Here is a 910580-nt window from a genome sequence, read left to right as displayed (position 1 = left end):
GTGCTTGGGCTGGAACTGCTGATGGATCACGGCTGGATCGCCACCTATGGCGGCGACGGGACCATGCCGGTGCAGGTGAGCTTCGCCTCGGAAGGCGGATCGGGTACGCCGGTGCCGGGCCTTTCCGTCGAGGTGGACGATGTGGCGGCGGCCCATGCGGCGGTCGTGAAGGGCGGCTATCCGGTCGAGTACGGGCCGGCGGACGAGCCATGGGGCGTGCGCCGCTTCTTCGTGCGCGATCCGGCCGGCACGCTGGTCAATATCGTCATGCACACGCGCTGATCAGGTGATCGCGCCGACCTGCCAGGGCACGAATTCGTTGTCGCCATAGTCGAAGGCCTCGCTCGCCGTCCTGCGGCCGGAGGCAGTCTCGATGACGAATTCGAAGATGCGGCGGCCTGCCTCCTCGATCGTCTCGGTGCCGTCGACGATGGTGCCGCAATTGATGTCCATGTCTTCCCGGATGTGTTCGTACATGGGCGTGTTGGTGGCGATCTTGATGCAGGGTGCCGGCTTGTAGCCGGAGACCGAGCCGCGGCCGGTGGTGAAGGCGACGAGGTTGCAGCCGCCGGCGATCTGGCCGGTCACGGCGGCCGGGTCGTAGCCGGGCGTATCCATGAAGACGAAGCCGTGCTCCGTCACCTCCTCGGCATATTCGTAGACGGCGTTGAGCGGCATGGAGCCGCCCTTGGCGACCGCGCCTAGCGACTTTTCGAGGATGGTCGTCAGCCCTCCGGCCTTGTTGCCGTGCGAGGGGTTGTTGTTGAGTTCCGCGTCGTTCCTCGCTGTGTAGTCGCGCCACCAGTCGATGCGCGACAGCAGCTTTTCCGCGACCTCCGGCCGGGCGGCGCGGCGGGTGAGGAGATGTTCGGCGCCGTAGATCTCCGGTGTTTCCGAAAGCACGGTCGTCGCGCCTTCCTTGACCAGGAGATCGGAGGCGATGCCCAGGGCGGGGTTGGCGGAAATGCCGGAATAGCCGTCCGAACCGCCGCATTCGAGCGCCAGCTTGATGCCGGAAAGCGGCTGCGGCGTGCGGCGGATGCGGCCGACATCGGGCAGCATTTCGTCGATCATCGCGCAGGCGGCCTCGATGGTCTTTCGCGTGCCGCCATGGTTCTGGATCATCATGGTGCGGAAGGTCTTTCCCTCCTCCAGCCCGGCCTCCTCGACCAGCGGGCCGTATTGAAAGGTCTCGCAGCCGAGGCCGATCATCAGGATGCCGCCGAAATTGGGGTTGCGGGCATAGCCCTTGAAGGTGCGGGTCAGGATACGCCCGCCCTCGGACCTGAGGTTCAGCGCGCAGCCGCCGCCATAGGTGAGCGCCACCACGCCGTCGATGTTCTCGTGGCCGGCCTCGCGGAACCGGCGGGCATAGTGCTCGGCCACATAACGCGAGACCGTGGCGGAACAGTTCACCGTGGAAAGGATGCCGATGTAGTTGCGTGTGCCGACGCGGCCGTTGCCGCGCTCATAGCCCTCGAAGGTGCGGCGCTCGGCCTCCGGCACCATGACGGGCGGTGCGTTGTCGACGCAGAATTCGTGGCGCAACTCGACGTCGAGGATGGCGAGGTTCTGCAGGTGCACATGCTCGCCCGGCCGGATCGCCCGCGTCGCATAGCCGATGATCTGGCCGTATTTCAGCACGGGCGCGCCTTCCGCGATGGGGGCGAGGGCGACCTTGTGGCCGCGCGGAATGCGCTCCACGGCGGTGACGCCATGCACCAGCACGCGGCCGGCATCGACATTGGCGGGCACGACCCCGACATTGTCTTTCGGGTTGAGGACAAGCACGGCGGGCAGGTCGGCAAGCATGGCGGCTCCTCGAATGGGTGGGCGCATTATGCACTTTGCCGGCAAAAGTCAATATTTGGAATTATCTGGGCCGGGACGGGAGAACGGCATGGTCTTTGCTGTCGATTTATCATATTATTACACTTCATTTGTATGATGATTTTATCGGCTTGCGGGAGAGGCGTCGTGGCGGACAAGGCAAGGAGACCGGTGCAGCGCCCGCTGTCGCGCCGTCCGCGTGTGCGTCATAATGTGACGGCCGCCATCGGCGTGGATATCTGCGGCGGACGTTTTCCGCCGGGCGCGGTCCTGCCGCGCGAAAGCGATCTGTGCGAGACCTACGGTGTCAGTCGCACCGTCATCCGCGAATCCCTGAAGGTTCTGGAGACCAAGGGCCTCGTGCATGGCCGGCCGCGTGTCGGCACGCTGGTCTGCGACCGGTCGGAATGGAATGTGCTCGACGCGCAGATCCTCGAATGGATGGGTCCGGAGGTGCTGTCGAGCGAGCTGCTCGGCTCGATCCTCGAGGCGCGCCGCACCGTCGAGCCGGCCGCCGCCTTCCTGGCCGCGTCGCGGGCGACGGCGCAGGAGATCGCCGACCTGGAGCATGCCTGTGAGGAGATGCGCGAGACGGAGGGGGATCTCGAAGCCTTCACCGCCGCCGACGCCCGCTTCCACGAGACCCTGCTCAAGGCGAGCCACAACAAGGTCTTCCACCAGTTCTCCTCCATCATCCATGCGGCGCTGTCTTATGCGCTGCATGCCTCCAACCGCGCGGCCGCGCGGCGGGATGAGGCGCTGGATGTGCACCGCGAGCTGGTCGACGCGCTGCGCCTGCGCGACGGCGCGCGGGCGGAGGCCTGCTCGCGCAACATTCTCGACCTTGCCGCCCGCGACCTTTCCGCCCTGATGGACGCTGCGGGCAAGGACTGACGATTTTCGCGGGCGCCGGCCCGCTCTCCATACGAACCGACGAGGGATGGAATCCATGAAGATCACGAAGCTGACGACCTATATCGTGCCGCCCCGGTGGCTTTTCCTGAAGGTGGAGACGGACGAGGGCATCGTCGGCTGGGGCGAGCCGGTGGTGGAGGGCCGCGCGCTGACCGTCGAGGCGGCGGTGCACGAGCTTTCCGACTATCTCGTCGGCAAGGACCCGCTGCTGATCGAGGACCATTGGCAGGTCATGTACCGCGCCGGCTTCTACCGTGGCGGCGGCATCCACATGTCGGCGCTTGCCGGCATCGACCAGGCGCTCTGGGACATCAAGGGCAAGGCCTACGGTCAGCCGGTCCATGCCCTGCTCGGCGGGCAGGTGCGCGACAGGATCAAGGTCTATAGCTGGATCGGCGGCGACCGCCCCTCCGATGTCGCCAACAATGCCCGCGAGGTCGTCGCCCGCGGCTTCAAGGCGATCAAGCTCAACGGCTGCGAGGAGATGCAGATCGTCGACACCTGGGAAAAGGTGGAGAAGGCGGTGGAGACCATCGCCACGATCCGCGAGGCGATCGGCCCGCATATCGGCATCGGCGTCGATTTCCACGGCCGTGTGCACCGGCCGATGGCCAAGGTTCTGGCCAGGGAGCTCCAGCCCTACAATCTCCTGTTCATCGAGGAGCCGGTGCTGTCGGAGAACCGCGAGGCGCTGAAGGAGATCGCCAACCATTGCTCGACGCCGATCGCGCTCGGGGAGCGGCTCTATTCGCGCTGGGACTTCAAGTCCGTGCTGGCGGACGGCTATGTCGACATTCTCCAGCCCGACCTGTCGCATGCCGGCGGCATCACGGAATGCCGCAAGATCGCGGCGATGGCCGAAGCCTATGACGTGGCGCTCGCACCGCATTGCCCGCTCGGTCCCATCGCGCTCGCCGCCTGCCTCCAGGTTGATGCCGTCTCCTACAATGCCTTCATCCAGGAACAGAGCCTCGGCATCCACTACAACAAGGCCAACGACATCCTCGACTACATCTCCAACAAGGAGGTGTTCCACTATGCGGACGGCTTCGTGTCGATCCCGCAGGGGCCGGGCCTCGGCGTGGAAGTGGACGAGCAATATGTCATCGAGCGGGCGAAGGAAGGCCATCGCTGGCGCAATCCCGTCTGGCGTCACGAGGATGGCAGCGTTGCCGAGTGGTGATGCGCCGCATCGGCATGTCCCTGGAAAGCCCGGCTTCGCGCCGGGCTTTTCGTTTTCAGGTCCGTTGGACCGGGTGGCCGGCAAACGCCCAGAGAAAAGCCGGCCCGTGGTGAACGGGCCGGCTTTCTTTGCTCAAGAGGCTAAAGCCAGAGGGATCAGTGGCTGTCGGCCATGCGGGCGGCGTCCACGGCGGAGGCGTGATCGTAGCTGACGCCGTTGAAGAAGGCGTTGAGGATCACGGCCGCGATGGAGGCGAGCACGATGCCCGATTCGATGATCGGATGGATCGCATGCGGCATCCACATCAGGTAGTTCGGCGCCAGCAGCGGGATGAGGCCGAAGCCGATGGACACGGCAACCACGAAGAGGTTGTTGCGTGAGGCCTTGAAGTCGACGGTGGCGAGGATGCGCACGCCCGTCGCCGCGACCATGCCGAACATCACGAGGCCCGCGCCGCCGAGAACGAAGGTCGGTACAGCCTCCACCAGCGCGCCCATCTTCGGGATGAGGCCGAGGACGATCATGATGACGCCGGCGGCGACGCAGACATAGCGGCTCTTGACGCCGGTGACGCCGACGAGACCGACATTCTGCGAGAAGCTGGTGTAGGGGAAGGTGTTGAATAGGCCGCCGATCATCGTGCCGATGCCGTCGACACGCAGGCCCGAGGTGAGCTGCTGCTGGCCGATCGGACGTTCGGTGATTTCGCCGAGGGCGAGGAACATGCCGGTCGATTCGATCATCACGACGATCATGACGAGTGTCATGGTGGCGATGAGGATCGGGTTGAAGATGGGCATGCCGAAGCGCAGTGGCGTGACGACGGCGAACCAGCCGGCATCGGCCACGCGGTCGAAATGCATCAGGCCGAGGATCGAGGCCGCGAGGCAGCCGATGATGACGCCGCTGAGGACCGCGATGTTGCTGATCAGGCCTCGGCCGTAGCGGGCGATGAGCAGGATGGAAGCGAGCACCAGCGCCGAAAGGGCGATATGGATCGGCTCGGCATAGATCGGGTTGGAGACGGTGGGTGCAAGCGTAAGGCCTTGCGGAACGGCGGGACCGCCGCCTGCGGCAAGCTCTTTCATCTGCGTCAGCCATGCGGCATGGGCCGGGTCGATCACCTTGGGCGCCGTCGGGCCGAAGGGGTTGCCGAAGGTCCAGTTGATGCCGACGCGCATCAGCGACACGCCGATGACGAGGATGATGGTGCCGGTCACGACGGGCGGGAAGAAGCGCAGGAGCCGCCCCATGATCGGCGCGAGCAGGAAGGCGATGAAGCCGGCCCCTATGATTGCGCCGAAGATCATGCGTGCCCCTTCAGGGCCGGGCGCCATGGTGGCCATGGAAACCATCGGGCCGACCGAGGCGAAGGTCACGCCCATCATGACGGGCAGGCGGATGCCGACATGGCGGGTGACGCCGAGCGACTGGATGATGGTGACGAGGCCGCAGACGAAAAGGTCGGCGGAAATCAGGAATGCGACATCCTGCGGGCTGAGCTGCAGGGCGCGGCCGACGATCAGCGGCACCGCCACGGCGCCGCCATACATGACGAGCACGTGCTGGATGCCCAGCGTCGCGAGCCTGCCGACGGGCAGCTTCTCGTCCACCGGATGTGTACTGGATATGTCGCTCATGGATACTCCTCCCATCACGTCGACCTTACCTGTTCCCGTCCTCCAACGGGTGCGCCATCCTTCGCACTGCGGTAGAGCGCTTCAAGCATAGCCAGGCGATAAACACTTTACGTATTCTTGGGGTAATCGTGCGAGGGGGAGACATCGCCGCGTGCCGTCTCCGTGCCGGATTCGTCTGCCTTTTCACAGCCTTGGCAGTGCATCCAGACAAAAAGAACGGCCTGTACCTGCCGTCATATGAGCGCAAAACACAGGTCGCCGTCAACTGTTTCCTGACCGGCATATGTGTATTTCCGCGATGCCGTCCGCGCCGCCGGAAAACCACCTGCGGAAAGGCCCAATACGCGAAAAACAAACGGAAAATCCGTCCGATGCCGCAGCGCCGGCGCGCGTGTCCGAGGGAACGGGCAAGGTGTGCGGCATCCAGGGCTTCGTCAAAGTGTGCCGTGCTGAGGGAACGTTTGCCGGCCTTGTCGATTTCTCTCGCGCATTTCACCTTGCAAAGGAGAGACACCATGAAATCGCTGGCTGATATTTTCGAGCACACCCTGCAGGACGTCTACTACGCGGAGAATGCGATCACGAAGGCTCTGCCGAAGGTTGCCAAGGCTGCCGGGAGCGCCGAACTGAAGAAGGCCGCCGAGGCGCACCTTTCGGAAACGAAAGAGCAGATCAAAAAGCTGGAGCAGGTCTTCCAATCGATCGGCAAGAAGGCGTCCGGCGAGAAGTGCGACGCCATCGAGGGGCTGATCAAGGAAGCCGACGGACTGATGGAGGAAGCCGAAGGTACGGCGCTCGACGCCGGCCTGCTCGCCGCCTGCCAGGCCGTGGAGCATTACGAGATTGCGCGATACGGCTCGCTTCGCGAATGGGCGAAGGATCTTGGTCATGATGAGGCGCACAAGCTTCTGAGCGAGATTCTCGATCAGGAAAAGGCGACGAACAACAAGCTCACGAATCTCGCCGTGACGGCCATCAACAAGACGACCGGGTCCAGGAAAGCGGCCTGACGCGGACAGGGATGCCGCCGCGCTTCCTGCGCGGCGGCCTTCATCGCCGCCATCCTCGCGCAAGTGAGGCCGGCCCCGGACTTGCCGGAAACGAAAAAACCCGCCGAAGCGGGTTTTTCAAGGTATGCCGGTGATCGAATGGTGGGCGTGACAGGGATTGAACCTGTGACCCCTACGATGTCAACATTGCTCCCGTGTCTCAACCACGCCAAACATCGCGAAAAGAGCACTTCAAGCATTCCTATTTCGCCAATCTATCCAATTTCGGAAGGTTCGCAAAGCGGTTTTCAGGTTCGCTGTACCAACGGGAACTATGTGCACCTAGACTGACAGGCTGTCCGCCAGCTTCCGCAGATGGGTAGGCGAGAACTTGGCGTAGACTCGCGTCGTCGTCTTGATATCGTTGTGCCCGAGGAACTGGCTGACCTCCCACATGGAATGACCATCTTCCGCCAGCCAGACGGCGGCGCTGTGGCGCAGCATGTGCGGCGACACGTCGGGGCGCTTTATCGCAGCCCCGGCAGATTTCAGCCCACGCTTGATTGATTTCACCGGCTCGCCGGCCCACTCTATGACGAAAGGCGTCATGGCTTCGCCCTTAGCCGTCTTGAGGTATTCCTTCAAGGCGTCGTTCATCGGGACGGTTGCCCGACCTTTCCGCCTCGCCTTGTCGAAAGGGTTTCTCAACTGGATCATGCCGCGTGCGAAATCGACTCGATCCCAAGTGAGCTGTAGCGCTGCCTCGATCCGCGCGCCCGTCCCGATGAGGAGCCGAATGGCTAGGGCGATGTGCGGTGTCTTAGCCGCCTCGATCAACGCCTTCACTTCAATGCGCGTCAGGTAGGCGTCTTTCGCCTCTGGCTTGGCCGGTCTCTCTATCGCCGGCACGTTCTCGATGATCTTGTGCTTCTTGGCCCAAAGAAGCACCATGCGCAGATGACCAAGCTCGGTGTGTATTGTTCCATCACCGATGCCCTTCGGGAACCTTTTTGTGCGCAATCCGCGGCGCTCTTCCACATGCGCCCTGCAATCCGCTATCGTGATTGCCTCGGCCTCCATCGGGCCGAATCTCTTCTCCAAAGCCTTCCATGTGTGCCGCATCGTTTCCACGACGGCACGGCCCTCCATGTCGCGCGTGTATGCCTGCCATAGCTCGGCTACATTCTGGCCGGTCGGGCGCGTGAGTTCCGAGTATCGAGCCGGGGCGCGGCGGGCCGCTTCTTTTGCGTCCGCTGTTCCAAGTCGATAACGTCGCCGCTGCCCTCGCTCATCTTCCCATGCGATACAAAATTCGCCTCGGAGCCGGGTAAGTCTCCATTCTGGCATTCAAAAGCCTCCACATGCTCGCGACGGATTCGCAGCAGCTTTTCACCGATCTTGAAAGATGGCAGTTGTCCCCGGTCTATCATATTCCGGATATGCTGCTCGGAACAACTCCAACGCTCGGCGAGCATTGCGGGAGTGAGAACATTTGGTAGCGGTGTCATTCCGCACCTCGCAGTATCTCCGCCGCCCTGTCGAGCGGATCTGGTGAGTTGTCGAGCGTCATCGTCACGCGGAATGGCTTATATCCCATGTCACTCCAGCGCTGGACGTAGATTGAAAATTCGCGACTGGCTGCTTTGTCGTGCCCGACATGCCTACGCCAAGCATCGGCCGTGGTGGCTGCAATGGTGCTCTTGCCCATGTGCAGCTTCACATCGTCTGGCCAATCGGTGGCGGCGATGATGTATCCAGTGAAGGTCTCACCCATTTCCCCGCTCCTTATCCAGTGCGTTGCGGCCGGCAGGGGTGATACGATAGTCGTTCATCCTGCCGAGCCATTCGATAAGGCCGCGCTCCACCAGTTGGGAGATGCCGGCATTCTCATCCGGGGCCACAAGGCACCAGCACCCCGGACGACTGTCGACATAGCGCAGGTCAAGCAGCTCTCGTTCAGTCAGATCAGCCATCGCCCTATCCTCTCTGGCGGATAGGGGAGGTTCCAGATGATGTTCTGGCGGTGCGCTCGACGTAAAAGCCGAGGCAAGGCACCGGGAAGATGTAGAGACGGCGCTTGGCGCGGTCGTAGAACGCCCCGACCCACAGGTCATACCAAGCGAAGATCGGCCTAATCCGCATGGTCGCCTCCGGTCGCGTTTCGGGCGTCTGCAACCGTTGACTGACGAATGCGAGCAGCGCCGTCGCCACGTCGCCGATATCGTCTTCCTCTAAAGGCGGCAGGCCAGACCAATTGCGAGTGGCGATGTTGAGAAAATCGAGCGCTTCCTGACGGATTACGTTCATGGCTGGTCGCCTCCGGAAGATCGCATGGCAGCCCGGATAGCATCGCCGAACGCAATACGTGCTGCCTCCAGCTTTTCGGCGCTTGCAGTCATCTCGGCAGGTTGCGAGGTCAGCATACGATTGATGCGGGCATCCAGGGTGCCCCAAAGATCGAGCAGGCCATCAAAGTTCGCGAGCTTGGTCATGGCGTGTTTCCCTTCGAGTTTGTGGCGGAACCGCTGCGCGTGGCGGCGAGGGCGGAGCGGGCGCGGGCTTCCGCAGATTTTGCCGCTGCAAACGCGCCAAGAACGGTGGAACCGGAAATGTCGCCGGGCGAGATCATCATCTTCAGGGCGGCGTGGCATTCATTCATCACGGCGCGCAGTTCCGCATTCTCCCGCTGCAACGCCTCTGCCTGGCGGGCGAGGGGAGAAAGGGCTTCGATGATGAGCGCGACCGCGACCGGCATGTCCATTGAATGACTGCCGTCATCGGAATCGACGGCATTGTGATAGACATCCAGCGCGACGGTGCGAGCTATGGCCTCTATGGCGGATACGGCGGAGGTCATGGGCTGGCCTCCGACGTTGCGGCCTCAGATTCGGCTTCTTCCGCCATGTAGGCCGCTTGGTGCTCGATCTCGGCGGCAATGTCGTCTTGCGAGAGCGTCCAAGTACGGCCGCAGCGATGGCAACGTGCGCTGCCTTCAAGCAGGTCGGTTTCATAGTTCGAGCAATCGCAGTCGAGATCATCGGCGTAGAAATTGTCGATGATGCCTTCGCCGCCGCATTCCTCGCAGTCCTGATCATCCCAACCGCAGATGCAGTCGCCGGGCCAGCATTCACAACGGAAATATCCCCGGCCGTCGCAGGCCGTGCATTTTGTAAGGCGGTCACCCATTGGAGGAGCCTTTCTGATCAAGAGCGCGGGGAGGAGAGGGAAGAGGCATCCAGTCGCCGTGAAGCCGCGTAGCCTCGCGAACGTAGGCCTCGTGCGCTTGCTCGGCCGTATCGAAGTATCCAAGGCTATGCTGCTTGCCGCGGAACTTGATGTATGCCTGCCATTTCCCCTTTTTGAGCCTAGTACCTCTAGGATTTGCACCAGGAGTCTGCCTTCGGTTCACGCAATTCTGTGATTGTGTGCCCTTCCGAAGATTGGCGCGTCGGTTGTTAAGGCCGTCGCCATCCTTGTGATCGACAACCTCGTCTTGGCCGGCTTCAAGCAGGAGACGATGCATTCTCTGGCCGGAAGAATTGGCGGCGTAAAACCCAAGCCCGTCTCGCCTCGGGCGCGCATGCCACTTGAAGCGTTGGACAAACGGCAGGTCTGACAGGTCGATGATGCATACCTGGCCAAGCGTCAAAGGCACTTCTGCCGTCTCTATCGGCTGCCACTGGTCTGCGATGAGTGAGGACAGGTCGCTCATGCTTCACCGCCTTTCCGCATCAGGAATTTATCCGGGCCGAATGCGTTGACCGCTTCCGCGAGGATCATCGCGCGCTTCTGCGAATACCCGTCAGAGCCGCAATCAACGATGAAGCCGTCTGCGAGTACGACGCAGAACACAGTTGCCCCGCCGCAATCCGAATGAATTTGCCGATGAGCGACGAGCGCAAGAGGGCTTCGTAAGGTTTCAAGGTCGGTCATCTCGTTTCCTCGCGGTAGAAGGTGCAGGGCCGGTAGACGATGGTCTTCTTCGGCTTGTCGGATTTGGGGGATGCGGCGCGCGGTATTTTTCGCTTGCCGGGCTTCTTGATGCCGAGTGCCATGTCCTGCTGGCGAACGGTCTTCGCCGCCATCGGAATATCGTGGTTGGCCGTCTTCCAGCTATGGCACTTGATGCAGACGGCTGCGCAGTTCTCCAGGCTATTGTCCTTGGAGTTGGCATCGAGAACGATGTGATCGAACTGGACGCCATAGGCGAGATCGGCATTGCAGCGGTGTCCGGGCTCTAGGCCGTACATCGCGCCTATCGCCTCACATAGCTTGCCAGACCGGGCCATGGCCTCGCGCTGGGTCTTCTTAGAGAATTCGCGACGCTTCGCCATCAGTGCCGGGCCTCCCCGTTCAACAGGGAAACGATCATGTCGGCGTAGTGCTTTTCATAGCACTCGCAGATAATGTCCGTCTCTTCCGGCGCGAACATAAGCTCTTGCGCGGTTACGTGGCCGGGAACGACGCAGTACACTTCCCATTCGCCGTGGTCGGGGCAGTCGCCGCCGATGGTTACGGTTTTGTAGGTCATGACCGGCCCACCTTCTGCATGAGCTTGGCGAGGCTACGAAGCCCTTCAATGATCGAGGGCATCGACTGGCGTTGCGGGGCCTTCGCCTGATGGCGGCGCATTTGCTCCAACCTCTCGCGGATCTTGTCGGCGAACGGGTCGGGTGTCTTCTCGGGCTTGCGGCGCTCGTAGCCTTTGACGCGGATGGTGCTCGTCATGCTGCCCTCCCGTACTTGCGATCGTCCGGGTTCGTGAGAATGAGCCCCTGTTCGGAGAAATGACGATGGATGGCATTGAGGTAGTCGGTCTTCTGCCGTGTCGTCATGATCCGGGTGACGCCGAAATCAAAAGGCACCATCATGAGCTTGAGCTTATGCTCGTACGGAAGCGGCATGATCACGGCGTCATATTCGGCCTTGAACACGTCGTTCTCGTTCCGAAGGATCGGCACGCCGAAGTGGAGCTTGCAATAGCCTCGGACCTCTTCCGGGGTCCGGTCGCCGAGCTGCGCCGATATTTCCAGAACCCACTTCCGCTGGAGGCTGTTCTGGTCATTGGTGCGGTGCTTGCCGTCTGTGATGCTGGCCGTGAACGGCAGATTCTTTCCGGCGATGAACTTGTGAAGCTGATCGCGGGCCTGTTCCGTATCTACGATGCGGTTGTTGGTAGCCATGATCAGCCCCCGTTGTAAGGTTCGAGCTTGGCATAGGCCCGATCACGGATCGCATAGGCCGTGTCGATCATGTCGGCGTGGCCGTTGCTTTCGAGGAGCGCCGGGGCATCGTAGTCGTTCCAGATCTCGGCAGCCGACGCGGAATCCTTCGCGGTCGCAAGCGAGGTTTCGATTTCCTCAAGGAATGCGCCGAGGTCGAAATCGGATTCGGTCGGCTCCTCTTCCGTGGTCGGTTCCGGCTCGACTTCGATAACCTTCGCGCTCGGCGGCGCGGGCGGGGCCGGGGGCTTCGGCGGTGCGGGGCGCTCTGCCGGCGTGATGTCGCGCATTTCGTCGGCCTCGGCGATTTCGCGCGCCTCGAACTCATCACGGATGCCGCCGAGAACGTCGCCGAACAGTTCACGCAGGCAATAGCCGGCCGCGCGCCACGCGAGCATGCGCTGCGGGAACCGCCACCACGGACTGTCGTTCGGCTTCTGCTCGTTCTTTTTGTCCCACTTGTTCCACTTCGTTACGATGGCTTCCGTCTGCCAGAGGCCGGCGCGCTCGGCATCGCCCTGGCTGAACTCGACGCGCTTTTCTTCGTCGGTGTCGTTTCGCTTCGCCTCGCACCATCCGACGAGCTTGCCATTCCGCTCGTCGCAGCCGGTGCGCAGATAGGCGACCTTGCCCGACTGGCGAACGACGTTGATCAGCCCGTCGCCATAGAGCGCCGGCTTACCGTTGATGACGGTGAAGCTGCGCAGCGCCACCATCGGCTTCAGGCCAAGTTCCGCGCCGGACATGATCGCCACGGCAACGGCGCTGGCGGCATCATCGCCTTCCAGCTTGCCGATGAGCGCCGCCGGGGCGAGCTTGGACGCGACAACGGCGCGCGCTACGCGGAACGTCTCCTCGAACGTGCGGGGGACGATGGCGACAACCTGGCTGCCGCCGGTCAATGCGGGAATGCGAGCTACTTCGTTCATCATGCGGCCCTCTGGACTTCGATGATTTCCATGCCGGGAAGCGAAACGCCGGACTTCGCGGCGCGCTTGGCGAGGCTTTCGACGACTTCGCGGATTTCCGGCCTGTCCTTGAGCGCCATCAGAAGCGCGTCGTAGTCGGTGATGTTCGGCTCGACGAACGTACGCAGCGATACGCGCGCCCCGGTGCGGCCGGCGCTGGCATTCTTCGCCTCGGCTTCCTTCGCCTTGGCTGCTGCTTCCTGCTCAAGCTGGCGGGCGCGGTCGATTGCGGCCTGGCGCTCGGATTCGGACTGCTGGTCAGCCTCAGCGGCCTTGCGGGCGGCTTCCTCGGCCTCACGGCGCAAACGCTCTTCCTCGCGGCGGGCGGCTTCCTGCCGTTCGCGCTCGATGCGCTGTTTCTCAATGAGATATGCGTCGAGGTGGCGCTTGAGCTGCTTTGACAGGTCCGCAGGGTCTTCCTTGAGGTAGCGGTACTTATCGTCAACGGCGCGGCCGGCATCCAAGTGCGGCTGCTTCTCGACCTTGTGAAGGTCGGTCGCCTTCTTGGAGACCGATGCCACCCTCTTCGAAAGGATCGCGATCTGACTGGCCTGATCTTCCGTCTTCACCTCATTTTTCAGAAGTTCGGCGGCGAGTTCCTTTTCGGCTTGGTATTCAAGATTGAGCGCTTCGAACGGATCGGCCGGCAGGTTGTGTCCCATTGCGGGTGCCGGCGGTTCGTCGTCCCAGCCCGCGCCTTCGATAGCCTTCTGATAAGCCTCGTAGGACACAGGATGCGTGCGGCAGAAGTTCCAGGCGTCGGCGGCATCAACCATGCGCTCGCCGCGCATCGCGTGCCACGCGCCGTTCTCATACCAGAGCGCGACGGGTTCCCACTGGCCGCCCTTGAACCGCGTCCGGTAATATCCCTGTTCGGGCTGCCCTTCGTGCATCGGGCCGATGTTGCCTTCAAGCGCGGCCTGCCACCAAGCCCACGGGTTATCCTGAGACATGCGCTGCTCATTAGATTGCGCTCGGCCCGACCGTGAGGCCGGCTCCGAAGACGATTGCGAAAACAATGATGGTGAGGAGGATCAGGCAGGCGGAGCCATGCTTGGCAGCGCCAGTGTTCGCATCTGCAATGATCCGGTAGACAGGTGTCTGAACCTTGCAGGGGACGCCGGAGGGAATGCAGCTACATTCGCCGGCAGGGTTGAGGTCGCAGCGGGTCATTCGGCGTCCTCCAGGCCGGCTTCAGAAAGCGTCCATTCGAAAAGGCAATCCTCGCAAAGTGCCTCGCCGTCATCGTTGAACGCGACTGCATCTTCACCGCACCCGCGAGCCTCGCAGGCCATGTTCCCGGAGCCGCCGCAGTCCTCGCAGGGACCGACGCGCCATACATCGGGATCATTGCCGCCGTAGCGGCTGGCGTAGATCGAGCCTTCGCCTTCGCATCTGGTGCAGGTAAGGATCATTCCGCTGCCTCCAGAACAGAGGCGCGAAGGCCGAGACGGTCATTGATCAGGTCGCAGAGCTTCTGCCGGCGGTCGTCGGGCAGCTTGATCACGAACACGTCGAAGTCGTGGTTGAAGCGCTTCCACTGGTCGTTGTTGCCTTCGGTGATGACGCCAGCCTCGACGAGTTCCGACATGTCGGTGTTCGCAAGGAAGTAGGCGAGCCGCTTGAGGGTGTTGACGTCGAAGGTCATGCCGCGACCCTCCCGGCGTTCCGGAACTCGGCTTCAAGAGCGATGAGGCCGTGAAGCATTTCTTCATGGAGGGCGACCGACCAGCCGGCCGGCTGCTTGCGGGCCATGACGAAGCGCTGGGCGTTCTCTTGCTGGCGGCGAAGGTTCTCGGCGACGTAGGCGGCGCGCTGGCCTGCCGGGCGGAGCATGGCGCCGTCGCGAATGCGCTGGATCGCCGTGGCAATGCGGTCTGCTTCGGTCTGCATGGGTGGGTTCCTCAGGTGATCTCTTTCGATATCCCGCCGCTGTGTGCGGGATGCCGAAGGGGATCAGGCGTCCGACATGATGGGGTCGTAGCCGGTGTCGCGGCCCGGATAACCTTCGCGAGCAAAGCGCTCGTTGACCTTCCGGTTGCCTTCGCGGCAGTGCCAGGAAATCGCCGGATAGTTGAAGGGCACGTATTTGAGTTTCAGGACTTCGCGCTGGTGATCGAGGTGGTCCATTTCCCTTGCTCCTCATATTCCCGGTGTGTCGGGGTGGTTCGATGAGGAGACAGTGGCAGAAAATGCAACTATGCGCAATAGGGGGAAGAGAAAAAAGTGGCAACAAATGCAACTAATTTATTGCGCCAGAAAGAATCACGGCGCATAAAGAAAGCCCCGGCGGGATGATCCGACCGGGGCTGATGGCTACCATGTTGATACCGAAGCAATAGCAAAACCAGTTAGGATTTGCAATCGGATTGGCGGCTGTCGGGCGTGAAATCGCGCGAAATCTTGGGCCTGCACGGATGCTCCCGCCAAGATGACGTTCGATGGAGCGCAAGGGCAGCGGTCTTTTGAAGTTTCACCCGCGTCTCCGATCAATCCGGCACATGAAACTGACGCGGTATCGGTGCCAGGCTCACCGAGCGGAATCGAACGGGGTTGATGGCCCGCCGGAGAAACGAGTTTGCAGCTCGCCGGGAAACTGAAGCTACCTATACCATCGCCTGAAAGACAAAGGGCGATGCTCGTACTGAGGATAAATCGGCCTGACCAGCCGGATAAAAAGACGACCCTCAGTGTTGGACCCAGTAGCGGCTGGGAAAACAAACCGAGCTTCAGGAGAGGTTGATTCCACGGATGCTTGGCGCTGGCAGGATCGGTGCATGACGGATGTCTCAGTGTGTGTTGGAGACCATCCTAATGCCGAGGTTATGACCTGAGACAAGGAAACCCGAGATGCCTATATCGAAGTCCGATTTAGATTGGATGCTTTCGCCACTCCGATGGCTTCCAGCTTCCACGCCCGTTTTCTCAGGTCGAACCCAAAATCGAACATTGTTAGAAACGAGCGTCCAAGGACTATATCGTAGGGCTGTCCCTGAGAGCGAAGCGGGACCTCTTGAACCTCAACCGACAAATCCGGCAGGTCATCAATCCAGAACGTAGCGGCGTAGACGTTCGACGCATGCGTTGCGCCGACCGCATAGACCGTATCGGTTTTGATAACCGGTAGATCAAGCTTCCGAGCAATCGCGGGATCGGCATAGATGCCGGTAGCGCCGGAATCCAGCATTGCCACGCATCGAGACGCCATTCCTGCGCTGACGACGGCCAAGGAGATACAGGGCGAGCAATTCACGTTGTCTGTGCAGACGCCGCCGGACTTGTTCACCAGAAACACAGGAACGGAAACGCTCATAAGGTCAGCCGTCCGTCCCGGTTTTGTCTTCGCTGAACCATAGCTTGAGCATTTGGATTGCTTTCTCCTTTTGCTCTTCCGTTTTGTCGCGAAAGAACGCTGCAAGCCAATCCATAGTGGGATCTTGGAACAATTTCTCTGGGTCGTCCTCAAAGCCGAGAGCGCCAGCAATCCTGATTTGAGCCGAAGCTTGCGGCATTTGCCCCTTCATCCAGCGATAGACCTGACTCTTGTCTATTTCGGGCAAATCCATTGATCTCTCTGGGTCGTTTAAGACGGCCAGGAGATCGGGCGCGGTCATGTTTTTCGCTTCCATCCACTCGACCAAATAATGGCGGCGAACAGGTTGTTTCCCTTGATGGATTTTCGCGACTTTTGACATAGTGGCAGATTTTACCATCCGTCAGAAATCACATCGCCTGCACAAAATGCGACTGTGGGTATTTACAAAAGTGGCAGAAAATGCCACTACTATTGCCCATGAGCACAACCACAGCATTTTCCGAATTCCGCAAGAGCAGAGCTGACCTGACCCTCGACGGGGTTGCCGGGCTGTTCAACGTCGACCGCACAACGATCCTTAGGTGGGAAAAGGGCGTGCCGCCCATTCCGGTTAAGCGTCTCGAAGAAGCGGAAAGGATCACCGGGATACCTAGGGCAAAACTTCGCCCCGATGTTTTCGGTACGGCGGAGACAGCAGCATGAGCGACCAACGCTGCCCCCACTGTGGGAAAATCTTCAACGACGACCTTCTCATCCGTATGTCCTATCGGATTGGCCGCTTGGAAGCGCGTGGCTTCTTCTGGGAGCGGACAGACATAGCGATTTATCGGGAAGCGATTGAGGAGATTCATCGGCTCCGCCAACTCGTCCGTGGAGCCGCCGCATGACGGACTCTCAAACCATCCCGGACGATATGGCCGCTCGCGTTGCCCGCCTCATCAACGAGGCCGAGGACATGCGCCAGCAGGCGGCTGATGACCTGAAACAGATTTACGCCGATCTGCGCGAAGAGCTGCGCGGCCTTGGCTGGGATGGCAAGCACGTTTCCGCAGAAGTCGCCGCGCTCAAAGGCGCGATTGGCGAGATGCGCCTTGACGAAAAGGCGAAGGAGAAGCGCGAGGAAAAGGGCGAGCGCGTCGACGACTACGTTTCGCTCCTCACACGCGCACGTGCACGTGAGGGCAACAGTTACGCGGCGGCTCGACGCTCCGACGGTGGCCTTACCATCTTCACCAAGCACGAAGACATCAGAACAGCGCCGGTAACGGCGGAAGAATCCCCGCGCAAGGCGGCGGAGGCGGTATCCGAGAGGACCGCAACCCAGGTCGATGCTTCTGCATCGGCTGAGGCCGGAGTATCGGGGCAACCTGAGATGATCCCGGCTACCAGCGCCGAAAGCGCAGCGGACGAGCGGGATGTTGAAGCCGATGGTGGAGCAGCGCTCGTCCGCACCATTTCGCCCGAAGAGGCAGACGAAGGATTCCCCAGCGTCGAGCGCGAGGATCGCGCCGCCGCCAACGCAGGAGGCGACGATGTAGACCGCAGCGCGGCGCGCGCCACGACCTCGAACACAGGGGAGGGCGCCGCCAATACCGCTCTCCCCGCAAAGCCGAAATTCGTTCTCCGCCCTCATTGCAAGAACCCCGGCGAAACCTGCCCTGGACACGGAACGACGCATTGCCGCGCCTGCATCAGAGCGCTTGAGGAGGAAGCAGCATGAAAGAGAATACCTTGTTCCCGATCGTTGCGCTCGGCGGCGATGTGCAGGCCGGTAACGTTCTCGGCCATGTCGGGCGCTTTGAAATTATTCCGATCGTCAAGCTCCTTGTCGACACGGTTTACCAACGCGCGGTATCGCACGGCTCCGTCAAGAACATCCGCCGCATCTGCCAGGACTTCGACTGGTCGAAATTTCTCCCGGTCATCGTAACGCAAGACGGCGACACCTATTCCATCGTTGACGGCCAGCACCGGACTACCGCTGCCGCTACGATCGGCATCACGGAAGTCCCCTGCTACATCTTGTCGTGCACGGCCTCGGAAGCAGCTGCTGCGTTCGCTGCCATCAATGGCAACGTCACGCCGGTGCAGCCGATCGATCTGTGGTTCGCCGAGCTTGCGGCCAAGAAGCCGAAGGCGGTAGCTCTCCAGCGCGTCCTTGATGCTGCAGGGGTAAAGATCACCCGCAAGAAGGAAGGCTTCCTTGCCGGCGAGACGCGCTCGATCACCGTTTTGCAGCGCGCGCATGAGTTCTACGGTAGCGCAATCCTGACGACGATCCTCCAGTGCATCGTCGAGACGTCGGACGGCAATCCCGGGATGCTCTTCGGAGCGATGATCAACGGCATTGGTCGGGCGATCCGAACCAAGCCGGAAGTCCTCGCTAATCCTTCTCATCTGTTCGCCGTCTTCGACGATATCAGCCTGTCCGAATTGCTCTATGACGCGAAGATCGAGAGCGCCCGCACGAACAATCCTGTTCAGTTCATCATCACGAGGCAGATCAACGCCGCTCTCAAGCGCGGCGTCGTGGAGGTGGCAAATGCAGCCTGATTGCTCTTGCCCGCTTTGCGGCCAGCCGATCGGCGAGTTGCCGGTCACGATTTTGCCTGAGCGTGGAATGGTCGTGGCGAACGGCAAGTTCGCCATCCTGACCGGACACGAGGTGTTGTTGCTCCAGCGCTTAGCCGAAGTGTTTCCGCGCGTCCTCTCGAAAGAGGCGGCTCTGGAGTGGCTGTACCAGTTTTCAGCGGAAGGCGAAGAGCCGGAAATCAAAATCATCGACGTGTACATCTGCAAAGCCCGGAAGAAGCTCGACCAAATCGGCGTTCGCATCGACACGCTGTGGGGGAAGGGATACGCGCTCGGAGTTGATCGGAAGCCCGTCATTGTTCGGGAGGCCGCATGACCTCGCACCGCTCCATCATCATCACCGAAGACGGCATCTGCATCATTGTCGACCCGGAAATCGGCGCTGTCTCCGGTCGCAACCGTGAAGCTGCTGAGCGCGAGATTGCGCGTCGGAAAGCCCTGGAAAGGAAAGCAGCATGACGTGGCTCATCATTTCCATCATCGGCTTCACCGCTATCTGCGGCTGCGCTGCCCTCGCAATCATCCTCTCTGGTGATGACGACGACTACCAGGAACACGACTGGTGGAGGGACCAGTGAACAGTTTCGTTCAGCGCGGTTTGTCCCACTCCGCCTGATCGGATGACCGGCGCGGCTCCTCTCCTCCTCCCGGCCGCGCCGGTCCACGAATTTTCGGAAAGCCTCCCTGCAAACGCAAAACGACGGCGTGGGTGAGATTTCCGAGCGGAACGAACGAGGACGCCGAAGCCGAGGATACCCCGGCGCCCTCTTGAACCCCGGCTGATGCGGCGGCGGAAACACCGGGGGTTTCTGAATTAGCGGTTTGCCCGACGCGGCGGGCCGGAGACGGGAAGGGCACAACATCGCCGGCAAGCGATCGTCCTTCCCCGTCACCATTGTGAGTGCTCCTGAAGTTCATCGGAAGCTCCTTTCGACAAGGACAAGATGAACGAAAGGACTTCGGGAATGTCGGAAAAGTTGTCCGGAAAGCCGGAAAAGTTGAAACAGGGAAATGCAACGAAAATGGCTGACGTAACCACGGCAAATTTTCTTGTCGAGCAGATCGGAGGAAGCAGACGCCCCGTCGGCGACATGCTCTTTACTGCGTTCCGTGAGCTTTCGAAGCGCTTCCCGCACCGCGACGACCCCGAAAATAGATGGACAGAGCGACGGCTGAAAGCCTGGCGCTACAAGGAAAGCAAAGTCGTAGAGCACTTCCAGATGGTCGAGCTCTACGAGACAGCCGAGGCACTGCGGGCAGCGAGGAACGAACATGCAGAATACATCGCCAAGACCTCCCGCCTTCGCCAGATGGCTCAGCTTCGAACGCAGGCACGCGATTGCGATGTGGCTTCGTGACAAGGCCGCTTGGGCTGCCGAGTGGATCTGCCCAGAACTGAGGGATGAGCAATGACCGTCTACTTCATCCGCAAGATTGAATCCCCATCGGAGATCAAAATCGGGACCGCGAGCAATGTTGCGAAGCGGCTGGCAACAATCGCCAGAGCTGTCGGGCCGATCCACTATTTTGCATCGATGCCGGGCGGCGTCACGACCGAGCGAAAGGTCCAGTTGCGCTTTGCTCACCTTCGCTTGGAAGGGGAGTGGTTCAGAGCCGGCGAAGACCTCGAAACATATATCCGGTTGGTCGCCGATCCAGAGAGCGCGGAATTCAGGTTCAAGCCCAGCACATGGGCACCGAAAGCCGCACAGCCTATCCAGAGACGAGAACACGATGCTCGCTGCGCGCTCGGGCTGTTACGCCAGATCTACGAGCGCTATCCGCGGCAAACGCCAGTTGGCGACTGCCTGGAGAAGGCATTCCAAGAGCTTCATTCGATGAATGTCGCCTGGACGCGGCGCCGAGTGCGCGCACTGCACGAGTTGCGCGGTCTGCGAGTGGACGTCTTCGAAATCGTCGACATGCTCACCCTCTTGGAAATCCCGCGAGACGAATGGGCCGATTGGATCTCTCCCAAAATATCGCAAACGCGGCGGGCGGCGTGATGGATGCGGCAATTTACAGGCTGCGCATCGCGAAGCGCTGGCGGGATCGTTCTCGGAAATGGGCCGATAGGGCCGACTGGATCGTATCTGACGAGGAGAGGGAAGATCAGTGAATGTGGCTCTACGTCCCCAACCTCTCAACATCCTCTCCATCTGCACAGGTGGAGCCGGTCTCGATCTCGGCGTCGAGCTGGCAATTCCAAGCGCTCGAACAGTCTGCATGGTGGAGAGGGAAGCCTTCTCAGTCGCGACACTGGTTTCAGCGATGGAACAAGGCCTCCTTCATCCGTCTCGTCTGGCATCTCAGACGCTGATGCGAACGAAGGCCGCAAGGCCGCTCCCGGCGCTTCGGGAACCCCAAAACCCATCGTGAAATCCCTGAAGCCAAAGGAGAAACCCATGGCTAAGACCATCGCGGAACAGATTTCCGCATTCGAGGCAACCCGTGTCGCCAAGGCGGCGGAACTCGAAACCATCATGACCGGCACGGAAGGCGAAACGCTTGACGCTGAAAGCGCCGAAGCGGCCGATACGCTGACGGACGAAATCAAGTCGATCGATGATCACCTCAAGCGACTGCGCCTTGTCGAGAGCCTGAAGGCATCGACGGCAAAGCCGGTGACGAACGTGGTTGACACGAAGTCCGGTTCGGATGCTCGTGACGGCCGTGTCCCGGCACAGGTGCGTGTAAAGCAGAGGTCCGAACCGGGCATCGAGTTCGCACGTCTGGCCAAGGTGAAGGCTCTGGCTCATCTGGACCGCGAGAGCAATCGTGATGTCGCCAAGGCGCTCTATGGCGAGGATTCGGCCGTCTATCGTCTGGTCACCAAGGCCAACGTCGTCGCGGGCGCGTCCGTCGCCGGCAACTGGGCGGAAGATCTCGTCGGAGATGAGACGTCCGTCTACGCTGACTTCGCGGAATACCTCCGCCCCATGACCATCGTCGGCAAGTTCGGTCAGGGCAATATCCCGAACCTTCGACGTGTCCCGTTCCGCACGCCGCTCATCGGTCAGACCGGCGGCGGTCAGGCCTACTGGGTAGGTGAAGGCAAGCCGAAGCCGCTGACGGCGTTCGACTTCAACCGCACCACGCTGGACGAGCTGAAGGTGGCCACGATCTCGGTCGTGACGGAAGAACTGCTTCGCAAGTCCAGCCCGTCCGCCGATGCCATCCTCCGCGATGCACTGGCTGCAGCTGTCGCGGAACGCATCGACATCGACTTCATCGACCCGGACAAGGCGGCTGCGGCCGGTGTATCCCCGGCATCGATCACGAATGGTGTGGTCGCAATCGCATCCAGCGGCAACGACGCTGACGCGATCCGCGAAGACATCCGTGCTCTGATGGCGACGTTCGTGGCGGCGAACAACCCGCCGACCTCTGCGGTGTTCATCATGTCCTCGGCGAATGCACTTGCCGTGTCCCTGATGCGCAACCCGCTCGGTCAGCAGGAGTTCCCCGGCATCACCATGAACGGTGGCACCCTGGAAGGTATCCCGGTCATCGTGTCGGAATACTTCGCTCCTGTCTCGGCCGGCGGCTTCGTCGCCCTCGTCAATGCGTCGGACATCTACTTCGCGGATGAGGGCGGCGTCATGGTCGATGTCTCGCGCGAAGCATCGCTCCAGATGCTCGACAACCCGACGAACGACGTCGTGACGCCGACCGCAACCAGCATGGTATCTATGTGGCAGACCAACTCGGTCGCGTTCCGTGCCGAGCGCATCCTGAACTGGGCGAAGCGCCGGGCCTCCGCTGTCGCTCTCCTCGATGAAGTCAACTGGGGCATGCCTGGCTCCTAAGCCTGCCTGACTTCTTGCCCGTCGCGGACCTCTCTGCGGCGGGTTCTTCTCCTAAAACAAGATTGAAGGATAGATTGATGTCCAAGGACGAAGCACAGATTGAAACTGAAATTCAGGCGAAGGGCCTCAACGCTCCGCGCCTCACACCGGAACTTATCGATGCAGCAATCGTGTCGGAGCAGTACCATGTTTTCCCCGGCACGACGTTGACCGTCTGCGCACTCACGCTGCGCAATGGCTACATCGTCACCGGCGAAAGCGCCGCCGCCAGCCCATCGAACTTCGATGAGGCAATCGGCCGTAAGATTTCCCGCGACAACGCGCGCAACAAGATATGGGCGCTGGAAGGCTATCTCCTTCGCGAATTCCTTCATCAGACCTCACCGGCCCGAATAAGCCGCCTTGGCCAGTTGCTGCGCGATGCCGAGGCCATCAACGGCGGTTCCATGCCGCATGAAGCCGTGGCTCATACCGTTCTTGATGACGCGCGACGATACCCGGTTTGATGCCACGCAACTAAGGGCATCGGGTCAACGGGCCATTGCGAGTTGACCCGATTACCCCAATCGGAGGTCCCGACATGAAAAAGTACAACAGCTACATGGACCGCGCCTTGCAGTCCTCCGATCCGCGCTATGCGCGCATTCTCGGTAAGCTGGGATACGAGCGCCGCGATCTGCGGGCCGTGGAAAGCGTTGCGGCCAAGCCGGCTTCTATCCCCCAGCACGACGAGATTACTCTTCTGCGGGCCGAGTATGAGCGCGTTGTGGGCAAGCGTCCGTACATGGGGTGGGACGAGGCCAAGCTGCGCGAGAAGATCGCAGAGGCAAAGGCGGCATCCTGATGCGCATTCTCGGCCTTCCTATCCCGTTCACAGGTGAGCGACAGAAGGCGGCAGCCTTGTCATCTGTCGGCCGTGGGCGTGGGTGGTTCCCAATATTCGAGAGCTTTTCCGGCGCTTGGCAGCGAAATATCGCGCTCGACCGGGACACGGTTCTCTCCTACCACGCGGTCTTCGCCTGCATCACCCTGATCGCGTCCGATATTGCAAAGCTGCGGATGAAGTTGGTTGAGCGGGATGCCGCCGGCATTTGGTCGGAGGTGGAAAGCCCATCTTTCTCGCCAGTCCTGCGCAAGCCCAATGATTGGCAGACTATCATTAAGAAACCGGCGTATAGCCAAAAAACATCCTGAGATAACAAGTATTTAGCGCCCTTCGGGGCGTATTTTTTTGCCCGGTCGTCAACCGCAAAGCAGGGAAACCTAAGTGCTTGATGCGCAAGGCAAATAGCCGTGCGGGCGGCATGGCGATGCGACATGAATGCGACAACGACGCGACAAGAGATGAAAGGAAAATGCGACATGAACGACAACAACAAGCCCGCTGACAGCGACCTTCTCGTGGGGCTCGACCAGATCGGGCAGCACCTCGGAATGACGTTCAATCAGGCGAAGCACCGAGCGGCGAGCGGCGACATTCCAACCTTCAAGATCGGCAAGACGGTGTGTGCGCGGCGCTCGACCCTCAAGGCGCACTTCGACAAGCTGGAGGGCCGCACCGATGACTGATCACGAGCATACCGAGGCGGTGACAGAGTGCGCCCGATACCTGGCACACACGCCGCCAGAGCAGCGCCCGACGCCGCTTGTGCCGGCCTTGAAGCAGATGTTCAACCTATCCTCGTCCGAGGTCTGTGCGGCGATCAGTGAAAGCCACCTGATCCGGGCGAGGGCGATATGAGCAAAGGAGGGCGCTTTTCCATGGTGGCCCGTAGCATCTGGCGATCTGACAAGTTCAAGACCCTTTCCACCGATCGGGCGCAGCTCTTGTTTTTTTACTACCTGACCTGCGAGCATCAGAACGCCGTGGGCTGTTTCCGGCTCCCCGACGCATACGCCGTCTTCGACCTAGGCTGGACGCTGGCAGAGTATCAGGTTGCCAAGGCCGATTGCATCACGGCCGGCCTGATCGACTTTGACGACGACACGCAAGAACTGCTCGTGACGCGATGGATCGACGTCAATCCGCCACTGAACCAGAAGCATCTGCAAGGGCTGCTCAAGGCTCATCTTTCGGTCGAGAGCGATACCTTCCGGGAACGGCTGGAACACACTTTGCTGGAGATGGCAGGCAAGGTCCAGCCGCCTGACGAGCGACGGAATCCATACGCCACGCGATAGGGTATCGATACCCATCCCATACCCTATCGATAGGGTATCGATACCCTATGCCCTTGGTATCGATACAAGGAAAAGGAAACAGACAAGGAAACGGAAACGGAAAAGGACAAGGACACCGAAAAGGAAAAAGAAAAAGAAAAGCACACTGAAAAGGAAACCGGCGCTTCATAGCGACCGCGCCGACCGCTGACAGGTCGCAGGCTCCAGAGCGAGCCACCACTCTCCCAAGCATAGGAACCACGACAATGACAGAACCGATCCAGTCGGGTGGCAAAGCCGTGCCCGATGGCAAAACCATGTCCAGGCAACAGCGATGGGCCATGAACAATCCTCTAGCGGTATGGGCCCACGCGGCGGTGCGATCTGCACTGAAGCGAGGATTGATCACACGCGGCCCGTGCGAGGTCTGTGGCGAAGATCAGACCGACGCGCACCACGACGACTATTCGCGCCCGCTCGTCGTCAGATGGCTTTGCAGGCGGCACCACAAGGCCGAGCACGCCAAACCGATCGAGGGGGGGGTAAAGCCGACGAAATGACGCCGGCCATCCCACACCCGCGTGCCACCTCCATTTGTGATGGCGACGATTTCAGAACAAAAAGTTGAGGCATCCCGAAGGGATGATCTGTCATGAGCGGCAAAGAACGCATGCGCCGATATCGCCGCCGCACGTCCAGCGGCCGGCGCTGCATCCTGATCGAGATTGACGAAGTGTCCTTGCCGGAAACCCTCGTAGCAGGGGGCTACCTCGACGCTGCGCAAACCGATGACATGGACGCAATCCGCCGCGGCATCGAGCGGATGCACTCCGATCTGGCCGCAATGCACATGCGTGACGCGTAACGACATGGAGTTTTGTTTTCTGTCATGATTCCGGCAAATCAACCGGAGACACCGAAATGAAGGGCGTCATTGCCATTGCAGAACAACCGATGACCGGCGCGGCAGATATGGGCCAGGTCGTCAAAGCGCTGCTCGCATCGGGCGGCAAGAAGGCGGAAGCGGCGGAATACGCGCGCGCCGCCCACATGTCCGACCGAGCTATCCGCATCCTCACCAAAGCCCCCATCGGCGGCCTGACGATCAGCAACAGTCCCGATCTTGTCGACTGGCGCATCGCCGGCAAGTCGTTCTTCACCATGCTCCGCACGGAAAGCGTTTTCATGCGCCTTCTCGACAAGGGCTTTCGGCGGGTGCCGCTTCGCGAGCGTGTCGGCATGGTCGCGACGAATGCGACTGCTCTGGCGCGTGCTGAGGGCCAACCGTTCCCCGTCAGCGCTGTCACACTCGACGGCCAAACGCTGGAGCCGGTGCCTGTAGGCGTCATCCTCGTCATGACCGACCAGCTTGCCAAGAACATGACGGCGGACGCTACGAACCTGATTTATGCCGAGCTGCGCGGTGCAGTCTCGTATGCCGTCGATTCCGAGTTCTTCAGCATCGTCATGGACAGCGCCACGCCGTCGATCCCCAGCGCCGGCCTCGGTGCCGCTGGCATGATGGAAGACGTTCGCCTCCTTCTGTCCCTCGTCAACACCACGGCGGCCGGATACCTCGTGTGGGCCATGTCTCCCGACGTTGCCAATGATGCGACCATTCTGGACGAACGCAACGCCATGACGCCGATGGGCGGCGAGTTCTTCGGCATCCCTGCCATGGTGGCGCATTCCCTGCCGGCCGGCACACTCCGGCTCATCAACGGCGCCGGTATCGCGGCCGCTGGCGATGGCATGGAGGTGCAGGCTTCCAACGAAGCCACCCTTCAGATGGTCGACAACCCCACGAACAATTCTGTCACGCCGACAGCCACCACGCTCGTCAGCATGTTCCAGACCAACAGCACGGCCTTGCTGGCGAAGATCTCAATCGGTGCCGAGCGGATGCGCGACGATGCCGTTGCCGAAGTGACGGGCGTGGCATGGCTGGAACCGGGTAGCTGAGGGCCGGCCGATGACCAGCGACTTCATGAAGGCGATTGAGAAGGCATTCGGCGAGGAAGGCATGAAACGCCCGCCGACGCGCCGCGAAATGTACGAGGCTATCGCGGTCATCAAATCGGCTCTGCTCGACCAGCAGGGCCGCATTGACGCGCTGGACGGGCGCAAGGAAGGCAAGCCAATTGTTCGCGTCCGTGCAGGAAGGAAGGGCGCATGATCAAGCACACCCACGCAACAGCGCTGCGAAGGACGCAGGAAGTCATTGACGAGGCGATCCGAACCGAACTCGTCCGCAACGAGATGTTGCTTGAGGAGCACGGGGCAACGGATGCCGAGATCAAGGAATTCTTGGCGATCAGGCGGGAAGCCCTGAACAATTGGGCAAGGAACGCGATGGCGATGGCCGGCCGTTTCATTGGCGACACGCCGCCCCCGGTCACGCATGGGACGCTGCAATGATTTCACAGTGGGTAGAAGCGCCGGGCTGTGATGGAAGGGAGGTCTTCTCCTTGGCCTCCCTTCCTCCCATTCGGAAGGGCGTTGCCGATGCCTAAGCTCAAGACCCTCAAGCCCATGGTGCGCACGATCAAAGGCATGATCGCAATGCCGAAGCGAGACCAGCACCGGGACGCCGCCCAGCCGTGGCGCGCGTGGTACAAGACGGCGCGCTGGCAGAAGCTACGGATGCAGGTCCTTATCCGGGACCGCTTCACATGCAAGATGGAGGGTTGCGGAAAGGTCGATATCGACACGTCGCAACTCGTCGCTGATCACCGGGAACCGCATAGAGGCGATGCCCGTCTCTTCTGGGATGCCAAGAACCTGCAATGCCTCTGCAAGCCCTGTCACGACAGCCTGAAGCAGAAGCAGGAGATCGCCGGCCGGTCGAACGGCAAGGGGGGGCATGATGGTCTCTAAGGCCGATCCCATCCTAGACCCGCGTGCCATGCATTCGCAGATTTTCGATCTCCGCCGGGAAAAAATCCTATGACCCTGCCTGACCCCCCATCGGACCTTAGCCGCGGCGAGAAGAAGGCATTCCGCAATCTGGTGAAAACCTTGGCAGATAGGGGCATTGACCCGATCGCACGGGCTGGCCTTGTCGAGGAATACGTTCGCACCGATGCGCGGCTGACAGACCTACGCGCCGCAGAAAAGCAGGTCGAAAAGGGCTCGAAACTGGCAGCAAGTCGAGCGGTGAACGTGGCGACGATGGAGCGCCGCCGGTTGCACGAGGCCATCTTCAAGGGGGCAAAGAAACCGGAGAAGACCGTTGCTGCAACCGTCCACGATGCTGCCGTTGACAAAGATGGAGAAAAAGACGCCAGAACAGAGGCTTGGCGCAAATACCTATACGCCTCCGTCAGGACCAGTAGCCGTGAGGCGATCGAAGCCGCGCATGGTCCTTGCCCACTGGTCGCCATCCTCTACCGCTCGCACGAGGAAGAGGTTGGCACAAAAGCAATCCTCAAAGCCCATGGACGCCGCGTTGTGCCACGCGAGGCATGGAACGAACTGAGGGAAGCCTGTGGCGGCACACTCTCGTGGGAAGCCCGAGCCCCGAAATTCTACAATCCCGATCAGGATAATCTCTAGGAGACCAGCATGGCTAACGAAATATCAGGCCTTGCAAACACAGTGTATGCTGATGGCCCGATCAGCACGCCAACGCAGCCACAAAAATCCGAAATCCGAACGCTTTTCCGGGTGGTCGAGCAGACCGTCGCGCAAGGCGATGCCGCCGTCGATGCGCGAGGAAATCCTTCGTCTCCGCGCAGAGAACGCGGTTCTGCTTGGCGCGCAAAGCGAGACGGCATCCGAATGACGGATTCTCAGATCACTGAACGTGGTATAATAAAGCACTTGGCGACCGCGGATGTACCGGCGCACGGAACGGGCCGGCCCTGCGGGGTTCGGCCTTTTCTATCTCAGTCGTTGGCGGAGGCTCTTGAACGCCGGGAAGGTCTCGACAGGACCGAGGATTTGAAACAGCACCTCTGAATAGTCGTCGGTTCCGGGATACGTCTTAAGCAGCCTTGGAAGCACTCGGTCTGCAATCCCTAGTTCCGCTAGAAGAGCAGCTTCCTCCGCTGGAACAAAGCCGATGTGCCCTTCCTCCCGAGCAAGCCAGCCCTTCCAACTCCCGTAGATCCTGATGGCGTTGCGGTCATGCTCATTCGCCGGATCGAGTTGGAGGCGCAACTGTTGATCCTTGCCACCACAGAATTTGCCGGCTTCCGGTTTGCGCGCAAACAGGCCAGCGACCGGCAACCTGTCGAAGTAGATTCGAAACCCCTCCGGTATCGGCTGGCGGTCAAGATGGTAAGTCGCCTTTGGCATAGCCGTGCGTTCCCCTCGCTGATTGTTCCGACGCGACGATACTGCTCACACACCTCCACGACTTCGCATCCTCATCTTGCAACGTTTGAAGCCAGTCCATCGCCATGCGTCCTCCATGCCCGATGGTGGCAAAAGTCCCGCGCAGACGCAATCCTAGAGGGAGTTGAATTGACGCCACCCATCGGACGGATAGAGGCCATCGCCATAAGGCTGGCATCAAGCAAAACCCGCTTCATCACCGATTTGCAGATTGGAGCCTATCGGCGGCAGTACGGTGCTACCCGCGATGAGGTGCGAGCAGCTGCCATCATGGCCGACCGGATCAGGCGGCAGGAGCAGATTGCAGAAAATCGCCCGACGTTCGCCGTACACGCGATTGTAGAGCCAGAGCAGCCCATAGAGCTTTCGAGGGAGAGACGCGCTGGAAGGCGCGCAGCGGGGCTGTAGGGGGGGGGATTGCCATAGTGGCAACACCTATCGGCCTACACCCGCGTGCCAAACGACTTTCGCAAAACTTGTAGAAAAAAAGGTTCTCGCCGACCGAAAAACGCAAGCATCCACCCTTTGGCGAGGGTGTGCTCCATAACCTTTCAATGACATGCGGAGATTGCCATGAGAACGCGCCCGATCGCGGTCACGCCCGAACTAGTGGCTAGATTTTGGTTAAAAGTGCACAAGACCAACGGATGCTGGCTGTGGACCGCAAAAAGGCAAAATGGAGGCTATGGCGTCATCCATCGAGGCACGGCAAAAAACGACACCGCCTATGCTCACCGAGTGAGCTACGCGATAGCGAGCGGAAAAGACCCCGGTGCCAAGGCGGTTTGCCATCGATGTGACAATCCAAGCTGCGTCAAGCCAGACCACCTTTTCTTGGGAACGATGGCCGAAAACGTCGCTGACATGATCACAAAGGGGCGAAAGGCTGTGCCAGCGAGGCGTCGGGGTGAAACCAACCCTACGGCAAAACTGACAACGGCTCAGGTTTTGGAGATACGGGCGCGATCCGCGATTGGTGAGGGCAGTGGATCGCTTGGTCGTGCGTTTGGGATGGATAGCAGCACCATCCGCGCGATCGTGCGAAGAGAAATATGGGCGCACATTGAATAGGCAAGCTGGTCCCCGGTGAAGGGGATGCTTGTCTTGTCGAGCAAATCATGTGATTTTGAACGCGGAGCCTGAGAACTCCCGAAGCCATCCCTTGCCGGGGATAGGGCTTCTCCCGCGATAGGAGAGACTTGGGCTTGCCGGCCTGAGCCTCTTCCGAAATGTAACGCGCCCCTTTGCCGTGGGTGCGAACCGGCTCACTATGCCGGGAGTGCCACGGTGCGGTCAAGAGCAATCTTGGCCAGGATATAACAGCCTTCGGGTGAAGGCCGTGGCGCATGTTCTCGCGGACATGTTCTCAGACTCCCGGAGCCAGTGACGCCCACTGGCACGGAACCCGCGCCCCTGAGAAGGCAAAGGTTCCCCGGCCCTGAGAAGCCGGTTCGCTCGCGAGGACTAACCACAATGGAACACTATCCCGACATCCAGCGGCAACAAGGCACGCTGTTTTTCATCCCCCACGGCGACCGCGCCGCCATCGCCATTTCCATTGAACGGCTTATCGATCTGCTCGACGCCATGAGCGATGATCCCGACATTGAGGACGGCGGCGACCTAGAGCCGGCCCACGGATGGCCGAACGCTGGCCAGCCCGCCAATGAGGCGATGTGCCTTGATGGAGATCGCGAGCAAGACAACGCAGACTGCGAACCGGCCCTCGGCGCGCTTGAGCGGCATCCGAACGGGCTAATCTGGAACGACAATTCCTCGCAAGAGAAATGGCATGTCGGCGCGGATGATGACCGCGAAGACGATGGCGATGATCTGGAGCCGTCCTTGCTTAGTGCGGAATACCGCAATGGCCGCATCGAGGTCGATCTAGAGGGCGACGATCAGGCGGACGACGAACCGAGCCATGGCTGGACGGAACATCTCGACCAGACGAAGGCGGCGAAAATCGACGCCACTGTTTTTGAGATAGGCGAAGGTGAGCCGGAGCTCGGCTGGTGCGGCCATGGTTGCGGAGTGCAGAAAGGTGAAGTCCACCGCGACACAGAGGCCAATGGCGATGAGCTCGACCTCAACGGCGATGAGGGCGACTATTCGCCCGCTGATGATTGCTTAGGTTTCGGAACCATCGGCCGGGATATGGTCCGCGGCCTCCCGATTGCCGCGAAGCGGGCTGATGCATATGCCATGCTCGGTGGGAGGTCGGCATGCTGATCTCCTACGCTGGTGCGGAGCGAAAAGCCCGCAGCGCCGGTAAGCCGGCAAAGGTCGGAAAATATCGCGGCCGGCCTCCCGGCTCGAAGGCAGTTGTCTTCTCAGCCGACGACGACGCCACAATCATCCGGCTCTACCGCGATGGCGCTCCCTATGTCGTCATCGGCGCCAAGATCGGCCAGCCTCGGACGAACGTGTTCAAGCGCTGCCGCCACCTCGGCCTAGAAATGCGCCGTCCTCGCTGGGAGGGTGCACGATGAACCGCCGCACCATCCTCAAGGGTGGCCTTGTCCTTGCCGCCACCGCTCACACGGCCGTGGCGTCCGGTGACAAGGTTCAATCCAGCCCGCAGGAGCGGATCGACGCCGCCATAGCGGAGATCGAGCAGGCTATGTCGGAACTGTACGCTGGATGGCAGATCGACAAGCAAAGCAGAGTGGTCTGCCCTCAGTCGTATGTGCACGGCGGTGGCTTTGTGGACCTGCCTGCACACATCCATGCCGTGATGGTTGTTGCCCATGACGATTCGGACGGCCTCAAGCGAGATTTTCGCTTTCACTACAACATCACCGATCTGAGAACCTGATCAACCGGCCCGGCTGCATCCGTGGCCGGGCCTTCACCAATGGAAAGGAAGAGAACATGGCAACCGTTCGAAAGCGCGAATGGACCCATAAAGGCGAAGTGAAAACCGCGTGGGTGGTCACCTATACCGACCAAGAGGGGAAACGCCGCCTTAAGACCTTCGACAAGAAGAAAGATGCGGAGGCTTTCCGCGTCCAAGTCGAGGGGGAAATGGCGCGCGGCATCCATGTGGCGGATAACTCGTCGGTGAAAGTCGGCGAGGCGATAGACGAATATCTGCGAGACGCCGAACGCCGTTGGAAACGGAACGACATCACCGGAATGACCCTTCGCGGGAAGACTACCAAGATGCAGCTCGTCAAGGCTACGATCGGCGCCCATCTGGTATCAAAATTGTCCTCGTCGGTCATTGAAACGATGATGGACCGCTTCCGTGAAGAGAGGGCATTCAAGCCAAATACCTTGCGGGGGATCCAGTTTGAGTGTGTGACGTTCCTTGATTTCTGCATCCGCAAGAAATGGGCGAAGCGCAACGTCTTGAAGGACGAACCACTGTCGACACCGAAAAAGGAGCGTCGAACAAAAATCCCGAGCATGGAGGACATAGCCAAGCTGCTGGAGGCCGCTGCCATTTACCGTGACGGGGAGAACCTTCACAGCCACGTCGTGCAACAGGTCATGGTCGCTCTAGGGGTCTTTGGCGGGCTTCGCCCTGGCGAGGTTTTCGCGCTCCAGTGGGAAGATGTTGACGAGGTAGCGAACGTCCTTCGGATTCGGCATTCCTTCAATCGCGTGGATGGCCTCAAGGACACGAAGACAGCAGCCGGAAAACGGCTCGTGCCGATAACGGCACCAATTAGGCAGGCGCTTGATGCAGCCGCCCGTTTCAGGGCTTTGGCGCGCATGTCGGCGGGGCCGGGACACAGAGGCATGACGATCTCAGCGATCAACCTCAGAACGCGCACAGATTGGCGCAAGGGTGTCCAGCCTTCGAGTGAACAGATAGCGGCGGCGAAACGCGGACACATCGTCCTAAGCAATCAGGGGAAGCCGCTCACGCCGCAAGCAGCGTTTTGCACGTGGCATTCACTGATGAAGGCGGCAGGCCTTGTCGAGGAGAAAACCGGATTAGGCCGGTTCAGTCCGCATGCGCTACGCCATGCAGCCGCAAGCCTGATGATCAAGAGCGGCATGCCCGCATTGAACCTTAAAACGGTCATAGGCCATTCTTCGATCAACATCACCTATGACATCTACGGGCACTTGTTCCCGGAAGATGACAGGACAAAAACCGTTCTGGAGGAGATTGCAACCCAGTTCGACGCGACAAGCACGCGACAACAGCCTGTACTGCATTGAAAATGCTGCATTTAAATTAGTGGCAGACGCGGATTCAGTTCTGGGAACACTATTTCCTCTCCAAGCTCGTCACCGGCAACACCTATGCCCTCAAGCAGAGGGATAACCGCGGCGTGGTGGCAAAACTGTATGTGCTCGACCCGCGGCGTGTCGTCCCGATGGTGGCGGACGACGGTTCGGTCTTCTACCAGCTTCAGTGCGATAGTCTTTCCGGCATCCAAAGCGATATTCTCGTGCCTGCCCGTGAGATCATCCACGACCGGTTCAATTGCCTGTTTCATCCGCTTGTTGGCGTCTCTCCCATCTATGCCAGCGCCGTTGCTGCAACGCAGGGCATTCGGATCCAGAACAATTCGGCCCGGTTCTTCGGCAATCAGTCGCAGCCCGGCGGCGTGCTCACCGCGCCTGGTGAAATTGGCGATGAGACGGCCGCCCGCCTCAAGGAGTATTGGGAGGCGAACTTCACTGGCGACAATGCCGGCAAGATCGCCGTGCTCGGCGATGATCTGAAGTATCAGGCACTGACGATCAACGCCCACGACAGCCAGCTTATCGAGCAGCTTCGTTGGACCGCCGAGGTGGTCTGCTCGACCTTCCATGTCCCGCCGTACAAAATTGGCGTGGGCGAAATGCCGACCTACAACAACATTCAGAGCCTCAACGTCGAGTATTACAGCCAGTGCCTCCAGGCGCATATCGAATCCGCTGAACTCTGCCTTGATGAAGGGCTCGGGATAGGCGCGGGCGTGAAGAACGCAGACGGCCGCATGTACGGCACGGAGTTCGATGTGGACGGGCTCCTGCGCATGGACAGCGTGACGCAGTTCGACGTGCTGGAAAAGGCAAAGAGCGTTCTGACGCTGGACGAGCGCCGCCGTCGCGTCGATGCGAAGGCAATGAAGACTGGCGGGGATACCGTATATCTCCAGCAGCAGGACCATAGCATCGAGGCAATCGCAGCCCGCGACAAGCTGCTGATCGAACAAGCTAAGAACCCGACGCCGGCCGTTCCTGATGCTGTCCCGGCCAACGACAATTCCGACGAACTTGAAGCCGCCAAGGCTCTGAACGAAATCCGAAAAGGGCTTTGGTAATGGCAGGTTTTGACGGAAAGGCGTTCGGCTCGGAGATCGTGGCCGTCGTCAAGGAGTATCTTGCGCGCGAGATCGGCGATGTTGCCAAGCGGCTTGATGATATTGAGCGGCACCTCGCAAGCCTGCCCGCGCCGAAGGACGGCCGGGATGCCGATGAGGATGCCGTTGTCTCGCGTGTGTCGGAGAAAATGGCATCTGAAATCGAGAACCTTCGCGCGGCCGTTGGCGCCATCAAAATCCCAGAGATCCCGGAATTGCCTGAGCTGCCAGACGTGGAAAGGATGGTTGCCGAAGCCGTTTCGGTGGCTGTCAAAGCTATCCCCGCCGCAAAGGACGGTAACGACGGTCTAGATGTCACCAACATGTTTCGTGCCGAAGGTGGGAAACTCATTGCTGTTATGAGCGACGGCACGACGCGAGACCTCGGCGTTTTTGTCGGGAAGGACGGCCGAGACGCCGACATGGCGGCGATCGAGAAGAGCATTGCTGAGAAGGTTGATGCCATCCCGCGCCCGAGGGACGGGAAAGACGGATTTTCGCTGAAGCACTTCGACGCCGATCTTATGGAGGACGGCAGAACCGTTGTCCTCAAGTTCCAAGACGGCTCGGACACGGGCTACAGCGTCGAACTCGGCATCCCGGCAATGATCTACCGCGGCGTATTCAAGGAAGGCCAAACCTACGAGAAGGGCGACACGGTAACGTGGGGCGGCTCTCTCTGGCACTGCGATGAGGCTCGGACGGTTGCCAAGCCTGATGGCGCCGAGAAGCATTGGACCCTTGCTGCCAAAAAGGGCCGGGACGGACGCGATGGCGAGACCAAAGCAGCGCGCGAGCCAGCCAAGGTGAAAGTCTGATGGTCGCGCTCGTCACCATCCAACAGGTCAAGGGAGTGCTGCGCATCGACGAGAATGACGACGATGCGATGCTGCAACTGATGATCGGCGCGGCGTCGCGTCGCGTCATCCAGCACATGAAAGGGCAGGCGGACGTGGTTCTCGATCTCGACAGTAATGGTGAGCCGCTCAGCGGCGGCGTACCCGATGACGTCGCCCTGGCGACGATCATGCTGGTCGGCTACTTCTTCAAGAACCAGGACCAGGATCCGGAGGGCGATTTCCAGTTGGGAAAGCTGCCGCTTCCGGTCAAGTCCATCCTCTATATGCTGCGGGACCCAACTCTTGCATGAGCGCTCATCCCTTTGGGGCCGCCGCTCCCGACTGGTGGCCGTGGTGGCGCGATGAGACCTGCGTTGTCGTTGCGTCTGGCCCGTCTGCACAAGGCGTTCCTATTGGGCTTGCGAAAGGCAAAGCCCGGTTCATCGCGGTAAACGATAGCTGGAAGCTGGCTCCATGGGCCGACTGGCTTCATGCCTGCGATTTCGGCTGGTGGAAGCAGAACGATGGGTGCCCGGAGTTCACCGGCATCAAGACATGTGTCGATCGCCGCATCACCAGCCGGGAAGATTGGGGCGCTCGTCATGTCCAGTGCCGCAAGCACGATGACCGGCCGATCCTAAACAAATTCTGCGAGGTGGGTTGGGGCGGCAATAGCGGTTTCCACGCCATGCAGCTCGCCGCGCAGTGTGGTTGCAGCAAGGTCATCCTCGTCGGCTTCGACATGTCGATCAAGCACGGGCTGCACTGGCATGGTGCGCACCCGGCGGGAATGAACAACCCGACCGGTGGAAACGTCGAGCGCTGGCGGCGGGCGGTTGACGCCGCTGCCGACAAATTTCAAGCGGCCGGCATCGCGGTCGTCAACTGCTCGGCCGTCTCTGCTTTGAAGAATTATCAAAAGATGACGTTTGAGGAGGCGTTATCCCTTTGAGAGTTGGTGTAACTGGCTGAATCTGCTATAGAAAGGTGAGCCGAAGCGGTGCGTCAACACCATCTCCGGCTCTAACCACAACCCGCTGTAAGGAGCAGGCAATGGCTTATCGTCAAATACACGAAAATCGTTGGGAGCGCTTCAAAAAGCGGATCACCGTCGATCCGGATACGGGATGCTGGAATTGGGATAAGGTCGCCAATTACGGAGGGTATGGCGTTTCGTCTCTACACGGCGTGCGGACGGTGGCGCATCGCGCGGTCTGGCAATTCCTGCGCGGTGATATTCCGGAAGGGATGGATTTAGATCATCTGTGCCGCAATCGTCAGTGTGTGAACCCGGACCATCTGGAGCCAGTGACGCGATCCGAAAACTTGAGTCGGGGGTATGAGGCGCGCGGGTGCATCAACGGACATCCATATGATCCCGCCGAGTTCAGCATAGTTCACCATTCGAACGGAAAGACGCAGCGGCGGTGTAAGATTTGCCACCGGGCGCGGAACAAGCTTGCCAAAGCGAGAAAGAGGGAACGTGAAACGTCTGGAAATTCTCTGCGTCCTTAAGAGCGAAGGAGAATACAAAGCGGAGCACGTGGAGCGCCTTCACAGGCAGGTGCTCCAACACCTGCCGGACGCGCGATTTCGTTGCATCTCTGACGTTGATGTTCCCTGCGAGCGGATGCCGATGGAGCATCCGTGGCCCGGATGGTGGAGTAAACAAAATTTGTTCTCCCCATCTATCACTGGGGATTTTTTGTATCTCGATCTTGACAGCGCCATCGTCGGCGATTTGTCCGATCTGGCTGGGCTCGACCGTCTCGCGATCATGCGGGACGTCTATCGCAAGGACGGCCTGCAATCCTCGATCATGTTCCTGCCGGAAGCCGACAGGGCCAAGGTCTGGGCGGAATGGGTAAAAAGCCCCGAAATCTGGATGCAGATGTACCGCAAGGGCGGTGATCAGGCTTTCCTTGAGCGGCTATGGCTCGGCAAGGCCGCGATCATACAGGACGAGCTTCCGGGGCAGGTTTGCTCCTACAAGGCCCATGTCCGGCCCGCGGTTCGCAAAGACAGAGAATTTGGAAACGGTGCGGTTCCCGATGGAGCGCGAGTGATAGCGTTCCATGGATTGCCGCGTCCTTGGCAAGTAGGATGGTAATGAAGCCTTTCGAGCAACGCGGCTCTGCCGTCCTCAAGCGCCTGCCGGTCAATGCCGTAGCGGCAGAAATCGGCGTCCTGCGCGGGATGATGTCGGAATACCTTCTGCGCAACCACCCTACGCTCAAGCTTTTCATGGTGGATAGCTGGCAGACGGCGGAGAACCAACCGGAGCACTACCGCGCGACGGGCGACGTTCACGCCAATCACACCGATCCGGCAAGGGTTGCTTCTCATCGCCGCGAGGCTGAGGGCAGGGCAAAGAATTTTCCCGGCCGTGCGATCATCATGCCGGTGTTGTCCGCAGACGCGGCGCAGACGATCGAGGACGGTTCGCTTGATCTGGTCTTCATCGACGCGGATCATTCCTACGAGGGCGTCAAGGCCGATCTCGCGGCGTGGGTGCCGAAGGTTAAGGCCGGCGGCTGGATCGGTGGGCATGATTACCGAAATCCGGCACCTGAGTTCGATTTCTCCGGCGTTGACCGTGCCGTGAACGAATGGGCTTCGGCTTGGGGCGTTGTCGTCGAAACTGACCTGAACTTCACTTGGTTTGCGAGAATATAATGGCTGCGGTTTCCCACAAGACCTGCAAGCTTGAAATCCGCTTGGATGAGCGGGGCAAGCTGACCCCCTACTGGGATGGCGTTCGAATGACCGGCGTCCTCCGGATTGAAATTGATGGTGGTCCCGGTCACTCAGGCGAGGCGCGGATCGTTTTTCCGACGCGCTGTTTCACGCTCGCAACAGAAAGCCTGGAAGGCGATGGCTGATCGCGGTTCCGGCCAACTCTATGAGCGTGTTGCTTTTGATGAGCGCGCGCTCCAGTCCGACGGCCACGGCAATGAGCAGGAGGATTTTGTCGAGGCTTTCGAGTGCCGCGCCGGCTTTACCTATCTCCGAGGCACCGAAGCCGTGATTGCCGCTCGCCTCGAAGGTCGCCAGCCTATCGTTGTTCGCGTTCGTCGCAATTCGAAGACAGAGCAGATCGACCATGATTGGCGGATGCGCAATCTTCGCGATGGCGAGTGGGCAGGCGGCTCAGGCGAGGAATACTGGAAAGGGCCAACCTACGCCGTCCGCTCTGTCATCCCGACGACCGACCGCCAGTGGATCGATATCACCGTGGAAAGCGGGACTGCGGCTTGATGGTCGAGGGTGTTGCCGCATTCAAGAAGAAACTAACCGTAACCATCCCCGCGAGGGTTGAGGCCGCCGCGCGTGCCGCAATGGAGAAGAGCGCGGAAGAGCTCGTCGCCATGATGAAGCGGCTTGCGCCGGTCGATACCGGTGATCTTCAGATGTCCATTTCTTGGACATGGGGCAAAGCGCCTGAAGGCGCAACCGTCATCGCAGAGAGCAGCGAGGACAGCCGAGGCCTAAAGATAACCGTCTATGCCGGCAGCAAGGCTGCCTACTACGTGCGCTGGCAGGAATTTGGGACATCTCAGATGCGAGCTCATCCGTTCTTCTTTCCTTCATGGCGAGCACTTCGCAAGCGGATCAAGAGCCGGATCACGCGAGAAATGAAAAAGGCAATCCAGGCGGAGGCGGGAAATGGCCAGTCCAACGTCTGAGCTATGGGATGCGGTGCGCGGCGTCCTCATCGGCAACACAGCCCTGATGAGCATCATCGATGCCGTCTATGACAAGGCGCCGAAGGATCCGTGGAAGGGCAAGAATGCGCATATCGCCCGAGGCCCGGTGTACGGGTCGGATGACGGCGCGGAATGCATAGCCAGCTCGGAAATCACGTTGCAACTGGATGTCTGGTCGAGGAAGCCAAGCCGGCTCGCTTGTGACGATATCGTGTTCGCCGTCAAGCAGATCGTGGAAGCCGCTACTATTGAGTTGCCGTCGTTCGGCTTGGTCGAAATCAACGTGGTTTTGTGGCGTGTCATCGACGACCCCGATCCGCTCCAGCAGCATGGCGTTATCCAGCTTGCCGCAATGATTGATGAGGAGGTGGATTGATGGCTTGGGCTATTTTCTTCCGCACTATCCACATGAACGGGGCGCAGCGAGAGCCAAAGACAAAGGTCGGGTTCAGCGCCGAGCCGTCGCCGTCCCCTCAGGAGTTCCCCAAGGACTTCATCGACTATGCCGTGGCCCGAGGCGCGGCTGAAAGAGTTCCGTCGCCCAACAGCACGGAAGCACGCGCCATCAAGCGCAAGAGACCGGGCACGAAGCCCTAATCACCTGAAACCGGGCCACAAGCCCTTTCTGGCTGGGTCACTCCCGGCCCGTTTTCACACGGAGAAACCAAATGGCACGCGCCTCCACCGAGAACTTTCATGAAATGGTCGTCGAGATCGAGGGCATCACGCCCGGCTCATGGATCAAGATCTGCGGTCTTACGGGGAATTCCCTCAACCGCACGCACAACATGAGCACGACCGAAGTGCCGGATTGCGACAACGAGGCATTGCCGGCTGCGGTCGAGCGCGCCGTCCAGTCGTCCGAGGTCACGCTTTCGGGTACGGGCGTCTGGGCTGCGCAGTCGCATGGCACGATGATGGACTGGTGGTATTCCGGCGCCACGAAGAACATTCGCGTCGGCCACCTCAAGGCAGAGCCGGGAGACACCGAGTATGAAACCGGCGCCGCCTATCTCGTCAACTTGAACCACACCCGCGAGCGCGGGCAAAAGGTAACGGCTGAACTGGAAATCCAGTTCGACGGCCTGCCGACGCGTGTTGCTGCGGAATCCGGCTCGTAATGCGGGCCGCTGAAACTATCGTCTGGGCCGGGGGCGAACACCGCTTCCGGCTCGGGATTGGTGAACTTCGTGCGATCGAACAGGCAAGTGATGCCGGGGTTTCCGTCGTTCTTCTTCGGCTTCTAGGGTCACAATGGAAGCTCGACGATGTGCTTGCGCCCATTCGTCTTGGCCTTGTCGGCGGTGGTCTCTCGGAAGCGGAAGCAAGGAAGGTGATGGAGCGCGTCACGGGCATGAACAGCCCGTTTGAGCTTTCGATCACGGCTGCCGACATTCTGAAGCGCTTCATCATGTGGGAAGCGGATGATGCGCCGGGGGAGCGAGGGGCGGGGGAGGACCAGCGCCAAACCCGCTTCCCAACGGAAGAACACGGTGGTCCGGCTTCTACCGAGCAGGGGCTGTGATGGGGTTCGCGCCCGCACAGATAGACGACATGACGATGTGGGAATTCCACCACTGCCTGCAAGGCTTTGAAGAAGCCCACGCGACGGAAGAAAAAGCTGCGCCAGAAATGGCCGACGACCGACTTTCTGAACTAGGCATCGAGGGCTTCTGACGTGGCTGCAAACGACGACACCGCACGCCTGCTGGTCTCCATTGAGGCCACACAGCGCCGCTTTGAGAAGCAGCTCGCCTCAATCGCGAAAAGCGGCGCAGACACGGCCGACGGCATCGAGAAGCGGTTCCAACGCTCGAATGATAACGTCGCGCGCAGCTTTCAGACTGGCGGCAGGCAGGTCGAGCGGTCGCTCGGCGCGCAGCGCGCCGCCGTCTCGAACCTGTCGTTCCAGCTGAACGACATTGCCATGGGGCTCGCGTCCGGCACCTCGCCGTTCACCATCATGGTTCAGCAGGGTTCGCAGGTGTCCCAGGCCTTGCAGGGCTCTGGTGGGATCATTGGCGCGGTCAAGACGCTAGGTGGCGCGCTTGCGACCATGGTAAATCCTGTGTCGCTCGCCTCGTTCGCGCTGATCGGACTGACGGGGGTAGCGGTACAATACATCACGACCCTGAGTTCAGGCGTTCTCGACGTTGACAAATACCTGAAAGAACACGGGGAGGTTATCCGGTCCTTCGAGGATGCCTGGGGTGTCGCCGAGAAGGGCGCGAAGCAGTACACCGATGCCGCCCGTCAGGTCGAGTTGCAGAAGCTTCGCGACGAATTCGGCAGCACGACCGAAGCTGCAAAGGCCTTGGCCGGCTCGCTCAGCGATGACATTCTCAGTGGTGAGACGGCAAAGATACTTGGTGGGGCGACCAAGAGCGCTTCCGATTTCAGCCGAGCGTTAACTTTACTGGAACAGGATATCCCGGATTTTCGCCAGTTTTCGGTGGAAATGGCAAAGATCGAGGGAATGACGGGGCTGCCGGAGCCAGTCCGCAAGCTTGCGACAGAGCTTCGGCTGACGGCGCAGGAATCGATTCCGCTTCAGGAGCATTTGGAAAAGGTTGCGGGTCATCTCAAGGTGGTCCGCCTGACCGGCGAACAGGCGCGCGAAGCGTTCGCCGCATTGACAGCGCAGGCACTCGGCCTCGGCACGGATGGCGGCGGTGCTGTTACCGCTGTCGCCGGAAAAATCAAGACCGACCTTATTCCTGCCATGACGACGGCGATCCAGCAGGTTGCTGAGTTCGCCAAGAATTACAGGTCGCTTCAGGATCAAGTAAATCAGACGCCTCTCGGGCAGTTATCGCCGGTTTTCTCCGGCGGCGGTCAGTTCCTGAACCCCGATCAGCTGCAGAACTTCAGGGCGGGCGAAGCAAACATGCAGGCGGTTGGCTCAAGCGCGGCCGCCGCCATGATCCGTGGGTTCGAGACTTACGTCGGCAAGGCGTATGCCGACACCCGCACGTCGACGGGCAAATTTGATGCTTGGCGGGCCGGTTTCGGCTCTGACACGGTCACGCGGGCGAACGGCGACATTGAGAAGGTCACAAAAGACACCGTCGTTACGTTAGACGAAGCGGAACGCGATCTCTCCCGCCGGATTATCGAGTTCCAAACTGGCATCCAATCTGCCATTGGCATTGATACCTGGAGGTCGTTGAGTGAAGGTCAGCAGGCCGCACTAACGTCGATCGCTTATAATTATGGATCGCTGCCAAAGAAGATCGTCGCTGCCATTCAGAGCGGCGGCGGTCCGGAGGTGGTGGCACAAGCCATCACCGGGCTGTCTGCAAATCCGTCGCGACGCAAGCAAGAAGCGCAGTCTTATCTCTCCGGTAGTGGCCTGTCGTTGAAAGACGCCGGCATCGGCGGAAAGACGCCTTCTGACCTCTTCAAGGGAGATGTTCAGCAGGTGCAGGCGCGCATTGACGCGCTCAATGCTGAATACGAAGCGCAGGCGAAGCTCAACCCGCTGGTGAACGACTATGGCTATGCGGTCGAAAAGGCACGCATCGAGCAGCAGTTGCTCAGCGAGGCGCAGAAGGCCGGATTGGAAATCACGCCGCAGTTGCGCGAGCAGATTTCGGGCCTTGCCGAAAACACCGCCAAGGCGGCTTCAGCGAACGAGCGATTGAAGGAAAGCCAGCGCAAGGTTGCCGAGGCAGCCAAGGAATTCAACAGCCTCGGTAAAGAAGCGCTGGGCGGGTTCATTTCGGATCTGCGCAACGGCGTGTCCGCTGCGGATGCCTTGAAGAACGCGCTCAACCGCGTGCTCGACAAGCTGATCGACATCGGCCTCAACAGCCTGTTCTCTGGTATCGGCGGTGGAGGCGGCCTCCTGGGTGGCGCCATCATTCCCGGTATCCTCCATTCCGGCGGCGTGGCGGGTTCTGATGGCTACGGTCATCGTCGCGCGGTTTCGCCTTCGACGTTTGCCGGCGCCAAGCGCTATCACACTGGCGGCGTGGCCGGCCTCCAGCCGGGCGAAGTCCCGGCGATCCTCCAGCGCGGCGAGGTCGTGTTGCCTCGCGGCACTAAAGCTGCCGGCCAGCAGGGCATCCACGTCACGGTCGGCGTATCCGCCGACAGCAACGGCAATCTGCTGCCGTTCGTCGAAAGCGTCAGCCAGGGGCAGGTCAAGAAGGCGGCCCCGAGCATCGTATCGGCGGCAACGCAACGTGTCGTCCCGACCATGGCGGCATATCAAAACGATAAGGCAGGTGCTGAATGGCGATAATCGTCTGGCCGCATTGCCTGCTTCGTCCGCAGCAGGTAGCGGCCAATCTTGTGCCGTTCACGCGATCTGGCGGGACGACACTCGGCGGTATCACTCCGTCGACGCGGACGGATCTAGGTTACTGGAAGATCGAGTACAGCGGCATCGCCATGCAAAACCGGAACCGGGCGCAATGGCAGACATGGCAGGCGATCCGCCAAAAACTCGGCGGACGCTCCGGCCTCATTGCCCTGCCGGTGCGGGCATCGCTTTCGGCGCCGTATGTTTCGGGCGCGTTTGAAGGCGTGGCAGAAGTGCCGCATTCCGATGGTTCGACCTTCAACGATGGCACGGAATATGTGCAAGGCGCGATTTCCGTTGTCACCGAGGGCGTGACGGCCGTCGGTGCGACAACGATCCGGCTGCGCATCATCAAAGCCGCTGCAAATCTCGTCGGCGTGCGGTTCAGCTATAACCACGCCCTCTATGAGACTGGGCCAGCAATCAGCATCGATGGCGATGTCTGGGAGGTCCCGATCTCGCCCACGGTTCGCGAGCTTATCCCGGCTGGCGCCGACCTCGAATTCGACCGTCCGACCTGTCTTTGCCACCTGGCGGAAGATCGCGGCATGGACGTCGGGCAGGATGCCATCGCCAAGAATGCGCGGCCGAGCGTCAGCTTCATTGAGGCAACCGACTACTGGGCAGGCACCTACTAGTCGCAAGGAAAATCGGCCATGACCATCAAGTCGCTGCGGATCTTGTGTGACGTGGAATTGCCAGACGTCACCATTCGAGTGTGGAATGGCGGGGGCGGTGTTTTCATCGACTCCGACGGCAATGAGTACAAACCGGCACAGTTCACCGAAGACGCCTTGCAGCAGATTGAGGCCGCGATCAACGGCGAGGCATTCATGCTCGGACTGTCGCTCGTCAGCACCACCGGCTCGGCGGCTGATTACGTTTGGGAGTACGACGAGAGCATGCCGGTTCAGGGTTCGCCGGTCGTTGTGAAGCTGCAAATTCTGGATGAGCGCGAGCAGCCGGACGGTGAGCCGATTGTTGTCTTCTCTGGCGAGATCGACAACATCGATGTGGCCGATGATGCCAGCGAAGACGGCATCACATCGCGCGTGAACCTTGAGGTAACGAACCGCTTCACGCTGCGGAACATCACTAACGGCGGCGTTCTGTCTGATGTCGACCAGCGCGCTTATTCCAAGACGCTCAACCCATCGGCGCCGGACGATGAGTTCTGCAAGCGCGTCCCGTTGATGCGGGACAAGACCGTCTCATGGCCGAATTGGTAAAGCCGTCACTGAAGGAGTTCGTCGCCGTCAACGAAGCAAAGCCGTGGGCGCCTGGGTATGCAGATTGCTGCATTATCCTCGCTGACTGGGCCATTTGGCTCGGCAATGAAGACCCGGCAAAGCACTTGCGAGGCGCGTATAGCGACGAGATCGGCTACCAAGCCATAATATCAGCCGCAGGTGGCGTAGTGCCGCTCGTCGCATCGTGCGCCGATGAAATCAGTGAACGCGTCGAGGCGCCGGAAGCCGGGGCTGTCGGTGTCATCGGTTCGCGCAATAACGTGAAAAGACAATTTGGTGCCATCCACGACGGATGTGGATGGCTGGTGCGCACTCCGCGCGGCTTTGACCGCGTCTTCGCCTCTTCTCTGGCAATCTGGAGACTGCAATGCCGCAGCTAATCGCCGGGCCTATCTTTTCGTTTCTGATTTCGTCGACGGCTATCGCAACGACGCTCGCCGGCCCCCTTGCAACGGCGCTTGGTTACGCCATTTTCGGCGCCGGGCTTTACCTGGCGAGTTCCCTCCTCGCCCCTGACAGACCGTCCGTACCAAAGCCCGATGACGGGTCATACAATCTCAAGCAGAACGTACCGCCCCGGACCTACGTTCTTGGCCGGACGAAGAAAGGCGGAGACTATATCTTCCTTGAAGAGCGAAACGGCTCCGCCTACCACATCATGGCCTGGGCATGCCATCGCATCCAAGGCTTCGTGCAGCATTATGGGCACGATGACAAACTGACGCTCGATGGATCTGGCAACGTCACGTCCCACTACAGCGTTGGCTCGTCGCACTATGTCAACATTCAAACGCGTGCGGGCCTCAACTCAGAGACGGCTTATTCCGATGTCGTTTCCGTTTTTCCGGATGCTTGGGGCAGTACCTGCCGGGGTGACGGCATAGCCTCGGTCCGCATGCGCTGTGACACCGTCGACCAGGAGAACTATCTCGATGCCTTCCCGAATCAGATGCCTGAGCATTCCGCGGTGGGGGACGGGGCGCTGCTCTACGATCCGCGAAAAGATGGCACGCAGGGCGGTTCCGGCTCGCATCGCTACGACAACCCACTGACGTGGGAGTTTTCCAGCAATCTGGCGCTGATGCGGCTATGGCACCTTTGCCATCCGGTCGGCGGGAAGATGCCGTATTCAGCAATGCACCTGCCCGACTGGATCAATGCGGCAAACGTGTGCGACCAGATCGTCACGAATCGAACTGGCGGTACTGAGCGCCGCTATCACGGCGGGTTCTGGTTCCGCGCCAACAACGATCCTGTCGAAGTAGGGCGCATCATGGACGAGGCGGCCGAAATGGTCGTTTACGAACGCGCCGACGGCAAAGTTGGCGTGCATGCCGGCGAATTCGTTGCGCCTGATGTGCGGCTGACTGCGGATAACATTTTCAGCATCCGCGTCGACAAGAATCGCAGGCGCTCTGCAACCGTGCTTGCGGTGCGAGGTCGCTATGTCAATCCGGCGAACCACTACGTCACGGAAGATGCCGCCATCTACGGCGACCCATACGGCTTCGTCGACGACAGCACGGAACGCACCAAGACATTCGACAATCAGGCCATCCAGAGCCATAACCACTGCCAGAGGAAGCAGAAGCTTGCCTTCATCCGTGCCAACGCTCGCAAGGTATCGGTCGTAGCGGACTATACTGCGGACAACATCCGCGATGTGGCATTCCGGCGCTTCGTAACGGTCCATTATCCGTCGCGGGGCCTCGCGGAGGCGACGATCGAAGTCACGTCCAGCGTGTCTATCGACTTGCGCAACATGCGCATCAGCTTCAGCGGGATCGTCATTCCATCGACCATGTATGACTTCGACGCTGCGCACGAAGAGGGCGTTCCTGGTGAGCAGGTTTCGGCCATCGATAATGGCGGAGTGCCCGCGCCGGTCAACTTTGCCGCATCAATCCAGACAGAGGTCGTTTCCGGCGGCTCGACTGCCGCGTTCATCAATGCGACATGGGATTTTGTCGCGCCGTCGCTGATGTATGAGCTTGAGTATGACCGCACCAGCGGCTCGACGGGCTTGCAATCCGCTTTTTCCAAGGCTGGCGACACGCAGGTGCGGTCTGGCTATCTGGTCGATGGGCAGGAGTATCGCGTCCGTCTGCGTGCCTGGGGCGGCGGGTCGAAATCCGACTGGACCGACTACCAGACGCTGACGGCGACCGCCGATCCTGTTTCGCCCGGTCCCGTTACCGACGTGCAGACGGTCGATGTTTCGACGCCTGGCGAGGCGCTATTCGGGTGGACTTCTCCGAACACGCCTCGGTACTTCGCGACCCGCATCTATGTCAGCACGGTCGATGACGTGGGAACCGCAACGCTGGTGGCCACGGAATACGGCGCTCCGGGCGCGGCGGATAGCCGGACGGTGACGCTTTCGGCCGACACTTATTATGCATGGCTCGTCGCCATCAACGCATCCGGCGTCCCCGCGACCGCCGAAGCGACGGGTGCCTTCACCGTCACCTGACCAGTCCAAACAACATTCACTTCTCGCCTCTGGCTGCCGCCGGAGCGCTTTCAGAGCTGGCTCGGGAAATCTGCACAGCGGGGATAAGTGGAGTTTCTGCCTGACTTCGGCTTAGATGCCGGGAACAGGAGAGACCATGACGAGACGACCGCGCCGGAACCATAGCCCGGCTTTCAAGGCGAAGGTGGCACTTGCCGCCATCCGAGGTGAGCAGACGCTGGTGGAGTTGTCCCAGCAGTTCGATGTGCACGCCAACCAGATCAAGCAATGGAAAGACCAGCTCCTTGAGGGGGCGACAGGTGTGTTCGGCGATGAAACGAAAGCGGAGCCGTCGGGTCCGACCATCGATGTCAAAACGCTGCACGCGAAAATCGGCGAACTGACACTGGAGAACGATTTTTTATCCGGTGCGCTCGGCAAGGCGGGATTGCTGGGCGGAAAGAAATGATCGACCGCGAGCACAAGCTATCCGTCGTGCGCCAGGCGAAGCTTCTCGGCTTCAGCCGTGGCAGCGTCTACTATCTGCCTCGTCCGGTGTCTGACGGCGATCTGGCCCTTATGCGCCGGATTGACGAATTGCATCTCGACTACCCCTTTGCCGGAAGTCGGATGTTGCAAGGGCTCTTGAGAGGAGAAGGTCTGGAGACCGGGCGGCGACACGTCGCCACGCTGATGAAGAAGATGGGCATCGAGGCGATCTACCGCCGCCCGAACACCTCGAAACCAGCGCCAGGGCACAAAATTTATCCCTACCTCCTACGAAAGCTGGCAGTCACTCGGCCCAATCAGGTGTGGGCAATGGACCTGACCTACATCCCCATGGCGCGGGGATTTGTCTATCTGTGCGCCGTCGTGGACTGGTTCAGCCGGAAGGTCTTGTCATGGCGGTTGTCGATCACGATGGAAGCAGCCTTCTGCATCGAGGCGGTGGAGGAGGCACTTGCCCGTCATGGCAGGCCGGAAATCTTCAATACCGACCAGGGATCGCAGTTCACCTCCATCGACTTCACCGCCGTGCTGAAGAGGTCACAGATCGCCATCTCGATGGATGGCAAGGGTGCGTGGCGAGACAATGTCTTCGTCGAGCGGCTCTGGCGTTCGATCAAATACGAGGAAGTCTACCTCCATGCCTACAAGACTGTGTCCGAGGCACGCGCTGGCATCGCCCGATATCTGAACTTCTACAACACCAGACGCCCACATTCATCCCTTGACCGGCGGACGCCGGATCAGGCCTACTTCAACGCGCTGACACCAATGATGGTGGCGGCATAATCGAGGCGGAAATCCACTTAGCGAAACGCCCGAAGCTGTTCAGACAAACCGAGCCACCTCTTTCGCATGGAGAACGACATGCCTGCACCTCGCGGCGCCGAAGTCTGGCGCGACTATGTTACCGATGGCGTGCCGTCGTCTGGCCGAAACGATCCGGCAAAGGCCGATGCGCGCGCGTGGTCGGCCTGGCTGGAAAGCCTCGTCACGTCTGGTGTCCTGTCTTCCGGGCCGTGGTTTGCCACGCGGGAGACCATGACGCTCGGCTACGATGCCAACACCATCGCCGTCGTCTATGACGATCCGGACGCCGCTGAGAACGGGCTTTACATCAAGGTGGGCGCTTCCGGCTCGGGCTCCTGGTCGCAGATCACCACGTTCCTGCCGGGCTACCAGTTCGTGACGGCGAGCCCGACCGAGACCAGCACCGCGAATGCGATCGTCGCCACGACCTCGCCGCGTCTGCCGGCAGGCGACGGTGTCGCGCTGGTCACTCTGCCCGTTCCGCATACCAATACGGCGACACCCGTGACGGTGAGTTTCGACGGCGGCGCGGCTCTGACCATCAAAACCCGTAGCGGTGAAAGCCCGGCAATCGGCGAATTGCAGGAAGGGGACATGCTTGCCGGCTTTGTTTCCGGCGGGACGTTCCGGCTGATCACGGACCCGAACGCTCTGATTTATGCGCAGCGTGCAGAGGCGGCGCAGGCTGCTGCCGAAGCTGCGCGCGACATCGCCGCCGGTTACGCCTCAGATGCTGTCAGCCAGGGCAATGTCCCCATTCGCAACAGTGTCTCGTCTGCCTCCTCGCTGCCGGTCAAAGATGGCATAGCCAAACTGATCGTGCTCGGGGAAGACGGCGGAGTTTTCTCAACGGCTGGTACTGGCACTATTGCGTTCTCGTCTCCGCCCGGAGACGGCGCCACTGCCAAGAACTGGTACAGGGAGGCCGATGTTGGCGTTGCCCGGCTTTCCCCGGACGTGCTGGTGCAGAACAATCGCACCATCAATGTGCCTGCCGATTATCCCACAATTCGGGCGGCATGGGACAGCCTGGCAAAAACACGTATTGCCGCTGGTGTAACAGTCACAATCAAGGTGGCTGACGGGGTTCACGAGCCTCCGGGAACCGTTCACCACCCGGACGGCGGACGAATTCAGATCATTGGGAATGTGACGGACCCGGATGCCTGCGTCGTGAAGCCTGTCGGGCTGCCAACTGATAGCGGTATTCATGTGCGTGGAGGCAATAGCCTTGGCTTACTGGACGGCTTCACGATTGATCTAGACGCAAAGGCTCAGTCAACCCATTCCCATACCGGCATCTTAGCGTCCCAAGGGGGGAACATTATTTGCGGCCCCAACATCAGGGTAAATAATTGGTACTACGGAATAGCAGCTAGGGACGGTGGAGATGTTTTCTGCCGATACGCTCATGTCTCCAATGCCGGCGACGTAGGAGTGTGGGCCTTCGTTGGGGGCTGTGTTGACGCGCAGTTCGCAACGGTCGAAGGGGTATCAGACAATATCAATGGTTATGGGTACGGTTTCCAGGCAGAGTATGGCGGTACTCTCGACTGTTCTAATGCTGTGGCAACAACCTGCCGGAATGCTGGGATAGCGGCTCTGTCGGGCGGAAAGGTGCGGGCGCTTGGAGCAAACTCGAGCAACAATGTAGGCAGCGGTGTTCTTTCTCGTGAGGGTGGTCACGTTCAGCATTCTGGCGGCACCGCGAATAACAATGGTCGATGGGGGTGGGAAGAGATTGGCTCAGGCACAATCTACGCAGCGACAAGTACTAGAACTGGCAACGTACTCGGGCCGAGAATGCCCGTGATGTTTTTGAACAATTTCAGCGACAGTCCATCCGTTGCCTGTAATTCAGGACCCGCGCGTCTAGAGTCTTTATCGGATGGTGTATTCTTAAAAGCTCGCGGTTTTGATGCCTTTCGAGTTTTCGCCCTGACAGGGAATGAAGTTAACTATGCTCAAGTTGACGCAGGGCTTTCGGGAGCATCGGTAGATTTTAAGGTCCGAGGGGCGGACACTAATATCGACTTTGGTGTTTCGCCCAAAGGGACCGGTCTGCTTAAGTACGGAACGAGGACTAATCGTTCCGACACGCCAATCACGGGCAGTTTCCCTATGAAGATGTCCGACGGGACGGTCGTTTACGTCGCCTTGGTTGCGCCGCCCTGAGACAAAAGGCTTCTCGCTTTATTGACCATAGGATCCTCAACCAAGCGAAAAGTTACCGCTGAGCAAACAATCGTGGCCGCCAGAACAATAATGTAATTGCCTCTGCCGATAGGGAGGTTTGCGGCACGAACTATTTCGATGAATAGTGGGTGCCACAAGTAAATGCCAAAAGACCATCTTCCTAATGCGAGCGCCGGACGGCTAAGCAAAATGCGAGAGATGGCCCCTTTCTCAAAGGCGAACACGAGAAGTAGTGCTCCGGAAAAAACGGGGATGAGATAATCGTTTTGGCGCGCGTAATTCACAGAAGCGAAGCAAGCTATCAAGGAGGCAACAATACCGATTTCAAGCAGCGTAGACGCCTTCAACCGATGAACCTGCTGCCAAGCGATAAATCCAAGGAACCCCGACGAAAAACCGACAACACCCCTTATCATCCCCCATGTTGTGAACCCGAAAGGATGGTAGTGCACATTAAAGCTTCGCGGTGAAAGGTTAACCATCAACCCAAGGGTCACCGCGAGAGACAAGCTCAGGAACAGGACCAGCGCTAGCCGGTTATTCGCCAGTAGCGCGCAGATGGAGAAGAACGCTAGTCCGCACCAGACCTCGACAGACAGAGTCCAAGCCACGCCTATCGAAGTTCGGCCGAGTTCCCATGCTCTTGTCACTACCAAGCCTGTATCTTGCAGCAACAGTGCGAATCCTATCGCCTCCTGCGCGCTGTTGCTGAGCAAATTGATTTCTCTAAGGGCGGGGAGGAAAATGAAGCCGTAGAGGGCCAGTACCAGCAGATAAAGCGGGAATATACGAAATATGCGGGAAATTAAAAACCGGCGCGCCCAATCTTGAGGATGGTTGCTCTTGAGCAAAGAGGAGCCGATGACGAATCCAGATAAAGCGAAGAAAAAATCAACCGCCAAAACAAACGAGCCGGGTACTGCGTCAGGCTCACCGAACTCAACAAAGCAGTGCCCGACTGCTACGACCACAGCGAATATACCGCGCCAGGAATCTAGGGTGTGGAATCTGTTAGGACTTGAGCCAGAGGTTCCTATTCTACTCATATATCGTTCCCAAGTCGCAAACATAAGGCCTGAATGCCCACAAGCATGTCTTTTGATGAGCGAGCGTGCGCCCCGGTGCTCGTTTCAACCATGCGTTTCTTCTATGAGAGGCGATCGTGTAAATCCAGCCCCATGTGGGCAGGCTTCTTCTCGCCGCGGGCGATTTCTCGCATTTCCCGCGCAGCAAATAATTAATTTTTGGAAACGTGAGGCAATCACCATGGACCGCATCCCGGCGGCCGCGAACCCGCGCGCCGACAAGTATCACGTTTGCAGCCATCCCCATGCGATGCGGCGATGAATGTCACACACCAGCCTTTGTGACACGCCAAAGTCTTTGGCGATCTTCGCTTGGGACTTCTGTCCTTTAAGACCCAGAATTTGCCGAACCTCATGCTCTTTTAGGCGGGAATTCCCAACGCGTTCACCTCTGACTCTAGTGCCGTGCGCCAGTTTGTCTTTTTCATTGTCATAAGGCGTCTTCCATGAAAGGTGCTTCCGGGCAACGCATCGTTTGTTGCCACATGAATGAGCCGTCTCATGAAGGGTTGACGGGGCGGGGCCGTGTTCATCCTCACATACCAGCCTGTGAACGTAATCTCTCTTTTCGCGAATGGTTATAACAGAGTATCCGGAGCCGGCTGTAGCGTAGGGCCAGATCAGGCATTCATCCTGATCGTGCTTAAGGACAATCTGATCAAAAAAGCAAAAAACATTACCAGGCGCCTTCAATTTGGTTAGGGGGTCGCCATGCTTCCTCCACATCTGCCAATGAGCGCTGCAATAGCCACGAGCATAATGATGCTTGCCGCATCCAGTAATAGAGCATAGACGAAAATTAGCCATCTCGACCTCTCCAAAGGTTGGGCTTGGTTAGAAGCCGTCGCAGCGCTCCAACGCTCGGCGGCTTCGCTATTTCTAGCTGAATCAATCACTTTAGACAAGGAACGAACCTATGACGAACGTGCCAAAGGGTGCGGGCGACCGCTATTTCGTGTACAGACCCCTGCTCGACCTCATCGGCTTCACCGAGGGAACGGACAAGGGCCGCGGCTACAACGAAACCCTTGCCTACGGGAGGATGCTCGACGGCAAGGTGACGAATGGGAAGGGGCCGACGGTCGAGCTCGTCTCGATGACGCTCAAGGAGCTGGACGCGCTCCAAACGAAGATGCTGTCGGACCCCGACAATAAGAAGCTGAATTCGTCGGCGGCTGGCCGCTACCAGATAGTCAGGACGACCGCGCGTGCCATCCGCAAAGCTCTGCCCGATCGATACCCTATGACACGCAAGTTCGATGCTGATTGTCAGGATGAAATGGCCTGCTACCTTCTCGGCGTCCGCGGGATCGACAAGTATCTCGCCGGCCGTCTCAGCGAGGACGCGCTGATCGACAACCTTGCGCATGAGTGGGCCTCGCTGCCAAAGCTCGACGGCAAGGGCGCCTATGCTGGGCAGCACGCAGCCATCAGCGTGGATCGCCTCCGCAATTGCCTCTCAGAGATCAGGAACCGCCACGCCAAGGGCCAACCGGTGCGGGAGGTGGCCGTCGAGGTCGAAAAGCCAGTCGTCCCAGCGCAGGTTGAGAAAGAAGTGCGCCAGAAAACCAACTGGTTCACGTCGATTTTCTCCGGCACTGGCTTCCTTGGCGCCCTCGGTGCTTGGGCGGCCGGCGTCGACCCGGTCAAGCTTCTGATCATTGTCGCCGTGGTCATCGTCGCCGGCCTTGGCTTCCTGGCCCTTGGCGAGTGGATCATCAGCCGCATCAAATCTATCCAGCGAGCGATTGCCGCATGACCGGCCTCCTCGACGCCGCGAAACTGGCCGCTGGCGCGCTTCTCGGTGCGCTGGCCGTCTATGCCTACACGCAGGCAGTATCGCTGCCAGCGGCCCGTTCTGAGGGAAGGGCGCTGGAGCGTGCCGCCGCTGCGGCCGAAGCCATCTCTCGCATCCAAGAACTGGAGAAGAACAATGAAACCTTCCGCTCTCTATCGCCTCGTGATCGTTGCCTTGCTCTCATGCGGGATAGCCGGTTGCCAGACGCCGGCTGCGATTAACGGGAGCGGCTACCAGATGGTGCGCTTCTCCGACGCCCAGGCGGCCCGGCTGGCGGCAGATGATGCCACTGCTGGGCCGGCGATCCACTCGAACAACCGGCAATGCCAGCAGGACGCTGGGTGCAGGAAATGAAGCAAGAGGCGGAACCCGTAACCGCAATGGCAGAACTCCCGAAAGAGACGCGGGAATTCCTTGCCCGCCTTCGCCCAGACGATCTTGAAACCCTTGAAGACGGCGTGCGCCTGGTCAACGCGGTCAAGACGGTAGGAACCTTCTTCAAATGGGTGATAGTTGGCCTTCTCGGCTTCGCTGTCGGGACCGTGATGTTCTACGAGAGTATCGTGAAGATTTTGGGGTGGCTCAGATGGTAGGTTTGCTGAACCTGTAGGGAACTATGTATCGCAGCGGAGCGCATCACCTAAAAACGCGAAAGGCCCTGCGTTTGCAAGGCCTTATCGTGGTGTCGAATGGTGGGCGTGACAGGGATTGAACCTGTGACCCCTACGATGTCAACGTAGTGCTCTCCCGCTGAGCTACACGCCCGTTCGATGAGGGGCATAGACCACAAAACATCTGGCGGCGTCAATAGGCTTTTTCAGCTTTTTTTGCGCGCCGATTTCGCGGTCTTTTCCGGGCCTTAGGCGGCCAGCATCTTGTTGACCTCTTCCACGAGATCACGCAGGTGGAACGGCTTGGAGAGGACCTTGGCGTCCTTCGGGGCCTTGGAATCCGGGTTGAGCGCGACCGCGGCGAAGCCGGTGATGAACATCACCTTCAGGTCCGGGTCGAGCTCGGTGGCGCGGCGCGCCAGTTCGATGCCGTCCATCTCGGGCATCACGATGTCGGTGAGGAGAAGCGAGAAGGGTTCTTCGCGAAGCCGGTCGTAGGCACTGGCGCCGTTGTCGTAGGACAGCACCTGGTAGCCCGCCTTTTCGAGCGCCTTCACCAGGAAGCGGCGCATGTCGTTGTCGTCTTCGGCGAGGAGAATCTTGGGTGTCATGGAATTCGGGAACCGTTGCTGAAGGTTGTCTGCCCGCGGTCGGGCGGTTCTGTTACAAGAGCGTATTCCGGTAAATATCCGGTGAATGGGAGAGGGCAAGCCCCGATCCCTCCTTATCTGAGTATGGACACGCGCTAAACCCGCTGGCAACATGAAAGGCGCAATGACTTTCAGGCATGGTAAAGGATGGCGATGGCGGAGGCCTTGAGCGAAAACAGCGACTTCGAAGTGCTGGAGCCGATTTCGCAGAGCGTGCCCCTCGTCTTCAATTCGCCTCATAGCGGGCGGCGTTATCCACAGAGCTTTCTCGACGGGTCGCGTCTCGACGCGCTCGGCATCCGCCGGTCGGAAGACCATTACGTGGACGAGCTCTTCTCCGTCGCTCCCGCGCTCGGCGCGCCCATGCTGGTCGCGCATTTCCCGCGTGCCTGGCTCGATGTGAACCGCGAGCCTTACGAACTCGATCCGCGCATGTTCGACGGCCCGCTGCCGTCCTTCGCCAATGTCGGATCGATCCGCGTCGCCGGCGGACTCGGCACCATTCCGCGCGTCGTCGCGGAAAACATGGAGATCTACCGTCACCGCCTTCCAGTCGAGGCGGCGCTGGAGCGGATCGAGACGGTCTACAAGCCCTATCACGCGCGCCTGCGCCAGCTTGTCGTACGCACTCATGTCGCCTTCGGCCTGGCCGTGCTCGTCGACTGCCATTCCATGCCGGGCAATATTCGGGTTTCTGGGACGGGTGTCAGGCCGGATTTCATCATCGGCGACCGTTACGGCACCAGCGCCTCCGGCGAGCTTTCGCGCGTCGCCATGCGCCTTCTGGAGGACATGGGCTTTTCCGTGGTGCGCAACAAGCCCTATGCGGGCGGCTTCATCACCGAGCATTACGGCCGGCCGGCCAAGGGGCTGCATGCCCTGCAGATCGAGGTGAACCGCGGCCTCTACATCGATGAGGCGACGCTGGTGAAGCGGCCGGACTTCGCGGTGCTGCAGACGGCGATTTCCGCCTTCCTGCAGGATTTTTCCGACTATGTGGAAGAATATGCCGCCGACCGGGCGCTCGCCGCCGAATAGCCCGGCTTCCCGCCAAAAAAAACCGCGCTTGCGGCGCGGTCAAGTCTAGGGAGGAAACACCCATGGAGGGTATTTACAGTCACGAGTGACTGTGAGGAAAAGGTAATATTGCATCGCACAATTGTCAAGCGCATGTGCGAGATGAAATTGCGGTGCTTCCGGGAATCCCCGGCTCGGCCGGCCCCTCATTCCGGTTCCGTTTTGGCCGGCGATGCAGTAAGAGGGGCTTCGATGAAAACCTCTCCGAGAGATTGCCATGCTGCCTGACCGCGCCTTCTTCGACCTCCTTGCCGATGCGGCGAGGAAGGAAACCCTGCCGCGCTTCCGCGTCGGCGCCGACGTCGTCAACAAGGAGGCCGGCGGTTTCGATCCCGTGACGGAAGGTGACCGGGCGGCGGAGGCGGCGATCCGCGCGCTGATCGAGCGGCATTTCCCCGAACACGGCATTCTCGGCGAAGAACACGGCTCGGTCGGCCTCGACCGGGAATATGTCTGGGTCATCGACCCGATCGACGGCACGCGCGCCTTCATTTCCGGTGTTCCTGTCTGGGGCACGCTGATCGGCCTCTACCGCAACGGCAAGGCCGTCATGGGGCTTGTCGACCAGCCCTTCACGGGAGAGCGTTATTTCGCCGACGGCGAGGTATCCCGCTATGCCGGGCCGGACGGCGGCAAGGTGCTGTCGACGCGGGCGTGCAACGGCCTGTCGGACGCCATCATGTTCACGACCTCGCCGCATCTCTTCACCGAAAGCCGCAAGACCCGCTTCGAGGCGGTGCAGGACAAGGTGCGGCTCTTCCGCTACGGCGTCGATTGCTACGCCTATGCGCTGCTGGCGGCCGGCCATGTCGATCTCGTCGTGGAATGCGGGCTGAAGCCCTACGATGTCGGCGGCCTCATCCCGGTCATCGAGCAGGCGGGCGGCATCATCACCGCCTGGGATGGCGGTCCGGCGGAAATGGGCGGCGAGATCATCGCGGCCGGCAGCCGCAAGGTCTATAACGAGGCGATGGCGCTGCTCGGCGCCTGAGCCGCGCTTCAGGCGCCGAGGCCGGTTTCCTCGGCGTCGCTGCCCGGAATGAAGGCATCGATGGCCGCCATCGCCTGCGCGCGGTAGCGGTCCGCCTCCTGGAAAAGCTCGTGGCGCGCGCCGTCGATCTCGATGAGGCGTGCGGCGCGGAAGATGCGGGCAAGGTCGCCGATGGCCTTGCGCGGCACGAGTACGTCTGCCGTCGGGCAGAGCAGCAGCGTGGGAATGCGGATCCGTGTCAGGTGATCCTGATGCGTTACGCGCGCGATGGCGCGAAGCGTCTCGTTTAGCCAGCGCGCGCTCGGCCAGCCGATCGAAAGCTCGGGATGCGCCGTATAGATGGCGGCGTTGCGGGCGAAGCGGCGCTCATCGGAACTCACCACATTGCGGGCGAAATCGAAGGACGGCTCGCTCCTGCGGAAGGTGCGGTTGCCAAGGCCGGTCATGGAGGCGAGACGCGCAATGATGGCGATCCGGCGCTGGCTCATCGACTGGCCGCCGAGGGCGACGAAGGGCGCGGCCAGCACCATGCGCTCGATGCGGTTTTCCAGGAACGGTGCCTGGGAGAGGGCGACGAGCGCGCCGGTCGAATGGGCGACGATGAAGAAGGGCAGGCGCGCGTCGGGCAGCACGATCCTTTCGAGGAAGAGCGAGAGGTCGGCCTCGTAGTCGGCAAAGCGGGCGACATGGCCGGTATGGCTTCCGCTAATGAGGCGGCCCGAGCCGGCCTGGCCGCGCCAGTCGAAGGTCGCCACCCACAGGCCCCGCGCCGTCAGGTCGTTGATCGTCTCGTAATATTTCTCGATGCACTCGCTGCGGCCCTGCAGCAGCACCACCGTGCCCTTGGCCTCGCGCTCCCGGGACCGGAACACGGCGTAGCGGATTTTCACGCCGCCGCTGCCTTCCAGGAAACCGGCGAAATGATTTTCCGGAACGGGATTGTCTGGGGTGGCGTAGAGGATGGAATCCATCGGACGGGCACGGTTTCTCATGTGACGTTCGATGGATAGGCGCTCCCATCCGGGCCGTCAAAGAAAAAAGCCGGATGCATGCGGCACGGGGGTGGCTCACATGCAGTCCGGCGCAATTTGACCGTGGCGGAAGGGACGTTGCACCCCGGTCGTCGAAAGTTGTTGCTTCCGATGTCGTGGTTCTAGCAAGGCCAAGCTGAACGCTGTCCGAAGCGGACGTTCATTTGCCGTTCATGTCGGAATTTTTCTCGGCCATGCGATCTTGAACCGCCGAAATGGCGTTCCCATCTCATCGTCACGGGCGCCGCAAGGGTCCGTCGAGGCTGCCGTCGCCAGAAAGGGGCGGAGGCCGGATGAACCGGGCCGCTCCTTTGGAAATCAGGGGCAGCTCTTTGAAAGATCGCAACCGTTGCTCTGAAGGAGGACACCATGCGTCACGTCGATTTCTCCCCCCTCTACCGTTCCACCGTCGGCTTCGACCGTCTCTTCACCATGCTCGACAGCCTCGGCCAGCCTGACCAGGCCCAGAGCTATCCGCCCTACAACATCGAGCGCACCGGCGAAAACACCTATCGCATCACCATGGCGGTAGCCGGTTTCGACGAAAGCGAACTGTCTATCGAAGCGCGCGAACATGCGCTGACGGTCAAGGGCGAGAAGAAGGACGAAGCGTCCGAGGAAAGCCAGTATCTCTACCGCGGCATTGCCAAGCGCGCCTTCGAGCGCCGCTTCCAGCTCGCCGATCATGTGGAAGTGCGCGCCGCTTCGCTGAAGAACGGCCTTCTCCACATCGATCTTCTTCGCGAGATCCCGGAAGCCGCTAAACCGCGCCGTATCGAGATTGCGGCTGTCGCACGCGAAGCCAAGCAGATCGAAGCGCAGACCAACTAAGCGTTTCGCGCGGGAATGAAGAGGGCGGTGCCGCAAGGCGCCGCCTTTTTTGTTGCCTCAAAGCGCCGAAAGGAACCCGTCGACATCCGCTGGCGTCGTGGCGAAGCTGGTGACGAGGCGGATGAGGGTTTCGTCATCCTGCATGGTCGCCTGCAGGTCCGGGCCGGGGTGCCAGTCGTAGAAGGTGGCGCCCTTTTCCCTCAAGGCCTTCAAGGCGTCGTTGCGCAGGATGGCGAAGAGTTCGTTCGAGCCGGTCGGCCAGGCGAGGCGGCCTTTGCCGGAGGCGGCGAAGCCTTCGGCGAGGCGGCCTGCCATGGCGTTGGAGTGGCGGGCGAGGTCGAGCCAGAGGCCGTCCCGGAAATAGGCGTCGAACTGGGCGGCGATGAAGCGGGACTTGGAGAAGAGCTGGGCGGAGCGCTTGCGCAGGTAATGCATCTGCCGCGCCTTCGACGGGTCGAAGAGCACGAGAGCCTCGGCGCACCAGCAGCCGTTCTTCGTGCCGCCGAAGGAGAGGATGTCGACGCCGCGCTTCCAGGTCATGTCTGCGGGCGTCGCGCTTATATGGACGAGGGCGTTGGCGAAGCGTGCGCCGTCCATGTGCAGCGGCAGGCCGGCCTTCTTCGCCACGTCGGAGAGGGCGGAGATTTCATCCAGCGTATAGGCGGTGCCGGCTTCCGTTGCCTGGGTGATGGTGACGGCCATCGGCTGGCCGCCATGCACGAAATCCGGCGGGAAACGGTTGATCGCTGCGGCAAGGTCCTCGGGCGAGAGTTTGCCCGCCGGGCCGTCGATGGGAACCAGCTTGGATCCGGTCGCGAAGAATTCGGGCGCGTTGCACTCGTCGACGTTCACATGCGCCTCGCGGTGGCAGAAGACCTGCCCGCCCGGCCGGTTGAAGCTGGCGAGGGCCAGCGAATTGGCCGCCGTGCCCGTGCCGACGAAGAAGACGGCGACGTCGCGCTCGAAAATCTCGGAAAATGTCTTTTCCACACGCTTGTCGAGGTCACCCGTACCATAGGCCGAGGTGAAGCCACCGGCGGCGTCCACGAGACTCTTGGCAATGTCAGGATGGGCGCCTGCCCAGTTGTCTGAAGCGAAAAACATGCGATTTCCAGTGCGAATGAGGGCCGGGAAGGACCATAATGGAGAAAAATCGGCGATCAATCGCCGGTTTCGGCCGAAATGCCCGTTTTTCCCGAAAATGAAAGGAACGCAAACAAAGCGCCGAAGGCCCGTAATTTAATTTCAACCTGTCGATGGCGTGGGCAATTTTTCTTCATGAGGTGGTGATTATTTGGCATGATGGCCTTGCGGGGTGGGGGTGTTTCTGGCATAGAGCATCTGAAATAGGACAGCGTTACTGTCCTATTTCGGTCAGGAGACCGAAGAGGCGCCGTCCCGATAGAGGAGGGGCGCCGGTAACGGCGCCGGGTGGAACGTGTTCCACAAACCCGCCGCCCCGACGGTTCCGATGATCCACCGGATCGGCCGTCGTTTTACGGTCGCATCAGGTTCATGCAACAGGCGACGCTCCGCGAGGGGCGGACGGAATCCCCGCACGATGCCGGGCCAACAGGAGGAAACGATGGTGGTGAAGACTCAAGCACATGATTTGCGGCAGACCCGGGCGCAGACGACTGCGACGGGCGCCAAAACGCGCGCTTCCACACCGGGCCTGCCGAAAAAACAAGGACTCTATGATCCGCGCAATGAGCACGATGCCTGCGGCGTCGGCTTCGTGGCGCATCTGAAAGGCAAGAAGTCGCACCAGATCGTCAAGGACGGGCTCTTCATGCTCGAGAACCTGACGCATCGCGGCGCCGTCGGCGCAGATCCGCTGATGGGTGACGGTGCAGGCATTCTCGTACAGATTCCGGACCGCTTCTTCCGCGAGGAGATGGCAAAGCAGGGCATCACGCTGCCGAAGGCAGGCGAATATGCCGTCGGCCACATCTTCATGCCGCAGGACGAGAAGCTGGTCGATTACTTCAAGAAGGTGATCGCCGACGTCGTCGCCGAAGAGGGCCAGGTCCTCATCGGCTTCCGCGATGTGCCGGTCGACAATTCCTCGCTCTCCAAGGCCCCCGAAATCGCCGCCACCGAGCCGCGCCATGTGCAGGTCTTCGTCGGCGCCGGCCGCGATGCCGCGACGAACGGCGAGTTCGAACGCCGGCTCTTCACGCTGCGCAAGGTGATCTCCAACCGCATCTATGATGAGTATGAGGGCGAAGAGAGCAACTTCTACCCCGTCTCGCTCTCCTCGACGACCATCGTCTACAAGGGCATGTTCCTCGCCTACCAGGTGGGCGCCTATTATAAGGACCTTGCCGATCCGCGCTTCGAATCGGCCGTCGCCCTCGTGCACCAGCGCTTCTCGACCAACACCTTCCCCTCGTGGAAGCTGGCGCATCCCTACCGCATGGTCGCCCATAACGGCGAGATCAACACGCTGCGCGGCAACGTCAACTGGATGGCGGCCCGTCAGGCGTCCGTCTCCTCGCCGCTCTTCGGCGACGACATCACCAAGCTCTGGCCGATCTCCTACGAGGGCCAGTCGGACACGGCCTGTTTCGACAACGCGCTCGAATTCCTCGTGCGCGGCGGCTACTCCATGGCCCATGCGGTCATGATGCTGATCCCCGAGGCCTGGGCCGGCAACCAGCTGATGAGCCCGGAGCGCAAGGCATTCTACGAATACCACGCCGCGCTGATGGAGCCATGGGACGGTCCTGCCGCCGTCGCCTTCACCGATGGCCGCCAGATCGGCGCAACGCTCGACCGCAACGGTCTGCGTCCGGCCCGCTACCTCGTCACGGACGATGACCGCGTGATCCTGGCCTCCGAAGCCGGCACGCTGCCGGTCAAGGAAGAGAGCATCATCAAGAAGTGGCGTCTCCAGCCCGGCAAGATGCTGCTCATCGACATGGAAGAGGGCCGTATCATCTCCGACGAGGAGGTGAAGTCCGCGCTTGCCGAAAAGCACCCCTATCGCGACTGGCTGGACAACACCCAGATCATCCTTGAGGACCTCGGCCCGGTCGAGCCGCGCGCGCTTCGCCGCGACGTGTCGCTGCGCGACCGCCAGCAGGCCTTCGGCTATACGCAGGAGGATACCAGGCTCCTGATGTCGCCGATGGCGACGACGGGGCAGGAGGCGATCGGCTCCATGGGCACGGACACGCCGATCTCGGCCATGTCCGACAAGACCAAGCTGCTCTACACCTATTTCAAGCAGAACTTCGCGCAGGTGACGAACCCGCCCATCGACCCGATCCGCGAGGAACTGGTCATGAGCCTCGTCTCCTTCATCGGCCCGCGTCCGAACATCCTCGATCATGGCGGCGCGGCCAAGGCCAAGCGCATGGAAGTGCGCCAGCCGATCCTGACCAACGGCGATCTGGAGAAGATTCGCTCCATCGGCCATGTCGAAGATCGCTTCGATACCAAGACGCTCGACTTCACCTATGATGTCTCGCGCGGTGCGGACGGCATGCTGGAAATGCTCGACCGGCTCTGCGAGCGCGCCGAGCAGGCCGTCACCTCCGGCTACAACATCATCGTGCTCTCCGACCGCCAGATCGGGCCGGACCGCGTGGCGATCCCGGCGCTGCTGGCGACCGCCGCTGTGCACCATCACCTGATCCGCAAGGGTCTGCGCACCTCGGTCGGCCTCGTCGTGGAGACCGGCGAGCCGCGTGAAGTGCACCACTTCTGCCTTCTCGCCGGCTACGGCGCAGAAGCGATCAACCCGTATCTGGCCTTCGACACGCTCACCGACATGCACAAGCGCGGCGAGTTCCCGAAGGAGGTCGATGCGGAAGAGGTGGTCTATCGCTACATCAAGGCGATCGGGAAGGGCATCCTGAAGGTCATGTCCAAGATGGGCATCTCGACCTACCAGTCCTATTGCGGCGCGCAGATCTTCGATGCCATCGGCCTCTCCTCCGAGCTGACGGACAAGTATTTCTTCGGCACGGCGACGACCATCGAGGGCATCGGTCTCGACGAGATCGCGCAGGAGACCTTCAACCGTCACAAGGCCGCCTTCGGCCGCGATCCGCTGCTCGCCAACACGCTGGATATCGGCGGCGAATATGCCTATCGCATGCGCGGCGAGGAACATGCCTGGACGCCAGACGTGATCGCGTCGCTGCAGCATGCGGTGCGCGGCAATGCGGCCGACCGCTACAAGGAGTTTGCCGAGCTGGTGAACGCCTCGTCGCTGCGCATGAACACGATCCGCGGTCTCTTCTCGATCAAGGGGGCGGATGCGCTCGGCCGCAAGCCGATCTCCGTCGACGAGGTCGAATCGGCGGCCGATATCGTCAAGCGCTTCTCGACGGGGGCCATGTCCTTCGGCTCGATCAGCCGCGAAGCGCATACGACGCTCGCCGTCGCCATGAACCGGATCGGCGGCAAGTCGAACACCGGCGAGGGCGGCGAGGAAGCCGACCGCTACATGCCGCTGCCTGACGGCTCGATGAACCCGGAGCGCTCGGCGATCAAGCAGATCGCGTCCGGCCGCTTCGGCGTGACCACCGAGTATCTGGTCAATGCGGACATGCTGCAGATCAAGGTCGCGCAGGGCGCCAAGCCCGGCGAGGGTGGTCAGTTGCCGGGCCACAAGGTGGATGCGACGGTCGCCAAGACCCGTCACTCCACGCCGGGCGTCGGCCTCATTTCGCCGCCGCCGCACCACGATATCTATTCCATCGAGGATCTGGCGCAGCTCATCTACGACCTGAAGAACGTCAACCCGGAAGCCGATATCTCGGTCAAGCTCGTCTCGGAAGTCGGCGTCGGCACGGTTGCCGCCGGCGTTGCCAAGGCGCGCGCGGACCATATCACCATTGCCGGCTTCGACGGCGGCACGGGCGCGTCGCCGCTCACCTCGCTGAAGCATGCCGGTAGCCCCTGGGAAATCGGGCTTGCCGAGACGCACCAGACGCTGGTGCTCAACAAGCTGCGCTCGCGCATCGCCCTTCAGGTCGACGGCGGCCTCAAGACCGGCCGCGACGTCGTCATCGGCGCGCTGCTCGGCGCGGACGAGTTCGGCTTCGCCACCGCGCCCCTGATTGCGGCCGGCTGCATCATGATGCGCAAGTGCCACCTCAACACCTGTCCGGTGGGGGTTGCGACGCAGGACCCGGTTCTGCGCAAGCGCTTCAAGGGCACGCCCGAGCACGTCATCAACTACTTCTTCTTCGTTGCCGAAGAGGTGCGCGAAATCCTGGCCTCGCTCGGCGTGCGTTCGCTGAACGAGATCATCGGCGCCTCCGAACTCCTCGAAAAGGAGAAGATGATCTCGCACTGGAAGGCCAATGGTCTCGACTTCTCCCGCATCTTCCACAAGGTCGATGCACCGAAGGAGGCGACCTACTGGACCGAGCGGCAGAACCATCCGATCCAGGATATCCTCGACCGCAAGCTGATCGAGCAGGCGAAGCCCGCCCTGGAAGCCAAGACGCCCGTCGCCTTCGAGGTCGATATCAAGAACGTCGACCGCTCGGCCGGCGCGATGCTTTCCGGCGAGGTGGCCAAGCGCTACGGCTTCAAGGGCCTGAAGGACGACACGATCTCCGTGACGCTCAACGGCACGGCAGGCCAGTCCTTCGGCGCGTTCCTTGCCCGCGGCATCACCTTCGATCTGGTGGGCGCCGGCAACGACTATGTCGGCAAGGGTCTTTCGGGCGGCCGCATCGTCGTGCGTCCCCCGGCCGGCAACCGCGCGGTGCCGCATGAATCGATCATCGTCGGCAACACGGTGCTCTACGGCGCGATCTCGGGCGAGTGCTACTTCAACGGCGTTGCCGGCGAACGCTTCGCCGTGCGCAACTCCGGTGCCGTCGCGGTCGTCGAGGGCGTGGGCGACCATGGCTGCGAATACATGACCGGCGGCGTCGTCGTCGTCATCGGCCAGACCGGCCGCAACTTCGCGGCCGGCATGTCCGGGGGCGTCGCCTATGTGCTGGATGAGGAGGGCGATTTCGCCCGCCGCTGCAACATGGCGATGGTCGAGCTGGAGCCGGTGCCGGAAGAGGACGACATGCTGGAGAAGCTGCATCACCACGGCGGCGACCTCATGCACAAGGGCATGGTCGACGTGTCCGACGACATGACGCGTCACGACGAGGAGCGGCTTTATCAGCTCGTCTCGAACCACCTGCACTATACGGGCTCGCCGCGGGCCAAGGAGATCCTCGACAAATGGGCCGAGTATCGTCCGAAATTCCGCAAGGTGATGCCGGTCGAGTATCGCCGCGCGCTCGAAGAGATGGAGCGCATGAGGATGGGGATCGCTGCCGAGTGAGGCAGCGGTCCACCTACCTTCACTGACCGATTGCGCGAAACGCGATCAGGATCGATTTCATCTTCACCGGTACGACAGCGGAGCTGCGCACCGGTAACGGGGCCCGAGAGGCACCCGTCTTGAGCAAGGATTATTGAAGTGGGCAAGGTAACTGGTTTCATGGAAATCGACCGGCAGGTGATGAAGTATCAGCCGGCCTCCGACCGCATCCGCCATTTCCGCGAATTCACCATTCCGATGTCGGATCCCGAAGTGCAGAAGCAGGCCGCGCGCTGCATGGACTGCGGCATTCCCTATTGCCACGGTCCGACCGGGTGTCCGGTGCACAACCAGATCCCGGACTGGAACGACCTCGTCTATAACGGCAACTGGGAAGAGGCGATCCGCAACCTGCATTCGACCAACAACTTCCCGGAATTCACTGGCCGCGTCTGCCCCGCACCCTGCGAGGAGGCGTGCACGCTGAACCTCGAGGACACTCCGGTCTCCATCAAGACCGTCGAGCAGGCGATTGCCGACAAGGCCTATGAGATGGGCTATATCGTGCCGCAGCCGGCGACGGTGAAGACCGGCAAGAAGGTCGCCGTTATCGGCTCCGGCCCGGCCGGCATGGCGGCCGCCCAGCAGCTTGCCCGCGCCGGTCATGAAGTCCATCTCTACGAGCGTGAATCCAAGGCCGGTGGCCTGCTGCGCTACGGCATCCCGGACTTCAAGATGGAGAAGAACTTCATCGACCGCCGCGTCGACCAGATGCGCGGCGAGGGCGTCACCTTCCACTACGGCGTCAATGTCGGCGTCGACAAGCCGATGGACGAGATGCTGGCGGAGCACGATGCCGTGCTCTATTGCGGCGGCTCGGAAACCCCGCGCGACGCCGGCATCCCGGGCGTCGATTTCGCCGGCGTGCATGATGCCATGCCGTACCTCGTGCAGCAGAACCGTCGTGTCGGCCGCGAGAACATCGATAGCGTCGGCTGGCCCTCCGCACCGATCCTTGCCGGTGGCAAGCATATCGTCGTCGTCGGCGGCGGCGATACCGCGTCGGACTGCGTCGGCACGGCCTTCCGCCAGGGCGCGGTGAAGGTCACGCAGCTCGACATCCGCCCGCAGCCGCCGGAAAAGGAAGACAAGCTCGCCGTCTGGCCCTTCTGGGCGACGAAGATGCGCACCTCCTCCTCGCAGGCCGAAGGCGCCGTGCGCGAGTTCCAGGTCGGCACGCTCGAATTCGTCGGCGACGAGGACGGTGTCCTGACGGGCGTGAAGTGCTGCCAGGTGGATGACCGCCGCAAGCCGATCCCCGGCACGGAGTTCATCATCAAGGCGGACCTCGCCTTCATCGCCATCGGCTTCCGTGGCCCCTTCACCACCAGCGTGCTGAAGGATCTCGGTGACAAGCTTGCGATCAACACCGACAAGCGCGGCTCGTCGAACGTCATCGCCAATGACCGCGACTACAAGACCTCGGTGGACAAGCTCTGGACCGCCGGCGACGTGCGCCGCGGCCAGTCGCTCGTCGTCTGGGCGATCCGCGAAGGCCGCCAGGCGGCACGCGCCATCGACGAGGCGCTGATGGGCGCGACGACGCTGCCGCGCTGAGGCTTCAGGAATAAGAAAAGGGCGCGCCGTGAAAGCGGCGCGCTCTTTTCGTTTCAGGTGTAGGGGATCAGGGCGTTGCTGTCTTGTTCATCCGGAAATCGTCCACGCGCCCGAGCGGCGCGTCGGCGGTCTCGCCCTTTTCCACCAGCTTGTCGCGCAGGCTCTTGCCGGTGCCCTTGATCGGAGCGCCGCCGAGGAGGGCCGTGCCGCCGTCCAGTACCGGGTCGGAAAGGCTGATGGGCTGCGTCTTTGTGATTTCCGCGTCCTCGACCGGGGGCGTCGCGACGACGAGGTCCTTGAGGTCGCCCTGCAGGCCGGGGCCGTCGGCGGCCGCATCGCCGAGCAGGCGGCGGATTTCCTTTTCCACGTAGAAGGCGAGCTTGCGCTTGCCGGCCTTGGTGAAATTGATGCCGTCGGAGCCGCGCAGGCGCACCTGCTGGCCGTTGATGTCGGAACCGGAAATGACGAACTTGCCCTCCTCGTCGACGAAGCCGTCCCAGATATCGACGAATTCGCCGCCCGCCTTCTCGACGCCGGCGCGATAGAAGTTGTTCAGCGTCGTCATGTCGGCGGTCAGCGCAGAGGACTGGAAGGCCGGCATGCCCATCCACAGCAGCGGCTTGCCGCTCTGGCGCGCCAGCGAGGCGAGGCGGGCGACGCGCGTCTCGTATTCCTTCGTCCAGGCCTCGGAGCGGAATTTCTCCTTCTCGCCCGCGACGGTCATCTGCTGGCGGTCGTTGGCGCCCATGCTGACGACGACGAGGGCGGGCTTCGTCTCGGCGATGAGGGCGGGCAGGCTTTCCGGCCAGTTGTAATAGTCGTCGCGCACGATGCCGGAGGAGCCGTTCGTGCGGCGCTCGACGCGAATGCCCGGCGTCGCCTCGAAGGCGGTCGCAAGGCCCTCGCCAACGCTACCGGCGATGAAGTCGCCAACGACCAGCACCACCTTCGCATCCGGCAGTTTCTCCACGACGGGTGCTTCCGGCGTCTTGGCGACCGTGGTTGTCGTCTTCTTCTTGCGGGCGGTGGGGCGCGGCTTCCTGACCTGCGGCTCGGCGGGGATGACCTCCCGGGGCTTTTTCTTGCCGAAGAGGAATTCGAGAATGGTCTTGCGCTCGCGCGGCTGCTCCTGTGCACCGGCGGGAAGCGCGGTCACGACGACGCTGGCGACGGCGACGAGGGCGATGCCGAGGCGCGCGATACGGGGGGGGATCGTCTTGCTCATCGTGAAAGGCTCCGTCTTTGCCCCGATGTTGCGGAAGCTCGGTGGCGGCATGATGGCAAATGCCGGCACCGAACGAAAGCGCCCGCCAGCAAAAAGGGCGCCGAAGCGCCCCCGATGCCAGTATCCGCCGCGGGCCTCAGCGGCGCAGGGCTTTCAGAACCTGCTGGCTCGGCTCGCCGTCCGCGGCAAGGCCCATGCGGTTCTGGAAGGCCTGGATCGCGGCCTTGGAGCCGGAGCCGAAATTGCCGTCGACCTCGCCGTCGTAATAGCCGAGTTCCTTGAGGCGTGTCTGGAGTTCGAATTTCTCGGTGATGTCGAGCGTGCCGTCCGGGCGCGGCCAGCGCTGCTTGACGCCGCTGTAGCCGGCGATCTGGTCCGCCAGCATGCCGACGCCCATCGCGTAGGAATCCGAGGCGTTGTAGCGCTTGATGACGAAGAAGTTCTTGGTCATCAGGAAGCCCGGGCCGCCATTGGCCGGCAGCTTGAGTTCGGCGCGGTCCGCGCCGTTCTTGAAGCCCTTGCCGCCCGGGCGGGTGAAGCCGAGCTTGCCCCACTGGGCGAGCGTCTTCGTCTGGCCCGAATACTTGTTGCCGCCCGGCGGCACCACGATTTCGTATCCCCAGGTCTTGCCGGCCTGCCAGCCGTTCTTGGCAAGCAGGTTCGCGGCGGTCGCCAGCGCGTCCGGCACGGAATTCCAGATGTCGCGATGACCGTTGCCATCGGCGTCGATCGCGTAGAGCAGGTAGCTTGTCGGAATGAACTGGGTGTGGCCCATCGCGCCTGCCCAGGAGCCGGTCATGTCGCCCGCGGCAATATCGCCGCGCTGGATGATCTTGAGGGCGGCGATGAGCTGGGTGCGGGCGTATTTCGAGCGCTTCTTGTCGGCATAGGCGAGTGTGGCGAGCGCGCGCGGCACGTAGTGCAGCCGGTCGTCCTTCTGAAGCACCGCGCCGTAGTTCGATTCCATCGACCAGATGGCGAGCAGGATATTGCGATCGACGCCGAAGTGACGTTCGAGCGCCGCCAGCGTGCGGCCATGCTTGGCCGCCATCTCGCGGCCGATGCGCACCGTGTAGGGGTTGACGCGCGAATCGAGATAATCCCAGATCTTGCTTTTGAATTCCGGCTGGTAGGCGGCCTTCTCCAGCACGTCCGGATCGGGTGTCTTGACGCCGGAAAACGCCTTCTGGTAGGTGCTCTTGCTGATGCCGGCCGCAGATGCGGTCTCGTAGAAGTCGGCGATCCAGTTCTGGAAGCGGGCGTCCGCGCGGGCCGCAGTCGCCTGGGCGAAAAGCCCGGCCGAGAGGAGAAGGGTGAGCGCAGATCGGCGCAGAACGGTCTTCAGATTCTGTGTCATCGGCTGTCATGTCCGTTTCTAAATTTCGGTACGATGGCCAGGAAGCCACCGGCTGAACGCAAAACTTATAAAAACGAAGTCAACAAATTCTTTACCATCAAAAAATTGCGCCGTCTTCTTTTGCAAAAAAATAGCAATTCGATTCTATTCCGGCTGGAATATGTCCGGCCATGAGGGCAATGGACCCAACGAGGTGAATATGTCGCAGGCACGCAAGGTTCGCAAAGCAGTCTTCCCGGTGGCCGGTCTCGGCACGCGCTTCCTTCCGGCGACGAAGGCCGTTCCGAAGGAAATGCTGACGGTCGTGGACAAGCCGGTGATCCAGTATGTGGTCGATGAGGCGCTGGATGCCGGCATCGAGCACCTGATCTTCGTGACGGGCCGCTCCAAGGCGGTCATCGAGGACTATTTCGATATCCAGGTCGAGCTGGAGCAGACGCTGCGCCAGCGCAACAAGACCGCCGAGCTGACGCTTCTGGAAAGCATCCTGCCCGTTGCCGGCTCCACCAGCTTCACGCGCCAGCAGGAGCCGCTCGGCCTCGGCCACGCCGTCTGGTGCGCCCGCGAACTCGTCGGCAACGAGCCTTTCGCCCTCCTGCTTCCCGACATGATCATGAAGGGGGAGAAGGGCTGCATGAAGGGTATGGTCGAACTCTTCGAGCATTCCGGCGCGAATGTCATCGCCGTCGAGGAATGCGCGCCCGACCAGGCGCATAAATACGGCATCGTCGGCGTCGGCGAGAAGATCGGCGACGGCTTCGCCATCACCAAGATGGTCGAGAAGCCGCCGCAGGGCACCGCGCCGTCGAACTTCTTCATCAACGGCCGCTATATCCTCCAGCCGGAAATCTTCCAGATCCTCTCCACGCAGGAGCGCGGCGCGGGCAACGAGATCCAGCTCACCGACGCCATGGTGAAGCTTGCGGTCGAGCAGACATTCGCGGCCTACCATTTCCGCGGCGAGACCTACGACTGCGGCGCCAAGGATGGCTTCATCCTCGCCAACATCGCCTTCGCGCTGGCGCGCGGGGATATCCGCCCGTCGGTCGAAGGGCCGCTGCGCGAACTGGTCGCCAGCCTGAAATAAGGCTCAGCGGCGCAGGACGAGACCGATGCCGGCGCGCGTGACGCCGGTGTCGGACGTGCCACGCTGGCGCGTCAGCTCGTAGGAGACATCGCCGGTCATCGCGAGCCAGCGATTGACGTTCCAGGTGATGCCGGTGCCGACCAGGTAGATCGTCTGGTTCGGATTTCCGGTATTCTTGAAATCGCGCAGGGTATAGGCGGCGCTGAGGCGCGCCACGAGATTTTCCCGCAATTCGTGCGTCAGTTCCGAGGTCGCCTCGTAGGAGACGTAGCCGCTCTGGCCGGCCGCGGTCGAAGGCTCGAGTTCCGTCGTAAGGCCGAGCCGCAGGTCCGTGCCGCGCTGCGGCGACCACTGGACCGTGCCGTCGAGCGTCAGCGCGCCGAGCGTGGCAAGACGGCTGTCGTCGAAGCGGGCGCGCTCGTAGCCCATGCCGAGATCGCCGCGCAGCTTTTCGCCAAGGTCCACTTCCACGCCGGCCCGGCCGCCGAGCGTCGTCGCGGAGCGCTCGTAACCGAGCGCATCGTACTTGTCGTCGTAGACCGCGCGGCCGACGGAGGCTTCCAGATAGGGGATCAGCGCTGGCGATAGTTCGTAGCCCACGCGGCCCGTCAGGGTGCCCGTGGTATGGTTCCGGTCGGAAAGGACGAGCCGGCTGCCGTCGGCGAGCGTCGCCGAGCCGTAGGTCCGGCGCTCCAGTTCCGCGCCGATCGTGCCGCGGATCAGGCCGAAATCGCGCGTGACGCGGGCGCCGGCCGAATAGGTGTGAACTCCGGACTGGGCGGTGGCGCCGTTGATCGCGTTGGGATCGCTGGAGCTTTCCCGCTCGAAATCGTAGCCGGCGGTGAGATTGGCGATGGTGCTGTCGCTGAGATCGAGCCGCAGGTCGGTATCCAGCCGCAGCCGCGGCTCAGTCTCGCCGGTGCCGCTGATGTTGCGCTGGTAGATGCCCTCGGCTTCGACGGAGAGCTGATGGCGCGACCAGTCCGAGACCAGCGATCCGCGAAGGCCGGTCTGGGAATAGGTGCGGCGCGTCGACACGCCGCCGCTCCTGTTCTTCTCGTGGCCGAGGTTCTGCGAGATCGAGGGACGCAGGATGAAGGAGCCGACGCGGATGCCGGTCGGCTCGTACGGATTGCCGAAATTGCTGCGTGCGCCATCGACGCTGCCTTCGCGCGCATTCAGCTGCTCGGTCTCGCGCCCCGTGCGGGCGAAGGTATTGCCCTCGTCGGCGATGGCGGGGGTGGAGGCCGTGGTCGTGCCGTCCGGAATTGCCGCTGTCGGATCGGCGTCTTCCGTTGCCGGGCTGGACAGGGGATCGGTCGCGCCCGCCTGCTGGTCACCAAGCGGCGCCGGGAAGGCGGAGGCACTTTGCTGGGCGAAGGCGGGAGCGGACACGAGCACGGTCCCGGCGAGCAGAAGCCCGGCCAGTCGCCATGTCGGGCAGGGCGGCAGCGCCCCGCGTTCCATTCCGTTCACCTCTTGCATGCTCGGCCCGCGATTCTCGAATTTCCTAAGCGAACGTAAACCGCCATGGTTAACGCTTGGTTGCCACGGGCGGCGGTGGCGCGCCAATGTTCTCAATGGACAGGTCCGGGCAAAAGCGCTAACGAGGCGCATGATCACGAGACAGGCCAAAGTTGACGGCGGTGGCGCTATCGCCTCCGCGATGCGGACGATCGAAACCGAAAAGGCGGGGCTTGTCGCCCTCGCTGCGGCGCTGGAAGGCGACCTGCACGACGCCTTCCGCGATGCGGTTTGCCGTATCGGCGACAGCGTCGGGCGCGTCATCGTCACCGGCATCGGCAAGTCGGGCCATATCGGCGTGAAGATCGCAGCCACGCTCGCCTCCACCGGCACGCCCTCCTTCTTCGTCCATCCGGTCGAGGCCAATCACGGCGACCTTGGCATGATCGGGCGCGACGACGTCATCCTGGCGCTCTCCTGGAGCGGGGAGACCGCCGAGCTGCAGGGCATCGTCTCCTATTCACGGCGCTTTTCCATCCCGCTGATCGCGATGACCTCCGGCGAACGCTCGGCCCTGGCGCGCGAGGCCGATACGGTGCTCTTGCTGCCGAAAGTGCAGGAAGCCTGCCCGCATGGGCTGGCGCCGACCTCCTCCACGCTGATGCAGCTTGCGCTGGGCGATGCCATCGCCGTGGCGCTGCTGGAGGCGCGCGGCTTCACGGCGACGGATTTCAAGACGTTCCACCCGGGCGGCAAGCTCGGTGCGAGCCTCTCCCATGTCGGCGACATCATGCATAGCGGCGAGAACATGCCGCTCGTGGCGCTGGGCACCTCGATGCCGGACGCCGTGCACATGCTGGCGCTGAAGCGTTACGGTTGCGTCGGCGTCATCGATGACGAGGGCACGCTGGCGGGTATCGTCACGGACGGGGATATCGCGCGCAACCTGTCGCGCAATCTCTCCGAACTCACCGTGGACGACGTGATGACGCGCAGTCCCAAGACGGTGAAGCCGGCGACGCTGGCGACCGCGGCGCTCGGCCTTCTCAACCAGCACAACATCTCGGCGCTTATCGTCACCGACGAGACCTTCCGTCCCGTCGGCATCGTGCATTTCCACGACCTGCTCAGGATCGGCGCGGCTTAAACGGCCTCTACCGTCAGGTCGCGGCCGTTACTGGCGGTGACGCGCACGCGCGTGCCGACCGGCAGGTCCGGTCCCTGAACGCTCCACATCGTATCGTCCAGGCGGATGCGGCCGCGGCCCTCGCTGATCGGCTGCTCCAGCGTCGCGGTGCGGCCGACGAGACTCTGGCCGCGCTGGTTGAGATGCGGCTGGTCGCTCGTCTCGCCCCGCGCGCTGACGATGCGCCGGCCGATGAGCGCGGCAACCAGCGACAGCACCGCGAAGACCAGCCATTGCGCTTGCCATGTCCAGAACGCCTGTTCCCACAGAAGCAGCGAGAGCGCGCCGGTTACGATGGCGGCGATGCCGATCCAGACGAGGAAGACGCCGGGCATCAGCACTTCGAGGATCAGGAGGACGATCCCGAGGACCCACCAGGCCCAGGGGCCGAGTTCGGCGACGATGCTGTGGATCATGCTCACGTCCCCTGCGGCGGCGTGTCGAACGGATTGCGGAAGGCGGGCGTGGTGGCGGTCGCCGTCGATGCCGGGCGGGCGCGCTGCGGAGTGCCGGCAGGCGCGGAGCCGTCGCCGAACACTTCCTTCGCGATGGCGCCGATGCCGCCGAGCGAGCCGACCAGCGAGGAGGCTTCCATCGGCATCAGCACGATCTTGGAGTTCGGCGCCTTGCCGATCGCGGCCATGGCCTCGGTGTATTTCTGCGCGATGAAGTAGTTGATCGCCTGCACATTACCGGCGGCGATGGCGTCGGAGACCATCTTCGTCGCCTTGGCCTCGGCTTCGGCAAGGCGCTCGCGCGCCTCGGCGTCACGGAAGGCGGCTTCGCGCTGGCCCTCGGCCTCCAGGATGGCGGATTGCTTGGCGCCTTCGGCGCGCAGGATCTGGGCGTTGCGCGAGCCTTCGGCCTCCAGAACCTGCGCGCGCTTCTCGCGCTCGGCCTTCATCTGCCGCGCCATCGAATCGACGAGGTCCTTCGGCGGGGCGATGTCCTTGATCTCCACACGGGTGATCTTCACGCCCCAGGGATTGGCGGCCTCGTCGACCACGCGCAGGAGCTGGTCGTTGATCTTGTCGCGGTTGGAAAGCAGCTCGTCGAGGTCCATCGACCCCATGACCGAACGGATATTGGTCATGGTGAGGTTGATGATGGCATGTTCGAGATTGGCGACCTGATAGGCGGCCTGCGCCGTGTTGAGCACCTGGTAGAAGGCGACGGCATCGGCGGCCACGCTGGCATTGTCGCGGGTGATGACCTCCTGCGTGGGAATGTCGAGCACCTGTTCCATCACGTTCATCCGCGAGCCGACCCGGTCGATGAAGGGAACAATCAGGTTGAGGCCGGGCTGGAGCGTGCGCGTATAGCGGCCGAAGCGTTCAACCGTGTACTGGTAGCCCTGCGGAACGGTCTTGATCCCGGCGAAGAGGATCAATACCACCAGGATCACGAGGGCGATGACGACGATATCCACTCCGGCAAAATCCATATTCTTTTCTCCAAAAGGCATTGCGGCTTTACTGTAGGCAATACGGCCCACGGCGCCAGTCTATTTGAGCGGAATGAAAATTATGCGCGGCTCAGATCCAGCCGGAGAGTTCACGCCGCACGACCGCCTCCAGAACGGCCATGCCCTCTGGTGAATCGTTGAGACAGGGGATGTGCGCGAATTTCTCGCCGCCATTGTGCAGGAAGCTTTCGGCGGCCTGCTCGGCGATCTCCTCCAGCGTTTCCAGGCAATCGGAAACGAAGCCGGGATTGAGGACGGCGATGCGCTTTACGCCCTCCTGCGCCAGCTTCTCCACGGTCTTGTCGGTATAGGGCTGCAACCATTCTTCCGGCCCGAAACGGGACTGGAAGGTGACGACCAGCTTTTCCTCCGACCAGCCGAGACGCTCGCGCAGCAGGCGCGCGGTCTTCTGGCACTGGCAGTAATAGGGGTCGCCCTTCTCGAAATAGCTCTTCGGAATGCCGTGGAAGGAGGTCAGCACCTTTTCCGGTTCCCAGTCGAGCGTTGCAAGGTGTTTCTCGATAGAGACGGCGAGCGCGTCGATATAGGCCGGATCGTCGTGATAGGGCGGCACAGTGCGCAGCGCCGGCTGCCAGCGCATCTTCAGCAGCGTCTCGAAAGCCTTGTCGTTGACGGTCGCCGTCGTCGCGGCGGCATATTGCGGATAGAGCGGGAAGAGGACGATACGCTCACAGCCTTCCTTCTGCAGGCGCTCCATGCGCGAGGCGATGGACGGCTGGCCGTAGCGCATGGCCCAGTCGACGATGACGTTCGAATGGTCCTTGAGGGCCTCAGCCATCAGCTCGGCCTGGCTGCGGGTATAGGTGCGCAGGTAGCTCTCGTTCCGGTCCTTGTTCCAGATCGTCTCATAGGCCTTGCCGACCTTGCCGGGGCGCGTGTTGAGCACGATGCCGAAAAGGATCGGGTACCAGGCGATCTTCGGCCATTCGATGACGCGCTTGTCCGTCAGGAATTCCTTCAGGTAGCGCCGCATGGAGGCGTAGTCCGTGCCGTCCGGCGTGCCGAGATTGACGAGCAGCACACCGACCTTGCCATGCTTGACGGGCGGATGGGCGGCGGGCTTGGCGGCGATGTCCATGATGGATCCTGTGCGTGCGGGGTGTCGTTCTATACGCGGCGAGGCCGGTCCGTTCAGAACGGTTCTAAAAAGAAATGCCGGGCCGGGAAAGCCCGGACCGGCAGAAAAAGTTGAGACGAATTGTCCTTATTTGGCCGGGATCGACAGCTCCGTGCCGACATGGAGCGCGCGCGGACGCGGATTGCCGTTGGCCTTGGCGATCCTGTGCCATAGGGCGCCATTGCCATAGGCCGCCGCTGCGATGTCCCAGAGCGTGTCGCCGCGTGCGACGACATGCTTGCCGCCGACTGTTGCGGATGCTGCATCCGCCGTCGCCGCGCCTTCGGCCGGCTTTGCCGCCGTGTCCGTCGCGGCCGCCGGCTTCGCCTCGGCATTCACCGCGGCGACTTCCATGATGCGGCCGTCGGTATAGGGCTTGTAGGGGCGGTGGGCGGCGAGGTAGTCGGCGACGACAAGCTCGAGATTCGGGCCGAAGTCGTAGGCATTCAAGCCGGCCTTGGCGAAGACGGAATAACCGTCGCCTCCCGCGCGCAGGTAGTTGTTGGAGACGACGCCGTAGGTCTTGGCAGGATCGAGCGGGGCAAAGGTGTCGCCCTCTTTCACCTCGACCGAGACGATGCGGCTGCCCGCGGGCTTCGACTTGTCGAAGGAATATTTCATGCCGGCGACCTGCGGGAAGCGTCCTGCACCCTCCTCGATCTGGCTGAGGCCGTTTTCGAGGGCGGCGAGGAGATCGGCGCCCTTGAGCTGGAAGGTCGCGACGGTGTTCTGGAAGGGCAGCACCGACAGCACCTCGCCCATGGAGACCGGGCCGCCGTCGATGGAGGAGCGCAGGCCCCCGCCATTGGTGATGGCGACGGTCATGCCCTGGTCCTTCGTGCGGTCGAGGATCGCGTCGGCCACGAGGTTGCCCATGGGGCATTCGGCGGCGCGGCAGACCTCGCGCGAGCCGTCGATCGGCTCGGCGGTCTCCGCGACGACCTTGTTCTTCAACTCTTCGATGGGGCCGGCCAGTTCCTTGATGCGGGCGAGGACGGCTTCGTCCGGCTTGATCGAGGAATCGAGGAGGATCGGTTCGCCCGAGGCTTCCTTCACCACGCCGGCGTCGTCGAAGACGACCTTGAGGTTGCCGAGATATTTCGTATAGGCCCCGGCCTGCACGACCGGCACCTTGTAGCCGCCGGGATTGTCGACCAGCGTCGGATAGGGGCCTTCGGCCTTGTCCGAGGTGTTGGAGAGGAACGTGTTGGTATGGCCGCCGACCACCACGTCCACATCGGGAATCTTAGCGATGGCTTCGAGGTCGCGCGGATAGCCGACATGGGTGAGGGCGACGATCTTGTCGACGCCCTGCTTCTTCAGTTCGGCGACGGCGGCGGTGATGTCTGCGACGTCGTTGCCGATCAGCACGTTCGGGCCGGGGGAGGAGAGTTCCGCCGTGTCGTTGGCGACCGCGCCGACGATGCCGATCTTCTGTCCGCCCTGCTCGATCACGACGAAGGGCTTGATGCGATCGCCGATCTTCGAGCTTGCGCCGGCGGCGACATTGGCGGTGACGACGGGGAACTGGATCTTGTCGAGGAAGGTGGCGAGGCCGTCCTCGCTGTCGTCGAATTCATGGTTGCCGACGGTCATGGCGTCGAACTTCATGAGGTTGAGGAACTCGGCCTCCGTCGCACCCTTGTAGGTGGTGTAGAAGAGCGAGCCTTGGAAATTGTCGCCGGCATTGAGGAGGAGAACGTTCTTGCCGGAAAGCTTCTGGCGCTCGGCGTCGATGGCCGCCTTCAGGCGCGCGACACCGCCGAAGCATTCGCCCTTGCCTTCCTCTTCGGCCGAGCAGGTCGAATCGAACTTGTTGATCGCCTCGATGCGCGAATGCAGGTCGTTGATATGCAGGATGTTCAGCTCGTAATCCGCAAGCGCCGAGCCGCCGGAGAGCGCGATGATGGAAACGGCCAGCAGGCCGGATCGGAAAATCGTCATGGTCCTGTTCTCCTCGTTTGCCGCGACCCCTGTCGGGCGGGCGGATGTTTCCACCGCTGGCCGGCAACTTCAAGAGAAAAGACGACTTGCCGAAAGGCAGGTTCGTTTGACGGTTAAGACGAAAAAAGGGCCTTGCGGCCCTTTCATCGGGATGCCGTTTCGGCTCAGACGCGGCGGGCGAGGGAGAACTGTGCGCCCTCCGCCGTCGTGCAGTTGAGCTGGCTCTGGCTGACAAGCGCGCAATTGACCTTGGACTGCGTGTTGCGCACCAGCGAGGTCATGTTGATTTCGACCAGCGTCGGCGAGGTGTTGACGTAGGTGCCCGAGGCGAGAAGCTGGTTCGTGTCGGTCGTGCGCGTCGTGAAGGTGCCGGCCGCGAAGGTCGAGACGATGCCGTTCGGATCCACCCAGGCGCCTTCGACGCCTGTCGGTGCGGGCCGCTGGGCTACCGGCATGTCGTTGCGCGGGGCGCGCTCCGTCTGGCAGGAGGCGAGCGCTACGGCTGCGGTGAGCAGGCCCAGGGCTGCGATTGGCTTCATGTCAGGTCTCCCAAGGTCACGGCGGCGCAAAGCACCCGTTCGTTTCGCCCGACCATGCCGTGAAGAAAAGCCGAAAGCAAGACGCGCCGCCCGGCGAATAAGCATTATCCCATTGGAAGCGAAGACGCCCGCGGCATGGCCGCGGGCGTCTTCGTATCGGGGCGTGAGGACCGTTCAGCGAACGAGAACGTTCTTGAACTGCCACGGATCCTTCGTGTCGAGGTCTTCCGGGAAGAGGCCCGGGCGGCCGTCGAGCGGGGTCCAGTCGGTGTAGTGGCCCTCGACCGGGCCGAGATAGGGCATCTGCACTTCAAGGCAGCGCTTGTAGTCGATCTCGTCGGCCTCGACGATGCCGGCCTTCGGGTTCTCCAGCGCCCAGACCATGCCGGCGAGCACGGCGGAGGTTACCTGCAGGCCGGTCGCGTTCTGGTAGGGAGCGATACGGCGGGTCTCTTCCAGCGAAAGGCGCGAGCCATACCAGTAGGCGTTCTTGTCGTGGCCGTAGAGCAGCACGCCGAGTTCGTCGACGCCGTCCACCAGTTCGTTCTCGTCGAGGACGTGCAGGACCGGCTGCTGGTTGCCGCCGTTGCCGAACATCTCGTGCAGCGACAGCACAGCGTCGTTGCAGGGGTGGTAGGCGTAGTGGCAGGTCGGGCGGTAGGTGACGTCGCCGTCCTTGTCGCGGACGGTGAAGAAGTCGGCGATCGAGATGGACTCGTTATGGGTGACGAGGAAGCCGTATTGCGGGCCGGGCGTCGGGCACCAGGAGCGCACGCGCGTGTTGGCGCCGGGCTGCTCGAGGTAGATCGCGGCCTTGCAGCCCTTCTTCTGCTTCTTGGCGTTCTTTGGCGTCCACTTTTCGTGGGTGCCCCAGCCCAGCTCGGCCGGCTGCAGGCCTTCCGAGATGAAGCCTTCGACGGACCAGGTGTTCCAGAAGGTGTTGAAGGGCTTGGGGTTCTTGGTGCGCTGGGTGTCGCGCTCGGCGATGTGCACGCCCTTGACGCCGGCCTTCTTCATCAGCTTGGCCCAGCCTTCGCGGTCGTCCTGAGAAGGCTCTTCGAACTTCATGTCGAGGTCGCGGGCAAGGTTAAGCAGCGCCTGCTTGACGAACCAGGAGACCATCCCGGGGTTGGCGCCGCAGGTGGAAACGGCCGTCGTGCCACCCGGATGCTTTTCCTTCTCCTTGCGCACGGTCTCGCGCAGGGCGTAGTTCGTGCGGTCGGCGTTCTTCATGTCCTTGTCGAAGTAGAAGCCGAGCCACGGCTCGACGACGGTGTCGATGTAGAGCACGTCCAGCTTGCGGCAGAACTTGATGAGATCGAGCGAGCCGGTGTCGACGGAGAGGTTGACGCAGAACGCCTGACCTTCGCCTTCCGTGAGGAGCGGCTTCAGGAGGTCCTTGTAGTTCTCCTTGGTGACGTGGGCCTTGACGTGGCGGACGCCGTGGCGGGCATAGAGTTCGGCGTCGGCGGCGTCTTCGCGCGGCTCGATGACGATCAGCCGGTTCCGGTCGTATTTGAAGTGGCGCTCGATCAGCGGCAGCGTGCCGCGACCGATGGAGCCGAAGCCGATCATCACGATCGGGCCGGTGATTTCGCCATATACCGGATAGGTGCTGTCTGCCATTTGGGTCTCCTGCGGACGGCCGCTTTGCGCTGAAAATTCAGGGGTTCGAAGGCCCCTTAGCATAGTATGGCAGCGCTAGAGCACAGATTTCTGTCACAATAAAGAGCGGCCGGGGAATTCTGCGACGATATGCTTAAGCGGCTGTCGTCGTGGTCTATGCGAGGACGCAGCGGATCAGGCCCCGCAGCGAATTTCCGGCGAGGATCGCGCCCCGCGCAAGGTCCTCCGGCCGCAGCGCCGCCTCGATGGCCCTGCCGGTTTCCAGCAGTTCCTCGCGCAGCACGCCGGCCAGCAGGCCGCAGGCGAGCGGCGGCGTCTTCAACGGGCCGGAGCCGTCGTCGAGGAAGAGCGAGGTGATGGTGCCCTCGCAAAGCTCGCCGCGCTCGTTGAGGAGGAGAACCTCGTCGGCGTCCGCTGCCGGGAATTCGGCGCGGGCGGCGGCGTAGAGGGCGCGGCGGGATGTCTTGTGGCGCAGCAGCGGATCGGTGGAGGAAAGGCAGGTTCCGGCGAACTTGAGCCGCCATGTCGCGTCCGGGGCAAGCGGGGTGAATACGGCCGCCTGCACCTCGATCCCGCCATCGGGGAAAAGCTCAAGCCGGACGCGAAGCGGGTCGGCGGAGCGGGGGGCGGCGGCCAGCAATGCGTCCCTTGCCCGCTCTGCGCCGGGAAGGTCCAGCGCGGCCGCCGACCGCTGCAGCCGCGCCAGATGCCGCTCCAGCCGCACGAAGCCTGCCGCTGGCTCCCAGCGCAGGGTCTCGATCAGCGAGAGATCCATTGGTCCCCCACGGCGAAGCGCGCCTTCAGCAGGCATTCCGCATATTCCGCCTCGGCGGTGGAATCGAAGACGATGCCGCCGCCGACATTGAAGACGGCGTTGCCGTCGTCGAAGAGCGAGATGGTGCGGATGGCGACGTTGAAGCGCATGGTGCCGTCGGGGGCGATCATGCCGATGGCGCCGCAATAGGCGTCACGCGGGCCGTCCTCCAGGTCGTGCAGGATCTCCATGGCGCGCATCTTCGGCGCGCCGGTGATGGAGCCGCAGGGGAAGAGGGCGGCGAAGATATCGCGGATGGAGATGCCCGGCGTCAGCTTCGCCCGGACATGGCTCACCATCTGGTGCACGGTCGGGTAGGTCTCGACCGCGAAGAGCTTCGGAACATGCAGCGTGCCGACCTCGGTGATGCGCGAGATGTCATTGCGCAGGAGGTCGACGATCATGCGGTTTTCCGCCTGCGATTTCGGATCGGCCTGCATGGCGGCGATGATGCGCTCGTCCTCGGCCGCGCTGCCCCCACGCGGCGCGGTGCCCTTCATCGGATGCGTCTCGATCCAACCCTCTCTATCGATATCGAAGAAGAGTTCCGGCGAGCGCGAGAGCAGTTTCGGCCCGTCCAGCGAGATGAAAGCGCCGTAGCGCACGGGCTGGCGTTCGATCAGCGACCAGAAGGCGGCGAGCGGGTCGCCGTTCCAGCGGGCGCGGATCGGCATGGTGAGGTTGGCCTGGTAGCAATCGCCCTGCCGGAGGTGCTGGTGCAGGCGATCGAAGCGGCCGCGGTAGGTCTCGAAATCCCAGTCGGCCCTGGGATCGGTGAGGAAAGGTTCGTTTTCGACACGTTGGCGCGGCGTTGCGAGCGGGTGATCGTCCGACGGCTTTTCGAAGATGCCGAAGCTCATCAGCGGGGTCAGGCGGTTCTCCTCGGCGAGCGGGGTCAGCTTCTTCTCGAAGAGATGGCCGGCCTCATAGCTCATGAAGCCGGCGATCCAGTGGCCCTTTTCATGCGCCGCCTGCAAGGCCGCGAAGGCCGGCTCGAAACCGGCGCGCTCGCGCACGGTGACGACCGCGAGCGGATCGGCGAAAACCACCGTCCGATCCTCACGGTCGTCCCTGAGGAGCACAAAGCGTTCGCGGTCGGTCATACGGGCTTCCGGCTTCTTTTAAGATGACGCCTTATCGAGCGCTTCCAGTTCGTCGATCAGCCCCTCGATCATCGACAGTCCCTTGCTCCAGAACGACGGATCGCTCGCATCGAGGCCGAAGGGCTTGAGGAGTTCGGTGTGATGCTTGGTGCCGCCGGCCCTGAGCAGATCGAAATACTTTGCCTGGAAGCCGGTCTCGGCCTGCTGGTAGACGGCATAGAGCGAGTTCACCAGGCAGTCGCCGAAGGCATAGGCATAGACGTAGAAGGGCGAGTGGATGAAGTGGGGGATATAGGCCCAGTAGGTCTCGTAGCCCTCGGAGATGCGGATCGCCGGGCCGAGGCTTTCGCCCTGCACGGAGAGCCAGAGTTCGCCGATCTGGTCGCTGGTGAGTTCGCCTTCCTTGCGCGCGGTGTGCACCTTGCGCTCGAATTCGTAAAAGGCGATCTGGCGCACGACCGTGTTGATCATGTCCTCCACCTTCTGGGCGAGCATGGCCTTGCGCTCACGCTTGTCCTTCGTCTTGTCGAGCAGGCTGCGGAAGGTCAGCATCTCGCCGAAGACGGAGGCGGTCTCGGCGAGCGTCAGCGGGGTCGAGGCCATCAATGCGCCCTGGCCGCCGGCCAGAACCTGATGCACGCCATGGCCAAGCTCGTGGGCGAGCGTCATCACGTCGCGCGGCTTGCCCATGTAGTTGACGAGAACGTAAGGGTGCGCGGAGGGCACGGTCGGATGGGCGAAGGCGCCGGGGGCCTTGCCGGGACGCACCGGCGCGTCGATCCAGCCCTTGTCGAAGAAGTCCTTGGCGATGGCCGCCATTTCCGGCGCGAAGGCGCTGTAGGCGGAGAGCACCGTTTCGCGCGCCTCGCTCCACGGAATGGTCGCGTCGGGTGTCTCGGGAAGGGGCGCATTGCGGTCCCAGTAATCCATCTGCTCCATTCCGAGCCACTTTGCTTTCATCGTATAATAGCGATGGGAGAGGCGCGGATACGCTTCGCGCACGGCTTCCGCCAGCGCCGCGACGACTTCCGGCTCGACGCGGTTGGCGAGGTGCCGGCTGTCGGCGATGTCCTCGAAGCCGCGCCAGCGGTCGGAGATTTCCTTGTCCTTGGCGAGCGTGTTGGTGATCAGCGTGAAGGTGCGGATGTTGTCCTTGAAGGTCTTCGCCAGCGCTTCTGCCGCCTTGCGGCGCGCCTCGCCGTCCGGCGACTGGAGCTGATTGAGGGCGATTTCCAGCGGCAGTTCCTCGCCGTCGATCGTGTAGCGGAGCGAGGCCATCGTCTCGTCGAAGAGGCGGTTCCAGGCAGCCGCGCCCGTCATCGACTTTTCGAGGAAGAGCTGTTCGGTCTTGTCGTCGAGCTGGTAGGGCTTGTCCTTGCGCAGGTCCTCGATCCACGGGCGATAGTGTGCGGCAAGCGCGTCGTTCGTCAGCGCCGCCTCGATGCGTTCGTCTTCTATCCTATTGAGTTCAAGGGAGAAAAACAGGAGATGCGCGCCGAGGTCGGTGAGCTTGGCCTGCGCGTCGCCATAGAACTTACCGTTCGCCGGCTCGGTCGTGTTGGTGAAATAGGTGAGGCCCGCAAAGGAGATAAGGCGGCCCATCACGTCTTCCAGCGCCTCGAATTCGCGCACGGCCGCGCCGATGCCCTCGTCGCCAGTCTTCTCGGTGGCGGCGTCGAGCTTGCCCTTCCACTTCGCCTCGAAGGCGAGCGAATCCGTTGCGGCCTTCTGCATGTCGGCCTTGAATTCAGGCGAGGCCGGCGAGGGGTAGAGGTCGGTGAGGTTCCAGCCGGGCAGGTCGCCCAATCCGGCGGTAGCTGCGGCCTCTGCCGGTGCGAAGTCGATCCGGGGGGCAAGGAAAGTGCGGGTCATCGATATCTCTCTTCCTGATGGGCAGGTCGGGTTCATTGCTTGCGTCGGCGTTGGTTAAAATGCAAGCCTTTCTCAAAACGGCATGTTCAACCCTTTCTGCCATGGTCCGCTGGTATTCAGTCCCCAAGGGCGTGCATGACGCGCGCCTTCGGCAAGGAGGTTCCAGTGACGGCCCATATTCTTGTCATCGATGACGATCCTGTCCAGCGCAGGCTTCTGAAGAACATGATCGAGCGCTTCGGTCATGTCGCCCATATGGCCGAGAACGGCCGCGCCGGTCTCGACCTGCTCGATCGCAAGGGCGGCCTGATCAACGTGATCCTGCTCGACCTGATGATGCCGGAAATGAACGGCTCGGCCTTCCTCGACGCGCTCGCTGAGCGGGAGAACACCATTCCCGTCATCGTGCAGACCGGACAGGGCGGCATCGAGACGGTCGTGATGGCGATGCGCGCCGGGGCCTTCGATTTCGTCGTGAAGCCTGTTTCGCCGGAGCGCCTGAATGTCGCGGTCGGCAATGCGCTGAAGATGGACCAGCGCGAGGGCCGCGGCCGGAGCGGGCGGCGGGGCCGTTCGGAGGCCGTGCATTTCGACGATATCGTTTCGGCCAGTTCCGAGATGCTGCGCGTCATCGAGCTTGGCCGTCGCGCCGCGCAGTCGAACATTCCCGTCGTGCTGGAAGGCGAGTCGGGCGTCGGCAAGGAAATGGTCGCCCGCGCCATCCAGGCGGCGAGCGAGCGGGCGAACAAGCCCTTCGTCACTGTCAATTGCGGGGCGATCCCGCATAATCTCGTCGAAAGCATTCTCTTCGGCCACGAGAAGGGCGCCTTCACCGGCGCGACGGAGCGCCATACCGGCAAGTTCATGGAGGCCGACGGCGGCACGCTGTTCCTCGACGAGATCGGCGACCTGCCGCTCGAGGTGCAGGTGAAGCTGCTGCGCGCCGTGCAGCAGGGCGAGATCGAGACGATCGGCGCGCGCTTCCCGCAGAAGGTCAATGTCCGCCTCATCTCGGCGACGAACCGCGACCTCATCACCGAGGTGCGCGAGGGGCGCTTCCGCGAAGACCTCTACTACCGCCTCAACGTCTTCCCGATCACCATCCCGGCGCTGCGCCGGCGCAAGGAGGATATCCCGGTCCTGGTGCGCGCCTTCGTGCAGCGCTTTGCCGGGGAGCAGAAGCTTGCCCGCCCGCTCGGCGTCTCGGCGGGGGCCATGGCGCTGCTGACGGCCTATGACTGGCCGGGCAATATCCGCCAGCTCGAAAACGCCATCTTCCGCGCGGTCGTGCTTTCCGAAGGGGCCGAGTTGACGGCCGCCGACTTCCCGCAGATCGCCGCGCAGGTGCCGGGCTACGGGCTGGCCGAGGGCGGGGCCGCGACGTGGGAAGCGGCAAGCGTGCGCCTGCCGGATCCGACCGCCGATACCCGCCTGCCGAGCGTCTATCCGGACTTCCGTCCGGCCGAATCAGCCGAGGCTGCCTCGCCCGAGAACGCCATTTCCAGTGTCGACAAGGGCGGCCATGTGCGCAAACTCGCCGATGTGGAAGAGGAATTGATCCGTTTCGCCCTGAAATTCTACCATGGCCAGATGAGCCAGGTTGCCCGCAAATTGGGCATCGGACGCTCGACTCTCTATCGGAAATTGAAGGACTACGGCATCGATCCGGACGATCCGATGAAGGAAGCTGCGTAAAAACCCCTGAAATCCCGGCCACTTGGGATTTCTCGATTGCCGTTTATTCCCTGTTAGTGGATTGTTCACTATAACGGGGGTGCGACAAAGAGTGTGGCCGATTTGCCATGCTCTTACCGCAATTGGCAGTCATCTGGGCAACGGACGCTCGTTGTCCTTTGGACGGGGAAAGAGTTGGCAAATTTGTTCGCATCGATGAAGCGTCAGGGGGCCTCCCTGAGCGGCCTCTGCAAGACAGTGCTGCATAAGCTGCCGAAGGCGTTGACCACGGCCGTGCTTTCCGCCGCCCTGATCCTGCCCGCTTCCATCCCCGCGACGGTTCAGGCCGAGAGCGGCAACCGCACGCTCAAGCTCTATTTCATCCACACCAAGGAAAAGGCCGAGATCACCTTCAAGCGCAACGGGCGCTACGATCAGCGCGGCCTCAAGCAGCTCAACACGTTCCTGCGCGACTGGCGCCGCAACGAACCCACGAAGATGGACCCGCGCCTCTTCGACCTCGTCTGGGAAGTCTACCAGAAGGTCGGCGGCAAGGGGTACATCAACGTCGTTTCCGCCTATCGCTCGCCGGCGACGAACGGCATGCTGCGCTCGCGCTCCAAGGGCGTCGCCAAGAAGAGCCAGCACATGCTCGGCAAGGCGATGGACTTCTACATTCCGGGCGTCAAGCTCGCGAACCTGCGCGCCACGGCCATGAAATTTCAGGTCGGCGGCGTCGGCTTCTATCCCACATCCGGCTCGCCCTTCGTCCATCTCGACGTTGGCAGCGTGCGCGCATGGCCGCGCATGAGCCGCCAGGAACTCGTCAGCCTCTTCCCCGACGGCAAGACCATGCACGTGCCGGCCGACGGCAAGCCGCTGCCGGGCTACCAGCAGGCCGTGGCAGACTACAAGCGCCGCGTCGGCGCGGACACGATCGAAGTTGCCGGCGGCGGCTCCAGCCCCAAGGCGTCCAAGCGCAAGGGCGGTTTCCTCGCCGCGCTCTTCGGCGGCGGCGGCGACGAGGATGAAGAACCCGAAATGATCGCCAGCACCGCGACCATCGCGGACGAATTCGATGCCAGCAATCCCGGCGGCTCCAAGGCGAAGATCGTTGAGGACGTGCAGCCGGCCGTCACGGCGGCCGAGACGGAGGTCGCCTTCAACGCGCCCGTCCCGGGGAACCGCCCGGCCTTCAAGTCCGCCGAGGCGACGAGCGAGCTTGCCCTTGTCGCGCCGACGACCAGCGGCGCCGTCGCGGCGCTGGAAGCGGCGACGGCTGAGGAGCGGAAGCCCGAATTCGAGGACCTTGCCGCCTACAAGGTTCCGGTTCCCATGATGCTGGGCGCCCGCACGCAGGCTGGCGACGCGCAGCCGGCAGAGACCATGACGGCGGAAGCCGCAGCCGAGGACGGCGTGGAGCTGGCCATGGTTCCGGTGCCGGGCCTGCGCCCACAGGTCGAACTGGACAAGTCGCAGACGGCGCTGATGGCGGCCGCGGAAGCGCAGGTCGCCCTGCCGTCTACCGCCGACCGGTCCGGCCTTGCCGCGCTTGCCGACCCCGTGGCCGATCCGGCGACGGACCAGTCGGACGGCACGCCGGTCGAGATGGCCGCGCTGCTTCCGGCTGGCGGCACCCGCTCGCTTTCCGGTGCGGACGCTTTCGACGCGAAGACGGTCGAGGAAACGCCCGCGAAGGGCGGTCGCCCGAAGAAGAAGGATGCCGATGCCGCCAGCCGCGGCGCGATCCGCACCGAACCGAAGGCGACGCAGAAGATCCTGTCGCAATGGGCGCTCGCCCAGGATAGCGTCTCGTCCAACGCCAAGCCGGTCAAGGCCCCGCGCTTTGTCAGCCGCACGCTGCGCGCCGCGCCGACGACCGTCTACATGGCCGGCTTCCAGTCCGAGGGCAAGTCGATCGACGCAGGCCGGTTCAGCGGCACGGCGGTCAACTTCATGGAAGTGCGCAAGTTCGAGAGCGCCGGCAACTGACTGGCCGACCAGTTCCAACAAAAAACCCGCCGGAGCGATCCGGCGGGTTTTTTGTTGGAACTGGTCGAAGGCTTATTCGGCGTCCGGCGGCAGCTCGATCATGCCGAGGGCCTGCAGGTAGGTGTCGAGGATTGCTTCCTGCTCCATGCGCTCGTCCTTGTCCTGCTTGCGGATCTGGATGACCTTGCGCAGGATCTTGGTGTCGAAGCCGGTTCCCTTGGCTTCGCCATAGACGTCCTTGATGTCGTCGGCGATGGTCTTCTTTTCTTCCTCGAGGCGTTCGATCCGCTCGATGAACGCGCGAAGCTGGTCGCGTGCTACGCCGTGGGCATCCGACATGGTCTTCTCCTTGGATGGCTGGAAATTCGAAAGGTGCCGTGACTTGCCGCGAACTTCCGGCAAGATCAAGGCCTGTCGCGCGTTCGTTCAGGATTTTCGCGCGCCGGCGGCGTCATTCCTTCGGGCGGTTGACCTCGAAGGCGGCAAGTTGCGCATCGCTCGCCTCGCGCTGGTGCAGGGTGCGCCATTCCTCGTAGGGCATGCCGTAGACGATCTCGCGGGAGGCATCCTTGTCGAGCGGGACACCGGCCTCGTTGGCCGCCTCGCGATACCAGTTCGACAGGCAGTTGCGGCAGAAGCCGGCAAGGTTCATCAGGTCGATGTTCTGCACGTCGCTGCGTTCGCGAAGGTGCCTGACGAGGCGCCGGAAGGCGGCGGCCTCGAATTCGGTCTGCTGGTCTTTCGTCAGTTCGGTCATCGTTTCGGTCTCAGTACGGTCCGGTGCGGGAAGGGTGTATCTCGTATGTGTGCAGGGCCTCGTCCGCATTCAACCGGGCGAAGATCGGCGCCAGCCGGTCGGCCCAGCGGGCAATCCCGTCCGCATCGCCGATCTCGTCCTGGCGGATCTCGATGAGTGCATGGGCGATACCCGGCTTCATGCAATGATGGAAGAGGGTGTCGCCGCGCAGCGCCCCGTCATAAGGCTCGTTGTCGCCCACCACCACGTCGCCGGGCGATTCCAGTTCGGCAAGCAGCGGGCGCACGGCGCGCGGATCGCTGTCCCACAGCACCGTCACGTGCCAGGGGCGGGGAACGCCTTTCCAGGCCGGCGTGTAGGAATGCATGGAGATGACGAGCGGAGCCTTGCCGGTCCGTTCCTCAACCGCACGGATCGTGCGGGACACGGCATCGTGATAGGGGCGGTGGAAGGCTTCCAGCCGGTATTGCCATTCTTCCGGCGTGATCGGATGATTGCCTGGAATGATCGCGCCGTCGGAAATGCGCATGACGAGCGTCGGGTCGTCCTCGCCCCGGTTGGGATCGATGAGGAGGCGGGAAAAGCGGCTCATGACCACCGGTGCGTTCAGCCGGGCATTGAGGCCGCGCACCACGCCTTCCACGCCGATATCGTAGGCGATGTGGCGCTCGAAGGCGCTTTCCGGCAGGCCGAGGCGGCCGTAGCGTTCGGGCAGGAGGTTCGTTGCGTGGTCCGCGAGAATGACAAGCCCCAGGCTTGTGTCGCCGTCGATGATCTCGAAAGGAGGATGGTCCTGCATGCTTTTGCCGATTGTACGCCGCGCCCCGCAAGTGATCGCATGGGGCGATCCGCCCCGCAACCCGCAATGCTTGGCGTTCGGGAAAGATTCCTTCTCTTTTCATGACAATGTAATCGATTAGAGCCGCGTTGACATTCATGCCCCGCCGTCGCAAGAAAGCGCATATTCAAATCAACGGAGTTCCATTGGAAGCCGTGAGAGCCAAGACCCATCGCCCGTTTTTCTCGAAAGCCGGCGGCCTTTTCCAGGCCGGCCTCTTCCTCGTCGCGGGTTTTCTCGCCTTTTCCGTCGCGGATGAGGCGAGGGCCGATTTCCGCGTCTGCAACGGCACGCAGAACCTCGTCGGCGTCGCCATCGGCTACCGCGCCAAGGAAGGCTGGGTGACCGAGGGCTGGTGGCAGGTGCCGGCCACGACCTGCGCCACGCTGATCGAGGGCGAATTGCAGTCGCGCTACTACTATCTCTATGCCGAGGACGCCGCCCGCGGCGGCCGCTGGACCGGCGACGTCAACATGTGCGTCGCCGAGAACGAGTTCAAGATCACCGGCGTCGAGGACTGCTTCGCACGCGGTTTCCAGCGCATGGGCTTCAAGGAATATGACACGGGGCGGCAGGGAAGCTGGATGGTGCAGCTCTCCGATACGCCAGGGACGCAGGAGAGCCAGAACTGATGAGACGGAACAGAAAAGTCAAAATCCTCGCCACGCTCGGACCGGCATCGTCTGACGAGCAGATGATCCAGAAGCTGCACGAGGCGGGAGCAGACCTGTTCCGCATCAATATGAGCCACGCCAGCCATGACGTGATGCGCACGCTGATCAGCCGCATCCGCGCCGTGGAAGCCCGCTGCGGCCGCCCGATCGGCATCCTCGCCGACCTCCAGGGGCCGAAGCTGCGCGTCGGCAAGTTCGCCAACGGCTCGGAGGAACTGAAGCCCGGCCAGACCTTCACTCTCGACAACAAGGATGTGCCCGGCGACAACACCCGCGTGTTCCTGCCGCATCCGGAAATCCTCGAAGCGGTCAAGCCCGGCCATCGCCTGCTGATCGACGACGGCAAGCTGCATCTGCGCGCCGAGTCGTCCGACGGCAAGTCCATCGTCTGCACGGTCGTCTCCGGCACCAAGATCTCCGACCGCAAGGGCGTGAGCCTGCCCGACACGCTGCTCGGCGTGGGCGCGCTGACGGAGAAGGACCGTATCGACCTCGACGCCGTTCTGGCGACCGGCAGCGTCGACTGGGTGGCGCTCTCGTTCATCCAGCGTCCGGAAGACCTTGCCGAAGTGCGCAAGGTCGCGCGCGGCCGCGTCGGCCTGATGTCGAAGATCGAGAAGCCGCAGGCCATCGAGCGCATCGACGAGATCATCGAGCTTTCCGACGCCCTCATGGTCGCCCGTGGCGACCTTGGCGTGGAAATGCCGCTGGAAGCCGTTCCCGGCCTGCAGAAGCAGCTCATCCGCGCCTGCCGCCGCGCCGGCAAGCCGGTCGTCGTCGCCACGCAGATGCTGGAATCGATGATCTCCGCGCCGGTGCCGACCCGCGCCGAAGTCTCCGACGTCGCGACCGCCGTCTTCGAAGGCGCGGATGCCGTGATGCTGTCGGCCGAATCCGCTTCCGGCGATTACCCGGTCGAGGCGGTCTCCACCATGGCGTCCATCGCCAGCAAGGTCGAGCGCGACCCGCATTATCCGGGCATCATCTACGCCCAGCGCTCGACGCCGGAAGCGACCGGCGCGGACGCCATCTCGCTCGCCGCGCGCCAGATCGCCGAGACGCTGAAGCTGTCGGCTATCGTCTGTTACACCTCGTCGGGCACGACGGGCCTGCGCACCGCGCGCGAGCGGCCGGATACGCCGGTCCTGGCGCTGTCGCCGGTCATCGAGACCGCGCGCCGTCTGTCGGTGGTCTGGGGCCTGCACTGCGTCGTCACGGGCGACGCTGAAGACCTCGACGACATGGTCAACCGCGCCTGCCGCATCGTGGTTGCCGAAGAATTCGGCAAGCCGGGTGACCGCATCATCATCTCGGCCGGCGTGCCGCTGCGCACGCCCGGCGCGACGAACATGCTGCGCATTGCCTATATCGCCGCCGACGGCGTCAGCGGCGTCTGACAGCGCCTTCTATATGTGATCCTTCGCAAGGCGGGCCTCGGCCCGCCTTGCCGATTCCTGGAGGTCGCGATCCCGGCCGGCGATCTTCTCCAGCGCCTCTATGGCAAGATCGGTGACGACGTAATCCGGCTTGTGGCCGAGATTGCGGATCCACACGAGTTCCGACCCGGCAATATCGCGCGCCAGTCCGCGCGAATGAATTTCCTCATAGACGATGCCGTCCGTATCGCCGGTAACGATGACTGTCGGCGTGCGGATCTCGGCGTAGCGCGGCTGTATGCGGCGGACATGATCGAGCAGGCTCGCCACGTCGATTGCATTGTTGCGGAAGGTTTTCGGGCGCAGCACGAGGGCGGGGGCCGTCGCCGCGATATAGTCGTCAGGGCAAGGATTGGGGGAGAAGACGGACCGGGTGCCGCCCTCGATGCGCAGGAGGCCGGCGGGCATGGCCACGATATGGCTGAAGAGCCAGCCGATCACCGGCAGCTTCGCGAGATCGTAGTACCAGTCGATGCCGCCCGGCCAGGGATGTGTGGCGGGGGCGAGGAAGAGAAGCCCCGCCGTCTTTTCCGGGTGCTCCAGCGCAAAGCTCGCGGCGATGGCGCCGCCGAAGGAGTGGCCGACGATGATGGCCCTGCCGATGCCGCGCCTGTCCATCAGCCGCGCGATGGCGTGCGCCTGGCCATCGGGAAACGCATTCTCCGGCCCGCCACGCTCGGAATATCCGTGGCCGGGGCGGTCGAGGAAGAGGAGATCGGCGCGACCTTCGAGCCTGTTGCGGAAGGCATGCATCTGGTCGCGAAGGTTGCCGCTCGCGCCGTGGATGAAAACGACGGGCGGCAGGTCCGCCGTCGTGCCGGCCGGCACGAACACGCTGTTCATGCGCAGGCCGCCGATGTCGATCGGTTCGCCGACATTCGGGAACTGCCGCTCGAGCGCCCGTGTTCTCCATGCCGAGAAGGCAAAGCCGGCGACGAGGAGGACGAGGGGCGTGGCGAGAAGGGCTGTCAGCATGGGCGGGGGGAAGAGGCTGGGAGCGATCCGGTTGGCTTCTGATAGCCGATCCGGGCCATTCGCGCCACCTCGCGGTCAGGTGCGCTGGCCGGTCAGCTTTTCCGCGAGGTCGCCGAGTTCCTTCTGCGCGTCCCGCTCGGCGGGATAGAGGTCGAGAACCTTTTCCAGCGCCCGCAACGCCAGTTCGTCGCGCCCGGTCTGCGCCATGATTGCCGCCATGCCGGTGAGCGCGCCGAAATGGCGTGGCTCGATCTTGAGCACCTGATTTATGTCGGACATGGACTTGCGGTAGTTACCGGCCTTGAAGTGCAGGGTCGCGCGGCGGTTCCAGCCCTCGATGTAGTCAGGTTTCAGGCGAATCGCCTCGTCGAGGAAATCGAGCGCGGCGGCGTTGTTCTCCTCGGAGATCGCCTTGTCGGCCCACTGGATCAGGAGGTTGATCGTGGCGCTGCCCGATTCCTGCCATTCGCGGCGAATCTGGTCGGCGATGTTTCTGGCCTTGTCGGGGTCGCCTTCATGCTTCAACTCGCCGAAGAGCGTATCGAGTCGCTGGGCGGGCGTGGTGAAGGCGCTGGACGGGGCGTCGAGCGAGGCCTTGTCCGCCGTCTGCGCAAGCGCGCCGGTGAGGGAGAGGGAAAGGCAGAGAGCGGTAAGCATGAAAAAGCGCATGGCGGTTATGGTAAACCGCCATGCGCCAACTTCAAATCATTATTTGTCGATCATCGCTTTCCGCAGGGCGGAAAGGCGACCGCGACGCTTATCAGCCCTGACGGGCCTTGAAGCGCGGGTTCTGCTTGTTGATGATGTAGACACGGCCCTTGCGGCGAACAAGGCGGTTCTCGCGATGACGAGCCTTGAGCGACTTGAGCGAATTCTTGATCTTCATTTTTCTGATCCGCGTATTTCGGGGCGACTCGAGTTCGCCGGATTTCCTCAATCAAAAACGCGCCATTTCGGGCGCGCTTTCGGGTTGGCAGGCATGTAACCCGGGACATTTCCGCTGTCAACCGTGGAAGCCGGTTTTCCAGCCTCCCTCAGTCGAGAATCTGGGTGATATGCCCCATTTTACGGCCGGGGCGGGCTTCCGTCTTGCCGTAGAGGTGGACGAGCACGCCGGGTTTTTCGAGCCAGGCGGGCACGTCGTCGATGTCGTCGCCGATCAGATTCTGCATCACGCAGTCCGAATGGCGGCGCGGATCGCCCAGCATATGGCCGGCGACGGCGCGGATATGCTGCTCGAACTGCGAGATGACGCAGGCCGCCTCCGTCCAGTGGCCGGAATTGTGCACGCGGGGCGCGATCTCGTTGGCGACCAGCCCGCCGTCCGGCAGGACGAAGAACTCGACGCCGATCACGCCGACATAATCGAGGCTGTCGAGAATCGCGCGCGCCGCCTTGCGGGCCTGGTCCGCCGTCGTTTCGCTGACGCGGGCGGGCAGGGTGGAGGTGTGCAGGATGCCGTTGCGGTGGACGTTCTCCGCCGGATCATAGCAGGCGATCGTGCCGTCGTGGTCGCGCGCCGCGATGATCGAGACTTCCCGCTCGAAGGGCACGAGGCTTTCGAGGATCAGCGGCACGCCCCCCAGGGCTTCAAAGGCGCCCTCGCGGTTCTCGGCGGGCGAGCGGAACAGGCGCTGGCCTTTGCCGTCATAGCCGAGGCGGCGGGTCTTGAGGACACCGACGCCGCCGAAGGCGTCGAGCGCAGCCTGGAGGTCGGCCTGGCTGTCGACAGCGGCGAAATCGGCGGTGAGGATGCCGCAGTCGCGGATGAAGCTCTTTTCGACCAGCCGGTCCTGCGAGACTTCCAGTGCGCGCGGCGGGGGGAAGACCGGCACGGAGGCCGCCAGCTTCTCGGCGGCGGTGACGGGCACGTTTTCGAATTCGTAGGTCACGACATCCGAGAGGCGGGCAAGCTCGGCAAGCGCATCCGGGTCGTCATAGGGCGCGACGATCTGGGCGTTGGCGACCTGCGCGGCCGGGCAATCGGGCTGCGGCTCCAGGATGACGGTGCGCAGGTTGAGCCGCGCGGCGGCCATGGCCAGCATGCGGCCGAGCTGACCGCCGCCGATGATGCCGATCGTGCGTACGCTCATAGCGGGCCGTCCACGGGATATTCGGCGACGGCGTTCGACTGGTTCTCGCGCCATTCGTCGAGGCGGTGGGCAAGCTCCGGGTCGCTGAGGGCCAGCACGGCGGCGGCGAGCAGCGCGGCGTTGACCGCGCCGGCCTTGCCGATGGCGAGCGTGCCGACGGGAATGCCGGCCGGCATCTGCACGATGGAGAGCAGGCTGTCCTGGCCGGAAAGGGCCTTGGACTGCACCGGGACGCCGAAGACCGGAAGAGGGGTCATGGCGGCGGCCATGCCGGGCAGGTGGGCCGCGCCGCCGGCGCCGGCGACGATCACCTTGAAGCCTTCCGCCTTCGCGCCGCGCGCGAAGCTGTAGAGCCGGTCGGGCGTGCGGTGCGCCGAAATGATGCGGGCCTCGTAATCGACGCCGAGCGCATCGAGCGTGTCGGCGGCGTTCTTCATCGTCTCCCAGTCGGACTGGCTTCCCATGATGATGGCGACGGGGGGCGTTTCTGTCGTGTCCAAGGCGTCTCGTCCGTTCAGGCGATGATGTCGGGGATGATCTGGTCTTCCAGCTTGGAAATCTTGTCCTTCAGGATCAGTTTCTTCTTCTTCATGCGCTGGATCCTGAGGGCTTCGCACCCGGTCTGGATCATGGCGTTGATCGCGGCGTCGTAGTCTTCGTGCTCCTGGCGGAGCCGTGCCGCGGCAAGCCGCAATTCAGCCTGTTCCTGGTCTGCCATGCTGTTCGTTCCCCGTCCTCGCGGGCGCGGTCGGTCCCCCTCGCGCGCCTTCTGTGAAGGCTGCTCCTACCACGAAACCCCTGGTAACGGGAAGTTATCCCTCGCCACGTTTTCGCCTTCGACAAATGAAAAATGACATGGCACACTGACTTTGTTGCAACCTGGATCATCCGGCACGCAAGTGACCGGGTGCAAGCAAAAGGAAGGAACTGTCACATGACGATTGAGGCCCATCTGGCTACGCTCGAAAAGAAGCACGTCGCTCTGGAAGAAGAGCTGCATGCCGCGGTGAACCGCCCCTCGGCTGAGGATCAGACGATTGCGGAGATCAAGCGTCGCAAGCTGCGCATCAAGGATGAGATCGAGCGCCTTCGCTCTTCTTCTCACTGAAAAGACAGGGGTTTTTCCAAAGTTATCAGAAGGAGGCATGTCGCGGAACAGATGGTCTGTATGGGAGGACCTGGGTCGGAACCCATTTCGCGAAACCGCTTCCGAAATACGAAATCATAGATGTCGTGACGCCCTGGCCCGCTCGAAAGACGCGCCGGGGCGTTCTGTTTCAAAACGGGACGAGTGCGGTGCTCAGGACCAGAACTGGTCGAGCCAGAGATTGAGCCGGTCGAAGCCCCGCGCGTTGATGGTGTAGATGCGCCTCGTGCCCTCGGCCTTCACGCTGACGAGGTTGGAATCGAGCAGGGCCTTGAGGTGCTGCGATACCGCCGGGCGGCTGATCGGCAGGCCCTCGGACAGTTCGTTGACCGTGCGCGGGGCGCGGCGCAGCTCTTCCAGCAGGAACCTGCGGTTCGGGTCGGCGATCGCGGAGAAGGGGTCCGGCTGGGTCATGGCCGGAGGCTATGGCAAAGCAGCAGGTGCGGCAAGTATTTTGTGCGCTGCGAAGAGCCGCTCAGAAGAAGGAGCGCGCGCCGTCGTAGACAAGGTTTAGGCCGGCGATGAAGGCCATGGCATACATGAAGGGATAGAACACATCCGGCTTCATGCGCTTGACGACGAAACCGCCCAAGGCCGTGGCGGCTATGGCGAGGGGAATGAGCGTGGCGGAGATGGTGAGATTCTCCGTGCCGAACTGTCCGAGCGCGAAATAGGGGCCGAGCTTCAGGAAGTTGAGGATGGCGAAGAAGCGTACGGCGGCGCCCGTATAGTCGCGCGGCGGCAGCTTCAGCGGCAGGCCGTAGACCTGGAAGGGCGCGCCGCCGGCATGGGCGACGAAGCTGCCATAGCCGGAAAGCGTGCCGAGAAAGGCGGCGGGTACGAGTCGGTGCGGTTTCGCATGGATGACGTGGCCGTGGCGCATGCGCCAGCTATTGTAGAAATAGCGGGCGGCGAAGAGCACGGTGATCACCCCGATGATGAGGCGGAGCGCATCGCGCGGCACATAGGCCGAGGTCGCCCAGCCGACGGCAAGGCCGAGAAGGGCACCCGGCAGCAGCATCTTGAGAAGCGTCCGGTCGTTGTGCCGGCGCCAGATCCAGAGCGAGACGCAGTCCATGACGACGAGGATCGGCAGCAGGATGGCGGCGGCCTGCACCGGCGGCACGGCGATGGCGAGCAGCGGCACGCCCATGAGCGCGAGCGCCTCGCCCATGCCACCCTTGGTGAGGCCGACGAGGATGACCGCGGGAACGGCGGCGTAGTAGATGGCGGGGTCGATGGACATGGAAGGCGATTGATCCTGTTCGTCCTTCCGTCTATCCGCTTTGATCTGTTATGACGAGACCGGCCGCCGCAATCGGCGGCCGCAACGCAAGGGAAGTCCCATTCATGTCCAATGTCGAAAGCCGCTGCCGTCTCGTGCTGATCCTTCCCGAGGGCGAGGACCTTGCCGCGCGGGCGGCGATGCTGGAGGGGGCCTTGAAGGGCGGTGACGTCGCCTCGGTCATCCTGCCGCAATACGGGCTGGACGACGGGCAGTTCCAGAAACATGCCGAGACGCTGGTCGCGCTCGTGCAGAAGGCTGGCGCGGCGGCGCTGGTGGCCGGCGATACACGTGTGGCGGGCCGGGCGAAGGCCGACGGCATCCATGTGACGGGCGGCGTCGAGGAGCTTGGCGAGGCGGTGGAGAAATTCACGCCGAAGCTCATCGTCGGCGGCGGTAACGCGACGGACAGGCACAAGGCGCTGGAGATCGGCGAAGTGCAGCCGGACTATATCTTCTTCGGCAAGATCGGCGGTGACATCAAGCCGGAGGCGCATCCGAAGAATCTGGCGCTCGCGGAATGGTGGGCCTCGATGGTCGAGATTCCCTGCATCGTGCTCGGCGGCACGGACCCGCAGTCGGCGCTGGCCGTGGCCGAGACCGGCGCGGAATTCGTGGCGCTCGACAAGGCGGTTTTCGCCGATCCCGCGCAGGCCCCGCATGTGGTCGCGGCCGTCAATGCTCTGCTTGACGAAAAAGCGCCACGGTTTGAGGAATAGTAGGGTTCATGATCAGGGCCGTTCTTTCGCAAGCTAGCCGTATCGCGCCGATGGCGCTTCTCGCCGCGGGCGTTCTCGTGGCCGCGCCCGCCTTGGCGGAAACGGCGAAGAAGGGCCCTTCCGTCACGGCCGGCGACCAGGTCGAGCAGAAGGACGCGCCCGAGGACAAGGCGGCGTCAACGGTCCGGACGACGGAGACGGGCAAGGACAAGCCTGGGGAGAAACCGGAAGACGGGCCATCGACGGGCCTGACGGTCCTCGACCGCATGGGGGCGGATCTTCCGGCCCTTCCGGCGGAAAAGCCCTTCACCGGCAAGGTCGACGAGGCCTATGGCGCATTCCAGCGCGGACGTTATCTCACGGCGATGGAACTCGCCCTGCCGCGCGCCCAGCTCGGCGACCCGGCGGCGCAGACGCTCGTTGCCGAAATCCTCGACCGCGGCCTCGGCGTCAAGCGCAACCGCGACCAGGCGATGTTCTGGTACGAGCAGGCGGCCAATGGCGGCGATCCGACCGGCATGTTCAAATACGCCGTCCTCCTGATGGAGCGCTCCCGCTCGAAGGACGACCGCAAGAAGGCCGACGAGCTGATGAAGAAATCGGCCGAACTCGGCAATCCCTCGGCGCAGTTCAACTATGCGCAGGTTCTGGTGTCGGACAATCCCGGCGAGAAGGGGCTGCGCGAGGCGCTGCCCTATTACGAGAAATCCGCCGAGCAGGGCATCGCGGATGCGCAGTACGCGCTGTCGCAGATCTACGAGAACCTGAAGGATCTGCCGGAGGAGAAGAAGAAGCGCGCCCGCGAATGGCTGCTGCGCGCGGCCCGGGCCGGCTACGACACCGCCCAGCTCGACCTCGGCATGTGGCTGGTGAACGGCACGGCCGGCGAGCGCGACTTCGATGCCGGCTTCAAATGGCTGAAGCGAGCGGCGGACGGCGGCAACCCGGTCGCCCAGAGCAAGCTCGCCCAGCTCTATATCCACGCCATCGGCACCAAGCCCGATCCGGTCGAGGCGGCGAAGTGGTTCGTGCTGGCGCGCCGCGCCGGGCTGAACGACCCCTCGCTGGAGGACTTCTATCTCGGCCTCAACGACGAGCAGCAGAAGGCGGCGATCACGGCGGCGAACAAGTACCGTTCGGGGTCCTGACGCTCCCGCATTTACCCTGTTGCGCGATAGGATGGCCTGCTTTGCATCCCTTGCAGGGGCAGAAGGCTTGAAACTTCGGGGGATTTGTGGTCTTGAGGCCGCATATTCCGGTCCCGGCGCGTTTTCGCGCCGCGGCTTCTGCCGTCCCGAGCGCCGGACATTCCCGAAGGACAAGGTTGCATGGCTCGTTCAGCTCTTCTCAACGTCATGGTTCAGGCCGCTTTCAAGGCCGGCAAGTCGCTCGCGCGCGATTTCGGCGAAGTGCAGAACCTGCAGGTCTCGCTGAAGGGGCCGGGCGACTACGTCTCGCAGGCCGACCGCAAGGCGGAAAAGATCATCCGCGAGGAGCTGATGAAGGCCCGCCCGACCTACGGCTTCCTCGGCGAGGAATCCGAGGAGATCGCCGGCACGGACGGCGCGCACCGCTGGATCGTCGATCCGCTCGACGGCACGACCAACTTCCTGCACGGCATTCCGTGCTTCGCGGTCTCCATCGCACTGGAGCGCAATGGCGAGATCGTCGCGGGCGTCGTGCTGAACCCGGCGACGGACGAGCTTTTCACCGCCGAGCGCGGCGGCGGGGCCTTCCTCAACGACCGCCGCCTGCGCGTGGCGGCCCGCAAGAACCTCTCGGATGCCGTCATCGGCTGCGGCATGCCGCATCTCGGCCGCGGCAACCACGGCAAGTACCTGATCGAACTGCGCCACGCGATGGGCGAAGTCGCCGGCATGCGCCGCCTCGGCGCGGCCGCGCTCGACCTTGCCTATGTCGCCGCCGGCCGCTTCGACGGCTTCTGGGAGCGCGACCTGGCCGAATGGGACATGGCGGCGGGTATCCTCCTGATTCGCGAAGCCGGCGGCTATGTCAGCGATCTGGACGGCGGCACGGCGATGTTCGACACCGGCACGATCGTCGCCGGCAACGAATATATCCACAAGGCGCTGCGCGAAGTGCTGCACCGCCCGGTGCCGACGCGCTAAGCCCTTCAACTCGTCGCAATCTTCCTCTAGTCTCCCCCCCGATCGAGGAAGCGGAGATGCGACTACATGGCTAAGCTGGCGCTGTCGGGCCGGGGAGGCTCGGCCGAGACCGAGGACTACCCGCACAAACTCTCAAGCCCCATGGCGTTCTTCTGGACGATGGTGATCTTCCTCATCATCGTCGGCTTCGTGGCCGCCATCCTCTTCCGTCAGGCGCAGACGGCCTTCCTTTCCAATCCCGGCCTCAACGGCCTCATCCTCGGCGTGCTCCTGATCGGCATCCTGCTGGTCTTCAACCATGTGCTGGCGCTGCGGCCGGAAGTGCGCTGGTTCAACTCGTTCCGCGCGGCCGGGAGCGCCGAGAAGGTCGGGCGCGACCCGGTCCTGCTCGCGCCGATGCGCTCGCTGATCGGCCGCCGCCATTCGGTGGCGCTCTCCACGACGGCGCTCCGCTCGATTCTTGATTCCATCGCGACCCGCCTCGACGAATCCCGTGATACATCGCGCTACCTGATCGGCCTTCTCGTCTTCCTCGGCCTTCTCGGCACCTTCTGGGGCCTTCTCGGCACCATCGGTTCGATCAGCCAGGTCATCCAGTCGCTGGATGCCGGCGGCGGCACGGCGAACGATATCCTCAATGCCCTGAAGGAAGGGCTTTCCGCGCCGCTGACCGGCATGGGAACGGCCTTCTCCACATCGCTATTCGGCCTTTCCTCCTCGCTTATCCTCGGCTTCCTCGACCTGCAGGCGGGGCGCGCGCAGAACCGTTTCTATACCGAGCTGGAAAACTGGCTCTCCTCGGTCACGGATGTCGGGCCGGAACTCCAGCCGGCCGCCGACGCGACCGGTGCGTCCTCCGCCGATGTGCAGGCGCTTGCCGAGCAGATCCTGCTGCTCGCGCAGGAAAGCGGCGGCAGCAACCGCTCCACCGCCGCGATGGCGAGCCTTGCCGAGGGCATTCAGGGTCTCGTGAAGAACATGCGCAGCGAGCAGCAGATGCTGCGCGACTGGATCGAGGCGCAGCAGGAGGAGGCGAAGGCCCTGCGGCGCACGCTCGACCGGCTCGCCGCGCGCAGCGGCGAAAAGGCCGATCGCGCCGCCGAGAAAGCCCACACGACCGGGGGCGAATAATCATGGCGCTCGCGCGAAACCGGCGCAGCCAGCGCACCGTCGATTACTGGCCGGGCTTCGTCGACGCGCTGTCGACGCTGCTGCTCGCCATCATGTTCCTGCTGACCGTCTTCGTGCTGGCGCAGTTCTTCCTCAGCCGCGAGATTTCCGGCAAGGACGATGTGCTCAACAGGCTGACGAGCCAGATCAACGAGCTGACGCAACTGCTGGCGCTGGAAAAGAGCGGCAAGCAGGATCTGGAGGATGCGCTCGCCAATCTTCAGGCCTCGCTCGCCCAGTCGGAAAGCGACCGGACGCGGCTTCAGCAATTGCTCGACAGCGGCGCGGGCGCGTCGGATACGGCCAATGCCCGGGTCGTCACGCTCGAGGGCGAACTCGATTCGGAAAAGCAGGTGAGCGCGCGGGCGATGAGCCAGATCGAGCTGCTCAACCAGCAGATCGCCGCGCTGCGCAGCCAGATCGCGGCCGTGGAAGAGGCCTTGCAGGCGTCCGAGGCGAAGGACCAGTCCTCGCAGGCCAAGATCGCCGATCTCGGCCGCCGGCTCAATGTGGCGCTTGCGCAGCGCGTGCAGGAACTCAACCGCTACCGCTCCGATTTCTTCGGACGCCTGCGTGAAATCCTCTCCGACCGGGAGAATATCCGCATCGTCGGCGATCGCTTCGTCTTCCAGTCGGAAGTGCTGTTCCCCTCGGGCGGCAGCGACCTCAACGAGGCCGGGCAGGCGGAGATGGGCAAGCTCGCGACGGCGCTGCTCGATCTCGCAAAGGAGATTCCCTCCGAGATCAATTGGGTGCTGCGCGTCGACGGCCATACGGACAATGTGCCGCTTTCCGGCACGGGCCGCTACCGCGATAACTGGGAACTTTCCTCGGCGCGCGCGACCTCGGTGGTGAAGTTCCTCATCTCCAGGGGTGTTCCGGCCAACCGGCTGGTTGCCGCCGGCTTCGGTGAATTCCAGCCGATTGCCGAGGGAGACGACGACAAGGCGCGCTCCACCAACCGCCGCATCGAGCTGAAATTGACCGAGAAGTAATCGGCGCCGACGCGCCGGCGACGCGATGCCGTCCTGTTGATCTTACGCGCACGTATGCGTAAGTTTTCCTAATATGGCGCGGGAGGCTTTTCGTGGATTGCGATCTTCTGGTGATCGGGGCCGGCTTGGCCGGCCTCGTGGCGGCGACGGAGGCGGCGGGGCGCGGCCTCAAGGTGATCGTGCTCGATCAGGAGGGCGAACAGAATCTTGGCGGGCAGGCCTTCTGGTCGCTTGGCGGCCTGTTCTTCGTCGACAGCCCCGAGCAGCGTCGCATGCGCATCCGCGACACGATCGATCTCGCCCGGCAGGACTGGCTCGGCTCGGCCGGTTTCGACCGTCAGGAAGATTATTGGCCGCGCCGCTGGGCGGAATCCTATCTCGACTTCGCGGCTGGCGAGAAGCGCGCCTGGCTGCATGCCATGGGCATGCGCTGGTTTCCGGTCGTCGGCTGGGCGGAGCGGGGCGGCGGGCTCGCCACCGGCCACGGCAATTCCGTGCCGCGCTTCCACGTGACCTGGGGCACAGGCCCCGGCGTGCTCGCGCCCTTTATTCGCCGGGCCGAGGAATTGCGGGTTTCCGGCACGCTCGCCTTTCGCTTCCGCCACCGCGTCGACGGGCTGGCCGTCGAGAACGGCGTGGTCGTCGGCGCCCATGGCGCGGTGCTGGCGCCGGATGCCGCCGAGCGCGGGCGCGCGACCTCACGCGCGGTTGTCGGTGATTTCAGCCTTCGTGCCGGCGCGGTGCTGGTGTCTTCCGGCGGGATCGGCGGCAATCACGATCTGGTGCGGCAGAACTGGCCGCGTGACCGCCTCGGCGAACCGCCGGGCTTCATGGTGAGTGGCGTGCCGGCCCATGTCGATGGGCGCATGCTGGGGATCGCGCAGCAGGCCGGCGGTTCCGTCATCAACGGCGACCGGATGTGGCATTATACGGAAGGCCTTCGAAACTGGGATCCGATCTGGCCCGGCCACGGCATCCGCATCCTGCCCGGCCCGTCGTCGCTCTGGCTGGATGCGCGCGGGCGGCGGTTCCCGGCCCCGGCCATGCCGGGTTTCGATACGCTGGCGACGCTGAAGGCCATCCGCGCCGCCGGCTACGATCATAGCTGGTTCATCCTGACGCGGGCGATCATCAAGAAGGAATTCGCCCTGTCCGGCTCGGAGCAGAATCCGGACATTACCGGCAAGAATATCCCGCTTCTCCTCAAGCGCCTCGGCAAGAACCCGCCCGGCCCGGTGCAGGCCTTCATGGACAAGGGGGCGGATTTCGTGGTGCGCGACGAGCTCGGGGATCTCGTTTCCGCGATGAATGCGCTGACCGACGAACCGCTGCTGGATGTGGCCAGGGTCAGGGCCGAAGTGGAGGCGCGCGACCGCGAGATCGACAACCCCTTCTCCAAGGATGCGCAGGTCACGGCGATTCGCGGCGCGCGCGCCTATCTCGGCGACAAGCTGATGCGCACGGCCAAGCCGCACCGGCTGCTCGATCCGAAGGCCGGGCCGCTGATCGCGGTGCGCCTCAATATCCTGACGCGCAAGACGCTGGGGGGCCTCCAGACCGACCTTTCCGGCCGCGTGCTGGAGCTTTCCGGCAGGCCGGTGCCGGGGCTTTACGCGGCGGGCGAGGCCGCCGGCTTCGGCGGCGGCGGCCTGCATGGTTACAATGCGCTGGAGGGGACGTTCCTCGGTGGATGCCTTTTCTCCGGCCGCGTCGCGGGCAGGGCGGTCGGCGCCTGAGAGGCGGCTCAGACGGCCGCCTGCTCCTCGCCGAGGAAGGCCTGGCCGCCATGGTCGAATTGCAGCCGGGCAAGGCGGGCATAGAGGCCGTCCTGGCGGATGAGCGACTGGTGCGTGCCCTCCTCGACGATGCGGCCGTGCTCCATGACGAGAATGCGGTCGGCCTTGAGGACGGTGGCGAGGCGGTGGGCGATGACGATGGTCGTGCGCTTGCCCATCTGCCCGTCGAGCGCCTTCTGCACCAGCGTCTCGCTTTCCGCATCGAGCGCGGAGGTGGCTTCGTCGAGCAGCAGGAGGGGCGCGTCCTTCAGGATGGCGCGGGCGATCGCGATGCGCTGGCGCTGGCCGCCGGAAAGCGTGACGCCGCGCTCGCCGACCATCGTGTCGTAGCCCTTGTCGAGACGGTCGATGAACTCTTCCGCCTGCGCTGCGCGCGCTGCCGCGCGAACCGCCTCGTCGCTGACATTTGCCATGCCGAAGGCGATGTTGTCGCGGATCGTCGCGGCGAAGATCGTCACGTCCTGCGGCACGAGCGCGATGCGGCGGCGCAGTTCTTCCGGGTCGGCGGCGCGAAGGTCCACGCCGTCGAGCAGCACGCTGCCGGAATCGGGATCGTAGAAGCGCAGGACCAGCGAGAGGATCGTGCTCTTGCCGGCGCCCGAGGGGCCGACGACGGCGACGGTCTCGCCGGGCTTCACGGCGAAGCTCAGGCCATTGATGCTGCGATAGCCGGGGCGGGCGGGGTAGGAGAAGTGCACGTCCTTGAACGCCAGTTCGCCGCGGGCCGGAACGGGCAGGGCGACCGGGTTGGCCGGTGCGGTGATGGCTGGCGGCTCAGCAAGCAGCTCCGTCAGGCGCTCGGCGGCGCCGGCGGCCTGCGACAGCTCGCCCCAAACCTCGGAGAGCGCGCCGAGGCTGCCGGCGGCGAAGACCGCGTAGAGCAGGAACTGGCCGAGCGTGCCGGCCGAGAGCGTGCCGGAAAGCACGTCCCGCGCGCCGAACCAGAGCACGGCGACGACGGAGCCGAAGATCATGGCGATGGCGAAGCCCGTCAGCAGTGAGCGGGCGCGGATGGCCGAGCGGGCTGCCTCGTAGGCATTCTCGACATTGCCGAAGAAGCGCGCGCGGGCGACCTCTTCCGCATTGAAGGCCTGGAGTGTGCGGGTCGCGCCGATGGCTTCGCCTGCATAGGCCGAGGCGGCGGCCAGCATGTCCTGCGCCTCGCGCGAGCGGCGGCGCACGGAGCGGCCGAAGGCGACGAGCGGGAAGACGATGACGGGAATGGCCGCGATGACGAGGCTGGAGAGCTTCGGGCTGGTATAGACCATCATGGCGATGGCGCCGAGGCAGAGGATGAGGTTGCGCAGCGCCACCGAGGCGGTGGCCCCGACGGCGGACTTGATCTGCGTCGTGTCGGCCGTCAGCCGCGAGACGATCTCGCCGGACTGGTTGACGTCGAAGAAGGCAGGCGAGAGCTTCGTCACATGGGCGAAGACGTCGCGGCGCAGGTCGGCGACGATGCGCTCGCCGAGCGTGATGACGAAGTAGTAGCGCAGGGCGCTGGCGAGCGCGAGCAGGCCGGCGAGCGCGAAGAGCATCATGAAATAGGTGTTGATGAAGCCGGCGTCGGCTCCCGAGAAGCCGTGGTCGATCATGCGGCGCACGGCGATCGGCAGGATGAGCGTCGTGACGGCGGCGAGCACGAGCGCGACGAGCGCCCCGGCGACGAGACCGCGATACCGGCGAAGATAGGGAGCGAGCCTGCCCAGCGGACGCATGTTCTGGCGCGCGGGCTTTTCCTGCGCGGCGTGTTCTTTGTCTGTGGACACCATACCCCCGTTTCCAGTGCCTGCCGGCACGAATTGTCTTTCGGCTCTTGTTATCCAGACGGCCTTCATGTATAGGCTCGCCATCGAATTGGGAAGCCGTAGGTCCGACCGACTGCGGCTTCATTTACGTCTTTGGCCCCGCTGTCGCAATCCATTGCGACAAATGGCCCCCGGAACAAGCAGGAAGAGTGTCATGAAGGCTGATATCCATCCCGACTACCACACCATCAAGGTCGTGATGACCGACGGCACCGAGTACGAAACCCGCTCGACCTGGGGTTCGGAAGGCGCAACGATGAACCTCGAAATCGACCCGAAGTCGCACCCGGCATGGACCGGCGGCAACCAGCAGATGCTGGACCGTGGCGGCCGCGTTTCCAAGTTCAAGAAGCGCTTCGAAGGTCTCGGCCTCTAATCTTCTTGCCTCACGGCGAATTTCGAAAGACCCGGCTTCGGCCGGGTTTTTTGTTGTCTGCAATTGGGATTGCCCCTCACTTGCCTGCCGGCATCCTCTCCCCGCAAGCGGGGCGAGGAGCGCTGGGCGCGCCGTTCTGCCCCTTCTCCCCGCCTGCGGGGAGAAGGTCCCGGCAGGGGGATGAGGGGCAGCCTCACCCGACGTGCAGGCAACAAAAAACCCGGCCGAGGCCGGGTTCCGCATGCGTGTCTGTGCGCTGTCGCTCAGTTGTTGCCGAAGGCGGTCTGCAGCAGGTTGATCTGGGCCTGGACACTGTTCTGGTTGTCCGGCTGGAAGGTCTGGACCTCCTGCGGACGGTAGATCTCGCGGTCGAGCAGGGCGACGCGGTTCTGCAGGCGCAGCGAGCGCTCGATGAGGTCGCGGAAGGCTTCCGGTAGGTCGTGCCAGCCGGGTGCGGTCTTGTCGACGTTGAAGCTGTCGAGGCGAACCTTGTTCTTTTCCGAAAGCACCTGGTCGCGGCTCATCTCGCCGTTGTTGACGGCGCGCTGGAGCAGGAGCCAGGAGGCCATCTGCATGAGGCGGGTGGTGAGGCGCATCGATTCGGCCGCGTAGAGCACCGAGGCCATGCGCGGCAGGACCTTCGAGGCCTGGCGGCCGATGCCGTCGAGATAACTCGCGGTTTCCTCGACCAGACCCATGCCCTCGGCGTACAGGGACTTGAACTGCGCCGACGACGCAACATGGCCAGCGAAGCTGACGGTATTCAATCCTCTTTCGGACATGGTTTCTTCCCTGTTGAACGCATCACTTGCAGGTAACGGAAGGTCGGCCCGTGGTGTTCCATGTGGCCGGTCTGTGGCTAGAAGATGATGCCATAACCTAATTCGCGCAAGGGTATTCTTAAGAAAGGGTTAATCTCCACAATTCTTTCGGGACAGGGTGTCCGCGGGGGCCGCCGCAAATAAAAAAAGAGCCGCGGAAAGCGGCTCTCAAGGTAAAACAGGGGAAAAATCAGACGCATACCCGAAGGGGTGGAAATGTCTGAACCCGGAAGGACCGGATGTGCAGGTAATAGCATGCAAGGTTTAATGGCCGGTTAACTCTATTGTCGTTTCGCTGCCGGCTGTGCCTTTTCGGCAAGGCCGGCGATCCCCGTATGGGTCAACGGAACAGGCTTTCCGCCGCCGAACGGCTTGCGCCCTTCTTCGTCTTTTCCGATTCGAGACGCGCAATCTCCGCGCGCAGCAGGTCTATGCGCGCGGAAAGCTCGTCGACGGAGAGGAGCGACAGGTCGCTGCCGATTTCATGCGCGGTCTTCTTCTGCGGGCGGTCGTCGTCGAAGAGGCTCATGCGGTGCGTTCCTCCTGTTGCTCGTCGGCGGCCTGCGGCTGGGGCAGGGCGCGCGGCGAAAGCTGAAGGCTTTCCGGCGTGGTGAGTGTGCCGGGATTGAGGGTCGTGTAGGTCTCGCGCATTTCGGCCGGCAGGGCGGCGCGGCGGCGGCTGCGGAAGATCGCGTAGGCGGTGATCAGGATATGCGCCCAGCAGGTGACCATGAAGAGCGCATAGGGACCGACGGAGGACATGATGGGGCCGCCGATCGTCGGGCCGATGATCGTGCCGACGCCGTAGAGCAGCAACAGGCCGCCGGACACCTTCACGAAGTCCTCGGGGCTCGCGAAGTCGTTGGCGTGGGAAACGGCGATTGGGTAGAGCGCGTTGGCCATCGCGCCGTAGAGGGCGGTCAGCGCCAGCAGGACGGGCACGGAGGCCGGCTGGAAGATGAAGAGCGCAAGGCCTGCCGCCGCGGCGATGGCCGAGAGCACGGCGAGCACGATGCGCCGGTCCATCCGGTCGGAGATGCGACCGGCGGGAAGCTGCATGACGGCGCCGGCGAAGATGGCGATACTCATCATGAAGGCGATGTTGCTGGAGGAAAGGCCGGCATTGGCCCCGAAGACCGCGCCGAGCGTGCCGAAGGCGCCGTTGGCAAGGCCGATCAGCACGATGCCGACGCAGGCGATGGGCGAGGTGCGGAAGAGGGCGGGGATGTCAAGCTTCACCTGCTTCAGCGGCTGGGGTGAGGCGGCGTTCGAAAGCGTCGTCGGCAGCATGGCGAGGCAGTAGAGGATGCCGGCGACCATGAAGAGCATCGGGGTCGTGACGTCGCCGAGCGCGACGGTCATCTGGCCGCCGACCGTGCCGACCAGCGTGATGGCGATATAGAGCGAGAAGATCAGGCCACGGCTCTCGTTCGTCGCGCGCTCGTTCAGCCAGCTCTCGATGATCATCGACGTGCCGGCGATGGAAAAGCCGGTGACGGCGCGCAGCACGATCCACCAGAAGGGATCGACGATCATGCCCGTCAGCAGCGCGATGATGGCGATCAGCGAGGCGAAGCCGGAGAAGGCACGCACATGGCCAATGCGCTTGACGACGGTGGGCGCCAAAAGGCAGCCGAGCACGAAGCCCGTGGCCCAGGATGTGCCGAGCAGGCCGAGCATCGTCGTCTCATAGCCCTCGAAGGCCCCGCGCATGGGAAGCAGCAGGCCGTGCAGGCCGTTGCCCAGGAAGAGGAAAAGGGTTCCCAGGAGAAGCGCGAAGACGGATAGGAGGTTTTTTCGCATGTGAATTCCGCTTGTTCGCCGATGGGAAAGGAATAGCGCACCTGTTGCCGATTGCCAGATGCAAAGGCGACGTCGGCACGATTTTCACGCCACGCGCTGATCGCTTGGAAAAGTGTCTGAGGTGTGACAGGAAGGGGCCGGAAAGGCCGTCATGACGAAAATCCTCCCTGCGCTTCTCATTGCCGCCATGCTGCTGCATCTCATCCGCCCCATCGGCCTGCCGGGGCTGCGGTGGCGTGCCGATTTCTGGAAGATCGCGGTGGTCGCGATCGGGCTGATGATGCTTACCGTGCTCATCCGGCCCTGAAATGCAAAAGGGCCACCCGAAGGTGGCCCCCATGAGGTCTGGTCCGGCACGGACCCGGGCTTGCGGCCCGAAGGAAGGTGGGTTCAGAGCGAGGGCTGCCCCGCTTTCGTCACCACTTTTCCCATGCCCGCGGCCAAAGCCAAATTCTCACTAGACATCGGATCACCTTCCTTTCTGAACGTTGACGATACAGGAAATGTAGGCGATCCGCGCCGGAGCGCAAGGGCCTTTGCTTATTTCTGCTGGCGGAGAATGTCGACGCCCGGCAGCGGCTTGCCTTCCATCCATTCCAGGAACGCGCCACCGGCGGTCGAGACATAGGTGAAATCGTCGGCAACGCCGGCATGGTTGAGGGCCGCGACCGTATCACCGCCACCGGCGACGGAGACGAGCTTGCCGGCCTTGGTTTCGGCCGCCGCATGCCTGGCGGCGGAGACGGTTGCCGTGTCGAAGGGAGCGATTTCGAAGGCGCCGAGCGGGCCGTTCCAGACCAGCGTCGAGGCGCGCGAGATCCAGGCATTGACCGCCTCGATCGTCTTCGGGCCGACATCGAGCATCATGGCATCGGCGGGAATGGCGTTGACGTCCACCACTTCGTTCTCGGCATTGGCCTTGAACTCGCGGGCGACGACGCCGTCTTCCGGCAGAACGATGGCGCAGGTCGCGGTGGCGGCCTCGATCATGATCTGCTTGGCGGTATCGGCAAGGTCATGCTCGCAGAGCGACTTGCCGACGTCGGTGCCGCGGGCGGCCAGGAACGTGTTCGCCATGCCGCCGCCGATGACCAGCGCGTCGACCTTCTTCACGAGGTTCATGAGGAGGTCGATCTTGGTGGAGACCTTCGCGCCACCGACGATGGCGACGACCGGGCGGGCCGGATTGCCAAGGCCCTTTTCCAGTGCCTCCAGCTCGGCCTGCATGGTGCGGCCGGCATAGGCGGGCAGGAGATGGGCAAGGCCTTCCGTCGAGGAATGGGCGCGGTGAGCGGCCGAGAAGGCGTCGTTGACGTAGATATCGCCATTGGCGGCGAGGGCGGCGGTGAAATCGGGGTTGTTCTTCTCTTCGCCCTTGTGGAAGCGGGTGTTTTCGAGAAGCAGGATATCGCCGTTCGCCATGGCGGCGATGGCGGCGGCGGCCGGCTCGCCGATGCAGTCGGCGGCGAAATGGACCTTGGCGCCCAGCACATCGTTCACGGCGGGCAGGATCTGCTGCAGCGACATGTCGGCGACGACCTCACCCTTCGGGCGGCCGAAATGGGCGAGCAGGACGACCTTGGCGCCCTTCTTCGACAGTTCCAGGATGGTGGGCGCGACGCGCTCGATGCGGGTCGCATCGGTGACCTTGCCGTCCTTGACCGGCACGTTGAGATCGACGCGGACGAGCACGCGCTTGCCGGCGATATCGGTGAGGTTGTCGAGGGTCTTGAAGGTCATGGCACGGCTCCTGAATGTGACGTCTGGTCAAGAAAAAACACCCGGACATCGCTGCCCGGGTGCTTCGTGTTTCCGATTAGATCAGCTTGCCCATCGCAACCGCCGTGTCGGACATGCGGTTCGAGAAGCCCCACTCGTTGTCGTACCAGGAGAGGATGCGAACGAGGTTGCCGTCGAGGACCTTGGTCTGGTCGGCGGCGAAGTTGGACGAGTTGCTGTCGTGGTTGAAGTCGATCGAGACGAGCGGGCCCGTGACGTAGTCGAGGATGCCCTTCAGTTCGCCTTCGGCGGCTGCCTTGATGGCGGCGTTGACTTCTTCGGCAGTGACGTTGCGCTTCGGCACGAACTTCAGGTCGACGACCGAGACGTTCGGGGTCGGCACACGGATGGCCGAACCGTCGAGCTTGCCCTTGAGCTGCGGCAGCACGAGGCCGACGGCCTTGGCGGCGCCGGTCGAGGTCGGGATCATGGACAGGGCTGCGGCGCGGGCGCGATACAGGTCCTTGTGCATGGTGTCGAGCGTCGGCTGGTCACCCGTGTAGGAGTGAACCGTCGTCATGTAGCCCTTCTCGATGCCGAAGGCCTTGTCGAGAACGTAGGCGACCGGTGCAAGGCAGTTCGTCGTGCACGAGGCGTTGGAGATGACGAGGTCGTCCTTGGTCAGCGTGTTGTGGTTGACGCCGTAGACGATGGTCTTGTCGGCGTTGTCGCACGGGGCCGAAACGATGACGCGCTTCGAGCCGTTTGCGAGGTGCGCGGAGGCCTTTTCCTTGGTGGTGAAGAGGCCGGTGCATTCCAGCGCGATGTCGACGTCGCCCCAGGGCAGTTCCTTCGGGTCGCGGATGGCGGTGACGCGGATCGGGCCGCGGCCGACGTCGATGGTGTCGCCGGAAACGGTGACGGTGCCCGGGAACTTGCCGTGGACGGAGTCATAGCGAACGAGATGCGCATTGGTCTCGACCGGGCCGAGGTCGTTGACGGCAACGACCTCGATGTCGGTGCGGCCGGACTCGACGATGGCGCGCAGCACGTTGCGGCCGATGCGGCCAAAACCGTTGATGGCAACTTTCACAGTCATTTCGGGTCTCTCCCTATGGATGAACTTTGCGAGGTGAGGCGCGGCCGGGGAGCCGCGCCCTGGGGCAATCAGGCGAGCTTGGCTTCCGCGGCGGCGACAACGGCCTCCGGCGTGATGCCGAAGTGCTTATAGAGCTCCTTGTACGGGCCGGAGGCGCCGAAGGAGGACATGCCGACGAAGATGCCGTCCGAGCCGATGAAGTGATCCCAGCCCTGGCGGATGCCGGCTTCGACGGCGATCTTGACCGGCGAATTGCCGATGACGGCCTGCTGGTAGGCTTCCGGCTGCTCGGCGAAGAGCTCGACGCAGGGAACCGAGACGACGCGGGTGGAGATGCCCTTGGCCGAGAGGGCCTGCTGGGCCTTGACCGCGATCTCGACTTCCGAGCCGGTGGCGAAGATCGTCACCTGGGCGTCGCTGGCCGAGACGAGATCGTAGGCGCCGCGGGCGCAGAGGTTCTCTTCCTCATATTCCAGGCGAACCGGCATCAGGTTCTGGCGCGTCAGCGCGATGGCGGACGGGCGGTTGTGGCTTTCCAGCGCAAGCTGCCAGCACTCCGCCGTTTCCGTGGCGTCGGCCGGGCGGAAGACGAGCAGGTTCGGGATGGCGCGCAGGGCGGCCATGTGCTCGACCGGCTGGTGCGTCGGGCCGTCTTCGCCAAGACCGATGGAATCGTGCGTCAGGACGTGGATGACGCGGATGCCCATCAGGGCGGCGAGGCGGATCGACGGACGGCAATAGTCCGAGAAGATCAGGAAGCCGCCGGAATAGGGGATGAGACCGCCATGCAGCGCCATGCCGTTCATCGCGGCCGCCATGCCGTGCTCGCGCACGCCGTAGTGGATGTAGCGGCCGGAGAAGTCGGTCGGGGTGATCGACTTGGTCTGGCTGGTCTTGGTGTTGTTGGAGCCGGTCAGGTCGGCGGAGCCGCCGATGGTTTCCGGCAGCACGCCGTTGATGACTTCAAGCGCGTCTTCCGAAGCCTTGCGGGTGGCCGGGTTCGGCTTGGTCTCGGCGAGCTTCTTCTTGTAGGCGGCGATGGCGGAGTCGAGGCTGCCTTCGAGGTCGCCGGCGAAGCGGCGGACGAACTGGGCCTTCTTCTCGGCTTCCGTCTTTTCGAGGCGGGCTTCCCATTCCTTGTGCGCCTTGGTGGAGCGCAGGCCGGCGAGGCGCCAGGCGTCGAGCACGTCGGAGGGAACGACGAAGGCTTCCGATTCCCAGTTCAGCGCCTTGCGGGTGGCGGCGATTTCGTCGGCGCCGAGCGGCGAGCCGTGGACCTTGTGCGTGCCGGCCTTGTTCGGCGCGCCGAAGCCGATGGTCGTCTTGCAGGCGATCAGGGTCGGCTTGTCGGACTTCTGGGCCACCTCGATGGCGGCGGCGATCGCCTCCGGATCATGGCCGTCGACGGCGATGGTGTTCCAGTTCGAGGCGCGGAAGCGGGCGTGCTGGTCGGTCGAGTCGGCGATCGAGATCGGGCCGTCGATCGAGATGTTGTTGTCGTCCCAGAAGACGATGAGCTTGTTGAGCTTCAGGTGGCCGGCAAGCGAGATCGCTTCCTGGCTGATGCCTTCCATGAGGCAGCCGTCACCGGCGATGACATAGGTGAAGTGCTCCATCAGGTCGGAGCCGAATTCGTCGCGCAGCTTGCGCTCGGCAAGCGCCATGCCGACGGCGTTGGCGATGCCCTGGCCGAGCGGACCCGTGGTCGTCTCGATGCCGGCGGCGTGGCCGTATTCCGGATGGCCGGCGGTCTTGGCGCCGAGCTGGCGGAAATTCTTGATCTCGTCGATCGTGATGTCCTCGTAGCCGGTCAAATAGAGCAGCGAGTAGAGGAGCATCGAGCCGTGGCCGGCCGACAGGACGAAGCGGTCGCGGTTCGGCCACGACGGGGTCTTCGGATCGAAGGACAGGAAGCGGGTGAAAAGAACCGTTGCAATGTCTGCTGCGCCCATCGGCAGGCCGGGGTGGCCGGAGTTCGCCTTTTCCACGGCATCCATGGAAAGGAAGCGAATTGCATTCGCCATCCGGTCGTGTTTTTCGCGAGAGATCATGACTGTTCCGTCTTCTTCGGGGTGTCAGGGCCGATGCCGTTCAGGGGGATCGGTTGGAAGCGGGGTGACACATAGCAGGTGCACCGTCGGAGTCAACGAATTCGGCGGTTCCTGCGGCGTTTGCGCGCCGGTTCCACGGACTTTTTCAGCGTTTTCGCATGAATGTGTGCGGTGCCGTTTTCGCCCCTCCCGAAGGCTGATCCACAACGCCGTTCCGGGCCTGCCGCGCCCGGCTGTTGACGCTCGGGCCCGCAGTTGAATACTGTCAAAGCAAGAGAACCGGCGCTGGCGGCGGCGATTCGCGTTTTTTGAGAGTGCCGGTGAAGGCTTTATGACCAACGGGGAAACAGTCAGGGCGGCGATCGAGGAGCTGCGCAAGGCGCTTGCGAGCCTCGACAACGCGCTCGACATGCGCTTCGACAGGGAGCGCGATCACGGCGAGGTGGAGGGCGAAGTGCGGCGGGTCAATGCCGACCGCTCGCGGCTCGCCCAGGAACTCGACCAGTCCGAATTCCGCGCCAACCGCCTGGAGGAGGTGAACCGTGAGGTCTCCCGCCGGCTGGTCACGGCCATGGAAACCATCCGGGCCGTGCTCGACCGCTAATCCCAATAGAAAGTGACGGCATGGCTCAGGTAACGGTACAGATCGACGGCAAGGCCTATCGCATGGCCTGCGAGGAAGGCCAGGAGGCGCATCTCGAGGAGCTTGCCGCCGGCTTCGATCGCTATGTCGGTCACCTGAAGAGTCAGTTCGGCGAGATCGGCGACCTGCGTCTCACCGTCATGGCCGGCATCATGGTGATGGACGAGCTGAACGACGTCACCCGCCGCCTCGAAAAGCTGGAAAAGGAAGCCGAGGCGCTCCGCATGGGCCGGGAAGGCGTGATGGGTGAGGTCTCCCGCAACGAGGAGGCCATCGCGCAGGCGCTGGGTGAACTCACCAGCCAGATCCAGGGCATGGCCGCCAAGCTCAACGGCAAGCCGCCGGCCAACTGATCCGGCCTTTGCGCATTTCCAGGCGCAAACCGCGTCGCGTTTCTGTTGGAAATGCTGCGGGAATTGCCACTGGCGAAAGCGCCGCTTTCATCCTATATATCGGATGCGTTCTGCGCTTCCCGACAGGAACCACAATCCCTGGGGCCATACTCGATCCAAAGGGAGCTGTCCCTGACCCGGCCCGTGGGCTTGGTCACACGGTGCCCACCTACGTTTGTAGGCACCCAGGATCGTAAACCTCCATCGGTCGCCGTGGATCGCACTTTCTTGACATCACCGGCAAAACGAAAAGGCCGCCCCGTGGGGCGGCCTTCGTGTTCGTGACGGGAAACGCTGCGGGTGCTTTACGCCGCGGCCTTCATTTCCTTGTCGATCATGGCGCGCAGGCTGCCGAGGTCCTTGGCGAAGGCGCGGATGCCTTCGGAGAGCTTTTCGGTGGCCATGGCGTCTTCGTTCAGCATCCAGCGGAAGGTCTTCTCGTCGATCTTGACCGGCGAGACCTTGGCGGCCTTTTCCGGCGAGAGCTTGCGCTCAAGCGTGCCCTGGGCGCCGTCGAGTTCTTCCAGCAGGGCCGGGCTGATCGTCAGGCGGTCGCAGCCGGCGAGGGCTTCGATCTCGCCCGTGTTGCGGAAGGAGGCCCCCATGACGATCGTGTTGATGCCGTTGGACTTGTAGTAATCGTAGATCGCGCGGACCGAGAGCACGCCCGGGTCTTCCTCGGCCGTGAAGGTCTTGCCCGATGCCTTGACGTGCCAGTCGAGGATGCGGCCGACGAAGGGCGAGATGAGGAAGACGCCGGCATCGGCGCAGGCGATGGCCTGGGCCTGATTGAAGAGCAGCGTCAGATTGCAGTCGATGCCTTCCTTCTGCAGCACTTCCGCGGCGCGGATGCCTTCCCAGGTGGAGGCGAGCTTGATGAGGATGCGGTCGCGGGAAATGCCGCGGGCGTCATAGGCCTTCACGATCTCGCGGGCCTTGGCGATGGAGGCTTCGGTGTCGAAGGAGAGGTCTGCATCGACTTCGGTCGAGACGCGGCCGGGCACGAGTTCGGCCAGGGCAGCGCCGACGGAGATGGCGAGCCGGTCGCCGACGGCGTTCACGACGCCTTCGCGATTGCCGCCCTGGGACTGGCCCCAGCGGATGGCTTCGGCCACCGCGTCCGCAAAGGCCGGCGTGCCGAGCGCCTTCAGGACGATGGTGGGGTTGGTCGTGCAATCGACCGGCTTCAGGCGGCGGACAGCTTCGATATCGCCGGTATCGGCGACCACGGTCGTCATCGCGCGCAGTTGTTCAAGCTTGGACGTCATATCCGAAATCCCGAATGTTGTTGCCGGGCGGCGTTTCTGGAAACGCCAGGCCCTCCTCCATTGTTCCCGTGAAAGCGCATGCACGACCGTGCTTCCGTTTCGGCCGTCCATGCGTTGGCACGCTCCACCCGCCGGCAGAATGCCGCCAGCAGATATGGGCGGACTATTGGTGGGTTCCCGGGCGAAAGTCAAGCACTTTTGCTTAATCTTCTGAACATATGTCGCATTCTTCCCGAGGTGTGCTAAGGTGCGCCGGACGAGAGCGGACAGAGGGAGGCGACGTGGCAAGGCTTCGGCGCGACACACACACGGCCTATTCGGAATCGGCGGCGCTGCGGCTGCGGGCGGCCTGGCTCTATTACAATCAGGGCCTCACCCAGAAGGATGTGGCGGAGAAGATCGGCGTCAGCCGCACCACGGTCATCCGTATGCTCGACGAGGCGTTGAAGCGCTCCGAGGTGCAGATCTGGATCAACGAGGGCATTGCCGATTGCGTCGAACTCGCCGTGCGACTGGAAAAGGCCTACGGGCTGGACGAGGCGGTGGTGGTGCCGGCGGCGAACAGCGCGGAGGCGACCGCCAAGAGTGTAGGCCTCGCGCTCGGCCAGTTCCTCACTGAGGCGATCCCGGACGACTGCACGGTCGGCGTCGGCTGGGGGCGCACATTGACGGCCTCGCTCGCCAGCTTCCGCCCGGCACGGCGCGAGCGCGTCAAGGTCGTGTCGCTGCTCGGCGGCGTGGTGGAGGCGCACCATATCAACCCCATCGAATATACCTGGCAGCTTGCGAGCCAGCTCGGCGCGGAATGCTACCTGTTCCTCGCGCCGCTGCTGGTCGACAGCGGTGAGACCAAGCGCAGCCTTATCGAGAAATGCGGCCTGAAGACGCTGTTCGACCTCGCCGAGAACATGGATATCGCCGTGGTGAGCTGCGGCGATATCGGCCCGCGGGCAAGCTCGCTGTCACGCGATTTCATCGCGCGCGATGAGCTTGAGGAACTGATCGCCGCCGGCTGCGTGTGCGATACGATGTGCAATTTCCTCGACGCCGAGGGCCGCACCATCGACCATCCGATCCGCCACCGCGTCATGTCCATCGACCTCGATACGGTGAAGAAGGCGCGCCATATCGTGCTGGTCTCCGGCGGTGCGCATCGGGCGCCGGCCATCCGCGCCACGATCCGCCGCGTCGGCTGCAACACGCTGATCACCGACGAAGGGGCGGCGCTGGCCATGCTGCGGCTCGCGGAAGGCGCCGCCTAGAGCAGATCGAGCCGCACGGCGCGGGCGATCGCGCCGACGATGTTGCGGGCGCCGAGTTTTTCGACGGCGCTGCGCAGGATGCCGTTCACGCATGCCGTGGTCAGGTCTATGTCGAGCACGATATCGGCCGGCGTCCTGCCGTTGGCGGCGAGGGTGAGGCAGCGTTTCTCGATTTCGGTCAGTTCGGGCAAGGGGGAAGAGGCATTTTCCGGGGGCATCATGCGCCCGGCTTAAGGGGCCGTGCGCGGTGGCGAAAGTGCAAGCTGTTCCGATGCTTAACGGCAGGCCGCCGCTTTTTGCCGCGCTGTGCCATTCCGGCACAGGGGCCTGTCGTGTCGCAAAGCGGGGCGGATTTGCCTTCCGGCGCTGCTAGCTGTTAAGCGGGAGCAGACAAGCTGGAGCGACCCGTGACGACCCACACGACCCACACGACCCCCAAGGAACAAAAGGCGGCGATCCGCAACGAGCGGCTGGCGTTGCGCGATGCGATGACGCCCGAGGTACGCATCGAGGGCAGCCTCGCCATGGTCGAGCTTGCGGGCGACCGCATCGCATTCGACCCCGGAACGGTGATTTCCGGTTTCTGGCCGATCCGCTCGGAGGCGGATATCCGGCCGCTGATGGCGCATCTGCGCAGCCGCGGCGCGCGGCTCTGCCTGCCGGTGGTGCTCGACCGCGAGACCATCGTGTTTCGTGAACTCGTCGGCGGCGCGCCCGTGGTGAAGACCGGCTTCGGCACGACGGGGCCGGGACCGGAGGCGGCGGTGCTCGACCCGGATATCCTGCTCGTGCCGCTTTCCGCCTTCGACCGGACCGGGCATCGCATCGGCTATGGCGCGGGCCATTACGACCGGGCGATCGACCGCCTCAAGGCGAAAGGCCGCGTGCCGAAGCTCATCGGCATTGCGTTCGACTGCCAGGAAGTGGCATCAGTACCCGCCGAGCCGCATGACGTGCCACTGGATGGCATTCTCACGGAGAGCGGCCTCAGCATGTTCCAACAGGTTTCATAAGGCAGATCGATGCGTTTTCTCTTTCTCGGCGACATGGTGGGCAAGACCGGACGGACGGCCGTCTGGGAGCGCCTGCCGGGCTTGATCCATGATTTCAAGCTGGATTTCGTCGTCGTCAACGGGGAGAACGCGGCCGGCGGTTTCGGCATCACGGAGGATATCTTCCTCGAGACGGTCAATGCCGGGGCGGATGTGGTGACGACGGGCAATCATGTCTGGGACCAGAAGGAGGCCGTCGGCTTCGCCGGTCGGCACGACCAGTTCCTGCGTCCCGCCAACTATCCGGCCGGCACGCCGGGCCGCGGTGCCAATCTTTTCATCGCCCGCAACGGTGCGCGCGTGCTGGTCGCCAACATCATGGGCCGCGTCTTCATGCATCCCGAGCTGGATGACCCCTTCACGGCGGGGGAAGCGATCCTCGCTTCCTGCCCGCTCGGCGAGCAGGCCGATGCGATCATCTTCGATTTCCACGCGGAGGCGACGAGCGAGAAGCAGTGCTTCGGTCATTTCGTCGACGGGCGCGCCAGCGTCGTCGTCGGCACGCATACCCATGTGCCGACCGCCGACTGCCAGATCCTCAACGGCGGCACGGCCTACATGTCCGATGCCGGCATGTGCGGCGACTACGATTCCTCGCTCGGCATGGACAAGGAGGAGCCGCTGAACCGCTTCATCTCGAAAATGCCGAAGGGACGTTTCGAGGCGGCGTCCGGTCCCGCCACGATCTGCGGCATGGCGGCCGAGATTTCCGACCGCACGGGGCTTGCCGAGAAGGTGGCGCCGCTCCGCCTCGGCCCGCGCCTCGCCGAAACGGTGCCGGATTTCTGGCGCTGAGTTTAGCGTCGCGGGCCGTTGCTTGCCGAAATGCCGAGGGGTTCGTATTCTCCGGGCATTCGATACCGGAGCCTTGCGATGCTGCGTCTTCTGCCTGCCGTGCCCGTCCTTTTGCTTTCCTGCAGCGTGGCCCTTGCCAGCGGCGCGCCGACGCCCGGTGAGCCGGCGGTGGAATCCAGCCAGCCGCGAGAGACGGCCAAGCAGCCGGTGGCCAAGGCCCCGGCGCGGGGCCTCGGCGTCTCGGACGAGTTCATCATGCCGTCCGGCAATATTGGCTGCATCTATATTCCGGAGGGCGGCACGGACGTCTATCAGCCGGAGGACGGCGGGCCGGAGCTTTCCTGCGACCGGATCGAGCCGAAATATGTACGCGCCATTCTCGGCCGCAGCGGCAAGGGCAGGGTGCTTTCCGATATCGGCGACCAGGGCTGCTGCAGCGCGCAAAAGACCCTCGACTACGGTGACGTCTGGCGCGGCGGTCCCTTCACCTGTTACTCCGAGCGCACGGGATTGACCTGCGAGCGCGACGACGGCCACTCGTTCCTGCTCAGCCGCGCCCGCGTGAAGGCGGATTGAAACGGCCCTGTCGCTTTGTTCGCCGGGACTGCTGGACGCGCGGCGACAATGAAATTATAAGGCGGCATTCCAAAAATCGGGGCAGCAGGCCGGCGCTTCACCGCGGTCGTCATGTCCCGCTCAGCGACCGGCGACCGAAACAAGGGCGCCAAACTCAGACAGGGGTGCCATGGCTGGCCATTCACAGTTCAAGAATATCATGCATCGCAAGGGTCGGCAGGATGCCGTGCGATCGAAAATGTTTTCCAAGCTTGCCCGTGAAATCACGGTTGCGGCGAAGACTGGTCTGCCTGACCCGGCCATGAACGCCCGCCTGCGTCTGGCGATCCAGAACGCCAAGGCGCAGTCCATGCCCAAGGATAACATCGAGCGCGCCATCAAGAAGGCCTCCGGTGCGGACAGCGAGAACTACGAGGAAGTCCGCTACGAGGGCTACGGCCCGGGCGGCGTCGCCGTCATCGTCGAGGCGCTGACCGACAACCGCAACCGCACCGCCTCCTCCGTCCGCTCGACCTTCTCGAAGGCCGGCGGGGCGCTGGGCGAAACCGGCTCGGTTTCCTTCTCCTTCGACCGCGTGGGCGAGATCACCTACAAGCTGGCCGCCGGCAGTGCCGACGCCGTCATGGAAGCGGCCATCGAGGCCGGCGCCGAGGACGTGACGACGGACGAGGACGGCCACACGATCATCTGCGGCTTCGAGGATATCGGCGACGTTTCCAAGGCGCTGGAAGACACGCTCGGCGAAGCCGAGACGGTCAAGGCGATCTGGAGGGCGCAGAACACCGTGCCGGTCGACGAGGAAAAGGCGCAGTCGCTGATGAAGCTCATCGATACGCTGGAAGACGACGACGACGTGCAGAACGTCTATTCGAACTTCGAGGTTTCCGACGAGGTCATGGCCAAGCTTTCGGCCTGATCGACGAGATCATACATTGCGAGAAGGCCGGGCGCCGCAAGGCCCCGGCCTTTTTCGTCATGCCGCCCTGGCGAGCGCCTGCTGCGCTCCGGCGAAGAGCCGCAGGGATTTCACGCGCGCTTCCATGTCGAAGATCGGCATGGAGACGATCAGTTCGTCCGCCTTGGTGAGGGCGAGGAAATCGGCGATGCGGCGTTCGATCTTCTCCGGCCCGCCGACGACGGCATATTGCAGCGTGTGCTCCACCATGATGCGCTCCTGGTCGCTCCAGAGGCTATCCATGCTGTTGACCGGCGGCGGGAAGGCGTCCGGCGCGCCGCGGCGCAGGCGCACGAAGGATTGCTGCATGGAGGTGAAGAGGTGGTCGGCTTCCGCGTCCGTATTGGCGGCCGCGCCCATCACGCCCACCATGGCATGCGGCCTGTCGAGATATTGCGACGGCTCGAAGCGCTCGCGATAGATTTCCAGCGCCGTCAGCAGCATGTCCGGCGCGAAATGCGAGGCGAAGGCGAAGGGCAGGCCGAGCATGCCGGCCAGATGCGCAGAATAATGGCTGGAACCGAGCAGCCAGACCGGCACGTAGCTGTTTGCGCCCGGCACGGCGATGACCTTCTGGTCCGGTGCCGGCGGCCCCATGAACTGCATCAGCTCGATGACGTCCTGCGGGAAATTGTTGGCAGCGCTGTCGAGATTGCGGCGCAGCGCCTGTGCGGTGCGCATATCGGTGCCCGGCGCGCGGCCGAGGCCGAGGTCGATGCGGTCAGGAAAGAGGGCGGCAAGGGTGCCGAACTGTTCGGCGATGACGAGCGGTGAATGGTTCGGCAGCATGATGCCCCCGGAGCCGACGCGGATTTTCTCCGTGCCGGCCGCGACATGCTGGATGACGAGGGAGGTGGCGGCGCTGGCGATGCCGCGCATGCCGTGATGCTCGGCGAGCCAGAAGCGCTTGTAGCCATGCGCCTCGGCTTCCTGCGCCAGACGGCGGGAATTTGCCAGCGACTGGGCGACGGTGCCGCCTTCGATGACCGGGGACAGATCGAGGATGGAGAAGGGCACCATGGGAGCGGCCTCTTGTAAGAGAATTTGATTGCTTCCCCATGTAGGTTCAGTTTTCTCAAATCCAAGCGACGATTTCCGGGAATTCGCAAAGCATTGCTTTGTTTTTGTTTTGTTCACATTTCGCTGGCAGGGTCGGCCTGACGGGATTAGGGTTTGGACATGCAGGAAACGATTCGCATCATCGGCATCGATCCGGGGCTTCGCCGCACCGGCTGGGGTATCATCGAGACGCTCGGCAACTCGCTGCGCTTCGTTGCCTCGGGCACCGTGACCTCCGATGGCGACATGGACCTTGCCTCGCGTCTTTGTCAGTTGCATGACGGGCTTGCCGAGATCGTGCACAGCTACCAGCCCCATGAAGCCGCCGTCGAGCAGACCTTCGTCAACAAGGATGCGACCGCGACCCTGAAGCTCGGACAGGCGCGCGGCATCGCCATGCTGGTGCCGGCCCGCGCGGGCCTGCGCGTCGCCGAATATGCGCCGAATGCCGTGAAGAAGGCGGTCATCGGCGTCGGCCATGGCGAGAAGCAGCAGATCCACATGATGCTGAAGGTGTTGATGCCGAAAGCCACCTTCGTGGGTAACGACGCGGCCGACGCGCTCGCCATCGCCATTTGCCATGCGCATAACCGGCAGGGCCTTTCCGGCCGCCTCGCCAAGCTCGCGGGCTGATTTGTTCTTGACTTGTTCCGGTTGCGGCGATAAGTAATACCGCAGAGGTATTACCATGCGTGTGACGGAAAAGGGTCAGGTGACGATCCCCAAGGATATCCGCGACCGGCTCGCCATCGAGCCCGGCTCCGAGGTGGATTTCGTTGTTTCCAAAGACGGTGTGATGCTGGTCAAGGTCGGTGACGGCAGGGCCGAGTTCGAGGATTTCGATGCCTGGGCGGCCAGCGTTCAAGGCACATGGGATTTGGACGGCATGACGCCTGACGAGTATTTCGAATGGCTGCGGGGGCCGCGCGATGACCTCAACCCTCGTTGATACAAATGTTCTCATCGACATTCTTGGACCGGACCGGCCGCAGCGGGCCTGGTCGCTGGCGGCGCTGAAGCGCTGCGCACAGGAGGGAGAGCTGGTGCTCCATCCCGTTGTCTGGTCGGAACTTGCGACGTCGCCGCTCAGCGAACTGGAATTGAACCTCGCCTTCGGCTGGCTACGCATGCGCAGGGAATCCGTTTCATATGAGGCGGCCTTCGCAGCCGGCAAGGCGCATTATGCCTATCGTCGGGCGGGTGGTCTGCGCGAGCGTACGTTGCCGGACTTTCTGGTCGGTGCCCATGCTGCGGTCCGTTCTCACCGGCTCCTTACGCGGGACGTGGCGCGCTACCGTTCCTACTTCCCCGCGCTCGACATCATCTCCCCCGAAACCCATCCCTGACGGACCCACCCATGATCGGCAAACTCAAAGGCACCATCGACGAGATCGGCGAGGATCATGTCGTCCTCGACGTGCACGGCGTCGGCTATGTCGCCCATTGCTCGGCGCGCACGCTCGGCAAGCTCGGCTCGGTCGGGGAGGCGGCAGTGCTGTTCATCGAGACCTATGTGCGGGAGGACCAGTTCCGCCTCTTCGGCTTCCTGACCGCGCTGGAGCGGGAATGGTTCCGGCTGCTGCAGAGCGTGCAGGGCGTCGGCTCCAAGGTGGCGCTGGCGGTGCTGTCCACGCTGACGCCGGGAGAGCTGGCGAACGCGATTGCGCTGCAGGACAAGACGGCGGTGTCTCGTGCGCCGGGCGTCGGGCCGAAGGTCGCTGTGCGCATCATCACGGAACTGCGCAACAAGGCTCCGGCCTTTGCCGGCGAGGCCTCGGCCACGATTGGCCTTAAGCAGGAGATCGGCGAAGGCGTCGCTTCGGCGCCGGTCGCCGACGCCGTCTCGGCGCTCACCAATCTCGGTTACTCGCGCGATCAGGCGGCCAATGCCGTCGCGGCGGCGCTCAAGAATGGCGGGGAGGGCGCAGACAGCGCCAAGCTCATCCGCCTCGGGCTCAAGGAATTGTCGCGGTGATGCGGTTGCCTTCCACCGTGGACAATGGGATTAGGGCTCAATGAGCGACGAGACGAGACTGCTTTCGCCGGACAAGCGCGGCGAGGATATCGACACGGCCCTGCGTCCGCAGACGCTGGACGACTTCACCGGCCAGGCGGAGGCGCGCGCAAACCTGAAGATCTTCATCGAGGCGGCAAAGAACCGCGGCGAGGCGCTGGACCATGTGCTCTTCGTCGGCCCGCCCGGCCTCGGCAAGACGACGCTCGCCCAGATCATGGCCAAGGAGCTCGGCGTCAATTTTCGCTCGACCTCCGGTCCGGTCATCGCGAAAGCCGGCGACCTTGCCGCGCTGCTCACCAATCTCGAAGAGTGCGATGTGCTCTTCATCGACGAAATCCACCGGCTCAATCCGGCCGTCGAGGAAATCCTCTATCCGGCCATGGAGGATTTCCAGCTCGATCTCATCATCGGTGAGGGCCCGGCTGCGCGCTCGGTGAAGATCGACCTGTCGAAATTCACCCTCGTCGCCGCCACCACGCGCCTTGGCCTTCTGACGACGCCGCTGCGCGATCGTTTCGGCATTCCGGTGCGGCTCAATTTCTACACCGTCGAGGAACTGGAATCGATCGTGCGCCGCGGCGCGCGGCTGATGGGCCTCGGCATGACGGACGAGGGCGCGCGCGAGATCGCCCGGCGCGCCCGCGGCACGCCGCGCATCGCCGGCCGTCTCCTGCGCCGCGTGCGCGACTTCGCGGAAGTGGCGCGCGCGGAGGCGGTGACGCAGAAGATCGCAGACGAGGCGCTGACGCGGCTTCTCGTCGACAATATGGGCCTCGACCAGCTCGACCGGCGCTACCTCTCGATGATCGCGCACAATTTCGGCGGCGGTCCTGTCGGCATCGAGACGATCGCGGCGGGGCTTTCCGAGCCGCGCGACGCGATCGAGGACATCATCGAGCCCTACATGATCCAGCAGGGCTTCATCCAGCGTACGCCGCGCGGGCGCGTCTTGACCGCCAATGCCTGGAAGCATCTCGGCCTCACGCCGCCGAAGGATATCGAGGCGACGCAGTTCCGGCTGTTCTCCGAGGAGGATTGAGGGGTGGGCGCGGTTTTTTCGCGGAGTGCTGGCACATGCGAATGGTGCCGGCACCTTCAAATTGAATCCTGCTTAATTAGCTCTCTATTCTTTAGTTAATCATGATTAGGCCGTGAACCAGCCGGGTTTTGGACCGATTGGCCGCCTATTGCAGCCCCGGGCGGATGGGCTGGCGAAGCGTCACACGCTTCCAGGGAGAGTATTGCGTTTGTCTCTGTTTGTCTCGACGGCGTCTTGCGCCGCCGAAGGTGCTCGCGTGCATTTTCGTGCTGCGTGGATGTGTGAGCTTCGCATAACCGAAAGGCACTGAAATGGGACTCATGCACCTGATCAACACGCTAAGCCTGGACCCGGTCGCGGCCATCAGGACCGGCTTGCGCATCATTCACTTCATCGGCCTCGCGCTCGGCCTCGGCGCGGCGACCGTTCTCGACCTGATGATCTTCAGGTTCTTCCTCAACGGCAAGGTGACATCGGAGCGATGGGCGATCTTCGATTTCGGCTCCAAGATCGTCAATGCCGGCCTCCTTCTCCTGTGGATCACGGGCTTCGGCTTCCTTGCCTATTACGGCGCGTTCGAGCCGATAAAATTCGGCAATGAAAAAGTCTGGGCGAAGATGCTGATCGTCCTGATCCTCACGATCAACGGCCTCTTCATCCATGCGGTCATCCTGCCGAAGGTCAAGGCGCAGATCGGCCGGTCCCTGCTGGCGGGCATGTCGACGCGCCAGAAGAGCGTGCTGCTGACGTCCGGCGCGATCTCGGCCACCTCCTGGTATGTGCCGCTTCTGCTCGGCGCTCTGCCGCAACTCAACTTCGTCGTGCCGATGACCACGATCCTGCTTGCCTATGCGCTCATCCTCGCGCTCGTCGCGGCGGTGTCGCATGGCGTTCTTCTCGTGGTTCCGAATGGCTCCGGCGACGGTGTGTCGGCGCGGGGTCCTCTCATGGGGCAAGCCATCGCGGCATGATCCGCTCCATCGGATGACGCAGGAGGCCCGGTTTGCGCCGGGCCTCTTTCGTTACGGCCGGAGACATCGCCTTTGCGGATCGGGCGCGAACCCTGTAATGGCCGTCGGCAGGCATCTTGATCGAGGGCACCCATGTCAGGCACGACTTTTTCGATTTGCGGCGAACTGAAGGAAGCGGGGCACGAACTCGTCCAGCGGGTCTATTACGAGGACACGGACTTTTCCGGCGCCGTCTATCACGCCCGCTACCTGCATTTCATGGAGCGTGCCCGCACGGATTACCTGCGCTGCCTCGGTGTCGAGCAATCCACCCTGTTCGATAGCGATGCCGAGGGCCTGGCCTTCGTCGTGCATCGCATGGAGATCGACTTCAAGTCTCCTGCGCGCATGGACGATATCCTGACGATCCGCACCGTCACGGAAAAGGCCGGCGGGGCGAAGATGGTGCTGCAGCAGGTCGTGGAGCGCGAGGGCGCGCCGCTGATCGCGGCCAAGGTGGTGATCGCCGTGGTGAACCGGCAGGGCCGGCCGCGCCGGCTGCCCGAGGCGCTGGCCGCGCGTTTCCTTGCCAAAGGTCGGGAAATCCCCGACGCATAGCGGCGGTAACGGTCCCTTAACCATAATGATGTCTTACTCGGCCGGTCAGAGGGGATTTGTGCACTGCACGTCATCCTTTAACCAAAATTGCCGTGAAGAAGGCAGGTTGTAAGCGTTTGACCGGCATGGCGGCCGGCGGCATCAACCGGACATTCTTGACGGGCTGCGAAGCGGTTGCGGATCTCGATCCCTGCCTGTGACGCACGCTTTGTGAATGCCGATGCGATATCCACCTCCCAGGAGACCGCAAAGGCGTGAATGGAACCCGGTTCGAGCCGCAAAGGCCCGTGCCGGGTGTTTGGATTCGGGGACATAGGTCTATGGAACAAGTGGGTTTGGAAGCGGCAGGCAGCGTGACCCTTTGGGGTCTGTTCATGCAGGCCGGATTCGTCGTGAAGCTGGTCATGCTCGGCCTGATCGCCGCGTCGGTATGGACCTGGGCCATCGTCGTCGACAAGACGGTGACTTATGGCAAGGCGCGCCGCCAGCTCGACAGCTTCGAGCAGGTCTTCTGGTCTGGCCAGTCGCTGGAGGAGCTTTACCGCACGCTCTCCGACCGGCAGACCTCCGGCATGAGCGCCATCTTCGTGGCGGCGATGCGGGAATGGAAGAAGAGTTTCGAGCGCGGGGCGCGATCGCCCATCGGCTTGCAGATGCGTATCGACCGGGCGATGGACGTGACCCTGTCGCGTGAATCCGAAACGCTGGAAGCGCGCCTCGGCTCGCTCGCCACCATCGGCTCGGCCGCGCCCTTCGTCGGCCTCTTCGGCACGGTCGTCGGCATCATGACCTCGTTCCAGGCCATCGCCGGTTCCAAGCAGACGAGCCTTGCGGTTGTCGCGCCCGGTATCGCCGAAGCGCTTCTGGCGACGGCCATCGGCCTTCTCGCCGCAATTCCGGCGGTTATTGCCTACAACAAGTTCTCCGCCGACGCCGGCAAGCTGACGGCGCGCATGGAAGGCTTCGCGGACGAGTTCTCGGCCATCCTCTCGCGCCAGATCGACGAGAAGCTGCAGCCGCGCGCCGCGGCGCAGTAACGCGGCATCAATATTTTCCGCAGTTCCGAACGCAAAACCGCTTCACACTTTTGCTGGAACTGCTTGAGACGGAGACGACGCCATGGGCATGTCAGTCGGAGCAAAGAATTCGGGCGGTGGCCGCCGTCGCCGCGGCGGCAAGAAGGCCCCTATGAGCGAGATCAACGTGACGCCGTTCGTTGACGTCATGCTGGTGCTGCTCATCATCTTCATGGTGGCCGCACCGCTGATGACGGTCGGCGTGCCGATCGATCTGCCGAAGACGCAGGCCAAGGCCCTCAACGCCGATACGCAGCCGATCACCGTCTCGGTCAAGGCCGACGGGCAGGTGTTTCTGCAGGAAACGCCGATCCCGGTCGAGGAGATCGCCGCCAAACTGCAGGCCGTGGCGACTACCGGCTATACCGAGCGCGTCTTCGTGCGTGGCGACGGCAATGCGCCCTATGGCGTGATCGCCGACGTCATGTCGCGCATCCAGGGTGGCGGCTTCACCAATATCGGCCTCGTCACCGAGCAGAAACCGGATAATTGATCGCACGCCATGAAGGGCAGCCTCGCCACATCCGCCGTGCTCCACACCCTGGTTCTCACCTGGGCGCTGGTTTCGCTCGGCAGCCCTGAGAGCTTCGATGTCGCAAACGTCGAGGCGCTGCCGGTCGACGTCGTGTCGATCGAGGAGTTGACGCAGCTCCAGCAGGGCGACAAGAAAGCCGATTTGAAGGAAAAGGCCGCGCCGACGCCGACCAAGAAGCAGACGCCGGTCGAGAATGCGGAAAATGCCGGCGAGAACGATATCGACCTGAAGAAGCTGCCGACGCCGGAGGCAAAGCCGCGCGACGTCGAGACGGCGGCCTCACCGCAAAAGGCGGAGAAGGTCGTCCAGACGCCCGACAGCAAGCCCGAAGAGATAAAGCAGCAAGAGCCGGCGAGCGAACCCTCGACCGAGGTCGCCGCCGCTGCCGAGGCCAAGCAGGACGTCAAGCCGGACCCGAAGCCCGACGCCAAGCCCGCCGAGGAAAAGCCGGCCGAGACCCCGGACGCCGAGGCGCTGCCGGACAAGGTGCCGCTTCCCGAGATGAAGCCGAAGGTCGAGGCGAAGAAGACCGAGACCGCCGAGAAGCCAACTGAAAAGAAGGTGGAGACGGCCAAGGCCGAGACCGCCAAGACGCCGGACCGCAAGAAGGACCAGAAGAAGAAGCAGGAGAAGGCGACGTCGATGAACGACAGCGACTTCAACGCCGACGAGATCTCCGCGCTTCTCAACAAGGAAAAGGCTGCCGGCGGCGGCGCCAAGCGTTCGCAGGAACAGGCGGCGCTCGGCGTTTCGAAGCCGTCCAACGGCAGCAAGCTCTCGCTCAGCGAGATGGACGCATTGCGCGGCCAGATCCAGAACAACTGGTCGATCATCCCCGGCCTTGCCGATGCCGCCGACGTGCGCATCCAGGTCAAGATGCAGCTCGACCAGAACGGCGACATCATCGGCGAGCCGGAAGTGACGGCGACGGGCGGCTCGGAAGCCGCGCGCCGGGCGCTGGCCGGCGGTGCACGCCGCGCCATCATGAAATCGCGGCCCTTCAAGGGGCTGCCGCCTGAGAAATATGACGCCTGGAGCGAAGTCGTCGTGAACTTCGACCCCAGCCAAATGATGTAAGAACTAGGAAGGCCTAGATAGATGTTCAGACGCAATCTCCTCCGTTTGCTGGTCGTGCTGACCGGCCTCGCGGCCTCCCTGCCGCAGGCCTGGGCGCTTGTGGAAATCAACATCAACAAGGGTAACGTCGAGCCGTTGCCGATCGCGGTGACGGACTTCGTTGCCGGCGGCGACCTCGGCCAGCGCATCTCCGAGGTCATCGCGGCGGACCTGAAGCGGTCCGGCCTCTTTGCCCCGGTCAACAAGCAGGCCTTCATCGAGAAGATCTCGAACCCGGACCAGCCGCCGCGCTTCGACGACTGGAAGGTCATCAACGCGCAGGCCCTCGTCACCGGCCGCGTGACGCAGGAGGGCGACGGCCGCCTTCGTGCCGAGTTCCGCCTGTGGGACACCTTCGCCGGCCAGCAGCTCACCGGCCAGCAGTTCTACACGCAGCCGGAAAACTGGCGCCGCGTCGCCCATATCATCGCTGACGCGATCTATGAGCGCCTAACCGGCGAAAAGGGCTACTTCGACACCCGCGTCGTCTATGTCGCCGAAAGCGGCCCGAAGACGGCCCGCAAGCGCCAGCTCGCCATCATGGACCAGGACGGCTTCAACGCCCGCGCGCTGACGAATTCCAACGAGCTCGTCCTGACGCCGCGCTTCTCGCCGAACCGCCAGGAAATCACCTACATGTCCTTCGAGGGCAACCAGCCGCGCGTCTACCTGCTCCAGCTCGAGACGGGGCAGCGCGAGGTCGTCGGCGACTTCCCGGGCATGACCTTCTCGCCGCGCTTCTCGCCGGATGGCCAGAAGGTCATCATGAGCCTCCAGCAGGAAGGCAACGCCAATATCTACACGATGGACCTGCGCTCGCGCACCACGACGCGGCTCACCTCGACCGCGGCCATCGACACCGCGCCTTCCTATGCGCCGGACGGCACGCAGATCGTCTTCGAAAGCGACCGGGGCGGCAAGCCGCAGCTCTACGTGATGGGTGCCGACGGTTCCGGCCAGCGCCGTATCTCCTTCGGCGACGGCTCCTATTCCACGCCGGTCTGGTCCCCGCGCGGCGACCTCATCGCCTTCACCAAGCAGTCGGGCGGCAAGTTCTCCATCGGTGTGATGAAGCCGGACGGCTCGGGCGAGCGTATCCTGACCACCGGCTTCCACAACGAGGGGCCGACCTGGGCGCCGAACGGCCGCGTGCTGATGTTCTTCCGCCAGGCCGCCGGTTCGGGTGGTCCGCAGATCTACTCGATCGACCTTTCCGGCTACAACGAGCAGCTCGTCCAGACGAAGGGCTTCGCGTCCGACCCGGCCTGGTCGCCGCTTCTGGAATAGCAGCCATTCCGATATGAGGCGTGCCTGCCGCGTTCTTGCCGCAAAGTCCTGTAAGTCAGGCGGCGGTGAGGCGCGGCAGACGCGTCTTCAGGCGATTCCGGCAAAAGCGCGCAGCAGCTTGGCCTTCGGAAACGCGACAGTGAATTGAGAATGCGAGGGGCCGGGGACGGTCTTACAAGCAATCGTTAACCATACTCGTTGAACAGGGATTAACCGAGCGCGGTTACAGTCTGGCAACCCTGATTGAAACCCGCGATTCAACGAACTTGACGCAAGACCTGATGCAAGGAGACCGGCTCATGAGCCGCATTCAGACCCCGGCCGCTGGCCGCATGCAGACCATCGCCCGCAACCCGGCCGTCATCGCGCTTGTCATGACGCTCGCGCTGGCAGGCTGCGCTTCCAAGAAGAACCTGCCGAACAGCGCCGGCGACCTCGGCCTCAACGGCGGCGGCGCAGGCGCCGCGACGCCCGGCTCGCCGCAGGACTTCACCGTCAATGTCGGCGACCGCATCTTCTTCGACACCGACTCCACCTCGATCCGTGCCGATGCCGCCGCGACGCTCGACCGCCAGGCCCAGTGGCTGCAGCGCTACCCGAACTTCGCGATCACGATCGAAGGCCATGCCGACGAGCGCGGCACGCGTGAATACAACCTCGCGCTCGGCGCGCGCCGTGCGGCATCCACCCGCCAGTACCTTGCTTCGCGCGGCGTGCCGGCAGCCCGCATGAAGACCATCTCCTTCGGCAAGGAAAAGCCGGTCGCCGTCTGCGACGACATTTCCTGCTGGTCGCAGAACCGCCGCGCCGTCACCGTTCTCGGTGGCGCGGGCATGTAATTCCGCCCTTCGGGACGGGATGGAAGGCGGCCTTTCGGCCGCCTTTCTTTTTTCAACACACTTTGGCCGAACTCCGTTGCTTTTTGAGAGTATTTGGAAAACTCTTCGGCGGCGCTTCGGCGCGCAATTTGGACCAACAGGACGAAGATAGATGAAGAAACTTGTCGCGGCAGGCGTTCTCAGTCTCGCAGCGGTGGCGGGCACCGTCGGACCGCTCAGCGCATCGCCGCTCACGGCACTGACGAGCGCTTTCCTTCCAGCCAAGCAGGAACGGGCGGGCGACCGCGACGTTGTGCTGGCCCAGGCCATGGACCCGCGGGTCGGCCAGCTCGAGGAGCAGATCCGCACCCTCAACGGCCGCATCGAGGAGATGAGCTACCAGCTTCTCCAGATGCAGGAGCAGATCCGCAAGGCTCAGGAAGACAACGAGTATCGCTTCCAGGACCTCGAAAGCGGAAAGGGCGGCGCGAAGGGCAAGAGCGGTGCGCTCGAAAAGCCTCTCGATAGCGGCGCCGCCACCCAGCAGACCGCATCCAACACGGTTCCGGCGGACGATGTCGCCGGAACCGACCCCCTCGCCACGCCGGACGGCGGTGGCGCCCAGCCGCAGGAACTCGGCTCGATCAAGTTCGACGAGAACGGCAATCCGATCGGCGCGGACGCCAATCCGGACCTGAACAACCAGAGCGCCGCGCTGCCCGGCGTCGACGGCGGCCAGCCACAGGCCTCGGGATCCGCGACCGCCTCCCTCGACAATCCCGACGACCTCTACCAGACCGCCTACGGCCATGTGCTGACGGGCGACTACCAGCTCGCCGAACGTGAATTCCGCGATTACCTCGATATTTTCCCGAGCAGCGAGAAGGCGGCGGACGCCAATTTCTGGCTCGGCGAGGCGCAATATTCGCAGGGTAACTTCAACGACGCGGCCAAGACCTTCCTCAACGCCCACCAGACCTTCAGCAAATCGAAGAAGGCGCCGGAAATGCTGCTGAAGCTTGGCATGTCGCTCGCCGCCCTCGACAACCGCGAAACCGCCTGCGCCACGCTGCGCGAGGTGAGCAAGCGCTACCCCAGCGCCTCGAAGGCCGTGAAGGCCAAGGTTTCCTCCGAACAGAGCCGCCTGTCCTGCTGATTGCGGACGGAGCGAAGGCCGTGGCCCGCGCGGACAATCCCGTCGTCGAGGCAGCCGGCCATCTGCTTGCCAGTTTCAAACGCCCCGCAAAGCTCCTGATCGCCATTTCCGGCGGGAGCGATTCGACCGGGCTTCTTGTGGCCCTCGCCACGCTTTGCGCCACCGGGCGCTATCCGCACATCACCCTTTCCGCCTGTACCGTCGATCATGACCTGCGCGCCGGCTCGTCCGAGGAGGCGCTTGCCGTCGGCGCGCTCTGCGACCGCTACGGCATCGCGCATGCGATCCGCCGCTGGGAAGGGGCCAAACCCGCGACGGGCCTGCAGGCCGCCGCCCGTGCCATGCGCTACGATCTTCTCGTCGATGCCGCGCGGGAAGGCGGCGCGGACGCCATCGTCGCCGCTCATACGTTGGACGACCAGCACGAAACCGTCGCCATGCGCGCGGCCCGCGCGCAGCAGGGTGTCGGCCTTTCCGGCATGGCGGATGGCGTGCTGCTGAATGGCGCCGTCTGGCTGCTGCGGCCGTTCCTCGGCGTCGGACGCGCCGCGATCCGGGACTTCCTTGCTGAAAGGGATGAGGGCTGGATCGATGATCCGAGCAACCACAATCCTCGCTTCGAGCGGGTGCGCCTGCGGGCCGAGGGCGATGCCGCGCCGCTGTTGCCGGCCGGCGAGGGGCGCTCCCTGCTGGCCGCGCGCGCGGCGGCGTTCCTGGCGGATAATGCGCGGGCGGAGGGTGCGCATTTCGTCCTTGCCGTATCCGCCGTCGAAACCGTTCTGTCCGATTCCGCCGCCTGGCGGGGCCTGCTGCTGCTGGCGGCGACGGTAGGGGGGCGGGTCCACACGCTCGAAGCCCGCTCCGCCGGTCGCCTCCGATCGTTCCTCGCCAGCGGCACACTGTCGCGGCTGACGGCGGGGCGCGTGGTGTTCGACCGCCGGCGGGATGGCCTCTATCTCTATCGTGAGGAGCGGGGTATCGCGCCACTCGTCCTTGCGGCGGGCGAAGCCGGGACATGGGACGGACGCTATCATGTGCGCAACCGGACGGAGCGGACGGTCGTGGTTTGCGCCTGCGGCGCGGCGGCCGGTGCGCTGCATGGCCCAGCCTTGCGGGCCGCACGAACCGCGCCGTGCCTGAAATTCGAGGATGGCGGCGCGGTGGCGGCGGGCCATGCCGCCGTCACGCCGGTGATCGCGCCCTATGCGCATTTCCTGCCTCGCTTCGACCTGCCGGTCGCCCATGCCCTCGCGGATGTTCTCGGATGCGCGCGCTTCCCACCCCCACCGAACGAATGAAGGCGGACGCGGAAGCGTTATGATAGGGTGCGGGGAAGGGACGGCGCGGTTTTGCAGCCGCCGTTGACGATAGTTTGAGAAATGCCCGTAGGGCGCGTGGTTTGCCTTGGCAAGGCGGCAAGGCGACCCTATGTTAGGCATTGAAGAAACGGCCGGCAGCCCCCGGCCGGGAAAGTGCCCGGAAAGTTCGATGAATCCCAATTTCCGAAACTTCGCCCTCTGGGCGATTATCGCTCTCCTGCTGATCGCTTTGTTCAGCATGTTCCAGACGAGTCCGGCCCAGACCGGCTCTCGGGAAATTCCCTATTCGCAGTTCCTCAAGGAAGTGGACTCGAGCCGGGTGAAGGAAGTCGTCATCACCGGCGAAAAGATCGTCGGCAGCTATGTCGAGACCGGCGCGACCTTCCAGACCTATGCGCCGGCCGGCGACAATTCGCTCGTCCAGCGTCTCGAGGCCAAGAACGTGGTCGTCAGCGCGCGCCCGGAAACGGACGGTTCCTCCAGCTTCCTGAGCTATATCGGCACCTTGCTGCCCATGCTGCTGATCCTCGGCGTCTGGCTGTTCTTCATGCGCCAGATGCAGGGCGGCTCGCGCGGAGCGATGGGCTTCGGCAAGTCCAAGGCCAAGCTTTTGACCGAGGCGCATGGCCGCGTCACCTTCGCGGACGTCGCCGGCGTGGACGAAGCCAAACAGGACCTCGAGGAAATCGTCGAATTCCTGCGCGACCCGCAGAAGTTCCAGCGCCTCGGCGGGCGCATCCCGCGCGGCGTGTTGCTCGTCGGCCCGCCCGGCACCGGTAAGACCCTGCTCGCGCGCTCCGTCGCGGGCGAGGCGAACGTGCCCTTCTTCACCATCTCCGGCTCGGACTTCGTGGAAATGTTCGTCGGCGTCGGCGCGAGCCGCGTGCGCGACATGTTCGAGCAGGCCAAGAAGAACGCGCCCTGCATCATCTTCATCGATGAAATCGACGCCGTCGGCCGCCATCGCGGCGCCGGCCTCGGCGGCGGCAATGACGAGCGCGAGCAGACGCTGAACCAGCTTCTCGTCGAGATGGACGGCTTCGAGGCGAACGAGGGCATCATCCTCATCGCCGCCACCAACCGTCCCGACGTTCTCGACCCGGCGCTCCTGCGTCCCGGCCGCTTCGACCGCCAGGTCGTCGTGCCGAACCCGGATATCGTCGGCCGCGAACGCATCCTCAAGGTGCATGTGCGCAATGTGCCGCTCGCCCCGAATGTCGACCTCAAGATCCTTGCGCGCGGCACGCCCGGCTTTTCCGGCGCCGACCTCATGAACCTCGTCAACGAGGCCGCCCTGATGGCCGCGCGCCGCAACAAGCGCCTCGTCACCATGCAGGAGTTCGAGGACGCCAAGGACAAGATCATGATGGGCGCCGAGCGCCGCTCCTCGGCGATGACCGAGGCGGAAAAGAAGCTCACCGCCTATCACGAGGCTGGCCACGCCATCGTCGCGCTCAAGGTTCCTGCGGCCGACCCGCTGCACAAGGCGACGATCATCCCGCGCGGTCGCGCGCTGGGCATGGTCATGCAGCTTCCCGAGGGCGATCGCTACTCGATGAGCTACAAGTGGATGGTCTCGCGCCTCGCCATCATGATGGGCGGCCGCGTTGCCGAGGAGATCACCTTCGGCAAGGAGAACATCACCTCCGGCGCGTCCTCGGATATCGAGCAGGCCACCAAGCTTGCCCGCGCCATGGTCACGCAATGGGGCTTTTCCGACCAGCTCGGCCAGGTCGCCTATGGCGAGAACCAGCAGGAAGTGTTCCTCGGCCATTCGGTGGCGCAGCAGAAGAACGTCTCCGAGGCGACGGCGCAGAAGATCGACAACGAGATCCGCCGCCTGATCGACGAAGCCTATGCCGAAGCCAAGCGCATCCTGACCGAGCAGAACCACGAATTCGTGGCGCTGGCGGAAGGCCTGCTGGAATACGAGACGCTGACGGGCGACGAGATCAAGGCGCTCATCCGCGGCGAGAAGCCGGCGCGCGACCTTGGCGACGACACGCCGCCGAGCCGCGGCTCCGCCGTGCCGAAGGCCGGCCACAAGAAGGGCGGCGAACCGGAAGGCGGCCTGGAGCCACAGCCGCAGTAAGTGCGGATTTGCGAAACAGCAAAAACGGCCGGGATCATCTTCCCGGCCGTTTTCTTTCGGTAACGGACTGTAACGAATTCTGATTTCAAGGTGGATGTTCTTTGCCTGCTTTTGTGGCAAAGAAGCGCGAGAGCCGCGCGCCTTAAGGTTAAAGTTACGCGCGGACAGTAGAGTCTTTGCCCATTCGGTGCCTCGATACGGCACTTGGGACGCGGCAGATGGAACGCGTATGCGCTGGGCGCGGCGAAAAACGCCGCAGGAACCCGCGAATTCAGGAGCGAACATGAAACGTCGTTACTTCGGCACGGATGGCATCCGGGGTCAATCCAACACCTTCCCGATGACGCCGGACCTTGCCATGCGGGTCGGTATCGCCGTCGGCACGATCTTCCGGCGCGGTGCGCATCGCCATCGGGTGGTGATCGGCAAGGACACGCGCCTTTCCGGCTACATGCTGGAGAACGCCATGGTGGCCGGCTTCACGGCGGCGGGCATCGACGCCTTCGTCCTCGGGCCGATCCCGACGCCGGCCGTCGCCATGCTGACGCGCTCGCTGCGCGCCGATATCGGCGTCATGATCTCAGCCTCGCACAATCCGTTCCAGGACAACGGCATCAAGCTGTTCGGCCCGGACGGCTACAAGCTCTCCGACGAGCTGGAGATGGAAATCGAGGACCTGCTCGAGAAGGACATGATGGCGCAGCTTGCCAAGGCCGGCGAGATCGGCCGCGCCAAGCGCATCGATGGCGTGCATGACCGCTATATCGAGCACGCCAAGCGCACGTTGCCGCGCGATGTGACGCTGCAGGGCCTGCGCGTCGCCATCGACTGTGCGAACGGGGCGGCCTATCGCGTGGCACCGGCCGTGCTCTGGGAGCTGGGGGCGGACGTAGTGACCATCGGCAACGAGCCGGACGGCGTCAACATCAACCTGGAATGCGGCTCCACCCATCCGGCGGCGCTGCAGCGCAAGGTGCATGAAGTGCGCGCCGATATCGGCATCGCGCTCGATGGCGATGCGGACCGTGTTCAGATCGTCGACGAGAACGGCAAGATCATCGACGGTGACCAGCTCATGGCCGTCATCGCCGAAAGCTGGGCGGCGGACGGCATGCTGCGCGGCGGCGGGCTGGTTGCGACCGTCATGTCCAATCTCGGGCTGGAACGTTTCCTCACCGACAAGGGCCTCGGCCTGCAGCGCACGAAGGTCGGCGACCGCTATGTCGTGGAGCACATGCGCCAGAACGACTACAATGTCGGTGGCGAGCAGTCGGGCCATATCGTACTTTCCGATTTCGGCACGACCGGCGACGGCCTCGTCGCCGCGCTTCAGATTCTCGCCTGCGTCAAGCGCAGCGGCAGGACGGTGAGCGAGGTCTGCAATCGCTTCGAGCCGGTGCCACAGGTGCTGAAGAACGTTCGCGTCAAGGCCGGCCAGCCGCTGGAAGACGCCGCCGTGCGCCAGGCCATCGCCGACGCGGAGAGCGAGCTTGCCAAGAACGGCCGCCTGCTCATCCGCCCGTCCGGCACCGAGCCGCTGATCCGCGTCATGGCGGAAGGCGACGATCGCGGTCAGGTGGAGCGCATCGTCGACGAACTCGTCGGAGTGATCGGCTCGGTCCGCAACGCCGCCTGAGCGGCTTTGCCACGTCTTTCTCAAGGCCGGGGCGTAATGCTCCGGCCTTTTCTTTTGGCGGCAAGTCGAGAGCGCCGCTTTATTTGAAAATTTACCGAATTCATGAACGGTCGTTAACGAATACGGTAAATGTTCGTAGTTAATCGGCCCTTAACCTTTCCTCGCCATTATCCATGCCTGATCGAAGGACTTGGGAGCCGGCGCGCCGGACCCGTCAAGCCCAAGCACAAGCCTACTGGAGCAAGGCCATGAGGAAAGTTTTGAGTAGCGTCGCCGCCGTCCTGTTGACAGGCACGTCCGGTTACGCGGCGGATATGTACGAGCCGCAGGTCATCGAGGCTCCGGTGCAGGAAACCGTCGTGGAGACGGGCGGCTGGTATCTGCGCGGCGACGCGGGATGGTCCTACAACAAGCTGCGCGGCGCGCATTACTTCCAGGGTTCGAACAAGGTCGACCAGGACTTTCATACGGCTCGCCTGAAAGGCGGCTTCCTGATCGGCGGCGGTGTCGGCTACCAGATCACCGACCATCTGCGCACCGACGTGACGCTCGACTACATGTTCAAGTCGAACTTCCGTGGGTCCACCAAGGGGGAGTGTGGCTTCGATAGCTCTCTGTCGTGCACGTCGAGAGATGTTGCTTCGCTCACCGCCCTCAGCCTGCTTGCGAACGCATATGTGGATATCGGGCACTATGGCGTCTTCACACCCTATGTGGGTGCGGGTATTGGCGGCACCTATGTACGGTGGGCCGATCTTGTTAACACGTCGTGCGCGGACAATGGTACGGGTTGCGACAACACGATGACACACCGCGGTAGAAGCGGTTGGCGCTTCACCTATGCGCTCATGGCCGGCACCGCGATCGACCTGACGTGCAACCTTAAGGCCGATGTCGGCTATCGGTTCCGTCACGTGACGAAGGGCGATATGTTCGGCTATATGGAAAAGGGCGGCCCCGGCTACGACAAGGGCTTCTACAGCCATGAAGCGCGCGCCGGTCTTCGCTATTCCTTCAACGGCTGCGAAACGGCGACCTATATCCCGCCGGCCGATATCCCGGTCTACAAGTAAGAGACGTTCCCTGTCTCATCTTCAGGGCCGCCCTTCGGGGCGGCCTTTCGCGTTCCGGCGGGGGGCTTAACGGTTTTTTCATTCCTTGAGAAATATGGTTAACCGATGGTGTAGGGCGGCGCGATGCCGCCTGCGCCGGCGCAACCGACCGGCTTCCGGTCTTCAGGGAATTGAGACCATGGCCCGCCGTATCCTGTCGCTTGGCATGACCGCCGTTGCAGCGCTTGTCGCAACGGGCGTCCTTGCGAGCGATCTCGAGGTTATCGACGCGCCGGAAATCGACGTGTCGAAAAGCGCTGCTGCCGGTGGCTGGTACATTCGCGGCGATCTCGGCTATTCCGGCTGGATCAAGGGCGGGCGGCCGCGCGTCACGGAAGCCGGCGTGTCGCAGGAATTCGACGACCGCCGCTTCTCCCGGCCGCTCTCCTATGGTCTCGGCCTCGGCTATCAGTTCAACGATCTGGCGCGCGCCGATGTGACGGTCGATTATTCCAGGGATGATTTCCGCGGCAGCGCGGCCTGCGCCGGCGGGCCATGCGCCTTCAAGGCCGATTATTCCGCCGCCGGGGTTATGGCCAACGGCTATGTCGACCTCGGCACGCTGGCCGGGTTCACGCCCTATGTCGGCGTGGGGCTGGGCGCGACCTATCTCGACTGGCGCGACGCCGCATGTGGCGGGGCGGGCTGCCCCGGAGCGCGGCTCGAGGGGCGGGATGGCCTGCGCTTCACCTATGCCCTGATGGCCGGTGCTTCCATGGACCTTGCCGCCAACGTCAAGCTCGACTTCGGCTATCGTTTCTCCGATATCGCCGGCGGCGACGCCTTCCGGTCGGGGGCGGGCGGCATGGATATCCGCGACCGCGGCATCCAGAAGCACGAATTCCGCGTCGGCCTGCGCGTTCCGCTCTGGTAGGCTTTCACGATCCGATCCTTTCGCGGCGCGTCGGGTACCGGCGCGCCGTTTCCATTGCGCCGGATTATCTTTCGATAGCGACATATTCCTCTTGACGGGAGAAGCTCTCTCCCATATTCACGGCGGCGGGACACTCCTCCCCAACGAGGAGCTATCTATCTGGAAGGATAGCGATCATGACGAAGACCGTCACACCGCCGGACGTGCGTCCGAACAATATCCATTTCTCTTCTGGCCCGTGCTCGAAGCGCCCCAACTGGTCGCTCGAAGCGCTTTCCGATGCTCCGCTCGGTCGTTCGCACCGTGCCAAGATCGGCAAGACCAAGCTCAAGCTGGCCATCGATCTCACCCGTGAAGTCCTGGAAGTGCCGGCGGATTACCGCATCGGCATCGTGCCGGCCTCCGATACCGGCGCCGTCGAGATGGCGCTGTGGTCGCTGCTCGGCCCGCGCGGCGTTGACATGGTCGCCTGGGAAAGCTTCGGTTCGGGCTGGGTTTCGGATGTCGTTAAGGAGCTGAAGCTCCCCGACACCAGAAAGATCACGGCCGACTACGGCCTGCTGCCCGACCTTTCCACGATCGATTTCGACCGTGACGTGGTCTTCACCTGGAACGGCACGACCTCGGGCGTGCGCGTTGCCAATGCCGACTTCATCCCGGCGGACCGCAAGGGCCTCACCATCTGCGATGCGACCTCGGCCGCCTTCGCGCAGAACCTCGATTTTGCCAAGCTCGATGTCGTCACCTTCTCCTGGCAGAAGGTGCTGGGCGGCGAGGGCGCACATGGCGTCATCATCCTGTCGCCGCGCGCCGTTGAACGCCTCGAAAGCTACACGCCGGCTTGGCCGATGCCGAAGATCTTCCGCATGACCAAGGGCGGCAAGCTGATCGAGGGCATCTTCCAGGGCGAGACGATCAACACGCCCTCCATGCTCTGCGTCGAGGACTATATCGATGCGCTTCTCTGGGCGAAGGAAGTCGGCGGCCTCAAGGGCCTGATGGCTCGCGCCGATGCGAACGCCAAGGTCATCTTCGACTTCGTCGAGAAGAACGACTGGATCGCCAATCTCGCCAAGGATCCGGCGACGCGCTCCAACACCTCGGTCTGCCTGACGATCGCCGACAAGGACGTGCTGGCGCTCGACGCAGACGCACAGGCGGCTTTTGCCAAGGGCTTCGTCTCGCTGCTCGACAAGCAGGGTGTCGCCTATGATATCGGCGCCTATCGCGATGCCCCGTCGGGCCTTCGCATCTGGGCCGGCGCGACCATCGACACCGCTGACCTCGAAGCCCTGATGCCCTGGCTGACCTGGGCCTTCGAGACCCAGAAGGCGACGCTTTCCAAGGCTGCGGCCTGATTTCGCGACCGGCTTCGTCCTTCGGGCGGAGCCACCCTTTATCTCATCTCCCTAGACCGATTTAAGGAGGCCATCGTGGCACCTCGCGTACTCGTATCCGACGAACTCTCGGAAACCGCCGTCCAGATCTTCCGTGACCGCGGCGTCGAAGTCGATTTCCAGCCGAAGCTCGGCAAGGACAAGGAAAAGCTCGCCGAGATCATCGGCAACTATGACGGCCTTGCCATCCGCTCGGCCACCAAGGCGACGGAAAAGCTGATCGCGGCGGCGACCAATCTCAAGGTTATCGGCCGTGCCGGCATTGGCGTCGACAATGTCGATATCCCGGCCGCCTCGCGCCGCGGTATCATCGTCATGAACACGCCCTTCGGCAACTCGATCACCACCGCCGAGCACGCCATCGCGCTGATGTTCGCCGTCGCCCGCCAGCTTCCGGCCGCCGACAGCTCGACCCAGGCCGGCAAGTGGGAGAAGTCGAAGTTCATGGGCGTCGAGATCACCGGCAAGACGCTCGGCGTCATCGGCGCCGGCAATATTGGCGGCATCGTCTGCAGGAAGGCCATCGGCCTCGGCATGCATGTCATCGCCTACGATCCCTTCCTGTCGGCCGAACGCGCCGTGGAAATGGGTGTCGAGAAGGCGGAGCTGGACGACCTGCTCGCCCGCGCCGACTTCATCACGCTGCACGTTCCGATGACGGACAAGACGCGCGGCATCCTGGGCAAGGAAGCGCTTGCCAAGACCAAGAAGGGCGTGCGCATCATCAACTGCGCCCGTGGCGGTCTGGTCGACGAGGCGGCGCTTGCCGAAGCCATCAAGTCCGGCCATGTCGCCGGCGCCGGCTTCGATGTGTTCGAGGTCGAGCCCGCGACGGAAAGCCCGCTCTTCGGTCTCGACAACGTCGTCTGCACGCCGCATCTCGGCGCGTCGACCACGGAAGCGCAGGAGAACGTCGCCCTTCAGGTCGCCGAGCAGATGTCGGATTACCTCGTCAAGGGTGCTGTCTCGAACGCCATCAACATGCCGTCGATCACGGCCGAGGAAGCGCCGATCCTGAAGCCCTTCATCCGTCTTGCGGACGTGCTCGGCGCCTTTGTCGGCCAGGTCACGGAAAGCGCGATCAAGGAAATCGAGATCCTCTACGACGGGGCGACGGCGTCGATGAACACCAAGGCGCTGACCAGCGCCGTGCTCGCCGGCCTTATCCGCCCGCAGGTCGCCGACGTCAACATGGTCTCGGCCCCGGTCATGATCAAGGAAAAGGGCGTAATCCTGTCCGAGGTCAAGCGCGACAAGTCGGGCGTCTTCGACGGCTATATCCGTCTGACGGTCAAGACCGCGAACCAGACCCGTTCCATCGCCGGCACCGTGTTCTCGGATGGCAAGCCGCGCTTCATCCAGATCAAGGGCATCAACCTTGACGCCGACGTCGGCAACCACATGGTCTACATCACCAATACCGACGTTCCGGGCATGATCGGCTTCATCGGCACGACGCTCGGCGAGGCTGGCGTCAATATCGCCAACTTCCAGCTCGGCCGCGAGAAGGAAGGCGGCGACGCCATCGCCCTTCTCTATGTCGACGGCGCGATCTCCGACGACGTGCTGGCCAAGCTTACCGCCAACCCGGCGATCCGCCAGGTCAAGCCGCTGGTCTTCAACGTCGACTGATCTTCGGCCCTCCCAGGATGAAAATGGAAAGGCCCGCCGGAGCGATCCGGCGGGCCTTTTACCGTCAGGTCTTCGGTCGTCCCCATTCGGCGATGGCAATGCCGCCGAGCACGAGGAGAAGGGCGACGCCGTGGAAGGGATGCATCGTCTCGCCGACCAGCAGGACGGACAGCAGCGTGCCGAAGACCGGAATGGCGTTGATGAAGAGACCGGCCCGGTTCGCGCCGATCATCTCGACGCCGCGCACATAGAGCACCTGCGACAGCAGCGAGGGGAAGATGCCCGCATAGAGCACGATGGCCCAGCCGGTCGCATCCGGCAGGATGGTGCCGCCGCGCGATAATTCCCAGAAGAAGAGGGGAATGGCGCTGAGAAGCGCGCCGAAGGCGGGGGCGGCGATGAAGCTCTGCCAGCTAAGGGCCGGCTTCCAGCGCAGCGCGATGGTGTAGCCGGCATAGACGATGCAGGCGAGGAGGATCAGCAGGTCGCCGAAATTGAACTCCAGTTCGGCGAGCGCCGAGAATTCGCCGTGGGCGGCCGTTATCAGGACACCGATCAGCGTGACCGCGAAGCCGACGATCTGGGCGACGGACGCCTGGATGCGGAACAGGATGAAATTGAAGGCGAAGATCAGCATGGGAATGCTGGCCTGCTCGATGACGGCGTTGATGGCGCTGGTATAGCCGAGCGCCGTGTAGAGCAGGGCATTGAAGGCGGTGAAGCCGAAGACGCCGTAGAGCAGCAGCTGGAGCCAGTGCTTGCGGATGACCGGCCAGTCGCGTTTGACCTGCGGCATCATCAGGGCGAGGATCACCGAAAGGGCGACGATCCAGCGGAAGGTCGTCAGCACCATGGGGCTGACATGGCCGACGGCGAGCTTGCCCGCGACCGAGTTTCCGCCCCAGAAAAGCGATGTGACCGTCAGGTAGAAATAGGCTCTCGTGTTCAAGGCGGCAGGTCCGTGTGGCAGGGCAGGCGCGGGCGGGTGGTCCGGATACGGTAAAAAAGCGCGCTACGTCATACAAAAAGCGGATATGGGCAAAAAGCGGATGCAGGCCGTCATAACAGGGTCGCATTCCCAAAGACAACACAGTATAGATGCGCGGGTTTCAAGTCAGGCGCGCGCATGTCTTCATGCGCCCGCGCGCGAAAACGGGAAAGATGAAATGGCAAGTGTCGTGGTTGTCGGTTCGCAGTGGGGTGACGAAGGCAAGGGCAAGATCGTCGACTGGCTTTCCGAACGGGCGGAAGTGATCGTTCGCTACCAGGGCGGCCATAATGCCGGCCATACCCTCGTCATCAACGGCGTCAGCTACAAGCTTGCCCTGCTGCCGTCCGGCCTCGTGCGCGGCAAGCTCAGCGTCATCGGCAACGGCGTCGTCGTCGATCCGCACCATTTCGTCACGGAAGTGGAGAAGCTGCGCGCGCAGGGCGTGGCGGTGACGCCGGAGGTGCTGCGCATCGCCGACAACGCTCCGCTCATCCTGTCGCTGCACCGCGATCTCGACGCGCTGCGCGAGGATGCGGCCTCCAGCAACGGCACCAAGATCGGCACGACCCGCCGCGGCATCGGCCCGGCCTATGAGGACAAGGTTGGCCGGCGCGCCATCCGCGTGATCGACCTTGCCGAGCCGGAAACGCTGCGGCCGAAGATCGAGCGGCTGCTGACGCATCACAATGCGCTGCGCCGCGGCATGGGCCTTGCCGAAATCTCCATCGAATCCATCGAAGAGGAGCTGACCTCCGTCGCTGCGCAGATCCTGCCCTATGTCGACCGGGTCTGGGATGTTCTCGACAAGCACCGCAAGGCCGGCGCGCGCATCCTCTTCGAGGGCGCGCAGGGCGCGCTGCTCGACAACGACCATGGCACCTATCCGTTCGTCACCTCGTCCAACACGGTCGCCGGCCAGGCGGCCGCCGGCTCGGGCCTCGGCCCGACGGCGATCAGCTATGTGCTGGGCATCACCAAGGCCTATACGACGCGCGTCGGCGAAGGGCCGTTCCCCTGCGAGCTGGACGACGAGATCGGCAGGCATCTTGCGACGGTCGGCCGTGAGGTCGGCGTCAATACCGGCCGTCCGCGCCGCTGCGGCTGGTTCGATGCCGTGCTGGTGCGCCAGACGGTCAAGACCAACGGCATCAACGGCATCGCGCTCACCAAGCTCGATGTTCTCGATGGCCTGGACGAGCTGAAGATCTGCGTCGGCTACAGGCTTGACGGCAAGGAGATCGACTACCTGCCGGCGAGCCAGAGCCAGCAGGCCCGCGTCGAGCCGGTCTACATCACGCTCGAAGGCTGGAAGGAATCGACCGTTGGCGCACGGAGCTGGGCAGACCTGCCGGCCCAGGCGATCAAGTATGTCCGCCAGGTCGAGGAGCTGATCGGCGCGCCGGTCGCCCTGCTTTCGACCAGCCCGGAGCGCGACGACACCATACTTGTGACCGACCCGTTTGAGGACTAATCTCAAGTTCAACACCAGTTCCGTGACCTATTCCAATGGGATAGCGCATGGACACGACGGAAAGTTCTGATGGCGGATTTTGTAGCAGTCATTCGAAGGGCCGTGGATGGCCTCTCGGACAACAATGCCGAGATGCGGCAGAAGGTTTACGAGAAGGCGCGCGGCGCTGTCCGCCGGCAGCTCGAATCCATGAACCCGCGCCCTTCCGACGACCTCATGAAGCGTCAGCTCGACAAGCTCGAAGCGGCGATCGTGGACGTCGAGACTGACCATGCCGAGGCGCTTCCCGCCGAGGAACCCGCGTTCGTGCCCGTCGAGGAGACTGTCCGGGAAGAGGCTGTGCCGCCGGCCGAATCGGTGACGGAGGAACCCGTTGCCGCCGAGGAAGTGGAGCCGGAACCTGTTGCGGCCGAAGCGGAAGCCGGCGAAGAACCTGTCGAGGAGCATGGTGCGGAAGACGCGCCCGCCGTCGAGGAATCCACCGCCGAAGAGGTCGTTGCCGAGGAGCCGCCGGTCGCCGAGCCGGAAGCCGGGCCTGTGGCCGTCGAGCCGGAACCCGAAGCCTTCCCGCAGGAACAGGCCTTCCACGACGAACCGGTCGTCGTTGCGGCCCATTCCGAGCCGTCCTGGCAGGTGGAGGCCGAGCCTGCGGCGGACTACGTGCCCTCCTGGCAGGAGCCGGAGCACGACATCGCCGCCGAAGCCGGCGCCGAGGCCTTTACGGCCGCCGAGCCGGAACCGCAGGTCTTTCCCGTTCACGATGAAATGCTGCCGGAGGCCGCTCCGGTCGCCGAGGCGCACATGCCGGCCGCCGAGTCCCAGTGGGACTGGAGCGAGGCGGCCGCGACCACCATCGCATCGGAGAGCCACCAGCAGCCGTCCACCGCCGCCGATATCGACCCGCTGGCCTGGGAATGGCCGGGCGACAAGACCGTGCCGGTCGAGGACAAGCCGGCGCAGGCCGCACAGAAGAACGACTGGCATGATCTCGATGATCTGATCGGCGTCGCGCCGAAGTCGGAAACCGCAGCCGCTGCGGCAAGCGTGGCGACGGCCGGTTCTGCCGCTGCCGCATCGTCGATCACGGCCGAGACGGCACGCGCGCCGCAGCGCTCCTTCCGGGCGGAGCCGCGCAAGTCGCGCCTCAATCTCGGCGCGCTTGCCGCGACGGTCGCGCTGCTCGCGGTTGTCGGGGGTGCGGGCGCGGCTTACTGGTTCAACCGGGATACGGTGAACGGCTGGGTCGAAGAGAAGGTCGCGTCCTTCACGACGGACAAGCCGGCCGAGACGCCGAAGGCGAGCGATACCGCCGAGGGCGGCCGCAGTCTGCCTGCAAACACCACGCCGTCCGATACCGCACAGACGACGCCGCAGACCGGCGAGGCCGCCAATACCGAGGTCGCCTCGGCCGAGAAGAACGGTGGGAAATTCACCCAGCGCCTGCTGACGGACGGTTCGGAAGTGGACAACGGTCCGGCGCCAGCGCTCGATGGCGGCTCTACGGAAGAGGGTAAGTCCGTGGCTGCGCAGACCACGGAAACGGCTGATGCCGGCGGCGCTGCGGCGGGCTCGGGCGGCCAGACGCCTGCTGCCGGCACCGATACCGCGCAGCAGACACCGGCCGACACCGGCACGAGCGCTGCCGCGACGACCGACACGCAGACCCCTGCCGCGACCGGCGAGCAGGCGGCCGCCATCGGCGTTACGCAGAAGATGTTCCTCTACGAGGAGCGCCTCGGCCAGACGGCGCCGACGGCGATCGAGGGCACGGTGGTCTGGTCGACTGCCGAGGAATCGCCGGGCGGCGACGCCAAGCCGGAGCCGGTCGTACGCGCGCAGATCAATGTGCCGACGAAGGGCCTGACGGCGCTGGTGACCTTCCGCCGCAACGCGGACCGGTCCCTGCCTGCAAGCCACATCATCGAACTCGTCTTCTCGCTGCCGGAAAGCTTCGAGGGCGGCGGTATAGAGAGCGTGCAGCGCGTGGCGATGAAGCGGACCGAACAGGACCGTGGCGACGCCCTGATCGCCGTCCCCGCCAAGATCACCGACGATTTCCACATGATTGCGCTCAACGACTTCCCCGAGGCGATCGCCAAGAACACGGATCTGCTGCGCACGCGCTCGTGGATCGATATTCCGATCACCTATCGCAACGGCCGCCGCGCGCTGCTGACGCTCGACAAGGGCACGGCCGGCGCGGAAGCCTTCGACAAGGTGATGCGGGCCTGGGCAGCGGCCGACAAGGCTGGCGGCGGCCAGTAAGGTCCTCTGGAGGATAAAAGAAAGGCCCGGCAGCGATGCCGGGCCTTTCTTTTTGCGGATTGTCGTTCGGCCTTATGCGTCCTCGATGACGCGGACGGCGCGGGCCTGCTCGGCGGCGTATTTCTGCACCGCTTCCTGCACCTTCTCGAAGGCGCGGACCTCGATCTGGCGCACGCGCTCGCGGCTGATGTCGAACTCGCTGGAAAGCTCTTCCAGCGTCACCGGGTCCTCGGCGAGGCGGCGAGCCTCGAAGATGCGGCGCTCGCGTTCGTTCAGTACGCCCATGGCGCGGGCCAGCATGGCGCGGCGCGTGTCGAGTTCGTCCTGCTCGATCAGCGTCTGTTCCTGGCTGTCGTGGTCGTCGACCAGCCAATCCTGCCACTGGCCGGATTCGCCTTCACCTGCCTTGATCGGCGCGTTCAGCGAGGCGTCGCCGGAAAGGCGGCGGTTCATCGAGACGACCTCGTCCTCGGAGACCTTCAGCTTGGTGGCGATCTCCTTGACCTGGTCGGGACGCAGGTCGCCGTCCTCAATGGCCTGGATCTTGCCCTTCATGCGGCGCAGATTGAAGAACAGGCGCTTCTGGTTGGCGGTCGTGCCCATCTTCACCAGCGACCACGAGCGCAGGATATATTCCTGGATCGAGGCCTTGATCCACCACATGGCATAGGTCGCGAGGCGGAAGCCGCGCTCGGGGTCGAACTTCTTGACGGCCTGCATCAGGCCGACATTGCCCTCGGAGACGACTTCGCCGATCGGCAGGCCGTAGCCGCGATAGCCCATGGCGATCTTCGCCACGAGGCGAAGGTGGCTTGTGACGAGCTGATGGGCGGCGTTGCGGTCGCCGTGCTCCTGGTAACGCTTGGCGAGCATGTATTCCTGCTGCGGCTCAAGCATCGGAAATTTGCGGATTTCATCGAGATAGCGGTTGAGACCACCTTCTCCAGCCGTGATAGACGGCAGCGTATTGCGGGCCATTCAGCACCCCTTTCTGAGACGGCTTCCATTCCGGCAAGCCTCGGTACGGAGCTTGATCCTGAAGACCGGATCCCCGTCAGCGACCATGCTCCCCGTGGGTCGTCATGGCGACCCCACCGATCCTAAAGATAGGTATGGCGAAAGGATGATTCAAGGCGTCACGCGCCTTCACGGCTGCGTGAAGACGGGGCGGGAAAAGGATTGGCGGCACAGCTACAAGATGGGGTGCGGTGCCCGGAAATCAAGGGTCCGTGGCTTCGTCCATGATGCGCAGGGCCTTCAGCAGCCGCTCCATGTCGGCCGGTGGCGGGGCCTCGAAATGCATGGTCTCGCCGGTGGAAGGATGTTCGAACTGCAGCAGGAAGGCGTGCAGCGCCTGCCTGCGGAAGCCGTTGACGACCTTGCGCGCCTCGTCCGGCAGGCGGTTCGCCTTCGTCTTGAAGGCCGCGCCATATTCGGGGTCGCCGATCAGCGGATGGCCGATATGGGCCATGTGCACGCGAATCTGGTGCGTGCGGCCGGTTTCGAGATGGCATTCGACCAGCGAGGCGAGGCTGGTGCCGTCCTCGGTCTCGCCATAGCGCTCGACCACTTCGTAGTGGGTGATCGCCTCGCGGGCGTCGTCGGCGTCCTCGCGCTTGACGGCGCGCTTGGTGCGGTCCGCGCCGCGGCCGAGCGGGGCGTCGACGGTGCCGCGAAGCTGGCGCGGGCGGCCCCAGACGACGGCCTGGTAAGCGCGCTCCAGCGGGCCGGTGCGGCCGTGGTCGGCGAACTGGTCGGAGAGATGGCGGTGGGCGAGATCGTTCTTGGCGACGACCATGACTCCGCTCGTCTCCTTGTCGAGCCGGTGCACGATGCCTGGGCGGCGGACGCCCCCAATGCCGGAAAGGCTTTCGCCGCAATGGTAGATCAGCGCATTGACGAGCGTGCCCGTCCAGTTGCCGACGGCCGGATGCACGACGAGGCCGGCGGGCTTGACCAGCACGATCACGTCGTCGTCCTCGTAGAGCACATCGAGCGGGATGTCCTCGCCTTTCGGTTCCGGGTCGCGCGGGGCGGGCATGGTGAATTCGATGACGTCGCCGGGATGCACCTTGCGCTTCGGCTCGGTCATCACCGTGCCGTTGACCACGGCCGCGCCCTCCTCGATCAGCGCCTTGATGCGGCTGCGCGAATAGTCGCCGGCAAGCGTCGCGGCAAGCCATGCGTCGATGCGCCCCTCCGCGTCTTCCGGCGCGGTCAGGACTTTTCTTGTTGCCTCGGCTTCTTTAAAGGGGTCGGTCATCGTTCAACTATACTCATTGCCGGAAGGGCGCTGCCATGTCCCACATCGAAACCGACGATCAGGAAGACAAGCCGCTCGACCCCGTGATGGAGAATGTGCGTCGCAAGATGATGCGCCTGCAACTCGTGTCGGGCGGCATCATGCTTCTGATGTTCATGGCCGTGCTCGCGGCCATTGTCTATAAGATCAACACGCGCGATGGCAAGCCGCAAGCCGCCGTTTCGGCCAGCGGCGGCGTGGTGCCGAGCGATGCGCCGGTCAAGGCGACGGCGGCGCTGCCCGACGGCTTTACCGTTTCGGCCGTGTCGCAGTCCGCCGGGCAGGTCCTGTTCTACGGCGTGACGGCCGATGGCGCGCGCAAGGCGTTCCTCTTCGATATCGCGGCCGGCCGCACTGTCGCCGAGATCGACGTTACGGGCAAGTGACGCCGATGGCGGCCGAACCGGTCCGTATCGACGATCCCGCCGATCCGCGCATTGCCGGCTTCGTGTCGATCCGCGAGCGCGACCTGACCGGCCGCGAGGGCCTCTTCATCGCGGAAGGCACCGTCGTGCTGCGCATGCTCGGACAGGCGCAGGCGCGCGGCAACGGCTTTGCCGCCGAGGCGATCCTGCTGCTCGAAAGCCGCCTTGCGGGCATCGCGGAGGTGCTGGCCGCCTTTCCGCCGGCTGTTCCGGTCTATATCGCCTCGCAGGCCGTCTTCGACGCGATCGCCGGCTTCAACATGCATCGCGGCGTGCTGGCGCTCGGCCGCAAACCGGCTGCGGAGATCGGTGCATCGCTTCTCGCCCGCCTGCCCGAGACGAGCCTTGTGCTGGCCGGCTGCGGACTTTCCAATCACGACAATGCCGGTTCGATCTTCCGTAACGCGGCGGCCTTCGGCGCGGATGCGGTATTTCTCGACGAAACGTCCTGCGATCCGCTCTACCGCAAGGCGATCCGCGTTTCGGTCGGCTCGGTGCTGACGGTGCCGTTTTCGCGCGGGCTGTCCGGCGAGGCGATGCTGCGGGGGCTGGCGGAGGCCGGCTTCGATATCTGGGGGCTTTCCCCGCGCGGCGAGGTTCCGGTCGCGACCATTCCGTCAGCGCGGCGCATCGCGCTCGTGCTGGGCACGGAGGGGGAGGGGTTGCCGGAAAATATCCTCTCATCGTTCCGCACGGCGCGCATCCCGCAACGTCCGGGCCTCGACAGCCTCAATGTCGCGACGGCAAGCGGCATCGCGCTCTACCAGATAGCCTTGGCGATGGGGCGGGTAGCCTAAAGCATTTCCGGTGAGTTCCAGTTCACCGGAAATGCTTTAGCTTTTTGTTTTACCGCAGTATCCGACGCCGAAGCGATCCCGCTTCGGCTGGAAATGCTCTAGCCGCGACTAGGCTGGAACATAGGTCAGCCTGACCACATCTCCGGCGATGCGCTCGTTCGCCACGAGGCGCAGCGGCGGCCGCGGGCCGGCGAAGAGCGGTTTGCCGTGGCCGATGACGACGGGATGGATGTACAGCCGGTATTCATCGACAAGGCCGAAGTCGGTCAGGCTTTTCGCCAGTTCCGGGCCGGCGACCTCGATTTCCCCGGCAAGCTCGGCCTTCAGTCCCCGTACCGCCGACTCGATGTCGCCCGCGAGAAGCGTGGCGTTGGGGCCGACGGATTGCAGCGAGCGCGAAACGACCCATTTCGGCTGGCTCCGCCATGCCGCCGCGTAATCGCGCTCCGCCTCGTCCCATTCCGGGCGGTCGTCGTCCCAGTAACGCATCACCTCATACATGCGCCGGCCGTACAGCACGCCGGCAAGGCCGCGCATGTCGTCGATGAAGTGACGGAAGAGCGCGGGGTCGGGCGCGAATGCCGTGTGATCGACATATCCGTCCAGGGATTGGTTCAAAGCGAAAACGAGCTTTGCCATGCCGTGGGACTCCTCCCGAACCCTCCAGGCGAGGGCGATGCCATGCGGAAACGATGCCAGCTACGACCTGCCGCGTTGCCGTGCCGGGTTCTCGCCCGATGGCTATTGGCGGATCGATCGGTCAGCCCTCGTCGCGGCCGATCTTTTCGCGCACGCGCCGGGCGAGGCTGCGCTCGTCGCCTTCAAGGCCTGGGTCGATCGTGGCGATCAGTTCATGCACCGGCGAGCCTGCGCCTTCCCGCGCGGCCGTCAGCACGATCATCTTGCCGGCGAGGTCGGCCATCTCTTCGCGTAGCGCCGCGTCGTTCGTGTCGGCCTTGGCGGCGAGAAGCCGTTCGGTCAGGGCGGTTCCCTGATTGCGGGCTTCCTCTTCCAGCGCGGCGATATCGATGGGGGGCACGGTCTGCGCTTTCTCCGGCCGGCGGCCGGCAAGCCGGCTCGTCGAGATCGTCCGCGCAAGGCCGGTGGCGCGCACCGCCTTTACCGCTTCCTTGTTTTCGGCCGTCAATGTCTTCACCTTCTCGCGCAGGCGGTCGATTTCCGCGATGCGCCGTTCGATTGCGTTGTCCTTGTCGGCGTTGCCGGCGACTTCCCGCGTCAGCTTGGTTTCGAGCTGGCGCACGCGGCCCTCTTCGCGCGACAGGCGCACTTCGAGTGAGATCGCCTTATCGCCGGCCGCTTTCAGGTCCTGGCGCAGCTTGTCCCGCTCGTCCTTCAGGTTGCCGATGCGGCTCTTCAGGTTCTCCATCGCCGTTTCGCGGGTGGCCAGGTCGATGCGCATGCTGTCGAGGTCGGCATGAAGATGGCTGACGCCGGCGAGCTTGGCGCGCATGTCCCGGTCGGCGGCCACCAGCGCGGCGCGAAGCTGCTCGCTCTTCATCTCCTCACGGCGCAGGGCCGAGCGCATGTCGCCGGCCTCGATATTCATGTCGGCGATCTGGGCGTGCAGTTCGGCGTTTTCCGTGGCGATCCCCGCGGCCTCGGCCAGCAGCTTCTCGTTCTTCACCACCTGAAGCGTATGCCTGTCGCGCTCGCGCCGCACGTTCTGGGCAAGGCGTGCGTTTTCTGCGGCGAAGGCGGCGCGCGCCATGTCCTTCTGCGCGCGCACTTCCTGCGGGCTGAGCGGCATGGTGGCGCGCATGCGCTCTTCGGTGAACTTGACGATGCGCTTCTGGATCGCCGGTGCGACGAGCAGGCCGGTCAGCGTGGCGGCGAGGAAGCCAAGCGCGAAGAGGAGGGCGTACTCGATCACGGGTCAACTCGTTCCAAACATGGCCCAAAATGGGTCTCGAACGAGCGCACTATAGCGGCTCGTTCGAACTTGCACAGGGGCGATTCGTCGAAATCAACGCTTGCTTGGTTTGACGGATGATAAGCCCGTTTCATTCGATCCGAGGAGGCTCAGAAGGGGTTCCAGGTCGGCTGGCGCGTCAGCTTGAGATAGCCGGCATTGATGCCGATGCGGGCGCCGACGCCGGTGCGGATCGGCACGAGCACGATATCCCGGTTGACATTGACCTGCATGCCGAGGCCGGCGATCACATAGGCCGAGCCGGAGACGCCGCCGAAGCGGTCGTAAAGCGCGTTCACGTCGGGCAGGTTATAGACGAGCATCATGGTGCGGCTGCCCTGTCCGCCCCAGTCGAGGCCGAGCGACGGGCCTTGCCAGAAGACGGAGTGCTGGCCGGCATTCTTGGTGTTGAGCGTGCCTTCGCCATAGGTCAGGCCCGCGACGAAGGCGCCGGAACCTTCCTGGCCGAGGATGTAGCCGTTCGGCAGCCCATAGGATTCGAAGGCGCGTTCGACCACCTTGGCAAGGGCGCCGGAGGTCTCGCCGAAGAAGCCGTGGCCGGCATCGACGATCTCCTGCATGGAATACTGGTTGCTCTGCTGCGCCCTTGCGGGCAGGGCCATGAGCAGGATGGCGCAAAGCGCCGCCGCGATCCTGAATGCCGTCGTGGCCGGATGTGAAATAGCCATGTCCGTTCGCCTTCCTGTGTTCGGCCCCGTTCCTTCCGCAATTTGATCCGATGGTCTTAATAATCGGTTTACCAAATGTGGTGTCATTATGGCTGTCATGAGATAGGGCACGCCTCGCGCAATCGTGGCGTGCTATGCGTCGTGCGGAATGTTGCCGCGCGCGCCCTTGGCGAAGCGTCCCGCGATGAATCGATGCGTGGATCTGGGAGAATTTTATGGCGAAAAATCCGAACCTTACGCTGACCGGTCCCGATCTGGCAGCGCTTCTGTGCAGCCGCGTCTGCCATGACGTCATCTCGCCGGTCGGCGCGATCAACAACGGTCTCGAGCTGCTCGACGAGGGCGGCGCCGATGCCGAGGCGATGGACCTCATCCGCACCAGTGCGCTCAACGCATCCGTCCGGCTGAAGTTCGCGCGGCTTGCCTTCGGCGCTTCCGGCTCCGTCGGCGCATCGATCGATACGGGCGAGGCGGAAAAGGCCGCGCGCGATTTCGCCGCCGCCGAGAAGAAGACGGAAATCACCTGGAGCGGGCCGCGCGCCATCGTCGCGAAGAACCGCGTCAAGCTGCTGCTCAACCTCTTTCTCATCGCCTATGGCGCGATCCCGCGCGGCGGCTCCATCGACGTGACGCTGGAGAACCCGGAATTCGACGCGGTGTTCAAGCTCGCCGTGAAGGGCCGCATGCTGCGCGTGCCGCCGAAGTTCACGGAAATCCTCACCGGCACGCCGGAAGAGGCGGTCGACGCCCATTCCATCCAGCCCTACTACACCGTGCTGCTCGCCGACGAGGCCGGCATGGAACTCGACGTTTCCGTAAGCCCGGAAGAGATCGTCTTCTCGGCGCGCATGGCAGAGCCGGCCGCCGAGTAGGGTTGCGGAGCGGCCACGGTTCGTTAACCATGGCCGCTAACGCTTTGTTTTCCAGGCGCCGGTAGAGTTGCACCTTGTATCGTTCCCGCTTTCCGAGCGGGAGACCTAGGAGCAGCTAATGCAGCGGTTGATGATCGCCGACAGTTCCGATGTCGTCCGTAAGGTCGGCAAGCGTATTCTTTCCGGTTTCGATTTCCTCGTGCTGGAAGCCTCGAGTTCGCTTGAGGCGCTGGTGCGCTGCGAGGCCGAACTGCCCAATATCCTGATCGTCGACGCCACCATGGACGGCGCGCTGGAGCTGATCGCCAATATCCGCAACCTGCCGCAGGGCAAATCGGTGCGCATCTACTACTGCGTGGTCGAGGCGGACCTGAAGAAGATGATGATGGGCAAGCGCGCCGGCGCGGACGACTTCCTGCTGAAGCCGTTCGACCGCAAGATCCTGACCCAGGTCTTCGGCAATCTGTCGATCGCCGCCTGAAACGATCCTAGCGCATAACGAAATATCGGCGCGGCCGCTCGAAGGAGTCGGCCGCGTTTTTGTTTTGCGCTTCAAGCCGGCGTCCAGGCAAAAGAAAACCCGCCGGCAAGCGGCGGGTCGGATGTCGTTGAGCGGGGAGGGCGCTATCAGGCGCTTTCGAGATAATCCCCGTCGGGTTCGCGCAGCACGTAGCCGCGGCCCCAGACCGTCTCGATGTAGTTTGCGCCGCCGGCGGCGTTCGCCAGCTTCTTGCGCAGCTTGCAGATGAAGACGTCGATGATCTTCAGCTCCGGCTCGTCCATGCCGCCATAGAGGTGGTTGAGGAACATTTCCTTGGTGAGCGTCGTGCCCTTGCGCAGCGAGAGCAGCTCGAGCATCTGGTATTCCTTGCCCGTCAGGTGCACGCGCTGGCCGCCGACTTCGACGGTCTTGGCGTCGAGATTGACGATAAGCTCGCCCGTCGAGATGACCGACTGGGCATGGCCCTTGGAGCGGCGCACGATGGCGTGGATGCGGGCGACCAGCTCGTCCTTGTGGAAGGGCTTGGTCATGTAGTCGTCGGCGCCGAAGCCGAGGCCGCGCACCTTGTCCTCGATGCCGGCCATGCCGGAGAGGATCAGGATCGGCGTCTTGACCTTGGAAAGGCGCAGCGTGCGCAGAACTTCATAGCCCGACATGTCGGGGAGATTGAGATCGAGCAGGATGATGTCGTAATCGTACAACTTGCCCAGATCGACACCTTCCTCGCCGAGGTCGGTGGTATACACATTAAAGCTTTCGGACTTCAGCATCAGCTCGATGCTCTGCGCCGTCGCGCTATCGTCCTCAATGAGTAGAACCCGCATATCTGTCCCCTTTTCCGCCGCCCAAGGTACCTGGCCCCCTACGCGATACGGATCCAGTCGTTGCCTGATTTGGAGGCTGCCACGAAATGGTTAACAAATCCTGATTCACTTTGGCAAGGTGTATCGATCTGTTAATTATTTTAGGCAGACTCCTGATTTTACGTATGAATCAGAAATGTGTCTCTTAAGTTCTCACTTTAGGAAACACAGCTAACCGACTCTTTCGACTCATCAATGCGGGCACCTCTTTTTTCGTGATCCGCATTTACCGAGCCTTAAATCATCGCACCTATGATTAACGATGCCCGTAAACGAAAGGTTACCAGCGGTAGGATTTCATTAATCTCGCTGAATTTTTTTTACGGTTCGGCAGGGTTTGTCGCGTTACGGGTGGGAATGCCGGTCGCCGGCGCACGGAAAAACGTCGTGCTTCGGGGACTGATTTGGAATGCGGGGCAGGCGTTCGCCAGTGTTTTCGGCGGCCGTTCGCTCCAATGCCGGGGTCTCGCTATCCACGGGAGTATTGCGTATGAAGTCGCGTGAGAGCCTAGTTCGCCTGAAGGAATTTCAGGTGAAAGACAAAAGACGGCAGCTGGCCCAGCTTCAGCTTATGATGTCCGAGTTCGAACGGATGTCGAAGGAGCTGGAAAGCCAGATCGCCATCGAGGAAAAGAAGTCCGGGATCACCGATCCCAGCCATTTCGCCTATCCGACCTTCGCCAAGGCGGCGCGGCAGCGTTCCGACAATCTCCAGGTCTCCATCCGGGAGTTGAAGGTGCAGCAGGATGCGGCCGAACTGGCGCTGGAAGAGGCCGAGGCGGAATTCGCCAAGGCTTCGGCGCTGGAGGAGCGCGACAACGCGGTGCGCATGCGCGCCTGATCAGGCGCCGGTCCGCTCCGTTCAAGTTTGAAGAACCCTCGCGATCGGCCGGAAGGCCGCTCACGAGGGCTCTTCGCGTTGCTGTCTGCGCTCAGAGGGTGACGACGTCGCGCCAGTCCTCGTGGCGCATCGCCTGTGCCCGGAAGAAGGGGCAGAGCGGCATGATCTTCCAGCCGCCCCTGCGGGCTTCTTCCACCGCATGCGCCGCCAGCGCCTGGCCGATGCCCTTGCCGCGCAACGCGTCCGGCACGCCGGTGTGGTCGACGATCACGAGTTGCGGGGAGGCGCGGGAATAGGTCACTTCCGCCTCGTGCCCTTCGACGGTGACGTGATAGCGGCCCTTCGCGCCGGTTTCTTCGTGCAGGATGTTCATGGATCGGCTCCTCGCTGCGTTGCGTCGGAGCTATCCTTGCCCGTCTTCGGACCGCCCGCAAGGCGCGGGGCGGTGAACGGTCCGTGCTGCATCGGCGCATCGCGGGAGCGTGCGTCGAGGACCGGGCCTTTGCAAACGCGACTGCGGCCGCGCAGGGCGCGGCCGCAGAAGGCAGTGTCGGGAAATGTCTAGTGGCGGTATTGCTGGATGCGCGTGGTGCGCAGGCCGGCAAGGCCGTGGTCGTTGATGGAGGACTGCCAGGACAGGAATTCTTCGACCGTCAGCGTATAGCGGTCACAGGCTTCTTCGAGGCTGAGGAGGCCACCGCGTACGGCGGCGACGACTTCTGCCTTCCGGCGGATCACCCAGCGCCGCGTGTTGGCCGGCGGCAGATCGGCGATCGTAAGAGGGCTGCCATCGGGGCCGATGACGTATTTAACGCGGGGTCGTATCAGGTCGGTCATTGGACTCTCTACATAAACTCAAGACCATATGGCGGGACTGTAGCCTGCCACATTTAAGATTTGCCTAAGCGCATACTAACAATTTTCTAATCATTTGAGCGGGTTCGCCGGCGCTGCCGATTTGCGGGAAGTCCTGCCTTCCCTAGCGTTCGCCGGCTTTTCGCCCGCGCCGCCCGCATGGGAGCCATGCAAATATTTCATTTCCATTTTATTCAAATGCTGCTAATACGCCCCAAAATTCGGAGGCGGCGTCGTGTTGACGCCACCGGAAGCCTCCAGGCCGCATCCAAACGTATTGCCTCCGCAAGCTGTCTCCCACAGGGAAATGGCTTCTGCGGCGTTTTTTCTCGCCGCCTGACTGAACGGTGCGCCCGAAATTTTCCGGACCGAGAATACACCCAAGCCCGGCGCGATCCGCCGGCTGTTGGAAACGGAAAATGAGAGACCCAGAAAAGATGCTCTCGCAGCAGGGTGGTTGGTCGCCCGAATTCCTGTCGCCGGCCAATATCGAATCCGTGCAGACCGAATACGAGGTGCTGCACCTCATGCGCCAGTGCGCCAATCATTTCGGCTTCGGCCATTTCCTGGTCGCGCGCTTTCCGGCCGACGACCGGCAGCGGTTTTCCGAGCGCTTGCTCGTCAGCAACTGGCCGGCCGATCTGGTGCGCAAATACGACGCGCTGAATCTCTTCCATGTCAGCCGGCTTGCGCTGGATACCGGCATGACGAAGCTGCCGGTGCAGGGCGACAGCGCGCTGCTGGCGCCTGCCGACTGGGAAAGCGCACAGGCCGGCGAGGCGATCGCGCTTGCCGAGAGTTACGGCCTTTCGGTCTCCACCGCGCTCCTCATGCATTCCACGGCCTGCGATCCCTATCTCATGGTCTTTTCCGGCACGCGCGGCCTGCTCGCCCGCCCGGAGCTGAAGGAACTGCATTTCGCGGCTCTCCAGCTTTTCGAATGCCTCGAGAAGACCTTCGTGGGGCTGGCCGCGAACCGCGAAAAGCTCTCCAGCCGCGAGGTGGAGTGCCTGCGCTGGGCGGCGGCCGGCAAGAGCAGTGACGAGATCGCCATCATCCTCGGCATCTCGGTCTATACGGTGAGCAGCTATTTCAAGAGCGCGACCCGCAAGCTGCAGGCCGTCAACCGCATGCAGGCCATCGCCATCGCCCTGCGTCTTCGCCTGATCTGATCCCGGTTCGCGCGGGCAGGGGGCTTTTGCGCCTTCTCTTGCCCTCGGTGCGGCAAGTTTCTATATGTCGCCCGAAGGGCATTCCGCCGAGCGCGGCATGCCGCAACGGCCGGGATCGGCCCCAATTCAAAGGTGTATGACGGCAGCGCCCGCGCACCGGAACGGACCTCGCGTGAACAGTCTCGATTTCGATCGCAAGCCCGAAGATACGCGTGTCGTCGTTGCCATGTCCGGCGGCGTCGACAGCTCGGTCGTGGCCGGCATCCTGAAACGGGAGGGCTACGACGTTCTCGGTATCACGCTGCAGCTCTACGATCACGGCGCCGCCGTGCACCGGGCCGGCTCCTGCTGCGCGGGCCAGGATATCGACGATGCGCGCCGCGTTTGCGAAACCCTCGGCATCCCGCATTATGTCCTCGACTACGAGAAGCGTTTTCGCGAGACGGTGATCAATCCCTTCGCCGAAAGCTATATCGCCGGCGAGACGCCAATCCCGTGCGTGGCCTGCAACCAGACCGTCAAGTTCGCCGATCTTCTGGCCACCGCCCGGGAACTCGGCGCGGACGCGCTGGCGACCGGCCACTATATCCGCTCGCGCGCCAATCCGGCGCCGGATGCGCCGAACCGGAGGGCGCTCTATCGCCCGGTCGATGCCGAGCGTGACCAGAGCTACTTCCTCTTCGCCACGACGCAGGAGCAGATCGATTACCTGCGCTTCCCGCTTGGCCACCTCTCCAAGGCCGAGACGCGCGCGCTTGCCGAGGAGATGGGCCTCGTCGTCGCCAAGAAGGCGGACAGCCAGGACATCTGCTTCGTGCCGCAGGGGAAATATTCCGACATCGTCAACAAGCTGAAGCCGAATGCAGCGCTTGCCGGCGAGATCGTGCATATCGACGGCCGCGTGCTCGGCCGCCACGAGGGCATTCTGCATTACACAATCGGCCAGCGCCGCGGCATCGGCATCGCCACCGGCGAGCCGCTCTACGTCGTCTATCTCGACGCCCGCTCGCGCCGCGTCATCGTCGGCCCGAAGGAAGCACTCGAAACCCGCCGCCTCTACCTGCGCGACATCAACTGGCTCGGCGACGGCGCTCTTGAAACCGTCTCCGCCGCCGGTTTCGATTGCTACGCCAAGGTGCGCTCCACCCGCCCGCCGCGCCCCGCTCGTCTTCAGGCGAACGAGGCTGGTATCTATGTCGAGCTTGCCGAGGGCGAGCCTGGCGTCGCGCCCGGCCAGGCCTGTGCGCTCTATTCCGGCGAGGGCGAGGATGCCCGCATCTACGGCGGCGGCTTCATCCTGCGCTCCGAGCGGGAAGCGGCGGCCGAGGACGCCCTGAGGCGCATCCTCTCCACCCCGGCCGCGGCCTGAAAAGCCGCGCCGGCCAAAGCCTTTGCGGACAAAGCGATTTTTCTCAAAACCGCGCTTGACACCCGCAGGAACCCCGCCTTATAAGCCGCCCACCGGACGGAAACGGACATCGTTCCAAGCGTCCTTTCGGGCGGCGGAGTAGCTCAGTAGGTTAGAGCAGAGGAATCATAATCCTTGTGTCGGGGGTTCGAATCCCTCCTCCGCTACCACCGATCCCCCCCCCCCAGCTGCGATTGGCCTTCACGGGGTTTCCATCATCGTTCAGGAACGGCTCAAGCGAGCTTACAACCTCCATTCAACCTTTCCTGTCTCCGTCTTGCGGACCGTGATGGAATGCACCAGTTCCCGGACCAGCCGGGGGAGTTCGCCCATATCGTCCAGCGCCTGAAGGACGACTTCCGTCTTTGCCCTGCTTTGCCGTAGCTTGTCGGCAAAATGCCTGATGGCGCTCGGCAGCACGACGATGTTGCTCGCTTCAGGCAGGGAGCGCAATTCGCGCTCAAGGTCTGCCCGCTCTTCGGCCTGTTCCTTGATACGCTTGTCGATGACGCGGGTGTCTCCAGCCTACGCATGAGCATGTCCGTCAGACGCTCGTTGTCCTTTTCGATCTCGGCAAGCTGCTTGTCTAACTGCCTGCGGCGGCGGTCCTCACGCTCGGCATTGGCATGCAGTTTTTCCATGTATGCTTGCGCATAGCGATGGATTTGATCCGGGGTGGCAAGCTCACGGGGCAGGCTGTCGAGGAACAATTCTTCCAGGTCCTCCAAATAATGGATATTCGGGTCAGGGCATGGAAGCGGTGCCGGTCGTCCGGCGGGCCGAGCACGACCGGCCACCTGCGATGTCAACTCATCCGGACGATGTTCCGGTCGAGCTTGCGGATGTCGCTCTTGAGGCTCTGGAACGTGGCATTCGGGATTGCGCCCTTATGGGCGCTGGCGACGCTCACGGCCCGGTGGCGGATGCCGCTGGCCTCGCCTTCGAGCTTGCGCGCTGCGCTGGCGGAAAGCCTGTGCATGGTCTCTTCCTGCCGGATATTTCTTTCGGCTGAGCGTAGGCTAGCGAGAACCCGGTCGAGGTGCGCTTTTGGGACCATCGCCGGTTTTGCCTGTGCCGGCACGGCCTGCACGGACATCTGCGGACCGGCGTAATCGTGGTCGTCGGAAGCATACTGGTGGCTCTCGTGCAGGCCGGCAGCAAAGGCGCCGCCGGTGGCGAGCGAAAGGGCGAGGGAGGTGAAGACGATGGTTTTGAATGTCGAGCGCATGGTGCTGTCCTCGATGGAAAGGCGGGCGCATCGCGCCTGCCCGCAGGCTGTCCGGTGTCGTCGCGTCGCGGTTTGTTTCCGCCGGCGGCATCCAGCCTGACATTATCTATAGGCCCGCATATCCCCTCGGGTCATGTTACAATTAAATAAAGTTTCGGGCGACCTTCTTGCCAAAATCCTGCCCGGATTGAGGAGGTTGCGTCTTGGTCCGGCTCAGAAAAAATTCCGAATTGTACCTATTTCAGTCGCTGAGAGGGTGCGGAGGCCTGTTGAGGATGACTGACCGATGTCGGACGTTTAGCGCGGCAAAGCCCCTTCCACCGGCGATCATCAGACGCTGCTCAGCAACAGGCTTGTCTCGCTGTTGGCGACACCGTCGACCATCCTGACCTCGCGCAGGACACGGTCGAAATCCGAAAGGCTGGCCGCGCGGATGTTCGCGACGAGGTCCCAATTGCCGTTTGTCGTATGCAGCGCCTGAATTTCTGAAAAGCCCCGGAGCTTGCGGATAACCTGGGTTGTCGACTTTCCCGAGACCTCGATCATCATGACCGCAAGGACATTGTGCGCGTCGTAATCATCCCGTACGCGAACCGTGAAGCCGAGCAAGGTGCCCGTTTCCATGAGGCGGTCCAGGCGGCTCTGGACCGTTCCGCGCGCCACGCCAAGCGCGTCGGCCAGTTTGGCAAGGGATGCACGGCCGTCGCCGCGAAGGTGGGCGATGATCCGGCGATCCAGATCGTCCGGCATATATTTCGCGATTGGCTTCTGCATTTGCCGAATTTTACATTTTTGTTGCGCATATTGTCCAGTTTTATCTCGAAAATGGCATGAATCTGCGCTTTCGGTCAACATTTCCGATGATTAGCCTCTTCTTTGGCAGTCTGCAGAGGAGGCATCCATGGCCGTACCGTTTCAGTCGAGGAAAGTGCTCGTTCCTTTCGTCAGCATAGGGTTTGTCATCGGGGATTTTCCCGCGCCTGCACGCGTCTGCAACGCGTGCGGCAAGAGGTAGAAAGATGAAGCGATCTTCCTTCTCCATCCAGGCGCCGTCCGCGGTCGTCATGGTTCGTCCCCACCACTTCACCGTCAACACGGAGACCGCAGCCGACAACCGCTTCCAGGCGCCCGGCGATGCCGGCGAGGACTTTGCGGCGGCGGCCCGCGAGGAGATCACGCGCGCTGCGCAAACGCTCGAAAGCTACGGCGTCACCGTTCATCTTTTCGAGGACGAAGGTGCGGAAACGCCAGATTCCGTCTTGCCCAACAACTGGTTCTCCACCCATGCGGGCGGCCATGTGGCAATCTATCCGATGAAGGCGGAAAGCCGCAGGCGGGAGCGGCGGCGCGACGTGATCGAGATGCTGAAGGCGCGTTACCGCGTGCAGGACGTCATCGACTATTCGGGGCTGGAACCGGACGGCCTGTTCCTGGAGGGGACGGGGGCGATGGTGCTCGATCACATCGACCGGGTGGCCTATGCGGTGCGTTCCGACCGTACCAACCCGATCGCGCTCGAACGCTTCTGCACGCATTTCAATTTCGAGCCGATGGTGTTCGATGCGTGCGACGACAACGGCGTGCCGATCTATCATACAAACGTCCTGATGTGCATCGCGACCGGGTTTGCCATGCTCGGCGACGCCATGATGACCGACAAGGACCGGCGCGACGAGGTGATCGCCCGGCTTGAGCGGTCGGGCCGCGCCATCGTCAGGCTGACGAACCGGCAGATCGGTCAATTCGCGGGGAATGCTTTGGAGTTGCAGGCGCGGGAAGGGCGCATCCTGGCGCTTTCGACGACGGCGCTTGCCGCGCTTAATGCCGATCAGCGCGCCTTGATCGAGGAAAGCGCGACGATCGTCCCGCTGGATATTCACACCGTCGAGCGCGCCGGCGGCTCCGTTCGCTGCACTCTGGCAGGGGTTCACCTGACGCCGCGGAAATAGGGCTGCCGGATATGGAAAGGGATTTTGGATGATTTCATATTTGCTAGTTTTATCTTATTTTATTGCGTAATTTTCCAACATTGTCTATCTGTCGGGGTGATAATCGCAATTTATCGGATAAATCGGCAAAATGAATAAAATTCGCTCTGGTGCTTACACCGCTCTGGTCACGCCTTTCACCCCGGATGGCGAGGTCGATTGCGATACGTTCGTCCGCCTGGCGGAACGGCAACTCGCAGCCGGCATCAGCGGGCTGGCCCTCTTCGGCTGTACCGGGGAGGAGGCGACGGTGCCGCTCGAGGACAGGCAGCGCGCACTGCGTGCATTGCGCCGCCGTCTGCCGGCGGAGGCTGTGCTGGTTGCAGCGGGCGGGGCGAGCGACACGCGCACTGCCGTCTCGCTGTCGCGCGCGCTGGCGGAGGAGGGGGCCGATGCGATCCTGTCGGTCGTGCCGCCCTACAACCGCCCCATGGCGCAAGGCATCTTCGATCACTTCACCCGCATTGCAGAGGACAGTCCGGCTCCGGTTATCCTGTCGAACGTTCCGGGCCGCACCGGCAGAGCACTCGATCTCGACACGACGCTCGCCCTTGCCGGCCACCCCAATATCGTTGCGGTGGATGAAGGTTCGGGTGATCTCGGTTTCACCATGCGCCTGATCCGTGCGGCGCCGGAAGGCTTCCTGGTCTTTTCCGGTGAGGACGAGCTGACGCTGGCCATGATGGCGCTCGGCGGCGCGGGCGCGTTCTCGCTCGTCTCCAATCAGGTGCCCGGAAAAGTAGCAGGGCTGGTGGCGCATGCGCGGGGCGGCAGGCTCGACGCGGCGCTGGCGATCCACAACGAGATCCTCGACCTCGCCGCTTTCAACTACTGCGAAACCAATCCCGCGCCTGTCAAGGCGGCCCTCGCCATGATGGGGCTGCTGGAAGAGCATCTGCGGTTGCCGATGACGGCACTGTCCGACGCCAACCGCAAGGCTATGCGCGACCATCTCGTCCGGCTCGCCCTGCTCTGAGCGATCGACATCCTTGAACCATTGCTTTCCGCGGTGCGAGCGCTGCCGTGGAAATGGAACGGAGAATATGCATGACATCGAAGGTTCTGTTCGTCGTGAATATCGATGGAGATCCCGATCCCGAAACGACGCCGCCCGATAATCCGGCCGTGATGCTGAAATATGCAATCATGAAGCGGATTGTCGATGACCATGCCGGAGGCAAGGGATCGTTCTGCGTCCAGACCAGTCCGATGTATCGCAGGCGTTTCTTCGAAAGCCCCTTCATCGATTTCTGGCATGAATGGGTAAAGGGCGGGGGGGATCTCGCGCTTCATCCGGAGGAAGACCTGTACTGCCGGCCGGAAGAGCGCCTGCCCATGGGCACCTATTATGAAGATGGCGAGCGCATGGGCGAAGTGATCGCCGATGGCGTGGCCTCGCTCGCCGGGCTTGGCCTGACCTTCGCCGCCTACAAGAACGGATACCAGGCGCAGACGCTCGCCATGGCGCGGCACATGAAGGCGGCAGGGATCGGCATCGACCTTTCCTGCGCGCCCGGTCTCTTCTGGCCGGAGAAGCTGGCGGACTGGCGGATGGCTCCACTCACGGCCTTCCATATGTCGTCGGATCGTCTCGGCGAGCCGGCCTCGCCCGATGAGGCGGATCCGCTTTTCGCGATTCCGGTCGGTTGGAGCGGCCTGCCGTCGGATACGGCCAATCGACTGCTGAACACACAGTATCTGGTGAATGAGTTCTCCAACTACGAGGCGATCACGGCCGTCTGGGACGCGGTCGCGCGCCGTGCGGACGAGGAGGGGCGTACGCAGATCGTGTCCTTCCTCTGCCATACTTATACCATGGCCGAGACGGTCTATTCCGACCGCCTCAAGCGGTCGCTCGACTATATGGTGCGAAACGGTGGCGAGGCTGTGTCGCCCAGCGAGGCCCGGCGGCGTTTCGAAGGCGGGCGCTGAGCGTCTGCGATGATGAGGATCTCCGGCCGCTCAATCGAAAGGAAATGTTTCGACGGTCGGAGACCAGGCGCCCGACGCCATGAGCGAGCGCAGATGTGTGGCGATTTCGCCGAGCGTCGCGAACCAGACGTCGCCTTTTTCGCGCATCTCTCCGATCAGGCCGTCGATGGCCATGCAGCGGGACAGTCGGCCGCTCAGGAACGGATGCCAGACCGGTATCCAGTGGCCGCCATGGGTCCATGCGGCCTCGAATTCGGCTCGGAAAGTCTCCATGGCCTGCCGGGGCGAAGCTATCGGCGCGCCGGAGCGGAACATCTCGAAGTCGCCGTATTGCGTCCAGTCGTCCAGCGCAAGGAGACTTGGCAACTCCAGCACGTCGCCGCCTCCGGCGTCCTTGAGAAGGTAGGGAACCTCGTCGCCGAACAGCGAGGAATCATAGGCGATACCGGCCTCCGCCAGAAGCGGCAGCGTCCGGTGCGAAAAGGCGTAGCTCGGCGCGCGGTAGCCCCGGGGCGCCATGCCGGTCGCCTTGATCAGGGCCTCGCGGCCACGCCAGAAGGCGTCCCGCTCCTGCTCGTCGTCAAGGCTGTTGGGATCTTCGTGCAGATAGCCGTGATGGCCGATCTCGTGGCCGCCTTCCAGGATCTGCTCGATGATGCGCGGATAGGTCTCCACGCACCAGCCGGGCACGAAGAAAGTCTGCCGCAGGCCATGGCGCGCCAGAACGGAGAGAATGCGCGGCACGCCGGCCCGGGCCTCGAAGCGCCCCAGCGTGCGGGCCGCGATCATGCCGCGCGCGCTGGCCCCGAAGTTCTGCAGGAGATTGCTCTCGCCGTCCATGTCGAAGCTGAAGGCAACCGCGCAACGTGCGCCATGGGGCCAGGGGACCGGGTTCTGGAGCATCCGTGCGCCTCTCCGTCAGACCAGCTCGCGGTGCAGCACGCCGGTCAGGCAGCCCGTCGCGCCCGCCGCTTTGCCGAGTTCATGCGCACCGACGACCACGGTTTCGATGCCCAGGCTCTCGTAGAATGCCTGGGTCTTCGGATTGCCGGCGACCATCATGATCTTGCGTGGTCCGAGCGTAACGATGTTGAAGGCGTGGTTCTGCTTCAATTCTTCCTCGTCCGGTGCAAAGGCGACCCTGAAGCCGTTGTCGAGCATGGTCGTGACCGCCGCGTGCGGCGTGCGGCGCGGCCAGGCGATGACCAGATCCTTGTCGACGATCCGCAGCATGCCCATGAAATGCATGGTGCCGAACGGCATGTCGAAGGCGTGCGTCTTCACGCCGGTTTCCGCCAGCAGGCCGGAAATCTGGTCTATCGCGGCCTGGTTGGTGCGCAGGCCCCGGCCGATGACCACCGCGTCCCTGTTCAGCCACATCAGGTCGGCGCCCTCGAACGTCGCCGTTCCCGTCAGCGTCCTGACGATCGGCATGCCGAGCGCGGCAAGACGCCGTGCGACCTGCCGCTCTTCACCGGCCCGCACCGTGGAGGCGGGGCGCGCCAGGATTGCGCCCTGCGGCGTCATCACGGCCAGATCCGCGCAGAACATCAGATTGGGGCTGGGCGCACCGGCAGGCTCGACATAGTGCACCTCGACCCCCAGCCCGCGATATGCCTCGGCGATCGCGTCGTGCTCGGCCTGCGCCTTGGCGATGTCGACGGGTGCGAGCATCTGGATTGCATTGTGGTCGTCCTCCGAGGAGGATATTTCCTCGCCGGGCCGATGCAGCAGCACCGCCTTGAGCGGAGCCCATTCGCTGTTGATGCCGCAGGCGGTCCAAAGGCTGCCGATTTCCTCCGCATGGCTGCGTTCGCGCTGCGACCAGCCCGCGCCGCCATAGGCCGCGAGGCCAAAGGTTTCCCGCGGGCGCTCCCGGCTTTTCGTCTCAGTTCCAGTCATGTCGATTTCCCTCTCGATCGCATGCGCGTTTTCGGCGGCTGGCGGTGACCGCTCGCTGGTCGTCGCCTTCGTGCATTCTGTCGCGCGTTTGCCCTCTTAATTATAATATTGTCCAAAAAATGCTAGTACTGCTTTAGATTTTTGCTTAAAATCTTTCTTATGGACAAAAATAATCAAGTGCGCTAGAAATCTCCGGGTGGGGAGGCGCTGCCTGATAATCGCTATCTCGGCACCGTCGTTTTCGGCACGCAGGCATGCCAGCCTCGGCATGCGTCAACGCTCTGGGGGAGTTCTTCTGATGAAATTTCAATATGGGAAGGTGTTGGGCGCCGCTGCGGTCACCGCTATGACGCTGGCCCCGCTGCCGGCTAGCGCGGCATCGACGCTGGAGCAGGTAAAGGCGCGCGGTTCCGTCAATTGCCAGGTCGGGCGCCCCGAGGCGGGGACGTTCATGCTGTCGCCCGAAGGCGTATGGTACGGCCGCGATGTGGCGGTCTGCCGTGCGGTTGCCGCGGCGATCTTCGGTGATCCTTCCAAGGTCGAGTTCCAGATCGTCGCCGGCGGTGCGCGCTTCACGTCGCTCGCAAACGGCGAGTCGGACCTGATGGTCCGCGCCGCGACCAATACGCTGAAGCGTGAGACGCAGCTCGGTCTGGATTTCACCACCGTCAATTTCTATGACGGGCAGGGCTTCATGGTGCCCAAGAGCAGCGGCATCAAGAGCGCGCTCGAACTGGACGGGGCGACGGTCTGCATGGATCCCGGCACGACCGGCGTTGCCAACGTGGCCGACTTTGCCAGCCGCAACAAGATCACGATCAACCCGCTGATGTTCCAGGACCGGCAGGTGCGCCTTGCGACCTACCTCAAGGGCGGTTGCGACGCCATCACGACCGACCGTTCGGGGTTGGCTTCGGACCGGGCGTCATTCCCCAACCCCGACGAGCATGAGATCCTGCCCGAAACCATCTCGAAGGAGCCGCTCGGCGCGTTCGTCCGTCAGGGGGACAGTCAGTGGCGCAATATCGTCACCTGGGTCGTCCATGCGATGGTGACGGCGGAGGAGATCGGCCTGACGTCGAAGAACATCGATGAGGCGAAGGCCAAGCCGCAATCGGCGGACCAGTCCCGCTTCCTCGGTCTTGAGGGTGACCTCAATGTCGGTCTCGGCCTGTCGCCGGAATGGGCCTACAATATCATCAAGCATGTCGGGAACTACGGCGAGGTCTATGATCTCTATATGGGCGATGGCCCGGAGGGCGGGCCGAAAGGCATGGGTATTCCCCGCGCCGGAAGCCTGAACGCCAGCTATATCGATGGCGGCCTCATCTTCGCACCGCCGTTTAACTGATCCAGGAAACGCATGCGCCCGGCAACGTCAGCCGGGCGCATCGTCCGTTCCCCATGAGCGCCAGCGTGAACACAACCGTATCTGTCCCTGACGGGCCTGCCCCGTCGCCCCGGCGAACAGCCGCATGGTATTTCTACGACAAGAAGGTTCGGTCGGTGGTGGTGCAGGCCGCACTCGCTGCCAGTATCCTTCTGGCGGTCGCCTACCTGGCGAGCAACGTCTCCCGCAACCTCAACGCCATCGGCATGGTGACGGGCTTCGACTTCCTCTGGTCCTCGGCGGGGTTCGATATTTCCTGGACCCTGATCCCCTATTCCGCGAGCGACAGCCTTGCCCGCGTCTATGTGGTCGGCATTCTAAATACGATGTTGGTGTCGGTCATCGCCATCGCCGGGGCTACCGCGATGGGAACTTTCATCGGCATCATGCGCCTGTCGCGGAACTGGCTCGTTTCGACGGTGGCCAGAACCTATGTCGAGGTCATCCGCAACACGCCGGCCCTGTTGCAGATCGTTTTCTGGTTCGGCGGCATCTTCGTCCTGTTGCCCAAGCCGAAGCAGAGCCTCGACCTGTTTGGACTCGGCCTCTTCCCGATCAACAATCGCGGCTTCTACATGCCGCGCCCGGTGGTGTCCGAGCCATTCTGGGTGTGTGTGCTGGGCTTTGTCCTTGCCGCCGCCGCCGCGATGGCGCTCGGACGGTTCGCCAGGCGCAGGCAGCGCGCCACGGGGCGGCGCCCCTTCGTGTTGCCCTGGCAGGTTCTCCTCGTCGTCGGTGTTCCGGTCGTGCTTTTCTATCTGGTCGGCAAGCCGCTCGAATGGCAGGTTCCCCAACTCAAGGGCTTTAATTTCGTCGGCGGCTGGAATCTTCCGCCCGCCTTCCTGGCGGTCCTGTGCGGCCTGTCCTTCTATCAGGCCGCAAGCGTCGCCGAACTGGTGCGGGCGGGAATCCAGGCCGTGCCGCGCGGGCAGGGGGAGGCGGCTACGGCGCTCGGCTTCAAGTCGAGCCGGGTGATGCGCCTCATCGTCCTTCCGCAAGCACTGCGTACCATCATTCCCTCGCTGATCAGCATCTGGCTCAACATCATCAAGGAATCGTCGCTGGCGGTGGCCATCGGCTTCCCGGAACTGATCACCCTCTTCATGGTCACCTCTATCGAGCAGGGCGGGCATGCTATCGAGAAGGTCGCGATGGTGATGGCGTTCTACACCAGCATCAGCCTCGCCGTCGCCGGCATCCTCAACGCCTATAACCGCCATCTGCTGGCAAGGGGACGCCGCAATGCCTGATACAGCCTCCGTCGCTACCGTCTTCACGCCGATGCCCGCTCGCCCTGCCCCTGTGGGGCAGAGGGGTGTGGTGCACTGGTTGAGGACGCGGCTGTTCTATTCCCCCGCTAGCAGCCTTTTTACCGTCGTCACGCTCTACCTCCTCTATCGGGCGGCAGCGCCCTTCTATGAATGGGCGGTGACCAATGCGGTCTGGGAGGCCGGCACGCGCCGCGAATGCTTCGAGAAGAATGTCGACGGCGCCTGCTGGGCGGGCGTCGTCCACTGGTTCGACAGCTACATGTACGGCCAGTTCCCGGCCTCGGAGCGCTGGCGCGCCAATCTGGGCTGCCTCCTGCTGGTTCTCTGGGCCATTCCCATCTGGCTGCCGCGCACGCACAACAAGGCGACGGTCCTTGCGACCATGGTGCTGGTCTTTCCGTTCCTTGCCGTTTACCTGTTCCTCGGCGGAGACTGGTCGTTACTTCCGCGGACGCTCGCCATGCTCGGCGTTGCCTTCCTCATTGTGAACTGGGCAAGTGCTATCCTGTCGATGACCACGGGGCGAAGCCTATCCCAAGACCTTGGGCGACTGTTCGGGCTTGCCGACAGGCATCCCTCCGTCCTTATCTATCCGATGGCCGGGCTTGTCACCCTCCTCACGGCAGGGGCGGTGGCCCTGTCCTACGGCTTCACGCTGCCTTATGTCGAAACAGGCAAATGGGGTGGGCTTTTCCTGACATTCATCATAGCGGTCAGCTCGTCGCTTTTCGCCTTCCCGCTCGGCATTCTGCTGGCGCTCGGCCGGCGCTCCGAGATGCCGCTCGTCAGGATCTTCTGCGCGACCTTCATCGAGGTTCTGCGGTCGATACCGCTGGTGACGCTGCTGTTCATGGTCATCGTGCTCCTGCCGCTGTTCATGCCGGCCGGAACGCAGTTCAACAAGCTCATGTATGCGCTTGTCGGCCTCTCCCTCTTTACCGCGGTCTATCTGGCCGAGGTCGTGCGCGGCGGAATGCAGGCCATACCGGAAGGGCAGTACGAGGCGGCGACGTCGCTGGGCCTCGGCTATTGGCGGGCGACCTATCTCGTCATCCTGCCACAGGCGCTGAAGACGATGACGCCCGTTCTCGTCACCTATTTCATCGGCAATCTCAAGGATACGACACTCGTTTCCATCATCGGCATGTACGACCTGCTGGGCATGATCAACGTCTCGGGCCAGAACCCGGAATGGAACGGGCTCTATCAGGAGCCGCTCCTGTTCGGGACCGCGATCTTCTTCGTTCTTTGCTACTGCATGTCCCTGTACGGGCGTTATCTGGAAAGACGCGGCAGCGGCGTCACGGGAGGAATCTAATGCCATCGGCTCGTAACGAAACAGGCGCCGCCAGTCCGCACGTCGCTTCGGCCGTGACCGACCGGATCGTGGTGAGTATGACCGACGTCAACAAGTGGTACGGCCCGTTCCATGTCCTGAAGGATGTTTCTCTCGCCGTGAAGAAAGGCGAGAGGATCGTTCTATGCGGTCCGTCGGGTTCGGGAAAGACGACGCTCATTCGCTGTATCAACCGGCTGGAAGAGCATCAGTCCGGCGAAATCCTGGTCAACGGCGTGTGCCTGGACGGCAATCTGAGGAACGTCGACAAGGTTCGCGCCGATGTCGGCATGGTGTTCCAGAGCTTCAATCTGTTCTCCCACCTGACGGTGCTGGAGAACTGCACGCTGGCGCCGCTCTGGATCCGCAAGATGCCGGAGGCGCAGGCGACCGCGCTGGCCATGAAGTTCCTCGAGCGTGTCCGCATCCCCGAACAGGCGCATAAATATCCGGCGCAACTGTCCGGCGGACAGCAGCAGCGCGTGGCGATCGCGCGCGCACTCTGCATGGACCCGAACATCCTGCTGTTCGACGAGCCGACATCCGCGCTCGATCCCGAAATGGTGTCGGAGGTTCTCGACGTGATGGCGGAATTGGCCGAAAGCGGCATCACCATGCTGTGCGTGACCCACGAAATGGGCTTTGCCCGCAGGGTCGCCGACCGGATCATCTTCATGGATGGCGGTGAGATCGTCGAGGAGGCGCGGCCGCAGGACTTCTTCGAGCGGCCGAAGATGGACCGGACCCGGCTGTTCCTGAGCCAGATCGTCGGCCACTAGGGCCGATTGCCCGCAGCCACATGATGGAGCGCCTTTGCAGGCGCGGCCGCCACCCGGCCGCGCGGGCCGAGTGCGTATTGCTTGCCATGCGAAATATACGATTCCTGCTGACGAATTCCCGATGGCTGCTGGCAGGGCTTTTGCTCAACCTCGCGTCCTGTTTCGGGCAGACCTTCTTCATAGCGCTTTTCTCCGGTGATATTCGCGCGGAGTTCGGGCTGACACACAGCAGTTTCGGCCTTCTATATATGGCCGCCACGCTTGGAAGTGCCGCAAGCATCCTCTGGGTCGGGCGGATGGTGGATGTGTATCCCGCACAGAAGATTGCCGTCTGCGCGGTCCTGGCGACCGCCGCGGCCGCCGTTCTGACGGGTTATGCGCAGTCGCTGCTTGCCTTTTCCGTGGCGCTCTACCTCCTGCGCTTTTGCGGCCAGGGAATGCTCGATCATATTGCCGGCGTCACCATGACCCGTTGGTACGATCTCAATCGCGGACGCGCCCTCAGCGTCGCGTCGCTCGGGCATCCGGTCGGGGAGGCCTTGCTGCCGCTGGCTGGCGTTGCCCTCGTCGCGGCCATCGGCTGGCGCGATGTGTGGCTGGCGGTCGCCGGCGTGCTGCTGCTCGCGGCCGCGCCAGTGCTTTTCTGGCTCTTGAAAACGGCGCCGCCGCCGGAGGAGGCGATCCATGCCGGGGCCAATGCCTGGCCGCGCGCACGTCCACGAGACCGAACCCGCAGCCAGGTGGTCCGTGACCCGCTGTTCTATCTCATTCTGCTCGGAGTCCAGTCGCACTCACTCATCACCACCGGCATCTTCTTTCACCAGATCGAAGTCGTGACCCGTAAAGGCTGGAGCGTCGCCTGGCTTGCCGCCAATTATCCGATCTATGCCGGCCTGACGGTGGCGGCTTCGTTGATCGCCGGCGGCATGGTCGACAGATGGAGTGCGCGGACCCTCCTGCCGATCGGCCTGGTCCCGCTCGCGGCCGCCTGCCTGGTCCTGTGCCTGTTCAGCCACGCGGCGATGGTTCCGGTTTTCATGGGGCTCGTCGGCGTCGCTTCCGGCTTCGTCGGACCCGTCACCGGCGCGCTCTGGGCGGAGATTTATGGCCGCGAGCACCTCGGCGCCATCCGCTCGATTACCATGGCCAGCAGCGTCGTCGCCTCCGCACTTGCCCCCGGCTTCATGGGAATGCTGTTTGATCTCGGTGTTTCGGTGGAACAGCAGATGTTCGGTTTCACGCTCTATACGCTGGCGGCCGCGTTCTTGCTCTTCGCGCTCAGGCCGGTTCTCCACCGTGTTGCGACTGCCGGCGCGGATTGAACGACTTCAATCGTCCAGTGCGGTCTTGCCGATACGGTGTGCTAGCGGCTCTTCGGCGGCTATGCGGAAGATCTGTTCGCCGGCACGTGCCAGACGGTCGCCCGCCCGATCGAACAGGACGCCGTCGCAACCGGCCAGGACGGGAAAACGGGCTGCCTCGAAATCGGCGATCCCCGGATCCACGATGCAGCATACTTCCTGTCCCTGCCTCAGCCGTGCGCCGACGGGAACGCTGTAAACGATGATCCCCGTGCACGGCGCATAGCCGTGATCGCAGGCCGTGATCGGCATGGGCGCCGATTTGGCCTCGGGCAAGGGGCCTGGATCGCCCGTGACGATCCCGCGGCGCATCATGTAGCGGAGAAGGTTCAGGGCGTCGGCGGCGCTGACGGCGTCGTCCACGTCGCGCGATCCGCGCAGTTCCACCGTGCCGCTCAAGCCCGGCTGGCGGACCGGTTTGCCGCTATCGTCGAGCGCGCGTGCGACCTGGAGCCACAGTTGACCGACTGCGGAGCTGAACGGGCGGCCGTCCTCCATATAGGCATGAATGAAGGTGGCCTCGCTGCCGAGCTGCGCAGCAAATTCCGCTATGCGTTCCTCGCCGGGATCGTCGTCGCAATAGATGTAAAGGGGCGCTTCGCCTGCGCAGTGCAGATCGAAGCAGTAGTCGGCGTCGATGGCCATCCGCATCAGCGCAAGGCGAAGATGGTCGAACTCGGTGCGTGCAGGGATGTGCTCCAGCACCTTATGCGCCGCCGCCCGCACGAGCGGGACATTGGCCGTCGCATCTGTGGTCAACCGATCGCCGATCAGCGCCGCGACCTCGGCGCCGATCCAGGGGAAGCCGCGATTGTAGTTCTCCCGGCTGGCCTGGTCGAAACGGCCGTAATGGGTGCCGGAAAGATCCTGGGCAAAGCCGATGGGATTGGCGAAGGGGACGAGGACTATTTCGCCGCGGATGCGCCCGGCGGCGTCCATCTCGTCCAGCAGGCGCGTCAGGTGATGGATCACCAGCGGGCCTGGCATTTCGCCTGCGTGTAGCGCGCCCTGGATGTAGATCTTCGGGCGAGCGCCAGCTTCGCCATAGCGAAAGACCTGCAGGCTGCGCTCCGTGCCCTGGACGACGACCGGGAGCGAGACGGTCTGGATGGAGCGGGGCATGGCGAATCCTTGCGCTAGAATCACGTTCTGTGCTTAGATTGCGCCGATAATGTTCAATAAAGCAATTTTAAATGGATGGTTGTGCCAATTTTTATCAGAAACGAGCAAATATCTCCTTGGTGACTGCTGGAGTCACGTTTCGGGGGGCTGCTGCGGAAGGGGCAGAGAGGTACGGTGAACGACCTGCTTCAAGGCGAAGCTGGACGTGATGTTCCGAACACCGGGAATCTTGCCGATCTTCTCCGAAAGGAAGACATTATATTCCTCCAGATCGCTCAGGATGACGCGCAGAATGTAGTCGGCCGATCCGGACAGGTAGTAGCAATCCATGACTTCGGGGAACTCTACGATCTTCTGCTCGAACAGCTTGTCGTCGAGCTGACGCTCCATCTTGACGGTGATGAAGACATTCACCTTAAGGTTCAGCGCGCGAGGATCGAGCAGCGCGTTGAAGCTCTTGATGACCCCGGAGGCTTCCAGCTCCTGCACGCGGCGCGAGCATGGAGAGGGAGACAGGCCGGCGGCCTTGGCCAACTCGTTGTTGGATATGCGCGCGTTCTTTTGCAGTTGGTCCAGGATTTGAATATCCGTCTGATCCAGTCGCCAATTTGTCATTCACTTCACCCACGCAGAAGAACTTCAGATTCCATTCCCCTTATTGCCAGTTTGGCAAAAGCATATCAATGAGCGACGGTAAACATGTGAATATCCTGCGTTTCAGGCGGGATTTTATTAATGACAATATATGAAGGGAAAGTCCGCCCGCGGGCAAGCTTCTGTCGATGCCGTCACGGTCGAGGTTGCGGCCGATGAATACGAATTTCAACTTCGGCATATCCTCGCCCCAGGTGTGGCCCGGCCGGAAATCGACCAGCTTGTGCACCGCCTGGAGGACGAAGAACCGGTTGTCGCTGCCATCGAGCACCGGGTCGTAGAGGTGCTGGTCGATATGCATGGTGTCGGGTCGGCAAGGCCGGAGGTCTCGACGATGATGTGGTCGAACTTGTCCTTCTGGCTCAAGAGCTTCTTATCACGTCGATGAGGTCGTTGCGCACGTCGACGAAGCAGCAGATGCGGCCGTTCTGCATCTGGAAGATCTTCCCGCCGGAGGCGAGCACGAGGTCGGCGCCCGTTAACTGCTGCGCCGCCAGATTGCGGCAGCGATTGCCTTCCGGTCGTGAGTATCGCTTTGTCCCGTCGGGAGCGTACAACATCGTTTCCCAGGCTCGGTGAAACGTTCCGGATATGGCAAGCGCCGAACGCTTGCCTGCAGCACGCCTTTCTGGTGCCGTTCCGCTGCGGCCTCCAAGCGACCTTTCCCCAATTCCGGGCGGCTACGAAACCCGGATGAATGGGCATTCTCCGACAGGGGTGGCGGCTTTGATCCCTTCAACGTCTCACGTAACGATAAGTCCAATGATCGACATGAGCCGGATCCAGGGAGCGTCCAAGGTCGGTTACTCCTTTCTGCACTTTGTATTGACATTGAGAAAAATCCACAATTAATATTGCGGCCTGTTGTTGGTTGCAAGTCATGCCTGAATTTGCCGCTCGCTTTGCCTCTGGAGGGGGTGTGCGAGAACGGTACCTGCTGCCTTCAAATGGGTTTTCGGACATCGAACAGGAGGATTTCGATGAATGATATTGCAACGGTGATCGACCTGGCGCAGTTCCGGCGTGAGGTTGAGACCGAGACGACGAAGGCGATGTGCCCGACCGCGATCGCCATCGAGAAGAACATCCCCATCTACGATGGCGCAAGCGTGGTTGACGGTATCGGCCCGGAATGGGCCTCGGTCATCGGCTCGGGGCCGGGTGTGTTCGTTGTCAAGCGCGCCTTCACCGATCCCGGCGCTATAGACGCAGCAAGCGCGGTATTCCGGCAGATCATCGCCGACGAGCGTGCCGCCGGTACGGCCGCAGGCGATCATTTCGCGAAGGCTGGCGCCAACGACCGCATCTGGAACAGCTTGCAGAAGCTGTGCCTTCGCGACCCGGCCGTCTATGCCCGGTACATGGCAAACCCGGTCATCGATATCGCCTGCCGCGCCTGGCTTGGCCCGGGCTACCAGATCGCGACGCAAGTCAACCAGGTGCGTCCCGGCGGCAAGGCGCAGGCCCCGCATCGCGACTACCATCTAGGCTTCATGAAGCCCGAGCAGATGGCGGAGTATCCGACGCATATCCACGCGACCGGCCCCACGCTGATCCTGCAAGGAGGCGTTGCCCATTGCGACATGCCCGTCGAGAGCGGCACGACGAAGCTCCTGCCGCACTCGCAGCGCTATCTGCCTGGCTACATTGCCGCCACACGCCCGGAATTCCGCGACTATTTCGAGGAGCATTATGTCCAGCTTCCGCTGGAAAAGGGCGATGCCATCTTCTTCAGCCCGGCCCTGTTTCATGCCGCGGGGGAGAACCGCACGGCGGATGTGGTGCGTATGGTGAACCTCATCCAGACGGCTTCCGCCTTCGCCCGCCACATGGAAACCCTCGACCGCACCGCCATGGCGCGCGCGGTGTATCCGCATCTTGCGGCGCTCTCTCCGGCTGGACGGCGGGCGGTCATCGCCGCAACGGCGGACGGGTATCCGTTCCCGACCAATCTCGACACGGATCCGCCGCTTGGCGGCCTTGCCCCGGAGAGCCAGCAGGACGTGCTGACCAGGGCTGTTGCCGAAGGCTGGGACCAGGCCCGCCTCGATGCGGCTCTTTCGGCACAGGGCGCAAAGCGCGCGGCCTGAGGGCAGGAAGTCACCCGCAAAGGCTTCGGGCGGGCACGAACAGGAAGCCAACTTCGGGAGGAAGTCTTACATGAAGAAAATTCTGCAGTCCCTGGCGCTCGGCGCGCTTCTGGCCACGACCGCGCTTGCCGGCGCGGCACATGCCGATGGTGAGAAGTTCGTGTGGATCAGCCATGGGCCGGACAGCGATAGCTGGTTCAATGTCATCAAGAACGCCATCAAGGTCACGAACGAGCAGATGGATGTCGAGACCGAATATCGCAATCCGCCGACCGGCGACCTTGCCGACATGGCGCGCATCGTCCAGCAGAGCTCGGCGGCAGGCGTCGACGGCATCATCGTCACCATCGCCGACTACAACGTGCTCGAAGGTCCGATCAAGGACGCCGTCGCCAAGGGGATTCCGGTTGTCACCGTCAATTCGGGGACGGTGGAGGAGAGCCAGAAGCTCGGTGCGCTGATGCATGTCGGCCAGCCGGAATACGAGGCGGGACTTGGTGCTGGAAAGCGCGCGAAGGAGGCCGGCGTCAAGAGCTTCGTGTGCGTGAACCACTACATCACGAACCCCGCTTCCGTCGAACGCTGCCGCGGCTTTGCCGAGGGTATCGGTGTCGAGCTCGGCAACCAGATGATCGACTCCGGTATCGACCCGTCGGAAATCCAGAACAAGGTCAAGGCTTACCTCACGGCGAACAAGGACACCGGCGCGATCCTGACGCTCGGCCCGAATTCGGCGGAACCCTCGATCCGCGCGGTCAAGGAAATGGGGTTGGACGGCGATATCTACTTCGGCACCTTCGACCTCTCGGCCGAGATCTCCGCCGCCATCAAGGACGGCACGATCAACTTTGCCATCGATCAGCAGCCTTTCCTCCAAGGCTCGATCCCGATCCAGGTTCTGACGAGCTACGTCCGCTACGGCGTCGCCCCGGCCAACTCGATCTTCACGGGTCCGGGCTTCGTGACCAAGGACAACATCGCGCTCGTCGAGTCGCTGGCAGGCCAGTACCGCTGACCTGACGGTCCGTCGGGGTGCGCGGCCGACGGCGCGCCCCGAACGATTTTCGAGGGAGGAGAATGCATTCATGACGGACGTCATCAATGGCGCGTCGAAGGACGAGCGCATCAAACCCGTCTCGCCGCTCAAGCGCGCGCTGATCCGGCCCGAACTCGGCGGTATCTGCGGCACCATCCTGGTCTTCCTGCTGTTTGCCATCGTCGCCGGCGACAGCGGCATGTTCGCCGCCGAGGGCGTGATGAACTGGACCGTGGTCTCGGCGCAGTTCATGGTCATTGCGGTCGGCGCCTGCCTTCTGATGATCGCGGGCGAGTTCGACCTTTCCACAGGCTCGATGATCGGATTCTCCGGGCTGATGATGGCTATCCTTGCCGTCCATCTCGGCGTGCCGCTTTGGCTTTCCATCATCGTGACCTTCCTCTTCTGCGTCTTCATCGGCGCGGTGAACGGCTGGCTCGTCATCCGTACCGGCCTGCCGTCCTTCATCGTCACGCTCGCCTTCCTCTATATCCTGCGCGGTCTCACGATCTGGGGCTCGGTCTATTTCACGGGCCAGACGATCATCGGCGGCGTGGGCGAGAAGGCGGCCGGCGACTGGCTGGCGCCGTTCTTCGGCGGCAAGATCCTGACCGGCTTCTTCGCCTGGATGGGGGAGATGGGATGGATCGCCACGTTCACCCGCGGCAACCGCGCGGGCCAGCCCGTCATCGATGGCGTTCCCATGCTCGTCGTCTGGGCCATCGTGCTCGTCGTCTTCGGCCATTGGCTTCTGACGCGCACCAAGTTCGGCAACTGGATATTTGCCTCGGGCGGCGACCCGCTCGCCGCGCGCTATGTCGGCGTGCCGGTCAACCGGGTGAAAATCCTGATGTTCATGTTCTCGGCCTTCTGCGCCTGTGTCTTCGCCACCTGCCAGGTGATGGAGTTCGGTTCGGCGGCGGCCGACCGCGGCCTTCTCAAGGAGTTCGAGGCGATTATCTGCGTGGTCATCGGCGGCGCGCTGCTGACGGGCGGCTACGGTTCCGTCATCGGCGCCGCGCTTGGCGCCATCATCTTCGGCGTGGTGCAGCAGGGTCTGTTCTTCGCCAATGCCGAAAGCTCGCTGTTCCGCGTCTTCCTTGGCGTCATCCTGCTCACGGCGGTGATCATGAACACCTATATCCGCCGCATCATCACGGGAGAACGCTGATGACCGCCATCGTGGAGATGAGGAACATCCAGAAGCACTTCGGCCATGTCATCGCGCTGGCCGGCGTCTCCTTCGACATCCGGCCGGGCGAATGCCACTGCCTGCTCGGCGACAACGGGGCGGGCAAGTCGACCTTCATCAAGATCATGTCCGGCGTCTACAGGCCGAGCGATGGCGAAGTGCTGGTGGAGGGTACGCCGACACTCTTCCAAAGCCCGCGCGACGCGATGGCCGCGGGTATCGCCACGGTCTACCAGGACCTTGCCATGATCCCGCTGATGAGCGTCAGCCGCAATTTCTGGATGGGGCGCGAGCCGGAGCGGGGCATCTGGCCGTTCAAAACCTTCGATACGGCAAGGGCCGACGAGATCACCGTGGCGGAGATGCGCAAGATGGGCATCAACCTACGCGGGCCGGACCAGGCCGTCGGCACGCTTTCGGGCGGCGAGCGGCAGACCGTCGCCATCGCGCGGGCGGTCTATTTCGGCGCGAAGGTGCTGATCCTCGACGAGCCGACTTCGGCGCTCGGCGTTCGCCAGACGGCGAACGTGCTGAGCACGATCGATCGCGTGCGCAAGCAGGGCATCGGCGTCGTCTTCATCACGCATAACGTTCGCCATGCACTCGCCGTCGGCGATCGCTTTACGGTGCTCAACCGAGGCCAGACGCTGGGGACGGCGGAGCGCGGCACGGTGGACGCCGCCGCGTTGCAGGACATGATGGCGGGCGGGCAGGAGCTTGCTCTGCTGGAAAGCTCGCTCGGCGGCACGATCTGAAACGAGGAAAGGCGTGCCGGACGGTCTGTCGTGCACGCCTTCCCGAAGACTTGAAGTTTGCGGCTCTCCTCAGCGGATCACCTCGTAGCCGGCGGCCGCCATGACGCGCAGAAGTTCCCGATGGCCGATCTTCGCCATATCGAGTGGCGGGTTGTGGGTGGGGTCCTGTTCCGCCTCGACGACGAACCAGCCTTCGTAGCCATGGGAGGCAAGACGCTTGACGATGGCCTCGAAGTCGAGGTCGCCGTCGCCGGGAACAGTGAAGGCGCCCTTGATCACCGCGTCGAGGAAGCTGTCCCGCGTGCGGTCGAGCGCCGCGATGACGGGCAGGCGGACATCCTTGGTGTGGACATGGCTGATGCGCCTGTGGTGCCTGTCGATGACGCGCAGCACGTCGCCGCCCGCGAAGGCCATGTGGCCGGCGTCGAAGAGCAGCGGCAGGCTCTCGCCGGAATGCTTCATCAGGAGATCGAGTTCGTCCTCGGTCTCGATGGGTGCGGCCATGTGGTGATGGTAGGAGATCGGCATGCCCTGGTCGGCGCACCATTCGGCGAAGGCGGTCAACTTGTGGCCATAGGATCGGATCTCGCCCTCGGAGAGACGGCGCTTGGTGGAGAGGGGCGCGGTGCGGTCGCCCTGGATGGTGCCGGCTGTCTCGCCATAGACGATGCAGGGTGCGCCGACAGCCTTGAACAGCGCCATCTGCCCGGCGATCCGGTCCTTCTCCGCCTCGATGTCGCCATCGAGCAGGAGACCGGAGAACCAGCCGCCGCAGACCTGGATGCCGTATCTGTCGAGGATGGGACGCAGCACCGCCGCGTCCATCGGAAAGCGCCGGCCTGTCTCCATGCCGGTGAAGCCGGCTTCCGCAGCTTCGGCAAGGCAGCCTTCCAGCGAGATGTCGCTGCTGATTTCCGGCAGGTCGTCGTTCCACCATGCAATGGGGGCAATGCCAAGTCTGGCCTTCATGTTCTAGCTCCGGGCTTGCGGAAAACGGGAATGCCGGCCGCCTGCCGGCCTGGCTGGGCGATCATGCAAAACAAATATTGACAATTCAATATTTATGCAAAGATAATTGCATTCGCGCCTGGAGGAGGCCGCATATCCGAGGATCAGCAGAATGAAGAAGACGCTCCGCCTTGGCCTCATCGGGTCGGGTTTCATGGGTAAGACGCATGTGTTCGGTTTTGCCGCCGCCATGCGGGTGTTCGATCTGCCCTATGAGGTGGAACTGACCGCCATTGCCGACGTAACGATGGCGCAGGCCGAGGCTGCCCGCGCCGCGCTCGGCTTCCGGCGCGCCACGGATGACTGGCGCAGTCTTGTCGCCGACCCCGGCATCGACCTGATCGACATCACCGCGCCGAACGCGCTGCACAAGGAGATGGCGCTTGCCGCCATCTCCGCGGGCAAGCACGTCTATTGTGAAAAGCCGCTCGCCCCGCTGTCCGCCGATGCGCGTGAGATGGCGGAGGCGGCGGAGAAAGCGGGCCTCAAGACACAGGTCGGCTTCAATTATCTCTGCAATCCCATGCTTGCCCTTGCGAAGGAGATGATCGCCGGCGGCGAGCTTGGCGAGATCCGCGGCTATCGCGGCCTCCATGCCGAGGACTACATGGCCGACGCCAGTGCACCCTTCACTTTCCGGCACGATCCGGCAGGTGGCGGCGCGCTGGCCGATATCGGCAGCCATGCGCTGGCGACCGCAGAGTATCTCCTTGGCCCCATCACCAGGGTCATGGGCGATTGCGTGACGATGATCTCGCAGCGGCCCGATGGCAGGGGCGGCGCGCGCGCGGTCGAGATCGACGATGTCGGTCGTGCGTTCCTGCGCTTTGCGAACGGTGCGAGTGGCTCCGTCGAGGGTAACTGGATCGCCACCGGCCGCAAGATGCAGCACGATTTCGAGGTCTACGGCACGAAGGGGGCGCTTGCCTTCTCGCAGGAGCGCTTCAACGAACTGCATTTCTATTCGACGGCGGATGCGAAGGGCAGGCAGGGGTTCCGCCGCATCGAGGCGGGACCGGACCATGTGCCCTACGGCCGCTTCTGCGTGGCGCCCGGCCATCAGCTCGGCTTCAACGACCTGAAGGCCATCGAGGTCGCCGGCTATCTGGAGGCGATAGCGGGTCTTCGGCCCGAGCCGTTCAATTTCCGTGCCGGCCTGCGCATCCAGACATTGGTGGAGACGATTCAGAATTCCGCCCGCGCCGAACGCTGGCTGGCGGTGGCCTGAACGGGGAGGGCACTATGAGGAGTATCGGTGTCGGCGTTATCGGGGCGGGTGTTATGGGCGCGGAACATGCGCGCCTTATCGCCTGCGAGGTCTCGGGCGCGCATCTTGCCGCCGTCGCGGATGCCGATCTGGCGCGGGCGGAGGCGGCGGCGCAGGGCGGCCGAACGATGGCCGATCCCGAGGCCCTCATCGCCGATCCCGCAGTCGAGGCCGTGCTCGTGGCTTCGCCGGATGCCACGCATCAGCGGCTGGTGCTGGCGGCGATTGCCGCCGGCAAGCCGGTGCTCTGCGAAAAGCCGCTTGCCGTCAGCACGGACGAATGCCTGGAGATCGTCGCGGCCGAGGCGCGTGCCGGCCGCCGGCTGGTGCAGACCGGTTTCAATCGCCGCTTCGACCCCGCCTATCGCGAAATGAAGGCGATCATGGATGACGAAGCGCTCGGCGGGGTGCGCATCCTCCATTGCCAGCACCGCAACGTGGCCGCGCCCGCCTGGTTCACCGGCGCGATGGCCGTCACGAATTCGCTGGTGCACGAAATCGATATCTGCCGATGGCTGCTGTCGACGGAATATAGCGCCGTCACCGTCATTCCGTCCCCCGCGGGCGATCCGGTGCTCTTCGTCTTCGAAACGGAGGCCGGCAGCCTGGTTTCCGTGGAGGTCTTCATGAACGCTGCCTACGGATACCATGTTCACGCCGAAGCCGTCTGCGTGAAGGGCACGATCGCCATGGCGCATCCCGCGCCGATCCGCATACGCCGTGACGGGGCGCAGGAGGGGCGTTTTCCGGAAAACTGGATTCCGCGCTTCCGCGATGCTTACCGTATTCAGAATCAGGCCTGGGTCGACGGCATCCGCGCCGGCACCCCTCCGGCGGACGGCTCGACCGCCTGGGACGGGCTTGTCGCCACCTGCCTTGCCGACCAGGTGGTGGCGGCAATGGCGACCCGCCAGCGCATACCCCTGACGCTGCCGCCGCGGCCTTGTTGAGCCGACAAGGCCGCGCAAGCGATATTGCGGAATGCGCTTGACATGCAATAATAATTGCTATTTCTCTGATCGTGAAATAAAAATGCGGATGCCGCCTACGGGCGGCTCCCGCATGGAGGAGATGACATGTACGGCTCATACGGTTTGTTCATTGACGGTGCCTGGTCCGGGCCGGCGCAGGCAGCCTCTACGGAGATTGCCGATCCCGCAACCGGTGCGGTGCTCGGCACGGTGCCTGCCGCGACGGCCGAAGAGACGGAACGCGCAATTGCCATCGCGGACCGCGCATTCCGGAGCTGGAAGGCGACGCCGGCCTGGACGCGTGCCGACCTCCTGCACAAGGCGGCCGACGTCATGGCTGCCCGCGCGGCCGAGGCCGCCCGCCAGATCACGCTGGAGACCGGCAAGCCGCTCGCCCAGTCCGGCCGCGAATGGGGTCTCGCCGTCGATCAATTCCGCTGGTACGCCGAGGAGGCTCGCCGCATCTACGGCCGCATCGTCGAGAGCCGTGCGCCGGGTGGCCGGCTTGAGGTTTCGCACGAGCCGGTCGGCGTCGTCGCGGCTTTCACCGCCTGGAACTTCCCGGCGGCATTGATCGCCCGCAAGGTCGCTCCGGCGCTTGCCGCCGGCTGCTCCGTCATCGTGCGTCCTTCCGTTGAGGTGCCGGGCGTGGCGATGATCATGTTCGATTGCCTGCGGGAAGCCGGCATGCCCGCAGGTGTCGCCAATCTCCTGATCGGTCCGACAGGCAGCACCTACAAGCCGATCATGGCGTCGCCGCTGGTGCGCAAGGTCTCGCTGACCGGCTCCACCCGTGTGGGCCAGCAGATGATCCGCGACAGCGCCGAGACGGTGAAGCGGGTCAGCATGGAGCTTGGCGGCAACGCGCCGATGATCGTCTTCGACGATGCCGATCTCGACAGGGCGCTCGATCTCGCCGTGCCGACCAAATACGCAAATGCCGGGCAGGTCTGTGTCACGCCGGATCGCTTCTACGTGCATGAAACGCTGCATGACCGTTTCGCCGAGGGCTTTGCCGCGCGTGCCCGCGCGCTGAAGCTCGGCCACGGTCTCGATGAAGCGACGCAGATGGGGCCGCTCATCAACGAGCGCCGCATCGCCGCCGTCGAGGAGATCATCGCGGATGCGCGTGACCGCGGCGGGAAGATTCTTGCCGGCGGGCGCCGGCCGGCGGAGATGAATGCGGGCTTCTTCTTCGAACCCACCGTCATCACCGGCCTGCCGGACGACGCTAAGGCCATCGCCGAAGAGAATTTCGGTCCCATTGCCGCCATCACGCCCTTCTCGAAGGCAGACGAGGTCTTCGAGCGCGCCAATGCCTCGGAAATGGGACTGTCGGCCTATGTCTTCACCCGCGATGCCGGCCGCGCCCGCGAGGCGGCGGCACGGCTGGAGGCCGGCATGGTCGGTGTTAACAGCTTCGCCCTGGCCGCGGCCGAGGCACCCTTCGGCGGCATCAAGGCGAGCGGCATGGGCCGCGAAGGGGGTGCCGAGGGCATCCTCGACTATTCCAACGTCAAGCTCGCGCAGATGACGGTCTGAAGGAGGCATCCATGATCAGGAACGGCGTCAGGCAGCGCTGGGCGGAAGGCAGGCCGGTGCTCAACGGCTGGCTCTCCATCGCCAACTCCTTCAGCGCGGAGATCATGGCCGCGCAGGGCTACGACAGCGTCACCATCGACATGCAGCACGGTATCGTCGGCTATGACGGCGCGGTGCCGATGCTCCAGGCGATGCGGGCGAGCGGTGTAACGCCGCTGGTGCGTGTGCCCTGGCTCGACCCCGCCGACATCATGAAGGCGCTGGATGCCGGCGCCTACGGTGTCATCTGCCCGATGATCAACACGCGCGCCGAGGCTGAACGGCTGGTCTCCTACGTGCGCTATCCGCCCGCCGGCGTGCGCAGCTTCGGCCCGAGCCGGGCGCTGTTTTCCGCCGGCCCCGGCTATGCGGCGGAAGCCGACGACGAGATCATCTGCCTTGCCATGATCGAGACGGCTCAGGCCTATGAGAACCTTGAGGATATCCTCGCGACCCCCGGCCTCGACGGTGTCTATATCGGTCCCGCCGACCTGACGCTCGGGCTTCAGGGCAAGCGCTACGCGCCCGGCTTCGACCGCCGTGAGCCGGAGATGGTCGAGGCCATCAAGACCATTCTCCACGCCGCCCACAAGGCAGGTAAGCGCGCGGCGCTGCACAACGGCACGCCCGACTATGCCGCCGAGGCGGCCGGCTGGGGCTTCGACCTCGTGACCGTCTCCAATGACGTGCGCCTGCTCGCCGGCGCAGCGGAGGCGAGCGTGAAACGGTTCCGCGAACTGGTCCAGGAGATTGCTCCCGTCAACACCATCGACACGGGAGGATACTGAATGCCGAGAGTTCTCGTTGCAGGCAAGATCCACGCCGACGGCCTCGCCGTCCTTCGCGCCGCGCCGGAGGTGACGGTGGACTATGTCGAGGAGGTCTCGGCGGCGAGCTACGAGCCGTTCCTGCCGGCCGCCGATGCGCTGCTTATCCGCACCCAGCCGCTGTCGGCCGCCTTCGTCGAGAAGGCGTCCCGGCTCGGCATCGTCTCCCGTCACGGCGTCGGCTACGATTCCGTCGATGTCGCGGCGCTGAATGCCCGGGGCATCCCGCTCGCCGTCGTCGGCGACGTCAACTCGCGCGCCGTCGCGGAGCATGCGGTCATGCTGATGCTGGCCGCCGCGCGACGGACCGTACTTTTCGACCAGAAAATGCGCGCCGGTGACTGGAACTACCGCAACAGCCTCGACGCGGACGAGCTTGACGGGCGCACGCTCCTCATCGTCGGCTTCGGACGTATCGGCCGGCGGCTGGCGCAGATCGCGACGGCGCTCGGCATGGCGGTGCTCGCCTATGACAGGTTCCAGGAAGCCGCCGATATCGCGGCGGCGGGTGTCACCCCGGTCGTCGATCTTGTGGACGGCCTGCGCCGTGCCGACGTCGTTTCGCTGCATGTGCCGAAGTCAGGCGCCGAACCGCTGATCGGTGCTGCGGAGCTAGCCGTCATGAAGCGGTCGGCCATTCTCATCAACACCGCGCGCGGCGGGCTCATCGACGAGGCGGGCTTGCTTGCCGCCCTGAACGAGGGCCGCCTTGCCGCCGCCGGCCTCGACGTGTTCGACGCTGAGCCGCCGGCGGCGGGCGACCCGATGCTCGCGTGCGAACGCGTCGTGCTCTCGCCGCACAATGCGGGGCTGACGGAAGCCTGCGCGCGCCGCATGGCGATTTCGGCGGCGACGAATATCGTCGACTATTTCAGAGGGACGCTCGACCCGGCGCTGGTCGTCAACCGCTCAGAGATCACTGCACATCGCCTCTCGGCGGCCGGGGCCTGACCATGGCGCTTCTGACCTTCCGCCAGATCGAGAAATCCTACGGCGTCGTGCCCGTTCTGAAGGGCATCGATCTCGTCGTCGAACCGGGCGAAGTGCTCGCCCTTGTCGGCGAGAACGGCGCGGGCAAGTCGACCCTCATGCGCATCGCCGCAGGTCTGGCCGCCCCCTCTGCCGGGGCGATGCTGCTGGACGGCGCCTCTGCGCCGGCGACGCTGCACGACGCCGAGCGTGCGGGTATCGTCATGGTGCACCAGGAATTCTGCCTCGCGCCGCACCTGACGGTAGCGGAGAACGTCTTCCTCGGACGCGAGTTGACGCGCGGCCTTTTTACCGATCGCAAGGCGATGGAGACGAGGGCGCGCGCGCTTCTCGCCGAACTCGGCTCGATGGCTCCGGTACGGGCGCGGCTTCGCGACCTGCCGGTTTCCGACTGGCAGATGATCGAGCTTGCGAAAGCCTTCGCCCGCCAGCCGAAACTCATTCTGATGGACGAGCCGACCGCTGTCCTTTCGGCGGCCGAGGCCGGCAATCTCTTTACCCGTATCCGCGCCTTCCGCGAAAGCGGCGGGTCGGTGATCTTCACATCGCATCGTCTCGACGAGGTGAAGGCGATCGCCGACCGCGTCGCGGTGCTGCGCGACGGGCAGATCGTGCGGGTGGAAAAGGCCCAAGCCATTTCCGAGGACGAGATGGCCGAGGCCATGGTCGGTCGGCCGCTGGCGGAGATCTACCCGCCCCGTCGGGGTGCCGCGCCGCGCAAGGCGCTGCTCAGCGTCGTCGGCCTTTCCTCGCCCGATACCGTCGAGGATGCCTCGCTCGATATCCGCGAGGGGGAAGTCCTTGGCATTTCCGGCCTCGTCGGCTCGGGCCGCACGGAACTGTTCGAAGCGCTGCTTGGTCTGCGTCAGGCGAGGTGCCGCTCCTTCGTGCTGCGCGGCAAGGAACGGCGCCTGCCGGCGGCGCGCGAAGCGTGGGCGCTGAAGCTCGCCTACCTGACGGAAGACCGCAAGGGCAAGGGCCTGCTGCTCGGCAAGTCGCTGGACCAGAACGTCGCGCTCACCCGTGGCGCTATCGCCGGGGCTGCATGGATCGACCGGCGTGCCGAACGGAATGCGCTGGAGGCGGCGGTCAAGCGCTACGACATTCGCGCCGGCCGGCTGGATGTCACGGCCGGTGCGCTCAGCGGCGGCAACCAGCAGAAGGTGCTCATCGCCAAGACGCTAGGCGTGGAGCCGGACCTCGTCGTCTTCGACGAACCGACGCGCGGCGTCGATATCGGCGCAAAGCAGCAGATCTACGAGATCATCGCGGGCCTCGCCGCCGAGGGCAAGGCCATCGTCGTCATCTCCTCGGAGATGCAGGAGATCGTCGGCCTTTCCGACCGGGTGCTCGTCATGCGCCGCGGGCGCATCGCCGGCGAGCTTTCGGGCGAAGACATCAACGAGAACGACATTATCCGATTTGCCATGGGCCTTGATGAGAAGACCCCCAGGGAGGAGGCAAGCCATTGACCGACATCACCGCAACGACCGCCGGCGGCGCAGCCTCGTCGCCGGGCCGCTCCCTCATGCGCATTCTCGAGGCCGCCGGTCCGCTCCTCGCGCTGATCCTGCTGATGCTGATCGGCACGGCGATGAGCGACAGCTTCCTTGGCGCGGAGAACCTGTCAAACGTCTTCACGCGCAGCGCCATCATCGGCATCATCGCGGTCGGGGCCACCTTCGTCATCACCGCTGGCGGGCTTGACCTTTCGGTCGGTTCGCTCTCGGCGCTCGTCGCCGGCATGACGATCATGTTCATGAACGCCGCCGCCGCCACGCTCGGCGATGGCTGGCTGCTCGTCGCCGCCGGCATCGTCTTCTCGCTCGCCATCGGTGCTTTCGCCGGCTTCATCAACGGCTTCATGATTGTCAGGGGCCGGGTGGAGGCCTTCATCGTCACGCTCGGCGCCATGGGTATCTTCCGCTCGGTCATCACCTGGCTTGCGGACGGCGGCTCGATCTCGCTGGACTTCTCGCTGCGCGACGCGGCCCGCCCGATCTATTACGGGCAGGTCTTCGGCATTGCGGTGCCGATCGTCGTGCTCGCGGTCATCGCGGTCATCGGCGAGCTTGCTTTGAGGCGCATGCGCTTCGGCCGGCATGTCGCCGCCATCGGCTCGAACCGGCATGTCGCCTTTTACTCGGCCATTCCCGTCAGCCGGGTGCGCATCCTCACCTATGTCATCCAGGGTCTCTGCGTCGCCGTCGCCACTGTCATCTACGTCCCGCGGCTCGGCGCGGCCACGCCCTCGACCGGCCTCATGTGGGAGCTGGAGGCGATTGCCGCCGTCATCATCGGCGGCACGGCGCTCAGCGGCGGCTTCGGTCGCATCTGGGGCACGATCGTCGGTGTGCTGATCCTCGGCTTCATCAGCAACATCCTGAACCTAACGGGCTTCATCAGCCCCTACCTTAACGGCGCGTTCCAGGGCGCGATCATCATCATTGCCGTCTTCCTGCAGCGCGATCGTGCGCAAGACTGACGACATCACGATTTCTTAGCTTCAACAGGAGGAACGAAATGCTCAATAGACTGAAGTCCCTTATTGCCGCCGGCGCGGTTGCGGTCGCAGGTTTGGCGTCGCCGGCGCTTTCTGCGGACGCCGTGATCGGCATCTCCATCCCGGCTGCCACGCATGGCTGGACGGGTGGTCTCAACTACCACACCAAGCGCACCATCGACCGGATGAAGGAAGCGTTCCCGAACATCGATTTCGTGCTGGCGACGTCGTCGAGCGCCACGCAGCAGGTCAACGATATCGAGGACTTGATGGCGCGGAACATCAACGCGCTCGTCGTACTGCCCTTCGAGTCCGATCCGCTGACGGAGCCGGTAAAGGCGGCCAAGGCCAAGGGTGTCTTCATTGCCACCGTCGACCGCGGTCTTGCGGAGGAGGGCATCGAGGATCTCTACGTCGGTGGCGACAATCCGCAGTATGGCAAGGCCGCGGCCGAATACTTCAAGAAGAAGTTCCCCGATGGCGGCAAGATCGTCGTGATGCGCGGCATTCCGACGGCGATTGACAATATCCGCATCGACGCCTTCAACGAGGCGCTGAAGGGCACCAAGATCGAGGTGCTCGACATGCAGTACGCCAACTGGAATCCGGACAAGGGCTTCGAGGTCATGCAGGACTACCTGCAGCGCTTCCCGCAGATCGACGGCGTGTGGGCCGGTGACGACGATGCGGCGCTCGGTGCCATCGAGGCGATCAAGCAGGCCGACCGCAAGAACGTGACGGTGCTCGGCGGCTCGGGCATGAACAAGGTCATCAAGCTGGTGCAGGACGGTCACGACATGGTCGATGCCGACATCTTCTACCCGCCGACGCTGATCATCCCCGCCATTGAACTGGTCACGATGAAATATGCCACCCAGGCCCCGATCAATGGCCGCTACGTGCTCGGCAGCCCCCTGATTACCAAGGACAATGCTGCGGAATATTACTTCCCCGACGCGCCATACTGATAGCGGTCGCAGGGTTGTTCTAGCGTCCCGTCATGGCGTGTCCATGACGGGACGCCCCCATTGAGACATACGTTGCAGAGTTTGCGCTTATGCAATACTGCAAATAAATGCCCGACGTCAGCTTATGCTGGCTACGGAGAATTGCATCTGGGAGCAGGCCGTATGCCGAGGATAAAGCAGTCCGACCAGCCGCCACCGAAGACGGCCAATTACGAGACGCTCGTCAACCTCATTACTGAAGAGTATCCGAAGCTCTCCGACCGGTTCCAGCAAGTCGCCCGCTACATCACGCAAAACCCGAACGTTGTGGCGATGCAGTCGGTCAATGCGATTTCCGAACTGTGCGGCGCCCATCCCTCAATTCTGGTTCGATTTGCCCAGCACTTCGGTTTCGCGGGTTTCAAGCAGCTCCAGTCGGTGTTCCAGACCCGCTTGTCTACAGCCGCGCCGGGATATCGTGAGCGTATCAGCGCGCTCGACGTCGATCTGGAGAAGAACAAGCGCAAAGGTAATCTCGGCTTCCTGCACGACCTCGTCGTGCGCGATATCGCCACGTTGCAGGAGCTGTTGAACACGACGACGGAGGAGAGCCTGTCGCGAGCAGCGCGGGCGATGAAGAACGCCAACACCATCTTCATTGCCGGTCAGTTGCGCTCGGAGCCGATCGCCAAGTTCCTTCGATACGTGCTGTCCATGCTGCAATGCCGGGTCATTCTGCTCGATCCCGCCGGAGGGCTTGCGCCCGAGATGGCCAAGGTGATGGGGAAGAAGGATGTCCTGGTGGCGATATCCTTCCGCCACTATGCCAAGGAGGTGGTGACGATCGCCGATGTCGCGGCGGAGAACGGCACGCCGATCGTCGCGATTACCGATAGCCAGCTTTCCCCGCTTGCGAAGAATGCTGCCGTGCTCTTCACCATTCCCGAGGACGAATATTCGTTCTCGCGATCGCTTGCCGCACCGATGTGCCTGACGCAGACCATTGCCGTGGCGTTGGCTGCCTTGTTGCAGGAGGATCAGAAAGGCTCGCCCGAGATACCGACGGTCACGGGCAAGCAGCGGCGTAAAAGCTAGCGGCCGACCATCTCCTCGACCTTGACGAAGCGGCCCTCCGTCTTCGAGCGAATGGCGGTCTCGGCCAGAACCAGCGCTTTCTCGCCATCGTCGAAGGTGACGTCCGGCACGCGGTTTTCCGCGACGCAGTTCAGGAAGGACCGCAGACCGATCTCGAAAGCTTCGACATATCGCTCGATGAAGAAGTCGAGATAGGGTTCGCCCGCACCGGTTGCGGTCGCGGTAAAGCGCTCGACCTGATGGGCGCGCCGGTTGCCGGAGATCAGCATGCCCTTCGTGCCGAACAGCTCGACGCGCTGGTCGTAGCCATAGGCGGCGGCGCGGGAATTGTTGATGTGGCAGAGTTTCCCGCTGCCGGTGCGCAGGATGATCATCGTGGAGTCGACATCGCCGAATTCCGCGAGCGTCGGGTCGATGAGTGTGCTGCCGGTGGCGAAGACCTCGACGGGTTCTTCGCCGAGCATGAAGCGGGCGAGGTCGAAGTCGTGGATGGTCATGTCGCGGAAGATGCCGCCGGACACCTTGAGATAGTCCCGCGAAGCGAGGCCGGGGTCGCGGGAGGTGATGATCACCTGTTGGAGATTTCCGATCTCGCCGGCGTGCACCGCATCGCGCGCAGCCCGGTGGCCAGGGTCGTAACGGCGGTTGAAACCGATCTGGACGGGCCTGTCGAAACCGGCGATTGCCTTGCGGCAGGCGACCACGCGGGCAAGCGACAGATCGATCGGCTTCTCGCAGAAAATCGCTTTTCCGGCGTTTGCGGCGGCTTCGATAAGGTCTGCATGGGTCGCCGTGGACGTGGCGATCAGTACGGCATCGGCCAGTGCTATAGCCTCTTGCGCGCTGGCGGCGACGGTGCAGCCATGGCGGCGGCCGATGTCCTCGGCAGCGGCGGCGACCGGGTCGTAGACAGCGGCAAGCACCGCGCCCTCGGCGCGCGCTATGGTCGCCGCGTGCATCTTGCCGATGCGCCCGCAGCCGAGCAATGCGATCCTCGTCATGGTCCTTCTCCCGAAAGGTTGTTTGCAAAAAACATTGCGAATTTTATATTATCTCAATATTAATTCTGCAAGCTCGCTTTCGGGCGGTTGGAGGGGATGATGGAAGTTCGTTCGAACGATATGGCTTTTCCAATGGCGCGGCGGCGTTTGCGGCTCGGCGTCGTTGGCGGCGGGCAGGGAAGTTTCATCGGCAAGGTGCATGCCCGTGGTGCCAGGCTTTCCAACCGCTGGGATGTCGTGGCGGGGGCGCTGTCGTCGCGTCCGCAGGTCGCCCGGGAATCGGGTCGCGAATGGCTGCTCGACGATGACCGGGTCTATACCGATTATCGCGTGATGGCCGAATGCGAGGCGGCCCGGCTGGACGGTATCGATGCCGTGGCGATCACCACTCCCAACAATTCCCATCACGCCATTGCGGTCGCTTTCATGGAAAAGGGCATCGACGTCATCAGCGACAAGCCGTTGACCACAACGCTCGATGATGCGCTTGACCTGGTGCGCCGGCAGAAGGAGACAGGCCTTGTCTTCGGGGTTACCTATGCCTATGCGGCCTCGTCGATGGTTCGCCAGGCTCGCCAGATGGTTCAGAGCGGGGCGCTCGGAAAACTCCGGCAGGTGCATGTCGAGTATTTCCAGGAATGGGCTCTGACGCCACCGAGCGAGGCGGGCGCGGGTGCCCAGTGGCGCGTCGATCCCGCCATCGTCGGCTCGACCTTCACCACGGGTGACATAGGCACGCATTGCCACCATCTCGGCGCGTTCGTCTGTGGCAGGCCCGTTACGGCGGTTCGGGCGGAGTTCCACACGCTCGGCCCGCCGAAGCCGCTGGAGGACACGGCCTTCATGCAGGTGCGCTACGAGGGGGATATTCCCGGCACCATCATGATTTCGCAGGTTGCGCCCGGTGCTCATTGCGGCCTGCGCATTCGGGTCTTCGGCGACAAGGCCAGCCTGGAATGGAATCAGGAGGAGCCGGAACTTCTGCATTTCCGGTGCTTCGGCGAACCCGCTCGTGTGCTGACGCGCGGCGAGGGCGCCGGCATCGGCACACATGCCGCACGCTTCGTACACATGCCGCGCGGCCATCCGGAGGCGTTGAGCGATGCGTGGGGCAATCTCTATGAGGAGTTCGCGATCGCCATCGAAGCCCGCCGTCTCGGTGTAACCCTGCCCGAAGGTCTCCTCGCCTATCCGACGGTGATGGATGGCGCGCTTGGCGTGAAGTTCGCCGAGGCCGCGCTTGCATCCAGCAAGTCAGGCGGCGCCTGGACGGCCTGCACTTTGTTCTAGTGCTTTGCAATAATTATTGCAAAGTTTTATAAAGTGAAATATTGGTTTCTTGATAGGGGCTGGCGCCGTCAAGCCGGCTCAGGGAGGTTTACCATGTCCACCATTCGCCTGACCGTGGCGCAAGCCCTGGTGCGTTATCTGTGCAACCAGTTCACCGAGATTGAAGGAAAGCGCGAACCGCTGCTCCCCGGTGTCTTCGCCATCTTCGGCCACGGCAATGTTACATGCCTTTCCGAGGCGTTGGAAGCCGTGAAGGAGACCCTGCCGACCTGGCGTGGCCAGAACGAACAGTCCATGGCGCTCGCCGCCATCGGTTTCGCCAAGGCGACGCGCCGCCGGCAGATCATGGTCGCAACGAGCTCGATCGGCCCGGGTGCCCTGAACATGGTGACGGCGGCCGGCGTGGCGCATACCAATCGCCTGCCGGTGCTGCTTCTTGCGGGCGACAGCTTTGTCAATCGCCGGCCTGACCCGGTGATGCAGCAGGTGGAGCATTTCGGCAATCCGACGATCACCGTCAACGACGCCTTCAAGGCCGTGACGCGCTACTGGGACCGCATCACCCATCCCGAGCAGATCATCGGCTCCCTGCCGCAGGCCATCGCGGTCATGCTGGATCCCGCCGATTGTGGCCCGGCCTTCATCGGCCTGCCGCAGGACGTGCAGGAAATCGCCTGGGACTATCCGGAAAGCTTCTTCGCACCAACCGTTCACAGAACCCCGCGTCCCCGGCCGGATCGCGACAGCCTTGCCGAAGCCGTCCGGGTCCTCAAGGGCGCGAAGCGTCCGCTGATCATCTCCGGCGGCGGTGTGCATTACTCGGGCGCGGAGACGGCGCTGGCCACTTTCGCCGAAAAGCACGGTATCCCGCTCTGCGAGACCATCGCGGGTAAGGGCACCGTCACCCACGACCATCCCGCCCATGTTGGCCCTATCGGCATTGTCGGTTCGACCTCGGCCAATGCGCTCGCCGGCGAGGCGGACGTGGTGCTCGCCGTCGGCACGCGGCTCATGGACTTCACCACCGGTTCCTGGACGGCCTTCTCGCCCGACGCCCGCTTCGTCTCGATCAACGCGGCGCGTTGGGACGCCAACAAGCACCGCGCGACTGCCGTCGTCGGCGACGCGCTGGAAACCATCGGCGAGCTGGAAGCGGCCATCGGCGACTACAAGGCGGATGCTGCCTGGACGAAGAAGGGCGTACTCGAATTCGCGAAATGGAACGAAGCGCTCGACGGCTACCAGAAGCCGACCAATGCGCCGGTGCCGACCTATGCGCAGGTCGTCGGCATCGTCAATGCCAAGGCGAGGGATCGGGACCTCCTCATCACCGCCGCCGGCGGCCTGCCGGGCGAGGTGATGAAGAACTGGCGCGTCAAGGCGCCGAACACCTTCGATTGCGAGTTCGGCTTCTCGTGCATGGGCTACGAGATTGCCGCCGGTTGGGGCGCGGCCATGGCCGATCCCACCCGCACGCCCATCGTCATGATCGGCGACGGCACCTACATGATGATGAACTCGGACATCTATTCGACCGTGCTGTCCGGCCACAAGATGATCCTCATCGTCTGCGACAATGGCGGTTACGCGGTTATCAACCGCCTGCAGAACGCCAAGGGGACGCCGGGGTTCAACAACCTCCTGAAGGACTGCCGCGTCAAGGAGCCTTTCCCGGTCGATTTCGCCAAGCACGCCGAGGCGATGGGCGCGTATACCCGCCGCGTCGAAAGCCTCGCGGATCTGGGTGAGGCGGTCGAATGGGCGCAGACGACCGATCGCACCACCGTCCTCACCATCGTCTCCGACGCGTTCACCTGGACGCCGGGCGATGCCTGGTGGGATGTCGGCGTGCCGCAGGTGAGCGGGCGCGAGGAGGTCAACGCCGCAGCCGCCGACCAGCAGGCCGGCCGCAAGAAGCAGCGTGTCGGGGTCTGAGGCGGGAGCGGAATCATGACGGCACAACTGGCAGGAAAAGTCGCCATCGTCACCGGAGGTACGCAGGGGCTGGGCGCGGCCACCGCACGGCTCTTCGCCGAGCGGGGAGCCAAAGGGATCGTCATCTGTGGCCGCTCCGCCGAAAAGGGGGCGGCACAGGTGGCGGAACTGGAAAAACGCGGGGCGAAGGCCGTGTTCGTGCCCGCTGATCTCGGCAGGGTAGAGGATTGCCGCGCTGTCGTCGCGGCGGCCGACCGGATGTTCGGCCGGCTCGATATCCTCGTCAACGTCGCCGGCGCCACCAATCGGGGCAATATCCTCGAGACGACGCCCGAACTGTTCGACATGCTGTTTGCGGTCAATACGCGCGCGCCCTTCTTTCTCATGCAGGAGGCGATCCGCCTCTTCCGCCGCGACGCGGTGGCGGGCACGATCGTCAACATCTCCTCCATGTCCTCGATGGGCGGGCAACCGGTCCTTGCCGCCTATTGCGCTTCAAAAGGCGCACTCGACACGCTGACGCGTAATACGGCCTACGCGGTGCTGCGCAATCGCATCCGCGTGAATAGCCTCAATATCGGCTGGATGGCCTCCGAGGGCGAGGACAACACGCAACGCATGCTTGACGGCCAGCCTGATGATTGGCTGGAAAAGGCGGCGGCCGCTCAACCCAATGGCCGCCTGATCGATCCCGACGAAGTTGCCCGCGCCATTGCGTTTCTCGCCTCCGAGGAATCGGGCCTCATGACCGGTGCGATCGTTAACTTCGATCAGGGCATATGGGGCGCCTATGATGGCGTGCCACACCCCGCCGAATCCCTTTAAAACGAGACAACGCGTCCTGATTTCGGGCTAACGCTGGTGCCCAAGGGAGAGTTGTCCTGGTAAGGGGGATGGCTCCATTCGTCAGTGCCTCGCGGGCTGCCTTTGAATTGCCTTCACCGGCTTCCGGTTGGCACGGGCGCCGCCTAGGGTCCTTCGGACAAGACTATTCGGTACCTGCAGGACGTCATCACCGAAGGTCAAGAGAGTGGGGCTGAGGGCGGTGGCGATGATGATTGCCGGGATCAGGGAGATCCGCCGGGGCTCCATGAAATGTTGCGCCTAGTAGGGCGGCAGTTCGAATACCTTTATATCCGGCGGAGAATCCGGCCAGTTCCCTTCAGAGACGATTTGCAGAAAAGCTTTCGCAGAGGCGGACCAGCGCTGGCGCGTATAAGCATAGATCTCATAGCCCACGACGGGGTCGAAGGGCCGGCTGTAGTCCACCAGTTCAGACGGCAGGTTGGGGGACGGCACGAGGGCGGGGCCGAGACCGGCCACCGCCAGCCTTGCGGCAGCTTCCGCCTGCGACGTCTCGACGGCGGGGGTGGGGCGGAATCCGGCGAAGGAGAACACCGTGTCGAGCACATCGGCGAGCCCATAGGACCGGTCGTAGAGTACCCAGCGGCGTGACGAGAGGCGGTTGAGATGGATGGGGCCGCGCTCGTTCAAGGCTTCGTCCTTGTGGGGAAGGACCAGGACGAGGGGCATGACCCCCAGGGGTTTCTTCGGCCCGGACCAATCGTCGGGGCGGACCCCGATCGCAAGGTCGACCATGCCGAGGCGTACCGCTTCCTGTAGTGCGTAGCGGCTGCGGAATTCCCTCAACCGGATCATCAGGTTCGGATAGCGTTCATGCCAGGCGCCGATCGCGGCCAGCAACACGCCCGTCGCGAGCGTCGGAAAGGTGCCGATCTCAAGATGCCCCATCTGGAGCTGGATAGAGTCCTGGGCGACCTGAGCCACGCGCTGGGCCGCGGCAAGGGCCTGCCGGGCCTCTATGACCACTTCCCGTCCGATCGGCGAGGGAACGATGCCTGCTGCCGTTCGCTCTAGCAGCGTTACGCCGAGTTCCCCCTCGAGAAGGCTGATCTGCCGCGAAAGCGCCGGCTGCGATACCCCGAGACGTTCTGCGGCCCGGGTGAACGACCGCTCGTCCACGATCGCGACCAGATATTGCAGGCGGGGGAGGCTGAAGGTGAAGCGCACCGATGTCATAACGTGACGTTATATTGCTGCGCATTTCTGATCGTCCATGGCCTTATCGATCAAAGCCGGACGGTGGCGGCTGTTGCGATGCCGGCGACCCTGTTTGCAGGAATAAGGTCGTCCCATGGCGCAAGAAGGCCCGTGCAATCGCACGGGCCTTCTGTTTGTCGACGATGGCCTTTGTCCGTCGCGGCCATCTCCCCAGGGGAGGAGGGGAGAGGCGGCGGTTTGCGCGATCCTCTGCGCGCTTGGCGCAGAGGATATGCCCGGATTTTGCTGCAGGCGAACCCGGGATGGGTTCCAGGCCGGTGGAGGAGGCGTCCCGGACCTCGGCGCTGGTCGAGGCATGTCGACAGGCCTTTGTCGCGCGTGTCCTGTCAGCCTGCGCTGTGCGGGACCGGGTCTTCCGAGAAGCTCGGCGCGGGTAGGGTTTCGCCGTCGAGGATGCGTCGGGCGCGATCCTTGTCGATGTCGCCGACCCACGAAGCGATCGTCACGGTGGCCACGCAGTTGCCGAGATAGTTGCCCAGCGCACGGGCGACGCCCATGAACCAGTCCACCGAGAGCACCAGGACGAGGCCGATGGCCGGGATGCTGGGAATGGCTGCCAGCGTCGCGGCGAGGATGACGATCGCCGAACCCGGCACGCCATGGGCGCCCTTGGAGGTGACGAGCGCCACGCCGAGGATGGCGAGGAGATCCGTGAAGGCGAGCGGCGTGTTGGTCGCCTGGGCGATGAAGACGGCGGCCAGCGTGAGGTAGATCGAGAAGGCGTCGAGGTTGAAGGAATAGCCTGTCGGGATGACCAGGCCGACGGTCGAGTCCTTGATGCCGAGATGTTCCAGCTTGCGCATGGTCTGCGGCAGCACGGCATCGCTGGAGGCGGTGCCGGCAACGATGCTGACCTCGGTGCGCAGGTAGCGCAGCAGCTTGAAGATGCTGAAACCCGCCGCTTTCAGGATGGAGCCGAGCACGACGACGACGAAGATCGCGATGGTCACATAGAACAGGGCGACGAGGTAGCCGAGCTGGGCCAGCGAGCCGACGCCGTATTTGCCGGTGGTGAAGGCGATGGCGCCGAACACGCCGAGCGGGGCGAGGCGGACGATGAAGGCCATGATCTTGAAGACGACGTCGCCGGCCATCTCGATGATGTGCAGAAGCGGCTTGCCGCGCTCGCCGACCTGCGCCAGGGCGCAGCCGAAGAGGATGGCGACGAGCAGGACCTGCAGGATGTCGCCCTGCGCGAAGCCGCTGAACATGGTGGTCGGGATGAGTTTCATCAGGAACTCGACGGTGCCGCCGCTCGAGACCTCATGAGCCTTTTCCACATAGGAGGAGAGGGCAGAGGCATCGAGCGTGTTGATGTCGATGTTCATGCCGTGGCCGGGGCCGAAGAGGTAGGCGACGACGATGCCGAGCGCCAGCGCGATGGTGGTGACGACCTCGAAATAGATGAGGGCGCGCACGCCGACGCGGCCGACCTTCTTGAGGCTTCCCGCGCCAGCGATGCCATGTACGACAACGCAGAAAACGATGGCCGGGACCAGCATCTTGATAAGCTTGATGAAGCTATCGCCGAGCGGTTTCATCTTCGTGGCGAGATCCGGCATGAAGAAGCCGGCGGCAATACCCAGAACGAGGGCAATGCAGACCTGTCCGAACAGGGATTTCGACCAATTGGGCATGTATATTCCTCCCTTTGAGAAAAGGGGCAATCCACGACCGTAAGCTTGCGGATGCACGGCCTCCACCGTCTCCTCGCATCGGCAGCCTTCGATGTATCTTCCCCTCACGCCCTCATACTTGTCGAATATCTTATGTATGTCTAATATCGATTTATCGGCAATCTATAGGGTGAGGCTATGAGATTACGCCAGCTCCAGTGTTTCGTGGTCCTCGCCGAAGAGCTGAGCTTCACCCGCGCGGCCCAGCGGCTGAACATGTCGCAACCCCCGCTCAGCACGCAGATTCAAACACTTGAGCGTGAATTGGGGGTGGATCTCATCAATCGGACCAGCCGCAAGGTGGCGTTGACGCGGGCGGGCGAACTCTTCCGGCAGCGGGCGAACAATATGCTCGACCAGTATGAACGCAGTCTGCAGGAAATCCGGGAGGTGCAGCAGGGCCAGGACGGCATGGTCGAGATCGGGACGACCGGGTCGATATTGCGTGGGGGGCTCTCGGAGCTTCTCTCCAGCTTCACGGCGAGCCATCCGCGCATCACGCTGCGGGTGCACGAGCAATCGCCCGTGGCGCAGATCAACGAAGTGCGCCGCCGCCGCACGGATGTCAGCTTCAACCGGTCGATCCCGCATGGTGAGGAGCTTGCCTACGAATATGCCTGGCAGGAGGAGCTGGTGGCGCTTGTGCGCAGCGATCATCGGCTCGCCGGACGCGCCGATGTCTGGGTCACCGATCTGCGCGACGACCAGTTCGTCGTGCTGCAGCCGGAGAGTTCCGATTTCGCTGCCTATGTCATGTCCTATATCGTCGCGTCCGGTTATCGCCCGCGTATCTCCCAGCAGGTAATCGACGCGCAGTCGATCCCGAGCCTCGTCGCGGCGGGCTTCGGCGTCAGCATCGTGCCGGCGGGCATTGCCAAACTGACCACCGGCCCGCTCGTTTTCCTGCCGATCCGCCCCGACCCGCCCCATTCGGAAGTCTATATGGTGTATCATCAGGATGACCCGACACCGGCGTTGCGGGTCTTCCTCGCGGAGACGCGCCGTATGCTGGGACATGCTCCCGGCGGCTCGGGCTGAGGCAACGGAAGGGGTTTGCATGGGAGCGCTGCCAGCCCTGAGTGCCTCTGGACGATGAGTAAGGGTAGGCCCTGCCAATTTCGCAGGGCCTTCCGATATTTTCAGATGGCTTATTGCTTCGGCGAAATGTCCCGCTTGAACCACTTGATGGCGAGGCGCGAGAGGGTGCCGTCGGCGATGGCGGCGTTGATCGCGTCGTCGAACAGCTTCTTCAGTTCGGTATCGTCCTTGCGCAGGCCGACGGACTGGCCTCCGCCCAGCGGGCCGCCGGTGAATTCCGTGCCGGCGAACACCACCTGGTCGGCGCCGATCTTTTCGAGCGCCCGGTCGAGCGCGACCGGCGAGGCCATGACGCCATCGACGCGGCCGGCTTCAAGATCGAGGTCGTGCTGTTCGGTCGTCTTGTATTCGCGGAATTCGACGGTCGGGAAGAGTTCGGCCATGATCTGGCCGGCGGTCGTCGAGCCCTGCGCGCCGATCACCGTGCCCTCCATGAAGGGAAGCATCTCGGCGGCGGCCGCCTTTGCGCCTTCCTTGTCCTTGCCCATGTCGACCTGCTTGCCGACCGGCATCTTGGCGAGCGGCGAATCCTTGCGCACGAGGAAGGCGGCCGAGCCGGTGCCGTAGTTGCGCGAGAAGGCGATGACCTTTTCGCGTTCCTCGGTCTGCAGCATGCCGGCGACGATGGCATCGAACTTGCCGGCGTTCAGCGAGGGGATCAGGCCGTCCCAATCCTGCACGATGATATCGCACTTGACCTTCATGCGCGGGCAGATGTCCTCGAGCATGTCGATCTCGTAGCCGGCGAGCTTGCCGCCGGCTTCCGTGAAGTTCCAAGGCGCATAGGCGCCTTCCGTCGCCACCGTGATGGTGCGCGTCGGCTCCTCCGCGAAGGCGGCGGAGGCCCCAAGCGCGATGCCGAGAGCGATGACTGCATTTCCGATTTTATTCAACATGTTGGCTACTCCTCATTGCCGATGTTCGAATGGGTTTGTTTCAGGCGGCGATCAGCGCGCCGTCCTTTGCGACTGGAATGCCCTTGCGGTAGACCGCCCGGCGCACGGGGCGGGATGCGACGGCGTCGGCCGGCGTTTCTGCGCGCACAAGAACGAAGGTGGCGTCGCAGCCGGGCTCCAGCCCGTAGCCTTCGAGCGCCATGGTGTGGGCGCCACCATGGGTGCACAGGCGGAGCGCCAGCTCGATATGGACGTCGTTGATGAAGTCGTTGCGCTGCGAGACGATGGCCGCACGGTCGAGCATGTCGGCATTGCCGAAGGGCTGCCAGGTGTCGCGCACGCCGTCGCTGCCCGAGCAGATCTTCACGCCCATCTCGGTGAGATCCAGCACCGGCGGGCGGGGGCTTGCCGCGCCGCCTTTGGTCATCAGGTGCACGCCGGTCTCCGCCATCATGCCGGCGAGCCGCGCTAGCGGCTTGTCGGCGAGCATGCCGAGGCAGAAGCCGTGGCTGACCGTTACCCGGTCCGCCATGCCGAGCGCCTTCGTGCGCTCCACGATGAGTTCGATGGCGAAGGTGCCGAGCGCGTCCGGCTCGTGCAGGTGGATGTCGACCGGCTTGCCGTGGCGCTCGGCCATGGCGAAGATCGTGTCGAGATGACCCTTGGGGTCGCGATCGACGCCCGAAGGATCGAGGCCGCCCACCACGTCCGCCCCTTCGCGCATCGCCCGCTCCATCAGGTCGACGGTGCCGGGGCGGATCAGCATGCCGCTTTGCGGGAAGGCGACGATCTCGATGTCGACGATATCGCGATAGCGTTCGCGCGAGGCGAGCACGCCTTCGAGGCCGGCAAGACCGTATTCCGTGTCGATATCGACATGAGTGCGGATATGGGTGGTGCCATTGGCGACGGAGCGCTCGATCTGCGCGGCCGACTGGCGCGCCGGATCGATGCCGAGCTCCCGCTTCATGCGGCGTTCGTTCTCGATGAGGTCGATTAGTTCGAGGCCGACATCATTGCGATACCAGGGCATGCCGAGCAGGGTCTTGTCGAGATGGGTATGGGCGTCGACCAGGCCGGGCAGCATCAGGAGGCCTTCGCCGTCGACGGTCGCGGTTCCGGCTGGAAAGGGGCGGGAGCCGTGCGGCAGGATCTCGGCGATCCGCCCGTTGCGGATCACCACGTCCCTGGCCGCCGCGCCGTTGGGCTGTACATTGGTGAGAACGAATTCTGTCGACATCGGGTTTCTCCAGGGATCGGGATTTCAGCCGAAACGGCTCATGGTGAAGGGGGCGGGGTCGGCGAAGGGTGTCTCGCCGGTCATCATTTCCGCCAGCAGGCGGCCGGTGGCCGGGCCGAGCGTCAGGCCGTGGTGGTTGTGGCCGAAGGCGAACCAGAGGCCCTTGTGGCGCGGCGCCGGGCCGATGATCGGGCGCATGTCCGGCAGGCAGGGGCGCGCGCCCATCCACGGCGTCTGCTCGACGCGGCGGCCGAGCGGGAAGATCGCGCGGGCATGGGGTTCGGTCTGGTCGATCTGGACCGGGCTTGCCGCATCGTCGCGATCAGCGAACTCGATGCCCGTTGTCAGGCGGATGCCGCGCGTCATGGGCGCCAGCAGATAGCCGCGCTCCACATCGACGATGGGATGGTTGAGAACGGCATCGCCGGCCGGCTCGATATGGACGTGGTAGCCACGCTTGACGGCGAGCGGAATGCGATAGCCGAGCGGCTTGTAGACCGTATCCGACCACGGCCCGAGCGCCACCACGGCCTCGCGAGCGACGATGCGGCGGCCGCCCGCGACAAGGCTCCAGCCGTCGCCACTCTGCTTCAGCTCCGCCGCATTACCGCGGATCACGGTGCCGCCACGGCGTTCGAAGAGCGCGGCATAATCCGTCACCAGCCCGCCGGGATCGGCGACGGTGGCGGGGTCGAGCCAGTGCACGGCGCCGGCGAACTCGCCCGCCAGATGCGGCTCGCGGGCGGCAAGCTCCTGCGGGCCGAGCAGGTCGTAGCGAAGGCCGTACTCGTCCAACGCGCGGGCCGCCTGCTTGGCCGCCGTGAAGGCTTTCTCGCTGCGGTAGGCTTCCATCCAGCCGCCGCGGCGCGCCCGGTGCTCGATGCCCGCCTCGGCCATGAGAGCGGTATGCTCGATCACCGAACGCTCGATGAGTGGAAGCATGTCGGAGGCGGCGCGGCGCAGGCGACGGCTGGAGGATTCCAGCCAGAAGCGCGCCAGCCACGGCAGGATTTTCGGCAGGAAGGTCCAGCGGAAACGCACGTCGGCGGAGCGGTTCGTCGCATATTTCAGCAGCGTGCGAATCTCGCGCGGGAAGCCGTAGGGAACGACGCTTGCCCGTTCGATCAGCCCGGCATTCCCGTAGCTCGTCTCTTCGCCCGGCGCGCGGCGGTCGACCAGCAGCACGGATTTGCCGCGTTTCTGCAAGTGCAGCGCTACGGAGACGCCGATGATGCCGGCACCGAGCACCAGCACGTCCATATCGGGACGCGGGGGCTGCGAAGAGGGGAGTGATCCGAGTGTGTAAGACATAATGATAGTTTTCTGACTTTATTTTGCGTTCTGATGATTACATAACGCTGCAAAAGGGGATCCCGCAGGTCGCGGGCAGTCGAGAGGCGGGGACATGCGCAACGGGAGCTGGATGGACGACAGTTCGGTACGGCAGCGGCTTGCGGTGGCATCCAAGGAGGCGACGGCATCGGGCAAGGCGCTGGCGAACTTCATGCTGGCCCATATCGGCGACCTGCCCTTCGAGACCGCTCGCAGCGTTGCGGAAAAGGTAGGGGTCAGCGAACTGACGGTCGGCCGCTTCTGCCGGTCGATCGGTTACGATGGCTTCAAGGATCTCAAGGACCGGCTGAAGGATGACATCAGCGACAGCCCCTGGCTGCTCGGTGACCGGTTGAAGGACCTGCAGCGCAAGAGCGCCACGGATACGGCGCTCGCCCGCAGCCTGGAGCTTGCGGTCGCCTCGGTCGTGCGTGTCTACGATTATGCCGAGACGGCCGCCTGGGATCGCGCGGCGCGGCGTATCGCGCAGGCCGACCGTGTCTTCGTCGCCGGCTTCCAGACCGAGCGCGGCCTTGCCGAAGGGTTTGCGCATATGCTGCGCTACCTGCGGGACGAGGTGACGGTGGTGGATGTCGGTGGCGGCAATTTCGCTGAAGTGCTCCTGACTGACCCGGCCGGCTGCGCGCTGGTGCTGATCGACGCCCGGCGCTACTCGCACCAGTCCAAGCTGCTCGCCGCCAAGGCATCCGAGCGGGGCATGCCGGTGACGATCGTCACCGACCTCTACTGCGACTGGGCCGCGAGCTACGGCGAGGAGGTCTTTGCCGTTCCGACCGACCTCAACCTGTTCTGGGATGCGACCTCCGGCATGTGGACGCTGCTGCAGCTGCTTCTGAACAGCGTCTTCGCCCATTGTGGCCCCGCGGTGGAGGAGCGGCTGAACGACGTCGCCGGCCTCTATGAGAGCTTTGTCGGCTATAGCCGCAGCCTGAAATAGCGCCGCCATCCGCCTGTCCTAGCCGTGCGAGGAGATGAACTTGCGGAAGCGCTCGGAGCGCGGCGCGGTGAAGACCTCCGATGGCGGGCCGTCTTCCTCGATCTGGCCCTTGTGCAGGAAAATCACCCGGTTGGAGACGTCGCGGGCGAAGGCCATTTCGTGGGTCACGACCAGCATGGTGCGGCCCTCGTCGGCAAGTGCCCGCATGACGCGCAGCACCTCGCCCACCAGTTCCGGGTCGAGCGCCGAGGTCGGCTCGTCGAACAGCATGACCTTCGGCTTCATGGCAAGGGCGCGGGCAATGGCGGCGCGCTGCTGCTGGCCGCCGGAAAGGTGCGTCGGGTAGAAGTCGCGCTTGTCGGCGATGCCGACCTTGGCGAGCAGTTCCATCGCCTCCTCGCGGCATTCTGCCTTCGGCCGCTTCTGGACGTAGACCGGCGCCTCCATGACATTCTCGAGAATGGTCATGTGGGACCAGAGATTGAAGCTCTGGAACACCATGGCGACATTGGTGCACAGGCGGCTGACCTGCCTCACATCGGCGGGCTGGCGGCCGTGACGACCGTTCTTCAGGCGGATCGCCTCGCCCTCGATGTGGATTTCGCCGTCGCTCGGCACTTCCAGCATGTTGATGCAGCGAAGCATGGTGGATTTGCCCGAGCCGGATGAGCCGAGGATCGAGATGACCTCGCCTTCGCGCGCATCGAAGGAAATGCCCTTCAGCACTTCCAGCGCGCCAAAACTCTTGCGCAGGTTGCGGATGGAAACGGCGGGCGGGATGGAGGCGGTTTCAGGCATTTTGCAGCGCAGCTCCGGAAGAGACGGGTGTCGGGACGGGGCGAAGGTGCGGCGACAGGCGCCACTCGACGAAGGCCACGAGACGGGTGATGGCGAAGTTCAAGACGAGATAGATGAGGCCGGCCACGATAAAGACTTCCACGGCCCGGTAGGACTGGGAGATCAGCTTGGCGGCAAGGCCCGTCACTTCCAGCATGGTGATGACGGAGGCGAGCGAGGTCGCCTTGACCATCAGGATGATTTCGCTGGCATAGGCGGGCAGGGCCTGGCGCAGGGCGATGGGGAAGATAATGCGGCGGTAGAGCAGCAGGCCCCACATGCCGCTCGCCCGCGCCGCCTCGACTTGCTGGTGAGGCACGGCCTGCAGGCCGCCGCGCAGGATTTCGCTGGCATAAGCGGCGGTGTTGAGGCTGAGGGCGAAGATGGCGCACCAGTAGGGCTCGCGGAAGAAGCTCCAGAGACCCCAGGCCTGCAGGGTCGGCCGGAACTGGCCGAGGCCGTAATAGATGACGAACATCTGCACCAGCAGCGGTGTGCCGCGGAAGACGAAGACATAGAATTGCGCGGTCCAGCCGAGCGGACGGACGGGCGACATGCGCATCAGCGTCAACAGCACCGCCAGGATGCCGCCCAGCGCCGTGGAAACGAGCGCCAGATTGAGCGTCAGCGGCACGCCGGACAGAAGCTGCAGGAAGGTTTCGGAGAGGAAGGTGAAGTCCATCATGCTCTCCTGACGCCGCGCATCGAGCGGGCTTCTGCCTGGCGGAAGAGGTAGGAGGAGGCCGCGGTGATGACGAGATAGAGCGCGGCGGCGGTGACGTAGAAATCGAAGGGCCGGCTTGTCGAGCCTGCGGCGATCTGCGACTGGCGCAGCAATTCGACAAGGCCGGTGACGGAGATGAGCGCGGATTCCTTCAGCACCAGTTGCCAGGTGTTGCCGAGGCCGGGAATGGCGTAGCGCAGCACCTGCGGGGCGATGATGCGGCGGAAGCGCAGCCAAGTCGTCATGCCGACGGAGCGGGCCGCCTCCAGCTCGCCGCGGCTGATCGTGTTGAAGGCCCCGCGGAAGACTTCCGCCTGGTAGGCGCCGGAAACGACGCCGATGGCGAGCACGCCGGTGATGAAGGCGGGCATGCCGATGAAGCCCTGCGCGCCGAAGAGCCGGCCAATGGCGCCGAGCGCCGCGCTGCCGCCGAAATAGAAGAGGTAGATGACGAGAAGGTCGGGGATGCCGCGCAGCACGGTGGTATAGCCGTCGCCGAAAGCACGCAGGAACCGGCTGCGCGACAGCTTGGCGGTGGTGATGCCTGCGCCGATGACGGAGCCGGCCGCAAAGCCGCCCGTCGCGACGGCGAGCGTCATGCCCGTCGCCATGAGCAGCGCCGCGCCCCAGCCCTCCGGGCCGAAGCCGACAAGATCCAGGAACGAAGCCCCCTGCATCAACGCTCTCCCATGGATGCAGGCAAGCCTTCGCCATCGGGGGCGAAACGCCACCGTTCGTCAGTCATCGATGTTCCTCCGTGAGCCCGCGCTCCTCAGGCGAGTGGACCTTCAGGTCCCTTGTCATCTTTATAACTGTATACAATTTCTATGTCAACAATCTAACATTACGCGGAGCGATTTGGAAATCCTGTTGGATTTGTTCGAATTTACGGGAAATTTAACGGTTTTAACGGGAGGAAGCATCTTTCTATGTGTTGCATGTGTGCGATTAGTGTAGACATTTTTCAGTCGAAACGGACCCCGGATGAGTAGGAGCGTTCGGGGACGGGGATCCGTTCAATCCGATTTTGCCAATGCCGCCCTGTTTCTTCTCCATTCGCTGCATCGTCTTTGCTATGGTGCGGCGATCTCTGGCCGGAGCGGGTGCAGCATCTGGTTCAGCCCGTAGCCCACCCCATCCTGAAGTCGAGTTTGAATGCTGGACCTCGATCCCTATCTGCTCAGAGCGTTTCTGGCCGTTGCCGAAATAGGCACGGTCAGCGGCGCGGCCGCGACACTCAACCGAACGCAGGCGGCCGTCAGCATGCAGCTCCGCAAGCTGGAGGACCTTGTCGGCGTCAGGCTGTTCTCGCGGTCGCAGAAGGGACTTTCGCTCACCGCGCAGGGGCAGATCATGCTGCCCTATGCCCGTGAGATCGTCCGGCTCGGCGATGAGGCCGGCAAGAGGCTGAGCGGGAAAACGATCCGTGACCGCATTCGTCTCGGCGTCGTCGAGGATTTCGCGGCGGGTCATCTTATCCGGATTCTGCGCAATTTTCGCGACCAGAACCCGGATATCGAGATCGACATCATCATCGAGCCAAACCGCCGGCTGGCTGCGCTTTTCAAGGACGGCGCGCTTGATCTGGCGGTGTGCGACGTGACCTGCCTGCTGCGAAAGCCGGCGCTGGTCTGGACCGAATATTTGATGTGGACGGTACGATCCGATTTCGTCGTCGATGCGGGAGAGCCGCTGCCCATCATCATGTTCGACGAGGGATGCCCCTGGACGATCCCGGTGACGGGGGCCTTGTCGCAGCGTGGCATCAAATGGAAAACGGCCTGCGTCGCGTCTACGCTTGTGGCTGTGGCGACGGCGGTGCGTGTGGGTATCGGCATCGCGCCGATGATCGCCAACACGCAGCCGGAGGGGTGCCGGACACTGGACAGGTCGTCCGATCTGCCGGGGCCGGTCCGTATCGAGATTGGCTTGTATAACCAGCCGGAAATGGCGGAAGGCGCCCGCCATCTTGTCGACTTCATCGCGCGACAAGCCGCCATGCTGCCCGCCTAGCGCATCTTGCTGCTCTGCCCGCCCCGGATGACCCGGGTATTCAGCCTTGCGGAATATCCCATCCGACTATCACGAATCCTTATATACGCCTCCGCATTTTCGAGCTTCCGCGCCTTGCGCTCATCGCCAATGATGCAGCGGCAGAACGGCGCCGAGGGAATGGTCGATGCCGGTCTTCTCTCCGCTTTTCCGCCGAACCCTTCGACAATCCGCAACGCGAGCCCACAAAAGTCTTCGTCAGCTACATCTCGCACGCGCGCGAAACACAGGCTTTGCGTCCCTCCGGGCGCTGAGAGGCAATGAATTATGACAGATACCCGTCTTACCACCGGCGAATACCTCGTCCGACTACTGGAGTCCTATGGTGTCGAACTTATCTTCGGCATTCCCGGCGTCCATACGGTCGAACTCTACCGAGGCCTGCCGGCGACGAAGATCCGCCATGTCACGCCGCGCCACGAGCAGGGCGCGGGCTTCATGGCTGACGGGTATGCGCGCGTGACCGGCAAGCCGGGCGTCTGCTTCATCGTCACCGGCCCCGGTATGACCAACATCGCCACCGCCATGGGGCAGGCCTATGCGGATTCTGTGCCGATGCTGGTCATTTCGGCGGTCAATTCCCGCGGCCAGCTCGCCATGGGACAGGGCCGCCTGCACGAGCTGCCTTCCCAGCGCAACCTCGTGGCCGGCGTTGCCGCCTTCAGCCACACGCTGCTCGATCCCGCTCAGCTCCCCGAGGTGATGGCGCGCGCCTTCACCGTGTTCAACTCGGCGCGCCCGCGCCCCGTCCATATCGAGATCCCGCTCGACATCATCGTCGCCGAGGCGCGGCATCTACCCGTCGATGCCTGGCCGCTGCCGTGCCGCGCCGCTGCCGATCCGGCCGCCATCGAAAAGGCCGCAGCGATCCTCAAGGAGGCGAAGCGCCCGGTGATCGTCGCCGGGGGCGGCGCCGCCGATGCCGCTGAGGAGATCACGGCCATCGCCGAAAAGCTCGATGCCCCCGTCTTCATGACCATCAATGGGCGCGGTATCCTCAAGCCCGGCCACGCGCTGACCATGACCGGCAATCTCGCCATGCAGCCGTTGCGTGACGAGCTTGCCGCCAGCGACGCCATCCTCGCGATCGGCACGGAGTTCGGCGAGACGGAGATGTATCCCGAGCCGAAGCCGCTTTCCTTCGGCGGCCCGCTGATCCGTATCGATATCGACCCGGCGCAGATCGTCACGGGGCTTCGCGCCGATGTGCCGATCGCTGCCGATGCCAAGCTTGCCGCTACGAGCCTCAATGCTGCGCTTGGCCAAGCCCGCAGGGCCGGCCACGGCGCAGCCCGTGCCAACGCCGTGCGCGAAGCGGTGGTGGCCGGCCTCTGGCCCGCCTGCCGCATGCATGGCAAGCTGATGGAAATCATCAGCAGGGCGTTACCCGGTGCGATCGTCGCCGGCGACCAGACAGAGCCGGTCTATGCGGTGAACCAGATCTATCAGGCGCCCCAGGCCCGCTCCTTCTTCAACTCTTCGACCGGCTACGGCACGCTCGGTTATGGCTTGCCCGCTGCTTTCGGTGCCAAGCTGGGCGTGCCGCACCGCCCCTCTGTCTGCCTGATCGGCGACGGCGGGCTGCAATTCTCGGTGCAGGAGCTGGCGAGCGCCGTGGAGGCGGGTATCGCGACGGCCGTCATCATCTGGAACAATGCCGGCTACGGCGAGATCAAGGCCTTCATGGCCGAGCGGGACATTCCGCAGATCGGCGTGGATATCTTCACGCCAGATTTCATCGAACTGGCCAGGGCGCTTGGCTGCGAGGCCTCGCGCCCGGCTTCGTCTGCCGAATTCGAAAGCGAACTGAAGGCATCGAGCGCCCGCAAGGTGCCTACCGTCATCGAGATCCGCGCCGGCTCGCGGTTTGCCGAAATGCTGGCGGTGTAAAGAGGTCGTCCCGGCGCCACGACCTCTATGAGCGGTCATGCGGTGTCGATCATGCACTCGCGAAGATCGAGGTGTTCTGGCCCTTGGGTGCGGGGTCGATAGCGGACTGCCAATCTTCGCACCGAAGGGCGAAGTCCGGCTTCAGGCCGAGCCTTATCAGGCCGCCGAATATTTTACCGTCACGCCGCGTTGCCGGAAATAGGCCTGCATCAGCTTCCTGCCGGAACGGTTGTTGTGCGCGAGCCTGGCCGGGTCGAATACGGCCTCTTTCAACCCCTCCCGCGTCAACGCTGCCTTGAGGGCTGCAATATGCGTGTCGATGTCGGCATTGTCCGCCTGAAGCGATTCATAGATGCGGTTTGTTATCTCTGCCACGGTCGGTTCGCTCACGGCTATACTCCTGTTCTGGTCGGCCTGCGCCTACCACATTTTTCTGCTCAACCCTATTGTGGTGAAACCTGCTGACGTCAATGCATGATCCGATCTACCGTGGACGGGTTGAGGGTCGGCACCTTGACAATTCGAGCGCGAGATCGATGCGTTTCGGCTTCCAGCGCCGAATATTGCCGGTGGTCTCCATTCAGGCGCTCCGTGATGGTGCGCTGAGGATACGCTCAATGGGGTGGGCGATCGATGATGTTGAATTCCCGTCACGTCGACTCCAGGAGAAGATCGACCAGGAAGGCTTCGTTATCATTAAAATTAGAGATATATAATTAAAGGTTGTGTTCATTCTGTAAGGGCCGCAACGTCTGCCCAGACGCTGTGGCGGGCAGGCGGATGCGCCTGCCCGTCCTGGGCCGGACGGTTAAGCCGGTGCTGTATCCGGCGGCGGCATTTTCTCGAACCGCGTCGCCCCGTCGGGGATGGGATGCCACTTGGGCGCGGACACGCAATAGACATGCAGACCGGGGCCGAGATCCGCGCTCTCGTCGAATGCCCCGACCTTGACGGTCATGAAGGGAGCATGCTCGGGGATGCTCCAGAGCGGCGTTCCGCAGTCGGGGCAGAAGGCGCGCTGGACTTCGCCGCCGCTGTCGCCCCGGTCGCAAAACAGCCTGGGTGTTCCGCACGCGACCCTGAGCGCGCCTTTCGGCAGGAGCGCGACGTAGTTCGGCCCGCCGCCCGAGAATTTCTGGCAGTTGGTGCAGTGGCAGGCGCCCGTGCCGAGCGGGGCGGTCTCGATGGTAAAGCGGATGGCGCCGCAGGCGCACCCTCCTTCGCGATTCATGGCGATCTCTCCTTGATGATGGAGCCTGCCTCTTGTCACAGGCCTGCTGCCACCGTTATGGCAGCAGCTTGGCAGGAGATGAGATCATGAGGAGAACCGAGCGGCTTTTCCGCATCATCCAGACATTGCGCGGCGCGCGGCGGGCGATGACCGGGCGCGAACTGGCGGACGAGCTGGAAGTATCGCTGCGCACGCTCTATCGCGATATCGCGGAGCTGATGGCGCAGCGCGTACCTGTGCGCGGCGAGGCGGGCACCGGCTATGTCCTCGACAAGGGATACGACCTGCCCCCTTTGATGCTAACGCCGGATGAACTGGAGGCCGCCGTTCTCGGCGCGAGCTGGGTGGCGGCGCGGGGCGACGCTCAACTCGCGCAGGGCGCGCGCGACCTGATCGCCAAACTGACTGCGGTCGTGCCTGCGGCGTTGCGGCCCATCGTGCTCGATGCGGGCCTGAAACCCGTCAGCATGACGTGCCAGCCGGTCGAGACCATCGACCTTGCGGAACTGCGCCATGCCATTCGCGACCGGCAGAAGGTCGCCATCACCTATGTCGATGCGCAGGGCGTGAGGAGCGAGCGGATAATCTGGCCGATTTTCATCGCCTATATGGATGCGGTCCGTATCGTCGCGGCCTGGTGCGAAACCCGGCAGGACTATCGCCACTTCCGGACGGACCGCCTGCAGCGCATAGCGCCGACAGGATCGGCCTACCCGGCCTCCCGGCGGGATATGCTGCGGGACTGGAAGGCGTGCCGGGCCATACCGCTACCCTGACCGGCGCGCATCCGGATTCCCTTGCGGCCCTCGGCGTGCGGTTCCTCTGCGGGGCAGCTTCACGCAACCTATCCGTGACACAGTTCCAGGATTGGCGAGACACGCGATCCTGAAGGCAGTTCATCTTGGTGCATGACGACGATCCTGGCGACCATCTCTGGCGGTTCAGCAGTTCCGATGGTCCAATCGCCGATGTCGTGGTGCTGGATGAGCGGGGCCTTGTCCTCAATCACCGGCACCATAACGAGACGTTCTGGCTGAGGCACGACGATGCCATCGTGATGGTGAACGGAGACCGGCAGCCGACCGCCGTTCTCCGCCGCGTCTCGGACAGCCGATATGAAGGGCCGGTGCTGCCTACGGTGCCGGGCTGGCGGCCGGGGCTGGTGCACATCCTGGAGAAGACTGGGCTGACCTATCCGATGGGCTTTGTCTGGACGGAAGGCTGCACGGAGTTTCTCAAGCGCAATCACGTGTATCTGTGCATCGGCTGGCGGCACGACAATGTCTATGCGCCGGGCGAATTCGTCCCGTTCATGTGGCCGGTGTCCGTCGAGCCCTACGCGACGCTGCCATTCCGGTCCTTCATCGAGATGGGCGCCTACAGCTATGTCGTGGGGCCTGTCCGCGGCAATCTCTCCATCGGCCGGTATTGCAGCATTGCCGGCAATCTTCAGCTCATGGGGGACAGCCACCCGATGGAGCGGCTGACGACGCATCCGTTCACCTACCACCAGGATTTCGCGGATATCGCCCGCGATCACTATGGCCGCACCGTTGTGCCGGAGCCGTACAGCATACTCGATGCGCCCGTCACGATCGGCAACGACGTGTGGATCGGGGAGGGGGTCCTGCTCTCGCCGGGCGTGACGATCGGTGACGGCGCCGTCGTGGCGGCCCGGTCGGTGGTCACGAAGGATGTGCCGCCCTACACAATTGTCGGGGGCGTGCCGGCAAAGCCCATCCGCAAGCGCTTCGATGCCGACCTGATCGATCTCCTGCTGGAGACGAAATGGTGGGATTTCAACTTCATCGACCTTCCTCCGCACTGGTCGGATCCAAGGCGGCTTGTGACGGAACTGGTCGAGAAGGAAGCGGCGGGCGAGATCGCGCGCTGGAAACCGAAGCGCATCGATCTTGCGGCCACTCTGTTCAAGGAGTCGCTCCGCGGCTGACAGCCCATCGGCGGCGCTTCCGAGGCGCGCCGGTAACCATATATTCAAGAGATCGCTGCACTGTCCCGCGCAGGAGGCCGGTGATGGCGAAGAAGACGGCGAGACGGAAGAAGAGCGGCGGCGCGAAGCGTGGCTCGGCCCGGCGGGGCGGCATGGCGCACTGGTATGTGCTGGGCGCGGCCATCGTCGGCGGCATCCTCTACATGGATCATCGGATGCCGGGGCCGGAAAGCGCGGCCACAGGCATCCGTACGGCCTCCATCGAGCGCCGGGAGACGAAGGTCGAGCGCGAGGCGGTGGCGGCACGGCCGAAGACGAAACCCGCCACGCGGGTCGAGCAGGCGCTGCCCACGCCGGAGAAGCTGCCGGCCTTTTCGGGCAAGTGGTTCATCTGCACGACGCAGACCGACTATTGCGTGCTCGACGGCAGCACGATCCTCTATGCCGGACGCAAGGTGCGGCTCGCGGATATCGATGCGCCGTCGATATCCGGTGCGCGCTGCGACGCTGAGCGCTCGCGCGGGGGCGATGCCAAGCTGCGGCTGCGCGAAATCCTGAACGAGGGCGATGTCACGCTCGTCGCGGCGAAAGACGGCGCTGCCGGCAAAGCGGGGGCGATGCCGCATCTCGTGCTGCGCGGCGGGCAGTCGATCGGCCGCCGGCTGGTGCGCGAGGGCTTTGCCAAACCCTGGACCGGACAGCATCGATCCTGGTGCGGTTAACGCATGCTTTTTGCCTTGCGTGCGCTGTGTCTTTCCGGCACAAGCCAGACGCAAGCCTTCGTCCCTAAGCTTTCCTTTACCGGGATGGTGCCGGCTGGAAAGGGACAATGACATGTCGAACGACCTCGAGCGCTACAGCGATCCGGACAATGCAACGGTCGCTCTCTATCTCCTTGAAAACGATGCGGACGAGTTGACGGACATTCTGGTGGCCGCGCTCGACGAGGCCTTCCGCATCCTCGAGGGCGAAGCCTCGCCCGCGACCGTGCACTGAGCGCTGAACGAAAGAGGGGCCTTCGAGGCCCCTCTCGCTTTTCGGGCTGCTGACGGGCCTCAGCCTGCCGCCACGGCCTGCCGCTGCACGCCGAGGCCGGCAATGGAGACTTCCATCCGGTCGCCGGGCTTCAGGTAACGCGGCGGCTTCATGCCCATGCCGACGCCGGGCGGGGTGCCGGTCGTGATGACGTCGCCGGGTTCGAGAATCATGAACTGCGAGATGTAATGGATGAGGAAGGGCACCTTGAAGACCATGGTGCTCGACGAGCCGTTCTGCACCAGTTCGCCGTTGACGCTGAGCTTCATGGCGAGATCGCCGGTGTCCATCTCGTCCGCCGTCACCAGCCAGGGTCCGATGGGGCCGAAGGTCGGGCAGCCCTTGCCCTTGGTCCACTGGCCGCCGCGCTCGATCTGGTAGGCGCGTTCCGACACGTCGTTGCAGATGCAGTAGCCGGCGACGTAGTCCAGCGCCTCCGCTTCGGAGACGTAGGAGGCGCGCTCGCCGATGACGACGGCAAGCTCCACTTCCCAGTCGGTCTTTTCCGAGCCGCGCGGAATGAGCACCGTGTCGTCGGGGCCGACGATGCAGGAGGGGGCCTTATTGAAGAGCACAGGCTCGGAGGGGACCGCCATGCCGCTTTCGGCGGCGTGGTCGGCATAGTTGAGGCCGACGGCGATGAAATTGCCGACGCGGCCGACGCAGGCGCCGAAGCGGCTGCCTTCCGGGGCGAGCGGCAGGCTTGCGGGGTCGATGGCGCCAAGGCGCGCGCGGCCCGCGCGACCGAGCACGTCGCCGGCAATGTCCGGCACCACGCCGGAAAGGTCGCGCACCTTGCCGTCCGCATCGATCAGTCCGGGCTTTTCCGCGCCCGCCGCGCCAAAGCGCACCAGTTTCATTCCGTCCTCCATTGTTGCCGGCTTCGCCGATTTCTGTTGCGCGCAGCTTCCATCCGGTTTTACATCGAGTCAATGATTTTCGAAAATCTTCCAGATCTTATAAAATAGGTAAGGCCGATGGAGCAGAAGCGGGCAGGGGGAAAGACGCTTGCGGCCGACGCCTATGCGGCGATCCGGCAGACGATCCGCTCGGGAAGCTTCAAGCCGGGTGACCGGCTGCGCTTTGCCGACCTGCAGGCGCTGTGCGGCATGAGCGTGACGCCGGTGCGAGAGGCGCTGGCGCGGCTGACGGCGGAAGGCTTCACGGTTCTGGACGATCACCGCGGCTACAGCGTGGCAAGCCTTTCCCTGGAAGAACTGCGCGACATCACGGCGGCGCGGCAGCTTTGCGAGGGTGAGGCGCTGCGGCTGTCCGTGACGAACGGGGATGCGGACTGGGAGGCGCGGGTGATCGCCGCCCACCACCTGATGACGCGTATTCCGCAGGCGCGGGAGGATATCCCCTCCGCGATGCGGGAGGATTGGGAGGCGCGGCACGCGGCCTTCCATGCGGCGCTGGTTTCGGCGTGCGGGTCGCCCATTCTTCTGGATATCTGCGACAGGCTGTTCTCCCGTGCGGATCGCTACCGGCGTCTGTCGGTAAGCCTTTCGGGCGGCGCGCGGGATGTGGAGGGCGAGCATCGCCGGATCATGGAATGCGCACTGGCGCGCGACCCTGATGGGGCGGCGGCGCTGCTGCGCGCGCATTACGGCCGGACGGCCGCCGCGCTCGAATCCTTCTTCGCAAACGAAAACGGCGGCCCCGCATAGCCGGGCCGCCGTTGTTTCGATTGGTGTCCTGCCGGCTTACTTGCTGGCAACCGTCTCCGCAGCGCCGATCTCCGCGCCGCCGCCGATAGCGACGTTGAGCGCCACGTAGTCGCGGGCGAGCTGGCGGATCGCCGCGGCGAGCGACAGGCGGGCCGAAGCGACGTTGCGCTCGGCATCGAGCACGTCGAGGATGGTGCTTGCACCGCCGCGATAGCTTTCGCGGGCAAGTTCCAGCGTCTTCTCGTTGGTCTGCACGACCTTGCGCAGCGCCGCGACCGTCTGACCGTCGCGGATGAGCGCGCTCTGGGCGTTCTCGACTTCCTCGACTGCGTTCAGGACCGTCGACTTCCAGGTCAGGTACTGCTGCTCAGCCTGCGAGCGGGCGACCTTGACGCGTGCCCTCAGTTCGCCGCCGTTGAAGATGGGCAGGGCCAGCGACGGGCCGAAGGACCAGCTCGTCATGTTGGTGACGCCCGGATTGGTGAAGACGCGCGAGGCGTTGATCGAGCCGCCGAGCTGGATGCTCGGATAGAGGTTCGCCTCGTTGACGCCGATCTGCGCCGTCGCCGCCTGCAGGCGGCGTTCGGCCGCGCGGATATCGGGACGGTTGCGGATGAGATCGGCCGGCACGCCGGTGCGCGTCGTGTAGCGCGGCATGGGCTGGGCGGAGCCCTTCGTCAGGCTGGCCGTGACGGTGCCGGCCGGCACGCCGAGCAGGGTGGCGATATGGTTGGCGGCCTGCAGGAAGCCGGCTTCCAGGCCCGGCAGTTCCGCCAGCGTCTGGTTGACCAGACCCTCGGTCTGCAGCACGTCGAGATTGGAGGCGGCGCCGGCCTCGCGGATCTCGTTCGTCAGCTTCAGGGTTTCGCGGCGCGATTCGAGGTTCTTGCGGCTCAGCGCCAGCGCTTCCTGGAAGTAGCGGGCGTTCACGTAGCTCGAGACGAGATCGGACAGATAGGCGAGGCGCGCGACGTTGACGTCGTCATAGGCGGCATCAAGCGAGGCGGTGGCCGCTTCCTTCGCGCGGCGATACTGGCCGAAGAAGTCGAGCAGCCAGGAGGCGTCCGCGCCGCCGGTGATCGTGCGCCTGTCCTGTGCGTTGTGGCCGCCCTGCGCGGTTGCGTTCGCGCCGACGCCGAGGCTCGGCAGGCTGCCGGCGCCCGCGATGGTGACGTTCGCCTCGGCCGCCTCGATGCGCTCCAGAGCGGTCATGACCGAGAGGTTCTCGCCGAGACCCTCATGGACGAGCGCGTTGAGGCGCTTGTCGCGGAAGGCTTCCCACCACGGATTGAGCGCCACATTGTCGGCGCTCGTGGCCTTGCTTTCGGTGAATTTCGCGGGAAGGGCGGTTTCCGGCTTCTGATAGTCGGGGCCGACGACGCAGCCTGACAGGAGAAGCATGCTCAGCGGAAGAAGCGTCCTGGTGAAATTCATGGGTCTATCCTGTCGGCCGTTTGGCGTGCTTAACGCAAAATGTCTCTGATTCACTCTTTATTTATGTTTGCGGCCGAGGGCGAGCCTCCGCTAGGAAAAAGAATGGTCCCATAGCGTTTTTTTCCCCGTTCGCGAACGGGGTGTGACCGCGGTGCAACGGGAATGCGCCGCGGGACGTCGCTTTTCTGCGCGCATGGCGCAAGTCGGTGGCCTCGCGCTGCGCCGCCGGGTTGCGTCACCATCTTTCCCCGGAATGTTCGTCTTCGCGACATATTTTCCTGAAAAATGCTGCATGCGCGAAAACAATTTTGCGATTCGCAATTGTCACACAAATCCTGCGGTAATTTATTCCAATATTCCGGGGATTCCATTGACAAAGAGAGGGGAGTCGACTATGTGTTTGAGCATCGCATGAGAGGGCCGCATGCGTATTCTTCGGCCCAATCCTGACGCGTTCCTTTTTAGCGTCAGCGCCAACCAGAGGGAGTGTGTCATGTACGATATCAACTGCATCGCCTCCGTGCGTGTGGCGTACTCCTGTCGTGAAACGGTTACAGGGAAAGTGCATACGGCTCCGTGCCGAATGTGATCTGAGTTCCCCTATCGATTAAGCGCAAGTTTGAATTGGCTGTGCCTTCGGGTGCGGCAGGAGTTGTTATGCAAAAGCAGGTTATCGAAATCGGTGGTGAGGCCGTTGGCGTCGTCGTTCCGGATGAGGATCGGCTGAAGTTCGTGGCCGTCAAATATTCCGTATGGGATCTGGATTCCCAGCGCTTTTCCTCGGCCGACGAGGTGCGTGCGGCGATCCGTCGTCTCCTCAACGATCCGTCCGCCGCACGGCGGGCGATGCCCCCGGCCAGTATCGCGGCCGCCTGAACCCAATTCCCATGCGCCGGCGCATCTGTGCCGGCCCGGCCGGCCCTGCCTTGCGCGGGGCCGGTTTCGTTTTGTGAACCCGGCCGTCCCGTCATGCACGCGGGCGGTCTCGTTTTGTGAACAATGCATTCACCCAGCGCCGGCTGGCGGGTCCGGCCAAATCCTGATTGGGTGCTTTCGAAAGGAGGTGCCCCATGACCAGCGGCATCCATCACATCACGGCCATCACCCGCAAGATCCAGGCGAATGTGGATTTCTACGCGGGCTTCCTCGGTCTGCGGCTCGTCAAGCGCACGGCCGGCTACGAGGACGCGGACCAGCTTCATCTCTTCTATGGCGACGCGGCGGCAAGCCCCGGCTCGCTGATCACCTTCCTCGCCTGGGAGGATGGCTCCCCCGGCCGGGTCGGTCTCGGCCAGCCTTCGGAGATCGCCCTTGCCATCCGGCCCGAGGCGATCGGTTTCTGGCTGACGCGCGCGCTGACGCGGAATATCGCCATGACCGGCCCCGCGCAGGAATTCGGCGAACCCGTGCTGCGGTTGAAGGACCCCGACGGCATCATCGTCAAGCTTGTTGGGCAGACGGGCGTGGAAGGCCCCGCGCCGCATGTCACGAAGGATATCGCGGCAGGGGATGCGATCCAGCGCATCCGCGGCGCGACGATCCTGTCCGAAACGCCGGCGGAGACGGCGGGCTTCATCGCCGGCCATTTCGGCTTCCGGCCGGTGGCCGAGGCGGATGGCGTTACCCGGCTTGCCGGTGAGGCGGGCGATGTGCTCGATATCCGCAATGCCGGCGGGTTCTGGACGTCCGCGCCCGGTACCGGCACGATCGACCATGTCGCGCTGCGCGCGCCGGACCGGGCGGCCGTGGAAGCGCTCGCCGGCCGGCTGGAGGCCGAGGCGGCGGGCGACACGAACATGCACGACCGCACCTATTTCTACTCGCTCTATGTCCGCGAACCGGGCGGCTCGCTCGTCGAATATGCGACAGACGGCCCGGGCATGACGGTCGACGAACCGCTGGAGACGCTTGGCACGCGGCTGTTCGTGCCGAGGCATTTTCGCGCCGACCCGGAGGATGTCCGGGCCAGGCTTCCGCAATTTTCCCTGCCGGGAGAGGAAAGAATGACCGAACGAGACCTGCCTTTCATCCACCGGGTTCATCGCCCGGAAAATCCCGACGGCACCGCCGTCGTGCTGCTGCACGGCACCGGCGGCAACGAGACCAGCCTGCTGCCCTTCGGCGCGCGGCTCGCGCCGGAGGCGGTGCTGCTCAGCCCGCGCGGGCGCAGTACGGACGAAGGCTATCCGCGCTTCTTCCGCCGCCTGACGGCCGTGACCTTCGACCAGAGGGATATCGTTCAGGAGGCGGAGGCCTTCGCGGCCTTCATGGAAGGGGCGAATGCGGCCTACGGGCTGGCCCCGGACAAGACACTGTTCGTCGGTTATTCCAACGGGGCGAACATGATCGGCGCGATCATGCTGCTGCATCCGGGCCTGATCCGCAACGCCGTGCTGCTGCGCGGCATGAACGTGCTGGAGACGGTGCCGCAGGCCGATCTTGCCGGCGCGAACGTGCTGATGGTGACCGGGCGGTCCGATCCCTATGGCCGTTATGCCGGGGAGCTTGAGGCCGCGCTGAAGGCGGCCGGTGCGACGGTGGCGAGCGAGCTGCTGTCGGCGGGCCACGATATCGGCACGGCCGATCTGGAACTGGCGAAGGCCTACAAGGAACGGGTGATCGGCTGATCCTGCTCAAGTGTTTTCAGCAAAAGCGCGTCGCGGTTTTGCGGCCGGAAATGCTCAAGGCGGGACAAGGAAAAGGGCGCGTCGCAGGACGCGCCCTTTTTGTCCGGGTCACCGCCTGTGTTCGGCGGCGAAGGCGGCAAAGCCGGTGATGAAATCGCGAAGCTTCTTCTCGGTCGCCTCGTCGGCGATCCGGCCGTCCTGAATGACCGTGCCGGCGCGTGAGACCATCAGCTTGGCGCCGAACCACGGCACGGTGCCGAGCGTGCGCATGACGGGAAGCCAGGCTTCCTGCGAAAGCAGCGTGCCGAAATTGCCGGGCGAGGCGCCTGTTATGGCGAATGGCTTGCCACTGAAGACGCGGGCGATGTCGGTGGACGGGCGGCTCATCCAGTCGATGGCGTTCTTGAAGACGCCGGGAATGCCGTTGTTGTATTCCGGCGTGAAGAGGATGACGCCGTCCGCCGCCGCGACGAGGTCCTTCAGCGTCGTCACCGCCGCCGGAATGCCATCCGCAGCTTCCACGTCGCCGTCATAGAGTGGAATGCCTCGGATCGAGCCTTCCACGATCACGGTGCCTTCGGGCGCCATGGTCAGGGCAGCGCGCAGCAGCGCCGTGTTGAAGGAGCCTTTGCGCAGGCTTCCCGAAATTGCCACCAGTCTCGTCATGTCGCATCTCCTCATGGGCATGGAAAAAACCCCGGCGGACGGTGTCGTCGCGCCGGGGCTCGGTTGGGGTCAGGCGAGGGGCTTCAGCCTTGCCTCGATCTGCGCGCGGCGCGGTTCCAGGAAGGGCGGCAGCGACAGGCTCTCGCCGAGGGTTTCGAGCGGTTCGTCCACGGCGAAGCCGGGTCCGTCCGTCGCGATCTCGAAGAGGATGCCGTTCGGCTCGCGGAAGTAGAGCGAGCGGAAGTAGAAGCGCTCGACTTCGCCGCTGGAGGGCAGACGGAAGCCGCGCAGGCGCTCCGTCCAGGCATGCAGCGCCTCCACATCCGGCGCGCGGAAGGCGACGTGGTGCACGGCGCCCGCGCCCTGATGGGCGGCCGGCAGGTCCGGCTCGACCGCGACGTGCAGCTCGGCCGCCGGGCCGCCGTCGCCCATCGAGAAGACATGGACCTCGCCCGCGCCTTCCGGGTTGGGATAGGTGGTGGTCTCCTTCATGTTCATCACTTCCGTGAGCACCAGCGCCGTGTTGCGGATATCCGGCACGCTGAGCGTGATCGGGCCGAGGCCCTTGATCTGGTGTCCGGCCGGCACCGGGCTTTTCGCCCAGGGATTGGAGGGCGGGCCGGCATCGTCCACCGTCAGGCGGAAGCGCTGGCCCTCGCCGTCTTCGAAATCGAGCGTGGCGCGGCCGCCGACATCGCGGATATCCCCGGCCTTGACCTTGAGATCGGCAAAGCGCGCCCTCCACCATTCGAGCGTCGAAAGGCTGGCGACACGCAGCCCCGTGCGGGAGACGCTGTGCGTTCCGCGCCGCTCATAGCCCACCGGCCAGTCGAAGAAGGTGAGGTCCGAGCCGGGGGAGGCGAGGCCATCGGCGTAGAAGAGATGGTAGGCGCTCGTATCGTCCTGGTTGACGGTCTTCTTGACGAGGCGCAGGCCGAGGGTCTGCGTGTAGAAGCGCAGGTTCTCCGCCGCATTGGCGGTGATCGCAGTCAGATGATGGATGCCCGTAAGCTGCAGGGTCATGGTGAGCTCCTCTCCGGAACCGTCCGGGGCGTTCTGTGCGTGCCCCGTGCCGGGGCCTTGCTTTGAGGCGAATATCGCCCTTCGGTGGCGTTCCCGGAAGACTGTCGGGGGCGAACGGATCGTTCATTTTTCCTGAACGATGACCGGCGATTTCGCCGTATCGGGCACCCGCGCGGATTTTATTGTTTCGTAAACCAGGTATCCCGTAGGCTTCATCCCGCGAAATGACTTCGTCTCTGTTTCGCCGCACCGTCGGCATGTTCCGCCATTTCCGATGAATGCCGGTGCGGGCTTTCTCGCCCCCGGATGCGAGGAGACGTTTCATGCTGCCAAAGACTGCGACTGCCCGGAATATGTTCGCCATCGTGGCGGCCGGTGTTGCCACCACCGTCGCGACGGCGGGCGTTCTGCTCTGGCTGTCCTACCGGGCCGTGGAGGAACGGTCGATCTCTGAAATGGTCAATGCGGCCGAGGCGAGCGCCGGCAAGGTTGAGACCTATTTCGCGCAGGTCAAGGCGCTGAGCTGGAACATGCGCTCGGCGCTCTATGCGATGAAGGCATCCGGTGCGCCGAGCCGCGAGACGATGAACGGCGTCTTCGATCGCCTCATGGCCGACAATCCGTTCGCGCTCGGCGTCAGCACCGGCTGGGAGCCGAACGCCTTTGACGGCAAGGATGAAGACTACAGGAACCAGCCAGGCCACGACGCCACCGGCCGCTACATTCCCTATTTCGTGCGCAGCGAGGGCAAGGTGGGCATGGAGGCGCTGGTCGACTACGACAAGCCCGGCGCCGGCGACTATTACCAGGTGCCGAAGGCGACCGGAAAGGACTTCCTGACCGAGCCCTACAGCTATGTCATCGGCGGCAAGAACGTGCTGATGACCTCCTTCATGGTGCCACTCCTGTTCGACGGCACGTTCCAGGGCGAGACCGGTGTGGACATCGCCCTCGACGCGCTCGCCGCCGACATGGCGCAGTTGAAGCCGCTCGGGGAAGGGTATGTCGCCCTTCTCAGCCAGGGCGGCAGCATCATCAGCCACCCCGATCAGGCCGCGCTCGGCAAGGCGCTCGCCGATTCCGGCCTCGACGTCGCCGCCTGGCAGGCGATGATCGACACCCCGGAGAAGGCGATGGAGATCACCGATGCCAACGGCGTCGCTTCCATCGCGGTTGCCGTGCCGGTACCGCTGGTGCCGGGCACGACCTGGTATACTGTGGCCTCGGTGCCGAAATCCGTTCTCTTCGCCAGCCTGTCGACGCTGGCCGTTACCTCCATCATCGTTATCGCGGTTGCGGCCGGCCTGATGATCTCCATCGGCTGGCTGCTGGCGGCGCGCTTCCGCAAGCGGCTCGACAAGGTCATCGTCGCAACAAGCGAGATCGCGCGCGGCCGCACCGATGTCGACCTTTCGGAATCGGAACGCCAGGACGAGATCGGCGAGATGGCCCGCTCGCTCGCCGTTCTGCGCGATGCGACACTTGCCAAGGTGCGGTTGGAAGGCGAGGCGGAGCAGAACCGCGCGCTTTCCGAGGAAGAGCGCCGCCAGCGCGCCGAGGAAGCCGCCGAGCGCGAGCGGCAGACCCGGGCCGCCGTGGTGGCTCTGGCCGAGGGCCTGCAGAAGCTTGCCGATGGCGACATGACGCACCGTATCCACGAGGCCTTCGCCGGCTCGCTCGACGAGGTCCGCCACGATTTCAACGCTTCGGTCGAGAAGCTGCAATCGGCGCTGCGCTCCGTCGGCAGCAATGCCAATGCCATTCAGGCGGGGTCGGCCGAAATCCGTTCGGCTTCCGACGATCTCGCCAAGCGCACCGAACAGCAGGCGGCTTCCGTCGAGGAGACCGCGGCAGCGCTGGAAGAGATCACGACTTCGCTCAAGGACGCCACGAAGCGGGCGGAGGATGCCGGCCAGCTCGTCGAGCGCACCCGCATCGGTGCGGAGAAGTCCGGCGCGGTCGTGCGCCGGGCGGTCGATGCGATGAGCGGCATCGAAAATTCCTCGCGCGAGATTTCCAACATCATCGGCGTTATCGACGAGATCGCCTTCCAGACCAACCTGCTTGCCCTCAATGCGGGCGTGGAAGCGGCGCGCGCTGGGGAGGCCGGCAAGGGCTTCGCGGTCGTGGCGCAGGAAGTGCGCGAACTCGCCCAGCGCTCGGCGCAGGCGGCCAAGGAGATCAAGGCGCTCATCACCAAGTCGGGCGAGCAGGTGCATCTCGGCGTCGCGCTCGTCGGTGAGACCGGCTCGGCGCTGACGGAGATCGTCGATCAGGTGCAGGAGATCGACCAGAACGTCGCGGCCATCGTGCGGTCCGCCCGCGAGCAGTCGACGGGTCTCAACGAGATCAGCGCGGCGGTGAATTCCATCGACCAGGGTACGCAGCAGAACGCGGCCATGGTGGAGGAGCAGACGGCGGCGAGCCATTCGCTTGCCACCGAGGCTTCGGCGCTGAACACGCTCATCGCGCAGTTCCGGCTGGGCACGGGCGCGGCGGCGGCCCGCCCGGTCGCGGCTTCCGCAGGGGAGCACCAGCCAGCCGCGTCCGGCGCGAGGGCGCTCGGCGGCAGGCTCGCCCGGGCCTTCGGCGGCGGACAGCCGGCCGCGGCGGCCACGGCCGCGCAGGACTGGGAAGAATTCTGATATCCGCTTCGGGTTCTGGACCGGAGGGCGGCCCCGCAGCGGCCGCCCTTTTGTTGTGCAGAAGCGGCACAGATGTCCCGTTCTGCACACCGTTTGCGCAACCTTGCCGGGCAGCATTACAGATATTGTAAATTAGATATCTATTGAATAGCGCGTTTTTCCGGCGAATCCCAGGCGAGGCCGCATCTGGCACGGTTTCTGCATTCTCGAAACAGGTCCAGAGGGGACCGGATAGAAGCGTCCAACGAATGACGCTCCGGGCAAGCCGTCGTGCAGCAACCACGGAAACCGCGAGGATTTCCGGCTGCCGGCGGCTTTCCTGTCTGGTGCGGGCGGTGCGGCATAGGCCCCTGAAAAATATGACTTTTTATATTTTCCACCGACGGCGCCTTGCCGATTGGCTTTTTGCGCGCAGTCCGCCACACTCCTCCGTGGCACGCGCAACGCCAGATGGCACGGAGGCTTGCCAGTCTGCTCTTCGCAATATAATGAGGCCCCATATTAAATGGGGTTTCTGCAACAGTGGAGACGACGATGACCCGATCGGGTAGAATGATGCTGGCGGCTCTCCTGCTGTCCGCTGCCGCCGCGCCGGCCCTTGCCGACGGCATGGCGCGTCCGGTGCGTATCGCGCCGGTGCATTTCGAGGAACGCGAACAGTCGATCACCATCACGGGCGAGGTCGTTGCGCGGGTGGAGACGGAGCTTTCCTTCCGCGTCGGCGGGCGTATCACGGGCTGGTTCGTCGATGTGGGCGACGCGGTCAGGGAAGGCGAGGTTCTCGCGCGGCTCGACCCTGAGGAACAGAAGGCGGACGTGGAGGCGGCGGAGGCCGGCGTGCGCGCGGCGGAAGCGCAGTTGAAGCTCGCCCGCACCAATTTCGACCGCCAGAAATCGCTTCTCAACGACGGCATCAGCACGCAGCGCGACTATGACGACGCGGAGACCGCGCTGCGCACGGCCGAAAGCGCCCGTGAGGCGGCAGTCGCCCAGCGTGATACGGCGCGGGAGGTCCTCTCCTATACGGAGCTGCGCGCGCCCGCCGATGGCATCGTCACCGCGCGGCTCGCCGAGACGGGACAGGTCGCGCAGGCGGCGCAGACCATGTTCACCATTGCCGACAACGGCCCGCGCGACGCGGTTTTCAATGTCTATGAATCGCTGTTCTTCGCCCAGCCCTCCAAGGATGGCGTGACCGTCACGCTGCTCAGCGACGAGAGCGTGCGCGCGACGGGCCATGTGCGCGAGGTCTCGCCGACCATCGACGCGCAGACCGGCACCGTTCGTGTGAAGATCGCCATGGATGAGACGCCGCCGCAGATGACGCTCGGCGCCTCCGTGGTCGGCGTCGGGGCGCTCGCGCCGCGCCGGGTCGCGGTCGTGCCGTGGCAGGCGCTCTCCGGCATCGAGGGCAAGCCGGCGCTGTGGATCGTCGACAAGGCGAACAACACGGTCAGCCTGCGCCCGGTCGAGGTGCTGTCCTTCGAGACGGGCGCGGCGCTGGTGTCCGGCGGCATTGAGGAAGGGGAAACCTATGTCGCAGACGGCACGAAGCTGCTGCGACCCGGCCAGACGGTAGCCGCAAGCGAAGGAGCAGCCCAATGAGGATTTTCGTTCCGCTCGCCGTGGCTGTCATCGCCGCCGTGGCGCTTGCCGGCTGCAAGAAGGAAGAGGAGGCGGTCGCGCCGCCGCGTCCCGTTCTCTCGATGGTCGTGACGCCCACCGCGCTGCCGGGCACGCGCTTTGCCGGCACGGTGCAGGCCAAGGTGCAGGCCGCGCTCGGCTCGCGCGTCGCGGGCCGTCTTGTGTCGCGCAGCGTTCATGTCGGCGATCTCGTCAGGAAGGGCGACGTGCTCGCGGTGCTCGACGCCACGGCCTTCGAGCTTGCGGTGCGCTCGGCGCGCGCCGAGCTTTCCAGCGCCGAGGCGACCCTTGCCAGCGCCATAGCGGTGGAGGAGCGGCAGAAGACGTTGCTCCAGTCGAACGCCGCGGCCAAGGCGGCCGTCGAGAGCGCCGAACAGTCGCGCGCGGCGGCCGATGCCGGTCTCATCCGGGCGCGTACGGCGCTGGTGAAGGCCGAGGAGCAGCTTTCCTACACGCAGATTCTCGCCGAATTCGACGGGGTCGTCGTCGCGACGGGCGCGGAGGTCGGCCAGACGGTCTCGCCCGGCGAGACGATCGTCACCGTCGCCCAGCCGGATGCGCGCGACGCCGTCGTCGATATCCCCGAGACGGCCGAGGCCATCGCGGTCGGCAGCCGGTTCACCGTCTCGTTGCAGATCAACCCTGCCGTCACCGTGCGCGGCGTGGTGCGCGAAATCGCGCCGTCGGCCGATGCGGCCACGCGCACGCGGCGCGTCAAGATCGCACTGGACAACCCGCCGGACACCGTGCGTCTCGGCACGACGATCACGGCCGAACTGGAGGGGCCAGACCTGACGGCCCTCATGGTGCCGGAGACGGCCGTGCTTGTGAAGGACGGCAAGCCGCATGTCTGGCTCGTTGACGAGACCAAGAGCGAGGTGCGCCTGGCGGCGGTCGAGACAGGCGCGGCCATCGGCCGCTACCTGCCGGTGACGAGCGGCCTGAAGGAGGGCGAACGCATCGTCACGGCCGGCGTGCACAGCCTTGAGGAAGGCCAGAAGATAAAGATGGAAGACGAGGCAAGCCTATGAAGAAGTTCAACCTTTCGGACTGGGCGCTCGATCACGCATCGCTCGTCTGGTACTTCATGCTGGTCTTCGCGCTGCTCGGCTTCTTCGCCTACCAGAATCTCGGCCGCGAGGAGGACCCCTCCTTCGTCATCAAGACGATGACGATCAGCGCCGCCTGGCCCGGCGCATCCGTCGAGGAGACCACGCGGCAGGTGACCGAGCGCATCGAGCGCAAGCTGGAGGAGCTGGAATCGCTCGATTTCAGCCGCTCGATCACGACGCCCGGCCAGACGCTCGTCTTCGTCAACCTGAAGCCGACGACCCGCGCCCGCGATGTGGCGCCGACCTGGCAGACGGTGCGCAACATGATCAACGACATCCGGGGCGAGTTCCCTTCCGGCGTCGTCGGTCCGGCCTTCAACGACCGCTTCGGCGACGTGTTCGGCAATATCTACGCCTTCACCGCCGACGGCCTGACGCCGCGCCAGCTTCGCGACTATGTGGAGGATGCCCGCACGCGCATCCTCACCGTGCCGAATATCGGCAGGGTCGATCTCATCGGTGCGCAGAACGAGGTGATCTATCTCGAATTCTCGACGCGCCAGCTTGCCGCCCTCGGCATCTCGACCCAGCAGGTCGTCGCCACGCTTCAGGCGCAGAACGCCATCGCGCCGTCCGGCGTGGTGCAGGCCGGCGGCGAGCGGGTGAGCGTGCGCGTCGGCGGCCAGTTCACCTCCGAGGAAAGCCTTCGCGACGTGAACCTGCGCGTCAACAACCGCTTCTTCCGCCTTAGCGACATTGCCACCATCACCCGCACCTACCAGGACCCGCCGTCCGCGCTGTTCCGCTTCAACGGCGAGCCGGCCATCGGCCTTGCCATCGGCATGAAGCAGGGATCGAACCTCCTGCAATTCGGCGCGGCCGTGGAGAAGGAAATCGAAACCCTGTCGCACGAGCTGCCGGCGGGTGTCGACGTGCATCTCGTCTCCGACCAGCCGAAGGTGGTGGAGGAGGCCGTTTCCGGCTTCACGCGCGCGCTGTTCGAGGCGGTTGCCATCGTCCTTATCGTCAGCTTCGTGAGCCTCGGGCTGCGCGCCGGCCTCGTCGTGGCGCTCTCCATCCCGCTGACGCTCGGCATCACCTTCGTCTTCATGTATTACGACGCCATATCGCTGCAGCGCGTGTCGCTCGGGGCGCTGATCATCGCGCTCGGCCTTCTCGTCGACGATGCGATGATCGCCGTGGAGATGATGGTGGCGCGGCTGGAGGCGGGAGATTCGCTGCGCAAGGCGGCGACCTATGTCTATACCTCCACCGCCTTCCCGATGCTCACCGGCACGCTGGTGACGGTAGCGGGCTTCATCCCGATCGGCCTCAACAACAGTGCGGCCGGCGAGTTCACCTTCAGCCTCTTCGTCGTCATTGCCATTTCGCTCGTCGTATCGTGGGTGGTGGCGGTGATCTTCACGCCGCTGCTCGGTGTCACCATCCTGCCGAAGAGCATGAAGAAGCACCACGAGGAGAAGGGCTGGTTCGCCCGCGGCTTCGCCCGTATCCTCGATACATGCATGCGCTGGAAGTGGACGACCATCGCCGCGACCGTGCTGATCTTCCTCGGCTCCGTCTTCGGCATGGGCTTCGTGCAGCAGCAGTTCTTCCCCTCCTCGGATAGGCCGGAACTCGTCATCGACTGGGCGCTGCCGCAGAACGCCTCCATTGCCGAGACCAATGCGCAGATCGCCAGGCTCGAAGAGGAGAAGCTGAAGGGCAATCCGGATATCGAGCGCTGGTCCTCCTATGTGGGCGAGGGCGCGGTGCGCTTCCTGCTCTCCTTCGACGTGCAGCCGCCGTCGCCGGCCTTCGGCCAGACGATCATCGTGAGCAAGGACCTCAAGGCGCGTGACCGCCTGCGGGCGGACCTTCAGGACTATCTGCGCAAGACCTTCGTCGGCACCGATGCGCTGGTGAAACTGCTCGACATCGGCCCGCCGGTCGGCCGGCCGATCCAGTATCGCGTCATGGGGCCGGATATCCAAGAGGTGCGCGCGCAGGCGCTCGCCTTCGGCGAACTCCTCGGCGGGAACGGCCATCTCGGCGATATCGTCTACGACTGGAACGAGCCGGCCCGCGTGGTGAAGGTCGATGTCTTGCAGGACAAGGCCCGCCAGCTCGGCGTCACCTCGCAGGATATCGCCTCGGCGCTGAACGGCGTTGTCGGCGGCACGACCGTCACCCAGATTCGCGACGACGTCTACCTGATCGATGTTATCGGCCGGGCCAAGCCCTCCGAGCGGGAATCCATCGAGACGATCCGCCAGATCCAGCTTCCCACGGCGAACGGCACCTCCGTGCCGCTCGCGGCGGTGGCGAACTATCGCTACGAGATGGAGCAGCCGGTCGTCTGGCGGCGCTCGCGCCAGCCCACCATCACCGTCAAGGCGAGCATCGCCGACGGCGTGCAGCCGGCGACCGTCGTCTCGCAGATGGACAAGGACGTGGCCGCCTTCCGCGCGGCGATGCCCTCCGGCTACAGTGTCACGGTCGGCGGCACGGTGGAGGAAAGCGCCAACAGCCAGGCGCCGATCGTCGCGGTCGTGCCGCTCATGCTCTTCGCTATGGCGACGATCCTGATGCTGCAGTTGCGGAGTTTCTCGCGTCTCTTCCTCGTCTTCGCGGTGGCGCCGCTGGCGCTGATCGGGGTGGTCATCGCCCTTCTCGGCAGCGGCGCGCCGCTCGGCTTCGTCGCCATCCTCGGGGTGCTGGCGCTGATCGGCATCCTGATCCGCAACTCGGTGATCCTCGTGGTGCAGATCGAGGACCTGCGGCGGGAGGGCATGCAGGCCTGGGATGCCGTGCGCGAGGCGACCGAGCACCGCATGCGCCCGATCATGCTGACCGCGGCGGCGGCGAGCCTCGCGCTCATCCCCATCTCGCGGGAAGTATTCTGGGGGCCGATGGCCTATGCCATGATGGGCGGCATCATCGTCGGCACGGTGCTGACGCTGCTCTTCCTGCCGGCGCTCTATATCGCCTGGTTCCGTATCAAGCCGGAGAGCGGGACGGAAGGGGAGGCTCCGCCCTCCGAGCCTGAACCGCTTCCGGCGGCCTGAACCGAATGGCCCCGCCGCGCGGCGGGGCTATTTCGTTTTCCAGCCCGCGCGCGCGGCGATGAAGTTCGGATTGGCGAAGTCCGCGTCGTGCGGCTGGTTGCGCTTGCCGTAGGCGAGGAGCGCGCCGTCAAGCGTGCGCGTCTCGCCGCCCGCCGCGCGCAACACGGCGTCGCCGGCGGCCGTATCCCATTCCATCGTGCGGCTGAAGCGCGGATAGACGTCGGCAAGGCCCTCGGCGACGAGGCAGAATTTCAGTGACGAGCCGATGGCCGTGCAGGCGTCGATGCCGTGGTCGTCGAGGAAGCGCGCCGTCTCCGGTGTATCGTGCGAGCGGCTGGCGACGGCGGTGACCGCTGAACTGTGGTCGCGGCAGCCGATTGCCCGGCGTTCGCCGATGATGCCTTCCGTGATGGAGAAGCGCTCGGCGCGGTTCTCCACCGCCGTAAATCCGGTCGACAGCGCCGGGGCGAGGACGATGCCGGCAATTGGCGCGCCGTTCTGGATGAGGGCGATGTTGACGGTGAACTCGCTACGGCCGGCGATGAATTCCTTCGTGCCGTCGAGCGGATCGACGAGGAAGAACAGGCCGGCGGAGATATCGGGCACATGGCCTGCCGCGACCGCTTCCTCGGCAACGATAGGGATGGCGGGAAATTGCTGCCGCAGGGCCGCGAGAATCAGCCGCTCGGCCTCCTCGTCCGCCTCGGTGACAGGCGAGCTGTCGAGCTTGATCTGTACCTCCGGCCCCACGCTGTGAATAGCCATGATCGCCCGGCCGGCCGAAAGGGCGGCAGATTCCATGACCTGTTTGAGTGCTGCGGGATCGGGTTGCATGTCCATGGCTTAGTCGCGGTAGGGTGTGAAAGCAAATGCGCGTTTCGCGGAGTATGTGGAAAGAGTGCCGCTCGCGGCGCCTGCGACGATGCCACGCCTTGCCGTTTGTGCGGCATATGCGAATGTGGGGGAACTGATCCGGGATTTCGCATGCGCTACTCCGCCCTTTCCATCTTCAAGCAGGCCCTCGCCGGAAACCTCGGCTGGAAACCCGTCTGGCGCGAGCCGCAGCCGAAACCGCATTACGATGTGATCATCGTCGGCGGCGGCGGGCATGGGCTGGCGACGGCCTATTATCTCGCGAAGGAATTCGGCATCCGCAATGTCGCGGTGGTGGAGAAGGGCTATCTCGGCTCCGGCAATGTCGGCCGCAACACGACCATCGTGCGCTCCAACTACATGCTGCCCGGCAACGAGCCGTTCTACGAATTCTCGCTGAAGCTCTGGGAAGGGCTGGAGCGGGAACTGAACTACAATGTGATGCTGTCGCAGCGCGGCATCATCAGCCTCTATCACAACGACAGCCAGCGCGATCACTACACCCGGCGCGGCAATGCGATGATGATGGAGGGCGTGGCGGCCGAGCAGCTCGACCGCGAGACGCTGATGAAGATGCTGCCCTTCCTCAATTTCGACCATGCGCGCTTCCCCATCGTCGGCGGTCTTCTGCAGCGGCGCGCCGGCACGGCGCGGCACGATGCGGTCGCCTGGGGCTTTGCGCGCGGGGCGGACCGGCTCGGCGTCGATCTCATCCAGAATTGCGAAGTGACCGGCATCCGCCGGGAAAACGGCGTCGTGACGGGCGTCGAGACGTCGAAGGGTTTCATCGGTTGCAACCGGCTGGCGCTTGCCGCCGCCGGCAACAGTTCCCGCGTCGGCGAAATGGCAGGGCTGAAGCTGCCGCTCGAAAGCCACATTCTGCAAGCTTTCGTGACCGAGGGACTGAAACCCTGCATCGACCATGTCATCACCTATGGCGCCGGCCATTTCTACATCTCCCAGTCCGACAAGGGCGGGCTGGTCTTCGGGGCGGAGATCGACGGTTACTCCTCCTATGCGCAGCGCGGTAATCTCGCGACGGCGGAACATGTCATGGAGGAGGGGGTGACGATGATCCCCGGCCTGTCGCGCGTGCGGGTGCTGCGCGCCTGGGGCGGCGTCATGGACATGTCGATGGATGGCTCGCCGATCATCGACCGCACGCCCATCGAGAACCTCTACCTGAATTGCGGCTGGTGCTACGGCGGCTTCAAGGCGACGCCCGCCTCGGGCTTCTGCTTCGCGCATCTGATCGCCCGGGGCGAGAGCCATCACGTGGCGCGCGCCCTGCGGCTCGACCGGTTCGAGCGCGGTTTCCCCATCGACGAGGCGGGCGCCGGCGCCCAGCCGAACCTGCATTGAGCTGAGCCATGGCGAGCCTGATCCCCTGTCCGCATTGCGGCATACGTCCCAAGGAAGAATTCACGATCCGCGGCGATGCCACGCCCGCCCGCCCCGCGCCGCTGGCGGCGGACGAGATCTGGCACGATTATGTCCATCTGCGCGTCAATCCGCGCGGGCGCATCCGCGAGCATTGGCAGCATGTCGCCGGCTGTCGCCGCTGGCTGGTGGTGGAACGGGACAATTTCACCCATGAGGTCTTCGCCGTGACGGACGCCGCGGCGGAGAGGGGAGGCGCGCAATGACCGCCTATCGCCTCGCCTCCGGGGGTCTGATCGACCGCAGCCATGCCCTGCGCTTCTCCTTCGACGGGGCTGACCTCGCCGGCCATGCCGGCGACACGCTGGCCTCGGCGCTGCTCGCCAGCGACCGGCTGCTCGTCGGCCGCAGTTTCAAGTATCACCGTGCGCGCGGGATCGTGACGGCAGGCCCTTCCGAGCCGAATGCGCTGGTCACCATCGGCAGCGGCGCGCGGCGCGATCCAAATACGAAGGCGACGGTCGCCGAGCTTTACGACGGTCTCGTCGCCGCCAGCCAGAACCGCTGGCCGAGCCTTGCCTGTGATATCGGCGCGGCGAACGGCCTGATGTCGCGCTTTTTCTCGGCCGGCTTCTACTACAAGACTTTCATGTGGCCCTCGGCCTTCTGGGAAAAGGTCTACGAGCCGCTGATCCGCCGCGCTGCCGGCCTCGGCCGCACGGCGCTGCCGCCCGATCCGGACAGCTACGAGAAAAGCTGGGCGCATTGCGACCTGCTGGTCGTCGGCTCCGGTCCGGCGGGCCTTGCGGCGGCGCTGGTCGCGGCGCGGTCGGGCCTGCGCGTCATCCTTGCCGAGCAGGATTTCGTGCTCGGCGGTGCATTGCTTTGCGAGACGGCGCGGCTGGATGGCGAGGCGCCCTATATCTTCGCCCGGCGGGTGACGGACGAGTTGCAGAACAGCCCGAACGTTACCCTGTTGCCGCGCACCACCGTCTTCGGCTGGTACGACGACAACGTCTTCGGTGCGGTGGAGCGGGTGCAGAAGCACGGCGCGACAATCGACACGGCAAGGCCGGTGGAGCGCCTGTGGCGCATCGTGGCGAAGCACGCGATCCTTGCGACCGGCGCGGAGGAGCGCCCGCTGGTCTTCGGCGGAAACGACCGGCCGGGCATCATGGCGGCCAGCGCCGCCAGCGCCTATGCCAATCGCTACGGTGTCGCCGCCGGCAAGGCGGTCGTCATCTACACCAACGGTTCGTCCGGCTATCGCACGGCGGAGGATCTTGCGGCGCAGGGCGTCGGCATCGCCGCGCTCATCGACAGCCGGGCGGATGCCGCCGACAGCGCGCCGGAGGGCGTCCGGCTCATTCGCGGCGGCTCCATCGTCGATACGAAGGGGCGTCATCGCGTCCGCTCCATCGTCGCCGATCGCGGGGGCTTCGAGGAGTTGATCGCCTGCGACGCGGTGGCGATGTCGGGCGGCTGGAACCCGGTCATCCATCTCGCCTGCCAGCGTGGCGGGCGGCCGGTCTGGGCGCCAGCCCTGCAGACCTTCCTTGCGCCGGATGCCGGCCCGGGCCTTGCGATGGCCGGTGCGGCGGCCGGGCGCTATCGCCTTGCCGAATGCTTCGAGGACGGCGCGCGCAAGGCGGCGGCCTTGGTGGCGGCACTCGGGCGCCCGGTCGCGGATTTCACGTCTCCCGCCGTCGGCGAACAGGCCGATCCGTCCTTCACGGCGCTCTGGCATGTGCCGGGGGCGAAATCCAAGGCCTTCGTGGATTTCCAGAACGACGTGCATACCGGGGACCTCGGCCTTGCCGTGCGCGAGGGCTTCGGCCATGTCGAGCATGCCAAGCGCTATACAACGAGCGGCATGGCGACCGACCAGGGCAAGCTCGGCAATGTCAACGCCATCGGCATCCTTGCCGCCATGCGCGGCGTCAGCCCCGCCGACGTCGGTACGACGACGTTCCGGCCGTTCTACACGCCCGTCTCCTTCGGGGCGCTGGCGGGGACCGCTATCGGCGAGCATGCCATGCCCGTCCGCCGCTCGCCGCTGCATGGCTGGGCGGCGGCGAACGGCGCGGCCTTCGTCGATTCCGGGTTGTGGTACCGCCCATCCTGGTTTCCGAAAGCCGGGGAGAAGACCTGGCGGGAAAGCGTCGACCGCGAAGTGCGCACCGTGCGCGCGCATGCCGGTCTCTGCGATGTCTCGACGCTCGGCAAGATCGAGGTCTTCGGGCTGGATGCCGCCGAGTTTCTCGACCGGCTTTATTGCAATCCCGTGCTGAAACTGCCGGTCGGCAAGGCGCGCTACGGCCTCATGCTGCGCGAGGACGGCATGGTCTATGACGACGGCACCGTGAGCCGGCTGGCGGAGGCGCATTTTCTCGTCACGACGACGACCGCCATGGCGGGCGGCGTGCTGTCGCATATGGAGTTTGCCGCACAGGTGCTCTGGCCGGAGCTGCGGGTGCGCTTCCTCTCCGTCTCCGATCAATGGGCGCAGATGTCGCTCGCCGGGCCGAAGGCGCGTGCCATCCTGCAGGCCGTGGTCGAGGACGATGTGTCCAACGCGGCCTTCCCGTTCCTGGCTGGCCGCGAGGTGCGGCTGAAGGGCAATCTCAGGGCGCGGCTCTTCCGCATTTCCTTCTCCGGCGAGCTTGCCTATGAGCTGGCGGTGCCGGCCGGATACGGCGAGGCAGTGGCGGACGCCCTGATGCGGGCAGGCGAGCCGCACGGCCTTTGCGCCTACGGTGTCGAGGCGCTGAACGTGCTGCGCATCGAGAAGGGGCATGTGACCCATGCCGAATTCGATGGCCGCGTGACGCCGGACGATGCTGGCCTCGGGCGCATGATGGGTGCGTCCAAGCCGGATTTCATCGGCAAGCGCCTGTCCGCCCGCTTCGGCCTGACCGCCGCCGACCGCGCGCAGCTCGTCGGTCTTCGGGCGCTGGAGGCCGATCAGGACCTGCGGGCCGGCGCGCACCTGCTCAAGGACGGAGCCAAGCCCTCGACGCTGAACGACCAGGGCTGGGTCAGCTCCGCCTGCTTCTCGCCGACGCTCGGCGGGCATATCGCGCTTGCTTTCCTCAAGTCCGGCCGAGAGCGATATGGCGAGAAGATCGTGGTATGGGACCGGCTGCGCGGCGTCGAGACCATGGCGGAGGTCTGCAGTCCGGTCTTCGTCGATCCGGAAAACCACAAGCTGACGACGTGAGGTGAGGGCGATGGCTTACGACTATCAGGCGACGCATGCGCTGGACGGCACCATCGGAGCGATCTCCGAGCATCGGCCGAATCATCTGGCGGTCCATCGCACGCCGGCGCTTGCCGTGGTGTTGGCCGCACCGGGCTGTTTTGCCGAAGTCGCAGCCCTTCTTGCCGCGGACGGTTCGGTCGAGGCGCGTTTCTGCGGCCCCGGGGAATGGCTGGTGCTGGCCGAAGCGCATGCGCCGGAAACGCTCGTCGCCGAACTCGAAGCCCGGTTCGGCGCGCGCGCCCATGTCTGCGACCAGAGCCACGGGCGCGTCGTCATCACGCTCAGCGGCCCCGATGCGGCCCGCATCCTGGCGAATGGCATCGCCGTCGACCTGCATCCGGAGGCCTTTCCTGTCGGCCGGGCGGCGAATGCCCGCTGCAATCACCTCGCCGTCAATCTCGCCCGGACCGGCGAGGCGCGCTTCGATCTTGTCGTGGCCCGCAGCTTCGCGCAGGCGCTGGTGGACGACCTGAAGACGATGGCCCGCGGCCACCATCTGTCGGTCGATTTCGCCACGCGCTGAAACCGGCCGATGCAGCCTGCCGTGATTGTCCCGAAATGGGACGGCGGTTTGCAACTTTCGTGCACGTTTTTGGGCAAAAGTGCCGATTCCTCCGCCCATTTTTTGGTTTCCATGGCGTTAAAGGCGTCATCCGGCGCTTCTTTCCAAAGAAATTGTCGATCCAGGCTTTTTGGGCTTCCCTTTTGCATCGAAAGCGGTATGGAATCCGCATTGTCCAAACAAGCTCGAAAAGAGCGACAAAAACAAGAGATGCGGGCCCATCAGGAACTGCATCCGGGGGATTTATATGGAGTATTTCGTCCAGCAGCTCGTCAACGGGCTGACGCTTGGCTCGATTTATGGTCTGATAGCCATCGGCTACACCATGGTTTACGGCATCATCGGCATGATCAACTTCGCCCATGGCGATATCTTCATGCTTGGCGGATTTGCCGCTCTCATCACCTTCCTCGTCCTGACCAGCGTGTTCGTCGGCCTTCCGGTCGTCCTCCTGCTGCTGGTCATGATCGCCGCAGCGATGCTCACCGCATCGCTGTGGAACTGGACGATCGAGAAGGTTGCCTATCGGCCGCTACGCGGATCCTTCCGCCTCGCGCCGCTGATCACCGCCATCGGCATGTCGATCGCGCTGTCCAACTTCATCCAGGTGACCCAGGGCCCGCGCAACAAGCCGATCCCGCCGCTGGTGTCCTCGGTCTACAACGTCTTCGGCATCGCGATCTCGCTCAAGCAGATCATCATCATGGTGCTGACGGTCGTGCTGCTGACGACCTTCTGGTATATCGTCAACAAGACCTCGCTTGGTAGAGCGCAACGTGCAACCGAACAGGACCGCAAGATGGCGGCGCTGCTCGGCATCGACGTGGACCGCACGATCTCCGTGACCTTCATCATGGGCGCCTCGCTCGCTGCCGTCGCCGGCACCATGTACCTGATGTATTACGGCGTGACCGTCTTCACCGACGGCTTCATCCCGGGCGTCAAGGCCTTCACGGCCGCGGTTCTGGGCGGCATCGGCTCGCTGCCGGGCGCCGTTCTCGGCGGCCTTCTCATCGGCCTTATCGAGAGCCTGTGGTCCGCCTACTTCACCATCGACTACAAGGACGTCGCGACGTTCTCCATCCTCGCCATCGTCCTGATCTTCAAGCCGTCCGGTATTCTCGGACGACCGGAAGTCGAGAAGGTTTGATTTCATGTCCAACATTTCCAACACCCATGAGAGCGCCGGCGGGAACCTGACGGCGCGGGCTCTGCGCGAGGGCTTTTTTGCCGGCCTCGTCGCACTCGGCCTCTTCGTCCTCTTCGTCGGTCTCGAGACCACGCAGAACATCCGCAACGAGCTTGTGCTGAACCAGCGCTGGGGCCTGCTCGCGATCTTCGTGATCATCGCTGCTGTCGGCCGTTTCCTCTCCGTAGCCTATATCCGCCCCTTCATGGCCGCCCGCAAGGCAGCGGCCGCCTCGAAGACGGGCGTGGATACGGAAGAAAGCTTCTTCAAGCGCAACTTCAGCAAGATCGCCATCGTCGCGCTGCTCTTCTACCCGCCGCTGATGATCATGCTTTTCGGCGTGCAGGGCTCGCTGAAGTGGGTCGACAACTTCGGCATCCAGATCCTCATCTACGTGATGCTCGCCTGGGGCCTGAACATCGTGGTCGGCCTCGCCGGCCTGCTCGACCTCGGCTACGTCGCCTTCTATGCGGTCGGCGCCTATTCCTATGCGCTCCTGTCGCAGCAGTTCGGCTTCTCCTTCTGGGTGCTCCTGCCGCTCGCCGGCATCCTCGCCGCCTTCTGGGGCATGATCCTCGGCTTCCCGGTGCTGCGCCTGAAGGGCGACTACCTCGCCATCGTGACGCTTGCCTTCGGTGAGATCATCCGCCTCGTCCTGATCAACTGGACGGAAGTGACCAGGGGCACCTTCGGCGTCTCGGGCATTCCCAAGGCCTCGGTTTTCGGCATCTGGTCCTTCGACGTTTCCGCGCCGAACAACTTCGCCAAGGCCTTCGGCCTGCCGATGTCCTCGGCCTACTACAAGGTCTTCCTGTTCTATCTCATCCTGGCGCTGGCCCTGCTCACCGCCTATGTGACGATCCGCCTGCGCCGCATGCCGATCGGCAGGGCCTGGGAAGCCCTGCGCGAAGACGAGATCGCCTGCCGTTCGCTCGGCATCAACACGGTGACGACCAAGCTGACGGCCTTCTCCATCGGCGCGATGTTCGGCGGCTTCGCCGGCTCCTTCTTCGCCGTGCGCCAGGGTTTCGTCTCGCCGGAAAGCTTCGTGTTCCTCGAATCGGCGATCATCCTCGCCATCGTGGTTCTCGGCGGCATGGGTTCGCTCGTCGGCATCGCCATCGCGGCGGCCGTCATGGTCGGCGGCACCGAGCTGCTGCGCGAGATGACCTTCCTGAAGGCCATCTTCGGGCCGGACTTCACGCCTGAACTCTACCGCATGCTGATCTTCGGCCTCGCCATGGTCGTGGTCATGGTCTGGAAGCCGCGCGGCTTCGTCGGAAGCCGTGAGCCGACTGCCTTCCTCAAGGAACGCAAGTCCGTCTCCGGCAGCTTCACCAAGGAAGGGCACGGCTGATGGCGCCCGAGACGAAGATAGCGACGAATACGATGACGAAAGATCCCATCCTGAAAGTCGAGCATCTCTCGATGCGCTTCGGTGGCCTCATGGCCATCAACGACCTGTCCTTCGAAGCCTATCGCGGAGATATCACCGCGCTGATCGGCCCGAACGGCGCGGGCAAGACCACGGTCTTCAACTGCGTGACCGGCTTCTACAAGCCGACCATGGGCATGATCACCATGCGCCAGAAGGCGGGCAAGGAATTCCTGCTGGAGCAGATGACCGACTTCGAGGTCAACCGCGACGCCAAGGTGGCGCGCACCTTCCAGAACATCCGGCTCTTCTCGGGCCTGACGGTTCTGGAGAACCTGCTCGTCGCCCAGCACAACATGCTGATGAAGGCGTCCGGCTACACGGTCCTCGGCCTGCTCGGCCTGCCGACCTACAAGAAGGCCGCGGCGGAATCGATCGATATCGCCCGCTACTGGCTGGAAAAGGCCGATCTCATCGATCGCGCCGACGATCCGGCGGGCGACCTGCCCTACGGTGCCCAGCGGCGTCTCGAAATCGCCCGCGCCATGTGCACGGGGCCGGAATTCCTGTGCCTCGACGAGCCGGCCGCCGGTCTCAACCCGCGCGAGTCGCTCGCGCTCAACGAACTCCTGCGCTCCATCCGCAAGGATAGCGGCACGTCGATCCTGCTCATCGAGCACGACATGTCGGTCGTCATGGAAATCTCCGACCATGTGGTCGTGCTCGAATACGGGCAGAAGATTTCCGATGGCACGCCGGACCATGTGAAGAACGATCCGAAGGTTATCGCGGCCTATCTCGGTGTCGAAGATGATGAGGTCGAAGAGGTGATCGAAGAGATTGAAGACACGCAGGGAGGGCCGCACTGATGAGCGACATGCTTCTCAGCGTCCGGGGCGTGGAGACCTACTACGGCAATATCCGCGCGCTCGCCGGCGTCGATGTCGAGGTCAAGAAGGGTGAGATCGTCTCGCTGATCGGCGCGAACGGCGCCGGCAAATCGACCCTGATGATGACGATCTGCGGCAGCCCGCAGGCCCGCACCGGTACCGTCACCTTCGACGGCGAGGACATCACGCGCCTGCCGACGCACCTTATCGCCCGCCGCCGCATCGCGCAGTCGCCGGAAGGTCGCCGCATCTTCCCGCGCATGACCGTGTTCGAAAACCTCCAGATGGGCGCGAGCCTCGACAATCTGAAGTATTTCAGCGAGGACGTGGAGAAGATTTTCACGCTCTTCCCGCGGCTCAAGGAGCGTCAGGCCCAGCGCGGCGGCACGCTTTCGGGCGGCGAGCAGCAGATGTTGTCCATCGGCCGCGCGCTGATGGCCCGGCCCAAGCTGCTGCTGCTCGATGAGCCGTCGCTGGGTCTTGCGCCGCTGATCGTCAAGGGCATCTTCGACGCCATCAAGGTCCTGAACCAGACCGAGGGGCTGACCGTGTTCCTCGTCGAACAGAACGCCTTTGCCGCCCTCAAGCTCTCCGACCGTGCCTATGTGATGGTCAACGGGCAGGTGACGATGAGCGGTTCGGGCAAGGAACTTCTGGCCAATCCTGAGGTGCGCGCAGCCTATCTCGAAGGCGGCAGGCACTAGGGCGGATCCGGTAGGGGAGACAAGAACAATGCAGGGAATTCTCTACGAAGAACCGTCGGTCTGGCAGTTCCTCTTCATCACCGTCATCATGGGCGGCTGGACGGCGTGGCGCACGGGCAAGAGCGTTGCGGAGAACTGGCAGAGCTATGGAACGCTGGTCGTCTACGTGCTGCTTCTCGGCGCGGCGATCCGCTTCATCCACCATGCGCTCTTCCACGGCACCATGGTGTCGCCGCAATACTATGTCGTGGACACTGTCGTTCTTTTGTTGTTTGCTACGCTCGGCTATCGCTACTACCGTACGCGGCAGATGACCAACAACTACTATTGGCTCTATGAAAAGGCCTCGCCTTTTTCCTGGAAGTCCAAGTAACCAGAGGGAACTCCGCAGCCGGTTTCCGGCTGCGGCATAAGGATATCGGCGCAATGAATGCGGGTGTTGCGACCGGTTGAAACCAACCCGCTATAAATTTTGGGAGTAACACTATGAAGAAGTCTCTCATGTCGGCTGTTGCTTTGGCTGCAATGGTCGCCTTCAGCGGCAGCGCCTGGGCCGACATCCTGATCGGCGTCGGCGGCCCGCTGACCGGCCCGAACGCCGCATTCGGCGCGCAGATCCAGAAGGGCGTCGAGCAGGCTGCTGCCGACATCAACGCTGCCGGCGGCATCAATGGCGAGCAGATCAAGGTCGTGCTCGGCGACGACGTTTCGGACCCGAAGCAGGGCGTTTCGGTCGCCAACAAGTTCGTCGCTGACGGCGTGAAGTTCGTTGTCGGTCACTTCAACTCGGGCGTTTCCATCCCGACGTCGGAAATCTATGCCGAAAACGGCATCCTGCAGGTTTCCCCGGCTTCCACCAACCCGACCTACACGGAACGCGGCCTGTGGAACACCTTCCGTACCTGCGGCCGTGACGACCAGCAGGGCGCCGTAGCAGGCTCCTACATCGCCGCCAACTTCAAGGACGCCAAGGTTGCCGTCCTGCACGACAAGACCCCGTATGGTCAGGGCCTTGCCGATGAAACCAAGAAGGCGATGAACGAAGCCGGCATCACCGAAGCCATCTACGAAGGCGTCAACATCGGCGACAAGGACTTCTCCGCTCTCATCGCCAAGATGAAGGAAGCCGGCGTTTCCGTCGTCTACTGGGGCGGCCTGCACACCGAGTTCGGCCTGATGGAACGCCAGGCTGCCGACCAGGGCCTGAAGGCAACCTTCATGTCCGGCGACGGCATCGTTTCGAACGAACTGGCCTCGATCGCCGGCGACGCCGTCGACGGCACGCTGATGACCTTCGCGCCGGATCCGCGCAAGAACGAATCCGCCAAGGAGCTCGTCGAGAAGTTCCGCGCTGCCGGCTTCGAACCTGAAGCCTACACGCTCTACTCCTACGCCGCTCTCCAGGTCATCGCCGAAGCCGCCAAGGCTGCCGGCAGCAGCGACCCGCAGGCCGTTGCCGAAGCCATCAAGGCGAAGGGTCCGTTCAAGACCGCCATCGGCGACCTCGGCTTCGACGAAAAGGGCGACATCACCCGTCCGGACTACGTCATGTACACCTGGAAGAAGGGTGACGACGGCAAGTACACCTACGTCGAGAACCAGTAATCGGTTCACGGAACGGGCGGCGCATGCACGCCGCCCGGCCGCTTCGATCTTCAAGCCCGGCTTCGCGCCGGGCTTTTTCGTTTCTGCGCGGCGGAAAATGGGAGCACGCCCCATTTCGCTCTTGCGCGACGGTGTGCCCATGCCGACAATCCGGCGCGAACCCCGCGCGTGACGGATGTCCGCCCCGCCTTTCCGTAAACGGTGGACCATGCTGGAACTGAGACCGAACTGCGAATGCTGCGATCGCGACCTGCCGCCGGAAAGCCCGGAGGCGATGATCTGCACCTTCGAATGCACATTCTGCGCCGGCTGCGTCTCGACGGTGCTTGGCGGGGTCTGCCCCAATTGCGGCGGCGGCTTCACGCCGCGGCCCATCCGTCCCGCCGCGCTGCTGGGCAAGTATCCGCCGGCCACGCGGCGCGTCCTCAAGGCCGAGGGTTGCAAGCCGGCCGGGGCGGCGTGAGGATGCCCGACTTCCGTTTGGGGTTTGCTGCGGCCGTCCTGCTGATCTCCGCTCTCGCCGCCCTTGCGCAGGACGGCGCACCGACGCTGGACTGCGGAAAGGCCACGGCGCAGCCTGATCTCAACGATTGCGCCTATCGCGACTACGAGGCCGCGGATGCGGACCTCAATGCCGAATACCGCAAGGCGCTGGTCAAGGCGCGGGTGCTGGACGGTGAGTATGATGGGCAGCCGGTTGCCGTCGATGCCCTCAAGAGCGCCCAGCGCGCCTGGATCGGTTATCGCGATGGTCAATGCGTTTTGGCAGGCCTTCAGGCACGAGGCGGGCAGGCGGAGGCCATGCTGGTTTCAGGCTGCCTTGCCGAGTTGACGCGCAGCCGGACGCAGGAATTGAGAGAATTCGCGGAACGGGAAGGGTAGGGGCCGCCATGATGCGCCGGATCGCTATCGTCGGGAACGGTTCCGTACCGGAAGGGCTGGCGGAGACCATCGACAACTCCGATATGGTCATCCGCTTCAACCTTTGCCGTTCGGCCGGCCGGGGCGGCTTGCGGACGGATGTTGTCGCGGTCTGCAACACCGGCCGGCCGGCGCTGGAAATGCTTGCCGGAGGGCAATGGAAGGCCAGTGAGAGCGTGCGGCAGGCCAAGGAGATCTGGTGCGTGCGCGCGGCGGAGACCTTTGCCGCGTTGCGTGGGCCGCTGTCGCGCAGCCACCCCGACCTTGACGATTTCTGCGATGATTATACGGCCGGTTTTGCGGCTTTCTGCAAGGCGACCGGCCGGTCCTTGAAGATTGTCCCGGCCGCGGCCCATCGGGCGCTGGAGGCCTCGCTGGCCGCCTTCGATCCATCACCCTATGTCGTGCCGAGTTCGGGGCTGGTCACCATCGCTCATGTTCTGGAGAGCGTGGCGGCGGCGGGAGACAGGGTTTTCATCGCCGGCTTCGGCCACGAGGGCTGGCAATGGCATCCCTTTTCCGCGGAGCGGCGCTGGGTCGAGGCCTATATCGCCGCCGGGCGTCTGGAACGCCTCGACCGTTGATTGCCGTCAGATCCGCCGCAGGGCTTCCGGATCGCCTATATGGACGAGGCGACCGCGCACGCTGACGCCGTGGTTGCGCAGCATCGAGAAAGCGCGGGACAGCGCCTCGGGCGCGAGGCCGAGCTTTCCGGCCAGCAGGCTCTTCTGGTAGGGCAGGCGGAAGCTTGCGGGCTTGCCGTCCGCCGTGCAATGCGCGAGCAGATAATGCGCGACGCGCTGCGGCGCGGTGTGCAGCCGGTCGTCGGCAAGGCTTGCGAAGGCCTTGGCAAGCTGGCCTGACAGCGAGGCGGCAAGGGCCATGGCGAGGTCCGTCCGGCGGCTCGCAATATCGCGCACGCGCTTGAGGTCGAACCGGGCGATCAGCGAGGGTTCCGCGGCCTGGGCGGTGGCGCGGTAGCGGCTGCCGTCGAGGACCAGGCTTGCGCCGATCAGGTCACCGGGGCCGTAAAGCTCCACGTCGGCTTCCCGGCCGTCCGGGTCGAGCTTGTAGACACGCACATAGCCGGAAAGCACGCAATGCAACATATCCGCCGGTTCACCCTCGCGGAACAGCATCTGGCGGGCCGGCAGGCTGCCGATGGACGCGATCTCCATCATTGCCGCGACGCTTTCCACGCCAAGCACGGAAAGAAGACCCGAATTGAGAAGGGTTTCGCGTTCCCGGGCGCCGGGTTTCATCAGCCTGTTCATCGATCTCACTCCATGCTCCCGCAGGCGTCGTCCGAATTTCGATGACAGAACGATAGTCGAGGTCGGGGAAGTCTTACTTGATTTCGATCAATGAATATGAAAACGGCCGGGCCGACGTTCGTCGGCCCGGCCGTTTGTGTTCCCTGCGGTTTACTCGGCGGCGAGCGGCGAGTGATGCACCACGCTGAAGGGCTTGCGCTCGCCGTTCTTCTTCTCGAGCGTTTCGATGCGCTTTTCCAGATCGCTGACGTCGCGAGCGGTCCGTTCGGCGAGGCGGGTGAGGGCCTCCGGCTCCATTGCCAGCAGCTCGTCGTCCTTCTTGCCGACGAAGCGGCCGAAGAGCCAGCCGAGGAAGCGCGACACGTCGTCCATGATGAGGAAGAAGGACGGCACGACGACCAGCGACAGCACGGTCGAGACGATGATGCCGCCGATCACCGCGATCGCCATGGGCGAGCGGAACGAGCCGCCCTCGCCAACGCCGAGCGCGGAGGGCAGCATGCCGGCGGACATGGCGATGGAGGTCATGACGATGGGGCGCGCGCGCTTGCGGCCGGCCTCGATCATGGCTTCCACCCGGTCCATGCCGTGGTGCATCATCTCGATGGCGAAATCGACGAGCAGGATGGCGTTCTTCGTCACGATGCCCATCAGCATGAGGATGCCGATGAGAACGGGCATGGAAAGCGCGTTCTGCGTCAGGATCAGGCCTGCCGCCACGCCGCCGATAGCGAGCGGCAGCGAGAGCAGGATGGTGAAGGGCTGGATCACGTCCTTGAAGAGCAGGATCAGCACCATCAGCACCAGCAGCAAGCCGAGCAGCATGGCATTGCCGAAGGACTGCTGCATCTCGGCCTGCACTTCCGCGTCACCGCTTTCGGTGAACTGGACCGTCGGCGGCATGTCGATGCTGCCCGCGATCTCCTTGAAGCGGGCGGTGGCGGTATCGAGCGCGACGCCCTGACGGAGGTCCGAGCCGATGGAGACGACGCGGTTGCGGTTATGCCGCTTCACCGAGCTCGGGCCTTCCGAATAGTCGATGTCGGCTACGGAGGAGAGCGGCACGAACTGGCCACCGGCCGTCTGGATCTTCAGGTTGCGGATGGCGGAAAGATCGGTGCGGAAGCCGCGGTCGACCTGCACCCGGATCGGGATCAGGCGGTCGTCGAGCGAGACCTTGCTGAGCTGGGAATCGATGTCGCCGATGGTGGCGACGCGCACGACTTCCGAGATTTGCGCGGTGGTGATGCCGAGGCGGGCCATCTGGTCGTCGCGCGGGCGGATCTGCAGCTCCGGCCGCGGCAGCGAGCCTTCCGAGCTGACATTGGACAGGACCGGATCGGCACGCAGCTTGGCTTCCAGAACGGCGACGGTGTTGTTGAGGTCCGCCTCGTTGTTGGACAGCAGGTTGAAGGCAAGGTCACGCTCGCCGCGGTCGTTGAGCTTGATGATGCGTACATCCGGGATATCGCGCAGGGTCGCGAAGATTTCCTTCTCGATATCCCATTGCGGACGCAGGCGGCCCTTGGCCTCCAGCTTCGGCAGGTATTGGCCAATCACGGGAATGCCGCCGAGCACGTCGTTCACCAGCTTGTGGGCGAGCGAATGCTCCAGCTTGTCGAGGATGACGGTCACGGAAGCGCGGCGCAGTTCTAGGTCGCCCTTCGGCGAGGAGCCGCCGAGTACGAAGACGCTCTGCACGCCGTCGATGTCCTTGACGCGATCATAGATCTGCGTCGTCGTGCGGTCCGTGTCGTCCAGCATCGCATCCGGCGGCAGCTCGACGGAGAGCACGACGCGCGAGGCGTCTTCCGGCGGCAGGAAGCTGCCGGGCACGGTGGAGAGCAGGGCGACGGAGGCGACGAGGAAGGCGATGGCGGCGGCAAGCGTCGCATAGCGGGTGTACCACTTGCCCGTCGTCTTTCTGACGAGCCAGGTATATCCGCGCATGAAGGGGCCTTCCTCTTCCTCGCCATGGCCGTCCGCATCGCCCGAGCGCATGAGATAGGCCGCCATGACGGGCGTGATAAGGCGGGCGACGACGAGGGAGAAGAACACCGCGACGGCGACAGTCAGGCCGAACTGGATGAAATACTGGCCCGGAATGCCCGGCATGAACGAGACCGGCACGAAGACCGCGATGATGGTGAAGGTCGTCGCGATGACGGCGAGGCCGATTTCGTCGGCGGCGTCGATGGCGGCGCGGTAGGGCGTCTTGCCCATGCGGATGTGCCGCGCGATGTTCTCGATCTCCACGATGGCGTCGTCGACGAGGATGCCGGTGGCGAGCGTCAGCGCCAGGAACGAGACGAGGTTCAGCGAGAAGCCCAGCAGGTCCATGATGAAGAAGGTGGGGATGGCCGACAGCGGCAGCGCCACCGCGGAGATCAGCGTCGCCCGCCAGTTGCGCAGGAAGAGCAGCACGACGATGACGGCGAGAAGCGCGCCCTCCATCAGCGTGTGAAGCGCCGCCTCGTAATTGCCGTAGGTGAAGTAGACGGCGTCGTCGATCAGCTCGATGGAGACGTCGGGATATTGCGTCCGCACCTTGTCGAGCGACTTGGCGACGGATTCGGCCACCGTCACCTCGCTCGCGCCCTTGGAGCGGAAGACTGCGAAGGTGACGACGGGGTTGCCGTTGAAGCGCGAGAAGGAGCGCGGCTCCTCATAGGTGTCGGTGATCCTGCCAAGCTCGGACAGCCGCACGAAGCGCCCGTTCGGCAGGGCGATCATCGTGTTGGTGAGCTTTTCGACCGAGCGGGCGTCGCCCAGCGTGCGGATCGCCTGCTCGGCGCCGGCGATCTGGCCGCGGCCGGAACCGACATCGGCGTTCATGCTGCGGATCTGGCGGTTCACGTCGGCGGCCGAGATGCCGAAGGATTCGAGCTTGTCCGGGTTGAGGTCGACGCGCACCTCACGGTCGGCGCCGCCGAAGCGGTCGATCTTGCCGATGCCGGGCTGGCCTTGCAGGGCGCGCTTGACCTTGTCGTCGACGAACCACGACAGCTCTTCCAGCGTCATGTTCGGCGAGGAGACGGCGAAGGACTGGATCGCCTGGCCTTCCACGTCGATCTTCGTGACGACCGGCTCCTCGACGGAGGCGGGCAGGTCGCTGCGGATGCGGTCGATGGCGTCCTTGACGTCCTGCAGCGCCTGGTTCGTCGGCTTTTCGATCTTGAAGAGCACGGAGGTGACGGAGCTGCCGTCGGTGACGGTCGACATGATGTCATCGACGCCCTCGATGCCGGCGACCGCGTCCTCGATCTCCTTGGTGACCTGAACCTCAAGCTCGGCCGGGGCCGCGCCGCTCTGCGTCACGGAAATGGCGACGATGGGCACGTCGATATTCGGAAAGCGCGTGATCGGCAGCGCGTAGAACGACTGGATGCCGACATAGATCAGCAGGAAGAAGGCAAGCAGCGGCGCAATCGGATTGCGAATGGACCAAGCTGAAAAATTCATGTCCCCGAAGTCCTTGTTGAGAGACCGGATGTTGCTCGGGTTCCGGCCTCTTCCGGATCACCCGCATGCCACCGGACGTCTCGCCCGGCATTGCTTCCGCAGCCTGCGGAAGCGGTCCCGCCGCGGCGGAGCGCTCGTGTCATTTCGTGGCCGAGGCCTGCTCGCCATGCACCGGGTTGATCCGGTCACCGTCGCGGACATAGGCGCCGGCCTTGGCGACCACCTCGTCGCCGGTGGCAAGGCCGCTGACGATCTCGACGAGCTGGCCGTCCTGGATGCCGGTTTCGACCGGGACCAACGTGACGATGCCGTTCTCGACCTTGCGGGCCACCGTCTTGCCGTCCGCCGTGGTGATGGCGGAGAGCGGCAGGGCGATGCCCTTCTTTTCCGCCACGACGATCTCGGCGCTGGCGAACATGCCGGCGCGCGCCTTGTCCGGTTCGGTGAAGCGAATGTAGACGTGGCCGAGGCGGCTTTGCGGATCGAGTGTCGGTTCGACGAGGCGGACCGTGCCGGTGAGCTTCGCGGCGCCGCCGGCCAGCGTTACGGTGACCTTCTGTTCCGGTGCGAGCTTGAGCACGGCATCCTCGGCCACATCGGCCTTCAGCTCGATCTCGCCGTCGCGGATGACGGTGAAGAGCGGCGAGGCCGCGCCGGTCGCAATCGCGCCGATCTTGGCCGTGCGGGCGGAAACGATGCCGGCAACCGGCGATTTGACCGCCGTGCGGGCAAGCTTCAGGTCGATATCGTCGATCTGCGACTGGGCCACCTTTATGTCTGCCTGCGAGACCGAGATCGCCTGCTCGGCGGAATTGACGCGGGCGAGCGCCGCGTCGGCGGCCGCGACGGCCTGGTCGGCGGCGGCCTGCGACTGCGAACCGGATTTCACGAGTTTCTGCGCGCGGTCGCGGGCGCGGACGGCCTCGTCGGCATTGGCCCGGGCTTCGGCAAGCTGCGCCTTGATCTGCGCCAGCGCGGCCTCGGCCTTGGCGAGGGAAGCTTCGGTCTGGCTCTTCTGCAGGAGGAGGGCGTCGTCGTTCAGCGTGGCGAGCGTGCCGTCCTTCTCCACCCTGTCGCCGACATCGGCGGCGAGCGTGCGGATGGAAAGGCCCTCGACGAGCGGCGTGACGTAAACCTCTTCGACCGCCTGGATCGTGCCGGTGGCGATCACGCGGTCGACGATGGCATGGGGTTCGGCGGTCGTGACCACGATGGCCGGGAGATTCTGCGTCTGCTGCCCGGCCGTATCGCCCGGGGCCTCATCGGCGAGGGCGAGGACGGGCGTGGCCGTCATGACGGCGGCGACGGAAAAAGAGAGAATTGTCCTGCGTCCAGAAGCCATAGGCCGAACTTTCCCAAAAAGCATGAACTTTATGATCTTGATCCGGGCGATCTTCTTGTCGTTCTGCCGGACCCTATTGCCTGCCAGTATCGTGGATGCGGAACGGCTCCCCAGCCTGTTCCGGTCCAACTGTGCGGTCTATGTAATTGGCGCCCGCCATCCTTACAAGGGGCAACGGAATGGTGCCTCATTATTTTAGGCGCGTGGCATTTCCATGACAATGACGGTGTGTCGGCGCACCGGTTCCCGGTCCCTGAAACGAAACGTGCGGGGGCAAGCCCCCGCACGTTCTTGTTCTCGAAACGAGGATTACTTGAGGGCCTCGTCCGTGATCTCGTGGGTCCAGGCGCCCTGCGGCTCCTTGGAGATGACGGGGTCCGAGCCGCCGGCGAGCAGGGATTCGACCGTGCGCTTGTAGTCGGCCTCGTCGAGCGCGCCGTTGGAGCCGGCGGTCAGCTTGGCGACCTCGCCCATCATGAACTTCTGATGCGCTTCGGTCTGGGCGCCGGTGGAGTCGTTCTCAAGCACGATCCCGGCGGCTTCGTCCGGATTTTCCTCCGCATATTTCCAGCCCTTCATGGAGGCGCGCACGAATCGGACCATCTTGTCCTTGAAGGCCGGGTCCTTGAGCTTGTCCTCCATCACGTAGAGGCCGTCTTCCAGCGTCGCCACGCCCTGGTCCTCGTACTTGAAGGTGACGAGGTCCTCCGGCTTGATGCCGGCGTCGAGAACCTGGCCGTATTCGTTGTAGGTCATGGTCGAGATGCAGGCGGCCTGCTTCTGGATCAGCGGGTCGACGTTGAAGCCCTGCTTGAGCACCGTCACGCCGTCCGGTCCGCCTTCGGTCGGGATCTTCAGGTGGCTCATCCAGGACAGGAACGGATATTCGTTGCCGAAGAACCAGACGCCGAGCGTCTTGCCCTTGAAGTCCTCCGGTCCCTTGACGCCGGATTCCTTGAGGCAGGTCAGCATCATGCCCGAGGACTTGAAGGGCTGGGCGATGTTGACGAGCGGCACGCCCTTCTCGCGGCTGGCCAGCGCCGAGGGCATCCAGTCAACGATGACGTCCGCGCCGCCGCCGGCGATCACCTGCGCGGGGGCGATGTCCGGGCCGCCCGGCTTGATCTCGACGTCGAGGCCCTCTTCTTCATAGAAGCCCTTGTCCTTCGCGACATAATAGCCGCCGAACTGGGCCTGGGTGACCCATTTGAGTTGCAGCGTCACCTTGTCGGCGGCCCCTGCCTGGAACGCGGCAAGCGAGAAGGCGCTTGCCAGCAGCAGCGATGCGATCTTCGTTTTCATGTCAGTTCCCTCTTTCTTCTTGTTACGCCTGTCCACCGCGGACAGACGGATGCCAGAACGTGACGGCCCGCTCGATGAGCGCGACGATCCCGTAGAACAGGGAGCCAGCCACCGCGGCGATCGCGATTTCGGCCCAGACCATGTCGACATTCATGCGGCCCACTTCCGTGGAGATGCGGAAGCCCATGCCGACGATGGGCGTTCCGAAGAACTCGGCGACGATGGCGCCGATCAGCGCCAGCGTGGAATTGATCTTGAGGGCATTGAAGATGAAGGGCCAGGCGGCCGGAAGGCGCAGTTTCACCAGCGTCTGGAACCAGTCGGCGGCGTAGGTGCGCATCAGGTCGCGCTCTATGTGGCTCGTCGCGGCAAGGCCGGAGACGGTGTTCACCAGCATGGGGAAGAAGGTCATGATGACGACGACGGCGACCTTCGACTGCCAGTCGAAGCCGAACCACATGACCATGATGGGCGCGACGCCGATGACTGGCAGGGCGGAGACGAAATTGCCGAGCGGCAGCAGGCCCTTCTGCAGGAAGGGCGAGCGGTCGATGAGAATGGCGACGAGGAAGCCGAGGCCGCAGCCGAGCGCGTAGCCGACCAGCACGGATTTCAGGAAGGTCTGGCGGAAGTCGGCCCACAGTGTCGGGACGGAATTGATGAGCCGCGTCCAGATCATGCTCGGCGGCGGCAGGAGGACGGAGGGGATGTTGAAGCCCCGTACGATGCCTTCCCACAGGACGAGGATGGTGATGCCGAAGATGAGGGGCACGGCAAGGCGCGCGGCGCGGTCGGCTGCCGGGTTCAGGAACCTCCGGCGCACCAGCCACTCGTTGAATGCCCAGGCTGCGAGCCAGAAGATGACGGCGGCGATCAGGATCGATGCGTTCATGCCCGTGCCCCCATGCGCTTGAGGACGAGGCTATGGGCGAAGCCGACGATGATGACGAGCAGCGCCGCCACCGCGGCCGCCATGAAAAGCGCCGCCCAGATTTGCACCGTCTGGCCGTAATAGGAGCCAGCGAGGAGGCGCGCGCCGAGGCCGGCGACGGCGCCTGTCGGAAGCTCCCCGACGATGGCGCCGACGAGCGAGATGGCGACCGCCACCTTCAGCGAGGTGAAGAGATAGGGCATGGAGGCCGGCCAGCGCAGCTTCCAGAAGGTCTGCATGGCCGAGGCATTGTAGGTGTGCATCAGGTCGAGCTGGATCTGCTCCGGGCTGCGCAGGCCCTTCACCATGCCGACGACGATGGGGAAGAAGGAGAGATAGGTGGAGATCAGCGCCTTCGGCATCAGGCCGGAAATGCCGATGGCATTCAGCACGACGATGATCATCGGCGCGATGGCGAGAATGGGGATCGTCTGGCTGGCGATAACCCAGGGCATCAGCGAGCGGTCCATGGCGCGGTTGTGCACGATGGCGATGGCGAGCAGGATACCGAGTGCCGCACCCATGGCGAAGCCGAGCAGCGTGGCCGAAAGGGTGATCCAGGCGTGGTAGACGAGGCTGCGCTTGGAGGTGATCGCCTTGTTGACAGTGGTGTCCCACAGTTCGGCGAAGACCTGGTGCGGTGCCGGCAGCACCGGCCGCTCCTGTACCATGGTCTTCGGCAGAAGCTCCATGAAGCCGATGCTGGTTCCGGCGCGCGCGGCCGTATCGCGCTCGAAGGGCGCGTTCAACACGACGACGAAGACGTACCAGAGGGCGAGGAGGGCGATAAGCACGGTGCCTATCGGGAGCAGGCGGTCACGAAGGAAACTTGCCTGTTCCATGGTTCAGCGCCTCGCGGGGGAGGAGGAAGGGGAGGACGGCATCAGGCGTGCTCCTCATAGCTGTGGCCGGCGCGCAGTCCCTCGCGGACGCGGTGCGCGATCTCCAGGAATTCCGGCGTCTCGCGGATGCCGAGGGGGCGTTCCTTCGGCAGTGGGGATTCGATGACGTCGGTGACGCGGCCGGGGCGGGGGCTCATGACGACGATCTTCGTCGAGAGATAGACCGCCTCGGGAATCGAGTGGGTGACGAAGCAGATGGTCTTTTGCGTCGCGGCCCAGAGCTTCAGGAGCTGTTCGTTGAGATGGTCGCGCACGATCTCGTCGAGTGCGCCGAAGGGTTCGTCCATCAGGAGAAGATCGGCGTCGAAGGCGAGCGCCCGGGCGATGGAGGCGCGCTGCTGCATGCCACCGGAGAGCTGCCAGGGATATTTCTTGCCGAAGCCCGAGAGGTTGACGAGATCGAGCGTGCGCTCGATGCGCGCCTTCTGGTCGGCCTTCGAATAGCCCATGATCTCGAGCGGCAGGGCGATGTTCTTCTCGATGGTGCGCCAGGGATAGAGCGCGGCCGCCTGGAAGACATAGCCATAGGCGCGGTGCCGGCGGGCCTCTTCCGGCGTCATGCCGTTGACGGTGATCGTACCGGAGGTCGGCCTTTCAAGATCGGCGATGACGCGCAGGAAAGTCGTCTTCCCGCAACCCGAAGGCCCGATGAAGGAGACGAAGTCGCCCTTCTCGACGGAGAGATCGACGCCGGTGAGCGCCGTGACCGGGCCGTCGGCGGTCTGGAAGGTGAGGCCGAGGTCTTTTGCTGCAACGACGGTATCGGATGGGGCCATGCTGCTCATCTTTCAGCGCCTCGCACAGCGCGGTTCTTGCAAGACTGCATGTCCATTTCCGGCATTGCAATCGGCATTGTCAGGCGTTTCGCGATGTGTGCGGAATTCTTTCCAGAGGATGTGCGGGCCGCCGCGTCCGGACAGTGCCCTACGAGCAGGAGCGCGTGGTGCTTCTGCTGCATCTCGCGGTGCTGGTTTGCGCGTCGGCGCCTATATGCCGGGTGCCGCGCCGTCACTTCCCGCACCTCGCCAGCGGCCCCCAGCGCGTGCCGTCGGGAAAGCCGATCGTGTAGCCGCCGCTATCCGGCGTCAGGGTCAGTTCGTAGGGCGTGACCTCCTCCGAGCCTTCCTCATGGCAGCCGGCCTTGACGACCGTGGCGTCGCCGGTCTTCGTGCCCTCGCCCTGGAACTCGCAATAGGAGACTGCGGTGGTGACGCCCGCTTTGTCGAGCAGGAAGAAGATATCGGCGCCGGAGGATTCGCCGGTTTCGGCGTAGTGGCAGCCCTCCTTGTCGCCGTAGCTGCCATCGACGATGTCGGCCGCCGCTCCCGCCGGGCCGGCGAGAGCAAGGCCGAGAAGAAGGGCGGAAAGTGACCGGCCGTCGGGCATCAGACGCCGCTCGCCGGAATGCCGCTGCGCTCCACCTTGCGCGGCGCGGTGATTTCCTTCCAGGTCGACAGCGCCTTGTTGACGGCGGCGAAAGGCTCGCGCTTGACGAACTGGCCGTGGCCCTCGCGGGTCTTGACGGTGCCTTCCTCGATGGCGACGACGCCACGCGTCAGCGTGTAGCGCGGCAGGCCGGTCACTTCCTTGCCTTCGAACACGTTGTATTCGATGGAGGACTGCTGGTTCTTCGCCGAGATGGTCTTGGAGCGCTTCGGATCCCACACCACGATATCCGCATCCGCGCCGACGAGGATCGCGCCCTTCCGCGGGTAGACGTTGAGGATCTTGGCGATATTGGTGGAGGTGACGGCCACGAACTCGTTCATGGTGAGCCGGCCGGTGTTGACGCCGTAGGTCCAGAGCATCGGCATCCGGTCTTCAAGGCCGCCGGTGCCGTTCGGGATCTTGCGGAAATCGCCGACGCCGAAGCGCTTCTGATCACCGGTAAAGGCGCAATGGTCGGTCGCCACCACCTGCAGCGAGCCTGCCGCGAGGCCGGCCCAGAGCGAATCCTGGTGCTGCTTGTTACGGAAGGGCGGACTCATGACGCGGCGGGCGGCGTGGTCCCAGTCCTTGTTGAAATACTCCGTCTCGTCGAGCGTCAGGTGCTGGATCAGTGGTTCGCCGTAGACGCGCATGCCGTTCTGCCGGGCGCGGCGGATGGCCTCGTGCGCCTGCTCGCAGGACGTGTGCACGACATAGAGCGGCGCGCCGGCCATGTCGGCGATGATAATGGCGCGGTTCGTCGCCTCGCCCTCGACGGAGGGCGGGCGGGAATAGGCGTGGCCTTCCGGCCCGTTGTTGCCCTCGTCCATCAGCTTCTGCTGCATGGCGGCGACCACGTCGCCGTTCTCCGCATGGACGAGCGGCAGCGCGCCGAGCGCCGCGCAGCGCTGGAACGAGGCGAACATCTCGTCGTCGTTCACCATCAGCGCGCCCTTGTAGGCCATGAAATGCTTGAAGGTGTTGATGCCGTGTTCTTCCACTACGGTCTTCATTTCGTTGAAGACCTGCTCGCCCCACCACGTCACGGACATATGGAAGGAATAGTCGCAATTGGCCCGGGTCGACTTGTTATCCCAGCGCTTCAGCGCGTCGAGCAGCGACTGGCCGGGATCGGGCAGACAGAAATCGACCACCATGGTCGTCCCACCGGCAAGGCCGGCGCGTGTGCCGCTTTCGAAATCGTCGGCCGAATAGGTGCCCATGAAGGGCATTTCGAGGTGGACGTGGGGATCGATACCGCCCGGCATGACATAGCAGCCCGCCGCGTCCAGCACCTCGTCGCCGGAAAGGTTCGGGCCGATGTCGACGATCTTCCCGCCCTCGATCTTGACGTCCGCCTTGTAGGTCAGGTCGGCGGTGACAATGGTTCCGCCCTTGATGACTGTGCTCATGTTGGTCCGTTCCCTGTCTTGATTTTGGTGCACGCAACGGGTGGAGCCGCCCGGTTGACCGGGCGGTTGAAGATCACTCGGCTATGCCCGCCGTCTCGATCACCGCATGAAGCAGCACGTCCGCGCCGGCGGCGGCCCATTCCTTCGAAATGTCCTCCGCCTCGTTGTGCGAGAGGCCACCGACGCAGGGGCACATGATCATCGTGGCGGGAGCCACCTTGGCGGCCCAGCAGGCGTCGTGGCCGGCACCGGAGATGAGGTTCATGTGGCTGTAGCCGAGGTCTTCGGCGGCCTTGCGGACGGTGGCGACGAGCGTCGGGTCGAAGGTGACGGGGTCGAAATGGCCCACCGCCTCGACGGAACAGCCGACGCCGAGCGCCTCGCAGATTTTCGGCGCTTCCGCCTCGATGCGGGCGCGCATGCCGTCGAGCTTCTTCTGGTCGGGCGAGCGGATATCGACGGTGAAGACGACCTTGCCGGGCAGCACGTTGCGCGAATTGGGCGAGAAGAACACCTGGCCAACGCCGCCGACGGCGCTCGGCTGGTTCTCCATGGCGACCGCCTGCACCATTTCGAGGATGCGCGACATGGCAAGGCCGGCATTGACACGCATATTCATGGGTGTCGAGCCGGTATGCGCCTCGCGACCGGTCAGCGTGAATTCCAGCCACCAGAGGCCCTGACAGTGGGTGACGACGCCGATATCCTTCTTTTCCGCCTCGAGGATCGGTCCCTGCTCTATGTGGTATTCGAAATAGGCGTGCATCTTGCGCGCGCCGACTTCTTCTTCGCCGATCCAGCCGATGCGCTTCAGTTCGTCGCCGAAGGTTTTGCCTTCCGGGTCCTTGCGGCCATAGGCGTAATCCTGCGTATGCACGCCGGCGAAGACGCCGGAGGCGAGCATGGCGGGGGCGAAGCGCGCGCCTTCCTCGTTCGTCCAGTTGGTGACGACGATGGGGTGCTTCGTGCGGATGCCGAGATCGTCGAGCGAGCGCACGACCTCAAGGCCCGCAAGCACGCCCAGCACGCCGTCATACTTGCCGCCGGTCGGCTGGGTATCGAGATGCGAGCCGATATAGACGGGCAGCGCCTCGGGGTCCGTGCCGGCGCGCGTCATGAACATGTTGCCCATGGTGTCGACACCCATGGTCAGGCCCGCGGCGTCACACCATTTCTGGAAGAGGCGGCGGCCTTCGGCGTCCGAGTCGGTCAGGGTCTGGCGATTGTTGCCGCCGGCGATGCCGGGGCCGATCTTCGCCATGTCCATGAGGGAATCCCACAGGCGGTCTGCGTTGACACGCATGTTCTCGCCGGGTGCGGCCATGTCGTATGCTCCCACGTCTTCGGGCTTTTGCAGCCCTGATTTGTTCCCACCGGCTGGCAGCGCGATTGTTGTTTTGCGCCGTCCGATCAGCAGTTGCCTTTACTTGATAACTGTCTGATAATTTGACCGGTTGGTAAACATTACAGCTTCCGTTGCGGCACTCAAGCCGAAAAACCAAAAACCATGGGCGAGCGCCCAAGAAAATGGCGGCTGGTTAAACTGGTGAATTTGACGGCAGTTTTCGGGAAGCGGAATGGCCGAGGGGGCACGATGGCATTACCGAGGGCGGCGAGGACACAGCGGCGCACACGCATCCAGGAGGCGAAGGAGGAGCAGATCCTCGAAGCCGCGCTGGAGGTCTTCTCGCTGCACGGGTTTCGCGGCGCGACGGTGGACCAGATTGCCGAGGTGGCGGGCATGTCCAAGCCGAACCTGCTCTATTATTTCCGCACCAAGGAGGCGATGCACCGGGCGCTCATCACCCGCGTGCTCGATACCTGGCTCGATCCGCTGCGCGAGTTCGATGCGGCGGGCAATCCGGTGGCGGAAATCCGCAGCTATATCCGCCGCAAGCTGGAGATGGCGCGGGACTTTCCCCGGGAAAGCCGGCTTTTCGCCAATGAAATCCTGCAGGGCGCGCCGAATATCGAGGATGAGCTGAAGGGACCGCTGAAATCGCTCGTCGACGAGAAGGCGGCAGTCATCCGGGCCTGGGCCAAGGCGGGCAAGATCGCCAAATGCGATCCCTATCACCTGATCTTCTCGATCTGGTCGACGACGCAGCATTACGCTGACTTCGACGTGCAGGTGCGCGCGGTGTTGGGGCAGGACCAGTCCGGTGAGGGGCGCTTCGAGGATGCGGCGCGCTTCCTCGAACAGCTTTTCGTGACCGGCCTCGACATCAGCGAGGAGCCGGCCTGACGATCAGTCGGGCAGGAGCGCCATCAGTGCGAGGCCGCAGGCGGTGACGAGGGCGCCGGCCAGTACCGGAAGGCTTGCCCAGCCGTGGCCGAGAATGCCTTCGAGCAGGATGATGAAGCTCGGCGTCAGGTAGCCGTAGCCGAGCACCTTGGAAGCCGGCAGCCGCATCGAGGCATATTGGAGCAGCAGGAATGTGCCGGCCGTCGTGACGACCGCGAGATAGGTGACGGCGGCATAGACGGCGAGGGGCAGGGCGGAGAAATCCACCTGCAGCAGGTCCCGGATACCCGGCGGCACGAGCCAGAGCGTCGCGCCGACCGTGACCCAGAAGCCGAAGGCGACAGCCGGCTCGCCGCGATCGAAGCGGCGGATGAGCGGCACATAGAGCGCATGTCCGACGACGCCGATGAAGAAGATCATCTCGCCGGTGCCGACATCGAAGGACAGGATGGCGCCGATATCGCCGCGGAAGATGACCCAGATCGCGCCGGCCGCAGCGATGATCAGGCCGGCGAGCACGCCGGGCCGGGTCTTCTGGCCGAGCACCGGCAGCGCGAAGGCGGCGCTGAGAAGCGGCATGAGGGTGAAGACCGCGCCTGTCGCGACGGGGCTGGTGAATTCCAGCGCCATGAACATGGTGAGCATATAGATCGCGATGAGGCCGCCGAGCAGCAGGAATCGCCATGCCTCCCTCGGGAACCTTGCCGGTACGCGAAAGACGCCGAAGGCGAGGGCGGCCATGACCGCGATGGTCATGATATAGCGCCAGAGCATCAGCGGCTCGGCCTCCATGTAGCGCGCGGCCAGCCCGCCGAAGGAAAAGGAGCCGGCGATCAGCACGGCGAAGAGCAGCATGGCGAGATGGCCCTTGAGCTTTTCACGGCCCGTCGCATGAACGGAGAGGCCCGCCCGGGCCGGCATACGCTTCGTCAAGAAAATCACCCTATTGTCTGCGGCGCGGTGTGGTCATAGAGCAATTTGCGCGAAAGTGCGACGCGGTTTCGCGGCAGCGGTCACCCCACAGGAAAGCCGCAATCGCCGCCCATAGGCCGGCGACATTCGAAAGGACATTGCATGACGACGGCCATCGGCTTCAACGACACGGACCGCAAGACGAGCGAGTTGCTCGAGGACATCATCCATTCGATCAAGGGCGAGCACATCACCCTGCGCGATCTCCTGGCGATGATGGGCGAAAGCGGCCTGCTGCTGCTTTGCGCCTTCCTGTCGCTGCCCTTCCTGTTTCCGGTGTCGATCCCCGGCGTTTCCACCGTCTTCGGTGCGGGCATCGTGCTGATCAGCGCGGCCATCACCCTCAACCGCCTGCCCTGGCTGCCGGCGAAGGTCGCCGACCGGCGGCTGGAAAGCGGCAAGCTGCGCCCGGTGCTGGAGCGCGGCGTGACGTTCCTGCGCAAGATCGACCGCTTCTTCAAGCCGCGCATGGGCGCGCTGACGACGGGCGCGGTGATGAACCGCGTCAACGGTCTCGTGCTGATGGGCGCGGGGCTGCTGCTCATGGCCCCGCTCGGCCTCATTCCCTTCTCCAACACGCTGCCGGGCGTCGCCATTCTCCTGCTCGCCGCCGGCATCTCGCAGCGCGACGGGCTGGTGGTGCTCGGCGGCTACGTGATGGTGGTGCTGACGATCGTCTATTTCGCGGCGCTCGCCTACCTTGCCTATAGCGCGGGGCAGGGCCTCAACATCTTCGGCTGACGGCCGTCACGCCGTCCGCCGGTTCCAGGGCATGCGCGCGAGCAGCATGCCCATGCCGCACCAGCCCGTGGTGCCCGCGAAGACCAGCATGACGCCGATGACGCCGGCCATGGCGAAAGCGGCCGTCAGGCCGGAAAACCCGAGCGCGATCAGCGTGGCAATCATGATGCCCACCGCGATCTGCACCTGCCGGAAAAGCGGGATCGCCGCCGTCTTGCCGCTGCCGACGACAGGCAGGCCCGCATCTTTCCACGCGGCTATGCCGCCTTCGAGATTGTAGATCGCGTGGCCCGCGCCGGCGGCTTCCGCCGTCTGGCAGGCCGCCGCGCCGCGTCCGCCCTTCAGGCACTGGAAGATCATCTTGCGGGCGGCGGGTATCTGCGCGCCGGCAAGCGCATTTCCAAGCGAGGACAGCGGGATTGAGGCGGCGCAGGCGATGTGCTCGGCGCGGAATTCGTCCGGCTCGCGCACGTCGATCAGCACGGCTTCGCCGGAGGCGAGCCACAGGGCGGCGTCTTTGGGGGATACGGTTGCGGTCATGATCAGTCCTTTGCGCAGAAGCGGGCGTAGAGTACGGCCATGATCTCCATCACGGCGGGGTGGTCGATGGCATAGAAGAGGGTGCGGTGATCGCGCCGGTAGGTAACGATCCCTTCCTCTTTCAACTTGGCGAGGTGCTGCGACATCGAGGTCTGGGCGATGCCCGTCTCCTCGATGAGGTCGCTCACGCTGCGCTCGCCGTTGGCCAGCGCGCAGAGGATGAGAAGGCGATGCGGATTGGCGAGGCCCTTCAGGAAGTTCGCCACCGTCTCGGCCTTCGCCGGCATTTCCTCGGTAATCGTCACGGGCACCTCTTTACGATTTATAATTTTATGATATCAAGAAAATATGAAATGTAAAGCCGCAAGGAGCGAGCCATGACGAAGGACTACAAGGCGATCACCAGGGATATCTCGGCCTATATGGGCGAGTTGCGAAAGCTGACGCCGGAGGCGATGCAGGGCTTTTCCGCCCTCGCGAAGGGCGCAGGCGCCGAGGGTGTTCTGGACAAGAAAACGAAGGAGCTGATTGCGCTTGCCATCGGCGTGACGCAGCGCTGCGACGGCTGCATCGGCTTCCACGCCAAGGCGCTGATCGAGCTGGGTGCGAGCCGGCATGAGGTCGCGGAGGTGATGGCGATGTGCGTCTATATGGGCGGTGGGCCGGCGCTGATGTACGCGGCCGACGCGATGCGCGCCTACGACCAGTTTGCCGGGGCCTGAGGCCCCGGCAGGGTTCGCTTATTCCGCGGCCTGGCGGGCCATGGGATTGTTCGGGTGGGTCGTCCAGTTGGCGTAATTCGGATCGACCGGCTTGCCGGTGCGCTGGTCGAGCGTGCCGGCTTCGAGGCCCACCATGGTGATGCAGTTCTCGACGGGGCAGACGTTGACGCAGAGGTTGCAGCCGACGCACTCATCCTCCATCACCTCGAAATGCCGGACGCCGTCGACGAACTGCGTGATCGCCTGGTGCGAGGTGTCCTCGCAGGCGATGTGGCAGCGGCCGCATTTGATGCAGGCATCCTGGTCGATGCGGGCTTTCGCGATGTAGTTGAGGTTGAGGTACTGCCAGTCGGTGACGTTCGGTACGGCGCGGCCGCAGATGTCGTCGAGGCTGCGGTGACCCTTTGCATCCATCCAGTCGGAAAGGCCGGAGATCATTTCCTGCACGATCTTGAAGCCGTAGGTCATGGCGGCGGTGCAGACCTGTACGTTGCCCGCGCCGAGGACGAGGAACTCGGCGGCGTCGCGCCACGTCGTCACGCCGCCGATGCCGGAGATCGGCAGGCCGTAGGTTTCCGGGTCGCGGGCGATCTCGGCCACCATGTTGAGCGCGATGGGCTTGACCGCCGGGCCGCAATAGCCGCCATGGGTGCCCTTGCCGCCGACCGTCGGGTTCGGGGCGAAGCTGTCGAGATCGACGGACACGATCGAGTTGATCGTGTTGATCAGCGACACAGCGTCGGTGCCGCCGGCCTTGGCCGCGCGGGCGGGCTTGCGGATATCGGTAATGTTGGGTGTCAGCTTGGTGATGACCGGCATGCGCGTATACTGCTTGCACCAGCGCACGACCATCTCGATATATTCCGGCACCTGGCCGACCGCCGCGCCCATGCCGCGTTCGGACATGCCGTGCGGACAGCCGAAGTTCAGTTCGATGCCGTCCGCGCCGGTCTCTTCCACCAGCGGCAGGATGGCTTTCCAGCTCTCCTCCTCGCAGGGCACCATGATGGAGGCGATGAGCGCTCGGTCCGGCCAGTTCATCTTGACCTGCTTCATCTCGCGCAGGTTCGTGTAGAGGTCGCGGTCGGTGATCAACTCGATATTGTTGAGGCCGAGGAGCCGGCGGTCGGCGCCCCAGATCGCGCCGTAGCGCGGGCCGTTGACGTTGACGACCGGCGGGCCTTCCTCGCCGAGGGTCTTCCAGACCACGCCGCCCCAGCCCGCCTTGAAGGCGCGCTCGACATTGTAGGCTTTGTCGGTCGGCGGCGCGGAGGCGAGCCAGAACGGGTTGGGCGACTTGATGCCGACGAAATTGTTGCGAAGATCAGCCATGTCTCATCTCCCTCAAGCGACGGCAAAGGAAGGCTGCGCGCCGGCAGCCAGCATGCGGTTGATCGAATCGGCCGCGTCGCGGCCCTGTGCGACCGAGGTGACCGTCAGGTCCTCGCCGGCCTTCACGCAGTCCCCGCCCGCCCAGACATTGGGTATCGAGGTGCGACCTTCCGCATCGATGGCGATGCGGCCCGAGGCCATGGCGAGGGAGCCGAGGCCGGCTGCCTCGAAGGTCTGGCCGATGGCCTTGAAGATCTGGTCGGCGACGAGCGCCCCAGTCTCGCCGGTGCCGGTGAGCCTGCCGTCGCGCATCTCGGTATATTCCACCTCGATGCCGGCGACATGGCCGTCGCGGGCGATGACGCGCTTCGGCTGGAGCCAGTGGCGGATCATCACGCCCTTGGAGGCAGCAAGGTCCTGCTCGAAGGGCGAGGCGTTCATGTGCTCCTTGCCGCGGCGGTAGCAGATCGTCACCTCTTCCGCGCCGAGGAGCTTGGCCTGCACGGCCGCGTCGATGGCCGTCATGCCGCCGCCGATGACAACGACGCGCCGGCCGACGGGAACGGTTGCCTTGTCCGCGGCCTGCCGCAGTTCGGCGATGAAGTCGATGGCATCCACGACGCCGGGAAGGTTCTCCCCTTCCGCGCCGAGCGCGTTGACGCCCGAAAGACCCATGCCGAGGAAGACGGCGTCGAAATTGGCGGTGAGGTCGGCGAGCGTGAAGTCGCGGCCGAGCTTCAGGCCGTTCTTCACCTCGATGCCGCCGATGGCAAGCACGTAGTCGACCTCGCGCTGGGCGAAGTCGTCGACGGCCTTGTAGGTGGCGATGCCGTATTCGTTGAGGCCGCCGGCCTTTTCGCGCGCCTCGAAGACCACGACGTCATGGCCGTTCATGGCGAGGCGATGGGCGCAGGCAAGGCCCGCCGGGCCGGCGCCGACGACCGCCACGGCCTTGCCGGTGCGCGCCGCGCGCTCGTAGAAATGCTGGTTTTCCGTGATCGCGACGTCGGTCGCGTAACGCTGCAGACGGCCGATCTCGACGGGGCGGTGTTCCGCCGTGTTGCGCACGCAGGCCTGTTCGCAGAGCGTTTCGGTCGGACAGACGCGGGCACACATGCCGCCGAGGATGTTCTGGTCGAAGATCGTCTTGGCCGAGCCGATGGGATTGCCCGTCGAGATCTGGCGGATGAACATCGGAATGTCGATGGAGGTGGGACAGGCCGTCATGCACGGCGCGTCGTGACAGAAGTAGCAGCGGTCGGCTGCGACCAGCGCCTCATGGTCGTCGAGGCGCGGGTGGAGGTCGGAGAAGTTCGTCTCGTATTCGGCCGGCGCAAGACGCCCCCGATGAATCCCAGATTGCGTCGTTCCCATCGTTATCTCCCATTCGCGTGGGCTTTTTGAATAGGAGAACGGTAACTCAGGTTTATTTTTTTATCAAACGGTAAAATTTCAAAAGAAATGCCGGTTTTCCGGGGCTTGCAGCGAAAATAAACATGAGAGATCCGGTTATCTTTTCGCCATGTCGATAGAGCGGCGCGGCTTTGCCTGTTCTTTATGCGTCATGAGATGACGTTTGACAGGTGGCATGAAAAGATGCAGCAAATCGTGGGGAACAACCGGGGAAGACGATGGCGAAGCGGACGGAAACAGCCGGGCGGCTGGACGATGCGGCAAGGGCCGGCTGGCTCTATTATGTCGCGGGCCGCACGCAGGACGAGATTGCCGCCGCCATGGGCATTTCCCGCCAGTCGGCGCAGCGCCTCGTCTCGCTCGCCGTCGCCGAGCGGCTGATCAAGGTGCGCCTCGACCATCCCATCGCCGAATGCCTGGAACTGGGCGAGGCGCTCAAGCGGAAGTTCGGCCTTGTGCATGTCGACATCGTGCCGGGCGATCCGGGGTCCAGTTCGACGACCATCGGCATTGCCGAGGCGGGCGCGGCGGAAATCGAGCGCTGGCTGAAGAAGAGCGAACCCATCGTGCTGGCGGTCGGCACGGGGCGCACGCTCAAGGCGGCCATCGACCAGTTGCCGGCCATGGAATGTCCGCAGCACCGCATCATGTCGCTGACCGGCAATATCGGGCCGGACGGCTCGGCCGCCTATTACAACGTCATCTTCTCCATGGCCGATGCGGTGAAGGCCCGGCACTATCCGATGCCGCTGCCGGTTCTCGTTTCCTCGGCCGAAGAGCGCGATCTCCTGCACCGCCAGAGCCTCGTGCAATCGACGCTCCAGCTCGGCCGGGAGGCGGATGTCGTCTTCGTCGGCATCGGCGAGCTTGGCGCCGATGCGCCGCTCTGCCTCGACGGCTTCCTCGACCCGCAAGAGATGGCGCGGCTGATGGAGGAGGGGGCGGCCGGCGAGATCTGCGGCTGGATGTTCGACCGTGACGGCAGGCTGCTGGACGGCAGCATCAACGAGCGCGTCGCCTCCGTGCCCCTGCCGCCACGCGAAACGACCACCGTCATCGGTCTCGCCAAGGGCAAGCGCAAATATGCCGCCCTGCTGGCGGCCCTGCGCGGGCGCATGATCAACGGCGTCATTACCGACGAAGAGACGGCGCGCTACCTGCTTTCCGCCTGAAAACAGGCTTCCACCGGCTGTGGATCGCCTGTCGCTGGGCAGAAATTTCCCATGAGATTCAAGGTTTGGCTGCCCGCATTGTGCAGTGCAGCAACGAATGGGCGTTGACTTCCTGTGTCGAATTATGGGTAATTGCTCACGAGCGAAGCAAATGCTCACAACTCTTCTGGGAGGAAGATGATGAATTTGAGAACCCTTCTGCTGGGCGTCAGCTCGGCTGCTCTCCTCGCCGGTTTCGCCAATGCCGAAACGCTGACGATCGCGACCGTCAACAATGGCGACATGATCCGCATGCAGGGGCTGACGGAAGACTTCACCGCAAAGAACCCGGATATTCAGCTCGAGTGGGTGACGCTCGAGGAAAACGTGCTGCGCGAGCGCGTCACGACCGATATCGCGACCAAGGGCGGCCAGTACGACATCGTGACGATCGGCAATTACGAGGTTCCGATCTGGGCCAAGCAGGGTTGGCTGGTCTCGCTCGACGGCCTCGGCGCCGACTACGATGTCGACGACCTGCTGCCGGCGATCCGCGGCGGCCTTTCCGTCGATGGCAAGCTCTATGCCGCGCCGTTCTACGGCGAATCCGCCATGATCATGTACCGCAAGGACCTGTTCGAGAAGGCCGGCCTCACCATGCCCGATTCCCCGACCTGGGAATTCATCGGCGAAGCCGCCCGCAAGATTACGGACCGCAATGCCGACATCAACGGCATCTGCCTTCGCGGCAAGGCCGGCTGGGGCGAGAACATGGCGTTCCTCACCGCGCTCAACAACTCCTTCGGCGGACGCTGGTTCGACGAGAAGTGGCAGCCGCAGTTCGACCAGCCGGAATGGAAGGCTTCCCTCCAATTCTACGTCGACATGATGAAGGATGCCGGCCCGCAGGGCGCCTCGTCCAACGGCTTCAACGAGAACCTGACGCTCTTCCAGCAGGGCAAGTGCGGCATGTGGATCGACGCGACGGTCGCCGCTTCCTTCGTCTCCAACCCGAAGGATTCGACGGTCGCCGACAAGGTCGGCTACGCGATCTTCCCGGACACGGGCAACGGCAACCATGGCCATTGGCTGTGGTCGTGGAACCTTGCCGTCCCGGCAAGCTCGACCAAGGCGGAAGCCGCGCAGAAGTTCATCGCCTGGGCAACCGGCAAGGGCTACACCGAGCTCGTCGCCAGCAAGGAAGGCTGGGCGAACGTTCCTCCGGGCACGCGCACCTCGCTCTACAAGAATGCCGAATACCAGAAGGCAGCGCCCTTCGCGGCTCCGACCCTTGCGGCCATGGACGCGGCGGATATCACCAAGCCCTCGGTCAAGCCGGTGCCCTATACGGGTGGCCAGTTCGTCGCGATCCCTGAATTCCAGGGCCTCGGCACGACGGTCGGCCAGCTCTTCTCGGCGGTGCTCGCCGGCCAGTCCTCCGTGGACGACGCGCTCGCACAGGCACAGACCACGGCCGTGCGCGAAATGACCCGCGCCGGTTACATCAAGTAAGCCTCCTCCCCAAGGACAGGCTGCCCGGACTGCGGTTCGGGCAGCCGATGACGCGGGGTGTTGTTTGCGGCGCTGCCCCTCACCTGCCTGCCGGCATCCTCTCCCCGTAAACGGGGCGAGGAACGATGGGCGCGCCGTTCTGCCGCAGCGCTTACGATTTGACAGCATCGGCCGGCCGCACCGGCTCTCGGGAGGAAATCATGGCGACGGAGAATACGCGCGGTTTGGCGCGGGTGATGTTGGCGCCCTCTGTGGGCCTGCTTCTGGTCTGGATGATCGTGCCGCTGGCGATGACGCTGTGGTTCTCGTTCCAGAACTACAATCTCCTGAATCCCGGCAATGTGAGCTGGGCGGGGCTGTTCAACTACAAATACTTCTACACCGACCCGGCCTTCTTCCAGTCGATCTGGAACACGCTGCTGATCGTCGGCGGGGTGCTGCTCATCACCGTCGCCGGCGGGATCGGCATCGCGCTTCTCCTCGACCAGCCGATGTGGGGGCAGGGGATCGTGCGCATCATGATCATCTCGCCGTTCTTCGTCATGCCGCCGGTCGCGGCGCTCGTCTGGAAGAACATGATCATGCATCCGGGCTACGGGGTGCTGGCGGATATCAACCGCGCCCTCGGCTTCCAGCCCATCGACTGGTTCGCGCAGTTCCCGCTGCTGTCGATCATCATTATCGTCGCCTGGCAATGGCTGCCCTTCGCCACGCTCATCCTGCTGACCGCGCTGCAATCGCTCGACGGTGAGCAGAAGGAGGCGGCGGAGATGGACGGCGCTGGCTTCGTCAGCCGCTTCATCTACCTGACGCTGCCGCATCTTTCGCGCTCGATCACCGTCGTGATCCTGATCCAGACGATCTTCCTGCTCGGCGTCTACGCGGAAATCCTCGTCACGACCAATGGCGGGCCGGGCTATGCCTCGACCAACCTGCCGTTCCTGATCTACCGGACCGCGCTGCTCGGCTACGACGTCGGCGGAGCGTCCGCCGGCGGCATCATCGCCGTCATCCTCGCCAATATCGTCGCCTTCTTCCTGATGCGCGCCGTCGGCAAGAACCTGGACAAGTAGGGGGAGAGACCTATGGCCCGCGCTGTTTCCAAGAGAAGAACCATCGCCTTCACGATCGCCGCATGGATCGTCGCGCTCGTGATCTTCTTCCCGATCCTCTACACGATCATCACCTCGTTCAAGTCCGAGACCGAGGCCATCCAGGGCTTCAACCTCATCCCCTCGGGCACGGTGGAAAGCTATGCGGCCGTGCAGGCGCAGAGCAACTACTTCAAGTTCTTCCTGAACTCGGTGATCATCTCCATCGGCTCGACGCTGCTGGCGCTTCTGATCGCCGTGCCCGCCGCCTGGTCGATGGCCTTCGCCCCGACACGGCGCACCAAGGACATCCTGATGTGGATGCTCTCGACGAAGATGATGCCGGCCGTCGCCGTCCTCGTGCCGATCTATCTCCTCTTCCGCGACTTCGGCCTGCTCGACAGCCGCATCGGCCTCACGGTCATGCTGACCATGATCAACCTGCCGATCGTGATCTGGATGCTCTACACCTATTTCCGCGAAATCCCGGGCGAGATCCTGGAAGCCGCGCGCATGGATGGAGCCTCGCTCTGGGGCGAGATCGTCTACGTGCTGACGCCGATGGCGGTGCCGGGCATCGCCTCCACCATGCTCCTCAACATCATCCTTGCCTGGAACGAAGCCTTCTGGACGATCCGCCTGACGACGACCAACGCCGCACCGCTGACCGCCTTCATTGCCTCGTTCTCCAGTCCGCAGGGCCTGTTCTGGGCGAAGCTCTCGGCGGCATCCACGCTCGCCATCGCCCCCATCCTCATCATGGGATGGTTCTCACAAAAGCAGCTTGTCCGCGGCCTGACCTTCGGCGCCGTGAAGTAAGGGGAGGGAACTCATGGGCAAGATCATCCTGAAGAAAGTCAACAAGTCCTTCGGTGCGACCCAGGTCATCCCGGGCATCGACCTGACCATCGAGGACGGCGAGTTCGTCGTTTTCGTCGGCCCGTCCGGCTGCGGCAAGTCCACGCTGCTGCGCCTCATCGCCGGCCTCGAGGATACGACAAGCGGCACCATCGAGATCGACGGCAAGGACGTGACGGCCGCTGCTCCCGCCAAGCGCGGGCTCGCAATGGTATTCCAGTCCTATGCGCTCTATCCGCATATGAGCGTCGCCAAGAACATCGCCTTCCCCTTGAAGATGGCCAAGATGGATCAGGCGGCGATAGACAAGAAGGTGACGGAAGCCGCGCGCGTGCTGAACCTCACCAATTACCTGGAGCGGCGGCCAGGACAGCTTTCCGGCGGTCAGCGCCAGCGCGTGGCTATCGGCCGCGCCATCGTGCGCGAACCGTCGGCCTTTTTATTCGACGAGCCGCTGTCCAACCTCGACGCGGCGTTGCGCGGCACGATGCGGCTGGAGATCAGCGAGCTGCATCACCAGCTCAAGACCACGATGATCTACGTCACCCACGACCAGGTCGAGGCGATGACCATGGCCGACAAGATCGTGGTGCTGAATGCCGGCAATATCGAGCAGGTGGGTTCGCCGCTCGATCTCTACAACAAGCCGGATAACCTCTTCGTTGCCGGCTTCATCGGCTCGCCGCGCATGAACTTCGTCAAGGGTGAGGCGGCAAAGCCCTGGAACGCGCCGACCGCCGGCATCCGGCCTGAGCATATCAGGCTCTCCAAGGAGAGCGGCACCTGGAAGGGCGTCGTCGGCGTTGCCGAACATCTCGGCTCCGACACGTTCCTCCACGTCAATGTCGAAGGTGTGGGCATGCTCACCGTTCGTGCCGACGGCGACTTCCCCGTCACCCACGGCGATAAGGTCTACCTCACCCCCGACGAGACCCGTATCCACCGCTTCGACGACAAGGGAATGGCAATCCGATGAAAAGACTGGAAGGCAAGAGCGCGCTGATCACCGGGTCGGCGCGGGGGATCGGCCGCGCATTCGCGGAAGCCTATGTGCGGGAAGGCGCGCGCGTCGCCATCGCCGACATCAACATCGAGCGGGCCTCGGCAACTGCCTCCGAAATCGGCTCCGCGGCCTACGCGGTGCAGATGGACGTGACGCGGCAGGACTCCATCGATGCGGCCATTGAGGCTTGCGTCAAGGAGGCCGGCGGGCTGGATATCCTCGTCAACAATGCGGCGCTGTTCGACCTCGCGCCCCTCGTCGAGATCACGCGGGAGAGCTACGACAGGCTGTTCTCGATCAATGTCGCCGGCACGCTCTTCACGATGCAGGCGGCGGCGAAGCAGATGATCGCGCAGGGCCGCGGCGGCAAGATCGTCAACATGGCGAGCCAGGCCGGCCGGCGCGGCGAAGCGCTGGTTGCCGTCTATTGCGCCACCAAGGCGGCGGTCATCAGCCTGACCCAGTCGGCGGGGCTGAACCTCATCAGGCACGGCATCAACGTCAACGCCATCGCTCCCGGCGTGGTCGACGGCGAGCACTGGGACGGCGTCGATGCGCTCTTTGCGAAATACGAGAACCGTCCGCTCGGCGAGAAGAAGCGCCTCGTCGGCGCGGAAGTACCCTTCGGCCGCATGGGAACGGCGGATGACCTCACCGGCATGGCGATCTTCCTCGCCTCGCAGGAGAGCAACTATGTCGTTGCCCAGACCTACAATGTCGACGGCGGCAACTGGATGAGCTGAGCCCGCGCGCGCGGACCCGGCACGAGACAAGACCGGATAGACCGGAAGGACTGGACCCATGACCACGAAACTGTCGCTCGCCACCCTCAAGGACATTGCTGCAACGGCAAGCGTGCCCGCCTATGCGCGCGGCGGCCTTGCGGCCGGCATCGTCCATTTCGGCGTCGGCAATTTCCACCGGGCGCATCAGGCGGTCTATCTGGACGATCTCTTCAATCTCGGCCTCGACCATGACTGGGCGATCGTCGGCGCGGGCGTCCTGCCGTCCGATGCGGCGATGCGCGATAAGCTGGCGGGACAGGATTTCCTGACGACGGTGGTGGAGCAGGACAACAACCGCTCCGGCGCGCGCGTCACGGGCGCGATGATCGATTACCTTGCGCCCGGCAATGCGGCGGCGACCATTGCCCAGCTTGCCGATCCGGCGATCCGCATCGTTTCCCTGACGATCACCGAGGGCGGCTACTTCATCAACCCGGCGTCCGGCGTCTTCGACCCGACCCACCCGGCCATTGCCGCCGATGCGGCGAATCCCGGCGATCCGAAAACCGTCTTCGGCCTCATCCTCGCGGGCCTCAAGGCGCGCCGGGACAAGGGTATCGCGCCCTATACCGTCATGTCCTGCGACAACATTCCGCACAATGGAAAGGTGACCCGCGCGGCTGTGTCCGGTCTTGCCCGCCTCTCCGATCCGGCTCTTGCCGACTGGATCGAGGCCAATGTCGCCTTCCCGAACGGCATGGTCGACCGCATCACGCCGGCGACGGGCGCGCGCGAGATCGCCATCGCGGCGGACGATTACGGCATCGACGATGCCTGGCCGGTCTTCTGTGAGGAGTTCAAGCAATGGGTGCTGGAAGATAATTTTCCGCAGGGTCGCCCGGCGCTGGAAAAGGCCGGCGTGCAGTTCGTGCCGGATGTCGCTCCCTACGAGCACATGAAGATCCGCATCCTCAACGGCGGCCATGCGGCCATCGCCTATCCGGCCGCCCTGCTCGATATCCACTTCGTGCACGAGGCGATGGAGGACGCGGATATCCGCGCCTTCCTCGCCAAGCTGGAGCGCGAGGAGATCATTCCCGTCATCCCGCCGGTGCCGGACACGGACCTCAACGATTATTTCGCCCTGATCGAACGGCGCTTCCTGAACCCCAAGATCGCCGACACGATCCCGCGTCTCGCGCAGGACGGCTCCAACCGCCAGCCGAAATTCATCCTGCCCTCGACCGCCGACCGGCTTTCGCGCGGGGAGGACGTCGTCGGCCTTTCGCTCGTCTCGGCCCTGTGGTGCCATTACCTCGCGGGTAAATCGGACAGCGGCAAGGATATCGCCTTCAACGACCCCAATATCGATCGCATCCGCGCCGCCGCGACGGCGGCGAAGGGTGATCCGGGCGCTTTCCTCGAACTGAAGGACATCTTCGGAACGGTGGCGGGATCGGACCTCTTCCGCAAGCGGTTCGCCCATGCGCTCAAATCCCTCCAGCGGGACGGCACGCGGGCGACGCTGAAGCGCTATCTGGAGGACCGGCTGGCGGATTGAGGAGGGGGCTTTCCATCGCGCGGGGCAGACAGTACCAACGGGGGCCTGAACACGGAACGGAACGCCATGGCCGCCATAGCGACACAACTGGTCATCTTCGATTGCGACGGCGTGCTCGTCGACAGCGAGCCGATCTCGATCACGGTGCTGGTCGAGGCCCTTGCCGCGGCCGGCGTGACGATGAGCGAGGAGGAGGCGCACCAGCGTTTCCTCGGGCGCAGCCTGAAAAGCATGTCGGAAATCCTGCATGACGACTATGGCCTCGCCGTCGACGCCGCCTTTCTCGATAGCATGCGCAAGGCGCTCTACGAGCGCTTCCGCAGCGAACTGCAGCCCATTGCGGGCATAGCAGAGACCGTCGATGGGCTGGGCATCGCTCATTGCGTGGCCTCGTCGAGCCAGCCGGAACGCATCCGCCTGTCGCTTTCCGTCACAGGCCTGCTCGACCGTTTCGAGCCGAACATCTTCAGCGCCAGCATGGTCAGGCACGGCAAGCCCGCGCCTGACCTTTTCCTCCATGCCAGCGCGGCCATGGGGGTGGAGCCGGGCCGCTGCGTGGTCGTGGAGGACAGTCCGGCCGGCATCGCCGCCGCGAAATCCGCCGGCATGCGGGTCGTCGCTTTCACCGGCGGTTCCCATGCGCGCTCGCCGCAGCACCGCGAGGCTCTCCTCAGCCTCCAGCCCGACGCCCTGTTTGACGACATGCGGGAATTGTTACAGTTTGTCCGTGAGGACGAGGACGGCGGGAAAGAGCATTGATGCGCGATCTGATCGTTGCGGTGGACATCGGCACGGGCAGTGCCCGGGCCGGCGTCTTCGACCGGCGCGGCGCGCTGCTCGGGCGTTCCGAACATCCCATCGCCATGCGCCGCCCCAGCGTCAATCACGCCGAGCACGATTCGGAAGATATCTGGCGCGCCCTGTGCGTGGCGGTGAAGGCCGCCTGCGCGGCGGCGGGTGCGGATGCCTCCCGGGTCGCCGCCCTCGGCGTCGACGCGACCTGCTCGCTCGTCGTGCGCGACGGAGCCGGGAGGCCGCTTGCCGTTTCCGGCGGCGAGGACGCGCGCTGGGACACCATCGTCTGGCTCGATCACCGCGCGCTGGAGGAGGCGGATGCCTGCACTGCCACGCAGCACCCGGTTCTCGCCCATTCCGGCCATGTCATGTCGCCGGAAATGCAGATGCCGAAGCTTCTTTGGCTGAAGCGCCATCAGCCGGCGCAATGGGCGAAGGCCGGCTATTTCTTCGATCTTGCCGATTTCATCACTTGGCGGGCGACCGGCATGAATGCCCGCTCGCGCTGCACCATGGCGGCCAAGTGGAACTATCTCTCCCATGAGCGAAGCGGCTGGAGCGAGAGCTTCCTGCAGGCGATCGGCCTTGAGGATGTACGTGAACGCGGTGCCCTGCCTGCGCAGACGCTTGCCGTCGGCGCGGCCGTTGGGCGGCTGACCCCGGAGGCGGCCGCCAGCCTCGGTCTCGACACGGACTGCGTGGTCGCGGCGGGGCTGATCGATGCCTATGCCGGCGCGCTCGGCGTGCTCGGCCCCTTCGCCGGCGCGCCGGACAGGCTGGAACGTCGCCTCGCGCTGATCGGCGGCACATCGAGCTGCATCGTCGCGCTTTCGCGGGAAAAGAAGTTCGGCTTCGGCATGTGGGGACCGTATTACGAGGTGGTGCTGCCGGGCCATTGGCTCATCGAGGGCGGCCAGTCCGCCGCGGGCGCGTTGCTCGACCATATCGTGCGGGCGCATGGCGCGGGTGGCGAGCCGGATGCGGCGACCCATGCCCGGATCGCGGCACGCATAGCCGAGATGCGGGCGGAAGAGGGAGAGGCCTTCGCTGCCCGGCTGCATGTCCTGCCCGATTTCCACGGCAACCGCTCGCCGCTGGCCGATCCGCACGCGCTCGGGGTGATCAGCGGCCTGTCGCTCGATGCGTCCTTCGACGGCCTCTGCCGGCTCTACTGGCGCACTGCGGTGGCCATCGCGCTCGGTATCCGCCAGATTCTCGAAAAGCTGAACGACGCGGGCTATCCGGCCGATGTGCTCCATGTCGCCGGCGGCCATGTGCGCAATCCGCTGCTGCTGGAACTCTACCGAGACGTCACCGGCTGCCGCATCGTGGTGCCGGACAGCGGTGATGCGGTGCTTCTGGGAACGGCGATGGTCGCGGCGGTTGCCGGCGGCCTGTATCCGGACCTGCCGGCGGCCGGCGCGGGCATGCAGGGGGGCGGCACGGAATTCCTGCCTGACGCCGCGCGCAAGGCCGGCTATGACCGGGATTATCGCCGGTTCCTCGCGCTTTCCCGCCACCGGGCGGAGCTTGAGGCGATCGGTTGAAAAAAGACCAAAAAAATTTGCAACCGGATGGAACCAAATCGTCCGCCGTGTGTTTCTACGGCGTCACCGGTCTGCGCATATCCCCCAAATGCGAGGCCCTCGACTGGTGATCGACCACGATACCGTGTCCCCCTCCGGTCCGTGGATACTCAAGCAGCCAGTGCCTCCGGCGCTGGCTGTTTTCTTTTGCGCCTGTGAAACGGAAGATTTGACGCAAACAAAAGCGGCGGTGGGCGTGCCGTCCCACCGCCGCCGCCGCGCCGCCGCTACGGCTGTCCGGGAGCGGGATCAGGCCGCTGCGCGGGTCTGCGGCGTGAAGAGAAGGGCCTGGTTGATAAGCACCTTCACCTGCTCCGGATTGAAGGGCTTCGACACGAGGAAGGCCGGCTCCGGGCGTTCGCCCGTCAGCAGCTTTTCCGGATAGGCCGTGATGAAGATGACGGGAATATCGGTACGGGCAAGGATCGTGTTCACGGCGTCGATGCCGGAGGAGCCGTCGGCGAGCTTGACGTCGGCGAGCACGAGGCCGGGCTGGCTGTCGCTCCACAGCGTCTCGGCTTCCGCCTGGGTGCGGGCGATGCCGGTCACCCGATGGCCCATGCCGCTCACCATATGGGCAAGGTCGAGCGCGATCAGCGGCTCGTCCTCGATGATCATGATGCCCGTTTCGGCCTGGGCGGCGATCTCCGCGAAGGCGGCGTCGAGCAGGGCGCGAATGGCCGTCGTTTCCGCTTCAAGGATTTCGGCCGTCTCCTCGACGGAGAAGCCCTCGACCGTCGCGAGCAGCAGAGCCTGCCGGCCGCGCGGGGGAACACCGGAAAGATCGAAGGGCGTCTCCGCGCCGGGAACGAGGGAAGATGCGCCCCGGCCCATCGAGACCGGCAGCGAGGCGATGATGCGGCTGAGCAGTGCGAAGAGCCTCATCTTGTCGTCCTCGCCCTCGCGCATGAGCATGGGGTCGACGAGGATGGTTTCGAGCGTGGCGGCCACATAGGCATCGCCCGAGGACTGGGTGCCCGCCAGGGCACGGGCATAGCGGCGCAGGGCCGGAAGGTGCGGTCCGATACGGTCGGAAATGGGCATGGTGTTCCCCTGTTCTCGATTTTCTGCAGTTGCAGTCGACGGTTTGAACGCGGGAGCCAAATTTAGGTTCCGGGACCGGGAACTTTTTTTGATGCCGGGCATTTTCAAGCCAAATCCGTTCCGGGGCGTGGATAGAGATATGAAAGCGGCCGAGAGTGAATAGCGTGAACACCACAAACAGCACGAACAAACCTCCCAAACGACCGGGTGACCCGAATGCGCAGATTGCGATGAAGCTGCGCGCATTCTACCATTCCGTACAGGACGAGGCGCTTCCCCAGAGGTTCCTGGATCTTCTCGAAAAATTGGATGCTGTCGAAGGCAGTGTGCAACGTGCCGAGTGAGGAAGCGATGGACCGGGAACAGACGACTTTCAAGCGCGAGATGCTGGCGGTCCTGCCGAGCCTTCGCGCCTTCGCGATCTCCCTGATCGGCCGCCACGACCAGGCCGACGATCTCGTACAGGACACGATCATGAAGGCCTGGGCCAAGCAGGAACAGTTCGAGATGGGCACGAACATGAAGGCGTGGCTCTTCACGATCCTGCGCAACGAGCTTTACAGCAAGCTGCGCAAGCGCGGCCGCGAAGTGCAGGATAGCGACGGTATCTTCACCGAGAACCTTGCACAGCACCCCTCGCAATACGGCTCGCTCGACATGCAGGACTTCAAGAAGGCGCTGGAGAAGTTACCGGACGAGCAGCGCGAGGCGATCATCCTCGTCGGCGCTTCCGGCTTCTCCTACGAGGAGGCGGCGGAAATCTGCGGCTGCGCGCTCGGCACGATCAAGAGCCGCGTGAATCGCGCCCGCCAGCGTCTGCAGGAGCTGCTGCAGGTGAGCGGCGAGAGCGACTACGGGCCGGACGCGGTGTCCGCGCCCATCACGTCGCGCGCCTTCGCATCCTGAGGCAACGGCACGCCGCCCGTCCTTCCGGCGGGCGGCGCAAACGTGAGGGTAGAGGCGAATGCGCAACCTGGCACGCGTTTAACGGGTGAAAGCAGGGGCAGAATCGCGTACCGAGAAGAGATGAAGGACAATATGCAGCCATTGCCATCCGAAGTCGCTGCGGTTCTGGGCGCGCCCGACCGTTTGGCGGCGCTCGACGCGGCCATGCCGGTCTTTCTCGGTCCCGATCCCGATTTCGACGATATCGCCGCGCTTGCCGCCGCACTCTTCAGTGTGCCGATCGCGCTTGTCACCGTGCTTGGCCGCAAGGACCAGTGGTTCCTTGCCCGCAAGGGTACGCCGGAAATTCGCGCGCCGTCGGAGGATTCCTTCTGCGCGCGCATGCTCGCGGCGTGTCCGGGCGAGCCGCTGGCCGTTGCCGACACCCATGGTGACCCGCGCTTTGCCGGCCTGCCGAGTGTGACGGGCGAGCCGCACCTGCGCTTTTACGCCGGTGCGCCGGTCCAGATCGGTGGCCAGGCCATCGGCACGGTCTGCGTCTTCGATGTGAAGCCTCATGTCGGCCTTGCGGGGGACCTGCTGCCGCAGTTGCAGCGGCTTGCGGGGGTTGCTGCCTCTCTTATCACGCTGAAGGACGAGGCGCGGCGGCGCGCGCTGGCGGCCGAAGCGCTCTCGCGGGAGGAAAAGCGCCATGCGCTGGCGCTCGACGCGGCCAATGTGGCAAGCTGGCTCTGGGATATCTCGACCGGTGTGGTTTCCGGCAACGAGACCTTCTACCGCATGCTGGGCGTCAAGCCGGCAAGGCCGATGAGCGCGCGGAAATTCTTCACCTCCGTGCATCCGGCCGACCGCAAGGTGACCATCGACCGCCTGCGCAGCGCGCTTTCCACCGGCAAGGAATATGACGGCCTGTTCCGTGCGGCGAAAACCGGACGCTGGCTGCTCGGCCGCGGCCGCGTGCACGAATGGGATGGGGAGGGTCGCCCGACCGTGTTCCTCGGCATCAATGTGGATGTCACCGACGGGCAGCTCGCCTCGGAACGGACACGCCTCCTGCTGCGGGAGCTGAACCATCGGGTGAAGAATACGCTCGCCATGCTGCAATCGCTGGCGCGCCAGACCCTGCGCCAGACCAGCGACCCGGTGGAGTTCATGGAGGCTTTCGCCGGCCGCCTGCAATCGTTGTCGGAGGCGCACGGCCTGCTCAGCGACCATGAATGGGGCGTGATCCATCTGAAAATGCTGCTGCAGAAGCAGATATTGCCCTATGCGATGGATTACGAAAGCCAGATCGAGATCCACAAGGACGAGGTGGAGCTGGGGCCGGACCAGGCGGTCGGCCTCGGTCTCGTGCTGCACGAGCTTGCCACCAATGCCCGCAAATACGGGGCCTTGTCCGTGCGATCCGGCAAGGTGGTGATCACCGCCCGCGTGGTGAACGAGGATAGCCAGCGCGTGCTCAACATGACGTGGCACGAGGTCGGCGGCCCGCCGGTCGATCCGGCCGCCGGCCGGCGCGGTTTCGGTTCGGTGCTGATCGAGCGGAGCCTCGACAAGGTCCTCGGCAGCAGCGTGCATGTCGAGTATCTGCCGAAAGGCGTGACGGCGGTCGTGCGCATGCCGCTTTGAGCGGCGCCGTTTTCCGGAAAGGATAGAAGGTCAGTCGTCGTCGCGGCGGGATTTCGGCGCGAGGAGGAAACCGAGCGCGAGGGCAACGGCTGTCGCGGCAAGAGGCTTGCGGGTGGCTGCGGTGGCGGCGGCGGCCAGCAGGTCGCGCCGGGCGGCGAGTTGCTGGCGGCGGATGCGGCGCAGTTCGCGCTCGCGCCTGTTGCGTGCCGCGACGACGGCCAGCACGACCAGTGACAGAATGAGGAAGCCGCCGGCAAGGCCGAAGAGGGCGGGCACGGTGCCGTAGCGCTCGGCGAGCGCCACCGTCGCCCCGGCGAGGGCGAGCACATAGGCCGTGACGAGCAGCACGCCGACGAGGAGGCCGGCAACCGCATTGCGCTTTGCGCTGTCCAGCGTCTCGTCCACCCGGTCGGTGACGCGGGTGACGAGGTTCTGGATGAGAATGGCCCCCAATGACAGCATGCCGTCTTTTCTCCGTGTGGAACGGAAGCCGCCGCGACGGCAGCTTCGGGCGTAAAGGCGGGAAATCAGCGCCGCAGCAGAGCGGCGAGCGCGAAGCCGGCGACGGCGGCGATGCCGAGCGTGGTGAGCGGATGGTCGTGCACCGCCTGGCGCGCCTTGCGGCCGGACTCCTGGTAACGGCCCTGAAAATCGGCGAGAATGTCCTCCCCGGCGGCGATCATGTCGCGGATGTCGTTTTCCGCGCGGCTCTTCAGGTCCTGAGCGGCCTCGCTCGCCTCGGCCTTCGCGGCGCGGGCCTTTCGGCGGACGCTGCCGGCGCCCCTGGAGGCGTCGTCGGCAAGGGTGCGGGCGAGCGCCGCGATTTCCTCGCGCAGTTCGGCGATCTGCTCCTCTACTGCCTGGGCATCGTCGTGAAGGGTCTTGCTGCGGGACGAAAACAGTCCTGTGGCCATGCCATGTCTCCTTTTGCGGACGCCGCCCGCCTTCGCGGCGGAGCGGTTCTCGGCTGGTAAACGCAGATATGGTGCAAAAGGTTCCGCCGGGTGGCGGCGCAATCAGGCCGAAGCGGTATGGGGCAGCACGAAGGGCACGCCGCCGGAGGGCACGCCGTTGATGCGCATTCGACAGCCGAACACGGTCTCCATCGCATCGTCCGTCATCACCTCGGCGGGCGCGCCGGACCGTTCGATGCGGCCGTCCTTCATCATCACCATATGATCGGCGAACATGGCGGTGAGGTTGAGGTCGTGCATGACGGCGATCACACCGCCGCCGCCTTCGCAATAGCGGCGTGCAAGCTGCATGATGGTGAGCTGGTGGCGGATGTCGAGGGCCGAGACGGGCTCGTCGAGCAGCAGGAAGCAGGGTTCTCCGTCGAGCACCGGCTCCCAGATCTGCGACAGCACGCGGGCGAGCTGCACGCGCTGCTGTTCGCCGCCGGAAAGCTCCTGGTAGAGACGGCCGGCAAAGCCCGCGAGGTCGACGGCGGCAAGCGCCTCGGCCGTGACCGCGTCGATGCGCTCGGCATGGCGGTTCGGGCCGACGGTGAGGCCGAGGCGGACGATCTCGCGCACAGTGAAGGGGAAGGCGATGGTCGCGGCCTGCGGCAGCACGGCGCGCTTGGTGGCGAGCTGCCAGGGTTCGAGCGTGCGGATGTCATGGCCGTTGAGGGTGATGTCGCCCTTGCTGGCGAGTTCCCCGGCGATGGCCTTCAGCGTCGTCGTCTTGCCGGAACCGTTGGGGCCGACGATGGCGGTGACCTCGCCGGGCTTTGCGACGAGCGAGACGCCGTGCACGATGGGCTTGCCCGAAAGGCTGACCGAAAGGTTCGATGCGGTGATCATGGGGTCTACCAGCCGTTCCGCGTGCGGTCGCGCAGCAGAACCCAGAGGAAGAAGGGTGCGCCGGCCAGCGCCGTTATGATGCCGATCGGCAGTTCGGCGGGAGCGACGATGATGCGCGCCAGCATGTCCGCGCCCAGCAGCAGCACACCGCCGAGCAGCGCCGAGGCCGGCAGCAGGTAGCGGTGATCCGGCCCGATGACGATGCGCAGGAGATGCGGCACGACGATGCCGACGAAGCCGATGCCGCCGCTGACGGCGACCGATGCGCCGACCGCGCCGGCGACGGCGACGATGGCGATGTATTTCAGCCGCTGCACCTTCACGCCCATATGGAAGGCGGCGGCCTCGCCGAGCGTGATGGCGTTGAGGCCACGCGACAGGAAGGGCACGACGAGGAGGGCGGCGAGGATGATCGGGCCGGCGGCGAAGAGTTTTGTCCAGGTCATGCCGGACAGCGAGCCGAGACCCCAGAAGGTGATGTCGCGGAGCTGCTTGTCGTCGGCCATGTAGATGAGGATGCCGGTGACGGCCCCGGCGAGCGCGGCGATGGCGATGCCGGCGAGCAGCATCGTGGCGACGGAGGTCTGGCCGCCGCGCGTGGCGATGCGGTAGAGCATGAGCGTCGTGAGCAGGCCGCCGACGAAGGCGGCGACGGGCAGGGCATAGGGGCCGAGCGTCAGCATCAGGCCGGCCGGAAGCGCGCCGCCGAGCACGATCATCAGCACCGCGCCGAGCGCCGAGCCGGAGGAGATGCCGACGAGGCCGGGATCGGCGAGCGGATTGCGGAAGAGGCCCTGCATGACCGCGCCGGACATGGCGAGCGCCGCGCCGATCAGGAAGCCGAGCAGGGCGCGGGGCATGCGGATATCGAAGACGATGATGCGGTCGCGCAGGCTGAGGGCCGTGTCTTCCGCGCCGCCCAGCAGCGCGCCGATGACCCCGACGGCCGAGGCGTCCGACGCGCCGGTCGCGATGGAAAGAGCGAGTGCGACGATGGACAGCACGACGAGGACGACGAGCGTCAGGCGCGCGATGGCCGTCCGGTCGCCGGTCGCCCGGGCCGTTCCGGCGCGCATCAGGAAGGAACCGCGGGCGCTCGGCGCGCGCACGGCGTCATTGAGAGACATTGCCGGATTTGCCGTAGAGTTCTTTGTTGAGATCGCTGATGGCCGAGGCGGTGCGCGGGCCGAAGCCGAGCAGGTGCAGGCTGTTCATGCGCAGGATCGCCTTGTTCTGGCCGGCCGGGGTGACGGAGATCGCCGGATGGCCGAGGATGTCCTCGTCCGAGCTTTCCGCGCCGGGGCGTCGCATGACCATGATGACGTCCGGCTTGGCGTTGATCACCGCCTCATCGGTGAGCGGCTTGTAGCCCTCGAACGCGCCATCCGTCGCGTTGATCGCGCCGGCAAGGCCGATGATGCCGTCTGCGGCGGTATGGCCGCCGGCGGCCATGATGCGGCCGTTCTGGAAGCTCAGGATGAAGAGGACGCGCTTGCGCTCGCTTTCCGGCCGCTTGGCCGCGTCGGCGATGGCGGCGTCGAGTTCGGCGCCGACCTTCTCCTCGAGCGCCTTGGCCTTTTCCGGCACGCCGAGGAAATTGCCGACGGCATCGATCTTCTTGAGGATCGCCGCGCGGTCGTAGCCTTCCGGCACGGTCTCGAAGGGGATACCCGCGCTTTTCAGCACCGCGAGGGCGTCGGCGGGGCCGCTGCCCTCGACGGCGAGGATCGCGGTCGGGTTGACGGCGATGACGCCTTCCGGCGAAAGCGCGCGCATGTAGCCGACATCCGGCAGCTTCATCGCCTCTTCCGGATACATGCTGGTGCTGTCGCGCGCGACCAGCCGCTTTTCCTCACCGAGCGCATAGACGATCTCGGTGAGGGCGCCGCCGATCGTCACGAGCCTGGAAGTGTCGGCCTGCTGCATTTCCTGCGCGACCGCCTTGCGGATGAAGCCGCCTTCGCCGCCCGCCGCGAAGGGCAGGGCGATGGGCGCGGAAAGCGCAAGGAGGGTGAGGGCCACTTCCCAGGGGCGGGCGCGGCGAAAATCGAGACTCTTGCTCATCGGACGGTCCTTCGGCGGTTCCGGGGTCCCCGCGCTCGGCGCAAGGACCCGCTGCTTGGTTCGGCTCAGGCGGCCGCGCTGTCCGGGCGCGGCAGGTTGGCGAGGATCTCGCGCCAGTCGGGGCGCTCCACCATGCCTTCCTTCCGCTTGCCGAAGAACTGGATGATCATCTCGCCGCTGGCGTCGTAGGCTTCCAGCGAGGTGACATGACCGTCGGTGGTCGGCTTGCGCACCACCCAGCATTCGGCGATGTGGTCCGTGCGCAGGTGCATGTGGAAGGTCGGATCGAGCACGTTGATCCAGGGACCCATCGGCTGGATGTTCTTCACCGGGCCGGTGTGGATCTGGATCGTGCCGTGGTTGCCGACGAAGCACATGATCTCGGCCTCGCGCTCGGCCGAGGCGCGCAGCAACTCGCTGACCGCATCGGCGCGCACTTCATGGGCGAAGTCCTCGCCGACGCTGCGCACGGCGTCCTGGCGGGCGACCTTGAGCTTGCGCAGCAGGCCGAAGAACTGATGGGTATCCGTCATGGCGCTCCAGCCTTCGCGCAGCGCGGCGACGTCGACGGGGCCGGTCTCGACGGTCTTTTCCGTGACGACCTCGACGAATTCCTGCGACTGGTCCTCCAGGCGGAAGTCGGCGACGATGGCTTCATAGGCTTCGAGGTTGGAGGCCGGGCGCAGGTGAACCTTGTGCACGGCTTCGCCCGCCTTGTCGAAGAACTGCAGGCTGCGGCGGACCTGGTCGCCGTCCGTCTTGGTCACGGCGAAACCGTGCGCCCAGGTGCCGGGGAAGATGCGCAGGTCGATGTTCTCGCCGAGCACGATGGAGGCATGCTTGCCCGTGTTGATCTTCTCGAAGACGCCGATCTTTTCGTGCACGACGCTTTCGTTGCGGGTGAGGGCCATGACCTCGCCGAGCGCTTCCGAGCGCTCCAGGAAGCGGTTGGCGTCCCCGTCGATGCGCACGGCCGTCAGGCCGACTTCGGCCGCGACGAGGGCGGCTTCCGAAATGCCGAGCTGGGCGGCGATGTCGCGCTCGCGCATCTTGAGGTTCTCGGCGCGGAAGGCGCGGATTTCGGCGGGGGTCGGTCGGGTCGTGTTGCTCATGGGCGCGGCCTTCATCGAAATGCGTTGCGTCATTCCCTCATGGCGTTCCGACCGGTGGATTTTCTTGGTGGAACAGGGGTTTGACCGGGATTTTGTGGTTTGCTATCTTGACTTCATAACTCATATTTCTTTATGCACGCAATACCGGAGCCGCAAGGTCATGTTAATTCTTTGCCCGGCGGCCGGCGAGATTTGGAACCGATACGCGAGACAGGCGAGCCAATGACCGTACGCATCCTTCTTCTTTCGGCCCTGATGTCCGCGGCGGCGGTTTCCGGCGCAGCGGCCGAGGAGGTCGCCAAGGCCAAGGGGCTGACCGTCGAGCTGAATGCGCTCGCCGCCTCGCAGAAGGGTTGCCTTTTCACCTTCGTGGCGGAGAGCGGCCTTGCGCAGAATGTCGCGAAGGTCTCCTTCGAAGTCGTGATCTTCAACGACAAGGGCACGGTGGAGCGCCTTGCGCTGCTCGATTTCCGCGACCTGCCGGCGGGCAAGTCCAAGGTGCGCCAGTTCGATGTGCCGGGCATCAAGTGCGAGGCCGTGAAGAACCTTCTGATCAACGACGCGCCGGTGTGTGACGGCGAGGGGCTTGCGAAGGGCGCCTGCATGGATGGCATCGTCACGCGCAGCAAGGCGGCGGCGGGTCTCGAAGGCTGAGTTTGAGTAGCGCCGCGCATGAGGCTGCGGCGCGGGAACGGAATGGCGGATAGGACGATGGCTGGAAGCAAGTGGCTCTGGATCAGTGGGGGCGTCCTGTCCCTGCTCGCCCATGCCGGGGCGGCGGCAATCCTCACCATGACGCCTGCGCAGCAGGACGAGGAGGCGTTGATCGCCGGCGGGGTCGTCGCGGAAGTGGCGATGCTTGGCAACGGCGCGTTCGAGACGGTGGAATCGGGCAATCCCGAAGACGCCATCACGCCCGAGACGATCCAGCCCGACATCACCGAGCCGCAGCCGCAGGAAGTGGCGGAAATCCAGCCCGAGACGACGGAGATCACGCCGGTCGACCCGGTCGTGTCGGAGCAGGTTCCGGAACTCATCGTGCCCTCTTCCGAGGTGGAGATTGCCGCGGTTCCCGTTCCTGACATTAAGCCGCTGATCGAACCCGAGGAGGAGGCCAAGCCCGTTCCCCAGGTGAAGAAGGAAAAGCCGGTCAAGAAGGTCGAGCGCAAGAAGCCGAAGCAGAAGGTCGTCAAGAAGGCCGGCGACAAGGGCAATGCCAAGGCCAACGCCACCAAGGGCGAGGTCGATGGTTCCGCCGACGTGAAGACCGCGTCGGTCGGCGGCCAGAAGAAGGGCAATTCGTCCATGGCGGGCAATGCCGCCGTCAGCAACTACCCCGGCAAGGTGCGTAACAAGATCAATCGCGCAAAGCGCGGAGGGCGTAACGGCGAGAGGGGCACGGCGGTGGTGAGCTTCGTCGTCGGCGCGGGCGGGCAGGCGACCGGCATTCGCCTGGCGCGCTCGTCGGGCAGCGCCGCCCTCGATCAGGCGGCGGTCGATACGGTGCGCCGCGCCGCGCCCTTTGCGAAGATTCCCGAAGGGGCGGGGCGATCTTCCTGGGCCTTCGACGTGCCGATTCTCTTCAACTGAGTGTTTCCTTCCCGCCGGCCTCCAATCGGCGGGATTTTTTTTGCGTGAAAATATGACTAACTTAGTCATGTTTATACTTTACTCTGAAAATCAAGTTTTGTAGGTTGCCCCCGAACCGAGGCTCCGCCCTTTGCGGAGTGCCAAAGGGGAGTTGCATGAATTCGATGACTGCGGGCCGCATGGAATCGGTCCTGAAGGCAATGATCGCCGAGCGCGACCGGCGCATCGCGAACCTGGAGCGCCAGCTTGCGGCGCTCAAGAAGCAGATGGCCGGCGCGCCGGAACCGGCGGTTGCCGCGCCGGCCGCGGTGCGGGTCGAGGTGAGGGCGCCGCAGGCGCCGCGCAGCGTGGAAGTCACCAAGGTGAAGCGCCGGACCGGCGAAGCGGAGAGGAAGGCGATGCGCGAGAAGCACAGGCAGCAGCAGGCCCGCCAGCAGGACAGCGACGCCCAGAAGGGCGACAAGGCCGGTCTCGAAGGGCGCAGCTTCCTCTATGTCGGCGGGCGGGATTGCCAGGTGGCGCATCTGCGCCAGATCGCCAGTTCCTACGGCGCCAACCTCATCCACCACGATGGCGGACTTCGCGAGGCGGTCTCTCGCATCGACAACGTGCTGCCTTCGGTCGACTGCGTCTTCTGCCCCATCGACTGTATCAGCCACGATGCCTGCATCCGCGTGAAGACGGGCTGCAAGAAGTGGGAGAAGGCCTTCGTGCCGCTGCGCAACGGCAGCAAATCCTCCTTCGAGCGCGCCCTGCAGAGCATGAGCCAGGGAGACAGTACCCAGTGAATGACGAAAGACCCGATGCCTTCATGATGATCGGCCTGCACAAGCTGGCCTCCCAGAACGGCGACGGCCTCGTGCCGGAACTCTATGCCCTGCTGACGCGCCGGGCGGAGATCATAGAAAGCGCTAACGTCACGGAGTTTCCGCTCCACAGCGCCCGTCCGCCGGCCCGGCCTGCGACTTTCGAGGGCGCATCCGCTCTTGAAGCGCGGAACGACAATATCGTAGCCTTCCCTGAGCCGCGCCGCGTGCGCCGGGATTCCTACTGAGAGGTATCGCATGTTTGTCGCCATGAACCGTTTCCGCATCGCCGTCGGCCATGAAGAAGCCTTCGAGAATATCTGGAAAGGCCGGGAATCGAGCCTTGCCGAAATGCCCGGTTTCCGGACATTCCATCTCCTGCGTGGCGACACCAATGCGGAGGAGGGCTATACGCTCTTCGCCTCCCATACGGTCTGGGCGAGCAAGGACGATTTCACCGCCTGGACCCAGTCGGAGAATTTCCGGCAGGCCCACAAGAATGCCGGTGACAATCGCGGCATCTATCTCGGCCCGCCGAAATTCGAGGGCTTTACGGCTGTCGTCGGCGCATGAGCGTGCCCGACGATCCGGACCGCATCGAGGTTCTGCCCGTCCTGCCGTCTCTCGACATTGCCGCGACGCGGGATTTCTATGCCGGCAAGCTCGGCTTTGCCGAGCTGGTCTATGAGGCGGACGATTATCTCATCGTCCGCCGTCCCGGCATGGAGCTGCATTTCTGGCTGACCGACGACCGGACGCTTTGCGAGCGTACCTCGGTCTATCTGCGCGGCGGCGGCATTGCCGATCTTCACCGCGAGTTCAGCGCGCGCGCCGTGCCGGGGCTGACGCCGATGAGCGTGCGGCCATGGAACATGGAAGAGTTCTACATCCACGATCCGCACGGTAACCTGCTGCGCTTCGGCCGCATCCCCAAGCGTTGATCTCAGGCGTTTCCGCGCGGCAGGAAAGCGCCCAGCGCCACGGCCAGCCATCCCGCCATCATGAGGAACCCACCGGTTGGTGCCGACATGGGGAAGAGGCCGTGGCCTGCCGCGTGGCGGAAGAGAAGGTCGCTGGCAAAGAGCACCGTGCCGACGATGAGAAGAAGGGCCGCAAGCGGCGCTGTGCGCACCGACGGCCATACGGCATGAAGCGCGATCAGCGCCGGGGCATGGGCGAGGCACATGGCGGAGGCGCCGGCCATCAGGCGCGGGTCGCTGCCATGGGATGCGGCGGCGGCCGCGGCGACGCCGGCAAGGCCCATCAGGCCGGCGACGAGGAGGCTTGCCGAGCGGAGCGAAAAGGACATCGGATCATTCCTGGTTCTGCATATGGTGGGCGAGACGCGTCACGGGTTCGAGGATGACGGTGCGCAGGCCCTCGCCTTGCACCGTTTCCTCCAGCGCGCGCACGAAGCAGAGCAGCCATTCGTCCCGCTCCGCCGGGCCGATCGGGGCCGCGAAATGGCGGCGGCGCAGCATGGGATGGCCGCGCTTTTGCGTATAGAGCGGCGGACCGCCGAGCCAGCCCGTCAGATATTCGTAGAGTTTTTCCTCGCTGCCGGCGAGATCCGGCGGATGGACCGCCCGGCAGCGGGCGGCTTCCGGCAGGGTGTCCATCAGCTCGTAGAAGCGGCGCGTCAGCGCGCGCACCGTCGCATCGCCGCCGATGGCCTCGTAGAGGGTGACCGTCTCGCGCTGCTGCTGCTGATTTTCCGTCGTGTCCGTCATGGCTCTTCCCGTTCCTCCGGTCTTAGCGCCGCCATGCGCGGGGTGCAATCCCGGCCAACGCGCTGCGACGAAGCGCGCCCTTCCTCCCGTCGATTGACAAAAAACCGTCCAGACGGTATGTTTTGACATGAGCAAGGCACACCATCGCAAGAAGCATCCCGAGGCCGTCCGCCAGCAATTGCTGGAGGTCGCGGCGAAGCTGTCGCTGGAGAAGGGGCCGTCGAGCGTGACGCTCGATGCGGTCTCGCAGGCGGCGGGCGTCAGCAAGGGCGGGCTGCTGCACCATTTTCCCAACAAGCTGTCGCTGCTCGACGGCCTGTTCGACGACCTGACGGGCAAGTTCGACCGGGCGCTCGCGGAAAGGATGCGGGACGACCCGGAGCCGAAGGGGCGCTTCACGCGAGCCTATGTCGCCGTCTGGTTCCTGCCGGAGGGCATGGCGGACGGTGACCAATGGAAGGTGCTGATCGTCGCGCTCATTTCCGAGCCGCATCTGCGCGAGCGCTGGCGACAATGGGTGGATCGCCAGCTTGCGGAGAATGTCGGCACGGATTCCGCGCTCGACGCCATGCTGGTGCGCTACGCGGTGGACGGGCTGTGGCTGGCCGACCTGCTCGGCGCGCCGGTCATGGACCCACCGATGCGCGCGGCCATGCTGGAGCGACTGCTGGTGCTGTCGCGTCTTTGACCCGTCCCTGAATTCGCGCCCTGCGGCGCTTGTTGGCGCGGCCCGCGCCGGAGACCTGCCATGAACCTCACCGCCGTTTATTCCGTTCTCGTCGTCGCCATCGTCTTCGAGGTGCTTGGCACTTCCGCCATGCAGGCGGCCCAGCACTTCACGCGCCTCGTGCCGACGGCGACGATGGTGGTTTGCTACGCCATCGCCTTCTATTTCCTGTCGTGGAGCCTGCGTTTCGTGCCGGTCGGCATCGCCTATGCGATCTGGAGCGGGCTTGGCATCGTGCTGATCTCTCTCGTCGGCTATTTCGTCTTCGGCCAGAAGCTCGATCCGGCCGCGATTCTCGGCCTTGGCCTCATCATCGCCGGCGTCGTCGTGCTGAACGTCTTCTCCAAGTCGACATTCCACTGAACGAGGATCGGAATCGACGAGCAGCCGCTTGCCAAGCGGCGCTTCCGGCCCTATCGATTTTGTGAATTGAAAGCGATTTCAATTTTTGATCTCGAAGGAATGGCACATGGCAATACGCACCATCGTATGGGGTGAGAACATCCACGAGCAGACGAACGCGGTCGTCCGCTCGATCTATCCGAACGGCATGCACACCGCGATTGCCGATGCGCTCAACCAGGATCCCGCGATCACGGCCACAACGGCCACCCTGCAGGAGCCGGAACACGGCCTGACGGAGGCGCGCCTGGCGCAGACGGACGTGCTGACCTGGTGGGGCCACCAGAATCACGGCGCGGTGAGCGACGAGGTGGTGGAACGGGTGGCGAGGCGCGTGTGGGAGGGCATGGGCCTTCTCGTCCTCCATTCCGGCCATTTCTCTAAGATATTCAAGCGCCTGATGGGCACGCCCTGCGCGCTGAAATGGCGCGAGGCCGGCGAGCGGGAGCGCGTCTGGGTCGTCAACCCGCGCCACCCCATCGCCGAGGGGCTTGGCGAGAACTTCGTTCTGGAGAACGAGGAAATGTACGGCGAGCAGTTTTCGGTGCCCGAGCCGCTCGAGACGGTGTTCATCTCCTGGTTCGCCGGCGGGGAGGTGTTCCGTTCGGGCCTCACCTGGCGGCGCGGTGCGGGCAATATCTTCTATTTCCGCCCGGGCCATGAGACCTATCCGACCTATCACGACGCAACGGTGCAGAAGGTGCTCGTCAACGGCGTGAAATGGGCCTTCAACCCGCAGGGCGCCTATCCGGCGATCCACGATGCGCCGAACGTGCCGGTCGAGACGGCGCTGGAGCCGATCGTCGAGCGCGGGCCGAAGCTGCATGAAGCCGGCGAAGCCGGTTACCGTTGAGGCAGGCCATGCGACTTCTCGTTCTTGGAACCGGCGGCATGGCCAACACCCATGCCGAGCATTTTGCCGCAATCGACGGCGTTGAACTCGTCGGCGCGGTCGATGTCGATCCCGCGCGGGCGAAAGCCTTTGCGGCGCAGCATGGCATCGCGCATGTCTTCACCTCGCTGGAGGAGGCCATCGCCTGGGGCGGCTTCGATGCGGCGACCAACGTGACGCCCGACCGGGCGCACCATTCGACCACGCTGGCGCTGCTGGCGGCGGGCAAGCATGTCCTGTGCGAAAAGCCGTTGGCGGAAAACTACGCCCGGGCTGACGAGATGGCGCGCGCGGCGGAAGCTTCCGGCCTCGTCACCATGGTGAACCTGACCTACCGCAATGTCGCGCCGCTGCAGAAGGCGCGCGAGATGGTGCTGGCCGGCGCGATCGGCCCGGTGCGCCATGTCGAGGCGTCCTATCTGCAAAGCTGGCTCGTCTCGAAGGCCTGGGGCGACTGGGCGACGGAGAGCCAGTGGCTCTGGCGGCTGTCCACGAAGCACGGCTCAAACGGCGTGCTCGGCGATGTCGGCATCCACATCCTCGACTTCGCCAGTTATGGCGTGGCGAGCGACGTGGAGCATGTCTTCGCGCGCCTGAAGGCCTTCGACAAGGCGCCGGACAACCGCATCGGCGAATATGATCTCGACGCCAATGACAGCTTCGCCATGACCGTCGACTTCGCCAATGGCGCGCTCGGCGTCATCCATTCCAGCCGCTGGGCGACCGGCCACCTCAACGAGCTGCGCCTTCGCATGCATGGCGCGCGCGGCGCGCTGGAGGTGATCCACTCGACCGAGGGATCGATCCTGCGCGGCTGCCTTGGGGCGGATGTGGAAACGGCCGTGTGGCGGGAGATCGACGCCGGCACGGTGCCGACCAACTATCAGCGCTTCGCCGCGGCCGTCGCCGCCCGCCAGACGATAGAGCCGGGCTTCCGCCACGCGGCCGAGCTTCAGAAGGTTCTCGACCTCGCCATCGAGACGGAGAAGGGGCGCTGCGAGCGGAAGGTCTGATCAGGCCGGGGCAGGACCCGTCGAGCCGCGAATGATGAAATCGACCGGCCAGACCTCCTGCAAGGTCTCCGGCGCTTCCCCTTGCAGCAGCCGCAGAACCATGTCGCCGATCCGCTCGCCCGCCGCGCGGATCGGCGAGCGCGTCGTGGTGAGCGCCGGCACGAGATTGTCGGGGCTGAGATAGGGGAAGACGTCGTCATGGGCGATGAGGGAGACGTCCGTGCCCACCGCAAGCCCGGCGATGCGGATCGCCCGCATCGCCCCGAGCGCCGACATCATCGAGCCGGCGATGACGGCCGTCGGCGGTGAGGGAAGGGTGAGGAAGGCCCGCATCAGTCGAAAACCCGTCTCGTCCGTGAACTCGCCGTGGCCGGCGAGTGCCGGCTCGACGGCAAGGCCATGGGCGGCAAGCGTCGCGCGATAGGCGGCATCGCGGTCGCGGGCATAGGTGCTCGCGATATCGCCGTTGATCAGGGCGATGCGGCGGTGGCCGAGGCCCGCCAGATGCCGCGTCGCGGTCTCGATTGCGCCGAAATTATCGATATCGAGAAAGGCGAACGGCTGCTGCGTCTCGCTGCGGCCGTGTACGATGAAGGGCAGGTCCAGCGCGCGCAGCAGGGCGATGCGTGCATCCGTGCAGGCGGGGGTGTGGACGATCACCGCATCCACGCGCTTGCTGGCGGCAAGGCGGCGGTAGGCGGTCTCCTCCTCGTCCTGCGTTTCCACGGTCGAGACGAGGATATCGATGCCGTCCTTCTGCAGGCGCGTCGAAAGGCCGCCCATGAACTCGCTGGAATGCGGGCCGAAGCGCCCACCGCCCTGAAAGACGATGCCGATGGCGCCGGCCCGGCCGGTGGCGAGCCGCTGGGCGCTGATATTCGGCCGGTAGCCGAGCCGCTCGGCGGCCTCCAGCACGCGCGCCCGCGTCTCGGGCTTCACCTCCGGATATCCGCTCATCGCCCGGCTGACCGTCGTCTGCGACAGGCCGATGCGTGCGGCGAATTCCTTGAGGTTCATGCTGTCGTCTCTGCTGCGGTCGACCGGACGCCATTTATGGACCCTTCGGCCCCGCGCAGCAAGCACCGCGAAGGCCGCACGCGAGCGTTCGGCGGGCGTTGCGATAGCGCTTGAAATCGGTAAATAGCACGTTAAAGTCTAAATATTAGCGATATGGTTGTGCTCGGGCGCGTTTTTGTCCGGTCTTGGCTTGTTGCAAATCTACGGGTCATGGGGCTGGCCCGCCCGCTTGCATCTGCCGGGAAGACCTTCCCGACGGTGCCTGCGGCCATTTCGGGGAGGGGGCATGCTGGTTGGCTCGATGCTGCCGGCGGCGGGTTCGTTTGCCCGCGCGGATTTGTGGCCGGAGGAACCTGCGTCGGAGGCAGGTCCGCGGTTTGTGCCGGTTGGGGCGGAACGCGGCGCAGCCGGGGATGGGCAGGGGCCGCCCATCGTCTACACCCGGTCCGAAACCGGTCGGCGCGGCTCGTATCTGCGTGTGCTGGAGCGCCTGTTCGGCGCGCGCCGCGCGGGGCGACGGCGTGATCTCCTCTTCTCCCGTGCGCCGGTGCTGTTCCTGATGGTGGAGGAGGCGTTCCTCCTTTATGTCATTGTCGGATTGCTGCGGGCGATGACCGGGCGGCGGACCGTAGGCCTGCTGGCCCGGCCCCGACCGCTCGCCGTTTCTCCCCGCTGGCGCCATGCCTTCAGGCGGGCCGTGCTGTGCCGGTTGAAGCGGTGGCGTTCCATCCGCACGCTCACCCTGCTGCCCTTCAGCGTCTTCCCGGCCTTCGCCTCCATTGCGGACGGCTGGATCTACGACTTCCAGCTCTGGGACATGACAGAGGAGGAGCGAAGGGCCATCGAGGTGCTGCGCGAGGAACGGCGCACCGGCGCGCGCCCGGTGGTAGCCGCGATCGGCACGCAGAGCCTGGAAAAAGGGATCGGCCTCTTCGCCGATGTCTATGCTCGTTCCGCCGCCTTGCGGTCGCGCTGCCAGTTCATTGCCTGCGGCCGCGTCGCGCCGGCGGCAGGAGAGCATGCGGCGGTTCTGGTCGAGGCCGGTGGCGTGCTGGTCGACCGCATGCTTTCCGATGCCGAACTGCTCGGCACCTATGCGGCGAGCGATGCGGTCTGGTGCCTCTATCCGCCGGTTGGCGATCATGCGTCCGGCATTCTCGGGCGGGCGGCGCAGCTCGGCATTCCCGTCGTCGTGCGGCAGGGTTCGCTCGCACACCGCCTGTGCGTCACCGAATGTCTCCCGCATATCGCCGCCAGCCCCGAGACGGTCGCTGCACGGCTTGCCGGTCCGCTGCCGCCGCGTGACGCCGAGCGCGGCCATCTGGCGGCGCTGCGTTTTGCGGAGGAGAGCGAGGTGGCGCTTCGCGCTGCTCTCGGCCTTGCCCCGGTGGATTGATGGAACCCCGCGAATACCCTTCCGTTTGGTTCTCGGGCGGAAAGTGTCGCTTACGACTGGTGATCGCTCCGCTCGACGCCGCAATGCAACAGCCACACGCAAGGACGATATCGGAGAAATGCCGGAATGCGAATGCGCTGACGATTCAGGGCCTCTGGCAGAATATATTTTGATCTGTCGGAGACAAAATTGGTCGGTGTTCTTTTCTCGCTGCCGGTTCACGAGCGTCCGGATATCGTCCGGGACCAATTGGAAAATATCCAGCATTTCTGCCCCGGCGCGAAGGTCTGCATCCATGTCTCCGGATTGGTGGCGCATGAAAGGCACCTGTTCGAGAGCGCTTGCGCCCTTCCTGATGTATTCGTGAATCCGAATTCCCGTGAGACCGGCCACAGCACCGGACTTCTGCATGCGCATATCAGTAATTTTGAGCATGCCCTTTCCTTAGGTGTGGAGTTCGACAAGGTTGTCCTGATCTCCTCGAACGAGATGTTCGTCCGGCGAGGAGCGATGGAGGTGATCGCCAACTTCGAAATTGGAGCGCAGACCGAAATATTCGACGCTGCCGGGGGCTGGCACCTGTTCAGGCAGGATATTGCCGAAGACGAACGAATGCGTGGCTTCCTCAAGAGGCTTGGCCTGCCGGTCTATTTTGGCGGTCAGGCGGAAGGGCGTAACCGCCCGATTGTTACCGTGGGGAATATGTCTTGACGCGTGCGGCGATGTCTTCGTCGAGGACGAAGCAATCGAGGAACTCCTGCCATGTTTCTGCAGACCTACGCGCGTCGCTGAGCATCTGCCTGAGTTCGTCAACGCCATCGTCTGTTAAAGCTGACGTACTCTCGTCGTCTCCGGTTACGACGCTGATTATATTGCCATAGGTCAGATTGTCATCATTGCTGATGATCTCCCGGAGGAGGTCGACGTCCTCATCGAGGATCTCGGCGACATAATCGACAGTGAAGACGAAGCGAACCGCTGCCATCAGGCCGCCTCGGCGCAGATAACTGCCGTCATCGGCTTCCAGTTCCATGGAAGCAGCTCCGCCAGGCGATTGATCTTGTGATCCTGAATGCGGTCCAGCACGTCAACCAGATAGGCCTGCGGATCAAGGCCATTCATCTTGGCGGTTTCGATAATTGTCATGGCCCGCGCCAAGGTTTCTGCTCCAGTGTCGGCACCCGCGAAGAGCCAGTTGCGCCTTCCAACGCCGATAGGACGCAACGCCCGTTCTGCTGCATTGTTATCGATTGCGACACGACCGTCTTCCAGGAACAGGCAGAACGAGGACCACCTGCTCAGGCCATACCGGAAAGCTCCCGCCAGATCGCTCTTGCCGGGGATGCGGGTAAGTTGCGCCTCGGCCCAGACACGCAAGGCTTCGACCTTTGCCTTGCTGTGCTTCTGGCGCGCGGCAAAACGGATATTGGCAGGCTTGCCTGCAACCTCACGCTCGATATCGTAAAGCGCGCCGATACGGTCGAGAGCCTCGCGGGCTATCTCGGACTTGTTTGAGGTCCATATATCATGGAAGTCGCGCCGCCAATGCGCCCAGCACGAAGCCTCGCGGAAGCGGCGTGTCCCGTCCGCTCCGGCCTCATACAACTTCGCATAACCTTTGTAGCCGTCGGCCTGAAGGATGCCGCTTGCTTGGCTGAGGTGACGTTGAACATGCTCTTGCTTCCAGTCGGGAGCAAAGTAATAGACCGCACCGGGCGGAGCTGTGCCCGCCCATGGGCGCTGGTCCCGGACATAGGTCCAGAGCCTGCCCTTCTTCACCCCTTTCCCCAGCCCCTTGTCTCGCACAGAACGATCAAGAACCCGGATCGGCGTGTCGTCGGCATGGAGAAGATCGCTGCTCATGATCGCGGCTTCGATCAACTCGATCAGCGGCAGGAGCACCCGCATGGCGCGGCCACACCAATCGACCAGCGTGCTGTCGGGGATATCAACGCCCATGCGGGCGAAGATTTCGTTCAGGCGATAGAGCGGCAGGTGGTCGTCAAACTTCGAGACCAGGATGTAGGCGAGCAGTCCTGCGCCCGCCATGCTGCCCGGTATCGGACGGCTGGGCGCGGGCAACTGCACCATCTTCTCGCAGCAACGGCAGGACTTCTTCAGCCGAGCAACCTCGATGACCTTCATCTGTGCGGCGATCATGTCGAGGATTTCGCTGACGTCTTCACCAACAAGCCGCAATTCGCCACCACAAGCGGGGCAGTGCGTTCCGGGGTCGAGTTCCCTGCGCTCGCGAGCAGCCTTGTCCGACACGCGCGGACGGCGTCGCATGGTCTTTTCCGGCTTGCTTGCCTCAGGAGGCCCAAGCTCCGTTTCCTTGACCTCGGCGAGCGGCTCGGCTCTGCTTTCCGAGGCGGCAATCATCAGGTCCTCCAGGGCCAGTTCCAACTGCTGGATTTCCCGTTCGATCTTTTCCGATGACTTGCCGAAGCCATGTTTCTTGAGCCTGGCGATGCGTAGCCGCAGGGATTGGATCAACTGATCATGCGCCTGCAAGGTCGCCGACATCTTCGCGTTCTTCGCCTCAAGCGACGCGATCATCGCCTTCAGGAAGGCCGGATCGTCGGGAAGATTTTGGCTAACATTCGACATGAACCTGACTACCACAGGTCAGGCTCAATATCCATAAAAACACGCAGATTCAGTGGGATAAAATCAACCAACACGGGCTGGAGGAGCGCCCCAGTCGGGTCGTCGCCAATCAATCCCTTCCCACAGCATCGCCAGTTGAGCAGACGTCAACCGGGCTGTCCCATCTGCTGCCGACGGCCAGGGAAACCGACCTTTCTGCAGAACCTTGTAATAGAGGCAGAACCCCTGGCCATCAAAATACAAAAGTTTCAAACGGTCGCCCCGCTTGCCCCGAAACGCAAAGACCGCGCCTCCCGTCGGCTTCTGGCGCAGCACATCCTGGGCAAGAGCTGCCAGCCCCTCGATCCCCTTGCGCATGTCCGTGACACCGCAGGCGAGATAAACACGAACACCTGTCCCAGGCCCGATCATGCCGCCTCGATTGCCCGGATCAGGCGCTTCAGTGCAACCACATCAAGATCGCCACTGAAGCGAAGGCTTCGCCCGCAGCGTAAGTGCAATTCCATCATCGCAGGCAAAGCCTGCATGCCATCAAAAGCCGGAGCCTCTTTGCTGCCCCCGAGAGGTGGCATGTCCAGCGGCAGAAACACCGTCGTCGATGGCGGCGCGAGCAAGCCTTTCTTCCGCAATTCACGCCGCCAGGTGTAAACCTGCTGCCGCGTCACCGAATGCCGGCGCGCAACCTCCGTCACCGACGCACCGTCGATGCCTACCGACAGCACGACCTCCAGCTTGCTCTCATCACTCCAACGTCGGCGACGTTCATCGCCGAGAATTTCCACGCGCATCGCAGACCTCGCCTAAAACACGTCGCTAACGACGTCGTTATAGACGGCTCATAAACGAGCCTGGACATTCCCGACAGGCGGTCGCAATCGGGCGGTTACGGAAGGGCAGTTTTTCAGCAAGGAGATATTCCAGCTTATTGCTGATCTTTACACACAGTTCTTCGGGATCGAGCCGTGCGGCTTCGAATCCGAGGAGGTTATTCCAGCAACTGTCGCCGCCCGGTTCTGTATGGTTGGCAAGACCGCCACCCTGCCGCTTACGCTATGTGACTACTGCACCATAACGACCATGTCGGAAGATCTCGTAGAGGCGGTCATTCGCGGAGAAGGGAGTCTCTTCGCCATGAGATATCCCAGAAATCTGCGTTCACCACATTTTGGCTCCTCCGTTCTCGGAAGCGTTTTTAGTGTGAAGCGTGTGCCGAGGACCGAGTGTGACTTGCGGACATTCATCCGGGGTCTCAAGAATGCCGAACGGTAGGGCTGCCGTTCTCGTGGTGGAACGGCAGGCTTCCTGCTTCGATCCACCAGCAAGTTCTTTGTTGCACAGGCTGGAGCAGTTGCCGTCCGGCCCGAGAATTCCGAACCTGACGTTCCTTCCTATTTCCTATCGCCGGAGCTTTTCATGAACCGTATCGTGCTTGCGCGTTATTCCGAACCGCTGGAGTGGATCAAGCTCATCCCGGACGATTTCGAGGTCGTCATCTACAACAAGGGTGACCGGATCCAATCCCCCGATGTCATTCGGCGTGCTTCCGTCATCATAGACCGGCCAAACGAGGGGCGGGAATCGGAAACCTATCTGCACCACATGCTCACCGAGCGGCGGGACGACGACGATTTCACCGTCTACGCGCAAGCCGCCCCCTTTGAGCACAGCCCCGACTTCATCGGCCTGTTGCACACCTGGCGCAACTGGGACGACCTGCAGCCCATGTCGTGGCAATGGATCGCGGAGAAGAAGGTGCCGCCGCCGCTTCTCCTGTCGGAATACGAGCGCGGTCTGTTCGGCCGTCCGCGCGTGCGCCTCGAACGTTTCTCGCTTCTGACCTGGGGGCCGATCGACTTTATCGACCAGGGGGCCTGGGGCATGGGCAACGTCTACCGCGCCATTCACGGTGGCCTGCCGGACGGCACGAACATCGCCAGCCACTTCCTGCACCTCGCCGGCCTCGGCGCCATGGCGGAAGAGGCCGCCCGGCATATGGTGGGCGTCTTCTCCTACGGCGCCATCTTCGCCGTGCGCAACCGGCGCGTCGCCGCGGTTCCGGCAGAGGCCATCGAGACCCTGCGCAACCTCTCCGTATCCGGGGTCGCCGTTTACGGCTACATCCTGGAGCGTCTGTGGCTTCATCTTTTTGGCGAAAAATTCGTCCTGCCGAAACTCCTGCCGCCGCCGCTTTGACACGGGGCAACCCGGCATCATTGATCGAGGTGCCTACATAACCCACGCAAACAATCCAGTGCAGGGCTGGATGCTGACCTTCGTCACCAACTACCCCAACTGGGATTAGCGCGAGAACCACACGCCCGGCACCATGCGAGAGAACTTCTCCCGGTGTAAGCAAGACGGTATTCGCCCTCGCGTTAGGATGGACCTGTGGTGTGCCCGTGACTAGTCCGCACTTTTGTGGCAGTCCAGAAAGAAGTTCATGGCGCGCCGTTACAGACAAAGATAAGAACTCCTATGTCATTGATATATACTTCTAATATCGACGGGGTACGTGTCTATGTTAACCTAAACGCCTGACATCGGCAGAGAGCGACCAAAGTCCAAACCGACGATAGCCAGATAACCTCTGGTTCCTCCTCGATACAATATTCCTGCATATCGCGGTTGTCGGGCCACTCCTCTTTCGCGGCGGCCTTGATTGCAGCTAGAATGTCAGGCGGCACATCGCCCATATCAGCAATACTCCATGAGGTCGTCGATCTTCGTGGCCTTGATGTAGCGGGCTGGATTCTCGTCAACGGCAAGCGCCTTGAAGTGCGCTTCGCCGCAGGCGATCTTCGCGGCTTCGTTGTCGCGCAGGTCGTCGGTGAACAGACTGCCTTTCGTCTCGACAACGAAATACAGGCGTTCCGCGCCGTCCACCTGCACCAGCACCGCCCAATCGGGATTGTAAGTGCCGAGGGGCGTGGGGACTTTGAACCAACCCGGCAGCTTGGCGTAAACCTTCACCGCCTCGTTCTTTTCAAGCTGCTCGGCGAAGGTGCGCTCGACACCGCCGGAGTCGTAGATGACATGCTCGAACACGGATTTCTGCGTATCCTGAAGCATGTTCTTCAGATAGCCGGTCAACTCCTCCTGCTCGAATAGCTCCTGCGCGTAGAAATGATCGTCGCCGATCCGCTGGTATTTGATGCCGTCCACGAGCGCGAGGCGCTTGGTGCGGTTGATGGTTTCCGCCGCCAGTTCGATGAAAGCTTGGGGGTTGCGCTTGAAATCGCCAAGCCTGCCGCTCTCGGTCAGGATGGTGACAAGGCTGCGGCGCGTAAGCTGGGTGCGGTCCTGAAGATCGGTCAGCACGTCGGGGAGAACAATATCGCCTTCCTCGATGGTCACGGGGCCAGAAGTCGAGGTTTCGGTAGCGATCACGCCGCCTTGGCCAATAGCAAGGTCGGCCTTGCGGATGACGGCCTTCGCCTTGGTGATCGGCGGCGCATTGGAAATAGCCTTGGTGCAATCCTCGATCAGCTTGGCGTTGTCGAAGTGAACGCGATAGGTCGTCCGGTGCTTGATGCGATCCCATAGCGCCTGAAACTCGGCGCTATGCAAGACTTCCTTGCGCACGCGCACGGCTTTGCGGTCGTCGGCGTTTTTGATGTCGAGCTTACCGGCGATTTTACGTAGGACTTCCTTGATCTGCGGAAGGTGTGCGGCATGCTCATCGGGGAGCGTAAGCGTCCCCTCTTTCAGCGCCGTGCGCAGCTTGTCCTGCACCTTGCCCTTGGCGTCGATGAAGTCGGCGTTTTTGAGATACTCGTGGATCGCGGCGGATTCCTCAAATCCTAGCATGGCGAGGGTGCCGTCCTCTTGCTGGACGGAGATAGCCGCGAACTGGTGTTTCTCGACGATGCCGAAACGGATGCCGGTATCAGCCTCGATCTCTTTCTGTAGGTTTTCGGCGAAGGCTTCGTAGCTCTCGGTGGCGATTACGGTCAGCGTGTTGATCTCGAAACCGCGCAGCCGTTCGCCCTGCTGGTTGACGCTGAGGCGCAGGCCGCGCCCGATGGTCTGGCGGCGTTCGCGCTCGGTGCCGATTTCGCGCAGCGCGCAAATCTGGAACACGTTGGGATTGTCCCAACCCTCTTTCAGCGCGGAGTGGGAGAAGATGAACTTGAGCTTCGTGTCGAAGCTGAGCAACTTCTCCTTGTCCTTCATGATGAGGTTATAGGCGCGTTCGGCGCTGTCACGGTTGGCCTGATTATTCTCGGCGGTGTCGGTCCATCGCTTGTTCTTGTCGATGGAGAAATAGCCATCGTGCACTTCTCCGGCGTCGGTTTCGAGGTCCACGTCCCTGAACAGGCTGGCATATTCGGGGAGCTTGGCGGCGCGGCGATACTCTTCCTCGAAGATTGCCGCATATTTGCCTTTCACCGTGTTTCCATCCTCGTCGTAGGAACGGTAGTGCTCCACGGCGTCGATGAAAAACAGGCTAAGCACCTTGATGCCGAGCGGCGCAAGACGGCGTTCTTTCTCAAGATGCTCGGTAATGGTGCGGCGGATCATGAGCCGCCTGACGGCGTCGGCGTCCACGTCGCCGATGGCTTGCCCCACGGCGAGGAAGGATTCCGACCCGGCGGTTTTCACTTCGAGCAGAGAATCTTTGCCCGCGACCCGGATTTCGCCAATGCGGCAATCCTTGTAGACGGCGCGGCCCGTCGTATCCTCCAAGTCGTCACCATCTTGCACGGTGACTTCCTTGCGGCGAACCTGTCCACCCCGCTGCACGTCGATCTCGACCTTGGCGATAACGGCACCGCCCTTGTTGCTGGCGGAAAGGAAACGCAGATAGCCTTTGTTATGCCCACCCTCGATTTCGAGCGAGGCCACTTCGATCTGCTTAACCAGCTTGCGCTCATAGGCATCCACGGCATCCAGCCGGTATACCATGTGGTGCTTGTCAACATGGGTTGCGGAATAGCGCAATGTACAAAGCGGATTCATGGCGTCGAGCGCTTGTTTGCCTTGCCCTTTCAGGCCGCCGTCCACGGTTTGCGGCTCGTCCACGATAATGACGGGGCGCGTGGCGCGGATCAGGTCGATAGGCGCTTCGCCGCCAGTTTTTTCGCTGTCCTTGTAGAGGTTGTTCACGTCCTTCTTGTTGATTGCGCCCACGGTCACGACCATAATCTGGATGGTCGGGCTGGTAGCGAAATTGCGCACCTGCCCCAGCTTCGACGAGTCGTAGAGGAAATAATCGAAGGGTTGGCCGGAATAGAGGCCCTTGAAATGGTCCTCGGTAATCTGGAGGGTCTTGTAGACGCCCTCCTTGATGGCGACGGACGGCACCACGATCACGAATTTGGTGAAACCGAAGCGTTTGTTCAGCTCGAAGATGGTGCGCAGATAGACATAGGTTTTGCCGGTGCCCGTCTCCATTTCCACGGTGAAGTCGCCAGAGGCGAGGCCGGTTGACGGCGGCAGGCCGTTGCGAAGCTGAATCTCATTGAGGTTGGAGATGATTTCATCGTCCAACAGGGTCAGGCGGTTGCCGATGCCGAGCGCGTTTTCGACAAGGCCAAGCTCCTGCTGCGCGCCGCCGCCTGCTTGGCGGGTGACGGTAAACTCGGTGCGGTTGATCTCCTGCCCGCGAAACAGGTCGCAGACGGATTCGATGGCGGTGTGCTGATAGTCGAGGTTCGGCTCGAAATGCAGTTTCATGCCCGCACCTCCGCGATCAAAGCCATGCGCTCGTCGTGGCGCGCGCGGTCTTGATCCTCGTCGGCAGGCACGGATACCAGCCTCGTGATATAGGATGCGGGAAGACCGTGTTCCCGCGCGCCCGCGATGACCAAGGCGCGATACCATGTATAGGGGCGAAGCGCGGGATCGGTATCGGTCGCTCTATATGCCTTGGCTGGTATCGGACTGCCGCCGCAAAGAACCTCGATCTCGATTTCTTCGTAGCCGACGCCCAAGCCTTCGGCGCGGTCAAGCGCGCGTTTGTCGTGCGCCGCGATCTCATAGAGTACGCCAAGCACGGAATCACCGGCGGCGCTGGCGGCAATATCGCACTTGCCCGACCCGTCCCGACTGCGCTTGTGCCAGCGCAATTCATAGCCGGACAGTTCAGCGATGCCGATTGCGGGCGCGGAAGGGCACCGCTCCCGCAAGCGCGCGGCGGGCATGTTGGAGCCGTAGGCGAAGGTGACGAAACTTTCCGTGCTCATCACAGGCTCCTCACGTCGAGGATGCCGTTCTGATTGAGGATTGCCGCCATGTTGGCTTTGGCTACGTCATCGGCAAAGCCGGAATCCTTGAACACGACACGGGTGTCAACGGCGGGCGCGAGTTCCTTCCACCATGCGACGATGCCATTGGCGACGGCTTCAACCGTGTCGGTAGTAAGACCATCGGCAAGGCAAGCGAACAGTGCTCCGCCGCCGATGGAATGGACGGCCTTCCCGGCAACGTCCTTCTTCTCGATGGGAACGCACAGGTCGAGGCCCAGCTTGAGCAACAGCTCATAGAGCACATCCTGTTCGGTGCGGCCCGCTACAAGATGCTCGGCATTGGCGAGCAAGGTGCCTTCCAGGTCGGTCGGTTCGGGTTCCCACGCGCGAATGTTGGACGACGCGAGCTTAAAAACGCGAAAGCCAACATCGCCCGTGAACATGGGAGACTGGGCCTTGATGCGTTCTCCCGCCGCCTTAATACGCGCTTTGGTGACTTCAAAGATCGTAGGGAATTTTTTGTTGTCCTCAACAGGTTCTGGCAACTGGACGAGGATGAACCGCCGATTTCCGCCTGTATCCTTGTTCAACTCCATGACGGCATGGCCGGTAGTGCCACTGCCAGCGAAGAAGTCTAAAACTATAGCGTCGGGGTCATTCCCGGTTGCGGCGAGCAGACTATCATAGACGGCCCAAAGACTCTTAGGAAATGTGAACGGTGAACCCGGGACGAGGTCGCCGACTAGCCCTGTCCCGTTATCGTTGGCGTCATACCTCTTATCGTTCCACACAGTGCGGTAGAGGCCAAAGGTTTTTCCGAGTTCGATCTCATATCCGTAGCTGGTTTGCTTGGCGCGCAGCATGGAAGCAATCGCCTCAACCGATTGCCGTGCATAACGCCATTTGCGCTCCACCCCAGCCTTGTCGATTGGGTAAACGTAGGAAATACCTTCGACCACCTCAGTCTGGCGAGGGTGAAATTCATCTGGGCAGACGTCACCGAATCCGATGATTGTCCCATCCTTGACGAGAATGGGGTAAAAACAGTTTTTCGCGTCAGATCGTTCTGACTCTGACCCCCAATTTCGGAGGTGAGACCAGTCAACATTCTCATCCTCAATTTTACGATCACAAATTGCCTTGGTTCCAGCCGGATATACAAAATAGGCATACTCATGAACGTAGGAGAAGTTCTTGCCTTGAACACCTCGTGGATTGTGGATGACAGGAACGCAGACGTGATCGAAGTTCCCCTCTTCAAACACTTCGCGCAGAACGACGCCAAGTTGACTTACCTCATTGTCGTCTATCGTCACGATGAGGACGCCATCTGGCGCAAGCAGGTTCCGCGCGAGCTTCAAGCGCGGGTAGATCATAGATAGCCAGTTGGTATGAAATCGCCCGCCTGATTCTGGATTGCTTTGAAGCTTATTTCCGCCTTTGATCTGACCCGTCACCTCTAAATACGCTTGAACTCCGTCTTGATAATCATTCGGATAAATTAGGTTTCGTCCCGTATTGTAAGGCGGGTCTATATAGATGGCTTTGATTTTTCGATTGTAGCTCTTCTGCAAGAGTTTTAGAACTTCAAGATTGTCCCCTTCGATGAGAAGGTTATTAGAGTCTTGCCAATCGACACTTTCATCGGGGCACGGCAAAAGTGTTCCTGTAGATGGTGTCAAGGCAATTTGACGGGCTTGGCGTTTTCCATACCAAGACAGCCCGTACTTTTCGTCGGCGGTCGATAATGTCGCATCGCCGACGAGTTGCTTGAGAAGCTCAATATCAACAGCATACCCGCCGTCACCATCCTCCACGAGCAACGCTGGAAAAATCTCCCGTAAGCTGGCGATGTTCTGTTCGATTAGGTTCTGGCTTTGAGCGAGTGCATCGCCCTTTTTGATTTTTTCCATCTGGGCACAACTTTCAGTCACTATATTTTTCCAATTCTCACAGTCAGATAGCGCGCAATTAGCGGGAGCATACGGTTCAAGTTACCAGATGTTGCGCCCCCAGTTACCTGCTTACCCCCGGCGCTCTTTGGCAGGTAGGTTTGCCACTTCTTGGGAGAAAACGGGCCTTCGTCACGGGCATGTTTGGTGACGAATGAGCCGAGCTTGGAAGCGGTGGAGACGTCGCTCGAGAAAGAATAGCTATCTGGATCGACCTTAGTAAAGTGATACATGACGTCCGGAGCACCAAGCAAAAACTGCCGAAGCCCGAAAAACGCTTGTCGAATATGACCACTCAGGTTCGACTTGCCATTAGCTCGTGCCAGCACCTCCTTTGCAGCCGGGCTGGTGTGTTTCGAGAGCCAGCCCAGAAACGCATCGTAGTCGCCCAGGCGTGCGGGTCGCAGAATCCCTCTGGGGAGGCGATCTTCTTCATCGGTGAACATCTCTCGGGGGATCTTTTTTGAGAGTTCCTTGGCTTTGACCTCATTCGCAGCAATGTAGGCATCCAGCTGAGCGATACTGCACGGGCTGAATTTTTGCGAGTAATCCTGAACAGCGGCGTCCATCGCTCGCTTTCGTTCATCATCACTTTCAAACCAAAGAATTTCCGCGGCGCTCCCAGATAAGGCGCGGGTGCTGAGGTTGGCGCTGCCGACGAGATAGCCGTTTTGACCGCTGTAGATTTTTGCATGGGCAGTGGGGCTGATGAGCAGCGAGACTTCTCCACATGTTTGCTTGTGCCTTTGGATGAATGCTCGGAGCGCGAGAGGGTCGAGCGAACCCACTGCCCAGTCTGCAACTGATTGAGTGTTGAGTCGCATCAACAGGCGGAGGCGCTTGGCCTTGATATTCAAAACATCCAAGGCGCCGCTTGTGTAGAATGCCGTGGCCAAGGTCACGTCATCGCCACTGATGCTGGCGATGTCGGAGACGAGCGGTCCTACAATCGCTCTTGGACCTTGGTTCTTCGCCACTACAGCCATTTCGCAATTCCAGTGAGATCGGCCACGCGGCGCTGAATTTCGAGGTTGAGGTCCACGCGGCGGCTAAGCTGCTTCTCGCGCTTGGCCTTGGCGCGCAGACCTTCGATTTCTTTGGTAAGCCGCACATGCGCGTCGAGCGCGGCGCGGCGGCGGTCGATGGCTTCCTGATCGTCGGTCGGAGCAAACGCGCCCGTCAGGCGGGCGGCGTTGACGGCTTCGATCCGTGCAATCCATCCCGCATAGAGGCCGAACAGGTCGGTGCGCGGCTGTTGTGCCAGCGCGAGGCTTTTCAGGAACGCGACCTGCACGGAATCCACGGCGTCGGCCCGCAAACCGCTTGCCATGATAACCTGCTCGATCACGATGCGGCCTGCCTCGTTCTGCGCGTGGCGCTTGTGCGCTGCCGACACGGCAAGGCCGCTCTCGTCGGTGGTGGCAAGCAGTACCGGATAGGGAATGGCGCGGTGGATCAGCTCGATCAGCCGCGACGCCTTCGCACCGGCACGGAAAGCGCAGCCGACAACGGCAATCTCAAGATATTCGCGGGTATCGTCGGAAAATGCCGGAACGCCGATGGTGGCGGGCTTGCAGGCGGCGAACCACTGCAATTCGTCGATCCCGTCCTGAATGGCGCGTTTGTCGGCGGCCGTCGGCGCGCCTTGCTCGATCAGCAGTTTTTTGGGGACGCGGGAATCGACACGCGCGCCGGGCGGAAGTCCCAGCGCGTTGACAATGGCGAGGAAGTCCGCACCCGCCATCATGTGGCCTCCGTTTCGGGCAGGATGACAAGAAAGGCGACAACCTCGAAGTCGTTGATACCGGCAAACTCGCCTTTCAGGGCGTGAGTACCGCCGGGGCTAAATAGGCTGGCGACGGCGCGTTCCTCGCTCTTGCCAGCGATGGAGGCGACGGCGCGTGCAAGAAGCGCCTGATAATCCTCCATGTCGCGCCCGTATCTGGTGGCTTTGTCGAAGCGCGTGCAGGCTTCGGCATCGGGCAGGTCGCGCCCGATGGCGGCCTTCTTGAGCCGGTCGAGCACCTGTTTCGCCTGCGTATAGGGAAGCACCTCGCCTTCGTCGCCGACATGGACGACGAAATTGGGACTCAGCGGGTAGCCGGGTTCGGCGGCGCGTTCCGCCGCCTCGCCAACGGCGCGCAGGCAGAAAATGGCACCGGACGGCAGATCATTTTCTGGGGCGGATGCATCTGGCGCAGGCACCACGGCATAAGTGCCGGGCGGCAGGGTTTCCAGCCGCTCGCGGTGCTCGCGCATATATCCGGCAAGGTCGATGCGGAAATCGTTGAGTGTAAGATCGGCGATGGAAACGCCGCTGGACAAATCCTCAAGGTCGATCACCGTGTCCTGCAATTTTTGCAGTTGGGCGCGGCGATATTCGAGATCGTTCATCTGGTTTCCGGCCTGAAACTCGATGACGTTTTCCTCGCCGGTCGCGGACACGTCGAGCAGCACCATGCGCCCGCTGACGCGGGATTCGAGGTCGAGATATTCGTCCAGCTCCATGTTGGGCCAGAAATTGACCAACTGGATGCGGGTGTTGGTTGAGCCAATGCGGTCGATGCGCCCGAACCGCTGGATGATCCGCACGGGGTTCCAGTGAATATCGTAATTGGTAAGGAAGTCGCAGTCCTGAAGGTTTTGCCCTTCGGAAATGCAGTCGGTGGCAATCAGCAGGTCGATCTGGCCTTCGGCGCTCATTTCATCCGGGCGCTCTTTCGAGCGTGGAGAAAAGGCCGAGAGGATCGAACTCATGTCGCCACGCAGCCCGCGCAGGCTTGTCTTGTTCGCGCCCGTGCCGGATACAACGGCGGTTTCAAGCCCAAGCTCGTCCTTCGCCCAGCTCGCAAGCTGCGCGTAGAGATAATCCGCCGTATCGGCAAAAGCGGTGAACAACAGGATTTTGCGGTTCCCGGCGTTGATCGGGGCTGCGGCCTTGCGAGCGATCACGTCTTTCAATGCCGCCAGCTTGGCGTCGCGTTCCGGCGTGACGGCCTGCGCGGCGGACAGTAGCGTGGCAAGGCGATTGCGGTCCTCGATCAAATCCTGCCGCCAGCGAACGCGGTCAACGTCGTGGAGCAAGACCTTGACCTTGCGCCCTATCAGCAGAGCCTCAAAAGCAGGATCGTCTATATCGACATCGTCGATGGAAACCTCGTCCACGCTTTCATCGTGGGCATCGATCTTCGCCAAGAGCGCGTTCACATCGGCAAGCTGGCGCTTGATGGTGAGCGCGAAGGACGCGACCGAGCTTTCCATGCGCTTGAGAATATTGACGCGCAGCAGGTGGATGAGGCTTTCTTCGCGGTCCACCTGCCGGAAAAAGCTCTCACCGCCCCTGATCTTGGTGCTGTATTTCTCGTCATAGACGGCCTGCTTGTGCGGCAGGACGTAGCGCAGCGGCGCATAGGCCGCGAGCGTGAGCCGTCTGATTTCGTTGTTGATCTCGCGGATAGGCCGGAACTCTCCGGCAAGGTCCACGTCGGCCTTGATGTTGACGGGCGGCAGGCGCTCCGGGAACTGGCCGGTTTCTTCGGTGCCGTAATAGCGTTGCACGTGCTTGCGGGAGCGGGCGATGGTCAGCAGGTCCAGCAGCTTGAAATAGTCGAAGCCGAGCATGTCCATCAGCCGTGCCGGGCGGCGCTCGGCCTCGGGCAGGTCTAACCAGCGGTTGAACTGTGTCTGCGCCTTGCGGATGGTGGCCTCGATGCTCTGGATGCCATGGCCCATGAGGGCGAGGTCGTTGCCTTCGGTCATGAAAGCGATCTGGTTCTTGAGGTCGGCAAGGCGATTGTTGACCGGCGTGGCCGACAACATGAGCACCTTGGTTTTGACGCCTGCCTTGATGATGCGCTTCATCAAATGGTCGTAACGGGTATCGCGGTCTTTATGGGTCGCCTTGTTGCGGAAGTTGTGGGACTCGTCGATCACGACAAGGTCGTAGTTGCCCCAATTCACATGGCTGAGGTCGATGTCGCCGGACATGCCGCCGTCGCGCGACAGGTCAGTGTGATTGAGCACGTCATAATTGAAGCGGTCGGACGCAAGGGTATTGCGGCGGTCGTTGGCCTTATAGAGCGTCCAGTTGTCGCGCAGGCGCTTGGGGCAGAGAACAAGAACGCGGTCGTTGCGCAGCTCATAATATTTGATGACGGCAAGGGCCTCAAAGGTTTTGCCAAGGCCGACGCTGTCGGCGATAATGCAACCGCCGATGCGTTCCAGCTTGTCGATGGCACCGACAACGCCGTCACGCTGGAACTTGAAAAGCTTGTTCCAGACGGTGGTGTTACGAATGCCGGTGGCGGATTTGATGATCCGCTCCTCGTCAAGCTCGTCGCCGATGTCACGAAACAGCTCGTAGAGCACCTTGAAATAAAGGAGCGACGGCGGGCGATGGCTCGCCGCATCATCGAGATTAGCGGCAAGTGTACTCGCCCCCGGCTTTACGCTGCCCCAGCTCGACTGAAACCAGTCAGCAAAAGCCGCCGCCTCCGCATCCGTATCGGAAAACTGGACTAAGCCGAGCCGGTCGCCCGGCGTCACGCCCAGCCCTTCGGTTGTGAACGGGCATGTGCCCGTCAGGACGTGGCGATTGTCGTCGTTGGAAATGACAATCATGGATTGGGGCGGCGTAGCCGGGGCGTGACGAACCTCGGCGTGCTTGTCCAGCCATTCACCGGCAATTTTGGCGAGCCAGCGACTTTGCAGCTTGCCGCGCGCGGTAATGTCCCCTGGTCCGCCGTAAAGGGAACCCGTAATGGAAGTGTCGGAGCCAAGCAGGATACGGCACCGTCCAGCCTTCTTGAGCTGGTCATGCGTTTCGGCGAACGCATAAAGTGAGAAATCGGGTGACATGAGATCAACCGCTGAGCCGGGAGACAGCCACGACTGAAGGCGGTCAAGAACTCGCTCGTTCCCCGAATTGCGGAGAAGTTTCATGCCTTACCCTTTGGTTGCGTGTTGTCCACCTGAGGATGGGAAAAGGCCCCGCCCATCAACCGGTCGTATTCTTCGATGCTGATAACCACGACCACCGGACGATTGTGTTTTTCAATCAGCACAGGTTCGTGACGAGCGAGATCAATGAGATGACCAAAGGCGTTCTTCGCCTCGGCTGCGGATAGGCTTTTCATCATTCTCCCCTCAGGCTGGGTCATATTGGCCAAATTGGCTGATTTTCGCAACCGGATTGTCGCGGATGTCCAGAGGGGCGCGATAGCTCCTCGGTCATGGGGGCAAGGGGAGCAGGAACGCTCCCCTTGCCCCGCTGGAGACGGCTGGGTTCCAAGGGGCAGACACGCCCAATGGTCGATGGGGCCGGGGGAGTGCCGAGGGCTCCCTGCGTCGTGGTTCAGCGACGAATAACCCGTTCTATAGTGCCAGCCCGTGCTTTCTGCCGAAGCTCCAGTCAACACCACCATCGGCTCACGCCACGCCAGATATGTGCTGGCCGATATACGGAACGATAACAACCCCTATGACAAGCGGATTGACCTTCCTGTCGACCTGAAGGCCGACCTGCGGGCCGCTGGTTGGAACAACTACGGCGTCGTCTGCTTTACCCATCTGGACGACGATCACTGTTGCGGGGCGGGCGATTTCTTCTGGCTCGACCACGCCGCGAAATACCAGAGCGAAGGCCGTATCAAGATCAAGGAATTGTGGGTTCCCTCCGCCGCCATCCTGGACGATAGCTGCGAGGACGGCACCCGGATCGTCAGGCAAGAAGCACGCCACCGGCTGCGGCAGGGCTACGGCATCCGTGTCTTCTCCCGCCCGAAGAAGTTGGCCGACTGGTTGGCAAAGCAGGGTCTGTCGCTGGAGTCGCGGGCGCACCTCATCACCGACGCGGGCCAGTACGTTCCCGGTTTCTCCAAGACCGGGCACATCCCTGCGCTCCGCCCGGAATGTTCGGATCGCAAGGTCTCTGCTTCATCGCCGGCGTTCCCGTCACCGAATCGAATGCCAGACGGCCATCAAGGCCCGTCGTAGCTCTAATCAGAGGGCTGTCAGTTCGCATCGCAGATGCACAGGTGTGATTGCAACATTTTGAATCTTTTGGAAACGAATCGAAACAGCGGCGATGCTGCCGACCGAGGTGCTGAGCGCCAACCGCGTTGTGTGCATTGGCATCGACAGTAACGAAACGGCATATGCATAGAATTTTAGACGTTTTCGTAACACGCTTTCCACGGGTGCGCCGTATCGGGAGGTTACCGCAACACTTCTCCGTCGATTGATGCGGTCATGGCGGTTCTGTGTTTGCGGCCGACGGCTTTCCGCGCCAGCATGATGGAGGGAGACTGGCGATGAACAAGCGGGACGAGACGCGAAAGGCGCGCGCGATCGTCGCGGCATCATGCACCGCGCTCGGTCCGCTGCCGGCTGCACGTGTGCTACGCGACCATCTTGCGACAATCACCGGCTGGCGAAACCAGGGGGCGAGCTGGGACCAGATCGCCATGATTCTCAGCGATGCCGGCTGGCGCTCGAAGTCAGGCGGCATCGTCAGTGCGCAGGTGGTCAGAGCGATGGTCTCCCGGATACAACGATCACAGCAGGCACGACCACCGGCGCCTGTCGCAACCGTTACGCCGGTCGGACCCGACAGGACCCGGCATTCCGCTCCAGCCAACATGCAAGCAGACCGACTAGCGCTCACCGATGTTGCCGAGCGCATCCGACGCGCAGCCGACATCAGGTCCGGGAAGGACAAAGATTGATGCCGCAAGAGCAGAGCCAACAAGAAATCACATCCGAAGAGGACCTTATAGCGGCTCTGACGGAGAAGGCATTCATCGCCGATATCAGGAGCGCCTATCGGGAGCTTCTGACACTGCAGGGGCAGACGATCGGCTCGAAGGATTTTAGCACCGCATTGACGGCGGTTGCCGGCGACCTAATGGCGACGGCCACGATTTACCGCCTGGATCGGGCGGAGGAGGTTCTGGTTCCCAGAGTGTCGGTAATATCGGGGCAGTTGGCGGAGCTTTCAAACTATTCAATCCGCTTCATCGAGCGCTGGTTACGGCGTCTGGCGGAACTCGAGGCGGCATCGATCGAGGCGCTTCTCGGCGGCTTCCCGTTTGCCGAGACACAATACACTCCCGTTGAGGTCGATGTGAGCAGAAGAGCTGCCACGATCCCTGCCGGACGATCCGTCTTTGTTCCCGCCGATGACCGGCAAGCGCGTCAGGACCTGAAACATGTCCTGAATGAGAGCCCGACCGGCCTCGTCAAGCCCGCGATCCTGCCGAGCTTTATCGAGATGGTCTGCATGAAAGCGGACAGGGAAGCGCTGGCGGGCATGGTGTCGGATATGATCCGTCATCTGACGGCGCTGCCGGGCAGGGACGGCTTGATACCGCATCTGGTTCGATACTGGTTTCCGGTCCTGGGCGACATCTTCGCGGAGCTCCTCCCGGAAAAATTTGCTGTCCTCGGGAACGAGATGGAAGGCCATAGCGATCGAGCATTCCATATTTTCCTTGAGTTCCTGGCGGAGGAGGCTTCGTCGCTCTTCCGGGTAGTCCTGGTTGAGCCAGGAACAGTCACTGCCGCCAGCCGCCTGGCGGCCGGGATTATCGAGCCGATCCTGAAGGCGGGCGACCTTGGCGAGCGGCAGGCAGGATTGCGGCTCGTGGCGGCCAGGAACCCGCCCGGATTCAAGGAGGCCTTGCAGACGATCGTCGAGCGGATCGAACAGCAATACGACAAGGATATCAATCCGACGGGAATGGGCCGGCGCACGACCCGATCCTATGTAGCTCCCGCGACATGGACGCTGATCAACGATGTGCTCAATCGGATATGGCCTGCGGAAAACGGATCGCCGCGGAAGGCCACGAGGGCGCTGATATACTCCATCGTCGAAGCGACCCATACGCGGGGCGAACTCGAATTTGAGCTTTTTGGGTCGCCCGCGGAAAAACTCCATGCCGAGCGTAACACCGGCATCGGGAATATCGGCATCAACCAAAAGGGTGTCCGGCCAGAGCAGTTGCTTGTTCACGAACATATAAGGATGGCCGTTTCCTACCGTAGCACCAGATATCAGTTGAATTGCGCGCTGGCGTTTCTGGAGGCCGCGCTTCGCGAAGTTCGTCGCCAGTCGAACGTGAACGATCCAGAATCCCTGCGCCTGGAAGCGACGATCAGGGTCATCCATCTCTGGCGGGAAGAGATGGACTGGCGATTGCTGCACGGCGCCTATGAGAAAGAGCAGTGGCGTACGTCTTCGATAACCTTCCCGCGGTTTCCGCAGATGAAACCCACGCTACCGATCGAAGAGCGCGTGGAAAAGATTGCCGCGGCTGCGCAGCCGCTTATCGACGAAATGCTGGAAAGCATAAGCAGGAAGCCGCCGGCAAGGGGTAGTTACGCCGGTGGAAAAAGCCGCAGACAGCGGCATGAAACGATGTGGGCGACCCCGATTCTGAAATTCATGGAGTCGCCCCCCCGGTTTCCGGAATGAGCCACGCCACGCTGGTCTTGTGCAATCATGCACTGGAGATCAGCAATGCAGACCAAACATCCAGCACACGACAACGCCGGGCTGCCGCCGCTCAGGATTCTTAGCCTGTGCAGCGGCATCGGCGGGGACGTTGCCGCGCTCGACCATGCCGGCATTCCTCATGAGGTCGCGGCCGTGGCCGAAATCGACCCCATCGCCTCAGCCGTCCTTTCCCGTAAATTCCCAACCGTGCCGAACCTCGGCGATCTTACCCTTGCAAACTGGAGCAATCATCATGAAACCATCGACATCCTCATCGCGGGCATCCCGTGCCAGCCGTATTCGGTCGCGGGGCGCCAGCGCGGCGTCGAAGACCGGCGTGACGTCACATCCGACATCGTCAGGATCGTCGCAGACGTGCGCCCCCGCTACGTCCTCTTCGAGAACGTCGCGCAGTACGAAACCCTCCACGGCGGCAAGGCGTTCAACGAATTGCGTAGCGGACTTGTCGGCTCCGGGTACACGGTTGACCATCTCGTCATCGATGCCGCGCAAGTCCTGCCACAGCGTCGAAAGCGGCTGTTCATTCTCGGACGTCGCGGAGATGCCGTCGGATCGCCTTCTGAAATACTCGCTGACGCCGCGTGCGGCGGCCGGGGTGCTGAGGCGTGCGGAACGGCACGGCTACCGTCTGCCGATGCCGCTTCTGGAAGCGCTTCTGTCCTGCATCCGCCGCGGCTCGGCACATTGATGGCGAGCGGGGCGGGCATGAACCGGCCGGGCATGCGCGGTCACGAGCTGGACTTTCTCGTCGTGCAGGAGTTTGCAGGGCTGGGGCTGGTCGTGCGCCGTCCGACACCACTGGAAGCGTTGCGGGCTCAGGGGTTTCCCGACGACTGGTTCGACGGGGTCTCGGTTGCCGGCAAAGCTCTGACCGATCTCCAGAAATACAAGCTGGTCGGCAATTCCTGGCCTGTGCCGGTGACGGCGGCGATCCTTGCTGGCATCTACCGTAATTTGTTTGCGGGGCGGCTGGCGCAAGCGGCCTGACGGGTGATCGTTCACGGCGCAATATGAGCAACGGCCGGCGGGAAACCGCCGGCTGTTTTCGATTCCGACGGCACTCCGTCGAAATACCGTAAGTCGCCCCAGGGGTTTGTCCTGCCGGATGTGGCGGAATGCTCCTGTGCTCCAACACAGGAGGTATCCATGAGCCAGAAACCAAACCGAACCTCGACCGCAACGGCAACCGCGGCTCGACCATCGCAACCGCTTGTCACCTTCATCGGGTCGGACAAAGGCGGCGTCGGAAAATCCTTTATTACAACCGTTCTCGCCGATCTGATGGAGGTGGATGCGATCGCGGCGACGATCGTGCAGATCGACGACCAGAACCGGTTGCCCGCGCTATATCCGGGGCGGGTCACGACAGTGCTTCCGGCCAGCATGGACGATCTGCGGCGTGATCCAACAGCCATCGTCGCCGCGTTCGATCCGTTCTATTCGGCGTTCGAGACGGCGTTGATTTCCAGAGTGCCTATGATCGTCGATATCGGCGGCCCGCAGCAGACGGTGATTGAGGAATATCTGGCGCTGGTCGATCTCGACGCGGACCTGATCGAGGCGGGTGTGTGTGCCCGCTGGCTGATCCCGACGACGGCGGAACCGGAAGCGATGCGGGGCGCTGTTCGTACCGCGCATGCGATCGGACGCATCCTACCCTCGGTGACGCGCCATATTGTTCTCAACCGGAGGGACGGGCCGTTCCGCTTCTATCCGAACTCGCCCGCCGATCTGCTCTGGAAGGGCGGGCTTGAACCGCTCTGCCTCGAACTCGGTGCAATCGATATCCCGGCGATCGCGCCGGGATCGTGGCAGCCGTTCGAGGCGGCCGGCAAGCGACCGATCGATGTCGTGGCGGCAGAAATTGATGACATCCGCGCCTGGACCGGGCGTAGCCGCCCGGCGGCGAAGGTTCTGCGGGGCGATGTCGCGGCCTTCCTGGCGGCCGCGAAAAGCACCATGGCGAGTGTCACCGGCAACCGGACGGAGGCCGTCGATGAAGGCTGAACCGACGAAAACCAGTCCGATAGACCAGCGCGCCTTTGGCGCCCGGATAACGACCGCGATGGCGGAGGGGCAGGCCGGGCGGCGCGAGATTGCCTCGCAGCTTGCCCGTCTGCCGCTGGAGCAACTGGTGAAAGTGCCGCCGTCGTCATTCGCCATGCTGGGGCCGGAGGGCTTCGAGATGCTGGTGTCGATGCGTCGGGATATTCCCGCCGGCGTGACGGCGCGCACGAGCGCCACCGCGCCGTCCACCCCACCGAAACCCGTCGAGGCGCCCCGGAAGGTACGGCGCCGCTGGCCGATATGGGTTGTCTGCGTTGCCCTGCTTGCCGCCGGCCCTGTCTTTGACCGGTCATGGCCGCTTGTGGAGCGGATGACGGGCAATAGCATGCGGCCGATCCAGGTATCTGCCTGGCCAGTGTGCCGGAGGCTGGACGCTTATGTCGACGGCTGCCTCTACCGAACGGGTAGCCCTCAAACCACCCTCCGCCAGCTTGCGGGTCGGCTGCACATGCCGGCCGGTGACCTCGTTCGACCCAACCGCCACCTCACCACTGCGCCTGACGAGCCGCTTTCCCGCGGAACATTGGTCGTCGTCTGGCGCGGCGTCGCGAAACTCTATCGATAGGAGACGAGACCATGCACCTGCATCCTCTGACACCGCGCAAGCCGGAACGGCTCGTATCTGTTCTTTCCACCATGGCCGGATTTGTCATCGCTACCACGGCGTTTGCGCTTGTACTGATGCTAGCGCCGCCGACCGCATGGCTGCATCATGCAGACCGGCCGATGGCGGTAAACCTGCCTGCGCTCCTCGGGCTCTTTCACTCCCTCGTCTTCGCAGGGGCGGGCCACGGGGTACTTGATATACTGTCAGGCCTTATCGCCTTTCCGGAGAGAACGGTTCTTGCCGTTATCGACCTTGGCATCGGACCGAGCCTTGCCGTGCGAACAATCGGCGCCGGACTGGTCGGTATTATCGTCTATGCTAAACTGCGCGCCTCCATGCTGGCATCGGCGATTGGTAGGCCCGCTGTCCAACATATCGACGGTTTGCGGTTGCGGGCAGGTAGCGGAGCCGTGCGAAGCCTCAAGGCGGAATGGGCGCGCCGTTACGGTGACAACACATCCGGCATCGCACTTGTCGACGGCTTGCCCATGCCACGGCAGCTTGAAACGGAGCATTTGCTGCTCGTTGGCGGAACCGGCGCCGGCAAGACGACGATCCTGCAAGGCATCCTCGACGGAGCGTTGAAACTCGGCGACCGAGTGCTGACGCTCGACGTGAAGGGGGACATGACTGCCCGCTGGCCTTCGGACGCATTCGTGCTTCTTTCCACCGATGACCAGCGTTGCGCCCGTTGGGATATCGGCCGCGACATTCGCACCGCCGACGACGCGATGGAACTGGCGATGGAACTCATTCCGGAAACCTCCGATCCGTCCTGGAGCGCCGGGGCGCAGCGGGTGCTGGCGGCGCTTGTCGAGGTTCTCCAGGCAAAGGCCGCAGCCCGCCGGGCCGTGTGGGGCTGGCATCATCTTGACATGCTGCTGCGCAAACCCGTTGCCGAGCTTCACGACTTGCTGGTGGCGGACCATCCGGCCGAAGCATCGTTCATCGACGTGACGAATGACGCGACATTGAAGCAGGCCATGTCCTTCTATCTGGTGATGGTCGCCAATACCGGCCAGATCGTGCGGGTTTGCGCACGAACCGGAAGGAAGGGAGGAAACGATCGATCCCTGTCGATCCGCGAATGGGCAACCGGGCGTGGCCCGAATACCCTTCTGTTGCGCCAGTCACAGCGGCAGCCGCAGCTTTCGGCGACGATTGCCCGCCTTGTCCTGAAACTCGTGGCCGACGCCGTTGTCTCCGAGGCATCCCAGGAAGACCCCGCGCCGATCTGGATCGTCCTCGACGAGTTGCCGCAGATCGGCCGTTGCGCTGCCGTTCCCCGGCTTGCGGCGATCGGGCGGTCCGCCGGCATCCGCCTCGTCGCGGCGATCCAGTCACCGGCACAGTTGCGCGATATCTACGGCCGCGAGACGGCGCAGGCGCTGACCGACAATTTTGCAACGAAGATCGTCGGCAGGGTCGCTTCCGGCAGCACCGCGTCGGAAATCTCTGCGACCTGGATCGGCACGCGAAGCGTTCGCTGGTTTGAGGACGTGGGACGGGATGCGAATGGCCGCGCTCGCCTGGAGGCGCGGACGAAAGATATCCCGGTCGTCGATCCGGCGGCCCTGTCGAGCGCGCTGGGTTTCCATGCCGGTCTGGGTGGAAAGGCGTGCGTGCATGCGCTTGTCGTCGGGCATGGCGATATCGCACGGCTATCGTGGCCGGTCGGCCGCTGGCCCGTCCTGCGCCCGGTAAACCTCGTTCACGAAACCCGATAACCTCAAATTGGTGGAGTCGCCCCCCCGGTTTGCGGCGCAGGTGACGCGACCATCGTCTCAGACATGGAGACGAGACGATGGTTGCGACCTGGAACCCGGCAGCGAGCGCGGGATATTATTCGAGACAGACGGCATATTACGCGAAGGAAGGCGGCAGCGAGCCGCGCGGTGTCTGGTATGCGCCGGGCAGCGATCACGGACTGACGGATAGTGCTCTTGTCGATGCCGACCTGTTCGAGCGCCTGTTCGCCGGCAAGGATGCGGACGGACAGTCGCTGATCACGAACGGCGGTGGCCGGCTCGATCGGGTGCCGGCCTTCGACGTGACGCTCTCGGCTCCCCGTTCGGTCTCGCTTGTCTGGGCGCTGGGCGACGAGCAAACCCGTCAGGCGATCGAAGCTGCCCATACGCGTGCCGTGCGGCAGACGCTGGAGATGCTGGAGCGCGAAGCTGCCTTTGCCCGCCGTGGACGTGGCGGCGAACGGATCGAACGGGTGGCGCTGACGGCGGCGACGTTCCGCCATGGCGAAAGCCGTCCGGCCGAACATGCCGACGGCGTGACCTTCGCCGATCCCAATCTTCACACCCATTGCGTCGTGCTCAATCTCGCCACACGCGGCGACGGTTCGGTCGGTGCATTGCATTCGACGGTTTTGCGCGACTGGAAAATGGCGGCGGGAGCAGTCTATCACGCGGCCCTCGCAGCAGGCGTGATGGATGCGGGCTTCTTGCTCGACCGTATCGGTAAGAATGGAATATTCGAGATCGTCGGCATTGGCGACGATGCCATTCAGTACTTCTCGGCCCGCAGGCAGGAGATTGTCGAGGAACTGGCGTTGGCCGGTGTGGAGAGCGGCAACGCCGCCGCATTGGCTGCCGCGGTCGCAAAGACCACGCGCGCCGCAAAGACGGCCGGCAGCCTGTCTCGCGAGGAAGCCTGGTCGATGGCCGCTTCGCGTATCGGCTTCGATGTCGAAACCTCTCTGTCGGCGGCGGCCGGGTATGAACTCGACGGCCGGTCTCCCGAAACCGTTCTCGCCGAACGCCTGGCAATCTTGCCCGCCAGCCTCACGGAAACCCGCAGCGTTCTCGATCGCCGCGACCTCTTCCGCGCGGTCGGCGAGGTTCTGGTCGGCACGGGGTTTGGCGCGGAGCGCGTCGAGGCGGAGGTCGATCGGCTTCTCGCCGACGGTCTCTTCGTCGAAATCGGCCGCGACCGGCTGGGCCTTCCGCGCTACTCGACACCGGAGATGATCCGGATCGAACGCGACATCGTCGAGATGGCGGCTGGATTCGCGGCGACGGAAGGCTTCGCGGTCGATCAGGAGAAGCTTCGAGCCAAATGCGGCCGGAAGGGGTTGAGCGAGGAGCAGACGGTTGCCGTTCTGGACGCGACCCGTTCCCGACGGATCGCCGTTGTCGAAGGCGCACCCGGCACGGGCAAGACGACGCTACTGTCGCCGGCCGTGGAAGCCTGGAAGCGCGCCGGCTATCGCGTTGTGGGCGCCGCAACGGCCTGGCGGGTCGCCAATGCCCTTCGTGACGATCTTGCCATCGAATCCCGCGCAACGGCCTCCTGGCTGGCGCTGGCGCAGCATGGCAAGCCCTTCCTCGATGCGCGCACGGTGCTGATCGTCGATGAAGCCGGGCTTCTGTCGTCGCGGGAGATGCACGATCTGCTTTCCCATGCGCGGGATGCCGGTGCGAAGGTTCTGCTCGCTGGCGACCGTGACCAGCTCCAGGCGATCGGTGCGGGCTCGGGCCTGCGGCTTGTGGCGCATGCCGTCGATACAGCGAAGGTGACGACGATCGTGCGCCAGCATGACGCCTGGGCACGCGAAGCCGTCACGGCGTTCGGCGCGGGCGATGCGAAAGCGGCTCTCAATGCCTTTGCCGACCGTGGCCTGTTGACGGAGGTTGACGGCCAGACGGCGGCCATCCGCGCCGTGGTCGATAGGGTCGAGGATACTTTGCTCGGGGCGCATCCCGAAACCGCGCTGATCCTGGCCCGGACCAATGCGGAGGTCGCGGCGATCGGCCAGGAGGTGCGCGGACGGCTAAGGAGTCACGGCATCGTCACGGGCGAGGACATGGTTGTTACGGCCGTCACGCCGTCCGGCCATGCCACCAGCCTGGCGCTCGCCTCCGGCGACCGTATCCGGTTCCTGACGCGAAATGACGGTCTCGGTGTCGTCAACGGTACGGTCGGGACCATCATGAACTTGTTCATGACGGAGGAAGGCGCATCTTCAACGCCTGCCAGCAAGGTTGTGATCGAGGCGCGGATCGGGGAACGGACTGTCCGCTTCAGCACAGCCGACATCGCCGACGAGCATGGCCGCGCGAAGCTCGGCTGGGCCTATGCCTCGACGATCTACGGCGCACAGGGCATGACGGTCGACAAGACTGCGGTCCTTCTGACACCGGCCTTCGACCGCCACGACATCTATGTCGCTGCCAGCCGTGCCCGCAGGGAAACAGCCCTCGTCGTCGATCGCATGCGCATCGATGCCGAAATGCACGCAGGCGCGAGCGCGTCGGACGCACGCGATCCGGTAGCCCGCCGTGACTGGCTGGCGGAGCGGCTTGCCGTTCGGCACGTCAAGGAAACGACGCTCGATGTCGCCGGCACGTTGCGCTCCACGGCCAACGTCATCGAGCAGGAGGCTCCTCCACCGCCATCCACTCCTCCCACACGGCGGACCCGCCGTACAGGCTGGGAGTTCGATCATGCGCTCTGAGCCGGCCACGACGACACGCCCGACGATCCGCTACCGCCCTGGTGTTGCAAGACCCGTTCGCCGGAAGGCGACACGCGGCAACGGGACGGACAAGGCCCGCTTCACCGTCACCAGCGACTGGCCGGACCCTATGCCGGCAACAGGTGGGGAGGTTGCGGTGATCGAGAGCTTCCTGTCCGAGGCCGTCAGCCATCTCCTGACCGGGATCGGCCGGTGATGACGGGCGCGGGCTGATATCGCCGAATTGGATCGAGCGACTGGCGCCACGTCTCCGGATGAGCCGGGAAGATTCAAGGGATTACAGTAATCATTGAGATAAAATGTTCGCTAAAATTGTAATTAACGCTAGATATACTGGGATTTCTGGTCGCCTTGCGAATATTTACAGTAAAAAATGCAAAAATTTTTGCATGGCAGACTTACCTCCACGTTGAAAAACCCTAAATGGGTCTCGTAACCAAAGGAGATATCAATCATGCCTTCCGGATAATCCACTTCCTCCCGCTTCATTGCCGGACTTGAAACCGCATACTCGCGGTCGTTCCACGCCCGGCGCTTCCCCTTGACCATGCAGACGCCGGGCACAGCACCCGTTCACAGGCGTTCTGCGCCCTCATCAACAACTACAGGATGTAATCCATGAAAAGAAAGACTACCTCCGGCTCCATCTCTTCCATCACCCGCTCCATTCGCCGCACGCCGGGGAAGAAGCCGGACGCAACCGTCGCCGCTCCCGTGGTGCCGGCAATCTTGCCCGGCCGCCTGCACGATGTCGTCAACGACACGAAAAGCCGCGCCTTCTGCGGGCCGACAGCGGTGGCGGCGATCACCGGGGAGCCGGTGTCGCGTGTACGGGATGCCTTCCGTCTTGTTCGCTATGGCGCGAACTGGACCAGCCGCCATCGCTCGCCGCCCGTCATGGGGACCTATCCGCACGAGGTCGAATCCGTGCTGCGCCTCTTCGGCTATGTCGGCATCTGGCGCACGGTCGAAGGACTGCCGACCCTTGCCGCCTATCTCGAAGGCCGGGAAGGTCTCCAGCGCACGCATCCCTGCGTGGTGCGCGTCAAACGCCATGTCGTCGCCGTCAGCGGCTGGGTGTTCTGCGACACGCTCAGCAAGGGGCAGGTCGTCGATGCCGACCAGGCTCCCGGTCGTCGCAAGCGGGTGAAGGAGGTGTTTGTCATTACGCGCCGCGTCGCGCCGGCCGCGCATATCCCGACGAAGACCGCGGCGGTTCGCACTGCCCGTACCACCGCTCGGCGCGGGACGGTAGCGGACATGACCGCCATGGCGCGGTAATGCGGACCAATGACCGGCATCCGGGCTCCATTGCCCCGGATACCGCGGTACGCTTGCCAGATGTGAAGAGGAGTTCGATATGACAAAGCCGCTGAAGCCCGAAGAGTTCGACACGGTGGTTGCGCCGACCTTGCGTGCGGTTGCCTATCTGCGTGTGTCGACGGGGCGCCAGGCCGAGAGCGATCTGTCCATTCCCGACCAGCGCAAGCAGATCGCGGCGTTCTGCATCTCGAAGGGCTGGCGGCTGGTGGACGAATATGTCGAGCCGGGCGCATCGGCAACGGATGACAATCGTCCCGAGTTCCAGCGCATGATGGAACGGGCGACGGATGGGGACAGGCCATTCGATGTCGTGGTCGTTCACAGCTACAGCCGCTTCTTCCGCGATTCGTTCGCATTGGAAATGTATATCCGTCGCCTTGCCAAGGCCGATGTCCGGCTGGTCTCCATCACGCAGGAGCTTGGCGACGATCCGGCGCAAGTCATGATGCGTCAGGTGCTTGCTCTCTTTGACGAGTATCAGAGCAAGGAAAACGCCAAGCACGTCATCCGCGCGATGAAGGAAAACGCGCGGCAGGGTTTTTACAATGGCTCTCCGGTTCCCCTCGGCTATCGCGCCGTCGAGGTCGAGCGGCGCGGCAACAGGGCCAAGAAGCAGCTTGCGATCGATCCCGTGGAGGCTGAGACCGTTCGCATGATCTTCCGTCTCTATCATACCGGCGATGGCAGGTCGGGGCCGCTCGGCACGAAGGAGATCGTCAAGCGGCTGAATGCCATGGGCGAGCGCACGAAGCGCGGCGCCCGTTTCGGCGTCGGCACGCTGCACGGCATTCTCACCAACCGCACCTATATCGGTGAGCTAACCTTCAACCGGCGGGATTCGCGCACGCTGAAGGCAAAGCCCGTCTCCGAGCATGTGATCGTCGCCGTGCCCGCGATCATCGAGCGCGACGAGTTCGAGGCGGTGCAGTCGATGCTGAAGGTCAGGAACCCGAAGGTGACGCCGCCGCGTGTCGTCACGGGGCCGATCCTGCTGACGGGGCTGGCCACCTGCGCCACATGCGGGGGCGGCATGACGTTGCGCACGGGCACATCGAAGAACGGGACCGTTCATCGCTACTACACCTGCTCCAACGCCGCCCGCGCCGGCAAGAGCGTCTGCACCGGCCGCTCCATCCGCATGGACACGCTCGACGAACTGGTCGTCGAGCATCTGTCGGATCGTCTCCTCACCTCCACCCGCCTTACCGAAATGCTCGCCGCCATCTCCGCCGACCGCGCCGCGAAAGCTGCCGAGGTCGATGGCCGGATCATTCGTCTGCAAGGCGAACTGACGGAGGTCGAAACACGCCTCAAGCGTATTTACACCATGATCGAGGACGGGATCGCCGAGATGGACGACATTCTGCGGGAACGCATCGCCGGCCTCAAGATCGACCGTGAGCGTATTCAGGCCTCCCTCGATCGCGCAAGGACGCATGCGGTGCCCGCTTCCGACATCCCGCCCGCCGTCGTCGAAGAGTTCGGCAGGATGATGCGCGAGAATATCACATCCGGCGACATCCCGTTCCGCAAGGCCTACATTCAGGCGGTCGTCGATCAGGTCGAAGTCGGGGACAAACAGGTCAAAATCATCGGGAGCAAGGCCGCTATCCACCAAGCTATGACTGGCAGCAAAAAATTTTGGCCCGGTGTTCGCAGTTTTGAACGGAAATGGCGCACCCGACAGGATTCGAACCTGTGACCTTTGGAATCGGAATCCAACACTCTATCCAGCTGAGCTACGGGTGCATCCCACGGCGATGAATCGCCTGTCCGATGAGAGGGTCTTAGCCTAGGTAGGGGCGGGCTTCAATCGGGAAATTGCGGGATGGGGCAATCTCTTGGGTGGTTTGCTGTGGGCGTGAAAGGGAAAGCCGCCGGGTGGGGCCGGCGGCTTTGGTGTCTGGTCAGGCGGTCTGCATGGCGCCAGGGCCGGGGATGGCTTTTTCCGGGACCTTGCCGAGGATGATCATGCCGAGAACCTCGTCCTTGGTCACGTCCTCGGTGCGGGCGTGGCCGACGACCTGGCCGTTCTTCATCACCGAGACGCGGTCGGCGAGGTCGAAGACGTCGTGGATGTCGTGGCTGATCAGGAAGATGCCAATGCCTTCCTTCTTGAGTTGCTTGATCAGTTCGCCGACCTGTGCCGTCTCCTGTGGGCCGAGCGCGGCGGTCGGCTCGTCCATGATGAGGATGCGGGCGTTGAAGAGGATGGCTCTTGCGATCGCCACCGACTGGCGCTGGCCGCCGGAGAGCGCCTTCACCGGCTCCTTGAAGCGCTGGAAGTTGGGGTTGAGGCGGCCCATGACCTCGCGGGTCTTGGCTTCCATCGCCACGTCGTCGAGCGTGCCCCAGGGGGTGCGCAGCTCACGGCCGAGATAGAGGTTGGCGGCGGCGTCGACATTGTCGGCGACGGCCAGCGTCTGGTAGATCGTCTCGATGCCGTATTTCTTGGCGTCGCGCGGATTGCCGATGTCGGCAGGCTCGCCGTTGATCAGGATCTCACCGCTGTCGCGCCGGTAGGCGCCGGAGAGGATCTTGATCAGCGTCGACTTGCCGGCGCCGTTATGGCCGAGCAGGGCGACGACCTCGCCGGGGTAGAGATCGACCGAGGCATTGTCCACGGCATGGATGCCACCGAAGGAGATGGAGATGTTCTTCATCTCCACGAGGGGCGTACGGGTGTCCGTCATTGGGTGGGCTCCTCTTACTTGGCGCGGGCGCGGTAGATCGTGTCGAGCCAGACGGCGACGACGAGGACCATGCCGACCACGATGCGCTGGAACGGGGTATCGATGCCGACCAGCACCATGCCCGATTGCAGCGATTGCATGACGAGGGCGCCGAGCATGGCGCCAGCGATTGTGCCCATGCCGCCGGCGAGCGACGTGCCGCCGATGACCGCGGCCGCAATGGTGTAAAGCTCGTCCAGCTCGCCCTGCGCATTGGTCGCGGCGTTGAGGCGGGCCGTCGAGATGGCGGCGGCGACGGCGCAGAGCATGCCCATCAGCGCGAAGATCTTGACCGTGACCCATCGGGTCTTGATGCCGGCTAGTTCCGCCGCCTCGGGGTTGCCGCCGAGGGCGAAGACGTAGCGGCCGAAGCGCAGGCGCGTCGAGATGAAGGTCATGACGATGCCGACGACGATGGCGATCAGCACGGGGATGGCGATGCCGTGCGGGATGAACAGGCCGCCCTCCGGCCAGGCGATGCCGTTGGCGTCCGCGAACTTGCGAGCGATGGCGACCGGCCAGGGATAGGCGTTGACGACCGCGACGGCGCCGAGCACCAGCGCGCAGCCGACCGCGACCAGGAAATATTCGGCCCACATGGGGCGCAGCGGGAAGCCGAAGCGCTTGCGCTGCTTGCGGGAGTTGGCGATGGTCGCCACGATGGCGATGCAGGCGAGGGCGCCGACGATCCAGCTTGCCGCCGCGCCGATCGAGCCTTCGGTGCCGCCGCCCATGAGGCGGAAGGTGGCGTCCATGGGGGCGACGGTGCGCCCGCTCGTGACGAACCAGGTGGCGCCGCGCCAGACGAGGAGGCCGCCGAGCGTGACGATGAAGGACGGCACGTTGAGGAAGGCGATGATCGAGCCGTGCAGCGCGCCGATGGCCGCGCCGAGCATGAGGCCGGCAATGAGCGTGACGACCCAGGTGGCGGGGTGATTGAAGCCGATGAGCTGCGGCAGCAGCTCCGCCTGCAGCACGCCCATGATCATGCCGACGAAGCCGAGGATCGAGCCGACCGAAAGATCGATGTTGCGTGTGACGATGACCAGCACCATTCCGGTCGCCATCACGGCGACGGAGGCGGTCTGGACGGAAAGGTTCCACAGGTTTCGCGGCGTCAGGAAGAGACCGCCGGACAGGATGTTGAAGCCGATCCAGATGATCAGCAGCGCGCCGACCATGCCGAGCAGACGCGTATCGATCTCGGTCGCGCGAAAGAAGCGCTTCACCGGATTCTCGCTCGCCGATCGCGCGCGGTTGGCATGTGCGGTATTTGTGATGTCGGCCATCGCTTTGCCGTCCCCCTCACTTTTGTTGAACGTGTCGTCCGGGCGTCGGGCGGGTTGCGCGGCAAGCCGGCTCACCCTTTCTCCATCCCGCTCGAGGACGGGCCGTCGCCCTATCCTCCGCCCGCTGTCCATCTTGCGCAAGCGCCGCAACGGTGTCGTTGCGGCGCCTGGTGATGGTCAGGTCGTTACCGGTCGATCCGGCTCACTGGCAGGCTGCGACCGAGCCGGCCGCGACGCCCTGGCAGGCTGCATCCTTGGAGATCCAGCCGGCGTCGATGACGACGTTCAGGTTGTCCTTGGTGATCGGCAGCGGAGCGAGGAAGACCGACTTCATCTCGACGCCCTTCGGGCCGCCGCTGAAGGTGGTCACGCCGTCGATCTGGTCCATGGTCTTGCCGCCGGCGAGCTGGGCGGCGATTTCCGCGGCGCGCTTGCCGAGTTCACGGGAGTCCTTCCAGACGGAGACCGTCTGCGTGCCGAGCGCGACGCGGTTGAGCGCGGCGTGGTCGGCGTCCTGGCCGGAGACCGGAACGGAGCCGGCAAGGCCCTGCGCGGTCAGCGCAGCGATCGCGCCGCCGGCCGTGCCGTCGTTCGAGGCGACGACCGCGTCGACCTTGTTGTCGTTCGCCGTCAGGAACTGCTCCATGTTCTTCTGGGCGTTTTCCGGCTTCCAGCCATCGGTGTAGGCTTCGCCGACATTCTTGATCTTGCCGGCATCGATGGCTTCCTTCAGTACTTCCTGCTGGCCTGCGAAGAGGAAGTCGGCGTTCGGGTCGGCCGAGTTGCCCTTGATGAAGACGTAGTTGCCTTCCGGCTTCACCTTGAACACTTCGCGGGCCTGCATGCGGCCGACTTCCTTGTTGTCGAAGGTGATGTAGAAGGCGGCCGGGTTCTCGATCAGGCGGTCGTAGCCGACGACCGGGATGCCTTCGGCAGCGGCCTTCTCGATGGCCGGGCCGATGGCGTCGCTATCCTGCGCCAGAACGATGATGGCGTTGGCGCCCTGGGCGATCAGCGATTCGATGTCGGTGAGCTGCTTTGCGGCAGAGGACTGGGCGTCAGCGGAAATGTACTTGTCGCCGGAGGCCTCGAGCGCTGCCTTGATGGCGGCTTCGTCGGTTTTCCAACGCTCTTCCTGGAAGTTCGACCAGGAAACGCCGACGACGAGGTCCTTGGCGTGCGCTGCGGCGGAATGCAGGGAAACGATGATGGCAGCCCCTGCCATCAGCTTCAAAACGGACTTCATGATAACCTCCCAAGTGAACACCGGCCGCCCGGGCGAACCTCCCGCCCAATTCACGACCGGCCACGATAATACTGTCTCGATGCCCCTCCCGACGATGCCGGGACTTTTTTCTCGACAGTCGAGAAAATAGATGTCAGAACTTTTCGAGGCTGTCAACACAGGTTCGAAAGGCCTTGAATGACGGCCAGACAGATGCTTTGGGAGGGGCATGTGTTGCAGCTTGTGAAGGTGGGCGGGAACGGACGATGCTGGTGAAGTCGAGCACGGAGCTTGTGCGTCAGCAGAACAGCGCGCTCGTCCTTGCGTCGCTGCGTCGGCACGGGCCGCTTGCGCATACGGATATCTCGCATCACACCGGCCTTGCCTCGGCGACGGTCTCGGCCATCACCGCGGAACTGGAAAAGGCCGAGGTGTTGGAACGGCGCGAACAGCAGACCGCCGCCTCGCGCGGGCGGCCGCGCGTCATCTTCGGTCAGCGGCGCGGTGCGGGTTATCTCGTCGCCGTGCGCATCGCCTCCGATCTCGTGCAATATTCGCTGGCGGATTACGGCGGCACGCTCATCGACCGTTTCGAGGAGGTGCGTAATCATGCGGACAGCTCGACGCGGCCCTTCGCGGAAGCCTTCGTCGCCGCGCTCGACAGGCTGGCGGACCGCTCGCGTATCGCGCGGGAGGAGGTGCTGGTCGTCTCCATCAGCAGCAAGGGGCTGGTCGATCCGGCCTCCGCGCGGCTCGTCTGGTCGCCGGTCTTCGGGGCGGAGCAGGTGGATTTCGCGGCCCTGCTCGAGCCGCGCTGGCGGGCAAAAATCCTTCTCAGCAACGAGACGCTGCTTGTCGCCCATGCCATGGCGTTGCGCATGGAGAAGGCGGGGGCGGAAAATCTGACCGCTGTCGCCGCGCTGTCGCTCGGCCACAGCATCGGGCTGGGCATCGCGCGGTTCGACCGGATGGGGGAACTCTCCGTCACCGCGCCGAATTTCGGGCATATGCTGAATGCGTCGGATGGCAAGCTCTGCCGCTGCGGCGCGCAGGGCTGCATCGAGGCGTCCGCCGGTTTCTACGGTATCCTGCGCACGGCCTTCGAAGTGCCGCCGGATACGATCCCCGCGAAGTTCGTGCCGCTCGCGGAGATGGACAAGATCGCGCTGCGCGCCCGGCAGGGGCATCGCATGTCCGAATATGCCTTCCGGCAGGCCGGTCTTGCCTTGGGGCAGGGGTTGTCGCGCATGGTGAGCCTGTACGAGTCCATGCCGATCGCCATCACCGGGCCAGGCACCCGCTATTTCGATCTTCTCCAGCGCGGGCTGGAAGAGGGACTGGGGCAATCGCAGCAGGTGCGCCTGTTCGGCGCGCCGCCGATCACCGTCGTGCCGGAGGAGGCGACGCTGGTGCTGGAAGGCCATCTCGACCGGGCGCTTGCGGAAATGGACCACGATATCATCGCGGCCCGGACGGGGGCGGAGTAGGCGCCCTGCCATAAAAAAGACCGGACGACGCAGTCGCCCGGCCAGTTGCTTGGGAGACGGTGTCCGTCAGGCGACGGAGATCTGGCGTTTTTCTTCCACCGATTTCACGGCCGCATCGGCGAGCGCCAGGGCGGCGAGACCATCGGTGCCGGAGGGCGAAAGGGCGGCGCCTTTCTCTATGGCGGCGATGAAGCTCGCGATCTCGTTGGCATAGGCCTCGGTGTAGCGGGTCATGAAGAAGTCGTGCAGCGGCGGGCGGGTATAGCCCTCGCCATTGGCGATCTCGATGGAGACCGGACGCTGGTTTTCGGCTGAGACCATGCCCTTCGAGCCGTGCACCTCGATGCGCTGGTCGTAGCCATAAGTGGCGCGACGGGAATTGGAGATGATCGCCTGCCTGCCGGATTTCGTCTGCAGGATGACCGAGACGCTGTCATAGTCACCGGCCTTGCCGATCTCCGGATCGACCAGCACGGCGGCGGTCGCCGAGACCGTGGCCACCTCTTCGCCGAGCAGGAAGCGGGCCATGTCGAAATCGTGGATCGTCATGTCGCGGAAGATGCCGCCGGAGCGCTTGATATAGTCGACCGGCGGCGCGCCGGGATCGCGCGAGGTGATCGTCGCCATCTCGACATCGCCGATGCGGCCATCGTCGATGGCCTTGCGCACGGCCATGAAGTGCGGATCGAAGCGGCGGTTGAAGCCGACCATCAGCTTGCCCTTGGTCTCTTCGACCACCTTGATGCAGGCGCGCACGCGGTCGATATCGAGATCGACGGGTTTTTCGCAGAAGATCGCCTTGCCGGCGCGGGAGAAACGCTCGATGAGATCGGCATGGGTGTCGGTCGGCGTGCAGATCACGACGGCGTCGATGTCGCCAGCCGCCTCGATCGCCTCGATGCTGCGCACCTCGCAGCCATATTGTGCGGCAATGGCCTCGGCTGCCGCCGGGAAGGCGTCGGCGACGGCGACCAATACCGCATCGGGATTGCCGGTGACGGCCCTGGCATGCACCTTGCCGATGCGGCCTGCGCCGAGAAGGCCAAATCTCACAGTCATGTTTTCCTCGTTCCGGTGATGGCGAATAGGGCGGGCCTGGCGGGCCTCGCGGATGGTCTCGGCGTCAGGGGGCCTCCCGCGCCGATGACGTCGAAACGGAACGGGAGGATCGTGGCTTGCATTCTTTGGAATTTTTATTCCGTTTTCGTTCGCGACGTCAAGATCGTTCCATTCTTCGGCGGTGCGGTTTCCTTGCGGGCGAAAAGCCCTTATGTACACGGGCTGAGGCATGAGGAGACGTTCATGAAGTTCATCGATCCCGACCATCCGTTCTACCGCCCGCTCTGGCGGCGGCTGCTTCTGGTCGGGCTTTGCGCGGCATGGACAACCGTGGAATTCTACAACGGCCAGCAGACCTGGGGCATGATCTTCCTTGCCGTGACGGCCTATGCCTTCGCCCATCTGATCCTCTTCTTCAAACCCTCTGCCGCTGCCGAAAAGCCGGCGGGCGAGGGTGGCGACGGCGCGGGCTAACCCGAAAGTCCGAGGCTCTTCTCCACCTCGATCCGCCGGATCGTCTCGTCGATCAGCATGTTGGCGATCTTCATGCGCAGCGTCGCGTTGCCGCGCAATTCCGCCGGTGCGCGGTCCGGATGGTTCTCTCGCGCGAAACTGCGGCGGCGGGCGGTGAGAGCGTCGATATCCTCCCGGCCCGTCAGGGCGAGGTCCGCGGCGATCTCCTCTGGCGTCGTGCGCAGGAGATGCGGCGGAGCCGGCGGCGGGCTGACCGGCTCCGGAGGCTTCGGGGCCTCGTAGAGATCGAGATAGGCGGCTGCGGCCTGCGCGCCGGAAACGAAGGCGCCTGTCGCGCCAAGGCCGGCAAAACCCGAGGTCAGGCCAAGTATCCGCCGCTCGCCTGAATCCTCTTCGCGTTCCTCCGCATCCTCCGCGGCTTCGCGCGCCTCGGCCTTCAGCCGTTCCAGCACGGATTCGAAAACGGTCATGCCGAACATCTGTCTTCCTCCACTCAGTCCGGCGCGACCATCCGGCTTCGCTGCCAGATGAGATCATAGAGCAGTTTGGCGCTCGGTGGGAGCGCCCGGCCTTTGACCGAGATGAGGCTGTAGGGCTTGATGTCGATCTCGAAATCCGTGTCGAGGATGACGATCTCGCCCGCCTGCGCGCCGACATCCGCGACGAAATTCGCCATGTCGCGGGCGACGGGGGCAATGGCGTTCGAGCCGCAGACGATGGCGGTGGTGAGCAGGATCGACGATGTGTTGACGACGGTCGCGGGCAGCGGCACGCCGGCCGCGATGAACAGTTCCTCGATCCGCCGCCGCAGCAGCGTGCCCGCCGGCTGGAACACCCAGTCGTAGCCCGGCAGGTCGGCAAGGCCGACGGCGGGCTTTTCCGTCAGCGGATGGCCCTTGCGCACGATAAGACAGGCCTTCTCGATGCCGATCTCGGTGACGTTGAAGAGGCGGGGATTGAGGTCATCCGGCACGCGGGCGATGATGAAATCCTGCCGTGCGGCGAGCAGTTCGCGGGCAAGCACGTTGCTCGTTTCCACGCGCACATTCACCTCGATGCCCGGATAGGCGGCGCTGACCTGCTGGATCGCCGGCACGGCGAGGCTGATGGCCGGGGCCGTCACCGAACCGAGGAAGACCGAGCCGCCGGTGCCCGATTTCAGCGCTGAAAGCTCGCGATCGACCTCGCGCAGCTCAAGCAGGATAGTGCGCGCCCGGCGGGCGAAGGCCCGGCCGAACGCGGTGAGCGTGACGCCGCGCGAGACGCGCTCGCAAAGCTGGGCCTTGAGGATCGTCTCCATTTCCGTCAGCATGCGCGAGGCGGCGGGCTGGGATATGTTGAGCGCATCGGCCGCCGCGCTCACCTGCTTGTGCGCCTCGATGGCCACGATCATGCGCAGGTGACTGAGCTTCAGCCCGCTGCGCAGGAGGCCGACCCCCTCCAGGCTGTCGAGGCTCTCGTCGGGGAGGAACTGATCTCCGGTGTCGTCAAGGCGCATGGGTCTCGTATCCGTAAAAATAGTATATTTCCTCCATAACATATCAACTATGGTATCGATTTAGAAGTTCATTGCATTTGACAGGTATGGCAATTCGGTAGACGTTGCGCGAATGTGCGCTGGGGGCTTTGGGAGTGGGGCCGGCGGGTTTCCATCCGTCCAGCCGAGGCCACCGCCTGACGGCGACCCCATCGCGCACAGAACAATGCCTGGCTGCAATCTCGGCCAGTGCGCACAAGGGAGAGACCTTTCAATGAAAATGATCACTTCGCTTCTCGCCGCCGCTGCCATCAGCGTCGCGTCGTTCGTTGCGCCGTCCTTTGCCCAGGACAAGGGCGTGGTTGGCATCTCCATGCCCACCAAGACCTCGACCCGCTGGATTTCCGACGGCGAGACGATGGAAAAGCTGTTCAAGGAAGCCGGTTACACGCCGGACCTGCAATTCGCTGACGACGACATTCCGAACCAGCTCGCCCAGATCGAGAACATGGTCACCAAGGGCGCCAAGGTCCTGGTCATCGGTGCCATCGACGGCACGACGCTCTCCGACATTCTCCAGAAGGCTGCCGACGCCGGCGTGAAGGTCATCGCCTACGACCGCCTCATCCGCGACTCGGGCAACGTCAATTACTATGCCACCTTCGACAACTTCCAGGTCGGCGTCCTGCAGGCCACCAGCCTCGTCGACGGCCTGAAGGCCAAGTTCCCGGACACCAAGCCGTGGAACGTCGAGCTGTTCGGTGGTTCGCCGGACGACAACAACGCCTTCTTCTTCTATGACGGCGCGATGTCGGTCCTCCAGCCGCTGATCGATAGCGGCGCGATCGTCGTCAAGTCGGGCCAGACCGGCATGGAAACCGTCGGCACGCTGCGCTGGGACGGTGCCGTCGCGCAGGCCCGCATGGAAAACCTGCTCTCCTCGACCTACACCGATGGCCGCGTCGATGGCGTCCTGTCGCCCTATGACGGCCTCTCCATCGGCATTCTGTCGGCCCTGAAGGGCGTCGGCTACGGCTCGGGCGACCAGCCGATGGCTGTCGTCACCGGTCAGGACGCCGAGCTTCCGTCCGTCAAGTCGATCCTGGCTGACGAACAGTACTCGACGATCTTCAAGGACACGCGCGAACTCGCCAAGGTCACGGTCGGCATGGTCAACGCGATCATGGAAGGCAAGGAGCCGGAAGTGAACGACACCAAGACCTACGACAACGGCGTCAAGGTCATTCCGTCCTACCTCCTGAAGCCCGTCGCCGTCGACAAGTCCAATGCCGAGAAGATCCTCGTCACGGACTCGGCCTACTACACGGCCGACCAGCTCAAGAACTGATCGTTCTCTCATCACTCTCCGGGGGTTCGCGTCCTGTGCGCGAACCCTCTTTTCTCCGGATCGCAGAGCGACTAGGCTCGATTCCGCCGCCTAGATGACGGCGGAAGGCCGCTGGAAACTGGTATATGAGCAAAACCCTTCTGGAAATGCGTGGCATCACGAAGACGTTCCCCGGCGTGAAGGCGCTGAACAACGTCAACCTGAAGGTCCGCGAAGGCGAAATCCACGCGCTTGTCGGTGAGAACGGCGCCGGCAAATCCACCCTCATGAAAGTGTTGAGCGGCGTCTATCCGGCCGGCTCCTACGAGGGCGAAATCCATTTCGACGGCGAAGTGCGCCGTTTCTCCACGATCTCCGACAGCGAGCATCTGGGCATCATCATCATCCATCAGGAGCTGGCGCTTGTGCCGCTGCTCTCGATTGCGGAAAACATCTTCCTCGGCAACGAGGTCGCGACGAACGGTATCATCGACTGGAAGAAGGCGTTCCGCCGCACGCAGGAACTGCTCGACAAGGTCGGCCTCAAGGAGCCGCCGGGCACGCTGATCACCGATATCGGCGTCGGCAAGCAGCAGCTCGTGGAGATCGCCAAGGCGCTGTCGAAGAAGGTGCGCCTGCTCATCCTCGACGAGCCGACGGCCTCGCTCAACGAGAAGGACTCCGACGCGCTGCTGAAGCTGCTCATGGAGTTCCGCACGCAGGGCATGACCTCCATCATCATCTCGCACAAGCTGAACGAGATCAAAAAGGTCGCCGACCAGATCACCATCCTGCGCGACGGCGGCACGGTGGAGACGCTCGACTGTCACCACGAGGACATTTCGGAAGACCGCATCATCAAGGGCATGGTCGGCCGCGAGATGGAAGACCGCTACCCGCCGCGCGACCCGAAGATCGGTGAGACGCTGCTGGAAGTGAAGAACTGGAACGTCTTCCACCAGCAGCACCGCGACCGGCAGTTCCTGCACGATATCAGCTTCAGCGTGCGCGCCGGCGAAGTCGTCGGCATCGCCGGCCTGATGGGCGCAGGGCGCACCGAGACGGCGATGAGCCTCTTCGGCAAGAGCTGGGGCCACAGGATCACCGGCGACGTCACCATGCGCGGCAAGCCGGTGGATGTGAGCACGATCCCCAAGGCCATCGACGCCGGCCTTGCCTATGTGACCGAGGACCGCAAGCATCTCGGCCTCGTGCTGATCGACAACATCATGCACAACACGACGCTCGCCAATCTCAAGGCGGTTTCGAGGGCGACCGTGATCGACACGCATGAGGAGGCCAAGGTTGCCTCGGGCTACCGCCAGAAGCTGCGCATCCGCTCGCATTCGATCTATCAGGAGACGGTCAATCTTTCGGGCGGCAACCAGCAGAAGGTTGTGCTGTCGAAGTGGCTCTTCACCAATCCCGAGGTTCTGATCCTCGATGAACCGACACGCGGCATCGATGTCGGCGCGAAGTTCGAAATCTATTCCATCATCAACCAGCTTGCCGCCGAGGGCAAGGGCATCCTGATGATCTCGTCGGAGATGCCGGAACTGCTCGGGACCTGCGATCGCATCTATGTCATGAACGAAGGACGCATCGTGGCCGAGCTTTCCAAGGCGGAAGCAAGCCAGGAATCCATCATGCGCGCCATCATGCGCTCCGGGGAGAAACACTAATGTCCACCGATACCGCGACCAAGACGACCCAGCCTTCGGTGGGGGAATATCTCAGGAAGAACATCCGTGAATACGGCCTGCTCGTTGCACTGGTCGTGATCATGATCTTCTTCCAGGTCATCACCAACGGCGTGCTTTTCCGCCCGGTCAACATCACCAACCTGGTGCTGCAGAACTCGTTCATCGTCATCATGGCGCTGGGCATGCTGCTGATCATCGTGGCGGGGCATATCGACCTGTCGGTCGGCTCCATCGTCGCCTTTATCGGTGCCATATCGGCGATCATGCTGGTGAAATGGGGGCTGCCGGCCATCGTGGTCGTGCCGCTCTGCATTATCGTCGGCGCCGTCATGGGCGCGGCGCAGGGCTACTGGGTCGCCTATCAGAAGATACCGTCCTTCATCGTGACGCTCGCGGGCATGCTCGTCTTCCGCGGCATGACCTATGTCGTGCTCGGCGGCCGCCCGGTCGGTCCGTTCCCGAAGGAGTTCCAGATCCTCTCCACGGGCTTCGTGCCGGATTTCCTGTCGATCACCGACCCGGCCACCAGCCTCATCAAGAACTATTTCGCCCTCGTCGTCGTGCTGGCGCTCGTCGCCTACGCCATCTATGCGGGCCTTCGCGAGCGGCGCATGAACGCGCTGCATGAGACCGAGAACGAGCCTTTCGCGTTCTTCGCCGTGCAAATGGCGATCATCAGCGCCGTGGCGATCTTCCTCGGCTTCCAGCTCTCGACCTATCGCGGCCTGCCGAACGTCCTCGTCGTCATGGGCGTCCTGATCGCGCTCTATACGTTCGTGACGACCCGCACCACCATCGGCCGGCGCATCTACGCCATGGGCGGCAACGAGAAGGCGGCGAAGCTTTCGGGCATCAATACCGAGCGGCTGACCTTCTACACCTTCGTCAACATGGGCGCGCTTGCCGCGCTCGCCGGCATGATCATCGCGGCCCGCCTCAACTCGGCGACGCCGAAGGCCGGCGTCGGCTTCGAGCTGGACGTGATCGCGGCCTGCTTCATCGGCGGGGCCTCGGCTTCCGGCGGCGTGGGCAAGATCACCGGCGCGGTGATCGGCGCCTTCATCATGGGTGTGATGAACAACGGCATGTCGATCATGGGCATCGGCATCGACTACCAGCAGCTCATCAAGGGCCTGGTGCTGCTCGCCGCCGTGTTCTTCGACGTCTACAACAAGAACAAGGGCTGACCGGGAACCGGTCAGCCGCAATATCGCAAACGTGTTTGACCGGCCGCGGATGTGGCCAGAGCGGGGACCTTCGTTCGCCGCAAGTGCGGAGCTTTGTCGTCAGGCCCGCTGATGGAAGGAAACGGAAATGCTGATTTCGCAGGTAGGGAATGCCGATGGTTCGATCACCGTGGTCGTGCGCGAGGAGGGCGGCAGGGGCCGTGCGGTGAAGGGTGCGGAGAGTGTCTATGCGCTCGCCATGGAAGCGGCCGATGGCGGGAAATCGCTGAAGGCGGCCGTCGAGGCCAGAGGGCTTGGCGATGAAGTCGATCTCGATGCGGCCTATGCCGAGGGCCGGCTGCTGTCGCCGATCACGCATCCCGATGCCGCGCACCTGCACCTGACGGGTACGGGCCTCACCCATCTGGGCTCCGCCGCAACGCGCGATTCCATGCACAAGAAGACTTCGGAAGCCGCCGAGGAGACGCTGACGGACTCCATGAAGATGTTCCGCATGGGTCTTGAGAACGGCAAGCCGAAGGCCGGCGAGAAGGGTGTGCAGCCGGAATGGTTCTACAAGGGCAACGGCACCCAGGCCGTCGCGCCGGGCAGCGCGCTGACCTCGCCCTCCTTCGCGCTCGACGGCGGCGAGGAGCCGGAAATGGCCGGTATCTACGTCATCGCCTCCGATGGTTCGCCGTTCCGCATCGGCTTTGCCGTGTCGAACGAATTCTCCGACCATGTGACGGAGCGGATCAACTATCTCTACCTCGCCCATTCCAAGCTGCGGCAGGCGAGCTTCGGCCCGGAAATCCGCGTCGGCGCCGCGCCGGATGATATCCGCGGCTTCTCGCGCATCGTGCGCGGCGGCAAGGTTCTCTGGGAAAAGCCCTTCGTCTCCGGCGAGGCGAACATGTCCCATACCTTCGCCAATCTCGAATACCATCACTTCAAGTACGGCCTGTTCCGTGCGCCCGGCGATATCCATGTCCATATGTTCGGCACGGCGACGCTCTCCTTCGGCGATGGCATCCGCACGGAAGCGGGCGATGTGTTCGAGATCGGCGCGGACGGTTTCGGCCTGCCGCTGCGCAATCCGCTGGCTGTCGCCAAAGAAGAAGAGATTGTCATCCGCCAATTGTAATTTGCGCGGCAACCCGGTTCTATCGGGTCCGCAGATGACAGACAGGAGGCCTCGGCCATGACTATCCATCAGAACCTTATCGCCGGCGAATGGGTCGGCTCGGATTCGATCCGCAATATCAACCCGTCCAACACGAACGATGTCGTGGGCGAATATGCCCGCGCCTCGGCTGAGGACGCCAAGGCAGCCATCGCAGCGGCCAAGGCGGCGTTCCCGGCCTGGTCGCGCTCGGGCATCCTCGAGCGCCACGCCATCCTGCGCAAGACGGCGGATGAAATCCTCGCGCGCAAGGACGAGCTTGGCCGCCTCCTGTCGCGTGAGGAAGGCAAGACGCTGGCGGAGGGCATCGGCGAGACGGTGCGCGCTGGCCAGATCTTCGATTTCTTCGCGGGCGAGTGCCTGCGCCTTGCCGGCGAGGCGCTGCCCTCGGTACGCCCGAACATCGGCGTCGAAATCACCCGCGAGCCGGTCGGCGTCGTCGGCATCATCACGCCGTGGAACTTCCCCATTGCCATTCCGGCGTGGAAGATCGCGCCGGCGCTCTGCTACGGCAACACCGTCGTCTTCAAGCCGGCCGAGCTGGTGCCGGGCTGCTCCTGGGCCATCGTCGATATCCTCGTGCGCGCCGGCCTGCCGAAGGGCGTGCTAAACCTCGTGATGGGCAAGGGCTCCGTCGTCGGCCAGACCATGCTCGACAGCCCGGATGTGCACGCCATCACCTTCACCGGCTCCACCGGCACCGGCAAGCGCGTCGCCGCCGCCTCCGTCGAGCATAACCGCAAGTACCAGCTCGAAATGGGCGGCAAGAACCCCTTCGTCGTGCTGGACGATGCGGACCTCACCGTTGCCGTGGAAGCCGCCGTCAACTCGGCCTTCTTCTCCACCGGCCAGCGCTGCACGGCCTCCTCGCGCGTCATCGTGACGGAAGGCATCCATGACCGCTTCGTCGCTGCCGTCGGCGAGCGCCTCAAGGGTGTCGTCGTGGACGATGCGCTGAAGGCCGGCACGCATATCGGCCCGGTCGTCGATGAGAGCCAGCTCAAGCAGGATACGGACTATATCGAGATTGGCCGGAAGGAAGGCGCCAAGCTTGCCTTCGGCGGCGAGCTTCTGAAACGCGATACGCCCGGCTTCTACCTCGCTCCCGCGCTCTTCACGGAAGCGACCAACGACATGCGCATCTCGCGCGAGGAGATCTTCGGTCCCGTCGCCGCGGTTATCCGCGTGAAGGATTATGAGGAAGCGCTGGCTGTCGCAAACGACACACCCTTCGGCCTGTCCTCCGGCATCGCCACGACGAGCCTCAAGCATGCGACGCATTTCAAGCGCAATGCGGAAGCCGGCATGGTCATGGTCAACCTGCCGACGGCGGGCGTCGATTTCCACGTGCCTTTCGGTGGGCGCAAGGGGTCGTCCCACGGCTCGCGTGAACAGGGCCGCTACGCCAACGAGTTCTACACGACCGTCAAGACCGCCTATACGCTGGCGTAAGGCGGCGGCGCTGCCACATTGATCATCGGTTTTCGGGCGCGACCGAGTAAGGCCGCGCCCGATCTGTATCGGGGCGGCACAGCGCGGCGCTCGCGGTGCACGTGCGAAAACGCTTCCTTTCCCTTATCCGGCGATCCGCCTGGCGGCGCGGGAACCCTGGACGCGGCGCAACCTTTCGTTATGCGGTGCCGATCCATCCCGGACCGGCCGATGATGGGAGGCTTCCATGTTTGCAGCATCGAATGCGGTATCGATCCCCAGGCTTTCGGCGGTCGTGTTGACGGCGATAGTTCTTGCCGTGCCTGTCCATGCGGGCGCACAGGACAAGGGCGGCCTCAGTGTCGGCCTCGGGGTGAGCCTCGGCAGCGTGAGGACCGGGGCCAATGCTACGGTTGGCGGCAGCGGCGGTCTTGCGGGTGTGCGGGCGGGCGCCAGCGTCGGTGGCGCGCGGGGCGTCAATGCCGGCGTCCGGGCGAATGTCGGCGGTTCGAAAGGGCTTGCCGATTCTGATGCCACCGCCTCGATCGGTGGCGGCAGCGGCGTGAATGCCCGCGCCAAGGTCGATGTCGGTGGGACGCGCGGCCTTGTGGATGCGGATATCGACGCCACGGTCGGCGGCGCGGGAGGGCTTGGTGCAACTGTTGATGCGACTGTCGGCGGTGGGAGCCTGCTCGATGCGAATATCGGCCTTGGCGTCGGGCGCGATGGCGTTTCTCCCGGCGGCAACAGCATCACGAGAGCCGACCGGCAGATGCTGCAAGCGTTCTCGCAGCTTCCCCGCCGTGACCGTATCCAGATGATCAAGCGTTGCCGCGGCATCGGCAGCGGCGGATATGACGCCGCGCTGGTGAACCTCTGCCGCCTGCTCCAGATGGCCTCCCGGTAGGTGAGGGCTGCGGCCTTCAGCTCTGGCTTTGCGACTGGCTCTGGCTGGCGGTCGGCTCGACGGTGATGGAAACGCTCATCGTCTCGGCCGCCTTGCCCATCACCATGCCGGAAACGGGTGCGGCGTCCTTGTAGTCGAGGCCGGTCGAAAGCCGGACATAGCGCGCGTCCGGGCAGATGTTGTTCGCCGCGTCGAAACCGACCCAGCCGAGGCCCTGCAGGTGCACTTCCGCCCAGGCGTGGCTTGCCGTCTGCTCCGGCGCGTCCATCAGCAGGTAGCCGGAGACGTAGCGGGCGGGAATGCCGAGATGGCGTGCGACGGACAGCACGATATGCGCATGGTCCTGGCAGACGCCCTGTTTCTTCTCCAGCGCCTGCTCGGCCGTCGTGTCGGTGGCGGTTTCGCCCGGTTTGTAGGCGACGGTCTCGTGGATTGCGGCCATCAGCGCATGCATGCGCGCCAGTTCATTCTCGCCCGTCGCGGCCTTTGCGAGGTCGCGGATCAGCTTGCCGGGCCTGGTCAGCGGCGTTTCGCGAAGGAAGAGCCACAGCGGCACGAAACCCTGATGCGGGCCGAAGACGCCGGCCCGGTCCTCCGTCTCCACCTCGCCCTCGGCGACGATGCGGATCGCCACCTGCTCGCCATCCGTGCTGACGAGATCGACATGGTTGCCGAAATGGTCGCTGTAGCCGGCTTCGAGACGGGCGCCGTGCACGGTGGTCTTCCAGTCGCGCACGATCTGGCCCGGCTGGCTCTTCGGCGTCAGCCGCAGCCTTTGCAGGGAATATTGCACCGGATCGTCGTAGCGGTATTCGGTCGTGTGGCTGATCTTCAGTCGCATCGCGAACCCTCGGCCTAACGGTAGAAGCGGTAGCCCTCGGAGATTTCTTCCCCGAGGCGGTTGTTGTGCACGATGAACTCCTCGATGAATTCGTGGAGGCCCTGTTCCATGATGTCCTCCATGCTGCGGCTGCGCAGCAACATCAGCGTCGAGGAGGCCGTCTCGTGCGCGGCGTGCTTCTCGCCGTAGCTCTTGGCGAGGTAGCCGAGATTGCTGACGATCTTGTCGTAGCTATAGGCGAGCGAGCGCGGCATGCGGTCGTTGAGGATGAGGAAGTCCGCGATGTTCGCCGGCGAATAATCGCCGTCATAGACCCAGCTATAGGAGCGGTGCGCCGAGACGGAGCGCAGGATGGATTCCCACTGCTTGTTGTCGAGCGACGAGCCGACCTTGGCGATGGCGGGCAGCAGCACGTAGTATTTCACGTCGAGGATGCGGGCGGTATTGTCCGCCTGCTCGATGAAGGTGCCGATGCGCGAGAAATTGTAGATGTCGTCGCGCAGCATCGTGCCGTGGAAGGCGCCGCGGATGAGGCCGGCGCGCCGCTTGATCGTGTCGATGATCTCCGGCATGTCGGCGGGCTTGGCGCGCTTGGCGAGGATCTGCTTCAGCTCGATCCAGCACTCGTTCGTCGCTTCCCAGGTCTCGCGCGTCAGCGCCGTGCGCACCATGCGGGCGTTGTTGCGCGCGGACTCGATGCAGGACATGACGCTCGACGGGTTGGAGCGGTCGCGCAGCAGGTAGTCGATGGCGTCGGCGCTCGTCAGCTTGTCGTGCACGCTGTCGAAATCCTCGCGCACGCCGGCGCTTTGCAGCACGCCGTCCCAGTCCTCGTCGGAGGAGCCGGAGCGTGTCAGCGCCATGCGCAGGCCCGCGTCGATGAGGCGGGCGATATTCTCGCCCCGCTCGATATAGCGGGACATCCAGTAGAGGCCGTTGGCAGTTCTTCCCAGCATCGGCTCAGTCCTCCAGAACCCAGGTGTCCTTCGTGCCGCCGCCCTGGCTGGAGTTCACCACCAGCGAGCCTTCCTTCAGCGCCACGCGGGTCAGCCCGCCGGGAATGATCTGCACCTTGTCGGAAACGAGCACATAGGGCCGAAGATCGACGTGACGGGGCGCGATGCCCTTCTTCACGAGGATCGGGACCGTGGAGAGCGAGAGCGTCGGCTGGGCGATGTAGTTCGCCGGTCGGGCCTTCAGCTTTTCGGCGAAGGCCGCGCATTCCTTCTTCGAGGCGGTGGGGCCGACGAGCATGCCGTAGCCGCCCGAGCCGTGCACTTCCTTGACGACGAGTTCGCTGAGGTGCTCCAGCACGTATTTCAGGCTGTCCTCCTCCGAGCAGCGCCACGTCGGCACGTTCTCCAGGATCGCCTTGCGCCCCGTGTAGAATTCCACGATCTCGGGCATGTAGGAATAGATCGCCTTGTCGTCGGAAATGCCGGTGCCGGGGGCGTTGGCGATGGTGATGTTGCCGGCCTTGTAGACATCCATGATGCCGGGAATGCCGAGGGCGGAATCCGGCCGGAAGGTGAGGGGGTCGAGGAAGTCGTCGTCGACGCGGCGATAGAGCACGTCGATGGCCTCGTAGCCGCGGGTGGTGCGCATCTTCACCTTGCCGTCGACGACGCGCAGGTCCGAGCCTTCGACCAGCTCCACGCCCATCATGTCGGCGAGGAAGGCGTGTTCGTAATAGGCGGAGTTGAAGATGCCGGGCGTCAGCACCGCGACGCGCGGTTTTCCCGAACAGCCGGGCGGCGCGAGTGAGGCGAGGCTCTGGCGCAGCAGTTTCGGGTAGTCCTCGACCGGGCGCACCTTGTTGAGGTGAAACAGCTCCGGGAACATCTGCATCATGGTTTCCCGGTTCTCCAGCATGTAGCTGACGCCGGACGGGGTGCGGGCATTGTCCTCCAGAACGTAGAACTGGTCCTCGCCGGTGCGCACGATGTCGGTGCCGACGATGTGGGTATAGACGCCGCCCGGCGGCTTGAAGCCGATCATCTGCGGCAGGAACGCCTCGTTGCGCTCGATCAGTTCGCGCGGGATGCGGCCCGCCTTGATGATTTCCTGCTTGTGGTAGATGTCGTCGAGGAAGGCGTTGAGGGCGATGACCCGCTGCTCGATGCCCTGGGCCAGCTTGCGCCATTCCCGGCCAGAGATGATGCGCGGTATGATGTCGAAGGGGATGAGTTTTTCGGAACTGTCTGCGTGTCCGTAGACCGCGAAGGTGATGCCGGTTTTTCGAAAGAGGTTTTCGGCGTCTCTCGATTTGGCGATCAGGCGCGCCCGATCCTGTGCTTCGTACCATTCATGGTAGTTCTGATACGGCTGCCGCGAACCGGAGTCCGCATTCATCATTTCGTCAAATGCCAAAGGCGTGTTCCCCATTTTCCGTCATTTGAGTACAAGATCTGGGGCAATGCAAGAACCATGCTCAATTAGCGGGAAAGAATTCTCACACCGCTTTGAGTGCGCGGAAACCGGCCGGCGCGACGGTTTTTCGAGAGGTGTCGCCCACACCGGCGCATCGCTCTGCCGAAACGGTGGGCAGATGCCGAAAGCATGGTCACCGATGGCTTTGTCTGAACCTAAGCATCAAGGAAATTCCTTTGACCATCAAAGGGGCAGGCCCTAACGCTCGCGCATTGCTTGTCGTGCTGCCGGAAATCCCATGTCCCTCGATCGCCTGGCTCCGGCCATTTTCGTCCTGCTTTGGTCCACGGGTTGGGTCGTCGCCAAGTTCGCGGCCCTGCTTTCGGAGCCGCTGACCTTCCTGTGCATCCGCTATCTCACCGCGGCCGTCCTGTTCGCGGGGCTTTGCGTTGCGTCCGGTGCCTCCTGGCCGCGCGACGGACGCACCGTCCTGCACGCCATCGTCTCCGGTGTTTTCCTGCACGGTATCTATCTCGGCGCGGTCTGGTGGGCGATCGGCGAGGGCGTGCCGGCGGCGCTGTCCTCGATCATCGCCGCGCTCCAGCCGCTGATGACGGCGCTGGCGGCACCGTTCTTCATCGGCGAGCGGTTGAGCGTCACGCAGAAGCTTGGCCTCTGTCTCGGCTTTTTCGGCGTGCTCATCGCCGTGCTGCCGAAATTCTTCGGTCAGGGCGCGGCGGAAATCCCGGCCCTCGCCATCCTCGTCAACATGCTCGGCATGGCCGCCGTGACCTACGGCACGATCTATCAGAAGCAGCACCTCCAGACCGGCGACATTCGCGCCGTCGCCACGCTGCAATATGTCGGTGCGCTGATCGTCACGCTGCCTCTCGCACTCGGTCTCGAAACCCCGCATGTCGAGATAAGCTTTGCTTTTTTCGCGCTGCTTGCCTGGTCGGTGCTCGGCATCTCGATGGGGGCGATCCTGCTGTTGCTCTACCTCATTCGCCGCGGACAGGTCTCGCGCGCGGCCTCGCTCATCTATCTGGTGCCGCCCATCGCGGCGCTGCAGGCGGCCGCGATTTTTGGTGAGGAGCTGACGGTTCCGATGATCCTCGGCACGGTGATCGTGGTGGCGGGGGTGTACCTTACCAATCGCAAGGATGTGGCGCCGGCCGAGTGAGGGTGCATAAACGAAAACGGCGGGCCGAAGCCCGCCGTTTCCTCATTCCAATGCACTATCCGCTTACGCCTGTTCGCGGCGCTGGCCTTCCGGGCGGCGCGGCTTGCCGCTGCGCTGCGGGCGGCCGGGCTGGCCGTTGCCGCCGTGGTTGCGGTTCTGGCGGTCGCCCTGCTTCTGGGCGGGGCGGCCGTGCTGCGGGCGCTTGGCGCCGGACGGCGCGCCGGCTTCGGCCTGTGCGCCGTCGCCGAAGGGCTGGCGGGCCGGGCGGTTGGCGGCGCGGCCGTTGCCGGAGCGCTGGCCGCCGCCACGGCTGTTGCGGCCCTTGCGGGACTTGCCGCCGGGGCCTGCCGTGCTGACTTCGGCCGGGGCTTCGCCGCTGGCGACGGCGATCTTGATGCCCATCAGCCGCTCGATGTCACGCAGGAGATGTGCTTCGTCCGGTGCGCAGAAGGCGATGGCGATGCCGTCGCGGCCGTTGCGGGCCGTGCGGCCGATACGGTGGACATAGGCGTCCGGCACTTCCGGCAGGTCGTAGTTGTAGACGTGGGTGACGCCCGGAATGTCGATGCCGCGGGCGGCGACGTCGGTGGCGACCAGCACGCGGATTTCGCCGTCACGGAAAGCCTTGAGGGCACGCTCGCGCTGGCCCTGGCTCTTGTTGCCGTGGATCGAGGCGGCCTTGAAGCCGACCTGGTCGAGATGCTTCATCAGCTTCTCGGCGCCGTGCTTGGTGCGCGAGAAGACGAGCGACAGGCCATCCGGGTTGGCGGTGAGCGTCTGCTTTAGGATCTGCGTCTTCTGGTCCTTGCCGGGAACGTGGTGGACATACTGCTCCACCTTGTCGGCGGCCTTGCCGGGCGGGGTGACTTCGACCTTCTTCGGGTTGCTGAGATATTCGCCGGCAAGCTCGGCGATCAGCTTCGGCATGGTGGCCGAGAAGAGCAGCGTCTGGCGGTTCTTCGGCACCATCTTCGAAATCTTGCGCAGGTCATGGATGAAGCCCAGATCGAGCATCTGGTCAGCTTCGTCGAGCACGAGGTAGCGGGCCTGCGTCAGCGTCACCGACTTGCGGGCGACGAGGTCGAGCAGGCGGCCCGGCGTGGCGACGAGGATGTCGGTGCCGCGGTTCAGCATTTCCGACTGCTTGTTGATCGAAGCACCGCCGACGACGGTGACGACGCGCAGCGGCGTCTTCTTCACGAAGTCGCGCAGGTTATCAGCGATCTGGTTCACCAGTTCGCGGGTCGGGGCGAGAATGAGGGCGCGGATGTTGCGCGGGTCGGGACGACGGGTGTCGGCGAGAAGCTTCTCGATCATCGGCAGGCCGAAGGCGGCCGTCTTGCCGGTGCCCGTCTGGGCGAGGCCGATGAGGTCCGAGCCTTCGAGGACGAGCGGGATGGCCTTTTCCTGGATCGGCGTGGCTTTCTCGAAGCCGAGCGCGGAAAGGGTGGCGACGATGGTCTTCGAGAGGCCGAGGTCGTGGAAAGTGGTCAAAGCAATACCTTTCGGGGGCGCCAAACGACTTTCCCGAACGCAGTTCCGGACGCAAAACCGCGTCACACTTTTGCTGGAACTACTTCAGGCCGGAACGCACCATGCGCTTCCGGTTTCGTCTGGCGTCAAGAACCCCGCGTGAATTGGGAACTTGTGGGTTGGTTGGCTATCGTCTGCGCAGTCATCCGCAAAATGGGAGGCGGATCCTTCTCTTGCGCTTGTCCTTCTTGGCATCCCTGTTCGGGAAATCGCTGGCTCGCTCACGCGGCGGCCGAAGGGCGACGCTGCGGCTCATGTCGTTGTTTTGTGGCGAAAAGTCAAGTGTTACTTTCGCACCTGCGAAAGGAGGGCGCCGCGATCCTTGCGAAATCAGGAACCTGAGCCTCCGCCCTGCGTTGAACCGATACGCATCCTGCCACAATCCTGTTGGATGCTTCCCGGCGCAGAAGCGATCTGCGTATCCATGAATCTCGCTACGGGAGGGAAACATGACCGCTACGACCTGGATTCTCGCCGCCGACGGCAATCAGGCACGCCTGCTCAAGGGGGTAAACCTGCTGAAGGACGGCCAGCAGAATCCGGAGCAGGAAATCTTTCGCTGGGAGCCGAAGAAGGCGCAGGACATCATGGCCGACAGGCCCGGGCGCAGCCATTCCTCCGTCGGTCCCGGCCGTTCCGCCATGGAATATTCCAGCGATCCGGTGCGTGAGGAACAGCAGAAATTCACCGCCGAGATCGCCGGCCGCATCGATGACTATGCTGCCGAAGGCGCTTTCGACCGGCTCGTCATCTGCGCAGCGCCGCAGACGCTGGGCGACCTGCGCAGCAAGCTCTCCGACAGGGCGCGTACGTTGACCACAGCCGAGATCGACAGGAATTTCTCCAACCTGCCGACGCAGAAGCTGATCTCCTCCGTCCGCTCGATCATGTTCGAGGCGTGAGGGCGTCCCGGGTTCCGGCAACGATCGGTTAACCATCCGTTCAAGGATTGGTGATACTCCCCGAGGGGTATGAATCTCTCTATCCGTGCCGCTTCGGGGAGTACTTGGCGTGGCTGAATCTCATGACGAAATGCTGGTGGCGGCGTGCGCGCGCGTTGGCGCGCACCCGCATCCGGCCTACGTCAAGAGCAGCGAGTTGCGCTACCTCGCGGTGAACGATGCCTATGCGCGTCTTTTCGGCCGTTCCCCGGCGGAGATGGTGGGCCTTCGCAGCGACGAGATCGGCGAGGCGCCCGGCCATGGCGACCGGAGCGACCCGGAACGCCGCTGCCTGATCTTCGGCAATCCCGAGCGCGCGCGCTATGTTCATCCTTTCGACGGCTGTTTCGACATCGCGCTGAGGCGCGAGCGGATTTCTCCCGCGATATCCATTCTCGTCGGCCTCTTCACGCCGGTCGTGGAGGTGCTTGCCACGACCGTTCGCGCCGCCGCCAACGGAAACGGCGCGGCAGCCCGGTCCGCAGCGCCCCCGCAGATGGAGCGGGAGGATGCGCGCACGCATGTCGAAAGCGCGCTCGACGCCATGGGGGCGGGGGTCGCCGTCTTCGGCGCGGATGATCGGCTACGCTACGCCAATCGCAGCATGCGGGAATTCTATGGCGCTCTCGTCGGTGAAACGGCCGGCGGCGCGATCAGCCTTTCCGCGATCGTCGAGGCGTTGCACGCGCTCGAGATCGGGCCGGCGTCTGCGGATGAGCGCGCGCGTTGGGTCGCCAGCCGGCTCGCCGAGTACAGCCTGCCGCTTCACGAATCCCTCATGCGAATGGCGGGCGGCTGGATACGCCTCGTCAGCCAGCGCCGGCCGGATGGCACGCTGGTCGTGCTGCGGCTGGACGCCACGGCGCTGAAGGAGAGCGAGGGACGGCTGCAGCAGCATTCGCAGGAGATCAGCCTTTACCGCGCGCTGCTCGACGAGCTGCCGGTCGCAAGCTTCATGCGCGACGAGAACCAGCGCATGATTTTCGCCAACCGGGCCTATGTCGACCTGACGGGCCGGCAGCCAGAAGAACTGCTCGGCCTCACCACGCTCGAAATGTACCCCGAGCAGGGCGAGGAATTCCACGACCAGAACCAGTTCGTGCTGGATACCGGCGAGCTGTTCGAATCCGAGATCGACTATATCCGGTCGGACGGCTCGGTGCTGCCCACGATCTCGCGGCTCTATCGCGTCACCACGCTCGACGACAAGAACTACCTCATCGGATCGCTCACCGACACCACGCTGCTGAAGAAGCGCGAGGAACAGTTGATCGAGACGCAGCGCCTGGCGGAAGCGGCGCGGGCCGATCTCGAAAGCGTGGTGGAATCGCTGCCGGTGGGCATCGTGGTCGTCGACGAGACGAACACGATCGACCTGGTGAACGGGGCTTTCGAGGAGCTGTGGGGCGGCGCCCTGCCGCCGATGAAGGGCCGGCCGCTGATGGAGCTGCTGCGCTTCCAGCAGGAGCAGGGCGGCGTCAGCGACGACGGCCGCGCCCGGGCCGACGGTTACGAGGCCTGCATCGCCAGCATCCGCGCCGGCAGCGCGCCGGTGCGCGAGGTCTCCTATGCCAACGGACGTACGGTGATCGAGGCCGGCTGCGTGGTTTCCGGTGGCCGCTGCCTGCTCACCTATATCGACATCACCGAGCGGCGCGAGCGCGAGCGCGAGGTGCTGGAGACCCGCAGCGCGCTCGAGGATATCGGCAGCCTCATGAAGGATGCCGTTTCCTCGATGAGCCAGGGCCTGCTGATCATCGAGAACGGTGTGGTGGTGATTTCCAACGAGGCGCTCGCCACGATGATCGCCATGCCGCCGCATCTGTTGCAGCCGGGCGCGCTGATGCAGGAGGTGCTGCAAAGCTGCATCGACCGCAAGATCGCCGGTTTCGATGGCGAGGACCCGGTCGATGCGAGTGAGTTCGAGCGCATCCTCTTCACCGGCAAGCCCGCGTCGCTGACGGTGTTCAGCGGCTACCAGCGCTGGCTGCGGCTGGATGTGACGCCGACGAGCCGTGGCCGCGACGTCATGGTCTTCTCCGACATCACCGCCCTCAAGGACCGCGAGGATGAGCTGCGCCGCCTCGTGACCCGGGCGGAGACGGCCGACAAGGCGAAATCGGAATTCCTGGCCAATATGAGCCATGAGATTCGCACGCCCATGAACGGCGTGCTCGGCATGGCCGAACTGCTCGCCAAGTCCAACCTCGACACGCGTCAGAAGACCTTCATCGACATCATGGTGAAATCCGGCAATGCGCTCCTGACGATCATCAACGACATCCTCGACTTCTCGAAGATCGATGCCGGCCAGATGGTGCTGCGCGATGTCGCCTTCAATCCGGTTGAGGCCATCGAGGACGTGGCGACGCTCCTGTCGGCGAAAGCGGCGGAAAAGGACATCGAGCTTGTCGTGCGCGGCGCGGCCAACATGCCGGCGGCGGTGATGGGCGATGCCGGCCGCTTCCGGCAGATCGTCACCAATCTCGTCGGCAACGCCGTCAAGTTCACCGATCGCGGCCATGTGCTGATCGATCTTGCCTCCGAGACCACCGAGAGCGGCGTCGAGATCGTCATCAGCGTCGAGGATACGGGCGCGGGCATTCCGGCCGAGAAGATGGAATCGATCTTCGAGAAGTTCTCGCAGGTCGACAGTTCCTCGACGCGCCGGCACGAGGGCACCGGCCTCGGCCTTGCCATCACCGACGGATTGACGCGCCTTTTCGGCGGCGTGCTGGAGGCCCGAAGTGAGGTCGGTCGCGGTTCTGTCTTCACCGTCCGCCTGCCGATGGCGCTCGCCGTCTCCTCGCTGCCGGCCCGCATCGTCCCGGCGCGCGCGACGGGTGCGCGCATCCTCGTCGTCGATGCGCACGACCTGTCCCGCAAGGCCGCGCACGACATGCTGCTCGAATGGGGCTACGACGCCACGGCCGTGGGGTCCGAGGCCGAGGCGCTGGCCGTGCTCGCGGCGGCGGCGGATATCGGCGTGGCGGTCGATGCGATCCTGCTCGACTACCGGCCCGAGCGCTCGCCGGCCTTCGTACGGGCCTTGCGCGACGGCGCGGCGACGGCGGATATCGCCGTGATCGTGCTGACCTCCATGAACCTTTCGACGGAAGACCAGCACCGGTCCTCGCAGGATGTGCAGGCGCATCTGATGAAGCCGGCCCGGGCCGATCTCCTGCGCGAGACGGTGGCCGAGGTGCTGCGCGCGGTGCGGGGCGCGAAGGGCGCCCCGGCGGCGCAGGACGCCGCACAGGCCAAGGTCCTGCCGCTTCGCCCGCAGGCGCCGCCTCCTGCCGCGGTGACGGGCGGCGAGACGCTGGACGTGCTGGTCGCGGAGGACAACGAGGTCAACCAGATCCTCTTTACCCAGTTGCTGCTGGCGTCGGGCCTGCGCTTCCGTCTGGTGGAGAACGGTGCGCAGGCGGTCGAGGTCTTTCGCGCCAGCCGCCCGGGCATGATCCTGATGGACGTCTCCATGCCCGTCATGAACGGCCTGGAAGCGAGCCGGGAAATCCGCGCGCTGGAAAGCGGCAGCGGCCACCGCGTTCCCATCGTCGCCGTCACCGCCCATGTGCTCGACGGCGATCGCGAGCAATGCTTCGCCGCCGGCATGGACGATTATCTCGCCAAGCCGATCAGCATCGAGAAGCTGGAGGAGAAGCTGGATCGCTGGCTGAAGCCGGGCAAGGCGCAGGCCGTAAACGGCGTCTTGCACTAGGACGTGGCTTTGCCCCCGCAGAGCATTTCGCGCTTTCCCGCAAAGCCCGGCCGGCGCTCCACCGAGAAGCCTGCGGCAAGCAGGTTGCGCCGCACGAAGCCGGCGGCGGCGTAGGTGGCGAAGCGGCCGTCCGCGGCAGTGAGGCGGCAGACCTCAGCCATCAGTTCCGCCGACCACATGTCCGGATTGCGCGAGGGGGCGAAGCCGTCGAGGTACCAGGCGTCGAACGGCGCCTCCTCCCGTTGCAGGCTGTCGAGCGCCGTGCCGCAGACGACGGTAAGGTGGACGCGCGGCGCAAGCTCGATCTCGATGCGGCCTTGCGGCGCGTCCGGCCATTTCGCCGTCAGCACCGCACGTTCCCGGTCGATCTCCGGCCAGTGCGCCAGCGCCCGGTCGATATCGGCGCGCGCCATCGGAAAACGCTCGAAGGAGGTGAAGGCGAGGCTGGCGTCGCCGGGGGCCGTCTCGCGCCACTGACGCCAGGTCTCGCACAGGTTGAGGCCGGTGCCGAAGCCGAGTTCGGCGATGCGGAAAGGTTCGTCACGCTGCCAGCGGTGCGGCAGGTCGTTGCCCGAAAGGAAGACATGGCCGCATTCCAGCCGCCCGTCGCTGCGACAATAAAAGTGGTCGTCAAAGGCGCGTGAATAGGGCATATCGCCCTCGTGCCAGTCGAGGACCGTTTCGCTCGGCGGTGTCTGTTCAGGATCGTGGTCAGCCATGGCAGAAGCCGATAATCGCGGGAAGGCCGTCGGTCAACCGGGCGTGGACCTCCTCGTCGCCGGCGGCGGGGTCATGGGACTCTGGACCGCGCTCTTTGCCGCCCGCCAAGGCCTGTCCGTCCAGCTCGTCGAAAAGCGGCGGATCGGCGCGGGAGCGAGCGGCGGCCTGCTCGGTGCGCTGATGCCGCATCTGCCGGATCGCTGGAACGCCAAGAAGGCCTTCCAGTTCGATGCCCTGGTCTCCCTCGAAGGCGAGGTTGCGGCGCTGGAGGCGGAGACCGGCCTTTCCGCCGGCTACCGGCGCTCCGGCCGACTCATCCCGCTGGGAAAACCCCATAATCGCGACATCGCGCTCGGCCATGCCGAGGATGCCCGCGCGGCCTGGCGCACACCCGGCCGCGCCTTCGCCTTCGAGGTACTGGACGCCGCCCCAGTCGATGGCTGGCCTTCCGGCGAGGCGATGGCCTGCGGGCTTGTCCGCGATCACCTTGCCGCCCGCCTTGCGCCACGCAGCCTCGTTGCCGCCCTCGGCGCGGCGCTTGCACGGCTGCCGAACGTTTCCATCCGCGAGGGCGCCGGTATCGAGAGCCTGGATACGGCGGCCGGGACCGCGTGTCTTGACGACGGAACCGCGGTCGCCTTCGGCCATTGCGTGCTGGCGGCCGGCGTCGAGACCTTCGCCCTGCTGGCCCCGCTCGGCCCGCCACTGGCAAAGCCGGCGGGCGTCGGGGTCAAGGGGCAGGCGGCCTTCCTTAAGGCCGCCGTCGACCCGTCCCTTCCGGTGATTTTCGCGGACGGCCTTTATATCGTGCCGCATGACAACGGTCTCGTCGCCATCGGCAGCACCAGCGAGAACAGCTTCTCCGATCCGCATGGCACCGATGGGCTTCTCGACGCCCTCATAGAAAAGGCGCGCTCCATGGCGCCGGTTCTTGCGGACGCGCCTGTCGCCGAGCGCTGGGCCGGGCTTCGGCCCAAGGCCATCGGCCGGGAGCCTATGGTCGGACGGCACCCGGATCATGCGAATGTCAGCCTGATGACCGGGGGCTTCAAGGTGAGCTTCGGCCTCGCGCATGCGCTGGCCCGCGAAGTGCTGCACGAGATAAAGGGCGGCACGCTCGGCGTACCGCCCTCCTTTACCGTTCCGGCACACTTCGAGGAAGCCGGACGGATCTGACGCTTACATCCAGTAGGGCGGAACGCCGTAATAGTCGTGGATCACCTTGCCGTTGCGGCGGTTCCAGTCGTATTCGGCATCGCTTTCATAGTGCGGTGCGCGCTCCACCTGTTCCTTCGTCACATCGACGCGATAGCCGCCGAGGCCTTCGTCGTAGCTCAGCTTGCTCCAGGGCAGGGGATAGTGGTCCTGCCCGATGCCGAGGAAGCCGCCGAAGCTGAGGACGGCATAGGATACATGCCCGTTGCGCTTGTCGAGAATCAGGCGTTCCACCGCGCCGATATGCTTGCCGTCCGCGCCGTAGACGCTGGTGCCTTCGACCTTGTCGCTGGCGATGAGATCCTGCGTTTCACGAATGTTTGCGTCCTGCATGGCCATAGTGTTTCTCCTTGCTTGTCATGGACAGGAAACGGACCAAGGCGCTATTGGTTCCTTCCCATGGGGTATTGCACCGCCCGGTGCACGGTTCCGCCCATTGCCGAGGTGATCGAATGACTGACAAGACTTATCCGCGCGACCTGATCGGTTACGGCCGCACTCCGCCGCAGGTTCGCTGGCCGGGCGATGCCAATATCGCCGTGCAATTCGTGGTGAACTACGAGGAAGGCGGCGAAAGCTGCATTCTCGACGGCGATGCGGCGTCGGAGAATCTCCTGTCGGAAATCGTCGGCGCGCAGCCCTGGCCGGGCCAGCGCAACCTCAATATGGAATCGATCTACGAATACGGTTCGCGCGCCGGCTTCTGGCGGCTGCATCGGCTCTTCACCAGCCGGAACGTCACCACCACGGTCTACGGCGTGACGCTCGCCATGGCGCGCAATCCGGAAGCCGTCGCGGCGATGAAGGAAGCCGGCTGGGAAATCGCCAGCCACGGCTACCGCTGGCTGGAATACAAGGACTATTCCGAAGAGAAGGAGCGCGAGCACATCCGCGAGGCCGTGCGCCTGCACAAGGAACTGACCGGCTCGCATCCGCTCGGCATGTACCAGGGCAAGCCCTCGGACAACACGCTGCGCCTCGTCATGGAGGAGGGCGGCTTCGTCTATTCGTCCGACTCCTATGCCGACGACCTGCCGTATTTTGTGCCGGGCATCGACGGCGAACCCTTCCTGATCATTCCCTACACGCTCGAAACGAACGACATGCGTTTCGCAACGCCGCAGGGCTTCAACGCCGGCGACCAGTTCTTCAACTACCTGAAGGACGCCTTCGACGTGCTCTACCAGGAAGGCAAGGAAGGCAGCCCGAAGATGCTGAATATCGGCCTTCATTGCCGCCTCGTCGGCCGCCCCGGCCGCGCCGCCGCGCTCGCCCGCTTCGTCGACTACGTGCTCGCCCATGAGAAGGTCTGGATCCCGCGCCGCATCGACATCGCGCGCCACTGGATCGAGAACTACCATCCGACGAAGGGAAAGAGCGCATGATCGACCGGGCCGATTTCCTCGACCGCTTCGGCGGCGTCTTCGAGCATTCGCCCTTCATCGCAGAGCGGGCGCTCGACGCCGGTTCCGTCGCGCTGCCCCTGACGGCGGCGGGCGTGCACGGCGCGCTGACCGAGGCGTTCCGTAAGGCGAGCCATGCCGAGCAGCTCGGCGTGCTGCGCGCCCACCCGGACCTTGCCGGAAAGCTCGCCATCGCCGGCGAATTGACGGAGGACAGCCGCAAGGAACAGGCCGGCGCCGGTCTCGACCGGCTCAGCCCGGAAGAGCACGCGCGTTTTACCCGATCCAACACCGATTACACGGAAAAGTTTGGCTTCCCCTTCATCATTGCCGTGAAGGGGCTTGACAAGAGCGACATCCTTGCCGCTTTCGAGACACGCATCGGCAATACGGCCGATGAGGAATTCGAAACCGCGAAAGCCCAGGTGGAGCGCATTGCGCTCCTGCGCTTGAATGCTCTGCTCCCCGGAGATTGACGATGCCTGATTACCGACGACCGCCCTTCCTCTCCCCGGGAGGGCTGTCCGATGGCTGAAAAACTGACGATCCAGCCCCTCACCAAGGAAGCCTTCGCCCCCTTCGGCAGCGTGATCGAGACCGATCCCGCCGCCATGCGCTACATCAACGGCGGCACGACAGAGCGCTACAACGCGCTCGCCGTGGCCGAGGCGGTGGGCGAGGATGCGAAGGTCATCATCAACATCTTCCGCGGCAGCCCGCGCAGCTTCCCCTATGCCATCGGTATGATGGAGCGCCATCCCTTCGGCAGCCAGAGTTTCTCGCCCATCGACAACCGGCCGTGGCTGGTGGTCGTGGCGGCGGACGAGGGTGGCAGGCCCGGCCGGCCGCAGGTCTTCCTCGCCGGCGGACGCCAGGGCGTCAACTACGGCCGCAACGTCTGGCATCATCCGCTGATGGCCATCGGCGCGGTGAGCGACTTCCTCGTCGTCGACCGTCTCGGTGGCGGCAACAACGTGATCGAACACTTCTTCGATACGCCCTTCGTCATCGAGCAGCCCTGAAAGGGCTTGCGGAGCGGCCATCCCCCGGCCGCTCCCCGGACGGGATCAGACCTCCTGCGGCATGGCCGCGAGAATCCAGTCCCGAAATGCCCGGATCTTCTGGATATTGCGGCGGTTTTCCGGATAGACGAGCCAGTAGTCGCGGCCATCGTTGCAGGTGAGGTCGAAGGGCTGGTAGAGCTGGCCGGCGGCAATCTCGCTGCGGAAATGGCCGGGGCTGAGGATGGCGACGCCTTGCCCGGCCATGGCGATCTGCGCATCGATGGTCTGCGTGCCCAGCTCGTTCGGCGGAAAGCGCTCCAGATTCGGATTGTCGATGCCGGCTGCCGAAAACCAGGTGCGCCACCAGATATCCCGCGCACTGATGATCGGAAGCTTCAGAAGGTCGGCCGGCTCCTTCACGCCGCCGATGGTCTCGGCGAGCTTCGGGCTCAGCATGGGCGCGAAATCCATGCGCATGACCCGATGGGCGGCAAGGCCCGGCCAGTCGCCCATGCCCCAGCGGACGGCGACATCGGCCTCTTCCTTGGCGAAATCGATCACGTCCTGCGAGGTGGAAAGGCGCACCGCGATGTTGGGGTGCCTGAGCTGGAAATCGCCGATGGTGCGGCTCAGCCATTGCAGGGCGAAGGTGGGCGTGGAGTGGATGTGCAACTTCTGCTCGCTCGCCCCGCGCAGGTCCGACACAGCCTCCGCCAGTTTCGCGAGCCCTTCCGCCACCTTCGGCGCAAGCCGTTCGCCGGCCTCGCTCAGCGCCACCTGTCGCGGCTGGCGCAGGAAAAGCGTCTCGCCCAGCGTCTCCTCCAGCAGCTTGATCTGGTAGCTGACGGCCGTCTGCGTCATGCCCAATTCGTCGCCCGCGCGGGTGAAGCTGCCGTGCCGCGCGGCTGCCTCAAAGACGCGGAGCGCATTGAGCGGGAAGGCGCGCGACATCTTCAAGGCCAAGCTCTCTTTATGGGTTCAGACGAAGGTTCGATTGGAATTCCATCATTTTCCGGCGCAGGCTGCAAGCAATGGATGGAATTTTCGAGGTTTGACCATGACATGCACCGCCGACCGGGCCATTGCCGACGCGACGCACCCCCGCAAGAAAAGTTTCTGGCAAAGGGTGGCGCGCCTTTTGCGGCGGCGCAAGCGCCGGCCGCATTTCGACCCCCGCCATGTGTCCGATCACATCAAGCGGGATCTCGGCTATCTCGACGGTCGTCATTGAGAGGGCGCGGCTATTGCGCGGTCCAGCCGCCGTCGACGGAGATGTGGGTGCCGTTGATCGACTTGGCCGCATCCGAGGCGAGGAACATGGCGATGGCCGCCACCTCGTCCGTGCCGACGAATTCCTTGGTCGGCTGGAACTTCAGCATGACGTCGGTCTTCACCTCGGCCTCGCTGATGCCGCGGGCTTTTGCAGTCGCCGGGATCTGCTGCTCGACGAGCGGCGTCAGCACGTAGCCGGGGCAGATGGCGTTGACGGTGATGCCGTTCTCGGCGACCTCCAGCGCGACCGTCTTGGTGAGGCCCATGACGCCATGCTTGGCCGCCACATAGGCCGCCTTGAAGGGCGAGGCGACGAGACCGTGCGCGGAGGCGACGTTGACGATGCGGCCCCAGCCCTTGCGCTTCATATGCGGCACGGCGCAGCGGATGGTGTGGAACGAGCTGGACAGGTTGATCGCGATGATCTGGTCCCACTTCTCGACCGGGAAATCCTCGATCTTCTCGACATGCTGGATGCCGGCATTGTTGACGAGGATATCGACGCCGTCGAATTCCTCCACCGCCGTCTGGATGAGGTCGGAGATTTCGTGCGGCTTCGTCATGTCGGCGGGATGGTAGAGCACGCGGCCCTTGCCGAGACCGTCGAGCTTCGCCCGGATAGCCTCGATCTCCTCCGCCGAGCCGAAACCGTTGATGACGACATTGGCGCCGCTTTGCGCGAAGGCGCTGGCAATGGCAAGGCCGATGCCGCTGGTGGAGCCGGTGATGACGACGCTCTTCATCTTGTTTCTCCCGATATGCTGCGTTGCGGTAGCCTACGCCGAAAACTCGAGCGATGACAATTGTGTTTTGCGCGCTACAGTTCCGCCGGGGACGAAGCGCGACTTGCGTTTTATTTTCCTTTGACATTCGTTTTTGCATCGTATTGAAGATTCCGAAGGGCCTGGGAGCGGCTCTTCACCGGGAGGAAAGCATGGGCGGATATGTTCTCGCGATCGATCAGGGCACGACCTCGAGCCGGGCGATCGTCTTCGACGGCAACCAGAAGGTCGTCGGTTCCGGCCAGAAGGAATTCACGCAGATCTTTCCGCAGTCCGGCTGGGTCGAGCACGATCCCGAGGAAATCTGGGAAAGCGTCGTCTGGTCGGTGAAGGCCGCGTTGAAGAAGGCCGGCGTCGAGGCCTCCGACATTTCCGCCATCGGCATCACCAACCAGCGCGAGACGGTTGTGGTCTGGGAGCGTGAGAGCGGCAAGCCAATCCACAACGCCATCGTCTGGCAGGACCGCCGCACCGCCTCCTATTGCGAGAAGCTGAAGAAGCAGGACCTCGAAAAGACCTTCACGAAGAAGACGGGCCTGCTGCTCGACCCCTATTTTTCCGGCACCAAGCTCTCCTGGATGCTCTCAAACGTGAAGGGTGCCCGGGCGCGGGGCGCGAAGGGCGATCTCTGCTTCGGCACCATCGACACGTTCCTCATCTGGCGGCTGACGGGCGGCAAGTCCCATGTCACCGACGCCACCAATGCTAGTCGCACGCTGATGTACAACATCGCGACGAACGACTGGGACGGCGAATTGCTCGAAATCCTGCGCGTGCCCAAAGCCATGCTTCCGCAAGTACTGGATTGTGCCGCCGATTTCGGCGTGACGGAGAAGGGGCTGTTCGGCGCGGAAATCCCGATCCTCGGCGTTGCCGGCGACCAGCAGGCCGCGACCATCGGCCAGGCCTGCTTCGAGCCGGGCATGATGAAATCCACCTACGGCACCGGCTGCTTCGCGCTGCTCAACACCGGCCCGGACATCGTGCGCTCGAAGAACCGCCTGCTCACCACCATCGCCTACCGGCTCGACGGCGAGACGACCTATGCGCTGGAAGGCTCGATCTTCATCGCCGGCGCTGCCGTGCAATGGCTGCGCGACGGGCTGAAGGTGATCAAGGCGGCGTCCGACACCGGCGATCTCGCCGCCAAGGCGGACCCGACGCAGAACGTCTATCTCGTCCCCGCCTTCACCGGCCTTGGCGCACCGCACTGGGACCCGGAGGCGCGCGCCGCAATCTACGGCATGACGCGCAACACCGGCCCGGCCGAATTCGCCCGCGCCGCGCTGGAGGCGGTCTGCTACCAGACGCGCGACCTGCTCGACGCCATGCACAAGGACTGGAAGGCGAACGGCAAGGAGACGGTGCTGCGCGTCGACGGCGGCATGGTCGCCTCCGACTGGACCATGCAGCGCCTTTCCGACATCCTCGACGCCCCCGTCGACCGCCCGACCATTCTGGAGACCACGGCGCTCGGTGCAGCATGGCTCGCCGGCCAGCGCGCCGGCGTCTGGCCCGACCGCAAGGGCTTCGCCAGGTCCTGGGCGCGCGACAGGCGCTTCACGCCCGAGATGGACGAGAAGACGCGCGCGGTGAAGATCAAGGGCTGGAAGGATGCGGTGCGGCGGACGCTGAGCGCGTAAATCGTCGCGCCTCCCTTCAAGGTTCGATGGCCGGATGCTATGCACCGGCCATGCCATCATCTCCCAACGTTGTTGCCGGCCGGTCCTGCGGCACCTGTACGCTCTGCTGCCGGCTGCCCGATATCGACCTGTTCGACAAGCCGGCCAATGTCTGGTGCCGCCATTGCGTCGCGGGGAAGGGATGCTCGATCTATGTGGACCGGCCCTCGGTCTGCCGTGACTTTCTCTGCCTCTGGATGACCGATGCGGGATTTGCCGAGATATGGGAACCGTCGCGCTCGCACATGATGGTCTATCGGCAGGGGCCGCAGATCACGGTTCTGGTCGATCCCGACCATCCCGATATCTGGCGGCGCGAGCCTTATCACGCGCAATTGCGGGACTGGGCGCGCGAAGCCGAGGCGACCGGCGGCTATGTCATCGTGTTCCGGCAGGATGATGTGTTCAAGATCTGAACCGCTGGAACGCCCTGGCAAAAATCAAAAATAATCCGGTGCGCCCTGTCGGCTGAGACGCTACTTCTACGTCTTTCAGCCAACGGGAGTTTACCATGCTGTATGCCGTTCTTTGTTACGATGCCGAAAGTGAAGTCTGCGCCTGGTCAAAGGAGCTGGACGACAAGGTCATGGCCGATCTCGGCGCCGTCAACCAGCGCTATGCCGAGGCCGGCAAGCTCGGCCCCGTCGCGCGGCTGATGCCGACGACGGCGGCCGTCACCGTGCGCAAGGGCGCGACGGACGATATCGTCATGGACGGTCCCTTCGCCGAAACCAAGGAGCAGTTCCTCGGTTTCTTCGTGCTTCAGGCCGAGACGCTGGAGGAGGCGATCCAGTTCGCCCGCGAGCTTTCCGCCGCCAATCCGGCAAACGGGACCTATGAGATCCGGCCGCTGCAGTTCTTCAATCCGGGAGTGCCCATCGCATGACAGACCTCGCCTGGATCGACCTGGCGCTCACCTCGGCGCGGCCGCAGGCCATGGGGGCGCTGCTGCGCTACTTCCGTGACCTCGACATGGCGGAGGAGGCTTTTCAGGAAGCCTGCCTTCGCGCGCTGAGGACATGGCCCGAGAAAGGCCCGCCGCGCGATCCGGCCGCATGGCTCATCTTCGTCGGCCGTAACAGCGGCATCGATCAGGTGCGCAAGCGTGTGAAAACCCAGCCGCTGCCGCCCGAGGAGATGCTGTCCGATCTGGAGGACACCGAGAGCGACCTTGCCGACCGGCTGGACGGCGCGCATTACCGCGACGACATCCTGCGCCTGCTCTTCGTCTGTTGCCATCCCGACCTGCCGGCTACGCAGCAGATCGCGCTGGCGCTGCGCATCGTCTCCGGCCTTTCGGTGAGGCAGATCGCGCGGGCCTTCCTCGTCTCGGAAGCCGCGATGGAGCAGCGCATCACCCGCGCCAAGGCCAGGGTCGGCGCGGCCGGCATTGCCTTCGAGACGCCGGATGCGGCGGCGCGGGCCGAACGGCTCGGGCTTGTGGCTGCGATGATCTATCTCGTCTTCAACGAGGGCTATTCGGCCGGCGTGCCGCAGAAGGCGGATACGCCCTTCTGCGCGGAGGCGATCCGGCTGGCGCGGCTGCTGCTGAAACTCTTTCCGTCCGAGCCGGAGATCATGGGCCTCACGGCGCTCCTGCTCATTCAGCATTCGCGGTTCGATGCCCGCTTCGATGCGAACGGGCAGATCGTGCCGCTGGAGGATCAGGACCGTTCGCTCTGGGATCGGCCGCTGATCGACGAGGCGCTGGTGATGATCGACAAGGCGATCCGCCATCGCGCGCCCGGTCCCTTCCAGATACAGGCGGCGATTGCCGCCCTGCATGCCCGCGCCGGAACGGCGGCGGAGACGGACTGGCTTCAGATCGACCTGCTCTACCAGAGACTGGAGCGCCTCCAGCCATCGCCTGTGGTGCGGCTCAACCGGGCCGTCGCGGTCTCCAGGCGCGAGGGGCCGGAGGCGGCGCTGGCGCTCGTCGAGCCGCTGGCGGAGAAGCTGGACGGCTATTTCTATTTCCACGGCCTGCGCGGCGGCCTCCTGAAGCAGCTCGGCCGCTATGCCGAGGCGCATCAGGCCTTCGACCGGGCCATCGCGCTTGCCACGACCTCCGCCGAGGCGGCCCATATCCGCCAACATATCGACAGCATGCGGCGTGAAGTGGCCGGTGCCGAACAATAATCCGCTTCAATGTCGCACTGGCCGTTCGCCGGCCGTCCTTGATGCGCACCATCCAGTTCATCCACGAGGAGCAAGACATGACCGCCGAGATCAAGCCCGCCAACAGCCGCGAACTGGTGCTGACCCGCGTGTTGAACGCCACGCCCTCTCAACTCTTCAAGGCCTGGACGACGCCGGAGCTGATGAAGCAATGGTTCGCGCCCAAGCCCTACGAGACGCCCGTCATCGAGATCGAGCCGCGCGACGGCGGCAAGTTCCGCACCGTCATGACCGGTCCGGACGGCTTCCACATGGACAGCACCGGCATCTTCCTCAAGGTGGAAAAGGACCGCCGCATCATCACTACCGACGCTTTCGGCCCGGACTTCAAGCCAAGTGAGCGCGCCTTCTTCTCCGCTGAAATCCTCCTCGACGACCTCGGCAACGGCCAGACTCGCTACACCGCCATCGCCCGCCACTGGAGCGTGGAGGACTGCGAGGCGCATGCGAAGATGGGCTTCCACGAGGGTTGGGGGCAGGTGGCGATGCAGCTTGAGGCGGTGGCATCGACGCTTTGAGCAACAGAAACGGGGCGGATATCGCCCCGTTTTTTTATGAAGGATGTTCCTGTAAACACACTGTTTCTCCGTAAGCCCTTTCAAGCCGCCGTCGCCGGTCATATTTCAGGGCAAATCCTCTCATCCGGAACATCCCATGGAACTTGGTCTCTATACATTCGCCGATGTCGATCCCAACGCCTCCGACAAGGGGCGGGAGGGGGAACGGCGGCTGAGGAATCTCATCGAGGAGATCGAGCTTGCCGATCAGGTGGGGCTCGATGTCTTCGGGCTTGGCGAGCATCACCGGCCGGACTATGCGGCCTCGGCGCCCGCCGTCATCCTCGCCGCGGCGGCGGCGCGCACGAAGAATATCCGGCTTTCGAGCGCGGTCACGGTGCTGTCGTCGGACGATCCGGTGCGCGTCTTCCAGCAGTTCTCGACGGTCGACCTGATTTCCGGCGGCCGGGCGGAGATCATGGCGGGGCGCGGGTCCTTCATCGAATCCTTCCCGCTTTTCGGCTATGCGCTCGACGATTACGACCAGCTCTTCGAGGAGAAACTCGACCTGCTGCTCGCTCTCAACGAAAGCGAGAAGGTCTCGTGGAACGGCGTGATGCGTGCGCCTTTATCGGGGATCGGCGTCTATCCGCGGCCGGCGCATGGCAGGCTGCCGATCTGGATCGCGGTCGGCGGTACGCCGCAATCGGTGGCGCGGGCAGGGGCCTACGGGCTGCCGCTGGCGCTCGCGATCATCGGCGGCACGCCGGCGCGCTATGCGCCGCTCTTCGACCTCTACCGCGAGGCCGCGCGGCGCGCGGGGCAGGACGAGGCGAAGCTGAAGACCAGCATCAACGTGCACGGTTTCATCGCAGATACGACCGAGGCCGCGGCCGATGCCTTCTATGGGCCGCAGGCCGAGGTGATGAACCGCATCGGCCGCGAGCGCGGCTGGGGGCCGACGAGCCGGGCGCAGTTCGACCAGTCCATCGGGCCGGACGGCCATCTCTTCCTCGGCGATCCGGAGACGGTGGCGAGGAAGATCGTCGCGCACCAAAAAATCTTCCGCAACGACCGCTTCCTGCTGCAGATGGCGATCGGGCTGATGCCGCATGACCGGATCCTGCGCGGGATCGAGCTTTACGGCACGAAGGTCGCGCCGCTGGTGCGCGAGATGTTGGCGGAGGCTTCCGCCTGACAGCGTGGCGCGGACGTGATAGGACGCGCCGCGAAAGAGAGATGCGATGACCCTTGGAAACGATGAAGACCTCGACGGCCTGAAGGCGATCGGCCGGATCTGCGCGAACGTGCTGCAGCATATGTCGACCGCCGTCAGGCCCGGCATGACGACCGCCGAGCTGGACCTGATCGGCCGGCGCATGCTGGAGGCCGCCGGCGCGCGCTCGGCTCCGGAGAGCTGCTACAACTTCCCGGGCGCGACCTGCATCAGCATCAACGAGGAAGTGGCGCACGGCATTCCGGGCGACCGGGTGATCGCGGAAGGCGACCTCGTCAATATCGATGTTTCCGCCGAACTCGACGGCTACTTCGCCGATACGGGCGCGTCCTTCACGGTCGGGCGTGCCGCGCCGGGGGTGGAGCGGCTTTGCCGCGACGGCAAGCGCGCGCTCTGGGTCGGCCTCAAGGAAGTGAGGGCCGGCCGGCCGTTGGCCGAGGTTGGCAACGCCATCGGCGCCTTCGCGCGCAAGAACCGCTACACGCTGATCGCCAACCTCGCCAGCCACGGCGTCGGCCGCTCGCTGCACGAGGAGCCGGCGGAAATCGCGACATGGCCGGACCCGCAGGAAAAGCGCCGCATGACGGAAGGCCTCGTCTTCACGGTCGAGCCTTTCCTGTCGCTGGGCGCGAACTGGGCGGAAAGCGGCGACAAGGACGAATGGACGCTCTACAGCGACCCCCGTGCGCCGACGGTGCAGTTCGAGCATACGGTCGTCGCCACGCGCAACGGCCCGCTGGTGGTGACGCTGCCCGGTTGAGCGCCTTCACCGGGGCTGATCCGTCGATCAATAAATGTCGTTTGCCGCGATCATGTTGCAGTGCAATGGTCGCGGCATGATGCAGCGTCCGTTCCCTTCTTCCCGCCAACCCGTCCGCGCCGCCATTGCCGGGGCCGTGGCGATGGCGGTCGCCATGGGGCTTGGGCGGTTCTTCTATACGCCGGTCCTGCCCGGCATGATGGCGGGCCTCGGTCTCGATGCGGCCGATGCCGGCGTCATCGCTGCTGCGAACTTTGCGGGCTATCTCCTCGGCGCGGTGCTGGCCGCCTATAGCTGGGCCGCCGGCCACGAGCGGCGCCTTGCGGTCGGCTCGCTGGCTGCGACGGTTCTGCTGCTTCTCGCAATGGGCTGTCTGACGGGTGTCGCGACGCTTTCGGCGGTGCGGTTCCTGGCGGGCCTTGCCAGCGCGTTCGGCCTCATTTTCACCTCTGGCATCGTGCTTGCCATCGGCCTTGCGCATCGTGACCCGCGAGTCCAGATGGCGCATTTTTCCGGGGTCGGCATCGGCATCGCGGTTTCGGCGGTGGTGGTCTACCTGCTTTCGCTTGCACCCGTTACGGCCATCCCGTCCTGGCGGATCGACTGGTTTGCCGGCGCGCTGCTCGGTGCGGCCGGCCTTGCCGCCGTGGCTTGGCTGTTGCCGCGGCCGGTGGGCAGCGCGGGCACGGTACGTGAGCCGGCCATTGCCTGGACGCGGCCACTGGCAGCGCTGACCCTCAGCTACGGGCTTTTCGGCATCGGCTATGTAGTGACGGCGACGTTCATCGTCGCCATCGCGCGGGAGGGGGCGGAAAGTCCGTTGCTCGAATGCCTGACCTGGCTCGTCACTGGTGCTGCCGCCGCGCTTTCGCTCCTTGCCTGGAAGCCCGTGGAGCGGCGATGCGGCGTCGCCTCCGCCTATCTGCTGGCGCTCCTTGTGGAGGCGGCAGGCGTCGCGGCGACGGTCGTGTTGCCCTTTCCGGCCTCCGCGCTGATCGGTGGCGGGCTGCTCGGGCTTACCTTCGTCGTCATCACCGCCTATGGCCTGCAGCTTGGTCGCATTCTGGCCAGCGACAGCCCGCGCCGCGTCCTGGCGCTGATGACGGCGGCCTTCGGCGTCGGGCAGATCGTCGGGCCGCTCGGGGCCGGGTTCTTGGCGGCGCGCACGGGCAGCTATGCGCTGCCGAGCCTTGCTGCCTCCGGTCTTCTCTTGCTGGCTGCGGTCATCGCCGCGCTCGGCGGCGTGCCTTCCATTAAATCTCGGTAATGCCGGCGAGCGCCAATTGTTGTGCTGCGCAAACTCCTTTAGGTTCTGCGCATCTTCGGCCTGCTTCGCAACGAAAGCGCTTCCCTTGTTCGTCTCCTTCTTTCCAAATCCGAGATTGTTCTTTCCGTCCGTCGTCCTCTGGTCGGCCCTTGCCATGGCGATCTGGTACGCCGGCGGCGAGAGTCTGGGCGCCTATATCGGGCTGCCGCCGCTGAAGCCGGGCGAGGAGGCGATCATCGGGGTCTCCGTCTTCTGGTCGGCGCCCTTCCTCTGGTTCTACATGTACTATGCGGTGATGGTCGGGCTGTTCGCCGCCTTCTGGTTCACCTACAGCCCGCATCAATGGCAGCTCTGGTCGGTGCTCGGCTCGGCGCTGATCATCTTCAATACCTATTTCTCCGTGCAGGTCAGCGTCGCCATCAATGCGTGGTACGGGCCGTTCTACGACATGATCCAGCGCGGACTTGCACGCACCGAGCCGATCCCGACGGAAACCGAGATCTATGTCGGCATGATCGGCTTTGCCGGCATCGCCTTCGTCGCCATCACCGTCGGCACGCTGAACCTTTTCTTCGTCAGCCACTATGTCTTCCGTTGGCGCACGGCGATGAACGATTTCTACATGTCCCACTGGGACAAGCTGCGCCACATCGAAGGCGCCTCGCAGCGTGTACAGGACGATACGATGCGCTTCTCGCGCACCGTGGAAGGTCTCGGCGTCAGCCTCGTTTCCTCGATCATGACGCTCGTCGCCTTCCTGCCCGTGCTGTTCAAGTTCTCCAGCACGGTGACGGTTCTGCCCTTCATCGGCGAGGTCCCGCATGCCCTCGTCTGGGCGGCGATCTGCTGGTCGCTGTTCGGGACGGTGTTCCTTGCCGCGGTCGGCATCAAGCTGCCGGGGCTGGAATTCCGCAACCAGCGCGTCGAGGCGGCCTACCGCAAGGAACTGGTCTATGGAGAGGACCATGCCGACCGGGCGCAGCCGCCGACGGTGGCCGAACTCTTCGCGAACGTACGGAAGAACTATTTCCGCCTCTATTTCCACTATCTCTATTTCAACGTCGCCCGCATCTTCTACCTGCAGGCCGACAACCTCTTCGGCACCTTCGTGCTGGTTCCCTCCATCGTCGCCGGCAAGTTGACGCTCGGCGTGATGAGCCAGATCCAGAACGTGTTCGGGCAGGTGCGCGAGTCGTTCCAGTATCTCGTCAATTCCTGGACGACGATCGTGGAGCTGCTGTCGATCTACAAGCGCCTCAAGGCCTTCGAGGCGGCGATCGACGACCAACCGCTTCCCGATATCGACCAGCGCTACCTGGAAAGGGCGCAGGAAGAGGGTGAGCTTGCGGCCAACGAGCCGTAGGGATTGCGATCAGAGGGCGGCTCCGGCCGCCTTCTTCTCTTTTGCGAGAATGTCCAGTGCGCCGGCATAGCTGACGCAGGCGACGTCCGTTCTGCCGCAGGTCTCCGTCAGGAACCGGTCGAGCGCGCGCCAATAGGCGCCGGCATTCATCTCCACGAAATGGAAGCCGAGCTGGAGCGGGATGCGCTCGCCGTCATATTGCTTCGCGAAGGCGTCGCGATAGGCCTTCAGCGTGCTTTCCTCGAAGGCGGCGCTCCTTTCCGGGGCCTCCTTGCCCTTGGAATGGCGGACATAGAGGTTGTAGTCCATGGCGATGACGGGGCGCTGCGAAGCGCCTTCCGGGATGAGCGGCAGGCCGAAGCGGGCGATGTCGCCGGTTGCGGCGGGCATGGCTGGCCCCTTGGTGACGAGGCTGGCGTCATAGGCGAAGCCCTCCGCCTCCAGCGCCTTGACGAGGCCGCTTCCGGCCGAAAGGTAGGGCGCGCGAAAACCCTTGATGTCTTCCGCCGCGAAGCGCTGCCAGCCGCCTGGCTCCCGCTCGCCGACGCCGGCATTCCGCCACGCGCTCTTCAGCGAATCGCGGAAGAAGGCGAATTCCGCCTTCCAGTCGTCGGCGCTCCATTTTCCACCGTCGAAATGGCCGCAGGCGTGGCTGCCGATATCGTGGCCCTCGAGCTTCGCCAGCCAGATTTCGCCGAGGCGAAGGATCGTCTCGTCCCTGTCTTGCGAGAAGCCGACATTGGAGCGGCCGCGCTTTTGATGGGGGGCCTGATATTTCGCGCGCTCGTCCTTCGAAAAGAGGAAGGTGCAGGAGAGGAAATAGGTGAAATGCGCGCCGGTGCGCTTGGCCATGGCGCGGCTCTTCTCCCAGAGCATGTTGTCGTGCGCGCCGTCGAAGGAGACGATGACGAGCTGCTTGCGCTTCATCGGTTTGATTGCATCGTCCTTGGCGAGCGCCGACCCCGCGGCAAGCGCGGCAATGAGGGGAAGGAGGAGGGTTCGAGACGGTGACATGGCTACCCGCGACAATTTGCAAAGGGTTTCTCATCGATTCCGAATGCGGCAATCCTTTGATCGGGCTGGAATTCTCGGCCCGTCACGGATATTCCAGAGAGAACGGCCAAGGGCCGACTTTTCTTCAAGGGGCATTTCCATGACGTTGCTCATCGCCGGTCTGGTTCTTTTCGTCGTCACCCATCTCCTGCGTCCCGTCGCGCCGGGACTTCGCGATGCCGGCATCTCGGCGCTCGGCAAGCCGGGCTGGATGGCGCTGCACGGCATCGTCTCGCTCGCAAGCCTCTTCCTCATCGTCTACGGCTTCATCGACGCGCGCGAGAACGGCGGAAGCGGGGTTTTCGCGGTTTATACGCCCCCGACCTTCATGGCCCATATCGCGCTGACGCTGATGATGATCGCCTCGATCTGTCTTGTCGCCGGCTGCCTGCCAGCGGGCCATATCCGCACCAGGCTGAAGTTCCCGCTGCTCGTCGCCATCAAGATCTGGGCGCTGGCGCATCTGCTGGCGAACGGCGAGAGCTATTCGGTCCTTCTCTTCGTGACGATCCTCGCCTGGGCGGTCATCCTGCGCATCACGCTGAAAAAGCGTATCGCCGCCGGCGAGACCAAGCTGCCCGTTTTCGTCGCCGCGAAATACGACATCATCTCCGTCGTCGCCGGTCTCGCGCTCTATGCGGCGATCGTGTTCAAGCTGCACGAATGGCTGATCGGGGTGGCGCCGCTCGGCTGATCCGTGCCGATCCGGGGGCTTTTCGCGCCAGCCCCCTTACAACGCCGCGAAAATCGGGTAGAAGGCGCTAACTTTTAAACGTTGGTTGCGCCGGAAAACGACATGGTAAATCAGGACGACAGCTTTATCCGCGAGGTGAACGAGGAACTGCGCTCCGACCAGATGCGTCTGGTCTGGAAGCGCTTCGGCCGCATCCTCATCGCCGCCGCCGTGCTGGTCGTCCTGGGTACGATCGGCAAGGTGAGCTACGATTACTGGCGCGACAGCGAGGCTTCGGCCGCCGGCGACCAGTTCCTCGCCGCCCTGACGCTCGCCCGCGACGGCAAGAAGGACGAGGCGCTTGCCGCCCTTGCCGAACTGGAGAAGGACGGCTTCGGCGCCTATCCGGTGCTGGCACGCATGCGTTCGGCCTCGCTTCTGGCTGAGACGGACGCCGAGGGCGCCGTCAATGCCTTCACGACCATCGCCAAGGATGCCTCGGTGCCGCAGGCGCTGCGCGACGCGGCCCGCCTTCGCGCGGCCTATCTCCTCGTCGATACCGGCACCTACGAGCAGGTCTCGGCCGAAGCCGAGCAGCTTGCGACGCCGCAGAGCGCGCTGCGTCACTCCGCCCGCGAGGTTCTCGGCCTGTCCGCCTTCAAGCATGGGGACTATGCGCGCGCCAAGGAATGGTTCGACGCGATCCTCAACGACGGCGAAAGCCCGCGCAATGTCGCCAACCGCGCGCAGATGCTGCTTGACCTGATGACGGCAAGCGGCAAGCTGTCCTCCTGATCGGGAACGGAACACGTTCATGAGCTTCACCGTCGCCATTGTCGGACGCCCCAATGTCGGCAAGTCCACCCTGTTCAACAGGCTCGTGGGCAAGAAGCTCGCGCTCGTCGACGATACGCCCGGCGTCACGCGTGACCGCCGGCCGGGCGACGCCCGCCTCATCGACCTGAAATTCCGCATCATCGACACCGCCGGCCTTGAAGAGGCCGCGCCCGAGACGTTGCAGGGCCGAATGCGTGCCCAGACGGAAGCGGCCATCGAGGAGGCGGACCTCTCGCTCTTCGTGGTCGACGCGAAGATGGGCCTCACCCCGGTCGACCAGACATTGGCCGAGATGCTGCGCCGCAAGGGCAAGCCGGTCGTGCTCGTCGCCAACAAGTCGGAGGCGCGCGGCTCGGACGGCGGCTTCTACGACGCCTTCACGCTGGGTCTCGGCGAGCCGACGCCCATCTCCGCTGAACACGGCCAGGGCATGCTGGACCTGCGCGACGCCATCGTCGCCGCCATTGGCGAGGATCGCGCCTATCCCGAAGACGACGAGGCCGAGACCAATATCGACGTGCGGGCCGAAATGGCCGAGGGCGCGGAAGAGGACGAGGATTTCGAGCCGGAATACGACGAGACGAAGCCGCTGCGCGTCGCCATCGTCGGCCGCCCGAATGCCGGCAAGTCCACCCTCATCAACCGTTTCCTGGGTGAGGACCGCCTGCTGACCGGCCCGGAGGCCGGCATCACGCGCGATTCCATCTCCGTCGAATGGGACTGGCAGGGCCGCACGATCAAGATGTTCGACACGGCCGGCATGCGCCGCAAGGCCAAGGTGCAGGAGAAGCTGGAAAAGCTCTCCGTCGCCGACGGCCTGCGCGCCATCCGCTTCGCCGAGACGGTCGTTATCGTCTTCGATTCCACCATTCCCTTCGAGAAGCAGGACCTGCAGATCGTCGACCTCGTGCTGCGCGAGGGCCGCGCCGCCGTGCTCGCCTTCAATAAGTGGGACCTGATCGACGACCCGCAGGCCGTGCTTGCCGATCTGCGCGAGAAGACCGAGCGGCTGCTGCCGCAGGCGCGCGGCATCCGCGCCGTGCCGGTTTCCGGCCAGACCGGACGTGGCCTCGACAAGCTGATGCAGGCCGTCATCGACACGGACCGCACCTGGAACCGCCGCATCTCCACCGCCAAGCTCAACCGCTGGCTGGATGCGGTGCAGACGCAGCATCCGCCGCCGGCCGTTTCCGGCCGCCGCCTCAAGCTGAAATACATGACGCAGGTGAAGGCCCGCCCGCCGGGCTTCATGGTCTCCTGCACGCGCCCCGATGCGCTGCCGGAATCCTATATCCGCTACCTCACGAACGGCCTGCGCAACGACTTCAATCTGCCGGGCGTGCCGATCCGTATCCATTTCCGGGCGTCCGACAATCCCTATGCCAGCAAGGCGAAGAAGCGGCGCTGAGGCTCAGCCCACCGGCAGCTTGTCCTTTGCCACCAGCGCGCCGTGATGCTGGATGACCGCCGCGGCGACGTCCGCGGCGAAGCGGGCGGCTTCCTGCGGCGTCGCGCCCACGGCGATGCGGGCGAGGAATGCGCCGTTGAAGCTGTCGCCGGCACTCGTCGTATCGACGATCTTTTCCACCCTCGCGGAAGGCGCGTGGCTGCGCTCGCCGCCGAAGACGAGCGTTGCGCCCTCGGCTCCATCCTTCACCACCTGTTCCGCAACGCCGAGCGCGGCATAGCGCGCGATCGTCTCTTCCAGCGAGGCGTCGCCGAAATGGGTCGTCTCGTCGTCGAGGCTCGGCATGACGAGCGTGGCGGCGCGGGCGCCCTCGGTGATCGTCGCGCGCATGCGTTCCGCATCGCCCCAGAGACGCGGGCGGATATTGGGATCGAAGACGACGCGCTTGCCGGCGGACCTGGCGCGGCGCAGTTCGGCAAGCAGGGTCTCGACATCCTCCGCCGGCAGGATCGCCAGGGTGATGCCGGAGAAGACGACGATATCGGACGCTTCGACGGCGGCGCGCAGGCGGTCGCCGTCGCGGGCGAGCAGCTTTGCGGCGGAGACGGAGCGCCAGTAGGAGAAGCTGCGCTCGCCGTCCTTCAGATGGATCATGTAGAGGCCGGGCGAGCGGCCTTCGATGCGCGAGACATGATCCGTGCCGATGCCGTGCCCTTGCATGAAGGCCAGCATTTCATCGGAGATCATGTCCGTCCCGACGGCGGAGAAATAGTCGACGCTCCAGTCGGCGGGCAGGAACTGGCGGGCGTAATAGGCGGTGTTGAACGTGTCGCCGGCGAAGCTTTTGCGCATCAGACCGCCTTCGGCCTGCATCAGTTCCACCATGCATTCGCCGATTGCCAGCAGCCGTCCAGCCATGTCCGTTCCTCTCCGGTCAATTACGCCGGAAAGAGGAAATACTGTCAAAGAGTTGGCGGGGCAAGACGATGCCCGCGCTTTCGGCATCGCGCTGTCTCTTCACGCGTTCGATACCGGGGATATGGACGCTGTAGTCACCCACAAGACGTTTGGCCTGGCTTGAGAGGCGCGTGACAAAATCGTCCGTGAAAAGCTGCGGCGAAAGGGCGAGCACGAAAAGGCCGGCGCCGGGCGAAGTGTCGCCTGCCTGGAAGTCCGGGGCGTCGAGCGACCAGTTCGCGCCGGTCAGTCCTGCCGCCAGCACCTCCACCATGAGAGCGATATTGGCGCCCCGCGCGCCGCCGAAGGCCAGAAGCGCGCCCTGCATGGCCGCGAAGGGATCGGTGGTCGGCGCGCCGTCCTGATCGAGGGCCCAGCCGTCGGGGATTGCCTCGCCGCGGGCTGCCGCCTCGCGGATATTGACGAAGGCCGTGGCGCTGGATGCCTGATCCACGAGGAGGATGCGGCCGGTATCGAGCGGCGCGGCGAAGGCGAGCGGATTGGTGCAATAAACCGGCTGCCGCCCGCCCGCGCCGGCCATCAGGGCGGGGCCGTTGGTGGCCGCGAGCGTAACGAGACCTTCTTCCGCAAGCCGGGCGGCGTACCAGCCGAGTTCGCCGGTCGTATAGCTGTTGTGCAGGGCGAAGGCCGCAAGGCCGAAGGTTCGCGCCTTGGAGGCCAGTTCCTCATGGGCGAGCGAGAAACCGTGTTGCGCCACGCCGCCCATGGCGTCGCATTTCATAATGGCCGGCACCGGCGAGGTGATGAGCGGTTCGGCACGCCCCTTGATCCGGCCGTCGATGAGGCCCCTGAGGTAATCCGTAAGGTGCTGGAGGCCGAGGGCGCGCTTGCCGGCCATCTCGGCGTCCAGCGTGGCACGGGCGAGGGCGGTCGCCGCCGCTTCCGCCATGCCGACGCGCATCAGCGCGGTGCGGGCGAGGTCCATCGCTTCGGCGGGGGAAAGGGTGACGTCACCGGGCATGCGGTCAACCTTCTCTATGGAATTTGCCGACATCATCCAGACCGGCGGCCGCTTCGTCAACCGTCGAAAAAACGCGAGACCACCCGTTTACGCCTCATGGGGCGCACGGTACATCTTGCCCGATACCAACAGGAACCGGAGCGAGAACGCATGACAAGGACCCGCAGGAAGGCCGACGACTGGTGGCGCGGCGCGGTCATCTATCAGGTCTATCCCCGCTCGTTCCAGGACACGACTGGCGATGGCATGGGCGATCTCAGGGGCATCACGAAACGGCTCGGCCATATCGCCTCGCTCGGCGTCGACGCCATCTGGCTCTCGCCCTTCTTCAAGTCGCCGATGGCGGATATGGGCTATGACGTCTCGGATTATTGCGACGTCGATCCGATGTTCGGCACGCTGGCGGACTTCGACGCGATGCTGGCCGAGGCCCATCATCTCGGCATCAAGGTCATCATCGACCAGGTGATCTCCCACACCTCCGACCAGCACCCGTGGTTCGTCGAAAGCCGCTCCAGCCGCTCGAACTCGAAGGCCGACTGGTATGTCTGGGCCGATCCGAAGCCGGACGGCACCGCGCCCAACAACTGGCTGTCGATCTTCGGCGGGCCGGGCTGGGAATGGGACGGCGTGCGCAAGCAATATTACATGCACAACTTCCTGACCTCGCAGCCGGACCTCAATTTCCACAATCCCGATGTTCAGGACGCGCTGCTGAAGACCGTGCGCTTCTGGCTGGACCGGGGCGTCGACGGTTTCCGCCTCGATACGGTGAATTTCTATTTCCATGACCGGAAGCTGCGCGACAACCCGCCCCACGAGGCCAATCCCGACGACGTCGGCCTCGATGCTCCGGACGTGAACCCCTACGGTATGCAGACGCATCGCTACGACAAGACGCAGCCGGAAAACGTCGATTTCCTCCGGCGTTTCCGCGCCCTGCTCGACGAGTACGAGGGGCGCATGACGGTGGGCGAGGTGGGCGACGGTGCGCGCTCGCTGAAGACCGTCGCCGACTATACAAGCGGCGGCGACAAGCTGAACATGTGCTATACGTTCGATCTGCTCGGGCCGGATTTCACGGCCGACCATATCCGTCGGTGCGTGCAGAGCTTCCAGCGGGCGGTGACGGATGGCTGGGTCTGCTGGGCCTTCTCCAACCATGACGTCAATCGCCATGTCAGCCGTTTTATCGAAGCGCCGGAGGAGCGCGAGCGCGTCGCCAAGCTGGCGATCACGCTGCTGTCGACGCTGCGCGGTTCGATCTGCCTCTATCAGGGCGAGGAACTGGGTCTCACCGAAGCGGAGCTTGCCTTCGAGGACCTGCGCGACCCCTACGGCATCCGCTTCTGGCCGGCCTTCAAGGGGCGCGACGGGTGCCGCACGCCGATGCCCTGGCGGCATGGCGAGGCCCATGCCGGTTTCAGCACCGCGAAGCCCTGGCTGCCAGTGCCGGAAGATCATGCCCGCCTTGCGGTCGATACGCAGGAGAAGACCGCCGGCTCCGTGCTCAACCACTACCGCGCGACGCTCGCCTTCCGGAAAGAGCATGAAACGCTCCATGACGGCGACATGGCTTTCCTCCACTCCAACCAGGACATCCTTGCCTTCACGCGGGAGAAGGGCGGCGAAAAGCTGCTCTTCGTCTTCAACCTGACGCGCGGGAAAGCGGAGTTCGTGCCGGCGAAATCGCTGGTGCTGGGGGATCCCGTGCCGGTGCCCGGTTTCGGGGCCAGGCCGAAGGATGGGGTGATTGCGCTGGATGGGCTGGATATGGCCTGCGTGCGGCTGTGAGGTTGCGGATGGCAGGCGTCCAGAGTATCATAAAGTGATACTTTTGGAGTTTCGCCATGGCCTCCAGCTATACGCTCGGCAATCACTATGAATCCTTCGTACGCGAGCTTCTCGCCACCGGTCGTTACGCCAGCGCCAGCGAAGTGGTGAGGGATGGCTTGCGCCTCCTGGAAGATCGGGAGCGGCAGCGGGAAGCGAAAATCGCGGCGCTGAAGGAGGCCATTTGCGAAGGACTGGAGAGCGGCTCTGCCGCCCCGCTGGATATGATGGCCATCAAGGCGCGGGCGCGTGGCGGCCGTGCTTGAGGTCACACGCCTTCCGCGAGCGGAGGAAGACCTTGTACAGATATGGCGTTACATCGCCGATGACAGCGAAGCCGCGGCCGATCGTCTTCTCGATCGTGTGGTCGAGGTTGTGCGCAAGCTCTCCGCTCACCCGCAATCCGGCCGGTTGCGGCCGGAGTTGGGAGAAAACCTGCGCAGCTTCGTGATCGGAAACTACGTTCTTTTCTACGAGACGAGTGTTACCCAGCTGATTATCGTTCGCGTCCTCAGCCGTTATCTGGATATCGACGGAGACGATTTCGGAGTGGAGTAGCCTCACTCGATCAGCGCGAACCGATCCACATCCACCATCCCCCGGTCTGAAATCTTCAGGTGCGGGATGACCGGCAGCGGCAGGAAGGCGAGCTGGAGGAAGGGCTCCTCCAGTGTGGCGCCGAGGGCGAAGGCGGCGTGGCGCAGGTGGTGCAGGGTGTCGCGGACGCTCTCGTAGGGTTCGAGGCTCATCAGGCCGGCGACGGGCAGGGCGATCTCGCCGGTCACCCTGCCGTCCTCCACCACGACGAAGCCGCCCTTGATCTCGCCGAGGCGATTTGCCGCCAGCGCCATGTCGTCCTCATCGACGCCGACCACGCAGATATTGTGGCTGTCATGGCCGACGGTCGAGGCGATGGCGCCCTTCTTCAGGCCGAAACCCTGCACGAAGCCGTTGGCATGATTGCCGTTCTTGCCGTGGCGTTCGATGACTGCGACCTTGATGATATCCTGCGCCAGATCGACGGTTGTCTGGTTGCCCTTCGCCGGCAGGCGGTAGCGGCGGTGCTCGGTGATGATTTTGCCCGGCAGCACGCCGATCACCGGCGTTTCACCTTCCGTGACGGGAACGGCGAAATGGGCGGCGCTGACGGGCCGCGCCTTGACGCTGTCGAGACCGACCGGTTCGACTGCCTTGCGGGTTGCGAAGAGGGCGTCGTCCACTTTGCGGCCAGCCGAGAAGACCATCCCGGCCTTGCAGTTCTCCAGCGTGTCGATGACGACGAGGTCGGCGCGCCAGCCGGGGGCGACGAGGCCGCGGTCGCGCAGGCCGAAGGCTTTCGCCGCGGAGATGGAGGCGGCGCGGTAAACGGCGAGCGGCGCGCGGCCATGGGCGATGGCCGTGCGGATCATGTAGTCGAGATGGCCCTGCTCGGCGATGTCGAGCGGGTTGCGGTCGTCGGTGCAGAGCGCGAGGAAGGGCGAGAGCCGCTCGGTGAGGATCGGCATCAGGGCGTGCAGGTCCTTGGAGACGGACCCCTCGCGGATGAGGATATGCATGCCCTTGCGGATCTTCTCCAGCGCCTCCTCGGCCGTCGTGCATTCATGCTCGGTGCGGATGCCGGCGGAGAGATAGCCGTTGAGGTCGTTGCCGGTAAGCAGCGGCGCATGGCCGTCGATATGGCCGCCCTGGAAAGCCTCCAGCTTGGCAAGACAGACGGGATCCTTGTGGATGACGCCCGGAAAATTCATGAATTCGGCAAGGCCGATGACCTTGGGATGGTTGCGGAAGGGCAGGAGCCGCTCGATGGGAAGGTCGGCACCGGAGGTTTCGAGATGCGTCGCCGGCACGCAGCTCGAAAGCTGCACGCGGATATCCATGATCGTTTCCAGCGCGCTGTCGAGGAAGAACTGGATGCCCTCGGTGCCGAGGACGTTGGCGATCTCGTGCGGATCGCAGATGACGGTCGTCACGCCATAGGGCAGCACGCAGCGGTCGAATTCATGCGGGGTGACCAGCGAGGACTCGATGTGCAGATGCGTATCGATGAAGCCGGGCACGACGATGCGGCCGGAAATGTCGATCTCCTGACGCCCCTTGTAGTCGCCGCAGGTGCCGACGATGCGCTCGCCGGAAATGGCGATGTCCGAGGCGACGAGTTCGCCCGTCACCAGATCGAGGAACTGGCCGCCCTTGAGCACGATATCGGCGGGTTCGCGTCCGGTTCCCTGATCGATGAAACGTTCCAAATTGCGCATGGCTGCCTTCTCCGAATCCTTGTCGGAGAACACTAGCATGCCGTGGCGGGAGGAAAGAGCCGGAAAGGCGAATCTTCAGGTCGGGAAGATCACCGTGAAGGCGAAGCGCGTATGCTCGCCGGGGCCAAGCAGGGTCGTGTAGGGCCTGTCCTTCAGTTCGTGCGGGCCTTCGTAAAGTGCCGCCGTGCCATGCCACGGCTCCACGCAGAGGAAAGGCGCGCCGGGCTTCGTCCAGAGCGCCAGGTTCGGCAGGTTCTCGAAATGGAAGGTAAGGCTCGGGCCGCCCTCGGCGGCATAGGTGAGGCCATTGCCCGCACCCTCGGGGAAGACGAGGGCGTCGTCTTCGAAGAGATCCTGCGCAAGGGTCAGCCGGCCGGCCTGGAAGGGGGAGGTGGTCCTGTCTTGCGACAGCAGGCCCTTTTCGAGGGGCTGGCGCTCCGGCTCGCCCGCATTGTCGAGGATGACGGCATGCGGCTTGCCCTGCGCGCCCGGCAGCGGCCAGCGGAAGGCGGGGTGGAAGCCACAGCCGAAGGGCATCGGCGTCTCGCCGCGGTTTTCCACTTCGGCGGCGACGGTGAGGGCCGGCCCGTCGAGGCTGTGCGCGACGGCGAGCCTGAAATCGAACGGATAGGCCGCGCGCGTTTCGTCGGAGGCTTCCAGCACGTAGCGGCAGGCGGTCGCCGCCGCGTCGTCCAGCGTGAATTCCCGCCGCCGGGCAAAGCCGTGCTGTGCCATGGGGTAAGGCGCGCCGTCGATCAACAGCGTGTCGTCGGGCGCCTTGCCGACGATGGGGAACAGCACCGGCGAGCGGCCCGTCCAGAAGGCCGCATCCCCGTTCCACAGCCAGCCGGCGCCATCCCGTGTGGTGGCCGATTGCATTTCGGCGCCGAGCGAGGAAATCTCGACTGCGAGGAATTCGTTGGCGATGCGGGTGATGGTCGGCATGGTGCAGGCCTCAGGTTTCCGTGCGGCACAATAGCCCCCAAACGGCCCGCACTTGCAAGAGCCTCGGTGGGGTGCCAAAGGCTCTTTCATGGAGAAAGCGATGCAGCCGGCACCCATCATAAGAAAAGCCGAGGCGTCCGAGATCGGGGCGCTTGCGCGGCTCTGGCACGCGGGCTGGCGGATGCGCATGCCGCGGTCCTACCGGCGGAGCTTGCCCGGCTGCGCACGCTGGAAAGTTTCGAGGAGCGGCTGGGCGACATGTTGCCGGAGGTCCGCGTCGTCGGCGATCGCGGCGCGCCGCTCGGCTTCTGCGCCATCAGACATGACGAGCTGGACCAGCTCTTCGTTGCGCCGGAAGGGCGCGGCGCGGGTATCGCGGCCGCACTCGTGGCGGATGCGGAGGCGCGGCTTGCGGCGCATGGCGTGGAGACGGCCTGGCTGATCTGCGCGATCGGCAACCATCGTGCGGCGCGCTTCTATGAAAAGTGCGGCTGGCATCTTGCCGCCACGGCCGTCCATCGCCTTAGCACCATTGCCGGTCCTTTCGATCTCGAGGCATGGCGTTACGAGAAGCGCCTGGTCCCCTGAACCGGGTGCCTTTTCGGCGTATATGAAAACGGCGGCCGAGGCCGCCGTTTCCGTCTGCCGGGCGGGCCGGGTCAGATATTGTTCTGCAGGACCTCTCTAAGCTTGCCGAACAGTTCGTCGATATGGTGTTTCTCGATGATGAGCGGCGGGGAGAGTGCGATGATGTCGCCCGTCGTGCGGATGAGCAGGCCCTTCTCGTAGGCCTTCAGGAAGGCGTTGAAGGCGCGCTTGGTCGGCTCGCCGGGGATCGAGGCAAGCTCGACGGCGCCGATCAGGCCGACATTGCGGATGTCGATGACATTCGGGCAGTCCCTCAGCGAATGCAGGCCGTCCTCCCAGTAGGAGGCGAGATCCGCGGCGCGGGTCAGGAGGCCCTCTTCGCGGTAGGTGTCGAGCGTGCCGAGGGCGGCGGCGCAGGCGATCGGGTTGCCGGAATAGGTATAGCCGTGGAAGAACTCGATCATGTGCTCCGGGCCGTTCATGAAGGCGTCGTGGATCTCGGAGGTCACGAAGACCGCACCCATCGGGATCACGCCGTTGGTCAGGCCCTTGGCGGTGGTGATGATATCCGGCTTCACGTCGAAATACTGGGCGGCGAAGGGGGCGCCGAGGCGGCCGAAACCGGTGATCACCTCGTCGAAGATCAGGAGGATGCCGTGCTGCGTGCAGATCTCGCGCAGCTTCTGCAGGTAGCCCTTCGGCGGAATGAGCACGCCCGTGGAGCCGGCGACCGGCTCGACGATGACGGCGGCGATGGTCGAGGCGTCATGCAGGGTGATGATGCGCTGCAATTCGCTGGCGATGTCGCCGCCATGTTCCGGTTCGCCGCGCGAGAAGGCGTTCTTGTCCGGGAAATGGGTATGCGGCATGTGGTCGACGCCCGTCAGCAACGTGCCGAACATCTTGCGGTTGGAGACGATGCCGCCGACGGAGATACCGCCGAAATTGACGCCGTGGTAGCCGCGCTCGCGGCCGACCAGGCGGAAGCGGGAGCCGTCGCCCCTGGCGCGGTGATAGGCGAGCGCGACCTTGAGCGCCGTCTCGACCGATTCGGAGCCGGAATTGGTATAGAGCACATGGTCCATGCCCTCGGGGGCGATGTCGACGAGGCGGTTAGCCAGCTCGAAGGCCTTGGGATGACCGAGCTGAAAGGCGGGGGCGTAGTCCAGTTCGCCAGCCTGCTCGCGGATCGCCTCGGTGATCTTCGGGCGGCAATGGCCGGCATTGACGCACCACAGGCCCGCCGTGCCGTCCAGCACCTGCCGCCCGTCATGGGTGGTGTAGTGCATGTCCTTCGCGCCGACGAAAAGGCGCGGCTCCTTCTTGAACTGCCGGTTCGCCGTGAACGGCATCCAGAAGGCGCGCAGGTCGTTGGGGGTGTTGAGGCGGTTGGACATGCGGTTCTCCATGATCCTTGGAATGCCGGGGTCTCTTGGATGCGGGGGACTATCCCGGCGATTTTTACCCGATGGTCAAACTATCAAGGCCCCGGGGGCCGTCAAGGCGCATCGGGAGCGGCTTTCAACGCAAAACGCCCCGGATTCTCATCCGGGGCGCATGGAAACGGGTGATTTGTCCGATTTCAGGCGATGCGCAGCTTCTTTTCCGCTGCCGCGCCGCCTGCCTTGTAGATGCGGTCGAGGGCTTCGAGCACGGTCATCACGGCGTCGGACTTGCTGGAGTAATAGATGGTCTGGGCGTCGCGACGGGTGGTCACGAGATTCTGCGCGCGCAGCTTGGAAAGGTGCTGCGACAGAGCCGACTGGCTGAGGCCGACCTGGTTGGCCAGGGCTCCGACGGCGATCTCTCCGCCCACCAGCACGCGCAGGATCAGCAGGCGCTTCGGGTTCGCCATGGCCGAAAGGAAATCGGATGCAACCTCGGCCTGTGCGTGTTCTGCGTCTGAAATCTTTTCCATCTGAAACTCCTTTGGGCGTTTCCGCTTCAAATCACACGATTTTCTATCAATCCGCTTGTTAGCATATAAACAAAAGCACCCTCATCAAGAGCAAGAAATCGGGGTAGGCGCGCGCTTGACGACAGCCCGATTTCCTGCTCGCGCACGGCGGAAAGACGAAAATGCAGGCGTTCAGCCCGCCGCGCGCGCTTCCTGGAGCAAACGCGCCAGCTCGCCGCGAAGTTCCCCGGCCTGATCAAGTTCGCGTGAGAATTCCAGACGCTTGAGTTTGTCGCCGCTTCCAAGATCGATGCCCCCCGCATCGAGGCCGACGATGCTCCAGTCGCCGTCCTTCGCGCCACAGTAGTGGCGGGCGTAGATGGTGGCGGCCTCGGCGTGGTCGCTGTTCATGTGCTCCACCGCGCCGGTCTCCATCTCGGCGAGCGCGGCGCGCGCGGGCGAACGGATCAGGAGATCGTCCGGCGTAAGGATGAAGGCCTTGCCGAAGCCGCCGTTGAGGTTCGCGCGCTCCGGCACGAGGCGGAAGAAGGTGAAGTCCGGGAAGTCGACATAGAGCTTCGCCTTGGGATGGCGGCGGATGAAGCGCTCGCGCAGGGCCGTGCGTGCCTCGCTCTCGCGCGGCACTTCCTCGGCCCGGCAGAGGACGGTGAGGCGCGGATGGGCGAGGGGATCGCCCTTGCCCGGCTCGCCCGCCAGCAGCGAGGCGCGCGGATCGGCCCTCAGCGCCTGGGTGTGGAAGGAGAGGGCGGAGACGAGGATGACGGGCGTGCCGTCGGTGTCGGTGCCGGTCAGCGTTCGGGTGGCCATCGGAAAACCGGTCTCGGGCTCCAGGACGGCGAGGGCGCAGCTTCGCGCCGAGCGCAACAGGGTTCGGGCGAGGCGGCGGGCCTCGTCGTCCGTTTCGCGCAGAATGCTCGGCTTGTCCTTCTCGGTCATGATCGGCTCCATATCGAATGCAAAAGGGCGGCGCACCGGAAGAGGTGCGCCGCCCTATCTAATCCGAACGGGGCCGTCTGTCAGCCGCGGCGGCGGTGCCGCGTCAATCCGTTCACGATATCCTGGGCGTTGATCGTCCCGACGACGGTGCCGTTGTCGACGACACCGACATTGCCGGGCGTGCGGGACATGGCGTCGAGGATGTCGACGAGCGGGGTCGCGGGCGTTGCCGTCGCCGTCACGCCGCCGTCGCCGGACGGGCCGTGCTGCATCACGTCGCCGGCCGTCAGCATGTTGATCGGGTTCATGTTCTGCACGAAGTCCGCGACATACTGGTTTGCCGGGTTCTTGACGATCTCCTGCGGCGTGCCGCACTGGATGATGCGTCCGCCCTCCATGATGGCGATGCGGTTGCCGATCCGGAAGGCCTCGTCGAGGTCGTGGCTGACGAAGATGATGGTCTTCTTCAGCCGGCGCTGGAACTCCAGAAGCTCGTCCTGCAGGCGCGTGCGGATCAGCGGGTCGAGGGCCGAGAACGGCTCGTCCATGAGGAGGATCGGCGCGCCGGTCGCAAAGGCGCGGGCAAGGCCGACGCGCTGCTGCATGCCGCCCGACAGCTCGTTCACCTTGCGGTTGGCCCATTTGGTGAGGTTGACCAGTTCAAGCTGTTCGGCAACGCGCGCCTTGCGCTCGCTGTCCGGCACGCCGGCCAGCTCCAGGCCGAAGCCGACATTGTCGGCGACGGTGCGCCAGGGCAGGAGGGCGAACTGCTGGAACACCATGGAGACGGTGTGCATGCGGAAGTCGCGCAGGGCCTTGGGTGTCGACCCGTAGGGGTTCACGCCGCCGCTGCCGGCCTTCACCTGCACCTCGCCGCGCACCACCGGGGCAAGCCCGTTGACGGCGCGCAGCAGCGTGGACTTGCCAGAGCCGGAAAGGCCCATCAGCACGAGGATTTCGCCCTCGGTGATGGAGAGCGTGGCGTCGGCCACGCCGAGCACGAGGCCGGTTTCGGCGCCGATCTCGTCGCGGCTCTTGCCCGCGTCGACCATCGAGAGGGCCTTCTGCGGGTTGTCGCCGAAGATGATGGAGACGTTGTTGAAGACGACGGCGTCGGTCATTAGGCGTCTCCCTCGTCGGAGGAGCGGAAGAGGCGGTCGAGGATGATCGCGAGGATCACGATACAGAGGCCTGCCTCGAAGCCCATGGAGATGTTCACGGTGTTCAGCGCGCGCACCACGGGAACGCCGAGGCCCTTGGCGCCGACGAGCGCGGCGATGACCACCATCGACAGCGAGAGCATGATGGTCTGCGTCAGGCCCGCCATGATCTGCGGCATGGCGAAGGGCAGCTCCACCTTGCGCAGCACCTGGCCGGGCGTCGCGCCGAAGGCCTGCGCGGCCTCGACCAGCGAGGGCGGCGTCGAGATGATGCCGAGGCGCGTGAGGCGGATCGGCGCGGGAATGGCGAAGATGACCGTGGCGATCAGGCCCGGCACCATGCCGAGGCCGAAGAGGATCAGCGCCGGGATGAGGTAGACGAAGGTCGGGATCGTCTGCATCAGGTCGAGGATCGGCCGCAGGATCGAATAGAACCACGGCCGGCGCGCAGCGGCGATGCCGAGCGGCACGCCGACGACCATGCTGACGCCGGTCGCCGCGAGCACGAGCGCCAGCGTCTCCGTCGTTTCCTTCCAGTAGCCCTGGTTCACGATGAGCAGCAGGCCGAGGAGGGTGAAGAGCGCGACGCCAACCGAGCGGCGGAAATACCAGCTCGCGCCCGTGACGAGCAGGATGAGCGCCATGGCATAGCCAAGCTTGCCGCCGGCGCTGGCGAAGGGACCTTGCAGCAGGAAGAGCACGGCGTCGATGCCCGCCTGCAGGAAGACCTTGAGGAAATCGAACAGTCCCTTGCCGTTGGTCGTCAGCCAGCTGACGGCTTCCTTGGCGATCGGTCCGATCGGAATTTTGGAGACGGTGAGCCAATCCACGGTGGAAGTCCCTGGCTGGAGTTTGACGATGCGCGATGCATTCCCGAAAGTCCGGTCCCGCAGGCCCGGGCAGATACCTCTGCTGGAATAGCAATATCCGCAGACAAGTAGGGCGGGAAAGTTTCCTCCCCGCCCTATTCTGGTCTGTTAGAGACCGAGTGCCGTTTTTGCGGCTGCCAGGGCCTCGCCGCTGCCGTCCTTGGTGGTCACGCCGGCGAGCCACGGCTCGATGGCGGCCGGGTTGGCCTTCAGCCATTCGGTTGCGGCCGTTTCCGGATCCTGCCCGTCGTTCAGGATCTTGCCCATGATCTGGTTTTCCATTTCCAGCGAGAACTTGAGGTTCTGCAGGAACTTGCCCACGTTCGGGCACTCGGCGACATAGCCCTTGCGCACATTGGTGTAGACCGTCGCGCCGCCGAAGTTGGGGCCGAAGATGTCGTCGCCGCCGGTGAGGTAGGTCAGCTTGAAGTTGGCGTTCATCGGGTGGGGTTCCCAGCCGAGGAAGACGACCGGCGCGCCTTCCTGCTCGGCGCGGGCGACCTCGGCCAGCATGCCCTGCTCGGAGGATTCGACGACTTCGAAACCGGTCAGGTCGAACTTGTTGGCCGAGACCATGTCGATGATCAGGCGGTTGCCGTCATTGCCCGGCTCGATGCCGTAGATCTTGGAGCCGAGCGCTTCCTTCTGCTTGGCGATGTCGGCGAAGTCCTTGATGCCGAGTTCCGCGCCCTTGGCGTTGGTGGCGAGCGTGTACTTCGCGCCCTCGAGGTTCTCGCGCACGGTCTCGACCGTGCCGTTGTCGCGGAACGGCTTGATATCGGCTTCCTGGGTCGGCATCCAGTTGCCGAGGAAGACGTCGATATCCTTGTTGCTGAGCGAGGTGAAGGTAACGGGCACCGAAAGGACGGTGACTTCCGTCTCGTAGCCGAGGCTCTTGAGGATGACGCTCGCGGTCGCGGTGGTGGAGGTGACGTCCGTCCAGCCGACATCCGAGAAGCGAACCTTGCCACAGCTTTCCGCTTCGGCCGCCGAAACGTGGGCGACGCCGAGCGCGAGGACGGAAACGGCCGCGGCAAGCAGGGTCTTGAATGGTGATGCGGTCTTCATTTATTGCTCCCCTTATGATTGATGGTTTAGCCAATCATCAAAACGATATGCTTTCAAGCACTTTGGCGTAGCCGGAAGCCCCCGGGCCGTCCAATTAATTTCACGCCGGTTCGCAATTGTGCACATGGATGTCGCAAAGGACGGGCCGCGCTGTTTTCTGTGGTTTTCAGCCCTTTCGGCTGGAAAATCGCCGGTTCCCGGGCCATGACGCGGCAACGGAGACAAACCATGGCCAAGCTCTATTTCAGTTACGCGACGATGAACGCGGGCAAGTCGACGCTGCTCCTGCAGGCGTCCTACAACTACCGGGAACGCGGCATGCGCACGACGATCTTCATCGCCTCCTTTGACGACCGCGCCGGGCAGGGCCGCATCTCCTCGCGCATCGGTCTTTCCTCGGACGCCATCGCCTTCGATCGTTCGGATGACCTCTATCGCCATATCGAGCAACTGAACGGTGACGGGGAAGGCGAGATCGCCTGCGTCTTCATCGACGAGGCGCAGTTCCTTTCCGAGGAGCAGGTCTGGCAGCTTGCCCGCGTGGCCGACCGGCTGCACATTCCCGTCATGGCCTACGGGTTGCGCACGGATTTCCAGGGCAAGCTCTTTCCGGGATCGAAGGCGCTGCTCGCCCTTGCAGATGAGCTTCGCGAGGTGCGCACCATCTGTCATTGCGGCCGCAAGGCGACCATGGTCGTGCGCCTTGGCGCGGACGGCAAGGTGGCGAAGGATGGCGCGCAGGTGGAAATCGGCGGCAATGACAAGTACGTTTCCTATTGCCGCCGCCATTGGGACGACATCATGAACGCCAAGTGAGGCGGCTGCGGAGAGGCTTGCGATGAAATATCCTGCTGTGCTGGCGGCTGCCGTCCTCTGTCTTGCCTCTCCCGCTTTTGCCGGCGGCGATGCGGCGGCGGGCAGGACGGTTTTCCGGAAATGCGCGACCTGCCACACGACGGAACCGGTTAACCGGGTCGGGCCGACGCTTTCGGGCATTGTCGACCGGCCGGTGGCGTCCGTTGCCGATTACAGCTATTCGGCGGCAATGACCGGGTTCGCGGAGGGCGGCAAGCGCTGGAGCGAGGCGCTGCTGGCTGAATATCTCCTGTCGCCGCGCGCCATGGTTCCGGGCACGGCCATGACTTTCGCCGGCCTGAAAAAGAGCGAGGATATCGCCAACCTCATCGCCTATCTGAAGAATCCCGCCGCGCAGTAGGCATGAGAAATAATTCCCCGCCCGTCTTGCGGCGCGCCGGCGCTGTCCCACATGTTCTGCGGGAAAACCCGCTGGCAGGTTCCTATCTGCCTGAAATCGTATAGTGTCGCCGCGAAAGAATAAATCGGGCGGCGCAGACGTTCGCCGTGGAGAGCTCAAGGGGAAAAGGCATATGGCCACACTTCAGAACTTCGATGCTGAAATCGACAAGACCCGCAGCGTCGTCAACGAGATGCGCGGCAAGCTGGAGCAGTCCGGCGTTGTGCTGGAACAGTTCGCGAAAGCCGACACCAAGCTCGGCGACGTCAATTTCGACATCGAGAATGCCCGCATCCAGGACGTCATCGCCCAGCAGAAGGTGATGGAAGGCAATATCGCCGACCTCATCATCGGTCTCGAAGACGCCACGAACGTCTTCGGCACCGAATTCGAGAGCATGAAGAGCTATACGGGCTACGAGAAGTTCATCGGCATCTTCTCCAAGCAGAAGATGCAGCGCATGCGCACCGACCGCGTGCGCAACATGTCGCTGGCCGGCAACCTGCAGGAACTGCTCTCCAAGTCCGACACGATCGTCGGCATCCTCAAGGAGCAGAAGTCGATCCTCGACCAGCGCTACAAGACCTCCGAAACGAGCCTCGTGCAGGTGATCGAGCGCCGCAAGGGCACCATGGCGAACCTGGAGGCGACGCAGAACCGCATCGAGGAACTGAACCCGCTCCTCATGGACCTCGAGAACCGCATCGCGGCCTCGACCGAGCAGAAGACCCGCACGGATCTCGAGGGCGAGCGCTCGGCGCTGGCGACCGAGTACAACCAGATGCAGGCGAAGGAGCAGGAGCTTCTGGCCGAGAGCCAGACGCTGGAGCGCTACACCTCCATGTTCCAGACCTTCGTGGATTCGCTTAACAACCAGATCGCCGCGCAGAACACGCTGATCAACAAGCTGACCATCGATACCGAGCAGCGCATCGTGCTCTACAAGGCGCTGGAAGACTCGCTGAAGACGGCCGCCCAGCAGGACGTCGCGCACAAGATCAACACGCTCGGCTCGCAGGTCGACACCGCTGCGGAAGAAACCATGGCCGGCATCGGCTCGGCCGCCCAGCGCCATATCGGCGACCTTCTGGAGATGCACGAGAAGAACATGCTGGCGACGCAGGATATCCAGCGCCGCAAGAAGCTTGCGGACGATGCCTTCGCCCGCCGCTTCCAGTCGGTGATGGACAAGCACAATACGGCCAACTACGTGAAATCGTGATGGTTGCAGGCATCCGATTGCCCTTCGCCCTAACCCTCTCCCCGCAAGCGGGGAGAGGGGATGTGCCTCATGCAACGTTGAGGATTGGGGAAACCGGCCCGGCATACCTCCTTCGCCCCGCAGCCAAGGAGAAGGTGGCCGGCAGGCCGGATGAAGGGCTGCTGCACGCCTCTTGCGGAAGGTTGCCATGACCATCTCCGCCGACAGCGCCGTCGCACAATATTTTTCGACCATCCGGGCGGCCATGAGTGGCCTCGAAATCTTCCTCGGTGATCGCAACTCGCCGCTCTACCGCAACAGCGTGGTGGGCGAGGTCGTTATGCCCTATCTCGCGCGGCTGAAGGCTTCCTTCGCCTGCTGGGAGAACCGCATCGGCTTCGTGCAGCAGTTCCGCGTGTCGCGCGCCGAGAGCGGCTTTCCCGTCTTCCAGAACGTGCTGGAGCTGGAGAACGACCGCCAGAGCGCCGAAAAGCGCCTCGCCGCGATCCCCAACGCTGACCAGCTACGCACTGAGATGGCGGATTTCATCCTGCGGCAGAAGGCGTTCCCGACCGACCTGCAGACCCGCATGGCCGAAAGGCTCTATCTCGAACAGATCGGCAAGGGCGACATCTTCTCGCCCTTCGTGCTGCCGGAAACGATCCGCGTCGCGGTGAACCCGAAGACGATGCGGCCCTATTATGTCGTCTGCTGGGGCGCGTTCGACGGCACGGCGACGCTGCCGATGGTCTATATGGCGACCATCGAGGATTCGTCGGAAAACGTCGTCAAGATGCTGGTGAGCGGTGACGGCAAGCTCAATCCCGATGTGGATATCCCCTTGCCTGTCGGTGGACTCCTCAACCCCGAGCTTGCCAGCCGTTTCGACGATTTTGCGCTGAAGAACAGCGCCTATTCGCTGACGCCGGCCACCATCGCCACCAATCTCGACAGGGATTTTCCGACGCTGCACCCCAAGCAGCTTCGCCGCTTCGTGCTCGGCCCGTTCTATTCGGCGGGCATCACGGAGAACAATGCGCGGGTCAACGATATCCTCTCCAAGGTGCGCAAGCCGGAGAATGCCTGGCTCCTGACCTGGACGGTGCAGGAGATCTTCTCCAAGGCCGAACGTCCGGCGCAGAAGGGGTTCTGGAGTTCCACCCCGGCGCAGGAGGAATTCCATATCGAGACCGACGACCTCGAGGCCGCCCGCATGGGCGTCAGCGCCTACGAGAAGCATGCGCTCGTGCCGCACGACGCCTATCAGGCGCTCTATGCCGCGGGCGAGACGCAGGGCATTTTCGGCGCCTACAAGGTGCATGTGATTTCAGGAAACCAGGTAATCAGCGAGGGATGAGATGAGCCTCAACGCCGGACTGACGACGATCCACGAGGACGATATCGCCAGGCACCAGGCGGTCGCGCAGAGCCTCGTTTCCAAGCTCGTCATCCTCGAAAGCGATGACGGCAAGAGCGGCGCCGCGCTTGCCGGCACCGGCCGGCGCTTCGTCTCGACGGTCTCGACCGCCGGCAGTCGCCGCACCCGCGAGGTGGAGCTGGCGAAGACCATCCAGTCCGTGCGCGCCGCCGATCCGCTGCTCTCACCGCAGCAGCATGCCGTGCTCTATCGCGCGCGCCGCGGCCTTCAGGTGGCGCTCGCCGTGACGGATGCCTTCTCCCGCCAGACGAATCTCGAAGGCCTGCAATCGCGCAACCTCGCCGCGCCTTTGACTGGCGACGAGGCGAACCAGTTCAAGGCCCTGCTTTCCGCCTCCGCCTACATCGCCGCCTTCACCTTCGCCGCCTATCTCGGCGCGACGCTGCCGGGCGAGGGCGAGCCGGTGGAGGATGGCGGGGAGCCGGATTATCTTTTCGACACGCCGCAGGATGCGCTCAAGAGCATGGTCGCCGGCCTCGACCGTACGCTTGCCGGTGCGCCGGACGATGCGGCGCTCATCAGCCGCGCCCGCGCCTTCTCGCGTGTCGCCATCGAGGGGCTGATCGGCCGCCGCGCGCGTTTCACCGGTCTTGCCGGCTTCGAGAACGCGCATATCCGTATCGAGCAGGACGATTTCACGCTGTCCGGCTTCGACGTCGCGCCGGGCCAGAAGCGCAAGCCGCTGGTCATGACCTTCAAGAAGCCGAACGAGATCATCGGCAACCACATCGCCAAATACCAGGCGATGAAGCTCGCCAAGATGCTTGTCGCCTACGATTTCGAGCGGCAGATGAACCCGTTCGTCGAACTCGGTGGCTTCCTCTTCACCTTCATCGGCGACGGCATGCCGGGCACCGGCAAGACGATCCTCATCCAGATGCTCGCGGGCCTCGTCAACGACTACTGCCAGATCGCCGGCTACGCCTTCCACTACGAGAATTTCGGCGTCGACCAGATCTCCTCCTATCAGGGCAAGTCCGGCCAGAACTGCAAGGAATTCGTCAACAACGTCATCAATCCGAAGGCGATCGGCTTCGGCACCATCGACGATGTGGACCAGGTCGCAGCCAAGCGTTCCGACGACCGCGCCTCGGCCGGCCAGCATGAGGTGACAGCCGTGCTGATGGAGAGCTTCGCCGGCGCCTCGACGGTGGTGCGCGGCAATTGCACCTTCGGCATGTTCTCCAACTATCCGGAAAATGTCGACGACGCGCTACGCCAGCGTGCCGGCGCCCGCTGGCTGGTAGACGGGCCGCAGACCGAGGACGATTATATCGACATCTTCGCCATGCTCGTCGGCAAGAACCATTCGATCCCGCTCGGCGAGCACACGCTTTTCGAAGGGCAGGAGATCAAGCGCGCCGTCTCCACCTCCTACGAGCAGCATGCCAGGCCCCAGGAGGACGGCCTTCTCGCCGTCTGGGAGGTGCATGAGAAGGAACAGGGCGCTATCAGGTCGCTTGCCGATGTGGGCGCCTATCTCCATCGCATCAAGCTCGCCGAGCCGCGCTTCACGGGCCGCGCCATCAAGAACATCACCGACGCCATCAAGATGCGCGCCATGGACGTCGACCTGCCGGACGACTGGTTCGCGACGGCGGACGCCTTCATGCACAAGGGCTACGATGAGAAGAAGGCGATGATCGAAGAGCTGCGCGGGCCGATCTCGATGGAGATGGTTTTGCAGGAGATCAACCGCTACGCCGACTCGGAGTTCCGCTACACCGACAAATCCGACGACGCCGCCGTTTCCGACATCATCCGCCGCGAACGCCAGCGGAAGAAGGCGATCCGGGAGATCGAGACGATGAAGGCGGAAGGACGGTGGTGAGGATGATGGCCCCTCATCCCGCCTGCCGGCCACCTTCTCCCCGCAAGCGGGGAGAAGGAGACAAGTCGCGCCGGTTTCCTCAATCATCTCCGTCGCGTTGGGCGCGTCCCCTCTCCCCGCTTGCGGGGAGAGGGTTAGGGTGAGGGGCTATGCGGGGCGCAAACGGCAAGAAGACCGAAAGAGCAAGGCAACTGCGTCAAGTCGATAATGATGCGGAAACATGGCTCTGGTCGGATCTGCGCGGGCGGCGCTTGAATGGCTTCAAGTTCGTAAGGCAACTCGCCATCGGGCCTTATTTCGCAGACTTCGCATGCCGAGAGGAAATGCTGGTCGTCGAGGTTGACGGAAGCCAGCATGCAGGTAGTGAATACGACCGGAAGCGAAATGAATTCATGCGCATGAATGGCTGGTCCATCGCTCGTTTCTGGAGTGTGGACGTGGTTGCGAAACGGGAGGCCGTTCTGGAGACTATTTTGGCAGTATGCGAAGGCCGGCTGGCTGAGTGTGTGGTGGAAACCGATCTGATATTCTTGCCCGCAACGGAGAATTGATGAAACGCCTCCTCGAAGCCGAATTGATCTATGGCCGGCTCCTGCCCGTCGACGAGCCGCATCTGGTTGAGCGCTACAACAAGGCGCTGGATGGATTCGGGATGCGGCGCACGGCGCTGTCGAGCTTCCGTATCGACATGACGGGCTTTTCGCCCGAGATCGCCGACGAACTGGGCGACCGGGACTATCTCGACCCCAACCGCGTCAACCGGCGCTTCATTGTCATGACGCCCGAGCAGGAGAATCTGCCGGTGGTGCATACGAGCTTTTCCAACACCGCGGCGCTGATGCACGAGTTCTTCTCGGCCAATGCCCGGGCGATCAACGCGATCACTATCCGCGACGCGCTCTATGGCGAGATCGAGGACTCGGTCTCGGTCGTCAACGATATCGACGACCTGCTCTCCATCAACGAGGTGCGCTTCAAGGTACTGTCGGCGGAGGACATGCTCGGCAAGGCGGCGGAGCTGCGCGGGCTGGTGGACCGGTTGAAGACGGTGCCGAACGCCTGGTCGGACGATGCCATGCTGAACCGCATGGTGGAATTGGCGAAGCAGACCGGTGACATCCGTCTGAACGCGCTCGTGCCGGACCAGCTCGTCTTCCGCCACGAAGCCTATTGGGCGAACCATTTCGGCGGCGTTTACGTCTTCCTCGACGACAAGACGACGACGGTGATCTGCGACCCGAGCGTGCCGGGCTTCCGTCGCTCGCGGCCCTGGCAGGTGAGCTATATCGCGCTCGACGACCACAAGCGCATCTTCGAGTTCCTGGCGGCGACGAAGCGGCTGGAGCTGCCGCGCGCCTCCTGGGTGGAGCCGTCCGGTCTCTTCCAGCATCGGGCGGACATGACGGTGGCCGGCCTCGTCAACCGCGCCGATCCGACCGCCGATCTCGAAAAGGCCGACCGCATCTGGCTGCAAACCTGGATGCACCACAATGTCGCGCTGGTCGCGGAAGACGGCACCTATCCCTTCCTCATGGAAGCCGCCCGCACGGTGGCGGCGACCGGCGAGATCAAGATCGACGAGGTCGCGCCGGATCGGCGCTTCCTCGTTGTGCGCGCCGCGCCCGACCATCCGGACCAGTGGCTGGTCAACCGTCTGATTTCGCAAATGGTTCCCTACGACTTCGTGTCCCGCTTCGTCTTCGACAAGCAGGGCTTCTACGCAGCCTATGAGCATTACAGCGAAAAATTCCGCGCCTACGTTGTGGCGACATTGACGCGGACCTATCTGCAGGACAAGGCTGCTTTCCGCAGGAAACTCTTCGGCATCAGAGAGGATGACGCCAATGCTTGACCCGATCGTCGCGTTCTTCCAGCGCATCTTCGCGGCCATCGGCCGGGGTATCGGCATGGTGATCGCCTGGATCCTGTGGCCCTTCATCACGGTGGCGAACTGGTATCGCGCCCGCGGCTGGATCATCAAGGGGCCGATCGGCATCGTGCTGCTCCTGCTCGTTGGGTTCTACGGCTATTTCGTCTGGCAGACGCAGGTCTGGAGCGGCTTCGATCCCGACTATGTGAACAGCTACAATCTCGGCCAGCGCCGGCAGGACGCGGGCACCGCCACGGCCGGCAACGCGACGACGCCGGCGGCGGGCGAGGCCGTCGAGCCGGAGCCGCGGACCTGCGTGCGCTCGGCCATCGTGGATGTGACGGCCGACCTTATCGATTTCAACGTCAACCAGAATGCCTGGATTTCCTCGATGCTGCTCTACAAGCTCGGGCTTTTCGGGCTGGACTGGGACAAGACGCCGTGGTTCGACAACAAGGCCTCCTTCCAGCGCGGCGTGAACCAGGTGGTGCGCCGCACGGCCGTCGAGCTTGTGGATTCGCTCGGTCGCGTGCGCGGCACGTCGGGCATTAATGCCGATCTTCAGCGGGCGCGGGGCAATCTCCAGTTCGACGAGGAGACCTGGTATTTCGGTTCGGATTCGCTGCTGCCCAAGACGCCGACACCGAACTATTACCGCACGGCGATGGCGGACCTGCGCAAGTTCAACGCCTCGCTGGAGGCCTGCGACGCGATCTTCGACGGCCGCTCGGACAACCTGATCGAGCTGCTCGACCGTCTGGCGAACGACCTCGGCGCCACCACGGCGATCCTGCGCGAGCGCTCGGAATTCTACAACAACGGCTGGTTCGATACCCGTGCGGACGACCGTTTCTGGTTTGCCTACGGCCAGCTCTACGCCCAGTATGGCATTCTTTCGGCGGCGGGTGCGGATTTCGAGGCCGTCATCCGGGCGCGCGGCATCGAGCCGTTGTGGACTTCGACGATCAGCCAGCTTCGCTCCGCGCTGCGCATCCAGCCGAGCATCATCTCGAACGGCCGGGAAGACGGCTGGATCATGCCGACGCATCTGGCGACGATCGGCTTCTACATGCTGCGCGTGCGCTCGAACTTCGTGGAGATACGCGACGTGCTGGCGCGGTGATTGCACAGGGGAACGGGATGAATAGCGGATAGGCGGAGGAGCCTGTTCGCTATTCGTTGTTTTGGGGAGGGAACATCGCATGGCAGACGTGAAGTCCGATATCGAGATCGCCCGCGCGGCCCGCAAGAAGCCGATCCTGGAAATCGGCGGGAAGCTGGGAATTCCGCCCGAGCACCTGCTGCCCTACGGCCATGACAAGGCGAAGATCAGCGCCGAGTTCATCGCCGCGCAGAAGGGCAGGCCGAACGGCAAGCTGATCCTTGTCACCGCGATCAACCCGACGCCGGCCGGCGAGGGCAAGACGACCACGACGGTGGGCCTCGGCGACGGGCTGAACCGTATCGGCAAGAAGGCGATAACCTGCATCCGCGAGGCCTCGCTCGGACCCTGCTTCGGCGTCAAGGGTGGGGCGGCCGGCGGCGGCTATGCGCAGGTCGTGCCGATGGAGGACATGAACCTCCACTTCACCGGCGACTTCCATGCCATCACCTCGGCGCACAATCTTCTCGCCGCGCTCATAGACAATCACATCTACTGGGGCAACGAACAGAACATCGATATCCGCCGCATCGCCTGGCGGCGCGTGATGGACATGAACGACCGGGCGCTGCGCCACATCGTTGGCTCGCTCGGAGGCGTGGCCAACGGCTATCCGCGCGAGACCGGCTTCGACATCACCGTCGCCTCGGAGGTCATGGCGATCCTCTGTCTTGCAACGGACCTGAAAGACCTCGAAAAGCGCCTCGGTAGCGTCATCATCGGCTATCGCCGCGACAAGTCGCCGGTCTTCGCCCGCGACATCAAGGCGGACGGAGCGATGACGGTGCTGCTGAAGGACGCCATGCAGCCGAACCTCGTGCAGACGCTGGAGAACAATCCGGCCTTCGTGCATGGCGGCCCCTTCGCCAACATCGCGCATGGCTGCAATTCCGTCGTCGCCACCACGACGGCGCTGAAGCTTGCCGATTATGTGGTGACGGAAGCCGGCTTCGGCGCAGACCTCGGGGCGGAAAAGTTCTTCGACATCAAGTGCCGCAAGGCGGGGCTGAAGCCCGACGCGGCCGTGATCGTGGCGACCGTGCGCGCCATGAAGATGAACGGCGGCGTCAAGAAGGACGATCTCGGCCGGGAGAATGTCGAGGCGGTGAAGAAGGGTTGCGCCAATCTCGGCCGGCATGTGCAGAACGTCAAGAAATTCGGCGTGCCGGTTGTCGTCGCCATCAACCACTTCACCTCCGATACGGAGGCTGAGATCAGGGCGGTGAAGGATTTCGTCGCCACGCTCGGGGCCGAGGCCATCGTCTGCCGGCATTGGGCGGAAGGCTCGGCGGGCATCGAGGCGCTGGCCCGCAAGGTCGTCGACCTTGCCGAATCCGGCCTGTCGCAATTCTCGCCCCTCTATCCCGACGAGATGCCGCTGTTCCAGAAGATCGAGACGATCGCCAAGGATATCTACCACGCCGGCGAGGTCATCGCCGACAAGTCGGTGCGCGACCAGCTTCGCATATGGGAGGACCAGGGCTACGGCAACCTGCCGGTCTGCATGGCCAAAACGCAGTATTCCTTCTCGACCGACCCGAACCTGCGCGGCGCGCCATCTGGCCATACGGTGCCGGTGCGCGAGGTGCGCCTTTCGGCCGGCGCCGGTTTCGTCGTGGTCATCACCGGCGAGATCATGACCATGCCCGGCCTGCCGAAGGTGCCGTCCTCGGAAAGGATCTTCCTCAACGAGGACGGCCAGATCGAAGGCCTGTTCTGAAACATACGGGGCCTTCGGGCCCCGTTCTTCGCGTCAGGTCCGGCCGAGATAATCGAGCTTGCCCACGGAAACGCCGTTATGGCGCAGGATCGCATAGGCGGCCGTGAGGTGGAAATAGAAGTTCGGCAGCACGAAGGTGAGAAGATAATCCTTGCCCGGGGAACTCATTTCCCCGCCGCGCGTCTTCAGCACCACGGTGCGCGCCTCCGCGCCTGCGAAAGCCGCTTCCGGCACGGAGGCGAGATAGGCCGTCGTCTTTCCGATGCGCGCCCTGAGATCGGCGAGGGTCGTCTCGTCGTCCGCAAAGCTCGGCGCCTCCGTGCCGGTGAGGCGGGCGGCGGCGCCCTTGGCGGTGTCGCTCATGCGCTGCACCTGGCCGGCAAGCGAAAGCATGTCGGGTGCAAGGCGCGCATTCACCAGAACCTCTGGCTTGATTTTCTTCTCCTCCGCAAAGGCCTCGGCCTTGTCGAGCAGCTTGGACAGCACGGCAAAGCCGCGCTGGAAGGCAGGGATGGAGAGTTCGTAGGGCGTGATCGACATGGCAGGGCCTCTGGATGGGAATGGCGATTGGCCGCGACGGCCGGGCTAGAGATAGGTGTCGCCGCCAGGCCTTTTGAGATGCGGCCGAAAATATCGCGTGGCGTCACCAGCAATAGCGATATCCGCCGCGGCGCGCCTTCACGTCGAGATGCAGGTGGTTCTGGTGGGCGGCGTCGCTGCCGGGGTCGAGCACCGTCGTGAAGTAGAGGCAGGCGGCTTCGGTGATGGCGCGCTGGAAGGCGCCCTCCAGCGTGGCGTCCCTGTCGGCGGGGCGAATGACGAGCGTCTTTCCGCTTTTCAGCGTGAACCCGGCGATATCGATGGCGTTGCCGAAGGCGTGCTCGGAAATCTTGCCCTCCGGCGCGCCGTTGCGATTGCGGCAGACATAGGCAGAGGCCTGGGTGAGGCCGGTGATCGCGTCTTGTGGCATGGCCGCCGCGATGGCCGGCTTGACCGAGCCGTCCACCCAACGGGCAAGCTGCAACGCCGTCTCGCACCGCACGGTCGCGTCCGGCTCGACCTCGATGCCGCCGGCCAGGGCCTTGAGCGTTACCGGGTGTTCCATGCCGCAGGTCTGTCCGTCCTCGACGGTCGGCGCCTCTACGAAGACCGCGCCGGCCTTCCCGAGAGCCGCCCGGCAGGATGCCTGTTCTTCCGTGTCTTCCTGCGGGCGTTGTGCTGCCTTGTTTTCAACAGGTTCCACGACCTTGCGCTCGGGCCGGGCCGCGGGCAGGGGGCCGTCCTTCGGCAATTCGGCGGCTCCGGTGAGGAGCAGGACGGCGGCGAGAAGGGGCAGGCGGCGGATCGTGGCGATGGGGCGTCTCCCGGCTGATATGTCGGCGGGGAAACGTCGGACGGGCGATTTGGTTGCAGGAGGTGCGGCTGAGGCGTCGTTGCCGGCGTGCTAGATACCGGCGCCGTGCGTGATTTCCATGGCCGGCCGATCCCCCTCGATACAATCGACGACGATCGCCCGCACGTGCCGGATGATATGGATGTTGTCACCCGCATCGTTGCTTTCGATGAGGTCGAGAAAGAAGGCCGCCATGGTGCGCGCCTCGTTCGCGTTGCGCGGCACATGCCGGCAGATCGCCTGGAAGGCGGCAGCCATGTTGCCATCCAGCGCCCTGAATTCAGGCGTTTCGTAATGCTCGATCACTTCCGCCAGCCGCTGCTGCAGCTCGCGGAACCTGTCCACCATGCGGGAAACCATGGAATTGCCTTGCTGCCTGTGTTTCCGTCAAGCCATTAGCATATGCTTACGGATTGGGAAAATACCCGCAACGCTGAAAATTCGCGATTCCGGCGGCAGGCACCGAGCGTGGCTTGAGCGGGGCGGGCAATCCACCCTTTTGAAAATCGTCATTTATGTGACAGCGCCGCTCTTCATCGATAGTGGATTGATAAAGTCATCTTTTTTATGTTGACAAGTTTAATCATGTTTCATAGCGATGAGGCGGGCTTCAGGCCCGATCATGTTTTCGCCATATTTCCGCATGGCTGAGAGCCGGCGCATCCCCTGCGTCTGGCCGCTGTCGTGCGCGCTGACCCAAGAGGATAGACATGCAGGCCCGGCGTTACCGCTCCGCACTTCAGGCTTGCACGGCGCTGGCCGTGCTCTCGCTCTCCACCGGCGCTTCCGCACAGGATGCCGCAAACGGCGCTGCTGCCACCACGAACCTTCAGCCGGTTGTGGTGAAGGGGAAACGGGTTGTCCGGCGGGCGGGCAGCGTTGAGGATACTCCTCTCGCCGTGCAGACGAGCGCGGAGCAGCTACGCCGCCAGGAAATAAATTCCCCCTCGGATATCTCGCGCCTGGACCCGAGCGTTCAGTATTCGCCGGCTGACAGGGGCTTTGTCATCCGAGGTATGGAACCCAACCGGGTGACGACGCTGATCGACGATATCCCGCAGCCTCATATGAGCAATTTCGCCCGTGCGGGGTCGCCGGCATCATCGACGACCAATGCCGATGGCGGCACGACCGCCTTCTCCTTCAACTCCGTTTCCACCCTGGATATCGTCAAGGGGGCAGACTCGAGCCGCGCGGGATCCGGTGCCCTTGGCGGCGCTGTCGTTCTGCGCACGCTGGAGCCTGAAGACCTGATCAAGGAAGGACGCGATTGGGGCGGCATCGGCAAGGCCACCTATGATAGCGCCAACAAGGGGCTTGGCGGCAGCCTCGCGGTGGCGAAGCGTTTCGACGATACCAGCGTGCTGTTCCAGGGATCCTATCTGCGCGGGCATGAGACGCGTGGCACCGGCACGGTCGGCGGTATCGGCTTCAAGCGTGACGAGGCCAATCCGGCTGACCTTTCGGAAACCAACCTGCTCTTCAAGCTTCGCCACGAGCTTGAAGGAGGGCACAAGATCGGCTTGACGGCCGAGCACTATAATCGTGATGTCGATACCGAACTCCTGACCCTACGCAACGGAACAAACTCCGCCCGAGGCTTTAGGGATTTCTTCGGCTTTGAGGAAAGCAAGCGTGACCGGGTCTCGCTGGATTACCAGCTGACAGAACCCGGCGGCTTCTTCGATTCGATCCGGTCTTCGATTTACTGGCAGAATGTAAAACGAGATGTAGGCAACGAGGGTATACGTCTTGTTGCTCCAATAGGTGATTGGTACCGCTCGACACAGCTTGAAGAGCAGTCTGTCGGCATTGCCAGCACGTTCAATAAGGCGTTCGAAACAGGTAATGTCAGTCATGACCTGACGATCCGCGGTAACTTCTCCTATTTCTGGGCGGAGTCCTACACGGCGGGTGATGACGGCTGCGTCAGAGGGACATTTTCAGGGACTACTTGCGGTTCGCTCCACGTCAATCAAGCGGACATGCCGGACGTGAATGGCACAAGGTTCGCCGTCACCGTGGACGATAAAATGCGTTATGACGATTCCGCCTGGTCCGTGACGCCGGGGCTTGCCTTCGATTGGTTCCACTATAGCCCGCAGGAAACGGACTCGTTCTCGGTTGAGAACGCCGGCTATGTCGGCATGCCGGATTCGAAGAGCGGCTTGCGTCTCTCGCCGAAGCTGTTGGTCGGGTATGATGTGTCCCCGGACCTGGAGCTTTTTGCCCAAGCCTCGATGGCCTACCGGGCGCCGAACGTCAACGAATTGTATCTGCGCTTCAAGGGGTCCCCATTTACCGGCGCCAATTATTTTATGATCGGCAATCCCGATCTGAAGTCGGAAACGGGGACGGGATTTGAACTTGGTGGCAATTACGACGCTGGCGATACCACGATGCGGGTGGTCGGCTTCTACAATCGGTACCGGAACTTCATCGATGTGCAGAAGTATGGACCCTCGACGAATACGGTCTACGAATATTATAATCGCGACCGCGTTCGAGTCGCGGGGTTGGAAGTCAGTGCATCCCACGCATTTGACAATGGATTCCACATCAACGGCTCGCTCAGCTACACGAGCGCCAAGGATACGGACACCGACGAGGCTGTGCGCACTGTCGTGCCATTCAAGGCCGTTACGGGGATCGGTTACAGTCAGGATGATTGGGGCGTCGATCTGACCGGTATCTTCGCCAACGCCATGCGCAAGTCCTCTGTTGCAAGTGATTTCAATGCGCCGGGCTATGGTGTCGCCAATCTGACGGCATGGTGGGAGCCGGAGGGAACCGAAGGTCTCCGGATCCAGGCCGGCGTCTACAATATCTTCGACAAGCAGTACTGGAACGGCGTCGCATCGCGTACTGTGTCGACTGATACCCCTGCAATCGGCAACTCCAACCAGCCCCTTGCCTACTATTCCGAGCCGGGGCGCAGCTTCAGGATCTCCCTTACCAAGACGTTCTGAGCATGGATGAGGAGGGGCACTCGTAGCCGCCCCTCAGACTGCCGAAACGGTGTGCAAACCTCTCATCCGTCATGCCCGGGCTTGTCCCGGGCATCCGCAACGCCTCTGTTTTCAATGCGTTGGTGGACCTTCGGCACAAGGCCGAGGATGACGGCGGCGGGCGAGGTGGGGTTTGTCACGGGTTGGGGGCGGCGTCTTATCGCCGCCCCCTTTTCTTCGGGCCTCGGCAGGAGGCCCTTGCGCAAGTCCCCATCTGCGGCTAACACTTGCCCCATGATAAACGCACGTATCATTGCCGGCTGGTGGTGGGTTCGCTGAGGCGGCCTTGACCAGTCATGCGTGATTGAGACGATGAGCCGCCCGGAAAATTCGAGGCGGCTTTTTTGTGTTCGGCCGCCTTGCGAAGACCGGGCCTGAAACGGAGTTGGGGAATGGCCACGAAAATTCTGGAAGATGGCGGCGAAGCCTATGAAACGCGCGGCGGGGTGACCGTCACGCGCCGCCGCCGCGCGGCGGATTATGCCGATGCGATCTCCAGCTACATCGACAAGCTCGACGAGCGGCGCGGGGCGGTCTTCTCCTCGAACTATGAATATCCGGGCCGCTATACGCGCTGGGATACGGCCGTGGTCGATCCGCCGCTCGGCATCTCCTCCTTCGGCCGCGCCGTCTGGATCGAGGCCTATAACGCCCGCGGCGAGGTGCTGCTGTCGCTGATCGCCGACCGGCTGGCCGAGGTGCGGGAACTGGCGCTCGGCGCGCGCACGGCAACCCGCCTCGATCTTGACGTGAAGCTGCCCGACCGGGTGTTCACCGAGGAGGAGCGCTCCAAGATGCCGACGGTCTTCACGGTGCTGCGCGCCGTGACGGACCTCTTCCATTCGGCCGAGGATGCCAGCCTCGGCCTCTACGGCGCCTTCGGCTACGATCTCGCCTTCCAGTTCGACGCCATCGACCTCAAGCTGACGCGGCCGGACGACCAGCGCGACATGGTGCTCTTCCTGCCGGACGAGATTCTCGTCGTCGACCATTATGCGGCCAAGGCCTGGATCGACCGCTACGATTTCGCCAAGGACGGGTTTTCGACGGAAGGCAAGGGCGAGGCGATTGCCGCCGAGCCGTTCCAGACCGTCGATGTCATTCCGCCGCACGGCGACCACCGGCCCGGCGAATATGCCGAGCTGGTCGTCAAGGCGAAGGAGAGCTTCAAGCGCGGTGATCTCTTCGAGGTCGTTCCCGGCCAGAAGTTCTTCGAGCGCTGCGAGAGCAAGCCGTCGGAAATCTCCCGCCGCCTCAAGGCGATCAATCCGTCGCCCTATTCCTTCTTCATCAACCTCGGCAACCAGGAATATCTCGTCGGTGCATCGCCGGAAATGTTCGTGCGCGTGTCGGGCCGGCGCATCGAAACCTGCCCGATCTCGGGCACGATCAAGCGCGGCGACGACCCGATCGCCGACTCGGAACAGATTCTGAAGCTGCTGAACTCCAAGAAGGACGAATCCGAGCTGACCATGTGCTCGGACGTCGACCGCAACGACAAGAGCCGCGTCTGCGAGCCGGGTTCGGTCAAGGTCATCGGCCGCCGGCAGATCGAGATGTATTCGCGCCTCATCCACACGGTCGACCATATCGAAGGGCGCCTGCGCGACGACATGGACGCCTTCGACGGCTTCCTCTCGCACGCCTGGGCCGTCACCGTGACAGGGGCGCCGAAACTGTGGGCGATGCGCTTCATCGAGGCGCATGAGAAAAGCCCGCGCGCGTGGTATGGTGGGGCGATCGGCATGGTCGGCTTCAACGGCGACATGAACACCGGCCTGACGCTGCGCACCATCCGCATCAAGGACGGCATCGCGGAAGTGCGCGCCGGCGCCACGCTGCTCTACGATTCCAGCCCGGAAGAAGAAGAAGCCGAAACCGAACTGAAGGCCTCCGCCATGATTGCAGCCATCCGCGACGCCAGATCCGGCAATTCCGCCAAGGTCCAGCGCGATGTCGCGACGGTCGGGGCAGGGGTGAAGATCCTGCTCGTCGACCATGAGGACAGCTTCGTCCACACGCTTGCCAACTATTTCCGCCAGACCGGTGCGGACGTGACGACCGTGCGCACACCGGTTCCCGAAGAGGTGTTCGACCGAATCAGGCCGGACCTCGTCGTGCTGTCGCCCGGGCCGGGCAATCCGAAGGATTTCGACTGCAAGGCGACGATCCGCAAGGCGCGGGAGCGGAACCTGCCGATCTTCGGCGTCTGCCTCGGGCTTCAGGCCCTGGCGGAAGCCTATGGCGGCGAACTGCGCCAGCTTGCCGTTCCCATGCACGGCAAGCCCTCACGCATCCGCGTGCTGGAGCCGGGCATCGTCTTCTCCGGCCTCGGCAAGGAGGTGACGGTCGGGCGCTATCACTCGATCTTCGCCGATCCAGCGACGCTGCCGCGTGATTTCATCATCACGGCGGAGAGCGAGGACGGCACGATCATGGGTATCGAACACGCCAGCGAGCCGGTGGCGGCGGTGCAGTTCCACCCCGAATCGATCATGACGCTCGGCCAGGACGCCGGCATGCGCATGATCGAGAACGTGGTGGCGCATCTGTCGAAGAAGGCGAAGGTGAAGGCCGCTTAGGTCGGTGGGTTGCCCCCGGAGGGGCGACGCTAACCTGTGCACCTGGCCGTGCGGGCTTTGACAAAGCCGCCTGTCTGGTCCATAGCGAAACCCGAAGAGAAAAACCGCGTGCACGTCCCCGTGCGCGCGGTTTTGCGTTGATGGACCAGGCTTTTGCAACTCGTTTGCATGCGCATGGAGAGCGGTATGAAAAATTCGGACAAGGTCAGGCGGCTCGCTCTGTGGGGCATTCCACTGTCGCTCGGCGTGATGGGGTTGAAGCTCGTCGCCTGGTGGGTGACGGGGTCGGTGGCGCTGCTTTCGGACGGGCTGGAATCGAGCGTCAACGTGGTGGCGGCCATCGTCGCCTTCGTGGCGGTCAGCTATGCGGCCAAGCCCGCCGACAAGACCCATCCCTTCGGGCACCACAAGGCCGAATATCTCTCGGCGGTTCTCGAAGGCGTGCTTATCGTGGTGGCGGCGCTGCTGATCGTCATGGCGGCCCTGCCGGCCGTGCTGGCGCCCGAGCCGATGGACGCGCCGGTTCTCGGCCTTGTCATCAATTTCGCGGCGGGCGTGATTAACGCGGCCTGGGCCTATGTGCTCATCCGCGCCGGCCGGCGCTATCGCTCGCCGGCGCTGGCGGCGGACGGGCAGCATATCCTGTCGGATGTCGTCACCTCGGTCGGCGTGCTCATCGGCCTCGTGCTGGCGATCGCCACCGGCTTTGCGGTGCTCGATCCGCTGCTGGCGGTGCTCGTCGCGCTCAACATCCTCTACCAGGGCTGGAAGGTCATCGCCCACTCCGTCGACGGGCTGATGGACCATGCGGTGGAGCCGGACGAGGCGGAGGCGATCAAGGCGGCGATCGCGGCGAACGGCGCCGGCTCGCTTGGCGTGCACGACCTCAAGACCCGCAGGGCGGGAGCGGCGACCTTCGTCGATTTCCACCTCGTCGTGCCGGCGGCGATGCCGGTGGGCGAGGCGCACGAGATCTGCGACCGGCTGGAGGACGCTATCGGCGCCGTGCAGCCGGGCGTGCATGTCGCCATCCATGTCGAGCCGGAGACGGAGAAGGCTCACGGCGAGCGGGTTCGCGTTGCGCCGCCCGTCGCGGCCGCGCCATAAATAAACAAAAGCGGCGATGCGCGTGCACCGCCGCTTTTCAAACCATAGCCCGGAAGCCGGCCGTCAGCCGAAGGCGAGCACCAGCCCCGCAAGCGCCGTCAGGCCGCCGATGATGCGGGCGGCGAGAGCACCGCCGGAAAGGCGGGCGATGCCGAGGCCAAGCCCGATACCGGCGATATGCAGGAAGGCCGTCGCAACGACGAAACCGACGCCGAACTGTAGGGCGCCCGCCGAGCCGAGTTCGCCGCCATGGGCATGGCCATGGAACAGCGCGAAGACGGCGACGATGGCGGCGGACATGACGGTGTCGAGCTTGACGGCCATGGCGACCAGCAGGCCGAGGGCGACGACCGAGGCGAGGATGGCCGGCTCGACGAAGGGCAGGCCGATGCCGGCAAGCGCGAGGCCGAAGCCGATGGCCATCGTGGTGACGAAGGCGAGCGGCACGCCCCAAAGCGCCTTGCCGCCGATCTGTGCGGCCCACAGGCCGACCGCGACCATGACGAGGATGTGATCGAGGCCGAAGAGCGGGTGCGAGAGGCCCGCCATGAAGGAGCCGTGCTCTTCCGGATTGAGATGGGCGAAGGCGGGCGCGGCGGTGGCCGCAAATGCGGTGAATGCGAGTATGATGCGCTTGATCATGGTATCCCCTTTTCCGCTGCCTTTGGTTGGTCGGTGATGCAGTTTTTCAGTAATGTGCATACTCTAGTGGGCAAGGCGCAATCCGTCCATGGTAAAAGCCATGGTTGTTTTGCCGAATGACAGGCGCTGGGCGTTTACCCTGTTTTCCCGCCGCGTGGACAAACCCTATCGCGCGTTATCGCTTTGTTGCATTGTCTTGGCCGGTGAGTCGCATTATCTGAACGGCGACAGGACTATTGACGAGCAATCCGGAGACTTTGGATGAGCGACGAAGACGACAAGAAGACGGAACTGCCCCTGGGCAAGGAAACGGAGGCGAACCTTTTCAAGTCGCGTTCGATCTTCATCTACGGGCCGATCAACCAGGAACTGGCGCAGAAGGTCTGCTCGCAGCTCGTGGCGCTCGCCGCCGCCGGTGACGAGGATATCCGCATCTACGTCAACTCGCCGGGCGGCCATGTGGAATCGGGCGATTCGATCCACGACATGATCAAGTTCATCAAGCCGAAGGTCTGGATGATCGGCACGGGCTGGGTCGCCTCGGCCGGTGCGCTGATCTACGTCGCCGTACCCAAGGAACGGCGCATCTGCCTGCCGAACACCCGCTTCCTGTTGCACCAACCGTCGGGCGGCACCCGCGGCATGGCATCGGATATCGAGATCCAGGCCCGTGAAATCATCAAGATGAACGAGCGCCTGAACAAGATCTTCGCCGACGCGACCGGCCAGCCGATCGAGAAGATCGCCAAGGACACGGACCGCGACTACTGGCTCTCGGCGGAAGAAGCCAAGGGCTACGGCCTCGTCTCGCGCATCGTGACCTCGCAGGCAGATATCTGAGGCGTTTCTGCCCCTTGAATTGACGAAGCCCTCCCATAGCGGAGGGCTTTTTCTTTCAGGTGGGTTGCACAGCGGCCTTCCTGCCGGTATAAGCCGCCTCATGTTGAAGACCGGCGCACAGATCATCGAACGAGTTTCCCGCGGCAGCGTTGCTGTTCGCGAGCGTTCGCGCGGCTTCTCCTCGCTTCTTCTTCTCGGCCTTACGCGCGGTTGCCGGGTTCGCTGAGGAGCGCCCGGCGGCCGAAAAGCCCTGCCGGCAATAGCTCCTCGCTTCACCCCATGCATTAATTCCGGTTCTGGCCGCCCATGGCCAGCATTCGCCGTCGCCAAGCGCCGATCCTTGCGCTAAGACCTTCCGCGAATGCCGGGACGACGAAGAGAAGACGCGATGATTCTGAAGACCCACACCCCCAAGCAGGGCATGTCCGAGGCGGCGGTCAAGTACCAGCCTTACCCCACGATCAACATTCCGGACCGCACCTGGCCGGGCAAGACGATCACCAAGGCGCCGATCTGGTGCTCGGTGGATCTGCGCGACGGCAACCAGTCGCTGATCAACCCGATGGGCCACGACCGCAAGGCCCGCATGTTCCAGCTCCTGCTCGACATGGGCTTCAAGGAAATCGAAATCGGCTTCCCCTCTGCCTCGCAGACCGACTTCGACTTCGCCCGCTGGTGTGTCGAGGAAGGCAACGTGCCGGACGACGTCTCGCTGCAGGTGCTGGTGCAGTGCCGTCCCGAGCTGATTACCCGGACCTTCGAGGCGCTGGAAGGCGCGCATCAGCCGATCATCCATTTCTACAACTCGACCAGCGAGCTGCAGCGCCGCGTCGTATTCGCCAAGGACGTCGCAGGTATCAAGCAGATCGCGACCGATGCGGCCAAGATGATCACCGACATGGCGGCCAAGGCCGGCGGCGGCTATCGCTTCGAATATTCGCCGGAGAGCTTCACCGGCACCGAGCTGGAAGTGGCGCTGGAAATCTGCAACGCGGTCGTCGAGATCGTGAAGCCGACGGCCGACAACAAGCTGATCCTGAACCTGCCCTCGACCGTCGAGATGGCGACGCCGAACATCTATGCCGACCAGATCGAATGGATGTGCCGCAATATCGACAACCGCGAGAACGTGCTCATCTCGCTGCATCCGCATAACGACCGCGGCACCGGTATCGCCGCGACGGAACTCGGCCTGATGGCCGGTGCGGATCGCGTGGAAGGCACGCTGTTCGGCAATGGCGAGCGCACGGGCAATGTCGACGTCGTCACGCTGGCGCTGAACATGTACACGCAGGGCGTCGATCCCAAGCTCGACTGCTCGGATATCGAACGCATCAAGGCCGTCTACGAATATTCCAACGAGATGGTCATTCCCGAGCGACACCCTTATGTCGGCGAACTGGTCTACACGGCCTTCTCCGGCTCGCACCAGGACGCCATCAACAAGGGCATGAAGGCCATCAAGAAGGCCAACAAGCCGCTGTGGGAAGTGCCCTACCTGCCGATCGACCCGCAGGACGTCGGCCGCTCCTACGAGGCGATCATCCGCATCAACTCGCAGTCCGGCAAGGGCGGCATCGCCTATATCCTGCAGGAAGACTACGGCATCAACCTGCCGCGCAACCTGCAGGTGGAGTTCCGCGACGAGATCCAGCGCATTACGGATGAGGAAGGCGTGGAGCTGCCGGCCAAGCGCATCCATGAAAGCTTCATCGCGCGCTATGTCACGCAGCCGGGCACGCGCCTGCGTTTCGTCGACCACCACACCTATCCCGATGCCGGCAACAAGGGATCGCGCATCGTTGCCGCCGAGATCACCGACGGTGGCGAGGCCAAACGCATCGAGGGCAAGGGCACCGGCCCGATCGACGGCTTCATCAATGCGCTGTCGATCTATCTCGGCGTGCCGATGTCGGTGGTCGATTATTCCGAGCATTCGCTGCAGCAGGGTTCGAACGCGGCGGCCATCGCCTATGTCGAAGTCCAGCATCCGGGCGGCAAGCTGTTCGGCGTCGGCATCAACACGAATATCGTGACGGCCTCGCTCGAAGCCATCGTCTCGGCGGCCAACCATGTGATCGCCGCACGCGGCTGATCGCGCGCTACGGCACAAGAAAGCGCCCGGCAGCGATGCTGCCGGGCGCTTTTGTTTGGGCGGAATGCGCTCAGATCTTGGTGGCGACCGTCTGGGCGATGCGCTCGAGATTCGGGTCGGAGGAGGGGCCGACCACGACGAAGGAAGCATTGCCCCGCTGCCAGGAGATAAGGCCGAGGTCGTCGCGGATGCTTTCCGTCAGATCCGTCTTGCCGTCTACCGGTTCGCTCTTCAGGAAACAGATCGCGAAGACCTCGTTCTCGGCGTCGCGGTAGAGCAGTTGCGCGGTCGGCCGGCCGCCGGCCACCAACAGGCGCGCGCCCTCGAAGGTGAGGTTCTGGGCGGAGAGGTCCGGCACCGTGAAGCCGACACCGGTGCTGGCCGTGAGCCATTCGACGATATGGGCCTTGTCGTCGGCCGCCACCTCCGCGAGGTGGCGCGTCTGATGCGCATAGATGCGGTGGTAGTCCGCGATATCGTCCAGCCAGGTGCGGACGGGCGCGAAGGACTCGGAGGCGACCTGGGAGGTCTGCTTCTGCTCGGAGATAAGATAGCCGGCGGCACCGCCGGCGAGGAAAATCACCAGCGAGGCGGCGAGCGCCTGCGGCCAGAAGGCGCTGCGGCGCGCGGCGGGCACGGCGGAGACCGGGATGGCGGCGATGCCGAGCTTCGGCGTTTCGTCCTCGTCCTTGCCGGCTTCCTTGATGTTGCGCACCAGATCGAGCGGGATCGGGTCCTGCAGCATCCTGTCGAAGGCGCGCGCGCCGAATTCGCTGCCGAGCTTGAGCTTCTCATAGGTCGCGCGCGCAGCGTCGTCGGCGGCGAGGAGGGCGTTGATTTCTTCCACTTCCGCTTCCGGTAGCTGGCCGTCCAGATAGGCCGACAGGCGTACTTCGAGCGGGAGACCCTGCGTGCTTTCCACGATCAGGCCCTCCTTTCCGTCTGTTCGGAGATCATGGCCGCGAGCCTGATGCGGGCCGCCGAAAGCCGGCTCATCACGGTGCCGATCGGTATCCCGAGGATATCCGCCGCTTCCCGATAGCTATGGCCTTCGACATTCACCAGCAGGAAGACGCTCGAAAGGCCTTCCGGCATGGTCATGATCAACTTGTGCAACTGCTTGGCATAGACCGCCTTGTCGGCCGACGCCTCGATATGCAGGCTATCCTGCTCGGCAACATCTACCGTACCGGACCCTGTGCGGACCTTTCGCTTGCGGATCTCGTCCACCCAGAGATTGCGCGTCATTGCATAAACCCAGCTTTCCAGCCGGCCTTCCCCGTTCCACAGATGGCTTCGCGTGATGGCCCTTTCGCAGGCCTCCTGTACGAGGTCGTCCGCATCGCTGCCGTTGCGCGTCAGCGTCATGGCGAAACGCCGCAACTTCGGCAGCAAATTGACCAATTCTCGCCGGAACTCTTTCGATTCTGCCGTCGGACGCATTGCTTTTCCAAGGGAACGTTCGGGATCAAAACTCTATTCGCTCCCGACCGGGCAGCGACCGCCTGATATGAAACATTCTTCCTTGGGTCCGCAAGCGCGAACGGCAACCGGAACGCAGTTTCCCCGCGTTCCGCGACGTTTGTCCCCGACCGGGACAGGCTCAGTAGCCGGTGCGTTCGCCGCCCAGCGATTGAAGGAGGGCGCGATAGGCCCAGGTGTTCTCACCGCCCCGGTCGCGGATCTCGACGAGCTGCACGCGCGCACCCTCGATATCGCCCTGTTCGATCAGGGCCTGGCCCATATAGGAGCGGGCGAGAATGTAGTTCTCGTCCTTCTGCAGCGCCCGTCTGTAATAGCGCATGCCGAGTTCCATGTTGCCGAGCTTGCGGGTGTTGTAGCCGAGATAGTTGAGGATGCGCGGGTCTTCCTGGTCCGAGGCGGCGCGCAATGCCCGCAGCGCATTCCCATACTGGCCGGCATAGGCGAATTCGCGTGCGGCGGCGTAGAGCCTGTCGTCGATCTCGCGCTCGGACTTCTTCTGCTCTTCCGGTTTCTTGTGCTTGGCCGGTTTCATGTCCTCCGCCGCGATGCATTCCTTCTTCTCGGTGCTCCAGATCTTGCCGCCGGTACAGGTCGTGGTGGTTTCGGTCGCCACGGGCGGGGTGGTCGTGTCGCTGTCGGCCGCGCGCGCGGCGGAGAACGCCGTCAGCGAAACGGCGGCGCAGAACGATAGCAGCATGGTATGGCGGAGCATGTCAGGTTCCTCCTCGATCGGGCCGTCTGCCGGGCGCAGGCCGCTTCAGGTGGAGGGAACGGATGGGGCCGTGGATTTATTCGTGCCTAGAAGCGCGAGGTCTCGGCGAGCGTCAGCGCAAGGCCGTCCCCGGTCAGCGCATAGCGCTCGCGCTCGACGGTCCAGTTGCCCGGCGCGCCGGAGATGGAGAAGAGGTTGTACCCCGCCGGCGGCTTGTGGCCTCCCGGTCCCTGCGAGGCAGAGGCGATGCCTACCACCGGCACCGGCTTCGTCTGGCCGGGCAGCCAGTTCACCGTGTTGAGATGGGTATGGCCGTGCAGCACCAGCTCCGCGCCACCTGTCGAAATGGTCGCGGCGAAGCGGCGGATGCCGATCATGCGCTTGTGGAAGGAAGTCGCGCCGCGGATCGGCGGATGGTGGATGAGCACGACGCGGAAAAGGCCGGCCTCGCCCGCCGCGCGCAGCATGTTCACCGCCTCGCGCGCCTGCCGGCTGCCGAAATAGCCTGACGCCGAGAAGGGCGGGGTCGCCACCGCCGTCGAGCAGCCGATGATCGCCACCTGCCCGCGCACGCGCAGATAGGGAAAGACGTGCCTGTCTTCTTGCCACTCGTCCGGGCCGGCGTCGCCGCGCATGTAGGGATACCAGGCGCGCGTCGACTTCTCGTAGGCGCCGCGCACATAGGCATCGTGATTGCCCGGCACGACGGAGACGTTTTCCGGCGTGCCCGCTTCCGGCAGCCAGCGCTTCACGGCGGCGATCTCCAGTGAAGAGGCGAGGTTCACGAGGTCGCCGGTAATGGCCAGATGGTCGGGGTTCTGCCGCTCGATATCGTCCAGCACGATGTCCAGCGTGTTGGTGAAGAGGTGCCGGCGGCGGTTGCGGTGCCAGTTCACGAAGCCGGTGATGCGCTTGGAGAACAGTTCCAGGAAGGTGAGGGCCGGCAGCGGCCCGAGGTGGACGTCCGATATATGGGCAAGTCTGAACATACCTTTCCTTAGAGCATAAGACCGGCAAGGGAAACGCAAGGCGTGGATATTCCTTGCCATTTGCGGTGGTGTGTCTTGATTTGGCCGGGCGGTTCCGGCGAAGTGCCGCGATGGATGACAACATCTCGCCGGTCGGAGGCCCGTTCGTGAACCTTGTGAAGCGCGTGCTGCACGGCTACTTCGCGTTGTCGCGCGGCATGACGATGGGCGTTCGCGCGGCCTGTTTCGACGAGGCCGGCCGCATCTTCCTCGTGCGCCACAGCTACGTGCCGGGCTGGCATCTGCCGGGTGGTGGCATCGAGCGGGGGGAGACGGCGCTGGAGGCGCTGGCCAAGGAAATCAGGGAGGAGGGCAACCTTGCCATCGGCGCGCCGCCGCAGCTCCTCCATGTCTATTTCAACCGGCAGACCAGCAAGCGCGACCATGTGCTGCTCTATCGCTGCGATGGCGTGGCGCAGACGGCGCCGCGCCTCCGGGATCGCGAGATTGTCGAGGCCGGCTTCTTTGCGCTCGACGCCCTGCCGGCCGCGACCACGGCGGCGACCCGCCGGCGGCTGGAGGAGATCGCCGGCCGGTCGCCCTTCGCGGATTACTGGTAGGTTCAGGCCGCCTTCAGCCCTTCGCGACCGTGCGGGACGGAAAGGTCCATCTGCGGGCCGACCGGTACCACGCCCGTCGGGTTGATCGTGACGTGGCTTCGGTAATAGTGCTCCTTGATGTGGCGCATGTTCACCGTGTCGGCGACGCCGGGCACCTGGTAGAGGTCGCGCAGGTAGCCGTAGAGGTTCGGATAGTCGGCGATGCGGCGGATGTTGCACTTGAAGTGTCCGACATAGACCGGATCGAAGCGCACCAGAGTCGTGAAGAGCCGCCAGTCGGCCTCGGTGATGCGCCCGCCGGTGAGGTAGCGCTTCGTCGAAAGCCGCTCTTCAAGGCTGTCCAGCATCGTGAAGAGCCTGTTGACGTTGGCCTCATAGGCTTCCTGCGTCGTCGCGAAGCCGGCCTTGTAGACGCCGTTGTTGACGGTGTCGTAGATGCTGTCGTTCAGCGCGTCGATTTCGGCGCGCAGCGGCTCCGGGTAGAAGTCCTCGCGCGAGCCGGTGATATGGTCGAAGGCGGTGTTGAACATGCGGATGATCTCGGCCGATTCGTTCGAGACCATGCGGTTCTCTTTCTTGTCCCACAGGACGGGCACGGTGACACGGCCGGAATAGTGCGGATCGGCCTTGAGATAGACCTCGTAGAGCGCGGCGGCGCCGAACAGCGGATCGAGCGTGCCGCCGTTCTCGCCCTTGAACTCCCAGCCCTTCGACAGCATCAGCGGATCGACGACGGAGACGGTGATAAGGTCTTCTAGCTTCTTCAGCTTGCGGAAGATCAGCGTGCGGTGCGCCCAGGGACAGGCAAGCGAGACATAGAGATGGTAGCGGCCGGCCTCAGCCGCAAAGCCGCCTTCGCCGGTCGGGCCGGGCGCGCCGTCCGGCGTGATCCAGTTGCGGAACTGCGAGACGGAACGCTGGAAATGGCCCTTCGTCGCCTTCGTATCGTACCAGACGTCATGCCAGACGCCGTCAACGAGCATGCCCATGATTGTCTCCTTCGCCGCCGATCGCGGCCTGAACGTGCGTTCATAGATAGCGCATGGGGCGGGGCTGGATAGGCGCTTTTTAGTGAACGGTGCGTTTTGCTCTTTGACAGAGTGAAAATTTCTGCTATCCGCGCAGACCAGTACCGGCGCTCCGGCCGGCGAGGAAGACGACAGGCATGTTCTACACGGGAACCCCACGACGACGCTGATGCTCACGCTGCGCCCCCTTCGGCGGCGGCGCGATCACCTGCATCCCAGCTTCGTATCCGGTTCCCTGATCCATGAACATGCTCAAGCACGATATCGTCTACCTGACGGAAGATACCTCCCACGACGCCGCCATCGAACTGATCAACGAGGAAGCCTTCGGCCCGGGCCGGCACGTCCGTGCCGCCGCGCGTATCCGCGAGCAGGGGCCGCACGATCTCTCGCTCTCCTTCGTCTGCACGGACGACGGCGAGACGATCGCCTCGGTGCGCATGACGCCCGTTCTGGCCGGCGGCGTGAAGGCGCACCTGCTCGGTCCGCTCGCCGTGCGCCCCTCGCACAAGAACCGGGGCATCGGCCGGGAACTCCTGCGCATCGCCTGCGCTGCCGCGAAGCGCAAGGGGTCGGAAGCCGTCGTGCTCGTCGGCGATCCGCCCTATTATGGTCCGCTCGGCTTCGAGAAGGTGGCGTGGAACGCGCTTACCTTCCCCGGTCCTGTCGATCCGGCCCGCGTGCTCGTCATGCCCTTTGCGGAAGATACGCATGAGCGGCTGAAGGGCGTCATCGCCTGGCGGGACGATGGGGCGGAAGGGCGGTAAGGCCCTCCCTCGACAATTTGCCCCTCACCCTAACCCTCTCCCCGCAAGCGGGGAGAGGGGACTTGCCCCACGCATCATCATTGGCTGGGGAAGCCGGTTCGGCATATCCCCTTCGCCCCGCTTGCGGGGAGAAGGTGGCCGGCAGGCCGTATGAGGGGTAACCCAGCCGGAAAGGGTTTCAGTCCTTCAACTCCATGAAGCGGATGCGGTTCTGGAAGGGATCGGTCACCGTCACCTCCAGCCGTGTGCCCTCGTCCTCGAGGCCCGGCCGCATATAGGGGTAGTCCTTGCCGATCAGCTCCTTCTGAAAGGCGCGGATGCCCTTCATGTAGACGACCATGTTGCCGCCGGGCGTGGCGTCGCCCGCATGTTCGGAAAGGTGCAGCCGCAATCCGCCGCGCGAGACCTGCGTATAAAGCGGGAAGCGGTCGCCGTAGCGGTGCTCCCAGTCGACGGAGAAGCCGAGGAAGCCGAGATAGAATTCATGCGCCTTCGCCACGTCGAAGATGCGCACGATGGGCACGGCCTGCTCGAAGGCGATGCCGCCTTCCGGCGGTTTGGCTTCGATCTTCGAGGAGAGAATGTTCCATGTCTCCACGCCGAACTGGCGGGCGACGATTTCGAGGGCTTCGCTGTGGCTGATCTCGATATTGCGGGCGGCCAGCGTTTCCCGCATGGCTTTCGCCATGGCCTTGGCATCGCGAAAATCGCGCATGTCCGTTCCTTTCGTTCCGGCGAAGTCCCCGTCAGTGCCCGCATTGCCGACGCCTTCGCCCAACGATGAACGGTGGAGAAAGGTTCTTGAGGAGGCGTTCGCCATGCCTTCGGGAAAGGCGCGGGTCTGCCGGCCGCCTCCGGCCGTGCGGCAAGATTAGCCGAAACGCGGCAGGGGTCAACGCCCTTCGCGATACCACATGGCCGAGAAGGCGAGGAGCAGCAGGCCGACCCCGGCAAAGCCGGCGAAGAGCGGCAGGGAGTTGACGCCCTTCAGCACCGTCTCGTCCGTCATGCGCAGCGACAGGCGGTCCTCGTCGATGGTGCGGATCTGGCCGGAGACCGGCAGAAGCGGCGGCAGGGAGACGGCCTCGCCGCTTTCCGCGACGAGCCGGCGGACCGTGCCCTTGGTGGCCGCGGTGAGCGGCTGCAGCGTCTGCGTCGTCGAGATCGTCGCCTTGAATTCCGGCGCGTCCACCGCGCCGACGTGGACGAGGGCGCTGAGATTGTCGTTGGTGATCTCGTAGAGACCGGTTTGCCTGGTGGCGATCTCGGCGCGGAAGAGGCCGGGTTCGGCTTCCTTGAGCGCGACCCGCTGCGTGCCGCCGGACGGCAGCTTGAGGATCGCCTCGCCCGGGGCGTCGCCGATGGTCTGGCGGTTGATCTGCAGCGTGCGGCCGAAGGTGCGCGCGGTCAGCGCCTCTTCCTCCAGCGCCGGCTCCTGCATCAGCCAATGGGCCATGCGCCGGTAGAGCGAGACATGCGGGCCGCCGCCCTCGAAGCCGCGCGCCCACAGCCAGCCCTGATCCGAGAGCAGCATCGCGACGCGGCCCTTGCCGGCGCGGTTCAGCACCAGCAGCGGCTTGCCGTCATTGGCCTCCATGACGACATTGCCCTCGGGGCGCTCCACATCGACGGTGCGGAACCAGCGGCCCCAGTGGGGCGGCTCGTCCTTCGCGCCCTCAAGGCCACGCGTGACAGGGTGCTTCCTGCCTTGCTCCGACAGGCGCGGATAGAAGGGGGCTTCGTTCATCGCGCCCGTCGGCGTGGCCGGCAGCACGGCGGAAAGCGGCGTGCCGGCGATGGAATCGTTGCCCGCATGTTCGGGGCCTGCCGCGATCAGCAGCGCGCCGCCGTTCTCCACATATTGCGCGATATTGTCGTAATAGAGGATCGGCAGCACGCCGCGATGCTGGTAGCGGTCGAAGATGATGAGGTCGAATTCGTTGATCTTGTCGACGAACAGCTCGCGCGTCGGGAAGGCGATCAGCGACAGCTCGTTGATCGGCGTGCCGTCCTGCTTTTCCGGCGGACGCAGGATGGTGAAGTGCACGAGGTCGATGGCCGTGTCGGACTTCAGCAGGTTGCGCCAGGCGCGCTCGCCGGCATGCGGCTCGCCCGAGACCAGCAGCACGCGCAGGTTCTCGCGGATGCCCTCGATGACATGGACGGCGCGGTTGTTGGCGGTGGTGATCTCGCCTTCGACGGGATCGACCTCGAATTCCAGGATATTGTTGCCGCCGCGCGGCACGGTGAAGCCGAGCGGCTGTTCGGTGCCGGGCTGGGCGATTTCCGAGGCGATCTCGTTGCCGTTGAGGCGCACGGTCACACGGGCCGGCGTGTCCGGCTCCTTGCCGTCGTCCACCACGCGGAATTTCAGCTCCTGCTCCTCGCCGACGATGCCGAAGCGCGGCGCGCTGACCACTTCGATGCGGCGGTCGAACTCGTCCGGCCGGCCGGTGACGAGCGCATGGACCGGGGCGTCGAAGCTGGAGAAGGCCGCGGTTTCGGGAATGTCGTGCACCTGGCCGTCGGTGATCAGGATCGCGCCGCCGACGCGCGAACGCGGCACATCGGCGATGGCGGCGTTCAGGGCGTCGAAGAGGCGGGTGGAGGGCGTGTCGGAGGTGTCGTCGTCGCCGGCCTCCACGATACGCGGCTCGATGCGGGGATAGCGCGCGAAGCGCTCCTTGAGGCCCGCCAGCGCGGCGTCGCTCTGGGCGGTGCGTTCCGCGCTTGCCTGGCTCTGGCTGCGGTCGACGATGACGGGAACGACCGTCGAAAGCGCTTCGCGATCCTCTTGCAGGAAGACCGGGTTGGCAAGGGCAAGCACCAGCAGCAGGAGGGCGAGCGCGCGCAGGAAGGCGCCGCGCAGCCCCCGCCACAGGCCGAGGGCGGAGAGCGCAAGGCCGGCGATGCCGATGAGGGCGATGGCGATCCAGGGCAGGAAGGGGGAGAACTGAAGGGTCATCCTACTGTCCCAGCCGTTCGAGGAGGGCGGGAACGTGCACCTGGTCCGCCTTGTAGTTGCCGGTGAGCATGTACATCATGATGTTGACGCCTGCGCGGAAGGCGTGCTCGCGCTGCATCTCGTCCGGAGGAACGGTCGGCAACAGCGGCATACCGTTCGCATCGATCGCCCAGGCCCCGGCGAAATCGTTGCCGGTGATCATGATCGGCGACACGCCGTCGCCGGCGCGGGCGGGGCGGGACGGGTCTTCCTTGCGGTCCAGCTCGGCCTCGACCCAGAGCGGGCCGCCGGCATAGCGGCCGGGAAAATTGGCGAGCAGGTAGAAGGCCTTGGTCAGGACGTGATCGGCGGGCACCGGCTCCAGCGGCGGTATGTCGAGATTGGCGAGGATCGCCTGAAGCCGCTCCGTGTTGGGGCTTGCCGCATTGCCGTCGAGCGAGACGAACTGGTCGCGCGTGTCGAACAGTACCGTGCCGCCGTTGCGCATATAGGCGTCGATCCGGCTGATCGCGGCGGCCGAGGGCATTTCGGCGCTGGCGCTGACCGGCCAGTAGAGGATCGGGTAGAGCGCCAGCTCGTCCCGGGCGATATCGACGCCGACCGGCTCGCCTGGCTCCAGCGTCGTGCGGTAGGTGAGGAACTCCGTGAGGCCGGCAAGGCCGCGCTCGGAAATGCGGTCCACCTCGCTCTCGCCGGTGATGACATAGGCGAGGTGCGTGGTGTCGAGCCGGGACAGGATGGCCTCGTCGCCCGGCCTGGAATCGTCCGCCCGGCTTTCGGATGGCATTGCGGTCAGCATCCCGGCGGCAAGCAGCAGGACAAGGGCGGTTGCCGCCCCGCGCCTCGGCGTACGGCGCATGGCGAAGGCGCCGCCCATCAGGAGCACGATGGCGCAATCGGCCAGCAGGAGCAGGGCGGCGAGGGTGAAGAGATGGGGCTTCAGCGACCAGGTCTCCTTGCCGGCCAGCGGCTCGCGCCGGATGGATGCGCCGTCCGCGACGGCAAGCGGGCCGATCGCGTATCCGGGTGGGAAGAGGTTGTGGGCGACATAGCCGTCTGCGGTGCCGTAGAGGCCGGGCGGGTTGTCGAAGCTGGCCGCCGTCCGTCCGGCGTCGCCGGCGGCGAGCGGCTTGGCCTCGCCGGTTGCGCCGGCAAGCGTGCCGCTCGCGGTCATCAGCCGGTACGGCGGCAGGCCCTGCGCCTGCTGGCCGCTGCCGCCCGTCGAGACGCCGCCGCGGGAAAGCTGCACGGTGCGGCGGAGCATTTCCACGAAGTCGCCGGAGAGCGGCAGGCTGGACCAGCCGGTTTCCGCGCTGACATGGAAGAGCACGATACGGCCGGCGCCCAGCGGGCCGGTCGTGACCAGCGGCGTGCCGTCGGCAAGGCTCGCCCAGGTGCGCTCGGCAAGGTCCGGCGTCGGCTCGGCGAGCACCTGGCGCTTGACGAGGATGTTTTCCGGCGCGCGCATGCCGAAGAAGGGGCTGTTCGCCGGATAGGCGGAAAGCGGCTGCGGCTCGGACCAGGAGAGCGCGCCGCCGAGCGCCCGCTCGCCCTTGCGCAGCATGACGGGCACCAGCGGATCGTCGGCGGGCGCGGCGGCAAGGCGCGGGCCGGCGAAGCGGATCAGCATGCCGCCGGCCTCGATCCAGCGCTTCACCTCGTCCTGCACGCCTTCCGGCAGGCGGCCGATATCGGCCATGATCAGCACGGAGGGCTTTTGTTCCAGCAGTTCGGGGATGGCGGAGGAAAGGTCGGCGACGCTCGGCTGGATGAGGTCGGCATAGGGCGCGAGCGCGCGGTTGATGTAGTGCAGCGGCGAGAGCAGCGGCTGGCTGGCGTCCAGCACCTCGCCGGAAAGGAAGGCGACGCGGCGGCGGCGGAAGGAATTGTCCAGCAGATAGGTGCCGCCGGCATTGGCAAGTCCGTCGACGGTGAGGCGGGAAAAGTCGTTGCGCAGTTCGAAGGGGGCGGCGACCGTGCCAGTCGTCGTGGTCGCGCCGGCTGCGAAATTGGCGGTGCCGGTGGCGATGGGGCGTCCGCGGCTGTCATGCGCGGTCAGCGGCAGGCTCCGCGCCGGGCCGCCGTCGAGCCGGGTCAGCGTGACGGAAAGGGCGTCCGCGCCGTTGGTCGCCGCGGTGACGGCGACGGCGGATGCGCCATCGCCGGCGATCAGGCGAAACTCGGCGGGCAAAAGGGCCTTGAGGGCGGCGACCGTGTCGTCGGCCCCACCGCTCGCCATGCCGTCGGTTATGAAGGCCAGGGTGCCGGGTGCGGTGCCGTCGAGCGCGGTGCGCAGCGCTGCGACGGCAGCGTCGCGCTCGGCCGGCAGCGGGCGCGGCCCGGCGGCGGCGAGCCTGTTGCGGGCGGTCACCGCATCGACCGGCACGGCGTCGTGCGTTCGGTCGGCGGTCAGCACGAGCGAGACCGGCAGGTCGCGGCTTTCCGCGTCGTCGATCAGCGCCGAGGCGGTCTCGGCGCGCTGCTTCCAGTCGGTGGCGGCGGCCCAGCTATTGTCCACGACGAGGACGAGCGGGCCGCCGGTTGACAGCGTATTGGCGCGCGGGTTGAAGACGGGATCGGCGATGGCCAGGATGACGGCGGCGGCCATCAGCATGCGCAGCAGCGTCAGCCACCAGGGGCTTTGCGCCGGCGTCTCCTCGCGCTTGAGGATGGAGGCGAGGATGGCGAAGGGCGGGAAGACCTCGCTCGCCGGCTTGGGCGGCGTCAGGCGCAGCAGCCACCAGATGACGGGCAGAAGGACCAGGGCGGCCAGTACGGCGGGAAAGGCGAAGGCGAAAGCGCTCATCGGCCGATCCTCTCCGCCCGCATCGCCGGCATGCCGGAGAGATAGGCGTGCATGGCTACCAGCGCCTCGGAGGCGAGGCGGTCGGTGCGGTGGGAAACGAAGCTCCAGCCGAGATGGCGCAGGTTGTCCGCCAGGGTCTCGCGCCGCGCGGCATAGGCGCGGGCGTAGTCGTCCTTCAGCGTCTCGGCGCGGCCGGCGGTCAGCTTCTCGCCGCTCTCGGGATCGGTGAATTCGGTGCGGCCGGTGAAGGGGAAAAGCTCCTCCGCCGGGTCGGCGATCTCGACGACATGGCCGCGAAGGCCGCGGCGGGCGAGGGGGCCGAGGCGGTCCATCACGTCGGCGACGGGATCGAGGAAATCGCCGATCAGCACGATATCGCTGCTGCCGCGGATCATGGCGGTGTCCGGCAGGCCGCCGGTCGCGGGGCGGTGCATCAGGGCGGTCGCGAGGCGCTCGGCGGTGTTGCGCGCGGCGATCGGCTCCATGATGCCGGGGCAGCCGATGCGCTCGCCCGAGCGGGCGAGGATTTCGGCGAGCGCCAGCATGAGCACGAGCGCGCGGCTTTCCTTGGAGACGGAGCCGAAGCTGGACTTGTACATCATCGACGGCGAAAGGTCGGCCCAGATCCAGACGGTATGGGCGGCCTCCCATTCGCGGTCCCGCACATAGGTGTGGTCGTCGCGTGCCGAGCGCCGCCAGTCGATGCGCGACAGACTCTCGCCGTCGACATAGGGGCGGAACTGCCAGAAATTCTCGCCGATGCCGCGCTTGCGGCGGCCGTGCCAGCCGGCGATCACCGTGTTGGCGAGGCGCCGGGCCTCCACCATGCAATCGGGAATGAGGGCGGCACGGGCCTGCGCCCGCGAAAGAATCTCGCGGGTCGGGGTCGGTTGGACGATCTGGCCGACGGATGCCATGCTTCTATCCCGTTCAGCCGCCCGCCTGCCGGACGAGGCCGGCGATGACGTCGCGCACCGACATGCCCTCGGCGCGTGCGCCGAAGGTCAGCGCCATGCGGTGCTGGAGAATGGGTTCGGCCAGCGCCAGCACGTCGTCGACGGAGGGCGCGAGGCGGCCGTCGTAGAGCGCGCGGGCGCGGGCGCAGAGCATCATCGCCTGCCCGGCGCGCGGGCCGGGACCCCAGGCCACATGCTTGTCGGTGGAGGCGACGCCGTTGCCGGGGCGGGCGGAGCGCACCAGCGACAGGATCGCGTCCAGCACCTTCTCGCTGACGGGCATCTGGCGGATGAGGGCCTGGATCTCGATCAGGCGCTCGGCGGAAAGGACGGCGTCGGCCCGCGCCTCGTGGACGCCGGTGGTTTCCAGGAGGATCTGCCGCTCGGCGGCAAGCTCGGGATAGTGGACGTCGACCTGCAGCAGGAAGCGGTCGAGCTGGGCTTCCGGCAGCGGATAGGTGCCTTCCTGCTCCAGCGGGTTCTGCGTGGCCAGCACATGGAAGGGCCTCGGCAGGTCGTTGCGGGCGCCGGCGATCGTCACATGGTATTCCTGCATGGCCTGCAAGAGCGCGGACTGGGTGCGCGGCGAAGCGCGGTTGATCTCGTCGGCCATGAGAAGCTGGGTGAAGATCGGGCCGGGCACGAAGCGGAAGGAGCGCTTGCCGTTCTCGTCCTGGTCCATCACCTCCGAGCCGAGGATATCGGAAGGCATGAGATCGGGCGTGAACTGGATGCGGCTTGCCGATAGGCCGAGCACGGTGCCGAGCGTGGCGACGAGCCGCGTCTTGGCGAGGCCCGGTACGCCCACCAGCAGCGCGTGGCCGCCGGAGAGGACGGCGAGCAGGGTTTGCTCGATCACGCTCTCCTGGCCGAAGATGACCTTGGCGACTTCCTGGCGGATGCGGGCGATATCGGACAGCGCGCGTTCGGCGGCCGCGACCACCGCCTTCTCGTCGAGGCCCGCATCGGAGGAATTTTGAACGCCCATGGTCGTCTCCAGTCCGTTTGAAGCGCCCGGCGAATCGTGGTCCTGCCGCGTTCGCCCGCTATATGGAAAGCTTATTAGCGCACCCGTGGCTGACAAGCGGCCACGAAATGACTATCTCGTGTCTGTATCCACCTTTTCCTCTCGCGGAGATAGGGGTGAACCGGGACGGAACAATGGCAACGGGTGAAATTCGCGAAAGCACGGACGCTGCGGGACTGGCCGCCCTGATCTCGCGCGCGAGCGCCGAGACCGGCGGGCGCGGACTGCCGCCTGTCGAGCGCTGGAATCCGCCGTTCTGCGGCGATATCGACATGGAAATCCGCGCCGACGGCACATGGTTCTATCTCGGAACGCCGATCGGCCGCGCGCCGCTGGTGCGACTCTTTTCCACGGTGCTGCGCAGGGACGAAGACGGGAAGACCTATCTGGTGACGCCGGTCGAGAAGGTCGGCATCCGCGTCGTCGATGCGCCCTTCCTCGCCGTCGAGATGAATGTAAGCGGGGAGGGCGCGGCGCGGGTGCTGACCTTCCGCACCAATGTCGGCGACGTGGTGGAGGCGGGGCCGGAGCATCCGCTGCGCTTCGTCATCGCGGGCGAAAACAGCGAGCTGAAGCCCTATCTCCTCGTGCGCGGCCGGCTGGAGGCGCTGGTCTCGCGGGCGGTGATGTACGATCTGGTGGAGCTTGGCGAGACCGTGGTGATCGACGGTGTGCCGATGTTCGCGGTGCGCTCCGGCGGCATGGTCTTTCCGGTCATGCCGGCAGCCGAACTGGATGCCTTGTCCCGATGAGCCTTGCGCCCTACAGCGCCGCCGAGTTCCGCCGTCGCGCCGTCGCGCAGACCCTGACGCTCGGCGAGGCGAGCTGGCGCGAGCATGGCGACAGCCTGCTCAATCCCGGCGTCATCCCCCATCTGGAGGACATGAAGCTGCGCGATGCGGCCGTGCTGGTTCCCGTCGTCGACGACGGCGAGGAGGCGCGGGTCATCTTCACCCAGCGCACGGCGACCATGCGCAAGCATTCCGGCCAGGTGGCCTTTCCGGGAGGGGCGGTGGATGCGGAGGACGGCGACGCCGAGACGGCGGCGATGCGCGAGGCGGAGGAGGAGATCAGCCTCGACCGTCGCTTCGTCGAGCCGGTCGGTCGGCTGCCGCAGTACAAGGCGCTGTCCGGCTTCTCGATCACGCCGGTGCTGGCGGTGGTGCAGCCGGGTTTCGCGCTGGTTCCCAATCCGGCCGAGGTGGAGAAGGTCTTCGATGTGCCGCTCTCCTTCCTCATGGACCCGCGCAATCACGGGCGGGGCAGCGGCGTCTGGCTCGGCGACGAGCGGCATTATTACCGTATGCCCTATGAGGGGCATAATATCTGGGGCATCACCGCCGGTATCGTGCGGGTGATCTACGAAAGGCTCTATGCATGACGTCTGTCTCCGGCGAGACGTGGTTTTCCGATCCGGCGCTGACGCGCGTGCTGGCGCTGCTCAATAGCGACGGCGGCGAGGCGCGCGTGGCCGGCGGGGCCGTGCGCAACAGCCTGATGGGGCTGCCGGTGGCCGATGTGGACATCGCGACCACGCTGCGGCCAGAGATCGTTGTTGAGCGCGCGAAGGCGGCAGGCATCAAGGCGGTGCCGACGGGCATCGAGCACGGCACGGTGACGCTGGTCATCGACGGCGCGCCCTTCGAGGTGACGACGCTTCGCCGGGACGTCGCGACGGATGGGCGGCGTGCGGAAGTCGCCTTCGGCACCGACTGGCAGATGGACGCCGAGCGGCGCGACCTCACCATCAATGCGCTCTATGCGACGCAGGACGGAACGGTGGTCGATCTCGTGAATGGCCTACCGGATATCGAAAGCCGCGCGGTGCGTTTCATAGGTGATGCCGCAACCCGCATCGCGGAAGACCATCTTCGCATTCTGCGCTTCTTCCGCTTCTTTGCGCTCTACGGCAGCGGGCGGCCGGACGCGGAAGGCCTGAAGGCCTGTGCACGGGCCAAGGAAACACTCGGCAAGCTGTCGGCCGAGCGTGTCTGGTCGGAGATGAAGAAGCTGCTGGGTGCGCCCGATCCCGGGCGGGCGCTGCTCTGGATGCGGCAGGCGGGCGTGCTGACGGAAATCCTGCCCGAGACGGAGAAATGGGGCATAGACGCCATTCCCGGCCTGATCGAGGCGGAGAGGGTTTTCGGCTGGAAGCCGGATGCGCTGCTGCGTCTTGCCGCCATGGTGCCCGCCGATCGGGACCGGCTGAAGGGACTTGCCGAGCGCCTGCGCCTTTCCAAGGCGGAAGCCGCCACGCTCGATTACTGGGCATCCGCGCAGGAGATCGCGCCAAAACTCGCCGAAACCGCCTTCGACCGGCTGCTCTACAAGAACGGGCCGCAGGGGCTGGTCATGCGTCTCAAGCTGGCGCTTGCCGCCGCGCGGGCGCGCGGGCCGGGCGATCCAACGGCGCTGGCCTTCGCTGGCCTCTGCCAGCGGTTGCTGGCGCGCGCGGGAAAATGGCAGAAGCCGTCCTTCCCGCTGACGGGCGCGGATGTGCTGGCCGTCGGGATTCCCGCCGGGCCGAGGGTCGGCGCGGCGCTTTCGGCCATTGAGGACGCGTGGGTCGCCGGCAATTTCCATGAGAGCCGGGCAAAGCTGCTTGCCCGGCTGGAGGTTCTTGCAATGGAAGGCTGACCCGTCGCCTCAGGCGGCGTCGGCGGCCTTTTCGTTGACGATGCGTTCCTTGATATGCTCGACCATGCTCTCCCGGATCATGGTCTCGCCATGGGCGGTGCGCATGTGCTCGACCGCACGGCGGACGACTTCGGCGTCGTCATTGGCCCGCGTATGCCAGTCGCATCCGGGGACGAGTGAACCGCATTCAAAAAGTCTCATGACTATCTCCTGTCGTTTCAACGGGACCATTGTAGCAGATGAGGCCGGAGCGGCCAAACCGTCCGGGTTTTGGCCACGAAGGCCGTCTACGCAAACGCAAGGGGCCGACCGTGGTTCCGCCCCGGCTCGACATTGCCGGCGCGGTCAGGCGGTGTGCTCGCCCTTCGCCCAGCAATCGAAGCAGGCCGACGACTGGAGGCGTTCCGGCTCCGCCCGCCGCTCGCCGGAAGACGAGACGGCGCGGCGGGAAAGCCGCAATCGTGCTTCCGCGACGAAATAGTCGTGCGGCAGGTCCGTGCCGCTTTCGGCGCGGATGGTTTCAGCGAAACGATCGAGAAAATCGGCGGATTGCGGGTCGAGGCCCGGATGCGCTGCATCTTGTGCCGCATGGATCATGACTGCCTCCCTGATGGAATCAGACAGGGGCATGATACCACGAAGGCCGCTCACGCCGTAGTCACAAGCCCGCGAGAGCGGCCGCAAACCGTTGCGCGCTTCTGCTGGAAATACCCCGGCGGCCTAAGCCGGCCAGCGCACGACCGGCGGCATGGAGGAGAGGATGGAATCGACATTGCCGCCTGTCTTCAGGCCGAAGATCGTGCCGCGGTCGTAGAGCAGGTTGAACTCGACATAGCGTCCGCGCCGCACGAGCTGCTCGTCGCGGTCCTCTTCGGTCCAGCCCTTGTTGAAGTTGGAGCGCACGATCTTGGGATAGACCATGGCGAAGGCGCGGCCGACATCCTGCGTGAAGGCGAAGTCCGCGTCCCAGCCGCCCAGCTCTTCCGGCGAGTGCAGCCAGTCGTAGAAGATGCCGCCGGTGCCGCGCGGCTCGTTCCGGTGCTTGAGGAAGAAATATTCGTCGCACCAGCCCTTGAATCTGGCATGGTCGGCGACCGGATGACGGTTGCAGGTGATCTCCATCGCCTTGTGGAAGAGGGCCGTGTCCGGGTCGCTCATCACGCGGCGGCGGTCGAGCACCGGCGTCAGGTCCGCTCCGCCGCCGAACCAGCGGCTGGTGGTGACGACCATGCGCGTGTTCATGTGCACGGCGGGCACGTTAGGGTTCACCGGATGGGCGATCAGCGAGATGCCGGAGGCCCAGAAGCGCGGGTCTTCGCTGGCGCCGGGGATCTGGCCGCGAAATTCCGGCGAGAACTCGCCGTAGACCGTGGACGTGTGCACGCCGACCTTCTCGAAGACGCGGCCCTCCATCAGCGACATGCGCCCGCCGCCGCCTTCGCCGTCCTCGCGCAGCCAGTCCTTGCCAACGAAGCGGCCGGGCGGCAGGTCGGAGAGCGGGCCTTCCAGCTCGTCCTCGAGGGCTTCGAAGCGCGCGCAGATCGCGTTGCGCAACTGCTCGAACCAGGCGCGGGCCATGGCCTTCTTGTCTTCGATATCCTCGGGCAAGCCCTTCGGCAGGTCTGGTCGTTCCATGGTTCACTTCCCGCTGGCGGCAGGCGCCGCCGAATCGCATTTTCGCCACAGTCCCCAACTTTGCGCCGTTTTGCAACCGCGTGGGGCGTTTACCGCCAGGGCGAGGGGACTCGTAAAAGCCGCGAGGGCGACTTATGTTCATCCCGTCGAATGTGCTGCCAGGAGGAATTCTGCATGGCGCGTGTTCCCGGACCGCCCCCGCTCGAAGGCCTTCGCCGCCAGATCGAGCGTCACCGCCGCGGCAGACCCGCGGGCGAGGGCCATTTCGTGCGCGAGACCTTCTGCCTCGAACGGAGCGCCGCACGGGAAAAGGCGCGCGAATGGTTCGATCTCTGGCCGAAAGCCGCCTACTGGACCGAGGTGGAGAGTTGGCGGATGCTGGAGGGCGACCGTATCGAATTCACCATGCGCAGGTTGCCGAGCGCCGATTGACGCGACCCTGACGACAGCGTGATCGGCAAGTTCGATTGACGGCGGACGCGTGCGCCCCTATCTTGCGGCCATCGTCATCAATAGAAAGGCGCCGTTGCGGTTCTAAAGCACGGCTCATCGTCCTTGTTCGAACTCGCGATTGCCGTCTTCCTCATTCTCTTGAACGGGGTTTTTGCCCTTTCCGAACTGTCCATCGTTTCCTCGCGCAAGCCGCGCCTCAAGACCATGGCGGCCCAAGGCTCACGCGGCGCCGCATCGGCACTGAAGCTTGCGGAAAACCCCGGAAAGTTCCTCTCCACCGTCCAGATCGGCATCACGCTCATCGGCATCCTCGCGGGCGCCTTTTCCGGCGCCGCGCTCGGCGGGCGACTGCGTGACATCCTGCGTGCCGAAGGCGTGCCGGACTGGCTTGCCGATCCGCTGGGCTTCGGTATCGTCATTTCCGTCATCACCTTCCTGTCGGTCGTCGTCGGCGAACTGGTGCCCAAGCAGATCGCGCTGAAGAACCCGGAGCGGTTCGCAACGCTGGTCGCTCCGTCCATGTCGCTGCTTTCCAGGATCGGCGCGCCGGCCGTCTGGGTGCTCGATGCTTCCACGCGCCTGATCTTCCGTCTTCTGGGCCAGCACGAGGTTGCCGAGAGCGTCGTCACCGACGAGGAGATCAAGACCATCGTCGCCGAGGCCGAGGCCGCCGGCGTCATCGAGGGCGGTGAGAAGCTGATGATCGCCGGCGTCATGCGCTTTTCCGACCGCGAGGCGCGCGGCCTCATGACGCCGCGCAACGATGTCGACTGGATCGACCTCGGCGATACGGTGGAGGAAATCCACCAGCAGCTCGTCGAGAGCCAGCATTCGCGCCTGCCCGTCGCCGATGGCGGCCCGGAGACCATCGTCGGCATCGTGCAGAAGCGCGAATTGCTGTCGGCGCTCTTGACCGGCCATCCGCTCGATATCCGTTCGTTCATCCGACAGGCGCCCATCGTGCCGGACACGATGGACGCGATGCGCGTCCTGGAGGCGCTGCGCAATTCGGAAGTGCCGATCCTGCTCATTCACGACGAGTACGGCCACTTCGAGGGCGTGATCACGCCTGCCGACGTGCTGGAGGCGATTGCCGGCGTGTTCCGCGCCGACATCGAGGAAGGCGACGACGACTATGCCGTGCAGCGTGAGGACGGCTCCTGGCTGATCGCCGGCTCCATGCCCATCGACGAGATGGCCGACCGGCTCGGCCTGTCGCTGCCGGCCCGCCGCAGCTACCAGACTGCCGCCGGCCTCGTCATCGAATCGCTGCAGAAGCTCCCGAAGACCGGCGAGATCACCGAAACGCAGGGCTGGCGCTTCGAGGTCGTCGACATGGACGGCCGCCGCGTCGACAAGCTGCTGGCCACCCGGCTGGGCTGACCGTCACGCAAAACCCGTCTGGCGCAACGCCTCGCCGCAGATCATCGCCGCGGAGAGCGCGACGTTGATGGAGCGCTGGCCCTCGACCATCGGAATGAGCACCCGGCCGTCCGCGATCTCGTGTACCCGATCCGGCACGCCGGCACTTTCGCGGCCGAGAAGCAGGATATCGTCCGGGCGGTAGGCGAAATCCGTGTAGAGGTCGGCCGCCCTGGTGGAGGCCAGGACCAGCCGGCGGCCGCTCGCCTGCCGCCACGCCTCGAAATGCTCCCAGTTCACATGCCGTGTCAGCGCCACGGCGGCGAGATAGTCCATGCCGGCGCGCTTCAGGTTGCGGTCGGAGATGTCGAAGCCCGCCGGCTCGATGATGTCGACGGCAAGGCCGAGGCAGGCCGCAAAACGCAGGATCGTGCCGGTGTTGCCGGCAATGTCGGGCTGATACAGGGCGATGCGGATGTCTGGCATGATCGTCGCGTAGCCCGGATGTGGCGTGATGGCAACAGAATTGGCCTCAGATGCGAACTTGCGACGAAGTGACTGGCAAATTGCGCCATTCCGGGGTACTCAAGGTCCATCCGCAACACGAGAAAGGGAGGATCATGATGAGAACCACGCATCGGCACCGCCTCCCGGCTGGATTTACGCCTCTTCTCGCCTAGGCACTCCGCCGCCCGGATTCCCTGATTGCCCTCATTTCAAATCGCCGTGTGACGTTTTTTCGTCGCCGCGCGGCAAACCTCCGGAACCCCTTCCCGAACGCGCCGTTGCGCGCTGTCCGTGCCGGTTCCGTCTTTCATTACGGAGAAAGCCATGTTCGGCTGGTTCGAAAGTCGTTTGAATCCCTATCCTTCGGAAGCGCCCTCGCTGCCGCCGAAGGGCCTTTTCGCCTTCCTGTGGCACTATACGCGCCCCGCCGCGCCGTGGCTGGCCCTGCTCGGCTTCTGCTCCATGGTGCTGGGCATTGCGGAAGTCGTGCTGTTCCAGTTCCTCGGCAATATCGTGGACTGGCTGTCGGCCGGCGATCCCGCCACGTTCCTCGCCCGCGAGGGCAATACGCTGATCTGGATGGCCGCCCTGCTGCTCGTCCTCATTCCGGGCGTCGGCGCGCTGCACACCATGACCATGCACCAGGCGCTCGCGGGTAATTTCCCGATGATCGCCCGCTGGCAGATGCACCGCTACCTCATCCGCCAGAGCATGGCCTTCTTCTCGAACGAGTTCGCGGGCCGCGTCTCGACCAAGGTGATGCAGACGTCGCTTGCCGTGCGCGAGACGGTGATGAAGATCATCGACGTCTTCATCTATGTGGTGAGCTACTTCGTCTCGATGATCGCGATCATCGCGTCGGCGGAGCTGCGTCTCGTCGTGCCGCTGCTGATCTGGCTCGTCGTCTATCTGTGCATCCTGCGCTATTTCGTGCCGAAGCTCATGGTGGTCTCGCGCGAGCAGGCGGATGCGCGCTCGATGATGACGGGCCGGATCGTCGACAGCTACACCAATATCGCGACGGTCAAGCTGTTCTCCCATGCCGGCCGCGAGGAAACCTATGCCCGCGAGGGCATGGATGAATTCCTCGTCACCGTGCACCGGCAGATGCGCCTCATCACGCGGTTCAACATCGCCATCGACATCAACAACGTCATTGCGATGTTCCTCACGGCGGCCGTCGGTATCCATTTCTGGATGTCGGGCGAGGTGACCGTGGGGGCGGTGGCCGTCGCCATCGGCCTTGCCATGCGCATCAACGGCATGTCGCAGTGGGTGATGTGGGAGGTGACCGCGCTCTTCGAGAACATCGGCACGGTCTTCGACGGCATGGGCATGATGACCAAGCCGCACGACATCAAGGACCGGCCGCAGGCCCCGGCGCTGCCGGCCGCCAAGGGTGCCATCAGCTTCGACCATGTCCGCTTCCACTACGGCAAGAACAAGGGCGTGATCGAGGACCTGTCGCTCAACATCGCGGGCGGCGAGAAGGTCGGCCTCGTCGGCCGCTCCGGCGCCGGCAAGACGACCCTGATGAACGTGCTCTTGCGCTTCTACGATCTGGAGTCCGGCAAGATCACGATCGACGGCAAGGACATCGCGACGGTCACGCAGGATAGCCTGCGTTCGCAGATCGGCGTGGTGACGCAGGATACCTCGCTGCTGCATCGCTCGATCCGCGACAACATCGCCTACGGCAAGCCGGATGCGACCGACGCGGATATCATCGAGGCGGCCAGGCGGGCCAATGCCTGGGACTTCATCGAAAGCCTCAGCGACCAGCAGGGCCGCTCCGGCCTCGACGCTCAGGTCGGCGAGCGCGGCGTGAAGCTCTCCGGCGGCCAGCGCCAGCGCATCGCCATCGCCCGCGTCTTCCTGAAGGACGCGCCGATCCTGGTGCTGGATGAGGCGACCTCGGCGCTCGATTCCGAGGTCGAGGCGGCGATCCAGGAAAACCTCTTCGCCCTCATGGAGGGCAAGACGGTGATCGCGATTGCCCACCGCCTCTCGACGCTGACGGAGATGGACCGCCTCGTCGTGCTCGACAAGGGCCACATCCACGAGATGGGCACCCATGCCGAGCTGGTCGCAAGAGGCGGCATCTACGCCGACCTCTGGACCCGCCAGTCCGGCGGCTTCATCGCGGATGACGCGGCCGAGGCCGAAGCGGCGGCGGAGTGAAAAACAAAGCATCCCCGCCATGTGGGCGGGGATGCCGTTCCTATGTGCCGGTGCGTTTCGAGGTCAGTTCAAGCCCTAGGGCGTGCATGATGGTCAGCATGGATTTCAAGGTTGGATTGCCATCGGCGGCGAGCGAGCGATAGAGCGCTTCGCGGGCAAGGCCGGTTTCCCCGGCGACCTTACTCATGCCCTTTGCGCGCGCGACGACGCCGAGAGCATGCGCGATATATCCGGCATCTCCGCTTTCGAAAGCATCCTTCATGAAGATGTCGACGGCTTCGTCGGAGGTGAGCGCTTCCGCAGGATCATAGATATGCAAGGCTTTGCTCATGTCAGTCGTCCAGTTGAGCTGCAAGTGTTCTGGCGGCCACGATGTCCCGTTTCTGTGTGCCCTTGTCGCCGCCGCAAAGCAGAACGATGATTTCGTTGCCTCTCCGCGTGAAGTAGATGCGATATCCTGGGCCGTAGTGGATACGGATTTCACTGATCCCCTCGCCGACGGATTTGACGTCGCCGAGGAGGCCATAGGCGACCCGGTTCAGCCGGGCGGCGATCAAGGCCCGCGCCCTCGGATCGTTGAGCGCGCGCTCCCATTTTTGAAATGTGTCCGTCTGCCTGATCAGGATCGCCATATCGATTGTAACTTTAATATTACGGCTTCCGGAAATCAAGCTCGGGCTTGACTGTCGAAGCGTGCCATATCTTGCCGATCTTTAATTTGCCCCCCACTCAAAAACTCCTATATCGAGGACATGATCTTCCGGCCGCTCTTCTCCCTTTTCGAGAACTGGATCCAGCCCTTCGCGCGGCAGGATGATCTGCGGCCGCCGAAGAGCCTGCTTGCCTTCGTCTGGTTCTATGTCGGGCAGGCCAAGGGGCCGTTCGCGGCGTTGCTGGTGCTCGGCGGCATCACGGCGGGCATCGAGGCGGCGACGTTCTGGTTCGTCGGGCGGCTGGTCGACATGCTGGCGACCGTGACGCCGGGGCAGGGATGGAACGGATTGCTTTCGGCGCATGGGCCGGAACTGCTGCTGATGCTTGGCCTCATCGGCATCGTGCGCTTCCTCGTCGCATTCCTCACGGCGCTGGTCGACCAGCAGGTCATCACGCCGGGTTTCTACAATCTGGTGCGCTGGCAGTCCTATGTGCATGTCGCGCGCCAGTCGCTCTCCTTCTTCCAGAACGATTTTTCCGGCCGCATCGTCACCAAGGTCTGGTCGGCGGGGCAGGCGACGGGCGATGTCATCACCTCTTTCATGGAAAGCGTCTGGTTCGTCACGATCTATACGGCCTCGACGCTCGTCCTGCTCGGCCGGCTCGACTGGCGGCTGGCGGCGGTGCTCGTCGTCTGGCTGGCGGTCTTCGCCGTGCTGGCGCGTCACTACGTGCCGCGCATCCGTGAGCAGGCGCGGCTTTCCGCCGAGGCCGGGTCGATGATCAGCGGGCGCATGGTCGACGCCTATTCCAACATCCAGACGCTGAAGCTTTTCGGCCGCGACGACGCCAACGACCGCTACATGCGCGACGGCTTCGAGACTTTCCAGGCCACGATCCTGAACTTCACCCGGCTGCTGACGGCCGTGCGCGCCTCCATGGCCTTCCTCTCGGGCCTGATGATCGCCGGCATGGCGGTATTGTGCATCCATCTCTGGCTGGGCGGCATCGTCAGTTCCGGCGCGGTCGCCTTCACCATGGCGCTGGTGCTGCGGCTGAACTTCCTGCTCAACCGGCTGATGACGCAGCTCAACGGCATCATGCGCAATATCGGCACGATCCAGAACTCCGCCGACCTCATCTCCCAGCCCATCGGCCTCGTCGACAGGCCGGACGCAGCGGAACTGAAGGTTGCGCGGCCGGATATCCGCTTCGACAACGTCCGCTTCCATTACGGCCGCAAATCCGGCGTCATCGAGGACCTCTCGCTCGCCGTCCGCCCCGGCGAGAAGGTCGGTATCGTCGGACGCTCCGGCGCCGGCAAGTCGACGCTCGTCAACCTGCTGCTGCGCTTCTACGATCTGGAAGGCGGACGCATCCTCGTTGCGGGGGAGGATATCGCGGCGGTCACGCAGGAGAGCCTGCGCGCCAATATCGGCATGGTCAGCCAGGATACGGCTCTGCTCCACCGTTCGATCCGCGACAACATCCTCTTCGGCAATCCGGATGCCAGCGAGGCGGAGATGATCGAGGCGGCGCGCAAGGCCGAGGCGCACGACTTCATCCTCCAGCTCGAAGACCAGCGCGGTCGGCGCGGTTATGACGCGCATGTCGGCGAGCGCGGCGTCAAGCTTTCCGGCGGCCAGCGCCAGCGCATCGCCATTGCCCGCGTCATGCTGAAGGACGCGCCGATCCTCGTGCTCGACGAGGCGACCTCGGCGCTCGATTCCGAGGTCGAGGCGGCGATCCAGTCGAACCTCGAGCGCCTGATGCGCGGCAAGACCGTGCTCGCCATCGCCCACCGCCTCTCGACCATCGCCGCGCTCGACCGGCTGATCGTCATGGATCGCGGCCATATCGTGGAGGAGGGAACGCACGCGGAACTGGTCGCGCGAGGCGGTCTCTATGCGGATCTGTGGGCGCGCCAGTCGGGCGGATTCCTCGGCCACGAGGAAGCGGCGCAATAGCGCCGCCGGGCGTCGTTTTTCGCTCGGTTTTTCAGCCGGTAAGCCTTGAAAATTCAAGGCGGCGCATCTGCTTTGTCAAGATGCCGGCTTTTTCCCGCGACAATGTGCCCACCTCCCCTTGCCAAGGCTGGACATAATTTGCGATCAAGCATAGAACGCGCCGGATTGACGGGGAATCTATGGCCGTATTGTGTCCGGATCTTGCCGGTTTCCAAAGGGGCGTTGCGGTTTCCGCAGACATTGCGTGAGAGGATGGTTTAGCCGTGAGCGAACACGAGACAACAAGCGAATCCATGGGCGAGCCCACTCGCCGCGATTTCCTTTACCTGACCACCGGCATGGCGGGCGTCGTGGGCGGCGTGGCGGTTGCATGGCCGTTCATCGACCAGATGCGCCCGGACGCGTCCACGCTGGCGCTCGCCTCCATCGAGGTCGATGTCTCCAGCCTGGAACCGGGCATGTCGCTGACCGCCAAGTGGCGCGGCAAGCCGATCTTCATCCGCAACCGCACGGACAAGGAAGTGGAAGAGGCGCGCGCCGTTCCGCTCACCGACCTCAAGGACCCGATCGCCCGTAACGCCAACGTCGCTGCCGACGCAGAGGCGACGGACCTCGATCGCTCCGCCGGCGAAGGCAAGGAAAACTGGATCGTCATGATCGGCTCGTGCACCCATCTCGGCTGCGTGCCGCTCGGCCAGTCCGGCGACTTCGGCGGATGGTTCTGTCCCTGCCACGGTTCTCACTACGATACCGCCGGTCGTATCCGTAAGGGTCCGGCGCCCGAGAACCTTGCTGTGCCGACCTTCTCGTTCGTATCCGACACAGTCATCAAGATCGGTTGAGGGGACTACTGATAATGAGTGCTGAACATTCAACCTACCAGCCGACGACTGGCATCGAAAAATGGGTCGACTCGCGCCTGCCTCTGCCGCGCATGGTCCATGACAGCTTCGTTTCCTATCCGGTTCCGCGTAACCTGAACTATGCCTACACCTTCGGCGCCATGCTGTCGGTGATGCTGATCGTGCAGATCCTGACCGGCATCGTGCTCGCCATGCATTACGTGGCCAGCGTCAACGAGGCCTTCGTCTCGGTCGAGAAGATCATGCGCGACGTGAACCACGGCTGGCTGCTGCGCTACATGCACGCCAACGGCGCATCCTTCTTCTTCATCGCGGTCTATCTGCACATTGCCCGCGGCCTCTACTACGGCTCCTACAAGGCGCCGCGCGAAATCCTCTGGATCCTCGGCGTGGTGATCTACCTGCTCATGATGGCCACCGGCTTCATGGGCTACGTTCTGCCCTGGGGCCAGATGTCCTTCTGGGGCGCGACGGTCATCACCGGCTTCTTCTCGGCCTTCCCGTGGGTCGGCGAGTGGATCCAGCAGTTCCTGCTCGGCGGCTTCGCCGTCGACCAGCCTACGCTGAACCGCTTCTTCGCGCTGCACTACCTCCTGCCGTTCATGATTGCCGGCGTCGTCGTCCTGCATATCTGGGCACTGCACGTCACCGGCCAGACGAACCCGACCGGTGTCGAGGTGAAGTCCAAGACCGACACCGTTCCCTTCACGCCCTATGCGACGCTGAAGGACGCCCTCGGCGTATCGGTCTTCCTGATCGTCTTTGCCTGGTTCGTGTTCTACATGCCGAACTACCTCGGCCACCCGGACAACTATATCCCGGCCGATCCGCTGCGCACCCCGGCCCACATCGTTCCGGAATGGTACTACCTGCCGTTCTACGCGATGCTGCGCGCCATCACCTTCAACGTCGGCCCGATCGACTCCAAGCTGGGCGGCGTCCTGGTGATGTTCGGCTCGATCATCATCCTGTTCTTCCTGCCGTGGCTCGACACCTCCAAGGTTCGTTCCGCCGTCTACCGCCCGTGGTACAAGCTGTTCTTCTGGCTGTTCGTGGCCAATGCCATCATGCTCGGCTGGCTCGGCGCCATGCCTGCTGAAGGTATCTACGTCGTCCTCTCGCAGCTCGGTACGCTCTACTACTTCGGCTTCTTCCTGGTCATCATGCCGGTCCTCGGCCTGATCGAAACCCCGAAGCGCATTCCGAATTCGATCACGGAAGCGGTTCTGGAACAGAAGAACGCCAAGGCGGCCAAGGCCTGAGACGAGCGACGAAAGGAACCATGACAATGAAAAAGCTTGTTGCAGGCATTCTGTCGCTCGCACTCGTCGCCGGCCTCGGCGTCTCCTTCGCCACGGCGGAAGAGGCGGCGCCCGCCGCCGGCGCGGCAGCGGAACACGCCACCCCGCATTTCCCCATGCACCACCCCCGGGAACAGGAATGGTCCTTCGCCGGCCCGTTCGGCAAGTATGACAGGGGGCAGCTCCAGCGCGGCCTCAAGGTCTATACCGAAGTCTGTTCTGCCTGCCATTCGATGAACCTCGTCGCTTTCCGCACGCTGGAAGGCCTCGGTTACTCGGAAGCTCAGGTAAAGGCCTTCGCGGCGAACTACGAAGTCGAGGACGGCCCGAACAGCGACGGTGAGATGTTCACCCGCAAGGCCGTTCCGTCCGACCACTTCCCGTCGCCGTTCCCGAACGTGCAGGCAGCGGCCGCCGCGAACAACGGCGCGGCTCCGCCGGACTTCTCGCTGATCGCCAAGGCGCGCGGCATCACCCGCGGCTTCCCGCAGTTCGTCTTCGATATCTTCACGCAGTACCAGGAAGGCGGGCCGGACTATATCTACTCGCTGCTGACGGGCTACGATGAAGAGGTGCCGGCGCATCTCGAAGTCGCCGAAGGCACGCACTTCAACCCGTACTTCGTCAGCGCCGCGGCGCTCGCCATGGCAAAGCCGATCTCCGACGACCAGGTCACCTATGACGATGGCTCGCCGCAGACGGTCGACCAGTATGCCCGCGACGTCTCCGCCTTCCTGATGTGGGCCGCTGAGCCGCACCTGGAAGCACGCAAGCGCACCGGCTTCATGGTCATGGTCTTCCTGGTGATCTTCACCGGCCTGATCTACCTGACGAAGAAGTCGGTCTACGCGAACAAGGAACACTGAGCGGCTAGCCGCTCTGTCGAAAGGCGGCCTCCGGGCCGCCTTTTTTGTTGTGGGGCCGCGCCTCACCTGCAATAACCGGACGAAGCCCTCCGCAGTCGGGAACCTCCATGTCTACGCTTGAAAACGAACTCGTCGCCGCGATCCGCAGCATTCCGGACTATCCCAAGCCCGGCATCGTCTTCCGCGACATCACCACGCTGCTCGGCAATCCGCGCGCCTTCCGCCGTGCGGTGGACGAGCTGGTGCATCCCTATGCGGGCATCGGCATCGCCAAGGTCGCCGGCATCGAGGCGCGCGGCTTCATTCTCGGCGGGGCCATGGCGCACCAGCTTTCGACCGGCTTCGTGCCGATCCGCAAGAAGGGCAAGCTGCCGCACGAGACCGTACGCATCGCCTATAGCCTGGAATACGGCGTGGACGAGATGGAGATGCACAAGGACGCCATCAAGCCGGGCGAGAAGGTGATCCTCGTCGACGACCTGATCGCGACCGGCGGTACGGCGGAAGCGGCGGTCAAGCTGTTGCAGCAGATGGGCGCGGACATCGTCGCGGCCTGCTTTATCATCGACCTGCCGGGCATCGGCGGGCGCAAGAAGCTGGAAGCACTCGGCGTGGAAGTGCGCACGTTGGTGGCCTTCGACGGGGATTGAGGGCGGGCCGTCTTCGGATGGCGGCCTCTCATCCGGCCTGCCGGCTACCTTCTCCCCGCAAGCGGGGAGAAGGAGATATGCCGCGCCGCTTTCCCAGATCTTCAACGGTGCATGGAGCAAGTCCCCGCTCGCTGGAGAGGGGCAGGCTCTCCGATCGGCGAGAGCCTCAGACGAACTCCAGAACCGTGCTCTCGAACCGGATGACCGGCTCGCCCTTCTGGTTTCGGCCGGCATTGAGGATCGTGTTGATCAGCCGGTCCGAACGCGAGGCGAGTTCGCGCGATCCGGTGAGCGTCACCGAGTAAGTGATGGTGTCGCCGGCGAAGACCGGCTTCAGCCAGGCGAGCTTGGTGAAGCCCGGGGAGGGGCCGAGATTCGGGGGCGCGATACCTTTCGCGGCGAGGCGCCTGCATTCGTCCATCCAGAACGGCACGAAGCATTTCATCCAGCCCGCGCTCGTATGCCAGCCGGAGGCACAGAGGCCGCCGAAGAGGGCGTGCCTTGCCTGTTCCTCGTCGAGGTGGAAGGGCTGCGGGTCGAAATCCTTCGCGAAGCGGATGATGTCCCCGGCCGTGAAGGTGAGGCTGCCGATATCGACCGCCTCGCCGAAAGGATAAAGCTCAGCCATCCGCATGGTCGGCTCCTTTTGCGGCAAGCCGCAGCATGTTGATGTATTCGCAGACGGCGACGGTCTCGCCGCGCTGGTTCGTCACCTCGGCGCGCAGGCGCACGATGCCGATGTCCGGCCGCGAGCGCGAGATGCGGGCTTCCAGCACCTCGCAGTATCCGCCGAGTGTATCGCCGGCGAGCACCGGGCGCTTCCATTCCATGAGATCGACACCGGGCGAGCCTTCCGAGGTGGAACCGTCGATATAGGCCTCGAAGAGCATGCGCATCATCACCGCGCTGGTGTGCCAGCCGGAGGCGGCGAGGCCGCCGAGGATGCTGGCGCTGCCGACCACCTCGTCCAGATGCATCGGCTGGGGATCGAATTCGGCCGCGAAGGCGACGATCTCCTGTGCCGTCATCGTGCGCTTCGAAAATTCGAAGCGGCGGCCGGGCGTGAAGTCTTCAAAGGTGTAGCTGGGCACGATCCCGTCCATTCTGTTGCAAGGGCACAATGGCGAGGGCGGTCTGCTTTGGCAAGCTCGGCCGCCCTTGCATCGGTCCCCGTCAACGAAAACCGCCGCCCCTCGGGTCAGGGACGGCGGCTGAAATACCGGGGATGCGGTTCGCTTACGTGTTGAAGCGGAAATGGATGACGTCGCCGTCCTGAACCACGTATTCCTTGCCTTCGTCGCGGCCCTTGCCGGCTTCCTTGGCGCCGACTTCACCCTTGTAGGCGATGTAGTCGTCATAGGCGATGGTGAAGGCGCGGATGAAGCCGCGTTCGAAATCGGTGTGGATGACGCCGGCTGCCTGCGGGGCCTTGGTGCCGCGCACGATGGTCCAGGCGCGGGTTTCCTTGGGGCCGACGGTGAAATAGGTGATGAGGTCTAGCAGATGGTAGCCGGCGCGGATGAGCCGGTCGAGACCGGCTTCCTCGAGGCCGAGCGCGGAGAGGAATTCGGTCGCTTCCTCTTCGGGAAGCTGGGCGACCTCGGATTCGATGGCGGCCGAGATGATGACGCATTCGGCGCCCTGTTCCTTCGCCATGGCGGCGACGGCTGCAGTGTGGGCGTTGCCCGTCGAGGCGTCCGCTTCAGCGACGTTGCAGACGTAGAGGACCGGATGCGACGTCAGGAGGTTGAGGCCCTTCAGGACCTCGATCTCTTCCGGAGCCAGCGTCTTCAGCAGAAGACGGGCCGGCTTGCCCTCGTTGAGGAGCTTGACGACGGCTTCCATGATCGGCAGCTGCGCCAGTGAATCCTTGTCCTTGCTGGCCGCCCGCTTGCGCGTCTGCTCGACGCGGCGCTCCAGGCTTTCCAGGTCGGCGAGCATCAGCTCGGTCTCGATCGTGTCGGCGTCGCCGACCGGATTGATCCGGCCTTCGACATGGGTGATGTCATCGTCCTCGAAGCAGCGCAGCACATGCACGACGGCATCGACTTCGCGGATGTTGGCGAGGAACTTGTTGCCGAGGCCTTCACCCTTCGATGCGCCGCGCACGAGGCCGGCGATGTCGACGAAGGAGATGCGCGTCGGGATGATCTCCTTGGAGCCGGCGACGCTTGCGAGCGCCTTCATGCGCGGATCCGGCACGGCGACTTCGCCGGTATTCGGCTCGATGGTGCAGAAGGGATAGTTCGCCGCCTGGGCGGCCGCCGTCTTGGTCAGCGCGTTGAAGAGGGTCGACTTGCCGACATTCGGCAGACCGACGATACCGCATTTGAAGCCCATGGAAATGGTCCGTTCGTCTTGGAAAAATCGTTGCCCTCGCTATGGGGGAAGGACGGGGCAGGGTCAAGGGCCTGCGGCCCGCACGGCCTTGAAGTCGCCCCGCCTGCGGTGCACAATGGCCGTACACCGCTCGAAGCCAACAGTCCGAGGAGCTTCCCATGAGCAATGGTGACACGATCCTTACCCCGAAGACCGTCACGAAACCGAAGCTGCAGCGGCCGAGGCTCTACAAGGTCATCCTCGTCAACGACGACTATACGCCGCGCGACTTCGTTGTGCTGGTGCTGAAGGCCATCTTCCACATGCCGGAGGAGACGAGCTACCGCGTGATGCTGACCGCCCACAGGATGGGGACCTCGGTGGTGGTCGTCTGCGCGCGCGATATTGCCGAGACCAAGGCGAAGGAGGCGACGGACCTCGCCAAGGAGGCGGGCTTCCCGCTGCTCTTCCAGACCGAGCCGGAGGAATAGGCCGTTACTTGTCCTTGTCGCCGAAGAGCTTCTTCAGCATGTGGGCCATCGGCCCGCTGGTCGGCAGCGCCTTCGGCTGGGCGTGGTTGCGCGCGGCGCGGATATGGGACTGGCCGGCGGGTTTCTTCGCCGGCGCATCCTCCTCCGGCTTGCTTCCGGTGGCGAGCGCCAGCTTGTTCATGAGCTGCGAATCCTCGCCGCGCACCAGTATGGCGGCGTTGATACCCAGTTCGTCCAGCAGCGGGTCGAGCCAGGCATGGTCTGCCTTGGCGAAATCGCCGAGCACATGATTGGTGACGAGTTCCTTGGCGCCCGGATGGCCGATGCCAAGGCGTAGCCGCCGGTATTCCTTGCCGCAATGGGCGTCGAGCGACTTGATGCCATTGTGCCCGCCATGGCCGCCGCCGACCTTGATGCGGGCCTTGCCGGGGGCAAGGTCCAGCTCGTCGTAGATCGCGACGATATCCTTCGGCGCCAGCTTGTAGAAGCGCATCGCCTCGCCGACGGATTCGCCGGAAAGGTTCATGAAGGTCTGCGGCTTGACGAGCAGCACCTTCTCACCGGCCAGCTCGCCCTCGGAGATCTCCGCCTTGAACTTCTTCGACCAGGGCGAGAAAGGGTTCTTGCGGTGGATGGCGTCCAGCGCCATGAAACCGATATTGTGACGGTTGCCCGCGTATTTTGCGCCCGGATTGCCGAGCCCGGCGATGATCTGCATGGAATGGTCCGCCAAAAGCTGTGTTCGACCTTCACCACCGCGAAAGCGGCTGGAAGTCAACAGGCAGGCTATTCCTTCGCGCCGTTTTCCGTCGTGCGCGGGGTTGGCGGCAGGCCGTAGGCGGCAAAGATGCGGTCCTGCTCGCCGCTTGCGATCAGCTTGTTCAACTCGGCCTGCAGGCGGGCGATGAGGGTCGGAGGCGTCTGCTTGTTGCAGGCGATGCCGAAGATCTGGCCCGACATCGCCATGGCTTTTTCCACCGGCTCTCCCCGCCGCACGAGGCTTTCATAGGTCTTGATGGAGGTCGGCATCAGGTCGATGCGGCCGGAAACGAGCTTGCGCACGGAAAGGTCGATGTCGGCGGCAAGATCGATATTCGTGAAGCCAAGGCCTTCCAGCACCTCCACGGCGAAGTCACCGCGCTGCGAGCCGACCTTCATGCCGAGTGCTTCCTTCATGGAGGCCGGTCCCTTGCTGCCGTCCTTGCGCTTCAGCAGCACCATCTCGTCCTTGAGTGTGGGGGTGATCCAGGCGAACTGGCGGGCGCGCTCGCGGTTGTATCCGGCCGTGAAGATGCAGTGCATCGACCGGCTCCGCACCATGGCGAAGGCGCGCGCCCAGGGCATGATCTCCATCGTGTAGTCGATGCCGGCCGCTTCGGCGATCGCGGTGACCTGATCGACGGTGATGCCGGTGATCTTGCCGTCCTTGAGGAAATTGAAGGGTGCGTATTCCTCGGTGATGAAGTGCAGCGGCTCGGCGAGCGGTGCGGAAAGGGGAGCGAGTGAAAGGCCGAGCGCCAGGAGCAGTCTCTTCATCATCCCCTCTCCCCGTTTCTCAAGATGCCGCTGCCCGGCGCCCGGGCGCCTGGGACGGGGCGATGTCGTCCAGCTTCTCCAGGAGCGCATCGAGCGGTAGCGGCCGGCTCAGCAGGTAGCCCTGGGCGAATTCGATATCCATCGCCTGCAGGATATCCCATTGCTCGGCGGTTTCGACGCCCTCGGCCACCACGGCGCAGCCCATCTGGTGCGAGATGGTCCGGATGCCTTCGACCAGCATGCGGCTCTTGCGGCGCAAATCCACCTGGTCGCTGGAAAGCGAGCGGGTGAAGGACTGGTCGACCTTCACGATATCGACCGGGAAGCGGTTGAGGTAGCTCAGCGAGGAATAGCCCGTGCCGAAATCGTCGAGCGCGATGCGGCAACCGAGGTCGGAGAGCGCATCGAGCACCTCGCGCACCACCGGGTTGTCGAACATCAGCACCGCCTCGGTGATCTCCACGACGATGCGCGCCGGCGTGATGCCGCTTTCCAGCAGCAGCGCGGCGAGGCGGGCGGGCAGGGCGGGTTCGAATTGCAGCGGCGAGAAATTCACCGCGAGGTAGCTGTCGGCCAGCCCGTCACGCTTCGAGATGACGGCGAGGCTGGCGATGGCTTTCGACAGGATGCAATCGCCGATCTTGCCGATGGAGCCGTTCTCCTCGGCGACGCCGATGATCTCGGCCGGGGGCAGCAGGCCGCGCTCGGGGTGGTTGAGGCGCATCAGCGCCTCGAAGCCGGCCACGCGGCCATCCGCAAGGCTGACGATGGGTTGAAGGTGGACCGTGAACCAGTCGCTGCGCAAACCCTGCTCGATGGATTGCTCGATCTCCAGGCGCGTGCGGGCGATATCGACCATGTTGCTGTCGAAGAGCTGTACGCCGTTCTTGCCGCCGCGCTTGCGCGCATACATGGCCATGTCGGATTTCTGCAGCAGGCTGGCCGCGGTGGTCGCATGATCGGGGTAGAGCGCGACGCCGACGCTGGCGCTGACATGCAGCTCCGCGCCGTTGACGAGGAACGGCGCGTGCAGGCTCGCCACCAGCCGTTCGCTGATGTCGAGGGCGAGTTGGCGGGCGTCCGGCGCGGTGAGCAGGATGGCGAACTCGTCGCCACCGAGCCGGGCGATGATGTCGCTGGCGCGCAACTGGCGGCGCAGGCGCATCGCCACCTGGCAGAGCACGTCGTCGCCGGCTGCATGGCCGAGATTGTCGTTGATCCACTTGAAGCGGTCGAGGTCGACGAAAAGACAGGCGAGCTGCTGGCCGCGCGCGTCCACCTCGCCGATCATGTGGTCCAGCATGGATTCGAGACCCTGCCGGTTGAGAAGGCCGGTCAGGTGATCGGTGATCGCCTGGCGGTGGTTGCGGTTTTCCGCTTCCTTGAGTTCCGTGACATCGGTCATGACCGAAAGGGACAGGGCATGCCGGTCGCTGCTGGCCTCCGCGCCGGTCTCCAGGATCAGCACGTCGATCATGCTTTCGTCGGCGCAGCGGAAGCGCACCGTGACTTCGCAGATGCCGCCGTCCGATGTGTTGGTGGCGTGGCGGCTGCGATAGGCCTCGCGCCATTCCTCGGCGACGAAGGCGGTGAAATCCTCGCCGATCGCCTCCTCGCGGCGATAGCCTGTCGCGCGGAGCCAGTAGTCGCTGACGGCGGTGATGCGGTTCTCGCCGTCGATGGAAAACAGCATGGCGGGGGTGAGGTTGTAGATGTCGGTAGCGCGGGCATGGGCCAGCTTCAGCTCCAGCTCGTCGCGCTCCAGTTTGCTCTGCATCGCGTTGAAATTGTCGGCGAGCGCGCCCATCTCGTCGTTCGACGTCCAGTCGACATGGTGGCGTGAGCCGAGTCGGCGCGTGGCCTCGATGGCCGCCGTCAGCCGCATCAGCGGCCGGATGATCGTGATGCGGTTGCCGATGAGGGCGGCGGTGAAAAGCGTGGCGACGGCGAAGAAGAAGATGGCGAAAATAGCGATCTCGTCCTTCGTGAAGCGCGAGAAGAGGCCTTCCTGCCTCAGCCAGATTTCCGCCGTGCCGACCTTCTGGATGCCGTCGGAGGCCTTGTGGAGAATGTCGGTCCGCACGATGGAGCGGGCCTCTCCCGGATCGGGTGCGACGGCGGGCTTGCTGATATCGATGACATCGGCCGTGTCGCGCACGCGAACGAGGCCGATGGCGGCATCGGCCTGCAGGTCGGCGACGATCTGGTCGATGCTCTCCTTGTCGAAATCCCACAACGGCTTGCCGAGCGCCTGCACGTTGGTCTTCAGCAGGACCTCGGTGTTCTGCAGGCGCTCGCGCGCCACGCGGTCGGAGGACAGGATCAGGAACAGGACGAAGAGCGGGGCCACGAAGACGAGCAAGGCGCCGATGACGATGGCAATGAAGCGGCTCTCAACCGAATGCACTTTCATGCCGGTTGCCCTCCTGCCGCTCTGCGAAGCCAGCCCATATGCCCCTCTTTGGCGCGCGACGTTTTCCGGGGCTAGATTTTCACCAAAGTCTTAAATGTTGCTGAAATATCGGTTCGGAAAAGTGCTGATAATTCAAACTTGTCGCGGCGGCAGTGCAATGACTGCGCAAAGAAAAACCCCGCGTCCGGGTGGACGCGGGGTTCGCAGGAATGCGGTCGAAGGCGCTTACTCGGAAGCGGCTTCTTCTTCCTTCACGCCGGCAGCCGGGACAGCGATCGTGGCGATCGTGAAGTCGCGGTCGGCGATGACCGGGCTGGTGCCCTTCGGCAGCTTGACGTGCGAGATGTGGATGCCGTCGCCAACCTTGAGGCCAGCGAGATCAGCCGTGATGAATTCCGGAATGTTGCCGGCAAGGGCGTGCAGCTCGACTGCATGGCGAACGACGTTCAGGACGCCGCCGGCCTTGATGCCCGGGGACTTCTCTTCGTTGACGAAGTGAACCGGAACTTCGACGACAACGTGGGTGTCGCCCGAAACGCGCAGGAAGTCGACATGCATCGTGAAGTCGCGGACCGGATCAAGCTGGAAGTCCTTCGGCAGGACCTTGATCTTCTCGCCGTTGACGTCGATCGTCGCGACCGTCGTCTTGAAGCCGCCGGCGTGGATGCGCTGGGTCACTTCCTTGGTCGAGATGGCGATCGACAGGGGGGCCTGCTTGTCGCCGTAGATAACTGCAGGAATAAGGCCGTTGCGGCGAAGTTCACGGGAGGACCCCTTACCAACCCGTTCGCGCGTTTCGGCCTTGAGCTCGTAGGTGTCGTGGCTCATGGCTTTACCTTTCATGTGTTACTGGAGAGCTTGTCCCGGCGGAGAATGCTCCAGCCGCGCCAAACTTGAGGATTTCGTGAAAGCCTCATCCGCGTTGCCTCCAAGGGTGTCTACGCGGACGGGGGGTCGATAAACGAGAATGGCCGAAAATGCAAGGCCTGCGCCGGGTTCGTGTCCGGATTGACAGGGTGCCGCCGCATATGGATGTTCGGGCCAGATCGGTTCGGCATTGGAGGCCATGATGAGAAGACAGATCCTGATGGCCTCGGCCGCCCTTGCGTTGGTATCCGCAAGTCCCGCCTTTGCCCAGCAGGTTTCGCCCGCCGAGGCGCAAAGCATCCAGCAGCGCCTCACGCGCTACCTGCCGCAGGAGATGATCGACGCCGGTCTGGTCACCGTCAGGGCCGCGACCTCGTTCTACGAGCTGCGCTTCGATCCCGCCGTGTTTCTGGACAAGGCGAAGAGCGGTGCGGTCGCCATCGAGGGCCTGAAGCCCATGACAGCTTATCTGCGGCCGCTGCCGGAAGGCACCTACCGCATCGAGGCGAACGAGAGCCTCGACATCAAGGGGGCGGTCACCCTCGGGGAGGAGAAGAACGCCTTTTCCTACGTGATCGATTCGATGAAGCTCGACGGTGTCTACGATCCCGAGATCCTCTACTTCACCTCGGCGGACTGGACCACCGGGCGGCTGGCCTTCTCCAGCAGCTCGCCGCGGGAAAGCACGACGGCGAGCTTCGGTGAGACGGCGATCCGTACCGTGGCGGAGAAGAAGGGAGCCGATGCGCTCGACATTTCATCCACGGGCGTGATGAAGGCCTTCGCCCAGACGATCACGGGCGGTGAGACCGGCCGCGTGGAGATCGGCGCGGATGCGGTCGACATCGACGTGAGCATGGACGGCGCGCGCTACAAGGTCCTGCAGGACTTCGTCTTCTTCGTGCTCGACAACATGCACAAGGAAAAGCTCGAGCCGGCCGAGGCGAAGCAGCTCATGGGCCTGCTGCGCGCTTCGCTTCCGGTGTTCGACAACCTGACCGAGAAGATCAGGGCCTCGAACGTGACGGTGGGGACGGAGCAGGGCAGTTTCGGCGCCGAGGCCGTTACCTATGATCTCTCCATGAACGGCATCGCCCACTCGACCCGTTTCGGCTTCGGCTTTGGCGTCGAGAAGCCGAAACTGCCGGCCGGCCTGCTGCCCGCGGCCTATGAGGGCGTGCTGCCGGAAAAGGCGACCTTCGGGCTGGCGGTGGCCGACCTCGATCTCGCCGGCGCCGTCAATTATCTCGTCGATCATGCCGACTTCACCAAGTCGGAGCCGCTGACCGAGGCGCAGAACGCGGAGCTGGGCCGTATCGTCCTGCCGAACGGCGCGATGACCGTGGAGTTCGAGGACGTATCCGCCGTATCGCCGGTCTATGACGTGCACCTTTCGGGCAGGATGACGGTCTATCCGGACGACAAGGAGCGCCGCAGCGCGGATGTGACGATCACCATGCGCGACTTCGACAAGACCGTCGCCTATCTCCAGAAGAATTCCGCGACCGTGCCGGAATTCGCCCAGGCCTCTTTCGGCCTCCTGATGATGAAGGGGCTTGCCCGCGATGCCGGCGACGGCGCGCAGGCCTGGGACCTCACGGTCGGCGAGGACGGGAAGATGCTGGTCAACGGCCGCCCGCTGCCGTTCCAGCAGTAGCCTATTTGCGCAGGCTGGCCACCAGGCGGGAAAGCGCCAGCATCAGGCCGCCCGCGATCAGCCCCCAGAACGCGCCGGAAATGCCGGCGAAGGAAACGCCCGAGGCGGTGACGAGGAAGGTCACCGCCGCCGCTTCCCGCCCGTCCGGTTCCCTGAAGGCGTTGAGTGCGGAGCCGGCGAAGGCGCTGATGAGCGCAAGGCCCGCCACGGCCTGGATGAGGATCGGCGGTGCGAGGCTGACGAAGGCCGTGACCGCGCCGGCCGCAAGCCCGAAGATCACGTAGAAGACGCCGGCATTGATCGCCGCCCAGTAGCGTTTTGCCGGGTCGGGATGGGCGTCGCTGCCCGCGCACATGGCGGCTGTGATGGCGGCAAGGTTCACCGCATGGCCGCCGAAGGGCGCGGAGAAAAGCGAGAAGAGGCCCGTTGTCGCGAAGAGCGGGCCGGGATTGGGTTCGTAGTGGTTCACCTTGAGCACGGCGATGCCGGGAATGTTCTGCGAGGCCATGGTGACGATGAAGAGGGGCAGCGCGATGCCGACGAGGCCGGCCACGGTGAAGGCGGGCGTGACGAATTCCGGCTGCGGCAGCAGCGCGGCGGAAAGGCCGGAGAGCGCGCCGTCCGGAATCTCGACGCCGAAGGCGAGCACGGCGACGAAGGCGGCGAGCGCTGCCGGAACGGCATAGAGCCGGTTGATGCTGCCGACGACGATCCAGGCCAGCACGATGGGCAGGCCGAGCAGGGGATTGAAGGCGATGGCCCTGACCGGCGCGAAGCAGAGGCCGATCAGCACGCCGGCCAGCATGGCGTTGGCGAGCGTCGCCGGGATAGCGGCGACCATGCGGCCGAGCGGCTTCCAGAGGCCGGCGACGACGATCAGCGTCGCGCAGACGAGGAACCCGCCGACCGCCGTCGCAAAACCACCCTCGACCGCGCCGGAACTGGCGAGCAGGGCCGCGCCGGGCGTCGACCAGGCGATGGAGACGGGCAGGCGTGTGACGGTGCTGAGCACGATGGCGCAAAGGCCCATCGAGACCGAGAGCGCCATCAGGCCGGAGGCGGCCTGCGCTTCGGTGGCGCCGACACCCGTCAGGCCGTGCAGCACGACGGCGAAGGAGCTGGCAAAGCCGACGAAGGCGGTGAGCAAGCCCATGAACAGGGCCTGAGCGGAAAAATCACGAAGCATGGCGACATCTATGCGGAAAGGAAATGCCCACTGGTAACAGGCGGCGCGGGGCTTGGAAACAGGGTGCCGTATAGGAAAAACCCCGCCTTGCGGGCGGGGTTTCCGGTTTCATGCGGGAAGGCGATCAGTAGCCGGAGCATTCGCCCGGGCTGACGATGCGGTAGCCCTCGGCATCCGCCGAGCAGGCATTGCCGAATGTCCTGCGGTCGCGGCCGCGCTGTGCGCAGACCGGGTTGTATTCCATCGTGCAGGCGCGTTCGCCTCTGCCCGGCCGGTCGCGATCACGGTCGCCGCCGCCCCAGCCGCTATCGGGCCGGCGCACCTGGCACTCGCCGCGGCCGATGATGTCGAAGCCGCTGCGGCGCGCCTCGCAGGCATTGGCGAAGGTCTGGCGGTCACGGCCGTTCGCGCCGCAGACCGGATTGTATTCACGCGTGCAGGCGCGGCCGTCGTCCGGGCGGACATCGGGACGCCCGCCACGGCGGCACTCGCCGCGGCTGACGACGCGGAAGCCGCTCGAGCGTGCTTCGCAGGCATTGGCGAAGGTCTGCTGGTCGCCGCCGCGTGCGCCGCAGACGGGGTTGTATTCCATCGTGCAGGCCTGCGGGCGAGGACGCGGGCGGTAATCGCCGCCGCCTTCATCGACCTCGACCGAGCAGGCGACGAGCGTGCCGGCGGCGATCAGGATGGCGATGCGTCCGGCCAGCCGGGTGAGGAAAGGCGACATCAGAGGTCCTCCAAATGAATCTCGCCGGACCGTAACGCAAAAGTGATGCATCCGGTATCGGGGCGAAGAGAAAAAACAGGGATTGGCAAAAGGAAAGGCCCGCGCCGCCATCGGGGCGCGGGCCTTTCGAAACGAAACGGTGTCTTCTCAGTCGAAGAGGCTGGAAACCGATTCTTCCGCGCTCGTGCGGTTGATCGCTTCGCCAAGCAGGTTCGCGGTCGTGATGACACGGATATTGTGGGCGGACTGGACGGCCGTGGTCGGCTGGATCGAGTCCGTGATCACCAGTTCCTTGAGCTTGGAGGAGGTGACGCGGGCAACCGCGCCGCCCGAAAGCACGCCATGGGTGATATAGGCGGTGACGCTGGTCGCGCCGTTCTTCAAGAGCGCCTCGGCGGCGTTGCAGAGTGTGCCGCCCGAGTCGACGATATCGTCGATCAGCAGACAGTCCTTGCCGGTGACGTCGCCGATGACGTTCATGACTTCGGATTCGCCTGCGCGCTCGCGGCGCTTGTCGACGATCGCCAGCTGGCATTCGAGACGCTTGGCCAATGCGCGTGCGCGCACCACGCCGCCGACGTCGGGCGAGACGACCATGACGTTCTGGAGATTGTAGTTCTCCTTCACGTCGCGCGCGAGGATCGGCACGGCGTAGAGGTTATCGGTCGGAATGTCGAAGAAGCCCTGGATCTGGCCGGCATGCAGGTCCAGCGTCATCACGCGGTCGGCGCCGGCCTCGGTGATGAGGTTGGCGACGAGCTTGGCCGAGATCGGCGTGCGCGGGCCGGGCTTGCGGTCCTGGCGGGCGTAACCGAAATAGGGGATCACGGCCGTGATGCGGCGCGCCGAGGAGCGGCGCATCGCATCGATCATGATGAGCATTTCCATGAGGTGGTCGTTCGTCGGGAACGACGTCGACTGCACGACGAAAACGTCCTCGCCGCGCACGTTCTCCTGGATTTCAACGAAGATTTCCTGGTCTGCGAAGCGTCTGACCGTGGCACGGCCGAGCGGAACATTCAGATAATTGCAGATCGCTTCGGCCAGAAGCCGGTTCGAATTGCCCGCGAAAACCTTCATCTATGGTCCGCCTGTTATTATGCTGATGGGGGGCGTTTAAGCGGCAAAATCCTCGAATGCAAGGGCCTTGCTCCTTCGGAAAAGCGATTCCTCGCATTTCGCTGTGATTTACCGTTTCGGGGAGCTTAACCCGGCAGCGAACCGCGCCAGTCGAGATACTGCCGGATCGTCTTCTGCGCGATGCCCTCCATCGTCTGTGCGGGCACGACGGTCCACGGGTCGTCGGCCGTGCCTGAGACCGTTTCCTGCCCCTGGATGCGGTGCAGCCGCGCCCCGCTGCCGTCGAGCACGTCCCAGACATAGATGACGGTCGTCCCGCCATTGTCGTTCATGGCGGAGAAGTAGCCCTTGAGGATATACTTGGCGGATGCGTCCGAGGCGCTGCGGATCGTCAGGCCGCCGGAGCGCGCTTCCGCGCCGAGCCGCTTGGAAAGCGGCGTGACCGCCTCGACCGGCGCGCCGATGATCGGCAGGAAGCGGATCGTTTCGCTGCCAGCGTTCGCGGGCGGCAGGGCCGCGACCTCTTCGGCGGCCAGCGAGCGCTCCGCAGCCGTGCGGGTAAGCTCGGCATTCGCCTCCGCGGTGCTGTGCGCGCCGTTGTTGCGGGCCAGCGCATCGGCCTGGCCCTGCAAGGTGCCTGCCGTGTCCGCGCCGGCGGAGCCGCCGGAGGAGGTGAAGGCCGTCTGCTGGGTGGCGGTGGAGACGGGCGACGTGTCGGCGCTCATCTGGTCGAGATCGCTCTGCGTCACCGGTGGAGAGTTGAAGCTGTTGCCCACGTCGGCGGGCGGAATGAGCGCATCGGTACTGTTGCAGCCGGTAAGGGTGGCAATGAGGCCGATCAGTGCCAGCCGCTTCATCAGCTCCTGCATCGTTGTCGTCCGTATCCTGCGGAGGCTTATGCCTCCTGCGTCCCCGCAACGATTTATGGGTGCCGCCTCCGGTGCTGTCAATCGCAGGATGTCGCGGGTCAGATTTCGAGGAAATCGAGACCGTAGCGCGAAAGCGGCTTCGGCGTGTCGGTGGTGGTCAGGTAGGTCTGGCCGAGCGTCATGGCCGTGCCGCTCTCGGAATCGGAGATGATCGTGTGCACGAAGAGCGACATGTTCGGCTCGATTTCCTGCGGATTGCCGACGACGAACATCTGCGGGTCCATCCAGGAGGGGGCGAAGCGCGCGCCCACCGAGTAGCCGCAGGTATTTAGCCGGTGCCGGGCGAGGCCGCGCTCGTCGAGGATGCGGGCGAAGGTCTCGAAGACGGTGCCGAACGTATTGCCGGGCCGCAGCACCATCTCCATCGCCTGCATGGTCTCCCGGCAGGCGCTGTAGAGCTCGCGGTGGCGGTTGCTCGGCTCGCCGATCACGGCGGTGCGCATCATCGGCGCGTGGTAGCGCGAACTGACGCCGGCCCATTGCAGGCTGAGCTGGTCCTGGGCATCCAGCCGGCGCCGGCCGGATTTGGAGCGGCAGAGGAGGGCGTCGGCGCCTGAGCCGATGACGAATTCGTTGGCGGCATAGTCGCCGCCGCCGGCAAGCACGGCGTTCTGCAGCGCGGCGAGGATCGCCGCCTCGTCGCCGCCGGGCACGATCAGCGGCAGGGCCGCGTCCAGCGCGTCGTCCGAAAGCGCGGCGGCGCGCTCGACATAGGCGATCTCGGCCGGGCTCTTGATGAGCCGCAGGCGGCTGACGATGGTCGAGGCGTCGACGAGGTCGCCGAAGCTCTGGAGCTGGTTGTCGAGCAGGCGGGCGTTGCGGCCCGTGAGGCCGTGCGTGTCGTATTCCACGCCGATGCGGCAGCCGAGCAGGTCGAGATCGGACAGGAGGTTCTTCAGGTCCATGGTCGGGTCCGCGTTGACGCGGTCGACCCAGACCTCGATCTTCTCGATATTGGAGGTGTGCCGCGCCTGCCGCAGGTCCGCCGAGCGGGTGAGCAGCACCATGTCGCCGCTCGCCTTGACGACGAGCGTCTGGAAGAAGCAGTAGCCGAACGTGTCGTAGCCGGTCAGCCAGTACATGCTCTCCTGCGCGAAGAGCAGCACGGCGTCGAGCTTTTCCTCCCGCATGCGGGAGGTGAGGCGCTGGAGCCGGTTGGCGTATTCCTCGGTGTCGAAGTGAAGTGCCATGGGTGTCTCCCTCGCGGTATGGGGCTTCAGCCCCTTATCATGATCGCCGAAATCTGCCGGCCGTAGTCGGGTTCCTGCCGGTGCGTGGTGCGCCGGTAGGAGAAGAAGCGGTCCTCGTCGGGATAGGTGCAGATATCGAGGTTCTCCGCCGTCACCCCGGCATCCTTGAGCCGCTGCGTCGTCAGCCCCGGCAGGTCGAACATCGCATGGCCGGGCTTTTCCGAGGGCTTGAAGTAGCGCTCGTATGCCTTGTCGACGCCGAGGAAGCGTTCGACGAATTCCGGGCCGACCTCATAATTGCGGTGGCTGATCGAGGGGCCGAGGCTGGCGATGATGTTTTCGCGCTTTGCGCCGAGCTTTTCCATCGCCGCGATGGTGTTTTCGAGCACGCCGTAGAGCGCGCCTTTCCAGCCGGCATGGGCCGCGCCGACGACGCGGGCCTCGGGGTCGCAGAAGAGGATGGGGCCGCAATCGGCGGCAAGCACGCCGAGGATGACGCCGGGCGTGTTGCTGACCATCGCGTCCGCTTGCGGGCGCGCGCCATCATAGGTCTCGTCCACCACCACGACGTCGGGCGAATGGATCTGGTGCACCGTTGCGAGCCGGTCCGGCTCCACGGCGAACCAGCGGGCGACGCGGGCGCGATTCTCGTGAACGTTCCCGCGCTCGTCCTGCGAGCCGAGGCCGACATTGAGGCCACGATAGATGCCTTCCGAAACGCCGCCGGTGCGGGTGAAGAAGCCGTGGCGCGCGGCTTTGCCGGCGCGTTCCGCAAGCAGCGGGCTTTCGATCGGATGGGGAAGCGCTTGGTCCTTCATGGTCTCTCGGCTGGGCTTTTGGACAGGCCGCCAGGCAAGGATTTCGGCCGGGCATACGGGGTGCAAATCGGGCCGGATGTTGTCCGGCCTTGGCTTATGTGTCAATCGGGTTGACGGAAGGGAAAGAGCGAGAGCGGTGCGCTGCCGACCGCCAAGACCTTGAAAAGATCGCCCATTTTCCCGGCGCCGGAGCCTGCGAGACGGTCGACGTCGGCAAGGATCGACTGCTGCGTCTCCTCGTCGCGGTTGCGGCCGAGGGCGGAGGCGCGCTCGCCGATACCCAGGCCAACGAGGAAGTCGCCCTGGTGCAGCATGCCGTGGACGTGCAGGCCCACGCTTGCCGCCGCGCCGGCCAGGCGCTCGAAGTCGACATGGCTCGTCAGGTCCGCCTCGCCGGGATGGGCGAGCGGCGGGTCGAAATCGTGCTTCAGGACGGCCTGCAGCGTATCGCCGAAGCCGGTGACGAAATGGCCGTAGTCGATGATCAACGCGGTGCCGCCGAAGCGGGCGATGCGCTCGCCGATCGTCGCCATCACCGCCTCGCGGGCGGGGGCGATCTCGAAGATCGTGCCGTTGGGGACGGTCTTGTGGTTTTCCGGCAGGAGGGCCGGGTCAAGGCTGGCGACGCCGGCAGCGAAGGTCAGCTCGTCATCGGCATCGAGGCCGATTAGGCGCTCGCGGAAGCCGGCGGCGGTCTTGATGAACTGGCGGATCGGGATGGCGTCGAAGAGTTCGTTTGCCGCCAGCAGCACGAAGCCTTCGGGCAGTTCCTCGAAGCTGTCGTGCCAGGCGACGCGGGCCGCGTGGGTGCCGAGCGTTTCGCGCTGCACGCCGCGCAGCTTCGGGCTGGTCTCGATGAGATGGATCGTCGCACTCTCGTAGAGTTCGGGCGCGATGCGCGAGATGACGCGCAGCATGTCGGACATCATCGTGCCGCGGCCGGGACCGATCTCGGCGATGCGTACGTCCGCCGGCGCGCCGTGCCGCTGCCAGGCGTGGACGAGGAAGACACCGAGCATCTCGCCGAAGAGTTGGCTTACCTCCGGGGCGGTGATGAAGTCGCCTGCGGTGCCGAAGGGATCGCGCGTGCGGTAATAGCCGTATTCCGGATCGGCGAGGCAGAGCGCGAAATAGTCGGTGACGCTGATCGGGCCGTTGGTGCGGATCAGCGCCTTGATCTTGCGGGCGAGGGGTGTCGGCATGGGCGGTCCCGCTCAGGCTTCCGCCGCATCCGCGGCGCGGGCGCGGACGATGGCCCACAGGCCGAGGGCGAACATCGGCAGGGAGAGCAGCATGCCCATGGTCAGCCAGCCGCCGAAGAGGTAGCCGAGCTGCGGATCGGGCTCGCGGAAGAACTCCACCGTGATGCGCGACAGCGCATAGCCGGAGACGAAGAGGCCGGTGACGAGGCCGGGGCGCTTCAACGCGCCGAATCCGTAGATGGCGATGGCGAGCAGGGCTAGCAGGGCTATGCCTTCGAGGCCGGCTTCGTAGAGCTGGCTCGGATGGCGGGCGAAGGGGCCGCCATTGGGAAAGACCACCGCCCAGGGCGCATCGGAAAGGCGCCCCCACAGCTCGCCGTTGACGAAATTGGCGATGCGGCCGAAGAACAGGCCGATCGGCACGACGGCGGCGACGATGTCGAAGAGGCTCCAGACCGCGATGCCGCTGCGCCTTGCGAAGAGGATCATGGCGAGCGTCGTGCCGGCAAGGCCGCCGTGGAAGGACATGCCGCCGTTCCATATCTGGAGGGCGCGCAGCGGATCGGCGACGACATTCGCGAAATCGTAGAAGAGGATATAGCCGATGCGCCCGCCAAGGATGATGCCGACGGCGGCCCAGACGAGGAAGTCGTCGAGCTGGGCGCGGGTCGCGGGCACTTCTCCGGCCCAAAGGCGCGGCGTCTCGATCAGTCTGCGGGCATAGAACCAGCCCAGCATGATGCCCACGACATAGGCGATGCCGTACCAGTGCACGGCGACCGGGCCGATGGAGAAGGCGATCGGGTCGATCTGCGGGTAGGGCATGATGGCGAAAAGCTGGGTTATGCTGGTCAAGGCTGCGGTCTTCCTGATTTTCGCGGAAGATGGCGAGGCCTTGCGGCAGGGTCAAGGCGATAAATCGTGATACGCCGGCCTGCCGTGCCCCGATGGCGCGCGATCCACCGGAATCCGCTTGCAAGGAAGGGCGCAAGACCCTACCTCACTGGTCAGGACGCGGGCGCGGGACGCCCGCCAGAACCATCGAGACCCGAGGAGGGCAGACCATGACCACCGGTGCGAACCGCATTCTCGACGACTTCGCCAAGCTGATGACCGATGCCGCCGGCGCCGCCCAGGGTGTGCGCAAGGAGGCCGAGACCGTGTTCCGCGCCCAGGCCGAGCGTTTCTTCAACGGCATGGACCTCGTCAAGCGCGAGGAATTCGAGGCGGTGCGGGAAATGGCCATCAAGGCGCGCGATGAAAACGACGCGCTTTTGAAGCGGATCGAGGCCCTTGAAGCGCGCCTCGAGAAGGGCGCCTGAGCCGTTTCGGCACAGCTTCTTTCGGCAAGGACTCGGTTGGCGTGATTCACATCGCGCCAACCGTTTTTTTTAATAAAATTTTTACCCCTGTGGACACTTTCGAAAAGCCCTTTGCGCAGAGTCCCTTAAGCGACCGACCTGAATCTTTTTGGCAGGCTCTGTCCACAACCGGGCGGAGAAAATGGGAAGGCGGGGGCTGGCGTCGCGACTCCGCCATTATACACTGATTTTAAATGATGATTCGAAACGGGCAGCGCAAGCTTCGGGCAGGGTAAGTCGTCCAGAATTGCGCAAGGTGCCGAGCAATCATTCAGTGTTGTATCCGGAGTACGGTTTGCCGCGTCGCGTGTGTGAGCGCGACGGCGCATGCCTTCCGGCCTTGAAGGTGATGCATGAGCCTTATGGAATTGGATATCGGGCGTCAGTCCAACCCGGTCGACATGATCGAATTCGTCGCAGCCAACAATGACTGGACGTTCGAGCGGTCGGGCGAAGACGAGATCGCGATGACCGTCGAAGGCAAGTGGACGGATTATCACGTCTCCTTCTCCTGGATGGAGGAGTTCGAGGCGCTGCATCTGGCCTGCGCCTTCGATATCAAGGTTCCCGAAAGCCGCGTCAACGAGGTGCATTGCCTGCTCTCGCATGTGAACGGCCAGGTGCTCATGGGCCATTTCGACCTGTGGCGGCGCGAGGATGTCGTGATCTTCCGCCAGTCGCTGCTGCTTGCCGGCGGCGCGGAGCCGACGAACCGTCAGGTCGAGGTGCTGCTTTCCAGCGCGCTCGAGGCCTGCGAGGCCTATTTCCAGGCGTTCCAGTTCGTCGTCTGGTCCGGCATGGACGCCCAGTCCGCCGTCGACGCCGTGCTGTTCGAAACGGTCGGGGAGGCGTGAGCATGGCTGTGGCGGGTTCCGGTCCCATCGTCCTCATCGGCGCCGGCAACATGGGCGGCGCGATGCTCACGGGCTGGCTGAAGAACGGCATTTCCGGCTCTTCCGTCATCGTCATCGATCCCGGCCCGCAACCGGCCATGGCCAAGCTGATCGCCGACAACGGCGCGCGCCATGAGACGTCCGCGCCCGAGGGCGTGAAGGCGGGCGTGCTCTTCGTCGCCGTCAAGCCGCAGCTCGTCGACCAGGTTCTGCCGCCTTTGAAGGGACTCGTCGGACCCGAAACCGTCGTGGTTTCCGTCGCGGCCGGCAAGACCATCGCCAATCTGGAAGGCCATCTCGGCGAGACCGCTACCGTGCGCGCCATGCCGAACACGCCGGCCATGATTGGCCGCGGCGTCACCGGGGCCTTTGCCAATGACCGGGTGTCGCAGGGGCAGCGCGATTTCGTGCATGCCCTTCTCAAGGTGAGCGGCCCGGTCGAATGGGTTGCGACCGAGGGCGATATCGACGCCGTCACGGCCGTTTCGGGCAGCGGCCCGGCCTATGTCTTCTATCTCGTCGAATGCATGGCAGAGGCGGGCCGTAAACTCGGCCTGCCGGCGGACCTCGCCATGCGTCTCGCACGGGAAACCGTCGCGGGGGCTGGTGAATTGCTTCACCAGTCCCCCGACGACGCCAGCCGCCTGCGCCAGAACGTGACCTCGCCGGGCGGCACCACCGCCGCGGCCCTCTCCGTCCTTATGGCCGAGGACGGCATGCAGCCGCTCTTCGACAAGGCCATCGCGGCCGCCCGCAAGCGCGCCGAGGCACTGGCGGGCTAAGCCCTCCAAGGAATTCCCATGACCGAGACCATCACCTACGCCGATTTCGAACGTGTCGACATCCGTGTCGGCACCATCGTCGAGGCGCTTCCCTTCCCGGAAGCGCGCAAGCCGGCCTACAAGCTGCAGATCGATTTCGGGCCGGAGATTGGCATCAAGAAGTCGTCGGCGCAGATCACGGTGCACTATACGCCGGAAAGCCTCGTCGGACGGCAGGTGCTTGCCGTCGTCAACTTCCCGCCGCGCCAGATCGGTCCGGTTCGCTCGGAAGTGCTGACGCTCGGCTTCGAGGACGAGACCGGCGCCATCGTGCTGGCTGGCGTCGATCATCTGGTGCCGAACGGCAAGAAGATGTGCTGATCACGCGGGAACGCGGATCGTCGCCCGAAGGCCACCCATCGGACTGTCCGAAAGCGTGACGTCGCCGCCATGGCTGCGGGCGATGTCGCGCGCGATGGCAAGGCCGAGGCCGGTGCCGGAGGCATCGAGGTTGCGCGCCGCGTCGAGCCGGAAGAATGGCTTGAAGACATCGTCGCGCGAGCGTTCGGGAATGCCGGGGCCGTCGTCGTCCACCGTGATCGTCAGCCATTTGGCCCGGTGGCGCGCGTCCACATGCACGCTTTTGGCATAGCGCATCGCATTCGACACGAGGTTGCCGACGAGGCGGCCGAAGGCGTTCGGGCGCACCATCACCTCGTCCGCGCCTTCGATGGCGCTGGTGAAGGCGCGGTTCTGCAACTCGGCCTCCAGCTCGAACCGTTCGAAGAGATCGGACAGCCGCAATTCGCCGACATCCTCTTCCGCATCGCCCCGGGCGAAGGAAAGGTAGCCTTCCAGCATGCTCTGCATGTCCTCGACATCCTTGTTGAGGCCCTGCAGGTCCGGGTTGTCGCCGGCCAGCGCAAGCTGGAGCTTGAAGCGGGTAAGGATGGTGCGCAGGTCGTGGCTGACGCCGGTCAGCATGGCGGTGCGCTGCTCCATCTGCCGCTCGATGCGCTCGCGCATGAGGATGAAGGCGAGGCCGGCGCGGCGTACCTCGTCCGCGCCGCGCGGCGCGAAATTCTCCGGCATCTTCTGGCCCTTGCCGAAGCTCTCGGCAGCCTGCGCCAGCGCCAGGATCGGCCGGATCTGCCCGCGCAGGAACAGGATGGAGATGGTGATGAGCACGAGGGACGCGCCGATCATCCAGAGCAGGAAGATATGCGTGTTGGAGGCGTAGGCCTGGCTGCGCCGGGCGTAGACCCGCAGCACCTTGTTGTCGAGCAGGATGCGGACCTCGACGAGGTTGCTCTCGCCGACGGTGTCGATCCAGAACGGCCGGCGGATCTGGCGGACGATCTCCTCGCTGAGAATCTCGTCGAGAATGTTGAAGAAGGGTTTGCTGCGCGGCGGGGGCAGTTCCGTGCCCGGCTCGATTGAGACGATCAGCTCCAGCCGTTCGCGGGCGATGCGGACGATCTCGGAATAGTCGCCGTCCTGCGGATAGGTCTCGATGAGGTCGATGATCGCCGCGATGTCGCGCGTGACGGCCATGGACAGGCGCTGCGTGACGAGCTGCCAGTGGCGCTCCATGAAGACGAAGGCGACGACCGCCTGGAGCAGCACCATCGGGATGATGATGATGAGCAGCGAGCGGGCATAGAGGCCCGTCGGCATCCGGTGCCGCAGCCAGCGCGTGAAGCGTTTCCAGCCGGCCAGCGGCGCGCGTTCGATATCCCGCCGGAGGGTCTGAAGGCTGGTCATGGGCGGCTTCCCGGCAGGTGCGGCGATTGCCATACCCCTCGCTGGCCTGTCGGCCGGAGCGGGATATTTCGCGCCGCGCCCACGCTCAGCCCTGTTCCACGCTGAGGCGGTAGCCGATGCCGCGCACCGTCTGCAGCCAGACCGGATTGGACGGGTCGTCCTCGATCTTGCGGCGCAGGCGGTTGATCTGCACATCGATGGTCCGCTCGCCGACCTCCGTCTCCTCGCCGATCAGCTCGTGGCGCGGGATCGTCTCGCCCGCGCGCTGGGCGAAGAGCAGCATGATCTCCTGCTCGCGGTCGGTGAGGCGGATGAGATCGCTGCCGCGTTTCAGTTCCTTGCGCACGAGGGAGAAGGTATAGGGGCCGAACATGACCTGCTCGATCTTCGGCGTGACGGGGGCCGCGTTGCGCTTGAGGATATTGTTGATGCGCAGCACCAGTTCGCGCGGCTCGAAGGGTTTTGAGAGATAATCGTCCGCGCCGGCCTCCAGCCCCTCGATGCGCGCCTTGGATTCGGCGAGCGCCGTCAGCATCAGGATCGGCACGGGGCGGATCTCGCGCAGGCTCTTCGTCAGCGAAATCCCGCTTTCGCCGGGCATCATCACGTCCATGACGATGAGATCGAAATCGAGGCCGCGCAGCTTACGCCGGGCCTCGTCCGCATCCCCCGCCACGGTCACGCGGAAGCCCTCGGCCTTCAGGTAGCGGTTGAGCAGGTCGCGGATACGGGTGTCGTCATCGACAACGAGAAGATGGGATGCGTCGTCGCAGGGCGCGCCGGCTGCGGTCATCGTCTTCACCTCCTGGTCAACCTGTCATTCGCTCTTGGCGTTCTGCATGCCGGTGAGGAAGCGGATCACCGTCCGCCGGTCGCCCGCGTCCATCTCCTCGAATGCACGGGCGATGCGGCGGGATTGCGGCTCGGCGAGCGCAAGGGCCAGCGCCCGCCCGGCGCGCGTCGGGTAGAGCTTGCGCTGGCGGCGATCCTCCGGGCCGGCGACCTGCTGGATATAGCCGGAATCGATGAGCTGCTTCAAGACGCGCGCCAGGCTCTGCTTGGTGATCTTCAGCGTGTCGAGCAGGTCGGCGACGGTCATGCCGGGTTCGCGGTTGACGAAGTGCACGACCCGGTGATGGGCGCGGCCGAAGCCGCTCTTCTCGAGGATGGCGTCCGGATCGGAAATGAAGTCGCGATAGGCGAAGAACAGGCCCTCGATGATCTCGAAGTCGATGCGCCCGTCGCCCGTCATGGCGTCCTCGTGCAGCTCGTGCGCGCCGTTCCTGTCCGGCATCTGTCGGGCCACGTTGTCATTTCCCTTCATGCCTTGCTGTCCCCCGCGTCTTTTCCGGTTTTCTGGTTAGACCGTAACGGGCGGAACAATCAACTTGAAAGAGCGGCGCGGCCGCCGCAATACAAGCGGGGCCGGAACATCGTGGCGATGTTCCGGCCCCGCGCAGTAAAGGTCGGACCTTATTTCTTGCCGAGAACGGCGCCCGCGATGGCCGTCAGGACGCCGCCGCCGATGAGGCCGCCGATGCCGTCGGCCACGATGCCCGAAAGGCCGGCTTCGCCGCCCAGCATCTGCAGGAGGAAGCCGCCGCCGACACCGCCGATGGCGCCGACGACGGTTCTGACGATCGCGCTCACAGCCACCTGTTTCAAGGCGGCGCCGGCCACATTGCCGCCGACGGCGCCGGCGATGAGCTGCGTGATGATGGGCATCAAAGCTTCCATGACTTCCCCTCCGAAAGGTCCGCCAGGATGAGAGAGAGGTCCGGGCCGGACATTAGCTTCGTTGCCGGGCTGCGGCCTGGAGACCGCGCACCCGTTGTCGAAAGAATCGACATCTGTAACGTGAGAAGAATCTGGGCATCTGTCAATTTGCCCGCGTATTGCGTGCACCGGAGTCTTGCGCACGAAAAGAGGCGGCCGCGCCGCGACCGCCTCCCTCTTCCCCGCATAGGCTTGCTGCCGCGGTCGTTATTCGGCTGCGATCACGCCGCGGCGGATCTGGTCTTCCTCGATGCTCTCGAAGAGCGCCCGGAAATTGCCCTCGCCGAAGCCCTCGTCGCCCTTGCGCTGGATGAATTCGAAGAAGATCGGGCCGATCACGGTCTTCGAGAAGATCTGGAGCAGGATCTTCGTCATGCCGCCATCGACGACGCCTTCGCCGTCGATGAGGATGCCATGCTTCTTCATGCGCTCGACCGGCTCCTCATGGCCGACCACGCGCACATAGGAGCGGTCGTAGTAGTTATCCGGCGGGCCGGGCATGAACTTCACGCCGTTGCCGGCCAGCTTGTCGGTCGCGTCGTAGATGCCGTCCGTGCCGACGGCGATGTGCTGGATGCCTTCGCCGTTGTACTTCTTCAGGTATTCGACGATCTGGCTCGTCTCGTCCTTGGATTCGTTCAGCGGAATGCGGATCTTGCCGCAGGGCGAGGTGATGGCGCGCGAGACGAGGCCGGTGATGCGGCCGTCGATGTCGAAGAAGTGGATCTGGCTGAAGCCGAAGAGTTCGCGATAGAAGTCCCACCACTTGTCCATGTTGCCGCGATAGACATTGTGGGTCAGGTGGTCGAGATAGTAGAAGCCGACACCCTCGGGCTTCGGATCGCGCGCGCCCGTCCATTCGAATTCCGCGTCATAGGCCGAACCCTTGGCGCCATACTTGTCGACGAAATAGAGCAGGGAGCCGCCGATGCCGACGATGGCCGGTACGTCGAGCGCCTTGTCGTCGCCTTCATAAGGCGTCGCGCCCTTGGAGACGGCATGGGCGAAGGCATGCTGCGCATCGACCACGCGCCAGGCCATGGAGGCGGCGCAGGGGCCGTGCACATCCGTGAACTTCATGGCGTGCGAACCCGGCTCGGCATTGACGATATAGTTGATGTCGCCCTGCCGCCAGACGGAGATCGCCTTGGTGCGGTGCGTGGCGACCTTGCTGTAGCCCATGCGGGTGAAGAGGTCTTCCAGCTTCTGCGGCTCGGGATGGGCGAACTCGACGAATTCGAAGCCGTCCGTGCCGGCCGGGTTGTCGGCGGTGATCACGGCTGGCGGTGCGTCATGCGGGAAAGGGCCCATCGTTCGTCCTCCTCGATATTGATGTTCGGCAAGTATGGCGCGGTTTCCATGCAATGTGCGTGCGTAGTGCTTGCGTTTTGCCAATCTCGTGCGATGTTTGTGCGTAAAATGACAAAATAAGGGGAAGACCGTGCAGCTTGACGAATTCGACCGTAAACTGCTCGCGCATTTGCAGAAGGATGCGCGCCTGACGAACAACGAGCTTTCGGAGCGCATCAACCTGTCGCCCTCGCAATGCTCGCGCCGGCGCATCCGGCTGGAGGAGGAGGGCATCATCCGCGCCTACCGGGCGGAGCTGGATCGGGAGAAACTCGATCTCGGCATCGTCATCGTCGTTACCGTGACGCTTTCGACGCACAACCGCGACAATGCGGTGCGTTTCGCCCGGTTGATCTCCAACCTGCCGGAGGTACTGGAGGCATTCTCGCTGACGGGGGAGATGGACTATATCATCAAGGTGGTGGTGCCGAACCTGAAGGCGCTCTCGGCCTTCGTCAACGACGTGCTGCTGCCGCACGAATCCGTCTCCCATGTGAAAACGGCCATCGTGCTGGACACGCTGAAGGAAACCACCGCCCTGCCGCTCTGATCCCTGTTGCCCCGTCGCAACAGCTTGCCGCCATGGCCTGTTCCCCTTGGAACCGACCGGAATCCCGCGTCGTTGTAGAAATGATCGCAAGGGGCCGAGACGGCCGGAAACAGCAGGGGACGAAACGATGCAAACGAACACGACGCAGCAGAACCAGGTTGCCAAGGGCCTCCGCCCGGTCGTCTATCTCTATGCGGCGCTCAATATCGCGGTCGCCGCGCTGCTGTTCTCGACCGTTTCGCCGACGCTTGCGACCGGCCCTGCGCAGGAGATGGCGAGCCTTCGCTAGTTGGCGCTTGGTCTTCGCCGGCGCTTGCGGCTATACGGGGTCGACGAGCGCAACAGAGCGAGGATTCCATGGGCATGCTTCAGGCGGGCATCATTCCCGTCACCCCCTTCCAGCAGAACTGCACCATTCTCTTCGACGTGGACACCAAGGAAGGCGTGGTCGTCGATCCCGGGGGCGATGTCGAGGTGATCCTGCAGACGGTGAAGGATAACGGTATCGACCTGAAGGCGATCTGGCTGACGCACGGCCATATCGACCATGCCGGCGGGGCAAAGGAACTGAAGGAAGCGCTCGGCATCGACATCATCGGCCCGCACAAGGACGATCTCTCGCTGCTGCAACGGCTGGAGGCGCAGGCCTCGATGTTCGGCGTGCCGATGAAGGTCAGCAATGTCGTGCCCGACCGCTGGCTGGAGGATGGCGACAAGGTCTCCTTCGGCGCGCACGAATTCGAGGTCTACCACACGCCGGGCCACGCGCCGGGGCACGTGATCTATTTCAACCGCAGTCAGGGCTTCGCCCATCTCGGCGATGTGCTTTTCCAGGGATCGATCGGCCGCACGGACCTGCCGGGCGGCGACCATCAGCAGCTTCTGGCCTCGATCCGCGACAAGGTGTTTCCGCTGGGGGACGAGGTCGGCTTCCTGTGCGGCCACGGACCGGGCGGGAAGATCGGCGAGGAGCGGCGGACCAATCCGTTCCTGCGCGGGCTTTGACAAACGAAAACGGGCGCCGAGGGCGCCCGTTTTGCTGAAAGTCGTCGCGATCAGCCGGCGACGCAGAAGTGCTCGCGGCCATCGTAGCCGACGAAGGTGCCGCTGTCCGGATTGAACGAGCGGTAGCGGCGCGAGCAGTAATCGTACCAGGACTGCGTCCACGGTTCGTAGCTTGCGACCGGGCGGCGGTACACGCGGCGCTCGGGTTCCGGGTAGTAATCCGGCTCCACATAGACGCGGCGGTCGTCGTAACGCGGCTGGGAGGCGAGGGCGCCGCCGATGATCATGCCGGTGGCAAGCCCGATGGCGCCGCCGACGAGGGCATCGTTGCGGTCGCGGCGGCGATGGTCGCGATGGTGCCAGCCGCCATTGTTCCAGCCATGGCGGTCGCGCGCCTCGGCGACGCCAACGGTTGCGGTGAGCGTCGTGGCGGCGACTGCAGCGGAAAGCACGATGGCCTTGATGGTTTTATTCATAACATCGTTCCTTTGAACGCCGGCTTCTACCGGTCGATGATGGCCACGAGACTAGAAGAAAGAGGCTGAATGGAGGCTGAACGAAAAAACCCGGCATCTCTGCCGGGCTCCAACTGAAAATCCTGAAGAGTGCCGGATCAGCCGGCGATCTGCAGGTTAACCGCCTTCGGGCCTTTGCCGCGGCGATCAGGTTCCGTGTCGAAGCTTACCTTCTGGTTTTCGGAAAGGCCGTTCAGGCCCGAGGCCTGTACAGCGGAAATGTGTACGAAGATATCCGCACCACCGTTGTCGGGCTTGATGAAGCCAAAGCCCTTCTCGGTGTTGAAGAATTTTACGGTGCCAGTTTCGGCCATGCGTCAGGTCCTTTTCTCTCTGCCCGTATATTTGGCGGCGGGCAGCACATCAGTTTTGCCCCGAGGGGCGTTAGGCAGGCAGTTCTCGAGGTTGAGGAAAGGGTCCTGTTTTCACCGCAGCCAGCCAACCACAAGGTCACAAGGACCGTTCCAGATGTTGGCCGCCCGGAATTGTTTCGCGTCTCCGGCGCGCATTTATTCAAGGTCTTCCCGTGTTCGCAAATTGCCCGAACGGCGCAAGAGTGATGCGTTTGCTTCAAATTGGCAAGCAAAAGTTTTGGCACACCTCCGGCATGCCTCACTTTGGTCAAATTCCGGGCGATTGCCGAAAAAACCCTCAGGTTTTACGGGGACCTGCACGGCATTGGTACGACTTATATTGCGGAGCGCAAAGAAGAAGGCCGCGCGGAGCGGCGGGTCTCATGCCTCCAGGGGCTGGCCCGCGCGCCGGCCGCGCAGCAGTTCCGGCACCAGTTCCACCGCGAGGATCGCGACGAAGATGATGGCGCAGCCGGCATAGCCGGCGGGCGTGATGGTCTCGCCGAGCAGCGCCACGCCGAAGAGGGCGGCGAACAGGGCCTCGCTGGAGAGGAAGATGGCCGCCTGCGGCGCGGTCGTATAGCGCTGGGCGATGTTCTGGAGGATGAAGGCGATGCCGCTCGAGAAGAGGCCGGCATAGAGGATTTCCGGCAGCGCCGACTGGATGGCGGCCAGGCTGACGGATTCGAAGAGAAGGCCGGCGGCGCAGCCGAGAATGCCGCAGATGGCGAACTGCATGAGCGACAGCGCGATCGGCCGGCCGGACCTACCGGAAAAGACGCCGACGCAGATCATCTGCACGGACCACAGCGCGGCGCTGGCGACCGTCAGCATGTCGCCGAGCGTCAGCGCGGTCAGCGTGCCGCCGGAGAGCAGGAAGATGCCGAGGCAGGCGGTGAGCGCGGCGGGCCAGATGACCCAGTGCGGCCGGCGGCGCAGGAACAGCACCGTCAGGATCGGGGTGAAGACGACATAGAGGCCGGTGAGGAAGCCGGAATTGGTGACGGTCGTGGTGAGCAGGCCGACCTGCTGGAAGGCGGCGCCGGCAAACAGCGCAAGGCCGGTCAGGACGAAGCCGGCGACGTCTCTCGTGCGCAACGGGGCTGTCGCCCGCGCTTTCTCCCAGAGCGTGAAGGGCAGGGCGACGAAGGTCGCGACGAGGAAGCGAAGGCCGATGAACCAGAAGGGGCCGAGCGCCTGCATCGCGGTCGACTGGGCGATGAAGCCCGCGCCCCAGATGGCGCCTGCCAGCAACAGGAGAAGGTTCGCCTGAACGCGCGTCATGTCTCGTACCCTGTGAGAGGAAATGGACGCGACTGCGTCCGGCCTCCTGCTATCAGGCGGCCGGGCGTTAGGCAAGGGAGCGTGTCAGTCCGCCGTGTCGTCGCGCGAGACGCGCAGCAGCGCGCCGTTCGCCTCGTCGGTCAGGAGCAGCAAGGCGCCGTCCGGAGCGACGACGACGTCGCGGATGCGGCCGAACTCGCCGTCGAACAGCCGTTCCTCGGAGACGATCGCGCCGCCTTCGTCCCGTTCGAGGCGGGCGACGAGCTGGTACTTTAGCGCGGCGACGATGAGGTTGCCGTCCCATTCCGGGAACATCGCGCCGCGATAGACGGCGATGGCGCCCGGCGCGATGGACGGGTCCCAATAATAAAGCGGCGGCTCGTAGCCCTCGGCCGAGGAGCCGAGGTCGAATTCCGCGCCGGAATAGTGCCGGCCGTAGGAGACGAGCGGCCAGCCGTAATTGCGGCCGGGCTGCGGATTGTTGATCTCGTCGCCGCCGCGCGCGCCGTGTTCGGCCGTCAGCAGCGTGCCGTCCTTCGGGTCGATGGCAAGGCCCTGCGGGTTGCGGTGGCCCTTCGACCAGATTTCCGCAAGGCCCGCCGATGTGCCGAGGAAGGGATTGTCCTTGTGCGGGGTGCCGTCGGGATTGATGTGCAGGATCGCGCCGGCATGGTCGCGCGGGTCCTGCGCGCGGCTGCCTTCGCCCCGGTCGCCGATGCCGAAGAACAGGCTGCCGTCCCGGGCGATCGCGATGCGCGAGCCGAAATGCTGGCCTTTTGGCGTTAGGCGGCTCATCAGGAAGATGCGGGTGAGGTCCTCCAGCCGCGTTCCGTCGTCGGAAAGCCGCGCCCTGGCGACCGCCGTGCCCGCGCCGCCATCGCCGCGCGCGCTATAGGTGAGGTAGAGCGTGCGGCTTTCGGCAAAGTCCGGCGCAAGTGCGATGTCGAGCAGGCCGCCCTGGCCGTCCGTGGCGACCGCCGGCACGCCGCCGATGGGGGCGGAGATCTTGCCGCCGCGCACGAGGCGCAACGTGCCGGCCTTTTCGGAAACGAGGTAGCCGCCTTCCGGCAGGACCTCGACGGACCAGGGCTGTTGCAGGCCGCTTGCCAGCGTTTCGACGGTGAGCGGGGCCTTCTTGCTGGGGAATTCGCGGGTTTCGGCGTGGGCTGGAAGGGGAAGGAGCGACCAGCCCGCAAGGAGGGCGAGGGCCATGCCGCCGATAAGTTCTTTCCCGCTGCCTGTCTTGCGTCGCATCGCCGTCTCCCGTCTTTCGCCGTTAACTGGCCTAGAGCCGTGCGGCTTTCAAGAGCGACGCCGGTGCCGGGCGTCACTTTTGCGTGGGCAGGGTCTCGGAGGTCGTCTTGTGGATGCCGGAGGTCTTGATCGTGTCGATTGCGATTGCGGGCGGCGACATTAGACCGACGACCATGGCGACACAGGCGGCGAGCGCGGTCATCGCGATCAGGAACATGGCGCGCGACTCGCGAGCCTTCGGTGATCTGCCGACCTTGTCTTCATCCAGAAACATCGCGTCCCCCTCTTGGCTTTTTTCCGCTGCGAGTACCGAAAAAGCCTGCCGAAATCGGCGCGACAAGGACCGAATTGCGGCAAGTCCCGACATTTATTGTGGCGAAAGGATGGCAAGTGGAAAAAGATGGATTTTCAGGGTGTTCGGCCGAATAGATCGCTGTTTTGCACCGTTCTAGGCACCCCGCCGGCCGAACTGGCGCTGGGGGCGGGCGGCGCGGGTTTCGGCGGCAGGCGCTAGGCCGGCCGGAAGCGGCTCGACGGGCGTCCAGGCGTCCTCCTCGCCCTCATACGGGAAGCTGAGGTCGAAGGTCGTCGGGGCGAGTTCGGGCCGGGCGAGGAGATAGCCCTGCATCAGGGGGCCGCCCATCTCGCGGCAGAGGTCGAGCATGTCCGGCTCCTCTATCCCGGCGACGACGGCGCGGATGCCCTTTTGCGCGAACTGGCCGACGACGACGCGCAGCAGGGCGAGGCCGGCGGAGTTTTCTGCGAAGCCGCGCAGCCATGCCGTGTCGAAGGTCACGAATTGCGGATCGAGACGCTCCAGGCGGGCAAGGTCGCTGTCCTCGCCCGTATAGTCGTCTATGGCGATGGAAAAGCCGCTTTCGTGCAGCCGTGCCGCGAACTGCGCCATGGCGTCGGGGTCGTCATCGGGATGCTCGCGGATTTCGCAGGCGATAGCCTCGAACGGCATGCCCGCCTCGTGCGCGCAAAGCCGCAGCCGCTCCTCCTCCTGCCGCATCGCCGCCTGCGTGCCGTAGAGGCCAGCCTGGAAGCCGACGATCAGCGTGGCATTGGTGCGGCCGAGCGCGCCGGTGTTGAGAATGTGCAGACTGCGGCAAAGGCCGTCCACGACCCCGCGCTCCTCTTCCGGTATGGTCTGGAAGAACTCCGCGGGAGAGGAAGGCACATCCCCTAGGCTGGCGCGGATGAGGCCCTTGAAGGCGGCGATCTGCAAGTGGCCGTTCTCGCGCTCGTGGAAGATCGGTTGCAGCGCCGATTGCAGGAGATAGGGGCCGTAGACCGCGCTGAACGCGCCGTCCGGCTGGCGGACGAGGTTGGAGAAAATACTTTTCTCACTCATGCAGCGCACCATCCGCTGGATATTGTCCGGGTGAGAATAGGGATCATCCGTTAAGGCCGGTTTAATCCTTCGCGTAAAGTTTTCGCTTCCTGCAGTGATATCAACTATTTGGTGTATCTTCCGGATGGGTGGGCCGCAATCCATTCGCATTGTTGATGGCGTCCATGAAATTTTTAGCCGAAGCCCGGATTTCCCGCTTTTTTCGCCCTCCGTGCTTGCAAGACCGGCCCACATTCGACATAGACCTAACCGCTATGGAGCCGGGGGCTCCGGGTCCATGGCGTCACGCCGTCTTTGAACCCGATGAGGACATCTCCATCATGGCCTTTCTTGCCGACGCCCTTTCCCGTGTGAAGCCTTCCGCCACCATCGCCGTTTCCCAGAAAGCGCGCGAGCTGAAAGCGAAAGGCCGCGATGTCATCGGGCTTGGCGCAGGCGAGCCGGACTTCGACACGCCGGACAATATCAAGCAGGCCGCTATCGAGGCGATCAACCGCGGCGAGACGAAGTACACGCCGGTCGCCGGTATTCCGGAACTGCGCGAGGCCATCGTCAAGAAGTTCAAGCGCGAGAACAACCTCGACTACACCGCCGCGCAGACGATCGTCGGCACGGGCGGAAAGCAGATTCTTTTCAACGCCTTCATGGCGACGATGAATCCGGGCGATGAAGTCGTTATCCCGACACCTTACTGGGTCTCCTATCCGGAAATGGTGTCGCTGTGCGGCGGTTCGCCGGTCTTCGTCGCCACGACCCAGGAAAACAAGTTCAAGCTGAAGGCGGAAGACCTGGAAAAGGCGATCACGCCCAAGACCAAGTGGTTCATCTTCAACTCGCCGTCCAATCCCTCGGGCGCGGCCTACAGCCATGATGAGCTGAAGGCGCTGACGGACGTGTTGATGCGCCACCCGCATGTCTGGGTCCTGACCGACGACATGTACGAGCACCTGACCTACGGCGACTTCAAGTTCGCGACCCCGGTCGAGGTCGAGCCGGGCCTCTACGACCGCACGCTCACCATGAACGGCGTTTCCAAGGCCTATGCGATGACCGGCTGGCGTATCGGCTATGCGGCCGGCCCGCTGAACCTCATCAAGGCCATGGACATGATCCAGGGCCAGCAGACGTCCGGCGCGTGCTCGATCGCCCAGTGGGCAGCCGTCGAGGCGCTGAACGGCACACAGGACTTCATCCCGGAAAACAAGAAGATCTTCGAAGGCCGTCGTGACCTCGTCGTCTCCATGCTCAACCAGGCCAAGGGCATCGAGTGCCCGTCGCCGGAAGGTGCGTTCTACGTCTATCCGTCCTGCAAGGGCCTGATCGGCAAGACCGCCCCGTCGGGCAAGGTCATCGAGACGGATGAGGACTTCGTGTCGGAACTGCTGGAAGCCGAGGGCGTCGCCGTCGTGCACGGTTCGGCCTTCGGCCTCGGCCCGAACTTCCGCATCTCCTACGCCACCTCGGAAGCCCAGCTCGAGGAAGCCTGCAAGCGCATCCAGCGCTTCTGCGCCGCCTGCAAGTAAGCGGCCCATTCCTGCATGAAAAACCCGCCGGCAACGGCGGGTTTTTTGTTCCCGGCCGGTGAAATTTTAGCCTTCGTTACCGATATAATGCGGTGATACGGAAACACCGGAGCAGTTCCATGAAAGCCAGATCTCTTTCCCTTGCCGCCCTTTTCGCGCTTGTTGCCGCGACATCCGCCCTTGCCGCCGATAATTACGGTGAGCGGAACGAGGAGACGCCGCGCGGCAAGATCGTGGTCAGCGAAGCGCCGGCCACGATGTCGGTCTGGGACTACTTCTTCAACAATCCGGAAAAGTACCGTTCCATGCGCAACGGCCCCGGTGAGTATCATGTCGGCGGCATGCGCCGCTAAAGCCCGATCAATGTCAGCATGATGAAGGTGGCGAAGAGGATGAAGTGCGTCATCCCCTCGATGGCGTTCGTCTCGCCGTCGTTGAGGTTTATGGCGGCGGCGATCAGTGTGATGGCGACCATCACGGTCTGTGTCGGCGACATGGCCATCACGAAGGGCTGGCCGGTATAGAGCGCGATCGCCTCCATGACGGGCACCGTGAGGATGACCGTCGAGAGCGATGCGCCCATGGCGATGTTGACGACCGACTGCATGCGGTTGGCGAGCGCGGCGCGCAATGCCGTCAGGATTTCCGGCGCGGCGGAGATCGCGGCGACCACCACGGCCATCAGTGCCGGCGGTGCGCCGGAGCCCTTGAGGCCCGCGCCGAGCAGGACGGACATGACTTCCGCGAGCGCGCCGATCAGCACCACGCCGACGACGATCACGGCGATGGAGAATGCGGTCGGCTCGTTTTCGTCCGGGGCCTTGCTCGGCAGGCCTTCCTTCCGTTCGGCGCGCGGATAGGCGTAGCTGAAGAAATAGCTGTGCGCGCCCACCTGCATGCGCAGGAACACGGCGTAAAGGGTGATCATCGCGCCGATGGTGAAGGCGGAATAGAGATGCCAGCTTTCGCGCGGCACGAATTCCGGCACGACCATGGAAATGCCCATGGCCGTCAGGATCATCACGCCATAGGTCTTGCCGGAATCGTCGTTATAGGGCTGCTCGCCGTGGCGGATGCCGCCGAGGAAAGCAGCGAGGCCCAGGATGCCGTTGATATCGAGCATCACGGCGGCGTAGATCGTGTCGCGCACCAGCGTCGGCGACGTCTCGCTCTGCATCATGATCGCAAGGATCACGACCTCCACCAGCACCGCCGAAAGCGTCAGGATCATCGTGCCGTAAGGGTCGCCGACCTTGGAGGCGAGGATTTCCGCATGGTGGGCGATGCGGGTGGAAACGAGGATGATCGTGACGACGAGCGCGAAGGCTGCGAGCAGAACCGGCAGGCGCCCCATGTCCAGCAGGCTGTGCTCCGTTGCATAGGCAAGGATCGCGGCGCCGAGGCCGATGAACAGGAAGCGTTCCTTCAGGATGCTGGAGAGCATGCGGGCGGGCTCCTCGGAGGTGTGCATGACTTAGATGTAGCCGACACGCGCAAAAAGAAAACGCCCGCGGCGGAGGAAAACCGCGGGCGCTTGGAATGAAGCCGGGGGTGACGGTTTGCGGAGGCGCCATGCCGGGCTGACCCCGCTGCCGCCGGTGTGTGGCTCCGGGCAATCAGGCGACGTTTTCGAGGGCCGGGTAGTCCGTGTAGCCCTTCGCGCCGCCGCCGTAGAAGGTGCCGACGTCCGGCGCGTTCATCACCGTGTCGTTCTTCAGCCGCTCCACGAGGTCCGGGTTGGAAATGAAAAGCTTGCCGAAAGCGACGAGATCGGCCTTGCCGTCTTCCACGGCTTCGATGGCGAGTTCCCGATTGTAGCCGTTGTTGACCATCCAGGCCGCCTTGCCGCCGGCGGCTGCATAGGCTGCGCGCAGTGCCGTATAGTCGAAGGGCGTGTCGCCCTGCTGGTGGTCGCGCGCGCCGCCCGTGGCCCCCTCGATGATGTGGACATAGGCGAGGTCGTGCCGGGCAAGGCCCTCGACCACATGGGTGAAGAGCGGCTGCGGGTTCGCATCGAAGGCGTCGTTGGCGGGCGTTACCGGCGAGATGCGGATGGCGGTGCGGCCGGCGCCGATCTCCGCCACGATGGCGTCGACGACCTCGAAGAGGAAGCGGGCGCGGTTCTCGATGGAACCGCCGTAATCGTCCGTGCGCTTGTTGCTGCCGCCGCGCAGGAACTGGTCGATGAGATAGCCGTTGGCGGCGTGGATCTCGATGCCGTCGAAACCGGCGTCGATGGCGGCGCGCGCCGCACGGCGGTAGTCTTCCACGATGCCGGCAAGCTCGTTACGCTCGAGGGCGCGCGGCTCCGATGTCTCGGCGAAGCCGCCGCTGCCGTCGGCATTGATGAGGTAGGTCTTGGACCTGGCGGTGACGGCGGAGGGGGCGACCGGCTTGCCGCCGTTCGGCTGGAGGCTGTCATGGGAGACGCGGCCGACATGCCACATCTGCACGACGATCTTGCCGCCGGCCCTGTGCACGCCCTCCGTCACCTGCTTCCAGCCGGCGAGCGCTTCGGGCGTGTAAAGGCCCGGCACATCCGCATAGCCCTGGCCCTGCTGCGTGATCGGCGTGCCCTCGGTGATGATGAGGCCGGCGCTGGCGCGCTGCTCGTAATAGGCGGCGTTCAGCGTGTTCGGCACAGCGCCCGGGGAGCGGTTGCGCGTCAGCGGCGCCATGACGATGCGGTTCCTGAGCTGGATGTCGCCGACTGTGATGGGGTCGAAAAGGGAGGTCATGGAAGAGTCCTTCTTCTGGCTGGGGAGGAAACTAGAGGGCGCCGTTGATGTGGCGCAGGAAGGCCGCGATCCTGTCTTCGTCGCGCTTGAAGAACACCCATTGGCCGACCTTGCGCGTCGACACGAGACCGGCGCGCTGCAGGGTGGCGAGATGGGCGGAAACGGTGGACTGCGAGAGGTCGCAGCGCTTTTCGATCTGGCCGGCGCATACGCCGAATTCCAGCGGATGCTCCTGGCCGGCGAAATGCGCCTGCGGCTCCTTCAGCCAGGCGAGGATCTCCAGCCGCTTGGGATGGGCGAGGGCCTTGAGGATTTCGTCGGTGTCGAGCGGTGTCATCGGTCTATCGTGTGTTGGCGATGGCTATATCGTCTTGTACCGATATTGTGATCGTTCTTTTGCGATGCAAGGGGTGCCGGCAAAAAAAGAGGGCCGCAAGCGAAGCCTGGGCCCTGCAAGGTTGAAGGTTGAATAACCTCCAGAGGGGAACAGCCGGTGCGCGGCACTGGGAGGAGAAAGTCCGCGGGTGCACCGGCTGATTTTGAATATGGGAGAGAGGTGTTGTTTCTTCAAGAGAAACGGATGCCAAGTTTTCCGGGAGCGTTGAAAATTCCGTCCTGGTCAACACAAGGCAAAAAAAGAGGGCCGCAAGATCAACTTGGGCCCTTTGTAGTTTTGAAGGTAATAAAACCTCCAGAGGGGAACAGCCGACGCGGTGGCACTGGGAGGAAAAGCCACCAAAGTGCATCAGCTACGGGCGATATGATGGTTTTTTGTGCAGGCATCAAGGATTCAATGTGCATGCCAGCCATGCATGAGGCGCAGGTCTTGCCAGGACCTGCCCTCAGAAGTTCCAGTTGCGTGCTTTCGCGACGATGAAGTCCCTGAAAACCTTGAGCTTCGCCGAGTTCTTCATCTCGCTCGGATAGCAGAAATAGGTGTCGAAGGACGGTACATCCGCATTGGTGACGAGCTGGATCAGGCCCGGATCGCGCCCGACGATGTAATCGGGAAGCATCGCGATGCCGATGCCGAGCAGGGCCGCGCGCTTGATCGAGGTGAGGCTGTTGATCTGCAGCACCGAGGGGCGCGGATTGTCGGAATCGCGGCCGGCGATCTCCAGCCAGTTGACGTCCAACAGGTAGTTCGGGGCCGGCTCGCCGAAGGTGATGATCTTGTGGTTGTCGAAATCGTCGATCGACTGCGGCTCGCCGTAACGGTTGATGTAGGACGGCGCGGCATAGACGTGCATGTGCACGGTGAATAGCTTGCGCTGGATGAGGTCGGACTGCTGCGGCTCGCGCAGGCGGATGGCGCAATCGGCATGGCGCATGTTCACGTCCAGCTCCTCGTTGTCGAGGATGAGCTGCACCTGCATGTCCGGGTAGAGGGCGAGGAATTCCTGCACCTTGTCCGTCAGCCAGCCCTGGCCGAGGCCGACGGTGGTGGTGATGCGCAGCTTGCCGCTCGGCTTCTCGGTGTTTTCCGTGAGCTGAACGCGCACGCTTTCGAGCTTCATCAGCACGTCATGGGCGGTGCGGTAGAGGATTTCGCCCTGCTCGGTGAGGATGAGGCCGCGGGCATGGCGGTGGAAAAGCTTGATCCCGACATCCTGCTCCAGCGCGCTCACCTGGCGGCTGATGGCCGACTGAGAAAGATGCAGCTTGTCCGCCGCATGCGTGAACGAACCCGCCTCGGCCGCGGCATGAAAAATCCGCAGCTTGTCCCAATCGAGCGGCATTCTATCCCCCATATGTCTGTGTGGCGGGGAGCGCACGCTTCCCGCCCGATCGCTGATTCAACTGTTCCCACGCGGGAGGTCGGTACGAATCCGCCTCCCTTTGTTGGCGGCTTCTACTCGGCCGCAATTGCGACAGGCATATGACCTGCAAGGTATTTTTCGGTTTCAAGGGCCGCCATGCAGCCCATGCCGGCGGCCGTGACCGCCTGGCGGTAGATGTCGTCGGTGACGTCGCCGGCGGCAAACACGCCCGGCACGTCCGTCGCCGTGGAATCGGAAGCGGTCCAGAGGTAGCCGTTCGGCTTCTGGCGCAGCTTGCCCTTGAAGAGTTCGACCGCCGGCGCATGGCCGATGGCGACGAAGACGCCGTCCGTCTCGACGTCGCGGGTCTCGCCGGTCTTCACGTTGCGCAGCTTCACGCCGTTGACGGCGGCCGGCATCGGCGGCTTGGCCTCGCCGCCCAGATATTCGACGACCTCGTGGTCCCAGACGACCTTGACGTTTTCCTTCGCGAACAGGCGCTCCTGGAGGATGCGTTCGGCGCGGAAGCCGTCGCGGCGGTGCACGACGGTCACGCTCTTTGCGAGGTTGGAGAGGTAAAGCGCCTCCTCGACGGCCGAGTTGCCGCCGCCGACGACGATGACGTCCTTGCCGCGATAGAAGAAGCCGTCGCAGGTGGCGCAGGCCGAAACGCCGAAGCCCATGAACTTCTGCTCGGTCTCGATGCCGAGCCACTTGGCCTTCGCGCCCGTCGCAATGATCAGCGCGTCGGCGGTCCATTCCGTTCCGCTGTCGGTGGAGATGCGGAAGGGGCGCACGTCGAGATCGACACTGGTGACGAGGTCGTTGACGATCTCGGCGCCGACATGCTCTGCCTGCTTGAGCATCTGCTCCATCATCCAAGGCCCCTGTACCGGATCGGCATAGCCCGGGTAGTTCTCCACATCGGTGGTGATCATGAGCTGGCCACCCTGTTCCATGCCGGCGATCAGCACGGGTTCAAGCATGGCGCGGGCGGTATAGATCGCGGCGGTGTAGCCGGCGGGGCCGGAGCCGATGATCAGCACCTTGACGTGGCGGGTGGACATGATCGTTCCTTCCGGGGCCTTGCCCCAATCCGGCCGGCGCCGCGCGATGTCGCTGCGGGCAGGGGCCTGCGTGTCGTGTTCCAGCCTCATTTATGAGGGGAGTGCGGGCAGTTTCAAGTGCGCGCCGCGCTTTGCCAACAGGCAAGCGATCCCGCGTGACATATTTGTGCCTCTTGCGGTAACAATGTTGCGCTGATGCGGCGATTCGGGTCACTTCCGGTCGCCACCCTGAAAGGTTTCAAAAACGCTCATGTTCCGTGCCGAACTCGACGCCATCGACATCCGTATCCTGAAGGAGCTTCAGGCCGACGGGCGGATGACCAATGTGGAGCTTGCCGCACGCGCCGGCATTTCCGCGCCGCCATGCCTGCGCCGCGTGCGCAAGCTGGAGGAGGCGGGCATCATCGAGGGCTACACGGCGATGCTGAACGCGCCCGCCCTCGGCTACGATCTCGTCGCCTTCTGCATGGTCGGCCTCAAGCACCAGTCGGAAGCGAATCTCAAGGCTTTCGCCGCCGCGACGGGCGAATGGCCGATGGTCCGCCAGGCCTGGATGGTCTCCGGCGACAGCGATTTCCTCTTGCATTGCGTGGCGGAAAACCTCACCCGCTTCCAGGATTTCGTCATCGAGGAGCTGACCGCCAATGCGCAGGTCGACACGGTGCGCACCATGCTGACGATCCGGCAGGTCAAGAAGGTCGGGCTGGTGGAGCTGTAAGCTCTATTTCAGGCTTTCATAGACGGCGTTGACGGCCTTCGCCTCGTTCTCCAGCGCGAATGTCCTGCGCACCGATGCAAGCCCCTCGGCGGCATGGTGCGCGGTCATCTGCGGGTCGGCCAGATAGGGGCGGATCGCATCGCGCAGCGCCTCGTAGTTCCCGGCGGGTGTCACCGCGCCCGTCTCGCCGGGGGTGATCATCTCGGCATAGGCGCCGGCGTCGCTGGCGACGACCGCCGTCCCGGACGCCATGGCCTCGAGCGGCGTCAGCCCGAAGCCCTCGTTGCGCGAGGGCGCGACATAGAGGGCGAGGCGGCGATACCAGACTTTCACGTCCGGCACCTCGCCCATGAAGACGATGCGCCCGGCAAGGCCGGCGGCAGCGATCTCGGCTTTGAGGCCATCGGCAAAGGCCGTGTGGCTCGCCGTGGCGCGGCCGCAGATGACGGCGGTCCAGTCGGGATAGTGCGGCAGCAGCTCGATCATCGCACGCACGAAAAGGTCGGTGCCCTTCTGGTGGCGGATGCGACCGAAGCAGCCGATGAGGTGGCGGCCGGGCAGGCCCGTCGCTTCCATCGTGTCGTCCGGGCCTTGCGGCGGGTGGAACGCGTCGAGATCGACGCCGTGGCGGATGACGCGGAACGGCACCTTGAGGAAGGAGGCCGAACGGTCGCTGGTGGCGATCACCGCGTCCATGCGGCGGATGAGAAAGCGCGTATAGGCGCTGTGCTCGCGCTGGGCGGCCGAGGTGAAGACAAGCTTGAGCGGCATGCGCAGCACGCTGCGCAGGAGAAGGCCGAAGCCCATCTCGTTGTTGCGTCGCGCGTGCCAGACACGGTGCGTGCGCCCTTCGGGCGCGCGCCAGAGGCCGGCAAGGGCGCTAAAACCGATCTTCGGAAGGCCGGCGTCGTCCGGCAGGCCGGGGCCGAGCACCGCGATGCGCAGCCCAAGCTTCACCTGCGCGGGCACAAGCTGGACGATCGTCGACGTCACGCCGGAGAGCCGGCGCTTGAAGTTCGGCGCGATCACGTCGACGTTCCTGATATCGGTCACGCCCGGTCTCCGGCAGGCAGGGCCTCAGCCCCAGGTGACCGCGAGGATTTCGTAGGCCTTGGAGCCGCCGGGTGCGTTCACCTCGATCGAATCGCCGACTTCCTTGCCGATGAGGGCGCGGGCGATGGGCGAGGAGATGGAGATGCGGCCCTGCTTCACGTCGGCTTCCTGGTCGCCGACGATCTGGTAGACCTTCTCTTCCTCGGTGTCCTCGTCGACGAGCTTCACCCGGGCGCCGAACTTGATCTTCGAGCCGGACATCTTGGAAAGGTCGATGACCTCGGCGCGCGCGACGAAGTCTTCAAGCTCCGTGATGCGGCCTTCATTGTGGCTCTGGGCTTCCTTGGCGGCGTGGTACTCGGCGTTTTCAGACAGGTCGCCATGGGCGCGCGCCTCGGCAATCGCCTCGATGATACGCGGGCGCTCTTCCTGCTGACGCCAGCGCAGCTCTTCCTGCAGCTTGACGAAACCGCCCTGAGTCATCGGTACCTTTTCAACCATTTTATCCCGTCCTTCAGCCCGCGCCACCCGAACTCCCGCCCGCGTGAACGCAAAAGAAAACGGTCTCCGGAGAAGAATCCCCGGAACCGTCGAAAGCGTTTGAACGGCCCTTATAGCAGATTGCGGCGAGTGAAAGCCAGTTTTTTTGCCGCAGGGCAGCATCCACCCACAAGTGTGCGAGAGGCTGTGTCATGGCGCGAATGAAAAGGCCGGGCGGATGAACCGCCCGGCCTCGATGTCCGGTTTCTCAGAAGTACGACTGCAGCGGCCGTACTTCGAGCTGGCCCTGCTTGAGGGCCTTGATCGCCTGGGCGGCGGCTTCCGCGCCGGCCATGGTGGTGTAGTAGGGCACCTTCTGCATCAGGGCGGCGCGGCGCAGCGACTTCGAGTCCGAGATGGCCTTGCTGCTGTCCGTCGTGTTGATGACGAGGCTGACCTGGCGGTTGCGGATGGCGTCCTCGACGTGCGGGCGGCCTTCCTGCACCTTGTTGACCTTGATCGCCTCGATGCCCTTCTCGGCGAGGAAGCGGGCGGTGCCCGACGTCGCCATGACCTTGAAGCCGATCTCGGTGAGAAGGCGCACGGCTGTCAGCACACGGTCCTTGTCCTCGTCACGCACGGAAACGAAGACCGTGCCTTCACGCGGCAGGTCGACGCCGGCGCCGAGCTGCGACTTGGCGAAGGCCAGCGCGAAGTCCGTGTCGAGGCCGATGACCTCGCCGGTCGAGCGCATTTCCGGGCCGAGCAGCGTATCGACGCCCGGGAAGCGGGCGAAGGGGAACACGGCTTCCTTGACGGCGATGTGCTTGAGGTTGCGCGGGTCCGGCTTCTCGCCATAGGCGGCAATCGCCGCGTCGAGACCCTCGCCGGCCATGACGCGGGCGGCGATCTTGGCGATGGGCGCGCCGATGGTCTTGGCGACGAAGGGCACCGTGCGCGAGGCGCGCGGGTTGACTTCCAGCACGTAGATGGTGCCATCCTTGATGGCGTACTGCACGTTCATCAGGCCGCCGACGTTCAGCGCCTTTGCGAGCGCCTTGGTCTGGCGCTCCAGCTCGTCGACGATCTCGCTGGAGAGCGTGTGGACGGGCAGCGAGCAGGCTGAGTCGCCCGAATGGATGCCGGCTTCCTCGATATGCTCCATGATGCCGGAGACGAAGACGTCCTTGCCGTCGCAGAGCGCGTCGACGTCGACTTCCGTCGCGTTGGTCAGGTAGCTGTCGAAGAGCAGCGGGTTTTTGCCGAGCAGGGTGTTGATCTGGCCGGTCTTGTCGTTCGGGTAGCGCTGCTTGATGTCCTCGGGAACGAGTTCCGGAACCGTGTCGAGCAGATAGGTCTGGAGCTGGCCTTCCGAATGGATGATCTGCATGGCGCGGCCGCCAAGCACGTAGGATGGGCGCACGACCAGCGGGAAGCCGATCTCGCCAGCGACGAGGCGGGCCTGCTCGACGGAATAGGCGATGCCGTTGTTCGGCTGGGCGAGGTCCAGCTTCTGCAGGAGCTTCTGGAAGCGGTCGCGGTCTTCGGCAAGGTCGATCATGTCGGGCGCGGTGCCGAGGATCGGGATGCCGTTCTTCTCCAGCGCCTCGGCGAGCTTCAGCGGGGTCTGGCCGCCGAACTGGACGATGACGCCGACGACTTCGCCGTTGGTCTGCTCGGCCTTCAGGATCTCGATGACGTCTTCTGCCGTCAGCGGCTCGAAATAGAGGCGGTCCGACGTGTCGTAGTCGGTCGAGACGGTTTCCGGGTTGCAGTTGACCATGATGGCTTCGTAGCCGGCGTCCTTCAGCGCGAAGGCGGCATGGCAGCAGCAATAGTCGAACTCGATGCCCTGGCCGATACGGTTCGGGCCGCCGCCGAGGATGACGACCTTCTTGCGATCCGAAATGCCGGCTTCCGAGCGCGTCGCGCCGGCAAAGGGCGTCTCGTAGGTCGAGTACATATAGGCGGTCGGCGAGGCGAATTCGGCGGCGCAGGTGTCGATGCGCTTGAAGACCGGGCGCACGTTCAGGCCGTTGCGCAGTTCGGCAACTTCCTTCGGGCGCTTGCCGGAGAGGGTGGCGAGGCGGGCGTCGGAGAAGCCCATGGCCTTCAGCATGCGCAGGTTCTCGGCGTCGGTCGGCAGGCCGTGCTCGCGGATGCGGGCCTCCATGTCGACGATGGCCTTGAACTGTTCGAGGAACCACGGGTCGATCTTGGAGCCTTCATGGGCTTCTTCGAGCGAGAGGCCCATGCGCAGCGCCTGGGCGACCATGCGCAGGCGGTCCGGCGTCGGCGTGGAGATGGCGGCGCGGATGGCGTTCTTGTCGTTGCCGTCGCCGAGGCCGGGAATTTCGATCTCGTCGAGGCCGGTCAGGCCCGTTTCGAGACCGCGCAGGGCCTTCTGCAGCGATTCGGCGAAGGTGCGGCCGATGGCCATGACTTCACCGACCGACTTCATGGCCGTCGTCAGCGTCGGCTCGGCGCCCGGGAACTTCTCGAAGGCGAAGCGCGGAATCTTCGTCACAACATAATCGATGGACGGCTCGAAGGAGGCCGGGGTCGCGCCGCCGGTGATGTCGTTCTCCAGTTCGTCGAGCGTGTAGCCGATGGCGAGCTTCGCTGCGATCTTGGCGATAGGGAAGCCGGTGGCCTTGGACGCCAGCGCTGAAGAGCGTGAGACGCGCGGGTTCATCTCGATGACGACGAGGCGGCCGTTTTCCGGGTTGACGGCGAACTGCACGTTGGAGCCGCCTGTCTCGACGCCGATCTCGCGCAGCACCGCGATGGAGGCGTTGCGCATGATCTGGTATTCCTTGTCCGTCAGGGTCAAGGCCGGGGCGACGGTGATGCTATCGCCCGTATGCACGCCCATCGGGTCGATGTTCTCGATGGAGCAGATGATGATGCAGTTGTCCGCCTTGTCGCGGACGACTTCCATCTCGTATTCCTTCCAGCCGAGGACGGATTCCTCGATGAGGACTTCCGTGGTCGGGGAGGCGTCGAGGCCGGAATTGACGATCTCGAAGAATTCCGAGCGGTTGTAGGCGATGCCGCCGCCGGTGCCGCCGAGGGTGAAGGACGGGCGGATGATGGCGGGCAGGCCGATGACGTCGAGCGCCTGCGCGCCGATGGCCATGGCGTGGCTCATGTAGCGCTGCTTGCGGTCGGTCTCGCCGAGGTTCCACTGGTTCTCCAGCGCGTCCAGCGCCTTGTCGAGCGCGTCGCCCGAAAGCTCGGCCTTCAGCTTTGCGCGCTCGGCCTCGTGGATCTTGCGGTCCTTGTCCTTGATCTCGGTGGCGTTGGCCAGCATCGACTTCGGCGTTTCGAGGCCGATCTTGGCCATGGCCTCGCGGAAGAGCGCGCGGTCCTCGGCCTTGTCGATGGCTTCCGGCTTGGCGCCGATCATCTCGACATTGTAGCGGTCGAGCACGCCCATGCGCTTGAGAGAGAGCGCGGTGTTGAGCGCGGTCTGGCCGCCCATGGTCGGCAGCAGCGCGTCCGGGCGCTCCTTGGCGATGATCTTGGCGACGACCTCGGGGGTGATCGGCTCGACATAGGTGGCGTCGGCGAGGCCCGGATCGGTCATGATCGTCGCCGGGTTGGAGTTGACGAGGATGACGCGGTAGCCTTCCTCCTTCAGCGCCTTGCAGGCCTGGGTACCGGAATAGTCGAATTCGCAGGCCTGGCCGATGACGATCGGCCCCGCGCCGATGATGAGGATCGATTTCAAATCTTGGCGCTTGGGCATCTCTCTATCCGTTCTTAACGCATGGGCCGCGCGCGCATAAAACCGGCCATGGTGATGGGTTCACCGGCCGGGCGCGCATCTATGGTCGTTCAAAGGCTAGAAGCGGCTTATAGGCAAATGCAGGGGGGAGCGGAACCCCGAAAATCGCCGAATCGACAGGAAAAGTGCGGGGACTTTCCGCTGCCGGTCCGGGGAGCCACACAGGCGTGGAGGGAGGAGGATCAGTTGCCGGCCAGAATACCCGGCAATTCCTCAAGGATGCCGTCGCGTGCGCGCAGGCTGGGGCTCGATTCCTGCTTCTTCTCATCCTGCATCAGCCGGGCAAAGACGACGGTGCGGTCGTCGCGGCGCGCCCAGCCGACATACCAGCCCCAGGGACTTGCATAATCGAATTTTCCGTCCGCCTTGCGGGGATAGGCCATGCCGGTCTTGCCCTGCGCCCGCCAGCCATCGGCGATGTCGCGTCCCTCGACGATGCCCATCGCCGAATCCATGGCCTCTGCGGAGGCGGGCAGTTCGTGGTTCACAAGCTTCCGCAGGAACGCGACCTGCTCGCGTGGCGAGATTTTCAGCGAGGAGGCTATCCAGGAGCGCTCGAGGCTGTTGTTCTTGCCGGGGTCGCCGGTCATGTCGGCATTGCCGTAGGCGAAGGCTTCGGCATAGTCGCGCAGCCGCTCGTAGCCGAGGAATTCGGTGATGCGCTGGGAATACCAGACGACAGAATATTCGAGCCAGCGCTTCGGCGTCGTCGGCTGGCGCCAGTTGTCGCCGCCCCATTCCGGATAGCCCTTCAGGAAGGGCAGGACCGGCTCCTCGGCATTTTCCAGGAAGCCGGAATCGTAGCCCATGACGGCGAGCGGCACCTTGAAGGTGGAGGCGGGGGTGACGCGCGTCTTGCAGTCGCCTTGTTCCAGGATGATCTCGTCGCTTGCCGCGTCGGCCACGATTGTACAAATAATACGGGCCTCGGCAGGCATGGCAAAGCCGGCGGCCAGCAGCAGGCCGGCCGCGAAGGGACGTGGATTCATCGCGTTTTCCTCGAATTTCGAATGGTTTGTATATCATTGATAGCAATGCCTTGATGATCTGGCAAAAGACGAATACTGGTCTTAGCCATTAGGAAAATTGGGGCATTGCCATGGTTCGGCCATATCTTCCGCTGAACGCCTTCCGGGCCTTCGAGGCTTCGGCCCGTCATCTTTCCTTCACGCGCGCGGCCATCGAGCTGAACGTCACGCAGGCGGCGGTCAGCCACCAGGTGAAGAGCCTTGAGGAACAGATGGGCGTCGTTCTTTTCAAGCGCCTGCCGCGCGGTCTGATGATCACGGCGGAGGGGGAAAGCCTGCTGCCGGTGCTGCGCGACAGCTTCGACCGCATGGCGGATGCGGTGGAGCGCTTTCGCGGCGGGCATGTGCGGGAGATACTGACGGTGGGCGCGGTCGGCACCTTCGCCGTCGGCTGGCTGCTGCCGCGGCTTGCCGGTTTCCGCGAGCGCCATCCGTTTGTGGAGGTGCGACTTTCCACCAACAACAACCGCGTGGACCTTGCCGCCGAGGGACTCGATTTCGCGATCCGCTTCGGTGCGGGCGCGTGGCATGGGACGGATGCCGTCCGCCTTTTCGACGCGCCGCTTTCCGTGCTTGCGACGCCTTCGGTCGCCCACGATCTCAAGGAGCCGTCCGATCTGCTCGGCATGACGCTGCTGCGCTCCTACCGGCGCGACGAGTGGACGCGCTGGTTCGAGGCCGCCGGCCTGCCGCGCACGCCGCCGCCGCAGAACGCCATCGTCTTCGACACCTCGCTCGCGATGATGGAAGTGGTGCTCCAGGGTGGTGGCGTCGGCCTTGCGCCGCCGCTGATGTTCTCGCGGCTCCTGTCCGCCGGGGCGGTCGTCCAGCCGTTCCGCACGAGCGTTGCGCTCGGCAGCTATTGGCTGACCCGCCTGCAATCGCGCAGCCTCACCCCGGCCATGTCCGCCTTCGCCGCATGGCTGGCGCAAACGGCGGCGGCGGAGGGGCTGGCCTGATGCGGCTCAGGTGAGGTTGCGGCGGCGCTCCAGCTCGGCATCCGTCGGCGTCTCGAATTCGAAGGAGCCGGTGGCGACGTCGCCCGCGCGGGCATAACGGTTCATCACGATGCCGGTATCGCTGGTGCGCGAATCGATCAGCGTCAGGGCGCGCGGGAAGGCAGCGTCGCCGAAGAGTCGCTTGCCCCTGCCAAGGATGACCGGGAAGATGGAGACGTGCACCTCGTCGGCGAGGTCGTGCTCGAAGAGCGCCTTCAGGAACTCGGTGGAACCCTGCGTCAGGAGATCCGGCCCGTCCTCCTCTTTCAGCCTGCGCACGGCGGCGATGGTGTCCGGACCAAGCACATGGCTGTTCTGCCAGGTGGTCTTGAAGGCGGGATTGCGGGTGGCGACATATTTGCCGATGCGGTCGAAGAGCGGGCCGATCGGGTCGTCCTTCTCCACATAGGGCCAGTGGGCGGCGAAGATGTCGTAGGTCTTGCGGCCGAGCAGCAGATCGAAGGGTTTTGCGAACAGTTCGCCGATGAAGGCGCCCATCTTCTCATCGAAAAGCGGGGCGGCCCACCCGCCGAACCTGAAGCCGCCGATAGGGTCCTCGTCCGGCCCGCCCGGGGCCTGCATGACGCCGTCGAGGCTGGTGAATGCGCCGACAATGATCTTTCGCATGGGGTTTCTCCTGGCATGTGCGATTGACGGATATACCTAGAGACGAATGGCGGGACGGCGAGCCGACACGGGCGGCAAAAAAAATCAGCCCCAACGGGTGCGTACCGTCTCCGTCCGGCTGCGGCTGACCGGGACCTCGCTTCCGTCCTTGAGCACGACGGCGGGCCGGCCGTCCGCGCGCAGCAGCCGTTCGACATGCGCATCGGCGACGAAATGCGAGCGGTGCACCTGAAGGCCCGGCGTGCCGCCGATCTCCTCGATGGCATCGGAAAAGCGCAGCAGGATCAGTTCCCGCCCGCGCGTCGTCGTCACCTCGGTATAGTGGTCGGCGACGGTCATGTGCAGAATCGGCCCCCGGTTCTCCGGCCTGAGGCGACGCAGCAGCGGCGCCTCCATGCGCTCCTGCGGAATAGGCGTTGTCGAGAGCGCCTCGGCCTGCCTGCTGCTCATCGTGAGGTAGGTGAGGCCGCAGAAGAGGGCGGAGAGGAGGAGGCCCGTCGCGATGCTTTCGGTGATGCTGGAAAGCGTCGGTACGCCGCCGAAGGTTGCAAGGCTGATCGCCTCCGTCGCCAACCCGACGGGAATGCCGGCCACGACGGTTCCGATACCCATGCGGCCGGCAAGGCTCGGGATGCGGCCGCGCAACAGCGCGTTGACGAGGACGATGACGCTGACGGCGATGCCCCAGGCGGCGGCGTGCAGCATGAGCCAGAAGCCGAGGCGCGGGATGGCGGCCAGCCGTTCGGCGGTGCCGTAGGGGCCGGTCACCCAGAAGATCAGCACGACCGCGCCGAAGGTTGCCCAGAAGCGGGGCGCACGCAGGAAGGCCTGCATTTCACGAAGCGCGGATTGCAGCGAGGGGCGTTCCACGAAGTTTTCCGTCCGTTCGGGCCAAAGCGTTTGAGGCGGCCCGATCAATGGCGGAAGACGCGGTGGAATTCAACCGCACCGGACCCGCCATGACCCTCGAACCGCTTCTCGCCGCTTCCCTTGCCATCCGTTTCCATGTCGCAACGGTGCTTCCCGCCGCCGTGCTCGGCGCCTTTCTCCTTGCCTGTCCCAAGGGCACGCCGGCCCATCGGCTGCTCGGGAAAATCTGGCTCGGCCTGATGGTCGCCACAAGCGTCTCCACCTTCTTCATCCATGGAATCGGCACGTTCCATGGCTTCAGCGCGATCCATCTCCTGTCGCTTTATGTGATCTTCGGCAGCGTACCGGCGATCCGGTCGGCGCGTCGCGGCGATATCCGTGCGCACCGCGCTCAGGTCGCCGGCATGTATTTCGGCGGCATCGTCGTGGCGGGGCTGTTCACGCTGCTGCCGGGCCGTCTCATGCACGCGGCGCTCTTCGGCGGTTCGCCCGGCCTCGTTGGCGGCGTGGCCGGAGCGGCGGTCGGCGCTCTCATCGTGGCGGCGGGGGCGCTGGCGGTGCGGGAGGCGGGATGGATCGCCCGCCTGCGGCGGCGCTGACCGGTCGCTTTTCGTTTTGCAAGCGGCCCCCGCAAGCCCTATAAGTCGTTGCTGAGGAACGAATTCACGCGATGAGCGTTCGTCGGCAATTCAATGCGGGGAAATGCGCCATGGAATGGAAAGGTCGTCGCCAGTCGGACAATATCGAGGACCAGCGCGGAGCCGGGCCTTCGATGGGGGGCGGCAACCCGTTCGGCCGCGGCAGCGGCGGCGGTTTCCGCATCCCGATGGGCGGCGGGCGCCGCGCCGGCGGCGGAGGCATGAGCTTCGGCACGATCATCTTCCTCATCGCCCTCTACTTCATCTTCAAGGCGATGGGCATCGACCTCCTGCAGGTCATGGGCAGCGGCGGGCAGGGGAGCCTGCCGGGCTTCGAGCAGACGGAGAGCGCGAGCAGCCGCTCCTCGCCGCAGGAAGAGGAGACAAAGGCCTTCATGTCGACGGTTCTGGCCGAGACGGAAGACACCTGGAACGGCATCTTCCAGGCCGCCGGCGAGCGCTACGAGGAGCCGAAGATGGTGCTCTTCTCCGGCTCCGTGAAGTCGGCCTGCGGCTTTGCCTCGGCGGCGTCCGGCCCGTTCTATTGCCCGGGCGACCACAAGGTCTATCTCGACATGAGCTTCTTCGATGAGCTTGCCAACAAGTTCGACGCAGCCGGCGACTTCGCCCAGGCCTATGTCGTCGCGCACGAGGTCGGCCATCACGTGCAGAACCTCACCGGCGTGCTGCCGCGCTTCAATCAGCAGCGCCAGCGCATGAGCGAGGTCGAAGCCAACCAGATGTCGATCCGCGTCGAGCTTCAGGCCGACTGCTACGCCGGCATCTGGGGCAAGTACACCCAGCAGAAGGGGCTTCTTGAAAGCGGCGATCTCGAGGAGGCGCTGAACGCCGCCACCCAGATCGGCGACGACACGCTGCAGAAGCGCATGCAGGGCTATGTCGTGCCGGAAAGCTTCAATCACGGCACATCCGACCAGCGTCGCCGCTGGTTCAAGCGCGGCTTCGATACCGGCCGCGTCGATGCCTGCGACACGTTCAAGGGCGACGTCTGAAACCTCGTTTCACGCGCCACCGAATGAACCCTTCGGCCCGCCGGCCGAAGGGTTTTTTGCTTTTCATCAGGAAAATGTATCCAAGCCATCAAAATTTTTGCAATGTTCACGGATTGTTTCGGCGGAAAAAGTGAAATAGAACTCGCCGCCTGACATTTCCGCCCTCTTGCGGGCACCATTCATTTTCGAGGTCGAACCATCATGGATGCCACGTCCACCCGGCGGGGGCTGTTTCTCGTCTTCATGATCATGTTCCTCGACGTGATCGGCATCGCCATCATCATGCCGGTGCTGCCGGCCTATCTGCGCGAGCTGACGGGCGACGATATCAGCCAGGCGGCGATCGACGGCGGCTGGCTGCTGCTCGTCTATGCCGGCATGCAGTTCCTCTTCGCGCCCTTCGTCGGCAACCTGTCGGATCGTTTCGGCCGGCGGCCGGTGCTGCTTGCCTGTATCCTCACCTTCGCCATCGACAACCTGATCTGCGCCATGGCGACGAGCTACTGGATGCTGTTCGTCGGTCGCGTGCTGGCCGGCCTCAGCGGCGCAAGCTTCGGCACGGCGGCCGCCTATATCGCCGATGTATCGACGGATGAGACGCGGGCGAAGAATTTCGGCCTGATGGGCATCGCCTTCGGCACGGGCTTCGTCATAGGGCCGGTGATCGGCGGGATTCTCGGCGAGTTCGGCCCGCGCATTCCCTTCTACGGCGCGGCGGCGCTCGCCTTCCTGAATTTCCTCGGCGCCTGGATCCTGCTGCCCGAGAGCCTTCTGCCCGTGAACCGCCGCCGTTTCGAGCTTGCCCGCGCCAATCCGCTCGGTGCGCTCGCCCAGATGCGCCATTATCCCGGCGTGCTCTGGGTCGGCCTCGTGTTCTTCTGCTACGGGCTGGCGCATGCCGTCTATCCGTCCGTCTGGTCCTTCGTCTCCTCCTATCGTTATGGCTGGAGCGAGGGCGAGATCGGCCTGTCGCTCGGCATCTTCGGGATCGGCGGGGCCGTCGTCATGGGCTTCGTGCTGCCGCGCGTCGTGCCCAGGCTCGGCGAATACCGCACCGCGCTTCTCGGCCTCGTCTTCTCGGTGCTGGCGCTGTCGGGCTATGCCGCCGCATGGCAGGGCTGGATGGTCTATGTGGTGATCGTGCTGACGGCGCTGGAGGCGCTGGCCGATCCGCCGCTGCGCTCCATCGCCTCCGCCCGCGTACCAGCTTCCGCGCAGGGCGAGCTGCAGGGCGCGCTGACCAGCGTTTCCTCGATCACGACCATCATCGGCCCGCTGATCTTCACGCAGGTCTTCAGCCGTTTCACCGCGCCGTCCGCGCCGGTCTCCTTCGCCGGCGCGCCCTTCGCGGTCGCGGCGCTGATCCTGCTCGTCGGCTTCGTGATCTTCCTCGTCAAGCTGAAGGGAGCGGGCGTGGGCCCGAGCGGCGATATGGCGCCGAAAAGCGCCTGACGGGCCTTCACCGTGACATTTTAGCGAAATTTCCGGCCGGAACCGGCGGATAAGGCCCGATTTCGCGCATTTTGATGAAAGCATCAATGCTATTCGATTGATCGCGACCCGATCTTGTGATCGGAAGCGATGCGAAAGTGAGAAGTATCATGCACATGGCATCGCATCGCGAGGACAATCGCTGGGGCGCGCATTTCCGGGCGACCTTCGCGCTCGGCGTGCCGCTTATCGGCGCGCAGCTCGCCCAGCTCGGCATCCACACGACGGACGTGGTGATCCTCGGCCGCCTCGGTGCCGCGCATCTGGCGGCCATCGTGCTGGCCAGCTCCTTCTTCTTCACCCTCTTCATTCTTGGCTCGGGCTTCGCCAATGCCGTCATGCCCATGGTGGCGCAGGCTTATGGCCGCGGCGACACCGTGTCCGTGCGCCGCTCCGTGCGCATGGGCATGTGGGTGGTGCTGATCTATGCCGCGCTCGTCTCGCCGATCTTCTTCAATGCCGAGCGCATCCTGCTTTATGCCGGCCAGAAGCCGGATGTGGCGGCGCTTGCCGGTAGCTATCTCAAAATCGCGCAATGGGGCATGGGGCCGGCGCTGCTGTTCATGACCCTGCGCGGCCTCGTCAGCGCCCATGGCCGGGCCGGGATCGTGCTCTACATCACGATCATCGTGCTCACCGTCAACGCGGTCCTCGCCTATGCGCTGGTGCTCGGCCATTTCGGTCTTCCGGCCATGGGCATCGTCGGCGCGGCCATCGTCTCCTTCGGCGTCAATCTCCTGAGCTTCCTGCTCATCACCCTCTATATCCAGACGCGCGCCGACATGCGCCGCTACGAGCTTTTCGTGCGCTTCTGGAAGCCCGACTGGCCGGCCTTCCGCGAGGTGCTCCAGCTCGGCCTGCCGATCGGCCTTACCATGCTCGCCGAGGTCAGCCTCTTTTCCGGGGCCTCGCTGCTGATGGGCAATATCGGCACGCTGCAGCTCGCCGCCCATGGTATCGCGCTCCAGCTCGCCTCCATTGCCTTCATGATGCCGCTCGGCCTGGCGCAGGCCGGCACCGTGCGGGTCGGCGTGGCGCATGGGCGCGGCGACCGTCTCGGCATCGTGCGCGCCTCCTGGGCGGTGCTGATCGTCGCGGCCTGCATTTCGGTGACCGGCGGCATCCTCTTCGCCGCCATTCCCACGACGCTCGCCTCGATCTTCCTCGACAAGGCAGGCGCGGATTCGGCGGCCGTCCTGGCGATTGCCGGTCCCTTCGTGGTGGTCGCGGGCATCTTCCAGCTTGTCGATGGCATGCAGGCGATTGCCGCCGGCCTGCTGCGCGGCCTCAAGGATACGCGCATCCCGATGGTCATGGCGCTGATCTCCTATTGGCCCATCGGCTTCTTCTCCGCCTGGTTCCTTGCCTTCCCGGCCGGCTTCGGCGGCATCGGCGTGTGGTTCGGCTTCCTCGCCGGTCTCTCCGCCGCTTCCATCCTGCTCAACTGGCGGTTCTACCGCTTGGTGACGCGGCAAGCCGGGGCATGAATTTACCGGCAACGCCAAACGAAAAGGCCCCGGACACGTGTCCGGGGCCTTTTCGTTTGCATGGATAGATCGCTTATGCCCGTTCCGGAATGGCTGCCTCGCCCTTCTTCTCGCGCACCAGATTGATGAAGCGGCGGAAGAGGTAGTGGCTGTCCTGCGGGCCGGGGGAGGCTTCCGGGTGATGCTGCACGGAGAAGACCGGCTTGCCGACGAGGCGCAGGCCGCAATTCGTGCCGTCGAACAGCGAGACGTGGGTTTCCTCGACGCCGTCCGGCAGGGTGGAGGAGGCGACGGCGAAGCCGTGGTTCATCGAGACGATCTCGACCTTGCCGGTCGTGTGGTCCTTCACCGGATGGTTCGCGCCGTGGTGGCCCTGGTGCATCTTCTCGGTCGTCGCGCCGACGGCAAGGCCGAGCATCTGGTGGCCGAGGCAGATGCCGAAGATCGGGATGCCCGTCTCGATGAGCGCCTTGATGACCGGCACGGCATATTCGCCGGTCGCCGCCGGATCGCCCGGGCCGTTGGAGAGGAAGATGCCGTCCGGCTTCAGCGCCAGCACGTCCTCGGCGCTGGAGGTCGCCGGCATGACGGTGACCTTGCAGCCGAGGCCGGTGAAGAGGCGCAGGATGTTGCGCTTCACGCCGTAGTCGAGCGCGACGATGTGGTACTTCACGTCGCTGTCGGCGAGATCTTCATAGCCTTCGTTCCAGACCCAGGGCTTCTCGCTCCAGCGCGAGGACTGGCCGGAGGAGGCGACCTTGGCGAGGTCGAGGCCGACGAGGCCGCTCCAGGCCCTGGCTTCGGCCTTCAGCGTCTCGATGTCGAAGACGCCGTTCGGGTCGTGGGCGATGACCGCGTTCGGCGCGCCGTTCTCGCGGATCCAGGCGGTGAGCGCGCGCGTGTCGATGCCCGAGAGGCCGATGATGCCGCGGGCCTTCAGCCAGCCGTCGAGATGTTTTGCCGAGCGGTAGTTCGAGGGGTCGGTGATGTCGGCCTTGAAGATCGTGCCGACTGCGCCGTGGCGGGCGGCAGGTGTCAGGTCCTCGATGTCCTCGTCATTGGCGCCGATATTGCCGATATGCGGGAAGGTGAAGGTGACGATCTGGCCGAGATAGGACGGGTCGGTCAGGATTTCCTGGTAGCCCGTCAGCGCCGTGTTGAAGCAGACTTCCGCCGTCACCTTGCCGGTGGCGCCGATGCCCTTGCCTTCGATGACCGTGCCGTCGGCAAGAACGAGCAGGGCGGTCGGCTTTTCAGTGGTCCATGCGGGGGTCGAGGTCATAGTCATCCCGTTTCCGGTGCCGGGCGCCGGCTTGAAAGCCGAGGGGCCGGGCACCATTTAAGGTCGCAGGCAAAGGCGCGCGGAAACCCGCGTTGGTTCGCCCTGATTGCCAATTTTCGTGCAGGTGCCGGAAAATAGACAAAGCAGGGGGCGGGGTCAACCGTTGCCTGTGGATTGCGCGGAATTATAAAGCGTTTGGAATCAAATGCTTGCGTAATCCGTTTGCCGGCGGACCCTCCGCCGGTCTATGAGCATGCACAATCGAACGACGATGGAGGCCAGGCTGCGCATCCCGCACAGGCCGGCCTCCCATGGAGAAAATGATGCGCGATACCATCGCAAACGCCTTGAAGGATGCACTCAAGGCAAGAGACGCCTGCCGTGTTTCCACGTTGCGCCTGATCCAGGCCACGCTGAAGGACCGCGACATCGCCAACCGCGGCGCCGGCAAGGGACCGGTGGAAAATGACGAGCTGCTGCAGATCCTCGCGAAGATGATCAAGCAGCGCGAGGAATCCGCGAAAATCTTCGCCGAGAACGGCCGCCCGGAACTCGCCGCCCAGGAACGCGAGGAAATCACGGTCATCCAGAGCTTCATGCCGGAGCAGCTTTCCGACGAGAAGGTCAGGGAGCTGATTTCCGGCGTGATCGCCGAGATCGGCGCACAGGGCCTGCGCGACATGGGCAAGGTCATGGCCGTGCTCAAGGAACGCCACCCCGGCCAGATGGACTTCGCCAAGGCCTCCGGCGTGGTGAAGGACCTGCTGAAGTAAGCCGCCGCAAGGCGCACGAATGAAAGGGCGGCCTCGGCCGCCCTTTGCGTTTCCACCTGTGAATTGCTGTGCGCAGGCGACTAGCGCTGGCGGCGGGCCGCCCGCATGGTTATATGGACCCCGATCCGAGGTATCCATGCGCTTTTCCAACGCCTTCCTAGACGAGATTCGCGACCGCGTCTCCATTTCGGACGTGATCGGCCGACGCGTGACCTGGGATCGCAAGAAGACCAATGTCTCGCGCGGCGATTACTGGGCCTGCTGCCCGTTCCACGGCGAAAAATCGCCGTCCTTCCACTGCGAGGACCGCAAGGGGCGCTACCATTGCTTCGGCTGCGGCGTTTCAGGCGATCATTTCCGTTTCCTCACCGACCTGGAAGGCCTGTCCTTCCCGGAGGCCGTGCAGCAGATCGCCGACCTTGCGGGCGTCGCCATGCCCCAGCCGGACCGCGAGGCCGAGCAGCGCGAGAAGGAGCGCATGGGCCTCGTCGAGGTCATGGAGATGGCGACCCGTTTCTTCGAGGACCAGCTTCAGACGCCGGCTGGCGCGAAGGCGCGCGCCTATCTGCGCGACCGCGGCCTGACCGGACGCACCATCGAAACCTTCCGCCTCGGCTATGCGCCGGAGAGCCGCAACGCGCTGAAGGAATTCCTCGCCGGAAAGGGCGTGCCGAAGGAGGCGATCGAGGCCTGTGGCCTCGTCGTGCACGGGCCGGACATCCCCGTTTCCTACGACCGCTTCCGCGACCGCATCATGTTCCCCATCCTCTCTGTGAGGGAAAAGGTCATCGCCTTCGGCGGCCGCGCCATGTCGCCCGATGCACCGGCAAAATACCTCAATTCCAACGAGACCGAGCTGTTTCACAAGGGCAGCGTGCTTTACAACCATGCCCGCGCCCGCAAGGCGGCGCAGGGGGCGGGCCGCGCCGGGCAGGACGACAGGACGGGCGGCACGGTCATCGCCGTCGAAGGCTATATGGACGTGATTGCGCTCTACCAGGCCGGCATCGAGAATGCCGTCGCCCCGCTCGGCACGGCGCTGACCGAAAACCAGCTTGAACTCCTCTGGAAGATGACGCCGGAGCCGGTGTTGTGCTTCGACGGCGACGGGGCGGGCATTCGCGCGGCGAACCGCGCCGCCGATCTGGCGCTGCCCTTCATCAAGCCGCAGCGGACCGTGCGTTTCGCCCTGCTGCCGGACGGCAAGGACCCCGACGACCTGGTGCGCCATGAGGGCCGGACACCCTTCGACAAGGTCATGGCCGGCGCGCAGCCTCTCGCAGAGATGATCTGGAACCGCGAGGTGCAGGGCGCGAATTTCGACACGCCCGAAAGCCGCGCCGCCCTTGAGGCGCGTTTGCGCCAGATCACGGCGGTGATCGCCGACGAGGATGTGCGCCGCCACTATCAGCAGGCCATGCGCGAAAGGCTGAACGCCTTCTTCCGCCCGCCGCAGCGGCAGGGCGGCGGCGGTTTTTCCGGCAACCGGCAGCCGGGCAGGGGTGGCGGGCGCGGCCCGCAGGCCAATGCGGTCCCGTCCGGCATTTCCGACCGGCTCGCCCGCTCGGCGCTGGTGCGCGGCGCGCAGGACCTGCCGGCGCTGCGCGAAAGCGTGCTGGCGCTTACCGTGGTCAATCATCCCGGCCTCCTCTTCAGCGACTATGACGAGATCGCGATCATCGAATACGAGAATCGCGACCTGCAGCGCCTCTGGTCCTTACTCCTCGGCGTAGCGGGGGCCATCGGCGCGCGGCTCGACCGCGAGCGGCTGGTCGAGGAGCTGGAAGCGGCCGGCTTCGACACGCTGCTGCGCGGCCTCGACCAGCAGATCCGCAATTCGCGCCTCTGGACCGCGACAGCGGAGGCCGCGCCCGAGGATGCCCGCGAGGGCTATCTCCAGGCGCTCGCGCTCCACAAGCGCACCCGCGCGCTCCTCTGGCAGCGTCGCGAACTCGAGCGTGAACTCGCCGTGGCCACGGAAGAGGGCGACAGCGAGCGCGTGCCGCAGATCCTGCGCGCCCTGCAGGAGGTCCAGCTGGAAACCGTCCGCATGGAGAACCAGGAGGCCATCATCGAGGGCTTCGGCGTGCTCTCCGGCCGGGTGAAGGGACCGGCAGGGAAGTAATCCGCCGCTGCCGCCTCCAAGGGCCTTCGCACACAAGACTGCTACGTGCTGGAAAGACCTCAGCTGTCGTAGACGATGGCGAGCTTGTTGCCCGAGGGATCGCGCACATAGGCGGAGTACCAGTTCGGGCCGTAATGCGCGCGCGGACCCGGCGGGCCTTCATCCGTCCCGCCATGGGCGAGGGCGGCAGCATGAAAAGCCTGCACTTCGTCATGCGAGGTGGCCGCAAAGCCGATCATCGTACCGTTTCCGGGGCTGGCCGGCGCGCCGTCGAAGGGCGTGCAAAGCCAGAGCTTGAAGCCGCCTTCGCCGCCGCCCTTGGTGTAGCTGCGCCATCCCGGAAATTCGGAATGCATAGCCCAGCCGATGGTCGAGAGCACGGCATCGTAGAATGTGGCTGTCGCGGCGGTGTCTGACGCGCCGAGTGTTGCATAGGCGTCCATTTTTCTCTCCCTCTCAATTTTCTTGCAACTTACCCTTGAATTTAGAACAAATCAAGAACATTGTGTGCGAAGGCGAAAGTCGCCGGTCGGGTGGTTGCCGACATTGTCACGCTTGGCCAGAATGGGGGGAGAAAGTGCAGGTCATGAATCACGTCAGTTCCCCCAGTCCATTGTCGGCCCTGTTCGCGGCGCCCATTGCCGATCCGCTCGACGTGCTCAAGCGCGTCTATGGTTACGATGCCTTCCGCGGCAAGCAGCAGGCGGTGGTGGAGCATGTGACGGCGGGGGGCGATGCCGTGGTGCTCTTCCCGACGGGGGCGGGCAAGTCGCTGTGCTTCCAGATCCCGGCCGTTTGCCGTGAGGGTGTCGGCATCGTCATCTCGCCGCTGATCGCGCTGATGCGCGACCAGGTGGAGGCGCTGAAGCAGCTCGGCGTCAGGGCGGCGGCGCTCAATTCCTCGCTGTCGCGCGAGGAATTCTTTGCGGTGCGCGACGCCATGCGCAGCGGCGATCTCGATTTTCTCTATGTCACGCCCGAGCGTATCGTTACCGATGGCTTCGCCGAACTGGTGGCGGATGCGCGCATCGCGCTGTTCGCCATCGATGAGGCGCATTGCGTCTCGCAATGGGGGCATGATTTTCGGCCGGAATATCGCACGCTCGGCCTGCTCGGCGAGCGTTATCCCGGCGTGCCGCGCATGGCGCTGACGGCGACGGCCGATCCGCATACGCGCGATGACATCATCGAGCGCCTGGGATTGGAAGAGGCCGAGGTCTTCACCACCAGTTTCGACCGGCCGAACATCTCCTACGAGATCGCCGAGCGCGACCAGCCTCGCCAGCAGCTCCTGCGTTTCCTGTCGCGCCATCAGGGCGAGAGCGGCATCGTCTATTGCCTCTCGCGCGCCAAGGTGGAGGACACGGCCGAGTGGCTGAACACGCAGGGCATCCGCGCGCTGCCCTACCATGCCGGATTCGACCGGGCGGTGCGCGACGCAAACCAGGATGCCTTCCTGAAGGAAGAGAACCTCTGCCTCGTTGCCACCGTCGCCTTCGGCATGGGCATCGACAAGCCGGATGTGCGCTATGTCGCCCATCTCGACCTGCCGGGTTCCGTGGAGGCTTACTATCAGGAGACCGGGCGCGCCGGGCGCGACGGGCTGCCCTCGGATGTCTGGATGGCCTATGGCATGGCCGATGTCGTGCAGCGCCGCAGGATGATCGACGAGGGCGGGGCGGCGGATGAGATCAAGCGCATCGAGCGCGCCAAGCTGACGGCGCTGCTCGCTATCTGCGAGACGGCCGGCTGCCGGCGAAAGGCGATCCTCGCGCATTTCGGCGAGACGCATGCCGGCGGCTGCGGCAATTGCGATACCTGCCGCAACCCGGTCGAGACCTGGGACGGCACGGAAGCCGCCATCAAGGCGCTTGCCGCCGTCTATCGCACCGGCGAGCGCTTTGGCGCGGGGCATGTCATCGATGTGCTGATGGGCACCGTCAACGAGAAGACGGAGCGTTTCGGCCATACGGAAATGCCGGTCTTCGGCGCGGGCAAGGATATCGCGCCGCGCATCTGGCAGTCGATCTTCCGGCAGCTGCTGGCGATGGGCCTTATCAGTGTCGACCATTCCGCCTACGGCGCGCTGAAGCTGGAGTCGGAGGCGCGGGCTGTCTTCCGCCATGAGCGGGAGGTGCTGTTCCGCAAGGACCGGCCGCAGACGGGGCGCAAGGCGAAGGCCGGGGGCTCGCCCGCCGCCCGGGAGCGCGACAGCCTTTCCGGCTCCGATCGCGAACTCTTCGAGCTGCTGCGCGCCGAGCGCCTTTCCATTGCCAAGGATCTCGACGTGCCGCCCTATGTTGTCTTCCCGGATACGACGCTGATCGCGCTTGCGAAGGAACGGCCGCGCGATCTCGAGGAGCTTCTGGATATTCCCGGCATCGGCGTTTCGAAGCGCGACCGTTTCGGCGAGGCCTTCCTGGCGGTGATCGACGACTTCACGGATTAGCGGCGGCGCAAGTTTGCGTCACATGCGCACGGTCATCCCGCCATCCACCACCAGCACATGGCCGTTGACGAAGGAGGCGGCGTCGCTGGCGAGGAAGAGGGCGGCGCCGGCGATCTCGTCGGGGCGCGCCCAGCGCTGCGCGGGGATGCGCTGGCGCACGAAGGGCATCAGGTCGTCGTTGGCGGCCATGGCGGCATTGGTCTCCGTCGCGAACCAGCCGGGGGCGATGGCGTTGCTGGTGATGCCGTGCGGGCCGTATTCGACGGCCATGCTGCGCATCAGGCCGGTGAGGCCCTGCTTGGCGGCCGGGTAGATGCCGTCGTTCGGCATGGCGACATGGCCGCCGATGGAGGTGACGGAGATCAGGCGACCGTGGTCGTTGCGCTTCATCAGGGCGGCAGCGTCGCGCGAAAGGCTGGCGGCGGCGGCAAGGTCGGTCAGGATCAGCTCGTCGATCGCTTCGTCGTCGAGGTCGGCGAGCGGGCGGCGGTCGCGGGTGCCGACATTGTTGACCAGTACGTCGAGCCGTCCGTGCAAGCGCTCGATATCGGCCAGCACGGCGCGCTGGGCGGGGCGGTCGGCGATGTCGAAGGCGGTTGCGGAGGCGCTGCCACCGGCTGCGGCGATCTTCGCCACGGCCTCGTCGAGCGTCGCGGGCGTACGGCCCGTCACCACCACATGTGCGCCGGCCTCCGCAAGCGCCTTGGCGATCTCGAAGCCGAGGCCGCGCGCGGCGCCGGTGACGAGGGCAACGCGGCCCTTCTGGGAGAACCTGTCCAAAATCGTCATCGCAGCTTCCTTTCGTGGCGCCAACGGATAGGGGGTGGGCGGCTCGTGTCAACCCCGAGGAAATTGCAAGGGGACTTTAAGGGGCGCCTTGCTCGCTTCGTCCTGCTGGAAGGGAACGCACGACGGTTCGGACGCCGCGCCGGCAGTTGCCGTAACCAGGCGGACGGGTTTGCCCTTTGCCGAAAACGGGTTATGTCCCGGCTGAAAGGATTTTCCGATGGCCCAGAACATTTACGACCAGCCCGCCTTCTTCGAGGGCTACAGCAGCCTTCCCCGCTCGGTTCACGGGCTTGCCGGGGCGGCGGAATGGGAATCGGTGTGCGCGCTGCTGCCCGATCTGACGGGACGCCGCGTCGTCGATCTCGGCTGCGGCTTCGGCTGGTTCGCGCGCCATGCGGCGGCGGAAGGGGCGGTGAGCGTGCTCGGTCTCGATCTTTCGGAAAACATGATCGCGCGGGCGAAGGCCGAGACACAGTCGCCGGCCGTACGCTACGAGATCGCCGATCTCGACCGGCTCGAACTGCCGGAAGGCGCTTTCGATTTCGCCTATTCCTCGCTCGCCTTCCATTATATCGCGGATTTCGATCGGCTGGTGCGCAGTGTGCATGCGGCGCTGGCGCCCGACTCGTCCTTCGTCTTCACCATCGAGCACCCGCTGTACATGGCGCCCTCGCAGCCCGACTGGGCGGAGGTGGGCGGCAGGACGGTCTGGCCGGTGGACGGCTATCTCGTCGAAGGCCCACGCACGACGGACTGGCTCGCCAAGGGGGTCGTCAAGTACCACCGCACGCTCGGCACGACGCTGAACACGCTGGTTTCGGCCGGCTTCGTCATCCGCCATGTCGAGGAATGGAAGCCGAGTACCGAACAGCTTGCCGAGCATCCCGAATGGCAGGTGGAACTGAACCGGCCGATGTTCCTGCTGATTGCCTGCGAGCGGCCCTGAAAACGGATCGGTGGCCCTTTACGCGGGCCGCCGCTGCGCTAGAACTATGTTCTGGAGCCATATTCGCCGGCGCTACGATAACAAGACAAGCCGGCGTCAATCGGAGGGGAGCCGAGTATGTCGCGACCGACCTTGCCGCTGAACGGAGCCTGCCGTTGCGGGCGGGTGAAAATCCGCATCAGCGCACCGCCGCTCCTGACCATGGCCTGCCATTGCACCGGCTGCCAGCGCATGTCCGGCAGTGCCTATTCGCTGAGCGCGGCGATCCCGTCCGAAGGGTTTGCCGTCACGGAAGGTGAGCCGGTCGTTGCCGGGGCCAGCCCCGAGGCAGGGCATCACTTCTGCCCGCATTGCATGACCTGGATGTTCACGCGGCCGGCGGGCATGGATTTCTTCGTCAATGTCCGGCCGACCATGCTTGAAAACACAAGCTGGATCAGCCCCTTCATCGAGACCTATACGAGCGAGAGGCTTGCCTGGGCCACGACGCCCGCCGTGCACAGCTATGAGAAATTCCCGCCGATGGAAGACTACGAGGGGCTTGTCGCCGCCTATGCGGCGAGCGTTGCCTGAGCCGTCGCCGCTTCGAACCGATTTCCTTCCAGCCCATGAGTGCGTGCCCATGACCTCCGCTTTCCTCGCCCATCTTCGAACCGAAATCGACGGCCTGAAATCCGCCGGCCTCTACAAGGCCGAGCGCGTCATCACCTCCAAGCAGGCCGGCGAGATCGCCGTCGCCTCCGGCGAGCGCGTGCTGAATTTCTGCGCTAACAACTATCTCGGCCTTGCCGACAATGAAGAGCTGGCCGAGGCCGGTAAAAAGGCCCTCGACCGCTACGGCTACGGCATGGCCTCCGTGCGTTTCATCTGCGGCACGCAGGAGGAGCACAAGCAGCTCGAGGCGCGCATCTCGTCCTTCCTCGGGCTGGAAGACACGATCCTCTATTCCTCCTGCTTCGATGCCAATGGCGGTCTCTTCGAGACGCTGCTTTCCGAGGAAGACGCCATCATCTCCGATGCGCTGAACCACGCCTCGATCATCGATGGCGTGCGGCTCTCCAAGGCCAAGCGCTTCCGCTATGCCAACAACGACATGGCGGCTCTGGAGGAGGAACTGAAGAAGGCCGAGGGCAGCCGCTTCAAGATGATCGCGACGGACGGCGTCTTCTCGATGGACGGCATCATCGCCAATCTGCAGGGCGTCTGCGACCTTGCGGAAAAATACGGCGCGATGGTCATGGTGGACGACAGCCATGCGGTCGGTTTCGTCGGAAAACACGGCCGGGGCTCGGCGGAACATTGCGGGGTCGAAGGCCGGGTCGATATCATCACCGGCACGCTCGGCAAGGCGCTCGGCGGCGCCTCGGGCGGCTATACGTCGGGCAAGCGGGAAGTGGTCGAATGGCTGCGCCAGCGCTCGCGGCCCTATCTCTTTTCCAATACGCTCGCCCCGGTCATCGCGGCCGCCTCGCTGAAGGTCTTCGATCTCATCGACAATGGCGACGCGCTCCGCAAGCGGCTTTATGCCAATGCCGATCTCTTCCGCGCCGAGATGACGAAGCTCGGCTTCACGCTTGCGGGCGAGGGGCATCCGATCATTCCCGTCATGCTCGGCGACGCGAGCCTTGCACAGGACATGGCGAGCCGCATGCTGGCGAAGGGCGTCTATGTCATCGGCTTTTCCTTCCCCGTCGTGCCGCGCGGCCAGGCGCGTATCCGCACTCAGATGTCGGCCGCCCATGGCGAGGCGGATGTTCGCAGGGCGATCGATGTCTTCGCCGAAGTCGGGCGCGAACTGGGCGTCATTTGAGAGTCTTCTGAATCCCTTGTGGAGTTTTCGTCATGTCGAACATGATGCGTGCGCTGGTTAAAGCAAAACCTGAAGTCGGCCTCTGGATGGAGACCGTGCCGGTGCCGGAGGTCGGCCCGAACGACGTGCTGATCCGGGTGAAGAAGTCCGCCATCTGCGGCACGGACGTGCACATCTGGAACTGGGACCAGTGGGCGCAGAAGACCATTCCTGTGCCCATGGTCGTCGGCCATGAATTCGTCGGCGAGATCGCCGAAGTCGGCTCGGCCGTCACCAAGTACCATGTCGGGGAAAGGGTCTCGGGCGAGGGACACATCGTCTGCGGCAAGTGCCGCAACTGCCGCGCTGGGCGCGGGCACCTCTGCCACTATACCAAGGGCGTCGGTGTCAATCGTCCCGGCTCCTTCGGCGAGTTCGTCTGCATTCCCGAGCATAATGTCGTGCCGATCCCGGATGACGTGCCGGACGAGGTGGCGGCGATCTTCGATCCTTTCGGCAATGCCGTGCACACGGCGCTTTCCTTCGACCTCGTTGGCGAGGACGTGCTCGTTACCGGTGCAGGGCCGATCGGCATCATGGGGGCGATGGTGGCGAAGCGTTCCGGCGCCCGCAAGGTCGTCATCACGGATATCAATCCGGTGCGCCTCGACCTCGCCCGCAAGGTCGGCATCGACCATGTGGTCGACGCCTCGAAGGAGGACCTTGCCGAGGTGATGGGCAAGATCGGCATGACGGAGGGTTTCGACGTCGGCCTCGAAATGTCGGGCGCGCCGCCGGCCTTCCGCTCGATGATCGACACGATGAACAACGGCGGCAAGATTGCCATCCTCGGCATCGCGCCGGATGGATTCGGCATCGACTGGAACAAGGTGATCTTCAAGATGCTCACGCTGAAGGGCATCTACGGGCGCGAGATGTTCGAGACCTGGTACAAGATGATCGCCTTCGTGCAGGGCGGGCTCGACCTTTCGCCGATCATCACCCACCGCATCGGGATCGACGACTTCCGGGAGGGCTTCGAGGCGATGCGCTCGGGCAATTCCGGCAAGGTCGTCATGGATTGGCACTGAGCCATATCGGACAAGCGTGCGCAGCGGTTTGCGACAGCGACATGCGCCAAGGGACAGGAGGAGTTGAACGATGAAATATGAAGGAAGCTGCCATTGCGGCAATGTCGCCTTCGAGGTGGAGGGTGAGTTCGACAGCGGTCTCGACTGCAACTGTTCCATGTGCCGCCGGCGCGGCGGCCTGCTCGCCTTCGTGCCGCGCGAGAACCTCGTGCTGACGACGCCGGAGGAGAATGTGGCGACCTACACCTTCAACCGCCACGTCATAAAACATCATTTCTGCGCCAATTGCGGCATCGCGCCCTATGGCGAGGGAAGTGATCCGAAGGGGAACAGGATGGCCGCGGTGAACCTGCGCTGCATCCCCGCGATCGATCTCGAAACCTTGACGATCAACAAGGTGGACGGGCGCTCGTTCTGAGATCGGCGATTCGGGGAGGGCGGGCCGGAAGCGGCTCTTGTCTTTCCGGCAATTGCGCCTACATGAGGCTCAATCGCCCGGATCCGCTGACTCGTTCGTCCGCGAACCCGAATCGGAACCTTTTCCGGCTTTTTTACCGGAAAAGCTTGACGTAACCGAAAATTCTGGGAATCACCATTGTTGGCTGAGAAGGAATGGGTACGGCGGATCGGGAAGTCATGTCAATTATGTTGCTCAGGCAACATTCCCACGATCCCGCGAGCCGGGATGTGGTTAATCGGGATTTAATTGTCAATCCGTTAGGTCAGGGACGCTGATTCGCGTTTGCGCATGCCGAAGGGCGATCGGCTGCGGAACCCTTACCGCTTGGAAACTGATGCTCAGGAAAGCGACGAAATAAATGGCGACAAAGGTCAAAGAGAACGAGGAAGTCGAAAACGAACGCGAAGGCGCATCCGACGGCCCTCTTCTCGATCTTTCCGATGATGCCGTCAAGAAGATGATCAAGGCCGCCAAGAAGCGCGGCTATGTCACGATGGATGAGCTGAATTCCGTCCTGCCTTCCGAGGAAGTCACCTCGGAGCAGATCGAGGATACGATGGCCATGCTTTCGGACATGGGCATCAACGTCATCGAAGACGAGGACGCCGAAGAGGCGGCCCAGACCGACGACGAAGGCGGCGACGACGACAACGAGAGCGAAGGCGGGGAGCTTGCCGCTTCCGGCGGCACCGCGCTTGCGACCGCCAAGAAGAAGGAGCCGACGGATCGTACGGACGACCCGGTGCGCATGTATCTGCGCGAGATGGGCTCCGTCGAACTCCTGTCGCGCGAAGGCGAAATCGCCATCGCGAAGCGCATCGAAGCCGGCCGCGAGACGATGATCGCCGGCCTCTGTGAGAGCCCGCTGACGTTCCAGGCCATCATCATCTGGCGGGATGAGCTCAACGAAGGCCAGACGCTGCTGCGCGAGATCATCGATCTCGAGACGACCTATTCCGGTCCCGAGGCGAAGGCTGCCCCGCAGTTCCAGAGCCCGGAAAAGATCGAGGCCGACCGCAAGGCGGCTGAAGAGAAGGAAAAGAACCGCAAGCCGCGGGCCGCGAACGACGACGACATCACCAATGTCGGCGGCGAAGGCCTGCCGCCGGAGGAAGAGGAAGAGGACGACGACGAGTCGAACCTTTCGCTCGCCGCCATGGAAGCGGAACTGCGCCCGCAGGTCATGGAGACGCTCGACACGATCGCCGAGACCTACAAGAAGCTGCGCAAGCTGCAGGACCAGCAGGTGGAAGCCCGCCTGCAGGCGACCGGTACGCTCTCGCCCGCCCAGGAGCGCCGCTACAAGGAGCTCAAGGACGAGCTGATCACGGCCGTCAAGTCGCTGTCGCTCAACCAGAACCGCGTCGACAGCCTCGTCGAGCAGCTCTACGACATCTCCAAGCGCCTGATGCAGAACGAGGGTCGCCTGCTGCGCCTTGCCGAAAGCTACGGCGTCAAGCGTGACTCGTTCCTCGAACAGTATTCCGGCGCGGAGCTCGATCCGAACTGGATGAAGTCGATCGCCAATCTGGCCGCCCGCGGCTGGAAGGAGTTCGCCAAGAACGAGAACACGACGATCCGCGACATCCGTCAGGAGATCCAGAACCTCGCCACGGAAACCGGCATTTCCATCGCCGAATTCCGCCGCATCGTCTCGATGGTGCAGAAGGGCGAGCGCGAGGCGCGCATCGCCAAGAAGGAGATGGTGGAAGCCAACCTCCGTCTCGTGATCTCGATCGCCAAGAAGTACACGAACCGTGGCCTTCAGTTCCTCGATCTCATCCAGGAAGGCAATATCGGCCTCATGAAGGCGGTCGACAAGTTCGAGTATCGCCGCGGCTACAAGTTCTCCACCTACGCGACGTGGTGGATCCGGCAGGCGATCACCCGTTCGATCGCCGACCAGGCCCGCACGATCCGTATTCCGGTGCACATGATCGAGACGATCAACAAGATCGTCCGTACCTCGCGCCAGATGCTGCACGAGATCGGTCGCGAGCCGACGCCGGAAGAACTGGCCGAAAAGCTCGCCATGCCGCTCGAGAAGGTCCGCAAGGTCTTGAAGATCGCCAAGGAGCCGATCTCGCTGGAAACGCCGGTCGGTGACGAAGAGGATTCGCATCTCGGTGATTTCATCGAAGACAAGAATGCGCTTCTGCCGATCGACGCCGCCATCCAGGCGAACCTGCGCGAGACGACGACCCGCGTGCTGGCCTCGCTGACGCCGCGCGAAGAGCGCGTCCTGCGCATGCGCTTCGGTATCGGCATGAACACGGACCACACGCTGGAAGAAGTCGGCCAGCAGTTCTCGGTCACCCGCGAACGTATCCGCCAGATCGAGGCGAAGGCGCTGCGCAAACTCAAGCATCCGAGCCGCAGCCGCAAGCTGCGCTCGTTCCTCGACAGCTGAGGCGGCGAACAAACCGAAAAGCCCCGCGAACCGGAAGGTCGCGGGGCTTTTTGTTTGTGGGGGCTATCGGCCCCGACTACTTTACCAGCCGCCGCAGTTCTTCAACTGTTGGGAATACTTCACCGCGATGATCGCCGCCCGCTTGCCGCCGGCCTTTGCCGTCGAACTCCAGTTGCCGCGCTCGTAGCCGGTATGGCCGTGGTAATAGGCGATGTAGAGCCGGTAGGTGTCGTTGAGGGCGATGCCGTTCTTGCGGTTGCTCTCGCTGTGATACCAGCCGATGAAGCGGATGGCGTCGCCGAAGTCCGTGCGCTTGGCCGTCCAGCGGCCGGTCTCGCGCTTGTAGCGCGCCCAGGTGCCGTCGAGCGCCTGCGAGTAGCCGAGCGCCGTCGACTGGCGCTTCCAGGGAATGAAGCCGAAGAGCTTGGTGCGCGGCGGGCGGGCATTGTGCCGGAAACCGGACTCCGCATAGATTGTCGCCATCAGCACGGGGACGGGAACGCCGTATTCGCGCTCCACGCCATAGGCGGCCTGCCGCCAGTTGTCGAAGTAGCCGTCGCGCTGCTCGAAGATGGCGCAGGCGTTCTGCGTCTGTCGAGGGACGGACGCGCAGCCGGCAAGCAGCAGGAGGACGACGATCAATACGCAACGCATCGCTGATCCTCAAGATTTCCGGATATTGATAAATCGTAAATCTTAACGATTGGTTTTGATTCAATTGCGATTTGCCGCTCCCATTCATGGCGGTGATCCGCCGATCAAGGATGCAAATGCATTCTTTTGTTGCGCTTTTTGCCCTGCCGGCCTAATCAATCCGCAGCACGCCGGCCTTTCGCGCACGATTGTTCCGGACCGTGAAAGTACCCCGCCATGCCAAAGCAGACGGCCAGCGCCGTCCGGACGCATGACGGTTTGCGACCGGGCCTTTCCAAGGCCCCAGTTCAGGAGATACACCATGAAGAAGCAGATTTTCGCCGGAGCCTTGCTTGCGGCTTCCGTCGCCTTTGCGCCGCTGGCCCATGCCGATATCGTCGTTGGCCTCATCGCGCCGCTTACCGGCCCGGTCGCCGCCTATGGCGACCAGGTGAAGAACGGCGCCCAGGCGGCTGTCGACCAGATCAACAAGACGGGCGGCATCCTCGGCGAGAAGGTCGTTCTGAAGCTGACCGACGATGCGGGTGAGCCGAAGCAGGGCGTTTCCGCCGCCAACCAGATCGTCGGCGAGGGCATCCGCTTCGTCGTCGGCCCGGTCACCTCGGGCGTCGCCATCCCGGCTTCCGACGTGCTGGCCGAGAACGGCATCCTGATGGTCACCCCGACGGCGACCGCGCCGGACCTCACCGCCCGCGGCCTCACCAACGTGCTGCGCACCTGCGGTCGTGACGACCAGCAGGCCGACGTCGCCGCCGCCTACGTGCTGGCGAACCTGAAGGACAAGAAGGTCGCCATCGTCCACGACAAGGGCGCCTACGGCAAGGGTCTGGCTGACGCCTTCAAGGCGGCGCTCAACAAGGGCGGCGTCACCGAGGCGCTCTACGATTCGATCACCCCGGGCGACAAGGACTTCAGCGCGCTGATCACCCGCCTCAAGTCCGATGGCGTCGAGGTCATCTACTTCGGCGGCTACCATCCGGAAGGCGGCCTGCTGGCCCGTCAGCTCAAGGACCTCTCGGTCAACGCCACGATCATCGGCGGCGAGGGCCTGTCCAACAGCGAATTCTGGGCGATCGGCAACGAAGCTGCCGCTGGCACGCTCTTCACCAATGCGTCGGACGCGCTGAAAAGCCCGGACTCGCAGGCGGCCGTCGCTGTCCTGAAGGAAAAGGGCGTTCCGCCGGAAGCCTTCACGCTCAACGCCTATGCTGCCGTCGAGGTTCTGAAGGCCGGCATCGAGAAGGCCGGCAGCGCCGATGACGCCGCCGCCGTCGCAGCGGCCCTGAAGACCGGCGAAGCCATCCCGACCGCTATCGGCAAGCTGACCTATGGCGAAAGCGGCGACCTCACCTCGCAGAGCTTCTCGCTCTTCAAGTGGGAAGACGGCAAGATCGTCGCCGCCGAATAAGGCGCACCGATCCGAAAATGCGAACGCCGGGGTTTTGCCCCGGCGTTTTTGTTTGCGTGGTGAAGGCGCGGCCGCTTACCGGTCCGCGCGGTACTTTTCCTTCAGCCGGGCGATATCCGCTTCGCTCCAGTCCGTTACGTTCGTCACCGCGATCCACGGCTCGACATAGTGCTCGCCGGCATAGACATGCCCCAGCCCCATGGGCGTGGTGGTCGCCATGGCGAGGTCGAGCGTGAGCTGCAGGAAGGTGACGACGGGATACCACTGGAAGTCCGGCGAGACATCCGGCCCGCGCGGCGTCTTCATCCAGTCGGGCTGGCGGTAGAAGGAATGTGCGTCGTAGAAGGTGATCGGGTCGCTGGCATATTGCAGGTAGACGATGCGCATCGGTCCCCAATGGTCGCCGGCTTCCGGCAGGGCGTTGCGCTGGCTGGTGAAGCGCACGTAGGAACCGTCGCGGAAGCGCGGCAGCCAGGCGGGCGAATCGGGATTGCGGCCCGCGGTCATCTGGCGCCAGATGCGGCTGGGGAAGGGCGGGCCGGACCAGAGCGCGCCCTGATAGGGATCGCCGATGACCTCGAAGAGTTCTGCCGCCTGCTCGGAGGAAAGCGCGCCGAGGCTGAGGCCGTAGAGATAGAGCTTCGGGCGGTGATCCCTCGGCAGGCGCGTCCAGTGGCCGTAGACGGCGCGGAAGAGCGCACGCGAGGCCTCCGCGCCGTAGTCCGGTTCGGCGAGCAGCGAGAGCCAGCTTGCGAGATAGGAATACTGGATGGCGACACTGGCGATATCGCCATGGTGCAGGTACTCGACCGGGTCGATCCCCTCCGGGTCGATCCAGCCGGTGCCCGTGGGCATGACGACAAGCAGCGTGGAGCGCTCGAAACCGCCGACGCGGATCAGTTCCTCAAGCGCGATCTGTGCCCGCGCCTCGGGTGTCTCGGCGGCGTTGAGGCCGGCATAGACGCGCAACGGCTCCATGGCGGGCTTGCCGGTGAAGGTGGAGATGTCGCTGGACGACGGGCCGGTCGCCACGAACGAGCGGCCCTGGCGGCCAAGCTCGTTCCAGCGCACCAGCGAGGCGGCACTGCCCGATTTCAGCGGATCCGTCGGCTCCGCCGTGTCCGGCTCGAATACCTGGTCGAGCCGCTGGAAGGAGGAATCGGCCGTATGCAGCACGAAGCGGATGAGCACCCCGTCCGCCAGGGTCCAGAACAGGACCACGGCAAGGGCGGTGCCGATGAGCGAGGCGAGGCGTCGCGGCGCGGCGCGCTGCGACGTGCTGGCGAAGAGCCGGGCGCTGAGGGCGAAAAGCCGGCCGAGGCCGAGCAGCGCGAGGAACAGCGCGAATGCGATGAAGCCGACATAGAACGGGTGGGCCGTTTCGATTGGCGGCAGGTGCATCAGCGTTCGGATGGAGTTCTGCCATTCCGCCGTGCGCCAGAGGAAGACGAGCGCCACGATGCCGCAGATGCCGCCGGCCACCGTCGTTATCCAGAGCCGTGTGCGGTTCTTCGCCTCCGGCAGTTCCAGCCAGACCCACAGGATGCTGAGAAGAACGCCGAGACCGTAGCCCATGGCCATGGCGACGCCGGACAGAAGCCCCTGGGTGAGATAGGTGCGTGGCAGCAGGCTCGGCGTCAGCGACGCCGCGAAGAACAGCGTGCCCAGCATGAGGCCGCAGGCGGAGAGGGAAAGGACACGCCGCCAAAACCAGTCCCGCATCGTCGTTTTTCCTTTCATGCCGAGCCGTTTACGCGGCCGAAACTTGCATGACGGCGAGAGTGAGGCAACAGACGATTTGTCCCGCGCGTGGATGGGCGGTGGAGAAGCATGGCGGGGCGGGGCGGTTCGCGGTAGACTGCGGGAAATGGGGGCATGCCCATCATGCGCAAGGAGAAGCCGGCGGAAAGCCCACAGGCTTATGTCGACGCCCTCGACGGCTGGCGCCGCGAGATCGTCGATGCGTTGCGAGCGGCCGTGCTTGCCGCCGGTGCGCTGGAAGAGCGCATCAAATGGGGGCACATCGTCTGCTTTTCCAACGGGCCGGTGCTTCTGATCCGCGCCGAGGCGGCACGCGTGCTTTTTGGCTTCTGGCGTGGCAGGCGGCTGACCGGGATCGAGCCGCGGCTGAGGCCTGGCGGTAAATACGAACTGGCGACGATGGCTTTCGTGGAGGATGACACCGTGGATCAAAGCCTTGCCAAGGCGCTGGTGCGGGAAGCTGTCCGGTTGAATGCGGCGGTCGGCGACCCGACGAAAGCCGGTGAGGATCGATAAACGACGGTCGCCCCCTTGCCGGATCGCCGCCGTGCCACACGTTCTTTTCATGCCCCAACCAAGGAGGAGACGAGCATGACCTATGTCGACGGATTCCTGCTGGCCGTGCCCAAGGCCAATCTGGAGGCCTACAAGGCGATGGCGCGCACGGCGGGCGACGTGTGGAAGGAACACGGTGCGATCGACTATGTCGAATGCGCCGCCGATGACGTGCCCTATGGCGAACTCACCTCCTTCCCGCGCGCCGTGCATGCGAGCGATGACGAGATCGTGATCTTTTCCTGGATCACCTACGAATCCCGGGAGCGGCGCGACGCGATCGTCGCCAAGGTGATGGCCGACGAGCGTCTCCAGGGCGACGACTGGAAGGATGTCTTCGATGGCAAGCGTATGATCTATGGCGGCTTTCAGGCATTCCTCGAGCTGTGATAGGCTGGCGGGTGCGCTCGATGCGCTCGCCGCTTGAAGAAAGGGCCCACCATGAACGATATCTACTATGCGATCGTCGGCACGACCACCGATACCAATCAGGGCCTTGCGCGCTTCATGGGTGTGATTCTCGCCTTCATCGTGGTGTTCGGCACGCTGTTCTGGGCCATCGGCTGAGCGACCGGTCAACCCTTGACGGAACCGTGTTGCGGGTCGCACGTTCCCGTGAGCGATCAACCGGAGGCAAGAACCATGGCCGATATCGAAAGCACCAGCCGCGCCGTTATCGAGGCGCTGAACGCCCGCGACTTTTCCGCGCTCGCCGGTAGGGTCCACGAAGATGTTGTTCTTTCCGGCGTCGGGGAGGGCGGCGACAATGGCCGCGAAGCGTTGCGCGACCGGCTTGCCCGCCATTTCGAGGCCTTCGACGAGAGCTATGGCGACATGCTGGTGATGAGCGATGCCTCGGGCGACAATGCGGCGATCCGCGTGACGGCGCGTGGCCGGTCGGCAGGTGGCGACAGCTATTCGAAGGAGAAGATTCTTCTCCTCGAACTGGAGGACGGGATGATCACCCGCTTCGCCGTCTTCAGCGGCTCATGAAGTTGAACGCAGGCTGAACGGCGGATTCGGATTTCGTTCAGGCGGGCCGCCATATGGTTTCCTCAATCGGCGGACAGAACGGCCCGGCCGGAACGAACAGGAGAACCTTCCATGACCAGCATTCTGAAAAAGACCATCCTTGCCGCCGTCCTCGGTCTCGGCGCCCTGACCGCCGCTGTTCCGGCCGCCTCCGCCGCCAGCCTCAGCGTGACGATCGACAATGTCGGCTATCGCAACGGCTTCCTCCAGGTCCAGGACTATGATGGCGGCTGGGATCGCGGTCGTCGCGGTCATGATCGCGACCGCTGGGACGATCGCCGTGATCGCCGCCATGGCGACTGGGGCCGTCGTGGCCGCTGCTCGCCGGATCTCGCCGTCGCCAAGGCCCGCGATTTCGGCATGCGCCGCGCCCGCGTCGTCGACGTGTCGCCGCGTCGCGTCGTGGTCGAAGGCTTCCGCCACGGCGACTATCGCCGCATCGTCTTCATCAACGACCGCGGTTGCCCGATCTGGCGCTGAGCCGTTTATCGGAACAGAGGGGGAAGGCGCTCCGGCGCTCACCTGACGGACGCCGTCCAGCTTGTCACCCCCGGCCGCTGGACGGCCGCCCTCCCGGTCTCGCCGGGAGGGTTTTCGCGTTTGGACGGTGGCCTCCGCCGACCCTGCCGGATGTTCGACGATCAATAAAAAAAGGGCCGGTTTCCCGGCCCTTCGTCCTGTCGCTCTCCGGCCTGGCTTATTTGCCGAGCGCGAAGGTCACGTTGACCACCACGGAGTAGCTGTTCTCGCCGGTGGCGACCGGAACCGTGCCGGCGGCCGCGAAGTCCTTGGCCATGGCGCGCATCATCGGCATCGGTTCGGCGCGGTAGCTCGTCTCGGAGATTTCCAGCACGCGGCCGAGGCCGACACCGGCGGCGGCCGTCAATTCCTTCGCCTTGGCGATGGCGTTCTCGACGGCGCGCGCGCGGGCGGTGCTGACAGCGGCGTCCGGCTTGTCGTTGACGAAGCGGATGCCGCCGCCATGGTTGGCGCCGAGCGTCACGGCCTTGTCGAGAATCTCGCCGAGCTTGGAAAGATCGCGCACGCGCAGCGTGACCGTGTTGGAGACCTGGAAGCCGAGAAGGATCGGCGGCGGGTTCTCGCCCGTCGTGCTCTGCGGGAACTGATACTGCGGATTGATCGCGAAGCCGGAGGTCTGCAGGTCGCGGGCTTCGATGCCGGCTTCCTTCATTGCTGCGAGAATATCCGCCATGGCCTTGTTGTTGGCGTCCAGCGCCTCGCGGGCGGTCTTGGCGTCCTTGACGACGCCGAGGTCGACCAGCGCCATGTCCGGCGCCATCTCGGCCGTGCCCTCTCCGGTAACGATGACCGTCGATTCGCGCGGCCTTGCGGTCTCCTGTGCCTTGGCGGCCAGCGGCGCGGCGGCGGCTGCAAGGGCCAGGGTGAGGGCGACGAGACCGGTGCGGCGGTTCAAGCTTCCATGGAACATGCGGGAATATCTCCTGATAGTTGTGTCCCCTGCCGTGTTCATCGCCCGGCATTGTGTAGAGAATACGGCGACATGCTTGTGAGGCGGCCCGATTTCGTCTAGACGCTTTCCAGCCGTCGGCCGCCATTGACCGACGGCCCCGGCACGCGCCGGACGGGCCTGTAGCTCAATGGTTAGAGCCGGCGGCTCATAACCGCTTGGTTGGGGGTTCGAGTCCCTCCGGGCCCACCAGTCCCCTCTTAAGGGATTGAAAAGTGGAAAAGAAACGTAAAATCAAGTCGCTAAAAGGCCGATCTGCTACACAAGAGCGCTACACAAGCGGGGCAGATGGGATGCTAAAAGTTACGGGATTGATGCGGCGCGGAGGCACCTACAGCCTGCGGCGGCGCGTGCCTTCTGATCTGGTCAAGGCCCTTGGCCGGAAGGAAATTTGGGTCGCTCTAGGCACGTCAGACCCCAAAGCGGCGGCAAAGGAAGCGCGGCTCGTTTCGGTTCGTCTCGACCTCGAATGGGAAAAGGCGCGCGAGGCCCTGAAGCGGGGCGAACCGATCAACCCAGGCGATAAGGTTTCAGAAGCTGACATCCGCCGCGCCGTGCTTGGGGAATTCTGGAAGGCAGAGCAGGGCGCTACCCCCGTGCGCGATGAAGAAGCGCGGGAAAATGCGGAGCATGACATCGGCGGCTTTGAAAGTCGTGATCCTTCGGCGGAGGCCGCGCTGTTCGCCCAGGCGCGTTCTCTGATTAATGAGCGCAGGCTGAATATTCCTCTTCCGACTGAAGGGCAAATGGGCAAGCCGGCAGCGTCCTTCATCGCATCGCCAGAACTCATGCGCCTAATTGAAACGTTACGGCGGGCAGACATCGAGCATCTAAAGCGGATGCTCGACCGTATGGACGGCGGGCATGGCGACATTGCCCATGATCCGCTGTTCTCAGGCATCAATTCTGTCTCGCCTGCGCCATCCGTTGCAACGGGTTGCACGCTGGGCGAGGCCATCACCCGTTTTGAAAATGATCCGACGCGGGCTCATCTGGGCGGCTCGGCCGACGCAAAATATGTAGTCACCTTCCGCGTGATGAAGGAGGCAATCGGGGAGTCCCGTCCGCTCGCCGCGATAACGCGCGCCGAGTGCGCCGCAGTGCAGGAAGTCATTGCCGGCATTCCCGCCAACGTGGCGAAGCTGAAGGCCTACGCCAAGTGCAAGACCATGCGCGAGGTCGCGGCCCTGGCAGCCCAGCGCGGCGACAAGCTCATGTCGACTGGCACGGTGCGGGTCTACACCCACACCATGAGTTCGTTTTTCAACTGGGCGATAAATAAGGGGCTGCTGTCGATCAACCCGGCAACCCGCATGGCTCCGGCAAAAGGGACTGCCGAGGTCTCGCGCCGGCCGTTCACGGTCGATGAAATGAACAAGATCGTTGCCGGGCTCCCGAAGTGGTCGAAAGACGGACAGATGAGCGGCCGATATTGGGTTCCGCTCATTGGCATTTTCTCCGGCATGCGCCTGGGCGAGATTGTTGGGCTTGCCCCGGACGACATTGCGGTGCGGGATGGCGTCGATTGCTTCATTCTGCGGAAGACGGAAGAGCGGAGCCTCAAGACCCCCGGCAGTGAGCGCGTTGTCCCCGTGCACCCGGAGCTTAAGCGGCTTGGCCTGCTGGAGTGGGCGGAGAAGATGCGGGAGAAGAAGAGCCCCAGGCTCTTCCCGGAATTGGAAGGGAAAGATCAGGCCCAGCGGGCGGACCTATTCCAGAAGCGTTTTGCCTACTGGCAAAAGCAAGTGCTCGGCATCAATGACAAGGGTGCCTCGTTCCATTCATTCCGTCACGGTTTCCGCGATGCTCTGCGGGAAGCGGGCGTGCCAATCGACGCTACCAGGGCGCTAGGCGGCTGGGCGCGCTCTGGCGGCGTCGAGGAGCGCTATGGACAGGGCACGAGACCGGCGACGCTCGCTAAATGGATGGCGAAGGTCAGCTATGACGGGCTTGAGCTGCCCCGTGAGGAAGGTTAGGCGGGGAATGTTGCGATTGATTGCAGGCCGTCAATTTCTCGCGTCAGCTTGTTTATGCGCGATGTAGCTCGCTCGCGCTCGATTTTTGCGGACCAATAAGGCAGGAAGAACCAAGCAATCCCTAAGCTGAAAAAGACGACAAGTGCAGCGAGGAGAAAATATAAAAAGCCGAATTTTAGGAAGTAAAACGGGCCAAGGATAAGCTTTGTCGCATTGTATCGCGATTTTGCTATGCCTTCTTGCCTTTCCCGTTCTTGTTGAAGTTCAGAGATTGAGCCTCTGGCTGAAATGATACTTTCCCTCAAAAGCCTGTGAAGATTTGGGAGGTCATTCTTCGAAGTGGAGCAGAGGAGTTCGTCTCCATCCGCTACTTTGATTATAAATGTCGCCCTGCCGCGTGACGCTCCAACTACGCTCCCCGCAACCAGACCAGCACCACCTAGCAATAATCCGCCAACAACCGCGCCCCCTATCGCATTTCCTGCACCCCCATCCATTAAGGAGGAAATGGCAACAGGCGTTAAGGATTGGCCTCTGTATCGAATTTTCCCTTTAGACAGAACGGCCCGCGTCTTGTTGCCGTTCCTTTCTATTACCTGAAAATTCATCGACTCCTCCCGGCGTTCGGGAGGGAGTATATTCAACCATAGGGTGATTTCCAGCGAGTTCGTTGTTCCATGAGCAATTTCTCTTACCGCCCCCAGAGCAGGCCGCCGGGGCGCAATTCGTCGGTGAGAAAATTCGCCATCTCTTGGCGGACATGTTCCGAGACCTGACGGGCGATGCGTCGAGAGTTCGCGTCGTCCATGGCCGTGTTCCCGGAGCTACCCTGGGTCGACACATTCACGTTGATACTGCCGAAATTCACGTTGCCTCCGCCGGCCGCCGGGCCGCGCCGGCTTCCGAGGTTCGCGCGAGGCAGCACGGGAGTCTTGCCGGAATTGATCGCCTCCAGGAGAGGGCGATTTTTCGCTGCATCCTCGGCGTTGATCACATGTTCTCCGTCTGACAACCATGCTGGCACCTTGTCAGAGCGAGGACCGCCAGGGCCGCGCACACGGCCGCCGCTGGCGAATGCCTGAATTTCCCCGCCGTCCTTCGCGCCGAAGAGGCCGCCGAAAAGACTGCCAAGGATACCCCCGCCGCCAGCTGTGCCGAAGATGCCGGCGAGTGGGCCTTCGCCCAGGAGCGCCGCTTGCAAGGTCGCCTTTACGAGCATCTGCAAAAGGCCCTGCAATGCCTGTTCGGCCGTCTGGGTGCCCATGATGAAACCCGTTAGCGCGTCGGCGGTGCCCTGGGCGAAGAAATCGGCGGCGGCTCGCGCTTCCTCCTGTGTTGTCGACAAGCGCCTGGTAGCTTCTTCGGCCTGCGCCATACCCTGCGCAAGCTGGGCGATCTCGGCTCGTTGTTGTGGCGTGAGCTGGATGCCGGCACGCTGGGCCTCATTGAGCATTTCCTGCTCATAACGATAGGCGGCAGCGGCTTGCGCCGTCATACTGAGGGCCTGCTGTTCGGTGCCCTGGGCGGCGACGTGCTCGCGTGCGCCGTCAATGATCCGGCGATAGGCTTCGCTCTGCTGGGTTGCGGCCTGAGTCAGCTTGTCGATTTCGGCCGTGACCTGGGTGCTGCGGGCGTCGGCATCTTCGATATGCCAATTCTCGTTATTGAGCGGGAAGGATAGGCCGAAGCGGCTGGCATTCGCATGCACCCACTGCCGGGCAGCGTCCGAACCATAGCCGAGGTCAGCCGCGTTGCCTTTGTTGTGCTGGGAGTTGCCGGGCGGTGCGACCCACTTCCGGGCGGCCTCCGGCGAGCCGTATTTCTGGAGCGCCTGGAGCCATAGCTCTTGCTGGCGCTGGACCGAACGAAAGCCGGAGTTGATGGTCACGCTGCCTTTGAGGTCGTCAGGCATATTCGCAAGCATGGTGGTCAGCTTAGATGCGAAGGCGCTGGCCATACCCTCAATATGCGTCTGGGCTTTGCCCGATGCCAGGGCGGCCGAAAGATATCGCGTCGGGTCGTCGGTAGCGGATTTCACGTTTACGGCGGCGAGCGCCTTCCCGCGCAGCTCGTTGGCGAGGTAAACCTCTCCCATGCTGCGCGCCTTGGAGACGGCGAGGCGATATGCCTCGTCAATCTGCATTTTCGTGTCGAGATCGCGCAGGGACGCGGCAAGCTCCGGCACCTCATTGCGAAGCGACCGGATTGCATCGGCATAGGTCTGGAGCTTGCTTGCGGCGGTGCCGGCGGCATTCCCCGTGCTGCCAAGCGCGCCATTGAGGGCGTCAACGGGCGGTTTCGCGGACTTCGCATCCTCGCCGGTCTTGTAGATGAAGTTTTCGGAATAGCCCTGGCGACGGTCCAGAATGTCGCGAAGGCGCATCGCTTCGCCCGTCAGCTCCTCAATGAGTTGTTTCTGACGCTCAATGTTGAGGTCGAGGGCGGCGTCTTCGGGGAATGCCGCCTTGTTTAGTTCAAGATCGGAGAGAAGGCCCTTCGCCGCCTGGAGCTTTTCATAGACGCCCGAGAGCGCAAGCTGGACATTGCGGGTGGTCTGCTCATCGATCTTGTTGAAGCGGTCGAGCCAATCGTCCATGTCGCCAACAACATCCACGACGGCCGCTTTGAGCGCCGTGCCGATGGTCGCAGCGATGGCATTGAACTTCCGGTCGATCTCGTCGGCGCGCTGGATGACGTCATCTTCAAGGATAAGGCCGAGGTCATTGGCCTCCTGGATAGACGCGCGGATGCCAGCCGCGCCACGGTCAAGCAGTTCAACGAAGCGCTCGCCGCCCGTGCCGCCGAAAAGCTCGTCGGCGATGCGGATTTGCGCGGCGCGGTCCAGGTGTTCCAGCTTGCCGATGATCTCGACCAGGAGCGCCGAAGGGTCGGTGAGCTTGCGCTTCAGCTCCTCTGCTCCGTAGCCCAGGCGCTGGAAAGCCTCTGCGGCGCTGCCTTTCCCGGTGACGATGAATTCGTCGGCGCGAAGGTTCAGCTCCTTCATCCCGTCGACAAGTGCATCAACGGGAATGCGGTTTTGCTCGGCGACAAAACCAAGCTCCTGAAACGCCTTGCTGCTGAGGCCGGCGCGCTTCGCCTCGTTGCCGATATTTGCCACGCCCTTTGCAATGCCGCCGATGCGGGAAATGATACCGTCCAAAGCGCCTATGCTAATGCCAGCAACCAAGCCGGCAAGACCGCCCTTCATGGCCGCCATGGCGAGATTGACGCCCTTGGAGGCCTTGCCCATAGAGTCTTCCAAGCGGTCGGCCGATTGCCGGGCACGGCGCTCGATCTGGTCGAAATTGCTTGTTGCCGTCCGGTTCGCCCGCTGGAAGTTTCGCTCAAAATCCTTGATGCGAGCTTCCAGGGCGACGACGAGGCGTTCTTCTTCGGTGGACATGCGAAAATCCTCAGAAAATAAGGAGCCCTTCCGGGCGGTCATGGCTTTCGTAAATTGATCGGCTGTCCTCGCCCAACGCGGCGCGGCCTACGGCCATGGCAGCGGCAACGGCCCCGTCGATCTTGTCGCGCGCCTTGCCCTTGTGGAACGAGCGGTTCCCCTTGCCATCGTCTTGGATTGCGATGTTGTCGAAGTTCCAGCGCAGGACCGGATTGCCGCCATGGCGGAATTTCCCGGCCAGGAGAGCTTTCTCCAGCTCCCGGATGGCTGGCCCCATTGTCACCCAGCCCTGGCGCATCTCGATTGCGGGATAGCCGTCGTCCACGAGGTTCGCCATGGTGATGCGGGCATAGTGTGGGTCGAAGGCCACTTCCCGAACGTCGAAGCGGTCGCAGAGTTCGCGGATATGGTCTTCCACGGCGCGGATATCGACCACATTGCCCGGCGTGGCGATGATGTGCCCTTCCTCCGCCCATCGGGTGTAGGGGTAGCCACTCTGCTGGGTGCGCCTGTCGATGTTGTCTTCCGGGCAAAAGAACCACGGCACGACGGCATAGCCGCCATTTCCGTCTCGCCATGCGGCGACAACGGCGGTGAGGTCGGATGTGCTGGAGAGGTCCACGCCCAACCAGCACGGCAAATCCTCCAGCTCATCCAGATCGACGCGAGCGCTGCCACGGTCATAGACGGGCATTTCGACAAACGGTGTCGAGGAGTGCCCCAGCCATACGTTGAGGTGAAGCTGGCGGAAGGCGTCCCTATCTGCGGGACGCTCGGCGGCCTCGCGGGCGAGTTGCCGGAGGCCGGCTAGGTCGGGATAACCGTGCTCAAGGCCGGGATTTGCGGCCCGCCAAACCCCTTCATCCTGCCAGTCGGCATCCGGCGAGGTCTCGAACAATACGGGCAATGTCGCAGGGTCATGCACCTTGCCGGCCGCCACCTTGCGGGCATAGTCGATCACCTCATAGGCGATATTCTCCTGCCCACGGCCAGCCGTGGTGATCACGATGGAGAGCGAGCCTGTCACCTTCACGAGACCAGTGCGGAGAACATCCCAGAGGTCGCGCTTCTTCCAGGCATGGATTTCATCCATGAGCGCAAAAACGGGCGTGCGCCCGTGCTGGGTGCCGGCATCGCTCGATAGGCTTTCCAGAAAGGAACCGTTCGGGAAGGTCAGGCGGTTTTTGTACTCCTGGAGCTTGATGGAGTTCCCCGCGTTGAAGCGGCGGGACTGCTGCCCCTTTGTCCAAAGCTCGCTATCTCCGGCCCGAATGATGCTTTCGGCCTCTGTGAAGGCGAGCTTAGCCTGTTTACGGTCGGCGGCGGCGGTCAGGACTTCCCCGCCCGGCACGGCCTCCGGCCCCATCGTGTGGAGGAGCGCAAGGGCCGCGCCCAGGCTGGTTTTTCGATTGCCGCGCGGAAGCAACATCACGACATTCCGCACGATGCGGTTGCCGTGCTCATCGCACGGGCCGTAAATCTGGCGGACGATGCGCTCTTGCCATGGGTCGAGCTGGAAGCCGTTGCCCGGAAGCCGGGACTTCGGATGTTTCAGGCCGCGCAGGAAGTCCACGGCGCGCTGGCCGTAGCCGAACGGGTCAGGGATTTCCGGGAATGCATTCGTCGGTGCAACGGGTTGCACCGGAGATGGGCGCGAGCGATGTCGAATATTCGGCGTTGCAACGCGTTGCAATGGGCGGCTGCGCATCCTGATTTTCGGTGCAACGGGTTGCAATTCAGCCTCCCGCCACGCATCGCAGATCAAGGCCGCCGCGTCTGCCGAGTTCTTTGATTTCCTTCACGTCGAAAGCCCTGCCGCCATAGCTCACACGGTCGGCGGTCGTGAGGTCCGACAGCCGACGAATGCGGAAGACGATGGCGGTTTGCGCGTCGGTGCCAGCGTTCTGGAGAAATTCTTCCGTGCCCTGCTGGATGACCTGGGCGCGAACGGTCGCGAGCGAGGCCCAGCCTTCCGTGACAGTCCCGAAGTCGTCAACGATCTCGCCGCGCCGTTCGATGGTGATGGTCTTGTCGAGCTTGCCGGCGCGCATCACCGCACCTCCTTGACGACGGCGGCCAGAGACAGGACGCCATGTGAATGAACGCCATCAGGGTCACGAAGGAAGCGGGAGCCGGTGACGTGAAGGTCGGCGACGTGCAGGCCCGTGGCGGTCCAGTTCGTATCCACGAGGGCGGCGCGGATGGCTCCGGCGATCTGCTTGCCGATGACGAGGCCGGTTTCCTTCGCCCAGATGTGAAGGTCGAGGAAGGCTTCATGCCGCTGGCGCGCGATATCGCCGCCTGGGAGCGTCTGGCCTTCACCGATAAGAACGCAAGGGAAGACGGAGGGCAGCCCGTTGGCATCGCGGATGTTCGCGGCGGGCACGAGCGCAACGAGCGCCGACGATGCCACGAGGCGGGTGCGGACGGCGGCTTGAAGGGCGAGCGACGGCTCCATTATTTTGCCTCCTTCACGGCTTTGCGCACGGCGCGCTTTACGCGTTGGGCCAAGACCTTGCGCTTCAGGCGAAAGGCCGGCCAGAAGAACGGCTGGGCTGGAGCATTCGCCGCCCCGTATTCCACGAGATGAGGGTAGCGAACGTCCTCATTGCCGGCGGTCACGATCACCTCAAGTTCGCCGGCCACGCGGGAGCCGCCGGGCTGGGAGTACGGTGGCGTCTGCTCTCCGGGTGCCGTGACGGTGATGCTGTCGCGCAGATCGCCGCTGTCTACCGGGGCGAGGAAGCGCATGGACATGGCAAGGTCGACGCCAGCGCGTGTGAGGGCTGGCGCGACCGCCTGCTTTGCGGCCTTCGGGATAGCGGCGAGACGCCGCTGCAAACGGGCGGATTGCTTTGCCATGTCAGAATACCCAGGCGCGATAGGGCGCTACAAGATCGAAGACGCCCAACGGAAGGAGGTCGGCCGACACGCCCACCAGCGAGGCTTCCCGGTTTTCATAGAGGTGCCCGGCGAGTTGCCGGACGGCCTCCTCAAGCGGGGCTGGCGTCCCGTCAGGAAAGGCCGTGACATCATCCAGCGGGGAGCCGATGAACTTCGCGAGCCAAGCCTCGGCGGTGGCGACTTTTGCGATGAGGAGCGCATCATCCTCGGCGGTGTCGATGGCAAGATGCGCTTTGATATCTTCAAGAGAAATGATCGACATGGCTTAATCCATCAACGTTATTGATTGCAAATCGTGCGCGTGCCTTCCCGCGCCGGTCCCTGCCGTATTTCGAAAAGTCTTGACCTACCCCCGGTATGCCGTCTTCATGGAGCGACTGCCCTGGAAGAAAGAGCCTCCCGTGAGTAAATCCGCCCACGATATCCCTGACATTGGCTATAAGGCTTACGATGAACTGAGCAGGCTCAGCCGCAGCCCTGGCGCATCTCCTGATTTTTGTGAGTTCGGCGATCTCTGGCTGCATGGACTGCTGAGAGGCACGCACGCGCACGCGGAGATAACGGAGTTGGGGCGGGAATATCTGAGAACAAGGAGAATATAGCTTCACGTTGCTACTCTCCTCTTCGGCCGCCGCTCATATCCAGCGTGCATATTGTTTGCGATTTGTTCTACGCTAAGGCCGTCTCTGCGCAACCACTTATATAGTGTGGGATACGGGACGCCCAACTCTCGCGCCCAACCGGAGAGTGACAGGCGCTTGCCGCCAAGCTCGACATAGATCGCCTTGGGATGCGCATGGGCGAGGCGCTGGCGCTCCTCTTCCTCAACTTCTGCGGCCTCAAGAACGCGTGCGCCACGGCGGCGCTTGTAGACGGTCGCCTTTGGCCATCCCGTGGCCTTCATGATCTCGCGGACGGTGAGCCACTGGCCCCGAAATTGGTAGCGGACTGCGCCTTCGATGTTGGGCGTGCTCAACTTCATGGCCGGCGCTCCTCAGATTGCTTGCGAGACGAATGGCAGGGCGTGCACAGGGGCTGCCAGTTCGAGCGCGACCAGAAGAGGCGCTTGTCGCCCTTGTGCGGGGTCTTGTGGTCGACCAGGGCAGCCGGTCGGCCGCACATTGCGCAGTTGGGGTACGCCTTCAGATAGACGGCGCGCTCTTTATCCCACTTGCTGTCATAGCCGCGCTCGCGGGCTGTCGGCCGCTGGGCATCATGGCGTGCTTTGCGTTCCCGATCGCGGGCGAGCATATGCGCGCACCTCTGGCCAGAGGCGACGACACACCCGCAAGCTCGAATGGAAGGCGCGCTCCTGGGCATCACAGCACCTCAGCTTTGCAACCCGTTGCAACGGGGCGTGCGCGCTTGCGAATTCTGACTGTGGTCTTCGGTGCGGCCTTGAGGGCGTCAAGCTCGTAATCAAAGAACGCCAACACTCTTTCGAGCTGAAATATGGAGAGGGAGCCCAGGCCGGCAAGGAATTTGTAGAGCACGCATCTGCTTATCTTGGTGGCGTCTGCTACGTGCGCGACCGGGATGGAATTTTCGGCGATCAGCTCATTAACCAGAGCTGCCCATCCGCCGAGGCATTCATCTTCTTCCTTGTTTTCGCTGCGCCGGCCCATGACTAACTCTCTGCTTTCGTGGTGCCGATGGCGGAGAAGGCAGCGCGGAATTTATCCGCAATCGGCCTGCTATCGGCGGCTTTGGGTTTCGAGGACTTTTCGCCGCCGCCGTGGATGGCGCGCAGCATGTCTAGGTGCCCCTCATAGGCGAGGGTGATTTCTGCCGGCGTGGCGTCCAATGTCTCTTCTGGCGTCCAGCCCATCCAACCCGTGCCGAATTTATAGAGGGCGGCGAGGTGATCGCCGAAAGGCTGGGTTTCACGCTTTGCATCGCCCTCGCCACGCTCCGCCCGTACCTTTCCCGCGTCGATGCCGGCGCAAGCCAGCACATAGGCCGTGAGCGCGGGCAGAATGGCTGGAAGGGCGTCAAAGACGCGATGCTCAACGAGGTCGCCGTCATAATGTGGTTCTACGATCTCGACGGAGGCGCTGAGGCTCTGCTCACCCAGGTCAATAAGAAGCTGGCGGAAGCCGCCTTCACGACGCTCCAGGCGGAGCGCATGGCGGAGGGACGGCCGAAGCTCGACCGTCTCGCCTGCCAGAGTGATGAGGATTTCTTCCGCCAGCTTCATCGTCGGTTTCCCGCTTACGTGGCCGAAGCTGCGACTTCGATGATCGGGCCTGAGATGGCCAGCGTGAACGTCGTCTTGACGATGTCATCCGCGCCGCCGAAGGAGTTTTTCCGGCTGGCAACGATGGCCGAAAAATAGAACTTCGAGTTCTTCGGGCTCGCGCCGGCTGTCGGCTTGTCGTTCAGCTCAACCTGGAAGTTATAGGCGGCGCTAGACTGCTCGGCGGCGACAAGGGCGGCATAGCCCTCATCATCACTGTCGCGGGCAACCACGAGTTCCATGGTGCCGTTGTCGCGCGAGCCCTTCAGCTTGCGGGTATAGGTCTGGTCAACAAACTTGCCGACAACGATTTCGGCTTCAGAACCGGCCTCGCCGACATCTTCGATATTCGCAATAGGTGTCCAGTCGTCACCGGCATAGGCAACGGCGGTGGTGAACTTTTCAGTAGTGCCAATCGAGACAACAGTCCCTGCGGCGGTGGTCATGGTCATGGCTTTGATCCTCTGAGAACTGGTGAAACGGGCGGCTGCGGGCCGCCCGTGGGTAATTGCTTATGCCGTCGCGACCTTGATGAGCTTGAAGGCGTCCGGCTTCACAACGCCGCCGCCGACACGACGGCGGAGGTGGAAGCGGGTCTGGCCCTTGGTCGCAAGGCTGAAGGGGTCGCGCAGGAGGGCGAGCGAAACACGGTCCACGATGCGATAGCCCTGGGCGAAGTCGCCGAAGACGATGGGGAGCGCGTTGGCGGCGACATCCGGCATGTCCGGCAGCTCGGCGACGGGGCGGCCGAGGATGGTTTCCGGCTGGCCTGCGGCAAGGCCGGGCTGCCAGAGGAAATTGCCCTGGCCGTCCTTAAGCTTGCGGACGGCGGCGAGCGTGTTGGAATTCATGCCCCAGGTCGCCGATGCGCGGTAGGGTGCCGGCAGGGCATAGAATGCGTCGATGAGCTTGTCGGCCGGAGCGGTGCCCAGTGTCGAGGCATTGCCGGTCGCAATCGTCGCAATGGACGTGTCGGCAAGAATGCCCTTCGGCTTGCCGGTGCCGTCGCCAGCAACGAAGGCTGCGCCCTCCAGGCGGCCGAATTCTTCCGCGCCGTCGAAAGCGACTTCGGAAGCGAGATCGAAAGCCGCATCCTCCAGGAGCTGATTGGAGATATCGATATAGCAGGCTGCCTCGAACGGGGTGAGCTTCACCTGATCATACGTCGCCTGGGTGCCGGTGCGGTCGGCGGTCTCACCAACCCATGCGGCCGTCATGGTGCCGGTGCGCTTCGGCATCGTGACGTCTGCGCCGGCAATCGTCATGACGCGGGCATACTGGCGGATGGGCGAGAACTGCACGATGCCCTTGAGGAGTTCGGCGACGAAGTTTTCGGGCACGAGGAAGCCGCCCGCCGAGTCCGTCGCGACCGTCATGGCGCGGACTTCTTCGGCGGAAAGCCCATGCTCGCCACGGCGGAGGTAGTTCACGAACGCGCGCTGCTCCGGTGCCGGCTCGTTGCGCTGTTCCTGCTGGCTGCCGGGACGCGAAAGGCGGGTTTCGAGTTGGGCGATACGGTCGGTCAGGCCGCGAACTTCGGTCTGGTGCGCGGTGTGGCGCTGCTCTGCGGCGGTGCGCAGCTCTTCCACTGCGGCGGTAGCCACTGCCAGCGGGTCATTGTCGGCCGGGTCAGCGCGGGTTTCAATAATTTCGGGATGCATGCTCACTTTCCTTTCAGGCTGGTGGCGGCAGCGCGGCAGGCCGCTGCGAAAGCCGCTGCTGCCGTCTCGGTGCCATGGGTGGAGGTACGAACTTTCGTGATGCCGCTGCCGGGCACGGCCGGGAACGCGACGATGCTGATTTCCTTCAGGCTGGCCTCAAGGATGCGACGAACGCCATTTGCCCGGCGTTCGTCTTTCACAGTGGCGAAACCTATGCTGAGGCCCTTCACGTCGCCAGCCTGGAGGAGCGAGCGCACCTCCAGGGCTTTCGCTACGGCAAGGTTGAGCTTGCCCTTGGCGGTGAGGCCGTCGGCGCGGACGTGGAACGAAGACCAGGAGCCAATCACGTTGGCCGGGTCATGGCTCCAGAGCATCGGGACCGTGCGCCCTTCGATGCCCCGGAAGGCATCGGGTGCGAACTCGGTGCGGTAGGAGTCCACGACGTTGAACGTGACGGCCGTGCCTTCGATCTCACCGGCATCGCCCACATCGCCGAAGCGGACTTCGAAATCCATTTCACTCAGCTTGTGCATCGGTCTTCCTTCTGCGGGGGCGTTTTGCAACTGGTTGCACGGTGCCGGACATGAGCGCGTCCAGTACGGGCATGGCTGTCAGGTAAAGGCGCGTTACGGGCAGGATGGCCGCATAGGTCGCGACGAGGGCCGACGCTTCTTTCGGGTCCATGCCGCCGCCGACGAGGCCCAGGCGAAGGACTTCGGTCAGGTCGGAAAACCCGAAATCCGAAGCTAGGAAGCGCCGGAATAGGCCGCCGATGCCGTGGGCGGTCTTGCGCTCCAGCTCGATCACGAGTTCGGGCGGCAGATGGAATGCATACTCGGCATCGCCGAAGAATTGGCGGATGGGCTCGCGCTCACTCATTGCCGCCGCCTTCCTGGCCATTGCCTGCGCCGGTGGAGGTGTAGGGATTGGCGAGGCTGTTGCCGTCAGCCAGCGGCGGCAGGTTGAGGCCGGCGCGCACCTCGTTGGCCGTCATCGCCCCCATGCTGCGATATTGGCCGTAAGCGGTGGCACGGGTAGCGAAGTCAGCGCGGAGAAGGGCATCCGTCAGGTGCTCGACATAGAGGGTGTCGCGATCTTCCTGCGCGATGAGCTTCAATGTTGCCTCTGCCTCCCATCGGGAAAGCCACGGGGCAAGGCTGTAGGTAAGGAACTGCTGGCCACCTGTCTCGGCGTTCGCCCAGGTCTGGCGGCTGTAGTCCATAAGAAGGACCGGCGGCACGCGCAGGACACGGGCGAGTTCCGTAATAGCGAGGCCCCAGATTTCGAGAAACTGGGCGTCAGTCGATTTGAACGAAAGTGGGGTGAAGACGCCGCCTTCTTCCAAAACGGCTGTGCCGCCGGAATTGCCGCCGGCTGTTGCGGCCTGCCAGCTTGCCTTAATGCGTGTGGCGACTTCCGCGCCGAGCCGTTGGGGGAAAGAGAGGATGCCCGATGGCCGGCCGCCGTTGGCGAAGAGCCGGCAAGCATGCTGCTGCATGGTGATTAGGAGGCCAACGGCATCCCGCGCTTCCATGATCGGGCTTTTGCCGGAGATGCCATCGGCAGACAGTGACGACGGCGCGCGGATGTGCAGCATGTCCCCGAATGCGATGGTGCGGCGGCCGTTGCTCGTACTCAGGCGATAGCGGGGCTCGCCGGTCGCGCCGTCCAGCTCGACTGAAACGATGGAGGGCTGGAGACGATGCAGCTCGCGCGGTTCGCCCTCGCGGTCTCGAACGATCAGCGCATAGCCGTTGCCGTGGAGGATGGCGTCGGCGGTAAGAAGCTCGCGGAGCTGAGGGCCACGCGTCCACGGGCAGGCATCGCCGTTCAGGAGGCCATATGCCGGGTGATCGTTCTCGCGCTCACGGGAGCCGTTCGCCTCGCGGCGGTAGGCGTGCAAAGGCAAGATGCCAATGGCTTCGGAAATCGCCCTGACGCCAGCGGCGACGGCGGGAACGGTCATGGCAGAGGCGGCCGAGACTGCAACGCCAGCGGTGGACGCAATCGCGCCGAAGACTTGGAAGTCATAAGGTGTCGGGTCGGCGAGGCTGCGGCTCTCGTTGCCCGCATCTGTTGCAACCCGTTGCAAATCTCTTCGAGACAGAAAACTGAACATCCGACACCCTCAAAAGTTGCCGGAATTTTACGTTTACGCCTACTAATGTTCAATTACGAAGAAAAAATAAATCTGCAATATCAAAGTGTTAGTCAAATATCTGAGAAGGGGATGCCGGTGACGCAATCGATCACGTCACCGGCTATTCGGGTCAGCACGGCCCGAATGTCTCCAGGAGCTGCTGGAGAGCCGCCACCATGGAAGGCAATGGCGGATCGACAAGGAGCCGACAACGATGACTACCGCTAATACTTCTGAATATCAAGTATAAAATTGGCCATACGCATATGTATAAGTGTTTGTCAAGTTTAATATTCATGTTTCGCTTGACGAATTGGCTCAATATGGTACGAATTCGCAAGATCAAAGGAGCTGCATCATGACTGATACACAGAATATTGCTGAACGCGCCCGACACACACTTGCGCGGATTTGGCGACCCCACCTTTCGACGGACGAATTCGCCGTCTGCCATTATGTGCTTGATGCCACGGTCGAGCGCGGTGAAGTCGCGCTCTTCGCAAGCTTCACGGAGCTGTCGGCTGGGCGGCCGGCACCGGAAGGCTCCCTCTGGCCTTGGAAGCTGCCGCCCATCGGCATGCCGCGCTCAACGTTCTATCGTGCGCTGCGCGGGCTGCGGGCAAAGGGCGTTATCGATGCGGAGCGCATGGGGGCATGCACTCGGTTCGAGGTGTTCCTTGACTGGCAGCCGGAAGCGGGCGGGAGGGCTTGAAATGGCAGCTGCCGCGCAGAAGGTCGCCAATTCTGGAGAATTCGGTTCCGGCGTAAGGCCTGGATCGCGATGGGTCACGAATAGCGGGGTGGAATTCCTCAACTCGCTTTGCCCCAACAAGCAGTACCCGTTCCCTGATTTCGATTGGCTTCGACCAGGGGAGCGAGAATGCCTAAGCAGGGCATGCGGCAAGGCATTCGATGCCGTTTGTGACAGTTGGGCGATTAGCGTGTTTGCTCGCCTTCGGTTGAAAGTCGATGAGCAGCGCGTATTAGCGGTCATTGATTTAAAAACGCTTCGCTTCCGTAAGCTGGCGGACAAAATCACTCGTGAGACATTTCTCGGCGATGATCGGAAGGACAAGCACGATTTCAATATTGTTCCTCCGACCGGGCTCTATGACGGAAATCTCTCAAGAAGCCTCAAAACTCTGAAAGAGAAGGGGCTGATTGGATGCGTGAAAGCGGTGCAATACAAGGGACGCGAGGCGTCAAATATTTACTCGGTTGCCCCCATCAATAACCTGATAGAAATCTTCCTTGCTGGGCTCCACAACGCGCTTTGCGCCCAAACGGATATTGAGGAGCAACGATTGGGCGAGCTGCACAACTTACTCTCGGCTGAGATCAGAGCGCGCTGTGCTGACATCATTGCGGAGGATAGTGCCAATCTGGCGGATATTGCGAAGGGTAGTGCCAATGTGGCGGATGTTTCTGTTTAGTTCCCCTGTTGGGAGGCAGGGGATCGATCCCCTGCTGGGGAGCAGGACTAAAGTACAGAATATATTCAAGCTCCAGAAAGACCCCCTGCGGGGTCGCTTCGCTGCGCTCGCGAAGCGGGGCTCTCCCGGTAGAAAAGAAAAAATCCTTCCCCGGTAGAGAAAGACCTCCCCCGATTGCGGCCGCCCCCCTCCATGTGAAAAATCATAAGGTGCTAAAATGTCGAAGAGAAAAAAATTCACTGGCCCGCTGCTCCTGGTGCCGAAAAAACTGCGCGGTCGTGAGCAGCCTTTGTTTGGTGAGGTGCCAACGAATGAGCCGGTCGTACGTATCCGGCAGCGTCGGCGCGGAAATGTGGTTGCGCTTGCCTCGCATCCGAAGTTCGGCCGGGCTCGCCGCAGGGTAGTCGAGGGGCGATCTGCGGATGTGCTCGCATTCCGCCGTACAGACTCACCAGCGCGCGTCTAGGGGCGCGGGCAAGGGATGGGGCGGGAAGAGCTGGAAACGCCCCAGTGACTCGCTGTAGCGTTTGCGAATAGGGCTCCCTATGCCCCGAAATCCCTTGACTTTCCCTCATGATTGCTACACAAAGTGCACTCATGGTCGGTCATAAGTTATTGATTTTCTTTCATTCGCCTAATTTTTAGGCGTTTCCCTCCGGGCCCACCAAAAATCCTTGAAAGCAATTACATGCAAGTTGGTTAGCCATGGTGATTAGCCAACGGGTTAGCCGCTCTTCTTTTGGCGCTGGTGAGCTTGCTCACCTTGGCATGGTGTCGAGAGTGAGCCGCCACGTTTCTCAAGCCCTGCCGGCGCGGTTCTTGCCTCATGTGGATCTCGCAGGCAGAGCCGGCTATGTGCCTAGCCGGCCCCAAGGTTGCTGGAATCGCTTCCGCTTGCCGTGGATCACCACGACACCTTGATGCCGACGCGTCCGCCGAAGCTGTGGCCGTCGGCGTCGTTGACGGCGACGCTGTAATTGCCGACGCCGAACAGCGAAACGTTCTGGCTGAGCTGCGCGGAGACGCCGAGGTCGAACTGAGCGATCGTACCGCCAAGATCAGTTGTGAGCGTCGTCGGATTGGAACCATCGAGGGCCGAGAAGGTCGTCTTCGCCTGGGAGCCGAAGTCGGTCCACAGGCCAGCGCGGGCCCAGGCCGTTACCGTGTGGCCGTCTTCCAGTGTCCAGTCCTTCGACAGGCGACCAGAGAGCCGCCCAAAGACCGCGTCGGTGTCGTTGAAGCCGATCCGGCCGAAGGCGTCCGTGCCATTGTTGAAGCTCAGGTGCTGGTAGACGAGCTGACCCTGCGGCTCGAAGGTAAAGCCGTTGCCGAGTTCGAACGGATAGCCGCTCTCCAGCGAGGCGATGATGCCAACGCCATCAGTCCTGAGCGTCTGGGGATTGGTGTTGCTCGAGTTCCCCGAAACGTTGTCATAGTAGGTGCCTTGCAGCACCGCATCGACATACCAGCCGCTCGGTGCGATATGCGTGTAGTAGCCCCCGAGGGAATAGCCGTCCATCGAGACCTTGCCGACCTCCGAACCATGGCCGAGGTTGAGCACTGAGCGCACATCGGCGCTGGCCGTGCCCGCCCCGACATAAAAACCGGCCATATCGCGCGAGCCGCCGCCATTGTCGCGACGCAGCAGGTCCATGCCGACCTGCAACCCGCCAAACCTGAAGTCGTAGGATGGACCGTGCTGGTTGAAGCTGGCGCTGAGCGCGCCGACATTGCCGTTGAAGCCGTAGCCATAACGCCCGGTGTCGCCGAAGATGCGCCCCCAGGCAGCTGAGGGAGAAGCACCGGTAGCGGTAGCGAACTCGTTTTCAGTGCGTTCATGCCAGGTGCCGAGCAAGCCAAGTCCGAAGCGGCTGGCCAGCGCCGGAATGGTCGTGTCGACAATGACCTCAGAACGATAGATCGGCACCTCGCCGCTACCGCCGTTTTCGCATGCGGGCATGCCTGCCGCGCCGGGCAGCGTACAATCCAGTGTGGAGCGCAGATACCAGTTGCCGTCGGTCGAAGCCGCGCCGACACCCCCCTGGAACAGCAGATATTCATAGGCGCCCGCTGCCACACGGTTGCTGAGCGTAAATATGCCGTTCGAGGCAGGAGCGCCGTTGGTCACATGCACCAACTCGATGCCGTTGCTGGTCGTCAGGCCGCCGAGGCCGCCGGCATTGATCACCCGAACTCCGGTCTGCCCCGACGTCGTGCCGTTGACCACCATCCGGTCGCTTGGCGAACTGTCCACGTCGAGAACGGTGTTGAAGACAATCGTGCCGCCGTTGCCGACATAGTTGCCGTTGACGGTCAGCACGGTGCCCGGCGCAGTGTTCGTGCCCATGCTGACCTGACCGGCATTGGCGAGCTCCGCCACCGTCTGGTTGAACCCGGACAGGTCAAGCCTGCCGGCCGCGCCAACGTTTACAGCCGAGTTCGCGCTGAAGGTATCTGTGGCGCCTGCCTGCAACGTTCCTGCGAAAACATCGGTTGCGCCTGAGTAGGTATTGGCTGCCGACAGCGTCAGCGTTCCAGCCCCGGCTTTCGTCAGCGCGCCCGCCCCGGAGATGACGCTGGCGGCGCCAATGTCGAAGCCGTTGGAATCGATGGTGCCACCGCCGGACAGGAGCTCGAAAGTCCCCGTTCCGGTAAAGTTGATGAAATTGGCATTAGAACTGAAGGCCTGCAGCGTGCCATTGTCGAGGGACATGGTCCCCTGACCTGAGATCGACCCGGTATTCATCAGGCCGCCATTCTGAACCGATAGCGTGCTGCCGTCATAAATGGCCAGATTGCCGAAATTGTCCCATTGCGATCCGGCGCCGTCCACCGAGACCGTGCCTCTGCCATTCAGAGCCAGGCCGAGGACCGCGCCATTGGAAATCACAAGACCGCCGGCCAGAATATCGAGCGTGCCGTTGCCGGCAAGGCCCACGACCAGTTGGTTTGTTGCCCACGAAGATCCCGTACCTGAAACCGTGGCAATACCGGTACTGGTAGTCTGGCCACCGACATACGTCTGGCCTGTAGTCGACGAAACGCTGCCACCATCGTTGATGGTCAATTCACCGTCACCAAAATTGCCGACATAAAAAACGCCCGAATTGATCAACTGCGCTCCAGCGCCACTTACGGTCACCAGGCCGTAGCTGCCGGTGCTGCTGCCGAGATAAGCACCATTGCTCAAGACGCTGCCACCGGTGGAGATATGGAGGTTACCTGTATCGAGTGAGCCTACATTCAAAGTCCCCCCAATATTCCATGGGGAAGACTGGGATCCGGGAACCGTGACGGTTTGACCGTTGTCGATTACCACCTGAGCCAGCGCCATGGATGGCCAGCCCAGGAGGGCCACCATGGATACACTAGCTGCGTTGCGAGCAAGAAAGGACTTCAATTCCATTAATCACACCTGTTGAACAATTATTTCTGTTTTGATCTGCCACTGAACTGCCATCCGGCTGCGATTAAAGCCTCGACCATTTCTGTCGTGTCGTAGGCGTACGCCCAGCAAGCAGCGAAGACGCGTAGCCTTCGATCTGCGTAGGGTCCAAACAAAATCCGCGCTGCTGTGGCGCGGCGAAGTCCGGATTACAGCATAAGCATTGAGTTTTCTGAATATGGTGTCTTTGCGTTAGCGCAATGACGCTCCGGTTTGGCGAGCAAATGCCAGATATTGGAGTTTTTACTCGCGTTATAGTATTATGATCGCCGTCGAGGGCGAACGTTTTCCCGGATTTTTTTCGATGGCGTACCGGTATTCTCTTCCACAGCGTCTGCTGTCCTTTGTCGTGGCGATATGGCAGGCGTCGGCATACGGAGCTTTGCCTCATCTCAAGCGAAGGTTTTGGTACTGGCACCCGAATTGGCTTTAACGCCTGCTGCGGCGGGTATTTTCGTGTTGGGGGTGGGAGTAGTGATGGCCCCGACGGAGAGAGCGGAGAGCACGACAGGTCTTCGCAGAGGGAGCGCTATAGTCTCAGGAGGCTAGCGCACAGACCCATCCCACGGAGATGCGCTCGATTGTGTGGCCTGCAATGTGTGGTAGTGTTCTGCGGGCTGGCGGTCGGATCTGATAAGGCATCATGGCGGAGCATATCGATTATTTATACAACATACTTTCGATCTCTTCCCGGCTCGTCGCAGCCTTGGTGTTGGGGGCGCTTGTCGGGATCGAGAGACAATGGCGTCAACAACACACCGGTCTGACGACACATGCTCTCGTCGCGCTTGGAGCTGCAGCCTATTGCGCGACTCCTGACATTGTCGGTGCGTCGCAAGGGATCCGTATGGGCGGACAGGTTGTCACCGGGATAGGTTTTCTCGGGGCCGGCTTGATCATGCGCGACGGCATGAACGTTCGTGGGTTGAGCACGGCGGCTACCGTGTGGGCGACTGGAGCGATCGGAGTATTCGCTGGGTATGGGCTTCTGCTGGAGGCTGCTGAGGCCGCGGCGATGATATTGTTTATCAACATTACATTGCCCCGGTTGGGCGCTATCCTGAACCGGTATGCTCCAGACCGACGGGAGATCGAACGCTTCTACGTCGTTGAGTTGAAATGTCCTGCCAGGGATGAAGCCGATATCCGCTCGAATTTGCTACAGGCAATGCGGGCGCGGGGGCTGAGACTTCATTCGCTTGAAAGCCATGCGGTTACCGGGACATCATCTGTAGAAGTCGAAGCAATCGTATATAGTCAACGTGAGGAGGATGAACTGGTCGAGGCGCTGGTTGGCGAGATGAGTCTATCTCCCAAGATATTTTCAAGCAGTTGGACATCTACGGCACCGCCAGAGTAGTAGCCGGATGCGTTAATCTCAAAGGCAGGGTGATGTATGCGCCTTGGGTCATGCTTGAGAGAGTGTCTGGTGGCTTCTTACCTTCGCAGAGAACTTCTCTCGAAGGCCGCCATTCCCGCCGTAACCCGGCATCCTCACACCTGTTCGAGAACGGTATCCAGGATCGCGTCGAAGTCGAAGGTCGAGCGGACGCCGAGGTCTTCGGCGTGGGTCTGCAGGAACTGGTCCGCGGAACCTTGGCCTTCTTCGCGCAGCATGTTCAGGAACGCCCACTCGGCGTTGAGCTTCGAGGAGGCGCCGACGCTCATCAGGATCGGGCTGGTGATGCGGTGGAGGCGTGTTTCGGACCATTGCCTGATCCACTCCACATGATCGAGGTTGCCGTCCTCGGCCACGGCGCGCCTGAACATGGCGATGCCGCGCAGCTCCTTCTTGAGGCTCGAATTGAACGAAATCTCGTTGAGGCGGTCCAGGATCTCGCGGGCGGTGCGCGGAGTCTCCTGCCGCTCCACGGGATTGATCTGCACCAGGAGCGTGTCCTGTGCTTCGCTTTCGTGGATGAGCGGCGTCAGCAGCGGGTTGCCGGAAAAGCCGCCGTCCCAGTAGGAATCGCCGTCGATCGTGACGGACTGGTGCATCAGCGGCAGGCATGCCGACGCCAGGACCACGTCGGCGGTCATCTCGGCATTGCGGAAGACGCGCGGCAGACCGGTGCGCACGTTCGTCGCGGTGACATAGAGCTTGAGCGGGGACTGCTTGAGGCGCTCGAAGTCGATGCTTTCCTCGAGAATGTCGCGCAGCGGATTGATGTTCGCCGGATTGGTCTCGTAGGGCGAGAGCAGGCGGCTGAAGATGTCGAAGAAGAAGTAGCCGGGCGAATTGTCGAGCGTCCAGTTGCCGGTCATCACGTCGAGCGGGCTGCGCTGGATCGGGCTGAAACGGGCCGCATCGCTGACCCGCCGCCAGAAGGCTTCGAGCGAGGCCTTCGCGCCGGCCGGCCCGTTCTCGACATAGCCGTGCGCCAGCGCCACGGCGTTCATGGCGCCCGCCGATGTGCCGGTGACGCTGTCGAGCTTCAGCGAGGGGTCGTCCAGGATGCGCTCGATGACGCCCCAGGTGAACGCGCCGTGCGAGCCGCCGCCCTGCAGGGCGAGATTGATGGCAAGGGGATTGGAGGCATCGCGTCGCGACGCAGCGCTTTTCATCGGTCGAGCCACCATCAATCCAACCTTTCGACAGCCGCAGCACGTGCGATGCATAGCACGTCGTTGTGCGGCGCAACAAGGAAATTGAAAGGCCGCGACGTCGCATCGATTGCATGATGTTGAACAATCGTAGTAATGTTATTCAACAAGAATGATGGCGGCGCAGATTATCCGGTGTCGGCCTGGCGAGAGGAGATCGAGATGAAGCCCGATGCGATGACGGCAGCGCCTGCGGATGCGGCGGCGCGCAAGGCGATAAAGCCGGTGGTCTGCTATCCGGTGGAGATGCTGCCGCGGCCGGAGCTTGCGGCCTATCGTGCGTTGCGCGACGATCTGGAGCTTGTCGAAACCATCGTCGTGCCGCCGCGTGAGGCGGCGACGTGGACGGTGCCGGCGGGGCATTTCTGCCGGATCGTCTGCAGCGAGGGGGCGCAGGTCGGCGACCTCAACCTCTTCAACGCCAACGACCTGAAGGAGCGGTTCTATTCCGGCAAGACGCGGGCGCTGAACGGCACGCATGTCGGGCTTGGGGACCAGCTCTTTTCCAGCTTCCCCTATCTCAGGCCCATCGCCACCATCACGCACGACACGCTCGACTGGTACGGCTTCGACGAATTCGGCGGGGCGGTGCATGATGTGATCGGCACGCGCTGCGATCCCTATACGCATAATCTTCTCAGCCATGGCGGCCAGTACCATCATTGCTGTCATTCCAACCTGACGCGCGCCCTCGCGCGGAAGACCGGCATGACGCCGCGCGAGGCGGAAGGGTATGTGCATGATGTGCTGAACGTCTTCATGTGCACCGGCTTCACGCGCGATACCGGGCAGTATTTCATGAAGGCCAGCCCGGTGCGGCCGGGCGATTATCTGGAGTTCTTCGCGGAGATCGATCTTCTCGGCTGCATGTCCGCCTGCCCGGGCGGGGATTGCTCATCTGAGCATTCCTCCGATACGGCGAAATGCTATCCGATGGTCGTGGAAATCCACAGGGCCAAGGCGCGGCCCGCCGGCTGGGCGCCGCCGCCGGTCAACGGCTACGACGGCACCCACGGGCTTTAGCGCGCGCCCGGACGGCGGACGGCGCGCACCACGCCGCGTCGCCCGCCGCCGCAGAAGAAGCGGTCGGCGCCGTCGGATTCAAGGCCTGAGACGACCATGCCTTCGGGCATGACGATCGTGTCGAGCACGGCGCCGGTCTCGGGGTCGATATGGCGCAGGTCGCTTTCCTCGCCCTCCCATGTGCCGTGCCAGAGCTGGCCGTCCACCCAGGTGACGCCCGTCACCATGCGATTGCTCTGGATGACGCGCAGGACCGCGCCGGTTTCCGGATCTATCTGGTGGATTCGCCTGCCGCGATATTCGCCGACCCAGAGCGAGCCTTCCGCCCAGGTGAGGCCGGAATCGCCGCCACCGCCGGGGGCCGGGATGGTGGCGAGCACCGTGCCGGAGGTCGGGTCGATCTTGTGGATCCGGTCCTCGGATATCTGGAAGAGGTGGCGGCCGTCATAGGCGGTGCCGGCATGGGCCGCCATTTCGATGGCGCCCAGCATGCGCCCGTCCTCGGGGTCGATCGCCTTGATCGCATCGCCGGCGGCGAACCAGATGGCCTTACCGTCGAAGGTGACGCCGCCGATCTGCTCCACGCCGGGATAGGGACCGTATTCGCGCAGGATGTCTGCCTCGGTGGTCGTCATCGTCGTCTCCTCTGGATCCTGGATGGTCTCATCCTAGTCGCCGGGCAGGGGACCCGGGAGTAACAAGAGTGTCGAGAATGCCCCCGGTGTCGGTGTCAGCCAGCGCCGTGCTCTGCCGCGGCCGACCGGCTGTACCTTGCCGACGGCGGCAAGCCGCTCGAGGGCGCGCTGCACGGTGCGACCGCTGGCGCCGAGCGCGATGGCGAGGGCTGAACTGGACCAGGCCTCGCCATCGGCGAGAAGCGCCAGCACATCGGCATGCGGCTCGTCGCGCGGCGGGGCGAGCACGGCGACCGCCCGGTCGCCGTGCGGGGCCAGCCTGAAGCCGGCAGGCGTGGCGTCGATATCCGCGAAAGGAGCCAGTTCGGCGCGCAGGCGGCCCATTTCAACGCGCAGGCGGGCGCGGTGGGATTCGTCGGCATGCCGCGCGCGAAAGGCGCGCAGCAAGAGGGCCTCGCGGCTCGCATCGCCCGGAAAGGCTTCCGCCAGCGTGCGCAGCAGGGAAAAGAGGATCGGGCGCGTAGCAAGCGAGATCGCCGTCTCCCCGCTACGCGCGACATGCCGGCAGGCATCGACGATCAGCGTCGGGGTGGCGAACAGGGTCTCAACGGCGTCGGGCAGGAGCGGGCGTTCCCCGTCATGAGTGATCAGGCGGGCGGCGGGCTGTTCCAGCACGCGCGCGGCGTCCTCGATCTCCCGCATCAGTGGCGGGATGCCTGCCTGCCGGGCGGCCTCGGCGGCGCGCCCGAAGGCCTGCCGAGCAGTCCCGATGCGCACGCGGCGGGTCGCGATGCCGGCTGCGGCGAGTTCATGGGCGGCCCGCAGCGGCGGGGGCAGGGCGGCGGGGTCGATTGCCGCCAGCATCTTGGCCGCCTCGTCCAGCCGGCCGATCAGCAGCAGCCGGCGGATGGCGAGCGTCCTGGCATGGGCGGCGTTGAGGCGGTCGCCGTGAGCATCCAGCGTCGCGCCGGCGGCGGCGAGCGCCTTGACCGGCCAGGTCAGGTCGCGCGAGACGAGGGCGATTTCCGCCTCGGCGACGATGCAGCGCGCCCGCGCCACCGTCTCGCGCGGGCCGAAGGCGCCGGCGGCGCTCTTCAGCAGCGCCTTCGCCCGGTCGAGATCGCCGAGCTGGGCCATGGCTATGCCGCGCAGCGCGAGCGCCGGCGCGTCGTCGCGCAGCGCCACGCGGTCGAGCGCGCCGAGCGGGTCGCCGCCGGCCAAGGCCCGCGCGGCGGCAATGATCATCGAGTCCATGCCATTCCCGTCACACTTGTAACTCCCGCTGTCGGGCCGCCTGCTTCTAGTCTTGCCGTGTCCGTCACCGAGGAAAGGCGTTTTGCCCTCCGGGTTCAAGTCCATTCTGGCCGAAGACCGGGGGAGAATGGCGATCCGTCTTGCCGCGGGGTGTTTTCGGCCGCATCGTGCGTTTTCTTTTCAGGCGATGTCGGAAGCGCCTTGCGGCCAGCGTCTTCCATGGGAGACCGGACAAGGCGATCCGGGTGGCTTTTGCCGCCGGTCGAGCCACGAGGAGATGACAATGATCCATACGCATTATCGCTGGGTGATCGTCGCGGCAGGGGGGCTGCTCGGCTGCATCGCGATCGGCGCCATGTTCTCGCTACCCGTCTTCCTGCTGCCGATCGCCAAGGAGACCGGCTGGTCGGTGACGGGCGTTTCCACCGCCATGACCATCGGCTTCCTTGCCATGGCCTTCGCCAGCATGGGTTGGGGTGGCCTGTCCGATCGCTGGGGGCCGCGGCCCGTCGTGCTGGCCGGCTCGGTGCTGCTGGCCGCAAGTCTCGTGCTGGCGAGCTTCGCCACCTCGCTCGTCGCCTTCCAGTTCGTCTTCGGTCTCCTGGTGGGGGTGGCGGTCGCCGCCGTCTTTGCGCCGATGATGGCCTGTGTGACCGGCTGGTTCGATACCCATCGCAGCCTCGCCGTCTCGCTGGTCTCCGCCGGCATGGGCATGGCACCCATGACCATGTCGCCCTTCGCCGCCTGGCTCGTGACCATGCACGACTGGCGTACCTCCATGCAGATCATCGCGGCGGTCGTCGGCCTGACGATGATCCCGGTCTCGCTGCTGATCCGGCGTCCCCCGGTGCTGGAGGCCGGGGCTGCGGCCGCCATGGCCGGCGAACCGCAGGAGAGCATGACGGCGCGCGAGGTGCTGCGCTCGCCGCAATTCATCATCCTGTGCCTGACGAATTTCTTCTGCTGCGCCACCCATTCCGGGCCGATCTTCCATACGGTGAGCTATGCCATCACCTGCGGCATCCCGATGATCGCCGCCGTCACCATCTACAGCGTCGAGGGGCTGGCTGGCATGGGCGGGCGCGTGGTGTTCGGCCTGCTCGGCGATCGGTTCGGGGCCAAGCATATCCTCGTGCTGGGGTTGTTCGTGCAGGCCTTCGGGGCGCTCGCCTATGTCTTCACCGGCGGGCTGGCCTCGTTCTACCTCGTCGCGGGCCTCTTCGGCTTCATCTATGCCGGCGTCATGCCGCTCTATGCGGTCATCGCGCGGGAGAACTTTCCACTGCGCATGATGGGCACGGTGATCGGCGGCACAGCCATGGCCGGCAGCCTCGGCATGGCGCTGGGACCGGTGGCGGGCGGACTGATCTACGATACCTTCGCCAGCTATACCTGGCTCTATGTCGGCTCCTGGCGCATCGGCCTCGGCGCTTTCCTGATCGCCATGACCTTCCGGCCGGTTCCGAAGATGCGGGAGGCGCTGCCGGTGGCTTGAGGCGGGGAGAGCCGCGACCATGGCCGGCCTGATTGTCAGGCGGGCGCCTTTCCCGGCAATCTTCAGAAATTCAGGAACTGCTCCGGGTTGCGGCGCGCGCGCATGAGCAGGTCCAGCTCCCGCTTGGAGGGGCCGAACTTGTCGAACAAGCGCCTGGCCTCCTGTTCCGGCAGGTCATAGGCCATGCGAAAGACTTCCACCGTGTAACGTTCCCCCGATAGGCGGCGATGGTCGGGGAAGAGCTTGGATTGGTGCGGCATCTGCGATCACGCCCGAATGTCCTTGACGATACGGGAACCGGCGAGGGCGGCGATTGTTCCGGATAAATTCGGGAAATTGGGGCTTGCGTCCCGGCGCCGCCGGGCGGTTGCGGAGAAATCCGGCAGTGCATGGCGGGCGGTGCGCCGCCGGGCCGCGGATAGCGTATGACAGAAGCGGGGCCGGAACATTCGCGCTCTGACCCCGCCTTCCGGGAGAAATTTCCAAAAGTATCCAATTTCGAGCGTGGATTGTATGCCGCGCTGATCGAAAGATATATTTCTAAGGCCATCTTATTAGTTTGGCCGGCTCATTTTGCGGTTGCTAACACAATTGTTGCGCTGCAAATTCAAGGTTGATGCCCATCGTACATGGCATCATGACCATTGTACATGGTCGCTTTCGCTGGATTGTCCACATTCTATATCAGAAAGTGTTGATGATGCATTTTTTGCATTGTACACAATCATTGCGGTCTGATGGATCGTGACAAGGCGGCCGGCTGCTGGAGGGCGGTGGGGTGTCCTGTCCAACAACACCCATGGGAGGGGAAGCATGAAACAGGCACTTCTTTCGATTTGCGCCGCCGCGCTCGGTCTCGCGATCGCCGGCCAGGCCTCGGCCGCCGGCACGCTGGAAACCGTCAAGGCGCGCGGCAAGCTCATCTGCGGCGTTTCGCTGACGGTGCCGGGTTTTGCGGCGCCCGACGACAAGGGCCGCATGCAGGGCTTCGACGTCGATATCTGCCGCTCGATCGCCGCTGCCCTGTTCGGCGATGGCGAGAAGGTCGATTTCGTTCCGACCAACATCAACACGCGCTTCCAGGCGCTGCAGTCCGGCGAGATCGACGTCCTGTCGCGCCAGACGACGCACACTTTCTCGCGCGATGCCTCGCTCGGTCTCGATTTCGGCCCGACGGTCTTCTATGACGGCCAGGGCCTGATGGTGCCGAAATCGCTTGGCGTCACCAGCGCCAAGGAACTGACGGAAGCGGCGATCTGCACCCTGCCGGGCACCACGACGGCGCAGAACATTTCGGACTTCTTCGCCGCCATCAACGGCAAGTTCGAGCTGGTCGTCTTCGAAAGCCCGGACGAGAACCGCGCAGCTTTCTATTCCGGCCGCTGCGAGGCGATCACCTCGGACCGCTCGGACCTCGCCTCGATCCGCTCCGTCGCCAACAACCCGGACGACTACATCGTCCTGCCGGAGACGATCTCCAAGGAGCCGCTCGCGCCGGCCTTCCGCCAGAACGATTCCAACTGGGGCGACATCGTTTCCTGGTCCGTCTGGCTGCTGATGGCTGCCGAGGAAAAGGGCATCACCCAGGCGAATGTCGACGAGAAGCTGAAGAGCGAGGACCCGGACGTACAGCGCATGCTGGGCGTCACCGAGGAACTCGGCAAGATGCTCGGCCTCGACAACAAGTGGGGCTACAACATCATCAAGAGCGTCGGCAACTACGGCGAGGTCTTCGATCGCAACGTGGGCGAGGGCACCAAGCTCGGCCTGACGCGCGGCCCGAACGCGCTCTGGAACAAGGGTGGCCTGATCTTCTCGCCGCCGATCCGTTGATCGCCTCCTAGGGCGGTCTTCCGGGGCGCGCGCATGGCGGTGCGCGTGCCCCCACTTTCCCGACATCGGTGGCGAGGTTTCATGGCTTTCCTGCATGACATGCGCTTTCGCGCCTATTTCTATCAGATCGTGGCGATTGGTTTCGTGGCCCTTGTCGGCTGGACCCTCTTCTCCACGGCGAGCGCCAACCTCGCCAAGCAGAACATCGCGACGGGCTTCGACTTCCTGACGCGACCGGCCGGCTTCGTCATCACCGAGGCGGCCATCGCCTTCGAGCCGACCGATACGGTCGGCCGGGCCATTCTCGTCGGCATTGCCAACACCGTGAAGGTCTCGCTGCTCGCGGCGATCTTCGGCACCGTTCTCGGGCTTGCGGTCGGCATCGCGCGCATGTCGCACAATCCGCTGCTGGCACGCCTCGCGCTCGTCTATGTCGAGCTTCTGCGCAATGTGCCGCTGCTGCTCTATCTCTTCCTCTGGTATTCGCTGATCATTCTCACCCTGCCGCCGGTCAAGCAGGCGCTGAACCTGTTGCCGGGCGTCTATCTCTCCAACAGCGGCCTTGTCGTGCCCGCGGCGCTCGTCGAAAGCGGAGGGCTTGCGCTTCTCGCCTGCCTCGTCGGCGGCGCGGTCGCGGCGCTCGTCATCCGCAATGTGGCGACGAAGAAGCGTGTCACGACCGGCCAGTCGAACCATGGCGGTCTCATCGCGCTCGCCGCGCTTGTCGGCCCCGCGCTGCTGCTCTGGCTGGCCGGCGGCGTCGCTATCGACTGGGATTTCCCGACGGCGGGAAAATTTCGCCTGACGGGGGGGCTGCATGTGCGGCCGGAATTCGTGGCGCTGCTCTTCGGCCTCGCGCTCAGCGTTTCGGCCAATGTCGCGGAAATCGTGCGCGCCGGCATCCAGGCCGTCAACAAGGGGCAGTGGGAAGCCGCCGCCGCGCTTGGGTTGCCGCGTGGCAAGACCATGCGGCTCGTTGTGCTGCCGCAGGCGCTGCGCATCATCATCCCGCCGCTCACCAACACCTATCTCACCGTCTTCAAGAACAGTTCGCTGGCGATCGCCATCGGCTACCCGGACCTCGTCACCGTCTCGAACATCGTGATGAACCAGACCGGGCAGGCCATGGAAACGATCGCGATCTTCATGGGCGTCTATCTCGCCCTCTCGATCGCCATCTCGCTTCTGATGAACTGGTACAACGCGCATGTCGCGCTGAAGGAGCGTTGATATGACCGACGTTCAGGCTCTCGTCCTCGCCCCGCCGCAGCCAGCCCCCGCCGCCGCGCGTGGCGGAAAATTCTCCGCCTATTTCGGCACGCCCGGCAATACGCTGATCAGCCTTGCCTCCATCGCCGCCATTCTTTTCATCGTGAAGCTCGCCCTCGACTGGCTGGTCGTCGATGCCGTGTTCTCCGGCGACGGCGCGGTGTGCAAGGCGGCGAGCGGGGCCTGCTGGCCCTTCGTGGCGCAGAAGCTGCGCTACATGCTCTTCGGCTTCTATCCCTATGACGAGCAATGGCGGCCGATGCTGGCGCTGCTCCTGCTTTTCGGCGCCTGCCTCTTTTCCATGATGCCGCGCTTCTGGAGCCGCAAGCTGCTCTTCGCCTGGATCGTCGTCATCCTGCCGGCGCTCTACATCCTCATGGCCGGCGGTGTCCTCGGCCTGACGCCGGTGCCGACGACGAGCTGGGGCGGCCTGCCGCTCTCCTTCACGCTCTCCTTCATCGGGCTGACGCTCGCCCTGCCGCTTGGCATCGTGCTGGCGCTCGCGCGTGCCTCGAACCTGCCGGCGATCCGCGTGCTTGCGGTCGGCTTCATCGAGATCGTGCGCGGCGTGCCGCTGATCAGCATCCTCTTCATGGCGACGGTCATGCTGCCGCTCTTCATGCCCGAGGGCACGACCATCGACAAGCTGTTGCGCGCGCAGGTGGCGATCATCCTCTTCGCCTCTGCCTATATCGCCGAGATCGTGCGTGGCGGCTTGCAGGACGTGCCGGCCGGGCAATACGAGGCGGGCAAGTCGCTCGGCCTGCATTACTGGCAGATCATGCGCAAGATCGTTCTGCCGCAGGCGCTGAAGAAGGTCATTCCGCCGATGGTCGGCCTCTTCATCGGCTTCTTCCAGGATACGACGCTCGTCACCATCGTCGGCCTCGTCGATTTCCTCGATACCGTCCGCTCCGCCATCCGCGATCCGGAATGGCAGGGCATCGCGGTGCTGGAAGGCTATCTCGTCGCCGCCGCCGTCTATTTCACCTTCAGCGCCTTGATGGGCGCCTACAGCCGCTTCCTCGAAGCGCATTTCAGGACGACCCATGCCTAACGTCACCGTCATCCGCAATGCCCGCACTGTCGTCGCCTATGACGAGGCGACCGGCGGCCACGCTTATATGCAGGACGCCGACGTCGCCTTCGACGAAACCGGCTTCCTGCATGTCGGCGGCCGTTACGAGGGGCCGTTCACTCAGGAGATTTCCGGCTACGACCGCATGATCCTGCCGGGTTTCGTCAATGTGCATTGCCATTCCGGCGAGGAGCCGATTTCCAAGAGTTTTTTCGAGGACCAGGGAACCGCCGCCCTCTGGGGGCAGGCGATGTACGAATATTCGACGCTCATCGAGATCAGCGACGACGCGGTGAAGGCCGCGCTCACCGTCATGCTCGGCGACCTCCTGCGCAGCGGCGTCACCACCTTCGTCGATATCGCCGGCCCGCATGAATGCTGGTTGCCGACGCTGGCCGAAAGCGGTGCGCGCGCCTATGTCGCCCCCGGCTTCCGTGAAGCGCAGTGGCATGTGGAAGACAGCCACCGCCTCGATTTCCGTTGGGATACCGCCCGCGGCCGCGAGGCCTTCGCCCGTGCGCTCGAAACTGTCGATGCGGCTGAGGCCCATCCCTCCGGCCGTCTCGGCGGCATCGTCGCCCCGGCGCAGGTCGAGACCTGCTCGCCCGAACTGCTGCAGGAAGCGGCGGAGGCCGCGCGCAGCCGCAAGGTGCCGATCACCATCCACGCCGCCCAGACCATGGCCGAGCACGAGGAGCTGCTGCGCCGCCACGGCCTCACCGCCGTGCAGTATCTCGAAAAGCTCGGCATCCTCGGCCCGGATCTCATCCTCGGCCATTGCATCTTCATCGACAGTCACCGCTGGACGCGCCAGCGCACGGCGGACGATCTCGGCCGCCTTGCGGCAAGCGGCACGAGCGTTGCCCATTGCCCCGTCACCTTCGCGCGCAGTGGCATGATCCTGCAATCGGTCGGCCGCTACCGGCGCAGCGGGGTCAACGTGGCGCTCGGCACGGACAGTTATCCCTTCAACATGCTGGAGGAGATGCGCACGGCGCTGATCAACGCCCGCATCGCCGCCGGCACGGTCTTCGACGTCTCGACCGCCGATATTCTCGACGTCGCGACGCTGGCTGGTGCGAAAGCCCTCGGCCGCAGCGATATCGGCCGCATCGCGAAGGGTGCGAAGGCGGATTTCTCGGTTGTCGATCTTAAGCACCCCGGCATGCAGCCGGTCTATGACCCGCTGCGCAACCTCCTGCACTGCGCCGCCGAGCGCGCGGTCGCGGCCGTCTATGTCGACGGCGCCTGCGTCATGGAGAACGACCGGCCGACGCGGGTCGATTATGACGGCGCTCTTGCGGAATTGCAGGCGGTGCAGGATTTCGCGGTGCGCCATTTCCAGGCGAACGATCCCCGCGGCCGCTCCGCCGCGGCGCTCGCCCCGCTCTCGCTGCCGGTGCTGCCGCATCCGTGATGCTGCGGATCGCCAACGGGTGGGGGACGTCCTATGATGCGCCTCCCGAACCCTGACCCGGCCGCACCGCCTATGCATCGACGCCTGACCTTTCTCCGTTCCTCGGCCGCCCTTGCCGGCGGCTGGCTGTTGCTGCTGGCGGCTTTCGGCGTCTATTCCGCGACGAGCCATTGGCAGGCCTTCGAGCAGGAAGTGTCGGAAAGCGGCCGCGCCTTGCAGCGGGCGATCTCCCAGCGCGTCGCCCAGCACGATGCGCACCTGACCGGTCTCAGCGCCCTCGGCCTCGCACAGGCGCAGCCATCGGAGGATTTCGACCTTGTCGCCAAGTCGATCCTGCGCTTCTACCCCCGCATCGTCGCCATCGACCTCGTGCGTCTTCCGTCAGGCACGTCGCCTGATGTCGTCAGTTCGGCGACATCAGGCGATGGCTCGACCGTCGATCCCGCGCAGGTCTCCCGGGCCGTGGACATGCTCACTCCCGGCAAGGCGGCCTATGGTGCGGATGCCAAGCCCGGCCATTACCGGGTGATGAAGCGCATGAACGAGACGATGGCCGTCAGCCTCGATATCGACGGTGCGAAGCTGGTCGAGGGCGAGGAATTGCCGCGCTGGGCGACGCTGCGTTTGTCCACGGCCGAGGGCCTCCTGCTCGAAACCGGTGTGAAGCAGCCCGCATCCGAAGGCTTTCTCGCTCGGACGGTCAGTTTCGACGCGTCGATCGTCAGCGCCACCCAGCCGCTCCGGCTCTCCCTGCAACGCCATGTCACGCTGGCGCAACTCCTGCCGCCGCTGCCTTTCGCGCTCTTTGCCGCCATCTCGCTTGCCGGCCTCGTCCTTGTGCGCTCGCTCCTGAAGCACCGGCAGGATGCCGCCTTGGCGCGCGAGGCGGCGGATGCCGCGTCCCGGCGCGAGGCGCTGCGCCAGCACGAGACGAAGCTTGCCCATGCGCTGCGCATCAACAGCATGGGCGAGATGGCCTCCGGCATCGCCCATGAACTCACCCAGCCCTTGACGGCACTGCTCAGCCAGAGCCAGGCGGGACGGCGCATCGCCGCCGCGAACGGCCTGACGGATACCCCAATCGACACCGTTCTTGCCGCCAATGTGCAGCAGGCCAAGCGCGCCGCCGATATCCTGGTGCGCCTGCGCGCCTATGTGGGCAAGAGCGCGCTGGAGGCCGGCGTGCACGATCTCGGCCGCCACGTCGCCGATATCGTCGCCCTCTCGCGCATCGACCTCGACCGGCGCGGCATCGCGCTCGATGTAGCCGTTCCGGAGGCTCCGGCTCTGGCGCGCATCGATCCCGTCGAGATCGAGCAGGTCATCCACAACCTGATCCGCAACGCCGCCGATGCCGTAGAGCAGGCGGGCAGGGCGGACGGCCGAGTGCGGGTCTTGCTGACGCCGGCAGGGCCGGGTTACGAGATCATCGTGTCCGACAACGGCGTGGGTATCGCGCCGGATATCCTGCCGCGCCTCTTCGAGCCGTTCTTCTCCAGTAAGCCCGATGGCATGGGCCTCGGGCTCAGCCTTTGCGAAAGCATCGTCGAGCGCTTCGACGGCAGCATCTCGGCCGGTAACGGGGTGAAGGGAGGCGCGGTCTTCACCGTGCGCCTGCCGGCGGCACAGGATAGGCAGGAACGGGAGGAGGCAGCGGAATGACGATGGCGCCGGTCTATCTGGTCGATGACGACGAGGGGGTGCGCAGCGCCCTGTCGCTGCTTCTCGGCACCTACGGTATCCGCATCGAGACCTTCGGCGATCCCACCGCCTTCCTCGCGCGTGCGCCGAAACTGAAGCCGGGTGTGCTGCTGCTCGACCTGCGCATGCCGGCCATCACCGGCCTGCAACTGCACGAAAGGCTCGCCGCCATCGGCTGCGACTGGCCCACCATCATCTGCACCGGCCATGGCGACGTGCATGCCTGCCGCCGGGCCTTCAAGGCGGGCGTCGTCGATTTCCTCACCAAGCCCATCGACGAGCAGGTGCTGATCGAAGCCCTGCAGCAGGCTTCCGGCGCGCTCGACGTGCATGCGGAGAAGGCCGAGGCGGTGAAGCTGGTGGCGCAGCTCACCGATCGCGAGCGCGAGGTGCTGGACATGGTCGGGCGCGGCTGGTCGACGAAGGAGATCGCCGACAGCCTGCAGCTGTCGCCCCGCACCGTGGATACGCACCGGGCCAATATCGCCCAGAAACTCGGCACGACCTCGGTCGCCGAATTCGCGCGCCTCGCCCTGATCGGGCAGGCTCCGTAATCCTACGGACCCCGCTCCGTCCGTCCACCGATACCGCGGAAAGCGAAAATCTCCGAAAAGAAGGGCGTCGCCGCAAACGAAATCGAGCGGCCCTCAGATGGAGATCAACATGAAGACGTTCGTTGCCACCGCTTTTGCCGCCCTTACCCTCGCCGGCGCCGCCAATGCCGAGATCCTGACCGAGCGCAACATGCCGCTCGACATCGCCGTCGAAGCTGCCGACGCCGCCGTGAAGGCCTGCGCTGCCAAGAAGTTCAACGTGACGGTCGCCGTCGTCGACCGCGCCGGCACCACCCGCGTCGTCCTGCGCGCCGACCGCGCCGGCCCGCATACGCTCGACAGCGCCATCCGCAAGGCCTACACGGCTGCTTCCTTCCGTACGCCGACCCAGAAGATCGCCGAAAACGTCGGCAAGAACCCGGCTGCCGCCGAGCTTGTCTCGATCGACCGCCTGCTGGTGCTCGCCGGTGGCGTTCCGGTCAAGGCCGGTGAAGAGACGATCGGCGCCATCGGCGTCGGCGGTGCGCCGAGCGGCGACATCGACGACGAATGCGCCCGCGCCGGCATCGAAGCCGTCAGCGCAAAGCTGAAGTAAGCGCTACGCTTGTTCGCAAAACCCCGGCATCGCGAGATGCCGGGGTTTTCGTTGTGGGGATGCGAAGGGTTAGTCGCGGTCCGGCGCGCCGAGCGGGAAGAACTTGCGGAAGGGCCGGGCCTCGTCGACCGCGCGGGCGAAGGAGGGGCGGGCGAGCAGGCGCTTGCGATAGGCGTGCACATTGGCGAAGGCCGGATCGATGGCATGCGTCCAGTCCGCATAGAAGAGGAACGGGCCTGCGCCGCAGTCGGCTAGCGAGAAGGCATCGCTCGCCGCCCATTCCCGGCCTTCCATGTGGCGGTCGAGCCAGGCATAGGCGCGCTCCAGCATGTCGCGCGCCTCCGTGACGCCGCAGGGATCGCGGTCCGCCTCCTGCCGGATGGCGTTGAAGACGATCCTCTGCTGCGGCGTCGAGATGTAGTTGTCGAAGAAGCGGTCGAGCATGCGCACCTCGATGGCCGCCGCCGGATCGTCGGGGATCAGCTTCACCGGACCCGGATAGTGCAGGCCGAGATACTCGATGACGATGCTCGCCTCGACGATGGTGCGGCCGCCGTCGACGAGGATGGGGAAACGCTTGATCGGCCATCGCGCCTCGAAGTCGGCCAGCGTCCCGGCGTCTGTGTGATCGAGAAGGCGGTATTCGAAATCGGTGCCGTTCTCGTAAAGCGCCGTCAGCGCCTTCTGGCAGTAGCTTGAAAAGGGATGTGCATAGAGAACCGGTTTCATGGCGACCTCCGTGACGAATGTCCATTGGTCGCAAATCCGCTTGCGAAATGCAATCGGATTTTGACGTGGGCCGCTGTCAGCCGGCCCGCTTCATGAACGCCCGTTGCAGATCCTCGTTGTGCGCCCTGGCAAACTGGTTCTGGGCGAGGGGGATCGCCAGGACCAGCAGAACCAGGGCTGTCACGAACAGCGCGCCCGGGTTGAAAAGCCGTACTTTCACGCATCACCTCATCGTCTCTCGCATCCTTCATGAACGTCGAAGCTGACTCTGGGCTGAACGTCGCGGCGGCTTCGTTCAGGCGGCTGTCAGCTTGCCCCGGCAGGGAAAGGGCAAGATGGCGGGCTGCCGTGGCGGCCTCGCCCCATGCCGTGAAAGGACTATTCCATGCGCGAAGGAACCGGCCGTATCTCCCTGTGGCGGCCCGAACTCGGCAGCGTCGCCGTCAGCGTGCTGACGGCGCTTTATCTTCTCGCCCTCACCAACTGGAGCTTCTGGTCGAAGGGATGGCGCTATCTGGAGGGAAGGCCGACCACCTTCGCTTCCATCGCTATCGGCGTCGCCTGCCTCTATGTCGCGCTCTGTGTCGCCGTCTCGCTGAAATATGTGATGAAGCCGCTCTTCATGACGCTCATCCTGACAAGCGCTGCCGGCGCCTGGTTCATGGACCGTTTCGGCGTCATCATCGATATCGAGATGATCCGCAACGCGGCAGAGACGAACAGCGCCGAGGCCGGCCATCTCATAACGCCCGGCTTCGTGCTGCACATGCTGGCCTATGGCCTTCTGCCCTGCCTCCTCCTTCTCTGGGTGAAGGTCCGCCATCGTCCGTTCCTCGGCAAGGTGCGCGGCAATCTCGCCGTCATCGCGCCCGCGCTCGTCCTCGCGCTCGTCGCCGGCCTGTCGCATGCCCGCGTCTATGCCTCGGCCGTGCGGGCGCATCACGACTGGTTCGAGACGCTGAACCCCTTCGTGCCGCTCGTCACCGCCGTCCAGTTCGCCGCCGGTCAGTCGGTGGATGCGAATGTGGTGGCCGCGCCGCTCGGCGCGGATGCCAGGGTGGCGGATGCGCCGCTCGGCGAGCGCAAGCCGCGGCTGATGATCGTCGTTGCCGGAGAGACGGCGCGCGCCGACAATTTCTCGCTCGGCGGCTACGGGCGCGACACCAATCCGGAACTGGCCGGGAAGGATATCCTCTACTTCCCCGACACGACGAGTTGCGGCACGGCCACGGCCGTCTCGCTGCCCTGCATGTTCTCCGTCTATACCCGCTCCGAATATACCCACCGCAAGGGCCTTTCGACGGAAAACCTGCTCGACGTGCTTTCCCATGCCGGCGTCGATGTCGAGTGGTGGGACAACAACACCGGCGACAAGGAGATCGCCAGGCGCGTGACGGCGCGGTCGCTGATCAAGGACGGCAACCCTGCCTATTGCGCGAAGGGCGAATGCCGCGACCAGGTGCTGCTCGACGCGCTGGACGCGCGGATCGGTTCGATCGACAAGGACACCGTGCTGGTGCTGCACCAGATCGGCAGCCATGGCCCGGCCTATTACGAGCGCTATCCCGAGGAATACCGGCGCTTCAAGCCGGATTGCCGCAGCGCCGAGTTCTCCGACTGCACCAAGGAGGAGATCGTCAACGCCTATGACAACACCATCGCCTATACCGACCATATCCTTGCCAGCGTCATCGACCGGCTGGAAAAGCAGCAGGATCGCCTCGACGTGTCGATGCTCTACATGTCGGACCACGGTGAATCTCTCGGCGAACTCGGCCTCTACCTGCACGGCGCGCCCTACATGATCGCGCCGTCCGAACAGACCCACGTGCCCTTCGTGCTGTGGCTCGGCAAGGATGCGAAGGCGGCCTATTCCGCCGCGTGCCTCGCCGACGAGACGAAGGCGGCGCAGTCGCACGACAATCTCTTCCATAGCGTGCTCGGAATGATGCGCGTGCAGACCAACGTCCGGGATCCGGCGCTCGATCTCCTGTCTCCCTGCCGGCTCGGTGCGATTTCCTGAGGGAAAGGCACGGGTGGAAACGGGGCCTAGCCCCATGTATTGTCCGGGATCGAAGGGTGGCGGCGGACAGGCCGCCGGCACAGGGAGCGCCGGGCATTTGAGAGTTCTGCTGATCGAGGACGATGCCGTACTGGGCGAGGCCGTGCGCGACTACGTGGCCGGTCTCGGCCATGCCGTCGACTGGATGCAGACGTTGACCGACGCCCGCGCCGCGTCCGGCACGGTGGACTATGACCTCGTGCTGCTCGACCTGCGCCTGCCGGACGGCAGCGGTCTTTCGCTGCTGACGGAGCTGCGCCGGGCGGGCGTTGCCACGCCCATCATCATCCTGACGGCGCACGACCAGATTTCCGATCGGATCGAGGGGCTGAACAGCGGGGCGGACGATTATCTCGTCAAGCCGTTCAACCTTGGTGAACTCGGCGCGCGCATGCTGGCCGTCGCCCGGCGCTATGCGGGCGCAGCGCTTCCCGTTCTGGAGGCGGGGCCGCTGACCATCCAGCTCGCCGACCGGCGGGTGCTGCGCGAGGGCGAGGCCGTGGATCTTTCCAGCCGCGAATGGGCGGTGCTGGCGCGGCTCGCGGCACGGCCCGACGCTATCGTCTCCAAGGGGCAGATCGAGGAGGCGCTCTACGCCTTTGGCTCGGAAATCGAGAGCAACACCGTGGAGGTCTATGTCAGCCGGCTGCGCAAGAAGCTCGGCAAGGACTGCGTGGAGACCCTGCGCGGCATCGGCTACAGGCTCGGCCGATGAGAGTGTTCCGTAGCCTTGCCGGCCAGCTCATGCTGTGGATCACGGCGACGATCACGCTGCTCTGGCTGCTCGCGGTCGCCTTCGGTGCCTTCGTCATGCATGACGAATTCGGCGAGATCTTCGACAGTGCCCTGCAGGAAACGGCCGAGCGCCTGGTGCCGCTCGTCGCCGACGATCTCCTGCGGCGCAGCGACCTCACCACCCCGCGCCGCGTCGAAGCCATCCGGGCGCCCTCCGAAGAGGAATACCTGACCTATCAGGTGCGCGATGCGACGGGCCGGGTGCTGCTGCACTCGCATACGGCGGTTGCCGCCCCCTTCGACGCGCCGCTGAAGGTGGGCTTCTGGCAGAGCGCGACCGGCCGCATCTATACGGCCGCGACGGAGGACGGCGAGATCTTCGTGCAGGTGAAGGATTCCGCCGCCGAGCGCCGGGAGGCGACGGTGGAAGGCTCGCTCGCCCTGCTGCTGCCGGTCTTGCTCATCGTGCCGGTCACCATCGCGGCGGTCTGGTTCGTCGTGCGCCGTGTCCTTGCGCCGGTCGAGACGCTGCGCGCGGCGATCGGCGAGAAGGACGGCGGCAACCTTGCCGCCATCGATGCGGCAGGCCTGCCGCTGGAGCTGCGGCCGATCCTGCGCTCGGTCAACCTGCTGCTCGCGCGCCTGCGCGCCGTGCTCGCCGCCGAGCGGGAGTTCACCTCCAACAGCGCCCACGAGCTGCGCACGCCGATTGCTGGCGCGCTGGCGCAGACCCAGCTCCTGCTGGCCGAATTGAAGGAGGCGCCGGTGCGCGCCCGCGCCCAGCAGGTCGAGGCCTCCCTGCAGAAATTGACCCGGCTGACGGAAAAGCTGCTTCAGCTCGCCCGCGCCGAGGCGGGCATCGGCGTGACCGAAACCACCTTCGACCTTGCCGATGTCGTCGGCGTGGTGGTGACCGATTTCCAGCGCGCCTCCGACGATGCCGGGCGCATCCGCCTCCGCAACGCGCTTGCCGGTCCGTCGCTGCGCGAAGGCACCGCGGATGCCTTCGCCATCGTGCTGCGCAACCTGGTCGAGAACGCGCTTCTGCACGGGCAGGCGGGCGAGCCGGTGGACATCGTGCTCACGCCTGCGGGCAACCTCACCATCCGCAATGCGGCGTCGCCCATGAGCGAGGCGGAGCTGGCGGCGGTGCGCAAGCGCTTCTCGCGTGGGCGGACGGCTGCGCCCGGTTCGGGCCTTGGCCTTTCCATCGCCGACCGCTTGCTGGCGCAGATGCGGGCGAGCCTCGTCCTCACTTCTCCCGTGCCCGGGCAGGCCGATGGCTTCCAGGCGGAGATCGTGTTTCCGGTCGCAGCCGGCTAACTATCGGCAGCGCTTGCATTTTCCTTGAACAGCCCGGTTTTCCGGCATTCCTCTCCGGCTTTTTGCCGGGGAGAGGCTCATATTTTTCGGCGTTCATGTGAGAAATGTGTGGCATTATGCCGCATTTTGTGGTTTTATGTGAGTATAATCAAAAATGGTGGGGAACATGGGTCGCAAACCAGAAGAATACGCGCGGCTTTTGGCCAGCGCGCTTTGCAAGCTGCATTCGGCGGAGATCCGGGGGGCTTCGCCGCTGGTGTCTGACGACAGCCTTCGCGTGATCACCGAGACCTTGACAATCGCGATGGCCGATGCCCGGAAAATTCATGTCCAGCAGGAGCTTGCGGCGATGAACGAGCGCCGTGAACTCACCCTTCTGCATTCCTGATCATAAGCTTGTGGCGCGGGTTTGTACTGCGTTAGCGTCAACGACATGTCATGATCATGGAGCCGCCGCCCGAAGCCGCGTACCCTGGCTTCGGGCGGTCTATTCCTGTCTTGCGGGTGACTTTGCCGGCGTGGCGCGATAGGTCCTGTCAGGGCCTATCGCATCGATTCTGGGAGGAACCTGACATGACGGACTGGGGCAGGACCGGCAAAGGCAAGATCGCACTGGTGACCGGCGGGGGAACGGGCATCGGGCTTGCGGTCGCCCGCGGCCTCAGCGCGGAAGGCTATGGCGTCGTCATCACCGGGCGACGGCTTGCCGTCCTGGAAAAGGCGGCGGCCGAGATTTCAGCCGAGACGAGCAATCCTGTCCGGGGCATCGCCTGCGATGTGGGTGATCCGGCGCAGGTTTCTGCGGCCTTCGCCGAGGTGAAGCGGCAGTTCGGCCGCCTCGACGTGCTCGTCAACAATGCCGGCTCCAATGTCTCGCCGGCGCTGCTGGAGGACATTCCCTTCGAGGAGTGGTCGAGCATCCTAGCGGCGAACCTTACCGGCGCGTTCCTCTGCACCCAGCAGGCCTTCCGCATCATGAAGGACCAGACCCCGCGCGGCGGGCGCATCATCAACAACGGCTCGATTTCCGCGACGACGCCGCGTCCCAACTCCGCACCCTATACCGCGACGAAACACGCCATTACCGGCCTTACCAAGTCGACGGCGCTCGACGGGCGCAAATACGACATCGCCTGCGGCCAGATCGATATCGGCAACGCGGCGACGGATATGACGGCGAAGATGAATGGTGGCGTTTTGCAGGCCAATGGCGAGATCGCCCCGGAACCGACCATGTCGGTCAGCCATGTTGCCGATGCGGTGGTCTACATGGCCAGCCTGCCGCTCGACGCCAACGTTCTCACCATGACGGTGATGGCGACGACGATGCCGCTCGTCGGTCGGGGATAGGCCTTACCGGCGCGGCTCGCCGCCTTCGGCATACACCGTCTTCTGCTGGAACTTGAAGACATGGCCGCAGCGGCAGCGGATCATATGCTTGTCGGGATACTTGGAGGGCCGTTCGGTGAGGAAGCCGTGCGGCAGGGAATCCACCTTGAAATCCGGGTGCGCGCGGGTCGGCATGTCGTCCTCGGAGACTTCCGCATAGCCGGCATTGCCGCACATGGCGCATTCGAGTTTGCGCGAGTAGCGGTCGCGGGCGGCCATGGAGCACTCCTTCATCGGATTCGGGTTCGCCGTTAATAGGCATCGGCCCGGCCGGTTTCAAGGATTCGATGCGGCCAGCAGCGCCTGAAGGGCGGCGATGATGCGGCGGTGCTGGTGGGCGTGGCGGGTGCGCACGTTGACCGCTGCGTAGACCGGCTGGGCGATGGGTTCCGCACCTTCCACGCGTTTTGCCGCGCCGCTCTGCGCCAGTCGCGCGGCATCCGCTGCCGTCACGAAGGCCGAGCCGCCGAGTTTCTGCATCAGCGCGAGGATTGCGGTCGTCTCGCCGCTGGCGATGGGGGCGGTGGAAAGGCCGGGATAGGCCTGCCGGTGCAGCCGGTCGAAGGCGGGGGAATAGACTGCCTGGATATAGTCTTCCGGCCTCACTTCCTCGATGCGGCTCACCCGGTTGCTCACCATCTCGTAGCGCACCTCGCCGATACGCTCGTAATAGAGATCGGGCAGGTAGTGCGGGGTGAAGAGGATGGCAAGGTCGAGGTCGCCGGCCCCGAGGTCTCGGTTCATCTGGTTGGAATAGTCGACCTCCAGATAGATCGAGGTGCCCGGCAGTTCCTTGCGCACCTCCGCCAGCCAGTCGCCGGCATAGTGGGCGGCAAGGTCGTGTTGCAGGCCGAGGCGCATGGAGCGCTCGTAGGCGCCCGCCGTTTCCACCGCGCGTGAGGCCTCGTGCCATTGGTGCTGCAGGGCCTTGGCATGGTCGAGGAAGCGCAGGCCCGCAGCCGTCGGCTGGGTGCCGCCCTTGTTGCGCGAAAAGAGTTTTCGCGCGAACAGCGCCTCCAGCGCGTTGATGCGATGCGTGACCGTCGATTGCGTGATGTTCAGCCGCTCCGCCGTGCGGTTGAAATTGCGCGTTTCCATCAGGTCGAGGAATGTCTCAATCAGGGCAATCTGCATGAACGCGCCGTATTTTCTCAATATTTGACAATAGTCTAATCGGCATCCTCGATTAATAAAGCGAAATCCTCCGCTTGTCCCCCGGCGCTTTGGTTGCCACAAATCCCCGTCGAAGAAGGGGAGTAAGAATGTCCGCACTGCCAAGCCATGCCCGTGTCGTCATCATCGGTGGAGGCGCTGTCGGCGCATCCGCCCTCTATCATCTGGCCAAGGCCGGATGGACCGATTGCGTGCTGCTCGAGAAGAACGAGCTGACCGCCGGCTCGACATGGCATGCCGCCGGCAACGTGCCGACCTTTTCCTCCTCCTGGTCGATCATGAACATGCAGCGCTACTCCGCCTCGCTCTACCGGGAGCTTGGCGAGCTGGTCGACTATCCCATGAACTACCACGTCACCGGTTCGATCCGCCTCGGCCATTCGAAGGAACGGTTGCAGGAGTTCAAGCGCGTCGTCGGCATGGGCCGCTATCAGGGCATGGACCTCGACATCCTGACGCCCGACGAGATGCGCGGCAGGTATCCGTTCCTCGAAACGCACGACCTCACCGGCGCGCTTTACGATCCCAATGACGGCGACATCGACCCCGCGCAGCTCACGCAGGCGCTTGCCAAGGGCGCGCGCGACATGGGCGCGAAGATCTTCCGCTTCTGTCCCGCCACCGGCGCGCGGCGCGAGGGGGAGGAGTGGGTTATCTCCACGCCGCAGGGCGAAATCCGCTGCGAGAAAGTGGTCAACGCCGCCGGCTACTATGCCCGCGAGGTGGGCAAATGGTTCGGCCGCGACGTGCCGATGATGGTGATGAGCCATCAGTACATCCTCTTCGAGGAAATTCCCGAGCTTGCCGCATGGTCGCGGGAGGCCGGGCACAAGCTGCCGCTCCTGCGCGACGTGGATTCATCCTATTATCTCCGCCAGGAGAAGACGGGCATGAATCTCGGCCCCTATGAGCGGAACTGCAAGGCGCATTGGGTGACGCCTGACGATCCGATGCCGGACGATTTCTCCTTCCAGCTCTTCCCCGATGATCTTGACCGCCTCGAATGGTATCTCAACGACGCCGTCGAGCGCGTGCCGATCCTCGGAACGGCCGGCCTGTCGCGCATGATCAACGGCCCCATCCCCTATGCGCCGGACGGCAACCCGCTGATCGGCCCGATGCCGGGCGTGCCGAATGCCTTCGAGGCCTGCGTCTTCACCTTCGGCATCTGTCAGGCGGGCGGGGCCGGCAAGGTGCTGGCGGAATGGGTCACGGAAGGCGAGACGGAGTGGGACATGTGGTCCTGCGATCCGCGCCGCTACACGAGCTTTGCCGCCGACAAGGACTATTGCATCGCCAAGGGCATGGAAATCTACGGCCACGAATATGCAATGCACTTCCCCAAGCATGCATGGCCGGCGGGCCGGGACAGGAAGCTCTCGCCGATCCACGACCGCATCAAGGCGCTCGGCGGCCAGTTCAAGCCCTACAACGGCTGGGAGCGCGCCAACTGGTATGCGAAGCCCGGCGACGATCTTTCGGAAGAATCCACCCAGACCTGGAACCGTGAGGGGCCGTGGCGCCCGCGTATCGAAGAGGAGTGCCGCGCCGTCACCGAGGCCGCCGGCATCCTCGACCTTCCCGGCTTCTCCCGCTTCCGCGTGAAGGGTGAGGGCGCGACGGCGTGGCTCTCCTCGCTCATCACCGGCAAGGTGCCGAAGCCCGGCCGTATCGGCCTTGCCTATTTCTCCGACGACAAGGGCCGCATCGTCACGGAAATGTCCGTCATGATGCTGGACGAGGACTTCTTCTTCCTCATCACCGCCGCGACCGCCCAGTGGCACGATTTCGAATGGCTGACGAAGCATCTGCCTGACAATGCCGCCTTCACCATCGACGACGTGACGGACGGCTTCTCCTGCCAGATTCTTTCCGGCCCGAATTCCCGCGCCATCCTCGCCGATGTGTCCGATGCTGACCTTTCCAAGGGCTGGCTGACGCACCAGAGCTGCCAGATCGCCGGCCGCTGGTGCCAGCTCGTGCGCGTCTCCTTCGCCGGCGAACTCGGCTGGGAAATCCATACGAAGATCGAGGACACCGCCGCCATCTTCGATGCCGTCTGGGCAGCAGGGCAGACGCATGGCCTGAAGCCTTTCGGCATGGAGGCGCTCGACAGCTTGCGCATCGAGAAGGGCTACCGCGCGTGGAAGGGCGACCTTTCGACCGACTACACGATCCTGCAGGGCGGCCTCGACCGTTTCGTCGACTGGACCAAGCCCGACTTCAAGGGCAAGCCGGCGCTAGAGCGCGAGAAGCAGCAGGGCGTCACCAAGCGCTTCGTGACGCTGACGGTGGAAGCCGGCGAATGCGACGCGCCCTACATGTCGACGCTCTGGCACGGCGGCAAGGTCGTCGGCGAGACGACCTCTGGCAACTGGGGCTACCGCACCGGAAAATCCATCGCGCTCGGTATGCTGCGCGCCGACCTTACCGTGCCCGGCACGGAAGTCGAGGTGGAAATCTACGGCGACCGCTTCAAGGCGACCGTCCAGCCGGACGGCCCGCTCTTCGACCCCAACAATGAAAGACTGCGCGCATGACGAAGCCCATTCCCTCCAAGGCGAGAGCCGTCATCATCGGTGGCGGCGTCTCCGGCTGCTCGGTCGCCTATCACCTCGCCAAGCTCGGCTGGACGGATGTGGTGCTGCTGGAGCGCAAGCAGCTCACGTCAGGCACGACATGGCACGCCGCCGGCCTCATCGGCCAGCTCCGCGCCTCGCAGAACATGACGCGCCTCGCCAAATATTCCGCCGACCTCTACGTCAAGCTCGAGGCCGAGACTGGCATCGGCACCGGCATGCGCCAGTGCGGCTCGATGACCGTGGCGCTCACCGAGGAGCGTAAGGAGGAGATCTACCGCCAGGCCTCGCTCGCCCGCGCCTTCGATATCGACGTGCGCGAGATCAGCGTGGACGAGGTGAAGGGGCTTTATCCGCACCTCAACACGGCGGATGTGAAGGCCGCCGTGCATCTGCCGCTCGACGGCCAGTGCGACCCCGCCAACATCGCCATGGCGCTTGCCAAGGGCGCGCGGCAAAACGGCGCGAGGGTCATCGAGAACGTCAAGGTGACGTCGGTGCTGACGAAGGACGGCCGGGTGACGGGCGTTGCCTGCGAGCAGAACGGCGAGACCTTCACCATTGAGACCGACAATGTCGTCAATGCCGCCGGCATGTGGGGGCGCACGCTCGCCGACATGTCGGGCGTCACGCTGCCGCTGCATGCCTGCGAGCATTTCTACATCGTCACCGAGCCGATCCCGAACCTCCAGCGCCTGCCGGTGCTGCGCGTGCCGGACGAGTGCACCTATTACAAGGAGGACGCCGGCAAGATGCTGATCGGCGCCTTCGAGCTGAAGGCCAAGCCCTGGGGCATGGACGGCATTTCGGAAGACTTCTGCTTCGACCAGCTGCCGGAGGATTTCGACCACTTCCAGCCGATCCTCGAAAACGCCATCAACCGCATGCCGATGCTGGAGACCGCCGGCATCCACACCTTCTTCAACGGCCCGGAGAGCTTCACGCCCGATGACCGCTACTATCTCGGCGAGGCCCCGCAGCTGAAGGGCTACTGGGTCGCCGCCGGCTACAATTCCATCGGCATCGTCTCCTCCGGCGGCGCGGGCATGGCGCTCGCCCAGTGGATGAACGACGGCGAGCCGCCCTTCGATCTCTGGGAAGTCGATATCCGCCGCGCCCAGCCGTTCCAGCGGAACCGCGCCTATCTCAAGGATCGCGTCTCCGAAACGCTCGGCCTGCTCTATGCCGACCATTTCCCCTATCGCCAGATGGCGACGGCCCGCGGCGTGCGGCGCTCGCCGCTGCACGAGCACCTGAAGGCGCGCGGCGCGGTGTTCGGTGAAGTAGCCGGCTGGGAGCGCGCCAACTGGTTCGCGAAGGAAGGGCAGGAGCGGGAATACCGCTATTCGTGGAAGCGGCAGAACTGGTTCGAGAACCAGCGCGAGGAGCACCTTGCCGTCCGCAACGGCGTCGGCCTCTTCGACATGACCTCCTTCGGCAAGATCCGTGTTGAGGGTCGCGATGCGCTGGCCTTCCTGCAAAAGCTTTGCGCCAACCAGATGGACGTCGCCCCCGGCAAGATCGTCTATACCCAGATGCTCAATGCCCGCGGCGGCATCGAGAGCGACCTGACGGTGACGCGCCTTTCGGAAACCGCCTTCTTCCTCGTCGTGCCCGGCGCGACGCTCCAGCGCGACCTCGCCTGGCTGCGCAAGCACCTTGCCGACGAGTTCGTCGTCATCACCGATGTCACGGCGGCCGAAAGCGTGCTCTGCGTCATGGGGCCGAAGACACGGGACCTCATGCAGAAGGTCAGCCCCAACGACTTCTCCAACGCGCACCATCCCTTCGCGACGGCTCGCGAGATCGAGATCGGCATGGGCCTCGCCCGCGCCCACCGCGTCACCTATGTCGGCGAACTCGGCTGGGAACTCTACGTCTCCACCGACCAGACCGCCCATGTCTTCGAGGCGCTGGAAGAGGCCGGGGCCGATGTGGGGCTGAAACTCTGCGGCCTGCACACGCTCGACAGCTGCCGCATCGAAAAGGCCTACCGCCATTTCGGCCATGACATCACCGACGAGGACCACGTTCTGGAAGCCGGCCTCGGCTTTGCCGTGCGCACGAAGAAGGGCGAGTTCATCGGCCGCGACGCGGTTCTGCGCAAGCAGGAGGAGGGGCTGAAGCGCCGCATGGTGCAGTTCCGCCTCACCGATCCCGAACCGCTGCTCTTCCACAACGAGGCGCTGGTCCGCGACGGGAAAATCGTCTCCACCGTCACCTCGGGCAACTATGGCCATGCCCTTGGCGGGGCCATCGGCATGGGCTACGTTCCCTCGGAAGGCGAGAGCGAGGCGGATATCCTCGCCTCGCAATACGAGATCGAGATCGCCGGCGTGCGGGTGAAGGCGGAAGCCTCGCTCGTGCCGATGTACGATCCGAAAGCCGAAAGGGTGCGCGCCTGATGAACCTTGCCGAACGCCATCAACGGTTCCATGACCTGCACCAGTCGGGCTGCTTCGTCATCCCCAATCCGTGGGACATGGGGTCTGCCCGCATGATGGCGTCGGCCGGAGCCGCCGCGCTCGCCACCACCTCCGCCGGCTTCGCCTTCACGCTCGGCCGGCCCGATATGGGCCGGGTGACGCGCGAGGAATCGCTGAAACACGCCGAGGACATCGTGCGCGCCACGCCGCTTCCCGTCTCGGGCGATTTCGAGAACGGCTTTGCCGATGCGCCCGACGATGTCGCCGAGACGATCCGCCTTGCGGCCGAAGTCGGCCTTTCCGGCTGCTCCATCGAAGACACGCAGATGGTGGACGGGAACCCGGCCTATGCCTTCGACCTCGCGGTCGAGCGCATCCGCGCCGCCGCTGACGCCGCCCGCTCGCTCGGCCGGCCCTTCATCCTCTGCGCCCGCGCCGACGGCGTGATGAACGGCGTCTACGATCTGGATGAAGCCATCCGCCGCATTCAGGCCTTCGAAAAGGCCGGGGCGGATCTGCTCTATGTCCCGGTGCCGCCCGGCGTCGAGGAGTTGAAGCGCGTGCTCGCCTCCGTCTCGAAGCCCGTCAACGCGCTTGCCGCCGGGCCGCTGCGCCAGCTCACGGTGCCGCAGTTCGCCGATATCGGCGTGCGCCGCATCTCGCTCGGCTCGACGATCGCCCGCGTCACCCACGCGGCCATCGCCGAGCAGATGGATGCCATCCTCAAGGACGGCAGCTTTGCGAAACTCTCAGCGGCCATCTCCGGCGACACCGTCAACCGTATGCTGACGGCCGGCGCAGGCGACACGGACTGATCTAGCGTCGCGCGGCGCGCACGTCCCTTGCGCCGAAGTCGAATTTCGGCGTCGCGACGGGATTGAGGTCTATGCCCGGGAAGACGACGAAGGTGCTGAAGGGCAGGCTATCGCCCGGCAGTACGCGCAGCACGATCAGCGCGCTGTCGCGGCCGGCTTCCCGGCATGTGCCATTCGGGCAATCGGACAGCACGACATCGAGGCGGAAGGACTGCATCGGCACATCGCCCTTGTTGGCGACGGTGCCCGTGATGCGGTAGCTCGTGCGTGTCTGGCCGAGGCTCGCCTGCATATCCGAAAGCGCGACGGTCTCCTCGGTGAGGGCCGGCGCCGGGGCGGTCTCGTCCCCGGCCTCGGGAGAGGGGGAGCGCTCGTCGACGAACCAGAGCAGAATCGCGATGGCAAGGCCGATGGCCACCGTGATGGTGAGGACGGGTTCGACCCAGCTTCGGAATTGCCGGAAACGCAATGCGAGATAGAGAGTGGCCGCCGCCGCGACCGCAAATGCCCAGATCATTCAGATACTCCTGGACATGGTATAAAGCAGTTACCGGAAAAGTGCGAAGCGGTTTCAACGGGAAAGTGCAGACAAAAAATCCGGGGCGCTGGAGACGCCCCGGCAGGTAGCCGCACACAAGGGCGGCGGGGAGGATCACCCGTGATTGATCATCACATGGCGGACGGCGGTGTAGTCCTCCAGCGCGTAGATCGACATGTCCTTGCCGTAGCCCGACTGCTTGACGCCGCCATGGGGCATTTCGGTCGTCAGCATGAAGTGGGTGTTGATCCAGGTGCAGCCATATTGCAGGCGGGAGGCGGCCTTCATCGCCTTGCCGATATCCTTCGTCCAGACGGAGGAGGCGAGGCCGTAGTCGCTGTCGTTCGCCCAGCCGATGGCCTGTTCGGCATCGGAGAAGCGGGTGACGGAGACGACCGGGCCGAAGACCTCGCGGCGCACGATCTCGTCGTCCTGTGTCGCGCCGGCGACGACTGTCGGCTGGAAGAAGTAGCCGTCGTCGCTGCCGGGGCGCCCGCCCGCAGTGATTTCGATATGCTTCACCTCGGCGGCGCGCTCGACGAAGCTCGCCACCCGGTCGCGCTGGCGCTTGGAGATCAGCGGGCCGATCTCGTTCTGGGTGTCGTCCGGGTCGTTGTACTTGATGGTCGAGACGGCGGCGGAGAGGTCCGCGACCAGCTTCTCGTAGATGCCGTCCTGCGCGTAGATGCGGCAGGCGGCGGTGCAGTCCTGCCCGGCATTGTAGTAGCCGAAGGCGCGAATGCCGGAGACGACGGCTTCGAGGTCGGCGTCGTCGAAGACGACGACCGGGGCCTTGCCGCCGAGTTCCAGATGGGTGCGCTTGACGGTCTTGGCGGCGGCGGCCAGCACCTTCTTGCCGGTAGCGACGTCGCCGGTGATCGAGACCATGTTGATCTTCGGATGGTTGATCAGTGCATTGCCGACCGTCTCCCCGCGACCGAGCACGATGTTGACGACGCCTTCCGGCAGGATGTCGGCCAGGAGCTTGGCCATCTTCAGCGCCGTCAGCGGCGTCTGCTCGGAGGGCTTGAAGACGACGGTGTTGCCGCCGGCGATGGCGGGTGCGAGCTTCCAGGCCATCATCATCAGCGGATAGTTCCACGGCGCGATGGAGCCGACGATGCCGACCGGGTCGCGGCGCACCATGGAGGTGAAGCCGGGGAGATATTCGGCAGCGACGGGCGCATGCAGCGAGCGGATCGCGCCGGCGAAGAAGCGCCAGCAGTCGACGATGGCGGGCAGTTCGTCGTTGCGGGCCGCGTTGATCGGCTTGCCGCAGTTGAGGGATTCGAGCGCGGCGAAGGCGTCGGCGTCCTTCTCGATGGCGTCGGCGATGCGCAGGAGATAGCCGGAGCGTTCGGCGGGCGTGGTGGTCGCCCAGGAGACGAAGGCCTTTTCGGCGGCGTCGACGGCGGCGTCGATCTGCGCGTGGGACGCTTCGGGCAGGTCGACGATCTTGCCGCCGGTCTTCGGGTTCAGGATGTGCTCTTCCGCCTCGGTGCCGGCCTCGAAGCGCGAGCCGATCAGCATCTGGGTGTCCATGATGTTCTCCCTTGTCGTTTGGTTCATTTGCCGCCGCCGGCGACCTGGTCGCCGTCGCGGGTGAGATAGTAGGCGCCGAGGATCGGCAGGAAGGTGACGAGCACGACCACCATGGCGACGACGTTCGTCACCGGCCGCTGGCGGGGGCGCACGAGTTCCTCGAGCATCCAGATCGGCAGGGTGGATTGCTGGCCGGCGGTGAAGGTGGTGACGATCACCTCGTCGAAGGACAGCGCGAAGGCGAGCATCCCGCCGGCGAGCAGCGCCGTGCCGATATTCGGCAGGATGACGTAGCGGAACGTCTGGAAGCTGTCGGCGCCGAGGTCCATGGAGGCTTCGATCAGCGAGCCGGAGATGCGGCGGAAGCGGGCGACAGCGTTGTTGTAGACGACTACGACGCAGAAGGTCGCGTGGCCGAGCACGATGGTCCAGAACGAGAAGGGGATCTCCGCGAAGGAAAAGGCCGAGCGCAGCGCGATGCCGGTGATGATGCCGGGAAGCGCGATGGGCAGGATCACCAGCAGCGAGATCGTCTCGCGGCCGAAGAAGCGCGTGCGGGAGACGGCGGCGGCGCAGAGCGTGCCGAGCACCAGCGCGACGGCCGTCGAGATCGACGCGACGCGGACGGAAAGCCCCATCGCCTCCCAGACATCCGGCCGGTTCCAGGCAACGGCGAACCATTGCAGCGTATAGCCCGGCGGCGGGAACTGGTAGCTCTTCTCCTCCGTGGTGAAGGCATAGAGGAAGATGAGCAGGATCGGCAGGTGCAGGAAGGCAAGGCCGGCGCCGGCCGCGATCTTCAGGCCGAGCGGGGCGGAGGTGTTCTTGTCAGAGCGCATCGAAGGCTCCCTGTCGCTTGGCCATCCAGAGATAGAGGCCCATGATGACGATCGGCACGACGGAGAAGGCGGCGGCCAGCGGGATGTTGCCGGCCGTGCCCTGCTGGGCATAGACCGCCTGGCCGATGAACAGCCGCGACGAGCCGATGATCTGCGGAATGATGTAGTCGCCCAGTGTCAGCGAGAAGGTGAAGATCGAGCCGGCGATGATGCCGGGCAGCGCCAGCGGGAAGAGCACGTAGCGGAAGGTCTGGCCGGGATTGCCGCCGAGATCGGCGGACGCCTCGATCAGGTTACCGGGCACGCGCTCCAGCGAGGCCTGGATCGGCAGGATCATGAAGGGCATCCAGACATAGATGAAGACGATGAAGGTGCCGGTGTAGCTGATGGAGAGCGAGGAGCCGCCGACGACCGGAAGGGCAAGCCACGCATCGAGCAGCCACAGCAGGTGCAGCTTGGCGAAGAACCAGGTGAGGATGCCTTCCTTGGCGAGGATCAGTTTCCACGCATAGATTTTCACGAGGTAGCTCGACCACAGCGGCAGCATGACGCCGAGATAGAAGATGACCTTCCATTTTCCCTTGGCGTAGCGCGCCGCATAATAGGCGATGGGGAACGCGATGATCGCCGAGGCGAGCGTCACCAGCACGGCCATGAGCACGGTGCGCAGGATGATGTCGAAGTTCGACGGGATGAGGAGCTGCCGGTAGGTGGCGAGCGTGAACTCGTAATTGATCAGCCCGGAAAAATCGTCGATCGAGAAGAAGCTCTGCAGGAGCAGCGCGAAGAGCGAGCCAAGATAGATGACGCCGAGCCAGAGGAGCGGCGGCGTCAGCATCAGGAGCAGCAGGATGCCCGGATTGCGCCAGAAGAAATCCGAAAGCCGTCCGAAGACGCCCTGCCGGCGCGCGAGGATGGAGGTGTCGGTGACGGTGCTCATTGGGCGCCGTCCATGGTGTGCAGGTCCTGCGGCAGGAAGGAGAGGGTGACGGTCTCGCCCTCGGCCGGAACTGTGATGGAGGCCGGCAGCATGGCGGCGATGCGCGCGCCGTTCGCCTCCACCGTGACGCGGTTCGCCGCGCCGAGGAAGCTTGCCGCCGTGACGCGGCCGGAAAACTGCTTGCGGCCCGGACCGTCGCCGAGCGCGATGTCCTCCGGGCGCAGGCTGGCATAGTGTTTTCCATATCCGAGGCCATCCACGAAGTCCGGCGGCAGCACGTTGGAGGAGCCGACGAAATCGGCGACGAAGCGCGTCTGTGGCCGCTTGTAGACCTCTTCCGGCGTGCCGAGCTGCTGAATCTTGCCGTCGCTGAAGACGGCGATGCGGTCGGCCATCGACAGCGCCTCGCCCTGGTCATGCGTGACGAAGACGAAGGTGATGCCGAGGGATTTCTGGAGCGATTTCAGCTCTTCCTGCATCTGCTCGCGCAGCTTGAGATCGAGCGCGCCGAGCGGTTCGTCGAGGAGGAGAACGCGGGGGCGGTTGACGAGCGCTCTTGCGAGCGCCACGCGCTGGCGCTGGCCGCCGGAGAGCTGGCCGGGCCGGCGCGTGCCGTAGCCGGGCAGCTTCACCATGGCGAGCGCCTCTTCCGCCGCCTTCAGCCGCTCGGCCTTGCCGACGCCCTTGACCATCAGGCCATAGGCGACGTTTTCCAGGATCGAGAGATGCGGGAAGAGGGCGTAGTCCTGGAACACCGTGTTGACGTTGCGCCGGTAGGGCGGCACGCCCTCCGCCGTTTCGCCGAAGATCTCGATATGGCCGGAGGTCGGCTGCTCGAAGCCGGCCATCAGGCGCAGGCAGGTCGTCTTGCCGGAGCCGGACGGGCCGAGCATGGCGAAGAACTCGCCCTCGGCAATGGCGAGATCCACGCTGTCGACGGCGCGCACGGCGCCGAAGTGGCGGGATACTTGCTGGAACAGGACGGCGGTCATGGGGGCTCCCGGTGTTGGTCTTGGGCGATGGGCGTTTGTATGAGCGCCAATCGTAAAAGGTTCATGGGCAGGAAAACGGCGCGTCTATCCAATCTCCCCCCTTGAGGGGGAGATGCCCGGCAGGGCAGAGGGGGGGGAAGCCCGCCCGCATTGTCGAATGTTGCCGCTCCGCGGCCACCCCCTCTGTCACCTTCGATGACATCTCCCCCTCAAGGTGGGAGATTAGCGGGAGTATGCCGCGCCGATTGGTGCCTTAGCGCCCGCCGATCACGCCGATATAGTCGGAGACCCAGCGGTGGTAGGGCACGCATTCGCCCTGGCTTTCGCACTTCGTCGTCGGCGTGCGCCAGAAGGCGATCTTGTCGAAGTTCTCGTAGCCGTTGGTCTTGCAGCCTTCGTCGGTCAGCAGCGCATTGCCCTTGCAGGCGGCCGGAACGGACGGAACCGCGCCGAACCAGGCGGCGGCGTCACCCTGCACCTTGGCGGACAGCGAATGCTCCATCCACATATAAGCGCAGTTCGGATGCTGGCTTTCGGCATGCAGCATGGTCGTGTCCGACCAGCCCGTCACGCCCTCTTCCGGGAAGGTCGAGGCGATCGGCTGCTTTTCCGCCTGCATGAGGTTGACCTGGAACGGCCAGGAGCCGGAGGCGACGACGCCTTCGTTCTTGAAGTCGTCGATCTGGATCATGGCATCGTGCCAGTAGCGGCCGACGAGCGTGCGCTGGACGCGCAGCAGGTCGAGCGCGGCCTTGTACTGGTCTTCGTTGAGCTCGTAGGGGTTCTTGATGCCGAGTTCCGGCTTGTGCGCCATCAGGTACTGGGCAGCGTCGGCGATGTGGATCGGGCCGTCATAGGCCTGCACGCGGCCCTTGTTGGACTTGCCGTCCGGCAACGTCATCTCCTCGAAGACGACCTTCCAGCTCTTCGGCGCCTCGCCCTTGAAGGCTTCCGTGTTGTACATCAGGATATTGGGGCCCCAGAGATAGGGCGTGCCGTAGTGAACGCCGTTCACCGTATGCCAGGGCGCGTTCTGCAGGCGCTCGTCGATGGTCTTCCAGCTCGGGATGAGGTCGGTGTTGATCGGCTGCACGCGCTTGCCGGCGACGAGGCGGAGCGAGGCGTCGCCCGAGGCGGTGACGAGGTCGAAACCGCCTTCGTTCATCAGCGCGACCATTTCGTCCGAGGTCGCGGCGGTCTTCACCGTCACCTTGCAGTTCGTCTTCTTCTCGAAGTCGGTGACCCAGTCATAGGCCTTGTCCGTCTCGCCGCGCTCGATATAGCCGGCCCAGGCGACGATGGAGACCTCGCCCTCACCGGGGCCAAGCTCCTTCAGCGGCTCCTGGGCGATGGCGGCGGTGGCGAAGGCGAGCGAAAGGGTAAGCGCGGTGCAGGAATGCAGAAGTCGCTTCATGACAGTCTCCCGGTTTGATCCGCTTTGAGCGGTATTGTTCCCGAAAGGAAAGGTGCCGCGATTTTGCCGCTTTCGCAAATTCATTAATCAGAATGCCGGTATCGGAAATTCCGAAAGCTAAAGCGCACCAGCAAAAGTGCGGAGCGGTTCTGCGCCCGGACATGCGTGGGAATTAGCGGCCTCGGCCGCTTCTGAGCGCTTCCGCCAGCCCCACGAAATCGCGCGCCGCCTGCGGCAGGCCGGAGCCTTTGCGCCAGACCATGCCGATCTGCACCACCGGCAACGCGCCGGAAACGTCGCGGCTTTCGATGCGGTCGCCTTCCAGCGACCAGGGGCGGTAGACGAGGTCGGGCAGGAGCGCGATGCCCGCGCCCGTCGCCACGAGGCTGCGCACCGCTTCCACCGAGCGGGTGCGGAAGGCGACATGCGGGCGCGCGCCGAGCGCGCTCAGCAGCTTGCCGGTATTCTCCTCGATTTCGTCCACCGTCAGCATGATCAGCGGCTCCTTGGCGATATCGCTGACGGAGATGATATCGGCCGAGACGAGCGGATGCCCGATCGGCAGCCAAAGCCGGTAGGGGGAGGTCTCGATGATCTCCGCCTGCAGTGCCATGCGGTCGCGCAGGTTGGAGATGACCATGACGGCGACGTCCAGCTCCCCGCCGACCAGCAGATGCTCCAGATAGGAGCCGTTGTCCTCGATGGCGCTGACATCGATGCCGGGGAAGGCGCGGCGGTAGCGCGAGAGCAGGTCCGACAGCACGTAGCCGGCGACGAGCGAGGTGACGCCGAGGTTGAGCTGACCTTTTTCCGGTGCGCGGTTGTCGGAGAAGGAGCGGCGGGCATCGGAGACATTGGCGAGGATTTTCGTCGCATGGCGCAGGAACTGGTGGCCGTTATGCGTCGTCGTCAGCCCGCGTGGGTGGCGCTCGAAGAGTTCGACGCCGAGATCCGATTCGAGTTCCTTGATCGCCTCGGTGATCGAGGATTGCGAGATCGACAGGTTTTGCGCAGCCCGCGTCACGGATCCCTGTTCCGCGACGGCGACGAAATATTGCAATTGCCGGAAGGTGAAAGCCATGGCGGCACTTAATAGGACGGGCGGCGGGGAGGCAAGTCGTGGAAAAAGGCCGGGAAAAGGCGTAGGTCCGCAAACCCGACCCGCGCCGCCCTGCTATGATGTCTCCAACGACAAGGAGCCGCCATGACCGAACGCCCCATGCCGACCGAGCCGGGCATTCTTGCCTTCCACAAGCGCTGCGAGGATTTCTACCCCGCCGACGCCGTCGATGCCGACATCGTGCAGCAGCGCGCCTGGTATGACGCGCTCTGCGCCGCCTTCGACGCGCCGCCGCCGGCCGGCATGGCCAAGCGGGACGGACTGGTGGCGGGACGCATTCCGGTGCGCCGCTATTGTCCGGCGCGGGTGACGAGCGAAACGCGGCTCTTCTATATCCATGGCGGCGGCTTCGTCGTCGGCTCGCTGGACAGCCACGATGCGATCTGCGCCGAGATCGCCGAGGCGGCCGGGGCGGAACTCGTCTCGGTCGATTACCGGCTTTCGCCGGAACATGCCTGGCCCGCCGCCTTCGACGATTGTTGGGCGGTTCTGATGGAGCTTCTGCTGGAACGCCATCCGGTCGTGATGATCGGCGACAGCGCCGGCGGCAACCTTGCGGCCGGTCTCGTGCTGAAGGCGCGGGACGAGGGGCTGAAGGGCGTTGCGGGGCAGGCGCTGGTCTATCCCGGCCTCGGCGGCGATCTCGTGTCCGGTTCCTATGTCGAGATGGCCGAGGCGCCCGGGCTTTCGACCGCCGACGTCGCCTATTATCGCGAGGTCTACAAGGCGCCGGAAGATGCGGTCCATGCCTTTCCGCTGCGTGCGGAAAATCTCGCCGGCCTGCCGCCGGCCTTCATCACCGGCGCCTTTTTCGATCCGTTGCGCGATGACGCCCGCGCCTATGCGGCGCGGCTGATCCTTGCCGGCGTGCCGGTGGAGTATCGGGAGGAGAGGCAGATGATCCACGCCTGGCTGCGTGCCCGCTTCATGAGCGAGGGCGCGAAGGCCGGTTTTGCGGCGCTCTGCGACGCCGTGCGCCGGATGGCCAATCCATGAGCGGCGTCACCGATCTCGACGAACTGCTGGCGACCATGGAGCCGGCGCTGGCGGTGGGCCGTTTCGTCTACGCGAGCGTGCCGGCCCCGGAGATCGCGACTTATCTTGCGCGCGGCCCCATCGGCCTCTTTCGGGAGGAGGAGGGGGTGACGCTGATCCTGCCCGCCGAGGCCGCGGAAGGGCTTTCCGCCAGCGCGCCGATGCGCATGATCACGCTCACCGTGCATTCCTCGCTGGAGGCCGTGGGGCTGACGGCGGCCTTCGCCACGGCTTTGACGAAGGCGGGCATCAGCGCCAATGTGGTTGCCGCCTTCCATCACGACCATATATTCGTGCCGGAGCGGGATGCCGAACGGGCGCTCGAAACGCTGCGGGCGCTATCCCGCGCGGCATGTGACAAGGGAGAAGCACGATGAAATTCCAGCAGCTTTCGGCCGCCGTCCTGATGCTCGGCATTGCGGCGGCCATGCCGTCGCCCTCCCTTGCCGACGACGCTCCCGCGCCCATTCCCTCCTGCGCCATGTCCGGCTCCAAGAGCGTCTTCATCGGCGGCGCGCCGGCGCTGCGGCTTTCCGACGTGGTGAACTGCCCGCCGGAACTCTACGAGATCGTGCCGAGCGTGATGATCGAGGGCCAGCCCATGGTGAAATTCCGCAGCGGCGTCGGCGAGAAGGGCAATTGCACGGCGCGGGGCGAGGAGACGGTGAGTGTCGAGGGGGAATCGGCAAGCCGGCTCGGGGATGTGACCTGCACGCAGAATTGAGAGGTGGGCGTGGAGCCTGTTGCTGGCCTCTGCGCTTGAGGCGTTGACCCTTCCCCTAACTCTCTCCCCGCAAGCGGGGAAAAGGAGGCTGCCAGGCCGGATGAGGGGCCACGCAAAAAAGAACGGGCGGCCCAAGCCGCCCGCCTTCCATCAGTTCCCGGCGCTCTCCATGCGCCGCGTCTTGAGCACCCGCTCCAGCCAGCCGATCTCCATTTCGGGCACGGATTTCAGCAGCAGGTCCGTATAGTCGTCGAAGGGCGGCGTGAGCACCTTCGATTTTGGGCCGAAGCGCACGAGGCGCCCCCGGTGCATCACGGCCACGCTGTCGGCAATCGCGCGCACGATGGCGATGTCGTGGGTGATGAACATGTAGGAGACATGCGTTTCCTCCTGCAGCTTCAGGAGAAGCTTCAGGATGCCCTCGGCCACCAGCGGGTCGAGCGCGGAGGTCGGCTCGTCGCACAGGATGAGTTCGGGCTTGGCCGCGAGCGCCCTTGCGATGGCGACGCGCTGCTTCTGGCCGCCGGAAAGCTCGGCCGGGTAGCGGTCGGCGAAGCGGCCGCCCATCTCGATCTGGTCGAGCAGTTCCTTCACCCGCTCCGTCTTCTCCCGGCCGCGCATGCCATAGTAGAAGGTGAGGGGGCGGCCGATGATGTCGCGCACCGTCTGGCGCGGGTTCATCGCGGTGTCGGCCATCTGGTAGATCATCTGGACGCGGCGAAGCTCGTCGTTCGACCGGCCCTTCAGCGCCCGCGGCAAGGGCTTGCCGTCGAAGCTGATCGTGCCCTCCTGTGGGGGGAGCAGGCCGGTGATGACGCGGGCGAGGGTGGACTTGCCCGAGCCGGATTCGCCCACCACCGCCAGCGTCTGGCCCTTCGGCAGGTGCAGCGACACGTTCTGCAGCACCTTGAAGCCGTTGGAATAGCCGGCGGTGACATTCTCCACTTTCAGGAGCGTGTCCGTCTGGTCGGGTGCTTCGTCCCGGCCGGTGCCGCGCACGTTGACGAGGGCGCGGGTGTAGTCCTCTCTCGGCTCTTCGATGATCTGCTGCACCGAGCCGTATTCCACCATCTTGCCATGCCGGAGCACGAGGATGTCGTCCGTGATCTGTGCCACGACGGCAAGGTCGTGGGTGATGTAGAGCGCGGCCGTGTGGGTTTCCTCGATGGCGTGCTTGATGGCGGCGAGCACGTCGATCTGCGTCGTCACGTCGAGCGCGGTGGTCGGCTCGTCGAAGATGATCAGCTCCGGGTTGGGGCAGAGCGCCATGGCGGTCATGGCGCGCTGCAGCTGGCCGCCGGAGACCTGGTGCGGATAGCGCTGGCCGAAGGTTTCCGGGTTGGGCAGGCCGAGCACCTTGAAGAGGTAGAGCGCGCGCTTTTCCGCGTCCGCGCGGCTCATGACACCGTGCTTCAGCGATGCCTCGATCACCTGCTCGCCGAGCCGATGGGCGGGATTGAAGGCTGCCGCCGCCGACTGCGCGACGTAGCAGACCTTGCAGCCGCGCACCTTGCGGATGCCGGCCGGCGAGAGCTTCAGGAGATCCTCGCCGTTCAGCTTTACCTCGCCGCCGGTGATGCGCACTCCGCCGCGCCCGTAGGCGAGGGCGGTAAGGCCGATGGTGGACTTGCCGGCCCCGGATTCGCCGATAAGACCGAGCACCTTGCCCTTCTGCACATCGAAGTTCACGCCCTCGACAAGAGTAACGTTCCTCGGCGGCTCGCCGGGCGGGTAGCTCGTCGCCTCGATCTTGAGATTGCGGACGGAAAGAAGATCAGGCATCGCCGCGTCCCCCCTTCAGGCTCGAGGTGCGTTTCATCAGCCAGTCGACGACGAGGTTGACGCAGATGGCCAGCCCGGCGATCGCCCCGCCTGGAATAAGCGCGGCCGAAATGCCGAAGATGATGCCGTCCTTGTTGTCCTTGACCATGCCGCCCCAGTCGGCGGCCGGCGGCTGGATGCCGAGGCCGAGGAAGGAGAGGGTGGAGAGGAACAGGATCGAGAAGGCGAAGCGCAGGCCGAATTCGGCCAGCAGCGGCGAGAGCGTGTTGGGAAGAATCTCGCGGAAGATGATCCAGCCCGTGCCTTCGCCGCGCAGCCGTGCCGCCTCCACGAATTCCATGACCGCGACGTCGAGCGCCACGGCCCGGCCGATGCGGTAGACGCGCGTGCTGTCGAGCACCGCCATGACGAGGATGAGGATCCAGAGCTGCTGCGGCAGCACGGCCAGCACGACGAGGGCGAAGATCAGCGTCGGGATCGCCATCATCAGGTCGTTGAAGCGCGAGAAGATCTGGTCGATGAACCCGCCCGTCACCGCTGCCGTGAAGGACAGCAGCATGCCGAGCGAGAAGGAGAGCACGGTTGCCGCCAGCGCCACGAAGACCGTGGTGCGGGCGCCGAAGATCAGCCGCGAGAAGAGGTCGCGGCCGAGATTGTCCGTGCCGAGCAGGAAGTCGCCGCCCATCGGCTGCCAGACGGAGCCGACGATCTCGCTTTCGCCGTGCGGCGCGATGAAGGGGGCGAAGAGGGCGCAGAAGAGGGCAAGCGCGATGCCCGCGATGCCGACCCATGCGCTGACGGGAATGGAGGAAAGTCTCATCGCGGATGCCTCAATCTGGGGTTCGCGACAATCGCGAGGATATCGGCGAACATGTTGAGGAAGATGTAGAAGGCGGCGAAGATCAGGCCGCAGGCCTGCACGACGGGCATGTCGCGCACCGTCACGGCGTCGACCATGTACTGGCCCATGCCGGGATAGACGAAGACCACCTCCACGACGACGACGCCGACCACGAGATAGGCGAGGTTCAGCGCGATGACGTTGATGACCGGGGCCACCGCATTGGGCGCGGCATGCCTGGCGATGATGCGCAGGCTCGAAAGCCCCTTAAGCTCCGCCGTCTCGACATAGGCCGACGACATGACGTTGAGGATCGCCGCCCGCGTCATGCGCATCATGTGGGCGAGCACGACGAGGACGAGCGTGGCGGTGGGCAAAGCGATGGCCGACAGCCGCTCGCCGATCGTCATCGTGTCGTAGACCGTAGCCGGGAAGGTGGCGATGCCCATCTTCACCGCGAAGAACAGGATCAGCAGGTAGCCGACGAAGAACTCCGGCAGGGAGATCGCCGCCAGCGATACGACGTTGATGATCTTGTCTGGCAGGCGGTTCCGGTATTGCACCGCCAGCATGCCGAGGCCGACGGCCAATGGCACCGATATGATCGCCGCGAAGAAGGCGAGGAACAGCGAATTGCCGAGGCGCTTGCCGATCTGCTCGCTGACCGATTGCTTGGAGGCCCAGGAGGCGCCGAAATCACCCTGAAGAGCGCCGCCGAGCCATTTGACGTAGCGGGTGGTGGCCGGCTGGTCGAGGCCGAGGTCCTTGCGGATGTTCTCCACGGCCTGCGGTGTCGCGGACTGTCCGAGATAGGTGGTCGCGAAGTCGCCGGGCAGGGCTTCCACGCCGCCGAAGATCATCAGCGACACGGCGAAGAGCAAGGCCACGCTGAGCGCGAGGCGTTGCAGGATGAGTGCAGCGAGCGGGCTGCTCTTGCTGAGTTTCGCCCAGAAGGAGGGCGTGCCCTCGATGGCTGGGGTTCCCGTGGACGCAACCGACCCGGCAGCTCCGGCCGACTGCGGGGCTTCGCCCGCAGCCGTCGTCGCTGTCAGCTCCGGACCGTGCGCCGGTCCGTTGCCGGTCATCAGGCGTCGAGCCAGACGCGGGTTGCGACATAGCCGTTCGACATGTCGTTGCCGATGTCGTGGACGTAGCCCTTCACGTTCTTGCCGGCGGCGTTCACGAAGTCGTTGAACATCGGCAGGATCAGGCCGCCCTCGTCACGCACCATCATGGCCATGGTGCGGTACATGTCCTTGCGCTTGGCCTCGTCCAGTTCGGAGCGGGCCTGGAGCAGCAGCTTGTCGAAGTCCTCGCGCTTGAAGCGCGTGTCGTTCCAGTCGGCCGTCGAGAGATAGGCGGTGGAATACATCTGGTCCTGCGTCGGTCGGCCGCCCCAGTAGGAGGTGCAGAAGGGCTGGACGTTCCAGACGTTCGACCAGTAGCCGTCGCCCGGCTCGCGCTTCACCTCGATATCGATGCCGGCCTTCTTGGCGCTTTGCTGGTAGAGGACGGCGGCATCGACGGCACCCGGGAAGGCCACGTCGGACGTGCGCAGCAGCACCGAGCCGCTATGGCCCGACTTCTTGTAGTGGAAGGCGGCCTTGTCGGGATCGTAGGTGCGCTGCTCGATGCCTTCCGGGAAGAGGGCATAGGTCTCGTTGATCGGGAAGTCGTTGCCGACCTTGCCGTAGCCGTTCAGCACCTTCTCCAGCATCGCCTCGCGGTCCATGGAGTATTTCAGCGCCATGCGCAGGTCGTTGTTGTCGAACGGCGCGGTGTCGCAATGCATGATGAACACGTAATGGCCACGGCCGGAGGTGGAGAGGATTTCCACGTTCGGCGCGCGCTTCAGAAGATCGACGGTCTTCGGGTCGACGCGGTTGATGTAGTGCACCTGGCCGGAGGAGAGGGCGGCGATGCGGGCGGTCGCGTCGTTCATAGCGATCATCTCGATCGTGTCGACGAAGCCGCGGTCCTGTCGCCAGTCGTCCTTGTTGCGCTCGAAGGTGGCGCGTACGCCGGCCTCGAAGCTGGTGACCTTGTAGGGACCGGTGCCGATCTGCGCGTTCGGATCGTCGAGGCCGCCGTTCGGCTGGATGACGAGGTGGTAGTCGGTGAGCAGCAGCGGCAGATCGGCGTTGCCTTCGGTCAGGACGAGCACCAGCTTGTCGCCATCGGCCTTGATTTCCTTGATCGATTTCATGACGCCGAGCGCGCCCGATTCCGACTTCTCGTCGGTGTGGCGCTGCAGGGTCTTGATGACGTCGTCGACGGTCAGTTCCTTGCCGTCGTGGAATTTCACGCCCTTGCGGATGTTGAAGGTCCAGGTCGAGGCATCGGCGGAGGGTTCCCAGGATTCGGCGAGCGCCGGGACGGGCTTGCCGGTCAGCGGCTCGGATTCCACCAGCATGTCGCCCCAGTTGCGGCCGACGACGAACATGAACTGCGAGAGCGCCTTTGCCGGGTCCTTCGAGTCGGTCGCGGCTGCGCCTTCGAGGCCGAGCTTCAGATGGCCGCCACGCTTGGGCTCCTGTGCCCTGGCGGCGGTGTCGAACATCGTGCCGGCGGCGGCGAGCGTGATGCCGAAGGCGGCGGCGCGGCCCATGAACTCACGACGGTTCATCTTGCCGAGCGTGACCTGGCTGGTGAGGTACTTGGTGTAATCAGTCATTCCCCTGTTCCCTTTCGCTGACCCGTTCTGGGCTTTTGTCATTATGATTGGCAGAATTTCTGTTTTTCGCCCGTAAGGCAACCTTACGACCGGTTTTTATGCCGGCGCCGTATTATTCTCCTTCCCGTTCCGTCTTGGAGCGTCGTGTCATCGCCCCTTCCAGACGGGATCGCGCTTCTCCGCGAAGGCGCGGGCGCCCTCGAGCTGATCCTCGCTGGAATAAAGAATATCGACCGTGCGGAACTGCCGCTTGGTGATCTTGTTCATGGTTCCCTGGAAGGTGTCGCCCTCGGCGGCGCGCACCACTTCCTTGATGGCGGCGTAGACGAGCGGCGGGCCGCTTTCGAGCAGGCGCGCCAGCTCCCAGGCGCGGTCCATGAGCTTGTCGGCCGGCAGGATCTCGTTGACGAAGCCCCAGCGGTGCGCCTCCTGAACATCCAGCCAGCGGCCGGTGAGCAGCATGTCCATGGCGATGTGATAGGGAATGCGCTTCGGCAGCTTGATCGAGGCGGCATCCGCCACCGTGCCGGAACGGATTTCCGGGAGGGCGAAGGTCGCGTGCTCGGCGGCGAGGATGAGGTCGGTCGACAGCGCGATCTCGAAGCCGCCGCCGCAGCAGATGCCGTTGATGGCTGCGATGATCGGTTTGTTGAGGTCGCGCAGCTCCTGCATGCCGCCGAAACCGCCGACGCCATAGTCGCCATCGACGGCATCGCCTGCCGCCGCGGCTTTCAGGTCCCATCCCGGACAGAAGAATTTCTCCCCCGCGCCGGTGATGATGGCGACGCGCAGCGTGTCGTCGTCGCGGAATTCCCGGAAGACCTCGCCCATGATGCGGCTGGTCGCAAGATCGATGGCGTTCGCCTTGGGGCGATCGATCGTGACTTCGAGGATGCCGCCTTCGCGGCGCTGGCGTATCGGTCCGGTCATGATTGTTTCCTCAGACGGATCAGTGCATCGGCCGCCACGACACCGTCGCCGGCGGGGAGCACCATTATGGGATTAACGTCCAGTTCTTCGATTATTGAGGCGTTTGAAACGACATAGGATGCCGCTGATGCGACGGCGGCGACAAGGGCGTCGATATCGCCCTTCGGCGCGCCGCGATAGCCGTTCAGCAGCTTGGCGATCTTGAGGCCGGAGATGGCCTCGCGGATCGTCTTCTCGTCGGTCGGCAGGGTCAAAATCGCCGAATCTTCAAGCAGTTCGACGAGGATGCCACCGGCACCGATGGTCAGCACCGGACCGGCGACGGGATCGCGCATCGCGCCGACGATGAGTTCGGCGACCGGTTTGCCCACCATCTTTTCCACGAGGAAGCCCGAGGCGACGCCGGCCATGGCCTTTGCCGCATCGAGAACGGCTTGCCGGCCGGCAAGGTTGAGCTTGACCGCGCCGGCTTCGGTCTTGTGCGCCACGCCGAGGCCCTTGAGCACGATGGGGAAACCGAGTGTTTCGGCTGCCTGCGCCGCGGCTTCCGCCGTTTCGGCGGTGAGGCCCTTGGGGACGGGAAGGCCATGGGCGCCGAGCGCCTGCTTGGCCTCGCGCTCGGTGAGCGTGATCGCCTCGCCTTCGCCGGTCGGGGCCTTGAGCAGCGGGGCGGCAAGCGGCTTCGACCAGGCTTCGCCTATGCCAGCGGCGGCATCGGCGGCGGCAAGCGCCTCCTCGATGCCGTAGAAGGGCACGACGCCGTTTCGCACCAGCATTTCGGCTGTTGCTTCCGGCAGGTTCTCGCCCATGCTGGCGACGATGCCGGCATTTTCGCCCGTCGCCCGTGCCGCGTCGATCAGGGCCTCGCAGGTGGTGGTCCAGTCGGCGGCGTCGCAACGGTCGAGGCGGGGGAAATCGAGCACGACGAGGTTCAGCGCATAGCCGCCCTGCATCATGGTGGTGAAGGCGGCGGTCTGCTTCTCGCGGTTGCCCCAGACGAAGGTGTGGTAGTCGAGCGGGTTGGAGATCGTCACCATCTGGCCGAGCGTTTCGCGCAGCGGCTGGCGCTGTTCCGGCTTCAGGTCGCGGTAGACGACCTTCCGCTTCACGCCGGCATCCGCCATCAGCGAGGCCTCGCCGCCCGAGCAGGACATGGAGGAGATGTCGTGGCTCGAAAGGGGGCCGGCGACATGCAGCAGCTTCAGGGTTTCCAGCAGTTCCGGCAGGGTCTCGACACGGCCGATGCCGAGGCGGGAAAGCAGCGCCGAGGAGACGGCGTCGTTGCCGGCGAGCGAGGCGGTGTGCGAGACGGTGGCGAGCTGCGCCTGTTCCGATTTGCCGACCTTCAGCGTGACGACCGGCTTCTTCAGCTCGCGGGCGCGAAGGCCCAGGCGCTCCAGCGAAGCGAGGCTGTCGAAGCCCTCGATATGGAGGCCGACGGCGGTGACGCGCGGGTCTTCGAGCACGGCGCAGGCGAGATCGGCAAGGCCGGTCTGCGCCTGGTTGCCGGCGGTCAGGATATAGGCGAGCGGCAGGCCGCGCTGCTGCATCGAGACGTTGCAGGCGATGTTTGAGGACTGCGTGAGGACGGCGACGCCCTTTTCTATACGCAGCATGCCGTGCTGGTCGGGCCAGAGCAGGGCGCCGTCCAGCATGTTGATGAAGCCGTAGCAGTTGGGGCCGAGGATCGGCATGTCGCCGGCGGCTTCCACCAGCGCCCTTTGCAGGTCATCGCCATCGGCAAGCTCGCTGACGGCTTCGCGGAAGCCGGAGGCGTAGCAGACCGCGCCGCCTGCGCCGCGCGCAGCGAGGTCACGGATGATGCCGATGGTGAGCTCGCGGTTGACGCCGACGAAGGAGGCGTCCGGCGCACCGGGAAGGTCGGCGACCGAGCGATAGCATTTGCGGCCGAGGATTTCGTCCTCGCGCGGATGCACCGGCCAGATATCGCCGGAAAAGCCCATCTTGTCGCATTGATAGATGACCCGCCGCGCTTCCTTGCCGCCGAAGACGGCGATGGATTTCGGACGGATGAGGCGGTCGAGAGAACGCACCATTTCCGGTTACGCCCCCAGCGGCCTGAGCAGGTCGCGGCTGATGATGTGCCGCTGGATTTCCGATGTGCCGTCCCAGATGCGCTCGACGCGGGCATCGCGCCAGAAGCGGGCGAGCGGCAGGTCGTCCATCAGGCCCATGCCGCCGAAGATCTGGATCGCCTCGTCGGTGACGCGGGCGAGCATTTCCGTGGCGTAGACCTTGGCCGAGGCGATCTCGCGGTTCGATGGCAGGCCCTGGTCGAGCCGCCAGGCTGCGGACAGCGTCAGGAGGTCGGCGGCATCGATCTCGGTGATCATGTCGGCGAGCTTGAAGGAGACGCCCTGGTTCGCGCCGATCGGCTTGCCGAACTGCTTGCGTTCGGCCGCGTAATTGAGGGCGTAATCGAAGGCGCGGCGGGCGCGGCCAACGGAGGTGGCGGCGACGGTGAGGCGCGTCGCGTAGAGCCAGTCGTTGGCGATGTCGAAGCCCTTGTGCACTTCGCCGAGGATCTGGGCGGAGGGCAGGCGGCATTCGTCGAAATTGAGGATGCAGTTCTTGTAGCCGCGATGGGAGACGGAATTGTAGCCCTCGCGGATCTCGAAGCCGGGCGTGCCGCGGTCGACGAGGAAGCAGGTGATCAGCTTCTTCTTGCCGCGCGGCGTGTCTTCTTCGCCCGTCGCGATGAAGACGATGACGAAATCGGCGATGTTGGCGTGGCTGATGAAGTGCTTGGTGCCGTTGACGACCCAGTCGTCGCCGTCCTTGCGGGCGAAGCACTTCATGCCGCGCACGTCGGAGCCGGCGTCCGGCTCGGTCATGGCCAGCGCATCGAATTTCTCGCCGCTGACGGCGGGCAGAAGATAGCGTTCGCGCTGCTCGTCGTTGCAGGCCATCAGGATGCCGGAGGGGCGGCCGAAGAAGACCGTCAGCGCCATCGAGCCGCGGCCAAGCTCGCGCTCGACCAGCGTGAAGGACGTGTGGTCGAGACCCGCGCCGCCGACTTCTTCCGGCATGTTGCAGCCGAAGAAACCGATCTCCTTGCACTTGCGCGCGATTTCCTGGCCGAGTTCCGGCGGCACATGGCCGGTGCGCTCGACCTCGTTTTCATGCGGATAGATTTCCGTTTCGACGAAGGAGCGGACCGTGTCCACGATCATCTGCTGTTCGTCGGTGAGTGCGAAATTCATTGTATTCCCCTCGTTTCGGTTTGCCCCTCATCCGGCTGCTGCCACCTTCTCCCCGTGAACGGGGAGAAGGGATATGCCGCGCCGGTTTCCTCCATTCCCAAGCCTGCTCTGGGCAGGTTCCCTCTCTCCGCTTACGGGGAGAGGAGTAGGGTGAAGGGCAGTTAGTTCGTTTTCCTCTGCCCGACGCTGCGGCCTGCACCTTCCGGCGCGGCCAGCTTGGCATGGGCTTCGGCAATCGGCGCGATCTTCGCCAGCACGTCCTCGGGCGCATCGACGCTCTTTCCGGCCTTCGAGTCCACATGGACCATCATCTGCTCGGCGGTCGCGATGACGTCGCCGGTGGCGGCGTCGTGGATGCGGGTGAAGAAGTGCAGCCGCTTCTTGTCCGAGGAGAGGAGCTGGAGCGTCGTGTAGAGCGCCTGGCCGAGCTTGCCCTCGCCGAGATGGCGGATGTGGGTTTCCACCGTGTAGTAGCTGTGGCCGGCCTCGACATAGGCGAAGTCGACGCCGATGAGGCGCAGCAGTGCGTCGGACGTATCGCCGAAGAGCTGGAGGTAGCGGTGCTCCGTCATGTGGCCGTTGTAATCGACCCAGGCGGCATTGACCTTGGTGTCGACGAGGCGGAGCGGTTCGCTCGAGGAGACCTCGACCTTCGCCTTGCCGGCCTTGGCCCACAGGTGCGCCTCGAATTCGGCGAGCAGCTTGCCCGAACCCCAGCCGCGGCCTTCGTCGCCGGCCTTCAGCGCATGCATGATGCCGACGAGGTTCTGGTCGCGGATGCGTTCCAGTTCGCGAATACCGCGCGCGCCGGACTGGGCGTCGGACTGGTTGGCGATCTTTTCCACCAACTCGTCGTCGAGGTCGACGACGTCGGTGAGCTTCGTCCAGGGCCAGGAGAGGCAGGGGCCGAACTGGGCGAGGAAGTGGCGCATGCCCGCTTCGCCGCCGGCGATGCGGTAGGTCTCGAACATGCCCATCTGCGCCCAGCGCATGCCGAAGGAATAGCGGATCACGTCATCCAGCGTTTCCGTGTCGCAGATGTCGTCCTTGATCAGCCAGAGGCCTTCGCGCCAGACGGCTTCGAGCAGGCGGTCGCCGACGAAGGCCTCGATTTCCTTGTTGATGATCACGCCCTTCATGCCGATGGGGGCGAGCTTGGCCTTGGCGTCTTCGAGCACGGCGCGCGACGTCCTCTGGCCGCCGACGAGCTCGGCGAGCGGCAGCAGGTAGACGGGGTTGTAGGGATGCGCGACGAACAGGCGTTCGGGATGCTTCATGTCGCGCTGCAGATCGGTTGGCATGAGGCCTGACGTGGAGGAGCCGATCAGGGCGTCGGGCTTTGCGGCCGCATCGATCTGGGTGAGGACGCTCCGCTTCAGTTCGAGGCGCTCGGGCACGCTTTCCTGAATCCAGTCAGCGTCTTGCACGGCGTCTTCGATGCTCTTGCAGAAGGTTACTTTGCCCTTCGGCGGCAGGGGGGCCATGGTGAGCATGCCATAGGCGCGCTCGGCATTGACCATGACTTCGCCGATGATACGCTCGGCTTCCGGATGCGGGTCGAAGACCTTCACGTCGATGCCGGCCAACGCGAAGCGCGCGACCCATGCCCCGCCGATGACGCCGCCGCCGACGCAGGCTGCCTTGTTGATGATGGTCGTGCTCATGCGTTCCCTCAATTCGTTATTGTGTGCGGGTGTCGCTGCCCCTCATCCGGCTGCCGCCACCTTCTCCCCGCAGGCGGGGAGAAGGGATATGCCGCGCCGGTTTCCTTCATTTTCAAGCCTGCGTTTGGCAGGTTCCCTCTCCCCGTTCACGGGGAGAGGGTTAGGGTGAGGGGCAACCCCAAATCGTCAGCCGCGCGGCGCGCGCTTCGTCAGCTTCAGCTTCTCGCGCACTTCGGCCGGGCCGATGACGCGGGCGCCCATGCTCTCGATGATGTTGACGGCCTTGTCGACGAGCTGCGCATTGGTGGCGAGCTGGCCCTTGCCGACATAGAGGTTGTCCTCGAGGCCGACGCGGACGTTGCCGCCGGCAAGCACGACTGCGGCCGGGTAGGCCATGGCATTGCGGCCGATGGAGAAGGCCGAGAAGGTCCAGTTGGACGGCACGTTGTTGACCATTGCCATGAAGGTATTGAGATCGTCCGGCGCGCCCCACGGAATGCCCATGCAGAGCTGGATGAGCACCGGATCCTCGATGATGCCTTCCTCGACGAGCTGCTTGGCGAACCAGAGATGGCCGGTATCGAAGGCCTCGATCTCCGGGCGGACGCCGAGATCGGTCATCATCTTACCCATGGCGCGCAGCATGGACGGCGTGTTGGTCATCACGTAGTCGCCGAGCGAGAAGTTCATCGTGCCGCAATCGAGCGTGCAGATTTCCGGCAGACATTCGGCGACGTGCGAAACGCGCTCGGTGGCGCCGGCCATGTCGGTGCCGTTGGGGTTCAGCGGCAGGGGCTGCTCGGTGTTGCCGAAGATCATGTCACCGCCCATGCCGGCGGTGAGGTTGAGCACGACGTCGACCTCGGCGTCGCGGATACGTTCGGTCACTTCGCGGTAGAGATCGTTGCGGCGGCTCGGCGCGCCGGTTTCCGGATCGCGGACATGGCAGTGCACGACGGCGGCGCCGGCCCTAGCAGCCTCGATGGCCGATTCGGCGATCTGTTTCGGCGAGCGCGGCACGTGGGGGGATTTGCCGGCGGTGTCGCCGGAGCCGGTGACGGCGCAGGTGATGAAGACGTCTCGGTTCATCGCTAAAGGCATTGTCGTTCTCCCAGTATTCTCGTTGGGGCCATTACGAGCCAAGAAAGGATGCAATGCTTTCACTTTTCGGATCCATTCTTGACAATTCGAGAGACCGGCGACCATGCTCCCGATATGCTCGATCCTTCCTCCGACACGCTTGACATCGATATTCTGGTGCTGCCCGAGACGAACCTCATCCTCGTCGCCTCGGTCATCGAGCCGCTGCGCGCGGCCAACCGTATCTCCGGGCAGGACATCTATCGCTGGCGGATATTCTCGCCTGACGGTGCGCCCGTCGAGACGCGTAGCCGCATTCCCGTGCCGGTCGATGGCGTGTTCCGGCCGGAGCGGGAGACGGCGCCGCTCTTCGTGCTGTCCAGCTATCAATGGCAGACGAGCGCAACGCCGCTGCTCCGGCGCCAGCTTTCGCAGACGGCGCGCCACCGCAGCATGATGGCCGGCATCGAATCGGGAAGCTGGCTGCTCGCCGAGGCGAGCCTGCTCGACGGCCATTCCGTGACGATCCACTGGGAGGACATGGAGGAGTTCGCTTCCCGCTATCCGCAGATCACGGTGATGCGCGAGCGCTATGTCATCGACGGCAAGCGCATCACGACCGGCGGCTCTCTGCCGACGCTCGACCTGATGCTGGAGATCATCCGCCGCCGGCAGGGCTATTCGCTGGCGCTGGAGGTCTCGCGGCTCTTCATCTACGAGCACGAGCGCACCGGCGGCCTGCTGCAGGTGCCGGCGCTCGGCAACATGCGCGTCGCCGACCAGCGCGTCAGCCAGGCGGTGCGGCTGATGGAGGAGACGGTGGACGCGCCCCTGACGCTGGCGAGGCTTGCGCGGCGCGTCGGCATCAGCGCGCGTCATCTCCAGGACCTCTTCCAGGAATCAATGGGCGTCGCCCCGCACCAGCATTATCTCGCGCTGCGCCTCAATGCCGCCCGGCGCAAGGTGATCGAGACCAAGGCGGAATTTGCCGACATCGCGGCGCTCACCGGCTTCAACTCCTCCTCGGCCTTCTCGCGCAGCTACCGCGCGCATTACCATGAAAGCCCGACGGAGACCCGGCGGCGGCTGCGGGCCGGGGCGAAGGGGTAGGAGAGTGGATAGGTCTGCTTTTCGCATGAACCGTGCGAATTTTGGAGTATAGGTTCGGATCATGGCATTCACCCAGGGCTTCATGCGTTCGCGAACGGGAAGCCGTTTCCGTACAGGCTTCTGAAACATGCTCGCTTCCGCCGATACGCTCTACCTCACCGGTCAGCCGCTGGATTTCGCGACGCTGGAGGCCATTGGCAGCGGTGCGCGGCGGCCGGTCGCCTGCGAGATGGGCATGGGCAGGATCGGCACGGCGCGCCGCATCGTCACCGACCGGCTGGCGACGGGTCTTCCGATCTATGGCGCCAATACCGGCGTCGGCTCGATGAAGGACAAGCTCTGGACGGCGGACGATCTCGTCGAGTTCAACAACAGTCTCGTCAAGGCGCATCACTTCGGCACGGGCGAACCCTTCGCCCTGCCCATCGTGCGCAAGGCCATCGCGATCCGCGTCAACACGGCGCTCGGCGGCTATTCCGGTTGCAGTCCGGAGCTGATCGACGCCTTTCTTTCGCTGCTGGAGCGGGATGTCGTGCCCGTCGTGCGGCGGCACGGCTCGATGGGCTGCGCCGATATCGGCCTCATGGGGCAGGTCGCGGCGGTGCTGACGGGCGAGGGCGAAGCCTGGTACGGCGGCGAGCGCCTGCCGGCGACGGAGGCGCTGAAGCGCGCGGGGCTGACGCCCTACCGCATGCAGCCGCGCGATGCGCTGGCCGCGCTCAGCGTCAACGCCATCTCCCATGCGGCGGCCGCCAATGTGGTGCGCGAGGCGGCGAAGGCGATCCGCAACCTGATGGTGACGGGCGTTCTCTCCTCGCTGGCGCTCGGGGCGTCCGCCGATCCCTGGCGGGTGGCCGCGCGGCTTTCGGCCCATGGCGAGGCGATGGCCGGCTGCTGGTTCGAGGCGCAGGCGGCCTCCGGCCATTGGCCGACGCCCTCGGCGATCCACGATCCGCTGAGCCTGCGCATGACCGCGCAGGTCTTCGGCGCCTGCCTCGATACGCTGATGAACGCCGCCGAGCGCATCGTCGAGGCGACGGCGCAGTCGGACGACAATCCGGTCGTGATGGACGATCACGTCATGGCCTCGGGCGGTTCGCTGCCGCTCTCCACCACGCTTTATGTCGAGGCGGCGCAGACGGGTTTCGCGCATCTCGCCCGCAACGTGCTGAACCGCTGCGTATTGCTTTCCAACGGGGTCCGGCGCAATCTGCCGGTCAATCTCGTCGCGCCCGGCGAGGCGGCGACGGGCTTCGGGCCGCTTCTGAAACTCGCCGTCGAACTCTACATGCGTATCCAGTCGCTGGCGGTGCCGATCTCGGCACAGTCCATCGTGGTTGCCGGCGGGCTGGAGGAGGAGGCGACCTTCCTACCGCTCATCGTCGAGCGCATGGAAAGCCAGGTGCGCGACCTTCGCCAGATGGCCGCGCTGGAAGCCCTGCTGTCCGCCCAGGCTGTCGATCTTGCTGGCGACAATGTCGAGGGCGTGGCGGCCATCGCCTACCAGCGCACGCGGGCGATCAGCCCGTTCTACCGCAAGGACCGGCCGCTTTCCGCCGAGATCGAGGCGCTCGACCGTGACCTTGCCAGCCCCGAGGCGCTCGCCGCCTTCGTCGAGGCCGCGCCCATGGCGGATTTCGACGCCTTCTTCGCCCTCAAGCCCTGACGGAGGCCCAAATGGCCGATTTCGATCTCGTTCTGAAAGGCACCGTGGTTCTTGCCGACCGTATCGTGGAGGGTGGACATGTGGCGGTGCGCGACGGCAAGGTGGCGCATGTCGGCCAGGGCGCGATGCCCGCAGCGAGGGAACGCCACGACCTCTCCGGCGCGCTGATCCTGCCCGGCGCTATCGATGCGCAGGTCCATTCGCTCTCGCAGAAGAACCAGGAGGATTTCATCTGGTCGACGCGCTCGGCGGCGGCCGGCGGCGTCACGACCATCGTCGACATGCCTTATGACGAGGGCAACCTCGTCTCATCGGCCGAGGCCGTGAAGATCAAGGTCGATCACGCCTCGCCGCAGGCGCGCGTGGATTTCGCGCTCTATGGCACCGTCGATCCAGAGGAGGGGCCGGCGCGCATCGGCGAGATGGTCGGGGCCGGCGTCGCGGCCTTCAAGTTTTCCACTTTCGGCACCGATCCGAAACGCTTTCCGCGCATTCCGGCGGCGCTGCTGGAGGATTGCTTCCGCGCCATCGCGCCGACGGGGCTGACGGCCGGCGTGCACAACGAGGATGACGAAGCGGTGCGGGCGGCGATTGCCAAGGTAAAGGCGGCGGGTATCACGGACTACCGCGCGCATGGCCTGTCGCGTCCAACGCTCACCGAACTGCTCGCCTCCAACCAGATCTACGAGACCGGCGCTCAGACCGGATGCCCGGCGCATGTCGTGCATTGCTCGCTCGGCCGTGGCTACGAGATCGCCGCCGCCTACCGGGCGCAGGGGCATCGGGCGACCATCGAGTGCTGCATCCACTATCTCACGCTCGATGAGGAGAACGATGTCGCCCGCCTTGGCGGCAAGGCGAAGATTAATCCGCCGATCCGCCCGCGCGCCGAGGTGGAAAAACTCTGGCGGCATGTCGCGGCAGGCAATGTCACGCTGGTTTCCACAGACCATGTGAGCTGGTCGGAGGACCGCAAGACCAATCCCGACATGCTGGCCAACGCCTCCGGCGTGCCGGGACTGGAGGTCATGGTTGCGCTCTTCGTCAAGGGTGTGCTGGAGCGAGGTATCCCGCTGACGCGCGCCGCCGAACTGATGGTGCTGAATCCGGCGCGGCATTTCCGGCTGGACCATGTGAAGGGTGCGCTGGAAGCCGGCAAGGATGCCGATATCACCGTGCTGACGCCTGAACCCTATACCTACGACGCGGCGGCGAGCGGTCACAACGTCGTCGGCTGGTCGCCTTATAACGGCATTCGCCTGCCATGGCGTGTCTCGGCCACATATGTGCGCGGCCGGCTCGCTTTCGACGGCAAAACGGTGCTTGCCGCGCCGGGCGCGGGCGCCTTCGTGCGGCCGCTGCCGACGCTTGTCGTGGCGGGCGCGGTCCGATGACCGGCGCGACCAACCTGCCGGTCGATCCCGCCCGCATTGCGGATGTGATCGACGGTCTCGCCCGGATCACCGAGCCCGGCCGACCCTATACGCGCCGCGCCTTCACCGCCCTGTTCCCGGCGGGCCGCACGTTTGTGGAAGAGAAATTCAAGGCGGCGGGGCTGGAGGCGCGCGTGGATGCCGCCGGCAATCTCGTCGCCCGGCGGCCGGGCAAAAAGCCCGGTCTCGGCACGATCATGCTCGGCTCGCACTCCGATACCGTGCCGGACGGCGGGCGCTATGACGGCATCGCCGGTGTCGCGGTGGCTCTGGAGGTGGCGCGGGCGCTGGCCGATCGGGGCATCGAGCTCGACCACGATCTGGAGGTGGTGGATTTTCTCGCCGAGGAAGTCTCGATCTTCGGCGTTTCCTGCATCGGCAGTCGCGGCATGGCGGGCGTGTTGCCGGAGGACTGGCTGGCGCGGCGGAGCGGCGGATTGACCCTGGAACAGGGCATTCGCGACGCCGGAGGCGATCCGGCGCGGATCGCCGTCGAGGCGCGCAGGGATATCGCGGCCTTCCTCGAGCTGCATATCGAGCAGGGGCCGGTGCTGGAGACGGACCGGCTGAATATCGGCGTCGTGACGGCGATTGCCGGGATCACCCGCATCGAGATCGTTGTCGAGGGCAGGGCGGACCACGCCGGGACGACCCCGATGGGCAGCCGCGCCGACGCGCTCGCCGCCGCCGCGCGGCTAGTGACCGGCGTCGAGGCCCTGGCGAAGTCGCTGGCGACGGGGCCGGGGCATTTCACGGCGACGGTGGGGGAGTTCTCCATCGAGCCGAATGCGGCGAATGTCGTGCCGTCGCGGGCGCGCCTGCTGATCGACGCGCGGGCGGAAGAGCGCACGGCGATGGATGTCTTCGCCGCTTCCGTCGAGCGGCTTGCGGCGGAGATTTCGCGCGAGACCGGTACCAATATCGCAACGCCGCGCCGCATCTCCGACAACATGCCGACGCCCGGCGACCCGCTGGTGCTGGACGTCCTCGACGCGGCCTGCGGTGCGGCTGGCGCGAGCCACCGGCGCATGGCCTCGGGCGCGGGACACGACACGGCCTTCATGGCGAAGGTGACGCGGGCGGCGATGATCTTCGTTCCGTGCCGTGGCGGGCGTAGCCATGCGCCGGAGGAATTCGCCGAGATCGACGATATCGCGCTCGGCGCGGCGGTGCTTCTTAATGCAGTGATTCAACTGGACGAAAAACTTCAGGATGTGATTCAGGAGGGCGTGTGATGGGCCGGATTTTAAAGGAAAAAGACGTCGAGGCGGCGGTCAAGGGCGGCTCGGTCTATGCGGCCGGCGGCGGCGGCTGGGCCGATCACGGGCGCATGCTCGGCTATGCGGCGGTCTCCATCGGCAAGCCGGAACTGGTCTCCATCGACGAGCTTTCGGATGACGACTGGGTGGCGACGGCCGCCGCCATCGGCGCGCCGGCCTCCACCACGCCCTGGGAAATGCGCGGCGTCGACTACGTCAAGGCGGTGGAGCTTTTGCAGGAGGCGCTGGGCGAGAAGGTCGCCGCGCTGATGGTGGGGCAGAACGGCAAGTCCTCGACGCTGAACGGCTGGTTGCCCTCCGCCATCCTCGGCACGAAGGTTCTGGACGCCGTCGGCGACATGCGCGCGCACCCGACGGGCGACATGGGCTCCATCGGCATGGCCGGTTCGCCGGAGCAGATGATCCAGACGGCGGTCGGCGGCAACCGCGAAGAGAACCGCTATATCGAACTCGTCGTGCGCGGCGCGACGGCGAAGGTCTCGCCCATCCTGCGCACGGCCTCTGACATGTCCGGCGGCTTCATCGCCTCCTGCCGCAATCCGCTGCGCGCCTCCTATGTGCGCAGGAACGCGGCGCTCGGCGGCATCTCGCTGGCGCTGAAGCTCGGCGAGGCGATCATCGCGGCGGAGGGCCGGGGCGGTTCGGCGATCATCGACGCCATCGTGAAGACGACGGGCGGCGCGATCCTTTCCGAGGGTACGATCACCGACAAGTCGGTGGTCTATACCAGGGAAGCCTTCGATATCGGCACGGTGACGCTCGGCACGGGCGATAGCGCGGCGGTGCTGCATGTGATGAATGAGTACATGGCGGTGGAATTGGCCGACGGCAAACGCCTCGCCACGTTCCCGGACGTCATCACCACGCTCTCGCCCGAGGGCGAGCCGCTCAGCGTCGGCCAGCTCGAAGTCGGCATGAGGATCTTCGTGCTGCATGTGCCGAAGACGATCATCCCGCTGGCCTCCAGCGTGCTCGACCCGACCGTCTATCCCTCGGTGGAGAAGGCGATGGGGATCGAGCTGGCGCGGTATGCGCTGGGCGACTGAGGGGAAGGGGGCAAGCCTCCCGGAAAACCAATCTAAGGAGACCACTATGCCCAAACCCAATCCGCGCCATCCGAACTATCCGATCCCGAGCGGCGACGCGCTGCGCGCCAAGGGCTGGCGGCAGGAGGCGCTGCTGCGTCTGTTGGAGAACGTCCTTTCGGTCGGCGAGGACCCGGACAACCTGATCGTCTATGCCGCGCTCGGCAAGGCGGCGCGCAACTGGGCCTCGCACAGGGCCATCGTCAAGGCGCTGACGGAAATGGACGAGGACCAGACGCTGGTCATCCAGTCCGGCAAGCCGGTGGGCCTGCTCAAGACCCATGCCAAGGCGCCGCTCGTCATCATGGCGAACTGCAATATCGTCGGCCAATGGGCGAAGGCCGAGGTGTTCTACGAGCTTCAGCGCAAGGGGCTGATCTGCTGGGGCGGACTGACGGCGGGCGCATGGCAATATATCGGTAGTCAGGGCGTCATCCAGGGCACCTATGAAATCTTCATGCGCATCGCGGAAAAGCGGTTCGGCGGCAGCCTTGCCGGTCGTTTCATCCTCACCGCCGGCCTCGGCGGCATGGGCGGCGCGCAGCCGCTAGCCGGCCGCATGGCGGGCGCGGCGATCCTTTGCGTCGATATCGATCCGGAGCGGGCCGCCAAGCGCAAGGCCGTGGGCTATCTGGAGCATGTCGCGCCGGATCTGGACACGGCGCTGGCGATGATCGACGCAGCCGTGCAGGAGAAGCGCGCGACCTCCATCGGTCTCGTCGGCAATGCGGCGGAAATCTACCCGGAGATCGCCCGGCGCGGCATCGTGCCGGATATCGTCACCGACCAGACCTCGGCGCACGACCTCGTCTACGGCTATGTGCCGAAGGGCATGAGCCTCGACCAGGTGAAGGGCCTGCGTGATGACGGGCAAGGGCAGCTTATGGCGGCGAGCCGGGCCTCCATCGTCGAGCACGTCTCGGCGATGCTGGAATTCCAGAAGATGGGGGCCGAGGTCTTCGACAACGGCAATCTTATCCGCACACAGGCGCGGGAAGGGGGCGTCGCCAACGCCTTTGACATCCCGATCTTCACGGAAGCCTATCTCAGGCCGCTTTTCGCGCGGGCCATAGGTCCGTTCCGCTGGATGGCGCTTTCGGGCGTGGAGAGTGACATCGCCCGTATCGACGATCTCGTGCTGGAGATGTTCCCGGACAACAGCATCGTCACCAACTGGATCCGCCTTGCGCGTGAAAACATCCCCTTCGAGGGCCTCCCGGCCCGTATCGCCTGGCTCGGCCACGGCGAGCGCACGGAACTGGCGCTCGCCGTCAACCGGCTGGTCGCGGCGGGAGAACTGAAGGGCCCCGTCGCCTTTTCGCGCGACCATCTCGATGCCGGGGCCATGGCGCACCCGAACATCATGACGGAGCGCATGAAGGACGGTTCAGACGCCATCGCCGACTGGCCGCTGCTCGACGCCATGCTGCTCTGCTCCTCGATGGCCGACCTCGTCGTCGTCCATTCCGGCGGCGGCGGCTATGCAGGCTACATGACGAGCTGCGGCGTGACGCTGGTGGCCGACGGCACGGCGGCGGGCGCGGAGCGGCTGGAGCATGCGCTGACCAACGACACCTCGCTTGGCGTGATCCGCTATGCGGATGCGGGCTACGAGGAGTCCTTCGAGGAGATCGGAAAGAAGGGCATCGGGCATGTCAGGACCGGAGATGCTTGAAGGACCTCGGCTAAGTCCCTGAAATGTCGCGGTCGGTCGTAAAGATTGTATTTAACATTTCGCGGTAATCTTCCGTTAGTAATTCCGTCCGTGTGTCGAAAGGGCGGGGCTTCGGTTTGTTTTGCGTGCGAGTGCCTATGCGTCTTTCGGTCCTTACAGCGATCCTCCTCGGCTGCGCCTCCCTGGCCGGCTGCGCGTCGAGTGCGACCCCGGAAACGGTGCTGTCGGTCAAGCCGTCGCGCGAGACCACGAGTTCCGTCGCCAAGGGCGGCGGGCCGGTGCCCGAAGTGGCTGTCGGCGAAAGTCAGGTGAAAGCCGACGATGCGCAGGAAATGCTCGCCTGGGCCGGGCCGGTGCCCGATACCCACGTCTTCGAGACGGTGACGAAGCAGTCCGCGGTTCCCGCCGAGCGCCCCGCCGATACCGCGACGATGGCCGAGATGCCGACCCAGCGCCTCGGCAAGCGCTCGCGCGTCTATAGCCAGCAGTTCCGCGATGCCCATCCGATCAATTTCGGCAAGCGTGCGCCGAAGCACTATCAGGTGCACGGCGTCGACGTCTCGCGCTGGCAGGGCGATATCGACTGGATGAAGCTGCGCACGCAGGGCGCCAACTTCGCCTTCATCAAGGCGACGGACGGCGGCGACCATCTCGATCCGATGTTCCAGAAGAACTGGCGCCGGGCCAAGGAGGCGGGCATCCGGCGCGGCGCCTACCACTTCTTCTACTGGTGCCGTGTCGCAAGCTCGCAGGCCGAATGGTTCATCCGCAACGTGCCGAAGGATCCGGATGCGCTGCCGCCGGTCATCGATGCCGAATACAATGGCGATTCCGCCTGCAAGAAGCGCCTGTCGCGCGAGAAATATGTCGAGAAGATCCGTGTCTTCGCCGAGATGCTGGAACGGCACTACGGCAAGCGGCCGATCATCTATACCGCACCGGACTTCTACGAGGACAACCTTTCCGGCGAGCTGAAGCAATATCCCTTCTGGCTGCGCTCGGTCGCCGCGCATCCTTCCAAGCGTTATCCGAACCGCCGCTGGCTGTTCTGGCAGTATTCCGGCTCGGGCCTGTCGCACGGCGTCGAGGGTAGGATCGACCTCAACGTCTTCTCGGGCAGCGTGAACGACTGGCACAACTGGCTGAACGGCCAGTCCTGAGCGGATAGGCGACGGTCTATTTCCGCTTCTGCGGGTAGATCGTTTCTCCACGCTTCAGCATCTCCACGAAAGCGTCGATCTTCCGTTTGCGCGCCGCCTCGGTCTTGAGATTGTGAACGCGGAAGGCGAGGGCGAAGCGGTTCTGCTCCGTCAGCTTGCCGAGCATTTCGGCGGCGGCCGGTTCCGCGTCGATGGCGGCTTGCAGGTCCGGCGGTATCCGCAGGTCCCTTCCGCTGCCATAGGCCTTGTCCCAGCGACCGTCCGCCTTCGCGGCCTCCACCTGTTTCATGCCGTGCTCTGTCATGCGGCCATCCGCGATGAGCCGGCCGACCGTCTCGACGTTCTTCTTGCTCCACACGCTCCTGCGGCCGCGCGGGCTGTAGCGCTGGAGGAAGCTCTTCTCATCCATTCCCTTGCGGATGCCATCGATCCAGCCCCAGCAGAGCACGGCTTCTATCGCCTCTTCGGGATTGATGGACTTGAGGCCCGAGGCGCGCTTATGGACCTTGATCCAGACCTCCGGGACCGTGTCGTGATTCTCCGAGAGCCAGCGGTGGAAGCTTTCCGGATCGGGAAATTCACGGATATGGGCGGGGTCGACTTCCACAGGCGCCATCGTGTTCTTCCTCGCTACGGGTTCCGGGCGTGGCCGCTTTGCATCGCCTCCTCGGAACGAGCGGTGGATGCCGAAGATGTGATGCCCCCGCTTCTTGCCAGCCCCTTCCCGCTTTGGCTAGCCATCGGCCTCTGTCCGTTCTTTCACTGGAGTATGTTTCGAGAATGCCTACGGTGTGCACATTGTCGCGAAGAGCCTTCCTCCTGGGCGCCGCCGCGACGCTTGCGGGATGCGCAACCACGGAAACGTCGGTCAAGAATGCCCCGATCCCCCAGAAGGTCAGCTATCCCATCGTGCCGGCGACGGTCGAGGAACTGGCGGCGCGCTACGCCGCCGTCGAGGATGGCGGCCATGTCATCCCGGCCATCCCCTACCAGGAGATCGATCCGAAATATTACCGCCAGCGTGTGAAGGACCCGACCGGCGAGCCGGCCGGCACGGTGGTCGTCGATACGGCCGCGCGCTTCCTCTACGTGGTGGAACCGGGCGGCACGGCGATGCGCTACGGCGTCGGCATCGGCCGTGACGGCTTTGCCTGGGAAGGCGAGGGCGTGATCCAGTGGCGTCAGCCCTGGCCGCGCTGGAAGGTGCCTGCCGACATGATCAAGCGCCAGCCGAGCCTTGCGAAATATTCCGTCGAGAACGGCGGCATGGAGCCGGGCATCAAGAACCCGCTCGGCGCGCGGGCGCTCTATATCCACCAGAATGGTCAGGATACGCTCTACCGCCTGCACGGCTCGCCGGACTGGAAGTCGATCGGCAAGGCGACGTCGTCGGGCTGCGTGCGCCTCATCAACCAGGATGTGCTCGATCTCTACAAGCGCGTGCCCTATCACGCGCGCATCGTCGTGCATCAGGGCGGGCTGGAAGCGGTCTGAATCAGACGACGGTCTCGCCGCCGTCGACCACCAGGATCTGGCCGGTCATGTAGCTTGACCGGTCGGAGACGAGGAAGAGGATCGGTTCGGCGATCTCCTCCACATCGGCCCATCGGCCCATCGGCACCTTCTCACTGATATAGCCCTCGATGGCGCCGCGTCCGCCCATCTGGTCGATGAAGGGGGCGTTGAAGGGCGTGTCGACCCAGCCCGGGCAGAGCGCGTTGACGCGGATGCCGTGACGGGCATAGTCGCCGGCCATCTGCTTTGTCATGGCGATGACGGCGTGCTTGGTCGTCGTATAGGCGATCATCTCGCGGTCGTAGAGCACGCCGGAAGAGGAGGAGGTGTTGAGGATGACGCCCTTTCCCTGCGCCTTCATGGTGGGCATGACGAGCCGCGCGGCCATCAGGTGGGCACGCACGTTGAGGTTCCAGGAGAGGTCGAGACCGTCGAGGGATACCTCTTCGAGATCGCCGGCGACCTGCGCGCCGGCGTGATTGTGCAGGATGTCGATGCGGCCGTGGCGGGACAGCACGCCGGCAATCGCCATCTTCAGCTCCATATCGTCGGTGACGTCGAGGATGACGGCCTCGGCGGTGCCGCCGTCGGTGCGGATGAGATCGACCGTCTCGCCGGCCCGGGCCTCGTCGCGGTCGGCGACGCAGACGGTCGCACCCTCGCGCGCCATGATGCGCGCGCCGGCCCGGCCGATGCCGGAACCCGCCCCGGTGACGATGGCGACACGGTTCTTCAGGATCATTTCATTCTCCGGCAGGCGGTTTCGTCGTCTTTTCCCGCATCAGCAGGCGGGCGACGAGGATGAGGAAGAGCGAGGCGACCAGCACCATGGTGGCGATGGCGTTGACCTCCGGCGTCACGCCGCGGCGGATGGAGGCGAAGACGTAGATCGGCAGCGTCGTCTTGGAGCCGGCGACGAAGAAGGCGACGATGAAATCGTCGAAGGAGAAGGTGAAGGCGAGCAGGAAGCCGGCCAGCACCGAGGGCAATATCTGCGGCAGCACGATATCGCGGAAGGTGGTGAGGGGCGTGGCGTAGAGATCGGCCGAGGCTTCCACTATATCGCGCCCGAGCGTGGCGATGCGCGCCTTCACGATCATGGTGACGAGCGCCATGGTGAAAAGGCCGTGCGCCGCGATGATCGAGCCGTAGCCGAGGCCGAGCTGCGGTGGCCTCTCGCCCGGCCAGAGCGCGGCGATGGCGGGATTGACCGCGCCGAAGACGGCGACGAGCGCGACCAGCGTCGCGATGCCGATGACGACGCCCGGCACGACGATGGCGGCGGCGAGCAGGCCGTCGAAGAGGAGGCGGGCGCGGCTGCCGAGGCGTTCGAGGCCGAGCGCGGCCATGGTGCCGAAGACGGCGGCGAGCGTGGCGCTGGTCAGGGCGATGATCAGGCTGTTCTGCAACGCGGTGACGAGGAACGGATTGGCGAGCGCCTTGCCGTACCATTGCGTCGAGAAGCCCGTGAATTCGCTGGCGCTGCGCCCCGCATTGAACGAGAACAGCACGACCAGCGCGATCGGCGTATAGAGGAAGAGGTAGACGGAGGTTATCAGCGCGCGCATCAGACGAGGTCCACCTGTCTCGTGCCGGAGACTTTCCAGGCGATGCGCATGGCGACCGTCAGCACCACGACCACGATGGCGACCAGCGTGACGGCGATGGCCGAGCCGAAGGGCCAGTTGCGCGATTGCAGGAAGAGGTCGACCAGCGCATTGCCGATGAAGAAGACCTTGCCGCCGCCGAGGAGCTGCGGAATGAGATATTCGCCGAGCAGCAGGATCGTGACGAGCGCGACGCCCGTCATGACGCCGGGCAGGGAGAGCGGCAGGGTGACGGAGAAGAAGGTGGAGACCGGTTTCGCGCCGAGGTCGGCCGAGGCTTCGAGCAGCCGGCGGTCGAGTTTTTCGAGGCTGACATAGATCGGCATGATCATCAGCGGCAGGTAGCCGTAGACGATGCCGAGCAGCACCGCGCCCGGCGTGTTGAGCAGGCGCACGTCTTCGATGCCGATCATGTCGAGGAGGTTCGGGATGCCGCGCGAGCCCAGGATATACATCCAGGCATAGGTGCGCACCAGAAGGCTCGTCCAGAACGGCACGACGACCAGCGAAACCAGCATCAGCCGGTGGCGCGGCGCGGCCTTGACGGCGAGATAATAGGCCGTCGGATAGGCCACCAGCAGGCAGAGGAAGGCGCCGGCCGGCGCGAGCATCAGCGTGTTCCAGTAGGCGGCGGCGCGGGCCGGCAGGTTGGCGTATTGCGCGAAGGTGAAGGCCGCCTGATAGCCACCCGCAGGTCCGCGCTCGCCGACGGAGAAGACCACCATGGCGATGAAGGGCAGCACGAGGAAGACGAACAGCCAGATGGAGGCCGGCGCGAGCAGCGCCGCCGTCACCAGCCGTTTCTTTGCCGTCGTCGTCAGGGGCATTTCGTGGGTCCTGTTGCGAATATGCGAGGGTTGCCCCTCATCCGGCCTGCCGGCCACCTTCTCCCCGCAAGCGGGGCGAAGGAAATGTGTGGTGGCGCCCCATTCCCATGATGAGGCAATAGGGTGCTCCAGGTCCCTTCTCCCCGCTTGCGGGGAGAAGGTGGCGGCAGCCGGATGAGGGGCCTGTTCCGTCAGGCCGACTTGAACCGCGCCATCAGTTCCGCGCGCGCCGGATCGGTCAGCGTCACCGCCGCGCCGAATTCGAGCGGCGTCAGCGCGGCTTCGTCCGGATAGACGATCCTGTTGCCGGTGATCTCGGCCGGCAGCAGGGCGATAACGCGGCTGTCGGTGGTCGGCGCGCCGTTGGCGATGTGCTCGCGCACCGCGTTCTGCGGATCCATCAGGAAGTTCAGCAGCGCGTAGCCGGCCGGCTTGTTGGTGGCGCTGGTCGGCACGGCGTAGAAGTCGGACCAGATCTCGCCGCCGTCGGTGCCGAGCGTGAACTGGATTTCCGGCATGTCGCGGTTGAGCTGTGCGCCGTCGTTCGTCCAGCACATGGTCATCCAGGCATCGGTGGAGCGCATGGAGGGCTGGTAGTCGCTGTTGATGGCGTAGAGATGCGGCTTTACCTTGATCAGCAGCTCCTCGGCCTTGGCAAGCTCCTCGGGCTTGATCGAGTTGAAGGAGAAGCCGAGCGAGACGAGGGCGTTGCCGATGGTGGTGAGCTGGTAGTCGTGCACCATGGTGCGGCCGTCGGCCTCGGTCATGGCGATCTCGAAGAACTCCTTCCAGCTCGTGACCTTGGACTTCACCTTGTCCGAATTGACGGCGATGCCGGTCGTGCCCCAGTTCTTGGGCAGCGCGTAGACCTTGCCGTCGACCGTGCCTTCATTGGTGAAGCGGGTGTTCTGCGTCTTGGGGTCGAAGTTCGGCACCTTGGTGAGGTCGAGCGGGTCGATCAGGCCGAGGCCTGCATAGGTGGAGATCGTGTAGTTGGTGGGAACGAAGAGGTCCCAGCCGGTGCCGCCGGCCTGCAGTTTGGCCAGCATCTCCTCGTTCGAGCCGAAGACGTTGACCTCGACGGCGACGCCGGTCTTGGCGGTGAAGGCCTCGAAGGTCGCAGGGTCGTGGTAGTTCGGCCAGGTGGCGAGCGACATGGACGTGCCGAGGTCTTCCTGCGCATAGGCTGCGGAATTGAAGAGACCGGGCTGGCGCGCGAGGACGGCGGCAGCAAGGCCGAGGCCGGTGACGCCGAGGAAGTGACGGCGGGTGACCGAGCCGCGCTTCAGCCGCTGGAATTCGTCCGTCAGCTCACGGGCGCTGATCGGGGCATTCTCTCTGAACCATTTCGACATGACGCTGTTCCCTTGTTGTTGTTTGGGGCCTGTTTCCCCTCAGGCTGGAAAGATATGCGCTGTACCGGGATCGAAGCTGATGGCGACCCGTTCGCCCGGCGCGACGAGGTCGTTCTGCGTCTGGCGTTCGGCCGTGACGAGCAGGTCGCCGAGGCCGTCGACGGCGATGGAATATTCGGCCGCCGAGCCGAGGAAGATGCGATGGGTGACGGTGCCCTCGAGCGTCGCCGTTCCCGCGCCGCCCCGCGCAAGGCGGATCGCCTCGGGCCGCAGCGCCACGGTGACGGCGCCCGGCGGAAGGTCGCCGCGCGAGGCGGGCAGGGCCGCGCCGTTGCCGAGCCGCACGGTGCCGCCGGCCTCCAGCGTGCCGTCGAAGCGGTTCGTCTTTCCGACGAAATCGGCGACGAAGAGATCGGCGGGGCGATCGTAGACCTCCTGGGGCGTGGCGAGCTGGCGGATGCGGCCGGCGCTCATCACGCAGACGAGGTCGCTCATCGACAGCGCCTCCTCCTGGTCGTGCGTGACGAGCACGAAGGTGATGCCGAGATCGCGCTGGAGCGTCTGAAGCTCGATCTGCATGGCGGTGCGCAGCTTCTTGTCGAGGGCCGCCAGCGGCTCGTCGAGGAGAAGCACGGAGGGCTTGTTGACCAGCGCCCGGGCGAGCGCCACGCGCTGCTGCTGGCCGCCGGACATTTCATGGATGCGGCGCTTGGCGAAGCCGGAAAGGCGCACCATTTCCAGCGCCTCGCCGACGCGGCGGGATATCTCCGCCGCCGGCAGCCTCGGGCGAAGCTGCTTCAGGCCGTAGGCGACGTTCTTCTCCACGTCGAAATGCGGGAAGAGCGCATATTGCTGGAAGACCATGTTGACCGGGCGGCGATAGGCCGGCACGCCGTTGGCAACCTTGCCGGCGATCAGCACCTCACCCTCGCTCGGCTGCTCGAAGCCGCCGATCATGCGAAGGCAGGTCGTCTTGCCGCAGCCGGAAGGGCCGAGCAGGGCCACGAAGGCGCCTTTCGGCACGGTCAGGTTTATGTCGGAGACCGCGGTGACTGCGCCATAGCGCTTGGTCACCGAACGGAACTCGATGTCGTTCGTTGAGGCGGATGTCACGTCTGTTCCCTGCGGTTGTTGCGTCGAAGCGATCTTGCGCCGCTTTAGCCACCGTCGAGCGGAATGCTAGTCAGCCGCCGGCGGGTTGGTATATACCCCGAGAGAGGTATTTTATCCGTAAATCGACTGTGGAAGGAGTATATCCCGGCGGCGGCACATGAGGGGCGTCGCGGGAATCGGGGAGCAAGCGCCATGCGGGTCGATTTCACGGCATTCTTCCGGACGCTCGCCGATTGGACCGGGGAAACGGAGCGCTCCGACCGGCAAACCGGCGAGACCCTGCTGGCGATGATGCGTGCGCTGGTGCGCTTCGACGGCATGGTCGTCTTCGCCTATCGCGACAAGGCGCGGCCCATCGACCTCTTCAGCACCTTCGATGCGGACGACTACAATGTCTTTGTCAGCCTCTACCAGGCGGGACCGTACCTGCTCGATCCGTTCTACCATACGGCGCGGGCCGGACGCTCGGGCGTGCTGCGCATGCGCGAGCTTGCGCCGGACCGTTTCTTCTCCAGCGAATATTACCGCAACTACTACTCGCAGACCCGGCTTGCCGAGGAGCTGGGCTTCTTCGTGCCGACGCAGGACGGGGTGACGGTGGTGGTCTCGCTGATGCGGCGGGAGAAGACGGGCGTCTTCCCGGCCAGCGAATTCGGCCTGCTCACCGATGCGGAGCCTTTTGTCGCCGCCTTCGTGCGCCGCGCCTGGAGCGGCCTTGCCGAGCGCTTCGCCGAGACGGGGCAGGGACGCGGCCGGCGCAACGAGCCGGTGAGCGCGGCGGACAAGGTCTGGCGCAAGCTGAACCTCACCGACCGCGAGGCCTCGATCATCGAGCTGGTGCTGCAGGGGCATTCGTCGGAATCGATCGGGCTGAGGCTCGATATCTCGACGGGCACGGTGAAGGTGCACCGGCGGAATGTGTACCGCAAGCTCGGCATTTCCTCGCAGATACAATTGCTGTCGATCTACCTGAAGAATTTGCAGGCGTAGGTGGCGGGCGGCCAAGCCTGTCTTCCGTCATGCTCGGGCTTGTCCCGAGCATCTGCAAGCGTCGCGATTTTTCGATGCGTCGGCAGATCCTCGGCACAAGGCCGAGGATGACGGAAGCGGGTGGGGCGAGGTCTCCTAACGAGCCGGGAGACTTCTGTGGTCCTTTCAATGGCTTAGCGGCTCGCTCTCAGCAGCCGATTCCGGTTCTTCACGAACTGATTCAGCCCGCCAGCGCGACCTGCGCCCGCGCATCGAGAACCTGCCGGGCCGCATGGGCGGCTTCCTTGCCCTTGATGACGAAGTGGTCGCGGAAGAAGGCGATGTGGGCTTCCGATTCCTGGAAGTTGTGCGGCGTCAGCACGGCCGACAGTACCGGCACGTTCGTGTCGAGGCCGACGCGCACGATGCCGTCGACCACGGCGCCGGCGACGAAGTCGTGGCGGTAGATGCCGCCGTCGACGACGAGTGCAACGCCGAGGATGGCCGAGTAGCGTCCGGTCTTGGCCAGAAGCTGGGCCTGCAGCGGGATTTCGAGGGCGCCCGGAACGTCGATCACGTCGATGTCTTCCGAGCGGCCGCCGAGGGCCTGCCATTCGGCAATGAAGGTGGTGACTGCCCGGTCGACGATGCCGGCGTGCCAGCGGGCACGGATGACGGCGATACGGGCGGAGGGGGTGGCATTGGCGTTCATATGTCTTGGCCTTTCAAGGGTTGAGCCATTTTTCAACGGGTCCCTTGGGCGAACACGCGGGACGGACGCCGCCTGCGACAGCGGGGCCCTCCTGCTTGCTCTCTTCCATCCGGACTGTGACCGTCGGCTCCGGCATCGCACCGGATCTGCTGACCCTTCCTTGCGAAAGGCGCTCGCGGGCTGCCGGATCGCTCCGGATACCGCCGGTGGGGAGTTTCACCCCGCCCTGAGAACGAAGGGAGACTAGACGGCAATCGCCCGCGGATCAAATCCGCGGGCGACGCAAAAGCGAGGATTCACGACAGATTTTTCCAAACCTTTCGCAAGGCTTGGAATGCAGGTTCAGTCGTGGATGACCAGAAGGTCGCCGGCAGTGAAGCGCAGCGTGACCGTTTCGCCGACGGCCGGCGGCACGAGGCCGGGGCTGTTGAACATGTCGAAGGAGATGACGCTGCCGCCGACCTTCATGCGCGTGCGGATGACCGAGCCGAGGAAGTTCGACGAGACGACCTCGCCGGAAAGCGCCGTGTCGCCCTTGGCGTCGGCGGCGATGGAGCCGGCTTCGGGGCGCAGCGCCAGCGAGATCGTGTCGCCCGCCTTCGCGTTGCCGAGCGATTCGCGCAGGGTCACGCCCTGGTCGCCGATCGTTACGCGATTGGTTGCTGCGTCGACCACCTTGGCCTCGATGAGGTTCAGCGTGCCGACGAAGCCCGCGACGAAGCGCGTCGCGGGGCGGTTGTAGATATCGGCGGGCGTGCCGATCTGATCGGCCTTGCCGGCGTTCATGACGACGATGCGGTCGGAGATCGACAGGGCCTCTTCCTGGTCATGGGTGACGAAGACCGTGGTGATGCCGAGCTGCTGCTGGATCATGCGGATTTCCTCGCGCAGCGATACGCGGATCTTGGCGTCGAGGGCCGAGAGCGGTTCGTCGAGGAGGAGGACCTGGGGCTTGGGGGCGAGCGCGCGGGCGAGGGCCACGCGCTGCTGCTGGCCGCCGGACATCTGGTAGGGGTAGCGGTCGGCGAGATGGTCGAGCTTGATGAGGCCGAGCATCTCCTTGACGCGGGCGTCGATCTCGGCCTTCGGCCGGCCGGCGACCTTGAGGCCGAAGGCGACGTTCTCCGCGACGTTCATGTTGGGGAAGAGCGCGTAGGCCTGGAAGACCATGCCGATATTGCGCTGGTTGGGGCGAAGGTTCGCCTGGCTCTTGCCGTCGATGGCGATCGCGCCGCCCGAGGGCGTCTCGAAGCCGGCGATCATGCGCAGGATGGTCGTCTTGCCGCAGCCGGACGGGCCGAGGAACGAGATGAACTCGCCCTTTTCGATGGACATGTTGAAATCCTTGACGACCTGCACGGGGCCGAAGGACTTCTGGATACTGGTAAGGGTCAGGAAGCTCATGAATGGTCCTTAGACGGGGCTTTGCGCGCCCTTCTGGAAGCGGGAGACAAGCTGGATCAGGCCGAGGCAGCCCCAGGTCAAGGCGAAGGACATGACCGCGAGCGCAGCCGGCTCATAGGCGCGATTGGCGCCGAGAAGCTGCATGTAGGGGCCGAAGGCCGGACGGTTGAGAAGGGCGGCCATGGTGAACTCGCCGATGACGATGGCGAAGGTCAGGAACGCGCCGGAGAGCACCGCGACCAGCACGTTCGGCAGGATGATGCGGGCGAGGATGGTCATCCAGCCTGCGCCGAGGCTCTGGGCGGCCTCCGTCAGCGTGGCGATATCGATGGAGCGCAGGCCCGTGTCGACGGCGCGGTACATATAGGGCAAAGCCAGCATCGAATAGCCGAACATCAGGAGGATGTTCGTGCCGGTGATCGAGCCGGTCAGCGGCAGCCAGCTCGAGGTGTTGTAGAGCCGGATATAGCCGAACACGATGACGATGGCCGGGATGACCAGCGGCAGGAGCGTGATGAACTCGACATAGGGGCGAAGGCCCGGCAGCTTGAGGCGCACCCAGTAGGCGGTGGGCACCACGAGCAGCACGCCGAAGGCGATGGTGGCGAGCGCCATCATAACGGAATAGGTGAAGGTTTCCTGGAAGCGCGGGTCGCCGAGCACGACGGCGTAGGCGTCCAGCGAATAGACGCCGCGGCGCATCTTCAGGGAGAAGTTGGTCATGCCGAGCAGCGGCAGGATGAAATAGAGCAGCCCGAAGAGGAGGGCGCCCCAGGCCCAGAGCTTTTTCATTTCAGCCACCTTTCGCTGCGGGCGCGCAGCCAGATGTAGATCGTATTGGCGATGCCGGTGACGACGATCATGCCGAAGGCCAGCGCATAGCCAAGATGGGGATTGCCGAGCACGTCGCCGCGAATCTGCGCGAAGAGCAGGATCGGCACGATAGAGAGCGAGGAGCCGGTGAGCGCGATGGCCGTTGCGACCGCGCCGAAGGCGTTGGCGAAGAGCAGCGCCAGCGTGCCGAGGAAGGAGGGCAGCAGGATCGGGAAAGCGACCATTCGCCAGTATTGCGCGTTGGTCGCGCCGAGGATCTGCGCCGCCTCGCGCCATTCGCGCTTCAGGCCGTCGAGCGCGGGCGTGATGATGAGGATCATCAGCGGGATCTGGAAGAACAGGTACGTGACCGTCAAGCCCCAGAAGGACAGGATGTTGAAGCCGTGGGCGCGCAGGTCGAAACCGAACTGGGTGCGCAGGAACACGGTGACGAGGCCGACCGGGCCGAGGGTCGCGAGGAAGGCGAAGGCGAGCGGGACGCCCGCGAAGTTGGAGGCGACGCCGGAGAAGGTCAGCAGCGGGCCGCGGATCCATTTCGGCAGGCCGCCGAGCACGGCGGCGGAGGCGACCGCAAAGCCGATCAGGCAGCCGAGCAGGGCCGAGGCGATGGAGATCTTGATCGAGATCCAGTAGGCCGACATGATCGACGTGGTGAACAGCCCGCGGATATTGTCCAGCGTGAAGCCGCCGTCCGGCGTCTGGAAGGCGCCGATGACGATGCGCATCGTCGGCATGATCAGGAACAGCAGGACGAAGATCGCGAACGGCGCCGCGCCGAGCCAATGCAGCGGGAGGCGGAAAGGCTCCCGCGCCGGCCGGTTGGCGGCTGAACTGTCTGGTGACATCAAGAAAACCTCGGATGGGGTTGCCTTCATTGGCATACCGCAGTCGTCGCCCCGGCACGAAACCGGGGCGACGATGATTATCGCTTACTGCACGTTCGCGCCGACGACGCTGTCCCACGCGCCGGTGACGGCGGCCTTGTTGGCATCGACTTCCTCGAGCGTCGGGAAGTAGGCCTTCTCATAAGACGCTGCCGGCGGCAGGGCGTCGATCAGTTCCTGCGGAACCTTGCCGGCCTTGACCATGGCGTTGAAGCGCGCCGGATGGCAATAGCCCTTCAGCCAGCCGAGCTGGCCTTCGTCGGAGTAGACGTGCTCCATCCACAGCTTGGCGGCGTTCGGATGCGGCGCGTAGGCCGAGATGCCCTGGACGTAGACGCCGGCGAGGACGCCCTTCTCCGGAACGATGACCTCGGTCGGCGGGTTGCCGTTGAGGGTCTTGGCCCAGCCGAGCGCGTTGTAGTCCCAGGCGACGACGATCGGGGTCGAGCCCTGCGCCAGCGTGCCGGACTTGCCGATGACCGGAACGAAGTTGCCGGCCTTGTTCATCTCGGCGAAGTAGGCAAGGCCAGCCTCGCCGGCTTCCTTGCCGGACTTGGCGTCCTTGGAAAGACCGGCGGCGAGAACGGCGAGGATCGCCTGGTTGGAGGCGCGCGGGTCGCCGGCAAGCGCGACCTGGCCGGCATATTCCGGCTTCAGGAGGTCGGCCCAGTCCTTCGGCGAATTGGCGACGAGGTCCTTGTTCACGAGGAAGGACATCACGCCGTAATAGTCGCCGTACCAGTGGCCGTCGGCGTCCTTGATCTCGTTCGGAATTTCGTCCCAGGTCGAGACCTTGTAGGGCTGCAGCAGGCCTTCGGCCTTGGCGGACGGGCCGAAGGCGAGACCGACGTCGATCACGTCGGGCGACTGCGGGCCCTTGTTGTCCTTGTTGGCCTTGATGGCTTCGATCTCGTCAGCCGAGCCGGCGTCGGGGTTCAGCTCGTTGACCTGGATTTCCGGATACTTGGCCTTGAAGGAGGCGATGACGTCGCCGTAGCCGCACCAGTCATGCGGCAGTGCGATGGTCGTGAGCATGCCTTCCTTCTTGGCGGCTTCGATCAGCTCCGCGCTCGGCTCGGCGAAAGCGAGCGACGTGGTGGCGATCACCAGGGCGGTGGAGAGCGAAAGCAGACGTTTCGTATGTGACATCACGGGTGTTCTCCTTTTGTGTGTCAGGCATTTCGGCGTGGTGATTACTTGCGGCGTATGAAGCTTATGTGACAGTTTTATTTCGTTTTTTTCGTATGTCGATCAGGATTTGCCAGGAACCTCCGGCCGGGGTTTGCGAAAAAGCCGGCTGGCCTCGAACAGGCCCTCCAGCGTCTTCATTCGGTCGCTGGTTTCCTCCCAGCCCGAACTTTGCACCGCTTCGATCAGTGCTTCCAGGATGAAGAGCGTCACGACGGAGGAATCCCATGCGGACGGCGCCTCGATATGGACGCGGAAGACCCTTGCCGCCGCCTTGGCGACCGGCGAGGCCCACTGGTCGGTGAACAGCACGATCTCCACGCCGCGCTCGCGGGCGGCGCGGCCGAGCGTCTCCATTTCCTGCTCGTAGCGGCGGATGTCGAAGATCACGAGGACGTCGCCCGCCTTCATGTTCAGCACGTAATGCGGCCAGGAACTCGGATTGGAGGCGATCTGCGTGACGTTCGGGCGAATGACCTGGAGGTGGGTGAAGAGATAGTCCGCCAGCGCCTTCGTGATGCGCCCGCCGATGATGTAGATGCTGCGCTGGCGGTCGGCGAGCAGGGCGGCCGCGCCATCGAATTCGGCGGCCTCCATCTGCGCGAGCGTCTGGCGCAGGTTCGTCATGATCGCGTCGGCGAAGCGGTTGAGGATGTGGGTGCCGGGCGCGTTGGCGGCCAGGCGGTCGTGCTTGCTGATGGGGCTGGAAAGCGTCGCCTCCAGTTCGTGGTGCAGGCGGACCTGGAAATCGGGAAAGCCGCGAAAGCCGAGCTTCTGCACCATGCGTGCGACCGTCGGCGTCGACACGCCGGCGTTTTCCGCCACCGTCGTGATGCTGCCGAGGCCGGAGACGGGGTAGTTGTCGAGCAGCGATGTGGCCAGCTGCCTCTCGGCGCGCGTCAGCGCATCGAAATGGGCATGGATCACATCCGACACCGTCATGGATGCTTGGTTGAGCGTCAAGTTATTCCCCTGCGCTCCGGTCTTTGCCGGAGTTTTCAAAATTAAACATCGCTGTCACAATTCGAGTCAAATGATTTTTTGAAGAGATTTTTTCATTCGCCGGTTGACACTGGCAGAATGGTGAAGAATTCTCTTCATCAATGATAAAAGCCGGTCGAGGGGATCAGGCTCATGGGAATTCTGAGTGTGGAGGAGGGCGACCCGGTCGCCCTGGAGAATGCTATTGCCCGCGGCCCGGTGATCCTGGTTTGCGAGCATGCATCGCGCGTCCTGCCGAGGTCGCTTGGCACGCTCGGGCTTCCCGAGGAGGCGCTGGCCAGCCATATCGCCTGGGATCCGGGTGCGCTCGCCGTCTCGCGCCTCGTGGCGAGAAGACTCGATGCGACGCTGCTCCACCAACGCTTCTCGCGCCTCGTCTACGATTGCAACCGTCCGCCGGAATCGCCGGCCGCCATGCCGGAAAAGAGCGAGATCTTCGATGTTCCGGGCAATGCGGGGCTTGATCAGGCGGCGCGTGATGCCCGCACCGAAGCGCTCTACCTGCCGTTCCGTGAAAAACTTTCCCGACTGGTGAAGGCCCGGATCGCCGAGGGCCGGCCGCCGGTCATCGTCACCATGCACAGCTTCACGCCGATCTATTTCGGCAAGCAGCGCGATGTGGAGATCGGTATTCTGCATGATGCCGATACGCGCCTTGCCGACGCCATGCTGGCCGAGGCCGCGATCGACGGGCGCTACGACGCCCGCCGCAACGAGCCTTACGGTCCCGAGGACGGCGTGACGCACACCCTGAAGGAGCATGGCCTTTCCAACGGCCTTGCCAATGTGATGATCGAGGTCCGCAACGACCTCATCCGAGATGAAGCCGGCCAGGAGGTCGTGGCCGGCTACCTGACGGGACTGCTCGGCAAGAGCCTTTCCGCAATCAATTAGAAAACGACCCGGGAACGGAATGTCCGTGGAAACGGAAAAGAACACGAACTGGAGAGGCCAGGCGAATGCTTGCGTTGTCAATTTGGAGGACCGGTCCGGCTGAGAACGCCGCCGCTGCCTGGGGAGGCAGGGCCGATGCCTGATTTCATCAAGAGCTATGTGCGCTTCGTCGATACGTTCAACCGGCGCGTCGGCCTTTTTGCGATGTACCTGATCTTTGCGATGTTCGCGATCCTGCTCTATTCCTCCGTTTCGAAGGCGTTTCACCTGCCGGCGAACTGGACGCTCGAATCTGCCCAGTTCGTCATGGCGGCCTACTACATGCTCGGCGGCGCCTTCGCCATGCAGACGGGCGACCATGTGCGCATGGACCTGTTCTATAGCCAGTGGTCCTTGCGCCGTCGCGCGGCCTTCGACGTGGTGACCGCCGTCGCGCTCATCACCTTCCTCGGCTTCATGCTGTTCGGCGGCATCACCAGCACGACCTATGCCATCCAGTTCAAGGAGAAGAGCTTCTCCGCCTGGGCGCCCTACATGGCGCCGATCAAGATGATCATGACCTTCGGCATCGTGATGATGCTCGCGCAGGCCACCTCGTCGCTTTTCAAGGATATCGCCGAATTGCGGGGAAGGCCCATCGCATGAGCTATGAATTCATCGCAATCACGATGTTCGTCGGCATGATGGTGCTGCTGCTCACCGGGCAGCGCGTCTTCGCCGTGATCGGCTTCGTCGGCGTCGTGGCGGCCTTCCTGCTGTGGGGCGAGGGCGGCTCGGAAATGGGCTTCGCCTCCGTCATGAAGCTCGTCAAATGGTATCCGATGCTGACGGTGCCGATGTTCGTGTTCATGGGCTACATGCTCTCCGAATCCGGCATCGCGGAAGATCTCTACAAGGCTTTCCACGTCTGGATGGGGCCGATCAACGGGGGCCTCGCGCTCGGCACCATCGGCCTGATGGTCATCATCTCGGCGATGAACGGGCTTTCGGTCGCCGGCATGGCGATCGGCGCGACCATCGCGCTGCCGGAACTGCTGCGCCGCGGCTACGACAAGGTCATGACGACGGGCGTGGTGCAGGGCGGCTCGACGCTCGGCATCCTGATCCCGCCCAGCATCGTGCTCGTGCTCTATGGCATGATCGCCCGCGTCCCGGTCGGCCAGCTCTGGCTTGCCGGCGTATTCCCGGGCCTGCTGATGGCGGTGCTGATGGCGATCTACGTCTATGTGCGCTGCCGGATCAATCCGTCGCTCGGGCCGGCGCTGCCCGCGCAAGAGCGTCATGTGCCGACGGGCGAGAAGCTGAAGCTGCTCACGGCCGGCATCCTGCCGCTCGGCATTTTCACGCTGATGATGTGGCTGTTCCTGTCGGGCATCGCCAGCCTCGTGGAAGCCTCGGCCGTCGGGGCCATCTCCTCGGCGCTCGTCGCCTGGCAGCGCGGCCGTCTCACGCGTACCCTGTGGAACGACGTGCTTCAGAAGACGCTCGGCATCACCTGCATGTTCATGTGGATCCTGATCGCCTCGCTCTGCTTCGGCGCGGTCTTCGACGGCCTCGGCGCGGTCAAGTCCATCGAGCGCTTCTTCCTCGGCGACCTCGGCCTCGAGCCGTGGCAGGTGCTGGTGCTGATGCAGCTCTCGTTCCTGATCATGGGGATGTTCCTCGACGACACGGCGATGCTCGTCATCGTCGCGCCGCTCTACATCCCGCTGGTGCAGAAGCTGGGCTTCGATCTCGTCTGGTACGGCGTGCTCTACACGATCACCTGCCAGATCGCCTACATCACGCCGCCCTTCGGCTACAACCTGTTCATGATGCGCGCCATGGCGCCGCCCGGCATCACCATGCGGGACATCTACGCGTCGATCTGGCCGTTCGTCGGTATCATGGTGGCGAGCCTGATCATCATCGGTTGCTTCCCGGAGATCGCGACGTGGCTGCCGAACAACTATTACAGCAAGTGACGGATTTGCCGGCGGCCAGGGCCGCCGGCGCACAAGGGAGTAATGAGGCCGGTACAAGAAAAGACCATCGACCGACCGGGATGAACGGCCGTTCCCGGCAGAGGCTGACGATAAACAGAGGGAAAGAGATATGACCAATAGAAGGCAATTTCTGACACGGGCCGGGGCGGTTACGATCGGAGCCGGCGCAGCGACGCTTTCCGCACCCGCCATCGTGAAGGCCCAGGAGCCGATCAAGTGGCGTTTCCAGACCTATGCGGGCGCTGCGCTCGGCGAGCATGTCACCAAGCCCATTGTCGATGCGATCAATGCCGCCGCCAAGGGCGAACTGGAGATCGAGCTCTACTTCGCCGACCAGATCGTGCCGACGGGCGAATTGTTCCGCGCGCTGCAGGCCGGCACCATCGACGCCGTGCATTCGGACGACGATTCCATGGCCTCGCCCGCCGACGTCGCCACCTTCGGCGGCTACTTCCCGCTCGCCACCAAGCAGATCCTCGACGTGCCGGTGCTGTTCAAGCAGTACGGCCTCGCCGATATCTGGCGCTCCTCCTACGAGAAGGTCGGCGGCGTTGTCTGGCTCTCCTCGTCGGGCCAGGACCCATGCCACTTCAACACCAAGAAGGCCATCACCTCGGTCAAGGATTTGGAAGGCCTTCGCCTTTACACCTTCCCGACGGCCGGCCGCTTCCTCAGCCAGTTCGGCGTCGTGCCCGTCACGATCCCCTACGAGGACGCGCAGGTCGCCGTGCAGACGGGCGAACTCGACGGCATGGCCTGGTCGGGCATCACCGAGGACTATACGGTCGGCTGGGCCGACGTGACGGACCACTTCCTGACCAACAACATCTCGGGCGCCTGGATCGGCTCCTTCTTCGTCAACGAGAAAAAGTGGGCGGAACTGCCGGATCACTTGAAGAAGCTGGTCATGACGGCCATCGAATCCGGCAACAACTATCGCGACCAGTGGTACTGGGGCGGCGAGGCGAAGCTGCGCGCCGAGGGCACGAAGCTGAAGCTCACCAGCATTCCGGCCGAGGAATGGAAGGTCGTCGAGGACGCCGCGAAAGTCTTCTGGAAGGAGATCGCCGAGCAGGGCGAGACGGCCGCCAAGGTCGTCAAGATCTTCGAGGACTACAACGCCGTCATCAACAAGGCCGGCCCGCCCTATGTGAACGGCTGACGCCATCCGAAACGCCGGACCGGGCCGTTAAGGCCCGGTCCGGCACGCCGCCATAACCCGCAGGACCACCCCGATGACCGTGACCTATACATTTGACGACCTGAAGAAGGATGTGGCCGAGGGCCGCATCGACACCGTTCTCGCATGCCTTGTCGACATGCAGGGGCGCCTGATGGGCAAACGCTTCCACGCACAGTATTTCGTCGACAGCGCCTATGAGGAAACGCATAGCTGCAACTATCTGCTGGCCACCGACATCGAGATGGAGACGGTGCCCGGCTACAAGTCGACGAGCTGGGCTTCCGGTTATGGCGACTACACGATGAAGCCGGACCTCGCGACGCTGCGCAAGCTGCCCTGGCTGGAAGGCACGGCGCTGGTGCTCTGCGACGTGCTCGACCACCACACCCATGCGGAAGTGCCGCATTCGCCGCGCGCGATCCTCAAGAAGCAGGTCAAGCGCCTTGAGGCGATGGGTCTCAAGCCCTTCATGGCGAGCGAGCTGGAATTCTATCTTTTCGACCAGACCTACGACCACGCCCGCGAGAGCGGCTACCGCGATCTGCAACCCGCGAGCGGCTACAACGAGGACTACCACATCTTCCAGACCACCAAGGAGGAGGATGTAATGCGGGCGCTGCGCAACGGCCTGCAGGGCGCCGGCATTCCGGTCGAGAACTCCAAGGGCGAGGCTTCGCCCGGCCAGGAGGAAATCAACGTGCGCTATGCCGAGGCGGTGACCATGGCGGACCGGCACTCGATCATCAAGAACGCGACCAAGGAGATCGCCTGGCAGCGCGGCAAGGCGGTGACGTTCCTTGCCAAGTGGAACTACAACATGGCCGGTTCCTCCTCGCACATCCACCAGTCGCTCTGGAGCCTCGACGGCAAGGAAGCGAAGTTCTTCGACAAGGACGCCAAATACGGCATGTCGGAGATGATGCGCATGTATGTGGCGGGCCTGCTCGCCCATGCCAGCGAGATCACCTATTTCCTCGCGCCCTACATCAATTCCTACAAGCGCTTCGTCGCCGGCACCTTCGCGCCGACCAAGGCGATCTGGAGCAAGGACAACCGCACCGCCGGCTATCGCCTGTGCGGGGAGGGCACCAAGGGCATCCGTATCGAATGCCGCGTCGGCGGCTCGGACCTCAATCCCTATCTCGCCATGGCCGCGCTGCTGGCCGCCGGCATTGCCGGCATCGAGGGCAAGTTCGAGCTGGAAGCGCCCTTCGAGGGCGATGCCTATGGCGGCAAGGACATCCGTGAGATTCCGCGAACGCTCCGCGGCGCCGCCGAAGCCCTGAAGACCTCCGACATGCTGCGCGAGGCCTTCGGCGACGACGTGGTCGACCACTATGTCCGCGCCGCCGAATGGGAGCAGGAGGAATACGACCGCCGCATCACCGACTGGGAGGTGGCGCGCGGCTTCGAGAGAGCGTAAGAACGGCGCGGGTCTGCCCCTTTGGCCCCCGGAGATTCTCCGGCGGGCGCGAAGGCGCGGCGAGGTCCCTGTCAAAACTGAAATTCCGATAGAACCAACAGGAAGTCGATCATGACTGTGATCAAATGCATATCCCCCGTGGACGGCTCGGTCTATGCCGAGCGCGAGGCGATGCCGCTGGCCGTCGCGCAAGAGGCCGTCGCCCGTGCGAAGAAGGCGCAGAAGGCCTGGGCCAAGCGCCCGCTGGAAGACCGTATCCAGCTCGTCCTCAAGGGCGTCGCCCGCGTCAACGAGATGGCCGACGAGATCGTGCCGGAAATCGCCTGGCAGATGGGCCGCCCGGTCCGCTACGGCGGCGAGTTCAAGGGCTTCAACGAGCGCTCCAACTATGTCGCCGAGATCGCCGGTTCCTCGCTCGCGCCCATAGTCATCGAGAACAGCGACCGTTTCGAGCGCCGCATCGAGCGTGAACCGCACGGCGTCGTCTTCGTCATCGCGCCGTGGAACTATCCCTACATGACGGCGATCAACACGATCGCCCCGGCGCTGATGGCCGGCAATGTCGTTATCATCAAGCATGCCGCCCAGACGCTGCTCGTCGGCGAGCGGCTCGTGCGCGCCTTCAACGAGGCAGGGGTGCCGGAAGACGTCTTCCAGAACGTCTTCCTCGACCATGACACGACCTCGGCGCTGATCGCCGGAAACAGCTTCGATTTCGTGAACTTCACGGGTTCCGTCGAAGGCGGCCGGTCCATCGAGCGCGCCGCCGCCGGCACCTTCACGCCGGTCGGCCTCGAACTGGGCGGCAAGGATCCGGGCTATGTCATGGAGGACGCCGATCTCGACGCGGCCGTCGACACGCTGATGGATGGTGCGACCTACAATTCGGGCCAGTGCTGCTGCGGTATCGAGCGCGTCTATGTCAACGAGAAGCTCTACGACGCGTTCGTCGAGAAGTCGGTCGCCTGGGTTTCCAACTACAAGCTCGGCAACCCGCTCGATCCGGAAACGACGCTCGGCCCGATGGCGCACAAGCGCTTCGCCGCCACCGTCCGTTCGCAGATCGCCGACGCGGTCTCGAAGGGCGCGAAGGCTCTGGTCGATCCCAAGCTCTTCCCGGCCGATGACGGCGGCGCCTATGTCGCCCCGCAGATCCTCGTCGATGTCGATCATTCGATGGAGTTCATGACGGAAGAGACCTTCGGCCCGGCCGTCGGCATCATGAAGGTGAAGAGCGACGAGGAAGCGCTCGCGCTGATGAACGACTGCAAATACGGCCTCACCGTCTCGCTGTGGACGAAGGACAGCGAACGCGCAGCCCGCATCGCCCGCGACCTCGAGACCGGCACCGTCTTCCAGAACCGCGCCGACTATCTCGACCCGGCGCTGTGCTGGACGGGCGTGAAGGAGACGGGCCGTGGCGGCTCGCTTTCCGTCATCGGCTTCCACAACCTTACCCGTCCGAAATCCTACCATTTCAGGAAAGCTTGAAGAGCATGACCATCACCGCCAACTGGAGCTACCCGACCGCGATCAAGTTCGGCGCGGGCCGTATCTCGGAACTCGCCGACCACTGCAAGGCGGTCGGCATGAAGAAGCCGCTGCTCGTCACCGACCGCGGCCTTTCCACCATGCCGATCACCAAGAACGCGCTCGACATTCTGGAGGCCGCGGGCCTCGGCCGGGCGATGTTCGCGGAGGTCGATCCCAACCCGACCGACAAGAATCTCGAAGCCGGCGTCAAGGTGTTCCGCGACGGCGGCCATGACGGCGTCGTCGCCTTCGGCGGCGGCTCGGGCCTCGATCTCGGCAAGGCCATCGCCTTCATGTCCGGCCAGACGCGCCCCGTCTGGGACTTCGAGGATATCGGCGACTGGTGGACCCGCGCCAATTCCGACGGCATCGCGCCGATCGTCGCCGTGCCGACGACGGCCGGCACCGGCTCGGAAGTCGGCCGCGCCTCCGTCATCACCAATTCCGAGACGCACACCAAGAAGGTGATCTTCCATCCGAAGTTCCTGCCTTCCGTGACGATCTGCGACCCGGAACTGACGGTCGGCATGCCGAAGGTCATCACCTCCGGCACCGGCATGGACGCCTTCGCCCATTGCCTCGAAGCCTATTGCTCGCCGTTCTACCATCCGATGAGCCAGGGCATCGCGCTCGAGGGCATGCGCCTCGTCAAGGAATACCTGCCGCGCGCCTACAAGGACGGTACGGATATCGAGGCCCGCGCCCACATGATGTCGGCGGCCGCCATGGGCGCCGTCGCCTTCCAGAAGGGCCTCGGCGCGATCCACTCGCTGTCGCACCCGGTCGGCGCGATCTACAACACGCATCACGGCATGACCAATGCCGTCGTGATGCCGCCGGTGCTGACCTTCAACCGCCCGGCCATCGAGGCGAAGATCGCCAGCGCCGCCGCCTATCTCGGCATAGCCGGCGGCTTCGACGGCTTCTTCGATTATGTACTGCGCCTGCGCGAGGAACTTGGCGTGCCGGACAAGCTCTCGGCGCTCGGCGTCGGCACTGACCGTATCGACGAGATGTCCGCCATGGCCATCGTCGACCCGACGGCCGGCGGCAACCCGGTGGAACTGACGCTCGACGCGGCCAAGCGCCTCTTCGTAGAGTGCATCTGAATTCTCACCGTTAATAAATGACAGAAGCCCGGAAAATATTGGTTTTCCGGGCTTTTTTCTTGCAAAGCGCAAATTTGGCGCGCGATCTCATTAATCCTCGCGATACGGAAATTTCCTCTTTGTTAACCATGTTTTGAAAGGTTCGGTTAAGCGGGCGCCATTTCCACCGGGTCGTCTGACGAGAGCGATGAGCAGCTCGCAGCCTTCAAGAGGAAAGACATGCCCGTCATCACATTTGCCAATGCCAAGGGCGGCGCCGGCAAGACCACCGCGGCCCTCATTCTCGCCACCGAGCTTGCCAGCCAGGGCCACCGTATCACCATCCTCGACGCCGATCCGCAGCGCTGGATCAGCCATTGGCACGAAATCTCCGGCCGCCAGCGCAACATCGCCGTCATCTCGGAAGTCTCCATGGCCTCCATCCAGGGGCATATCCGCGAGAACCGCGATACGACCGACTATTTCATCATCGACCTTGCCGGCGCGCGCGATGCGCTGGTCGCCACGGCCATCGGCCTCTCCGACCATGTGATGATCCCCGTGCAGGGCTGTGCGATGGATGCGCGGGGCGCCGCGCAGATCCTCGAACTTCTCAAGCAGCTCGACGAGAAGGCCGGCATCCGCATCGGCCATTCGGTCGTGCTGACGCGCATGAACTCCATGGTCACGACCCGCGCCATGGCGGCGGTCAAGATGCTGCTTTCGGCGCGCGGCGTCGCGGTGCTCGATACGCCGATCGGCGAACGCACGGCCTTCCGCGATATCTTCGATTGCGGCGGCACGCTCTATTCGATGGACCCGGCCAGGGTGAGCAATCTCGACAAGGCGCGGGAGAACGCGCGGCTCTTTGCCGGGGAGGTTCTGGCCCTTTTGCCCTCGCGCAAGCGCTGCGCGACCGGTCGTGGCCTGTTCCGCACGCTCCGGCAGGCAGCCTGAGCTCGCGAATTGATGAACGGTCGGAGCGGCTGCGACCAAAGGCGCAGCCGTTTTCCGCTATCGGCGCGAGGTCTGGTAATGAACAATTTACCATGCCTAACCTAATGATATCGCCTCAGAAAGCTATTCCCTGAAGGCATGTGCCTTCAACTGGACCCATGAGGGGTCGCGGGGTGGGCGCGCCGTGCGGGCCGCCTGCCCGGGGAGCATTGCGTTTTCCTCCCGTCTCTCGCGTTCCAGGATACCCTCTCCATGAAGCCAGCCCCGCAGACTGCCAGCCAGAACCCCGATATCGCGCGCCGCCTGGACTATCTCGGTCTTGACGAGGCCGCGCTGAAGCGGCTGCGCAGCCTGAAGCCCTTCATCGAGAAGGAGATGGGGCCGGCGCTCGACAAGTTCTACGCCATCGTGCGCAAGAGTCCGGAGGTGAACCACCTCTTCTCCAGCGATTCCCATATGAATCACGCCAAGGAGGCGCAGCTCGGCCATTGGAAGAGCATCGCCGCCGGCGATTTCACGGGCGATTATGCGGCGAAGGTGCAGACGATCGGCCGTGTGCATGCCCGCATCGGACTGGAGCCGCGCTGGTATATCGGGGGCTACGCGCTGATCGTGGAACACCTGCTGACCGAGGCGGCGAAATCGCTCTGGCCGAAAGGGGGGCTGTTCTCCCGCCATGAAATCGGCCCGGAGGAATTTGCGGCGCGGTTTTCCAGCCTGCTCAAGGCGATGTTCCTCGACATGGACCTGTCGATCTCCGTCTACCAGGATACGTCCGACGTCACCAAGCAGCAGGCGGTGCAGGCGCAGGTTCTCGCCGAGGAGCGCAAGCTCGTCAGCGATTCCTTCGGTGCGGCGCTGAAGCGCATCTCGGACGGCGACCTTACGGCGCGCATCACCGGCGCGTTGCCGGAGGCTTACGAGGCGCTGCGCGACGACTTCAACCACGCGATGTCGACGCTGGCGCAGGCCATCGGCAATATCGGGGTCGGTGCGGGATCGATCCATCTCAGCGCCCGTGAGATCGCTTCGGCATCCGACGATCTCGCCAAGCGCACCGAGCGGCAGGCGGCGAACCTCGAGGAGACGGCGGCGGCCGTGGAACAGGTGACGACCACCGTGCGTCAGACCGCGCAAAGCGCCAACGAGGCGAACGCCCTCGTCATGGCCGCGCGCGACAATGCGCAGCGCAGCGGCGAGGTGGTGGAAGAGGCGATCACCGCCATGGGCGAGATCCAGGCGTCCTCGGCGGCCATCGCCAATATCATCGAAGTGATCGACGAGATCGCCTTCCAGACCAACCTTCTGGCGCTGAACGCAGGCATCGAGGCCGCGCGGGCAGGCGAAGCCGGGCGGGGCTTTGCCGTCGTCGCCTCGGAGGTGCGGGCGCTTGCCCAGCGCTGCGCGGATGCCGCCAAGGACATCCAGAACCTCATCGCCCGCTCGCACGGGCAGGTCGAGGACGGCGTGCGCTCGGTGGGCGAGGTCGCCCAGTCGCTGCGCCAGATCGTGTCGCAGGTCGTCGAGGTGAGCGCGGTCTTCAATACCATCCGCGCCAGCACCGCGGAGCAGGCGACGGGCCTGCAGGCCGTCAACCAGGCCGTCAACGCCATGGACCAGATCACCCAGCAGAACGCCGCGATGGTCGAGCAGGCGAATGCCGCGAGCCAGGCATTGACCGCGGAATCCGCCTCCATCGCCGCCCAGCTCAGCGCCTTCCGCACCGGCGGCACCGCGCAGCCGGCGCGCAATTCCGGCTATACCCGCGCCGCCTGAACCTGCTTCAAGGATTGAGAAGGCCGGGAGTGCGTCGCGCTCCCGGCCTCTCTTAGCGAACCTGTTGCCGGAACGAAAAAAGCCGGCCTTGCGGGCCGGCTTTCGTTGCTGTCTTTGGCGATACTCAGTCGACGAATTCGACGGTCACGCCGGCGCTCGTCATCTTGGCAAGCTCGGTGGCGTCCCAGTTGGTCAGGCGGATGCAGCCGTGGCTCTGGGTCTTGCCGATCTTGGACGGTTCGGGCGTGCCGTGAATGCCGTAGGTCGGCTTGGAGAGCGCGATCCAGACCGTGCCGACCGGGCCGTTCGGGCCGGGTTGCAGCGTCAGCACCTTGTCGTTGTTGCCCTGCTTGAAGTTGATCTTCGGATTGTAGGTGTAGCCCGGATTGAGCGCGATGCGCTGGACCGTCACCGTGCCGGAGGGCGAGGGCGTGTCCGACGAGCCGATGGACGCCGGGTAGGCGGCGATGAGCGTGCCGTTCGCGTCATAGGCGAGCACCTGCTTGCGCCCCTTGTCGGCGAGGATCTTCGCGACCTTGCCGGTCTTCTTCTCGCCGATATCGACGACCTTGACGAGCGTGCCGGGAATGGTGAAGTCGACGCCCGGATTGATTTCCTTCAGATAGGCGACGTCCATGTGGAACTTCTCGCCCAGCATTTCCTCCGTCGAGGTGAAGGAGAGATGCGGCAGCGCCGCCTTGTGGGCATAGTCGTCCGGGATCGACGCCACATAGGGACCGGCCGCGTCGGCGGCGGTGATCTCGTAGGTGGTGAAGGCCATGCCGCCGGACAGGCGCAGGCGCTCCAGGATATCGTCGGCATTGTTCGGATCGAGCGTCTCGCCGGTGGCGTTCTGCCAGGCCTCGATGGCCTTGGTGACGTTGGACCCCTTCTTGCCGTCGATCACGCCCGGGGAGAAGCCCTCGCGGTCGAGGAAGACCTGAAGGGCGGTGACTTCGGCGGAGGACATCTTGCCGAGCGCTACCGCCGGCGCGAACTTCGGGCCGGGCACGAATTCGGCATTCGGATCGCTGCCGTCCGCCGGCAGCGCCAGCGCCTCGTCGGGGTCGTTGGAGAGGCCGGGCATGGGCTGCGTATTGCCGAAATCGGTGTCCGGCGGCGTGCGCCGTTCCATGTCGCCCGGCAGCGCCTCGCGCATTTCCGGCACGGAACTGGTCGTCAGGTTATCGTCATAGTCGGCGCCGGGGGCCGGAGGGAAGTAGTCCGGGTTTGTCTCCGAATAGCCGCGCGCTTCGCGGTAGCGCTCGCGGCGCGAGGGATAGCCATCGCCGTCATTGCCGAAATAACGGTCTGCCGGCACGGCCGTCGCGACGATGTCGCCCCAGGCGTCGATCAGCACCTTGCGGCCGCGACTGTCGCGTCCCCAGCGCATGCTGCCGTCGTCGGGAATATAGTCGAGAATATCGCCTTCGGGCGAAACGAGGATCGTGTTGCGGGAAAGCTGGTGCTGCTGGGCCTTGGCCGGCAGCGCCGCGAATCCGAGGACGGATGCGGCTGCAAGAAGCGAAATGCTTGTTTTAAAAATCGAATTCACGGCTGTTGACCTGCCAGGTTGCATATGTCGCGCGGACGGAACACTTCAATTCGGACCTTAATATGGAAAACTGAATCGATGGTGAACGTAACGTCAACGCGTATGGTGAAAACTTGTAGTCGGGCGCGGCGGTTCCGTGAAAAGATGCGGGATGGAGATGTGCGCCCGGTGGCGCTCGGCAGCGCTTGGCCCTAGCATGCGGTCCTTGCCCGCCTCACCGGAGTTTGCCATGCCTTTCGCCCTTGCTGCCGATACGCCGGACCAGTCCTTCCGTCTCGACCTGACGGCGCATTCCGCCCTCGACGTCGCGAGCGCCGTTTTCCATGGCATGGACATCACGCCCGGCTCGGCCATTCCCTCGGACGGCGATCCGCGCATCGACAGGGCGCTGCCGGGCTTCCTCTTCACCTGCGGCCCGGATCATATCCGTCATCCCGTGCCGGTGGAGGGCGCGACCGACGGTCGGCGCTACCCGCTGCATGGTTCGCTCTCCTCCCATCCGGCGCGGGACATCACCATCGAGGAGGACGAGGGTGAGGCGATCTGCGAGGGGCGCATCGCCGTCGCGCTCGCCCATGGCGGCACGGCCGATCTTGCGCGCCGCTGGCGCGCCGACCGGCGTACGGGGCACATCTCGCTCGATGACGCCGTAACCAATACGGGCGACAGGCCATGGCCGCCCTTCGCCATGTACCATATCAATTTCGGCACCGGCCTGTTTGACGAGGACACGCGGCTGACCGGCGCCATGCTGCCCGGCGGAAGCCTGCCCTGGCGCTTCGACGATGGCGACATGAAGATCTTCTGCGTGCCGGCGGCGGAGACGGCGGAGCATGGCTGGGCGGAGATCGCCGTAGGGCCGATCGCCGCCCTCGGCGGGCGTAGCGTGCATATCCGCTTCCGCACCGACACCTTGCCCTACCTGCAGGTCTGGCGGAACCAGTCATCCGGCTGCGCGGTGCTCGGCATCGAGCCGGTCTCGCACCGGCTGGCCTCGCGCGAGGAGCTGATCGCTTCCGGTGAAGCGCCGGACTTTGCGCCGGGCGAGAGCGTCGGCTACGCGCTCGCCTTCGAGGTCCGCTAGATTTCGCATGATTGACGCTTTCGCGGCGCGGGCCTAAACGGGATCGCAGCTATTTCGGAAAGGACCTTCCATGGATATCCGCTCGATCAACGACGAATACGCCGTCTCCGGCCAGATCACCGTCGAGGACCTCGATACGATCGCCGCCCTCGGCTTCAAGTCCATCGTCTGCCACCGTCCGGACCATGAAGAGGCCGGCCAGCCCGAATTTTCCGCCATTGCCGCCCGCGCGAAGGAACTCGGCATCGAGACGGCGCATGTGCCGGTCGGCCCGATGGGCGTGACCGTGGAAGCGGTGAACGGCATGGTCGATGCGCTCGATGAGCTGCCGCGCCCCATGCTCGGCTATTGCCGCTCGGGCATGCGCTCGACGAAGACCTACGAGCAGACGCAGCACATTCGCGGCTGAGGGCTGGGAGGGGCTTGGCCCCTCATCCCGCTGCCGCGACCTTCTCCCCGCAGGCGGGGAGAAGGGGCAGGAGGCAATGCCTCGCTTCTTCGTGACACTAGCGATTTTCGGGAAACCGGTTCGTCATGGTCCTTCGCCCCGCTTGCGGGGAGAAGGTGCCGGCAGGCGGATGAGGGGCTTTCCAGCCCCTGACCTCACTTCCCGCTGCGGATATCCGACAGCGTGCGCGTCGGCGTGATCGCCTCGGGATCGAGCTTCACCTCGATGATCGCCGGCTTGCCGCTGGCGCGGGCGCGCAGGAACGCGTCGGCGAAATCTTCCGTCTTCTCCACCGTCTCGCCATGGCCGCCATAGGCGACCGCGAGGGCTGCAAAATCCGGGTTGGTGAGGTCCGTGGCGCTGACGCGGCCGGGATATTCCCGTTCCTGGTGCATGCGGATCGTGCCGTAGATGCCGTTGTTGACGACGACGGTGATGATCGGCAGCTTGTAACGCACGGCGGTCGCGAATTCCTGGCCGTGCATCATGAAGCAACCGTCACCGGCAAAGCAGATGACCTCGCGTTCCGGGTGGAGCTGCTTGGCCGCGACGGCGGCCGGCAGGCCGTAGCCCATGGAGCCGGAGGTCGGGGCGGCCTGCGTGCCGAAGCGGCGGAAGCGGTGGAAACGGTGCACCCAGGTGGCGTAGTTGCCCGCGCCGTTGGTGAAAATCGTGTCCTCGGCCGTGTTCTCTTCCAGCCAAGCCATGATCGGCCCCATCTGTACCGCGCCGGGGCCTTCCATCGGCGGGGTCGACCACTTCAGGTAGCTTTCATGCATGGCGGCCGTGCGGGCGGCCCAGCGCGGCGCGGACTTCGGCGCAAGGCCCTCAAGCGCGGCGACGAAATCCTCCGGCGCGGCGCAGATCGCCAGATCCGGGCGGTAGACGCGGCCGAGTTCCGACGGGTCGGGATAGACATGCACCAGCTTCTGCTGCGGATAGGGGCTCTGAATCAGGCTGTAGGTGGCCGACGGCATTTCCGAATAGCGGCCGCCGAGCAGGATGACGAGGTCGGCCTCGCGGATTTCCTTGCCCAGCGCCGGGTTGATGCCGATGCCGGAATCGCCGGCATAGTTCGGGTGCTGGTGATCGAACAGCATCTGGCGGCGGAAGGAACAGGAGACCGGCAGCGACCAGCGCTCGGCGAAGGCAGCGATCCCCTTCACGCTCTCATCCGACCAGCGCGTGCCGCCGAGGATGACGAGGGGGCGCTCGGCCTTTTCGAGCAGGCCGGCCAGTTCCTCGACCTGCTTGCGGCCCGGATGGGCCTCCACCGGCATGAAGGGCTTTGCCTCGACCGTCTCGACTTCGTCCGTCAGCATGTCCTCGGGCAGCGCCAGGACGACCGGGCCGGGTCGGCCGGAGGTGGCGACGGCGAAGGCGCGGGTGATGAATTCGGGAATGCGGCGGGCGTCGTCGATCTCGGCCACCCACTTGGCGACCTCGGTGAAGGCGCGGCGGTATTCCACTTCCTGGAAGGCCTCGCGCTCGCGCGCATCGCGCTGCACCTGGCCGATGAAGAGGATCATCGGGATCGAATCCTGCCGTGCGATATGCAGGCCGGCGGAAGCGTTGGTGGCGCCGGGGCCGCGCGTGACCATGCAGATGCCCGGTTCGCCGGTGAGCCGGCCCCAGCAATCCGCCATCATCGCCGCGCCGCCTTCCTGGCGGCAGACGAGCACGTCGACATTGGTGTCATGCAGCGCGTCGAGCACCGCGAGATAGCTTTCGCCCGGCACGCAGGCGACACGCTTGACGCCGTTGGCTACGAGGGCGTCGACGATGAGCTGGCCGCCGGTCTTCATGCGCTTTTCTTTCCTGCTTCGAGGGTTTCGAGTTCCGCCATCACGGCGTCGGTATGTTCGCCGAGCCGCGGGCTGGGGCGGTCGTAGACGAGAGGCGTGCCGGAGAACACGATAGGCGTGCGCACGCCGGGAATGAGGTTCCCGTCCGCATCCGGCAGATCGACGCGCAGGCCGCGCGCCTTGACCTGCGGGTCGTCGAAGGTCTCGGCGATGGAATTGATCGGCCCGGCGGGAACGCCCTCGCGCTCGCAGGCGTCGAGTAGGTCCGCCTTGGTGATCGCGGCCGTCGCGCCGGTCACGAGACTGCGCACCGCCTCGCGGTTGGCGACGCGGGCGCGGTTGGTCGCGAAGCGCTCGTCATCGGCGACGCCGTCAAGCTTCAGGATGCCGCAGAGCTTCCTGAACTGGCCGTCATTGCCGACGGCGAGGATGATGTGTCCATCGGATGTCGGCACCACCTCATAAGGTGAGATGTTCGGATGCGCATTGCCGAGCCGGGTCGGCGCCTTGCCGGAGGCGAGGAAGTTCATGTTCTGGTTCGCCATGACGGCGGACTGCACGTCGAGCAGCGCCATGTCGACATGCTGGCCGTTGCCGGTCTTCATGACATGGATCAGCGCGGCCTGGATGGCGGCGACGGCATAGATGCCCGTGAAGATATCGGCGATGGCGACCCCTGCCTTCATCGGCTCGCCATCGGGCGCACCCGTCACGGACATGAAGCCGGACATGCCCTGCACGATATAGTCGTAGCCGGCGCGGGCGGCATAGGGGCCGTCCTGGCCGAAGCCGGTGACGGAGCAATAGACGAGTTTCGGGTGTCGCGCCGCAAGGCTCTTGTAGTCGAGGCCGTATTTCGTCAGGCCGCCGACCTTGAAGTTCTCGATCACCACATCGGCGGTCGCGATCAGGCGGTGGACTGTCTCACGGCCTTCCTCCGTCTTGAGGTCGACGGCGATGGAGCGCTTGCCCCGGTTCGTGGAATGGTAATAGGCGGCAGAGAGATTCTCGCCGTCCTTACCCATGACGAAGGGCGGTCCCCAGGCGCGCGTGTCGTCGCCGCCGTCGGGGTTCTCGATCTTGATGACGTCCGCGCCGAGGTCCGCCAGCATCTGCCCGGCCCAGGGACCTGCGAGCACCCGAGCCAGTTCGATGACACGGATGCCGGCAAGCGGCAGGTTCGACTTCTCCATCGTGCACTCCTCCTTCACAGGCGCGCGAAAGCGCCCGCCGGGCTTTTCACCCATTTCGCCTTGGATAACAAAAAGCCGGAGGGCACGATAGCGGGCAGGGCCACGGACATCATGACGGGTTCGACTGACTTGATGCCCGCCGCGTGCGCCGGTCTTCGCCTTTGTCAGATCGGCGTGGAGGCGGGCGGAATGGTCGCCGTCTTGCCTATCTGCCGCTCGCGCCAGATGACATAGAGGCCCGAGCTTATGATGATGGAGATGCCGAGCCACTTTATCGTATCCGGCAGGTGGCCGAAGACCCACCAGCCGAGGATCGTCGCCGAGACGATCTCCAGATATTGCAGCGGGGCGAGGGTGGAGGCCGGGGCCGAGCGATAGGCATAGACCCCGAGCACGCCGGCGATGGTGGCCGCGACGGCCGCGCCCGCGATATAGAGCGTGTTGCGCATGTCGGGTACGACGGGCGTCAGGAAGTCGATGCCGGCGACGCTGCCGACGACGAGCAGCAGGCCGGCGATGACGGCGCCCCAGAGACCCGCGTAGAACTGCATCGACCAGGGGTCCTCCTTCTGCGCCACAAGTCGGGTGAGCAGGAAGAAGAGCGCGAGCGAGAAGGCCGCGACCACCGGCAGGAGGGCGATGAGGCCGACTTCCTGCAGGCTCGGCTGGATGACGAGCAGCGAGCCGAAGAAGCCGACGCCGCAGGCCGTATAGCGCCGCCAGCCGATGGTCTCCTTCAGGAAGATGGAGCCGAGGATGGTGAGGATGATCGGCTCGACGAAGAAGATGGCGATGGCGTCGGCCACCTCCATGACGGCGAGCGGCGTGACGAAGCTGATCATGGTGATGGCCATCAGCAGGCCGCGTGCTGCATGCAGGCCCATCTTCCTCCATGTCACGTCCAGCAGCGTGCCGCGCATCAGGCAGATCGGCCCCAGCACGGTCATCTGGAAGAGCAGGCGCACGAAGGTGATCTCCGTCGCGGGAACGGAGGTGACGGCGAGCTTGGCGAAGATGTCGATGATCGGCGAGATCAGCACCGACAGGACCATGAAGACAAGCCCGAGGCTCACTTCGTTGCGCAGCGGCGTGATGGCGGTCGTGCTCATGATCGGTCCGGCGGCCGGCGCGTTTCCTCGACAACCCGGCGGCACCAGCCGGCAAAGGCGTCGATGGCGGGGTCGCGCAGCGCCGGGCTTTCGTTCAGCGTTTCGTGACGCATGCCGCGATAGACGATCGTGGTGACGTTCTCAAGCCGCGATTTCTTGAGCCTTTCGGAAAAGGCGAGGGTCGCCCGGCCATAATCGGTCGCCGGGTCCTCGCCGCCGCCGGCAAGGTGGATCGGCAGCGCCTTCGGCAGGCGCGCGATCCCTCCCGCCGAGGCGTCGGCGAAGGTGACGGCGAAGATGTCGATCCACATGGAGACATTGACGTCGAAGCCGCAGAGCGGATCGGCGACATAGGCGTCCACCTGCGCCGCATCGTGCGACAGCCAGTCGAACTCCGTCCGCCGGCCGGCGATGGATTTGCCCCAGGCGCCGAAGGTGAGCTTCGGCAGGATGCCGCTGGGCACGTCCGACCCCTTCAGCATGCGCTCGGCCGCCAGCACGACCTGCGCCAGCCGCCCGGCAAAGCCCGGCTCGAGATTGGAATTCCATACGGCGAGCGCGTCGATATCGGTGGGGTGTGCCTCAGCGAAGGCGAGCGCCATGAGGCCGCCCATCGAATGGCCGAACAGCACCACCGGCAGGCCGGGATGCCGCCCGACGGCAAGGTCGCGCACCGCGCGCATGTCCTCGATGACGCGCTGGATGCCGCCGCGCGGCGCGAACTGCCCGAGCGGCGCATCCGGCGCCGTCGTATGGCCGTGGCCGCGATGGTCGTGCGCATAGACGTGCAGGCCTTCCGTCGCCATGCGGGCGGCGAAGACGGCGTAGCGCGCGCTGTGCTCGGCAAGGCCGTGGCTGATGAGAAGGATGCCCCGCGCCTCTCCGCGCGCCGGCTCGTGCCGCAGCGCAAGCGTAGCACCGCTCGGGCTTTTCAGCGTCTCGGCCTGTGAAAACACCGCACGTCCTCCCTTTGCGGACAGGTCAACGCGATTTGCCGCGCAAAGACAATGGGATGCGGCGTGTATTTTTCCGCCGCCGCGCGCCTATCGTAATTTTTCTGATCAGGGGTTGCATTCTCGTGATTTATGGTTGCAAATGATCTTGTTTTGTTCTCGTTGGAGCTGGTCATGAAGACGAAAGCTGCCTTGTCCTTCCGTTGCCTGTTTTCCTTGCTCGCCGCCTGTCACTTCCTGCTGGCGGCGCCTGCTTTCGCCGGCACCGAGGCCGCGCCGGCCGGTGCCGCGCGTGAGGTCCTCTCCGTGAGCTGGCAGCCGGGCTATTGCGCGGCGCGGCCGAAGAGCCGCGGCTGCCAGGATTTTTCCCCGGCATCGCCGGCGGTGAAACGGTTCTCGCTGCACAACCGCTTCGAGGTCCGCAACAGCTATTGCGGCGTGGAGGCCGGCCTCAGGCAGCGGGTGCGCAAGGGAAAGTGGACGGAGCTGCCCGAAATCACGCTCGCCTCGGGCACGCGGGAGCGTCTTCTGGTCGCCATGCCCGCCGCCCGCGCAGGTCTCGACCGGCGGCAATGGCTGAGAAGCGGCAGTTGCGTCGCCAGCTCGGCGGAAGCCTATTACCGCCGCTCGCTGGACTTGCTTGACCAGCTCAATGCCTCGCCGGTTCCCGCGCTCTTCGCCAGGAAGGACGGCGGCGTCATAACGCTCGTCGAAGTCCGCGCCGCCTTCGATGCGGCCTTCGGCCCCGGCGCGGGCGAACGCGTGCGTCTTGCCTGCCGCAAGACGGGCGATCAGCCTGTCGTGATCGGTCTCACCATCGGCCTTGCGGCGGGCGAGGGGACGCTGCCGGCGCTGATAGGCGGGGCGGTTCCGGTAAAGTCCCGTTGCACCGAGGGCATCGCCGCCGTGGCGGGCGCGCGATAATCGTTGCGGACGGCAACCCAATCTTAAACGGGATTTCCTAGGCTACGGGCACTTTCAGTGGGGTTGGCAGGAATGGCATCGGGTGTTTCGCACGTTGCGTGCCGGCAGGGCTGCCCGACGAGCCTGACGTGGCTCGAGAGTGTCGGTCTTGCCTGGGGTACGGGTCTTGCCGTGGTTCTTGCGGATCTGGCCGACGGTCGGGCCGTCTATGCGGATGTGGATGACAGGCTCCGCGCCGCGCAGATAGGCCGTCTGGTGTCGGGCGAGGCGGGCTGGTTCGATCCGGTGCTGTCGTTCGTCGCCATGCTGGAACCTTATCTTTCGCCCTGGTCGCGGCTTGTCGACCTGCCCTACCTGTTGCTTTCGAAGGGACTGTCCGTCTTTGTTGCGCCGGAACAGGCTCTGGGCATCGCCTATCTCCTCTGGCCGCCCCTGATGCTGATCGCCTTCTGCGGCCTTGCCGTCTTCGTGGCACGCGGATTGATGGGCGGCCCGCTGCCGTCGAGGATGGCGGAGGCCATGATGCTCGTCCTGATGGCGATGCTCATGGCTTTCGCGATGCTGGAATTCGCGCCGGGCCGGATCGACCATCACAATGTCCAGCTTGTCCTGCTGCTCGCCATGGCCGCGGGGCTCTGCCGCTGGGATGCGAAGGGCGGGCTTTTGATGGGGGCCGCCGGCGCGGCGTCGGTTGCGGTAGGGCTGGAATGCCTGCCGCTGGTGGTCGCCGCCTTTGGTGCGGTGGCCTGCGGCTATGTCCTCGATGCGAAGGGAAGTCGCGCGGTTCTATTGAATGCGGCGGCCGGCACGGGGAGCTCGACCGTTGTGCTCGCTGCAGCCTTTCTCGGGCCGGCCGGGATCGCGGCGCAGCAATGCGACGCTTTTTCCGCGCCGCAGATCGTCCTGATGCTCGGCCTGTCCCTTGCGTTCGGCGGCGTGTGCCTCGTGCCCGGAATGCCCGCATCGCCAGTGGCAAGGGCGTCGCTGCTGGCGCTTCCCTCGCTCGGCGTTCTGGCGCTGGCCGCCGTGCTGTTTCCGACCTGCCTGGCCGGACCCTATGCGGTCATCGATCCGCTGTCCCGCCTTTACTGGTTCGACCGTATCGAGCAGGAACAGGGCGTGCTCTTCCTGCTGCGAAGCGGCCGCTATGCTGCCGTGGCGGCGCTGCTGTCGGTCGGGTCCATGCTCTTCCTGCTGCTGCCGATGGCGGTTTCAAAAGCCCGATCCGGTGCGGCATCCTTCCTCGCGCTCTATGCGCTTGCGGTGGTTTCGCTCCTGCTTACCCTGCTGATGGTCCGCTATATCCGCTTTGCCTCTGCGCTGACGCCGCTTTTCCTGCCGGCCCTCGTCGGCTGGTGGCTCGATTCGCGGACAGGCGTGGGCCAGCGGCGCGCCGTGCTCGGAGCGCTTGCGGTAGTGGTCGCCGCCTTTGCGGGCATGGTCGCCCTCATAAAGCCCGTTGATCGTCCTCTCGACGCCGTCGACTATATGGCCATGGATGCCTGTGCGGGCGAGGATCTTTCGGTTCTGGCGACCGTTGCGCCCGGCCGGATCGCTCAGCCCAATGGCCTTGCCTTCACCATTATCGAGGCCATGCCCGAGGGGTTCCGGATCGCGGCCATGCCGTTCCACCGTGCTTCGCCCGGCATGAAGCGCATGTACGAGGCGTTTCTGTCGAGCGATCCGGCGGTGCGCCGGGCGGCGCTGGCGCCGTTCAGCTATGTGGCGGTCTGCCGTCTTCCGCTGAAGTCGGATGCCGCTTTCGCCCCGCTCTATGCTGCGCTGTCGGCGGGCGAGGACTGGCCGGGGCTGGTGCGGATCGCGTCGCCGACCGAAACGCGCTTCCAGCTCTTCCGCATCGACTACCACGCGCTGCGGTAGACGATGGCCGCCTTGCCTGTGCGCCGCGGCTTTCGCTGATTGCCGCGCGCGGAGAATTCGCCTACATAGCGGGCAAATTTGTCCGATCCGGAGCGCGTTTTCATGGCACGTCAGTTCATCTACCACATGTCTGGGCTCAACAAGGCCTATGGCAACAAGAAGATCCTCGAGAACATCCACCTCTCGTTCTACCCGGATGCCAAGATCGGTATCCTCGGCCCGAACGGCGCGGGTAAGTCGACGGTGCTGCGCATCATGGCCGGTCTCGACAAGGAGTTCACGGGCGAGGCGTGGCTGGCTGAAGGCGCGACCCTCGGCTACCTGCCGCAGGAACCGCAGCTCGATGCCTCCAAGACCGTGCTCGAAAACGTCATGGAGGGCGTCGCCCCCAAGAAGGCGATCCTCGACCGCTACAACGAACTGATGATGAACTATTCCGACGAGACGGCGGAAGAGGGCGCGAAGCTTCAGGACGTCATCGACAGCCAGAATCTCTGGGACCTCGAAAGCCAGGTCGAGATGGCGATGGACGCGCTGCGCTGCCCGCCGGGCGACGCCGGCGTCGACAGCCTGTCGGGCGGTGAGAAGCGCCGCGTGGCGCTCTGCAAGCTGCTGCTCGCCCAGCCGGACCTGCTGCTGCTCGACGAACCGACCAACCACCTCGACGCCGAGACGATCGCCTGGCTCGAAAAGCACCTGCGCGAATATCCCGGCTCCGTGCTGATGATCACCCACGACCGCTACTTCCTCGACAATGTCACGGGCTGGATCCTCGAGCTCGACCGCGGCCGCGGGATCCCCTACGAGGGCAACTACTCCGCCTACCTGCAGGCCAAGGCCAAGCGCATGGCGCAGGAAGAGCGCGAAGAGGGCGCCCGCCAGAAGGCGCTGTCGCGCGAGCAGGAATGGATCGCCTCCTCGCCCAAGGCCCGTCAGGCCAAGTCCAAGGCCCGCATCAAGGCCTATGACGAGCTGGTCAAGGCCGCGTCCGACCGCCGTCCCGGCGACGCGCAGATCGTCATCCCGGTCGGCGAGCGTCTCGGCAACGTGGTCATCGAGGCGGAGAACCTCACCAAGGCCTATGGCGACCGCGTTCTCATCGAGAACCTCACCTTCAAGCTGCCGCCGGGCGGCATCGTCGGCGTCATCGGCCCGAACGGTGCCGGTAAGACGACGCTGTTCCGCATGATCACCGGCCAGGAAACGCCGGATTCCGGCTCGATCACCGTCGGCGAGACGGTCGATCTCGGTTATGTCGACCAGAGCCGCGATGCGCTGGGCGCCGACAAGACCGTCTGGGAGGAAATCTCCGGCGGTAACGACGTGCTCAAGCTCGGCAAGCACGAGATGAACAGCCGCGCCTATTGCGGCGCGTTCAACTTCAAGGGCGGTGACCAGCAGCAGAAGGTCGGCACGCTCTCGGGCGGCCAGCGCAACCGCGTGCACCTCGCCAAGATGCTGAAGGGCGGCTACAACGTCATCCTGCTCGACGAACCGACCAACGACCTCGACACGGAAACGCTGGCGGCGCTGGAAGACGCGCTGGAAAACTTCGCCGGCTGCGCCGTCATCATCTCGCACGACCGCATGTTCCTCGACCGCCTCGCCACCCACATCCTCGCCTTCGAGGGGGACAGCCATGTGGAATGGTTCGAGGGCAACTTCGAGGATTACGAGCAGGACAAGATCCGCCGCCTCGGCGCGGATGCCGTCAATCCGAAGCGGGTGACCTACAAGCGCCTGACGCGCTGAGGGGGCGGGCCGGGATGGCGGAGAGGTGAGAGAATGCCCCTCATCCGCCTGCCGGCCCCTTCTCCCCGCAGGTGGGGAGGAGGTTGCGGCAGCGGGACGAGGGGTCGTGCCCCGAAGCGTCTTTTATCGACCAGTTGAAAACCCCGGCTCGCCGGGGTTTTTCTTTGGTTCCGTTGATGGGAATATCCGTCGTGCAAAAGGCGCTTGCACTGCGCGGATTAATCACATAAACATATCTTTATGTCTTGATTGGGAAGATCATGGGCGACACGCAGACACTCGGACTGGACGACATCGTGGAGATCCTGAAGGCGGCGGGCGAACCGACGCGGCTTCGTCTTCTCGCGCTCCTGTCCCACGGCGACCTGACGGTGACGGATCTCACCGATATTCTCGGCCAGTCCCAGCCGCGCATCTCGCGCCACCTGAAGCTGCTGGCGGAAGCCGCGCTGGTCGATCGCTACCAGGAGGGCGCCTGGGCGTTCTTCCGGCTGAGCCAGGGCGGTGTCGCCGTCTCGCTTGCCCGCCGGCTGCTGGAGGCCATCGATCCGGCGGATGCCGTCTTCGCCCGTGACGACGAGCGGCTGCGCGTGCTCAAGAAGATCCGCGCCGACAAGGCGCAGGCCTATTTCAGCCGTAACGCGGCGGAGTGGGATGCGGTGCGACGCCTCCATGTCAGCGAGGCGGAGGTGGAGGCCAGGCTTGCGGCGCTGATCGGCACCGAGCCGGTCGACGCCTTCCTCGATCTCGGCACCGGCACGGGGCGCATCCTGCAGCTCTTCGAAGGGCTTTACCGGCGCGGCGTCGGGGTCGATGCCAGCCGCGACATGCTGGCGGTGGCTCGTGCCAATCTGGATCGCGCCGGCATCACCAAGGCTTCCATCCGTCATGGCGACATCTTCAACCTGCCGCTGGAGCGCGACGAGTTCGATGTCGTGACGATCCATCAGGTGCTGCACTTCCTCGACGAGCCGGAAGCGGCGGTCGCGGAGGCTGCGCGCATGCTGGCCCCGGGCGGGCGTCTCGCCATCATCGACCTTGCCCCGCACGCGCTGGAGCACCTGCGCGACGAGCATGCCCATGTCCGTCTCGGCTTCTCGCACCGCACGCTCTCCGAGTGGCTGGAGAAGGCGGGGCTGGCCGTGGAGGAGGTCGTGGACCTCAAGCCCGCGCATTCGGCCGCCGATGCGCTGACCGTGACCATCTGGCTTGCCCGCGACCAGCGCGAGCGGGCGACCGACCCTATCGCAATCCGCAGGAGGAGTTGACATGAACCCGGCGACCGCCAGCCCAGCCCGCAAGGATATCCGCCTGTCCTTCGAATTCTTCCCGCCGAAATCGGCGGAAGCCGAAGGTCAGCTCTGGGAAACGGCCGCCGAGCTTTCGGCCTATCGGCCCGGCTTCATGTCCGTCACCTATGGCGCGGGCGGCTCCACCAAGGCGCCGACGCTGGCGACGGTGCGCCATCTCCTCCACATGGGCCTGCCCGCCGCATCGCACCTTACCTGCGTCGGGGCGACGAAGGAGGAGGTCCATGACGTCGTCGCGGAATTCCAGGCCGTCGGCGTCAGGCATTTCGTGGCCTTGCGCGGCGATCCGCCGGGCGGTGTCGGCGCGGCCTACCAGCCGCATCCGGGCGGCTATGCCAATGCGGCCGAGCTGGTCGCGGGCCTGCGCACCCTTGCCGATTTCGAGCTGTCCGTTTCCGCCTATCCGGAAAAGCATCCGCAAAGCCCCGATGTCGCCGCCGATATCGATATGCTGAAGCGCAAGGTGGATGCGGGCGCGACGCGCGCGCTGACGCAGTTCTTCTTCGAGAACGATGATTACGAGCGCTATCTGGAGCGGGTGCGCAAGGCAGGCATCTCGATCCCTGTCGTGCCGGGCATCCTGCCGGTGCACAATCTTTCACAGGTGCAGAAGTTCGCCGGCCTTTGCGGGGCTTCCGTGCCGGGATGGCTCGCCGGGCGTCTGGCGCCGTTCGACGACCGGCCGCAGGAGCGCGCCGCTGTCGCGGTCGAGCTTGCCGTCCGCCAGGTCGAGGACCTCATCGCCCGCGGGGTCGGCGAGTTTCACTTCTATACGATGAACCGGGCCACGCTGGTTTCGGCCGTCTGTGACGGCGCGGGCTTTGCCAAGATGGCGCCGAATCGTGCGGCCGGCGCGGCAGCCTGAAAACATCTCTCTGTCCGAAATGAAAATGCATGGCGCCGTTTCCGGGGCCATGCATTTTTCTTGAATAGCCTGGGCAGGGTTATTGGTCTTTTTCCCTGACCCCTCTGCTTCGCTTTGGTCGCCTAGATGAAGATCATCGTTGCGACGAAGAGGAACGCTGCACCGATCATCAGAACATTCAAGGAATGTGTGAGTCCCATGGCTGACCTCCTTGCGTTGACGGGTCGATAGTACGACCGAAAAAAGCGGCTTGGAAAGGTGTTTTGTTGCTGCGTTGCAACATATGACCGCCCAGGGGCGGTTATTCACAATGCTAAGACGCTGATTTTTCTCCTTTATTATGCGCGCCACAAAAAATTCACAATCCCTACCAAATGACGAATGCCGGCATTGTTCATTTACCAATGTGGCGAAAGCCTGGCGTTTCCGACGTGCCCGATTGTCCCGAAACGGTCCTCCGGGCGCTTTGTTCCGGCCGGTTCAGCGGGCGCGGAACCGGGCGAAAGCGCGCCCGTCCAGCACCACGAGACCGAGCAGCACCAGCGCCATGCCGACAATGCCGAGCGGCGTCAGCCGTTCGCCGAGGAAGAGCATGCCGGCGACGATCGCGCTCGGCGGCACCAGGAGGGTGACGAGCGAGGTATTGGTGGCGCCGGCGGCCGCCATGATCCGGAAGAAGAGGATGTAGCCGTAGGCGGTCGAGAGCAGCGCGAGCGCCAGGACGGCGAGCATGGCCGGCAGCGGGGGCAGGGGAAGCTGCCAGGGCGAATCGAGGACAAGCGAGACGGGCAGCATCAGCAGCGTCGAGGCGGTGAGCTGGCCGGCGGCGATGACCGGCGGGGCGGTGCCGCGGAAGCGTTTGCCGTAGGTCGCGGCGAAACCGTAGGAGACCGCGGCGAACACCGGCAGGATCACGGCCCAGAGCGGCGGTCCGCCGTCGCCGGTGAAGGGAGCGAGCGCGCGCGGGCCGATCAGCACGGCGGTGCCGACAAGGCCGATCAGGCAGCCGGCGATCTTTTCCGGCGAGAGCTTCTCGTCCGTGGTCATCCGGTTGGCGATGAGCACGGTGAAGATCGGTGTCGTGGCGTTGAGGATGGAGGCGAGGCCAGCGCCGATCTGCGTCTGCCCGAGGAAGATCAGCATATGCGGCACGGCGTTGTTGATGAGGCCGAGCAGCAGGAATTCGCGCCAGCGGGCGCGGAGCGTCGCGTAGATGCCGAAGCGGCCCGCGACATAGATATGGAGGGCGAGCGCCGCGATGCCGACGCGCAGCAGCACGAGCGTGGCGGGCGGCACATGGAGAACGGCTACGCGCGCGAAGAAGAACGAGCCGCCCCAGATCATGCCGAGCAGCGCGAGCAGGCCCCAGGTGCCGGCGCTCATGCGTGTGGCCGTTGCCGTCTGTTCCATCCATATCCCCTTGTCAAACGAAAGCGGCGCATGTCCGGCGTGACCGGGCATGCGCCGCATCAGGTCTTGGGGCGAACCTATAGCAGGGGCCGGCTGGCGGCCACCCGATTTCTATCTGTCTGATTTCGATCAGAGCGCGGAAAGCAGCGCCTGCGTCGCCCAGCCGTCGGCGGGAAGGCCGAGGCGGAGCTGTTCCTTCTGGATCGCCGCGCGCGTGCCCGAGCCGAGGATGCCGTCGATCTTGCCGACATCGTGGCCGAGGGCCTGCAGCCTCGTCTGGAGCTGCTTCATGCCTTCCTCGGAAAGGCCTTCCTCCGGGTTGCCGCGCTCATAGGGCGGCGCGCCGGCGAGGCGCGTGGCGAAATAGGCGGCCGAGGTGGTGTAGATGAAGGACTGGTTCCACTCGAGATAGATGTTGAAGTTCGGATAGGTAATGAAGGCCGGGCCCTTGCGGCCCTGCGGCAGCACGAGCGAGGCTTCGAGGTGGCCGAAGGACGTGTCGCCGTCTCGCGGCTTCACGCCGAGGGCGAACCAGTCGGCCGCCTTCATGCCCGGCTGCAGGCCGGTCTTCTCGAAGGGCAGCACGTCGGGCACGGAGACTTCCTGTATCCAGGGCTGGCCCCGGGTGAAGCCGAGATGCTGGATGAACTTGGCGGCGGTGAGGATGGCGTCCGCTGCGCTCTGCTTGACGTTCACATGGTCGTCGCCGTCGCCGTCCACGCCGAATTCGATGATGTCCTTCGGCAGCATCTGCACCTGGCCGATCTCGCCGGCCCAGGCGCCCGTGGTGCCGTTCGGGTCGAGATCGCCGTGGCCGACCATCTCGATGGCGGCGAGAAGTTGCTTGCGGAAGAGTTCCGGGCGGCGGCAATCGTGCGAGAGCGTCACGAGGGCGTTGCGGGTGTTGAAATCGCCCTGTACGGCGCCGAAGTCGGTCTCCATGGCCCAGAAGGCGGCGATGATCGGGCCGGGAACGCCGAATTCCTGCTCGGCGCGGGCGAAGACCGGGGCAAGGTCCTTCAGTTTCTTGCGGCCGATATCGAGGCGGGCCTGGCTGACCGTGCGCTTGGAGAATTCGAGGAAGGTCTGGCGGAAGACGCCCTGGGCGCGGTCGCGCGACAGCACCTTCTGGTCGATGGCCGCGCCGGCAAGCGCCCGGTCGACCACGTCGGCGGAAACGCCCCGCGCCATCGCCTCGGCCCTCACGCCGTCCAGAAAGACCTTGAAATCGCCGCCGCAGGCCGGCGCCGCCTCCGTCTGGGCGTGCGCGCCGCCCGCCAGAAGAAACGCCGTGAGGCCTGCCGCAAGTGTCGTCTTCAGGTTCTGCCGCATCCGAATGCTCCTTGGGGTCCGTCGCCCTGTCATCTGAGGTTGTCCGGCTGTCTCAGATGAATGTGACGGAAGCAAGAAGAAAACCGCAACCGCGGCGTGCCGCCCGTCTTTATCGGGTGACTGTTGCAGCCGTCAGCGTGAAACGGAGGCGACCCATTGGTTCCAGTTCTTCGCCGAACCGGCGAAGACGTTGATGTCGGTATTCGTCGCCACACCGGGAACGACGCCCGTCGAGGTATATTGCCAGAAGGCCCACTTGCGCGCCGGGTAGATGTTTTCCGGGTGCTCGGCGACCGCGCGCAGCCAGAAGGGATAGCCTTCGAAATAGCCGACGAGGTTGTCGCGGTGGAAATCGACCGTCGTGTAGATGATCGGGCGCTTGCCGTAATGCGCCTCGAGCCGGTCCATGAAGCGCTTCAGGACCGTGCGCACCTCGTCGGCGGGCGGGCGGGTCTTGCAGGTGGGCGAATCGGGGTTCCATTCGGCGTCCAGCACCGGCGGTAGCAGCACGGCCTCCTTCGGCACATTGGCGATGAACCAGTCGGCCTGCGCGTCCGCCGTCGAGCAGAAGTAATAGAAGTGATAGGGGGCATGGGCGACGCCGGCCGCTTTCGCGCCCTTCCAATATTCGGCAAAGCGGCTATCGACGCGGTCGGTGCCCTCGGTCGCCTTCAGGAATGCGAAGGAGACGCCGCCCTTCTTCACCGCCGGCCAGTCGATGTCGCCGTTCCACTTGGAGACGTCGATGCCGTGCACCTGATGGCGGTGGGGATTGCGCGCGCCGAAATCCTGCGGGTCCTTGTCCTCGAAACGCGGAGGGACCGAGGCTGTGGTGACGCCGAGATCGTAGCTGGAGGTGGAGCAGGACGTCGCGAGCAGGGCGAGGGGCAGGAGAACCGGAATGAGCCGACGCATGGAGGTCCCGTTGTTGCGCGTTTACCAATCCTGCCTCGAATGGACCGGGTCGTAAAGGGGAACGCGCGAGACGGGTTCTCGACCTATCGCGCATTTTCGTAAAATTACGGTTAGCGGAGCGTTAAGCCGGGGCGGTGGGGCCGCCCCGGCTTCGCAGTCAGAATTTCATGCTCAGGCCGACCATGATGGAATGCGAATCGACATCGCCGTCGACCCCGGCGAGGCCGAAGACGTTGGACTTGCTGTAGTCGCTGTAGCGATATTCGATCCGGCCGGCCATGGTGTCGGTGAAGGCGTGTTCGACGCCCGCGCCGATGGTCCAGCCATGCAGGGTCTCGCCCTCGCTTGTGCCGTTCGAAACGTCCTCCAGGTTGGCGCGGGTGAAGGCGTAGCCGCCCGTGCCGTAGATCAGGGTCCGGTCGATGGCGTAGCCCAGACGGGCGCGGACGGAGCCGCCCCAGGTGGTTTCCGTTTCGACCGTCCCGGCACCAGTGGCGAAGCGCTCGTCGTTGAAGTCGTGCTTGACGTCGGCTTCCACGCCGTAGACCCAGCCATCGTTGAAGATATTGTAGCCCGCATAGGCGCCGAGCGCGAAGCCGTTCAGGTCGCGGTCGATGGAGGTCGTGCCGTCGGAGTAATCGACCCCGGTAAAGGCGTAGCCGGTGTTCACGCCGACATAGAAGCCGCCCCAGTCGTAGACGCCCGACACCTCGGTGATCGGGGCCTCCATGGGCGGTTCGGTGACGGTCATGTCTGCCGCCAGGGCCGGCACTGCGCTTGCGGCGGCAAGCACACCGGCGGCGAGGATCATCGATTTCATATCATGTCCTTCCCACTCGATAGTCGCGCGAAGCCCCACGCACGAATGACAACAAGGGCAGCAACGCGCGAGCGGCGACAAGGTTCCATAGAAAAGCAGACCCCTGAATCTTGGGGGGCAAACGCCAACGCACTCTTAAGACTCTGTCATTGTTTGTCGTCTAGAACATCCATCGGGCCGATGGGGCCGGTGCTCACCCTGTTGTCATGATAACAACGGTTTAGGGTTACATGATGTTGAAAACCTTGTTGCCGAGGATCGAGCAGCGCTATGCGCTGGCAGGATCGCTCTTCGGAACCTTTCTTCCAGCAGTCTGCCTTGCTGCCGATCAGCTTCTGCGCGAGCCGGAGCAGGCGAGCCTCTTCGATTTTTCCGCGCCGGCGGCGACCGCGCTTGCCCTCATGCCCGTCTTCTTCGGCGTCGGCTTCTACCAGATCGGCCACTCCAAGGCGCAGCTTATCGAGGAGATCAGCCAGCGCCGGCAGACGGAGCAGCGGCTGACGCATGCCGCCCATCACGACCGGCTGACGGGGCTTGCCAACCGCTATTGCCTGGAGCGCGACATACAGGCCCGCGTGGAGGAGAGAGGAGCGCACCGGCCGGCGCTTCTCCTCATCGACCTCGACCGCTTCAAGCTCGTCAACGACAGCCTCGGCCACGATGTCGGCGACCAGCTTCTGGCCGCCATCGCCGACCGACTGACCCGGGCGCTTCCGGCGCCGTCGCGCGTCTACCGCCTCGGCGGCGACGAATTCGTCGTCGGCATCCCGGGCCGTCCCTCCGAGGGCAAGGTCGAGGATGTCTGCCGCACCATCTGCAGCCTCTTCGAGGAACCGTTCGAGCTGAAGCATCATCTCGTCGCTAGCGGTTGCAGCATCGGCGTCACCTTCCTGGAGGCGGGCGACACGACCATGTCGGAACTCCTCAAGCGGGCCGACGTCGCCCTCTACGAGGCCAAGGCGATGCAGGGCAGCAGCTTCCGCTTCTTCGACGCGGTGCTTGCCGCCGACATGCAGGAACGCGCGGCGATCGAGGACGATCTGGCGCGGGCGATCGCGGCGGGCGAGTTCTTCCTGGAATACCAGCCCATCGTCGGCGTCGAGAGCCGTTCCGTGCGCGCCTTCGAGGCGCTCGTGCGCTGGCGGCATCCGCAAAAGGGCGTCATCGGCCCGGATGTCTTCATTCCGGCTGCGGAAAAGACCGGCCTCATCCTGCCGCTTGGCGACTGGGTGATGCGCGAGGCCTGCCGGGAGGCGGCGCGCTGGCCGACGCCGGCCGGGGTCGCGGTCAACGTGGTGGGCGACCAGTTCAAGGACTATGCCTTCGTCGATCGCGTGAAGGCCTGCCTTGCCGAAGCGGGCCTTGCGCCCGGCCGCCTGACCATCGAGGTCAAGGAAGCCGTCTTCTCGGCGGACCAGGCGGCGATCCGCGCGACCCTCGGCCAGTTGCGCGCCCATGGCGTGCGGGTCGCGCTCGACGATTTCGGCATCGGCTTCTCCTCGATCAATAACCTGCGCGCCTTCCCCATCGACCAGCTCAAGATCGACCGGTCCTTCGCGCGGACGATGATGGAGAACAAGCGCGAGGCCGATCTCGTCGACATCATCCTGAAGCTCGGCCAGACCTTCCAGGTGGCGACGACGGTGGAGGGCATCGAGTCCGAGGGACAGCTCGATTTCATCCGCCAGCGCGGCGCGTCGGAGGCGCAGGGCTACCTGATCTCCGGGCCTGTCGCCGCAACCGATGTCATCGCCTTCCTCACCCGGCCGGAAATCAGGCTTTCGGCCTGAGACACAAAAAGGCCTTCTCACGACAGTCAAATCCTGCTTGTCTCGCAGGCGTAAGGAGAGGGCCGCGATGGGACGATTCTACAGGCTGGCCGCCTGGACGCTTTCTCTGCTCGTTCTCACCGTGCTGGTGGGGGCGAGCTGGATCATCGTATCGCCGCCGTCGCTGCTGAGCGTCGGGTCCGGCTATGCGGCCAAGATCGTCTGTTCGAACGTCTTCGTCGCCGGGCGGGACCCTGAGGAAGTGCTGGCGCGGGACGTGCAGGCGCCCGGCCATCCGCTGCTGCGGCTGATGCGGCAGAGTGTCGATCTTTCGGAAAAGACGGTGACCACCCATCTGCTCGGCATCTTCGCGCCGGGCCATGCGGTGTGGAACGAGGGGTTCGGCTGCTCGACCGTGCCGGACGGCGATTTCCACGCGGCGCGGCAGGCGGTGTCGGACGTGCCGCTGCCGGATATCCCGAAGGGCGATCCGGCCGTCCTCTGGCCGGTGGGCGAGGCCGTGACGCAGGACCCGCGGATTGCGGCGCTGCTGGCCGATCCCGCGCTTGCCGGCCCGGGCATGCGGGCCATCGTCGTCGTGCATGACGGCCGCATCGTCGCGGAGGCCTATGGCGAGGGTTTTTCCGCAGGGACGCCGCTGCTCGGCTGGTCGATGGCCAAGACGGTCAATGCCGCGCTGCTAGGCCGGGTGTTCCAGGTCGGCGGGCTTTCGCCGCGCGCGGACAATCTCTTTGCGGAATGGCGCGGCGACGGGCGCGCGCGGATCACGCTCGCGCAGCTTCTCGCCATGGAGAGCGGGCTTGCCTTCAACGAGGGCTATGGCGGGGTCGCCGACGTCACGCGCATGCTGTTCCTCGAGCCGGACATGACGCGCTTTGTGCTGTCCCTGCCGCTCGAGGCGAGGCCGGGCGAGAAATTCAACTATTCCAGTGGCACGGCGGTGCTGCTCTCGCGCCTGTGGATGGAGGCGCTCGGCGGGCGGGTGCAGGCGCTGTCCTTCCCGGCCAAGGCGCTGTTCGGGCCGCTCGGCATGGCGAGCGCGGTGATGGAGCCGGACGAGACGGGCATCTTCGTCGGCTCGTCCTACATGTATGCGACGGCGCGGGACTGGGCGCGCTTCTCGCTGCTGCTCCTGAACGACGGGGTGTGGAACGGTGCGCGGCTGTTGCCGGAGGGGTTCGTCACGGCCATGGCGACGCCGGGCGCGGGCTCCGATGGCGCCTATAGCCGCATGCAGACCTGGACGAAGGGACCGGGGGAAAAGCGGGACGCCGATTACGGGTTGCCCGCCGGCACCTTCTGGATGCGAGGGCATGACGGCCAGTCGGCCGCCATCGTTCCCGCGCGCGGGCTGGCGGTGATCCGCCTGGGGCTGACGCCGTCGAAACTCGACTACCGGCCCCAGACGCTGGTCAGGCGCATTCTCGACGTGCTGGACGCGGCGAAGGCTCAGGCGCCGACCTGAGCGATCCAGTCGTTGAGATTGTAGGTGTTGGAGATGCGAGCCACCTTGCCGTCGCGGATCTCGAAGAAAGCGCCGGCCGGCAGGACATAAGTTTGGCCGTTCGCCTCCGGCAGGCCCTCGTCGGAGGCGAGGTACTGGCCGTTGACCACGAATTCGGCGGAGCCGCGCGTGCCGTCGTCATTCGACATGATGACGATATCTGTCAGTGTCTCGCGGTAGCAGCGGTTCATGTGCGCCATGAAATCGCGGAAGGCATCCTTGCCGACCTGGCGGCCGCCCTGATTGATGTCGTGGATGACATCGTCGTGCAAGAGATCGAAGAAGGCCTCCATGTCCTGCCTGTTGAAAGCATCGTAATAGGCGCGGATCGTCTCTTTTGCTGGCATGTCATCCCTCATATCGTTGTGCCGGGCCGAAGCCCGTTCGCGTTATAGCATTGTTCAAGCCTTTGGGAACATTTACGGATCATGCAGATCAAGATCGTCCACGGCAAGGCCGTCATGCCGCATATCGCCGATCTCGCGCGCCTGCGCACCGACGTCTTCCGCGCCTTCCCCTATCTCTACGAGGGCAGCGAGGACTACGAGGTCTCCTATCTGGCAACCTATGCGCAATCGCCCGAAAGCCTCTTCGTGCTGGCGCTGAACGGGGGGCGGATCGTCGGCGCCTCGACGGGCGTGCCGATGACCGATGCGTCCGAGGTCTTCAAGGCGCCATTCGTCGATGCCGGCATCGATCCGGCAACGGTCTTCTATTTCGGGGAATCCGTGCTTCTGCCAGCCTATCGGGGCAGGGGGCTTGGTGTGCGGTTCTTCGAGGAGCGAGAGGCCTATGCGCGTCGCCTTAACCGTTTCGACTGGTGCGCCTTCTGCGCGGTGGAGCGGCCGAAGGACCATCCGCTGCGCCCGGCGGACTATATGCCGCTGGACGAATTCTGGGGTAGGCGCGGCTATGCGCACCGCGCGGATCTGCGCACGATGCTGGCCTGGCAGGATATCGGTGAAGAAGGCGAGAGCGAGAAGCCGATGTCGTTCTGGCTGAAACGGGCGCGGTAGGCGGATGAGGGCGATCGATGCCCGCTTACCTCACCGCAAGCCGGTTTCGTCCAGCAGGCCCTTGCGCTTGGCGTGGTAATAGTAGCCGGCGGCGTAAAGCTGCACGGCGCCGTCGTTCTTGTCGTCCGCGACCATCCATGCGCCGCGCAGGTACTTGCCGGCATATTTAATGTTCGTCTCGGCGTCGAACAGGCCTTCCGCCGGGCCTTCGTAGCCCATGCTCTTGGCCGTCGAATACTTGATCTGCATCAGGCCGTAGTGGCCGCGATTGAAAGCTCTCGGATTGTAGGTGCTTTCGCGCCGCACGACGCGGTGCAGCAGCGATTCCGGAATACCGTAGAGGGCGGCGTATTTGGTGATCAGCGCGTCGATCGGCGTGCCGGACTTCTTGAACGGCTGCTCGGTCTGCGGCACCGTCAGGCGCGTCTCGGTTGTCAGGACGGCGTTGCTGATCGTTGCCGGCTTGGCCATCGGCACGATCTTGCGGCTGGCGACGAGCTGTTCGAGGCCTTCCGGCTCGCCCGTGTCGAAGCCCGGCTCCATGACGGAGACGCCGATGACGGTGTCGTAGGCCGGCGGCATTCCGGCGACGGCGGTCACGCCATTGCCCGTATTGCCGGCAAGCGCGGCGGTGGCGGCGGCAGCGCCCGTTTCCGCCTTGGCCTCGGCAAGGGCGGAGACCGGAACTGCGGCAGCCGCCGTATCGCCCGCGACGGCAATCGGCGTCGGCAGGGCGGTGGCGGTGTTTTCCGTGCCGGGCTTAGCGACGGGGAGAGCCGCATAGGCGACTTCCGTGGTCGTGCCGTCAGCGGCGGCGATATCCGTCGTCGCGGCGGTGGCCGGGGCGGGCGTCACGGTCTTGGCCGTCACCGCGTCCTCAGCGACGCTGGCGCAGCCCGCAAGCGTTGCAAGAAGGCCTGCACAGGCAAGCGCGGCAACGCGTGCCGGACGGGAAACGGGGGTATCAGCCATGGTCGTCGCTCTCGGTTTGCCGGGGTTCAGGGGCGTCGAAACGCCCCCGCTTTTGCAAATCAATCGGCCGTGGCCGTGCCCCGCTCATAGCCGATCAGGCCGCAAGCGGCAACCCGTAGACCTCGCGATGCGTCATGCCGCCGCCCGTTTGAGGCCTGCGGTGAGCAGTCCGGCGCCGATCAGGAGCGTTCCGCCGGTGCGGTTCACGACCTTCTGGACCGTGGGGTTCCGGATGGTTTTGCGTGCCGCGGAGGCGAGCAGGGCATAGGAGAAGGCGTTCAGCGTGGCGAGGACGAGGAAGGTCGCCTCGAAGATCACCATCTGCGGCAGCACCGGCCGGGAGAGGTCGAGGAACTGCGGCAGGAAGGCCACGAAGAAGACGATGCTCTTGGGGTTCAGCGCCGTCACGACATAGGCATGGGCGAAGATGCGCAAGGGCTTTTCTTCCGCCGGGGCCTCGCCCTCCGCGCCTATCGTGGCGGGTGCGCGCCAGAGCTTGATGCCGAGCCAGACAAGATAGGCCGCGCCCACCCATTTCAACACGGTGAAGACGGCGGCGGAGGCGGCGAGCAGCGCGCCGAGGCCGAGCATGGAGGCGGTCATGGCGGTGAAGTCGCCGAGCGCGACACCCGCGACGGTCGCCCCCGCCGTGCGCCGGCCATGGCTGAGCGCATAGGAGATGACGAGGAGGATCGTCGGACCCGGAATGGCGAGCATGACGGCGGATGCGGCGGCGAAGGCGAGCCAATGGTCGAAGGACATGAAAAACTCCCCGGATATGTGGTCTATCCGGGGAGCAAGCCATTGCAAGTTTTTGCCGTCAAGCGGGATGTGTCGCCAGCCCTGTTCAGGCCGCCGGCTTCCACTTCTGGCCGATGCTGTCCATCACCTCGCCGAACCACCTGGCGGAGGTGTCGAAGTGCTTGCCGCCCTTGATGCGCGGGAACTCGATGGTGCGCAGCTTGCCGCCCTGGCCTTCGTCATGGCCGGTGACGCCGGAAACCTTGTTCAGCGCGCTTTCGACGGCAAGGTCGGTCATGCTCTGGATGAGGCGCAGGTCGTCGCGGTTCGCCGGGGCGGAGCGGGCGTAGTAGCCCGACTTCTGCACCATGGCGCGCTCGGCGCCGAGCAGGGCGGCGAACTGCTTGGAGAACCAGTTGCCGACATTGATCGTGTCGATCTTCACATGGCCGAAGGCATCGCGCTTGACGGTCTCGCCGGCCGCTTCCCGCTCGGCGACGATGGCGTCGAGGCAGGCGCCTTCCGAGACGAACAGCGTGACGAAGCCGGCGCGGTCCATGACCGCCTTCAGCCGTTCGGCCTCGGCTTCGAGGTTGAAGTCCAGCTCCGGCAGGTAGAGGCCGTCGATGTTCTTGAGCTGCTTGTTCATCATGAAGCCGTCGACATAGTCGTTGCCGCTGGTCTTCTGGATATAGGCGCGCGCGGTGGCGGCGGTGAGCCAGCCGCAATGGCGGCCCATGACCTCGTGCACGACGAGTGTCTTCGGCGCGGCGCTCTGCTCGTTGCTGACATGGTCGAAGAAGCCGGCGCCGACTTCGGCGGCCGTCCAGGCGCCGAGCGACTGGCGGATCGGCACGACGTCGTTGTCGACGGTCTTCGGCAGGCCGACCACGGTGAGGTTGTAGCCGTTCGCGCCGAGATAGGCGGCAAGGTCGGCGGCCGTGGTGTTGGTGTCGTCGCCGCCGATGGTGTGGAGGATGGTGATGCCGTCCTTGGCGAGCCGCTCGGCGGCCACGCGCAGCGGGTTCTCGCCTTCCTTGACGAGGCCGCGCTTCACGCAGTCGGCGGCGTTCGTCAGCTTCACCCGGCTGTTGCCGATGGGCGAGCCGCCGTAGCGATGGAGGAGGGGCGCCTTCTCGCGCATGTCCTTCGTGATCTCGATCCGGTCGGCAAGCAGGAGGCCCTGGTAGCCGGAGCGATAGGCGACCAGCTCGATCTCCGGCGCAACGTCGCTGTAGCGTTCGATGAGGCCTCCGACGGCGGACGACAGACAGGGCGCGAGCCCGCCGGCGGTCAGCATTGCGACTTTCTGCTTGGCCATGTTTCCTCCTCGGCTTCAGCACGTCTCGATGGGTGGGCGTTGTCTAGCCTAGAATCCCCCGGAGGGGAACGGCGCGGCGAACTTATCCGCACTCCATGACGGATTGTCTTCTATGCCGGGCCGGCGAAAATCCATGCACCGGAAAATTCGATGCCTCCACTTAATGAGGGGCATCAAAATTTTGTCATCCGGCCATTTCCTGCCTTGCTTTCCCTGCAATTGTCTGATCAAGATCACCTTATGTTCCAGAATTCGCCGAGTTGCTTCATCAGTGCCGTATGGGATCGCCTTGTCGGCATGGTCTCCGATGCCGCCAGCAACGTGCTGTCCGGCGTGGTCGAGGCTGTGCGGACGCTCTTCGAGGGCGATCCGGAAACACGCCGGCAGGTTGCCTTCTCCGTCGCAATGATCGCGCTTTCCGCCAAGATGGCGAAGGCGGACGGCATCGTCACGACCGCCGAGGTCGATGCCTTCAAGGACATCTTCAAGTATCCCGACAACCAGGCGGCCAATGTCGCCCGGCTGTATAATCTCGCCCGGCAGGACGTCGCCGGCTACGAGGCCTATGCGGAGAAGATGAAAGCGCTCTGCGTCTCCTGCGAGAAGAACTGCCCCATCCTCGAGGATATCGTCGACGGCCTGTTCCATATCGCCAAGGCCGATGGGCTGATCCACGAGAGCGAGATGGCATATCTGTCGCGCGTGGCGGAAATCTTCGGCATGGCCGACGAGCGCTTCGAGCAGATCACGGCGCGTCACGTCCATATCAGCGGCCGCGACCCCTACAAGGTTCTCGGCGTCAAGCCGAGCGACGACTTTGCCGAAATCCGCAAGCGCTACCGGGTGCTTGCGTCGGAGAACCATCCTGATACGCTGGTTGCGCGTGGCGTGCCGGCCGAGTTCCATCAGATCGCGAACGACCGCATGGCCGCGCTCAACGCTGCCTATGAGGCGATCGAGAAGGAACGCTGCGCCGCATGAGCGCATTCACATGTGACTATTCCGGCGCGACCGCTGCGCCGTCGCCGAATTTCGGCGAGAGGGCGGGCGGGCGCTCGCCCGATATCATCCTCCTGCATTATACCGGCATGGAAACGGCGGACGGCGCGCTGAAGTGGCTTTGCGCGCCCGAAAGCCAGGTCTCCTGTCATTACTTCGTGCATGAGGACGGGCGCGTCGAGCAGCTCGTGCGCGAGGCGGATCGCGCCTGGCACGCCGGCAAGAGCTTCTGGCAGGGCGAGACCGACATCAATTCGGCCTCCATCGGCATCGAGATCGCCAATCCCGGTCATCCCGGCGGACTGCCGGATTTCCCGGATGCGCAGGTCCGGGCGGTCGTCGAACTTTGTCTCGATTGTGGCGGAAGGTGGGGAATCGCCCCTGAAAGGGTGCTCGCGCACAGCGATGTGGCCCCCATCCGCAAGGTCGATCCGGGTGAAAAATTCCCATGGGCGCGCCTCCATGCGTCGGGCGTCGGGCATTGGGTGGAGCCGTCCGCCATCACCGGCGGGCGCTTCTTCCAGCGGGGGGATGCCGGCCAGCCCGTCGAGGCGTTGCAGACCATGCTGTCGCTCTATGGCTATGGTATTGAAATCGATGGGACTTACTCGGAAAAGACCGAGGGCGTGGTCGCGGCTTTCCAGCGTCATTTCCGGACTGATCGGGTCGATGGCATCGCCGATTTTTCGACCATCGACACGCTGCACAGGCTGCTGTCCGCGCTTCCGCGACTGGTAGCTTGAAAGCCCTTTCGAATATTCGAATATTACGGTTTGTAACAGAAGTTTACCGTTTCGCCACATCCTGACCCGATTGGGGATGTTCTTTCCGGTTGCGTTCGTTGCAGCGCAGCATGCGGTCAGGGCCTGATCGCACCCAACAAGGATCGAGACGTTTGCGCAAGGTGCGCGGCCAAGGATGCCGCCGCCAAGGCTCTGCCTTTGCGCCTTTTGGAGACTGGAAATAGATGAGAAGACTTCTTGCTGCCCTCAGCGCGGCCTGCCTTTGCGCGTCCGTTTTTTCCGCCGGCATGGCGCATGCGGCATCCGGCGACTATCGGGGACCGGCTGCAAAGACCGCCAAGGCGGAAAAGGCCGAAGCCCAAGGTCAGGAGAAACCGCGCAAGGTTTCGAGCAAGCGCGGCAAGCGCAAGACGTCCGCCGACAGGGACGAGGTCGTGGTCGGCCAGTTGAAGACCTTCAAGAGCACGACTGGCTATCCGCAGGCCGACAATCCGCTGAAGGCGGGCGTGAAGGCGGCCGGTTATTCCAGCCTCATCCAGACCTATGCGAGGACCTACGGCGTTCCGGTCGACCTTGCCCATGCGGTCGTTCGCGTCGAAAGCAATTTCAACCCCAAGGCCCGCGGCAGCGCCGGCGAAATCGGCCTCATGCAGATCAAGCCGGCGACGGCGCGCATGATGGGCTATCGCGGCAGCGCCAAGGGTCTCTTCGACCCGGAGACGAACATCAAGTTCGGCATGAAGTACCTCGCCATGGCGCATGACCTCGGCGGTGGTACGACCTGCGGCACCATTCTCAAGTACAATGCCGGCCATGGCGCCAAGCGCATGAACCCGGTCTCCAAGCGCTATTGCGGCAAGGTGCAGAGCTATATCGACTGACGCCCGCCCGGATTTTTCACAGGCTGGAATCGGCCTGCCGCCATGCTATGCCATCCTCGAAAGGTGAGGGTGGAGCATGGTTCGGCATTTCGATTTCGTCGTCGTGGGCAGAGGCATGATGGGGGCGGCCGCCGCGCGGCATCTCGCGAAGACGGGGGCCTCCGTGGCGCTCGTCGGACGGGGCGAGCCGGCGGACTGGAAGGCGCATGACGGCGTCTTTTCCAGCCACTACGACAGCGGGCGCATCACCCGCACCATCGACCATGACCGGGACTGGGCGCTGCTCGCCAACCGCTCGATCGCACGCTACCGCGAGATCGAGGCGGAGAGTGGCATCGCCTTCTATGGCGAGACCGGCTGCCTGATCAGCGGCCCGGCCGGCAGCGATTTCGTCCGCTCCGTCGAGGAGGTTGCAAGGCGGTATGCGCTCGACGCGCCATTGCTAGACAGAACCGCGTTGCGCGCACAGTTCCCGTGGTTCGCCCTGCCGGAGACTTCCGCCGGGGTCTTCGAGGCGAAGGGGGCGGGATATGTCGATCCCCGCAAGCTCGTCGCCGCGCAGGTCGCCGCCATGGAAAAGGCAGGTGGGGTCTCTGTCTCCGATGATGTGCTTGCCGTGACGGACGCCGGCGACCGGGCGTCCGTGGCGCTGAAGTCCGGTGGTTCGGTGACGGGCGGCCGCGTACTGGTGGCGACCGGCGGCTTTTCCCGGGCGCCGGGGCTGCTGCCGAGAGTGCCGTCGCTGGTCGTCAAGGCGCGCACCATCGTGCTGGCGCAGTTGAAGCCGGAGCAGGTGGCAGCCTATAGCGGCATGCCTTCGTGGATCGACGAGAGCGCCGATCCCTCCGACCATTTCTATTTCCTGCCGCCCATCGTCTATCCGGACGGCAACACCTATCTCAAGATCGGTGGCGACCCGACCGAAGTGGCGATAGAGGATGAGCAGGCGATCCGCGACTGGTTCCGCGTGGAGGGGCGGCCAGAGGCCATCGTCCATCTCAAGCGGCTGCTCGCCCGATCGCTTCCCGATCTCGACCCGGTACGCCTCGTCTCCGTTCCCTGCGTCACGACCTACACTGAGCACGGTTATCCCTATGCCGGTTTCGTGGCGGGCGAGCGCATCGCGCTTCTGACCGGCGGTAACGGCGCGGCGGCCAAGAGTTCCGACGAGATCGGCCGTATCGGCGCGGACTTTGTGATTCGCGGCCAGCTCGACGAACCGGACTATGAAACCGATTTCGCCGTTCATTTTCGCTGAGGCTCTGGTGTTTCGGTCCGCCATGGGCTAGTCACCCCCTGCCAGTTGGCCGGGCAGCCGCGCCTTGCAAGTGCCGAAAGGCCGCAGGGTGAGGAAAGTCCGGGCTCCACGGAAACACGGTGCCGGATAACGTCCGGCGGGGGCGACCCCAGGGAAAGTGCCACAGAAAGCAAACCGCCTTCCCCGGAAGGTAAGGGTGAAAGGGTGGGGTAAGAGCCCACCGCGGCCATGGCGACATGGACGGCACGGTAAACCCCACCGGGAGCAAAACCGAATAGGGATGACGCGGGCCGCGCAAGCGGTCCAGCCTGTTTCCGGGCCGGTCATCCGGGTGGGTTGCAAGAGGCCGGGCGCAAGTCCGGTCCCAGATGAATGGCTGCCACGTTCCGGCGAGAGCCGGAGCCATACAGAACCCGGCTTACAGGCCAACTGGCAAATTCTCTCTATGCCGTCTGGGCGAGGGCGGTCATTCCAGCCCGATAACCTGCTCCACGGTATTCCGGACGTGCCGGTTGAATGCGGCGACGGAGTAGTTTTCCCGGTAATATTCAACGGCCGCAACCTCGCGCGCGTGTCGCGCCTGCGGATCGTCGAGCAGGCTCGCGATCGTCTCGGCGGTTCTCGCCGGGTCGTTTTCGACGGCGGCGATGGCCTGGATGGAGGATACATCGGCAAGGCCGTCGAAGGCATGATCCGGGCCGACCGGCACGCGGCCATAGGCAAGCGCCTCCAGAACCTTGATCTTGGTGCCGCCGCCCCAGGTGATCGGGGCGGCCACCAGGGCCGCCTTGTCGTATTCTGCACGCAGGTCATCGACGAAGCCCAGCGGGCGGACATTCGGCAGCGCGCGCCATTCCCGCGCCAGTGCTTCCGGGGTGTCGCCGCTGATGCGAAGCTCCACTTCGGGCATGCGTTCGACGAGCAGCGGCCAGACGTTTCGCAGGAACCACTTCATGCCGTCGGAATTCTGTGAACGGCTCCATTGGCCGACGGCAAAGAGGGTTTTCGAATCCCGGGCAGACCTGTCCAGAGGGGCGATCGACTCGCCTGCTTTCGCCAGTGGCAGGTTCGGGAGGGTCGTGACATTCGGGCGGGCGAGCATCGACGTGTCCGCCTCGGATGCGAGCCAGACGTGATCGGCCCTTTCAAGAAGCCGGTCTCCGAGGGCCTGCGAGCCTTGAAGGTAGCGACGCAGGAAAATGCGCAAGGGAACATTGTGGGCAGGCGTTGCGCGGATCTGCGCGATGGTGCGGCTCGGCTCCCAATCGTCGGCGTCGACGATGAGGGGCACGCGCCGCTCCTCGAGGAGACCGGCGACCGCTGTCGGGCGGCTCAGGCGGCCGACGACCAGATCGACGTCCCCGCGATCGATCATCTCGCCCATAAGCCGGCGTGCCTCCTTGCTGACCCTCAGACCCGCCGCGGCCATGCCCCGGCCGGCGACGAAGTCGAAGGCTTTGGCGGCATAGGCGCGGACCTTCCCGCTTCCGTGCCCGGGAATCAGGACGGATTCCGAGAGCAGCAGGGTGCCGTTGCCAAAGGGTGAGCCGGGAATTTTTTGAAGGTCGTGGTCGGCGCCGCGATAGTTCAGGTAAAAAATGCTGACCTGCCCGCATTCTGCCAGTGCATCGAGAAGCAACCGTGATCGTATCCCGCCCCCGCTGCGATCCATCGGGAAGGGCGGAAAGGATGTAACGAACAGGATTTTCTTCAGCATGTCTTCTCTCTTCTTCTTATGTCGTAATTTCTTGCAATAGTATCTGGTATTCTATTTTCATCGTATCGACAGTGTCGCGCGATGACCGGGTATGCGTTGCGGCCTCGTTTCGTAAGTCTCCGGAAAACTCATATCTATATTTGAGGTCGACATGCGCCTTTCCTTGCACCGGCAGTCTGTCTTAACTTCATGTTAACTATTGGAAATTACGGTTAAGAAACTGTTTTTACCAGGAAAACAAACTAACCCCAGAACGTGAATTTTTGCACAACGCAAATTCTCACGCCTGTGAGCCTTTGACGGTCCGAGTAAAGGGAACGAGGTCTCTTCCCATTGACGCCCATATGGTCCCATGGTATCCCAAAATCACACTGCACGAGGACGCATGAGCGTCCGATCATCGCAAAGCTTTGAGGCGAACCGTCCGGGGACGGTGTGGCACTTCAGTGCCGCATCGGGGCAGGTTTGCGCGCGTGGTGTTGTGTTGGTAACGCCGGGGGGGATGCACAGCGCTCCGGCTTTGGAAGCGGCTGTATCGCGTCATGAACCGGTTCCTGTCGAATGCGACGAACAGGGTCGATGCCAAGGGGAGGGTTTCCGTTCCTTCGGCATTCCGCTCCGTGCTGTCGCAACGCGACATCCGGGAACTTTATTGCTTCCAGGATTTCATGTTTCCGGCGATCAGCGTCGGTGGGCTGGATCTGCTCGATCGTTTCGAGCGCCAGATCGCCAGCGAGGATGCGTTTTCGCCGAAGGCCAACGGGATGTCGCTCCTCATTCACGGGGGCGGGGTCTTCATGAAGCTCGATTCGGAGGGGCGCCTGCCGGTCACGGATTTCATCCGGGACTATACGGGCATCACGACGGACGTGACCTTTGTCGGTCGGGCGGATCATTTTCAGCTCTGGGCGCCGCAGACATTTCTAGCCACGCAGGCGGCAGCCCGGGAAGAGTTCAGAACGCGAGGTCTGGGCTCGGTGTAAGACGGAGAATCGGAATGGCGGCGGATATTGGCAACGGGGTTTCTGATGCCGATGGCGGACCGGTCCGTCACATTCCGGTTCTTCTCTCCGAAGTCCTCGAAGCGCTTGCGCCCAAGCCCGGCCAGGTCATCCTCGACGGCACTTTTGGCGCTGGCGGTTATAGCTCCGCCATCCTTGCGGCCGGTGCCGACGTCATCGGTCTTGACCGCGACCCGACGGCCATTGCCGGCGGGCAGGACCTGGTGAAGGCCTCCGGCGGCCGTCTTACGCTCATTCATTCCCGCTTTTCCGATCTTGCCGAGCACGCGCCCGCGGGCGGCCTCGATGGCATCGTGCTCGATATCGGCGTTTCCTCCATGCAGATCGATGAGGCCGAGCGCGGCTTCTCCTTCCAGAAGAACGGGCCGCTCGACATGCGCATGTCGGCCTCCGGCGTTTCGGCGGCCGATGTGGTGAACCGCGCCAAGGTTTCCGATCTCATCCGCATCTTCGGCTTCCTCGGCGAAGAAAAGCAGGCCGGCCGTATCGCCCGGGCCATCGAGAAAGCGCGCGAGAAGGAGCCGTTCACGACAACGCGCCAGCTCGCCAACCTCATCGAGCTGACGACGCCGCGCAAGGCCAAGGACAAGATCCATCCCGCGACGCGCGTCTTCCAGGCGCTGCGCGTCTTTGTCAACGACGAACTCGGTGAATTGGCCGAGGCGCTGTTCGCCGCCGAGCGCGCGCTGAAGCCGGGCGGTCGCCTTGTCATCGTTTCCTTCCATTCGCTGGAAGACCGCATCGTCAAGAAATTCTTCCAGGATCGCGCGGGCAAGGCGGCGGGATCGCGCCATCTGCCGCAGGTTCACGACAAGGCCGCAACCTTCGCACCAGTCGGGCGCCCTATGGTGGCCGCGAGCGACGAGGAGAGCGCGGTCAACCCGCGCGCCCGATCCGCGAAGCTGAGGGCGGGTGAGCGCACGGGCGCCCCTGCCGGGACGGATGATCTGTCCATTTTCAACCTGCCCAACCTTGCCAGCCTCGAGAAGATGGGAAGCTGAGTGATGTTCCGTACCCTTGATGTCGTGATGATCGCCGTCATGACCGCAGCAGCCACCGTTACCTACTCGATCAAGCATCAGGCTGAGAACAAGCTTGAGGAGGTGCGCAAGCTCGACGCCGAGATCAAGCTTGAGGAAGATACGATCGATCTCCTCAAGGCCGACTGGGCGCTGCTGACGCAGCCGAACCGCCTCAACCGCCTCGTCAAGACCTTCGAAGCCGACCTCAAGCTCGTGCCGACCGAATCGACCCAACTCGCCCAGCCGAACGAGCTGCCGATGCCGACCGCCGAACTGCCGGCGCTGGAGCCTGCGAAGGACGAGAAAATCGCCGAGGGCGACAAGAAGACCAAGAAGAAGAGCACGGACGCAATCCAAACCGGATCGGTGGCAAACTGATGTCGTTCCTCTCCCGCATCATGGACCTGAAGAGCAAGGCGCATTTCAGCGCCGGCGGCAACAACAACCGCGTCGGCGGCAACGGGCAGGCCTTCGAGGGCACACGCAAGCGCTCCGGCTCGCAGGCCCGTAGCCGCGTCGCCGTCATCATCTGCTGCTTCGGCATGGTCTATGCCGTCATCGGCGGCCGGCTCGTTCAGTACGGCATGGCCTCGCCCGAGACCGTCTCCTCCATCGGCCCGGCCGACCACCTGATGGCCTCGCGTCCCGATATCGTCGACCGCAACGGCGAAATCCTCGCCACCGACATCCGCACCGTCTCGCTCTATGCCGAGCCGCACAAGATCGTCGATGCGGATGAGGCGGTCGAGATGCTGGCGACCGTGATGCCGGACCTCGACCGCCGGGGCACCTATCGCAAGCTTACTTCCAAGTCCCGCTTCCAGTGGCTGAAGCGCCAGCTCACGCCCAAGCAGCAGAGCCGCATCCTCGCGCTCGGCATTCCCGGCGTCGGCTTCCGGCCGGAAAAGCGCCGCTTCTATCCGGGCGGCGCGACCGCCTCGCATATCGTCGGCCACGTCAATATCGACAACCGCGGCATTGCCGGCATGGAGCGCTACATCGACAGCCAGGGTCTCGCCGACCTTGCCGCCATCGGCATGACGAGCGACGCCAAGCTGGAGCCGGTGCGTCTTTCCATCGACCTGCGCGTGCAGGCCGTGGTGCGTGAGGTCGTCAAGGACGGCATGGAGAAATACAAGGCCATCGCCGCCGGCGCGGTCGTGCTCGACGTGCGCACCGGCGAGGTCCTCGCCATGGCCTCCTATCCGGACTACGATCCGAACAACCCGGCCGAGGGCGCCAAGGAAGGCTGGATGAACCGCATGTCGAACGGCACGTTCGAAATGGGCTCCACCTTCAAGAGCTTCACGACCGCCATGGCGCTCGATTCGGGCAAGGTGCGGCTCACCGACAGCTTCGACGCCCGCGCGCCCATCCGCATCGGCGGCTTTACCATCAAGGACTTTCACGGTAAGCATCGCGTGCTGACCGTGCCGGAGATCTTCCAGTATTCCTCCAACATCGGCACCGCCAAGATGGCCGACGTCGTCGGCATCGAGGCGCACAAGGAGTTCCTGACGCGCATGGGTCTCCTGACGCGCATGGAGACCGAGCTGCCCGAGGTGAAGACCCCGAGCCAGCCGCGCGAATGGAAGAAGATCAACTCGATCACCATCTCCTTCGGTCACGGCGTTTCCACGACGCCGCTGCAGACGGCGGTGGCGGGCGCAGCCCTCATCAATGGCGGCAAGCTCCTCAACCCCACCTTCCTGCCGCGTACGCAGGAAGAGGCGGACGAGATCGCCAAGGTCGTCATCGGTCCCAAGACCGTCGAGAGCATGCGCTACCTCTTCAAGCTCAACGCCAACGACGGCTCCGGCCGGCGCTCGCTGGTGCCGGGCTTCAACGTGGGCGGCAAGACCGGCACGGCGAACAAGGTCGTGGGCGGGCGCTATTCCAACACGCAGAACTTTAACGCCTTCCTCTCCGGCTTCCCCATCGACGACCCGAAATACGTGGTCCTGACCTTCATCGATGCGCCGCAGACGGGCGAGGGCGGGGGCCGCACCGCTGGTCTCAATGCCGCGCCCATGGTGGGCGAGATCATCCGCCGTTCCGCCGCGCTTCTCGGTGTAAAGCCGAAATTTGGTGAGGACGGGTCTGCCTTGCTTGTGTCTTATTGAATGGAGATGACGGGATGCCGATTCGAGAGCTGAATCGGCCGCCAAAGAAAGCAACAGAGCGGACAATGAAGATCAGTGACCTCGCCGGACCCGAAACCAACGACCTCAGCGCCGCCGCCGCGATAGACGCGACCGGCATCGCCAGCGACAGCCGCAAGGTCAAGCCCGGCAATCTCTTCGTTGCCGTTTCCGGCACCAGGGCCGACGGCAGCGCCTTCATCGACGACGCCGTATCCCGGGGCGCAGCCGCTGTCGTGGTTGCCGAGGGTACCAAGGTCGAGACGTCCGTGCCGGTCATCGCCGCTGCCGAGCCGCGCCGCTTCCTGGCGCTTGCCGCCGCGCGGTTTTATGGCCGTCAGCCGGAAACCATGGTGGCCGTCACCGGCACTGCCGGGAAAACCTCCGTTGCCTCCTTCACCCGCCAGATATGGGAACATGCCGGCCATGCGGCCGCGATGATCGGCACGACCGGCGTCGTTGCGCCCGGCCGCAACGATTATGGCTCGCTGACGACGCCCGACCCGGTGTCGCTGCATGAACTGCTCGCCGAGCTTGCCGATGCCGGCGTCACCCATGCCGCCATGGAGGCCTCCAGCCACGGCCTCGACCAGTCGCGCCTCGACGGCGTGCGGCTTTCCGCCGCCGCCTTCACCAATCTCGGCCGCGACCACATGGACTACCATCCGACGGTCGAGCACTACATGGCCTCCAAGATGCGGCTCTTCGATACGCTCCTGGAAAAGGGCGCGCCCGCCATCATCTATGCCGACGACGAATGGTCGGGCGTGGCGATCGACGCCGCGCGCAAGGCCGGTCTCGACGTGCGCACGGTCGGCCGTAAAGGTGACTACCTGACGCTGAAGCGCGTCGAGCATTTCCGCCACAAGCAGACCGCCGAAATCCATGCCGGCGGCGAGATTTTTGAAGTTCATATTCCGCTGGCCGGCGATTTTCAGGTGGCGAACGCGCTGGTCGCGGCCGGCCTTGCTATGTCGACCGGCGTTCCCGCCGCCGTTGCCATGGCCGCGCTCGAAAAGCTGATTGGCGCGTCCGGCCGCCTCGAACTGGTGGGCCATGCGAAGAACGGCGCGCTCGCCTATGTCGACTACGCACACAAGCCGGATGCGCTGGAGAACGTGCTGACCTCCGTGCGTCCCTTCACCACCGGCCGCGTCATCGTGGTCTTCGGCTGCGGCGGCGACCGCGACAAGGGCAAGCGGCCGATCATGGGCGAGATCGCCACGCGTCTGGCCGATGTGGTGATCGTCACCGACGACAATCCGCGCTCGGAAGTGCCGGCCGTCATCCGCTCCGAGATCATGGCCGCCGCCAAGGGCGCGACGGAGATCGGCGACCGCGCGGAAGCGATCCGCGGGGCTGTCAGGATGCTGCAATCGGGCGACACGCTGATCGTCGCCGGCAAGGGGCATGAGGAAGGGCAGACGGTCGGGACCGTGACCCTGCCGTTCTCCGACCATGCCGAATTGCGCAAGGCGCTGGAGGAGTTGGACCGTTGACCTGGCTCTGGACCAGCGCTGACCTCATCGCCGCCATGCATGGCCGCCCCATCGGCAACCTGCCGCAGGGCGTGACCGGCATTTCCATCGACAGCCGGGCCATCGCGCCGGGCGAGGCCTTCTTCGCCATCAAGGGCGACCGCGTGGACGGCCACGATTTCGCGAGCTTCGCCGTCGCCAACGGCGCGGGGCTGCTGGTGGTGAGCGAAGGCAAGCTGCCGGCGCTCGGCCGCCTCGTCACGCCGATGATCGTGGTGCAGGACGTGCTTCAGGCGCTGATCGACCTCGGCTGCGCGGCGCGCGACCGCACGGCGGCGCGCATCATCGCCGTCACCGGCTCGGTCGGCAAGACGACGAGCAAGGAGATGCTGCGCCAGGCGCTGTCGCCCTCCGGCAGCGTGCATGCCTCCGTCGCCTCCTTCAACAACCATTGGGGCGTGCCGCTGACGCTCGCCCGCATGCCGGAGACCACCGACTACGGCATCTTCGAGATCGGTATGAACCACGCGGACGAGATACGCCCGCTGGTCGGCATGGTGCGCCCGCATATCGCGATGATCACCACCATCGCTGCGGCCCATCTCGGCAATTTCCGCGATCTCGAAGAGATCGCCGCCGCCAAGGCCGAGATTTTCGAGGGCGTCGTGCCGGGCGGACACGCGATCCTCAACCGAGACAACGAGCAGTTCGCCTTCCTCGAACGGGCGGCGAAAGCGGCCGGCGTCTCGCATATCCACAGCTTCGGGGCCGATCCCGGTTCGGAATTCCGCCTGCTCGATTTCACGAGCGGCCCGGAAGGCAGCCTGCTGCGCGCCGCCGTCGGCGGGCAGACGCTGGAAGTGCCGATGGGCGCACCCGGCCGGCATATCGCGGAAAACGCCGTCGCCGTGCTCGGCGCTGTGCATCTTGCCGGCGGCGATATCGAGAAGGCGATGGCTGGCCTTGCCACCATGGAGGCCGAGAAGGGCCGGGGCCGGCGTTACCGGCTCGCCAAGGACGGCGGCTGGTTCACGCTGATCGACGAGAGCTACAACGCCAATCCTGCCTCGATGCGGGCTGCCATCGCGCTTTTACGTGACGCCGAGCCGCATGGCCGGGGTCGGCGCATCGCCGTGCTCGGCGACATGCTGGAGATGGGCGAGCATTCGCCCGCCGTCCATGCCGGCCTTGCCGAACCGCTCGTCGCTGGCGCCATCGGCACGGTCTGGCTCGGCGGCCCGGACATGGCGGCGCTGCGCGACGCGCTGCCGGAGGAAATCGAGACGGACTATCGCGAGACAGCCGACGCGCTCGCCGCCCATGCGCTGGAGGCGGTGCAGCCGGGCGATGTGCTTGTCGTGAAGTCGTCGAAGGGCACGGGTTTCAGCCGCATCGTCGCCGCCCTGCTTGACAAATATCCGGCGTTCTCCGAGAGGGAACGCGAGACTTGAGGGAGGTTCGGCCGGGTGAGACCCGCCGGACCTTATCTTTTATGTGATTTGCTTCCCATCTCCGGTCGGTCACACCGGGGACGCTTTCGGGAACCTTTGGGGAAAGGGTGACAATGCTGCTTTGGCTCGTCGAGCTGGCGAACACCATTCAGGTGTTCAACCTGTTCCGCTATATTACCTTCCGCACCGGCGCCGCGCTGTTCACCTCCGCGACCATCGTCTTCCTGTTCGGGCCGATGATCATCTCGTCGCTGCGCATCCGCCAGGGCAAGGGCCAGCCGATCCGCGCCGACGGGCCGCAGACGCATTTCAAGAAGGCCGGAACGCCCACCATGGGCGGCCTGATGATCCTTGCCGGCATCGTCGGCAGCGCGCTGCTCTGGGCGGACCTTTCCAACGTCTACGTGGTCGCGACGCTGCTCGTCACCCTCGGCTTCGGCGCTATCGGCTTCTACGACGACTACCTGAAGGTCACCAAGCAGACGGAGAAGGGCTTTTCCGGCAAGGCGCGCCTCGGCCTCGAATTCCTGATCGCCGGCATCGCCACCTTCTTCATGATGCGCGCCACGCTTTCGGCAGGCGCCGCCGGCTCCACCTTCGGTTCCTCGATCACCTTCCCCTTCTTCAAGGACGTGCTGGTCAATCTCGGCATCTTCTTCGTGCTGTTCGGCGGCTTCGTCATCGTCGCGGCCGGCAATGCCGTGAACCTGACGGACGGCCTCGACGGTCTCGCCACCGTTCCGGTGATGATCTCGGCGGCGGCCTTCGGCCTCATCGCCTATCTCGCCGGCAATGCGGTCTTCTCGAACTACCTGCAGATCCATTTCGTGCCCGGCACGGGTGAACTGGCGGTCGTGCTCGGCGCGGTCATCGGGGCCGGCCTCGGCTTCCTGTGGTTCAACGCGCCGCCCGCCGCCATCTTCATGGGCGATACCGGGTCCCTGGCGCTCGGCGGCCTCATCGGCTCCGTCGCCGTCGCCACGAAGCACGAGATCGTCATGGCGATCATCGGCGGCCTCTTCGTCATGGAGACGCTGTCGGTCATCATCCAGGTCGCCTCGTTCAAGCTCACCGGCAAGCGCGTCTTCCTGATGGCCCCCATCCACCACCACTTCGAGAAGAAGGGCTGGACGGAAAGCCAGGTCGTCGTGCGCTTCTGGATCATCGCCGTCGTGCTGGCGCTGGTCGGCCTTTCCACGCTCAAGCTGCGGTAGGGCGTCATGATCCCCGTCACCACATTCAAGGGCAAGTCGGTCGCGCTGTTCGGGCTTGGCGGCTCGGGCCTTGCGACCGCGCTGGCGCTCGCCGCCGGCGGCGCGGATGTCATCGCCTGGGACGACAATCCGGCGAGCGTGGAGAACGCTTCCGCCGCCGGTATCAGGACCGGCGACCTGCACGCGCTCGACTGGAAGAGCATCGACGCGCTGGTGCTGTCGCCCGGCGTGCCGCTCACCCATCCGGAGCCCCACTGGAGCGCGGACCTTGCCCGCGCCGCCGGGGCCGAGATCGTCGGCGACGTCGAACTCTTCGTGCGCGAGCGCCGCGCGCATGCACCGGATTGCCCCTTCATCGCCATCACCGGCACGAACGGTAAGTCGACGACCACCGCGCTTATAGCCCATATCCTGAAGTCGAGCGGCCGCGACACGCAGCTCGGCGGCAATATCGGAACGGCCGTGCTGACGCTCGATCCGCCGAAGGCCGGCCGCTTCTACGTGGTCGAGTGCTCGTCCTACCAGATCGATCTCGCGCCGACGCTGAACCCCTCCGTCGGCATCCTCATCAACCTGACGCCCGATCACCTCGACCGGCACGGCTCGATGCAGCACTATGCCGACGTCAAGGCACGGCTGGTCACCGGCAGCGGTACGGCCGTCGTCGGCATCGATGACACCTATTGCGCATTGATTGCCGATGGCGTCGAGCGGACCGGCACGAAGGTCATGCGCATTTCCAAGCGAAACGTGCTGGCCGACGGCATTTATGCCGAGGGCGCACGCCTGATCCGGGCCGAGGGTGGGGCGACACGGCAGATCGCCGACCTTTCCCCGATCCAGACGCTGCGCGGCAGCCACAACGCGCAGAACGCGGCGGCTGCCGTCGCCGCCTGCCTTGCGGTCGGCCTCAATGAGGATGAGATCCGCGCCGGCCTTGCATCGTTCCCCGGCCTCAAGCACCGCATGCAGCCGGTCGGACGCAAGGGCGACACGCTCTTCGTCAACGATTCCAAGGCAACGAACGCCGATGCGGCGGCGCCGGCGCTTTCTAGCTTCGAACGCATCTACTGGATCGCCGGCGGCGTGCCGAAGGAGGGGGGCATCTCCACCCTCGACGGCTTCTTCCCGAAGATCGCCAAGGCCTATCTGATCGGCGAGGCCGCGCCGGCCTTCGCCGAAACGCTCGGCGGGGCGGTTCCGCACGAAATATCGGTCACGCTGGAGCGCGCCGTGGAGGATGCGGCGGCGGATGCCGGCAAGGATGGCAGCGGCCCTGTCGCCGTTCTCCTGTCCCCGGCTTGCGCAAGCTTCGACCAGTACAAGAATTTTGAAGTCAGGGGCGACGCCTTCGTGAAACACGTGGCGGCGTTGCCGGGCGTGTCCATGCTGGTGGAAGTTTAGACGAGGAATAGAGACATGGTTAGTCGTGCCGAACGTGGTGCATTGGCGGACTGGTTCTGGACGATAGACCGGTTCTTCCTCGCGGCCTTCATCCTGCTGATGGGTCTCGGCTTCATGCTGTCCTTCGCGGCAAGCCCGGCGGTGGCCGAGCGTCTGGGGCTGGACAGCTTCCACTTCGTCAAGCGACACGCGATGTTCCTGTTGCCGGCCATCGCCGTCATGTTCGGCATCTCGTTCCTGTCGCCCCGGCAGGTGCGCCGGGCGGCGGTGATCCTGCTCGTCGTCTCGCTCGCCGCCATGGTGCTGGCGCTGTTCTTCGGCGTCGAGGTCAAGGGCTCGCGGCGCTGGATCTCCATCGGCAGCTTCTCCATCCAGCCGTCCGAATTCATGAAGCCGGCCTTCGTGGTCATCTGCGCCTGGCTCTTCGCCGAGCATGCCCGCCAGCCCGAAATCCCCGGAAATCTCTTCGCCATCATCCTTTTCGGCATCGTCGCGGCGCTGCTCGTCGCCCAGCCCGACCTTGGCCAGACGATCCTGACGGCCGCCGTGTGGGGCGGCATGTTCTTCATGGCCGGCATGCCGTGGCTGTGGATCATCATCCTCGGCGGCGCGGGCGTCGGCGGCCTGCTGACGGCCTACACGTTCCTGCCGCACGTGGCGGCGCGTATCGACAAGTTCATGACCGGCGAGGGCGATACGTTCCAGATGGATACGGCGCGCGAGGCCATCATTCGTGGCGACTGGTTCGGCCAGGGACCGGGTGAGGGCACCGTCAAGCGCATCATTCCGGACAGCCATACCGACTTCATCTTCTCCGTCGCGGCGGAAGAGTTCGGCATCATCTTCTGCATGGTCATCGTGCTGATCTTCGCCTTCGTGGTGATGCGCGGCCTTAACCACGCCTTCAAGGAGCGCAACGATTTCACGCGCTTCGCCGTGGCCGGTCTCGTGTTGCAGCTCGGCATCCAGTCTATGATCAATATCGGCGTGAATCTCGAGTTGCTGCCGGCCAAGGGCATGACGCTGCCGCTGATCTCCTACGGCGGCTCGTCGATGATCGCGATCTGCGTGACGGCCGGCTTCGTCCTGGCGCTGACCCGCCACCGGCCGGAAAAGCGTGCCTCCGAGCGCAGCCTCTTCCGCGGCGGCATCGTGGCGCCCGCTGAATAAGGGTTTTGCATGACCAAAGGCATCGTTCTTCTCGCCGCCGGTGGTACCGGCGGCCATCTCTTTCCCGCAGAGGCGCTTGCGCATGAGCTGAAGGCCGGCGGCTGGTCGGTGCATCTCGTCACCGACAGCCGCGCCGAGCGTTTCGCCGGCAAGTTCCCGGCGGACGAAATCCATATCGTTCCCTCGGCGACCATCGGTTCCAAGAATCCGTTCAGCGTCGCCAAGTCGCTCCTGACGCTCTGGAAGGGCATCCGTGCCGCGCGAAAGCTGATGGCGCGGCTGAAGCCGAAGGTCGTCGTCGGCTTCGGCGGTTACCCGACCCTGCCGCCGCTTCTCGCCGCCACCGGCATGGGCATTCCCTCGATGATCCACGAGCAGAACGCCGTGATGGGCCGCGCCAACAAGGCGCTCGCCGCCCGCGTGAAGGCCATTGCTGGCGGCTTCCTGCCGGAGACGGGCGGGTCGTATTCGGAAAAGACGGTGACGACGGGCAATCCGGTGCGGCCGGCCGTGCTGGAAGCGGCAAGCATTCCCTATGAAGCCTCGACGGACGGCGAGTTCCGCCTCGTTGTCTTCGGGGGCAGCCAGGGCGCGCAGTTCTTCTCCAAGGCCATTCCCTCGGCGATCGCGGCGATGGAGCCGGCGGATCGCGCGCGGCTGAGGATCACCCAGCAGGCTCGGCCGGAAGACCGCGACGAGGTGGTGCGGACCTATGCCGATCTCGGCATTCCCGCCGAGGTCTCGCCCTTCTTCACCGACATGGCCGCGCGCATTGGCCATGCGCATCTCATCGTCAGCCGCTCGGGTGCCTCGACGGTCTCGGAGGTCTCGGTCATCGGCCGGCCGGCCATCCTCGTGCCCTATCCGCACGCGCTCGATCACGACCAGGCGGCCAATGCCGCGGCGCTCGCGGCCGGTGGCGGGGCGAAGGTGATCGCCCAGTCCGAGCTTTCGACGGAGCGCCTTTCGAGCATCGTTTCCAAGGCGATGCACGACCCTTCCGGCATGGCCGCCATGGCCGCGAATGCCAGAAAGGCGGGCAAACCGGACGCCGCGCGCTTGCTCGCCTCGATGGTTGAGGCTATTGCGGGCGGCAAGACGATCGCACAATTCAAGGGAGAACGGCCATGAAGATGCCGCAGAGCATAGGGCTCGTTCATTTCATCGGCATTGGCGGCATCGGCATGAGCGGTATTGCCGAAGTGCTGCACAATCTCGGCCATCGCGTTCAGGGTTCGGACCAGTCCGACAGCGCCAATGTGCAGCGCCTGCGTGACAAGGGCATCGAGGTCTTCGTGGGCCACAAGGCGGAAAACCTCGGCGATGCCGAGGTGGTCGTCGTTTCCACCGCCATCAAGAAGACGAACCCGGAACTGATCGCGGCGCGCGAGAAGCTGCTGCCGGTGGTGCGCCGCGCGGAAATGCTCGCCGAGCTGATGCGCTTCCGCAATGCCATCGCCATCGGCGGCACGCACGGCAAGACGACGACGACCTCGATGGTCGCGACGCTGCTGGAAGCGGGCGGCCTGGACCCGACCGTCATCAACGGCGGCATCATCAATGCCTACGGTACCAATGCGCGCATGGGCGAGGGCGAGTGGATGGTGGTGGAGGCCGACGAGTCGGACGGTACCTTCCTGAAGCTGCCGGCGGATGTCGCCGTCGTCACAAATATCGACCCGGAACATCTCGACCACTACGGCAATTTCGACGCCGTGCGCGCGGCCTTCCGCCAGTTCGTCGAGAACGTGCCGTTCTACGGCTTCGGCGTCATGTGCCTCGACCATCCGGAAGTGCAGGCCATGGTCAGCCGCATCGAGGACCGCAAGGTCATTACCTATGGCGAGAACCCGCAGGCGGACGTGCGCTTCGGCAATATCCGCATGGACGGCGCGACCTCGGTCTTCGACGTGGAAATCCGCCGCCGCCGCACCGGCCAGGTGATTTCCATGAAGGACCTGCGCCTGCCCATGCCGGGCCGCCACAACGTCTCCAACGCCACGGCGGCCATCGCCGTCGCCCAGCGCCTCGGCATCGCGCCCGACGCCATCGCCAAGGGGCTTGCGAGCTTTGGCGGCGTCAAGCGGCGCTTTACCTTCACCGGAAGCTGGAACGGCGTGAGCGTCTATGACGATTACGGCCACCACCCGGTCGAGATCAAGGCCGTGCTGCGCGCGGCGCGGGAGGCCTGCTCGGGCCGGATCATCGCCGTGCACCAACCGCATCGCTACAGCCGCGTGGCGAGCCTCTTCGAGGAATTCGCCGGCTGCTTCAACGATGCCGACACGATCATGATCGCGCCGGTCTATGCGGCGGGCGAGGACCCGATCGAGGGTGTCAGCGCCGAGGAGCTGGTATCGCGCATCAAGTCCGGCGGTCATCGCGACGCGCGGTTCCTGGCCGCGCCCGAAGGACTGGCGGAGATCGTCGCCGGCATTGCAAAGCCCGGCGATTTCGTGGTTCTCTTGGGGGCTGGCAGCATCACGTATTGGGCGCAGGCGCTGCCCAGGGAACTTGCAGGCATTTCGGGTGAGGTGGCATGAAGACGGTTGATGGGGCAAAACTTCTGGCGTCGTTGGGCGAGGGCATCAAGGCGGTCCGCGGCCGCCTGACGCCGGATGCGCCGATGGATCGCGTGACGTGGTTCCGCGCTGGCGGCCTTGCCGAGCTGATGTTCCATCCGCATGACGTCGAAGACCTTACGACTTTCCTCAAGCTGCTGCCGGAAGACGTGCCGCTGACGGTGACGGGCGTCGGCTCCAACCTGCTCGTGCGCGACGGCGGGATTCCCGGCGTCGTGATTCGCCTCTCGGCCAAGGGCTTTGGCGATGTCGAGCTTGCCGGAGAGAACCGCATCAAGGCGGGTGCGATCTGCCCGGACAAGAACATCGCCGCCATGGCGCTCGACCACGGTATTGCCGGCTTCGAGTTCTACTATGGCATTCCCGGCTCCATCGGCGGCGCGCTGCGCATGAATGCCGGCGCCAACGGCGGGGAGACGAAGGACCTCGTCGTCGAGGTCCACGCCGTCGACCGCAAGGGCAACCGGCATGTGCTGTCGAATGCGGACATGGGCTATACCTATCGTCATTCCGCAGCGCCGGCCGATCTCATCTTCACCCATGCTGTCTTCCAGGGGCAGGCGGGCGACAAGGAGGAGATTCGCACCAGGATGGACGCCGTGCGCCAGCATCGCGAGACCGTCCAGCCGATTCGCGAGAAGACCGGCGGCTCGACCTTCAAGAATCCCGAGGGGCATTCGGCCTGGAAGCTGATCGACGAGGCGGGCTGCCGCGGCATGATGATCGGCGGCGCGCAGATGTCGCCCATGCATTGCAACTTCATGATCAACACGGGGCAGGCGACCGGCTACGAGCTGGAATATCTCGGCGAAACCGTGCGCAGCCGCGTGCTGGAGCATTCCGGCATCATGCTGCAATGGGAGATCAAGCGCCTCGGCAAGTTCATGCCGGGCTACGAGGTCAAGGAATTCCTCGGCCGCGCGACGGCCTGATTCGCAGGCCTCGCCGAGCCGCCGTCCGGCGGCTCGTTCAGCCCCTGTTCAGCCAAGTTTGGGGAATGCTATGCTTGGCAGCGCGTTGATTGCGCAAGGAGGCCCCATGTGCGAGGGGCCTGGATCAGGGGACAATTCATGTTCAAGAAACTTTCAGCCGAATTCCTTGGTACGTTCTGGCTCGTGTTCGGCGGGTGCGGCAGCGCCGTTCTCGCCGCGGCCTTCCCGGAGGTCGGTATCGGCCTGCTTGGTGTCGCCTTCGCCTTCGGTCTCACGGTGCTGACGATGGCCTATACGGTCGGCGGCATTTCCGGCGGCCATTTCAACCCGGCCGTTTCCGTCGGTCTCACGGTCGCGGGCAAGTTTCCGGCCTCCAGCCTCGTGCCCTATATCGTGGCACAGGTCGTGGGCGCGATCGCGGCTGCCGCGGTGCTCTATCTTGTCGCCTCCGGCAAGGCCGGGTTCGTGGCCGGCGGCTTTGCCTCCAACGGCTATGGCGAGCTTTCGCCGGGCGGCTATTCGCTGACGGCGGCGCTGGTCATCGAAGTGGTGCTGACGGCCTTCTTCCTCATCATCATCCTCGGTTCGACCCATGGCCGTGCGCCGGCGGGCTTTGCACCCATCGCCATCGGCCTCGGCCTGACGCTCATCCATCTCGTGTCGATCCCGGTCACCAATACCTCGGTGAACCCGGCGCGCTCGACGGGTGTCGCGCTCTTTGCCGATACGGCGGCGCTCTCGCAGCTCTGGCTGTTCTGGGTCGCGCCGATCCTCGGCGGCGTCATCGGCGCCGTGATCTGGAAGGTCGTCGGCGAAGACGACTGATTCCTCCATCCGTTTCGCTAACCATGAAAGGGTCTCGCTATGGCGAGGCCCTTTTTCGTTTCCCGTTGGCGCACAGGCGCACTTTTTCTTGCCACGGCCGCAACTCTCTGATTCCAAGGAGAGAATCGAAGGGTGTCTTGATTCGGAGCGAGGAAAATTTGCCTCGCGGCGCATCGGGTTAACGAAAGTAAACGCTTCATTAACCTTAATGACGCTCTAGTGGTCCCATCTCGCCCGGCGAGTCGGACCGAGAGGAAAATCAGGTCCGCACAAGGGACGAGGGACACAGTGCGGAATTCAGTCGAGGGTTCTATGAGCGTGAAGCATGTCGCGGTGCTGATGGGTGGTTTTTCGTCGGAACGGCCGGTGAGCCTTTCGTCGGGGAATGCCTGCGCCGATGCGCTTGAGGCCGTCGGCTACAAGGTTACCCGCGTCGATGTCGGCCACGATGTCGCCAGCGTGCTTTCCGAACTGAAGCCGGATGTCGCCTTCAATGCGCTGCACGGTCCCTTCGGTGAGGACGGAACCATCCAGGGTATCCTCGAATATCTCGAAATTCCCTATACCCATTCCGGTGTGCTCGCTTCCGCGCTCGCCATGGACAAGGCGCAGGCGAAGATCGTCGCCAAGGCCGCCGGCATTCCGATCGCCGAGCAGCGCCTGATGAACCGCTTCGACTTCACCTCGGCCCATCCGATAAAGCCGCCCTATGTGGTCAAGCCTGTGCGCGAAGGCTCGTCCTTCGGCGTCGTCATGGTCAAGGAAGACCAGTCGCATCCGCCGCAGATCATCACGTCCTCGGAATGGCGCTACGGCGATGCCGTCATGGTCGAGCGCTATATCTACGGCCGCGAACTCACCTGCGGTGTCATGGGCGATGTCGCGCTTGGCGTCACGGAGGTGGTGCCGCAGGGGCACGCCTTCTACGATTACGATTCCAAATACGTAAAAGGCGGCTCGAAACACATCATCCCGGCGCAAATTTCACCGAATATTTACCAAAAAGTACAAACACTCGCACTCAAGGCGCATCAAGCGATCGGGTGCCGTGGCGTCAGCCGTTCCGACTTCCGTTACGACGACCGTTTCTCCGAGAATGGCGAGCTTATCTGGCTGGAAATCAACACCCAGCCCGGCATGACTCCTACCTCCCTGGTGCCCGAAATGGCCGACCATACCGGCCATGCCTTTGGTGAATTCTTGAAGTGGATGGTGGAGGACGCGTCGTGCTTACGTTGAGCGTCAAGAAGAGCAGGGTGCGTCCCGTCGGGCCTTCAGAGGCAGAAGCCGGCCGCGTGCTGCCGCGCCCGCTGCGCCGGATCGTCCGTTTCCTCGTGAGCCTTGCGGCCGGCCGCATCCATATTCCGCGCCACACCGGCAGCGCCGCCACCGCGATCTTCCTCGGCGCGACGGGCCTCTACGGCATGTCGCTCGGCGGTCATTCGCAGGATTTCGCGCAGGCCTCGACGACGGCCATCGGCTTCGCCATCGAGGACGTGAAGGTCTCCGGCAACCGCGAGACCTCCGAGATCGATATCCTGGAGCGCCTCGGCCTCGACGGTACGACCTCGCTTGTCGCGCTCGATGTGAAGGATGCGCGGGCGAAACTCGCCGAGCTGCCTTGGGTGCAGGACGTCTCGGTCCGCAAGATCTATCCGGGCACCATCGAGATCGCGCTCAAGGAACGCGAGGCTTTCGCGATCTGGCAGCACGGCAACGACCTGTCGCTGATCGAGAAGAACGGTTCCGTGATCGCACCGCTGCGCGACAACAAATTCTCCTCGCTGCCGCTCTTCGTCGGCCGCGACGCCGAGACGGCCGCCGCCGGCTTTGCCGATGAGTTCGACAACTGGCCGGAACTTAAGGCGCGGGTGAAGGCCTATATCCGGGTCGCCGGCCGCCGTTGGGACCTGCGCCTCGACAATGGCATCGTCGTGAAGCTGCCGGAGCATAACGTGCCCCGCGCCATGGACGTGCTGGCGACGCTGGAAGGCGAGGAGGGGATCCTGGAGCGCGATATCGCTGCGGTCGATCTGAGACTTGAGGACCGCACCACGGTGCGGTTGACGGAAGGGGCGCTGGAACGCCGCAATGCGGCGGTCGAGCAGAGGGCAAAGGACCTGAAGAAGGCAGCGAAGCGCACATGAGCATTTTCGGTTCGTCCCATTTCGGCCTGCCGCGCTTGAAGCCGCTTTCCTCCAAGCGCGCTCACGTCGTTTCGGTCCTCGACATCGGCTCCACCAAGGTTGTCTGCATGATCGGCCGGCTGACGCCGCGCGCCGAGAGCGAGATCCTTCCGGGCCGCACGCACAATGTCGAGATCATCGGCATCGGCCACCAGAAATCCCGCGGCGTGAAGAACGGTGTGATCACCGACCTCGATGCGGCCGAAAGCGTCGTGCGCCTTGCCGTCGACGCGGCCGAGCGCATGGCCGGCCTCACCATCGAGAGCCTGATCGTCAATGTTTCCGCAGGCCGCCTGCAGAGCGACGTCTACACGGCCACCATCGATCTCGGCGGCCAGGAAGTCGACGCCAACGACCTGCGCAAGGTGCTCGCCGTTGCCGGCCAGCAATCGCTGCGCCAGGACCGTGCCATCCTCCATTCGCTGCCGACCGGCTTCTCGCTGGACGGCGAGCGCGGCATCCGCGATCCGCTCTCCATGTACGGCGACGTCCTCGGCGTCGACATGCATGTGCTGACGGCCGAGCGCACCGCGCTGAAGAACCTCGAACTGTGCATCAACCGCGCGCACCTTTCCGTCGAGGGCATGGTGGCGACGCCTTATGCGAGCGGCCTTTCGGCTCTCGTCGACGATGAAGTCGAACTCGGCTGCGCCTGCATCGACATGGGTGGCGGCACGACGACGATCTCCGTCTTCGCCGAAGGCAAGCTGGTGCATTCCGACGCCGTTTCGCTCGGCGGCCACCACGTCACGACAGACCTCGCGCGCGGCCTTTCGACCCGCATCGAGGATGCCGAACGCCTCAAGGTCGTCCATGGCTCGGCCCTGCCGAATGCCGGCGACGAGCGCGACATCATCACCGTCCCGCCCATCGGCGAGGACGACCGCGACCAGCCGACCCATGTGCCGCGCGCGCTCATCTCGCGCATCGTGCGGGCACGGATCGAGGAGACGCTGGAACTCATTCGCGACCGCATCCAGCGCTCCGGCTTCTCGCCGATCGTGGGAAAAAGGATCGTGCTGACGGGTGGCGCAAGCCAGCTCACCGGCCTGCCGGAAGCGGCGCGCCGCATCCTCGCCCGCAATGTCCGCATCGGCCGCCCGCTCGGCGTGTCCGGCCTGCCGACAGCGGCCAAGGGCCCGGCCTTTTCGACCGCGGTGGGTCTGATGATCTATCCGCAGGTCGCGGAACTGGAAGAACACGCTGTGCAGGGCGGCATGCTCTCGCAGATCACAGGTGGCAACGGCCGCATCGCCCGCATGGGCCAGTGGCTGAAGGAAAGTTTCTGACGGGTTTCCCGGCGGTGCGCCGCCGGGGAAGACCGACAACGAAGTTTTGGGAATAGACCGGTTGGGCGACGCAGCCGGAAACGAAAGGAACAAGGCAATGACTATCAAGCTCCAGAAGCCGGACATCACCGAGCTGAAGCCCCGCATCACCGTCTTCGGCGTTGGCGGCGGCGGCGGCAACGCGGTCAACAACATGATCACGGCGGGCCTCGAAGGCGTCGATTTCGTCGTCGCCAATACCGATGCCCAGGCCCTGTCCATGACCAAGGCCACCCGCATCATCCAGATGGGCGTGCAGGTCACCGAAGGTCTCGGCGCCGGTTCGCAGCCGGAAGTCGGCCGTGCGGCCGCCGAAGAGTGCATCGATGAGATTATCGATCACCTCAACGGCACCCACATGTGCTTCGTCACCGCCGGCATGGGCGGCGGCACCGGCACGGGCGCTGCCCCGATCGTCGCACAGGCCGCCCGCAACAAGGGCATCCTGACCGTCGGCGTCGTTACCAAGCCGTTCCACTTCGAAGGCGGCCGCCGCATGCGTCTGGCCGAGGAAGGTATACTGGAACTCCAGAAATCGGTCGACACGCTGATCGTCATCCCGAACCAGAACCTCTTCCGCATCGCCAACGACAAGACCACCTTCGCCGACGCCTTCGCGATGGCCGACCAGGTGCTCTATTCGGGCGTTGCCTGCATCACCGATCTGATGGTCAAGGAAGGCCTCATCAACCTCGACTTCGCCGACGTCCGCTCGGTGATGCGCGAGATGGGCCGCGCCATGATGGGCACGGGCGAAGCCTCGGGCGAAGGCCGCGCAATGGCCGCTGCCGAAGCCGCCATCGCCAACCCGCTGCTCGACGAAACCTCGATGAAGGGCGCGCAGGGCCTGCTGATCTCCATCACCGGCGGCCGCGACCTCACCCTCTTCGAAGTCGATGAAGCTGCGACCCGCATCCGCGAGGAAGTCGACCCGGACGCCAACATCATCCTCGGCGCTACCTTCGACGAGGAACTCGAAGGCCTCATCCGTGTCTCCGTCGTTGCCACGGGCATCGACCGCACGGCCTCGGAGGTGGCCGGTCGTTCGGCTGACTTTCGCAGCCTCAGCAAGCCGGTAGTCCGTCCCTCCGCCGCCGTTCCGGTCCAGCAGCATGCCCAGCCGGTCGCCGCTGCCGTGCAGCCGCAGCCTGTCATGCAGCACCAGCCGGTGATGCAGCAGCCCGTCATGCAGCAGCCGGCCGTCCAGCAGCCGGTGGCCGATCCGATCGCGGACGCCATCCGCGCCTCGGAAGAAAGCCTCGAGCGCGAGCTTGCCATTCCGGCAATGGCTCCGGCGCCGGTCCAGCCGGTCGTCGTTCACCATGAGGAGCCGCGCCTGCAGAACCGTCTCTTCGCCGCGCCCGTCGAAACGCCGGTCGTCCAGCGTTCGATCCCGGTCCAGCAGCCGGTTCAGCACGCTCCGGTCATGCAGCAGCGCGTCGAGCCGGCCGCTCCGATCATCCGTCAGGAGCCGCAGGCCATGCGCATGCCGAAGATCGAGGACTTCCCGCCGGTCGTGCAGGCGGAGATCGATCATCGCGCCGCCCAGCAGCCGATGGCCGGTACGCAGGAAGAGCGTGGCCCGATGGGCCTGCTGCGTCGCCTGACCTCCTCCCTCGGCCGTCATGAAGAGACCCAGGCCGCCCAGGAACAGGCCGCGCCCGCCCAGCAGCAGCGCCGTCCGCTCTCGGCCGAAGCCAGCCTCTACGCCCCGCGTCGCGGCCAGCTTGACGATCACGGCCGTGCGAATCCGCAGCCGCGCTCGCTCGGTGAGGACGACCAGCTGGAAATCCCGGCCTTCCTGCGCCGGCAGTCCAACTGAGGCGCCGATTGCGGCTTTGTGACAAGACGCCCGGATCCCTGATCCGGGCGTTTTTTATTCTATAATTCTTTCAATAGGTTGCGGGACGAAAAGAAGCGTAACAAATCGAAAGAAACAGTGATTTGTATGATGTTGAGGTGCCTACTAAATTCAGGGTGGGCAAAGGGGACAGTCAGGATTCGCGCAGACGGCACGCCGGATGCGACAGCACACTCCAGACGTTCCGGCAGATTTTCCGGCGGGCGCGACGCGTCCGGCGTATGGCTCCTTGAGCCTCAACAGACACGGTCGGCTATAAATGCGCCGGCAACAAGACAAGGCGAATGCACATGACGATGCTCGGTTTCCAGACGACGATCTCCAACCCGGTGACGATTTCCGGGACGGGCGTCCATTCCGGTGCGGCCGTTTCGATCACCTTCAACCCGTCCGAGGCCGACAGCGGCATCGTCTTCCAGCGCCAGCACGACGACGGCACCGTCAGCGAGTACCGCGCCGTCTCCGCGCAGGTCGGCAACACGGACCTGTGCACCGTTCTCGGCTTCTCGCCGTCGACCGCCATCGCCACCATCGAGCATGTCATGGCCGCGCTCTATGCGCTCGGCCTCGACAACGTGCTGATCGAAGTGCATGGCGCCGAAATGCCGATCATGGACGGCAGCTCCGCGCCCTTCATCGACGCCATCGACCAGGTCGGCCTCGTCGCGCTGTCCGTCAAGCGCCGCTATATCCGTATCGTCAAGCCGGTCCGCATCGAAGCGGGTGCGTCCTGGGCCGAGTTTTCGCCCTATGACGGCACGCGATTCGAGGTCGAGATCGATTTCGACTGCCCGCTGATCGGCCGCCAGTCCTGGAAGGGCGACCTGACGCCCGCCACCTTCCGCAACGAGCTTTCGCGTGCCCGCACCTTCGGCTTCATGCGCGATGTCGAGCGCCTTTGGGCCTCCGGCCACGCGCTCGGCTCCTCGCTGGAGAACTCCGTCGTCATCTCCGATGACAATACGGTGATCAATGTCGAGGGCCTTCGCTACGCCAAGGACGAGTTCGTGCGCCACAAGACGCTCGATGCCGTGGGCGACCTTGCCCTTGCCGGCGCGCCCTTCATCGGCTGCTACCGCTCCTATCGCGGCGGTCACAAGATGAACGCCCATGCGCTGAAGGCTCTGCTCAGCGACCGCACCGCCTATGAGGTGGTCGAGGCTTCCACGCCGCGCTCGCGTGCCGGCCAGCGCGAGCTGATCGCCGTCAACGCTCCCGAGTTCGCGCCCTGGTCTCTGTGAGACCGGGCCGGCATCGCTTCCCGACACGAATGCCATAAAAATGCGTTAATGCGCCGGCATGGCGTTGCGGTCTTCACGTATTTGGAGATACAACGCGGGGCGCATGTGCGGCCCGTCCGCATCGAGTGCCGTTGAACTGGGATTGTCACATGGTTGTTGCAGGGTCTGTTGGTGTGAAGAAGACGGCGCGCATTGCCTATCTTATGCTGTTTGCGGCGGTGTCTCCGGTGGTTCTTTCCGCGTGCCAGTCGGATCCGGATATCGACATCTCCAAGCTGGGCATGGAAGCCGAGTCTCCCGACACGCTCTATAATCAGGGTCTCGCCAACCTCAACGCCGGCAAGGTCACCGAGGCCGGCCGCAAGTTCGAGGCGGTCGATCGGCAAAGCCCGTTCTCCGACCAGGCGCGCAAATCGCTCGTCATGCTGGCCTTCACGAGTTATCGCCAGGGCCGGAACGAGGAGGCCATCTCCGCCGCCAAGCGTTACCTCACGCTCTACCCCGGCTCTGAAGACGCCGCCTATGCGCAATATATCGTCGGTCTCGGCTACTGGAAGCAGATCCCCAGCGTGACGCAGGACCAGCGCGCCTCGCAGCAGACGATCGAGGCGATGCAGGCCGTTGTCGATAACTATCCGGAATCGGAATATGTCGAGGACGCGCAGGCGAAGATCCGCTTTGCCCGCGACCAGCTCGCCGGCAAGGAAATGCAGGTCGGCCGCTACTATCTCGAGCGCAAGGAATACATTGCCGCGGCAACCCGTTTCCGCGTCGTCGTCGAGAAATATCCGATGACCAACCAGATCGAGGAAGCGCTGGCGCGCCTCGTCGAGACCTATTACGCCATGGGCGTGGACAGCGAAGCGCAGACGGCGGCAGCCGTCCTGGGCCACAACTACCCGGACAGCGAATGGTATGCGGACAGCTACAAGCTTCTTCAGACCAAGGGGCTGGAGCCGCGTGAGAACTCCGGTTCCTGGATCGCGCGCGCCGGCCGCAGGCTGATGGGCGCTTGAGCAGGGCGCGATTCCGGCAAGGGCGCGTGAGCGGCCTTGTCTTCGCAAGCGCGGGAAACGAAGAGAATTGATGCGGCAATGCTGGCGCAGCTATCGATCCGCGATATCGTCCTGATCGAACGGCTCGACCTCGCCTTCGAGCCGGGCCTTTCCGTGCTGACCGGCGAGACGGGTGCCGGAAAATCCATTCTTCTCGATAGTCTTTCGCTGGCCCTTGGCGGGCGCGGCGACGGTTCGCTGGTGCGCCATGGCACCGAGCGCGGGCAGGTGACGGCGGTGTTCGACGTGCCGGCCGGCCACAGGGCGCGGGCGCTCCTGCGCGACAACGGAATCGACGACGACGGCGACCTCATCTTCCGCCGCCAGCAATCGGCCGACGGCCGCACCAAGGCCTATGTCAACGACCAGCCGGTTTCCGTGCAGCTCATGCGGCAGGCCGGCCAGCTTCTCGTCGAGATCCACGGCCAGCATGATGATCGCGCGCTTGTCGATACCGACGCGCATCGACTGCTGCTCGACGCCTTCGGCGGGCTTGGCGAGGCGGCCGCCGATGTGGGCGCGCTCTATCATCAGTGGAAGGAAGCCGAGCGCACGCTGCGCCGTCACCGCGAGAAGGTGGAGGCGGCGGCCCGCGAAGCCGATTACCTGCGTTCCTCCGTCGAGGAACTGGAGGCCCTCTCGCCGCAGGATGGCGAGGAGGATGCGCTGGCCGAGACCCGCGCGCGCATGATGAAGGCCGAGCGTATCGCCGGCGACATCAACGAGGCGAGCGAGTTCCTGAACGGCAATGCCTCGCCCGTGCCGCTGATCGCGGCACTGGTGCGCCGTCTTGAGCGCAAGAGCCATGAAGCGCCGGGCCTTCTGGAAGAGACCGTCGAGTTTCTGGATCAGGCGCTCAACCAGCTTTCCGATGCGCAGAGGGCCGTGGACGAGGCGCTGCGCAAGACGGAATACGACCCGAAGGAACTGGAGCGGACGGAAGAACGCCTCTTCGCCCTGCGCGCCGCCGCGCGCAAATACTCGGTTCCCGTTACCGGCCTGCCGGCCCTTGCCGCCAAGATGATCGCCGATCTGGCCGACCTCGATGCGGGTGAGGAGCGGCTGGTGCAATTGCAGGCGCGGCTCACCGAGACCCGCGCCGCCTACGAGATGTCCGCCCGCTCGCTTTCGGAAAGGCGCCATCACGCCGCCGAGGCACTGGCCGCCGCCGTGATGGCCGAATTGCCGGCGTTGAAGCTGGAGCGCGCGCGCTTCACTGTCGAGATCGCCACCGACCCGGACGGCGGGGCGGAAGAGGGGATCGACACGGTCGAATTCCACGTCCAGACCAATCCGGGCACGCGTCCCGGCCCGATCATGAAGGTGGCGTCCGGCGGCGAGCTTTCGCGCTTCCTGCTGGCCCTGAAGGTGGCGCTCGCCGATCGCGGCTCGGCCCCGACGCTCGTCTTCGACGAAATCGACACCGGCGTCGGCGGGGCGGTGGCGGATGCCATCGGCCAGCGGCTGAAGCGCCTTTCCGCCACAGTGCAGGTGCTCTCCGTCACCCACGCCCCACAGGTCGCCGCCCGCGCGGCGACGCATCTTCTCATCTCCAAGGGGCCGGTCGAGGGCAGCGAGACCGTCGCCACCCGTGTCGCCCGCATGGACGACGGCGCGCGCACGGAGGAGATCGCCCGCATGCTTGCCGGTGCGTCCGTGACGGATGAGGCAAGGGCGGCGGCGGCACGGCTGCTTTCGGGCGGCGTCTGAGGCGATTGCCCCTCATCCGCCTGCCGGCACCTTCTCCCCGCAGGCGGGGAGAAGGGACTTGCGGCATGGTCTCATCCTTCGTTTGCCGTTTGTTTGCGGGAAAACGAGGCGGTATCCGCCTTCTCCCCGTTTATGGGGAGAAGGTCGCGGCAGCGGAATGAGGGGCAGGCCCACCCTTTGGAGCCACTTTCCTTTCGCCAAGTTTGCTCTAAAACGACTCCGCAATCCGGAGCATGTCATGGCGAACGCGAAAACCCCCGTCGAAATCCTGACCGAAGAAGAGGCCGCGGCCGAGCTTGCTTTCCTGGCGGCGGAGATCGCGCGCAACGACGAGCTTTACCATGGCCAGGACGCGCCCGAGATTTCGGATGCCGACTACGATGCCCTGAAGCGCCGCAACGAGGAGATCGAGGCGCGCTTTCCCGCGCTGGTGCGCGACGACAGCCCGTCGCGCCGCATCGGCTCCGCGCCGCTGCCGACTTTCGCGCCGATCACCCATTCCCGGCCGATGCTGTCGCTCGACAACACGTTTTCCGACGAGGACGTGCGCGACTTCGTTGCCTCCGTCTACCGCTTCCTCGGCCGCCTGCCGGACGATTCCATTGCCTTCACCGCCGAGCCGAAGATCGACGGCCTTTCCATGTCGATCCGCTACGAGAATGGCCGCCTCGTCAGCGCCGCAACGCGCGGCGACGGCACGACGGGCGAGAATGTCACCGCGAACGTCTTGACCATCGCCGAAATCCCGAGCCGGCTGCCTTCCGGCGCGCCGGCCGTCGTGGAAGTGCGCGGCGAGGTCTATATGGCCAAGAGCGACTTCCTCGCCCTCAACGAGAAGATGGCGGCGGAAGGTAAGCAGACTTACGTCAACCCGCGCAACACGGCGGCCGGCTCGCTGCGCCAGCTCGACGCCTCGGTGACGGCGAGCCGCAAGCTGCGCTTCTTTGCCTATGCCTGGGGCGAAATGTCGGAGATGCCGGCCGATACGCAGTTCGGCATGATCGGGGTGCTGAAAGGCTGGGGTTTCCCCGTCAACCCGATGACGCAGCGGCTTTCGCGCGTCGAGGACATCATCGCGCATTACCGCGAGATCGGCCTTGCCCGGCCGGATCTCGACTACGATATCGACGGCGTCGTCTACAAGGTGGACGAACTGGCGCTTCAGGAGCGCCTCGGCTTCCGTTCCCGCTCGCCGCGCTGGGCGACGGCGCATAAGTTCCCGGCCGAGCAGGCCTTCACGACGGTCGAGAAGATCGACATCCAGGTCGGCCGCACCGGCGCGCTGACGCCCGTCGCGCGGCTGACGCCCGTCACGGTCGGCGGCGTGGTCGTCACCAATGCGACCCTGCACAATGCCGATTACATCGAAGGCATCGGCAATAACGGCGAGCGTATCCGCGAAGAGGAACACGATATCCGCATCGGCGATACCGTGATCGTGCAGCGCGCGGGCGACGTGATCCCGCAGGTGCTCGATGTCGTGATGGAGAAGCGGCCGGCGGACGCGGTGTCCTACGAATTCCCGAAGACCTGCCCGGTCTGCGGCAGTCATGCCGTGCGCGAGCGCAACGAGAAGACGGGCCGGCTCGATTCCGTGACCCGCTGCACCGGCGGCTTCGTCTGCCGCGCGCAGGCGGTGGAGCACCTCAAGCATTTCGTCTCGCGCAATGCTTTTGATATCGAAGGGCTTGGCTCCAAGCAGATCGATTTCTTCTTCGAGGCGGAAGACGCGTCCCTCACGATCCGCACCGCGCCCGATATCTTCACGCTGGAGAAGCGGCAGGCGGCTTCCCTGACCCGGCTGGAGAATATCGATGGCTTCGGCAAGGTGAGCGTGCGCAAGCTCTACGACGCCATCGACGCCCGCCGTTCCATCGCGCTCAACCGCTTCATCTATGCGCTCGGCATCCGCCATGTCGGCGAGACCAATGCGAAGCTGCTGGCGCGCGCCTACGGCACCTATGCCGCCTTCGAGGAAGGGATGAAGGCATCCGCCCCGCTTTCCGGCGAGGCATGGGCCGAGCTGAACAATATCGACGGCATCGGCGAGGTCGTCGCCCGCGCCATGGTTGAGTTCTACAAGGAGCCGCGCAATCTCGATGTCATCGGCCGGTTGCTGGAGGAGGTGACGCCGCAGGCCGCCGAGGCGGTCGTCGTATCGTCCAGCCCCGTCGCGGGCAAGACGGTGGTCTTCACCGGATCGCTGGAGAAGATGACGCGCGATGAGGCCAAGGCCATGGCCGAGCGGCTGGGCGCGAAGGTGGCGGGTTCGGTGTCGAAGAAGACCGATCTCGTCGTTGCCGGTCCCGGCGCAGGCTCCAAGCTCGACAAGGCGCGCGAATTCAGCGTCGAGGTGATCGACGAGGACGGCTGGTTCGAGCTGATCAAGGGATCGTGAGCGCCGGCGGCTCACCGCATTCGCGGCGTCTCGTGCCGTAAGGCTGTGTGAAAACGGCGCGGAACCGAAAGGTCCGCGCCGTCAGTCGTTCATTCAGTCGCGTTCCGGCTTCTTGCCCTTGGGCTTGCGGGCCGCGCCTTCGGGCTTGGCGAATTTCTCGTCGCGCTTGCCCTTGAAGGGCTTTGCGCCGGCGAAGGGCTTTGCGGGCTTCTTGCCGCCGTCTTCGCGATCCTTCCAGTGCGGCTTGGCGCTCACGCCTTCCGGCTTGTCGAAATCGCGCTTCTTCTCGAAACGGGGCTTCTTGTCGCCTTCGCCCTTGTTGAAGTCGCCCTTGTTGTCGCGGTCCTTCCAATGCGGCTTGGCGCTGGCGCCTTCCGGCTTGTCGAAGTCGCGCTTCTTCTCGAAGCGGGGCTTCTTGTCATAGCCACCCTTCTTCTCGAATTCGCCCTTCGGCTTCCAGTCGGCGCGGCGCTCCGGACGGTCGTAGCGCGGTGTCTTCTCGCCGGGCGTGCGCTCGTAGAACTGCGGAGTGAGGTCGGGCATGCCTTCCAGCACGGTCACGCGGATGCCGCGCTCCAGCATGCTGTTCGGCCCGAGCGCGCCGAGGAAACCGTCCGACGCATCGGCGGAGAGTTCCACGAAGGTCTCCTCCGGCTGCATCTTGATCGCGCCGATCTCGTTCTTGGTGATGTTGCCGTTGCGGCAGAGCATGGGGATCAGCCAGCGCGGCTCGGCGCGCTGCTTGCGGCCGACGGAGATGGAGACCCAGACGCTGGAGGCGAAGCTGTCGCGCGGGCGCTTGGTTTCGGCCGGAATGGCGTCGTTGCTGCGCTCGCGCGGCTTGCGCTGCTCGAGCGAGACTTCCATCAGGTCTTCCGGCGCAGAGCGGCCGGCCTTGAAGAAGCGGGTGACGGCAGCGGCGAGCTGGCGGGCGTCGAACTTTTCGACCAGCGCCTCGACGGTCGCTTCCTCGTCCTCGGTGACCTTGTCGGAAAGCAGCGGATCGGCGAGCAGGCGCTCGTCGTCGCGGCGCAGGATTTCCTCGGCCGACGGCGGGGTCGCCCAGTTCGCCTTGAGGTTTGCGATCTGGAGCAGGCGCTCGGCCTTGCGGCGGGCGTTGAGCGGCACGATCAGGGCGCTGACGCCCTTGCGGCCGGCGCGGCCGGTGCGGCCCGAACGATGCAGCAGCGTATCGGGATTGGTGGGCAGGTCGGCATGCACGACCAGCTCAAGGTTCGGCAGGTCGATGCCGCGGGCGGCGACGTCGGTGGCGATGCAGACGCGGGCGCGGCCGTCGCGCATGGCCTGAAGGGCATGGGTGCGCTCGTTCTGGCTGAGTTCGCCGGAAAGGGCGACGACGGAGAAGCCGCGGTTGTTGAAACGGGCCGTCAGGTGGTTCACGGCTGCACGCGTCGAACAGAAGACGATGGCGTTCTGCGCGTCGTAGAAGCGCAGCGTGTTGATGATGGCGTTCTCGCGGTCGGCGGGAGCGGTGAGCAGGGCGCGATAGTCGATGTCGACGTGCTGCTCCTTCTCGGCGGCGGTCGAGATGCGCATCGCGTCGCGCTGGTAGTTCTTGGCGAGCGCGGCGATCTCCTTCGGCACGGTGGCCGAGAACATCAGTGTCCGGCGGTCTTCCGGCGCGGCTTCCAGGATGAATTCGAGGTCTTCGCGGAAGCCGAGGTCCAGCATCTCGTCGGCTTCGTCGAGAACGACGGCGCGGATGTCGGAAAGGTCGAGATTGCCCCGGGTGATGTGGTCGCGCAGGCGGCCGGGCGTGCCGACGATGATATGCGCACCGCGCTCAAGCGCGCGCCGTTCCGTGCGCACATCCATGCCGCCGACGCAGGAGGCGATCACGGCGCCGGTCATCTCATAGAGCCATTCCAGCTCGCGCTTGACCTGCATGGCAAGTTCGCGCGTCGGGGCGATGACGAGGGCGAGCGGGCTGCCGGCGCGGTCGAAGCGGTCTTCGCCTTCCAGCAGCGTCGGGGCGAGCGCCAGGCCGAAGGCCACGGTCTTGCCGGAGCCGGTCTGCGCGGAGACCAGCGCGTCGGCATCGCCGATCCTGGGGTCGGAGACGGCGATCTGCACCGGCGTCAATGTGGTATAGCCGCGTTTTTCCAACGCCTTTGCCATCGCCGGAGCGAGGCTTTCGAAACTCGTCATGTGGGGTCTTTCGGAATTCGGGTTCAGCGGCGATCTTGCGCCGCACTCTCAAGCCCGTGAATGACGAGCGTGTGTGCGCGCTCTCTACTGGTCATTGCCGCAAATGTACAGTGCGCAAAACGCAAAGCTGCCCAGCAGCTTAAGCTATAAGGGGCAAAAGTCTTTGCCGATTGTCTTTTTGCGCTGCACAAGATAGAAAACGCCACCCCCGGAAATGCTCCCGAGAAGGCATGCGGGCGGCATCGCCCACGGGAGAGGGCGAGAGCAAGGAGGAATGGCGATGCAGACCTTCACCACCATCGCGGATTTGCGCGCGGCTCTCGCGCCGCACAGGCTGGACGGTCGCACGATCGGCCTCGTTCCCACCATGGGCTATCTTCATGTCGGCCATATGGAGCTTGCCCGCAGGGCGCTCGCCGACAACGACATCGTCGTCGCCACCATCTTCGTCAATCCGCTGCAGTTCGGCGCCAACGAGGATCTTGCGCGCTATCCGCGCGACCTTGCCCGCGATCAGGCGATGCTGGAGGCGGCGGGCGTGCACTATCTCTTCGCGCCCGGCGTCGAGGACATGTATCCGCGGCCGATGGAAACGGTGGTCGACGTGCCGAAGCTCGGCGTGGAGCTGGAAGGCTCGGTGCGTCCCGGCCATTTCGCCGGCGTGGCGACCGTCGTCACCAAGCTCTTCAACATTGCCGGTCCCGACCGCGCCTATTTCGGCGAGAAGGATTTCCAGCAGCTCACCATTATCCGCCGCATGGTCCTCGATCTCGCCCAGCCCATAGAGGTGATCGGCGTGCCGACCGTGCGCGAGGTGGACGGACTGGCTTGCTCGTCGCGCAATGTCTATCTCTCCGCCGAGGAACGCGCCGCCGCCGCCATCGTGCCGCGCGCGCTGGAAGAGGCCGAGCGGCTGATCGCGGTGGGCGAGACGGATGCGCGCGCGCTGGAGGAAGGTGTTGCCGCCTTCATCCGCTCCGAGCCGCTGGCGAGGCCGGAAGTGGTCGCCGTGCGCGATCCCGAAACGCTGGCCGAAATCGACACGGTCGGCGCCCGGCCGGTTCTTTTGTTGCTTTTCGTGCGCTTTGGGGGCACGAAGCTCCTCGATAACAGGGTTCTTGGCCCGCAAAATGCAAAAAAGGTAGCGTGACATGAGCGTACACACCGCCAAGCGTCGTCTGGCTCCCGCCGACATCAAGGCCCTCAAGGGTGAGCGTCCCATCGTCAGCCTGACCGCCTATACGACGCCGGTCGCCAAGCTCATGGACCCGCATGTCGATTTCATGCTGGTCGGCGACAGCCTCGGCATGGTGCTCTACGGTCTCGATTCCACCGTGGGTGTGACTGTCGAGATGATGATCGCCCATGGCCAGGCCGTCATGCGCGGCTCGTCCAACGCCTGCGTCGTCATCGACCTGCCGTTCGGCTCCTACCAGCAGTCCAAGGAGCAGGCCTTCGCGACGGCCGCCCGGGTGCTGAAGGAAACCGGCTGTTCGGCCGTCAAGCTGGAGGGCGGGGCGGAGATGGCCGAGACGGTGCATTTCCTCACCCAGCGCGGCATTCCGGTGCTTGGCCATGTCGGCCTGATGCCGCAGCTCATCAACACGACGGGCGGCTACCGCTCGCTCGGCCGCAACGACAAGGAAGTCGAGAAGATCCGCAAGGACGCGGCCGCCATCGATGAGGCCGGCGCCTTCGCCATCGTCATCGAGGGCACGGTCGAGCCGCTGGCGCGCGAGATCACCGGCAACGTCAAGGTCCCGACCATCGGCATCGGCGCCTCGCCGGCCTGCGACGGGCAGGTGCTGGTGGTGGATGACGTGCTCGGCATCTTCACGGATTTCAAGCCCCGCTTCGTCAAGCACTTCGCCAATATCGCGCCCATCATGAGCGAGGCGTTCGCGACCTATGCGGAAGAGGTGAAGGCCCGCAGCTTCCCCGGGCCGGAGCATACGTTCCAGCTCAAGAAGAGCTGAACTGCAAGCCTCCAAGTCCGCTTCCGTCATCCTCGGGCTTGTCCCGAGGATCCACCCACATCCAACGTAGCAGATCCTCGGGACAAGCCCGAGGATGACGGAGGAGGGGCAGCATCCATCAGCAACGGTTGCCCCAACGCGCTGATCGATCAATCCTGCTGAATGGTTCATCAGCCATATTGGTTTGCCGGTCGGTCTTGGCTGCTCTATGGCTTTGCCATTCGAAGAGAAAGACCCATGACCCCCGCCACCAAAGAAGAAATCCGCGACGCCTTCCGGCGCGGCATTGCCGTCGCCATCGCCGCTGCGCCCTTCGCCGTCCTGTTCGGCGCCGTCGCCATCGACAATGGCCTGACGATCGCCGAGGCCGCGCTGATGAGCGCGACGCTCTATGCCGGTGCAAGCCAGCTCGTCGGTGTCGAGCTGTTCAACCACAATGTCGCGCCCTGGCTGGTGGTGCTGTCGATCTTCGCGGTGAATTTCCGCCATGTGCTCTATTCGGCGGCCATCGCGCCGCATATCCGCCATCTCACCTTCTTCGAGAAGGCGACGTCGCTGTTCCTTTTGACCGACCCGCAATTCGCCGAGACCGAGCGGCGGGGCGATGCGGGTATCCGCGTCACCTATATCTGGTCCATGGTGCTCGGCCTTAGCGTCTACGTGCCCTGGCTCTGCCTCACGGTGGTCGGCGGCTTTCTCGGCAACCTGATCGGCGATCCCCGCTCCATCGGCATCGACGTGCTGCTGCCGATCTACTTCATGGGCCTCGTGCTCGGCTTCCGTAGCCGGGCGAACTGGCTGCCGGTGGTGATCGCGTCCGGGGCTGGCTCGATCCTCGCGCTGCATTTCGTCGGCTCGCCCTGGCATGTCAGCCTGGGCGCGCTTGCCGGCATCGCCGTCGCCGCGCTTTTGCCGCTCGATGCCAAGGAAGCCGAAGCGCCCATCGGCGACGTCATTGAAGGGGAGGCGTGACTATGGACACGCTGTTTCATGCCCAGACGCTGCTGATCATCGCGGCAGGGGCCATCGCGACCTATCTGACACGCGTCGGCGGCTATATCTTCATCACGCGCATGAAGCGCATTCCGCCGCGCGCCGAAGCGGCGCTGAACGCCGTTCCGGCGGCCGTGCTCACAACGCTGGTGGCTCCGGCCGCCGTGACGGGCGGGTGGGACGTGAGCCTGACGATGGCCGTCGCGCTTCTTGCCGGCATGCGGCTAGCGCTGCTGCCGATGCTGGCGGTCGGCTGGATCGTCGTGATGATCCTGCGTTACTTCATCATCGGCTGATAGAGGCCGTCGCCTTTTCCAGCCAGGCCTTCGTCGCGTCGTCCGACAGGAGCGGCAGGAGCTTTTCACGCGTTTCCGCGTGGTAGGCATTGAGCCAGTCCAGTTCCTCGTCCGTCATCAGGGCGGGCAGGACGAGCCGGCGGTCGATGGGGCAGAAGGTCAGCGTCTCGAAGCCGAGCATGTTAATGTCGCCGCCCGGAACGGGCGCGGCCGGCAGCACATGGACAAGATTTTCGATGCGGATGCCGAAGCTGCCGGGGCGATAGTAACCCGGCTCGTTCGAGAGGATCATGCCGGCAAGCAGCTCCTGCGTCGAAAGCCGCGAGATGCGCTGCGGACCCTCATGCACCGAAAGATACGAGCCGACGCCATGGCCGGTGCCGTGGGCGAAATCCGCGCCGGCCTTCCAGAGTGAAATGCGGGCGAGGGGATCGAGATCGCAGCCGCGCGTGCCCTTCGGGAAACGGGCGAGGCTGATGGCGATCATGCCCTTCAGGACCAGCGTGAAGAAGCGCTTCTGCTCCTCCGGCACCGCGCCGATGGCGACCGTGCGCGTGATGTCCGTCGTGCCGTTGATATATTGTGCGCCGGAATCGATGAGGAACATCGTGCCCGGTTCGATTGCGGCATCGGTGGCCGTCGTCACGCGGTAATGCATGATGGCGGCATGGGCGCCGGCGCCGGCGATCGTGTCGAAGGAAACGTCCTTGAGCGGGTTCTGCTGGCGCTCGCCGACGCTGCGGCGCACGTCCTCCAGCTTCTTTGTCGCGGCGATCTCCGTCACCGTGCCGGGTGTGGTGCCGTCCAGCCAGGCGAGGAATTCGACCATCGCCGCGCCGTCCTGCAGATGGGCGCGGGCGGAGCCTTCGAGTTCGACCTTGTTCTTGCAGGCGCGGGGCAGGCGGGCCGGATCGACGGCCTCCACCAGCGTGCCGCCCTTGGCGCGCACGATCTCGGCCAGCGCGAAGGGCGCCTGATCGGGATCGATGAGGATGCGCTTGCCTGCGGCCGCCAGTGCCGCGATGGCCTCGTCGAACTGCGAGGGGGGCACGAGGTCGGCGAGCTGGGTGAGGTAGGCTTCCTGCTCGATGCCGGTCTTGCGCTTGTCTAGGAAGAGCTGCGGGCGGCCGCTTGCCGGAATGATGGCGCGGGCCAGCGGATGGGGCGTGTGCGGCACGTCGCTGCCGCGGATGTTGAAGATCCACGCGATGGAGGAGGGGTCGGTGACGGCGAGCGCATCCGCGCCGGCCTTCGCCGTCGCCTCGGCCATCGTCACGAGCTTGTCCCTGGCGAGTTCGCCGGCATGCTCGATGGCCTGGATGGCGACACGACCGAGCGGCTCGCTCGGGCGGCCCGTCCAGGCCTTGTCGAGCGGGTTATAGGGCAGGAAGACGAGCGCGCCGCCGAGGCCGGCCAGCGCCTTTTCCAGCCGGCGCACTTCCGCGCCCGTATGCAGCCACGGGTCGATACCGAGACGGAAACCCTTCGGTGCGTGGTGCTGCAGCCAGAGATGCGGCGGTTCGCCGACGAGGTCGCCGCCGGTATAGACGCTGCCGTCCACCTGTTCAGCAAGCTGCGTGACGTAGCGGCCGTCGACGAAGACCACGGCCTTGCCGCGCATGACCAGCGCGACGCCGGCCGAGCCGGTGAAGCCCGTCAGCCAGGAAAGACGCTCGGCGGAGGCCGGCACGTATTCTCCCTGATATTCGTCCGCCCGCGGCACGAGGAAGCCGTCGATGCCGAGCGCATCGAAGGTGGCGCGCAGGGCGTCGGCCCGCTCGCGGCCGAACTGGGGCGTGGAGGTGACGTCGAAACTCTGGAACATGGGAGACATCCGGTAGGGCTATGAATCGTGCCCGCAATCTAGCCCATCGATATCGTGCGTCAAAGGCGGGAAAACAGGACTGTAAGAGGTATCATATTGGACTTATGCGCCTGGCGCATGGCACCCATTCGTCAAAAGGGGCTATTTCTATTTTTTTTATAGATTATAAGCAGCTCCAACGAAGCGAACTTGAAACGCGCTTCAAGCGAAACGAAGCGAAAGTTCCTCCAGTCCTTCGTAACGCATATAGCTAGGTGTTCCGATCAGGCGTCTTGCCGGTCACTCCTCCTCCCTCCTCCGGGAAGGCGCTCGGAACGCATAGGCCCGCTTGAGCACTCCTCCTCCTCAAGCTCGCGGGCAGGTCGGTTCGCCGGCCCATAGGCGGTGCCTCTGGCACCGCCTTTTCTTTTGCCTTGATTCCGGTGACGAGGCGGCGGCGTGCGAAGCACTCCGCCGCGGGTGGCTCAGCGACGGTTGTCGAGGTGGATCGTCACCCAGCCCTCGCGCCAGATGGTCTTCACATGGCGCAGGCCCGCGCCGTTATAGGCGGCGAGCACCTTCCAGCGCTGCGAGGCGAGGATGCCCGACAGGATGACGTCGCCGTTCGGGGCGAGCTGGGCGGCAAGCTGCGGGGCCATGCGCATCAGCGGGCGGGCTAGGATATTGGCGATGATGAGGTCGAAGGGGCCGTGGCGGCCGAAGGCGGTGGAGTGGAAGCCGGGGGCGGTTTCCAGCGCGATGCCCGAGGCGATGCCGTTGAGGCGCACGTTCTCACGGGCGACGCGGGTGGCGACGGGGTCGATGTCGGTGGCGAGCACCTGAACGGGCGCCAGCTTGCGCGCGGCGATGGCGAGCACGCCGCTGCCTGTGCCGAGGTCGAGCACGCGCTTGACCTTGCGGGCGCGCATCACGTTGAAGATGACTTCGAGGCAGCCGGCGGTCGTGCCGTGATGGCCGGTGCCGAAGGCCTGGCCGGCATCGATCTCGATGCCGATCTCGCCGGCGCGCGGGGTGCCCCGGTCATGCGAGCCGTGCACGACGAAGCGGCCGGCCCGCACGGGCTTCAGGCCTTCCAGCGACTTGGCGATCCAGTCGATGTCCGGCAGTTCCTCGCGCTGAATCTCGACGCCGGGGAAATCGTTTTCGAGCAGGGCGGCGAAGCGCTGGTGGATTTCCGCCTCGTCCGGCCGGAACATGTAGACGGAGGCTTCCCAGATATCGTTCTTCTCGTCGATCTCCATCGTCGCGATGGCGTAGCCCTCTTCCTCGAAGGCGTCGGTCATCAGCGAAAGCGCGACGTCCGCTTTCCTTTCGGTGGTGGAGATGTAGAGGCGGATTTCGCTCACGGGTCGGCTTCCTGTTGTTTCAGGTCCGCCTAGCATGTCCGAAAGCCGAGGGCAAAGGCCGATCTTACCGCTTGATCAGGTTGGCGAGCTTCTGCTCCGCGACCTCGGGATTTTCGCCATAGGCGATGGTGCCGGTGAAGCGGCCGTTCGCATCGAGCAGGTAGACGGAGGCGGTATGGTCCATCGTGTAGTCGCCGTCGGGCTTGGCCTCGTCGAGCGGCACCTTGCGGTAATAGACGCGGAAGCCCTTCGCCATCTCCAGCACCTTGGCCGGATCGCCGGAAATGCCGGTGATGCGCTTGGAGACATTGCCGACATACTGGCCGACGAGCTCCGGCGTGTCGCGCTCGGGGTCGACGGTCACGAAATAGGCCTGGAGCTTCGAGCCGTCCGGATCGACCTTGGAAAGCCAGCCGTCGAGTTCGAAGAGGGTCGTCGGGCACACTTCCGGGCAATGGGTGAAGCCGAAGAAGAGGGCGGAGGGCTTGCCGGTGAAGGCCTTCTCGGTGATCGGCTTGCCGTCCTGCGCGACGAGTTCGAAGGGCACGCCGAACGGGCCGCTCGCGACCTGTTCCTTGGTCCGGGTCATTTCCAGCGTCAGCCAGCCGAGCAGGGCCGCGACGAGCGCGACGGCGATCCAGAGTACGAGGCGCAGGGTCTTCATGGCGATCCTTCGAAGAAACGGGAGAGGCTTGGTGCCGCTTGCCAGGTTTCATAGTCCCTTGCCGGACACCGCGCAAACGCGCCAATTGCCGCAAGGACGGACAAGGCGGCGTGCTCTCGCAATCGTGATCAGAAACACCAGGACATGCCGGATTCGGCAAGGCTGAGGAAGATCGCCGTCCCATGCTCCAGCCATCCCGCGAAGGCGGCGGTGGCGGCCATGACGCCGAGGCCGAGCGCGATGAGCGCCAGCGGCAACACGGTATATCGGCGGGCGGTCTTGTCCATGCCGGGGAGCATAGCATGGCGAGGGCGGTTCTCAAACTGCCGCTACGTCAAGCTTCCGCGGGTGGGCCGTCGGCCGAAATAGACCGAAACGCCGGCTTCGGCGCGCAATTCTTAGGCATTGCTTAATCTCTCTTTGCCACCTTGTCGGTAGCGCGCAATAGGCCTGAAGGCTTGAGGACATGATGTCCGCCGCACGCCGGCAACGGCGGGCTGCGCATCTCAAACAGTTCGCTCCCCGTGGGGAAGAGGTCTTGTCCATGTCCAACGCCATCAAGCAGTCCGGCGCCTATCTCGAAATCGTTTCCTTCCATCTGGGCGAGCAGGAATTCTGCATCGACATCATGGCCATCCGCGAAATCCGCGGCTGGGCGCCGGTGACGCCGATGCCGCACACCCCGCCCTACGTGCTCGGCCTCATCAACCTGCGCGGCGCGGTTATCCCGGTCATCGACATGGCCTGCCGCCTCGGCATGAAGATGACGGAACCGTCTGAGCGCTCCGCCATCATCGTCACGGATATCGCCGGCAAGCTGGTCGGCCTTCTCGTCGAGCAGGTCTCCGACATGATGACCATCAAGAGCGAGGCCCTGCAGCCGGCGCCCGAAATCATCCCGGAAGCCCAGCGCGCCTTCTGCCGCGGCATCGTCGCGCTGGAAAAGTCGATGGTCTGCTTCCTCAACCTCGATACGGTCATCGCAGACGAGCTCGCCCAGGCGGCCTGAGGCGATCCGGCACGGATTGCAGGTTTCGGCACCCGGCGGGTTTCCGTCCGGGTGCTTTTGCGTTGCACCGAAAAACCTTGATCTTGCCCCATTTGGACAGGAACCAAACGGGGAAGCTGCCGTTTTCTCCCTGCTTCCCGTAACTAACAGTGGAGAAATGTTATGAACAAGACAGTGACAATCGCCCTTGCTTCGCTTCTCGCGGTATCGCCGGTCGCAGGCCTCGCCTATGCTCAGGATGCAACCACCGAAATGGGGGCGGACAGCATGTCGACGGCCTCCATCACGGCCGACAAGGTGAATGTCGTCCAGATTTCCACGCTGGAAAGCGATGAATCGCAGCGTGGCGAATTCGATCGCCTTTCGAGCCTGTCCAAGGACCAGGCTGCCGTGGAGAAGGCCCAGGCCGATCTCCAGTCGGACCCGGCGCTGACGGAAATCCTCGCCTCCAAGAACGTTCAGCTTCAGAATGTGGTCGAGGTGAAGACTGCCGCTGACGGCGGCAAGATCGTCTATGTGAAGTAAGCGCAGCAGACGTGAGGAAACGCCCCGGCGCATCGTGCCGGGGCGTTTTTCATGGCTTGCCGCTCGTCCAGGTCACGGTCTGGCCGTAGAGCGGGACCGTGGAGATCGACATCTTCGCCGAACCTTCCGTAGGCTCGCGCGAATGAGCGAGATAGATCAGCGTATCGTTCTTCCTGTCGTAGATGCGCGTGACGATGAGCGACTTCCAGATCAGCGACAGGCCCGACTTGAAGACCTCCTCGCCGCTGCGGTCCGGATCGATATCGCCGATGGCGATGGGACCGGTCTGCTGGCAGGATATGGCGCTGTTCGACGGGTCTTCGAACCAGTTGCCCTTTTTCAGGCGGTCGATGACGGAACGGTCGAAATAGGTGACGTGGCAGGTGACGCCGCCGACCTTCGGGTCGGTCACGGCGTCGATATAGATATCGTTGCCGATCCAGTCGACGCCGACCTTGCCGACCGTTTCGGCGGCGGCCGGCAGAGCCGTGAAGGCCATGAGGCCGGCAAAGGCGAGGGTGCGCAGGTGAGGGGTGGAAGGCGTCAGCGGCATGGCGGGTCTCCTTGGCTCCCCGAAAGGTAGGGACTTCCGCCCGCCGCTTGCAAGATGCCTTGTCAGGATTTTGCCGCGGCGATGGTCGCGCGCACAGCGTTTGTGTCCGTCAGCGTCAGCTCGTATTCGCGATCCTTCTCCGTGCCGCCCATCCCGACATGCGGGTTGCGGAACTGCATGCCGCTCGGCACGGTCTTCAGCGCCGCGAAGTGCATTTCGGCAAGGCCCGCCTCGTCGCGCACCTTGCGGATATTGTCCGCATCGAGCGCGCCGCAGCCCATGATGACGATGCGGCCGGCCGCCTGCTCGACGGCGCTCTTCAGGATTTGCACGCCTTCGACGGCGGTGTCGCGCTGCCCGGAGGTCAGCACGCGGTCGATGCCGCAGCGGATCAGCGCTTCCAGCGCTTCGCGGGCGTCCGCCGTCATGTCGAAGGCGCGATGGCAGGTGACGGACATGGGGCGCGCGGCTTCGACCAGCGCCTTCGTGCGCGCCTCGTCGATCCGGCCGTCCGGCGTCAGGCAGCCGATGACGACGCCAGCGACACCCTCGGCGCGCAACGCCTTGATATCCTCGATCATTGTCTCGAACTCGGCCTGGGAATAGAGGAAGTCGCCGCCGCGGGGGCGGATGATGACGTGGACGGGGATGCGCGCGGCCTTCACGGCGGCGCGGATCGTGGCGAGGCTCGGCGTCAGGCCGCCCTCCATCAGGCTCGCGCAGAGTTCCACGCGGTCGGCGCCGGCTTCCTGCGCGGCGAGGAAACCGTCGATGCCTTCGACGCAGAGTTCGATGAGGGGCTTGGTCATGGCGTCTTTCCGTTCGCTAAGGGTCAGGCTTCGCGCCAGACGGTTTTCAGGAGCCGCAGCCAGTTCTCGCGGCAGAGTTTTGCAAGGTCGTCCTCACCGTAGCCGGCCGCGCGCAACGCCTCGACGAGCGCTTGGCCGCCAGCGGCGTCGGTGATGGCGGCCGGGATGGTCGCGCCGTCGAAATCCGAGCCGAGCGCCACGCAGTCGATGCCCATGCGTGCCACCATATGATCGATATGGCGCACCATGTCGGAGAGGGGCGTGTCGGGGTTCTCCATGCCGTCCGCGCGCAGCATGGTGGTGGCGTAGTTGAGGCCGGCGATGCCCTTGCGCTCGCGAATCGCGTCGAGTTGGCGGTCCGTCAGGTTGCGGGAGATCGGCGTCAGGGCATGGGCGTTGGAATGGGTGGCGACGAGCGGCTGCGTGCTTTCGCGCGCCACGTCCCAGAAGCCCTGCTCGGTGATATGGGCAAGATCGATCATGATGCCGAGCCGGTCGCATTCCTTCACCAGCGCGACGCCGGCCTCCGTGAGGCCTAGGCCGGTATCGGGGGAGGAGGGGTAGGCGAAGGGCACGCCATGGCCGAAGCGGTTGTGCCGGCTCCAGACGGGGCCGAGCGAGCGCAGGCCCGCCGCATAGAGCGTTTCCAGCGTCGAGAGGTCTTCCGTGATCGGCTCGCAGCCCTCGATATGGAGCACGGCGGCGAAGCGGCGGGCCTCCATGGCGGCACGGATATCGGCGGTCGAGCGGCAGATGGCGAGCGCGCCCGCGCGTTCCAGCCGGAAGGCGATGGCGGCCATTTCGAGGGCGGTTGCAAGGGCGGCGCGCTGCTCCAGCGGGCCGACCATGCGGATGCTGTAATGGCCGTTCTCATCCACCTCGCGCGGCGGATAGTCTTCGTTCGGCGGGATGAACATGGCGCAGAAGCCGCCGGCCAGCCCGCCCTTCAGCGCGCGGGGCGCGTCGATATGGCCCTTGTCCGTGCCATCGACGAATTCGGCGATGGGGTCCTCGCCCTTCTGCGCATGTTCCCACAGGCGCAGGAGAACGTCGTTGTGGCCGTCGAAGATCAATTGCATGTGCTGCCGCTCCTATCCTTGACCCCGCCGATAGAGCCGATTCCGCCGCGACCCGCAAGGACCGCGGCGGCCTGTCAGGCGGCGAAGACCGGCGTGCCGCCGATCCAGGTGGCGGCGACGTTCACGCCCACGTCGATGGCCGTGAAGTCCGCGTCGTGGCCATGGGTCAGGCGGCCCTTGCGGCCCGTCATGCCGATGGCCTCGGCCGGATAGAGCGAGGCCATGCGCAGCGCTTCCTCAAGGTCGATGCCGACGACGTCGCGCATGTAGCGGATGCAGGAGGCCATATCGATGTCGGCGCCGGCGAGCGTGCCGTCGGCCAGCGTCAGGCGACCGTCCTTGCGGAAGATTTCGCGGCCGTTGAGGAAGAAGCTCGTCATGTCCGTGCCGATGGTCGACATGGCGTCCGTGACGAGGAAGATGCGGCCGGGGCCGCGCTTGGCCCGGAGCGCCGCGCGGATGGAGGCCGGGTGGACGTGGAAGCCGTCGGCAATCAGGCCCGCATGGAGATGGCCGAGATCGAGCGCCGCGCCCACCATGCCCGGCTCGCGGTTGCCGAGCTGGCTCATGGCGTTGAAGAGATGCGTCATCATGCGCGCACCGGCATCGACGGCGGAGGACGCGGTGTCGTAGCCGCAATCGGAATGGCCGAGGCTGACCGTGACGCCGGCCGCATGGAGCGCGGCGATCTGCGCGTTCGTGGCGTTTTCCGGCGCGAGCGTCATCAGCAGGGCTTCAAGCCCCTTGCGGGCCGCAACGGTGCGCTCGACGTCGGCCTCCTCCATCGGACGGATGAGGGCCGGGTCATGCGCGCCCTTGCGGGCGATGGACAGGTGCGGGCCTTCGAGATGGAGGCCGAGGAAGCCGGGCACCGCCGCCTCGCGGGCCGCAAGGCCGGCGGCTACGGCCTTCGCCGTCACCGCGCGGTTGTCGGTGATCAGCGTCGGCAGGAGCGCCGTCGTGCCGAAGCGGGCATGGGCGGCGCAGATGGTGCGGATGCCCTCGACGTCCGGCTGCTCGTTGAGCAGCACGCCGCCGCCGCCATTGACCTGGAGGTCGATGAAGCCGGGGACGAGCGACAGCCCGTCCATCGGCACGGTGCGGGCTTCCGCCGGCACGTCGCGAAGCGCCGCGATGGCGGCGACCTTGCCGCCCTCGATCAGCAGCGCACTGTCCTCATGCCACAGATCGCCGTCGAAGATCCGGGCGCCGGTAATGGCGGTGAGCGCTGTCATCGGGTTTCCGTCACTTTCTTGAGGTTGACCGGCTTGTCGGGATCGAGACCCTTGCCGCGTGACCAGGCTTCCACGAAGCCGTAGAAGGGAACGATGAGCGCCAGCGCGTCGGTGATCGGATGGCCGGTGGCGACGAAGGGCAGCTTGCGGGCGCTTTTCGCGCCGGCGGCGGTGATGCCGACATAGGCGCCGCGCTCGGCCAGGCTGTCGGCCATGCCGGTGACGGAGGCTTCGGCCGCGTCCCGGGCGGCAAGCGCGATGACCGGGAACGCCGGACCGACGAGGGCGACCGGACCGTGCAGCACTTCCGCGGAGGAATAGGCCTCGGCATGCATACCGGAGGTTTCCTTGAACTTCAGGGCGGCTTCGCTCGCGATGGCAAGGCCCGGGCCGCGGCCGAGCACGTAGAGCGACTGGGCGTCGCGCAGGTCTCCGGCAAGCTCGGACCAGTCGAGCGCCACGGCCTTGGCGAATTGTTCCGGCAGGTCCTTCACGGCGCGGTCGAGATCGGTATCGCCCGTCCATTCGGCGAGCACGGCAAGGCCGGCGACGATGGAGTTCACATAGGACTTGGTGGCCGCGACGCTGATTTCCGGGCCGGCCGAAAGATCGAGTGAATGGGTGCAGGCGTCGGCCAGCGGCGAGGGCAGGGTGTTGGTGAGCGCGATGGAGATCGCGCCGCCCTTCGTCGCGCCGTCCGCCATGGCGACGATGTCGGGGCTCTTGCCGGACTGGGAGATGGCGATGGCCGCGCCGCCGCCGAGCTTCAGGTTCGCGCCGTAGATCGAGGCGAGCGACGGGCCGAGCGAGGCGACGGGGCGGCCCGCTGTCAGCTCGATGGCGTATTTCAGGAAGAGGGCGGCATGGTCGGAGGAGCCGCGCGCGACGGTCACGAAGAACTGCGGGTCACGCTCGCGGAGCGCCTTGCCGGCGGCGGTGATCGCGCTTGCCGAATTGGCCAGCAGACGGGCTGCGGCTTCCGGGATTTCGTTGATCTCTCTGCGCATGTTAGTCTGCATGGAATTCCCCCTTGCAATTGGACGGGCGATTTTGGACGGTCACGTCTCGGAAAGCGTCAGTTCGGCGACGAAGTCGTAGGCGTCGCCGCGATAGATGGAGCGGGTGAACTCGACCACCCGGCCCGTGCGAAGATAGGAGATGCGCTCGATGGAAAGCCCGGCCGAGCCCGGCGGCACGCCGAGCATGGAGGCGTCCGGGTCCTTCATGTTGTAGGCGGAGATGCGCTGCACGGCGCGCACCGGGCGGCAGCCGCGCTTTTCCAGCGCCGCGTAGAGCGAGCCTTGCACCTGAAGCGGATCGGGCAGGAACTCGGCGGAGATGCAGGCGCGCTCGATTGCGAGCGGCATGTCGTCGGCGACGCGCAGGCGCCCGAGCCGGGCGACCAGCGCATCCGCCGGCAGGCCGAGCATCATCATCTCGTCGGGCGAGGGGTGGAACAGGCCGCGGTCGATCCATTCGGCGCGGGTGGTCAGGCCCCGGCGCGCCATGTCCTCGGTGAAGGAGGTGAGGCGCGACAGTGATTGCTGCACCTTGGCGACGGGCTTTGCGACGAAGGTGCCCGAGCCGTGGCGGCGCACGAGAAGGCCGTCCTTGACGAGATCGTCGACCGCCTTGCGCACGGTGACGCGGCTGACATTGGCGTGGTCGGCAAGGTCGCGTTCTGCGGGCAGGGCGTCGCCGTAATTCAGCTTGCCCGAGGTGATCGCCTCTTCCAGCGTCTGGCGCAGTTTCAGGTAGAGCGGCCCGGGCACGCCCGACTGAAGGCTCTCCGGCGTCAGGATGGCGGCAAGCGGCGTGCTCATGCGGCGGCTCCCGTGCGTTGCCTGTAGCCCTTGGCGGCGAGCGCCACCGCACCCGTCAGCGCATCGGCCTCGGCTTCCACCAATATGGCGCGATGCCGCTCGGAAAGCCATTCCGGATAGATCTGCGCCAGCCCGCCGAGCAGGCAGAGGCGCTTTGCGCCGGCCAGTTCCATGATGGCGTCGAGGGATTCGTTGACCGTCGCCGCGCCGGCCTTGACGATGGCGGCGGCCTGGGCGTCGCCCCGGCGCGCGTAATCGAAGAGGACGGGTGCGAAGCGGCCGAAGTCGCCGGGCTTGGAAAGGCGGGCGAATTCGACGATGCCGCGCGGGTCGCCCTTGAATTCATCGAGGATCGCGTCCGTCACGCCCGAGCGGGGATGCACGCCGTCATGGGCGAGCAACGCTTCCTGCAGGAGCGCATGGCCGAGCCGCGCGCCGCCGCCGAGGTCACCGACCGTGAAGCCCCAGCCGCCGATATAGCGGACCACGTTGTCCTTGCGCCCCATATAGATGGAGCCGGTGCCGAGGATCGCCACCGCGCCGTCCTCGTCGCCGATCGCGCCCTGCAGGGCGATCAGGCCGTCGGAATCGATATCCGTATGATGGAAGGGCAGGCGGTCGTGCACATAGCGCGTCAGGTCGCCGACATTGGTGCCGGCAAGGCCGAGGAAGGCCGAGGCGCCGCTGATGCCGGCCTCGTCGAGGCCCGCCTCGCGATAGGCCGCCCTGGCGGCTTCCGTGATGGAGATGATCGCATTGTTGGGGTCGGTCAGGATGTTCGCCGCGCCGCTCTTGCCGCGCCCGAGAATGATGCCGTCCGGGCGCGCCACCGCCGCGCGGCAGCTCGTTCCCCCACCGTCGATACCGAGAATGTAATTCGTCATGGGCACCTCCTGAAGTAACGATACCAAAAAAATACCAATAACCAAGGGGTATGGTGATGTGGAAGGTGGTCTTTTATTCAATCAATTGATTTTGCTGAATAAAAATATTCAATGGCAAAAAAGTGGTCTCAAAAATTAATTTCCTATGGACAATTGGTATTTTTTTGGCATTAATTTCGGCCAGAGGAGAAACGATGATGGCCGCAGGCAGGACCGAGGGCAGGCATGATCAGGCGAGGGGGCTGGACGAACGTCAGCCCGTCGACGCGCTGAAAGTGCTTGCGGATGGGCAGAAGGCCGCCGCCGCCGTGGTGGACGCCGCGCTCGCCGATATTGCCGCCGCGTCCCGCCTTGCCGCCGACGCGCTGCTTTCCGGCGGTCGTCTTATCTATGCCGGTGCTGGCAGTTCCGGCCTGATGGCCATGGCCGATGCGCTCGAGCTTCCCGGCACATATGGCATTCCCCATGATCGTATCGTCATCCTGCTCGCTGGCGGTGCAGCGAGCCTGGTCGACCTGGCTGGCGGCTATGAGGACGACTGCGACCTCGCTGTCGGCGACGCCGTCGCGGCCGGCATTGGCCCGAAGGACTGTGTGATCTCCGTTTCGGCAAGCGGCAGCACGCCCTATGCGCTCGCCATCGCGGCCTATGCGAAGGAGAAGGGCGCGCGGGTCGTGGCAATGGCCAACAATCCCGGCGCGGCGCTCTTCGAGGGCGCGGACGTCTCCATTCTGCTCCAGACACCGCCGGAGGTCATCTCCGGCTCGACGCGCATGGGCGCGGGCACGGCGCAGAAGATCGCTTTCAACATGTTCTCGACGCTCACCGGCATCCATCTCGGCCATGTGCACGACGGTCACATGGTCAATCTCAAGGCCGACAACATCAAACTGAAGGCGCGCGCCTGCCGTATCGTCTCCGACATCTCGGGTGTCGGGATCGATGAGGCGGAACGCCTTCTTTCGCGCTCCGAAGGCTCGGTCAAGACGGCCGTGCTTCTGGCCGCGGGAGCGGAGGATGCCGGCGCCGCGAAGGCGGCACTGGACCGGTCGGGCCAAAGCCTCAGGCGCGCCCTCAAGGTTTTCGGATAACATGAAGTCTCAGAACGCGCTGCGGCGCATAAAAGGGGAGAATGCAATGACACGCAACGCAATCAAGGGCCTGCTCCTTGCCACGAGCATCCTCGGCACGGCCGGGATCGCTCAGGCAGAGGACGTCACGCTGACGGTCGAAAGCTGGCGCAACGACGACCTCGCCATCTGGCAGGAAAAGATCATCCCGGCCTTCGAAGCCAAGAACCCGGGCATCAAGGTCGTCTTCGCGCCGACCGCCCCGACCGAGTACAACGCCGCGCTGAACGCCAAGCTCGACGCCGGCTCGGCAGGCGACCTCATCACCTGCCGTCCGTTCGACGCCTCGCTCGAACTCTTCAAGAAGGGCCATCTCGTCGGCCTGAACGACGTGGCCGGCATGGAGAACTTCTCCGACGTCGCCAAGTCCGCCTGGACGACGGACGACGGCGCGACGACCTTCTGCGTGCCGATGGCTTCGGTCATCCACGGCTTCATCTACAACAAGGACGCCTTCGACCAGCTCGGCATCACGGTTCCGACCACGGAAGCCGAATTCTTCGCCGCGCTCGACAAGATCAAGGCCGAAGGCAGCTTCATCCCGATGGCGATGGGCACGAAGGACCTCTGGGAAGCCGCCACCATGGGCTACCAGAACATCGGCCCGACCTACTGGAAGGGTGAGGAAGGCCGCAAGGCGCTGATCCGCGGCGAGCAGAAGCTGACCGACGAGGGCTGGGTCGAGCCGTTCCGCGTCCTCGCCAAGTGGAAGGACTACCTCGGCGACGGTTTCGAAGCCCAGACCTACCCGGACAGCCAGAACCTCTTCACGCTCGGTCGCGCCGCCATCTACCCGGCCGGCTCGTGGGAAATCGGCCTGTTCAACACGCAGGCGCAGTTCAAGATGGGCGCGTTCCCGCCGCCGGTGAAGAATGCCGGCGACACCTGCTACATCTCGGACCACAACGACATCGGCATCGGCCTCAACGCCAAGAGCCCGAATGCGGACGCCGCCAAGAAGTTCCTGACCTTCGTGTCCTCGCCGGAATTCGCCGACATCTACGCCAACTCGCTGCCGGGCTTCTTCAGCCTGAACTCGACGGCCGTGAAGATGGCCGACCCGCTGGCGCAGGAATTCGTCTCCTGGCGTGAGAAGTGCAAGCCGACGATCCGCTCGACCTACCAGATCCTGTCGCGCGGCACGCCGAACCTCGAGAACGAGACCTGGACGGCATCGGCCAACGTCATCAACGGCACGGAAACCCCGGAACAGGCCGCCGAGAAGCTCCAGAAGGGCCTCGACAGCTGGTTCAAGCCGGTCAAGTAAGCCTGCCGTTCGGCTGCTGAATTCTGCTTGAGGAGCGGGCTGCGTCCCGCTCCGGTCCTCCCCCCGTAAAATTCGGGGGGAGGAGCTTCCGGCGGCGCGGCTCGAAATCGCAGGCGCTGGCCGTGACCCTTCGCGTCCCGGTGGACAGAGGGTGCCGAAAGGCAAATTCGGGGAGCGACCCCGTCACTAATGTGTATGCTGGATTTGTCATGTGCGGCCGCCGCCGCGCAAGGCGTTCGCGCATGCGGATTCAACGAACGATAACCGGAGGGGCAGCCACACCATGAGCGACATACCTTCTTCCCATGCTGCAGCGGAACCGATCAAGCGCCCGACGCGCTGGCATATCGGCATTTTCCTGCTGCCGGCCTTCATCGTCTATTCGGCGGTCATGATCCTGCCGCTCATCGAGACGCTGCGCCTCTCGCTGTTCAACACGGTGGACGGCCAGCCGACCTTCGTCGGCCTCGGCAACTTCAAGGTGCTGTTCGGCGACGAGCGCTGGGCCGCCGATTTCTGGAACGCGCTGAAGAACAACTTCGTCTTCTTCGTGATCCACATGCTGGTGCAGAACCCGATCGGGGTGGCGCTCGCCGCCATGCTGTCGCTGCCCAAGCTGCGCTTCGCCTCGTTCTACCGCACGGCGATCTTCCTGCCGACGCTGCTGTCCTTCGTGATCGTCGGCTTCATCTGGAAGCTGATCCTCTCGCCGATCTGGGGCGTTTCGCCCTATCTCATGGATCTCGTCGGTCTGAAGTCGCTGTTCTCGCCCTGGCTCGGCAAGCCCGGCTCGGCGCTCATCGCCGTGTCGCTGATTTCGGTCTGGCAATATGTCGGCATTCCGATGATGCTGATCTATGCCGCGCTGCTCAACATCCCGGAAGAGGTGGTTGAGGCGGCCGAATGCGACGGCGTGACCGGCTGGAGCCAGTTCTTTAAGATCAAGCTGCCGCTGATCCTGCCCGCCATCGGCATCATCTCGATCCTCACCTTCGTCGGCAACTTCAACGCCTTCGACCTCGTCTACACCGTGCAGGGCGCGCTCGCCGGGCCGGACAAGTCGACGGATATCCTCGGCACGCTGCTCTATCGCACCTTCTTCGGTTTCCAGCTCCAGCTCGGTGACCGCTCGATGGGCGCGACGATCGCGACGGTGATGTTCCTGATCATCCTCGCCGGCGTATCGCTCTATCTCTTCGCCATCCAGCGGCGCATGCGCCGCTACCAGTTCTGACCGGGAGAGCCTGACATGTCTCAAGCACGTAACTCGCTGAGCCGCACGGCGTTCGTCCATATCGCGCTGATCAGCTACGCGGTGATCTCGGTTTTCCCGGTGTTCCTGACGCTGATCAACTCGATGAAGGATCGCAACGCGATCTTCCGCAACCCGATGCAGCTTCCGACCCCCGCGACCTTCGACCTCGTCGGCTATACGACGGTGCTGGGGCAGGGCGACTTCACGACCTATTTCCAGAACAGCTTCATCGTCACGGTGGCCTCCATCGCGCTGGTTCTGCTGTTCGGGGCCATGGCCGCCTTCGCCCTCTCCGAATACCGCTTCCGCGGCAACACGCTGATGGGCCTCTACCTCGCCATCGGCATCATGATCCCGATCCGTCTCGGCACGGTCGCGATCCTGCAGGGCATGGTGGCGACGGGTCTCGTCAACACGCTGACGGCGCTTATCCTGGTCTATACCGCGCAGGGCATCCCGCTCGCCGTCTTCATCCTGTCGGAATTCATGCGGACCGTCTCCGATGACCTGAAGAATGCCGGCCGCATCGACGGGCTTTCGGAATACTCGATCTTCTTCCGCCTCGTGCTGCCGCTGGTGCGCCCGGCCATGGCGACGGTCGCGGTCTTCACCATGATCCCGATCTGGAACGACCTGTGGTTCCCGCTGATCCTGGCCCCGAGCGAGGCGACCAAGACGGTGACGCTCGGCTCGCAGATATTCATCGGCCAGTTCGTGACCAACTGGAACGCCGTGCTCGCCGCCCTGTCGCTCGCAATCCTGCCGGTCCTGATCCTCTACTTCATCTTCTCGCGGCAGTTGATCCGCGGCATCACCTCGGGAGCTGTAAAGTGAGTTCTGCAATGACCCCCATCCGTGTTCTTTCCGCCGGTCTCGGCAACATGGGCAGGAGCCATGCGCTCGCCTATCACGAGAATCCCGGTTTCGAGATCATCGGCCTCGTCAACCGCTCGAAGGTTCCGGTTCCGGCCGGGCTGGAAGGCTACGAGATCCATCCGTCCTTCCATGAAGCGCTGAAGGAACTGAAGCCCGAGCTCTGCTCGGTCAACACCTACTCCGACAGCCATGCCGAATATGCCATCGCGGCCATGGAGGCCGGGGCGCATGTGTTCCTCGAAAAGCCGCTGGCAACGACGGTGGCGGATGCCGAGCGCGTCGTGGCCTGTGCCCGGGCGAACAGCCGCAAGCTGGTCGTCGGCTATATCCTGCGCCACCATCCCTCGTGGATCCGCCTGATCGCGGAAGCGCGCAAGCTGGGCGGCCCCTACGTCTTCCGCATGAACCTGAACCAGCAGTCGAGCGGGCCGACCTGGGCGACCCACAAGGCGCTGATGCAGACGACGCCGCCGATCGTCGACTGCGGCGTGCACTATCTCGACGTGATGTGCCAGATCACCGACGCCAAGCCGGTCGAGGTGCGCGGCATGGGCCTGCGCCTCTCCAACGAGATCAAGCCGGACATGTACAACTACGGCCACCTCCAGGTGCTCTTCGACGACGGTTCGCTCGGCTGGTACGAGGCGGGCTGGGGTCCGATGATCTCCGAAACGGCCTTCTTCGTGAAGGACGTCATGTCGCCGAACGGCTCGGTCTCCATCGTCATGGACCCGAACGCGAAGTCGGACGACATCGACACGCATACCAAGACGGCGGTCATCCGCGTTCACAACGCGGCGACCGGCCCGGACGGCAAGTTCCTGTCGCCGGACGAGGACCTGAAGATGGCGGGCGAACCCGGCCACCAGGAACTGTGCGACCGGGAACAGGCCTTCGTGCTGAAGGCCATCCGCGAGGACATCGATCTCTCGCGGCACATGGACGATGCGGTGCAGTCGCTGAGGATATGCCTGGCGGCCGATGAAAGTGTCAGAACCGGCCAGACGGTCAAGCTCTAGGGGGATAAAAGATGGGCTCTCTTCAACTGAAATCCGTACGCAAGTCGTTCGGCAATGTCGACGTCATCAAGGGCATCGACCTCGACGTGAAGGACGGCGAATTCGTCATCTTCGTCGGCCCCTCGGGCTGCGGCAAGTCCACGCTGCTGCGCATCATCGCCGGCCTTGAGGACGCGACGTCCGGCTCGATCACCATCGACGGCGCGGAAGTCGTCACCGTGCCGCCGGCCAAGCGCGGCATCGCCATGGTGTTCCAGTCCTACGCGCTCTATCCGCACCTGTCTGTCAAGGACAATATGGGCCTCGGCCTCAAGCAGGCCGGCGCGCCGAAGGAGGAGATCGAAAAGCGCGTCTCCAAGGCCTCGGCCATGCTGTCGCTGGAAAAATACCTCGCCCGCCGGCCGGCCGAGCTTTCCGGCGGCCAGCGCCAGCGCGTCGCCATCGGTCGTGCCATCGTGCGCGAGCCGAAGCTCTTCCTCTTCGACGAGCCGCTGTCGAACCTCGATGCGGCGCTGCGCGTCAACACGCGCCTGGAGATCGCAAGGCTGCACCGCGAGCTGAAGGCGACCATGATCTACGTCACGCACGACCAGGTCGAGGCGATGACGCTGGCGGACAAGATCGTGGTGCTGGACGCGGGCGTGATCCAGCAGGTCGGCTCGCCGATGGAACTCTACAACCGGCCGGCCAACCTCTTCGTCGCCGGATTCATCGGCTCGCCGGGCATGAACTTCATCGACGCCGAACGCCTCGGGGTTTCCGACGCCAAGACCGTCGGCGTGCGCCCGGAGCACCTGACGCTGTCGCGCGAAGGCGGCGAGTGGCAGGGCAAGGTGGTGCATGTCGAGCATCTCGGCGCCGACACCATCGTCTATGTCGAATCGGACAAGGTCGGCTCCTTCACCGTCCGCCTGTTCGGCGAGCATCACTACGAAGTCGGTGATACGGTCTACGCCACGCCGGCCGCCGGCCAGACGCATCGTTTCGATGCGGAGGGACGCGCGATACGTTGAGGCCCCTCATCACAAGTCCGTGAAAGGGGAGGATTGCGGCTTCTTCCGCCGTGATCTACGATTGTCAAACGTCAGAAACTAACATACAGCCCTGTTTGTATGTTGCGATGCGGTGGCCCTGCGGCCACCGCATCTATTCGTTTTCAGCACCCTGCCGCCCCGTTGCCGGCGCCGCTTATGGAAGAACCCATGCGTTTCACGAGACCGATTTCGATTGCGACCCTTGGCGCCCTCTTGACCCTTTCGGGCTGCAAGGAAGAGCAGGCTCCGCAGGAGGGTTTCGCCTTTCCGCCGCCGCAGGTGGCCGTTCTCACGGTGAAGGCCGAGGACGTGCCGATCACCAACGAGCTGCCGGGGCGCATTGCCGCGACCCGTACCGCCGAAGTCCGCCCGCGGGCCTCGGGCATCGTCGTCGACCGGGTCTTCGAGCAAGGCTCGCTGGTCAAAGAAGGCGATGTGCTCTACCGCATCGATCCCGCGCCGTTCCAGGTGCAGGTCGACAGCGCCGAGGCGACGCTGCGCCGCGCTGAGGCCGTCCAGGCCCAGGCGAAGAACGACACCGTGCGCCAGGAGCAGCTCAAGAAGTCGAACGTCGCCTCCGCGCAGGCTTATGACGACGCCATCGCCAAGCTGGCGCAGGCCGACGCCGACGTCGCCATTGCCCAGGCCGGCCTTGCGACGGCCAAGCTCAACCTCGAATATACCGAGGTGAAGGCGCCGATCAGCGGCCGCATCGGCCGCGCGCTCATCACCGAGGGTGCGCTGGTTTCCACCAACGGCACGGAAAACCTCGCCACGATCCAGCAACTCGACCCGGTCTATGCCGACTTCACCCAGTCGGCGACGGACCTTATCCGCCTGCGCAAGGCGCTGAAGGACGGTGCGCTGATGGCCGACAACAATTCGGCCGACGTCAAGCTGTTCCTCGACGATGGTTCCGCTTACCCGCATCCGGGCAAGCTCCTGTTCTCGGAAGCCGCCGTCGACGAATCGACCGGCCAGGTGACGCTGCGCGGCGAATTCCCGAACCCGGAAGGCGACCTTCTGCCGGGCATGTATGTGCGCGTGCAGGTCGAGCAGGGCGTCGAGAAGGGCGCGGTCCTCGTTCCGCAGCAGGCCGTCCAGCGCGATGCGTCGGGCAGCGCGCTGGTCTATGTGGTCTCCGCCGACAACAAGGCGGGTCCCCGTCCGGTACATGTCGGCCGCGCCGCCGGCACCCGCTGGGTGATCACCGACGGCCTGAAGGACGGCGAGAAGATCATCGTCGAGGGCTTCCAGAAGGTCCAGCCGGGCGGCGAGGTCGTTCCCTCCGAATGGGACCCGAACGCCGTCGCCAATGCCGCCAAGCAGGGCGGCGAGGCCAAGGCCGATGAAGCCAAGACAGATGAACCCAAGGCAGGCGAGGCCAAGGCCGACGAAGCCGGCAAGGCCGAAGGCGGCGATGCCGCCACGACCGAGCAGGCGAAGTAAGGATCCGGACGATGCCCAGTTTCTTCATCGACAGGCCGATTTTCGCCTGGGTCGTCGCGATCTTCATCATGATCGCCGGCATCATCTCCATCCCTCTGCTGCCGATCGCGCAGTATCCGGACGTCGCCCCGCCGCAGATTTCGGTCTCGACGTCCTATGCGGGCGCGTCCTCGCAGGACACCTACCAGAGCGTCACCAAGCTCATCGAGGATGAGCTGAACGGCGTCGAGGGCATGCTCTATTTCGAATCGACCTCGAGCGCCTCGGGTTCGGCCGAAATCAACATCACCTTCGCGCCGGGCACCGATCCGAGCCAGGCTTCGGTCGACGTGCAGAACCGCATCAGCCGCGTCGAACCGCGCCTTCCCGACTCGGTTCGCCGCCAGGGCGTGCAGGTCGAGGAGGCCGGTTCCGGCTTCCTGCTGATCGTCTCGCTCACCTCCACCGACGGCTCCATGGACGCCATCGGCCTCGGCGACTATCTCAACCGCAACATCCTGTCGGAGATCCAGCGCGTGCCCGGCGTCGGCCGCGCGCAGCTCTTCGCCACCCAGCGCTCCATGCGCGTCTGGCTCGATCCGGCCAAGATGCTCGGCCTGAATCTCACCGCGGCCGACGTGACCGCCGCCGTGCAGGCGCAGAACGCGCAGATCGCGGCCGGCAGCATCGGCGCCCAGCCGAACCCGATCACCCAGCAGATCGCCGCGCCCGTCAACATCAAGGGCCAGCTCACGACGCCGGAAGAGTTCGGCGCCATCGTGCTGCGCGCCAATGCGGACGGCTCGGCCGTGCGCCTGCGCGACGTCGCGCGTGTCGAAGTGGGCGGCGAGACCTATTCGTTCTCGACCCGCCTCAATGGTCAGCCGTCCGCCGCCATCGGCGTGCAGCTTTCCCCGACCGGCAACGCCATGGAGACCTCCGCGGCGATCAAGGCGCGTATGGACGAGCTGTCGCGGTTCTTCCCGCCGGGCCTCGAATACTCGATCCCCTACGACACCTCGCCCTTCGTGAAGGTGTCCATCGAGAAGGTGCTGCACACGCTGCTCGAAGCCGTCGGCCTCGTGTTCCTCGTGATGTTCCTGTTCCTGCAGAACATCCGCTACACGATCATCCCGACGCTCGTCGTGCCCGTCGCGTTGCTCGGCACTTGCGCCGTCATGTATGCCATGGGCTTCTCGATCAACGTGCTCACCATGTTCGCCATGGTGCTCGCCATCGGCATTCTCGTGGACGACGCGATCATCGTCGTGGAGAACGTCGAGCGCATCATGTCGGAAGAGGGGCTGCCGCCGAAGGAAGCGACCCGCAAGGCGATGAAGCAGATCACCGGCGCCGTCATCGGCATCACGCTGGTGCTCGCCTCGGTGTTCATTCCGATGGCCTTCTTCCCCGGCGCGGTTGGCGTCATCTACCAGCAGTTCTCGCTGACCATGGTCGTCTCGATCCTGTTCTCGGCCTTCCTCGCCCTGTCGCTGACCCCGGCGCTTGCCGGCAGCTTCCTGAAGCAGGTTCCCAAGGGGCATCATCACGCCAAGCGCGGCTTCTTCGGCTGGTTCAACCGCGGCTTCGACAGGACGTCTCGGGCCTATAGCGGCAGCGTCGGCTGGCTCGTGCGCCGCACCGGCCGCGTGATGGTGATCTATCTCGCGATCCTGGCGGGCCTCGGCTACATGTTCGTGAAGCTGCCGACCTCCTTCCTGCCGGACGAGGACCAGGGCTTCGTGATTGTCATGATGCAGCTTCCCTCGGAAGCGACCGGCCACCGCACGGACGAGGTCCTCACGCAGACCGAGAAGATCTTCGGCCAGGAGCCGGCCGTCGACACCATCGTCGGCATCAACGGCTTCTCCTTCTTCGGCGCAGGTCAGAACGCGGGCCTTGCCTTCGTGACGCTGAAGGACTGGAGCGAGCGCGGGCCGGAACACGCCGCGCAGGCGATTGCCGGCCGGGCCACTATGGCGATGAGCCAGATCAAGGACGCGATCAGCTTCGCGCTGTCGCCGCCGCCGATCCAGGGCCTCGGCACGACGGGCGGCTTCTCCTTCCGGCTGCAGGACCGCGCCGGCCTCGGCGCCGAGGCGCTTGCCGCCGCGCGCGACCAGCTTCTCGGCCTTGCCGCGCAGAGCAACGTCGTCACGGGCGTGCGCTTCGACGGCATGCCGGATGCGGCGCAGGTCAACATCGTGATCGACCGCGAGGAGGCCAACACCTTCGGCGTGACCTTCGCCGACATCAACTCGACGATCTCGACCAATCTCGGTTCGACCTATGTCAACGACTTCCCGAACTCCGGGCGCATGCAGCGCGTGACGGTTCAGGCGGATCAGGGCGAGCGCATGCAGGTCGCCGACCTCCTCAACCTCAACGTCCGCAACGCCAAGGGCGGCATGGTGCCGATCTCGGCCTTCGCGACTGCCGAATGGGTGAAGGCGCCGACGCAGACCGTGGGCTACAACGGCTATCCGTCCATCCGCATCAGCGGCGACACCAAGCCGGGCTTCTCCACCGGTGACGCGATCACCGAGATGGAGCGGCTCGCGGCCCAGCTTCCGCCGGGCTTCGGCTATGAGTGGACGGGCCAGTCGTTGCAGGAAATCCAGTCCGGCTCGCAGGCCCCGATCCTGATCGGCCTGTCGATCCTCCTGGTGTTCCTGTGCCTTGCGGCGCTCTACGAGAGCTGGTCCATTCCCTTCGCGGTCATCCTCGTGGTGCCGCTCGGGGTGATCGGCGCGGTCGTCGCGGTGACGCTGCGCGACATGTCGAACGACGTGTACTTCAAGGTAGGTCTCATCGCGATCATCGGCCTTTCTGCGAAGAACGCGATCCTGATCATCGAGTTCGCCAAGGAGCTGATGTCGCAGGGCCGGTCGCTGATCGACGCGACCGTCGAGGCCTGCCACCTGCGCTTCCGCCCGATCCTGATGACATCGCTCGCCTTCACGCTCGGCGTCCTGCCGCTCGCCATCGCCACGGGCGCAAGCTCGGGCAGCCAGCGCGCCATCGGCACCGGCGTGATGGGCGGCATGATCACCGCCACCGTGCTCGCCATCTTCTTCGTGCCGGTCTTCTTCGTCTTCGTGATGAAGCTCGTCGGCTACGGGAAGAAGAAGGAGGAGCCGGTTCCGGCTGCAAGCCCGGCAGAGTAAGCCGCCATGCGCCGGACCAAGGCGGAGGCCAAGGAAACCCGCCAGCAGATCCTGCTGGCGGCGGAAAAGGTCTTCTACGAAAAAGGCGTCGCCCATGCCTCGATGGAGGATGTGGCGCGCGCCGCGGGGGTGACCCGCGGCGCCATCTACTGGCACTTCGCCAACCGGGCGGACCTGGTGCTGGAACTCTCCGACTCGCTGCCCCTGCCGCAGGAAGACCTGATCGCCCGCGAGCTGGAGGCGGAGAATGTCGATGTGTTCGGCCTTCTCGAACGGGTCGGCAGGCAATGGATCGAGCTTCTGGCGGCGGACGAGCACCGCCAGCGCATCCTGACGATCCTTCTGCGCTGCGATGCGACGGGCGAATTCGCCCGCATCTCCGAGCGCCAGAACGATATCGACGACGAGCATATGCAGACGCTGGAGGCGGCCTTCGCCAGGGCGCAGCGGCAGGGCCGGCTTTGCGCGGCCTGGACCCCGCACGCGGCCGCGTCCATGCTGCGCTGGGTCATCAAGGGGCTGTGCTCGGAATGGCTGCGCTTCGGCCGCCGCTTCGATATAGTGGCCGAGGGCGGGGAGGCGCTGCGCCGGCTCTTCACCAGTTTCGACGCGTCCGCCGTCAGATAGGAGAACCCGGCTGTGGGCAGCCGGGTTCCTTGCCTGAAATCCATGCCGGCGGAGTCGCTTAGCGGCAGACCTTCACGCGCTTGATGACCAGTTCGCCCCACTTGTTGTAGCGCTTGATCTTCTTCCAGTGGCAGTGGCGATGGTGGCCGTAATAATCGCTGACATAGCCGTGATGATGGCCACCCCAGCCGTGGCCGCCGCCGATGTCGATATAGAGGCCGCCGGCCTGTGACGGGGCGGCGAAGGATACCGCTGCGACGGTCGCGACGATGGCGGACATGATGAACTTTCGCATTTTCAGTCTCCTCTCTTCCGGTGAAAGGATGAGTGGTCTCATCCCGTAGGCTCACTTTGGCAGGAGGGAGAGGGGGATGCTGTTCCCGCAGGAACAAGCCTATCTGCCCTGTTCGGGCAAAAAGCGCTCCATGGCGCCCGGCCGCAGTTTCTCGCCGATCATGCAATCGTAGGCGGGGCCGGCGGTGCGGATCACGCGGGTGGGCGGTTCGGCGCCGCTGACTTCAAGAATGAGCTTTCGGCGGATGGCGACGGCGAAGTCTTCCGGATCGTGCACTGGCAGGACGAAGGCGCCCGGGCCGCCGATGACGCAGTTCGAATAGTAGTCGTCCAGCGAGCCGAAGGCGGCGGAGGGACGGATCATGATGGCAAGGCCGTTGATGACGATGCCGAGCGCCGTCGCCATGTCGCGGGCGGGCGTGACGGGCGCGCCGAAATTGTTCGGTCCGTCGCCGGAAATGTCGATGATGCGGCGAAGGCCGCTATAGCCGTTCTCGTCGAAGAGACTTGCTCCATGGGCGATGGCGCCGGATATCGAGGTGCCGCGACGCATGGCGATGGGGCGGGCTTCCACAAGCGCTGCGAAGGCCGCGGCCTCCCCGGGGCCGGAGATAATCTGCCAGGGGATGTGCGCGCTGTCGCTGATCGTGCCGGCCCATTCGAAATAGGTGATGGCGATGCGGCCGTTTAGCCCTCCGCGCACGGCATTGAGGAAATCGGGGTGACGCAGCGCGTTGACGTAGCCGGCGCGCTGCACCTCGGCTTCCTCGATATCCATGGAGCGGGAGACATCAACCGCCAGCACCAGTTCCACGTCCACCTCTTCGCCGGAAACGGCGGCGGCGGCCGTCAGGCCAATCAGCAAGGCAAGCGTCGTCAGCATGATCGCCACCCATCCCGTGCATACGCTGCCGGCAATGTATCATGGGTGGCGTACGGAAAGGGCGCGCATTCTTCAAAAATCGGTGATAGGGGCGAATAGCGAGGGGTGTGGAGCCGTCTGGTCTCTGCACCTGTGATTGCGGGTGCCCGCAGGCGCTCGGGCAGGGGGACGGGTCCATATGAGCTTCAGAAGCATACTCGCCGCAGCGCGCAAGAGGCTGTCAGGCCGAGGGAACAGTGCGCCGCAGGAGCCGCTGTCGCTGGAAGAGCAGCTTGTCCATGACTACGATCTGTGTCTCTTCGAACTGCATGACGAGTTGCCGGAGCTGAACGGCCAGCGCGACGCCATGCGCGCGGCCTGGCGTGACGGCGATTTCGAGACCTTTCATCGCGCCTTCGAGGCGGCCCGGGCGAGCGGCGTCATCGCGTCCAACGGCAAGCCGCTTTACGCGCTGGTGAAGGACTGGTTCCTCGAGCCATTCATGGCCCTGCCGGATGACGAGGAGAGCGCGCGTCCTTCCGGGGACGAGCTGGCGCCTTTCCGGGAGTTCTTCCACCGCAGCCCCTCCGCCTTTTCCGCCGCCACCTATGCCGATGCGTTGCGCGCGATGGCCTTCGTGCGGCGCGGGACGGCCTGGGCGCGGGATGTGCAGGGAGACCAGTGGCAGGGCTACGAGGCCTTGCTCGGCGAGGCGGACACCGTGCTCGACAGCCATCCCGATCCGGCGGATTTCAGCTGGCGGATGAGCGACTATAGCCGCTCGGCCAACACGGGCGATTTCGATACCTTCAAGGCGCACTTCGAGCGAGCCTGGCTGATGGACCGCTACAATATCGACCTCTGCCGTTCCCATGCCCGCATGATCATGCCGCGCTGGCTCGGGCGGGACGAGCACGACCTGGAGAATTTCGCCCGCCGGGCGGCGGACTTGACCAGGGACCGCTTCGGTCTCGGCTTCTATGCGCTGATCCAGCAGGCGAATACCGAAGTCGGCGACCACGAACTGGCCGATACGCTGTGCGATCCCGATCTCGTCAAGCAGGGCTTCGAGGACCTGCTTGCCCGGTTTCCCGCGCCGAGCGTGATGAACCTCTATGCCGACACGCTCGAATGGATGGGGGATACCGAGGCGCTGGCCGATCTTCTTGAAAGCCGCTTCCGGGTGATGGTGCCGCAGATCTGGTATGGCGAGACGCGCAGCGACAAGATCTCCTATCTCTTCGCCACGCTGCTGGAGGCGGCGGAGGTCCTGGAGGCGCGGCGCGCGGCGTGATAGGCGCGCGGGGTGGGCTGGCGTTCGGCCCTGCCGCCTGCTAGCTCTTGCAGGAGCCGACCGCCGGAGCCGACCTTGCAGGACATCACCGACCTTTCCGCCCTTGCCCTTTCCGCCGCCATCGCCGAACGCCGGCTCGATTGCCGCAGCGTCATGGCCGCCTATCTTTCCCGCATCGAGGCGATCAATCCGCTGATCAACGCCATCGTCAGCCTGCGGCCGGCCGAGGCGCTGCTTGCCGAGGCGGAAGAGGCCGACAGGGCGCTTGCGGCGGGAAACTATCGCGGCTGGCTGCACGGCATGCCCTTCGCGGTGAAGGACCTTTCCGAGGCCAGGGGCATCCTCTGCACCTTCGGCTCGGCAAACTACGCGGATTTCGTGCCCGATTACGACGATATCCATGTCGAGCGTATCCGCGCCGCCGGCGCTATCGTGATCGGCAAGACCAATGCGCCGGAAATGGGCCTCGGCTCGCATACCTACAACCCTGTCTTCGGCGTGACGCGCAACCCCTATGACAGGACGAAGAGCGCGGGCGGTTCGTCCGGCGGCGCGGCGGCGGGGCTTGCCGCGCATATCCTGCCGGTCGCGGACGGCAGCGACATGATGGGTTCGCTGCGCAACCCGGCCGGCTTCAACAACGTCGTCGGCTTCCGCCCGTCCTTCGGCCGTGTACCCTCGCTCGGCAATGAACTGTTTCTCGGCCAGCTTGCGGTCAACGGGCCGATGGGGCGCACGGTCGCCGATGTCGCGGCGCTGCTGGCGACGCAGGCCGGGCACGATCCGCGCGACCCGCTGTCCCTTCTGGACGAAGACCTCGCCGTCACCGGAGCAAGGGACCTTTCCGGCGCCCGCATCGGCGGGCTCGGCGATTTCGGCGGCTATCTTCCCTTCGAACCCGGCGTGCTGGACCTCTGCCGGGCGTCGCTCGACGTCTTCCGCAGGCTCGGATGTTCGGTGGAGGAGGTGCCGCCGGGCTTCGACATGGCACGGCTCTGGCAGGTCTGGCTGACGCTCCACCACTTCCTCGTCTCGAACGGGCAGGCGGCGGACTATGCCGATCCGGCGCGGCGGGCGCGCATGAAGCCGGAGATGATCTGGGAGATCGAGAGCGGCCGTGATCTGCCGGCGACGGCCGTGCATGTCGCCTCGCTCGGACGAAGCGACTGGCACCGCTATATCGCGGGCCTCTTCGAGACCTATGATTTCCTCATCCTGCCCTCCGCGCAGGTCTTCCCCTTCGATGCCGGGATCGACTGGCCGAAGACCGTTGGCGGCCGGACGATGGATACCTATCACCGCTGGATGGAGGTGGTGATCGGGCCGACGCTGGCCGGGCTGCCGGTTGCCGCAATGCCGGCCGGTTTCGGAGCGAACGGGCTGCCCGCCGGCATCCAGATCGTCGGCCCCGCGCGGGCGGACCGGGACGTGCTCGCGGCGGCCGCGGCCTATGAAAAGGCGACCGACTGGCTCGCCCGGCATCCCCAGTTCTAGGGAGTCTGGGACTTTCGACACGCCATCGCCGCATTATCATGACAGGCACGCCTTGCCGGGTGTCGAGGACCGCCCGGCGGTTTCCTGCAAAAACATGAGGCGCCGTTTAGGAATTGCTTACCATATTTCGTCATTCTTTGCTCGTTCGGCAGAGAGCCGGGACGTCGCGTTCCGCCTGCCGCCTGCGTAACGGCTTTCGGAGCGTGATTTCCGCGGCCGCGTCGAGTAACGAGTATCGGGTAACGAGTATCATGGCGTCTGTATACGGTTCCGCGCGTTCCGCGTCGAAGTCCCGTCGGGGTCTCCTTTTCAGCGCATTGCTTGCCTGCGGCGTCATTGCCGGGTCCGCCTGGGCCGTCGTCTCGACGCTCGGCGCGATGCAGGATGCGGCCTCTTCCCTGTCGGAAGGCAAGAAGACCATTGCCGGTCCCCTCCATCTGAAAACCGCGGCGCTCCAGGAGGGCCGCACCGGGCGTATGGTGAAGGTCGCGAAGTTCTCGCGGCTTTCGCAGCCGTCCGAAAGCGAGATCCGCCAGAAGCAACTGACCGCCGAGGCGATCCAGGCCGCGCACCAGCGCCGGATTTCCGTCCAGCTCGCCTCCGCCGTCAAGCGCGAGAAGGCCAAGGCCCTGATGCTGGAGGCTGCGTTCGCCCGCGCCGAACGCTCGGTGGAGCAGGAGAAGGCGATCAGCGGCCAGCCGACGCTGGTAACGGCGCTGCTGCCAAGCGACACCTCCGCGCGCAAGGATATCCAGCCCTTCGGCCTCGTCATGAAGAAGCCGGAAACGGAAGCGGACGAGGACACGATCCTCGGAGAAATCCCGCTGCCGGAGGCAAGGCCGGCGCTTGAGACCGTCACCCTCGAGCGCAAGCCGGTGGAGGAAAAGCCCGTCGCGCGCGCCAAGGCCGACGACGCGAAGGATAAGGACAAGGAAGACGTCGCTCTCGTCAAGCCCGAGCGCTCGCTGTTCGGCGATCTGTTCAAGAGCAAGGGCGGCGGCAAGGGCTGGCCGGGCAAGGGCACGAAGGTGGCGATCTACGACGTCTCCAGTGCGACGGTCCACATGCCCGACGGCACGAAGCTGCGCGCCCATTCCGGCATCGGCAAGATGCGCGACAACCCGAATTACGAGCACGTCAAGATGACCGGTCCGACGCCGGCGGGCATCTATCGCCTGCGGATGCGCGAGCGGCGCTTCCACGGCGTCGAGGCGATCCGCATGCTCTCGGTCGACGGCCGCGATCCGAAGAACCGCACGGGCCTGCTGACGCACACGAACCTCCTGCGCGGCCAGAAAGGCTCGCACGGCTGCGTCGCCTTCCAGAACTACGAGCCGTTCCTGAACGCCTTCAAGCGCGGTCATGTCACCATGCTGGTCGTCGTGCCGGAACTGCCGTCGTCCCGCACGCAGCTCGCCGCGCTCTATCGCAAGGCCGGCGCGTGATTTCCCGGCGGGGCCGCCTGCGGCCTCGTCACACCCGCTCGACGAAGCCGTCCAGCACGCGCTTCTGGCCGGCGCGGTCGAAGTCGATCGTCAGCTTGTTGCCCTCGATCGCCGCCACGTTGCCATTGCCGAACTTCAGGTGGAAGACCCGGTCGCCGACCGAGAATTTCGACGGCTCGCTCATGGTCGACTTGGCGACCAGCTCGCCCTCGATGGTACGGGCGCGCGGGCCGCTTTCCCCATAGCCGATACGCTCGACGGCATGGCCAGAGCGTGAACCCCAGTTGTCGCGCGTCGCCTCGGTGCGGTTCGCCTGCGCGCGCCGCCAGCCGGGTGTCGAATAGGCGTTCTGGAACGGCTCCTGCTTGTCGAAGCGTGACTGGCCGTAGCCGCCGCGGCCGTAACCGCCATAGGACTGTTCCACCGCGGCCACTTCCACATGGCTTTCCGGCAGCTCGTCGAGGAAGCGGGAGGGGAGGGTTGATTGCCACAGGCCGTGGATACGGCGGTTCGAGACGAACCAGATGTGGCAGCGGCGTTTTGCCCGCGTGATGCCGACATAGGCGAGGCGGCGTTCCTCCTCCAGTCCGGACCGGCCGCCCTCATCGAGCGAGCGCTGATGCGGGAAGAGGCCTTCTTCCCAGCCGGGCAGGAAGACGGTCTCGAATTCGAGGCCCTTGGCCGAATGCAGCGTCATGATCGAGACGGCGTCGAGATTCTCGTTTTGCTCGGCATCCATGACCAGCGAGACATGCTCGAGGAAACCGCGCATGGATTCGAAGGCTTCCATGGAGCGGATCAGTTCCTTGAGGTTTTCGAGGCGTCCCGGTGCTTCGGCCGATTTGTCGGCCTGCCACATGGCGGTGTAGCCGCTCTCGTCGAGGATCTGTTCCGCCAACTCGGTATGCGGCATCGTCTCCAGGAGCGTCTGCCAGCGGCGGAAATCGGTGACGACGTCGAAGAGCGCCTTGCGCGCCTTCGGCTTCAGCTCGTCCGTCTCGACGATATCGGCCGCCGCGGCGAGCATCGGAATATCGCGGGCGCGGGCATAGTCGTGCAGGTTGCGGATCGTCGTGTCGCCGAGACCACGCTTCGGCGTGTTGACGATGCGCTCGAAGGCGAGGTCGTCGGCCGGCTGGCTGACGAGGCGGAAATAGGCGAGCGCATCGCGGATTTCGAGCCGCTCATAGAAGCGCGGGCCGCCGATGACGCGGTAATTGAGGCCGAGCGTGACGAAGCGGTCTTCGAATTCGCGCATCTGGAACGACGCGCGCACGAGGATCGCCATGTCGTTCAGTTTGTGCTGCTTGCGCTGAAGCTGCTCGATCTCCTCGCCGACGGCGCGGGCCTCTTCCTCGGAATCCCAGGCGGCATGCACGACGACCTTGTCGTCGTCGGGGTCGTGCCGGTCGGTGAAGAGCGTCTTTCCCAGCCGGTCCTCGTTATGGGCGATCAGATGGCCAGCGGCGCCGAGGATATGGGCCGTCGAGCGGTAGTTTCGCTCCAGCTTGATGACCTTTGCGCCCGGAAAATCCTTCTCGAAGCGCAGGATGTTGTCCACTTCCGCGCCGCGCCAGCCATAGATCGACTGGTCGTCATCGCCGACGCAGCAGACGTTCTGCGGCGTGCCCTTCGGGCGCTGGGCGAGCAGGCGCAGCCACATATATTGGGCGGTGTTGGTGTCCTGGTACTCGTCGACGAGGATGTAGCGGAATTTCTGGTGATATTCGGCCAGCACGTCCGCATGGGCGCGGAAGATGCGGATCGGGTGCAGCAGGAGGTCGCCGAAATCGCAGGCGTTCAGCGTCTTCAGGCGGTTCTGGTAGGCGAGGTAGAGTTCGCGGCCCTTGCCATTGGCGAAGGCGCGGGCGTCGCCTTCCGGGATCTGCGCCGGGTCGAGGCCCTTGTTCTTCCAGGTGTCGATCATTCCGGCGAACTGCTTGGCCGGCCACCGCTTGTCGTCGATGCTCTCGGCCTGCAGGATTTGCTTGATCAGCCGCACCACGTCGTCGGTGTCGAGGATCGAGAAATCCGACCTGAGGCCGACGAGTTCGGCATGCCGGCGCAGGAGTTTTACGCCGATGGAGTGGAAGGTGCCGAGCCAGGGCATGCCCTCGACCGCGCCGCCGACGAGAAGGCCGATGCGCTCCTTCATCTCGCGCGCCGCCTTGTTGGTGAAGGTCACCGCGAGAAGCTGGCTGGGGAAGGCGCGGCCGGTGGCGAGGATATGGGCGATGCGGGTGGTGAGCACGCGCGTCTTGCCGGTGCCGGCGCCGGCGAGCACCAGCACGGGACCGTCCAGCGTCTCGACCGCCTCGCGCTGCTCGGGATTGAGGCCGGCAAGATAATCAGGCGCGCGGTGCGCGTCGCGGGCCGCCATGGCGCGTGCGGCGATACCGCCGCCGCTGGCCGGCCTGGCTGGCGCCGCGGGCTTTGCGCCGAGCTGCGGGTCCTCGTCGAAGAAGGGAATGTCGTCGTAACCGCTGGTCATGCGGCTCAATGTAGTGATTCGGTCCCGAAAGGCCAGTTTTCCGTTCTGCTTTTATTCCATGGGGAGGAACGAGGGGGGAAAGATTGTGGAAACCGCCGCCCGTCAGGCCTTTGCGCGGTCTGCGTCGAAGATGGCGTCCACGGGAACCTGAAGGCCGGTGGCGAGCTGGTTGGTCTTGCCGGCGAGCGAGACGATGGCGAGCAGCTCGGCATATTGCGTATCCGTCATGCCCTTGGCCTTCGCCGCGGCGGTGTGGGAATGGACGCAATAGCTGCAGCCGTTCGTCACCGAGACGGCGATGTAGAGCATTTCCTTGATGAGCGGATCGAGCGTCGAGGGCGTGGCCATCACGGCCTTCACCTCCGCCCAGGTGCGTTCCAGCAAGGCCGGATCGAAGGCGAGGTAAAGCCACATATTGTTGATGAAATCCGACTTGCGGGTGGCGCGGATATCGTCGAACACCGCCTTGACGCGCGGGTTGGCTTCGAGGTCTTCGGCGGGCTTGACGGTGCTCATGGCTTTCTCCTTGGGGAAGGGCCGGCGGCGGACCGCCGGCCTTTGTGTCTCAGACCAGTGCGAGGACGCGGGACGGGCCGCCCGTGCCGCCGCGCACCTTGGGGGCGCCGACGACGAGGGTCGCGCCCTTTGCCGGAAGCTGGTCCAGATTGGCCGCGCCTTCAAGCCCCCAGTGGCCGGAAGCGAGCCAGGCGTAGTGCGTGGCGAAGTCCGGCGAGATACCGTAGTCGAGCGACAGCGTATCCACCGCGATGCCGACGGCGCTGGAATTTTCCGCGAGATACTGCACGGCTTCGACGTGGAAGCCGGGGAAGTGCATCTTGCCGTCCGCGTCGGCATTGCGGAACTTGTCGGTGCCGAGATGCTTGCCCCAGCCGGAAAGGAGCGCCACGCAGGCCTTTTCCGGCAGCTCGCCATTGGCGGCGATCCAGGCCTTGATGTCGTCGGGCGTGAGCTGCGCATCCGGGTTCGCATCGGCCTTCGCGCGGATATCGATGACCGCGAGCGGCACCACAAGATCGGAGACCGGGATCTCGGCGACCGACTTGCCGTCCTCGGAGAAGTGAAGCGGCGCGTCGAGATGGGTGCCGGTGTGCTCGTTCACGCGCAGCTCGAACAGGTTGAACTTGTGTTCCTTGTAATTGAACTTCTGCTCGCGCCAGAACTGCTGCTGGCCGAAGAAGGTCGGGAACTCCTCGTGAAGCTCGTGGGTGAGGTCCGTCACCGTCGCGGGCGCGGCGGCAAGGGCGGGGCTGAGCGTGCCCGAGCTTGCGGCGGCGACGGTTGCCGCCCCCGCGGCGGCGGCGCGGAAGAAGCTCCTTCTCGAAAGCATGCGGTTCTTGACGGTCTCGATGACGCAGGCGTCGCACATGATTTTCCCCTCTCGTTCAATGCGTTGATGAAAGAATACTGAAATAAGGCGCGGCCTTCCGGCCGGCGGAAAAGCTATCACAAGCGCAAGGCGGGTCCAGACCCGCCTATGCTCGCAGGAGGGGCGGGGCGGGAAGATTTCTCCAAGTTTTCCTGCATTTCGGTAATGCCGCCGGCCGCCAACCTTACAATTCCGTAATGATCGTATTCTTTCATTGCCGGTTCATTTCCAAAGCAGGATACTTGCCTTATGTCGCGGTGCAGCAAGCGACGGTTCGCTTCCATCGGAGAAAGATTGCATGCGGGTTTGGAAACAGCTCCTCATAAGCCTTGGCGTCCTCGCGGCCGGGGTCTTGCTCTGGGGCCGCTTCGTGCCCGGGGCAAACGGTATGCTGGAGGCCGCGGGCCTGCCCGGCCCGCTCGTTTCCGCGATTGCGCCGGCCGGTGAAGGCAAGGCCGAGGGCGACAAAGGAAGCGGCGGGCATCGCGGCGGTTTCGGCGGCGGGCCGGCGTTGGTCGCGACCAGGCCGGTCACCATTGCCACCGTTAACGACCGGCTGAACGCGATCGGCGACGGCGAGGCGATCCGCACGGTGACGGTGACGCCCTATGCCACCGGCAACCTGACAGAAGTCCTCGTCGAATCCGGTGATCGGGTGAAACAGGGGCAGGTGATCGCCCGGCTCGACAACGACGAGCAGAAGATCGCCGCCGATCAGGCGCGCGTCGCCCTTGAAAGCGCGCAGCAGAAGCTGAAGCGCGTCGAGAACCTGCGCGCCTCGGTGAGCGTTGCCGAACTGCAGGATGCCCAGACCGCGCTGAAGGCCGCCGAACTGGCGCTGCGCAATGCCGAGCTGACACTGAGCCGCCGCGACATCACCGCGCCCTATGGCGGCGTGGTCGGCATCATCTCGGTCAATCCCGGCGACTATGTCACGACCGCCTCGGCGATCGCCCGCATCGATGACCGTTCGGAAATCCTCGTCGACTACTGGGTGCCGGAGCGTTTTGCGACCAGCGTTCGCGTCGGCGGAGAAGTGACGGCGACGGCGGTGGCGCGGCCGGGCGAGACCTTCACGGGCACGGTGCAGGCGGTCGACAACCGCATCGACCAGGAAAGCCGGACCCTGCGCGTGCGCGCCCGCATCGAAAACCCCGATGACCTGCTGCGCGCCGGCATGTCGTTCCAGGTGACGATGCGCTTTGCGGGCGATCTTTATCCAAGCGTCGATCCGCTCGCCGTCCAGTGGAGCGCCGACGGTTCCTATATCTGGCGCGTGAAGGGCGAGAAGGTCGAGCGTGTGCCGATCCACATTGTCCAGCGCAATCCCGACAAGGTGCTGGTGCGGGCGGACCTGGCCGAGGGTGACCAGGTCGTCACGGAAGGCCTGCAGACGCTTCGCCCGGGCGGCTCGGTCCGCACGGCCGAACAGCAGGCGCCCGCCACGACGGAGGGTACGTGATGTCGGGGGAGGCAAGCGGGCTGAACGATAGCGGCAAGGCCGGCTTCACCGCGCTCTTCATTCGCCGGCCGATCTTCGCCCTCGTCTTGAACACGCTGATCGTCGTCGCCGGCCTTGCAGCCTTCAACGGCGTGGAAATCCGCGAGCTGCCTTCCGTCGACCAGCCGGTCATCAGCGTATCGACGGATTTCGACGGCGCGTCGCCGGAGACGGTCGACCGTGAGCTGACCGACGTCGTGGAAGGCGCCGTGTCGCGCGTCCAGGGCATCAAGGACATTTCCTCGGTCTCGTCCTTCGGCCGCAGCCGCGTCACGCTGCAATTCTCCGATACAACGGACGTCAATCAGGCGGCCAACGACGTGCGCGACGCGCTCGGCCGCGTGGCGAACCGGCTGCCCGACGGGGCGGACGAGCCGCGCGTGGTGAAGGCGGACGCCGACAGCCAGCCGATCATGCGGCTGGCGCTGACCTCCGACACGCAATCCCTCGAAGACCTGACGCTGCTGGCCGAAAACGAGATCACCGACCGCCTCGCCTCCGTCGAGGGCGTCGCCGATGTCGTCGTCTACGGCGACCAGGAGAAGATTTTCCGCGTGGACGTCGATCAGGCCAAGCTCGCCGCGCGCGGGCTGACGGTCGCGGATCTGCGCAATGCGCTGGCGACCGCCGCCTTCGACGTGCCGGCCGGCTCGTTGAAGAGCCAGAGCCAGGACATTACCGTGCGCGCGACCGCGGACCTTGCCACGCCCGCCGATTTCGAGAACCTCATTCTCAAGAACCGCGTGCGCCTCGGCGACATCGCCATGGTGACGCTGGGGCCGGACGAAGGCTCGACGGCGCTACGCTCGAACGGCCGGCAGGGCATCGGCCTCGGTATCATCCGGCAGGCGCAGTCCAACACGCTCGACATTGCCGAGGGCGTGAAGGAGATGGTCTCGCGCCTCGGCGCCATACTGCCGGAAGGCACCCAGCTCAAGATCACCAGCAACGACGCCGTCTTCATCGACGGGGCCATCCATGAGGTCGAGATCGCGCTCGTCGTCGCCGTCCTGATCGTGACGCTGGTCATCTATCTCTTCCTGCTCGACTGGCGCGCCACGCTCATCCCGACGATCAGCATGCCCATCGCGCTTGTCGGCACCATCGCGGCCATCTACATGGCCGGCTTCTCCGTCAATATCCTCACGCTGCTCGCCATCGTGCTGGCGACGGGTCTCGTGGTGGACGACGCCATCGTAGTGCTGGAGAACATCGTGCGCCGGCGCGCCGAAGGATTGCAGCCGCGTGCCGCGGCCATTCACGGCACGCTCGAAGTATTCTTCGCCGTCATCGCGACCACGGCGACACTCGCCGCCGTGTTCGTGCCGCTCTCCTTCCTGCCGGGGCAGGCGGGTCGGCTGTTCCGTGAATTCGGCTTCGTTCTGGCCTTCGCTGTGCTCCTCTCGTCCTTCGTGGCGCTGACGCTCTGCCCGATGCTGGCCTCGCGCCTCCTGACGAAAGAGGTGAAGCACGAGCATGACGGCGTGCTTTCGCGCATCGGCGGCGCGGCCTCGCGTTTCTACCGCAGGACGCTCAGCGCTTGCCTCGGCGCGCCGCTCATCGTCTTCATCGTGGCGCTGCTTTTCACGGCGGCGGGCGCGACATCCTTCTTCACCATCAAGTCGGAGCTCACGCCGAGCGAGGACCGCTCCATGGTGATGCTGCGCGTGAATGCGCCGCAGGGCGTGTCGCTCGACTATGCGCAGGACCAGATGAAGCTGATCGAGAACCAGCTTCGCCCGCTCTACGACAGCGGCGAGATCGTCAATATCTTCTCGATTTCCGGGCAGGGCGGCTCCACGAACAGCGGCTTCATGGTGCTGACGCTCGCGCCCTGGGGCGAGCGCGACCGCACGCAGCAGCAGATCGTGCAGGACATCAACAAGGCCGTCGGGACGGTGCCTTCGGTGCGCACCTTCGTCATCCAGCCGAACAGTCTCGGCATTCGCGGGGCGGGCAACGGCCTGCAGGTCGCGCTGGTCGGCAACGACTATACGAAGCTCGGCAACGCGGCGGCGGAGCTGGTGCGCAAGATCGAGGACAGCGGCCGCTTCCAGAACGTGCGCCTCAACTACGAGGCCAACCAGGCGCAGCTTTCCGTGACGGTCGACCGCGAGCGCGCCGCCGACCTCGGCATCGACATTACCGGCCTTTCGGCCGCCCTGCAGGCGATGCTGGAGGGCACGAGCGTCGTCGACGTCTATGTCGAGGGGCAGTCCTATCCGGTCAAGCTCTCCTCCACCACGACGCCGATCAACGACCCGATGGACCTGGAGAACATCTTCCTGAAGACCGGCGACGGCAAGATCGTGCCGATGTCCTCCATCGCGACGCTGGAGGAGAAGGCCGTCGCGCCGCAGCTTTCGCGTGAGCAGCAGCTTCGCGCCGTCTCGCTGTCGGCCGGCCTGAAAGACGGCCTTGCGCTCGGCGATGCGCTTCAGATGGTGCAGGAGATGGCCGAGCCGCTGCTGCCCGAGGGATCGCGCCTGATGCCGATGGCCGAGGCGGCGACGCTTCAGGAGAATTCGAGCGGCCTCATCGTCACCTTCGGCTTTGCGCTCGCCATCATCTTCCTCGTGCTGGCCGCGCAGTTCGAAAGCTTCGTCAGCGCGATCATCATCATGGTCACGGTGCCGCTCGGCCTTGCCTGCGCGGTCTTCGCGATGATCCTGACGGGAACGACGCTGAACATCTACAGCCAGATCGGCCTCGTGTTGCTCGTCGGCATCATGGCGAAGAACGGCATCCTCATCGTCGAATTCGCCAACCAGCTTCGCGACCGCGGACAGGATATCCGCAGCGCCATCGAGAACGCCTCGAACATCCGCCTGCGCCCCGTCCTGATGACGATGATCGCCACCGTCGTCGGCGCGGTGCCGCTGGTGCTGGCGAGCGGGGCGGGCGCGGAGGCGCGCATCTCGCTCGGCTGGGTGCTCGTCGGCGGTCTCGGCCTTGCGACGGTCGTCACGCTCTACCTGACGCCGGTCGCCTATCTGGTCATCGCGCGCTTCACCAGCCCGCATGCGGACGAGGAAAAGCGCCTCGCCGCCGAGCTGGAGCATGCACGCACGCTCGGCCGGCGCGAGGAGGTCATCACCTTGCCGCAGGCGGCGGAATGATCGCCGGACGCGGGAAATTGCGGCTGGACAGGGCTGCGCCAATTTGCTGAGTAATCCTTGAAGAGTTGAGGATTACATCATGGCACTGGCGGATATCAGCAGCGGCGCGCGGAACGAGAAGGGCATTGCCGAGGCGCTGCCGCGCCTTGCGGAGCGTTTTGGTGCACGGTTCCAGACCGGCGAGGCTATCCGCGCCCAGCATGCCCATACGACCACCTATATCCCCGCCCAGCTTCCCGACGGCGTCGTCTTCGTCGAGAATGCCGGGGAGGTGCAGGCCGTCGTAAAGGTCTGCGCCGAGCTGAAGGTGCCGGTCGTGCCCTTCGGCACCGGCTCCTCGCTGGAGGGGCAGGTGAACGCGCCCCATGGCGGCATCTCCATCGATTTCAGCAACATGAAGCGGGTTCTGGAGGTGAATGCCGAGGACCTCGACTGCACCGTCGAGCCGGGTATCACCCGCGAGGAACTGAACACCTATCTGCGCGATACCGGCCTCTTCTTCCCCATCGATCCGGGCGCCAACGCCTCCATCGGCGGTATGGCCTCCACCCGCGCCTCTGGAACCAACGCAGTGCGCTACGGCACGATGAAGGACAATGTGCTCGCCGTGACCGCCGTGACCGCGACCGGCGAGGAAATCCGCACCGCGCGCCGGGCGCGTAAATCCTCGGCCGGCTACGATCTCACGCGCCTTCTTGTCGGCGCGGAAGGCACGCTCGGCGTCCTGACCTCGGTCACCCTGCGCCTTCAGGGCATTCCCGCCGTGATCGCCGGCGGCATCTGCGGCTTCCCGACGCTGAAGGATGCCTGCGATGCCGTGATCATGACGATCCAGCTCGGCATCCCGGTGGCCCGTATCGAGCTTGTGAATACGCTCCAGATCAAGGCCTGCAATGCCTATTCCGGCCTGACCCTGCCGGAGCAGCCGACGCTCTTCCTCGAGTTCCACGGCAACGAGGACAGCGTTCGCCTGCAATCGGAAGAGTTCGGCGCGATCGCCGCGGAGTATGGCGGCGGTGAGTTCCAATGGACCGCAGATGCCGAGGAACGGGCGAAGCTTTGGAAGGCACGGCACAATGTCTACTGGGCCGCGAAGGGGCTACGACCGGGATATGCGGTGATCGCGACCGATGTGTGTGTGCCGATCTCCCGGCTTGCCGATTGCGTTGCGGAAACGGAACGCGACATCGAGGAGCACGGCCTCCTGGCGCCCATCGTCGGCCATGCCGGTGACGGAAATTTTCATGTCAGCCTAGTCTTCGACGACAAGGATCCGGCGCATGTCGATGCCGTCGAGGCCTTCGTCGGCCGGCTGAATGCCCGCGCGCTCGCCATGGACGGCACCTGCACCGGGGAGCACGGCATCGGGCAGGGCAAGCAGGGCTTCCTTCCCATGGAGCTTGGCGGCTCGGTCGAGCTGATGCGGCAGATCAAGCAGGCGCTCGACCCGGACAACATTCTCAACCCCGGCAAGATTTTTTCGGCCAGGGCGGCGCAATAGCCGCTATGTTGCGGCGGTTGAACGGAAGTCGAGGCATGCTGCGTGCTTTCTAGGATCGGGCTTATTGTCGGCGGCATGGTGGTCGTGGCGCTGTTTGCGGCGCTGCTCGCTCCGCTCTTCATCGACTGGACGAGCTTCCGGCAGGATTTCGAGCGCGAAGCGAGCCGTATCATGGGTCGCCCCGTCACCGTGCATGGCAGCGTCGATGCCCGGCTGATCCCGTTTCCCTCCGTGACGCTGAACGATGTGCGTGTCGGCGCGCCGGAGGACGGCAAGCCGCTGGTCGAGGTAGCGCGCTTCTCCATGGATGCCGAGCTTGCGCCCTTCCTTTCCGGCGAGGCGCTGATCTTCGACATGCGCATTGAGGAGCCGAAGGCGCGCATCAAGCTTTTCGAGGACGGCACGCTGGACTGGGCGCGCGGGCGGAAATCCGCCATTCCTGCCAAGACGGTCATTCTCGAGAACGTGTCGATCACCGGCGGCGAAATCGAATTTGTCGACGAGCAGACCGGCCGCACGCGCCATGTCACGGGCCTTGATGCTCAGGTTTCGGCAAAGTCGCTCGGTGGGCCGTGGCGGATCGACGGGCGCGCGGCGCTGGATGGGGAAAGCGGTGCTTTCCAGCTTTCGAGCGGGCAGGTGGAGAATGGCGCGCTTTCCATGCGCGCCCGCATCGTACCCGATAGGCTGTCCTTCACCGCCGACCTCGATGGTGCGCTCAAGGTGGTGGATTTCCGTCCGCAGTATCACGGTGACTTCACCATCTCCGAAAAGCCGCGCCCGGAGGGCGAGGGGACGGCCGATCCGATCCGCGTTGCCGGCAAGTTCGAGCTTTCCAACGAGCGCATCCGTGTGCCGGAATACCGTCTCGAGGCCGGGCCGCATGAAGACCCATACGTGGTGACGGGCGAGGCGACGCTGGATACCGGCCGTGCGCCGGAGTTCCTATTGATCGCCGACGGCCAGCAGATCGACGTCAGCCGCATCGGCAACAGCGGGGAGACCGGCAAGACCGGCCGCAACCCGCAGGTTTCCGCCCGCCAGCGGCTTCAGGCGCTGCTCACGATCGCCGCGGATATCCCGATCCCGCAGGTGCCGGGCCGCGCCAGCCTCTTCCTGCCGGCCGTGGTGGTCGGCGACACGACGGTGCGCGAGATCCGGCTGGATGTGAAGCCGGACGGCGACGGCTGGCGGATCGAGCGGGCGGATGCGCTGCTGCCGGGCCGCACGGCGCTGGAGGCCAAGGGACGGCTGACCCTGCGCGGCGAGCGCGCCTTTGCCGGCGACCTGCTCATCGCCTCCAACCAGCCCTCCGGCCTTGCGGCCTGGCTCGCCGGCTCGGTGGACCCGGAAATCCGCAAGCTGAAGACCGCCGGCTTTTCGGCGAAGGTGAACCTCACCGATGCGCTGCAGCGCTTCGAAAACCTCGAAATCGCTGTCGGCGGGGCCTCGCTGACCGGCCGGCTGGAGCGCGAATCCCGCGCGGATGCCGCCCCTACGCTGTCGATGAAGCTCAGCGGCAACGCCGTGGAACTGGAATCCCTGCAGGCCCTTGTCGGGCTCGTGGCGGGCGATGCCTCGCTCTCCACCGTGCTCGGCCATTCCATCGCGCTCGACCTGGAGGCGGACAGTCTCCTTGCCTTCGGTGAAAGCGCGCAGGGCGTGAAGGCGGTGCTCTCCGCGAAGGACGGCCTCGTGACCGTCGATCGCCTCGACGTGGCTTCGCTGGCGGGCGCGGCGCTTTCGGCACGCGGCACGCTCGGCGGCTCGCTGGCCGAGCCGAGCGCCGGGCTGGATGTCACCTTGAAGACCGAGGCGATGGGGCCGTTGGCGGCGCTGCTGGCGCGGCATCTGCCCGCCCATCCGCTGCTATCCCGCTTCGTCGCCAGTGCCGGCTACTACGACAATGCGGACCTTCTGCTTCATGCCGCGGTCTCGGGCGAGGAGGCGGGCTTCACGCTCAAGGGGCCGGTCAATGACGGGCGCGTCGAGATGAGCCTGTCGGCCGCGACATTCGCCGATCTTCTCGCGGGGCGTGGCTTCGAATTGACGGGCAGCCTCTTCAATCCGCAGTCCGTGGTGCTCGCGGGACAGGTCGGTCTCGATCCGCTACCCTTCGATGCCGATCCGGATAGTAGCGTCACCTTCCATGTGGCACAGCCGCCGCACGGCGCCGCGACGGTCTCGGCCGCCTTCAAGGCCGGAAACACGGCGATTTCCGCCGAAGGCACGGCGGTGCTCGCGGCGGAGGGCTTCCTGAATGGCGCGCTGGCGCTTGCCGTCCAAAGCGACGATATCGAGCCTTACCTGATGATGAACGGTATCGCCTTGCCGCAGTCCGGCGCCGGTCTGCCGCTGACCTTGCAGGCATCGTTGGCGACGGGTGCGGACAGCATTGCGATTACGGATATTGCGGGGAAGGCCGACCGCAACGCCTTTTCCGGCAAGCTGACGCTGGACCGCACGGCCGGGATGCTCAAGGGCACGGGTGCTCTCCGCTTCGATACCGTCGATTTCGCCTTCCTGGCGGAGGCGGTGGCCGGACCGGTGACGGATATTGCCGAGGGCGGGCTGAGCGCGGCTCCGCTGGCTCGGCCGGTTCTGGAGACGGCGGATGTCTCCGTCGCGCTGGAGGCCGGTTTGTTCTGGCCCGGCCTTTACGGTTCGGTGGAAGGTTTCAAAGGCAAGCTCGGCTGGAAGGGCGGAGAGCTGGCGCTGACCGACATGGCCGGCGACTGGCTGGGCGGTCGGCTTTCGGGCCGCATCAAGCTGGCCAACGCGGATGAAAACGGCCTGTTCGAGGCGCGCGCCACGCTTGCCGGGGCCGATCTGTCCAAACTGGTCTGGTCGGGTGCCGATGGCGCGGTCGCGGGCGGCAAGGCGGATGTGACGCTCGCCGTCGATGCCTCCGGCAAGAGCGTGCGCGGCATGGTCGAGGGGGCAAGTGGCTCGGGCGAGATCAAGGCCGCCGACTTTACCATCCGTGGCGTTGATACCGGCGCGCTGCCCGCGCTGCTGGCGGAGGCGGACCGGATCGAGGGCGATATCACGCCGGAGCGTGTCGCGGGTTTTGCCGCCGATGCCATCTTGCGGGGCGAGGCGGCGCTTGGTGCGGTGCGCATTCCCTTTGCGCTCTCCGGCGGCAGGCTGCGTGTGCAAAGCGCGACGGCGGAGGATGCGCGTGCGGCGTTCTCCGGCGATGCGGATATCGATCTTGCCGGCGATGCCATGGCGGGACGGCTTTCCGTGACCTACAAGGCCGGCGAGGACGCTCTGGCCGGCGCGGAGCCGGAAGTGGCGCTCGCCTATCGCGGCCTCGTCGAAGCGCCCGGCGTGGACTTCGACGTGCAGCCGCTTGCCAATTTCCTCTCGCTGCGTCGCTTCGAGGCGGAGCGCCGGCGCGTGGAGACGTTGCAGGCGAATGTGCTGGAGAAGCAGCGCCTGCGGCGGGAGGCGGCGCTGTACCGGTCGCGGGTGGAGGCTCGTGCCGCACAGGCCGAGGCCGAACGCCTGCGGGCGGAGGAAGAGGCGCAGCGCCGCGCGGAAGCGCAGGAGCGCTTCGAGACGCAGCGTGCTGCCGAAGAGGCCGAGCGCGCCAAGCGCAAGGCGGCGGACGATGCCCGCCGCTTGCTGGAGGCGCAAGAGGAAGCGCGCCGGCTTGCCGAGCAGCGGGCCGCGGAGGAAGCGCGCAAGGCGGAGGACGAGGCGAAGCGCCGCCGCCTGCCGGTCTTGCCGGAGGAAGGCGTCGAGCGTGGCGGCGAACTGCCGCCCGTCGGTGGCGGTGAGGGCTTGAACTTCGATGCGCTTCCGGGCGTGAACTAATACGCCGCCTCGCTGATCTCGACTCTTTGGCCTTCCCAAAGCGCGGTGAATCTGAATCTCTGGTGCAAACCGGAGGTCTGCGATGCGATCAGGGATTTCACTACGGACGGATTTTGATGGAGACGGTCTGCGCCGGCTGGCGCGGCAGACGAAGGATGCCGCTCAGGTGCGCCGTCTTTTGGCACTCGCCTCGATCTACGATGGAGGCTCGCGTTCCGATGCCGCCCGCCTCGGCAACGTCACGCTCCAGATCGTCCGGGACTGGGTCGTGCGGTTCAACGAACGCGGTCCCCAGGGCCTGATCAATGGCAAGGCTCCCGGTGCGCAGTCGCGGTTGAACGATCAGCAGCGTACGGCCCTGGTGCAGGCCATCGAGCGTGGACCAACACCCTATCTCGACGGCGTCGTTCGCTGGCGTCTATGCGATCTGGCGCAATGGCTGTGGGAAGAATTCCGCGTTTCGGTGAGCGAGCAAACGCTGAGCCGCGAAGTCCGGGCCATGGGTTATCGCAAGCTTGCCGCCCGGCCAAAACATCATGCTCAGGACCCTCAAGCCATTGAGGATTTTAAAAAAGCTTCCCCGCCGCAGTGGCAGAGATTGCCGCAGGAGCAGCCCGAGGAAAACGCATAGAGATTTGGTTTCAGGATGAGGCCCGTATCGGGCAAAAGAACAAGATCACGCGCCGTTGGGCCAGACGCGGAACGCGACCTTCAGCGCCGCATGATCAGCGCACAAAGTCGGCCTACATCTTCGGCGCAATCTGCCCGAAGCTCGGCAAGGCGGCGGCGCTGGTCATGCCGTGGTGCGACACCTACGCAATGACCCAGCATCTGGCCGAAATTGCCCGTCATGTCGCCGATGACGCCCACGCCATCCTCATCATGGATCAGGCAGGCTGGCACATGTCCAACAACCTCGTTGTGCCCGGCAACATCAGCATTCTGCCAATCCCGCCGAAATCGCCGGAGCTCAACCCGGTCGAAAACCTATGGCATTTCATGCGCGACAACTGGCTCTCAAACCGAGTCTTCAAATCCTACGACGATATTGTCGATCATTGCTGCGATGCCTGGCGAAAGCTCGAAACCCAGCCATGGCGCATCATGTCTATCGGGCGAAGAGAATGGGCAAATGGGTTCTGATCAGTGAGGGGCCGTATAAGGCTTTTCCAGCAAGGGCGGGATGCGGCCTTGCGTCGGAAATGCGTATGCCTTCCGTTTTTCCGGACGCAAAACCGCTACGCACGTTTGCTGGAGATACTTTAGGTGGAAAGGCCGCCGGCCTTCTGTTTCAACCATTCCAGCACATGCAGACGCAGCGCCGAGGAGAGATTGTCGCCGGGGCCGCGTGTATCGTCGATCTCGCGCAGCAGCGCGGCAAGCGTCAGGCCACGCGCCTCGGCAATACCCTTCAATTCGTCATGGAAAGCGGGTTCGAGCGAGAAACTCGTGCGGTGGCCGTGCAGGGTCGTCGAATATTTGCGGATCATGCTTTCCCTGCATGGCGATGGTGTGTGCTTCCAGGGAAGCACACGGGCCGGAACGGCGTGAAAACACACGAGGCGATTGGCAAGTTGAGTCCGGTTTTCCCGGCAAGGCTTTGAGATCGCGGGAAAATCAGTCCGGCGCGTCGTCGGGCCGCTCCAAGCGGCCCTGATCGAGCGTCTTTTCCGCCTTCTCGTTGAGGGCGCGGGTCAGGGTCTTCTCCGCCTTGGTCCGGCCGAAGGTAATACGGTTCTGCTCGGCCGCCTTCTCCTTGTCGGAGCGGGCCTTCTGCTTGCGAAACTGGCGGAGATTGACGACGTCGCCGCTCATCGGAAGAACTCAGTTCTTCTTGCGGAAGGAATCGAGCGACACGACCGAACCGCCCTTGTCGCCGCCGCCGCCGGTCGGCGGAACGGGTTCCTCGCCGGAATCCTCGGTCTTTTCCGGGGCGGCGGGATAGGCGGTGATCTCTGCCGAGTGATCCTCTTCCTCTTCCATCGCGGGCACGTCGAATTCCAGCTCGAAGCTGACGGACGGATCGTAGAAGCCGCGGATCGCGTTGAAGGGAATGACCAGCTTTTCAGGCGTATCGGAGAAGGAAAGGCCGATCTCGAACAGGCTCTCGGTGACCTTGAGGTCCCAGAACTGATGCTGGACGACGATGGTCATCTGTTCCGCATACTTGGCCTTGAGGTGCTGCGAGATGCGCACGCCCGGGGCATTGGTGAGGAAGGTAATGAAAAAATGATGCTCGCCGGGCAGGTGGCCCGTGACCGCAACCTCGGACAGTACCTTGCGAATGACGCTGCGCAGCGCGTCCTGGGCGAGAATGTCGTAGCGAATGTGGTCTTGCGCCATCCGTTCCTGTCTTTCTTCCTGCCTTTGTAATTCAGGCATTCTTCGGTTTTCTCACGCCTTCCGGCACGAGTCATCTGGCACAGCTATAGACCATTTCAAGGGATTGGAGAAGGTGAAGGCTTCTGTTGCCAGGTGCCTTCGGACCCCGCCTGCCGGTGCGACCCGTCAGGACTTTGAGTGAAGTGTCACACCGCGATTAAGCAGCGAGACGAGCTTCCGCATAGTTGTCGTTTGCAACTACAAGTTTAGCCCGATAACGGTGGTACAATGCCGAGCAAAAAGTCGATCTTTACGCCCTTGTCGATCCTATTTCGCCCCCATCAAAAGCCGGTCCGTCAAGGTCGACCGGTTTTTGGTGGAGGCGCCGGGTACCGCCCCTTATATGAGTTTCCGTTGACGGGGTCGACATCTGGACACTCTGGAAAGCTGTGGTTCTCGTGGCTGAAAAGTCGACCCCTTTACCTTCATGCCTGCGCTGGATGATTTTAGCTGAATAGTACGTTGGCGCTGTTTTCACTTTTCATCGAAAAAAAACGAAACCAGGTGCAGGCGGCGCCTGGTGGCCTTCCAAAACGGCGAAATTTTCGCGGGGGAAGCAGAGGCGATGTTGCTATCCTTCTCGAGCTTGAAGACCGTACGGGGAGCCACGCCCGCCTTGCCTAGCTGCGTGTGGCTCACTCCCTCCGGTATAGATTCTCGCCGCGCGGGCCATAGCGGGCTAAGAACGATCATATTGCCGCCGCCATGATATGGGGTGGCGGTAGGCAAGGGCGGTGGAACGCTTATTCCCTCCATCGTACACCCACTCCGAAGAACTTACGCGTGGAGATGTCTCCCCAACCCGTAAACTCGACACCTCTCTTCTCGTACCATCCGCGAAGGAGGCCGTAGTGCCTGCCGCCTCCCTCACCGCGCTCGAGCCCTTTCACGGTATCGACTCCCACGTCGGCGAGCCTGGCAACCTCGGCTTGCTCCAAACCGAGAAGTGCCCTGGCGGCACGAAAGGAGACATCGGTGATTTCGGCATGAGCGGCCGCGTCGGCAGCCGCGAACTGCGTCGGCCCTTCTGGGCCCGACCACCTCGCCCCGCTTCGTACTACGGTTTCGCCAATCCGGCACTCACCCAAAAACACGATGCCCGCCGCGCGATAGTAGTCGACGAGTGCCAGGTTCGTTTCCAACAGCACCGTTTTTGAACTCTCGGCGGCCGACACGGATTTCTGCAACACGTTGGCACGCTCTGCGGCCACCCGCTGAGAAATATCAAGTAGCGCTCGCGCTACACGTAAAGCGTCGGCTGGAGCAGGAACCCTCATTGATCCCTTGAGCCGGTCAAATGTGAGGATGTCAACAAATCTCTTTTGAAGTCTTTTAATACTTTACAAGGCGCCCCATGTGCTCGTATGAAGTCATGCAAGGTTTCAATGGTGACTAGGGGTGAAATTCCATGATGATTCGGTTTTGTGCGGTCCGATGGCCGAAGGCCCTTTCCCTTGTCGTGTATCAGTTCGGTTGCCCCGGTGGGGCGTATTGCCCCCGAGACAGGGACTCAACGAGCCAGGCGCTCGTGTGGAGGGTGGGCAATGAGTGACCACACTGACTATTCGTCGCGTTTGTGGTTCGGGATGACCCGTTTAGAACTGGTCGAGCACCTAAGGGCCCTGGCTCGCGATCTCGAGACCTATGAAAGTCAGTCGGTCGAGCGGATAGTTACCAAGATTGATCGTTGGGCGATTGCTCGACGAGCGGTTCCTTGCCTTGTCGGTATTGCGACCGGACATCCTACCCTGGGAGACGGTCAACCGATCTTCTCCAGCGAGCTCTTTTTTCTCGACAGGACGCGGCATGTGGCCCGAACCTTCTCGCGTTTCTATCGGCTCGGAAATGAGGCTTCCCCCGGGTACTGGGAAAACAACTATTCTGAAGAACGATGAAAGCCTGGATTTTCTCCGATCTACACCTCGAACTTGATGCAAGTCTCGACCTTGAAATCCCAGACGCCGACATCTGCGTCTGCGCCGGCGACATCTATGATCGGGGCGTTGTTCGGAGCATTGACTGGCTCGCCGAGCGCGTGGCGCCGTTTATGCCCGTCGTGTTCGTACCGGGAAATCACGAGTACTACGGGAGCGCGATAAAAGAAGGGCTCGAAGCGGGTTATCAGGCGGCTAAGCGCTTCCACAACGTTTACCTCCTCGATGGTGATGTCGTGATTTTCGAGGGATATCGCTTCGTGGGAGCAACTTTGTGGACCGACTTTCGTCTACAAGGCCACGCGGCGAGTGCGATGTTGGCTGCCAAGGAGCAACTCGCTGACTATCGCCGGATCAAACGTTCGAAGACTCCGTTCAAACGTTTCTCGCCGCGCGAAAGCCAGTATCTCCACCAGCTTGCACGGTACTACATAGAAGAAGTGCTTTGGACGGTCTCTCCACGGCCCACCGTCATCGTGTCGCATCACGCCCCGAGCCTGATGTCAGTTCCACGCGAGTTCTTGAAAGACCCGCTGACCCCTGCATTTGCATCGAGCCTCGAGCCTAAAATTCTCGAGTATCAGCCGTTGGTGTGGGTGCATGGCCACATCCATCATCCCAGTGACTACCTTATCGGCAAGACGCGGGTCGTGTGTAATCCGCGCGGTTACCCTAGCGAAGCGTGCCGAGAGCTCTTCAATCCAGAATTGGTGATCGATCTTGCGCGAACATGAATCCGGCGGTGATTTTAAGAGATCGATCTGGCGCACGAGCGGGACGAAAAACCGGTCCATTACCGTTCCCGTTTTTCTCGCATACTGCGTGCTCGGAGCCGCTTTGCGGGGCCTCGTCCGTCGGGGTGGTTCGGCGCGCGCGCTGCTCGTCGTCGAGACATCCGACGCTGCTGAAGTCTTCGCCCAGGCGGGCCGGCTCTTCCTTAGGCAGCATTTTCACTTCGAAGAGTATGAGAAGCCGACGGTCTGGGTCTTGAGTGAATCAAGGAAAGGTAATCGCGTTCGGCGGAATCTCTTCGAGGAAGCCGCGGAAAAAGATGAGGCGATTCTGATATGCGATTCAGAGACGGAATTCGACGAGGAAGCAGCGCTCTGGGCTGATGTGTTTGTACATCTCCCCAAGCCTACGACGAGGCAAATCGAAGCAACGTTTAGGCGGTTTGGGTATGTTTTGAACGATTCCGACCTAGAGATGCTGGAGGCGGAGACATGGACACGACTAAGCTATGCGTTTCCGCCAAAGCGGCCGGTCTCGGTTGGCCTGCAACGCCTTCGCTCTGGCCCTCATGCCGTCGTGAAAGAGGTCGGCCAACCCGATGACGGTCCGACCTTGGCGGACCTTCACGGGTTCGGCGCGGCGGCAGAATGGGGGTTTGAGCTAGCACGTGACCTGGAGGATTTTCGCGCTGGTAGGGTCAGGTGGGACGAAGTCGATGCCGGAGTGCTGATTTCCGGCAGGCCTGGAACCGGAAAAACACTCTTCGCGGGCGCTCTTGCTCGGTCTTGCCAGGTGCCTATCATCGCAAGTTCCGCTGCGCAGTGGCAGGCGGCGGGATACCTCAATGACTTCCTACGTAGCATGCATGCGACTTTCGAAGAGGCACGTGCGCAAGCCCCGTGTTTATTGTTCATCGATGAAATCGATGCGTTCGGCAACCGGACTACCGGGGGACACAACGACGACTATAAAAGACAGGCTATCAACGGCCTTCTTGAGGAACTGGATGGCTTTAAGCGCCGGAGTGGGGTGGTCGTCGTGGGGGCCACAAATCATCCCGAGGACCTTGACCCCGCGATAAAACGAGCCGGCCGGTTGGATAGACATATCGTCATTCCCCTGCCAGACGCGACCACGCGGCAGAAGATATTCGAGCAGCTTGCGGGCTTCGCCGTTCCTCCTGAGCAGATGGACCGGTTTGGTCGTTCGACCGAAGGAATGTCCGGAGCGGAAATTGAGCAACTCGTCCGCGACGGGAAACGCGTTGCAAGGCGGCGTGGCAGCCGCGACGCTCGCTTTGACGACGTTGTTCATCTTATGAAACCTCTGGTCCGTTTGCCATCATTGCAAAGGCGAGTGGTCTCCGTACATGAAACCGGGCACGCTGTTGTCGGGTTCGAACTTGGAATGAATCTTGAATCGGTCGAGGTGAATGAAACTTTCGTCGAAGATGGCGCTACCTCAGTCGGGGTAACTCATTTTCGTGCGCCGGAGTTCGCTCGGCATACCAGAAGCTTTTACAACGACCACCTTGCTATGCTGCTTGCCGGTCTGGCCGCTGAAAAGATGATCTTTGGTGATTTTTGCGATGGTGCCGTAGGCGGAGATCAATCCGACTTAGCGCGAGCCACCGCCCTTGCGACAAAAATGGAGGCCTGTTTTGGCCTCGGACGAACACTGGCGGTCGAAGTCGTTTCCAATCGTGAACTCGCGCTTCTGCGGGCTCAAGACCCCAGCCTTCGGGAATGCGTTCAGCATATTCTCGAACAGGCATTCGAGCGAGCTACGTCAATTCTTCGAGGGCTACGAAGTGCGGTCGATGAAATCGCCACATGCCTTGAGGAGCGCCGGTTCCTTTCGGCTCATGTTATCGAGAGCATCATAGATGAGAATGCGCGAGGACCAACCGGTCGGGAGATGACGCAGGGGGAAGGTCGGGTCCACACCTCTGATTGAGTATGCCTTCGGCCTTTTTCCGGGTGTTTTCTCAATGTCTTATGCGTTTATCCGGTTACCGATGGGCTTCGCTCCTGGTCAAGCACGGACCCAAGCGACATTTTCTTTTCGGTATTGTCTCGTGGACGGAGGCCAGATCGTCTTGCCATCGTTACATCCTTAGTCGGCTGTTGCGTAGATTGAACCCTTTTCGATCGACGGCTAGTGCCGGCGGAAAATATTCAATGAAGCCGGTTACTTAGGGAAATGGCTTAGGTGGCGAGTGTCCCGGGCTTCGCATGACAACTATCTGCCGGCCGCGCCTCCTGCTTAATTCAGAAGCAAGAGAAGACACTTTATGGATATTGCGGTCTCGGAGCGGTCATCACGTCATTTCATATCAGATCGCTCCGCTATCGCTCAGTTCGATGAGGCTGGTGTCAACCGGAAGCCTCGAAATACCTCCCCGTTTTGCGCGTTTTCTGATTCAATGCGACTTGCGTGATATGTAGGGAACGGATGATGCGTGGGCAGCCAGGCTTTTGGGATTTGGACGAGCGTTATCAGCGGTTGAGCGCGGTGGGTGACCCGCTGGAGAAACTCAACAGGATCATTCCCTGGCCTGTGTTTGAGAAGCCGTTGGCGAAAGCATTGAAGCGCTCCGATGGATCGAAGGGCGGACGTCCGCCGTTTCCGGCGGTGCTGATGTTCAAGATTTTGGTGCTTCAGGCGCTCTACAACCTCTCCGACGACCAGGCCGAGTTCGTTATCCAGGACCGGCTGTCGTTCATGCGGTTCCTCGGCCTTGGCCTTTCCAACAAGGTTCCGGATGCCAAGACGATCTGGCTGTTCCGCGAAAGCCTGGTGCGAGCCGGTGCCATCGATAATCTGTTTGCCCGTTTCGACAAACATCTCTCACGGTCCGGCTACCTGGCCAAAGGCGGCCAGATCGTCGATGCAACGATCGTCCAGGCGCCCAGGCAGCACAACAGCCAGGACGAGAAAGAGGCGATCAAGGCGGGCGAGATTCCGGCGGATTGGAAGGACAAGCCCGCGAAACTTGCCCAGAAGGATCGAGACGCCCGTTGGACGGTGAAGTATTCCAAGGCGAAGCAGCCGACACAAACGCCGACATCAGCCGCGACCAAGCAGCACGACATCGCCATTCCGCTGTTCGGCTACAAGAACCATGCCGGCATCGACCGGGCGCATGGCTTCATCCGGGGATGGACGGTGACGAGTGCGGCCGCCCATGACGGCGCTCAGCTCAGAAACGTCGTGACCAAGGACAATACCGCCTCGACCGTCTGGGCGGATAGCGCGTATCGCTCCAGGACCAACGAGGAATGGCTGGCGAGGAACGGCCTGAAGTCGGACATCCACCAGCGGAAGCCGAAGGGACGGCCAATGCCGGAAACGATGTCGCGCGCAAACGGACGACGATCAAAGATCAGGTCGGCCGTCGAGCATGTCTTCGCCCGGCAAAAGGACAAGATGAAGCTCTTCATCCGCACGATCGGCATCAGCAGGGCGACGGTAAAGATCGGCATGGCCAATCTCGCCTACAACATGCTCCGATACGTCTTCCACGAAGGACGCTGTGCCGCTGCATGACGCCGGCCGCCCCGAAAGGGGCCGTCACTCCACGCAATACACCATCAAATCGCAGGCAAAACCGCCAGCAGCCATCAGGCCGCCCCGCCAATCACCAATTCAGCGGTAATTCGAGGCCTCCAACCGCAGTACATCTTGCGTTCCTTCCACCAACGAAACGCTGCCTAGAGCCCAGGCAAAACCCGACAGCCCCCTTCGTCAGCGGAGAATGCGATCATCGAAACTATCATGGCCCTCGGGTAAGATGCCAGAGGCGCGCCCTCCACTATACGCCGTACTTTTCACGCCGCCGCCGAAATGCCTCGGAACTCCCTTCGAGGATGAGTTCTACAGCACGCTGAACCGGATGACGGTCCAGGGCGCCCATAGTTAGTTCTCCGTCGATCTGCTTGATCGTCCCACCGCTGTTCCTGACCTCTAACGGCACGATCAACTCGGCATCTCCGTTAACCGGGACATTCGCGTTATGGGTTACCACGATGATCTGACGCTTTTCCTTGCTGGAGCGTAGCATCGGCACCAACTGTTCGAAAACAAACTCGTTGTCGAGATCGTCCTCGGGTTGATCGATTATTATCGGGCATGTTCCTTCCGCGAGAAGGAGGGACAGCACAGTCGTCGCTTTCTGACCTGCCGACAGTTTACGCCCGGCGAGATCGCCTACCAGCTTCCCGTCCTCACGGCGGTGAAGACTGACCGTGACAGCGTCGGCGATGCGATGTGTCCGTAGTTCGTTGAGGTCGAAATCGGTCAGCCACTCTGCCATTGCTAACAGCTTTTTCGGTTGGACTTCGTCAGAGGGGAAGTCGAAAGGAGCGATACCGCCCTTCATTTCCACGATCCAGCGCTCGATGACGTCCAACGGCGAAACGTCATGCGACAAAGCGATATCGAATGCCGCCCTAAGCATGCCCTCCCAGTCGGCCTGGCTCACGACGCGCCGGTCCTTGTGGTGGGCTGCCATCATCTGACTGAAGCTTTTGAAGTCTCCGTATTTCGTGATTTCGGATTGTACCGTCGGCGTTCCGATCTTCGTTTTTGTCACCTGGTCGTTGAGGTGGTCGGCCATCGTACGCCGCAGTTCGAACTGCCTGGTCCAGATGTCCAATAGCTCGTCCTTATACAGCGTCTCGAATAGGGTCCTGTTCGTTGAGATTTCGGCCAGTCGGTTTTCCTGGGTACTTAGTTGGGCCTGCGCCGTCTCGCGCCGACGGAACAGCTCATCGTAAGCGTCGAAGCTGACCCCCATGGCCGCCAGTTCTTCGACCGTCTTCTTGTTTTCGCTATCGACAGCGTCGAACTGCTTCTGCCACGAGGTGCGTTGATCAGAGTTCAGTACGTGCGCCAACGCGTTCTTCGCCTTCAGGACCGCAGCGTCAATTTCACTGTTCAGCACGTCCACGACGGAATTGATGGCTAGGCGGTGCTGCTTCAAGAAACCAGCGTTGTCTGCCGTACTGTCGGCCTCTTTATAGGAGAACGGCTCCTGGACCACCATTCGGTCGAGATGCGACGCGATCGCGGCTTCAAGACCGTAAAGATATTGCTTCTCGCCATTCCATTTCGACCACGCTTCAAGGCTGGAGTGCTTTCCTCTGATTGCGTTGATTTGTGCATTCAGGTTGGAAATATCCGCCACAAGTTTAGCTTTCGCCGTCGCTATGTCTGCCTCTTGACCGAGCGACTGGTTCAAATCCCGAAGTCTACGGACGAGGTCCCGCTCCTCGTTGCGCAGGCCCTCAAGGGGAGCGAGTATAAGGTCATCGATTATTGAGGCCTGCTTCTGAGGATCGTTGGCTATCGCCTCGATCTGGCCGCGGCTGTAGATTTTCACGGGCAAGTACGTGTTGACGTCGCCAAAGCTGGAATCGACCTCCGTCGCCACACCGTCGTCAACGGACAGAGATATTTTCTGGTTCTCGAAGTCTTTCCCCTTGTCGTACGTCACCTCGATCCGTGAACCGGGTAAAGCTAGCGTATCCCGGACTATGCTGAAGTCGGCATAGAGCTGGCTCTTGGTATCGGCCTCGAGAACATGCTCCTGACGGAGCGCCATACGCATGTACTCGACCATCGTGGACTTACCGGTACCGCGGCCGCCGATGAGCGTGTTCAAATTCGGGCTGAAGAATATCTCCTCGTTCGCGAGAAATTTCGCGCCCGCAATCTTCAAGCTGGCGAGAAACGGGTGACTGTAGCCGAGTTCCGGTCTTTCGGGATGCTCGTCAGATCGCCGAACACGGGACTCGTGGTCCAAAAAAGCCTGCCTTAACGCTTCGATGGACGGTGCGCTCATCTTGATCCAGGTATATTTGGTACCGATGGCATTTCCAGTGTTATTGTTGGCGGCAAGCGCCTTCGCGTCAGAGGACATGAGGCAGCAGATGGGACGCGCCCGTTTCCAACCGACGTGGCAATCGTCACCATTTCCAAACAAAGTTTGGAAGGCAACACTCATCTTACTCGGCGATTTCGGTACCTCGACAGCCAATAGTTCCGGGTTGGTGAACTCCTTCTGCTGTAGCCATTCCGCGATCTTGTCGCCGTCGAATATTCCCGAATTGGATTGGATATGCGGCAGTATCACAAGCCCGCGCTTGCCGCCTTTCTCTGTAGGCGCCTGGATGACCCTGACAATCTCATCCAGAGACTTGTTGGAGGGGACATGCTGTCCGGACGGCGTCTGGCGCGGGTGTGAAACTCCACACTCGGTAAGGATATGGTCGATCTGGTCGAGGTCAGCGGTCGGCTCGAAAATTGCGAGAACGTGGACACCCTTTCCGACATTTGCAGTGAATTCAAAGCCGGGGAAGATAACCAACTCGTAGCCAAATTCATGAGCGAATTGCTTCGCCTTCGCCTGCAAAAGGGGGATGTGGGCTTTCGAGGTGAAATTGTGCTCGGTGATAGCGATCACCTCAAGGCCAACCTCGTAGCATCTTCGAATGTATGCCTCGGCCGCTTCGTCATGACTTGCGAAGCTTTCCCCGACCCAATGTGAGGCGTCGAACGGGGTCTGCATCTGGAGGTCGCACTTGTAGAACCGAGCGCCACGGTAGAATGGAGAGGGGTGACCATTTTTAGACATTATGCAGTTCACCGAAGTTTCTCGATACTGCATAGAAGTGTGTACGGCGGGCAAATACAACTGCTTTTAGCCGCGATCAAAGACATATCCGCTTAAGGGGCCGCGACTTAAGAGAGTTATTGGCCTTGGAGCCTCTGTTCCAGCAGGCACAAGCTTGCGGAGATGATCAATAGAGGCATCGTCGACATCGGACACCACATTGTAAATTCAGTCAGTCACCCTCGATGCGTCGCGTCGCTTGCGGCGGGAATGATCCTGGGACCGGTAATCGGTGTCCTCAGGACCTACGCGCCCAAACCCAGTCTTGCCATTTATATCCCCTTGATCGGTGAAGGTGGTTAGCCTGAACTTGGCGAAGTCCTCTGACAAAGTGGGATAGGTTGCCTTCCTCCTGCCCTGCCGGAGACGTCCTGTCGCCAAGCGGATTCTTGTCCATAGCGCTAGAATGGGATGTCGTGATCCGTACCGGTCGTGTCCGCTTCAGGCTTCTCGGGTAACTCACCTTCGTCATCTGGGTATTCGATTCCGCGATATAAACCTTCGTAGCGGTCTTCGTGTGGCCCCACGCCCAGCTTCCAACGAGAATCGATGTCCACCAGATACTCGGTTACCCGGGCGGGGTGGTCTTGGCTAATGCCCGCCGCGTTCTCGAAAGATACGCTCCAGTAATCTCCGTCGACTTCGTAACCACGGTCGTAGACGGCCGATTTCCAAAGTTCCCATTCGTCTGCCGTTACCGAATTTCGGAAGTCTTCAGACGCGACAATCGTTATGGTTCCTTTCCGCTCGCCAATGAACAGCACAGGGGAAAACAAACCCGCAAGATATATCTGTTCCGCTGCATAGACCACCCGCTCATCATGGTCTTCGTCCCAAATGACGGCGAAGTCGTGAATGTGTGCCTCTCGAAGGCGCTTTTGATGCCGGTCATACCATTCTGTTGTACGAAAAACCGAGTAGTGGGTACCTCGTCCGAGGTCGGTCGTTGGTCCATCTTCGTCGTGCAAGCAGGAGAAATGATGTGAATACTGCCGCATAACTATCCTCCGTATTCAGAAATGGAATTGCGTGTAATGTGTCCGTTGACGCGGTACCGTGCCCTACATCGATTGCGGAGTACAGCGGCCTGGATCGTCGCGGCCGCGTCCATGACGAGCGGGTTGAATTCCAAGCAGTTTAGCGCATGAATTTGCCAAGATCGCCAGATTGCTGAATCGTCGAAATGACTTTGCGGATAGTCGCGAAGTCGGTGGTCTTCCCACCGATAAAACGCCTTCGGTGACAACTCGCTGACACCGTCCATATGAGCGTCTTGGTTGTAGTTGTTAAACTTGAATCGATAGAGCTGGCGGAGGAACAAAGACGTTCAACTCAAGCCGATGAAAAAGCAAAGGGCAGCACCACGCGCCGCGCCATGCCGACTAGATTGCGTTTCGTGCGGGCGATAAGCCTTTTTATAAGCGGCCTATGCAAATTCTGATATTCTTCGCATCAATATTGGGGAGAACGTCGGCATGGTGAGCGGATGGGACAGGTTCCCGGGACCAGAGAACGATTACGCTTCGCGGCCTGGGAAAAGCTCGGGAATGCTGAGATTCTTCGTCTTCGCTGGACTCGCAGGCTTTGTGTACCTCGCGTTTGTGCTAGGTTGATTGCGGTAGCCAAAGCTTATCCACTAGTTACCGTCTGCCTTCAGTAGAACATCGATCTGTCGCACGTTCCTTGCCAGATGGACCTTCTTCAACGCATCGAATAGACGGTAGTCGATCCCTTTTATTGCCACCTCTTGGCTATCGCGACTCCTCAGCGGCAGACGTACGATTCTTGCCAATACCTCGAGCTTTCGAAGGTTATTGAGCACAACTCCGATAATTTTCATCCATTCGTCATCTTCCGGAGCGCGATCGGTGGGAACGATGTCCGTGATTCTGGATAGGTCATCCAGGAAGCCCTGTCGAACACGTCCTGACAAAGCGGAGGTCCATTCATAGCGATCGGATGCATAGTGCTCGAGATCAGCTAGCAGAACGTCATACAACGGATGGAAGAAGCCCCCGGCTTGTTCGAGCAGATGGTCGTCGCCGCCCAACACTGTGAAGAAAAGCAATATCCTTTCGAGCTCGGGAAGCGACCATTTGCCAGGCTCGTGTTTCCTGCTTTGGCTTTGATCCACGGGATTGAGAAGTGTGTAGACTTGGTCATTCACGAGCTTCCCGATCTGGCCGCCGCGTGCCCAGTAATCGAAATGATCTTCCGCATCCGCACGTATCGCCGGGAGGATGCCTTCCGGAAACAGCTCCTTATACGCGATCAGTTCGGATTTTGGGATGTAGATGCCCTTTGTCGCCAGAATACCCTCGAACCGCCTCAGGAGAATTTTCCTGGCTTGGCTTGCTTGCAGCGTGAGGTGTTGCACCTGCATCAACTGAAGCACTAGCTTCAGGGTGGTCTTCGTGGAGTATTTCTCAATCCATCTGAGCCGAGCATCTTCCATCGTCCTCAGGAGTTCGCCAGATGGCTGTCCGCTGGTGAAGGCCGATCGAACAAGCGCCGAGAATTTCGATATCCAGTATTTTGAACGGACCGGGGTACCCAACAGGTCCTGGATTCCAGCTTCGACCTCAACGTGAGCGACGTCGGCTGATTTCGCCCCCATCCTCGAACGCAAGGAGATGAATGCCTTGACCGCCTCTTTTCCCAGTCGAGGATGGTTTGCATAGACCTCAGTGTCGTTCCAGTCGGCATCGATGATATAGGCGCGTCCTGCCTCGAGTATCGGAACAGGAGTCTTCTTGCTAATTGTGACCGGCATCTGTTCGTCGAGGTAGTGAACCCGGTAGTTGAGTTCCTCGATTTCATAGAAGTCAGTGACGATGAAATGATGGTCCGTTTTTGGAATGTAGACATAATTCGACCGCTGCTTCTGCAACACCGGAATCGAAATCGCATAGGAATCCGTCTCGAAGTCGATGCAGCCGACCATTGTATATGTCTCATCCATCGATGAGCCTTAGCTTTCGATATATCGCTTTAACTTCCTCATAGACGATAGAAACGTAGGCCTCCGTGTTGATCGGATAGACATCGTATTGACGGACATGGACCCCACGTTCTTTGAAATATTTCTTGAGGATCGTGTCATCGAAATACGAGCGTGGTAGCACGGCGCCGAGCAGATTATCTTTTATGGAAACGTCCCGGTCAGTCTGGACCTCGATCGCGAGCGATCGGTCGTCAGCCTCGAGATGCTCTCGATTGTATAGCGCGCAGAGCGCCAGGACCTGGGCGTGGCGCATGCTCAGCCCGTTTCGCCTGGATACCTCGTTGCGCGGTTTCGCCTTACCGTGAAAATACGCTCCGTCTCCTCCGAAGAAAATGTCAATGAGCAGATCGATCGCGGCGGCGTTGCCAGCAACATCATAACCCTCGGCATCGAAGCGCGCGACGTAGCTCGGCAACCGCGATCTGTGAAACGCCCCAGAGTCGAACGGGAAAATTCGGCGAACATTGAGGAGGCAGGTGCTTTTCAGAACGAGGACAAAGGGCAGTTCCCAATCCTGAGGGTTTTTGTGGAACTTCCGATACGCGGGTCGTCCATGGAAGAAGTATGCCAGGTTTTCCCCGGTGAACGTGTCACAAGGCGTGACCGATACCTGTTCTTTTTTCAACATCGTCCAGATGTTCGCGCTTTCCGTGGAATGGACAAGCGGAAGCCCTGAATGGAAGTTGGTGCCTTGCTCTGTAAGGAATTCCGCGAGCGTGTACTCCTTCAATTCGTCCATGTAGGGTCCTTTTGTAGGCCTTACTATAGAGCGCCTTTCTCAGCGGCGACGTTTCCGCCGCCATATTATGGCGCTCCGAAATCGCTCTAGCCGAACATCTCGCGCCGCCGTGACTGATAGGAGCCGGGGGCGAAATGCTTGTCGACCCATGTATCGTCGGTTTCAAGGAAACGGCTTCTGTCGGTCTTTCGTGGTTTGTTTCGGTTCGCCGCACCGCGGAATAGGAAGTGCCGATACAGTCGGTCGAATTCTGTCAAGTAGATATCAGCGACCCGCTTGTCACCCCGGATGAGGAGCATGTTCTCGTCGTTGCTCGACAAGGATGCCGGAGAAAAGTTGGCTGATCCGGCAAAAATCAACGGGTCGTCTCCGAGGGGATCAACAAGGATGAACTTCTGGTGCACGTAAAAGACGTGCCCGCTGCTCTTATGGTGTTGCTCGACAAGCCAGTTCTCAAGATCGAGCGTGTTCTTGTCGGTTCGCTTCTTGCGACCGAGAAGCGAACCTATTGCGAACCAGATATTCGGATCGGCTTTGCGGAATCCGGGTACGACATTATCTTCGTCGCTTTCCATGAGGACGAAGCGGAGGTGGTCCCGTGGCTGCAACAGCAGCCTGTGCATGGCATTCCTGGTAGGGTTCATGCCGAAGGCGGCCGTGAAAAACCATGGCTTCTCACGCTCCGTCGCACGCCGGCCATACCACTCCAGCATCTTTGCTCCCACGCGTGGGCTGAAGACGACGGTCGTTCCGGATTTCAAGTCGTCCTTGGGATTCGGTGAGTTCTTGCGCGCCCATTCCCGGAACGCATCCGGCAGCGGGTCTTTCGCAAGCTCGTTCCAGTAGGCCAGGAACTGGGCGGCAACATCCTTGTTTCGCACCAGATGCCCGGTGTTCGCCTGCCCGATGAAACCCGATGCGGAAAGGTTCGTCGAGCCTGTCCAGACCGAGGTCGCTTCCCCGTCGCGCAGTTTCAGGATGAACTTGTTGTGCGGTATCTTCGAGCGTTTCGTCCGCTTGATCAGCGTGCCTGGCTCGAATTTGGCCCACGGTTTGGCAAGGGCCTTGTTGTTCGATTTCGTCGCCTGCGTGTCGATGAGAACGCCATTCTTTTTGTCCGCTCCGGCTTCATAGACGATTTTAACGTCGACGCCGCGTTGCTGCGCTTCGCGTAGGAGCTCTATGACGGGCCTGTAATGGAATTCGTAGGCGGCGACCCGTAGTGCATCCCCCGGTCCTGTGTCGTCGACGAACCGCTTGAGCGCTTCGAATAGGCCCCGCGACAGCCAAGCTGTCTGCGGGTGGTCGGGGTTGTCCGGCTCGGGAGGACGCAAACCGCTGCCGAACCGCTTCATGTAGCCTTGCGTCGCGACAGCGCCTCTGTTGAAGAAGACCGCATGGTCGCCGTCATCCTCTTCCTCGGTCCGCACGTCGAGAACGACCGGTTCGCCCAGTTTTCTTTTTTCGAACGGCCCGTACATAGGATAGATCGAGTAGGTGTACCGTCGCCCCTCATCCGCAATGTAATCGCCCCATAGGAAGCTCTGCATGGGGTGGTTGTTTGTCGGATATGTCTGTCCTTTAACGGGCTTCGGCTGAATCGCCTCGAACACCTTCGAGGCTTCCAACCAGATACCGTTATCCGGCACGCCTTCCTCCATCCGGTGGATCGCGAATCCCAGAAGACCTTTCCTCGCGGCCTTCGTTGCGTCGAAAGCGAACATCACAACGTCGGTCCCCGCAATAGCGTGCACCGAAATGCCATTCTTGCTTGCCCGGACGCGCATCACGTCTTCCCTCCGTTGCATTGGAGATATTGATGCAACCACAATATAACGCAAGCGCTCAACGAGCTCATAGCCTTGTTTGTGCATACGAAGGAAAAAGGATCGCTCCGATCTATTGGGCGATGCACCATTTTCGAGCTGGGCAGCTGGTAGCTGGGCACGCGCGGCGAGATGTTGTCACGCAGGCGGTCATCGATCGATGGGCGCGAACCATCCGAATATAAAGGCCGCCGATTCCGCTCCGTAGCCATCATAGAGGCGTGGTTCCTAAAAAAAGCCGAAGGCAGTTATGCCGCGGCACCCGTTCGCTCGCTCTCACGAAACTCAATAGATAAATAACGCTTATCTAATTGCATTGAGAAATAATAATCATTGACTTTTTGAGGGGCATGGACGAAAACGCGGACCTGCGCATGACAGTCAAGTCTGACGGCAAGGGGGCTCGGGTGGAAAGTAAGTTCAGGGTCGTGTTGGGGGTGATCGGGGCGGACTGCCACGCAGTCGGAAACAAGATCATAAAAAGTGTCCTCGAGCCGCTCGGGATCGACGTGATCAATCTTGGCGTGATGGTAAGCCAGGACGAATTCGTCGATGCTGCGATCGAGACAAACGCCGATGCAATCCTCGTTTCATCTATCTACGGGCACGGTGAAATCGACTGCGTCGGGTTCCGTGGTCGCTGTGTCGAACGCGGGGTAGGGGATGTGACCCTTTACGTGGGCGGCAACCTCGTGATCGGTAAAGTCGAGTTCGCCGAAGTCGAAAAGCTGTTTAAGGGCATGGGCTTCGACCGTGTTTTCCCTCCCTCAGTCGATCTCGAGGAGGTGGCGGCCGTGCTCAAAGCAGACATTACGGCGCGAAGAGAAGCAGCCTTCTTTGAAGTACGGCGCGCGGGATGATAATCGTTTCGATCGACATTGGGTCGACCTGGACGAAGGGGGCGGCCTTCCGCCTGGATGCGGATGGCTCGCTCGCGCTTGTGGGGCAGGACATCTATCCGACGACGGTTCACGACCTTTCCGAGGGCTTCGGACGTGTCCGTCGCGGACTCGCCGCACACGGTCGAGAGGCCGAGCTGTTTTATTCGTCGTCGGCCAAGGGTGGCCTCGCGGTCGCTGCGGTCGGTCTCGTTCCGGAGCTGACGAGCGAGATGGCAAAAATGACGGCCTGCTCTTCAGGGGCAAAAGTCACACAAATTTTCGCTTATGAATTAAGCGATGACGATGTAGCATCCCTTAAGCGAAATCCACCCGATATCATCCTGCTTTCAGGTGGCTCCGACGGCGGCAATGTCTACTACCCGGTCCGGAATGCCCAGCGGATCGCCGAAGCGGATATTTCCGCGGCCGTCGTCTACGCTGGAAACAGGAGTGCAAAGGACGCAGTCACGCGAATCCTCGGCAGGACACACCTTGTCAGCACCGAAAACGTCCTCCCGGAGTTGGACAGTCCGAATCCGGAACCGGCGCGGACCGCAATAAGGGAAATATTCCTGAGCACGATTACGGCGGGGAAGGGGCTCGACCGCATCGTGGCCCAAACCGGCCGTGAACCTTGTCCGACCCCCTACGCGCTCTACGAATTCTCGAATTCGCTCGCCGTCCATGCTCCTGAACTCGGGGAGTTCCTGCTGATCGACATGGGCGGAGCGACCACCGATGTGTACTCGTTTCACGACGAGGTCCCGACACCGGGAACTGTTCATCGCGGATTGCCAGAGCCGAAACTCAAACGCTCAGTGGAGGGCGACCTCGGCATGCGAGTGTCCGCAATTACGGCGGCGGACGCTGCGCTGGAAACGTCGTTCCTTAATGAACGGGAGAACGTGGACCTCGCCGCCTATGCCGCCAAAGTGAACGCAGCACCCGAGCATCTCGCGGGCACTCCCGAGGAACGCCTTCTCGATGAATTCCTGGCTAAAGCTAACATAGCGACCTCGGTCGCGCGGCATGTCGGGCGTGCATACGAGGTAGCGACAGCCGACGGTATTGTGACGGTTTGCACGGGGCGTGATCTGTCTTCAGTCCGGACCGTCATCGGGACCGGTGGGTATCTCTCGCACGCCTCTGAGTTTACCCCTGCGGATTGCCTCTCTCGGATCGGCTCCGACAAATACGGCAAACGGATACTCGCCCCGCGCTGTGATAACTACCTGCGCGACCCCATGAACATTCTCCCCCTTCTTGCCAATGTGTCGCGCGGCTTTCCAGTCGCCGCTGCCAGGACGGCCGTAAAGCTTCTGACACAAGGTCAACTCGTATCCCAGCCGGAAAGCGCAAAGGTTTTGCTAGCCCAATGAGTGACACCTCCACGATCGAAATCTCCGATACGAAGCTCGAAAGGGCGCAGTACGCCCGCGAACGCGAAACCGTGCTGACCACCTGGCCCACGGGGAAGGATGTCGAGTTTTCCCGAGGTCTCGTCCGACACAGTGATATGCCGGATGCGAAGAAGTTCTCTGTAGCGTTAGCTCGGGCCTCCGAAGAGGAGAAAACACTTCTCCAGCCCCGGGCAGGCGTGGCGTTGTTGCGGGAGCACACGCAGTTGCTGAACGATCTCGCTCCATACTGCGATGTGCTCCCCACGACGGTTGACGCATACACCAGGCACAATCGTTACGACGAAGCGGAGAAGGGAATCGAACGGTCCCGAGCTGCAGGCAAATCCCTGTTGAACGGCTTTCCGCCGGTCAACCATGGTGTCGGCGGGTGCGAGCGGCTGGTCGACAGCGTGTCGAAACCTATTCAGGTTCGGCACGGAACGCCGGACGCGCGATTGATGGCGGAGATCACGCTGGCGGCGGGGTTCTCCAGCTTCGAAGGTGGGGGTATCTCCTACAACATCCCGTACTCGAAGAACGTGCCGCTCGCCCGTTCCATACGCCACTGGCAGTATTGCGATCGGTTGGTGGGTCTCTACGAGGAGGAGGGGATCAGGATCAACCGGGAGCCGTTCGGCCCCCTGACCGGAACACTTGTACCCCCGTTCGTGTCGCACACCGTCGCTCTGCTTGAAGGTCTTTTGGCCCTGCAGCAAGGGGTGAAATGTATTACTCTCGGGTACGGTCAAGCCGGAAACCTGGCGCAGGACATCGCCGCGATGCGTTCGCTTAGAAAGCTTGCGAACCACTACTTCACGCTTTTCGGTTTCAACGACTACGCCCTCTCCACCGTGTTCCACCAGTGGATGGGTGGTTTTCCGCAGGACGAGGCGAAGGCATATTCCGTGATTGCCCTCGGAGCCGCGGCGGCGAAGTTCGGCGGCGCAACCAAGATCATCGTGAAAACGCCTCACGAAGCGAGCGGGGTTCCAACGATGGAAGCGAACCGCGCTGGACTTCAGGCGACCGAGCAGATGATCAATATGATTGGGGACCAGGGATTCCTGGCCACCGCCGAAATCGACGAGGAAATGGCCCTCATCGAACGCGAGGTCCACTCCGTAATGGACCGCGTCATCCTTCTCGGGCAGGGCAACCTCGCAAGGGGAGCCGTTCTGGCATTCGAGGCGGGTGTCGTCGACATTCCTTTCGCGCCCGCGAGCGTCAACGCGGGTCTTATGACACCAGTCCGGGACAACAACGGAGCGATCCGCATTTTCGATAGCGGCAACATCCCTCTGCCCGACGATGTCATAGCCCTCCATAAAGACAAGATCGCCGAGCGTGCGGCGGCCGAGGGGCGGCCCGCTTCATTCACGATGGTCGTCGACGACGTGCGCGCGATTTCAGCTAGCAAACTGGTCGGCCGGCCGAAATTCGCCGCGCAGCTCTAAGCTTCATTCGAGAGGATAAAATGAAGATCACGAATGTTCAGTTCAGCCCCGGCGTGTCCTCGTTCTATTTCGACGACCAGGCCGCGATAAAAGGCGGGGCAGGGATGGACGGATTCATCTACGTCGGGCCTGCGGCAACGCCGGGCTTCGATTCTATCCGGCAGTCAGGCGAGGCGATTTCGGTTCTGATCGAACTCGAAAACGGGCAATGGGCGGAGGGCGACTGCGCCGCGGTTCAGTACTCGGGTGCGGGCGGGCGCGATCCTCTGTTCACCGCCGAGCGATACATTCCCTGGATGAGCTCCGTCCTGCGCCCGCTTCTCATCGGTCGTGACGTCAGCAAGTTCTTGGAAAACGCGCGCTTCATCGATCAGCTCACGGCCGATGGTCGCCAGATACACACGGCAATTCGCTACGGTCTCTCGCAAGCCCTTCTGGACGCGACCGCAAAGGCGACCAACCGACTGAAGCTCGAAGTCGTCTGCGACGAGTATGGCCTCCCTATCGATCCCTCGCCGCTCAAGCTTTTCGGTCAAAGCGGCGACGACCGGTACAACGCGGTCGATAAGATGATCATGAAGCGGGTTGATGCTCTTCCCCACGGCCTGATCAACAACGTCTCGACGAAACTCGGCGAGAACGGCGGCCGCCTTCAGGAGTATGTCACCTGGCTGACGCAGCGCATCATGAAGCTTCGGGGAAGCGCCGCATATCTGCCGACGATCCATATCGATGTCTATGGAACGATCGGACTGATTTTCCAGAACAACCCCGTAGCGATCGCGCGCTATCTCGGAGAACTGGAGGAGCGAGCAGGCCAGTTCCCCCTTTACATCGAGGGACCGGTCGATGTCGGAAACAGGCAGGATCAGATCGAGCTACTGGGAGCGATAAAACGCCAGCTCCGCGAAATCGGCAGCGAGGTTCGCATCGTGGCCGATGAATGGTGCAACACATATCAGGATATCGTGGGTTTCGTGGATGCCGGATGCTGCGACATGGTGCAGATCAAAACGCCCGATCTCGGAAGCGTACATAACGCCATCGAAGCCGTTCTTTACTGCCATTCGCATGGAGTGGAGGCCTATCTCGGTGGTACCTGCAACGAGACCGACGTATCCGCCAGGGCATGCCTGCACATCGCCCAGGCGACGCGACCCCAGCGCGTGCTGATCAAGCCTGGCATGGGCTTCGACGAGGGTTTGACGATCGTCGCAAACGAGATGCGCAGGAACCAGTCCATCCTTCAGGCCAAATATCCGACCGCAGGAGCGGTGCAATGACCGTCGAGCTGCCAAAACAGACGAAACCATATTCGGACCTTCTTGTCGTCTCCATCGAGCAGGCGGTGGCCGCGCCCCTGTGCTCGAGCCACTTCGCGGAAGGTGGTGCCCGGGTGATCAAGATCGAACGTCCGGAAGGCGATTTCGCGCGCAAATACGACAAGGCGGTGAAGGGGGAATCGTCGTACTTCGTCTGGGCGAACCACGGGAAGGAATCGCTTTGTCTCGACATCAAGAACAAGGCGGATTCGGAGCTGTTGCATCAGGTTCTCTCCCGGGCGGATATCTTTATTCAAAATCTTGCTCCCGGTGCGAGCACCCGCGCCGGGTTCGGCAGCGCTGACCTCCGCCGCTGCTATCCCCGTCTCATTACCTGCGATATCAGCGGGTACGGGGATACGGGAGCGTATCGTGATATGAAGGCATACGACTTTCTCGTTCAGTGCGAGAGCGGCCTCGTGGCAGTCAATGGTGCTCCGGGCGCTCCCGGACGGATAGGCGTGTCCGTATGCGATATCGGGGCGAGCATGAACGCGGTCATAGGTATCCAGCAGGCGCTGTATCTCCGTTCGAAGACGGGTATCGGCAGCGGGGTGAAGGTCTCGCTGTTCGATACCGCGGCGGATTGGATGACGGTTCCGCTTATGCACGCGGTCTACGGAGGCAAGGCACCGGAGCCGGTCGGTCTCCGCCACCCGTCAATCGCTCCATACGGCGGCTTCACCACCGGAGACGGCCATGTCCTCGCCATCTCGATCCAGAACGAACGGGAGTGGGTGCGGCTCTGCGCGGAGGTGATGGATGACGCAGCTATCGCGACGGACCCTCGCTTCAAGGACGCAGCGTCCCGCGTTCAGAACCGCCCGGAACTGGACATGCTCATCGCCGAATTCTTCGCGAGGCATACGCGAGCGAACCTGGAACCAAAACTGCGAAGCGCCGGTATCGCATATGGCGGTGTGAATTCCGTCGAGGCGTTCTCGAAGCATCCGCAGTTGCGCCGGCGGGCGGTTACTCTGGAGAGCGGGCAGCGTGCTGAACTCGCAGGTTCTCCGATCCAATATTCATACGAGGACTCGAACAAACCTCTCGGACGAATCCCAGGTGTGGGAGAACACACGGCGGCCATCCGGGCCGAGTTCGCGCTGGTGCCCGAAAATGCATAAAGCCCGCGATCTGCCTAGATGGCGTTCGTCGCTTTTCATTCCCGCACATGAGGAGCGCTTTATTGCGAAGGCACACTTGCGCGGGGCCGAAGCCATCATCCTCGATCTCGAAGACAGTGTCCCATCCGAGGGCAAGGGCTTGGCCAGAGCGGCAATGATCAAGGCGGCGGCCCGTTTGAAGCAGCACGGACTGGCTGTCGTCGTCCGGGTAAATCGCGACCTCGCGAATTGCGTTGCCGATTTGGAAGCGGCGCTACTTCCTGACGTTGACGCGGTGATGCTGCCAAAGGTCAGCGGCCCGGAACACATAAAGCTGATCGACGAGTTTATGGACGAGACTGAAGGCCGGGAGGGTCTCGTTCGCGGGGTCATCGGGATCATCGCGTTGGTCGAGACCCCTGCCGCGCTCGCCTTGGCGAGCCAGATTGCCTCGGCCTCTCCACGTTTAATAGGCCTCGCAATCGGAACGGAGGATTTCAGTGTCGCCTGCGGTTTCGAGCCTACGTATCGAAATCTCTTCGGGCCTTGTCAGCAGCTTATCCTTGGTGGCCGGTCGCACCATGTCCGCGTTTACGGCCTTCCGGGAAGCATCGCCAGCATCGGCGACGGGGAAGCGTTTCGCCAGTCGTCCATTCAAGCCAAAGAAATGGGTTTCGACGGCGTGCTCTGCGTCCATCCGAGGCAGGTCGAGATGGTCAATTCGGTGTTCCTTCCCTCCGGCGCAGAACTGGCTCATGCGAGGCGCGTCGTAGCTGCCTTTGAGGAGGCCGCAGCTACGGGGCAAGGAGTGGTTGCCTTGGACGGCTCCATGATCGACCTTCCGGTCGTCATGCGCGCAAAAGCTCTTTTGGAAGGTTCCCGAAGAATTCGCGCATGAAGGCTGGCCCCTCATGCAGGACAAAGGACCTAAATGCTTCGGCCGCCGGGCGAAGGCGTTTTCCCTTGGGTGTGACAGTGAACCACTCCCTCATGGCAGGCATGTCCTCGGCGCGCAGGATTCGAAGCTTGTTGGCCTGACATTCAAGGGCGATCGTATGGGCGGATATGAAGGCCAGTCCCATGTTCGCCATAACGGCCTGCTTGATGTTTTCGTTGCTGTCCATAACGACATAGAGCTGCGGTAACGATACCGAGTGGCTGGTGAAATAGTAGTCGTGGAGCATCCTCGTTCCGGAACCCGGTTCCCGCGCGAGAAACTTGAAGTTCGTCAGCTCTTGCCGCGACACATGCTTCTTGTCCGCGAGGGGGTGCTCCGGATGGCCGATCAGTACATAAGGGTGAGGTGCGAAGGGTGTCGCCTCGACCTCTATCGTTTGAGGCGGCCGCCCCATCAGCGCCAGATCGACGGTCCCGGCCTGGAGCAGATCAATGACGGTTTCCCGGTTTGCGATCGTAGTTTCAATCTGGATTTCCGGGTGCTGTCTGCCGAACTCCTGCAGGAGATGGGGGCCGAAGTTCCGCGAGGTAGTCACCATGGCCACGCGCACGAGGTGGTCAAGTCTGCCCTGAAGGCCGTCGATCACGCTACAGGCTTCCTGAAGAGCTTCGGTCATGCGCTCCGCGTAAGGGACCAGGGCTGTCGCCACCGCGGTCAGTTGTATGGAGCGTCCGTCGCGCTCGAAAAGAGGCGCGTCGAGGAATTCAGATAGGCGGCTCATCTGCATGGAGACAGCCGGAGGTGTGAGGGCGAGCTGCGCAGCGGCGCCTACGAAGCTCCGGTGCTCTACTACCGCGAGGAAAATCTGTAGCTGGCGGAGTGTTATCTTTTCGAAAGCATCAGACATTCTTTGGCAGTCGCCCTGGAACTTCACTCGCGTTGATCAGTGGCGGATCGGGAAGAACCTCTTCCAGGATATGCCGGTTTAGCCCCACATTGAGCATCTTCTCCCAAGGCACGCAAGATGCCCCTGAGACAGTAGCCATCGGTCAATAAATAATCACAAATCCTTATCTGAATCTATTTAAAGATAAGCGTTAATATGCCATATGGTGCGCAGTAGGTAACTGCCTATGGTTCCAAGATGGGTAGCTTCATGCAGGCCCGAAGTCGTTTCTGTGAGGGGGCGAAATGCCCGAAATCGCCGAGTCCGACCTGATAGACAGCGTGAGCGACGCGTTACAGCATATAAGCTACTATCATCCCGAGGACTATGTTCGGGCACTAGGAGATGCATACCGTCGAGAGGAATCTCCTGCCGCGAAGGACGCGATCGCGCAGATACTGACGAACAGCCGCATGTCCGCGATCGGCCATCGCCCTATCTGCCAGGATACGGGCATCGTGACCGTGTTCGTGAAGTGGGGTCAGGGATGCAGACTTGCGTCGAGTAGGAGCCTCCAAGCCGTCATCGACGAAGGTGTCCGCCGTGCGTACCTGAATACGGCAAACCCGCTCCGAGCATCGATCGTCAGCGATCCCGCGTTTGCCCGACGAAATACCCGTGACAACACACCAAGCGTGGTTCACGTCGAATTGGTGCCCGGAGATTTGGTGGACGTGACGGTGGCAGCCAAAGGTGGCGGCTCCGAAAACAAAACCAAATTCAAGATGCTGAATCCATCGGATTCCATCGTCGACTGGGTTCTCGATACCGTTCCTACGATGGGGGCGGGATGGTGTCCTCCCGGAATGCTCGGAATAGGTATTGGCGGAACCGCCGAGAAGGCTATGGTCATGGCGAAGGAATCGCTCATGGCTCCGATCGACATGGCGCAACTCAAGGCTCGCGGCCCGGAGAACGATCTGGAGAGTCTCAGGATCGAACTGCATGAAAAGGTCAACGCGCTCGGAATAGGGGCCCAAGGTCTTGGCGGCCTTACCACCGTACTCGACGTGAAGATACTTGACTGGCCAACTCACGCCGCTTCGAAACCGGTCGCGATCGTGCCGAATTGCGCCGCGACACGGCACGCCCATTTCAGGCTTGACGGAACAGGGCCGTCGTTGCTTCCGCTACCCGACCTATCGACCTGGCCTGATGTTTCCTGGAGTCCTGACAAGTATGCCCGACGGGTATGTCTTGACAGCCTGACCGCGGGCGAGGTCGCGAGGTGGAAGGCCGGAGACCGGTTGCTGCTCTCTGGCAAAATGCTCACTGGCCGAGATGCTGCTCACAAGCGCATCCGGGACCTGCTGGATCGAGGCGAGCAGCCGCCCGTGAACTTCAGCAATAGAGTCATTTATTATGTCGGTCCCGTCGATCCGGTCGGCGACGAAGTGGTCGGGCCGGCTGGACCGACGACGGCCACCCGGATGGATAAGTACACGGACATGATGCTCGACCTCGGGCTACTTGCGATGGTAGGCAAGGCAGAACGCGGTGGCCCAACGGTAGCTTCGCTCGCGGCGCATCGGCGGGCCTATCTCACTGCGGTTGGCGGAGCAGCCTATCTAGTCTCCCGGGCGATCCGCTCAAGCCGCGTAATGGCCTTCGAAGACCTCGGCATGGAAGCGATATACGAGTTTGACGTTCAGGACATGCCAGTGACCGTGGCGGTCACCGCGGACGGCGAGAACGTTCACGCCTCCGGACCGAAGGCCTGGCGCCAACGCCTCTCCCCGATCAGCTAGGCTCACCGCCGGTAGGCGAGGTGATCAGGTCAATCGAACGTGTTCTGGTTGATCTAACGCGGCGGCTGCGTACCGCGAGAGCAACCTCTTTTTCACTCGGCAGGCAGTTTGCCGGCATCCAGGATATCCGGCGGGAATCCGGTTGTCGCCCGATGAAACTTCCTGGCTCGACCGGGGGGCCTGGACTTTCGAACGGCATCACGAGCGCCCCGTTGGCTAGGGCCTCGGACGCTTTCCCCTGTAATTTCGAAGAATCTTATACGATCACCAATTGATTTATATGATTTGATATGATCGTATCCAATTGCTCGCTCCTTAAGCTGAGCGTTTTCCATGACGGCCTGGTGCCGGTCAGAACAACAAATTGGGGATTCGAAATGAAAAGACGCGCATTCTTCGCAGCGGTCGTCGCGGCCGTCGCCTTCACCCACACTGCATCCGCGCAGGAAAAGACGATCGTGGTTGGCACGAGCATCGACTCCAAGCCGTTCGATTTCGTGCAGGACAACCAGTATGTGGGTTTCGACCAGGACCTTCTGGCGGAGATCGCGAAGGAGGCGGGCTTCAAGTATACGATCAACGCGATGGATTTCGGCGCTCTGATTCCCGCGCTCCAGACCGCCAGCATCGATCTGGCAATTTCCAGCATTTTCATGACCGATGCGCGTAAACAGGTCGTCGATTTCTCCGACGTCTATTACACGAGCGCGCTCGGCGTTCTCGTTTCTTCCGAGAACCACACGATCAAGACGGGCGATGACCTCGCTGGAAAGAAAGTTGCGTCTGTCACCGGCGCGGCTTCGACGACCTGGCTGAAGGCAAATGTTCCGACCGCCGAGGTGACGCTCTTCCCGCAGGTCACCAATATGTTCATGGAACTGCAGGCCGGCCGCGCCGAAGCTGTCGTCTACGACTATCCCTTCCTGGCGTACTACGCGCAGACCGAGGGCGACGGCAAGGTAAAGGTTCTCGAGAAGCCGGTCGGCGAAGGCATTCCCGTGGGCATCGCCTTCCCCAAGGGCAGTGAACTCGTCGCCCAGGTCAACGAGGCCCTCAAGAAGATCAAGGACGACGGCCGCTATGACACGATCTACCAGAAGTGGTTCGGTAAAGCTTCCGAGTGACGAGTCCGCCCGAGTCTAGCTGAACCAAACATCAAGGGGAGCTGTCATGACCTTCGAATGGTCGGCAATTATCGACGCTCTTCCCGCATTGCTCCGCGGCGCGGCCGTAACCGTCATGGTTGCCGCCGCGTCGCTAACGGCGGGAATGATCCTGGGAACGGTGATCGGTGTCCTCAGGACCTACGCGCCAAAACCCGTGTCTCTAATTACGCAGGTCTATATCGGCCTGATCCGTGGCACGCCGATGGTCGTGCAGATCATGTTCATCTATTTCGCGCTTCCTCCGCTGCTCGGCATCAAGCTTACGGCGCTGACGGCGGGCATGATCGCACTCACGGTCAACTCGTCGGCGTATCTCGCGGAAATCGTGCGCGGTGGTTTCCTCTCCGTCCCCAACGGCCTTCGCGAGGCCGGACTGGCTATGGGGCTGCCGCTCCATCGTGTGCTGCTCTACATCATAGGCCCCGTCGCTTTCCGGCGCATGGTACCCGCGCTGGGCAACCAGTTCATCATCGGCCTGAAGGATACGTCGCTTCTTATCGTCATCGGTGTCGCCGAATTGACCCGCACCGGCCAGGAAATCATGACCGAGAACTATCGCGCGGTCGAAATCTGGACCGCCGTCGGAGCGATCTACCTCGTGATCATCAGCATCATGGCGATCATCTTCCGCCTTGTCGAAAAGCGGGCGCACCTGGCATGAGCATTGTCGAATTCAGAAAAGTCGTCAAAAGCTACGGTGATCTCGAAGTCCTGAAAGGCGTGGACCTCTCGATCAAACCCGGCGAGATCGTGTTTTTGATCGGACCGTCCGGTTCGGGGAAGTCGACGCTATTGCGCTGCATCAACGTGCTCGAAACCATCCAGAGCGGCGAACTCGTCGTCGACGGCATAAGCGCGAAGGGATCGTCGGCCGAAATCCGTCAGATACGTCTGGAGGCCGGAATGGTGTTCCAGCAGTTCAATCTGTTTCCGCATATGACCGCCCTGGAAAACGTTATGTTCGGGCCGCTTAAGGTGCGGCGCTCATCTAAGGCGGAAGCCGAAAGGATTGCCCGCGACCTTCTCGATAAAGTCGGGCTAAGCGAACGAGCCGACCATTATCCAACCCAGCTTTCAGGTGGCCAGCAGCAGCGTGTCGCCATCGCGCGGTCGCTCGCTATCCGCCCGAAACTGATGCTCTTCGACGAGCCAACCTCTGCTCTCGATCCGGAGCTTCGCCACGAGGTTTTACAGGTCATGAGGCAGTTGGCCGACGAGGGTATGACGATGATCGTCGTGACGCACGAAATCGGATTTGCCAGGGATGTCGGGAGTCGCCTTCTGTTCATAGACAAGGGACATATCCTGCACGATGGCGATCCGAAGGAACTGCTTTCAAATCCGCCAAGCGAACGCCTGGCGACGTTCCTGCAGCACATCCGTTAGTCGGCCAAACGCGAAAACCGGGAGTGCGTAGACGCTTCCGGTTGAGGGCACACACGCCACCGTTTTGCGAAAGGTCGTCGTATAGGTTCGGTAACCTGATGGCATCGCGGGTTGATTCCCTTGTCGATATCGCGGGGTCTCAGCGGTCATGCGCAAGGTAATTTTGCGCCAAAGGCTGACAGGTCTCTGGCCAAAAAAGCGTGTGAATAGGGGTGATCGCTGCCGTCTTCCTGGCGATAGCCCACCTAATCCGAGATGGCGGTACTCCCATTCGATGTGGGCGCGTCCCATAACTGCTCCCATCCTTCGACCTGACCCAGGGTAAGTCGTTCCACGATACGGGCGAGTCGCTTCGAATTGGATACGATTCCGCCGATAGGAACCGAATGTGCCCCTACGGGCAAATGAACGTTCACGAGCGCTACTTTGCCAGCTATGACTAATATCTCTAGGTTTGCAGGCAAATGCCCCTGGGGCAGCAAGAGGCCACGATCGAAAAGTCGCTTGTGGCTCTGTCGAACAGTCTTATGCGTGGAACGTGGCATCGCAAGCGTGGTTCGGACTTTTTTACCAACGTTGCGTAGCGCGTCGCTTATGCTGGCCAACGTCTCCCCGATCTTCAACGTTCGTCCCCATGTTGTGCCATTTGGCCTGAGCCAAATAACGTCGTACAACTTTTCCGACGACTCGAATTCGCTTCCCGCAGCGATCAGCCGGTCGAAGTTGCGTGGAAGGTACGGTGCTCCTGTCGAAGCGCTGAACTCCACTCCCGCCGAGGGAATGCTCGCGAGCGCATCACGCCAAGCATCTATGCTATTTGGGTTGTTTATGACTTGCGTGAAACGCGAGTCTCCCGTCATTCGTTCGAATTCTGTCGCTGCGGTGGAAGCGGTGTCAGCCCCCACCTGCAAATGCCAAGCGTCGCTTGCCGCCACAGTGAGCTTGTTATAGTTCGCCGCACTGTCATTCAGCTCCGAAAACATTGGACGGACCCTCAGACGATCCATATCGAGAACTAGATCGGCACGCAAAATCTGATAGCCGTAGATGCCTCCTTCAACGTCGGAGACAGAGTAGAGATTTACAGAATCCGGATCGGGAAAGCGGCGTATCCTTCTGGCGTAGTCCCTGAAATTCTCCTCGAACGCGGATCGTGCGAATGCTTCTGGCATGTCGCGAGCCTCGGGCAGTTCGGCCACCTTGACGAGATAGTCGGCGGAACGCGCGCGTGACCGAGGAACCATATTTCGGCTCACGAGATCGTACCACACGTTTTCGATGATAGGGGATGTCTCTACGACGTGCGGAATTCCAGTGGTGGAAGAGGAGCGAAAAAGCTCTCGCCCTGCAGGCGCGAGCTGGATGTCGTCGTTCACGATTTCCACGAGGTTGCGGCGACCCATATCCGTTAGAACAGTCTGCATCTCGCTCGTCGTGAAGCCGAACCACGCCCGCATTCTGGAGACTGACATTCTATCAAGGATAGCCAAAAGGCGTAGCACGAACTCGTCAACGACCGGAAGCTGTCGATCTCTCGTGATCGTTGCTCGAACCGTAAAGCGACGGCACGAAACCTGGAAATCGACAGCGTCAATCACGATACGTTCATTCGCGTCGCTCATTGGCCGATCTCCGTAGCGGCTCTTACTTTCCCTTCGGAAGGAGACATCGAGCCAACGCCGAACAAGACGGTTCGCATGGGCGATCTACATCTCGGGTCCGACCACATGGAACTATCACCGATGATGTAAAGTCGTTCCTTGGCGCGAGACATCGCGACGTTGCAGCGGTTCTCCCTGCCTACATGACCGGGCTTCCTCTCATTGTTGGAACGGACAAGCGTGACGATAACAACTTCGTTTTCTTTCCCCTGATAAGCATCGACTGTATCTATGACGACGATGCGGCGGAATTCTTCCGGATACGCCTGCTGAGACCACTCGCGTTCGATCCGTCGCTTCTGTTCGCTATACATGCAAATCACGCCGATCGCCGGTTCACCACGCTTGGAGAGCGTGTCGATGAGGGCCGTTTCCTTCGAGAGTCGGTGGAGAATGGACATGACCGTTGCGATCTCGGCCTCATTCCAGATGTCACGGCCGGCATTGCGGTCCCGTTCTGTAGCGCCAGGCATGTCCTTGGTGTCAAACCAGACCACAGGTGTGGCCAGATCATCAGAAAGCTCAGCGAACGCAACGTCCTGCTTGCGGTCCTTGGACGGTTGGAGCTTTACGCCATAGGGCGCATAGAAGGTGTCCGAGACCAAGTCACTGATAACCGGCACCATACGATACTGTTCGTCAAGAACTTGCGCGTTCCGACGTCCGTAGTGAGATTCGAACGCTCTTTCGAAATCTGTTTTATCTAGCGCCGCGCCCGCATCGGGAAACTCGTCCTTGAGCGACTTCTGAACGTATCTGTCCACCATTGGGCGAAGCTGTCTCTGGTCGCCGACAAGAATCACACGGCTGCCGAGCTGAAGCGGCACCGCTAGCTCTCCACTGGTGCACCTTGCCGCCTCGTCCACGATCACCCAGTCAAAGGTACCTTGATCGAGGCGTATTTGCGACTGCCCGAGACCGACGCAGGTGCCGGCCACCACACGTCGGGTCTTCGCTAGGAACTCGTCAAAGTTTCGATGACCTGAAGAAAGCGTATCCTTCCATTCATGAGCTAGCGCTATCAGCTGCTGGACGGTGACAAGGTCGCTTGGTGAGACTTTGGGATGCGCTGCACGCACAGCGTCGAAGGCCTCAAGCAGAGCCGTTGCGATTTCTGCGGGGTCTTCACCGACATCCCGCTCAAGTAGCCGCGTAGCTTCCCTAGAGAAGGCCTTAGAAAGGGTCCTGATCCTTGCGCCTGAGCGGCGCCTTTCATCCTGTGCGACATCTCCTATTGCAGCGGCCTTGGCCATCTCAATCGAGCGCTTGAGCGTGCCTAATTTCATGTCGACGTTTATGATGTCTTGGACGAACTGCTTCGGAATTCCCACCGCTGAAGCCGCGTGAGCCACGCGGGTCTTTAATCCGTTCTCAAACCGAACGCGGTGACGGTCCCGAAGCGATCGGGCTTGATATGGTCGAACACGCTCTGTCGCGCCACGCGAACCTACTCTAAGTAGATCGGCGTAGCCGCCATGCTTCCTGTAGGTCTTAAGCAGCTCCTCCAGTACGTTGTTGACGGCCTCGTGAGATTGGCTGGCAACCAATACCCGCCTGGCTCCACCATCCTTGAGCAGCCAATGGACAAGCGAGGCGATAAACTTTGTCTTTCCGGAACCCGGCGGCCCCTGCAGCAAGCCGACTGGCCCAACCTCAACAAGGGAGCGGAAAGCGGCGCGCTGACCATCGTTGAGCTGGTATGACGAAATCTTCTCCAACGAAGTTGGCTTCTCGTAGAGGATTTCGGGCGCGTCCTTTGTGGGATCGAAAAAGTCGATCAAGTTTGCGATTACACTCGAGCGACGGGTAATCCGTTCGACAGCCTTGCGCCGCCTTTCCTTCGATACACGGTCGCGTCGATCGACGAGCGCAACGAATTCTCCTTCAGCCACCGGCGATCTCAGGTCGCGGACAGCAAGACGGCGGCTATCACAGTTCGGCACGTCCAGGTACCCGATGAAACGGCCCGAAAAACCGCCAAGGCGCACCTCCACGGTATCGTCGTCTTCAAATTCGAGGGGCTTGGCAGCTTCGTAATAATAGGTCGCCGAATTTCCGATATCGGGAATACGTCGATCGATACGTACCCGAAGGACGGAGTCCTCCTCGAGTTCAGCGGACCGCACCCACATCCGGGCGATATCAAGAGGAGCCGACCCGAGCGATTCCGGTTCCGGAGGCTCATCATCGTAAAAGTCGACTTCGTCCTTTTCCTCAACCACATCTTCGTCGACTTCCGCCGCCGTTGGCTGAACGGTGACCACACCCCGAAGATATTCGACGAGTTCCTGAATTCCGTAGGACGGGCCGGATTTTAGCGTAAGAGCCATACGGACGCTCTGACCGCGACCGAGATCATTGAAGCTAGAATCGACAACTTCGATGTGATCCACCTGACCGTCTCTCATCCTCAAAAGCAGTCTTGTGGTAGGTCCGGTAATCCACAAAACGTCCAGTCCAGAAGGAGTCTTGTGAGCCAACACCCATAATATGTCGTCGACACCTCTCAGCTGAGTAGCTGTTAGGCCTGGGTGTTGTACTTCGAAAGATCGAAGTGGCGGCCTGGCGCGCCTTTCCTGTTCGATCGTGATCGCCTCAAGAAGAGTATCGAGTGTTTCTACAGTATGTCTTCCCAGCTCCTCTCGTGCGGCATCAAGTACATTGGGAAAATCCGCGCCCGTCGTACGTTCGGCAAGAGCTATAATCATTTTGCAAACGGCAAAGCGGTCGATTTCCTGATCTGACTTCCTTTCATGATCGTCGGGTACCCAAGCCATGCTTCGAACGCGACCGCCGTCTGTCCGGGACATGTCCAAAAGATCGATGAGCGTTACAACATGATCCGTCCCGACGATTACATTGTCCGGATGGAGGTCACCGTGAGCCAAGCCCCGGGAATGAAGAGAGCTAACAGCGGCAACCAGATCATTCAGGACTTCGAGGAGGGCGTTATCGTCTGGGGCTTTGAATGAGGCCAGAGAGATGCCCTCAACCCAGCGCGTCACCACGAAAGGCCCGACACTTGAGAGTCCGCTGTCCACGACATGTGCGACACCGGGCTGAGGTACAGCCTTGAGGGTGGCTGCTACTTCGAGCAACGCCAACAGCGAATGATCGCGATGCGCATTCCCCCGCTGGATGCCGTTCCAGACTTTCACGACGACTTTACCCGAAGAATGCGTGCTATCGTAGCGCGTCGAACCACTGCCGTTGGAGGGCGTTCCAGCGGGCGGATACGCGATATAAGGTATTGTTACGGTTTCAAACTCATCCAGTCTGGACTGATCGACAGTTGGACCCGAAGGAGTCCGTAGTTCACCGAGCGCATCGGCGAGCTGCCGTGCGTCCTCGTATCGACTATCCGGCGAAGCTGCGGCTTTCTCCGCGACATCCATCCAACCAGGCGGCAGGGCCCCGTCTTCCCCTTCGATCTCCGCAAGCTCGCGCATAATGAGGCCGAGGCTACGCACATCACGCTGTTTTGCTGTAGCTGTAAGCCCGCCCCAGTTGGGCTCGACCTCAGCATAAGTGCCGAGCACTTCAAGATAATCGCTGACTGATTGGTCATCGGGAAGGCGTGCCGAGAAAAATCCCGTCAGAGTCATGTTCGTCGGCTCACCCAACCATACCGCGTCGCCGCCAATGTCTCGATGTGCCACTCCCCGATCGTGAAGTTCAGCGACCATGGATGTCAGCGTGTGCATAATGTCTACACGTTGCTCGCCCTGTAGATCGGAGCCGTTCCGCTGAAGGTAACGCCGGAGTGTGGTCCACCCTGGAGGAAGTGCCAGCAACTGATAGTGCTCAGTCAGTACTTCATCTGGCAGGCTGCCTACGGATTTCAGGATACCCCGTTCGGCCATCCAGCTTCCGTGCTCGCTCAGATATGCGACAGCCTTCAGTTCTCGGTCTGCTATGAGACGCCGTCCTTTAGGCTCATTCAGCCCGACAGGGAGATTGTCAAAGCGGAAAAGCCGCAACAACCCCTTGATACGCTCCTCTTTTGCAAGCTGCGCGCGATGCTCACGCCAAATATCTTTTCGGTGAACGAAGAAGTCTTCATCGGTCACATTATAGCCGTCCCAGCTCATTTTCATTGGCTGGAAATAGGCGGGGTTTCCCAAAACCTTGTCGAAATCCTTAACAAGCATATTCGGCTTCACATTTTGAAACTTGACTGTTCCGAGAAGCCTGTCTCGGTCTTTCTTGTTTCCAAGAAGCTTGGCCTCTTCTAGCGTAAGAACATGCGGTATCTCATCGGTGGGAAGGAGGTCACGTGTCGAAGTTCCTGTTAGTATGACACGGGAGTCAACATAGAAGCGGCCGAGCTGACCCTGATTGCGCAGAATGCTCTTTACCTTCTTGGCCTTTTCATTTCCAAGTTGGACTGGCGAGCGCTGGGGCTTTCCATGAACCCACATGTCGCCCTTCGCCGTTAGGGGGCCATTCCAATCCTTGAGCTCGAACAGGACCACCCGATCGTCCATAACCACTAGCAGATCGATCTCGATTGGGGCGCTATTCGCGGGAAACGCGTTCAGTGAGGCAAACATTAGCCAGTTTACCGGGAAGGCCTTCGCCAAGGCCTCCACGCCTTTTACCTCGCGGTGATGTATTCCCGCGCTGCTCAGATACCTAACTTTGCACGCCATAGATTGCTCCCAGCCCGAGCCGTGTGAGACTCACGGCAACTCAGGTCGGAAGAATCTCATTTGATTCTCGGCCTAAGTCGAGACGATGCTGGCAATTTTAAAGGGAAAACCCCGTCTGAATGCTGCTCTAAGTGAAGGCGCATGTTCGGCTAAGATGACTTTTGGGTGCTCACTGTTGACGCAGGTCGAGAGAATATCCCTGTGCCTATCCGTTCGCATTGACGCACAACGGCCGCTGCCAGCTGACCCAGGATGAAGATGTCGGTTCTTCTCACTAGTTGATTGCTGCAGCTGCATAGTTCTATGACAAAGTCGTTTTGCCGGGGACGGGTCGGGCTACTAGAGGACCTGGCTTAAGAAGGCTTGCGTGCGCGGGTCCTTCGCGCTCCTGAAGAACTCCGCCGGAGGACCGTGCTCGACGATCACCCCGCGGTCGGTGTGAACCGCACCGGGTTTGCCGGAGACCCCAACTTGTGAGAAGTAGGGTCTATGACAAGCAAGACGACGAACAAGTTTTCTCCCGAAGTGCGCGCCCGCGCCGTTCGAATGGTTGTCGAGCATGAAGCAGAGCATCCTTCGCGGTGGGCGGCCGTGTCTTCCATAGCTGCCAAGATCGGCTGCTCGGCGCATACGCTCAATGAATGGGTGAAGAAGGCTGAGGTGGACAGCGGCAAGCGAGCTGGCCTGCCGAGTGACGTCGCCGAGAAGATGAAGGCTCTGGAGCGGGAGAACCGCGAGCTTCGTCAGGCCAACGAGATTTTGCGCAAAGCCTCTGCGTATTTTGCGATGGCGGAGCTCGACCGCCCAATGAAGCGATGATTTCCTTCATCGACGAACACCGCTCGGTGCTCGGGGTCGAGCCGATCTGCAGGCTGCTGCCGATTGCCCCGTCCACCTATTATGAAGTCGTCGCCAAGCGCACGGACGTGGGTCGCCTATCGGCCCGCGCCCGGCGCGATATGGCTATGAAAGTCGAGATACGCCGGGTGTTCAACGAGAACTTCCAGGTCTATGGCGTGCGGAAAGTGTGGCGACAGTTGCAGCGAGAAGGCTTCGATATCGCTCGCTGCACCGTCGCAAGGCTCATGAGAATGATGGGTCTTCAAGGCATCATTCGTGGCAAGCCGATCAAAACCACTGTATCGGACAAGTCTGCCCCGTGTCCGCTCGACCGCGTCAATCGCCACTTCAAGGCTCCCGCGCCGAACATGCTGTGGTTATCCGATTTCACCTATGTCGCGACCTGGCAGGGCTTCGTTTACGTGGCCTTCGTGATCGATGCCTTTGCCCGACGTATCGTCGGTTGGCGGGCAAGCCGGACTGCCCATGCGGGCTTTGTCCTCGATGCTCTGGAGCAGGCACTTCATGATCGGCGGCCCGTCAAACGGGGCGGGCTGGTTCATCATTCCGACCGCGGCTCGCAATACGTGTCGATTCGCTATTCTGAGCGGCTGGCGGAGGCGGGCATCGAGCCGTCTGTCGGGAGCGTCGGTGATTCCTATGACAACGCTCTCGCCGAAACGATCAACGGCCTTTACAAAGCCGAGGTCATCCATCGCCGGGGACCATGGCGCAACTTCGAAGCCGTGGAGTTCGCCACACTCGAATGGGTGGACTGGTTCAACAACCGACGCCTTCTGGAGCCCATCGGCAACATACCGCCAGCCGAGGCAGAAGAACGATACCATGCCATGCTGGACGCGCCAGCCATGGCCGCATAACTTAAACCAAACGGTCTCCGGTAAACTCGGCGCGGTTCAGTGAAGTAGACGTGGTCCGCGACTTCCTTGGCGAAATTCATCTCGTGAGTGACGAGGATGCAGGTCATGCCGTCGGCGGCCAGCTCCTTGATGGTCACCAGGACCTCCTTGACGGTTTCAGGGTCCAAGGCGGCAGTGACTTCGTCGAAGAGCATTACATCGGGGTTCATAGCGAGAGACCTGGCGATCGCCACACGCTGCTGCTGGCCTCCTGAAAGCTGCCCCGGGTACGAGTCCTCCTTGCCTTCGAGCCGTACCTTCTTCAACAGCGCTCGGGCGCGGCTCTCCACCTCATTCCGCGGTTGCTTCAGAACCTTGATGGGAGCCATCATCACGTTTTCGAGGGCGGTCTTGTGCGGAAAGAGGTTGTAGCTCTGGAAAACCATGCCGACCTTCTTCCGAAGAGCTAGTTTGTCGAGGCGGGGATCGTGTACCTCCTGCCCCTCGACATTGATCGAGCCGGCGCTGATTTCGGTCAGGCCGTTGATGCAGCGGATCAGCGTCGACTTGCCGGAGCCGGAGGGCCCGATGATGCAGATAACTTCGCCTTTCATCACGCTCAGGCTAATGCCCTTCAGGACCTCCAGCGCCCCGAAGGATTTCCTGACATCCTTGATCACGACGATCGGTTCGTTCGTCTTCGAATTGGAATGCATCTGAGAAATCCTACTGTCTGACGGCAAAGCGTCGTTCGAGAGAGCGGGTGAACACGGCGATCGGGTAGCTGTAGAGGAAGAACCACGACATCAGCCAAAGATACATCGGTATGAGGAGCTCGCTCCGCCCCTCCGCCGAGAGCGCGTCCTGCATCAAGGTCATCGCGTCGTTCACGCCAAGGATAGAGATCAGCGGGGTGGACATCGTAAGGATGCAGTACCAGTTCATCCACGGCGGAAGCATACGCTTGACGCACTGGGGAAGGATGATCATCCAGAGCGTCTGGCGGCGTGAGAAGGCCAGGCTTTCCGCCGATTCCCATTGGCCGGTCGGGAGAGACTGCACCGCGCCGCGTACGATCTCCGACACGTTCGCCATGATCGGCAGGGAAAGCGCGAGAGTCGCCTTGAACCAGCCGGGTACTTCCACCTTCGTGCCGAGCACCTCGATCTGGAAGGGAAGCATGAGCATGAAGTAGAAGAGGATGACCAGCCAGGGAGAATATTGAAAGACCCTGGTAACGAACTTCGATGCACCGCGGACAAACCCGTTAAGTGCGATCTGGCCGAGACCGAGGAAGAGCCCGAGGATCGTGCCTATCGCCATGGCTAGGAAGCTGACGAGCAGGTTGAGAACGAAACCTCCGAGTTCTCCCCTCGGGCCGAAGAAGATCAGCGGTGTCCATTTCGCCAGCGTGTCGAAGAGAGAGGGTTGGGCGGGTATCTGCGACTGGGCGCCTGCTGAGTCCACCAGAACGAACGCGCTTAAGACTGCCGCAAGGGTCGCGATGAAGCGCCAGTCGGCTACCCATGTGGAAGCATAGCGGGAGGAAGGGTCGACGAACGGCCGCGCTTGCCTTGAAGAAAGACAGATCGCCGACGGGCTCGTCGTCGCGCCACGACCGTCAGTTCCGTTGCTGCGGGAAAAGTTCATTGCGTTATCCTTGGCCATAGCCGGGAATTCGGATAGCCGCCTCGAGGCGATGCATCGCCCAGACGAGGATGCCTACGAGCGCGAGGTAGACGAGCCAGACGACGTTCATCATTTCGGGAACGTTGAACTCGTCCGACCAAATCTGATTGGCCATGTAGAGAGTTTCCGGGACCGCGATGGCGTACGCCGCGGTGGTCGTCTTCACGAGATTGATGAGGTTGCTGCCGAGCGCGGGCAGACACACCCTCAATGCAAGGGGCAGGGTGACATACTGGTAGATTTGTCGCTTCGTGTATCCGAGCGAGTCAGCCGCTTCCACGGTCGACTTCGGGACGGCTTCGATTCCCGACCGGAAGATTTCGACGTTGAAGGCTCCGGCGAAGAACGACAGGGACAACGCGGCCCAGCCGAAACTTCCGAGCAGGCTTCCGGAAAGACGGAACGAATCCACCAACGCTGCGTCCACCGCGAAATAGAAGAAGTACATCTGGATAAGGGGCGGCGTGTTGCGGAAGAACTGGATGTAAGCGTCTACGGCGCTACGGACGACCACGAACCGTGACATCTGGAGCCAGGCGCCCACGATCCCGATCACGATAGACGCAACGATGCAAACCGCCGACAGCTTCAGCGTGGTGACGATGCCCGTGAGAAACCTTCCCCGGTCCACGTCGTCGTAGAAAATGGTGAGGTTGATGTCATAAGCGTCGTTCAACCAACTGAACCACTGCCAGATAACGTCCATGGAAGCTCCCGATTGTCGCTAGGAGGGCGATGCCACCGAAAGGCGGCATCGCGCGGTGGCGGAGATCACTCGTCGGGGGTCGCGTCGCAGACCTTGTCGTTCGCGGCGCATTTCTCCTTCATGGCGGAGACCCAGGACGTGTTGGTCAGACCCCACTTCTTCTGGAGTTCGCCGAGAAGTCCCGACTTGTGCCAGTCGATAATCGCTTCCGAGAGGGCCGCGTTGATTGGCTGGCCGAGGTCGTCCTTCCGGACGGCGGCTCCCCAAGGAGCATCGGCGGTGACCGGAGTGACAAGCGAGTAATCGGCCCATTTTTCGGGCGCGCCTGCCTTGCGCGCCGCGAAAGCGGAGTCGTCGTAAAGCCAGCCAATGCACCGGCCGGCGAGCAGTGCCGCTTCGGCTTCGGGAACCCCTTTGAAAGTCACCATGTCGGCCCCGTTCTTGGTGCCGAAGTCCTTGTTGAACCACGCGCCCTGGATACCGCAGATCGGCTTGCCGTTCAGGCTCTCCCAGCCGTCAAGGCCGGAGTCGTTGCGCGCGAACACCGCGATGCCCGAGGAGTAGTAGTTCGGCTGGACGATGCCGACTACTTTCCGGCGTTCGGCGGTATCCGTCATGTTGGCCAGCAAGACATCGATGCGGCCCTGTTCGAGGAACTCCATGCGGTTCGCCGAGGCGACGACCACGAAGTCGGCGGTGATCGGCTTCCCGGCCTGCTTGCTGATGCGCTCGGCCAGGTCCCGCCCGAGGTCGATTTCCAGTCCGACCAGGTTGCCGTTCGTATCCCGCATGCCGAAGGGCGGGAAGTCCGCCTTAACGCCGATTGAAACGCTGCCGCGCTCAATGATGTCACTCAGCGTGTCGGCCGCCGCAACGCCGGGAACTGCGAGGAGGCCGGCGCATATCGCTGCGAAGGCCGATCGAAGGACATTCGTTTTCATTCTGGTTCTCCCATTTGGTCACGCGAAAGGGTCCGACGAAACCCGTCGGAGGAGCACGATTTGATGATCTATCGCCACTGCAACGTGGCGTTGTTCCCGTTGATTATTGTCGCCTTATCCGTGGCGTGTCGGAGCATGTGAATACAGAAACGCGTCGCTGTCAATATGTATCCAATCTTTTACGATTGAATTCTATCTTGACATTATTGGATACAAGATGGACCTAATGACGACGAAACGGGCGACGATTGCGCCGCTTTGTAGAAATTCCACCGATCTTGGAAGCGAAGAGGAGCGCCACTGAGATGCAATCGAATGCTGCCGCAATTACCGATGACGCAAACAAGCCTGCAACCATCGGGAGCGTTCCGGGTGCCTATCGGGCACTCTTCACCGAGTTCAAGCTAGGAAAACTTACGTTCAAAAACAGGATCATGAGCACCTCCCACGCTCCAGCCTACGCGGAGGGGGGAATGCCGACCGAGCGCTACCAGCGCTATCATGAGGAGAAGGCGAGGGGCGGCCTGGCGCTCACCATGTTCGGCGGAGCGTCCGCCATTGCGCCGGACTCTCCTCCGTCGTTCGGGCAGCTCTACGTCGGAAGCGACGAGATCATTCCGCACTTTCGCCAGTTCGCCGATCGTGTCCATCGCCATGGGGCGTATCTCATGTGTCAGTTGAGCCATGTGGGGCGCAGGACCCACGCGAACAAAGGCAACTGGCTCCCGGCACTTTCCGCGTCGGCGCTCAAGGAGCCCGCCCACGGTTCGTTTCCGAAGGCCATGGAAGCGGCGGACTTCCGGCGCGTAGCTGCGTCGTACGCCGACGCGGTCCTGCGCTGTAAGGAGGGGGGACTGGACGGCTGCGAGCTCCTCATCGCCGGCCACCTCATCGGCCAGTTCTGGTCCCCTCTCGTCAACAAGCGAAGCGACCACTACGGCGGCTCGCTCGAAAACCGCCTGAGGTTCGGCTTCGAAGTCCTGGGTGCGATCCGGGACAAGGTCGGCCCCGATTTCGCCGTCGGAATCCGTTTTACCGCCGACGAGATGCTCGACGGAGGGATCGATCTTGAGGAAGGGGTCGAGATAGCCCGGATGCACGAGCGGTCCGGGCTCGTCGATTTCCTGAACGTCAATGGTTCGCAGAACTGGACCAACGCCGGTGTCGCCTCTACCGTTCCGGGCATGGCGTACCCGTCGCCGACCTACCTGGAGGTCGTGAAGGCGGTCCGCACTGCGGTGCGGCTGCCGATTTTCCATGCGACGCGCGTCACCGACTTCGCCACCGCGAACTCCATCATCAAGGAAGGGGCGGTCGACATGGTCGGGATGACGCGCGCCCATATCGCCGATCCGTATCTGGTGGAGAAATACAGGACCGGCCGCGAGGAGGAAATCCGTCCCTGCGTCGGAGCGAGCTACTGTATCGATCGCATCTACAAAGGCGGCGATGCCCTATGCGTCCACAATGTCGCAACGGGACGGGAGTCCTTCATTCCGCAGACCATCTCGAAATCCGAAGGGCCGAAACGCAAGGTCGTCATCGTTGGCGGTGGGCCGGGCGGCATGGAGGCGGCCCGGGTCGCGGCCGAGCGTGGGCACGACGTCACTCTCTTCGAAGCATCCAGTCAACTTGGAGGGCAGGTTATCCTGGCGGCCGAGCTCGAGTGGCGACGCGACCTCATCGGGATCACGCGGTGGCTTGCGGATCGGCTGAACACGCTCGGCGTGGACATCCGCTACAACACCTACGCCGAGGCGGATGACGTGAAGGCACTGAATCCCGACGTCGTGGTCATCGCGACCGGAGGCATCCCCAACATGGAGCTCGTCGAGGGAGGCGACCTGGCCGTAAGCAGCTGGGAAATCCTTGACCGATCAGCGAAGCCCGGCGATGCGGTTCTTGTCTACGACGACAACGGCGGCCAGGCGGGCCCTGTCGTGGCCGAGTATCTCGCGGCGAGCGGAAGCCGTGTCGAACTCGTGACTCCGGACGGCGAAATCGGCCACCAGATCGGGACGACGAATTCGATCGTTCATCGGAGAAACCTCTACAGGAGAGGGGTCACCTTGACCCCCGACCGAAGGGTCGTGGCGCTTCGTCGGCGCGGCAACAAGTTCGAAGTCCAGCTTCGAAACGAGTATTCCAACGACACCGAAACGCGGGAAGTCGACCAGGTTGTGCTCGAATGCGGCACGCTTCCGAATGACGATGTCTACTTCCAGCTTCAGGACGAGTCCACCAACGGCGGAACATACGATCTCGAAGCCTTCGGCCACGGAGAACTGATCCCGGAAATCTCCAACCGGGATGGTTCATTCCAGCTCTACCGGATCGGCGACGCGGTCGCGAGCAGGGACATCCACGCGGCGATGTATGACGCGGTGAGGGTGTGCAAGGACCTATAGGAGACGGGCGCACGTCGCGAAGACCGAAGCTTAAAGCCCCGGATTCCCGGGGCTTTTTCTTGGTTTGTAAGCTGTGCGGAGCCTGGATCAGTGAGGCGAACCCGGGGTCCGCAGCTGACTTGTGATCGACGTGCGGACATGGCGGACAGCCCGCCAGACGGTGAAGAGAACGAGAGGCACGACGAGAGCCAGTGCGGGTTTCAGGAAGTGCATGTCCGCACCCAGGGTCTGAAGGCTATCAAGGCATACCTTGAAAAGCCCGATCGCGTAGTAGGTTATCGCGAGGACGGAAAACCCTTCGACCGCCTGCTGGATATGCACCTGGGCGCGCGTGCGTTCTTCGACGGAAGCGAGCAGCGAGGCGTTCTGATCCTCCAGTTGAACCTGAACGGTCGTCCTGAGCAGGTCTCCGGCAAGGCGGACCCGTTCGCCCAGCTCGTCAAGTCTCCGTTCGGCGGCCGCGATGGAACGAACGGCGGGCTGGAAGCGCCGGTCGATGAAAGTGCCAATTCTCTGCCGCTGGGCAACCCGGCCCTCGCGCAGTTCCGCCATTCGACTGGCGACGAGTTCGGCGTAGGCCTTCGTCGCGCCGAAGCGGTGTCTTGCCCGCGCGGAGAAATTGAGGACTTCCGACGATAGCTTGGTGACTTCGACAAGCAGCGCCTTGTCGACCTTGGCGGTGCTCTGCATGTGCCGGACAACCAAATCCAGCCGCCGGTCGAACGCCCCGAGGTTCTGGATTGTCTCCCGCGCCATGGGCACGGCGAGAAGGGCCATCATCCGGTATGTCTCGATCTCGAGGAGACGGCGGACCATACGCCCCGTGCGATAGTCGTTGAGATTGCGGTTAAAAAGAAAGAACTCGAGAAACCCCGCCTCGTTGAGCCGAAAATCCGAATGGACCTCGGCGTCACCGCCGCCGACTTCCGAAGCGACGAACGCCGCACCGGTTTTCTGCGCGACGACGCCGTCCTTTCCGTTCCTTACGATCACCCTGACGGCGGTGACCGTCTGCCCGGCGAACTCCCGCCGTAGCCTCGCAAAAGCGGGGGGCGGTGAACAGGCATCGGCCGCCGCGGTCGTATAGGTAAGGGTTAGAAACTCCGTGTGCAGTTCCCACTTGATCCGCCCGCCTTCGAAGTCGGCGATACCGTGTCGGCCGTTACCCGTTCCGGAAGCGGCCGCCAGTTTCCGAAGGCGCTCGGGGACGGCGGGGGCGGCTTCCCCGTCTACGATCGCGAGATGCCACACGTCGATATCGCCGTCGAAATAGAGGGACGGCCGAGCGTGGAGTTCGTCGTGAAGCTCGCGTCTGAGGGGATGTTCCGGACCGATGAGGTGGGTGTCGAGGTCTATCATTCCGGAACATCCCGCGCCGTCAGTGGGCCGACACCATCGCGGACGCGACCCTTGCGAGGTTCACTTCGCCGACGGGCTTGCCCAGCGGGTCCACGACGAGAACGTCCTGTACGTCCCCACGCGCGAAGATTTTCAGCACGTCTTCTATCTTGGTTTCTCCCTTCACCGCCGCGCCGTTTGCAACGCGCCCGGGTGTCACCGGGGTCATGATCGCGTCGACCTGGATCACGCGGCCGCGGTTCACTTCCTTGACGAAGTTGGCGATGTAGTCGTCGGCGGGACGCATGACGATGTCCTGGCTGCTGCCTTGCTGGATCACTTCGCCGTCGCGCAGGATGGCGATCTGGTCGCCCAGACGGAGCGCTTCGTCGAGGTCGTGGGTGATGAAGACGATGGTTTTCTTGATCTCCTTCTGAAGGTCGAGGAGGACCGTCTGCATGTCCATGCGGATCAGCGGGTCGAGCGCTGAATAGGCTTCGTCCATAAGGAGCACGGGCGCGTCGTTGGAAAGGGCGCGAGCAAGGCCCACGCGCTGCTGCATGCCCCCAGACAACTGGTTCGGATATTTGCTCTCGAAGCCCTTGAGGCCAACGCGTTCGATCCAGCGCATCGCGATCTCGACGCTTTTCGCCCTCGAAACGCCCTGTACCTCAAGTCCGTACAGCGTGTTGTCAAGGACGTTGCGATGGGGAAGGAGAGCGAACTTCTGGAACACCATTGCCGTCTGGTGCCGGCGAAATTCGCTCAATTCCGAGTGGCTCATCTTCACCACGTCCACCCCGTTGACGAGAACCTCGCCGGCGGTCGGCTCGATGAGGCGGTTGATATGACGGATCAACGTGGACTTCCCCGAGCCGGAAAGCCCCATGATCACCTGGATGCACCCGGAGGGCATCTCGATGTTGATGTCTTTCAAACCGAGAACGTGACCGAATTTCTCGTTCAACTCGCTTTTCGAGAGCCCGTTTCTGACGGCCTCGACGTGCGATGCCTCGTTGGGTCCGAAAATCTTGTAGAGGTTCCGAATCTGGATGCCGTCGAATGCGGGATTAGCCATGGACGATCTCCCGGTGCCGCTGGAGTCTCTTGCCATATGCCTGGCTGACCCGGTCGAAGATGATGGCGATGCCGACGATCGCGAGACCGTTGAAGACGCCGAGGGTGAAGTACTGGTTGGCGATGGCCTTGAGGACGGGCTGTCCGAGGCCCTGCACGCCGATCATCGAGGCGATCACCACCATCGCCAGCGCCATCATGATCGTCTGGTTGATGCCGGCCATGATCGTGGGGAGCGCGAGAGGAAGCTGGACCTTGGAAAGCTTCTGCCATGACGATGATCCGAACGCGTCGGCGGCTTCGAGGACGTCCTTGTCCACAAGGCGTATACCGAGATCGGTAAGGCGGATCATGGGCGGGATGGCGTAGATGACCACCGCTATGAGGCCGGGAACCTTGCCGATTCCGAGGAGCATGACCACCGGGATCAGATAGACGAAGCTGGGCATCGTCTGCATCACGTCGAGGATCGGGTTCATGAAGCCCCGGAATCCGTCCGAACGCGACATGACGATTCCGATCGGAATGCCGATGGCGATCGAAAGCACGGTGGATACGAAGATCATCGACACCGTGCGCATCGTATCTTCCCACATATCGAGGTAGCCGATGAGCAGTAGAGTGAGAAGACAGCCAGCGACAATCTTCCAGCTCCTGCTCGCGAACCAGGCCAACGCTCCGATGAGCAGAATCATGATCGGCCAGGGCGTTTGGAGCATGAAGCGCTCCGCGTAGATCAAGAACTGCTGAAGAGGGGAGAAGAAGCTTTCCAGCGCGTCCCCATAGGCGCGCGTGAAGGTGCGAAAGCCGTCATCGATCGCTTTCTTCAGATCGCGCAGCGCGCTGTCATTCATGTGCGGAAATTTGTAAAACCAGTCCATCCTGTTCCCCTGTCGATCCGGCCGTTGGTCTTTTCGCCAATGCGGCAGGACGGCGCGCCGACTCCGCGCGCCGTCCGTTCGGCGTTAGAGAGAAGCCTTGATCTTCTCGGCGGCTTCCAGAGAAACCCACGTCGTCCAGATGTCGGGATTTTCGGCGAGGAAGTGCTTGGCGCCTTCTTCGCCGGATGCCTGGTTGTCGGTCATCCAGGCCATCAGCTTGCCGACGGTGTCATTGCTCCACGAACGCTTGTTCAGGTAATCCATGACATCGGCTCCGGCGCGGTCCGCGAAGCTGGTAGAAACGAGCGTGTAGACGTGGTCGGCAGGCCAGGCGCTCGGAGTCGGATTCGGGCAGTCCGCGGTGGTGATGCACTTCCAGGCCTCCGCGTCGAACGGAACGCCGAACTCGAGCTTCACCATGTCGTACTTGCCGAGAAGGGCGGTCGGAGCCCAGTAGAAGCCGAGCCAGCCCTTCTTCTGTTCGTAGGCCTTGATGAGCGACGCGTCGTGGCCCGCGGCCGAGCCGGTGTCGAGGAGCGTGAAGCCCTTCTCTTCGGCCTTGAACGCCTTGTAGAGCTGGGCGGAGATGACGGTCGCGCCCCAGCCCTGCGGGCCGCCCGCGATGGTGCCCTTGCTCGGGTCTTCGGGGTCGGGGAACAGTTCCGGATGCTTGAGAGCGTCCTCGATGGTCTTGATGTCGGGGTGGGCGTCGGCGATGTACTTCGGAATCCACCAGCCGTTCACGCCGCCCTCGGGGAGCGCGTTGGCGGCCTTGACGAGCTTCTTCTCGTCAACGCCCTTCTTGACGACTTCGGGCAGCATGTCCACCCAGGCTTCCGGGGCGATGTCCGGCTGCCCCTTTTCGGCCATGGACGTGATCGACGGGACGGTGTCGCCGATGGTGATTTCGGCGTCGCAGCCGTAACCCTCGGTCAGGATGATCTTGTCGATGTTCGACAGGACCTCGGCGCTTTGCCAGTTCATGCTGGCGATCGTGAGCGAGCCACATTCGGCAGCGGCGATCTGCGGTCCGAAAAACAGACCAATTGCGAGGCAGGACGATGCGAGCAGTTTCTTCATTCTCGTTCCCTCAGTATTGGCGGCGTGGAATGGCAAAGCTGGATGCCGCTACTTCCAGCTTCGATTGGACCTACGAGGTGTTCTGGAGCGTGCTCGCCCGCGCGAGGGCGGCATCGATGCCGGCCGCGACAACCTGCGAGAGAGGAGCGTCGCGCATGGCCCGCAGAGCCGCGGCGGTCATGCCTTCGTAGTCGATGAAGTCCTGGACGACCTCCGACGGGCAACGGCCATCCCGTTCGATGAGTTTCGCGGAGCCGACCAGGAGCGCCGATGCCGCGCGTCGCGCGACGTCAGGTGAAATTCCTCGGGAAATCGCATCCATCCGAAGGGTGTCGGCAAGCAGAGCGTGATACGCCGGGCCGGTCCCCGTAAAAGCCGCGAAGTAGTCCAGCTGCGATTCGGTTTCGACTTCGTCCGCAGGGCCGCAAGCCTGAAACACTTCAGCTGCCAACGCCTTGTCCGTCGCCGTGCAGCCGGAGCTCGCCACCCACGGAGTGTACGAATTCCTGACAGACGCGGCCGCGTTCGGCATCGCGCGCACTATCCGGTCCGTGTCGAAATGCGCAGCGAGTTCCGCTACGGAGACACCCGCCATGACGGACATGACCAGTTTTCCGGGAGCGGTGATCCCGAGCGCGGAAAAGTCCTCCGGCCTCACCGAAACGATCACGACCTCGGCGCTATCGACCAGAGCCTGATTGTCCTGCGTCCAGCTCGCTTCCGACGGCCTTCCCGGACTTCCCGTCCTATACGAAAGCGTCAGCTCGTAGGGCTTTCGAACACCGGCGTCGACGATCGCCGACACGATCGCGTTGCCGAGCCAGCCGCGCGCTCCGATAACTCCGAGTCGAGGACGCTCAATCATGGGCGGCCTCCATCTGCTCGGGCGTGATGCCGTGGCGTGCGAAGAAGCGATCGAGGTCTTTCTGCTTGGGAGGCTTGCCGGTGAAACCCTTCAGGTATTCCGGCATTCTTTTCATGCGCAGCGCTATGTCTTCGCTCATCTGCATCGAGATGTAGCCGATCTGAAGCAGGTAGATGTTCCGCGCGCGCACGTCCGCCGCGAACTCGCTTTCCCCGAAGCGCATGAACATCTCTGCGATCGCCCGTATGCGCGCGCGGTCCGCAGCGTGGACTTCCGCAAGGATTTCGGGGGACTGCATCGCCCAGCTGCGGATTGCGAACTCGAACTTCGAATCGAAGATTTCGTTGTTGAACCAGCAGTCGCTGACGTTGAGGATCGCCTCGACCAGGGAGTCCGCGTAGGCGTTCGCCTGCTTGAGGATGCTTCCCGTGTTCTTTTCCCGCCATCTGGCCAGAAGCGCGGCGAGAAGCTCTTCGCGGTCCTCGAAGGAGCGGTAGAAGCTCGTTCGCGCCAGGTTGAGCTTTTTCGAGAGCGTTTGAATTCGGACCGCGTCGACCCCGGAATCCAGCAGGGTCTCGTATGCGGCGTTAAGCCAGACATCCGGTGAGCCGCGCCATCCGCTATCGGTCAAAGTCTGTTCCATGGTGTTCTCCTAACATTGCAAAAACACGGGCGCAACCAAAAAGGTACACCCTCGTCACATTTTTGATACGAGCATGAACCGTTATGTTGACATTGATGTACCTTTCCCATTATCGATTGTGCGTTCATTCCTATATTGGAGCTTGATTGATGTCGAACGATCCTCTGCTGCAACCCTTCAAGCTCAAGCACTTAACGCTGCGCAACCGCCTGATGACCACGTCGCACGAGCCCGCGTATCCCGAAGACGGGATGCCGAAAGGCCGCTACCGCGCCTATCACGTAGAGCGCGCGAAGGCGGGGCTCGCCTTGACGATGACCGCCGGCTCCGCGGCAGTGTCGCGCGACAGTCCGCCCGTCTTCAACAACGTCCTCGCCTACAAGGACGAGGTCGTGAAATGGATGCGGGAACTCACCGACGAATGTCATGAGCACGGCGCTGCCGTGATGATCCAGCTGACGCATCTCGGCCGCCGCACCCGGTGGGACAAGGCGGACTGGCTTCCCGTTGCCGCGCCGACACAGGAACGCGAACCGTCCCACCGCGCGTTTCCGAAGCTCATCGAGACGTGGGACATCGAGCGCATTAAGAAGGACTTCGCCGATGCCAGCGAGCGGATGAAGGCCGCCGGCGTTGACGGCGTGGAATTTGAATCCTTCGGCCACCTGCTTTCGCAGTTCTGGTCTCCCATGAGCAACCACCTCGACAACGAATACGGCGGATCGCTCGAAAACCGCATGCGTTTCTCGCTGGAAGTCCTCGCCGCCGTTCGCGAACGCGTGGGGCCGGACTTCATCCTCGGTGTCCGCTACGTGGCGGACGAAGACACGCCCGTCGGCTACGGCAAGGAGGAGGGCCTCGAGATTTCGCGGAGGCTCAAGAACAGCGGCCTGATCGACTTCCTGAACGTGACGAAGGGCCACATCGAAACCGACGCAGGCTTGACCGATCAGATTCCTATCATGGGGATGGCGAGCGCGCCGCATCTGGAACTCGCCGGTGAAGTTCGCGCGACGACGAAGTTTCCCGTTTTCCACGCGACCAGAATTCAAGACGTGGCGACGGCCCGGTTCGCCATCGCCGAAGGCAAGGTCGACATGATCGGGATGACGCGCGCGCACCTCGCCGATCCCCATATCGTCCGCAAAATCCTGGAGAAGCGGGAGCACGATATCCGGCCGTGCGTCGGCGCAAACTACTGTCTCGATAGAATCTATCAGGGTGGCATGGCGCTGTGCATCCACAATCCGGCGACCGGTCGCGAAGAGACGATGCCGCATATCGTTCCGAAGGCCGCGGCAAGAAAAAAGGTCGTCGTGGTCGGCGCGGGGCCGGGCGGTTTGGAGGCCGCGCGCGTCGCGGGCGAGCGTGGACACCAGGTCGTCGTCCTCGAGGCGGCGGCCAAGGCGGGCGGACAGATTCTGCTGACCGCTCAAAGCCCGCGGCGACGCGAGATGCTCGGCATCACCGACTGGCGGCTCGAGCAGTGCGAGGCCCTCGGTGTCGAGGTCAGGTACAACACCTGGGCGGACGGAGACACCGTCATGGCCGAGAACCCCGACGTCGTGATCGTCGCCACCGGCGGGCTTCCTCACACGGAGGTCCTGACGGAAGGGAACGAACTCGTCATCTCGGCGTGGGATATCATCGCGGGCGACGTGAAGCCGGGCACCGATGTCCTGATATACGACGACGCGGGCGATCACGCCGCACTGCAGGCAGCGGAGATTATCGCCGCGACGGGCGCGAAGGTCGAGATCATGACCCGGGACCGGGCATTCTCTCCCGAAGTCATGGCAATGAACCTCGTCCCGTATATGCGTTCGCTGCAGAACAAGGACGTCAGGTTCACGGTCACCTACCTTCTGGAAGCGGTCCGCAAGGACGGCAATCAGCTAGTCGCCACGATCGGCAGCGACTATGGCGGCGTCCGCAAGGAGCAGCGTCATGACCAGATCATCGTCAACCACGGCACGCGGCCGAATGACGACCTCTACTTCGAACTCAAACCCCACTCGATCAACAAGGGGGCGGTCGAATACTCCGACCTCATCGACGGTCGCCCGCAAACCCGAAGGGAGAACCCCGACGGCAAGTACCAGCTGTTCCGTATCGGGGACGCGGTCGCCGCGCGTAACACCCACGCGGCGGTATACGACGCGCTGAGGCTGGTGAAGGACATCTGAGGAGAGCGAAATGACGGAGAGACCTCCCGCATTACGGAAACTGATCGAGGCGGCGCGTGCGGCCTACACCGAGTTCGCGATTGATCCCGCCGCGAAGGTCTCCGTATCAAGGATTTTCGCGGCGCTCGACGGTGGAGTTGGCGACCTAAAGGGTGACAAGTCAAAGCTTCCGGTTTGTTCCTATCTCGACGACGCGCTGCGTGTCCGGCTGCCACAGCGGAGTCTTGGCGCCTTGATGGATGCGTTTGCCGAACTCGAGCCCGAACTGGGTTGGCGCAGGCGGGCGAGTTACGACCTGGCGACTGCCAGCGATAACTTCCACGACGGGCACGGTAACTGCATGATCGTGGGTCCAGGCGGATATGAGAACCGCTCGGACCTTGGTTTGGGTGTCTCGCTTCTTGCTCCTCGCGTCCGTTACCCGGACCACGATCATCCGCCGGAGGAGACCTATCTCGTCCTGTCAGATGGAATGTTCCGGCAGGGCGACGGCACGTGGTTCACCCCCGGGGTAGGAGGATCATTCTACAATGTTCCGATGATCAAGCATGCAATGCGATCCGGGGAGAAACCCCTGTTCGCATTCTGGGCTCTCTGGATGGGTCAGAGCTGATCGTCGGCGATAGCCGGACACCGTCTTCAACTCACTTCTCCGCAAAAGGATCGCCTGCGTTGGAACGCGAAAGCATGGAATTCGATGTCGTGATCGTCGGTGCGGGTCCCGCGGGTCTGTCGGCCGCGATCCGGCTGAAGCAGGTCAATCCGGACCTCACCGTCGTCGTCCTCGAAAAGGGCTCGGAAGTCGGTGCGCACATCCTCTCCGGCGCGGTCGTCGATCCCATCGGTATCGACCGCCTGCTGCCCGACTGGCGCGAGGATGAAAGCCATCCCCTCAAGACCGAAGTGAAGGACGACCATTTCCTGCTGCTGGGGCCTGCCGGTTCCGTGCGCCTGCCGAACGCCTTCATGCCGCCGTTGATGAACAACCACGGCAACTACATCGTCTCGCTCGGAAACGTTTGCCGTTGGCTTGCGGCCAAGGCGGAAGGACTTGGAGTCGAGATTTATCCCGGCTTTGCCGCGACGGAAGTGCTCTACAACGACGAGGGCGCGGTGATCGGCGTCGCCACCGGCGACATGGGCATCGAGCGCAGCGGCGAGCCCGGCCCGAACTATACCCGCGGCATGGCGCTGCTCGGCAAGTACACGCTGATCTCGGAAGGCGTGCGCGGCTCGCTCGCCAAGCAGCTGATTGCGAAGTTCGATCTCCAGAAGGATCGCGAGCCCCAGAAGTTCGGCATCGGCCTCAAGGAGCTCTGGCAGGTCAAGCCCGAGAACCACAAGCCCGGCCTCGTGCAGCATTCCTTCGGCTGGCCGCTCGGCATGAAGACCGGCGGCGGTTCGTTCCTCTATCACCTGGAGGACAATCTCGTCGCCGTCGGTTTCGTGGTGCACCTCAACTACAAGAACCCCTATCTCTATCCTTTCGAGGAATTCCAGCGCTTCAAGACGCACCCCGCGATCCGCGGCACCTTCGAGGGCGGCAAGCGGCTGTCCTACGGCGCGCGCGCCATCACCGAGGGCGGCTACCAGTCGGTGCCGAAGCTGTCGTTCCCGGGCGGCGCGCTCATCGGCTGCTCGGCCGGTTTCGTCAACGTGCCGCGCATCAAGGGCAGCCACAATGCGGTGCTGTCAGGCATCCTCGCGGCGGAAAAGCTGGCGGATGCGATTGCGGCGGGCCGCGCCAATGACGAGCCGATCGAGATCGAGCAGGGCTGGCGCGACAGCGCCATCGGCTCGGACCTGAAGAAGGTGCGCAACGTCAAGCCGCTGTGGTCGAAGTTCGGCACGGCCATCGGCGTGGCGCTGGGCGGTCTCGACATGTGGACGAACACGCTCTTCGGCTTCTCCTTCTTCGGCACGCTGAAGCACGGCAAGACGGATGCGCAGAGCCTGGAGCCGGCGGCAAAGCACAGCCGCATCGACTACCAGAAGCCGGATGGCGTGCTGACCTTCGACCGCCTCTCCTCGGTGTTCCTGTCGAACACCAACCATGAGGAAGACCAGCCGATCCATCTGCAATTGAAGAACCCGGAACTGCAGAAGACCTCCGAACTCGACGTCTATGCCGGCCCGTCCACCCGCTACTGTCCCGCCGGCGTCTACGAATGGGTGGAGAAGGACGGCAAGGACGTCTTCGTCATCAACGCGCAGAACTGCGTGCACTGCAAGACCTGCGACATCAAGGACCCGAACCAGAACATCAACTGGGTGCCGCCGCAGGGCGGAGAAGGCCCGGTTTACCCGAACATGTAGATTTTCGACGAGGAGAAACACCATGGACGTACGCGCCGCCGTTGCCGTTCAGGCAGGAAAACCGCTTGAGATCATGACCGTACAGCTCGATGGCCCGAAGGCCGGCGAGGTGCTGGTCGAAGTGAAGGCGACGGGCATCTGCCATACAGACGACTTCACCCTATCGGGAGCCGATCCCGAAGGTCTCTTCCCGGCGATCCTCGGCCACGAGGGGGCAGGGGTTGTTGTCGATGTCGGTCCAGGCGTGACCTCCCTGAAGAAGGGCGATCACGTCATTCCCCTTTACACGCCCGAATGCCGCGAATGCTATTCTTGCCTCTCGCGCAAGACCAACCTCTGCACCTCGATCCGCGCTACCCAGGGCCAGGGCCTGATGCCCGACGGCACCTCGCGCTTCTCGATCGGGAAAGATAAAATCCACCACTATATGGGCTGCTCCACCTTCGCGAACTACACGGTCCTGCCGGAGATCGCGCTTGCCAAGATCAATCCGGACGCGCCCTTCGACAAGGTCTGCTACATCGGCTGCGGCGTGACGACCGGTATCGGCGCGGTTATCAACACGGCCAAGGTCGAGATCGGCTCGACGGCTATCGTCTTCGGCCTTGGCGGCATTGGCCTCAATGTGCTGCAGGGCCTGCGTCTTGCCGGTGCGGACATGATTATCGGTGTCGACATCAATCCGGACCGCAAGGCCTGGGGCGAGAAGTTCGGCATGACGCATTTCGTCAATCCGAAGGAGGTGGGCGAGGACATCGTGCCCTATCTCGTCAACATGACGAAGCGGAACGGCGACCTGATCGGCGGGGCGGACTACACGTTCGACTGCACGGGCAATACCAAGGTGATGCGCCAGGCGCTGGAATCGGCCCATCGCGGCTGGGGCAAGTCGGTCATCATCGGCGTTGCCGGCGCGGGGCAGGAAATCTCCACCCGTCCGTTCCAGCTCGTCACCGGCCGCCAGTGGATGGGCACGGCCTTCGGCGGGGCGCGCGGCCGCACGGACGTGCCGAAGATCGTCGACTGGTACATGGAGGGCAAAATCCAGATCGACCCGATGATCACCCACACGATGCCGCTCGAAGACATCAACAACGGCTTCGAGCTCATGCACAAGGGCGAAAGCATCCGCGGCGTGGTCGTGTACTGATCGATGAAGACCGTATCGACTTCAAAGGCCCACGGCGGTGTGCAGGGTGTTTATTCGCACGATTCCACGGCTTGCGGCTGTGAGATGACCTTCGCCGTCTTCACGCCGCCGCAGGCGGAAGAGCGTCCTTGCCCTGTTCTATGGTATCTCTCGGGTCTCACCTGCACGCATGCCAATGTCATGGATAAAGGCGAGTATCGCCGGCTGGCCGCCGAACTCGGCTTGATCGTAGTCTGCCCCGACACGAGCCCGCGTGGCGATCATGTCCCTGACGACAAGGAAAACTGGCAGTTCGGCCAGGGGCGGGCTTCTATCTGGATGCCTCGGCTGCGCCCTACGACCGGAACTACCGCATGTACTCCTACGTCACCGAAGAACTCCCCGCGCTCCTGGCCAAGGAATTCCCGGCCGACATGGAGAGGCAGGCGATAACCGGTCATTCGATGGGCGGTCACGGGGCGCTTACGATCGCGCTGAAAAATCCGGGTGTGTTCCGAAGCTGCTCGGCGTTCGCGCCGATCAGCCGTCCTGCGGTCTCGGGTTGGTCAAATCCGGCTTTTCGAAAGTACCTGGGACCTGACGAAAATAGCTGGCGGGCGTACGATGCCTGTCTCCTGATCGAAGACGGCCACCGTATGCCGGAGGTCCTCGTAGACCAGGGCACGGCGGATATCTTCCTCGAGGACGGGCTGCGGCCGGACGAACTCCGGAAGGCATGCGAAGCCGCGGGAATTCCCATCACGTTGCGAATGCAGGAGGGATACGGCCACTCGTACTTCTTCATCTCGACATTCATGGACGACCATCTCCGCTGGCACGCGGAGCGGCTGGGCAAATAGCAGGTACGGTCGGCATAGGGCCGGCCGATAAAGGAGGAGAAGCCATGACAAGCATGACATTACACCCGTCCATCGACTCCGGGTTCAAGGCGACCGATGCGTCCTTCTCGGGCGGAACGCTGGTGTGCAACTGCGCCAGCAACGCGGTGAAGGTCCGGATCAAGGGCGACATCGCGCATAACCACGCATGCGGCTGTACGAAATGCTGGAAGCCAGAAGGGGCGGCGTTCTCGATCGTCGCCGTCGCCCCGACCGAGAATGTCGAGGTACTCGAGAACGGCGCCAAACTGGCCGTCGTCGATCCGGCGGCTCTGATCCAGCGCAACGCCTGCAAGGAGTGCGGCGTTCACATGTACGGGCCTGTCGAACGCGACCACCCCTTCAAGGGGCTCTCGTTCGTCCACCCGGAACGCTTTGAGGAGCAGGGCTGGGCGAAGCCGTCGTTCGCGGCCTTCGTGTCGTCGATCATCGAAAGCGGCTACGATCCGGAGAAAATGGGCGGCGTTCGCGCTCGTCTCCGGGAACTCGCCCTCGAACCCTACGACTGCCTCAGCCCGGCGCTGATGGACTACATCGCCACCTGGACGGCGAAGAAGAACGGCGTATTGGCATAATCCCTGAGCCGAAGGCTTTTCGAGTTCGCGCCGGAGGCGACCATGGCCGCCTCCGGTGTCGAGAACGGTCAGCGAAACCTGAGGGGAATCTCGCTAACCGCCTCTGACTTCGTAGGCCGCCCTGATTTTCTCGGCGGCCTCCGGTTTTAGCGGTCGATCACGAGATCGCTCAGGGGCCTGGAGCAACACGGCAAGAACATTCCCGCGTCGATTTCCCGCTGCCTGATGCCTCCGCCGTGTCGCATATCGACCGCCCCGCTGACCAGCTTCGATTTGCATGTGCCGCATATGCCGTTCGCGCAGGAGGATGGAATCCGGAGTCCTGCTCTCTTCGCGCAGGATAGGACGGTCTGGTCGGCGGGAACGTCGATAGCCCGGCCTTGCTTCGAAAACTTGACTTCGAAGGATCGTAGAGTCTTCCGTTCGTCGACGGCGATGGGTGCATCGTCGATGACGGCTGCGTCGAAGCTTTCTTCGACGTAGCTCGTTGCCGGCACGCCGAGTTCGGCCGCGAGCGCCTGCGCGGTCGCCATGAACGGGGAGGGGCCGCAGCACAATACGACGCGTTCCGCCATATCCGGTACGGCAAGCGAGAGATATTCCTTCGAGATTCTTCCTGTGAGGCCGGGCCACCACCTTTCATCACCCACGTTTTCCGGAAGGAGATGAAGCCTCACGCCTTTTAGCCGGGATGCGATATTGAAGAGCTCTTCCTTGAAGACGAAGTCACGAGGGGTTCTGGCGGCATGCAGGAAGACCGCGTCTACGGGTTCCATCTGGTCTGCGAGGTCGCGGAGCATCGACATCACCGGAGTTATCCCCGACCCTCCGGATATGAAGAGAAACTTCCCGGCCGCAGGGCGCGCGAACCGGCCAAGCGGCCCCGATGCCTTCACGAGGGCGCCGGGCTTCAGTTCGTCATGGAACCAGTTCGATATCCTGCCGCCCGGAACGCGCTTTACCGTGATCGTAATGGCGTTGCTACGCGAGGGGGACGAGGAGATGCTGTAGCAGCGTCCGTCGTCCTCGTTTTCCAAGCCCGGCTCGAAGAGGAAGTACTGTCCGGCGCTGAACGCGAATTGCTTCCTCTGCGGAGATACGAACGTGAAGCTTTTTACGTCATGGGTTTCGTTGTGGATGTCGATGCAGACCAGTTCGTCATCAATCTCCGGGTCCCAGAATTCCTTGGCGGATTTCTGATCGGGCGGGACAAGTTGATCAATAGCCATGTGCTCTCATCCGTTCGACGTACCAGGTTGCGAAGTTGTCGAGCTGTCCCTCGGTGAAAGCGGAATACGGGCCTGCCTCGTATGCGGGGTCCTCGACTCCCGCCTGCGTGCGGCCGACAAGCGCGGCATCCTGCTCGGTCGTCTCGATCCATACCCGCGTCAGTTTTTCGAGATCGTAGTCTTTGCCTTCGACAGCGTCCTTGTGGACCAGCCACTTCGTCCGGACGAGAGTCCTGTTGGCCGATAGGGGGATCACGATGGAAATCACGGCGTGGTCCGAAAAGAAATGGTGCCAGCAGTTGTGCCCCCAGATATGGGTGTCGCCGAGGTCCTTTTCCGTCAGGCGGCCCAGCGGGCGTTCGCAGGCTGCCGTGCCGTCGAGCGTGTGGGATACTGCGCCGTTCGAAAGGACCAGGCGCTGCGTCCGGAAGTTCGTCGTGTTTCCGGCGAGTTGCTCGACGGCCGATGACGGGAAACCACGCGCTTCCCAGTTCGCCGTGCGCGCGGCATAAACCGCTTCGCTTTCGGCTACCATCTGCTTTTCTTCCTCGCTCAGGGTCTCGGGATCGAAGCCGAAGAGAAGGTCGATGGCGGTCACGCACAGCTCGGGGTGGTTTGCCGAACAGTGGTAGCACTCGCGATTGTTTTCGATAGTGAGCTTCCAGTTCCCTTCTTCGATGAACTCCTTTTCGAACGCGACGCGTGTCTGCCTCATCTCGTAGGGTTCGAGCCGGGTCTCGATCGTTCGCTCGAGTGCCGCGATGTCTTCGGGAGGGTTTTCCGACATGCAGACATAGATCAGCCCGGCGATCGACCGGAAACTCACATGTTTCAGACTGCGGCAGCTCTTGTCGAAATCCTGGCCCATATGGGGCGCGTGAAGGAGTTCTCCGGACAGTTCGTAAGTCCATTGATGATACGGGCAGACGATCCTGGAGACGACCGAAGGACCGCGATCGAGAAGTCGTGCCCCACGGTGACGACAGACGTTTCGGACTACCCTGACGGCTCCCTCGTCATCGCGAAGAAGAATGAGGCTCGTCTTGCCGATGTCGACGATGTAGGCATCACCCGCCTCGGGAACATCGGCTTCGACTCCGATGCAAATCCAGTGATTGTGAAAGAACACCTCGATGTCCGCGGCGAAAACGTCGTCGCGTGTGTAGAGCGGAGCAGGTATCGACTGGAATGCCGCTCGCTGATCCAGAAGCGCCGAAATGGTTGAGTTGAACTTGTTGAGCATATGCATTCTCCGAATGTGAAAGGATCATGACATGGCAAAAAACATGCTCAAGATCATAAATCCTTGCCCTTTGAATGACTTTTTGGCATGCAAAGAGGGGTTGTCGGAGGGGAATTATGGAGAAGCCGTTTCGCCGGGCAGTTCCGTCGCTGACCGCTCTGGTCGCGCTTGACGCGGCAGCCAGACATCGAAGCTTCACGCTGGCGGCGAGAGAACTCGGCGTTACCCAGACGGCGGTCAGCCGTCAGATTATGTCCCTGGAGGCAGACCTCGGGTCGGCCCTGTTCATCCGGCGGCACAGGGCGATCGAACCGACGCCGGAATGCATCCGCCTAGCGAGCGCCTTGAACAGGCAGTTTACGGCCATCGCGGACAGCGTCGCCGAGTTTCGGGCATCCGCCGCCGATGGCGCGATTACGATCGGGGCCACCACGGCGTTCACGCAGTTGTGGCTGCTTCCGAGGTTGGTCGAATTTCGGCGGAGTCATCCAAAAGCGAAAATCCGCCTTAAGACGTCGGACGAGCCTATCAATCTCGAAAAAGGAGAGGTCGATGTCGCGATCCGGTATGGGAAAGCCCCGTTTCAGGACGGCGAGATCGTTGCTTCGCGCGGGGACTTCCTTTTTCCCGTTTCGTCGCCCGACTATGCACAGCGGCTTGGGGACGCGGCCGGCCATTTTTGGAACGCCGAATATGAGTTGATCAGTACCGTGAGCGACCAGCCGACCTGGTACACCTGGCAGGACTGGTTTTCTGCGGTCGGAATCGTGCGGACCAAAAGAGCACCGAACCTCACTTTCAACGACTACGCCGGAACCCTTTACGCGGCCAGGTCGGGGGAGGGGATCGCGCTTGCGTGGGACCTCCTCGTGAAGACGTTTCTGGAGGACGGAACACTCGTACGGCTGGGAAAAGCCGAACTGGAAGCGGAGGGGAAATTCCACATCGTCGTGTCCCATCGGTGCAGGCACAGTCTCATTCTCGATCTGTTCGTCGGATGGCTAGCGTCCGAGTTGGGAACGGAGACGACTCGACAGAGAGGAGACGGGGGCGCATGAACGCGTTCAACCAGAAAGACATCGACGAGCTGGCCGCGCTACTGGCCCTGTCTCGCGAAGGCACGTTCGAGAAGGCGGGGCGCTCGATCGGCCGCCACTCGACGATCATATCCAAGCGTGTTTCTTCCCTGGAAGCGAGACTCGGCGTTCGCCTCGTCGAGCGTACGACGCGACGCGTGCGCCTCACGGATGCCGGGGCAAAGCTGGCCGAACAGATATCGACCGTCGAGCAACTCATCGAGGAAGCCGGGCACGCCGCTTCGGAGGGAGCCACGGAAATACGCGGCAGGCTGCGCCTTGCCCTTCCCGCGGCCATGGGACGGAAGTGGATTGCGCCGTTGCTACCGTCTTTCATGAGGCTGCATCCGAAGGTCGAACTGGATGTTCATTTCAGCGAACAGTTTGTCGATCTGATCGGCGAGGGCGTCGATGTCGCGGTTCGGATCGGGACGTTGCGAGACAGCAGGCTTGTCGCGCGCAGGCTGGGGCATCACGAGCGAATTCTGTGCGCTTCGCGCGCGTACCTGGACGAGCACGGGACACCGCGAGACCCGGGTGAAATCGCCCGCCACAATTGCCTGCTCTTCAACGGGTTCGCGAACTTTCCCGAATGGCGGCTTTCCGACGGAGAGCGCGCGGAGACGGTTGTCGCGAGGGGAACCATCACGTCCAATGACAGCCCGTCTCTGGTGGAGGCGGCGAAAGCAGGCCTTGGTATCCTCGGCGCTGGTGACTGGCTTGTCTCGGAAGAGTTGCGGGACGGAAGTCTTGTCCGGGTACTTCCGGACTGGGCATTCGATATCGACAGCGGTGTTTTTCTGTTGCGCCCTTCGAAGACGCACACCCCGGCGCACGTCAGCGCGTTCTGCGACTGGATTGTCGACGTGTTCGCCCACGGGTCACCGTGGCGACCCGTAGGCGGAAGGCCTGGACACGGCCAGGGCTAATCAGGGTTTGAGAATGAGGGCTCCGCCTGCTTCCCCGTTCTCCAGCAGGCGATGCGCGTCGGCGACTTCGGAAAGCGCGAAAGTCCTCGATGGCGATGGCCTGATTATCCCCGTTTCGATCGCCTCGAATACGTCCCGCACCCTTTCGCGGTACTCGGCGATGTCGGTCGCATGCGCCGCAAGTCCAGGACGGGTGACGAAAAGCGAACCCTTGGAATTGAGCGTGCCCATCTCGATCGCGGGCGGCGGTCCGCTGGACGCGCCGATAGACACCAACATGCCCCGGCTCCTCAAGCTGTCGAGGGACGCACCGAACGTGTCCGCGCCAACTCCGTCGTAGACGACATCTGCCTTCTGTCCGTTGGTCGCCGCCTGCAGGCGTTGGGGAAGATCGGCTCCCCAAATCAGGACTTCATCGCATCCGGCGCTCCACGCGCGTTCCATGCTTGCCTCTTTGGAAACAACGCCTACCACGAACGCGCCTAGTGCCTTCGCCCACGGAACCAGGAGTTGACCGACACCGCCGGCGGCCCCGTAGGTCATGACTATAGAACCGTTGCGAACGGGGTAGGTCGACTTGATGAGGTATTGGGCGGTGACTGCCTTGAAAAGGGTTGCCGCAGCCTCCTCGAATGTCAGAGAGGAGGGCAACCTGACGAGCCTGTCGGCGGGATAGGCGCGCCCACTGGAATATGCACCGATGGGGCCCAGGATGTAGGCAACCCTGTCGCCGACAGCGACATTTTCGACTTCGGGACCGATTTCGGCCACACGGCCTGCCGCCTCCAGACCAAGACCATTGGGCATGGGCAGAGGCGCTGTGCCCTTGCGCTGCATGACATCCAGGTAGTTGACCCCGATCGCCTCGTGTTCAATCCATACCTCACCGCGCCCCGGCCGTGATGTCGCGACCTCGGCTATAGTCATGACGTTCACGTCACCCGGCTTCTCGATCCTTACCGCAGTTGCCATTTCGAGCTCCTTTCTGTTTGAGAAAGAAAGCTAGACTTGCCGCATAGTTGCAGCAATACTGGCTCTTTGCAGCTATTTCCTGCATACTATGCAGGATTTTGGCGCTATGGATTTGTGAGTTTTGAAGTGGGAAGTCGGAGTGACAGACTCTGAACACGTTGCCGTCGAAGACCAGGCCGCTCCGCTGGATTCATCGAAAACAAGTAATAAAGGCGCGTCTGCCAGTAGGTGAGCCGTAGACGCTCAGTTCATTCAGGAACGCCGTCCGTGGAAAGGGTAACCGCTCTCCATTCTTCGATTTCCCGCTGCAATCGGGCGATCCTGTCGGAAACCACGGAATAGGCATCGCTTCCGAGAAGGAGCTGGGAAGGAACGTTTTCAAGGTCGACGAGCTTCAGAATTGCCTCCGCCAGTTTCGCGGGGCTTCCCTGCTGCCTTCCGTGCCGCTCCTGACGTGCAGACCGGATCGGATCGAAGAACGCGTCGTAGTCTGCGACAGAACGCTCTGCGCGGACCATCGAACGCCCCGCCCAGTCGGTCCGGAAGGAACCGGGACAGATAGCCGTTACCTGCACGCCGAAGGGTGCCATCTCGGCGCGCATCGATTCCGATATCCCCTGCAGCGCAAATTTGCTTCCGCAATAGAAGGCGACTCCGGGAAAACCCGCGAGGCCCGCCATGGACGTTACGTTGACTACAAGGCCATGTCGTCTCTGCCTGAAATGGGGAAGAAAGGCCTTCGCCACGGCGACCGCGCCGAATACATTAACATCGAACTGCCTCCGCAGGTCTTCGATGGAGGATTCTTCGACAACGCCCTCGTGTCCGTAGCCCGCGTTGTTGATCAGCACGTCGACGGGTCCGTGTTCGTGCTCGGCCTGTGCGACGATCCCGGGAATCGTATCGAACTCCGTCACGTCGCATCTGACGGGGATTGCGCCCGGCACTCTCTTCTTGAGTGCATCGAACGCCTCGATGGTCCGGACGGTCCCGAGGACTTTGTGACCGCGGGACACCGCGAGTTCGGTGATCGCCAAACCCAGTCCGGAATTCGCGCCCGTGATGAAGAAGGTTTTCGGTTCCATGTGAGTTACTCCTGCGCGCGCCGCGGGGGCGGCTACGAGAGCCGCGAGGTTACTTCGCCCCACGAAGCTCGATGGAACGCGCTTTCGCGGCCTGGACTGCTTCGGTTACGATAGCCGTAAGACCGGCCCCTTCCTTCATAAGGACATTGAGTGCGGCCTCGGTCGTGCCTTTTGGGCTTGTCACCTGGCGGCGTAGTTCGGACGGTTCGGTATCGCTGCTATCGACCAGTTTCGCCGCACCGAGAACCGTCTGCTTTGCGAGGAGCGAAGCGATGTCGTGCGGCAGCCCCGCCGTCTCCGCCGCGGAGGTGAGGGCTTCAACGAAGTGGAAGAGGTATGCGGGACCGGACCCCGAAACCGCCGTGACGGCATCCATCATCGACTCATCCGAAACGAAGATGGTCCTGCCGACACATGACATAAGTTCCTCCGCGAGCCCGCGCTGGGCTTCGGTCACTCTCGGGTCGCAGCAGCATACGATCATGCCTTCGCCAATCGCCGCCGGCGTGTTCGGCATGGACCGGATCACGCTGATGCCGCTCGCGCCAAGGCGAGCGGCGATCCTTTCGATCGTCACGCCTGCGGCGACCGAAATCACGACAGCGTCGGAACGAGATACGCGAGGGGTGTGCTCGGCGACGCTCGCGACGATGTCGGGCTTCGTCGCGACGATGATTGCATCGGCCAACTGCGATCCTCGCCAGTCCTCAAGGCTGGCGAGGACGGTTACGCCCTCCGCGGCCGCTCTGCCGCGGAGCTGATCATTCGGTTCCACCACCGTAAAGTCGTGCGAGGTCGCCGCCTTCCAGCCCTTCAACATTGCGAAGCCCATATTGCCGGCTCCAACGAGAACGATGTGCGCCATGACAGGCCCCTTATTGCGAATGGACGATCAGAGGGACTTCTCAAGTTCGGGAAGAATCTCGAAGAGGTCACCGACGAGACCGTAGTCGGCCACCTGGAAGATGGGGGCTTCCTCGTCCTTGTTGATGGCGACGATGACCTTGGAGTCCTTCATGCCCGCCAGGTGCTGAATCGCGCCAGAGATGCCGCAGGCGATATAGAGCTGCGGCGCGACGACCTTACCCGTCTGGCCGACCTGCCAATCGTTGGGTGCGTATCCCGCGTCCACCGCGGCGCGTGAAGCGCCGACGGCGGCGCCGAGCTTGTCGGCGAGCGGAAGGATGACTTCCTTGAACTTTTCCGCCGAGCCGAGCGCTCGACCGCCGGAGATTACGATCTTCGCCGACGTAAGTTCGGGACGGTCCGACGATGAGAGCGCGTCCGAAACATGCGATGAAAGACCCGAAGAAAGAGCTGCCGTCGAAACCTGCTCGACGGCAGCAAGGGGGCCATGGGAGGCCGGGGAGAAAGAGGCCGTGCGGACCGTGATGATCTTTTTCGCGTCGGAAGTGCGTACGGTCTGGATCGCGTTGCCCGCGTAGATCGGCCGCTTGAAGGTGTCGGCCGAAACGACTTCCGTGATTTCAGACACCTGCATTACGTCAAGGAGCGCGGCTACGCGCGGCAGAACGTTCTTGGCCGTCGCGGTCGCTGGCGCGATGATCGTGTCGTAGCCCGCGGCCAGGGAGACGATAAGATCGGCAAGCGGTTCCGCCAGCTGGTTGGCGAGACGCGGATCGTCGGCGAGAAGGACCTTCGCGACCCCCGAGATGGCGGCCGCGGCATCGGCTGCCGCCTTCGCGTCGCTCCCCGCTACGAGCACGTGCACGTCGCCTCCGATCTGGGATGCTGCCGTCATGGCTTTGGCGGTCTGGTCGTTGACGCTGGCGTTGTCGTGTTCTGCAAGCAAAAGAATGGTCATCTGTGAAATCCCTGTCCGATCGGTTTAGAGTACGCCTGCCTCTGCCTTGAGCTTCTCCACGAGCTCGGCGACGGAAGCGACCTTGATACCCGCCTTGCGGCCGCCGGGTTCCTCGGTGTTGAGCACGGTCAGGCGCGAGCGAACGTCGATGCCGAGTTCGGAGAGCGGCTTCCTGTCGACCGGCTTCTTCTTCGCCTTCATGATGGAGGGAAGGGAGGCGTAGCGAGGCTCGTTCAGGCGAAGATCGGAAGTCACGACGGCCGGAAGCTTGATGTTGATGGTCTGGAGACCGCCATCGACCTCACGGCTGACATCGGCGGAGCCGTCCTTGATTTCGACCTTCGAGGCGAATGTCGCCTGAGGCCATCCGAGGAGAGCCGACAGCATCTGGCCGGTCTGGTTCGAATCGTCGTCGATCGCCTGCTTGCCTACGATTACGAGACCGGGCTTTTCGGCTTCCGCGACAGATTTGATGATTTTGGCGACGGCGAGAGGTTCGACATTCTCCTCCGTCTCGACCAGGATGGCGCGATCAGCTCCCATGGCCAGCGCGGTTCTGAGGGTCTCCTCCGCCTTGGCCGAGCCCACGGAAACCACGACGACTTCGTCAGCCTTGCCCGCCTCTTTGAGGCGTAGCGCCTCTTCGACCGAAATCTCGTCGAAAGGGTTCATCGACATCTTCACGTTCGCCAGGTCCACGCCCGAGCCATCGGGCTTTACGCGGATTTTGACGTTGTAGTCGACGACCCGCTTAACGGTGACCAGTATCTTCATGGCGCTATTCTCCGAGTTGCCCAGGACGGCCAGAGGCCTCAGCGGGCAGATTGATAGAAAGGAGCGGAGGAGGGCGGAAGCGGTGCCCTGTTGAGAATCCTGTCCGAGATTTTCTCAGCCATCATCATGATCGAGGCGCTGAGGTTGGCCGTCACGATCTTCGGCATGATCGAGCCGTCGACGACGCGCAGCCTCCGAACGGCCTTCACCCTTGCCTCGGCATCGACGACCGCTTCCGCGTCCGTTCCCATTCGACAGGTCCCCGCCGGATGGAAGGACGTACCGACATTGGCGCGGATGAACGCTTCGAGTTCGCTGTCCGACTGAACGTCCGGACCTGGCGCGAGTTCGAGGCCTCGGTACTTGTCGAAGGCCGGCTGGCGGATCATCTCGCGCGCCATCCTGATGCCGTCGATGATATCCTTGACGTCCTGGGCCGTGCTGAGATGGTTGAACACGATCGAAGGCGGGTCTTTCGGACTGGACGAGCGGAGGGACACCCGGCCGCGGCTTTGTGGACGGGAGAGGTCCATCCAGAACTGGAAGCCCGGAATCGCAACGAGCTTCCCGTTCTTGAGCTGCCGCGTGAGCGGCAGAAACTCGAACTGCATGTTCGGATAGGTGACTTCCGAATTCGTACGCAGGAAAGCCCCGGTTTCGAAGAAGTTGGAGGTACCAAGCCCCTTCTTTCGCAGAAGCCAGTCGGCTCCGAGTTTCGCCTGACCGAACAGGTTGAGTTCTGAGACGAGAGAGTCCTCGTAACTGGTCGTGTACTGCAGATTCACACCCGGGTGGTTCTCCAGGTTCTTGCCTACCTGGCGTGCCTCCGCCTTCAGTTCGATACCGTGCGCGCGCAGTTCGTCGGGGTCGCCAATTCCCGAAAGCATCAAAATCTGTGGGCTGTTGAATGCGCCCGCGCAAAGGATGACTTCGCGCTCGCAGGTGATGAGCTTCGGGCCGTCGGGGCTTTCGATTTCGATCCCCACGGCTGCCCCGTTTTCCACCGCCACTCTCCGGACCGTGGTGTTCGACATCAGGGTGAGATTGCCCCGTTTTCTCGCGGGATGGAGGTAGCCATGCGCCGGTGTCCAGCGGGAGCCGTCGTGGATGAACGCCTGAGCGATATGAAGCCCTTCCTGGCGGAACGCGTTGTGATCGGGAGTGACGGAGTATCCCGCCTGTTCGCCGCTTCGCAGAAACACGTCGTGAAGTTTGTGGGACGCTTTGCAACGGCTGATTTTCATCGGCCCCTCGCCACCGCGCCATTCGTTCGAGCCATCCTGGAAGGTTTCCATCCGCCTGAAGTAGGGCAGGCAGTGAGCGTAGTCCCAGTCGGTGAGCCCGTCCTCGGCCCAGCTGTCGAAGTCCAGCGCGTTGCCGCGGTTGAACAGCATCGCGTTGATCGAGGACGAGCCGCCGACTACCCGGCCGCGTTTCTCATCGATGGTGCGTCCGCCGAGGTTCGGCTCGGGACCCGACTGGTACCCCCAGCCTAGCTTCTTGCTCTGATACGCGAAGGGGAGCGCCGCGGGCATGGAAATGATCAGACTGCGGTCCGACCCGCCGGCTTCGATCACGAGTACCTTTACCTTGGGGTCCTCCGACAGCCTGGACGCAACGATGCATCCCGCTGATCCCGCGCCCACAATCACGTAGTCGTAGTGCATGCCTGGTTTTCCTGCGAAAGAGCTGTCGATTTCCTGTTGAAGCTATTGGATACGATTTATATGTATTGTATAAAGTCGTGTCAAACCCAAACTGCGTGTCGAACTGTCGCCGCGCAGGAAAATTCGAAAGGACAACCAAAATGCCCTGGGTCAGAATCGATCTCTCCGAAGGCCGGACCGTCGAACAGAAGCAGAAGACGGCAAAAGCGGTCACCGACGCGATCGTCGAGCATTGCGGATGCACGCCGGAGTCGGTCAGCATCGTGTTCGCCGATGTCTCTTCAGACAACTGGGCGTTCGGCGGCACCCTGCTTTCGCAACGCGCGAACGGCAAATGAATCTGTCGCGGGGATAGGCGCGGGCGCGTCTATCCCCGATGACGGCGGCTCGCCCTCACCGACTTCTGCGTCTGCTCGATATGTGTTTCCAGGAGCGCCACGGCTTTCTCGACCGCGCCGGCCCGGCAGAAGTCCACCAACTGCTTGTGTTCGCGCTGCGGGCGTTCCTTGCCGGCGGCAAGAGATACCTGCATTCTCACGAAGCGGTTCACGTGCCCATAGTTGGCCTCGATCATCTGGAGGAGCCTCGGGCGATTGCACGGCGAGTAGAGCGTCCAGTGGAATCTCCAGTTCATCGCGCCCCAGTGCTCCGGGTCGGGATCGGCATTGTAGGTCTCGAGAATGCTCTCCGCGTACGTGAAGTCCTCTTCGGCCATGTTCGGCACGGCCAGGCGTAACGCGTGGCATTCCAGCGCGATCCGGATGTCCAGCATCTCCAGTACGTCGGCGACGGACAGGCTGGTCACGACCGCGCCTTTGTTCGGTTCGATCCTGACCAGCCCCTCGGATTCGAGTTGCCGTAGCGCTTCGCGAACGGGGATACGGCTCGTGCCATATTGCTCCGCGAGCTGGTCTTGGCGCAGTTGCGTTCCCTCGGGAAGGTTACCGCTGAAAATCGCCTCTCTCACCCCATCGCGTACCAGCTCGGGCGCTGGCCGGCGCTGATGCCCGTTTGCTTTCACGACGAATCCTTCCGACCGTTAGACCCGCTTCTCGGCGACGAACTTTGTCCGGAGGTAGGCCTCCAGACCTTCAATTCCGCTCTCGGCGCCGTAACCCGACTCGTTGACGCCGCCGAACGGGGTCTCGGCTTCGTGAACCGAGGTGTGGTTTACGCCTACGACCCCGGCTTCGAGTTCCTCGCTCATGGTCGCCGAAATGGCCGCGCTCTGGGTGAAGACGTAAGCCGCGAGCCCCCACGGCAAAGCGTTCGAGCGTTCGATGACCTCGTCCATTTCCCTGAAGGGCGCGAGGAGCGCGAGGGGGCCGAACGGCTCTTCGTTCATCACTTTCGCGTTGTCGGGCACGTCGCGCAGGACCGTCGGAAGGTAGAAGTTACCCTTGCCGCCGCGTCGCTCGCCGCCAAGCGTCACCGTTGCGCCGCCCGCGACTGCGTCCTTGACATAGCCGTCCATGAGATCGAGCCGCCGTTCGGCGATCAGCGGGCCCATCTGAGTTCCCTGCTCGAGGCCGTTGCCGACGACGATCCGGCTGGCCCGGTCCGTCAGTCCTTTGACGAAACGCTCGTAGACGTTCTCATGGACGTAGAAGCGGGTGGGCGAGGTGCAGACCTGTCCCGCGTTGCGGAACTTCGACGCGGTGAGGACATCGAGGGTCTTTTCGAGGCTGGCGTCTTCGAAAACGACAACCGGCGCGTGACCGCCCAGTTCCATCGTGCACCGTTTCAAGGTTTCGGAGGCCTGGCGCTGCAGGAGTTTGCCGACAGGGGTGGACCCGGTGAGCGAGACCTTCTTGGGAATGTGCGATGCGATGAGATGCTCCGCCGTCGGTGCGGACGGCCCCAGAACGAGGTTGAGCGCGCCATGGGGAACGCCGGCGTCATGGAAGCAGCGCGCGATCGCGACGGCTGTACCGGGAGTTTCGTCGCTGGGCTTGATAATGATGGTGCACCCGGCAGCCAGCGCGGCCGCGATTTTCAGCGTGACGTTGCCGCCTGGAAAGTTCCAGGCTGCGAAACCGAGGGCGGGGCCGACCGGCTCTTTGAAGGCCAGCTGACGAACGTCGAGATTGCGGGAGGGGATGATGCGCCCGTAAGCCCTCTTGCCCTCCTCGGCGTACCACCGGGTCGCGTCTGCGCAGAACTGGACTTCCCCGTTGGCCTCGGTCAGGGACTTGCCGTTCTCCATTGTCAGGGTCCGGGAGATGTCGGACTTGCGTGCTTCGATGAGGTCGGCGGCGCGGCTCAGGATTTCCCAACGGTGCGCGGCGGTCGTCCTCTTCCAGGATTTGAAGGCACGGCCCGAAGCATCGAGGGCGCGGTCAAGGTCGCTCTTCGTGGCGCGGGGGAGGCGGGCAAGTTCACTACCGTCTGCCGGATTGATCAAGGCGACGCTGTCGCGCACGTCGGCACCCACCCATTCTCCGTCGATCAACAGCTCCAGTTTCTCACCGTACATTTTTCCGGACCTCCAGTTAGTGAACGCACTCCCCGAAGGAGGAGATTGCGAAGTTGGGTATTGTATAAAAGATTTCCATATCGTATGCAATCATCAAAGGTTGGATAATGTCCGCGACAGTAGCGGAGGCACGATAGGGATCGTCGATGGCAAGTCAGTTGAACGGTGTCGAAGTCGCGGTGGTCGGCGCGGGGATCATGGGTATTTCCGTTGCGTACTATCTCGTCGCCAGGCATGGAATTCGCAGCATCGCCCTGATCGACCCGCGCGATCCCATGAGCCTGACCTCTGCTCAATCGGGAGAAAACTACCGCAACTGGTGGCCGGACGAAGTCATGAGGAGGCTGACGGACGACAGTATCGGACTGCTCGAAGACATCGCCCGGGAAAGCGGCAACCGGATCAACATGACGCGGCGAGGCTACGCGCTGGTGACCCGCAGAAGCGATCCGTCGGACCTGGTCGACGGGCTTCATAGGGCTTACGGCGATGCAGACGGCTTCGTGCGTATTCATTCGGGTTCCGGCCCTCACGACTCTTATCTCGAATCGACCTCGGACTGGTCGAAGGCCCCCGGCGGCTTCGATGTCATCAAGGACCGCGCGCTGATCCGGAAGGCGTTTCCCGCATACGCTCCAGATGTCGAGGCGGTTATTCATGTCCGGCGCGCCGGATCGATAAGCGGTCAGCAGCTCGGCCAGTTCATGCTCGAGCGCATTCGCGAGGCGGGTGGAGTGTTAATTCGCGGAAACGTTGTCTCCGTGACCGCGGGTTCGAGGTTCGAGCTTTCGATCGACAGGGGCGGTGAGACTAAGACGCTTTCAGCGGAGAAGCTGGTCAACGCGGGTGGACCGTTCGTTCGGGATGTCGCGGGATACATCGGCGAAGACGTTCCCGTCCTCAACGTGTACCAGCAGAAGATAAGTTTTGAGGACCATCTGGGTGTCGTTCCAAGGAATCTCCCGTTTACGATCGACCTCGACGGACCGACCCTTTCCTGGACCGACGAGGAACGCGAGTTGCTCGAAAGCGATCCAGCGACAGAGAAGTTCACCAGGCCGATGGTTGGAGGCATCCATTGCCGGCCCGACGGCCCGGAAAGCGGGAAGTGGATCAAGCTCGGCTGGGCCTACAATTCGACGGCATCCGACCCGCATGACGCGGAGCCGATCGATACCCAGTTCCCCGACCTAGTGCTACGGGCGGCGAGCCGTCTTCAGCCGGGGCTCGCGAACTACATCGGCCGTCTTCCGCGGCAGTCGCATCACTATGGCGGCTACTACACGATGACCAAGGAAAACTGGCCGCTGATCGGTCCGATGAGGACACCGGGTGCATTCATGGCTGCCGCGCCTTCGGGCTTCGGAACCATGACGGCGACCATGAGCGGGTCGATCTGCGCCGATTGGGTAGCCGGAAGGGCGGTCCCGTCCTATGCGGAAGCCCTGACGGCCAAACGCTATGAAACCGGTGGTTTACCGGACGACCTCACTGAGAGTGTAGACCGCGGCCTGCTCTGAGAACCTCCGAATATCTCCGAAAAGGAAGGACGAAGATGAAAACGGACATTGTTATCGTAGGCGGCGGGGCCATCGGCGCGGCGCTCGCCTACTTCCTGAAAACGCAGGACCCCAGCGTCGGCGTGACGGTGATCGAGCGCGACCCGACCTACAATCTCGCGTCTACGCCCCGGGCATCGGGCGGCGTGCGTCGCCTCTTCTCCCTGCCCGAAAACATCGCCCTGTCGAATTTCAGCATTCCGTTCTTCGACAATTTCTCGGAGACGATGGCCGTCGACGGCGAAAAGGCGGAGATCGGCCTCAAGAAGAACGGCTACCTCTTTATCGTGCCTCCTTCCGCCCGGGACATGCTGAAAAGCAACTTCGAGACCGAAACGGAGATGGGTTGTAATGTCGTCTGGCTTGAGCCCGACGAACTCAAGCACAAGTTCCCGTCGATGAACGTTTCGGACCTCGGCGCCGCGGTCCACTCGCCCGACGACGGCTGGCTCGATCCCCACAGCGTCCTCATGGGGTTCCGCAAGAAGGCCAGGTCGCTCGGGGCGGACTTCGTGGCAGACGAGGTCACGGGTTTTGACCGCCAGGGCAATGCCGTTCTGCGCGCTCACCTCAAATCCGGCGCGCAGATCGAGGCCAGCCAGTTCGTCAATGCCGCGGGCGCGTGGGCGAAGGACCTCTGCGCGATGCTGGGCTTCAAGGTTCCGATCGAGCCGCTCCGCCGCTTCGAGCACTACTTCGAATCCGAAGAACCGATCGAGCCGCTGCCCTACCTCAAGGACCCCGAGCGTCTTGCTTTCCGGCCGGAAGGCAAGGGGTACTCAGGCGGCGTGCCCACGCTCGAAGAGCCGCGGGGCTACAATTTCGACGTCGACCACGACTATTTCGAGAACGTCGTCTGGCCGGCTCTGGCCCATCGCTTCCCGCAATTCGAGAAGACGAAGTGCAAGAACACGCTTCCCGGCCTCTACGACCAGAACGATCTCGACGGCAACGTGATCATGGGTCCCGGTGCCGACGGGCTGGAGAACTTCCATATGCTGGCGGGCTTCTCTGGCCATGGTCTCATGCACGCGCCAGGCTGCGGGCTGGCGATGGCCGAACTGCTGCTGCGCGGGCGTTACGAAACCATGGACCTGACACGCTTCGGCTGGCAGCGCGTGATCGACAACGCGCCGCTCCGTGAACGGGGCATCATCTAAGGGGCGGGCCGGCTACCTGGCAGCCTCGGCGCGGCGCATCGAAGCCCGAAGGGAGCGCTGGGTCTGCTCGATATGCTTCTCGAGCAGACTCACCGCAGCGTCCACGTCGCCGTTCCTGCAGTACTCAAGGAGCTGGACGTGGTCGTGTTGCGGTCGTGCCTTTCCGGTGGCGAGCGAAACCTGGCGACGCGTGTAGCGGCTTACGTGGCCGTAGTTGGCCTCGATCATGTCGAGTAGCTTCGGCCTCTGGCAGGGCACATACAGCGTCCAGTGGAATTGCCAGTTCAGTTCTCCCCATGCCGACTGGTCCTGGGATTCGTCGTAGGTCTTCAAGATCGCCTCGGCGGCTTCGAAGTCTTCGAAAGCCATGTTCGGGATAGCGAGTTTCAGGGCGCGGCATTCCAGCGCCACCCGGATTTCGAGAAGCTCGAGTACATCTTCTATGGAGATTCCCTTGACGACGAATCCCCTGTTCCGGTGGAAGCTGACGAGTCCTTCGCTTTCGAGCTGGCGCAAGGCTTCGCGGACAGGGATTCGGGATGTCCCGTACATCTCGGCGATCTCGTCCTGGCGCAGCGGACTGCCTTCCTCGAAGTCGCCGGCGATGATGGCCGCCCGCATGCCGTCGCGGACGACGTCGGGGGCTGGTTTTCCGGGAGTGCGAATATTTTCTTCCATGTCGTCGAAGCCTCAAAGCGTTTGGATCAAATTGCCATGGATTGGATAACATTTTCAACCGGAGTTCTCGGCGGTGCTCAACGTGCGTGAATCGTTGATGACGCTGGACCTCGACTGCCTGCGAACCTTTGTGGCAATCGCGGACACGGGAAATTTTTCGAGGGCCGCGCTCGTGGTGGGCAGAACGCCGTCGGCCGTCTCGATGCAAATCAAGAAGCTGGAAGACCAGCTTGGCGTTTCGCTCTTCGAGCGTGACTCCCGAAGCGTCGCGCTGACGCTAGATGGCGAGAAGCTTCTCTCAAGCGCCAGGCGATTACTGTCACTGTCGAACGAAGCCGTGGCGCAGTTCGTTATGCCCGACCTGCAGGGCACAGTCAGGTTTGGAGCTCCGCACGATGTCGCAGAGCGCGTTCTCCCGCCCATACTGAAAAGCCTAGAATCAAACTATCCGTCGATCAGCGTGGACGTGGTAGCCGACACGAGCGAGGCGTTGCTGCGGCGTGCGGAGCGTGGTCAGCTGGACCTTGCAGTCATCAATGCCGCCAAGACCAGAGCGGTCGCTCGTGGCGAACTGCTTGCGGAAGGGAGGACGGTGTGGGTCGGTGCCAAGGGAGGCACCGCCTACAGGCGTGAACCACTTCCGCTGGCGCTGTACGGAGAAGGGTGCATCTGGAGGACCGCCGCTATCGCACAGTTGGAGCAGCAGGGACGGGCCTATCGAATCGCCTACCTGAGCGCTCATACGATGATGCAGCGGGCCGCGACCGCCGCCGATCTCGCCGTCGCACCGCTGCCCGCATCCTATGTCACTGACGACATGGTCGTGCTCGGCGAGACAGAAGGCTTCTTTGCACTACCTTCGTTCGAAATCCGCTTAATTTGGGGCGCGGAGCCAACATCCGCCAGCACGACACTCGCCGATCTAGTGAAGGCGGCTTTCTCCCGCCAGCCGGCAGATTGATTTCGTCTTTTGGGAGGTCCTTCCCGCGTTCACCCGGAATTGCACGATCCATTCCGTTGCAGAAGGACAGAACGGTAGAGTTCGGCCGCAACGACGAGGTCGAGATGCGCGCCACCGATGTTCTTGAACAGCGTGATGTCTCGGTCATCCCGTCGGCCGACGGTTTTCGCGGTGCACAGTTCGAATAGGTCGCCGGCGATCATGTCGTCGCGCAGCGCTCCCGAAGCCAGGGGCTGGCAGATGTCACCGCTGTTCCTGCAGTCGAAAAGGGTATCGACGTAGATTCTCCCCGACCGTCTGATCAACTCGTCGTCGCCTTCTCGCATCTCCGGGAGGTAGGAGCCGACCAGGTCGATGTGCACGCCGGCTTTAACCTCGCGCCCGAGAACGATCGGAGTCTCCGACATCGTGAGCGCCGAAACGATGTCCGCCTCGGAGAGCGCTGCCGACAGGTCGGAAACCGCCTCGGCTTCGCAATGAGTCTCGGACAGAGCGGCAGCGAGGGCATCGGCACGGCCTCCGCTTCGATTCCAGACCAGGATGCGATTGATTGACGGCCGGACCACCCTCATGGCGGTCGCAAACTCCGCGGCCAGACCGCCGGCTCCGACCAGAAGCAGCGTGGAACTGTCCGGACGGGAAAGAAGTTCCGCCGCGAGCGCCGAGTCCGCCGCGGTTTTCACCTGCGTCAAGGCGGCCCCGTCGCAAGTCATGAGCGGCCGACCGGTGGTGCCGTCAAACAGCGCGACGAGTCCTTGAACCGCTGGCTCCGGCGAGGGGAGGGCGGGATTTCCGGGAAAGGCTCCGACCAGTTTGACGGCTATGTATCGGCCGGGGCTCCATGCCGTCAACGACGCGAAGGTGTTTGTAGAAGGCGAGCGGTCCCGGACGACCTGACGATCGGTGATCGGCATCGACTGCCCGGCATGGAAACGACGGAGGGCCTCGATAGCCGTGTTGCCGGGCAGATGCCTGCGGACATCGTCCGCGCCCAGATGGAACAGGTTATGCATGGGTATCACGGAGGGCCTTCGCTGTTCTGTAATCCGCGACGAGCGCGCTCTGCGGTCTGAAATCGCTCTCGACTTCCGAAACGTACGCCTCGATTTCCGCGAGCTTTCGCTCTTCGGACCAGGAGAGGATGCCGCCCGCCAGATCGGCCGCCTGTCTGACACTGGACAGGGCGAGGTCTTCGTCCCAGCCGAGGGAAAGCCGCCTGCGCAGTATGTCGCTCAGGGTGCGCGCCTGTTCGGATTCTATCGACCTGCGGACGCTTTCCCGGCTCAGCGTGTTTTCGTCTGGCTGAGCGGAGAGGTTGTAGTCGATCGGCTTTGGAGCCGAGCTGGGACGTACATGTTTCCTGACAAGCTTCAGCAGCCTGCGCCCCGCGTCCCTATGGGTCATGATCAGTCCGCCGGTGAAAACGAAGAAATTGGGAAGCCCACGCTTCGACAGGTCGTGTTCCCGTACGTCGAGCGATCCCAGTAGCTTCCCCTCGGCCGCGGTCCGTGGCCGCACCCCCGCCCAGCTATAGCGGACATCCGCCGCCGACAGGTTCAGCGTCGGGAACATCTCGTTCGCGTCCGAAAGGATTTGGCCGATTTCGGCGTCGGTCGCCCGAAAGGGCGTTTGCTCGGCATCCGCCGGGCTGTCGGCCGGTCCGACGTAATGGCAATCGCCCCACGGCATGACATAGAACGGGGCGCCGCGGGAGGTCACTGTCTCCATGCCAAATCCACGGGCCTCTTGAGGCAGGCGGATCAGGAGGTTTACGCCTTTGGCGCCCGTGTTCAGGAACGGGCCCGGGGTCGGCACGAGGTTCGTCACATGATCGACCCACGCGCCGGCGGCGTTGATGATGGCGTTGGAAAACACGTTGTGCTGTCGTCCGTCCTGTTCGAGCGTCGCCACCCAACGGTCCCTCTTGTGTTCCAGGGCCACGACCTTGGTGTAGTTCCGGGCGTCGAGGCCGGCGTCACGCGCTTTCATGATCGTGTCTACAACGATCCGCTCCGGCCACCGGTATTGGTATTCCGCAAAGCGGAAGGCGCCATGTACCTCCGACGAGCCGCTCATCATGCTGATCAGGGGAGCCGAATTGGCAGCGGCCCTGCCGAGAAACCTGGGTTCCAAAGACACCGCGTATCCCCCCGAGAGCCGAAGGAATGTCGACGCGATCCACATCTTGGATTTCGTGATGCCCCTTTGCGGCTCGAGCGGAATCAAGAACTCCACCTTTCGGACCCTGTCCGGGGACGAACGGACAAACGCCGCGCGCTCCCGCATCGTCCGCCTTGCGAGTTCGAGGGATTTGAGAAGGGCAAAAGGATGGCGAAGGAGGTCGAGAAGGGAGTTATGCGCGTCGACGAAATACATGAAGCCGCAGTTGTGCATGCGAGATGTTCGGCTGGTCGTTCCGGACCCGTAGTCTCCTTTCTCGACAAGCAGGGTCTTGTATCCGGCCGAGGCCGTGTGGTGTGCGGCTGAAGCGCCGATTATCCCGCCGCCGATAACTAGCACGTCGAATTCGTTGTCCATTTCCTGTCCGTTTCCAAAATCCTGGCCCTGGAATCTGCCGAACGGCCGCCGTGTCCCGTCGATGCGTCCGGGACAAGCGGCCGTCCTGCAAGCCGCGATCAGCCTAAAGGCTGGCCTCGATGTTCTTGGCTGCTTCCGCCGTCACCCAGGTCCGCCAGAGCTCGGGATTGGTCTCCAGGAAATGGTTCACGCCTTGCTCGCCCGTCGCTTGGTTCTCGGTCATCCAGAGAAGCAACTCGCCGATCTGGTCGTTCGTGAACGAACGGGTCTTCAGGTATTGGATGACTTCGGGCTTCGTGTTCGCGGCCAGTTCGGTCGACACGAGCGTATAGACGCGGTCCTTCGGCCATTCGCTGATCTTCGGGTCGGGGCAGTCCGGGGTGGTCATGCACCGCTTCCACTCGGCCTCGTCGACCGGAGCACCGGCGTCTAGCTTGACCAGCGGGTACTTCGCCAGCAGCGCGGTCGGCGCCCAGTATACGCCGAGCCAGCCTTCCTTGCGCTCGTATGCCTTCGCGATCGAGCCGTCCAATCCCGCGGCGGAACCCGTATCGACGATGTCGAATCCGGCATCCGCGGCCTTATACGCCTTGTAAAGCTGGCCGGTGACGATGGTCGAACCCCAGCCCTGCGGCCCCTGGTAGATCGCCCCGCGCGACGGATTTTCCGCATTGGGGAAAAGTTCGGGATGCTTCAGCGCGTCGGGAATTGTCTTGATATCGGGATGGGCTTCCGCGAGGTATTTCGGAATGAACCATCCCTGAATGCCACCTTCGGAGAATACCGGCGCGGCCAGCGATATCCGGTTTTCGTCGATTCCCTTCTGCACCACTTCCCCGACCAGGTCGACCCACGCCTCGGAAACGACATTGGGGTTGCCCTTTTCGACGAGAGACGTGATCGATGGAACTGTGCCGCCGATCGCCACGTCGGCGTTGCAACCGTACCCCGTATTGAGAATGTACTTGTCGAGGCTCGACAGGAAGTCCGAGCTCTGGGAATTGACGTCTGCGATGGTGATGCTGCCGCAATCGGCCGCAAGCGCCGTGGTCGTCATGCACGCCATCGAGGAAAGCAAGGACATGGCAAGCAACGTGTTCTTCATTTTGGTTCCCCTTTTCTATGTTGAACACACACTCTCTCAGCCGTGACGCTGGATCGGTTTTCCCAGCGCCGCGATGTTCGGCGCGATCCCGAGGCCGGGGCCTTTCGGCACGTCGATCCATCCGTCTTTGATTCTCACGCCCGCGCTCTCGTCGTAGTGTCCTTCGATGTACGGAGCGGCTATCCAGGCGCCTTCGCACAAGGAAGGGTGCACGGTTGCGGCAAGATGAACGCAGGCCGCGGCGATGATGTCGCCGCCCCACGCGTCGTCGCAGCTGAACGGGAGGCGGGCGAAATGACAGACATCGCGGACCGTTCGCATGGTGCTCAGTCCGCCCAGCCTCGTGACTTTGAGGCCGAAGCCGTCGGCCGTTCCCAGCACCGCCGCTTTGAGGATCACGCCGAGGTGCTCGGTGGATTCGTCGAGGTAAATCGGATGGCGAACCTGCGCGCGGATGTTCGCGATTTCTTCGTAGGAATTGCAGGGCTGCTCCAGAACGAAGGGAAGGCTTTCGGTCAGTCGCGAGGCGGTGATCGCATCGCGCGTAGACCAGCCGCGGTTGACATCCACCGCCCACTTGACATCAGGGCGGATGATCTCGCCGACCTTGCGGATCGTCGCGATATCCTCGTCGAGAGATCGGCCGCCCACCTTCGTCTGAATTCGCGGGTAGCCCTCGGCCTGTTTCTCGGCGACCAGCGCTGCGGTGTCTTCCGGAGACATTACCGTTGTCGAATAGTAGGATGGGACGGACTCGCGAACAGCGCCGCCAAGAAGGTCGCACACCCGCTTTCCGTAGGCCTTTCCGGCAATGTCCCAGAGGGCGATGTCGACTGCCGCCTTGGCGTAACGGGACCCGTTCAGGGTCGCATCCATAGCCCGCGCGACATTTTCCGTGTGAAGGGGATTCAAACCCAGCAGGGAAGGGCACATCTCCTGGAGGGCCGCCCGTGCGCCGAGGGCGTGCTGAGGCTGGTAAACGCTCCCGGCGGGACACACCTCGCCATAGCCGCTAAACCCCCGATCGGTTTCCAGTTCCACCACTGTCGAATGGAGGACGCGGTTCGTGGTCGAGGCCATACGGTACTCGCCTCCCACGACCGGGAGATCGACTGCATATACGTTTATGCCCGTGATCTTCATTCCGTCTTCCCTTGAACGCAAAGAGTCTCGCGTGTCGGGACAGCAGTTCGGCTGCCCCTAACGACATGTGGTCGGAAGAGATTTTATATGAAAAGATTGGATCGTATAATATTTTGAAGCCCACCCATGTCAACCTTGGCCCAGCATTTAATTGCGCATGAGGCCATCTTTTGTGCCGGACGACGCACATCCGTAGCGCACGCTGACACTTCGCATGAGGAAAACGCATGCAAAGCCAAAGTATTTCGAATTCCAAGTTCTCAAGTGGCTGTGAGATGCTTTCCTGACCGAGATGTGGACGCTCGAAAGCCGCGATCGGAAAGGCAAGACGGGGTCAGGGAGGGGAGTGTGAGTATCGAAGGCGCAAAGGTTGTTCGAAGCGGCGGGCGTGACGCTCGGCGGGCATTGCGCTGCGCGCCCGATCTCGAGATGCTTCCTTCGCTCAAGCGAGGAATACCGACATGCGACGTCATGGACGAAGCGCAGGTCGCCCGGATTGACGACGCATCAATGTCGATCCTTGAGGACGTCGGGATTGTCTTCAGGGATGAGCGCGCGTTATCGGACTGGAGGGCGGTCGGGGCCGACGTACGGGGCGAACGCGTTCATCTCGACCGCGGGCTGGTTCGCCAGTTGATTTCGACGATCCCTTCCGGCTGGCAGTACCGTGCCAGAAACCCCGCCCGGAATCTGGATTTCGGAGGCAGCTATTCGATCTTCGCGCCCATGGGAGGCGCGCCGTATATACGCGGGCTCGATAACGAGAGACGCTGGGCCAGCCTTGCCGACCTCCAGATGCTCGTGAAGCTGACGCAGATGTCGCCCGCCCTTCACTGCACCTCTCACCACATCATCGAGCCGATGGACGTCAAGGTGAGCCATCGGCACTTGGAGATCGCGTACACCTCGATCAAATACTCCGACAAGATGTTCATGGGCATGGCGACGACGGGCCGGAACGCCGACGACGTGCTCGACATGTGCGAAATCCTGTTCAGCCGCGACGTGATGGAGACCACGCCCGTCATTACCGGCAATGCCAACGGAAACTCCCCGCTTGTCTGGGACGAAACCATGCTTGCGGCGATCCGCGCGTTTAGCCGTAGAAACCAGCCTGTCCTATGCTCGCCTTTCGCGCTCGGCGGCGCCAACACTCCCGCGTCTACCGCTCCCACGGTCGCCCAGTTGAACGCCGAGGCGCTTGCCGCCCTTTCCTACACGCAGGTGGTTCGAAAGGGAGCTCCCGCGATCTACGGTCACTTTCTGTCGACCGTCTCCATGAAGTCAGGAGCGCCGATGGCGGGCACCCCCGAAATCAGCCTGATGAACTTCATGATTGGGCAGATGGCCAGACATTACGGCATTCCGTGGCGGACATCGAACCTCCTCGGTGGCGCGAAAACGTTCGACGCGCAATCAGGGTACGAGAGCGCGATGACTTTGAACGCCGTGCTCCACGCGGGCGCGAACTTTATCTGGCATTCCGCGGGATGGAACGAGGCGGGTATGCAGTGTTCGGTCGCCAAGTTCGTAGTCGATGCAGACATGTGCGCCATGGGCTACAGGATGGCGGAGGGAGTCCGGTGGGATGACTTCGACGAAGCGATGCAAGCCGTTCGCGATATTGGCCCCGGCGGCCATTTCCTCGGTCACCCGCATACGCAGGCCAACTTCCAGCGGGCCTTCTACATGCCGAAGCTATTTAACAACGACTCCATCGAGCAATGGCAGGCAGAAGGCAGTGTCGAAATAACCGAACGCGCACTACAGTATGCTCGAAAGCTACTTAGGGACTATGAAGAGCCCAAACTCGACGAGGGGACCGACGAGGCGTTGCGGGACTACATGGCAAGGCGTAAGCGGGCGATTCCCGCCGAAGACGCTCTGAATACCGAACGATGAAAAGGGCCAGGTTTTAGCAAATTCACTCGTCGTTCGGACGGTGCGATTGGGGCGATCTCGCGGTGTGCCGTCTAGCTCTTCGCTGGAAGAGATTTAGCGGCCGCAGGCACTGTGAGACCGCTTTGCCCGTTGGGTAAACATCGAGAGCAGGGGTTTCGATCCCGCGATCGGGAGACCATTGGAATGAACATGCAGCGAAGGGCGTGAAGGTGGAGGTTTCTGTTGCCAGGTACCTCCGAACCCCGCCTAAGAGTGCGACCCCTTAGGACTTGATTTGAAGTGTCACACCGCGATTAAGCAGCGAGACGAGCTTCCGCATAGTTGTCGTTTGCAACTACTATTTTGACCCGATAACGGCGGTATCATGCCGAGCACAGCTCATGTCTTTCAGTGCCAGTCGATCCCATGTCGCCCCCATCAAAAGCCGCTCCTACCGAGCGGTTTTTGGTGGAGGCGGCGGCGTCGAAGCCGCGTCCTGTTCACCTATTGCACATAAGGTTTAGCGCCATAGTCTCCTTGCGGAGCATCTCATACATAGGCACCGATCTTGCGAAAGACAAGAGCCTATCTTAGGTCGCGACCGCGACCCTTCAGCGAAACCACCGTGGTTCCTGATTGACTGCCTATTTGATCGAGCTGAATTTTCAGTTCCCGGTTCTTTCGTTGCAGGCTCCTGAGGCGGATCGCCCAGTCATTGATTTGGTCGGCTATTCGTTGGTACTTTGCCTGCCACTCGGCAAGTTCCTCCCGAAGCATTGCGATCTTCAGGTGGGGATCGTCGTCCCTTTTCGTGAGATGCCTGTTCACGGAGTCAACGAAACTCTGAACTGCCTCGCGAGTCGCAACGGCGTGCTTAGGTCCTTTAAGGAAATCGGGGTTCAAGCCGGCCCGCCGTAGCACATATGCGCGGTCAATAGACTTCCGTGTCCGCGCGAGTTTTCCGGTCTTCAGATCGACTTTTATCGCCTGCTGGGCTTTATGCAGACGATTAAGCGAAGCGGCTGTCCTACTCTGAGCAGATAGCTGAAGCTGTTCGGGAATATTTTTAGGCATCTTCGAACCAGTTTTCGATAGAGGAGTCGGATGCGATGGCCTCGTCCAGCACTCCTCGGAGGTCCGGCCAGGCTTCAATCTGTTCGCGAACTTGGTTGACTGCGTAAATCTTTTGCATGGGCGAATTTTCCGTAGAATTTAAAAAGAGCTTCAGGTTGTGAATGTTCTCTTCTACTATTTGTCGGCGCTCAGGCATCTGTAGATGGTGCTCGCATCCTGCTTTGCAGTTGGCCGAATCGGCCAACACATCTTTAGAGATCAACGAACAGCTTCCGCGAGAAAATGGCGGTTTGACACAAAATTTTCCGGGTCCGACTTTGATCGGATAAATGTGCTGTGCCATTGCGTCAGCTACGAATTCTTCCTGGCTCATCTGCAAATCCGTCGCGGTAGTATGTTCAGCGAGAAATTGCTGAAGCCGTATTCCGGCCGCCCCTCCGAGCGTCTCCGGTCCGGTCGCCTGTTCGAAAATTGCAGCAAGCCGGTTCGACCAGACTTTGCGAACGCCGGTTTGCAAATCATCGGCTAAATGCGGGGAGGAGAGCGCATACCCGGCGGCTTCGTTCTTGTCGATGTGGTCCATGATTACCGCGGCGATCGTCAGACCGTCCGTCATCAATCTGACGAGCAGGTCGATGACGGTTTTTCGCCAGCTATAACCTGTCACTTTCGCCGGAGCTTTTATCAGCCGGCAAAACTTGCGCATTCTATTGCTTAGATCGGCGAGAGACATTTCCTCATGTTTGCTGGGTGACGGGAAAATATGGTCCGACGTTTCGCCGGTAGCGTCCAATATATCTTCGAGTGTCTCCGCTACGAGCTTTAGAAAAGGGTGAACTCTTATCGTCCTCACCACGGGCCGCGGCACCCCCTTGGAGCGTGTGAATTTCAGAGAGATTTTTTCTTCATCCAACGCGGGACTTCCGGAGCGCGAGCTGATGAAATTCCGTCGAAGCGATAATAATTCAGAAGGCCGCAGCCCTAGATGAAAGCCGATCAAATTCGTACAGGCAATCATGATGAGGACCACTAAAGAATATAGTATATTTCTCGGCTCTATCTCATGAAGAACGGGTATAACTTGTGAAAGTGAAGCCTTTACGTCGAGTGGACTCACCTCGTATTGGTGGATATCGCGTATAGCGTCGATTATCTCCGATCTATGCTCGAAAATCTCAAGCGATGGCCGTAGAAGCGCGTCGATTTCGGATTCTGATAGAGCCTGCTTTCCCTTTGCAGCGGTCGAGTCTTTCGGTGAATCGTCGACTTCATGCTCCCAGTCATAATCGGGGAGCGCCGGTAGAAGCATTCCGGTGCGGCTCATTTCGACGAGATCAAGGAAGACTTCAAAATGGTAATCAGAAGAGTTTCCATTCGCTGCAAATGTCAGTGCTTCGCGTAGTCGATGAGGTGTGACACGTGACAGACATGACACGCCAACCTCACGAAATGCCAGCAGCAAACGGCGCACGGAGATGATCTCTCGATGGATAGTTCCAACCGCCGATAGCTTCTTCCGTCGAAGTGGCAGGATTTCGCGGGTGAAAATGTAGCAAACGGTTGCTTGCTTCAGTGCTTCCAACAAAGCGGTATCTATGTCTTTCCGCAGCCCGGCCACCTTGCGCGCCTTGAAACGTCCGGCGCCTAGAAGGTTTACGACTGCCTTTCTCTTCGAGCCCGCCGTCGTTGCATCTGGAGGAAACAGAACAACATTGTCCCGGTAGAAACTAAGGGGCGTGAAACGCATATCTGGCAGGTAGGGAGGGCGCTTGCCCTCCTTCACCTTGATCGCGACGACCCACTCCAGTTGCTCTACGGCCGCCGATACACTCGCTTTCATGAGGGTTGCCGTTCTGCATGTTCGGAAAGCTCAAGCAGAATATGATCCACGGCCCTAAGACGGCGGTGGTGGGAACTGCCCATTGTGGCCTCATAGCCGAGCGCGGAAATTTCACGTTGAAGCTGGGCGCGAATTGCCTGGAGATGCCCGGCTGCGTCAGGAAACCAGCGTGCGAAAGGACAGCCGTCAATGCATCTCTGGCCTACACAAGGTCGTCCAGTGGTTGCCCCATCGCGAAACTCGGGTGGAGGGAAAGTGGGGTCTGCGCATCTGTTTCCCCACACCGTGGTCGTTCCCGGATCGAGAACACTTGCCGACTGAGCGAGCGAAAAGCCCTGGTGACTTAACTCGCGCTTCAAAGCCGTGATTGAGTATCGCTGAAGTTTTATTAGTTCGATACTTTTCTCAAACACTGCGATTAAAGTCGTCTCAGCTCGCTCCAGTGTTTGCTTTCTTCGTTCATACGCGACAATTCTCTCGCTGTGGGAGGCCAGCAATTTAATGACGGCGAAGCTCCCGCCGGGAGACACCAGCCCGGAGTTGAGGTGGGCATCTCTGAGCGACCTGCTCGCGCGTGATATGCCGTAGTGCTCAAGGGCATCGGAGAGGAAACGCCGAGGGTCTCCTTTCTCATTCACAATCGAATAGAACTTGCCTTCACTGCGGTACACGAAGACATGGTCCTTTATTGTCTCGTAGTATTTAAGTGTGCTTTTTTCTTTCGACGATAAAGAGATTTTATCTCTCAGTAAGTCTATTTGCCTTTTGATTTCTAACCGTGTCTGCTTAGTAGCATTCTCAACAAATTTGAGAAGTTGATAAGCGTGAGAATAAGGTGTCATCAGCGAAATAGCTCGGACAGTTCTCGGGCTTTCGCCCTTTCTTCGATTTCCTCGATGCTTTTGCGCAATAATGTAGCATATCCCGTCCTTCGATCCGGGTGGAGAGCTAAACGGATATGGCGCATACCACTGTTCTGCTTTCATGGTGCCCAGGGCAGATAGATTGAACCCAGTTCGAAGCATTACTATTATTATAAATGGCGCTAGGTCTCTACCTTCAGGATAGAAATATAGGAGGTGGCCGTTTAACCCCGGGCGCCGTACGATGGTGCCGTCTGGCGTAAATCCCTCAGCGCCAAAATGTTTTTCCAGTCCTTTGACGACCATCGGGTAACGACGATTCAATTCGTTCCACGGCAGCATTTGCAATTGAAGCACATTTTTCACTGACCAAACGCGCTTCTCAAGTAACTGCCAGTTGCCTCGGAGAGTGAAATCGAATGGCCTGTCGAGGGCTGCAGCCACTTCGGCCTGCCGGCGGAGTAGCATGAGAACTTCGCTCTTGGCGATCTTCAGAACTCGTTGAATCTCTCTAGATTCAAGTAGCTCGCGAACCGCCGTATTGGGTGCGGTAGGCAGCGTCGGCACTTCCTGTTCTTTCTCCCCTCCAAGACACTTGACCAGCCGATTGAACACTCGAACAGTGTCAACGTCTTCGCGGAAGCGCTTATGGAAAGCAAGTCTGAAATTTCCGTCAATATTTCTAACGTGGGTAACTAGTCTTCCCGACTCATTTGAATAAATTATGACGAATTGCGCGATTTTTCTGAGATTTTTTATAATCTTATTTATCGTTGCTGGCCGGGCTTGCCTAAAAAACTCACGCCGTATCAGGGGAACGCTGTTTAACAACAGGGGCCAATCTCCCAACTTAGACGGATCAAATCCCAGAATATCTTGAGTAGTACTTGGTGGTGCATGATCTGGAAAGTCGGCGAGCGCTTGAACGGTCGATCTGGTCGCATTTGTAAGCACACCCTTGATCGTTCGCTTTGACATCAGTTACTCAGCCTCGCTGAAGTTGTCGAAATCGCCTAATTCGTCGAGTCTGTCGTTGAACGCCATCTGATACCGAAGCCCGATTTTTCCATGTGCGAGCATTTTCAGGTACTTCTCGGTTGTCGCCATCAATTCATGGCCGAGATCGTTCATAAGAAGGAGTTGGACTCCTTCTCCGATCCTCATGAAATCCTCGTAGCTGGCTTTGTTAATATCGATGTTTCTGGACTTCATTTCGGCGCAGATTGCTGTCTCCATGTAAGTGCATGCATGGGCGTGCCGTAAGATATGCTGCGTTATCCTATAATCGCGGCCAAGAAGGATATTTGTCGATCTCATGGCGGAGAACTGATTGTGGTAGCTGTGCGGCTTGCCGCGGCAGTTCAAAAAAAGTGTATCGGTAGTCCTGTCCCTCGAAGATCGACACCGTTGAATGAGTTTCTTTCTAGTCGTGGCCCAGTACCTCCACATTGCGCGAAGGGTCCGCGGGGAGGCGCGTACAAATCGAATTTTGTTCCCTTTCCCGACTATCTTCCATTTGCATTCCGCGAGAGAAGAGGATGTGTCAGCCCAGAATGCGTCTACATCGGGCAAGAAACCGATGCTCTCGTCGGTTTTCCGTGGCGCGCCGGCCCAAGAAGATGGAACTTTTGTATTCTCCACCACTTCTTCTGCGCGCATACCAGTATCGTAGAGTAATATAGAAACAAGCTTGGACGTTTCTGTTGGCAGTGCCTGGATGAACGCAAAAATTTCTTCGATAGGCGGAGGTATGCCGTGCGCAGGATTCTGTCGCTTCCCAATCTGGCAAGCGCTTTGCGGGGCGAGGTTAGCCTTGACAGTCGCGAGGCTTCTGTTTGCCTCCATGATGTGACGCGGTACGTCACCAGCGTCAGACTCGTCACTAAAGTTCTTTATGTAGCCATTAAGTTCGAGCCATCTGCCACACCGCAGGTTTTCCGCAACCCGGACTTTAATGGTGTGGTTATAGGCGAGTGGTTCGGCGATCCCTTGCTTCCAGAACGATTGCGTCCAAAACCCTTTTGCCATTGCTTGCTCATAGAGCTCATTGAACATCCACGCTCGTGCATCAAGCCAGTTCAGCGACCCAAGCGATGGGTGAGAAATCTCGCTTTCCAAAAAATTGGTGCCGTCGCAGATCGCGGAGACGATCGCTCGGGCCGTGGTTGCAGAAAGCTTGCGAAGCATGGACTTTGGACGGGAGAGGTCTCCAGGGTTAATCTTTCCGCGAATTCGATCGTGGATGTAGTGATTAACTCCCTCAAGGTAACGATCGCCGGAATCCAGTATGTACGGTGTTTTATCGCCGAACCTGCGAATGCCTTTTTGTTCCGCGCGGCGTGGAATATGTACTGAAGCCATCCATCTCGCCTCAATGAAAATTTATAAATTCGATACGGCAATTATAAATTTAATGGAAGAAAATATAATTTTATTTGATTTGGGAAAAATTAAATGTATGAATAATAATACTTAACGTGGTTTTTGAAATTCTTTTTGTTGGTGTCTTTTATTTTGATATCGAGCTTTCGATTTTGGTGTGGAGTCTTTGATTAAATTAATTTAAGGTTCCAGTTTGAAGTAGTATTCAAGGTATATATGTAGATATTTTTCGTGATCGTCCCTGAAATATTTTTTTATTCAAGGGGCTGACCGCTTGACGTCGCTCATCTCCAGTTTTGTCAATTTTTCCGAGTCGAGTTGGTGAACTATTTCATAAGACTGAGCAGAAGTGTCTAATTAAAGGTTTGGTTGCGTTGGCCGGGCTTTGCTCCGAAAAACGAAGTGATTTTGAGTTTCCTGGTGAGGTTTGGCGGAAAAATATAATAATAACATTGACTTACTCTGATTATTGTGTAAGTATGTTCGTACGGTACAGCAGGGATGCGATGACCGTGAAAGGGTTAACGGCACGGCACGGCACGGCACGGCACGGCACGGCACGGCACGGCACGGCACGGCACGGCACGGCACGGCACGGCACGGCACGGCACGGCACGGCACGGCACGGGCTCAAGGCACGGGCTCAAGGCACGGGCTCAAGGCACGGGCTCAAGGCACGGGCTCAAGGCACGGGCTCAAGGCACGGGCTCAAGGCACGGGCTCAAGGCACGGGCTCAAGGCACGGGCTCAAGGCACGGGCTCAAGGCACGGGCTCAAGGCACGGGCTCAAGGCACGGGCTCAAGGCACGGGCTCAAGGCACGGGCTCAAGGCACGGGCTCAAGGCACACGGGCTCAAGGCACGGGCTCAAGGCACGGGCTCAAGGCACGGGCTCAAGGCACGGGCTCAAGGCACGGGCTCAAGGCACGGGCTCAAGGCACGGGCTCAAGGCACGGGCTCAAGGCACGGGCTCAAGGCACGGGCTCAAGGCACGGGCTCAAGGCACGGGCTCAAGGCACGGGCTCAAGGCACGGGCTCAAGGCACGGGCTCAAGGCGGGGGCTGTCTGCCCCCGGACCCCCGAGGATACAAAGAAGGGTTAAGGGCGTTTGGCGCAACTCGACCGACTGCGCGCAGCTTATGGATAAGCGGAAATCGACAAAGAGAATTTAGATGTTGCTGGCAAGTCAACCCGGTGTCGGCGGAACTCATATACCGCCCCCGGGTCCAATGGGTTTATTACACCGCCCGTTTATTGCCATAGCTGCCGAAGCAGCACTCCACATATAGGCATTCCCGCCGCGCATGGAAAGGGCTTTGTGACAGGGATTTTTTCAAGGCGGGATCAGGCGCTTGCGGCCAGCGACGGTGCTTCGCCCGCCCATTGCTTCTGGAACTCGGCGAAGGGCACGGGGCGGCCGAAATAGTAGCCCTGGAAGGCGGTGCAGCCGTAGGATTGCAGCAGCAGCAGTTGCTCCTTCGTCTCGATGCCTTCCGCGACGACCGAGAATTCCAGCATGCCGGCAATGTCGAAGATGCTTTTCAGGAGGATGCGGTTGCGCTTGCTCTCCGGGGCCTCCTGCACGAAGGAGCGGTCGATCTTGATCTCGTGGACCGGCAGGCGGCGCAGGTGGCTGAGCGAGGAATAGCCGGTGCCGAAATCGTCGAGCGAAATAGTGATGCCGGCGGCGCTCAGCGCGCGCATCTTCCCGGCGACGATATCGATATCGGCGGCCATCATGCTTTCGGTCAGCTCGAGCTTGAGGCGGGTCGGGTCCAGTTCGCGCGCGGCGATCCGCGCCATCAGGGTCTCGACGAAATCCGGCTTCATGAACTGGTCGGCATTGACGTTGATCGCCAGTTTCAGATGGCGTGTCGCGGCGTCCTGCTGCCAGAAGGCAAGGGTCCGGCAGGCTTCGCCAAGCACCCAGTCGCCGATTTCGGGCATCAGGCCGGCCTGCTCGGCGGCGGGAATGAACGCGGCCGGCGGTATATGGCCGCCATCCGGCCGCTTGCGGCGCAGGAGAGCCTCCGCGCCGGTCGCCACGCCGGCTTCGTCCACCTGCGGCTGGTAGAAAAGCTCGAATTCCCGGTTTGTGAGTGCGCTTCTGATATCGCGCGCTATGTCCAGGTTCCGGGCGAATTTCAGCCGCATCACATAGACCGCGCCGCAGAGCATGGCGATGGCGATGACCGAATTGATCCAGGTGCCCAGGGTCCGGAATTCGTCCGGGATCGGCTGGGCGAAGGGTACGGAAACATGCGTGCTGGCGAAGACCACGAAGGCCAGGAGACAGAGTGCGATGACGGTGAACTGGAGGCGCGAGCGCTCCCGCTGGTAGTTGATGTAGCCGAGCAGCGCGAGAACGAGGAGGAAAAGGTGCGTGACCCGCGGCGCTACGCCGTTCGGCACGTCGAAGACGAGGCAGAACACGAGAATGATGGCGAGGAAGGCGGCCTGCGAGAAGAGCAGGGCCGCCGAAAGCCGGCGCCGGCGCGCCAGAAGAAAGCTCATGATGGCGACGGCGATGACGGCGATATCGATGATGACGAGCGCCCAGGCATGCCGCAGCGCGAAGACGATGCCCCAGCCGAACGACATTCCTGCCACGGCGAGGCAGGCCATGCCGTAGGCCAGCCAGAATCTCTGCGAATAGTCCTCGGCCTGTCTCAACTGCCGCCACCGTCGTTGCCCGCGGCATACCCATCCGTGGCCGCATGGGCACCTTTACGTCCTATTCCTTCAGAAAGTGCAAAAACCGCGAAGTAAAACCGAACGATGTGGCAATCGCGTATTCGGCGGACCGAGCATTCATTCGTGCTTGACTTGCCATTACAGCATGAAAACATGGCGGCGCGGCAGGTCCGTCATGATGACGGACGCCGAGTGACCGTAGAGGAGACACCATGACCGACTATCTCGCAGATGTCCGCAAGTATGACAGCGGTGCCGACGAGGCCATCGTCAAGAAGATCGTGACGCATCTCGGCATCGCATTGCGCAACCGTGACTCCTCCCTCGTCTCCTGCACCGATCCCGAAGAGCTGAACCGCGTGAAGGAGAAGTGGTGCGGCAAGAAGCTCGGCATTACCGGGGACGCCGCCGACAAGGCGGTCGAGGCCGTGTGCAAGGCGATGGCCGACGACCGCACCAAGTCGCGCGTGACGTTCTACTACCTCGCCGCCAAGGAACTCGGAAAACTCGACGCGCTCGCCTGAGGAAAGCCGGGAAAAATCCATTTCACCCTTTGGCCGCCGCCGCTTCGGCTCTAATATCTTACGCTGGATAACGAATCGACGGCGGCCATGCAGCAATATCTCGACCTTCTCGCCCATGTGATGGAAAACGGCTCCGACCGCGCAGACCGGACCGGCACGGGCACGCGCGGCGTCTTCGGCTACCAGATGCGCTTCGACCTTGCCGAAGGTTTCCCGGTGCTGACCACCAAGAAGCTGCACCTGCGCTCCATCATCCATGAACTGCTGTGGTTCCTGAAGGGCGACACCAACATCGCCTATCTGCGCGACAACGGCGTCACCATCTGGGACGAGTGGGCCGATGCGAACGGCGATCTCGGCCCGGTCTACGGCTACCAGTGGCGTTCCTGGCCGACCCATGACGGCCGCCATCTCGATCAGATCGTCGCGGTGGTCGACAGCATCCGGAACAATCCGAATTCGCGCCGCCATATCGTCTCGGCCTGGAATCCTGCGCTGGTCGACGAGATGGCGCTGCCGCCGTGCCATTGCCTGTTCCAGTTCCATGTCGCGGACGGCAGGCTCTCCTGCCAGCTCTACCAGCGTTCCGCCGATATCTTCCTCGGCGTGCCCTTCAACATCGCCTCCTATGCGTTGCTGACCATGATGGTGGCGCAGGTGACGGGCCTCCAGCCGGGCGATTTCGTCCATACGCTCGGCGACGCCCATATCTACGCCAACCATTTCGAGCAGGTGCGCATGCAGATGACGCGCAAGCCGAAGCCGCTGCCCTTCATGAAGATCAATCCGGATGTGAAGGACCTTTTCTCCTTCAAATTCGAGGACTTCGAACTGGTCGGCTACGAAGCCGATTCAAGCATCAAGGCGCCCATCGCCGTCTGATTTGGGGAAAGCCGCATGAGCCAAGCCAAGATCGTTCTCGTCGTCGCGGTCGCGCGGAACGGCGTCATCGGCCGCGATGGCGACCTGCCGTGGCGGTTGCCGTCGGACCTGAAGCGCTTCAAGCAACTGACGCTCGGCAAGCCGGTGCTGATGGGCCGCAAGACCTGGGAGTCCATCGGCCGTCCGCTGCCGGGGCGCCCGAATATCGTCGTCACCCGCGACACGGCGTTTTCGGCGCCGGGCGCGGATGTCGTCGCCTCGCTCGACGAGGGGCTGGCCGTGGCGGGGCGCGAGGCGCGGCTGCTCGGAGTGGACGAGATCTGCGTCATCGGTGGCGGGCAGATCTACGCGCAGGTCTTCGACCGGGCGGATATCCTGCATGTCACCCATGTCGAGGCGGATGTGGAAGGCGACACGCGCTTTCCTAAAATTGATCCGGCCCTGTTCGAAAAGGTCGTGGAAGAGCCTATCCCGCAGGGCGAGAAGGACAGCCACGCCATGCGCTTCGTCACCTGGCGCCGGAAAACCTCTGCATAAGGCGCGTCGATCACGAACTATTTTGCCGCACGGGCGCACAACGCGCCCCGGATTTGTTGAAAGGTGCCCGAGGGATACCTATAACGGGTTCACCTAGCGTTGCGCGGCGAAACAATCCGCGAAACACTCAGAACAAGCGATGGGGCGTTTTCGCATTGGCGGAAGCGCTCCAAGGGGATTTAACGAAAGAGGTATTGATGCCCTGGAGCAATCAGAACGGCGGCGGCGGCCCTTGGGGCGGTGGCGGCGGCGGAAACAATCAGGGGCCGTGGGGGCAGGGACCGAACCGCCCGCGCGGTGGTGGCGGCGGCAATGGCGGCCCGCCCGACCTTGAGGAAATCATCCGGCGCGGCCAGGACCAGCTCAAGAATGTCATGCCCGGCGGTTTCAACGGCGGCATCGTGGTCATCGCGCTCCTGCTTCTCGGCGTCTTCTGGCTGATGAACGCCATCTACACCGTCCAGCCGGACGAGCGCGGCGTCGAGCTGCGCTTCGGCAAGCCGAAGCAGGAAGTCTCCATGCCCGGCCTGCATTTCCACATGTGGCCGTTCGAGACCGTCGAAGTCGTCAAGATCACCGAGCAGCAGCAGAATATCGGCCGCCGCGCGGCATCGTCGGGTTCCGACAATTCCGGCCTGATGCTGACGGGCGACCAGAACATCGTGAACGTGCAGTTCTCGGTGCTCTACTCGGTCACCGATCCGCAGGCCTATCTCTTTAACCTGGAATATCCGGCCGAAACGCTGCAGCAGGTCGCCGAAAGCGCCATGCGCGAAGTCGTCGGCCGCCGTCCGGCGCAGGACATCTTCCGCGATAACCGTCAGGCGATCGCAGAGGGCGTGAAGACGACGATCCAGGCGACCATGGACGCCTATGGTGCGGGTATCTCCATCAACACCGTCGCCATCGAGGATGCGGCCCCGCCGCGCGAAGTCGCCGATGCGTTCGACGAAGTGCAGCGCGCCGAGCAGGACGAAGACCGCTTCGTCGAGGAAGCCAACCAGTACGCCAACCAGAAGCTCGGTCTTGCCCGCGGTCAGGCCGCGCAGATCCGCGAAGAGGCGGCCGCCTACAAGGACCGCGTCGTCAAGGAAGCGGAAGGTGAGGCGGCACGCTTCCTTTCCGTCTACGAGCAGTACAAGGCCGCTCCCGACGTGACGCGCAAGCGTCTCTTCCTTGAAACCATGGAAGGCGTGATGAAGAGTTCCAAGAAGGTCATCATCGACGAGCAGCAGAACGGACAGGGCGTGGTTCCCTTCCTTCCCCTCAACGAACTCGGCCGGGCGACCAGCCAGCAGGCGGGAGGCACTCAGTAATGGGCAATCGCGTAACAGCCATCCTGATCGCCGCCGGCGTTCTTCTCTTCATCGTCTACTCGTCGGTGTTCGTGGTGAACGAGCGCCAGCAGGCGATCGTCATCCGCTTCGGCCAGATCCAGGACGTCAAGTCCGAGCCGGGCCTCTACTTCAAGCTGCCCTTCGGCTTCATGGATGCCGACAGCGTCCAGTATATCCAGGACCAGGCGCTGCGCTTCGACCTCGACGATATCCGCGTCCAGGTCTCGGGCGGCAAGTTCTACGAGGTCGATGCCTTCGTGGTCTACAAGATCACGGATGCCCGCCGCTTCCGCGAAGCGGTCTCGGGCGACCGGGAATCGGCGGAAGCGCGCCTGCGCACCCGTCTCGACGCGGCGCTGCGCCGGGTCTACGGTCTGCGCGGCTTCGAATCCGCCCTTTCGGAAGAACGGGCCTCGATGATGCGTGAAGTGCGGGGCGAACTGGCGAACGACGCCTCCAACCTCGGCCTCACGATCTCCGACGTGCGCATCCGCCGCACGGACCTGACGCAGGAAGTCTCGCAGCAGACCTACGACCGCATGAAGGCCGAGCGTCTTGCCGAAGCCGAACTCATCCGCGCCCGCGGTAACGAGGAAGGCCAGCGCCGCCGAGCCATCGCAGACCGTCAGGTCGTCGAGTTCGTTGCGGCCGCCCAGCGCGATTCGGAAATCCTGCGAGGCGAGGGCGACGGCGAGCGCAACCGCGTCTTCGGCGAAGCCTTCTCGCAGGACCCGGACTTCTTCGAGTTCTACCGCTCGATGAGCGCCTACCGCGACTCGATGAACTCGGCCGACACGACGCTCGTCCTGTCGCCGCGTTCGGAGTTCTTCCGCTTCTTCGAGAACGCCTCGGGCAACAGGCCGGCGGCCGCCTCGGGCACGACGAACGGTGCGGCGGCGACGCCCTCCACGGCAAACTGAGAACGCTTCCATGTCCGATTTCCTGACGGGGATCGCGTTCTTCCTGATCATCGAGGGGCTGGTGTACGCACTGGCCCCTTCGGCTTTGAAGCGCATGGCGGAATATCTGCCGCAAATTCCGGAAAACCAGTTGCGAACCTTCGGCCTCGTCGCCGTCGCGCTCGGCGTCCTGATGGTGTGGTTCATTCGCGGCGTATGAAACCGCCCTTGCGGGCGGCTGCGAAGACGGGCAAGACTTCGCGGCAAATCATTATGGCGGACTGATTTTTGCCGTATCCGGGGCAAACACTCGCCGTGACAGCAAGACAAAGAGGATGCCGAACATGGCTTTGAAGACGAGGTCCAGCGCAGCCCATGCAGCGCTCGCGCTCGCGGTGACTTTCTCGCTGGTCGCGGGAGGGCCGCTCGCGGTTCCGGCGGCGGCCGAGGTGAAGCCGTCCGGCCCGGAATCCGTCGCCGATCTCGCCGAAAGCCTGCTCGACGCGGTGGTGAACATCTCCACCTCGCAGAACGTCAAGGACGAGGACAAGGGGCCGGTGCCGCAGGTGCCGGAAGGCTCGCCGTTCCAGGATTTCTTCGACGAATTCTTCAAGGGCGAGGGCGGCGAAGGCTCCAACCAGCCGCAGACGGTCAATTCGCTCGGCTCCGGCTTCGTCATCGATCCCTCGGGCTTCATCGCCACGAACAACCACGTCATCGAGGGCGCCGATGATATCGAGGTGAACTTCGCCAACGGCTCCAAGCTGAAGGCCAAGCTCGTCGGTACGGATCCCAAGACAGACCTTGCTCTTCTCAAGGTCGAGCCGAAGACGCCGCTGAAGGCCGTGCCCTTCGGCGATTCCCGCATCATGCGCATTGGCGACTGGGTGATGGCGATCGGCAATCCGTTCGGCCTCGGCGGCTCGGTCACGGTCGGCATCATTTCCGCCCGTGGCCGCAACATCAATGCCGGCCCCTACGATAACTTCATCCAGACGGACGCGGCCATCAACCGGGGCAATTCCGGCGGCCCGCTGTTCAACATGAAGGGCGAGGTCATCGGCATCAACACGGCGATCATCTCGCCGTCGGGTGGCTCCATCGGCATCGGCTTCTCCGTGCCGACGGAACTGGCGCAGAACATCTTCACCCAGCTTCGCGAATTCGGCGAGACGCGGCGCGGCTGGCTCGGCGTGCGCATCCAGCCCGTCACCGACGATATCGCCGAAAGCCTCGGCATGACCGAGACGAAGGGCGCGCTGGTCGCCGGCATCATCAAGGGCGGGCCGGTCGACAACGGCTCGATCCAGACCGGCGACGTCATCATCCGCTTCGACGGCAAGGACGTGCATGAGATGCGCGACCTGCCGCGCGTCGTCGCCGAAAGCCCCGTCGGCAAGGCAGTGGATGTCGTCCTGCTGCGCAACGGCAAGGAGACGACCGTCAAGGTCACGCTCGGCCGTCTCGAGGACGGCGAGGACACGACCGATGCCGGGGAGGACGCGACGCAGGACGAGGGCGCTACGGATGAAGGCGCGACACCGGAAACGGGCGAGCAGGCCGAACCGAAGAAGACCGAGACGGTTCTCGGCATGGGCATCGGCGATCTCGATCAAGACGCGCGCAAGACCTTCGATATCGTGGAAAGCGTCAAGGGCGTGGTGATCACCGAGGTCGCGCCGGATTCGGCTGCCGCCGAGCGGGGCATCGTGCCGGGCGACGTGATCGTGGAGATCGGCCAGGAAACCGTCACGACGGCGGAAGAGGTCAAGAGCCGCGTCGCCAAGCTGAAGTCGGAAGACCGTCGCAACGCGCTGATGATGATCGCCAATCGCAGCGGGGCGCTGCGCTATGTCACGGTGCGTATCGATTGACGAAAGGCCGAGTCCCGCCAGGGGCTTGGCGGCGGCTGTCGAGAAAATGATTCAGGCCGTTGGAGCGTTGCTTCAGCGGCCTTTTTGCTGCCAGGCCGCATGGTCGAGGGTGTAGAGGACGTGCGGGCGCAATTCGGCGCGGGCATCCGCGATGCCCGGCATGCTGAAATCGCGGTCCGGTGCGGCCACCATGCCGATGCGCCGCATGACGGCGATGGAGCGGGCATTGCCGGCTACGGCGAACGAGACGATCTCGGGAAGGCGCCTTTCCTCGAAGCCGAAGTCCAGCAGTTTTTCCGCTGCCTCCGTGATGTAGCCGCGGCCCCAATGACGCTTGGCCAGCCGCCAGCCGATCTCGATCGTGCCATCCGCCATATGGGGTTCCAGCCCGTGGGTGCGCGAGAGGCCGCAGAAGCCCATGGCCTCGTCCGTTGCCCGGTCGGCGAGCGCGTAGAAGCCGAAGCCGGTTTGCGCGATGATGTCGCGCAGGCGGTCGAAGAGTGCGTCCGACTGGGCGCGTGTGCGCAGGAAGGGGAAGAATTCCATGACCACGGGATTGGAGTTGATCTCGTGGAAGAGGTCCCGGTCCTTTTCCTCCCAGTTGCGCAGGGTGAGACGCTTCGTCGTGGCGATCCGCATCAGGCCGTCACGAAATCCGATTTTCGGTAGCCCTGAAGGTAGAGAAGGGCGGTGAGGTCGCCGTGGTCGATGCGGATTTTCGCCTCGGCCGCGACGGCCGGCTTGGCGTGCAAAGCGACGCCCGCGCCGGAGGCATGCAGCATGCCAAGATCGTTCGCACCGTCGCCGACGGCCATGGCCTCGTCCGGCGAGAGGCCGAGGCGTTCGGAAATCTCCAACAGCGCATCCACCTTGGCCTGCTTGCCGAGAATGGGCTCGGCGACGTCGCCGGTGAGCTTGCCGTCGGCGTCGAGCAGGATGTTGGCGCGATTCTCGTCGAAGCCCAGCGTGGCGGCGATGCGGCTGGTGAAGACCGTGAAGCCGCCGGAGACGAGCGCGGTGTAATAGCCCTTGGCCTTCATCGTCGCGATCAGTTCCATGCCGCCCGGCGTCAGCGTGATGCGCCTTGCGATCACGTCGTCGACGACGGAGACCGGCAGGCCCTTCAGAAGCGCGACGCGCTCGCGCAGGGCCGGCTCGAAGGCGATCTCGCCGTTCATGGCGCGGGCGGTGATGGCCGCGACCCTGTCCTTGAGGCCGACTTCGGCGGCCAGTTCGTCGATGCATTCCTGGCCGATCATGGTCGAATCCATGTCGGCGACCAGCAGTTTCTTGCGCCGCGTCTCGGCATCCTGAACGGCAAGGTCGACCGGCGCGCCGGCGATGAGCGCGCGGATCGTGCTCTCCGCCGCAGCGGGATCGCTGCCGTCACGCAGCGCGATATCGCAGGCGATGCCGTCGGCAAGCCAGTAGAGGCCCGAGGCCTTGAGCGCATCGGCGGCCTTCTCGGCGATGGCGGGCGTCAGAACAGGATTTGACGGATTGGCGACAAGCGTGGCAACGAAAGCCATGATGAGAAACCTTGATCGAAAGCGGGACGCGATCCTGATAACGGGACCGACGGCAAGCGGCAAGTCCGCGCTTGCCGTGCGGCTCGCGGGCGAGCACGGCGGCGTCGTGATCAATGCGGACAGCATGCAGGTCTACGACACGCTGAACATCCTGACGGCGCGCCCGCAGCCGGCGGACATGGCCGGCATCGAGCACCGGCTTTACGGCCATGTGCCGGCGGGCGCAGCCTATTCCACCGGCGACTGGTTGCGCGAGGCGACGACCGTCGTCGCGGAGTTGCGCGAGCGGGAGAAGCTTCCTGTCTTCGTCGGCGGCACGGGCCTCTATTTTCGCGCCCTGACCGGCGGCCTGTCGGATATGCCCGCGATCCCGGAGGAGGTGCGCGAGCGGATGCGCGGCCGGCTCGCCGACGAGGGGGCGGAGGCCCTGCACCGGGAGCTGACGCGGCGCGACCCGGAGACGGCGGCGCGCCTGATGCCGGGGGACGGCCAGCGCATCGTGCGGGCGCTCGAGGTGCTGGAGGCGACGGGGCGGTCCATCGGCTTCTTCCAGTCCGCCACGGGGCCGGCGGTCATCGCGCCGGAACGGGCGGAGAAGATCGTCGTGCTGCCCGACCGGGCGGCGCTTGCCGCCCGCATCGACCGGCGTTTCGGGCAGATGCTGGAAACGGGTGCGGTGGAAGAGGTGAAGGCGCTGCTGGCATTGAACCTTTCGCCCGCCATGCCGGTGATGAAGGCCATCGGCGTGCCGCAGATCGCCGCCATGCTGGCCGGCGAGATGAGCGCGGCCGAGGTGATCGAGCGCGGCGCGGTCGCGACCCGGCAATATGCCAAGCGCCAGATGACGTGGTTCCGCAACCAGCTCGACGAGAACTGGTCGCGGGTCGATCCTAGCGCCGGATCAGGCTGCTGAGCGGCTTCTTGAGGAGCTGTTCGCGGATGGAGCCTTCGCGGCGTGGTTCCTGCGGCTCGCCGAAGGCGGGACGCGCTGGCTGGCGATGAGGATCGGCGGCAGGGCGTTGGTCGCCGGTCAGTTCGCGGCGGATGGTGTCGAAGCGTTCCTGCGTCGATTGTCCGTAGACGCTGCCCGCGCCCGGCAGCATGTCGGGCCGGTAAGGCTCGTGCAGGGACGGCGCGGGGGCGGCGGGGGCCGTCGCGGCGTTCTGCAGCGTGTCGATATAGTCCTCCTCGTCCTCGTAGGGGGCGTCCTCGTAGCCGGTCGGCATGTCCTGCGCGGAGAGATAGGAATTCTGGAAGCCGGAAATGTCCGGGCCGGCAATCGAGCGCATGCGCGTGACGATGGAGCGCAGGTCGACGCTTTGCGGCGTCTCGTCCCCTGTCTTCGCGCCAGTGCCGTTCGCCTTGGGCAGGCTGTCGGCCGCCACGCGCGAGAAGCGGATGCGCATGGGCACCGCGACGGCCTCGCCGAAGGCGATGGCCTCGCCGTTGCCGATGGAGGAGATGAAGCTCGTGGTCGAGGCGGAGGAATTCGGGATCGCCGAGCGGATGATCTCCTGGTCGTGATCGTTGGCAAGGCGCATCGCGAAGATCGTCGAGCACTGCGAGAGAATGGTCGGGTCCAGTTCGCCGGGGCGCTGGGTGATGATGCCGAGCGATACGCCGTATTTGCGGCCTTCCTTGGCGATACGGGCGATGGCCTGGCGCGTCGGCGTGAAGCTGAGCTTGGGATCGGCCGGCACGTAGCGGTGCGCTTCCTCGCACACCACCAGCATGTGCACCCCGCCATTGCTCCATAGGCCGATCTCGAAGGCCATGCGGCAGAGAACGGAGGCGACGGAGTTCAGGACCTCCGAGGGAATGCCGGCGAGCTGGAAGGTGGTCACCGGCTTGTCCTCGCCGGGAATGCGGAAGATGCGGGCGATGGTGTCGAGGATCGTGTCGGTGATCGTGTTCGAGGAGAACATGAAGTGGTAGCGCGGGTCGTTGATCGCCGACATGATCTTGACCTTGAGGGAGCGCAGGTGCGGCTTCTCCGCCCGGCCTTCGAGCCGTCCGATGCGCTCGTCGATCAGCGCCAGCAGGTCCGCGATGCGGAAGGGCACGGGCGTGTCTGCGGTCATCGAGCTTTTCTCACTCGTGCGGCGCATCACGCCGTTCTCGTTCGAGCCGCGGAAGGCGCGCTTGGCCTCCGGGATGAGGTCGCGCAGGATATCCATCTCCTCCGGCGCCGGCGGGCGGCCGCGGAAGATCACTTCGGCGAATTCCTCCAGCCGGAACAGCCAGAAGGGCAGGTCCAGCGTGTCCGTATCGATGACGACGGCAAGATCGCCGAAGGCGGCGGCGAATTCGTTGTGCGGGTCGAGGATCAGCACGCGCAGCTTGGGATCGGACTGGATCGCCTTGTGCAGCAGGAGCGTGACGGCGGTGGACTTGCCGACGCCGGTCGTGCCGACGATGGCGAAGTGCTTCTCCAGCATGGAGGGCACGTGGATCGTCGCGTCGAGGCTGTCGTCCTGCGTCAGCTTGCCGATTGCGCAGACGTCGTGCTTGCCGGTGTCGTAGACCTTGGCGAGGTCCGAGGTGCGGATGCGGTGGGCGACGGCGCCGAGATAGGGATAGTTGGTGATGCCGGCGGAGAATTTCTCGCGCCCGTCCGGGCCGACATAGACCTCGCCGAGAAGCTCGACCTCGATGCGGAAGACGGTATCGCCGTTCTCGGACCAGCCCTGCTGGTCGGTGGACATGGAATAGACGAGGGCGACGACCCGGTTGCGGCCGACGGAAATGGAGATGAGCCGGCCGACGGACCATAGTTCGGTTAGGGCCGTCTGGCCCGCCTGCGCCAGCGCGCTGATGGTGGCGCGAGAGCCGCTGCACGCGACGACGCGGCCGAGCAGGCGGTTTCCTGCCGCCATTTCATCGCGCCGTTCCTGCTCGCCGGCCACGATAGAGGTCTGTAGATCATTGTTGAGCAATCGCGGCACTCCTTGCCATCGGCCTCGATCATACTCCGGGGCCGCTTAACAAGGCGTTTCGGGTCTTTCGCGGCCTCTGCCGCCCCGTGCCGTTTCGAAACGGCCGGAAAAGCGTTGACGTGCGTTTGCTTTGTGTCTAACAATCCGCCCCATGAAAAATCTGACGGCTATCATTCTTGTGGTGGGAACGCGCATGGGCAGGGTGGTGTAACCACCCGGCGAAAGCACCCATGCGCGGTAAGCAGGCTCCTCCAAGGGGCCTTTTTTTATGCCCGAAAATTCGATAATCACCCTGAAATGCGAAAAGAGACGGACGGAAATCCGATGAGCGGAACAGAAAACCAGATGACGGGCGCCGAGATTGTCTTGCAGGCCCTGAAAGACAACGGCGTGGAACATATCTTCGGCTATCCGGGCGGCGCCGTCCTGCCGATCTATGACGAGATATTCCAGCAGGACGATATCGAGCACATCCTCGTGCGTCACGAGCAGGGCGCCGGCCACATGGCCGAAGGCTATGCCCGCTCCACCGGCAAGGTCGGCGTCATGCTCGTCACCTCCGGCCCCGGCGCGACGAATGCCGTCACGCCGCTGCAGGACGCCCTGATGGATTCCATCCCGCTCGTCTGCCTCACCGGCCAGGTTCCGACCACGCTCATCGGCTCGGACGCCTTCCAGGAATGCGACACGGTTGGCATCACGCGCCCCTGCACCAAGCACAACTGGCTGGTCAAGGACGTCAACGAGTTGGCCCGCACCATCCATGAGGCGTTCCGCGTCGCGCAGTCCGGCCGTCCCGGCCCGGTCGTCGTCGACATCCCGAAGGACGTCCAGTTCGCGACCGGCACCTATACGCCGCCGTCCGCCGCGCCCATCCAGAAGAGCTACCAGCCGAAGGTCCAGGGCGACGCCAACCAGATCGCGGCGGCCGTCAGCCTGATGAAGTCCGCCCGCCGGCCGATCATCTATTCCGGCGGCGGCGTCGTGAATTCCGGCCCGGAGGCCTCGCGCCTCCTGCGCGAACTGGTCGAGATCACCGGCTTCCCGATCACCTCGACGCTGATGGGCCTCGGCGCCTATCCGGCCTCCGGCAAGAACTGGCTGGGCATGCTGGGCATGCACGGTTCCTACGAGGCGAACATGGCGATGCATGACTGCGACGTCATGGTCTGCATCGGCGCGCGCTTCGACGACCGTATCACCGGCCGCCTCAACGCCTTCTCGCCAAACTCGAAGAAGATCCATATCGACATCGACCCGTCCTCGATCAACAAGAACGTCCGCGTCGACGTTCCGATCCTCGGCGATGTCGGTAATGTCCTGGAGGATATGGTCCGCCAGTGGCGTGCCGGCGCGAAGGACTACGACAAGGCGGTGCAGGCCGACTGGTGGACGTCCATCGCCAAGTGGCGGGCGCGCAACTCGTTCGCCTATACCCACAGCAACGACGTTATCATGCCGCAATATGCGATCCAGCGGCTCTACGAGCTGACCAAGGACCGCGACACCTACATCACCACGGAAGTCGGCCAGCACCAGATGTGGGCGGCGCAGTTCTACGGCTTCGAGCAGCCGAACCGCTGGATGACCTCGGGCGGCCTCGGCACGATGGGCTACGGTTTCCCGGCGGCGATCGGCGTGCAGGTCGCGCATCGCGACAGCCTCGTCATCGACATTGCCGGCGATGCCTCGATCCAGATGTGCATCCAGGAAATGAGCTGCGCCGTGCAGTATGACCTGCCGGTCAAGATATTCATCCTGAACAACCAGTACATGGGCATGGTGCGCCAGTGGCAGCAGCTCCTGCACGGCAACCGCCTGTCGAACTCCTACACGGAGGCCATGCCCGATTTCGTCAAGCTGGCGGAAGCCTATGGCGGCGTCGGCATCGCCTGCGACAAGCCGGCCGATCTCGATGCGGCCATCCAGGAGATGATCGACGTCAAGCGCCCGGTCATCTTCGACTGCCGCGTCGCGAACCTGACGAACTGCTTCCCGATGATCCCCTCGGGCAAGGCGCATAACGAAATGCTGCTGCCCGACGAAGCCACGGACGAAGCGGTCGCCAACGCGATCGACGCCAAGGGCCGCCAGCTCGTTTGATGAAAAGGTAGAGAGATATGAACGCACACCTTCAGCCCACCGGCTCCGCCTATTTCATCGCCAAGGAAACGCAGGTCGCCGAGAGCCATACGCTCTCCGTGCTCGTCGACAACGAGCCGGGCGTCCTTGCCCGCGTCATCGGCCTCTTCTCCGGCCGCGGCTACAACATCGAGAGCCTTACGGTTTCCGAGACCGAGCACGAGGCGCATCTGTCGCGCATCACCATCGTCACGCGCGGTACGCCGGGCGTGCTTGAGCAGATCAAGTCGCAGCTCGAGCGCATCGTGCCGGTCCATCGCGTGGTGGACCTCACCGTCCGCGCCAAGGTCCTGGGCCAGGAGCGGCCGATCGAGCGTGAGGTGGCGCTGGTGAAGATCGTCGGTTCCGGCGAGATGCGTCAGGAGACGCTGCGCCTTGCCGACGCCTTCCATGCCAAGGTCGTCGATGCGACGACCGAGCATTTCATCCTGGAGATCACCGGGAAGTCCTCCAAGATCGACCAGTTCGTGGCGATCATGAAGCCGCTCGGCCTCGTGGAAGTCTGCCGCACCGGCATCGCCGCGATGAACCGCGGCCCGCAGGGCATGTGAATTCCCGTACGTATCGAATTGCGGAAAGGGCCTTCCCGGAAACGGGGAGGCCCTTTCGTTTTGTCGGTCAGATCATTTCGAGCGGCCGCTTGCGGGTCGGTGGAGGGAAGGCGGCGTCGAGGAGGCGCAGGTCCTCCGAGGTGAGGCGGATTTCGGCGGCGCGCAGGTTCTCGCGCACCCGCTCCGGCGAGCCGGATTTCGGGATGGCGATGACGCCCGCCTTGGTGAGCAGGAAGGCGAGGGCGACCTGGGCGCTGCTGGCATTGTGGACCAGGCCGATCTCCTCCAGCGCCGGGTGGCCGATGAGCCTGCCTTCGTCGAGCGGCGAATAGGCCATGATCGGGATGCCCTGTACCTGGCTCCAGCGCAGAAGATCGAATTCGATGCCGCGCCGGGCGAGATTGTAGAGCACCTGGTTGGCGGCAGGGCGTGACGGTTCCACCGCGCCCAGCAGTTCCTTCATGTCCGGTTCGTCGAAATTGGAAACGCCCCAGGCGCCGATCTTGCCCTCAGCCTTTAAGGTTTCGAAAGCGTCCACCGTTTCGGCCAGAGGATATCGGCCGCGCCAGTGCAGGAGATAGAGTTCGATATGATCGGTGCCGAGCCGCTTCAGGCTCGCCTCGCAGGCCGCGATGGTGCCGGTGCGGCTGGCATTGTAGGGCAGCACCTTGCTGACGAGGAAGACTTCGTCGCGTCGGCCGCGGATCGCTTCGCCCACCACCTCTTCCGCGCCGCCGTCGGCATACATTTCCGCCGTGTCGATCACCGTCATGCCGAGGTCGAGGCCGGTTCTGAGGCTCGCGACCTCCTCGTCCGGCGAGGCGTAGCCCTCGCCCATGTGCCAGGTGCCGAGGCCCAGCGCCGGCACCTGCCGTCCGCCGGGAAGGGTAACTGCCGGTAGTTCCGCTTTCATGTCGCGCTCCATGAACGATGCATCACCAGCCGGAATTGTATCAATGACAAGAATTGGCTGGTTCTGGCCAAGAGATGAACTATCAATCGGAAAAAACAATCCTGATAACAAGGGTCTGTCATGCAGATCGAAATCTTTCTGGCGCTTCTCGTCTTCGCCTTCACCACCTCCATAACGCCCGGCCCGAACAACATGATGCTTTTCGCATCGGGTGTGAATTTCGGCTTCGTGCGCACGATCCCGCATATGTGCGGCATCGGCGTCGGCTTCCTCGTGCTGCTGCTGGCCGTCGGCTTCGGCCTCGGCGCGCTGCTGGAGGCGGTGCCGCTCGTCTATACGGTGCTGAAATTCGCAGGTGGCGCCTATCTGGTCTGGATCGCCTGGAAGATCGGCACGTCGCGCAGCATCGGCGAGGGAAAGACCGGTGCGCGGCCGATGAGCTTCCTTGAGGCGGCCGCCTTCCAGTGGGTGAACCCGAAGGCTTGGGTCATGGCCGTTTCCGCCATGGCGACCTATACGAATTCGGCGAACTACGCGATGAGCGTGCTGATCGTCGGCGGTGCCTTCGCCATCGTCAATTTCCCGAGCGTTTCCACCTGGGCCGGCTTCGGCTCGGCGCTGCGCGAGTGGCTGGCCGAACCTGTGCGGCTCAAGTGGTTCAACATCTCTATGGCGCTTCTGCTGGTCGCCAGCCTCTGGCCGATGTTGCGCTAATACGACTTCACGCTCTGTCGGCCATGAAGCGGGCGAGCCACGGGCCGATGAGGGACACCAGTATCAGCCGTGCCGTCTGGAGCGTCATGACGAAGGCGACGTCCACCTTGGCGGAGGCGGCGATGACGGCGATGGAATCGAGGCCGCCGGGGCTGGTGGCCAGATAGGCGGTCAGCGGATCGATCTCCAGCAGCAGGATGAGCAGGCCCGCAAGCAGGCCGGAAAAGCCGATCAGCGCGACGATGGAGGCGACCGTCGGCAGCAGCGCCCGGCGGGCGTGCAGCAGAATGGTGCGGGTGAAGCCGAGGCCGATATTCCAGCCGAGCAGGGTGAAGGCGGCGGCGAGCAGCCATTGGGGCAGGGCTACCGTCACCGTGCCGGATGCGTTGAGCATCGAGGCGAGCGCGAAGGGCACGAGGAAGGCGCCGGCCGGGATGCGCAACTTCTGGCCGGCAAGCCCGGCGAGGATGCCGATGGCCAGCATGGCGGCGAGCGGCAGCATCGGCACCGGTTCGAACCAGGCATGCGGCGGCACCGTTACCCCGTCGTGTCCGCCGAAATGGGCGACCAGTGTCGCGAGGCTCGCGACGAAGACGACGCGCAGATATTGCATGAAGGCGACGAGGCGGGCGTCCGCGCCATAGGCTTCCGCCATCATCAGCATGGTGGAGGCCGCGCCGGCCGACGAACCCCAGATCGCCGTCGTGCCTGGCAATATGCCGGTGCGCGCGATCAGCCAGCCGGACAGCGTGCTTACCGCGATGACGGAGAGCACGACGAGGAGCACCACCGGCCAGTTCTTCGTGAAGGTGCCGACGAAATCCTCCGACACCATGGTCGCGATCATCAGCGCCAGTACGACCTGCACGGCGAAGAAGAAGATGCGCGGCAGGCGGATCGTGCTGCCGCCGAGCGCCGCAAAAATGCCGGCGAGCATCGGCCCCATGAGGAGGGCGGCCGGAAAGCCCGCGATTTCCAGCGGCACGGTGGTCACGAGCGAAAGGCCGCCGACAAGGCACCATTGCGCGACGGCCGGCCATTTGCCGAGGCCGCCCGGTGTGGGCGCTGTTTCGTTCGGTGTGCGGGAGGCGCGGGTCAAATCATCGCTCCGGAGGTTGCGCCCTGCATAGCGCGGCGGGTCTTCGGCGAACAGGGCCAAATCCGGGGGAAGGGCGTTTCTTCGCGCTGTCGTGCCGGCAATGCCCCTTGCCTCGCGCCCGCGAATCCTGCCAAGTCCGGGCATGGAATTCGCACCCCAACAGGATGAAGCGCTGAAGGCCGTCTCGCGGTGGCTGAAGGACGGGCGGGACCCGCTGTTCCGGCTGTTCGGCTATGCCGGCACCGGCAAGACCACCCTTGCACGCTATTTCGCGGAACATGTCGACGGCGAGGTGCTGTTCGCCGCTTTCACCGGCAAGGCGGCGCAGGTGCTGCGCTCGAAGGGGGCGCGCAACGCCAAGACGATCCATTCGCTGATCTATCGCCCGCGCGGCGAGGAGGAGGTGGAGGACGAGGAGACCGGCAAGACCTCGGTCTCGCCGATGTTCTCCATCAACCGCCAGAGCCCGGTCGCCAAGGCGGCGCTCGTCGTCATCGACGAATGCTCCATGGTGGACGAGGCGCTCGGCCGCGACCTGATGAGCTTCGGCACGCCGATCCTCGTGCTCGGCGATCCCGGCCAGTTGCCGCCCGTTTCCGGCGGCGGCTACTTCACCAACCAGGAGCCGGACTACCTCCTGACGGAGATTCACCGGCAGGCGCGCGACAATCCGATCATCCAGCTCGCCATGCAGGTGCGCGAGGGCAACGACATCGCCTATGGCGACTATGGCGCGGCGCGTGTGATCGGCCGCAGCGAGGTCGACCAGACGCTCGTGCTCGATGCCGATCAGGTGCTCGTCGGCACCAACCGGACACGCCGGCGCTATAACCAGCGTCTTCGCGAACTGAAGGGCTTCACGACGGAATATCCGCAGTCCGGCGACAAGCTGGTGTGCCTGCGCAACGACCCTGCCAAGGGCCTGCTCAACGGCTCGCTCTGGCAGGTGATGAGTTCGTCCAAGGAGACGGTGAAGCCCGGCATCAACCTGATGATCCGGCCGGAAGACGACGACATGGATCGCGGCGCGGCCAAGATCAAGCTGTTGAAGGCCGCCTTCGAGAATGTCGAGGAAGAGGTTCCGTGGTCGACGCGCAAGCGCTACGACGAATTCGATTTCGGCTATGCGCTGACGGTGCACAAGGCGCAGGGTTCCCAGTGGAACAATGTCGTGTTGTTCGACGAGAGCTTCGCCTTCCGCGATACGCGCGAGCGTTGGCTCTACACGGCCATCACGCGCGCGGCCGAAACGCTTACCGTGGTGCGATAGCCACGACCCCGCACCACGGACCGCTTCCCGGGAAGCGGATGGAAGCGCCGGTCATCATGTCCGGCCGCTACGCCGGCCTCAGTGGCCGACGATCCCCAGCATGACCGCCTTGGCGACGGCCTGGAAACGGTTGCTGCTGTTGAACTTGCCGATGATGGCCTTCTCCATCACCTGCACTTCGCCCGGCTCGATTTCGAGCGCGCGGGCGATGCGGCTCGTGGGGTAGCCTTCCGCCATCAGTGCGAGGCAGCGCAGTTCGACGGGTGTCAGATGCGCCTGTGGTGTGTTGTCGTTGGTCTCGCTCTCATGCGCGACGGTAAAGTCCAGAAGTTCGTTGATCTGCTGCATCTGCCGGCGGATCGTCGATTGCTGGGCGGCCAGTTCCCGCTTGCGCGCCGTCATGGCCGCGCGGAAGGCCGTGTCGGCCTCTTCCTGGCTGCCGGCCGCGGAAAGCCGCTCCAGCAATTCCTGGATCACGGCGACGGGCATGCCTGTCTCGCGGCAGGTGTTGACCACCGCCATCTGCTGGATTTCCTCCGGCCCGTAGACCCGCATGGGGCCGACACGCGCGGCGGTCAAAAGGCCCTTTTCCTCATAGAAGTGCAGCGTGCGGTGGGTCACGCCGAAGGCATTGGCCATGTCCGCGATGGCGAGCCGCCCGTCCGGCAGGTTTTCCGGCAGCGGCGCCACCGGCAGGAAGCGGATGGATTTGCGTCCGCCCGCCCGGGCCTCGGCTTTCTTCGACTCGGTGGTCATCATGAAAGCAGTCCGCGCATTGAAGAAATCGTCATGTCATTGTCCCCCGGTCGCCGGCGCGACACCCTCTCCCCCTAAAGCTGAAGCTGGATGTCGGGACGGCGGATATTGTCCTGTCCGCTATAGCCCGCCGATCTGTGCAAATCGAGCAGGGTTGCATACGATTCTCGTGCATTTCGGATTCATTCGGGACGTGCCGCGGTGAACCCGAGCGGTAAGCGCTACTAGCCCGCAGCCTTAACAATAGGCCTGCGGGAGGGCGATTCCTATCGTTATATCTAGGGATGTATCTTGTGAAATTGATCGCTTTGAGCGTCCCGGGCGCAAAGCCGCCCGGGCCTTGCCGAAAGGCTTCAGCGGGCGATGGTCTTGCGCAGGCCCGCATCGGCGAGCGCCTTGGATGCGCTGGCGACGCAGGCGCTCGCCTGCCCGGCTTGCAGCAGGCCGCGCGGCGGGCGGCGCTCCTCGCGAGCGAGACATTCCATGATGGCGCTGGCCGCGCCGGTGCGCGCCGCATGGCGATAGAGCGGGCCGCTTGCCGAGAAGGCGCGCGCGGCGAAGGCCACGGCCTCGTAGGCGAGGCCCGTTTCGCTATGCAACTGCTGGCGTGAGAAATGTCGGGTGTAGACCGTCGCGCCGGTCTGCTCGTGGATCAGGCGGGCGTAGATGCCGTGCCCGTCCGGCCGGTTCTCGATGCGGACGGCGTAGGACAGGGGATCTGGCGCGCTCGTCCCGTGCGGCCCGCCGATATGGACGGTCTTGTAGTAGCCCGCGAATTTCGAGATGGCTTCGGCCAGCGTGTTGCAATCGCCGCCGGCGGGCCAGCATTGCACGATCTGCAGGTAGGGCAGCGCCGGGGCCTCGCTGGTGATGCTGCCCTGCGCGAAGAGGGTGGACTGTGCCTTCGCGATCGCCGCGTCGGTCGTCTCGGGATAGAGAGACGGAGCGAGGAAGACGAGCGGCAGCAGCGAGAAGAGCGCGAGCGGAGAGGAGACTGGAGCCGGGAGCCAGGAGCGGCGCGCCTGCGGCCGGCAGGGGCGCGGCGCAGGGGCGGCCGTATCCTGTGGGGCGGGCTGGAAAAGGCGGTACTCGGGGACATAGCTGCCGAGCGGCACGCAGATGCGCAGCGGGTCGGCCGCGCCCTCGGTCTGGTAATATTGTTCCAGCAGCTTCCTGAGCTTGCCTGCGTGCACGCGCACCAGCGGGTCGTTGCCTGCATCGAAGCCCGGCGCGCGGCCGAAAACATCGATGCCGATGCTGTAGCCCTTCAACTGGGCGGCCTTGCCGGACAGCTCCCTCTCGACGATGTAGGACAGGAAGGAGCGGAGCCGCTCGGAACGGGCAAAGGTGTCGCTGGCGATGATCGCGCCAAGGGCGCGCCGCACGAGTTCGTACGCCGGCCTGTCCGTCTTCGTCATGATGCCGCCAAAGAGGAGACCATCGGCGCTGCCTGATATCCTTCCCGTTCCTCGAATCGTTATGCCCAATGTACAGGCGCCCCAAAATTCGTGGGGAATTTATCGATGATTCTTGACGATCGGCAAGCGCGAATGACACGGGCGGCGGCCCAATTCCGCCGCAGGCCCGGTTTGCAGGGGAGCTTGCGGCGATTGCCCTTGTGGAAACAACCGGCTAGAGGTTGAGCCGGAAACTAGGAGCCGTGTCGCCATGCCCGCGAAGCTGTCGGTCAATCTCAATGCCATCGCCATGCTGCGTAACCGCCGGGACCTGCCCTGGCCGAGCGTCACGCATCTCGGGCGGATCGCGCTGCAGGCGGGCGCGAGCGGCATCACGGTGCATCCCCGGCCGGACCAGCGCCATGTCCGCTTCAGCGATCTCGCGCCGATCCGCACGCTGATCGACAGCGAGTTTTCCGGCACGGAATTCAACATCGAAGGCTTCCCCGAAGAGAACTTCATGCGCCTCGTGGAGGAGCATCGCCCCGAGCAGGTGACGCTCGTGCCCGATGACCCGTCGCAGGCGACGTCGGACCATGGCTGGGATTTTCGCAGGAACCACAACCTGCTCGGCAACATCGTCGGGCGGCTGAAGAGGCTGGGCCTGCGCGTCTCGGTGTTCGCCGACGGCGATCCGGACCGCGAGGCGCTGACCATCGCGCGGGATATCGGGGCGGACCGGATCGAGCTTTATACCGGCCCTTACGGCGGCTGCTACGACGACCCGGCGGAGGGCGCGCGCATTCTCGACCTGCTCGGCGAGACGGCGGATATCGCCCGCGACCTCGGCCTTGCGGTCAATGCCGGACATGACCTGACGGTGGCCAACCTGCCGGCGCTCGTCGCCCGCATTCCCGACCTTGCGGAAGTCTCCATCGGCCACGGCCTGACTGCCGATGCGCTGGAATATGGCATGGCGGAAACGGTGCGGCGCTTCTGCCGTGCCTGCGGCCAGGATATCTGAGGGCGGCGCTCCTTCGAGCGCCGCACCGCACCGTTCTCCCTCAACCGATGAAGGCCGCCTTGCTGGCGGCGACGAAGTCCTCGAAGGACGTCGGCTTGCGGCCGGCGAGCGCTTCAGCGTCGCCGGTGACGGCGGCGATCTTGCCTTCACGCGTGTTGGCGTCGAAGGAGACGATGGTCGGGATGAAGCCTTCCGGCAGGCCGGCGGCCTTCAGGCCCTCGGCGAGCTGGGCGTCGGTGACATGCACCACCTTCAATGGCTTACCGGTCGCCTCTGAAACCACGGCGGCGATTTCCTCCGCCGTGCGGCTCTTCGTGCCCGTCAGCGTATAGGTCCTGCTTTCGTCGCTAGCCTTCAGCAGGGCGCCGGCGAGGGCGGCAGCCGTGTCGGCGCGCGTGATATGCGCGATCCTGCCTTCGCCGGTCGCGGTGTACCACGCGCCGGTCTCCAGGGCATGCGGCAGCGACATGAAGAGGTTTTCCGCATACCAGCCGTCGCGCAGGATCGTGTAGGGGATGCCGGTCGCCTTGATGGCCTCCTCGGTGCCGAGATGGTCGGGCGCGAAGGTGACGAGCGAATCGTCCGGCTGCGGCATGGATGTGTAGAGGATGTGCTTCACGCCGGCTTTCTGCGCGGCGGCGACGGCGGCCTTGTGCTGGGCGAGGCGCTTGCCCGGCTGGTCGAGCGCGTCGGTGGAGACGATCAGCACCCTGGATACGCCGGCGAAGGCAGCATCGAGCGAGGCGGGATCGTCGAAGTCGGCGGTGCTGACGGTTATGCCCTTTGCGGCATAGTCGGCGAGCTTTGCCGTGTCGCGCGTGGTGGCGATGATATCGGCGGGCGCGACCTTGCCGGAAGCGAGGAGCGCATCGAGGACGAGGCGGCCGAGCTGGCCGGAGGCGCCGGTGATGAGGAGCGTGTCGGTCATGTCTTTCCCTTTCAGGCAGGAGCGGCGGGAGGAGCCTCATGTCCTGCTGCGTGTTGGTCTCTTATTGAGACTTGCTCTTATCTGGTAATCTGGTAGAGCGTGTAAAGAAGGCAGTTTTTTCTGCGGTGGTTACCTGGAGGGAACCGGCTATGAACAGGATCATCGACCGTGCGCGAGGCGAACGGGTTCTCCTCATCGACGGCGTGCCCATGTCGATGGACGATTGCCCGGTGCGCGATGTGCTGGACAGCGTCGGCGGCAAGTGGACGTCGCTGATGATCCTCGGCCTTGCGGATGGCCCGCGCCGCTTTTCCGAATTGCGCCGTTTCATCCCGGATATCTCCCAGCGCATGCTGACCCAGACGCTGCGCGACCTGCAGCGCGACGGCTACCTCACGCGCACCGTCTATCCGACTCAGCCGCCGAGCGTGGAATACCGGCTGACGCCGCTCGGCCAATCCTTCCTTGCGCTTCTGCGCACGCTCGTGCAGTGGTCTACGCAGAACCACACCGCGATCCGGGCCGCACGGGCGGCCTATGATGCGGGGCAGGGCTGAGGCTCCCGCCATCGGGAGTCGCATCGGGGACAGGCATGAAGCCATTGGATATCGGCATTACCGGCGCGGGGCCTGCGGGGCTTGCGGCGGCGCTTTTTCTCTCTCGCGCCGGCCATCGGGTCGAGCTGATCGAACGGTTCGAACGGCCGTCGCCGGTCGGCTCTGGTCTGCTGATGCAGCCGACCGGGCTCACGGTCCTGGATGCCCTCGGCCTTTCCCCGGCGATCCACGCGCTCGGCAACCGCATCGAGCGCCTGCACGGCGCGGATGCCCGTAGCGGCCGCACGGTCCTCGACGTGCGCTACGATGCGCTGGCCGGCGGGCGTTACGGCCTTGCCGTGCACCGCGCCGCGCTGTTCTCCACCCTGAACGATGCGGTGACGGCGCAGGGGTTGCCCATCCGCACCGGCATCACGCTCGCCAAGGCCGAGACGCGGCAATCCCGTACGGTGCTGCACGACGAGGTTGGGGAGATCGTCGGCGACTACGATCTGGTGATCGACGCCAGCGGTGCGCGCTCGCAGCTCGTTGCCGCGTCCGTGGTCGCGCCGAAGGTGACGGAATTGCCGTGGGGTGCATTTTGGGCGACGCTCGATTGCGAGGGGATCGCCCTTGATGCCCATGCGCTGACCCAGCGCTACGATGCGGCCAAGGTCATGATCGGGGTGCTGCCGGTCGGCCGGGCGCAGGCCGGCGGCGCGCGCAAGGCCGCGTTCTTCTGGAGCCTGAAGACCGCGGAGGCGGACATGGTGAGAGGACAAGGGCTGGCGCGCTGGAAGGACCGCATCGCCGACTATTGGCCCGAGACCACGCCGTTCCTCGACCAGATCGTGGATTGGGACCAGTTGACGCTGGCGCGCTATGCCCACCGCACGGCGCTGCCGCCGCATGCGGACGGTATCGCGTTCATCGGCGACAGCGCCCATTCCACCAGTCCGCAGCTCGGGCAGGGGGCTAATATGGCGCTGCTCGATGCGGCGGCGCTGGCGCACGCCCTCTCATCGGCGGCAACGGTCGAGGAAGCGCTTTCCGCCTATGCGGATGCCCGGCGCAGCCATGTGCGGCTGTTCCAGCTCCTGTCCTACGTTTTCACACCGTTCTACCAGTCGGATTCCCGTTCCATCGCCTGGCTGCGCGACCGGCTGGTCGCCACCGTCGCGAAAATCCCGCCGGCGCCGCAAATCCTCGCGGCCATCGTTTCCGGCACGCTTGCCGACCCGTTCGCACGGGCCGGCCTGCGGGAATGCCAATGGCTGGATGCCGCTCTTCGCGAAGCCTGAGACGGCTCAGGCGGCCTTGCTGGCGACGACCGGGCCGAGCGCGAAATCGACGGCGGCGCGGGCATGGATGGCGGTCGAATCGAAGCCGGGCAGCGACAGGGCGTCGGGATCGAGCAGCAGGCAGATCTCCGTGCAGCCGAGGATGACGCTGTCGGCGCCTGCGGCCCGGGCGGCCTCGATGAGAGCAAGCACGCGCTCGCGGGACGTGTCCAGCACCTTGCCCTGGCACAGTTCGTCGAAGATGACGCTATGGATCAGCGCGCGGCCCGCCTCGTCCGGCACCATGACGTCGAGGCCGGCGTCCTTCATGCGGTTCGCATAGAAGCCGTGCTCCATCGTGTAGCGCGTGGCGAGCAGCAGCGGGCGGCGTTTGCCGGCTGCGAGGATGTCGCGCGCGACCTCGTCGATGATGTTGATGACGGGAGCGGATACCGCGTTCTGCACGGCGTCGGCGACGAGGTGCATGGTGTTGGTGCAGATCAGCACGCATTGCGCGCCGGCCTTTTCGAGACCGGCCGCGACGGTGCCGAGGCGCTCGCCGGCCGCATCCCAGCGGCCAGCCGTCTGCAGGTCGACGATGGACTGGAAATCGACCGAATGCACCAGCACGTCGGCCGAATGCAGGCCGCCGAGCCGCTCGCGCACCGCCTCGTTGATCATGCGATAATAGACTGCCGTGCTCTCGAAGCTCATGCCGCCGATAAGGCCGATCGTCTTCATGGTCGTTTCCCCGCTTGTGTTTCGATGACGATCAGAATGCAGCGGAGATGACGGCGATTGTTCGCAAAGTTTCGAGCATTTTGCGCTGTTTCCGATAATTGTTCTTGTCGAATTGTATCAAGGCGCGCTTTAATTGCGCACGATATGGCTTTGAAAGGGAATCTCGGCGTGCTTGACGAGCGGGACAGGAAATTGCTGGCGCTTCTGCAGGAGGATGCGGGCGCGCCCGTCGCGGCGTTGGCGGAGAAGGTGAGCCTGTCGCTTTCCGCCTGCGCCCGTCGCATCCAGCGGCTGGAGGAAAGCGGGCATATCGCCGGCAGGGTCGCCCTGCTCGACCGGGACAGGATGGGCGTGCCGACCACGGTCTTCGCCCTCATCAAGACGGCGCATCACAGCGATGAGTGGATCGCGCTGTTCTCGCGGGCGATCGCGGATATTCCCGAGGTGGTGGAGGCGCACCGGCTGACGGGCAATTACGACTACATCTTGAAGATCGTGCTGCCGCGGGTCGAGCACTACGACGTCGTCTACAAGCGCATCGTGCGCAAGGTCGAGCTGTTCGACGTCTCCGCGTCCATTTCGATGGAGGTGCTGAAGAGCGGCACGCGCCTGCCGGTGGAGCACGCCGAATAGCGGGCACAAAAAAGGCCGGTCGAAACCGGCCTTTCCATTCTATCGGCGAAACGCCGGATCAGGCTGCTTCGAGCTGATCGGCCGACATCTTGCCGGACTTGCGGTCGCGGACCAGCTCGAAGCTGACCTTCTGACCTTCGTTGAGGCCAGCGAGGCCTGCGCGCTGTACGGCGGAGATGTGGACGAAAACGTCCGGTTCACCGCTGTCCTGCTGAATGAAGCCGTAGCCCTTGGTCGTGTTGAACCACTTTACGGTACCAGTTGCCATGACGAAACCTTTCCTAAGCCGTCAAATCAATCGTCGGTCGCCGGCTGGCGACCATGGGTGGTCGAATTTGAAGGGGAAGTTCGTCAAGGTACGGGCGGAACCCGCAAATGCAGAAGTCATCGTTCAAATCTCGATGCGGCAGAAATAGGTGCTTCGTCGTCGCGGGTCAAGCTTTCCGGCCATTCTTCTACCGGTCGCAGCATGATGGGCGGGCAAACGGCAGAAGGGGCGCGGCCGGAAGCCGCGCCCCTTCTGGAGTGATGTCAGGCGATCAATTGATCTCGATACGGTTGCGTTCATCGCAATGGCGGACCTTGGTGCGGCGGCCGTTCGAGTCGAAGAGGACGCGGAAGTTGGTCGAGCAGTAAGCGCCACCCTTGCCGGCGATGACGACGGGCTTCTTGTGCTTGACCGGAGGAACGTTGGCGTAGTTGCCGCGGCCTTCATGCTGACCGCCGCCGCCGCTGTTGTCGCTGCTGCGGCTGGTGCGGTCGCCGCCGCCGGTGCTGCCGCCACCGCCGCCCGTCGAGCTGCCGCCGCCGACGCTGGCGGTATGGGTGGCGACCTGGGCGAAGGACGGGGTTGCGACGGAGCCGAGGACGGTGACGAGGGCGAGGGAAATAAGGGTGATCTTGCGCATGGGGTTCTCTCCTTGGGTTGGCAGAGCGTTTCGTTTCGCTCTTGAACTGGATAGTCCCACAGACCCCGTGGTCTGGCTGTCACCCCGGGAACAGGGCCGGAAAGGCGCGCCGGAAAAAGCGGAGGCCCCGTTTCCGGGGCCTCTTTGTCGTAGAGCGATTGATGCTGGCTGTCAGGCGGGTCGCCGCTTGTCGACGCGATTGTGGTCGAGGAAGGAGGCGATGGCCGCCTCGCCATAGAGGCGGCGCTGCTCGGTGAGCGCCGTGGCGATGCGGGCGGCGTCGCCGAAGGTGGCGATCGCCGTCTCGGCCGCCGCTGGATTGCGGGCCAGCGCGTCGGTCGCGATATCCGCCAGGGTGCGCGGCAGGATGTCTGTGCAGTCATGCATGCTTTCGAAGACGACGCCGATGGGGACGATATGGTCCTCGTAGATTACCATCGGCTCGGCGCGCTCGTCTTCCCAGGCATCGAATGCCTCCATGGCATCGCCGAACAGTTGCTGCAGAGTGATGGGAGCATGTCCTTCGTGAAGGTCCGGCAGGAAATTCAACATTTTCTGTCTCCTTGGCGTAAGGGCGATTGGCTTCGTACTCCTGACTTGGGCCTGGGGGCCGCTCGGCCGGCGCGCCCTGCGCAAACGGCCTGCAGCACCGCAGGTCTCACAAATCTTAACCAGCGGAAACGGATTGGGAAGCGAAAAATTTTGTCCGGACCTGCCATGGGGATGTGATTTCTTGGACTTCTGTTTCAAAACAGCGGGATAGCGGAAAGAAAATTTCGGCTCGATTGTGCGCTGCGGCAATTCACATGCTGGTGCACCATGCGGAATCGCACCGTTCGCGGCTGGATTCGGTACGGCAAATCACCCTTCGGTCCGCGAGCGGAAGAAGCCTGTTGACCGGAATGGAAGAGGGCGCTAGAAGATGCCGAACCGTACGGTACGGTACGCAATTCGACTAGGGGAACATCTTGCAGATCTGGGAGCAGGGACATGCCGGCGCGGCGGCCGCGGGACTGACGGAACGTCAGGGCGCGGTGCTGGAGCGTGCGCTCGGCCTGCTCGTGGAGGGCGGCGAGCGGGCGCTGACCACCGCAGGCGTGGCGCGCGCGGCGAACTGTTCCAAGGAAAGCCTCTACAAGTGGTTCGGAGACCGCGACGGGCTGATCTCGGCGATGATCGCCTATCAGGCCGGCAAGGTGCGCACCGTCGAGGTGGAGGCCGGCAAGCTGACGGCGGAAACGCTGCGCCAGCATCTCCTGGCCTTTGCGCGCGACCTGATCGACGTGCTCTCCGGCGACGTGTCGCTGGCGCTCAACCGCCTCGCCATCGGTCAGGCGAGCCGCGAGGGCGCCGGGCTCGGCCGTCTTCTGCAGGAGCGCGGCCGCCGGCCGATCGGCAAGCGCGCGGCGGCGCTTCTGGAGGCGGGTCGCAAAGCGAAGTTGCTTGCTTTCGACAGTGCTGACGAGGCATACGGCACGCTCTACGGCCTTATCGTCTCGGACATGCACCTGCGCATGCTCCTCGGCGAGGATGCTGCAGCGCTCAAAAAGGAATTCTCGCCGCGTGCGGAGAGGGCCGTGGAGGCCTTCCTGACACTTCACGGTGTGAAAGGATAGACCGGCAGGGAAAGCCGCCGGTTCGGATGAAACAGACAAGCAAAGGGAAGGAACCATCGATGCGCGTCTATTACGATCGTGATGCCGATCTCAACCTCATCAAGGCGAAGAACGTCGCCATCGTCGGCTATGGCTCGCAGGGCCGTGCGCACGCTCTCAACCTCAAGGATTCCGGCGCCAAGAACGTCGTGATCGCGCTCAAGGCCGGCTCGCCGACCGTCAAGAAGGCCGAAGCCGACGGCTTCAAGGTCATGACCGTCGCCGAGGCCGCCAAGTGGGCCGACCTCCTGATGATGGCGACGCCGGACGAACTGCAGGCCGACATCTACAAGGGCGAAATCGCCGGCAACATCCGCGACGGCGCTGCCATTGCGTTTGCCCACGGCCTCAACGTCCATTTCGGCCTCATCGAGCCGAAGGCCACCGTCGACGTCGTCATGATCGCACCGAAGGGCCCGGGCCACACGGTTCGCGGCGAATACCAGAAGGGCGGCGGCGTTCCCTGCCTCGTCGCCGTTCACCAGAACGCTTCCGGCAACGCGCTTGACGTTGCTCTGTCCTACGCTTGCGGCGTTGGCGGTGGCCGTTCGGGCATCATCGAAACCAACTTCAAGGAAGAGTGCGAAACCGACCTCTTCGGCGAACAGGTTGTTCTGTGCGGCGGTCTCGTCGAACTGATCCGCGCTGGTTTCGAAACGCTGGTCGAAGCCGGTTACGCTCCGGAAATGGCCTATTTCGAGTGCCTGCACGAAGTGAAGCTCATCGTCGACCTGATCTATGAAGGCGGCATCGCCAACATGAACTACTCGATCTCGAACACGGCCGAGTGGGGCGAATACGTCACGGGTCCGCGCATCATCACCGCCGAAACGAAGGCCGAGATGAAGCGCGTCCTCACCGACATCCAGACCGGCAAGTTCACCTCCGAGTGGATGCAGGAATGGAAGGCCGGCGGCGCACGCTTCAAGGGCATCCGTCGCAACAACGACTCGCACCAGATCGAGGAAGTCGGCGCCAAGCTGCGCGGCATGATGCCCTGGATTGGCAAGAACAAGCTGGTCGACAAGGCCGTCAACTAAGCTTTTCCGCCTTTGCGGACAAGCGGGCCGGGCGGTTTTCCGCCCGGTCCTCTATTTCAGTAAACTTGAAATAGTGCGGCGCATGCTTCCGCTTCATTGCGGTGCAGCAAGTAATGAACTTGCACGAAAGCCTGAATGGGAACAGAATACGCAAGTGTTTCGTTCCGCTGTCAGGAGGATAGTGCGATGACCACGATTTTCCAATACTTCGCCTGGTTCGATCTTTTTATCCTGGGCAGTATAGCCATGCTGGTGCTGCTCAGCCTTTATGGAGACCGGACAACCTGACCGCCGTCGCTGCAAGTGCCGGTGGACGCGGCGTTTGTGCATGAAACGGGTTTGCACGGGCATCGGATTTCGTGCGTTTTGGTACGAATATTTAGGTCAGTATTATTGACATAAATACTTCGCCATGATGATGTGCGGATCAGACAACAAGCCCGAGGAAACCCCTATGTTCAAATGGGAACAGGCCTTTGCGACCCGCGCGTCGCGCATGAAGGCATCCGAAATCCGCGAATTGCTGAAACTGCTGGAACGGCCGGACATCATCTCGTTTGCCGGCGGCATTCCGGATCCTGCGCTGTTCCCGAAGGAGGCGTTCTCCGCCGCCTATACGGATGTGCTGGCGGGCGAGGGCGCTGCGGCGGGCCTCCAGTATTCCGTCAGCGAAGGCTACAAGCCGCTGCGCGACTGGCTTGCGGGCGAAATGGGCAAGATCGGCATTCCCTGCACCGCCGAGAATGTCTTCATCGTTTCCGGCTCGCAGCAAGGCCTCGATTATCTCGGCAAGCTGTTCCTCTCCCCGAAGGACACGGCGCTTGTCACCTGGCCGACCTATCTCGGCGCGCTGCAGGCCTTCAACGCCTATGAGCCGACCTACGACCAGCTCAACCTGACGGGCAATCGCACGCCTGAAGCCTATCGCGCGACGGCTGCGGATGCCGGCGGCCGGGTCAAGTTCGCCTATCTTTCCGCCGACTTCGCCAACCCGACCGGCGAAACGGTGGACCGCGCCGGGCGCGAGAAGCTGCTGAAGCTCGCCGAGGAGCTGGATATTCCCGTCATCGAGGACGCCGCCTACCAGTCGCTGCGTTATGACGGCGAGGCGGTCCCGCCGATCCTGGCGCTGGAAATCGCCGAGAAGGGCAGCATCGACGCTGCGCGCACCATCTATTGCGGCAGCTTCTCCAAGACGCTCGCACCGGGCCTGCGCGTCGGCTACATCGTCGCGGCGGCGCCCGTCATCCGCAAGCTCGTGCTGATGAAGCAGGCGGCGGACCTGCATTCCTCGACCATCAACCAGATGGCCATCGCCCATGTCGCCGAGCGCGGTTTCGATGCGCAGGTCGCCAAGATCCGCGCCGCCTACAGCCATCGCCGCAACGTCATGCTGGCCGCGCTGCAGAAATACATGCCGGAAGGCGTGACGTGGACGAAGCCCGAGGGCGGCATGTTCGTCTGGGTCACGCTGCCGGTGGGCATGGACGGCGCGAAGCTGCTCGCCCGCTCCATCGAAACGGAGAAGGTCGCCTTCGTTCCCGGCCAGGCGTTCCATGCCGACGGCAGCGGTGCGAATACCCTGCGCCTCAGCTTCTCCTGCGCCAACGACACGACGATCGAGGAAGGCATCTCGCGTCTCGGCCGGCTGCTCGCCAGCGAACGTCTGGCGGCCTAAGCGAAGCCGTTGCCCCTCACTCTACCCCTCTCGCCGTAAGCGGGGATAGGGGACTTGCCTCGCGCATACTTGTCGATAAGGGAAAACGGTGCGGCATATTTCCTTCTCCCGGCTTGCGGGGAGAAGGTGCCGGCAGGCGGATGAGGGGCGTCTACGCCTCAAGCCAGGCCAGCGCCGTCTCGAAGACCAGATCCGGCAGAACCTCGAACGTATAGGGTGCGTGCACACGCTCCCATTTCTGGTGATAGTCGCGCCCCCATGGACCGATATTGACCGTCGGGAAGGACAGCAGTCCTTCCGGTGCGTCGTCCGTGAAGGCCGCCGAGGGTGTATTGCCCGCGAGCAGCCCGGTCTCGCCAGCGTCCGGCCGATAGCCGAAGAAGCTCATGTCGGAAATACCCGCGAAAATCTGCTTGAACTTGATCGATGTGCCGTGCCGCATGGCGGCGGCGTCCATCACGCCCTGAAGCATGCCCCGCAGGTCGCCGCCGGCCGAAGAGCGCTCCAGATGCACCAGCGGATAATGCAGGCTGCCGAAGCCGACGATGACCGCCGGCCCTTCGATGCCCGCCTCGGTCACGGCGGCCGAGACGATCTCACGGCTGACTTTCAGCGGGTCGGTGCCGCCCGCGAGCGAACGGTCCAGCGCTTCGAGCCGCGCCAGGGCTGCCGAACCGCCGCGTGCCTTCAATCGCTCCACCAGTTCGGCATAGCTAAGCACCATGCCTTCGGTCTGGCCCGTGTCCCGGTTGCGGTAACGTGCGGCATGGGTGTCCTGCGCTTCGAGCGCCGTTTTCAGTGCGCCGGAGACCAGCGCCTTGAATTCCCCCAGGATATCGCCGGCGCTGCGGCGATGGGTCAGCCAGTTGAAGGAGAGCCAGACGCGATCCGGCGTCGTCACGTCGTAGCCGTCGCGGATGTCGCGGGCCTCGAGGCAGACGGGCGGCGGGGAGCGCTCGCCGAAAGCCTCGTCGCTGAGTTCCGGCACGGTGTCCATGGCGCGCACGATCTCCGCGCTGATGCGGTGGGCGCTGGTGCCGTTGAAGGGGTAGCCGGCATGGGTCGGGCGGCCGATGACGAAGGCGAAGGGCGCGAATTTGCCGATGGAGCCGAGATAGACCGCCCGGCCTTCCTCGCCGTCGCGCTCGCAGCTCGACGCATCGAGATTGATGCCGCCGACGATATCGAGGTCGAAGCGGCGGGCGATTTCCGGCAGGGCGTTGCGCAGGCTGCGCATGCCGCGCGAGCGGTTCTCCTCGTCCGGCGTCGCGACGAAGAGGATATTGCCCTCGGGGGCTTCCAGCCCGGCGAAACGCTCCAGCGCCGCGATGCCGGCGGCAAGGCCGCTCTTCATGTCGAGGAGGCCGCGCCCGGCGATGAAATCGCCGCTCTCGAAGTCCTTCAGCGCTTTCGCCTCCGCGCCGTTCAGTGGTCGGCTGCGCAGTTCGTCGAGCAGCGCTTCCGTCAGCGGCTCAGGCTCGCAGGCGAGCGGCGCGAGCGTGCCGTAATTGGCGACGGAGACGGTATCGAAATGGCCGGCCAGCACCACCGTTCGCCGTCCGCTGCCGCGCACCAGCCCCACGACGTTCCGCGTCAGCGGTTCGCCATGGCTGTCGATGGTGAAGAGCTGGTCCGGGCGGTGCTTGAAATAGGCGGTCTCGGCAAGGTGCGCGTGCAGCTTCACGGAGAAGGATGCTTCGTCCGGCGACCCCGTCACGCTCGGCCAGCGGGTCATGAGCAGCGAAAGGTCCCGGCTGCGACGGGCGGCGGTGCGAAGGGCGGTTTCGTTCGTCTTGGACATGGGGCCTGCCGATGGAGGTTGCATTCAGGAGATCGCAAGGCTAGCCAAGGACGACGACAGGCGAAACGGCAATCTTTTGGGAAAATCGCACCCTTGCTTGGCGTTTCGTCATCTTAATCTGGCATTTCGGCAACGGGCATGGATACGATAGACCGGAAACTTCTCGCCTTGCTGCGCAAGGACGGTCGCGCATCGCTTTCGGCGCTTGCGGCCGAATTGAGCGTCTCGCGCGGCACGGTGCAGAACCGTATCGAGCGGCTGACGCGCGACGGCGTCATCGCCGGCTTTTCCGTGCGGGTGACGGAGGCCGACGATCCCCATGCCGTGCGCGCCGTCATGATGATCGAGATCACCGGGCAGAAGACGCTGGCCGCGATCAAGGCGCTGCGCGGCATTCCGGAAGTGCACGCCCTGCACACCACCAATGGGGCGTGGGATCTGGTCGCGGAGCTTCACGCCGAAAACCTTGTCGAGTTCGAGCGGGTGCTGCGCGGCATCCGCGCCATGGACGGCGTTTCCAAGTCGGAGACCAGCCTGCTTCTCACGACGCTCTGAGCGGTGCCGTCAGGGCATGACGATGTCGATTTCCTCGCCGGTGGAGGAATAGGTGACGCGTCCGCCCTTCCAGCCGTCGTCGGCTTCCAGCCGGATTTCCAGAGTCACCTTTCCATCCGGGGAGGGCACCATGAAGGTGCCGTCCGGCGTCGGTAGCTGGCCGATGGAGAAGGTGTAGCGCGCCAACGCCATTTCCGAGCCGACCTGCAACCGTGAGAAGGTGCGGGCTGTCAGTTCGTTGAGTTTTTCCGTGGAGAAGAAAGCGAGGTCGCTCATCCTGTATAGCCGCTCCGGCCGGAATTCCGCATCCCAGGGCATTATCATGCTGGATGCGGTGATGCCGTTTTCATTGGCGTTGTAGTCGGCCATCGTGCCGGGCTTGTCGGGCACTTCTGCAAGGATCCGCATCGAGTCGTCGGTGATGCTGATCTCGGAATATCGGGCGTTCCTGCCGAATTCCCGGCCGAGCATGGCGAGCTTCTCGATTGTCGTCTTCGGATCCAGCCAATTCTGCGCCCCTTCCTTTTCACGAGCCTGGCCTGCTGCCCCGCTTGCAAGGCTCATGAGAAGGAAGAGGGGCAGAAACGCCCGCATCATGCTGGATGCAACTGCCATGACCGTTCCCCCGCCTTTGCCGGAACACGCATCGTCCGTGATGATATGACGGGACGCCGGGGCGGTTTATTCCGGCGCCGCAGCCCGGCCCGTGAAAAGCGCTTTCCATTGCCGGTCAGCCGGCTACACTCCGGCGGCATTCCCGGAAGGACCTCATGTCGCTACGTCTTGCCACCTTCAATATCGAAAATCTCATGACCCGTTTCGATTTCACGGGCTTTCGCAACCAGATTCGGCAGGACCGCGTGCTGCGCCTGTTCGATATCCGCAGCGAGGCGGAATACCAGCGGCTGGAGGAGGCGCGCACCGTCGCGCATACCGACGATACGCGCCAGCATTCGGCGCTCGCCATCGCAGATGCAGACGCCGATATCCTCTGCCTGCAGGAAACCGACAACATGGCGGCGCTGCAGGCTTTTGAATACGGCTATCTCTTTCGAATGGTCGGCAACGGCTACCGCCAGAAATACCTTATCGAGGGGAACGACAGCCGCGGCATCGATGTCTCCGTGCTGATGCGCGAGGAGACGCGCGACGGCCAGCGGATCGAATGCGTCGATATCCGCAGCCACGCCTCCGTCACCTATCGCGACTTCGGCCTCTACACGCCGGATCTCGGCTCGGGCCTGAACCCGGACGACAAGATATTCAAGCGCGACTGCCTGGAAATGGACCTGCGCATCGGCGGGCGGCCGCTGACGCTCTACGTCGTGCATTTCAAGTCGATGGGGCCGGGCAGGGACGGCATGGATGGACGCCAGTCGACCATGCCGGTGCGCGTGGCGGAGGCGCGGGCGGTGCGTCGCATCGTCGAGAACCGCTTCGGCGCCGGGCGGACGGCCGACAAGGCCTTCGCCATCTGCGGCGACATGAACGACTACCAGGAAAAGCTCGCCATCGAGGGCGACCGGCGCGGCGGCTACCGCTTCATGCCGCAGCAGGAGCCGGTGAGTGCGCTCGACGTCTTCACCGAGGGAGGCTTTGCGGTGAACCCGATGCTGCGCCGGCCGGTGGACGACCGCTGGACGCTCTACCACAGCCGCGGGCCGGAGGAGCGTCATCTCTGCCAGCTCGATTATATCTGGCTGTCGCCTTCGCTCGCGGAGCGCAACGCCCATCATGTGCCCGAGATCATCCGCGCCGGCCAGCCGTTCCGCACGATCTTTCCGCCTGGGCAGGAGGTGGAGCGCTATCCGCGTGTCGGCTGGGATCGGCCGAAGGCCTCGGATCATTGCCCCGTCGTCATGACGCTCGACCTTTGAGCCGTTTTCCCTTGCCCGCGGCAGAGGCCTCGGGCAGGCTGCTGCGAAAATCGAATACGGAGAATGCCTTGTCCCGCCGCTACGCCATTTATGACGTCTTCACCGATACGCGCCTTGCCGGCAATCCGCTGGCCGTCGTCTTCGATGCCGATGGCCTGGACGACAGGGCGATGCAGCGCATCGCCGGTGAGTTCAACCTGTCCGAGACGGTGTTCGTGAAGACGGCGGAGAACCCGGCGCACACCGCGCGCCTGCGCATCTTCACGCCGGGCCGCGAGCTGCCCTTCGCCGGCCATCCGACGGTGGGGGCGGCCATCGCCATCGCCGAGACCGCCGGGAGCGGGCAGGCGGGTCCCAACGACCAGGTGAGCGTGCTGGAGGAGAATGTCGGGCCGGTGCGCTGTGCGGTCAGGCTCGGCGCGGGCAGCGCCGCCTTTGCCGAATTCGACGTGCCGCGCAAGTCCGTGCGCCTCGACGCGACCTTCGACCGGCAGGCGCTCGCCGATGCTTTCAGCCTGAAGGCCGGCCAGATCGGCTTCGAGAATCATCAGCCGACGCTGTGGAGCGCCGGCGTCGCCTTCGTCATGGTTCCTGTGCACGATCTGGCGGCGGCAGGATCCGTGGAGTTCGATCCGGCGCTCTGGGAGCGCTGCGCGCCCTTTGCCGAAGGAAGGCTCGCCTCCGCCTATCTCTATTGCCGTGGCGGCGTGAACCACAATGCGAAGTTCCATGCCCGCATGTTCGCGCCCGACATGGGCATCTCGGAGGATCCGGCGACGGGGGCGGCGGTCGCCGCGATGTCCGGCGCCATCCACGCTTTCGACAAGCTGGTGGACGGCCATCATCCGCTTCTCATCGAGCAGGGCGTCGAGATGGGCCGTCCCTCGCTGATCCATCTGCATCTCGATGTATCCGGTGGCGTCATCGCGGGTGCGCGTATCGGCGGCGAGGCGGTGCGCATCGCATCCGGCACGCTGGATTTGTGACGTCCGTTTTGCGCTGCGGAAGAAATTTGTCCCGCGGCGCATTTTTTTTGGAGCAGCGTATAGACAAGCCCAAAGAACGCCTTTATACGCCCCTCCAGCACCGCAGCAGCGGTCAAGTGGGTGATTAGCTCAGTTGGTAGAGCAGCTGACTCTTAATCAGCGGGTCCACGGTTCGAGCCCGTGATCACCCACCAAATATTTCAACAGGTTACGCTGATTTTCCTGTTTCTGATTTTTACATAGGCAGCATATAGGCAGCGGAACGCAACATGCGTCACCCCTACCAATGCTCGTGTTTGCTGACGAAAATTCCCTGCGCTTTGATTTGAATGGGATCGTTCTCGCCATAGGAGCCGGGGCAATCCCCCGCCTAAATCCAAACGCCCTATGCATCTTGCCGTGTGAGGTCTCGTAATGAGACTTGCCATCCCACAATTTCGTCTGAGTTATCGGAATTGATTGTTGAATGTTCAAGGTGTTGCATTGGGGATTTATTCCTATTTATCCCGTAGCACTTTGATTGATTATTGTCTTCATCCGCGTAGGCGATGGGAACGTGGTGCGCAATTGCACGCTCCGCACGTGCGAATTTCAGGAAGGTTTGGCGGGTGGGTTTTTGAGTAGCTCGGCTGGTTCCACTTCAAGCACGTTCGCTAGCCTGTCGAGAACGTCAATGCTGACTCCATAAATGCAGCGTTCCAGTGAACTCACATAGGTACGATCGATCTCTGCGCGATATGCCAGTTCCTCCTGCGACAAGCCTTTCGCTCGCCGATAGGATTTTAGATTCTGCGCAAATACCTCTCGAATTTCCATGAATGCAAGAGGGTTGTCTTGTCGAGAATCCTTCCACGGAGTATTCTCTACATTGGGTGATTGGGGTGATGAAGGGCGCTGAAATGGCTTTGCGCGTGGTCGATGGCTGGCCGATAGTGGCGGTGACCGCAGTCTTTATGTGGTCAATGTCGAATGAGCCTGCACATGCGGATTGGACGACTTCAATTACACGCGGCGTTATACGGTCCTTCAACCAGAAAATTCCAAACGAGATTGAGAGGAATACCCAGAAAAATATAACCAATGATTGCGATGAAAGTTGCAAATCAATTGTGAAATTGTTTGAAGATTCGAAAGAGTACGCCTCGATTACATTTGATAAATACGGAATGGATCACCTAATTAAAGAAATTAAGTTTTGCTACAGCAACAATAATAAACTTAATTGTGCAATTATCGATGCGTATGCGAAGAATTTAAGCAATTCTGTTTTCCATAAGATGTCTAAAATTGAGTCTGTATTTTTTTCTGATAAAATATTTAATAATAGGATAGAGAGTGCCGTAAATCATGAATTTTCCGATAAGAACTCTAGAGAGAATATGATTATCTATATTATGGCGCTGACAGGTAATTTATGAACTTTAAAATTTTGCGAAATTATAATTATTACTTATAGGATTTATATTAATATAGGAAAAATCAAGAAAACGGGAAATGAGGTTGTGAATAATAGAACAGGATTCGTGTACTCGGTAGCACGTGCCTTTCGCGGAGTATTTGATTATACAGGATACTCTACACGATCTGAATTCTGGTGGTTCGTCCTGTTCTCGGGTGCGGTGAACGCCATATCCTATCCTGTTTCAATGCAGATATTTCAGGCTCTGCTTAAAGGCGGCGATCCATTGGGCATCGCACTTATTTCCATCATACCACCTTTAATAATTTTCTTAGTATTGATTGTTGTATGGATTCCTCTTGCAATCAGGCGGATTCGCGATGCTGGAAAATCTCCTCTGTGGATGGCATCGTATATTCCGCCACTTATTTTTGTTTTTGGTGCGGAGTTTATAAAAGACGAGTTTCAGGATGCCTTTCTGAAAATATATGTGATTCTGTTCTGGGTAGTTCTTTTGTTTATGGTTTTTATTTATTCTATGCCATCAAAGAATGAAAGGGGCTGATTTATATTGTATGCTAAAATTACATAGGTGATTAAGTTACGATTAGAAGCAGATTAATCATCTATTGATTTGGATATTCCCCTGTAGAAAGTCGTTGTAGCCATTCCCTATCCATATATGACCATTCCAAACGTACTGCGGATCGAACTCGTACCTTCGATATTCGATCCGCCTTCCAGCTTGGTGCTCGTGTATTTTAGAGGTATTCCGCTGGTACTCGCGGATTCTGGCCATAATTCCTATGTGCTCCCAAAAAGCTAATGCCTTTTGGACAGTGCCATACGATGCGCCAACCTTATCAGCAATTTCCTGCAACGTCCTTGTCGCACTTCGATTGCCATAAGTAACGATAACTGCCTGACCGTAACCGCCCGATTGTTACCGTGGGGAATATGTCTTGACGCGTGCGGCGATGTCTTCGTCGAGGACGAAGCAATCGAGGAACTCCTGCCATGTTTCTGCAGACCTACGCGCGTCGCTGAGCATCTGCCTGAGTTCGTCAACGCCATCGTCTGTTAAAGCTGACGTACTCTCGTCGTCTCCGGTTACGACGCTGATTATATTGCCATAGGTCAGATTGTCATCATTGCTGATGATCTCCCGGAGGAGGTCGACGTCCTCATCGAGGATCTCGGCGACATAATCGACAGTGAAGACGAAGCGAACCGCTGCCATCAGGCCGCCTCGGCGCAGATAACTGCCGTCATCGGCTTCCAGTTCCATGGAAGCAGCTCCGCCAGGCGATTGATCTTGTGATCCTGAATGCGGTCCAGCACGTCAACCAGATAGGCCTGCGGATCAAGGCCATTCATCTTGGCGGTTTCGATAATTGTCATGGCCCGCGCCAAGGTTTCTGCTCCAGTGTCGGCACCCGCGAAGAGCCAGTTGCGCCTTCCAACGCCGATAGGACGCAACGCCCGTTCTGCTGCATTGTTATCGATTGCGACACGACCGTCTTCCAGGAACAGGCAGAACGAGGACCACCTGCTCAGGCCATACCGGAAAGCTCCCGCCAGATCGCTCTTGCCGGGGATGCGGGTAAGTTGCGCCTCGGCCCAGACACGCAAGGCTTCGACCTTTGCCTTGCTGTGCTTCTGGCGCGCGGCAAAACGGATATTGGCAGGCTTGCCTGCAACCTCACGCTCGATATCGTAAAGCGCGCCGATACGGTCGAGAGCCTCGCGGGCTATCTCGGACTTGTTTGAGGTCCATATATCATGGAAGTCGCGCCGCCAATGCGCCCAGCACGAAGCCTCGCGGAAGCGGCGTGTCCCGTCCGCTCCGGCCTCATACAACTTCGCATAACCTTTGTAGCCGTCGGCCTGAAGGATGCCGCTTGCTTGGCTGAGGTGACGTTGAACATGCTCTTGCTTCCAGTCGGGAGCAAAGTAATAGACCGCACCGGGCGGAGCTGTGCCCGCCCATGGGCGCTGGTCCCGGACATAGGTCCAGAGCCTGCCCTTCTTCACCCCTTTCCCCAGCCCCTTGTCTCGCACAGAACGATCAAGAACCCGGATCGGCGTGTCGTCGGCATGGAGAAGATCGCTGCTCATGATCGCGGCTTCGATCAACTCGATCAGCGGCAGGAGCACCCGCATGGCGCGGCCACACCAATCGACCAGCGTGCTGTCGGGGATATCAACGCCCATGCGGGCGAAGATTTCGTTCAGGCGATAGAGCGGCAGGTGGTCGTCAAACTTCGAGACCAGGATGTAGGCGAGCAGTCCTGCGCCCGCCATGCTGCCCGGTATCGGACGGCTGGGCGCGGGCAACTGCACCATCTTCTCGCAGCAACGGCAGGACTTCTTCAGCCGAGCAACCTCGATGACCTTCATCTGTGCGGCGATCATGTCGAGGATTTCGCTGACGTCTTCACCAACAAGCCGCAATTCGCCACCACAAGCGGGGCAGTGCGTTCCGGGGTCGAGTTCCCTGCGCTCGCGAGCAGCCTTGTCCGACACGCGCGGACGGCGTCGCATGGTCTTTTCCGGCTTGCTTGCCTCAGGAGGCCCAAGCTCCGTTTCCTTGACCTCGGCGAGCGGCTCGGCTCTGCTTTCCGAGGCGGCAATCATCAGGTCCTCCAGGGCCAGTTCCAACTGCTGGATTTCCCGTTCGATCTTTTCCGATGACTTGCCGAAGCCATGTTTCTTGAGCCTGGCGATGCGTAGCCGCAGGGATTGGATCAACTGATCATGCGCCTGCAAGGTCGCCGACATCTTCGCGTTCTTCGCCTCAAGCGACGCGATCATCGCCTTCAGGAAGGCCGGATCGTCGGGAAGATTTTGGCTAACATTCGACATGAACCTGACTACCACAGGTCAGGCTCAATATCCATAAAAACACGCAGATTCAGTGGGATAAAATCAACCAACACGGGCTGGAGGAGCGCCCCAGTCGGGTCGTCGCCAATCAATCCCTTCCCACAGCATCGCCAGTTGAGCAGACGTCAACCGGGCTGTCCCATCTGCTGCCGACGGCCAGGGAAACCGACCTTTCTGCAGAACCTTGTAATAGAGGCAGAACCCCTGGCCATCAAAATACAAAAGTTTCAAACGGTCGCCCCGCTTGCCCCGAAACGCAAAGACCGCGCCTCCCGTCGGCTTCTGGCGCAGCACATCCTGGGCAAGAGCTGCCAGCCCCTCGATCCCCTTGCGCATGTCCGTGACACCGCAGGCGAGATAAACACGAACACCTGTCCCAGGCCCGATCATGCCGCCTCGATTGCCCGGATCAGGCGCTTCAGTGCAACCACATCAAGATCGCCACTGAAGCGAAGGCTTCGCCCGCAGCGTAAGTGCAATTCCATCATCGCAGGCAAAGCCTGCATGCCATCAAAAGCCGGAGCCTCTTTGCTGCCCCCGAGAGGTGGCATGTCCAGCGGCAGAAACACCGTCGTCGATGGCGGCGCGAGCAAGCCTTTCTTCCGCAATTCACGCCGCCAGGTGTAAACCTGCTGCCGCGTCACCGAATGCCGGCGCGCAACCTCCGTCACCGACGCACCGTCGATGCCTACCGACAGCACGACCTCCAGCTTGCTCTCATCACTCCAACGTCGGCGACGTTCATCGCCGAGAATTTCCACGCGCATCGCAGACCTCGCCTAAAACACGTCGCTAACGACGTCGTTATAGACGGCTCATAAACGAGCCTGGACATTCCCGACAGGCGGTCGCAATCGGGCGGTTACGCCTGACCGTTCCCGTCAGTAGTGAATATTGGCTGGCCGTCTCCATTTATTATGATTTCGACATTCGACCATTCGGTTGTGTTCGCAAGGTAGAAAAATACTGCTATTTCTACAGGTTTCGCGCGTTGCTTGGGGTCAATGATGAAGCGCTCGCTAAAGAAGGTCTTTACGGGATTTACTTTGCTCATCATGAAATCTATAGGGGCCGCCTTTACGTTAAAAAGTGGCTTGTTATCGCGCAACTGTGGACGGCCATCTGATCCAAGAACGGGCTGAGGACGTGGAATTTCGATCAACGGCCGCGTCTTAATCTGTGATAGCGGGATGCCAGTGAACATTGAGGGCGCTCTTGCAGGGGTATTGTTGGTCGATATGGGCCAAAAAACATCATTGTTGGCTCGGTCGATAATTCGCCCTCAGAAAAGCTATTTTAATTCAAATGGTTGAGGGAGGCTTTGAGAGGTTTCCAGCAATAATCTTCATGGACTAGTGCTAGATCGCTGCATCGAGTTCAACCATGCTCGGATCGCTGCAACTTTGTAGGCGACCTGCTTCCCAATCTTCACATATTCCGGCCCCTTGCCCTCATGTCGCCAGCGGGCGAGCGTCTGGGCCGATATGCCGACATAGGCCGGCATCTGGCGGGAGAGGATCACGATTTCGCCGTTGTCGGGCAGGGGAAGGAGTAGGGAGGTCGAATCGGTCGGCATGGAAAGCTCTCCTTGGGAATCCAATGATGCTTAACCACTGCCATAACCAAAAGGAGCCTTAAATGATGTTAATATTTATTAAGGAATGAAAGTATCTTCTTCTTTGTTACTGTTTTGGAAGTTGCAAAGATAGCCGCTGCGATATCAAATTGTTTTGCTAGAATTGCATCTAGGAAATCATTTTTATTATAAATATGTGATGGATCGAGAAGTGGATGGCTCCGCTTCTTGCGCTCATGATAACTTCGTTTGATATTTTCAACGTTCTCCAAATTTTCATCGCTGAGCATTGCCGATATAGTAGTGTCAATCGTCGCATTGTCCGTGCGATGCGAAACGGCATCGTAGATTGAGTTCCGTTCGCTGCAGGGCGGTTTTCCTGGTCGAAGTATTTGCAGATAACCTTCACTGAGGGCAATCGTGCGTGCGCTCGCATCGTCAAGATGCGCAAAACGCTCCTGCAAAAATTCTCGTACGTCCTGTTCCTGTGTTTCAAACGTGAATTTCATTGCGCCATCATATTATTGTACTGCGGGCCATTATCCACGCCGTTCGCGGCGTCGTTGAGCGTGATCATATCGAGGCGGTCACACCATTTATCCAGTGCGTCGCGTCTTTCGGCGGTGAACTGGTTGCGTTGATAGACTGCGGTAACACCGCTGATGGTGCCGCTCTTATGGTTCAAGATCGCTTCCGCGACGTGGATCGCAATACCTAGCTTAGAAAGTTCAGTCGCTACCGTGCGCCGAATGTCATGCAGGCGCCACGGTGGAATTGAAATCTGATCCGGGTCTCTGTCGTTCTCGGATGCTTGCTTACGCATCGCCTGTAGCATCTTTGCGTCTAGCGCGTTCTTCGCTTTTGAGAAGCCGCTGAATGGCGTTTCCCCGGTCGTGGTGAATACGAGATCGCTTTTGGATTTGCCGGTCAAAACGAAACGGGGCAGCGATCGTATGAGCGCGACTGCACATTTTGAAAGATGCACGTCATGGACTTTGCCATTCTTTGCGCGTTCGGCCGGTATCGTCCAAAGCGCCTTGTCGAGATCAATCTCGCTCCAACGCATTCCGGTGACTTCGTCACGCCGTTGAGCTGTCATGAAAAGCAGCTCAACGATAGGGCCAAATGGATAGCCGATTGTTCTGGCGGTGAGCAGGGCGGCTTTGGTTTCTTCTGGTGTCAAGACGCGATCACGCGAAGTTTCTTTTGCAAGGTGCGCAATGCTATCCGCCGGGGACACATCAATGATCCCGCGCGAAACACACCAGTTCATGAATTTACGGATCGCGGCCAAGGCTCGGTTAGCCATGATGGGGGAGCCGCGATCTCGGATGCTTTCCAGTACGGAGAGAATGTCGTGCTTCGTTATAACGTGAATTGATTTCCTGCCGTGTTTGGGGAGCATTTCGCGTTCAAGGATGCGTTTCGTTTCGTCGTGTGTCCGGTTCTGCGCAGCGTGTTTCTTCAAAAACGTATCGGCAAGGTCGTTCAATATGTCGGACGATTTGCGGTGTCGGTCAGCGCGTTCTATCGCGCCCGTGTCATTGCCTTTGCTGCTTTCAGTCAGAATTTCGCGTGCCCGATCACGTGCTTGCTGCACGGTCCACTCGCCATGTGTGCCGATGGTGTATTTCTTAGGCGCTCCTATATGGCCTTTTGGCCGGTGCATTACGAGAAACACTTTCCTTCCCTTTGGCGTCACCTTGACACCAAAGCCTTTGAGTTCGCTGTCCCAAGACATCGCATCCTTTGCGCTCGCTTGCAGATTGTCGATGTACGTTTTTGTCAGCTTAACGGATTGCGTCATGCTTGCCTCCAATGCTGCCTAGAGATAACATAGGCAGCAATCGAATGGAAGCGATAGGAATTCAATGGGCTTTGGTGGTTTATAAAATTATTTAAAATCAGTGATTTGTAAATCGAATGGTAGTTTATGAAACCGGTTTAGTCGGTAGAGCAGCTGACTCTTAATCAGCGGGTCCACGGTTCGAGCCCGTGATCACCCACCATTTTTCTCTTTTGAGATAAATGGTTACGCTGATTTCTTCTACAAAACTCTAAAGCGCGTGAATAGCGCCGTTCCCCAGCGTAAGGCATGGTGGATGCCCTCGTTGGAACGTCTGTTGGCGCGGCGAGGATGGTTTGTCCCCGCCGCTCGATGAGGGTGCGGTGCGCTCAGGCCGTAAGGTCTATTTCGAGACCGACACCCTTCTCGCGCGCCCTGGCGACGATCAGGTCGCCGATCGCCAGATCCTGGATGGCGAGGCCCACGGAATTGAACAGGGTGATCTCGTCGTCTGCGGTCCGGCCCCTGGCGGCGCCGATGATGACGTCGCCGATTTCCGTAGAGGCCTGTTCGGCAGTGATCGCGCCTTCGGCGATAGCCAGAAGCAGGTCGCCCGAATCGTGCATGGACATGGCGACGCTGTCGAGGAAGACCCGCGCCCGCGCCATGCCGGCGGAATCGATCTCACGGTGATCCGGGCGCGGCGGCGCGCCGACGGCGTTGATATGCTGGCCCGGCTTGAACCACGCGCCCTTGACATGCGGCACGCGGGACGGGGTCAGCGTACAGACGATATCCGCCTTGGCGAAGACCTCTTCCGGTGCGATGGCGGCTTCCAGTGCAAGATCGGGGAAATCTTGGCCGACCCGTTCGATGAAGCGGGCGACGGTGGCGGGGGAGCGCGACCATACCACGACGCGCTCGACCGGGCGGACCTCGCGAATGGCGCGGACATGCTCCACGGCAAGGTCGCCGGCGCCGATCAGGCCCAGCACGCGGCTGTCGGCGCGCGACAGGTGGCGCGTCGCCACGGCGCTGGCGGCGGCGGTGCGGATGCGGGTCGGGATCTGGCCATGGAAGATCGCCACCGGCGCGCCGGTCTCCTGGGAGATCAGAAGCGCCACCGAGCGCTGCATTGGCAGGCTGCGCGCCGTATTGTCGGGAATGTCGGCCAGCAGCTTGACCGTGGCGAGGCCCTGGCGATCGGCCAGCGCCGGCATCGCCAGGAAGGTCCCTGTGCCGGAGGGAAGCGTCATCGCAACGGCTGCCGGCTGCGCGGCGTCGCCACGCGACATGTCGGCATGCGCGGTCTCCACCGCCTCGATCACCTCGGCCATGGTCACCAGTCCTTCGATCTGGGATCGGGACAGCACGAGGGTCGTGCGCGGGGAGAGGTGGCGAGCGGTTCTGTTCTCGGCGTCCATCGGATTCTCACTGACTTCGGGTGACGGGAATTTGTGTGCTTAATACGTTCACATTCTTTCTTGTTTTTGTATGCAATGTCAAGAATTGTGACATTCGGTATAATTCCCGACATTGCACAGAATAGAGCGGCTGTTTGTATGCGATATCCCTGCGTGCCTGCGCTCGGCGTTGCCATGCGCATGTTGTCCGGCGAACGGCTTTGCGCCAGCCGGAGTAGACAGAGGGATATGGCTGCTGGAAACCGGCTCAGGGAACCGTTTCGAGTTCCGTCACGAGGCGGGCCAGCATGGCGTCGCAGCGGTCGAGCTGTGTGCGGGTGACGAATTCGTCCGGCTTGTGGCCTTGTTCCATGGAGCCGGGACCGCAGATCGCGGTGGAAAGCCCGAGCGTCTCGTCGAAAAGGCCACCCTCCGTGCCGAAGGCTACCTTTCGCGTGGCCTCGTCGTCGAGCAGGCGGGAAAGCAGGCGTACGGCCGGGGCATCGCGGCGTGTGGCAAGGCCGGGATAGCTGGAGATCTCCTCGATCTCGATACAGGCCATGGGGAAGCGATTGCGGTAGGGCGCGGCGATGGTTTCCGCGTCGGCTGCGATGCCGGCGAGAATATCGGCGGGGTCGTCCTCCGCGATGTTGCGGATTTCGAAATCGATCTCGCAGCGGTTCGGTACGATGTTGAGTGCCGTACCGCCCTGCATCATGCCGGCATGGATGGTGGAGTAGGGAATGTCGTAATCCGGGTCGCGCGCGCCATGATCCGCCAGATGCGTTTGCCGCGCCTGCAGGGCCTGGATGAAGGCGGCGCCGAGATGCAGGGCGTTGAGCGCGTTCGGGGCGAGGGCGGAGTGGCCCTCCTGGCCGTGGCAGCAGGCCCGTAGCGCCCGCTTGCCCTTGTGGCCCGTGGCTATCCCCATGTCCGTCGGCTCGCCGACGATGCAGAGTGCCGGCCTTTCCGTCCGCGCCGCCAGCGTCTCGATCATGCCGCGCACGCCGATGCAGCCGATCTCCTCGTCATAGGAGAAGGCGAGATGCAGCGGGCGTTTCAGCGGACGGGTGGCGGCGATGAGGGTAGCCCGCAGGCTGGCCGCGACGAAACCCTTCATGTCCGCCGTACCACGGCCATAGAGGCGGCCGTCGTGCTCGCGGAGCATGAAAGGATCGCTGCTCCAGGCCTGTCCCTCGACAGGTACGACATCCGTATGGCCCGACAGCACCACGCCGCCCGAACCCGCCAGCCCGATGGTCGCCCAGAGATTGGCACGGCTGCCATCCGGATGGGCGAACCGCTCGATGCGGACGCCCGCCGGGCGTAGCAGCCCTTCCACATAGTCGAGCAGCGCGAGGTTGGAGCGGCGCGAGACGGTGGGTTCTGCGACGAGGCGGGCGAGGATTTCTGATGTCGAGGGGATCATGGATCAGAGGTCGCCCGGCACACCGTAACTCGGTGCGCCCGAGGGGTTGAGCGCGCGGGTGACATAGGCGTCCATTTCGCCGCGCCAGCGCTCCCACAGGGCGGCGCATTCCTCGATCGGGTCGCCGTCGGTCCAGTCGATGCGCAGGTCCGCGACGTTCCAGGAGACCTTGTCGACCATGACGAGGCCCATGGAGTGGACCGGCCCTTCCTCGCCGCCTGCGACGAGCGCCGCGCGCATGGCGGCGATCAGCCGGTCGCCGAGATGTTTTCCGGCGGCAGCCTCGAAGGCTTCCACCATCTTCTGCGGGATTTCGGTGCTCGTCAGCATGTTGCCGGCGGCAACGACGTTCTTGCCGCACGCCGTCGCATGGGTGCCGAGGGTTTTTTCGCCGGAATAGGCAGCCGTTCGCCCTGCCGAATCGACGAGGGCGAGCTGGCGGTATTCGATATGCGGGGCCTCTGCGACCAGCCGCTCCAGCGCCGCTTCCGCCGAAAGGCCGCCGGCCATCAGGTCCAGCCCCTTCGGGCCGAGGCGGGGGTCGGTGACGTTCTGCGTCGAGACCGCGCCGATGCCGGCGCGCGCATGGGCGCAGCGCGCCGCCACGCTCGGCGAGGAGGAGGAGACGGCGACGCCGAACATGCCGGTGTCGGGGCAGCGGCCGGAGACGGAAAAGGTCATGCCGGCCTCCTTCAGGCTTCGTCGGGAATGACGGCGGTCGCCTCGATCTCGACCAGCCATTCCGGCCGGGCGAGGGCGGAGACGACGAGGCCGGTCGAAACCGGGAAGACGCCCTGAAGGTACTTGCCCATCTCGGTATAGACGGCCTCGCGGTAGCGGATATCGATGAGATAGACGACGACGCGGCAGATATGGCTGAGGTCGGAGCCGGCCTCCTCCAGCAGCATCTTGATGTTCTCCATCGCCTTGCGGGCCTGCGCGCCGGCATCGCCGATATGCAGGCTCTCGCGCGTGTCGAGATCCTGCGCGATCTGCCCGCGCACGAACACCGTCGCCCCACGCGCTACCACGGCCTGGCAGAGATCGTTGTTCAGCTTTTGCTCGGGATAGGTTTCCTTCGTGTTGAAGGGGCGGATGCGGGTGTGCACAGGCATGGAAGTCTCCTTGAGGGTATGGGAAAGCGCCGCGGTTGCCCGCGGCGCGAAGGCGGGATTACTGGAGAAGCTGGGTCCAGACGCGCGTCACCAGGTCCTGCGCGGCGGCCGAGCAGGTGCGCGAGAAGGTGATCGGCACGTCCGGATAGAGTTCGGGCGCCGTTTCCCGCGTGTTGACGACCTTGTCCTGGATGACCTTCATCGGCGAGGAATGGGAGTAGAAGTTCATCTGCTCCGTGGCGTTCTCCTGCGTCGACATGAACTCGATGAACTTCACCGCGTTCTCCTGGTTCGGCGCACCCTTCGGGATGACGTAGCTGTCCATCCAGCCGACGAGGCCTTCCTTGGTCATGGCGAGCTGGACCGGCGAGCCGGCCTTGCGGGCGCGAAGGGAGTCGCCGTCCCACCAGAAATGCACCGAGACCTCGCCGGAGGCGAGGCGGCTTGCGATATTGTCGGAGGAGTAGACGGCGACGAACGGCTTCTGCGCCATCAGCAGGTCCAGCACCTTCTTCATCTCCGCCTGGTCTTCCGAGCAGAAGGGGACGCCGAGATAGAGCTGAGCCGCGCCGATCACCTCGTCGGGATAGGAGAGGAGGGCAATCTTGCCCTTCAGCTCTTCCGCCGGCTCGAAGAAATACTTGAAGCTGTCGGTCGGGCCTTTGTACTGGTCCGTGTTCACCACGAAGCCGGCGGTGCCGTAGGCGAGCGGGATAGAGTATTCCTGCTTCTCGTCCCACCACTGGTTACGCCATTTCTCCTCGATGTTCTCATAGGCCTTCAGTTTGTTGGCCCCGAAATTCTCGATGATGCCCTGGTCGATCATCACGCGCAGGAAGTGCTGCGAGGGGGTGGCGATGTCGTAGCCGGAGGAGCCGGCCTGCAGCTTGGTCAAAAGATCTTCGTTGGAGGTGAAGCTGTCGACATTCACCTTCACGTCGTTCTCCTTGGAGAATTTCGCGATGAGGTCCGGCGAGATGGATTCGGCCCAGGCGTAGATGTTGAGTTCGCCGGCGGCCTGCGCGCTCGTGGCGAAGCAGAGGGCGAGGGCGGTGGCGGCAAGGTATTTCTTCATTTTATGTTCCTCTCTTTGATTATCGTTCTGTGATTATGGTTCTGCATTTTCGCGGGCGCCGCGCGCGGCAACGAGAAGCGCGACGGTGGCAAGGACCAGCGAGGCCAGGATCAGCAGCGTCGCGATGGCGTTCAGCTCTGGCGAGGTGCCGGCTCGGATCAGCGAGAAGATGTAGACGGGCAGCGTCGTCGAGCCGCCGGTCGAAAGCAGGTTCGAGGTGATGAAGTCGTCCATCGAGATGAGGAAGGCGAGCATCGCGCCGGAGAAGACACCGGGGAAGATCAGCGGCAGCGTCACGCGGCGGAAGGTCGTCCAGCGGTCGGCATAGAGGTCGGCGCTCGCCTCTTCGAAATCCAGCGACATGCCCTGCAGGCGGGCGCGGATCGGCAGGAAGGCGAAGGGCGTGCAGAAGGCGGAATGGGCGATGGTGAGCCGCAGCATGCCGTTCTGGATATCGAGCAGCGAGAAGAGAAGGAGCGTCGCGACGGCCAGCACGATTTCCGGCAGCAGCAGCGGCAGGTTGACGATGGTCTCGGAGAGCTTGCGGAAGCGCAGGTTCTTGCCGCGGATGATGGCGAGCGCGGCGGAAAGCGCGACGAGGGTGGAGACGACGGTGGCGATGGCCGCGACCGTCAGCGAGGTCTCCAGCGCGTTCATCAGCGCGGCATTGTTGAGCGCCGAGCCGTACCATTTCAGCGAAAAGCCGGTCCACACGCCTGCCACACGGTTGGCGTTGAAGGAATAGACGACGATGACCGCGAGCGGCGCATAGAGATAAAGGAAGAAGAAGACGGTGAGCGGGGCAAGGCCCGGATAGCGCTTGACGTCGTGGCGGATGCTCATGGCGTCGCCTCCCGCTGGGCGGCGCGCAGCGCCGTGAAGATCAGGAAGACCATGACGAGAGCCATCAGCGCCATGGCGATGGCCGCGCCGAAGGGCCAGTTGCGGCCGCCGCCGAACTGGAGCTGGATGAGCGAGCCCATCATCATCTGCTTGCCGCCGCCCATCAGGGTCGGCTCCAGCACCGCGCCGAGCGAGGGGACGAAGACGAGGATGGCGCCGGCTGTGAGGCCCGGCGCCGTCAGCGGCAGGATCACCCGGCGCAGCGTCACCCAGCGATCGCCGTAAAGGTCGTGCGAGGCCTCGATCAGGGTGCCGTCCAGCTTCTCGATGGAGGCGAAGACCGGCAGCACCATCAGGGGCATGGCGGTATAGACCATGGCGGTCAGCGTCGCGCCGTCGTTGAACATGAAGCTCATGCCGGCGGGAAAGCCGAGCGTTTCCAGCAATTTCGGCAAGGTGCCGTCCTTGCCGAGAATGATCATCCAGGCATAGACGCGCAGGATCATCGAGACCCAGAAGGGCAGCGTCACGAGATAGACGAGTGCCGCCTTGCGGCCCGGCGGCTGGCGCGAGATGAAATAGGCGACCGGCACGGCGAAGAGGAGGCAGATCAGCGTTGTAGCGCCGGCAAGCAGGAAGGTGCGGCCGATGATCAGGAGGTATTGCGGGGTGAATTCCAGCTCCCCGGTCCAGCCCTCGTTGAAGAGGATCTGGCTGTAGCCGGCGAGGTTGAAATCCCAGGTGAAGCCGCCATAGGCGCCGCGTGTCGCCACGGAGACGGCGGCGATGATGAAGATCGGCAGGATCAGCGCGAAGCCCATCAGCAGGCGCGAGGGCAGCAGGCCCCAGAAGGAAAGATCATGCCAGAAACGGGCGCGGGGCGCGCGCACCGTTTCGGCGGGGATATGGAGGGCGCTGTCCGTCATGCCGCCAGCACCCGCGCGGAACCCGCGACGAAGCCGACGGGGACCGTCGCGCCGAGTGGGATCGTATCGCCCTCGCGGGAGGCGTTGCGGCGCGAGGCGCGCAGCTCCGTGCCTGCGACGTCGAGCGTGTAATGGGTGTAGCCGCCCATGTAGTTCTTGTTGGTGATGCGGCCCTCGAAGGTGATGCCTTCTGCCTGATTGCCGAGATTGATCTTTTCCGGGCGCACGGAGAGCGTCGCGCGGCCCTTGGCGGTCGGGCCGGTCGCCGGCACGGTGATGGAAAGGCCGAAGGGCGTGCGGATGGTCGCCTCGCCGCCGGAGGCTTCCAGCACCTCGACGTCGAGGAAATTCGTCTCGCCCACGAAATCGGCGACGAAGCGGTTCACCGGCTCCTCGTAGATCTCCGCCGGCGTTCCGATCTGCTGCACCTCGCCGCCGCCGAGCACGGCGATACGGTCGGACATGTCGAGTGCTTCTTCCTGATCGTGCGTAACGAAGACGAAGGTGATGCCGGTGTCGCGCTGGAGCGTGCGCAGCTCGTCGCGCATTGCCTGTCGCAGCTTCAGGTCGAGGGCGGACAGCGGTTCGTCGAGCAGCAGCACTTCCGGCTCGGGCGCGAGCGCGCGGGCAAGGGCGATGCGCTGGCGCTGGCCGCCCGAGAGCTGGGCGGGCTTGCGCCTTGCCATCGGTCCCATATGAACGCGCTCGAGCATCTCGCCGACACGCGTCTTGATGCGGCCCTGCTCCCAGCCGAGGTTCTCGAGGCCGTAGGCGACGTTCTGCTCCAGCGTCATATGCGGGAAGAGCGCATAGCTCTGGAAAACCGTGTTGACCCGCCGCTTGTGCGGCGGAATGGCGACCACTTCCTTGCCGTTCAAGAGGATCGAGCCTGCATCCGGGCTTTCGAAGCCGGCGAGCATGCGCAGCAGCGTGGTCTTGCCGCAGCCGGAAGGGCCGAGCATCGTGAAGAACTCGTTGCTGCCGATGTCGAAGCTGACCGATTTCAGTGCCTGATAGGCCCCGAAGCTTTTGGAAACCGACTTCACTTCGATGGCCTTGGGCTCAGTCATGCGTCGTTCCTCACGCCGGTTCGAGCTGGGTGACTTCGCGGCGGAAGGGCAGGGCGTCGCCGATATCGGGCGTGTCCAGTTCCCGCGCGTAGCGATGGCCCGCATAGGTCGCCCAGGCGATGGGGGCCGGGGCGCTGGCGTCGCCGATGATCTTGACCGTTCTGATGCCGGCATCCGCCCAGTCCGCCTGCCGGGCGAGGAGGTCGTTGTAGAGCGCGTCCTCGGCAAGGCGCGAGGCGACCATGACGACCGCGTCGCAGCCGATGGCGGCCTTGCGGCCGGTATAGGTGCAGTTGGTCTCGACCTCGTCCGCGCGGATGGCGGTGACGCCGCGGTTGAGGCGGATGTCGACGCCGAGATCGTCGAGGCGCACATGGATCGCGCCCTGTTCCAGCGTGTTGCGCGTCCAGTCGGAAACGTAGGCCGAGGGCGTGACGAGGATGACGTTCGCCCCGGCCTTGGCCATCACCTCGGCCATCACGCCGCCCATGTAATAGTGGTCGTCGTCATAGACGACGACGGTCTTGCCGGTAAGGTTTTCCGGATGGACCTTCGCCATGACGTCGTCGGGCGTCCAGAGGGTCATGGCGGGGTCGATCGGCATCGGCACGACATGCTGGCGCGCGACGCCGTCGCGCCGCCAGTGCGCGCCGGTGGCGATGGCGACATGCTCGAAGCCGAAGCCCAGCACATCCTCGGCCGTCAGGCGGCTGTCGAAATAGGTCTCGACATTGGTGCGCTGGGAAATCTGGTACTGGCGGTAATCGACGACGCGGCCCCAGGCCGAAAGGCCGGGCAGCAGCCGTTCGCGGGCGACGCGGCCGCCGAGCGTGGTGGTGGCCTCGGCCAGCGTCACGTCATAGCCGCGCAGCGAGAGGGCGCGGGTGGCTTCGAGGCCGGCGGGGCCGGCGCCGACGACGAGCACCGTCTGGCTCTCGCCCTTCTCGTTCATGCGCTCGGGGTGCCAGCCCTTGCGCCATTCCTCCATGAAGGTCGGGTTCTGCGTGCAGCGGCTGATCGACATGGTCATGTCGCCGGTGATGCACATGTTGCAGCCAATGCATTCGCGGATGTCCTCGATGCGGCCTTCCTCGATCTTCCTCGGCAGGAAGGGATCGGCGATGGAAGGGCGGGCGCAGCCGATGAAATCGAGCACGCCCTGGCGGATCATGCGCGCCATCACATCAGGCGAGGTGAAGCGGCCGACGCCGACGACGGGCTTCGAGGAGAGTTCCCGGATGCCCCTGACCAGCAGCTCCTGCGCGCCTTCCTCCTTGAAGCGCGAGGGGCCGGAACAGTCCTCCCAGGCGCCGTGCGCGAGGTCCCAGAGGTCGGGCAGGTCGGCGTTCATCTCGACGAATTCGCGCACCTCGGCATTGGAGAAGCCGAGTTCGCCGATCGTCTCGTCGAGGCTGACGCGCATGGTGATCGCCGTCGTGTCGCCGACAGCATCGCGGATATCGGCAACGACCTCGCGGGCGAAGCGCGAGCGGTTTTCGAGGCTTCCGCCATATTCGTCCGTGCGCTGGTTGGTGGCGCGCGACAGGAAGTGCTGGAAGATGCCGAAGCCGTGCGCGCCGTAAAGACAGATGAGGTCGAAGCCGGCCAGCTTGGAACGCTTCGCCGCATTGACGAACCAGCGGCGCAGGTCTTTGATCTCGGACTTGTCAAGCGCGCGAGCCTGCACCGGGTCGTTGGTGAAGGTGCGGATCGGCAGCGCCGAGGGGGCGAGGGGTACTTCCTTGGTGTAGAAGTTCGGGCCGTTGATGCCGGAATAGGCGAGCTGGATGCCGGCGAGTGCGCCGTGCACCTTCATGGCGTCTGACATGCGGCGAAGGCCGGGAATGTCCTTGTCCTCCCACAGGCGCAGCTCGATGAAGGGCGTGATCTCCGAGGTGTGGTGCATCTCGGTCTGTTCGGTGAAGATGACGCCCCAGCCGCCTTCCGACTTGATGCCGCGCATCGCCGCGGCCGCGGACGGGTCACGATAGCCGCCGCCGTTGCAATGCGGCACCTGGTAGAACCGGTTCTTTGCGACGTGCGGGCCGATCGCGAGGGGCTCGAACAGGATATCGTATTTGGCGTCGCGCATGGCAATCCTCGGGGTTTGTGAGGCTATTGGATTGGGCGAAGGGCTTTCGGTAAATGATGCGTTCCGGAAGCATGGATTAGGTTCAGGCTAATCGAGACCTCTCGCGTTGCCGTAACGTTCCCCGGATCCATGTCAGGCTCTTCAGAGGCTTGGAAAATATCTTTTGATTTCAGTCAATTATGAAGGCGCTTGCGCCGATCTCAACGCGGAAACAACCGCAGGCGGAGACCGGCGCGAAACCCGGAGCGTACGGGCGGGCCTAGTATTTCACCCACACGGTCTTGAGAGAGCAATATTTGTCGAAGCTGTGGATGGAGAGGTCGCGGCCGAAACCGGACTGCTTGACCCCGCCGAAGGGCGTCATGGCCGACAGCGCATCGACCGTGTTGACGGAGACGGTGCCGGCGTTCAGCCGGTCGGAGACCGAGAGCGCGCGCGACAGGTCCTTCGTCCAGACGGAGGCGGCGAGGCCGTATTCGCTGTCATTGGCGATGCGCAGCGCCTCTTCGTCGCTGTCGAAGGGCGTGATGGCGAGCACGGGGCCGAAGATTTCCTCCCGCGCGATGCGGGCGTCCGGCGCGACCTCGTTGAAGATGGTCGGCTGGATGTAGCAGTCCGAGCCGTCGCGCGTCTCGCGCGCGCCACCGTGGGCGAGACGCGCTTCCTTGCGGCCGATGTCGATATAGGAGGCGACGCGGTCGGCATGGCTCTTTTCCACCAGCGGTCCCATGCGGGTGGCGGCGTCGAGCGGATCGCCGAGCGGCCATGCCGCGGTCGCGGCGATCAGCTTCTCGGTAAACTCCTCCTGCACCGAGCGGTGCACGAGAAGGCGGGAATTGGCCGAGCAGACCTCGCCGGAATTGAACAGGATGCCGAAGGCCGCCATCTCGGCCGCCCTGTCGAGGTCCGCGTCGGCGAAGACGAGGTTCGGCGACTTGCCGCCCGTCTCCAGCCAGACCTGCTTCATGTTGCTTGTCCCCGCATAGGTCATGAAGAGCTTGCCGACCTTGGTCGAGCCGGTGAAGACGAGGGCGTCGACATCCGGGTGGAGGCCGAGCGCGCGGCCGGCATCCTCGCCGAAGCCGGGCACGACGTTGAGCACGCCGTCCGGTAGACCCGCCTCGGAGGCGAGTTCGGCCAGCATGAGGGCGGAGAGCGGCGACTGCTCGGCCGGCTTCAGCACGACGGAATTGCCGGTCGCGAGCGCGGGGGCGAGCTTCCACGTTGCCATGTCGAGCGGGAAGTTCCACGGCACGACGGCGCCGATGACGCCGAGCGGCACGCGGCGGATCATGGCGAGGTCGCCACGCCCGGTGGGGGCGATCTCGTCATAGAGCTTGTCGATGGCCTCGGCATGCCATTCGAAGAAATGGGCGGAGCCGGGCGCGTCGATGGTGGAGCTGTCGCTGATCGGCTTGCCCATGTCGAGCGTGTCGAGAAGGGCGAGTTCCGGTACGTTCTCGCGGATAAGGGCGGCTAGGCGCAGCAGCACCGCCTTGCGCTCGGCCGGCGACTTGCCGGACCAGCGGCCATCCTCGAAGGCGCGGCGGGCGGAGGCGACGGCGGCGTCGATGTCCTCGGCGGTGCCGCGGGCGACGGCGGTCAGCACCTGTGCGTTGGCAGGGTTCACGGTCTCGAACCGGCCGCCCTTCGCCGCATCGCGGAAGCCGCCGTCGATATAGAGGCCGTTGCGGAATTTCAGGCTCGCGACGCGCGCGCGCCAGTCGATGGTCGTCGTCATGAACTGCCTTTCTCTTGCTGAGGGTCGTCGGCGGAAACCGGCAGGTCCATGCCCATGCCGCGGATCGTCTCGCCGCAGAAATCGATGAAGCGCCGGACGGTGAGCGTCGGGCTGGCGCCGGCCATCGAGAGAATGCCCATGCGCATGGGGCGCAGGTTCCCGGTGAGCGGCACGAAGGTGAGGCGGCTGCCGTCCGGCGCATAGGTGGAGACCGGGCGGATGTTGGCGATGGAATAGCCGAAGCGGTTGGCGACCATGGCGCGCATGACGGACATGTCGCGCGTGCGCTCCGCGATATGCGGCGTCAGGCCCGCATCGCGGAAGAGCGAGAGGAAATAGGCCGAGGAATGCGGCAGATCGAGCAGGATCATCGGGTGCGGTGCAAGGTCCTCCACCGTCACCTCGCGGTGGTTCGCCAGCGGATGCTCCTCGTGCAGCACCGCATAGGGCGGCAGCACGGCAAGCTCGTGGAAGGCCATGTCGGCGGGGATGTCGAGATCGTAGCTAAGCGCGATATCGAAGCGCGCCATGCGCAGGCCCTCGAGGATGCGCGCCTGGTCGCGCTCGTACTGGAAGAAATCGACCTCGGGATAGGTATCGGAGAAGGCGCGGCGCAGGGAGGGGATGACGGCCTGGGCGAAGGTGACGAGGCAGGCGACATGCAGCGGCCCGCGCACCTGGCCGGTCAGTTCGTTGGAGAGGGCATTCAGCCTGGCGGCCTCCGACAGGATCTGCCGCGCCTGCGCGACGAAGCTGTGGCCGGCCTGCGTCAGCGAAAGGCCGTGCGCGTGGCGGCGCACGAAGAGGTTGATGCCGAATTCCTTCTCGAGCTGCGAGATGGCGGCGGAGACGGAAGGGGCCGAGACGTTCACCCGTTCGGCCGCCTCCGTGACGGAGCCGAACTCCCCGACGGCGACGAGATATTCCAGTTGCCGGAGCGTGAAGCGCAAGGCCATGTCTGTTCCCCCGTTGAAGCGCCAATTAAGGAACAGATTTGCACGCTCGGAAAGAGCGCGTTCCGCAGGGCTGTGGACGACGGGGGCTTTCCCGGGGGCTGGGTGTCGGTTCATGGCATGCTCGCTTCCTCCTTGCGGGCGGCCGTCACCGGGCCTTTCAGGAGGCCGCGGCGGCAATGCCGGCGCCCTGACCGCCGCGGTGTTCGGCGATGTAGCCGGCAAGATAATCCGCATCGTGCCAGCATCCCCAGATGAAGGAGGATGCGCGGCGGGACAGCCACGGCAGCCCGACGAAGAAGAGGCCGGGCACCTTGGAAACGCCGCGCTCGTGGACCGGGCGGCCCTTCTCGTCGAGCGCATCGGCCTTCAGCCAGCCGTAGTCGACCGCATAGCCCGTCGCCCAGATGATGGAGGTGATGCCGGCCTCCTTGAGATCGAGCGCCAGGATGGGATCGGTCACGCAGGCCGGGTCCGGTTCCCTGTGGCGCGCCTCGGGGTCATCCGGCAGGTCGAGGCCGTGTTCCGCCGCATAGGCGTCAGCGCGGTCGAGCAGGGAAAGGTGGTTGGCGTCGCCCCGGGCGATGTTCTCCACGAGGTCGGGCGCGACATGCAGCACGCCGTCCCTGAAGGATGCTGCCCGGCCGAGCAGGGTCATGCCGCGATTGCCGAGGCGTCGGAAATCGACGGTCTGCCCGCCATAGGCGCCGCTGACGGCGATGGTGACATGCTCGGTGTTCGGCGCCGGCACCTTGAGGTCCCAGATGCCGAGCACGCCGAGCCACCAGCAGAAATCCTTGCCGCGGTAGCGGCGCGGCGGCCGGTCGTGCGGGCCGATGGAAAGATAGACGCGGCGGCCGGCGCGCAGTAGTTCGTCGGCGATCTGCGTGCCGGACGAGCCGGCGCCGATCACCAGAACCGCGCCCTCGGGCAACTGGCCGGGATTGCGGTAGGCGTTGGAATGGATCTGCGTCAGCCCCTTCTGCTCCGGCACGAGGGCCGGCATGACGGGGCGCTGGAATGCGCCGGTGGCGGAGACGACGTTCCTCGCCTCGATCACGCCGTCGGAGGTCTCGACGCGGAAGATGTCGCCCTCCTTTCGCACGGACCGCACCTCGACGCCGCAGCGGATCGGGGCCTTGATCTTCTCGGCATAGGTCACGAAGTAGTCGGCCACCTGCTCCTTGGGCGCGAAGGCCTCGTCCTCGAGGCCGGCGAAGGTGAGGCCGGGAAAGCGGTCGTGCCAGGCGGGACCGTTGGCGACGAGGCTGTCCCAGCGGGCCGTGCGCCAGCTTTCGGCGATGCGGGCCTTTTCGAGCACGAGATGGGCAATGCTGCGCCTGCCGAGATGCTCGCTCATAGCAACGCCCGCCTGGCCGGCGCCGATGACGAGCGTGTCCACTTTTTCAACTGCCATGCCGCTTCCTTCCCTTCCGGAGCGCCGGCCTCGCGGCCGCCTTTCCCGATGTGTAGTGGAAGCCGGAAAGGGCCGACATGAGCGTTTTGTTCAGCGTTGATTAGGCGGTCGCTAAGCTTGCGGTCGGCCGGCGATGATGTGAAACAGGAAAGGGACGCGCATCAGGGAGCGAGAAGCGGCGATGAAGACCACCGTCATCCAGTTCGGGACCAGCCGGTTCCTGCAGGCCCATGCGGACCTCTTCCTGTCGGAGGGCGTGCCGGCGCGCACGATCACCGTGGTGCAGACCTCGGGCGATGCCGACCGCAGCCGGCGGCTTGCAGCGCTGGCCGCGCCGGAAGGCTATCCCGTCCGTATCCGCGGCCTTCAGGACGGGCGGACGGTCGATGAGACGCGGACGGTCACCTCCGTGCGGCGCTGTCTTTCCGCATCCACCGACTGGCAGCAGGTGATGCGCGTCTTCGTGGAGGAGGCCGAATTCGTCCTTTCCAACACGGGCGACGCCGGCTTCCAGAGCCGGCCGGAGGATGGCGAGAGCGCCTATCATCCGGCGATGAGCTTTCCCGCCAAGCTATATCACCTGCTGGCCGCCCGGCATGCGGTGGGCGCGGCCCCGATCGTTGTCATGCCGATGGAGCTGGTGGCGGATAATGGCGCGGTGCTGAAGGGCGCGGTCCTCGCCGTCGCGCGTCGGCACGGCGCGGATCGCGCGCTCGTCTCCTATATCGAGGATCGAGTGGTCTGGGCGAGCAGCCTCGTCGACCGCATCGTCTCGGAACCGATAGAGCCGGCAGGCGCTGTCGCGGAACCTTACGCGCTCTGGGCCATCGAGAAGGGGCCGGGCGTCGTTGCGCCCTGCGCGCATCCGGCGATCCTCCTGGTCGACGACCTGAAGGAGATCGAGCGGCTGAAGCTGCATATCCTCAATCTCGGCCATACGGTGCTTGTCGATCTCTGGCGACGGCAGGGCGGCGGGGGCGATCCGGTCGTGCGCGATTTCATCGCGCGGGCCGAGGTGATGGCGGCGCTGGAGGCGATCTATCGGGACGAGGTTCTGCCGGTCTTCGCGCATCTCGGGCAGGGCGAGGCGGCGGAACGCTACCGTGCCGTCACCCTCGAACGCTTCGCCAATCCCTGCCTCGACCACCGGCTGGCGGATATCGCACAGAACCATGCGCAGAAGGTCGAGCGCCGCATCGGCGCCTTCCTCGATCTTGCGCGCAATGCGGGATACGGGCGGCCGCAGCCCCGTCTGGCGGCGATTGCCGGCAGGGACGATCAGTACCAGGTCCATGCCGCCCAGAGGCAGACATAGGCGATGACGGCGATAACGACGCACAATGCGATCTGCCGGGCCAAGCCATTTCCCTTCGGGTTCCGCTTGCGGCAGGATGCATTGGCGGATGGCGCGAGTCGATAGGGACGGCCCCCTTGCCGCGCGCCGGCGCGACGCCATATTGCCGCAGAGAATGGCTGGAGGCGAAACATGCAGGATGACGGGATCAGGCGGCCGGAGGAGGTCGTCGGCTACTGGTGCGAAACCCTGACGGCGAAGGACTGGTGGCAGTCCACGCCCGATCTCGATTCGCGGGTCTTCGCGCAGTTCTGCGCAACGCATCGCGCCTTGTCCCGCGCGGTTACGCCCGAATGGCGGGAAAGCCCCGAGGCGCGGCTTGCGGCGATCATCGTGCTCGACCAGTTCCCCCGCAACATGTACCGCGCCTCGCCGATGGCGTTCGCTACGGACTGGATCGCCCGTCGCGAGGCGAGGCTGGCGCTGGAGGCGGGGGCGGACAAGCTGGTCGATTACGGCCGCCGCCATTTCTTCTACATGCCCTTCGAGCATTCCGAGGAGCTTGCGGACCAGGACCTTTCCGTCGCGCTGTTCGAGGCGCATGGCGACGAGATGTATCTCGACTATGCCATACGGCATCGCGAGGTCGTCGCCGAATATGGCCGCTTTCCCCATCGCAACGCCTTCCTCGGCAGGGTTTCGACGCGGGAGGAGGAGGCTTATCTCGCCGAGCCGGGGGCCGGATTCTAGCCGCAGGGGCCGGGCGGTTCAAAATGGCCGCAATCATGGCTAGAAGGGTGGAGAATCGCATGCGTGCGGTGCGTCGTCTGTCTCTGTCCTGCGAGGGTGGCCTTTTGCCGGTCTTTCGTCTTGTCTCCGTTTTTCTCGCGCTTCTTCTGTGCGCGGCCACGCCCGTTCTCGCGCAGCCGGCCGCAGCGCCTGCCGTCGAGACGGCGACGCCCCTCCAGCAGGCCAATGCCGATCTCGACAAGGCGGGCGCGCAGCTCAACGCCATCCGCGATCGCGTCGATACCTATGCCGATGACGACGCGCGCCTCGTCCAGCTCAAGATCGAGGCGGAGGCGTTGAACCGGTCGATCCTGGCGATCTCCGTCGCCACGCGCCCGCGTCTCGACGCCATCAAGGCGCGGCAGGCCGAGCTTGGCGATCCGCCGGCCGAGGGCGCGCCGGCGGAGGCCGACGTCGTGGTGGAGGAGCGCAAGAAGCTCACCGTCGAGCGCAATGAGATCAATGCGCTGACGGGGGAGGCGGAAAACCTCTCGATCGAGGCGACGAAGCTCTCCAACCGCATCACGGAAATCCGCCGGCAGCTCTTCTCCGATGCCATCCTGAAGCGGACCGAAATCAGCTCCGACCTCTTCTCAGAGGCGTCGGGCGCGATTGCCGAGGAGACGCAGACGCTCGGCCGCACCGTGACGGCGTGGATGCAGTTCGTCTGGAAATTCAAGCGCATGCAGCTTCTGGGCGCCGTCGCCCTGTCGCTGATGGCGGCCCTTGTTCTGCTGTCCGGCAGCTATCGGCTGTTCTCGCCCTATATCACGCGCGCCGCCCGGCAGGAGAAGCCGCACTATATCACGCGCCTGTCCGTCGCCTTCTGGTCCACCGTCCTGCCGACCATGGCGGCGGCCGCCTTCGCCGGGGCGAGCTATTTCTTCCTGGATACGTTCAAGGTGCTGCGGCCCGATATCGCGCCCATCGTCGCCATCGCGCTCGGCGTTCTGGTCGCCATCTATTTCCTCGGGCAGCTTGCCAATGCCGTGCTGTCGCCGGGCGACGGGCACTGGCGGCTGGTGCGGGTTTCCGACCGGGGTGCGCAGCTTCTCTGGCTCCTGATCTTCAGCATGGCCGTCGTCAACGGCGCGGACTATTTCCTCGGCACGATCAGCGAGGTGCTGGGGTCTCCGGTCGTGCTGACCGTGGTGAAGAGCTTCTTCGCCTCCATCGTCATCGGCGCGCTGCTCCTCGTCACGGCCTTCATCAAGCCGGTGCTGCGGCAGGGCGAGACGCCGGATTCGCCGGGACGTCCCTGGCCGCGCTCCATCTTCGTGCTCCTGGTGCTGACCGGTCTCGGCCTCATCTTCGCGGCGCTGCTCGGCTATGTCGGCATGGCGCGGTTCGTCGCCACCCAGATCGTGGTGACGGGCGCGGTGATCGTGACGATGTATATCGGCTTCCTGTCCGGCCGCGCCGTTTCCGCCACGAACGCCTTCGCCGAGACGGCGGTCGGCAAGCGGCTGGAGGAGCGCTTCGGCCTCGGGCAGGTCGCGCTCGACCAGATCGGCCTTGCGGCGGGACTGGCGATCTACCTGTTGCTCTTCGTCTTCTTCGTGCCGCTCATCCTGCTGCAATGGGGCTTCCAGGTCGCGGATATCGAATCCTGGGCCTATCGCATCTTCACGGAAATCCGCATCGGCACCATTACCATCTCGCTGGTGGGTATCCTTGCCGGCGTCCTGCTCTTCGTAGCGGGCCTCGTCATCACGCGCTGGTTCCAGCGGTGGGTCGACGGCAATGTGCTGGCGCGCAGCCAGGTCGATGCGGGCGTGCGCAACTCCGTGCGCACGGCGGTCGGCTATGCGGGCGTGGCGCTCGCCGGCCTCGTTGGCATATCGGCGGCGGGTATCAATCTTTCCAGCCTCGCGCTCGTCGCCGGTGCCCTCTCGCTCGGTATCGGTTTCGGCCTCCAGAACATCGTGTCGAATTTCGTTTCCGGCCTTATCCTGCTTGCCGAGCGGCCGTTCAAGGTCGGCGACTGGGTGGTGGCGGGCACGACGGAGGGCTTCGTGCGCCGCATCTCTGTGCGCGCCACCGAGATCGAGACCTTCCAGCGCCAGACGGTGATCGTGCCGAACTCGGTGCTCATCAACGGCCAGGTCGGCAACTGGACGCATCGCAACAAGCTCGGCCGCGTCGAGATTCCGGTCAGCGTGCATGGCGGCAACGATCCGCGCCTCGTGCAGCAATTGCTTGTCGAGGTCGTGCGGGGCCAGCAGGGATTGCTGCGCAATCCCGAGCCGACAGTCGTCTTCCAGGGCTTTTCCTCCGCGACGCTCGATTTCGAGATCCGCGCCTTCCTGGCGGATATCCTCAACGGGACTGGCGTGAAGTCGGATCTCCGGGCGGCCATCCTCGAGCGTTTCCGCGAGGAGAAGATCGCCATCGGCGCGCCGGCGGCGGCGGAAGTGCCGGTCAAGATATCGCCGGAAAGCGCCGAACTGATCACGGCGATCCTCGAACAGGCGACGGAGAAAGTGCGCCCGCCGGCCTCGCGGCGCAAGGCCAGGCCGCCAGCCGACGAGATCCCCGAGACCTGAGCGCCGCCCGATTTCCGGCGCATGAACGCCGCATTCACGCTGCATTCAGCCATCCCCTCATAAAACACATGCAAATCCGATCGGGGAACGTTAGTGTTTCCCGAGGGCTTTGAAGAGGGCGGCGCGCTGCGCCGGGTGAAGATGAAGCGAATGATCATGATGCTGCTGGTGTCGGCTGCGATGTCCGCTCCGGCCATTGCCGCCTCGGTGACCAACAAGGATGCCGACACGCAGATTCTCGTCATCGTCGAGGACGGAAGCCGCGCGGAGGTGGCGCTGGAGCCGGGCACGACCGAAACGATCTGCCCCTCGGGCTGCTTCCTCACCCTGCCCAACGGCGACCGCATCGCGCTCAACGGCGCCGAGGATGTCGAGATCAAGGGCGGCGGCGCCTCGGTGAAATAGGCCTCCGGCCAGCTTTTCCGCAAACGGCGCGCAAGAAGAGGCGCGCCGTTTTACTTTGCCTGCGAGAAGCGATGCGCTTATACGCCGTCGTGTTTTCAAGCCCTCTAAACTTAACGCTTTCGCAAAGGGTTGTCGTTACGTCTTCAGACGGGGATAATCCATCTTACGAAGGCATATCATGGCGTTTATCGGCATTTCCGGAATGCAGTATTCCGGCGCGTCTCTTTCGCACCACCGTATTCTTGTTGCCGAGGACTCGAATGTCTTCACGTCCATGATCTCGAAGCGGCTGAAGGAGCTTTTCGACATCGATGTCGAGATTTGCCGCAGCTTCGAGGAACTGGAGCTTGCCTACGACAAGTCGACCGACAAGGTCACCCTTGCGATTTCGAACATAAACCTGCCGGGCGCCGAGAATGGCGAGGCGCTGAACTATCTGGTCGATCTTTCCATTCCGACCATCGTCTTCACCGGCACGTTCCAGCAGGCCACGCGCGACCAGCTCCTGTCGAAGGAGATCGTCGACTATATCCTGAAGGACAACATCTTCGCGGTCGACATGCTGGCGGAATCGGTCTGCCGCTTCCTGACCAACCACCAGCATCACGTGCTGATCGTCGACGACAGCGCGACGGCCCGCGCGCTGCTGACGACGCGTCTCAAGCGCTACAATTTCCGCGTCAGCACGGCCGAGAACGGGTCCAGCGCGCTGGCGCTGCTCAAGGCCAACCCCGATATCGCGCTGATGATTACCGACTACAACATGCCGGATATCGACGGCTTCGAGCTGACGCGGCGCATTCGCGGCACGGTTGGCTCGCACCAGTTGCGCATCATCGGCGTCTCATCCTCGACGGACCGCCTGCTGTCGGCCCGCTTCCTCAAGGCCGGCGGCAACGACTTCATCATGCGCCCGTTCATCGACGAGGAGTTCTACTGCCGCGTCAACCAGAACCTCGACACGCTGACGCAGATCCGCACGGCGCGGCAGCGCCAGCAGGCGTAAGGCCCGCCGGGCCTCAGCGCGCGAGGGTCGAGAGCGTCAGCTTGCGCTCGGCGCGCTCCTGCTGGGGCGAGCGGTTGTAGAGTTCGCGATAACACTTGGAGAAGTGCGAGGCGGAGACGAAGCCGCAGGCGACGGCCACCTCCACCACGGGCATCGAGGACTGCACCAGCAGATGGCGCGCGCGGTCGAGCCGGATTTCGAGATAGTAGCGGGCGGGCGAGCGGCCCATTTCCTGACGGAACAGCCGCTCGATCTGCCGGCGGGAGAGGTCGGCGCCGTCGGCGATCTCCAGCAGGGACAGCGGCTCGGCGAGGTTCTTTTCCATCAGTTCGATGATCGACAGGACCTTGGCGTTCTGCACGCCGAGGCGGGCGCGCAGCGGTAGGCGCTGGCGGTCGTGCGGGCCGCGCACGCGGTCGGTCAGCGCCTGTTCGCAGACGCGGTTGACGAGGTTCTCGCCGAAATCCTGGTCGATCAGGTTCAGCATCATGTCCAGCGAGGCGGTGCCGCCGGCACAGGTGTAGATATTGCTGTCGATCTCGTAGAGGTCGGCATAGACGTCGGCCTGCGGGAAGGCCTCGGCGAAGCCCGGCAGGTTCTCCCAGTGGATCGCGCAGCGCTTGCCGGTCAGCAGGCCGGCCTGCGCCAGCACATGCGCGCCCGTACAGAGCGAGCCGACGGCGATGCCGCGGTTATAGACCTCGCGCAGCCAGGCATTGACGGACTTGTTGCTGAAGTCCTCGACATAGATGCCGGAACAGACCAGCACCATGGAGGGCCGGTTCTCGCCGCCGAGATGCTTGCGCTCGTCGGCGAGCGAGGAATTCACCTCGATCCCGATGCCGCTGGAGGAAAGCACCTGCTGGCCGTCCGTTGAGGCGAGCCGCCAGGTATAGGCCTCGTAGCCCAGCATGCGGTTTGCGATGCGCAGCGTCTCGATGGCGGCCGAGAAGGGCAGCATGGAGAAATTGGGCACGAGGAAGAAAACGAGAGAGCGCTTCTTGACGTCTTGCTTGTTCATCGGAGTGTCCATGCCGGGGGAGATGCCGCAAGCGTCGCAGGCGAGGCGGCGGCTGCGCTAGTATTTTTGCGACAGCCACAAGGATGGTTGCGACTGGAGCCTGTCACGTAACGTTGCGATGTCAGGGGCTTCCGGCGGAATTGTGACGGGCGCCGGCTCTTATGTGTTTGCGACGCACCTTACGTAATGGTCAAAACGCGACAAACCTCCTCCATGCGCGCCGGTTTGACATGGCCCGTGCGGGCGGTCACAACGGCGCAGACGATCGAAGGGGACTGCTGGATGCTGCCAGACGGATATTCGGATGTGCCGGCGGGAAAGCTCGCGGCGGTGGTGACCTGCCTTGAGATGTCCGCGCCGATGGAACGCCATGTCGAGATCGACCAGCCCGGCATCGTACTTGCGCCTGTCGAAAAGGCGGACCCCGCCTGGTACGGCGATCTCTACCGCCGCATCGGCGCGCAATGGCTATGGACCTCGCGCCTTGCGATGGCCGAGACGGAGCTTGCCGCGATCCTCCATCATGCGGATGTCGACGTTTATGCCGTGGTGCGGGACGGGCGCGCCGAGGGGTTGCTGGAACTCGATTTCCGGGAAGAGGGAAGCTGTGAACTCGCCTTCTTCGGGCTGACCGAGGCGGTCATCGGCAAAGGAACCGGGCGCTGGCTGATGAACCACGCCATCGCGCGGGCATGGTCGCGGCCGCAGACGCCCATTCGCCGCTTCTGGCTGCATACCTGCACGCTGGATTCGCCGCAGGCGCTGGGCTTTTACATCCGCTCCGGCTTCACGCCGGTCCGGCGGCAGGTCGAAATCTTCGACGACCCCCGGCTGACGGGCGCCCTGCCCATGAGTGCCGCTCCGCATATCCCGATCCTGTAGGCCGCAATGAAAACCGCCGGAGAGACTTTCGAGGTCAGCTCCGGCGGCGTTCGGCGTCGTCTTCCTTCGGCATGTCGCCGCTACAGTCGTCCGTCATCGCGTGTTCTTGTCCCACGCGCGGAAGCCGATGTCCTTGCGCTGGTCATAGGACAGGCCTTCGAGTTCGCGCTGGACGCGGTAGCGCCGCCATGCGGATGCGATGCGTGCAAGGCCATCCTGCACGAGACGGGTAAAGCTGCCGGCGGCTGCGCGCCTTGCCGGGCGATGATCCAATGCTATTGCCATTTCAGGGTCCTTTCGAGCTTGGGAGGTATCGAAAGGTCGCGACCTTGATCGTGACTATCTCGTAACCTCATGCATCACACAAACGAATATATTTGATTGGATGGATCAGCGTTCTTCATGTTTTCCTATGGCCGGCCAGTCGATGTCCTGCTGCAGGTAGAAGGGGAGCTGGTCCAGTTCATAGGCCGTATGGCGGATGGCGGCGCGTTTGCGGCGGGCCGCGATGGCCTCGCCGACGAAGCGCCGGATGGCATAGGAGAATCCGTTTCCACGGACGAGAACGGCGAGATTGGCGCCGTCCGACAACGATTTTTGCGTGTTCATGGCGTTTTTCCTTCCATTCGATGGCTTTGCAGATTGACTATCCGCCCATCTCGTATTTCAATCAAACGAAATGAAGTTAGTCTTTGCTTCAGATTTTCTGATCCATGGAGGCGGCAATGAACCTGCTGATGCGCCAGACGCTCCCCTTGCTGGAGCTGGATATCCTCAGAACCTTCGTGGCGATCGCCGAGACAGGAAATTTCACCACGGCGGCCGAGACCGTGCACCGCACGCCCTCGGCGGTTTCCATGCAGATCAAGAAGCTGGAGGAGCTTCTGGGCTGCACCCTGTTTCGCCGCGACGCGCGCTCGGTGGTGCTGACCCATCACGGCGAGGTGCTGCTGTCCTATGCGCGCCGGCTGATCGCGCTCAGCAACGAGGCGGTCTCGCGCTTCATGATGCCGGAGATGAACGGCGTCGTGCGGCTCGGCGCGCCGGACGACGTGGGCGAGCTTATCCTGCCGGAGGTGCTGCGCCGTTTTGCCGAGACCTATCCGTCCATCGCCGTCAACGTGTCCATCGAGAACAGCGCGAATCTGCGCCGCGCCGTCGCCGAACGCCGGCTCGACCTTGCGATCTTCAACGCGACGGATGGTGTCCTTCCCGTTCCCGGTGAAATCCTGCTCAAGGAGCAGCTTGTGTGGGCGGGCAAGAACTGTGGCAACGCCCATCTGAAGAATCCGCTGCCGGTCTCCGTCTGGGAGGAGGGGTGCATCTGGCGCGCCCGCGCGCTGGAGGAACTCAGCCGGTCGGGCCGGGATTTCCGCGTTGCCTATTTCTGCGCCCATCACATGGGCCAGCGCGCCGCCATCCGCGCGGATCTCGCCGTCGCTCCGCTCGCCCGCTTCCTCGTCGGCGACGACATGGTGGCGCTCGGCGAGAAGGACGGTCTGCCGGATCTCGGCCACTATCTCATCGGCCTCGTGGTCAGCGATGAGGCCGAGACCCCGGCGCAGGCCGTCGCGGATTATATCCGCGCCGCCTTCGCCCGCATGGAGCGCCGGCCGATGGACATGCTGCAGGTCGCCTGCTGAGACCTATTCGTAGGTGTAGGACGCGCACATGTCGGCGTCGCTCTGCGGTGGCTCCGGCGTCGAGAAGACGGCGAGCACCGTGCCGTCGCCGTCGCTCGTCTCCCACGATGCGGCATAGGTCACGGGCGCGCCGCACAGCCTGTTGCCGTTGAGCAGGACCGGATCGCGGGCTTGCGCGAGGCGGAAGACGTGGGCCTCCACCGGCTGGCCGTCGACCGTCAGCCGGTCGGCCACCTGCTCGTCGAAGGTGAGCTGTTCGCCGTTCTCGAAGGTGATGCCGGTCTCGTCCAGCTCTATGTCGCCGGTGATGGACATCGCCGTGTTGCTGACAGCCGCATAGGTATCGGCGAAAGCGGGCGAGGCGAGCACGACACACAGGGCGATGGCGGCGATAGGGGAACTGGTCATGGTGATTCTCATTGTCTTCGGCAGCCCATCGTAGGGCCGCTTTGGGACGAGGAAAAGGCCGGTGACGTCCTTACTCGCGGCTGCGCCGCCTGCGTCGTCCGCCACCTTCGCCGCCGCCATCGTCGGAGAGTACCTTGCGTTCCGGCAGCGTGACCACCTTGGCGAGCTCGGGGAAGGCGTCCACCTTGTTCGGCATGGCCATGGCGTTGACGAAGAGCTGCTGGAAGTTCGGCTCAAGCGCCGTCTCGATCTTCTCGATGCGGGCGACCTCCTTCTCGATCTCGCGGCGATGGTCGCGGTTGAGCAGCGCCATCAGCGCGCCGGTGCCGGCCGCGTTGCCGACGGCCTTCACCTCGGCAAGGTCGCAGTCCGGGATGAGGCCGAGCACCATGGCGTATTTCGGATCGATGAAGGATCCGAACGCGCCGGCGAAGCGGATCGTGTCGACATGCTCGATGCCCTGCTTTTCCATCAGCAGCTTGATGCCGGCATAGAGCGCGGATTTGGCGAGCTGGATGGCTCGGATATCGTTCTGCGTCACCGTGATGCGCGGCTCGCCGTCATGCAGCAGGTAGGAGAAGGTGCGGCCGTTCTGGAGAATGCGCGGGCTGCGCTCGGCCATGGAGCCATCGACCACGCCATCCTCGGAGATGATGCCGGAGAGGTACATTTCAGCGACGACCTCGATGATCGCCGAGCCGCAGATGCCGGTGACGCCGACGCCGGACGCGGCTTCCGCAAAACCCTCCTCGTCGGACCACTTGTCGACGCCGATGACGCGGAACTTCGGCTCCAGCGTGGCGGGGTCGATGCGCACGCGCTCGATGGCGCCAGGGGCGGCGCGCTGGCCGGAGGAGATTTCCGCGCCCTCGAAGGCCGGGCCGGTGGGCGAGGAGGCGGCGACGACGCGGCTCCGGTTACCGAGCACGATTTCCGCATTGGTGCCGACGTCGACCAGCAGCATCATGCGGTCCTGCCGATAGGGGCCTTCCGAAAGCGTCGCGCCTGCCGCATCCGCGCCGACATGGCCGGCGATGCAGGGCAGGGTGTAGAGCCGCGCGCCGCGGTTCACGTCGATATCGATCTCATGCGCCCAGTATTGCAGCGCGCCGGACACGGCGAGGGCGAAGGGCGCCTGGCCGAGTTCCGTTGGATCGATGCCGAGGAAGAGGTGGTGCATGATCGGGTTGGCGACGAACACCATGTCGAGAATATCGTGGCGGTCGACCTCACCTTCCTCGCAGACCTTGCCGATCAGGCCGTTGACGGCCTCGCGCACCGCCTTGGTCATGGCTTCCCGACCGTCCGGGTTCATCATGACGTAGGAAACGCGGCTCATCAGGTCCTCGCCGAAGCGGATCTGCGGGTTCGACGTGCCGGACGAGGCGACGATGCGGCCCGAGAGCAGCGAGACGAGATGCATGGCGATGGTCGTCGAGCCGATATCGCAGGCGATGCCGTAGGCCTCGTTCTTGAGGCCCGGCCAGAGGCCGACGATGAAGGGGCGCGACGAATCCATGTCGCGGTGGATGGCGGCGGTAACGCCCCACTCGCCCTTGCGCAGGATCGACTGGACCTGCGGGATGAGGTGCGGGGCAATCAGCAAATCCTTCCAGCCCCAGTCCTTCTCCAGCATGACCTTGAGACGGTCGAGGTCGCCGAGCGGCTTGTGCATGTCGGGCTCGTCCACCTCGACATAGCAGAGCTGGACGGCGGCGTTGCGCTCGATGACTCGGTCCGTCGCGGCCTTGCGCACGACCTGCGCGTTGATCACGGTGTCCTGCGGCACGTCGACGACGAGGTCACCGAGGATGAGGGCGGAGCAGGAGAGGCGGCGTCCTTCGGGAAGACCGCGGATTTTCTCGTAGCGCTCTTCCTTCGGACCCTTTTCGGAGATGTGGTCGAGCGAAGAGACGATCTTGTGCTTGGCGAAGTTGCCTTCCTGCACCTCGATCTGACAGCGCCCGCAGGTCGCGCGCCCGCCGCATACGCTCTCGACATAGACGCCCAGCTTGCGCGCGGCTTCCAGGACAGGCGTGCCGATCGGGAAGCGGCCGCGCTTGCCCGAGGGCATGAAGAGGACGAGCGGTTCCTTTGCCGAGGCTTCCGTCATATTGGTCTCGCTCTCACCTTCGATGCGCATCGCTCATACTCTCTCTTGCAGACACGGCCGGCCATGTCAGCGCTTCCGGGCGGCGAGGCGCTTCGCATTGCGGCGCACGCGCTTGCCGTAGGGCTTCAAGGCGGCTTCGGAAACGGCGCGGGCAGCGGTTTCGGGCGTCGCCGCCGTCATCAGGGCCTTTGCCAAAGCAAAATTGGCCGCCACGGCGCTTTCCGCCGCGGCAGCCATCTTCTCGGTGACCATCTGGGTCATTTCGGCGGTGTCCTGCGTCGAACCCGTCATTGCGGCCATGCCCATCTCGTGGCAGCGCATGGCGATCACGAAAGGGGCCTCCAGCCAGAGGCTGAAGGCGTCGCGACGAAGCTGACGCCCGCCGGCCACGTTATTCCCGGGCCGCGCCGGCGCCGGCGCGGGCTGCGCGGCCGCCACGGCGACCGCCGCCGGCGGCCGGGGCTGCTGCGGCGGCACCAGCCGCCGCGCCGCCTTCGGCGGGCTTGTGGTCACGGTAGGTCATGATCCAGTTGGTGCAGTTCGCGTCGGTGCCATTGAGCACGTTGGCGGCGCGCACGGCTTCCATTTCCTGCGGGCGGCAGGGGTTCATGATGGCGGAGGTCATGCCGGCGCCGATGACCATCGGGATGAAGCCGGCATTGATGCCATGGCGGTGCGGCAGGCCGAAGGAGATGTTGGAGAGGCCGCAGGTCGTGTTGACCTTGAGTTCGTTGCGCAGGCGATAGAGCAGCTGGAAGACCTGGCGGCCGGCATCGCCGAGAGCGCCGATCGGCATGACGAGCGGGTCGACGACGATGTCATGCGGCTTGATGCCGTGGTCCATGGCGCGCTCGACGATCTTCTTGGCGACGGCGAAGCGCACGTCCGGGTCCATGGAGATGCCGGTCTCGTCGTTCGAGATGGCGACGACCGGAACGTCGTATTTCTTGACCAGCGGGAGAATGGCTTCGAGCTTCTCTTCTTCACCCGTGACCGAGTTCACCAGCGGGCGGCCCTTGGCGACCTTCAGGCCGGCCTCGATGGCGGCGGTGACCGAGGAGTCGATGGCGAGCGGGATGTCGACGAGGCCCTGGACGATCTCCAGCGTCTGGACGAGCAGGCCCGGCTCGGTTTCGTTCGGGTTGACGGAGGTCACGCCCGCATTGATGTCGAGCATCGTCGCGCCGGCGGCGACCTGTTCCAGCGCGTCCTTGATGACGGTCTCGAAATTGCCGGCCTGCATTTCCGCGGCCAGCTTCTTGCGGCCGGTCGGGTTGATGCGTTCGCCAATGACGCAGAAGGGCTGGTCGAAACCGATGACGATTTCGCGGGTGGCCGAGGCGACGATGGTGCGTGTCATTTATGTTCCTCTGAGGCAGGGCGCTGGTTCTGGTCTAGCGCGCGATTTCCGGTGTTACAAGCTTGCCTGCCGGCGCGCGCCGGCAGGGGGAATCAATGGGGTTGCTGTGCGGCCTGTCCGGCCATCTGCTGCTGGTCCTGTTCCTGGCCGTTGCGCGCCGCCTCGATGCGCTCGGCAACGAGCTGGTCGACCGGGTTCGGCTCGCGCTTCCAGGGCTGGCGGCCCTTCAGCACGCCGGAATCATGCACCATTTCCGCGACATATTCTTCCTGGCGGTAGGCCATGACGTGTATGCCCGAAACGCCCTCGATCTCCTTCACCTCGTTGATGATGTCGATGCAGAGCTGCTTGCCTTCCTTCTTCTGGTCCTCCGCGCCTTCGAGGCGCTTGATGACCGCATCGGGAATGTGGATGCCCGGCACGTTGGAGCGGATCCACTTGGCCGTCTTGGCGGACGCCATCGGGCCGACGCCGACGAGAATGTAGCACTTCTCGTGCAGGCCGAGGTCGCGCACCTTCTTCATGTATTCCCGGAACATCGGCACGTCGAAGCAGTACTGGCTCTGCACGAACTGCGCGCCGGCCTCGATCTTCTTGGCGAGGCGGAAGGGGCGGAAGTCGTAGGGCGGGGCGAAGGGGTTGATCGCCGCGCCGAGGAAGACCTTCGGCGGTGTCGTCAATTTGCGGCCCGACAGGAATTTCGAATTGTCGCGCATGATGCGCACGGTTTCCAGCAGCGACATGCAGTCGAGGTCGAAGACCGGCTTTGCGCCCGGCTGGTCGCCGGCCTGCACGCCATCGCCGGTGAGGCACATGATGTTGCACACGCCCATGGCGGCCGCGCCCAGCACGTCGCCCTGGATGGCTATGCGGTTCTTGTCGCGGCAGGCGATCTGCATGATCGGCGCATAGCCCATGCGGGTCAGCAGCGCGCAAATGCCGACGGAGGACATGTGGCAGTTGGCGCCCGAGGCGTCGACCGCGTTGATGCCGTCCACCCAGCCGTCAAAGATCGCGGCGCGCTGGTAGACGTCTTCCGGATTGGCGCTGTCGGGCGGGTTGAGCTCCGTCGTCACGGCGAATTCGCCGCGGCGTAGGACGCGTTCGAGGCGGCCGAGCGAGGAGTGGCCGGGAAGCGGATCGAGCGGGAGGTGCGCGCCGAGCGGGTTTTCGTCGATATGCGCCATGGCTCAGGCGTCCTTTCCGGCAGAGGCGGCGGCTTCCTTGGCCGCGGCGGCTTCGGCCGTCACGCGCAGCCAGGAGGAGGTTTCACGCAGCGACTGGTTCACCGGCTTCTGCACGTTCATGATGGCATTCCCGTTCGCCATGTTCTGCGAGCCTTTCCACGCCTGCACCCAGACGCAGGGCATGTCCGGCTCCACTTCGCAATTGCCGTTGGCGCGCACGCCGCCGCAGGGACCGTTGCGAAGCTGCTTGGGACAGTTCATCGGGCAGGACATGCCCGTGGAGGACAGCGCGCACTGGCCGCACATGCGACAGTCGAAGAGGAAACCCTTCACATGGCGCTCGACGAAGGTGATCGGCCGTTCCACGCGCTGGTAGCCGAAGAGCTTCCAGACTGGATGCAGCAGCAGGAAGCCTTGGGCGAAGCGGTTGTAGAACCACTCGAAGAAGCGCGAATTGCGCACGGCCCACAGGCGGATCGTGTATTTGTGGCGCGAGCGGCGGCTCGGGGAGACGCCGGCCGGGGTGAAGGCGCCGGTGGCGGCCTTCTTGGCGGGCGCGGCATTGCCGGGCTTCTGGACGGCGTCAGCCATTGTCGCGGCCTCCGGCCTTGACGAGGGCGACGAGGCGCTCGCGGTCATAGGCGGCTTCCAGCTCGGCGGCGGCCTTGTCGGCCTCGGCTTCGAGATCGTCGGAAACCGGGACCGGATCGGCCTTGCGCCATTCGGCGAGGTAGTCGTCGGTCTCTGCGGCGCCGGTGCGCATGGCGCACATGTCGATCGCCTCGGTGAAGCGCAGCGACAGCTCCCGCTTGGCGTTCGTGCGGCCCTTCTTGATGATGACCTGGGCGGGGATGTCGCGCCAGTAGACGATGATGCGGTCTGCCATGTGAAAAGGTCTCCTCGCAATGACAATGCTTCGTGGCCGCGTCGCGGGCTGCACTCGCCACGACTGCCCCATGCTCAAAAGCGACGCGGGATTTCGCTGTCCAGAAGTTTTACCAGATGCCGCGGGTCACGCCGTTCCAGAGCCAGGTCCAGATCGGCGGATGATACCATTGCTGCGAGGGCGCCGCTATTTTCAAAGGCTTGAGGTCACCGGAAACCGCATCGCGGAGCGCCGCGACGACGATGCCGGTCGCCGCCGCCGTCTGGAGCAGCGGATAGGTATGCATCGTGTCGCGTTTGGACGGTTCGAGACGATGCTGGTAGAGCACGCCGCCGGTATCCACGCCGGCATCGACGAGATGGACGGTCGCGCCGAAATTTGCCTCGTCGGCCATGACGCGCGACCAGTAGCCGCCCTGCAGGCCACGATATTGCGGATTGATTCCCGCATGCAGGTTGAGGACGGGGCAGGGGATGTCGGCGAGCGTTCCTGCTTTCAGCATGCGGGTGCTGATGAGGAGCAGCGCCGCCGGGCGGATATCCCCGAGCACTTTGAGGAATTCAGGGCTGTTGGCGGAGGGGACGGCGATGCGGGGGATTGCCGGGTCGATTTCGGGGTTCGCGCCGAATGTCTCGAGGATTTCGGCAGCGCGGGCGGTGGTGAAGCGCTTGCCGTATCTGGAGACGACCATGGTCGCGAGCTGCCCCAGCGCCTGTATCCAGCCGAGCTTGCGGGCGCGCCGCCTGATGAAGAGCTGCTTCGATTCGGGCTGCTCCTCGATCACGACGAGGTTCGGGAAGGCTGCCTTGACGGCGTTGACGACGATTTCGGGATTGGTGCCGGGCTGGATCAGCATCGCCACCGTTTCCATCCGCGTCTCGCGTTCCGTCATATCATGCCTCGCCCGGTCTTTGGCGCGCATCATCGTCGGCATGACTTAGGAAGCGGTAACCGGCGCCGGGGATTTGCAGGGCAGGGCTAAGGATTGGCTAACGCGCCCGCAGCAATTCGCCCGTCAGGTCGCCGTAGCCGGTGAAGCGGTATTCATAGGCGAGGCCGAGATAGTCGGCGGCTTCCTTCGCCTTCTGCTGCAGGGCCTCGTCCTCGATCTGCGAGAGATAGACGACCTTGCGGTAATTGCCGAAATACATCTCCTTCAACTGCGGATGCCGGTCGAGGCCGAGCGGCTCGATGACGAAGGAGCGGAACTGGCGGGCGAGGAAGTCGGTGAGGAAGAAGGAGGTCACGTCGTCGTCCTTGGCCGCGAAGGCCTCGTTGCCGACGAAGAAGGAATAACAGTGAGGGCCGGCGATGCGCTCGACGCCCTCGCGCTCGCACACCTTGTCGAGCAGCCCGCCGGTGCCGCAATCGGCATAGCCGACGAAGATGCGCGAAAAGCCCTCGGCCCGGGCTTCCCCGATCGCCTGCTCGACGCCGGGGGCGATCTTTTCCGGATGGGCGTGCCAGATGGCGGGGAGACATTGCAGGTCGATATGGCCGAGGCCGTTCGCATCCCGGATGGCGAGGACTTCGCGGGCGATGGCGCCGCAGGCGATCACCCGTACTTTTTCAGGGGGGGTACGTTCCCCTTCGGGGCTTGCTGGTCTAACTTTCGATTCGAAGTGATTCATGAGGAGATCCTGCCATGACCGCGAAACATCTCGCCCGTTTCGGTATCGTACTCACCGCGCTCGTCCTGCTCAGCGCTTGCGGCAACACCATTCGCGGTATCGGGCGGGATACGGCCAACGCCGTCGACGCGACGAAGGACGCCGGCCACAATATCGCACGCGCCGCCAACTGAGGCGGCTTCGGCGCGTCCGGCCACAGGCGCGGACATATCAGGTAGATCATAGCGGGGCGGCGCCGGTTCAAGACCGCCGCCGCCCGTTTCATTTTCAGCCGGCGAGCATGTTGTGCTTGCGCTTCATGAATTCCTTGGCGGTTTCCACGGCGACGGCCGCGTCGCGGCAGTAGGCATCGGCGCCGACGGCCTTGCCGAATTCCTCGTTCAGCGGCGCACCGCCGACGAGGACGACGTAGTCGTCGCGCAGGCCCTTTTCCTTCATCGTGTCGATGACGACCTTCATGTAGGGCATGGTGGTGGTCAGCAGCGCCGACATGCCGAGAATGTCTGGCTGCTCGCGCTCGATGGCTTCCAGGTAGTTCTCGACCGGGTTGTTGATGCCGAGGTCGATGACGTCGAAGCCCGCGCCTTCCATCATCATGCCGACGAGGTTCTTGCCGATGTCGTGGATGTCGCCCTTGACGGTGCCGATGACCATCTTGCCCTGCTTCGGCGCGCCGGTGGCGGCGAGCAGCGGACGCAGGATCGACATGCCGGCCTTCATCGCATTGGCCGAGAGCAGCACTTCCGGCACGAAGAGGATACCGTCGCGGAAATCGACGCCGACGATGCGCATGCCTTCGACGAGCGCCTGGGTCAGCACGTCATAAGGCGCCCAGCCGCGTTCGAGCAGGATATTCGTGCCCTCTTCGATCTCCTCCTTGAGGCCGTCGTAGAGGTCGTCGTGCATCTGCTGCACAAGCTCTTCGTCGGAGAGATCGGCGAGAATGATTTCGTCGTCAGACATGTTGGTTCCTCGTCTCCATTGGCTCTGCGGTCGGCAGGCTCGTCGTAAAGGAATATCCTTCCTCCCGCGCGCACCTGATTTTGAAAGCGACGTCGCATACAGCGAAAAGCGACCCGCCGAACACTTGTTTCCTCAATACTCTGTAAAGCCGTGAATTGACAGTGCAAACGAGACGATGCCGCTACGCCTGCCGTCGCAAACCCGCTATAGTCAGCGCGACATCGATATCCAGCGTGCGCCACGGCTTGGCGCATTGAGAACCGCCCTCCACCCGGGGCTTGCTAGCATAGGGCAGGAGGCGCGTTCGAGCGCTGGAAGAACAAGGCCGGAAGCACAAGGAAAGACGGATCATGAGCGAGGACATCCAGCAGGCAGCAGGCGAAGGCGGCGGACGCCGTTCGCGTGAGGGGCGCGGCGCGGCCGCGCGGCGCGCATCGCGCACGGGGGGCGGTCCCGGCCCGTCGCTGCCCTACATCACCCGCAAGGTGAAGGAATACGAAGTCCTCGACGAGGAAGGCCTGTCGCTGATCGAGCGCAATGCCGACCGTGTGCTGGAAGAGATCGGCATCGAGTTCCGCGACGACCCGGAAGCGCTTGCGCTCTGGAAGGACGCCGGCGCGGACGTGCGCGGCGAGCGTGTGCATTTCCCCAAGGGCCTCTGCCGTGAGCTTCTGAAGACTGCTCCGTCCGACTTCACCTGGCATGCCCGCAACGCCGAGCGTAACGCCCATATCGGCGGCAAGGCCACCGTCTTCGCCCCGGTCTACGGCCCGCCCTTCGTGCGCGACCTCGACGGCAACCGCCGCTATGCGACCATCGAGGACTTCCGCAATTTCGTGAAGCTCGCCTATATGGCGCCGTCCATGCATTCCTCCGGCGGCACGGTCTGCGAGCCGGTGGACGTTCCGGTGAACAAGCGTCACCTGGACATGATCTACACCCACATCAAATATTCCGACAAGCCGTTCATGGGCTCGGTCACCGCGCCGGAACGCGCGGAAGACACGATCGCCATGGCCAAGCTCGTCTTCGGCGACGATTTCGTCGAGAAGAACACGGTCACGCTCAACCTCATCAACGCCAACTCGCCGATGGTCTTCGACGAGACCATGGTGGGCGCGCTGAAGGTCTATGCCCGCCATAACCAGGCCTGCGTGGTCTCGCCGTTCATCCTGTCGGGCGCCATGAGCCCGGTCACGGTCGCCGGCACGCTGACGCAGATCCTCGCCGAGGTTCTCGCCGGTGCTTCCTTCACCCAGCTCATCCGCAAGGGCGCGCCGGTGTTGTTCGGCACCTTCGCCGCCTCGATCTCCATGCAGTCGGGCGCGCCGACCTTCGGTTCGCCGGAGCCGTCGCTGGTCTCCTACGGCGCGGCGCAGCTCGCCCGCCGCCTCGGCCTGCCGTTCCGTACGGGCGGCTCGCTCTGCGGCTCGAAGATCCCGGATGCGCAGGCGGCCCACGAATCGGCCAACACGCTGAACATGACGCTGCTGGCCGGCACGAACTTCGTGCTGCACGCGGCCGGCTGGCTCGAAGGCGGCCTCGTCGCCTCCTACGAGAAGTTCATGATCGACCAGGACCAGCTCGGCATGCAGCAGAAGTTCGCCGAAGGCATCGACCTTTCGGAGAACGCGCAGGCGCTCGACGCCATCCGCGAAGTCGGCCCGGGCAGCCACTATCTCGGCTGCGCCCATACCCAGGCCAACTTCCAGAGCGCCTTCTACCGCTCGCCGCTTGCCGACAACAACTCGTTCGAACAGTGGGAGATCGAGGGCCAGAAGCGCATCGAGGAGCGCGCCAATGCGCTCTGCCGCACCTGGCTGGAGCACTATGAAGCGCCTTACCTCGATCCGGCGATCGACGATGCGCTGCTGGAGTATGTCGCCAAGCGCAAGGAATCGATGCCGGACGCCTTTACCTGAAAGGGTCCCGATCGCGCCAGGGAGCAAGGCGGGGCAAACCGGGTGGCGGACATGATCCAGAAAGATGTCTGGCGCCCGCATTACGAACTCAAGGGAGACGTGACCCGGTGAGGGCGCGTCACCCCGATACGAAGAACATCCGTGCGGCTCTCGGGCCGCACGGTCTTTTTTTGCGCGGTTTCGTGAATTTCGCCGGGGACGAAGCCGCCCCCAGACTGGCGGACGGACGCCCCGCCGGAAGCGTCCTGCTCGTGGGCAATGTCGGTTCCTCCCTCTGGCCTGCCTTCTCGCGCTGGCGCGAGACGCAGCCGGATCGCGGCGGCGACGATCCCCTGGACAATTGGTCGAAAGCGGTGCTCCGCCCTGTTGCCGCGGCGGTGGACGCCGCCGTCTGGTTTCCCTCCGATCCGCCGTGGCAGCCCTTCCAGCAATGGGCGATGCGCGCGGAGGGGCTGAAAGCCTCGCCGCTCGGCATCCTCATCCATCCCGTCTACGGTCTCTGGCACGGTTATCGCGGCGCGCTGGGCTTTGCGGAGAGGCTCGAGGAGGAGCCGTTCGAGGCGAGACCGCATCCCTGCGATCGCTGTCCCGGCAAGCCTTGCCTGACCACCTGTCCCGCCGGGGCGGTCCATGCGGGAGCCTTCGACGTGCCGGCCTGCCGTTCGCATCTGCGTACGGCGGAAGGGCAGTCGGGCTGCATGCTGTCCGGCTGCCTTGCCCGCGCGGCCTGTCCCGTCGGCGCGGCCTATCGCTATGACGACGCCCAGCTGCGCTTTCACATGGCGGCGCTGTCGCTTTGAGGGGAATCGTCGCTAAATTCGCCGCATTGCGAGGAGAGCCAAGGCCCATGCGGTTCCTTTTGTCTCTTTCATTTCTGTTTCTCACCCTTGTCCTGCGGAGCACCGCCATGGCCGAACCGCCGAAATGTGCCGGGATCGAGCATCTTTCCGGCCGCTACACCGTCTGCACCTTCGATCCGGCGAAGGACACGATCCGGCTCTACGGCGCAAAGACGCTCGGCTCGGTGGGGGCGAGCTACGACCAGCTCAACACGCATCTCCTGCGCAACGGCCAGCATATGAGCTTCGCCATGAATGGCGGCATGTACCATCACGATTACGGACCTGTCGGGCTGTTGGTGGAACACGGCAGGGAGACGGGTGCGCTCAATCACGACGATGCCTTCGGCAACTTCTTCATGAAACCGAATGGCGTCTTCTGGATCGGAGACGGCGGGGCCGGGGTGATGGAGACGGAGGCCTTTGCGAAGGCCGGCCTTTCGCCCGTCGCGGCGACGCAATCCGGGCCGATGCTCGTCATCGACGGAAAGATCCATCCCCGCTTCCTGCCGGACGCCACCAGCCTGCAGATCCGTAACGGCGTCGGCATTTTGCCGGACGGGCGTGTCGCCTTCGCGATTTCCGATGTCCCGGTGCGCTTCCACGATTTCGCGACGCTCTTCCGCGACCGGCTGCGGTGCAAGAATGCGCTCTTCCTCGACGGCAGCATTTCCAGCCTCTATTCGCCGGAAATCCGGCGGCACGACCGGGATGCGGTGATGGGCACGATCATCGCCGTTGTGAAAAAACTGCCCTGGTGAAAAAAATCTCGCTTGTCGCCCAAGGATTGCCGCCCGGCGGACGTCTGAAGGATTAGTGCACGCAATCGGGATGGACCCGTGGAAACAGAACTCGTCGAGAAAGCGGCTTTGGGGGACCGGCAGGCATTCGCCGCGCTGGTCGAAAGCCGCTATGATTTCATCCATGCCGTCGCCTGGCGATGGTGCGGCGACCGGCAGGATGCCGAGGACGTGGCGCAGGAGGTGTGCATACGCCTTGCCGCCGCCATCCGCGGCTTCAAGGGTGCGAGCCGCTTCGGCACCTGGCTCTATACGGTGACGCTGAACGCCGCCCGCGACCAGATGCGCAAGCGCCGCCGGGCCGAATGGCGCGATGCGGCCTATCTGCGCGAGCAGGCGGTGCTGGAGGGCGGCCCGGAAGAGGGCGACAATGAGGAGCTCTGGCAGGCCGTGCGCCAGCTTCCAGACAAGCAGCGCGACGCCGTGCTGCTCATCTACGGCGAGGGCTTGAGCCACGCCGCCGCGGCCGAAGTGCTCGGCTGCGCCGAAACGACGATTTCCTGGCATGTGCACGAGGCCCGCAAGCGCCTGAAGGTGCTTTTGCGCGATGCCGCCGCGTGACGGAAGGATAGACCGATGACCGATCTCGACCTCGAAAAACTCGCCCGCCGCGCACCGCCCGCCGCGCGGGATACTGCGCGCGCCGAGGCGCTTGCCGCTGCCATGCAGGCCTTCGACGATGCAGAAAAAAATGTGACGGCACCCCAAGGTTCGGCCGGTGGCGGGCGTCGAAGCTCCATCTTCAACCGGATATGGAGCCCCATCATGAACCGCAGACTTCTGGCCGGCTCGGCCCTCGCCACCTTGCTCGTCGTGCCCGTCGCCGGCCTCGTCACCTATGAACTGGTGCGCAATGGCACGGTGCCGCTGACAAGCGAAACGCAGATTGCGGCCAAGCCCGTCGATACGGATCAGCGCACCCGCCAGCAGGACGACAAGAAGGAAACGTCGAGCGCGGGCGAGCTTGCGGCTCTTCAGAAATCCAAGCAGGAAAAAGCCCGACAGGATCTGGAAGCGGCCGCCACCGCCAAGGTCGCCGCCGACAGCGCCCAGCCGACGAACACGCCCGCCGTGGAGCCGCTTGCCGAGATGAGCAAGGGGGAGGTTGCCGCCGCCGCGCCGGAATCCCTCGCCGTTGGCGGCGCGGTCGCCACGCAGAACCTCAGCCGCGTCATCGCGCAGCCGTCGGCCGTCGCCGATGAGATCGCCATGCTGGTGCCGGAGGAAGACCGCGAGCGCTTCGCCTCGGCCGATCCCAACCCGGTTAAGAGCGTCGCCACCGATCCCGTCTCGACCTTCTCGGCCGATGTCGACACGGCCTCCTATTCCTATGTGCGCCGGTCGCTGCTCGGCGGCAGCCTGCCGGATGCGGAGGCGGTGCGCGTCGAGGAACTGGTCAATTACTTCCCCTATGACTGGAAGGGGCCGGAGACAGCGGAGAAGCCGTTCAACGCCACCGTCACCGTCATGCCGACGCCGTGGAGCAAGGATACCGAGTTGCTGCATATCGGCATCAAGGGCTTCGAGACCGTGGCGGCGGAGCAGCCCCCGGCCAATCTCGTCTTCCTCATCGACGTCTCCGGCTCCATGGACGAGGCGGACAAGCTGCCGCTGCTGAAGAGCGCCTTCCGCCTGCTGGTCGGCAAGCTGAAGGATACCGACACCGTGTCCATCGTCACCTATGCCGGCGACGCGGGCGTGGTGCTGGAGCCGACGCAGGCGAAGGAGCGGCAGAAGATTCTCGACGCCATCGATAATCTCCAGCCCGGCGGCTCGACGGCCGGCGCGGCGGGTATCGAGACGGCCTACAAGCTTGCCGAAAAGGCCTTCAGGAAGGATGGCGTCAATCGCGTCATGCTGGCGACGGACGGAGATTTCAATGTCGGCCCGGAGAGCGACGAGGATCTGAAGCGCATTATCGAGGAGCGCCGCAAGAGCGGCATCTTCCTCTCCGTGCTCGGCTTCGGCCGCGGCAACTACAATGACGGCATGATGCAGACGCTGGCGCAGAACGGCAACGGCACGGCCGCCTATATCGATACGCTCGCCGAAGCGCAGAAGGCGCTGGTGGAGGAGGCGGGGTCCTCGCTCTTCCCCATCGCCAAGGATGTGAAGTTCCAGATCGAGTTCAACCCGGAGCGTATAGCCGAATACCGCCTGATCGGCTACGAGACCCGCACGCTGAACCGCGAGGACTTCAACAACGACAAGGTGGATGCCGGCGATATCGGCTCCGGCCATCGCGTCACGGCGATCTACGAGGTGACGCCGAAGGGCAGCCCGGCCGTGCTGAACGACCCGCTGCGCTACGGCAAGGGCGAGGCGTCCACGGCGCAGGCCTCGGACGATCAGGAACTCGCCTTCCTCAAGATGCGCTGGAAGAAGCCGGATGGCGACAAGAGCGATCTCGTCACGATGCCGGTGACGGACGCCGATGCGGTTGCCGATGTGAATGCGGCCTCGACCGACGTCCGCTTCTCGGTCGCGGTTGCCGCCTTCGGGCAGAAGCTCAAGGGTGTCTCCGCCCTGCAGGATTACGCCTATGGCTCGATCCTCGGCCTCGCGGAAGCGGCCAAGGGCAACGATCCCTTCGGCTACCGGGCGGAGTTCCTAAAGCTGGTGCAACTGGCGGGGGGGCTTTCCGGACAGAAATAGGCCTCTGCGCGTCGCTTACCCGGCCCGCCGCCTTCACGCGGCGGGCTTTTCCCGGTCATCCCGGGAGCCGTGCGTGGCGGAGGTAGCGGCTGCGCCGTCCCGTTTGCGAAGAGGTGGCGGCAGCAGGCGGATGAGGGGTGCGGTCCAGCGTCTCTCCTTCGCTTGTGGGATAGGCTCACAGTAAGGGGCCACGTTCTCCGTCTCGACGAGGACAAGCCCGACGTCACGCAGCATGTGTTCATCCTTGCGCGCGATCAGCAATCGCAGGGCTTCCCGCTCCGCCCGCGCCTGCCGGTAGCGCCTTATCCTTGCCAGCAATTTTCCGAAAATATCCATGGCCGTCGCCTTTCTTTCTGCGCACAGCCAAGCAAAGCCGTAGACATTTCACAAACGAATAGCGATTATGGCAGGTATCAGAAAAAGCGATGGCGCCATGTATCCTCCGCTCGAAAGCGATCTGCTCAGAATCTTCGTCGCCGTGGCCCAGGCCGGCAATGTCACCCATGCGGGCGAAAAGCTCGGGCGCACGCAATCGGCCGTCAGCATGCAGGTGCGCAAGCTGGAGGAGGCGGTCGGCCTTGCGCTCTTCGAACGTGGGCCGCGCGGGGTCACGCTGACGATGGAAGGCGAGCGGCTGCTGCCTTATGCGCGGCGCATCGTCGGGCTTGTCGACGAGACCACGGCGGCCATGCGCACCCTGCCGCTGGACGGGCCGGTGCGGGTCGGCATCCCGGAAGAATATAACCAGACCGTTCTGCCCGGCGCGCTCGCCGCCTTCGCCGAGACCAATCCGGGCACGGAGGTGACGGTGTTCTGCGGCTACACGGCGCAGCAGATGGAAGCGCTGGAGGCGGACGAACTGGACCTTGCGGTCATCTTCGAATGGGACGGCGGCATTTCCGGCGAGCTTCTGGCCATAGACCCGACGGTCTGGGTGACGTCGCTCGCGCATAACCTGCATCTGGAGCGGCCGGTGCCGGTGGCGTTTTACCGGCGGTCGGTCTGGTGCCGGGAGTTCGCCCAGCGCTCGCTGGAGCGGCACTCCATTTCGTACCGGGTCGCCTATACGAGCGATACGAGCGGCGGCCTGCGCTCGGCGGTCGCGAGCGGCCTTGCCATCGCCCCGCTCGCCCGTAGCAATATTCCGCCGGGCGCGCGCGAACTGACCGCTGCGGACGGCTTTTCACCGGTCGATTCTTCCCGTGTCGTACTGAAGCGCAATCCGCGTCGCGGCGGGCCGGCCATCGATGGCATGGCGGACATGGTTCGCAAGTCCTTCGCGCCGCTGGCGGTGCTTGCCGATCAGGCCTTCGGATAGGCGCGCTCGAGGCCGCCAGAGCGGGTGAGGCCGGTGCGGAATGCGGCGAAGGCCGCGTGCTGGCTGGAGCGCGCCGATTCCATGAGGCGTATCTGCAGGCGGGCGGGCGCCGTGTTGCCGAGCCATTCGCCGAGCTTCTCCAGTTTCAGCGTGTTGAGGAAGCGGGCTTCCGCAGCACGATTGAGGCAGAGGTCGAGGCCTTCGAGCAGGTTCTCGTCCTGCTGCGGCGTTTCCATCAGCAGGCGCAGATAGGCCTGGTCGGCCTCGCCCAATGCCGCAAGCTTGTCGGCGACGGCTTCCCGGTTCGGAAAGGCTGCGGCATCGGCGCTCATGATCATCCCCCAGAATCGCTTTCCTCTTGGATAGGACGGGTAAAAACCGGCTGCAAGCGTGCCGGACGGTATTGGACTGAAAATCCAATATTGACAAAATATCCATAATTGGATTGTTTGTCGCCATGTCTGAATCATCCAATGCCGATACGCTGCTTCGTCAGCATGCCGCCACGGCCGCGGCCATATCGATCCTGCTCCATCCCCATGCCGAGGTCGTGCTGCACGATCTCGAAACGGGTTTGATCGCCGGAATCTGGAATGCCTTTTCCGGCCGCAAGCCGGGCATGGAATCGCTTGTCGAAGACGAACTGGACGAGATCGGCGAGGCGGGAGTCTACGGTCCCTATGAAAAGATCGGCGAGGACGGGCGGCGCCTGAAATCGGTGACGGCCGTTTTGCAGGACGAGTTCGGGCAGGCGCCCGGCCTTCTCTGCATCAACATGGATATTTCGCATTTTGAGGCGGCGGCGAAGCTGCTCTCGGCCTTCACCGGCGCTGCCGCGCCGCGTCCCGCCTCCCTGTTTGCCGGTGACTGGCGCGAGGAGATCAATACGGCGCTGCACGACTGGCTGCGCACGCGCGGGCTGGCCCTGACGGCGCTGAAGAAGGGCGACCGGGTGGAACTGGTCGCCGCGCTCGACCGGCGCGGCCTGTTCCAGACCCGCAATGCCGTCGATCACCTCGCCGGTCTCATGGGGGCCTCGCGCGCCTCCATCTACAACTATCTCGCCGATGCCCGGCGTCCCAACAAGAAGGACAGTATCTCGTGACGACCTTGCCGGATTTCCGCCTCGAAACCCATTTCTCCCGCTGGGAATTCAAGGCGCGCCACCACATGACGGCGAGCGACGCCGAGACCATGACCATGTCGGCGCTGCTGGCGCTTGCCGGTCCCGAGGACCGCGACGCGTGGGATCGTGTCTCGCTCGGCTATACCGAGACCTGGGGCGCGCCGGCGCTCCGCGAAACCATTGCCTCCACCTATGACACGCTTTCAGGTGCGGATATCCTCACCTTCGCCGGTGCGGAGGAGGGGCTTTACTGCGCCATGCTGGCGCTGCTTGCCCCGGGCGATCACGCCATCGTCACCGTACCGAACTACCAGTCGATGGAGACGATGCCGGTCGCCATCGCCGGCAATGTGACGGGCGTCGCGCTGCGGCCGGAAAACCGCTGGCAACCCGATCTCGACGATATCCGCGCCGCGCTGCGGCCGGAAACGAAGCTCATCGCCGTCAACTTCCCGAACAATCCGACCGGCGTCATTGCCGACCAGGCGACCTTCCGGGGCCTTGTCGACCTCTGCGCCGAGCGCGGCATCCATCTCTTTTCCGACGAGGTCTATCGCGGGCTGGAGATCGATCCGGGCAAGCGGCTGCCGCAGGCGGCGGACCTTTTCGACAAGGGCATTTCCCTCAATGTCATGTCCAAGGCCTATGGCCTGCCGGGCTTGCGCATCGGCTGGATCGCCAGCCGCGACCATGCCCTCCTGTCGCGCATGGAGAAGATGAAGCACTACCTGTCCATCTGCAATGCGCGGCCCTCCGAGGTGCTGGCGAGCATTGCGCTCAAGGCGCGCGAGACGATCTTTTCCCGCAATCGTGCGCTCTGCGCGGAAAACATGGCGAAGCTCGGCGCGTTCTTTGCCGAACACCCGCATCTCTACGAGTGGACCGAGCCGGACGGCGGCTGCGTCGCCTTTGCGCGCTATCTCGGCAAGGACGGCGTGGAGGAGCATTGCCGCCGGCTGGTGGAGGAGAAGGGCGTGCTCCTGCTGCCCTCCAGCCTTTTCGTCTCGGACCTCCTGCCCGTGCCGATGGATCGTTTCCGCGTCGGCGTCGGTCGCAGCAATATCGATGCCGGGCTTGAAGCCTGGCGGGAGTTTCTGGCAACGGCCTGAGGCGCACAAGAAAAAGCCGCCCGCGGCGCTTGCCGGGGCGGCTTGACTTGGATCTCGTCGGGATCAGCTCCGGCGACGGCCGCCGCGCTCGCGGGCAGGGGCCGCGGCGCTTTCGTCGGCGGTCTTGTTGCGCAGCGGGCCGATCTTCTCGATGATCGTTTCCAGCGTCGGGCGCTCGCGCGGTTCGTGGGCGTCGAGTGCCACGCGCATGGCGGCGAGGTGCTCGCAGGACGTGCCGCAGCAGCCGCCGATGATGCGCGCGCCGGCATCACGGGCAAGGCGGGCATATTCGGCCATCAGCGGCGGCGTGCCGGAATAGTAGATCTCAGCCCCGCGATATTCCGGGATGCCGCAATTGCCCTTGACGACCACGGTCGCGGATGGGGCAGCGCCCGTCATGTCGAGCAGCGAGGACAGGATATCGGATGCGCCGACGCCGCAATTGGCCCCGACGGCGAGCGGGCCGGAGCCGATGTCGCCGGCAACGCCGTGGATGTCCTTCGGATGCAGGCCCATCATCGTCTTGCCGGCCGTATCGAACGAGCCGGTATAGACGAAGGGCATGCCGGTCTTGGTGGCCGCTTCCGCCGCCGCGCGGATTTCCTCCGGCGAGGACATGGTCTCGATCCAGGCGACATCAGCGCCGCCGGCCTTGAGGCCCTCGATCTGTTCGGCGAAGGCGGCGACCGCGTCCTCATAGGTCAGCGCGCCGAGCGGGATCAGCAGCTCGCCCGTCGGGCCGACGGAGCCGGCGACGATGACCTTGCGCGGCGCCTTGTCGGCGACGGCGCGGGCGATCTCGGCGGCCTTCCTGTTGAGTTCGAAGACGCGGTCCTGCGCGTGATGCAGCTTCAGGCGATGGCGCGTGCCGCCGAAAGTATTGGTCAGGATGATATCCGCGCCCGCATCGACGAAGTCCTGATGCAGCTTCGTGATGTTCTCCGGCTTCGCCTCGTTCCACAGTTCCGGCGCTTCGCCGGCTTCAAGGCCCATGGCGAAGAGCGAGGTGCCGGTGGCGCCGTCGGCAAGCAGGAAAGGCTTTTCGGCAAGAAGCTGAGCAAGCGGGTTCGTCGCGGTCATGGGAGGATCCTTCTGTTTGTCGCATCATATAAAGATTTCTTTATGTGAATGCAACGACAGGCTTCGGCAAAAGAAAAGGGCGCCTTGCGGGCGCCCTCCCGTTCTGCATCGCCGTCGCTTTCAGGCCGCTTTCGTCTCGTGGCTCGCCGAGGTCACCATCGCGGCGATAACGGCGCTGAGGCTGAGCGCGCCGAGCGGCCTGCCGGCCTCGTCGACCACATGGGCCAGCGTCTGGTTGGCCGAGGTCATGGCGCGGGCGGCCTCCTCGAGCACGGTGCCGCTCCGGATCGGCATGCCCTCGGGATTGCCGGAAAGGGGCGCCATGATGGTCTCGACATTGACGACGCGGCCGCGGTTCACTTCCTTGACGAAGGCCGTGATGTATTCGTCCGCCGGGTTGAGCACGATCTCCTGGCCGGTGCCCTGCTGCACCACCATGCCGTCGCGCAGGATGGCGATCTTGTCGCCGAGGCGTAGCGCTTCGTCCAGATCGTGCGTGATGAAGACGACGGTCTTCTTCAGTTCCTTCTGCAGGTCGAGAAGCACGGTCTGCATGTCGACGCGGATCAGGGGGTCGAGCGCCGAATAGGCTTCATCCATCAGGAGGATGTCTGCGTCGTTGGTGAGCGCGCGGGCAAGGCCGACGCGCTGCTGCATGCCGCCCGAAAGCTGATTGGGATAATGGTTCTCGAAGCCGGCAAGGCCGACGCGGGCGATCCACTGTTTAGCGCGCTTTTCGCGCTCGGCGGCGGCGACACCCTGGATTTCGAGGCCGTAGACGGTGTTTTCCAGCACGGTTCGGTGTGGCAGCAGCGCGAATTTCTGGAACACCATGGCGGTCTTGTGCCGGCGGAACTCGCGAAGGTCGTTCTCGTTCATGCGACAGACGTCGACGCCGTCATAGAGGACTTCGCCGGCGGTCGGGTCGATCAGGCGGTTGATATGGCGGATGAGGGTGGATTTGCCCGAGCCGGAAAGGCCCATGACCACCATGATGCCGCCGGCCGGCATGGAGATGTTGATGTCGCGCAGGCCGAGCACATGGCCGTATTTCTGGTTCAGTTCCGCCTTGCCCATACCGTTCTTGACGGCATCGACGTAGTCGCCGCCGCGGGGTCCGAAGATCTTGTAGAGATTGCGGACCTCGATTGCATGACTAACCATGAATTCCCTCCGAATGCTTGTGCAGCCGCTGGCCTGTCTTGCGCGCCCATCGCCGATGGGGATCGGCGGAGCGCGGTTCCTTCAGGATTGGTGCGGGATTATTCTTGTTCTGGTCCCTGTTCCCCGCATTGTCATTGCATGAACCGCCGCCCGACAGTGTACTGTTTGCGACCTCTTCGCTTTTTTGATGCGCGTGCGGCCGTTCTTCCCGAAAATCCGCTCAGAGCGCCGCCTTGATCTTGTCGGCGACTTCCGGGCTGACCCAGCCGGTCCACATGTCGGGATAGGTCGCCAGGAAATGCTTTGCGGCGTCCTCGCTCGTTGCCGTGTTCTCCGCCTTCCAGGCGAGCACCTTGCTGACGGTGCCGTTGTCCCAGCTCCGGGCGCTCATGTAGTCCATGGCGACGGCTGCCTTTTTGACAAAGGCCTCGGTCACGATGGTGAAGACATCCGAGGTTGGGAAGGAGTTGACCTTGGGGTTCGGGCAATCCGGCACCGCGGTGCAGGCGTCCCATTCGGCCTTGTCGTGCTCGATGCCGAAGGAGAGCTTCGTCATCTCGTATTTGCCGAGCAGCGCGGTCGGCGCCCAGTAGTAGCCGAGCCAGCCGGTCTTTGTCTCGAAGGCCTTGGCGATCGAGGCGTCGAGACCCGCGGCCGAGCCGGTGTCGACCAGCTCGAAATTCAATTCGTCCGCCTTCAGCGCTCTGAAGAGGTTGGCGGTGGAAACCTGGCAGCTCCAGCCGGCCGGGCAATTGTAGACCGCGCTCTTTTCCGGATTGTCCTGGGCGGGGAAAAGCTGCGGCTGCTTCAGGGCGTCGGCGACCGTCTTGATCTCCGGGTGCTCGTCGGCCAGGAATTTCGGGATCCACCAGCCTTCGACGCCACCGTCGGCAAGCAGCGGGGCGAGCTGGAACAGGCGGCCCTTGGCGATGGCGGCGTTGAGCTGCGTGCGCACGGCGTTCACCCACAATTCGGGCGCGACGTCCGGCTTTCCCGTCTCCTTCATGCTGGTGAAGGTCGACATCGTATCGCCCGGCACGAGCGTGACCGTGCAGCCATAACCCTTTTCGAGGATCAGCCTGTCGATATGGGCTGCGATGCTCGCCGAATCCCAGTTCATCTCGGCGATGCTGACCTTGCCGCACTCCGCCGCCTGCACGGAACCGGCAGCAGCGAAAAGCCCGGCGGCAAGGAGCGTGGAGGCAAGCAGCGTCTTCATGGGGCAAAGACCTCCCAGTCTTTCGTACGATGTTCGGCCGGGGGCGGCGCGACGGTTTTCTCAAGCCGGCTGCCCGTAACGTCTGTGACGGCGGAGGGCGCGCCGGGTTCCCTGTCCCGCTAGGCCTGCTCCAAGGCTGTTTTTTGTCCGCCGGCAAAACCTGTCGCCCGCGACGCATTTTTTTCGTCACGCTGGCAAGCCTACGGGATCCCGTAAAGAAATCAACCGCCTGCGGGGGCGTATCCGGCTCACTTGGAGCGTGCCGGGCGCGCATGTCAAAAATTTTTCCAGGAATTTTTCGGAAAAAGTGCGGGATTCATCTTTGCTTAACGTCCCGATAACGGTCCGGTAAGGATGTGCCGCTATTGGTTTTGTCACGGCGGGGGACATCGCCGCCTGCTCCGGAAAGGTTTTGCGTACCGGGGTGCCTGGTTCCGATGCGTTTTTGTCGGAAGCCGCCATGCGTATTTTGGCAAGCCGTGCATCACCGAAAGGGATGCACGGCTTTCGCCGTTTCAAGGCCCTTCGAATGGCCAAAAGAAACGCCGCCTCCCGGAGAGAGGCGGCGCTGCATGCGGGCGGACCTGACGTCACGCCCTATGGATCAGCCGACATTGCCGGTGCGCACGACGCCGAGCGGGCCGAGCGGCGCGTCGAGGACGACGTTACGAACGCGCGATTCGCTCCGCGGCGCCTTGCCGTTCCAGGCGATCTGAACGAAATTCTGCTTGCTGAAGATGTACAGCATGTCTCTTGTCCTTGAAGTCCGGGGCCACGCGCCACGGCTGTGCGATAAGATCGATATAGGCCGGCCAACGGCGGAAGTCATGGTCGTTCACGGCGCTTCGCGTCGCAAATGGAACATTATATCCGCTATGCGAAAACTGCATGGCGAAATGGTGCGAGCCTTCGTCTCCGGCCTTCGAAAAATGTGGCAAGATTGCGATAAGTCAGGGCTTTCCGGCGACAGGCCGGAATGTTAGGAAACCCCTATGACAAGAACGATCATGCTGCAGGGCACCGGCTCCGATGTCGGAAAAACGGTATTGGTGGCGGGGCTTTGCCGCATCGCCGCCAATCGCGGGCTGAGCGTGCGCCCCTTCAAGCCGCAGAACATGTCGAACAATGCCGCCGTCTCCGCCGACGGCGGGGAGATCGGCCGGGCGCAATGGCTGCAGTCGCTGGCCGCGCGCGTGCCGTCCTCCGTGCATATGAACCCCGTTCTGCTGAAGCCGCAGTCCGATGTCGGCAGCCAGATCATCGTGCAGGGCAAGGTCTTCGGCCAGGCGAAGGGGCGCGACTACCAGGCGCTGAAGCCGAGGCTGATGGATGCCGTCATGGAAAGCTTCTCGGCCCTCTCCGCCGGGGCCGATCTCGTCGTCGTCGAGGGGGCCGGCTCCCCGGCGGAAATCAACCTTCGGGCCGGCGACATCGCCAATATGGGCTTTGCGACGCGGGCGGGCGTGCCTGTCGTGCTCGTCGGCGATATCGACCGCGGCGGCGTGATCGCCTCGCTGGTCGGCACCCATGCGATCCTGCCGGAGGAGGACCGGCGCATGATCTCGGGCTATCTCATCAACAAGTTCCGGGGCGATGTGACGCTTTTCGACGGCGGGATCGCCGAGATCGGCCGCTTCACCGGCTGGCCGTGCTTCGGCGTCGTGCCGTGGCTTAAGGATGCGGGGCGGCTGCCGGCGGAGGATTCGGTCGTGCTGGAAAGGCTTGCCGGCGGAAGGGGGGGGGCGCTGAAGGTCGCCGTGCCCGTCCTGTCGCGCATCGCCAATTTCGACGATCTCGATCCGCTGAAGGCTGAGCCGCAGGTAGACCTCGTCTTCGTGCGGCCGGGTGAGCCGCTGCCCGCCGATGCCGGCCTCGTCGTTCTGCCCGGCTCCAAATCGACCATCGCGGACCTCGCCGATTTCCGCGCCGCCGGCTGGGACCGCGATCTCGCCATGCATATGCGCCGCGGCGGGCGGGTCATCGGCATCTGCGGCGGCTACCAGATGCTTGGCCGCCGTGTCACCGATCCGCTCGGCATCGAGGGCGGCGGACGGGAGGTGGAAGGCCTCGGCTTGCTGGATGTCGAGACGGAAATGGCGCCGGAAAAGACCGTGCGCAACAGCCGGGCGCGCTCGCTGCAATACGACGTGCCGCTGGAAGGTTACGAAATCCATCTCGGCCGCACCGCCGGCCCGGATGCCCTCAATCCCTCCGTCAGCATCGACGGGCGGCCGGACGGCGCGATCTCGCCCGACGGGCGGGTGATGGGCACCTATCTGCACGGCCTGCTTTCGAGCGATGCCTATCGGGCGAGGCTTCTTGCGGATTTCGGTATCGAAGGTGGCGGTTTCGACTACCGCGCCGGCGTGGATGCCGCGCTCGACGGCGTTGCGGCGGAACTGGAGGCGGTTCTGGACCGCCGCTGGCTGGACGATCTTTTGGACGCGCCTGATTAAACGGGCCGTCTCGAACGTACAGCCATCAGGTTGCTTCGCAACGATACGGCGCACCAAAGTTGCGCCAGAATTCGGTGCGAGGAGTGACGAAAACACGTTTGGCCGGTGGGCGCTTGCTGCGCCCGCGCGCGATCCGAAAAGGGTGAAGTACATGCGGTCTCGACCTCTCGCACGCTCCGTTCTGGCCGGTCTGGTCGGATTGTCGCTCGCCGGTCTTCCGGCGGTCGCCTCCGCCCAGACGGCCAATGAGGCTTCCAGCGCCGGAAAGCGCTGGGAGGAGGAGTTCGCCCTCTGGCAGAAGGTTTCTTCCGGCAGCGACCTCGCGCAGTATGAAGGCTACCTGAAGCAATATCCGAACGGCACCTTTGCCTCCATGGCGCGCCTGCGCATCGCTGAATTGCAAGCCTCGGCCAAGGCGAAGCCGGCGGCGACCGCGTCCGATGACGCCGCCGCCAAGGCAAAGGCCGAGGAGGCCGCGGCTGCCGCAAAGGCGAAAGAAGAGACGCGGAAGGCCGCCGAGGCGAAGAAGGCGGAAGAGGCGCAAAAGGCTGCCGAGGCGGAGAAAGCCAAGGCAGAAGAGGCCGCGCGCAAGGCTGCCGAGGCCAAGAAGGCCGAAGAGGATGCCCGCAAGGCCGCCGAGGCCGAGAAGGCGAAGGCCGATGCGCAAGCCGCGCGCCTGAAGGCGGAGGAAGCGGCCGCCGCGCAAAAGCTCGCCGAGGAGAAAGCGGCGGCGGAAGCGAAGGCGAAGGCCGAGGCTGCCGCGGCGGAGAAGGCCCGCGCCGAGGAGGCCGCCCGCCTCAAGGCCGAAACCGAAAAGAAGGAAGCGGCCGCCCGCAAGCAGGCCGAGGAACAGGCTGCCGAGGCTGCGCGCCTGAAGGCGGAGGCTGCGGCCGCCGCCGACAAGGCGAAGGCGGAAGAGGCCGCGCGGCTCAAGGCCGAGGCCGACCGCAAGAAGGCGGAGGAAGCCGCCGCTGCGGAAAAGGCTCGGGCCGAACAGGAGGCCAATGCCCGCCGCGAGGCCGAGGCGAAGCGCATCGAGGCGGAAAAGGCCGCCGCTGCCGAAAAGGCGCGGATCGAGCAGGAAGCCGCCGCCGCCCGTAAGCTCGCCGAAGAGAAGGCGGCCGAACTGGAGCGGCTGAAAGCCGAGGCCGCCAAGGCTGCCGCTGATGCCGAGGCAAAGGCTGCGGAGGCCGCGCGCCTTGCGAAGGAAGCCGAAAAGCGGGCGGCGGAAGCAGCTGCCGCGCGCAAGCAGGCGGAAGAGGGTGCAGCCGCCGCCACGAGCGCGGCGCAGGGCGCCGGCAACGCCGCCGCCGACAAGGCGGAAGCGGCAAGGCGCGAGGAGGAGACCTTCCAGAAGGCCGTTCTCGAAGGCTCGGAAAAGGCCTTCCGCGGCTATATCGCCGAATATCCGAATGGCCGCTTCGTCGCCGATGCCCGTGAGCGTCTTGTCGGCCTGGCCAAGGCCGCCGGCCCGCTGGATGCGGCGGAGGCGCAGACCGAGCGCAAGGTCGCCAAGGAGCCGGTCGTCGACCCGCGCGAGGCCTATCTTGGGCGCAATACCCGCGTCCAGGCGCAGCGCTGGCTGAACGCGCTCGGCTACGGCACCAACGGCGCCGATGGCGTCTTCGGCCCGCGCTCCCGCTCGGCCATCGCCGCCTGGCAGCGCTCGTCCGGCTACCGCGCCGACGGCTACCTCTCGCGCCAGCAGTTCCGCGCGCTGCGCGAGGCCGCGCAATATGCCGAGACCCGGCAATATCGCCAGCAGCGCCGCTACCAGCGCGACCGGCGCGAATACGACGTGCTCGAAGGCCCGGTCGACGGGTATTACGACGGCCCGTACTATCGCGATGACGGCTACTACGACGATGGCGGCGGCGTGGTGATCATTCCCCGCTATTGAGGCTGCGCGCGCCGGTGGCGGTCGATTGACTTGCGCCGGGCGGAAGCATAATCATCCGGACATTGGATGGTTCCCGAACCCGGTGACGGGTCGGGGAGCAAATGGGAATGTGACGCGGCAGCCTGACCGGACGCCGCAATCACGGCCGACCCCGCGACTGTAGAGTGGCGAGGGAACCCTGTCCGGCGGAGGAACGGGCGCGGAGCCGGGGCAATGGTGCCCTGGGACCGCAAACGCGGCACCGGCCGGAAAAGCCACTGGGTGGCATCGCGATAAGCCGGGGCCGGACGCCTCTTTTTCTACGAATCGTCCGCCTTTCGCGATGCAGACCACCCGGGAAGGCGAGGGGAACCCGCAGGCGCTGACGCGCCCGACGCTGCGAGCCAGGAGACCTGCCAGCCAATGAGGGCAATAGCGCCCGACCGGGGAGGGTTCTCCCAACTGCCAGCACGGAGGTTGTCATGGCTGTTTTCCGCCGAAAGGGCGGTGTCGCGTCCGGTATGACCGGTCTGCCGTCGGCGGGCCGGCGCATGGGTTTCGTCAGCGGCGCGATCGCCAGGGCTGCCTGACATGACCGAGACATCGTCCGGAGCCGCCCTGGTTCTGGGGGGCGCGCGTTCCGGAAAATCCGCCTTCGCCGAGGGCCTCGTCACCGCAAGCGGTCTTTCACGCCATTACATCGCCACCGGCCGCGCCTGGGACGAGGAGATGCGCGAGCGCATCGCCCGCCATCGGGAGGATCGTGGCGACGGCTGGGTGACCCACGAGGAGCCGCTGGCGCTTGCCGCCCGCATAGCCGAGGTGGCGCGTGCCGACCGCGCGGTGCTGGTCGATTGCCTGACGCTCTGGGTCACGAACCTGATGCTGGAGGAGCGCAATATGGTCGCCGAATTCTCCGGCCTTCTCGATGCCATCAAGGCGGCGCCCGGCCGGCTGATCCTCGTGTCCAACGAGGTCGGTCTCGGCATCGTGCCGGAAAACCGCATGGCGCGCGATTTCCGCGACCATGCCGGGCGGCTGCACCAGCAGGTGGCCGCCCTCGTTCCTGAAGTCTATTTCCTCGCGGTCGGACTGCCGCTGAAAATGAAGGGTTGAGCCATGCTGCAACAGAAGATCCCCGCCACCGTCATCACCGGCTTCCTCGGCGCGGGCAAGACGACGATGATCCGCAACCTCCTGCAGAATGCCGGGGGAAAACGCATCGCGCTCATCATCAACGAATTCGGCGACCTCGGCGTCGACGGCGACGTGCTGAAGGGCTGCGGAGCCGAGGCCTGCACCGAGGACGACATCATCGAACTGACCAACGGCTGCATCTGCTGCACCGTCGCCGACGACTTCATCCCCACCATGTCGAAGCTGCTGGAGCGTGAGAACCGCCCGGACCATATCGTCATCGAGACGTCCGGCCTTGCCTTGCCGCAGCCACTTGTCGCGGCCTTCAACTGGCCGGAAATCAAGACGCAGGTGACGGTCGACGGCGTCGTGACCGTGGTGGACAGCGCCGCCGTTGCCGCCGGCCGTTTCGCCGACGACCACGACAGGGTGGCTGCGCTGCGCGCCGAGGACGAGAATCTCGACCATGAAAGCCCGCTGGAGGAACTCTTCGAGGACCAGCTCACCGCCGCCGACCTCATCGTTCTCAACAAGACCGACCTCATCGACGCCGCCGGCCTCGAAGCCGTGCGCGCGGAGGTCGCCTCCCGCATCGCGCGCAAGCCCTCGATGATCGAGGCGCGGAACGGCGACGTCGCCGCCGCCGTGCTGCTCGGTCTCGGCGTCGGAACGGAAGACGACATCGCCAACCGCAAGTCGCACCACGAACTGGAGCACGAGGGCGGCGAGGAGCATGACCACGATCACGACGAATTCGAAAGCTTCGTCGTCGAACTTGGCCCGGTCGCCGATCCCGCAGCCTTCACCGAACGCCTGAAGGACGTGATCGCCGCGCATGACGTGCTGCGCCTCAAGGGCTTCGCCGATGTGCCCGGCAAGCCGCTGCGCCTGCTCGTCCAGGCCGTCGGCAGCCGGATCGACACCTATTTCGAACGCGCTTGGGCGCCCGGCGAGACCCGCGGCACCCGTCTCGTCGTCATCGGCCTGCACGACATGGACGAGGCGGCCGTGCGCGCGGCCATCGCCGCGGCGGTGTGATTTCGATATGGGGCGGCGGCGGTATATGACGGGAGGCGCATCATGCACCTTCTGCTAGCCCAGAAGGGCACCATCGCGGATGGCAGGGAGGCCATCGATCTCGGCCAGACGCCGGGCGACATCCTTTTCCTCTCCGCCGCCGATACGGAACTGGCCGCCGTCGCCGCCGCCCATCGCGCGCGGGGCGGCGGGACGCGCCTGCGCCTCGCCAGCCTCGCCACGCTGTCACATCCCATGTCGGTCGATACCTATATCGAGCGCACGGCCCGGCATGCGAAACTCATCGTCATCCGCGCCCTCGGCGGCGCCAGCTATTTCCGCTACGTGCTGGAGGCTCTCCTGGCGACGGCCGTCGCCAATGGAATCACGCTCGTCGCGCTGCCCGGCGACGACCGGCCGGACGAGGGGCTGGTTCCCTTCAACCGCATCGAGGATGCGGACCGCCGGAATCTCTGGGCCTATCTCAACGAGGGCGGTGCGGAGAATGCGGATCGCTTCCTGGCCTATGCGGATGCGCTCGTCTTCGGCGGGCGGAAACCCGAACCGGCGATGCCGCTGGAAAAGGCGGGTATCTGGTGGCCGGGGCAGGGCGTCGTGGATATTGCGGCATGGCGGAGCATGGCTGCGCAGGCGGTCACGGGGGAGGGATTCGAACCCCCGACGGCCGCGGTCTGCTTCTACCGCGCCTATGTCCAGAGCGGCGAGACACGTCCCGTCGAGATGCTCATCGAGGCGCTGGCTGCGGAAGGCGTCCGTACTCTACCGCTCTTCGTCTCCAGCCTCAAGGAGGCCGTCTCCATCGAGACGGTCCGCGCCGCCTTCGCGGATATCCGCCCGGAAATCGTGCTCAACGCCACCAGCTTCGCCGTCTCCGCGCCGGGTGCGGGCCGAAAGCCCACGGTGCTGGACGAGAGGGGAGCGCCAGTCCTGCAGGTCATCTTCTCCGGTTCCTCGCGCGAGGCCTGGGAGGCGTCGGGGCAAGGGCTGACGGCGCGCGACCTCGGCATGAACGTCTCGCTGCCGGAGGTCGACGGCCGCGTGCTCTCCCGCGCCGTCTCCTTCAAGGCGGCCGCGCGCTATGACGAGCGGGTCGAGACCAACATCGTCAGCCTCGATCCCGTCGAGGACCGCATCCGCTTCGCCGCGCAGCTCGCCGCCGGCTGGGCGCGGCTTCGGCGGGCGAAGCCGCAGGAGCGCCGCATCGCGCTCGTCATGGCGAATTATCCGAACCGCGACGGCCGCCTCGGCAACGGCGTCGGCCTCGATACGCCTGCCGGGACGATGGAAGTGCTGCGCGCCATGGCGGCGGAGGGCTATGCGGTTTCCGATCTGCCCGGGGACGGCGATGCGCTGATCGCCCATCTCATGGCCGGCCCGACCAATGCCGCGCGTGATGGACGGGAGATCCGGGAGACGTTTTCGCTGAGCGATTACAAGGCTTTCTTCGCCTCGCTTCCCAAGGCGATTCAGCAGGAAATGACGGATCGCTGGGGCGATCCGGAAGACGATCCCTTCGTCGCCGGCGATGTCTTCGCCCTGCCGCTTACCCGTTTCGGCGAGACGCTGGTCGGCATCCAGCCGGCGCGCGGCTACAATATCGATCCGAAGGATACCTACCATTCGCCGGACCTCGTGCCGCCGCACGGCTATCTCGCCTTCTACGCCTTCCTGCGCCGTGACTACGGCGCGCACGCCATCGTGCATATGGGCAAGCACGGCAATCTCGAATGGCTGCCGGGCAAGGCGCTGGCGCTGTCGGAAACCTGCTATCCCGAAGCCGTTCTCGGCCCGGTGCCGCATCTCTATCCCTTCATTGTCAACGATCCCGGCGAGGGCACGCAGGCCAAGCGGCGCTCCGCCGCCGTCATCATCGATCACCTGACGCCGCCGCTGACCCGCGCCGAGACCTACGGCCCGCTCAAGGACCTCGAGGCGCTGGTCGATGAATATTACGACGCCTCCGGCGGCGATCCCCGGCGCATCAGGCTGCTGTCGAAGCAGATTCTCGATCTGGTGCGCGACATCGGCCTCGACCGCGACGCCGGCATCGCCCGGTCCGATGGCGAGGAGGCGGCGCTGCAGAAGCTCGATGCGTATCTCTGCGATCTCAAGGAAATGCAGATCCGCGATGGCCTGCACGTCTTCGGCCTCTCGCCGGAGGGACGGCTGCTCACCGACCTGACACTGGCGCTGGCCCGCGTCCCGCGCGGCCTTGGCGAAGGGGGAGAGGCGAGCCTTCAGCGGGCGCTTGCTGCGGATATGCTGGATGGCTCCGACTTCGACCCTCTCGACTGCATCGCCTCCGACCCATGGACCGGTCCGCGCCCGCACATCCTCGCGTCTCAGTCCGACGCCCCCTGGCGCAGCAACGGCGACACGGTGGAGCGCATCGAACTTCTGGCCGCCGGACTGGTGGATGGCTCCTTGCCGTGCCCGGAGGGCTGGCAGGCCACGCGCGCTGTCCTCGACACCATCGACACGACCATCCGCCCGGCCATCGCCGCCTGCGGGCCGGCCGAGATTTCGGCGCTGATGCGCGGTCTCGACGGGCGTTTCGTCGAACCCGGCCCCTCCGGCGCGCCGACGCGCGGGCGGCCGGACGTGCTGCCGACGGGGCGCAACTTCTATTCCGTCGACAGCCGCGCCGTGCCGACGCCCGCCGCCTGGGAACTCGGCAGGAAATCCGCCGAACTCATCGTCACCCGCTATGCGCAGGACCATGGCGAGTGGCCGACCTCCTTCGGCATCACCGCCTGGGGCACCTCCAACATGCGCACCGGTGGCGACGACATCGCGCAGGCCATGGCGCTGATCGGCGTCAAACCGACCTGGGACATGGCGTCCCGCCGGGTCACCGGCTTCGAGATCATCCCGCCCGCCATGCTCCGCCATCCGCGCGTCGACGTGACGCTCAGGATTTCCGGCTTCTTCCGCGACGCCTTCCCGGAACAGATCGCGCTCTTCGACCGCGCCGTGCGCGCCGTCGGGGCGCTGGACGAGGACGATGCGGACAATCCCATCGCCGCGCGCATGCGTGCCGAGGCGGCGGCGCTGGCGGCGCAGGGCGTTTCCAGGGACGAGGCGGCGAAAGAGGCCGGCTTCCGCATCTTCGGCGCAAAATCCGGCGGCTATGGCGCGGGCCTCCAGACGATGATGGACGAGGGACTGTGGAGCACGCGGGATGACTTCGCCAAGGCCTGGCTTGCCTGGGGCGCGCATGCCTACGACGCGGACGGAGAAGGCGTGCCGATGCGCGAACGGCTGGAGGCGCGCATGAGGAGCCTTCAGGCCGTCATCCAGAACCAGGACAGCCGCGAGCACGACCTGCTCGACAGCGACGAATATTACCAGTTCGAGGGCGGCATGGCCGCCGCCGCCGAGCACCTTTCCGGCAGGCAGCCGGTCATCTACCACAACGACCTGTCACGGCCGGAAAAGCCCGTCGTGCGCACGCTGGAGGACGAGATCGGCCGTGTCGTGCGCGCCCGTGTCGTCAATCCCAAATGGATCGACGGCGTCATGCGCCACGGCTACAAGGGCGCCTTCGAGATCGCCGCGACGGTCGATTTCATGTTCGCCTTCGCTGCCACCACGGGCGCGGTGAAGGACCATCATTTCGAGGCCGCCTACCAGGCCTATGTGCTGGACGAGCGCGTGCGCGAATTTCTCGCCGGCAAGAACTCGGCGGCGCTTGCCGAGATGGCGGCGCGCTTCGCCGAGGCGATAGACCGGGGCCTGTGGACGCCGCGCTCCAATTCGGCGCGCTTCGAACTGGATATGCTGGGCGCCCGCAGGGCGTCCTGAGAGGGAAGGGAAGACAGATGAGCGACAACCACGACGAAACCGCCGGCATGAGCGAAGCCGAGCTTGCCCGCCATTCGGAGAAGATGGCGAAGAAAAAGCAGGCGCGCGAGAAGATCATGGCGACGAAGACGGACGAGAAGGGTCTTGTCATCGTCCATACCGGCAAGGGCAAGGGCAAGTCGACCGCCGGTTTCGGCATGATCTTCCGCCACATCGCCCACAAGAAGCCCTGCGCCGTCGTGCAGTTCATCAAGGGGGCGATGGTGACGGGCGAGCGCGATCTCATCGAGGCGCATTTCTCCGATCTCTGCCAGTTCTTCACGCTCGGAGAGGGCTTCACCTGGGAAACCCAGGACCGCGCCCGCGACGTGGCGATGGCGCAGAAGGCCTGGGAAAAGGCCAAGGATCTCATCCGCGACGAGCGCAACTCCATGGTGCTGCTCGACGAGATCAATATCGCGCTGCGCTACGACTATATCGACGTCAACGAGGTCATCGACTTCCTGAAGACCGAGAAGCCCTACATGACCCATGTCGTGCTGACGGGCCGCAACGCCAAGGAGGAACTGATCGAGATCGCCGACCTCGCGACCGAGATGGAGCTTTTGAAGCATCCGTTCCGCTCGGGCATCAAGGCGCAGCAGGGCGTGGAATACTGAGGGCTACGCAGCCCTACCAGCCGAGCCAGACCCGGATCGGATGGCTCGGATCGGCCATCAGGCGGATGGCGAGCGCGATGGAGGTGAAGACGAGCAGCGGCTTGATGATCTTGACGCCTGCCTTCATCGCCACGCGCGAGCCGGCCTGCGCGCCGAGGAACTGCCCGGCCCCCATGACGAGGCCGACCTTCCACAGGACGACGCCGTAGGAGACGAAGACGGCGAAGGCGCCGACATTGGAGCCGAAGTTCAGCAGCTTGGTATGCGCCGTCGCCTTCAGCACGCCGAAACCGGCGAGCGTGACGAAGGCCAGCATGAAGAACGAGCCGGTGCCTGGACCGAAGACGCCGTCGTAAAAGCCGATCAGCGGCACGATGGTGAAGGTGAAGAGGAAGACGCTCATGCGCCGGTGCCTGTCGACGTCGCCGATATTCGGCTTCAGCCCGAAATAGACGGCGATGGCCACCAGCAGGAAGGGCATGAAGGTTTTCAGCACGTCGCCCGGGACCACCGTCGCCAGCAAGGCGCCCAAGGCCCCGCCGAGCGCCGAAAGCGCGGCCATCGGCAATTGCTCGCGAAGCTGCACATGGCCCGCGCGTGCATAGGCGATCGTCGCCGAACCTGCGCCGAACAGGGATTGCAGCTTGTTGGTGCCGAGCGTGTGCAGCGGCGGAATGCCGGCGAGCAGCATGGCGGGAATGGTGATCATGCCGCCGCCGCCCGCGATGGAATCGATGAAACCAGCGATGAAGGCGGCGATGAACAGGAAGACGAGGATGTGAAGGGCGATATCGGCCACGGCGGAACTCGGGAGAGCGAGAGGAAGGCAATGGGCGCACTTCTGTCAGACTGCGCGTCAAAAGCAAGGCCTGCCGCATCCTGTGTCCTGCGTGCCGCAATCCGGTTTGACCGGCCTGCCGCCCTTCGATACTAAGGAAGTAGCGACGGTGCCCGCCAGGCGGGCCGAGCGGTGTCCGGTGCGGCTGACCCAGAGGGGCCTCATCCGGGACCGTCGGAAACGGCAGGGCCGGGCCTTTCGCGTGGAATTTGCGAGAAACCGCCCATGACGTGCACCGAGGCCCCATCACCCGACACTCCACGACGCCCGCTCGTTCTCGGCCTTGGCTGCGAACGCGGCACGCCGCCCGCCGAACTCGTCGCGCTCGCCGTCTCCGTCGTCGCCCAGCCCGGGGATGTCGCCTTCGTCGCCACGCTGGACGCGCGCGCCGGGGAGCCGGCCATGCATGCCGTGGCGAAGCATTTTTCCGCGCCGCTCGTGACCTTCCCGGCCGACCGGCTCGAAGCCGAGACGCCGCGTCTTGCCAATCCGTCCGCTATCGTCTTCGCCCATGCCGGCTGCCACGGTGTTGCCGAGGCGGCGGCGCTGGCGCAGGCCGGCGCGGGCGGGCGCCTGATCGTCGGCAAGACGAAATCCGCCCATGCCACAGCGGCGGTTGCCGAGTCTTTTCAGGCATTTGACGCTGTTTCCTGCGCGGTCGATTCCGCTTCTTCGCATTCTGATTCAAGCCGGGAGTGTGCCTGATGCACGGCCTGTTCTCCGCCCTCCCGCCGATGGAAAAAGGCACTGTCTGGCTCGTTGGCGCCGGACCCGGCGATCCGGGCCTCCTGACGCTGCATGCCGCCAATGCGTTGCAACAGGCCGATGTCATCGTGCATGACGCGCTGGTCAACGCCGAATGCCTGTCGCTCGCCCGTCCCGGCGCGGTGCTGGAATTCGCCGGCAAGCGCGGCGGCAAGCCGTCGCACAAGCAGCGGGATATCTCGCTGCGGCTGGTCGAGCTGGCGCGCACCGGCCATCGCGTGCTGCGGCTCAAGGGTGGCGATCCCTTCGTCTTCGGGCGCGGCGGGGAGGAGGCGCTGACACTGGTCGAGCATGGCATTCCCTTCCGCATCGTGCCGGGCATCACGGCGGGGATCGGCGGGCTGGCCTATGCCGGCATTCCGGTGACGCATCGTGAGGTCAATCACGCCGTCACCTTTCTCACGGGCCACGACTCTTCCGGCCTCGTGCCGGATCGCATCAACTGGGAAGGCATCGCCAAGGGCTCGCCCGTCATCGTGATGTATATGGCGATGAAGCATATCGGCCAGATCGCGGCCAATCTCATTGCCGGCGGCCGCTCGCCGGACGAGCCGGTCGCCTTCGTCTGCAATGCCGCGACCAGCGAACAGGCGGTGCTGGAAACGACGCTTGCCCAGGCACAGGCGGATGCCGAGGCGGCCGGGATCGAGCCGCCCGCCATCGTTGTCGTCGGCGAGGTCGTGCGGCTTCGCGTCTCGCTCGACTGGCTCGGCGCGCTGACGGGGGGCCGCAGGCTTTCCGCCGATCCCTTCGGCTCGCGCGAGCTGAAGGACCCGGCATGAGCGGCCTGCTCATCGCCGCGCCCGCATCCGGCTCCGGCAAGACGACGGTGACGCTCGGCCTTGCCCGGGCGCTCCGCGATGCCGGCGTGCGCCTCGTCTCGGGCAAGGCGGGGCCGGATTATATCGACCCGGCCTTCCACGCCGCCGCCAGCGGAAAGCCCTGCCTCAACTACGACCCCTGGGCGATGCGCCCCGAACTGATCCGCGCCAATGCCGCCATGCAGGCCGGAGAGGGGGATTTCCTGCTGGTCGAGGCCATGATGGGGCTTTTCGACGGCGCGGCTGACGGCAGCGGCGCGCCGGCCGACCTTGCCGTGACGCTCGGCCTGCCGGTCGTGCTTGTCGTCGATTGCAGCCGCCTGTCACAGTCCGTCGCCGCGATGGTGAAGGGGTACATGGATTTCCGCGACGACGTGCATGTGGCGGGCGTCATCCTCAACAAGGTCGGCAGCGCCCGCCACGAGGCGATGCTGCGCGGGGCGCTGGAGGCGAGCGGCATCGAGATTTTCGGCGTTCTGCGGGCCGATCCGGCGCTTGGCCTGCCGGAACGCCATCTCGGTCTCGTGCAGGCCGGGGAACATGGCGCGCTGGCGTCCTTCATCGCCCATGCGGCGGAGATAGTGTCGAGGAACTGCGCGCTCGAACGCCTCGTCGCCGTGGCGCAAACGCGCGCGGCGCAGCCTTTCGCGCCGGCCGCCTCGTGCCTGCCGCCGCTCGGGCAGAGGATCGCCATCGCCCGCGACCGGGCTTTCGCCTTCAGCTATGAGCATCTGCTTTCCGGCTGGCGCGGAGCCGGGGCGAGCCTTTCCTTCTTCTCGCCGCTCGCCGATGAGCCGCCGTCCGCCGACGCCGACGCCGTCTACATGCCCGGCGGCTATCCGGAACTCCATGCCGCGACCCTTGCCGATGCCGGCCGTTTCCGCCAAGGCATGCAGGAAGCGGCGCGCCGGAGCGCGCGCATCTACGGCGAATGCGGAGGCTATATGGTTCTGGGGGAAGCGCTGGTTGCGGCGGACGGAACCCGCCATGGCATGCTCGGCCTGTTGCCGCTCGTCACCAGCTTTGCCGAGCGTCGCCGCCATCTCGGCTATCGCCGTGTCGTGCCGCTGGCCGGCTCCGGTTTTGCCGCGCCGATGACCGCGCACGAATTCCACTATTCGACCGTCGTGCACGAGGGGGCGGCCGACCGGCTTTTCGCCGTCACGGATGCGATGGGCGAGGACCTCGGCCATGCCGGCCTTCGCCGCGACACCGTCAGCGGCTCCTACATGCACCTGATCGACCTTGCGCCGGAGGCCGCATGAGCGCGCCGCGCATCACCCATGGCGGCGGCATCGCCGCCGCCGCCGCGCGTTTCGGCGGCCGGCCGGAGGACTGGCTGGACCTGTCCACCGGCATCAATCCCAATCCGGTCGCTCTTCCCCCGGTCGATATCGCCGCCTGGCACCGTCTGCCGGACCGTCATCGGCAGGACGCGGCCCGCGACGCCGCCGCCCGCTATTACGGCGCGGCGAGGGCGCAGCCATTGCCCGTTCCCGGCACGCAGTCGGTCATCCAGCTCCTGCCGCGTCTGGTCGCCACCGGTCGCCGCGCCGCGGTGCTTGTCCCCACTTACGGCGAATATGCCCGCGTGCTCGGCAATGCCGGCGTGGCGGTCGATTGCGTCGGGAGCCTCGATGCCGTGACGGACGCCCACGGCCTCGTCGTCGTCGTCAACCCGAACAATCCGGACGGCCGCCTTTTCCCGCGCGAGACACTACTTACTCTCCACGCCCGCGTTGCGGCGGCCGGCGGCCTCCTCGTTGTCGACGAGGCCTTCGGCGACATGCGCCCGGAAGCCTGCATCGCGCCTCTTGCCGGCGACGGCATGCCCGGCCTCATGGTCTTCCGCTCCTTCGGCAAGTTCTTCGGTCTTGCGGGCCTGCGGCTCGGCTTCGTCATCGGCGAAACGGCCGTGCTGGACCGCATCGAGGACGGGCTGGGTCCCTGGGCCGTCTCCGGCCCCGCTCTGACCATGGCGACGACCCTCATGGCCTCCGATACGTCGGGCATCCGCCGTGATATCGCGCAGCGCAAGGCCGCGCTCGACATGGCGCTCGCGGCTACGGGCCTCGCGGTTGCCGGCGGCACCGGCCTGTTCTCGCTGGTCGACCACGCCGAGGCGGCGGCCATCCACGAGGGCCTTTGCCGCCACCGCATTCTGGTGCGGCCCTTCGACTATAATCCCCGCTGGCTGCGCTTCGGCCTTGCGCCGGATGTGGCGTCCGACGCGCGGCTGGCCGCGGCGCTCGGCGAGGTGATGGGCTGAACCATGAGCGAGACGCTTTTCATCCTGTTCCTCGCGCTCGTGCTGGACCGCCTCGTCGGCGATCCCGATGCGCTCTGGCGGCGCCTGCCGCATCCGGTCGCGCTGTTCGGCAAGGCGATCGGCGCGATGGACAGGCTCTTCAACGAAAAGCGCCTTTCCGCCGAGACGCGGCGCTTCAACGGCGCTGCCGGCATCGCCGTGCTGCTTGCTGCCAGCGTCTTCCTCGGTATCGTCCTGCACCGGCTTCTGGCGACGTTCGGGCTGTTCGGCGCAGTCATCGAGATCGCGGTCGTTGCCGTCTTTCTCGCCCAGAAAAGCCTTCACGATCATGTGCGCGCCGTTTCCATCGGCCTGCGCGAAGGCGGTATCGAGGGCGGCCGGCAGGCGGTGTCGATGATCGTCGGCCGCGACCCGGCGACACTGGACGAACCGGCCATCTGCCGCGCCGGCATCGAGAGTCTTGCGGAAAACTTCTCCGACGGCGTCGTCGCGCCAGCCCTGTGGTACGCGCTCCTCGGCCTTCCGGGCCTCTTCGCCTACAAGATGCTGAACACGGCCGATTCCATGATCGGCCACAAGAACGCGACATATCTCGATTTCGGCTGGGCCTCCGCTCGCCTCGACGATCTCGCCAACTGGCCGGCGGCCCGCCTGTCCATTCTTTTCATCGCCGCCGGCGCATGGGCGGCCAAGGGCAGGGCGGCGGCGCGAGCCGCGGTCGGTGCCGCGCTGCGTGACGCCGGCCTCCATCGTTCGCCCAATTCCGGCTGGCCGGAAGCGGCGATGGCCGGCGCGCTCGGCATCGGCCTTGCCGGTCCGCGCATCTATGCCGGGGTGCGCGTCGACGAGCCGATGATGAACGCCAGCGGCCGCACCGTGGCAACGGTCGCCGATATCGACCTGTCGCTCCGCGTCTTCTCCGGGGCCTGCGCCGCTCTCGCCGCCGCCGTGTTGCTGGCCGCCGCCGGCATGAGCCTATTTTGAGGGCTGTTTAAAGTATCTTTAGCCGCGCGGCGGATATTGATCCCGTCTCCAGCCGGAACGGGAAGTGATGTCTTCAGAATTGACGCGCGCACGTATCGCACTCTTTACGGTGACGGTCGCCGCATGCTGCGGATTGCTCGTGCTGCCCTGGACGAAGATCACGCTCGACCGGCAGTCGTTCTACGGTGTCCTGCCGTCGGTCGCCCTGCTGTTCGCGCTCGCCTTCTATCTGCATTGGCGCGGCATGATCCTGTTGCGCGGCCTCATGGATGTGCTGGGATGTGCGGTCCTGATCTCCTATGCCGGTCTCGTCTGGAGCTACACGGCGATTTCCTTCGCCTTGCCCCTCGCAGACGAAAGACTGCTTGGCCTCGACAGGAGCCTCGGCTTCGATTGGCTCGCCTTCGCGCACGTGATCGACGGGATACCCTTGCTCGCCGCTGCGCTTTTTGCCGCTTACCAGAGCTTCATGTACCAGCTTCTCCTTCTCCCGCTCCTGCTCGTGGTGCTGGGATATGCGCCACGCGGTTACATGCTTGTCGCCGCGTTCGGCCTGCTCTGCATGTCTGCCAGTGTGATTTCGATCTGGTTTCCCGCACTGGGCGCGCATGTCGCGCTCGACGTCGACCCCGCGTCCCTGGAAAACCTTAATCCGTACTTCGGTTACGCCTTTCTGAAGCAATTCCACGCCGTAAGGGATTCCGTCAGCTTCTCGCTCTCGGCGGACAGGGCTGCCGGTATCCTCACGTTCCCATCCGTGCACGCCGGCACCGCTTTTCTTTGCGCATGGGCGGCGTCGGCGGTCCGTGTGCTGAAATGGCCGATGGTCATTCTGAACATCGGCATGGCTGTCTCGGCGATCTCGCACGGCAGTCATTATTTCGTTGATATCCTCGCCGGTATCGGAATTGCGATCCTTGTCGTCGCTGTCCTCAAGGCATGTATTCGCGGTCGAATTGCCAGCCTTGGCAGGTATCCGGCGCCCCATCCCGTCCGTTAATGATTTCCGCTTCACCTTCGCTCAATTTTCGCCGCCCCCGTCAATATTGTGGAAGGCTGAAACGTCTATACTCTGTCTCGTTATGAGACCTGGCGGAAAGGTCAGGTGCAATCGAGTAGAGGGGAAGTCATGCGTATCTTGCTTGCGACCGCGGTCGCGTTCCTTCTTGTCCTGTTCCAGGTGGAGGCCGTTCTTGCCGCTAACCTGACGGCCGAGGTCAGTCTTTCTTCGCAAACCATGGTGGTTACCCAGAACGGCGTCGTAAAACATCGCTGGCGCGTTTCGACGGGCCGCAAGGGTTTCGGCACGCCGACGGGGAGCTGGAAGGCGAAATGGGCCTCGCGCAACCATCGCTCGCGCAAATACGACAATGCGCCGATGCCCTATGCGATCTTCTTCAACGGCGGCTATGCGGTGCATGCCACCTTCGACACCAAGCGCCTTGGCCGCCCCGCCTCGCATGGCTGCGTACGGCTCTCGCCGAACAATGCGGCGACGTTCTACCAGCTCGCCAACACCCATGGCCTTGCCAATACGCGGATCGTCATCGCGCGTTGAGGCTGCCTCAGTCGTTGCCCGCGTGGCGCATCAGCCGATCCATGTCGGGAACGGTGACGCGGCGGTTGTTCTCGATGCGGATGACGTTTTCCTTGCGCAGCTTGGTGAACTGCCGGCTGACGGTCTCGATGGTCAGGCCGAGGAAGTCGGCGATGTCGGCGCGCGAGAGCGGCAGGTCGAAGGAGGACGTATCGACGCTCTCGGGGTCGATATGGATGGCGATGAGATAGAGGAAGCTTGCGACCTTCTCCTGCGCTGTCTTGCGGCCGAGGGTCAGCATCCAGTCGCGCGCCTCGTCCAGTTCCTTCAGCGCCTGGCGGTGCAGCTTGTGCTCCAGCTCGGGCGTCTTCTTGACGAGGCGGTCGAGCACGTTGCGCGGGAAGTTGCAGACCTCGCTGTCGGTGGCGGCTTCGGCCGTGATCGCGCTTTCCTCGAGGAAGGGGCGGCCGAGGAAATCGGGGGCGAACTGCAGGCCGACGATCTGCTGGCGGCCGTCCGCCATCACCTTCGTCAGCTTCACGACGCCGCGCATGATGTTGGAATAGTTCACGACCGTCTCGCCCTGGCCGATCACTTCGGCGCCCGTTTCCAGCCGGTGGCGGAAGGAGTGTCTGTTCAGCTCGGTCAGCTGCTCGGGCGTCAGAGCGCCGCATACACCGCCGTGGCGCGCCTCGCAGGCCCGGCAGACCAGCGGAATATCGGAATTATGGATATCCTGGCGGCGAACTTCCATATCGACTTTCCCTTTCGCCTGACGGCACAATGACGCCGTGCTATCGCACGCAAGCATGAACATAAAGCGTGCCGCCTCGCGGCAAAATAGCGCTTCCTGACTATTGTCAAATCGTAGCGCAGTCCCGTCGGCTTTCACTTGATCAAAATCAAATAGCCGGGATCGTTTCGGGGTTATTTCCCTTCCCAGAAGGAGAATCCCATGCAGGACGCACTCGTGACACGCCTTTCTTCCCCCGTTCCGCGCTATACGAGCTATCCGACGGCGCCGCACTTCGACGAAAGTATCGGTCCGCAGGCCTATCTGCAGGGGTTGGAGGCACTGGGAACGGCGAATCGCCTGTCGCTCTATGCGCACATTCCCTATTGCGACCGTCTTTGCTGGTTCTGTGCCTGTCACACCAAGCAGACGTTGCGCTACGAGCCGGTCGAAGCCTATCTCAAGGGGCTGCACGCGGAGATCGAGGCCATCGGCAGTCGTGTCTGCCGGGATGCGCCCGTCACGGCCCTGCATTTCGGCGGCGGCTCGCCGACCCTGCTGCGGCCGGACGACATGGTGGCGCTGAAGCACTGTCTCGACCGGCACTTCGCCTTTTCGCCCGACGCTGAAATCGCGGTGGAGATGGACCCGAACGATCTGGACGAGGCCCGGCACGATGCGCTCGCCACCATCGGCATGACGCGTGCCAGCCTTGGCATCCAGGATTTCGATCCGAAGGTGCAGAAGGCGATCAACCGTATCCAGACCTTCGAGCAGACGCGCGGCGTCGTGGAAGCGGCACGGGAAAGGGGTGTGCGGTCGGTGAACTGCGATATCCTGTATGGCCTGCCGCACCAGACGATGGAGACGCTGGCCGAGACCGTTCGCGCCGTCGTCTCGCTCGCGCCGGATCGGGTCGCGCTCTTCGGCTATGCCCATGTGCCGTGGATGAAGAAGCACCAGACGATGATCGACGAGGCCGCCCTGCCGGGCATTGCCGAGCGTTTCGCCCAAATGGCGATGGCGGCGGAGATGCTCGTCGCGGCCGGCTACGAGGCCGTCGGCATCGACCATTTCGCCCTGCCGGCCGATAGCCTCGCCGTCGCCGCGCGGGAGGGGACGCTACGCCGCAATTTCCAGGGCTACACGGACGACCGGGCGGATGCCCTGATCGGCCTCGGCGCTTCGGCCATCGGCCAGTTGCCGCAGGGCTATTTCCAGAACATGCCGGCGACGGGGGAATATCTGCGCCGGGTGGAGGAGGGCGGCGTCGCGGTCGTGCGCGGCTATGCGTTGACGCAGGAGGACCGTGCCCGCGCCTATGTGATCGAGCGCGTCATGTGCGATTTCGGCTTCTCCTTCGCTGAGCTGTCCGCCCGCCATCCGGCCGTTGCGCCGGCGATCCGGACGGAGGCGCGCAGCTTTGCTGCCTCGGACAGGGATGGCTTCTGCCGTATCGAGGGGGACCGGTTCGTCCTGACGGCGACAGGGCGGCCC

Annotated in this window: 879 protein-coding genes, 5 tRNA genes, 4 other RNA genes, 4 pseudogenes, 1 riboswitch and 1 other annotated feature (2 of these 894 only partly in view); of the genes and pseudogenes, 484 read left to right on the top strand and 408 right to left on the bottom strand. The window is 63.8% G+C overall.

What is annotated here, in order from left to right; genetic code table 11:
• Positions 1-282, top strand: the 3' portion of a protein-coding gene (locus MOE34_RS14950) for a VOC family protein (protein ID WP_242218085.1). Its footprint begins 72 nt before the window's first position; only the last 282 of its 354 coding nucleotides appear in the window; its start codon lies off the left edge, out of view; its stop codon occupies positions 280-282.
• Here the strand turns inward: MOE34_RS14950 and MOE34_RS14945 are convergent, their stop codons facing one another.
• Entirely contained in the window at positions 283-1812 is a 1530-nt protein-coding gene (locus tag MOE34_RS14945; RefSeq protein ID WP_242218082.1) for a UxaA family hydrolase, read from the bottom strand.
• A gap of 165 nt (positions 1813-1977) precedes the next feature.
• Here MOE34_RS14945 and MOE34_RS14940 point away from each other — a divergent pair, with 165 nt between their 5' ends.
• Both MOE34_RS14940 and dgoD read left to right on the top strand, forming a co-directional pair.
• Positions 1978-2724 carry a FadR/GntR family transcriptional regulator gene (locus MOE34_RS14940; RefSeq protein WP_431522387.1) on the top strand — a complete coding sequence of 249 codons (747 nt, stop codon included), beginning with the start codon at positions 1978-1980 and terminating at the stop codon, positions 2722-2724.
• A gap of 55 nt (positions 2725-2779) precedes the next feature.
• Positions 2780-3928 (top strand): galactonate dehydratase, encoded by a 1149-nt coding sequence (dgoD, locus tag MOE34_RS14935; RefSeq protein ID WP_242218080.1) that lies wholly within the window; start codon positions 2780-2782, stop codon positions 3926-3928.
• 155 nt (positions 3929-4083) lie between these two features.
• On the opposite strand, the gene MOE34_RS14930 is transcribed toward dgoD, so the two are convergent.
• Positions 4084-5568, bottom strand: a complete 1485-nt coding sequence (locus tag MOE34_RS14930) for a nucleobase:cation symporter-2 family protein (protein ID WP_242218078.1) — start codon at positions 5566-5568, stop codon at positions 4084-4086.
• Positions 5569-5851: 283 nt separating this feature from the next.
• On the opposite strand from MOE34_RS14930, the gene MOE34_RS14925 reads away from it, so the two are divergent.
• Both MOE34_RS14925 and MOE34_RS14920 read left to right on the top strand, forming a co-directional pair.
• The gene (locus MOE34_RS14925; RefSeq protein ID WP_242218076.1) at positions 5852-6100 is read left to right on the top strand and encodes a hypothetical protein; all 249 of its coding nucleotides are present in this window, start codon (positions 5852-5854) and stop codon (positions 6098-6100) included.
• On the top strand, positions 6084-6578 hold the full coding sequence (locus tag MOE34_RS14920) for a ferritin-like domain-containing protein (RefSeq protein ID WP_242218074.1): 495 nt from the start codon (positions 6084-6086) through the stop codon (positions 6576-6578). Before MOE34_RS14925 ends, MOE34_RS14920 begins: the two co-directional genes overlap by 17 nt.
• Positions 6579-6899: 321 nt before the next feature.
• On the opposite strand, the gene MOE34_RS14915 is transcribed toward MOE34_RS14920, so the two are convergent.
• The 22 genes from MOE34_RS14915 to MOE34_RS14810 form a co-directional block, all read right to left on the bottom strand.
• Positions 6900-7904: a tyrosine-type recombinase/integrase gene (locus MOE34_RS14915; protein WP_242218073.1), complete on the bottom strand. Its 1005-nt coding sequence runs from the start codon at positions 7902-7904 to the stop codon at positions 6900-6902.
• 157 nt (positions 7905-8061) lie between these two features.
• The gene (locus MOE34_RS14910) at positions 8062-8331 is read right to left on the bottom strand and encodes a hypothetical protein (RefSeq protein ID WP_242218071.1); all 270 of its coding nucleotides are present in this window, start codon (positions 8329-8331) and stop codon (positions 8062-8064) included.
• On the bottom strand, positions 8324-8530 hold the full coding sequence (locus tag MOE34_RS14905) for a hypothetical protein (protein WP_242218068.1): 207 nt from the start codon (positions 8528-8530) through the stop codon (positions 8324-8326). Before MOE34_RS14905 ends, MOE34_RS14910 begins: the two co-directional genes overlap by 8 nt.
• Before the next feature lie 4 nt (positions 8531-8534).
• Complete coding sequence (locus MOE34_RS14900; RefSeq protein WP_242218066.1) at positions 8535-8864, bottom strand: hypothetical protein; 330 nt, start codon at positions 8862-8864, stop codon at positions 8535-8537.
• Positions 8861-9049, bottom strand: a complete 189-nt coding sequence (locus MOE34_RS14895) for a hypothetical protein (protein WP_242218065.1) — start codon at positions 9047-9049, stop codon at positions 8861-8863. Before MOE34_RS14895 ends, MOE34_RS14900 begins: the two co-directional genes overlap by 4 nt.
• Entirely contained in the window at positions 9046-9414 is a 369-nt protein-coding gene (locus MOE34_RS14890) for a hypothetical protein (RefSeq protein WP_242218062.1), read from the bottom strand. The genes MOE34_RS14895 and MOE34_RS14890 overlap by 4 nt, the downstream gene beginning before the upstream one ends.
• Positions 9411-9743, bottom strand: a complete 333-nt coding sequence (locus MOE34_RS14885) for a hypothetical protein (protein WP_242218060.1) — start codon at positions 9741-9743, stop codon at positions 9411-9413. The genes MOE34_RS14890 and MOE34_RS14885 overlap by 4 nt, the downstream gene beginning before the upstream one ends.
• Positions 9736-10269, bottom strand: a complete 534-nt coding sequence (locus tag MOE34_RS14880) for an HNH endonuclease (protein WP_242218058.1) — start codon at positions 10267-10269, stop codon at positions 9736-9738. Before MOE34_RS14880 ends, MOE34_RS14885 begins: the two co-directional genes overlap by 8 nt.
• Positions 10266-10490, bottom strand: a complete 225-nt coding sequence (locus MOE34_RS14875; protein ID WP_242218056.1) for a hypothetical protein — start codon at positions 10488-10490, stop codon at positions 10266-10268. Before MOE34_RS14875 ends, MOE34_RS14880 begins: the two co-directional genes overlap by 4 nt.
• On the bottom strand, positions 10487-10891 hold the full coding sequence (locus MOE34_RS14870) for an HNH endonuclease signature motif containing protein (protein WP_242218054.1): 405 nt from the start codon (positions 10889-10891) through the stop codon (positions 10487-10489). Before MOE34_RS14870 ends, MOE34_RS14875 begins: the two co-directional genes overlap by 4 nt.
• A complete protein-coding gene (locus MOE34_RS14865) occupies positions 10891-11088 on the bottom strand; it encodes a hypothetical protein (protein ID WP_242218052.1) in 198 nt (65 codons plus the stop codon). Before MOE34_RS14865 ends, MOE34_RS14870 begins: the two co-directional genes overlap by 1 nt.
• A complete protein-coding gene (locus MOE34_RS14860) occupies positions 11085-11285 on the bottom strand; it encodes a hypothetical protein (protein ID WP_242218050.1) in 201 nt (66 codons plus the stop codon). The genes MOE34_RS14865 and MOE34_RS14860 overlap by 4 nt, the downstream gene beginning before the upstream one ends.
• Complete coding sequence (locus MOE34_RS14855) at positions 11282-11740, bottom strand: hypothetical protein (RefSeq protein WP_242218048.1); 459 nt, start codon at positions 11738-11740, stop codon at positions 11282-11284. Before MOE34_RS14855 ends, MOE34_RS14860 begins: the two co-directional genes overlap by 4 nt.
• A gap of 2 nt (positions 11741-11742) precedes the next feature.
• Positions 11743-12711: a recombinase RecT gene (locus MOE34_RS14850; RefSeq protein ID WP_242218046.1), complete on the bottom strand. Its 969-nt coding sequence runs from the start codon at positions 12709-12711 to the stop codon at positions 11743-11745.
• On the bottom strand, positions 12708-13700 hold the full coding sequence (locus MOE34_RS14845) for a hypothetical protein (RefSeq protein ID WP_242218045.1): 993 nt from the start codon (positions 13698-13700) through the stop codon (positions 12708-12710). Before MOE34_RS14845 ends, MOE34_RS14850 begins: the two co-directional genes overlap by 4 nt.
• Before the next feature lie 10 nt (positions 13701-13710).
• Positions 13711-13920 carry a hypothetical protein gene (locus MOE34_RS14840; protein WP_242218043.1) on the bottom strand — a complete coding sequence of 70 codons (210 nt, stop codon included), beginning with the start codon at positions 13918-13920 and terminating at the stop codon, positions 13711-13713.
• Complete coding sequence (locus MOE34_RS14835; RefSeq protein WP_242218041.1) at positions 13917-14162, bottom strand: hypothetical protein; 246 nt, start codon at positions 14160-14162, stop codon at positions 13917-13919. Before MOE34_RS14835 ends, MOE34_RS14840 begins: the two co-directional genes overlap by 4 nt.
• Complete coding sequence (locus MOE34_RS14830; RefSeq protein WP_242218040.1) at positions 14159-14395, bottom strand: hypothetical protein; 237 nt, start codon at positions 14393-14395, stop codon at positions 14159-14161. Before MOE34_RS14830 ends, MOE34_RS14835 begins: the two co-directional genes overlap by 4 nt.
• Positions 14392-14640, bottom strand: a complete 249-nt coding sequence (locus MOE34_RS14825) for a hypothetical protein (RefSeq protein WP_242218039.1) — start codon at positions 14638-14640, stop codon at positions 14392-14394. The genes MOE34_RS14830 and MOE34_RS14825 overlap by 4 nt, the downstream gene beginning before the upstream one ends.
• Positions 14641-14703: 63 nt before the next feature.
• The gene (locus MOE34_RS14820) at positions 14704-14877 is read right to left on the bottom strand and encodes a hypothetical protein (RefSeq protein WP_242218037.1); all 174 of its coding nucleotides are present in this window, start codon (positions 14875-14877) and stop codon (positions 14704-14706) included.
• Positions 14878-15601: 724 nt separating this feature from the next.
• Positions 15602-16060, bottom strand: coding sequence for a retropepsin-like aspartic protease (locus MOE34_RS14815; RefSeq protein WP_242218035.1), 459 nt, complete (start codon positions 16058-16060; stop codon positions 15602-15604).
• 4 nt (positions 16061-16064) lie between these two features.
• On the bottom strand, positions 16065-16460 hold the full coding sequence (locus MOE34_RS14810; RefSeq protein ID WP_242218033.1) for an XRE family transcriptional regulator: 396 nt from the start codon (positions 16458-16460) through the stop codon (positions 16065-16067).
• A gap of 80 nt (positions 16461-16540) precedes the next feature.
• Between MOE34_RS14810 and MOE34_RS14805 the strand changes: the two genes are divergently transcribed.
• From MOE34_RS14805 to MOE34_RS14705, 22 genes are all read left to right on the top strand, one after another.
• On the top strand, positions 16541-16765 hold the full coding sequence (locus tag MOE34_RS14805; RefSeq protein ID WP_242218031.1) for a helix-turn-helix domain-containing protein: 225 nt from the start codon (positions 16541-16543) through the stop codon (positions 16763-16765).
• Complete coding sequence (locus MOE34_RS14800) at positions 16762-16950, top strand: hypothetical protein (RefSeq protein ID WP_242218029.1); 189 nt, start codon at positions 16762-16764, stop codon at positions 16948-16950. The genes MOE34_RS14805 and MOE34_RS14800 overlap by 4 nt, the downstream gene beginning before the upstream one ends.
• Before the next feature lie 26 nt (positions 16951-16976).
• Complete coding sequence (locus MOE34_RS14795) at positions 16977-17783, top strand: hypothetical protein (RefSeq protein WP_242218028.1); 807 nt, start codon at positions 16977-16979, stop codon at positions 17781-17783.
• Positions 17780-18616, top strand: coding sequence for a ParB/RepB/Spo0J family partition protein (locus MOE34_RS14790; RefSeq protein ID WP_242218026.1), 837 nt, complete (start codon positions 17780-17782; stop codon positions 18614-18616). The genes MOE34_RS14795 and MOE34_RS14790 overlap by 4 nt, the downstream gene beginning before the upstream one ends.
• Positions 18606-18971, top strand: coding sequence for a winged helix-turn-helix domain-containing protein (locus MOE34_RS25495; RefSeq protein WP_431522386.1), 366 nt, complete (start codon positions 18606-18608; stop codon positions 18969-18971). Before MOE34_RS14790 ends, MOE34_RS25495 begins: the two co-directional genes overlap by 11 nt.
• Positions 18968-19114, top strand: coding sequence for a hypothetical protein (locus MOE34_RS14780; protein WP_242218023.1), 147 nt, complete (start codon positions 18968-18970; stop codon positions 19112-19114). The genes MOE34_RS25495 and MOE34_RS14780 overlap by 4 nt, the downstream gene beginning before the upstream one ends.
• Positions 19111-19233, top strand: coding sequence for a hypothetical protein (locus MOE34_RS25455; protein ID WP_277955652.1), 123 nt, complete (start codon positions 19111-19113; stop codon positions 19231-19233). Before MOE34_RS14780 ends, MOE34_RS25455 begins: the two co-directional genes overlap by 4 nt.
• Before the next feature lie 387 nt (positions 19234-19620).
• Positions 19621-20013 (top strand): hypothetical protein, encoded by a 393-nt coding sequence (locus MOE34_RS14775; protein ID WP_242218022.1) that lies wholly within the window; start codon positions 19621-19623, stop codon positions 20011-20013.
• A gap of 51 nt (positions 20014-20064) precedes the next feature.
• Complete coding sequence (locus MOE34_RS14770) at positions 20065-20661, top strand: GIY-YIG nuclease family protein (RefSeq protein ID WP_242218021.1); 597 nt, start codon at positions 20065-20067, stop codon at positions 20659-20661.
• Between the two features lie 399 nt (positions 20662-21060).
• Complete coding sequence (locus MOE34_RS14765; RefSeq protein ID WP_242218019.1) at positions 21061-22464, top strand: phage major capsid protein; 1404 nt, start codon at positions 21061-21063, stop codon at positions 22462-22464.
• 77 nt (positions 22465-22541) lie between these two features.
• Positions 22542-22970, top strand: a complete 429-nt coding sequence (locus MOE34_RS14760) for a Gp49 family protein (RefSeq protein WP_242218017.1) — start codon at positions 22542-22544, stop codon at positions 22968-22970.
• A gap of 74 nt (positions 22971-23044) precedes the next feature.
• A complete protein-coding gene (locus MOE34_RS14755; protein WP_242218016.1) occupies positions 23045-23308 on the top strand; it encodes a hypothetical protein in 264 nt (87 codons plus the stop codon).
• Positions 23308-23658 carry a hypothetical protein gene (locus tag MOE34_RS14750; protein ID WP_242218014.1) on the top strand — a complete coding sequence of 117 codons (351 nt, stop codon included), beginning with the start codon at positions 23308-23310 and terminating at the stop codon, positions 23656-23658. Before MOE34_RS14755 ends, MOE34_RS14750 begins: the two co-directional genes overlap by 1 nt.
• Positions 23659-23826: 168 nt before the next feature.
• Entirely contained in the window at positions 23827-24033 is a 207-nt protein-coding gene (locus MOE34_RS14745) for a hypothetical protein (RefSeq protein WP_242218012.1), read from the top strand.
• A 192-nt stretch (positions 24034-24225) separates the two neighbouring features.
• A complete protein-coding gene (locus tag MOE34_RS14740) occupies positions 24226-24645 on the top strand; it encodes a hypothetical protein (protein WP_242218010.1) in 420 nt (139 codons plus the stop codon).
• Positions 24646-24890: 245 nt separating this feature from the next.
• Positions 24891-25184 carry a hypothetical protein gene (locus MOE34_RS14735; protein ID WP_431522385.1) on the top strand — a complete coding sequence of 98 codons (294 nt, stop codon included), beginning with the start codon at positions 24891-24893 and terminating at the stop codon, positions 25182-25184.
• Positions 25185-25276: 92 nt separating this feature from the next.
• Positions 25277-25489: a hypothetical protein gene (locus tag MOE34_RS14730; protein WP_242218009.1), complete on the top strand. Its 213-nt coding sequence runs from the start codon at positions 25277-25279 to the stop codon at positions 25487-25489.
• Between the two features lie 56 nt (positions 25490-25545).
• Positions 25546-26586 (top strand): phage major capsid protein, encoded by a 1041-nt coding sequence (locus MOE34_RS14725; RefSeq protein ID WP_242218007.1) that lies wholly within the window; start codon positions 25546-25548, stop codon positions 26584-26586.
• A gap of 10 nt (positions 26587-26596) precedes the next feature.
• On the top strand, positions 26597-26800 hold the full coding sequence (locus MOE34_RS14720) for a hypothetical protein (RefSeq protein WP_242218005.1): 204 nt from the start codon (positions 26597-26599) through the stop codon (positions 26798-26800).
• Positions 26797-27042, top strand: coding sequence for a hypothetical protein (locus MOE34_RS14715; RefSeq protein WP_242218004.1), 246 nt, complete (start codon positions 26797-26799; stop codon positions 27040-27042). The genes MOE34_RS14720 and MOE34_RS14715 overlap by 4 nt, the downstream gene beginning before the upstream one ends.
• A gap of 87 nt (positions 27043-27129) precedes the next feature.
• A complete protein-coding gene (locus MOE34_RS14710) occupies positions 27130-27501 on the top strand; it encodes an HNH endonuclease (RefSeq protein ID WP_242218002.1) in 372 nt (123 codons plus the stop codon).
• Positions 27502-27570: 69 nt separating this feature from the next.
• The gene (locus tag MOE34_RS14705; protein WP_242217999.1) at positions 27571-28179 is read left to right on the top strand and encodes a hypothetical protein; all 609 of its coding nucleotides are present in this window, start codon (positions 27571-27573) and stop codon (positions 28177-28179) included.
• A gap of 327 nt (positions 28180-28506) precedes the next feature.
• On the opposite strand, the gene MOE34_RS14700 is transcribed toward MOE34_RS14705, so the two are convergent.
• Complete coding sequence (locus tag MOE34_RS14700) at positions 28507-28923, bottom strand: HIRAN domain-containing protein (RefSeq protein WP_242217997.1); 417 nt, start codon at positions 28921-28923, stop codon at positions 28507-28509.
• Between the two features lie 612 nt (positions 28924-29535).
• Here MOE34_RS14700 and MOE34_RS14695 point away from each other — a divergent pair.
• From MOE34_RS14695 to MOE34_RS14575, 26 genes are all read left to right on the top strand, one after another.
• Positions 29536-30033, top strand: a complete 498-nt coding sequence (locus MOE34_RS14695; RefSeq protein WP_242217995.1) for an HNH endonuclease signature motif containing protein — start codon at positions 29536-29538, stop codon at positions 30031-30033.
• 402 nt (positions 30034-30435) lie between these two features.
• Entirely contained in the window at positions 30436-31194 is a 759-nt protein-coding gene (locus MOE34_RS14690; protein WP_242224201.1) for a hypothetical protein, read from the top strand.
• Positions 31188-31454 (top strand): hypothetical protein, encoded by a 267-nt coding sequence (locus MOE34_RS14685; protein WP_242217993.1) that lies wholly within the window; start codon positions 31188-31190, stop codon positions 31452-31454. Before MOE34_RS14690 ends, MOE34_RS14685 begins: the two co-directional genes overlap by 7 nt.
• Positions 31451-31780 (top strand): hypothetical protein, encoded by a 330-nt coding sequence (locus tag MOE34_RS14680; protein WP_242217991.1) that lies wholly within the window; start codon positions 31451-31453, stop codon positions 31778-31780. The genes MOE34_RS14685 and MOE34_RS14680 overlap by 4 nt, the downstream gene beginning before the upstream one ends.
• A gap of 56 nt (positions 31781-31836) precedes the next feature.
• A complete protein-coding gene (locus MOE34_RS14675; RefSeq protein WP_242217990.1) occupies positions 31837-33138 on the top strand; it encodes a tyrosine-type recombinase/integrase in 1302 nt (433 codons plus the stop codon).
• Positions 33139-33170: 32 nt separating this feature from the next.
• Positions 33171-34232, top strand: coding sequence for a phage portal protein (locus MOE34_RS14670; protein ID WP_242224034.1), 1062 nt, complete (start codon positions 33171-33173; stop codon positions 34230-34232).
• Positions 34232-35089: a hypothetical protein gene (locus MOE34_RS14665; RefSeq protein WP_242217988.1), complete on the top strand. Its 858-nt coding sequence runs from the start codon at positions 34232-34234 to the stop codon at positions 35087-35089. Before MOE34_RS14670 ends, MOE34_RS14665 begins: the two co-directional genes overlap by 1 nt.
• Positions 35089-35421: a head-tail connector protein gene (locus MOE34_RS14660; protein ID WP_242217986.1), complete on the top strand. Its 333-nt coding sequence runs from the start codon at positions 35089-35091 to the stop codon at positions 35419-35421. Before MOE34_RS14665 ends, MOE34_RS14660 begins: the two co-directional genes overlap by 1 nt.
• Positions 35418-36062, top strand: a complete 645-nt coding sequence (locus MOE34_RS14655; RefSeq protein ID WP_242217984.1) for a hypothetical protein — start codon at positions 35418-35420, stop codon at positions 36060-36062. Before MOE34_RS14660 ends, MOE34_RS14655 begins: the two co-directional genes overlap by 4 nt.
• 101 nt (positions 36063-36163) lie before the next feature.
• A complete protein-coding gene (locus tag MOE34_RS14650) occupies positions 36164-36625 on the top strand; it encodes an HNH endonuclease signature motif containing protein (RefSeq protein ID WP_242217982.1) in 462 nt (153 codons plus the stop codon).
• Positions 36594-37220: a hypothetical protein gene (locus MOE34_RS14645; protein WP_242217980.1), complete on the top strand. Its 627-nt coding sequence runs from the start codon at positions 36594-36596 to the stop codon at positions 37218-37220. The genes MOE34_RS14650 and MOE34_RS14645 overlap by 32 nt, the downstream gene beginning before the upstream one ends.
• On the top strand, positions 37220-37786 hold the full coding sequence (locus MOE34_RS14640) for a class I SAM-dependent methyltransferase (RefSeq protein WP_242217978.1): 567 nt from the start codon (positions 37220-37222) through the stop codon (positions 37784-37786). The genes MOE34_RS14645 and MOE34_RS14640 overlap by 1 nt, the downstream gene beginning before the upstream one ends.
• Positions 37786-37992 carry a hypothetical protein gene (locus MOE34_RS14635; protein WP_242217976.1) on the top strand — a complete coding sequence of 69 codons (207 nt, stop codon included), beginning with the start codon at positions 37786-37788 and terminating at the stop codon, positions 37990-37992. Before MOE34_RS14640 ends, MOE34_RS14635 begins: the two co-directional genes overlap by 1 nt.
• The gene (locus tag MOE34_RS14630) at positions 37985-38368 is read left to right on the top strand and encodes a phage head completion protein (protein WP_242217974.1); all 384 of its coding nucleotides are present in this window, start codon (positions 37985-37987) and stop codon (positions 38366-38368) included. Before MOE34_RS14635 ends, MOE34_RS14630 begins: the two co-directional genes overlap by 8 nt.
• Positions 38368-38796, top strand: coding sequence for an HK97-gp10 family putative phage morphogenesis protein (locus MOE34_RS14625; RefSeq protein WP_242224032.1), 429 nt, complete (start codon positions 38368-38370; stop codon positions 38794-38796). Before MOE34_RS14630 ends, MOE34_RS14625 begins: the two co-directional genes overlap by 1 nt.
• Positions 38777-39193, top strand: coding sequence for a DUF3168 domain-containing protein (locus MOE34_RS14620; protein ID WP_242217972.1), 417 nt, complete (start codon positions 38777-38779; stop codon positions 39191-39193). The genes MOE34_RS14625 and MOE34_RS14620 overlap by 20 nt, the downstream gene beginning before the upstream one ends.
• 292 nt (positions 39194-39485) lie before the next feature.
• Positions 39486-39938, top strand: coding sequence for a phage tail tube protein (locus tag MOE34_RS14615; RefSeq protein WP_242217969.1), 453 nt, complete (start codon positions 39486-39488; stop codon positions 39936-39938).
• Positions 39938-40342 (top strand): gene transfer agent family protein, encoded by a 405-nt coding sequence (locus tag MOE34_RS14610; protein ID WP_242217968.1) that lies wholly within the window; start codon positions 39938-39940, stop codon positions 40340-40342. The genes MOE34_RS14615 and MOE34_RS14610 overlap by 1 nt, the downstream gene beginning before the upstream one ends.
• A gap of 29 nt (positions 40343-40371) precedes the next feature.
• Positions 40372-40494 (top strand): hypothetical protein, encoded by a 123-nt coding sequence (locus tag MOE34_RS25450; protein WP_277955651.1) that lies wholly within the window; start codon positions 40372-40374, stop codon positions 40492-40494.
• Position 40495: 1 nt separating this feature from the next.
• Complete coding sequence (locus MOE34_RS14605) at positions 40496-43063, top strand: phage tail length tape measure family protein (protein WP_242217966.1); 2568 nt, start codon at positions 40496-40498, stop codon at positions 43061-43063.
• Between the two features lie 50 nt (positions 43064-43113).
• Complete coding sequence (locus MOE34_RS14600) at positions 43114-43761, top strand: hypothetical protein (RefSeq protein WP_242217964.1); 648 nt, start codon at positions 43114-43116, stop codon at positions 43759-43761.
• 18 nt (positions 43762-43779) lie between these two features.
• Positions 43780-44352 (top strand): hypothetical protein, encoded by a 573-nt coding sequence (locus MOE34_RS14595; RefSeq protein WP_242217961.1) that lies wholly within the window; start codon positions 43780-43782, stop codon positions 44350-44352.
• Positions 44337-44753: a DUF6950 family protein gene (locus tag MOE34_RS14590; protein ID WP_242217960.1), complete on the top strand. Its 417-nt coding sequence runs from the start codon at positions 44337-44339 to the stop codon at positions 44751-44753. The genes MOE34_RS14595 and MOE34_RS14590 overlap by 16 nt, the downstream gene beginning before the upstream one ends.
• A complete protein-coding gene (locus MOE34_RS14585; protein ID WP_242217958.1) occupies positions 44741-46846 on the top strand; it encodes a hypothetical protein in 2106 nt (701 codons plus the stop codon). The genes MOE34_RS14590 and MOE34_RS14585 overlap by 13 nt, the downstream gene beginning before the upstream one ends.
• 136 nt (positions 46847-46982) lie before the next feature.
• A protein-coding gene (locus MOE34_RS14580; RefSeq protein ID WP_168168997.1) for an IS3 family transposase occupies positions 46983-48121 on the top strand; the annotation gives its coding sequence in 2 pieces (ribosomal slippage) (positions 46983-47241 and positions 47241-48121; 1140 coding nt in all).
• 78 nt (positions 48122-48199) lie between these two features.
• Positions 48200-50317, top strand: coding sequence for a hypothetical protein (locus MOE34_RS14575; protein ID WP_242217956.1), 2118 nt, complete (start codon positions 48200-48202; stop codon positions 50315-50317).
• On the opposite strand, the gene MOE34_RS14570 is transcribed toward MOE34_RS14575, so the two are convergent.
• Together MOE34_RS14570 and MOE34_RS14565 are read right to left on the bottom strand one after the other, a co-directional pair.
• Positions 50290-51384 (bottom strand): acyltransferase family protein, encoded by a 1095-nt coding sequence (locus MOE34_RS14570; protein WP_242217954.1) that lies wholly within the window; start codon positions 51382-51384, stop codon positions 50290-50292. The genes MOE34_RS14575 and MOE34_RS14570 overlap by 28 nt on opposite strands.
• A 264-nt stretch (positions 51385-51648) precedes the next feature.
• Entirely contained in the window at positions 51649-52230 is a 582-nt protein-coding gene (locus MOE34_RS14565; RefSeq protein WP_242217952.1) for an HNH endonuclease, read from the bottom strand.
• A gap of 109 nt (positions 52231-52339) precedes the next feature.
• Here MOE34_RS14565 and MOE34_RS14560 point away from each other — a divergent pair, with 109 nt between their 5' ends.
• From MOE34_RS14560 to MOE34_RS14550, 3 genes are all read left to right on the top strand, one after another.
• The gene (locus tag MOE34_RS14560; protein WP_242217950.1) at positions 52340-53182 is read left to right on the top strand and encodes a hypothetical protein; all 843 of its coding nucleotides are present in this window, start codon (positions 52340-52342) and stop codon (positions 53180-53182) included.
• A complete protein-coding gene (locus MOE34_RS14555; protein WP_242217948.1) occupies positions 53179-53442 on the top strand; it encodes a hypothetical protein in 264 nt (87 codons plus the stop codon). Before MOE34_RS14560 ends, MOE34_RS14555 begins: the two co-directional genes overlap by 4 nt.
• A gap of 102 nt (positions 53443-53544) precedes the next feature.
• Positions 53545-53814, top strand: coding sequence for a hypothetical protein (locus MOE34_RS14550; protein ID WP_242217945.1), 270 nt, complete (start codon positions 53545-53547; stop codon positions 53812-53814).
• 97 nt (positions 53815-53911) lie between these two features.
• Here MOE34_RS14550 and MOE34_RS14545 read toward each other — a convergent pair.
• Both MOE34_RS14545 and cpdR1 read right to left on the bottom strand, forming a co-directional pair.
• A tRNA-Val gene (locus tag MOE34_RS14545) sits at positions 53912-53986 on the bottom strand.
• Between the two features lie 94 nt (positions 53987-54080).
• On the bottom strand, positions 54081-54443 hold the full coding sequence (gene cpdR1, locus MOE34_RS14540; RefSeq protein WP_023512679.1) for a response regulator CpdR1: 363 nt from the start codon (positions 54441-54443) through the stop codon (positions 54081-54083).
• A gap of 192 nt (positions 54444-54635) precedes the next feature.
• Here cpdR1 and MOE34_RS14535 point away from each other — a divergent pair, with 192 nt between their 5' ends.
• The gene (locus MOE34_RS14535; protein WP_242217944.1) at positions 54636-55520 is read left to right on the top strand and encodes an N-formylglutamate amidohydrolase; all 885 of its coding nucleotides are present in this window, start codon (positions 54636-54638) and stop codon (positions 55518-55520) included.
• A gap of 256 nt (positions 55521-55776) precedes the next feature.
• Positions 55777-56550: a histidinol-phosphatase gene (gene hisN, locus MOE34_RS14530; RefSeq protein ID WP_242217941.1), complete on the top strand. Its 774-nt coding sequence runs from the start codon at positions 55777-55779 to the stop codon at positions 56548-56550.
• An 8-nt stretch (positions 56551-56558) separates the two neighbouring features.
• Here hisN and MOE34_RS14525 read toward each other — a convergent pair whose 3' ends face one another.
• Positions 56559-57521, bottom strand: a complete 963-nt coding sequence (locus tag MOE34_RS14525; RefSeq protein WP_347342762.1) for an alpha/beta hydrolase — start codon at positions 57519-57521, stop codon at positions 56559-56561.
• A 429-nt stretch (positions 57522-57950) separates the two neighbouring features.
• Between MOE34_RS14525 and MOE34_RS14520 the strand changes: the two genes are divergently transcribed.
• Positions 57951-58412 carry an Hsp20 family protein gene (locus tag MOE34_RS14520; RefSeq protein ID WP_242217937.1) on the top strand — a complete coding sequence of 154 codons (462 nt, stop codon included), beginning with the start codon at positions 57951-57953 and terminating at the stop codon, positions 58410-58412.
• 57 nt (positions 58413-58469) lie between these two features.
• Here MOE34_RS14520 and MOE34_RS14515 read toward each other — a convergent pair whose 3' ends face one another.
• On the bottom strand, positions 58470-59516 hold the full coding sequence (locus MOE34_RS14515; RefSeq protein WP_242217935.1) for a threonine aldolase family protein: 1047 nt from the start codon (positions 59514-59516) through the stop codon (positions 58470-58472).
• A 481-nt stretch (positions 59517-59997) separates the two neighbouring features.
• On the opposite strand from MOE34_RS14515, the gene gltB reads away from it, so the two are divergent.
• Together gltB and MOE34_RS14505 are read left to right on the top strand one after the other, a co-directional pair.
• On the top strand, positions 59998-64722 hold the full coding sequence (gene gltB, locus MOE34_RS14510; RefSeq protein WP_242217932.1) for a glutamate synthase large subunit: 4725 nt from the start codon (positions 59998-60000) through the stop codon (positions 64720-64722).
• 138 nt (positions 64723-64860) lie between these two features.
• Positions 64861-66318 carry a glutamate synthase subunit beta gene (locus MOE34_RS14505; protein WP_242217930.1) on the top strand — a complete coding sequence of 486 codons (1458 nt, stop codon included), beginning with the start codon at positions 64861-64863 and terminating at the stop codon, positions 66316-66318.
• Positions 66319-66385: 67 nt separating this feature from the next.
• On the opposite strand, the gene MOE34_RS14500 is transcribed toward MOE34_RS14505, so the two are convergent.
• Both MOE34_RS14500 and MOE34_RS14495 read right to left on the bottom strand, forming a co-directional pair.
• Complete coding sequence (locus MOE34_RS14500; RefSeq protein ID WP_242217928.1) at positions 66386-67543, bottom strand: SGNH/GDSL hydrolase family protein; 1158 nt, start codon at positions 67541-67543, stop codon at positions 66386-66388.
• Positions 67544-67679: 136 nt separating this feature from the next.
• Positions 67680-68900 carry a lytic murein transglycosylase gene (locus tag MOE34_RS14495; RefSeq protein WP_242217926.1) on the bottom strand — a complete coding sequence of 407 codons (1221 nt, stop codon included), beginning with the start codon at positions 68898-68900 and terminating at the stop codon, positions 67680-67682.
• Between the two features lie 199 nt (positions 68901-69099).
• On the opposite strand from MOE34_RS14495, the gene galU reads away from it, so the two are divergent.
• A complete protein-coding gene (gene galU, locus MOE34_RS14490) occupies positions 69100-69987 on the top strand; it encodes a UTP--glucose-1-phosphate uridylyltransferase GalU (RefSeq protein WP_242217924.1) in 888 nt (295 codons plus the stop codon).
• Positions 69988-69990: 3 nt separating this feature from the next.
• Here galU and MOE34_RS14485 read toward each other — a convergent pair whose 3' ends face one another.
• Positions 69991-71454 carry an outer membrane beta-barrel protein gene (locus MOE34_RS14485; protein WP_242217922.1) on the bottom strand — a complete coding sequence of 488 codons (1464 nt, stop codon included), beginning with the start codon at positions 71452-71454 and terminating at the stop codon, positions 69991-69993.
• 148 nt (positions 71455-71602) lie between these two features.
• On the opposite strand from MOE34_RS14485, the gene MOE34_RS14480 reads away from it, so the two are divergent.
• A complete protein-coding gene (locus MOE34_RS14480) occupies positions 71603-72598 on the top strand; it encodes a KpsF/GutQ family sugar-phosphate isomerase (protein ID WP_242217920.1) in 996 nt (331 codons plus the stop codon).
• Here MOE34_RS14480 and MOE34_RS14475 read toward each other — a convergent pair.
• The 9 genes from MOE34_RS14475 to MOE34_RS14435 all read right to left on the bottom strand — a co-directional run bounded on the left by MOE34_RS14475 (position 72595) and on the right by MOE34_RS14435 (position 83138).
• Entirely contained in the window at positions 72595-73053 is a 459-nt protein-coding gene (locus tag MOE34_RS14475; protein WP_242217918.1) for an NfeD family protein, read from the bottom strand. The two genes, MOE34_RS14480 and MOE34_RS14475, sit on opposite strands and share 4 nt — an antisense overlap.
• A gap of 2 nt (positions 73054-73055) precedes the next feature.
• Positions 73056-74081: an SPFH domain-containing protein gene (locus MOE34_RS14470; RefSeq protein ID WP_242217915.1), complete on the bottom strand. Its 1026-nt coding sequence runs from the start codon at positions 74079-74081 to the stop codon at positions 73056-73058.
• A gap of 91 nt (positions 74082-74172) precedes the next feature.
• Complete coding sequence (gene hemH, locus MOE34_RS14465; protein ID WP_242217913.1) at positions 74173-75201, bottom strand: ferrochelatase; 1029 nt, start codon at positions 75199-75201, stop codon at positions 74173-74175.
• Positions 75202-75327: 126 nt separating this feature from the next.
• The gene (locus MOE34_RS14460) at positions 75328-77184 is read right to left on the bottom strand and encodes a 5'-nucleotidase C-terminal domain-containing protein (protein ID WP_242217911.1); all 1857 of its coding nucleotides are present in this window, start codon (positions 77182-77184) and stop codon (positions 75328-75330) included.
• A 164-nt stretch (positions 77185-77348) separates the two neighbouring features.
• Positions 77349-77723, bottom strand: coding sequence for an outer membrane lipoprotein Omp10 (gene omp10, locus MOE34_RS14455; RefSeq protein ID WP_160785253.1), 375 nt, complete (start codon positions 77721-77723; stop codon positions 77349-77351).
• A 174-nt stretch (positions 77724-77897) separates the two neighbouring features.
• Entirely contained in the window at positions 77898-79349 is a 1452-nt protein-coding gene (locus MOE34_RS14450; protein ID WP_242217909.1) for a homospermidine synthase, read from the bottom strand.
• 154 nt (positions 79350-79503) lie between these two features.
• Positions 79504-80124 (bottom strand): aminotransferase class IV family protein, encoded by a 621-nt coding sequence (locus MOE34_RS14445; RefSeq protein ID WP_242217907.1) that lies wholly within the window; start codon positions 80122-80124, stop codon positions 79504-79506.
• Complete coding sequence (locus tag MOE34_RS14440; RefSeq protein ID WP_242217905.1) at positions 80109-81266, bottom strand: aminodeoxychorismate synthase component I; 1158 nt, start codon at positions 81264-81266, stop codon at positions 80109-80111. Before MOE34_RS14440 ends, MOE34_RS14445 begins: the two co-directional genes overlap by 16 nt.
• A gap of 18 nt (positions 81267-81284) precedes the next feature.
• On the bottom strand, positions 81285-83138 hold the full coding sequence (locus MOE34_RS14435) for a M3 family oligoendopeptidase (protein WP_242217903.1): 1854 nt from the start codon (positions 83136-83138) through the stop codon (positions 81285-81287).
• A gap of 165 nt (positions 83139-83303) precedes the next feature.
• Here MOE34_RS14435 and MOE34_RS14430 point away from each other — a divergent pair, with 165 nt between their 5' ends.
• The gene (locus tag MOE34_RS14430) at positions 83304-84833 is read left to right on the top strand and encodes a sigma-54-dependent transcriptional regulator (RefSeq protein ID WP_242217901.1); all 1530 of its coding nucleotides are present in this window, start codon (positions 83304-83306) and stop codon (positions 84831-84833) included.
• A 174-nt stretch (positions 84834-85007) separates the two neighbouring features.
• The gene (locus MOE34_RS14425) at positions 85008-86804 is read left to right on the top strand and encodes a DUF882 domain-containing protein (RefSeq protein ID WP_431522384.1); all 1797 of its coding nucleotides are present in this window, start codon (positions 85008-85010) and stop codon (positions 86802-86804) included.
• Positions 86805-86876: 72 nt separating this feature from the next.
• Here MOE34_RS14425 and MOE34_RS14420 read toward each other — a convergent pair whose 3' ends face one another.
• From MOE34_RS14420 to MOE34_RS14410, 3 genes are all read right to left on the bottom strand, one after another.
• The gene (locus MOE34_RS14420; protein WP_160785259.1) at positions 86877-87143 is read right to left on the bottom strand and encodes a DUF2312 domain-containing protein; all 267 of its coding nucleotides are present in this window, start codon (positions 87141-87143) and stop codon (positions 86877-86879) included.
• A gap of 112 nt (positions 87144-87255) precedes the next feature.
• Positions 87256-87561 (bottom strand): DUF1244 domain-containing protein, encoded by a 306-nt coding sequence (locus tag MOE34_RS14415; protein ID WP_242217899.1) that lies wholly within the window; start codon positions 87559-87561, stop codon positions 87256-87258.
• Positions 87562-87571: 10 nt separating this feature from the next.
• Positions 87572-88360 (bottom strand): N-formylglutamate amidohydrolase, encoded by a 789-nt coding sequence (locus MOE34_RS14410; protein ID WP_242217897.1) that lies wholly within the window; start codon positions 88358-88360, stop codon positions 87572-87574.
• 164 nt (positions 88361-88524) lie between these two features.
• Between MOE34_RS14410 and MOE34_RS14405 the strand changes: the two genes are divergently transcribed.
• Complete coding sequence (locus MOE34_RS14405) at positions 88525-89031, top strand: DUF1036 domain-containing protein (protein ID WP_242224028.1); 507 nt, start codon at positions 88525-88527, stop codon at positions 89029-89031.
• A complete protein-coding gene (pyk, locus tag MOE34_RS14400; RefSeq protein ID WP_242217895.1) occupies positions 89031-90470 on the top strand; it encodes a pyruvate kinase in 1440 nt (479 codons plus the stop codon). The genes MOE34_RS14405 and pyk overlap by 1 nt, the downstream gene beginning before the upstream one ends.
• Before the next feature lie 9 nt (positions 90471-90479).
• Here the strand turns inward: pyk and MOE34_RS14395 are convergent, their stop codons facing one another.
• From MOE34_RS14395 to MOE34_RS14370, 6 genes are all read right to left on the bottom strand, one after another.
• Positions 90480-91484, bottom strand: a complete 1005-nt coding sequence (locus tag MOE34_RS14395; protein WP_242217893.1) for an alpha/beta fold hydrolase — start codon at positions 91482-91484, stop codon at positions 90480-90482.
• Positions 91485-91559: 75 nt separating this feature from the next.
• Positions 91560-92162 carry a tetratricopeptide repeat protein gene (locus tag MOE34_RS14390; RefSeq protein ID WP_242224027.1) on the bottom strand — a complete coding sequence of 201 codons (603 nt, stop codon included), beginning with the start codon at positions 92160-92162 and terminating at the stop codon, positions 91560-91562.
• Between the two features lie 82 nt (positions 92163-92244).
• Complete coding sequence (gene ykgO, locus MOE34_RS14385; RefSeq protein ID WP_119256688.1) at positions 92245-92370, bottom strand: type B 50S ribosomal protein L36; 126 nt, start codon at positions 92368-92370, stop codon at positions 92245-92247.
• Between the two features lie 148 nt (positions 92371-92518).
• The gene (locus tag MOE34_RS14380; protein WP_242217891.1) at positions 92519-93577 is read right to left on the bottom strand and encodes a 5-(carboxyamino)imidazole ribonucleotide synthase; all 1059 of its coding nucleotides are present in this window, start codon (positions 93575-93577) and stop codon (positions 92519-92521) included.
• A complete protein-coding gene (purE, locus tag MOE34_RS14375) occupies positions 93574-94041 on the bottom strand; it encodes a 5-(carboxyamino)imidazole ribonucleotide mutase (RefSeq protein WP_160785349.1) in 468 nt (155 codons plus the stop codon). Before purE ends, MOE34_RS14380 begins: the two co-directional genes overlap by 4 nt.
• Before the next feature lie 50 nt (positions 94042-94091).
• Complete coding sequence (locus MOE34_RS14370) at positions 94092-94295, bottom strand: YdcH family protein (RefSeq protein WP_242217889.1); 204 nt, start codon at positions 94293-94295, stop codon at positions 94092-94094.
• 216 nt (positions 94296-94511) lie between these two features.
• Here MOE34_RS14370 and MOE34_RS14365 point away from each other — a divergent pair, with 216 nt between their 5' ends.
• The gene (locus tag MOE34_RS14365) at positions 94512-94685 is read left to right on the top strand and encodes a YdcH family protein (RefSeq protein ID WP_160785268.1); all 174 of its coding nucleotides are present in this window, start codon (positions 94512-94514) and stop codon (positions 94683-94685) included.
• Between the two features lie 192 nt (positions 94686-94877).
• Here the strand turns inward: MOE34_RS14365 and MOE34_RS14360 are convergent, their stop codons facing one another.
• Positions 94878-95138 (bottom strand): ArsR/SmtB family transcription factor, encoded by a 261-nt coding sequence (locus MOE34_RS14360; protein WP_242217887.1) that lies wholly within the window; start codon positions 95136-95138, stop codon positions 94878-94880.
• A 61-nt stretch (positions 95139-95199) separates the two neighbouring features.
• The gene (locus tag MOE34_RS14355; RefSeq protein ID WP_242217885.1) at positions 95200-95970 is read right to left on the bottom strand and encodes a sulfite exporter TauE/SafE family protein; all 771 of its coding nucleotides are present in this window, start codon (positions 95968-95970) and stop codon (positions 95200-95202) included.
• 104 nt (positions 95971-96074) lie between these two features.
• Between MOE34_RS14355 and MOE34_RS14350 the strand changes: the two genes are divergently transcribed.
• The 6 genes from MOE34_RS14350 to MOE34_RS14325 all read left to right on the top strand — a co-directional run bounded on the left by MOE34_RS14350 (position 96075) and on the right by MOE34_RS14325 (position 102758).
• Positions 96075-96728, top strand: a complete 654-nt coding sequence (locus MOE34_RS14350; RefSeq protein WP_242217883.1) for a thiamine phosphate synthase — start codon at positions 96075-96077, stop codon at positions 96726-96728.
• Between the two features lie 50 nt (positions 96729-96778).
• Positions 96779-97876, top strand: a complete 1098-nt coding sequence (locus MOE34_RS14345) for a tetratricopeptide repeat protein (protein WP_431522444.1) — start codon at positions 96779-96781, stop codon at positions 97874-97876.
• Between the two features lie 180 nt (positions 97877-98056).
• Positions 98057-98857 carry an inositol monophosphatase family protein gene (locus MOE34_RS14340; protein WP_242217879.1) on the top strand — a complete coding sequence of 267 codons (801 nt, stop codon included), beginning with the start codon at positions 98057-98059 and terminating at the stop codon, positions 98855-98857.
• A 66-nt stretch (positions 98858-98923) separates the two neighbouring features.
• The gene (locus MOE34_RS14335; protein WP_242217877.1) at positions 98924-99988 is read left to right on the top strand and encodes a MotA/TolQ/ExbB proton channel family protein; all 1065 of its coding nucleotides are present in this window, start codon (positions 98924-98926) and stop codon (positions 99986-99988) included.
• Positions 99989-99990: 2 nt separating this feature from the next.
• The gene (locus tag MOE34_RS14330; protein WP_242217876.1) at positions 99991-101022 is read left to right on the top strand and encodes a peptidoglycan -binding protein; all 1032 of its coding nucleotides are present in this window, start codon (positions 99991-99993) and stop codon (positions 101020-101022) included.
• Between the two features lie 92 nt (positions 101023-101114).
• A complete protein-coding gene (locus tag MOE34_RS14325; protein WP_242217875.1) occupies positions 101115-102758 on the top strand; it encodes an FAD-binding dehydrogenase in 1644 nt (547 codons plus the stop codon).
• An 8-nt stretch (positions 102759-102766) separates the two neighbouring features.
• Here the strand turns inward: MOE34_RS14325 and MOE34_RS14320 are convergent, their stop codons facing one another.
• Positions 102767-104536 carry an ABC transporter transmembrane domain-containing protein gene (locus MOE34_RS14320; RefSeq protein WP_242224025.1) on the bottom strand — a complete coding sequence of 590 codons (1770 nt, stop codon included), beginning with the start codon at positions 104534-104536 and terminating at the stop codon, positions 102767-102769.
• Positions 104537-104780: 244 nt separating this feature from the next.
• Here MOE34_RS14320 and rpmE point away from each other — a divergent pair, with 244 nt between their 5' ends.
• Positions 104781-105002: a 50S ribosomal protein L31 gene (gene rpmE / locus MOE34_RS14315; RefSeq protein WP_242217873.1), complete on the top strand. Its 222-nt coding sequence runs from the start codon at positions 104781-104783 to the stop codon at positions 105000-105002.
• Between the two features lie 263 nt (positions 105003-105265).
• Here rpmE and MOE34_RS14310 read toward each other — a convergent pair whose 3' ends face one another.
• From MOE34_RS14310 to MOE34_RS14300, 3 genes are all read right to left on the bottom strand, one after another.
• The gene (locus MOE34_RS14310) at positions 105266-105784 is read right to left on the bottom strand and encodes a DUF1465 family protein (protein WP_242217871.1); all 519 of its coding nucleotides are present in this window, start codon (positions 105782-105784) and stop codon (positions 105266-105268) included.
• 379 nt (positions 105785-106163) lie between these two features.
• Positions 106164-106352, bottom strand: coding sequence for a DUF1192 domain-containing protein (locus tag MOE34_RS14305; RefSeq protein ID WP_242217870.1), 189 nt, complete (start codon positions 106350-106352; stop codon positions 106164-106166).
• Positions 106349-107626 carry an MFS transporter gene (locus MOE34_RS14300; protein ID WP_242217869.1) on the bottom strand — a complete coding sequence of 426 codons (1278 nt, stop codon included), beginning with the start codon at positions 107624-107626 and terminating at the stop codon, positions 106349-106351. The genes MOE34_RS14305 and MOE34_RS14300 overlap by 4 nt, the downstream gene beginning before the upstream one ends.
• Before the next feature lie 151 nt (positions 107627-107777).
• Between MOE34_RS14300 and MOE34_RS14295 the strand changes: the two genes are divergently transcribed.
• Positions 107778-107933, top strand: coding sequence for a hypothetical protein (locus MOE34_RS14295; RefSeq protein WP_242217867.1), 156 nt, complete (start codon positions 107778-107780; stop codon positions 107931-107933).
• 233 nt (positions 107934-108166) lie between these two features.
• On the opposite strand, the gene MOE34_RS14290 is transcribed toward MOE34_RS14295, so the two are convergent.
• From MOE34_RS14290 to tkt, 3 genes are all read right to left on the bottom strand, one after another.
• The gene (locus MOE34_RS14290; RefSeq protein ID WP_242217866.1) at positions 108167-109366 is read right to left on the bottom strand and encodes a phosphoglycerate kinase; all 1200 of its coding nucleotides are present in this window, start codon (positions 109364-109366) and stop codon (positions 108167-108169) included.
• 76 nt (positions 109367-109442) lie between these two features.
• Complete coding sequence (gene gap / locus MOE34_RS14285) at positions 109443-110444, bottom strand: type I glyceraldehyde-3-phosphate dehydrogenase (protein ID WP_242217865.1); 1002 nt, start codon at positions 110442-110444, stop codon at positions 109443-109445.
• A 68-nt stretch (positions 110445-110512) separates the two neighbouring features.
• Positions 110513-112495 carry a transketolase gene (gene tkt / locus MOE34_RS14280; RefSeq protein ID WP_242217863.1) on the bottom strand — a complete coding sequence of 661 codons (1983 nt, stop codon included), beginning with the start codon at positions 112493-112495 and terminating at the stop codon, positions 110513-110515.
• A gap of 331 nt (positions 112496-112826) precedes the next feature.
• Between tkt and MOE34_RS14275 the strand changes: the two genes are divergently transcribed.
• The 3 genes from MOE34_RS14275 to ssrS all read left to right on the top strand — a co-directional run bounded on the left by MOE34_RS14275 (position 112827) and on the right by ssrS (position 113754).
• On the top strand, positions 112827-113099 hold the full coding sequence (locus MOE34_RS14275; RefSeq protein WP_242217862.1) for a DUF4164 domain-containing protein: 273 nt from the start codon (positions 112827-112829) through the stop codon (positions 113097-113099).
• Between the two features lie 20 nt (positions 113100-113119).
• Complete coding sequence (locus MOE34_RS14270; RefSeq protein WP_242217861.1) at positions 113120-113491, top strand: cell division protein ZapA; 372 nt, start codon at positions 113120-113122, stop codon at positions 113489-113491.
• Between the two features lie 104 nt (positions 113492-113595).
• A non-coding RNA gene (gene ssrS / locus MOE34_RS14265) (6S RNA) lies at positions 113596-113754 on the top strand.
• Between the two features lie 81 nt (positions 113755-113835).
• Here the strand turns inward: ssrS and tal are convergent.
• Positions 113836-114798, bottom strand: coding sequence for a transaldolase (gene tal / locus MOE34_RS14260; protein ID WP_242217860.1), 963 nt, complete (start codon positions 114796-114798; stop codon positions 113836-113838).
• A 281-nt stretch (positions 114799-115079) separates the two neighbouring features.
• Here tal and MOE34_RS14255 point away from each other — a divergent pair, with 281 nt between their 5' ends.
• Entirely contained in the window at positions 115080-116060 is a 981-nt protein-coding gene (locus tag MOE34_RS14255) for a sugar-binding transcriptional regulator (protein WP_242217859.1), read from the top strand.
• On the opposite strand, the gene MOE34_RS14250 is transcribed toward MOE34_RS14255, so the two are convergent.
• The gene (locus tag MOE34_RS14250; RefSeq protein ID WP_242217858.1) at positions 116057-116251 is read right to left on the bottom strand and encodes a LuxR C-terminal-related transcriptional regulator; all 195 of its coding nucleotides are present in this window, start codon (positions 116249-116251) and stop codon (positions 116057-116059) included. The two genes, MOE34_RS14255 and MOE34_RS14250, sit on opposite strands and share 4 nt — an antisense overlap.
• 297 nt (positions 116252-116548) lie before the next feature.
• On the opposite strand from MOE34_RS14250, the gene MOE34_RS14245 reads away from it, so the two are divergent.
• The 4 genes from MOE34_RS14245 (at position 116549) to MOE34_RS14230 (ending at position 119399) form a co-directional block, all read left to right on the top strand.
• Positions 116549-117073: a 5-formyltetrahydrofolate cyclo-ligase gene (locus MOE34_RS14245; protein ID WP_242224023.1), complete on the top strand. Its 525-nt coding sequence runs from the start codon at positions 116549-116551 to the stop codon at positions 117071-117073.
• A 9-nt stretch (positions 117074-117082) separates the two neighbouring features.
• Positions 117083-117907: a TIGR00282 family metallophosphoesterase gene (locus MOE34_RS14240; RefSeq protein WP_242217857.1), complete on the top strand. Its 825-nt coding sequence runs from the start codon at positions 117083-117085 to the stop codon at positions 117905-117907.
• Between the two features lie 78 nt (positions 117908-117985).
• The gene (locus MOE34_RS14235; RefSeq protein WP_242217856.1) at positions 117986-118483 is read left to right on the top strand and encodes a hypothetical protein; all 498 of its coding nucleotides are present in this window, start codon (positions 117986-117988) and stop codon (positions 118481-118483) included.
• 169 nt (positions 118484-118652) lie between these two features.
• A complete protein-coding gene (locus MOE34_RS14230; protein ID WP_242217855.1) occupies positions 118653-119399 on the top strand; it encodes a YebC/PmpR family DNA-binding transcriptional regulator in 747 nt (248 codons plus the stop codon).
• A 57-nt stretch (positions 119400-119456) separates the two neighbouring features.
• On the opposite strand, the gene MOE34_RS14225 is transcribed toward MOE34_RS14230, so the two are convergent.
• The gene (locus MOE34_RS14225) at positions 119457-120458 is read right to left on the bottom strand and encodes an LLM class flavin-dependent oxidoreductase (RefSeq protein WP_242217854.1); all 1002 of its coding nucleotides are present in this window, start codon (positions 120456-120458) and stop codon (positions 119457-119459) included.
• A 159-nt stretch (positions 120459-120617) separates the two neighbouring features.
• Here MOE34_RS14225 and ruvC point away from each other — a divergent pair, with 159 nt between their 5' ends.
• The 20 genes from ruvC to serA all read left to right on the top strand — a co-directional run bounded on the left by ruvC (position 120618) and on the right by serA (position 141171).
• On the top strand, positions 120618-121130 hold the full coding sequence (ruvC, locus tag MOE34_RS14220) for a crossover junction endodeoxyribonuclease RuvC (protein ID WP_242217853.1): 513 nt from the start codon (positions 120618-120620) through the stop codon (positions 121128-121130).
• Positions 121131-121185: 55 nt separating this feature from the next.
• Positions 121186-121446 carry an AbrB/MazE/SpoVT family DNA-binding domain-containing protein gene (locus tag MOE34_RS14215; RefSeq protein ID WP_242217852.1) on the top strand — a complete coding sequence of 87 codons (261 nt, stop codon included), beginning with the start codon at positions 121186-121188 and terminating at the stop codon, positions 121444-121446.
• Entirely contained in the window at positions 121427-121843 is a 417-nt protein-coding gene (locus MOE34_RS14210; protein WP_242217851.1) for a type II toxin-antitoxin system VapC family toxin, read from the top strand. The genes MOE34_RS14215 and MOE34_RS14210 overlap by 20 nt, the downstream gene beginning before the upstream one ends.
• 11 nt (positions 121844-121854) lie before the next feature.
• Positions 121855-122472, top strand: coding sequence for a Holliday junction branch migration protein RuvA (gene ruvA / locus MOE34_RS14205; RefSeq protein WP_242217850.1), 618 nt, complete (start codon positions 121855-121857; stop codon positions 122470-122472).
• 40 nt (positions 122473-122512) lie between these two features.
• Positions 122513-123553, top strand: a complete 1041-nt coding sequence (ruvB, locus tag MOE34_RS14200) for a Holliday junction branch migration DNA helicase RuvB (protein WP_242217849.1) — start codon at positions 122513-122515, stop codon at positions 123551-123553.
• Between the two features lie 311 nt (positions 123554-123864).
• The gene (locus tag MOE34_RS14195) at positions 123865-124524 is read left to right on the top strand and encodes a hypothetical protein (RefSeq protein ID WP_242217847.1); all 660 of its coding nucleotides are present in this window, start codon (positions 123865-123867) and stop codon (positions 124522-124524) included.
• 132 nt (positions 124525-124656) lie between these two features.
• Positions 124657-125121 (top strand): tol-pal system-associated acyl-CoA thioesterase, encoded by a 465-nt coding sequence (gene ybgC / locus MOE34_RS14190; protein WP_242217846.1) that lies wholly within the window; start codon positions 124657-124659, stop codon positions 125119-125121.
• Positions 125122-125441: 320 nt separating this feature from the next.
• On the top strand, positions 125442-126158 hold the full coding sequence (gene tolQ / locus MOE34_RS14185) for a protein TolQ (protein WP_242217845.1): 717 nt from the start codon (positions 125442-125444) through the stop codon (positions 126156-126158).
• Positions 126159-126240: 82 nt separating this feature from the next.
• Entirely contained in the window at positions 126241-126690 is a 450-nt protein-coding gene (gene tolR, locus MOE34_RS14180) for a protein TolR (RefSeq protein ID WP_242217844.1), read from the top strand.
• 9 nt (positions 126691-126699) lie between these two features.
• Positions 126700-127809: a cell envelope integrity protein TolA gene (locus MOE34_RS14175; protein WP_242217842.1), complete on the top strand. Its 1110-nt coding sequence runs from the start codon at positions 126700-126702 to the stop codon at positions 127807-127809.
• A gap of 21 nt (positions 127810-127830) precedes the next feature.
• Positions 127831-129135 (top strand): Tol-Pal system beta propeller repeat protein TolB, encoded by a 1305-nt coding sequence (gene tolB, locus MOE34_RS14170; RefSeq protein WP_242217841.1) that lies wholly within the window; start codon positions 127831-127833, stop codon positions 129133-129135.
• Positions 129136-129434: 299 nt separating this feature from the next.
• On the top strand, positions 129435-129974 hold the full coding sequence (gene pal, locus MOE34_RS14165) for a peptidoglycan-associated lipoprotein Pal (protein WP_160785303.1): 540 nt from the start codon (positions 129435-129437) through the stop codon (positions 129972-129974).
• Between the two features lie 151 nt (positions 129975-130125).
• Complete coding sequence (gene ybgF / locus MOE34_RS14160; protein ID WP_242217840.1) at positions 130126-131109, top strand: tol-pal system protein YbgF; 984 nt, start codon at positions 130126-130128, stop codon at positions 131107-131109.
• 20 nt (positions 131110-131129) lie between these two features.
• On the top strand, positions 131130-132407 hold the full coding sequence (gene tilS / locus MOE34_RS14155; protein WP_242217839.1) for a tRNA lysidine(34) synthetase TilS: 1278 nt from the start codon (positions 131130-131132) through the stop codon (positions 132405-132407).
• A 190-nt stretch (positions 132408-132597) separates the two neighbouring features.
• The gene (gene ftsH, locus MOE34_RS14150) at positions 132598-134520 is read left to right on the top strand and encodes an ATP-dependent zinc metalloprotease FtsH (RefSeq protein ID WP_242217837.1); all 1923 of its coding nucleotides are present in this window, start codon (positions 132598-132600) and stop codon (positions 134518-134520) included.
• 283 nt (positions 134521-134803) lie between these two features.
• Positions 134804-136156, top strand: a complete 1353-nt coding sequence (gene glmM, locus MOE34_RS14145; protein WP_242217836.1) for a phosphoglucosamine mutase — start codon at positions 134804-134806, stop codon at positions 136154-136156.
• A 248-nt stretch (positions 136157-136404) separates the two neighbouring features.
• Positions 136405-137229, top strand: coding sequence for an outer membrane protein (locus tag MOE34_RS14140; RefSeq protein WP_242217835.1), 825 nt, complete (start codon positions 136405-136407; stop codon positions 137227-137229).
• Positions 137230-137407: 178 nt separating this feature from the next.
• Entirely contained in the window at positions 137408-138142 is a 735-nt protein-coding gene (locus MOE34_RS14135) for an outer membrane protein (protein ID WP_242217834.1), read from the top strand.
• 176 nt (positions 138143-138318) lie between these two features.
• Positions 138319-139500: a phosphoserine transaminase gene (locus MOE34_RS14130; protein WP_242217832.1), complete on the top strand. Its 1182-nt coding sequence runs from the start codon at positions 138319-138321 to the stop codon at positions 139498-139500.
• Positions 139501-139575: 75 nt separating this feature from the next.
• A complete protein-coding gene (gene serA, locus MOE34_RS14125; RefSeq protein ID WP_242217831.1) occupies positions 139576-141171 on the top strand; it encodes a phosphoglycerate dehydrogenase in 1596 nt (531 codons plus the stop codon).
• 64 nt (positions 141172-141235) lie between these two features.
• Here serA and MOE34_RS14120 read toward each other — a convergent pair whose 3' ends face one another.
• Positions 141236-142120: a DMT family transporter gene (locus tag MOE34_RS14120; protein ID WP_242217830.1), complete on the bottom strand. Its 885-nt coding sequence runs from the start codon at positions 142118-142120 to the stop codon at positions 141236-141238.
• Between the two features lie 217 nt (positions 142121-142337).
• On the opposite strand from MOE34_RS14120, the gene MOE34_RS14115 reads away from it, so the two are divergent.
• Positions 142338-143633: an adenylosuccinate synthase gene (locus MOE34_RS14115; protein ID WP_242217829.1), complete on the top strand. Its 1296-nt coding sequence runs from the start codon at positions 142338-142340 to the stop codon at positions 143631-143633.
• 69 nt (positions 143634-143702) lie between these two features.
• Positions 143703-145898 carry a hypothetical protein gene (locus MOE34_RS14110; protein ID WP_242217828.1) on the top strand — a complete coding sequence of 732 codons (2196 nt, stop codon included), beginning with the start codon at positions 143703-143705 and terminating at the stop codon, positions 145896-145898.
• Positions 145899-145970: 72 nt separating this feature from the next.
• Here MOE34_RS14110 and rpoH read toward each other — a convergent pair whose 3' ends face one another.
• On the bottom strand, positions 145971-146876 hold the full coding sequence (gene rpoH, locus MOE34_RS14105; protein ID WP_242217826.1) for an RNA polymerase sigma factor RpoH: 906 nt from the start codon (positions 146874-146876) through the stop codon (positions 145971-145973).
• 241 nt (positions 146877-147117) lie between these two features.
• Entirely contained in the window at positions 147118-148161 is a 1044-nt protein-coding gene (locus MOE34_RS14100) for an RluA family pseudouridine synthase (protein ID WP_242217824.1), read from the bottom strand.
• Between the two features lie 35 nt (positions 148162-148196).
• Here MOE34_RS14100 and MOE34_RS14095 point away from each other — a divergent pair, with 35 nt between their 5' ends.
• Together MOE34_RS14095 and MOE34_RS14090 are read left to right on the top strand one after the other, a co-directional pair.
• Positions 148197-148586 (top strand): hypothetical protein, encoded by a 390-nt coding sequence (locus MOE34_RS14095; RefSeq protein ID WP_242217822.1) that lies wholly within the window; start codon positions 148197-148199, stop codon positions 148584-148586.
• Positions 148587-148591: 5 nt separating this feature from the next.
• Positions 148592-149422: a TrmH family RNA methyltransferase gene (locus tag MOE34_RS14090; RefSeq protein WP_242217820.1), complete on the top strand. Its 831-nt coding sequence runs from the start codon at positions 148592-148594 to the stop codon at positions 149420-149422.
• A gap of 108 nt (positions 149423-149530) precedes the next feature.
• On the opposite strand, the gene MOE34_RS14085 is transcribed toward MOE34_RS14090, so the two are convergent.
• The 3 genes from MOE34_RS14085 to MOE34_RS14075 all read right to left on the bottom strand — a co-directional run bounded on the left by MOE34_RS14085 (position 149531) and on the right by MOE34_RS14075 (position 152041).
• Entirely contained in the window at positions 149531-150061 is a 531-nt protein-coding gene (locus MOE34_RS14085) for a dihydrofolate reductase family protein (RefSeq protein WP_242217818.1), read from the bottom strand.
• Between the two features lie 121 nt (positions 150062-150182).
• Positions 150183-151313, bottom strand: coding sequence for a hypothetical protein (locus tag MOE34_RS14080; RefSeq protein WP_242217816.1), 1131 nt, complete (start codon positions 151311-151313; stop codon positions 150183-150185).
• Positions 151314-151462: 149 nt separating this feature from the next.
• Positions 151463-152041 (bottom strand): DUF1134 domain-containing protein, encoded by a 579-nt coding sequence (locus MOE34_RS14075; RefSeq protein ID WP_242217814.1) that lies wholly within the window; start codon positions 152039-152041, stop codon positions 151463-151465.
• 215 nt (positions 152042-152256) lie between these two features.
• Between MOE34_RS14075 and chpT the strand changes: the two genes are divergently transcribed.
• Complete coding sequence (chpT, locus tag MOE34_RS14070) at positions 152257-152913, top strand: histidine phosphotransferase ChpT (RefSeq protein ID WP_242217812.1); 657 nt, start codon at positions 152257-152259, stop codon at positions 152911-152913.
• A 118-nt stretch (positions 152914-153031) separates the two neighbouring features.
• Positions 153032-153394, top strand: a complete 363-nt coding sequence (locus MOE34_RS14065; protein ID WP_242217810.1) for a response regulator — start codon at positions 153032-153034, stop codon at positions 153392-153394.
• A 146-nt stretch (positions 153395-153540) separates the two neighbouring features.
• Here the strand turns inward: MOE34_RS14065 and ctrA are convergent, their stop codons facing one another.
• Entirely contained in the window at positions 153541-154239 is a 699-nt protein-coding gene (gene ctrA / locus MOE34_RS14060) for a response regulator transcription factor CtrA (RefSeq protein WP_064331096.1), read from the bottom strand.
• Positions 154240-154768: 529 nt separating this feature from the next.
• Here ctrA and MOE34_RS14055 point away from each other — a divergent pair.
• Positions 154769-155119: a flagellar export protein FliJ gene (locus tag MOE34_RS14055; RefSeq protein ID WP_160785324.1), complete on the top strand. Its 351-nt coding sequence runs from the start codon at positions 154769-154771 to the stop codon at positions 155117-155119.
• 91 nt (positions 155120-155210) lie between these two features.
• Here the strand turns inward: MOE34_RS14055 and MOE34_RS14050 are convergent, their stop codons facing one another.
• Both MOE34_RS14050 and MOE34_RS14045 read right to left on the bottom strand, forming a co-directional pair.
• Positions 155211-155492, bottom strand: a complete 282-nt coding sequence (locus tag MOE34_RS14050) for a GNAT family N-acetyltransferase (RefSeq protein WP_242217808.1) — start codon at positions 155490-155492, stop codon at positions 155211-155213.
• Positions 155493-155680: 188 nt separating this feature from the next.
• Positions 155681-155956, bottom strand: a complete 276-nt coding sequence (locus MOE34_RS14045) for a DUF1153 domain-containing protein (RefSeq protein ID WP_160785326.1) — start codon at positions 155954-155956, stop codon at positions 155681-155683.
• A gap of 437 nt (positions 155957-156393) precedes the next feature.
• Here MOE34_RS14045 and MOE34_RS14040 point away from each other — a divergent pair, with 437 nt between their 5' ends.
• The 3 genes from MOE34_RS14040 to MOE34_RS14030 all read left to right on the top strand — a co-directional run bounded on the left by MOE34_RS14040 (position 156394) and on the right by MOE34_RS14030 (position 158724).
• Positions 156394-157146 (top strand): helix-turn-helix transcriptional regulator, encoded by a 753-nt coding sequence (locus tag MOE34_RS14040; protein WP_242217806.1) that lies wholly within the window; start codon positions 156394-156396, stop codon positions 157144-157146.
• Between the two features lie 136 nt (positions 157147-157282).
• The gene (gene mnmA, locus MOE34_RS14035) at positions 157283-158515 is read left to right on the top strand and encodes a tRNA 2-thiouridine(34) synthase MnmA (RefSeq protein WP_431522383.1); all 1233 of its coding nucleotides are present in this window, start codon (positions 157283-157285) and stop codon (positions 158513-158515) included.
• Between the two features lie 132 nt (positions 158516-158647).
• Positions 158648-158724 (top strand) — tRNA-Met (locus MOE34_RS14030).
• A 73-nt stretch (positions 158725-158797) separates the two neighbouring features.
• On the opposite strand, the gene MOE34_RS14025 is transcribed toward MOE34_RS14030, so the two are convergent.
• The 3 genes from MOE34_RS14025 to MOE34_RS14015 all read right to left on the bottom strand — a co-directional run bounded on the left by MOE34_RS14025 (position 158798) and on the right by MOE34_RS14015 (position 160556).
• A complete protein-coding gene (locus tag MOE34_RS14025) occupies positions 158798-159007 on the bottom strand; it encodes a hypothetical protein (RefSeq protein ID WP_242217804.1) in 210 nt (69 codons plus the stop codon).
• Positions 159008-159359: 352 nt separating this feature from the next.
• Positions 159360-159782 carry a hypothetical protein gene (locus MOE34_RS14020; protein ID WP_242217803.1) on the bottom strand — a complete coding sequence of 141 codons (423 nt, stop codon included), beginning with the start codon at positions 159780-159782 and terminating at the stop codon, positions 159360-159362.
• 330 nt (positions 159783-160112) lie between these two features.
• Entirely contained in the window at positions 160113-160556 is a 444-nt protein-coding gene (locus MOE34_RS14015; protein WP_242224019.1) for an Lrp/AsnC family transcriptional regulator, read from the bottom strand.
• A 245-nt stretch (positions 160557-160801) separates the two neighbouring features.
• Here MOE34_RS14015 and ctlX point away from each other — a divergent pair, with 245 nt between their 5' ends.
• The 3 genes from ctlX to MOE34_RS14000 all read left to right on the top strand — a co-directional run bounded on the left by ctlX (position 160802) and on the right by MOE34_RS14000 (position 163702).
• On the top strand, positions 160802-161731 hold the full coding sequence (gene ctlX, locus MOE34_RS14010; RefSeq protein WP_242217802.1) for a citrulline utilization hydrolase CtlX: 930 nt from the start codon (positions 160802-160804) through the stop codon (positions 161729-161731).
• 130 nt (positions 161732-161861) lie between these two features.
• Complete coding sequence (gene dapA, locus MOE34_RS14005; protein WP_242217801.1) at positions 161862-162746, top strand: 4-hydroxy-tetrahydrodipicolinate synthase; 885 nt, start codon at positions 161862-161864, stop codon at positions 162744-162746.
• Positions 162747-162817: 71 nt separating this feature from the next.
• Positions 162818-163702 carry a hypothetical protein gene (locus MOE34_RS14000; RefSeq protein ID WP_242217800.1) on the top strand — a complete coding sequence of 295 codons (885 nt, stop codon included), beginning with the start codon at positions 162818-162820 and terminating at the stop codon, positions 163700-163702.
• Positions 163703-163732: 30 nt separating this feature from the next.
• Here MOE34_RS14000 and MOE34_RS13995 read toward each other — a convergent pair whose 3' ends face one another.
• Together MOE34_RS13995 and MOE34_RS13990 are read right to left on the bottom strand one after the other, a co-directional pair.
• A complete protein-coding gene (locus MOE34_RS13995; protein ID WP_242217798.1) occupies positions 163733-164605 on the bottom strand; it encodes a polysaccharide deacetylase family protein in 873 nt (290 codons plus the stop codon).
• Positions 164606-164620: 15 nt separating this feature from the next.
• Positions 164621-165604, bottom strand: coding sequence for a dimethylarginine dimethylaminohydrolase family protein (locus MOE34_RS13990; protein ID WP_242217796.1), 984 nt, complete (start codon positions 165602-165604; stop codon positions 164621-164623).
• Positions 165605-165902: 298 nt separating this feature from the next.
• On the opposite strand from MOE34_RS13990, the gene MOE34_RS13985 reads away from it, so the two are divergent.
• The 5 genes from MOE34_RS13985 to MOE34_RS13965 all read left to right on the top strand — a co-directional run bounded on the left by MOE34_RS13985 (position 165903) and on the right by MOE34_RS13965 (position 171702).
• Positions 165903-166955, top strand: coding sequence for an amino acid ABC transporter substrate-binding protein (locus MOE34_RS13985; protein WP_242217795.1), 1053 nt, complete (start codon positions 165903-165905; stop codon positions 166953-166955).
• 65 nt (positions 166956-167020) lie between these two features.
• Positions 167021-168244, top strand: coding sequence for an amino acid ABC transporter permease (locus MOE34_RS13980; protein ID WP_242217794.1), 1224 nt, complete (start codon positions 167021-167023; stop codon positions 168242-168244).
• Positions 168237-169583: an amino acid ABC transporter permease gene (locus MOE34_RS13975; RefSeq protein WP_242217793.1), complete on the top strand. Its 1347-nt coding sequence runs from the start codon at positions 168237-168239 to the stop codon at positions 169581-169583. Before MOE34_RS13980 ends, MOE34_RS13975 begins: the two co-directional genes overlap by 8 nt.
• Complete coding sequence (locus tag MOE34_RS13970; RefSeq protein ID WP_431522382.1) at positions 169583-170380, top strand: amino acid ABC transporter ATP-binding protein; 798 nt, start codon at positions 169583-169585, stop codon at positions 170378-170380. Before MOE34_RS13975 ends, MOE34_RS13970 begins: the two co-directional genes overlap by 1 nt.
• Positions 170381-170400: 20 nt before the next feature.
• The gene (locus tag MOE34_RS13965; RefSeq protein WP_242217792.1) at positions 170401-171702 is read left to right on the top strand and encodes an MFS transporter; all 1302 of its coding nucleotides are present in this window, start codon (positions 170401-170403) and stop codon (positions 171700-171702) included.
• 6 nt (positions 171703-171708) lie between these two features.
• Here MOE34_RS13965 and MOE34_RS13960 read toward each other — a convergent pair whose 3' ends face one another.
• From MOE34_RS13960 to MOE34_RS25490, 3 genes and pseudogenes are all read right to left on the bottom strand, one after another.
• A complete protein-coding gene (locus tag MOE34_RS13960) occupies positions 171709-172863 on the bottom strand; it encodes a succinylglutamate desuccinylase/aspartoacylase family protein (protein ID WP_242217791.1) in 1155 nt (384 codons plus the stop codon).
• 132 nt (positions 172864-172995) lie between these two features.
• Positions 172996-173478, bottom strand: coding sequence for an Lrp/AsnC family transcriptional regulator (locus MOE34_RS13955; protein ID WP_242217790.1), 483 nt, complete (start codon positions 173476-173478; stop codon positions 172996-172998).
• Positions 173479-173632: 154 nt separating this feature from the next.
• Positions 173633-173990 (bottom strand): annotated as a pseudogene (locus MOE34_RS25490) (GTP-binding protein); the annotation flags it as partial.
• Between the two features lie 507 nt (positions 173991-174497).
• Between MOE34_RS25490 and MOE34_RS13935 the strand changes: the two are divergent.
• From MOE34_RS13935 to MOE34_RS13920, 4 genes are all read left to right on the top strand, one after another.
• Complete coding sequence (locus MOE34_RS13935) at positions 174498-175607, top strand: phytanoyl-CoA dioxygenase family protein (protein WP_242217784.1); 1110 nt, start codon at positions 174498-174500, stop codon at positions 175605-175607.
• A gap of 70 nt (positions 175608-175677) precedes the next feature.
• The gene (locus tag MOE34_RS13930; RefSeq protein ID WP_242217782.1) at positions 175678-176622 is read left to right on the top strand and encodes a sugar ABC transporter substrate-binding protein; all 945 of its coding nucleotides are present in this window, start codon (positions 175678-175680) and stop codon (positions 176620-176622) included.
• Between the two features lie 70 nt (positions 176623-176692).
• On the top strand, positions 176693-177814 hold the full coding sequence (locus tag MOE34_RS13925) for an ABC transporter permease (protein ID WP_242217780.1): 1122 nt from the start codon (positions 176693-176695) through the stop codon (positions 177812-177814).
• On the top strand, positions 177814-178590 hold the full coding sequence (locus tag MOE34_RS13920; RefSeq protein ID WP_431522381.1) for an ATP-binding cassette domain-containing protein: 777 nt from the start codon (positions 177814-177816) through the stop codon (positions 178588-178590). Before MOE34_RS13925 ends, MOE34_RS13920 begins: the two co-directional genes overlap by 1 nt.
• 69 nt (positions 178591-178659) lie before the next feature.
• On the opposite strand, the gene iolE is transcribed toward MOE34_RS13920, so the two are convergent.
• A complete protein-coding gene (iolE, locus tag MOE34_RS13915; RefSeq protein WP_242217779.1) occupies positions 178660-179559 on the bottom strand; it encodes a myo-inosose-2 dehydratase in 900 nt (299 codons plus the stop codon).
• A 151-nt stretch (positions 179560-179710) separates the two neighbouring features.
• On the opposite strand from iolE, the gene MOE34_RS13910 reads away from it, so the two are divergent.
• From MOE34_RS13910 to MOE34_RS13870, 9 genes are all read left to right on the top strand, one after another.
• Positions 179711-180826 carry a Gfo/Idh/MocA family protein gene (locus MOE34_RS13910; RefSeq protein ID WP_242217778.1) on the top strand — a complete coding sequence of 372 codons (1116 nt, stop codon included), beginning with the start codon at positions 179711-179713 and terminating at the stop codon, positions 180824-180826.
• A 14-nt stretch (positions 180827-180840) separates the two neighbouring features.
• Positions 180841-181815, top strand: a complete 975-nt coding sequence (locus tag MOE34_RS13905) for a Gfo/Idh/MocA family oxidoreductase (RefSeq protein WP_242217777.1) — start codon at positions 180841-180843, stop codon at positions 181813-181815.
• 126 nt (positions 181816-181941) lie between these two features.
• A complete protein-coding gene (locus MOE34_RS13900; protein WP_242217776.1) occupies positions 181942-183378 on the top strand; it encodes an NAD-dependent succinate-semialdehyde dehydrogenase in 1437 nt (478 codons plus the stop codon).
• An 11-nt stretch (positions 183379-183389) separates the two neighbouring features.
• Positions 183390-184205 carry an HpcH/HpaI aldolase family protein gene (locus tag MOE34_RS13895; protein WP_242217774.1) on the top strand — a complete coding sequence of 272 codons (816 nt, stop codon included), beginning with the start codon at positions 183390-183392 and terminating at the stop codon, positions 184203-184205.
• Positions 184206-185195, top strand: coding sequence for a hydroxyacid dehydrogenase (locus tag MOE34_RS13890; RefSeq protein WP_242217773.1), 990 nt, complete (start codon positions 184206-184208; stop codon positions 185193-185195).
• Between the two features lie 2 nt (positions 185196-185197).
• Entirely contained in the window at positions 185198-186706 is a 1509-nt protein-coding gene (locus tag MOE34_RS13885; protein ID WP_242217772.1) for a sugar ABC transporter ATP-binding protein, read from the top strand.
• Positions 186703-187719, top strand: coding sequence for an ABC transporter permease (locus MOE34_RS13880; RefSeq protein ID WP_347342740.1), 1017 nt, complete (start codon positions 186703-186705; stop codon positions 187717-187719). Before MOE34_RS13885 ends, MOE34_RS13880 begins: the two co-directional genes overlap by 4 nt.
• Positions 187720-187757: 38 nt before the next feature.
• Positions 187758-188705, top strand: a complete 948-nt coding sequence (locus MOE34_RS13875) for a substrate-binding domain-containing protein (protein WP_242217770.1) — start codon at positions 187758-187760, stop codon at positions 188703-188705.
• A 162-nt stretch (positions 188706-188867) separates the two neighbouring features.
• A complete protein-coding gene (locus tag MOE34_RS13870) occupies positions 188868-189779 on the top strand; it encodes a MurR/RpiR family transcriptional regulator (protein ID WP_242217769.1) in 912 nt (303 codons plus the stop codon).
• Here the strand turns inward: MOE34_RS13870 and iolG (MOE34_RS13865) are convergent.
• The gene (gene iolG, locus MOE34_RS13865; RefSeq protein ID WP_242217766.1) at positions 189776-190780 is read right to left on the bottom strand and encodes an inositol 2-dehydrogenase; all 1005 of its coding nucleotides are present in this window, start codon (positions 190778-190780) and stop codon (positions 189776-189778) included. The genes MOE34_RS13870 and iolG (MOE34_RS13865) overlap by 4 nt on opposite strands.
• Positions 190781-190900: 120 nt before the next feature.
• On the opposite strand from iolG (MOE34_RS13865), the gene MOE34_RS13860 reads away from it, so the two are divergent.
• The 3 genes from MOE34_RS13860 to MOE34_RS13850 all read left to right on the top strand — a co-directional run bounded on the left by MOE34_RS13860 (position 190901) and on the right by MOE34_RS13850 (position 194830).
• Positions 190901-192070 carry a Gfo/Idh/MocA family protein gene (locus MOE34_RS13860; RefSeq protein WP_242217763.1) on the top strand — a complete coding sequence of 390 codons (1170 nt, stop codon included), beginning with the start codon at positions 190901-190903 and terminating at the stop codon, positions 192068-192070.
• Between the two features lie 93 nt (positions 192071-192163).
• A complete protein-coding gene (gene iolD / locus MOE34_RS13855) occupies positions 192164-194005 on the top strand; it encodes a 3D-(3,5/4)-trihydroxycyclohexane-1,2-dione acylhydrolase (decyclizing) (RefSeq protein ID WP_242217762.1) in 1842 nt (613 codons plus the stop codon).
• Between the two features lie 15 nt (positions 194006-194020).
• Positions 194021-194830 carry an SDR family oxidoreductase gene (locus MOE34_RS13850; protein WP_242217760.1) on the top strand — a complete coding sequence of 270 codons (810 nt, stop codon included), beginning with the start codon at positions 194021-194023 and terminating at the stop codon, positions 194828-194830.
• A 279-nt stretch (positions 194831-195109) separates the two neighbouring features.
• Here the strand turns inward: MOE34_RS13850 and MOE34_RS13845 are convergent, their stop codons facing one another.
• Complete coding sequence (locus tag MOE34_RS13845) at positions 195110-196045, bottom strand: LysR family transcriptional regulator (protein WP_242217758.1); 936 nt, start codon at positions 196043-196045, stop codon at positions 195110-195112.
• A 368-nt stretch (positions 196046-196413) separates the two neighbouring features.
• Positions 196414-197724 carry a C4-dicarboxylate transporter DctA gene (locus MOE34_RS13840; protein WP_242217756.1) on the bottom strand — a complete coding sequence of 437 codons (1311 nt, stop codon included), beginning with the start codon at positions 197722-197724 and terminating at the stop codon, positions 196414-196416.
• A gap of 177 nt (positions 197725-197901) precedes the next feature.
• Between MOE34_RS13840 and MOE34_RS13835 the strand changes: the two genes are divergently transcribed.
• Positions 197902-198801 (top strand): LysR family transcriptional regulator, encoded by a 900-nt coding sequence (locus MOE34_RS13835; protein ID WP_242217754.1) that lies wholly within the window; start codon positions 197902-197904, stop codon positions 198799-198801.
• Between the two features lie 110 nt (positions 198802-198911).
• Here the strand turns inward: MOE34_RS13835 and MOE34_RS13830 are convergent, their stop codons facing one another.
• From MOE34_RS13830 to MOE34_RS13820, 3 genes are read right to left on the bottom strand one after another with little or no spacing between them, the layout of a single operon-like run.
• On the bottom strand, positions 198912-199757 hold the full coding sequence (locus MOE34_RS13830; RefSeq protein WP_242217751.1) for a transporter substrate-binding domain-containing protein: 846 nt from the start codon (positions 199755-199757) through the stop codon (positions 198912-198914).
• A 40-nt stretch (positions 199758-199797) separates the two neighbouring features.
• Positions 199798-200997, bottom strand: a complete 1200-nt coding sequence (locus MOE34_RS13825; RefSeq protein ID WP_242217749.1) for an amidohydrolase family protein — start codon at positions 200995-200997, stop codon at positions 199798-199800.
• A 24-nt stretch (positions 200998-201021) separates the two neighbouring features.
• Positions 201022-202308, bottom strand: a complete 1287-nt coding sequence (locus MOE34_RS13820; RefSeq protein ID WP_242217748.1) for an NAD(P)/FAD-dependent oxidoreductase — start codon at positions 202306-202308, stop codon at positions 201022-201024.
• A gap of 94 nt (positions 202309-202402) precedes the next feature.
• Here MOE34_RS13820 and MOE34_RS13815 point away from each other — a divergent pair, with 94 nt between their 5' ends.
• Positions 202403-203287 (top strand): MurR/RpiR family transcriptional regulator, encoded by an 885-nt coding sequence (locus tag MOE34_RS13815; protein ID WP_242217746.1) that lies wholly within the window; start codon positions 202403-202405, stop codon positions 203285-203287.
• Positions 203288-203305: 18 nt separating this feature from the next.
• Here MOE34_RS13815 and MOE34_RS13810 read toward each other — a convergent pair whose 3' ends face one another.
• From MOE34_RS13810 to MOE34_RS13800, 3 genes are read right to left on the bottom strand one after another with little or no spacing between them, the layout of a single operon-like run.
• Positions 203306-204085 carry an ABC transporter ATP-binding protein gene (locus MOE34_RS13810; protein ID WP_242217745.1) on the bottom strand — a complete coding sequence of 260 codons (780 nt, stop codon included), beginning with the start codon at positions 204083-204085 and terminating at the stop codon, positions 203306-203308.
• The gene (locus MOE34_RS13805) at positions 204078-204806 is read right to left on the bottom strand and encodes an ABC transporter permease (RefSeq protein ID WP_242224011.1); all 729 of its coding nucleotides are present in this window, start codon (positions 204804-204806) and stop codon (positions 204078-204080) included. Before MOE34_RS13805 ends, MOE34_RS13810 begins: the two co-directional genes overlap by 8 nt.
• Positions 204806-205525 (bottom strand): ABC transporter permease, encoded by a 720-nt coding sequence (locus MOE34_RS13800; RefSeq protein ID WP_242217744.1) that lies wholly within the window; start codon positions 205523-205525, stop codon positions 204806-204808. Before MOE34_RS13800 ends, MOE34_RS13805 begins: the two co-directional genes overlap by 1 nt.
• A gap of 478 nt (positions 205526-206003) precedes the next feature.
• On the opposite strand from MOE34_RS13800, the gene MOE34_RS13795 reads away from it, so the two are divergent.
• The gene (locus MOE34_RS13795) at positions 206004-206861 is read left to right on the top strand and encodes a LysR substrate-binding domain-containing protein (RefSeq protein ID WP_242217743.1); all 858 of its coding nucleotides are present in this window, start codon (positions 206004-206006) and stop codon (positions 206859-206861) included.
• Between the two features lie 306 nt (positions 206862-207167).
• Entirely contained in the window at positions 207168-208790 is a 1623-nt protein-coding gene (locus tag MOE34_RS13790; RefSeq protein WP_242217742.1) for a 5-guanidino-2-oxopentanoate decarboxylase, read from the top strand.
• Positions 208791-208946: 156 nt separating this feature from the next.
• Here the strand turns inward: MOE34_RS13790 and MOE34_RS13785 are convergent, their stop codons facing one another.
• Together MOE34_RS13785 and MOE34_RS13780 are read right to left on the bottom strand one after the other, a co-directional pair.
• Positions 208947-209180 carry a hypothetical protein gene (locus tag MOE34_RS13785; protein ID WP_242217741.1) on the bottom strand — a complete coding sequence of 78 codons (234 nt, stop codon included), beginning with the start codon at positions 209178-209180 and terminating at the stop codon, positions 208947-208949.
• 418 nt (positions 209181-209598) lie between these two features.
• Positions 209599-210021 carry a GFA family protein gene (locus MOE34_RS13780; RefSeq protein ID WP_242217740.1) on the bottom strand — a complete coding sequence of 141 codons (423 nt, stop codon included), beginning with the start codon at positions 210019-210021 and terminating at the stop codon, positions 209599-209601.
• 86 nt (positions 210022-210107) lie between these two features.
• On the opposite strand from MOE34_RS13780, the gene MOE34_RS13775 reads away from it, so the two are divergent.
• The 4 genes from MOE34_RS13775 to MOE34_RS13760 all read left to right on the top strand — a co-directional run bounded on the left by MOE34_RS13775 (position 210108) and on the right by MOE34_RS13760 (position 212968).
• Positions 210108-210797, top strand: a complete 690-nt coding sequence (locus tag MOE34_RS13775) for a helix-turn-helix transcriptional regulator (RefSeq protein WP_242217738.1) — start codon at positions 210108-210110, stop codon at positions 210795-210797.
• Between the two features lie 128 nt (positions 210798-210925).
• Positions 210926-211972: a CatB-related O-acetyltransferase gene (locus tag MOE34_RS25445; protein WP_431522443.1), complete on the top strand. Its 1047-nt coding sequence runs from the start codon at positions 210926-210928 to the stop codon at positions 211970-211972.
• Positions 211973-212055: 83 nt separating this feature from the next.
• Positions 212056-212694 carry a thermonuclease family protein gene (locus tag MOE34_RS13765; protein ID WP_242217737.1) on the top strand — a complete coding sequence of 213 codons (639 nt, stop codon included), beginning with the start codon at positions 212056-212058 and terminating at the stop codon, positions 212692-212694.
• A gap of 112 nt (positions 212695-212806) precedes the next feature.
• Complete coding sequence (locus tag MOE34_RS13760) at positions 212807-212968, top strand: hypothetical protein (RefSeq protein WP_170299502.1); 162 nt, start codon at positions 212807-212809, stop codon at positions 212966-212968.
• A gap of 59 nt (positions 212969-213027) precedes the next feature.
• Here MOE34_RS13760 and MOE34_RS13755 read toward each other — a convergent pair whose 3' ends face one another.
• Entirely contained in the window at positions 213028-213867 is an 840-nt protein-coding gene (locus MOE34_RS13755) for a fumarylacetoacetate hydrolase family protein (RefSeq protein WP_242217736.1), read from the bottom strand.
• Between the two features lie 117 nt (positions 213868-213984).
• On the opposite strand from MOE34_RS13755, the gene MOE34_RS13750 reads away from it, so the two are divergent.
• Positions 213985-214677: a GntR family transcriptional regulator gene (locus MOE34_RS13750; protein WP_242217735.1), complete on the top strand. Its 693-nt coding sequence runs from the start codon at positions 213985-213987 to the stop codon at positions 214675-214677.
• Positions 214678-214713: 36 nt separating this feature from the next.
• Here the strand turns inward: MOE34_RS13750 and MOE34_RS13745 are convergent, their stop codons facing one another.
• On the bottom strand, positions 214714-216111 hold the full coding sequence (locus MOE34_RS13745; RefSeq protein WP_242217734.1) for an efflux transporter outer membrane subunit: 1398 nt from the start codon (positions 216109-216111) through the stop codon (positions 214714-214716).
• 657 nt (positions 216112-216768) lie between these two features.
• On the opposite strand from MOE34_RS13745, the gene MOE34_RS13740 reads away from it, so the two are divergent.
• Positions 216769-216987: a hypothetical protein gene (locus tag MOE34_RS13740; RefSeq protein WP_242217733.1), complete on the top strand. Its 219-nt coding sequence runs from the start codon at positions 216769-216771 to the stop codon at positions 216985-216987.
• Between the two features lie 194 nt (positions 216988-217181).
• Positions 217182-218738, top strand: a complete 1557-nt coding sequence (locus tag MOE34_RS13735) for a VOC family protein (RefSeq protein WP_242217731.1) — start codon at positions 217182-217184, stop codon at positions 218736-218738.
• Positions 218739-218846: 108 nt separating this feature from the next.
• On the opposite strand, the gene MOE34_RS13730 is transcribed toward MOE34_RS13735, so the two are convergent.
• Positions 218847-219404: an NADPH-dependent FMN reductase gene (locus MOE34_RS13730; RefSeq protein ID WP_242217730.1), complete on the bottom strand. Its 558-nt coding sequence runs from the start codon at positions 219402-219404 to the stop codon at positions 218847-218849.
• Between the two features lie 69 nt (positions 219405-219473).
• Positions 219474-220427, bottom strand: coding sequence for a ring-cleaving dioxygenase (locus MOE34_RS13725; RefSeq protein WP_242217728.1), 954 nt, complete (start codon positions 220425-220427; stop codon positions 219474-219476).
• Positions 220428-220750: 323 nt separating this feature from the next.
• Between MOE34_RS13725 and MOE34_RS13720 the strand changes: the two genes are divergently transcribed.
• The 4 genes from MOE34_RS13720 to MOE34_RS13705 all read left to right on the top strand — a co-directional run bounded on the left by MOE34_RS13720 (position 220751) and on the right by MOE34_RS13705 (position 228836).
• Positions 220751-223072 (top strand): methyl-accepting chemotaxis protein, encoded by a 2322-nt coding sequence (locus tag MOE34_RS13720; protein ID WP_242217727.1) that lies wholly within the window; start codon positions 220751-220753, stop codon positions 223070-223072.
• A gap of 534 nt (positions 223073-223606) precedes the next feature.
• Complete coding sequence (locus MOE34_RS13715) at positions 223607-224677, top strand: efflux RND transporter periplasmic adaptor subunit (RefSeq protein WP_242217726.1); 1071 nt, start codon at positions 223607-223609, stop codon at positions 224675-224677.
• On the top strand, positions 224674-225747 hold the full coding sequence (locus MOE34_RS13710) for an efflux RND transporter periplasmic adaptor subunit (RefSeq protein WP_242217724.1): 1074 nt from the start codon (positions 224674-224676) through the stop codon (positions 225745-225747). The genes MOE34_RS13715 and MOE34_RS13710 overlap by 4 nt, the downstream gene beginning before the upstream one ends.
• Complete coding sequence (locus tag MOE34_RS13705; protein ID WP_242217722.1) at positions 225744-228836, top strand: efflux RND transporter permease subunit; 3093 nt, start codon at positions 225744-225746, stop codon at positions 228834-228836. The genes MOE34_RS13710 and MOE34_RS13705 overlap by 4 nt, the downstream gene beginning before the upstream one ends.
• Positions 228837-228863: 27 nt before the next feature.
• Here the strand turns inward: MOE34_RS13705 and cysQ are convergent, their stop codons facing one another.
• Positions 228864-229676, bottom strand: a complete 813-nt coding sequence (gene cysQ, locus MOE34_RS13700) for a 3'(2'),5'-bisphosphate nucleotidase CysQ (protein WP_242217720.1) — start codon at positions 229674-229676, stop codon at positions 228864-228866.
• A 144-nt stretch (positions 229677-229820) separates the two neighbouring features.
• Here cysQ and MOE34_RS13695 point away from each other — a divergent pair, with 144 nt between their 5' ends.
• From MOE34_RS13695 to MOE34_RS13635, 13 genes are all read left to right on the top strand, one after another.
• Positions 229821-231071, top strand: a complete 1251-nt coding sequence (locus tag MOE34_RS13695; protein WP_242217718.1) for a sarcosine oxidase subunit beta family protein — start codon at positions 229821-229823, stop codon at positions 231069-231071.
• 8 nt (positions 231072-231079) lie between these two features.
• A complete protein-coding gene (locus MOE34_RS13690; protein WP_242217716.1) occupies positions 231080-231355 on the top strand; it encodes a sarcosine oxidase subunit delta in 276 nt (91 codons plus the stop codon).
• Positions 231352-234309 carry a sarcosine oxidase subunit alpha family protein gene (locus MOE34_RS13685; RefSeq protein WP_242217715.1) on the top strand — a complete coding sequence of 986 codons (2958 nt, stop codon included), beginning with the start codon at positions 231352-231354 and terminating at the stop codon, positions 234307-234309. The genes MOE34_RS13690 and MOE34_RS13685 overlap by 4 nt, the downstream gene beginning before the upstream one ends.
• 10 nt (positions 234310-234319) lie before the next feature.
• Positions 234320-234874, top strand: coding sequence for a sarcosine oxidase subunit gamma (locus MOE34_RS13680; protein ID WP_242217713.1), 555 nt, complete (start codon positions 234320-234322; stop codon positions 234872-234874).
• Positions 234875-235160: 286 nt separating this feature from the next.
• Entirely contained in the window at positions 235161-236063 is a 903-nt protein-coding gene (locus tag MOE34_RS13675) for a branched-chain amino acid ABC transporter permease (RefSeq protein WP_242217711.1), read from the top strand.
• 4 nt (positions 236064-236067) lie between these two features.
• Complete coding sequence (gene livM, locus MOE34_RS13670) at positions 236068-237459, top strand: high-affinity branched-chain amino acid ABC transporter permease LivM (RefSeq protein ID WP_242217709.1); 1392 nt, start codon at positions 236068-236070, stop codon at positions 237457-237459.
• Positions 237459-238346: an ABC transporter ATP-binding protein gene (locus MOE34_RS13665; protein WP_242217708.1), complete on the top strand. Its 888-nt coding sequence runs from the start codon at positions 237459-237461 to the stop codon at positions 238344-238346. The genes livM and MOE34_RS13665 overlap by 1 nt, the downstream gene beginning before the upstream one ends.
• The gene (locus MOE34_RS13660) at positions 238346-239071 is read left to right on the top strand and encodes an ABC transporter ATP-binding protein (RefSeq protein ID WP_242217707.1); all 726 of its coding nucleotides are present in this window, start codon (positions 238346-238348) and stop codon (positions 239069-239071) included. The genes MOE34_RS13665 and MOE34_RS13660 overlap by 1 nt, the downstream gene beginning before the upstream one ends.
• Before the next feature lie 28 nt (positions 239072-239099).
• On the top strand, positions 239100-239444 hold the full coding sequence (locus MOE34_RS13655) for a DUF6867 family protein (protein WP_242217706.1): 345 nt from the start codon (positions 239100-239102) through the stop codon (positions 239442-239444).
• Between the two features lie 113 nt (positions 239445-239557).
• Entirely contained in the window at positions 239558-240676 is a 1119-nt protein-coding gene (locus tag MOE34_RS13650) for a branched-chain amino acid ABC transporter substrate-binding protein (protein WP_242217705.1), read from the top strand.
• Positions 240677-240884: 208 nt separating this feature from the next.
• Positions 240885-241139 (top strand): DUF1272 domain-containing protein, encoded by a 255-nt coding sequence (locus tag MOE34_RS13645; RefSeq protein ID WP_242217704.1) that lies wholly within the window; start codon positions 240885-240887, stop codon positions 241137-241139.
• A 2-nt stretch (positions 241140-241141) separates the two neighbouring features.
• Entirely contained in the window at positions 241142-241558 is a 417-nt protein-coding gene (locus tag MOE34_RS13640) for a lysozyme inhibitor LprI family protein (RefSeq protein ID WP_242217702.1), read from the top strand.
• A gap of 8 nt (positions 241559-241566) precedes the next feature.
• Positions 241567-242181, top strand: coding sequence for a Urease operon accessory protein (locus MOE34_RS13635; RefSeq protein WP_242217701.1), 615 nt, complete (start codon positions 241567-241569; stop codon positions 242179-242181).
• 6 nt (positions 242182-242187) lie between these two features.
• On the opposite strand, the gene MOE34_RS13630 is transcribed toward MOE34_RS13635, so the two are convergent.
• The 10 genes from MOE34_RS13630 to MOE34_RS13585 all read right to left on the bottom strand — a co-directional run bounded on the left by MOE34_RS13630 (position 242188) and on the right by MOE34_RS13585 (position 254974).
• Positions 242188-242871 carry a Crp/Fnr family transcriptional regulator gene (locus MOE34_RS13630; RefSeq protein WP_242217699.1) on the bottom strand — a complete coding sequence of 228 codons (684 nt, stop codon included), beginning with the start codon at positions 242869-242871 and terminating at the stop codon, positions 242188-242190.
• A gap of 150 nt (positions 242872-243021) precedes the next feature.
• Positions 243022-246333: an efflux RND transporter permease subunit gene (locus tag MOE34_RS13625; RefSeq protein WP_242217697.1), complete on the bottom strand. Its 3312-nt coding sequence runs from the start codon at positions 246331-246333 to the stop codon at positions 243022-243024.
• Positions 246334-246472: 139 nt separating this feature from the next.
• The gene (locus tag MOE34_RS13620) at positions 246473-247675 is read right to left on the bottom strand and encodes an efflux RND transporter periplasmic adaptor subunit (RefSeq protein WP_242217695.1); all 1203 of its coding nucleotides are present in this window, start codon (positions 247673-247675) and stop codon (positions 246473-246475) included.
• A 309-nt stretch (positions 247676-247984) separates the two neighbouring features.
• Positions 247985-248977, bottom strand: coding sequence for an ABC transporter substrate-binding protein (locus tag MOE34_RS13615; protein WP_160786338.1), 993 nt, complete (start codon positions 248975-248977; stop codon positions 247985-247987).
• 22 nt (positions 248978-248999) lie between these two features.
• Positions 249000-249869 (bottom strand): ABC transporter permease, encoded by an 870-nt coding sequence (locus MOE34_RS13610; protein ID WP_242217694.1) that lies wholly within the window; start codon positions 249867-249869, stop codon positions 249000-249002.
• Positions 249866-250750, bottom strand: a complete 885-nt coding sequence (locus MOE34_RS13605; protein WP_242217692.1) for an ABC transporter permease — start codon at positions 250748-250750, stop codon at positions 249866-249868. Before MOE34_RS13605 ends, MOE34_RS13610 begins: the two co-directional genes overlap by 4 nt.
• A 41-nt stretch (positions 250751-250791) precedes the next feature.
• On the bottom strand, positions 250792-251586 hold the full coding sequence (locus MOE34_RS13600; protein ID WP_431522442.1) for an ABC transporter ATP-binding protein: 795 nt from the start codon (positions 251584-251586) through the stop codon (positions 250792-250794).
• 232 nt (positions 251587-251818) lie between these two features.
• Positions 251819-252196, bottom strand: coding sequence for a hypothetical protein (locus MOE34_RS13595; protein ID WP_242217688.1), 378 nt, complete (start codon positions 252194-252196; stop codon positions 251819-251821).
• Positions 252196-253650: a dihydropyrimidinase gene (gene hydA, locus MOE34_RS13590; RefSeq protein ID WP_242217687.1), complete on the bottom strand. Its 1455-nt coding sequence runs from the start codon at positions 253648-253650 to the stop codon at positions 252196-252198. The genes MOE34_RS13595 and hydA overlap by 1 nt, the downstream gene beginning before the upstream one ends.
• 73 nt (positions 253651-253723) lie before the next feature.
• The gene (locus MOE34_RS13585; protein ID WP_242217686.1) at positions 253724-254974 is read right to left on the bottom strand and encodes a Zn-dependent hydrolase; all 1251 of its coding nucleotides are present in this window, start codon (positions 254972-254974) and stop codon (positions 253724-253726) included.
• A 270-nt stretch (positions 254975-255244) separates the two neighbouring features.
• On the opposite strand from MOE34_RS13585, the gene MOE34_RS13580 reads away from it, so the two are divergent.
• On the top strand, positions 255245-255895 hold the full coding sequence (locus MOE34_RS13580) for a TetR family transcriptional regulator C-terminal domain-containing protein (RefSeq protein ID WP_242217684.1): 651 nt from the start codon (positions 255245-255247) through the stop codon (positions 255893-255895).
• A 3-nt stretch (positions 255896-255898) separates the two neighbouring features.
• Here the strand turns inward: MOE34_RS13580 and MOE34_RS13575 are convergent, their stop codons facing one another.
• Positions 255899-256828 (bottom strand): DMT family transporter, encoded by a 930-nt coding sequence (locus MOE34_RS13575; RefSeq protein ID WP_242217682.1) that lies wholly within the window; start codon positions 256826-256828, stop codon positions 255899-255901.
• A gap of 141 nt (positions 256829-256969) precedes the next feature.
• On the opposite strand from MOE34_RS13575, the gene MOE34_RS13570 reads away from it, so the two are divergent.
• Complete coding sequence (locus MOE34_RS13570; protein WP_242217681.1) at positions 256970-257608, top strand: exopolysaccharide biosynthesis protein; 639 nt, start codon at positions 256970-256972, stop codon at positions 257606-257608.
• 6 nt (positions 257609-257614) lie between these two features.
• Here MOE34_RS13570 and MOE34_RS13565 read toward each other — a convergent pair whose 3' ends face one another.
• Positions 257615-258148, bottom strand: a complete 534-nt coding sequence (locus tag MOE34_RS13565; RefSeq protein ID WP_242217680.1) for a rhodanese-like domain-containing protein — start codon at positions 258146-258148, stop codon at positions 257615-257617.
• A gap of 2 nt (positions 258149-258150) precedes the next feature.
• On the bottom strand, positions 258151-258453 hold the full coding sequence (locus MOE34_RS13560) for an ArsR/SmtB family transcription factor (RefSeq protein WP_242217679.1): 303 nt from the start codon (positions 258451-258453) through the stop codon (positions 258151-258153).
• 72 nt (positions 258454-258525) lie between these two features.
• On the opposite strand from MOE34_RS13560, the gene MOE34_RS13555 reads away from it, so the two are divergent.
• Positions 258526-258870, top strand: a complete 345-nt coding sequence (locus tag MOE34_RS13555) for a carboxymuconolactone decarboxylase family protein (protein WP_242217678.1) — start codon at positions 258526-258528, stop codon at positions 258868-258870.
• 18 nt (positions 258871-258888) lie between these two features.
• Here MOE34_RS13555 and preA read toward each other — a convergent pair whose 3' ends face one another.
• Together preA and MOE34_RS13545 are read right to left on the bottom strand one after the other, a co-directional pair.
• Positions 258889-260202, bottom strand: coding sequence for an NAD-dependent dihydropyrimidine dehydrogenase subunit PreA (gene preA, locus MOE34_RS13550; RefSeq protein ID WP_242217675.1), 1314 nt, complete (start codon positions 260200-260202; stop codon positions 258889-258891).
• Positions 260203-260214: 12 nt separating this feature from the next.
• On the bottom strand, positions 260215-261576 hold the full coding sequence (locus MOE34_RS13545; RefSeq protein ID WP_242217674.1) for an NAD(P)-dependent oxidoreductase: 1362 nt from the start codon (positions 261574-261576) through the stop codon (positions 260215-260217).
• A 257-nt stretch (positions 261577-261833) separates the two neighbouring features.
• Between MOE34_RS13545 and MOE34_RS13540 the strand changes: the two genes are divergently transcribed.
• From MOE34_RS13540 to MOE34_RS13500, 9 genes are all read left to right on the top strand, one after another.
• A complete protein-coding gene (locus tag MOE34_RS13540; RefSeq protein ID WP_242217672.1) occupies positions 261834-262787 on the top strand; it encodes a sugar-binding transcriptional regulator in 954 nt (317 codons plus the stop codon).
• Between the two features lie 180 nt (positions 262788-262967).
• Positions 262968-264278 (top strand): ABC transporter substrate-binding protein, encoded by a 1311-nt coding sequence (locus MOE34_RS13535; protein ID WP_242224009.1) that lies wholly within the window; start codon positions 262968-262970, stop codon positions 264276-264278.
• 200 nt (positions 264279-264478) lie between these two features.
• Positions 264479-265351 carry a carbohydrate ABC transporter permease gene (locus MOE34_RS13530; protein ID WP_242217670.1) on the top strand — a complete coding sequence of 291 codons (873 nt, stop codon included), beginning with the start codon at positions 264479-264481 and terminating at the stop codon, positions 265349-265351.
• A 12-nt stretch (positions 265352-265363) separates the two neighbouring features.
• The gene (locus MOE34_RS13525) at positions 265364-266188 is read left to right on the top strand and encodes a carbohydrate ABC transporter permease (protein ID WP_242217669.1); all 825 of its coding nucleotides are present in this window, start codon (positions 265364-265366) and stop codon (positions 266186-266188) included.
• Between the two features lie 13 nt (positions 266189-266201).
• A complete protein-coding gene (locus MOE34_RS13520; RefSeq protein ID WP_242217668.1) occupies positions 266202-267203 on the top strand; it encodes an ABC transporter ATP-binding protein in 1002 nt (333 codons plus the stop codon).
• On the top strand, positions 267200-267973 hold the full coding sequence (locus MOE34_RS13515) for an L-iditol 2-dehydrogenase (RefSeq protein WP_242217667.1): 774 nt from the start codon (positions 267200-267202) through the stop codon (positions 267971-267973). Before MOE34_RS13520 ends, MOE34_RS13515 begins: the two co-directional genes overlap by 4 nt.
• Positions 267974-268031: 58 nt before the next feature.
• Positions 268032-269516, top strand: coding sequence for a mannitol dehydrogenase family protein (locus MOE34_RS13510; protein ID WP_242217665.1), 1485 nt, complete (start codon positions 268032-268034; stop codon positions 269514-269516).
• 66 nt (positions 269517-269582) lie between these two features.
• A complete protein-coding gene (locus MOE34_RS13505) occupies positions 269583-270275 on the top strand; it encodes an HAD family hydrolase (protein ID WP_242217662.1) in 693 nt (230 codons plus the stop codon).
• A complete protein-coding gene (locus MOE34_RS13500; protein ID WP_242217661.1) occupies positions 270275-271858 on the top strand; it encodes an FGGY-family carbohydrate kinase in 1584 nt (527 codons plus the stop codon). Before MOE34_RS13505 ends, MOE34_RS13500 begins: the two co-directional genes overlap by 1 nt.
• A 288-nt stretch (positions 271859-272146) precedes the next feature.
• On the opposite strand, the gene MOE34_RS13495 is transcribed toward MOE34_RS13500, so the two are convergent.
• On the bottom strand, positions 272147-272941 hold the full coding sequence (locus MOE34_RS13495) for a response regulator (protein WP_242217659.1): 795 nt from the start codon (positions 272939-272941) through the stop codon (positions 272147-272149).
• A gap of 164 nt (positions 272942-273105) precedes the next feature.
• On the opposite strand from MOE34_RS13495, the gene MOE34_RS13490 reads away from it, so the two are divergent.
• The 3 genes from MOE34_RS13490 to MOE34_RS13480 all read left to right on the top strand — a co-directional run bounded on the left by MOE34_RS13490 (position 273106) and on the right by MOE34_RS13480 (position 275476).
• Positions 273106-273285, top strand: coding sequence for a NepR family anti-sigma factor (locus tag MOE34_RS13490; RefSeq protein WP_242217658.1), 180 nt, complete (start codon positions 273106-273108; stop codon positions 273283-273285).
• A 7-nt stretch (positions 273286-273292) separates the two neighbouring features.
• The gene (locus MOE34_RS13485) at positions 273293-273847 is read left to right on the top strand and encodes an RNA polymerase sigma factor (RefSeq protein WP_242224007.1); all 555 of its coding nucleotides are present in this window, start codon (positions 273293-273295) and stop codon (positions 273845-273847) included.
• A gap of 120 nt (positions 273848-273967) precedes the next feature.
• On the top strand, positions 273968-275476 hold the full coding sequence (locus MOE34_RS13480; RefSeq protein WP_242217657.1) for an HWE histidine kinase domain-containing protein: 1509 nt from the start codon (positions 273968-273970) through the stop codon (positions 275474-275476).
• A gap of 30 nt (positions 275477-275506) precedes the next feature.
• On the opposite strand, the gene MOE34_RS13475 is transcribed toward MOE34_RS13480, so the two are convergent.
• From MOE34_RS13475 to MOE34_RS13450, 6 genes are all read right to left on the bottom strand, one after another.
• The gene (locus MOE34_RS13475; RefSeq protein WP_242217656.1) at positions 275507-275938 is read right to left on the bottom strand and encodes a hypothetical protein; all 432 of its coding nucleotides are present in this window, start codon (positions 275936-275938) and stop codon (positions 275507-275509) included.
• Positions 275939-276003: 65 nt separating this feature from the next.
• Positions 276004-276390 (bottom strand): glycine zipper domain-containing protein, encoded by a 387-nt coding sequence (locus tag MOE34_RS13470; RefSeq protein ID WP_242217655.1) that lies wholly within the window; start codon positions 276388-276390, stop codon positions 276004-276006.
• A 102-nt stretch (positions 276391-276492) separates the two neighbouring features.
• Entirely contained in the window at positions 276493-277281 is a 789-nt protein-coding gene (locus MOE34_RS13465) for a heme ABC transporter ATP-binding protein (protein ID WP_242217653.1), read from the bottom strand.
• A 5-nt stretch (positions 277282-277286) separates the two neighbouring features.
• Positions 277287-278408 (bottom strand): FecCD family ABC transporter permease, encoded by a 1122-nt coding sequence (locus tag MOE34_RS13460; RefSeq protein ID WP_431522380.1) that lies wholly within the window; start codon positions 278406-278408, stop codon positions 277287-277289.
• A complete protein-coding gene (locus MOE34_RS13455; protein WP_242217651.1) occupies positions 278395-279345 on the bottom strand; it encodes a heme/hemin ABC transporter substrate-binding protein in 951 nt (316 codons plus the stop codon). Before MOE34_RS13455 ends, MOE34_RS13460 begins: the two co-directional genes overlap by 14 nt.
• A gap of 65 nt (positions 279346-279410) precedes the next feature.
• Positions 279411-280457 (bottom strand): hemin-degrading factor, encoded by a 1047-nt coding sequence (locus tag MOE34_RS13450; protein ID WP_242224002.1) that lies wholly within the window; start codon positions 280455-280457, stop codon positions 279411-279413.
• Between the two features lie 222 nt (positions 280458-280679).
• On the opposite strand from MOE34_RS13450, the gene MOE34_RS13445 reads away from it, so the two are divergent.
• The 6 genes from MOE34_RS13445 to MOE34_RS13420 all read left to right on the top strand — a co-directional run bounded on the left by MOE34_RS13445 (position 280680) and on the right by MOE34_RS13420 (position 283794).
• Positions 280680-281111 (top strand): hypothetical protein, encoded by a 432-nt coding sequence (locus tag MOE34_RS13445; protein WP_242217650.1) that lies wholly within the window; start codon positions 280680-280682, stop codon positions 281109-281111.
• 57 nt (positions 281112-281168) lie between these two features.
• On the top strand, positions 281169-282047 hold the full coding sequence (locus tag MOE34_RS13440; protein ID WP_242217649.1) for a cell envelope integrity protein TolA: 879 nt from the start codon (positions 281169-281171) through the stop codon (positions 282045-282047).
• 398 nt (positions 282048-282445) lie between these two features.
• A complete protein-coding gene (locus MOE34_RS13435) occupies positions 282446-282835 on the top strand; it encodes a DUF2325 domain-containing protein (RefSeq protein ID WP_242224000.1) in 390 nt (129 codons plus the stop codon).
• Positions 282832-283101, top strand: a complete 270-nt coding sequence (locus tag MOE34_RS13430) for a hypothetical protein (RefSeq protein WP_242217648.1) — start codon at positions 282832-282834, stop codon at positions 283099-283101. Before MOE34_RS13435 ends, MOE34_RS13430 begins: the two co-directional genes overlap by 4 nt.
• 10 nt (positions 283102-283111) lie before the next feature.
• The gene (locus MOE34_RS13425) at positions 283112-283426 is read left to right on the top strand and encodes an antibiotic biosynthesis monooxygenase family protein (protein WP_242217647.1); all 315 of its coding nucleotides are present in this window, start codon (positions 283112-283114) and stop codon (positions 283424-283426) included.
• Positions 283423-283794, top strand: a complete 372-nt coding sequence (locus MOE34_RS13420; RefSeq protein ID WP_242217645.1) for a bleomycin resistance protein — start codon at positions 283423-283425, stop codon at positions 283792-283794. Before MOE34_RS13425 ends, MOE34_RS13420 begins: the two co-directional genes overlap by 4 nt.
• Positions 283795-283796: 2 nt before the next feature.
• Here MOE34_RS13420 and MOE34_RS13415 read toward each other — a convergent pair whose 3' ends face one another.
• Both MOE34_RS13415 and MOE34_RS13410 read right to left on the bottom strand, forming a co-directional pair.
• The gene (locus MOE34_RS13415) at positions 283797-284162 is read right to left on the bottom strand and encodes a DUF423 domain-containing protein (RefSeq protein WP_242217643.1); all 366 of its coding nucleotides are present in this window, start codon (positions 284160-284162) and stop codon (positions 283797-283799) included.
• A gap of 4 nt (positions 284163-284166) precedes the next feature.
• On the bottom strand, positions 284167-284583 hold the full coding sequence (locus tag MOE34_RS13410) for a group II truncated hemoglobin (protein ID WP_242217641.1): 417 nt from the start codon (positions 284581-284583) through the stop codon (positions 284167-284169).
• Positions 284584-284710: 127 nt separating this feature from the next.
• On the opposite strand from MOE34_RS13410, the gene MOE34_RS13405 reads away from it, so the two are divergent.
• The 4 genes from MOE34_RS13405 (at position 284711) to MOE34_RS13390 (ending at position 287617) form a co-directional block, all read left to right on the top strand.
• Positions 284711-285271 carry a TetR/AcrR family transcriptional regulator gene (locus tag MOE34_RS13405; RefSeq protein WP_242217639.1) on the top strand — a complete coding sequence of 187 codons (561 nt, stop codon included), beginning with the start codon at positions 284711-284713 and terminating at the stop codon, positions 285269-285271.
• Positions 285272-285331: 60 nt separating this feature from the next.
• Entirely contained in the window at positions 285332-285673 is a 342-nt protein-coding gene (locus MOE34_RS13400; protein WP_242217637.1) for a DMT family transporter, read from the top strand.
• A 106-nt stretch (positions 285674-285779) separates the two neighbouring features.
• Positions 285780-286565, top strand: a complete 786-nt coding sequence (locus MOE34_RS13395; RefSeq protein WP_242217634.1) for a ThuA domain-containing protein — start codon at positions 285780-285782, stop codon at positions 286563-286565.
• An 8-nt stretch (positions 286566-286573) separates the two neighbouring features.
• Positions 286574-287617 carry a Gfo/Idh/MocA family protein gene (locus MOE34_RS13390; protein ID WP_242217632.1) on the top strand — a complete coding sequence of 348 codons (1044 nt, stop codon included), beginning with the start codon at positions 286574-286576 and terminating at the stop codon, positions 287615-287617.
• On the opposite strand, the gene MOE34_RS13385 is transcribed toward MOE34_RS13390, so the two are convergent.
• A complete protein-coding gene (locus MOE34_RS13385) occupies positions 287618-288634 on the bottom strand; it encodes a LacI family DNA-binding transcriptional regulator (RefSeq protein WP_242217629.1) in 1017 nt (338 codons plus the stop codon).
• 286 nt (positions 288635-288920) lie between these two features.
• Between MOE34_RS13385 and MOE34_RS13380 the strand changes: the two genes are divergently transcribed.
• Both MOE34_RS13380 and MOE34_RS13375 read left to right on the top strand, forming a co-directional pair.
• Positions 288921-290030 carry a hypothetical protein gene (locus MOE34_RS13380; RefSeq protein WP_242217628.1) on the top strand — a complete coding sequence of 370 codons (1110 nt, stop codon included), beginning with the start codon at positions 288921-288923 and terminating at the stop codon, positions 290028-290030.
• 189 nt (positions 290031-290219) lie between these two features.
• Positions 290220-290741 carry a hypothetical protein gene (locus tag MOE34_RS13375; protein WP_242217626.1) on the top strand — a complete coding sequence of 174 codons (522 nt, stop codon included), beginning with the start codon at positions 290220-290222 and terminating at the stop codon, positions 290739-290741.
• Here MOE34_RS13375 and MOE34_RS13370 read toward each other — a convergent pair.
• The 4 genes from MOE34_RS13370 to tnpA (MOE34_RS13355) all read right to left on the bottom strand — a co-directional run bounded on the left by MOE34_RS13370 (position 290719) and on the right by tnpA (MOE34_RS13355) (position 293428).
• On the bottom strand, positions 290719-291015 hold the full coding sequence (locus MOE34_RS13370; protein ID WP_242223907.1) for a hypothetical protein: 297 nt from the start codon (positions 291013-291015) through the stop codon (positions 290719-290721). The genes MOE34_RS13375 and MOE34_RS13370 overlap by 23 nt on opposite strands.
• On the bottom strand, positions 291015-292640 hold the full coding sequence (gene tnpC / locus MOE34_RS13365; RefSeq protein ID WP_242217625.1) for an IS66 family transposase: 1626 nt from the start codon (positions 292638-292640) through the stop codon (positions 291015-291017). The genes MOE34_RS13370 and tnpC (MOE34_RS13365) overlap by 1 nt, the downstream gene beginning before the upstream one ends.
• 63 nt (positions 292641-292703) lie before the next feature.
• Positions 292704-292997, bottom strand: a complete 294-nt coding sequence (gene tnpB, locus MOE34_RS13360; protein ID WP_242217624.1) for an IS66 family insertion sequence element accessory protein TnpB — start codon at positions 292995-292997, stop codon at positions 292704-292706.
• Positions 292998-293047: 50 nt separating this feature from the next.
• A complete protein-coding gene (gene tnpA / locus MOE34_RS13355; RefSeq protein ID WP_242217622.1) occupies positions 293048-293428 on the bottom strand; it encodes an IS66-like element accessory protein TnpA in 381 nt (126 codons plus the stop codon).
• A gap of 625 nt (positions 293429-294053) precedes the next feature.
• Here tnpA (MOE34_RS13355) and MOE34_RS13350 point away from each other — a divergent pair.
• Complete coding sequence (locus MOE34_RS13350) at positions 294054-294833, top strand: hypothetical protein (protein WP_242217621.1); 780 nt, start codon at positions 294054-294056, stop codon at positions 294831-294833.
• A gap of 501 nt (positions 294834-295334) precedes the next feature.
• Here MOE34_RS13350 and MOE34_RS13345 read toward each other — a convergent pair.
• The 7 genes from MOE34_RS13345 to MOE34_RS13315 form a co-directional block, all read right to left on the bottom strand.
• Positions 295335-298316 (bottom strand): type III restriction-modification system endonuclease, encoded by a 2982-nt coding sequence (locus MOE34_RS13345; protein WP_242223998.1) that lies wholly within the window; start codon positions 298314-298316, stop codon positions 295335-295337.
• Positions 298313-298825, bottom strand: coding sequence for a gamma-glutamylcyclotransferase family protein (locus tag MOE34_RS13340; protein WP_242217619.1), 513 nt, complete (start codon positions 298823-298825; stop codon positions 298313-298315). Before MOE34_RS13340 ends, MOE34_RS13345 begins: the two co-directional genes overlap by 4 nt.
• The gene (locus MOE34_RS13335) at positions 298825-300741 is read right to left on the bottom strand and encodes a site-specific DNA-methyltransferase (protein ID WP_242217617.1); all 1917 of its coding nucleotides are present in this window, start codon (positions 300739-300741) and stop codon (positions 298825-298827) included. Before MOE34_RS13335 ends, MOE34_RS13340 begins: the two co-directional genes overlap by 1 nt.
• Positions 300742-300761: 20 nt before the next feature.
• Complete coding sequence (locus MOE34_RS13330) at positions 300762-301766, bottom strand: hypothetical protein (RefSeq protein ID WP_242217615.1); 1005 nt, start codon at positions 301764-301766, stop codon at positions 300762-300764.
• The gene (locus tag MOE34_RS13325; RefSeq protein WP_242217613.1) at positions 301757-302527 is read right to left on the bottom strand and encodes a DUF4391 domain-containing protein; all 771 of its coding nucleotides are present in this window, start codon (positions 302525-302527) and stop codon (positions 301757-301759) included. Before MOE34_RS13325 ends, MOE34_RS13330 begins: the two co-directional genes overlap by 10 nt.
• Positions 302524-305637, bottom strand: a complete 3114-nt coding sequence (locus tag MOE34_RS13320; RefSeq protein WP_242217611.1) for a helicase-related protein — start codon at positions 305635-305637, stop codon at positions 302524-302526. Before MOE34_RS13320 ends, MOE34_RS13325 begins: the two co-directional genes overlap by 4 nt.
• Before the next feature lie 80 nt (positions 305638-305717).
• Positions 305718-305918, bottom strand: coding sequence for a type II toxin-antitoxin system Phd/YefM family antitoxin (locus MOE34_RS13315; RefSeq protein WP_347342739.1), 201 nt, complete (start codon positions 305916-305918; stop codon positions 305718-305720).
• Between the two features lie 250 nt (positions 305919-306168).
• On the opposite strand from MOE34_RS13315, the gene MOE34_RS13310 reads away from it, so the two are divergent.
• From MOE34_RS13310 to MOE34_RS13260, 11 genes are all read left to right on the top strand, one after another.
• Positions 306169-306774, top strand: coding sequence for a hypothetical protein (locus MOE34_RS13310; RefSeq protein ID WP_242217609.1), 606 nt, complete (start codon positions 306169-306171; stop codon positions 306772-306774).
• Between the two features lie 317 nt (positions 306775-307091).
• Complete coding sequence (locus tag MOE34_RS13305) at positions 307092-307505, top strand: hypothetical protein (protein ID WP_242217608.1); 414 nt, start codon at positions 307092-307094, stop codon at positions 307503-307505.
• Entirely contained in the window at positions 307505-309256 is a 1752-nt protein-coding gene (locus tag MOE34_RS13300) for a hypothetical protein (RefSeq protein ID WP_242217606.1), read from the top strand. The genes MOE34_RS13305 and MOE34_RS13300 overlap by 1 nt, the downstream gene beginning before the upstream one ends.
• Before the next feature lie 45 nt (positions 309257-309301).
• Entirely contained in the window at positions 309302-310285 is a 984-nt protein-coding gene (locus tag MOE34_RS13295; RefSeq protein ID WP_242217603.1) for a DNA cytosine methyltransferase, read from the top strand.
• A gap of 159 nt (positions 310286-310444) precedes the next feature.
• Positions 310445-311305, top strand: coding sequence for a hypothetical protein (locus MOE34_RS13290; RefSeq protein ID WP_242217601.1), 861 nt, complete (start codon positions 310445-310447; stop codon positions 311303-311305).
• A complete protein-coding gene (locus MOE34_RS13285) occupies positions 311295-311930 on the top strand; it encodes a hypothetical protein (RefSeq protein ID WP_242217600.1) in 636 nt (211 codons plus the stop codon). Before MOE34_RS13290 ends, MOE34_RS13285 begins: the two co-directional genes overlap by 11 nt.
• Before the next feature lie 11 nt (positions 311931-311941).
• Positions 311942-313699: a type IV secretion system DNA-binding domain-containing protein gene (locus tag MOE34_RS13280; RefSeq protein WP_242217598.1), complete on the top strand. Its 1758-nt coding sequence runs from the start codon at positions 311942-311944 to the stop codon at positions 313697-313699.
• A gap of 77 nt (positions 313700-313776) precedes the next feature.
• Positions 313777-316440, top strand: coding sequence for a MobF family relaxase (gene mobF, locus MOE34_RS13275; protein ID WP_242217597.1), 2664 nt, complete (start codon positions 313777-313779; stop codon positions 316438-316440).
• The gene (locus MOE34_RS13270) at positions 316430-316657 is read left to right on the top strand and encodes a hypothetical protein (protein WP_242217595.1); all 228 of its coding nucleotides are present in this window, start codon (positions 316430-316432) and stop codon (positions 316655-316657) included. The genes mobF and MOE34_RS13270 overlap by 11 nt, the downstream gene beginning before the upstream one ends.
• A gap of 422 nt (positions 316658-317079) precedes the next feature.
• Positions 317080-317742 carry a hypothetical protein gene (locus MOE34_RS13265; RefSeq protein WP_242217593.1) on the top strand — a complete coding sequence of 221 codons (663 nt, stop codon included), beginning with the start codon at positions 317080-317082 and terminating at the stop codon, positions 317740-317742.
• 79 nt (positions 317743-317821) lie between these two features.
• Positions 317822-319486: a recombinase family protein gene (locus MOE34_RS13260; RefSeq protein ID WP_242217591.1), complete on the top strand. Its 1665-nt coding sequence runs from the start codon at positions 317822-317824 to the stop codon at positions 319484-319486.
• On the opposite strand, the gene MOE34_RS13255 is transcribed toward MOE34_RS13260, so the two are convergent.
• The 4 genes from MOE34_RS13255 to xylF form a co-directional block, all read right to left on the bottom strand.
• Positions 319457-319533 (bottom strand) — tRNA-Arg (locus tag MOE34_RS13255). The genes MOE34_RS13260 and MOE34_RS13255 overlap by 30 nt on opposite strands.
• 158 nt (positions 319534-319691) lie before the next feature.
• Positions 319692-320477: an ATP-binding cassette domain-containing protein gene (locus MOE34_RS13250; protein ID WP_242217589.1), complete on the bottom strand. Its 786-nt coding sequence runs from the start codon at positions 320475-320477 to the stop codon at positions 319692-319694.
• 14 nt (positions 320478-320491) lie between these two features.
• On the bottom strand, positions 320492-321805 hold the full coding sequence (locus tag MOE34_RS13245; RefSeq protein WP_242217587.1) for a sugar ABC transporter permease: 1314 nt from the start codon (positions 321803-321805) through the stop codon (positions 320492-320494).
• Between the two features lie 202 nt (positions 321806-322007).
• Positions 322008-323051 carry a D-xylose ABC transporter substrate-binding protein gene (xylF, locus tag MOE34_RS13240; RefSeq protein WP_242217585.1) on the bottom strand — a complete coding sequence of 348 codons (1044 nt, stop codon included), beginning with the start codon at positions 323049-323051 and terminating at the stop codon, positions 322008-322010.
• Between the two features lie 245 nt (positions 323052-323296).
• On the opposite strand from xylF, the gene MOE34_RS13235 reads away from it, so the two are divergent.
• Complete coding sequence (locus tag MOE34_RS13235; RefSeq protein ID WP_242217584.1) at positions 323297-324517, top strand: ROK family transcriptional regulator; 1221 nt, start codon at positions 323297-323299, stop codon at positions 324515-324517.
• A gap of 66 nt (positions 324518-324583) precedes the next feature.
• Here the strand turns inward: MOE34_RS13235 and iolG (MOE34_RS13230) are convergent, their stop codons facing one another.
• The gene (iolG, locus tag MOE34_RS13230) at positions 324584-325576 is read right to left on the bottom strand and encodes an inositol 2-dehydrogenase (RefSeq protein WP_242217583.1); all 993 of its coding nucleotides are present in this window, start codon (positions 325574-325576) and stop codon (positions 324584-324586) included.
• 243 nt (positions 325577-325819) lie between these two features.
• On the opposite strand from iolG (MOE34_RS13230), the gene MOE34_RS13225 reads away from it, so the two are divergent.
• Positions 325820-326050 carry a hypothetical protein gene (locus MOE34_RS13225; RefSeq protein WP_242217582.1) on the top strand — a complete coding sequence of 77 codons (231 nt, stop codon included), beginning with the start codon at positions 325820-325822 and terminating at the stop codon, positions 326048-326050.
• Here the strand turns inward: MOE34_RS13225 and MOE34_RS13220 are convergent.
• Positions 326047-326520, bottom strand: a complete 474-nt coding sequence (locus MOE34_RS13220) for a hypothetical protein (protein WP_242217581.1) — start codon at positions 326518-326520, stop codon at positions 326047-326049. The genes MOE34_RS13225 and MOE34_RS13220 overlap by 4 nt on opposite strands.
• A 23-nt stretch (positions 326521-326543) precedes the next feature.
• Complete coding sequence (locus MOE34_RS13215) at positions 326544-327548, bottom strand: LysR family transcriptional regulator (protein ID WP_242217580.1); 1005 nt, start codon at positions 327546-327548, stop codon at positions 326544-326546.
• Positions 327549-327801: 253 nt separating this feature from the next.
• Between MOE34_RS13215 and chvE the strand changes: the two genes are divergently transcribed.
• The 6 genes from chvE to MOE34_RS13185 all read left to right on the top strand — a co-directional run bounded on the left by chvE (position 327802) and on the right by MOE34_RS13185 (position 335244).
• Positions 327802-328875, top strand: a complete 1074-nt coding sequence (chvE, locus tag MOE34_RS13210; RefSeq protein ID WP_242217579.1) for a multiple monosaccharide ABC transporter substrate-binding protein — start codon at positions 327802-327804, stop codon at positions 328873-328875.
• 125 nt (positions 328876-329000) lie between these two features.
• Positions 329001-330536, top strand: a complete 1536-nt coding sequence (gene mmsA / locus MOE34_RS13205) for a multiple monosaccharide ABC transporter ATP-binding protein (RefSeq protein WP_242217578.1) — start codon at positions 329001-329003, stop codon at positions 330534-330536.
• Complete coding sequence (gene mmsB, locus MOE34_RS13200) at positions 330536-331744, top strand: multiple monosaccharide ABC transporter permease (protein WP_242217576.1); 1209 nt, start codon at positions 330536-330538, stop codon at positions 331742-331744. Before mmsA ends, mmsB begins: the two co-directional genes overlap by 1 nt.
• 127 nt (positions 331745-331871) lie before the next feature.
• Positions 331872-332867 carry an AraD1 family protein gene (araD1, locus tag MOE34_RS13195; protein ID WP_242217574.1) on the top strand — a complete coding sequence of 332 codons (996 nt, stop codon included), beginning with the start codon at positions 331872-331874 and terminating at the stop codon, positions 332865-332867.
• Between the two features lie 57 nt (positions 332868-332924).
• Positions 332925-334358: an aldehyde dehydrogenase family protein gene (locus MOE34_RS13190; RefSeq protein WP_242217572.1), complete on the top strand. Its 1434-nt coding sequence runs from the start codon at positions 332925-332927 to the stop codon at positions 334356-334358.
• Between the two features lie 226 nt (positions 334359-334584).
• Positions 334585-335244, top strand: coding sequence for a hypothetical protein (locus MOE34_RS13185; RefSeq protein WP_242217570.1), 660 nt, complete (start codon positions 334585-334587; stop codon positions 335242-335244).
• Positions 335245-335260: 16 nt separating this feature from the next.
• Here the strand turns inward: MOE34_RS13185 and MOE34_RS13180 are convergent, their stop codons facing one another.
• From MOE34_RS13180 to MOE34_RS13170, 3 genes are read right to left on the bottom strand one after another with little or no spacing between them, the layout of a single operon-like run.
• Positions 335261-336085: a transglutaminase family protein gene (locus tag MOE34_RS13180; RefSeq protein ID WP_242217568.1), complete on the bottom strand. Its 825-nt coding sequence runs from the start codon at positions 336083-336085 to the stop codon at positions 335261-335263.
• A 14-nt stretch (positions 336086-336099) separates the two neighbouring features.
• The gene (locus tag MOE34_RS13175) at positions 336100-337041 is read right to left on the bottom strand and encodes an alpha-E domain-containing protein (protein ID WP_242217566.1); all 942 of its coding nucleotides are present in this window, start codon (positions 337039-337041) and stop codon (positions 336100-336102) included.
• 4 nt (positions 337042-337045) lie between these two features.
• Positions 337046-338440: a circularly permuted type 2 ATP-grasp protein gene (locus tag MOE34_RS13170; protein ID WP_242223994.1), complete on the bottom strand. Its 1395-nt coding sequence runs from the start codon at positions 338438-338440 to the stop codon at positions 337046-337048.
• 313 nt (positions 338441-338753) lie between these two features.
• Here MOE34_RS13170 and MOE34_RS13165 point away from each other — a divergent pair, with 313 nt between their 5' ends.
• Complete coding sequence (locus tag MOE34_RS13165; RefSeq protein WP_242217564.1) at positions 338754-339638, top strand: DMT family transporter; 885 nt, start codon at positions 338754-338756, stop codon at positions 339636-339638.
• Between the two features lie 63 nt (positions 339639-339701).
• Here MOE34_RS13165 and MOE34_RS13160 read toward each other — a convergent pair whose 3' ends face one another.
• Positions 339702-341132, bottom strand: coding sequence for a DEAD/DEAH box helicase (locus tag MOE34_RS13160; protein WP_242217561.1), 1431 nt, complete (start codon positions 341130-341132; stop codon positions 339702-339704).
• 488 nt (positions 341133-341620) lie between these two features.
• Between MOE34_RS13160 and MOE34_RS13155 the strand changes: the two genes are divergently transcribed.
• On the top strand, positions 341621-342073 hold the full coding sequence (locus MOE34_RS13155) for a host attachment protein (protein WP_242217560.1): 453 nt from the start codon (positions 341621-341623) through the stop codon (positions 342071-342073).
• 109 nt (positions 342074-342182) lie between these two features.
• Positions 342183-345836: a PAS-domain containing protein gene (locus MOE34_RS13150; protein WP_242217558.1), complete on the top strand. Its 3654-nt coding sequence runs from the start codon at positions 342183-342185 to the stop codon at positions 345834-345836.
• Here the strand turns inward: MOE34_RS13150 and mnmD are convergent.
• On the bottom strand, positions 345833-346555 hold the full coding sequence (gene mnmD, locus MOE34_RS13145; RefSeq protein WP_242217555.1) for a tRNA (5-methylaminomethyl-2-thiouridine)(34)-methyltransferase MnmD: 723 nt from the start codon (positions 346553-346555) through the stop codon (positions 345833-345835). The two genes, MOE34_RS13150 and mnmD, sit on opposite strands and share 4 nt — an antisense overlap.
• On the opposite strand from mnmD, the gene MOE34_RS13140 reads away from it, so the two are divergent.
• Complete coding sequence (locus MOE34_RS13140) at positions 346554-347732, top strand: NAD(P)/FAD-dependent oxidoreductase (protein WP_242217554.1); 1179 nt, start codon at positions 346554-346556, stop codon at positions 347730-347732. The genes mnmD and MOE34_RS13140 overlap by 2 nt on opposite strands.
• A 3-nt stretch (positions 347733-347735) precedes the next feature.
• Here the strand turns inward: MOE34_RS13140 and MOE34_RS13135 are convergent, their stop codons facing one another.
• Positions 347736-348110 (bottom strand): PRC-barrel domain-containing protein, encoded by a 375-nt coding sequence (locus MOE34_RS13135; RefSeq protein WP_242217552.1) that lies wholly within the window; start codon positions 348108-348110, stop codon positions 347736-347738.
• 113 nt (positions 348111-348223) lie between these two features.
• On the opposite strand from MOE34_RS13135, the gene puuE reads away from it, so the two are divergent.
• From puuE to MOE34_RS13120, 3 genes are read left to right on the top strand one after another with little or no spacing between them, the layout of a single operon-like run.
• The gene (puuE, locus tag MOE34_RS13130; RefSeq protein ID WP_242217550.1) at positions 348224-349156 is read left to right on the top strand and encodes an allantoinase PuuE; all 933 of its coding nucleotides are present in this window, start codon (positions 348224-348226) and stop codon (positions 349154-349156) included.
• Positions 349153-349650 (top strand): 2-oxo-4-hydroxy-4-carboxy-5-ureidoimidazoline decarboxylase, encoded by a 498-nt coding sequence (gene uraD, locus MOE34_RS13125; RefSeq protein ID WP_242217549.1) that lies wholly within the window; start codon positions 349153-349155, stop codon positions 349648-349650. The genes puuE and uraD overlap by 4 nt, the downstream gene beginning before the upstream one ends.
• Positions 349651-349701: 51 nt before the next feature.
• Positions 349702-350196, top strand: coding sequence for an ureidoglycolate lyase (locus MOE34_RS13120; RefSeq protein WP_242217547.1), 495 nt, complete (start codon positions 349702-349704; stop codon positions 350194-350196).
• A 45-nt stretch (positions 350197-350241) separates the two neighbouring features.
• On the opposite strand, the gene MOE34_RS13115 is transcribed toward MOE34_RS13120, so the two are convergent.
• Positions 350242-351135, bottom strand: coding sequence for a LysR substrate-binding domain-containing protein (locus MOE34_RS13115; RefSeq protein ID WP_242217545.1), 894 nt, complete (start codon positions 351133-351135; stop codon positions 350242-350244).
• A gap of 37 nt (positions 351136-351172) precedes the next feature.
• On the opposite strand from MOE34_RS13115, the gene MOE34_RS13110 reads away from it, so the two are divergent.
• On the top strand, positions 351173-351409 hold the full coding sequence (locus tag MOE34_RS13110) for a hypothetical protein (RefSeq protein WP_242217543.1): 237 nt from the start codon (positions 351173-351175) through the stop codon (positions 351407-351409).
• A gap of 10 nt (positions 351410-351419) precedes the next feature.
• On the opposite strand, the gene MOE34_RS13105 is transcribed toward MOE34_RS13110, so the two are convergent.
• Positions 351420-352193 (bottom strand): 3-hydroxybutyrate dehydrogenase, encoded by a 774-nt coding sequence (locus MOE34_RS13105; RefSeq protein ID WP_242217541.1) that lies wholly within the window; start codon positions 352191-352193, stop codon positions 351420-351422.
• Positions 352194-352384: 191 nt separating this feature from the next.
• Here MOE34_RS13105 and glpK point away from each other — a divergent pair, with 191 nt between their 5' ends.
• The 9 genes from glpK (at position 352385) to sbmA (ending at position 361216) form a co-directional block, all read left to right on the top strand.
• A complete protein-coding gene (gene glpK / locus MOE34_RS13100; protein WP_242217539.1) occupies positions 352385-353875 on the top strand; it encodes a glycerol kinase GlpK in 1491 nt (496 codons plus the stop codon).
• A 50-nt stretch (positions 353876-353925) separates the two neighbouring features.
• The gene (locus tag MOE34_RS13095; RefSeq protein WP_242217538.1) at positions 353926-354330 is read left to right on the top strand and encodes a hypothetical protein; all 405 of its coding nucleotides are present in this window, start codon (positions 353926-353928) and stop codon (positions 354328-354330) included.
• A 95-nt stretch (positions 354331-354425) separates the two neighbouring features.
• On the top strand, positions 354426-354800 hold the full coding sequence (locus tag MOE34_RS13090) for a YciI family protein (RefSeq protein ID WP_242217536.1): 375 nt from the start codon (positions 354426-354428) through the stop codon (positions 354798-354800).
• Positions 354797-356053 carry an RNA polymerase sigma factor gene (locus tag MOE34_RS13085; RefSeq protein WP_242217534.1) on the top strand — a complete coding sequence of 419 codons (1257 nt, stop codon included), beginning with the start codon at positions 354797-354799 and terminating at the stop codon, positions 356051-356053. Before MOE34_RS13090 ends, MOE34_RS13085 begins: the two co-directional genes overlap by 4 nt.
• A gap of 77 nt (positions 356054-356130) precedes the next feature.
• Complete coding sequence (locus tag MOE34_RS13080; protein ID WP_242217532.1) at positions 356131-356610, top strand: SRPBCC family protein; 480 nt, start codon at positions 356131-356133, stop codon at positions 356608-356610.
• A 136-nt stretch (positions 356611-356746) separates the two neighbouring features.
• A complete protein-coding gene (locus MOE34_RS13075; protein WP_242217531.1) occupies positions 356747-357787 on the top strand; it encodes an LLM class flavin-dependent oxidoreductase in 1041 nt (346 codons plus the stop codon).
• Positions 357788-357833: 46 nt separating this feature from the next.
• The gene (map, locus tag MOE34_RS13070; RefSeq protein WP_242217530.1) at positions 357834-358586 is read left to right on the top strand and encodes a type I methionyl aminopeptidase; all 753 of its coding nucleotides are present in this window, start codon (positions 357834-357836) and stop codon (positions 358584-358586) included.
• Positions 358587-358620: 34 nt separating this feature from the next.
• Positions 358621-359853 (top strand): YbfB/YjiJ family MFS transporter, encoded by a 1233-nt coding sequence (locus tag MOE34_RS13065; RefSeq protein ID WP_242217529.1) that lies wholly within the window; start codon positions 358621-358623, stop codon positions 359851-359853.
• A gap of 85 nt (positions 359854-359938) precedes the next feature.
• The gene (gene sbmA / locus MOE34_RS13060) at positions 359939-361216 is read left to right on the top strand and encodes a peptide antibiotic transporter SbmA (RefSeq protein WP_242217527.1); all 1278 of its coding nucleotides are present in this window, start codon (positions 359939-359941) and stop codon (positions 361214-361216) included.
• Positions 361217-361225: 9 nt separating this feature from the next.
• Here sbmA and MOE34_RS13055 read toward each other — a convergent pair whose 3' ends face one another.
• Positions 361226-362230, bottom strand: coding sequence for a polysaccharide deacetylase (locus tag MOE34_RS13055; RefSeq protein ID WP_242217525.1), 1005 nt, complete (start codon positions 362228-362230; stop codon positions 361226-361228).
• A gap of 139 nt (positions 362231-362369) precedes the next feature.
• On the opposite strand from MOE34_RS13055, the gene MOE34_RS13050 reads away from it, so the two are divergent.
• The 3 genes from MOE34_RS13050 to der all read left to right on the top strand — a co-directional run bounded on the left by MOE34_RS13050 (position 362370) and on the right by der (position 365187).
• Complete coding sequence (locus MOE34_RS13050; RefSeq protein WP_242217523.1) at positions 362370-362963, top strand: NnrU family protein; 594 nt, start codon at positions 362370-362372, stop codon at positions 362961-362963.
• 102 nt (positions 362964-363065) lie between these two features.
• Positions 363066-363737 carry a tetratricopeptide repeat protein gene (locus MOE34_RS13045; protein WP_242217522.1) on the top strand — a complete coding sequence of 224 codons (672 nt, stop codon included), beginning with the start codon at positions 363066-363068 and terminating at the stop codon, positions 363735-363737.
• 19 nt (positions 363738-363756) lie between these two features.
• The gene (gene der / locus MOE34_RS13040) at positions 363757-365187 is read left to right on the top strand and encodes a ribosome biogenesis GTPase Der (protein ID WP_242217520.1); all 1431 of its coding nucleotides are present in this window, start codon (positions 363757-363759) and stop codon (positions 365185-365187) included.
• A 3-nt stretch (positions 365188-365190) separates the two neighbouring features.
• Here the strand turns inward: der and MOE34_RS13035 are convergent, their stop codons facing one another.
• Both MOE34_RS13035 and MOE34_RS13030 read right to left on the bottom strand, forming a co-directional pair.
• Entirely contained in the window at positions 365191-366105 is a 915-nt protein-coding gene (locus MOE34_RS13035; RefSeq protein WP_242217518.1) for a sugar kinase, read from the bottom strand.
• Positions 366106-366121: 16 nt separating this feature from the next.
• On the bottom strand, positions 366122-367126 hold the full coding sequence (locus tag MOE34_RS13030) for an Ldh family oxidoreductase (protein ID WP_242217516.1): 1005 nt from the start codon (positions 367124-367126) through the stop codon (positions 366122-366124).
• A 150-nt stretch (positions 367127-367276) separates the two neighbouring features.
• Between MOE34_RS13030 and MOE34_RS13025 the strand changes: the two genes are divergently transcribed.
• From MOE34_RS13025 to MOE34_RS13015, 3 genes are read left to right on the top strand one after another with little or no spacing between them, the layout of a single operon-like run.
• On the top strand, positions 367277-368920 hold the full coding sequence (locus tag MOE34_RS13025; RefSeq protein WP_242217513.1) for an alpha-glucosidase: 1644 nt from the start codon (positions 367277-367279) through the stop codon (positions 368918-368920).
• 56 nt (positions 368921-368976) lie between these two features.
• Positions 368977-369225 (top strand): type II toxin-antitoxin system ParD family antitoxin, encoded by a 249-nt coding sequence (locus tag MOE34_RS13020; RefSeq protein WP_242217511.1) that lies wholly within the window; start codon positions 368977-368979, stop codon positions 369223-369225.
• Entirely contained in the window at positions 369209-369517 is a 309-nt protein-coding gene (locus tag MOE34_RS13015) for a type II toxin-antitoxin system RelE/ParE family toxin (protein ID WP_242217509.1), read from the top strand. Before MOE34_RS13020 ends, MOE34_RS13015 begins: the two co-directional genes overlap by 17 nt.
• A 2-nt stretch (positions 369518-369519) precedes the next feature.
• Here the strand turns inward: MOE34_RS13015 and ade are convergent, their stop codons facing one another.
• Positions 369520-371214 carry an adenine deaminase gene (ade, locus tag MOE34_RS13010; RefSeq protein WP_242217506.1) on the bottom strand — a complete coding sequence of 565 codons (1695 nt, stop codon included), beginning with the start codon at positions 371212-371214 and terminating at the stop codon, positions 369520-369522.
• A 75-nt stretch (positions 371215-371289) separates the two neighbouring features.
• Positions 371290-372159, bottom strand: coding sequence for an aldose 1-epimerase family protein (locus tag MOE34_RS13005; RefSeq protein WP_242217504.1), 870 nt, complete (start codon positions 372157-372159; stop codon positions 371290-371292).
• Between the two features lie 258 nt (positions 372160-372417).
• Between MOE34_RS13005 and MOE34_RS13000 the strand changes: the two genes are divergently transcribed.
• Positions 372418-372747 carry a GNAT family N-acetyltransferase gene (locus MOE34_RS13000; RefSeq protein ID WP_347342738.1) on the top strand — a complete coding sequence of 110 codons (330 nt, stop codon included), beginning with the start codon at positions 372418-372420 and terminating at the stop codon, positions 372745-372747.
• A 71-nt stretch (positions 372748-372818) separates the two neighbouring features.
• Here MOE34_RS13000 and MOE34_RS12995 read toward each other — a convergent pair whose 3' ends face one another.
• From MOE34_RS12995 to MOE34_RS12970, 6 genes are all read right to left on the bottom strand, one after another.
• Positions 372819-374144 carry an aspartate aminotransferase family protein gene (locus MOE34_RS12995; RefSeq protein WP_242217502.1) on the bottom strand — a complete coding sequence of 442 codons (1326 nt, stop codon included), beginning with the start codon at positions 374142-374144 and terminating at the stop codon, positions 372819-372821.
• A 185-nt stretch (positions 374145-374329) separates the two neighbouring features.
• A complete protein-coding gene (locus tag MOE34_RS12990) occupies positions 374330-374665 on the bottom strand; it encodes an ArsR/SmtB family transcription factor (RefSeq protein ID WP_242217500.1) in 336 nt (111 codons plus the stop codon).
• A gap of 171 nt (positions 374666-374836) precedes the next feature.
• Positions 374837-375601: a HugZ family protein gene (locus MOE34_RS12985; protein WP_242217498.1), complete on the bottom strand. Its 765-nt coding sequence runs from the start codon at positions 375599-375601 to the stop codon at positions 374837-374839.
• An 80-nt stretch (positions 375602-375681) separates the two neighbouring features.
• Positions 375682-376722 carry a choline ABC transporter ATP-binding protein gene (gene choV / locus MOE34_RS12980; RefSeq protein ID WP_242217496.1) on the bottom strand — a complete coding sequence of 347 codons (1041 nt, stop codon included), beginning with the start codon at positions 376720-376722 and terminating at the stop codon, positions 375682-375684.
• Entirely contained in the window at positions 376722-377591 is an 870-nt protein-coding gene (choW, locus tag MOE34_RS12975) for a choline ABC transporter permease subunit (protein ID WP_242217495.1), read from the bottom strand. Before choW ends, choV begins: the two co-directional genes overlap by 1 nt.
• Before the next feature lie 147 nt (positions 377592-377738).
• Positions 377739-378698, bottom strand: coding sequence for a choline ABC transporter substrate-binding protein (locus tag MOE34_RS12970; protein WP_242217493.1), 960 nt, complete (start codon positions 378696-378698; stop codon positions 377739-377741).
• A gap of 228 nt (positions 378699-378926) precedes the next feature.
• Here MOE34_RS12970 and MOE34_RS12965 point away from each other — a divergent pair, with 228 nt between their 5' ends.
• The 9 genes from MOE34_RS12965 to MOE34_RS12925 all read left to right on the top strand — a co-directional run bounded on the left by MOE34_RS12965 (position 378927) and on the right by MOE34_RS12925 (position 389175).
• Positions 378927-379514, top strand: a complete 588-nt coding sequence (locus MOE34_RS12965; protein WP_242217491.1) for a thymidine kinase — start codon at positions 378927-378929, stop codon at positions 379512-379514.
• A gap of 22 nt (positions 379515-379536) precedes the next feature.
• On the top strand, positions 379537-379914 hold the full coding sequence (locus MOE34_RS12960; protein ID WP_242217489.1) for a c-type cytochrome: 378 nt from the start codon (positions 379537-379539) through the stop codon (positions 379912-379914).
• Positions 379915-380086: 172 nt separating this feature from the next.
• Positions 380087-381175, top strand: a complete 1089-nt coding sequence (locus MOE34_RS12955; protein ID WP_242217487.1) for a hypothetical protein — start codon at positions 380087-380089, stop codon at positions 381173-381175.
• Positions 381176-381362: 187 nt separating this feature from the next.
• A complete protein-coding gene (locus MOE34_RS12950) occupies positions 381363-382511 on the top strand; it encodes a hypothetical protein (protein ID WP_242217484.1) in 1149 nt (382 codons plus the stop codon).
• 1 nt (position 382512) lies between these two features.
• Positions 382513-384423: an AAA family ATPase gene (locus MOE34_RS12945; protein ID WP_242217482.1), complete on the top strand. Its 1911-nt coding sequence runs from the start codon at positions 382513-382515 to the stop codon at positions 384421-384423.
• A 149-nt stretch (positions 384424-384572) separates the two neighbouring features.
• The gene (locus MOE34_RS12940) at positions 384573-384974 is read left to right on the top strand and encodes an endonuclease domain-containing protein (protein ID WP_242217480.1); all 402 of its coding nucleotides are present in this window, start codon (positions 384573-384575) and stop codon (positions 384972-384974) included.
• Positions 384974-386275, top strand: coding sequence for a DUF6638 family protein (locus tag MOE34_RS12935; RefSeq protein WP_242217478.1), 1302 nt, complete (start codon positions 384974-384976; stop codon positions 386273-386275). Before MOE34_RS12940 ends, MOE34_RS12935 begins: the two co-directional genes overlap by 1 nt.
• A complete protein-coding gene (locus MOE34_RS12930; RefSeq protein ID WP_242217477.1) occupies positions 386268-387416 on the top strand; it encodes a DUF2333 family protein in 1149 nt (382 codons plus the stop codon). Before MOE34_RS12935 ends, MOE34_RS12930 begins: the two co-directional genes overlap by 8 nt.
• Positions 387417-387495: 79 nt before the next feature.
• Entirely contained in the window at positions 387496-389175 is a 1680-nt protein-coding gene (locus MOE34_RS12925; protein WP_242217476.1) for a formate--tetrahydrofolate ligase, read from the top strand.
• A gap of 33 nt (positions 389176-389208) precedes the next feature.
• On the opposite strand, the gene MOE34_RS12920 is transcribed toward MOE34_RS12925, so the two are convergent.
• The 3 genes from MOE34_RS12920 to MOE34_RS12910 all read right to left on the bottom strand — a co-directional run bounded on the left by MOE34_RS12920 (position 389209) and on the right by MOE34_RS12910 (position 390928).
• Entirely contained in the window at positions 389209-389715 is a 507-nt protein-coding gene (locus MOE34_RS12920) for a DUF1993 domain-containing protein (RefSeq protein ID WP_242217474.1), read from the bottom strand.
• Positions 389716-389818: 103 nt separating this feature from the next.
• On the bottom strand, positions 389819-390520 hold the full coding sequence (locus MOE34_RS12915) for an extensin family protein (RefSeq protein ID WP_431522441.1): 702 nt from the start codon (positions 390518-390520) through the stop codon (positions 389819-389821).
• A 99-nt stretch (positions 390521-390619) separates the two neighbouring features.
• Positions 390620-390928 (bottom strand): hypothetical protein, encoded by a 309-nt coding sequence (locus MOE34_RS12910; protein WP_242217470.1) that lies wholly within the window; start codon positions 390926-390928, stop codon positions 390620-390622.
• Positions 390929-391278: 350 nt separating this feature from the next.
• Between MOE34_RS12910 and MOE34_RS12905 the strand changes: the two genes are divergently transcribed.
• The 3 genes from MOE34_RS12905 (at position 391279) to MOE34_RS12895 (ending at position 397265) form a co-directional block, all read left to right on the top strand.
• A complete protein-coding gene (locus MOE34_RS12905) occupies positions 391279-393537 on the top strand; it encodes a TonB-dependent hemoglobin/transferrin/lactoferrin family receptor (protein WP_242217468.1) in 2259 nt (752 codons plus the stop codon).
• 431 nt (positions 393538-393968) lie between these two features.
• Positions 393969-396158, top strand: coding sequence for an anthranilate synthase (locus MOE34_RS12900; protein ID WP_242217466.1), 2190 nt, complete (start codon positions 393969-393971; stop codon positions 396156-396158).
• 186 nt (positions 396159-396344) lie between these two features.
• Positions 396345-397265 (top strand): cation diffusion facilitator family transporter, encoded by a 921-nt coding sequence (locus tag MOE34_RS12895; protein WP_242217464.1) that lies wholly within the window; start codon positions 396345-396347, stop codon positions 397263-397265.
• Between the two features lie 63 nt (positions 397266-397328).
• Here the strand turns inward: MOE34_RS12895 and MOE34_RS12890 are convergent, their stop codons facing one another.
• On the bottom strand, positions 397329-397907 hold the full coding sequence (locus MOE34_RS12890) for a HupE/UreJ family protein (protein WP_242217462.1): 579 nt from the start codon (positions 397905-397907) through the stop codon (positions 397329-397331).
• A gap of 88 nt (positions 397908-397995) precedes the next feature.
• On the opposite strand from MOE34_RS12890, the gene MOE34_RS12885 reads away from it, so the two are divergent.
• From MOE34_RS12885 to leuA, 3 genes are all read left to right on the top strand, one after another.
• Positions 397996-398172: a hypothetical protein gene (locus MOE34_RS12885; RefSeq protein WP_242217460.1), complete on the top strand. Its 177-nt coding sequence runs from the start codon at positions 397996-397998 to the stop codon at positions 398170-398172.
• The gene (locus MOE34_RS12880; RefSeq protein WP_242217458.1) at positions 398169-398747 is read left to right on the top strand and encodes an ATP-dependent Clp protease proteolytic subunit; all 579 of its coding nucleotides are present in this window, start codon (positions 398169-398171) and stop codon (positions 398745-398747) included. Before MOE34_RS12885 ends, MOE34_RS12880 begins: the two co-directional genes overlap by 4 nt.
• Before the next feature lie 388 nt (positions 398748-399135).
• Positions 399136-400842: a 2-isopropylmalate synthase gene (gene leuA / locus MOE34_RS12875; protein ID WP_242217456.1), complete on the top strand. Its 1707-nt coding sequence runs from the start codon at positions 399136-399138 to the stop codon at positions 400840-400842.
• A gap of 70 nt (positions 400843-400912) precedes the next feature.
• Here the strand turns inward: leuA and MOE34_RS12870 are convergent, their stop codons facing one another.
• The 4 genes from MOE34_RS12870 to MOE34_RS12855 form a co-directional block, all read right to left on the bottom strand.
• A complete protein-coding gene (locus MOE34_RS12870) occupies positions 400913-401764 on the bottom strand; it encodes an anti-sigma factor (protein WP_242217454.1) in 852 nt (283 codons plus the stop codon).
• 2 nt (positions 401765-401766) lie between these two features.
• Positions 401767-402285, bottom strand: coding sequence for an RNA polymerase sigma factor (locus MOE34_RS12865; RefSeq protein WP_160786841.1), 519 nt, complete (start codon positions 402283-402285; stop codon positions 401767-401769).
• A gap of 160 nt (positions 402286-402445) precedes the next feature.
• Positions 402446-403039 carry a hypothetical protein gene (locus tag MOE34_RS12860; protein ID WP_242217452.1) on the bottom strand — a complete coding sequence of 198 codons (594 nt, stop codon included), beginning with the start codon at positions 403037-403039 and terminating at the stop codon, positions 402446-402448.
• Positions 403040-403125: 86 nt separating this feature from the next.
• Positions 403126-404028 carry a metallophosphoesterase family protein gene (locus tag MOE34_RS12855; RefSeq protein ID WP_242217450.1) on the bottom strand — a complete coding sequence of 301 codons (903 nt, stop codon included), beginning with the start codon at positions 404026-404028 and terminating at the stop codon, positions 403126-403128.
• A gap of 110 nt (positions 404029-404138) precedes the next feature.
• Between MOE34_RS12855 and MOE34_RS12850 the strand changes: the two genes are divergently transcribed.
• Positions 404139-404627, top strand: coding sequence for an NUDIX domain-containing protein (locus tag MOE34_RS12850; protein WP_242217448.1), 489 nt, complete (start codon positions 404139-404141; stop codon positions 404625-404627).
• A 2-nt stretch (positions 404628-404629) separates the two neighbouring features.
• Here the strand turns inward: MOE34_RS12850 and MOE34_RS12845 are convergent, their stop codons facing one another.
• The gene (locus MOE34_RS12845; RefSeq protein WP_242217446.1) at positions 404630-405616 is read right to left on the bottom strand and encodes a glutathione S-transferase family protein; all 987 of its coding nucleotides are present in this window, start codon (positions 405614-405616) and stop codon (positions 404630-404632) included.
• Positions 405617-405903: 287 nt separating this feature from the next.
• Between MOE34_RS12845 and MOE34_RS12840 the strand changes: the two genes are divergently transcribed.
• Positions 405904-406422 carry a GNAT family N-acetyltransferase gene (locus tag MOE34_RS12840; RefSeq protein ID WP_431522440.1) on the top strand — a complete coding sequence of 173 codons (519 nt, stop codon included), beginning with the start codon at positions 405904-405906 and terminating at the stop codon, positions 406420-406422.
• A 178-nt stretch (positions 406423-406600) separates the two neighbouring features.
• On the opposite strand, the gene MOE34_RS12835 is transcribed toward MOE34_RS12840, so the two are convergent.
• The 5 genes from MOE34_RS12835 to MOE34_RS12815 form a co-directional block, all read right to left on the bottom strand.
• The gene (locus MOE34_RS12835; protein ID WP_242217441.1) at positions 406601-407137 is read right to left on the bottom strand and encodes a glyoxalase superfamily protein; all 537 of its coding nucleotides are present in this window, start codon (positions 407135-407137) and stop codon (positions 406601-406603) included.
• Between the two features lie 177 nt (positions 407138-407314).
• Positions 407315-409387: a hypothetical protein gene (locus MOE34_RS12830; protein ID WP_242217439.1), complete on the bottom strand. Its 2073-nt coding sequence runs from the start codon at positions 409385-409387 to the stop codon at positions 407315-407317.
• A gap of 1 nt (position 409388) precedes the next feature.
• On the bottom strand, positions 409389-412193 hold the full coding sequence (locus MOE34_RS12825) for a DUF4159 domain-containing protein (RefSeq protein ID WP_242217437.1): 2805 nt from the start codon (positions 412191-412193) through the stop codon (positions 409389-409391).
• The gene (locus MOE34_RS12820) at positions 412190-413110 is read right to left on the bottom strand and encodes a DUF58 domain-containing protein (protein ID WP_242217436.1); all 921 of its coding nucleotides are present in this window, start codon (positions 413108-413110) and stop codon (positions 412190-412192) included. The genes MOE34_RS12825 and MOE34_RS12820 overlap by 4 nt, the downstream gene beginning before the upstream one ends.
• Positions 413111-413123: 13 nt before the next feature.
• A complete protein-coding gene (locus MOE34_RS12815; protein ID WP_242217433.1) occupies positions 413124-414137 on the bottom strand; it encodes an AAA family ATPase in 1014 nt (337 codons plus the stop codon).
• 173 nt (positions 414138-414310) lie between these two features.
• Here MOE34_RS12815 and MOE34_RS12810 point away from each other — a divergent pair, with 173 nt between their 5' ends.
• Genes MOE34_RS12810 through MOE34_RS12800 form a run of 3 tightly spaced genes read left to right on the top strand, consistent with a single transcriptional unit; the run spans position 414311 to position 416813 of the window.
• Positions 414311-414928 (top strand): DUF1285 domain-containing protein, encoded by a 618-nt coding sequence (locus MOE34_RS12810; protein WP_242217431.1) that lies wholly within the window; start codon positions 414311-414313, stop codon positions 414926-414928.
• Complete coding sequence (locus MOE34_RS12805) at positions 414925-415557, top strand: CoA pyrophosphatase (protein WP_242217429.1); 633 nt, start codon at positions 414925-414927, stop codon at positions 415555-415557. The genes MOE34_RS12810 and MOE34_RS12805 overlap by 4 nt, the downstream gene beginning before the upstream one ends.
• On the top strand, positions 415554-416813 hold the full coding sequence (locus MOE34_RS12800; RefSeq protein ID WP_242217427.1) for a CCA tRNA nucleotidyltransferase: 1260 nt from the start codon (positions 415554-415556) through the stop codon (positions 416811-416813). The genes MOE34_RS12805 and MOE34_RS12800 overlap by 4 nt, the downstream gene beginning before the upstream one ends.
• 9 nt (positions 416814-416822) lie before the next feature.
• Here MOE34_RS12800 and MOE34_RS12795 read toward each other — a convergent pair whose 3' ends face one another.
• From MOE34_RS12795 to hemF, 3 genes are all read right to left on the bottom strand, one after another.
• Entirely contained in the window at positions 416823-417014 is a 192-nt protein-coding gene (locus MOE34_RS12795) for a DUF1059 domain-containing protein (RefSeq protein WP_160786855.1), read from the bottom strand.
• Positions 417015-417158: 144 nt separating this feature from the next.
• Positions 417159-417410, bottom strand: a complete 252-nt coding sequence (locus tag MOE34_RS12790; protein WP_242217425.1) for a hypothetical protein — start codon at positions 417408-417410, stop codon at positions 417159-417161.
• A 123-nt stretch (positions 417411-417533) separates the two neighbouring features.
• Positions 417534-418448, bottom strand: coding sequence for an oxygen-dependent coproporphyrinogen oxidase (gene hemF / locus MOE34_RS12785; RefSeq protein WP_242217424.1), 915 nt, complete (start codon positions 418446-418448; stop codon positions 417534-417536).
• Between the two features lie 174 nt (positions 418449-418622).
• Between hemF and MOE34_RS12780 the strand changes: the two genes are divergently transcribed.
• Both MOE34_RS12780 and MOE34_RS12775 read left to right on the top strand, forming a co-directional pair.
• On the top strand, positions 418623-418880 hold the full coding sequence (locus MOE34_RS12780; protein ID WP_242217422.1) for a hypothetical protein: 258 nt from the start codon (positions 418623-418625) through the stop codon (positions 418878-418880).
• A gap of 123 nt (positions 418881-419003) precedes the next feature.
• On the top strand, positions 419004-420284 hold the full coding sequence (locus MOE34_RS12775; RefSeq protein ID WP_242217420.1) for a hemolysin family protein: 1281 nt from the start codon (positions 419004-419006) through the stop codon (positions 420282-420284).
• 3 nt (positions 420285-420287) lie between these two features.
• Here the strand turns inward: MOE34_RS12775 and MOE34_RS12770 are convergent, their stop codons facing one another.
• Positions 420288-420749, bottom strand: coding sequence for a tRNA (cytidine(34)-2'-O)-methyltransferase (locus MOE34_RS12770; RefSeq protein WP_242217418.1), 462 nt, complete (start codon positions 420747-420749; stop codon positions 420288-420290).
• Positions 420750-421094: 345 nt separating this feature from the next.
• Here MOE34_RS12770 and MOE34_RS12765 point away from each other — a divergent pair, with 345 nt between their 5' ends.
• Complete coding sequence (locus tag MOE34_RS12765) at positions 421095-422951, top strand: ABC transporter ATP-binding protein (protein ID WP_242217416.1); 1857 nt, start codon at positions 421095-421097, stop codon at positions 422949-422951.
• 40 nt (positions 422952-422991) lie between these two features.
• On the opposite strand, the gene MOE34_RS12760 is transcribed toward MOE34_RS12765, so the two are convergent.
• On the bottom strand, positions 422992-423282 hold the full coding sequence (locus MOE34_RS12760; RefSeq protein WP_242217414.1) for an addiction module antidote protein: 291 nt from the start codon (positions 423280-423282) through the stop codon (positions 422992-422994).
• Between the two features lies 1 nt (position 423283).
• Complete coding sequence (locus tag MOE34_RS12755; protein WP_242217412.1) at positions 423284-423583, bottom strand: type II toxin-antitoxin system RelE/ParE family toxin; 300 nt, start codon at positions 423581-423583, stop codon at positions 423284-423286.
• Positions 423584-423703: 120 nt separating this feature from the next.
• Here MOE34_RS12755 and MOE34_RS12750 point away from each other — a divergent pair, with 120 nt between their 5' ends.
• The 5 genes from MOE34_RS12750 (at position 423704) to MOE34_RS12730 (ending at position 429252) form a co-directional block, all read left to right on the top strand.
• A complete protein-coding gene (locus MOE34_RS12750; protein WP_242217409.1) occupies positions 423704-425572 on the top strand; it encodes an ABC transporter ATP-binding protein in 1869 nt (622 codons plus the stop codon).
• 263 nt (positions 425573-425835) lie between these two features.
• Positions 425836-426414, top strand: a complete 579-nt coding sequence (petA, locus tag MOE34_RS12745) for a ubiquinol-cytochrome c reductase iron-sulfur subunit (RefSeq protein WP_242217407.1) — start codon at positions 425836-425838, stop codon at positions 426412-426414.
• Positions 426415-426428: 14 nt separating this feature from the next.
• Positions 426429-427697, top strand: a complete 1269-nt coding sequence (locus MOE34_RS12740; protein WP_242217404.1) for a cytochrome b — start codon at positions 426429-426431, stop codon at positions 427695-427697.
• A gap of 26 nt (positions 427698-427723) precedes the next feature.
• Positions 427724-428602 carry a cytochrome c1 gene (locus tag MOE34_RS12735; protein WP_242217402.1) on the top strand — a complete coding sequence of 293 codons (879 nt, stop codon included), beginning with the start codon at positions 427724-427726 and terminating at the stop codon, positions 428600-428602.
• A 107-nt stretch (positions 428603-428709) separates the two neighbouring features.
• Entirely contained in the window at positions 428710-429252 is a 543-nt protein-coding gene (locus tag MOE34_RS12730; protein ID WP_160786868.1) for an adenine phosphoribosyltransferase, read from the top strand.
• A gap of 166 nt (positions 429253-429418) precedes the next feature.
• On the opposite strand, the gene MOE34_RS12725 is transcribed toward MOE34_RS12730, so the two are convergent.
• From MOE34_RS12725 to ychF, 3 genes are all read right to left on the bottom strand, one after another.
• The gene (locus MOE34_RS12725; protein WP_242217400.1) at positions 429419-429886 is read right to left on the bottom strand and encodes a MaoC family dehydratase; all 468 of its coding nucleotides are present in this window, start codon (positions 429884-429886) and stop codon (positions 429419-429421) included.
• Positions 429873-430280 carry a MaoC family dehydratase gene (locus MOE34_RS12720; protein ID WP_242223991.1) on the bottom strand — a complete coding sequence of 136 codons (408 nt, stop codon included), beginning with the start codon at positions 430278-430280 and terminating at the stop codon, positions 429873-429875. The genes MOE34_RS12725 and MOE34_RS12720 overlap by 14 nt, the downstream gene beginning before the upstream one ends.
• Positions 430281-430488: 208 nt before the next feature.
• Complete coding sequence (gene ychF, locus MOE34_RS12715; protein WP_242217398.1) at positions 430489-431592, bottom strand: redox-regulated ATPase YchF; 1104 nt, start codon at positions 431590-431592, stop codon at positions 430489-430491.
• 158 nt (positions 431593-431750) lie between these two features.
• On the opposite strand from ychF, the gene clpS reads away from it, so the two are divergent.
• Positions 431751-432062: an ATP-dependent Clp protease adapter ClpS gene (gene clpS / locus MOE34_RS12710; protein WP_242217396.1), complete on the top strand. Its 312-nt coding sequence runs from the start codon at positions 431751-431753 to the stop codon at positions 432060-432062.
• Positions 432063-432066: 4 nt separating this feature from the next.
• On the opposite strand, the gene pth is transcribed toward clpS, so the two are convergent.
• From pth to MOE34_RS12690, 4 genes are all read right to left on the bottom strand, one after another.
• Positions 432067-432780, bottom strand: coding sequence for an aminoacyl-tRNA hydrolase (gene pth, locus MOE34_RS12705; protein ID WP_242217394.1), 714 nt, complete (start codon positions 432778-432780; stop codon positions 432067-432069).
• Positions 432781-432848: 68 nt separating this feature from the next.
• Positions 432849-433601, bottom strand: a complete 753-nt coding sequence (locus MOE34_RS12700; RefSeq protein WP_242217392.1) for a substrate-binding periplasmic protein — start codon at positions 433599-433601, stop codon at positions 432849-432851.
• 16 nt (positions 433602-433617) lie between these two features.
• Positions 433618-436011 (bottom strand): putative bifunctional diguanylate cyclase/phosphodiesterase, encoded by a 2394-nt coding sequence (locus MOE34_RS12695; protein ID WP_242217390.1) that lies wholly within the window; start codon positions 436009-436011, stop codon positions 433618-433620.
• A gap of 225 nt (positions 436012-436236) precedes the next feature.
• Complete coding sequence (locus tag MOE34_RS12690) at positions 436237-436839, bottom strand: 50S ribosomal protein L25/general stress protein Ctc (protein ID WP_160786876.1); 603 nt, start codon at positions 436837-436839, stop codon at positions 436237-436239.
• Between the two features lie 238 nt (positions 436840-437077).
• Here MOE34_RS12690 and MOE34_RS12685 point away from each other — a divergent pair, with 238 nt between their 5' ends.
• Complete coding sequence (locus MOE34_RS12685; RefSeq protein WP_242217388.1) at positions 437078-438535, top strand: hypothetical protein; 1458 nt, start codon at positions 437078-437080, stop codon at positions 438533-438535.
• A gap of 1 nt (position 438536) precedes the next feature.
• Here the strand turns inward: MOE34_RS12685 and MOE34_RS12680 are convergent, their stop codons facing one another.
• From MOE34_RS12680 to lgt, 8 genes are all read right to left on the bottom strand, one after another.
• Positions 438537-439721 (bottom strand): benzoate/H(+) symporter BenE family transporter, encoded by a 1185-nt coding sequence (locus MOE34_RS12680; protein ID WP_242217386.1) that lies wholly within the window; start codon positions 439719-439721, stop codon positions 438537-438539.
• A gap of 124 nt (positions 439722-439845) precedes the next feature.
• Positions 439846-440448 carry a Kazal-type serine protease inhibitor family protein gene (locus tag MOE34_RS12675; RefSeq protein ID WP_242217384.1) on the bottom strand — a complete coding sequence of 201 codons (603 nt, stop codon included), beginning with the start codon at positions 440446-440448 and terminating at the stop codon, positions 439846-439848.
• 147 nt (positions 440449-440595) lie between these two features.
• Entirely contained in the window at positions 440596-441528 is a 933-nt protein-coding gene (locus tag MOE34_RS12670; RefSeq protein WP_242217383.1) for a ribose-phosphate pyrophosphokinase, read from the bottom strand.
• Between the two features lie 125 nt (positions 441529-441653).
• Complete coding sequence (locus MOE34_RS12665) at positions 441654-442397, bottom strand: hypothetical protein (RefSeq protein ID WP_242217380.1); 744 nt, start codon at positions 442395-442397, stop codon at positions 441654-441656.
• Positions 442398-442495: 98 nt separating this feature from the next.
• The gene (locus MOE34_RS12660) at positions 442496-443647 is read right to left on the bottom strand and encodes a M24 family metallopeptidase (RefSeq protein ID WP_242217379.1); all 1152 of its coding nucleotides are present in this window, start codon (positions 443645-443647) and stop codon (positions 442496-442498) included.
• A 26-nt stretch (positions 443648-443673) separates the two neighbouring features.
• Positions 443674-444465 (bottom strand): peptidoglycan editing factor PgeF, encoded by a 792-nt coding sequence (gene pgeF, locus MOE34_RS12655; RefSeq protein WP_242217377.1) that lies wholly within the window; start codon positions 444463-444465, stop codon positions 443674-443676.
• 101 nt (positions 444466-444566) lie between these two features.
• On the bottom strand, positions 444567-445667 hold the full coding sequence (locus MOE34_RS12650; RefSeq protein ID WP_242217375.1) for a class I SAM-dependent methyltransferase: 1101 nt from the start codon (positions 445665-445667) through the stop codon (positions 444567-444569).
• A 12-nt stretch (positions 445668-445679) separates the two neighbouring features.
• Positions 445680-446522, bottom strand: a complete 843-nt coding sequence (gene lgt, locus MOE34_RS12645) for a prolipoprotein diacylglyceryl transferase (RefSeq protein WP_431522379.1) — start codon at positions 446520-446522, stop codon at positions 445680-445682.
• A 209-nt stretch (positions 446523-446731) separates the two neighbouring features.
• Between lgt and MOE34_RS12640 the strand changes: the two genes are divergently transcribed.
• The 4 genes from MOE34_RS12640 to MOE34_RS12625 all read left to right on the top strand — a co-directional run bounded on the left by MOE34_RS12640 (position 446732) and on the right by MOE34_RS12625 (position 449063).
• Positions 446732-446989, top strand: a complete 258-nt coding sequence (locus MOE34_RS12640) for an accessory factor UbiK family protein (protein WP_242217373.1) — start codon at positions 446732-446734, stop codon at positions 446987-446989.
• Positions 446990-447381: 392 nt separating this feature from the next.
• The gene (locus MOE34_RS12635; RefSeq protein WP_064330750.1) at positions 447382-447882 is read left to right on the top strand and encodes a YbjN domain-containing protein; all 501 of its coding nucleotides are present in this window, start codon (positions 447382-447384) and stop codon (positions 447880-447882) included.
• 2 nt (positions 447883-447884) lie between these two features.
• On the top strand, positions 447885-448703 hold the full coding sequence (proC, locus tag MOE34_RS12630) for a pyrroline-5-carboxylate reductase (protein ID WP_242217371.1): 819 nt from the start codon (positions 447885-447887) through the stop codon (positions 448701-448703).
• An 18-nt stretch (positions 448704-448721) separates the two neighbouring features.
• A complete protein-coding gene (locus MOE34_RS12625; RefSeq protein ID WP_242217368.1) occupies positions 448722-449063 on the top strand; it encodes a tRNA-binding protein in 342 nt (113 codons plus the stop codon).
• On the opposite strand, the gene MOE34_RS12620 is transcribed toward MOE34_RS12625, so the two are convergent.
• The 5 genes from MOE34_RS12620 to hppD all read right to left on the bottom strand — a co-directional run bounded on the left by MOE34_RS12620 (position 449064) and on the right by hppD (position 453533).
• Positions 449064-450446 (bottom strand): ATP-binding protein, encoded by a 1383-nt coding sequence (locus tag MOE34_RS12620; protein WP_242217366.1) that lies wholly within the window; start codon positions 450444-450446, stop codon positions 449064-449066.
• 85 nt (positions 450447-450531) lie between these two features.
• Positions 450532-451239 (bottom strand): response regulator, encoded by a 708-nt coding sequence (locus tag MOE34_RS12615; RefSeq protein ID WP_242217364.1) that lies wholly within the window; start codon positions 451237-451239, stop codon positions 450532-450534.
• 24 nt (positions 451240-451263) lie between these two features.
• Entirely contained in the window at positions 451264-451740 is a 477-nt protein-coding gene (locus MOE34_RS12610) for a MarR family winged helix-turn-helix transcriptional regulator (RefSeq protein WP_229342343.1), read from the bottom strand.
• A gap of 179 nt (positions 451741-451919) precedes the next feature.
• Positions 451920-452183: a hypothetical protein gene (locus MOE34_RS12605; RefSeq protein ID WP_242217362.1), complete on the bottom strand. Its 264-nt coding sequence runs from the start codon at positions 452181-452183 to the stop codon at positions 451920-451922.
• 246 nt (positions 452184-452429) lie between these two features.
• Entirely contained in the window at positions 452430-453533 is a 1104-nt protein-coding gene (hppD, locus tag MOE34_RS12600; protein ID WP_242217360.1) for a 4-hydroxyphenylpyruvate dioxygenase, read from the bottom strand.
• 130 nt (positions 453534-453663) lie between these two features.
• On the opposite strand from hppD, the gene MOE34_RS12595 reads away from it, so the two are divergent.
• From MOE34_RS12595 to MOE34_RS12585, 3 genes are all read left to right on the top strand, one after another.
• Entirely contained in the window at positions 453664-454122 is a 459-nt protein-coding gene (locus MOE34_RS12595; protein ID WP_160786892.1) for an Lrp/AsnC family transcriptional regulator, read from the top strand.
• 127 nt (positions 454123-454249) lie between these two features.
• Positions 454250-454411 carry a hypothetical protein gene (locus MOE34_RS12590; protein WP_242217358.1) on the top strand — a complete coding sequence of 54 codons (162 nt, stop codon included), beginning with the start codon at positions 454250-454252 and terminating at the stop codon, positions 454409-454411.
• A gap of 74 nt (positions 454412-454485) precedes the next feature.
• Positions 454486-455127 (top strand): MBL fold metallo-hydrolase, encoded by a 642-nt coding sequence (locus MOE34_RS12585; protein WP_242223985.1) that lies wholly within the window; start codon positions 454486-454488, stop codon positions 455125-455127.
• 50 nt (positions 455128-455177) lie between these two features.
• Here MOE34_RS12585 and MOE34_RS12580 read toward each other — a convergent pair whose 3' ends face one another.
• The 6 genes from MOE34_RS12580 to MOE34_RS12555 all read right to left on the bottom strand — a co-directional run bounded on the left by MOE34_RS12580 (position 455178) and on the right by MOE34_RS12555 (position 459890).
• Positions 455178-455603: a BA14K family protein gene (locus tag MOE34_RS12580; RefSeq protein ID WP_242217356.1), complete on the bottom strand. Its 426-nt coding sequence runs from the start codon at positions 455601-455603 to the stop codon at positions 455178-455180.
• Positions 455604-455740: 137 nt separating this feature from the next.
• Entirely contained in the window at positions 455741-455956 is a 216-nt protein-coding gene (locus MOE34_RS12575; RefSeq protein ID WP_064330734.1) for a cold-shock protein, read from the bottom strand.
• A gap of 420 nt (positions 455957-456376) precedes the next feature.
• Positions 456377-457279, bottom strand: a complete 903-nt coding sequence (locus MOE34_RS12570; protein ID WP_242217354.1) for a DMT family transporter — start codon at positions 457277-457279, stop codon at positions 456377-456379.
• A gap of 84 nt (positions 457280-457363) precedes the next feature.
• Complete coding sequence (locus tag MOE34_RS12565; RefSeq protein WP_431522378.1) at positions 457364-458533, bottom strand: PQQ-dependent sugar dehydrogenase; 1170 nt, start codon at positions 458531-458533, stop codon at positions 457364-457366.
• 73 nt (positions 458534-458606) lie between these two features.
• The gene (locus tag MOE34_RS12560) at positions 458607-458807 is read right to left on the bottom strand and encodes a hypothetical protein (protein WP_242217352.1); all 201 of its coding nucleotides are present in this window, start codon (positions 458805-458807) and stop codon (positions 458607-458609) included.
• Positions 458808-458981: 174 nt separating this feature from the next.
• Positions 458982-459890 carry an EAL domain-containing protein gene (locus MOE34_RS12555; protein WP_242217350.1) on the bottom strand — a complete coding sequence of 303 codons (909 nt, stop codon included), beginning with the start codon at positions 459888-459890 and terminating at the stop codon, positions 458982-458984.
• Positions 459891-460210: 320 nt separating this feature from the next.
• Here MOE34_RS12555 and MOE34_RS12550 point away from each other — a divergent pair, with 320 nt between their 5' ends.
• Complete coding sequence (locus MOE34_RS12550) at positions 460211-461413, top strand: pyridoxal phosphate-dependent aminotransferase (protein ID WP_242217349.1); 1203 nt, start codon at positions 460211-460213, stop codon at positions 461411-461413.
• A 119-nt stretch (positions 461414-461532) separates the two neighbouring features.
• Complete coding sequence (locus tag MOE34_RS12545) at positions 461533-461766, top strand: hypothetical protein (protein ID WP_242217348.1); 234 nt, start codon at positions 461533-461535, stop codon at positions 461764-461766.
• Here MOE34_RS12545 and MOE34_RS12540 read toward each other — a convergent pair.
• The 5 genes from MOE34_RS12540 to trxB all read right to left on the bottom strand — a co-directional run bounded on the left by MOE34_RS12540 (position 461763) and on the right by trxB (position 466978).
• Complete coding sequence (locus tag MOE34_RS12540) at positions 461763-462857, bottom strand: calcium:proton antiporter (protein ID WP_242217346.1); 1095 nt, start codon at positions 462855-462857, stop codon at positions 461763-461765. The two genes, MOE34_RS12545 and MOE34_RS12540, sit on opposite strands and share 4 nt — an antisense overlap.
• A 172-nt stretch (positions 462858-463029) precedes the next feature.
• Positions 463030-464151: an alkene reductase gene (locus MOE34_RS12535; RefSeq protein WP_242217344.1), complete on the bottom strand. Its 1122-nt coding sequence runs from the start codon at positions 464149-464151 to the stop codon at positions 463030-463032.
• 31 nt (positions 464152-464182) lie between these two features.
• Positions 464183-464488, bottom strand: a complete 306-nt coding sequence (locus MOE34_RS12530; RefSeq protein WP_242217342.1) for an ArsR/SmtB family transcription factor — start codon at positions 464486-464488, stop codon at positions 464183-464185.
• Between the two features lie 505 nt (positions 464489-464993).
• Positions 464994-465890 (bottom strand): LysR family transcriptional regulator VtlR, encoded by an 897-nt coding sequence (locus MOE34_RS12525; protein WP_160786903.1) that lies wholly within the window; start codon positions 465888-465890, stop codon positions 464994-464996.
• 113 nt (positions 465891-466003) lie between these two features.
• Positions 466004-466978, bottom strand: coding sequence for a thioredoxin-disulfide reductase (gene trxB, locus MOE34_RS12520; protein ID WP_242217340.1), 975 nt, complete (start codon positions 466976-466978; stop codon positions 466004-466006).
• Positions 466979-467228: 250 nt separating this feature from the next.
• Between trxB and MOE34_RS12515 the strand changes: the two genes are divergently transcribed.
• The gene (locus MOE34_RS12515; RefSeq protein ID WP_023516337.1) at positions 467229-467696 is read left to right on the top strand and encodes an Lrp/AsnC family transcriptional regulator; all 468 of its coding nucleotides are present in this window, start codon (positions 467229-467231) and stop codon (positions 467694-467696) included.
• Positions 467697-467699: 3 nt separating this feature from the next.
• On the opposite strand, the gene MOE34_RS12510 is transcribed toward MOE34_RS12515, so the two are convergent.
• The 4 genes from MOE34_RS12510 to blaOXA all read right to left on the bottom strand — a co-directional run bounded on the left by MOE34_RS12510 (position 467700) and on the right by blaOXA (position 474008).
• A complete protein-coding gene (locus MOE34_RS12510) occupies positions 467700-468749 on the bottom strand; it encodes a glycosyltransferase family 4 protein (protein WP_242217338.1) in 1050 nt (349 codons plus the stop codon).
• Positions 468750-468773: 24 nt separating this feature from the next.
• A complete protein-coding gene (gene greA / locus MOE34_RS12505) occupies positions 468774-469250 on the bottom strand; it encodes a transcription elongation factor GreA (protein WP_242217336.1) in 477 nt (158 codons plus the stop codon).
• Between the two features lie 247 nt (positions 469251-469497).
• Positions 469498-472980 carry a carbamoyl-phosphate synthase large subunit gene (gene carB, locus MOE34_RS12500; protein WP_242217334.1) on the bottom strand — a complete coding sequence of 1161 codons (3483 nt, stop codon included), beginning with the start codon at positions 472978-472980 and terminating at the stop codon, positions 469498-469500.
• Positions 472981-473201: 221 nt separating this feature from the next.
• Positions 473202-474008: a class D beta-lactamase gene (blaOXA, locus tag MOE34_RS12495; RefSeq protein WP_242217332.1), complete on the bottom strand. Its 807-nt coding sequence runs from the start codon at positions 474006-474008 to the stop codon at positions 473202-473204.
• Positions 474009-474118: 110 nt separating this feature from the next.
• Here blaOXA and MOE34_RS12490 point away from each other — a divergent pair, with 110 nt between their 5' ends.
• Positions 474119-475006 (top strand): LysR family transcriptional regulator, encoded by an 888-nt coding sequence (locus MOE34_RS12490; protein ID WP_242217330.1) that lies wholly within the window; start codon positions 474119-474121, stop codon positions 475004-475006.
• A gap of 6 nt (positions 475007-475012) precedes the next feature.
• Here the strand turns inward: MOE34_RS12490 and MOE34_RS12485 are convergent, their stop codons facing one another.
• Together MOE34_RS12485 and MOE34_RS12480 are read right to left on the bottom strand one after the other, a co-directional pair.
• Positions 475013-475672 (bottom strand): dihydrofolate reductase family protein, encoded by a 660-nt coding sequence (locus MOE34_RS12485; protein WP_242217328.1) that lies wholly within the window; start codon positions 475670-475672, stop codon positions 475013-475015.
• An 84-nt stretch (positions 475673-475756) separates the two neighbouring features.
• Entirely contained in the window at positions 475757-476542 is a 786-nt protein-coding gene (locus MOE34_RS12480) for a LytTR family DNA-binding domain-containing protein (RefSeq protein WP_242217326.1), read from the bottom strand.
• An 89-nt stretch (positions 476543-476631) separates the two neighbouring features.
• On the opposite strand from MOE34_RS12480, the gene MOE34_RS12475 reads away from it, so the two are divergent.
• The 4 genes from MOE34_RS12475 to MOE34_RS12460 all read left to right on the top strand — a co-directional run bounded on the left by MOE34_RS12475 (position 476632) and on the right by MOE34_RS12460 (position 481171).
• On the top strand, positions 476632-477141 hold the full coding sequence (locus MOE34_RS12475; protein WP_347342737.1) for a DUF2306 domain-containing protein: 510 nt from the start codon (positions 476632-476634) through the stop codon (positions 477139-477141).
• A gap of 110 nt (positions 477142-477251) precedes the next feature.
• Positions 477252-478193, top strand: a complete 942-nt coding sequence (ypfJ, locus tag MOE34_RS12470; RefSeq protein WP_242217322.1) for a KPN_02809 family neutral zinc metallopeptidase — start codon at positions 477252-477254, stop codon at positions 478191-478193.
• Positions 478194-478394: 201 nt separating this feature from the next.
• Positions 478395-479645 (top strand): TCR/Tet family MFS transporter, encoded by a 1251-nt coding sequence (locus MOE34_RS12465; RefSeq protein WP_242217319.1) that lies wholly within the window; start codon positions 478395-478397, stop codon positions 479643-479645.
• Positions 479646-479794: 149 nt separating this feature from the next.
• Positions 479795-481171, top strand: coding sequence for an MATE family efflux transporter (locus MOE34_RS12460; protein ID WP_242217317.1), 1377 nt, complete (start codon positions 479795-479797; stop codon positions 481169-481171).
• 73 nt (positions 481172-481244) lie between these two features.
• Here the strand turns inward: MOE34_RS12460 and carA are convergent, their stop codons facing one another.
• Complete coding sequence (carA, locus tag MOE34_RS12455) at positions 481245-482453, bottom strand: glutamine-hydrolyzing carbamoyl-phosphate synthase small subunit (RefSeq protein ID WP_242223981.1); 1209 nt, start codon at positions 482451-482453, stop codon at positions 481245-481247.
• A 323-nt stretch (positions 482454-482776) separates the two neighbouring features.
• Between carA and MOE34_RS12450 the strand changes: the two genes are divergently transcribed.
• Together MOE34_RS12450 and dnaG are read left to right on the top strand one after the other, a co-directional pair.
• A complete protein-coding gene (locus MOE34_RS12450) occupies positions 482777-483226 on the top strand; it encodes a GatB/YqeY domain-containing protein (protein ID WP_242223979.1) in 450 nt (149 codons plus the stop codon).
• 136 nt (positions 483227-483362) lie between these two features.
• Positions 483363-485351 (top strand): DNA primase, encoded by a 1989-nt coding sequence (gene dnaG, locus MOE34_RS12445; protein ID WP_242217315.1) that lies wholly within the window; start codon positions 483363-483365, stop codon positions 485349-485351.
• A gap of 59 nt (positions 485352-485410) precedes the next feature.
• Here the strand turns inward: dnaG and MOE34_RS12440 are convergent, their stop codons facing one another.
• The gene (locus MOE34_RS12440) at positions 485411-485794 is read right to left on the bottom strand and encodes a VOC family protein (RefSeq protein ID WP_242217313.1); all 384 of its coding nucleotides are present in this window, start codon (positions 485792-485794) and stop codon (positions 485411-485413) included.
• 143 nt (positions 485795-485937) lie between these two features.
• Here MOE34_RS12440 and recQ point away from each other — a divergent pair, with 143 nt between their 5' ends.
• Positions 485938-487800, top strand: a complete 1863-nt coding sequence (gene recQ, locus MOE34_RS12435) for a DNA helicase RecQ (RefSeq protein ID WP_242217311.1) — start codon at positions 485938-485940, stop codon at positions 487798-487800.
• Between the two features lie 18 nt (positions 487801-487818).
• On the opposite strand, the gene MOE34_RS12430 is transcribed toward recQ, so the two are convergent.
• Positions 487819-488589: an SDR family oxidoreductase gene (locus MOE34_RS12430; RefSeq protein ID WP_242217309.1), complete on the bottom strand. Its 771-nt coding sequence runs from the start codon at positions 488587-488589 to the stop codon at positions 487819-487821.
• Between the two features lie 217 nt (positions 488590-488806).
• Here MOE34_RS12430 and MOE34_RS12425 point away from each other — a divergent pair, with 217 nt between their 5' ends.
• The 6 genes from MOE34_RS12425 (at position 488807) to rpoD (ending at position 495285) form a co-directional block, all read left to right on the top strand.
• Positions 488807-489535: a class I SAM-dependent methyltransferase gene (locus MOE34_RS12425; protein WP_242217307.1), complete on the top strand. Its 729-nt coding sequence runs from the start codon at positions 488807-488809 to the stop codon at positions 489533-489535.
• A 117-nt stretch (positions 489536-489652) separates the two neighbouring features.
• Positions 489653-490108, top strand: a complete 456-nt coding sequence (locus MOE34_RS12420) for a GFA family protein (RefSeq protein ID WP_242217305.1) — start codon at positions 489653-489655, stop codon at positions 490106-490108.
• Between the two features lie 49 nt (positions 490109-490157).
• Positions 490158-491345: a glycine C-acetyltransferase gene (locus MOE34_RS12415; RefSeq protein ID WP_242217303.1), complete on the top strand. Its 1188-nt coding sequence runs from the start codon at positions 490158-490160 to the stop codon at positions 491343-491345.
• Between the two features lie 32 nt (positions 491346-491377).
• Positions 491378-492415: an L-threonine 3-dehydrogenase gene (gene tdh / locus MOE34_RS12410; RefSeq protein ID WP_242217301.1), complete on the top strand. Its 1038-nt coding sequence runs from the start codon at positions 491378-491380 to the stop codon at positions 492413-492415.
• Positions 492416-492485: 70 nt separating this feature from the next.
• On the top strand, positions 492486-492833 hold the full coding sequence (locus tag MOE34_RS12405) for a GFA family protein (protein WP_242217299.1): 348 nt from the start codon (positions 492486-492488) through the stop codon (positions 492831-492833).
• A gap of 400 nt (positions 492834-493233) precedes the next feature.
• A complete protein-coding gene (rpoD, locus tag MOE34_RS12400; protein WP_119257072.1) occupies positions 493234-495285 on the top strand; it encodes an RNA polymerase sigma factor RpoD in 2052 nt (683 codons plus the stop codon).
• 81 nt (positions 495286-495366) lie between these two features.
• Here the strand turns inward: rpoD and MOE34_RS12395 are convergent, their stop codons facing one another.
• Positions 495367-495939, bottom strand: coding sequence for a hypothetical protein (locus tag MOE34_RS12395; protein ID WP_242217297.1), 573 nt, complete (start codon positions 495937-495939; stop codon positions 495367-495369).
• A gap of 301 nt (positions 495940-496240) precedes the next feature.
• Here MOE34_RS12395 and MOE34_RS12390 point away from each other — a divergent pair, with 301 nt between their 5' ends.
• Positions 496241-497347, top strand: coding sequence for an ABC transporter substrate-binding protein (locus tag MOE34_RS12390; protein WP_242217295.1), 1107 nt, complete (start codon positions 496241-496243; stop codon positions 497345-497347).
• A 75-nt stretch (positions 497348-497422) separates the two neighbouring features.
• Here the strand turns inward: MOE34_RS12390 and MOE34_RS12385 are convergent, their stop codons facing one another.
• Positions 497423-499069 (bottom strand): alpha/beta hydrolase, encoded by a 1647-nt coding sequence (locus MOE34_RS12385; RefSeq protein WP_242217292.1) that lies wholly within the window; start codon positions 499067-499069, stop codon positions 497423-497425.
• 153 nt (positions 499070-499222) lie between these two features.
• On the opposite strand from MOE34_RS12385, the gene MOE34_RS12380 reads away from it, so the two are divergent.
• From MOE34_RS12380 to MOE34_RS12365, 5 genes are all read left to right on the top strand, one after another.
• Positions 499223-499624, top strand: a complete 402-nt coding sequence (locus tag MOE34_RS12380) for a DUF1801 domain-containing protein (RefSeq protein ID WP_242217290.1) — start codon at positions 499223-499225, stop codon at positions 499622-499624.
• A gap of 75 nt (positions 499625-499699) precedes the next feature.
• Entirely contained in the window at positions 499700-500053 is a 354-nt protein-coding gene (locus MOE34_RS12375) for a DUF1428 domain-containing protein (RefSeq protein ID WP_242217288.1), read from the top strand.
• A gap of 51 nt (positions 500054-500104) precedes the next feature.
• Positions 500105-500230: a hypothetical protein gene (locus MOE34_RS25440; RefSeq protein WP_277955649.1), complete on the top strand. Its 126-nt coding sequence runs from the start codon at positions 500105-500107 to the stop codon at positions 500228-500230.
• Positions 500231-500305: 75 nt separating this feature from the next.
• Complete coding sequence (locus MOE34_RS12370; RefSeq protein ID WP_242217286.1) at positions 500306-500656, top strand: nuclear transport factor 2 family protein; 351 nt, start codon at positions 500306-500308, stop codon at positions 500654-500656.
• A 111-nt stretch (positions 500657-500767) separates the two neighbouring features.
• Entirely contained in the window at positions 500768-501175 is a 408-nt protein-coding gene (locus MOE34_RS12365; RefSeq protein ID WP_242217285.1) for a hypothetical protein, read from the top strand.
• Positions 501176-501392: 217 nt separating this feature from the next.
• Here the strand turns inward: MOE34_RS12365 and MOE34_RS12360 are convergent, their stop codons facing one another.
• Positions 501393-502145 carry an SIMPL domain-containing protein gene (locus MOE34_RS12360; RefSeq protein ID WP_242217282.1) on the bottom strand — a complete coding sequence of 251 codons (753 nt, stop codon included), beginning with the start codon at positions 502143-502145 and terminating at the stop codon, positions 501393-501395.
• Positions 502146-502300: 155 nt separating this feature from the next.
• Between MOE34_RS12360 and MOE34_RS12355 the strand changes: the two genes are divergently transcribed.
• Both MOE34_RS12355 and MOE34_RS12350 read left to right on the top strand, forming a co-directional pair.
• Positions 502301-502376: transfer RNA gene (locus MOE34_RS12355), tRNA-Ile, on the top strand.
• Between the two features lie 23 nt (positions 502377-502399).
• Positions 502400-504160 (top strand): site-specific integrase, encoded by a 1761-nt coding sequence (locus tag MOE34_RS12350; RefSeq protein ID WP_242217280.1) that lies wholly within the window; start codon positions 502400-502402, stop codon positions 504158-504160.
• On the opposite strand, the gene MOE34_RS12345 is transcribed toward MOE34_RS12350, so the two are convergent.
• The 16 genes from MOE34_RS12345 to MOE34_RS12270 form a co-directional block, all read right to left on the bottom strand.
• A complete protein-coding gene (locus tag MOE34_RS12345) occupies positions 504157-504768 on the bottom strand; it encodes a hypothetical protein (protein ID WP_242217278.1) in 612 nt (203 codons plus the stop codon). The genes MOE34_RS12350 and MOE34_RS12345 overlap by 4 nt on opposite strands.
• Positions 504769-504851: 83 nt before the next feature.
• Entirely contained in the window at positions 504852-507563 is a 2712-nt protein-coding gene (locus MOE34_RS12340) for a M15 family metallopeptidase (protein ID WP_242217276.1), read from the bottom strand.
• 10 nt (positions 507564-507573) lie between these two features.
• Positions 507574-509271 carry a terminase large subunit gene (locus MOE34_RS12335; protein WP_242217274.1) on the bottom strand — a complete coding sequence of 566 codons (1698 nt, stop codon included), beginning with the start codon at positions 509269-509271 and terminating at the stop codon, positions 507574-507576.
• A gap of 28 nt (positions 509272-509299) precedes the next feature.
• Positions 509300-509614 (bottom strand): phage head closure protein, encoded by a 315-nt coding sequence (locus MOE34_RS12330; protein ID WP_242217272.1) that lies wholly within the window; start codon positions 509612-509614, stop codon positions 509300-509302.
• On the bottom strand, positions 509614-510021 hold the full coding sequence (locus MOE34_RS12325) for a DUF3168 domain-containing protein (protein WP_242217270.1): 408 nt from the start codon (positions 510019-510021) through the stop codon (positions 509614-509616). The genes MOE34_RS12330 and MOE34_RS12325 overlap by 1 nt, the downstream gene beginning before the upstream one ends.
• Positions 510021-510425, bottom strand: a complete 405-nt coding sequence (locus MOE34_RS12320; RefSeq protein ID WP_242217268.1) for an HK97-gp10 family putative phage morphogenesis protein — start codon at positions 510423-510425, stop codon at positions 510021-510023. The genes MOE34_RS12325 and MOE34_RS12320 overlap by 1 nt, the downstream gene beginning before the upstream one ends.
• A gap of 1 nt (position 510426) precedes the next feature.
• Positions 510427-510729, bottom strand: coding sequence for a head-tail connector protein (locus tag MOE34_RS12315; protein ID WP_242217266.1), 303 nt, complete (start codon positions 510727-510729; stop codon positions 510427-510429).
• Positions 510730-511071: 342 nt separating this feature from the next.
• On the bottom strand, positions 511072-511449 hold the full coding sequence (locus tag MOE34_RS12310) for a hypothetical protein (protein ID WP_242217264.1): 378 nt from the start codon (positions 511447-511449) through the stop codon (positions 511072-511074).
• Positions 511446-511718 carry an HNH endonuclease signature motif containing protein gene (locus MOE34_RS12305; protein WP_347342736.1) on the bottom strand — a complete coding sequence of 91 codons (273 nt, stop codon included), beginning with the start codon at positions 511716-511718 and terminating at the stop codon, positions 511446-511448. Before MOE34_RS12305 ends, MOE34_RS12310 begins: the two co-directional genes overlap by 4 nt.
• 68 nt (positions 511719-511786) lie before the next feature.
• Entirely contained in the window at positions 511787-512092 is a 306-nt protein-coding gene (locus tag MOE34_RS12300; RefSeq protein ID WP_242217261.1) for a hypothetical protein, read from the bottom strand.
• Between the two features lie 2 nt (positions 512093-512094).
• Complete coding sequence (locus MOE34_RS12295; protein ID WP_242217259.1) at positions 512095-512664, bottom strand: hypothetical protein; 570 nt, start codon at positions 512662-512664, stop codon at positions 512095-512097.
• Between the two features lie 14 nt (positions 512665-512678).
• Positions 512679-513155 (bottom strand): phage tail protein, encoded by a 477-nt coding sequence (locus tag MOE34_RS12290; protein ID WP_242217258.1) that lies wholly within the window; start codon positions 513153-513155, stop codon positions 512679-512681.
• Positions 513156-513215: 60 nt separating this feature from the next.
• The gene (locus tag MOE34_RS12285; RefSeq protein WP_242217256.1) at positions 513216-514364 is read right to left on the bottom strand and encodes a phage major capsid protein; all 1149 of its coding nucleotides are present in this window, start codon (positions 514362-514364) and stop codon (positions 513216-513218) included.
• A 2-nt stretch (positions 514365-514366) separates the two neighbouring features.
• On the bottom strand, positions 514367-514897 hold the full coding sequence (locus MOE34_RS12280; RefSeq protein ID WP_242217254.1) for an HK97 family phage prohead protease: 531 nt from the start codon (positions 514895-514897) through the stop codon (positions 514367-514369).
• The gene (locus tag MOE34_RS12275) at positions 514881-515243 is read right to left on the bottom strand and encodes a gene transfer agent family protein (RefSeq protein ID WP_242217253.1); all 363 of its coding nucleotides are present in this window, start codon (positions 515241-515243) and stop codon (positions 514881-514883) included. The genes MOE34_RS12280 and MOE34_RS12275 overlap by 17 nt, the downstream gene beginning before the upstream one ends.
• On the bottom strand, positions 515236-516456 hold the full coding sequence (locus tag MOE34_RS12270; protein ID WP_242217251.1) for a phage portal protein: 1221 nt from the start codon (positions 516454-516456) through the stop codon (positions 515236-515238). Before MOE34_RS12270 ends, MOE34_RS12275 begins: the two co-directional genes overlap by 8 nt.
• 406 nt (positions 516457-516862) lie before the next feature.
• On the opposite strand from MOE34_RS12270, the gene MOE34_RS12265 reads away from it, so the two are divergent.
• Both MOE34_RS12265 and MOE34_RS12260 read left to right on the top strand, forming a co-directional pair.
• On the top strand, positions 516863-517216 hold the full coding sequence (locus MOE34_RS12265) for a hypothetical protein (RefSeq protein ID WP_242217249.1): 354 nt from the start codon (positions 516863-516865) through the stop codon (positions 517214-517216).
• A 1-nt stretch (position 517217) separates the two neighbouring features.
• A complete protein-coding gene (locus tag MOE34_RS12260; RefSeq protein ID WP_242217247.1) occupies positions 517218-517937 on the top strand; it encodes a hypothetical protein in 720 nt (239 codons plus the stop codon).
• A gap of 904 nt (positions 517938-518841) precedes the next feature.
• Here the strand turns inward: MOE34_RS12260 and MOE34_RS12255 are convergent.
• The gene (locus tag MOE34_RS12255; RefSeq protein ID WP_242217245.1) at positions 518842-521343 is read right to left on the bottom strand and encodes an autotransporter outer membrane beta-barrel domain-containing protein; all 2502 of its coding nucleotides are present in this window, start codon (positions 521341-521343) and stop codon (positions 518842-518844) included.
• A gap of 682 nt (positions 521344-522025) precedes the next feature.
• Here MOE34_RS12255 and MOE34_RS12250 point away from each other — a divergent pair.
• Positions 522026-522742: an MgtC/SapB family protein gene (locus MOE34_RS12250; RefSeq protein WP_242217243.1), complete on the top strand. Its 717-nt coding sequence runs from the start codon at positions 522026-522028 to the stop codon at positions 522740-522742.
• Between the two features lie 134 nt (positions 522743-522876).
• On the opposite strand, the gene MOE34_RS12245 is transcribed toward MOE34_RS12250, so the two are convergent.
• A complete protein-coding gene (locus tag MOE34_RS12245) occupies positions 522877-523947 on the bottom strand; it encodes a patatin-like phospholipase family protein (protein ID WP_242217242.1) in 1071 nt (356 codons plus the stop codon).
• 201 nt (positions 523948-524148) lie between these two features.
• Here MOE34_RS12245 and MOE34_RS12240 point away from each other — a divergent pair, with 201 nt between their 5' ends.
• Positions 524149-525009: an urea carboxylase-associated family protein gene (locus MOE34_RS12240; protein WP_242217240.1), complete on the top strand. Its 861-nt coding sequence runs from the start codon at positions 524149-524151 to the stop codon at positions 525007-525009.
• Here MOE34_RS12240 and MOE34_RS12235 read toward each other — a convergent pair.
• A complete protein-coding gene (locus tag MOE34_RS12235; RefSeq protein ID WP_242217238.1) occupies positions 525006-525644 on the bottom strand; it encodes a Vgb family protein in 639 nt (212 codons plus the stop codon). The genes MOE34_RS12240 and MOE34_RS12235 overlap by 4 nt on opposite strands.
• Positions 525645-525677: 33 nt before the next feature.
• Positions 525678-526898 (bottom strand): helix-turn-helix domain-containing protein, encoded by a 1221-nt coding sequence (locus tag MOE34_RS12230; RefSeq protein ID WP_242217236.1) that lies wholly within the window; start codon positions 526896-526898, stop codon positions 525678-525680.
• A gap of 283 nt (positions 526899-527181) precedes the next feature.
• Here MOE34_RS12230 and MOE34_RS12225 point away from each other — a divergent pair, with 283 nt between their 5' ends.
• Positions 527182-528393 carry an MFS transporter gene (locus MOE34_RS12225; RefSeq protein WP_242217235.1) on the top strand — a complete coding sequence of 404 codons (1212 nt, stop codon included), beginning with the start codon at positions 527182-527184 and terminating at the stop codon, positions 528391-528393.
• Positions 528394-528455: 62 nt separating this feature from the next.
• Here MOE34_RS12225 and MOE34_RS25595 read toward each other — a convergent pair whose 3' ends face one another.
• Positions 528456-528653 carry a hypothetical protein gene (locus MOE34_RS25595; RefSeq protein WP_431522377.1) on the bottom strand — a complete coding sequence of 66 codons (198 nt, stop codon included), beginning with the start codon at positions 528651-528653 and terminating at the stop codon, positions 528456-528458.
• Positions 528654-528818: 165 nt separating this feature from the next.
• On the opposite strand from MOE34_RS25595, the gene MOE34_RS12220 reads away from it, so the two are divergent.
• The 8 genes from MOE34_RS12220 to MOE34_RS12185 all read left to right on the top strand — a co-directional run bounded on the left by MOE34_RS12220 (position 528819) and on the right by MOE34_RS12185 (position 536840).
• Positions 528819-529010 carry a hypothetical protein gene (locus MOE34_RS12220; RefSeq protein ID WP_242217233.1) on the top strand — a complete coding sequence of 64 codons (192 nt, stop codon included), beginning with the start codon at positions 528819-528821 and terminating at the stop codon, positions 529008-529010.
• Positions 529011-529206: 196 nt separating this feature from the next.
• Entirely contained in the window at positions 529207-530226 is a 1020-nt protein-coding gene (locus MOE34_RS12215) for an amino acid ABC transporter substrate-binding protein (protein ID WP_242217231.1), read from the top strand.
• 81 nt (positions 530227-530307) lie between these two features.
• Positions 530308-531456, top strand: a complete 1149-nt coding sequence (locus MOE34_RS12210; protein ID WP_242217229.1) for an amino acid ABC transporter permease — start codon at positions 530308-530310, stop codon at positions 531454-531456.
• A 1-nt stretch (position 531457) separates the two neighbouring features.
• A complete protein-coding gene (locus MOE34_RS12205) occupies positions 531458-532552 on the top strand; it encodes an amino acid ABC transporter permease (RefSeq protein WP_242217228.1) in 1095 nt (364 codons plus the stop codon).
• On the top strand, positions 532545-533990 hold the full coding sequence (locus tag MOE34_RS12200) for an amidohydrolase family protein (RefSeq protein WP_242217226.1): 1446 nt from the start codon (positions 532545-532547) through the stop codon (positions 533988-533990). The genes MOE34_RS12205 and MOE34_RS12200 overlap by 8 nt, the downstream gene beginning before the upstream one ends.
• Positions 533991-534062: 72 nt before the next feature.
• Positions 534063-535652, top strand: coding sequence for a sensor histidine kinase (locus MOE34_RS12195; RefSeq protein ID WP_242217224.1), 1590 nt, complete (start codon positions 534063-534065; stop codon positions 535650-535652).
• Positions 535649-536245: a response regulator transcription factor gene (locus MOE34_RS12190; protein ID WP_242217222.1), complete on the top strand. Its 597-nt coding sequence runs from the start codon at positions 535649-535651 to the stop codon at positions 536243-536245. Before MOE34_RS12195 ends, MOE34_RS12190 begins: the two co-directional genes overlap by 4 nt.
• A gap of 109 nt (positions 536246-536354) precedes the next feature.
• A complete protein-coding gene (locus tag MOE34_RS12185) occupies positions 536355-536840 on the top strand; it encodes a GlcG/HbpS family heme-binding protein (RefSeq protein WP_242217220.1) in 486 nt (161 codons plus the stop codon).
• Positions 536841-536909: 69 nt separating this feature from the next.
• On the opposite strand, the gene MOE34_RS12180 is transcribed toward MOE34_RS12185, so the two are convergent.
• Together MOE34_RS12180 and MOE34_RS12175 are read right to left on the bottom strand one after the other, a co-directional pair.
• Complete coding sequence (locus MOE34_RS12180; protein WP_242217218.1) at positions 536910-537569, bottom strand: glutathione S-transferase family protein; 660 nt, start codon at positions 537567-537569, stop codon at positions 536910-536912.
• A 76-nt stretch (positions 537570-537645) separates the two neighbouring features.
• Positions 537646-537789: a hypothetical protein gene (locus MOE34_RS12175; RefSeq protein WP_242217216.1), complete on the bottom strand. Its 144-nt coding sequence runs from the start codon at positions 537787-537789 to the stop codon at positions 537646-537648.
• 165 nt (positions 537790-537954) lie between these two features.
• On the opposite strand from MOE34_RS12175, the gene MOE34_RS12170 reads away from it, so the two are divergent.
• The 5 genes from MOE34_RS12170 to MOE34_RS12150 all read left to right on the top strand — a co-directional run bounded on the left by MOE34_RS12170 (position 537955) and on the right by MOE34_RS12150 (position 543039).
• The gene (locus MOE34_RS12170; protein WP_242217214.1) at positions 537955-539592 is read left to right on the top strand and encodes a phosphoethanolamine transferase; all 1638 of its coding nucleotides are present in this window, start codon (positions 537955-537957) and stop codon (positions 539590-539592) included.
• A gap of 97 nt (positions 539593-539689) precedes the next feature.
• On the top strand, positions 539690-540346 hold the full coding sequence (locus MOE34_RS12165; protein ID WP_242217212.1) for a response regulator transcription factor: 657 nt from the start codon (positions 539690-539692) through the stop codon (positions 540344-540346).
• Positions 540343-541689 (top strand): sensor histidine kinase, encoded by a 1347-nt coding sequence (locus MOE34_RS12160; protein WP_242217209.1) that lies wholly within the window; start codon positions 540343-540345, stop codon positions 541687-541689. The genes MOE34_RS12165 and MOE34_RS12160 overlap by 4 nt, the downstream gene beginning before the upstream one ends.
• Positions 541690-541855: 166 nt before the next feature.
• Positions 541856-542077 (top strand): hypothetical protein, encoded by a 222-nt coding sequence (locus tag MOE34_RS12155; RefSeq protein ID WP_242217207.1) that lies wholly within the window; start codon positions 541856-541858, stop codon positions 542075-542077.
• Between the two features lie 185 nt (positions 542078-542262).
• Positions 542263-543039, top strand: coding sequence for an SDR family oxidoreductase (locus MOE34_RS12150; RefSeq protein WP_242217205.1), 777 nt, complete (start codon positions 542263-542265; stop codon positions 543037-543039).
• Positions 543040-543042: 3 nt separating this feature from the next.
• Here MOE34_RS12150 and MOE34_RS12145 read toward each other — a convergent pair whose 3' ends face one another.
• Together MOE34_RS12145 and MOE34_RS12140 are read right to left on the bottom strand one after the other, a co-directional pair.
• The gene (locus MOE34_RS12145; RefSeq protein ID WP_242217203.1) at positions 543043-543297 is read right to left on the bottom strand and encodes a hypothetical protein; all 255 of its coding nucleotides are present in this window, start codon (positions 543295-543297) and stop codon (positions 543043-543045) included.
• A 57-nt stretch (positions 543298-543354) separates the two neighbouring features.
• Positions 543355-544212 carry a LysR family transcriptional regulator gene (locus tag MOE34_RS12140; protein WP_242217201.1) on the bottom strand — a complete coding sequence of 286 codons (858 nt, stop codon included), beginning with the start codon at positions 544210-544212 and terminating at the stop codon, positions 543355-543357.
• A gap of 128 nt (positions 544213-544340) precedes the next feature.
• Here MOE34_RS12140 and MOE34_RS12135 point away from each other — a divergent pair, with 128 nt between their 5' ends.
• Genes MOE34_RS12135 through MOE34_RS12125 form a run of 3 tightly spaced genes read left to right on the top strand, consistent with a single transcriptional unit; the run spans position 544341 to position 550071 of the window.
• Positions 544341-546791 carry a GcvT family protein gene (locus MOE34_RS12135; protein WP_242217199.1) on the top strand — a complete coding sequence of 817 codons (2451 nt, stop codon included), beginning with the start codon at positions 544341-544343 and terminating at the stop codon, positions 546789-546791.
• Positions 546788-549235, top strand: coding sequence for a GcvT family protein (locus tag MOE34_RS12130; protein ID WP_242217197.1), 2448 nt, complete (start codon positions 546788-546790; stop codon positions 549233-549235). The genes MOE34_RS12135 and MOE34_RS12130 overlap by 4 nt, the downstream gene beginning before the upstream one ends.
• The gene (locus tag MOE34_RS12125; protein WP_242217195.1) at positions 549235-550071 is read left to right on the top strand and encodes an isocitrate lyase/PEP mutase family protein; all 837 of its coding nucleotides are present in this window, start codon (positions 549235-549237) and stop codon (positions 550069-550071) included. The genes MOE34_RS12130 and MOE34_RS12125 overlap by 1 nt, the downstream gene beginning before the upstream one ends.
• A gap of 1 nt (position 550072) precedes the next feature.
• On the opposite strand, the gene MOE34_RS12120 is transcribed toward MOE34_RS12125, so the two are convergent.
• The 7 genes from MOE34_RS12120 to MOE34_RS12090 all read right to left on the bottom strand — a co-directional run bounded on the left by MOE34_RS12120 (position 550073) and on the right by MOE34_RS12090 (position 557417).
• Entirely contained in the window at positions 550073-550588 is a 516-nt protein-coding gene (locus MOE34_RS12120) for a hypothetical protein (protein ID WP_242217193.1), read from the bottom strand.
• Between the two features lie 135 nt (positions 550589-550723).
• Positions 550724-552151 carry a gamma-aminobutyraldehyde dehydrogenase gene (locus MOE34_RS12115; protein ID WP_242217191.1) on the bottom strand — a complete coding sequence of 476 codons (1428 nt, stop codon included), beginning with the start codon at positions 552149-552151 and terminating at the stop codon, positions 550724-550726.
• Between the two features lie 23 nt (positions 552152-552174).
• Positions 552175-552990: an ABC transporter permease gene (locus MOE34_RS12110; protein ID WP_242217189.1), complete on the bottom strand. Its 816-nt coding sequence runs from the start codon at positions 552988-552990 to the stop codon at positions 552175-552177.
• Positions 552980-553930 carry an ABC transporter permease gene (locus tag MOE34_RS12105; RefSeq protein ID WP_242217186.1) on the bottom strand — a complete coding sequence of 317 codons (951 nt, stop codon included), beginning with the start codon at positions 553928-553930 and terminating at the stop codon, positions 552980-552982. Before MOE34_RS12105 ends, MOE34_RS12110 begins: the two co-directional genes overlap by 11 nt.
• Positions 553927-554922: an ABC transporter ATP-binding protein gene (locus MOE34_RS12100; protein ID WP_242217185.1), complete on the bottom strand. Its 996-nt coding sequence runs from the start codon at positions 554920-554922 to the stop codon at positions 553927-553929. Before MOE34_RS12100 ends, MOE34_RS12105 begins: the two co-directional genes overlap by 4 nt.
• A gap of 253 nt (positions 554923-555175) precedes the next feature.
• A complete protein-coding gene (locus MOE34_RS12095; RefSeq protein WP_242217183.1) occupies positions 555176-556336 on the bottom strand; it encodes an ABC transporter substrate-binding protein in 1161 nt (386 codons plus the stop codon).
• A 172-nt stretch (positions 556337-556508) separates the two neighbouring features.
• Positions 556509-557417, bottom strand: a complete 909-nt coding sequence (locus tag MOE34_RS12090; protein WP_242217181.1) for a LysR family transcriptional regulator — start codon at positions 557415-557417, stop codon at positions 556509-556511.
• 123 nt (positions 557418-557540) lie between these two features.
• Here MOE34_RS12090 and MOE34_RS12085 point away from each other — a divergent pair, with 123 nt between their 5' ends.
• From MOE34_RS12085 to MOE34_RS12075, 3 genes are read left to right on the top strand one after another with little or no spacing between them, the layout of a single operon-like run.
• Positions 557541-558452 (top strand): alpha/beta hydrolase, encoded by a 912-nt coding sequence (locus tag MOE34_RS12085; protein ID WP_242217179.1) that lies wholly within the window; start codon positions 557541-557543, stop codon positions 558450-558452.
• Positions 558449-558868 carry an ACT domain-containing protein gene (locus MOE34_RS12080; protein ID WP_242217177.1) on the top strand — a complete coding sequence of 140 codons (420 nt, stop codon included), beginning with the start codon at positions 558449-558451 and terminating at the stop codon, positions 558866-558868. The genes MOE34_RS12085 and MOE34_RS12080 overlap by 4 nt, the downstream gene beginning before the upstream one ends.
• The gene (locus MOE34_RS12075; protein WP_242217174.1) at positions 558865-559215 is read left to right on the top strand and encodes a PAAR domain-containing protein; all 351 of its coding nucleotides are present in this window, start codon (positions 558865-558867) and stop codon (positions 559213-559215) included. Before MOE34_RS12080 ends, MOE34_RS12075 begins: the two co-directional genes overlap by 4 nt.
• Positions 559216-559365: 150 nt before the next feature.
• On the opposite strand, the gene MOE34_RS12070 is transcribed toward MOE34_RS12075, so the two are convergent.
• The 9 genes from MOE34_RS12070 to MOE34_RS12030 form a co-directional block, all read right to left on the bottom strand.
• A complete protein-coding gene (locus MOE34_RS12070) occupies positions 559366-560997 on the bottom strand; it encodes an ABC transporter ATP-binding protein (RefSeq protein WP_242217172.1) in 1632 nt (543 codons plus the stop codon).
• Complete coding sequence (locus MOE34_RS12065) at positions 560990-561817, bottom strand: ABC transporter permease (RefSeq protein WP_242217170.1); 828 nt, start codon at positions 561815-561817, stop codon at positions 560990-560992. Before MOE34_RS12065 ends, MOE34_RS12070 begins: the two co-directional genes overlap by 8 nt.
• The gene (locus tag MOE34_RS12060; RefSeq protein ID WP_431522376.1) at positions 561814-562923 is read right to left on the bottom strand and encodes an ABC transporter permease; all 1110 of its coding nucleotides are present in this window, start codon (positions 562921-562923) and stop codon (positions 561814-561816) included. The genes MOE34_RS12065 and MOE34_RS12060 overlap by 4 nt, the downstream gene beginning before the upstream one ends.
• Positions 562923-564512: an ABC transporter substrate-binding protein gene (locus MOE34_RS12055; protein ID WP_242217168.1), complete on the bottom strand. Its 1590-nt coding sequence runs from the start codon at positions 564510-564512 to the stop codon at positions 562923-562925. Before MOE34_RS12055 ends, MOE34_RS12060 begins: the two co-directional genes overlap by 1 nt.
• Before the next feature lie 147 nt (positions 564513-564659).
• On the bottom strand, positions 564660-565442 hold the full coding sequence (locus MOE34_RS12050; protein ID WP_242217166.1) for a carnitinyl-CoA dehydratase: 783 nt from the start codon (positions 565440-565442) through the stop codon (positions 564660-564662).
• Positions 565439-567499, bottom strand: coding sequence for an acetate--CoA ligase family protein (locus tag MOE34_RS12045; RefSeq protein ID WP_242217164.1), 2061 nt, complete (start codon positions 567497-567499; stop codon positions 565439-565441). Before MOE34_RS12045 ends, MOE34_RS12050 begins: the two co-directional genes overlap by 4 nt.
• A gap of 6 nt (positions 567500-567505) precedes the next feature.
• A complete protein-coding gene (locus MOE34_RS12040) occupies positions 567506-568666 on the bottom strand; it encodes an acyl-CoA dehydrogenase family protein (RefSeq protein WP_242217151.1) in 1161 nt (386 codons plus the stop codon).
• A gap of 161 nt (positions 568667-568827) precedes the next feature.
• Positions 568828-570330, bottom strand: coding sequence for a carnitine 3-dehydrogenase (locus tag MOE34_RS12035; RefSeq protein ID WP_242217149.1), 1503 nt, complete (start codon positions 570328-570330; stop codon positions 568828-568830).
• Positions 570331-570516: 186 nt separating this feature from the next.
• Positions 570517-571431 (bottom strand): 3-keto-5-aminohexanoate cleavage protein, encoded by a 915-nt coding sequence (locus MOE34_RS12030; RefSeq protein ID WP_242217148.1) that lies wholly within the window; start codon positions 571429-571431, stop codon positions 570517-570519.
• Between the two features lie 114 nt (positions 571432-571545).
• Between MOE34_RS12030 and MOE34_RS12025 the strand changes: the two genes are divergently transcribed.
• From MOE34_RS12025 to MOE34_RS11995, 7 genes are all read left to right on the top strand, one after another.
• The gene (locus MOE34_RS12025; protein WP_242223920.1) at positions 571546-572520 is read left to right on the top strand and encodes a GlxA family transcriptional regulator; all 975 of its coding nucleotides are present in this window, start codon (positions 571546-571548) and stop codon (positions 572518-572520) included.
• A gap of 127 nt (positions 572521-572647) precedes the next feature.
• A complete protein-coding gene (locus tag MOE34_RS12020; protein WP_242217146.1) occupies positions 572648-574186 on the top strand; it encodes an aromatic amino acid lyase in 1539 nt (512 codons plus the stop codon).
• Between the two features lie 11 nt (positions 574187-574197).
• Positions 574198-575580: a dihydroorotase gene (locus tag MOE34_RS12015; RefSeq protein ID WP_242217137.1), complete on the top strand. Its 1383-nt coding sequence runs from the start codon at positions 574198-574200 to the stop codon at positions 575578-575580.
• A complete protein-coding gene (locus MOE34_RS12010; protein WP_242217129.1) occupies positions 575577-576854 on the top strand; it encodes a Zn-dependent hydrolase in 1278 nt (425 codons plus the stop codon). The genes MOE34_RS12015 and MOE34_RS12010 overlap by 4 nt, the downstream gene beginning before the upstream one ends.
• The gene (locus tag MOE34_RS12005) at positions 576854-577945 is read left to right on the top strand and encodes a DUF917 domain-containing protein (protein ID WP_242217128.1); all 1092 of its coding nucleotides are present in this window, start codon (positions 576854-576856) and stop codon (positions 577943-577945) included. Before MOE34_RS12010 ends, MOE34_RS12005 begins: the two co-directional genes overlap by 1 nt.
• A 46-nt stretch (positions 577946-577991) precedes the next feature.
• On the top strand, positions 577992-579659 hold the full coding sequence (locus MOE34_RS12000) for a urocanate hydratase (RefSeq protein ID WP_242217125.1): 1668 nt from the start codon (positions 577992-577994) through the stop codon (positions 579657-579659).
• Positions 579660-579796: 137 nt separating this feature from the next.
• Positions 579797-580819 (top strand): glycoside hydrolase family 25 protein, encoded by a 1023-nt coding sequence (locus MOE34_RS11995; protein ID WP_242217123.1) that lies wholly within the window; start codon positions 579797-579799, stop codon positions 580817-580819.
• A gap of 16 nt (positions 580820-580835) precedes the next feature.
• Here the strand turns inward: MOE34_RS11995 and MOE34_RS11990 are convergent, their stop codons facing one another.
• On the bottom strand, positions 580836-581435 hold the full coding sequence (locus MOE34_RS11990; protein WP_242217121.1) for a YdeI/OmpD-associated family protein: 600 nt from the start codon (positions 581433-581435) through the stop codon (positions 580836-580838).
• 164 nt (positions 581436-581599) lie between these two features.
• On the opposite strand from MOE34_RS11990, the gene MOE34_RS11985 reads away from it, so the two are divergent.
• Positions 581600-582313 carry a L,D-transpeptidase gene (locus MOE34_RS11985; protein ID WP_242217119.1) on the top strand — a complete coding sequence of 238 codons (714 nt, stop codon included), beginning with the start codon at positions 581600-581602 and terminating at the stop codon, positions 582311-582313.
• A 1-nt stretch (position 582314) separates the two neighbouring features.
• Here MOE34_RS11985 and MOE34_RS11980 read toward each other — a convergent pair whose 3' ends face one another.
• From MOE34_RS11980 to MOE34_RS11960, 5 genes are all read right to left on the bottom strand, one after another.
• Positions 582315-583076: an SDR family NAD(P)-dependent oxidoreductase gene (locus MOE34_RS11980; protein WP_242217116.1), complete on the bottom strand. Its 762-nt coding sequence runs from the start codon at positions 583074-583076 to the stop codon at positions 582315-582317.
• A gap of 1 nt (position 583077) precedes the next feature.
• Positions 583078-583902, bottom strand: coding sequence for an ABC transporter permease (locus MOE34_RS11975; RefSeq protein ID WP_242217114.1), 825 nt, complete (start codon positions 583900-583902; stop codon positions 583078-583080).
• Positions 583902-584768: an ABC transporter permease gene (locus MOE34_RS11970; RefSeq protein ID WP_242217112.1), complete on the bottom strand. Its 867-nt coding sequence runs from the start codon at positions 584766-584768 to the stop codon at positions 583902-583904. Before MOE34_RS11970 ends, MOE34_RS11975 begins: the two co-directional genes overlap by 1 nt.
• 191 nt (positions 584769-584959) lie before the next feature.
• Positions 584960-586123 carry a polyamine ABC transporter substrate-binding protein gene (locus MOE34_RS11965; protein ID WP_242217110.1) on the bottom strand — a complete coding sequence of 388 codons (1164 nt, stop codon included), beginning with the start codon at positions 586121-586123 and terminating at the stop codon, positions 584960-584962.
• 39 nt (positions 586124-586162) lie between these two features.
• Positions 586163-587236, bottom strand: a complete 1074-nt coding sequence (locus MOE34_RS11960) for an ABC transporter ATP-binding protein (RefSeq protein WP_242217108.1) — start codon at positions 587234-587236, stop codon at positions 586163-586165.
• A 192-nt stretch (positions 587237-587428) separates the two neighbouring features.
• Between MOE34_RS11960 and MOE34_RS11955 the strand changes: the two genes are divergently transcribed.
• Entirely contained in the window at positions 587429-588226 is a 798-nt protein-coding gene (locus MOE34_RS11955; RefSeq protein WP_242217105.1) for a helix-turn-helix transcriptional regulator, read from the top strand.
• A gap of 220 nt (positions 588227-588446) precedes the next feature.
• Here MOE34_RS11955 and MOE34_RS11950 read toward each other — a convergent pair whose 3' ends face one another.
• The 6 genes from MOE34_RS11950 to MOE34_RS11925 all read right to left on the bottom strand — a co-directional run bounded on the left by MOE34_RS11950 (position 588447) and on the right by MOE34_RS11925 (position 594169).
• Positions 588447-588917, bottom strand: coding sequence for a 6,7-dimethyl-8-ribityllumazine synthase (locus MOE34_RS11950; protein ID WP_242217103.1), 471 nt, complete (start codon positions 588915-588917; stop codon positions 588447-588449).
• 93 nt (positions 588918-589010) lie between these two features.
• A riboswitch (FMN riboswitch) is annotated at positions 589011-589155 on the bottom strand.
• Between the two features lie 104 nt (positions 589156-589259).
• Entirely contained in the window at positions 589260-590321 is a 1062-nt protein-coding gene (locus MOE34_RS11945; RefSeq protein ID WP_242217101.1) for an ABC transporter ATP-binding protein, read from the bottom strand.
• A 9-nt stretch (positions 590322-590330) separates the two neighbouring features.
• Positions 590331-591113, bottom strand: coding sequence for an ABC transporter permease (locus tag MOE34_RS11940; protein WP_242217099.1), 783 nt, complete (start codon positions 591111-591113; stop codon positions 590331-590333).
• Entirely contained in the window at positions 591110-592000 is an 891-nt protein-coding gene (locus MOE34_RS11935) for an ABC transporter permease (RefSeq protein WP_242223918.1), read from the bottom strand. The genes MOE34_RS11940 and MOE34_RS11935 overlap by 4 nt, the downstream gene beginning before the upstream one ends.
• 84 nt (positions 592001-592084) lie before the next feature.
• The gene (locus MOE34_RS11930) at positions 592085-593191 is read right to left on the bottom strand and encodes an ABC transporter substrate-binding protein (protein WP_242217097.1); all 1107 of its coding nucleotides are present in this window, start codon (positions 593189-593191) and stop codon (positions 592085-592087) included.
• A gap of 99 nt (positions 593192-593290) precedes the next feature.
• Entirely contained in the window at positions 593291-594169 is an 879-nt protein-coding gene (locus MOE34_RS11925) for a MurR/RpiR family transcriptional regulator (RefSeq protein ID WP_431522439.1), read from the bottom strand.
• Positions 594170-594361: 192 nt separating this feature from the next.
• Between MOE34_RS11925 and MOE34_RS11920 the strand changes: the two genes are divergently transcribed.
• The 9 genes from MOE34_RS11920 (at position 594362) to MOE34_RS11880 (ending at position 605068) form a co-directional block, all read left to right on the top strand.
• Positions 594362-595123, top strand: coding sequence for an N-formylglutamate amidohydrolase (locus tag MOE34_RS11920; protein ID WP_242217093.1), 762 nt, complete (start codon positions 594362-594364; stop codon positions 595121-595123).
• A gap of 135 nt (positions 595124-595258) precedes the next feature.
• The gene (locus tag MOE34_RS11915; RefSeq protein WP_242217090.1) at positions 595259-595768 is read left to right on the top strand and encodes a TRAP transporter small permease subunit; all 510 of its coding nucleotides are present in this window, start codon (positions 595259-595261) and stop codon (positions 595766-595768) included.
• On the top strand, positions 595765-597087 hold the full coding sequence (locus tag MOE34_RS11910) for a TRAP transporter large permease (protein WP_242217089.1): 1323 nt from the start codon (positions 595765-595767) through the stop codon (positions 597085-597087). Before MOE34_RS11915 ends, MOE34_RS11910 begins: the two co-directional genes overlap by 4 nt.
• 130 nt (positions 597088-597217) lie before the next feature.
• Positions 597218-598270, top strand: a complete 1053-nt coding sequence (locus MOE34_RS11905) for a TRAP transporter substrate-binding protein (protein ID WP_242217086.1) — start codon at positions 597218-597220, stop codon at positions 598268-598270.
• A 79-nt stretch (positions 598271-598349) separates the two neighbouring features.
• Positions 598350-599714: a glutamine synthetase family protein gene (locus MOE34_RS11900; protein ID WP_242223916.1), complete on the top strand. Its 1365-nt coding sequence runs from the start codon at positions 598350-598352 to the stop codon at positions 599712-599714.
• A 111-nt stretch (positions 599715-599825) separates the two neighbouring features.
• Positions 599826-601205 (top strand): aldehyde dehydrogenase family protein, encoded by a 1380-nt coding sequence (locus tag MOE34_RS11895; protein ID WP_242217084.1) that lies wholly within the window; start codon positions 599826-599828, stop codon positions 601203-601205.
• A gap of 5 nt (positions 601206-601210) precedes the next feature.
• A complete protein-coding gene (locus MOE34_RS11890) occupies positions 601211-602356 on the top strand; it encodes an iron-containing alcohol dehydrogenase (protein ID WP_242217082.1) in 1146 nt (381 codons plus the stop codon).
• Between the two features lie 219 nt (positions 602357-602575).
• The gene (locus MOE34_RS11885) at positions 602576-603292 is read left to right on the top strand and encodes a ParA family protein (RefSeq protein WP_242217080.1); all 717 of its coding nucleotides are present in this window, start codon (positions 602576-602578) and stop codon (positions 603290-603292) included.
• 252 nt (positions 603293-603544) lie between these two features.
• A complete protein-coding gene (locus MOE34_RS11880) occupies positions 603545-605068 on the top strand; it encodes a globin-coupled sensor protein (RefSeq protein WP_242217078.1) in 1524 nt (507 codons plus the stop codon).
• A 124-nt stretch (positions 605069-605192) separates the two neighbouring features.
• Here MOE34_RS11880 and MOE34_RS11875 read toward each other — a convergent pair whose 3' ends face one another.
• Positions 605193-606557: a L,D-transpeptidase family protein gene (locus MOE34_RS11875; RefSeq protein WP_431522438.1), complete on the bottom strand. Its 1365-nt coding sequence runs from the start codon at positions 606555-606557 to the stop codon at positions 605193-605195.
• 295 nt (positions 606558-606852) lie between these two features.
• On the opposite strand from MOE34_RS11875, the gene MOE34_RS11870 reads away from it, so the two are divergent.
• Positions 606853-607707 (top strand): DUF4432 family protein, encoded by an 855-nt coding sequence (locus MOE34_RS11870; protein ID WP_242217074.1) that lies wholly within the window; start codon positions 606853-606855, stop codon positions 607705-607707.
• Positions 607708-607777: 70 nt separating this feature from the next.
• Positions 607778-608116 (top strand): TIGR01244 family sulfur transferase, encoded by a 339-nt coding sequence (locus MOE34_RS11865; protein WP_242217070.1) that lies wholly within the window; start codon positions 607778-607780, stop codon positions 608114-608116.
• 194 nt (positions 608117-608310) lie between these two features.
• On the opposite strand, the gene MOE34_RS11860 is transcribed toward MOE34_RS11865, so the two are convergent.
• The 4 genes from MOE34_RS11860 to MOE34_RS11845 form a co-directional block, all read right to left on the bottom strand.
• On the bottom strand, positions 608311-609960 hold the full coding sequence (locus tag MOE34_RS11860; protein ID WP_242217069.1) for a thiamine pyrophosphate-binding protein: 1650 nt from the start codon (positions 609958-609960) through the stop codon (positions 608311-608313).
• Entirely contained in the window at positions 609957-611153 is a 1197-nt protein-coding gene (locus MOE34_RS11855; RefSeq protein ID WP_242217067.1) for a CaiB/BaiF CoA transferase family protein, read from the bottom strand. The genes MOE34_RS11860 and MOE34_RS11855 overlap by 4 nt, the downstream gene beginning before the upstream one ends.
• Before the next feature lie 164 nt (positions 611154-611317).
• A complete protein-coding gene (locus tag MOE34_RS11850; RefSeq protein ID WP_242217065.1) occupies positions 611318-612262 on the bottom strand; it encodes a DMT family transporter in 945 nt (314 codons plus the stop codon).
• Positions 612259-613218, bottom strand: a complete 960-nt coding sequence (locus tag MOE34_RS11845; protein WP_242217062.1) for an alpha/beta fold hydrolase — start codon at positions 613216-613218, stop codon at positions 612259-612261. The genes MOE34_RS11850 and MOE34_RS11845 overlap by 4 nt, the downstream gene beginning before the upstream one ends.
• A gap of 171 nt (positions 613219-613389) precedes the next feature.
• Between MOE34_RS11845 and MOE34_RS11840 the strand changes: the two genes are divergently transcribed.
• The 5 genes from MOE34_RS11840 to metF all read left to right on the top strand — a co-directional run bounded on the left by MOE34_RS11840 (position 613390) and on the right by metF (position 619947).
• Positions 613390-614139 (top strand): ribonuclease, encoded by a 750-nt coding sequence (locus MOE34_RS11840; RefSeq protein WP_242217060.1) that lies wholly within the window; start codon positions 613390-613392, stop codon positions 614137-614139.
• Positions 614140-614211: 72 nt separating this feature from the next.
• Positions 614212-616020: a hypothetical protein gene (locus tag MOE34_RS11835; RefSeq protein WP_242217058.1), complete on the top strand. Its 1809-nt coding sequence runs from the start codon at positions 614212-614214 to the stop codon at positions 616018-616020.
• A 102-nt stretch (positions 616021-616122) separates the two neighbouring features.
• Entirely contained in the window at positions 616123-617772 is a 1650-nt protein-coding gene (gene ettA / locus MOE34_RS11830; RefSeq protein WP_242217056.1) for an energy-dependent translational throttle protein EttA, read from the top strand.
• Positions 617773-618032: 260 nt separating this feature from the next.
• Entirely contained in the window at positions 618033-619040 is a 1008-nt protein-coding gene (locus MOE34_RS11825) for an ArsR/SmtB family transcription factor (RefSeq protein WP_242217053.1), read from the top strand.
• A gap of 1 nt (position 619041) precedes the next feature.
• On the top strand, positions 619042-619947 hold the full coding sequence (gene metF, locus MOE34_RS11820; protein WP_242217045.1) for a methylenetetrahydrofolate reductase [NAD(P)H]: 906 nt from the start codon (positions 619042-619044) through the stop codon (positions 619945-619947).
• 480 nt (positions 619948-620427) lie between these two features.
• On the opposite strand, the gene MOE34_RS11815 is transcribed toward metF, so the two are convergent.
• The 4 genes from MOE34_RS11815 to MOE34_RS11800 all read right to left on the bottom strand — a co-directional run bounded on the left by MOE34_RS11815 (position 620428) and on the right by MOE34_RS11800 (position 624424).
• A complete protein-coding gene (locus MOE34_RS11815) occupies positions 620428-621357 on the bottom strand; it encodes a DMT family transporter (protein WP_242217043.1) in 930 nt (309 codons plus the stop codon).
• A 129-nt stretch (positions 621358-621486) separates the two neighbouring features.
• Positions 621487-622689 carry a lytic murein transglycosylase gene (locus tag MOE34_RS11810; protein ID WP_242217041.1) on the bottom strand — a complete coding sequence of 401 codons (1203 nt, stop codon included), beginning with the start codon at positions 622687-622689 and terminating at the stop codon, positions 621487-621489.
• Positions 622690-622821: 132 nt separating this feature from the next.
• Positions 622822-623604 (bottom strand): glycoside hydrolase family 25 protein, encoded by a 783-nt coding sequence (locus MOE34_RS11805; protein ID WP_242217039.1) that lies wholly within the window; start codon positions 623602-623604, stop codon positions 622822-622824.
• A gap of 157 nt (positions 623605-623761) precedes the next feature.
• On the bottom strand, positions 623762-624424 hold the full coding sequence (locus MOE34_RS11800) for an outer membrane protein (RefSeq protein ID WP_242217038.1): 663 nt from the start codon (positions 624422-624424) through the stop codon (positions 623762-623764).
• 230 nt (positions 624425-624654) lie between these two features.
• Here MOE34_RS11800 and MOE34_RS11795 point away from each other — a divergent pair, with 230 nt between their 5' ends.
• Both MOE34_RS11795 and MOE34_RS11790 read left to right on the top strand, forming a co-directional pair.
• Positions 624655-626214 (top strand): putative bifunctional diguanylate cyclase/phosphodiesterase, encoded by a 1560-nt coding sequence (locus MOE34_RS11795; protein ID WP_242217036.1) that lies wholly within the window; start codon positions 624655-624657, stop codon positions 626212-626214.
• Positions 626215-626281: 67 nt separating this feature from the next.
• Positions 626282-627679, top strand: coding sequence for a serine hydrolase domain-containing protein (locus MOE34_RS11790; RefSeq protein WP_242217034.1), 1398 nt, complete (start codon positions 626282-626284; stop codon positions 627677-627679).
• On the opposite strand, the gene MOE34_RS11785 is transcribed toward MOE34_RS11790, so the two are convergent.
• Entirely contained in the window at positions 627664-628065 is a 402-nt protein-coding gene (locus tag MOE34_RS11785) for a ketosteroid isomerase-related protein (RefSeq protein ID WP_242217033.1), read from the bottom strand. The genes MOE34_RS11790 and MOE34_RS11785 overlap by 16 nt on opposite strands.
• An 81-nt stretch (positions 628066-628146) precedes the next feature.
• Here MOE34_RS11785 and MOE34_RS11780 point away from each other — a divergent pair, with 81 nt between their 5' ends.
• A complete protein-coding gene (locus tag MOE34_RS11780) occupies positions 628147-628734 on the top strand; it encodes a GNAT family N-acetyltransferase (protein ID WP_242217031.1) in 588 nt (195 codons plus the stop codon).
• A 30-nt stretch (positions 628735-628764) separates the two neighbouring features.
• On the opposite strand, the gene MOE34_RS11775 is transcribed toward MOE34_RS11780, so the two are convergent.
• The 3 genes from MOE34_RS11775 to MOE34_RS11765 all read right to left on the bottom strand — a co-directional run bounded on the left by MOE34_RS11775 (position 628765) and on the right by MOE34_RS11765 (position 631768).
• On the bottom strand, positions 628765-629706 hold the full coding sequence (locus MOE34_RS11775) for a lytic transglycosylase domain-containing protein (protein ID WP_242217029.1): 942 nt from the start codon (positions 629704-629706) through the stop codon (positions 628765-628767).
• Between the two features lie 132 nt (positions 629707-629838).
• Complete coding sequence (locus MOE34_RS11770; RefSeq protein ID WP_242217028.1) at positions 629839-630468, bottom strand: LysE family translocator; 630 nt, start codon at positions 630466-630468, stop codon at positions 629839-629841.
• Between the two features lie 85 nt (positions 630469-630553).
• On the bottom strand, positions 630554-631768 hold the full coding sequence (locus MOE34_RS11765; RefSeq protein WP_242217026.1) for a pyrophosphate--fructose-6-phosphate 1-phosphotransferase: 1215 nt from the start codon (positions 631766-631768) through the stop codon (positions 630554-630556).
• A gap of 240 nt (positions 631769-632008) precedes the next feature.
• On the opposite strand from MOE34_RS11765, the gene MOE34_RS11760 reads away from it, so the two are divergent.
• The 5 genes from MOE34_RS11760 to rnpB all read left to right on the top strand — a co-directional run bounded on the left by MOE34_RS11760 (position 632009) and on the right by rnpB (position 636086).
• Positions 632009-632749, top strand: coding sequence for a J domain-containing protein (locus MOE34_RS11760; RefSeq protein ID WP_242217024.1), 741 nt, complete (start codon positions 632009-632011; stop codon positions 632747-632749).
• Positions 632746-633510, top strand: coding sequence for an N-acetylmuramoyl-L-alanine amidase (locus tag MOE34_RS11755; protein ID WP_242217023.1), 765 nt, complete (start codon positions 632746-632748; stop codon positions 633508-633510). The genes MOE34_RS11760 and MOE34_RS11755 overlap by 4 nt, the downstream gene beginning before the upstream one ends.
• Positions 633511-633734: 224 nt before the next feature.
• Positions 633735-634391 carry a lytic transglycosylase domain-containing protein gene (locus MOE34_RS11750; protein WP_242217022.1) on the top strand — a complete coding sequence of 219 codons (657 nt, stop codon included), beginning with the start codon at positions 633735-633737 and terminating at the stop codon, positions 634389-634391.
• 76 nt (positions 634392-634467) lie between these two features.
• Entirely contained in the window at positions 634468-635649 is a 1182-nt protein-coding gene (locus tag MOE34_RS11745; protein ID WP_242217021.1) for an NAD(P)/FAD-dependent oxidoreductase, read from the top strand.
• Positions 635650-635690: 41 nt separating this feature from the next.
• An RNA gene (gene rnpB / locus MOE34_RS11740) (RNase P RNA component class A) lies at positions 635691-636086 on the top strand.
• A gap of 29 nt (positions 636087-636115) precedes the next feature.
• Here rnpB and MOE34_RS11735 read toward each other — a convergent pair.
• Complete coding sequence (locus MOE34_RS11735) at positions 636116-637366, bottom strand: glycosyltransferase (protein ID WP_242217020.1); 1251 nt, start codon at positions 637364-637366, stop codon at positions 636116-636118.
• A gap of 542 nt (positions 637367-637908) precedes the next feature.
• Between MOE34_RS11735 and mraZ the strand changes: the two genes are divergently transcribed.
• The 21 genes from mraZ (at position 637909) to ligA (ending at position 664386) form a co-directional block, all read left to right on the top strand.
• The gene (gene mraZ, locus MOE34_RS11730; protein WP_242217019.1) at positions 637909-638349 is read left to right on the top strand and encodes a division/cell wall cluster transcriptional repressor MraZ; all 441 of its coding nucleotides are present in this window, start codon (positions 637909-637911) and stop codon (positions 638347-638349) included.
• Positions 638350-638363: 14 nt separating this feature from the next.
• Positions 638364-639389: a 16S rRNA (cytosine(1402)-N(4))-methyltransferase RsmH gene (rsmH, locus tag MOE34_RS11725; RefSeq protein ID WP_242217016.1), complete on the top strand. Its 1026-nt coding sequence runs from the start codon at positions 638364-638366 to the stop codon at positions 639387-639389.
• A 3-nt stretch (positions 639390-639392) separates the two neighbouring features.
• Positions 639393-639788 carry a cell division protein FtsL gene (ftsL, locus tag MOE34_RS11720; protein WP_160786029.1) on the top strand — a complete coding sequence of 132 codons (396 nt, stop codon included), beginning with the start codon at positions 639393-639395 and terminating at the stop codon, positions 639786-639788.
• A complete protein-coding gene (locus MOE34_RS11715) occupies positions 639788-641533 on the top strand; it encodes a peptidoglycan D,D-transpeptidase FtsI family protein (protein ID WP_242217006.1) in 1746 nt (581 codons plus the stop codon). Before ftsL ends, MOE34_RS11715 begins: the two co-directional genes overlap by 1 nt.
• A gap of 65 nt (positions 641534-641598) precedes the next feature.
• Positions 641599-643050 (top strand): UDP-N-acetylmuramoyl-L-alanyl-D-glutamate--2,6-diaminopimelate ligase, encoded by a 1452-nt coding sequence (locus tag MOE34_RS11710; RefSeq protein ID WP_242217004.1) that lies wholly within the window; start codon positions 641599-641601, stop codon positions 643048-643050.
• On the top strand, positions 643047-644480 hold the full coding sequence (locus MOE34_RS11705) for a UDP-N-acetylmuramoylalanyl-D-glutamyl-2,6-diaminopimelate--D-alanyl-D-alanine ligase (RefSeq protein ID WP_242217002.1): 1434 nt from the start codon (positions 643047-643049) through the stop codon (positions 644478-644480). The genes MOE34_RS11710 and MOE34_RS11705 overlap by 4 nt, the downstream gene beginning before the upstream one ends.
• 113 nt (positions 644481-644593) lie before the next feature.
• Positions 644594-645694: a phospho-N-acetylmuramoyl-pentapeptide-transferase gene (gene mraY, locus MOE34_RS11700; RefSeq protein ID WP_242217001.1), complete on the top strand. Its 1101-nt coding sequence runs from the start codon at positions 644594-644596 to the stop codon at positions 645692-645694.
• Positions 645695-645700: 6 nt separating this feature from the next.
• Positions 645701-647098, top strand: a complete 1398-nt coding sequence (gene murD / locus MOE34_RS11695) for a UDP-N-acetylmuramoyl-L-alanine--D-glutamate ligase (RefSeq protein ID WP_242216990.1) — start codon at positions 645701-645703, stop codon at positions 647096-647098.
• 15 nt (positions 647099-647113) lie between these two features.
• Positions 647114-648268, top strand: a complete 1155-nt coding sequence (gene ftsW / locus MOE34_RS11690; RefSeq protein ID WP_242216979.1) for a putative lipid II flippase FtsW — start codon at positions 647114-647116, stop codon at positions 648266-648268.
• A gap of 9 nt (positions 648269-648277) precedes the next feature.
• Positions 648278-649399: an undecaprenyldiphospho-muramoylpentapeptide beta-N-acetylglucosaminyltransferase gene (gene murG / locus MOE34_RS11685; RefSeq protein ID WP_242216977.1), complete on the top strand. Its 1122-nt coding sequence runs from the start codon at positions 648278-648280 to the stop codon at positions 649397-649399.
• Positions 649396-650811, top strand: coding sequence for a UDP-N-acetylmuramate--L-alanine ligase (murC, locus tag MOE34_RS11680; RefSeq protein ID WP_242216975.1), 1416 nt, complete (start codon positions 649396-649398; stop codon positions 650809-650811). Before murG ends, murC begins: the two co-directional genes overlap by 4 nt.
• Positions 650808-651782: a UDP-N-acetylmuramate dehydrogenase gene (gene murB, locus MOE34_RS11675; RefSeq protein ID WP_242216973.1), complete on the top strand. Its 975-nt coding sequence runs from the start codon at positions 650808-650810 to the stop codon at positions 651780-651782. Before murC ends, murB begins: the two co-directional genes overlap by 4 nt.
• 138 nt (positions 651783-651920) lie before the next feature.
• The gene (gene aqpZ / locus MOE34_RS11670) at positions 651921-652607 is read left to right on the top strand and encodes an aquaporin Z (RefSeq protein WP_242216971.1); all 687 of its coding nucleotides are present in this window, start codon (positions 651921-651923) and stop codon (positions 652605-652607) included.
• A 312-nt stretch (positions 652608-652919) separates the two neighbouring features.
• Positions 652920-653846 carry a D-alanine--D-alanine ligase gene (locus MOE34_RS11665; RefSeq protein ID WP_242216969.1) on the top strand — a complete coding sequence of 309 codons (927 nt, stop codon included), beginning with the start codon at positions 652920-652922 and terminating at the stop codon, positions 653844-653846.
• On the top strand, positions 653834-654754 hold the full coding sequence (locus tag MOE34_RS11660) for a cell division protein FtsQ/DivIB (RefSeq protein WP_242216967.1): 921 nt from the start codon (positions 653834-653836) through the stop codon (positions 654752-654754). Before MOE34_RS11665 ends, MOE34_RS11660 begins: the two co-directional genes overlap by 13 nt.
• Positions 654751-656082: a cell division protein FtsA gene (ftsA, locus tag MOE34_RS11655; protein ID WP_242216965.1), complete on the top strand. Its 1332-nt coding sequence runs from the start codon at positions 654751-654753 to the stop codon at positions 656080-656082. The genes MOE34_RS11660 and ftsA overlap by 4 nt, the downstream gene beginning before the upstream one ends.
• A gap of 97 nt (positions 656083-656179) precedes the next feature.
• Positions 656180-657943, top strand: a complete 1764-nt coding sequence (gene ftsZ / locus MOE34_RS11650) for a cell division protein FtsZ (protein WP_242216963.1) — start codon at positions 656180-656182, stop codon at positions 657941-657943.
• 323 nt (positions 657944-658266) lie between these two features.
• Positions 658267-659223 carry a UDP-3-O-acyl-N-acetylglucosamine deacetylase gene (gene lpxC, locus MOE34_RS11645; protein ID WP_242216961.1) on the top strand — a complete coding sequence of 319 codons (957 nt, stop codon included), beginning with the start codon at positions 658267-658269 and terminating at the stop codon, positions 659221-659223.
• A gap of 149 nt (positions 659224-659372) precedes the next feature.
• Positions 659373-660239 carry an outer membrane protein assembly factor BamD gene (locus tag MOE34_RS11640; protein WP_242216959.1) on the top strand — a complete coding sequence of 289 codons (867 nt, stop codon included), beginning with the start codon at positions 659373-659375 and terminating at the stop codon, positions 660237-660239.
• Between the two features lie 78 nt (positions 660240-660317).
• The gene (gene recN, locus MOE34_RS11635) at positions 660318-661988 is read left to right on the top strand and encodes a DNA repair protein RecN (RefSeq protein ID WP_242216957.1); all 1671 of its coding nucleotides are present in this window, start codon (positions 660318-660320) and stop codon (positions 661986-661988) included.
• Positions 661989-662226: 238 nt separating this feature from the next.
• Complete coding sequence (ligA, locus tag MOE34_RS11630; RefSeq protein ID WP_242216954.1) at positions 662227-664386, top strand: NAD-dependent DNA ligase LigA; 2160 nt, start codon at positions 662227-662229, stop codon at positions 664384-664386.
• Positions 664387-664479: 93 nt separating this feature from the next.
• Here ligA and MOE34_RS11625 read toward each other — a convergent pair whose 3' ends face one another.
• Positions 664480-666555 (bottom strand): DEAD/DEAH box helicase, encoded by a 2076-nt coding sequence (locus tag MOE34_RS11625; protein ID WP_242216952.1) that lies wholly within the window; start codon positions 666553-666555, stop codon positions 664480-664482.
• Between the two features lie 280 nt (positions 666556-666835).
• On the opposite strand from MOE34_RS11625, the gene panC reads away from it, so the two are divergent.
• The 4 genes from panC (at position 666836) to MOE34_RS11605 (ending at position 669820) form a co-directional block, all read left to right on the top strand.
• Positions 666836-667705 carry a pantoate--beta-alanine ligase gene (gene panC, locus MOE34_RS11620; protein ID WP_242216950.1) on the top strand — a complete coding sequence of 290 codons (870 nt, stop codon included), beginning with the start codon at positions 666836-666838 and terminating at the stop codon, positions 667703-667705.
• Position 667706: 1 nt separating this feature from the next.
• Positions 667707-668531, top strand: coding sequence for a 3-methyl-2-oxobutanoate hydroxymethyltransferase (panB, locus tag MOE34_RS11615; RefSeq protein WP_242216948.1), 825 nt, complete (start codon positions 667707-667709; stop codon positions 668529-668531).
• A 237-nt stretch (positions 668532-668768) separates the two neighbouring features.
• Entirely contained in the window at positions 668769-669503 is a 735-nt protein-coding gene (locus tag MOE34_RS11610; RefSeq protein ID WP_242216946.1) for an AzlC family ABC transporter permease, read from the top strand.
• 2 nt (positions 669504-669505) lie between these two features.
• Positions 669506-669820, top strand: a complete 315-nt coding sequence (locus tag MOE34_RS11605; RefSeq protein WP_242216945.1) for an AzlD family protein — start codon at positions 669506-669508, stop codon at positions 669818-669820.
• On the opposite strand, the gene MOE34_RS11600 is transcribed toward MOE34_RS11605, so the two are convergent.
• The 4 genes from MOE34_RS11600 to MOE34_RS11585 form a co-directional block, all read right to left on the bottom strand.
• Positions 669810-671645, bottom strand: coding sequence for an aminopeptidase P family protein (locus MOE34_RS11600; RefSeq protein ID WP_242216943.1), 1836 nt, complete (start codon positions 671643-671645; stop codon positions 669810-669812). The two genes, MOE34_RS11605 and MOE34_RS11600, sit on opposite strands and share 11 nt — an antisense overlap.
• Before the next feature lie 464 nt (positions 671646-672109).
• On the bottom strand, positions 672110-672991 hold the full coding sequence (locus MOE34_RS11595) for a 50S ribosomal protein L11 methyltransferase (RefSeq protein ID WP_242216941.1): 882 nt from the start codon (positions 672989-672991) through the stop codon (positions 672110-672112).
• A gap of 64 nt (positions 672992-673055) precedes the next feature.
• The gene (locus MOE34_RS11590) at positions 673056-673655 is read right to left on the bottom strand and encodes an SCO family protein (protein ID WP_242216939.1); all 600 of its coding nucleotides are present in this window, start codon (positions 673653-673655) and stop codon (positions 673056-673058) included.
• 128 nt (positions 673656-673783) lie between these two features.
• Positions 673784-673942 carry a hypothetical protein gene (locus MOE34_RS11585; RefSeq protein WP_170299482.1) on the bottom strand — a complete coding sequence of 53 codons (159 nt, stop codon included), beginning with the start codon at positions 673940-673942 and terminating at the stop codon, positions 673784-673786.
• A gap of 257 nt (positions 673943-674199) precedes the next feature.
• Here MOE34_RS11585 and MOE34_RS11580 point away from each other — a divergent pair, with 257 nt between their 5' ends.
• The gene (locus tag MOE34_RS11580; protein ID WP_117366518.1) at positions 674200-674664 is read left to right on the top strand and encodes a chemotaxis protein CheW; all 465 of its coding nucleotides are present in this window, start codon (positions 674200-674202) and stop codon (positions 674662-674664) included.
• A gap of 162 nt (positions 674665-674826) precedes the next feature.
• On the top strand, positions 674827-675189 hold the full coding sequence (locus tag MOE34_RS11575; protein WP_242216937.1) for a hypothetical protein: 363 nt from the start codon (positions 674827-674829) through the stop codon (positions 675187-675189).
• Between the two features lie 49 nt (positions 675190-675238).
• Here MOE34_RS11575 and MOE34_RS11570 read toward each other — a convergent pair whose 3' ends face one another.
• The 7 genes from MOE34_RS11570 to MOE34_RS11540 all read right to left on the bottom strand — a co-directional run bounded on the left by MOE34_RS11570 (position 675239) and on the right by MOE34_RS11540 (position 681572).
• Positions 675239-675742 carry a CreA family protein gene (locus tag MOE34_RS11570; protein ID WP_431522375.1) on the bottom strand — a complete coding sequence of 168 codons (504 nt, stop codon included), beginning with the start codon at positions 675740-675742 and terminating at the stop codon, positions 675239-675241.
• A 62-nt stretch (positions 675743-675804) separates the two neighbouring features.
• Positions 675805-676551 (bottom strand): copper homeostasis protein CutC, encoded by a 747-nt coding sequence (locus MOE34_RS11565; protein WP_242216935.1) that lies wholly within the window; start codon positions 676549-676551, stop codon positions 675805-675807.
• Positions 676552-676574: 23 nt separating this feature from the next.
• Positions 676575-677630, bottom strand: coding sequence for a dipeptidase (locus tag MOE34_RS11560; protein ID WP_242216934.1), 1056 nt, complete (start codon positions 677628-677630; stop codon positions 676575-676577).
• Positions 677631-677704: 74 nt separating this feature from the next.
• Positions 677705-678865, bottom strand: a complete 1161-nt coding sequence (gene nagA / locus MOE34_RS11555) for an N-acetylglucosamine-6-phosphate deacetylase (RefSeq protein ID WP_242216931.1) — start codon at positions 678863-678865, stop codon at positions 677705-677707.
• The gene (locus MOE34_RS11550) at positions 678862-679884 is read right to left on the bottom strand and encodes an SIS domain-containing protein (RefSeq protein ID WP_242216929.1); all 1023 of its coding nucleotides are present in this window, start codon (positions 679882-679884) and stop codon (positions 678862-678864) included. The genes nagA and MOE34_RS11550 overlap by 4 nt, the downstream gene beginning before the upstream one ends.
• 39 nt (positions 679885-679923) lie before the next feature.
• A complete protein-coding gene (locus MOE34_RS11545; RefSeq protein ID WP_242216927.1) occupies positions 679924-680688 on the bottom strand; it encodes a GntR family transcriptional regulator in 765 nt (254 codons plus the stop codon).
• On the bottom strand, positions 680685-681572 hold the full coding sequence (locus MOE34_RS11540; protein WP_242216925.1) for an N-acetylglucosamine kinase: 888 nt from the start codon (positions 681570-681572) through the stop codon (positions 680685-680687). The genes MOE34_RS11545 and MOE34_RS11540 overlap by 4 nt, the downstream gene beginning before the upstream one ends.
• Positions 681573-681769: 197 nt before the next feature.
• Between MOE34_RS11540 and MOE34_RS11535 the strand changes: the two genes are divergently transcribed.
• From MOE34_RS11535 to MOE34_RS11495, 9 genes are all read left to right on the top strand, one after another.
• The gene (locus MOE34_RS11535; RefSeq protein WP_242223912.1) at positions 681770-682663 is read left to right on the top strand and encodes an N-acetylmuramic acid 6-phosphate etherase; all 894 of its coding nucleotides are present in this window, start codon (positions 681770-681772) and stop codon (positions 682661-682663) included.
• Between the two features lie 46 nt (positions 682664-682709).
• Positions 682710-683969, top strand: a complete 1260-nt coding sequence (locus MOE34_RS11530) for an ABC transporter substrate-binding protein (protein ID WP_160785994.1) — start codon at positions 682710-682712, stop codon at positions 683967-683969.
• A gap of 283 nt (positions 683970-684252) precedes the next feature.
• On the top strand, positions 684253-685203 hold the full coding sequence (locus tag MOE34_RS11525; protein ID WP_242216923.1) for a carbohydrate ABC transporter permease: 951 nt from the start codon (positions 684253-684255) through the stop codon (positions 685201-685203).
• Positions 685204-685218: 15 nt separating this feature from the next.
• Entirely contained in the window at positions 685219-686058 is an 840-nt protein-coding gene (locus MOE34_RS11520) for a carbohydrate ABC transporter permease (protein ID WP_242216921.1), read from the top strand.
• Positions 686059-686066: 8 nt separating this feature from the next.
• On the top strand, positions 686067-687119 hold the full coding sequence (locus MOE34_RS11515; protein ID WP_431522374.1) for a Gfo/Idh/MocA family protein: 1053 nt from the start codon (positions 686067-686069) through the stop codon (positions 687117-687119).
• A gap of 11 nt (positions 687120-687130) precedes the next feature.
• Complete coding sequence (locus MOE34_RS11510; protein ID WP_242216917.1) at positions 687131-688132, top strand: ABC transporter ATP-binding protein; 1002 nt, start codon at positions 687131-687133, stop codon at positions 688130-688132.
• Between the two features lie 177 nt (positions 688133-688309).
• Positions 688310-689602, top strand: a complete 1293-nt coding sequence (locus tag MOE34_RS11505) for an efflux RND transporter periplasmic adaptor subunit (RefSeq protein WP_242216915.1) — start codon at positions 688310-688312, stop codon at positions 689600-689602.
• A gap of 11 nt (positions 689603-689613) precedes the next feature.
• Positions 689614-692748 (top strand): efflux RND transporter permease subunit, encoded by a 3135-nt coding sequence (locus MOE34_RS11500; protein WP_242216913.1) that lies wholly within the window; start codon positions 689614-689616, stop codon positions 692746-692748.
• Positions 692749-692754: 6 nt separating this feature from the next.
• The gene (locus MOE34_RS11495; RefSeq protein ID WP_242216911.1) at positions 692755-693375 is read left to right on the top strand and encodes a TetR family transcriptional regulator; all 621 of its coding nucleotides are present in this window, start codon (positions 692755-692757) and stop codon (positions 693373-693375) included.
• A 58-nt stretch (positions 693376-693433) separates the two neighbouring features.
• On the opposite strand, the gene MOE34_RS11490 is transcribed toward MOE34_RS11495, so the two are convergent.
• Entirely contained in the window at positions 693434-693670 is a 237-nt protein-coding gene (locus MOE34_RS11490) for a hypothetical protein (RefSeq protein ID WP_242216909.1), read from the bottom strand.
• Between the two features lie 99 nt (positions 693671-693769).
• Positions 693770-694552, bottom strand: a complete 783-nt coding sequence (locus tag MOE34_RS11485) for a DUF1194 domain-containing protein (RefSeq protein WP_242216908.1) — start codon at positions 694550-694552, stop codon at positions 693770-693772.
• A 178-nt stretch (positions 694553-694730) separates the two neighbouring features.
• Between MOE34_RS11485 and MOE34_RS11480 the strand changes: the two genes are divergently transcribed.
• From MOE34_RS11480 to MOE34_RS11470, 3 genes are all read left to right on the top strand, one after another.
• Positions 694731-695825 (top strand): hypothetical protein, encoded by a 1095-nt coding sequence (locus MOE34_RS11480; RefSeq protein ID WP_242216906.1) that lies wholly within the window; start codon positions 694731-694733, stop codon positions 695823-695825.
• Positions 695826-695900: 75 nt separating this feature from the next.
• A complete protein-coding gene (locus MOE34_RS11475; protein WP_242216904.1) occupies positions 695901-697319 on the top strand; it encodes an amidase in 1419 nt (472 codons plus the stop codon).
• 251 nt (positions 697320-697570) lie between these two features.
• A complete protein-coding gene (locus MOE34_RS11470; protein WP_242216903.1) occupies positions 697571-698764 on the top strand; it encodes a DUF2778 domain-containing protein in 1194 nt (397 codons plus the stop codon).
• A gap of 28 nt (positions 698765-698792) precedes the next feature.
• Here MOE34_RS11470 and MOE34_RS11465 read toward each other — a convergent pair whose 3' ends face one another.
• The 3 genes from MOE34_RS11465 to MOE34_RS11455 all read right to left on the bottom strand — a co-directional run bounded on the left by MOE34_RS11465 (position 698793) and on the right by MOE34_RS11455 (position 702642).
• Positions 698793-701255, bottom strand: a complete 2463-nt coding sequence (locus tag MOE34_RS11465) for an ATP-dependent helicase (RefSeq protein ID WP_242216901.1) — start codon at positions 701253-701255, stop codon at positions 698793-698795.
• 102 nt (positions 701256-701357) lie between these two features.
• Positions 701358-701771, bottom strand: a complete 414-nt coding sequence (locus MOE34_RS11460; RefSeq protein ID WP_242216892.1) for a carboxymuconolactone decarboxylase family protein — start codon at positions 701769-701771, stop codon at positions 701358-701360.
• Positions 701772-701820: 49 nt separating this feature from the next.
• Entirely contained in the window at positions 701821-702642 is an 822-nt protein-coding gene (locus MOE34_RS11455) for a cyclase family protein (RefSeq protein ID WP_242216890.1), read from the bottom strand.
• A 298-nt stretch (positions 702643-702940) separates the two neighbouring features.
• Here MOE34_RS11455 and MOE34_RS11450 point away from each other — a divergent pair, with 298 nt between their 5' ends.
• The 5 genes from MOE34_RS11450 to MOE34_RS11430 all read left to right on the top strand — a co-directional run bounded on the left by MOE34_RS11450 (position 702941) and on the right by MOE34_RS11430 (position 713728).
• On the top strand, positions 702941-704104 hold the full coding sequence (locus MOE34_RS11450) for an efflux RND transporter periplasmic adaptor subunit (protein ID WP_242216888.1): 1164 nt from the start codon (positions 702941-702943) through the stop codon (positions 704102-704104).
• On the top strand, positions 704104-707262 hold the full coding sequence (locus MOE34_RS11445) for an efflux RND transporter permease subunit (protein ID WP_242216886.1): 3159 nt from the start codon (positions 704104-704106) through the stop codon (positions 707260-707262). The genes MOE34_RS11450 and MOE34_RS11445 overlap by 1 nt, the downstream gene beginning before the upstream one ends.
• Before the next feature lie 79 nt (positions 707263-707341).
• A complete protein-coding gene (locus MOE34_RS11440; protein ID WP_242216883.1) occupies positions 707342-708763 on the top strand; it encodes an FAD-binding oxidoreductase in 1422 nt (473 codons plus the stop codon).
• A 42-nt stretch (positions 708764-708805) separates the two neighbouring features.
• Positions 708806-712585, top strand: a complete 3780-nt coding sequence (locus MOE34_RS11435; RefSeq protein WP_242216881.1) for an AsmA family protein — start codon at positions 708806-708808, stop codon at positions 712583-712585.
• 82 nt (positions 712586-712667) lie between these two features.
• A protein-coding gene (locus MOE34_RS11430; RefSeq protein WP_431522373.1) for an IS630 family transposase occupies positions 712668-713728 on the top strand; the annotation gives its coding sequence in 2 pieces (ribosomal slippage) (positions 712668-713201 and positions 713204-713728; 1059 coding nt in all).
• Between the two features lie 119 nt (positions 713729-713847).
• Here the strand turns inward: MOE34_RS11430 and MOE34_RS11425 are convergent.
• From MOE34_RS11425 to MOE34_RS11410, 5 genes are all read right to left on the bottom strand, one after another.
• On the bottom strand, positions 713848-714075 hold the full coding sequence (locus tag MOE34_RS11425; protein WP_242216877.1) for a ribbon-helix-helix domain-containing protein: 228 nt from the start codon (positions 714073-714075) through the stop codon (positions 713848-713850).
• A 127-nt stretch (positions 714076-714202) separates the two neighbouring features.
• On the bottom strand, positions 714203-714400 hold the full coding sequence (locus MOE34_RS11420; protein ID WP_242216876.1) for a DUF4169 family protein: 198 nt from the start codon (positions 714398-714400) through the stop codon (positions 714203-714205).
• Between the two features lie 9 nt (positions 714401-714409).
• A complete protein-coding gene (locus MOE34_RS11415; protein ID WP_242216875.1) occupies positions 714410-714928 on the bottom strand; it encodes an SspB family protein in 519 nt (172 codons plus the stop codon).
• 111 nt (positions 714929-715039) lie between these two features.
• Positions 715040-715380, bottom strand: a transfer-messenger RNA (tmRNA) gene (gene ssrA / locus MOE34_RS25590).
• Between the two features lie 330 nt (positions 715381-715710).
• Positions 715711-716142 (bottom strand): hypothetical protein, encoded by a 432-nt coding sequence (locus MOE34_RS11410; protein ID WP_242216873.1) that lies wholly within the window; start codon positions 716140-716142, stop codon positions 715711-715713.
• A 369-nt stretch (positions 716143-716511) separates the two neighbouring features.
• On the opposite strand from MOE34_RS11410, the gene MOE34_RS11405 reads away from it, so the two are divergent.
• The 4 genes from MOE34_RS11405 to MOE34_RS11390 all read left to right on the top strand — a co-directional run bounded on the left by MOE34_RS11405 (position 716512) and on the right by MOE34_RS11390 (position 721182).
• A complete protein-coding gene (locus MOE34_RS11405) occupies positions 716512-716862 on the top strand; it encodes a hypothetical protein (RefSeq protein WP_242216871.1) in 351 nt (116 codons plus the stop codon).
• Positions 716859-717635, top strand: a complete 777-nt coding sequence (locus MOE34_RS11400) for a metallophosphoesterase (RefSeq protein ID WP_242216869.1) — start codon at positions 716859-716861, stop codon at positions 717633-717635. The genes MOE34_RS11405 and MOE34_RS11400 overlap by 4 nt, the downstream gene beginning before the upstream one ends.
• Entirely contained in the window at positions 717622-719589 is a 1968-nt protein-coding gene (locus tag MOE34_RS11395) for an AAA family ATPase (protein WP_242216867.1), read from the top strand. Before MOE34_RS11400 ends, MOE34_RS11395 begins: the two co-directional genes overlap by 14 nt.
• A 501-nt stretch (positions 719590-720090) precedes the next feature.
• A complete protein-coding gene (locus MOE34_RS11390; protein ID WP_242223910.1) occupies positions 720091-721182 on the top strand; it encodes an IS5 family transposase in 1092 nt (363 codons plus the stop codon).
• 265 nt (positions 721183-721447) lie between these two features.
• Here MOE34_RS11390 and MOE34_RS11385 read toward each other — a convergent pair whose 3' ends face one another.
• The 5 genes from MOE34_RS11385 to MOE34_RS11365 form a co-directional block, all read right to left on the bottom strand.
• Positions 721448-724204, bottom strand: coding sequence for a TrlF family AAA-like ATPase (locus MOE34_RS11385; protein WP_242216865.1), 2757 nt, complete (start codon positions 724202-724204; stop codon positions 721448-721450).
• Between the two features lie 506 nt (positions 724205-724710).
• Entirely contained in the window at positions 724711-725307 is a 597-nt protein-coding gene (locus MOE34_RS11380; protein WP_242216864.1) for a hypothetical protein, read from the bottom strand.
• Positions 725308-725945: 638 nt separating this feature from the next.
• Complete coding sequence (locus tag MOE34_RS11375; protein ID WP_242216862.1) at positions 725946-727253, bottom strand: hypothetical protein; 1308 nt, start codon at positions 727251-727253, stop codon at positions 725946-725948.
• A 10-nt stretch (positions 727254-727263) separates the two neighbouring features.
• Positions 727264-728052 (bottom strand): hypothetical protein, encoded by a 789-nt coding sequence (locus MOE34_RS11370; RefSeq protein WP_242216860.1) that lies wholly within the window; start codon positions 728050-728052, stop codon positions 727264-727266.
• Between the two features lie 86 nt (positions 728053-728138).
• Positions 728139-729839 (bottom strand): phospholipase D-like domain-containing protein, encoded by a 1701-nt coding sequence (locus tag MOE34_RS11365; protein WP_242216858.1) that lies wholly within the window; start codon positions 729837-729839, stop codon positions 728139-728141.
• A gap of 413 nt (positions 729840-730252) precedes the next feature.
• Between MOE34_RS11365 and glmS the strand changes: the two genes are divergently transcribed.
• Genes glmS through MOE34_RS11335 form a run of 6 tightly spaced genes read left to right on the top strand, consistent with a single transcriptional unit; the run spans position 730253 to position 736939 of the window.
• Positions 730253-730738 carry a methylaspartate mutase subunit S gene (gene glmS, locus MOE34_RS11360; protein ID WP_242216856.1) on the top strand — a complete coding sequence of 162 codons (486 nt, stop codon included), beginning with the start codon at positions 730253-730255 and terminating at the stop codon, positions 730736-730738.
• A complete protein-coding gene (locus tag MOE34_RS11355; RefSeq protein ID WP_242216854.1) occupies positions 730735-732138 on the top strand; it encodes a glutamate mutase L in 1404 nt (467 codons plus the stop codon). Before glmS ends, MOE34_RS11355 begins: the two co-directional genes overlap by 4 nt.
• A complete protein-coding gene (locus tag MOE34_RS11350; RefSeq protein ID WP_242216853.1) occupies positions 732135-733613 on the top strand; it encodes a methylaspartate mutase subunit E in 1479 nt (492 codons plus the stop codon). Before MOE34_RS11355 ends, MOE34_RS11350 begins: the two co-directional genes overlap by 4 nt.
• 20 nt (positions 733614-733633) lie before the next feature.
• Entirely contained in the window at positions 733634-734896 is a 1263-nt protein-coding gene (locus MOE34_RS11345) for a methylaspartate ammonia-lyase (RefSeq protein ID WP_242216851.1), read from the top strand.
• The gene (locus tag MOE34_RS11340) at positions 734893-736062 is read left to right on the top strand and encodes a CaiB/BaiF CoA transferase family protein (protein WP_242216850.1); all 1170 of its coding nucleotides are present in this window, start codon (positions 734893-734895) and stop codon (positions 736060-736062) included. Before MOE34_RS11345 ends, MOE34_RS11340 begins: the two co-directional genes overlap by 4 nt.
• Positions 736055-736939 (top strand): HpcH/HpaI aldolase/citrate lyase family protein, encoded by an 885-nt coding sequence (locus MOE34_RS11335; RefSeq protein WP_242216848.1) that lies wholly within the window; start codon positions 736055-736057, stop codon positions 736937-736939. Before MOE34_RS11340 ends, MOE34_RS11335 begins: the two co-directional genes overlap by 8 nt.
• On the opposite strand, the gene MOE34_RS11330 is transcribed toward MOE34_RS11335, so the two are convergent.
• Entirely contained in the window at positions 736890-737846 is a 957-nt protein-coding gene (locus MOE34_RS11330) for a LysR family transcriptional regulator (protein WP_242216846.1), read from the bottom strand. The genes MOE34_RS11335 and MOE34_RS11330 overlap by 50 nt on opposite strands.
• Before the next feature lie 284 nt (positions 737847-738130).
• On the opposite strand from MOE34_RS11330, the gene MOE34_RS11325 reads away from it, so the two are divergent.
• The 4 genes from MOE34_RS11325 to glnQ all read left to right on the top strand — a co-directional run bounded on the left by MOE34_RS11325 (position 738131) and on the right by glnQ (position 742185).
• The gene (locus tag MOE34_RS11325) at positions 738131-739633 is read left to right on the top strand and encodes a fumarate hydratase (RefSeq protein WP_242216843.1); all 1503 of its coding nucleotides are present in this window, start codon (positions 738131-738133) and stop codon (positions 739631-739633) included.
• A 377-nt stretch (positions 739634-740010) separates the two neighbouring features.
• The gene (locus MOE34_RS11320; RefSeq protein WP_242216842.1) at positions 740011-740757 is read left to right on the top strand and encodes a glutamine ABC transporter substrate-binding protein; all 747 of its coding nucleotides are present in this window, start codon (positions 740011-740013) and stop codon (positions 740755-740757) included.
• Between the two features lie 46 nt (positions 740758-740803).
• Complete coding sequence (locus MOE34_RS11315) at positions 740804-741460, top strand: ABC transporter permease subunit (RefSeq protein ID WP_242216840.1); 657 nt, start codon at positions 740804-740806, stop codon at positions 741458-741460.
• Positions 741457-742185, top strand: coding sequence for a glutamine ABC transporter ATP-binding protein GlnQ (glnQ, locus tag MOE34_RS11310; protein ID WP_242216838.1), 729 nt, complete (start codon positions 741457-741459; stop codon positions 742183-742185). Before MOE34_RS11315 ends, glnQ begins: the two co-directional genes overlap by 4 nt.
• A gap of 245 nt (positions 742186-742430) precedes the next feature.
• On the opposite strand, the gene MOE34_RS11305 is transcribed toward glnQ, so the two are convergent.
• The 3 genes and pseudogenes from MOE34_RS11305 to MOE34_RS11295 all read right to left on the bottom strand — a co-directional run.
• Positions 742431-743807, bottom strand: a complete 1377-nt coding sequence (locus tag MOE34_RS11305; protein WP_242216836.1) for a hypothetical protein — start codon at positions 743805-743807, stop codon at positions 742431-742433.
• Complete coding sequence (locus MOE34_RS11300; protein WP_242216835.1) at positions 743804-748429, bottom strand: AAA domain-containing protein; 4626 nt, start codon at positions 748427-748429, stop codon at positions 743804-743806. Before MOE34_RS11300 ends, MOE34_RS11305 begins: the two co-directional genes overlap by 4 nt.
• Positions 748430-748837: 408 nt before the next feature.
• A pseudogene (locus MOE34_RS11295) lies at positions 748838-748936 on the bottom strand (peptide ABC transporter ATP-binding protein); the annotation flags it as partial.
• A 51-nt stretch (positions 748937-748987) separates the two neighbouring features.
• Here MOE34_RS11295 and MOE34_RS11290 point away from each other — a divergent pair.
• Positions 748988-750219 (top strand): IS3 family transposase gene (locus MOE34_RS11290; protein ID WP_129567183.1). Its coding sequence is split into 2 segments (ribosomal slippage): positions 748988-749279 and positions 749279-750219, totalling 1233 coding nucleotides; the frame shifts between segments, so codons are not numbered across the junction.
• Positions 749272-749388 (top strand) — a sequence feature (AL1L pseudoknot). It overlaps the preceding gene by 117 nt.
• A gap of 35 nt (positions 750220-750254) precedes the next feature.
• On the opposite strand, the pseudogene MOE34_RS11285 reads toward MOE34_RS11290, so the two are convergent.
• The 4 genes and pseudogenes from MOE34_RS11285 to MOE34_RS11270 form a co-directional block, all read right to left on the bottom strand.
• A pseudogene (locus MOE34_RS11285) lies at positions 750255-750914 on the bottom strand (amino acid ABC transporter ATP-binding protein); the annotation flags it as partial.
• A gap of 10 nt (positions 750915-750924) precedes the next feature.
• On the bottom strand, positions 750925-751848 hold the full coding sequence (locus MOE34_RS11280) for an amino acid ABC transporter permease (RefSeq protein WP_242216833.1): 924 nt from the start codon (positions 751846-751848) through the stop codon (positions 750925-750927).
• A gap of 4 nt (positions 751849-751852) precedes the next feature.
• On the bottom strand, positions 751853-752593 hold the full coding sequence (locus MOE34_RS11275) for an amino acid ABC transporter permease (RefSeq protein WP_242216831.1): 741 nt from the start codon (positions 752591-752593) through the stop codon (positions 751853-751855).
• Between the two features lie 65 nt (positions 752594-752658).
• Positions 752659-753534 carry a transporter substrate-binding domain-containing protein gene (locus tag MOE34_RS11270; protein WP_242216829.1) on the bottom strand — a complete coding sequence of 292 codons (876 nt, stop codon included), beginning with the start codon at positions 753532-753534 and terminating at the stop codon, positions 752659-752661.
• A gap of 305 nt (positions 753535-753839) precedes the next feature.
• On the opposite strand from MOE34_RS11270, the gene MOE34_RS11265 reads away from it, so the two are divergent.
• Positions 753840-755942: an NADH:flavin oxidoreductase gene (locus MOE34_RS11265; RefSeq protein WP_242216822.1), complete on the top strand. Its 2103-nt coding sequence runs from the start codon at positions 753840-753842 to the stop codon at positions 755940-755942.
• Positions 755943-756029: 87 nt separating this feature from the next.
• On the opposite strand, the gene MOE34_RS11260 is transcribed toward MOE34_RS11265, so the two are convergent.
• From MOE34_RS11260 to MOE34_RS11235, 6 genes are all read right to left on the bottom strand, one after another.
• Complete coding sequence (locus tag MOE34_RS11260) at positions 756030-757301, bottom strand: DUF3422 domain-containing protein (RefSeq protein WP_242216820.1); 1272 nt, start codon at positions 757299-757301, stop codon at positions 756030-756032.
• A gap of 19 nt (positions 757302-757320) precedes the next feature.
• Positions 757321-758358 carry a quaternary amine ABC transporter ATP-binding protein gene (locus MOE34_RS11255; protein ID WP_242216819.1) on the bottom strand — a complete coding sequence of 346 codons (1038 nt, stop codon included), beginning with the start codon at positions 758356-758358 and terminating at the stop codon, positions 757321-757323.
• Positions 758351-759238, bottom strand: coding sequence for an ABC transporter permease (locus MOE34_RS11250; RefSeq protein ID WP_242216816.1), 888 nt, complete (start codon positions 759236-759238; stop codon positions 758351-758353). Before MOE34_RS11250 ends, MOE34_RS11255 begins: the two co-directional genes overlap by 8 nt.
• A gap of 84 nt (positions 759239-759322) precedes the next feature.
• Positions 759323-760318, bottom strand: coding sequence for an ABC transporter substrate-binding protein (locus tag MOE34_RS11245; protein ID WP_242216815.1), 996 nt, complete (start codon positions 760316-760318; stop codon positions 759323-759325).
• Positions 760319-760388: 70 nt separating this feature from the next.
• Positions 760389-761183 (bottom strand): pyrroline-5-carboxylate reductase family protein, encoded by a 795-nt coding sequence (locus MOE34_RS11240; RefSeq protein WP_242216813.1) that lies wholly within the window; start codon positions 761181-761183, stop codon positions 760389-760391.
• Complete coding sequence (locus tag MOE34_RS11235) at positions 761176-761826, bottom strand: TetR/AcrR family transcriptional regulator (RefSeq protein ID WP_242216811.1); 651 nt, start codon at positions 761824-761826, stop codon at positions 761176-761178. The genes MOE34_RS11240 and MOE34_RS11235 overlap by 8 nt, the downstream gene beginning before the upstream one ends.
• 149 nt (positions 761827-761975) lie before the next feature.
• On the opposite strand from MOE34_RS11235, the gene MOE34_RS11230 reads away from it, so the two are divergent.
• The 6 genes and pseudogenes from MOE34_RS11230 (at position 761976) to gfa (ending at position 768931) form a co-directional block, all read left to right on the top strand.
• Entirely contained in the window at positions 761976-764012 is a 2037-nt protein-coding gene (locus tag MOE34_RS11230; RefSeq protein WP_242216809.1) for an NADH:flavin oxidoreductase, read from the top strand.
• 10 nt (positions 764013-764022) lie between these two features.
• Complete coding sequence (locus MOE34_RS11225; protein ID WP_242216807.1) at positions 764023-764625, top strand: dimethylsulfonioproprionate lyase family protein; 603 nt, start codon at positions 764023-764025, stop codon at positions 764623-764625.
• Between the two features lie 74 nt (positions 764626-764699).
• Entirely contained in the window at positions 764700-766328 is a 1629-nt protein-coding gene (locus tag MOE34_RS11220; RefSeq protein ID WP_242216805.1) for an electron transfer flavoprotein-ubiquinone oxidoreductase, read from the top strand.
• A gap of 22 nt (positions 766329-766350) precedes the next feature.
• Positions 766351-767478: an S-(hydroxymethyl)glutathione dehydrogenase/class III alcohol dehydrogenase gene (locus MOE34_RS11215; RefSeq protein ID WP_242216803.1), complete on the top strand. Its 1128-nt coding sequence runs from the start codon at positions 766351-766353 to the stop codon at positions 767476-767478.
• Positions 767479-767481: 3 nt separating this feature from the next.
• Positions 767482-768317: pseudogene (fghA, locus tag MOE34_RS11210) on the top strand (S-formylglutathione hydrolase).
• A gap of 44 nt (positions 768318-768361) precedes the next feature.
• Complete coding sequence (gfa, locus tag MOE34_RS11205; RefSeq protein WP_242216801.1) at positions 768362-768931, top strand: S-(hydroxymethyl)glutathione synthase; 570 nt, start codon at positions 768362-768364, stop codon at positions 768929-768931.
• A 146-nt stretch (positions 768932-769077) separates the two neighbouring features.
• Here gfa and MOE34_RS11200 read toward each other — a convergent pair whose 3' ends face one another.
• Together MOE34_RS11200 and MOE34_RS11195 are read right to left on the bottom strand one after the other, a co-directional pair.
• Positions 769078-770160 (bottom strand): hybrid-cluster NAD(P)-dependent oxidoreductase, encoded by a 1083-nt coding sequence (locus MOE34_RS11200; RefSeq protein WP_242216799.1) that lies wholly within the window; start codon positions 770158-770160, stop codon positions 769078-769080.
• Positions 770150-771403: an aromatic ring-hydroxylating oxygenase subunit alpha gene (locus MOE34_RS11195; protein ID WP_242216797.1), complete on the bottom strand. Its 1254-nt coding sequence runs from the start codon at positions 771401-771403 to the stop codon at positions 770150-770152. The genes MOE34_RS11200 and MOE34_RS11195 overlap by 11 nt, the downstream gene beginning before the upstream one ends.
• Before the next feature lie 116 nt (positions 771404-771519).
• Between MOE34_RS11195 and MOE34_RS11190 the strand changes: the two genes are divergently transcribed.
• Positions 771520-772461 (top strand): LysR substrate-binding domain-containing protein, encoded by a 942-nt coding sequence (locus MOE34_RS11190; protein ID WP_242216796.1) that lies wholly within the window; start codon positions 771520-771522, stop codon positions 772459-772461.
• Positions 772458-773408: a LysR family transcriptional regulator gene (locus MOE34_RS11185; protein ID WP_242216794.1), complete on the top strand. Its 951-nt coding sequence runs from the start codon at positions 772458-772460 to the stop codon at positions 773406-773408. Before MOE34_RS11190 ends, MOE34_RS11185 begins: the two co-directional genes overlap by 4 nt.
• On the opposite strand, the gene MOE34_RS11180 is transcribed toward MOE34_RS11185, so the two are convergent.
• The 6 genes from MOE34_RS11180 to MOE34_RS11155 all read right to left on the bottom strand — a co-directional run bounded on the left by MOE34_RS11180 (position 773409) and on the right by MOE34_RS11155 (position 779731).
• Positions 773409-774380, bottom strand: coding sequence for a quinone oxidoreductase family protein (locus MOE34_RS11180; protein ID WP_242216792.1), 972 nt, complete (start codon positions 774378-774380; stop codon positions 773409-773411).
• A 248-nt stretch (positions 774381-774628) separates the two neighbouring features.
• A complete protein-coding gene (locus MOE34_RS11175; RefSeq protein WP_242216785.1) occupies positions 774629-775465 on the bottom strand; it encodes an oxidoreductase in 837 nt (278 codons plus the stop codon).
• Between the two features lie 49 nt (positions 775466-775514).
• On the bottom strand, positions 775515-776285 hold the full coding sequence (gene proC / locus MOE34_RS11170) for a pyrroline-5-carboxylate reductase (RefSeq protein WP_242216784.1): 771 nt from the start codon (positions 776283-776285) through the stop codon (positions 775515-775517).
• Between the two features lie 72 nt (positions 776286-776357).
• Positions 776358-777290: an electron transfer flavoprotein subunit alpha/FixB family protein gene (locus MOE34_RS11165; RefSeq protein WP_242216782.1), complete on the bottom strand. Its 933-nt coding sequence runs from the start codon at positions 777288-777290 to the stop codon at positions 776358-776360.
• 24 nt (positions 777291-777314) lie between these two features.
• Positions 777315-778064, bottom strand: coding sequence for an electron transfer flavoprotein subunit beta/FixA family protein (locus MOE34_RS11160; RefSeq protein WP_242216780.1), 750 nt, complete (start codon positions 778062-778064; stop codon positions 777315-777317).
• Between the two features lie 38 nt (positions 778065-778102).
• Complete coding sequence (locus tag MOE34_RS11155) at positions 778103-779731, bottom strand: choline dehydrogenase (RefSeq protein WP_242216778.1); 1629 nt, start codon at positions 779729-779731, stop codon at positions 778103-778105.
• 140 nt (positions 779732-779871) lie between these two features.
• On the opposite strand from MOE34_RS11155, the gene MOE34_RS11150 reads away from it, so the two are divergent.
• The gene (locus tag MOE34_RS11150) at positions 779872-780069 is read left to right on the top strand and encodes a 2-hydroxymuconate tautomerase (RefSeq protein ID WP_242216776.1); all 198 of its coding nucleotides are present in this window, start codon (positions 779872-779874) and stop codon (positions 780067-780069) included.
• 29 nt (positions 780070-780098) lie between these two features.
• Here the strand turns inward: MOE34_RS11150 and MOE34_RS11145 are convergent, their stop codons facing one another.
• On the bottom strand, positions 780099-780752 hold the full coding sequence (locus tag MOE34_RS11145; protein ID WP_242216775.1) for a GntR family transcriptional regulator: 654 nt from the start codon (positions 780750-780752) through the stop codon (positions 780099-780101).
• A gap of 18 nt (positions 780753-780770) precedes the next feature.
• Positions 780771-782207 carry an NAD-dependent succinate-semialdehyde dehydrogenase gene (locus tag MOE34_RS11140; protein WP_242216773.1) on the bottom strand — a complete coding sequence of 479 codons (1437 nt, stop codon included), beginning with the start codon at positions 782205-782207 and terminating at the stop codon, positions 780771-780773.
• Positions 782208-782353: 146 nt separating this feature from the next.
• Here MOE34_RS11140 and MOE34_RS11135 point away from each other — a divergent pair, with 146 nt between their 5' ends.
• Positions 782354-783727: an NAD(P)/FAD-dependent oxidoreductase gene (locus MOE34_RS11135; protein ID WP_242216770.1), complete on the top strand. Its 1374-nt coding sequence runs from the start codon at positions 782354-782356 to the stop codon at positions 783725-783727.
• Positions 783728-783762: 35 nt separating this feature from the next.
• Positions 783763-784926: an NAD(P)/FAD-dependent oxidoreductase gene (locus MOE34_RS11130; protein WP_242216768.1), complete on the top strand. Its 1164-nt coding sequence runs from the start codon at positions 783763-783765 to the stop codon at positions 784924-784926.
• A 12-nt stretch (positions 784927-784938) separates the two neighbouring features.
• Here the strand turns inward: MOE34_RS11130 and MOE34_RS11125 are convergent, their stop codons facing one another.
• Positions 784939-785604: a GntR family transcriptional regulator gene (locus tag MOE34_RS11125; protein WP_242216766.1), complete on the bottom strand. Its 666-nt coding sequence runs from the start codon at positions 785602-785604 to the stop codon at positions 784939-784941.
• Between the two features lie 97 nt (positions 785605-785701).
• Here MOE34_RS11125 and MOE34_RS11120 point away from each other — a divergent pair, with 97 nt between their 5' ends.
• On the top strand, positions 785702-786565 hold the full coding sequence (locus tag MOE34_RS11120; protein WP_242223909.1) for a LysR family transcriptional regulator: 864 nt from the start codon (positions 785702-785704) through the stop codon (positions 786563-786565).
• Positions 786566-786594: 29 nt separating this feature from the next.
• Here MOE34_RS11120 and MOE34_RS11115 read toward each other — a convergent pair whose 3' ends face one another.
• From MOE34_RS11115 to MOE34_RS11100, 4 genes are all read right to left on the bottom strand, one after another.
• The gene (locus MOE34_RS11115) at positions 786595-787578 is read right to left on the bottom strand and encodes an ornithine cyclodeaminase family protein (RefSeq protein ID WP_242216765.1); all 984 of its coding nucleotides are present in this window, start codon (positions 787576-787578) and stop codon (positions 786595-786597) included.
• On the bottom strand, positions 787571-789103 hold the full coding sequence (locus MOE34_RS11110; RefSeq protein WP_242216763.1) for an FAD-dependent oxidoreductase: 1533 nt from the start codon (positions 789101-789103) through the stop codon (positions 787571-787573). The genes MOE34_RS11115 and MOE34_RS11110 overlap by 8 nt, the downstream gene beginning before the upstream one ends.
• Positions 789104-789206: 103 nt before the next feature.
• Positions 789207-790208 carry a glycine betaine ABC transporter substrate-binding protein gene (locus MOE34_RS11105; RefSeq protein ID WP_242216761.1) on the bottom strand — a complete coding sequence of 334 codons (1002 nt, stop codon included), beginning with the start codon at positions 790206-790208 and terminating at the stop codon, positions 789207-789209.
• A 36-nt stretch (positions 790209-790244) separates the two neighbouring features.
• Positions 790245-791351 (bottom strand): mandelate racemase/muconate lactonizing enzyme family protein, encoded by a 1107-nt coding sequence (locus tag MOE34_RS11100; protein ID WP_242216759.1) that lies wholly within the window; start codon positions 791349-791351, stop codon positions 790245-790247.
• A 348-nt stretch (positions 791352-791699) separates the two neighbouring features.
• Between MOE34_RS11100 and MOE34_RS11095 the strand changes: the two genes are divergently transcribed.
• Entirely contained in the window at positions 791700-793253 is a 1554-nt protein-coding gene (locus tag MOE34_RS11095; RefSeq protein WP_242216757.1) for a trimethylamine methyltransferase family protein, read from the top strand.
• A gap of 208 nt (positions 793254-793461) precedes the next feature.
• On the opposite strand, the gene ssrA (MOE34_RS11090) is transcribed toward MOE34_RS11095, so the two are convergent.
• The 6 genes from ssrA (MOE34_RS11090) to MOE34_RS11065 form a co-directional block, all read right to left on the bottom strand.
• Positions 793462-793817: a transfer-messenger RNA gene (gene ssrA / locus MOE34_RS11090) on the bottom strand.
• Positions 793818-794306, bottom strand: coding sequence for a hypothetical protein (locus MOE34_RS11085; RefSeq protein ID WP_242216756.1), 489 nt, complete (start codon positions 794304-794306; stop codon positions 793818-793820).
• Positions 794299-796146: a hypothetical protein gene (locus tag MOE34_RS11080; RefSeq protein WP_242216754.1), complete on the bottom strand. Its 1848-nt coding sequence runs from the start codon at positions 796144-796146 to the stop codon at positions 794299-794301. The genes MOE34_RS11085 and MOE34_RS11080 overlap by 8 nt, the downstream gene beginning before the upstream one ends.
• Positions 796143-797987, bottom strand: a complete 1845-nt coding sequence (locus MOE34_RS11075; RefSeq protein WP_242216752.1) for a hypothetical protein — start codon at positions 797985-797987, stop codon at positions 796143-796145. The genes MOE34_RS11080 and MOE34_RS11075 overlap by 4 nt, the downstream gene beginning before the upstream one ends.
• A gap of 3 nt (positions 797988-797990) precedes the next feature.
• Positions 797991-799370 (bottom strand): tyrosine-type recombinase/integrase, encoded by a 1380-nt coding sequence (locus tag MOE34_RS11070; protein WP_242216749.1) that lies wholly within the window; start codon positions 799368-799370, stop codon positions 797991-797993.
• 1364 nt (positions 799371-800734) lie between these two features.
• Positions 800735-802063: a putative bifunctional diguanylate cyclase/phosphodiesterase gene (locus MOE34_RS11065; protein ID WP_242216740.1), complete on the bottom strand. Its 1329-nt coding sequence runs from the start codon at positions 802061-802063 to the stop codon at positions 800735-800737.
• A gap of 233 nt (positions 802064-802296) precedes the next feature.
• Between MOE34_RS11065 and MOE34_RS11060 the strand changes: the two genes are divergently transcribed.
• The 7 genes from MOE34_RS11060 (at position 802297) to MOE34_RS11030 (ending at position 808137) form a co-directional block, all read left to right on the top strand.
• The gene (locus MOE34_RS11060; RefSeq protein WP_242216738.1) at positions 802297-802608 is read left to right on the top strand and encodes a DUF2853 family protein; all 312 of its coding nucleotides are present in this window, start codon (positions 802297-802299) and stop codon (positions 802606-802608) included.
• Between the two features lie 87 nt (positions 802609-802695).
• Complete coding sequence (locus tag MOE34_RS11055) at positions 802696-803490, top strand: thymidylate synthase (protein WP_242216736.1); 795 nt, start codon at positions 802696-802698, stop codon at positions 803488-803490.
• Positions 803491-803505: 15 nt separating this feature from the next.
• The gene (locus MOE34_RS11050) at positions 803506-804027 is read left to right on the top strand and encodes a dihydrofolate reductase (RefSeq protein ID WP_242216735.1); all 522 of its coding nucleotides are present in this window, start codon (positions 803506-803508) and stop codon (positions 804025-804027) included.
• Positions 804028-804224: 197 nt separating this feature from the next.
• The gene (gene hflK, locus MOE34_RS11045) at positions 804225-805343 is read left to right on the top strand and encodes an FtsH protease activity modulator HflK (protein ID WP_242216733.1); all 1119 of its coding nucleotides are present in this window, start codon (positions 804225-804227) and stop codon (positions 805341-805343) included.
• Entirely contained in the window at positions 805343-806284 is a 942-nt protein-coding gene (hflC, locus tag MOE34_RS11040; protein ID WP_242216731.1) for a protease modulator HflC, read from the top strand. The genes hflK and hflC overlap by 1 nt, the downstream gene beginning before the upstream one ends.
• A 10-nt stretch (positions 806285-806294) precedes the next feature.
• Positions 806295-806483, top strand: coding sequence for a DUF2065 domain-containing protein (locus tag MOE34_RS11035; protein ID WP_242216729.1), 189 nt, complete (start codon positions 806295-806297; stop codon positions 806481-806483).
• Positions 806484-806598: 115 nt separating this feature from the next.
• On the top strand, positions 806599-808137 hold the full coding sequence (locus MOE34_RS11030) for a DegQ family serine endoprotease (protein ID WP_431522428.1): 1539 nt from the start codon (positions 806599-806601) through the stop codon (positions 808135-808137).
• A gap of 72 nt (positions 808138-808209) precedes the next feature.
• Here the strand turns inward: MOE34_RS11030 and MOE34_RS11025 are convergent, their stop codons facing one another.
• A complete protein-coding gene (locus MOE34_RS11025) occupies positions 808210-808776 on the bottom strand; it encodes a GNAT family N-acetyltransferase (protein WP_242223680.1) in 567 nt (188 codons plus the stop codon).
• On the bottom strand, positions 808776-809666 hold the full coding sequence (gene serB, locus MOE34_RS11020) for a phosphoserine phosphatase SerB (protein ID WP_242223678.1): 891 nt from the start codon (positions 809664-809666) through the stop codon (positions 808776-808778). Before serB ends, MOE34_RS11025 begins: the two co-directional genes overlap by 1 nt.
• On the opposite strand from serB, the gene miaA reads away from it, so the two are divergent.
• Positions 809665-810579 (top strand): tRNA (adenosine(37)-N6)-dimethylallyltransferase MiaA, encoded by a 915-nt coding sequence (gene miaA, locus MOE34_RS11015; protein ID WP_242223676.1) that lies wholly within the window; start codon positions 809665-809667, stop codon positions 810577-810579. The genes serB and miaA overlap by 2 nt on opposite strands.
• On the opposite strand, the gene MOE34_RS11010 is transcribed toward miaA, so the two are convergent.
• Positions 810557-812602: an ATP-binding protein gene (locus tag MOE34_RS11010; protein WP_242223673.1), complete on the bottom strand. Its 2046-nt coding sequence runs from the start codon at positions 812600-812602 to the stop codon at positions 810557-810559. The two genes, miaA and MOE34_RS11010, sit on opposite strands and share 23 nt — an antisense overlap.
• A 324-nt stretch (positions 812603-812926) precedes the next feature.
• Between MOE34_RS11010 and MOE34_RS11005 the strand changes: the two genes are divergently transcribed.
• Positions 812927-814705 (top strand): acetolactate synthase 3 large subunit, encoded by a 1779-nt coding sequence (locus MOE34_RS11005; protein ID WP_242223670.1) that lies wholly within the window; start codon positions 812927-812929, stop codon positions 814703-814705.
• A 17-nt stretch (positions 814706-814722) separates the two neighbouring features.
• Complete coding sequence (ilvN, locus tag MOE34_RS11000) at positions 814723-815295, top strand: acetolactate synthase small subunit (protein ID WP_203319255.1); 573 nt, start codon at positions 814723-814725, stop codon at positions 815293-815295.
• A 67-nt stretch (positions 815296-815362) separates the two neighbouring features.
• On the opposite strand, the gene MOE34_RS10995 is transcribed toward ilvN, so the two are convergent.
• Positions 815363-816208: an aldo/keto reductase gene (locus tag MOE34_RS10995; RefSeq protein ID WP_242223668.1), complete on the bottom strand. Its 846-nt coding sequence runs from the start codon at positions 816206-816208 to the stop codon at positions 815363-815365.
• Positions 816209-816328: 120 nt separating this feature from the next.
• Between MOE34_RS10995 and MOE34_RS10990 the strand changes: the two genes are divergently transcribed.
• A complete protein-coding gene (locus MOE34_RS10990; protein WP_242223665.1) occupies positions 816329-816922 on the top strand; it encodes a LysE family translocator in 594 nt (197 codons plus the stop codon).
• Positions 816923-816929: 7 nt separating this feature from the next.
• Here the strand turns inward: MOE34_RS10990 and MOE34_RS10985 are convergent, their stop codons facing one another.
• A complete protein-coding gene (locus MOE34_RS10985) occupies positions 816930-818021 on the bottom strand; it encodes an AbrB family transcriptional regulator (protein ID WP_242223662.1) in 1092 nt (363 codons plus the stop codon).
• A gap of 142 nt (positions 818022-818163) precedes the next feature.
• Here MOE34_RS10985 and MOE34_RS10980 point away from each other — a divergent pair, with 142 nt between their 5' ends.
• On the top strand, positions 818164-819291 hold the full coding sequence (locus MOE34_RS10980) for an ATP-dependent DNA helicase (RefSeq protein ID WP_242223659.1): 1128 nt from the start codon (positions 818164-818166) through the stop codon (positions 819289-819291).
• A gap of 78 nt (positions 819292-819369) precedes the next feature.
• Here MOE34_RS10980 and MOE34_RS10975 read toward each other — a convergent pair whose 3' ends face one another.
• A complete protein-coding gene (locus tag MOE34_RS10975) occupies positions 819370-820047 on the bottom strand; it encodes a MerR family transcriptional regulator (protein WP_347342761.1) in 678 nt (225 codons plus the stop codon).
• Positions 820048-820400: 353 nt separating this feature from the next.
• On the bottom strand, positions 820401-821465 hold the full coding sequence (locus MOE34_RS10970; protein WP_242223654.1) for a hypothetical protein: 1065 nt from the start codon (positions 821463-821465) through the stop codon (positions 820401-820403).
• Between the two features lie 250 nt (positions 821466-821715).
• Here MOE34_RS10970 and MOE34_RS10965 point away from each other — a divergent pair, with 250 nt between their 5' ends.
• A complete protein-coding gene (locus MOE34_RS10965) occupies positions 821716-822468 on the top strand; it encodes a pyridoxine 5'-phosphate synthase (RefSeq protein ID WP_242223652.1) in 753 nt (250 codons plus the stop codon).
• 40 nt (positions 822469-822508) lie between these two features.
• Here MOE34_RS10965 and MOE34_RS10960 read toward each other — a convergent pair whose 3' ends face one another.
• On the bottom strand, positions 822509-823396 hold the full coding sequence (locus MOE34_RS10960) for an SDR family oxidoreductase (protein ID WP_242223650.1): 888 nt from the start codon (positions 823394-823396) through the stop codon (positions 822509-822511).
• A 149-nt stretch (positions 823397-823545) separates the two neighbouring features.
• On the opposite strand from MOE34_RS10960, the gene MOE34_RS10955 reads away from it, so the two are divergent.
• Both MOE34_RS10955 and MOE34_RS10950 read left to right on the top strand, forming a co-directional pair.
• Entirely contained in the window at positions 823546-823953 is a 408-nt protein-coding gene (locus tag MOE34_RS10955; RefSeq protein ID WP_242223649.1) for a winged helix-turn-helix transcriptional regulator, read from the top strand.
• 35 nt (positions 823954-823988) lie between these two features.
• Positions 823989-825233, top strand: coding sequence for an FAD-dependent oxidoreductase (locus MOE34_RS10950; protein ID WP_242223648.1), 1245 nt, complete (start codon positions 823989-823991; stop codon positions 825231-825233).
• A gap of 6 nt (positions 825234-825239) precedes the next feature.
• Here the strand turns inward: MOE34_RS10950 and MOE34_RS10945 are convergent, their stop codons facing one another.
• Complete coding sequence (locus tag MOE34_RS10945) at positions 825240-825953, bottom strand: aspartate/glutamate racemase family protein (protein ID WP_242223647.1); 714 nt, start codon at positions 825951-825953, stop codon at positions 825240-825242.
• Positions 825954-826121: 168 nt separating this feature from the next.
• Here MOE34_RS10945 and MOE34_RS10940 point away from each other — a divergent pair, with 168 nt between their 5' ends.
• Entirely contained in the window at positions 826122-826586 is a 465-nt protein-coding gene (locus MOE34_RS10940) for an Lrp/AsnC family transcriptional regulator (RefSeq protein WP_242223908.1), read from the top strand.
• A 58-nt stretch (positions 826587-826644) separates the two neighbouring features.
• Here MOE34_RS10940 and MOE34_RS10935 read toward each other — a convergent pair whose 3' ends face one another.
• The 3 genes from MOE34_RS10935 to MOE34_RS10925 form a co-directional block, all read right to left on the bottom strand.
• The gene (locus MOE34_RS10935) at positions 826645-826854 is read right to left on the bottom strand and encodes a cold-shock protein (protein ID WP_160785947.1); all 210 of its coding nucleotides are present in this window, start codon (positions 826852-826854) and stop codon (positions 826645-826647) included.
• 271 nt (positions 826855-827125) lie between these two features.
• Entirely contained in the window at positions 827126-827494 is a 369-nt protein-coding gene (locus MOE34_RS10930) for a hypothetical protein (protein ID WP_242223646.1), read from the bottom strand.
• 171 nt (positions 827495-827665) lie between these two features.
• Positions 827666-828046: a hypothetical protein gene (locus tag MOE34_RS10925; RefSeq protein ID WP_242223644.1), complete on the bottom strand. Its 381-nt coding sequence runs from the start codon at positions 828044-828046 to the stop codon at positions 827666-827668.
• Between the two features lie 416 nt (positions 828047-828462).
• On the opposite strand from MOE34_RS10925, the gene MOE34_RS10920 reads away from it, so the two are divergent.
• From MOE34_RS10920 to MOE34_RS10910, 3 genes are all read left to right on the top strand, one after another.
• Complete coding sequence (locus MOE34_RS10920; protein WP_242223643.1) at positions 828463-829110, top strand: TetR/AcrR family transcriptional regulator C-terminal domain-containing protein; 648 nt, start codon at positions 828463-828465, stop codon at positions 829108-829110.
• 59 nt (positions 829111-829169) lie between these two features.
• Positions 829170-830189: a ketol-acid reductoisomerase gene (gene ilvC, locus MOE34_RS10915; protein WP_160785943.1), complete on the top strand. Its 1020-nt coding sequence runs from the start codon at positions 829170-829172 to the stop codon at positions 830187-830189.
• A gap of 454 nt (positions 830190-830643) precedes the next feature.
• Positions 830644-831867, top strand: coding sequence for a PLP-dependent aminotransferase family protein (locus tag MOE34_RS10910; protein ID WP_242223641.1), 1224 nt, complete (start codon positions 830644-830646; stop codon positions 831865-831867).
• 151 nt (positions 831868-832018) lie between these two features.
• Here MOE34_RS10910 and MOE34_RS10905 read toward each other — a convergent pair whose 3' ends face one another.
• Positions 832019-833668, bottom strand: coding sequence for a M20/M25/M40 family metallo-hydrolase (locus MOE34_RS10905; RefSeq protein WP_242223638.1), 1650 nt, complete (start codon positions 833666-833668; stop codon positions 832019-832021).
• 138 nt (positions 833669-833806) lie between these two features.
• Between MOE34_RS10905 and MOE34_RS10900 the strand changes: the two genes are divergently transcribed.
• Positions 833807-834223 carry an Lrp/AsnC family transcriptional regulator gene (locus MOE34_RS10900; RefSeq protein WP_242223635.1) on the top strand — a complete coding sequence of 139 codons (417 nt, stop codon included), beginning with the start codon at positions 833807-833809 and terminating at the stop codon, positions 834221-834223.
• A gap of 9 nt (positions 834224-834232) precedes the next feature.
• On the opposite strand, the gene MOE34_RS10895 is transcribed toward MOE34_RS10900, so the two are convergent.
• The gene (locus MOE34_RS10895; protein ID WP_242223633.1) at positions 834233-834838 is read right to left on the bottom strand and encodes a hypothetical protein; all 606 of its coding nucleotides are present in this window, start codon (positions 834836-834838) and stop codon (positions 834233-834235) included.
• A gap of 155 nt (positions 834839-834993) precedes the next feature.
• Between MOE34_RS10895 and MOE34_RS10890 the strand changes: the two genes are divergently transcribed.
• The 3 genes from MOE34_RS10890 (at position 834994) to MOE34_RS10880 (ending at position 837280) form a co-directional block, all read left to right on the top strand.
• A complete protein-coding gene (locus MOE34_RS10890) occupies positions 834994-836100 on the top strand; it encodes an endonuclease/exonuclease/phosphatase family protein (RefSeq protein ID WP_242223631.1) in 1107 nt (368 codons plus the stop codon).
• A gap of 68 nt (positions 836101-836168) precedes the next feature.
• On the top strand, positions 836169-837086 hold the full coding sequence (locus MOE34_RS10885) for a PhzF family phenazine biosynthesis protein (protein WP_242223629.1): 918 nt from the start codon (positions 836169-836171) through the stop codon (positions 837084-837086).
• A gap of 118 nt (positions 837087-837204) precedes the next feature.
• Positions 837205-837280: transfer RNA gene (locus tag MOE34_RS10880), tRNA-Lys, on the top strand.
• A 397-nt stretch (positions 837281-837677) separates the two neighbouring features.
• Here the strand turns inward: MOE34_RS10880 and MOE34_RS10875 are convergent.
• Positions 837678-837902 carry a helix-turn-helix domain-containing protein gene (locus MOE34_RS10875; protein ID WP_242223627.1) on the bottom strand — a complete coding sequence of 75 codons (225 nt, stop codon included), beginning with the start codon at positions 837900-837902 and terminating at the stop codon, positions 837678-837680.
• 68 nt (positions 837903-837970) lie between these two features.
• Between MOE34_RS10875 and MOE34_RS10870 the strand changes: the two genes are divergently transcribed.
• Both MOE34_RS10870 and MOE34_RS10865 read left to right on the top strand, forming a co-directional pair.
• Positions 837971-838504 carry a hypothetical protein gene (locus tag MOE34_RS10870; protein WP_242223625.1) on the top strand — a complete coding sequence of 178 codons (534 nt, stop codon included), beginning with the start codon at positions 837971-837973 and terminating at the stop codon, positions 838502-838504.
• A 105-nt stretch (positions 838505-838609) separates the two neighbouring features.
• Complete coding sequence (locus MOE34_RS10865; protein ID WP_242223622.1) at positions 838610-839050, top strand: DUF805 domain-containing protein; 441 nt, start codon at positions 838610-838612, stop codon at positions 839048-839050.
• A gap of 378 nt (positions 839051-839428) precedes the next feature.
• Here MOE34_RS10865 and MOE34_RS10860 read toward each other — a convergent pair whose 3' ends face one another.
• The 20 genes from MOE34_RS10860 to MOE34_RS10765 form a co-directional block, all read right to left on the bottom strand.
• Positions 839429-839725, bottom strand: coding sequence for a hypothetical protein (locus MOE34_RS10860; protein ID WP_242223907.1), 297 nt, complete (start codon positions 839723-839725; stop codon positions 839429-839431).
• Positions 839725-841350, bottom strand: a complete 1626-nt coding sequence (gene tnpC, locus MOE34_RS10855; protein ID WP_242217625.1) for an IS66 family transposase — start codon at positions 841348-841350, stop codon at positions 839725-839727. The genes MOE34_RS10860 and tnpC (MOE34_RS10855) overlap by 1 nt, the downstream gene beginning before the upstream one ends.
• Before the next feature lie 63 nt (positions 841351-841413).
• Positions 841414-841707, bottom strand: coding sequence for an IS66 family insertion sequence element accessory protein TnpB (gene tnpB, locus MOE34_RS10850; RefSeq protein WP_242217624.1), 294 nt, complete (start codon positions 841705-841707; stop codon positions 841414-841416).
• 50 nt (positions 841708-841757) lie between these two features.
• Positions 841758-842138 carry an IS66-like element accessory protein TnpA gene (gene tnpA, locus MOE34_RS10845; protein ID WP_242217622.1) on the bottom strand — a complete coding sequence of 127 codons (381 nt, stop codon included), beginning with the start codon at positions 842136-842138 and terminating at the stop codon, positions 841758-841760.
• A gap of 95 nt (positions 842139-842233) precedes the next feature.
• On the bottom strand, positions 842234-842575 hold the full coding sequence (locus tag MOE34_RS10840; RefSeq protein ID WP_242223620.1) for a hypothetical protein: 342 nt from the start codon (positions 842573-842575) through the stop codon (positions 842234-842236).
• A gap of 141 nt (positions 842576-842716) precedes the next feature.
• Positions 842717-842947 (bottom strand): helix-turn-helix transcriptional regulator, encoded by a 231-nt coding sequence (locus tag MOE34_RS10835; RefSeq protein ID WP_242223618.1) that lies wholly within the window; start codon positions 842945-842947, stop codon positions 842717-842719.
• A gap of 68 nt (positions 842948-843015) precedes the next feature.
• Positions 843016-843456 carry a hypothetical protein gene (locus MOE34_RS10830; RefSeq protein ID WP_242223614.1) on the bottom strand — a complete coding sequence of 147 codons (441 nt, stop codon included), beginning with the start codon at positions 843454-843456 and terminating at the stop codon, positions 843016-843018.
• Complete coding sequence (locus MOE34_RS10825; protein WP_242223612.1) at positions 843453-844754, bottom strand: tyrosine-type recombinase/integrase; 1302 nt, start codon at positions 844752-844754, stop codon at positions 843453-843455. The genes MOE34_RS10830 and MOE34_RS10825 overlap by 4 nt, the downstream gene beginning before the upstream one ends.
• Before the next feature lie 368 nt (positions 844755-845122).
• The gene (locus MOE34_RS10820) at positions 845123-846157 is read right to left on the bottom strand and encodes an ornithine cyclodeaminase family protein (RefSeq protein ID WP_242223608.1); all 1035 of its coding nucleotides are present in this window, start codon (positions 846155-846157) and stop codon (positions 845123-845125) included.
• 247 nt (positions 846158-846404) lie between these two features.
• Entirely contained in the window at positions 846405-847565 is a 1161-nt protein-coding gene (gene argE / locus MOE34_RS10815) for an acetylornithine deacetylase (RefSeq protein WP_242223605.1), read from the bottom strand.
• Positions 847566-847568: 3 nt separating this feature from the next.
• Positions 847569-848246 carry a DUF1028 domain-containing protein gene (locus MOE34_RS10810; RefSeq protein WP_242223603.1) on the bottom strand — a complete coding sequence of 226 codons (678 nt, stop codon included), beginning with the start codon at positions 848244-848246 and terminating at the stop codon, positions 847569-847571.
• Positions 848247-848257: 11 nt separating this feature from the next.
• Complete coding sequence (locus MOE34_RS10805) at positions 848258-848680, bottom strand: RidA family protein (RefSeq protein ID WP_050743390.1); 423 nt, start codon at positions 848678-848680, stop codon at positions 848258-848260.
• A gap of 58 nt (positions 848681-848738) precedes the next feature.
• Entirely contained in the window at positions 848739-849755 is a 1017-nt protein-coding gene (locus MOE34_RS10800; protein WP_242223600.1) for an extracellular solute-binding protein, read from the bottom strand.
• Positions 849756-849788: 33 nt separating this feature from the next.
• Positions 849789-850598 carry an ABC transporter permease gene (locus tag MOE34_RS10795; protein ID WP_242223596.1) on the bottom strand — a complete coding sequence of 270 codons (810 nt, stop codon included), beginning with the start codon at positions 850596-850598 and terminating at the stop codon, positions 849789-849791.
• Positions 850595-851524: an ABC transporter permease gene (locus MOE34_RS10790; RefSeq protein WP_242223594.1), complete on the bottom strand. Its 930-nt coding sequence runs from the start codon at positions 851522-851524 to the stop codon at positions 850595-850597. The genes MOE34_RS10795 and MOE34_RS10790 overlap by 4 nt, the downstream gene beginning before the upstream one ends.
• Complete coding sequence (locus MOE34_RS10785; protein ID WP_347342757.1) at positions 851521-852594, bottom strand: ABC transporter ATP-binding protein; 1074 nt, start codon at positions 852592-852594, stop codon at positions 851521-851523. Before MOE34_RS10785 ends, MOE34_RS10790 begins: the two co-directional genes overlap by 4 nt.
• Before the next feature lie 10 nt (positions 852595-852604).
• A complete protein-coding gene (locus tag MOE34_RS10780; RefSeq protein WP_242223592.1) occupies positions 852605-854686 on the bottom strand; it encodes an FAD-dependent oxidoreductase in 2082 nt (693 codons plus the stop codon).
• Between the two features lie 259 nt (positions 854687-854945).
• Positions 854946-856427, bottom strand: coding sequence for an aldehyde dehydrogenase (locus MOE34_RS10775; RefSeq protein WP_242223588.1), 1482 nt, complete (start codon positions 856425-856427; stop codon positions 854946-854948).
• Positions 856424-857383, bottom strand: coding sequence for a LysR family transcriptional regulator (locus tag MOE34_RS10770; RefSeq protein WP_242223586.1), 960 nt, complete (start codon positions 857381-857383; stop codon positions 856424-856426). Before MOE34_RS10770 ends, MOE34_RS10775 begins: the two co-directional genes overlap by 4 nt.
• Before the next feature lie 157 nt (positions 857384-857540).
• Entirely contained in the window at positions 857541-858797 is a 1257-nt protein-coding gene (locus tag MOE34_RS10765; protein ID WP_242223584.1) for a flavin-containing monooxygenase, read from the bottom strand.
• Between the two features lie 181 nt (positions 858798-858978).
• On the opposite strand from MOE34_RS10765, the gene MOE34_RS10760 reads away from it, so the two are divergent.
• The 5 genes from MOE34_RS10760 to MOE34_RS10740 all read left to right on the top strand — a co-directional run bounded on the left by MOE34_RS10760 (position 858979) and on the right by MOE34_RS10740 (position 864837).
• Positions 858979-860112 carry a mannitol dehydrogenase family protein gene (locus tag MOE34_RS10760; RefSeq protein ID WP_242223582.1) on the top strand — a complete coding sequence of 378 codons (1134 nt, stop codon included), beginning with the start codon at positions 858979-858981 and terminating at the stop codon, positions 860110-860112.
• Between the two features lie 171 nt (positions 860113-860283).
• A complete protein-coding gene (locus MOE34_RS10755) occupies positions 860284-860841 on the top strand; it encodes a DUF924 family protein (protein ID WP_242223580.1) in 558 nt (185 codons plus the stop codon).
• A 59-nt stretch (positions 860842-860900) separates the two neighbouring features.
• Positions 860901-863426 carry a mechanosensitive ion channel family protein gene (locus MOE34_RS10750; RefSeq protein ID WP_242223578.1) on the top strand — a complete coding sequence of 842 codons (2526 nt, stop codon included), beginning with the start codon at positions 860901-860903 and terminating at the stop codon, positions 863424-863426.
• A 93-nt stretch (positions 863427-863519) separates the two neighbouring features.
• Positions 863520-863831: a hypothetical protein gene (locus tag MOE34_RS10745; protein ID WP_347342756.1), complete on the top strand. Its 312-nt coding sequence runs from the start codon at positions 863520-863522 to the stop codon at positions 863829-863831.
• A gap of 178 nt (positions 863832-864009) precedes the next feature.
• The gene (locus tag MOE34_RS10740; RefSeq protein ID WP_242223576.1) at positions 864010-864837 is read left to right on the top strand and encodes a response regulator; all 828 of its coding nucleotides are present in this window, start codon (positions 864010-864012) and stop codon (positions 864835-864837) included.
• A 13-nt stretch (positions 864838-864850) separates the two neighbouring features.
• On the opposite strand, the gene MOE34_RS10735 is transcribed toward MOE34_RS10740, so the two are convergent.
• Positions 864851-865858, bottom strand: coding sequence for a GlxA family transcriptional regulator (locus MOE34_RS10735; RefSeq protein WP_160784549.1), 1008 nt, complete (start codon positions 865856-865858; stop codon positions 864851-864853).
• A gap of 282 nt (positions 865859-866140) precedes the next feature.
• Between MOE34_RS10735 and MOE34_RS10730 the strand changes: the two genes are divergently transcribed.
• On the top strand, positions 866141-866740 hold the full coding sequence (locus tag MOE34_RS10730; protein ID WP_242223574.1) for a GNAT family N-acetyltransferase: 600 nt from the start codon (positions 866141-866143) through the stop codon (positions 866738-866740).
• Positions 866741-866833: 93 nt separating this feature from the next.
• Here MOE34_RS10730 and MOE34_RS10725 read toward each other — a convergent pair whose 3' ends face one another.
• Together MOE34_RS10725 and MOE34_RS10720 are read right to left on the bottom strand one after the other, a co-directional pair.
• Entirely contained in the window at positions 866834-867025 is a 192-nt protein-coding gene (locus tag MOE34_RS10725; protein ID WP_242223571.1) for a hypothetical protein, read from the bottom strand.
• A 105-nt stretch (positions 867026-867130) separates the two neighbouring features.
• Positions 867131-867349 (bottom strand): hypothetical protein, encoded by a 219-nt coding sequence (locus MOE34_RS10720; RefSeq protein WP_242223568.1) that lies wholly within the window; start codon positions 867347-867349, stop codon positions 867131-867133.
• Between the two features lie 116 nt (positions 867350-867465).
• Between MOE34_RS10720 and MOE34_RS10715 the strand changes: the two genes are divergently transcribed.
• Positions 867466-868383 (top strand): LysR family transcriptional regulator, encoded by a 918-nt coding sequence (locus MOE34_RS10715; RefSeq protein ID WP_242223565.1) that lies wholly within the window; start codon positions 867466-867468, stop codon positions 868381-868383.
• 3 nt (positions 868384-868386) lie between these two features.
• On the opposite strand, the gene MOE34_RS10710 is transcribed toward MOE34_RS10715, so the two are convergent.
• From MOE34_RS10710 to MOE34_RS10670, 9 genes are all read right to left on the bottom strand, one after another.
• Entirely contained in the window at positions 868387-868791 is a 405-nt protein-coding gene (locus tag MOE34_RS10710) for a hypothetical protein (RefSeq protein WP_242223563.1), read from the bottom strand.
• Positions 868792-868861: 70 nt separating this feature from the next.
• A complete protein-coding gene (locus MOE34_RS10705) occupies positions 868862-870934 on the bottom strand; it encodes an ASKHA domain-containing protein (RefSeq protein WP_242223561.1) in 2073 nt (690 codons plus the stop codon).
• Between the two features lie 36 nt (positions 870935-870970).
• Entirely contained in the window at positions 870971-871294 is a 324-nt protein-coding gene (locus MOE34_RS10700) for a hypothetical protein (protein ID WP_242223557.1), read from the bottom strand.
• Position 871295: 1 nt separating this feature from the next.
• Positions 871296-872264, bottom strand: coding sequence for a methyltetrahydrofolate cobalamin methyltransferase (locus MOE34_RS10695; protein WP_242223554.1), 969 nt, complete (start codon positions 872262-872264; stop codon positions 871296-871298).
• A gap of 92 nt (positions 872265-872356) precedes the next feature.
• Positions 872357-873451 carry a methylenetetrahydrofolate reductase gene (locus MOE34_RS10690; RefSeq protein WP_242223551.1) on the bottom strand — a complete coding sequence of 365 codons (1095 nt, stop codon included), beginning with the start codon at positions 873449-873451 and terminating at the stop codon, positions 872357-872359.
• A gap of 3 nt (positions 873452-873454) precedes the next feature.
• Complete coding sequence (locus MOE34_RS10685) at positions 873455-874042, bottom strand: methylenetetrahydrofolate reductase C-terminal domain-containing protein (protein WP_242223549.1); 588 nt, start codon at positions 874040-874042, stop codon at positions 873455-873457.
• A complete protein-coding gene (locus MOE34_RS10680) occupies positions 874035-874337 on the bottom strand; it encodes a virulence factor (protein WP_160784539.1) in 303 nt (100 codons plus the stop codon). Before MOE34_RS10680 ends, MOE34_RS10685 begins: the two co-directional genes overlap by 8 nt.
• 109 nt (positions 874338-874446) lie before the next feature.
• Complete coding sequence (locus MOE34_RS10675; RefSeq protein WP_242223547.1) at positions 874447-875229, bottom strand: formyl transferase; 783 nt, start codon at positions 875227-875229, stop codon at positions 874447-874449.
• 97 nt (positions 875230-875326) lie between these two features.
• Complete coding sequence (locus MOE34_RS10670) at positions 875327-875968, bottom strand: DUF1638 domain-containing protein (RefSeq protein WP_242223544.1); 642 nt, start codon at positions 875966-875968, stop codon at positions 875327-875329.
• Positions 875969-875982: 14 nt separating this feature from the next.
• Between MOE34_RS10670 and MOE34_RS10665 the strand changes: the two genes are divergently transcribed.
• Complete coding sequence (locus MOE34_RS10665) at positions 875983-876141, top strand: entericidin (protein WP_242223542.1); 159 nt, start codon at positions 875983-875985, stop codon at positions 876139-876141.
• A 94-nt stretch (positions 876142-876235) separates the two neighbouring features.
• Here the strand turns inward: MOE34_RS10665 and MOE34_RS10660 are convergent, their stop codons facing one another.
• Positions 876236-876931, bottom strand: coding sequence for a corrinoid protein (locus tag MOE34_RS10660; RefSeq protein ID WP_023514481.1), 696 nt, complete (start codon positions 876929-876931; stop codon positions 876236-876238).
• A 350-nt stretch (positions 876932-877281) separates the two neighbouring features.
• On the opposite strand from MOE34_RS10660, the gene MOE34_RS10655 reads away from it, so the two are divergent.
• The 5 genes from MOE34_RS10655 to MOE34_RS10635 all read left to right on the top strand — a co-directional run bounded on the left by MOE34_RS10655 (position 877282) and on the right by MOE34_RS10635 (position 883147).
• Entirely contained in the window at positions 877282-878853 is a 1572-nt protein-coding gene (locus MOE34_RS10655; RefSeq protein ID WP_242223539.1) for a trimethylamine methyltransferase family protein, read from the top strand.
• Positions 878854-878960: 107 nt separating this feature from the next.
• Positions 878961-879653: a ferredoxin gene (locus MOE34_RS10650; RefSeq protein WP_242223536.1), complete on the top strand. Its 693-nt coding sequence runs from the start codon at positions 878961-878963 to the stop codon at positions 879651-879653.
• Positions 879654-879760: 107 nt separating this feature from the next.
• Positions 879761-880453 carry a phosphodiester glycosidase family protein gene (locus MOE34_RS10645; RefSeq protein ID WP_242223533.1) on the top strand — a complete coding sequence of 231 codons (693 nt, stop codon included), beginning with the start codon at positions 879761-879763 and terminating at the stop codon, positions 880451-880453.
• Between the two features lie 78 nt (positions 880454-880531).
• On the top strand, positions 880532-881053 hold the full coding sequence (locus MOE34_RS10640) for an RNA polymerase sigma factor (RefSeq protein WP_242223530.1): 522 nt from the start codon (positions 880532-880534) through the stop codon (positions 881051-881053).
• A gap of 15 nt (positions 881054-881068) precedes the next feature.
• Positions 881069-883147 carry a vWA domain-containing protein gene (locus MOE34_RS10635; protein WP_242223528.1) on the top strand — a complete coding sequence of 693 codons (2079 nt, stop codon included), beginning with the start codon at positions 881069-881071 and terminating at the stop codon, positions 883145-883147.
• Positions 883148-883180: 33 nt separating this feature from the next.
• Here the strand turns inward: MOE34_RS10635 and MOE34_RS10630 are convergent, their stop codons facing one another.
• On the bottom strand, positions 883181-883483 hold the full coding sequence (locus tag MOE34_RS10630; RefSeq protein WP_242223526.1) for a hypothetical protein: 303 nt from the start codon (positions 883481-883483) through the stop codon (positions 883181-883183).
• A gap of 97 nt (positions 883484-883580) precedes the next feature.
• On the opposite strand from MOE34_RS10630, the gene MOE34_RS10625 reads away from it, so the two are divergent.
• The gene (locus MOE34_RS10625) at positions 883581-884465 is read left to right on the top strand and encodes a LysR family transcriptional regulator (protein WP_242223904.1); all 885 of its coding nucleotides are present in this window, start codon (positions 883581-883583) and stop codon (positions 884463-884465) included.
• Here the strand turns inward: MOE34_RS10625 and MOE34_RS10620 are convergent.
• Complete coding sequence (locus MOE34_RS10620; RefSeq protein WP_242223524.1) at positions 884450-884797, bottom strand: hypothetical protein; 348 nt, start codon at positions 884795-884797, stop codon at positions 884450-884452. The genes MOE34_RS10625 and MOE34_RS10620 overlap by 16 nt on opposite strands.
• Positions 884798-884922: 125 nt before the next feature.
• Between MOE34_RS10620 and MOE34_RS10615 the strand changes: the two genes are divergently transcribed.
• Together MOE34_RS10615 and MOE34_RS10610 are read left to right on the top strand one after the other, a co-directional pair.
• A complete protein-coding gene (locus tag MOE34_RS10615; RefSeq protein WP_242223521.1) occupies positions 884923-885570 on the top strand; it encodes a helix-turn-helix transcriptional regulator in 648 nt (215 codons plus the stop codon).
• Positions 885567-886700: an aminotransferase class I/II-fold pyridoxal phosphate-dependent enzyme gene (locus MOE34_RS10610; protein ID WP_242223520.1), complete on the top strand. Its 1134-nt coding sequence runs from the start codon at positions 885567-885569 to the stop codon at positions 886698-886700. Before MOE34_RS10615 ends, MOE34_RS10610 begins: the two co-directional genes overlap by 4 nt.
• Positions 886701-886763: 63 nt before the next feature.
• On the opposite strand, the gene bmt is transcribed toward MOE34_RS10610, so the two are convergent.
• The 4 genes from bmt to MOE34_RS10590 form a co-directional block, all read right to left on the bottom strand.
• On the bottom strand, positions 886764-887780 hold the full coding sequence (gene bmt / locus MOE34_RS10605) for a betaine--homocysteine S-methyltransferase (protein ID WP_242223518.1): 1017 nt from the start codon (positions 887778-887780) through the stop codon (positions 886764-886766).
• 120 nt (positions 887781-887900) lie between these two features.
• Positions 887901-888944: a quaternary amine ABC transporter ATP-binding protein gene (locus MOE34_RS10600; protein ID WP_242223515.1), complete on the bottom strand. Its 1044-nt coding sequence runs from the start codon at positions 888942-888944 to the stop codon at positions 887901-887903.
• A gap of 220 nt (positions 888945-889164) precedes the next feature.
• A complete protein-coding gene (locus MOE34_RS10595) occupies positions 889165-890163 on the bottom strand; it encodes an ABC transporter substrate-binding protein (RefSeq protein ID WP_242223513.1) in 999 nt (332 codons plus the stop codon).
• A 604-nt stretch (positions 890164-890767) separates the two neighbouring features.
• Positions 890768-890911: a hypothetical protein gene (locus MOE34_RS10590; protein WP_242223511.1), complete on the bottom strand. Its 144-nt coding sequence runs from the start codon at positions 890909-890911 to the stop codon at positions 890768-890770.
• A gap of 244 nt (positions 890912-891155) precedes the next feature.
• Between MOE34_RS10590 and MOE34_RS10585 the strand changes: the two genes are divergently transcribed.
• The 6 genes from MOE34_RS10585 to cobO all read left to right on the top strand — a co-directional run bounded on the left by MOE34_RS10585 (position 891156) and on the right by cobO (position 901136).
• Positions 891156-892619 carry a cobyric acid synthase gene (locus tag MOE34_RS10585; protein ID WP_242223507.1) on the top strand — a complete coding sequence of 488 codons (1464 nt, stop codon included), beginning with the start codon at positions 891156-891158 and terminating at the stop codon, positions 892617-892619.
• A 151-nt stretch (positions 892620-892770) separates the two neighbouring features.
• A complete protein-coding gene (locus tag MOE34_RS10580; RefSeq protein ID WP_242223504.1) occupies positions 892771-894519 on the top strand; it encodes a peptidoglycan-binding domain-containing protein in 1749 nt (582 codons plus the stop codon).
• A gap of 570 nt (positions 894520-895089) precedes the next feature.
• Entirely contained in the window at positions 895090-895614 is a 525-nt protein-coding gene (cobU, locus tag MOE34_RS10575) for a bifunctional adenosylcobinamide kinase/adenosylcobinamide-phosphate guanylyltransferase (RefSeq protein WP_242223502.1), read from the top strand.
• 3 nt (positions 895615-895617) lie between these two features.
• On the top strand, positions 895618-896673 hold the full coding sequence (gene cobW, locus MOE34_RS10570; protein ID WP_242223500.1) for a cobalamin biosynthesis protein CobW: 1056 nt from the start codon (positions 895618-895620) through the stop codon (positions 896671-896673).
• Positions 896674-896715: 42 nt separating this feature from the next.
• On the top strand, positions 896716-900477 hold the full coding sequence (cobN, locus tag MOE34_RS10565; protein WP_242223498.1) for a cobaltochelatase subunit CobN: 3762 nt from the start codon (positions 896716-896718) through the stop codon (positions 900475-900477).
• Positions 900478-900494: 17 nt separating this feature from the next.
• Positions 900495-901136 carry a cob(I)yrinic acid a,c-diamide adenosyltransferase gene (gene cobO / locus MOE34_RS10560; protein ID WP_242223495.1) on the top strand — a complete coding sequence of 214 codons (642 nt, stop codon included), beginning with the start codon at positions 900495-900497 and terminating at the stop codon, positions 901134-901136.
• Between the two features lie 13 nt (positions 901137-901149).
• Here cobO and MOE34_RS10555 read toward each other — a convergent pair whose 3' ends face one another.
• Positions 901150-901935, bottom strand: coding sequence for a TSUP family transporter (locus MOE34_RS10555; RefSeq protein ID WP_242223493.1), 786 nt, complete (start codon positions 901933-901935; stop codon positions 901150-901152).
• Positions 901936-902199: 264 nt separating this feature from the next.
• On the opposite strand from MOE34_RS10555, the gene MOE34_RS10550 reads away from it, so the two are divergent.
• From MOE34_RS10550 to MOE34_RS10520, 7 genes are all read left to right on the top strand, one after another.
• Positions 902200-902679: a cobalamin biosynthesis protein gene (locus MOE34_RS10550; RefSeq protein ID WP_242223491.1), complete on the top strand. Its 480-nt coding sequence runs from the start codon at positions 902200-902202 to the stop codon at positions 902677-902679.
• A complete protein-coding gene (cobA, locus tag MOE34_RS10545) occupies positions 902679-903521 on the top strand; it encodes a uroporphyrinogen-III C-methyltransferase (protein WP_242223489.1) in 843 nt (280 codons plus the stop codon). The genes MOE34_RS10550 and cobA overlap by 1 nt, the downstream gene beginning before the upstream one ends.
• Positions 903518-904825 carry a cobyrinate a,c-diamide synthase gene (locus MOE34_RS10540; RefSeq protein ID WP_242223487.1) on the top strand — a complete coding sequence of 436 codons (1308 nt, stop codon included), beginning with the start codon at positions 903518-903520 and terminating at the stop codon, positions 904823-904825. Before cobA ends, MOE34_RS10540 begins: the two co-directional genes overlap by 4 nt.
• A complete protein-coding gene (gene cobD, locus MOE34_RS10535) occupies positions 904822-905829 on the top strand; it encodes a threonine-phosphate decarboxylase CobD (RefSeq protein WP_242223485.1) in 1008 nt (335 codons plus the stop codon). The genes MOE34_RS10540 and cobD overlap by 4 nt, the downstream gene beginning before the upstream one ends.
• A gap of 3 nt (positions 905830-905832) precedes the next feature.
• Entirely contained in the window at positions 905833-906813 is a 981-nt protein-coding gene (cbiB, locus tag MOE34_RS10530; RefSeq protein WP_242223482.1) for an adenosylcobinamide-phosphate synthase CbiB, read from the top strand.
• A 139-nt stretch (positions 906814-906952) separates the two neighbouring features.
• Positions 906953-907813: a phosphatase PAP2 family protein gene (locus MOE34_RS10525; protein WP_242223480.1), complete on the top strand. Its 861-nt coding sequence runs from the start codon at positions 906953-906955 to the stop codon at positions 907811-907813.
• Between the two features lie 129 nt (positions 907814-907942).
• The gene (locus MOE34_RS10520) at positions 907943-908371 is read left to right on the top strand and encodes a L,D-transpeptidase (RefSeq protein ID WP_242223478.1); all 429 of its coding nucleotides are present in this window, start codon (positions 907943-907945) and stop codon (positions 908369-908371) included.
• 7 nt (positions 908372-908378) lie between these two features.
• Here the strand turns inward: MOE34_RS10520 and MOE34_RS10515 are convergent, their stop codons facing one another.
• Entirely contained in the window at positions 908379-909104 is a 726-nt protein-coding gene (locus MOE34_RS10515; protein WP_242223476.1) for a Crp/Fnr family transcriptional regulator, read from the bottom strand.
• Between the two features lie 201 nt (positions 909105-909305).
• On the opposite strand from MOE34_RS10515, the gene hemN reads away from it, so the two are divergent.
• Positions 909306-910580, top strand: the 5' portion of a protein-coding gene (gene hemN / locus MOE34_RS10510; RefSeq protein ID WP_242223474.1) for an oxygen-independent coproporphyrinogen III oxidase. Its footprint extends 75 nt past the window's final position; the window shows 1275 of its 1350 coding nt (coding positions 1-1275); the start codon lies at positions 909306-909308; the stop codon falls past the right edge of the window.

The organism is Shinella zoogloeoides, from assembly GCF_022682305.1.
GTDB classification, from domain to species: Bacteria; Pseudomonadota; Alphaproteobacteria; order Rhizobiales; family Rhizobiaceae; genus Shinella; species Shinella zoogloeoides_B.
The sequence above is the reverse complement of the archived record's forward strand: the minus strand, read 5'-3'. Positions and strand labels throughout refer to the sequence as shown.

Coding starts and splice junctions, on each gene's coding strand:
- MOE34_RS14945 (WP_242218082.1), bottom strand. CDS start 1,812: ATGCTTGCCGACCTGCCCGCCGTGCTTGTCCTCAACCCGAAAGACAAT.
- dgoD (WP_242218080.1), top strand. CDS start 2,780: ATGAAGATCACGAAGCTGACGACCTATATCGTGCCGCCCCGGTGGCTT.
- MOE34_RS14930 (WP_242218078.1), bottom strand. CDS start 5,568: ATGAGCGACATATCCAGTACACATCCGGTGGACGAGAAGCTGCCCGTC.
- MOE34_RS14925 (WP_242218076.1), top strand. CDS start 5,852: ATGTGTATTTCCGCGATGCCGTCCGCGCCGCCGGAAAACCACCTGCGG.
- MOE34_RS14920 (WP_242218074.1), top strand. CDS start 6,084: ATGAAATCGCTGGCTGATATTTTCGAGCACACCCTGCAGGACGTCTAC.
- MOE34_RS14915 (WP_242218073.1), bottom strand. CDS start 7,904: ATGCCAGAATGGAGACTTACCCGGCTCCGAGGCGAATTTTGTATCGCA.
- MOE34_RS14910 (WP_242218071.1), bottom strand. CDS start 8,331: ATGGGTGAGACCTTCACTGGATACATCATCGCCGCCACCGATTGGCCA.
- MOE34_RS14905 (WP_242218068.1), bottom strand. CDS start 8,530: ATGGCTGATCTGACTGAACGAGAGCTGCTTGACCTGCGCTATGTCGAC.
- MOE34_RS14900 (WP_242218066.1), bottom strand. CDS start 8,864: ATGAACGTAATCCGTCAGGAAGCGCTCGATTTTCTCAACATCGCCACT.
- MOE34_RS14895 (WP_242218065.1), bottom strand. CDS start 9,049: ATGACCAAGCTCGCGAACTTTGATGGCCTGCTCGATCTTTGGGGCACC.
- MOE34_RS14890 (WP_242218062.1), bottom strand. CDS start 9,414: ATGACCTCCGCCGTATCCGCCATAGAGGCCATAGCTCGCACCGTCGCG.
- MOE34_RS14885 (WP_242218060.1), bottom strand. CDS start 9,743: ATGGGTGACCGCCTTACAAAATGCACGGCCTGCGACGGCCGGGGATAT.
- MOE34_RS14880 (WP_242218058.1), bottom strand. CDS start 10,269: ATGAGCGACCTGTCCTCACTCATCGCAGACCAGTGGCAGCCGATAGAG.
- MOE34_RS14875 (WP_242218056.1), bottom strand. CDS start 10,490: ATGACCGACCTTGAAACCTTACGAAGCCCTCTTGCGCTCGTCGCTCAT.
- MOE34_RS14870 (WP_242218054.1), bottom strand. CDS start 10,891: ATGGCGAAGCGTCGCGAATTCTCTAAGAAGACCCAGCGCGAGGCCATG.
- MOE34_RS14865 (WP_242218052.1), bottom strand. CDS start 11,088: ATGACCTACAAAACCGTAACCATCGGCGGCGACTGCCCCGACCACGGC.
- MOE34_RS14860 (WP_242218050.1), bottom strand. CDS start 11,285: ATGACGAGCACCATCCGCGTCAAAGGCTACGAGCGCCGCAAGCCCGAG.
- MOE34_RS14855 (WP_242218048.1), bottom strand. CDS start 11,740: ATGGCTACCAACAACCGCATCGTAGATACGGAACAGGCCCGCGATCAG.
- MOE34_RS14850 (WP_242218046.1), bottom strand. CDS start 12,711: ATGATGAACGAAGTAGCTCGCATTCCCGCATTGACCGGCGGCAGCCAG.
- MOE34_RS14845 (WP_242218045.1), bottom strand. CDS start 13,700: ATGTCTCAGGATAACCCGTGGGCTTGGTGGCAGGCCGCGCTTGAAGGC.
- MOE34_RS14840 (WP_242218043.1), bottom strand. CDS start 13,920: ATGACCCGCTGCGACCTCAACCCTGCCGGCGAATGTAGCTGCATTCCC.
- MOE34_RS14835 (WP_242218041.1), bottom strand. CDS start 14,162: ATGATCCTTACCTGCACCAGATGCGAAGGCGAAGGCTCGATCTACGCC.
- MOE34_RS14830 (WP_242218040.1), bottom strand. CDS start 14,395: ATGACCTTCGACGTCAACACCCTCAAGCGGCTCGCCTACTTCCTTGCG.
- MOE34_RS14825 (WP_242218039.1), bottom strand. CDS start 14,640: ATGCAGACCGAAGCAGACCGCATTGCCACGGCGATCCAGCGCATTCGC.
- MOE34_RS14820 (WP_242218037.1), bottom strand. CDS start 14,877: ATGGACCACCTCGATCACCAGCGCGAAGTCCTGAAACTCAAATACGTG.
- MOE34_RS14815 (WP_242218035.1), bottom strand. CDS start 16,060: ATGAGCGTTTCCGTTCCTGTGTTTCTGGTGAACAAGTCCGGCGGCGTC.
- MOE34_RS14810 (WP_242218033.1), bottom strand. CDS start 16,460: ATGGTAAAATCTGCCACTATGTCAAAAGTCGCGAAAATCCATCAAGGG.
- MOE34_RS14805 (WP_242218031.1), top strand. CDS start 16,541: ATGAGCACAACCACAGCATTTTCCGAATTCCGCAAGAGCAGAGCTGAC.
- MOE34_RS14800 (WP_242218029.1), top strand. CDS start 16,762: ATGAGCGACCAACGCTGCCCCCACTGTGGGAAAATCTTCAACGACGAC.
- MOE34_RS14795 (WP_242218028.1), top strand. CDS start 16,977: ATGGCCGCTCGCGTTGCCCGCCTCATCAACGAGGCCGAGGACATGCGC.
- MOE34_RS14790 (WP_242218026.1), top strand. CDS start 17,780: ATGAAAGAGAATACCTTGTTCCCGATCGTTGCGCTCGGCGGCGATGTG.
- MOE34_RS25495 (WP_431522386.1), top strand. CDS start 18,606: ATGCAGCCTGATTGCTCTTGCCCGCTTTGCGGCCAGCCGATCGGCGAG.
- MOE34_RS14780 (WP_242218023.1), top strand. CDS start 18,968: ATGACCTCGCACCGCTCCATCATCATCACCGAAGACGGCATCTGCATC.
- MOE34_RS25455 (WP_277955652.1), top strand. CDS start 19,111: ATGACGTGGCTCATCATTTCCATCATCGGCTTCACCGCTATCTGCGGC.
- MOE34_RS14775 (WP_242218022.1), top strand. CDS start 19,621: ATGTCGGAAAAGTTGTCCGGAAAGCCGGAAAAGTTGAAACAGGGAAAT.
- MOE34_RS14770 (WP_242218021.1), top strand. CDS start 20,065: ATGACCGTCTACTTCATCCGCAAGATTGAATCCCCATCGGAGATCAAA.
- MOE34_RS14765 (WP_242218019.1), top strand. CDS start 21,061: ATGGCTAAGACCATCGCGGAACAGATTTCCGCATTCGAGGCAACCCGT.
- MOE34_RS14760 (WP_242218017.1), top strand. CDS start 22,542: ATGTCCAAGGACGAAGCACAGATTGAAACTGAAATTCAGGCGAAGGGC.
- MOE34_RS14755 (WP_242218016.1), top strand. CDS start 23,045: ATGAAAAAGTACAACAGCTACATGGACCGCGCCTTGCAGTCCTCCGAT.
- MOE34_RS14750 (WP_242218014.1), top strand. CDS start 23,308: ATGCGCATTCTCGGCCTTCCTATCCCGTTCACAGGTGAGCGACAGAAG.
- MOE34_RS14745 (WP_242218012.1), top strand. CDS start 23,827: ATGAACGACAACAACAAGCCCGCTGACAGCGACCTTCTCGTGGGGCTC.
- MOE34_RS14740 (WP_242218010.1), top strand. CDS start 24,226: ATGGTGGCCCGTAGCATCTGGCGATCTGACAAGTTCAAGACCCTTTCC.
- MOE34_RS14735 (WP_431522385.1), top strand. CDS start 24,891: ATGACAGAACCGATCCAGTCGGGTGGCAAAGCCGTGCCCGATGGCAAA.
- MOE34_RS14730 (WP_242218009.1), top strand. CDS start 25,277: ATGAGCGGCAAAGAACGCATGCGCCGATATCGCCGCCGCACGTCCAGC.
- MOE34_RS14725 (WP_242218007.1), top strand. CDS start 25,546: ATGAAGGGCGTCATTGCCATTGCAGAACAACCGATGACCGGCGCGGCA.
- MOE34_RS14720 (WP_242218005.1), top strand. CDS start 26,597: ATGACCAGCGACTTCATGAAGGCGATTGAGAAGGCATTCGGCGAGGAA.
- MOE34_RS14715 (WP_242218004.1), top strand. CDS start 26,797: ATGATCAAGCACACCCACGCAACAGCGCTGCGAAGGACGCAGGAAGTC.
- MOE34_RS14710 (WP_242218002.1), top strand. CDS start 27,130: ATGCCTAAGCTCAAGACCCTCAAGCCCATGGTGCGCACGATCAAAGGC.
- MOE34_RS14705 (WP_242217999.1), top strand. CDS start 27,571: ATGACCCTGCCTGACCCCCCATCGGACCTTAGCCGCGGCGAGAAGAAG.
- MOE34_RS14700 (WP_242217997.1), bottom strand. CDS start 28,923: ATGCCAAAGGCGACTTACCATCTTGACCGCCAGCCGATACCGGAGGGG.
- MOE34_RS14695 (WP_242217995.1), top strand. CDS start 29,536: ATGAGAACGCGCCCGATCGCGGTCACGCCCGAACTAGTGGCTAGATTT.
- MOE34_RS14690 (WP_242224201.1), top strand. CDS start 30,436: ATGGAACACTATCCCGACATCCAGCGGCAACAAGGCACGCTGTTTTTC.
- MOE34_RS14685 (WP_242217993.1), top strand. CDS start 31,188: ATGCTGATCTCCTACGCTGGTGCGGAGCGAAAAGCCCGCAGCGCCGGT.
- MOE34_RS14680 (WP_242217991.1), top strand. CDS start 31,451: ATGAACCGCCGCACCATCCTCAAGGGTGGCCTTGTCCTTGCCGCCACC.
- MOE34_RS14675 (WP_242217990.1), top strand. CDS start 31,837: ATGGCAACCGTTCGAAAGCGCGAATGGACCCATAAAGGCGAAGTGAAA.
- MOE34_RS14665 (WP_242217988.1), top strand. CDS start 34,232: ATGGCAGGTTTTGACGGAAAGGCGTTCGGCTCGGAGATCGTGGCCGTC.
- MOE34_RS14660 (WP_242217986.1), top strand. CDS start 35,089: ATGGTCGCGCTCGTCACCATCCAACAGGTCAAGGGAGTGCTGCGCATC.
- MOE34_RS14655 (WP_242217984.1), top strand. CDS start 35,418: ATGAGCGCTCATCCCTTTGGGGCCGCCGCTCCCGACTGGTGGCCGTGG.
- MOE34_RS14650 (WP_242217982.1), top strand. CDS start 36,164: ATGGCTTATCGTCAAATACACGAAAATCGTTGGGAGCGCTTCAAAAAG.
- MOE34_RS14640 (WP_242217978.1), top strand. CDS start 37,220: ATGAAGCCTTTCGAGCAACGCGGCTCTGCCGTCCTCAAGCGCCTGCCG.
- MOE34_RS14635 (WP_242217976.1), top strand. CDS start 37,786: ATGGCTGCGGTTTCCCACAAGACCTGCAAGCTTGAAATCCGCTTGGAT.
- MOE34_RS14630 (WP_242217974.1), top strand. CDS start 37,985: ATGGCTGATCGCGGTTCCGGCCAACTCTATGAGCGTGTTGCTTTTGAT.
- MOE34_RS14625 (WP_242224032.1), top strand. CDS start 38,368: ATGGTCGAGGGTGTTGCCGCATTCAAGAAGAAACTAACCGTAACCATC.
- MOE34_RS14620 (WP_242217972.1), top strand. CDS start 38,777: ATGGCCAGTCCAACGTCTGAGCTATGGGATGCGGTGCGCGGCGTCCTC.
- MOE34_RS14615 (WP_242217969.1), top strand. CDS start 39,486: ATGGCACGCGCCTCCACCGAGAACTTTCATGAAATGGTCGTCGAGATC.
- MOE34_RS14610 (WP_242217968.1), top strand. CDS start 39,938: ATGCGGGCCGCTGAAACTATCGTCTGGGCCGGGGGCGAACACCGCTTC.
- MOE34_RS25450 (WP_277955651.1), top strand. CDS start 40,372: ATGACGATGTGGGAATTCCACCACTGCCTGCAAGGCTTTGAAGAAGCC.
- MOE34_RS14595 (WP_242217961.1), top strand. CDS start 43,780: ATGACCATCAAGTCGCTGCGGATCTTGTGTGACGTGGAATTGCCAGAC.
- MOE34_RS14590 (WP_242217960.1), top strand. CDS start 44,337: ATGGCCGAATTGGTAAAGCCGTCACTGAAGGAGTTCGTCGCCGTCAAC.
- MOE34_RS14585 (WP_242217958.1), top strand. CDS start 44,741: ATGCCGCAGCTAATCGCCGGGCCTATCTTTTCGTTTCTGATTTCGTCG.
- MOE34_RS14575 (WP_242217956.1), top strand. CDS start 48,200: ATGCCTGCACCTCGCGGCGCCGAAGTCTGGCGCGACTATGTTACCGAT.
- MOE34_RS14570 (WP_242217954.1), bottom strand. CDS start 51,384: ATGAGTAGAATAGGAACCTCTGGCTCAAGTCCTAACAGATTCCACACC.
- MOE34_RS14565 (WP_242217952.1), bottom strand. CDS start 52,230: ATGGCTAATTTTCGTCTATGCTCTATTACTGGATGCGGCAAGCATCAT.
- MOE34_RS14560 (WP_242217950.1), top strand. CDS start 52,340: ATGACGAACGTGCCAAAGGGTGCGGGCGACCGCTATTTCGTGTACAGA.
- MOE34_RS14555 (WP_242217948.1), top strand. CDS start 53,179: ATGACCGGCCTCCTCGACGCCGCGAAACTGGCCGCTGGCGCGCTTCTC.
- MOE34_RS14550 (WP_242217945.1), top strand. CDS start 53,545: ATGCCAGCAGGACGCTGGGTGCAGGAAATGAAGCAAGAGGCGGAACCC.
- cpdR1 (WP_023512679.1), bottom strand. CDS start 54,443: ATGACACCCAAGATTCTCCTCGCCGAAGACGACAACGACATGCGCCGC.
- MOE34_RS14535 (WP_242217944.1), top strand. CDS start 54,636: ATGGCGGAGGCCTTGAGCGAAAACAGCGACTTCGAAGTGCTGGAGCCG.
- hisN (WP_242217941.1), top strand. CDS start 55,777: ATGCTGCCTGACCGCGCCTTCTTCGACCTCCTTGCCGATGCGGCGAGG.
- MOE34_RS14525 (WP_347342762.1), bottom strand. CDS start 57,521: ATGGATTCCATCCTCTACGCCACCCCAGACAATCCCGTTCCGGAAAAT.
- MOE34_RS14520 (WP_242217937.1), top strand. CDS start 57,951: ATGCGTCACGTCGATTTCTCCCCCCTCTACCGTTCCACCGTCGGCTTC.
- MOE34_RS14515 (WP_242217935.1), bottom strand. CDS start 59,516: ATGTTTTTCGCTTCAGACAACTGGGCAGGCGCCCATCCTGACATTGCC.
- gltB (WP_242217932.1), top strand. CDS start 59,998: ATGGTGGTGAAGACTCAAGCACATGATTTGCGGCAGACCCGGGCGCAG.
- MOE34_RS14500 (WP_242217928.1), bottom strand. CDS start 67,543: ATGAGCAAGACGATCCCCCCCCGTATCGCGCGCCTCGGCATCGCCCTC.
- MOE34_RS14495 (WP_242217926.1), bottom strand. CDS start 68,900: ATGACACAGAATCTGAAGACCGTTCTGCGCCGATCTGCGCTCACCCTT.
- galU (WP_242217924.1), top strand. CDS start 69,100: ATGTCGCAGGCACGCAAGGTTCGCAAAGCAGTCTTCCCGGTGGCCGGT.
- MOE34_RS14485 (WP_242217922.1), bottom strand. CDS start 71,454: ATGGAACGCGGGGCGCTGCCGCCCTGCCCGACATGGCGACTGGCCGGG.
- MOE34_RS14480 (WP_242217920.1), top strand. CDS start 71,603: ATGATCACGAGACAGGCCAAAGTTGACGGCGGTGGCGCTATCGCCTCC.
- MOE34_RS14475 (WP_242217918.1), bottom strand. CDS start 73,053: ATGATCCACAGCATCGTCGCCGAACTCGGCCCCTGGGCCTGGTGGGTC.
- MOE34_RS14470 (WP_242217915.1), bottom strand. CDS start 74,081: ATGGATTTTGCCGGAGTGGATATCGTCGTCATCGCCCTCGTGATCCTG.
- hemH (WP_242217913.1), bottom strand. CDS start 75,201: ATGGACATCGCCGCCAAGCCCGCCGCCCATCCGCCCGTCAAGCATGGC.
- MOE34_RS14460 (WP_242217911.1), bottom strand. CDS start 77,184: ATGACGATTTTCCGATCCGGCCTGCTGGCCGTTTCCATCATCGCGCTC.
- omp10 (WP_160785253.1), bottom strand. CDS start 77,723: ATGAAGCCAATCGCAGCCCTGGGCCTGCTCACCGCAGCCGTAGCGCTC.
- MOE34_RS14450 (WP_242217909.1), bottom strand. CDS start 79,349: ATGGCAGACAGCACCTATCCGGTATATGGCGAAATCACCGGCCCGATC.
- MOE34_RS14445 (WP_242217907.1), bottom strand. CDS start 80,124: ATGGATCTCTCGCTGATCGAGACCCTGCGCTGGGAGCCAGCGGCAGGC.
- MOE34_RS14440 (WP_242217905.1), bottom strand. CDS start 81,266: ATGACCGACCGCGAACGCTTTGTGCTCCTCAGGGACGACCGTGAGGAT.
- MOE34_RS14435 (WP_242217903.1), bottom strand. CDS start 83,138: ATGACCCGCACTTTCCTTGCCCCCCGGATCGACTTCGCACCGGCAGAG.
- MOE34_RS14420 (WP_160785259.1), bottom strand. CDS start 87,143: ATGTCGGATGCCCACGGCGTAGCACGCGACCAGCTTCGCGCGTTCATC.
- MOE34_RS14415 (WP_242217899.1), bottom strand. CDS start 87,561: ATGACCGAACTGACGAAAGACCAGCAGACCGAATTCGAGGCCGCCGCC.
- MOE34_RS14410 (WP_242217897.1), bottom strand. CDS start 88,360: ATGCAGGACCATCCTCCTTTCGAGATCATCGACGGCGACACAAGCCTG.
- pyk (WP_242217895.1), top strand. CDS start 89,031: ATGAGACGGAACAGAAAAGTCAAAATCCTCGCCACGCTCGGACCGGCA.
- MOE34_RS14395 (WP_242217893.1), bottom strand. CDS start 91,484: ATGCTGACAGCCCTTCTCGCCACGCCCCTCGTCCTCCTCGTCGCCGGC.
- ykgO (WP_119256688.1), bottom strand. CDS start 92,370: ATGAAGATCAAGAATTCGCTCAAGTCGCTCAAGGCTCGTCATCGCGAG.
- MOE34_RS14380 (WP_242217891.1), bottom strand. CDS start 93,577: ATGAGCGTACGCACGATCGGCATCATCGGCGGCGGTCAGCTCGGCCGC.
- purE (WP_160785349.1), bottom strand. CDS start 94,041: ATGGGAAGCCAGTCCGACTGGGAGACGATGAAGAACGCCGCCGACACG.
- MOE34_RS14370 (WP_242217889.1), bottom strand. CDS start 94,295: ATGGCAGACCAGGAACAGGCTGAATTGCGGCTTGCCGCGGCACGGCTC.
- MOE34_RS14365 (WP_160785268.1), top strand. CDS start 94,512: ATGACGATTGAGGCCCATCTGGCTACGCTCGAAAAGAAGCACGTCGCT.
- MOE34_RS14360 (WP_242217887.1), bottom strand. CDS start 95,138: ATGACCCAGCCGGACCCCTTCTCCGCGATCGCCGACCCGAACCGCAGG.
- MOE34_RS14355 (WP_242217885.1), bottom strand. CDS start 95,970: ATGTCCATCGACCCCGCCATCTACTACGCCGCCGTTCCCGCGGTCATC.
- MOE34_RS14350 (WP_242217883.1), top strand. CDS start 96,075: ATGTCCAATGTCGAAAGCCGCTGCCGTCTCGTGCTGATCCTTCCCGAG.
- MOE34_RS14345 (WP_431522444.1), top strand. CDS start 96,779: ATGGCGCTTCTCGCCGCGGGCGTTCTCGTGGCCGCGCCCGCCTTGGCG.
- MOE34_RS14340 (WP_242217879.1), top strand. CDS start 98,057: ATGGCTCGTTCAGCTCTTCTCAACGTCATGGTTCAGGCCGCTTTCAAG.
- MOE34_RS14335 (WP_242217877.1), top strand. CDS start 98,924: ATGGCTAAGCTGGCGCTGTCGGGCCGGGGAGGCTCGGCCGAGACCGAG.
- MOE34_RS14330 (WP_242217876.1), top strand. CDS start 99,991: ATGGCGCTCGCGCGAAACCGGCGCAGCCAGCGCACCGTCGATTACTGG.
- MOE34_RS14320 (WP_242224025.1), bottom strand. CDS start 104,536: ATGCGTCCGCTGGGCAGGCTCGCTCCCTATCTTCGCCGGTATCGCGGT.
- rpmE (WP_242217873.1), top strand. CDS start 104,781: ATGAAGGCTGATATCCATCCCGACTACCACACCATCAAGGTCGTGATG.
- MOE34_RS14310 (WP_242217871.1), bottom strand. CDS start 105,784: ATGTCCGAAAGAGGATTGAATACCGTCAGCTTCGCTGGCCATGTTGCG.
- MOE34_RS14305 (WP_242217870.1), bottom strand. CDS start 106,352: ATGAGCCTCTTCGACGACGACCGCCCGCAGAAGAAGACCGCGCATGAA.
- MOE34_RS14300 (WP_242217869.1), bottom strand. CDS start 107,626: ATGCGAAAAAACCTCCTATCCGTCTTCGCGCTTCTCCTGGGAACCCTT.
- MOE34_RS14295 (WP_242217867.1), top strand. CDS start 107,778: ATGACGAAAATCCTCCCTGCGCTTCTCATTGCCGCCATGCTGCTGCAT.
- MOE34_RS14290 (WP_242217866.1), bottom strand. CDS start 109,366: ATGACCTTCAAGACCCTCGACAACCTCACCGATATCGCCGGCAAGCGC.
- gap (WP_242217865.1), bottom strand. CDS start 110,444: ATGACTGTGAAAGTTGCCATCAACGGTTTTGGCCGCATCGGCCGCAAC.
- tkt (WP_242217863.1), bottom strand. CDS start 112,495: ATGATCTCTCGCGAAAAACACGACCGGATGGCGAATGCAATTCGCTTC.
- MOE34_RS14275 (WP_242217862.1), top strand. CDS start 112,827: ATGACCAACGGGGAAACAGTCAGGGCGGCGATCGAGGAGCTGCGCAAG.
- MOE34_RS14270 (WP_242217861.1), top strand. CDS start 113,120: ATGGCTCAGGTAACGGTACAGATCGACGGCAAGGCCTATCGCATGGCC.
- tal (WP_242217860.1), bottom strand. CDS start 114,798: ATGACGTCCAAGCTTGAACAACTGCGCGCGATGACGACCGTGGTCGCC.
- MOE34_RS14245 (WP_242224023.1), top strand. CDS start 116,549: ATGACGCCCGAGGTACGCATCGAGGGCAGCCTCGCCATGGTCGAGCTT.
- MOE34_RS14240 (WP_242217857.1), top strand. CDS start 117,083: ATGCGTTTTCTCTTTCTCGGCGACATGGTGGGCAAGACCGGACGGACG.
- MOE34_RS14235 (WP_242217856.1), top strand. CDS start 117,986: ATGCTGCGTCTTCTGCCTGCCGTGCCCGTCCTTTTGCTTTCCTGCAGC.
- MOE34_RS14230 (WP_242217855.1), top strand. CDS start 118,653: ATGGCTGGCCATTCACAGTTCAAGAATATCATGCATCGCAAGGGTCGG.
- MOE34_RS14225 (WP_242217854.1), bottom strand. CDS start 120,458: ATGGTGCCCTTCTCCATCCTCGATCTGTCCCCGGTCATCGAAGGCGGC.
- ruvC (WP_242217853.1), top strand. CDS start 120,618: ATGCAGGAAACGATTCGCATCATCGGCATCGATCCGGGGCTTCGCCGC.
- MOE34_RS14215 (WP_242217852.1), top strand. CDS start 121,186: ATGCGTGTGACGGAAAAGGGTCAGGTGACGATCCCCAAGGATATCCGC.
- MOE34_RS14210 (WP_242217851.1), top strand. CDS start 121,427: ATGACCTCAACCCTCGTTGATACAAATGTTCTCATCGACATTCTTGGA.
- ruvA (WP_242217850.1), top strand. CDS start 121,855: ATGATCGGCAAACTCAAAGGCACCATCGACGAGATCGGCGAGGATCAT.
- ruvB (WP_242217849.1), top strand. CDS start 122,513: ATGAGCGACGAGACGAGACTGCTTTCGCCGGACAAGCGCGGCGAGGAT.
- MOE34_RS14195 (WP_242217847.1), top strand. CDS start 123,865: ATGGGACTCATGCACCTGATCAACACGCTAAGCCTGGACCCGGTCGCG.
- ybgC (WP_242217846.1), top strand. CDS start 124,657: ATGTCAGGCACGACTTTTTCGATTTGCGGCGAACTGAAGGAAGCGGGG.
- tolQ (WP_242217845.1), top strand. CDS start 125,442: ATGGAACAAGTGGGTTTGGAAGCGGCAGGCAGCGTGACCCTTTGGGGT.
- tolR (WP_242217844.1), top strand. CDS start 126,241: ATGGGCATGTCAGTCGGAGCAAAGAATTCGGGCGGTGGCCGCCGTCGC.
- MOE34_RS14175 (WP_242217842.1), top strand. CDS start 126,700: ATGAAGGGCAGCCTCGCCACATCCGCCGTGCTCCACACCCTGGTTCTC.
- tolB (WP_242217841.1), top strand. CDS start 127,831: ATGTTCAGACGCAATCTCCTCCGTTTGCTGGTCGTGCTGACCGGCCTC.
- pal (WP_160785303.1), top strand. CDS start 129,435: ATGAGCCGCATTCAGACCCCGGCCGCTGGCCGCATGCAGACCATCGCC.
- ybgF (WP_242217840.1), top strand. CDS start 130,126: ATGAAGAAACTTGTCGCGGCAGGCGTTCTCAGTCTCGCAGCGGTGGCG.
- ftsH (WP_242217837.1), top strand. CDS start 132,598: ATGAATCCCAATTTCCGAAACTTCGCCCTCTGGGCGATTATCGCTCTC.
- glmM (WP_242217836.1), top strand. CDS start 134,804: ATGAAACGTCGTTACTTCGGCACGGATGGCATCCGGGGTCAATCCAAC.
- MOE34_RS14140 (WP_242217835.1), top strand. CDS start 136,405: ATGAGGAAAGTTTTGAGTAGCGTCGCCGCCGTCCTGTTGACAGGCACG.
- MOE34_RS14135 (WP_242217834.1), top strand. CDS start 137,408: ATGGCCCGCCGTATCCTGTCGCTTGGCATGACCGCCGTTGCAGCGCTT.
- MOE34_RS14130 (WP_242217832.1), top strand. CDS start 138,319: ATGACGAAGACCGTCACACCGCCGGACGTGCGTCCGAACAATATCCAT.
- MOE34_RS14115 (WP_242217829.1), top strand. CDS start 142,338: ATGGCAAGTGTCGTGGTTGTCGGTTCGCAGTGGGGTGACGAAGGCAAG.
- MOE34_RS14110 (WP_242217828.1), top strand. CDS start 143,703: ATGGCGGATTTTGTAGCAGTCATTCGAAGGGCCGTGGATGGCCTCTCG.
- rpoH (WP_242217826.1), bottom strand. CDS start 146,876: ATGGCCCGCAATACGCTGCCGTCTATCACGGCTGGAGAAGGTGGTCTC.
- MOE34_RS14100 (WP_242217824.1), bottom strand. CDS start 148,161: ATGACCGACCCCTTTAAAGAAGCCGAGGCAACAAGAAAAGTCCTGACC.
- MOE34_RS14095 (WP_242217822.1), top strand. CDS start 148,197: ATGTCCCACATCGAAACCGACGATCAGGAAGACAAGCCGCTCGACCCC.
- MOE34_RS14090 (WP_242217820.1), top strand. CDS start 148,592: ATGGCGGCCGAACCGGTCCGTATCGACGATCCCGCCGATCCGCGCATT.
- MOE34_RS14085 (WP_242217818.1), bottom strand. CDS start 150,061: ATGGCAAAGCTCGTTTTCGCTTTGAACCAATCCCTGGACGGATATGTC.
- MOE34_RS14075 (WP_242217814.1), bottom strand. CDS start 152,041: ATGGCTATTTCACATCCGGCCACGACGGCATTCAGGATCGCGGCGGCG.
- chpT (WP_242217812.1), top strand. CDS start 152,257: ATGGCGAAAAATCCGAACCTTACGCTGACCGGTCCCGATCTGGCAGCG.
- MOE34_RS14065 (WP_242217810.1), top strand. CDS start 153,032: ATGCAGCGGTTGATGATCGCCGACAGTTCCGATGTCGTCCGTAAGGTC.
- ctrA (WP_064331096.1), bottom strand. CDS start 154,239: ATGCGGGTTCTACTCATTGAGGACGATAGCGCGACGGCGCAGAGCATC.
- MOE34_RS14055 (WP_160785324.1), top strand. CDS start 154,769: ATGAAGTCGCGTGAGAGCCTAGTTCGCCTGAAGGAATTTCAGGTGAAA.
- MOE34_RS14050 (WP_242217808.1), bottom strand. CDS start 155,492: ATGAACATCCTGCACGAAGAAACCGGCGCGAAGGGCCGCTATCACGTC.
- MOE34_RS14045 (WP_160785326.1), bottom strand. CDS start 155,956: ATGACCGACCTGATACGACCCCGCGTTAAATACGTCATCGGCCCCGAT.
- MOE34_RS14040 (WP_242217806.1), top strand. CDS start 156,394: ATGAGAGACCCAGAAAAGATGCTCTCGCAGCAGGGTGGTTGGTCGCCC.
- mnmA (WP_431522383.1), top strand. CDS start 157,283: ATGACGGCAGCGCCCGCGCACCGGAACGGACCTCGCGTGAACAGTCTC.
- MOE34_RS14020 (WP_242217803.1), bottom strand. CDS start 159,782: ATGCGCTCGACATTCAAAACCATCGTCTTCACCTCCCTCGCCCTTTCG.
- MOE34_RS14015 (WP_242224019.1), bottom strand. CDS start 160,556: ATGCAGAAGCCAATCGCGAAATATATGCCGGACGATCTGGATCGCCGG.
- ctlX (WP_242217802.1), top strand. CDS start 160,802: ATGAAGCGATCTTCCTTCTCCATCCAGGCGCCGTCCGCGGTCGTCATG.
- dapA (WP_242217801.1), top strand. CDS start 161,862: ATGAATAAAATTCGCTCTGGTGCTTACACCGCTCTGGTCACGCCTTTC.
- MOE34_RS14000 (WP_242217800.1), top strand. CDS start 162,818: ATGACATCGAAGGTTCTGTTCGTCGTGAATATCGATGGAGATCCCGAT.
- MOE34_RS13995 (WP_242217798.1), bottom strand. CDS start 164,605: ATGCTCCAGAACCCGGTCCCCTGGCCCCATGGCGCACGTTGCGCGGTT.
- MOE34_RS13990 (WP_242217796.1), bottom strand. CDS start 165,604: ATGACTGGAACTGAGACGAAAAGCCGGGAGCGCCCGCGGGAAACCTTT.
- MOE34_RS13985 (WP_242217795.1), top strand. CDS start 165,903: ATGAAATTTCAATATGGGAAGGTGTTGGGCGCCGCTGCGGTCACCGCT.
- MOE34_RS13975 (WP_242217793.1), top strand. CDS start 168,237: ATGCCTGATACAGCCTCCGTCGCTACCGTCTTCACGCCGATGCCCGCT.
- MOE34_RS13970 (WP_431522382.1), top strand. CDS start 169,583: ATGCCATCGGCTCGTAACGAAACAGGCGCCGCCAGTCCGCACGTCGCT.
- MOE34_RS13965 (WP_242217792.1), top strand. CDS start 170,401: ATGATGGAGCGCCTTTGCAGGCGCGGCCGCCACCCGGCCGCGCGGGCC.
- MOE34_RS13960 (WP_242217791.1), bottom strand. CDS start 172,863: ATGCCCCGCTCCATCCAGACCGTCTCGCTCCCGGTCGTCGTCCAGGGC.
- MOE34_RS13955 (WP_242217790.1), bottom strand. CDS start 173,478: ATGACAAATTGGCGACTGGATCAGACGGATATTCAAATCCTGGACCAA.
- MOE34_RS13935 (WP_242217784.1), top strand. CDS start 174,498: ATGAATGATATTGCAACGGTGATCGACCTGGCGCAGTTCCGGCGTGAG.
- MOE34_RS13930 (WP_242217782.1), top strand. CDS start 175,678: ATGAAGAAAATTCTGCAGTCCCTGGCGCTCGGCGCGCTTCTGGCCACG.
- MOE34_RS13925 (WP_242217780.1), top strand. CDS start 176,693: ATGACGGACGTCATCAATGGCGCGTCGAAGGACGAGCGCATCAAACCC.
- MOE34_RS13920 (WP_431522381.1), top strand. CDS start 177,814: ATGACCGCCATCGTGGAGATGAGGAACATCCAGAAGCACTTCGGCCAT.
- iolE (WP_242217779.1), bottom strand. CDS start 179,559: ATGAAGGCCAGACTTGGCATTGCCCCCATTGCATGGTGGAACGACGAC.
- MOE34_RS13910 (WP_242217778.1), top strand. CDS start 179,711: ATGAAGAAGACGCTCCGCCTTGGCCTCATCGGGTCGGGTTTCATGGGT.
- MOE34_RS13905 (WP_242217777.1), top strand. CDS start 180,841: ATGAGGAGTATCGGTGTCGGCGTTATCGGGGCGGGTGTTATGGGCGCG.
- MOE34_RS13900 (WP_242217776.1), top strand. CDS start 181,942: ATGTACGGCTCATACGGTTTGTTCATTGACGGTGCCTGGTCCGGGCCG.
- MOE34_RS13895 (WP_242217774.1), top strand. CDS start 183,390: ATGATCAGGAACGGCGTCAGGCAGCGCTGGGCGGAAGGCAGGCCGGTG.
- MOE34_RS13890 (WP_242217773.1), top strand. CDS start 184,206: ATGCCGAGAGTTCTCGTTGCAGGCAAGATCCACGCCGACGGCCTCGCC.
- MOE34_RS13885 (WP_242217772.1), top strand. CDS start 185,198: ATGGCGCTTCTGACCTTCCGCCAGATCGAGAAATCCTACGGCGTCGTG.
- MOE34_RS13875 (WP_242217770.1), top strand. CDS start 187,758: ATGCTCAATAGACTGAAGTCCCTTATTGCCGCCGGCGCGGTTGCGGTC.
- MOE34_RS13870 (WP_242217769.1), top strand. CDS start 188,868: ATGCCGAGGATAAAGCAGTCCGACCAGCCGCCACCGAAGACGGCCAAT.
- iolG (WP_242217766.1), bottom strand. CDS start 190,780: ATGACGAGGATCGCATTGCTCGGCTGCGGGCGCATCGGCAAGATGCAC.
- MOE34_RS13860 (WP_242217763.1), top strand. CDS start 190,901: ATGGCTTTTCCAATGGCGCGGCGGCGTTTGCGGCTCGGCGTCGTTGGC.
- iolD (WP_242217762.1), top strand. CDS start 192,164: ATGTCCACCATTCGCCTGACCGTGGCGCAAGCCCTGGTGCGTTATCTG.
- MOE34_RS13850 (WP_242217760.1), top strand. CDS start 194,021: ATGACGGCACAACTGGCAGGAAAAGTCGCCATCGTCACCGGAGGTACG.
- MOE34_RS13845 (WP_242217758.1), bottom strand. CDS start 196,045: ATGACATCGGTGCGCTTCACCTTCAGCCTCCCCCGCCTGCAATATCTG.
- MOE34_RS13840 (WP_242217756.1), bottom strand. CDS start 197,724: ATGCCCAATTGGTCGAAATCCCTGTTCGGACAGGTCTGCATTGCCCTC.
- MOE34_RS13835 (WP_242217754.1), top strand. CDS start 197,902: ATGAGATTACGCCAGCTCCAGTGTTTCGTGGTCCTCGCCGAAGAGCTG.
- MOE34_RS13830 (WP_242217751.1), bottom strand. CDS start 199,757: ATGTTGAATAAAATCGGAAATGCAGTCATCGCTCTCGGCATCGCGCTT.
- MOE34_RS13825 (WP_242217749.1), bottom strand. CDS start 200,997: ATGTCGACAGAATTCGTTCTCACCAATGTACAGCCCAACGGCGCGGCG.
- MOE34_RS13820 (WP_242217748.1), bottom strand. CDS start 202,308: ATGTCTTACACACTCGGATCACTCCCCTCTTCGCAGCCCCCGCGTCCC.
- MOE34_RS13815 (WP_242217746.1), top strand. CDS start 202,403: ATGCGCAACGGGAGCTGGATGGACGACAGTTCGGTACGGCAGCGGCTT.
- MOE34_RS13810 (WP_242217745.1), bottom strand. CDS start 204,085: ATGCCTGAAACCGCCTCCATCCCGCCCGCCGTTTCCATCCGCAACCTG.
- MOE34_RS13805 (WP_242224011.1), bottom strand. CDS start 204,806: ATGGACTTCACCTTCCTCTCCGAAACCTTCCTGCAGCTTCTGTCCGGC.
- MOE34_RS13800 (WP_242217744.1), bottom strand. CDS start 205,525: ATGCAGGGGGCTTCGTTCCTGGATCTTGTCGGCTTCGGCCCGGAGGGC.
- MOE34_RS13795 (WP_242217743.1), top strand. CDS start 206,004: ATGCTGGACCTCGATCCCTATCTGCTCAGAGCGTTTCTGGCCGTTGCC.
- MOE34_RS13790 (WP_242217742.1), top strand. CDS start 207,168: ATGACAGATACCCGTCTTACCACCGGCGAATACCTCGTCCGACTACTG.
- MOE34_RS13780 (WP_242217740.1), bottom strand. CDS start 210,021: ATGAATCGCGAAGGAGGGTGCGCCTGCGGCGCCATCCGCTTTACCATC.
- MOE34_RS13775 (WP_242217738.1), top strand. CDS start 210,108: ATGAGGAGAACCGAGCGGCTTTTCCGCATCATCCAGACATTGCGCGGC.
- MOE34_RS13765 (WP_242217737.1), top strand. CDS start 212,056: ATGGCGAAGAAGACGGCGAGACGGAAGAAGAGCGGCGGCGCGAAGCGT.
- MOE34_RS13760 (WP_170299502.1), top strand. CDS start 212,807: ATGTCGAACGACCTCGAGCGCTACAGCGATCCGGACAATGCAACGGTC.
- MOE34_RS13755 (WP_242217736.1), bottom strand. CDS start 213,867: ATGAAACTGGTGCGCTTTGGCGCGGCGGGCGCGGAAAAGCCCGGACTG.
- MOE34_RS13750 (WP_242217735.1), top strand. CDS start 213,985: ATGGAGCAGAAGCGGGCAGGGGGAAAGACGCTTGCGGCCGACGCCTAT.
- MOE34_RS13745 (WP_242217734.1), bottom strand. CDS start 216,111: ATGAATTTCACCAGGACGCTTCTTCCGCTGAGCATGCTTCTCCTGTCA.
- MOE34_RS13740 (WP_242217733.1), top strand. CDS start 216,769: ATGCAAAAGCAGGTTATCGAAATCGGTGGTGAGGCCGTTGGCGTCGTC.
- MOE34_RS13735 (WP_242217731.1), top strand. CDS start 217,182: ATGACCAGCGGCATCCATCACATCACGGCCATCACCCGCAAGATCCAG.
- MOE34_RS13730 (WP_242217730.1), bottom strand. CDS start 219,404: ATGACGAGACTGGTGGCAATTTCGGGAAGCCTGCGCAAAGGCTCCTTC.
- MOE34_RS13725 (WP_242217728.1), bottom strand. CDS start 220,427: ATGACCCTGCAGCTTACGGGCATCCATCATCTGACTGCGATCACCGCC.
- MOE34_RS13720 (WP_242217727.1), top strand. CDS start 220,751: ATGCTGCCAAAGACTGCGACTGCCCGGAATATGTTCGCCATCGTGGCG.
- MOE34_RS13715 (WP_242217726.1), top strand. CDS start 223,607: ATGACCCGATCGGGTAGAATGATGCTGGCGGCTCTCCTGCTGTCCGCT.
- MOE34_RS13710 (WP_242217724.1), top strand. CDS start 224,674: ATGAGGATTTTCGTTCCGCTCGCCGTGGCTGTCATCGCCGCCGTGGCG.
- MOE34_RS13705 (WP_242217722.1), top strand. CDS start 225,744: ATGAAGAAGTTCAACCTTTCGGACTGGGCGCTCGATCACGCATCGCTC.
- cysQ (WP_242217720.1), bottom strand. CDS start 229,676: ATGGACATGCAACCCGATCCCGCAGCACTCAAACAGGTCATGGAATCT.
- MOE34_RS13695 (WP_242217718.1), top strand. CDS start 229,821: ATGCGCTACTCCGCCCTTTCCATCTTCAAGCAGGCCCTCGCCGGAAAC.
- MOE34_RS13690 (WP_242217716.1), top strand. CDS start 231,080: ATGGCGAGCCTGATCCCCTGTCCGCATTGCGGCATACGTCCCAAGGAA.
- MOE34_RS13685 (WP_242217715.1), top strand. CDS start 231,352: ATGACCGCCTATCGCCTCGCCTCCGGGGGTCTGATCGACCGCAGCCAT.
- MOE34_RS13680 (WP_242217713.1), top strand. CDS start 234,320: ATGGCTTACGACTATCAGGCGACGCATGCGCTGGACGGCACCATCGGA.
- MOE34_RS13675 (WP_242217711.1), top strand. CDS start 235,161: ATGGAGTATTTCGTCCAGCAGCTCGTCAACGGGCTGACGCTTGGCTCG.
- livM (WP_242217709.1), top strand. CDS start 236,068: ATGTCCAACATTTCCAACACCCATGAGAGCGCCGGCGGGAACCTGACG.
- MOE34_RS13665 (WP_242217708.1), top strand. CDS start 237,459: ATGGCGCCCGAGACGAAGATAGCGACGAATACGATGACGAAAGATCCC.
- MOE34_RS13660 (WP_242217707.1), top strand. CDS start 238,346: ATGAGCGACATGCTTCTCAGCGTCCGGGGCGTGGAGACCTACTACGGC.
- MOE34_RS13655 (WP_242217706.1), top strand. CDS start 239,100: ATGCAGGGAATTCTCTACGAAGAACCGTCGGTCTGGCAGTTCCTCTTC.
- MOE34_RS13650 (WP_242217705.1), top strand. CDS start 239,558: ATGAAGAAGTCTCTCATGTCGGCTGTTGCTTTGGCTGCAATGGTCGCC.
- MOE34_RS13645 (WP_242217704.1), top strand. CDS start 240,885: ATGCTGGAACTGAGACCGAACTGCGAATGCTGCGATCGCGACCTGCCG.
- MOE34_RS13640 (WP_242217702.1), top strand. CDS start 241,142: ATGCCCGACTTCCGTTTGGGGTTTGCTGCGGCCGTCCTGCTGATCTCC.
- MOE34_RS13635 (WP_242217701.1), top strand. CDS start 241,567: ATGATGCGCCGGATCGCTATCGTCGGGAACGGTTCCGTACCGGAAGGG.
- MOE34_RS13630 (WP_242217699.1), bottom strand. CDS start 242,871: ATGAACAGGCTGATGAAACCCGGCGCCCGGGAACGCGAAACCCTTCTC.
- MOE34_RS13625 (WP_242217697.1), bottom strand. CDS start 246,333: ATGAATTTTTCAGCTTGGTCCATTCGCAATCCGATTGCGCCGCTGCTT.
- MOE34_RS13620 (WP_242217695.1), bottom strand. CDS start 247,675: ATGGCTTCTGGACGCAGGACAATTCTCTCTTTTTCCGTCGCCGCCGTC.
- MOE34_RS13615 (WP_160786338.1), bottom strand. CDS start 248,977: ATGAAAACGAAGATCGCATCGCTGCTGCTGGCAAGCGCCTTCTCGCTT.
- MOE34_RS13610 (WP_242217694.1), bottom strand. CDS start 249,869: ATGAACGCATCGATCCTGATCGCCGCCGTCATCTTCTGGCTCGCAGCC.
- MOE34_RS13605 (WP_242217692.1), bottom strand. CDS start 250,750: ATGGAACAGGCAAGTTTCCTTCGTGACCGCCTGCTCCCGATAGGCACC.
- MOE34_RS13600 (WP_431522442.1), bottom strand. CDS start 251,586: ATGGCCCCATCCGATACCGTCGTTGCAGCAAAAGACCTCGGCCTCACC.
- MOE34_RS13595 (WP_242217688.1), bottom strand. CDS start 252,196: ATGCCCGACGGCCGGTCACTTTCCGCCCTTCTTCTCGGCCTTGCTCTC.
- hydA (WP_242217687.1), bottom strand. CDS start 253,650: ATGAGCACAGTCATCAAGGGCGGAACCATTGTCACCGCCGACCTGACC.
- MOE34_RS13585 (WP_242217686.1), bottom strand. CDS start 254,974: ATGGCCGCACCCGGCGAGAACATGCGTGTCAACGCAGACCGCCTGTGG.
- MOE34_RS13580 (WP_242217684.1), top strand. CDS start 255,245: ATGGCATTACCGAGGGCGGCGAGGACACAGCGGCGCACACGCATCCAG.
- MOE34_RS13570 (WP_242217681.1), top strand. CDS start 256,970: ATGACGACGGCCATCGGCTTCAACGACACGGACCGCAAGACGAGCGAG.
- MOE34_RS13565 (WP_242217680.1), bottom strand. CDS start 258,148: ATGACCGCAACCGTATCCCCCAAAGACGCCGCCCTGTGGCTCGCCTCC.
- MOE34_RS13555 (WP_242217678.1), top strand. CDS start 258,526: ATGACGAAGGACTACAAGGCGATCACCAGGGATATCTCGGCCTATATG.
- preA (WP_242217675.1), bottom strand. CDS start 260,202: ATGGCTGATCTTCGCAACAATTTCGTCGGCATCAAGTCGCCCAACCCG.
- MOE34_RS13545 (WP_242217674.1), bottom strand. CDS start 261,576: ATGGGAACGACGCAATCTGGGATTCATCGGGGGCGTCTTGCGCCGGCC.
- MOE34_RS13540 (WP_242217672.1), top strand. CDS start 261,834: ATGGCGAAGCGGACGGAAACAGCCGGGCGGCTGGACGATGCGGCAAGG.
- MOE34_RS13535 (WP_242224009.1), top strand. CDS start 262,968: ATGAATTTGAGAACCCTTCTGCTGGGCGTCAGCTCGGCTGCTCTCCTC.
- MOE34_RS13530 (WP_242217670.1), top strand. CDS start 264,479: ATGGCGACGGAGAATACGCGCGGTTTGGCGCGGGTGATGTTGGCGCCC.
- MOE34_RS13525 (WP_242217669.1), top strand. CDS start 265,364: ATGGCCCGCGCTGTTTCCAAGAGAAGAACCATCGCCTTCACGATCGCC.
- MOE34_RS13520 (WP_242217668.1), top strand. CDS start 266,202: ATGGGCAAGATCATCCTGAAGAAAGTCAACAAGTCCTTCGGTGCGACC.
- MOE34_RS13515 (WP_242217667.1), top strand. CDS start 267,200: ATGAAAAGACTGGAAGGCAAGAGCGCGCTGATCACCGGGTCGGCGCGG.
- MOE34_RS13510 (WP_242217665.1), top strand. CDS start 268,032: ATGACCACGAAACTGTCGCTCGCCACCCTCAAGGACATTGCTGCAACG.
- MOE34_RS13505 (WP_242217662.1), top strand. CDS start 269,583: ATGGCCGCCATAGCGACACAACTGGTCATCTTCGATTGCGACGGCGTG.
- MOE34_RS13500 (WP_242217661.1), top strand. CDS start 270,275: ATGCGCGATCTGATCGTTGCGGTGGACATCGGCACGGGCAGTGCCCGG.
- MOE34_RS13495 (WP_242217659.1), bottom strand. CDS start 272,941: ATGCCCATTTCCGACCGTATCGGACCGCACCTTCCGGCCCTGCGCCGC.
- MOE34_RS13485 (WP_242224007.1), top strand. CDS start 273,293: ATGGACCGGGAACAGACGACTTTCAAGCGCGAGATGCTGGCGGTCCTG.
- MOE34_RS13480 (WP_242217657.1), top strand. CDS start 273,968: ATGAAGGACAATATGCAGCCATTGCCATCCGAAGTCGCTGCGGTTCTG.
- MOE34_RS13475 (WP_242217656.1), bottom strand. CDS start 275,938: ATGCTGTCATTGGGGGCCATTCTCATCCAGAACCTCGTCACCCGCGTC.
- MOE34_RS13470 (WP_242217655.1), bottom strand. CDS start 276,390: ATGGCCACAGGACTGTTTTCGTCCCGCAGCAAGACCCTTCACGACGAT.
- MOE34_RS13465 (WP_242217653.1), bottom strand. CDS start 277,281: ATGATCACCGCATCGAACCTTTCGGTCAGCCTTTCGGGCAAGCCCATC.
- MOE34_RS13460 (WP_431522380.1), bottom strand. CDS start 278,408: ATGTCTCTCAATGACGCCGTGCGCGCGCCGAGCGCCCGCGGTTCCTTC.
- MOE34_RS13455 (WP_242217651.1), bottom strand. CDS start 279,345: ATGAGCAAGAGTCTCGATTTTCGCCGCGCCCGCCCCTGGGAAGTGGCC.
- MOE34_RS13450 (WP_242224002.1), bottom strand. CDS start 280,457: ATGAGCAACACGACCCGACCGACCCCCGCCGAAATCCGCGCCTTCCGC.
- MOE34_RS13445 (WP_242217650.1), top strand. CDS start 280,680: ATGACCGTACGCATCCTTCTTCTTTCGGCCCTGATGTCCGCGGCGGCG.
- MOE34_RS13440 (WP_242217649.1), top strand. CDS start 281,169: ATGGCTGGAAGCAAGTGGCTCTGGATCAGTGGGGGCGTCCTGTCCCTG.
- MOE34_RS13435 (WP_242224000.1), top strand. CDS start 282,446: ATGCGCGAGAAGCACAGGCAGCAGCAGGCCCGCCAGCAGGACAGCGAC.
- MOE34_RS13425 (WP_242217647.1), top strand. CDS start 283,112: ATGTTTGTCGCCATGAACCGTTTCCGCATCGCCGTCGGCCATGAAGAA.
- MOE34_RS13420 (WP_242217645.1), top strand. CDS start 283,423: ATGAGCGTGCCCGACGATCCGGACCGCATCGAGGTTCTGCCCGTCCTG.
- MOE34_RS13415 (WP_242217643.1), bottom strand. CDS start 284,162: ATGTCCTTTTCGCTCCGCTCGGCAAGCCTCCTCGTCGCCGGCCTGATG.
- MOE34_RS13410 (WP_242217641.1), bottom strand. CDS start 284,583: ATGACGGACACGACGGAAAATCAGCAGCAGCAGCGCGAGACGGTCACC.
- MOE34_RS13405 (WP_242217639.1), top strand. CDS start 284,711: ATGAGCAAGGCACACCATCGCAAGAAGCATCCCGAGGCCGTCCGCCAG.
- MOE34_RS13400 (WP_242217637.1), top strand. CDS start 285,332: ATGAACCTCACCGCCGTTTATTCCGTTCTCGTCGTCGCCATCGTCTTC.
- MOE34_RS13395 (WP_242217634.1), top strand. CDS start 285,780: ATGGCAATACGCACCATCGTATGGGGTGAGAACATCCACGAGCAGACG.
- MOE34_RS13390 (WP_242217632.1), top strand. CDS start 286,574: ATGCGACTTCTCGTTCTTGGAACCGGCGGCATGGCCAACACCCATGCC.
- MOE34_RS13385 (WP_242217629.1), bottom strand. CDS start 288,634: ATGAACCTCAAGGAATTCGCCGCACGCATCGGCCTGTCGCAGACGACG.
- MOE34_RS13380 (WP_242217628.1), top strand. CDS start 288,921: ATGCTGGTTGGCTCGATGCTGCCGGCGGCGGGTTCGTTTGCCCGCGCG.
- MOE34_RS13370 (WP_242223907.1), bottom strand. CDS start 291,015: ATGGCAGCGGTTCGCTTCGTCTTCACTGTCGATTATGTCGCCGAGATC.
- tnpC (WP_242217625.1), bottom strand. CDS start 292,640: ATGTCGAATGTTAGCCAAAATCTTCCCGACGATCCGGCCTTCCTGAAG.
- tnpB (WP_242217624.1), bottom strand. CDS start 292,997: ATGCGCAAGGGGATCGAGGGGCTGGCAGCTCTTGCCCAGGATGTGCTG.
- tnpA (WP_242217622.1), bottom strand. CDS start 293,428: ATGCGCGTGGAAATTCTCGGCGATGAACGTCGCCGACGTTGGAGTGAT.
- MOE34_RS13350 (WP_242217621.1), top strand. CDS start 294,054: ATGAACCGTATCGTGCTTGCGCGTTATTCCGAACCGCTGGAGTGGATC.
- MOE34_RS13345 (WP_242223998.1), bottom strand. CDS start 298,316: ATGAAACTGCATTTCGAGCCGAACCTCGACTATCAGCACACCGCCATC.
- MOE34_RS13340 (WP_242217619.1), bottom strand. CDS start 298,825: ATGAGCACGGAAAGTTTCGTCACCTTCGCCTACGGCTCCAACATGCCC.
- MOE34_RS13335 (WP_242217617.1), bottom strand. CDS start 300,741: ATGGAAAAAATCAAAAAGGGCGATGCACTCGCTCAAAGCCAGAACCTA.
- MOE34_RS13330 (WP_242217615.1), bottom strand. CDS start 301,766: ATGGCTGTAGTGGCGAAGAACCAAGGTCCAAGAGCGATTGTAGGACCG.
- MOE34_RS13325 (WP_242217613.1), bottom strand. CDS start 302,527: ATGATGGCGGGTGCGGACTTCCTCGCCATTGTCAACGCGCTGGGACTT.
- MOE34_RS13320 (WP_242217611.1), bottom strand. CDS start 305,637: ATGTCACCCGATTTCTCACTTTATGCGTTCGCCGAAACGCATGACCAG.
- MOE34_RS13315 (WP_347342739.1), bottom strand. CDS start 305,918: ATGATGAAAAGCCTATCCGCAGCCGAGGCGAAGAACGCCTTTGGTCAT.
- MOE34_RS13305 (WP_242217608.1), top strand. CDS start 307,092: ATGAACAAGCGGGACGAGACGCGAAAGGCGCGCGCGATCGTCGCGGCA.
- MOE34_RS13300 (WP_242217606.1), top strand. CDS start 307,505: ATGCCGCAAGAGCAGAGCCAACAAGAAATCACATCCGAAGAGGACCTT.
- MOE34_RS13295 (WP_242217603.1), top strand. CDS start 309,302: ATGCAGACCAAACATCCAGCACACGACAACGCCGGGCTGCCGCCGCTC.
- MOE34_RS13290 (WP_242217601.1), top strand. CDS start 310,445: ATGAGCCAGAAACCAAACCGAACCTCGACCGCAACGGCAACCGCGGCT.
- MOE34_RS13285 (WP_242217600.1), top strand. CDS start 311,295: ATGAAGGCTGAACCGACGAAAACCAGTCCGATAGACCAGCGCGCCTTT.
- MOE34_RS13280 (WP_242217598.1), top strand. CDS start 311,942: ATGCACCTGCATCCTCTGACACCGCGCAAGCCGGAACGGCTCGTATCT.
- mobF (WP_242217597.1), top strand. CDS start 313,777: ATGGTTGCGACCTGGAACCCGGCAGCGAGCGCGGGATATTATTCGAGA.
- MOE34_RS13270 (WP_242217595.1), top strand. CDS start 316,430: ATGCGCTCTGAGCCGGCCACGACGACACGCCCGACGATCCGCTACCGC.
- MOE34_RS13265 (WP_242217593.1), top strand. CDS start 317,080: ATGAAAAGAAAGACTACCTCCGGCTCCATCTCTTCCATCACCCGCTCC.
- MOE34_RS13260 (WP_242217591.1), top strand. CDS start 317,822: ATGACAAAGCCGCTGAAGCCCGAAGAGTTCGACACGGTGGTTGCGCCG.
- MOE34_RS13250 (WP_242217589.1), bottom strand. CDS start 320,477: ATGACGGACACCCGTACGCCCCTCGTGGAGATGAAGAACATCTCCATC.
- MOE34_RS13245 (WP_242217587.1), bottom strand. CDS start 321,805: ATGGCCGACATCACAAATACCGCACATGCCAACCGCGCGCGATCGGCG.
- xylF (WP_242217585.1), bottom strand. CDS start 323,051: ATGAAGTCCGTTTTGAAGCTGATGGCAGGGGCTGCCATCATCGTTTCC.
- MOE34_RS13235 (WP_242217584.1), top strand. CDS start 323,297: ATGCTGGTGAAGTCGAGCACGGAGCTTGTGCGTCAGCAGAACAGCGCG.
- iolG (WP_242217583.1), bottom strand. CDS start 325,576: ATGACTGTGAGATTTGGCCTTCTCGGCGCAGGCCGCATCGGCAAGGTG.
- MOE34_RS13225 (WP_242217582.1), top strand. CDS start 325,820: ATGAAGTTCATCGATCCCGACCATCCGTTCTACCGCCCGCTCTGGCGG.
- MOE34_RS13220 (WP_242217581.1), bottom strand. CDS start 326,520: ATGACCGTTTTCGAATCCGTGCTGGAACGGCTGAAGGCCGAGGCGCGC.
- MOE34_RS13215 (WP_242217580.1), bottom strand. CDS start 327,548: ATGCGCCTTGACGACACCGGAGATCAGTTCCTCCCCGACGAGAGCCTC.
- chvE (WP_242217579.1), top strand. CDS start 327,802: ATGAAAATGATCACTTCGCTTCTCGCCGCCGCTGCCATCAGCGTCGCG.
- mmsA (WP_242217578.1), top strand. CDS start 329,001: ATGAGCAAAACCCTTCTGGAAATGCGTGGCATCACGAAGACGTTCCCC.
- mmsB (WP_242217576.1), top strand. CDS start 330,536: ATGTCCACCGATACCGCGACCAAGACGACCCAGCCTTCGGTGGGGGAA.
- araD1 (WP_242217574.1), top strand. CDS start 331,872: ATGCTGATTTCGCAGGTAGGGAATGCCGATGGTTCGATCACCGTGGTC.
- MOE34_RS13190 (WP_242217572.1), top strand. CDS start 332,925: ATGACTATCCATCAGAACCTTATCGCCGGCGAATGGGTCGGCTCGGAT.
- MOE34_RS13185 (WP_242217570.1), top strand. CDS start 334,585: ATGTTTGCAGCATCGAATGCGGTATCGATCCCCAGGCTTTCGGCGGTC.
- MOE34_RS13180 (WP_242217568.1), bottom strand. CDS start 336,085: ATGCGACTGAAGATCAGCCACACGACCGAATACCGCTACGACGATCCG.
- MOE34_RS13175 (WP_242217566.1), bottom strand. CDS start 337,041: ATGCTGGGAAGAACTGCCAACGGCCTCTACTGGATGTCCCGCTATATC.
- MOE34_RS13170 (WP_242223994.1), bottom strand. CDS start 338,440: ATGATGAATGCGGACTCCGGTTCGCGGCAGCCGTATCAGAACTACCAT.
- MOE34_RS13165 (WP_242217564.1), top strand. CDS start 338,754: ATGTCCCTCGATCGCCTGGCTCCGGCCATTTTCGTCCTGCTTTGGTCC.
- MOE34_RS13155 (WP_242217560.1), top strand. CDS start 341,621: ATGACCGCTACGACCTGGATTCTCGCCGCCGACGGCAATCAGGCACGC.
- MOE34_RS13140 (WP_242217554.1), top strand. CDS start 346,554: ATGGCAGAAGCCGATAATCGCGGGAAGGCCGTCGGTCAACCGGGCGTG.
- mnmD (WP_242217555.1), bottom strand. CDS start 346,555: ATGGCTGACCACGATCCTGAACAGACACCGCCGAGCGAAACGGTCCTC.
- MOE34_RS13135 (WP_242217552.1), bottom strand. CDS start 348,110: ATGGCCATGCAGGACGCAAACATTCGTGAAACGCAGGATCTCATCGCC.
- puuE (WP_242217550.1), top strand. CDS start 348,224: ATGACTGACAAGACTTATCCGCGCGACCTGATCGGTTACGGCCGCACT.
- uraD (WP_242217549.1), top strand. CDS start 349,153: ATGATCGACCGGGCCGATTTCCTCGACCGCTTCGGCGGCGTCTTCGAG.
- MOE34_RS13120 (WP_242217547.1), top strand. CDS start 349,702: ATGGCTGAAAAACTGACGATCCAGCCCCTCACCAAGGAAGCCTTCGCC.
- MOE34_RS13105 (WP_242217541.1), bottom strand. CDS start 352,193: ATGAAGAGCGTCGTCATCACCGGCTCCACCAGCGGCATCGGCCTTGCC.
- glpK (WP_242217539.1), top strand. CDS start 352,385: ATGGGCGGATATGTTCTCGCGATCGATCAGGGCACGACCTCGAGCCGG.
- MOE34_RS13095 (WP_242217538.1), top strand. CDS start 353,926: ATGCCATCATCTCCCAACGTTGTTGCCGGCCGGTCCTGCGGCACCTGT.
- MOE34_RS13090 (WP_242217536.1), top strand. CDS start 354,426: ATGCTGTATGCCGTTCTTTGTTACGATGCCGAAAGTGAAGTCTGCGCC.
- MOE34_RS13085 (WP_242217534.1), top strand. CDS start 354,797: ATGACAGACCTCGCCTGGATCGACCTGGCGCTCACCTCGGCGCGGCCG.
- MOE34_RS13080 (WP_242217532.1), top strand. CDS start 356,131: ATGACCGCCGAGATCAAGCCCGCCAACAGCCGCGAACTGGTGCTGACC.
- MOE34_RS13075 (WP_242217531.1), top strand. CDS start 356,747: ATGGAACTTGGTCTCTATACATTCGCCGATGTCGATCCCAACGCCTCC.
- map (WP_242217530.1), top strand. CDS start 357,834: ATGACCCTTGGAAACGATGAAGACCTCGACGGCCTGAAGGCGATCGGC.
- MOE34_RS13065 (WP_242217529.1), top strand. CDS start 358,621: ATGTCGTTTGCCGCGATCATGTTGCAGTGCAATGGTCGCGGCATGATG.
- MOE34_RS13055 (WP_242217525.1), bottom strand. CDS start 362,230: ATGTCACCGTCTCGAACCCTCCTCCTTCCCCTCATTGCCGCGCTTGCC.
- MOE34_RS13050 (WP_242217523.1), top strand. CDS start 362,370: ATGACGTTGCTCATCGCCGGTCTGGTTCTTTTCGTCGTCACCCATCTC.
- MOE34_RS13045 (WP_242217522.1), top strand. CDS start 363,066: ATGGTAAATCAGGACGACAGCTTTATCCGCGAGGTGAACGAGGAACTG.
- der (WP_242217520.1), top strand. CDS start 363,757: ATGAGCTTCACCGTCGCCATTGTCGGACGCCCCAATGTCGGCAAGTCC.
- MOE34_RS13035 (WP_242217518.1), bottom strand. CDS start 366,105: ATGGCTGGACGGCTGCTGGCAATCGGCGAATGCATGGTGGAACTGATG.
- MOE34_RS13030 (WP_242217516.1), bottom strand. CDS start 367,126: ATGCCCGGTGACGTCACCCTTTCCCCCGCCGAAGCGATGGACCTCGCC.
- MOE34_RS13025 (WP_242217513.1), top strand. CDS start 367,277: ATGACAAGGACCCGCAGGAAGGCCGACGACTGGTGGCGCGGCGCGGTC.
- MOE34_RS13020 (WP_242217511.1), top strand. CDS start 368,977: ATGGCCTCCAGCTATACGCTCGGCAATCACTATGAATCCTTCGTACGC.
- ade (WP_242217506.1), bottom strand. CDS start 371,214: ATGCGCAATTTGGAACGTTTCATCGATCAGGGAACCGGACGCGAACCC.
- MOE34_RS13005 (WP_242217504.1), bottom strand. CDS start 372,159: ATGCCGACCATCACCCGCATCGCCAACGAATTCCTCGCAGTCGAGATT.
- MOE34_RS13000 (WP_347342738.1), top strand. CDS start 372,418: ATGTTGCCGGAGGTCCGCGTCGTCGGCGATCGCGGCGCGCCGCTCGGC.
- MOE34_RS12995 (WP_242217502.1), bottom strand. CDS start 374,144: ATGTCCAACCGCCTCAACACCCCCAACGACCTGCGCGCCTTCTGGATG.
- MOE34_RS12990 (WP_242217500.1), bottom strand. CDS start 374,665: ATGGAAAAGATTTCAGACGCAGAACACGCACAGGCCGAGGTTGCATCC.
- MOE34_RS12985 (WP_242217498.1), bottom strand. CDS start 375,601: ATGACCGAGAAGGACAAGCCGAGCATTCTGCGCGAAACGGACGACGAG.
- choV (WP_242217496.1), bottom strand. CDS start 376,722: ATGACCGACGCCGTCGTCTTCAACAACGTCTCCATCATCTTCGGCGAC.
- MOE34_RS12970 (WP_242217493.1), bottom strand. CDS start 378,698: ATGAAGACCGCATCACCATTCAAGACCCTGCTTGCCGCGGCCGTTTCC.
- MOE34_RS12965 (WP_242217491.1), top strand. CDS start 378,927: ATGGCCAAGCTCTATTTCAGTTACGCGACGATGAACGCGGGCAAGTCG.
- MOE34_RS12960 (WP_242217489.1), top strand. CDS start 379,537: ATGAAATATCCTGCTGTGCTGGCGGCTGCCGTCCTCTGTCTTGCCTCT.
- MOE34_RS12955 (WP_242217487.1), top strand. CDS start 380,087: ATGGCCACACTTCAGAACTTCGATGCTGAAATCGACAAGACCCGCAGC.
- MOE34_RS12950 (WP_242217484.1), top strand. CDS start 381,363: ATGACCATCTCCGCCGACAGCGCCGTCGCACAATATTTTTCGACCATC.
- MOE34_RS12945 (WP_242217482.1), top strand. CDS start 382,513: ATGAGCCTCAACGCCGGACTGACGACGATCCACGAGGACGATATCGCC.
- MOE34_RS12940 (WP_242217480.1), top strand. CDS start 384,573: ATGCGGGGCGCAAACGGCAAGAAGACCGAAAGAGCAAGGCAACTGCGT.
- MOE34_RS12935 (WP_242217478.1), top strand. CDS start 384,974: ATGAAACGCCTCCTCGAAGCCGAATTGATCTATGGCCGGCTCCTGCCC.
- MOE34_RS12930 (WP_242217477.1), top strand. CDS start 386,268: ATGCTTGACCCGATCGTCGCGTTCTTCCAGCGCATCTTCGCGGCCATC.
- MOE34_RS12925 (WP_242217476.1), top strand. CDS start 387,496: ATGGCAGACGTGAAGTCCGATATCGAGATCGCCCGCGCGGCCCGCAAG.
- MOE34_RS12920 (WP_242217474.1), bottom strand. CDS start 389,715: ATGTCGATCACGCCCTACGAACTCTCCATCCCTGCCTTCCAGCGCGGC.
- MOE34_RS12910 (WP_242217470.1), bottom strand. CDS start 390,928: ATGGTTTCCCGCATGGTGGACAGGTTCCGCGAGCTGCAGCAGCGGCTG.
- MOE34_RS12905 (WP_242217468.1), top strand. CDS start 391,279: ATGCAGGCCCGGCGTTACCGCTCCGCACTTCAGGCTTGCACGGCGCTG.
- MOE34_RS12900 (WP_242217466.1), top strand. CDS start 393,969: ATGGCCACGAAAATTCTGGAAGATGGCGGCGAAGCCTATGAAACGCGC.
- MOE34_RS12895 (WP_242217464.1), top strand. CDS start 396,345: ATGAAAAATTCGGACAAGGTCAGGCGGCTCGCTCTGTGGGGCATTCCA.
- MOE34_RS12890 (WP_242217462.1), bottom strand. CDS start 397,907: ATGATCAAGCGCATCATACTCGCATTCACCGCATTTGCGGCCACCGCC.
- MOE34_RS12885 (WP_242217460.1), top strand. CDS start 397,996: ATGGTAAAAGCCATGGTTGTTTTGCCGAATGACAGGCGCTGGGCGTTT.
- MOE34_RS12880 (WP_242217458.1), top strand. CDS start 398,169: ATGAGCGACGAAGACGACAAGAAGACGGAACTGCCCCTGGGCAAGGAA.
- leuA (WP_242217456.1), top strand. CDS start 399,136: ATGATTCTGAAGACCCACACCCCCAAGCAGGGCATGTCCGAGGCGGCG.
- MOE34_RS12865 (WP_160786841.1), bottom strand. CDS start 402,285: ATGCGTCCGACGGCAGAATCGAAAGAGTTCCGGCGAGAATTGGTCAAT.
- MOE34_RS12860 (WP_242217452.1), bottom strand. CDS start 403,039: ATGCTCCGCCATACCATGCTGCTATCGTTCTGCGCCGCCGTTTCGCTG.
- MOE34_RS12855 (WP_242217450.1), bottom strand. CDS start 404,028: ATGTTCAGACTTGCCCATATATCGGACGTCCACCTCGGGCCGCTGCCG.
- MOE34_RS12850 (WP_242217448.1), top strand. CDS start 404,139: ATGGATGACAACATCTCGCCGGTCGGAGGCCCGTTCGTGAACCTTGTG.
- MOE34_RS12845 (WP_242217446.1), bottom strand. CDS start 405,616: ATGGGCATGCTCGTTGACGGCGTCTGGCATGACGTCTGGTACGATACG.
- MOE34_RS12840 (WP_431522440.1), top strand. CDS start 405,904: ATGCTCAAGCACGATATCGTCTACCTGACGGAAGATACCTCCCACGAC.
- MOE34_RS12835 (WP_242217441.1), bottom strand. CDS start 407,137: ATGCGCGATTTTCGCGATGCCAAGGCCATGGCGAAAGCCATGCGGGAA.
- MOE34_RS12830 (WP_242217439.1), bottom strand. CDS start 409,387: ATGACCCTTCAGTTCTCCCCCTTCCTGCCCTGGATCGCCATCGCCCTC.
- MOE34_RS12825 (WP_242217437.1), bottom strand. CDS start 412,193: ATGAGCGCTTTCGCCTTCGCCTTTCCCGCCGTACTGGCCGCCCTGGTC.
- MOE34_RS12820 (WP_242217436.1), bottom strand. CDS start 413,110: ATGGCATCCGTCGGCCAGATCGTCCAACCGACCCCGACCCGCGAGATT.
- MOE34_RS12815 (WP_242217433.1), bottom strand. CDS start 414,137: ATGGGCGTTCAAAATTCCTCCGATGCGGGCCTCGACGAGAAGGCGGTG.
- MOE34_RS12810 (WP_242217431.1), top strand. CDS start 414,311: ATGGCAACGGGTGAAATTCGCGAAAGCACGGACGCTGCGGGACTGGCC.
- MOE34_RS12805 (WP_242217429.1), top strand. CDS start 414,925: ATGAGCCTTGCGCCCTACAGCGCCGCCGAGTTCCGCCGTCGCGCCGTC.
- MOE34_RS12800 (WP_242217427.1), top strand. CDS start 415,554: ATGACGTCTGTCTCCGGCGAGACGTGGTTTTCCGATCCGGCGCTGACG.
- MOE34_RS12795 (WP_160786855.1), bottom strand. CDS start 417,014: ATGAGACTTTTTGAATGCGGTTCACTCGTCCCCGGATGCGACTGGCAT.
- MOE34_RS12790 (WP_242217425.1), bottom strand. CDS start 417,410: ATGATCCATGCGGCACAAGATGCAGCGCATCCGGGCCTCGACCCGCAA.
- hemF (WP_242217424.1), bottom strand. CDS start 418,448: ATGGAACGACCAGACCTGCCGAAGGGCTTGCCCGAGGATATCGAAGAC.
- MOE34_RS12780 (WP_242217422.1), top strand. CDS start 418,623: ATGGCGCGTGTTCCCGGACCGCCCCCGCTCGAAGGCCTTCGCCGCCAG.
- MOE34_RS12770 (WP_242217418.1), bottom strand. CDS start 420,749: ATGCCAGACATCCGCATCGCCCTGTATCAGCCCGACATTGCCGGCAAC.
- MOE34_RS12765 (WP_242217416.1), top strand. CDS start 421,095: ATGTTCGGCTGGTTCGAAAGTCGTTTGAATCCCTATCCTTCGGAAGCG.
- MOE34_RS12760 (WP_242217414.1), bottom strand. CDS start 423,282: ATGAGCAAAGCCTTGCATATCTATGATCCTGCGGAAGCGCTCACCTCC.
- MOE34_RS12755 (WP_242217412.1), bottom strand. CDS start 423,583: ATGGCGATCCTGATCAGGCAGACGGACACATTTCAAAAATGGGAGCGC.
- MOE34_RS12750 (WP_242217409.1), top strand. CDS start 423,704: ATGATCTTCCGGCCGCTCTTCTCCCTTTTCGAGAACTGGATCCAGCCC.
- MOE34_RS12740 (WP_242217404.1), top strand. CDS start 426,429: ATGAGTGCTGAACATTCAACCTACCAGCCGACGACTGGCATCGAAAAA.
- MOE34_RS12735 (WP_242217402.1), top strand. CDS start 427,724: ATGAAAAAGCTTGTTGCAGGCATTCTGTCGCTCGCACTCGTCGCCGGC.
- MOE34_RS12730 (WP_160786868.1), top strand. CDS start 428,710: ATGTCTACGCTTGAAAACGAACTCGTCGCCGCGATCCGCAGCATTCCG.
- MOE34_RS12725 (WP_242217400.1), bottom strand. CDS start 429,886: ATGCGGATGGCTGAGCTTTATCCTTTCGGCGAGGCGGTCGATATCGGC.
- MOE34_RS12720 (WP_242223991.1), bottom strand. CDS start 430,280: ATGACGGCACAGGAGATCGTCGCCTTCGCGGCCGAATTCGATCCCCAG.
- ychF (WP_242217398.1), bottom strand. CDS start 431,592: ATGGGCTTCAAATGCGGTATCGTCGGTCTGCCGAATGTCGGCAAGTCG.
- clpS (WP_242217396.1), top strand. CDS start 431,751: ATGAGCAATGGTGACACGATCCTTACCCCGAAGACCGTCACGAAACCG.
- pth (WP_242217394.1), bottom strand. CDS start 432,780: ATGCAGATCATCGCCGGGCTCGGCAATCCGGGCGCAAAATACGCGGGC.
- MOE34_RS12700 (WP_242217392.1), bottom strand. CDS start 433,601: ATGATGAAGAGACTGCTCCTGGCGCTCGGCCTTTCACTCGCTCCCCTT.
- MOE34_RS12695 (WP_242217390.1), bottom strand. CDS start 436,011: ATGAAAGTGCATTCGGTTGAGAGCCGCTTCATTGCCATCGTCATCGGC.
- MOE34_RS12690 (WP_160786876.1), bottom strand. CDS start 436,839: ATGAGCCACGACACCTACGAGCTCAAGGCCGAAACGCGCGAACGGGTT.
- MOE34_RS12685 (WP_242217388.1), top strand. CDS start 437,078: ATGATGAGAAGACAGATCCTGATGGCCTCGGCCGCCCTTGCGTTGGTA.
- MOE34_RS12680 (WP_242217386.1), bottom strand. CDS start 439,721: ATGCTTCGTGATTTTTCCGCTCAGGCCCTGTTCATGGGCTTGCTCACC.
- MOE34_RS12675 (WP_242217384.1), bottom strand. CDS start 440,448: ATGTCGCCTTTCCTCACCCGGCTGGCCGGACGCATCGCCATCCTGATC.
- MOE34_RS12670 (WP_242217383.1), bottom strand. CDS start 441,528: ATGAAGGTTTTCGCGGGCAATTCGAACCGGCTTCTGGCCGAAGCGATC.
- MOE34_RS12665 (WP_242217380.1), bottom strand. CDS start 442,397: ATGCAGGAGCTGATGAAGCGGCTGGCACTGATCGGCCTCATTGCCACC.
- MOE34_RS12660 (WP_242217379.1), bottom strand. CDS start 443,647: ATGGCACTTCACTTCGACACCGAGGAATACGCCAACCGGCTCCAGCGC.
- pgeF (WP_242217377.1), bottom strand. CDS start 444,465: ATGAAGGACCAAGCGCTTCCCCATCCGATCGAAAGCCCGCTGCTTGCG.
- MOE34_RS12650 (WP_242217375.1), bottom strand. CDS start 445,667: ATGCCGACACCCCTCGCCCGCAAGATCAAGGCGCTGATCCGCACCAAC.
- MOE34_RS12640 (WP_242217373.1), top strand. CDS start 446,732: ATGACCACCGGTGCGAACCGCATTCTCGACGACTTCGCCAAGCTGATG.
- MOE34_RS12635 (WP_064330750.1), top strand. CDS start 447,382: ATGAGCCTTATGGAATTGGATATCGGGCGTCAGTCCAACCCGGTCGAC.
- proC (WP_242217371.1), top strand. CDS start 447,885: ATGGCTGTGGCGGGTTCCGGTCCCATCGTCCTCATCGGCGCCGGCAAC.
- MOE34_RS12625 (WP_242217368.1), top strand. CDS start 448,722: ATGACCGAGACCATCACCTACGCCGATTTCGAACGTGTCGACATCCGT.
- MOE34_RS12620 (WP_242217366.1), bottom strand. CDS start 450,446: ATGACCAGCCTTCAGACCCTCCGGCGGGATATCGAACGCGCGCCGCTG.
- MOE34_RS12615 (WP_242217364.1), bottom strand. CDS start 451,239: ATGACCGCAGCCGGCGCGCCCTGCGACGACGCATCCCATCTTCTCGTT.
- MOE34_RS12610 (WP_229342343.1), bottom strand. CDS start 451,740: ATGCCGGACAGGAACGGCGCGCACGAGCTGCACGAGGACGCCATGACG.
- MOE34_RS12605 (WP_242217362.1), bottom strand. CDS start 452,183: ATGGAAGCTTTGATGCCCATCATCACGCAGCTCATCGCCGGCGCCGTC.
- hppD (WP_242217360.1), bottom strand. CDS start 453,533: ATGGGCCCTTTCCCGCATGACGCACCGCCAGCCGTGATCACCGCCGAC.
- MOE34_RS12590 (WP_242217358.1), top strand. CDS start 454,250: ATGCAAACGAACACGACGCAGCAGAACCAGGTTGCCAAGGGCCTCCGC.
- MOE34_RS12585 (WP_242223985.1), top strand. CDS start 454,486: ATGCTTCAGGCGGGCATCATTCCCGTCACCCCCTTCCAGCAGAACTGC.
- MOE34_RS12580 (WP_242217356.1), bottom strand. CDS start 455,603: ATGAATAAAACCATCAAGGCCATCGTGCTTTCCGCTGCAGTCGCCGCC.
- MOE34_RS12575 (WP_064330734.1), bottom strand. CDS start 455,956: ATGGCCGAAACTGGCACCGTAAAATTCTTCAACACCGAGAAGGGCTTT.
- MOE34_RS12570 (WP_242217354.1), bottom strand. CDS start 457,279: ATGACGCGCGTTCAGGCGAACCTTCTCCTGTTGCTGGCAGGCGCCATC.
- MOE34_RS12565 (WP_431522378.1), bottom strand. CDS start 458,533: ATGCGACGCAAGACAGGCAGCGGGAAAGAACTTATCGGCGGCATGGCC.
- MOE34_RS12560 (WP_242217352.1), bottom strand. CDS start 458,807: ATGTTTCTGGATGAAGACAAGGTCGGCAGATCACCGAAGGCTCGCGAG.
- MOE34_RS12555 (WP_242217350.1), bottom strand. CDS start 459,890: ATGAGTGAGAAAAGTATTTTCTCCAACCTCGTCCGCCAGCCGGACGGC.
- MOE34_RS12550 (WP_242217349.1), top strand. CDS start 460,211: ATGGCCTTTCTTGCCGACGCCCTTTCCCGTGTGAAGCCTTCCGCCACC.
- MOE34_RS12545 (WP_242217348.1), top strand. CDS start 461,533: ATGAAAGCCAGATCTCTTTCCCTTGCCGCCCTTTTCGCGCTTGTTGCC.
- MOE34_RS12540 (WP_242217346.1), bottom strand. CDS start 462,857: ATGCTCTCCAGCATCCTGAAGGAACGCTTCCTGTTCATCGGCCTCGGC.
- MOE34_RS12535 (WP_242217344.1), bottom strand. CDS start 464,151: ATGACCTCCCTTTTCGACCCCATCACAGTCGGCGACATCCAGCTCAGG.
- MOE34_RS12530 (WP_242217342.1), bottom strand. CDS start 464,488: ATGACACCGCTCGACACCGACGAAATCCTCAAGGCCCTCGCCCATCCC.
- MOE34_RS12525 (WP_160786903.1), bottom strand. CDS start 465,890: ATGCCGCTCGATTGGGACAAGCTGCGGATTTTTCATGCCGCGGCCGAG.
- trxB (WP_242217340.1), bottom strand. CDS start 466,978: ATGTCCACCCGCCACGTCAAGGTGCTGATCATCGGCTCCGGCCCCGCC.
- MOE34_RS12515 (WP_023516337.1), top strand. CDS start 467,229: ATGTTCCGTGCCGAACTCGACGCCATCGACATCCGTATCCTGAAGGAG.
- greA (WP_242217336.1), bottom strand. CDS start 469,250: ATGGTTGAAAAGGTACCGATGACTCAGGGCGGTTTCGTCAAGCTGCAG.
- carB (WP_242217334.1), bottom strand. CDS start 472,980: ATGCCCAAGCGCCAAGATTTGAAATCGATCCTCATCATCGGCGCGGGG.
- blaOXA (WP_242217332.1), bottom strand. CDS start 474,008: ATGAATCCACGTCCCTTCGCGGCCGGCCTGCTGCTGGCCGCCGGCTTT.
- MOE34_RS12490 (WP_242217330.1), top strand. CDS start 474,119: ATGGTTCGGCCATATCTTCCGCTGAACGCCTTCCGGGCCTTCGAGGCT.
- MOE34_RS12485 (WP_242217328.1), bottom strand. CDS start 475,672: ATGCGAAAGATCATTGTCGGCGCATTCACCAGCCTCGACGGCGTCATG.
- MOE34_RS12475 (WP_347342737.1), top strand. CDS start 476,632: ATGACCCTCGAACCGCTTCTCGCCGCTTCCCTTGCCATCCGTTTCCAT.
- ypfJ (WP_242217322.1), top strand. CDS start 477,252: ATGGAATGGAAAGGTCGTCGCCAGTCGGACAATATCGAGGACCAGCGC.
- MOE34_RS12465 (WP_242217319.1), top strand. CDS start 478,395: ATGGATGCCACGTCCACCCGGCGGGGGCTGTTTCTCGTCTTCATGATC.
- MOE34_RS12460 (WP_242217317.1), top strand. CDS start 479,795: ATGCACATGGCATCGCATCGCGAGGACAATCGCTGGGGCGCGCATTTC.
- carA (WP_242223981.1), bottom strand. CDS start 482,453: ATGACCTCGACCCCCGCATGGACCACTGAAAAGCCGACCGCCCTGCTC.
- MOE34_RS12450 (WP_242223979.1), top strand. CDS start 482,777: ATGCGCGATACCATCGCAAACGCCTTGAAGGATGCACTCAAGGCAAGA.
- dnaG (WP_242217315.1), top strand. CDS start 483,363: ATGCGCTTTTCCAACGCCTTCCTAGACGAGATTCGCGACCGCGTCTCC.
- MOE34_RS12440 (WP_242217313.1), bottom strand. CDS start 485,794: ATGGACGCCTATGCAACACTCGGCGCGTCAGACACCGCCGCGACAGCC.
- recQ (WP_242217311.1), top strand. CDS start 485,938: ATGAATCACGTCAGTTCCCCCAGTCCATTGTCGGCCCTGTTCGCGGCG.
- MOE34_RS12430 (WP_242217309.1), bottom strand. CDS start 488,589: ATGACGATTTTGGACAGGTTCTCCCAGAAGGGCCGCGTTGCCCTCGTC.
- MOE34_RS12425 (WP_242217307.1), top strand. CDS start 488,807: ATGGCCCAGAACATTTACGACCAGCCCGCCTTCTTCGAGGGCTACAGC.
- MOE34_RS12420 (WP_242217305.1), top strand. CDS start 489,653: ATGTCGCGACCGACCTTGCCGCTGAACGGAGCCTGCCGTTGCGGGCGG.
- MOE34_RS12415 (WP_242217303.1), top strand. CDS start 490,158: ATGACCTCCGCTTTCCTCGCCCATCTTCGAACCGAAATCGACGGCCTG.
- tdh (WP_242217301.1), top strand. CDS start 491,378: ATGTCGAACATGATGCGTGCGCTGGTTAAAGCAAAACCTGAAGTCGGC.
- MOE34_RS12405 (WP_242217299.1), top strand. CDS start 492,486: ATGAAATATGAAGGAAGCTGCCATTGCGGCAATGTCGCCTTCGAGGTG.
- rpoD (WP_119257072.1), top strand. CDS start 493,234: ATGGCGACAAAGGTCAAAGAGAACGAGGAAGTCGAAAACGAACGCGAA.
- MOE34_RS12395 (WP_242217297.1), bottom strand. CDS start 495,939: ATGCGTTGCGTATTGATCGTCGTCCTCCTGCTGCTTGCCGGCTGCGCG.
- MOE34_RS12390 (WP_242217295.1), top strand. CDS start 496,241: ATGAAGAAGCAGATTTTCGCCGGAGCCTTGCTTGCGGCTTCCGTCGCC.
- MOE34_RS12385 (WP_242217292.1), bottom strand. CDS start 499,069: ATGCGGGACTGGTTTTGGCGGCGTGTCCTTTCCCTCTCCGCCTGCGGC.
- MOE34_RS12380 (WP_242217290.1), top strand. CDS start 499,223: ATGCCCATCATGCGCAAGGAGAAGCCGGCGGAAAGCCCACAGGCTTAT.
- MOE34_RS12375 (WP_242217288.1), top strand. CDS start 499,700: ATGACCTATGTCGACGGATTCCTGCTGGCCGTGCCCAAGGCCAATCTG.
- MOE34_RS25440 (WP_277955649.1), top strand. CDS start 500,105: ATGAACGATATCTACTATGCGATCGTCGGCACGACCACCGATACCAAT.
- MOE34_RS12370 (WP_242217286.1), top strand. CDS start 500,306: ATGGCCGATATCGAAAGCACCAGCCGCGCCGTTATCGAGGCGCTGAAC.
- MOE34_RS12365 (WP_242217285.1), top strand. CDS start 500,768: ATGACCAGCATTCTGAAAAAGACCATCCTTGCCGCCGTCCTCGGTCTC.
- MOE34_RS12360 (WP_242217282.1), bottom strand. CDS start 502,145: ATGTTCCATGGAAGCTTGAACCGCCGCACCGGTCTCGTCGCCCTCACC.
- MOE34_RS12345 (WP_242217278.1), bottom strand. CDS start 504,768: ATGAATTTTCAGGTAATAGAAAGGAACGGCAACAAGACGCGGGCCGTT.
- MOE34_RS12340 (WP_242217276.1), bottom strand. CDS start 507,563: ATGTCCACCGAAGAAGAACGCCTCGTCGTCGCCCTGGAAGCTCGCATC.
- MOE34_RS12335 (WP_242217274.1), bottom strand. CDS start 509,271: ATGCGCAGCCGCCCATTGCAACGCGTTGCAACGCCGAATATTCGACAT.
- MOE34_RS12330 (WP_242217272.1), bottom strand. CDS start 509,614: ATGCGCGCCGGCAAGCTCGACAAGACCATCACCATCGAACGGCGCGGC.
- MOE34_RS12325 (WP_242217270.1), bottom strand. CDS start 510,021: ATGGAGCCGTCGCTCGCCCTTCAAGCCGCCGTCCGCACCCGCCTCGTG.
- MOE34_RS12320 (WP_242217268.1), bottom strand. CDS start 510,425: ATGGCAAAGCAATCCGCCCGTTTGCAGCGGCGTCTCGCCGCTATCCCG.
- MOE34_RS12315 (WP_242217266.1), bottom strand. CDS start 510,729: ATGTCGATCATTTCTCTTGAAGATATCAAAGCGCATCTTGCCATCGAC.
- MOE34_RS12310 (WP_242217264.1), bottom strand. CDS start 511,449: ATGAAGTTGAGCACGCCCAACATCGAAGGCGCAGTCCGCTACCAATTT.
- MOE34_RS12305 (WP_347342736.1), bottom strand. CDS start 511,718: ATGCTCGCCCGCGATCGGGAACGCAAAGCACGCCATGATGCCCAGCGG.
- MOE34_RS12300 (WP_242217261.1), bottom strand. CDS start 512,092: ATGGGCCGGCGCAGCGAAAACAAGGAAGAAGATGAATGCCTCGGCGGA.
- MOE34_RS12295 (WP_242217259.1), bottom strand. CDS start 512,664: ATGAAGCTGGCGGAAGAAATCCTCATCACTCTGGCAGGCGAGACGGTC.
- MOE34_RS12290 (WP_242217258.1), bottom strand. CDS start 513,155: ATGACCATGACCACCGCCGCAGGGACTGTTGTCTCGATTGGCACTACT.
- MOE34_RS12285 (WP_242217256.1), bottom strand. CDS start 514,364: ATGCATCCCGAAATTATTGAAACCCGCGCTGACCCGGCCGACAATGAC.
- MOE34_RS12280 (WP_242217254.1), bottom strand. CDS start 514,897: ATGCACAAGCTGAGTGAAATGGATTTCGAAGTCCGCTTCGGCGATGTG.
- MOE34_RS12275 (WP_242217253.1), bottom strand. CDS start 515,243: ATGAGTGAGCGCGAGCCCATCCGCCAATTCTTCGGCGATGCCGAGTAT.
- MOE34_RS12265 (WP_242217249.1), top strand. CDS start 516,863: ATGACTGATACACAGAATATTGCTGAACGCGCCCGACACACACTTGCG.
- MOE34_RS12260 (WP_242217247.1), top strand. CDS start 517,218: ATGGCAGCTGCCGCGCAGAAGGTCGCCAATTCTGGAGAATTCGGTTCC.
- MOE34_RS12255 (WP_242217245.1), bottom strand. CDS start 521,343: ATGGAATTGAAGTCCTTTCTTGCTCGCAACGCAGCTAGTGTATCCATG.
- MOE34_RS12250 (WP_242217243.1), top strand. CDS start 522,026: ATGGCGGAGCATATCGATTATTTATACAACATACTTTCGATCTCTTCC.
- MOE34_RS12245 (WP_242217242.1), bottom strand. CDS start 523,947: ATGAAAAGCGCTGCGTCGCGACGCGATGCCTCCAATCCCCTTGCCATC.
- MOE34_RS12240 (WP_242217240.1), top strand. CDS start 524,149: ATGAAGCCCGATGCGATGACGGCAGCGCCTGCGGATGCGGCGGCGCGC.
- MOE34_RS12235 (WP_242217238.1), bottom strand. CDS start 525,644: ATGACGACCACCGAGGCAGACATCCTGCGCGAATACGGTCCCTATCCC.
- MOE34_RS12230 (WP_242217236.1), bottom strand. CDS start 526,898: ATGGACTCGATGATCATTGCCGCCGCGCGGGCCTTGGCCGGCGGCGAC.
- MOE34_RS12225 (WP_242217235.1), top strand. CDS start 527,182: ATGATCCATACGCATTATCGCTGGGTGATCGTCGCGGCAGGGGGGCTG.
- MOE34_RS25595 (WP_431522377.1), bottom strand. CDS start 528,653: ATGCCGCACCAATCCAAGCTCTTCCCCGACCATCGCCGCCTATCGGGG.
- MOE34_RS12220 (WP_242217233.1), top strand. CDS start 528,819: ATGACAGAAGCGGGGCCGGAACATTCGCGCTCTGACCCCGCCTTCCGG.
- MOE34_RS12215 (WP_242217231.1), top strand. CDS start 529,207: ATGAAACAGGCACTTCTTTCGATTTGCGCCGCCGCGCTCGGTCTCGCG.
- MOE34_RS12210 (WP_242217229.1), top strand. CDS start 530,308: ATGGCTTTCCTGCATGACATGCGCTTTCGCGCCTATTTCTATCAGATC.
- MOE34_RS12205 (WP_242217228.1), top strand. CDS start 531,458: ATGACCGACGTTCAGGCTCTCGTCCTCGCCCCGCCGCAGCCAGCCCCC.
- MOE34_RS12200 (WP_242217226.1), top strand. CDS start 532,545: ATGCCTAACGTCACCGTCATCCGCAATGCCCGCACTGTCGTCGCCTAT.
- MOE34_RS12195 (WP_242217224.1), top strand. CDS start 534,063: ATGCATCGACGCCTGACCTTTCTCCGTTCCTCGGCCGCCCTTGCCGGC.
- MOE34_RS12190 (WP_242217222.1), top strand. CDS start 535,649: ATGACGATGGCGCCGGTCTATCTGGTCGATGACGACGAGGGGGTGCGC.
- MOE34_RS12185 (WP_242217220.1), top strand. CDS start 536,355: ATGAAGACGTTCGTTGCCACCGCTTTTGCCGCCCTTACCCTCGCCGGC.
- MOE34_RS12180 (WP_242217218.1), bottom strand. CDS start 537,569: ATGAAACCGGTTCTCTATGCACATCCCTTTTCAAGCTACTGCCAGAAG.
- MOE34_RS12170 (WP_242217214.1), top strand. CDS start 537,955: ATGCGCGAAGGAACCGGCCGTATCTCCCTGTGGCGGCCCGAACTCGGC.
- MOE34_RS12160 (WP_242217209.1), top strand. CDS start 540,343: ATGAGAGTGTTCCGTAGCCTTGCCGGCCAGCTCATGCTGTGGATCACG.
- MOE34_RS12155 (WP_242217207.1), top strand. CDS start 541,856: ATGGGTCGCAAACCAGAAGAATACGCGCGGCTTTTGGCCAGCGCGCTT.
- MOE34_RS12150 (WP_242217205.1), top strand. CDS start 542,263: ATGACGGACTGGGGCAGGACCGGCAAAGGCAAGATCGCACTGGTGACC.
- MOE34_RS12145 (WP_242217203.1), bottom strand. CDS start 543,297: ATGGCCGCCCGCGACCGCTACTCGCGCAAACTCGAATGCGCCATGTGC.
- MOE34_RS12140 (WP_242217201.1), bottom strand. CDS start 544,212: ATGCAGATTGCCCTGATTGAGACATTCCTCGACCTGATGGAAACGCGC.
- MOE34_RS12135 (WP_242217199.1), top strand. CDS start 544,341: ATGTCCGCACTGCCAAGCCATGCCCGTGTCGTCATCATCGGTGGAGGC.
- MOE34_RS12130 (WP_242217197.1), top strand. CDS start 546,788: ATGACGAAGCCCATTCCCTCCAAGGCGAGAGCCGTCATCATCGGTGGC.
- MOE34_RS12125 (WP_242217195.1), top strand. CDS start 549,235: ATGAACCTTGCCGAACGCCATCAACGGTTCCATGACCTGCACCAGTCG.
- MOE34_RS12120 (WP_242217193.1), bottom strand. CDS start 550,588: ATGATCTGGGCATTTGCGGTCGCGGCGGCGGCCACTCTCTATCTCGCA.
- MOE34_RS12115 (WP_242217191.1), bottom strand. CDS start 552,151: ATGGACACCCAGATGCTGATCGGCTCGCGCTTCGAGGCCGGCACCGAG.
- MOE34_RS12110 (WP_242217189.1), bottom strand. CDS start 552,990: ATGCGCTCTGACAAGAACACCTCCGCCCCGCTCGGCCTGAAGATCGCG.
- MOE34_RS12105 (WP_242217186.1), bottom strand. CDS start 553,930: ATGAGCACCGTCACCGACACCTCCATCCTCGCGCGCCGGCAGGGCGTC.
- MOE34_RS12100 (WP_242217185.1), bottom strand. CDS start 554,922: ATGACCGCCGTCCTGTTCCAGCAAGTATCCCGCCACTTCGGCGCCGTG.
- MOE34_RS12095 (WP_242217183.1), bottom strand. CDS start 556,336: ATGAAGCGACTTCTGCATTCCTGCACCGCGCTTACCCTTTCGCTCGCC.
- MOE34_RS12090 (WP_242217181.1), bottom strand. CDS start 557,417: ATGGCTTTCACCTTCCGGCAATTGCAATATTTCGTCGCCGTCGCGGAA.
- MOE34_RS12085 (WP_242217179.1), top strand. CDS start 557,541: ATGACCGAACGCCCCATGCCGACCGAGCCGGGCATTCTTGCCTTCCAC.
- MOE34_RS12080 (WP_242217177.1), top strand. CDS start 558,449: ATGAGCGGCGTCACCGATCTCGACGAACTGCTGGCGACCATGGAGCCG.
- MOE34_RS12075 (WP_242217174.1), top strand. CDS start 558,865: ATGAAATTCCAGCAGCTTTCGGCCGCCGTCCTGATGCTCGGCATTGCG.
- MOE34_RS12070 (WP_242217172.1), bottom strand. CDS start 560,997: ATGCCTGATCTTCTTTCCGTCCGCAATCTCAAGATCGAGGCGACGAGC.
- MOE34_RS12065 (WP_242217170.1), bottom strand. CDS start 561,817: ATGAGACTTTCCTCCATTCCCGTCAGCGCATGGGTCGGCATCGCGGGC.
- MOE34_RS12060 (WP_431522376.1), bottom strand. CDS start 562,923: ATGACCGGCAACGGACCGGCGCACGGTCCGGAGCTGACAGCGACGACG.
- MOE34_RS12055 (WP_242217168.1), bottom strand. CDS start 564,512: ATGACTGATTACACCAAGTACCTCACCAGCCAGGTCACGCTCGGCAAG.
- MOE34_RS12050 (WP_242217166.1), bottom strand. CDS start 565,442: ATGACCGGACCGATACGCCAGCGCCGCGAAGGCGGCATCCTCGAAGTC.
- MOE34_RS12045 (WP_242217164.1), bottom strand. CDS start 567,499: ATGGTGCGTTCTCTCGACCGCCTCATCCGTCCGAAATCCATCGCCGTC.
- MOE34_RS12040 (WP_242217151.1), bottom strand. CDS start 568,666: ATGAATTTCGCACTCACCGACGAACAGCAGATGATCGTGGACACGGTC.
- MOE34_RS12035 (WP_242217149.1), bottom strand. CDS start 570,330: ATGAGCACGACCATCATCAACAAGGCAGCCTGCGTCGGCGGCGGCGTC.
- MOE34_RS12030 (WP_242217148.1), bottom strand. CDS start 571,431: ATGCCTTTAGCGATGAACCGAGACGTCTTCATCACCTGCGCCGTCACC.
- MOE34_RS12025 (WP_242223920.1), top strand. CDS start 571,546: ATGCTCGATCCTTCCTCCGACACGCTTGACATCGATATTCTGGTGCTG.
- MOE34_RS12020 (WP_242217146.1), top strand. CDS start 572,648: ATGCTCGCTTCCGCCGATACGCTCTACCTCACCGGTCAGCCGCTGGAT.
- MOE34_RS12015 (WP_242217137.1), top strand. CDS start 574,198: ATGGCCGATTTCGATCTCGTTCTGAAAGGCACCGTGGTTCTTGCCGAC.
- MOE34_RS12010 (WP_242217129.1), top strand. CDS start 575,577: ATGACCGGCGCGACCAACCTGCCGGTCGATCCCGCCCGCATTGCGGAT.
- MOE34_RS12005 (WP_242217128.1), top strand. CDS start 576,854: ATGGGCCGGATTTTAAAGGAAAAAGACGTCGAGGCGGCGGTCAAGGGC.
- MOE34_RS12000 (WP_242217125.1), top strand. CDS start 577,992: ATGCCCAAACCCAATCCGCGCCATCCGAACTATCCGATCCCGAGCGGC.
- MOE34_RS11995 (WP_242217123.1), top strand. CDS start 579,797: ATGCGTCTTTCGGTCCTTACAGCGATCCTCCTCGGCTGCGCCTCCCTG.
- MOE34_RS11990 (WP_242217121.1), bottom strand. CDS start 581,435: ATGGCGCCTGTGGAAGTCGACCCCGCCCATATCCGTGAATTTCCCGAT.
- MOE34_RS11985 (WP_242217119.1), top strand. CDS start 581,600: ATGCCTACGGTGTGCACATTGTCGCGAAGAGCCTTCCTCCTGGGCGCC.
- MOE34_RS11980 (WP_242217116.1), bottom strand. CDS start 583,076: ATGATCCTGAAGAACCGTGTCGCCATCGTCACCGGGGCGGGTTCCGGC.
- MOE34_RS11975 (WP_242217114.1), bottom strand. CDS start 583,902: ATGCGCGCGCTGATAACCTCCGTCTACCTCTTCCTCTATACGCCGATC.
- MOE34_RS11970 (WP_242217112.1), bottom strand. CDS start 584,768: ATGCCCCTGACGACGACGGCAAAGAAACGGCTGGTGACGGCGGCGCTG.
- MOE34_RS11965 (WP_242217110.1), bottom strand. CDS start 586,123: ATGTCGAAATGGTTCAGAGAGAATGCCCCGATCAGCGCCCGTGAGCTG.
- MOE34_RS11955 (WP_242217105.1), top strand. CDS start 587,429: ATGCGGGTCGATTTCACGGCATTCTTCCGGACGCTCGCCGATTGGACC.
- MOE34_RS11950 (WP_242217103.1), bottom strand. CDS start 588,917: ATGAACGCCAATGCCACCCCCTCCGCCCGTATCGCCGTCATCCGTGCC.
- MOE34_RS11945 (WP_242217101.1), bottom strand. CDS start 590,321: ATGAGCTTCCTGACCCTTACCAGTATCCAGAAGTCCTTCGGCCCCGTG.
- MOE34_RS11940 (WP_242217099.1), bottom strand. CDS start 591,113: ATGAAAAAGCTCTGGGCCTGGGGCGCCCTCCTCTTCGGGCTGCTCTAT.
- MOE34_RS11935 (WP_242223918.1), bottom strand. CDS start 592,000: ATGTCACCAGACAGTTCAGCCGCCAACCGGCCGGCGCGGGAGCCTTTC.
- MOE34_RS11925 (WP_431522439.1), bottom strand. CDS start 594,169: ATGACGGTGTCGGATGTGATCCATGCCCATTTCGATGCGCTGACGCGC.
- MOE34_RS11920 (WP_242217093.1), top strand. CDS start 594,362: ATGGGAATTCTGAGTGTGGAGGAGGGCGACCCGGTCGCCCTGGAGAAT.
- MOE34_RS11915 (WP_242217090.1), top strand. CDS start 595,259: ATGCCTGATTTCATCAAGAGCTATGTGCGCTTCGTCGATACGTTCAAC.
- MOE34_RS11910 (WP_242217089.1), top strand. CDS start 595,765: ATGAGCTATGAATTCATCGCAATCACGATGTTCGTCGGCATGATGGTG.
- MOE34_RS11905 (WP_242217086.1), top strand. CDS start 597,218: ATGACCAATAGAAGGCAATTTCTGACACGGGCCGGGGCGGTTACGATC.
- MOE34_RS11895 (WP_242217084.1), top strand. CDS start 599,826: ATGACTGTGATCAAATGCATATCCCCCGTGGACGGCTCGGTCTATGCC.
- MOE34_RS11890 (WP_242217082.1), top strand. CDS start 601,211: ATGACCATCACCGCCAACTGGAGCTACCCGACCGCGATCAAGTTCGGC.
- MOE34_RS11885 (WP_242217080.1), top strand. CDS start 602,576: ATGCCCGTCATCACATTTGCCAATGCCAAGGGCGGCGCCGGCAAGACC.
- MOE34_RS11880 (WP_242217078.1), top strand. CDS start 603,545: ATGAAGCCAGCCCCGCAGACTGCCAGCCAGAACCCCGATATCGCGCGC.
- MOE34_RS11870 (WP_242217074.1), top strand. CDS start 606,853: ATGCCTTTCGCCCTTGCTGCCGATACGCCGGACCAGTCCTTCCGTCTC.
- MOE34_RS11865 (WP_242217070.1), top strand. CDS start 607,778: ATGGATATCCGCTCGATCAACGACGAATACGCCGTCTCCGGCCAGATC.
- MOE34_RS11860 (WP_242217069.1), bottom strand. CDS start 609,960: ATGAAGACCGGCGGCCAGCTCATCGTCGACGCCCTCGTAGCCAACGGC.
- MOE34_RS11855 (WP_242217067.1), bottom strand. CDS start 611,153: ATGGAGAAGTCGAACCTGCCGCTTGCCGGCATCCGTGTCATCGAACTG.
- MOE34_RS11850 (WP_242217065.1), bottom strand. CDS start 612,262: ATGAGCACGACCGCCATCACGCCGCTGCGCAACGAAGTGAGCCTCGGG.
- MOE34_RS11840 (WP_242217060.1), top strand. CDS start 613,390: ATGAAGACGAAAGCTGCCTTGTCCTTCCGTTGCCTGTTTTCCTTGCTC.
- MOE34_RS11835 (WP_242217058.1), top strand. CDS start 614,212: ATGGCATCGGGTGTTTCGCACGTTGCGTGCCGGCAGGGCTGCCCGACG.
- ettA (WP_242217056.1), top strand. CDS start 616,123: ATGGCACGTCAGTTCATCTACCACATGTCTGGGCTCAACAAGGCCTAT.
- MOE34_RS11825 (WP_242217053.1), top strand. CDS start 618,033: ATGGGCGACACGCAGACACTCGGACTGGACGACATCGTGGAGATCCTG.
- metF (WP_242217045.1), top strand. CDS start 619,042: ATGAACCCGGCGACCGCCAGCCCAGCCCGCAAGGATATCCGCCTGTCC.
- MOE34_RS11815 (WP_242217043.1), bottom strand. CDS start 621,357: ATGGAACAGACGGCAACGGCCACACGCATGAGCGCCGGCACCTGGGGC.
- MOE34_RS11810 (WP_242217041.1), bottom strand. CDS start 622,689: ATGCGGCAGAACCTGAAGACGACACTTGCGGCAGGCCTCACGGCGTTT.
- MOE34_RS11805 (WP_242217039.1), bottom strand. CDS start 623,604: ATGCGTCGGCTCATTCCGGTTCTCCTGCCCCTCGCCCTGCTCGCGACG.
- MOE34_RS11800 (WP_242217038.1), bottom strand. CDS start 624,424: ATGAAATCGATGATCCTCGCCGCCGGTGTGCTTGCCGCCGCAAGCGCA.
- MOE34_RS11795 (WP_242217036.1), top strand. CDS start 624,655: ATGATGTTGAAAACCTTGTTGCCGAGGATCGAGCAGCGCTATGCGCTG.
- MOE34_RS11790 (WP_242217034.1), top strand. CDS start 626,282: ATGGGACGATTCTACAGGCTGGCCGCCTGGACGCTTTCTCTGCTCGTT.
- MOE34_RS11785 (WP_242217033.1), bottom strand. CDS start 628,065: ATGCCAGCAAAAGAGACGATCCGCGCCTATTACGATGCTTTCAACAGG.
- MOE34_RS11780 (WP_242217031.1), top strand. CDS start 628,147: ATGCAGATCAAGATCGTCCACGGCAAGGCCGTCATGCCGCATATCGCC.
- MOE34_RS11775 (WP_242217029.1), bottom strand. CDS start 629,706: ATGGCTGATACCCCCGTTTCCCGTCCGGCACGCGTTGCCGCGCTTGCC.
- MOE34_RS11770 (WP_242217028.1), bottom strand. CDS start 630,468: ATGTCCTTCGACCATTGGCTCGCCTTCGCCGCCGCATCCGCCGTCATG.
- MOE34_RS11765 (WP_242217026.1), bottom strand. CDS start 631,768: ATGGCCAAGCAGAAAGTCGCAATGCTGACCGCCGGCGGGCTCGCGCCC.
- MOE34_RS11760 (WP_242217024.1), top strand. CDS start 632,009: ATGTTCCAGAATTCGCCGAGTTGCTTCATCAGTGCCGTATGGGATCGC.
- MOE34_RS11755 (WP_242217023.1), top strand. CDS start 632,746: ATGAGCGCATTCACATGTGACTATTCCGGCGCGACCGCTGCGCCGTCG.
- MOE34_RS11750 (WP_242217022.1), top strand. CDS start 633,735: ATGAGAAGACTTCTTGCTGCCCTCAGCGCGGCCTGCCTTTGCGCGTCC.
- MOE34_RS11745 (WP_242217021.1), top strand. CDS start 634,468: ATGGTTCGGCATTTCGATTTCGTCGTCGTGGGCAGAGGCATGATGGGG.
- MOE34_RS11735 (WP_242217020.1), bottom strand. CDS start 637,366: ATGCTGAAGAAAATCCTGTTCGTTACATCCTTTCCGCCCTTCCCGATG.
- mraZ (WP_242217019.1), top strand. CDS start 637,909: ATGAACCGGTTCCTGTCGAATGCGACGAACAGGGTCGATGCCAAGGGG.
- rsmH (WP_242217016.1), top strand. CDS start 638,364: ATGGCGGCGGATATTGGCAACGGGGTTTCTGATGCCGATGGCGGACCG.
- ftsL (WP_160786029.1), top strand. CDS start 639,393: ATGTTCCGTACCCTTGATGTCGTGATGATCGCCGTCATGACCGCAGCA.
- MOE34_RS11715 (WP_242217006.1), top strand. CDS start 639,788: ATGTCGTTCCTCTCCCGCATCATGGACCTGAAGAGCAAGGCGCATTTC.
- MOE34_RS11710 (WP_242217004.1), top strand. CDS start 641,599: ATGAAGATCAGTGACCTCGCCGGACCCGAAACCAACGACCTCAGCGCC.
- mraY (WP_242217001.1), top strand. CDS start 644,594: ATGCTGCTTTGGCTCGTCGAGCTGGCGAACACCATTCAGGTGTTCAAC.
- murD (WP_242216990.1), top strand. CDS start 645,701: ATGATCCCCGTCACCACATTCAAGGGCAAGTCGGTCGCGCTGTTCGGG.
- ftsW (WP_242216979.1), top strand. CDS start 647,114: ATGGTTAGTCGTGCCGAACGTGGTGCATTGGCGGACTGGTTCTGGACG.
- murG (WP_242216977.1), top strand. CDS start 648,278: ATGACCAAAGGCATCGTTCTTCTCGCCGCCGGTGGTACCGGCGGCCAT.
- murC (WP_242216975.1), top strand. CDS start 649,396: ATGAAGATGCCGCAGAGCATAGGGCTCGTTCATTTCATCGGCATTGGC.
- murB (WP_242216973.1), top strand. CDS start 650,808: ATGAAGACGGTTGATGGGGCAAAACTTCTGGCGTCGTTGGGCGAGGGC.
- aqpZ (WP_242216971.1), top strand. CDS start 651,921: ATGTTCAAGAAACTTTCAGCCGAATTCCTTGGTACGTTCTGGCTCGTG.
- MOE34_RS11665 (WP_242216969.1), top strand. CDS start 652,920: ATGAGCGTGAAGCATGTCGCGGTGCTGATGGGTGGTTTTTCGTCGGAA.
- ftsA (WP_242216965.1), top strand. CDS start 654,751: ATGAGCATTTTCGGTTCGTCCCATTTCGGCCTGCCGCGCTTGAAGCCG.
- ftsZ (WP_242216963.1), top strand. CDS start 656,180: ATGACTATCAAGCTCCAGAAGCCGGACATCACCGAGCTGAAGCCCCGC.
- lpxC (WP_242216961.1), top strand. CDS start 658,267: ATGCACATGACGATGCTCGGTTTCCAGACGACGATCTCCAACCCGGTG.
- MOE34_RS11640 (WP_242216959.1), top strand. CDS start 659,373: ATGGTTGTTGCAGGGTCTGTTGGTGTGAAGAAGACGGCGCGCATTGCC.
- recN (WP_242216957.1), top strand. CDS start 660,318: ATGCTGGCGCAGCTATCGATCCGCGATATCGTCCTGATCGAACGGCTC.
- ligA (WP_242216954.1), top strand. CDS start 662,227: ATGGCGAACGCGAAAACCCCCGTCGAAATCCTGACCGAAGAAGAGGCC.
- MOE34_RS11625 (WP_242216952.1), bottom strand. CDS start 666,555: ATGACGAGTTTCGAAAGCCTCGCTCCGGCGATGGCAAAGGCGTTGGAA.
- panC (WP_242216950.1), top strand. CDS start 666,836: ATGCAGACCTTCACCACCATCGCGGATTTGCGCGCGGCTCTCGCGCCG.
- panB (WP_242216948.1), top strand. CDS start 667,707: ATGAGCGTACACACCGCCAAGCGTCGTCTGGCTCCCGCCGACATCAAG.
- MOE34_RS11610 (WP_242216946.1), top strand. CDS start 668,769: ATGACCCCCGCCACCAAAGAAGAAATCCGCGACGCCTTCCGGCGCGGC.
- MOE34_RS11605 (WP_242216945.1), top strand. CDS start 669,506: ATGGACACGCTGTTTCATGCCCAGACGCTGCTGATCATCGCGGCAGGG.
- MOE34_RS11600 (WP_242216943.1), bottom strand. CDS start 671,645: ATGTTCCAGAGTTTCGACGTCACCTCCACGCCCCAGTTCGGCCGCGAG.
- MOE34_RS11590 (WP_242216939.1), bottom strand. CDS start 673,655: ATGAAGACCCTGCGCCTCGTACTCTGGATCGCCGTCGCGCTCGTCGCG.
- MOE34_RS11585 (WP_170299482.1), bottom strand. CDS start 673,942: ATGGACAAGACCGCCCGCCGATATACCGTGTTGCCGCTGGCGCTCATC.
- MOE34_RS11580 (WP_117366518.1), top strand. CDS start 674,200: ATGTCCAACGCCATCAAGCAGTCCGGCGCCTATCTCGAAATCGTTTCC.
- MOE34_RS11575 (WP_242216937.1), top strand. CDS start 674,827: ATGAACAAGACAGTGACAATCGCCCTTGCTTCGCTTCTCGCGGTATCG.
- MOE34_RS11570 (WP_431522375.1), bottom strand. CDS start 675,742: ATGCCGCTGACGCCTTCCACCCCTCACCTGCGCACCCTCGCCTTTGCC.
- MOE34_RS11565 (WP_242216935.1), bottom strand. CDS start 676,551: ATGACCAAGCCCCTCATCGAACTCTGCGTCGAAGGCATCGACGGTTTC.
- MOE34_RS11560 (WP_242216934.1), bottom strand. CDS start 677,630: ATGCAATTGATCTTCGACGGCCACAACGACGTTCTCCTGCGCCTGTGG.
- nagA (WP_242216931.1), bottom strand. CDS start 678,865: ATGACAGCGCTCACCGCCATTACCGGCGCCCGGATCTTCGACGGCGAT.
- MOE34_RS11550 (WP_242216929.1), bottom strand. CDS start 679,884: ATGCAGACTAACATGCGCAGAGAGATCAACGAAATCCCGGAAGCCGCA.
- MOE34_RS11545 (WP_242216927.1), bottom strand. CDS start 680,688: ATGAGCACGCCGCTTGCCGCCATCCTGACGCCGGAGAGCCTTCAGTCG.
- MOE34_RS11540 (WP_242216925.1), bottom strand. CDS start 681,572: ATGACGAATTACATTCTCGGTATCGACGGTGGGGGAACGAGCTGCCGC.
- MOE34_RS11535 (WP_242223912.1), top strand. CDS start 681,770: ATGGCCGCAGGCAGGACCGAGGGCAGGCATGATCAGGCGAGGGGGCTG.
- MOE34_RS11530 (WP_160785994.1), top strand. CDS start 682,710: ATGACACGCAACGCAATCAAGGGCCTGCTCCTTGCCACGAGCATCCTC.
- MOE34_RS11525 (WP_242216923.1), top strand. CDS start 684,253: ATGAGCGACATACCTTCTTCCCATGCTGCAGCGGAACCGATCAAGCGC.
- MOE34_RS11520 (WP_242216921.1), top strand. CDS start 685,219: ATGTCTCAAGCACGTAACTCGCTGAGCCGCACGGCGTTCGTCCATATC.
- MOE34_RS11515 (WP_431522374.1), top strand. CDS start 686,067: ATGACCCCCATCCGTGTTCTTTCCGCCGGTCTCGGCAACATGGGCAGG.
- MOE34_RS11510 (WP_242216917.1), top strand. CDS start 687,131: ATGGGCTCTCTTCAACTGAAATCCGTACGCAAGTCGTTCGGCAATGTC.
- MOE34_RS11505 (WP_242216915.1), top strand. CDS start 688,310: ATGGAAGAACCCATGCGTTTCACGAGACCGATTTCGATTGCGACCCTT.
- MOE34_RS11500 (WP_242216913.1), top strand. CDS start 689,614: ATGCCCAGTTTCTTCATCGACAGGCCGATTTTCGCCTGGGTCGTCGCG.
- MOE34_RS11495 (WP_242216911.1), top strand. CDS start 692,755: ATGCGCCGGACCAAGGCGGAGGCCAAGGAAACCCGCCAGCAGATCCTG.
- MOE34_RS11490 (WP_242216909.1), bottom strand. CDS start 693,670: ATGCGAAAGTTCATCATGTCCGCCATCGTCGCGACCGTCGCAGCGGTA.
- MOE34_RS11485 (WP_242216908.1), bottom strand. CDS start 694,552: ATGCTGACGACGCTTGCCTTGCTGATTGGCCTGACGGCCGCCGCCGCC.
- MOE34_RS11480 (WP_242216906.1), top strand. CDS start 694,731: ATGAGCTTCAGAAGCATACTCGCCGCAGCGCGCAAGAGGCTGTCAGGC.
- MOE34_RS11470 (WP_242216903.1), top strand. CDS start 697,571: ATGGCGTCTGTATACGGTTCCGCGCGTTCCGCGTCGAAGTCCCGTCGG.
- MOE34_RS11465 (WP_242216901.1), bottom strand. CDS start 701,255: ATGACCAGCGGTTACGACGACATTCCCTTCTTCGACGAGGACCCGCAG.
- MOE34_RS11460 (WP_242216892.1), bottom strand. CDS start 701,771: ATGAGCACCGTCAAGCCCGCCGAAGACCTCGAAGCCAACCCGCGCGTC.
- MOE34_RS11455 (WP_242216890.1), bottom strand. CDS start 702,642: ATGTGCGACGCCTGCGTCATCGAGACCGTCAAGAACCGCATGCTTTCG.
- MOE34_RS11450 (WP_242216888.1), top strand. CDS start 702,941: ATGCGGGTTTGGAAACAGCTCCTCATAAGCCTTGGCGTCCTCGCGGCC.
- MOE34_RS11445 (WP_242216886.1), top strand. CDS start 704,104: ATGTCGGGGGAGGCAAGCGGGCTGAACGATAGCGGCAAGGCCGGCTTC.
- MOE34_RS11440 (WP_242216883.1), top strand. CDS start 707,342: ATGGCACTGGCGGATATCAGCAGCGGCGCGCGGAACGAGAAGGGCATT.
- MOE34_RS11425 (WP_242216877.1), bottom strand. CDS start 714,075: ATGATCCGCAAATATTCGACGACCCTGCACGGCCACCGCACGAGTTTC.
- MOE34_RS11420 (WP_242216876.1), bottom strand. CDS start 714,400: ATGAGCGGCGACGTCGTCAATCTCCGCCAGTTTCGCAAGCAGAAGGCC.
- MOE34_RS11415 (WP_242216875.1), bottom strand. CDS start 714,928: ATGGCGCAAGACCACATTCGCTACGACATTCTCGCCCAGGACGCGCTG.
- MOE34_RS11405 (WP_242216871.1), top strand. CDS start 716,512: ATGAGTGACCACACTGACTATTCGTCGCGTTTGTGGTTCGGGATGACC.
- MOE34_RS11400 (WP_242216869.1), top strand. CDS start 716,859: ATGAAAGCCTGGATTTTCTCCGATCTACACCTCGAACTTGATGCAAGT.
- MOE34_RS11390 (WP_242223910.1), top strand. CDS start 720,091: ATGCGTGGGCAGCCAGGCTTTTGGGATTTGGACGAGCGTTATCAGCGG.
- MOE34_RS11385 (WP_242216865.1), bottom strand. CDS start 724,204: ATGCAGACCCCGTTCGACGCCTCACATTGGGTCGGGGAAAGCTTCGCA.
- MOE34_RS11380 (WP_242216864.1), bottom strand. CDS start 725,307: ATGCGGCAGTATTCACATCATTTCTCCTGCTTGCACGACGAAGATGGA.
- MOE34_RS11375 (WP_242216862.1), bottom strand. CDS start 727,253: ATGGTCGGCTGCATCGACTTCGAGACGGATTCCTATGCGATTTCGATT.
- MOE34_RS11370 (WP_242216860.1), bottom strand. CDS start 728,052: ATGGACGAATTGAAGGAGTACACGCTCGCGGAATTCCTTACAGAGCAA.
- MOE34_RS11365 (WP_242216858.1), bottom strand. CDS start 729,839: ATGCGCGTCCGGGCAAGCAAGAATGGCATTTCGGTGCACGCTATTGCG.
- glmS (WP_242216856.1), top strand. CDS start 730,253: ATGACAGTCAAGTCTGACGGCAAGGGGGCTCGGGTGGAAAGTAAGTTC.
- MOE34_RS11355 (WP_242216854.1), top strand. CDS start 730,735: ATGATAATCGTTTCGATCGACATTGGGTCGACCTGGACGAAGGGGGCG.
- MOE34_RS11350 (WP_242216853.1), top strand. CDS start 732,135: ATGAGTGACACCTCCACGATCGAAATCTCCGATACGAAGCTCGAAAGG.
- MOE34_RS11345 (WP_242216851.1), top strand. CDS start 733,634: ATGAAGATCACGAATGTTCAGTTCAGCCCCGGCGTGTCCTCGTTCTAT.
- MOE34_RS11340 (WP_242216850.1), top strand. CDS start 734,893: ATGACCGTCGAGCTGCCAAAACAGACGAAACCATATTCGGACCTTCTT.
- MOE34_RS11335 (WP_242216848.1), top strand. CDS start 736,055: ATGCATAAAGCCCGCGATCTGCCTAGATGGCGTTCGTCGCTTTTCATT.
- MOE34_RS11330 (WP_242216846.1), bottom strand. CDS start 737,846: ATGTCTGATGCTTTCGAAAAGATAACACTCCGCCAGCTACAGATTTTC.
- MOE34_RS11325 (WP_242216843.1), top strand. CDS start 738,131: ATGCCCGAAATCGCCGAGTCCGACCTGATAGACAGCGTGAGCGACGCG.
- MOE34_RS11320 (WP_242216842.1), top strand. CDS start 740,011: ATGAAAAGACGCGCATTCTTCGCAGCGGTCGTCGCGGCCGTCGCCTTC.
- MOE34_RS11315 (WP_242216840.1), top strand. CDS start 740,804: ATGACCTTCGAATGGTCGGCAATTATCGACGCTCTTCCCGCATTGCTC.
- glnQ (WP_242216838.1), top strand. CDS start 741,457: ATGAGCATTGTCGAATTCAGAAAAGTCGTCAAAAGCTACGGTGATCTC.
- MOE34_RS11305 (WP_242216836.1), bottom strand. CDS start 743,807: ATGAGCGACGCGAATGAACGTATCGTGATTGACGCTGTCGATTTCCAG.
- MOE34_RS11280 (WP_242216833.1), bottom strand. CDS start 751,848: ATGAACTTTTCCCGCAGCAACGGAACTGACGGTCGTGGCGCGACGACG.
- MOE34_RS11275 (WP_242216831.1), bottom strand. CDS start 752,593: ATGGACGTTATCTGGCAGTGGTTCAGTTGGTTGAACGACGCTTATGAC.
- MOE34_RS11270 (WP_242216829.1), bottom strand. CDS start 753,534: ATGAAAACGAATGTCCTTCGATCGGCCTTCGCAGCGATATGCGCCGGC.
- MOE34_RS11265 (WP_242216822.1), top strand. CDS start 753,840: ATGCAATCGAATGCTGCCGCAATTACCGATGACGCAAACAAGCCTGCA.
- MOE34_RS11260 (WP_242216820.1), bottom strand. CDS start 757,301: ATGATAGACCTCGACACCCACCTCATCGGTCCGGAACATCCCCTCAGA.
- MOE34_RS11255 (WP_242216819.1), bottom strand. CDS start 758,358: ATGGCTAATCCCGCATTCGACGGCATCCAGATTCGGAACCTCTACAAG.
- MOE34_RS11250 (WP_242216816.1), bottom strand. CDS start 759,238: ATGGACTGGTTTTACAAATTTCCGCACATGAATGACAGCGCGCTGCGC.
- MOE34_RS11245 (WP_242216815.1), bottom strand. CDS start 760,318: ATGAAGAAACTGCTCGCATCGTCCTGCCTCGCAATTGGTCTGTTTTTC.
- MOE34_RS11240 (WP_242216813.1), bottom strand. CDS start 761,183: ATGATTGAGCGTCCTCGACTCGGAGTTATCGGAGCGCGCGGCTGGCTC.
- MOE34_RS11235 (WP_242216811.1), bottom strand. CDS start 761,826: ATGGAACAGACTTTGACCGATAGCGGATGGCGCGGCTCACCGGATGTC.
- MOE34_RS11230 (WP_242216809.1), top strand. CDS start 761,976: ATGTCGAACGATCCTCTGCTGCAACCCTTCAAGCTCAAGCACTTAACG.
- MOE34_RS11225 (WP_242216807.1), top strand. CDS start 764,023: ATGACGGAGAGACCTCCCGCATTACGGAAACTGATCGAGGCGGCGCGT.
- MOE34_RS11220 (WP_242216805.1), top strand. CDS start 764,700: ATGGAATTCGATGTCGTGATCGTCGGTGCGGGTCCCGCGGGTCTGTCG.
- MOE34_RS11215 (WP_242216803.1), top strand. CDS start 766,351: ATGGACGTACGCGCCGCCGTTGCCGTTCAGGCAGGAAAACCGCTTGAG.
- gfa (WP_242216801.1), top strand. CDS start 768,362: ATGACAAGCATGACATTACACCCGTCCATCGACTCCGGGTTCAAGGCG.
- MOE34_RS11200 (WP_242216799.1), bottom strand. CDS start 770,160: ATGGCTATTGATCAACTTGTCCCGCCCGATCAGAAATCCGCCAAGGAA.
- MOE34_RS11195 (WP_242216797.1), bottom strand. CDS start 771,403: ATGCTCAACAAGTTCAACTCAACCATTTCGGCGCTTCTGGATCAGCGA.
- MOE34_RS11190 (WP_242216796.1), top strand. CDS start 771,520: ATGGAGAAGCCGTTTCGCCGGGCAGTTCCGTCGCTGACCGCTCTGGTC.
- MOE34_RS11185 (WP_242216794.1), top strand. CDS start 772,458: ATGAACGCGTTCAACCAGAAAGACATCGACGAGCTGGCCGCGCTACTG.
- MOE34_RS11180 (WP_242216792.1), bottom strand. CDS start 774,380: ATGGCAACTGCGGTAAGGATCGAGAAGCCGGGTGACGTGAACGTCATG.
- MOE34_RS11175 (WP_242216785.1), bottom strand. CDS start 775,465: ATGGAACCGAAAACCTTCTTCATCACGGGCGCGAATTCCGGACTGGGT.
- proC (WP_242216784.1), bottom strand. CDS start 776,285: ATGTTGAAGGGCTGGAAGGCGGCGACCTCGCACGACTTTACGGTGGTG.
- MOE34_RS11165 (WP_242216782.1), bottom strand. CDS start 777,290: ATGACCATTCTTTTGCTTGCAGAACACGACAACGCCAGCGTCAACGAC.
- MOE34_RS11160 (WP_242216780.1), bottom strand. CDS start 778,064: ATGAAGATACTGGTCACCGTTAAGCGGGTCGTCGACTACAACGTCAAA.
- MOE34_RS11155 (WP_242216778.1), bottom strand. CDS start 779,731: ATGCACTACGACTACGTGATTGTGGGCGCGGGATCAGCGGGATGCATC.
- MOE34_RS11150 (WP_242216776.1), top strand. CDS start 779,872: ATGCCCTGGGTCAGAATCGATCTCTCCGAAGGCCGGACCGTCGAACAG.
- MOE34_RS11140 (WP_242216773.1), bottom strand. CDS start 782,207: ATGTACGGTGAGAAACTGGAGCTGTTGATCGACGGAGAATGGGTGGGT.
- MOE34_RS11135 (WP_242216770.1), top strand. CDS start 782,354: ATGGCAAGTCAGTTGAACGGTGTCGAAGTCGCGGTGGTCGGCGCGGGG.
- MOE34_RS11130 (WP_242216768.1), top strand. CDS start 783,763: ATGAAAACGGACATTGTTATCGTAGGCGGCGGGGCCATCGGCGCGGCG.
- MOE34_RS11125 (WP_242216766.1), bottom strand. CDS start 785,604: ATGGAAGAAAATATTCGCACTCCCGGAAAACCAGCCCCCGACGTCGTC.
- MOE34_RS11120 (WP_242223909.1), top strand. CDS start 785,702: ATGACGCTGGACCTCGACTGCCTGCGAACCTTTGTGGCAATCGCGGAC.
- MOE34_RS11115 (WP_242216765.1), bottom strand. CDS start 787,578: ATGCATAACCTGTTCCATCTGGGCGCGGACGATGTCCGCAGGCATCTG.
- MOE34_RS11110 (WP_242216763.1), bottom strand. CDS start 789,103: ATGGACAACGAATTCGACGTGCTAGTTATCGGCGGCGGGATAATCGGC.
- MOE34_RS11105 (WP_242216761.1), bottom strand. CDS start 790,208: ATGAAGAACACGTTGCTTGCCATGTCCTTGCTTTCCTCGATGGCGTGC.
- MOE34_RS11100 (WP_242216759.1), bottom strand. CDS start 791,351: ATGAAGATCACGGGCATAAACGTATATGCAGTCGATCTCCCGGTCGTG.
- MOE34_RS11085 (WP_242216756.1), bottom strand. CDS start 794,306: ATGCCTAAAAATATTCCCGAACAGCTTCAGCTATCTGCTCAGAGTAGG.
- MOE34_RS11080 (WP_242216754.1), bottom strand. CDS start 796,146: ATGAAAGCGAGTGTATCGGCGGCCGTAGAGCAACTGGAGTGGGTCGTC.
- MOE34_RS11075 (WP_242216752.1), bottom strand. CDS start 797,987: ATGTCAAAGCGAACGATCAAGGGTGTGCTTACAAATGCGACCAGATCG.
- MOE34_RS11070 (WP_242216749.1), bottom strand. CDS start 799,370: ATGGCTTCAGTACATATTCCACGCCGCGCGGAACAAAAAGGCATTCGC.
- MOE34_RS11060 (WP_242216738.1), top strand. CDS start 802,297: ATGACCGACTATCTCGCAGATGTCCGCAAGTATGACAGCGGTGCCGAC.
- MOE34_RS11055 (WP_242216736.1), top strand. CDS start 802,696: ATGCAGCAATATCTCGACCTTCTCGCCCATGTGATGGAAAACGGCTCC.
- MOE34_RS11050 (WP_242216735.1), top strand. CDS start 803,506: ATGAGCCAAGCCAAGATCGTTCTCGTCGTCGCGGTCGCGCGGAACGGC.
- hflK (WP_242216733.1), top strand. CDS start 804,225: ATGCCCTGGAGCAATCAGAACGGCGGCGGCGGCCCTTGGGGCGGTGGC.
- hflC (WP_242216731.1), top strand. CDS start 805,343: ATGGGCAATCGCGTAACAGCCATCCTGATCGCCGCCGGCGTTCTTCTC.
- MOE34_RS11035 (WP_242216729.1), top strand. CDS start 806,295: ATGTCCGATTTCCTGACGGGGATCGCGTTCTTCCTGATCATCGAGGGG.
- MOE34_RS11030 (WP_431522428.1), top strand. CDS start 806,599: ATGCCGAACATGGCTTTGAAGACGAGGTCCAGCGCAGCCCATGCAGCG.
- MOE34_RS11025 (WP_242223680.1), bottom strand. CDS start 808,776: ATGCGGATCGCCACGACGAAGCGTCTCACCCTGCGCAACTGGGAGGAA.
- miaA (WP_242223676.1), top strand. CDS start 809,665: ATGATGAGAAACCTTGATCGAAAGCGGGACGCGATCCTGATAACGGGA.
- serB (WP_242223678.1), bottom strand. CDS start 809,666: ATGGCTTTCGTTGCCACGCTTGTCGCCAATCCGTCAAATCCTGTTCTG.
- MOE34_RS11005 (WP_242223670.1), top strand. CDS start 812,927: ATGAGCGGAACAGAAAACCAGATGACGGGCGCCGAGATTGTCTTGCAG.
- ilvN (WP_203319255.1), top strand. CDS start 814,723: ATGAACGCACACCTTCAGCCCACCGGCTCCGCCTATTTCATCGCCAAG.
- MOE34_RS10995 (WP_242223668.1), bottom strand. CDS start 816,208: ATGAAAGCGGAACTACCGGCAGTTACCCTTCCCGGCGGACGGCAGGTG.
- MOE34_RS10990 (WP_242223665.1), top strand. CDS start 816,329: ATGCAGATCGAAATCTTTCTGGCGCTTCTCGTCTTCGCCTTCACCACC.
- MOE34_RS10980 (WP_242223659.1), top strand. CDS start 818,164: ATGGAATTCGCACCCCAACAGGATGAAGCGCTGAAGGCCGTCTCGCGG.
- MOE34_RS10975 (WP_347342761.1), bottom strand. CDS start 820,047: ATGACCACCGAGTCGAAGAAAGCCGAGGCCCGGGCGGGCGGACGCAAA.
- MOE34_RS10970 (WP_242223654.1), bottom strand. CDS start 821,465: ATGACGAAGACGGACAGGCCGGCGTACGAACTCGTGCGGCGCGCCCTT.
- MOE34_RS10965 (WP_242223652.1), top strand. CDS start 821,716: ATGCCCGCGAAGCTGTCGGTCAATCTCAATGCCATCGCCATGCTGCGT.
- MOE34_RS10960 (WP_242223650.1), bottom strand. CDS start 823,396: ATGACCGACACGCTCCTCATCACCGGCGCCTCCGGCCAGCTCGGCCGC.
- MOE34_RS10955 (WP_242223649.1), top strand. CDS start 823,546: ATGAACAGGATCATCGACCGTGCGCGAGGCGAACGGGTTCTCCTCATC.
- MOE34_RS10950 (WP_242223648.1), top strand. CDS start 823,989: ATGAAGCCATTGGATATCGGCATTACCGGCGCGGGGCCTGCGGGGCTT.
- MOE34_RS10945 (WP_242223647.1), bottom strand. CDS start 825,953: ATGAAGACGATCGGCCTTATCGGCGGCATGAGCTTCGAGAGCACGGCA.
- MOE34_RS10935 (WP_160785947.1), bottom strand. CDS start 826,854: ATGGCAACTGGTACCGTAAAGTGGTTCAACACGACCAAGGGCTACGGC.
- MOE34_RS10930 (WP_242223646.1), bottom strand. CDS start 827,494: ATGCGCAAGATCACCCTTATTTCCCTCGCCCTCGTCACCGTCCTCGGC.
- MOE34_RS10925 (WP_242223644.1), bottom strand. CDS start 828,046: ATGTTGAATTTCCTGCCGGACCTTCACGAAGGACATGCTCCCATCACT.
- ilvC (WP_160785943.1), top strand. CDS start 829,170: ATGCGCGTCTATTACGATCGTGATGCCGATCTCAACCTCATCAAGGCG.
- MOE34_RS10910 (WP_242223641.1), top strand. CDS start 830,644: ATGTTCAAATGGGAACAGGCCTTTGCGACCCGCGCGTCGCGCATGAAG.
- MOE34_RS10905 (WP_242223638.1), bottom strand. CDS start 833,668: ATGTCCAAGACGAACGAAACCGCCCTTCGCACCGCCGCCCGTCGCAGC.
- MOE34_RS10900 (WP_242223635.1), top strand. CDS start 833,807: ATGGATACGATAGACCGGAAACTTCTCGCCTTGCTGCGCAAGGACGGT.
- MOE34_RS10895 (WP_242223633.1), bottom strand. CDS start 834,838: ATGGCAGTTGCATCCAGCATGATGCGGGCGTTTCTGCCCCTCTTCCTT.
- MOE34_RS10890 (WP_242223631.1), top strand. CDS start 834,994: ATGTCGCTACGTCTTGCCACCTTCAATATCGAAAATCTCATGACCCGT.
- MOE34_RS10875 (WP_242223627.1), bottom strand. CDS start 837,902: ATGGAAATTCGAGAGGTATTTGCGCAGAATCTAAAATCCTATCGGCGA.
- MOE34_RS10870 (WP_242223625.1), top strand. CDS start 837,971: ATGAAGGGCGCTGAAATGGCTTTGCGCGTGGTCGATGGCTGGCCGATA.
- MOE34_RS10860 (WP_242223907.1), bottom strand. CDS start 839,725: ATGGCAGCGGTTCGCTTCGTCTTCACTGTCGATTATGTCGCCGAGATC.
- tnpC (WP_242217625.1), bottom strand. CDS start 841,350: ATGTCGAATGTTAGCCAAAATCTTCCCGACGATCCGGCCTTCCTGAAG.
- tnpB (WP_242217624.1), bottom strand. CDS start 841,707: ATGCGCAAGGGGATCGAGGGGCTGGCAGCTCTTGCCCAGGATGTGCTG.
- tnpA (WP_242217622.1), bottom strand. CDS start 842,138: ATGCGCGTGGAAATTCTCGGCGATGAACGTCGCCGACGTTGGAGTGAT.
- MOE34_RS10840 (WP_242223620.1), bottom strand. CDS start 842,575: ATGTTCACTGGCATCCCGCTATCACAGATTAAGACGCGGCCGTTGATC.
- MOE34_RS10835 (WP_242223618.1), bottom strand. CDS start 842,947: ATGCCGACCGATTCGACCTCCCTACTCCTTCCCCTGCCCGACAACGGC.
- MOE34_RS10830 (WP_242223614.1), bottom strand. CDS start 843,456: ATGAAATTCACGTTTGAAACACAGGAACAGGACGTACGAGAATTTTTG.
- MOE34_RS10825 (WP_242223612.1), bottom strand. CDS start 844,754: ATGACGCAATCCGTTAAGCTGACAAAAACGTACATCGACAATCTGCAA.
- MOE34_RS10820 (WP_242223608.1), bottom strand. CDS start 846,157: ATGGACGCCGAGAACAGAACCGCTCGCCACCTCTCCCCGCGCACGACC.
- argE (WP_242223605.1), bottom strand. CDS start 847,565: ATGATCCCCTCGACATCAGAAATCCTCGCCCGCCTCGTCGCAGAACCC.
- MOE34_RS10810 (WP_242223603.1), bottom strand. CDS start 848,246: ATGACCTTTTCCGTCTCCGGCCGCTGCCCCGACACCGGCATGTTCGGC.
- MOE34_RS10805 (WP_050743390.1), bottom strand. CDS start 848,680: ATGCCTGTGCACACCCGCATCCGCCCCTTCAACACGAAGGAAACCTAT.
- MOE34_RS10800 (WP_242223600.1), bottom strand. CDS start 849,755: ATGAAGAAATACCTTGCCGCCACCGCCCTCGCCCTCTGCTTCGCCACG.
- MOE34_RS10795 (WP_242223596.1), bottom strand. CDS start 850,598: ATGAGCATCCGCCACGACGTCAAGCGCTATCCGGGCCTTGCCCCGCTC.
- MOE34_RS10790 (WP_242223594.1), bottom strand. CDS start 851,524: ATGACGGACAGCGCCCTCCATATCCCCGCCGAAACGGTGCGCGCGCCC.
- MOE34_RS10785 (WP_347342757.1), bottom strand. CDS start 852,594: ATGACTGAGCCCAAGGCCATCGAAGTGAAGTCGGTTTCCAAAAGCTTC.
- MOE34_RS10780 (WP_242223592.1), bottom strand. CDS start 854,686: ATGCGCGACGCCAAATACGATATCCTGTTCGAGCCCCTCGCGATCGGC.
- MOE34_RS10775 (WP_242223588.1), bottom strand. CDS start 856,427: ATGACGACGACCATCGACTGGCGCGCGCGCGTCGCGAGCCTGAAATTC.
- MOE34_RS10770 (WP_242223586.1), bottom strand. CDS start 857,383: ATGGCCTTGCGCTTCACGCTCCGGCAACTGGAATATCTCGTCGCCGTC.
- MOE34_RS10765 (WP_242223584.1), bottom strand. CDS start 858,797: ATGGCAGTTGAAAAAGTGGACACGCTCGTCATCGGCGCCGGCCAGGCG.
- MOE34_RS10760 (WP_242223582.1), top strand. CDS start 858,979: ATGAAGACCACCGTCATCCAGTTCGGGACCAGCCGGTTCCTGCAGGCC.
- MOE34_RS10755 (WP_242223580.1), top strand. CDS start 860,284: ATGCAGGATGACGGGATCAGGCGGCCGGAGGAGGTCGTCGGCTACTGG.
- MOE34_RS10750 (WP_242223578.1), top strand. CDS start 860,901: ATGCGTGCGGTGCGTCGTCTGTCTCTGTCCTGCGAGGGTGGCCTTTTG.
- MOE34_RS10740 (WP_242223576.1), top strand. CDS start 864,010: ATGGCGTTTATCGGCATTTCCGGAATGCAGTATTCCGGCGCGTCTCTT.
- MOE34_RS10735 (WP_160784549.1), bottom strand. CDS start 865,858: ATGAACAAGCAAGACGTCAAGAAGCGCTCTCTCGTTTTCTTCCTCGTG.
- MOE34_RS10730 (WP_242223574.1), top strand. CDS start 866,141: ATGCTGCCAGACGGATATTCGGATGTGCCGGCGGGAAAGCTCGCGGCG.
- MOE34_RS10725 (WP_242223571.1), bottom strand. CDS start 867,025: ATGGCAATAGCATTGGATCATCGCCCGGCAAGGCGCGCAGCCGCCGGC.
- MOE34_RS10720 (WP_242223568.1), bottom strand. CDS start 867,349: ATGAACACGCAAAAATCGTTGTCGGACGGCGCCAATCTCGCCGTTCTC.
- MOE34_RS10715 (WP_242223565.1), top strand. CDS start 867,466: ATGAACCTGCTGATGCGCCAGACGCTCCCCTTGCTGGAGCTGGATATC.
- MOE34_RS10710 (WP_242223563.1), bottom strand. CDS start 868,791: ATGACCAGTTCCCCTATCGCCGCCATCGCCCTGTGTGTCGTGCTCGCC.
- MOE34_RS10705 (WP_242223561.1), bottom strand. CDS start 870,934: ATGCGCATCGAAGGTGAGAGCGAGACCAATATGACGGAAGCCTCGGCA.
- MOE34_RS10695 (WP_242223554.1), bottom strand. CDS start 872,264: ATGACACGCACCATCGTCGCCTCGGCCACCCGCGAAATCGTCATCGGT.
- MOE34_RS10690 (WP_242223551.1), bottom strand. CDS start 873,451: ATGGCGCATATCGACGAAAACCCGCTCGGCGCGCACCTCCCGCTCGAT.
- MOE34_RS10685 (WP_242223549.1), bottom strand. CDS start 874,042: ATGGCTGACGCCGTCCAGAAGCCCGGCAATGCCGCGCCCGCCAAGAAG.
- MOE34_RS10680 (WP_160784539.1), bottom strand. CDS start 874,337: ATGGCAGACCGCATCATCGTCTACTGGCGCGACATCCCCGCCCAGGTC.
- MOE34_RS10675 (WP_242223547.1), bottom strand. CDS start 875,229: ATGACGGAACGCGAGACGCGGATGGAAACGGTGGCGATGCTGATCCAG.
- MOE34_RS10670 (WP_242223544.1), bottom strand. CDS start 875,968: ATGAATCACTTCGAATCGAAAGTTAGACCAGCAAGCCCCGAAGGGGAA.
- MOE34_RS10665 (WP_242223542.1), top strand. CDS start 875,983: ATGACCGCGAAACATCTCGCCCGTTTCGGTATCGTACTCACCGCGCTC.
- MOE34_RS10660 (WP_023514481.1), bottom strand. CDS start 876,931: ATGTCTGACGACGAAATCATTCTCGCCGATCTCTCCGACGAAGAGCTT.
- MOE34_RS10655 (WP_242223539.1), top strand. CDS start 877,282: ATGAGCGAGGACATCCAGCAGGCAGCAGGCGAAGGCGGCGGACGCCGT.
- MOE34_RS10645 (WP_242223533.1), top strand. CDS start 879,761: ATGGCCGAACCGCCGAAATGTGCCGGGATCGAGCATCTTTCCGGCCGC.
- MOE34_RS10635 (WP_242223528.1), top strand. CDS start 881,069: ATGACCGATCTCGACCTCGAAAAACTCGCCCGCCGCGCACCGCCCGCC.
- MOE34_RS10630 (WP_242223526.1), bottom strand. CDS start 883,483: ATGGATATTTTCGGAAAATTGCTGGCAAGGATAAGGCGCTACCGGCAG.
- MOE34_RS10625 (WP_242223904.1), top strand. CDS start 883,581: ATGTATCCTCCGCTCGAAAGCGATCTGCTCAGAATCTTCGTCGCCGTG.
- MOE34_RS10620 (WP_242223524.1), bottom strand. CDS start 884,797: ATGAGCGCCGATGCCGCAGCCTTTCCGAACCGGGAAGCCGTCGCCGAC.
- MOE34_RS10615 (WP_242223521.1), top strand. CDS start 884,923: ATGTCTGAATCATCCAATGCCGATACGCTGCTTCGTCAGCATGCCGCC.
- bmt (WP_242223518.1), bottom strand. CDS start 887,780: ATGACCGCGACGAACCCGCTTGCTCAGCTTCTTGCCGAAAAGCCTTTC.
- MOE34_RS10600 (WP_242223515.1), bottom strand. CDS start 888,944: ATGGTTAGTCATGCAATCGAGGTCCGCAATCTCTACAAGATCTTCGGA.
- MOE34_RS10595 (WP_242223513.1), bottom strand. CDS start 890,163: ATGAAGACGCTGCTTGCCTCCACGCTCCTTGCCGCCGGGCTTTTCGCT.
- MOE34_RS10590 (WP_242223511.1), bottom strand. CDS start 890,911: ATGCTGTACATCTTCAGCAAGCAGAATTTCGTTCAGATCGCCTGGAAC.
- MOE34_RS10585 (WP_242223507.1), top strand. CDS start 891,156: ATGACAAGAACGATCATGCTGCAGGGCACCGGCTCCGATGTCGGAAAA.
- MOE34_RS10580 (WP_242223504.1), top strand. CDS start 892,771: ATGCGGTCTCGACCTCTCGCACGCTCCGTTCTGGCCGGTCTGGTCGGA.
- cobU (WP_242223502.1), top strand. CDS start 895,090: ATGACCGAGACATCGTCCGGAGCCGCCCTGGTTCTGGGGGGCGCGCGT.
- cobW (WP_242223500.1), top strand. CDS start 895,618: ATGCTGCAACAGAAGATCCCCGCCACCGTCATCACCGGCTTCCTCGGC.
- cobN (WP_242223498.1), top strand. CDS start 896,716: ATGCACCTTCTGCTAGCCCAGAAGGGCACCATCGCGGATGGCAGGGAG.
- cobO (WP_242223495.1), top strand. CDS start 900,495: ATGAGCGACAACCACGACGAAACCGCCGGCATGAGCGAAGCCGAGCTT.
- MOE34_RS10550 (WP_242223491.1), top strand. CDS start 902,200: ATGACGTGCACCGAGGCCCCATCACCCGACACTCCACGACGCCCGCTC.
- cobA (WP_242223489.1), top strand. CDS start 902,679: ATGCACGGCCTGTTCTCCGCCCTCCCGCCGATGGAAAAAGGCACTGTC.
- MOE34_RS10540 (WP_242223487.1), top strand. CDS start 903,518: ATGAGCGGCCTGCTCATCGCCGCGCCCGCATCCGGCTCCGGCAAGACG.
- cobD (WP_242223485.1), top strand. CDS start 904,822: ATGAGCGCGCCGCGCATCACCCATGGCGGCGGCATCGCCGCCGCCGCC.
- cbiB (WP_242223482.1), top strand. CDS start 905,833: ATGAGCGAGACGCTTTTCATCCTGTTCCTCGCGCTCGTGCTGGACCGC.
- MOE34_RS10520 (WP_242223478.1), top strand. CDS start 907,943: ATGCGTATCTTGCTTGCGACCGCGGTCGCGTTCCTTCTTGTCCTGTTC.
- MOE34_RS10515 (WP_242223476.1), bottom strand. CDS start 909,104: ATGGAAGTTCGCCGCCAGGATATCCATAATTCCGATATTCCGCTGGTC.